General features: G+C 68.6%; 587 protein-coding genes, 1 tRNA gene and 6 pseudogenes (1 of these 594 running past the window's edge). 239 read left to right on the forward strand and 355 right to left on the reverse strand.

Annotated elements, in window-relative coordinates; all coding sequences use genetic code 11:
• The 3 genes in view from trmB to ACWEPG_RS00240 are tightly spaced (each overlapping or abutting the next) and all read left to right on the forward strand, a layout consistent with a single transcriptional unit that may run on beyond the window.
• On the forward strand, window positions 1-449 hold the 3' portion of the coding sequence (gene trmB / locus ACWEPG_RS00230) for a tRNA (guanosine(46)-N7)-methyltransferase TrmB (protein ID WP_450112059.1). The gene continues 331 nt to the left of window position 1, outside the view; the window shows 449 of its 780 coding nt (coding positions 332-780); its start codon lies beyond the left edge, outside the window; it ends in the stop codon at window positions 447-449.
• On the forward strand, window positions 446-1,144 hold the full coding sequence (locus ACWEPG_RS00235) for an NYN domain-containing protein (protein WP_450111996.1): 699 nt from the start codon (window positions 446-448) through the stop codon (window positions 1,142-1,144). The genes trmB and ACWEPG_RS00235 overlap by 4 nt, the downstream gene beginning before the upstream one ends.
• Window positions 1,144-4,023, forward strand: coding sequence for an MMPL family transporter (locus ACWEPG_RS00240; RefSeq protein ID WP_450111995.1), 2,880 nt, complete (start codon window positions 1,144-1,146; stop codon window positions 4,021-4,023). The genes ACWEPG_RS00235 and ACWEPG_RS00240 overlap by 1 nt, the downstream gene beginning before the upstream one ends.
• A gap of 61 nt (window positions 4,024-4,084) precedes the next feature.
• Here the strand turns inward: ACWEPG_RS00240 and ACWEPG_RS00245 are convergent, their stop codons facing one another.
• From ACWEPG_RS00245 to ACWEPG_RS00265, 5 genes are all read right to left on the reverse strand, one after another.
• Window positions 4,085-4,738: a DUF1707 SHOCT-like domain-containing protein gene (locus ACWEPG_RS00245; RefSeq protein WP_450111994.1), complete on the reverse strand. Its 654-nt coding sequence runs from the start codon at window positions 4,736-4,738 to the stop codon at window positions 4,085-4,087.
• A gap of 33 nt (window positions 4,739-4,771) precedes the next feature.
• Window positions 4,772-6,751 carry a DUF2339 domain-containing protein gene (locus ACWEPG_RS00250; protein ID WP_452593589.1) on the reverse strand — a complete coding sequence of 660 codons (1,980 nt, stop codon included), beginning with the start codon at window positions 6,749-6,751 and terminating at the stop codon, window positions 4,772-4,774.
• Window positions 6,752-6,818: 67 nt separating this feature from the next.
• A complete protein-coding gene (locus ACWEPG_RS00255) occupies window positions 6,819-7,517 on the reverse strand; it encodes a response regulator (protein ID WP_452593590.1) in 699 nt (232 codons plus the stop codon).
• Window positions 7,469-8,638, reverse strand: coding sequence for a MacS family sensor histidine kinase (gene macS, locus ACWEPG_RS00260; RefSeq protein ID WP_452593591.1), 1,170 nt, complete (start codon window positions 8,636-8,638; stop codon window positions 7,469-7,471). Before macS ends, ACWEPG_RS00255 begins: the two co-directional genes overlap by 49 nt.
• Complete coding sequence (locus tag ACWEPG_RS00265) at window positions 8,635-9,741, reverse strand: AI-2E family transporter (protein WP_452593857.1); 1,107 nt, start codon at window positions 9,739-9,741, stop codon at window positions 8,635-8,637. Before ACWEPG_RS00265 ends, macS begins: the two co-directional genes overlap by 4 nt.
• Before the next feature lie 237 nt (window positions 9,742-9,978).
• Between ACWEPG_RS00265 and ACWEPG_RS00270 the strand changes: the two genes are divergently transcribed.
• Window positions 9,979-11,433, forward strand: a complete 1,455-nt coding sequence (locus ACWEPG_RS00270) for an adenylate/guanylate cyclase domain-containing protein (RefSeq protein ID WP_450112057.1) — start codon at window positions 9,979-9,981, stop codon at window positions 11,431-11,433.
• 52 nt (window positions 11,434-11,485) lie between these two features.
• Entirely contained in the window at window positions 11,486-12,661 is a 1,176-nt protein-coding gene (locus ACWEPG_RS00275) for a lysylphosphatidylglycerol synthase transmembrane domain-containing protein (protein ID WP_450111990.1), read from the forward strand.
• Between the two features lie 100 nt (window positions 12,662-12,761).
• On the opposite strand, the gene ACWEPG_RS00280 is transcribed toward ACWEPG_RS00275, so the two are convergent.
• Window positions 12,762-13,454 (reverse strand): FadR/GntR family transcriptional regulator, encoded by a 693-nt coding sequence (locus ACWEPG_RS00280; protein WP_450111989.1) that lies wholly within the window; start codon window positions 13,452-13,454, stop codon window positions 12,762-12,764.
• Window positions 13,455-13,615: 161 nt separating this feature from the next.
• Here ACWEPG_RS00280 and ACWEPG_RS00285 point away from each other — a divergent pair, with 161 nt between their 5' ends.
• Both ACWEPG_RS00285 and ACWEPG_RS00290 read left to right on the forward strand, forming a co-directional pair.
• On the forward strand, window positions 13,616-15,328 hold the full coding sequence (locus ACWEPG_RS00285; protein WP_452593592.1) for a 2-isopropylmalate synthase: 1,713 nt from the start codon (window positions 13,616-13,618) through the stop codon (window positions 15,326-15,328).
• Window positions 15,329-15,560: 232 nt separating this feature from the next.
• Window positions 15,561-16,112 carry a YceI family protein gene (locus tag ACWEPG_RS00290; protein ID WP_450111987.1) on the forward strand — a complete coding sequence of 184 codons (552 nt, stop codon included), beginning with the start codon at window positions 15,561-15,563 and terminating at the stop codon, window positions 16,110-16,112.
• A gap of 84 nt (window positions 16,113-16,196) precedes the next feature.
• On the opposite strand, the gene ACWEPG_RS00295 is transcribed toward ACWEPG_RS00290, so the two are convergent.
• Window positions 16,197-17,741 carry an FAD-binding protein gene (locus tag ACWEPG_RS00295; RefSeq protein WP_450111986.1) on the reverse strand — a complete coding sequence of 515 codons (1,545 nt, stop codon included), beginning with the start codon at window positions 17,739-17,741 and terminating at the stop codon, window positions 16,197-16,199.
• A 120-nt stretch (window positions 17,742-17,861) separates the two neighbouring features.
• Between ACWEPG_RS00295 and ACWEPG_RS00300 the strand changes: the two genes are divergently transcribed.
• From ACWEPG_RS00300 to ACWEPG_RS00310, 3 genes are all read left to right on the forward strand, one after another.
• Complete coding sequence (locus ACWEPG_RS00300; RefSeq protein WP_450111985.1) at window positions 17,862-18,239, forward strand: DUF3054 domain-containing protein; 378 nt, start codon at window positions 17,862-17,864, stop codon at window positions 18,237-18,239.
• A gap of 70 nt (window positions 18,240-18,309) precedes the next feature.
• On the forward strand, window positions 18,310-19,779 hold the full coding sequence (locus ACWEPG_RS00305) for a peptide MFS transporter (RefSeq protein WP_452593593.1): 1,470 nt from the start codon (window positions 18,310-18,312) through the stop codon (window positions 19,777-19,779).
• Window positions 19,780-19,792: 13 nt separating this feature from the next.
• A complete protein-coding gene (locus ACWEPG_RS00310; protein WP_450111983.1) occupies window positions 19,793-21,169 on the forward strand; it encodes a chloride channel protein in 1,377 nt (458 codons plus the stop codon).
• A 1-nt stretch (window position 21,170) separates the two neighbouring features.
• Here ACWEPG_RS00310 and ACWEPG_RS00315 read toward each other — a convergent pair whose 3' ends face one another.
• Complete coding sequence (locus ACWEPG_RS00315) at window positions 21,171-21,908, reverse strand: TSUP family transporter (protein WP_450111982.1); 738 nt, start codon at window positions 21,906-21,908, stop codon at window positions 21,171-21,173.
• Window positions 21,905-23,764, reverse strand: a complete 1,860-nt coding sequence (locus ACWEPG_RS00320) for a penicillin-binding transpeptidase domain-containing protein (RefSeq protein WP_452593858.1) — start codon at window positions 23,762-23,764, stop codon at window positions 21,905-21,907. The genes ACWEPG_RS00315 and ACWEPG_RS00320 overlap by 4 nt, the downstream gene beginning before the upstream one ends.
• A 150-nt stretch (window positions 23,765-23,914) precedes the next feature.
• On the opposite strand from ACWEPG_RS00320, the gene ACWEPG_RS00325 reads away from it, so the two are divergent.
• The 3 genes from ACWEPG_RS00325 to ACWEPG_RS00335 all read left to right on the forward strand — a co-directional run bounded on the left by ACWEPG_RS00325 (window position 23,915) and on the right by ACWEPG_RS00335 (window position 27,669).
• Window positions 23,915-24,463, forward strand: a complete 549-nt coding sequence (locus tag ACWEPG_RS00325) for a hypothetical protein (protein WP_452593594.1) — start codon at window positions 23,915-23,917, stop codon at window positions 24,461-24,463.
• A 173-nt stretch (window positions 24,464-24,636) separates the two neighbouring features.
• Window positions 24,637-26,247: an ABC-F family ATP-binding cassette domain-containing protein gene (locus tag ACWEPG_RS00330; RefSeq protein WP_450111980.1), complete on the forward strand. Its 1,611-nt coding sequence runs from the start codon at window positions 24,637-24,639 to the stop codon at window positions 26,245-26,247.
• Window positions 26,248-26,256: 9 nt separating this feature from the next.
• A complete protein-coding gene (locus tag ACWEPG_RS00335) occupies window positions 26,257-27,669 on the forward strand; it encodes an amidase (RefSeq protein WP_452593595.1) in 1,413 nt (470 codons plus the stop codon).
• Here ACWEPG_RS00335 and ACWEPG_RS00340 read toward each other — a convergent pair.
• The gene (locus ACWEPG_RS00340; RefSeq protein WP_452593596.1) at window positions 27,666-29,807 is read right to left on the reverse strand and encodes an MMPL family transporter; all 2,142 of its coding nucleotides are present in this window, start codon (window positions 29,805-29,807) and stop codon (window positions 27,666-27,668) included. The genes ACWEPG_RS00335 and ACWEPG_RS00340 overlap by 4 nt on opposite strands.
• Before the next feature lie 67 nt (window positions 29,808-29,874).
• Here ACWEPG_RS00340 and ACWEPG_RS00345 point away from each other — a divergent pair, with 67 nt between their 5' ends.
• Window positions 29,875-30,309, forward strand: coding sequence for a MarR family winged helix-turn-helix transcriptional regulator (locus ACWEPG_RS00345; protein ID WP_450111977.1), 435 nt, complete (start codon window positions 29,875-29,877; stop codon window positions 30,307-30,309).
• 8 nt (window positions 30,310-30,317) lie between these two features.
• Here the strand turns inward: ACWEPG_RS00345 and ACWEPG_RS00350 are convergent, their stop codons facing one another.
• Entirely contained in the window at window positions 30,318-31,190 is an 873-nt protein-coding gene (locus ACWEPG_RS00350; protein WP_450111976.1) for a LysR family transcriptional regulator, read from the reverse strand.
• Between the two features lie 68 nt (window positions 31,191-31,258).
• Window positions 31,259-32,377 carry an NDMA-dependent alcohol dehydrogenase gene (locus ACWEPG_RS00355; protein ID WP_450111975.1) on the reverse strand — a complete coding sequence of 373 codons (1,119 nt, stop codon included), beginning with the start codon at window positions 32,375-32,377 and terminating at the stop codon, window positions 31,259-31,261.
• A 151-nt stretch (window positions 32,378-32,528) separates the two neighbouring features.
• On the opposite strand from ACWEPG_RS00355, the gene ACWEPG_RS00360 reads away from it, so the two are divergent.
• Window positions 32,529-33,185 (forward strand): M50 family metallopeptidase, encoded by a 657-nt coding sequence (locus ACWEPG_RS00360; RefSeq protein ID WP_452593597.1) that lies wholly within the window; start codon window positions 32,529-32,531, stop codon window positions 33,183-33,185.
• Window positions 33,186-33,265: 80 nt separating this feature from the next.
• On the opposite strand, the gene ACWEPG_RS00365 is transcribed toward ACWEPG_RS00360, so the two are convergent.
• Window positions 33,266-33,430: a hypothetical protein gene (locus tag ACWEPG_RS00365; RefSeq protein WP_452593598.1), complete on the reverse strand. Its 165-nt coding sequence runs from the start codon at window positions 33,428-33,430 to the stop codon at window positions 33,266-33,268.
• Between the two features lie 197 nt (window positions 33,431-33,627).
• Here ACWEPG_RS00365 and ACWEPG_RS00370 point away from each other — a divergent pair, with 197 nt between their 5' ends.
• Window positions 33,628-35,220: a molybdopterin-dependent oxidoreductase gene (locus ACWEPG_RS00370; RefSeq protein ID WP_452593599.1), complete on the forward strand. Its 1,593-nt coding sequence runs from the start codon at window positions 33,628-33,630 to the stop codon at window positions 35,218-35,220.
• A 15-nt stretch (window positions 35,221-35,235) separates the two neighbouring features.
• Here the strand turns inward: ACWEPG_RS00370 and ACWEPG_RS00375 are convergent, their stop codons facing one another.
• Window positions 35,236-38,682: a DEAD/DEAH box helicase family protein gene (locus tag ACWEPG_RS00375; RefSeq protein ID WP_452593600.1), complete on the reverse strand. Its 3,447-nt coding sequence runs from the start codon at window positions 38,680-38,682 to the stop codon at window positions 35,236-35,238.
• Between the two features lie 237 nt (window positions 38,683-38,919).
• Between ACWEPG_RS00375 and ACWEPG_RS00380 the strand changes: the two genes are divergently transcribed.
• The gene (locus ACWEPG_RS00380; protein ID WP_452593601.1) at window positions 38,920-39,582 is read left to right on the forward strand and encodes an Ltp family lipoprotein; all 663 of its coding nucleotides are present in this window, start codon (window positions 38,920-38,922) and stop codon (window positions 39,580-39,582) included.
• A gap of 103 nt (window positions 39,583-39,685) precedes the next feature.
• Here the strand turns inward: ACWEPG_RS00380 and ACWEPG_RS00385 are convergent, their stop codons facing one another.
• The 8 genes from ACWEPG_RS00385 to ACWEPG_RS00420 all read right to left on the reverse strand — a co-directional run bounded on the left by ACWEPG_RS00385 (window position 39,686) and on the right by ACWEPG_RS00420 (window position 47,519).
• On the reverse strand, window positions 39,686-41,218 hold the full coding sequence (locus ACWEPG_RS00385; RefSeq protein ID WP_452593602.1) for a DUF222 domain-containing protein: 1,533 nt from the start codon (window positions 41,216-41,218) through the stop codon (window positions 39,686-39,688).
• A 47-nt stretch (window positions 41,219-41,265) separates the two neighbouring features.
• Complete coding sequence (locus ACWEPG_RS00390) at window positions 41,266-41,871, reverse strand: DUF2510 domain-containing protein (protein ID WP_452593603.1); 606 nt, start codon at window positions 41,869-41,871, stop codon at window positions 41,266-41,268.
• Between the two features lie 22 nt (window positions 41,872-41,893).
• Complete coding sequence (locus ACWEPG_RS00395) at window positions 41,894-42,289, reverse strand: hypothetical protein (RefSeq protein WP_452593604.1); 396 nt, start codon at window positions 42,287-42,289, stop codon at window positions 41,894-41,896.
• Window positions 42,290-42,338: 49 nt separating this feature from the next.
• The gene (locus ACWEPG_RS00400; protein WP_452593605.1) at window positions 42,339-42,797 is read right to left on the reverse strand and encodes a DUF732 domain-containing protein; all 459 of its coding nucleotides are present in this window, start codon (window positions 42,795-42,797) and stop codon (window positions 42,339-42,341) included.
• A gap of 106 nt (window positions 42,798-42,903) precedes the next feature.
• Complete coding sequence (locus tag ACWEPG_RS00405; protein ID WP_452593606.1) at window positions 42,904-43,824, reverse strand: restriction endonuclease; 921 nt, start codon at window positions 43,822-43,824, stop codon at window positions 42,904-42,906.
• Window positions 43,821-45,008, reverse strand: coding sequence for a restriction endonuclease subunit S (locus ACWEPG_RS00410; RefSeq protein ID WP_452593607.1), 1,188 nt, complete (start codon window positions 45,006-45,008; stop codon window positions 43,821-43,823). The genes ACWEPG_RS00405 and ACWEPG_RS00410 overlap by 4 nt, the downstream gene beginning before the upstream one ends.
• Window positions 45,005-46,549 carry a type I restriction-modification system subunit M gene (locus ACWEPG_RS00415; RefSeq protein WP_452593859.1) on the reverse strand — a complete coding sequence of 515 codons (1,545 nt, stop codon included), beginning with the start codon at window positions 46,547-46,549 and terminating at the stop codon, window positions 45,005-45,007. The genes ACWEPG_RS00410 and ACWEPG_RS00415 overlap by 4 nt, the downstream gene beginning before the upstream one ends.
• 136 nt (window positions 46,550-46,685) lie before the next feature.
• Window positions 46,686-47,519 carry a protein phosphatase 2C domain-containing protein gene (locus ACWEPG_RS00420; protein ID WP_450111971.1) on the reverse strand — a complete coding sequence of 278 codons (834 nt, stop codon included), beginning with the start codon at window positions 47,517-47,519 and terminating at the stop codon, window positions 46,686-46,688.
• Between the two features lie 181 nt (window positions 47,520-47,700).
• Between ACWEPG_RS00420 and ACWEPG_RS00425 the strand changes: the two genes are divergently transcribed.
• Complete coding sequence (locus tag ACWEPG_RS00425) at window positions 47,701-48,774, forward strand: metallophosphoesterase (RefSeq protein WP_452593608.1); 1,074 nt, start codon at window positions 47,701-47,703, stop codon at window positions 48,772-48,774.
• Window positions 48,775-48,844: 70 nt separating this feature from the next.
• On the opposite strand, the gene ACWEPG_RS00430 is transcribed toward ACWEPG_RS00425, so the two are convergent.
• The 3 genes from ACWEPG_RS00430 to ACWEPG_RS00440 all read right to left on the reverse strand — a co-directional run bounded on the left by ACWEPG_RS00430 (window position 48,845) and on the right by ACWEPG_RS00440 (window position 51,670).
• Entirely contained in the window at window positions 48,845-49,504 is a 660-nt protein-coding gene (locus ACWEPG_RS00430) for a DUF6308 family protein (protein ID WP_452593609.1), read from the reverse strand.
• A complete protein-coding gene (locus ACWEPG_RS00435) occupies window positions 49,497-50,078 on the reverse strand; it encodes a hypothetical protein (protein ID WP_450111968.1) in 582 nt (193 codons plus the stop codon). Before ACWEPG_RS00435 ends, ACWEPG_RS00430 begins: the two co-directional genes overlap by 8 nt.
• Before the next feature lie 140 nt (window positions 50,079-50,218).
• Window positions 50,219-51,670 (reverse strand): flavin-containing monooxygenase, encoded by a 1,452-nt coding sequence (locus ACWEPG_RS00440; protein ID WP_450112055.1) that lies wholly within the window; start codon window positions 51,668-51,670, stop codon window positions 50,219-50,221.
• Between the two features lie 171 nt (window positions 51,671-51,841).
• Between ACWEPG_RS00440 and ACWEPG_RS00445 the strand changes: the two genes are divergently transcribed.
• The 4 genes from ACWEPG_RS00445 to ACWEPG_RS00460 all read left to right on the forward strand — a co-directional run bounded on the left by ACWEPG_RS00445 (window position 51,842) and on the right by ACWEPG_RS00460 (window position 53,849).
• Complete coding sequence (locus tag ACWEPG_RS00445; protein ID WP_450111967.1) at window positions 51,842-52,411, forward strand: TIGR03086 family metal-binding protein; 570 nt, start codon at window positions 51,842-51,844, stop codon at window positions 52,409-52,411.
• A gap of 110 nt (window positions 52,412-52,521) precedes the next feature.
• Window positions 52,522-52,980, forward strand: coding sequence for a MarR family winged helix-turn-helix transcriptional regulator (locus ACWEPG_RS00450; protein WP_450111966.1), 459 nt, complete (start codon window positions 52,522-52,524; stop codon window positions 52,978-52,980).
• Window positions 52,981-53,002: 22 nt separating this feature from the next.
• The gene (locus ACWEPG_RS00455) at window positions 53,003-53,374 is read left to right on the forward strand and encodes a DUF5313 family protein (RefSeq protein WP_450112054.1); all 372 of its coding nucleotides are present in this window, start codon (window positions 53,003-53,005) and stop codon (window positions 53,372-53,374) included.
• A gap of 73 nt (window positions 53,375-53,447) precedes the next feature.
• Entirely contained in the window at window positions 53,448-53,849 is a 402-nt protein-coding gene (locus ACWEPG_RS00460) for a hypothetical protein (protein WP_450111965.1), read from the forward strand.
• A gap of 12 nt (window positions 53,850-53,861) precedes the next feature.
• Here the strand turns inward: ACWEPG_RS00460 and ACWEPG_RS00465 are convergent, their stop codons facing one another.
• Complete coding sequence (locus ACWEPG_RS00465) at window positions 53,862-54,170, reverse strand: rhodanese-like domain-containing protein (RefSeq protein ID WP_450111964.1); 309 nt, start codon at window positions 54,168-54,170, stop codon at window positions 53,862-53,864.
• Between the two features lie 55 nt (window positions 54,171-54,225).
• Window positions 54,226-54,975, reverse strand: coding sequence for a lysophospholipid acyltransferase family protein (locus tag ACWEPG_RS00470; RefSeq protein ID WP_450111963.1), 750 nt, complete (start codon window positions 54,973-54,975; stop codon window positions 54,226-54,228).
• A gap of 145 nt (window positions 54,976-55,120) precedes the next feature.
• Here ACWEPG_RS00470 and ACWEPG_RS00475 point away from each other — a divergent pair, with 145 nt between their 5' ends.
• On the forward strand, window positions 55,121-55,558 hold the full coding sequence (locus tag ACWEPG_RS00475; protein ID WP_450111962.1) for a 6,7-dimethyl-8-ribityllumazine synthase: 438 nt from the start codon (window positions 55,121-55,123) through the stop codon (window positions 55,556-55,558).
• A 77-nt stretch (window positions 55,559-55,635) separates the two neighbouring features.
• Here the strand turns inward: ACWEPG_RS00475 and ACWEPG_RS00480 are convergent, their stop codons facing one another.
• The 3 genes from ACWEPG_RS00480 to ACWEPG_RS00490 form a co-directional block, all read right to left on the reverse strand.
• Window positions 55,636-56,604: an alpha/beta fold hydrolase gene (locus tag ACWEPG_RS00480; protein WP_450111961.1), complete on the reverse strand. Its 969-nt coding sequence runs from the start codon at window positions 56,602-56,604 to the stop codon at window positions 55,636-55,638.
• A gap of 12 nt (window positions 56,605-56,616) precedes the next feature.
• Window positions 56,617-58,809, reverse strand: coding sequence for a phosphocholine-specific phospholipase C (locus ACWEPG_RS00485; RefSeq protein WP_452593610.1), 2,193 nt, complete (start codon window positions 58,807-58,809; stop codon window positions 56,617-56,619).
• A 78-nt stretch (window positions 58,810-58,887) separates the two neighbouring features.
• Window positions 58,888-59,724 carry an alpha/beta hydrolase gene (locus tag ACWEPG_RS00490; protein WP_452593611.1) on the reverse strand — a complete coding sequence of 279 codons (837 nt, stop codon included), beginning with the start codon at window positions 59,722-59,724 and terminating at the stop codon, window positions 58,888-58,890.
• A gap of 108 nt (window positions 59,725-59,832) precedes the next feature.
• On the opposite strand from ACWEPG_RS00490, the gene ACWEPG_RS00495 reads away from it, so the two are divergent.
• Window positions 59,833-60,726, forward strand: a complete 894-nt coding sequence (locus ACWEPG_RS00495) for an isocitrate lyase/PEP mutase family protein (protein WP_450133399.1) — start codon at window positions 59,833-59,835, stop codon at window positions 60,724-60,726.
• 497 nt (window positions 60,727-61,223) lie between these two features.
• The gene (locus ACWEPG_RS00500; RefSeq protein WP_452593612.1) at window positions 61,224-62,162 is read left to right on the forward strand and encodes a DUF5996 family protein; all 939 of its coding nucleotides are present in this window, start codon (window positions 61,224-61,226) and stop codon (window positions 62,160-62,162) included.
• A 79-nt stretch (window positions 62,163-62,241) separates the two neighbouring features.
• On the opposite strand, the gene ACWEPG_RS00505 is transcribed toward ACWEPG_RS00500, so the two are convergent.
• From ACWEPG_RS00505 to ACWEPG_RS00535, 7 genes are all read right to left on the reverse strand, one after another.
• Window positions 62,242-63,234, reverse strand: a complete 993-nt coding sequence (locus tag ACWEPG_RS00505) for an ABC transporter ATP-binding protein (protein ID WP_452593613.1) — start codon at window positions 63,232-63,234, stop codon at window positions 62,242-62,244.
• Window positions 63,231-64,223: an ABC transporter ATP-binding protein gene (locus ACWEPG_RS00510; RefSeq protein ID WP_450111955.1), complete on the reverse strand. Its 993-nt coding sequence runs from the start codon at window positions 64,221-64,223 to the stop codon at window positions 63,231-63,233. The genes ACWEPG_RS00505 and ACWEPG_RS00510 overlap by 4 nt, the downstream gene beginning before the upstream one ends.
• Window positions 64,220-65,125, reverse strand: a complete 906-nt coding sequence (locus ACWEPG_RS00515; RefSeq protein ID WP_450111954.1) for an ABC transporter permease — start codon at window positions 65,123-65,125, stop codon at window positions 64,220-64,222. The genes ACWEPG_RS00510 and ACWEPG_RS00515 overlap by 4 nt, the downstream gene beginning before the upstream one ends.
• Complete coding sequence (locus ACWEPG_RS00520) at window positions 65,122-66,069, reverse strand: ABC transporter permease (protein ID WP_450111953.1); 948 nt, start codon at window positions 66,067-66,069, stop codon at window positions 65,122-65,124. The genes ACWEPG_RS00515 and ACWEPG_RS00520 overlap by 4 nt, the downstream gene beginning before the upstream one ends.
• Window positions 66,070-66,097: 28 nt before the next feature.
• Complete coding sequence (locus tag ACWEPG_RS00525) at window positions 66,098-67,627, reverse strand: ABC transporter substrate-binding protein (protein WP_450111952.1); 1,530 nt, start codon at window positions 67,625-67,627, stop codon at window positions 66,098-66,100.
• A gap of 86 nt (window positions 67,628-67,713) precedes the next feature.
• Complete coding sequence (locus ACWEPG_RS00530; protein ID WP_450111951.1) at window positions 67,714-69,255, reverse strand: ABC transporter substrate-binding protein; 1,542 nt, start codon at window positions 69,253-69,255, stop codon at window positions 67,714-67,716.
• Window positions 69,256-69,291: 36 nt separating this feature from the next.
• Window positions 69,292-70,815, reverse strand: coding sequence for an ABC transporter substrate-binding protein (locus ACWEPG_RS00535; protein ID WP_450111950.1), 1,524 nt, complete (start codon window positions 70,813-70,815; stop codon window positions 69,292-69,294).
• 225 nt (window positions 70,816-71,040) lie between these two features.
• Between ACWEPG_RS00535 and ACWEPG_RS00540 the strand changes: the two genes are divergently transcribed.
• Window positions 71,041-71,475, forward strand: a complete 435-nt coding sequence (locus ACWEPG_RS00540; protein ID WP_450111949.1) for a heme-binding protein — start codon at window positions 71,041-71,043, stop codon at window positions 71,473-71,475.
• Between the two features lie 7 nt (window positions 71,476-71,482).
• Here ACWEPG_RS00540 and ACWEPG_RS00545 read toward each other — a convergent pair whose 3' ends face one another.
• From ACWEPG_RS00545 to ACWEPG_RS00560, 4 genes are all read right to left on the reverse strand, one after another.
• Window positions 71,483-72,220: an SIMPL domain-containing protein gene (locus ACWEPG_RS00545; protein WP_450111948.1), complete on the reverse strand. Its 738-nt coding sequence runs from the start codon at window positions 72,218-72,220 to the stop codon at window positions 71,483-71,485.
• A gap of 6 nt (window positions 72,221-72,226) precedes the next feature.
• Window positions 72,227-73,549 carry a YhgE/Pip domain-containing protein gene (locus ACWEPG_RS00550; RefSeq protein ID WP_452593614.1) on the reverse strand — a complete coding sequence of 441 codons (1,323 nt, stop codon included), beginning with the start codon at window positions 73,547-73,549 and terminating at the stop codon, window positions 72,227-72,229.
• 93 nt (window positions 73,550-73,642) lie between these two features.
• The gene (locus tag ACWEPG_RS00555) at window positions 73,643-74,293 is read right to left on the reverse strand and encodes a DedA family protein (RefSeq protein ID WP_450111946.1); all 651 of its coding nucleotides are present in this window, start codon (window positions 74,291-74,293) and stop codon (window positions 73,643-73,645) included.
• Window positions 74,290-74,889 (reverse strand): TetR/AcrR family transcriptional regulator, encoded by a 600-nt coding sequence (locus tag ACWEPG_RS00560; RefSeq protein ID WP_450111945.1) that lies wholly within the window; start codon window positions 74,887-74,889, stop codon window positions 74,290-74,292. The genes ACWEPG_RS00555 and ACWEPG_RS00560 overlap by 4 nt, the downstream gene beginning before the upstream one ends.
• A gap of 111 nt (window positions 74,890-75,000) precedes the next feature.
• On the opposite strand from ACWEPG_RS00560, the gene ACWEPG_RS00565 reads away from it, so the two are divergent.
• The 6 genes from ACWEPG_RS00565 to ACWEPG_RS00590 all read left to right on the forward strand — a co-directional run bounded on the left by ACWEPG_RS00565 (window position 75,001) and on the right by ACWEPG_RS00590 (window position 80,551).
• On the forward strand, window positions 75,001-75,942 hold the full coding sequence (locus ACWEPG_RS00565) for an NADP-dependent oxidoreductase (protein ID WP_450111944.1): 942 nt from the start codon (window positions 75,001-75,003) through the stop codon (window positions 75,940-75,942).
• A 133-nt stretch (window positions 75,943-76,075) separates the two neighbouring features.
• Window positions 76,076-76,831 carry an SDR family NAD(P)-dependent oxidoreductase gene (locus ACWEPG_RS00570; protein WP_452593615.1) on the forward strand — a complete coding sequence of 252 codons (756 nt, stop codon included), beginning with the start codon at window positions 76,076-76,078 and terminating at the stop codon, window positions 76,829-76,831.
• 83 nt (window positions 76,832-76,914) lie between these two features.
• Complete coding sequence (locus ACWEPG_RS00575) at window positions 76,915-77,880, forward strand: pirin family protein (RefSeq protein WP_450111942.1); 966 nt, start codon at window positions 76,915-76,917, stop codon at window positions 77,878-77,880.
• Between the two features lie 2 nt (window positions 77,881-77,882).
• Window positions 77,883-78,629: a pirin family protein gene (locus tag ACWEPG_RS00580; protein WP_450111941.1), complete on the forward strand. Its 747-nt coding sequence runs from the start codon at window positions 77,883-77,885 to the stop codon at window positions 78,627-78,629.
• Between the two features lie 135 nt (window positions 78,630-78,764).
• On the forward strand, window positions 78,765-79,541 hold the full coding sequence (locus ACWEPG_RS00585) for a pirin family protein (RefSeq protein ID WP_450111940.1): 777 nt from the start codon (window positions 78,765-78,767) through the stop codon (window positions 79,539-79,541).
• Between the two features lie 77 nt (window positions 79,542-79,618).
• Window positions 79,619-80,551: a hotdog fold thioesterase gene (locus tag ACWEPG_RS00590; RefSeq protein WP_450133410.1), complete on the forward strand. Its 933-nt coding sequence runs from the start codon at window positions 79,619-79,621 to the stop codon at window positions 80,549-80,551.
• A 7-nt stretch (window positions 80,552-80,558) separates the two neighbouring features.
• Here the strand turns inward: ACWEPG_RS00590 and ACWEPG_RS00595 are convergent, their stop codons facing one another.
• Window positions 80,559-81,158: a TetR/AcrR family transcriptional regulator gene (locus ACWEPG_RS00595; protein ID WP_452593616.1), complete on the reverse strand. Its 600-nt coding sequence runs from the start codon at window positions 81,156-81,158 to the stop codon at window positions 80,559-80,561.
• A gap of 63 nt (window positions 81,159-81,221) precedes the next feature.
• On the opposite strand from ACWEPG_RS00595, the gene ACWEPG_RS00600 reads away from it, so the two are divergent.
• The 6 genes from ACWEPG_RS00600 (at window position 81,222) to ACWEPG_RS00625 (ending at window position 87,770) form a co-directional block, all read left to right on the forward strand.
• On the forward strand, window positions 81,222-82,067 hold the full coding sequence (locus ACWEPG_RS00600; RefSeq protein ID WP_452593617.1) for an enoyl-CoA hydratase/isomerase family protein: 846 nt from the start codon (window positions 81,222-81,224) through the stop codon (window positions 82,065-82,067).
• Window positions 82,068-82,838 carry an SDR family NAD(P)-dependent oxidoreductase gene (locus tag ACWEPG_RS00605; RefSeq protein WP_450133413.1) on the forward strand — a complete coding sequence of 257 codons (771 nt, stop codon included), beginning with the start codon at window positions 82,068-82,070 and terminating at the stop codon, window positions 82,836-82,838.
• Between the two features lie 35 nt (window positions 82,839-82,873).
• Window positions 82,874-83,779, forward strand: a complete 906-nt coding sequence (locus tag ACWEPG_RS00610) for a PaaI family thioesterase (RefSeq protein WP_450111935.1) — start codon at window positions 82,874-82,876, stop codon at window positions 83,777-83,779.
• A 93-nt stretch (window positions 83,780-83,872) separates the two neighbouring features.
• Entirely contained in the window at window positions 83,873-84,559 is a 687-nt protein-coding gene (locus ACWEPG_RS00615) for a DUF4190 domain-containing protein (RefSeq protein WP_452593618.1), read from the forward strand.
• Between the two features lie 150 nt (window positions 84,560-84,709).
• Entirely contained in the window at window positions 84,710-85,729 is a 1,020-nt protein-coding gene (locus tag ACWEPG_RS00620; protein ID WP_452593619.1) for a protocatechuate dioxygenase, read from the forward strand.
• A gap of 73 nt (window positions 85,730-85,802) precedes the next feature.
• Window positions 85,803-87,770, forward strand: a complete 1,968-nt coding sequence (locus ACWEPG_RS00625; protein ID WP_452593860.1) for a M13 family metallopeptidase — start codon at window positions 85,803-85,805, stop codon at window positions 87,768-87,770.
• A 13-nt stretch (window positions 87,771-87,783) separates the two neighbouring features.
• Here the strand turns inward: ACWEPG_RS00625 and ACWEPG_RS00630 are convergent, their stop codons facing one another.
• Together ACWEPG_RS00630 and ACWEPG_RS00635 are read right to left on the reverse strand one after the other, a co-directional pair.
• The gene (locus tag ACWEPG_RS00630; protein WP_450111932.1) at window positions 87,784-89,145 is read right to left on the reverse strand and encodes a DUF2252 domain-containing protein; all 1,362 of its coding nucleotides are present in this window, start codon (window positions 89,143-89,145) and stop codon (window positions 87,784-87,786) included.
• 55 nt (window positions 89,146-89,200) lie between these two features.
• Window positions 89,201-90,973, reverse strand: coding sequence for an ABC transporter ATP-binding protein (locus tag ACWEPG_RS00635; protein WP_450111931.1), 1,773 nt, complete (start codon window positions 90,971-90,973; stop codon window positions 89,201-89,203).
• Between the two features lie 78 nt (window positions 90,974-91,051).
• Between ACWEPG_RS00635 and ACWEPG_RS00640 the strand changes: the two genes are divergently transcribed.
• Window positions 91,052-91,627: a TetR/AcrR family transcriptional regulator gene (locus ACWEPG_RS00640; protein WP_450111930.1), complete on the forward strand. Its 576-nt coding sequence runs from the start codon at window positions 91,052-91,054 to the stop codon at window positions 91,625-91,627.
• Between the two features lie 17 nt (window positions 91,628-91,644).
• On the opposite strand, the gene ACWEPG_RS00645 is transcribed toward ACWEPG_RS00640, so the two are convergent.
• The 7 genes from ACWEPG_RS00645 to ACWEPG_RS00675 form a co-directional block, all read right to left on the reverse strand.
• Window positions 91,645-92,592, reverse strand: coding sequence for a L,D-transpeptidase (locus ACWEPG_RS00645; RefSeq protein ID WP_450111929.1), 948 nt, complete (start codon window positions 92,590-92,592; stop codon window positions 91,645-91,647).
• Window positions 92,593-93,205: 613 nt separating this feature from the next.
• On the reverse strand, window positions 93,206-94,417 hold the full coding sequence (locus ACWEPG_RS00650) for a serine hydrolase domain-containing protein (protein WP_450111928.1): 1,212 nt from the start codon (window positions 94,415-94,417) through the stop codon (window positions 93,206-93,208).
• The gene (locus ACWEPG_RS00655; protein WP_450111927.1) at window positions 94,417-95,004 is read right to left on the reverse strand and encodes an HdeD family acid-resistance protein; all 588 of its coding nucleotides are present in this window, start codon (window positions 95,002-95,004) and stop codon (window positions 94,417-94,419) included. The genes ACWEPG_RS00650 and ACWEPG_RS00655 overlap by 1 nt, the downstream gene beginning before the upstream one ends.
• A 91-nt stretch (window positions 95,005-95,095) precedes the next feature.
• Entirely contained in the window at window positions 95,096-96,172 is a 1,077-nt protein-coding gene (gene ligD, locus ACWEPG_RS00660) for a non-homologous end-joining DNA ligase (protein ID WP_450111926.1), read from the reverse strand.
• On the reverse strand, window positions 96,172-97,218 hold the full coding sequence (locus ACWEPG_RS00665) for an ATP-dependent DNA ligase (RefSeq protein ID WP_450111925.1): 1,047 nt from the start codon (window positions 97,216-97,218) through the stop codon (window positions 96,172-96,174). Before ACWEPG_RS00665 ends, ligD begins: the two co-directional genes overlap by 1 nt.
• 47 nt (window positions 97,219-97,265) lie before the next feature.
• Entirely contained in the window at window positions 97,266-97,472 is a 207-nt protein-coding gene (locus ACWEPG_RS00670; RefSeq protein WP_450111924.1) for a dodecin, read from the reverse strand.
• A gap of 289 nt (window positions 97,473-97,761) precedes the next feature.
• On the reverse strand, window positions 97,762-98,832 hold the full coding sequence (locus ACWEPG_RS00675) for a magnesium and cobalt transport protein CorA (protein ID WP_450112052.1): 1,071 nt from the start codon (window positions 98,830-98,832) through the stop codon (window positions 97,762-97,764).
• A 552-nt stretch (window positions 98,833-99,384) separates the two neighbouring features.
• On the opposite strand from ACWEPG_RS00675, the gene ACWEPG_RS00680 reads away from it, so the two are divergent.
• Window positions 99,385-100,557, forward strand: a complete 1,173-nt coding sequence (locus tag ACWEPG_RS00680; RefSeq protein ID WP_450111923.1) for an Ig-like domain-containing protein — start codon at window positions 99,385-99,387, stop codon at window positions 100,555-100,557.
• Window positions 100,558-100,962: 405 nt separating this feature from the next.
• Here ACWEPG_RS00680 and ACWEPG_RS00685 read toward each other — a convergent pair whose 3' ends face one another.
• The 6 genes from ACWEPG_RS00685 to ACWEPG_RS00710 all read right to left on the reverse strand — a co-directional run bounded on the left by ACWEPG_RS00685 (window position 100,963) and on the right by ACWEPG_RS00710 (window position 105,893).
• A complete protein-coding gene (locus ACWEPG_RS00685) occupies window positions 100,963-101,664 on the reverse strand; it encodes a signal peptidase I (RefSeq protein WP_450111922.1) in 702 nt (233 codons plus the stop codon).
• Window positions 101,665-101,683: 19 nt separating this feature from the next.
• Complete coding sequence (locus tag ACWEPG_RS00690; protein ID WP_450111921.1) at window positions 101,684-102,223, reverse strand: hypothetical protein; 540 nt, start codon at window positions 102,221-102,223, stop codon at window positions 101,684-101,686.
• Between the two features lie 5 nt (window positions 102,224-102,228).
• Window positions 102,229-102,756 (reverse strand): alternate-type signal peptide domain-containing protein, encoded by a 528-nt coding sequence (locus ACWEPG_RS00695; RefSeq protein ID WP_450111920.1) that lies wholly within the window; start codon window positions 102,754-102,756, stop codon window positions 102,229-102,231.
• A 60-nt stretch (window positions 102,757-102,816) separates the two neighbouring features.
• Window positions 102,817-104,574 carry a hypothetical protein gene (locus tag ACWEPG_RS00700; protein ID WP_450111919.1) on the reverse strand — a complete coding sequence of 586 codons (1,758 nt, stop codon included), beginning with the start codon at window positions 104,572-104,574 and terminating at the stop codon, window positions 102,817-102,819.
• A gap of 7 nt (window positions 104,575-104,581) precedes the next feature.
• Complete coding sequence (locus tag ACWEPG_RS00705; RefSeq protein ID WP_452593620.1) at window positions 104,582-105,193, reverse strand: SipW-dependent-type signal peptide-containing protein; 612 nt, start codon at window positions 105,191-105,193, stop codon at window positions 104,582-104,584.
• Window positions 105,194-105,365: 172 nt separating this feature from the next.
• Window positions 105,366-105,893 (reverse strand): alternate-type signal peptide domain-containing protein, encoded by a 528-nt coding sequence (locus ACWEPG_RS00710; protein WP_450111917.1) that lies wholly within the window; start codon window positions 105,891-105,893, stop codon window positions 105,366-105,368.
• A 564-nt stretch (window positions 105,894-106,457) separates the two neighbouring features.
• Here ACWEPG_RS00710 and ACWEPG_RS00715 point away from each other — a divergent pair.
• The 7 genes and pseudogenes from ACWEPG_RS00715 to ACWEPG_RS00745 all read left to right on the forward strand — a co-directional run.
• On the forward strand, window positions 106,458-107,147 hold the full coding sequence (locus ACWEPG_RS00715) for a response regulator transcription factor (protein WP_450112051.1): 690 nt from the start codon (window positions 106,458-106,460) through the stop codon (window positions 107,145-107,147).
• The gene (locus ACWEPG_RS00720; RefSeq protein ID WP_452593621.1) at window positions 107,144-108,325 is read left to right on the forward strand and encodes a sensor histidine kinase; all 1,182 of its coding nucleotides are present in this window, start codon (window positions 107,144-107,146) and stop codon (window positions 108,323-108,325) included. The genes ACWEPG_RS00715 and ACWEPG_RS00720 overlap by 4 nt, the downstream gene beginning before the upstream one ends.
• Window positions 108,322-109,401, forward strand: a complete 1,080-nt coding sequence (locus ACWEPG_RS00725; protein ID WP_452593622.1) for a hypothetical protein — start codon at window positions 108,322-108,324, stop codon at window positions 109,399-109,401. Before ACWEPG_RS00720 ends, ACWEPG_RS00725 begins: the two co-directional genes overlap by 4 nt.
• 189 nt (window positions 109,402-109,590) lie before the next feature.
• Window positions 109,591-109,812: pseudogene (locus ACWEPG_RS00730) on the forward strand (LuxR C-terminal-related transcriptional regulator); the annotation flags it as partial.
• A gap of 25 nt (window positions 109,813-109,837) precedes the next feature.
• Window positions 109,838-111,046: a sensor histidine kinase gene (locus ACWEPG_RS00735; protein ID WP_450111914.1), complete on the forward strand. Its 1,209-nt coding sequence runs from the start codon at window positions 109,838-109,840 to the stop codon at window positions 111,044-111,046.
• 80 nt (window positions 111,047-111,126) lie between these two features.
• Window positions 111,127-112,167, forward strand: coding sequence for a hypothetical protein (locus ACWEPG_RS00740; RefSeq protein WP_450111913.1), 1,041 nt, complete (start codon window positions 111,127-111,129; stop codon window positions 112,165-112,167).
• A 65-nt stretch (window positions 112,168-112,232) separates the two neighbouring features.
• Window positions 112,233-112,592: pseudogene (locus ACWEPG_RS00745) on the forward strand (response regulator transcription factor); the annotation flags it as partial.
• Window positions 112,593-112,692: 100 nt separating this feature from the next.
• Here the strand turns inward: ACWEPG_RS00745 and ACWEPG_RS00750 are convergent.
• From ACWEPG_RS00750 to ACWEPG_RS00800, 11 genes and pseudogenes are all read right to left on the reverse strand, one after another.
• Window positions 112,693-113,670, reverse strand: a complete 978-nt coding sequence (locus ACWEPG_RS00750) for an ABC transporter ATP-binding protein (RefSeq protein WP_450111912.1) — start codon at window positions 113,668-113,670, stop codon at window positions 112,693-112,695.
• Window positions 113,671-113,730: 60 nt separating this feature from the next.
• Complete coding sequence (locus tag ACWEPG_RS00755) at window positions 113,731-114,705, reverse strand: ABC transporter ATP-binding protein (protein ID WP_452593623.1); 975 nt, start codon at window positions 114,703-114,705, stop codon at window positions 113,731-113,733.
• Window positions 114,706-114,737: 32 nt separating this feature from the next.
• Entirely contained in the window at window positions 114,738-116,306 is a 1,569-nt protein-coding gene (locus ACWEPG_RS00760) for an ABC transporter substrate-binding protein (protein ID WP_450112050.1), read from the reverse strand.
• Window positions 116,307-116,346: 40 nt separating this feature from the next.
• Window positions 116,347-117,249 (reverse strand): ABC transporter permease, encoded by a 903-nt coding sequence (locus tag ACWEPG_RS00765; protein WP_450111910.1) that lies wholly within the window; start codon window positions 117,247-117,249, stop codon window positions 116,347-116,349.
• Window positions 117,246-118,199 (reverse strand): ABC transporter permease, encoded by a 954-nt coding sequence (locus ACWEPG_RS00770; protein ID WP_450111909.1) that lies wholly within the window; start codon window positions 118,197-118,199, stop codon window positions 117,246-117,248. The genes ACWEPG_RS00765 and ACWEPG_RS00770 overlap by 4 nt, the downstream gene beginning before the upstream one ends.
• 189 nt (window positions 118,200-118,388) lie before the next feature.
• Complete coding sequence (locus tag ACWEPG_RS00775) at window positions 118,389-119,393, reverse strand: NAD(P)-dependent oxidoreductase (protein WP_450112049.1); 1,005 nt, start codon at window positions 119,391-119,393, stop codon at window positions 118,389-118,391.
• Window positions 119,367-119,780 (reverse strand): annotated as a pseudogene (locus ACWEPG_RS00780) (carboxymuconolactone decarboxylase family protein); the annotation flags it as partial. The gene ACWEPG_RS00775 and the pseudogene ACWEPG_RS00780, both read right to left, overlap by 27 nt.
• A gap of 14 nt (window positions 119,781-119,794) precedes the next feature.
• The gene (locus ACWEPG_RS00785; RefSeq protein WP_450111908.1) at window positions 119,795-120,955 is read right to left on the reverse strand and encodes a thiolase C-terminal domain-containing protein; all 1,161 of its coding nucleotides are present in this window, start codon (window positions 120,953-120,955) and stop codon (window positions 119,795-119,797) included.
• Entirely contained in the window at window positions 120,952-122,145 is a 1,194-nt protein-coding gene (locus ACWEPG_RS00790) for an OB-fold domain-containing protein (protein WP_450111907.1), read from the reverse strand. The genes ACWEPG_RS00785 and ACWEPG_RS00790 overlap by 4 nt, the downstream gene beginning before the upstream one ends.
• A gap of 18 nt (window positions 122,146-122,163) precedes the next feature.
• Window positions 122,164-123,393, reverse strand: a complete 1,230-nt coding sequence (locus ACWEPG_RS00795; protein WP_452593624.1) for a CaiB/BaiF CoA transferase family protein — start codon at window positions 123,391-123,393, stop codon at window positions 122,164-122,166.
• The gene (locus ACWEPG_RS00800) at window positions 123,390-124,886 is read right to left on the reverse strand and encodes an aldehyde dehydrogenase family protein (RefSeq protein ID WP_450111905.1); all 1,497 of its coding nucleotides are present in this window, start codon (window positions 124,884-124,886) and stop codon (window positions 123,390-123,392) included. Before ACWEPG_RS00800 ends, ACWEPG_RS00795 begins: the two co-directional genes overlap by 4 nt.
• A 207-nt stretch (window positions 124,887-125,093) precedes the next feature.
• Here ACWEPG_RS00800 and ACWEPG_RS00805 point away from each other — a divergent pair, with 207 nt between their 5' ends.
• The 11 genes from ACWEPG_RS00805 to ACWEPG_RS00855 all read left to right on the forward strand — a co-directional run bounded on the left by ACWEPG_RS00805 (window position 125,094) and on the right by ACWEPG_RS00855 (window position 134,919).
• Window positions 125,094-125,903 carry a TauD/TfdA dioxygenase family protein gene (locus tag ACWEPG_RS00805; RefSeq protein ID WP_450133438.1) on the forward strand — a complete coding sequence of 270 codons (810 nt, stop codon included), beginning with the start codon at window positions 125,094-125,096 and terminating at the stop codon, window positions 125,901-125,903.
• On the forward strand, window positions 125,900-126,604 hold the full coding sequence (locus tag ACWEPG_RS00810) for an SDR family NAD(P)-dependent oxidoreductase (RefSeq protein WP_452593625.1): 705 nt from the start codon (window positions 125,900-125,902) through the stop codon (window positions 126,602-126,604). The genes ACWEPG_RS00805 and ACWEPG_RS00810 overlap by 4 nt, the downstream gene beginning before the upstream one ends.
• A gap of 37 nt (window positions 126,605-126,641) precedes the next feature.
• Entirely contained in the window at window positions 126,642-127,502 is an 861-nt protein-coding gene (locus tag ACWEPG_RS00815; RefSeq protein WP_450133440.1) for a mycofactocin-coupled SDR family oxidoreductase, read from the forward strand.
• A 31-nt stretch (window positions 127,503-127,533) separates the two neighbouring features.
• On the forward strand, window positions 127,534-127,725 hold the full coding sequence (locus ACWEPG_RS00820) for a ferredoxin (RefSeq protein WP_450111901.1): 192 nt from the start codon (window positions 127,534-127,536) through the stop codon (window positions 127,723-127,725).
• A gap of 55 nt (window positions 127,726-127,780) precedes the next feature.
• Window positions 127,781-129,148: a cytochrome P450 gene (locus tag ACWEPG_RS00825; protein WP_450111900.1), complete on the forward strand. Its 1,368-nt coding sequence runs from the start codon at window positions 127,781-127,783 to the stop codon at window positions 129,146-129,148.
• Window positions 129,149-129,167: 19 nt separating this feature from the next.
• Entirely contained in the window at window positions 129,168-130,850 is a 1,683-nt protein-coding gene (locus ACWEPG_RS00830) for a thiolase C-terminal domain-containing protein (RefSeq protein WP_452593861.1), read from the forward strand.
• On the forward strand, window positions 130,847-131,806 hold the full coding sequence (locus ACWEPG_RS00835) for an alpha/beta hydrolase (protein ID WP_452593626.1): 960 nt from the start codon (window positions 130,847-130,849) through the stop codon (window positions 131,804-131,806). Before ACWEPG_RS00830 ends, ACWEPG_RS00835 begins: the two co-directional genes overlap by 4 nt.
• A gap of 4 nt (window positions 131,807-131,810) precedes the next feature.
• The gene (locus tag ACWEPG_RS00840) at window positions 131,811-132,371 is read left to right on the forward strand and encodes a DoxX family protein (RefSeq protein WP_452593627.1); all 561 of its coding nucleotides are present in this window, start codon (window positions 131,811-131,813) and stop codon (window positions 132,369-132,371) included.
• Window positions 132,371-133,189: an NAD(P)-dependent oxidoreductase gene (locus tag ACWEPG_RS00845; protein ID WP_452593862.1), complete on the forward strand. Its 819-nt coding sequence runs from the start codon at window positions 132,371-132,373 to the stop codon at window positions 133,187-133,189. The genes ACWEPG_RS00840 and ACWEPG_RS00845 overlap by 1 nt, the downstream gene beginning before the upstream one ends.
• Window positions 133,186-133,983 (forward strand): NAD(P)-dependent oxidoreductase, encoded by a 798-nt coding sequence (locus ACWEPG_RS00850; protein WP_452593628.1) that lies wholly within the window; start codon window positions 133,186-133,188, stop codon window positions 133,981-133,983. The genes ACWEPG_RS00845 and ACWEPG_RS00850 overlap by 4 nt, the downstream gene beginning before the upstream one ends.
• 120 nt (window positions 133,984-134,103) lie before the next feature.
• Window positions 134,104-134,919, forward strand: coding sequence for a mycofactocin-coupled SDR family oxidoreductase (locus tag ACWEPG_RS00855; RefSeq protein ID WP_450111896.1), 816 nt, complete (start codon window positions 134,104-134,106; stop codon window positions 134,917-134,919).
• An 86-nt stretch (window positions 134,920-135,005) separates the two neighbouring features.
• Here the strand turns inward: ACWEPG_RS00855 and ACWEPG_RS00860 are convergent, their stop codons facing one another.
• From ACWEPG_RS00860 to ACWEPG_RS00880, 5 genes are read right to left on the reverse strand one after another with little or no spacing between them, the layout of a single operon-like run.
• Window positions 135,006-135,794, reverse strand: a complete 789-nt coding sequence (locus ACWEPG_RS00860; protein ID WP_452593629.1) for an SDR family NAD(P)-dependent oxidoreductase — start codon at window positions 135,792-135,794, stop codon at window positions 135,006-135,008.
• On the reverse strand, window positions 135,791-137,227 hold the full coding sequence (locus ACWEPG_RS00865; RefSeq protein ID WP_452593630.1) for an aldehyde dehydrogenase family protein: 1,437 nt from the start codon (window positions 137,225-137,227) through the stop codon (window positions 135,791-135,793). The genes ACWEPG_RS00860 and ACWEPG_RS00865 overlap by 4 nt, the downstream gene beginning before the upstream one ends.
• 16 nt (window positions 137,228-137,243) lie before the next feature.
• Entirely contained in the window at window positions 137,244-138,242 is a 999-nt protein-coding gene (locus ACWEPG_RS00870) for an aldo/keto reductase (protein ID WP_452593631.1), read from the reverse strand.
• Complete coding sequence (locus tag ACWEPG_RS00875; protein ID WP_452593632.1) at window positions 138,235-139,629, reverse strand: acyl-CoA reductase; 1,395 nt, start codon at window positions 139,627-139,629, stop codon at window positions 138,235-138,237. The genes ACWEPG_RS00870 and ACWEPG_RS00875 overlap by 8 nt, the downstream gene beginning before the upstream one ends.
• A gap of 7 nt (window positions 139,630-139,636) precedes the next feature.
• On the reverse strand, window positions 139,637-140,950 hold the full coding sequence (locus tag ACWEPG_RS00880) for a hypothetical protein (RefSeq protein ID WP_452593633.1): 1,314 nt from the start codon (window positions 140,948-140,950) through the stop codon (window positions 139,637-139,639).
• Window positions 140,951-141,064: 114 nt separating this feature from the next.
• Between ACWEPG_RS00880 and ACWEPG_RS00885 the strand changes: the two genes are divergently transcribed.
• On the forward strand, window positions 141,065-141,706 hold the full coding sequence (locus ACWEPG_RS00885; protein WP_452593634.1) for a TetR/AcrR family transcriptional regulator: 642 nt from the start codon (window positions 141,065-141,067) through the stop codon (window positions 141,704-141,706).
• On the opposite strand, the gene ACWEPG_RS00890 is transcribed toward ACWEPG_RS00885, so the two are convergent.
• From ACWEPG_RS00890 to ACWEPG_RS00900, 3 genes are all read right to left on the reverse strand, one after another.
• A complete protein-coding gene (locus ACWEPG_RS00890; RefSeq protein WP_452593863.1) occupies window positions 141,703-143,226 on the reverse strand; it encodes an acyl-CoA synthetase in 1,524 nt (507 codons plus the stop codon). The genes ACWEPG_RS00885 and ACWEPG_RS00890 overlap by 4 nt on opposite strands.
• 26 nt (window positions 143,227-143,252) lie before the next feature.
• Window positions 143,253-143,912, reverse strand: a complete 660-nt coding sequence (locus ACWEPG_RS00895; RefSeq protein ID WP_450111889.1) for a TetR/AcrR family transcriptional regulator — start codon at window positions 143,910-143,912, stop codon at window positions 143,253-143,255.
• A 100-nt stretch (window positions 143,913-144,012) separates the two neighbouring features.
• The gene (locus ACWEPG_RS00900; protein WP_452593635.1) at window positions 144,013-144,468 is read right to left on the reverse strand and encodes a VOC family protein; all 456 of its coding nucleotides are present in this window, start codon (window positions 144,466-144,468) and stop codon (window positions 144,013-144,015) included.
• A gap of 78 nt (window positions 144,469-144,546) precedes the next feature.
• Between ACWEPG_RS00900 and ACWEPG_RS00905 the strand changes: the two genes are divergently transcribed.
• The 5 genes from ACWEPG_RS00905 to ACWEPG_RS00925 are packed head-to-tail and all read left to right on the forward strand — an operon-like array spanning window position 144,547 to window position 149,430.
• Window positions 144,547-145,848 (forward strand): acyl-CoA dehydrogenase family protein, encoded by a 1,302-nt coding sequence (locus ACWEPG_RS00905; protein ID WP_452593636.1) that lies wholly within the window; start codon window positions 144,547-144,549, stop codon window positions 145,846-145,848.
• Window positions 145,849-145,874: 26 nt separating this feature from the next.
• A complete protein-coding gene (locus ACWEPG_RS00910) occupies window positions 145,875-146,864 on the forward strand; it encodes a phosphotransferase family protein (protein ID WP_452593864.1) in 990 nt (329 codons plus the stop codon).
• Window positions 146,861-147,637, forward strand: a complete 777-nt coding sequence (locus ACWEPG_RS00915) for an enoyl-CoA hydratase/isomerase family protein (RefSeq protein ID WP_452593637.1) — start codon at window positions 146,861-146,863, stop codon at window positions 147,635-147,637. The genes ACWEPG_RS00910 and ACWEPG_RS00915 overlap by 4 nt, the downstream gene beginning before the upstream one ends.
• 6 nt (window positions 147,638-147,643) lie before the next feature.
• Window positions 147,644-148,612 carry an NADPH:quinone oxidoreductase family protein gene (locus tag ACWEPG_RS00920; RefSeq protein ID WP_452593638.1) on the forward strand — a complete coding sequence of 323 codons (969 nt, stop codon included), beginning with the start codon at window positions 147,644-147,646 and terminating at the stop codon, window positions 148,610-148,612.
• 56 nt (window positions 148,613-148,668) lie between these two features.
• The gene (locus tag ACWEPG_RS00925; RefSeq protein WP_452593639.1) at window positions 148,669-149,430 is read left to right on the forward strand and encodes an SDR family NAD(P)-dependent oxidoreductase; all 762 of its coding nucleotides are present in this window, start codon (window positions 148,669-148,671) and stop codon (window positions 149,428-149,430) included.
• 161 nt (window positions 149,431-149,591) lie between these two features.
• On the opposite strand, the gene ACWEPG_RS00930 is transcribed toward ACWEPG_RS00925, so the two are convergent.
• From ACWEPG_RS00930 to ACWEPG_RS01000, 15 genes are all read right to left on the reverse strand, one after another.
• Entirely contained in the window at window positions 149,592-150,092 is a 501-nt protein-coding gene (locus tag ACWEPG_RS00930; RefSeq protein WP_452593865.1) for a hypothetical protein, read from the reverse strand.
• A complete protein-coding gene (locus tag ACWEPG_RS00935) occupies window positions 150,089-150,706 on the reverse strand; it encodes a TetR/AcrR family transcriptional regulator (RefSeq protein ID WP_450111883.1) in 618 nt (205 codons plus the stop codon). The genes ACWEPG_RS00930 and ACWEPG_RS00935 overlap by 4 nt, the downstream gene beginning before the upstream one ends.
• Before the next feature lie 91 nt (window positions 150,707-150,797).
• Window positions 150,798-151,946 carry an acyl-CoA dehydrogenase family protein gene (locus ACWEPG_RS00940; protein ID WP_452593640.1) on the reverse strand — a complete coding sequence of 383 codons (1,149 nt, stop codon included), beginning with the start codon at window positions 151,944-151,946 and terminating at the stop codon, window positions 150,798-150,800.
• Window positions 151,947-151,960: 14 nt separating this feature from the next.
• Window positions 151,961-153,103 (reverse strand): thiolase family protein, encoded by a 1,143-nt coding sequence (locus ACWEPG_RS00945; protein ID WP_450133454.1) that lies wholly within the window; start codon window positions 153,101-153,103, stop codon window positions 151,961-151,963.
• A complete protein-coding gene (locus ACWEPG_RS00950) occupies window positions 153,103-153,966 on the reverse strand; it encodes an enoyl-CoA hydratase/isomerase family protein (RefSeq protein WP_452593641.1) in 864 nt (287 codons plus the stop codon). Before ACWEPG_RS00950 ends, ACWEPG_RS00945 begins: the two co-directional genes overlap by 1 nt.
• On the reverse strand, window positions 153,963-155,219 hold the full coding sequence (locus tag ACWEPG_RS00955) for a CaiB/BaiF CoA transferase family protein (protein WP_452593642.1): 1,257 nt from the start codon (window positions 155,217-155,219) through the stop codon (window positions 153,963-153,965). Before ACWEPG_RS00955 ends, ACWEPG_RS00950 begins: the two co-directional genes overlap by 4 nt.
• Window positions 155,219-155,986, reverse strand: a complete 768-nt coding sequence (locus ACWEPG_RS00960) for an SDR family NAD(P)-dependent oxidoreductase (RefSeq protein ID WP_450111878.1) — start codon at window positions 155,984-155,986, stop codon at window positions 155,219-155,221. Before ACWEPG_RS00960 ends, ACWEPG_RS00955 begins: the two co-directional genes overlap by 1 nt.
• Window positions 155,986-157,152 carry an acyl-CoA dehydrogenase family protein gene (locus tag ACWEPG_RS00965; protein WP_452593643.1) on the reverse strand — a complete coding sequence of 389 codons (1,167 nt, stop codon included), beginning with the start codon at window positions 157,150-157,152 and terminating at the stop codon, window positions 155,986-155,988. The genes ACWEPG_RS00960 and ACWEPG_RS00965 overlap by 1 nt, the downstream gene beginning before the upstream one ends.
• A gap of 22 nt (window positions 157,153-157,174) precedes the next feature.
• Window positions 157,175-158,494 (reverse strand): amidohydrolase family protein, encoded by a 1,320-nt coding sequence (locus ACWEPG_RS00970; protein WP_450111876.1) that lies wholly within the window; start codon window positions 158,492-158,494, stop codon window positions 157,175-157,177.
• A gap of 31 nt (window positions 158,495-158,525) precedes the next feature.
• Window positions 158,526-158,834 carry a hypothetical protein gene (locus tag ACWEPG_RS00975; RefSeq protein WP_450111875.1) on the reverse strand — a complete coding sequence of 103 codons (309 nt, stop codon included), beginning with the start codon at window positions 158,832-158,834 and terminating at the stop codon, window positions 158,526-158,528.
• Window positions 158,835-158,836: 2 nt separating this feature from the next.
• Complete coding sequence (locus tag ACWEPG_RS00980; protein WP_450111874.1) at window positions 158,837-159,184, reverse strand: hypothetical protein; 348 nt, start codon at window positions 159,182-159,184, stop codon at window positions 158,837-158,839.
• On the reverse strand, window positions 159,181-159,888 hold the full coding sequence (locus ACWEPG_RS00985) for an ABC transporter ATP-binding protein (RefSeq protein WP_450111873.1): 708 nt from the start codon (window positions 159,886-159,888) through the stop codon (window positions 159,181-159,183). The genes ACWEPG_RS00980 and ACWEPG_RS00985 overlap by 4 nt, the downstream gene beginning before the upstream one ends.
• Entirely contained in the window at window positions 159,885-160,598 is a 714-nt protein-coding gene (locus ACWEPG_RS00990) for an ABC transporter ATP-binding protein (RefSeq protein WP_450111872.1), read from the reverse strand. Before ACWEPG_RS00990 ends, ACWEPG_RS00985 begins: the two co-directional genes overlap by 4 nt.
• Complete coding sequence (locus ACWEPG_RS00995) at window positions 160,576-162,699, reverse strand: branched-chain amino acid ABC transporter permease (protein WP_450133457.1); 2,124 nt, start codon at window positions 162,697-162,699, stop codon at window positions 160,576-160,578. Before ACWEPG_RS00995 ends, ACWEPG_RS00990 begins: the two co-directional genes overlap by 23 nt.
• A 6-nt stretch (window positions 162,700-162,705) precedes the next feature.
• Entirely contained in the window at window positions 162,706-164,052 is a 1,347-nt protein-coding gene (locus ACWEPG_RS01000; RefSeq protein ID WP_450112043.1) for an ABC transporter substrate-binding protein, read from the reverse strand.
• A gap of 381 nt (window positions 164,053-164,433) precedes the next feature.
• Here ACWEPG_RS01000 and ACWEPG_RS01005 point away from each other — a divergent pair, with 381 nt between their 5' ends.
• From ACWEPG_RS01005 to ACWEPG_RS01040, 8 genes are read left to right on the forward strand one after another with little or no spacing between them, the layout of a single operon-like run.
• The gene (locus tag ACWEPG_RS01005; RefSeq protein WP_450111870.1) at window positions 164,434-165,024 is read left to right on the forward strand and encodes a carboxymuconolactone decarboxylase family protein; all 591 of its coding nucleotides are present in this window, start codon (window positions 164,434-164,436) and stop codon (window positions 165,022-165,024) included.
• Between the two features lie 4 nt (window positions 165,025-165,028).
• Window positions 165,029-166,360 (forward strand): aromatic ring-hydroxylating oxygenase subunit alpha, encoded by a 1,332-nt coding sequence (locus tag ACWEPG_RS01010; RefSeq protein WP_452593644.1) that lies wholly within the window; start codon window positions 165,029-165,031, stop codon window positions 166,358-166,360.
• On the forward strand, window positions 166,353-166,697 hold the full coding sequence (locus ACWEPG_RS01015) for a hypothetical protein (protein ID WP_450111868.1): 345 nt from the start codon (window positions 166,353-166,355) through the stop codon (window positions 166,695-166,697). The genes ACWEPG_RS01010 and ACWEPG_RS01015 overlap by 8 nt, the downstream gene beginning before the upstream one ends.
• Window positions 166,698-166,701: 4 nt before the next feature.
• Entirely contained in the window at window positions 166,702-167,922 is a 1,221-nt protein-coding gene (locus ACWEPG_RS01020) for an amidohydrolase family protein (protein WP_452593645.1), read from the forward strand.
• The gene (locus ACWEPG_RS01025; protein WP_450111866.1) at window positions 167,900-168,325 is read left to right on the forward strand and encodes a nuclear transport factor 2 family protein; all 426 of its coding nucleotides are present in this window, start codon (window positions 167,900-167,902) and stop codon (window positions 168,323-168,325) included. The genes ACWEPG_RS01020 and ACWEPG_RS01025 overlap by 23 nt, the downstream gene beginning before the upstream one ends.
• Before the next feature lie 6 nt (window positions 168,326-168,331).
• Complete coding sequence (locus ACWEPG_RS01030) at window positions 168,332-169,432, forward strand: acyl-CoA dehydrogenase family protein (protein WP_452593646.1); 1,101 nt, start codon at window positions 168,332-168,334, stop codon at window positions 169,430-169,432.
• Window positions 169,433-169,482: 50 nt separating this feature from the next.
• A complete protein-coding gene (locus ACWEPG_RS01035; protein WP_452593866.1) occupies window positions 169,483-170,217 on the forward strand; it encodes an acyl-CoA dehydrogenase family protein in 735 nt (244 codons plus the stop codon).
• Window positions 170,218-170,244: 27 nt separating this feature from the next.
• Window positions 170,245-171,498 (forward strand): amidohydrolase family protein, encoded by a 1,254-nt coding sequence (locus ACWEPG_RS01040; RefSeq protein WP_452593647.1) that lies wholly within the window; start codon window positions 170,245-170,247, stop codon window positions 171,496-171,498.
• 81 nt (window positions 171,499-171,579) lie between these two features.
• Here ACWEPG_RS01040 and ACWEPG_RS01045 read toward each other — a convergent pair whose 3' ends face one another.
• The 4 genes from ACWEPG_RS01045 to ACWEPG_RS01060 form a co-directional block, all read right to left on the reverse strand.
• Window positions 171,580-172,095, reverse strand: coding sequence for a hypothetical protein (locus ACWEPG_RS01045; protein ID WP_452593648.1), 516 nt, complete (start codon window positions 172,093-172,095; stop codon window positions 171,580-171,582).
• A gap of 192 nt (window positions 172,096-172,287) precedes the next feature.
• Window positions 172,288-173,073: an enoyl-CoA hydratase gene (locus tag ACWEPG_RS01050; RefSeq protein WP_452593649.1), complete on the reverse strand. Its 786-nt coding sequence runs from the start codon at window positions 173,071-173,073 to the stop codon at window positions 172,288-172,290.
• A gap of 10 nt (window positions 173,074-173,083) precedes the next feature.
• Window positions 173,084-174,259: an acyl-CoA dehydrogenase family protein gene (locus ACWEPG_RS01055; protein WP_452593650.1), complete on the reverse strand. Its 1,176-nt coding sequence runs from the start codon at window positions 174,257-174,259 to the stop codon at window positions 173,084-173,086.
• Window positions 174,250-175,266, reverse strand: coding sequence for an acyl-CoA dehydrogenase family protein (locus tag ACWEPG_RS01060; RefSeq protein WP_452593651.1), 1,017 nt, complete (start codon window positions 175,264-175,266; stop codon window positions 174,250-174,252). Before ACWEPG_RS01060 ends, ACWEPG_RS01055 begins: the two co-directional genes overlap by 10 nt.
• A gap of 181 nt (window positions 175,267-175,447) precedes the next feature.
• Here ACWEPG_RS01060 and ACWEPG_RS01065 point away from each other — a divergent pair, with 181 nt between their 5' ends.
• From ACWEPG_RS01065 to ACWEPG_RS01075, 3 genes are read left to right on the forward strand one after another with little or no spacing between them, the layout of a single operon-like run.
• Window positions 175,448-176,101, forward strand: a complete 654-nt coding sequence (locus ACWEPG_RS01065) for a TetR/AcrR family transcriptional regulator (RefSeq protein WP_452593652.1) — start codon at window positions 175,448-175,450, stop codon at window positions 176,099-176,101.
• Window positions 176,102-176,149: 48 nt separating this feature from the next.
• Entirely contained in the window at window positions 176,150-176,950 is an 801-nt protein-coding gene (locus ACWEPG_RS01070) for an acyl-CoA thioesterase (RefSeq protein WP_452593653.1), read from the forward strand.
• A 41-nt stretch (window positions 176,951-176,991) separates the two neighbouring features.
• Window positions 176,992-178,047 (forward strand): NAD(P)H-dependent amine dehydrogenase family protein, encoded by a 1,056-nt coding sequence (locus tag ACWEPG_RS01075; protein ID WP_452593654.1) that lies wholly within the window; start codon window positions 176,992-176,994, stop codon window positions 178,045-178,047.
• A gap of 41 nt (window positions 178,048-178,088) precedes the next feature.
• On the opposite strand, the gene meaB is transcribed toward ACWEPG_RS01075, so the two are convergent.
• Genes meaB through ACWEPG_RS01090 form a run of 3 tightly spaced genes read right to left on the reverse strand, consistent with a single transcriptional unit; the run spans window position 178,089 to window position 181,658 of the window.
• Window positions 178,089-179,039, reverse strand: a complete 951-nt coding sequence (gene meaB / locus ACWEPG_RS01080) for a methylmalonyl Co-A mutase-associated GTPase MeaB (RefSeq protein ID WP_452593655.1) — start codon at window positions 179,037-179,039, stop codon at window positions 178,089-178,091.
• Complete coding sequence (locus ACWEPG_RS01085; RefSeq protein ID WP_452593656.1) at window positions 179,036-180,175, reverse strand: thiolase family protein; 1,140 nt, start codon at window positions 180,173-180,175, stop codon at window positions 179,036-179,038. Before ACWEPG_RS01085 ends, meaB begins: the two co-directional genes overlap by 4 nt.
• The gene (locus tag ACWEPG_RS01090) at window positions 180,168-181,658 is read right to left on the reverse strand and encodes a class I adenylate-forming enzyme family protein (RefSeq protein ID WP_452593657.1); all 1,491 of its coding nucleotides are present in this window, start codon (window positions 181,656-181,658) and stop codon (window positions 180,168-180,170) included. The genes ACWEPG_RS01085 and ACWEPG_RS01090 overlap by 8 nt, the downstream gene beginning before the upstream one ends.
• Window positions 181,659-181,711: 53 nt before the next feature.
• Between ACWEPG_RS01090 and ACWEPG_RS01095 the strand changes: the two genes are divergently transcribed.
• Together ACWEPG_RS01095 and ACWEPG_RS01100 are read left to right on the forward strand one after the other, a co-directional pair.
• On the forward strand, window positions 181,712-182,476 hold the full coding sequence (locus tag ACWEPG_RS01095; protein ID WP_452593658.1) for an SDR family NAD(P)-dependent oxidoreductase: 765 nt from the start codon (window positions 181,712-181,714) through the stop codon (window positions 182,474-182,476).
• Window positions 182,473-183,222 carry an SDR family NAD(P)-dependent oxidoreductase gene (locus ACWEPG_RS01100; RefSeq protein ID WP_452593659.1) on the forward strand — a complete coding sequence of 250 codons (750 nt, stop codon included), beginning with the start codon at window positions 182,473-182,475 and terminating at the stop codon, window positions 183,220-183,222. The genes ACWEPG_RS01095 and ACWEPG_RS01100 overlap by 4 nt, the downstream gene beginning before the upstream one ends.
• Before the next feature lie 275 nt (window positions 183,223-183,497).
• Here ACWEPG_RS01100 and ACWEPG_RS01105 read toward each other — a convergent pair whose 3' ends face one another.
• The 12 genes from ACWEPG_RS01105 to ACWEPG_RS01160 all read right to left on the reverse strand — a co-directional run bounded on the left by ACWEPG_RS01105 (window position 183,498) and on the right by ACWEPG_RS01160 (window position 197,414).
• On the reverse strand, window positions 183,498-184,703 hold the full coding sequence (locus ACWEPG_RS01105) for a CaiB/BaiF CoA transferase family protein (RefSeq protein ID WP_452593660.1): 1,206 nt from the start codon (window positions 184,701-184,703) through the stop codon (window positions 183,498-183,500).
• Window positions 184,700-186,205 carry an aldehyde dehydrogenase family protein gene (locus ACWEPG_RS01110; RefSeq protein WP_452593661.1) on the reverse strand — a complete coding sequence of 502 codons (1,506 nt, stop codon included), beginning with the start codon at window positions 186,203-186,205 and terminating at the stop codon, window positions 184,700-184,702. The genes ACWEPG_RS01105 and ACWEPG_RS01110 overlap by 4 nt, the downstream gene beginning before the upstream one ends.
• A 56-nt stretch (window positions 186,206-186,261) precedes the next feature.
• A complete protein-coding gene (locus tag ACWEPG_RS01115) occupies window positions 186,262-187,767 on the reverse strand; it encodes an MCE family protein (RefSeq protein WP_452593662.1) in 1,506 nt (501 codons plus the stop codon).
• Complete coding sequence (locus ACWEPG_RS01120; RefSeq protein ID WP_452593663.1) at window positions 187,764-188,909, reverse strand: MCE family protein; 1,146 nt, start codon at window positions 188,907-188,909, stop codon at window positions 187,764-187,766. The genes ACWEPG_RS01115 and ACWEPG_RS01120 overlap by 4 nt, the downstream gene beginning before the upstream one ends.
• Complete coding sequence (locus ACWEPG_RS01125; protein WP_452593664.1) at window positions 188,906-190,150, reverse strand: MCE family protein; 1,245 nt, start codon at window positions 190,148-190,150, stop codon at window positions 188,906-188,908. The genes ACWEPG_RS01120 and ACWEPG_RS01125 overlap by 4 nt, the downstream gene beginning before the upstream one ends.
• Window positions 190,147-191,181, reverse strand: coding sequence for an MCE family protein (locus tag ACWEPG_RS01130; RefSeq protein ID WP_452593665.1), 1,035 nt, complete (start codon window positions 191,179-191,181; stop codon window positions 190,147-190,149). The genes ACWEPG_RS01125 and ACWEPG_RS01130 overlap by 4 nt, the downstream gene beginning before the upstream one ends.
• Window positions 191,181-192,206: an MCE family protein gene (locus tag ACWEPG_RS01135; protein WP_452593666.1), complete on the reverse strand. Its 1,026-nt coding sequence runs from the start codon at window positions 192,204-192,206 to the stop codon at window positions 191,181-191,183. Before ACWEPG_RS01135 ends, ACWEPG_RS01130 begins: the two co-directional genes overlap by 1 nt.
• Window positions 192,203-193,357, reverse strand: coding sequence for an MCE family protein (locus ACWEPG_RS01140; RefSeq protein WP_452593667.1), 1,155 nt, complete (start codon window positions 193,355-193,357; stop codon window positions 192,203-192,205). The genes ACWEPG_RS01135 and ACWEPG_RS01140 overlap by 4 nt, the downstream gene beginning before the upstream one ends.
• Window positions 193,358-193,365: 8 nt before the next feature.
• The gene (locus tag ACWEPG_RS01145) at window positions 193,366-194,211 is read right to left on the reverse strand and encodes an MlaE family ABC transporter permease (RefSeq protein ID WP_452593668.1); all 846 of its coding nucleotides are present in this window, start codon (window positions 194,209-194,211) and stop codon (window positions 193,366-193,368) included.
• Between the two features lie 16 nt (window positions 194,212-194,227).
• On the reverse strand, window positions 194,228-195,037 hold the full coding sequence (locus tag ACWEPG_RS01150) for an MlaE family ABC transporter permease (protein ID WP_452593669.1): 810 nt from the start codon (window positions 195,035-195,037) through the stop codon (window positions 194,228-194,230).
• A gap of 592 nt (window positions 195,038-195,629) precedes the next feature.
• Window positions 195,630-196,241, reverse strand: coding sequence for a TetR/AcrR family transcriptional regulator (locus ACWEPG_RS01155; RefSeq protein WP_450134176.1), 612 nt, complete (start codon window positions 196,239-196,241; stop codon window positions 195,630-195,632).
• 93 nt (window positions 196,242-196,334) lie between these two features.
• Window positions 196,335-197,414 (reverse strand): phosphotransferase, encoded by a 1,080-nt coding sequence (locus tag ACWEPG_RS01160; protein WP_452593670.1) that lies wholly within the window; start codon window positions 197,412-197,414, stop codon window positions 196,335-196,337.
• A 480-nt stretch (window positions 197,415-197,894) separates the two neighbouring features.
• Between ACWEPG_RS01160 and ACWEPG_RS01165 the strand changes: the two genes are divergently transcribed.
• Together ACWEPG_RS01165 and ACWEPG_RS01170 are read left to right on the forward strand one after the other, a co-directional pair.
• Window positions 197,895-199,097, forward strand: coding sequence for a cytochrome P450 (locus ACWEPG_RS01165; protein WP_450133480.1), 1,203 nt, complete (start codon window positions 197,895-197,897; stop codon window positions 199,095-199,097).
• A 39-nt stretch (window positions 199,098-199,136) separates the two neighbouring features.
• Window positions 199,137-199,976, forward strand: a complete 840-nt coding sequence (locus tag ACWEPG_RS01170) for a mycofactocin-coupled SDR family oxidoreductase (protein WP_452593671.1) — start codon at window positions 199,137-199,139, stop codon at window positions 199,974-199,976.
• Window positions 199,977-200,062: 86 nt separating this feature from the next.
• Here the strand turns inward: ACWEPG_RS01170 and ACWEPG_RS01175 are convergent, their stop codons facing one another.
• The 19 genes from ACWEPG_RS01175 to ACWEPG_RS01265 all read right to left on the reverse strand — a co-directional run bounded on the left by ACWEPG_RS01175 (window position 200,063) and on the right by ACWEPG_RS01265 (window position 223,759).
• Entirely contained in the window at window positions 200,063-202,567 is a 2,505-nt protein-coding gene (locus tag ACWEPG_RS01175) for a CaiB/BaiF CoA transferase family protein (RefSeq protein ID WP_452593672.1), read from the reverse strand.
• Between the two features lie 36 nt (window positions 202,568-202,603).
• Window positions 202,604-203,566, reverse strand: coding sequence for an enoyl-CoA hydratase/isomerase family protein (locus ACWEPG_RS01180; protein ID WP_452593673.1), 963 nt, complete (start codon window positions 203,564-203,566; stop codon window positions 202,604-202,606).
• A gap of 121 nt (window positions 203,567-203,687) precedes the next feature.
• The gene (locus ACWEPG_RS01185; RefSeq protein WP_452593674.1) at window positions 203,688-204,812 is read right to left on the reverse strand and encodes a M24 family metallopeptidase; all 1,125 of its coding nucleotides are present in this window, start codon (window positions 204,810-204,812) and stop codon (window positions 203,688-203,690) included.
• A complete protein-coding gene (locus ACWEPG_RS01190) occupies window positions 204,802-206,037 on the reverse strand; it encodes a M24 family metallopeptidase (protein ID WP_452593675.1) in 1,236 nt (411 codons plus the stop codon). Before ACWEPG_RS01190 ends, ACWEPG_RS01185 begins: the two co-directional genes overlap by 11 nt.
• Window positions 206,038-206,076: 39 nt before the next feature.
• The gene (locus ACWEPG_RS01195) at window positions 206,077-207,246 is read right to left on the reverse strand and encodes an amidohydrolase family protein (RefSeq protein ID WP_450133486.1); all 1,170 of its coding nucleotides are present in this window, start codon (window positions 207,244-207,246) and stop codon (window positions 206,077-206,079) included.
• Between the two features lie 430 nt (window positions 207,247-207,676).
• Window positions 207,677-208,918 (reverse strand): cytochrome P450, encoded by a 1,242-nt coding sequence (locus ACWEPG_RS01200; protein ID WP_452593676.1) that lies wholly within the window; start codon window positions 208,916-208,918, stop codon window positions 207,677-207,679.
• Window positions 208,919-208,986: 68 nt separating this feature from the next.
• A complete protein-coding gene (locus ACWEPG_RS01205) occupies window positions 208,987-209,181 on the reverse strand; it encodes a ferredoxin (RefSeq protein ID WP_452593677.1) in 195 nt (64 codons plus the stop codon).
• A 22-nt stretch (window positions 209,182-209,203) separates the two neighbouring features.
• Entirely contained in the window at window positions 209,204-210,040 is an 837-nt protein-coding gene (locus ACWEPG_RS01210) for an SDR family NAD(P)-dependent oxidoreductase (protein WP_452593867.1), read from the reverse strand.
• 5 nt (window positions 210,041-210,045) lie between these two features.
• Window positions 210,046-211,014 carry an alpha/beta fold hydrolase gene (locus tag ACWEPG_RS01215; RefSeq protein WP_452593678.1) on the reverse strand — a complete coding sequence of 323 codons (969 nt, stop codon included), beginning with the start codon at window positions 211,012-211,014 and terminating at the stop codon, window positions 210,046-210,048.
• Window positions 211,011-211,625, reverse strand: a complete 615-nt coding sequence (locus tag ACWEPG_RS01220) for an NADPH-dependent FMN reductase (RefSeq protein ID WP_452593679.1) — start codon at window positions 211,623-211,625, stop codon at window positions 211,011-211,013. Before ACWEPG_RS01220 ends, ACWEPG_RS01215 begins: the two co-directional genes overlap by 4 nt.
• A gap of 11 nt (window positions 211,626-211,636) precedes the next feature.
• Window positions 211,637-212,626: a cyclase family protein gene (locus ACWEPG_RS01225; protein ID WP_452593680.1), complete on the reverse strand. Its 990-nt coding sequence runs from the start codon at window positions 212,624-212,626 to the stop codon at window positions 211,637-211,639.
• A 55-nt stretch (window positions 212,627-212,681) separates the two neighbouring features.
• Window positions 212,682-213,494 carry a coniferyl-alcohol dehydrogenase gene (locus tag ACWEPG_RS01230; protein ID WP_452593681.1) on the reverse strand — a complete coding sequence of 271 codons (813 nt, stop codon included), beginning with the start codon at window positions 213,492-213,494 and terminating at the stop codon, window positions 212,682-212,684.
• 88 nt (window positions 213,495-213,582) lie between these two features.
• On the reverse strand, window positions 213,583-214,899 hold the full coding sequence (locus tag ACWEPG_RS01235; protein WP_450133493.1) for an LLM class flavin-dependent oxidoreductase: 1,317 nt from the start codon (window positions 214,897-214,899) through the stop codon (window positions 213,583-213,585).
• Window positions 214,900-214,901: 2 nt separating this feature from the next.
• Window positions 214,902-216,683: an FAD-binding protein gene (locus tag ACWEPG_RS01240; protein WP_452593682.1), complete on the reverse strand. Its 1,782-nt coding sequence runs from the start codon at window positions 216,681-216,683 to the stop codon at window positions 214,902-214,904.
• Window positions 216,680-217,660, reverse strand: coding sequence for a 3-carboxyethylcatechol 2,3-dioxygenase (locus ACWEPG_RS01245; RefSeq protein ID WP_450133495.1), 981 nt, complete (start codon window positions 217,658-217,660; stop codon window positions 216,680-216,682). Before ACWEPG_RS01245 ends, ACWEPG_RS01240 begins: the two co-directional genes overlap by 4 nt.
• A complete protein-coding gene (locus ACWEPG_RS01250; RefSeq protein ID WP_452593683.1) occupies window positions 217,617-219,293 on the reverse strand; it encodes a bifunctional 3-(3-hydroxy-phenyl)propionate/3-hydroxycinnamic acid hydroxylase in 1,677 nt (558 codons plus the stop codon). The genes ACWEPG_RS01245 and ACWEPG_RS01250 overlap by 44 nt, the downstream gene beginning before the upstream one ends.
• A gap of 2 nt (window positions 219,294-219,295) precedes the next feature.
• Window positions 219,296-220,159 carry an alpha/beta fold hydrolase gene (locus ACWEPG_RS01255; RefSeq protein ID WP_452593684.1) on the reverse strand — a complete coding sequence of 288 codons (864 nt, stop codon included), beginning with the start codon at window positions 220,157-220,159 and terminating at the stop codon, window positions 219,296-219,298.
• Window positions 220,160-220,229: 70 nt separating this feature from the next.
• Window positions 220,230-221,915, reverse strand: coding sequence for an FAD-dependent oxidoreductase (locus ACWEPG_RS01260; protein WP_450133498.1), 1,686 nt, complete (start codon window positions 221,913-221,915; stop codon window positions 220,230-220,232).
• 266 nt (window positions 221,916-222,181) lie between these two features.
• Entirely contained in the window at window positions 222,182-223,759 is a 1,578-nt protein-coding gene (locus ACWEPG_RS01265) for an AMP-binding protein (protein ID WP_452593685.1), read from the reverse strand.
• A gap of 452 nt (window positions 223,760-224,211) precedes the next feature.
• On the opposite strand from ACWEPG_RS01265, the gene ACWEPG_RS01270 reads away from it, so the two are divergent.
• The 6 genes from ACWEPG_RS01270 (at window position 224,212) to ACWEPG_RS01295 (ending at window position 230,118) form a co-directional block, all read left to right on the forward strand.
• Window positions 224,212-225,072 (forward strand): mycofactocin-coupled SDR family oxidoreductase, encoded by an 861-nt coding sequence (locus ACWEPG_RS01270; protein WP_450133500.1) that lies wholly within the window; start codon window positions 224,212-224,214, stop codon window positions 225,070-225,072.
• A 93-nt stretch (window positions 225,073-225,165) separates the two neighbouring features.
• The gene (locus ACWEPG_RS01275) at window positions 225,166-226,536 is read left to right on the forward strand and encodes a cytochrome P450 (RefSeq protein ID WP_452593686.1); all 1,371 of its coding nucleotides are present in this window, start codon (window positions 225,166-225,168) and stop codon (window positions 226,534-226,536) included.
• Window positions 226,536-227,624, forward strand: coding sequence for an amidohydrolase family protein (locus ACWEPG_RS01280; protein ID WP_452593687.1), 1,089 nt, complete (start codon window positions 226,536-226,538; stop codon window positions 227,622-227,624). The genes ACWEPG_RS01275 and ACWEPG_RS01280 overlap by 1 nt, the downstream gene beginning before the upstream one ends.
• 69 nt (window positions 227,625-227,693) lie before the next feature.
• Complete coding sequence (locus tag ACWEPG_RS01285) at window positions 227,694-228,839, forward strand: amidohydrolase family protein (RefSeq protein WP_450133503.1); 1,146 nt, start codon at window positions 227,694-227,696, stop codon at window positions 228,837-228,839.
• Window positions 228,840-229,232, forward strand: a complete 393-nt coding sequence (locus tag ACWEPG_RS01290) for a Rieske (2Fe-2S) protein (RefSeq protein WP_450133504.1) — start codon at window positions 228,840-228,842, stop codon at window positions 229,230-229,232.
• A 16-nt stretch (window positions 229,233-229,248) separates the two neighbouring features.
• A complete protein-coding gene (locus ACWEPG_RS01295; RefSeq protein WP_452593688.1) occupies window positions 229,249-230,118 on the forward strand; it encodes an alpha/beta fold hydrolase in 870 nt (289 codons plus the stop codon).
• A 38-nt stretch (window positions 230,119-230,156) separates the two neighbouring features.
• On the opposite strand, the gene ACWEPG_RS01300 is transcribed toward ACWEPG_RS01295, so the two are convergent.
• Window positions 230,157-230,630: a hypothetical protein gene (locus ACWEPG_RS01300; protein WP_450133506.1), complete on the reverse strand. Its 474-nt coding sequence runs from the start codon at window positions 230,628-230,630 to the stop codon at window positions 230,157-230,159.
• A 73-nt stretch (window positions 230,631-230,703) separates the two neighbouring features.
• On the opposite strand from ACWEPG_RS01300, the gene ACWEPG_RS01305 reads away from it, so the two are divergent.
• Complete coding sequence (locus tag ACWEPG_RS01305; protein WP_452593689.1) at window positions 230,704-232,026, forward strand: NADH-ubiquinone oxidoreductase-F iron-sulfur binding region domain-containing protein; 1,323 nt, start codon at window positions 230,704-230,706, stop codon at window positions 232,024-232,026.
• Entirely contained in the window at window positions 232,023-232,298 is a 276-nt protein-coding gene (locus ACWEPG_RS01310; RefSeq protein WP_452593690.1) for a ferredoxin, read from the forward strand. The genes ACWEPG_RS01305 and ACWEPG_RS01310 overlap by 4 nt, the downstream gene beginning before the upstream one ends.
• A 92-nt stretch (window positions 232,299-232,390) precedes the next feature.
• Here ACWEPG_RS01310 and ACWEPG_RS01315 read toward each other — a convergent pair whose 3' ends face one another.
• Window positions 232,391-232,831, reverse strand: a complete 441-nt coding sequence (locus ACWEPG_RS01315; protein WP_450133509.1) for a hypothetical protein — start codon at window positions 232,829-232,831, stop codon at window positions 232,391-232,393.
• A gap of 672 nt (window positions 232,832-233,503) precedes the next feature.
• Here ACWEPG_RS01315 and ACWEPG_RS01320 point away from each other — a divergent pair.
• Complete coding sequence (locus ACWEPG_RS01320) at window positions 233,504-235,147, forward strand: 4Fe-4S binding protein (protein WP_452593691.1); 1,644 nt, start codon at window positions 233,504-233,506, stop codon at window positions 235,145-235,147.
• Window positions 235,148-235,280: 133 nt separating this feature from the next.
• Here ACWEPG_RS01320 and ACWEPG_RS01325 read toward each other — a convergent pair whose 3' ends face one another.
• Entirely contained in the window at window positions 235,281-235,631 is a 351-nt protein-coding gene (locus ACWEPG_RS01325; protein ID WP_452593692.1) for a hypothetical protein, read from the reverse strand.
• Between the two features lie 251 nt (window positions 235,632-235,882).
• Here ACWEPG_RS01325 and ACWEPG_RS01330 point away from each other — a divergent pair, with 251 nt between their 5' ends.
• Both ACWEPG_RS01330 and ACWEPG_RS01335 read left to right on the forward strand, forming a co-directional pair.
• Window positions 235,883-236,734 (forward strand): hypothetical protein, encoded by an 852-nt coding sequence (locus ACWEPG_RS01330; protein ID WP_452593693.1) that lies wholly within the window; start codon window positions 235,883-235,885, stop codon window positions 236,732-236,734.
• Window positions 236,734-237,354 (forward strand): twin-arginine translocation pathway signal, encoded by a 621-nt coding sequence (locus tag ACWEPG_RS01335; protein WP_452593868.1) that lies wholly within the window; start codon window positions 236,734-236,736, stop codon window positions 237,352-237,354. The genes ACWEPG_RS01330 and ACWEPG_RS01335 overlap by 1 nt, the downstream gene beginning before the upstream one ends.
• 225 nt (window positions 237,355-237,579) lie before the next feature.
• On the opposite strand, the gene ACWEPG_RS01340 is transcribed toward ACWEPG_RS01335, so the two are convergent.
• From ACWEPG_RS01340 to ACWEPG_RS01350, 3 genes are all read right to left on the reverse strand, one after another.
• On the reverse strand, window positions 237,580-238,962 hold the full coding sequence (locus ACWEPG_RS01340; RefSeq protein WP_452593694.1) for an ABC transporter substrate-binding protein: 1,383 nt from the start codon (window positions 238,960-238,962) through the stop codon (window positions 237,580-237,582).
• 358 nt (window positions 238,963-239,320) lie between these two features.
• Complete coding sequence (locus ACWEPG_RS01345; protein ID WP_452593695.1) at window positions 239,321-239,836, reverse strand: hypothetical protein; 516 nt, start codon at window positions 239,834-239,836, stop codon at window positions 239,321-239,323.
• A 139-nt stretch (window positions 239,837-239,975) separates the two neighbouring features.
• Entirely contained in the window at window positions 239,976-240,236 is a 261-nt protein-coding gene (locus tag ACWEPG_RS01350) for a hypothetical protein (RefSeq protein ID WP_452593696.1), read from the reverse strand.
• A 162-nt stretch (window positions 240,237-240,398) separates the two neighbouring features.
• Between ACWEPG_RS01350 and ACWEPG_RS01355 the strand changes: the two genes are divergently transcribed.
• Window positions 240,399-241,055 carry a TetR/AcrR family transcriptional regulator gene (locus ACWEPG_RS01355; RefSeq protein ID WP_452593869.1) on the forward strand — a complete coding sequence of 219 codons (657 nt, stop codon included), beginning with the start codon at window positions 240,399-240,401 and terminating at the stop codon, window positions 241,053-241,055.
• Between the two features lie 79 nt (window positions 241,056-241,134).
• Here ACWEPG_RS01355 and ACWEPG_RS01360 read toward each other — a convergent pair whose 3' ends face one another.
• Complete coding sequence (locus ACWEPG_RS01360) at window positions 241,135-241,797, reverse strand: TetR/AcrR family transcriptional regulator (RefSeq protein ID WP_452593697.1); 663 nt, start codon at window positions 241,795-241,797, stop codon at window positions 241,135-241,137.
• Between the two features lie 198 nt (window positions 241,798-241,995).
• On the opposite strand from ACWEPG_RS01360, the gene ACWEPG_RS01365 reads away from it, so the two are divergent.
• The 7 genes from ACWEPG_RS01365 to ACWEPG_RS01395 all read left to right on the forward strand — a co-directional run bounded on the left by ACWEPG_RS01365 (window position 241,996) and on the right by ACWEPG_RS01395 (window position 251,258).
• Window positions 241,996-242,802, forward strand: coding sequence for a TauD/TfdA dioxygenase family protein (locus ACWEPG_RS01365; protein ID WP_452593698.1), 807 nt, complete (start codon window positions 241,996-241,998; stop codon window positions 242,800-242,802).
• Between the two features lie 44 nt (window positions 242,803-242,846).
• Entirely contained in the window at window positions 242,847-243,812 is a 966-nt protein-coding gene (locus tag ACWEPG_RS01370; RefSeq protein ID WP_452593699.1) for a TauD/TfdA dioxygenase family protein, read from the forward strand.
• Window positions 243,813-243,892: 80 nt separating this feature from the next.
• Window positions 243,893-245,467 carry an ABC transporter substrate-binding protein gene (locus ACWEPG_RS01375; protein WP_452593700.1) on the forward strand — a complete coding sequence of 525 codons (1,575 nt, stop codon included), beginning with the start codon at window positions 243,893-243,895 and terminating at the stop codon, window positions 245,465-245,467.
• A 7-nt stretch (window positions 245,468-245,474) separates the two neighbouring features.
• Window positions 245,475-246,434, forward strand: coding sequence for an ABC transporter permease (locus ACWEPG_RS01380; protein ID WP_452593701.1), 960 nt, complete (start codon window positions 245,475-245,477; stop codon window positions 246,432-246,434).
• Entirely contained in the window at window positions 246,431-247,300 is an 870-nt protein-coding gene (locus ACWEPG_RS01385; RefSeq protein ID WP_452593702.1) for an ABC transporter permease, read from the forward strand. The genes ACWEPG_RS01380 and ACWEPG_RS01385 overlap by 4 nt, the downstream gene beginning before the upstream one ends.
• 29 nt (window positions 247,301-247,329) lie before the next feature.
• The gene (locus tag ACWEPG_RS01390; protein WP_452593703.1) at window positions 247,330-248,988 is read left to right on the forward strand and encodes a dipeptide ABC transporter ATP-binding protein; all 1,659 of its coding nucleotides are present in this window, start codon (window positions 247,330-247,332) and stop codon (window positions 248,986-248,988) included.
• 44 nt (window positions 248,989-249,032) lie between these two features.
• Window positions 249,033-251,258: an arylsulfatase gene (locus ACWEPG_RS01395; RefSeq protein WP_452593704.1), complete on the forward strand. Its 2,226-nt coding sequence runs from the start codon at window positions 249,033-249,035 to the stop codon at window positions 251,256-251,258.
• A 70-nt stretch (window positions 251,259-251,328) separates the two neighbouring features.
• On the opposite strand, the gene ACWEPG_RS01400 is transcribed toward ACWEPG_RS01395, so the two are convergent.
• The 3 genes from ACWEPG_RS01400 to ACWEPG_RS01410 form a co-directional block, all read right to left on the reverse strand.
• The gene (locus ACWEPG_RS01400; protein ID WP_452593705.1) at window positions 251,329-252,765 is read right to left on the reverse strand and encodes an FAD-dependent oxidoreductase; all 1,437 of its coding nucleotides are present in this window, start codon (window positions 252,763-252,765) and stop codon (window positions 251,329-251,331) included.
• Window positions 252,766-253,005: 240 nt separating this feature from the next.
• Window positions 253,006-253,485: a pyridoxamine 5'-phosphate oxidase family protein gene (locus ACWEPG_RS01405; RefSeq protein WP_452593706.1), complete on the reverse strand. Its 480-nt coding sequence runs from the start codon at window positions 253,483-253,485 to the stop codon at window positions 253,006-253,008.
• 33 nt (window positions 253,486-253,518) lie between these two features.
• Window positions 253,519-254,298, reverse strand: coding sequence for an enoyl-CoA hydratase/isomerase family protein (locus ACWEPG_RS01410; protein ID WP_450133525.1), 780 nt, complete (start codon window positions 254,296-254,298; stop codon window positions 253,519-253,521).
• A 199-nt stretch (window positions 254,299-254,497) separates the two neighbouring features.
• Between ACWEPG_RS01410 and ACWEPG_RS01415 the strand changes: the two genes are divergently transcribed.
• Complete coding sequence (locus ACWEPG_RS01415; protein WP_452593707.1) at window positions 254,498-255,391, forward strand: TIGR03619 family F420-dependent LLM class oxidoreductase; 894 nt, start codon at window positions 254,498-254,500, stop codon at window positions 255,389-255,391.
• 68 nt (window positions 255,392-255,459) lie between these two features.
• Here the strand turns inward: ACWEPG_RS01415 and ACWEPG_RS01420 are convergent, their stop codons facing one another.
• From ACWEPG_RS01420 to ACWEPG_RS01435, 4 genes are read right to left on the reverse strand one after another with little or no spacing between them, the layout of a single operon-like run.
• The gene (locus tag ACWEPG_RS01420; protein WP_452593708.1) at window positions 255,460-256,227 is read right to left on the reverse strand and encodes an enoyl-CoA hydratase/isomerase family protein; all 768 of its coding nucleotides are present in this window, start codon (window positions 256,225-256,227) and stop codon (window positions 255,460-255,462) included.
• Between the two features lies 1 nt (window position 256,228).
• A complete protein-coding gene (locus tag ACWEPG_RS01425; RefSeq protein WP_452593709.1) occupies window positions 256,229-257,317 on the reverse strand; it encodes an acyl-CoA dehydrogenase family protein in 1,089 nt (362 codons plus the stop codon).
• The gene (locus ACWEPG_RS01430; RefSeq protein WP_452593710.1) at window positions 257,304-258,209 is read right to left on the reverse strand and encodes an acyl-CoA dehydrogenase family protein; all 906 of its coding nucleotides are present in this window, start codon (window positions 258,207-258,209) and stop codon (window positions 257,304-257,306) included. Before ACWEPG_RS01430 ends, ACWEPG_RS01425 begins: the two co-directional genes overlap by 14 nt.
• Window positions 258,187-259,647 (reverse strand): class I adenylate-forming enzyme family protein, encoded by a 1,461-nt coding sequence (locus tag ACWEPG_RS01435; RefSeq protein ID WP_452593711.1) that lies wholly within the window; start codon window positions 259,645-259,647, stop codon window positions 258,187-258,189. The genes ACWEPG_RS01430 and ACWEPG_RS01435 overlap by 23 nt, the downstream gene beginning before the upstream one ends.
• A gap of 75 nt (window positions 259,648-259,722) precedes the next feature.
• Here ACWEPG_RS01435 and ACWEPG_RS01440 point away from each other — a divergent pair, with 75 nt between their 5' ends.
• Window positions 259,723-260,739 carry a 2Fe-2S iron-sulfur cluster-binding protein gene (locus ACWEPG_RS01440; protein WP_452593712.1) on the forward strand — a complete coding sequence of 339 codons (1,017 nt, stop codon included), beginning with the start codon at window positions 259,723-259,725 and terminating at the stop codon, window positions 260,737-260,739.
• A 64-nt stretch (window positions 260,740-260,803) separates the two neighbouring features.
• Here the strand turns inward: ACWEPG_RS01440 and ACWEPG_RS01445 are convergent, their stop codons facing one another.
• Both ACWEPG_RS01445 and ACWEPG_RS01450 read right to left on the reverse strand, forming a co-directional pair.
• Window positions 260,804-262,432, reverse strand: a complete 1,629-nt coding sequence (locus ACWEPG_RS01445) for an FAD-dependent oxidoreductase (protein WP_452593713.1) — start codon at window positions 262,430-262,432, stop codon at window positions 260,804-260,806.
• 238 nt (window positions 262,433-262,670) lie between these two features.
• Window positions 262,671-263,210: a hypothetical protein gene (locus tag ACWEPG_RS01450; RefSeq protein ID WP_452593714.1), complete on the reverse strand. Its 540-nt coding sequence runs from the start codon at window positions 263,208-263,210 to the stop codon at window positions 262,671-262,673.
• A gap of 328 nt (window positions 263,211-263,538) precedes the next feature.
• On the opposite strand from ACWEPG_RS01450, the gene ACWEPG_RS01455 reads away from it, so the two are divergent.
• Genes ACWEPG_RS01455 through ACWEPG_RS01465 form a run of 3 tightly spaced genes read left to right on the forward strand, consistent with a single transcriptional unit; the run spans window position 263,539 to window position 265,787 of the window.
• The gene (locus ACWEPG_RS01455; protein ID WP_452593715.1) at window positions 263,539-264,807 is read left to right on the forward strand and encodes a cytochrome P450; all 1,269 of its coding nucleotides are present in this window, start codon (window positions 263,539-263,541) and stop codon (window positions 264,805-264,807) included.
• Between the two features lie 21 nt (window positions 264,808-264,828).
• A complete protein-coding gene (locus ACWEPG_RS01460; protein WP_450111831.1) occupies window positions 264,829-265,596 on the forward strand; it encodes an SDR family NAD(P)-dependent oxidoreductase in 768 nt (255 codons plus the stop codon).
• Window positions 265,596-265,787 (forward strand): ferredoxin, encoded by a 192-nt coding sequence (locus ACWEPG_RS01465; RefSeq protein ID WP_450111830.1) that lies wholly within the window; start codon window positions 265,596-265,598, stop codon window positions 265,785-265,787. The genes ACWEPG_RS01460 and ACWEPG_RS01465 overlap by 1 nt, the downstream gene beginning before the upstream one ends.
• Window positions 265,788-265,895: 108 nt before the next feature.
• Here the strand turns inward: ACWEPG_RS01465 and ACWEPG_RS01470 are convergent, their stop codons facing one another.
• The 4 genes from ACWEPG_RS01470 to ACWEPG_RS01485 all read right to left on the reverse strand — a co-directional run bounded on the left by ACWEPG_RS01470 (window position 265,896) and on the right by ACWEPG_RS01485 (window position 269,985).
• Window positions 265,896-266,951, reverse strand: a complete 1,056-nt coding sequence (locus ACWEPG_RS01470; protein ID WP_452593716.1) for a CaiB/BaiF CoA transferase family protein — start codon at window positions 266,949-266,951, stop codon at window positions 265,896-265,898.
• Window positions 266,948-267,904: an LLM class F420-dependent oxidoreductase gene (locus ACWEPG_RS01475; protein WP_450133537.1), complete on the reverse strand. Its 957-nt coding sequence runs from the start codon at window positions 267,902-267,904 to the stop codon at window positions 266,948-266,950. Before ACWEPG_RS01475 ends, ACWEPG_RS01470 begins: the two co-directional genes overlap by 4 nt.
• Window positions 267,905-268,006: 102 nt before the next feature.
• Complete coding sequence (locus ACWEPG_RS01480; protein WP_450111827.1) at window positions 268,007-268,408, reverse strand: cobalamin B12-binding domain-containing protein; 402 nt, start codon at window positions 268,406-268,408, stop codon at window positions 268,007-268,009.
• A complete protein-coding gene (locus tag ACWEPG_RS01485) occupies window positions 268,408-269,985 on the reverse strand; it encodes a methylmalonyl-CoA mutase family protein (protein ID WP_450133538.1) in 1,578 nt (525 codons plus the stop codon). Before ACWEPG_RS01485 ends, ACWEPG_RS01480 begins: the two co-directional genes overlap by 1 nt.
• 80 nt (window positions 269,986-270,065) lie before the next feature.
• On the opposite strand from ACWEPG_RS01485, the gene ACWEPG_RS01490 reads away from it, so the two are divergent.
• Window positions 270,066-270,896, forward strand: a complete 831-nt coding sequence (locus ACWEPG_RS01490) for an SDR family oxidoreductase (RefSeq protein ID WP_450111826.1) — start codon at window positions 270,066-270,068, stop codon at window positions 270,894-270,896.
• A 24-nt stretch (window positions 270,897-270,920) separates the two neighbouring features.
• Window positions 270,921-271,091 (forward strand): annotated as a pseudogene (locus ACWEPG_RS01495) ((2Fe-2S)-binding protein); the annotation flags it as partial.
• Between the two features lie 131 nt (window positions 271,092-271,222).
• On the opposite strand, the gene ACWEPG_RS01500 reads toward ACWEPG_RS01495, so the two are convergent.
• Entirely contained in the window at window positions 271,223-271,939 is a 717-nt protein-coding gene (locus ACWEPG_RS01500) for an enoyl-CoA hydratase/isomerase family protein (protein WP_452593717.1), read from the reverse strand.
• Between the two features lie 137 nt (window positions 271,940-272,076).
• Between ACWEPG_RS01500 and ACWEPG_RS01505 the strand changes: the two genes are divergently transcribed.
• From ACWEPG_RS01505 to ACWEPG_RS01535, 7 genes are all read left to right on the forward strand, one after another.
• Window positions 272,077-273,642, forward strand: coding sequence for an AMP-binding protein (locus ACWEPG_RS01505; protein WP_452593718.1), 1,566 nt, complete (start codon window positions 272,077-272,079; stop codon window positions 273,640-273,642).
• 38 nt (window positions 273,643-273,680) lie between these two features.
• Complete coding sequence (locus tag ACWEPG_RS01510) at window positions 273,681-274,862, forward strand: amidohydrolase family protein (protein WP_452593719.1); 1,182 nt, start codon at window positions 273,681-273,683, stop codon at window positions 274,860-274,862.
• Window positions 274,859-276,286 carry a FadD3 family acyl-CoA ligase gene (locus ACWEPG_RS01515; protein WP_452593720.1) on the forward strand — a complete coding sequence of 476 codons (1,428 nt, stop codon included), beginning with the start codon at window positions 274,859-274,861 and terminating at the stop codon, window positions 276,284-276,286. Before ACWEPG_RS01510 ends, ACWEPG_RS01515 begins: the two co-directional genes overlap by 4 nt.
• Before the next feature lie 54 nt (window positions 276,287-276,340).
• On the forward strand, window positions 276,341-276,571 hold the full coding sequence (locus ACWEPG_RS01520) for a DUF3263 domain-containing protein (RefSeq protein ID WP_450111820.1): 231 nt from the start codon (window positions 276,341-276,343) through the stop codon (window positions 276,569-276,571).
• A gap of 64 nt (window positions 276,572-276,635) precedes the next feature.
• Complete coding sequence (locus tag ACWEPG_RS01525) at window positions 276,636-277,451, forward strand: mycofactocin-coupled SDR family oxidoreductase (protein ID WP_450111819.1); 816 nt, start codon at window positions 276,636-276,638, stop codon at window positions 277,449-277,451.
• Between the two features lie 20 nt (window positions 277,452-277,471).
• Window positions 277,472-277,924 carry a nuclear transport factor 2 family protein gene (locus ACWEPG_RS01530; RefSeq protein WP_452593721.1) on the forward strand — a complete coding sequence of 151 codons (453 nt, stop codon included), beginning with the start codon at window positions 277,472-277,474 and terminating at the stop codon, window positions 277,922-277,924.
• Window positions 277,925-277,977: 53 nt separating this feature from the next.
• Window positions 277,978-278,430, forward strand: coding sequence for a MaoC family dehydratase (locus ACWEPG_RS01535; protein ID WP_452593722.1), 453 nt, complete (start codon window positions 277,978-277,980; stop codon window positions 278,428-278,430).
• Window positions 278,431-278,514: 84 nt separating this feature from the next.
• On the opposite strand, the gene ACWEPG_RS01540 is transcribed toward ACWEPG_RS01535, so the two are convergent.
• Genes ACWEPG_RS01540 through ACWEPG_RS01550 form a run of 3 tightly spaced genes read right to left on the reverse strand, consistent with a single transcriptional unit; the run spans window position 278,515 to window position 280,943 of the window.
• Window positions 278,515-279,354, reverse strand: a complete 840-nt coding sequence (locus ACWEPG_RS01540; RefSeq protein ID WP_450111816.1) for a mycofactocin-coupled SDR family oxidoreductase — start codon at window positions 279,352-279,354, stop codon at window positions 278,515-278,517.
• A 60-nt stretch (window positions 279,355-279,414) separates the two neighbouring features.
• The gene (locus tag ACWEPG_RS01545) at window positions 279,415-280,695 is read right to left on the reverse strand and encodes a cytochrome P450 (RefSeq protein WP_450111815.1); all 1,281 of its coding nucleotides are present in this window, start codon (window positions 280,693-280,695) and stop codon (window positions 279,415-279,417) included.
• Window positions 280,692-280,943 carry a ferredoxin gene (locus tag ACWEPG_RS01550; protein ID WP_450111814.1) on the reverse strand — a complete coding sequence of 84 codons (252 nt, stop codon included), beginning with the start codon at window positions 280,941-280,943 and terminating at the stop codon, window positions 280,692-280,694. Before ACWEPG_RS01550 ends, ACWEPG_RS01545 begins: the two co-directional genes overlap by 4 nt.
• Before the next feature lie 142 nt (window positions 280,944-281,085).
• Here ACWEPG_RS01550 and ACWEPG_RS01555 point away from each other — a divergent pair, with 142 nt between their 5' ends.
• On the forward strand, window positions 281,086-281,706 hold the full coding sequence (locus tag ACWEPG_RS01555; RefSeq protein WP_450133548.1) for a TetR family transcriptional regulator: 621 nt from the start codon (window positions 281,086-281,088) through the stop codon (window positions 281,704-281,706).
• On the opposite strand, the gene ACWEPG_RS01560 is transcribed toward ACWEPG_RS01555, so the two are convergent.
• Window positions 281,707-282,570: a response regulator transcription factor gene (locus ACWEPG_RS01560; RefSeq protein WP_452593723.1), complete on the reverse strand. Its 864-nt coding sequence runs from the start codon at window positions 282,568-282,570 to the stop codon at window positions 281,707-281,709.
• A gap of 116 nt (window positions 282,571-282,686) precedes the next feature.
• Here ACWEPG_RS01560 and ACWEPG_RS01565 point away from each other — a divergent pair, with 116 nt between their 5' ends.
• Together ACWEPG_RS01565 and ACWEPG_RS01570 are read left to right on the forward strand one after the other, a co-directional pair.
• The gene (locus tag ACWEPG_RS01565; RefSeq protein ID WP_452593724.1) at window positions 282,687-284,300 is read left to right on the forward strand and encodes a long-chain-fatty-acid--CoA ligase; all 1,614 of its coding nucleotides are present in this window, start codon (window positions 282,687-282,689) and stop codon (window positions 284,298-284,300) included.
• Between the two features lie 51 nt (window positions 284,301-284,351).
• Entirely contained in the window at window positions 284,352-285,200 is an 849-nt protein-coding gene (locus tag ACWEPG_RS01570) for a 3-hydroxybutyryl-CoA dehydrogenase (protein ID WP_452593870.1), read from the forward strand.
• Between the two features lie 65 nt (window positions 285,201-285,265).
• Here the strand turns inward: ACWEPG_RS01570 and ACWEPG_RS01575 are convergent, their stop codons facing one another.
• Window positions 285,266-285,418, reverse strand: a complete 153-nt coding sequence (locus ACWEPG_RS01575; RefSeq protein ID WP_450111810.1) for a hypothetical protein — start codon at window positions 285,416-285,418, stop codon at window positions 285,266-285,268.
• 155 nt (window positions 285,419-285,573) lie between these two features.
• Between ACWEPG_RS01575 and ACWEPG_RS01580 the strand changes: the two genes are divergently transcribed.
• The 6 genes from ACWEPG_RS01580 to ACWEPG_RS01605 all read left to right on the forward strand — a co-directional run bounded on the left by ACWEPG_RS01580 (window position 285,574) and on the right by ACWEPG_RS01605 (window position 291,569).
• Window positions 285,574-287,022 (forward strand): MFS transporter, encoded by a 1,449-nt coding sequence (locus ACWEPG_RS01580; protein ID WP_452593725.1) that lies wholly within the window; start codon window positions 285,574-285,576, stop codon window positions 287,020-287,022.
• 69 nt (window positions 287,023-287,091) lie between these two features.
• Window positions 287,092-287,277, forward strand: coding sequence for a hypothetical protein (locus tag ACWEPG_RS01585; RefSeq protein WP_450111808.1), 186 nt, complete (start codon window positions 287,092-287,094; stop codon window positions 287,275-287,277).
• A 196-nt stretch (window positions 287,278-287,473) separates the two neighbouring features.
• Window positions 287,474-288,256: a VOC family protein gene (locus ACWEPG_RS01590; protein ID WP_452593726.1), complete on the forward strand. Its 783-nt coding sequence runs from the start codon at window positions 287,474-287,476 to the stop codon at window positions 288,254-288,256.
• Window positions 288,257-288,264: 8 nt separating this feature from the next.
• The gene (locus ACWEPG_RS01595) at window positions 288,265-288,864 is read left to right on the forward strand and encodes a TIGR03086 family metal-binding protein (RefSeq protein ID WP_450112039.1); all 600 of its coding nucleotides are present in this window, start codon (window positions 288,265-288,267) and stop codon (window positions 288,862-288,864) included.
• Window positions 288,854-290,551: a dihydroxy-acid dehydratase gene (gene ilvD, locus ACWEPG_RS01600; protein WP_450111806.1), complete on the forward strand. Its 1,698-nt coding sequence runs from the start codon at window positions 288,854-288,856 to the stop codon at window positions 290,549-290,551. The genes ACWEPG_RS01595 and ilvD overlap by 11 nt, the downstream gene beginning before the upstream one ends.
• Window positions 290,544-291,569, forward strand: a complete 1,026-nt coding sequence (locus ACWEPG_RS01605; protein WP_450111805.1) for an adenylate/guanylate cyclase domain-containing protein — start codon at window positions 290,544-290,546, stop codon at window positions 291,567-291,569. The genes ilvD and ACWEPG_RS01605 overlap by 8 nt, the downstream gene beginning before the upstream one ends.
• 85 nt (window positions 291,570-291,654) lie before the next feature.
• On the opposite strand, the gene ACWEPG_RS01610 is transcribed toward ACWEPG_RS01605, so the two are convergent.
• The 3 genes from ACWEPG_RS01610 to ACWEPG_RS01620 all read right to left on the reverse strand — a co-directional run bounded on the left by ACWEPG_RS01610 (window position 291,655) and on the right by ACWEPG_RS01620 (window position 293,882).
• Complete coding sequence (locus ACWEPG_RS01610; RefSeq protein ID WP_450111804.1) at window positions 291,655-292,413, reverse strand: DUF6319 family protein; 759 nt, start codon at window positions 292,411-292,413, stop codon at window positions 291,655-291,657.
• Window positions 292,414-292,419: 6 nt separating this feature from the next.
• Complete coding sequence (locus tag ACWEPG_RS01615; RefSeq protein ID WP_450111803.1) at window positions 292,420-293,073, reverse strand: serine protease; 654 nt, start codon at window positions 293,071-293,073, stop codon at window positions 292,420-292,422.
• 185 nt (window positions 293,074-293,258) lie between these two features.
• Complete coding sequence (locus ACWEPG_RS01620) at window positions 293,259-293,882, reverse strand: TetR family transcriptional regulator (RefSeq protein WP_450111802.1); 624 nt, start codon at window positions 293,880-293,882, stop codon at window positions 293,259-293,261.
• Window positions 293,883-293,975: 93 nt separating this feature from the next.
• Here ACWEPG_RS01620 and ACWEPG_RS01625 point away from each other — a divergent pair, with 93 nt between their 5' ends.
• Window positions 293,976-295,541 carry an MFS transporter gene (locus ACWEPG_RS01625; RefSeq protein WP_450111801.1) on the forward strand — a complete coding sequence of 522 codons (1,566 nt, stop codon included), beginning with the start codon at window positions 293,976-293,978 and terminating at the stop codon, window positions 295,539-295,541.
• 79 nt (window positions 295,542-295,620) lie between these two features.
• Here the strand turns inward: ACWEPG_RS01625 and ACWEPG_RS01630 are convergent, their stop codons facing one another.
• Window positions 295,621-296,874 carry an Nramp family divalent metal transporter gene (locus ACWEPG_RS01630; RefSeq protein WP_450111800.1) on the reverse strand — a complete coding sequence of 418 codons (1,254 nt, stop codon included), beginning with the start codon at window positions 296,872-296,874 and terminating at the stop codon, window positions 295,621-295,623.
• A gap of 204 nt (window positions 296,875-297,078) precedes the next feature.
• Between ACWEPG_RS01630 and ACWEPG_RS01635 the strand changes: the two are divergent.
• Window positions 297,079-297,489, forward strand: a pseudogene (locus tag ACWEPG_RS01635) (very short patch repair endonuclease); the annotation flags it as partial.
• A gap of 2 nt (window positions 297,490-297,491) precedes the next feature.
• On the opposite strand, the gene ACWEPG_RS01640 reads toward ACWEPG_RS01635, so the two are convergent.
• Window positions 297,492-298,202, reverse strand: coding sequence for a phosphatase PAP2 family protein (locus ACWEPG_RS01640; protein WP_450111799.1), 711 nt, complete (start codon window positions 298,200-298,202; stop codon window positions 297,492-297,494).
• A gap of 152 nt (window positions 298,203-298,354) precedes the next feature.
• Here ACWEPG_RS01640 and ACWEPG_RS01645 point away from each other — a divergent pair, with 152 nt between their 5' ends.
• Entirely contained in the window at window positions 298,355-300,031 is a 1,677-nt protein-coding gene (locus tag ACWEPG_RS01645) for an alkaline phosphatase D family protein (RefSeq protein ID WP_450111798.1), read from the forward strand.
• A gap of 380 nt (window positions 300,032-300,411) precedes the next feature.
• Here ACWEPG_RS01645 and ACWEPG_RS01650 read toward each other — a convergent pair whose 3' ends face one another.
• The 9 genes from ACWEPG_RS01650 to ACWEPG_RS01690 form a co-directional block, all read right to left on the reverse strand.
• Window positions 300,412-301,173: an SDR family NAD(P)-dependent oxidoreductase gene (locus ACWEPG_RS01650; RefSeq protein WP_452593727.1), complete on the reverse strand. Its 762-nt coding sequence runs from the start codon at window positions 301,171-301,173 to the stop codon at window positions 300,412-300,414.
• 25 nt (window positions 301,174-301,198) lie between these two features.
• Entirely contained in the window at window positions 301,199-302,002 is an 804-nt protein-coding gene (locus ACWEPG_RS01655; protein ID WP_450111797.1) for an SDR family oxidoreductase, read from the reverse strand.
• 3 nt (window positions 302,003-302,005) lie between these two features.
• Window positions 302,006-302,809 carry a MaoC/PaaZ C-terminal domain-containing protein gene (locus ACWEPG_RS01660; RefSeq protein WP_450111796.1) on the reverse strand — a complete coding sequence of 268 codons (804 nt, stop codon included), beginning with the start codon at window positions 302,807-302,809 and terminating at the stop codon, window positions 302,006-302,008.
• Window positions 302,810-302,850: 41 nt separating this feature from the next.
• Complete coding sequence (locus ACWEPG_RS01665; protein WP_452593728.1) at window positions 302,851-304,029, reverse strand: lipid-transfer protein; 1,179 nt, start codon at window positions 304,027-304,029, stop codon at window positions 302,851-302,853.
• Window positions 304,029-304,472: a MaoC family dehydratase gene (locus tag ACWEPG_RS01670; RefSeq protein WP_450111794.1), complete on the reverse strand. Its 444-nt coding sequence runs from the start codon at window positions 304,470-304,472 to the stop codon at window positions 304,029-304,031. The genes ACWEPG_RS01665 and ACWEPG_RS01670 overlap by 1 nt, the downstream gene beginning before the upstream one ends.
• Window positions 304,469-305,578 carry an acyl-CoA dehydrogenase family protein gene (locus ACWEPG_RS01675; RefSeq protein WP_452593729.1) on the reverse strand — a complete coding sequence of 370 codons (1,110 nt, stop codon included), beginning with the start codon at window positions 305,576-305,578 and terminating at the stop codon, window positions 304,469-304,471. The genes ACWEPG_RS01670 and ACWEPG_RS01675 overlap by 4 nt, the downstream gene beginning before the upstream one ends.
• The gene (locus ACWEPG_RS01680) at window positions 305,578-306,522 is read right to left on the reverse strand and encodes a bifunctional MaoC family dehydratase N-terminal/OB-fold nucleic acid binding domain-containing protein (protein ID WP_452593730.1); all 945 of its coding nucleotides are present in this window, start codon (window positions 306,520-306,522) and stop codon (window positions 305,578-305,580) included. The genes ACWEPG_RS01675 and ACWEPG_RS01680 overlap by 1 nt, the downstream gene beginning before the upstream one ends.
• A complete protein-coding gene (locus ACWEPG_RS01685; RefSeq protein WP_450111791.1) occupies window positions 306,519-307,685 on the reverse strand; it encodes an acyl-CoA dehydrogenase family protein in 1,167 nt (388 codons plus the stop codon). Before ACWEPG_RS01685 ends, ACWEPG_RS01680 begins: the two co-directional genes overlap by 4 nt.
• A gap of 91 nt (window positions 307,686-307,776) precedes the next feature.
• The gene (locus tag ACWEPG_RS01690; RefSeq protein WP_450111790.1) at window positions 307,777-309,285 is read right to left on the reverse strand and encodes an MFS transporter; all 1,509 of its coding nucleotides are present in this window, start codon (window positions 309,283-309,285) and stop codon (window positions 307,777-307,779) included.
• A 150-nt stretch (window positions 309,286-309,435) separates the two neighbouring features.
• Between ACWEPG_RS01690 and ACWEPG_RS01695 the strand changes: the two genes are divergently transcribed.
• Window positions 309,436-309,870, forward strand: coding sequence for a nuclear transport factor 2 family protein (locus ACWEPG_RS01695; protein WP_452593731.1), 435 nt, complete (start codon window positions 309,436-309,438; stop codon window positions 309,868-309,870).
• Window positions 309,871-309,954: 84 nt separating this feature from the next.
• Here ACWEPG_RS01695 and ACWEPG_RS01700 read toward each other — a convergent pair whose 3' ends face one another.
• Both ACWEPG_RS01700 and ACWEPG_RS01705 read right to left on the reverse strand, forming a co-directional pair.
• Window positions 309,955-310,278, reverse strand: coding sequence for an AzlD domain-containing protein (locus tag ACWEPG_RS01700; RefSeq protein ID WP_452593732.1), 324 nt, complete (start codon window positions 310,276-310,278; stop codon window positions 309,955-309,957).
• Window positions 310,275-310,991 carry an AzlC family ABC transporter permease gene (locus ACWEPG_RS01705; RefSeq protein ID WP_452593733.1) on the reverse strand — a complete coding sequence of 239 codons (717 nt, stop codon included), beginning with the start codon at window positions 310,989-310,991 and terminating at the stop codon, window positions 310,275-310,277. The genes ACWEPG_RS01700 and ACWEPG_RS01705 overlap by 4 nt, the downstream gene beginning before the upstream one ends.
• A 66-nt stretch (window positions 310,992-311,057) precedes the next feature.
• Here ACWEPG_RS01705 and ACWEPG_RS01710 point away from each other — a divergent pair, with 66 nt between their 5' ends.
• Window positions 311,058-311,618 carry a helix-turn-helix domain-containing protein gene (locus ACWEPG_RS01710; RefSeq protein ID WP_450111786.1) on the forward strand — a complete coding sequence of 187 codons (561 nt, stop codon included), beginning with the start codon at window positions 311,058-311,060 and terminating at the stop codon, window positions 311,616-311,618.
• 27 nt (window positions 311,619-311,645) lie between these two features.
• Window positions 311,646-312,053, forward strand: coding sequence for a DnaJ family domain-containing protein (locus ACWEPG_RS01715; protein ID WP_450111785.1), 408 nt, complete (start codon window positions 311,646-311,648; stop codon window positions 312,051-312,053).
• Between the two features lie 78 nt (window positions 312,054-312,131).
• Here ACWEPG_RS01715 and ACWEPG_RS01720 read toward each other — a convergent pair whose 3' ends face one another.
• The 4 genes from ACWEPG_RS01720 to ACWEPG_RS01735 all read right to left on the reverse strand — a co-directional run bounded on the left by ACWEPG_RS01720 (window position 312,132) and on the right by ACWEPG_RS01735 (window position 316,519).
• Window positions 312,132-313,013, reverse strand: coding sequence for an LLM class F420-dependent oxidoreductase (locus ACWEPG_RS01720; protein WP_452593871.1), 882 nt, complete (start codon window positions 313,011-313,013; stop codon window positions 312,132-312,134).
• 40 nt (window positions 313,014-313,053) lie between these two features.
• Window positions 313,054-313,902: an SDR family oxidoreductase gene (locus tag ACWEPG_RS01725; protein ID WP_450116962.1), complete on the reverse strand. Its 849-nt coding sequence runs from the start codon at window positions 313,900-313,902 to the stop codon at window positions 313,054-313,056.
• Window positions 313,903-314,022: 120 nt separating this feature from the next.
• On the reverse strand, window positions 314,023-314,823 hold the full coding sequence (locus tag ACWEPG_RS01730) for an SDR family NAD(P)-dependent oxidoreductase (protein ID WP_452593734.1): 801 nt from the start codon (window positions 314,821-314,823) through the stop codon (window positions 314,023-314,025).
• A gap of 22 nt (window positions 314,824-314,845) precedes the next feature.
• Window positions 314,846-316,519 (reverse strand): AMP-binding protein, encoded by a 1,674-nt coding sequence (locus ACWEPG_RS01735; RefSeq protein ID WP_450116939.1) that lies wholly within the window; start codon window positions 316,517-316,519, stop codon window positions 314,846-314,848.
• A gap of 217 nt (window positions 316,520-316,736) precedes the next feature.
• On the opposite strand from ACWEPG_RS01735, the gene ACWEPG_RS01740 reads away from it, so the two are divergent.
• Genes ACWEPG_RS01740 through ACWEPG_RS01755 form a run of 4 tightly spaced genes read left to right on the forward strand, consistent with a single transcriptional unit; the run spans window position 316,737 to window position 320,322 of the window.
• Entirely contained in the window at window positions 316,737-318,395 is a 1,659-nt protein-coding gene (locus ACWEPG_RS01740) for a class I adenylate-forming enzyme family protein (RefSeq protein ID WP_450116940.1), read from the forward strand.
• Between the two features lie 9 nt (window positions 318,396-318,404).
• Window positions 318,405-318,899, forward strand: coding sequence for a nuclear transport factor 2 family protein (locus ACWEPG_RS01745; RefSeq protein ID WP_450116941.1), 495 nt, complete (start codon window positions 318,405-318,407; stop codon window positions 318,897-318,899).
• A complete protein-coding gene (locus tag ACWEPG_RS01750; protein WP_450116942.1) occupies window positions 318,896-319,807 on the forward strand; it encodes a TIGR03619 family F420-dependent LLM class oxidoreductase in 912 nt (303 codons plus the stop codon). Before ACWEPG_RS01745 ends, ACWEPG_RS01750 begins: the two co-directional genes overlap by 4 nt.
• Window positions 319,804-320,322, forward strand: coding sequence for a nuclear transport factor 2 family protein (locus tag ACWEPG_RS01755; RefSeq protein ID WP_450116943.1), 519 nt, complete (start codon window positions 319,804-319,806; stop codon window positions 320,320-320,322). Before ACWEPG_RS01750 ends, ACWEPG_RS01755 begins: the two co-directional genes overlap by 4 nt.
• Before the next feature lie 277 nt (window positions 320,323-320,599).
• Here the strand turns inward: ACWEPG_RS01755 and ACWEPG_RS01760 are convergent, their stop codons facing one another.
• A complete protein-coding gene (locus tag ACWEPG_RS01760) occupies window positions 320,600-320,998 on the reverse strand; it encodes a hypothetical protein (RefSeq protein WP_450116944.1) in 399 nt (132 codons plus the stop codon).
• A gap of 296 nt (window positions 320,999-321,294) precedes the next feature.
• Here ACWEPG_RS01760 and ACWEPG_RS01765 point away from each other — a divergent pair, with 296 nt between their 5' ends.
• Window positions 321,295-321,510, forward strand: coding sequence for a hypothetical protein (locus tag ACWEPG_RS01765; protein WP_450116945.1), 216 nt, complete (start codon window positions 321,295-321,297; stop codon window positions 321,508-321,510).
• Between the two features lie 69 nt (window positions 321,511-321,579).
• Here ACWEPG_RS01765 and ACWEPG_RS01770 read toward each other — a convergent pair whose 3' ends face one another.
• Window positions 321,580-322,041 carry a hypothetical protein gene (locus ACWEPG_RS01770; RefSeq protein ID WP_450116946.1) on the reverse strand — a complete coding sequence of 154 codons (462 nt, stop codon included), beginning with the start codon at window positions 322,039-322,041 and terminating at the stop codon, window positions 321,580-321,582.
• Between the two features lie 217 nt (window positions 322,042-322,258).
• Between ACWEPG_RS01770 and ACWEPG_RS01775 the strand changes: the two genes are divergently transcribed.
• From ACWEPG_RS01775 to ACWEPG_RS01785, 3 genes are all read left to right on the forward strand, one after another.
• A complete protein-coding gene (locus ACWEPG_RS01775; RefSeq protein WP_452593735.1) occupies window positions 322,259-325,069 on the forward strand; it encodes an FAD-binding and (Fe-S)-binding domain-containing protein in 2,811 nt (936 codons plus the stop codon).
• A 125-nt stretch (window positions 325,070-325,194) separates the two neighbouring features.
• The gene (locus ACWEPG_RS01780) at window positions 325,195-325,764 is read left to right on the forward strand and encodes a hypothetical protein (protein ID WP_452593736.1); all 570 of its coding nucleotides are present in this window, start codon (window positions 325,195-325,197) and stop codon (window positions 325,762-325,764) included.
• A 77-nt stretch (window positions 325,765-325,841) separates the two neighbouring features.
• Window positions 325,842-326,282: a nuclear transport factor 2 family protein gene (locus ACWEPG_RS01785; protein WP_450133574.1), complete on the forward strand. Its 441-nt coding sequence runs from the start codon at window positions 325,842-325,844 to the stop codon at window positions 326,280-326,282.
• Between the two features lie 16 nt (window positions 326,283-326,298).
• On the opposite strand, the gene ACWEPG_RS01790 is transcribed toward ACWEPG_RS01785, so the two are convergent.
• The 7 genes from ACWEPG_RS01790 to ACWEPG_RS01820 all read right to left on the reverse strand — a co-directional run bounded on the left by ACWEPG_RS01790 (window position 326,299) and on the right by ACWEPG_RS01820 (window position 334,180).
• Window positions 326,299-327,087, reverse strand: a complete 789-nt coding sequence (locus ACWEPG_RS01790; protein WP_450116950.1) for an SDR family NAD(P)-dependent oxidoreductase — start codon at window positions 327,085-327,087, stop codon at window positions 326,299-326,301.
• Window positions 327,088-327,185: 98 nt separating this feature from the next.
• Window positions 327,186-327,839 (reverse strand): PaaI family thioesterase, encoded by a 654-nt coding sequence (locus ACWEPG_RS01795; RefSeq protein ID WP_450116951.1) that lies wholly within the window; start codon window positions 327,837-327,839, stop codon window positions 327,186-327,188.
• Complete coding sequence (locus tag ACWEPG_RS01800; RefSeq protein WP_450116952.1) at window positions 327,836-328,708, reverse strand: MaoC/PaaZ C-terminal domain-containing protein; 873 nt, start codon at window positions 328,706-328,708, stop codon at window positions 327,836-327,838. The genes ACWEPG_RS01795 and ACWEPG_RS01800 overlap by 4 nt, the downstream gene beginning before the upstream one ends.
• Window positions 328,709-328,713: 5 nt before the next feature.
• On the reverse strand, window positions 328,714-329,919 hold the full coding sequence (locus ACWEPG_RS01805; protein ID WP_450116953.1) for a lipid-transfer protein: 1,206 nt from the start codon (window positions 329,917-329,919) through the stop codon (window positions 328,714-328,716).
• 12 nt (window positions 329,920-329,931) lie between these two features.
• Window positions 329,932-332,121 carry an acyl-CoA dehydrogenase gene (locus tag ACWEPG_RS01810; protein WP_452593737.1) on the reverse strand — a complete coding sequence of 730 codons (2,190 nt, stop codon included), beginning with the start codon at window positions 332,119-332,121 and terminating at the stop codon, window positions 329,932-329,934.
• 118 nt (window positions 332,122-332,239) lie between these two features.
• Window positions 332,240-333,403 (reverse strand): steroid 3-ketoacyl-CoA thiolase, encoded by a 1,164-nt coding sequence (locus ACWEPG_RS01815; protein ID WP_452593738.1) that lies wholly within the window; start codon window positions 333,401-333,403, stop codon window positions 332,240-332,242.
• Window positions 333,404-333,562: 159 nt separating this feature from the next.
• On the reverse strand, window positions 333,563-334,180 hold the full coding sequence (locus ACWEPG_RS01820; RefSeq protein ID WP_450116956.1) for a TetR family transcriptional regulator: 618 nt from the start codon (window positions 334,178-334,180) through the stop codon (window positions 333,563-333,565).
• 164 nt (window positions 334,181-334,344) lie between these two features.
• On the opposite strand from ACWEPG_RS01820, the gene ACWEPG_RS01825 reads away from it, so the two are divergent.
• Window positions 334,345-335,877, forward strand: a complete 1,533-nt coding sequence (locus ACWEPG_RS01825) for an FAD-dependent oxidoreductase (RefSeq protein ID WP_452593872.1) — start codon at window positions 334,345-334,347, stop codon at window positions 335,875-335,877.
• 85 nt (window positions 335,878-335,962) lie between these two features.
• On the opposite strand, the gene ACWEPG_RS01830 is transcribed toward ACWEPG_RS01825, so the two are convergent.
• The 3 genes from ACWEPG_RS01830 to ACWEPG_RS01840 all read right to left on the reverse strand — a co-directional run bounded on the left by ACWEPG_RS01830 (window position 335,963) and on the right by ACWEPG_RS01840 (window position 339,709).
• Window positions 335,963-337,063 (reverse strand): hypothetical protein, encoded by a 1,101-nt coding sequence (locus ACWEPG_RS01830; RefSeq protein WP_452593739.1) that lies wholly within the window; start codon window positions 337,061-337,063, stop codon window positions 335,963-335,965.
• Entirely contained in the window at window positions 337,060-338,214 is a 1,155-nt protein-coding gene (locus ACWEPG_RS01835; protein WP_452593740.1) for a phosphotransferase family protein, read from the reverse strand. The genes ACWEPG_RS01830 and ACWEPG_RS01835 overlap by 4 nt, the downstream gene beginning before the upstream one ends.
• A 337-nt stretch (window positions 338,215-338,551) precedes the next feature.
• Entirely contained in the window at window positions 338,552-339,709 is a 1,158-nt protein-coding gene (locus ACWEPG_RS01840; RefSeq protein WP_452593741.1) for a hypothetical protein, read from the reverse strand.
• A 258-nt stretch (window positions 339,710-339,967) separates the two neighbouring features.
• Between ACWEPG_RS01840 and ACWEPG_RS01845 the strand changes: the two genes are divergently transcribed.
• Window positions 339,968-340,579: a TetR/AcrR family transcriptional regulator gene (locus tag ACWEPG_RS01845; RefSeq protein ID WP_450116960.1), complete on the forward strand. Its 612-nt coding sequence runs from the start codon at window positions 339,968-339,970 to the stop codon at window positions 340,577-340,579.
• 57 nt (window positions 340,580-340,636) lie between these two features.
• On the opposite strand, the gene fahA is transcribed toward ACWEPG_RS01845, so the two are convergent.
• From fahA to ACWEPG_RS01865, 4 genes are all read right to left on the reverse strand, one after another.
• Window positions 340,637-341,818, reverse strand: coding sequence for a fumarylacetoacetase (gene fahA, locus ACWEPG_RS01850; protein ID WP_452593742.1), 1,182 nt, complete (start codon window positions 341,816-341,818; stop codon window positions 340,637-340,639).
• A complete protein-coding gene (locus ACWEPG_RS01855) occupies window positions 341,815-342,699 on the reverse strand; it encodes a hypothetical protein (protein ID WP_452593743.1) in 885 nt (294 codons plus the stop codon). The genes fahA and ACWEPG_RS01855 overlap by 4 nt, the downstream gene beginning before the upstream one ends.
• Window positions 342,696-343,910, reverse strand: coding sequence for a homogentisate 1,2-dioxygenase domain-containing protein (locus tag ACWEPG_RS01860; RefSeq protein ID WP_450113055.1), 1,215 nt, complete (start codon window positions 343,908-343,910; stop codon window positions 342,696-342,698). The genes ACWEPG_RS01855 and ACWEPG_RS01860 overlap by 4 nt, the downstream gene beginning before the upstream one ends.
• A gap of 171 nt (window positions 343,911-344,081) precedes the next feature.
• Complete coding sequence (locus ACWEPG_RS01865) at window positions 344,082-344,651, reverse strand: MarR family winged helix-turn-helix transcriptional regulator (protein WP_450113056.1); 570 nt, start codon at window positions 344,649-344,651, stop codon at window positions 344,082-344,084.
• Between the two features lie 221 nt (window positions 344,652-344,872).
• On the opposite strand from ACWEPG_RS01865, the gene ACWEPG_RS01870 reads away from it, so the two are divergent.
• From ACWEPG_RS01870 to ACWEPG_RS01880, 3 genes are all read left to right on the forward strand, one after another.
• Window positions 344,873-345,556 carry an IclR family transcriptional regulator gene (locus ACWEPG_RS01870; RefSeq protein ID WP_450133585.1) on the forward strand — a complete coding sequence of 228 codons (684 nt, stop codon included), beginning with the start codon at window positions 344,873-344,875 and terminating at the stop codon, window positions 345,554-345,556.
• Between the two features lie 257 nt (window positions 345,557-345,813).
• Window positions 345,814-348,120, forward strand: coding sequence for a cytochrome P450 (locus tag ACWEPG_RS01875; protein ID WP_452593744.1), 2,307 nt, complete (start codon window positions 345,814-345,816; stop codon window positions 348,118-348,120).
• A 43-nt stretch (window positions 348,121-348,163) separates the two neighbouring features.
• Window positions 348,164-349,513, forward strand: coding sequence for an MFS transporter (locus ACWEPG_RS01880; RefSeq protein ID WP_452593745.1), 1,350 nt, complete (start codon window positions 348,164-348,166; stop codon window positions 349,511-349,513).
• A gap of 93 nt (window positions 349,514-349,606) precedes the next feature.
• On the opposite strand, the gene ACWEPG_RS01885 is transcribed toward ACWEPG_RS01880, so the two are convergent.
• From ACWEPG_RS01885 to ACWEPG_RS01910, 6 genes are all read right to left on the reverse strand, one after another.
• A complete protein-coding gene (locus ACWEPG_RS01885) occupies window positions 349,607-350,095 on the reverse strand; it encodes a nuclear transport factor 2 family protein (protein ID WP_452593746.1) in 489 nt (162 codons plus the stop codon).
• Between the two features lie 66 nt (window positions 350,096-350,161).
• On the reverse strand, window positions 350,162-351,451 hold the full coding sequence (locus tag ACWEPG_RS01890; RefSeq protein WP_452593747.1) for an MFS transporter: 1,290 nt from the start codon (window positions 351,449-351,451) through the stop codon (window positions 350,162-350,164).
• Window positions 351,452-351,559: 108 nt separating this feature from the next.
• Window positions 351,560-353,020: an FAD-dependent oxidoreductase gene (locus ACWEPG_RS01895; protein ID WP_452593748.1), complete on the reverse strand. Its 1,461-nt coding sequence runs from the start codon at window positions 353,018-353,020 to the stop codon at window positions 351,560-351,562.
• Window positions 353,017-353,802 carry an SDR family NAD(P)-dependent oxidoreductase gene (locus ACWEPG_RS01900; RefSeq protein ID WP_452593749.1) on the reverse strand — a complete coding sequence of 262 codons (786 nt, stop codon included), beginning with the start codon at window positions 353,800-353,802 and terminating at the stop codon, window positions 353,017-353,019. The genes ACWEPG_RS01895 and ACWEPG_RS01900 overlap by 4 nt, the downstream gene beginning before the upstream one ends.
• Window positions 353,795-354,631 (reverse strand): SDR family NAD(P)-dependent oxidoreductase, encoded by an 837-nt coding sequence (locus ACWEPG_RS01905; RefSeq protein WP_452593750.1) that lies wholly within the window; start codon window positions 354,629-354,631, stop codon window positions 353,795-353,797. Before ACWEPG_RS01905 ends, ACWEPG_RS01900 begins: the two co-directional genes overlap by 8 nt.
• Window positions 354,632-354,710: 79 nt before the next feature.
• Complete coding sequence (locus ACWEPG_RS01910) at window positions 354,711-355,166, reverse strand: nuclear transport factor 2 family protein (RefSeq protein ID WP_450113065.1); 456 nt, start codon at window positions 355,164-355,166, stop codon at window positions 354,711-354,713.
• A gap of 214 nt (window positions 355,167-355,380) precedes the next feature.
• On the opposite strand from ACWEPG_RS01910, the gene ACWEPG_RS01915 reads away from it, so the two are divergent.
• A complete protein-coding gene (locus ACWEPG_RS01915; protein ID WP_450113066.1) occupies window positions 355,381-356,046 on the forward strand; it encodes an IclR family transcriptional regulator in 666 nt (221 codons plus the stop codon).
• A gap of 16 nt (window positions 356,047-356,062) precedes the next feature.
• On the opposite strand, the gene ACWEPG_RS01920 is transcribed toward ACWEPG_RS01915, so the two are convergent.
• The 5 genes from ACWEPG_RS01920 to ACWEPG_RS01940 all read right to left on the reverse strand — a co-directional run bounded on the left by ACWEPG_RS01920 (window position 356,063) and on the right by ACWEPG_RS01940 (window position 363,097).
• Window positions 356,063-357,280, reverse strand: coding sequence for an MFS transporter (locus tag ACWEPG_RS01920; RefSeq protein ID WP_452593751.1), 1,218 nt, complete (start codon window positions 357,278-357,280; stop codon window positions 356,063-356,065).
• Window positions 357,273-359,189, reverse strand: coding sequence for an FAD-dependent monooxygenase (locus ACWEPG_RS01925; protein WP_452593752.1), 1,917 nt, complete (start codon window positions 359,187-359,189; stop codon window positions 357,273-357,275). The genes ACWEPG_RS01920 and ACWEPG_RS01925 overlap by 8 nt, the downstream gene beginning before the upstream one ends.
• A 2-nt stretch (window positions 359,190-359,191) precedes the next feature.
• On the reverse strand, window positions 359,192-360,517 hold the full coding sequence (locus ACWEPG_RS01930; RefSeq protein ID WP_450113069.1) for an MFS transporter: 1,326 nt from the start codon (window positions 360,515-360,517) through the stop codon (window positions 359,192-359,194).
• Between the two features lie 147 nt (window positions 360,518-360,664).
• Window positions 360,665-361,591: a LysR substrate-binding domain-containing protein gene (locus ACWEPG_RS01935; protein WP_450133597.1), complete on the reverse strand. Its 927-nt coding sequence runs from the start codon at window positions 361,589-361,591 to the stop codon at window positions 360,665-360,667.
• A 75-nt stretch (window positions 361,592-361,666) separates the two neighbouring features.
• Window positions 361,667-363,097 carry a DUF1254 domain-containing protein gene (locus tag ACWEPG_RS01940; RefSeq protein ID WP_452593753.1) on the reverse strand — a complete coding sequence of 477 codons (1,431 nt, stop codon included), beginning with the start codon at window positions 363,095-363,097 and terminating at the stop codon, window positions 361,667-361,669.
• A gap of 241 nt (window positions 363,098-363,338) precedes the next feature.
• On the opposite strand from ACWEPG_RS01940, the gene ACWEPG_RS01945 reads away from it, so the two are divergent.
• Window positions 363,339-365,279 (forward strand): acyl-CoA dehydrogenase family protein, encoded by a 1,941-nt coding sequence (locus ACWEPG_RS01945; protein WP_450113072.1) that lies wholly within the window; start codon window positions 363,339-363,341, stop codon window positions 365,277-365,279.
• Window positions 365,280-365,289: 10 nt separating this feature from the next.
• Here ACWEPG_RS01945 and hsaA read toward each other — a convergent pair whose 3' ends face one another.
• A complete protein-coding gene (hsaA, locus tag ACWEPG_RS01950) occupies window positions 365,290-366,456 on the reverse strand; it encodes a 3-hydroxy-9,10-secoandrosta-1,3,5(10)-triene-9,17-dione monooxygenase oxygenase subunit (protein ID WP_450133600.1) in 1,167 nt (388 codons plus the stop codon).
• Window positions 366,457-366,619: 163 nt separating this feature from the next.
• On the opposite strand from hsaA, the gene ACWEPG_RS01955 reads away from it, so the two are divergent.
• From ACWEPG_RS01955 to ACWEPG_RS01975, 5 genes are all read left to right on the forward strand, one after another.
• Window positions 366,620-367,774 carry a Rieske 2Fe-2S domain-containing protein gene (locus ACWEPG_RS01955; protein WP_450113074.1) on the forward strand — a complete coding sequence of 385 codons (1,155 nt, stop codon included), beginning with the start codon at window positions 366,620-366,622 and terminating at the stop codon, window positions 367,772-367,774.
• A complete protein-coding gene (locus ACWEPG_RS01960) occupies window positions 367,755-368,015 on the forward strand; it encodes a hypothetical protein (RefSeq protein WP_450133601.1) in 261 nt (86 codons plus the stop codon). Before ACWEPG_RS01955 ends, ACWEPG_RS01960 begins: the two co-directional genes overlap by 20 nt.
• A 29-nt stretch (window positions 368,016-368,044) precedes the next feature.
• A complete protein-coding gene (locus tag ACWEPG_RS01965; RefSeq protein ID WP_450113076.1) occupies window positions 368,045-368,836 on the forward strand; it encodes an SDR family NAD(P)-dependent oxidoreductase in 792 nt (263 codons plus the stop codon).
• Window positions 368,837-369,000: 164 nt separating this feature from the next.
• On the forward strand, window positions 369,001-370,137 hold the full coding sequence (locus ACWEPG_RS01970) for an alpha/beta hydrolase (RefSeq protein ID WP_452593754.1): 1,137 nt from the start codon (window positions 369,001-369,003) through the stop codon (window positions 370,135-370,137).
• Window positions 370,138-370,194: 57 nt separating this feature from the next.
• Window positions 370,195-370,866, forward strand: coding sequence for a GntR family transcriptional regulator (locus tag ACWEPG_RS01975; protein ID WP_450113078.1), 672 nt, complete (start codon window positions 370,195-370,197; stop codon window positions 370,864-370,866).
• A 46-nt stretch (window positions 370,867-370,912) separates the two neighbouring features.
• On the opposite strand, the gene ACWEPG_RS01980 is transcribed toward ACWEPG_RS01975, so the two are convergent.
• From ACWEPG_RS01980 to ACWEPG_RS02065, 18 genes are all read right to left on the reverse strand, one after another.
• Window positions 370,913-371,620: an SDR family oxidoreductase gene (locus ACWEPG_RS01980; protein WP_452593755.1), complete on the reverse strand. Its 708-nt coding sequence runs from the start codon at window positions 371,618-371,620 to the stop codon at window positions 370,913-370,915.
• Window positions 371,617-372,255 (reverse strand): TetR/AcrR family transcriptional regulator, encoded by a 639-nt coding sequence (locus ACWEPG_RS01985; protein WP_452593756.1) that lies wholly within the window; start codon window positions 372,253-372,255, stop codon window positions 371,617-371,619. The genes ACWEPG_RS01980 and ACWEPG_RS01985 overlap by 4 nt, the downstream gene beginning before the upstream one ends.
• A gap of 70 nt (window positions 372,256-372,325) precedes the next feature.
• A complete protein-coding gene (locus ACWEPG_RS01990; protein WP_452593757.1) occupies window positions 372,326-373,753 on the reverse strand; it encodes a carboxylesterase family protein in 1,428 nt (475 codons plus the stop codon).
• Window positions 373,750-375,714, reverse strand: coding sequence for a flavin-containing monooxygenase (locus ACWEPG_RS01995; protein ID WP_452593758.1), 1,965 nt, complete (start codon window positions 375,712-375,714; stop codon window positions 373,750-373,752). Before ACWEPG_RS01995 ends, ACWEPG_RS01990 begins: the two co-directional genes overlap by 4 nt.
• Entirely contained in the window at window positions 375,711-377,345 is a 1,635-nt protein-coding gene (locus ACWEPG_RS02000; RefSeq protein WP_452593759.1) for an FAD-dependent monooxygenase, read from the reverse strand. The genes ACWEPG_RS01995 and ACWEPG_RS02000 overlap by 4 nt, the downstream gene beginning before the upstream one ends.
• Before the next feature lie 6 nt (window positions 377,346-377,351).
• The gene (locus ACWEPG_RS02005; protein ID WP_452593760.1) at window positions 377,352-378,179 is read right to left on the reverse strand and encodes an ABC transporter ATP-binding protein; all 828 of its coding nucleotides are present in this window, start codon (window positions 378,177-378,179) and stop codon (window positions 377,352-377,354) included.
• Window positions 378,172-378,936 (reverse strand): ABC transporter permease, encoded by a 765-nt coding sequence (locus ACWEPG_RS02010; protein ID WP_450113212.1) that lies wholly within the window; start codon window positions 378,934-378,936, stop codon window positions 378,172-378,174. The genes ACWEPG_RS02005 and ACWEPG_RS02010 overlap by 8 nt, the downstream gene beginning before the upstream one ends.
• 2 nt (window positions 378,937-378,938) lie before the next feature.
• Complete coding sequence (locus ACWEPG_RS02015; protein ID WP_452593873.1) at window positions 378,939-379,793, reverse strand: ABC transporter permease; 855 nt, start codon at window positions 379,791-379,793, stop codon at window positions 378,939-378,941.
• 67 nt (window positions 379,794-379,860) lie between these two features.
• On the reverse strand, window positions 379,861-380,832 hold the full coding sequence (locus tag ACWEPG_RS02020; protein ID WP_452593761.1) for an ABC transporter substrate-binding protein: 972 nt from the start codon (window positions 380,830-380,832) through the stop codon (window positions 379,861-379,863).
• A gap of 135 nt (window positions 380,833-380,967) precedes the next feature.
• Complete coding sequence (locus tag ACWEPG_RS02025; RefSeq protein ID WP_450133611.1) at window positions 380,968-382,593, reverse strand: bifunctional 3-(3-hydroxy-phenyl)propionate/3-hydroxycinnamic acid hydroxylase; 1,626 nt, start codon at window positions 382,591-382,593, stop codon at window positions 380,968-380,970.
• Window positions 382,590-383,324: an HpcH/HpaI aldolase family protein gene (locus tag ACWEPG_RS02030; protein WP_450113088.1), complete on the reverse strand. Its 735-nt coding sequence runs from the start codon at window positions 383,322-383,324 to the stop codon at window positions 382,590-382,592. Before ACWEPG_RS02030 ends, ACWEPG_RS02025 begins: the two co-directional genes overlap by 4 nt.
• On the reverse strand, window positions 383,321-383,803 hold the full coding sequence (locus tag ACWEPG_RS02035; protein ID WP_450113089.1) for a nuclear transport factor 2 family protein: 483 nt from the start codon (window positions 383,801-383,803) through the stop codon (window positions 383,321-383,323). The genes ACWEPG_RS02030 and ACWEPG_RS02035 overlap by 4 nt, the downstream gene beginning before the upstream one ends.
• 4 nt (window positions 383,804-383,807) lie before the next feature.
• On the reverse strand, window positions 383,808-384,602 hold the full coding sequence (locus ACWEPG_RS02040) for a 2-keto-4-pentenoate hydratase (protein ID WP_450113090.1): 795 nt from the start codon (window positions 384,600-384,602) through the stop codon (window positions 383,808-383,810).
• 3 nt (window positions 384,603-384,605) lie between these two features.
• The gene (locus ACWEPG_RS02045; RefSeq protein WP_450113091.1) at window positions 384,606-385,481 is read right to left on the reverse strand and encodes an alpha/beta fold hydrolase; all 876 of its coding nucleotides are present in this window, start codon (window positions 385,479-385,481) and stop codon (window positions 384,606-384,608) included.
• Window positions 385,482-385,485: 4 nt separating this feature from the next.
• Entirely contained in the window at window positions 385,486-386,439 is a 954-nt protein-coding gene (locus ACWEPG_RS02050) for a 3-carboxyethylcatechol 2,3-dioxygenase (protein WP_450113213.1), read from the reverse strand.
• Window positions 386,440-387,012: 573 nt separating this feature from the next.
• Window positions 387,013-387,957, reverse strand: coding sequence for a 3-carboxyethylcatechol 2,3-dioxygenase (locus ACWEPG_RS02055; RefSeq protein ID WP_452593762.1), 945 nt, complete (start codon window positions 387,955-387,957; stop codon window positions 387,013-387,015).
• 2 nt (window positions 387,958-387,959) lie between these two features.
• Window positions 387,960-388,757 (reverse strand): fumarylacetoacetate hydrolase family protein, encoded by a 798-nt coding sequence (locus ACWEPG_RS02060; RefSeq protein WP_452593763.1) that lies wholly within the window; start codon window positions 388,755-388,757, stop codon window positions 387,960-387,962.
• Between the two features lie 369 nt (window positions 388,758-389,126).
• Window positions 389,127-389,888, reverse strand: coding sequence for an IclR family transcriptional regulator (locus tag ACWEPG_RS02065; RefSeq protein ID WP_452593764.1), 762 nt, complete (start codon window positions 389,886-389,888; stop codon window positions 389,127-389,129).
• 70 nt (window positions 389,889-389,958) lie between these two features.
• On the opposite strand from ACWEPG_RS02065, the gene ACWEPG_RS02070 reads away from it, so the two are divergent.
• The 3 genes from ACWEPG_RS02070 to dmpG are packed head-to-tail and all read left to right on the forward strand — an operon-like array spanning window position 389,959 to window position 392,758.
• Window positions 389,959-390,783: a 2-keto-4-pentenoate hydratase gene (locus ACWEPG_RS02070; protein ID WP_450113095.1), complete on the forward strand. Its 825-nt coding sequence runs from the start codon at window positions 389,959-389,961 to the stop codon at window positions 390,781-390,783.
• The gene (locus tag ACWEPG_RS02075; RefSeq protein ID WP_450113096.1) at window positions 390,780-391,727 is read left to right on the forward strand and encodes an acetaldehyde dehydrogenase (acetylating); all 948 of its coding nucleotides are present in this window, start codon (window positions 390,780-390,782) and stop codon (window positions 391,725-391,727) included. The genes ACWEPG_RS02070 and ACWEPG_RS02075 overlap by 4 nt, the downstream gene beginning before the upstream one ends.
• Complete coding sequence (gene dmpG / locus ACWEPG_RS02080) at window positions 391,724-392,758, forward strand: 4-hydroxy-2-oxovalerate aldolase (RefSeq protein ID WP_450113097.1); 1,035 nt, start codon at window positions 391,724-391,726, stop codon at window positions 392,756-392,758. The genes ACWEPG_RS02075 and dmpG overlap by 4 nt, the downstream gene beginning before the upstream one ends.
• Window positions 392,759-392,940: 182 nt before the next feature.
• On the opposite strand, the gene ACWEPG_RS02085 is transcribed toward dmpG, so the two are convergent.
• Window positions 392,941-395,049, reverse strand: a complete 2,109-nt coding sequence (locus tag ACWEPG_RS02085; protein WP_450113098.1) for an ABC transporter permease — start codon at window positions 395,047-395,049, stop codon at window positions 392,941-392,943.
• A gap of 182 nt (window positions 395,050-395,231) precedes the next feature.
• Here ACWEPG_RS02085 and ACWEPG_RS02090 point away from each other — a divergent pair, with 182 nt between their 5' ends.
• Window positions 395,232-395,888: a TetR family transcriptional regulator gene (locus ACWEPG_RS02090; protein ID WP_450113099.1), complete on the forward strand. Its 657-nt coding sequence runs from the start codon at window positions 395,232-395,234 to the stop codon at window positions 395,886-395,888.
• On the opposite strand, the gene ACWEPG_RS02095 is transcribed toward ACWEPG_RS02090, so the two are convergent.
• The 6 genes from ACWEPG_RS02095 to ACWEPG_RS02120 form a co-directional block, all read right to left on the reverse strand.
• Window positions 395,885-396,292, reverse strand: a complete 408-nt coding sequence (locus ACWEPG_RS02095) for a VOC family protein (RefSeq protein WP_450113100.1) — start codon at window positions 396,290-396,292, stop codon at window positions 395,885-395,887. The two genes, ACWEPG_RS02090 and ACWEPG_RS02095, sit on opposite strands and share 4 nt — an antisense overlap.
• Window positions 396,293-396,396: 104 nt before the next feature.
• Window positions 396,397-397,128 (reverse strand): flavodoxin family protein, encoded by a 732-nt coding sequence (locus ACWEPG_RS02100; protein WP_450113101.1) that lies wholly within the window; start codon window positions 397,126-397,128, stop codon window positions 396,397-396,399.
• Window positions 397,129-397,322: 194 nt separating this feature from the next.
• Window positions 397,323-398,243, reverse strand: coding sequence for a VOC family protein (locus tag ACWEPG_RS02105; protein ID WP_450113102.1), 921 nt, complete (start codon window positions 398,241-398,243; stop codon window positions 397,323-397,325).
• A 23-nt stretch (window positions 398,244-398,266) separates the two neighbouring features.
• Window positions 398,267-399,439 carry a hydroxylase gene (locus ACWEPG_RS02110; RefSeq protein WP_450113103.1) on the reverse strand — a complete coding sequence of 391 codons (1,173 nt, stop codon included), beginning with the start codon at window positions 399,437-399,439 and terminating at the stop codon, window positions 398,267-398,269.
• A gap of 65 nt (window positions 399,440-399,504) precedes the next feature.
• On the reverse strand, window positions 399,505-401,202 hold the full coding sequence (locus tag ACWEPG_RS02115; RefSeq protein WP_450133621.1) for an FAD-binding protein: 1,698 nt from the start codon (window positions 401,200-401,202) through the stop codon (window positions 399,505-399,507).
• 2 nt (window positions 401,203-401,204) lie between these two features.
• The gene (locus ACWEPG_RS02120) at window positions 401,205-402,074 is read right to left on the reverse strand and encodes an alpha/beta fold hydrolase (RefSeq protein WP_450113105.1); all 870 of its coding nucleotides are present in this window, start codon (window positions 402,072-402,074) and stop codon (window positions 401,205-401,207) included.
• Between the two features lie 153 nt (window positions 402,075-402,227).
• Here ACWEPG_RS02120 and ACWEPG_RS02125 point away from each other — a divergent pair, with 153 nt between their 5' ends.
• On the forward strand, window positions 402,228-402,728 hold the full coding sequence (locus tag ACWEPG_RS02125) for a hypothetical protein (protein WP_452593765.1): 501 nt from the start codon (window positions 402,228-402,230) through the stop codon (window positions 402,726-402,728).
• Window positions 402,729-402,795: 67 nt separating this feature from the next.
• Here ACWEPG_RS02125 and ACWEPG_RS02130 read toward each other — a convergent pair whose 3' ends face one another.
• Entirely contained in the window at window positions 402,796-403,689 is an 894-nt protein-coding gene (locus ACWEPG_RS02130) for an IclR family transcriptional regulator (RefSeq protein WP_452593766.1), read from the reverse strand.
• Window positions 403,690-403,896: 207 nt separating this feature from the next.
• Between ACWEPG_RS02130 and ACWEPG_RS02135 the strand changes: the two genes are divergently transcribed.
• Together ACWEPG_RS02135 and ACWEPG_RS02140 are read left to right on the forward strand one after the other, a co-directional pair.
• Window positions 403,897-404,766, forward strand: a complete 870-nt coding sequence (locus ACWEPG_RS02135) for an LLM class F420-dependent oxidoreductase (RefSeq protein ID WP_452593767.1) — start codon at window positions 403,897-403,899, stop codon at window positions 404,764-404,766.
• A gap of 38 nt (window positions 404,767-404,804) precedes the next feature.
• Entirely contained in the window at window positions 404,805-405,287 is a 483-nt protein-coding gene (locus ACWEPG_RS02140; protein ID WP_450133623.1) for a nuclear transport factor 2 family protein, read from the forward strand.
• Between the two features lie 90 nt (window positions 405,288-405,377).
• Here ACWEPG_RS02140 and ACWEPG_RS02145 read toward each other — a convergent pair whose 3' ends face one another.
• Entirely contained in the window at window positions 405,378-406,985 is a 1,608-nt protein-coding gene (locus tag ACWEPG_RS02145) for an acyl-CoA synthetase (RefSeq protein ID WP_452593768.1), read from the reverse strand.
• 196 nt (window positions 406,986-407,181) lie between these two features.
• Here ACWEPG_RS02145 and ACWEPG_RS02150 point away from each other — a divergent pair, with 196 nt between their 5' ends.
• Both ACWEPG_RS02150 and ACWEPG_RS02155 read left to right on the forward strand, forming a co-directional pair.
• Complete coding sequence (locus tag ACWEPG_RS02150) at window positions 407,182-408,105, forward strand: 3-oxoacyl-ACP reductase (RefSeq protein ID WP_450113111.1); 924 nt, start codon at window positions 407,182-407,184, stop codon at window positions 408,103-408,105.
• 42 nt (window positions 408,106-408,147) lie between these two features.
• On the forward strand, window positions 408,148-408,891 hold the full coding sequence (locus tag ACWEPG_RS02155) for an SDR family NAD(P)-dependent oxidoreductase (RefSeq protein WP_452593769.1): 744 nt from the start codon (window positions 408,148-408,150) through the stop codon (window positions 408,889-408,891).
• Window positions 408,892-408,961: 70 nt separating this feature from the next.
• Here ACWEPG_RS02155 and ACWEPG_RS02160 read toward each other — a convergent pair whose 3' ends face one another.
• Entirely contained in the window at window positions 408,962-410,113 is a 1,152-nt protein-coding gene (locus tag ACWEPG_RS02160; protein WP_450113115.1) for a lipase family protein, read from the reverse strand.
• Between the two features lie 140 nt (window positions 410,114-410,253).
• Between ACWEPG_RS02160 and ACWEPG_RS02165 the strand changes: the two genes are divergently transcribed.
• Window positions 410,254-410,847 carry a helix-turn-helix domain-containing protein gene (locus ACWEPG_RS02165; RefSeq protein WP_450113116.1) on the forward strand — a complete coding sequence of 198 codons (594 nt, stop codon included), beginning with the start codon at window positions 410,254-410,256 and terminating at the stop codon, window positions 410,845-410,847.
• A gap of 21 nt (window positions 410,848-410,868) precedes the next feature.
• Here ACWEPG_RS02165 and ACWEPG_RS02170 read toward each other — a convergent pair whose 3' ends face one another.
• Entirely contained in the window at window positions 410,869-412,269 is a 1,401-nt protein-coding gene (locus ACWEPG_RS02170; protein WP_450133626.1) for an FAD-binding oxidoreductase, read from the reverse strand.
• Between the two features lie 117 nt (window positions 412,270-412,386).
• Between ACWEPG_RS02170 and ACWEPG_RS02175 the strand changes: the two genes are divergently transcribed.
• Window positions 412,387-414,306 carry a GAF domain-containing protein gene (locus ACWEPG_RS02175; RefSeq protein ID WP_452593770.1) on the forward strand — a complete coding sequence of 640 codons (1,920 nt, stop codon included), beginning with the start codon at window positions 412,387-412,389 and terminating at the stop codon, window positions 414,304-414,306.
• On the opposite strand, the gene ACWEPG_RS02180 is transcribed toward ACWEPG_RS02175, so the two are convergent.
• Both ACWEPG_RS02180 and ACWEPG_RS02185 read right to left on the reverse strand, forming a co-directional pair.
• Window positions 414,194-415,609, reverse strand: a complete 1,416-nt coding sequence (locus ACWEPG_RS02180) for an MFS transporter (protein ID WP_452593771.1) — start codon at window positions 415,607-415,609, stop codon at window positions 414,194-414,196. The genes ACWEPG_RS02175 and ACWEPG_RS02180 overlap by 113 nt on opposite strands.
• Window positions 415,610-415,758: 149 nt before the next feature.
• Window positions 415,759-416,706, reverse strand: a complete 948-nt coding sequence (locus ACWEPG_RS02185) for a DNA-3-methyladenine glycosylase family protein (protein ID WP_452593772.1) — start codon at window positions 416,704-416,706, stop codon at window positions 415,759-415,761.
• 175 nt (window positions 416,707-416,881) lie between these two features.
• Here ACWEPG_RS02185 and ACWEPG_RS02190 point away from each other — a divergent pair, with 175 nt between their 5' ends.
• A complete protein-coding gene (locus ACWEPG_RS02190) occupies window positions 416,882-417,286 on the forward strand; it encodes a WhiB family transcriptional regulator (protein ID WP_450113121.1) in 405 nt (134 codons plus the stop codon).
• Here ACWEPG_RS02190 and ACWEPG_RS02195 read toward each other — a convergent pair.
• The gene (locus tag ACWEPG_RS02195; protein WP_450113122.1) at window positions 417,265-417,780 is read right to left on the reverse strand and encodes an Lrp/AsnC family transcriptional regulator; all 516 of its coding nucleotides are present in this window, start codon (window positions 417,778-417,780) and stop codon (window positions 417,265-417,267) included. The genes ACWEPG_RS02190 and ACWEPG_RS02195 overlap by 22 nt on opposite strands.
• 159 nt (window positions 417,781-417,939) lie before the next feature.
• Here ACWEPG_RS02195 and ACWEPG_RS02200 point away from each other — a divergent pair, with 159 nt between their 5' ends.
• Window positions 417,940-421,434, forward strand: a complete 3,495-nt coding sequence (locus tag ACWEPG_RS02200) for an indolepyruvate ferredoxin oxidoreductase family protein (RefSeq protein WP_452593773.1) — start codon at window positions 417,940-417,942, stop codon at window positions 421,432-421,434.
• Window positions 421,435-421,510: 76 nt separating this feature from the next.
• Here ACWEPG_RS02200 and ACWEPG_RS02205 read toward each other — a convergent pair whose 3' ends face one another.
• From ACWEPG_RS02205 to ACWEPG_RS02215, 3 genes are all read right to left on the reverse strand, one after another.
• Window positions 421,511-422,977 (reverse strand): aldehyde dehydrogenase family protein, encoded by a 1,467-nt coding sequence (locus ACWEPG_RS02205; protein WP_450113124.1) that lies wholly within the window; start codon window positions 422,975-422,977, stop codon window positions 421,511-421,513.
• Window positions 422,978-423,102: 125 nt separating this feature from the next.
• Window positions 423,103-424,653 (reverse strand): AMP-binding protein, encoded by a 1,551-nt coding sequence (locus ACWEPG_RS02210; protein WP_452593774.1) that lies wholly within the window; start codon window positions 424,651-424,653, stop codon window positions 423,103-423,105.
• A 115-nt stretch (window positions 424,654-424,768) separates the two neighbouring features.
• Window positions 424,769-426,565 (reverse strand): acyl-CoA dehydrogenase, encoded by a 1,797-nt coding sequence (locus tag ACWEPG_RS02215; RefSeq protein WP_452593775.1) that lies wholly within the window; start codon window positions 426,563-426,565, stop codon window positions 424,769-424,771.
• Between the two features lie 241 nt (window positions 426,566-426,806).
• Here ACWEPG_RS02215 and ACWEPG_RS02220 point away from each other — a divergent pair, with 241 nt between their 5' ends.
• The 3 genes from ACWEPG_RS02220 (at window position 426,807) to ACWEPG_RS02230 (ending at window position 429,766) form a co-directional block, all read left to right on the forward strand.
• The gene (locus ACWEPG_RS02220) at window positions 426,807-427,466 is read left to right on the forward strand and encodes a TetR/AcrR family transcriptional regulator (protein WP_450113127.1); all 660 of its coding nucleotides are present in this window, start codon (window positions 426,807-426,809) and stop codon (window positions 427,464-427,466) included.
• A gap of 57 nt (window positions 427,467-427,523) precedes the next feature.
• Window positions 427,524-428,525 (forward strand): oxidoreductase, encoded by a 1,002-nt coding sequence (locus tag ACWEPG_RS02225; RefSeq protein WP_452593776.1) that lies wholly within the window; start codon window positions 427,524-427,526, stop codon window positions 428,523-428,525.
• A gap of 308 nt (window positions 428,526-428,833) precedes the next feature.
• Window positions 428,834-429,766, forward strand: a complete 933-nt coding sequence (locus ACWEPG_RS02230; RefSeq protein ID WP_450113129.1) for an amidohydrolase family protein — start codon at window positions 428,834-428,836, stop codon at window positions 429,764-429,766.
• Between the two features lie 20 nt (window positions 429,767-429,786).
• On the opposite strand, the gene ACWEPG_RS02235 is transcribed toward ACWEPG_RS02230, so the two are convergent.
• The 3 genes from ACWEPG_RS02235 to ald form a co-directional block, all read right to left on the reverse strand.
• Entirely contained in the window at window positions 429,787-430,398 is a 612-nt protein-coding gene (locus tag ACWEPG_RS02235; RefSeq protein ID WP_450113130.1) for a ribonuclease H family protein, read from the reverse strand.
• Between the two features lie 80 nt (window positions 430,399-430,478).
• On the reverse strand, window positions 430,479-431,279 hold the full coding sequence (locus tag ACWEPG_RS02240; protein ID WP_450113131.1) for a crotonase/enoyl-CoA hydratase family protein: 801 nt from the start codon (window positions 431,277-431,279) through the stop codon (window positions 430,479-430,481).
• A gap of 75 nt (window positions 431,280-431,354) precedes the next feature.
• Window positions 431,355-432,455 (reverse strand): alanine dehydrogenase, encoded by a 1,101-nt coding sequence (gene ald / locus ACWEPG_RS02245; RefSeq protein WP_450113132.1) that lies wholly within the window; start codon window positions 432,453-432,455, stop codon window positions 431,355-431,357.
• Window positions 432,456-432,637: 182 nt separating this feature from the next.
• Here ald and ACWEPG_RS02250 point away from each other — a divergent pair, with 182 nt between their 5' ends.
• Window positions 432,638-432,913: a hypothetical protein gene (locus ACWEPG_RS02250; protein ID WP_450113133.1), complete on the forward strand. Its 276-nt coding sequence runs from the start codon at window positions 432,638-432,640 to the stop codon at window positions 432,911-432,913.
• Between the two features lie 62 nt (window positions 432,914-432,975).
• Here the strand turns inward: ACWEPG_RS02250 and ACWEPG_RS02255 are convergent, their stop codons facing one another.
• Window positions 432,976-434,721, reverse strand: coding sequence for a cholesterol oxidase substrate-binding domain-containing protein (locus ACWEPG_RS02255; protein ID WP_450113134.1), 1,746 nt, complete (start codon window positions 434,719-434,721; stop codon window positions 432,976-432,978).
• Window positions 434,722-434,883: 162 nt separating this feature from the next.
• On the opposite strand from ACWEPG_RS02255, the gene ACWEPG_RS02260 reads away from it, so the two are divergent.
• Entirely contained in the window at window positions 434,884-437,109 is a 2,226-nt protein-coding gene (locus tag ACWEPG_RS02260) for an MMPL family transporter (protein ID WP_452593777.1), read from the forward strand.
• Window positions 437,110-437,256: 147 nt separating this feature from the next.
• Here ACWEPG_RS02260 and ACWEPG_RS02265 read toward each other — a convergent pair whose 3' ends face one another.
• On the reverse strand, window positions 437,257-437,910 hold the full coding sequence (locus ACWEPG_RS02265) for a hypothetical protein (RefSeq protein ID WP_450113136.1): 654 nt from the start codon (window positions 437,908-437,910) through the stop codon (window positions 437,257-437,259).
• A 310-nt stretch (window positions 437,911-438,220) separates the two neighbouring features.
• On the opposite strand from ACWEPG_RS02265, the gene ACWEPG_RS02270 reads away from it, so the two are divergent.
• Window positions 438,221-438,874 (forward strand): YdcF family protein, encoded by a 654-nt coding sequence (locus tag ACWEPG_RS02270; protein ID WP_450113137.1) that lies wholly within the window; start codon window positions 438,221-438,223, stop codon window positions 438,872-438,874.
• 93 nt (window positions 438,875-438,967) lie between these two features.
• Window positions 438,968-439,975 (forward strand): NAD(P)H-dependent glycerol-3-phosphate dehydrogenase, encoded by a 1,008-nt coding sequence (locus ACWEPG_RS02275; protein ID WP_450113138.1) that lies wholly within the window; start codon window positions 438,968-438,970, stop codon window positions 439,973-439,975.
• Between the two features lie 73 nt (window positions 439,976-440,048).
• Here ACWEPG_RS02275 and ACWEPG_RS02280 read toward each other — a convergent pair whose 3' ends face one another.
• The 3 genes from ACWEPG_RS02280 to ACWEPG_RS02290 all read right to left on the reverse strand — a co-directional run bounded on the left by ACWEPG_RS02280 (window position 440,049) and on the right by ACWEPG_RS02290 (window position 442,989).
• The gene (locus ACWEPG_RS02280) at window positions 440,049-440,624 is read right to left on the reverse strand and encodes a hypothetical protein (protein ID WP_452593778.1); all 576 of its coding nucleotides are present in this window, start codon (window positions 440,622-440,624) and stop codon (window positions 440,049-440,051) included.
• Between the two features lie 805 nt (window positions 440,625-441,429).
• Window positions 441,430-442,092 carry a hypothetical protein gene (locus ACWEPG_RS02285; protein WP_450113140.1) on the reverse strand — a complete coding sequence of 221 codons (663 nt, stop codon included), beginning with the start codon at window positions 442,090-442,092 and terminating at the stop codon, window positions 441,430-441,432.
• A gap of 174 nt (window positions 442,093-442,266) precedes the next feature.
• Complete coding sequence (locus ACWEPG_RS02290; protein ID WP_450113141.1) at window positions 442,267-442,989, reverse strand: hypothetical protein; 723 nt, start codon at window positions 442,987-442,989, stop codon at window positions 442,267-442,269.
• Between the two features lie 301 nt (window positions 442,990-443,290).
• Here ACWEPG_RS02290 and ACWEPG_RS02295 point away from each other — a divergent pair, with 301 nt between their 5' ends.
• The 6 genes from ACWEPG_RS02295 to ACWEPG_RS02320 all read left to right on the forward strand — a co-directional run bounded on the left by ACWEPG_RS02295 (window position 443,291) and on the right by ACWEPG_RS02320 (window position 448,713).
• Window positions 443,291-443,761, forward strand: a complete 471-nt coding sequence (locus tag ACWEPG_RS02295) for an alpha-isopropylmalate synthase regulatory domain-containing protein (protein WP_450113142.1) — start codon at window positions 443,291-443,293, stop codon at window positions 443,759-443,761.
• Between the two features lie 106 nt (window positions 443,762-443,867).
• Window positions 443,868-444,233, forward strand: coding sequence for a cation-transporting P-type ATPase (locus tag ACWEPG_RS02300; RefSeq protein ID WP_450113143.1), 366 nt, complete (start codon window positions 443,868-443,870; stop codon window positions 444,231-444,233).
• Window positions 444,227-445,960: an ABC transporter ATP-binding protein gene (locus ACWEPG_RS02305; protein WP_452593779.1), complete on the forward strand. Its 1,734-nt coding sequence runs from the start codon at window positions 444,227-444,229 to the stop codon at window positions 445,958-445,960. The genes ACWEPG_RS02300 and ACWEPG_RS02305 overlap by 7 nt, the downstream gene beginning before the upstream one ends.
• Window positions 445,957-447,897 carry an ABC transporter ATP-binding protein gene (locus ACWEPG_RS02310; protein ID WP_452593780.1) on the forward strand — a complete coding sequence of 647 codons (1,941 nt, stop codon included), beginning with the start codon at window positions 445,957-445,959 and terminating at the stop codon, window positions 447,895-447,897. Before ACWEPG_RS02305 ends, ACWEPG_RS02310 begins: the two co-directional genes overlap by 4 nt.
• 155 nt (window positions 447,898-448,052) lie before the next feature.
• The gene (locus tag ACWEPG_RS02315; RefSeq protein WP_450113146.1) at window positions 448,053-448,499 is read left to right on the forward strand and encodes a hypothetical protein; all 447 of its coding nucleotides are present in this window, start codon (window positions 448,053-448,055) and stop codon (window positions 448,497-448,499) included.
• Window positions 448,500-448,527: 28 nt separating this feature from the next.
• On the forward strand, window positions 448,528-448,713 hold the full coding sequence (locus ACWEPG_RS02320; protein WP_450113147.1) for a hypothetical protein: 186 nt from the start codon (window positions 448,528-448,530) through the stop codon (window positions 448,711-448,713).
• 54 nt (window positions 448,714-448,767) lie between these two features.
• Here the strand turns inward: ACWEPG_RS02320 and ACWEPG_RS02325 are convergent, their stop codons facing one another.
• From ACWEPG_RS02325 to ACWEPG_RS02340, 4 genes are all read right to left on the reverse strand, one after another.
• The gene (locus ACWEPG_RS02325; protein WP_450113148.1) at window positions 448,768-449,208 is read right to left on the reverse strand and encodes a hypothetical protein; all 441 of its coding nucleotides are present in this window, start codon (window positions 449,206-449,208) and stop codon (window positions 448,768-448,770) included.
• Between the two features lie 569 nt (window positions 449,209-449,777).
• Window positions 449,778-450,212 (reverse strand): hypothetical protein, encoded by a 435-nt coding sequence (locus tag ACWEPG_RS02330; RefSeq protein ID WP_452593781.1) that lies wholly within the window; start codon window positions 450,210-450,212, stop codon window positions 449,778-449,780.
• A 384-nt stretch (window positions 450,213-450,596) separates the two neighbouring features.
• Window positions 450,597-451,082, reverse strand: coding sequence for a hypothetical protein (locus tag ACWEPG_RS02335; protein ID WP_452593782.1), 486 nt, complete (start codon window positions 451,080-451,082; stop codon window positions 450,597-450,599).
• A gap of 29 nt (window positions 451,083-451,111) precedes the next feature.
• Window positions 451,112-452,566, reverse strand: coding sequence for a DUF4185 domain-containing protein (locus ACWEPG_RS02340; protein WP_450113151.1), 1,455 nt, complete (start codon window positions 452,564-452,566; stop codon window positions 451,112-451,114).
• A 125-nt stretch (window positions 452,567-452,691) separates the two neighbouring features.
• Between ACWEPG_RS02340 and ACWEPG_RS02345 the strand changes: the two genes are divergently transcribed.
• Entirely contained in the window at window positions 452,692-454,134 is a 1,443-nt protein-coding gene (locus ACWEPG_RS02345) for an ABC1 kinase family protein (RefSeq protein ID WP_452593874.1), read from the forward strand.
• Between the two features lie 33 nt (window positions 454,135-454,167).
• Complete coding sequence (locus tag ACWEPG_RS02350; protein WP_450113152.1) at window positions 454,168-454,851, forward strand: rhomboid-like protein; 684 nt, start codon at window positions 454,168-454,170, stop codon at window positions 454,849-454,851.
• Window positions 454,852-454,858: 7 nt separating this feature from the next.
• Here the strand turns inward: ACWEPG_RS02350 and ACWEPG_RS02355 are convergent, their stop codons facing one another.
• Genes ACWEPG_RS02355 through ACWEPG_RS02365 form a run of 3 tightly spaced genes read right to left on the reverse strand, consistent with a single transcriptional unit; the run spans window position 454,859 to window position 459,014 of the window.
• Window positions 454,859-456,382, reverse strand: coding sequence for a hypothetical protein (locus tag ACWEPG_RS02355; protein WP_450113153.1), 1,524 nt, complete (start codon window positions 456,380-456,382; stop codon window positions 454,859-454,861).
• 38 nt (window positions 456,383-456,420) lie between these two features.
• Window positions 456,421-458,559 (reverse strand): thiamine pyrophosphate-dependent enzyme, encoded by a 2,139-nt coding sequence (locus ACWEPG_RS02360; RefSeq protein WP_452593875.1) that lies wholly within the window; start codon window positions 458,557-458,559, stop codon window positions 456,421-456,423.
• 50 nt (window positions 458,560-458,609) lie between these two features.
• Window positions 458,610-459,014, reverse strand: coding sequence for a VOC family protein (locus ACWEPG_RS02365; RefSeq protein WP_450113154.1), 405 nt, complete (start codon window positions 459,012-459,014; stop codon window positions 458,610-458,612).
• 150 nt (window positions 459,015-459,164) lie between these two features.
• Here ACWEPG_RS02365 and ACWEPG_RS02370 point away from each other — a divergent pair, with 150 nt between their 5' ends.
• A complete protein-coding gene (locus ACWEPG_RS02370) occupies window positions 459,165-460,232 on the forward strand; it encodes an MBL fold metallo-hydrolase (RefSeq protein WP_452593783.1) in 1,068 nt (355 codons plus the stop codon).
• Between the two features lie 22 nt (window positions 460,233-460,254).
• Here the strand turns inward: ACWEPG_RS02370 and ACWEPG_RS02375 are convergent, their stop codons facing one another.
• On the reverse strand, window positions 460,255-461,058 hold the full coding sequence (locus ACWEPG_RS02375) for an SDR family oxidoreductase (RefSeq protein WP_450113156.1): 804 nt from the start codon (window positions 461,056-461,058) through the stop codon (window positions 460,255-460,257).
• Between the two features lie 244 nt (window positions 461,059-461,302).
• The gene (locus ACWEPG_RS02380; RefSeq protein WP_450113157.1) at window positions 461,303-461,794 is read right to left on the reverse strand and encodes an FABP family protein; all 492 of its coding nucleotides are present in this window, start codon (window positions 461,792-461,794) and stop codon (window positions 461,303-461,305) included.
• A 166-nt stretch (window positions 461,795-461,960) separates the two neighbouring features.
• Between ACWEPG_RS02380 and ACWEPG_RS02385 the strand changes: the two genes are divergently transcribed.
• Together ACWEPG_RS02385 and ACWEPG_RS02390 are read left to right on the forward strand one after the other, a co-directional pair.
• A complete protein-coding gene (locus ACWEPG_RS02385) occupies window positions 461,961-463,472 on the forward strand; it encodes an acetyl-CoA hydrolase/transferase family protein (RefSeq protein ID WP_452593784.1) in 1,512 nt (503 codons plus the stop codon).
• Between the two features lie 82 nt (window positions 463,473-463,554).
• Window positions 463,555-464,463 carry an alpha/beta hydrolase gene (locus ACWEPG_RS02390; protein ID WP_452593785.1) on the forward strand — a complete coding sequence of 303 codons (909 nt, stop codon included), beginning with the start codon at window positions 463,555-463,557 and terminating at the stop codon, window positions 464,461-464,463.
• 40 nt (window positions 464,464-464,503) lie between these two features.
• Here the strand turns inward: ACWEPG_RS02390 and ACWEPG_RS02395 are convergent, their stop codons facing one another.
• The 8 genes from ACWEPG_RS02395 to ACWEPG_RS02430 form a co-directional block, all read right to left on the reverse strand.
• Window positions 464,504-464,953, reverse strand: a complete 450-nt coding sequence (locus tag ACWEPG_RS02395; RefSeq protein ID WP_452593786.1) for a MarR family winged helix-turn-helix transcriptional regulator — start codon at window positions 464,951-464,953, stop codon at window positions 464,504-464,506.
• A 172-nt stretch (window positions 464,954-465,125) separates the two neighbouring features.
• A complete protein-coding gene (locus ACWEPG_RS02400; RefSeq protein ID WP_452593787.1) occupies window positions 465,126-466,355 on the reverse strand; it encodes an acyl-CoA dehydrogenase family protein in 1,230 nt (409 codons plus the stop codon).
• A gap of 78 nt (window positions 466,356-466,433) precedes the next feature.
• Complete coding sequence (locus ACWEPG_RS02405) at window positions 466,434-467,687, reverse strand: MFS transporter (protein WP_452593788.1); 1,254 nt, start codon at window positions 467,685-467,687, stop codon at window positions 466,434-466,436.
• Window positions 467,688-469,313: an acyl-CoA synthetase gene (locus ACWEPG_RS02410; protein WP_452593789.1), complete on the reverse strand. Its 1,626-nt coding sequence runs from the start codon at window positions 469,311-469,313 to the stop codon at window positions 467,688-467,690. It lies immediately after the preceding gene.
• 51 nt (window positions 469,314-469,364) lie between these two features.
• The gene (locus ACWEPG_RS02415; RefSeq protein WP_452593790.1) at window positions 469,365-471,125 is read right to left on the reverse strand and encodes an FAD-dependent monooxygenase; all 1,761 of its coding nucleotides are present in this window, start codon (window positions 471,123-471,125) and stop codon (window positions 469,365-469,367) included.
• 115 nt (window positions 471,126-471,240) lie between these two features.
• Window positions 471,241-472,191, reverse strand: a complete 951-nt coding sequence (locus ACWEPG_RS02420; RefSeq protein ID WP_452593791.1) for a fumarylacetoacetate hydrolase family protein — start codon at window positions 472,189-472,191, stop codon at window positions 471,241-471,243.
• 27 nt (window positions 472,192-472,218) lie between these two features.
• The gene (locus ACWEPG_RS02425; protein WP_452593792.1) at window positions 472,219-473,226 is read right to left on the reverse strand and encodes a fumarylacetoacetate hydrolase family protein; all 1,008 of its coding nucleotides are present in this window, start codon (window positions 473,224-473,226) and stop codon (window positions 472,219-472,221) included.
• A 76-nt stretch (window positions 473,227-473,302) separates the two neighbouring features.
• The gene (locus tag ACWEPG_RS02430) at window positions 473,303-474,199 is read right to left on the reverse strand and encodes a VOC family protein (RefSeq protein ID WP_452593793.1); all 897 of its coding nucleotides are present in this window, start codon (window positions 474,197-474,199) and stop codon (window positions 473,303-473,305) included.
• A 453-nt stretch (window positions 474,200-474,652) separates the two neighbouring features.
• Here ACWEPG_RS02430 and ACWEPG_RS02435 point away from each other — a divergent pair, with 453 nt between their 5' ends.
• From ACWEPG_RS02435 to ACWEPG_RS02445, 3 genes are all read left to right on the forward strand, one after another.
• Window positions 474,653-475,993 carry an MFS transporter gene (locus ACWEPG_RS02435; RefSeq protein WP_452593794.1) on the forward strand — a complete coding sequence of 447 codons (1,341 nt, stop codon included), beginning with the start codon at window positions 474,653-474,655 and terminating at the stop codon, window positions 475,991-475,993.
• Window positions 475,994-476,074: 81 nt separating this feature from the next.
• Window positions 476,075-477,451 carry an MmgE/PrpD family protein gene (locus tag ACWEPG_RS02440; RefSeq protein WP_452593795.1) on the forward strand — a complete coding sequence of 459 codons (1,377 nt, stop codon included), beginning with the start codon at window positions 476,075-476,077 and terminating at the stop codon, window positions 477,449-477,451.
• 58 nt (window positions 477,452-477,509) lie between these two features.
• A complete protein-coding gene (locus ACWEPG_RS02445; RefSeq protein ID WP_452593796.1) occupies window positions 477,510-477,899 on the forward strand; it encodes a RidA family protein in 390 nt (129 codons plus the stop codon).
• A gap of 116 nt (window positions 477,900-478,015) precedes the next feature.
• Here the strand turns inward: ACWEPG_RS02445 and ACWEPG_RS02450 are convergent, their stop codons facing one another.
• Window positions 478,016-478,717: a GntR family transcriptional regulator gene (locus ACWEPG_RS02450; protein ID WP_452593797.1), complete on the reverse strand. Its 702-nt coding sequence runs from the start codon at window positions 478,715-478,717 to the stop codon at window positions 478,016-478,018.
• Window positions 478,718-478,865: 148 nt separating this feature from the next.
• On the opposite strand from ACWEPG_RS02450, the gene ACWEPG_RS02455 reads away from it, so the two are divergent.
• From ACWEPG_RS02455 to ACWEPG_RS02510, 12 genes are all read left to right on the forward strand, one after another.
• The gene (locus tag ACWEPG_RS02455; RefSeq protein WP_452593798.1) at window positions 478,866-479,876 is read left to right on the forward strand and encodes an AraC-like ligand-binding domain-containing protein; all 1,011 of its coding nucleotides are present in this window, start codon (window positions 478,866-478,868) and stop codon (window positions 479,874-479,876) included.
• 358 nt (window positions 479,877-480,234) lie between these two features.
• Window positions 480,235-481,410, forward strand: a complete 1,176-nt coding sequence (locus tag ACWEPG_RS02460; RefSeq protein WP_450113162.1) for a cytochrome P450 — start codon at window positions 480,235-480,237, stop codon at window positions 481,408-481,410.
• A 62-nt stretch (window positions 481,411-481,472) separates the two neighbouring features.
• A complete protein-coding gene (locus ACWEPG_RS02465) occupies window positions 481,473-482,471 on the forward strand; it encodes a PDR/VanB family oxidoreductase (protein WP_452593799.1) in 999 nt (332 codons plus the stop codon).
• A 315-nt stretch (window positions 482,472-482,786) separates the two neighbouring features.
• On the forward strand, window positions 482,787-483,917 hold the full coding sequence (locus ACWEPG_RS02470) for an acyl-CoA dehydrogenase family protein (RefSeq protein ID WP_452593800.1): 1,131 nt from the start codon (window positions 482,787-482,789) through the stop codon (window positions 483,915-483,917).
• Window positions 483,918-483,923: 6 nt separating this feature from the next.
• Entirely contained in the window at window positions 483,924-484,436 is a 513-nt protein-coding gene (locus ACWEPG_RS02475) for a flavin reductase family protein (RefSeq protein ID WP_450113165.1), read from the forward strand.
• Window positions 484,437-484,474: 38 nt separating this feature from the next.
• On the forward strand, window positions 484,475-485,479 hold the full coding sequence (locus ACWEPG_RS02480) for an alpha/beta fold hydrolase (RefSeq protein WP_450113166.1): 1,005 nt from the start codon (window positions 484,475-484,477) through the stop codon (window positions 485,477-485,479).
• A 126-nt stretch (window positions 485,480-485,605) separates the two neighbouring features.
• The gene (locus ACWEPG_RS02485) at window positions 485,606-486,592 is read left to right on the forward strand and encodes an NAD(P)-dependent alcohol dehydrogenase (RefSeq protein ID WP_452593801.1); all 987 of its coding nucleotides are present in this window, start codon (window positions 485,606-485,608) and stop codon (window positions 486,590-486,592) included.
• Between the two features lie 123 nt (window positions 486,593-486,715).
• Window positions 486,716-488,512 carry an FAD-dependent monooxygenase gene (locus ACWEPG_RS02490; RefSeq protein WP_452593802.1) on the forward strand — a complete coding sequence of 599 codons (1,797 nt, stop codon included), beginning with the start codon at window positions 486,716-486,718 and terminating at the stop codon, window positions 488,510-488,512.
• Window positions 488,509-489,372 (forward strand): fumarylacetoacetate hydrolase family protein, encoded by an 864-nt coding sequence (locus ACWEPG_RS02495; protein ID WP_452593803.1) that lies wholly within the window; start codon window positions 488,509-488,511, stop codon window positions 489,370-489,372. The genes ACWEPG_RS02490 and ACWEPG_RS02495 overlap by 4 nt, the downstream gene beginning before the upstream one ends.
• 12 nt (window positions 489,373-489,384) lie before the next feature.
• Window positions 489,385-490,308 (forward strand): VOC family protein, encoded by a 924-nt coding sequence (locus ACWEPG_RS02500; protein ID WP_452593804.1) that lies wholly within the window; start codon window positions 489,385-489,387, stop codon window positions 490,306-490,308.
• A complete protein-coding gene (locus tag ACWEPG_RS02505) occupies window positions 490,298-492,274 on the forward strand; it encodes an acetoacetate--CoA ligase (RefSeq protein ID WP_452593805.1) in 1,977 nt (658 codons plus the stop codon). Before ACWEPG_RS02500 ends, ACWEPG_RS02505 begins: the two co-directional genes overlap by 11 nt.
• Before the next feature lie 33 nt (window positions 492,275-492,307).
• Window positions 492,308-493,561 (forward strand): acyl-CoA dehydrogenase family protein, encoded by a 1,254-nt coding sequence (locus ACWEPG_RS02510; protein ID WP_450113172.1) that lies wholly within the window; start codon window positions 492,308-492,310, stop codon window positions 493,559-493,561.
• Window positions 493,562-493,794: 233 nt separating this feature from the next.
• Here ACWEPG_RS02510 and ACWEPG_RS02515 read toward each other — a convergent pair.
• The 25 genes and pseudogenes from ACWEPG_RS02515 to ACWEPG_RS02635 form a co-directional block, all read right to left on the reverse strand.
• Window positions 493,795-494,142, reverse strand: a pseudogene (locus ACWEPG_RS02515) (transglycosylase family protein); the annotation flags it as partial.
• 436 nt (window positions 494,143-494,578) lie between these two features.
• A complete protein-coding gene (locus ACWEPG_RS02520) occupies window positions 494,579-496,744 on the reverse strand; it encodes an MMPL family transporter (protein WP_450113173.1) in 2,166 nt (721 codons plus the stop codon).
• Window positions 496,741-497,451 (reverse strand): formyltransferase family protein, encoded by a 711-nt coding sequence (locus ACWEPG_RS02525; protein ID WP_450113174.1) that lies wholly within the window; start codon window positions 497,449-497,451, stop codon window positions 496,741-496,743. Before ACWEPG_RS02525 ends, ACWEPG_RS02520 begins: the two co-directional genes overlap by 4 nt.
• The gene (locus ACWEPG_RS02530) at window positions 497,448-500,543 is read right to left on the reverse strand and encodes a non-ribosomal peptide synthetase (protein ID WP_452593806.1); all 3,096 of its coding nucleotides are present in this window, start codon (window positions 500,541-500,543) and stop codon (window positions 497,448-497,450) included. The genes ACWEPG_RS02525 and ACWEPG_RS02530 overlap by 4 nt, the downstream gene beginning before the upstream one ends.
• A 37-nt stretch (window positions 500,544-500,580) precedes the next feature.
• Window positions 500,581-501,621, reverse strand: coding sequence for an NAD-dependent epimerase/dehydratase family protein (locus ACWEPG_RS02535; RefSeq protein WP_450113176.1), 1,041 nt, complete (start codon window positions 501,619-501,621; stop codon window positions 500,581-500,583).
• Window positions 501,618-501,929, reverse strand: coding sequence for a hypothetical protein (locus ACWEPG_RS02540; protein ID WP_450113177.1), 312 nt, complete (start codon window positions 501,927-501,929; stop codon window positions 501,618-501,620). The genes ACWEPG_RS02535 and ACWEPG_RS02540 overlap by 4 nt, the downstream gene beginning before the upstream one ends.
• On the reverse strand, window positions 501,926-503,587 hold the full coding sequence (locus tag ACWEPG_RS02545) for a fatty acid CoA ligase family protein (RefSeq protein WP_450113178.1): 1,662 nt from the start codon (window positions 503,585-503,587) through the stop codon (window positions 501,926-501,928). The genes ACWEPG_RS02540 and ACWEPG_RS02545 overlap by 4 nt, the downstream gene beginning before the upstream one ends.
• A 37-nt stretch (window positions 503,588-503,624) precedes the next feature.
• On the reverse strand, window positions 503,625-504,518 hold the full coding sequence (locus ACWEPG_RS02550; protein WP_450113179.1) for a 3-oxoacyl-[acyl-carrier-protein] synthase III C-terminal domain-containing protein: 894 nt from the start codon (window positions 504,516-504,518) through the stop codon (window positions 503,625-503,627).
• Window position 504,519: 1 nt separating this feature from the next.
• Window positions 504,520-505,569, reverse strand: a complete 1,050-nt coding sequence (locus ACWEPG_RS02555; RefSeq protein ID WP_450113180.1) for a 3-oxoacyl-ACP synthase III family protein — start codon at window positions 505,567-505,569, stop codon at window positions 504,520-504,522.
• Between the two features lie 666 nt (window positions 505,570-506,235).
• Window positions 506,236-507,828, reverse strand: a complete 1,593-nt coding sequence (nuoN, locus tag ACWEPG_RS02560; protein ID WP_450113181.1) for an NADH-quinone oxidoreductase subunit NuoN — start codon at window positions 507,826-507,828, stop codon at window positions 506,236-506,238.
• Window positions 507,825-509,420 carry an NADH-quinone oxidoreductase subunit M gene (locus ACWEPG_RS02565; protein WP_450113216.1) on the reverse strand — a complete coding sequence of 532 codons (1,596 nt, stop codon included), beginning with the start codon at window positions 509,418-509,420 and terminating at the stop codon, window positions 507,825-507,827. The genes nuoN and ACWEPG_RS02565 overlap by 4 nt, the downstream gene beginning before the upstream one ends.
• A complete protein-coding gene (gene nuoL / locus ACWEPG_RS02570) occupies window positions 509,420-511,330 on the reverse strand; it encodes an NADH-quinone oxidoreductase subunit L (RefSeq protein WP_450113182.1) in 1,911 nt (636 codons plus the stop codon). The genes ACWEPG_RS02565 and nuoL overlap by 1 nt, the downstream gene beginning before the upstream one ends.
• A complete protein-coding gene (gene nuoK, locus ACWEPG_RS02575) occupies window positions 511,330-511,629 on the reverse strand; it encodes an NADH-quinone oxidoreductase subunit NuoK (RefSeq protein ID WP_450113183.1) in 300 nt (99 codons plus the stop codon). Before nuoK ends, nuoL begins: the two co-directional genes overlap by 1 nt.
• Complete coding sequence (locus tag ACWEPG_RS02580) at window positions 511,626-512,414, reverse strand: NADH-quinone oxidoreductase subunit J (RefSeq protein ID WP_450113217.1); 789 nt, start codon at window positions 512,412-512,414, stop codon at window positions 511,626-511,628. Before ACWEPG_RS02580 ends, nuoK begins: the two co-directional genes overlap by 4 nt.
• A 44-nt stretch (window positions 512,415-512,458) precedes the next feature.
• Entirely contained in the window at window positions 512,459-513,031 is a 573-nt protein-coding gene (gene nuoI, locus ACWEPG_RS02585) for an NADH-quinone oxidoreductase subunit NuoI (protein WP_450113184.1), read from the reverse strand.
• On the reverse strand, window positions 513,028-514,320 hold the full coding sequence (nuoH, locus tag ACWEPG_RS02590) for an NADH-quinone oxidoreductase subunit NuoH (protein WP_450113185.1): 1,293 nt from the start codon (window positions 514,318-514,320) through the stop codon (window positions 513,028-513,030). Before nuoH ends, nuoI begins: the two co-directional genes overlap by 4 nt.
• A complete protein-coding gene (locus ACWEPG_RS02595) occupies window positions 514,317-516,743 on the reverse strand; it encodes an NADH-quinone oxidoreductase subunit G (protein ID WP_452593807.1) in 2,427 nt (808 codons plus the stop codon). The genes nuoH and ACWEPG_RS02595 overlap by 4 nt, the downstream gene beginning before the upstream one ends.
• Window positions 516,740-518,077 (reverse strand): NADH-quinone oxidoreductase subunit NuoF, encoded by a 1,338-nt coding sequence (gene nuoF, locus ACWEPG_RS02600; protein WP_450113187.1) that lies wholly within the window; start codon window positions 518,075-518,077, stop codon window positions 516,740-516,742. The genes ACWEPG_RS02595 and nuoF overlap by 4 nt, the downstream gene beginning before the upstream one ends.
• Window positions 518,074-518,781 (reverse strand): NADH-quinone oxidoreductase subunit NuoE, encoded by a 708-nt coding sequence (gene nuoE, locus ACWEPG_RS02605; RefSeq protein ID WP_450113188.1) that lies wholly within the window; start codon window positions 518,779-518,781, stop codon window positions 518,074-518,076. The genes nuoF and nuoE overlap by 4 nt, the downstream gene beginning before the upstream one ends.
• Window positions 518,778-520,088 carry an NADH dehydrogenase (quinone) subunit D gene (nuoD, locus tag ACWEPG_RS02610; RefSeq protein WP_450113189.1) on the reverse strand — a complete coding sequence of 437 codons (1,311 nt, stop codon included), beginning with the start codon at window positions 520,086-520,088 and terminating at the stop codon, window positions 518,778-518,780. The genes nuoE and nuoD overlap by 4 nt, the downstream gene beginning before the upstream one ends.
• A complete protein-coding gene (locus ACWEPG_RS02615; protein ID WP_450113190.1) occupies window positions 520,088-520,819 on the reverse strand; it encodes an NADH-quinone oxidoreductase subunit C in 732 nt (243 codons plus the stop codon). Before ACWEPG_RS02615 ends, nuoD begins: the two co-directional genes overlap by 1 nt.
• On the reverse strand, window positions 520,816-521,370 hold the full coding sequence (locus ACWEPG_RS02620) for a NuoB/complex I 20 kDa subunit family protein (protein WP_450113191.1): 555 nt from the start codon (window positions 521,368-521,370) through the stop codon (window positions 520,816-520,818). Before ACWEPG_RS02620 ends, ACWEPG_RS02615 begins: the two co-directional genes overlap by 4 nt.
• A gap of 105 nt (window positions 521,371-521,475) precedes the next feature.
• Window positions 521,476-521,862 carry an NADH-quinone oxidoreductase subunit A gene (locus ACWEPG_RS02625; protein ID WP_450113192.1) on the reverse strand — a complete coding sequence of 129 codons (387 nt, stop codon included), beginning with the start codon at window positions 521,860-521,862 and terminating at the stop codon, window positions 521,476-521,478.
• A 356-nt stretch (window positions 521,863-522,218) separates the two neighbouring features.
• Entirely contained in the window at window positions 522,219-522,644 is a 426-nt protein-coding gene (locus tag ACWEPG_RS02630) for an Rv3143 family two-component system response regulator (protein ID WP_450113218.1), read from the reverse strand.
• Window positions 522,645-522,754: 110 nt separating this feature from the next.
• Entirely contained in the window at window positions 522,755-524,377 is a 1,623-nt protein-coding gene (locus ACWEPG_RS02635; RefSeq protein ID WP_450113193.1) for a long-chain fatty acid--CoA ligase, read from the reverse strand.
• 134 nt (window positions 524,378-524,511) lie between these two features.
• Here ACWEPG_RS02635 and ACWEPG_RS02640 point away from each other — a divergent pair, with 134 nt between their 5' ends.
• Complete coding sequence (locus tag ACWEPG_RS02640) at window positions 524,512-525,990, forward strand: alanine/glycine:cation symporter family protein (protein WP_450113194.1); 1,479 nt, start codon at window positions 524,512-524,514, stop codon at window positions 525,988-525,990.
• Window positions 525,991-526,054: 64 nt separating this feature from the next.
• Here the strand turns inward: ACWEPG_RS02640 and ACWEPG_RS02645 are convergent.
• The 10 genes from ACWEPG_RS02645 to pepN form a co-directional block, all read right to left on the reverse strand.
• Window positions 526,055-526,127: transfer RNA gene (locus tag ACWEPG_RS02645), tRNA-His, on the reverse strand.
• 136 nt (window positions 526,128-526,263) lie between these two features.
• Window positions 526,264-527,433, reverse strand: a complete 1,170-nt coding sequence (locus ACWEPG_RS02650; RefSeq protein WP_452593808.1) for an amidohydrolase family protein — start codon at window positions 527,431-527,433, stop codon at window positions 526,264-526,266.
• 27 nt (window positions 527,434-527,460) lie between these two features.
• On the reverse strand, window positions 527,461-528,648 hold the full coding sequence (locus ACWEPG_RS02655; protein WP_450113196.1) for a winged helix DNA-binding domain-containing protein: 1,188 nt from the start codon (window positions 528,646-528,648) through the stop codon (window positions 527,461-527,463).
• A 59-nt stretch (window positions 528,649-528,707) separates the two neighbouring features.
• Window positions 528,708-529,820: a dimethylsulfone monooxygenase SfnG gene (sfnG, locus tag ACWEPG_RS02660; RefSeq protein WP_450113197.1), complete on the reverse strand. Its 1,113-nt coding sequence runs from the start codon at window positions 529,818-529,820 to the stop codon at window positions 528,708-528,710.
• Between the two features lie 233 nt (window positions 529,821-530,053).
• Window positions 530,054-531,403 (reverse strand): styrene monooxygenase/indole monooxygenase family protein, encoded by a 1,350-nt coding sequence (locus ACWEPG_RS02665; RefSeq protein ID WP_452593809.1) that lies wholly within the window; start codon window positions 531,401-531,403, stop codon window positions 530,054-530,056.
• 79 nt (window positions 531,404-531,482) lie between these two features.
• The gene (locus ACWEPG_RS02670) at window positions 531,483-532,895 is read right to left on the reverse strand and encodes an LLM class flavin-dependent oxidoreductase (RefSeq protein WP_450113199.1); all 1,413 of its coding nucleotides are present in this window, start codon (window positions 532,893-532,895) and stop codon (window positions 531,483-531,485) included.
• The gene (locus tag ACWEPG_RS02675; protein WP_452593810.1) at window positions 532,892-534,106 is read right to left on the reverse strand and encodes an acyl-CoA dehydrogenase family protein; all 1,215 of its coding nucleotides are present in this window, start codon (window positions 534,104-534,106) and stop codon (window positions 532,892-532,894) included. Before ACWEPG_RS02675 ends, ACWEPG_RS02670 begins: the two co-directional genes overlap by 4 nt.
• A 168-nt stretch (window positions 534,107-534,274) precedes the next feature.
• Entirely contained in the window at window positions 534,275-535,489 is a 1,215-nt protein-coding gene (locus tag ACWEPG_RS02680) for an SfnB family sulfur acquisition oxidoreductase (RefSeq protein ID WP_450113201.1), read from the reverse strand.
• On the reverse strand, window positions 535,486-536,658 hold the full coding sequence (locus ACWEPG_RS02685) for an LLM class flavin-dependent oxidoreductase (protein WP_450113202.1): 1,173 nt from the start codon (window positions 536,656-536,658) through the stop codon (window positions 535,486-535,488). The genes ACWEPG_RS02680 and ACWEPG_RS02685 overlap by 4 nt, the downstream gene beginning before the upstream one ends.
• Window positions 536,659-536,808: 150 nt before the next feature.
• Entirely contained in the window at window positions 536,809-539,298 is a 2,490-nt protein-coding gene (gene pepN / locus ACWEPG_RS02690; protein WP_450113203.1) for an aminopeptidase N, read from the reverse strand.
• 95 nt (window positions 539,299-539,393) lie between these two features.
• On the opposite strand from pepN, the gene ACWEPG_RS02695 reads away from it, so the two are divergent.
• From ACWEPG_RS02695 to mihF, 3 genes are all read left to right on the forward strand, one after another.
• On the forward strand, window positions 539,394-539,555 hold the full coding sequence (locus tag ACWEPG_RS02695; protein ID WP_450133695.1) for a hypothetical protein: 162 nt from the start codon (window positions 539,394-539,396) through the stop codon (window positions 539,553-539,555).
• Between the two features lie 193 nt (window positions 539,556-539,748).
• A complete protein-coding gene (locus ACWEPG_RS02700) occupies window positions 539,749-540,528 on the forward strand; it encodes an enoyl-CoA hydratase (protein ID WP_452593811.1) in 780 nt (259 codons plus the stop codon).
• Window positions 540,529-540,659: 131 nt separating this feature from the next.
• The gene (gene mihF, locus ACWEPG_RS02705; RefSeq protein WP_450113206.1) at window positions 540,660-540,971 is read left to right on the forward strand and encodes an integration host factor, actinobacterial type; all 312 of its coding nucleotides are present in this window, start codon (window positions 540,660-540,662) and stop codon (window positions 540,969-540,971) included.
• 103 nt (window positions 540,972-541,074) lie between these two features.
• Here the strand turns inward: mihF and ACWEPG_RS02710 are convergent, their stop codons facing one another.
• Window positions 541,075-541,893, reverse strand: coding sequence for an acyl-CoA thioesterase (locus ACWEPG_RS02710; RefSeq protein ID WP_452593812.1), 819 nt, complete (start codon window positions 541,891-541,893; stop codon window positions 541,075-541,077).
• A 73-nt stretch (window positions 541,894-541,966) separates the two neighbouring features.
• Between ACWEPG_RS02710 and ACWEPG_RS02715 the strand changes: the two genes are divergently transcribed.
• Window positions 541,967-542,548 (forward strand): TetR/AcrR family transcriptional regulator, encoded by a 582-nt coding sequence (locus tag ACWEPG_RS02715; protein WP_450113208.1) that lies wholly within the window; start codon window positions 541,967-541,969, stop codon window positions 542,546-542,548.
• 60 nt (window positions 542,549-542,608) lie between these two features.
• On the opposite strand, the gene ACWEPG_RS02720 is transcribed toward ACWEPG_RS02715, so the two are convergent.
• From ACWEPG_RS02720 to ACWEPG_RS02750, 7 genes are all read right to left on the reverse strand, one after another.
• The gene (locus ACWEPG_RS02720; protein WP_450113209.1) at window positions 542,609-543,736 is read right to left on the reverse strand and encodes an NDMA-dependent alcohol dehydrogenase; all 1,128 of its coding nucleotides are present in this window, start codon (window positions 543,734-543,736) and stop codon (window positions 542,609-542,611) included.
• Window positions 543,737-543,806: 70 nt separating this feature from the next.
• Window positions 543,807-544,613 carry an ethanolamine ammonia-lyase subunit EutC gene (eutC, locus tag ACWEPG_RS02725; RefSeq protein ID WP_450113210.1) on the reverse strand — a complete coding sequence of 269 codons (807 nt, stop codon included), beginning with the start codon at window positions 544,611-544,613 and terminating at the stop codon, window positions 543,807-543,809.
• A complete protein-coding gene (locus ACWEPG_RS02730; RefSeq protein WP_452593813.1) occupies window positions 544,610-546,022 on the reverse strand; it encodes an ethanolamine ammonia-lyase subunit EutB in 1,413 nt (470 codons plus the stop codon). The genes eutC and ACWEPG_RS02730 overlap by 4 nt, the downstream gene beginning before the upstream one ends.
• Before the next feature lie 66 nt (window positions 546,023-546,088).
• Complete coding sequence (locus ACWEPG_RS02735) at window positions 546,089-546,829, reverse strand: class I SAM-dependent DNA methyltransferase (protein WP_450115329.1); 741 nt, start codon at window positions 546,827-546,829, stop codon at window positions 546,089-546,091.
• A 114-nt stretch (window positions 546,830-546,943) separates the two neighbouring features.
• A complete protein-coding gene (locus tag ACWEPG_RS02740) occupies window positions 546,944-548,476 on the reverse strand; it encodes an FUSC family protein (RefSeq protein ID WP_450115333.1) in 1,533 nt (510 codons plus the stop codon).
• A gap of 246 nt (window positions 548,477-548,722) precedes the next feature.
• Window positions 548,723-550,426, reverse strand: coding sequence for a cutinase family protein (locus ACWEPG_RS02745; RefSeq protein ID WP_450115328.1), 1,704 nt, complete (start codon window positions 550,424-550,426; stop codon window positions 548,723-548,725).
• A 262-nt stretch (window positions 550,427-550,688) separates the two neighbouring features.
• Window positions 550,689-551,435 carry an SAM-dependent methyltransferase gene (locus tag ACWEPG_RS02750; RefSeq protein WP_450115327.1) on the reverse strand — a complete coding sequence of 249 codons (747 nt, stop codon included), beginning with the start codon at window positions 551,433-551,435 and terminating at the stop codon, window positions 550,689-550,691.
• A gap of 369 nt (window positions 551,436-551,804) precedes the next feature.
• Here ACWEPG_RS02750 and ACWEPG_RS02755 point away from each other — a divergent pair, with 369 nt between their 5' ends.
• A complete protein-coding gene (locus tag ACWEPG_RS02755; RefSeq protein ID WP_452593814.1) occupies window positions 551,805-552,404 on the forward strand; it encodes a transglutaminase-like domain-containing protein in 600 nt (199 codons plus the stop codon).
• 113 nt (window positions 552,405-552,517) lie between these two features.
• Here the strand turns inward: ACWEPG_RS02755 and ACWEPG_RS02760 are convergent, their stop codons facing one another.
• Window positions 552,518-553,369: a fumarylacetoacetate hydrolase family protein gene (locus tag ACWEPG_RS02760; protein ID WP_450133706.1), complete on the reverse strand. Its 852-nt coding sequence runs from the start codon at window positions 553,367-553,369 to the stop codon at window positions 552,518-552,520.
• A gap of 129 nt (window positions 553,370-553,498) precedes the next feature.
• Here ACWEPG_RS02760 and ACWEPG_RS02765 point away from each other — a divergent pair, with 129 nt between their 5' ends.
• Complete coding sequence (locus ACWEPG_RS02765) at window positions 553,499-554,173, forward strand: GntR family transcriptional regulator (protein ID WP_450115324.1); 675 nt, start codon at window positions 553,499-553,501, stop codon at window positions 554,171-554,173.
• Here ACWEPG_RS02765 and ACWEPG_RS02770 read toward each other — a convergent pair.
• Genes ACWEPG_RS02770 through ACWEPG_RS02780 form a run of 3 tightly spaced genes read right to left on the reverse strand, consistent with a single transcriptional unit; the run spans window position 554,164 to window position 556,533 of the window.
• Window positions 554,164-554,580 (reverse strand): MmcQ/YjbR family DNA-binding protein, encoded by a 417-nt coding sequence (locus ACWEPG_RS02770; RefSeq protein WP_450115323.1) that lies wholly within the window; start codon window positions 554,578-554,580, stop codon window positions 554,164-554,166. The genes ACWEPG_RS02765 and ACWEPG_RS02770 overlap by 10 nt on opposite strands.
• Window positions 554,581-554,620: 40 nt before the next feature.
• Window positions 554,621-555,355, reverse strand: a complete 735-nt coding sequence (locus tag ACWEPG_RS02775) for a GntR family transcriptional regulator (protein ID WP_450115322.1) — start codon at window positions 555,353-555,355, stop codon at window positions 554,621-554,623.
• A gap of 11 nt (window positions 555,356-555,366) precedes the next feature.
• On the reverse strand, window positions 555,367-556,533 hold the full coding sequence (locus tag ACWEPG_RS02780; protein ID WP_450115321.1) for an acyl-CoA dehydrogenase family protein: 1,167 nt from the start codon (window positions 556,531-556,533) through the stop codon (window positions 555,367-555,369).
• A 174-nt stretch (window positions 556,534-556,707) separates the two neighbouring features.
• Between ACWEPG_RS02780 and ACWEPG_RS02785 the strand changes: the two genes are divergently transcribed.
• Both ACWEPG_RS02785 and ACWEPG_RS02790 read left to right on the forward strand, forming a co-directional pair.
• Window positions 556,708-557,709, forward strand: a complete 1,002-nt coding sequence (locus tag ACWEPG_RS02785; RefSeq protein WP_452593815.1) for a MaoC family dehydratase — start codon at window positions 556,708-556,710, stop codon at window positions 557,707-557,709.
• A gap of 16 nt (window positions 557,710-557,725) precedes the next feature.
• Window positions 557,726-558,943 (forward strand): CoA transferase, encoded by a 1,218-nt coding sequence (locus tag ACWEPG_RS02790; RefSeq protein WP_452593816.1) that lies wholly within the window; start codon window positions 557,726-557,728, stop codon window positions 558,941-558,943.
• 33 nt (window positions 558,944-558,976) lie between these two features.
• Here ACWEPG_RS02790 and ACWEPG_RS02795 read toward each other — a convergent pair whose 3' ends face one another.
• The 9 genes from ACWEPG_RS02795 to ACWEPG_RS02835 form a co-directional block, all read right to left on the reverse strand.
• Window positions 558,977-560,278, reverse strand: a complete 1,302-nt coding sequence (locus ACWEPG_RS02795; RefSeq protein WP_450115318.1) for an RNA polymerase sigma factor — start codon at window positions 560,276-560,278, stop codon at window positions 558,977-558,979.
• Window positions 560,279-560,282: 4 nt separating this feature from the next.
• Window positions 560,283-560,705 (reverse strand): YciI family protein, encoded by a 423-nt coding sequence (locus ACWEPG_RS02800; protein ID WP_450115317.1) that lies wholly within the window; start codon window positions 560,703-560,705, stop codon window positions 560,283-560,285.
• 141 nt (window positions 560,706-560,846) lie between these two features.
• Window positions 560,847-563,306 carry an ATP-binding cassette domain-containing protein gene (locus ACWEPG_RS02805; RefSeq protein WP_450115316.1) on the reverse strand — a complete coding sequence of 820 codons (2,460 nt, stop codon included), beginning with the start codon at window positions 563,304-563,306 and terminating at the stop codon, window positions 560,847-560,849.
• 58 nt (window positions 563,307-563,364) lie between these two features.
• Entirely contained in the window at window positions 563,365-563,994 is a 630-nt protein-coding gene (locus tag ACWEPG_RS02810; protein ID WP_450115315.1) for a glyoxalase, read from the reverse strand.
• 1 nt (window position 563,995) lies between these two features.
• Window positions 563,996-564,406 (reverse strand): VOC family protein, encoded by a 411-nt coding sequence (locus tag ACWEPG_RS02815; protein WP_450115314.1) that lies wholly within the window; start codon window positions 564,404-564,406, stop codon window positions 563,996-563,998.
• A 10-nt stretch (window positions 564,407-564,416) separates the two neighbouring features.
• Complete coding sequence (locus ACWEPG_RS02820; protein ID WP_450115313.1) at window positions 564,417-564,857, reverse strand: helix-turn-helix transcriptional regulator; 441 nt, start codon at window positions 564,855-564,857, stop codon at window positions 564,417-564,419.
• Between the two features lie 196 nt (window positions 564,858-565,053).
• Window positions 565,054-566,823, reverse strand: coding sequence for a flavin-containing monooxygenase (locus ACWEPG_RS02825; RefSeq protein ID WP_450115312.1), 1,770 nt, complete (start codon window positions 566,821-566,823; stop codon window positions 565,054-565,056).
• 20 nt (window positions 566,824-566,843) lie between these two features.
• Entirely contained in the window at window positions 566,844-567,686 is an 843-nt protein-coding gene (locus ACWEPG_RS02830; RefSeq protein ID WP_450115311.1) for a mycofactocin-coupled SDR family oxidoreductase, read from the reverse strand.
• A 184-nt stretch (window positions 567,687-567,870) separates the two neighbouring features.
• Window positions 567,871-569,097, reverse strand: coding sequence for an oxygenase MpaB family protein (locus ACWEPG_RS02835; RefSeq protein WP_452593817.1), 1,227 nt, complete (start codon window positions 569,095-569,097; stop codon window positions 567,871-567,873).
• A 161-nt stretch (window positions 569,098-569,258) separates the two neighbouring features.
• On the opposite strand from ACWEPG_RS02835, the gene ACWEPG_RS02840 reads away from it, so the two are divergent.
• Complete coding sequence (locus ACWEPG_RS02840) at window positions 569,259-569,933, forward strand: TetR/AcrR family transcriptional regulator (protein WP_450115309.1); 675 nt, start codon at window positions 569,259-569,261, stop codon at window positions 569,931-569,933.
• Window positions 569,934-570,212: 279 nt separating this feature from the next.
• Window positions 570,213-572,411 (forward strand): RNA polymerase recycling motor ATPase HelR, encoded by a 2,199-nt coding sequence (gene helR / locus ACWEPG_RS02845; RefSeq protein ID WP_450115308.1) that lies wholly within the window; start codon window positions 570,213-570,215, stop codon window positions 572,409-572,411.
• 51 nt (window positions 572,412-572,462) lie between these two features.
• On the opposite strand, the gene ACWEPG_RS02850 is transcribed toward helR, so the two are convergent.
• Both ACWEPG_RS02850 and ACWEPG_RS02855 read right to left on the reverse strand, forming a co-directional pair.
• The gene (locus ACWEPG_RS02850; RefSeq protein WP_450115307.1) at window positions 572,463-573,254 is read right to left on the reverse strand and encodes a hypothetical protein; all 792 of its coding nucleotides are present in this window, start codon (window positions 573,252-573,254) and stop codon (window positions 572,463-572,465) included.
• A 147-nt stretch (window positions 573,255-573,401) separates the two neighbouring features.
• Window positions 573,402-574,226 (reverse strand): class II glutamine amidotransferase, encoded by an 825-nt coding sequence (locus ACWEPG_RS02855; RefSeq protein WP_450115306.1) that lies wholly within the window; start codon window positions 574,224-574,226, stop codon window positions 573,402-573,404.
• 159 nt (window positions 574,227-574,385) lie between these two features.
• Between ACWEPG_RS02855 and ACWEPG_RS02860 the strand changes: the two genes are divergently transcribed.
• A complete protein-coding gene (locus tag ACWEPG_RS02860; protein WP_450115305.1) occupies window positions 574,386-575,789 on the forward strand; it encodes an outer membrane protein assembly factor BamB family protein in 1,404 nt (467 codons plus the stop codon).
• Between the two features lie 12 nt (window positions 575,790-575,801).
• Here ACWEPG_RS02860 and ACWEPG_RS02865 read toward each other — a convergent pair whose 3' ends face one another.
• Entirely contained in the window at window positions 575,802-576,809 is a 1,008-nt protein-coding gene (locus ACWEPG_RS02865) for a hypothetical protein (protein ID WP_450115304.1), read from the reverse strand.
• Between the two features lie 129 nt (window positions 576,810-576,938).
• Here ACWEPG_RS02865 and ACWEPG_RS02870 point away from each other — a divergent pair, with 129 nt between their 5' ends.
• The 8 genes from ACWEPG_RS02870 (at window position 576,939) to ACWEPG_RS02905 (ending at window position 584,440) form a co-directional block, all read left to right on the forward strand.
• On the forward strand, window positions 576,939-577,637 hold the full coding sequence (locus tag ACWEPG_RS02870; protein ID WP_452593818.1) for a TetR/AcrR family transcriptional regulator: 699 nt from the start codon (window positions 576,939-576,941) through the stop codon (window positions 577,635-577,637).
• Window positions 577,603-578,061, forward strand: coding sequence for a cytochrome C5 (locus ACWEPG_RS02875; protein ID WP_452593819.1), 459 nt, complete (start codon window positions 577,603-577,605; stop codon window positions 578,059-578,061). Before ACWEPG_RS02870 ends, ACWEPG_RS02875 begins: the two co-directional genes overlap by 35 nt.
• A gap of 170 nt (window positions 578,062-578,231) precedes the next feature.
• Complete coding sequence (locus tag ACWEPG_RS02880) at window positions 578,232-579,179, forward strand: STM4015 family protein (protein WP_452593820.1); 948 nt, start codon at window positions 578,232-578,234, stop codon at window positions 579,177-579,179.
• Complete coding sequence (locus tag ACWEPG_RS02885) at window positions 579,176-580,270, forward strand: STM4014 family protein (RefSeq protein ID WP_452593821.1); 1,095 nt, start codon at window positions 579,176-579,178, stop codon at window positions 580,268-580,270. The genes ACWEPG_RS02880 and ACWEPG_RS02885 overlap by 4 nt, the downstream gene beginning before the upstream one ends.
• The gene (locus tag ACWEPG_RS02890) at window positions 580,254-581,123 is read left to right on the forward strand and encodes an STM4013/SEN3800 family hydrolase (RefSeq protein WP_452593822.1); all 870 of its coding nucleotides are present in this window, start codon (window positions 580,254-580,256) and stop codon (window positions 581,121-581,123) included. The genes ACWEPG_RS02885 and ACWEPG_RS02890 overlap by 17 nt, the downstream gene beginning before the upstream one ends.
• Complete coding sequence (locus ACWEPG_RS02895; protein WP_452593823.1) at window positions 581,120-582,484, forward strand: STM4012 family radical SAM protein; 1,365 nt, start codon at window positions 581,120-581,122, stop codon at window positions 582,482-582,484. The genes ACWEPG_RS02890 and ACWEPG_RS02895 overlap by 4 nt, the downstream gene beginning before the upstream one ends.
• 2 nt (window positions 582,485-582,486) lie before the next feature.
• Entirely contained in the window at window positions 582,487-583,383 is an 897-nt protein-coding gene (locus ACWEPG_RS02900) for an STM4011 family radical SAM protein (RefSeq protein WP_452593824.1), read from the forward strand.
• Window positions 583,384-583,486: 103 nt separating this feature from the next.
• The gene (locus tag ACWEPG_RS02905) at window positions 583,487-584,440 is read left to right on the forward strand and encodes a DUF808 domain-containing protein (RefSeq protein WP_450115296.1); all 954 of its coding nucleotides are present in this window, start codon (window positions 583,487-583,489) and stop codon (window positions 584,438-584,440) included.
• A 21-nt stretch (window positions 584,441-584,461) separates the two neighbouring features.
• On the opposite strand, the gene ACWEPG_RS02910 is transcribed toward ACWEPG_RS02905, so the two are convergent.
• The 3 genes from ACWEPG_RS02910 to ACWEPG_RS02920 all read right to left on the reverse strand — a co-directional run bounded on the left by ACWEPG_RS02910 (window position 584,462) and on the right by ACWEPG_RS02920 (window position 586,847).
• Window positions 584,462-584,986 carry a hypothetical protein gene (locus ACWEPG_RS02910; protein ID WP_450115295.1) on the reverse strand — a complete coding sequence of 175 codons (525 nt, stop codon included), beginning with the start codon at window positions 584,984-584,986 and terminating at the stop codon, window positions 584,462-584,464.
• 168 nt (window positions 584,987-585,154) lie between these two features.
• Window positions 585,155-585,865, reverse strand: a complete 711-nt coding sequence (locus ACWEPG_RS02915; RefSeq protein WP_452593825.1) for a hypothetical protein — start codon at window positions 585,863-585,865, stop codon at window positions 585,155-585,157.
• A gap of 403 nt (window positions 585,866-586,268) precedes the next feature.
• Window positions 586,269-586,847: a TetR/AcrR family transcriptional regulator gene (locus ACWEPG_RS02920; protein ID WP_450115293.1), complete on the reverse strand. Its 579-nt coding sequence runs from the start codon at window positions 586,845-586,847 to the stop codon at window positions 586,269-586,271.
• Between the two features lie 101 nt (window positions 586,848-586,948).
• Here ACWEPG_RS02920 and ACWEPG_RS02925 point away from each other — a divergent pair, with 101 nt between their 5' ends.
• From ACWEPG_RS02925 to ACWEPG_RS02935, 3 genes are all read left to right on the forward strand, one after another.
• Window positions 586,949-588,088, forward strand: a complete 1,140-nt coding sequence (locus tag ACWEPG_RS02925) for an acyl-CoA dehydrogenase family protein (protein WP_450115292.1) — start codon at window positions 586,949-586,951, stop codon at window positions 588,086-588,088.
• A 25-nt stretch (window positions 588,089-588,113) separates the two neighbouring features.
• A complete protein-coding gene (locus ACWEPG_RS02930; RefSeq protein WP_452593826.1) occupies window positions 588,114-589,328 on the forward strand; it encodes an acetyl-CoA C-acetyltransferase in 1,215 nt (404 codons plus the stop codon).
• 71 nt (window positions 589,329-589,399) lie between these two features.
• Complete coding sequence (locus ACWEPG_RS02935; protein WP_450115290.1) at window positions 589,400-590,161, forward strand: SDR family NAD(P)-dependent oxidoreductase; 762 nt, start codon at window positions 589,400-589,402, stop codon at window positions 590,159-590,161.
• A gap of 222 nt (window positions 590,162-590,383) precedes the next feature.
• On the opposite strand, the gene ACWEPG_RS02940 is transcribed toward ACWEPG_RS02935, so the two are convergent.
• The gene (locus tag ACWEPG_RS02940) at window positions 590,384-590,527 is read right to left on the reverse strand and encodes a hypothetical protein (protein ID WP_450115289.1); all 144 of its coding nucleotides are present in this window, start codon (window positions 590,525-590,527) and stop codon (window positions 590,384-590,386) included.
• A gap of 184 nt (window positions 590,528-590,711) precedes the next feature.
• On the opposite strand from ACWEPG_RS02940, the gene ACWEPG_RS02945 reads away from it, so the two are divergent.
• Together ACWEPG_RS02945 and ACWEPG_RS02950 are read left to right on the forward strand one after the other, a co-directional pair.
• Complete coding sequence (locus ACWEPG_RS02945) at window positions 590,712-591,629, forward strand: alpha/beta hydrolase fold domain-containing protein (protein ID WP_452593827.1); 918 nt, start codon at window positions 590,712-590,714, stop codon at window positions 591,627-591,629.
• A 144-nt stretch (window positions 591,630-591,773) separates the two neighbouring features.
• Entirely contained in the window at window positions 591,774-592,544 is a 771-nt protein-coding gene (locus ACWEPG_RS02950) for a PadR family transcriptional regulator (RefSeq protein ID WP_452593828.1), read from the forward strand.
• A gap of 332 nt (window positions 592,545-592,876) precedes the next feature.
• Here ACWEPG_RS02950 and ACWEPG_RS02955 read toward each other — a convergent pair whose 3' ends face one another.
• The 3 genes from ACWEPG_RS02955 to ACWEPG_RS02965 all read right to left on the reverse strand — a co-directional run bounded on the left by ACWEPG_RS02955 (window position 592,877) and on the right by ACWEPG_RS02965 (window position 596,193).
• The gene (locus ACWEPG_RS02955) at window positions 592,877-594,352 is read right to left on the reverse strand and encodes a glyceraldehyde-3-phosphate dehydrogenase (protein ID WP_452593829.1); all 1,476 of its coding nucleotides are present in this window, start codon (window positions 594,350-594,352) and stop codon (window positions 592,877-592,879) included.
• 516 nt (window positions 594,353-594,868) lie between these two features.
• Window positions 594,869-595,270 carry a (R)-mandelonitrile lyase gene (locus ACWEPG_RS02960; protein WP_452593830.1) on the reverse strand — a complete coding sequence of 134 codons (402 nt, stop codon included), beginning with the start codon at window positions 595,268-595,270 and terminating at the stop codon, window positions 594,869-594,871.
• Complete coding sequence (locus ACWEPG_RS02965) at window positions 595,270-596,193, reverse strand: helix-turn-helix transcriptional regulator (RefSeq protein WP_452593831.1); 924 nt, start codon at window positions 596,191-596,193, stop codon at window positions 595,270-595,272. The genes ACWEPG_RS02960 and ACWEPG_RS02965 overlap by 1 nt, the downstream gene beginning before the upstream one ends.
• 429 nt (window positions 596,194-596,622) lie before the next feature.
• Between ACWEPG_RS02965 and ACWEPG_RS02970 the strand changes: the two genes are divergently transcribed.
• Both ACWEPG_RS02970 and ACWEPG_RS02975 read left to right on the forward strand, forming a co-directional pair.
• A complete protein-coding gene (locus ACWEPG_RS02970; RefSeq protein ID WP_452593832.1) occupies window positions 596,623-597,516 on the forward strand; it encodes an aldo/keto reductase in 894 nt (297 codons plus the stop codon).
• A 30-nt stretch (window positions 597,517-597,546) separates the two neighbouring features.
• Window positions 597,547-598,584, forward strand: coding sequence for a zinc-dependent alcohol dehydrogenase family protein (locus ACWEPG_RS02975; protein WP_452593833.1), 1,038 nt, complete (start codon window positions 597,547-597,549; stop codon window positions 598,582-598,584).
• Between the two features lie 658 nt (window positions 598,585-599,242).
• On the opposite strand, the gene dnaB is transcribed toward ACWEPG_RS02975, so the two are convergent.
• The 5 genes from dnaB to rpsF all read right to left on the reverse strand — a co-directional run bounded on the left by dnaB (window position 599,243) and on the right by rpsF (window position 603,699).
• A complete protein-coding gene (dnaB, locus tag ACWEPG_RS02980; protein ID WP_450114957.1) occupies window positions 599,243-601,486 on the reverse strand; it encodes a replicative DNA helicase in 2,244 nt (747 codons plus the stop codon).
• A gap of 560 nt (window positions 601,487-602,046) precedes the next feature.
• Window positions 602,047-602,502, reverse strand: coding sequence for a 50S ribosomal protein L9 (gene rplI, locus ACWEPG_RS02985; RefSeq protein WP_450114956.1), 456 nt, complete (start codon window positions 602,500-602,502; stop codon window positions 602,047-602,049).
• A gap of 17 nt (window positions 602,503-602,519) precedes the next feature.
• A complete protein-coding gene (rpsR, locus tag ACWEPG_RS02990) occupies window positions 602,520-602,762 on the reverse strand; it encodes a 30S ribosomal protein S18 (RefSeq protein ID WP_007537290.1) in 243 nt (80 codons plus the stop codon).
• Window positions 602,763-602,810: 48 nt separating this feature from the next.
• Window positions 602,811-603,326 (reverse strand): single-stranded DNA-binding protein, encoded by a 516-nt coding sequence (locus ACWEPG_RS02995; RefSeq protein ID WP_450133763.1) that lies wholly within the window; start codon window positions 603,324-603,326, stop codon window positions 602,811-602,813.
• A gap of 85 nt (window positions 603,327-603,411) precedes the next feature.
• A complete protein-coding gene (rpsF, locus tag ACWEPG_RS03000) occupies window positions 603,412-603,699 on the reverse strand; it encodes a 30S ribosomal protein S6 (protein WP_450114954.1) in 288 nt (95 codons plus the stop codon).
• Window positions 603,700-603,870: 171 nt separating this feature from the next.
• Between rpsF and ACWEPG_RS03005 the strand changes: the two genes are divergently transcribed.
• Complete coding sequence (locus ACWEPG_RS03005; RefSeq protein ID WP_452593834.1) at window positions 603,871-605,238, forward strand: glycosyltransferase 87 family protein; 1,368 nt, start codon at window positions 603,871-603,873, stop codon at window positions 605,236-605,238.
• Window positions 605,239-605,452: 214 nt separating this feature from the next.
• Window positions 605,453-607,801 carry an arylsulfatase gene (locus ACWEPG_RS03010; RefSeq protein ID WP_452593835.1) on the forward strand — a complete coding sequence of 783 codons (2,349 nt, stop codon included), beginning with the start codon at window positions 605,453-605,455 and terminating at the stop codon, window positions 607,799-607,801.
• Window positions 607,802-608,097: 296 nt separating this feature from the next.
• On the opposite strand, the gene ACWEPG_RS03015 is transcribed toward ACWEPG_RS03010, so the two are convergent.
• The 3 genes from ACWEPG_RS03015 to ACWEPG_RS03025 all read right to left on the reverse strand — a co-directional run bounded on the left by ACWEPG_RS03015 (window position 608,098) and on the right by ACWEPG_RS03025 (window position 612,918).
• On the reverse strand, window positions 608,098-609,711 hold the full coding sequence (locus ACWEPG_RS03015; protein ID WP_452593876.1) for a glycosyltransferase family 87 protein: 1,614 nt from the start codon (window positions 609,709-609,711) through the stop codon (window positions 608,098-608,100).
• A gap of 24 nt (window positions 609,712-609,735) precedes the next feature.
• On the reverse strand, window positions 609,736-611,925 hold the full coding sequence (locus tag ACWEPG_RS03020) for a transglycosylase domain-containing protein (RefSeq protein ID WP_450114990.1): 2,190 nt from the start codon (window positions 611,923-611,925) through the stop codon (window positions 609,736-609,738).
• 567 nt (window positions 611,926-612,492) lie between these two features.
• On the reverse strand, window positions 612,493-612,918 hold the full coding sequence (locus ACWEPG_RS03025; protein ID WP_452593836.1) for a DUF5318 domain-containing protein: 426 nt from the start codon (window positions 612,916-612,918) through the stop codon (window positions 612,493-612,495).
• A gap of 146 nt (window positions 612,919-613,064) precedes the next feature.
• Here ACWEPG_RS03025 and ACWEPG_RS03030 point away from each other — a divergent pair, with 146 nt between their 5' ends.
• The 6 genes from ACWEPG_RS03030 to ACWEPG_RS03055 all read left to right on the forward strand — a co-directional run bounded on the left by ACWEPG_RS03030 (window position 613,065) and on the right by ACWEPG_RS03055 (window position 618,960).
• Window positions 613,065-613,922, forward strand: coding sequence for a DUF1707 SHOCT-like domain-containing protein (locus ACWEPG_RS03030; protein ID WP_452593837.1), 858 nt, complete (start codon window positions 613,065-613,067; stop codon window positions 613,920-613,922).
• Between the two features lie 5 nt (window positions 613,923-613,927).
• Window positions 613,928-614,713: a DUF1707 SHOCT-like domain-containing protein gene (locus ACWEPG_RS03035; RefSeq protein WP_452593838.1), complete on the forward strand. Its 786-nt coding sequence runs from the start codon at window positions 613,928-613,930 to the stop codon at window positions 614,711-614,713.
• A 142-nt stretch (window positions 614,714-614,855) separates the two neighbouring features.
• Window positions 614,856-615,416, forward strand: coding sequence for a PadR family transcriptional regulator (locus ACWEPG_RS03040; protein WP_450114948.1), 561 nt, complete (start codon window positions 614,856-614,858; stop codon window positions 615,414-615,416).
• Window positions 615,409-616,503 carry an inositol-3-phosphate synthase gene (locus ACWEPG_RS03045; RefSeq protein WP_450114947.1) on the forward strand — a complete coding sequence of 365 codons (1,095 nt, stop codon included), beginning with the start codon at window positions 615,409-615,411 and terminating at the stop codon, window positions 616,501-616,503. Before ACWEPG_RS03040 ends, ACWEPG_RS03045 begins: the two co-directional genes overlap by 8 nt.
• Before the next feature lie 309 nt (window positions 616,504-616,812).
• Entirely contained in the window at window positions 616,813-618,429 is a 1,617-nt protein-coding gene (abc-f, locus tag ACWEPG_RS03050; protein ID WP_452593839.1) for a ribosomal protection-like ABC-F family protein, read from the forward strand.
• A gap of 87 nt (window positions 618,430-618,516) precedes the next feature.
• Entirely contained in the window at window positions 618,517-618,960 is a 444-nt protein-coding gene (locus ACWEPG_RS03055) for a hypothetical protein (RefSeq protein ID WP_450114945.1), read from the forward strand.
• Between the two features lie 66 nt (window positions 618,961-619,026).
• On the opposite strand, the gene ACWEPG_RS03060 is transcribed toward ACWEPG_RS03055, so the two are convergent.
• Window positions 619,027-620,034: an ABC transporter permease gene (locus ACWEPG_RS03060; RefSeq protein WP_452593840.1), complete on the reverse strand. Its 1,008-nt coding sequence runs from the start codon at window positions 620,032-620,034 to the stop codon at window positions 619,027-619,029.
• 105 nt (window positions 620,035-620,139) lie between these two features.
• Between ACWEPG_RS03060 and ACWEPG_RS03065 the strand changes: the two genes are divergently transcribed.
• On the forward strand, window positions 620,140-620,949 hold the full coding sequence (locus tag ACWEPG_RS03065; protein WP_452593841.1) for a TetR/AcrR family transcriptional regulator: 810 nt from the start codon (window positions 620,140-620,142) through the stop codon (window positions 620,947-620,949).
• A gap of 39 nt (window positions 620,950-620,988) precedes the next feature.
• Here ACWEPG_RS03065 and ACWEPG_RS03070 read toward each other — a convergent pair whose 3' ends face one another.
• The 3 genes from ACWEPG_RS03070 to ACWEPG_RS03080 are packed head-to-tail and all read right to left on the reverse strand — an operon-like array spanning window position 620,989 to window position 624,052.
• Entirely contained in the window at window positions 620,989-621,750 is a 762-nt protein-coding gene (locus tag ACWEPG_RS03070; RefSeq protein ID WP_452593842.1) for an SDR family oxidoreductase, read from the reverse strand.
• A complete protein-coding gene (locus ACWEPG_RS03075; protein ID WP_452593843.1) occupies window positions 621,750-622,823 on the reverse strand; it encodes a phosphotransferase family protein in 1,074 nt (357 codons plus the stop codon). Before ACWEPG_RS03075 ends, ACWEPG_RS03070 begins: the two co-directional genes overlap by 1 nt.
• Window positions 622,820-624,052, reverse strand: a complete 1,233-nt coding sequence (locus ACWEPG_RS03080) for an acyl-CoA dehydrogenase family protein (protein ID WP_452593844.1) — start codon at window positions 624,050-624,052, stop codon at window positions 622,820-622,822. The genes ACWEPG_RS03075 and ACWEPG_RS03080 overlap by 4 nt, the downstream gene beginning before the upstream one ends.
• A gap of 93 nt (window positions 624,053-624,145) precedes the next feature.
• On the opposite strand from ACWEPG_RS03080, the gene ACWEPG_RS03085 reads away from it, so the two are divergent.
• The 4 genes from ACWEPG_RS03085 (at window position 624,146) to ACWEPG_RS03100 (ending at window position 629,106) form a co-directional block, all read left to right on the forward strand.
• Entirely contained in the window at window positions 624,146-624,775 is a 630-nt protein-coding gene (locus tag ACWEPG_RS03085) for a TetR/AcrR family transcriptional regulator (RefSeq protein WP_450114939.1), read from the forward strand.
• 144 nt (window positions 624,776-624,919) lie between these two features.
• Window positions 624,920-627,526, forward strand: a complete 2,607-nt coding sequence (locus ACWEPG_RS03090) for a LuxR C-terminal-related transcriptional regulator (protein ID WP_452593845.1) — start codon at window positions 624,920-624,922, stop codon at window positions 627,524-627,526.
• Window positions 627,527-627,650: 124 nt separating this feature from the next.
• Window positions 627,651-628,079, forward strand: coding sequence for a hypothetical protein (locus tag ACWEPG_RS03095; protein ID WP_452593846.1), 429 nt, complete (start codon window positions 627,651-627,653; stop codon window positions 628,077-628,079).
• A 79-nt stretch (window positions 628,080-628,158) separates the two neighbouring features.
• Window positions 628,159-629,106: a DUF1254 domain-containing protein gene (locus tag ACWEPG_RS03100; protein WP_450114936.1), complete on the forward strand. Its 948-nt coding sequence runs from the start codon at window positions 628,159-628,161 to the stop codon at window positions 629,104-629,106.
• 102 nt (window positions 629,107-629,208) lie between these two features.
• Here the strand turns inward: ACWEPG_RS03100 and ACWEPG_RS03105 are convergent, their stop codons facing one another.
• The 6 genes from ACWEPG_RS03105 to ACWEPG_RS03130 form a co-directional block, all read right to left on the reverse strand.
• On the reverse strand, window positions 629,209-631,413 hold the full coding sequence (locus ACWEPG_RS03105; RefSeq protein WP_452593847.1) for a transglycosylase domain-containing protein: 2,205 nt from the start codon (window positions 631,411-631,413) through the stop codon (window positions 629,209-629,211).
• A gap of 179 nt (window positions 631,414-631,592) precedes the next feature.
• Window positions 631,593-631,796, reverse strand: coding sequence for a hypothetical protein (locus ACWEPG_RS03110; protein WP_450114934.1), 204 nt, complete (start codon window positions 631,794-631,796; stop codon window positions 631,593-631,595).
• On the reverse strand, window positions 631,793-632,833 hold the full coding sequence (locus ACWEPG_RS03115; protein WP_452593877.1) for a carbohydrate ABC transporter permease: 1,041 nt from the start codon (window positions 632,831-632,833) through the stop codon (window positions 631,793-631,795). The genes ACWEPG_RS03110 and ACWEPG_RS03115 overlap by 4 nt, the downstream gene beginning before the upstream one ends.
• A complete protein-coding gene (locus ACWEPG_RS03120) occupies window positions 632,830-633,918 on the reverse strand; it encodes a carbohydrate ABC transporter permease (RefSeq protein WP_450114933.1) in 1,089 nt (362 codons plus the stop codon). The genes ACWEPG_RS03115 and ACWEPG_RS03120 overlap by 4 nt, the downstream gene beginning before the upstream one ends.
• A gap of 110 nt (window positions 633,919-634,028) precedes the next feature.
• Entirely contained in the window at window positions 634,029-635,309 is a 1,281-nt protein-coding gene (locus ACWEPG_RS03125; RefSeq protein WP_450114932.1) for an ABC transporter substrate-binding protein, read from the reverse strand.
• Between the two features lie 151 nt (window positions 635,310-635,460).
• Complete coding sequence (locus ACWEPG_RS03130; protein ID WP_450114931.1) at window positions 635,461-636,561, reverse strand: ABC transporter ATP-binding protein; 1,101 nt, start codon at window positions 636,559-636,561, stop codon at window positions 635,461-635,463.
• A 235-nt stretch (window positions 636,562-636,796) separates the two neighbouring features.
• Here ACWEPG_RS03130 and ACWEPG_RS03135 point away from each other — a divergent pair, with 235 nt between their 5' ends.
• The 4 genes from ACWEPG_RS03135 to ACWEPG_RS03150 all read left to right on the forward strand — a co-directional run bounded on the left by ACWEPG_RS03135 (window position 636,797) and on the right by ACWEPG_RS03150 (window position 641,025).
• Entirely contained in the window at window positions 636,797-637,591 is a 795-nt protein-coding gene (locus tag ACWEPG_RS03135) for an LLM class F420-dependent oxidoreductase (RefSeq protein ID WP_450114930.1), read from the forward strand.
• Between the two features lie 153 nt (window positions 637,592-637,744).
• Entirely contained in the window at window positions 637,745-638,389 is a 645-nt protein-coding gene (locus tag ACWEPG_RS03140; RefSeq protein ID WP_452593878.1) for a DNA alkylation repair protein, read from the forward strand.
• 83 nt (window positions 638,390-638,472) lie between these two features.
• Window positions 638,473-640,263, forward strand: a complete 1,791-nt coding sequence (locus ACWEPG_RS03145; RefSeq protein ID WP_452593848.1) for an ABC transporter substrate-binding protein/permease — start codon at window positions 638,473-638,475, stop codon at window positions 640,261-640,263.
• Window positions 640,264-640,266: 3 nt separating this feature from the next.
• Window positions 640,267-641,025, forward strand: a complete 759-nt coding sequence (locus tag ACWEPG_RS03150) for an amino acid ABC transporter ATP-binding protein (protein ID WP_450114928.1) — start codon at window positions 640,267-640,269, stop codon at window positions 641,023-641,025.
• 3 nt (window positions 641,026-641,028) lie between these two features.
• On the opposite strand, the gene ACWEPG_RS03155 is transcribed toward ACWEPG_RS03150, so the two are convergent.
• Window positions 641,029-641,802: a crotonase/enoyl-CoA hydratase family protein gene (locus ACWEPG_RS03155; RefSeq protein WP_452593849.1), complete on the reverse strand. Its 774-nt coding sequence runs from the start codon at window positions 641,800-641,802 to the stop codon at window positions 641,029-641,031.
• Between the two features lie 165 nt (window positions 641,803-641,967).
• Between ACWEPG_RS03155 and ACWEPG_RS03160 the strand changes: the two genes are divergently transcribed.
• Window positions 641,968-643,866 (forward strand): alkyl/aryl-sulfatase, encoded by a 1,899-nt coding sequence (locus ACWEPG_RS03160; RefSeq protein ID WP_452593850.1) that lies wholly within the window; start codon window positions 641,968-641,970, stop codon window positions 643,864-643,866.
• Window positions 643,867-643,923: 57 nt separating this feature from the next.
• Here the strand turns inward: ACWEPG_RS03160 and ACWEPG_RS03165 are convergent, their stop codons facing one another.
• The 5 genes from ACWEPG_RS03165 to ACWEPG_RS03185 all read right to left on the reverse strand — a co-directional run bounded on the left by ACWEPG_RS03165 (window position 643,924) and on the right by ACWEPG_RS03185 (window position 649,761).
• Complete coding sequence (locus ACWEPG_RS03165) at window positions 643,924-644,664, reverse strand: glycoside hydrolase family 25 protein (protein WP_450114925.1); 741 nt, start codon at window positions 644,662-644,664, stop codon at window positions 643,924-643,926.
• Between the two features lie 101 nt (window positions 644,665-644,765).
• Window positions 644,766-646,103, reverse strand: coding sequence for a glucosylglycerate hydrolase (gene ggh, locus ACWEPG_RS03170; protein WP_452593851.1), 1,338 nt, complete (start codon window positions 646,101-646,103; stop codon window positions 644,766-644,768).
• A gap of 60 nt (window positions 646,104-646,163) precedes the next feature.
• A complete protein-coding gene (locus ACWEPG_RS03175) occupies window positions 646,164-646,454 on the reverse strand; it encodes a hypothetical protein (RefSeq protein ID WP_450114923.1) in 291 nt (96 codons plus the stop codon).
• 173 nt (window positions 646,455-646,627) lie between these two features.
• Window positions 646,628-648,142 carry an aldehyde dehydrogenase family protein gene (locus ACWEPG_RS03180; protein ID WP_452593852.1) on the reverse strand — a complete coding sequence of 505 codons (1,515 nt, stop codon included), beginning with the start codon at window positions 648,140-648,142 and terminating at the stop codon, window positions 646,628-646,630.
• Window positions 648,139-649,761, reverse strand: coding sequence for a GMC family oxidoreductase (locus ACWEPG_RS03185; RefSeq protein ID WP_452593853.1), 1,623 nt, complete (start codon window positions 649,759-649,761; stop codon window positions 648,139-648,141). The genes ACWEPG_RS03180 and ACWEPG_RS03185 overlap by 4 nt, the downstream gene beginning before the upstream one ends.
• Before the next feature lie 119 nt (window positions 649,762-649,880).
• Here ACWEPG_RS03185 and ACWEPG_RS03190 point away from each other — a divergent pair, with 119 nt between their 5' ends.
• The gene (locus ACWEPG_RS03190; protein ID WP_452593854.1) at window positions 649,881-650,558 is read left to right on the forward strand and encodes an SDR family oxidoreductase; all 678 of its coding nucleotides are present in this window, start codon (window positions 649,881-649,883) and stop codon (window positions 650,556-650,558) included.
• On the opposite strand, the gene ACWEPG_RS03195 is transcribed toward ACWEPG_RS03190, so the two are convergent.
• On the reverse strand, window positions 650,555-651,727 hold the full coding sequence (locus tag ACWEPG_RS03195) for an NADH:flavin oxidoreductase (RefSeq protein WP_452593855.1): 1,173 nt from the start codon (window positions 651,725-651,727) through the stop codon (window positions 650,555-650,557). The genes ACWEPG_RS03190 and ACWEPG_RS03195 overlap by 4 nt on opposite strands.
• Window positions 651,728-651,889 lie beyond the last annotated feature (162 nt).

Here is a 651,889-nt window from a genome sequence, read left to right on the forward strand (position 1 = left end):
GCCCTGGGCTCGCGCAGCTGCTCCAGTCCATCGAGCGCGACGACATCACCAACATCCGCATCTTGCGCGGCGACGCGATGGACGTGCTGGAGAACATGTTGACGCCGGAGTCGCTGGTCGGTGCGCGCGTGTTCTTCCCGGACCCGTGGCCGAAGGCTCGCCACCACAAGCGCCGGCTGCTGCAGCCTGCGACGTTCGCCCTGATCGCGGACCGGCTCGCGCCCGGTGGCGTGCTGCACGTGGCGACGGACCACGCCGAGTACGCAGAATGGATCTCCGAGGCGGGCGACGGCGAGCCTCGATTGACCCGGCTCGACTGGGACGAGTTGGCGAGCGGCGCGATCGACTCGCCGATGACCCACGAGCGCCCGGTCACCAAGTTCGAGGACAAGGCGCATCGCGTCGGCCGTCCGATCACGGAAATGATCTGGGGAAAGGTCAGCGGATGAGCGTCAGCGAACGACTACCGGACACGGCCGGGGCCGCCGGCGACGACAGCCGAGAGCCCCGGCAGCCACGCCGGGTACTGCTGGTGTGGGACGCGCCGAACCTCGACATGGGGCTCGGCGCAATTCTGGGTGGCCGGCCCACCGCGGCGTACCGGCCCCGCTTCGACGCGCTCGGCCGCTGGCTGCTCGGCCGCACGGCCGAGCTGTCGGGGACGAGTTCCGTCCGGCTGGAGCCGGAGGCGACGGTGTTCACGAACATCGCGCCGGGCAGCGCCGACGTCGTCCGCCCCTGGGTGGAGGCACTTCGTAATGTCGGTTTCGCCGTGTTCGCGAAGCCGAAGATCGACGAGGACAGCGACGTCGACTCCGACATGCTGGACCACATCGCGCTGCGGGCCCGTGAAGGCGGTCTCGGCGGTGTGATGGTCGCGTCCGCCGACGGCCAGGCGTTCCGCGAGCCGCTCGAGGACATCGCGGCGACCGGGGTCCCGGTGCAGGTGCTCGGGTTCCGGGAGCACGCGAGCTGGGCGGTTTCCTCGGAGATCCTCGAGTTCGTCGACCTCGAGGACATTCCCGGGGTGTTCCGTGAGCCGCTGCCGCGCGTGAGCCTGGAATCGCTGCCCGACGAGGGCGCCTGGCTGCAGCCGTTCCGTCCACTGTCCGCTCTGCTCCTCGGACGTCAAGGAGTGCAATAGTGTTCGCCAGCTGGGGTCGCCTCGTCTATCGCCTCCGATTCACTGTGATCGGGGTGATGGTCGCGCTGATGCTCGGCCTCGGCGCGTACGGCCTCGGACTGGAGAAGAACCTCAGCCAGAGCGGGTGGGACGATCCCGGCTCCGAGTCGGTGGCGGCCGCGAAGCTCGCCGACGGCACCTTCGGCCGCGACACCACGGCGGACGTGGTGCTGCTCTACACGGCACCCGAGGGCAAGACTGTCGACGATCCGACGTTCGCCGCGAAGATCACGAAGAACCTCGAGGACGTCGTCGCGAACAACCCCGACCAGATCCTCAAGGTCAACGGTAGCTATTGGACGACGAAGGTCGCGGCGCTGGCCGATGCGACCAAACAGCACGCGATCGCCAGTGTCGCGATCGCCGGCGACAACGACACCGAGGTCGCGGCCAACTTCCGCGAGATCCGCGACCAGTTCTACATCGACGGCATCGACGTGCGGTTGTCCGGCCTGCAGCCGGTCACCGGAACGCTCAACGACACGATGGCCAACGACGTACACCGGATGGAACTCCTCGCGATTCCCGCGGTCGGTGTGCTGCTGTTCTTCATCTTCGGCGGCATCGTCGCCGCCGCACTGCCGCTGATCGTCGGTGGCCTGACGATCATCGCCGCCAACGGCGTCGTGAAGCTGTTCACCCAGTTCACCGAGGTGAACTCGTTCGTGTCGCCGGTGGTTTCGCTGATCGGCCTCGGCCTGGCGATCGACTACGGCCTGTTCATGGTCAGCCGGTTCCGGGAGGAGATCGCCGAGGGCTACAGCACCGGCGACGCGGTGCGCCGGACCGTGATGACCGCGGGCAGGACCGTCGTGTTCTCGGCGACGATGATCATCGCCAGCTTCAGCGGGCTGCTGATCTTCCCGCAGGGCTTCCTGAAATCCGTCGCGTACGGCGCGATCGCCGCGGTCGCATTGGCGGCCCTGATCTCGGTGACGGTGCTGCCCGCCATCCTCGGCATCCTCGGGCGCCGGGTCGACGCGCTGGGCCTGAAGTTCATGCGCAAGACCAAGACCACCGAGGAGATCGAGAACAGCTACTGGGGCCGGATCACCCAGTGGGTCATGAAGCACCCACTCAAGGTCGCGATCCCGATCGTGATCGGCCTGCTGTTGCTGACCATCCCGATCTCGGGCATCAAGTTCGGCGGCATCAACGAGACCTACCTGCCTCCGGACAACGCGACCCGGCTCGCCCAGGAACAGTTCGACGAACTGTTCCCGAACAACCGCACCGAGCCGATCAAACTGGTCGTCGAGGGCGCGCAGGGCGCGCAGCTGACCCAGATCGTCAAGGAGGCCAGCGAGGCCCCCGGCCTGGTCGAGAAGTTCACGATCAACAACCCCACCAAGGACGACGTGACCGTCTTCAAGGCCGGGCTCGTCGACCGCAACGACGCGGAGTCGACAATCGACTACCTGCGGTCGATGGACGTCCCGGACGGGGTGACCGTCCTGGTCGGCGGCACACCCGCGATCGAGCACGACTCGATCGGGGCACTGCTCGGCAGCCTGCCGCTGATGGTGGTGATGGTGGTGTTCCTGACCACGCTGCTGATGTTCCTGGCGTTCGGATCGCTGGTGCTGCCGATCAAGGCGGTGCTGATGACCGCACTGGGCCTCGGCGCCACCCTCGGCATCCTCACCTGGATCTTCATCGACGGTCACGGCGCCGGCCCGTTGAACTTCACCCCGGGACCGATCATGTCGCCGGTGCTGGTGCTGATCATGGCGATCATCTACGGCCTGTCCACCGACTACGAGGTGTTCCTGCTGTCCCGGATGGTCGAGGCCCGCGCACAGGGCGCCAGCACCACCGAGGCGGTCCGGGTCGGCACCGCGCACACCGGTCGCATCATCACCGCGGCCGCGTTGATCCTGATCGTGGTCACCGGCGCGTTCGCGTTCTCCGAACTGGTGATGATGAAGTACATCGCCTACGGCATGATCGCCGCGCTGATCATCGACGCCACCCTGATCCGGATGGGCCTGGTGCCCGCGGTGATGAAGCTGCTCGGCGACGACTGCTGGTGGGCTCCGGCGTGGATGAAGCGCATTCAGGAACGCCTGGGTCTGGGCGAGCCGATCCTCGACGACGAGCGGATGCCCGACAACGTCCCCGAGATCGAAGCGGTCGGTGTCCCGGTGCCGCGACCTGAAGCCACGCGACGTCGGACGACGCCGTTGACCCGCGACGCGATCGAACGGGTGCTGCCACCACGCACCGCCGCCGCGTCCCGGATCGCGGCGACGGCCGAGCCGCTGGTCGGCGAGCCGATGACGGAGCCGATCCCGCAGGTGACGCCGAAGCCCGCCACTGCTCCTCGCCCGGCCCCCGCGCCGGCCCCCGCGCCCGCGCCGGCGCCCGCGCCGAGAAGCGGTATTCGTGGGCCTCGGCCGGAGCCGACCGAGCCCCCGCGCCCGGCGCCGCCGGCACCCGAGCCGCCCGCCACCGCGGACCGGCCGATCGAGAGTTGGTTGTCCAGCCTGCGGGTTCCGACCGGCGCACCCGTGAACGGTGCGCCCGGCGCCGCGCCGACGAACGGTGGGACGCCGCCGCCCTCGCCGGTGCCCCCGGCACCGCGACCGGCACCGGTCCCCGCTCCCCCGCCCGCACCCCAGCAGCAGGCCGGCCCTGCGCCGCGCCCGGCAGCTCCGGCGCCGCGTCCGACTGCTCCGGCACCGCGTCCGGTTCCGGCACCCACTCCCCCGCCGACCGCACCGGTCACCGCACACCAGGGCGACGCGGAAGCCGATCCGAACGCCGGTCGGCATCGGCACACCGAGGGCGCACCGACCGTCAGCGTCCGGGAACTGCTGGCCCGCCAGCGCCGGGACTGACCGCGGGTCGTCGCGGGATCGCGTCTGCCCGCGCGAACCGCGACGACGGGGAGCCGTCGGCTCAGCCGAGCATGCGCCGGAGGCCGGTGCCGAACGGGTGCTTCGCGGTGACGGAACCGAACCGCACCTGACCCCGGACGACCAGGTGCAGCGGTCCGATCGGCGGCCCGCTGCGCACCTTGTTCGTGGTGCTGCCGCCGACGGTCTCGACGCCGTTCAGATCGACGGTGGCCTCCGCCGGGACGATGAGCGTGACCGAGCCGCAGAACCCGTCGACCGTCACCTCCACGACCTGGGTCTGCATCACGGCGGAGGTGAAGTCGAGGGTGACGCCGGAGAGCCAGTTCTCGATGTGCAGCGTCGGGGGGACGGTCCACGCCCCCTTGCGGTTGACGCTGGTCATCTTCGCCCGAATCACATTCGACGCCGGGGCGGGCGGGTACGCGCCGGCCGACGCATACCCGGGAGTGCTGGACGGCTGGCCGACGGGCGGCGGGGTGCCGGGTGCGGACGGCGCGTCGTCGCCGACCACGCGGATCCCCGGCAGGTCGAAGAGCACCGCGTTCAGTTCGCCGCGGGTGCGGGCGGCCAGGGCGGTGTCCATCCGTTCGCTGAACTCGCCGAGCGAGAGCATCCCCTGCCCGACCGCCCGCTGGAGCAGCTGCCCCACATACTCCCGTTCCGCATCCGACACCCGCAGATCCCTCGCCTCCATACCGCACAGGATAGGCGCAGCGGGTGGGTGCACTCAGATTCCCGGTTGCTCGCGCTGCGCCCCGGTCGCGAAGGCCCGGGCGTAGCGGGTGCCCGCCGCCAGCAGCAACAGTCCGACCCCGATGAACGCCAGCACGCGGAACACACCGTCGAGCGTGGCGAGGTCGAACAGGAACAGCTTGGCCAGCGCCGCACCTGTCACCGCCAGGCCGGCGCCGAGCGCGAGGTGGGTGCGCTCCGGGTGCGTGAGTCCCCACCGCAGCATCGCGCTCGCCAGCACCATCCACGACAGTGTCGCGGCGCAGTGCCCGGCGATGAATCCCGGCTGCGCGCCGAGCGCCGCGACGCCCGCCGCCACCACGGCCGCCGTGCCCGCGTAGACGGTCACCACCCCGGCCGCGACCCACGCCGCGTCCGTCCGATCGGCGGCCGGCAATCCCACACCGCGGGCGTGCACGACGAGCAGCACCGTCACCGCCGCCAGCAGCATCCCGGACGCGATCACCGCCAGCGACGAGGGGGCGTCGGCGGCGGTCGCCAGCGCGGCCGGCGGTGCGGCCTCGACGAACAGGAGTCCGCCGAGGGCGGCGAAACCGAACCCGATCAGGAAGGCGATCCGGGACCGGGACCGGGCTCCGGCGGTGACCAGGCCGAGCGCCAGCACCAGCAGCGTCACCGGCAGTGCGTCGCCGGGGGTGGCGCCGATGCTCGCCTGGAGCACGGCCACCGCCGCGACCGCAGACAGGGCGACACGGGTGTGACCGGGCAGCGCGGGCACGGTCGCGAGGACCCCGAGTAGCGCGGCGGCCAGCGTGCACTGCACCGCCACCTCGGTCCACCGCGCGAGCACCCCACCGCTGAGCAGCAGGGGCAGCGTCGAGGCTGCGAGCATGGCGGTCGCGGTCACGTCGTCGGCGCGCCTGCGCACCACGATCAGCGACGTACCGACCCCGACGACGGCGACGGTCGCCGCCAGCGCGATCAGCGCCGCGACCGGACCGTTCACGCCGTCCCACCAGCCGCCTCCGCCCCAGGACACGGATGCGAACGCGGCGAGCAGCGCGACGACCACCGGGATCGTCCGGGCCGCATGCAGGTACGGCCAATCCCTGCCGAGCTGCGGCGCGAACCCGGCGATCTGCAGCAACACCAGGAAGGCCAGCAGGCCGATCGTGAGACCGTCGGCCAGCGCGGGCGCAAGGGCCGCGACCGCGAGCACGACGAGCGCAGCCATCGGCTGAGAGCGCCACCTGGTCGCCAGCACCATCCCGCCCGCGGCGATCGCGGCGGCGAGAGCCAGGCCGAGTGCCGGCGGCAGCCAGCCGTAATACGTCGTCGCGGCGACCACGTCCAGGAAGCCTCCGGCGATACCGGTGCCGGCCAGGGCGATCCCACCGACCCGGCCGCCGCTGCGGCCGAACACCCGCAGGCCCGCCCCGACCAGGGCCCCGGAGAACACCGCACCCGCGACCACGCGCGCGACCGGGCCGAAGAACCCGGCCTGCGCGGCGAGCACCAGCAGCATCACGACGCCGATCAGGGTGACCGCCGCCCCGGCCACCGCGAGGACCCGGCTGACCAGGCCGTCGCGCTGCCACCACGGGTCGCGGCGCGGCGGGGATGCCGACCGGGTCGGGTCGGAGCCGGCAACCGGAACGGGCTGCGACACAGCGGGACCGGGTGGCCGGGGCGGCTGCGCCACGTACATCGCCTGGGCCGGGTAGGTCGGCTGCACCGGGTACGGCACTGCGGCCGGATGCTGCATCGGTGTCGCCTGCGGTGCGGCCGTGGGCATCGGCATCGGCATCGGCATCGGCGCCGACGATTGCACCGGCTGCGGTGCGGAGACCTCGAGTTGCGACCGGAGCCGCGTCAGGTCCGCCGCTACCTCGTGGAGGTGCTGCCCGAGCGCACTGAACTGACCGGAGAGCCGAGCCACCAATTGCGGATCGATCTGGGAACCACAGGGATTGACCATGGGTCCCAGCATCGGGGCGCAGGTCGGCGTGGACATGAGTAGTCCTACCCGATCGGCACAGGGGTTTTCCGGCGACGTCTGCTAGGTCACTCGCGACCGGATCTCAATCGAGGCCGCGTTCGATGACGTACCGGGTCAGTTCCACCCGGTTGGCCAACTGCAGCTTGCGCAGCGTGGCCTGGACGTGGTTCTCCACGGTCCGGTGACTGAGCGAGAGCCGCGTCGCGATCTGCTTGGCGCTCAGGCCCTTCGCGACGAGTCTGAGCACCTCGGTCTCACGGTCGGTCAGGCGCGGTACGTCGACGGCGGTCTCTCCGGTCGTTGCGCCCGCGATGCGGCGGTACTCGCCCAGCACCAGTCCGGCCAGCCCGGGAGTGAACACGGCCTGCCCCGCGGCGGTGGCGTGGACCGCCGCGACCAGTTCGGCGGCGGACGCGCTCTTGACCAGGTACCCGGTGGCGCCGGCCTTGATCGCCTCCAGTACGTCCTCGCGCTCCGCCGACGCGGAGAGCACCAGCACCGTGGACGTCGGCGACGCCGCCAGCACCGCGACCGTCGCCTCGGCCCCGTTGCCGCCGGGCAACTGCATGTCCATCAGGACCACGGCGGGTCGCACTGCAGCGGCCCGCCGGCGCGCGGCGTCCACGCCGTCCGCGGTGGCGACGACATCGAAGCCCGCCTCCGAGAGGTCGCGGGCCACCCCTTCCCGCCAGATCGGATGATCGTCGACCACCATCACCGTCACCGGGTCCGTCACGTTCTCCCCCTCTCCGGCGCGCCTTTGCCCACCCGGATCTCCCATTCGACGCCCTCACCGGCCGCGGTGTCCAACACGGCGGTGCCACCGAGCGCCTCCACCCGGCCCAGGATCGACCGCGACACACCCATCCGGCCCTCGGCCTCCGCTTCGGAGAGCCGTCCCGGCGCGATCCCGACGCCGTCGTCACGCACCGACACGATTACCTCGTCACCGAGATCCTCAAGCAGGACATAGGCTTTCGCACCGCTACCGGCGTGTAGGGCGACGTTCGACAACGCGGTCCGGACCACCGCGGCGACTTCGTCCGCACGCACCCGCGGCATCGTGACCGGTTCGGCGGGCGCCGACACCGACACCGCGGTTCCGGCTTCGCCGCGCAACAGCGTCCGCAGGTCCACGTCCGCGGTGTCACCGGGAACCGGCGCCGCCTGTTCCGAGATCAGCTCCCGCAGCGCGACCTCCTGCTCACCCGCCAGAGTCGCCAACTCCGTTGTCGGACCGCCGATCTCGGCGCCGCGCCGGCGGACGTAGGCGAGTACCTGCAGCACCCCGTCGTGGACTTCGCGACCCAACCGCTCACGTTCCTCGGTCGCGGCGGCGAGGCGGGCGGCCCGTTCGAGTTGTTCCTGGGACCGGCGTGCGGTGTTCGCCGCCATGCCCACCGCGAGGCCGACGGAGAGCAACACCGGCGCGGTGGCGTCACGGGCCAGGTCGAGGTCGATCTGGCCGCGCACCACGGCCCCGGTCGCCGCGATCACCAGCCCCGACAGCACCCCGACCGTCGGTCCGCTCAGGATCGCGGCGGAGATCACCGCGTTGGTCGCCCACAGCGTGGTGGGCAGGCTCTGGTGGGTGGAGTACCAGTCCTGGTCGGCGACCAGCCGGGTCGCCGCCATCGCGCCGACCACGAAGCACTGATCGGCGACCACCCACCACCGGCGCCGCGTGGTGTCGCGGGACAGCGCGACCGCGGCCACGCCCGACCACACCGCCATCAACGCCACGAGGACCCAGCTCAGCGTCGGGCGGGTGTACTCCGCCACCGCGGTCATCTGGTAGCCGACGGCGTACACCAGGGTCGCCAACCGGAACACCTGCGCCGCGCGCCAGAGCGGCGCTGTCGCCCGTGAGCCCTTCCGGTCCCCCTGAGGGAAAGCGCTCACGGCGGCGGGTCCGGGGTGGCCGGAAACAGCGGCAGGGTCGGATCCGCGACGTCGACCTCGTCGGGCACCTCGCCGGGGTCCGACGCAAGCAACGACCGGATCGCGGTGTTGAACACCGCGACGATCGGGACCGCGAGCAGTCCGCCGACGATCCCGGCGAGCACGATGCCGGTGGTGATGGCCAGGACGACGGCCAGCGGGTGCAACCGCACGGCCCGCCCGAGCAGCAGCGGCTGCAGCACGTGCCCCTCGAGCTGCATGATGCCGATGATGATGCCGAGCGTGATCAGTGCGGTGATCAGCCCCTTCGACACGAGCGCGACGAGGACCGCGACGAAGCCGGTGACGAACGCGCCGACGATCGGGATGAATGCACCGACGAACACGAGCGTCGCGAGCGGCAGCGCCAACGGCACGCCGAGAATCGCGAGCCCGGCGCCGATGCCGACGGCGTCGGCGGCCGCAACAACCACGGTCGCGCGGGCGTATCCGACGAGGGAACCGAAGCCCTGGCTGCCGGCGAGCCGGACCCGCTCCCGCGACCGCGACGGCACAAGACCGGTGACGAACCGCCAGATCTGCTCACCGCCGTAAAGGAAGAAGACGAGGGTGAACAGGGTCAGCGCGGCCCCGGTCAGCAGTTCGCCGATCACCCGGCCGGTTGTCAGCGCCCCGCTGGTGACCGCTTGCTTGTTGTCCTCGATGACACCGACGACCGAGTCGCCGGCGTGGCGGATCTGATCTTCCGAGAAGTGGAAGGGACCGTCGGTCAGCCAGTCCTGGATCTGGTCGACCGAGTGGGTGAACTGATCGGTCAGCGCGGGCAGCCCGGCGACGAACTGTTCGACCACGAACGTCATGATGCCCGCGACGACACCGATGGCGGCGATCAGCACCACCGCGACGGCGGCCGCGCGCGGCACCCCCCTGCCGTGCAGCCAGTCGACGAGCGGGTGCAGCAGGGCGGCGGCGAGCAGCGCCAGCGCGACCGGGATGACGACCGTGTCGAGTTCGACGACGATCCACCCGAGCGCGAGCAGGCCCGCGAACAGGACCAGCAGCCGCCATGTCCATTCGGTGGCGAGGCGGATCCGCGGATGCACCGAATCGGCGTCTCGGCGCGCCTCGCCGCGGGGCGGGAGGGTCCGCGGCGGGTCGTTCGCGGTCACCTCGGCGAGCCTACGGCGCGTGGCCGCGGTTTCGCGGGAGGAGCGCCGCGGCGCGACACTGGGGACCTCCGGCTCTGCTGGGGTACACGACGCCCCGCTAAATTGGTCGCTGTGCTGGCATCCTCCTACCGAGCGGTCGCGCTGACCATGCGCAGTCGTTGGCCGCTCTACATGGGGTCGATGATTCTGGCCAACTTCATCGGCGCAGTACTGGTACTGGCGTTCATCCGGTACGGGCTTCCGATCACCGAGTCCGACGCGATCCTCGAGGATCGGGTGCGCAACGTCGTCATCTTCGGGATCTACCTCGCCCTCGCCGGGGTCGTCAGCCTCGGCGCAGCGGCGATGATGCTCCGGTCGGTGATCCGCTGGCAGTTGCGGGGCGGCCCGCCCACCCGCAGCGAGCAGATGGCGGCGCTGCACGCCCCGTTGCGGCAGGCGATCGTGCACCTGATCCTGTGGATCATCGGCGGCATCCTGTTCGTGATCCTCACCGTCTCGGAGATGCCGGAACTGGCGGTCGCGGTGATCGTGACGGTCTGCATGGCCGCGACCACCACGTTCGGCTTCACCTACATGCTCGGCGAGCGGATCTTGCGGCCCGTGGCGGCGCGGGCGTTGTCCGAGGGCCGGTTCGACCGCACCCTCGCGCCGGGCGTCGGCACCCGGATGGCGATGACGTGGGGACTGGGCACGTTGATGCCGGTGATCGGCATCATCCTGCTTTGTGCGACGCAGCTGAGCACCGACCTGCAGTTCTCGACGAATGCGCTGGCGATCGCGGTGCTGCTGCTCTCCGTGATGACGATCACCACGGCATTCGTGCTGTCGATGCTGACCGCGAGTCAAGTGTCCGATCCGATCCGCCAGTTGCGGCGGGCGATCGAGCGGGTGCAGCGCGGCGCGACGGATGTGCAGGTCGAGGTGTTCGACGGCTCCGAGATCGGTCGGCTGCAGGTCGGGTTCAACCGGATGATGCAGGACTCGGCGGAACGGCGCGTGCTGCGCGAACTGTTCGGTCAGCACGTCGGTGAGGACGTGGCCCGGCGGGCGCTGCAGTTCGGTACCGAGCTGGGCGGCGAGACCCGGTTCGTGGCGGTGCTGTTCGTGGACATGGTCGGCTCGACCGGCGCCGCGGCCGAACGTCCACCCGGCGAGGTGGTCAGCCTGCTCAACGAGTTCTTCCGGGTCGTGGTCGACGTGGTGGACCGGCACCACGGGTTCGTCAACAAGTTCATGGGCGACGCGGCTCTGGCGATCTTCGGTGCCCCGCTGGACCGGCCCGACGCCCCGACCGCGGCACTGGCGGCGGCGCGGGAGCTGCGGTTCGCCCTCGACGGCATCACCGCCCTCGACATCGGCATCGGCGTGTCGGCGGGCCTGGCGGTGGCCGGGAACATCGGTGCCGCGGAGCGGTTCGAGTACACGGTGATCGGGGACCCGGTCAACGAGGCGTCGCGACTGACCGAGCTGGCGAAGATCCACCCCAGCCGGGTGCTGGCGTCGACGAGCGCGCTGTACTTCGCCGACGAGGAGGAGCAGTCCGAGTGGGAGCTCGGCGACCAGGTACAGCTACGCGGCCGCAACCGCGTCACCCATCTGGCTTCACCGGTCCAATACCCGTAACCAGCGGTTCGCGGTGCGGGGCGATCTCGATCCGATTGGCTACGCTGGCCTGGTGGTGACGCCGCAGCCCGACCCGACCGGGGGTACCCCTCACACTCGGGAGGTGCCTCGGTCCGGCCGTGTCCGCGGACGATTCTGGTGGCTGAAGTGGGTCGCCGGTGTCGCTCTCGTGGTGCTGCTTGTCGCCGAGGGCGTCTACCTGTGGCCGCGGCTGCACGACTCGTGGCGGGCGCTGACCGAGATCCACTGGGGTTGGCTGGCTGCGTGCGTGCTCGCCCAGGCCGTGTCGCTCAGCGGGTACGGGCGGGTGCAGAAGCAGTTGCTGCACGCAGGCGGAGTCGACGTGGGACAGCCCAAGTCGGTCGCCGTGGTGTACGCGTCGACGGCGATGGCCGTCACGCTGCCTGCCGGGCAGGTGTTCTCCACCGCGTTCACCTACCGGGAGACGCGCCGCTGGGGCGCGAATCCCGTGGTCGCGTCCTGGCAGCTGGCGATCTCCGGCGTGATCGCCGGCATCGGACTGGCGCTGATCGGGTTGGGCGGCGCGCTGCTCGTCGGCGGCTCCGTCAGCCCGGTGACGCTGCTGCTGTCGGTCGTCGGCCTGATCGCGCTGGTCCTGGCGGTCCGCTACGTCTCCGCACACCCGAGTGCGATCGAGGCCGCCGCCGGGTGGGTCCTGGTCCGCGTCAACCGGATGCGCTCGAAGCCCGCCAACGCAGGGATGCACGCGGTGCGCGAGACGCTCACCCAGCTCGAGTCGGTGCGATTGGGCAAGCGGGACGGGCTGATCACCGCGGGCTGGTCGGCGGTGCACCGGATCGCGGATGTCGCATGCCTCGGCCTGGCGTGCTGGGCGATCGGCGCGAACCCGACGCTGTCGGGTGTGCTGATCGCGTTCGCTGCGGGCAAGGCGGTCGCGACGATCCCGCTGGCGCCGGGCGGGCTGGTGTTCGTCGATGCCACCTTGATCGCGACGCTGACGACTGCCGCCCGGATCAGCGCCTCGGAGGCCGTCGCGGCGGCGTTCGTCTATCGCGGGGTGAGCTTCATCCTGGTTGCGATCATCGGGTGGATCGTGTTCGCGTTCCTGTTCCGCGGACACCACCACGAAGACCTCGAGTTCGACGTCGAACTCGAACGCCGTGAGCAGCGTGAGCAGTTCGGGTTCGAGCAACCCGAGCGCCGGCTGACCGCCCGGGACGACGGCACCCCCACCGACCCCGCCTGACCATCTCCCACCCCCTTACCAAATGTGGGATTCGGTCGGCCTGACTGACCGAATCCCACATTCGGTCAGTCGGGACTGGTGTGTATCCGACGGCCGGGGTTCACTCACCGGGGCGGCGGACGGCGGCGAGCATCGCATCGAGGTGCGCGCGACAGGTTGCGACCGCGCCTTCGATGTCCCCGGCGGCGACGGCCTCGACGAGGGCGCGGTGGTCGTCGGCGTCGGGTTCGGGATCGTGCGCGCGGATCCCGAGCAGCTCGACCATGTCGACCATCGCCTCGGTCAGCCGTGGCACGAAAGTCTCGAACAGCTCGGCCAGCACCGGGTTGTGGGCGGCCGCGACGACGGCGCGGTGGACCTCGATGTCGGCCTCGACGAACGCGCGGTCCCCGAGCGGGAACGCCTCCTCACGTCGGGTCAGCGCCCGGCGCATCGCGGCGACGTCGTCGGTGGTGGCGCGGGATGCCGCGAGTCGCGCGGCCTCGACCTCGATGGCGTTGCGGACCTCGACGACCTCGGCTATCGCCTGGCCCCGCAGCACCGCCTCCCAGGTGACGACGGGTGTGGTCCGTTCGACGAAGACACCGGCGCCTTGGCGGGCCCGGAGCAGTCCCTGTCCGGTGAGCATCCGCAGGGCCTCGCGGATGGTGGAGCGCCCGACGCCGAGTTCGGCGGCGAGGGTGGTCTCGCCGGGCAGCTTCGTGCCGACCTCCCATTCCCCTGCGGCGAGCCTGCCGAGCAGTCGGTCTGCGGCCTGGTCGGCGAGCAGGTTGCGGTGCAGCGGGGCGGCCACTCGAGACTCCTCGGGTTGTCAGACAAGTTGTTCGGGTCTAGCCTACCTTTCGTGGCCGTTCGTGGACTGCTCCTCGACCGCCGCGGCGGGATCTGACCGGACCGGCACCCCGCCGCGGGGTTCGATCGTGCCGGTCGTCCGATCCGACCCGGAGTGCCGCCATGAACGTCAACCGTCAGACCCCGTCCCCGATGCCGTCGTACCGCTATCGCCCGCACACCGAGCGGGTGACCGTCCCCATCACCGAACGCCACTGGCCCACGAATGAATTCACCGCGCCTCCCCTGTGGGTTCCGGTCGACCTGCGGGACGGCAATCAGGCACTCGCCGAGCCGATGGACCCCAGCCGCAAGCGCCGCTTCTTCGAATTGCTGGTCGCGATGGGCTACAAGGAGATCGAGGTCGGCTACCCCTCGGCCAGCCAGACCGACTTCGACTTCGTCCGCGCCCTGGCCGAGCAGGACCTGGTCCCCGACGACGTCACGATCGTGGTGTTCACCGCCGCCCGCACCGACCTGATCGAGCGCACCTACGAGTCGGTGCGCGGACTGCCGAACGTGGTGCTGCACCTGTACACGGCAACGGCACCCACGTGGCGGGACGTCGTTCTGGGTCACGGCCGGGAGTCGTTGCACCGCTTGATCATCGATGCCGCCGCGGATGTCGCCCGCGGCGGGGACGCGCAGCCCGGCGTCCGCTTCGAGTTCTCCCCCGAGGTGTTCAACCTGACCGAGCCGGACTACGTCCTGCAGGTGTGCGACAGCCTCACCGACCTGTGGGACGCCAGCCCGGACCGGCCGGTCATCCACAATCTGCCTGCGACCGTGGAGATCTCGACGCCGAACGTGTACGCCGACCAGATCGAGTACATGCACCGGAATCTCGCACGCCGGGAGTCGGTGATCCTGTCGGTGCATCCTCACAACGACCGCGGCACCGGCGTCGCGTGCGCCGAACTGGCGGTACTGGCCGGCGCCCAGCGGGTCGAGGGTTGCCTGTTCGGCAACGGGGAACGCACCGGGAACGTGGACCTGGTGACGCTCGCCCTGAACCTGCATGCGCAGGGTATCGACCCGATGATCGACTTCTCCGACATCGATTCGATCCGACGAACGGTGGAGTACTGCAACAGGATCGACGTCCATCCTCGGCACCCGTACGGCGGAGACCTGGTGTACACCGCGTTCTCCGGGACCCATCAGGACGCGATCAAGAAGGGCTTCGCCCACCACGCCGCCGCGGCCGCAGCGGCGGGCGTCGACCCGGACGAGGCGCCGTGGGACGTGCCGTACCTGCCGATCGATCCGCACGATGTCGGCCGGGACTACGAGGCGGTGATCCGGATGAACAGTCAGTCCGGCAAGGGCGGCATCGCCTACCTCCTGCAGGCGGGGTACGGGGTGGACCTGCCCCGCGGGCTGCAGATCGACTTCGCCCGACACGTCCAGCGCGCCACGGACGACAGCGGCGCCGAGGCGACGGCGGTGCAGCTCTGGAAGTTGCTGCGGGACACCTACTCCCACCATTGTGGCCTGCAATGGTGGGCAGTCGAGCACGTCGCCGACGGGGACCGTGTGCGCGTCCGCGCCACGCTCGACGACCTGATGCTCGACGGCGAGGCCACCGCGCCCGGTCCGGTGGATGCGCTGACCGAGATCCTGGCCGGACACGGACTCGCGGTGGAGGTGCTGTGGATGACTCAGCAGTCCGTTGGCTCGGGGCGCGACGCGGAGGCGGTGACCTTCGTCCAATGCCGGGTCGGTGACCACAGCGCGTGGGGCGTCGGCGTCGACCGGTCGGCGACGGCGTCGAGCCTGCGCGCGACCCTGGCCGCCGTGCACCGCGCCCGGGCAGCGGCCCGCGTCGCGGCCTGAGCCCGCGCCGGAGTCGGCCCAGCCCCGAGCCCCGCCCCCACCCCCGCCCCCGCCCCCATTTGACCGAATGGGTCATTCGTTCGTCCTGACTGAACGAATGACCCATTCGGTCAGGCACCCGGGCGACCCGCCTCAGTGATGGAGGTCACATCGGGTTGCGGGAAGCGTTCCGCGAGTGGCACGGTTGAACCTGCCAGTGCTTGAACATTCAACTACTCGCCAAGGAGCCTTCATGACCACCGCCATCGCCCTCCCGACCCTGACCGCCGGCACCTGGGCCATCGACCCGACCCACTCGACCGTCGGCTTCAGTGTCCGGCACCTGATGGTCAGCAAGGTCCGCGGCCGTTTCCAGGACTTCTCCGGTGCGATCACCGTCGCCGAGGACGGCACGCCTGCCGTCGAGGCGCAGATCCAGGTCGCGTCCATCACCACCGACAACGAGCAGCGCGACGGCCACCTCAAGACCGCCGACTTCTTCGACGCCGAGCAGTTCCCGACGGCGACCTTCAAGTCCACCGGCGTCCGCGCGAAGGGTGACGACTTCGTGGTCGTCGGCGACTTCACCCTGCACGGCGTCACCAACGAGGTCGAGCTGAAGATGGAGTTCAACGGCGTGAACCCGGGCATGGGCAACGGCCCGGTCGCCGGCTTCGAGGCCACCACCGTCATCAACCGCAAGGACTTCGGCATCTCGATCGACATGCCGCTCGAGGGCGGCGGCGCCGTCGTCGGCGACAAGATCACCATCACCCTCGAGATCGAGGCCGGCCTGCAGGCCTGATCGACCGTACAGACGGCGCACCCGCCGAGCCCCTCCCCCTCGGGCCTCGGCGGGTGCGCTTCGTCGTCGGTTCCCCGGTCGCGCCTAGCGGCCGGCGACGATGTCCTTGACCGCGAGGTGGGCGAACAGCATGCTCGCGCCGATCGGGTTGCCGCCACCGGGGTAGACGGTGCCGCTCGCCGCGGCCATCGTGTTGCCCGCGGCGTAGAGGCCGGGGATCGGGTTGCCCGCGGTGTCGAGCACCCGCGCGACGGTGTCGGTGCGCAGCCCGCCCTTGGTGCCGAGGTCGGAGATGCCGAACGCGGCCGCGTGGAACGGGCCCTGCTCGATCGTCACGAGCGGCGGCTCGCCACCCGAGAAGGCCCGGTCGTATGCCTCGTCGCCGCGACCGAAGTCGGGATCGACGCCGGTGCCGACGAACGAGTTGAAACGCTCGACGGTCGCGACCAGGTTCTCGGCGGGGACACCGATCTTCTCGGCCAGCTCCTCGAGGGTGTCGGCGGTGTGCCACAGGCCGGCCTCGACATACTTCTCCGTCTCGACCATGGAAACGTTGGTGGCGTTCACCGGCGGACGCTCGCCGCCCTTGTCGTCGTAGATCATCCAGTACGGCAGGGTGATCTTGCCCTCGTCCATCTGGGCGATGATGTCGCGGCCGATGCGGTCGTATGCCGAGGACTCGTTGACGAACCGCTGGCCGTCCTGGTTGACGAAGATGCCGGCGGTGAACCACAGCGCGAACGCGGAGCGGCCGTCCGGATGGGTCATGCCGGGCGACCACCACGCCTCGCCCATCAGACCGGTGTCGGCGCCGACCGCGATGCCGGCCAGGTGCGCCTTGCCGAGGTTGGCCGGCGGGCCCATGGTGTCGCGGGCCTCGCCCGGGACGCCGTACTTGCGGCGGAGCTCGTCGTTGCCCTCGAAGCCACCCGCCGCGAGCACCACACCCTTGCGGGCCCGGATCGCGACCTGCTCGCCGTCACGCTCGACGAGGGCGCCGACCACCGCGCCGTCCTCGACGACCAGCTCGACCAGCGGCGAGTTCCGGTGCAGGGTGGCGTTGGGGTACTTGCCGATCGCCTTGAGGAAGCGGGCGATCAGCGCCCGGCCGCCGATGAAGAAGTCGTCGGGCTGCGGCGTGCCGAGACGGTCGTTGTCGAGCGGTCCACGCACCACCTCGCGGAGCTCGGGGGCGTCCGACACCTTGAGCGGCGACGGCATGGTGTGCCGCTGACCGTCCAGCCGCGCCTTGGGCGCCTTGCCGAAGTAGTCGGGCCACGGCAGCATCTGGAACTTGAGATCCTCGTCCTGCTCGAGGTACTCGATCAGCGGTGCGCCGCCGAGGACGTAGGCGTCCTGCAGCTCGCGGGGAGCGCCGTCGCCGACCACCGCGTGGAAGTACTCGAGCGCGTCCTCGATGGTGTCGTCGGTGCCGGCCCGCACCAGCACCGGGTTGCACGGAAACCACACGCCGCCGCCACCGGAGTAGGCGGTGGTGCCACCGAACTTGTCCGTCGCCTCGACGAGGATCACGTCGAGCCCCTCCCGGGCCGCGGTGTAGGCGCCGGCGACGCCGCCGCCACCCGATCCGACCACAAGGACGTCACACTCGTCGTTCCACTGGGTCATCTTGATTGCCTCCGAATGTCTGGTCGATCACAGTGTCCCGACCACGCTAGGAGCATGACGCGGTTCCGTCCGCCCATATCCCGTCCAGAGGGAGGCGAAGGGCCGCCTACTCTGGACGCCGTGAAGAAGGTGCTGCCGATCCTGCTCGTCGACGTCGTCCTGGTGATCGTGTTCTGCGCGATCGGTCGCCGCAGTCACGACGAGGCGAACGCGCTGACGGGGCTGCTGACCACGGCGTGGCCGTTCCTCTGTGGCCTCGCGCTGGGCTGGGTGGTGAACGAGGCGCTGTACCGGAACAAGTCCGTCCCGGCGTCGGTGGTGCCGGCCGGGATCGTGATCTGGCTGTGCACCCTCGTCGGCGGCATGCTGCTGCGGGTGGTCTCCGGACAGGGCACCGCGTTCAGTTTCATCCTGGTCGCCGGCACGGTGCTCGCGGTGTTCCTGCTGGGCTGGCGAGCGATCTACGCCCGCGTGGCGAGGCGCCCCGCGGGTCGCTGAACAACTTTCCTTCGCTAACATTGCGGAGTTGCGCCGCGCCGTCACGCGCGGCGCGTGGGAAGGTTCTGCAATGAGTGAAGTCGTGACGCCCCGCCAGGAGCCGCTGTCCGACCACGGATTCCTCGGTCAGCCGAAGGCGCTGGCCAACCTGTTCGGCGTCGAGATGTGGGAGAGATTCTCCTTCTACGGGATGCAGGGCATCCTGCTCTATTACCTCTACTACTCGGCCACCGAGGGCGGGTTGGGGATCTCGGAGGCGTCCGCGGTCTCGATCGTCGGCGCCTACGGCGGCACCGTCTACCTGTCGACGATCCTCGGTGCCTGGGTCGCGGACCGGGTGCTCGGCTCGGAACGGACGCTCTTCTACAGCGCCGTGCTGGTGATGCTGGGGCACATCGCGCTGGCGCTGATCCCCGGCCTGACGGGCGTCGGAGCCGGGCTGATCCTGGTCGCGATCGGCAGCGGCGGCCTGAAGGCGAACGCCACGTCCCTGGTCGGCGACCTGTACGCCGAGGGCGACGAACGCCGGGACGCGGGCTTCTCGATCTTCTACATGGGCATCAACATCGGCGGCTTCCTCGGCCCACTGCTGACCGGGTGGGCGCAGAAGAACTGGGGCTTCCATGTCGGGTTCGGTCTGGCCGCGGTCGGTATGGCGCTGGGCCTGATCCAGTACACCCTCGGCCGCAAACGCCTCGGAACGATCGGTGCGACGCCGGCGAACCCACTGCCGCGCACGATGCTGTGGAAGTACGGCGCCGGGGCACTCGCCATGGTGCTCGTGGTGGTCGTGCTCTGCGTGGTCGGGGTGATCACCACCGGCAACCTGTCCGACGTGGTGGTCGGACTGACGATCGCCGCGGCGGTCGGGTACTTCGCGGTGATCCTGTCCAGCAGGCAGATCACCAGCACCGAACGCAGCCGGGTGGTGGCGTTCATCCCGATGTTCCTGGCCAGCGCCGCGTTCTGGTCGCTGTTCCAGCAGCAGTTCACCGTGGTCGCGATCTACGCCGACAAGTTCCTCGACCGCAACCTGCTGGGCTGGGACTTCCCCGCCTCGTGGGTGCAGTCCATCAACCCGGTGTTCATCATCATCTTCGCCGGCGTGTTCGCGGCGATGTGGACGAAACTCGGTCCGCGGCAGCCGTCCTCGCCGCTGAAGTTCGCGATCGGAACCACGCTCATGGGCCTGGCGTTCCTCGCGTTCCTCCCCTTCGCCGACGGCCAGCCGAACGGCACCCCGCTGCTGGCGCTGGTGTTCATCCTGCTGCTGTTCACCTTTGCCGAACTGTTCCTGTCCCCTGTCGGGCTGTCGCTGTCGACGAAGCTGGCCCCCAAGGCGTTCCACACCCAGATGGTGGCGCTGTTCTTCCTGTCGGTGGCGTTGGGATCCTCGATGGCAGGCACCCTCGCGAAGTTCTACGACACCGACCACCAGGCCCCGTACTTCCTGTGGATCGGCATCGGTTCGATCGCGGTCGGGGTCGTCATGGTGGCCCTGTCACCGTGGATCAGCCGGATGATGCGCGGGGTCCACTGACCGAGGCCACGACGTGAACGGGCGACTGGGCACGCGAATCGGGCTGTGGCTCACCGGCTACACCCGGACCTGGCTGGTTCTCGGGATCGCGATCGGGGTGATCGCGGGGCTCGGTGCGGTGGTCTTCCTGGTGCTCCTTCAGTGGACCGGCAGGCTGCTGCTCGAGGGGGTCGGCGGCTACACACCGCCGCAGGCCGTCGGCGACGGCGGCGGCGGCTCCGACGGCTTCGGCCGCTGGTGGGCGATTCCGCTGGTGGTGTGTGGTGGCGCCCTGCTCTCCGCCGCTCTGGTGGCTCGCTTCGCACCCGAGGCCGAAGGCCACGGCACCGACGCCGCGATCGAGGCCTATCACACCGATCCGCGGTCGATCCGGGTCCGCGCGGTGCTCGTGAAGATGCTCTCCAGCGCGCTGACCATCGGCTCGGGCGGGTCCGCGGGACGGGAGGGCCCGACCGCCCAGATCTCGGCGGGTTTCGGCTCGTTGCTGACCCGGTGGCTGAACCTGTCCGACGATGTCGGGCGGATCGCCGTCGCGATCGGGATCGGCTCGGGGATCGGTGCGATCTTCGGGGCACCGCTGGGGGGCGCGGTGCTGTCCGCGGCGGTCCCGTACCGAGAGGACTTCGAGTTCCGGGCGCTGATCCCCGGCCTGATCGCGTCGGTCACCGCGTACGGGGTGTTCGGGTCCTTCCTCGGCTACGAGCCGCTGTTCGGGTTCGCGTTGCCCGACTACCGATTCGACGACGCCACGCATCTGGTGTGGTTCCTGGTGATCGGGGTCCTGGGCGGGGTGGTGGGACTGCTCTACATCCGGATCTTCTACGGGGTCGCCGCGGTGACCCGTCGACTGCCGGGCAGCAAGGTCGTCAAGCCCGCGGTCGGTGGTCTGCTCGTCGGTCTGCTCGCGCTCGCCGTGCCCCAGGTTCTCGGCAGCGGGTACGGCTGGGTCCAGGAGGCGCTGAGCCGGGACTCGCTGCTGGCCCTGCCGCTGTGGATAGTCCTGATGCTGCCGCTGCTGAAGATCGTGGCCACCGCGCTGTCGATCGGGACGGGCGGATCCGGCGGGATCTTCGGTCCCGGCATGGTGATCGGCGGCTTCGTCGGCGCCGCGGTGTGGCGGCTGACCGAACCGTGGGCATCGTCGGTGCCGGACAGCCCGGCGCCGTTCGTGATCGTCGGGATGATGGCCTGTTTCGGCAGCGCGGCCCGCGTCCCGTTGGCGGTGATGGTGATGGTGGCGGAGATGACCGGCGGGTGGGCCGTGGTGCCGGGCGGGATGATCGCCGTCGCAGCGGCGTATCTGATCGTGCGGCACAGCGATTCGTCGATCTATCTCCGACAGCGCCGCAACCGTGCGGATGCGGAAACCGAACGCGACCGAGGCACCTGACTCACCGCAGGGCGAGCCACCCGGCCAGGCCGAACCCGGCCGCCGCGACCGCGATCCGCAGCGCGTTCGGCGGAATGACCTTCACCAGGGGCGGCCCGCACCAGCCACCCAGCAGCGCCCCCAGCGCCATCGCCGCCGCGGCACCCCAGTGCACCTCCCCGGACACCGAGAAGGCCAGGGCGGCCACGAGGTTCGCGATCCCGAGCAGGAAGCTCTTGAGGATCGTCGCCCGCCACACCGACAGCGCCGTGCAGATCAGGGTGAGCGCCAGGAAGATCACCCCGGCGCCGGCCCCGAAGTAGCCGCCGTAGACCGCCACCAGCCCCAGTGCCGCGGGGAAAAGGACCGGGAACTCCCTGCCGACGGCCAGTTTCCGGATTCGCGGCTGGGCCAGCAGTGCCACCGCCGCGCCCGCAACCAGGTACGGCACCACCGCCTCGAACGACCCTTCCGGTGCCCACAGCAGCAGCGCGGCCCCGGCGAGTCCGCCGGCGGCGCAGACCGCCGCCCACCGCCACAACCGCGGCCCCATCTCGGTCAGCTCCCGCAACGAGTTCGCGGTCGCCCCGATCCCGACCGCGACCAGCGCGACGGTGTTGGTGACGTTCGCGGCGATCGGCGTCAACCCGACCGCGAGCAGCGCCGGATACGACACGATCGACGCGAGCCCGGTGACGAAACCGACCAGCCCCGCGGCGAATCCGGCGACGACGAGCAGCAGGTAGTCGAGCGCGGTCACCGTGGCAGCTGGGCCTGGATCGGCCGCAGGAACCGGCCGGCGGCGTCCACCGCGGGCACGGAGCTGTCCGCGCCGGCGACGAACACTGCGAACGCGACGTCTCCCTCGCTGCCGACGAACCAGCCGTGCGCGGGCTGCCCGGCGACCTCCGCGGTGCCGGTCTTTCCGCGCAGGTCGGCGATGTCGGTGAGCTGCGTCGCGGTACCGGCGGTGACGGTTTCCCGCATCATCGTCTTCAGCGCGTCGGTGACCGCGGCGGGTGCCGGGGTGGGGCCCGCGTCGCCGACGCCGGGTTGCCCCTGGACGAGCATCGGTGCGGGGGTGGACCCGTGCGCGATGGACGCGGCGACCAGCGCCATCCCGAACGGGGACGCGGTCACCCGCCCCTGCCCGATCGCGGATTCGACGCGCTCGGCGGGGGTGTCGGCGGGCGGGACGCTGCCGGTCACGGTGGTCAGGGCGGGCGTGACGTAGTCGATGCCGAGGCCGAACTGCTGCGCCGCCTCGTGCAGCGCCATCGGCGTCATCGACACCGCCAGCTGTCCCATCGTGGTGTTGCAGGAACGGGCGAACGCGGTGTGCAGCGGCACCGATCCCAGGTCGAAGTTGTCGTCGTTCGGGATGGTGCGGCCCTCGATGTTCGCGCTGCCGGGGCACGGCAGCACGGTGTCGGCGGTCACCGAACCCTGCTGCAACGCAGCCGAAGTCGTCACGGTCTTGAATGTCGACCCGGGCGGGTACAGGCCGGTCAACGCGATCGGGCCCTGGGCGCTGGCGGCGGCGTTCTGCGCGACGGCGAGCACCCCGCCGGTGGACGGCCGGATCGCGACGATCGCCGCCTGCTGCGGCAGGTCCGCGATCGCGGCCTGGGCGGCGGCCTGCACGGCGGGGTCGAGGGTGGCCGCGATGTCGGGGGCGGTGGTGCCGTCGTGTCCGGTGAGCCGTTCGACGGTGCCGTCCGGGTGCACCAGTTGCACCGCCCAGCCGGCGTTGTCGGCCTGTCCCTGTTCCCACATCGTCCGCAGCCCCTCGAGCGCCGGCGACTGCACCGCCTTGTCCACGGTCAGCAGCCGGGTCTGCTTGACGAGGGTGACCCCGGGAATCGCGGCCAGTTGCGCCTCGATCGGTGCGAGGTCGGCGTCGCGGAGGGTGATGACGGTCAGCGGACGGCCTTGCGTCGCAGCGAGATCCGAACCGAGCGTGGCTGCGGAGATGGTGGGCGCGACCGGTGCGAGCAGGGGTGCGAGGGCCGCCGTCGCCGCGGCGGGGTCGCCGACGGTGGCCGGATCGAGATTGACCAGGGTGACGGTCTGCTCGGTCATCAGCGGAGTTCCGTTGGCGGCGAACACGGTCGGCGATCCGCCGGACAGGGTGGTGTATCTCAGGGTGGTCGTCGCGTCGAGCCCGGGCGCCAGCAGTGCCGGGTCCCAGGGGATGGCCCCGCCGTCGGCGACCGACCGGCCACCGCCGCTGGTGGTGTAGGTCCAGTCCTCCGGTGCCGGTGCGGCGGTCGTCGGGGTCGGGGTCGGGGCGCCGGTGGTCTCGGCGACTCCGGTCTCCGTCGGGGCGGCGCCGAAGGTCCAGTCGGCGGCGAGCGTGAACGTGCCGGCGTCGCTGTCGGTGCCCGCGACGGTGAACCGCGCGTCCGTCGCGTTCAGTCCGTCGAACATCTGCCGGATCGCGGTGGCCGCGGCCGCGGGGTCCGAGGTGAGGTCGGCGGCGGCCTGGGCGTCGCGACGGGTCAGAGCGTCGGCGAACTGCTCGGCCGCCGTCTCCGTCTCCGTCGGGCCGCTGCTGCACGCAACGCCGCCGGCCAGCAGGGCCGACACCGACATCACCGCGACAACCGGTCTCATGCGCATGGGGTCGACCCTAGGCGGCTGCGCCACCTGTGCGCTTTTCCGGTGCCCCCGGCCACCGAAAGGGCGCACGGGTACGTGGCGCCGGAAGGCCAACGGGCGTAGCGTTGTAATCAAGTAATCATTGCAACAACCGAGGTGAGAGCAATGGGATACTCATCGAATCGCCGGTTCGGCCGCAGCGGCGGCTGGCAGCAAGCGCAGGCGCCCGACACGCGCGACGTGGCCGAGTGGTTCTCCGGCCGCCTGCCCGACGACTGGTTCACCGGCCCGCCGACCATCGAGGTGGACCGCGAGGAGATCGTGGTGACCGGCGAGCTGGCCGCACCCGAGGAGGCCACCCCGGCCGCCGTGGAGGGACGCGTGTCCCGGTTCCGCGAGTCCACCCGGACGCAGCGGATGCGGATCGCGGACGAGGCCGAGGACCGCTACGGCCGCAAGGTCGCGTGGGGCGTGACCATCGGCGACCACCACCAGCTGTTCACCCACCTGGCGGTGCCGGTGATGACGCGGCTGCGGCAGCCCGAACGCAAGGTGCTCGACACCCTCGTCGACGCCGGCGTCGCCCGGTCCCGCGCCGACGCGCTCGCCTGGACCGTCCGGCTCGCCGGCCAGCACGCGGACGAGTGGCTCGCCGAACTGCGCGAGGCGATGCGCAAGGTCGACGACCTGCGCGCGGAGGGCCCGCAGCTGTAGCGGACCGGGCCGCCTGGTGACGCCGGACAAATTCGCTTGCCCGCACGAGCGGACGCCCCTAGCCTTGAGGACGTCCTGTTGTCGACGATCGGAAGACCATTGCTCATTCGGAGGTAGTGACCGCGCGCCGCGTCTCTCGCGTGCGCACCGCACCCACCCTTCGAAGGAGCTCCATGTCCTCATCTCCAAGAGCGCTGTCGACCCTGTCTTCGCTCGTCCTTTCCGACCTCTCGTTCTCCTGGCCCGACGGTGAATCCGTGCTCGAAGGCGTCGACGCCGTGTTCCCGCCGGGGCGCACCGGCCTGGTCGGACGCAACGGGGCAGGCAAGTCCACGCTGCTGCGGCTGATCGCCGGACGCCTGCGACCCGACCGCGGCTCCGTGACCGTCGGCGGCGATCTCGCCTACCTGAGGCAGGACCTCACCCTGGACCCCACTCGCACCGTCGACGCCGTCCTCGGCATCGAGGGGCAGCGAAAGGCGCTGCACCGCATCGAGTCCGGGGAGGGCACCGAAGACGACTACACCGTCGTCGGAAGTCACTGGGACGTCGAGGAACGTGCCGTCGCCACCCTGGACCGGCTCGGTCTCGCGCATGTCGCGGGCGACCCCGACGGCCTCGGCCGCACGGTGGGAACCCTGTCCGGCGGCGAGACGATGCTGCTCGGCCTGACCGCCGCGCTGTTGTCCGACCCGCAGGTGCTGCTTCTCGACGAGCCGACCAACAATCTCGACCTGCACGCGAAGGCGCGCCTGTACACGGCGGTCGACCAGTTCCCGGGCATCGTCGTCGTGGTCAGCCACGACCGCGCACTGCTGGACCGGATGGACACGATCGCCGAACTCCGCGACGGGGGGCTGCGCTTCTTCGGTGGCGATTTCACGCACTACGAGCAGGCGGTGCAGGCCGAGCAGGAGGCCGCACGGGCCACGGTCCGGGACGCCCGCGCGGACGTGCGCAGGCAGGGCCGCGAACTGATCGAGGCGCAGATCAAGATCGACCGCAGGCAACGGTACGGCAAGAAGATGGAGTCGAGCCTGCCCCCGATCCTGGCCGGCGAACGCAAGCGGCAGGCACAGGTCTCCGCGGGCAAGCTGCGGGGCAACCACCAGGACAAGCTCGACGAGGCCCGCCGCACGCTCAGCGAGGCCGAGGACGCCCTCCGCGAGGACAAGCAGATCCGAATCGACCTGCCCGACAGCGTGGTTCACCCCGGACAGCGGGTGCTCGACGTCCACGTCACGCTGCCGACCGGCCAGCACGTCGAGCTCGGCGTGACGGGCCCGGAACGGATCGCCCTGGTCGGCCGCAACGGAATCGGCAAGACCACTCTGCTGCGCGCGATCGCCGACGCCCCACCCGCGGTGCCGTGGCGGGTGCTGCCGCAACGCCTCGACGTCTTCGACGAGTCCCGGACGCTGGCGCAGAACGTCGCGGACGCGGCACCGCACGCGACCGACGAACAGGTGCGGGCGCGGTTGGCGCGCTTCCTGTTCCGTGGACGCGATGCGGACGTGCCGGCCGCGGCGCTGTCCGGCGGCGAACGACTGAGGGCTGCGCTGGCGACGATCCTGCTGGCGGAGCCCGCGCCGCGCCTGCTGCTGCTCGACGAGCCGACCAACAACCTCGACCTGCCGAGCCTGCAGCACCTGACCGAGGCCCTGACCCAGTTCCGGGGCGCGCTCGTGGTCGTCAGCCACGACGTGCCGTTCCTGCGCGACATCGGGATCACCCGGTGGCTGGAGTTGACGGAGTCCGGTGTCACGGACATCGATCCGCTCTAGAGTCGGCATATGACCGTCGGCACCACTGCAGTCCACGCGTTCCGCGACGACGCCCTCGGCGACCTCGACGCCACCGGGATCGCGGCCCGCCTCGCGTCCGGTGAGATCACCGCTCGGGAGGCGGTGGAGGCGGCGATCGCGCGGGCGGAGGCGGTGTCACCGCTCGCGGCGATCGAGACCGCCGACTTCGAGCGGGCCCTGGGATGGGCGGACGGCCCGCTCGACGGCCCGTTCGCCGGCGTGCCGACGTTCGTCAAGGACAACGTCGACGTGGCGGGCCTGCCGACCGGTGAGGGCTGCGCGGCGTTCACCCCGCGGCCCGCCCGGGCGGACAGTCCGGCGGTGACGCAACTGCTGTCGAGTGGCCTCGTGTCGCTGGGCAAGACCCGGCTGCCGGAGTTCGGGTTCAGTCCGAGCGGGGAGTTCGCGACCGCCGAGGCGGTGCAAAATCCGTGGAATCCGGCGTACTCGTCGGGCGCGTCATCGGCCGGCGCGGCGGCGCTGGTGGCGGCGGGGGTGGTGCCGATCGCACACGGCAACGACGGCGGCGGCTCGATCCGGATTCCGGCCGCGGCCTGCGGCCTGGTGGGGCTCAAGCCGACCCGGGGCCGGATGCTCGCGGACCCGAAGGACCAGTCGATGCCGGTCCGCCTGGTCACCCAGGGTGTGGTGACCCGGACCGTCCGGGACACGGCCCGCTACTACGCGGCCGCCGAACGGTACCGCCGCAACCCGAAGTTGCCGCCGATCAGACTGGTGGAGGGCCCGAGCGCGACGCGGCTGCGGATCGGGGTCGTCACCGATTCGGTCAACGGCAAACCCACCGACGACGAGACCCGCGCGGCGGTCAGCGCGACCGCGGACCTGCTCGCCGACCTCGGCCATCACGTAGACGACGCGCCGCTGCCGGTGGGCCCGGAGTTCGTCGAGGATTTCAGCATCTACTGGGGCTTCCTGTCGTTCGCGATCTGCGCCGGCGGGAAGAAGATGCTCGGTCCCGACTTCGACAAGGCCCGCACCGACAACCTGACCCGCGGCCTGGATGCACTGTACCGCCGCAACATCGCCCGGACCCCGCAGGTGCTCTACCGGCTGCGTCGCACGGCACACCGGGCGGTGCAGTTGTTCGCCTCGTATGACGTGATCCTGTCCCCGGTCCTCGGTCACACCACCCCGGAACTCGGGTTCCTCTCCCCCGCACAGCCTTTCGAGACGTTGTTCGACAAGCTGATCACCTACACGGCGTTCACGCCGTTGAACAACGCCGCGGGCACCCCGGCGATCTCACTGCCGCTGCACACCACGTCGACGGGTCTTCCTCTTGGCGTGCACTTCTCGGCCGCGCACGGCGACGAACGCACCCTGCTCGAGCTGGCGTTCGAACTCGAGCAGGCTCGTCCGTTCGCCCGCATCCACGGTTAGGCCACCGGGACCGTCTCGTCCTGCTCGGCGACCACCGGCTCGGGCCGCCTCGCCAACGCGCTCGGCCACCAGACGCGCGGGCCGATGTCGTGGACGAGCGCGGGCACCAGCAGCGACCGCACGACGAGCGCGTCGAGGAGGACGCCGAACGCCACGATGAACGCGATCTGCGCGAGGAAGATCAGCGGGATCACCGCGAGCGCGGAGAAGGTGGCTGCGAGCACCACCCCGGCCGAGGTGATCACCCCGCCGGTGACGGTGAGCCCGCGCAGCACCCCGGCACGGGTGCCGACCTTCGCGGCTTCCTCGCGCACCCGGGTCATCAGGAAGATGTTGTAGTCGATGCCGAGCGCCACCAGGAACACGAACGCGAACAACGGCACGACCGGGTCGGCTCCCGGGAAGCCGAGGATGTGGTTGAACACGATCGACGAGATGCCCAGCGTCGCGGCGAACGACAGGATCACCGTGCCCATCAGCAGCAGCGGCGCGAGCAGCGAGCGCAGCAACAGGCACAGGATCGCCAGGACCACCAGGCTGACCACGGGGATGATCAGGTTGCGATCGTGCGTCGCGGTGGTGCGGGTGTCGAGGTCGGTGGCCGTTGGCCCGCCGACCAGGGCGTCCGCCCCGTCGATCGTGTGCACGGCCTCGCGCAGACGCTGCACGGTGTCCTCGGCGTCGAGCGAGTCGGCGGGATCGGTGAGGGTCGCCTCCAGCAGGACCCGGCCGTCGACGATCTTCGCCGCGCCGCCCTCGGAGAGGACGGTGACGTCGACGACGCCGGGGACGTCGGCGGCGGCACGCACCGCATCGAGCGTGTCCGCGTTGGCGACGATCACGGCCGGTGACCCGTTGCCCGCGTCGAAGTGGTCACCGAGCACCTGCTGACCGGCGACGGAGTCGGCCTCGAACAGGAAGGTGTCGGACTGGGCCACACCGCCGGCCCGGAACTGCGGCACCAAGAGCGCGAACAGCAGCAGTACGAGCGCGGAACCGACCCAGAACCGGCGCGGGTTGCGCCCGATCCGGGCCGCGAGGGACGCCCAGAATCCGTGCCCACCGTCGTCGGCGGCTCCGGTGCACTCCGGTCGGCGCGGCCAGAACGACGCGCGGCCAAGCAGGACCAGCACGGCGGGCAGGAACGTCATCGAGGCCACGAACGAGGCTGCGATGCCGATCGCGGCGACCGGGCCGAGGCCGCGGTTGGAGTTGAGGTCGGAAAGCAGCAGGCACAGCACGCCGGCGATGACGGTGCCCGCCGAGGCCGCGACGGGTTCGAGGGTGGCACGCCACGCGGCGGTCATCGCCCGGTAGCGGTCACGTTCGCGGCGCAGTTCCTCCCGGAACCGGGCAACGAGCAACAGCGCGTAATCCGTTGCGGCACCGAACACCAGGATGAACAGGATGCCCTGGCTCTGGCCGTTGAGGGTGATCGCGCCCGCGTCCGCGAGCAGGTACACGAGCAGGCACGCCAGGACCAGGGCGAACAGCGCGGAGAAGATGACGACGAACGGCAGGATCGGGCTGCGGTAGACCACGATCAGGATGAGAATCACCACTACCCCGGCGACTAGCAGTAGCAGCCCGTCGATGCCCCCGAAGGCGGCGCTGAGATCTGCCGCGCTCCCCGCCGGACCGGTGACGTGCACGGACAGCCCGTCGGGTGCGCCGGCGAGGGCGGCCCGCAGGTCCGCGACCGTGTCCTTCAGTTCGCCGGTGCTGTCGACCGGAACGAACATCTGCAGCGCCCTTCCGTCCTCGGACCGGATCGGTGGGGAGAACTGCGGACCGAAGCCCTCGGTCCCGGCCATCTCGCCGATGCGCTCGTTGAGGAACGCGGCGTCGGCGGTCTCGACACCGGAATTGCGTTCCGCGACCACGATCGCGGGCACGAAGGTGGTGTCCTGGAAGCCGCTCTGCAGCCGGGCGACCTCGGTCGCCTCCGCGGACGCGGGCAGGAAGGAGGTGCTGTCGTTGGTCTGGACGTCGGTCAGCTTGCCCGCGAACGGGCCACCGGCGCCGGCGAGCGCGAGCCAGGCGAGGATCAGAAGTGCTGGCAGAATCCAGCGCAGACGCCGAGTCCTGGTCGGTGCCGTGGTCGTCACGCTCGTCCTCCGGAGGGATTCGATGGCCATGTCCGATTCGGGATTTTGCTCAGCCTGCTGAACAAATGCAACCCGCACCCGAGGGAGGAGGAACGCGATGGACCCCGACAGCACCGACACCTGGCCCACCGGACGCCTGCTGTCGACCGCTGCACGCCTGGTCGAACAGTCCTGGGAGTCGTTGCTGCGCACCCACGACCTCACCCATGCCGGCCTGTTCGTCCTGCACGCCGTCGCGGCGGCACCGGCATCGCAGCGCGAGATCGCCCGCACCGCGCGGGTGACCGACCAGACCATGAGCCGGACGCTCGAGAAGCTCGAACGCGCGGGGTACGTCAGCCGCGAACCGGACCCCCACGACGACCGCCGGAAGCTCGTGACCGCGACCGAAGCGGGGCTCCGCACCTATCGGCGCCTGATCGAAGTGGAGCGGGAGGACACCACGCTGACCGCCGCGGTCGGCGACGTGACCGCCCTGCGCACCCAGCTGCTGGCGCTCGTCCGGGCGCTGCAACCACCCGCCGCCGGGTGACTCACGGTTCAGCGCACCGCCCTGACCCAGTCGACGAGGGCATCGACGAGCGGGGACCGGGTGCGCGAACGCAGCGAGTACATCGCGGCCTCGGTCTCGGGGATGCCCAGGTCCTCGCTGAATGCGAGCAGGGCGAGTCCCCGGCCGGGAGTCCACCCCGATCCCACGAGCACGGCGTCCGTCGCGAGCACGGTGGAGGTCAGCAGCTCATAGTTGTCGAGTTCGATCGAGGCCCGCAGCAGCGAGCGGTCGAATCGCACCGGCAGCGAGTTCAGGTAGCCGTTCCACGCGGTGACCGCGACCACCGGGTAGTCCCGCAGCGCCTCCACCGGGACGGGGTTTCCGGTGTCGAGGGGGTGCCCCTCGCGGACGCTGAACTCAACCCGGCTGGGACCGAGCCGATCGACGCGAAGCCGGTCGAGGGAGTGCGCGGGATGCGCCAGCGCGAGGAACACCTCGACGGACCCGGCGAACAGCGCCTCGGTGAGCGCGTCGACGGAGTCGATCGTGATCCGCACCGACAGTTCGGGATGGTCGCGAACCACCTCGGTCATCAAGCGCGGCAACAGATTCGATGCCGACGATGGCGAGATCCCGAACGAGATCTCTCCCGCCAGGCCCGCGGCGGCCGACCGCATCACGTTCTTGAGCTCCTCGGCTCCGCGCAACAGGGTGTCCGCGGAGGCGAGAACCTGCCGGCCGACCTCGGTGATCAGGACGCCGTCGCGGCCGCGTTCGAGCAGCCGCACCCCGTACTGCCGTTCGAGGGACTGGATGCTGCGGGACAGCGCAGGCTGCGACATGTGCAGCGTCTCGGCCGCGCGGTGGAAGCTGCCGCAACGCGCGACCTCGGCGAACTGCTCCAGTTTGCGCAGGTCCATCCGTCGATCCCTTCACCGGCCGGCCGCCCCCGCCGGGCAGCCTAGCCGGTGAAGAAATCCACCGAAAACTAACTCGCGTAGTCGATGACGCCGCGGATGTTCACACCGGCGTGCATGTCCGCGTACGCCTCGTTGATCTGGTCCAGCGTGTAGCGGCGGGTGACCAGCTCGTCGAGGTGCAGCTTGCCCTCCGCGTAGAGGTCGAGCAGGCGCGGGACCGCCTCGCGGGGCGATCCCATGCCGAACAGGACACCCTGAATCCGCTTCTGGTACATGGAGATCTCGAAGAGGTTGATCGGCATGCCGACCTCGGTGACGGCCCCCTGCGCTGTCACCACGACGGTGCCGGCCTTGCGGATCGCCGCGAACGCCTCGCCCACGTGCTCACCGTGGATGACGCCGACGGTGACAATCGCGGAGTCGGCGCCCTGCCCGTTGGTGATGGACTTGGCGAACCCGGTGGCCTGCTCCATGTTCTCGTACGCCTCGGTGGCACCGAGCTTGAGCGCCATCTCCCGTTTGAACGCGACCGGGTCGACCGCGATGACGTGCGCCGCGCCCGCGTGCGCGGCGCCCTGCACGGCGTTGATGCCGATGCCGCCGACACCCATCACGATCACCACGTCGCCGACCTTCACCTCGGCACCGTTGGTGGCCGAACCCCAGCCGGTGGGTACACCGCAGCCGACCAGGCACGCGACGTTCAGCGGGACGTCGTCGCGCACCTTGATGCACGACACCTCGTCGAGGACCTGCCATTCCGCGAACGTGCCGAGCATGGCTGCCGTGGCGACGTCCTCGCCGTCGGTGGTGTGCATCCGGAACCCGCCGTCGAGCTGGGTCCCCTCGAGGATGAGCGCGCCGTTGTCGCAGAGGTTCTGCATGCCGGACGCGCACCAGCGACAAGTCCCGCAGGACGGGATGAAGGACGTCACGATGTGGTCGCCGACGTTCAGGTTCCGCACCCCGGCACCGACCTTGCGGACGATGCCTGCGCCCTCGTGCCCGCCGCAGAACGGCAGGTGCCCGACCGGGGAATCGCCGACCGCCATGTGGTCGTCGGAGTGGCAGAGCCCGGTGGCGACCATCTCGACCAGCACCTCACCGAAGCCGGGATCGTCCAGCTCCACGTCGATGACCTGCCAGGCTCCGGGCTGTTCCTTCAATACCGCTGCGCGCGTCCTCATTGACCGCTCCTCGTGAACCGGCGCCGGCTCGGGTCGTCCGGCGTCCGATTTGTGACGCTAGTCACGCCCGTTCGTGGTCGTCCAATGCAACTTTCGGCGTCCGGCGATGCGCCGTGCGCATCGCCGCGGACGGCATTGGCACCATGGTCGGGTGAACTCGTACTGGGCCGGCTGGTCGGCGTATCTCCCCCTCGTGCTGGCCGCGGCCGCGGTGCTGTGGCGGCCGCTGTGGAATCTGACGCGGCACGTGGTGACCCTGGCACACGAGGCCGGCCATGCGCTGGCGGCCGTCGCGACCGGCAGGCGACTGACGGGCATCCGGCTGCACTCGGACACCTCCGGGTTGACGCTGTCGCGGGGCAAGCCCCGCGGTCCGGGGATGGTGCTGACGGCCGCGGCCGGCTATCTGGCGCCGTCCCTGCTCGGCCTCGCCGGGGCCGCGCTGATCGCCGCGGGCCGCCTGCCGATCCTGTTGTGGGGCGCGGTGGCGTTGATCGCCGCGATGATCCCGTTCATCCGGAACGTCTTCGGGTTCCTCGTCCTGGTCGCGTCCGGGGCTGCGGTCGGCGCCGTCGCCTGGTACGGATCCCCCACTCTGCAACTGCATTTCGCGTACACCGCGATCTGGCTGCTGCTGATGGGCAACCTGCGCACCATCCTCGAGGCCGCTCGAACCCACTCGGGCCGTTCGGATCTCGACCAGCTGCGCGTCCTCACCCACCTGCCCCGCGCGGTGTGGACGGTCCTGCTGATCGCGGTCGCCGTCAGCACCGGGGTCCTGGCCTGGCGGGCGCAGTACATGTCCTGAACCCAGGCGGCCGATCGACGCCGACCGGGCGATGCCGGTCGGCACCAAAAGGCCCACACCCGCTTCGGGTGTGGGCCTGATCAGCTTCCGGTGGCGTGCATGTCCGCGGGCGTCGACTCTGCGGCAGGCATGGGCGGCACCGACTCCGACGCGTTCGAGTCCTCGCCGCCGGATGAGCAGGCGGACAGTCCGAGGACCACCACTGCGGCGAGGCCGACTGCGGCTGGGGTCGGGTTCGTCTTCACCGTGATTCCCACTTTCGTCGATCTCGGTCGTGGGACCCAGCCTCTGCCGATGGACCGGTGCCGTCAGGCTTTCGACACCCACGGCGAATCGGATGGGTCGAATTCGCGGAAACTCTCGCGGGCCGATTCACGACACCCATCCGATTCCGCTGCCGCTCCGAACCGTTCACAATTGAGCAGAGAGGGCGTGGGATCCGATGACGACGGAAGCACACGGGGAACCGAACACGGAACCGGGGCAAGGCCCGCAAGTGAGCCGGTGGCGAACGCTGCCGGGACGTGCACTGTCGGGAGTGCTCGCCGCCGCGGTGATTCTGGGGGTCGGCGAGCTGGTGGCGGTGCCGATCGGCTCGTCGGCGTCCCCGTTCTTCGCGGTCGGGTCGACAACCGTCGACCGGAGTCCGGCGTGGGCACGCGAATTCGCGATCAAGACGTTCGAGACCAACGACAAGCCGGCGTTGTTCATCGGCATGAGCGTCCTGATCGTGGTGCTCGCCGCGATCGCAGGCATCGTCGAACGCACCCGCCGACCGTACGGCAGCGCCATCCTCGTGGCACTCGGCGCGGTCGGGGTGTACGCGGCGACCACCCGCCCCGGCGCGACCGCCGTCGACGCCGTCCCCACGATCGTCGGGGTCGCCGCCGGAGTTCTCACCCTGAGGCTCCTGACCTGCCGTGCTCGCGACCTCGACGAGCCGGCACCCGAACGGGTCGCCATGTCCCGCCGACGGTTTCTCGTGCTGGCGGGCACCGCGGCCGCGGTGGCGGTGGCCGCGGGGGCGGCCGGACGTCACCTGGCCGGCACGATCGCGGGGGCGGTGCGCAACCGGATGGCCTTCGTCCTACCCGCGGTCGCCGCGAGGAACCGGGCACCGGCCGTCGCGCCGGGCATGGACATCGCCGTCCCCGGGGCGACCCCGTTCGTCACGAGCAACGAGGACTTCTACCGCATCGACACCGCCCTGCGGGTGCCGATGCTCACCACCGACGACTGGAGCCTTCGCATCCACGGCATGGTCGACCGCGAGATCACGGTGCGGTGGGCGGATCTGGTCGCCCGGACCCCGATCGAACGCACCATCACCCTCACCTGCGTCTCCAACGAGGTCGGCGGCAGCCTCGCCGGGAATGCCACCTGGATCGGCTACCGGATCAAGGACCTGCTCGACGAGGCCGGCGTGTCCCCCGACGCCGACATGCTGCTGTCGACCAGTTCCGACGGGTTCACCTCGGGCACCCCGATCGCGGTCCTGCGCGACGGCCGGGACGCGATGCTCGCGGTCACGATGAACGGGCAACCGCTGCCGTTCGAGCACGGCTACCCCGTCCGGCAGGTCGTGCCCGGCCTCTACGGATTCGTCTCCGCCACCAAGTGGGTGGTGGACTGGGAGGTGACCCGCTTCGACCGGGCCCAGGCGTACTGGACACGGCGCGGCTGGGGTGAGCGGGCCCCGATCAAGACCGCCTCCCGGATCGACGTCCCGGCGTCGTTCGCCCACGTGGGCGCCGGTGACGTCCTGGTCGCGGGCACTGCGTGGGCCCAGCACCGTGGCATCGCCCGTGTCGAGGTCCGCGCCGACAACGGCCCGTGGCAGGACGCGACCCTCGCCCCCGAGTACTCGATCGACACCTGGCGGCAGTGGACCTGGCGGTGGCGTGCCACCCCCGGCACCCACACCCTGCAGGTCCGCGCCACCGACCTCGACGGGAACGTCCAGACCGAGCAGCGCGCCGAACCGATCCCGGACGGCGCCAGCGGGTGGCACAGCCGCTCGCTCACCGTGACGTGACGGTGCCGGTGGCCGTCACGCGGTGGCGGCCACCGCGGAGCTGTTGATCGACCGGATCACGCCCAGCAGACGCTGCGTCTGATCGGGGTTGAAGAGCTGTGACGGCCCTTGCGGTGCGGCGTCGGTGAACGGGGCCTCGAACAGCAGTTTCGGATCCATCTCGCCGTGCCGGGTCAGGTGCCCGACGATCAGGTTCACGAAGTCGATCTGACTGGCCGTCGCGGTTCGTTCACCGAGGAACTCCGCGAACGCCTCCTGCACCGCCTGTTGGTCGAGGCCGACGAGGGAGCGGATGAACCGTGCGAGTCCGTCGGCGTTGGCGACGGCGCGTTCCATGTCCTCGGGGTCGCCGGCGCCGCTGCGAGCCAACAGTTCCTCGAGCGAATCGAGGTCGGCCGACGTCAGGGGCTTCCCCGAGCGCACCTTCTGCAGCGCCAGGTTGTCCGGCTGGCGCCGCAGGTAGTCACGCACCTTCGCGGTGTACCGTTCGACGTCGGTGCCGGACCGCATCTCCGGCATGTCGCGCTCCACCACCTCGCCGAGGGTGTCGGTGAAGTCGGTGTAGACGACAACCCGCTTCTTCTTCTCCAACAGCCCGACGATGGAGCGGAGCTCGCGCCGGGCGTGTTCGAGCATCTCGGGGGTGACGTCCTGCCACCACTCGTCGCTCGCGACCTCGCGCAGCAGTTCCTCCTTGGCCTTCACCTTGGGGATGGCCAGGCCCTCGTCGAGGAGGCCGTCCGCGACGCCACGGATGGTGTCGGCGTACTTGGGGAGGGTGCCGTCGGCGACGACCACCGCCAGCTGTCCGCGCAGCACCACCAGGTCGAATCGCTTGGCCATCTCGTCCGTGTCGCGGACCGTGGTCGGCAGCCCGGCGAGGCTCTCGACGATCTCGGCCGCCCGCCGTTCGGTGACGGACTCCCAAGCGGCCCGGTCCGCGTACTTCTCCACCTCGCGTCGCCGGGTGCGGACGATGAAGTTGTCCAGGCGCATCCCCGCGACCTGCCCGTGCAGCAGATCGGCGGTGTCGCGACGCAACGTCGGCGCGGACCCGGACCGGTCGAGGGCGGCAAGCAGTTCGGTGCGGGTCGCGAAGAGGCGCTGCGAAAGTGACGGTGCGAGCGCACCTTCCGATGCATCGGGGTTTTGATCGAAGTAGTCGAAATTGCCGCACACGTCGAAGATGAAGAAGTCGGTCTTGTCCTGACCGGGACCGTAGAGGTCGGGCCGCAGCCGGGTGCCTCGGCCCACCATCTGCCAGAACTTCGACTTCGAGCGCACCGGCTTGAAGAACACGAGGTTCACGACTTCGGGGACGTCGATTCCGGTGTCGAGCATGTCGACGGAGATCGCGATGTGCGGTTCCTGGTCGGGCCGGGAGAACTTGTCGATGAGGTCCTGGCCGTAGTTGACCGAGTGGGTGATGACGCGGGCGAAGGAGCCCTTGAACTCGGGGTAGTTGGCGTCGAACCGTTCCGCAATGAACTGTGCGTGCCGTTCGTTCTTCGCGAAGACAATGGTCTTGCCGAGTCGGTCCCCACCGGCGACGCGGTGCCCGTGGGTCATCACGGTTTCGAGCACCTTGTCGACGGTGTCGGTGTTGAACAGCCACTTGTTGACGGCCTCGGCCTGCACGGCATCGGGGATCTCGTCGTCGGCGACGTCGTCTCCCCAGTCGATCGATTCGTACCGCTTCTTCTCCTCGTCGGTGAGAGCGGCGTAGCGGATGCCCTGCAGCGGGAACGTGAGCGGCACATTCACCGCGCGCGGCGGCACGAGGTACTTGTCGTCGATGGCCTGCTTGAGCGGGTAGTCGTCAGTCGGGACGCCGGTTTCGAGGTGGAACAGCTGGTAGGTGTTGTAGTCCACCTCGTCCTTCGGGGTGGCGGTGAGCCCGAGGAGCAGCGAGTCGAAGTACCGGAAGATGTGCCGGTACTTCTGGTACACGGACCGGTGGGCCTCGTCGATGACGACGAGATCGAAGTAGCCGGGGCCGAACCGTCTCGTGTCAGTGTCGATGTCGTCGATCAGGCCCATCATCGTCGGATAGGTGGAGACGTAGACCCGTCCCTCGGTGTTCTTGTCCGTCAACAGGTTCACCGGCGACGAGTCGGGCAGGTGCGTCTTGAACGCGCCGACGGCCTGCTTGACGAGGGCCTTGCGGTCCGCGAGGAACAGCACGCGCTTGACCCAGTTGGCGCGCATCAGCATGTCGGTGAGTGCGACGACGGTGCGGGTTTTGCCGGATCCGGTTGCCATCACGAGGAGCGCAGCGCGCTGGTTCTCGTGCTCGAACCGCTCGGCGACGGCGCGGATCGCCTTCTCCTGGTAGGGGCGGCCCGCGATCTCCTGCGGGACGGGGATCTCGGCGAGCGGTTTCAGCGAGGACCGGCGGGCGATCAGCAGGTCCAGTTCGTCGCGGGTGTGGAAGCCGGCGACCTGTCGCGGCGGATAACGCAGATCGTCCCAGAAGTGGTGCTCGAAACCGTTGCTGTAGTAGATGACCGGGCGCCGACCCGTCATCTGCTCGAGGCAGTCCGCGTACAGCTTCGCCTGCTGCTGCCCGACGATCGGGTCGACAGACGTCCTCTTCGCCTCGACCACGGCGAGCGGCAGCCCGTCGGCGCCCCACAGCACGTAGTCGGCGAATCCGTTCTTGCCGTCGGGCATTCCGGTGACCGGGTACTCGCGGTCCCGCTCCTGGTCGAGGGCCCATCCGGCTTCGTGAAGCATGAGGTCGACGAGGTCGCGGCGGGTCTGCGCCTCGTCGTAGTCGTGGGTGTCGGGGGTCGCGGTGTTGGCTGCCTGCGCGGCGGCGATCTGGGCGCGCAGTTCCGCATTGAGCTGTTCGTAGCTGGCCTTTTCGAGTGCCGCTGTTTCCAACTCCTCGTTGCGGGCCTTCAGCTGCGCAATGAGGTCCTGATTCTTGGCCTCGGACTGCTCGAGTTGCGCATCCTTGGCGGCCATCTCTGCTTCGAGCTTGCTGAGCTGCGCGACGGTCTTCGCGACGGCGGCACCACCACCGGGCTTGGGCAGCCGGTTGGCGTCGAACTGCTGCTGCGGCGACGGCTTGCTGGACGGCTGCGTCGCATAGCTGCGGGCCAGCCAGGACAGAATGTGGAACAGCTCGGCGAGCGCCTTCTGCCCGGAGTCCTTGGACACCGGCTTGGCCTCGTGGACGGCGGCGTTGCCGAGCCGGCGGATGAGGTCCATCTTCGTGACCAGCTGGTGCCCGACGACGCCAACGAACTTGCCGTCGTGCAGCCGGGCCGCGAGGTCCGATTTGTAGGGCTCGGGCAGGTTCTGGGTGCGGTAGATCCACTTGACCGTGTGCTCGACGGTGCGGCGAGCGTAGAAGCAGGTCGTACGCGGATCGAACAGCGCGTCACGCTCGGCCTTCTTGGCCTCGGTATGCAGTTGCGGCCATTCGGCCTGCAGGAAGTCGAAGTTCCCCACCATGGACCCGCAGTCCTCTCCAAGCTCGTGTGCGCCAGGCGCAGTGACGTGTCCGTTCCGTGCTGATCTTGACACAGGCGTCCGAGCTTTCCCGGAGCCGACGAACACTACGGACCGGGTCGGACAGATTCGCCCGGCCGGAGGATCACAGAAGTTTGTCGGTGGGCTCTGTCATTCTGTCCGGCTCTCGCAAATGCGGGACGCGTCGGCGACGACGCACCATCTCCACAGGAGCACGACATGACCGAGCCCTACTCCACCCTGCAGCCCGGCTACCAGCCTGTCGCACCCGCACCGAAGAAGCGGAAGAAGTGGCCGTGGGTGGTCGGCGCGATCGTTCTGGTTCTCGGCCTCGCCGGTGCCTTCGGCGAAGGTGAGGCAGAGAAGGGCGGCGCAGTGACCGCAGCCGCACCGAGCAGCCAGGCGGCGGTGGCCTCGACGACCGCACCGAGGCCCAGCAGCAAGTCCGCCGTTCCGAGCATCGCCCCTGCGGCACCTGCGGCACCTGCGGAGCCTGTGGCGAACAGCGCCCCGGCGGCGGCCATCGTTCCGCCGGTGACCACGGTGGCGCCCGCGCCTGCACCTGTTGTCGCGCCTGCACCGGCCAAGCCGCAGGTCAGCTCCAGCCAGCGGAACGCCGTCCGGTCCGCCCAGCAGTACCTCGACTACTCTGCCTTCTCCCGCAGCGGACTGATCGACCAGCTCGAGTACGAGGGCTTCTCCACCGAGGATGCGACGTACGCGGTGGACAATCTGAATGCTGACTGGAACAAGCAGGCAGCACGGAGCGCCGAGCAGTATCTCGACTACACCTCGTTCTCGAAGTCCGGACTGATTGATCAGCTGGTGTACGAGGGCTTCACGTATGCGCAGGCCGAGTACGGGGCGAATGCCGCCTACTGACGGCCCCTTTCGAGGGCAGGACGTGGACACCTCACGACCGTCCGGGCTCAGTCTTTCGCTCGGCGGTAGGTGGTGTCTCGTCTTCCCCCAAGGGCAGGTCCGGTCAGGGGACCTCGTCGTCGCCTCCGGTCGCCCTGTCGGGGTGCTCACGGTTGTCTCGTTCGTTCTGCTCTCTCCAGCGCCGCAGCTCTGCGTCCCGACGAGCCCGGTGACGGGCGAGCGCACCTACAACGAGGTCACCGAGGTGGTGGCGATGGTTCACGCGGGGCTTCCGGTTCGGATCGACATGCGGCGGCGCAATCCACTCTGTGCGACCCGAATTGACAGAGTCGGGTGGTGCGACACGGGTTTTCCACCCGCCGGGTCCGTCGTGAACGAGGGCATGGCAGCTGTCGCAGGCGAGGTCCTCGTTGGCGATGTCGGTGCGCCCGCCGTCCTGCCATTCCGTGATGTGGTGCACGGCGGTGAGGGAGGCGGGGGCATCGCAGCCGGGTCTGGTGCAGCCACGGGAGGCGGCGATGAGCGCGAGTCGCTGATCGCCCGAGGCGAGGCGGCGATTGCGACCGAGGTGCAGGGGCCGGCCGTTGTGGTCGAACAGGGCCAGTACGGGGTGGGCCCTCTCAGCCATTCGCAGCGCGTCGCGGATGGGAACGATGCCGCCGGTAGCCGTAGTCGCGACTCCTGATGCCTTCTCGAGCTGCCCGACCGTCATGGTGATGATCGCGGTCACCGGAAGACCTCGGTGGCTGCCGAGGATTCCGGACGAGAGCATCTGCTGAAGCGCCACTTTCAGCCCGTCGTGGTTGCGTTGCACTGCAGTTCGGGTGTCGCGGGCGGCAGCCTTCGCCAGAGCGGTGCGGTCCAAGCCCGGAGAATCGAGGTCCCCGGAAGGGGATTCGGGGTCGTCGGGGTTGTTCATGCCGGGCCGGGCGAGTTTCGCCAGGACCGGGTCGAGAAGGGCGCGCAGTTCCGGGTCGAGCATGCCGGAGATCGGCGTCAACAGGTCCGCGCCCTGTTTCCCGATGCGGATGCCGCGGCGACGCTTGCGTTCCTTCTCGTCCGGCGCGTCCCCGTCCGGGTTGAGATGCGCGAGCAGGTGCACGCCGATCTTGGTGACGTCCTCCGGCGTCGTCGAGCGGGCGGCGTCGGCAAGGATCTCCTCCGCGACGGCGATCTCGTCGGCGTCGGTGCCGTGCGGGACCTTGCGCATGGTCTTCGCGATCGCGGCGACATGGTCCGGCGCGACCGCACCTTCCCTCACCGCAGCCGCGGTTGTCGGCAACACCGGGTCCATCTCCTCGCCGCCGACGGTGTGCCAGGTACCAACCTTGGTGGCGCCCTTGACCCGCTTGGCGGCATCGGCACCGGAGATCCGGAGCGTGGAGATCAGGAAGTCGTTGATCGATCGGCAGGCCAGATTCCCCGGGATGGACCGTTCGACGGCCTCGACGATCAGGCGGTGCCCCACTGCGGATGCCTTCCGCAGCGACGCTTCCATCCGCTGCAGGGACTCGACGACGTCAGCTTCGGACAGCCCCGACAGCGACTCCATCAGCAGGCCCTCGACTGCGGCATCGAGAGCGGCCAGGTGATGTTCCACCTGACCGCACCCCCCGGAACCGTCGCTCGAAAGCATGTTCGAATTGTAGCGCGGGTCACCGACAAGATTCGACGATTCGCGATCTAGGGTGTTGGCTGCGGCGGCGGAGGTCCTGGCTCGTGACCGGGAACCTGGAGTGTCGCCTCGGTCCACCTGACCCCGTCGAACCAACGCAGCCGGGTCGGGTCCAACTGGTCGGGATACCACCCCGAGGGCGGGCCGCCGACTGGCTGCAACGACGTGGCCTGCCGCGCGGGCGCAACTGAGTGTCGGCCTGCCGGATGCGCCTGAGATCCCTGCAATACCAACGGTTCCGGTGCCGGTACCGATGCTGACGGCCGGCGAACGAAGGCGACAGTCGCGATGCCGACACCAAGGACGATCGAACCCCACCCGATCCAGCGACGGACGGTCAGCGCGTCGGTGCATGCGGTATAAGGGCGCCAAGCGTCCGACGCTGGCGATCTGGATTCATAGCCGAGGACCCGGGCCCAACCCTCGGTACTGCGATCTATCGAGTAGTTCTCGGCCGGGACCAGGTCACGGATCAGGGCGGTGCCGCATCCAACGTCGGATCCTCGGTGGGAGACACTCACCGGGATCAGTAGCGCGAGAACTCCAGCGAGAATGGCGACTCCCGCCGCCCATACCAGTGTTTTGTGTGCGACCCAGGATTGCGTCTTAGCCACGCGATTCCTCTCTCGGACCGGTCTAATTGATGTACTTGACCCACCGGGGGCAGCCGTACTGGGTCAGATAGGTCGTCGCCGGTGCGGCCAATGCCAGATCGTGACCGTAGTACTTCAGCTGGCCCAGCGCGGTGTACTGGAAGCCGCGCTCGCCACCGATCTTCTCCCAGTCCGCGCAGACCTCGGCCGCGCGTTCCTGCAGCCACTGCGCACCTTGATGCGGGAGTCCGTTCTGGTCGAACTGGCCGATGAGCCGGTCGAGAGTGCCCTCAGGCGACATTGTTGCGGTCGTAGCCCGGGGAGCCGACGCGGTCGACTGCGCCGCTGCGGTACCCGAGGTGGTCTCCCCGGATGCGCAGCTCGTGATCGCCACCGCAACAATCGGCGCGGCGGCCATGAAAATGATCCTGCGGTTCATGATTCACTCCGATTCAGCAGCGGGGTGCAGTGAGGTTGGACTGCCACCGTCATCTGCCGCCGGTGTACTCAGGGCAGTACGAACTCACTGCTGCGACAATGATCGTGGTGTTGTCGGCATTGCTGTAGACACCGGCATTGTCGGACTGCTGCTTCAGAATGGTCTTCGCGTCGGCCACGGTCTGACCGCTCAGGACTGCCCGTTCGATGAGCTCGCACATGCCCTGCCCGACCTTGATCGCGACTTCGTCGCTGCCGAACGGGACTGCGGCAGCATGCACCTCGCGCAGGTAGCTCACATCCGGGGATTCGGGCTGCGCAGTCGATGAACTGCATCCAGTGAGGGTTCCGGTGACGGTGAGTCCGGCCGCCGCAGCGACGCCAATCCAGCTGCCCGACCGCAGAAGCCAGGTGACCCGGCCAGAGTTGTTCGCCCACATACCCGGACCATCGCCCGATTGGGCTCGACCGTTATCTGATGTCGATTGTTTGAATGACGCCTCGTTCACCGTCGCAGAAGGTAAGGTCGCCGCGTGTACCCGGGCGTGCGGCCTCAGCTCGTCGCACAAGCACGGTCGTAGCTTCCAAGCTCCCTGCCAAGCGAGCGGGAGGTGGTCACTCGAAGTAGTCCTCGTCGACCTCGACGACGGTGAAGGTCTGGCGCGTCTGGACGGCGACGCCGTAGCGGATCATGAGTTGGGCGAGCCGCCCGCCGTCGATGAGGATGATGCGGGTGCCGATGCCGTTCGCGTACTCGCGGGCGCCGGAGGTGAAGGTGCTGGTGGTGATGAACACGCCGCGGGCCGCGCCGACGCCGTGCAGGGCACCTACGAACGCCTGGATCTCCGGCCGGCCGACGGTATTGTCGGCCGCATAGCGTTTGGCCTGCACATAGATTCGGTCCAGCCCGAGCGGGTCCTGGTCGATAACGCCGTCCACGCCGCCGTCGCCTGAGCCGCCGATGCGGGTGGCTTTCCCTTCGGCGCCGCCGTAGCCCATCGCGACGAGCACGTCGAGCACCGACTGCTCGAGGAAGTCGGGGTGCTGCTCGCGGAGCCGCTTGAGCAGGTCGGCTGCGACCTCGGCGTGCAACTGCGCGACGCCGGCCTCGATCTGCTCCAGCGGATCGGAGTCACCCTCGACGGGAGCAGGGTCGGTGGTCGCCGAATTCTTACCCACGGGCACATAGTCTTGGTATGCAGGAACGGCTTTCAGCGCTTTCGCTGTAATCCCATCAGGATTTGCGGCGAGCAGTTCACGCCCTGCATCGGTGATCGTGAACGTGGCCCGCGCCGGCTTGTCGACAAGCTGCGCCCGGTACAGACCACTGAGCGCCCACCCGACGCGGTTGTCGAAACGACTCTGCCCTGACGACAGCACCTCATCCCGCTGCTCGCTCGTGATGCCAACATGTTCCGCCACCGCAACATGCAGGTCACGCTTGCGCCAAATCCCTCCATCCGCAAGAACTTCCAACACCGGGGTGAGGAACCCGGACCACACCGGCATCTCCGACACCGGAGCAGGCACGGTCACAGCTCACCCTGGAAAGCGCGGGACTGGAGGGAAGCGAAGAGAGCATCAAGCGCGGCGAGGGCTGTGTGGTGACCGGCCTTGCTGGATTCCACGAGTGCCACTCGCTGTTCGAACTGCTTCTGCGCCGACGCCAATGCCCTCGGAATCCGAATTGACTGGACCTCTCGTGCATTGATGTTGGCCATGCCAACGATGCTTTTGCACATTCCCCGTAGAACGGCTTTCCCATAACGTGAGTTGAGGAAGGCCGAGATGTACTCGGGCGAGTTTCCATCGGCGACACGGAGTCGAACCAGGTATCCCGCATACGCCATCGGGCTCTCGCCGCGGTAGACGGCCGTCTTGCCCACCAGTTCTGCACTGTTGGTGCGATTGAACAGCACGTCGCCTGCACGAACAGTGAATCGGTCGACCTTGTCATCCGGCAGATCAGTGTACTTGAGGTCAGTCAGGTCCATCTGCCCCTGGTAGGTAATATTGTTCATTCGCAGTACCGCGAACTCTCCGTCCGCCCCGCTCTTCTCGCTGGTTCCGTACTGCGCTGAGTCAAGAAGGTCACCGATCGTGACAAACTCCAGACCCTTCGAGTTGGTTGCCGGATCGCCGAACATGTCGATGAAGATCGACTGGGTCAGCTCGTCGAGGCAGGCGAGGGCTTCCCGACGCTTGGCGCGAAGGGCGTCGGCATGGTCGAGGATCGCCGCAATCCGCCGCTGTTCTGCGAGAGGCGGCAGCGGGACACGGATCTTCTCAAGTTCCGACTTCCGCAGCGATGGAACAGTCGTCGACGATGCGAACTTGTAGAGATCTACGGTCTGCAGGAACCTGTACAGATACTCGGAGTCAATTGAACCATTTGGTACTGCAGCCATCGCATTGTTGTCGATCAACATTTCCTGATCGGCTACCACTCGATGATTCTGCCGAATCGCCTCGCCGATCTTTGCAAAGAGCACGCTCCCCCGCGGCACCAGCTTCGCCTTGAGGACCGCGAGATCACCTTTGTCGACGTAGTTGTCGGCGACTACGATGCGCTTCTTGCCTGCACGACTTGTGCGAGAGATGTCGCCAACTTTGGCGAAAGGATAGTCACCGATAGTCCTACCCTGAAGACTCGTCGGAAACCCGACGCCCGCCCGAAGGTCTGCGACTTCACCCAGAGCCGCAATCGGCAATATACTCACGCCACACCGCCAGCAAGCATCTCCCGCAGCTGCGCCATGCCGTCGACGATCTCCTTCTCGAGGCGGTCGAGCTCGTCGAGGATCTCGGCCGGCTTCCGGTGCTCGATCTCCTCGTGGACGATCTCCTTGTAGCGATTCAGGGACAGGTCGTACCCCTGCGCAGCGATGTCATCCTTCTGCACACAGAAGCTCTGCTCGGTCCGCGCACGCTCCAGCTCGTCGCTGTCGCGAAGACTCCAGCGCCGCAGCACATCCGGCAGGTTGTTCTTGGCGTGCTCGTCCTCGGTCAGCTCAGCGAGCGCGCCGAGCTTGCCCTCGTCGAGCAGCGGGTTGCGCTTGTCGTCCAGCGACCAGCCGTCGGCCTGCACGTCGCAGAACCAGACGTTGTCGGTGCCGCCGGAGTTGGTCTTGGTGAAGAACAGGATCGCGGTCGACACCCCGGCATACGGCTTGAACACGCCGGACGGCAGCTTCACGACCGCGTCGAGCTTCTGCTCCTCGACGAGAATCCTGCGAAGTTCCTTGTGCGCCTTCGACGATCCGAACAGCACGCCGTCGGGCACGATCACCGCTGCGCGTCCACCAGGCTTGAGGAGCCGGAGGAACAGCGCCAGGAACAGCAGCTCCGTCTTCTTGGTCTTCGCGATCTGCTGTAGATCCTTCGCGGTGTTCTCGTAGTCCAGCGAGCCGGCGAACGGCGGGTTGGCGAGGATCAGCGAATAGGCCTCGGCGTCACCGGTGTTCGCCTCGGCGAGGGAGTCGCGGTAGCGGATGTCCGGCTGTTCGATGCCGTGCAGCATCATGTTCATCGAGCCGATGCGGAGCATGGTGTTGTCGAAGTCGAAGCCGTGGAACATGTCGTGGTGGTACTGCTCGCGGCCCGCACCGGAGTTGATCGCGTCCGCGTGGTTCGCCCGCATGTACTCCGACGCACCTACCAGGAAGCCACAGGTGCCGGAGGCCGGGTCGACGATGCGGTCGCCGGGCTTCGGCGCGGTCATGTGCACCATCAGTTCGATGATGTGCCGCGGCGTGCGGAACTGGCCGTTCTGACCGGCCGAGGCGATCTTCGCGAGCAGGTACTCGTAGATGTCGCCCTTGGTGTCGCGGTTGTCCATCGGCACCTTGTCGAGCCGGTCGATCACCCGCTGCAGCATGCCGGCGTTGGGGATGGTCAGCCGCGCATCCTTCATGAAGTGCGCGTAGGTGGAGTCCTCGCCACGCATCTCCTTGATGAACGGGAACACCCGGTTGGCGACGATGTCGAACGCCTCGTCGGCGTGCCGGTCCTTGAACACCGACCACCGCAGGTCGTTGTAGGGCCGCCCCTCCTCGTCCTTGCCCTCGGGAAACGGGTTGCCCTCGAGCGGCTCGCCCAGGAGGTTCGCCTTGTTCAGCGCGTTGGTCTGCTCGTCGTCGAGTCGCCGGATGAACAGCAGGTAGGTGATCTGCTCCATCACCTCCAGCGGGTTCGAGATGCCGCCCGTCCAGAAGGCGTCCCAGACTGCGTCGACCTTGTTCTTGATGTCACCGGTGATCACGGGTACCGCTACCTGCCTGTTCTGCTCGACGAAGACCAACAGAACTGTATAGACCCACCCACCGACACACTCGGCGCGTCCCGAACCGCCCGAACAACCCGCTCCGCCGACAAGGGCTGCTCACAACAGGGACGGGTCAGCGCGGCGTCCACACCGCGACGGCGGTGCGGTCGTCGGCCGGTCCGGCCGGCTCGAACGCGATGCGGTCGGCGAGGTCGCCGAGGCGGGGCGGGTTGGTCCACCCCGTCGCGAACGAGGCGGCGACGGCGCTGCCGCCGTCCTCGAACGCGTCCGCGACACCGTCACTGCACACCATCAGCAGTTCTTCCGGACCGATCTCGTAGCTCGTCCCGGTAACGACCGCGTCGTCGGGCACCGGCAGCGCGAGGGCCCGTGAGATGGCGACCTCACGGCGCGTCAGCCGTCCACCGGACATCAACAACCACGGTTCGAAGCCCAGCGCACCGGAGCGGGTGCGACGCCACCACGCACTGCTGTCGCCGACGGTGGCCGCGTGGGCCAACCACGGTCCGGGGCCGTCGACGCCCTCGATGGCGAGCGCGGTCACGGTGGTGGCCATGACGTCGGCAACCTCGTCGAGGCTCGGCGCGCGGTCCCCGAGCAGGTCGCCCGCGGCCCGCGTCACCGCCAGCGAGGCCACCCGGAAGTGCGGGGTCCAGTCGCCGGAGACCTCCAGGTCGGCGGTGAGCAGGTGATCGGCGAGTGCCGCGCTCGCCGCCGCGGCGGCCAGGTGCGAGTACTCCATCGCGCCGAGGCCGTCACAGACGACGGCCGCGATCCGGCCGTTGCCCTGTCGTACGGCGTACGAGTCCTGCCTTGGCGTCAGGTCCGATTCGTGCGAGGTTCCCCGCATCGACGCCGCGCGGACCGTCCATCCCCGCACGTCGAGTGCGTCGTGGACGGCGTCGGGTACGACGCCGCCCGGTATCGGGCTCCCAGACACAGACATGGATCCATCCAACACCGACGGCGGCCGCTCACCCAGGCGACGCGCGGTCGGGGCGACGATCGGCGCGGCCCGAAATGTTCGTGAACACCCGGCGACATTTGGCCCGTGCAGTTGAACGGCTGTCCATATTCGGGTTTGCTCCGTGTCGGTGCCCACCCTTTTCGAGACGAACGAGGACACGATGACGGAGTTCGACGGAATCGATCGACGGCGATTCCTCACCGGCGCGGCGGTGGCAGGCGCCGCCGTCCCGCTCGCCGCGATGACGCCGGCGGTCGCCGCCGCTGCCGCTACCGACAGCGACAAGTTCGCCTTTCCCACCGGATCGACGCTCCGCGTCCTCCTCACCGGTGACGCGGGCACCGGCGCCCAGCCTCAGTGGGCGGTGGCCGACGCGATTCGCGACCTCCACGGCCGCGAACCCCTCGCCATGGCACTGGGTCTCGGCGACAACATCTACGAACTGGGCCCCACCAGCGAGGACGACACCCAGTTCACCACGAAGTTCGAGGACCCGAACCACGGCCTCGACTTCCCGTGGGTGATGGCACTGGGCAATCACGACAACAGCGCGGTCTTCCCGGGCGACGGCGGCTGGCTGTTGCGCGGCGACGAGGAGGTCGACTACCACCGGCGTTCCCGGAAGTGGTGGATGCCCAGCCGGTACTACTCGGTGCGCGTGCCCGAACGGAACCCGGTCGTCGAGTTCTTCGTGCTCGACCTCAACCCGCTCGCCGCGTACCTCCCACCGCTGCTCTCACCGTATTGGTCCCCCGACGGACAGTTCACGAGCGAGCAACGTGCCTGGCTCGATGCGGCGTTGGCCTCCTCGACGGCGAAGTGGAAGATCGCCGTCACCCATCATCCGTATCTCAGCAACGGATCACACGGCGATGCCGGCAAGTACGACGGGATCCCGGTCGAGCCCATGAACGGTGTCCACGCGAAGCGGTTCTTCGAGGACCACGTCGTCGGCCGATGCCACTTCATTCTCTCCGGACACGATCATTCGCTGCAGATCCTCGAGCCGACGGCGGCCTCCAAGGGAACGCGTCAGATCGTGTCGGGCGCGTCGGCGAAGAACAGCCACGGCAAGGCCGGAGCCGAGGTCGCCCGCAGGAACCTCTTCCAGAACTACACCGACGTCGGATTCATGGTGATGGACCTCGCCCCGGATGCCGTCACCATCCGGGTGTACACGGTGGACATCGCCACCGCGCAGTCGACGGTGGCGTTCGAGCGTCGGCTGGCCTGATCGACCGCAGGTCGCCGCCGGGGTGTCCGTCCGGGAGGGCGCCCCCACTCGCCGACCCGCAGGCGGTCCGTCACCCGGTGCGGGGAACGTACCTCTTGCCCTGCATCCAGGCCAGCACATCCAGAATGCGCAGCGCAGGCACCGCCTCGTCCAGCCCGGCCTGATCACGCAGGCGGATCAGCCGGCGGTGCAGTTCGCCCTCGTTGGCCCTCAGCGCGACGCGGATCTGTTCGAGGTGCGTGACAGTGGTGCCCAGTTCGATCCCCACGACCCGGTCGTAGATCGGATACAGGCGAGGGCGTTTACGCGCAATGAGTTTCGAGGCCGTGGTCCGGCCGACGCCGTGGATCTCACGCAGCACCGTGTCGAGCCGCCACACCGGAGCGGACTCGGTGAGCACGTCGGCCTCGTCCGCGAGGTCGCGGTCCGGGCCGACCTCCCGCAGCAGGGCGCTCAGCTCGGCACGCTTCTCCCCCAACATGACCAACGCGCCCTGCCCGGGAACCTCGACCGACAGCAGGGTGACCGCGACGAGGTCGTCGGCGGTGAAGACGTCGCGATCGGCGTCGCGGCGGCCACTGGGATCCCAGTTGTCCCACAGCGCACCGGTCCTCAGGTATCCGGTCTTGACGACCTTGCGGGTGAAGTACTCGCTCAGCACGTCCAACGCCGCGGCGTCGTCGCCGTCGCGAAGGACGCGGGGCAGCCGGATGGGCAGCGGGTCAGTCATCGGCGGCCGCCCGCCCGAGCACGTGCGCCGCGAAGGCGCGGTTGTGGTACTGCGCATACGGCCCGCGCCCCTTGGTGCCGAGGTGGTCGGTCAGCGGCCGGATCGCCTTCGCCAGGGGCAGGTCGAAGAACTGGTCGTCGGCGCCGTCGTCGGAGACGAACCAGTCGATCAGAACACCGTCCCCTCCGGCGGAAGCCATGTCGGTCGGGTGGCACCGCAGCAGCGGGTAGCGGAGCGCGAGTTCGTCCAGGCTCGACGATGTTTCCTCGGTCAGTGCCGACAGCGACGCGTACAGGGCGACCCGATAGTCGACGATCTCCCCGTCCTCGAGGAAACGCTCGACGAACAGCACCTCCATCGGCCCGGCATTGAGGGTGAACAGCCGCTCCCGTTCAGCGGACCGGTTGGTCGCGGGGAGCGCGCTGAGCGTCCACCGGTCCACCTCCCCACCTGCCGGGTCGTCGAACGCGTCGGTCAGGTAGTCGGCGATCAGGTCGGTGACCACCTCGAAGAACGGGTCCTGTTGCAGCTCTTCGAAGTTCTCGTCAGTCGCGGACGGGTGAATGGTGGCCATGACAAGAACTGTATCTACCGGGCTTCCGGCGGGGGCGTCAGCACCCGACGTGCACACACCTTTTCCAGCGTGCACACTCCTTCTCCACGTCCAGCACCCCTGCGTGTGCCCGAAAGAGTGTGTGAATGACCGCGCGGCCGTCACCCACCGACAGTCGGCGAGCTCAGCTCGTAGTCGTCGAGCGGGAACGAGCGCGCCTCCTTGAACGCGTTCGCGGTCGACGTCGGGCGCAGCAGGGCCGCCTCGCCGTGCTGGTTGAAGTAGTACGACCGCGACGTGCTGCAGCTACCGGCGTAGAAAACGGAGCCGTCGAGGTTCGCGGTCATCCGGTCCAGGAAGTGCTCGTTGGCCTGCTCGGTCACCTCGAACACGTCCGCCCCGCGACGCTTCATCTCGCCGAACAGCCGGGTCATGTGCGCCATCTGGGACTCGATGGTGGTGAAATACGACAGTCCGCTGTACGAGTACGGGCTGGCCAGGGTGAGGAAGTTCGGGAACTTCGGCACGGCGACACCCTCATATGCCTGGAATCGGTTGTCCCGCCACCACTTTCCGAGGTTCCTCTGGTCGCGTCCGATCACCTCGATGGCCGGGAAGTTCACGTCCCACAGGTTGAAGCCGGTCGCGAGGATCAGGGTGTCGATCTCGGTCTTGCGGCCGTCCGCGGTGACGATGCCGTCCGCTTCGATCCGTTCGATGGATGCGGTCTCGAGGGCGACGTTCCTCTTGGTGAAGGTGCGGAAGTAGCTGTTGGAGAACGTCGGCCGCTTGCAGCCGAAGTCGTAGTCGGGGGTCAGCGCACTCCGCAGCTTCGCGTCCCGAACCTGGGTCCGCAGGAACAGCCGGGACGCCGCGGCGGCGGCCTTGTTCAGCAGCTTCGCCTGCCTGTAGTGCAGCACCGCACTGACCATCAGGCCCTCCAGCAGTCCGTCACTGACGGCGCGGGCGGCACGTTGGGTGGCCGGCACCTTCGCGAACAGCCGTTGCAGCACACCGGGAATCGGCATGTCCAGCTTGGGTACCACCCAGATCGGGGTGCGCTGATACACGGTCAGCGCGGCGGCCTTGCGGGCGACCTCGGGGATCAACTGGACGGCGGTAGCGCCGGTGCCGATGATCGCGGCCCGCGCACCGGCGAGGTCGACACTGTCGTCCCAGGCAGTCGTGTGCACGATCCGGCCGGCGAACGCGTCGATGCCGTCGATGTCCGGCATGTGCGGCTGCGACAGGAATCCGGTCGCGGTGAGCAGGTAGCGGCCCGTCACCGGCTCCCGACCGTCGATCGCCACCACCCAGTGCCGCGCATCGTCGTCCCAGCGGGCTCCGGAGACGACGGCACCGAAACGCATGTAGCGACGCAGGTCGTACTTGTCGGCGACGTGGTCGGCGTACTTCTTGAGTTCGGCGCCGGGCGCGAACAGGCGCGACCAGTGCGGGTTGGGTTCGAACGAGTACGAGTAGGTCACGGACGCGATGTCCACGGCCAGGCCCGGGTAGCGGTTGACGTGCCAGGTTCCGCCGAGGTCGTCCTCGCGTTCGAGGATCGCCAGATTCGTCATGCCGAGCCGGTTGAGCGCGATCGCCGCGCCCATTCCACCGAATCCGGCGCCGACGATCACCGCGTCGAACTGCGTGTTCTGCTCCACAGGCCCACCCTTCCCAGTGTGTGTCACTTTCAGTATCACTCACTTTCCCGCCTCGGAACACCCCGTTTCGGGAATTCCGGGGTTCCTCGGCGAGCGTGACGGTGGTAGGCCGGAATCATGACCTCGACCATCGAGGACCTCGGCCGGGCACTCGACGCGACCGCCACACTGGTGGCCGCCGTCGCCGACGACCAGTGGTCCGCACCGACGCCCTGCACCGACTGGTCCGTCCACCAGCTCGTCAACCACCTGACGGCCGGCAACCACATGTTCGCGTCCGCGCTCCACCAGCGCCCGCTGCCGGTCGCGGCCGTCGCCTCGCCGCCCGACCTGCTCGGACCCGACCCGGCCGGCTCATTCCGCGCCGCCGCAGATGCCCTCGTGCAGGCGTTCGCGGCGCCCGGTGCCCTCGAGTCCGAGGTCGACCTGCCCATCCGGCGCATGCCCGCGACGGTGGCGCTGAACCTGCGCACCGTCGAGACGATCACGCACGGGTGGGACCTCGCGCGCGCCATCGGGCAGCCGACCGCCTACGACGACGCGGTGATCGAGGAGCAGATCGCGTTCAGCCGGGCGCTGATTCCCCAGCTGCCACCGGGGCGCACCCCGTTCGCCCCGCCGCAACCGGTCACCGACGACGCCCCACCGATCGACCGCCTGGTCGCCCTCCTCGGCCGCACCCCCTGACGCGACCCACGCGGCGAGTGCGCGGACGGGGACTGCCCCCGCATTCCGGTTCGACGTGAAACGCGACGCAATTTAGTTAGTGCGCTATCTATTCGTGTACGCTTCGATTTGTGACCACCACCGACACCGATCCACTCGCCCTCGACCGGCAGGTCTGCTTCGCGCTGGCCGTGGCGAACCGGGCCGTCCTCTCGGTGTACCGCCCCCTGCTCGAGCCGATGGGGCTGACGCACCCGCAGTATCTGGTGATGCTCGCGCTCTGGGGCGAGGCTCCGATGTCCGTCAAGGCGATCGGCGCTGCGCTGCAACTGGATTCACCGACCCTCTCCCCGCTGCTCAAGCGCCTCGAGGCGTCCGGACTGATCACCCGCACCCGCAGCGCGGAGGACGAGCGTGCGCTCGTCGTCGACCTGACGGACGCAGGACGCGCGCTGCGCGACGAGGCGGAGAAGATCCCGCCGGCCGTGGTCGCGGCACTGGGCGTCGGGCTCCCGCAGCTCGAAGAGCTGCACCGCGTCCTCACCGACATCAACAAGGCCGCACTCGCGGCCGGAGCACTGGAGAAGTGAGCGAGAAGTGAGCACACGCAAGATGGGTGTCACCCGCCCCAACCCGCTGCAGTGGATCGCCTACGCATTCGGGGCGAAGCTGCCCGAGTCGATGAACGAGTGGGTCCGCAACGACATCACCGGCGACCACTACGTCGTTCGCCACCTGCTGCGGCAGCAGGTCCCCTTCATCCCGCTGTACCTGGCGTTCATGCTCTTCCCCGGGCCACTGTGGCTGCGCGCGTCGATGGTGCTGCTCGGCATGTCCCTGGCGGTGTTCTTCACGGTGGTCTACATCCACCAGAACCGCGCGCGGCGGCTGCAGAAGAACGGCCTGCCGATGGACCTCGACAACGACAAGCGCCGGGCCGCCCGCGAAGCCGAGATCAGCGCATACGACCGGCTCTGGCGGTAGCCGCCCGGGCGCCGCACCCGCCGGGTCCGGGCAAAGCGGCGTGCGAACGACGAATCGTTCCTAGAATCAGCGTTTGGTGATCGTCTTCAGCCGTGCGATCGAGAGGACCCAGATGCGCTTCCTCGGACTTGCCGCCACTGCCGCCGCACTCGCCGTGCCTGCCGTCCTCGCGGCACCGGCCGCACAGGCACTGACCCCGCAGACCGTTTTCGGGACGGTGTCCTGCAAGAGCGGGGCGCGCAGTTCACCCCCGGTCGCGACGTACGTCGCCGCCGAGAAGGGCGAATCCGGATGGGCGGAACTCGACGACGTCCCCGGCGCCCACGGGTGGGTCAAGTCGTACTCGTTCACCACCTACGACGCGGGCCGGTTCCGGCTCGTCGTGGCGTGCGGCGGCACGGAACAGCAGCCGAGCCAGGGCGTCGTCACCGGCTGGATGAAGCCGGGCCGGCACAACCTGGTCGTGAACTTCTGACGAACGAGACGCTCAGGCGCCGGTCTCGACTCCACGGCCGGACGCGATCCACGCCTCGGTGCCGCCGGCGACGTTCACGGCGTTGACGCCGGTCGCATTGAGGTACTGGGTCGCCTGCGCGCTGCGCCCGCCCATCGCACAGATCACGTACACCGTGTCCGCGGAAGGAATCTCGTCCAGCCGGGCGGTGAACTCGCTGAGCGGGACGAGCACCGCCCCGGGCACGCGCGCCTGCGCGAACTCGTCGGCCTCGCGCACGTCGATCAGCGGGGCGCCCGCGGCGAGCGCCATCTCCAGTGCGGTCACATCCACTTGCTGCATGTACGTCCTCCAGACAGATCGCCGCCAGTGTACCGATGACGGGGACACCACCAGGTCAGTAGCGGGCCACCGCACCGTCGACGGCATCCTGCAGCCGATCGTGCACCAGCCGCGCGATCGCCGCCGGCTTCTCGGGCAGGTCCGTGACCGGGGTGTCGAAGTAGATGCTCGCGCCGCGGACGTTGTCTGTCCGCCCCTCGCCGGTGCCGCCGTAGCTGATGCCCATGTGCACCAGCACCGGAGCCACACCGAGTCTCACCGCCCGGCTCGTGATGTGCCCGACGCCGCTGCCGACCGCCTGCAACTGCGTCGGATCGCCCTCGTTGCAGGTGCCCTCCGGGAAGATCGCGAGACTGTCGCCGCGGCGCATCCGCTCGGCGCACACGTCCATCATTCGCTGACCTGCGGCGTTGACGGCGCGCATGCCGTGGTTCTTGCCACGGAACACGGGGATGGACCCCATCAGGTCGATCCGGTCCCGCAGCTTGTTCTCGGCGAACAGTTCGTCCTTGGCCAGCACCCGGGTGCGTCCGATCACGGATCGCAGCGGGCTGCGCCACGCCGCCGCGGCCACCGTGTACGGGTCGGATTCGGACAGGTGGTTCACCGACAGCACGATGCTGGCGTTCGACCGCACCGCCGCCCGGATCTTCTCCCGCGCACCGTCCGCGAAACCCACCCGAGGCCGGAACTTCGCCGCCAGCGTCGCGTACGCCGCCTTCGCGAGCAGCCGGTTCTGCTGGTGCGCGAGGTAGAAGTCGTAGACCGCGTCGGAGTTCTCGAGTGTAACGTCGGGCTTGTCCATGGCCCCACTGTACGGATGGGGACCGAGTGGCCCACGTCACGAAACGTGCCATACCACAACGTAATTGACACCGAGGGGCGGGGATCCACGCCCCGCGGGACCGTCCGGATCGCGTGGTGACCGGGACCCGCACTAGCATTTGTCCATGACCATCGCCTTCGTCCAGGCCACCTGGCACCGCTCCATCGTCGACCACGCGCGGGACGCGTTCGTCGCCCGCTGGCGCGAGCTGGGTCACGACCCCGCCGACGTCGAGTTCTTCGAGACGCCCGGCGCCTTCGAGATCCCGCTGCACGCACAGCGACTGGCCCGTACCGGCCGCTTCGATGCCGTCGTCACCGCAGGCCTCGTCGTCGACGGTGGCATCTACCGGCACGAGTTCGTCGCCTCGGCGGTGATCGACGGCCTGATGCGGGTCCAGCTCGACACCGACGTGCCCGTGTTCTCCGCGGTGCTCACCCCGCACCACTTCCACGACCACGCCGACCACGCCGACTTCTTCACCGCGCACTTCGACAAGAAGGGCGCCGAGGTCGCGGACGCCTGCTCCGCCACCCTGGCCTCGCTCGCCACCATCAAGTAGCCGAGCACCCCACCAGCGGTTCCCTAATGTCACATCGGGTCACCTGACGACCCCCAACGTGACATTAGGGAACGGCGTCAGGCGTCGAGGCCCGCGAGGAAGTCGAGCCAGATCGCGTTGACCTCGTCGGGCTTCTCCATCTGCACGAAGTGCCCGGCCCCGTCGATGACGTGGGTGCCGACCAGTCCGGGGACCAGGGCGCGCATGGCGGCGAACGGGTCCCGGCCCATCATCTCCAGCACCGGATCACGGGAGCCGGCGACGAACACCGTCGGCACCTCGACCGGGACGTCGTGCAGGGTCTCGTTCTGCTCCCACACGGAGTCCTCGGCGCGGTACCAGTTCAGCCCGCCGGTGAAACCGGTCCTGCTGAATTCGGCGACGTAGTGGTCGAACTCGTCCTCACCGAGCCACGGCCACGGCAGCGCCGGCGGTTCCGGGAGGACGTCGAGGTAGCCGTTGCCCTCGGACGGGAACTCCCAGCAGTCCAGGTACCGGTTCGCGCCGGACAGCGCGTGCAGGATCTTCGCGAGGAACTCGCGCGGGTGTTCGTTCAGTTCGGCGTCCGCGACGCCGACCTCCTGGAAATAGTGCACGTGCGCGAAGTGCTGGGATGCGAGGTATTCGAACCCGACGGTCGGCCGCACCGGCAGCCTGGGGGTGCGCGGGACGCTGAGTTGCATCAGTGCCCGCACCCGGCCCGGCGCCCACGCGGGCAGGTCCCACACCAGGTGCGCACCGAAGTCGTGGCCGGCGAACACCGCCTGCTCGATGCCGAGGGCGTCGAGCAGGCCCACCATGTCGGCGACGGTGTGCGGCCGGTCGTAGGCGCTCGCGTCGGCGGGGGCACTGCTGCGGCCGTAGCCGCGCATGTCGGGCGCGATCACGCGGTACCCGGCACGCGACAGCGCGTCCAGCTGGTGCCGCCAGGTGAACCACAGGCCGGGGAAGCCGTGGCACAGCACGACCGGCGCGCCCTCCCCCTGCTCGGCCACGTGCAGGTCGATGCCGTTCACCTCGAGCGTTCGATGCGTCAACTGTGACATCACGACCTTCTCTTACGATCCGGTGCCGAGCGGCAGCAGGGACGACGACCCGGCCGCAGACCCGGTGTCCAGGGACCCGGTGCCCGGGATGCTCGGCGGCGGCGTCCACGTCAGGTCGCCGGTGGGAGAGATCGCGACGGCGCCCTGGCTGACGGATTCGGTGCCGTTCTCGATGTGCCCCACCCAGCGGCGGCGGAAGGTGTCGTCCTCCACCACGGTCAGCGCCGCGTCGTACCAGCCCTGCGTCGACGACACGGAGAAGGCGGCCTCGGTACCGGCGGCGACGGTCCGGTCGGCGCCCGCGACCCGCGCGGTCACCGGCGTCGCCCCGCCGTTGCGGACCGTCACGGTCAGCGTCCGCGCCCCCGCGTCGACGGCGGTGCGCGCGGTCACCCCCGCGGCGGCGCCGCTCACCGATCCCGCGAACTCGCGCCGGAATCCGTTGGGGCCGAGCACGGTCAGCGCGTATCGGCCCTGCGGCAGCGGCACCGACGACTCGACCGACGACTCGACGTCGAAGTGGCGCGGCGCCTCGAATTCCCCGGCGTACGGGTACATCGCGAGATGGGCGCTGCGGGCGCCGGCGTTCCGCAGCGTGACCAGCAGCGCGCCGCCGTCGAGCACGGCGTCCGCGTCCGGCTGGTACGGCAGCGCCCGAGCGGGTCGGGTTCCGCTCTCCTGCAACGGCATCCGCTGCGCGGTCGGCGGCGACGGCACCCAGCGGGGTTGCAGTGGCGGAGCCGGCGGAGGCGCGGTGAGCGACGGCCGGGAGCGAGGCTTCGCGAAGTCGAACGCGCCCGTCAGGTCACCGGCGACGGTGCGTCGCCACCCACTGATCTCCGATTGGAGGAACCCGAACCGCCGCTCCAGGAACTGGGTGACCGAGGTGTGGTCGAACACCTCCGAGGACACGTAGCCGCCGACCGTCCAGGGTGAGATCACCAGCATCGGCACCCGCGGTCCGAGTCCCAGTGCCTGGTCCGCGACCCATTCGTCGCCCACCGCACGCGGCGGTTGCGGCGGCGGGACGTGATCGTAGTAGCCGTCGTTCTCGTCGTAGTTCACGAGAACGACCGTCTTCGCCCAGATCTCGGGCTTGGAGGCGAGCGCGTCGAGCACCTGGTACAGCAGGGTGGCGCTCGCGGCGGGCGACGAGTCGGACGGGTGCTCGGAGTCGACGGTCGACGGCACCAGGTACGAGACCTGCGGCAGCGTCCCGCCGTCGACGTCCTTGCGGAACTCGGCGGCAAGGGTGCCGGGCCGCGACCGGAACAGCGCCCGGTCGTACAACTGCCGGTCGGCCGGGGAGAGCGAATCCGCCGCGGCGGCAAGGGCCGCCACCGCCGCGTCCTGCGCGGCCGCGGGCATGACACCGACCGCGCCGTAGAACGCGGCCAGCGTCGAGAACTGGTACGGCACCAGCGACGGGTGTCCGAACATCCGGCTCGCCAACTGCTTGAAGGTGACGAAATACTCCAGGTTGTTGTCGGTGAAGTTGTCCCACTCCTGATAGGTCTTCCACGAAACACCCGCCGCCTGGAGGCGTTCGGGGACGGTCGTCCAGGTGTAGCCGCCGTGGATCGGCAGGTAGGCGGAATTCGTCACGGCGCGGGTTCCGCCCGGCTCGAACCCGGTGTATCCGGACACCCAGTAGTTGCGGTTGGGGCTGGTCGACGTCGGCACCGAGCAGTGGTAGGCGTCGCAGATGGTGAACGAGTCGGCCAGTTCGTAGTGGAACGGGATGTCCTGGCGGTCGTAGTACGCCATCGTCGCGGCGGTCTTCGCCGGTATCCAACCGTCGTGCCAGCCGCCTGCGAGCGCCTCGTGACCGCCTGCCCATTCGTGGTCGAGGGCGGTGACGTTCTGCGTGTCCATCCGCTGCGCTGCCGCGGAATCGCGGATCGGGTACGGCACCACCACGTGGTCGCGATCGGGCTGCTCGTACACGGTGCGGCCGGTGCGCAGCGTCAACGCGTTCGGGTCACCGAAGCCGCGGACGCCGCGCAGCGCGCCGAAGTAGTGGTCGAAGGCCCGGTTCTCCTGCATCAGCAGCACCACGTGCTCGACGGAGTCCAACCCACCCGGCGGGACGGGGTTCGCGATCGCGGCCTGCAGCGACGGCGGCAGCAGAGATCCGGTCGCGGCGGCGCCCAGCGCCCCCGCACCGAGCGCCATGAACCGACGCCGGGACATGTTGGGGTTCAAGAAGAAACCTATCGACGTGCGAGCAACAAAATCCGCACGTTACCCAACCGGCCCGGATCCGGGGCGCGAACCGGCGGTTCAGTCGAGGTGGTCCTTCAGCCAGCCGACGACGTCATCGAGCACCTGCTCCTGCTCGGGCTCGTTGAACACCTCGTGGTAGAGGCCCGGGTACTCCTTGTAGGTCAGGTCCTCGGTGCCCGCGGTGGACGCGATCATCCGGCTGCCGTCCACATTCGCCAGCCCGTCCTTCTCGCCGTGCAGCAGCAGCAAGGGAAGCGTCAGCGTCGGCAGCCGCGGCGGCAGGGACTCGGCGTTGAGGATCATGCCGCGGGCGATGCCTGCCGGAACCTTGCCGTGGTGCACGAGCGGATCGTCGTTGTAGGCGGCGACGACCTCCGGGTCGCGGGAGACGAGGTTGGCGTCGAGGGTCTCCACCGGCAGGCCCGGCAGGTACTTGCCGATGACCTTGCCGAGCGCGACGACGATGCCGGGCGTTCCGGAGGTGACGTCGACGGCGGGACCGGACAGGATCAGCCCGGCGAGGTCGGCCTGGTGGTCGAGCGCGTAGTCGAGGGCGATCGCCCCGCCCATGCTGTGGCCGAGCAGGTACACCGGCAGCCCCGGGTGTGAGGCGCGGGCGAGGTCGAACACCCGGTGCAGGTCGTCGGTGTAGTCGTGCCAGTCCTTGAGCTCGACCCGCTTGCCGCCGGAGCGGCCGTGCCCGCGGTGGTCCGGTGCGTACACCACCAACCCCAGGTCAAGCAGCCGCGCGATGACGTGGTCGTAGCGGCGGGCGTGCTCGCCGAGCCCGTGCGCCAGAACCAGGATCGCGACCGGCTCCCCATCGGGGTTCCAGATGTCGTAGGTGATCCGGGTGCCGTGATTGCCGGTGAACGTTCCCTGTGTGTGCGCCACGTCACCACGATAGGCGCCTCCGGCGCCTGTGCGCGCTTTTCGTCGTCCTGGCCACCAAAAGTGCGCACAGGCGGCGAAGCCGCCCCGGCACGGCTACGGTGCGATGCCATGGCAGATCTCCTCGGCACCCCGACCGCGGTTCGACCCCGCCTACGCCGGCTCCTCGACGCGGACGAGCCGCTCCTCGCCCCGGGCGCATACGACTGCCTGTCCGCGCGGCTGCTCGAGGCCGCCGGGTTCTCCGCCGCCTACATGACCGGCTTCGGTACCGCCGCGAGCATGATCGGCCGGCCCGACGTCGGCCTGCTCACGGCCACCGAGATGGCGGACAACGCGCGCCGGATGGCCGCCGCGATCGACCTTCCGCTCATCGCCGATGCCGACACCGGATACGGCAACCCGCTCAACGTCATTCGCACCGTGCGCGAGTACGAGAACGCGGGTGTCGCGGCGATCCAGCTCGAGGACCAGGTGGCCCCGAAACGCTGCGGGCACATGGCAGGCAAGGCCGTCGTCTCGACCTCGGAGATGGTCGCGAAGCTGGAAGCGGCGACCGCGGCCCGCACCGACCCGGACTTCCTGATCGTCGCACGCACCGACGCCGCGGCGGTCGAGGGTCTCGACGCCGCGATCGACCGGGCGCAGCGGTACGCCGACGCGGGGGCCGACCTGCTGTTCGTGGAGGCCCCGAACAGTGTCGACGAGGTGCACCAGGTGGCGACCCGGCTGAAGGGCCACCGGCTGGTGTTCAACTGGGTCGAGGGTGGACGCACTCCCCCGCTGCCGCTGGACACCCTCACCGAACTCGGGTTCGCCCTGGTCCTGTTCCCGATCGGCGCCCTGCTGGCCGCCACCCGGTCCATTCAGGACTTCTTCGCCACCATCGCCAGGGACGGCACACCGGCGGCCGCGCTACCCGGACTACCCGCGTTCGACGAGTTCACCGGGTTCATGGGCCTGCCGGAGGTCAACGAGCTCGGTGCGCGTTTCGGCGACCGCTGACTCCCGGCGCGCAGCGCCCGGTGGTGGCGAGGCGTGGCGCGACCGGATCTCCCAGGGGACTGCCGGGCTCGGCACACCGGACAGCCAGGTTCGTCGAACACCATGTGAATGCGCAACCGCGCAACACTGTTCGACCGAAAGGTGTACCACCATGGATCTGAGCTACCTGTCCCAGTTCTTCGGCGCGTTTTCCGACGCCTTCAGCGCACTCGACTTCTTCAGCGGCTCCCTGGGCGGCTGACCGCTCACGCGCCTCTGGCACCGCCGCTGCCGTGACGTCGAGCCGGGCCACGCTCCGAGGGATGCGTCCCCGGAGACGGTGACGGTGGCGGAACAATCACGAACCAGGGCACGGGAGATTCGACTGCGCATCCGTGCCCTGGTTCGCGGCGCTCGTCACTCTCCAGCGGCCTGGCTGTCAACGCACTAGGCTGGACCCGCGAGCATCGAACATCCGTCATCTCGAACCCGTGAACACTCACGTCGAGGGAGGCACGGTGACCGATCGACATCCGTCCGAGCCGGCGTGGCCATCTCTTCGTGTGGAGGACTGGACCGCCACGCGCGACACGCTCCACATGTGGACGCAGATCGTCGGCAAGATCCGCTTGGCACTGTCCCCGATGATCAATCATTGGTGGCAGGTGACGCTCTACGTGTCCGCGCGCGGACTGAGCACCGGCGCGATCCCGTACGGCACCCGGGTGCTCGACATCGAGTTCGACTTCGTCGACCACCTGCTGCGGATGCGCACCAGCGACGGCGGTCTCGCCGAGGTGGCGCTCGAGCCGAAGTCCGTGTCCGAATTCTACTTCCAAACGATTCGGGCGTTGTCCGGCATGGGAGTCGAGGTCCACATCCGGGCCACACCGAACGAGGTCGAAACCGCGATCCCGTTCGCGGACGACGAGGTGCACACGTCGTACGACGCCGAATCTGCGACGCTGTTCTGGCGTCAGCTCGTCCAGGCCGACCGCGTGATCCGGGAGTTTCGCTCGTACTTCACGGGAAAAGTTACACCCGTGCACTTCTTCTGGGGTGCAATGGATCTGGCGTGCACCCGATTCTCGGGTCGACCGGCACCGAAACACCCCGGAGGCGCCCCGAACTGCGGCGACTGGGTGATGGTCGAGGGCTACTCGCACGAGCTGAGCAGTTGCGGGTTCTGGCCGGGCGGCGGCCAGGAGGGAGCGTTCTACTCCTACGCCTACCCGGCCCCGGACGGCTTCGACAGCGCCGTCGTCCCGGAGGGCGCCTTCTACAGCGAGCAGTTCCGTCAGTTCCTCTTCCCGTACGAGCGTGCGCGCTCGGCACCGGATCCCGACGCGGCCGTCGGCGAATTCCTGCACAGCACATACGCCGCTGCCGCCGACCTCGGAGGCTGGGACCGCGCAGCGCTCGAGTGCGATCCGCACCGGTGGAGTTCCCACCGTTAGAACACCCACCCGACCTCGCCGGGCACGGTCCCCCGAATGGAGAACGAACTGGATTCGACCCGGGCCCGCGCGGCCGCGGCTACGCGAGGTGGCACGCCACCTGACCGCCGCCGGGGACATCGGTGACCGCGGGGACCTCGGTGCGGCAGCGGTCGGTCACCAGTGGGCAGCGGGTGCTGAACGCGCATCCCGACGGCGGGTTCGCCGGGTCGGGCAGCTCGCCGGTGAGCCGGATCCGGTCGCGGTCGCGTTGCCGGCGCGGGTTCGGGACGGGCACCGCGGACAGTAGGGCCTTGGTGTAGGGGTGCGCGGGTTCGGCGAACAACCGCTCCGACGGCCCCCACTCGACGATCTTGCCGAGGTACATCACCGCCGTCGTCTGGGCGATGTGCCGCACCACCGCCAGGTCGTGGGCGATGAACAGGTACGCGATGCCCAGCTCCCGGGACAGCCGTTCGAGCAGCGCGATGACCTGGTTCTGGGTGGAGACGTCGAGTGCGCTGACGGCCTCGTCGGCGACGATCAGTTTCGGTTCGACGGCGATGGCGCGGGCGATCGCGATCCGCTGACGCTGGCCGCCGGAGAACTCGTACGGGTACCGCTGCGCGTGCTCGCGACGCAGGCCCACCTGTTCGAGCAGGTCCCCGACCCGTCGCCGACGGGCGTCGGCGTCGAGTTCGGTGTGCACCTCGAGCGGCTCGGCGATCGCGTCGCCGACCGTGCGCGCCGCGTCCAGCGACGAGTACGGATCCTGGAACACCATCTGCATGTTCCGGCGGGCAGCACGAAGGTCGTTGCGGGACAACGAGGTCACGTCGACTCCGTCGAGCGTGACGGTGCCCGCGGCGACGTCCACCAATCGCAGGATGCCGCGCGCGGTGGTCGACTTCCCGGACCCGGACTCCCCCACCAGCGCGAACGTTTCGCCCGCGCGGATGTCGAAGCTGACGTCGTTGACCGCCCGCACCGTGCGCTTGCCACCGAAAAGAGCCGACCCGCTGCGAAACTCCACGTTGAGCCCCCGCACACTGAGCAGCGGGGCCTCCTCGCGCGACTGGACGTCGACGGTCATGAGCATCCCTCCAGGATCAGTTCCTCAACCCTCGCACAGCGCGACAGTCGTTGCCCACCAGCGAGATCGGTGAGGGAAACGTTGCCCTCACACACCGGCTGCCGGTACTCGCAGCGCGGCGCGAACCGGCACCCGCTGGTGATCGTGCCCGGGACAGGCGGGGAGCCGGGAATCGTGTGCAACTCGGCGCGGCCGTCGATCGACGGCACCGACTTGAGCAGGCCCTCCGTGTACGGGTGACGGGGCGCGTCGTACAGCTCCGCGGTGTGCGCCCGCTCCACGACCTGTCCCGCGTACATCACCACCACTTCGGTGCACAGGTCCGCGACGACACCGAGGTCGTGGGTCACGAACAGCACTCCCATGTCGAATTGCGCTGCCATGTCGCGGATCAAGTCGAGCACCTGCGCCTGGATGGTCACGTCCAGCGCGGTCGTCGGCTCGTCGGCGATCAGCAGTTTCGGTTCGCACGCGAGGGCCATCGCGATCATCACCCGCTGGCGCATGCCACCGGAGAACTCGTGCGGGTACTCCTTCACCCGCCGGGCCGCGTTGGGGATGCCAACCAGGTCGAGCACCTCGGTGGCACGGGCGAGCGCCGCCTTGCGACCGACGCCGCGGTGCCGTCGGACCACCTCGGCGATCTGGTCGCCCACGGTGAACACCGGGTTCAGACTCGTCATCGGCTCCTGGAAGATCATGGCGATGTCGTTGCCGCGCACCGACCCCAGTTCGCGTTCCGACGCCGCGAGCAGATCCTTGCCCTGGAACAGGATGCGGCCACCGGTGATCCGCGACTGCCGCTGCGGCAGCAGCCGCAACACGGTCGAACAGGTGACGCTCTTCCCGGACCCGGACTCGCCGACCAGGCCGACGAGGTCACCGGCCCGGACGTCGAAGGTGACGTCCTGCAGCACCGGCGTCCACCCTCCGTGGGTGAGGAACTCGACGCCGAGCCCCTCGACGGACAGCAACGGGGTCCCGCTCATCGCTCGCTCCTGTTCTCTCGCCCGACTGAATCGCGGATGCCGTCGCCGAGGGTGTTGCACGCCAGCACGGCCAGGATGATCGCGATCGCCGGGATCAGCACCGGCCACGGCGTGTAGTTCCACGCCTCCCGCCCCTCGGCGAGCATCCGGCCCCAGCTCGGGTTCGGAGGCTGCACGCCGAGGCCGAGGAAGCTCAGCGACGACTCCGACAGCATCGCGAATCCGCACGCCAGGCTGATCTGAACGATCAGCGGCGAGAAGATGTGCGGCAGAATGTGCTTGCGGATGATCCGGCCGGTGGGCGTGCCGATACTGCGGGACGCCTCGATGAACGTGTCCTCGCGCACCGAGATCACCGCACCACGGACCACCCGGTAGAACCGGGGCGCGAAGACGATGCCGATCGCGATCATGGCGTTGGTCAGGTTCGGTCCCATGACGCCGACGATCGCCATCGCGAGCAGCAGCGGCGGAAAGCTGAGGAAGGCATCCGCGACACGCGAGATCACCGCGTCCCAGCGCTTTCCGAGGAAGCCTGCGACCAGTGCGGGAACCACGCCGATCACCAGTCCGACCGAGACCGAGATCGCGGCCGCGGACACCGCGACCCGCATCCCGTACATCAACCGGGACAGCGTGTCCCGGCCGAGGTTGTCGGTGCCGAGCAGGTAGCCGTCGCTCAGCGGCGGCAACCGACGCGCCGTCAGGTCCTGGACGAGCGGGTCGTGCGGTGCGATGAGCGGGGCGAGCAGACCGACGACGGTGATGACGATCAGGAACACCGCCGACACCAGTGCCGCGCGGCGGCCACGGAACCGGCGCAGGAACCGCCGGCGCGGCGACTCCACGCTGTCGGCGACGGATTCCGCAGAGACCGACGAGGATTCGTCCAGTGCGGTCATGCCGCCCTCCTGGTCTTCGGGTTGAGGTAGCCGTACGAGATGTCGACGATCAGGCTCATGACGACGGTGGCGAGCACACCGAAGATCACCACCCCCTGGATCGCGGGCAGGTCTCCGGACAGCACCGACTGAACCGCGAAGTCGCCGAGACCCTTGAGCCCGAACACCGACTCGATGACGGCGGTGCCGCCGAGCAGGAAGGCGATCTGCATGCCCAGGACGGTGGCCGTCGGGATGAAGGCGTTCTTCAGCGCGTGCTTGACCAGGACCGTGCGACGGGGCAGCCCCTTCGCGGTCGCGGTGCGGACGTAGTCCTGCTGCATCACGTCGATCATCGAGCTGCGCAGCTGGCGGGCGATCTCCGCGGCGGCCGCGACACCGAGTGCGATCGCGGGCAGCAGCAGATGCGACAGCCACGGCCACAGTCCCTTGTTCAGGGGTGCGTACCCGGTGGCGGGCAGCATCTTCAGATTCATCGCGAACAGCATCACCAGGAGAAGCGCGAGAACGAAGTTCGGGGTGGCGACCCCGAGCGTCGACCCGATGCTGCTGACCCGGTCCTGCCAGCTGCCGGGCCGGCTACCGCCGACGATGCCGGCGGGAATCCCGATCAGCAGCGCGATCACCACCGAGACGATGGCCAGCGACAGGGTCACCGGGATCCGGTCGACGATCATGTCCAGCACCGGCGCCTTGTAGGTGAAGCTGGTGCCGAGGTCCCCCTGCAGCAGACCCGTCAGGAAGTTCACGTACTGCACGACCACCGGCCGGTCGAGACCGAGTTCCTGCCGGACCATCTCGATCTGGTCGGGGGTCGCGGACTCCCCGGCGATGCGGTGCGCCGGGTCCCCCGGGATGAGGAAGACCAGGCTGAAGGTGATCGCCGTCGCGATGAGCAGCAGCGGTATCACCGCCAGCAGCCGGCTGGCGATCAGGCGTAACACGAAACGGTCCTCCTCGTCGGTGGGCGGGTCACTGCGCGGCGGCGATCCCGACGCCGCCCCATTCGTCCATCGCCCGGTACGGCTGGTAACCGACGACGCGATCGGTGACGATGCCGCCGAGGTCCGCGAAGGCCAGAGGCACCATGGGCGCCTGCTCCATCACGGCCGCCGAGGCCTCCGCGATCCGCTCACCGCGGACGGCGGGATCGGATTCACGGTTCGCGGCGTCGAGAGCCTCCTGGAACCCGGGCATCGTGTCCTTCGACGGATTCTGCGGTGACGTCGGCGAGTAGTACGTGGTGAGCAACAGTGACGGATCGGCGCGGCCGACCACGGTGGTCAGGACGGCGTCCAGTTCGCCCCGGTTGAACACCGGCGACATCTCCTGCGGGGTCATGATGCGGATCTCCATCCGAACGCCCACCTTCGACAACTGCTCCTGCACGATCTGGGCGATCAGCTGGTTCTCGGGCAGATTCATCACACCCGCGGTGAAGGTGAAGCCATTCGCCACACCGGCCTCGGTGAGGAGCTTCCTGGCCGCCTGCTCGTCGTAGGTGTACCGGTCCGCCAGATCGTCGTTGTAGGCGAAGTAGCCGGACGGGAAATTCTGGCTCGCGGCCTCACCGTGACCTTCGAGCGCGGCCTGCGCGATGACCTCGCGGTCGATCGCCCGGGTGACGGCCCGTCGGACGTCGACCTTGCCGAACTCGCTGCGCGTCCGGTTGAAGTGCAGCACATAGTGGTTGAGGCTGGTCTGCACCTCGGCCTCCAGGCCCTGCTGCTGCGCCGGGTCGATGATCAGCGGTGTCGCGATCGCGGCGTCCATCTGGTCGGACGACAGCGCGGCCAACCGGGTCTGAGGGTCGGCCATCACGGTCCAGCGGAAGGTGTCGGCCTTCACCGACTCCGGGTCCCAGTAACCGTCCCAGGACGCGAACTCGTATTCCGCGCCCGGGGTCGAGCGCGCCACCGTGTAGCGACCGGCGCCCACCGGGTTCAGGACCAGCGCCGCGTCCTTCTCCGGGGTGCCGAAGGCGGCGGGGCTGACCATCATTCCCGGCAGGTCCGACAGTGTGAGGACCAATTGGGCACCCGGACCGTCCAGCCCGAGCACCACGGTCCGCCGGTCGGGCGTGTCGATCCGGACGACCGGCGCCAGCATCGTGGTGGTGATCGAGTCCGGCTGCTGCGCCCGTTCCAGATTGGCCTCGACCGCGGCGGAGTCGAAGGGCGTCCCGTCCTGGAACACCACCCCGTCCCGCAGGTGGAACGTCAGAGTCGACCCGTCCGCGGAGAACTCCCACGACTCCGCCAGCCCGGGAACGGGATTGGCGTCCGCGTCGCGGTGCACGAGCCGGTCGTAGACCTGGGCGAGCAGGATGTTGTCCTGCGCGACCTTCGTCTTGTGCGGATCGAACGAGGACGTGCCGTACGTCGTTGCGTAGCGGAACGTCGCCGTCGGATCGGTCTCCACCGAACCCGACGAGGACGCTGTCTCCGTCGAACTCGAACATCCTGCCAGCAGGGCAACGGACAGCCCGATCGCGGCAATCATCCTACGAGACAATGTCACTCTCCCCCATTCACCTACCGTCGTTCTGGAAACCCCGATCCGAACCGGTCGAGGAACGCGCGATTCGTTCAGTTCGCGGCAACCCCGACGCCGCGCCACTCGTCGACGACCCGGTTGGGTTCGTATCCGACGACCTGGTCCGAGGTGATCGCCCCGAGCTGTGCGAAAGCGATCGGCAGCATCGCGGCCTGGTTCATGAGCACCTCGTTGACGTCACCGAGCAGCGCGGCCCGCTGCGCCTCGTCCGTGGCCCGGTTCGCGGCGTCCATCGCCTCACGGAATCCCGGGATGTCGTCGTGGGACGGGTTCTGCGCCGAGTTCTGACCGTAGAACGATGTCAGCAGCAGCGAGGGGTCCGCACGACCCACCAGCGTCGTCAGGATCGCGTCGAGTTCGCCGCGGTTGAACGCGGGGTTGAGGTCGGTCGGTGTCATCGACCGGATCTCCATCGTGATGCCGACCCTCGCGAGCTGTTCCTTCATGATCTGACCGATCATGGTGTTCTCCGGCAGGTTCGACACGCCTGCGGTGAACGAGAATCCCGCAGGGACACCGGCCGTCGTCAGCAGATCCTTCGCCTTGGCAGGGTCGAAGGAGTACTGGCCGTCGAGCGCGTCGTCGTGCGCGAAGTAGCCCTTGGGGAAGTTCTGGCTCGCCGCCTCCCCGTGGCCCTCCAGCGCGGACGCGACGACGGCGTCCCGGTCCACGGCGTGTGCGAGGGCCTGGCGCACCTCGACCTTGCCGAACTCGCTGCGCGTCCGATTCAGGTTCAGGACGTAGTTGTTCAGGCTCGTCTGCACCTGGGCATCCAACCCCTGGCTGGTCGCCGAGTCGATGGACTGGGGGGTCGCGATGCCGGCATCGAGCTGTCCGGACGCGACACCGCCGACGCGGGTCTGCGGGTCGGTCATGACCGTCCACTGGAAGTTCGCGGCCCGTACCGCTTCCGGATCCCAGTAGCCCTGCCGGGCCGTGTACTGGTACTCGGCACCGGGCTGCGCCTTGACCACCGTGTAGCGGCCGGCCCCGACCGGGCTGAGCACCAGGGCCGCGTCCTTCTCCGGTGTGCCGAATGCGTTCGGGCTGATCATCATTCCGGGCAGGTCGGACAGCGTGAGGACCAGCTGCGCGCCGGGGCCGCTGAGCCGCAGCACCACCGTCTGTGCGTCCGGCGCGTCGACGGCGGCGATGCCGGCGAGCATGGATGCGGTGATCGAGTCCGGCGCCAGGGCACGTTCCAGGTTCGCCTTGACGGCGGTCGCGTCGAGCGCGGCGCCGTCGGAGAAGGTCACACCCTCGCGCAGCTTCAGCGTCAGCGCGGTTCCGCCCGCGTCGAACTCCCACGACTTCGCAAGTCCGGGTACCGGATTGCCGTCGATGTCACGGTGCACGAGGCGGTCGTAGACCAGGTTCAGCATGGTCGAGTCGCTGGTGATCTTCGTCTTGTGCGGATCGAAGGAGGAGGCACCGTAGGTGGTGGCGTAACGGAGGGTGGCGGTCGCGTCGACGTCGGCGGTCGTGGCACCACCGGAATCGGTGGAACCACAGCCGGCAACGAGGGCGGCGGACACCGCGAGCGCGGCCGTCAGCTTTCGTGAGAACACAGGCATCCTTCGGTCGGGACGGGAGGGGAGTCTCGGTTCGGGCTACTCGGCGGCGAGGCCGACACCGCGCCACTCGTCGATGAGCAGGTTCGGCTCGTAGCCGACGACCCGGTCGTCGAGAGTCGATCCGAGCGCGAAGAACACCAGCGGCAGGGCCAGGGCGTTGTCGCTGACGATCCTGGACACCGCACCGATCTTCTGACCGCGCGCGGTCAGGTCGGACTCCGAGTTGGCGGCGTCGAGCGCCTCCTGGAAGCCGGGAGCGTTGGCGTGCGAGGGGTTCTGCGGCGACGCGGCCCCGTACAGCGAGGTGAGCAGGATCGACGGATCGGCCCGGCCGGTGAACGTGGTCACGATCGCGTCGGCGTCACCGCGGTTGAAGGTCGGGGAGGCGTCCGCCGGCGGCAGTGGGCGCAGCTGCATGTCGATGCCGACCGCGGCGAGCTGCTGCTGCACGATCTGCGCGACGAGCTGGTTCTCCGGCAGGTTGAGCAGGATCGCGGTGAAGCTGAAGCCGTTCGGCAGTCCGGCCTGGGCCAGCAGCTGCTTGGCCTTCTCCGGGTCGTACGGGTAGGCGTCCTCGAGCCCGGAGTCGTACGCGAAGTACTGCTTCGGGAAGTTCTGGGTCGCCGCCTCGGCGTGCCCCTCCATCGCCGTGTCGGCGATGGCCTGACGGTCGATCGCGTACGCCAGCGCCTGGCGCACCTCGAGTTTCGTGAACTCGCCACGAGTGCGGTTGAAGTTGATGGCCATGTGGTCCATCCGGATCGGAGCCTCGACGGTCAGGCCCTGCTGCTCGGCGGCGTCGATCGTCAATGGCGTGATGATCGACGCCGACAGCTCGCCGGAGGCGACGCCGTTCATCCGCGTCTGCGGATCGGTCATCACGGTCCACACGAACCGCTTCGACTTGACCGCTTCGGGATCCCAGTAGCCGTCGCGCGCCTCGAACTCGTACTCGGCGCCGGGCTGCGAACGGGCCACCGTGTACCGACCGCTGCCCGCCGGCGTGAGTGCCAGCGCCGCGTTCTTCTCCGGGGTTCCGAAAGCGTTGGGGTTGACCATCATCCCGGGCAGGTCGGACAGGGTGAGTACCAGCTGGGCGCCCGGCCCCGACAGTGCGAGGACCGCGGTCCGCGGGTCGGGTGTCTCGACGCCGGTGAGCACCGTGAGCATCGCGGCGGTCACCGAGTCCGGCTCCTTCGCCCGGTCCAGGTTCGCCTTGACCACCGCGGAGTCGAAGGGGGTGCCGTCCTGGAAGGTGACGCCGTCACGCAGGTGCAGCGTCAACTTGCCATCGGCGACCTCCCACGACTCGGCCAGTCCCGGAACCGGATTGGCGTCCGTGTCCCGATGCACTAGCCGGTCGTAGACCAGGTTGAGCATGGTCGCGTCGCTCGTGATCTTCGTCTTGTGCGGGTCGAAGGAGGAGGCGCCGAAGACCGTCGCGTAGTGGAACGTGGCATTCGGGTCCACCGCCGCCGTGGACGGCGAGGTGTCGGCACTGCCGCATCCGGCGAGCAGGGCGGCCGTGAGGCCAAGGGCAACAACAAGTCTGCGTGACATACACATTCCTTCGCGAGGCGCACCCGTGCCGTGGTGAAGGCACGCGGGAACACACCGAATCCGTCGGTCTGCCGCGAACGTATGCGGTGTGACGGGGAGCACTTTCATCCCGTCTCGCTCAGTGGGACCTGAGCGAGCGCGAGAGCCGCCGTCCCTGATCTCCCGAGGGACCGGCGCGCCCCGGTCCCACCCCGCGGGACCGGCCCGCCGGGTACGGTCCCCCGCATGGAGAACGAACTGGATTCGACCCGGGCCCGCGCGGCCGCGGAGGCGGCACTGGCTGCGGCACAGCAGGACGGCAAGCGGATCAGCGTCGCCGTCGTCGATCATCGGGGCCACGACGTGCTCGTGGTTCGCGGGGACGGCGCGCCGTGGTTCACCGCGGGCGTGGCACGAGCGAAGGCCGCCACGGCCGCGCTGATGGGGGCGGCGTCCGGCGATCTCGCCGGACTGCGGGCGGCCCACCCGGAGTTGATCGACCTGATCGGCGGGCAGACCGCGCAGCCGATGACCACCCTCGCGGGCGGGGTGCCGGTGCGCCTGGCCGGCGTGGTGGTCGGCGGAATCGGGGTCAGCGGCGCCGACCCCGACGAGGACGTCGCGTTCGCCCGCGCCGGTCTGGCCGCGCTCCGGGCAGTCGGCGATCAGCCGCCGGCGTGACCGGCGATCAGTCGATGTCGTAGACCACCGAGACGGTGACCGTCAGCTCCTGTGTTCCCGGTTCGACGGGCGTCGACGCGACCTGATCGGACTGCATCCGCCCCGGCAGCGGACCGGGTGGCGCGGCGGCGACCTCGCTGATCGACCGCACGCCCCCGAGTTCCACCCCGGCGGCGTCGGCGATCTGACCGGCCTGGGCCTTGGCCTGCTCTACGGCCTTCGCGCGGGCCTGGGCGCGGAGGTCGCTGTCGTCGCCGATGGAGAAGGTCATCTGCTGTACCCGCACCGCGTCGCCGGCCGCGGCGGCCGCCGCGTCGATCAGGGCGCCTGCGCCGGCGATGTCGTGGACGGTGGCGGTCACCTGGTTGGTCACCTGGTAGCCGGTGATGTCGGTCGACGCAGGCGCGAACGTCGGCTGCACCGAGAGTCCGCTGGTGGCAATGTCCTTCGACTCGATGCCCCTGGACTTGAGGGAATCGATCAGCGCGGTTGCCTTCTCGGCGTTCGAGGCGAGGGCGGCTTCGGCGGTCGCGGCCTGGGTCTGCACGCCGAGAACCACCGTGGCGGTGTCGGGTGCGGCGGTGACCTTGCCGACGCCCTGTGTGCTGATTCCCGGTGGCGGAGACTCGGTACCACCGGTCGCGGTGTCCGCGGCACAGCCCGCCACCAGGACCACACTCGCCGCCGCGGCCGCCGCACCCACCGCCCGCAGGGTCGCCGGGTGTGCTGCCCGCCAGGTTGCCATGCCCAACTATGACCCAGCGGTCTCGGTCGCGGGGCGGTATCCCGCCCGGCGTGTCCCGATCCAGGCCAGGGCCGCTCCGAGCGCCACCGTCGTACCGGCGAACAGAACCATCAGGTTTCGGGTGTCGAGCAGACCCGGTCCCGCGGTGCCACCGGTCTCGATCACCGCAACGGGGGCGGCCATCGTCGTGGACATCGCGTCCTGCTGCACGCCACTGCGGGCGGGGATCGCGTCGATGCCCTTCGTCAGCTGTTCACCGAGCTGCGTGGACACCGACTTCAGCTGCGAGACCCCGGCCAGGATCTGATCCGTGGTGCTGCCCAACAGTTCCGGGGCCTGCGCGGCGATCGGCCCGATCCCCGATTGCAATTGCCCTCCGGCCTCGGAGAGCTGGGCGGACACGGACTCGAGCTGCCCGAAGCCGCTGCCGATCGCGCTGCCGAGGTCGGTGTCCGGTCCCACGCCGGTGCCGAGCAGTCCGGTGATCGCGGTCAGCTGCCGGGACAGTTCGGCGAGGTCGGCCGACGTGCGCTCGAGCGAGTGCGCGGCGTCTGCGTCGAGCCCGGCGACCCGCGATGCCACGGCGTCCAATCCCGTTTCGAGGCGACCGACGCCGGTCGTCACGTCCCCGATCGTCACCCCGAGTTCGGTCAGTCGCGTGGACAGTTCGGTCGCAGGCCCGCGGGCCTGCGACACCATCCCCGACACCTGACCGGCGACGTCCACGAGCTGGTTCGCGCCGTCGTTCGCGGTCTGCAGGTAGGGCAGCATCTCCTCGACGCCGCCGAGCATCTGCCGGGCCTGGGTGTCCGCGGCCGCGGTCGCGGTGGTCAGCAGTTGGGCGGGCAGCATCGCCTGCTGCAACTGCGCGCGCGCCGACGCCATCCCCGACAGCAGGTTCCTGATGCCGGTGGCCGAGGTGACCTCGGAGACGGTCGCAGTCAGCCGGGACATGGCGTCCGCGTCGGCCGCGGCACCGCGCCGCACCGACAGTTCTGCCTGCCGCGGGGTGGTGCTCCCGAGCGAGACGACGGCGTCGGAGAAGTCCTCCGGAATGGTGACGGCGGCAAGGTAGTTCCCGGCCGCTGCGGTGTCGGCGTCCACCACCTCCCAGCTGAAGTCCCCGGACGACTCGAGGGTGTCGATCACCCGCTCCCCCATGCCCGCGGACCCGTTGTCCTCGTTGACGATCGCGACCGCCTGCGACGACGGCGCCGGCGACCGGAGACCGAGACCGAGACCGGCGCCGACCACGAGCACCCCCACGGTCAAGGCAAGGACGGGCCACCAGCGGCGCAGACGGGACTCGGACAGTGCGGAGACGGCCATACATCCGACCGTACGGACTGTTCCTGGCGTGGCACTGGCACGCGATTGAGAATTCCCTGGCCCGGACCGCGTCGCCCGGACCATCCGCCGGGGTCAGCGCCCGGGGAGCGGAGCGAGCGCGGTGTCAGTCTCCGGCGTGGGTGCGCTGGACGCGGATTTGAAACGGCGGCGCACCCACCATCCGAGCGCCACCATCGCGGCCACCCCGACCAGCAGCCAGGTTCCGCTGCCGAGCGCGGATTCGACTCGCTCGTAAGAGTTTCCGGCGAGGAAACCGAGCAGCACGTTGCCGGTCCCGAAAATCAGCGCGGCGACCGCGTTGAAGGCGAGGAATCGCCGGTAGGGCATCCCGCTGATTCCCGCCAGGGCGGGCATCACGGTGCGGAGGTAGGCGACGAATCGGCCGAAGAACACCGCCGGGCCGCCGCGACGGCGCAGTAGCTCCTGCGCACCGTCGAGCCGGCCACCGGCCAGGAACGGTATCCGCAGGATGCGGGGCCCGACCCGCCTGCCGAGTCCGAAGCCGACGGTGTCGCCGAGAATTGCAGCCACCACGACCACCGCGACCATCGCCCAGAGTTGAACGTGGGCCTGACTGGCGATCACGCCGCCGACGATGGCCGCGGTCTCCCCGGGGACCACGAATCCGACCAGCAGCGCGTCCTCGACGAACACGAATGCGCTGACGACGAGATACACGACGAGCGGTTCGAGTTCCTGAAGCCGCTCCAGCAGGGCGGTCACACCGGGCCCACCTTCGGCAGGTCGAGCAGTCCGTGGCCGACGAGGTCGAACCCGCGGCGCAGCATCTCCTCGAAGGCCGGCACCCCGTCGTCGGGCCGCCAGCCGCGGTATGCGGTGTGCACGACCGCGAGGGCGGTGTTGACCACGAGCACGATGAGCAACGGTTCGGCGGGGATGCGGGTGCCGACCCATTCGCGGATGAACCCCCTGAACGGTTCGCTGGCCGCGAGTGCCGGCTCGAGCATCGCCTGGCACTGCTCCATCATCGCCTTGCGCAGCAGAAGCTTGGACTCGTCCCGGCAGGCGACCGCGACGAGGATCTCCCGCAGCGACTCCCACAGCGGCTCGTCGGCCGGACGGGCCGCCGCCAGTGCACGCCACCGCGCCGGATCCTCCGGATCGGGGTCGAGCAGCAGCGCCTCTTTGGAGTCGAAGTAGTTGAACAGTGTGCTCTTGGAGACGCGGGCGGCAGCGGCGATCTCCTCGACACTGACCGCGTCGAACCCGCGGGCCGTGACCAACTCGAGGGCCGCTCCCCGCAGGGCGTGCCAGGTGTCGAGCTTCTTGGTCGCACGCAGCCCGTGAGTCTGGGTCATTCTTCGAGCCTACGTCCGTATTTGCACTCGGTACAAATTTGTCCCCGGTACAAAGGCAAAGAAAGGGGTCGTCCGGGAATAGCGCTCCGCACCCCCGCGGTTGGGGCAGGCATGGGCAGAACAGTGGTCGCCACCGCGTTCGGCGGACCCGAGGTCCTCACTGTCGTCGACGAGCCGGTACCCGACCCCGGGCCCGGCGAGGTGAGGGTTCGTCTTCGGGCGATCGGCGTCAACCCCTTCGACTACAAGTCGTACAGCGGCACATTCGGTGCCGACCCCGACCGGCTGCCGATCCGGCCCGGAATCGAGGCGTCCGGTGTCGTGGAGTCCGTCGGGGCGGACGCCGTCGGCCCCACCGGACAGATAGCCGTGGGCGACGAGGTGATCGTCAACCCAGGAGCACGCGGCTACACCGAACTGATCACCGTGCCCGCCGCCGTGACCTTCGCGAAGCCGCCGAACCTGTCGTTCGAACAGGCCGCCGCACTGCTCTCCAGCGGAACCACCGCCGTCGACGCCCTGACCACCACCCGGGTGTCCGCGGGCGAGACCGTGTTGGTCCACGGCGCGGCCGGCGCCGTCGGCGGCGCGGTCGTCCAACTGGCCCAGGCCCGCGGTGCGACCGTGATCGGCACCGCCAGGAGGGCACACCACGATCATCTGCGGGCGCAGGGCGTCGTCCCGGTCGAGTACGGCGACGGTCTGCTCGATCGCCTCCGCGCCCTCGCACCGGACGGCGTCGACGCGGCGATCGACACCGCAGGCACCGACGAGGCGATCGACGCCTCGCTCGCCCTGGTCGCCGACCGGAGCCGGATCGTGACGATCGTGGCGTTCGACCGCGCAGAGCGGGACGGCTTCCGCGCCGTCGGCGGCGGCAACCCCGACAGCGCTCGCATCCGCCGCGAGGCACGGATCGAACTGATCGCCCTCGCGGGCCGTGGCGATTTCGAGGTGACCGTCGCCAGGACCTTCCCCCTGGCCGAAGCCGCCCGCGCCCACGCCGAACTGCAGGGACACCACCCCCGCGGCAAGTTCGTCCTGGTGCCGTAGGCGCCCGGGGCGGCCGGGCGTCGGCGGTGGTCGTCATGGCGACGAAGGCCGGTTCTCACCCCGTTGACACCTAGACACTTGTATGAATAACTGTCTAGTAGGGTGACCCACGTCTCATTCGTCAGGAGCAACCATGACCGCTCGCGTGTCCGTCGTCGTCGGTGGCGCCTCGGGCATCGGGTGGGCCACTGCGCAGCTGCTGCACTTCCAGGGCGACACCGTCGTGATCGCGGACGTCGCGGAGGATGCGGCCCTCGCGTGCGCCACCGAACTCGGCGAGCACGCGAGCGGCAGGCACGTCCAGGTCACCGACGAGAGCAGCGTGCGCGCGCTGTTCGACGCCGTTCGCACCGAGCACGGCGCGGTGAATGCAGTGGTAAACTGCGCGGGCGTCTCCCACCCCGGCGCCCTGGTCGACCTCCCCCTCGACGACTGGAAGGCCACGCTGGACGTGTGCCTGACCGGCACGTTCCTCGTACTCCGGGAGGCCGCGAAGGTGATGGAGGACGGCGGCGCGATCGTGGCGATCTCCTCACCCATCGGTCACCGGCCCGGCGCGGCGACGGGTGCGAACTGCACCGCCAAGGCCGGGGTGCTGAGGCTCACCCGGGTGGCCGCCCTCGAACTGGGCCCGCGTCGCATCCGCGTCAACGCGCTCTCCCCCGGCTTCGTGCACACCCCACCGGCCGCGGGCGCGACCCTGGCGCCGGAGTTCGTCGAGGACACTCCGCTCGGCCGCGGCGGCGACCCGGACGACGTCGCGCAGGCGGTCGCGTTCCTGCTCTCCGAGCAGGCCGACTGGATGACCGGCGCGACGCTCGACCTCGGCGGCGGCGCCCACCTCCCGCACCCGGACGTCCTCACTCGCGTCTCGGCCATGACCGACTGAGGCGCGGGAATACCGCTCCGCCGCGTGCGTTGAGGTACGGTGAGGTAGTTGAACAATCAACTACATGACCGGAGGAGCACACCATGCCTGCCGTGACCGTCGACAACATCCTCGCGCTGCCCCGCATCGCCGAGACCGCGCCCGACGCCAACGCGCGTCCCGTGCTGTCGGTGACTACCGCACCGCGCGGTTTCGAGGGCGAGGGGTTCCCGGTTCGTCGCGCGTTCGCCGGCGTCGACCTGAAGTATCTCGACCCGTTCATCCACATGGACCAGATGGGTGAGGTGAACTACGCGCCCGGCGAGCCGAAGGGCACCCCGTGGCACCCGCACCGCGGGTTCGAGACGGTCACCTACATGATCGACGGGACCATGGAGCACCAGGACTCCAACGGCGGTGGCGGCATCATCAGCGGCGGCGACACCCAGTGGATGACCGCCGGTGGCGGCATCCTGCACATCGAGGCCCCGCCGGAGCAACTGGTGATGACCGGCGGCCTGTTCCACGGCGTGCAGCTGTGGGTGAATCTGCCGAAGAACAACAAGATGGCCGCACCGCGCTACCAGGACATCACCGGCAACAAGGTGGCCCTGCTGTCCTCCCCGGACGGCGGCGCACTGATCCGGGTCATCGCCGGTGAGCTCGACGGCCATCGGGGTCCGGGCTCCACGTACACCCCGATCACCCTGCTGCACGCGACCATCGCCCCCGGCGCGAGCGTGACGCTGCCGTGGAACCCCGAGTTCAACGCGCTGGCCTACGTCCTCGCCGGGGACGGCACCGTGGGCACCGAGCGACGGCCGGTGCACATGGGCCAGACCACGGTCTTCGGGCGCGGCGACACGATCACGATCGCGGCGGCCGACACCCAGGACTCGCGCACCGAATCCCTGGAGGTGTTCATCCTCGGAGGCAGGCCGATCCGGGAACCCGTCGCGATGGCAGGACCGTTCGTGATGAACACCAAGGCCGAGGTCATCCAGGCGTTCGAGGACTTCCAGGCGGGGCGGCTCGGATCGATTCCCGCCGCCCACGAGACATTGGAGTGAACGTGACCGGGATCGTGGTCCAGCGTGCGCGCGACCGTGCGCACCAGAACTACGGTTGGCTGGACTCGAGTCAGAGCTTCCCCTTCGCGGGGAACTTCGACCTCGCCGCCCACGCCCACGGCCTGCTGCTGGTGAACAACGAGGACGTCGTCGACATCGGTGAGGGCTTCGACACCCACCAGCACCGGGACGCCGAGATCGTCACGTGGGTACTCAGCGGTTCGCTGGTCCACCAGGACTCCGAGGGCCACTCGGGTGTCGTGTATCCCGGTCTCGCGCAACGAATGAGCGCGGGTCGGGGCATCTTCCACTCGGAGCGCAACGACCGCGTGCGCACCGACGGGTCGCGTGCCGCCGAGCCAGTTCACCTGGTGCAAATGTGGATTCCTCCGGACGAATTCGGCATCGAACCGAGCTACCAGGAACTGCCGATCGACGACGAACTCGACGCCGGCAAACTCGTGGTCGTCGCCTCCGGGTTGCCGCGCCACCGTGACGACGCCGCAATCGGCCTGCGCAACCGCCACGCCGGATTGCACGCCGCGCGACTGCAAACCGGCCGGTCGGTGACGATCCCCGACGCGCCCTACGGGCACCTGTTCGTCGCTCGCGGCGCCGTCGACGTCGAGGGTGTCGGCCCACTCGAACACGGTGATTCCTTGCGGCTCACCGGTTCCGGCGGAAATCGGGTCACCGCGACCGAGGCGGCGGAGGTGCTGATCTGGGAGATGCACGCCGCCACCGGGTGACCCACCCGGACCGGGCCAGTCCGTGCCGTGAACGTCCGAATTCCGGCAACGTTCACGCATCGGACCGGTCACGACAGAGGGGAACATCACCACCTCTGGCTATGTTGAAGGACGAAGTTCACGTAGGAGGCATGCATGACGGCACCGACCACCCCGCACGTCGACGTCCGCCGCGCCGGCGACCGGCTCGCAACCCGGATCGCCTGGCTCGATTCGAAGCACTCCTTCTCGTTCGGCCAGCACTACGATCCGGACAACACCCATCACGGCGCGCTACTCGTCAACAACGACGACATCGTCTCCCCCGGTCAGGGCTTCGACACCCACCCGCATCGGGACATGGAGATCGTCACGTGGGTGCTGCGGGGCTCGCTGGTGCACCAAGACTCGATGGGACACACCGGAGTGATCTACCCGGGTCTGGCTCAGCGGATGAGCGCGGGCACCGGGATCCTGCACTCCGAGAAGAACGACTCGTGGCGCCTCGCCGGGTCGCCGGGCCCCGAGCATGCCGACCCGGTGCGGTTCATCCAGATGTGGGTACTGCCCGACGAGGCCGGGGTGACGCCCGGCTACGAACAGCTCGAGATCGAGGACGAACTGAGTGGCGGCGGCCTGGTCGCGGTGGCGTCGGGCATGCGCAAGCATCGCGGACAGTCCGCGATCACCATCAACAATGCGGGCGCCGCGCTGTCCGTCGCCCGGATGCGCCCCGGCGACAGCATCACGCTGCCGGAGGCGCCGTACCTGCACCTGTTCGTCGCGGAAGGTGCCGTGGACCTCGAGGGCGCCGGACGATTGTCCGAGGGCGACGCGGTCCGGTTCACCGCGACCGGCGGGCAGCGGCTCACCGCCGCCGACGAACCCGCCGAGGTGCTCGTCTGGGAGATGCACACCCGTCTCGGCGGCTGAGTGCAGACTCCGTGCCGTGATCCCGTCGACCGGGACGGGCCGGGGCAGGCGATTCCCCGCCTGCTACGCATGACGTCATGACGACAACCGCGACCCGGCCCCGTGGCGTCGACCCCCTGAACTCGATGATGGGGGTCCGGGTGCGCTCGATGTCGCCTGCGGGCACCGACTTCGAGGGCGAGACCGGGAACCGCTTCCACGACCACCGCGGTCACTCCACACTGGCCTCGGTCGGGGTGCTGGCGGACTCGGCCGTCGCGGGGGCGTTCTTCGCGTCCGTGCCGACCGGCAGCCGGACGGTGGTCTCCCAGCTCACGGCGGTCACCGCCGCACCCCTTCCGGCCGACGGCGTCGTCACGGCGCGCGCCCGCACCGAACACCTGGACCTGGCCACCGGAACAGGACTGTCGGGAGGCCGCATCACCAGCGACGACGGCACCACCTGCGTCCAGCTGCTGGCCCGCAGCGTCGTGGTCAGCCGCCCGGCCCAGGACGACGTGCACCTCGCTCCCGGACCCACCACCACCTTCCCCGAGCCGGAACCGGCGACTGCGGCCGCCGAACTGACAGGCATCGAAGGTCGGGCAATCGTGGAGGGGATCGCCGCAGGCACGGTCTCCCGCGGACCGCTTGCCGGGCTGATCGGCCTGTCCGTCGACGCCGTCGGCGACGACACGGTCACCGCCCGCCTGGACCCACAGCCGTGGATGAGCAACCAGGTCGGCTCGGTACAGGGCGGAATGCTGTTCGCGGCCGCGGCCCTCGCGTCGGGTCTGGCCGCCCAGACCCGCACCACACCCGGTCAGGAGCATCACCTGCAGGACCTGACCATCGACTTCGTCCGCTCTCCCGCGGTCGGCGGTCCGTCGATCACGATCGAGGCGCGGGTCGTCCGGGCCGGGCGAAGGATCGTCCTGATCGAGTCACGGCTGCTCGACCCGGACGGGCGGCTCCTGGCCCGGTCCGGCTCGAGCGCGCAGCTCCGTCAGGGCGTGACGGGCAATCCCTGAACCGGGATCACGTCCGATGCAGCCGGACTCCGTTCAGGACCAGGTCCGCAAGGTGTCGCACCAGCGCCTCACCGTCGAGCGCGGGGCCGGCGAGGGTGTGCATCATGACCGCGCCGCGCAGGGTGTCGAGGACGGCGGCACCGTCGACGTCGGGCCGCACCTCGCCCGCCTCGACACCGCGCGCGAACACCTCCGCGTAGCGATCCCGGATCGGCGCGATGAATTCCTCGTCCGCCCGGCGCTGCAGTTCCGGGTCGGCGACCATGTCGGCGACGAGCCCCGGTAGCCCGCGCCGATATTCGGCTCGCGACTGGTGCTCGACCATCTCCCGGATCATGGCGGTGACGGTGTCCGTGAACGACATGGACGGGTCCGGCCGCGCACCCCTGGCCTGCCGGGCGAACAGAGCCTCCTGCACCAGCGCCGCCTTCGATCCCCACCACTGGTAGAGCAGGGGCCTGCCGACCCCGGCGCGGCGGGCGACGGCGGCCAGCGTCAGTGCGTCGTAGCCCTCCTCGGCGAGCAGGGACCGGGTCGCGTCGAGGACGGCCCGGTGTCGTTCCGGATCCCGGGGGCGCCCCGGGGACTTTTCGTCGTTTCCGCCCACACATTTACCTTACAAGCTGTACGTTAATTCTGTTCGGTTGCGCCGCAGAGTTTCTGGAGGGACATGCACACGATCGCACTGGACCGGCCCACCCCCGACATCCTCGTCGCGACGTTGAATCGGCCCGAGCGCCTCAACGCGCTGAACCCCGCCCTCGTTTCCGACCTGCACACCCTGCTCGACGACGTCGCCGCGGACACCGCGTGCCGGGTACTCGTGCTGACCGGCGCGGGCCGCGGGTTCTGCTCGGGACTCGATCTGTCCGAACCCGCGACCGCGCCCGGAACGGAGACCTTGAGCCGGCCCGCCGCGGGAATGCGTACCCAGGAGTTCATCGCGTCGCTCGTCCCCCGGATCCAGCGACTGCCGCAGCCGGTCATCGCCGCGGTCAACGGCGCCGCGTACGGCGGAGGGATGGCACTCGCCGCCGCCTGCGACCTTCGGATCGCCTCCGCGACGGCGCACTTCGGCACCCAGTTCATCCGGCTCGGACTCTCCGGCTGCGACATCGGCATCAGCTACACCCTGCCGCGGATCGTCGGATCCGCCCGAGCGTCCGAGCTGATCCTGACCGCGCGCCGAGTCGACGCCACCGAAGCCGAGCGGATCGGCCTGGTCTCCCGCGTCGTACCCGAAGCCGAGCTCCTCGACGCCGCGCTCGACCTCGCCGAAAGTCTCTGCGAGCACAGCCCGTTCGGGCTGACCATGACGAAGCAGGTACTGAACGCGAACGCGGACGCCGCCAACGTGGACGCGGCGATCGCGTTGGAGAACCGCACACAGATCCTCGCCGGGACCGGTGGCGACGAGTTCGCCGAGGCGGTCACCGCGTTCATGCAGAAGCGTCGGCCGCGCTGGTCGACCCGCCGGGATGCCCCCGGCACCCGGAACACCGAAGGAGCCCGGTAAGTGAACCGCACCAAACTCGACTCGCTCTTCGACCTGAAGGGCCGGACCGCCATCGTCACCGGAGGCACCCGCGGGATCGGCCTCTCGATCGCGGAGGCCTACTCCGTGTCCGGCGCCAACGTCGTCGTCGCGAGCCGCAAACCCGATGCCTGCACGACGGTCGCGAACCATCTGAACACGCTCGGCGGCAAGGCCATCGGCGTCGCGACCCACACCGGCGACCTCGATGCCCTGACCTCGCTGGTCGACGCCACCGTCTCCGAGTTCGGAGGTGTCGACATCGTCGTCAACAACGCGGCGAACCCGCTCACCCAACCTCTCGGCGCGTTCACCCCCGAAGCGTGGACGAAGTCGTACGAGGTGAACCTGCGCGGGCCGGTGTTCCTGGTGCAGGCGGCGCTGCCGTATCTGGAGAGGAGCGATCACGCGGCGGTGCTCAACGTGATCTCCGCGGGGGCGTTCATGTTCTCCCCATCGACGGCGATGTACTCGGCGGGCAAGGCCGCCCTGCTGTCGTACACACGGTCGATGGCGGCCGAGTACGCGAGCCGCGGCATCCGGGTCAATGCCCTGGCACCGGGCTCGGTGAACACCGACATGGTCCGGGCGAACCCGCCGGAGTTCGTCGACGCGATGGCGTCGGCCTCGCTGCAGCGGCGCATCGCGGACCCGGACGAGATGGTCGGCCCGGCGCTGCTGCTGACCTCCGACGCGGGCAGCTTCATCACCGGGCAGGTGGTCGTCGCCGACGGTGGACTGGTCGCCCACTGACGGCCCCGATCCTGCCCGCTGGTAGACAAAGGGTCATGACCTCCACCGATGCCCCGCGAGTCGACCGCCTCATGGCGATGATGGGCGCCCGCCCCGGCCCCGTCGCACCCGGCCGCACCGAGCACACCCAGGAGGTCGGCCCCCGATTCCACGACCACCGCGGCCGCACCATCCTCGGGTCGGTCGGCGTGCTCGTCGACTCGGTGCCCGGCGGCGCCGTCGGGGGCCTCGTTCCGGCCGGAACGCAGACGGTGCTCTCACAGATCACCGCGACGCTGGCCGCACCGCTGCCCGATCGCGGCGCCATCGTGGCCCGCGGACACGCCGTTCACCTCGATCTCGACACCGGGATCGGCCTGTCCGCGGGCGACCTGACCGGCCCGGACGGGGAGTCCTACGCGGTGCTGACGTCGCGCTCGGTGGCCGTCAGCCGCGGCGCCACCCATGCCGAGACCGTGTTCGGCGGAGCGGCGCTGCCCGTGCCGGAGGCCGAACCGGGAACCGATCCCTCCGAGTTCGCGGACCGCACCGGGCTCGCCGTCGTCTCGGCGATCGCGGCGGGCGACATCGCGCGCGGACCCCTGGCCGGCCTCTTCGGGGTCGAGTTGACGGGCGTCGAGCACGGCCGAGTTGTCGGCGAGTTCGCGCCGCAGCCGTGGATGGCGAACTACCTCGGCACCGTGCAGGGCGGAAACCTGATCTCCGTGTCCGACCTGATGACAGGCCTCGCCGCGCAGACGCTCACCGCGGCGGGTCAGGGCTACCGCGCCCTGGACCTGCGCCTCGACTTCGTCCGGTCCCCCGCGCTCGACGGCGGCCCGGTGCGGGTCCGTTCGGAGGTCGTGCGGGCCGGGCGACGCCTGGCGTTGATCGACACCGAACTCGTCGACACCTCCGGCGTCCTCCTGACGCGCACGCAGTCCAGCGTCCAACTGCTCTGACGCGCCCGGCGCCGATCCCGGCGAATCGGACGGCCCGGGGTTAGTCTGCGAAGGGTGGACGCCGAGTGGCGGCCGTGCCAGCCGAGGAGTGTCATGACGAATCAGCCGCCGAATCCCGAGGAGACGCCCGAGGGGACACCCGAGGGGCAGCAGCCGCAGTACGGACCCCCCGGTTCCACGCCACCGCAGTACCCCGGCGCCCAGCCGCAATACCCCGGTCAGCCCTACCCCGGCGGCCAGCAATACCCCGGCGGCCAGCAATACCCCGGCGGCCAGCAATACCCCGGCGGCCAGCAATACCCCGGCGGCCAGCAATACCCCGGCGGCCAGCAGTATCCCGGGGGCCAGTACCCCACCGGGGGCTATCCGGCGGCCGGATACCCGGCGCAGCCGCCTGCCCGGAGCAACGGCGCCGGCATCTCCGCGTTGATCCTCGGTGTCCTCGCCATCCTCGGCGTCTGGACCATCGTCGGCGGCATCGTTCTCGGTGTACTGGCGATCATCCTGGGCTTCATCGGCCGCTCGCAGTTCAAGAAGCAACGCGCCACCAACGGCGGGATGTCGCTGGCCGGCATCATTCTCGGCGCCCTGGCCGTCGTCATCGCGATCGTGTTGGTCGTGGTCGGCGTCGGCATCTTCAACAAGGTCGGCGGCCGCGACTTCGCCGACTGCATGCGCGACGCCGGCAACAACCGCGCCGCCCAGCAGCAGTGCGAGGACGAGTTCCGGCAGAACCTCGAGAACCAGTTCTCGATCACGCTGACGCCGGCGCCGCGCTGACGCACCCGTGCGTGAATTGCACCCTCACCGGAGTGACATTCACGCACTGCCCGCGGAGCCGATTCACAGCGATCTCACCGGATGAGCCCAGCCGCCTGGCAGCACGACAGGTCAGGATCGAGTCATCAACGAGATCGATCGGAGTTCAGCGTGAACAAGGATATCGAGCAGAGCCGCGCCCGGGTCAGCCGCCGGCGGGCCCTCGCCCTCGGCGGCACGGTCGGCCTGTCCGGGCTGATCGCGGCATGTGCCGGCAGCGGATCGTCGGACACCTCGACGACCTCCGCCGCGACCGCGACCACGACCGGTAGCGGGACGACCGCCGCCGGCGACGACGTGATGGCCCTGCTCGCCCAGGCCCCGCAGTGCGTGGCGAGCAAGGAGGAGACGCAGGGCCCGTACTGGTTCGACGTCGACTCGATCCGCAGCGACATCCGCGAGGACCGACCCGGCACCACATTCGAACTGGCTCTGCGCGTGCAGGATTCGGCCACCTGCACCCCGGAGGGCGGCGGCGGGATCGCAAACGCCGTCGTCGAGATCTGGCACTGCGACGCGGGCGGGGTGTACTCCGGCTTCGAGTCGGGCTCGCTCGGCGCCAACAGCGCGACTCCGCCCGCCGGAGGCGGGTTCGGCTCGATGGGCACGCCGCCGTCCGGCGAACCCCCGCAGGGCGGGATGCCGATGGGCACGCCGCCGTCCGGCACACCCCCGCAGGGCGGGATGCCGATGGGCACGCCACCGGAGGGCGGTATGGGCGGAGGTATGGGCGGAGGCATGGAAGGTTCCGGCGAACCGGCGGACGGCTCCTACGCCGTCGGCGACACCCAGGCCGTCACCACCGACGACGGCACCTACCTGCGCGGCGCGCAGACCACCGATTCGAACGGCGTCGCGACGTTCACGACGATCTTCCCCGGCTGGTACATGAGCCGGACCACGCACATCCACATGAAGGTCCACGTCAACAAGGAGACGGTGCTGACCACGCAGCTGTTCTTCGAGGAGGACCTGCTCGACGAGATCTACGCGACCAGCCCGTACAACGAGCACACCGGCCGCGAGAACAACGTCACCAACGCCACCGACAGCATCTTCGACGAGTCGGGCATGGTGACCGTCGTCAAGACCGCGGACGGCTACCTCGGCGCCGTCAACATCGGCGTGTAGGCGCCTGCGTGCTCGTGCGTGGTTGCGAGTCCTCGGTACCCGTGAACCACGCACGAGCCGCGGAGCGGCCATGATGGAGAGCATGACGCGCTCCGGAATCGACCTCACCCACCTCGACACGGGCACCCGCGCCCAGGACGACCTGTTCGTCCACGTCAACGGCCAGTGGCTGGACAACTACGAGATACCCGCGGACCGAGCCGTCGACGGCGCCTTCCGCACCCTCTACGACCAGGCCGAGATCGATGTGCGGGCGATCATCGACGAGGCCGCCGACGGTGGCGGCGAGAACGGCACCGACACCCAGCGCATCGGTGACCTGTACCGGTCGTTCATGGACGCCGAGGCCGTCGAGCGGGCCGGGCTGGACCCGATCGCCGACGAACTCGCGGCCGTCGACGCAGTCTCGGACCTGTCCGCGCTGGCGGGCCTGCTGGGTCGCCTGCAGCGCACCGGGGTCGGCGGGGCGATCGGCAACTACGTCGACACCGACGCCAAGAACTCGGCGCGGTACCTCGTCCACCTGACCCAGTCCGGGATCGGCCTGCCCGACGAGTCGTACTACCGCGAGGACTCGTACGCCGAGATCCGCGACGCCTACGTGCGGCACGTCGAGGCCATGCTCGCCCTGGCCGGCCGCCCCGACCCGGCAGGCGCCGCCCGACGCATCCTCGACCTGGAGACGGCCATCGCCGCAGGCCACTGGGACGTCGTCAAGCGGCGTGACGCCGAGCTGAGCTACAACCTCGTCACCCTCGCCGACCTGAGCGAACAGAACCCCGGGTTCGACTGGAACGCATGGGTTTCCGCGCTCGGCGGCACCACGGAGACGTTCGCGGAACTGGTGATCCGTCAGCCGAGCTTCCTGACGTCGCTGACCGAGCTGTGGACCGGACGTTCCCTCGACGACTGGAAGACCTGGGCGGCCTGGAAGGTGATCCACTCCCGCGCACCGTATCTGACCGAGGCACTGGTCGCGGAAGACTTCGCGTTCTACGGCAAGACCCTGTCCGGCACCGAGGAGAACCGGGAACGCTGGAAGCGTGGCGTCTCCCTCGTACAGGATCTGCTCGGGGAGTCGGTCGGCAAGCTGTACGTCGACAGGCACTTCCCGCCGGCTGCGAAGGCGCGGATGCAGGAACTGGTCGCGAACCTGCAGGAGGCGTACCGCCGCAACATCTCCGAGCTCGAATGGATGGGCCCGGACACCCGCGCCGCGGCCCTGGCCAAGCTGGAGAAGTTCACCCCGAAGATCGGCTACCCCGACAAGTGGCGGGACTACTCGACGCTGGAGATCGACGGCACCGACCTGGTCGGGAACTTCCGGCGCGGGTACGCGCACGAACACGACCGGGACCTCGCCAAGCTCGGCGGTCCGGTGGACCGCGACGAGTGGTTCATGACGCCGCAGACCGTCAACGCCTACTACAACCCGGGGATGAACGAGATCGTCTTCCCCGCAGCGATTCTGCAGCCGCCGTTCTTCGACGCCGAGGCCGACGACGCCGCCAACTACGGCGGCATCGGTGCGGTGATCGGGCACGAGATCGGACACGGGTTCGACGACCAGGGCGCCAAGTACGACGGCGACGGCAACATGATCGACTGGTGGACCGACGACGACCGCACCGAGTTCGGCAAGCGCACCAAGGCGTTGATCGAGCAGTACAACGCCTTCGAGCCGAAGGCGCTGCCCGGACACACCGTCAACGGCGAGTTCACGATCGGCGAGAACATCGGCGACCTCGGCGGGCTGTCGATCGCGTTGGAGGCGTACAAGATCGCGCTCGACGGCAGCGAGGCCCCGGAGCTCGACGGACTGTCCGGACTGCAGCGGGTGTTCTTCGGGTGGGCACAGGTGTGGCGCACCAAGGCCCGCGACGAGGAGGCCATCCGTCGCCTCGCCGTGGACCCGCACTCGCCGCCGGAGTTCCGCTGCAACGGCGTCGTCCGCAACCTGGACACGTTCCACGAGGCGTTCGACGTCAACCCGGGCGACGCGCTGTACCTGGAGCCGGACCGGCGCGTGAAGATCTGGTGACGTCCCGCGCCGGCTACGAGCGGGACGCCTTCACCCGCTCGTAGTCGGCGCGGTTCTGCTTCTCGTAGCCGACGGCGTACTCGACGATCGCCTCCTCGAAGGGCGTCCCCGATCCCAGATAGCCGGCGATGGCGACCGGGTCACCGGTGCGCGCGTGCGCCTTGACCAACGCGACCGCACACAGCCGGGCGTAGACCCGCATCCCCGCGGGCCGCATCGTGGCGATGTCGAATCCGCCCTTCTTGTCCCGCAACTGACGCACGTAGAAGTTCCGCCCCAACGGCCCGCTGCCGGTGAACCAGCCAAGGAACGGGTCGGAAGCACTTTGCATCAGGCGCTGTCCCTCCACCACCCGCTGGCCCTGGTCGACGTAGTCGTACCCCTGCACGTACGGCGCAAGCACGGACCGCTGCGCCTCCTTGAGCTGCAGGAAGAGCGGATCGCCCATGGTGTCGCCGACGAACAGCGCCATCATGGACATCGTGCCCACGGAGCCGACACCGACGACCTTGCGCGCGATGTCCTGGAAGCGGTACCGCGTGACGAGCTGGCGACGGTCGGGCGCGAGCGTCGAAAGGTAGTCGGCGTAGGCGTCGGTCAGCATGCGCGTCGCCTCGACGTGACGTTCGTAGGGCAGCCGGACGATCAGCGGCGGGTCCTCCTTGATCCGCAGCCCGAGCTCGGTCTGATACGCGAACTTCTTCAGCGCACCCAACTGGGTGCGGCGCTCGGCCTTGGCGAGTGCCGCCTCGGCGACCCCGACCTGGGCCTTCTTGAACTCGCCCCGGACCTGGTCGATGACCGCCTCCACCTCGATGCGCGCGTACCAGATGTCGAGGGCGGTCATCCCCGCCGCGCGCCGCATCAGCTCGCAGTAGCTGGCGACCGCGGACAGCGCGGCGGAGCGGGCGTCGTCGGCGGTGAAGCCGTTGTCGATCGCCGCGACCACGAGCGAGGCGGCCAGCCGCTTGAGGTCCCACTCGAACGGAGCGCGATGAACCTCGTCGAAGTCGTTGACATCGAACACGAGTCGGCGGTCGGGCGCGGCGAACAGTCCGAAATTCGCCAGGTGCGCATCACCACACGCCTCGACCATCAGATCGGTGCGTGGCCCGTGCGCGAGGTCCCACGCCATGATCGCCGCAGTCCCGCGCAGAAAGGTGAACGGGGAGACCAGCATCCGCTCGTAGCGCAGCGGAACGAGTTCGGGAACCCGCAGTGCGTTCTGCTGTTCGAGGACCACGACGGGGTCGGGCCGACTCGCAGCAGGCTCCCACTGCGCGTGCGAGGTGCGTGGCACGGTCGTCCGCAGGGATTTTCCTGCCCTGCGACGCTCGTCCGCGGGTAACGGCTGGTTGGGTGCGACGCCTGCCATCGCCCGAGACTACCGTCGCGACAGCGCCCGCGCAGCGCGTCCGACGGCGGTGTCCTCAGCCGGCCAGCGCGGCGTCGGGGGCGATCCGCAGCGCGGCGACGAGCTCGCGGTAGAGCTCGTCGGACGCCATCAGCTCGGCATGGGTGCCCCGCGCCCGGATCCGGCCCTGCTCCATGACCAGGATGGTGTCCGCGTCGATGACCGTGGACAGCCGGTGCGCGATGGTCACCACCGCGCCGGTGCGGGCGAGTTCGGCGATGACGTCCTGGATCGCGGCCTCCGTTCGGCCGTCGATCTGCGCGGTGGCCTCGTCGAGCAGCAGCACCTCCGGACGCCGAACGATGGCCCGCGCCACCGCGATCCGCTGCCGCTGGCCGCCCGAGATGCTGGTGGCGGTCAGGTCGGTGTCGAGGCCGTGTTCCATCGCGCGCACCGTCTCTTCGAGGTGCACGGCGCGCAGCGCCGCCCAGACCTCGTCCTCGGTGGCCTCCGGGTAGGTGAACTGCACGTTGGACCGCACGGTCCCCGGCACGATCGGCGTCTCCTGCTCGACGTAGGCCAACCGGGACCTGACCTGCTCGAACTGCAGCTGGGAGTACGGGACTCCGTCGAGCAGGACCTCCCCCTGCTCGGGCTGCAGAAAGCGCAGCAGCACGGAGAACAGCGTCGTCTTGCCCGCACCCGACGGCCCGACAATCGCGGTGTGCCCGCGGGCAGGGATCGCCGCACTGACCTCCTGAAGGGACGGCGCGGCACCCGGCGCGTATCGAGCGGACACGTCGACCAGTTCGAGCACCGGGACATCGGGAATCGCGACCGGTCGGAGCTCGACCACCTCACGCGGGGACCGGGGCTCCTCGATCTCCATCTCTTGCACCTCCCGGATCCGGGAGGCCGCGACGATGCCGGACTGGATCATCGCGAAGTTCGTCGCGAGCTGAGACACCGGCGGAATGGCCGTGAATGCGTAGAGCAGGAAGGCGATCAGGCTCGAGACCGCCAGCGCCCCGACGCTCACACGCCACGCGCCGAACGCGAGGACCCCGGCGATGGCGAGCTGCATTCCGCCGCTCACGACCATCCACACCACCGCCGCGGCTCGGGCCGCCCTGACGCTGTGTCGCTGGGAGTCGCGGGCATCGACGATGATCCGCTCGGCCTCGCGGGACTCCGCGCGGGACGCCTTGACCGTGCGGATCGCGCGTAACGCCCCCTCGAGTCCTCCGCCCATCCGACCGACCGATTCCTGCGCGAGGCGCTGCGACTTGCCGATCATCGGCATGAGTCCCGCGGCAGCGATCCCGACCAGGACCAGCGCACCGAGCATCGTGCCGAGCAGCACCGGGTCGAGGATCGCCATGAGAACGAGGGTTCCGACGATCGAGACGGCACTGGTGACGAGTTCGACCAGCGCCGAGGACACCGAATCCCGCAGCAACACCGTGTCCGAGGTGACCCGGGTGACCAGCTCTCCCGACGGGCGTCGCGTCACGCTCGCGATGGTGGCCCGAAAGTAGTTGCGCACCATCGACTCACGCGCGTCGAACACGACCTGGGCGGCAAGGGCCCCCATCACGTTGTGGTAGACGAAACCGAGGGTGCCGGAGCAGATGAGCAGCACCGTCAGCACGATCACCGGATTGCGGATGGAGTCGCCGGTCCCGAGGGCGTCGAGGATGACCTTGACCACCATCGGGAGCGCGAGGCCCGCAGCCGTGAAGGTCAGACCCACCGCGAGGCCGAGGTAGAGCACTCGGCGGTGCGGTCGAATGAAGGACCAGAGCAGACGGACGTTCGGCCAGGAGGCCTGCGCGGGTGAGTCAGCCATGCCCGTATTGGTACATGCATGTCCCATTCTTGTCAACGAATGTTCCCTTTCGGAATTTCACACTGTTAACGTGAACCCATGACGACCGAGGAAGCCACCGAATCGGGCACCAAAGCCCGCACACGCCGAGCCATCCTCGACGCTGCGGTCGAGGTGCTGAGCAAGAACGCGGGAGCACCGCTGAGCGAGGTCGCCACCGCCGCCGATGTGGGACGCAGCACCCTGCACCGGTACTACCCCGAGCGGGGCGACCTCGTCGCCGCGCTCGGCGGACACGCTCTCGACAAGCTGGACGCCGCCCTGGTCCGGGCGCGCCCCACCGAGGGACCGGCCGACGAGGCGATCCGCCGAATGAGCCACGAGTGCTTCGAGATCGGGCCGACGCTCTCACTGGTCTACGGCGACGTCCAGGTGTTCTCCAACGAGGCGTTCTGGGTGCGCCTCGACCGCACCGACGAACCACTGCTCGATCTGCTCGAGCGCGGGATCGCCGAGGGCACCTTCACCGCGACCCTCAAGGTCCGGTGGATCCGGCGCATGCTGTGGTGGTGCCTGCTCACCGGCTGGGAGGCATTCGCCCACGAGGGGTACTCACGGACCGAGGCCCTCGAAGCCATCGACGAGACGGTCGCGCGTCTCACCGGCACGATATAGGCGCGCGCGAAGCCGCCTCAGAGGTTCCAGTCGCCGAGGCCGTCGCGGCCGTCGAGGGTGCCGCCGGCGGTGTTCACCACGATCACCGGGTCACCCTTGCCCGCGTTCTCGAAGAACCACTTGCCGTCCTCGGTGCTCACGTTCAGGCATCCGTGGCTGACGTTGCTGTAGCCCTGCTGGTTCACCGACCACGGCGCGGCATGCACGAAGATGCCGCTGTAGGAGATGCGAGTGGCGTACTCGACGTACGTGCGGTAGCCCTCCGGCGAGTCGATCGGCACGCCGTACGTGGACGAGTCCATGTACATGTCACGGTGCTTCTCACCCACGATGTAGGTGCCGTTCGGTGTCTCGTGGCCCGGCTTGCCCAGTGACGTCGGCATCGTCTTGACCACCTCGCCGTTCCGGGTGACGGTGATCTGCTTGGTGGCGTCGTCGGCGGTCGTCACCAGCGCGTCCCCGATCCGGAACGCGGAGCGGGATCCGCCGGCCTCGACGACGACCTCGGTGTGCGCGGGCCAGAACTGACTCGGCCGCCAACGCACCTGACGGTCGCTGGTCCAGTAGAAGTGACCGTCCTCCACCTTCGGAGTGGTGCTGATCCGGATGGCGCGCTCGGCGACGGCCCGGTCCCCGATCGCCTCGTTGAACGAGATGATGATCGGCTGCGCGACCCCGACGACCTCGCCCTCGGACGGATTCAGGCGGGGCGCGGAAAAGTTCGCCGGACCGATCGACGGCACGGCCTGTGCGGGCACGGGCAGACCGGGAATCTGGGGCAGCGCGACACCCGGGAGCTGCGGCAGCTCGAACGTGGGGACCTCCGGGCCGCCCGGGAACAGCGGCGCCGCCTGCGCCGGCGTGACCACCGCAGCACCGAGCGCCGTCGCACCCGCGAGTGCCACCGCGATCCGCCGCGACCAGCGAGCCCCAGCGACGTTCCGTCCGTTCGAGCGCGTACCCATTCCGTCCCCATCACGTCGACCAACCAAGTGCAGCCCGACACCCCCATGGTCGAGCGCAACAATTAACACACGATTCGCCGGAATTTCGCCAATCGCGTTTCCGTTGCCCGACGCCGCAGTCACCACTCGTGCAGTTGGATGAACCCGTCCTGCAGCGCCCTGGCGAACGGGGCAGCCTTCGTCGATGCGGACCGGCCGACCTTCGAGTACTCGTTCCGGATCCTCGCCAGATGGGTGTCGAGCGTCCGGACAGAGATGTAGAGCGCTTCGGACGCGACCGATTTCGAGTCCGACCGGAGTCACTCGACCAGGACTTCCACCTCCCGGGCGGTCAACGCGGGGCGTGTCGGTTCCGGCGCCGCTCCGGCGTGCGTGTGTCCGGTGTCATCAGATGTGTCCCGCTCGGCTTCCGGTGCCGGACCGCCGCCCCCTTCGGCAGCCCCGCGTCCATCCTGTCGCCCTCCGGTGTGTTCAGCATCACCGCAGCTACAATCCGCGGGGAAGCGACGCACCGGCACATCGGCCGTTTCGAACCCTCCGAGACGTTGCTCGGGAGGGTGGAGGGCGGCCCGGTCACCGGCCGACCGGGCACCGCCCCGGGGGGGAGCCTGGGTCAGGGGCGGGCCACCAGGCCCTGAGCGACGGCACCGAGGCGGGCGAGCCGCAGGTCGCCGAGCGCGGTGACGGCGTTGCCCATGCGGTTCGTGACGTAACCGAGCGAGAGGCCGGTCTCGGGATCCGCGTAGGCGCCGGAACCGCCGACCCCGTAGTGCCCGAACGCATGCTTCGGCTGCGCGCGCTTCGCGAGGAAGACGGGGTGGTAGCCGAGCCTCCAGTGGATCGGGGCGCGCAGCACGTAGTCCCGCCGGCGGGTCTGCACGGCTCCCATCCGCTCCAGCGTGTCCGTCTGCAGGAACCGGCGGCCGTCGATCATCCCGTTGTTCGCGATCGCGCCGTACATCTTCGCCAGGGCGCGGGCCGTGAAAACCCCGTTCCAGCCCGGCATCACCGCATCGTGCACCGCCGGGTCACGGACCAGCTGGTCGAACCCGTCGGGCATCGCGGCCTCGGCGAGCCCGCTCAGCGGCGCCACCCGCGACAGCACCGACGACGTCAGTTCCCACGGCATGCCGCCGGGGTTGATGTGCGGGAACAGTTTCGCGATCCGGTGCCGCTGATCCTGCGGCACCCGGTACCAGAACTCGTCGACTCCGAGCGGTCTCGCGATCTCGTCGCGCACCACGTCGACGAAGTCGCGGCCGGTCACGCGCGCGACGGTCTCGGCGACCAGCCACCCGAAGGTGACGGCGTGATAGCCGGGACCGTCGAAGCGACGCGGATCGGGCGCCTCGGCGGCGAGCGCGGCGACCACCGCGTCGTAGTCGAGCAGCGTCCGCCTTCCCTGCACCAGGCCCCTGACCTTGTGCAGTCCGGCGCGGTGGGTGAGCATGTCCCGCACCGTGATCCGGTCCTTGCCCGCGGCACCGAACTCCGGCCAATAGGTGGCGACCGGCTCGTCGTAGTCGAGCAGACCCCGCTCGGCGAGCCGGTGCGCCACCGTGCTCGCGACACCCTTGCCGGTGGAGAAGGACAGCGCGACCGTGTCCCGATTCCACCGGCGGTCCCGATCGGCCCACCCGGCCCAGACGTCGAGAACGAGGTCGCCGTCGAGGTACGCGGACAGTGCGCCACCACCGTGCTGCGGGCTGCGGTAGAGCGCGAAGAAGGCGTCGGCCAACGGCAGGAACCGGGGGTCGACGTACATCTGCGTCGGAGCCCGACCGGCGTCCTCGAGCGAATGCACGCGTGCCACCCGTTCGCTCATCAGACGACGCCGGCGCGTTTGGCCGCAGAGCGCACCTGGAACGCGCCGACGATGAACAGCACACCGAAGACGATCGCGAAGATCCCGACCAGCCACATCAGCCCGGTGATGCCGGAGCCCGGCCAGATCACCAGGAACAGGCCGAACAGCAGCGCGATCACGCCCGCAACCATGGATCCGAGCCACTGTCCGCCGTTGGCCATCACCTGGAACGCCCCGATGATCTCGAGGACGCCGACGAGGATGGCCCAGAAGCCCATCAGGTAGGCGAACGCCAGCGCAGTCAGGTCCGGCCACACGAACAGGACGACACCGGCGACCACCGAGACCAGCGCACCCGCCAGCCACCACACCCAGCTCAGCACGACCTTGCGGGCCTGGATCGCACGGATCGCGGACACGATGCCGTCGACGATCCAGAAGATGCCGACCACGACGATCAGCACCTTGACGGTGGCGTGCGGCCAGACAAGGGCCACGATGCCGAACGCGATCGCGACGACACCACGGACGAGAAGCACCCACCACACGTCCTTCGCAATGCGCAGGATGGCCTCGTTGGTGCCGACGGTCGGACTTTCAGTCATCGCAACCTCCCAGGACTCGGGGTGGACCGCCCTGCGCCCCACTCGTTCGCGAGCCTACTGTCGACGGGCCCCGAAAGCGTGGCGAACGCGCCTACTTCCGGTCACGATCCCGGCTGGGCTGCACCCGTTTCGGCTCCCCGGGCATTTTCGGGTACTGCGGCGGGTAGGGCAGGTCACCGAGCCCGTTCGCGGTGTCCCGCTCGGCCATGTCCAGGAGCCCGTCGAGGGAGTGCGCGACGGCGTCGATACCGGACGACGGGTCGCCCCGACGGGCGAGCAGATCGGGCACCGTCGCGATGGTGAAGTCGTCCGGTTCGACGTCGGCGAGCTCGGCCCAGGTGACCGGCGTCGACACCGTGGCCCGCGGGGTCTTGCGCACCGAGTACGCGGACGCGACGGTCTTGTCGCGCGCGGTCTGGTTGAAATCCACGAAGATTCGCGCGCCGCGCTCCTCCTTCCACCACGCGGTGGTGACGCGGTTCGGGTCACGGCGCTCGATCTCCCGGGCCAGCGCGATGGCGGCGTGCCGGACGTCGATGAAGTCCCAGCGCGGTTCGATCCGCACGTACACGTGCACGCCGCGGCCGCCCGACGTCTTCGGATAGCCGACGAGACCGAGCTCGTCGAGCAACGGGGCGAGCAGGTCGAGCGCGACCGCCCGCGCCTCCGCGAACCCGGTGCCGGGCTGCGGATCGAGGTCGATGCGCAGCTCGTCCGGCCGGTCGGTGTCGGCGCACCGCACCGGCCACGGGTGGAAGGTCACGTTGCCCATCTGCGCCGCCCACACGACGTCGGCGGGGTGCCGCACGAGCAGCGCGTCGGCGGTCCGGCCGTTGGGGTTGGTGACCGTGCACGTGCCGATGTGCTCGGGCCGCTTGGCGGGAATCCGCTTCTGGTACACCTCCTCCCCCTCGATGCCGTCCGGGAAGCGCTGCAGGTGCGTCGGCCGCTGGGTCAACGCCGTCATGATGCCGCCCCCGTCGAACAGCGCGACCGCACGGTAGTACTCGGCGAGGTGCCGTTTCGTGCCGCCGTCGGCGCCGAGCTGCGGGAACATCACCTTGTCGGGGCTCGACAACCGCACCGCGATGCCGTCGACGTCCAGCTCCAGTGCCGGGGCCTTCCCACGCCCCTGCGACGGTCGCTTCACTCCATCGACTGCCGCCATCACCTTTCTCCTGCCAGCACGTCGGCGAGGTCGTAGCGCACCGGGACCTCCAATTGTTCGTAGGTGCAACTGCGCGGCTCCCGGTCCGGACGCCAGCGCAGGAACCGCGCGGCGTGCCGCAGCCGGTCGCCCTCCATCTGGTCGTAGGCGACCTCGACGACGAGTTCCGGGTTCAGCGGCACCCACTGCCGGTCCTTGCCCGCCGACCACCGGCTGGCCTCACCGTCGTGGACGACGTCCTCGCCCACCCGCAGCGGGTCGAGGATCTCCTGCAGTTCGACCCGCCGGGCCGCGGTGAACGCGGACGCCCCGCCGATCATCCGCAGATCGTCGCCGTCGTAGAGGCCGAGCAACATCGATCCGATCCCCGGTTGGCTCTTGTGCGGCCGGTAACCGATGACGACGGCATCCGCGGTCCGCGCGTGCTTGACCTTGATCATCTCCCGCTTGTTCGGGGCGTAGTGTCCGGCCAGCTCTTTCGCGACCACGCCGTCGAGGCCTGCGCCCTCGAAGGTGTGGAACCACTCGGTGGCCACGTCCGGGTCGGTGGTGGCGGTGGTGACGTGGCACGAGGGTCCACCGCCCACTGCGCCGAGCAGCGCGGCCCGGCGGTCCGCGAACGGACGGGTGGTGAGGTCGTCGTCGCCGAGGGCGAGCAGGTCGAATCCGATCAGCTGCGACGGCGTCTGCTCGGCCAGCAGCGCCACCCGGCTCGCGGCGGGATGGATGCGTTCGGAGAGCGCCTCCCAGTCGAGGCGGGTACGACCGTCGGTTTCCCGTGGAACCACCAGTTCCCCGTCGAGGACGCAGCGCTCGGGAAGTTCCGCACGGATCGCGGCGAGCATCTCCGGGAAGTACCGCCCGAGGTCCTTGCCGCTGCGGGAGCCCAGCACCACGTCGTCACCGTCGCGGAACACGATGGCCCGGAAGCCGTCCCATTTGGGTTCGTACGACCACACCGGATCCTGACCGGCAGGTTGCGGCGGCACCGCACCGGCGGACTTGGCGAGCATCGGCTGCAGCGGCGGGCTCAGGGGCAGGTCCACGTCCCCCATCCTGACCCAGCCGGCACCGATTCGCGAGGGGACGAGCCCTACTCGAGCCGGAAGCCGAGCTTCATGGTCACCTGCACGTGCGCGACCTTCCCGTCGACGATGTGCCCGCGGGTGTCGACCACCTCGAACCACTCGAGATTGCGGACCGTTTCGTTCGCACGGGCGACCGCCTGTGCGATGGCGTCGTCGATGCCCTTCGGCGACGACCCGACGACCTCGGTGACGGAGTACACGTGATCGCTCATAGGTCTTCCTCACTCTTCGGTGATGCCAGACCCGTTCAGCCTATGCGCAGCCCCTTGCCGAGCGGCGGTGATCTGTGGTCAAGTTTCCGCCGGCGCTTTGCCATCCATCGACATAGGGGGACACCCATGGAGAAGCTCAAGAACTACGGATTGCTGGTCAAGTACCTGGTCAGCACCCAGTGGAAGAAGATCACCGGCAAGAACCAGACGCAGGGGTGAGGACGGCTCCGCGCCCGTGAGTGAATTTCACCCTGATGGGGGTGAAGTTCGCTCACAGGCGGCGAAGCCGCTACAGCCAGCCGCGACGTTTGAAGATCGTGTACAGCCCGACGCAGATCAGGGCCATCATGCCGATGGCGAACGGGTAGCCACCCGCCCAGTGCAGTTCGGGCATGTTGTCGAAATTCATGCCGTACACGGTGCCGATCAGGGTGGGCGCGAACAGGATCGCCGCCCACGCCGACACCTTCTTGATCTCCTCGTTCTGCGCGTAGCTGGCCTGCGTCAGCGCCGACATCTCCTCGTTCTGCGTCTGCGACACCAACGTCGCGTTGACGGTGAGGATGTTTCCCAGCAGCTGCCGGAACCCGTCCGCTCGCTCGACGACGGTGGTCGCGTGGTCGGTCACGTCACGCAGGTAGCGCTGCAACTCCTCGTCGGTCTTGTACTTCTCGAAGCCGGCGGACAGCCCCGACAGCATGCCGAGCAGCGGCTTGGTGGCGCGCTGGAACTCGATGACCTCACGGGTGAGTTCGTAGATGCGCCGCGACACCTTCGGGTCGCCGCTGAACACCTCGGTCTCGATCTCGTCGATGTCGTTCTGCAGGCCGGCCACGACGGGCGCGTAGCCGTCGACGACGGCGTCCAGGATCGCGTACAGCACCGCCTCCGGACCGAGTCGCAGCAGGTCGGGGTCGTTCTCCATGCGGGCGCGGACCGCGGACAGGTCCGGCGATTCGCTGTGCCGGACGGTGAGCACGAACGTCGGACCGCAGAACACGTGCAGCTCACCGAAGTCGACCCGTTCGGTCTCGTCGACGTAGCGGGCAGCACGCAGCACCACGAACAGGGTGTCGCCGTAGCGTTCGAGCTTGGGGCGCTGGTGCGCCACGATCGCGTCCTCGACGGCGAGTTCGTGCAGCCCGAACTGCGCGGCCGCGGCGAGCAGTTGCTCCTCCGACGGCCGGTACAGCCCGATCCACGCCATCGACGAGGCGTCGGGCAGGCTGCGCAACGCCTCGGACAGGTTGGACGGCGTCTCGATCCGGCAGCCGTCGCGATAGACGGCGCTGTTGACGACGCTGGATTCCACCGGTGCCGAGACGATCCGCGGCGGGGGTGGCGTGTGATGCGGCGCCATCGTGTGCTCGGGCACGATCTCGTCGCGGGTGGGGTCGGCGGCGCGGCTCGGCAGCAGCGGGCGGAAGGGTCGCTTGTCACGCATGGTGGACGGCTTTCGCGTAAGGCGGATACACGGACGGCCCGTGACGGACGGGCGGTGTGGTTATCGCGAAATCGCCGCTGCGCGAAGGGTCGAACCGCTACGGTTCAGCGACGACTTCGGCAGGTACTCGGAGGTTGGCTCTTCACTGCAAGCCTCACCTCCTCTTCCCGGGCGCACCCAACGGTAGCGCGTGCAAATCCTCGAACACCCTACTCCGGAGCCACACCCGCCACCAATCACACAGATGCCGCATATCGGACGCCTCGCGCCCTCCGAATCGTCCCGCCCTTCGGGACCGGGACCGACACGCGGATCCGGACCGGCACGGCGGTATCCCGGCGGGTCGTCGGCGACTCGCCGAACACATCGTCGAACGAACGACGTGCCCTGCCGGAAAGCCATCGCTACGGCCGGGAAATTTCGGCCAATCTGGACGCTCGATCCACTGACTGCCTCTACGCTGCCGCAATGACTTCCACCATCAACACGCAGGGCAGCGTCAGGCGGCGTGCCACTGCCGTCGGCAGCATGGTCGCCGCTCTGTTCCTGGCGGCGTTCGCTGCTGTGCTGATGCCCGCGTCCGCGCAGGCGGACCCGAACTACCTCAACTACTCCGCGGACGGCACCACCTGGGGCGACATGACCCAGATCCCCGCCCTGTCCGGCGAGCTGATCCCCGGCGCGGAGGCCACCTCCACGTTCCACGCGAAGAACAACGGAACCCAGAGCGGGCGCCTGCAGGTGTACCTCGGTGCCTGGACGAAGTCCGAGAACATGCAGGCGTACGTGCGTGCCGAGATCAACGACGCGTCGGGCCAGACGGTCGACCTGGTCAACGACGTCGCCGTGCCCGGCACCGAGCTGAACAGCATCCACCTGAACCCCGGCGAGTCGGCGAAGGTGCTGCTCGTGGTCGGCATGCCCGCCGACGCAGGCAACGAGACCCAGGGCGGGACCGTGGACCCCGACTTCGCGCTCGACTTCGAACTCGACCCCGAGGCCGTCGCCACCACCACGACCCTCACCGCCGTGTCGACCACGATCGTCGGCACCTCGGTCCAGCTGACCGCCACCGTCGACCCGGCGGACGCGACGGGCACCGTGCAGTTCAAGGACGGCGCGACGGACATCGGCGGTCCCGTCGCGATCACCGCGGGGGTCGCCACCTACGACCACACCTTCACCGCCACCGGCACGCACGACATCACCGCCGTCTACTCCGGTGACTCCGGCTTCGCCACCTCCACCTCGGCTGCCCATACCATCGCGGTGTCGGCCCCCGCGGCGCAGGACACCAGCATCACCATCTCCGGCGGCAACGCCGCCAACAACGGCACGAACATCCAGCTGATCGCGGCGGTCGCACCCAACTCCGCCACCGGTGCCGTCCAGTTCACGGACAACGGTGTCAACCTGGGTACGCCGGTGACCCTCGTGAACGGGGTCGCGAAGATCAACCGCTCGTTCAACGTCGACGGTGACCACGCCATCATCGCCACCTATCTCGGCAGCGACGCCTACAAGTCGTCCGTCTCCGCGCCCCACACCGTGACGGTGTCGAGCGTGGTCACCGAGCCCGGCGGCAGCGGGTCGGCCGGCTCGATGGACACCGGCTCGCTGAGCGACCTCCTCGGCGGCTGATCCGCGAACAGCAGCCCTGACACGAAGGCCCCCAGCCGATTGTTTCGGCTGGGGGCCTTCGTGATGCGCGCAAGGCGCCGGGGACGCGCGCGGTCGCGCCCCACCAAAACTCATGTGCACACTCCCGTTGAAGCACGCACACGGGTCTTCGGCGCTGAATCCTCTTGTGCACACTTCAACAGATGTGTGCACCCTTGCGGCGGTTCTCGCGTCCAGGGGTCGGCATCCGAGACCCCGCGCCCTGCACTCACCGCACGCCAATCCCCTTGTGCACAAACTCCTCACAGCACTCACACGGGTTCTCCACGCCGAATCCCCGTGTGCACACTTCAACAGGTGTGTGCACAGCGGTTTTCATTGCACAGGGGTGCTCACGTGCGCGGAACGCATCGGGAAGGGAACCGGTCAGGGGGCGCGGTGACGACCCTCGATGCGGGGCATCACGATGGTGTCCGCGTCGTGCGACGCGGGTCGAGCGTCCGCGGCGATCCCGAGGGCGGGCGGAGCGATCGGCTCGGCCACCGGGCTCGCGGCGGCGCCGGCAGCGCCGTCGTCGCCCTTGCGGGAACGGTCGCGGAACGCACCGACGAACATCGCGGCCGCGTACAGGAACAGTCCCGACACGACCACGGTCACCAGCAACGCGCGCTGCTTGCCGGTGATGACGTTGTTGACGTAGCCGAGGTAGGGGACGCTGTACCAGACCTTGCCCCGCACCTGTTCCATCACTACGGGATTGGCGTCCGGAGACGGGTTGGCATCCCCCTGGGTGACGAAGGTGCGCTCCCCCAGCGAATTCAGTCGTGTCATGACAATGCGGTGTGTGACCACCTCGGGGTTGCCGGATTCCTTCTGGAAGGTGATCGCATCCCCCACCCCGAGCGTGGTGGGGTCCTGTGGTTTCACGACGATCAACGTGCCGGGCGGGTGGGTGGGACGCATCGAGCCGGTGAGCACGGTGTAGGGCGTCGACCCCGTCAGCCGGGGAATGACGATGGTCAGGGCCAGGATCACGAGCAACAGCAGCAGGACCAGCCAGGACACGATGCTCTTCACCCAGCTCCACACGCCCGGATCCCGGCCGTTGCCCGAGGGCGTGTCACTCATCAGCCGTGCACCGCGTCTCTCACCGCGACTGCGCCGAGAATGTGAACGTGGCGGTGGTGCTCGCGCCCTGCGGGGCGTTGGCGCCGACGGTGCCGCGCAGGCACAGCACCTCGGTGGCCCCGGGCTGCACGGTCCGCTCTGCGAACGACGCGCCGATCAGCGGGCCGGTGTACAGCGCGGTCGCACCCGTCGGGTTGCCGGTCGCCGGGCAGGCCGCTTCACCGGCGACCGCCGACACCGTCAGGTCCAGCGGCACCGCGCTGTCGGACTGGATGCCGTTCTGCAGCCGGTACTTCATCAGCACGTTGCCGGAGTTGTAGACGGTCACCGGCGCCTGCGCGTAGCCGCCGGGCAGCATGCTCGATCCGGCGAGTGCGGTGAACGGGAACGAACCGATCCCGCTCCCGCCGACCGACAGGTCGAGGACACCGGAGTGGATGGTGCCACCGTTCACGGTCTGGCTCTGCGTCCACAACGCTCCGGTCTGCTGCACCGACAGCAACGCCACACCGGCAACGGCTGCGCCACCGACGGCGAGCCAGCGAGTCTTGTTCGACATGGCGACTACACCTGCTTCAGGGTGATGTTGAAGTTGGACAGATCCAGCCGGGCGGTCTGCGCCACGTACCCGGCGGTCGCCGGGTCGAACGTGAACACCACCTTGACGTTGACGGTCTTGCCGTTCTGCGCGGGGGTGATCACCGCGCCGCCGGAGTTCGACGGCAGCGACACCCCGTTGGCGGAGGCGGTGACCGCTGTCGCCATCGCGGACTTGAGGGCAGGGTCACCGGTGATGGTGCCACTGTCGGCGCCGAGGTTCGCAATCAGGTTGGTGCCCTTGGCCGTCACCGTGAAGGCAGCGGTGTAGGTGACCGTGTCCCCCGGCACCGCCCGGTATGTGGTGATGTCGATGGCGCCGTTCTGGTCGGTCCAGGCCGGGGTCCCGCTCTGGGTCAGTGCCAGACTGCCGGCACCGACAGAGCCGCCGACGCCGCCACCACCCGCGTTGTACGCGGCCATGGTGCCGGCGCCGCCCGCGAGCAGAACCGTCGCGGCGGCCGCCGCGACAGCACCCTTCGTCTTCGCGTTCATCTGCTGGTCAGCTTTCGTAGGACCCCTTGCAGGGCAGAGGAATACGACATGGCGGGACCTCTACTTCGCGACCAGGACCGCGACCTCCGCCGGCACTTCGCCGGAGGTCGGGTCGACGCTGGTCTCGGTACCCGAAGCGGCGTCCACGACCGACAGCGTGTCGCCGTCGATGATCCACAGCCGATCCGAAGACGCCTCCCACTGCACCATCGCCTTCTTTCCGACGGTGGTGGTGAACACCCGCGAACCCGCCTTGTCGGTGATCGTCGCGGTCGTTCCGCTCACGGTTGCGGTGTAGGCGCCAGACGTCGAGGTGTTCGCGATTGCCAGGTCGCCGGCCGACGGCGCGGTCGCTGCCTCCTCGACAGACTCTTCCCCAGTCGTCGTGCTCGGCGCAGAGGTGGTCGTCGTCGTCGTCGACTCAGTCGTCGTGGTCGGCGCCGGGGTGGCGGTTGTGGTCGACTCGGTCGTCGTGGTGGAGGCCTGCGCGGTCGGTGTTGCCGTCGTGGTCAACGGCGCAGCCGAGACGGTCGTTGTGGACGCAGCCACGTCGGTCGTCGTGGGCGCGGCACTCGTCTCGCTCGGAGCGACCGCCTCGGGGGACGGGCTCGCGCCCAACGCCATGCGCATCGACTGCGTCTCGGTTCCCTGGCCGGACACCGAGTTCTCGCCCGCAGGGTTCGGCTGCCCCGAAGCCCCGCCCGAGCAGTAGGTGTCGAGCACGGCTCCGGACCAGAGCCCCTGGCCGTTCCACCCCGTCGACACGTTCGGTCCGTTGACGGTGTGGACCTCGACGATGTAGCCCCTCGCCGTGGTCCCCGCTCTGTACCCCGACACCGTGGTGCTGGTCTGGTTGTACGTGTCGATGACTTCGGAAGCGTTGTTGTCGCGCCGAACGATCACCCGGTAGTTCCATGCCCCGCCGAGAGGGGGTGTGCCCGTGGGCGCCGTCCACGACACCGTGGCCTTTCGCAAGCCGACGGTGCCCGAGGTCGAGCAGGTCACGTTCGAAACCAGCGGCGTCGGATAGAAGTTCGCTGCCGCCGAGAACGAACTCGTTGCCATCGCTGAGTCCGTGAACGCGGCGGTGGTCCCGACCGCGGTGAAGCCGAGCGCCGTGACCCCGACCGCGCCGAGCGCAATGAGGGAGCGGGCGGGCATCAGCCTGCGGATCTGCAACGTCTGCCGAGGCTGCGTCACGAACTGCGTTGGATGGGCGTCGAAACCGCTGTGCGCGTGTGTGACCTGATTCTCGATCGACTCGTGAGCTACGGGAGTGCCGCCTTCACCCGAGTCCGACTCGTTGTCCTTGCTCTTCGAGGCCGGCCCGAAGGCGAGCACCATGAGGCCGCCGACGAAGGCGCCACCGAGGAAGATCGCGGCGGGCGACGACAGCCATGACACGGCGTAACCGAGTCCGGGCACGCTGAAGAACACGCGGTCGGCCTCGGTCACCGGGTACGGCGAGATGTCGGCGTCCCTGTTCGCGTCGCCCTTGAGGATCAGCACCGCACCGGTGCTGTCGCCGGAGACGATGTCGTGGATGCGGTGGGTGATGCGGGTGCCCTGCGCGTTCTCGACGCTGACCACGTCACCGACGGCGAGGTCCGCGGCCGGCGTGGTTCTCGCCAGGGCGAGGGCACCGGTCGGGATGTCCGGGGACATCGATCCGGAGCGGAAGACCAGTGGCTTGATGCCGAAGAAGAAGGAGGCGGCAGCGGCCAGAACGCAGATCAGGCCGGCGATCGCGCCCACGTTGAGAGCGATCTCGCGACCGCGCGAGCGGCCCGATGCGAGCGGAGCGTCGTGAATTGCCATGGCGCGCTCAGGCGTTCGTCGCGTTGAAGTTGAAGGAGGTGTTCACGGTCTGGTTCTGCACCGTCGTCGGCGCGGCCGAGTCGAGGGTCACCTGGAAGCACAGGGTCTCGCTGCCGCCGTTGGCCAGCGGCCGCGCCGTCGGGATCAGGTTGGCCACACCACCGGAGACCAGGGGAACGTTGTTCGCGATCACGGCCCCACCGCTGCAGGCCGTGCCGTTGGACGTACCGGTCGACACGATCACTTTCAGGTACGGCGCGGCCACCGACGTGGTCGAGTTCGCCGACATCGTGTAGTTGAACGGTGTCGTGCCGGTGTTCTGGACCGGCAGGGCCGCGGCCACCGACGACCCCGGCATCATGCCCGACTTGCTCAAGGTCGTGAACGCGTACGCCGTGGAATTTCCCTGATTCCCGTTGAGCTGCAGGTCGATCGAGCCGATGGAGAACACGCCGGAGGTGGCGGAGGCCGAGTCGCTCCACGCGGCGAGGGTGCCGATCGCACCGAGGCCGAGCACGATCCCGAGCGAGGCGATGGCCCGCGGCCTTCCTCCGGACAGGAATGTGCGCGTCCGGGCGCCGAACCCTGACGAAGAATTGGGAACCTCATGACGGGACATGCGGTGACCTTTCGTGCGTGGTCGTGCAGCTGCGCGTGGAGCGCCGGGGTGTGAGCCGTTGGGCTCCAAGGATGTTCGTGGGGCGCCGGCCGTACGAACCGGATCGGGGGCTCGGTTCGGCCGGCCGGCGCGTCCAGGAAGCTCGCCGCGAGGGCGGCGAGCAGTCGGGTGGCTAGTTCTGCGTCAGGTTGACGTTGAAGTTCGACAGGTTGACGGCCTTGCCCTGCGCAGTGGTCCCTGCGGTGGCCGCGTCGAAGGTGAACTTCACCTGGACGGCGACGGTCTTGCCGTCCTGCGCCTCGGTGATCTGCGCGCCGGTGCCGTCGCTCGGCAGTTCGACACCATCGACGGTCGCGGTGACGGTGGGGCTGAGCGCCGCCTTGAGGTCCGCGTCGCCGGTGATGGTGCTGGCGTCCGCCTTGAGCGTCGCCTGCAGGTTCTTGCCCTTGGCTCCGACCAAGAAGTTGGCGTTGTAGGTGACGACGTCACCCGGAACGGCCTTGAAGGTCGCGATGTCGATCGCGCCGGAGGCATCGGTCCACCCGGCCGGCGTTCCCTGGGAAAGCGACAAGGTACCGGAGTTCACCGCGCCGCCGCCCACGGTCTGCGAGGAGTTCCACGCTGCCATGGTCCCGGCGCCGCCGGCGAGGAGGAGCGCCGCCGCGCCTGCTGCGATGGCGCCCTTGGTCTGCTTGTTCATGTGTGCTCAGCTTTCGTCGGACCCCCGTCGGGGGCCTGGAAGTCGATGTTCGGATCAGTTACGTGCGCCCAGGTGTTCGTGGGCTCGGCTTCGTGCGTATCCGTGCTCGTGCGTGGGGTCGCGACGGTGGTGGCTGGCGCCCAGGAACGGCCGTCTGGCCGACGCCGGGTTCGCGATGCGAAGTGTTTACCACGCCAGCGAATCACGCCGTGGGGATTTCAGGTCATCCGTCCGAATGAATTTGGGCAGTCGTCCAAGTTGTTCCTTCATCCATCCGGCCGGAACGCCCTCGCGCATTGCAGACCTGCAGGTTTGTGTTACTCGACGACCCATTTCTGTCTTCCATTCGATGGATACCGGCATCGGATCGAGGCACGTATGGTTCCCTGCCCACCGATCGCCGCAACGCATGTACGGCATGGTCGAGCTATCGCGCCGCAATCGCGACGTCAACGCCCCATTCCTGTCGGTGAGGACTGCTACCGTTCTCGCCGACACTGTTGTTCAGGGAAGGCCACCGCGCTGGTGCACGGCCACCACACAGCGAGGAGCACATTGACCGAGATCCCTTCGGACACCGCCGAGCCGGTCACCGCCGAGGTCCGACTGCGCCGCATCGGCGTCGTCGAGGACCACGAGTCCGTCGTGATGGGGCTCGAGGCGATGCTGTCCGACCAACCGAACCTGACCATCGCGGCCGCCGCACCGACTGTTCCCGAACTCCTCGCTGCCGGTGAGCAATTGGACCTCGTGATCCTCGATCTGCGGCTCGCGGACGGATCCTCGCCGAAGTCGAACGTCGAGCAGTTGCGCTCCGCGGGGTTGGAGGCCCTCGTCTTCACGAGTGCCGAGGACCCGTACCTGGTGCGCCTGGCCGCCAAGGCCGGCGTGCTCGGGGTGCTGCGCAAGTCGGAGCCGACCGCAACCGTCATCGCCGCGATCACCGCGGCGGCGAACGGCGAGCAGGTGGTGACCACCGAGTGGGCCGCCGCGATCGACGGCGACCCCGGATTGCAGGATGTCGGACTGAGCCCGCGTCAGCGAGACGTCCTGGCGCTGTACGCGTCCGGCGAGAAGGCCAACCGCGTCGCCAGCCTGACCGGGCTCGCCCCGCACACCGTCAACGACTACCTCGGCCGGATCCGCGCCAAGTACGCAGAGGCCGGGCGTCCCGCCCGCACCAAGACCGACCTGTACAAGCGTGCTGTGGAGGACGGCTGGTTGCCGATCCCCAAACGCGACGACAACGGATGACCACAGTGGCCGCCGGACCCGGCGCCACCGACCGGATCCTGCGCACGTTCGCGTTGTTCACCAGCGCGGGGTACCTCTTCTACCTGCTGCTCCTGTTGCCGTCGATCATCGGACAGGCCGACCGCCTCGAATCCTGGTGGACACCGATGGCGGCGGTCGCGGTGTTCGGGTCCGGTTTCGCCTTCGGCCTCTCGTATCTGGCGTCCGACACCCGCACACTGCGGATCGCAGGCGGGGTCGCCGCCACCGTCTTCCTGGTGGCCGTCGCGACCGGACTGTGGACATGGAACGGTCCCTCCATGACCGACGGGCAGGGTGTGTGGCTGTCCGCGTTTCCCGGCGTCGCGAGCCTGGCGGCGGTGGTGGCGTGGCCACCGGCGTTCGCGTTCGGGCACATGGTCGTCGCGTGCATCGGCGTCCAGGTCTTCAATTCGATCGCCCGCGACCCACACATGACGAGTCCACTGCTCCCCGACATCGCGTTCTCGATCATGTTCTGCACCTTGTTCGTCGGTGCCGCAGTGATGGCGCTGCGGACCGGCCGCATCCTCGACTCGACCCTGGCCGACACACACGCCGCGGCGGCGGCCGCCGCCGCCAGCCACGCGCGCACGGTCGAACGCGCGCGCTTCGACGCGATGATCCACGACGGCGTGATGTCGACACTCCTCGTGGCGTCGCGGCAGGGCACCACCGCGAGCCTGAGCAAGCAGTCCGATCTCACGCTGCGCCGGTTCGACGCGCTGCGGGCCGGTCCCGGACCCGACGACCGCTTCGACGTCACCGAGGTCATCACCCACCTGCGCACCGCGGCAGGCGATGTGGACGACGGCGTCGAACTCGACGTCCGGCGTATCCCCGGATCCGGCGCGCTGACGATGCCGGCGGAGGCTGCCCGCGCCGTCGCCGCCGCGCTCGCCGAGGCCCTGCGCAACAGCATCCGGCACGCCGGTCCCGACGCGGACCGGTCGGTGATCGTGACCGTCTCTCCCGAACGCCTCGCGGTCGAGGTGGCCGATACCGGACCCGGATTCGACCCGAAAGCCGTTCCCGCGCATCGCCTCGGGCTCGCGGTCAGCATCATCGGCCGGATGCGCAGGCTGCCCGGCGGGGCCGCCCGGGTCGTGTCCCGGCCCGGCGCGGGCACCCACGTCCACCTGGTGTGGAGCGCATCGTGACCAGTTCGGATCGCCGGGACACCCGCGACGTCCGGTCCCTGATCGGGATGACGAGTCCGGCCGCGAACGCCATCGTCGCGTTCTACGTGGCCACCGCCGTCCTGATGGCCGTGGTCTCACTCGACGGGGTCAGCGCGTTCTGGCCGATCGCCGTCGCAGTCGCCGTGGTCGGCCTCGGCGCGGTGGCCCTGATCCGTGTTCCGGGCGATCCGATGCCGCTCGGTCCGACTCTTGCCCTGATGGCGAGCGGGCCGGTCGCCATCGCTCTCGTCCTCGGCGTGTTGCCGATTCCGGTCACGAGTCCGCTGCAGACGTGGCCGCTGGGTGCGGTCACCGCGATCTATGCCTTCATGAGTGTCCGGGGCCGGACGTGGTTCGCCTGGCTGGGAATGTTGTCGACGATCGCCACCTGTGTGGTCTGGGCGGCACTGACCGGGCAGGGTTTCGCGCACGGTCTGGCGATGTCGGTCATCAATCTGGCGCCGCTGCTGATGTCCACCTTCTTCGCGTACACCATCCGTCCCTCGGCCCGGGACATCTTCGAACTGCGCATGCAGACCACCCGCCGGGCCGCCGCCGAAGCCGCCGACTCCGCGGTGCTCGATGAACGCGACCGCCAGTTGCGCCGACTCGACGAGCAGGCCCGCCCGCTGCTCGCCCGAATCGCCGCGGGCGAACCCTTGGACGAGGACGCGCGTACGGCGTGCCGTCTGCTCGAAGCGCACCTGCGTGACAGCGTGCGCGCCCCCGCGCTGTCCGACCCCGCCGTGATCGTCGCCGCCCGGGAAGCGCGGGCTCGGGGAGTCGAGGTGACGTTGCTCGACGACCGGGCGTTGGACGGCGCCCCGGTGGATGCCCGGCGACGCTTCTTCGACCACGTCTCCGCGGAACTCACCGACGCCGTCGACGGCAGTGTGACGATCCGGATCCTGCCGCCCGGCCGCGCCGCGGCGGCGACCCTGCTGTGCAGCACACCAGACGGTGTGCGGCGCACCGAGTTCGGTCGCGACGGCCGGCCGCTCACCCGGTTCGACGAGGCCCGGGGCGATTCCACCGACCCCACCGCACCTTGCTAACGATGCCCCCATTTTCACGGGCAGGAAAGTGTCGGCTGGTGAAATCAGCGCGTCCACACCTAGGTTCGAGGCACCGAGGGCCGCAACGAGGGGTCGAGCCCTCCACCGACGATTCTCCCGGGGGACCACATGACCGCTGCACTGAACCATCACGGGACGACGGCGAACGCGCCGAGGGCGCTGCGTCGACCGCAACTGTCGGCGCGCGAGGTCGAGGTACTGCTGCGGTGGCTGCGCTGCGACTCCAAGAACACCGTCGCCGCCGATCTCTACCTGTCCATCGGCACCGTCAACACCCACCTCGCGCGTGTCCGCGCCAAGTACCGGCAGGTCGGCCGGGGCGCGCCGACAAAGGCGGCACTGGTCGCGCGGGCAGTGCAGGACGGGTTGATCTCCCTCGACGAACTGTGACCGCCGCACCGTGCGGTCGCCCGCGATGAGCACCGCGAGCGAACAGGACATCGACACCCCGACCGGCATCGGTGCCGCCGAGGAGGGGATCATCCGCACCTTTGCCCGGTTCATCGGCGCTGCGGCACTGCTTTTCGGCATCCTCCTCACGCCGAGCGCGATCGCCCTTTCCCGGATCGTCCCCGACTGGTGGACGCCCTTCGCCGCGGTGATCGTGTTGCTGCCGATGCTGTCCCTGTGGCCGGCGAGCCATGCCGCCGACCCGCGCTGGATTCGCCGCTGCGGAACCGCGGCCGCCGGCGGATACCTCACGGCACTGGTGTCGTGGCTGCTCGTCGTGGACGGACACATCCCGGCGAATCGCGACGTCTGGCTGACCACCTTCCCGGGGCTGGTCACGATGGCCGCGGCCCTGACCTGGCGGCCGGCGACGAGCCTGGTCTACCTGGCCGTCAGCGCGGGCACCGCGGAAGTCGTCCGTTACGTCACCCGGGAGGGGCAGGAGAACGTCGTGCTCGCCGTGGAGATCGCCTCCGTGGTCGTGTTCTGCAGCCTGTTCGTCGTCGCCACCATCGCCGCGGTCCAGACCGGGCGAACCCTGGACCGGACCATCGCCGCCACCGTGAGTCACTCCGCGAGCGCCGCCGCGGGCGCCGCACGCGATGTCGAGCGAACCCGCTTCCACGCCCTCATCCACGACCGGGTGATGTCGACGCTGCTCGGGCTGTCCCGGCAGGGCAACATCCCCGAACTGCGCGAACAGGCCGCGGTCGCAATCGCCGAACTCGACGAGCTGAGGGACAGCACGGTGGCCGAGGAGGGCTTCGACCTGGACACCGCGATCGGCTTGATCCGGGCCGCGCTCGTCGAGGTGGACGGTGACGTCCCGGTGGAGGTCGACGTGCGGCACCCCGCCCTCGTCGTGCCCCGCCCCGCCGCGCGGGCGATCGCGGCCGCCGCCGCCGAGGCACTGCGCAACAGTGTGCGGCACGCGGACACCGCCACGCGGATCGCCGACCGGCTCGTCGTGATCGACGCGGACTCCGCAGGCCTGCGCGTCGTGGTCGCCGACAACGGCTGCGGTTTCGACCCCGCCCGGGTGCCCGGGTTCCAGCTGGGGATCACGATGAGCATCCGCGAACGGATGTCGACCGCCGACGGCGCTGCCGTGACAATCCGCTCGGCGCCCGAGCTCGGCACCCAGGTGACGCTGACGTGGACGGCGGCGACGTGAGCACGAATCGGAGACACCCGGGCGGGAAGGATGTCAGCGGAAGAGACATCGCCGCGAGGGACATCCGCACCCTGCTGTGGATGGATCGGCCGATCGCGAAGGTGGTCGCCATCGTGTTCTGCCTGAGTTCTGCTCTCCGCGCCACCGCTTATCTCGCCGACGCCCACCACGTCTGGCCGATCCTGGCGGCACTGCTGCTGACGACCGCGGGCGCGCTGGCGATCGTCGGTGTCCCCGGCGACCCCCCGCCGTGGCCGGTCGCCACCGCGTTGGCTGCACTCGGCCCGGTCACCTGCCTGCTGGTGCTGCCGCAGATCCCCGCGCAGGGCTGGATCATGAGCGACATCTGGCACATGCGGACGGTCACGGTCATCCTCTGCTTCCTCTCGATCCGCGGCCGCACAGCGCACGCCTGCATCGGGGCCGTGCTGACCATGGCCGCCTTCACGCTGTGGAGCGAGCTGACCGGCCAGGGGTGGTCCCCCGCCGTGCCACTGTCCGCGGTCATCATGGCCCCGGTTCTGATCTCGGTACTGGTGGCCGTCACCGTCCGCCCGATGGCCTTCATGGTGTTCACCCTGCGCGAGCGGGAGACCGAGCGGGCAGCGGACGAGGCCATGACCGAGGCCGTCACCGCCGAACGGGACAGGCAGTTGGCCGCCCTCGACGTGTCGGCCCGTCCACTGTTGGAGGCGGCCGCGGCCGGGGCCGCGTTCACCGAGCGGACCCGCTCCGAGTGCGCGGTACTCAAGGAACGCCTGCGCGACACGCTGCGCGCGCCGGTCTTCGCCGATGACGAGGCCCTGTGCCGAGCGACCTCGTCGGCCCGGCACCGAGGAACCCAGGTGCTCCTGCTCGACGACGGCGGGCTCACCGACGATGCGCTCGTCGCACGCGTCCGGGCGGCGCTGATCGACGAACTCGACGCCACCGTGGGAGGCACCCTCACCGCCCGCGCGCTACCGGCCGGGCGGGCCACCGTGGCCACCATCCTCGTAGAGGAGGACACCCGGGTGCGGCGGATCGAATTCGACGCCGAGGGCCACACCCGGGTGGAGGTGCGCACCGGCGGCGAACCAGACCCCGACCACCAGGTCCTGCAGGCGATCGTCGACGGGTGAACGAGAGGGGTTCATGCCCCTGGAAATCGCGTCTCGGCAGACTCGCGGCAAACACTTAGGATCCTCACAGACAAGCGACTCCTCTCTTGGGAGGAGCCATCACGACGCACCCTCCGAGGACATCGATGACCGCGCTGCTCAACCACGACGCCGACCGGGCCCACCCGGCCCAGCGGCGCGCCGTGTCCCGACCGCTGCGCAAACCAGTGCTCTCACCGCGCGAGGTCGAGGTTCTGCTCACCTGGCTGCGCTGCGATTCGAAGAGCACCGTCGCCGCAGACCTGTTCCTGTCGCTCGGCACCGTCAACACCCACCTGTCCCGGATCCGCGCCAAGTACGCCGAGGTGGATCGCCCCGCGCCCACCAAGGCATCCCTCGTCGCCCGCGCCATCCAGGACGGACTGATCTCCCTCGACGAACTCTGATCGCCGTACGGGAACGGCCCCGGCACGCGCCCGAATCGCCGTCGACCGATCTCGGCAACCCGCCGGCATCCAACGGCCCCGGCCGGACGACCGGTCCGGGCTACGCGGCCTGATGGCAGGCGACGTACTGTCCCGGCTTCACCTCGCGAATCTCGGGTTCCTCCGTCGCACACCGTTCCACCGCCACCGGGCAGCGGGTCCGGAAGCGGCAGCCGGTGGGCGGTGCGAGCGGAGACGGCACGTCGCCTTCGAGTGCCGGGCCTGCGAACCCCTTCTCCGGGTCGGTCAGCGGAACCGAGTCGAGCAGGGCCCTGGTGTACGGGTGTGCCGGGTCGTCGTACACCGCGACCGAGTCGCCGAACTCGCAGACCTTGCCGAGGTACATCACCATCACGTTGTCGCTGACGGTGCGCACGACGCCGAGATCGTGTGCGATGAAGACCACGGTGAGGGAGAACTCCGCCTTCAGATCCTCGATCAGGTTGAGGATCTGGGCCTGAACGGACACATCCAGCGCCGAGACCGGTTCGTCGCAGATCAGGAGTCGTGGGCGTAGCGCGAGCGCACGCGCGATGGCGACGCGTTGAGCCTGGCCACCCGACAACTGCCTGGGCAACATGTCCGCGTACCGGTCGCCGCGCAGCCCGACCTGATCGAGCACGGACCTCGACGTCGCGGCCCTCTCCTCGGCCGGTGCACCGGCCACCGCGAGCCCCTCGACCACGATGTCCTTCACCGCCCGGCGAGGATTCAGTGACGCCACCGGGTCCTGGAAAATCATCTGCATGTCCCGGCGGAGCTCACGCATCCGCTTCTCGTCGGCACCGTCGATCCAGTCCTCCCCGAACCGGATCCGGCCTGCGGTCAGCCGGTCGAGCCGCAGTACCGCGCGACCGGTCGTCGACTTCCCGCAGCCGGACTCGCCAACGATTCCGAGGGTCTCGCCGGGGAGTACGTCGAAGCTGATCTTCGAGACCGCCTGCACGGTCCCCGCCGCCGTCGGGTACTCCACGACGAGGTCCTGGACACTCAACAGGGCCTGCTCACCGCGCAGGTGGGCGGTACCGATTCCGGCCATGAGGGCCTACCTTTCCGAATGGGCCGATGCAGCGACACACGAGCGCAGCGACAAGGGTTGTCAGAGGGGAACGGGGTGGGCACACGCCGCGTGATGGTCCGCTCCGACCGTCTGCAGGCGCAGTCCCCCGTCGTGACACTCGGCGTCGGCGTGCTCGCACCGGGGAGCGAATCGGCACCCCTCCGGCGGCCGCGTGGGATCCGGCAGGGAACCCTCGATCAACCGCAGCGGCGCGTGGCGCGGGTGATCCACGGTCGGCGTCGCGCCGAGCAGAGCATGGGTGTAGCGATGCCGTGGCGCATCGAACACTGCACGCGTCGACCCGGTTTCGGCGAGCCGGCCGGCATACATCACCGACACCCGATCGGTCCGCCCCGCGACCACCGCGAGATCGTGACTGATGAGCATCAGGGCCATCCCCCGATCGCGCTGGACACGACGCAACAGATCCAGGATCTGCCGTTGGATCGTCACGTCCAGCGCGGTCGTCGGTTCGTCGGCGATCAACAGGTCCGGCTCACACGCGAGCGCGATCGCGATCATCACGCGCTGACGCATTCCACCGGACATCTCGTGCGGATAGTTGCCGAGCCGCTTCTCCGGGTCGGGCACCCCGACCTCTTTCAACAGGTTCAGTGCCCGATCACGCGCCTCCGAACGACTGACGCCGAGGTGACGGCGCATCCCCTCGGTGAGCTGCCGCTCCACCTTGACCACCGGGTTCAGGGAGCGCCCGGGATCCTGGAACACCATCGCGATCTGTTTTCCCCAGATCTCGAGAGTGTCCTTCTTACTCAACGCGAGCAGGTCTCGGCCCCGGAAGGTCACCTCGCCGGACCGCCCCGATCGAGCCGGCATCAGCCCCATGATCGTCCGGGCCATCACCGACTTGCCCGATCCGGACTCCCCCACGATGCCCAGCGCCTGTCCGGCACCCAGGTCGAAGGAGACATCGTCCACGGCGCGGACGATGCCGCGTGGCGTACCGATGTGCGCACGCAGGTTCCGCACTTGGAGGAGCGGCTGAGTCGTCATGTGGGCTGGCCCCTTTCGTCAGTCGTCGCGAACTACTTGCTCACCCAGATGTCTTCCGGAAGCGGTGACCCGAGGGTGTAGATCTGCACGCCGTGCACGTTCTTGCCGTACGCGACAGCCGGGACCGCCCGCGTGTACCAGATACCGGGGTTCAGTTCGACGAGTCGCTTCTGCACCGTCTCGTAGGCGGCCTTGCGCTCGCTGTCGGACTCGGCGAGCCGCCCGGCGTCGAGTGCCTTGCTGAGCTCTTCGTCCTTGACGCCCGCGAAGTTGCCGTTCGAGTCCTGATGGAACGCCGTCCACAGCCCGAAGTCGGGATCCTGAACGATCGCGGAGGACACGACCATGTCGAAGTCGCGGGCACCGTTGCGGGCGGTGATGGTGCCGAAGTCGGCGACCTCGACCTTCATCTCCACGTTGCCGAAGGCACTGAGCTGTGCCTGCAGCGCCTCTCCGAGGGTCTTGCTCTCGGTGGTGGGGTAGGAGAGGAACGTGAACTTGACCGGCTTGCCCGCGGCGGCCAGCTCGTCGAACAGCTTCTGTGCCTCTTCCTTGTTCGTGGTCGGGAGCGCGATGTCGCTGTAGTACGGCGACTGTTCCGGGAACAGGGTCCTGGGTACGTCGTTCTCGCCGTTGTAGACGACGGTGTTGAGCGCGTCCAGGTCAATGGCCTGTACCACCGCACGGCGAGCACGTTCGTCGTCGAAGGGGGCGCGGCGCAGGTTCATGGCGGCGAACAGGCCGCCGCCGGTCGGGGCCACCTCGTGGGAGTAGCCCGCGGCCTCCATCCGGTTCAGGCTCGACCAGTTGGTCTCCGACAGCAGGTCGACACTCGAGGTCGAGACGGCGTTGATTCGCTGGTTGGTGTCCGGGACCGTGCGGATGGTCAGGCGGTCCACATACGGCTTCGGCGCGTCCCAGTAGCCGGGGTTGCGGGCGAGCTCGATTGCATCCTGACGGGTCCACTTCACCAGCGTGAAGGGACCTGCGCCGACCGGGTTCTCGTCGAACGCGGGCTGTCCCTTCTGCAGGGCGGCCGGCGAGGCGATCCAGTTCAGGGCGCCTGCGATCAGCGACTGCGCGAAGTGCGGGCTGGCCGCGACCATGGTGACCTTGAGGGTGGTCGGATCCACGACGTCGGACGAGGTGATCTGCGATGCCTGCCGGACCGTGGTCGAACCGAGAGCGGGATCCCGCAGGCGGTCCCAGTTGAACTTGACCGCGGCGGCATCGAGTGGGGTGCCGTCGGTGAAGGTCAGGCCCGGCCGCAGGGTCAGGGTGAACGATCGCCCGCCGTCGGTGGTGGTGAACCCGGTGGCCATCTTGTACTCGATCTCCAACGTCTCCACGTTGTTGACCATCAGCGTTCCGTACAGGGCATTGCCGAGCGTCGGTTGGTGCGCCCAGGTGTTCGACAGGGAGGCCGGGTCCAGCGAGCGCGGCTCGCCGGTCTGCATCGCCCGAATCTCGCCTCCCGCAACGGGGTCTCCTGCGGGCGTTGCGGAATCGCCACCGCTCCCGGAGCCTCCGCACGCGCTCAGTACGAGCGCTGCCGAACAGGCCGCGGCGAGCGCTGCGAAGAGCCGTCTGTGTCTGATCATCATCGACCTCTCGTGGTGCATGGTGAAATACGAACGGATTTCAGTCGTGCAGGGTGCGATCGAACTTGGTGCGCAGGTGGTCGCCGACATGATTGAGGGCGAAAACGGTGAAGAAGATGACGAGCGCCGGGACGAACACCAGGTGCGGCGACGTCGCGATCGCGTCCTTGCCGTCGCTGATCATTCCGCCCCAACTCGGCTGCGGCGGTGGGATTCCCAGGCCGAGGAAGCTGAGGGATCCTTCGGCCACGATGAGCGCGGCCATGATGATCGGCAGGTACGCCGCCAGTGGTGCGATGACGTTCGGCAGGATCTCCCGGAACAGGATCCGGCCGTTGCCGGCACCCATGTTCCGTGCAGCCCTGACGAATTCCCGCGAACTCCAGGCCATCGTGTTGACCCTCGCCAGACGGATGAACGACGGGATCACCAGGAGCGTGAGGCCGAGCAGTAGCGTCTGCACGCTGGGAGTGAGAATGGACGACAGGGCCAGCAGCAGGATCAGCGGAGGGAAGGCCAGCATGGCGTCCGCGATCAGCGTCACCACCCCGTCGAGGTGTCTGCCGAAATATCCTGCGAGCAAACCGAAGAAAGAACCGATCACGAAGCCGAGAAGCCCCGCCACCGTGCCGACCACCAGTGAGACCCGGGCACCGTAGATGATGCGGGAGAGCATCGACCGTCCGAGGGTGTCCGTGCCGAGGAGCAGATCCGGCGAACCGAACTGCGGGCTCAGACGCGGCGCCCCGACGGGCGTCGCATAAGAGGCGAGCGGGAGCACGTCGGCGAACACGGCCGCCAGGATCAGGACCGCCAGCCAGGTGACCGACAGGTACACCAGGACCGGACGGCGCTTGCGGACCGGCGGAACCAGCGGGGCCCGCTCCGGCTCGTGACCATCGCCCTCGTCGAGGGCCGGGTTGTCCACCGCCACTTCACTCATGCTGCGGCCACCTTCCTGACTCGGGGGTCGATCAGTCCGTAGCTGAGGTCGACGACGGTGTTGACGACCACGTACACGACGGCGATGAAGACCACGACTCCCTGGACCATGATCACGTCCCGGGACGTGATCGAGGATGCAATGAGCTGACCCAAACCTGGTAGCCCGAACAGCGTTTCGACGATCACCGTGCCGCCGATGAGGCGTCCGAGGTTGATCCCGGCCACGGTGATCAGAGAGAACGACGACGGCCGCAGCGCATGCCGGAACATGACATACCAGGAGGGCATGCCCTTCGCACGGGCAGCGGCGATGTAGTCCTCGCGGAGAGTTCCGATGAGGTCGGTGCGAAGCAGCCTGTGGAACGCCGCGATCTCCGTCAGCGCGATCGCGACGGCCGGCAGCAGGGCGCTGCGCAGGTTCTCTCCCAAACCCTCACTGATCCGCGACCATCCCATCACCGGAAACAACTGGAGCTTGATCGCGAAGAAGTAGATCAGCACCGGACCTGCGATGAAGGCGGGCACCGACAGGAAGACCGCGGAGAGCGCGTTGATCCCGCGGTCGAGTCCACTGCCCGGACGGGACGCGGAGATCACACCCATGACCAGCGCCGTCAACAGCGCTATCACCAACCCCATAACCGCCAATTGCATTGTCACAGGTAGACGTTCGGCAATAGCTTCGCTGACCGACTGCCCGGTCAGGGGCGAGGTACCCAGGTCTCCCTGCACGGCATTGCCGAGCCAGTGGACGTACTGCATCCAGACCGGATCGTCGAAACCGAGCTTCGCGTCCATTGCGGCCACCGCGTCCGGTGTGGCGTTCTCGCCGAGGATCACCTGGGACACGGATCCCGGGGCCAGACTCAGCAACGCAACCACCGCTGCGGTCACCAGCAGTACCACGAGCAGGCTGCGGCCCATTCGTTTCGAAACAGTGAGAACCATTCAACGCCGCCTTCTCTTCAGAGCACGAAAGGACACCGGCACGGGCAGTCCCGGGAGATTCGGGCACGGTCGGTCGCCTCGACACCCGTGACGGCTGTCGAGGCGACCGGCCACAATGCCCTTGTTGCCGGAAACGAAGAAACGTCAGATGCAGTTCTGCCCAGGGAATTTGCCGTACCGGCGGATTCCCTAGCCGGCGGGCTGTGTGAGGTCGTCGGCGAGCGAGACGCCGGTGAGCCGCTCGAGGTGGAGCACCACCTCGGTCTGGTCGGCACCCGGGTCGAGGTCGTCGACCGCGTCGTTCCACACCTGCCCCAGGGTTTCGGCAAGCGCGGAGGAGACGGCCTCACCCCGGGCCAGGTCGAGTGCGATCCCAATGTCCTTGCGCATCAGACTCGCAGCGAAGCCGGAATCGAAAGACCTTGACAACACGAACTTCTCGTACTTCGTCTCGGTCGCCTGGTTTCGTCCGCTGCCGGCATTGAACACGGCCAGCAACGTGGCGGGGTCGATCCCGAACTTCTTTCCGACCAGCATCATCTCGGCCGCTGCGACGAATCCGTTTGCGGCAAGCAAGTTGTTCAGTGCCTTGGCGGCATGTCCTGCGCCGACCGAACCGATGTGCAGTATCTCACGCCCGGCGGAACCGAGCAATGGGCGAACAGCGTCCAGGACATCCGTGTCTCCCCCGACCATGATCGCGAGATCTCCTGCCCGGGCCCGTGCCACACCACCGCTGACCGGTGCGTCCAGCACATCCACCCCGCGAGCCGCTGCGGCCTTCGCCAGGTCCCGGGTGCGTGCAGGCACGCTCGACCCCATGTCGACGATCACCGCACCCGGCCTCAGGTGCGCGAGCAACCCGCCCTCGGCCAGCACCACGTCGTCGACGATGTCACTGTTGGGCAGCACCAGGACCACCACGTCACAGTCCGCGAACGCCGCCAGGTCGTTGGCGCCGTCGGCATCCGCATGCTCGGAGATGAAGCGCCCCTGGCTCGGCGGATCGGCGTCGCGCACCAGCAGCGGCTGGCCTGCCGCGAGAAAGTTGGTGGCAATCGGAGTGCCCATGGCTCCGAGCCCGACGAACCCGACCCGCTTGCCGGGCAGCGGCGTCGTCGCCCGTGCCTCCTGCCCCGGCTCGGATCCCTCCCCCGAACCGGTGGGTTCCCGAGGTCCGAGTGCGGCGGTCAACGCCTCCTGCGCGACCCTCATCGCCGCAACCCCGGCCGGCACCCCCGCGTACGCGGTGGCGTGAACGATCACCTCCACTATCTCGTCGCGGGTCAGTCCGTTGCCGAGTGCAGCCCGCACGTGCGTGGCCAGTTCACGATGTTGGTTCAGCGCGACGAGCATTCCGAGAGTGGTCAGGCTGCGACTGCGCCGGTCGAGACCCGGCCGGGTCCACACCGACCCCCATGCGACCTCGCTGACGAACTGCTGGAGCGGCTCGCCGTCGGTCCCCGCATTCTGGGTCAGGGCAGCATCGACGTAGCTGTCACCGAGAACCTCGCGCCGGACGGCGAGGCCCGCGTCGAAGAGGGCGCGGTGGGCAGCGTCGATCGAAGTCGGTTCCGTCATGTTGTGTCCTTTGCTCATACACCCGGCCCCTCCAGAATTGTCACTCCGGCCACGGCGGTGGGACCGCCGAGGTTGTGTGCCAATCCGATTCGCGCCCCTTCGACCTGATTGACCGCACTGCCACGCAACTGCTCGAACAGTTCGACGCACTGCGCGACGCCCGTCGCCCCCGGCGGGTGCCCCTTGGAGATGAGTCCACCGCTCGGATTCACCGGCAGCGACCCCCCGACATCGGTGGCGCCGGATTCGACGAGCTTGAACGCCTCGAAGCGTTCCGCGAATCCGAGATCCTCGTAGCTCATCAACTCGATGCCGGTGAAGAAGTCGTGCACCTCCGCCACCTGCACGTCGGACGGCGCCAGACTGGCCATTCCGAACGCCTGCTTCGCCGCGCGCACCGTCGCGGGGAACGTGGTCATGTCCCGCTTGTGCTGGTGCATCACGGAATCCATACCGAGCCCGACCCCGCGTACCCACACCGGGCGGTCGGTGTACCGGTCCACGACGTCCTCTGCGGCGAGGATCAGCGCCGCCGCCCCGTCACTCTGGGGTGCACAGTCGTAGACGCTGAACGGGGTGACCACGGTCGGCGCGTTCAGTGCCACGTCGAGAGTGAGGTCCAGACGCAGCCGTGCCTTCGGGTTGTTCATCCCGTTGCGATGGTTCTTCACCGCGACCATGGCCAGGTGTTCCCTCGTCGCCGGCGACTCGTGCAGGTAGCGGCGAACGTGGAGCGCGAACCCGGCGGGTGCGACGAGACCGAGGGGGTAGTCCCAGGCCATGTCCCGGGTCATCGCCTCCCACTCCCAGAGCATGTCCTTCGACGCCGTCTCCCGAACCTTGTCGGCCCCGATGACCAATGCGACGTCACAGGCCCCCGACGCGATACCGAACAGTGCGTTGCGAACCGCGTCATGACCGGTGGCACAGGAATTCTCGACACGAGTGACGGGAATGTCCAGTAGCCCGAGGGTGTCGGCGAGAATGCCCGACGGGAATCCGTCCGGTGTCCCCATCGCGCCGAACCATGCCGCCTGCACATCCGACTTGGCCAGCCCCTTGTCGACAGTGGCGGCGCAGTCGGAGAACGCCATCGGCAGCAGGTCCTTGATGCCCAGGGCGAAGTGCTCGGCGAACGGGGTCATGCCCGCGCCGACGATCGCGACCTTCCTCATGCCACTTCCTCCTGGTCTGGATCGAACGTGCCGGGCTCGAACGAGTAGCCGTAGTCCGGAACCCCGGACCGCACCGCCACCCGTCGCAGCACCATCCGGCCGCGATCGCCGATGTCGACGCTGCCGGGATCCGCGCCGGTCACCTTCACCAGTGCGCGAACCCCGACCCCGTCCAGTTCGACGATCGCCAGGGTGTACGGCGTTTTCAGCCCCGGCACCGGGAAGTGCACCGTCACGCCGGTGTACACCGTCCCGGTGCGCGGCAGCGGAACCAACTCGTAGTCCGTGCCGAGCGTTCCGTCGTCTCCCACCCGGTACCGCGGTGGAAAGTCCAACGTCTCACTGTCCCGGTGTTTCCCGGCCTCCCACCGCACCTTCGCCTCGAATGCCCGCTCGTACGCCGCGAGCGAGATGGGGATGTCCGCACCGGGGACGTGGGTGCACTCGGTGTACTCGCGTACCTCCGGTTCGCAGCGGTGGATGTGCACCTCGCCCTCGGCGACCGTGATGCCCGACAGGCTGGCCTGCTCGACGCCCACCATCGGACCGGTCGTCCGGGTCTCCGCCATCGCGGCGAGCGCGAAGAGTCCCGCGCTCGCGCCTGACGTCGGCAGCGGAGGGGGATTACCCGTACAGAGGGCTGCGGCCTGCTCGTGCCGGACGCCGGCCACCGCGACCGGGGTATCCATCCAGGATGCCTTGAGCGAGGCCAGGAACCCACGCTCCTGCAGCAGACGCGGGTCGCCGTAGTCGCGCACCACACCGGTCTCACCCCGCGTCCGGACCGGCAGACTGCGCGACACCCGCCCCGCGGTCCGCACCTGCATTCCGCGCTCCGCGGTCACGGCCGCGGCAGCACCGGCCGGGGCGGTGTCCACCCCGATGACCAGTGTCCGCGGTCGCGCCGAGCCGATCGCGTCGAGGGTCGCGGGCGCCCCGCCGAGCCGCTCGGTGACCTCGAGTTCGGGGTCGAGTCCGAGACCGGCCAGCAGCACTGCCGAGTTGCTGCTCTCGAGCAGCGGCAGGTCCCGGCTGACGAGGACCACGAACGAGACCGGGTCGCCGCCGCGCAGTGCGGCGCGGCCGGCCTCGACCGCCAGCGTGATCGCGTCCTCGTCGTCACCGGGTACCCGGCCTTCGGGCGTCCCCCAGCACGGCAGGTACGTGCCTATCGAGGCGATGTAGGGCATGTCTGCCTCCTGGTCGATCTAGGTGACCGCGCCCGCGGTCTTGAGTGCGATGATGCGGTCCCAGTCCAGTCCGGCTTCCAAGAGGATTTCCTCTGTCTGCGCGGCGAATTCGGGCCCGGGACGAAGTTCGGGCGCGGTTTCGTCGAACTGGACCGGGCTGGTGACGAGCTCCATTTCCCCGGCCTTGACCAGGTACTCGTTCGCCCGGATCTGGGCGTCGTCGGCCACCTGCAGGGAATCCTGGATCGGTGCCCACGGCCCGGCGAGGGTCGCGAACCGCTCGGTCCACTCCGCGAGCGTGCGGGTGGCGAGGACCTCGCGCAGGATTGCCACCGCCTCGGCGGTGTTGGCTGCGATCGCTGCGGCGTCGACGAAGCGCGGATCGTCGGCGAGTTCGGGCCGGTCGATGTGCCGGCACACGTCGGGCCAGAAGCGCGCCGCCTGCAGCATGACGAAGGAAAGGTACCGGCCGTCGCCGGTGGCGTACACCCCGGAGAGCGGGTTGGTGAGCGCACCGTGGGCGCCCGGCGCAGGGGCCACCATCGGCTCCTGCAGATGAACCGACAGCGCGACCCCGTGCCCCATGGCCCACAGTCCGCTCCCGAGCAGGGACACGTCCACGACGGACGGTTCACCGGTGCGCTCCCGCTTGAGCAGCGCGGCCGCGATGCCACCGGCGAGGTTCGTCCCGGAGATCGTGTCGCCGAACGCAGGCCCGGGCGGGCCGATCATCCCCTCGATCCCGGGCGGGGTGAGGGTGGCGGCGATTCCGGCGCGGGCCCAGAAGGCGGTCATGTCGTAGCCGCCGCGAGTCGCCTCGGCACCACGCGGCCCCAGAGCGCTGCCGCGCGCGTAGATGATCGACGGATTGACCGCGCGGATGTCCTCGACGTCGATGCCGAGCTTGGTCCGCACCTGCGGCAGGTAGCTGGTGAGGAAGACATCGGACTCGCGGGCAAGGTCGTTCAGGACCTCCTTGCCCTCCGGGGTCGAGATGTCCAGACCGATGCTGCGCTTGCCGCGGTTCGCGTGCTCGACGTTGGGGTTGGGATCACCCTCGACACGGAGCGGGCCCACCTGCCGGAGCCCACGCTGCGGGTCGCCGGTGACGGCGTGCTCGACCTTGATCACGTCGGCACCCCACTCGGCGAGAACCGCACCCGCCGACGGGACGAACCCGTACATCGCGACCTCGAGTACCCGGATGCCCTCGAGTGGCCTCGTGACGCCTTCGGCGTGTGGCGTCATTCCTGCACCGCCGCCGCGAACGTCTTCTGCTCGAGGAACTCCTCCAGTCCGGCGGTGCCCATCTCGCGGCCGATGCCCGACTCCTTGTAACCACCGAACGGGACGTCGGGGGTGAAGTAGTTGCCGCCGTTGATGCTGAACGTGCCGGTGCGGATCCGCCGGCCGACGGAGATCGCGCGCTCGTCGTCGTTGCTGATGACACCGCCGGACAGGCCGAACGCCGAGTTGTTGGCGATCCGCACCGCATCGTCGTCGCCGTCGTGCGGGATCAACGCCAGGACGGGTCCGAACACCTCGTCCTGCGCGATCTCGCTGTCCGGGTCGACGCCGGCCAGCAGGGTGGGCGTGTAGAAGAACCCGGGGTTCACCCGTTCACCACCGGTGACGAGCTGCGCGCCGGCCGCAACGGCCCGCTGGACCATGCCGTCGACCTTGTCCCGCTGACGTTCGGTGATCAGTGGGCCCATGTACATCTTGGGGTCGCTCGGATCACCGAACGGAACCCGCTGCAGGAACGCGGCCACCATCTGGGCGATCTCGTCGTGCTTCTCGCGGGGCACCAGCATCCGGGTGGTGAGGGCGCAGCCCTGCCCGGCGTGGGAACAGATGCTGAACGCGGCGAACTGCGCGGCCATCTTGAGGTCGGCGTCGTCGAGGACGATGAGTGCGGACTTCCCGCCGAGCTCGAGGAACACGCGCTTGAGGGTGTCGGCCGCCGCCGCCATGATCTTCTTGCCGACAACGGTCGATCCGGTGAAGGTCACCACGTCCACGTCCGGGTGCGTGGTCATGAGCTCCCCGACCGCGATCTCCGATGACGACAGCACATTCACCACACCGGCGGGAATGTCCGTGTGCTTTGCGATGATCTCGCCGAGGAGCTGAGTGATCAGCGGCGTGTCCGGAGATCCCTTGAGCACCACCGTGCAGCCTGCGGCGAGCGCAGGTGCGAGCTTCGCGAGCGCCAGCTGGTTCGGGTAGTTGTACGCGGTGATCGCGGCGACCACGCCGGCGGACTCCTTCTCGATCCACCGGCGGTGGCGCTGCCCGCGGACCTCGATCTCGCCCATGTCCTCGGTCAGCGGGTAGGTCTTCAGCAGATCCGCGTAGTAGCGGACGATCTCGATGGGCGCGGCGAGCTGGTTGCCGTAGGTGAGCTGCCGGGTGGCGCCGACCTCCGCGATCGTCAGCTCCCGCATCTCCTCGATGTTGTCGAGCAGCGCCTGGTGGAGCTGGTCGAGGCAGCGGGTGCGCAGCTCGACGTTCGTGGACCAGTCGGTGGTGTCGAAGGCGCGCCGCGCGGCAGCGATCGCGGCCTCGGCCTCGGCGACACCGGCGTCGGGCGCGTAGCCGACGACCTCGCCGGTCGCGGGGTTGATCGAGGTGATCGTCCGTTCCGTCTCGACGAGTTCGCCACCGATGAGCAGGGCCTTGCGGATTCCCTCACCCGCCTGCGTTCCGCCGGTCGCCGCCACTGTGTCCTGAGATGACATCCCGTCTCCTCAATGTCGTGAAAATCCCATTCTCCTGATGGAGAATTTGAAGTACGTTCTGCGAGAACACTAACAACCTATTCGACTTCTGCCTACCCCGAATCCGAAGGAGAACGGGCGCCACAACCGGCCATCCAGCGGGCATTCGGGTCTTGCGGGCGTAACAAAAGCGAGAGTATGGTTCTCGCAATTGGAAGGGAGATTCTTGTGATCGAGACGAAGGCGCTTCGCCCCTCGTTGGGTGTGGAAGTCACCGGTGTGGAAGACCTCGCAGGCGAAGGGGTCATTGCTCAGTGCATGGAGGCGCTGAAGTGGCGCGGAGTCCTGCTCATCCGCGGGCTGAATCTGGACGACGACGCCCAGCTGGCGTTCAGCCGCCGGCTCGGCGAGGTCCGCACGCCGGCGCCCGGCAAGGAGATCTTCGTCGTCTCCCTCGACCCGGCGAAGAGCCAGTCCGCCGAGTACCTCAAGGGCACGTTCCACTGGCACATCGACGACACCACGCATGACATCCCCGCCAAGGCGACCATGCTGACCTGCCGGCACGCGGCGATGGTCGGCGGCGGCACCCAGTTCGCCAGCACCTACGCGGCCTACGACACGATGCCCGAGCAGGACCGCAAGCGGTACGAGGGTCTGCGGGTGCTGCACAGCTTCGAGGCCGCCCAGCGCCTGGTGCACCCCGATCCCACCGACGAGCAGCTCGCCGCGTACCGCCAGCTGCCCACCCACGAGTCGGACCTGGTGTGGACCCGCCGCGACGGCCGCAAGTCCTTCGTCATCGGCGCCACCGCCGATCACATCGTCGGGATGGATCCCGCGGAGAGCCGCGCGCTCCTGGACGAGCTGCAGGAGTGGTGCACCCAGGAGCAGTTCTCCTACACCCACGAGTGGCAGGAGGGCGACGTGGTGATCTGGGACAACACCGGAATGCTGCACCGGGCCCTGCCCTACGACCCGTCCTCGGAGCGGACCATGCACCGCACGACGATCGCGGGCGACGAGGCCTGGTCATGAAGACTGCAGTGGTGACCGGTGGCGCATCCGGCATCGGTCAGGCGGTCGCCGATCGCCTGCGCGCGGACGGATGTCACGTCGCGGTACTCGATCTCAATCCCACCGACGACGACTTCTCGCACAAGGCCGATGTGACGGACCGCGACCAGGTCGAGGAGGCGCTGACCAAGGTCCGCGCGCAACTCGGTCCGGTGTCGATCCTCGTCAATGCGGCGGGCCTCGAGGGATACGGGCAATTCAAGAAGATCCCGTTCGAGGACTGGAACCGGGTGATCAACGTGAACCTCAACGGCGTCTTTCACTGCATCCAGGCCGCCATCCCGGACATGCTCGACGCCGGCTGGGGCCGGATCGTCAACATCTCCTCCTCCAGCGCCCACTCCGGTCAGCCGTTCATGTCGCACTACGTGGCGGCGAAATCCGCAGTCAACGGGCTGACCAAGTCGCTCGCGCTCGAGCTCGGCCCGAAAGGCATCACCGTCAACGCGGTTCCGCCCGGCTTCATCGACACCCCGATGCTGCGCAAGGCCGAGGCGGCGGGCCGCCTCGGCGGCACCGTCGACGAACACATCCAGCGGACGCCCGTGCGCCGCGTCGGCCGGCCCGAGGACATCGCCGCCGCCTGCGCCTTCCTCGTCTCCGAGGAGGCCGGCTACATCAACGGCCAGATCCTCGGCGTCAACGGCGGACGAAACACGTAGCCGCACCGGCGAATCCAATCATCGAAAGGACACCACAGTGGGTCGTGTAGAAGGCAAGGTCGCATTCGTCACCGGTGCCGCGCGGGGCCAGGGCCGCAGCCACGCCGTCCGGCTGGCCGAGGAGGGCGCCGACATCATCGCGGTCGACCTCTGTGCCGACATCTCGACCATCGGGTACCCGATGGCGACTCCGGAGGATCTCGAGGAGACGACCCGGCTGATCGAGAAGCACGGGCGCCGAGTCGTGGCCGTGCAGGGCGACGTGCGCGAGGCCGAGCAGATGCGAGCGGCGGTCGAGCAGGGCGTCGCGGAGCTGGGCAAGCTCGACATCGTCGTCGCCCAGGCCGGAGTCGCGGGCATGAAGGGTGAGCCGCAGGTGCAGGCATGGTGCGACGTGGTGAACACCAACCTCGTCGGAACCATGAACGCCGTTCAGGCGGCCCTGCCCCATCTCGGCGAGGGCGCGTCGATCATCGCGACCGGCTCGATGGCCGCGATGATGGACGCCAGCAAGGTCGATGTCCCCGGCAAGGACCTCGGCGGCGTGGCATACATGTTCTCCAAGCGCGCACTGTCGCACTACATCCACGAGCTCGCGACACATCTCGCCCCCCGCCATATCCGAGCGAACGTCGTGCACCCGACCAACTGCAACACCGACATGCTGCAGAGCGAGCCCATGTACCGGTCCTTCCGCCCCGATCTCGAGCATCCGACGCGGGCGGACGCCGAGCCGGGCTTCGCCGTGATGCAGGCGATGCCGGTCCCCTATGTCGAGCCCGAGGACATCAGCAACACCGTGCTCTTCCTCGCGTCCGACGAGGCCCGATACGTGACCGGTATGCAGATGCGAGTCGACGCCGGCGGCTACCTCAAGTGGTACGACTACCACATCTGACCCGAATTCACCTGCAACAAGGAGGAAAACAGTGAAGGTGCAGGTCGATTCCCATCGCTGCCAGGGCCACACGTTGTGCGCGATGGCGGCTCCGGACTCGTTCGAACTGAGTGACATCGACGGCCACTCGACCCCCGTGGACGAGAACGTCCCGGCCGACCAGGAGGAGGCTGTCCGAGAAGCAGCCCGATCATGTCCGGAGCAGGCCATCACGCTCTCCTGACCGACGCCGATCCGAGATCGCCATCCACCTCGAATCCCCAGGGAGGACAACGCGCATGAGCGTTGACGACGTCGTAGCGCACGACAATCGCAAGACGAACAGATTCCAATTCGACCGGCACGCACCGGAGTACCGCGACCAGTTCCTCCCGATCACCGAGGAGATGCAGTCCAAGTGCCCGATGGCGTGGTCGGACACCCACGGCGGCCACTGGGTCGCGGCGGGCAGCAACGAGGTCTTCGCCCTATCTCGCTCGGCTGACGTCTCGAACGACCACGACATCCACGGAAAACGCCGCAACTACAAGGGAATCGCGATCCCCACCATGGAGCGCGCCTCGGGAGTGCGCGGCGGCATCCTGGAGATGGACGACCCCGAGCATCGCGAGTTCCGGGCGCTGCTCAACCCGTACCTGTCCCCGGCGGCCGTGCAGCGCTGGATTCCCTTCGTGGACGAAGTGGTGCGGGCATCCATCGACGAGAAGATCGAGAGCGGGAAGATCGACTTCGTCGACGATCTGGCGAACATCGTTCCCGCCGTTCTCACACTGGCGATGATGGGCATCCCGATCGAGAAGTGGACCATCTACAACGAGCCCGTCCACGCCGCGGTCTACACTCCGCCCGACTCACCGGACATTGCGCGCATCGGCGAACTGCACCGCACGATGGGCATCGATTTGCTGACCAATCTCTTCGAGATCCGGCAGAATCCGCGCCCCGGGCTGATCAACGCCGTCGCCGACGTCGAGGTTCTGGGCGAGAAGCCCGACGACATGGAGTTGCTCGGCATTCTGAGCCTGATCATCGGCGGCGGCTTCGACACGACCACTGCGCTGACCGCGCACTCGCTCGAGTGGCTGTCCCAGAATCCCGAGCAGCGCGAGATCCTCAGCCGGGAACGAGACACCCTGGTGGACTCCGCGACCGAGGAGTTCCTTCGCTACTTCACCCCCGCGCCTGGCGACGGGCGCACGTTCAGCGCCGACACCGAGTTCGAGGGTACGGAGTTCAAGGAAGGCGAGCGACTGTGGCTGTCCTGGGCGATGGCCAACCGGGATCCCTCGCTGTTCGCCGAACCGAACGACGTCGACCTGGAACGGCGGGGTAACCGGCACTTCAGCTTCGGGCTCGGCGTCCACCGTTGCATCGGGTCGAACATGGCCCGGATGGTGTTCAAGCGCATGCTGATCGCGGTGCTCGACCGGATGCCGGACTACAAGTGTGACCCCGAGGGCACCGTGCACTACGACACCATCGGCGTCATCCAGGGCATGCGGAAGCTGCCGGCCACCTTCACCCCCGGGCCGCGCCTGGGTGCAGGCCTCGACGAGACCCTCGCCGAGCTGCAGAAGATCTGCGACGAGCAGCGACTCGCGGAGCCGGTCACCATCCACAAGGAATCGGCGCGGATTCGTGACTGACTCGGTACTCACGGAGACCATGCGCGCAGAGGACGGTCGGGCCCCCGCGTCCGGCCGTCCCCTGCCGCTGGTCACCGAGGAGAGTCGGTTCTTCTGGACCTCCGGCGCCGACGGCAGGCTGCGGGTCCAGGAGTGCCGGTCCTGCGACGCCCTGATCCACCCCCCACAGCCGATCTGCCGGTACTGCCGGGGACACGAGATGGGTGTTCGCGTCACCTCCGGGTTCGCGACGCTCATCGGATTCACGGTCAACCACCGCTTCGCCCTCCCCGGCCTACCCGCGCCCTACGTGGTGGCGCAGGTCGCACTGGAGGACGATCCACGTGTTCGGTTGACCACCAACGCAATCGAGTGCGATCCGGCGCAGCTCACACTGGGCACGCGCATGGAGGTCGTGTTCCACCACGACGACGACGTGTGGCTCCCCCTGTTCCGCCCGACAGCGGACCAGCCCACGCCTGCCCCGCTGCCCACTGACGAAATCGCCCCGGACCAGATCCGGCAACACATCCGGCCGATGGCCACCGGGACGAAGTTCGAGGACAAGGTCGCACTCACCGGAATCGGCATGTCGCAGATCGGTCGACGCCTGATGCGGACACCGCTGGACCTCACGCTGGAGGCGTGCGAGCGGGCGGTCGCGGACGCCGGGCTGACGATGGACGACATCGACGGCCTGGCGAGCTATCCGGGCGGCGGTCAGGTCGGCGGCTTCGGCGAGGGCGGCGTCACAACGGTCGAGGCGGCCCTCGGACTGCGACCGACCTGGCACAACGGCGGGATCGAGACCTTCGGGCCGAGCGGCTCGGTGATCGCGGCGATGATGGCCGTCGCCAGCGGGCTGGCCCGCCACGTGCTGTGCTACCGGACCCTGTGGGAATCGACCCACAGCGAGCTGACGAAGCTCGGCCGGATCCCGGCTCCGTCGGGTGCGGGCCGCACTCCGAGCTGGCTGATGCCCTTCGGCGCCACCTCCGCCGCGCACACCCTCGCGCAGAACGCCCAGCGGCACTTCCACCGATACGGCACCACCCGTGAAACCCTCGGCTGGATCGCGTTGAACCAGCGGGCCAACGCCCAGCTGAACCCGACCGCGATCTACCGCGATCCGATGACGATGGACGACTACCTGGGCGCCCGGGCGATCACCACCCCGTTCGGGCTCTACGACTGCGACGTCCCGTGTGACGCCTCGATCGCCGTGATCGTCTCCGCCGTGGACGTCGCGCGTGACCTCGCCAAGCCGCCGGTCCTCGTGGAGGCGGTCGGCACCCAGATCGTCGAACGCATCGAGTGGGACCAGAGCACGCTCACCCACGAACCGCAGGTGCTCGGGCCGTCCGCGCACCTGTGGTCGCGGACATCGCTGCGTCCCGACGACGTCGATGTCGCCGAGCTCTACGACGGGTTCAGCTTCAACTGCCTGTCCTGGATCGAGGCGCTCGGCTTCTGCGGCATCGGCGAAGCGAAGGACTTCCTCGACGGCGGTCACAACATCGCCCGCGACGGTGTGCTCCCCCTCAACACCCACGGCGGTCAACTCTCCCACGGCCGCACCCACGGCATGGGTCTGATCCACGAGGCGATCACCCAGCTGCGCGGCGAGGCGGGTGCCCGTCAGATCCCCGACGCCCGGGTCGCAGTCGCAAGCAGTGGCGGTCTCACCCCTGGCGGCGTCCTTCTCCTGCGGAGTGACACTTGACCACAACCGATTCCGATCTGAACATGCAGACACAACGGCTCGAGGCCACACCCGTGTACCGGGTCGTCGACGTCGACGGCATACCCATGTCCGCCCTCGTCGCCGAGGCGGCGAATCCGCGGGCGGTCATCCTCGCCCTCCACGGCGGCGCCACCGACTCCGGGTACTTCGACTGCCCTGGTCACCCGCGGTACTCGCTCCTGCGTACCGGTGCGGCGCTCGGCTACACCGTCGTCGCGATCGACCGGCCGGGTTACGGCGCCTCCGCGCCACACGCCGACGAGGTCGCGCCCCCGCAGCGGCGGGTCGACCTCGCCTACGGCGCGGTGGACCGGATTCTCGGCGGGAGCGATCGGGGGGCGGGGATGTTCGTGTGGGCGCACTCCGTCGGCTGCGAGCTGGGCACCCGGATCGCAGCCGATGACCGCGGACGCCATCTGGTCGGTCTCGAACTCTCCGGTACCGGCCGGGAGCACCAGCCACGGGCGCACAGCATCTTCCGCTCCAGCGAGCGCAACGCGGCCCCGAGCGGCGTGCGGGAGCTGCTGTGGAAGCCCGAGCACCTGTATCCGCGCGAACTCCTCGGTGGGGGACCCATCGGATCGGCCACCCCGTCGTACGAGACCGAGGTCGTCGGGCAGTGGCCGCGCACGAACTTCCCCGAACTCGCGGCGCAGGTCCACGTACCGGTGCACTTCACCGCCGGCGAGCACGAGCGGGTGTGGCGCAACGACCCGGAAGCCCTGCGCGCCATCGCAACACAGTTCGTCACCGCACCGCGCGTCGAGACCCGTACCCAGCTCGACGGTGGCCACAATCTCAGCCTCGGGCACACCGCCCCGGCCTACCACCTGAACGTTCTGTCCTTCGTGGAGGAATGCGTGGCCGGCCTGCGTCACGGCACCTCGGGCGCACCCGCGTCCGGGGGCACGACACGACCACGAGAAGGGAAGTGAACCAGTGGAAGCCGCCGACACCGCCGTACTCCTCATCCGATTGGTCCTGGGTGCGACCATGGTCGCCCACGGGATCAACCATTGGCTCGGCGGAGGCCGCATCGAAGGAACTGCCCGCTGGTTCAGCGGGCTCGGCCTCCGCAACGGAACGCTGCAGGCATGGGCGAGTGTGGTCACCGAGATAGCAGCGGGCGTGCTGCTGATCCTCGGCCTGCTCACCCCCTTCGCCTGCGCGGCCACCATTTCGGTGATGGTGGTGGCCGGCTTCCTCGCGCACCGGCCGAACGGATTCTTCGTCTTCCGTGAGGGATACGAATACGTCCTGGTGCTCGCGGTGGTGGCGCTCGCGCTCGCAATGCTCGGGCCGGGCGAAGCCTCGGTGGACGTCGTCGCCGGGATCGACCTCGCCGGCTGGACGGGCGGCGCCATCGCGCTCGGTGTCGGAGTGGTCGCGGCGGCGGGCCTGCTCGCCACGTTCTGGCGTCCGGAACCGACGGACAGCGTGTGCTCGAAGACGGAGACGGAATCGACAGCAGCCGGAGAAGCGGAAGTGGAGGCGCAGTGATACGAGTTGGATTCATCGGTCTGGGACTGCAGGGCGCACCCATCGCGCGACGCATCGTCGACGCAGGTCACCCCACGACGCTGTGGGCCCGCCGTCCGCAGAGCCTCGAACCGTTCGCCGGCACCGCGGCGGCGACGGCCGAGTCACCCGCGGTCCTCGGTGCCGCCAGCGACGTCGTGTGCCTCTGTGTGGTCGGCGACGATGACGTGCGCCAGGTGGTCACCGGAGAGACGGGCGTCCTCGCCGGGCTGGCGCCCGGCGGAATCATCGTGGTGCACAGCACCATCCATCCCGACACCTGCCGCGAACTGACCGAGATCGCCGCCGAGCGCGGGGTCACCGTGGTCGACGCCCCGGTCAGCGGCGGGCCCGCCGCCGCCGAGGCGGGGCAGCTGCTGGTCATGGTCGGCGGCGACGACGAGTCGGTGGCACGGTGCCGACCCGTTCTGGAGACCTTCGGCGACCCGGTGGTCCACCTCGGCGGGGTCGGCTCGGGACAGGTCACCAAGCTCCTGAACAACCTGCTCTTCACCGCGAACCTCTCCACCGCCCACAGCACCCTCACGCTGGGGAAGTCCCTCGGCATCAACGCCGATCGACTCGGCGAGGTGATCGCGCACGGAACCGCCAACAGTTTCGCGCTCGGGCGCGTGGTGTCCGCGGGCGGGACCCTCGACCGGATCGCCCAGCATGCCGGGGACCTGCTGCGAAAGGACGTCGGCCTGGTCGCCGATCTCGCCGATGCCGCAGCGGCGCAGCCCGGGATCGTCCTCACCGCCGCGGACGCGACCCTCGATCTGATGGATCACCGCCGATGAGGATCGGGTTCATCGGGACGGGCCGGATGGGCGGGCCGATGGTCCGCCGCCTGGTCGACTCCGGGCACGACGTGCGCGCACTCGCACGGTCCGACGAACGGCGTTCCACTGTCGCGGAATTGGGTGCGCGTCCGGTCGCCGATGTCACCGCGGTGTCCGAAGACGCCGACATCGTCATCGTGTGCGTGTTCACCGATGATCAGGTCCGGGAGATCTGCCTGGACGGGCCGTTGCTCCCCGAGATGACTCCGGGGGCCGCGCTGGTGCTGCACACCACCGGCAGCCCGCGCACGGCCGAGGCCGTCGCGACCCGGGCCCGCCTGCACGGCATCTGTGTCGTCGACGCCCCGGTCAGCGGCGGGCCGCACGACATCGCCGCGGGGACGCTGACCGTGTTCGCCGGCGGCGAGGCCTCCGTTGTCGACCGGGTGCGGCCGGCGTTGTCGTCCTATGCGGACCCGGTGATCCATGTCGGAGGCACCGGGTCGGGGCAGCGGGTGAAGCTGGTCAACAACGCGCTGTTCGCGGCCAACATCGGTCTGCTGGCCGAAGCGGTCCGCCTCGCGGAACAGCTCGGCGTCGACGAATCCGCTCTCCTTGCCGCCCTCCCCCACGGCAGTGCCGCCAGCCGCGCGCTCAGCGGGGTTTCCAGTCGTGGCTCGGTCGCGGTGTTCACCAAGTCAGTCGAGGACTTTCTGCGAAAGGACGTCGACGTGGTGCGCAAGACCGTTGCCGATCTCGGCGGCTCCCTGGGCCTGCTGGACGACGCGATCGACGCCCAGTCCACTCGCTGAATCTTCCGCTCCTCGGGAGTGGGTGAACCCGACGGCTCGACCGATCGGGGATGTTGTGCCACATTGGTTGGGTGTAGCAAGTACCAATCAGGCACGACAATCCGAAAGCGGTGAATTCTGTTGAGTGGTCGAGTATCCGGCAAAGTCGCGCTGATCACCGGGGCGGCTCGTGGACAGGGGCGGGCCGAGGCGGTCCGGTTGGCCGACGAGGGCGCCGACGTCATCGTCGTGGACGTGTGCGCGCCACTGCCGAGCGTGGCATACGACTCTGCGACACCGGAGGACCTGCAGGAGACGGTGCGACTGGTGGAGAAGACCGGCAGCCGCGTTGTGTCCGGGATCGTCGACGTCCGTGATCTCGAGAAGTTGCGGGGCATCGTCGATTCCGCCGTCGCCGAGTTGGGCCGGCTGGACGTCGTGGTGGCCAATGCCGGTATCTGCGTGCCGAAGCCGTGGGACCAGGTCACCCCGAAGATCTACGAGGACACGATCAGCACCAACGTCACCGGCGTGTGGAACACCGTGATGGTCGGCGCGCCGCACCTGGTGCAGGCCGGTGGCGGCTCGATCATCCTGATCAGCTCGGCGGCGGGGCTGAAGGTGCAGCCGTTCATGGTGCCGTACACGACCAGCAAGTTCGCGGTCCGCGGGATGGCGAAGGCGTTCGCTGCCGAGTTGGCGCGGCACAGCATCCGGGTCAACAGCGTGCACCCGACCGGGGTCAACACCCCGATGGGCAGCGGCGACATGCAGGAGCAGATCCACGGCGCGATCGCCGGGGACGAGCGGCTCGGCGCGATGATGATGAACATGCTGCCGGTCGACATCACCGAACCGGAGGACATCGCCGACACCGTGCTGTTCCTGGCGTCGGACGAGTCGAAGTACATCACCGCCCACGAGATCGCCCCGGACGCCGGTATCACCGAGTTCTGATCCCGCACCACCACGTCCCCCCATGACCGAAGGGCACCTTCACACGGTCGGACCGCGTGAAGGTGCCCTTCAGCCATGAGATCGGGTCAGTACAGGCCGCCGTCGAGCCGAATGAACGAGTTCGTCGTGTAGCTCGATGCGGGGCTCGCCAGGTACAGCGCCGTGGTGACGATCTCCTCCGGGTTCCCGGGACGTCCGGCGGCGCTGCGCAGCGACTTCTTCGCGTCGGTGCTCCACGCCTTGGCGATGTCGGTCAGGAACGGTCCCGCCGAGATCGTGTTGACGCGGACGGCCGGCGCGAATTCCCGCGCGAACACGCCGGTGAGCGCGTTGAGAGCCGCCTTCGCCCCCGCGTAGGGCCCGAACGCGGGTGCGGGGAAGATGGCGCCGGACGAGGAGATGTTGATGATCGTTCCGCCGTCGCCGTCCGCCATCCGCTGACCGACCAGCGAACCCAGACGGAACGGACCCTTGAAGTTCACCGCAACGACCTTGTCGAACAGCTCTTCCGAGGTCTGCGCCGACGACGGCGCCAGCGGCGACAGCCCGGCGTTGTTGACCAGGATGTCGATCACCCCGAAGTGTTCGTAGCTGGCCGCGACCAACTCGTCGATGTCCTGCCACCTGCCGACATGGCAGGCGACCGGTAGTGCCCTGCGGCCCAGCGCCTCCACCTCCCGTGCCACCTGTTCGCACGACTCGATCTTGCGGCTGCAGACGACCACGTCGGCTCCCGCCCGCGCGAAGGCCAACACCATCTCCCGGCCCAGCCCGCGGCTGCCACCGGTGACCAGCGCCACCTTGCCCTCGAGGGAGAACAGCCGGCTCTGGTCGACGACCTCTGCGGGGTGCTCCGACCCGTTCCGTTCGGTCATCGGCCCGCTCCCGAAGAAATCTTGATCGTCACGCACTTGACCTGGCTGTAGTGATGCAATGCCTCCACACCCTTCTCTCGGCCGTAACCGCTGTTCTTCCAACCACCGAACGGGGTCTGCACCGATCCCGTGGACCAGGTGTTGACGAACACCTGGCCAACCCGCAGCCGATCGCTGACCCGCAGCGCGCGGGAGACGTCGGTCGTCCACACCCCGGCGACGAGCCCGTACTCGGAGTCCTCGGCGATCTCGACCGCCTCGTCCTCGGTGTCGAACGGGAGCACCACCACCACGGGACCGAAGATCTCCTCACGGGCGATCCGCGCCGAGTTGTCCACCCCGGTGTAGACGGTGGGATCGATGTAGTAGCCACCGGTTTCGGCGGCGAGAGCCGACACCGTCCCTCCGATCTCGGCGCGGGCCCCCTCGGCCTCGGCGATCTCGAAGTACTCCTGCACCCGGAGGAACTGGTCGTGGGTGATGAGGGGGCCGAGGTCCCGGCCCACCCGCACCTGCGCGGTGCGCTCCACCAGGCGGGACACCACCTGCTCGTACACCTCGCGCTGCACCAGGAGCCGGGTGCCGTTGGAGCACACCTGCCCGGTGTTGGCGGTGAACCCCTGGAGCGCGCCGGTGACCGCGGCGTCGAGATCGGCGTCGGCGAAGACGATGTTCGCGGACTTGCCGCCCAGTTCGAGTGTCAGCGGGATGATCCGCTCGGCGGCGATCCGGCCGATCACCCGTCCGGTGCCGACGGAACCGGTGAACGCGACCTTCGCGACATCGGGATGCCCGACCAGTGCGGCTCCGGCACCCGCCCCGGTCCCGAGCACCACGTTCAGCACGCCGTCAGGGAAGCCGGCCTCCGACGCGAGCCGGGCCAGCCGCACGGTGGTGGCCGAGGTGAACTCGGACGGCTTCACCACCACGGTGTTGCCCGCGGCCAGGGCCGGTGCGCACGCCCGGGCGGCCTGATTCAACGGGACGTTCCACGGGGTGACGACACCGACCACACCGAACGGCTCACGCCGGGTGTAGACGTGCTGGTCCGCTGCGACGTCCAGGGTCTCCCCCGCCGGCATCGCGACGAGACCGCCGTAGAACTCGAAATACGCTGCAGATGTCTCGATCTCACCGATGGCAACCTTCTCGGGTTTGCCGGTCTCGCTGACCTCGAGCGCCGCGAGGGCGGGCAGCTCGTCCCTCATCCGCCGCGCCAGATCGGTCAGCAGGCGCCCCCGCGTGAGCGCGGGAATCTGCCGCCAGGTCGGCAGCGCCGCGGTCGCGGATCGCACCGCGGCGTCCACGACGGCGGCGTCGCCCGAAGCGAGCTGCCGGACGGTGTTCCCGGTGGCCGGGTCTGTGACGGGCAGGTAGGCGCCGGTCACCGGCGCCGCGGCGGTCCCGCCTATCCAGTGATCGAGTGTGTCCATCGCGTGTATCCCACTTTCAGGCGGTGTGTTCGTCCCGGAACTGTTGGTACGGCGAGAGCTGGGCCCGTCGCTCGTGCAGGAAGTCGTGCGGATAGCCGAGCCTGATGCGTGTCGCCTTGTCCAGCCTCTCGACCTGGTGATCCTCGAGGGCGACGCCCACCACGCCGAGGTTGTCGCGGAGTTGGGCGACCGTCCGCGCTCCGATCAACGGCATCACGCCCTGCCTGCGCACCCAGGCGAGCGCGACCTGAGCCGGGGTGGCCCCCGTCTCGGCCGCGATCTCGGCGACGGCCTCCACCGCTCGGTGGCCGGCAGGACCGAGCCGGTCGAGCCCGCGCCCCTTGCCGACCAGCAGCCCCCGCGCAAGTGGGCTCCACGCGTACGTGGCGAGGCCGAGTTCACGGGCCATCGGCAGGAATTCCCGGTCGGCGGTACGGGCGAGCAACGAGTACTCGACCTGCATGGCACAGAACGCATTCCAGCCGCGCAGCTCGGCGATGGCCGTCGACCGCGAGACGACCCAGGCCGGGGTGTTGGTCACCCCGATGGCGAGCACCTTGCCGCTGCGCACCAGATCGTCGAGTGCCCGCAACGTCTCCTCGACCGGGGTCCCCCGGTCCCAGGCGTGCACCCACAGCAGGTCCACGTAGTCGGTCCCCAGCCGGCGCAGACTGGTTTCGACGCTGCGCCGCAGGCTCTTGCGGTGGTTGCCTCCGGAGTTCGGGTCGCCGGCGTCGGTGGGCAGGGTGTACTTGGTGCTGAGCACGACCCCCTCGCGTTCGGCGGCGACGAGGCGCCCGAGGATCTCCTCGCTCGCACCGTTGGTGTAGTTGTTGGCGGTGTCGACGAAGTTGCCGCCGGCCTCCCGATAGGCGCGGTAGATCTGGCCGCTGGTGTCCTCGTCCGCCCCGAATCCCCACTCGGTGCCGAAGGTCATGGCGCCCAGACACAGTTCGCTGACCCGGATGCCGGATCGGCCGAGCACCCTCAGCGGTATGGATGACTGTTCAGGCATCGTCGTCCACCACCCAGTTCACGAACCGGTGCAGCGGGTACATGCCGTCGTGCGGGCTGCCCATGCTGCCGGTCATCGCGCCGCCGAGCTTGACGACGCGTTGCACGCCCGCGGTCGCGAGCGCGTCCCGGACCTCGGCCTTGCGATGCGTGGGATAGACGCCGACCGTCTGGGTCGCCACGGTCGCGTGGGACGCCGCATCGCTCATTTCGGCGACGGGAATCACGTTGACCGTCTTGTTGGTCGGATGGAAGTCGACCATCTCCGGCGACCGCACGACCAGACCGCGACCGTCGTAGCCGCCCCAGATCCGGTAGTCGGGTTCGAGGAAACGCATTCCGTCGACCGCCTCGCGAATGTCACTGGGCGGCTTCGGCCCGACAGCCGAGGTGAAGGCTCGATCGACCCCGAGTCGCTCATGGAGCAGCGCGCAGAAGCGGTCGACCTGCTCGATGTCGCCCTCGACGCAGATGTGCCGGGCGGCCAGGCAGGCGTCCTGGTTGAAGATCGTGGCGTCGGCAGCGGCGAGCTCGGCGACCTCGCGCAGCGTGTCCTCGGACTCGAAGGCTTCCCTGCCGACGATCGACATCGAGACCTTCGGGTCGAACGAGATCAGCTGGAATCCCGGTCCGACGTACTTCGCCGCGTTCTCGATGGCGGCCCCACCGCCCCAGGCGACCAGCTTGTCGAAGTACTGGGAGCGGTACAGCACGTTCTCGACCTTGGCGTCGCCGCCGCGCCAGTACACGGCCGACATGGACCGGAGCACCGGATGATCGGGGGCTATGTCGGCCATCGTGCGCAGCACCGCGACGGTGGTGAACGGGTCCGCCGACGGCATCTTGAAGACGTTGACGGCCTTGACGAGTGCGGCGTCGGCGATCGAGGTCATCGCCGCGCTCGGAGAGTTGCCGGCCATCATGTGCACCAGCCGCGGCGGGAACGCCCGGACGCGGCTGACGTTGCCGTTCGGGTCGGTCCGCTCCACCCAGCCGTCCAGCAGGTCGATGCCGCCGAAGGTCCGCTCGAGCCGGTACTCGAGTGCCTGCCTGGTCAGGAACTGTCCCGGTCGGGCGAAGGTGTTCTCGATGATGCGGCGCGGCAGCGCGCTCACCTGAAGCGTCATCTCCAGCGACTCCTGGAGATACTCGTTCTTCTCGAGGGTGAGGTGCTGTGCGGTCTCGACGAGGAAGTCGATGATCTCGGAGATGGGAACGTCGAACGCGGGGCCGGGCTGCGTGCGGGGAACGAAGAGATCACCGAGTTCGAGTCGTGGCGTGACGAACGGAACGCCGAAGTCCCGTGAGAGGTACTCGCTGTCCTCGCCCCAGACCAGCTTTCCGCGGACGAAGTGGGGAACCCGGATCTTGGTAGCTGTTGCAGTCATGATCGTCTCAGTCCTCGATGAATCCGCGGACGTAGGCGTCCATGGTTCCGGCGCAGGTGATCTTGTCGTCGTCGGCGAGATCGGAGTACCGGACGATGTCGGGCAGGACGGTGTCGCCGGTCCGCCCGCACGGGCAGGCACCCGTGTCGACGGTGATCCGGTCGCCGGAGATCGTGCCGCCCCAGCGGCCGTCGACCGTTGTGTCGAAGAACGCGGCGCGGCCCTGGATCAGGCCCTCGACCTCCGGGGCCAGCGATTCGCCCTCCTTGTCGAGAACGAACAACGCGATCGTGTCGGGTACGTGGTAGCGGCCCTCCACACACTTGGGCAGCCGAACGTTCAACTCCTGCATGGAGTAGTAGTGCAGGAACCGCTCCGGCGTGATGTTCAGCAGGCGAAAGATCTGTTGCTGGTAGTCGGCAGGCAGCGACGTTCCCTTCAGGCCCCCACCGGTGGTCAGCGCGTTCGTGCCGGTGATGTCGCCTTCCGCCGCCCCCATCTCCTTGAGGATCTCGCAGAGCCGGAACAACTGCGGGAACTGGGAACTGAAGAAAATCTTCTCGGTGCGGTGAGCAAGGATCTGCTCGGCGTAATGATGCAGCCGCCGTTCCTGTTCCGCGGCGCGCTCTGCCGCCTCCGCCTCGAACGCGGCGAGTTCGTCCGGCGCCGCCGTGCCGTCCGCCATCGCGCGCCGCATCGCGGACATCCGGGCCATGTACCGGTGAAATCCGGTAGGCGGAGTGCCCTCGAAGAGGGGGAGGGCACCAGGTCCGGTGTAGGAATCGACGATGAGGTCTCGCACCGCGACGTGCTGGCTCTGGCCGGTGTCCGGTCCGACGGGGATGACGTGCCAGGTCGGCTCGGGCGGCAACCCCAGCTCGGTCATGCAGTCGAGGAGGTTCTGCAGGTTTGCGTCGCGGTCCCGCTGGGACTTGTTGAGGAACGACCCCTTGCCGCTGGTGCCGCTCGAGCTCGACACCAGGTGACCGGAATCCTCGAGGGTGGCGATCCAGCCGTCGACATCCTCGACTGCCGACACGTCCACATCGCTGACGCGGTGCGCGGACAGCGAATCGATCCACCGATTCATCTGCGCCCATTGCCCTTTGGCGATGAGCGATTCCGGGTAGCTCTTGTAGGTGGTGTGCGGGAAGAGCAACGGGATCATGTCCTCACGGGACCGGATCTCCGTGATCCCCTCCGCATCGGCGCGCTGCGCCAGGACGGGAACCCGCGTTCGCCATTCCTGAAATCGCCGGTCCAGTATCTCGATGACGTCCGATCGCCCGTTGGTCCGTGCCGCCGCTGTCGTTCCTGACATCGTGCCTCCGCTCGTGATGGGGGGTTCGCGCGAATTAACCATACCCATGGGTCAAGTTTTATGTCCATGGTCACTTCGGCACGAATCAGCGCAACTGCGGCAGAATCGACGCCCATGACAGCCGACGAACCCGAACGCAACCGCGGTGGACGGCCCACCCGCGAGCAGGCGACGCAGCTGGATCGCCGGATCCGGGAATGCGCCCTCGAGACCCTGCTCGAGCACGGCTACGAGGGCACCTCGATGAAGGCGATCGCGGAGGCGGCCGGAACCACCAAACCCTCCCTTTACAACCGGTTTCCGACGAAGGAGGCGCTGTTCCTCGCGGTGCTCGGCTGGGCCGTTGGTCGATCCGACTGGCCGGTTCCCGAGCCCCCCGAACCCGACCTCGACGACCTCGAGGGCGCGTTGGTCGCCATAGCCGACGCCGCGCTGAGTCGCGCCCTGCACCCGTCGATGATCCGGCTGGAACAGATCGCGATCGGGCACGCCTCGGCCTACCCGGAACTCGCCCGCGACACCCACGGCACCGGCTTCTGGCCGCGCCGGCGACTCGTCGCGATGCTGCTCACCCGGCACGCCGCCACCGGCGCCATCACCGCCGAGGACCCCGACGAGCTGGCAGAACTGTTCCTCGGCCTGGTCTCCGGGACCCCCGCCCGGCTGGCCGCCTTCGGGATCGTCCGAGACGCTGCGAGCCAGAAGCGGCATACCCACGCCGCAGTACAGCTCTTCCTGCGCAGCCTGCGCCCCTAGCCGACCCGATACCGATCGCGCACGTGCCGCTTGTGCAGCTTCCCGCTCGGGTCGCGGGGGAGCTCGTCGACGAAGTCCACCGCGCGCGGACACTTGTAGTGCGCCAGTTCGGCGCGGCACCAGTCGATCAGCTCAGCCGCGAGAGCGGGCCCGACGGCGGCAGGGTCGACCGGTTGCACCACTGCACGCACGGCCTCCCCCATCTCGTCGTCGGGGACCCCGACGACAGCCACGTCCGCCACGGCCGGATGTCCGACGAGGACGTTCTCCGCCTCCTGCGGGTAGATGTTCACTCCCCCGGAGATGATGGTGAAGCTCTGCCGGTCGGTGAGGTACAGGTAGCCGTCGGAGTCCAGGTAGCCCACGTCGCCCAGCGTGCGCCAGCCCCTGTCGTTGGTGACGGACGCCGTCTTGGCGGGGTCGTTGTGGTACTCGAACGGTCGGCCACCCGCGAAGTAGACGGCGCCGATCGCACCCGGCGGAAGTTCCGTTCCGTCGTCACCGACGATGTGACATTCTTCCGTCGGCCGGCCCACCGATCCGGGATGGTCGAGCCACTCCTCGGGCGTGATGTAGGTGGTGCCGACATCCTCGGTGCCCGAGTAGTACTCGTGGATGATCGGGCCCCACCAGTCGAGCATCTGCCGCTTGACGGCGACCGGGCACGGTGCCGCCGAGTGCACGGCCTGCCGCAGGCTCGACAGGTCGTACCCCTCGCGTTCTGCAGGAGGCAGACGCAACATCCGCACGAACATCGTCGGGACGAACTGGGCGTTCGTGACGCGATGTCTCTCGATGAGGTCGAGGCAGTGCCGAGCGTCGAAGCGCTCCATCACGATCACGGTCGCACCCAGCCGCTGCCAGGACATCGAGAACACCAGCGGTGCACCGTGATACAGCGGCGCGGGCGAGAGGTACACCGCACCGACCGTGTCACCGGTGGCGAGCAGACCCTGCGCGATCTGCACCGGAGCCGATCCCGGGTCCCCGAAGAACGTCCCCTGGAGTTGTTTGCGAACCCCCTTGGGCCGCCCGGTCGTGCCCGACGAGTACAGCATCTCCCGGCCCTCGCGCTCGTCGCCGAGGGGCCCCGGCGACTGCACGGCGAGCAGATCTCCGTAGCGTTCGAATCCGGGGAGGTCACCGGCAGCGGACACCCGGACCCGCATCCGCGTGAGGTCCAAACCGGAGACCACGGCGGACACGGACTCGCTCGCCACCAGCGCCACCGCCCCGCAGTCGTCGAGGATGTACTGCACCTCCGCCGACTGCAGGTGCCGGTTCACCGCGGTGTAGTAGAGGCCGGATCGCTGAGCGGCCCATGCGATTTCCAGGTAAGCGCGATTGTTCTCCATCAGGATCGCGATGTGGTCGCCGGGAAGGAGCCCTCGTGCCCGCAGTACCCGCGCGAATGCGACGGACCGCTGCTCGAGCTGCCGGTAGGTCACCACTTCGCCGCTGCCTGCCATCACGATCGCCGGATGGTCCGGCGTCCGGGCGGCATGCCAGGTCGGCGTCATCGGGTTCGGCGTCATGTGGTCGGGCGTCATCGGGCATCACTCCTGGTGGTTCCGGACCGTGCGGTGTCGCCCTGTCCCGCTGCGGCCGCACGCAGGCAGAAGGCGGCAATTCGGTCAATATCCGCTTCAGTCGGTTGACGGCCACCCCAGAGGTAGTCGGCGAGCTTGCCGACCGCTGCATGGGCCGCGAGCGAGGCATCGAACTCCGGATCCGGACTGCCCAGTTCGGCCAAAGGTGCATTCAGCAGTGCGGCCAGAGGCCCAGCCGCGGACGGCGGGCCACCGATGGCGTCAGCGGACAGGGTGCCGGCATTCCAGAGCACCGCCCGGGTGGTGGTGGCGGCGTCTTCGGCGCACTGGGACAGCACGCCCTCGACCCAGCGCCGAACCTGCCCTTCCGGCGTGGGCTCCTTCGCCATCTGGTGACCGACATAGGCGGTCAACCGCTCGGTCCCGTCTTCCAGGATCGCCGCCACCAAGGCATCTTTCGACTTGAAGTGCCGGTAGAAGGCGTCGTTCGACAGGCCGGCCGCCGCCACGATGTCGGAGACGCGTGGCCGCGAGTCCGTTCCGCAGTTGCGCATCACCTCCAGTGCCGCGTCGAGCAGCCTGCGCACCTCACCGGCATAGCTCGCCTCACGTTTTGCCAGTGCCCTCTGGGCGATTCGGCTGGCGAAGTCGTCCATGCCCTACCTACCGACCCGATCGCGGACGGTGATCGGCGAGCCGGCGCGCCGAGACGTGGAGAAGGTTGTCTGCCATCGGTGTTCCCTTCGTGCGGTTGTGTCAGACGGAATTCGGATCGGACCAGCACCGCTCCAGTCCCGAACGAGCGGCCCTGGTGACGAGTTCGACCCGAAAGCCCTTTGCGCTACGGAGAAATGCAAAGAACGGCACGCCGTCGGGCCCGGTACGCGTCGCCTCTGGGACGTATCCCGCCGCGGCCAACTCCGCCGCGTCGGCCGCAACGTCGTCCGACCAGTACCCGAGGTGGTGGACGCCGGCGCCGGCGACCGGCTCCCACATCGTGCCGGGCACGCTGCGCACCACCTCGAGGCGCGGAGTCGTGATCGAGTACGCGCACCGCATGTCCACCTCTCGAGTCCCGCCCGGCAGGCTCACGACGACCGGCCCGCCGACCTCCGGTCCCCACTCATAGCCGAATAGCGCCGCGAGGTCGGCGCGGGTCGCGTCGGGGTCATCGGTGACGATGCCGACGTGAAACAGGTTGTCCGCCTTCATTGAGCACTTCCCAAATCCTGTCCAGAATTGCATTCTTGGTGACGAGAAGCATATTCTCACGATAGAGAAGGAGGCGCAATGGCATGGGATTTCGAGACCGACCCCGAGTTCCAGGCGAAGCTGGACTGGGCTGATACGTTCGTTCGAGAGGAGGTCGAGCCCCTCGACCTGGTGTGGGAACACGAGCAGTTCGTGCCCTTGGACGGCGCCCGCCGCAAGGTGATCAACCCGCTCAAACAGGAGGTACGAAAGCAGGGCCTGTGGGCGACGCACCTCGGCCCCGACCTCGGGGGCCAGGGCTACGGTCAGTTGAAACTGGCACTGCTCAACGAGATTCTGGGGCGGTCGCAGTGGGCCCCGATCGTGTTCGGCTGCCAGGCCCCGGACACCGGCAACGCGGAGATCATCGCCCACTACGGCACCGAGGAACAGAAGCGGCGCTACCTGCAGCCGCTGCTCGACGGCGAGATGTTCTCCACCTATTCGATGACGGAGCCGCAGGCCGGAGCCGATCCGGCCCAGTTCGAGACGCGGGCCGTCCGCGATGGTGACGACTGGGTCCTGGGCGGGTGGAAGTACTTCTCCTCCAACGCTCGTACCGCGTCGTTCCTGATCGTGATGGCGGTGACCGACCCCGACGCCGACACCTACAACAAGATGTCGATGTTCCTGGTCCCGGCGGACACCCCCGGCATCGAGATCGTCCGCAACGTCGGCCTCGCCGGGGAGCCCATGAACGAGGGTTCGCACGCCCTCATCCACTACCGGGACGTGCGGGTGCCGGCCGACGCCCTTCTCGGCGGCGAGGGCCAGGCGTTCGCCATCGCCCAGACCAGGCTCGGAGGCGGCCGGATTCATCACGCCATGCGGACGATCGGGCTGGCCCAGAAGGCGCTGGACATGATGTGCGAGCGGGCGCTGAGCCGCACCACCGCAGGAAGCAAGCTCGCCGACAAGCAGTTCGTCCAGGGCTACATCGCCGAGTCCTACGCGCAGCTCACGCAGTTCCGGCTCTTCGTCCTGCACACCGCGTGGAAGATCGACAAGTACAACGACTACAAGAAGGTCCGCAAGGACATCGCCACCGCGAAGATCGTCATGCCGACCGTGCTGCACGACATCGCCTGGCGCGCAATGCAGGTGCACGGGGCGCTCGGCGTGACCAACGAGATGCCGTTCTTCCGCATGATCAACGGTGCGGCCGTGATGGGTCTCGCCGACGGGCCGACGGAGGTCCACAAGGTCACCGTCGCCAAGCAGGTCCTGCGCGACCACCGGCCCAGTGACGACATCTGGCCGACCGAATGGATCCCCCGCAAGCAGGCCGCGGCGCGGGAGAAGTACGCCGAATTCCTCGAAAACGAAGTGGGTGACCTGTGATCGACACCGAACGCCTCGCCACCTGGATGGACGGTATGGGCCTGCCCGGCAAGGGCGCCCCGCTCGAAGCCCGATTCCTCTCCGGCGGAACGCAGAACGAGATCTACGAGATCACCCGCGACGACGAAAGCGTCGTCATCCGGATCCCGCCTCCCCACGCACCGGCCAACCGGGACGAGGGCATCCTGCGCGAGTGGCGGATCATCCAGGCCCTCGACGGAACCGACGTGCCGCACACCAGGGCGATCGCGGCCTGCGAGGACAAGTCGGTGCTCGGCCGTCCGTTCTACCTGATGGGTTTCATCGACGGCTGGTCTCCCATGGACCACAAGAAGTGGGTGGAACCGTTCACGTCCGATCTGACGGCCCGCGCCGGGCTCGCATACCAGTTGGCCGAGGGCATCGCGCTGCTGTCGAAGGTCGACTGGAAGGAGAAGGGACTGCACGACCTCGGCCGCCCGGACGGGTTCCACGAACGTCAGGTGGACCGCTGGACAACGTTCTTCGACCGGATCAAGGGCCGCGACCTCGAGGGCATGGACGTCGCCACCGCCTGGCTGCGCGCGCACCGCCCTCTGGACTTCGTCCCGGGACTCATGCACGGCGACTACCAGTTTGCGAACGTGATGTACCGGGACGGGGCACCGGCCCGGCTGGCCGCCATCGTCGACTGGGAGATGGGCACGGTGGGCGACCCGAAGCTCGACCTGGCGTGGATGCTGCAGGGGTGGCCCGAGGACACGAACGCCCCGGAGGCATCCGAGTCCAGTTACGTCGACCTGCGGGGCATGCCGTCGCGCGAACAGGTGGTCGCCCACTACGCCGAGGTGTCGGGTCGTCAGGTCGACGACCTCGACTACTACCTGGTGCTCGCGCAGTGGAAGCTCGCTATCGTGCTGGAACAGGGCTTCCAGCGCGCCGGCGACGACTTCAAGTTGCAGTCGTTCGGCCCGATCGTGCCCGAGTTGATGCGGTCCGCCGCGGAGCTCGCCGAGTCCACCGGGTACCGCTCATGATCGCCGAAGGCTTGGCGATCGAGCGCCGGGGACCGGTCTTGATCGTGCGCCTCGACCGCCCCGAGTCACGAAACGCACTGACCGGAGCCATGATCCGCGGCATCGGTGCCGCCGTCCTGGAGGCGGAGTCGGATCCGCAGATCCGTGCCATCGTCCTCACCGGCACCGGCGACCGGGCGTTCTGCTCGGGAATGGACCTGCGTGCCTTCGCCGACGGCGAGGACGTCGGGTACGGCACCGACGAGGCCACCGCGGCCTACCTCCGGCTCGGCCGGGGCGAGGTGCCGATCCCCGTCGTCGGCGCGGCGAACGGGACGGCGATCGGTGGCGGACTCGAGTTGCTGCTCGGCTGCGACATCATCGTCGCCTCCTCGGCCGCGATGTTCGGGTTCCCCGAGGTGAAGCGGGGCCTGTTCCCCGGCGGTGGCGGCACGTTCATCGGCACCCGGATCCCGCTGGGCGCGGCACTGGAGCTGACGCTGACCGGCGACGCCGTCACCGCCGAGCGTTGCTACGCGCTCGGCCTGATCAATGCCGTCGTGGACCCGGACGCGGTGCTCGACACCGCGCTGGACTACGCCGATCGAATCGCCGCGAACGCCCCCCTCGGCCTGGCCGCGTGCAAGGAACTCGCCCGCCTCTCGGTCGCCCAGCCTGCCCGCGCCGACGAGCGGCTGAGCGAGTGGCAGGCGGTGGTGTTCTCGAGTCAGGACGCCAAGGAAGGCGCCGCGGCGTTCATCGAGAAGCGGCCACCCGCGTGGACCGGCAGGTGAGCTGACGTGCGTGCGGTCGTCTGCCCGTCGTACGGGCCGCCGGAGGTCGTCCGCGTCGAGGACCGCCCCGTGCCCGCACCCGGCCCCGGCCAGGTGCGGGTGCGGGTGCGGGCCGCGGCCGTCAACTTCCCCGACGTGTTGCTGATCGCCGATCGGTATCAGATCAGCGTGCCTCCCCCGTTCGTGCCCGGCAGCGAGTTCGCCGGGGTGGTCGAGGAGGTCGCCGCCGACGTCGACGCCGTCGCGGTCGGCGACCCGGTGACGTTCACCGGTCTGGTCGGTGCCTTCGCCGAGGCGGTCGTGGCCGACGCGTCCAGGCTGTCCCCGGTCCCGGTCGGCGTCGACCTGCGCACCGCGGCGGCGTTCGGCGTCGCGTTCCGCACCGCCCACCACACACTGCGGTCGGTGGCACGGGTCCGGGCCGGCGACGAGCTGATCGTGCTCGGGGCGGGTGGGGGTGTCGGGCTCGCCGCGGTGCAACTCGGGGTTGCCCTCGGCGCCTCGGTGACGGCGGTGGCCTCCTCCCCCGACAAGCTGGACGTGGCCGCGTCCTACGGGGCGCGGCACCTGGTCAACCATCGCGACGGCGATCTGCGGGCGGGTCTGCGCCGCGCCCTGCCCGACGGCGCGGACGCCGTGATCGATCCGGTGGGAGGCGACCTCTCCGAGCCCGCGTTGCGCACGCTGCGGCGGGGCGGACGGTTCGTCACCGTCGGCTACGCGTCCGGCGTCATTCCCCGGCTCCCGCTCAACCTGGTTCTCGTCAAGGGCGTACACATCCTCGGCTTCCAGTTCCAGGACGTTCCACCGAACGAGTTCCGCCGCAACGAACTCGAGCTGACCGAGCTGCTCCGCACCGGGCGAGTCGTCCCGCACATCGGCGCCGTGTTCCCTCTGGACGCCGCCGCCGACGCGCTGCGGCAGGTCGCGGACGGCCGCGCGATCGGAAAGGTTCTGCTCGACGTCACCCCCTGAAACGGACAACTCACGCTGTACCCCAATGGATTACGACCAGACAAGGAGATCCACCTGTGCAGGGACTGAAGGACAAGGTCGTGCTCGTGGCGGGGGCCGCCACCGGACTCGGCGCGGATTCCGCTCGCCGGCTGGCACGCGAAGGCGCGAAGGTGGTGGTCGGCGATCTGGACGGGGACGGGGCCGCACGCACGGCGGCCTCCATCGCCGACGAGGGTGGCGAGGCGCTGGCCGCACAGTTCGACATCTCCGACGACGACTCGGTTCGGAACCTCGTCTCCACGGTGGTGACGGAACACGGCGGGTTGGATGCGGTCCACGTCAACGCCGGTGACATGGGGGCGGTGCGCCACGACACCAATGTCGTCGACATCGACCTCGAGATCTGGGATCGGACGGTGGCGGTCAATCTGCGCGGGCACATGCTCGTGACCCGGCACGCCGTTCCCCGGCTTCTCGAGCGTGGCGGCGGCGCGATCGTGTACACGTCGTCGATCGCCTCGTTCAACGGTGAACCGGACCGGCCGGCATACGCCGCCACCAAAGCCGGGATCAACACCCTGGCCCGCCACGTCGCGTCGAGGTGGGGCCGGGACGGGATCCGGGCGAACGCCGTCACTCCGGGCCTCATCCTCACCCCGGAGATCGAACAGGGACTGCCGTCGGACACCAAGCAGCGCATGCTTTCCCGCACCCGGAGCCCGCGCCTGGGCCGGCCCGGCGACGTCTCCGGAATGGTCGCCTACCTCGTCTCCGACGACGGATCGTGGATCAACGGTCAGGTCGTCAACATCGACGGCGGCACCGTCCTGCGCTGACACCGCCTTCGGGCCACCGCACGACCGGCCACTCGTTCGGAGGCGCCCCGACGCGGTCGCCTCCGAACGAGGCCTCACCGGCGCTCACCGGCCAGAAGTCCGGGCGGGCCGCGAGCGGGAAGGACTTCTCCGATCCCGATCCGTCCCGCGCGGAAGCTCCGTCAGCTCGCCGAGACGAGGCGAAGTCCACCCGGCGGGCGCAGGCGATCGATGCGGAACGGTTCCGTGACGCCGACCGGACCGACCGCGGCGGCGGCCGCAGCGAGAGCCTGGGCCTTGAACATCCGGGCCGCACAGCTGAGCCGATGCTGCCCGGCGTCGAAGCGCTCGTCGAGTTCGGCCGGACAGGTCTCGCCCCACATCGTGACGTCCATGTCCCCCCGCTCGAGGGTGTCGAGGACCCCCCGCCGGATCCGATCGTCGTTCCGGAAGAGGTCCGCCGACACGGCCAGCGCCTGCGGGTACGGCCCATTCTGTTCGGCGAGTGCGGAATCCAGATCCAGAGTGCGGGCCCCGAGGATCTCCAGCGGTCGAACATCGGGATGATCCGCGACGACAACGGTGACGTCCCACCCGGCGGTCACTCGATCGAACACCCAACCACCAGCGAGACGAACAACGTCGACCACGCTGGGGCCGACCATCACCAGTCGATGCCTCAGGCTGTGCCGGCGGGCATGAGCTGCCGTCTGAGCGACTGTATGTACTCCGCGAAGACCTCGTTCAGCGGTATCGAACGATCGAGCAGCCATAGCGTCTCCATTCCGTGTAAGAAGGCGATGATCTCCACCGCCTTGACGGCCGGGTCCACGTCGGTTCGATACCTTCCAGCGCGCTGACCGCGCCGGATTCCTGTTTCGACGGTGGCGACCGAGGCCCGGGATCTGTGGAGTAGGCGGTCGTGAAGGAACGCATCGGGTTCGAGGTTCTCGATGAGCAGAACCGTGAACAGGCCGACGAGGTCGGGCGACTCGTCGAACCGGCGCGGCACCCGCTCGAGTTGCTCGATGAGGTCACCGGTCCGGTCGACGCGAGCCATGTCGTCCGCGTCTCGGGTATCGGCCACCGCGTTCAGCAACTGCTCCTTCGACTCGAAGTGGTGCAGCAGTCCCGCGGTGGTGACTCCCGCTTCCTTGGCGATCTGCGCGAGCGACGTGTTGCGCCACCCGTTCCGTACCAACAACCGCTGCGCCACGGACAGGATTCGCTGCTTCCGGTCCTCTCCCTTGGCGAGAAGCGCTGCATACGGCCGTTGCACGGGCGAGCTCTCCTTCATTCAAACCAACCTACTGAGCACACAGTAGGTTGGTTTCGCGGTTGTGACAAGGGTCATATTTCGGCGACAGTGTGACACACCCGACGCTGGTTCACAGGCCTAACGACTTCGCGATGATCACCTTCATGACCTCACTGGTGCCTGCGTAGATGCGCGCGACCCGGGCATCCGTGTAGAGCCGCGCGATCGGGTACTCCGTCATGTACCCGTACCCGCCGAACAGCTGCAGGCAGCGGTCGACGACGCGCCCCTGCACCTCGGTGCAGAACAACTTCACCCGGGCCGCGTCGGCACCCGACAACTCGCCGTCGACGAGGCCCTGCACGGCGCGGTCGAGCATCGCCTGTGCCGCCTCGATCTCGGCAGACATCGCCGCCAGTTCGAACTTGGTGTTCTGGAACGACGCCACCGGCGTCCCGAATGCCTTGCGCTCCTTGACGTAGTCGATGGTCGTCGCGACAGCCGCGCGCGCCTGCGCCACCGATCCGGTGGCCACCGTCATGCGCTCCTGCGGCAGGTTCCGGCCGAGGTAGCGGAATGCCTCGCCCTCCGCACCGAGGCGGTTCGCCACCGGAACCCGCACGTCCTCGAACGAGAGCTCCGCCGTGTCCTGAACCTTGCAGCCCATCTTGTCGAGGACCCGACCGCGAACGAACCCCGGCATCCCGTCCTCCACGACCAGCAGGGTCAAACCGGCCCGGCGGTTGTCGGGGTCGGTGGAGGTCCGCGCGACCACGATGACGAGGTCGGCCAGGATCCCGCCGGTGATGAACGTCTTCGCCCCGTTCAGGACGTACTCGTCGCCCTCCCGCCGGGCAGTGGTCCGGATGCCGGCGAGGTCGGAACCGGTGCCCGGTTCGGTCATCGCGATCGCGGTCAGCAACTCGCCCGCGGCCATGCCCGGGAACCAGCGTGCGCGCTGTTCCTCGTTCGTGTACTCGAGGAAGTACGGCAGGATGACGTCGAGCTGGGTGCGCACCGTGCTCAGCGTGACCAGCGCGCGGGCCGCCTCCTCCTGCAGGACGACGTTGTACCGGAAGTCCGGAACACCCGCTCCCCCATACTCTTCCGGGATCGCCATCCCCAGCATTCCGAGAGATCCCAGCTTCCGGAAGATCTCGCGGGGCATCCGGCCGGCCTTCTCCCAGGCGGGGTAGTCGGGCACAACGTACTTCTCGATGAAGTCACGTGCCAGCTTGCGGAAGGCCTCGTGATCTTCGGTGAAAACGTCTCGACGCATGATCTCCCCAGTCCTCAGGCCAGTTCCACGAGGGTCGCGTTGGCCGTGCCCCCGCCCTCGCACATGGTCAGCAGTCCACGATGAATCCCGTTGCGGCGCATGTGGTGAATCATCCTGGTCATCAGGACCGCGCCCGAGCCGCCCAGCGGGTGCCCGAGGGCGATCGCACCGCCGAGCGGGTTGAGCAGGCCGGGATCGGCGCCGGTCTCCGCGAGCCATGCCAGGGGGACGGGCGCGAACGCCTCGTTGACCTCGAACACGCCCACGTCGCGCAGGTCGATGCCGGCCTTGCGCAGCACCCGCTCGGTGGCGGGGATCGGTCCGGTGAGCATCAGCACCGGATCCGACCCGACGACGGCTCCGGCCACGTACCGCACGAGGGGCGTCAGGCCCAGCTCACGGGCCCGCTCCGGCGTGGTCACCAGCAGCGCCGCCGCGCCGTCGGAGATCTGCGACGAGTTGCCGGCGTGGATGACACCGTCGTCGAGGAACGCGGGTTTGAGAGAGCCCAGCTTCTCCACCGTGGTACCGCGGCGGATGCCCTCGTCCACCGAGACCACGCCGGTCTCCGTTGTCACCGGGACGATCTCGGCCTCGAAGGCGCCGGCGTCCTGTGCCGCCGCTGCGCGCTCGTGCGACCGAACGGAGAACTCGTCGACCACGGACCGCGTGAGCCCCCACTTGTCCGCGATCATCTCGGCGCCGATGCCCTGGTTGAATCCGGCATTGCCGTACCGGGCCAGCGCCTTCGGGCCGTACGGCATGCCGGTGGCACGCGCCGCGCCGAGGGGAACCCGGCTCATCACCTCCACCCCGCCCGCGACGACGACCTCCTGCTGCCCCGACATGACGGCCTGAACCGCGAAATCGAGGGCCTGCTGGCTCGACCCGCATGCACGGTTGACGGTGGTGCCCGGAATGCTCTCGGGCCACCCCGCGGCGAGCACCGCGTACCGGGCGACGTTGCTCGACTGGTCACCGACCTGCGAGACACAACCCCAGACGACGTCGTCGATGACCACCGGGTCGATGCCGGCGCGCTCGACCAACGCCTGCAGGACGTCGGCCGACAGGTCCACCGGATGTACGCCGGACAGGCCGCCGTTCCGCTTGCCCACGGCGGTTCGAACCGCCTCGGCGATCACTACCTCACGCATCAGTTCTCCACTTTCACACTGTCGTCGATGTCGTCCCGGCGGACGCTGGGGCCAGGGGATGTGGCACCGCCGTGAACGCGAGGCACAGCCCACTGCCCGGTGAACCGGGGTTGACGCTTCTCGGCGAACGCGGTGTACGCCTCGGGCGCATCGACGGTTCCGAAATTGATTGCCTGAGCGCGGGACTCGTTGGCGAGTGCATCGCGCAGGGTTCGATCGGCGCCCTCGTTGAGCAGCGCCTTGGTCTGAGCCAGTGCCACCGGTGGTCCCGCAACCAGCCGATCCGCGAGTTCGTCCACGAAACCGTCGATCTCCCCCGACTCCACCACCCAGGTGACCAGGTTCAGGTCGTGGGCGCGTGCCGCGTCGATCGTCTCCGCCAGCAACGCCAGCCGCTTGGCCTGCTGCAGGCCGACGAGCTTGGGCAGCAGCCACGAGCCGCCCAGGTCCAGCGACAGCCCCCGCCGCGCGAAGATCTGCGAGAACGTCGACTCGGGTGTGGCCACCACCAGGTCACACCCGAGTGCGAGGTTCCAGCCCGCGCCGACGGCCACCCCGGATACCTTCGCGATCGTCGGTACCGGCAGGTCGTGCAGCAGCAACGCCACGTCCGTGAGCAGCCGCATCTTCTCGGTGGGATGGGCGTCCGAGAGCTCCGCCAGGTCGGCTCCGGAACAGAACGCACCACCCGCACCGGTGACGACAAGCGCGCGGACGTCGCGATCGTCGCGAACGGCCTCCAGCGCGTCCCGCAGGGCCACCCACAGTTCCGGATTGATCGCGTTCTTGCGGTGCGTCCGGTTCAGGGTGAGGGTCCGGACACCACCCCGGTCGACGGTGAGCAGCACAGCCGGCGCGGTCATGCCGGCGACCGATCGTCGCGGTACTCGGGACCGATCGCCCCCTCGGCGCGGAGGTCGGCGATCTCCCCGGCGCCGATCCCGAATTCCGCGAGCACCCGGTCGGTGTGCTCGCCGAGTCCGGGCACCGCGCCCATCGGCGGGTCGAAGCCCTCGATGACCGGCGGCGGCAGGAGCGCCGGGATCGGGCCCGCGGGTGTGTCGATCCGGCGCCACCGGTTCCGCGCCGCCAACTGGGGATGGTCGAGCACCTCGCTCGCCAGGTTGTAGCGCGAGTTGCCGATCGCGGCGGCGTCCGCGGTCTTCTGGATGAACTCCAGGTCGTGCCGGGCGCACCACGCGCCGATCTCCGTGTCGAGTACCTCACGGTTCGCGACACGGTCCGAGTTGGTCCGGAATCGCTCGTCGTCGGCCAGATCGTCCCGGCGCAGGATCTCACGGGCCAGCCGCTGCCACTCCCGATCGTTGGTGGTCCCCAGCACCACCGTCTGTCCGTCCGCGGTCGGATACGACCCGTACGGGGCCACCGCGGGCGAACTCATGCCCAGCGGTTGCTGATCGACACCCGCGTGGCGCGTGTAGGTCAGGTGGTAGCCCATCAGCTCGGTCATCGTGTCGAACAGGCTCACGGTGACCGCGGGCGCACCCCCCTGTCCGGCTCTGTCCCGGCCGTAGAGCAGGGCCATGATCGACAGCGCGGCATACAGACCGGTGCTGACGTCGGCGACCGGGGGGCCGGGCTTGGCCGGCTCGCCGGGACGCCCGGTCACCGCGCACACCCCCGACTCCGCCTGCACCAGCAGGTCGTAGGCCCGCTTGTGGGACAGCGGACCGCCCGCACCGAAACCGTCGATCTCGACCGCGATCAGGTCCGGATGGCGTGCCTCCAGGTCCGCGGAGGCGAGCCCGAGGCGAGCGGTCGCTCCCGGCGCCAGGTTCGACACCAGCACGTCCGCCCGGTCGAGCAACCGGTGCAGCGTCTCGATGCCGGCGTCCGACTTCAGGTCGAGCGTCACCGACTCCTTGCCCCGGTTCACCCAGACGAAGTGCGCGGCAAGGCCGTTCACCACGTCGTCGTAGTCGCGGGCGAAGTCCCCGCCCTTGGGGTTCTCCACCTTGATGACGCGTGCCCCGAAATCGGCGAGGGTGCGAGTACACATCGGCGCCGAGACGGCCTGCTCCAGGGTCACGACGGTGACCCCGGCCAGAGGACCGGACGCGGCGGTCGGGTCGGATGCTGCCGTGGTCTGCGGCATCACATGACCATTCCGCCGTCCACCGGCAGCACCTGGCCGGTGACGAAGGACGCCGCGTCCGACGCGAGGAACACGAATGCGCCCGCGACCTCCTCGGGTTCCGCCCAGCGACGCAACGGAATCCGAGAGATCATCTGCGCCGAGAACTTCTCGTCCGTGCGGATTGTCTTGGTCATCGGCGTCGCCGCCAGCGGCGCGAGCGCGTTGACGAGGATCTGCTTGCGGGCCAGCTCACGGGCGAGCGACTTCGTCAGGCCGATGATGCCGGCCTTGGCGCCGGAGTAGTTCACCTGGCCGAGGGTTCCGGTGATACCGGCCGACGAGGTGACGTTGATGATCCGTCCGGTGCCGTCGGTGGGCAGGAACGGCAGCGCCGCCTGCGAGCAGTGGAAGGCCCCGAGCAGGTGGATGTCGAGCATCCACTGGAACGCCTCCGCGGTGAGGTCGGCGAACATCGCAGGCGCGGTCGCGCCGGCGTTGTTGACCAGGATGTGCAGGGTGCCCTCGGTGAAACCGGCCGCCTTGGCCACGGCCGCGTCGGCGGCGCTCCGGTCCCGCACGTCCAGTCCGGCCGAGTCGGCCTTGCCGCCGTTCGCGCAGATCCGCTCGGCGACGGCGGCTGCGGCGTCGGCGTCCACGTCGGTGACGAGCACGGCCGCCCCCTGCGCTGCGAGGGCCTCGGCGACCGCCGAGCCGATGCCACCGGCCGCACCGGTCACCAGGGCCGAGCGCCCCGTCAGATCGAACAGTCCATTCTTGTCGGCCATCAGTAGCTCCTCGGCAGTCCCAAAGTGTGTGAACCCAGGTAGTTCAAGATCATTTCCTGGCTGATCGGCGCGATCCGCATGACGCGGGCCTCGCGGAAGTAGCGGGCGACGTTGTACTCCTCCGAGTAGCCCATGCCGCCATGCGTCTGGAGCGCCCGGTCGGCGGCGGTGAAGCCGGCATCGGCGCACAGATACTTCGCGGTGTTCGCCTCGCGGCCGCACGGCTTGCCGTTGTCGTACAACCAGGTTGCCTTGCGCAGCACCAGTTCCGCCGCATCCAGATGCGCCAGCGAGTCCGCGAGCGGGAACTGCAGGCCCTGGTTCATGCCGATCGGGCGACCGAAGACCTCCCGCTCGTTGCCGTACTTGACCGCCTTCTCCAGTGCGACCCGCCCGATACCCAGCGCCTCGGCCGCGATCAGCATCCGTTCAGGGTTCAGCCCGTCGAGCAGGTACCGGAATCCCTTGCCCTCCTCACCGACCCGGTCCTCCACCGGAACCCGCAGGTCGTCGATGAACAACTCGTTGGAGGTGACTGCGTTGCGCCCCATCTTCCGGATCGGCCGGATGTCGACGTGCGCGCGGTCGAGATCGGTGAGGAACAGCGTCATGCCGTCGGTCTTCTTCGACACCTCGTCGAAGCGCTGGGTGCGGGTCAGCAGCAGGATCTTCTCGGACTCCATCGCCTTGGAGATCCACACCTTGCGTCCGTTGACGACGTAGTGATCGCCGTCGCGCCGGGCGAACGTGGTGATCCTCGACGTGTCCAGTCCCGCACCGGGTTCCGTGACGCCGAAGCACACGTGCAGATCGCCGTTGGCGATCCGCGGCAGCGTCCGCTGCTTGAGCTCCTCGGAACCGTGCACCACGACCGGGTGCATCCCGAAGATGGACAGGTGAATCGCGCTCGCGGCGTTCATTCCACCGCCGGACCGCGCCACCTCCTCGAGCAGCAGTGTCGCCTCGGTGATCCCGAGGCCGTGCCCGCCGTACTCCTCCGGCATGGTGATCCCGAGCCACCCACCGTCCGCGAGGGCGCGGTAGAACTCGGTCGGGAACTCGTGGGCGAGATCCTTCTCCATCCAGTACTGGTCGTCGAACCTGGTCATCAACTCGGCGACCGATTTCCGGATCAGTTCCTGATCCTCGGTCAGCTCGAAACTCATTCCACTCACTGTGAATTCCTAGTCACGCTCGGGTGGCCGGGCCACCGGACTTCGCCAGGGCGACGGCCGCGCGGGCCCGCTGGCGGTAACCCTCCAGCTTCTCCTCGGCTCCGATCGTGCGGTGGCTGCGGGCCTTGATGCTCACGTCGTGGCCCTCGGCCTGCTGCCGCAGGGCTCCAACCGTGCACTGCTCGCGCGGGATGTGCGCGAAGGGGTCGAAGGAGTACCACTTCATGGCGTTGAGGTGTGTCATCTTGTCGATGTCGGAATCGGAAGCGCCGGCGGCGGCGAAGTCCCTGTGCAGCTGCTCCGGCGCGTCCGGCCACATCGAGTCGCTGTGCGGGTAGTCCGCCTCCCAGGCGATGTTGTCGATGCCGATCTCGTGCCGCAGCTTCACGCCGAGCGCGTCGCTGATGAAGCAGGTCAGGAAGTGCTCGCGGAACACCTCGCTGGGCAGCTTGCCGCCGAAGTCCTGCAGCGTCCACGCCTTGTGCATCTCGAAGGAGCGATCGACCCGCTCGAGGAAGTACGGAATCCACCCGGTGCCACCCTCGGAGAGGGCGATCTTCAGATCCGGATAGTCCTTGATCGGCTTCGACCACAGCAGATCCGCGGCGGCCGAGACGATGTTCATCGGCTGCAGGGTCATCAACACGTCGGGCGGCGAGTCCACCGCCGGGATGGTCAGCTTGCCGGACGACCCGATGTGTACCGACATCACGGTCTCGGTGTCGACCAGCGCCTTCCACACCGGGGTCCAGTACTCGTCGTGGAAGCTCGGGTAACCGAGCGCCGCCGGATTCTCGGTGAAGGTCAGCGAGTGAACGCCCTTCTCGGAGACCCGCCGGATCTCCTTGGCGCACAGTTCGGCATCCCAGATCACCGGCAGGGCCATCGGAATGAACCGGCCGGGGTAGGCGCCACACCAGTCTTCGATGTGCCAGTCGTTGTACGCCTGCACCAGTGCCAGCGAGAACTCGGGGTCCTCGGTGGCGAACAACCTCGCCGCGAAACCGGGGAACGACGGAAAGTTCATCTGCGCCAGCATGCCGCCGGCGTTCATGTCCTTGACCCGCTCGTGGACGTCGTAGCAACCGGGGCGGATCTCGTCCAGCCCCTGCGGCTCCATCCCGTACTCTTCCTTCGGCCGGCCGGCCACGGCGTTGAGCGCGGCGTTCGGAATCACCGTGTCACGGAACTGCCACACGTCGGTGCCGTCCTCACGGTGCACCAGCCGCGGCGCCTCGGCCTCGTACTTCTTCGGCAACCTGCCCACGAACATGTCGGGCGGCTCGATCACGTGGTCATCGACGCTGATCAGGATCATGTCATCGACATTCATAGTCGTCCCTTTCGAATCGGGAGAAGCGAGATCAGTCGGAGGCGGGCAGCGCGCGCGCCGCCTTGACGGTCATCACCACGCCGTCACAGGTCAGTTCGCCGACCCCGGGAACGGTGCAGAGCAGTTCCACCGACTCACCCTCGTTGACGTAGCGCTTGCCGAGAACCGTGACGGCATCCTTGACGGGTCCACCGGCGGGCCGGCCACCGGTCGCGGCCACCATCGGCGCTCCACCGCAACCGATCTCGGCGGCACCGTCGGACGGGGCACGCACGACCACCACCCGGGTGGTGCAGGTGGTGCTGGCGAGTTGTTCGCCGGGACGCAGTGTCGTGGACATGATCAAACCTCACTTTCCGAAGCCCGGTCCGCGAGCTGACCGAGGTCGAAGGACTGACGGGCCATCCAGAAGCGGAGGAATCCCGTGAGTGAATAGCGCAGGTACACCGCGGCACCCACCACCGCGACCGCGATCCCGATGAGGGCGATGATGATGGCGTCGCGCTGAACCAGCGGATCGGAGGTGTTGTGCGACATCAGGAATGCCACCACCCCCAGGACCGGGCCGAGCACCATCGCCGCCACGCCGAGGCGCAGCCACAGGCTCGACCGGCCGGCGGACGGATCGGGGATCTTCAGTTCGGCGAGTTCACGGGTGAAGCGATCCGCGCGGGTCTCTGTCGATGTCATGTGGGACTCCCTAGGTAGAGGGCGGCTAGTTCGGTGCGGAATTCACTGTCGGGGACGCCCTGACGTTGCACCCGGCCCCGGACCAGGACGGCCGCATGGTCGGCGATGTCGAGAACGGTCGATGCGAACTGTTCGACGACCAGCACCGAGACCCCCTGCCGGGCGATCTCGGCGACCTGCTCGTAGAGCTGATCGACGATCAGGGGCGCCAGGCCCATGGACAGCTCGTCCAGCATCAGCACCGCGGGATCCGTTGCCAGACCGCGGCACAGCGCCAGCATCTGCTGCTCGCCTCCCGACATCGTCCCCGCGATCTGCGAGGCCCGCTTACCGAGGATCGGAAAGCGGCTGAAGGCAGTCTCCTCGATCTCGGCCCTGGACTTGCCGGTGAACGTCATCATCAGCAGGTTGTCGCGGACGGTCATGTTGGGGAACACTCCCCGCCCCTCCGGAATCAGGCAGACCCCGGTTCGGGCCAGATCCCGGGACGCAGCACCGGTGACGTCACGGCCGCCGAGCAGCAGCTGCCCCGACGCGACCGGGTGTACACCGGCGGCAACCTTCAACGCGGTCGTCTTGCCCGCGCCGTTCGGCCCGAGCAGGGCCACGATCTGCCCGGGTTCGACGCTCAGATCGATGCCGTGCAGAACGGTGATCGCGTCGTACGCGGCGCGCACGTTGCGCAGTTCGAGTATCGCGTTCATGCCTGCCCCAGATAGGCCGCCAGCACGGCCTCGTCGCTTCGGACCGCCTCGGGTGTGCCGACCGAGATGATCCGCCCGAGGTCGAGCACGTGCACGGTGTCGCACACGTTCATGACCAGTTCCATGTCGTGCTCGACGAGCAGGACCGCCGTGCCGCCCTCGGCGAGCGACCGCAGCAACGCCGCGAACCGCTCGGTCTCGGCGGCGTCCTGGCCTGCGGCCGGCTCGTCGAGCAACAGCAGGGTCGGTCGCACCGCCAGCGCGCGTGCCACCTCGACCAGGCGGGCGGTACCGGTGGTCACGGAGTCGGCACAGGTGTCGGCGACCGACTCCAGGCCCAACCGTCCGATGATCTCGTCGACCACCCGTGACGCGTGACGCCGCTCCGGTCCCAGCTCCGCGGCCACGAGCAGGTTGTCGCGGACGCTGAGCCGACCGAAGAGCTCCAGGCGCTGGAACGTCCGGGCCAGCCCGTGTCGGGCGCGGCGGGCCGGACCGGCCCTGGTGACGTCCTGGCCGCCGAGCAGCACTCGCCCCGCGGCGGGACGGCGCAGACCGGAGACGACGTCGAACAGCGTGCTCTTGCCTGCGCCGTTGGGTCCGATCAGGCCGGTGACGTGGCCCTCTTCGGCCGTCAGCGTGACCCCGTCCAGAGCGCGGTGTCCTCCGAAGACGACCGCGATGTCGTCAACTTCGAGCAGCGATGGCACGATCCAGCTCCTCCTCGTCTTCCGGGCGCCAGGGGCGCTCGAGCCCCCACCACTCGACCGGTATCTCGGGCGCCTGCGACGGCGGCCGGTGCCGGGCGTTGCCCCACCAGAGCGCGGCGAGCGCTCCGAGCACCACGCCTCCGAACAGGACGTAGCCGTTGATCACGTCGGCCAGACGCAGCACCCACAGCAGCACCGCCCAGCCCCCCAGCACCGACATCACGAGTCTGTCCCGCAGGGTGGCGTCCCAGCTCTTGCGCATCAGGGAGATCGCGCCGTGTTGGACGGCGGGAGCACCGAACGCGACGCCGGCGAGACCGGGCACCGCCTGGATGAAGTTCTGGGTTGCCGGCCAGAGCGCGACGATCGCGTTGAAGGGGCCGGCGAGCATGGTTCCTGTCCACAGACCGTTGCCCACCGCGCCGAGGCCGCCGAGCACCGCGATCAGGAACAGCGAGAGTCCCATGACGAAGTTGAACTGGTCGGCGGTGACGGAACGCAACTGCATGCCGTAGAGCGCGCCGCCGAGACCGGCGATTCCGGCCGAGACGGCGAACACCAGCACCTTGGTCATCAGCAGGCTGCCGCCCAGTGTCGCGTACGCGGCCTCGCTGTCGCGCAGTGCGATCAGCCGTCTGCCGAGCAGTCCGCGTCGCAGCGCGGCGACGGCCAACGTCGCCAGCGCCAGACAGACAGCCGCGAACACCGTGGTCTCCGCCGGGGTGTCGATCTGGAAGCCGAACAGGTTGGGCCCCACCAACTCCACCGATCCCTGATCGAACAGGGTGATCTCGGTGCCGAAGATACTGAAGGACGGAAGGGTGAAGATCCAGCGGTCGAGGATCACGGCGAAGGCCGCGGTGCCGAGCGCCAGGTAGATTCCGGACAGCCGCAAGGCCGGCAACGCGATGACCGCGCCGATGACGGCGGTGACCAGCACGGTGACGATCAACGCCCACCACTGTCCCTGCGCACCGAACCTGGCGCACACGATCGCACCGACACCCGCCATGCTCAACTGACACAACGAGATCTGCCCCGCGTAGCCGGCCAGCGGCACGAAGGACAGCGCGATCACGCCGAAGGCGAAGATCTGTCCGTAGGTGACCAGGTCGGCCTCGCCCAACACGGTCGCGAGGACGACGCCGAACGCGACGACCACCCCGCCGAAGGCGAGCGTGCCGCGCATCGTGGGCAGCGGAACCTGACTGAGTTGCCGGTCCCGGCCACGCAGGCGACCGTGCGGGAACAGCAACAGCGCGAGGAGGAGCAGCAGCGCGGGAGCCGCGAGCCGCAACCCGGGAAGGAACTCGTTCTGCGGCAGGTACCCGGTCAGGTAGCTCTCCAGGCAGCCGACCACGATCGCGCCGACGAACGTCATCGGCAGACTGTGCAGTCGGCCGAAAATGGCCGCCGCGTATGCACTGACGATCAGCAGCGAGAGCTGGGTGGAGTCGAGGGCGATGGTCGGGGCGATGAGGATGCCACCGATCGCGGCCAGCTCGGTACCGAGCATCCACGCCACCCGATTGGCCCGCACCGGGTCGGCGCCGGTCAGGCCGACCAGGCCGCGATCGTCGACGGTGGCCCGCATCTCGGCACCGGTTCTGGTGCGCGTCAGCAGGATTCGCAGACCGATCGCAACGGCCACGGCAACGATCATGGTCAGTGCCTGGTGCCACGTGATCGTCACCGATCCGATCCGCAGCGGCGTCTGGTCGGCGAAGAACTTCGGCAACGAGCGGGCCGTGTTGGGATCCCAGATCCACCGGGCGAGGGCGATGAGACCGCTGAGCAACGCGATCGTCATGACCATTCGCTCGGCTTCACCGAGAGCCTGCACCGGCCGCATCGCTCGCTCGACCAGGAGGGCGAACGCCGGCGCGAGCACCAGCAGCACGGTGGCCAGCGCCAACGGCACCGGCCACCCCCAGCCGACGCTGAGCTGCCAGTACGCGAACGCGGCCATCATGCCCGCCGCACCGTGCGCGAAGTTGAACACCCCGGTGGTCGTGTAGGTGACCACCAGGCCGCTGCCGATGATCGCGTAGATCGCGGCCGCGCTCAGCCCGACGATCCCGAAGGCGAGGAACTGCTCCATGGTCCGTTACCCGACGTCGCTCATGCTCTTGCCGACGTCGGCGAGAGTCAGCGGCTTGCCGTAGTCCTTCGTGTACTTGTACGGCGCGACGTCGCAGCGGTACAGACCGTTGTCCGGCTCGAAGTCCGCGGCCTTCCACCCGTCGGGCGTGGCCTCCTCGACGTTGAAGCACGGCTGCGGGACGGTCGGATTCGACACATCCACCGGCGCCTGCAGTCCCCCGCCGGTCCACTCCGTCTGCTTCTTCGCGTTCTCCAGCAGGCAGGCCCGGGTGAGATCGTCACCGCAGGCGCCGGCCGACTTGGCGAACAGCAGCCACGACGAGATCGCACGAATCGCGGGCAGGGTGATCTGGGCACCCGGTGCGTACTGCTCGAACATCTCGGTGACCTGCTTGGTCGCCGGGTTGTCGCTCTCCAGCGGGGCGACGCCGCCGAGATCGGCGAAGTTGTTCTGGGCGTCGAGCGAGTTGCCCGCCAACTCCAGGAACGACTCGTTGTAGGCGTTGCTGTTGGCGTCGATCCAGTCCAGCTTGTAGTCCATGCCGGTCAGGACGTCCTCGAGCTTGGCCAGCTGCTTGAAGTCGCCGTAGAAGATCAGGCCCTTGACGCCCTTGGCCTTGATCGCCTGCGCATAGGGCGTCCAGTCCGCGACACCGGCCGCCGGGTACAGGTCGTTGTAGACGAACGTTCCGCCCCCGGCCTGGGTGGCCTCGACCGCCTGGTCGCCGAGATTCTTCGTCACCGGCGAGTCGCCGTTGATGATGCCGACAGCGGCCGCCGATGCGGGATACGCATCGGTCATCAGCCACTTCCGGTACCCGTAGTACGGGTCGTAGCCGGGAACCTGGGTGGGAGCGGCACTGACCTCGAGGTCCGCGCCGACGGACTGGGCCTGGGCAATCTGCGCCGGGAAACTCGGCAGCAGGCAGTTCAGGCGCTCCTTGACGCCGAGACCGTCGAGGGCGGCACCGCCGCCGACGAGGGCGAAGTCGTCGCGGCAGGCCTCGAGCATCCGCTGCCGGACCTCCATCAGCTTCGTGTCGCGAATGTTGACGGTGATCTTGCGGCCGTTGATGCCGCCGGCCTCGTTGCACCAGGAGGAGAACGCCTTCGCCGCGTCGGCGAACTCCGAGTTCTTGGTGAAGCCCATGTCGGTGAACACGCCGACCTTGATCTCGTCGGCCGTCACGCCTTGTGCGGAAGCGCTTTTCGCGTCACCCGACTGGCAGACATCGGTGAGGTCACCGAAGTCGCCCGAAGCCGCTGAACTGCTGGTGCCACCACCTCCGGCGCCTTCCTCCGAACCGGAACTGTCGCCGCGGCCACTACATCCCGCGACCAGCAGCGCCATCGCCGCAAGGGCGACGACTGTTCGCTGTGCTTTCACCTGGTCCTCCTCCGCTGGGGCTCGTCGTCGAGCCGGTGCAGGCGATCTGCGTGAGCGCCCGACCTCGACTCAGGTCACTCCCCGATGGGCAGTATTGCTCTCACTGGTGGGAAACTAGCTTCTCCTTGAGAGAGAATCAACAGAGTCCGCAGGAATTGATTGATCCGTGAATCAAGCACCGCAGGCAGAGAGGCCGAACGGGGCGAAGCGGCCAACCGCCGACAAAAGCCCTCGACAGAGGGTCGCCGAGCGCAGTCACCCCCAGGCGTTGACTATCAGGGCCCGACGTGGAAACCTTGTGCTCAGAAATGAGAATGCTATTCTCTCGATGAGAGGAGGTTACGGATGGGACTGACACCGCTACCGGCGGACGAATGGGACGACGACACTCGCCGCGCATTCGCCGGCATGCTCCCGAGAGACCGCCAGCACCCGGACGGCGCGGGCCCCATGCTGTCGACACTCGCTCGACACCCCGACCTGACGAAGTCGTTCCTCGGGTTCAGCCTTCACCTGCTGTACCGGTCGACACTGCCGGCGCGCCTGCGCGAGCTGACCATCCTGCGCGTGGCGCACCGCCACGACTGCGCGTACGAGTCGCACCATCACACCGAGATCGCCCGGGAAGCCGGTTTCAGCGACGAGGAGATCGAGTCGACCCGGCTCGGCAAGTCGAACGACGAGTTCGAGCAGACGGTGCTCAGCGCCGTGGACGAGCTCGGCGACACGTCCCGGCTGACCGACGCGACCTGGGCGGCACTCGGGGCGCAACTCGACGACCGCCAGCGACTCGACTTCGTCTTCACCGTCGGCGGCTACTCGACCATGGCCATGGCCATCAACACATTCGGCCTCGCGCCCGACGAAATCGCACACAAGAACCTCGCGCACAGCGACATCGAGCACAGCGGCCACGGGCCCGGAAACGAAAGGTAGACCCTTGTCACACTTCACCAAGCCAGCCGTGGGTAGCTGGACCGAGAACTGGCCCGAACTCGGGACCGAGCCCGTCGACTACTCCGATTCCATCGACCCGGAGCACTGGCAGCTCGAACAGCAGGCGATCTTCAAGAAGCTGTGGCTCAATGTCGGACGCGTGGAGCGCCTTCCGAAGACCGGCAGCTACTTCACGCGCGAAATGCCGTCGGTGGGCACCGGCACCTCGATCATCATCGTCAAAGACGGTGACGGTGAAGTCCGGGCGTACTACAACCTCTGCCGGCACCGCGGCAACAAGCTGGTGTGGAACGACTATCCCGGCGAGGAGGTCGCGGGCAGCTGCCGCCAGTTCACCTGCAAGTACCACGCGTGGCGCTACAGCCTGAAGGGCGATCTCACCTTCGTTCAGCAGGAAGGCGAGTTCTTCGACCTCGACAAGGGCTCCTACGGACTGAAGCCGGTGCGGTGCGAGGTCTGGGAAGGCTTCATCTTCGTCAACTTCGACGACGAGGCCGGCCCGCTGGGGGACTACCTCGGCGACTTCGCCAAGGGCCTGGAGGGCTACCCCTTCCACGAGATGACCGAGGTCTACAGCTACCGCTCGGAGATCAACGCCAACTGGAAGCTGTTCATCGACGCGTTCACCGAGTTCTACCACGCACCGATCCTGCACATGAAGCAGGCGACCAAGGACGAGGCAGAGAAGCTGGCCAAGGTCGGGTTCGAGGCGCTGCACTACGACATCAAGGACGACCACGCGATGATCTCGTCGTGGGGTGGGATGTCCCCGCCGAAGGACCTGAACATGGTCAAGCCCATCGAGCGGGTCCTCCACAGCGGCCTGTTCGGCCCGTGGGACCGCCCCGACATCAAGGGCATCCTGCCCGACGAGCTGCCGCCGGCGATCAATCCTGCTCGCCAGAACACCTGGGGCACGGACTCGTTCGAATTCTTCCCCAACTTCACCCTGCTGTTCTGGGCACCCGGCTGGTACCTGACCTACCACTACTGGCCGACGGCCGTGGACAAGCACATCTTCGAGGCCAACCTCTACTTCGTGCCGCCGAAGAACACTCGCCAGCGACTCTCCCAGGAACTGGCGGCGGTCACCTTCAAGGAATACGCCCTCCAGGACGCGAATACGCTGGAGGCAACACAGACCCAGATCGGCACCCGGGCGGTCACCGACTTCCCGCTGTGCGACCAGGAGATCCTGCTCCGGCACCTGCACAAGACCGCAGGCGACTACGTGAACAAGCACAAGGCTGCCGCCACGACCAACACGACCGGCGGCACCACCGCCACGACCAATGGAAAGGTCGCACATGTCTGAGACGACGACTCCCCTGCTGCCGGCAGAGTTCGCCGACCTGGAGCGGTTCGGTGACTGGATCCTCCAGACGGAGCCGGAACGCTACGCAAAGCGCCTTGCCTCGTCGATGGAGGAGATGCAGGATCTCTACGACGTCGGCATGGCACGGCTCGAGGACGTGATGGTCTACCTCGATGCGCGATTCCCCTTGCACGACATGCCCGATGACGCCAAGCGGCTGATGCACTTGATGCAGTCGGTGGTCATGGTGTCGTTCCCGGTCGAGGTGTGGAAGCAGCCCCGCGTGCTCGACAGCGGTGCAGCCTGGGTTGAGATCATCCGAGAGCCGGTGGTCTGACGCCATGCTGACACTCAAGGCGGCCGGCTATCTCGATGTCGACTCCGGCGAGATCGTCCGTCCGGGAATTCTGCGGATCGAAGATGACCGGATCGTCGGTGTCGGCGGCAAACCCGAGGGCGAGGTCGTGGATCTGGGCGACCTGATCCTCGTCCCCGGCCTGATGGACATGGAGGTCAACCTGCTGATGGGTGGACGCGGCGAGAAGCCGGTCTACTCCACCGTGCAGGACGACCCTCCGCTGCGCATGCTGCGTGCGGTGGGCAACGCCCGCCGCACGCTGCGTGCCGGCTTCACCACGGTCCGAAACCTCGGACTGTTCGTCAAGACCGGCGGATATCTGCTCGACGTCGCGCTCGGCAAGGCGATCGACGCGGGCTGGGTCGACGGCCCCCGGATCGTTCCTGCCGGACACGCGATCACCCCGACCGGCGGCCACCTCGACCCGACCATGTTCGCGGCCTTCTCCCCCGGTGTGCTGGACCTGACCATCGAAGAGGGCATCGCCAACGGCGTCGACGAGGTGCGTAAGGCGGTCCGGTACCAGATCAAGCACGGCGCGCAGCTGATCAAGGTCTGCGTCTCGGGCGGGGTCATGTCGCACACCGGAACACCGGGTGCACAACACTATTCGGACGAGGAACTGCGGGCGATCGTCGACGAGGCTCACCGGCGGGGCCTCCGCGTCGCGTCGCACACCCACGGCGCCGATGCCGTCCGGGCAGCGATCGCCGCGGGGATCGACTGCATCGAGCACGGCTTCCTGCTCGACGACGACGCCATCGAGAAGATGGTGGAGGCGGGTGCCTTCCTGGTTCCGACCACCCGGCTCGCCGACGCGATGGATGTCTCGCACGCACCGAAGGAACTCCAGGAGAAGGCAGCCCTGATGTTCCCCCGCGCCCGGACGTCGGTGAAGAAGGCATACGACGCCGGCGTGAAGATCGCGGTCGGCACCGACGCACCCGCGATCCCCCACGGCAAGAACGCCGACGAGCTCGTCGCGCTGGTCGAGCGCGGGATGCCCCCGCTTGCCGTACTCCGCGCGGCCACGGTCGTGGCGGCCGAGCTGATCAACGCGCCCGACCGCGGTCGGCTCGCCGAGGGATTGCTCGCCGACGTCATCGGTGTTCCCGGAGATCCGTTGCAGGACATCACCGTCACCCAGAGCGTTCAATTCGTCATGAAAGGCGGGAAGGTCTATGTCAACAACCTCGACAACTGACGACCTGGTCGAGATCAACCAACTGCTCGCCGAGTACGCGGTGAACATGACCCGAGGCAACGTCGACGGCGTGATCGCCGTCTTCACCCCCGACGGCACCTACAGTGCGTTCGGCGACGCGTTCCCGCTGGACCAGTTTCCGGAACTGGTAGCGGCCGCTCCCAAGGGACTGTTCATGACCGGCACCGCGCTGATCGACCTGGACGGGGACACCGCCACCGGCACCCAGCCGCTCTGTTTCGTCGAGGAGGCCACCCACGACATGCGGATCGGGTACTACAACGACACCTACGTCCGTACCGCCGACGGCTGGCGGTTGCGCACGCGGGCCATGACGTTCATCCGTCGCAGCGGTGCGCACGATTCCGGGATCCCGCACGCCTTCGAGCGACCGAGCGCCTGATCGTTCATGGACATCGACGAATTCCGTTCGAGCCTGCGGATGTGGCTCGACGAGAACGATCTGGCCCCCGGACCGGATCATTCGCTCGACGGTCAGGTCGCGCAGTTGGCCCGCGTCCGCCGCGCGCTCCACGACGCGGACTGGATGCGGTATGGCTGGCCCGCCGAGGTCGGGGGCCTCGGCGGACCGGCCGTTCTCCGCGCGGTTCTCGGCGAGGAGGTCGCCACCCGCGACCTGGCCGAGCCCGGGATCTACTCGATGATCGAGGTACTCGCGCCGACGATGATCTCGTACGCCCGCCCCGAACTGGCCGCGGAAATGGTCCCGCTGCTCCTCAGCGGAAGAGAGCAGTGGTGCCAAGGGTTCTCGGAGCCCGGATCGGGCAGCGACCTGGCGTCGCTGAGCACCCGCGCCACCGACCGCGGCGACGGCCACTGGGTGATCAACGGCCAGAAGGTCTGGACCAGCCTGGCGCAGTATGCATCCCGGTGCGTTCTGCTCACCCGTACGTCGGAAGGCCACGACGGGATCACCGCGTTCTTCGTCGACATGGACACCCCTGGCATCACCGTCCGTCCGCTGCGCACCATGCACGGCGTCGACGAATTCGCCGAGGTGTACTTCGACGACGTCGTCGTTCCCGCCGAACGGATGCTCGGCCGGCCCGGGGACGGGTGGCGGGTGGCGATGGACCTGCTGCCGCACGAGCGCTCCACCTGCTTCTGGCATCGGATCGCCTACCTGTTCACCAGGCTCGATCGGTTGATCGAGCAGGCCCCCGCACTCGAGGCGGAGGACGACGCCGACCTGGGCGCGGCGTACCTCGCCCTGCACACCGCCCGCTGCCGGTCGCACGCCACACAGCGCAGGCTGGCGGACGGTGCCCGGCTCGGACCCGAGACCTCGATCGACAAGGTGCTGCTCGCGACCGCCGAACAGCGCCTGCTCGACACCGCTCGCGACCTGCTGCCGGGGACGATCGAATTCGCCGACTCCGAGTGGCGGACGGAGTTCCTGTACTCGCGCGCGGCCACCATCTACGGCGGCACCGCGGAGATCCAGCGCAACATCATCGCGCGCCGACTACTCGAATTGGGGGCGGAGTGACCGTTCACGACATCGAGCTGGATCTGCTCGACGAGACACTGCGCAGGACAATGGCGTCCGCAACGGGTGCCGAGCTCGACGAGGCCCTCGCCGAGCTCGGCTGGGCGGACATGCTCGCGGAGATGCCCGACATCGCCGTGCCTCTGGTGTTCCGGCTGCTCGGCGAGACGGGCACGCACGCGCCGCTGGTCAACGACGTCGTGCTCGCCGCGGCAGGCCTGCCCATCGGCTCCACCGTGCCCCTGCCCTCGGCGGGCGGGCGTTGGGTGATGTGGGACCGCACCGGGTCGACCGGCACGGGGCTCGACAGTGAGCTGCCGGTCCGGGTCGTCTCCTCGGGGAACGAGGTTCCCCTCGCCGCGGGACGCAGGGCGCTCGGCTGGTGGCTGGTCGGTACCGGTCGCGCGATGCTGACGCTCGCCCGCACCCACGCCCTCGATCGGACGCAGTTCGGCAAGCCGGTCGCGAGTTTCCAGGCGGTTCGGCACAAGCTCGCCGAGACCCTCGTCGCCATCGAGGGAGCGGAGGCCACCCTCGACTCCGCGACCGACGATCTCGGCTCACTGCTGGCCAAAGCCGCTGCGGGACAGGCGGCGCTGACTGCCGCACGCCACTGCCAGCAGGTACTCGGCGGCATCGGATTCACCGCAGAACACGCCCTGCACCGGCACGTCCGCCGCACACTGGTACTCGACGGTCTGCTCGGCAGTTCCCGAGAACTGACCAGGGAAGCCGGCGCGATCATCCGCACCCAGGGCTCCGCGCCCCGACTGGTGCACCTGTAGGCGACAGCGAGAACGAAAGGAGTCCACATGAACATCGACGACATGATCCTGGTGAGCATCGACGACCACGTTGTCGAACCGCTCGACATGTTCGACAGACACGTGCCGGCCAAGTACAAGGACTACGCACCGAAGGTCGTGCTCGACGAGAAGGGCATCGAACGGTGGATCTACCGTGACCGCCCGACCGGCGTCGCAGGACTCAACGCGGTCGTGACGTGGCCCGCCGAGGAGTGGGGACGCGATCCGGCCAGCTACGCCGAGATGCGGCCCGCGGTGTACGACATCCACCAGCGGATCGACGACATGAACGCGAACGGCATCCTCGCCTCGATGTGCTTCCCGACGTTCACCGGGTTCAGCGCGGGCCACCTGAGCCACGCAAAGGACGAGATCACGGTCGCGATGATCGAGGCCTACAACAACTGGCACTTCGAGGAGTGGGACGACGCCTACCCCGGCCGGTTCATCAAGATCGCGATCCTGCCGTTGTGGGATCCGCAGTTGGCAGTGCACGAGATCGAGCGCGTCGCGAAGCTCGGCTGCCACTCGGTCACCATGCCCGAACTGCCGCACATCGACGGCCTGCCGAGCTACCACGACATGGACTACTGGGCCCCGGTTCTCCAGGCTCTGTCCGACAACGACATGGTGATGAACCTGCACATCGGTCAGGGCTTCGGCGCACTGCGACTGGCCCCGGACTCCCCCATCGACAATCTGATGGTGCTCGCGCCCAGCGTGTCCCAGATCGCGATTCAGGACCTGTTGTGGGGACCTGCGATGCGGCGGTTCCCCAAGCTGAAGATCGCCCTGTCCGAGGGCGGAATCGGCTGGATCCCGTTCTTCCTGGACCGCTCCGACCGGCACTACACCAATCAGCGCTGGCTGCGCCGCGACTTCGGCGGGAAGCTGCCCAGCGAGGTCTTCCGCGAGCACGTGATCGCCTGCTACGTCACCGACAAGACCTCGCTCAAGCTCCGGCACGACATCGGTATCGACACCATCGCGTGGGAGTGCGACTACCCGCACTCGGACTCGCTGTGGCCGGACGCCCCGGAGTTCGTGCTGAACGAGCTCACAGGGGCCGGTGCCGACGATTCGGACATCAACAAGATCACCTGGCAGAACGCCTGCCGGTTCCTGAGCTTCGATCCGTTCGCGCACATCCCGCGCGAGGAGGCCACGGTCGGCGCGTTGCGGGCCAAGGCCGTCGACGTCGACATCTCGACGCGCTCGCGCAAGGAGTACGCGGCGCTGTACGCGCAGCAGGCCGGCTGAGCCGACCCCGACAGCACTGTGGGGCGGTGCCGAATCCGATTCGGATTCGGCACCGCCCCACAGTCGTTCACGGGTGGGTCGTCAGCAGCCCGGCGGCAGGGCGCCGCCACCACCCTGGATCGAGAGCAGCGCACAGAAGGTGGCCGCGGCAACCTTCCAGGTCCCGTCCTGCTTGACGGCCTGGCCGCCCTGATCCGGGAGCACCGGGTTGCCGCCCATCAGCAGGGTGTAGGTGACGTCGGCGTTGGTGGCATCGGTCGTGGTGACCTTGGCGACCGTGGCGGTGGTGGCCGACGCCTGCGGGTCGGCGGCCATCGCCTCGAGCGCAGGCTGGAAGGTGGCGCCGTTCTCGACGAGACCGGCCCGGGCGGCCGGCGGGGTCGTCCCGTTGAAGAACGCGACGTAGGCGTCCGTGATCTCCTTGGTCGCCGCCGGGTCCGCGGCGGCGGCAGCGGTGGTGGTGGCGGCCGCCTTCGTCGTGGTCGTCGCCGCCGTGGCGTCGTCGTCGGAGTCACTGCTGCAGCCGGTGACGCTCGCGGCCAGGACGGCCACGAATCCACAGGCAGCCAGTGCCCGACGGGAGGTCGAAACCCGCATGATCAATCTCCTATCCGGTGAACGGATGCGCCGCCCACCACTGGGTTTTGCGAAACTGCCTGGGACTCTCCATGTTCGTGCCCGAAACCTGCACGCCCATGTGGCAGGAAGAGTCCAGACTCACCAACACCCCGACAGCGGAGCGGGATTGCTCACTGCCAGGGTGTCGACGTCTTCTGTTGTCCTCGCGGCCTACCGGAGCTTGGCCTTCATCTCGTCCAGCTTCACGAGGATCGGGTATCCGCTGACGCTCAGCGCGTTGCCGTGTCCGGTCTGGTGAACGTCGAACACCGACTGGATCGCGGCGTAGAAGCCCTGCACGTCGAGCGTCTGGTTGACAGCGCGCTTGGCCTGCCGGAGTCCGAACGGCGGCATGTCGGCGATCCGCTCGGCCAGCGCCCGTGTCTCGGAGTCCAGCTCGGCGCGGGGCACCACCTTGTTGACCATGCCGACCTTCTCGGCCTCGTCCGCCGTCACCGGGCGTCCCGTGAACAGGATCTCCTTGGCCTTGCGGGCACCGAGTTCCCAGGTGTGGCCGTGGTATTCGACACCGCCGATGCCCATCATCACGACGGGATCCGAGAACGAGGCGTCGTCCGAGGCGACGATGAGGTCGCACGGCCAGCACAGCAGCAGCCCGCCGGCGATGCACTTGCCCTGCACCGCCGCGATCGACGGTTTGGGCACGTTGCGCCAACGTAGTGAGTACTCGAGATAGCGACGACTTTCGGCGGCAATGATCCACTCCAGGGTGATGTTCCCGGGCGCGGGCCACTTGCCGTCGTTGAGGTCGTGGCCGGACGAGAAGTGCTTGCCCTCGGCCCGGAGCACGATGACCGCCACCTCAGGATCCTCGGCGGCACGGGTCCAAGCGGCATCGAGCTCGTCGAGCAGGTCGCTGTTCTGGGCGTTCGCCACTTCGGGGCGGTTCAGGGTGATGGTCGCGATCTTGTCGGCGACCTCGTAGAGAATGTACAAGACCCGCTCCTCAGCTTCGGGGAAGGCCGAGCACGCGCTCGGCGACGATGGTGCGCTGGATTTCGGAGGTGCCGCCGGCGATGGTCCCTGCGAAGCTGCGGACGTACCGCTCGAACCAACCGGACGAGAAGTTGTCGAGATTCCACGGGGTGTAGGGCGCGGTCGTCGTCGGGTGGACGAGACCGTCCGAGCCGGCCGCGGACAATGCGTGTTCCGCGGCACTCTGCACGGCCTCGGACCCGAGCAGTTTGAGTACCGACAGCGCGGCCACGTCCTGGTTGCCCCGCGCTTCGCGAGCGAGCGCCTGGGAGCCGAGCAATCGCAGCGCCTGGGCGTCCATCACCAGGGTGGCGTAGTGATCGCGGTCCAGTTCGGTCACCGGACGGAAGTCCTCGATGAGGTCTTCCAGTCGGTCGGCGAAGCTCAGCCACAGCAGGGTGCGCTCGTGACCGAGCGACCCCGTCGCCACCCGCCAACCCTTGTTCAACTCCCCGACGAGGTTCTCGGCGGGCACCCGGACGTCGGTGAGGAACACCTCGTTGAAGTCGAGGTCGTCCTCGGCGCAGACCGAGGCGAACGGGCGGCGCGTGACGCCGGGGGTGTCGGTCGGGATGAGCAGCACGCTGATCCCCTGGTGCTTGGGGGCGTCCGGGTCGGTGCGCACGAAGGTCAGCAGCACGTCGGCGTCGTGGGCGCCGGAGGTCCAGACCTTCTGCCCGTTCACCACGAAGTGGTCGCCGTCGAGGACGGCCCGGGTGCGCAGCCCCGCGAGATCGGAGCCGGCGCCCGGCTCGCTCATCCCGAGCGCGGCGGTGATCTCGGCACGCAGAATCCTTGCGGCCCAGCGCTCCTTCTGCTCCTCGGTGCCGAACGACAGGAGCGAGGCGGCGATGATGCCGAGCCCCTGCGGATTGAAACTGTGGTAGATCCGGCGCTTGGACAGTTCCTCGAGATGCACGTACTGCTGCAGGATGGTGGCGTTCCGGCCGCCGAACTCGGGTGGATTGCCCGGCAGCAGCCAGCCGTTGTCGAACTGGACGCGCTGCCAGCGTCTGGCCCAGTCCGGGACGTGGGCACTCGAATGGGACCGTTCGCCCGCCTCGGCGTCCGTGGGCAGGTGCTCGTCGAGGAAGGCCACGAACTCGGCCCGGAACCGCTCGACGTCGTCGTCAAAGGTCAGTTGCACGCGTACTCCTTGGCAATGTGCGTGTCCCGCGCGGCGGCGATGAGCGCTCGATGCTCGGCCGCGCCGCCGAGCAGCAGCTCGCCGACTTTGGCTCGCTTGAGCGCGAACTGAAGGTCGTTCTCCCAGGTGAACCCCATGGCGCCGAACAACTGCAGCCCGTTCCGGAACACCAGGGACTGGCACTCGCCCGCCGCAGCCTTGGCCATCGACGCGGCCACCCGCCGGCGGGGGTCGTCGGCCGCGATCGTCAACGCCGAGTAGTAGGCCAGGGCACGAGCCCGTTCGATGGCGACGTGCATGTCGGTCGCCTTGTGCTGGACCGCCTGGAACGATCCGATCGGCGCACCGAACTGCTCGCGACCGCGAACGTGTTCGAGCGCGAGGTCGAGGATGCGCTGGCACGCACCAACCGTCGTCAATGCCATTCCGGTCAGCGCGAGCTCGCGGGCACGGGCCGGGTCGACGTCGCTGCGGGCCTCGTCGCCGATCCGCACTCCGTCGAAGCGGACCTCCGCGAGGTGCAGGACGGGATCGAACACCGGGCTACGAGTCGCGGTCACCTGCTCGGCGGGGACGACGAACACGCCGGCCCCGGTGACGACCGCGAACCGGTCGGCGCGGTCGCCGTCGAGGACGTGATGGGCCGTGCCGTCGAGCACCCAGTCGCTGCCGACCCGGTGCACTGCGATGCCGTCGTACACCGCCGTACCCGACAGGGCGGGATCGGCAAATGCCGTTGCGAGAGGGGTGAACTGGGTCATGGTCGCGAGATAGGGCGTTGGATCGGTGCTGCGCCCCAGCTCTTCGAGAACGATCGCCAGCTCGACGGCGGCCTCGGGGTCCGTCAACTCGGTCCAGCCCAGATCGATGTACCGCTTCCACAGCGGACCCGGATCCGTACCGTTGTCGACGACATTACGAATCAGCGTGGGCGAACACTCCTTGGCCGTGACGTCACGGACCGTGTCCTGCCATAGCCGCTGATCGGAATCGAACTCGAAGAGCATTCCGACCTGCCTCCTCCATCAGAGCGCGGTGCACAGTATGGAAGTGAGAATAGCATTCTCATTTGATGAAAGTAATAGTCTCTCAAAAGACCGCGCCATGTGACCTGGCGGCGCAATTGCGCCTTACCCTCCGGTACAGTGCTTCCATGTTCGCCATCAATGAGAGAGCGCAGATCCGACCGTGACCGGCGCAAACGAAGAGCCGGCCTGGAAGGCGCGCGCAGTCGAACGCTCCATCAAAACCGCCAAACTCCGCGCGGAACAGCGTGTCCAGCGCTTCCTCGACGCCGCACAGGCGATCATCACCGAGAAGGGCACGACGGACTTCACGGTGCAGGAGGTCGTCGACCGGTCGAAGCAATCCCTGCGCAGCTTCTACCTGCAGTTCGACGGCAAACACGAGTTGCTGCTTGCCCTCTTCGAGGATGCATTGAGCCGCTCCGCGGACCAGATCCGGGCCGCCGCAGCCGGCCAGACCGACCCCATCGAGCAGCTCCGCGTCTCGATCGAGCTCCTCTTCGAGTTCTGCCGCCCCGACCCGACCGCCCAGCGCCCGCTGTTCACGGATTTTGCTCCACAGTTGCTGGTCTCGCATCCTTCCGAGGTCAAGGTCGCACACTCTTCCCTGCTCGCACTGTTCACGGAGCTGATGGAGCGGGCGTACGAGGCCGGAGAACTGCGTGAGGACGTCAACCCCCGCCGCATGGCCGCGATGACGATGCAGACGGTCATGTTCATCGCCCAGTCCAGCGGCGCGACCGACGACGCGACCATCAAGCCCATCACTGGCGAGGAAGTCTGGACCTTCTGCGCACGGGGGTTCGCACACTCCTAGCGAGAACAACATTCTCTTTTCGGCAGAGTTCTGATTACACTCGGCGGTATGTCCGAGTTGTGGAACGACCTACTCGCCTGCCTCGACCTGCGCCCGGTGGCGGACCCCCACGCGGTGTTCGAGGGAGACAACCAGCACCTCGAATACCACCGCCTCTTCGGCGGCCAGATCCTCGGCCAGCTCACCCGGGCCGCTGCCCTGGCCTGTCCGGGCAAGGACCTCAAGTCCCTCCACGTGCTCTTCCCCCGCGAGGGCCGGGCCGACGAACCGGTCCGCTACGAGGTGACACGCCAGCACGAGGGACGGTCCTTCGCCACGTTGACCGTCGTGGCACGGCAGTCGAAGGGGCCGATCGCCACGGCCACGATCTCGATGCACACTCCCGAGGACGGCCCGGTGCACCAGTGGGTCCCCGACGTCCCGGCCGTACTGCCCGACCGGCACCGAGCCCATTTCGACCTGATCCCGTGGGAGACCCGAACCACCACGGACCTCGACGCCACCGGCACGGCGGCGCCGGAGTTCGAAATGTGGATGCGCACACCGGAAGTCGATCCGGCTCTCGGGCCGGCACTCGTCGCGTACGCAACCGATCTCAACCTCATCGGCACCGCCCTGCTGTCGGTGGACGGGTTGTGCCAACTCGGCAACGGCACCGCCTTCACCTCCGCGGTCACCTCCCACACCTTGTGGTTCCATCGCCCGCTGCGCACCGACGACTGGCTGCTGCTGCGCCAGCACAGCCCCCTGGTGGCCGGCGGCCGGTGCTTCGGCCGCGGCGACGTCCTCACCCCGGGCGGGAATCTCGTCGCCTCCTACGCCCAGGAAGCGCTCCTTCGCCTGCCCTGACCGCAGCACCCCTACCCCTTTCCAGAGCGGAGTCGAATACGTTGCGTGACAACGGCAGCAGTTCCGAGCAGGCCCATTCGCTCCGGGTCGCGCAGTGGGCCACAGGCAACATCGGAGCCAAGTCGCTGCGCGGCGTCATCGAGCACCCGAACCTCACCCTGGCCGGCGTGTACGTCCACGGCACCGACAAGGTGGGACGGGACGCCGGCGAACTGTGCGGCACGGGCCCGACTGGGATTCTCGCGACGGGGAGCATCGAGGACATCGTCGACGCCGCGGTCGACTGCGTCCTGTACATGCCGCGCGCCTGCGACTACGACGAGGTGTGCCGACTACTCGCATCGGGCATCAACATCGTCACCACTCGCGGCGAGTTCCACCATCCGGCGAGCATGGATCCCGCCGTCCGCGCTCGTGTCGAAGCGGCGTGCGAGCTCGGCGGATCCTCGATCCACAGCACCGGCAGCAGTCCCGGATTCATCACCGAGGCCGTCCCGCTCGTCCTGGCCTCGGTGCAGCGCCGGCTCGAGCACCTGGCCATCGACGAGTTCGCCGATCTCTCCCGGCGCGACTCCCCGGCGATGCTGTTCGAGGTGATGGGGTTCGGCGGCGACCCGACCGTCGACTCACAGCATCGGGCGGCACACCTGCGGGCCAGTTTCGGGCCGTCCCTGCAGTTGCTCGCGGACGGCCTCGGCCTGCCCCTCGACGCGGTCGAGGCGAGCGGGCAGGTGGCCGTCGCGAGACAGACCACGACGATCGCTGCGGGCACCATCGAGGCAGGCACCGTTGCGGCACAACGGGTTACCGTCTCGGGAATGCGGAACGGGCGCGAACTGCTGCGCTTCCGTGCCACCTGGTACTGCACCACCGACATCGAGTGGGACGTACGGGCCACCGGCTGGCATCTCGCCGTCGACGGGGACGCCCCGCTCGACATCGACATCCGGTTCCCGGTGCCACTCGAACGGATGAGCGCGGTCTCCCCCGGCTACACCGCCAACCGCGCCGTCAATACCGTTGCGGCGGTGTGTGGAGCGGCGCCGGGGATCCGCTCGACTCTCGACCTGCCGCAGGCGCTGGCCACATTCGACTGAGTGCCGCGGCGGCGGCCACTGCGAAGGCGGGGCCGTCGCCGTCACCGGCGGTGTCGCGGCTCCTGCACATCGGTTCCGGGTTCCCGGCCGAGGAGACGCGCCGCGGCCCGGTAGGGGTCGAGACCCCCGTCCGCGACTGACTCGGCGAGGCCGGCGAGGCACGGGTCGCTGCGGAGGCGGGACTGGGCCAGCGAGAGGATCTGCGCCAGCGCCTTGGCGATTCGGCGCTCGCGCGTGTCCGCCTGCTGGTGGGTCTCGATCGCATCGACCAGGTCGGTCAGTCCGTCGCCCCGGGAGGCGACGAGTTTGACGATCGGGACCATGACCTCGGTTCGCAGATCCCGCACCGTCTGGTCGGCACCGTCGCGATCCGCCTTGTTCACCACGATCAGGTCGGCGACCTCGAGCAGGCCCGCCTTCGCTGCCTGAACCGCGTCTCCCGCACCGGGATTGAGCACGGCGACGGTGGGGTCGGCAACGGCGGCGATCTCGATCTCGGACTGTCCGACGCCGACGGTCTCCAGCAGGATCAGGTCGTAGGACAGTGCAGCCAGCAGGTGGACGGCCGCGGGCACCGCGGCGGCGAGACCGCCGAGGTGCCCGCGGGTCGCTACCGAACGGATCAGCACGTCGGGATCGTCGATGTGCTGTGCCATCCGGATCCGGTCGCCGAGCAGGGCGCCGCCGCTGTACGGCGAGGACGGATCCACCGCCAGTACTGCCACGCGCATGCCGCGTTCGCGATAGGCGCCGACCAGGGCGGCGACGGTTGTCGACTTCCCGGCGCCTGGCGGCCCGGTCACACCGACAACCCGGGTGGTGGCCGGGTCGAGCACCGAGATCACCTCGTCCCGGCGCGGGCTCTCGACCAGGCTCAGCAACCGCCCGACCGCCCGGGTCGACCCGGCCCGCGCGGCCGCGACGAGTTCCGGGACACTGGCCGCCGCCGGCTCCGGAACACCGGTCGCGGGCCGCCCGGAGACACCTGTCACGGCGCGGGGACCTCGATCACCGTGGCCGAGCCCATGCCGCCCCCGGCACACATGGCCGCGACACCGATTCCGCCACCGCGACGGCGCAACTCGTGCACCAACGTGACCAGCATCCGGGCCCCGGACGCGGCGACCGGATGTCCGAGCGAGCACCCACTGCCACTGACGTTGACCTTGTCCGGGTCGATGTCGAGCAGTTTGACGGTGGCCACGCACATCGCGGCGAAGGCCTCGTTGATCTCGAACAGGTCGACGTCGCAGAAGGTCATTCCCGCGCGGGCGAGGGCCTTCGGGATCGCCTCGACCGGGGCGAGACCGGTCCGGGAGGGGTCCACTGCGACCGACGCCCAGGACCGGACCGTGGCCAGCGCGGGCAGTCCCAGGTCGGAGCTCGCGATGGTGAGCGCGGCGGCGGCGTCGTTGGCGCCACACGCGTTGCCTGCCGTGATGCTGAACCCCTCGATCTCGGGATGCAGCGGCTTGAGCGAGGCGAGCTTCTCCATGCTGGTGTCACGACGCGGATGCTCGTCGACGGAGAACAGGCCGTGCGGGGTGTCGATCGGGACGATCTCCTCCTTGAACCGGCCCTCCTCGATGGCCTGCACCGCGTTTCGGTGTGACCGCAGCGCCCACGCGTCCATCTCCTCGCGCGACACCCTGGCCTCCACCGCGGCGTTCCAGCCGACGGTGATCGACATGTCGCGGTTGGGTGCATCCGGACGGTCGGGGTGGGTGGGCGACATCCACGGCACCCACTCGTCCCCGACCCGGGTCAACGACCGCGGTGCGGTGGACGCGGAGTTCACGCCGCCGGCGATCACGAGCGAGTCCATGCCGGCGCGGATGCTCGCGGCCGCGGTTTGGACCGCTCCCTGCCCGGCCGCACAGTGCCGGTTGAGGGCGAGACCGGGAACGCTCGTCAACCCGGCGGTGATCGCGGCGTGTCGCGCGATCACGCCGCCGCCGTGCAGTCCCTCGGCGAGGATCACGTCGTCGATGCGGCCAGGGTCGAGCCCCTCGGCCGCGGCGGCGACCACGTGGTGCGCCAGGTCGAAGGCACTGGTGTCACGGAGGGTGCCCTTCCCGGCGGTACCGATGGGCGTACGCAGGGCGGACACGATGACAGCATCAGGCATTGGCATTCTCCAGTTCGGCGATAAGATTGCGGCGCAACAGCTTTCCGGTCTCTGTCTTGGGAAGATCGGCCCGGAAGACGATGGTGTCGGGTGTCTTCGAGGAGCGCAGCCGTTCCCGGACCCAGTTCGTGAGCTCGACCGGGTCCGCGTCACCGACGAGCACCGCGACGATGCGCTGCCCCCATTCCGCGTCGGCGACGCCGATCACCGCGGCCTCGACGACTCCCGGATGGGCGAGCAGCACGTCCTCGATCTCCGCCGGCGCGATGTTCTCGCCGCCACGGATGATGGTGTCGTCGGCGCGGCCCTCCACGAACAGGTACCCGTCCGCGTCGATCCGGCCGAGATCGCGGGTGGCGAACCAGCCGTCGGCGTCGAGGACGCTGCGCTTGCCGTACTCACCGGAGATCTGCTCGCCTCGGACGAACACGAGTCCGGTCTCGCCGGCGGGGACGGGGTCGCCGCTTTCGGTCCGCACCGCGATCTCGATGCCCGGCAGCGGCCTCCCGACCGATCCGAGGCGGTCCCGGACCGCGGGATCGCTCGACGCGAACGCCTCGCGGTGATCCTCCGGCGACAGCACCGCCACCGAGGACGCCGTCTCGGTCAGCCCGTACGCGTTGACGAATCCGGTGTCGGGGAATGCCCGCAGGGCGTGCTCGAGGACCGGGCGCGGGGTCCGGGATCCGCCGTACGCGAGGCTGTGCAGCGTCGGGGTGGCCGCGTCGTCGTCACCCAGTTCGTTCACGATGCGCGCCAGCATCGTCGGCACGAGCATCGCGTGCGTGACCCCTTCGCGCCGAACGGTGGCGAGCCATTCCGTCGGGTCGAACGCGGGCAGGTAGACCACCCGGCGGCCGGTGTACAGGTTCGAGAGCAGATTGGTCAGCCCGGCGATGTGATACGGCGGCACCGCAACCAATGCCGCGTCGGTGGCGTCCGAGGAACCGAACTCCAGCGTGTTCAGCACGTAGGCGAGCAGGTGCCGGTGCCGCAGCACCGCGGGCTTCGGGTCCGACGTGGTCCCGCTGGTGTAGATGATCGCGGCGACGGCGTCTCCGTCCCACTCCGGCAGCGGTTCGGCGGCGGACGGGTCCGACTCAGGCGCACCGTCGGCGGTGTCCGACTCAGGCGCACCGTCGGCGGTGTCCGACTCAGGCGCACCCAGAAACGCGTCGAGGTCGCCGGGTTCGAGGACGAGGGCACCGGGGTGCTTGTCCCGAAGTGCGGTGAGCTGGTTGTCCCCGAGTCGGTAGTTGAGCGGGACGAACGGCACGCCGGCGAGGGCGGCACCGAACAGCGCCACCGGGTAGGCCGGATGGTTGGCACCCAGGTAGAGCACCGCCGGCTGGTCTCGGAAGCGGGCGGCGGCTCGATGGGCCTGATCCAGTAACTGTGCCGAGGTCAGCGACCGTCCGGCACCGGTCACGGCGATCCGATCGCCATCCGCTGCGGCCATTTCTAGAATCATGCTGATGTTCATGAGAACATGATTCTCTCAGCACGAGAGCAATAGTTGCAAGAAGGGAAATCAATATGCAGATCAATGGCAGCTCCGCGATCGTCGTGGGCGGCACGGGGGGCCTCGGCGAGGCCACCGTTCGACGCCTCCACTCCGCCGGCGCCAAGGTGGTCGTCGCGGACGTCAACGACGACAAGGGCAAGGCGCTCGAGGAGGAGCTGGGTGTTCGCTACGTGCGCACCGACGCCGGAGACGAGGCGTCGGTGAGCGCCGCCGTAGCCGAAGCGGAGTCGCTCGGCCCGCTGCGCATCTCCGTGGACTGCCACGGCGGCCCGGCCGGCGGCGGACGGCTGGTCGGCAAGGACGGCAGCCCGATGTCGCTCGACGCGTTCCGCACGACCATCGACTCGTACCTGATCTCGGTGTTCAACGTGATGCGGCTGTCCGCGGCCGCCATCGCCAAGACCGAACCGCTGGAGGAGGGAGGGCGCGGAGTCATCGTCAACACCGCCTCCATCGCGGCGTACGAAGGCCAGATCGGCCAGCTGCCCTACTCGGCAGCGAAGGGCGGTGTCGTCGGCATGACCCTGGTCGCGGCCCGCGACCTGTCCCCGCTCGGCATCCGGGTGTGCACCATCGCACCCGGTACCTTCCTCACGCCGGCCTACGGCAAGGCCGGCGACCAGCTCGAGGCGTACTGGGGCCCGCAGGTCCCGCACCCCAAGCGGATGGGCCGCTCCCCCGAGTACGCGACCCTCGTCGCGTCCATCGTCGAGAACGACTACCTCAACGGCGAGGTGATTCGCCTCGACGGCGCGCTGCGGTTCCCGCCGAAGTGACACCCCTCGCAGGCAAGGTTGCATTCGTCGCCGGCGCGAGCCGCGGCATCGGTGCGGCCGTCGCCGCGGCGCTCGCGGAGGCGGGCGCCGCGGTCGCGGTGGCCGCCCGATCCGAGACCGAGGGCCGGATCCCGGGCACGATCGGTGCGGTCGCGGACCGGATCACCGCATCCGGCGGCCGCGCACTGGCCGTGCCGTGCGACGTCACCGACGAGGCGTCGGTCGAGGCCGCGGTGGCCGCGACCGTCGCCGAGTTCGGCGGGATCGACATCCTGGTCGCCAACGCCGGAGTGCTCTGGCAGGGACCGATCGAGTCCACCCCGCTCAAACGGTGGCAGCTGTGTCTGGACGTCAATCTGACCGGAGTGTTCCTGGTGACCAAGGCCGTGATCCCGCATGTGCGGGCGCGCGGGGGCGGCTCACTGATCGCGGTGACCACCACCGGCGTCACCATGACCGATCGCGGCTCGAATGCCTACTGGGTGTCCAAGGCCGCAGTCGAACGCCTCTACCTCGGGCTGGCCGCGGATCTGAAGGGCGACAACATCGCGGTGAACTGTGTGAGCCCGTCCCGGGTCGTGCTGACCGAGGGCTGGACGGCGGGTGGCAGCGGGATCGAGATCCCACCGGAGATGGTCGAACCGGTGGAGACGATGGGTGCGGCCGCGGTACTACTGGCAGCACAGGACGGTGCCGGTGTCACCGGCACCATTGCGCGATCGGAAACGCTAGTGCCGCATGCATGAATGCTTGTCGACCGATATCGCCGGCGGGGATACCGGAACCTGATGGCCCAGGTATCCCCGCTGTCGTTCCACGCAGACCAGCCCGTGGCGCTCCTACGTTGGAGACATGCCCTGGGGCGTGTCTCCTGATCCCTCTCGGATGCACCTGGCGAAACAATCGTCGTCCGGCAAGGCGAAGGCGAGGCCGATACCGCTGTTGTATCGGCCTCGACGACAACGCAGCTGGGCGGCGATTGGGCGCCAGGGGCGCCGAAACGGGGATTGGGAGACATGCCCTAGGTGACCGCCCCCGAGGTCTTGAGCGCGATGATTCGATCCCAGTCCAACCCGATCTCGAGCAGGATTTCCTCTGTCTGCGCCGCGAATTCGGGCCCCGGCCGGAGGTCGGGGGCGGTTTCGTCGAACTGCACCGGGTTGGCAACCAGCTCGAGTTCACCCGCTTTGACGAGATACTCGTTGGCGCGGATCTGTGCGTCGTCGACGACCTGAAGTGAGTCCTGGATCGGCGCCCACGGGCCTGACAACGTCGCGAACCGCTCGGTCCACTCGGCCAGGGTCCGGGTGACGATCGTCTCCCGCAGCAGGGCCACCGCTTCGAGGGTGTTCGCGGCGATCGACTCGGCGTCCGCGAAACGCGGGTCCTCGATCAGTTCCGGCCGGTCGATGTGCCTGCACACGTCGGGCCAGAACCGGGCCGCCTGCAACATGACGAACGCCAGGTACCGGTCGTCGGAGGTCGCATACACCCCGGACAGCGGATTGACCGGTGACGCGTGCGCACCGGGCGGGGACGCGACCATCGGCTTGCCGAGATGCGCGGACAGCGCGACGGTGTGTCCCATCGACCACAGGCCGCTGCCGAGCAGGGACACGTCCACGATCGACGGCTCACCCGTTTGTGCGCGCCCCAGCAGCGCCGCCGCGATACCCCCGGCAAGGTTCGTGCCCGAGATCGTGTCTCCGAAGGCCGGACCGGGCGGCCCGATCATGCCCTCCACCCCGGGTGGCGTGAGGGTGGCGGCGACGCCGGCACGCGCCCAGAAGGCGGTCATGTCGTAACCGCCCCTGGAGGATTCGTCACCGCGCGGACCGAGCGCGCTTCCGCGCGCGTAGATGATCGCCGGATTGACCGCGCGGATGTCGTCGACGTCGATGCCCAGCTTGGTTCGGACCTGGGGCAGATAGCTGGTCAGGAACACGTCCGCGCCGCGGACCAGGCCGAACAGGACCTCCTTCCCCTCAGGGGTCGAGATGTCCAGGCCGATGCTGCGCTTGCCCCGATTCGCGTGCTCCACATTCGGATTCGGGTCGCCCTCGACCTTGAACTGGCCGGTCTGACGCAGGCCTCGTTGCGGGTCCCCGGTCACCGCGTGCTCGACCTTGATCACGTCGGCTCCCCAGTCGGCGAGCACGGCGCCCGCCGACGGGACGAACCCGTACATCGCTACCTCGACGACACGAAAACCTTTGAGCGGATTCACTTGACCACCGCCGCGAACGTCTTGAGCTCGAGGAACTCCTCGAGCCCTGCGGGGCCCATCTCACGTCCGATTCCCGACTGCTTGTACCCACCGAACGGGGCGTCCGGCGAGAAGTAGTTGCCGCCGTTGATACTGAACGTGCCGGTGCGGATGCGACGGGCGAGCGCGATCGCCCGGTCGTCGTCCGCACTCATCACGCCGCCGGAGAGGCCGTAGGCGGAGTCGTTCGCAATTCGAACGGCGTCGTCGTCGTCCGCGTAGGCGATCACCGAGAGCACGGGCCCGAAGACCTCTTCCTGTGCGATCTCGCTTGACGGGTCGACATTCGCCAGGAGGGTCGGGGTGTAGAAGTATCCCGGATCCACCTTCTCGCCGCCCGTGACGAGGCGAGCGCCCGCCGCGACGGCCCGCTTGACCAGGCCGTCGACCTTCTCGCGCTGCCGAGCGCTGATCAACGGTCCCATGTAGGTCTCGGGACTGGCCGGATCGCCGTACTTGATGTACCCGAGGTTGGTGGCGACGAGGTCGACGATCTCGTCGTGGTGCGCCCGCGGTACCAGCAGCCGGGTGGTCAGTGCACAACCCTGTCCGGCGTGTGAGCAGATGCTGAATGCAGCGAACAGCGCCGACATCGCGAAGTCCGCATCGTCGAGGACGATCAGCGCCGATTTCCCGCCGAGTTCGAGGAAGACCCGCTTGAGGGTGTCGCTGCCGGCCGCCATGATCCGGCGACCGGTGGCGGTGGAGCCGGTGAAGGTCACCACGTCCACGTCGGGGTGAGTGCTCAGTGTCTCGCCGACCGCGACCTCGGACGAGGAAAGCACGTTGACCACACCGGCGGGGATGTCGGTGTGGGCGGCGATCAGCTCACCGAGCGCGAGCGTGACCAGCGGTGTGTCCGGTGCGGCCTTGAGCACGACCGTGCATCCCGCGGCCAGCGCCGGAGCCAGCTTGGCCAGCGCGAGCTGGTTCGGGTAGTTGTAGGCCACGATGGCCGCGACGACTCCCGCCGCTTCCTTCTCCACCCAGCGGCGGTGTTGCGCGCCGCGAACCTCGATCTCTCCGAGTTCCTCCGTCAGCGGGTACGCACGGAGCAGGTCCGCATAGTAGCGCACGATCCCGATCGGGGCGTCGAGCTGGTTGCCGAGCGTCAGCATGCGTGTGGCGCCCACCTCGGCGATCGTCAGCTCGCGCAACTCCTCTGCGTGGTCGAGCAGTGCCTGGTGCAACTGGTCGAGGCACTCGACACGGAACGCGACATCGGTCGCCCAGGTCGTGGTGTCGAAGGCACGTCGCGCGGCGGCGATGGCCGCCTCGGCCTCGGCGGCGCCTGCGTCCGGCGCGTGGCCGAGGACATCGCCGGTGGCGGGATTGATCGATTCGAAGGTCCGTTCGGCATTAACCAGTTGCCCGTCGATCAGCAGACGCCTGCCGACCTCCAGAACCGTTGCGTCGCTGCCCCCGCCTGCCACGGCGGTTGTCACATCGTCCTGCGATGACATCCTGTCTCCTCACTCGTCACTGGTATCGAATCCGCTGGAGTGGCAATACATTTCTTCTAGTTGAGGATCAGTTCCCGCCAGGTGATCTCGGAGGCCGGGGTCACCAGATCGGACTTCTGGTACAGCCGGCCGTCGGGTGCGACGAAGCGACCGGTGTTCGGGTCGTAGGGCACCGCGCTCACCTCCGGCTGGGCCGCCCCGCCGCCGAACGAACTCGGTGTCGTGACGACCGCCCCGCCATCACCCTGCGGCGCCGGGATCGGCTCCGCGACATCTGTGGACGGCGGCCGGCCGAAGTACCGGGAGTCCGGCGCGACCCCCTGCGCCTCGAGATTCGGATCCCGCGGATAGGGCCCGAACACCGGCTGCTCGGTGGCCAACGGATGGAATTCCTCGTCACTGTTGCACAATTCGGCTGTCGCGGCCCGCTTGCCCGGCTGCCCCATGCACGGGATGTTCCGGGCGCCGCGCACCGCGATCTGCGAGTCCTGCGGCAACTTGCAGTAGAGGTCCTCCGGAGTGTCGAGGGTTTCGGTTTCCGCCGGCGACCGCCAGGCCGACGGCGGCAGGAACCCGACCGTGCACGCCGGCGGATCCGATATGCCCCCGAACCGGAAGGTGCCCAGACCCAGGCCTGACGCGTTGTTCTTCGGCTGAACGGTCTGGATCATCGAGATCGCGGGCGGCAGCAGGACCAGCATCTGTTCCAGGCCTGCGTTGTACGTGACTCCGAGCTGCCCGACCGAGGTCAGGTTCGCGAGCAACACCGGCAGCGTGAGTTTCATCGAGTCGAGAAGCGCGGAGGTCTCGTGCGCGAATCCCGGCCCGGACTGCAGGATCGACCGCACCTGCGGGTCGTTCGTGTTCAACTGCCCGGTGACGCCGGCGAGACTGCGGGTCCAGATCTCGATCGCGTCGGCGCTGCGCGCCTGCGAGTCGAGCAGCGGTTCGGCGTCTTCGATCAGCGTTCGAGTCGGCTCCGCGACGCTGTTCGCGGCGGCGGCGATCGTGGCCGACGAGTCCAGCAACGACTGCAGGTCGTACTGGGCCCCGTCCAGGCCCGCGTACACCTCGTCGAGGAGCTGGTTCAGCTTGTCCTCGGGGATGCTCCCGACGAGCGCACTGAGGCTGTCCAGCATCGGGCCCACCGGTTGCGGGATCTTGGTGTCGCTCGCGTCGATCACCGATCCGTCCTGCAGGTAGGGCGCCGAATCGGTGCGCGGGCGCAGATCCACGTACTGCTCTCCCACCGCGGAGATGCTCCGGACCTCGGCTTCGAGGTCCGCCGGGATCTTCTGCCCGTCGTCGATGGACAGCGTCGCCCTGACACCACCCGGCGTGAGTTCGACGGCGACGACCTTGCCGACCTCCACGCCGCGGTAGGTGACGTTGCCGAAGCGATACAGCCCCCCGGCGGCGGGCAACTCCAGGCCGACACTGATCCTGCCGATACCGAGGAGGTTCTGCACTTGGATGTACCCCAGCGCCATCACGAGCGCGCCGATGATCGACAGGGTCGTGAAGATGACCAGCTGGATGCGAACGAAGCGCGACAGGATCATCGGCCGCCTCCGCTGCCCGGCGGCGTCACTCCGACGCCCAGCGGATCCTTCGTCTGGATGGAGTGCCCCGGATCGCCGACCGCTGCCTGGATCGCGGCGTTCGGGTCACCCCACGGGGTTCCCGACAGCAGTTCCCGCTGCAGCCGCGGCACCGTGAGATCGACTGTGGCGAAGAGGTTCACGTAGTCACCACGGACGGCCCGGTCGATGACACTCTGACCGTACGGGTACACGGTGGCATAGGCGAGCGCCTTGTCGATGTCCGGCCCCACGTCGGCCAGCGACCGGAGGGTCGGCTCCAGATTCCGCAGGTTGGCCACCAGGTCCGCCTGCACATCGGACACCACTCCGCTTGCGGTGTCGCTGAAGGCCCGCAATTTGTCCAGAGCTGCCATGAGTGTGGGCTGCTCCTTGGAGAGCACCTCGAGTGCGGGCGGAAACTTCTCGAGCGCCTCGGTCACGACGGCGTTCTGCGCAGCGAACGTACCTGCCAGGCGGTTGAGCTCCTGCATGGCGGTCACGATGCCGTTGCGCTGTTCGTCCAGTGTGCCCACGAAGGTGTCGAGCCGGCCGATCAGCTCCCGGTAGTCACCCTGCCGTCCGTCGAACGCGGTGTTCACGTTGCTGATGATGTCGCCGATCTGGCCGAGCCCGCCGCCGTTCACCACCACCGACAGCGCGGCGAGCGTCTTCTCCGTCGACGGGTAGGTCGATGACATGGTCAGCGGGATCTTCGCACCCGGCTCCAGCTGTCCCGCGGGCGCGACACCTACCGGTGGGTTCAGTGCCAGGTGACTGGATCCGAGCAGGCTGGTCTGGCCGATGGTGGCCACGGCGTTGGCGGGAACCACGACCCCTGGCCCCACCGACACGTCGACCATGGCATGCCACCCGTCGACCGTCATGGCGCCGACGCTCCCGACCACGACGTCGTCCATCATGACCGGTGAATTCGACTCGAGGGTGCCGACGTTGGCCATCTCCACGTGGAACACCGTCGAACCGTCCCCCCGCCCGGGTGCCCCGGGCAGAGGTAGCGAGTTCACCCCTTCCCACGCGCACCCGGTCGCAGTGACGAGCGCACAGGAACATGCGGCGACGAGCCGCAGACGCCGTCGGGTCGGCTGGCCCCAAGCTGTCATGACGATGGCCTTCCCGCGGGAAATATCAGGTCCTGCACGCCCATCGGCGCCCTCGCCGGCGCCTGCTGCCCCACCACGGCCGGGATCAGGTCGGGCTCGGTGTAGATGATGTTCTCGGGCCGGGCCGTCGGCCCCTTCACCGGATTGATCGGGGTCGGAAGGTAGTTGAAGTTCAGCAGGTTCAACACCGGCCCCAGGTAGTCGGCACACTTCTTCGCCGCCTCGGCGGACGTGGTGTTCTCGAGACTTGCGACGCTCGCACAGATGAACTGCACGGGATTCGCGAAGTTGTTGACCACGAACACCCCGGCCTCGGTGCCGGTGTCCGGGTTGTAGATGTTGTAGAAGTTGGCGAGGCTGGTCGGGAAGATGTGCAAGAGCTGCTCGACGTCCTTCCTGTTGTCGACCAGGTTCTGTGTCACGTTCGCCAGGCGTTGCACCTGCTCGCTCGCTCGATCCCTGTTGTTCGCGACGAACCGCTGGACGTCCCCGACCGCGACCGAGAGGGTGGTCAGGGCCGAGTCCAGGTCGGACCTGCTGTCGTCGAGCACGCTCGACAGCGTGGCCAGGCGGTTCTCGAACTCGACGATCTCGACGTTGCTCCGACGAAGCACCGTGACGAAGTTCTGCAGGTTCCGGATCGTCTCCGCGATGTCGCCGCTTCCGTCGGCGAGGATCCGGCCGACGCCGGACAGCTGCGCTAGCGTCTCCCGGAGTTTGTCGCCGTTGCCCGCCATCGCATCCGCGGCACTGTCGACGAAACGACCGGCCGAGCTGCTCGACGGTTCACTGTCGGGGCCCAGATCGGTTGCAAGCCTGGTCAACTGGTTCTTGACCTCGTCCCACTCGACGGGAACCGCGGTGCGCTCCACCGGGATCACCGCACCGTCGTCCATCGTCGGGCCGGACGACCGGTAGGCAGGAGTCAGCTGAACGTACCGTGACGAGACGAGGCCCGGTGCGACGATCACCGCCCGCGCGTCGGCCGGAATCTGCACGCCGCGGTCGATGTCCATCACCAGTTCGGCAGTGGTGCCCTGGGGCCGAACCGCCGTGATCTTCCCGACCTTCACACCGGACACGCGGACGTCGTCGCCGGCGTAGATCGCGGTGGTGGTGGTGAAGACCGCGGTGATCGTCCTGGGGCCGAACAGTTCCCGGTGCCCGATCACCCCCGCGGCGGTGACCAGCGCGACCACGAGCAGGGCTGCGACGATCTGGGCGACACGGCGAAGACTCATCGGGGCGCCTCCACGTGCGGCACCGCGAACTGGCTGCGCGGCTCGATCCCGAAGGCTTGGTCGAGGAACGGCTGGATCTCCTGGGCGGGGATCAGGTTTGCGACGAAGGCGTTGTAGAAGGGGCCGCCGGACACCGCTTCGCCCTGTGTCAGCGCGACCTTCGCAAGCCCGGGCAGCGCCTTGGCGATGTTGTCCCGGTTCTCCTCGAGCATCGCGGCCACCGCGTTCATCCGATCCAGCGCCGGTGCCAGTTCGGCTTCGTTGTCGGCAACCAGGCCCACCAGTTGCTCGGACACGGCCGTGGTGTTGGCGAGCAGGTCGACGATCGCCTGTTTGCGGTCCACCAGGGTACCGAGGAGCGAGTTCGCGTTGAGGATGAGGGAATTGACCTGCTCGCTCCGCTGCGACAGGATGCCCGTCACGTCACCGGTGGTGGCGAGCAGGTCACGCAGGGCAGCATTGCGACTGTCGATCGTCCTCGACAGTCGTGTCAGTCCATCGAATGTCGGGCCCAGCTGCGGCGCCACCTGGTCGAGTGTCACCGCGAGCGTGTCGAGCGACTGGTTGACCGCATCCGTGTCGATCGAGCTGACATTGGTGGTGAGATCGCCGACGGCGTCGGTCAGCGAGTACGGGGACGACGTGTGCGCGATCGGGATCACGTCCGTGGGCATCAGCCGATCGTCACCGGCGGAGTCCAGTGCCAGCACTCGCTTGCCGAGCAGGGACCCGGTCTTGATGTGAGCAGTGGTTTCGGACCCGAGCCGCACCTTCGTCGAGACGTCGAACGCGACGAGTGCATCGCCGCCCTCCAAGGACACCTTCGCCACCCTGCCCACCGGCACTCCGGACACGATGACGTCGTCACCGGCGGCGAGGCCTCCGGCTTCGCCGAACACCGCTTCGTAGCGAACGGTCGTCGCCATCGTGACGAAGGCCTGGAAGTTCAGGCCCACCAGCAGAATGCACAGCACCAGGACCATGCCGATCAGTCCGTGGCGAATCAGATGGCGACCGCGGTATCGGAGCATCAGTCCGAACACCTCCCGGATTCCTGTTTGATCCAGGGCATCTCGACCACTGCGCCGGACGAGTCGTTCAGGCGCACCGTGACCGCACAGATGTAGTACTGGATGAAGTTTCCGTATGCGCCGAGCCGAACGAGCTTCCGGAAGTTCTCCGGCGCCTTCTCCAGCGCCGAGTCCAGACGGGCCTTGTCGTCGTCGATCAACGGTGCCAGACGGGCGAGTTCGTCAACCGTCCCGGCGAGGGGCGGCCGCGCCTCGGTCAGCAGGTCCGCAACCGATGCCGTCCCTTGGTCGAGCGCCTCGACGGCGGCGCCAATCGGGTCCCGGTCCTGCGACAACTGGGCGACCAGGGTGTCCAGACGGTCGATCGTCGCGGTGAACTCGTCTCCGCTCTCGGCCAGTGTGGCCATCACCGATCTCAGGTTGTCGATCAGTTGCTGCACCACGGCGCCGTTGTCCGCCAGCGTCGATGTGAAGGACGACGTCTTCGACAGCAGGGAACCGACCGTCGCTTCCTGTCCCTGCATGATCTGCAGGAGCGAAGAGGTCAGTGCATTGACGTCCTGCGGGTTCAATCCCTCGATCACCGGCTTGAATCCGCCGAGTAGCAGGTCCAGGTCGAGCGCGGGTGACGTGTGGTCGACCGGTATCTGTGAACCGGCGGTCAGGATCTGCGTCGAGCCCGGCCCCTCCGACAGTTCCAGGTAGCGGTCGCCGACCAGGTTGAGGTAGCGGACCGCCGCGGTCGTCCCGGTGGTCAGCACGAGATCGCGGTCCGCGTTGAACTCCACCTCGACCCTGTGGTCATCCTGCAGTGTCACTCCGTCGACTGTGCCGACCCGGATGCCCGCGACCCTGACGACGTCACCGCTCCGCAGTCCGGAGGAGTCGTCGAAGAGCGCCGAATAGCTTGTCGTCGAGCCGGTTCGGTACTGTCCGAAAACGAGCACGAGAAACCCGGTCAGGATGACCATGACCACCGCGAACACGCCGAGCTTCCACACCGGCCCGTTGCGGGACGCGTTCATCGGCCACCTCCGAGCGTACCGAACAGCGCCTGCGGGAGGCTGATGCTGTTCAGTTCCAGCCCTTTCCGCGGGTTGGCGAACGGGTTCGCCCCGACGTCGGCGACGACGAAGGGTGGCGGATCCTCGAAGCCGACCGGCAGAACCGAGCACTGCGGACCGCCGGTCGCGGCAACCTTGGGGAGGTTGTCCGGGTACCGGTACGCGTCGGTGCCCCAGAGGAAGTTGGCCGACAGGCCGAGTCCGGGGACGTCGACCGGTTTCGAGTCGGCGAGATACGCCAGTCCGGTGAGCGAGCAGGTGAGCGCCTCGTTGTACCGGTTGGTCATTGCCGTCGTCGGCAACAGGACGTCGAGAGTCGTTGCCAGCGCAGACCTGTTGTCGGCGAGGACCTGGTTCCCGATGTCGGCGAGGCCGACAACGCTGACCAGGAAGGCATCGAGATTCTGTTGTTCCTCGACGACCGTTCGGCTGATCCTGGTGGCGTTCGCGGTGGTGTCGAGCAGTGCGGGCGCTGTCTCCGCGTAGGTGCCTGCGACGGTCGGCGCGAGGGCGATGTCATTGCGAAGGGCCGGCAGTCCGGGCTCGAGGGTGGCGAGGAACGCGTTCAGCTCGGTGACGGTCTCGCCGAGCTGTTTTCCCCGCCCGTTCGTTGCCGAGGCGATCGCTCCGAGGGTCGTGTTGAGCTTCTCGGGCTCGATCTGGTCCAGGACCGTCGTCAGCTGCTCGAAGACCGTGTTGATCTCGACCGTGACCCGCTCCGCTTCCAGCACCTGCCCGGCCTCCATGGGCGCCGGAGAGGGTGTCGCCGGCGGCACGAAGTCGACGAACTTGGCTCCGAACACCGTCGTCGACGCGATGTCGACCGTGACATCGGACGGTATCCGTCCGATCTGCTCGGGATCCATGGCCAGTTGTATCGCGGCCCGGCCGTCCGGGAGCGTGTCGATGGAATCGACCCTGCCCACCGTCACTCCGCGCATCTTCACCTTGGCGTCGGGATACATCACCAGTCCCGCACGGGGCGAGAGGACGGTCACCGGGACGCTGTCGGCGAATCCACCGCTGAACGCGGTCGCCGCGGCGAATACGACGAGAGCGGCGAAAGCAATCGTTCCCAGTCCCACGAGGGGACGCACGACACCCGGAGCCATCGATCCCCCTACCCGGACAGGTTGAAGTTGCCGTTGGATCCGTACACGACCAGCGAGACCAGCAGTGTGACCGAGACGATCGCGATGAGGGATGTACGCACGGCATTGCCCACCGCCGTCCCGACACCGGAAGGACCACCACTGGCGAAGAATCCGAAGTAGGTGTGGATCAGCAGGATCGTCAGCGCCATCGCGATCGCCTGCACGAAGGACCACAACAGGTCGATCGGGTTCAGGAAGGTCGCGAAGTAGTGGTCGTACAACCCTGCGGATTGTCCGAGGAGCACCACGGTGGTCAGTCGGCTGGCGACGAACGAGGCGATGACCGCGAGCGCGTACAGCGGAACGATCGCGATCATCCCCGCCACGATCCGGGTGCCGACCAGATAGGAGACCGGGTTGATGCCGAGCGATTCGAGGGCGTCGATCTCCTCGTTGATCCGCATGGCCCCGAGCTGCGCGGTCGCGCCCGCACCGAAGGTGGCGGCCAGACCGATGCCCGCCACGACAGGCGCGGAGATGCGGACGTTGATGAAGGCCGACAGGAAGCCCGTCAGTGCCTCGATTCCGATGTTGCCCAGCGAGCTGTAGCCCTGCACCGCAAGGGTTCCGCCGGTTGCCAGCGTGAGGAATCCGACGATCACGACGGTTCCGCCGATGACCGCCAGGGTCCCCGCCCCCATCCCGGTCTCGGCGATCAAGCGGATCGTCTCGCGCTTGTAGTGCCACGCCGCCCGAGGAGCCCCAGCCAGTGCCTTGAAGTAGAAGATCGTGTGGTCACCGATCCGGCCCAGACTGGAGATCGGTCTTGCCAGGCGGCGGATCGTTCGCCCGTACGTGACGCTCGGTGCCACTGCCAACCTCCCCCGCTCACCTGACGGTCATCTGGATGCCGATGGCGGTGACCACGACATTGACGACGAACAGTGACATGAACGCGTAGACAACGGTCTCGTTGACCGCGTTCCCAACAGATTTGGCACCGCCGGACACGGTCAGCCCCCGATAGCAGGCGACCAGCCCGGCGATGAGGCCGAACAGCAGGGCCTTGACGGAGGAGATGATCACTTCGTTGATCCCGGTCAGCAGCGTGATTCCGGCAGCGAACGCACCCGGGTTGACATCCTGCACGAAGACGGAGAAGACGTAGCCGCCCATGACGCCGATGATGCAGACGAGACTGTTCAACAACATTGCCACCAAGGCGGAGGCCAGCATTCGAGGCGTCACCAGTCGCTGCACCGGGTTGATCCCGAGCACTTCCATGGCGTCGATCTCTTCTCGGATCGTGCGCGATCCCAGATCCGCACACATCGCCGTCGCACCGGAGCCGGCCACGATCAACACCGTGACCATCGGCCCGACCTGGGTGACCGCGCCGAACGCCGCGCCGGCACCGCTGAGGTCGGCGGCGCCGAGCTCACGCAGCAGGATGTTGAGGGTGAAGCTCACCAGAACGGTGAACGGGATCGCAACCAGCAGGGTCGGGACGAGGGACACACGCGCGACGAACCAGGATTGCTCGACGAACTCCCGCGTCTGAAATGGCCTGCGGAAGGCGAACTTCACCGCATCGGCCGACATCGCAAACAGAGCTCCGACGGACTGGAAGGGTCCCGAGTAGTCGAGAGAGTTGCCTCTTCCCCCCGGTACCGGTCGGCCCGGCCTGGCGGCCGTCACGCCGCCGGCCGGTACGCACTGCAGACGACTCCCCTTTGCGGGGAACATGATCCGTTCGACCTCATGTTCATACGATCCTCCAGCTATCCGGGGGACCGTCCGTCTCCGGCGACGACATCTCCGGTCGCGTCGACTTCGCGCCGGCGACTCACGCCCGCGACTCGATCACCCTCATGCTCGAACGCTACAAAGCTGCAGCGTCGTTCACGCAGAAGAAGCATGCCACCCGGATCCACGCGGAACCGGCCCTTGTTCGCCGCCCGTTTCCGGGCGCCCCCACCACGACCGACCACCACCGCAGGGCTGCAACCGGGGGCGGACTGCGCACCCCGTTCCCATGCCGGCGACTCGTCGGAATCGAACTCCGTGCGCCGCGCGAACCTGCCCTGCGCGATCACCTCGAAGCACTCCGCGGAATGTCATTCTCTCGAATGCAAATACTACATTCAAATTGCGAAAACTCAAGATAGACGCAAGGATTGGACCGAACGTCGATGCATACGGACACCCTGGCGACAGTCGTCCTGCACAGGGCGTGACCGCACCGGTCATGCAACGACCGGCGGAGCGCGAACCCGGTGACCGTCCGAGGTCAGGCCACGCCCTCCGAGGCGGCCGCGAAGTCGCGTGCGAGCGAGTTCGCATACTCGTTGAAGACGTCGGCCAGCGGAATCGAACGATCCAGCAGCCAGGCGACCTCCATCCCGTTGATGAAGGCGATGATCTCCACCGCGCGCACCCGAGGATCGATGTCGGACCGGAAGCGCCCGTTCTCCTGGTAGCGCGTGATCGCTTCGGCGACGAGATCGACCGACAACCGCCACCGGTCGATCAGCCGGTCGTGCAAGGGCGCCTCCCGCATCAGGTTCTCGATGAGCAGCACTGCGAAGGTGCCGACCAACTCGGGGGACTGCTCGATCCGATCGGCTGTCTTCCGGATTTCCTCGATGATGTCACCGGCCGGGTCGGCCCGCGCCGTCTCGTCCGCATCGCGGCTGTCGAGCACCGCGTGCAGCAAATGCTCCTTCGAATCGAAGTGGTACAGCAGACCAGCCGGGGTGACTCCGGCCTCCTTGGCGATCTGGGCGAGTGTGGTGTTCCGCCAGCCTCGCCGCGTCAGCAGCCGCTGTGCCGATTCCACGATCAGCTGCCGGCGGTCGTCACCCTTGGCGCGCAGGGTGCCGTAGGGCCGAGGTGCGTACATGAAATCCCCTAGGTCGACACTGAACCCAATGAACACACAGTAGGTTGGCCGTCCGGCGAGCCACAAGCGTCACGACCGAACCGGTATGGCGCATCACGCGGGCCGATCCGCGATCGCGTCCAACGCCTTCGGCGTTTCGAGATCGACATAGGCCGCCGAGTACCGCTCCGCGAGAGCCCAGGCGATGTCCGGACGCTGCCACAGCTCGCCGGCGCTCAACGTCACCAACCATATGGTGAGCCCGTGCGCCACCGATGCCCGATAGCGCAACCACACCTCGTCCGTGGACGGACACTCGCCTGCCGGCAGGCCGAGCTCGGCTCGATACTCCTCCACGAGCTCGCGTTCACTCCGGCGACGGTCCTCGACGGTCAACGCACCCTGGAGGAAGTACCCGAGGTCGAGAGAAAAGTCCCCCCTCCGCACCACCTGCCAGTCGAGAAAGCCGACGTCGCCGTCCGGGAGAACGTAGGAGTTGCCGATATGCGGATCACCGTGCAGGAGAGTCTGATGCGGCGATCGGGTCAAGGTCCGGACGTAGCGAATCCAGACATTCTCGACCAGGTGATCGATCGTCAGCGAACGGACCTCGGGCGGAGCCGAGTCGCCGAGCCTCTCGATCGCGGCCGGCAACGGTGCAAGTTCCATCCCACCCCAGGGCACGAACGGCTCCACCCACGAAAGGGCCGAATTCCGCGAGAGCCGGGACCCCCAGTACGCGCCGTGCAGACGGGCCAGTCCACGCACGCCGTGCGCAGCCTGCTCCACGGTCATCGGCCGGGTGGCATCGCGCGGATCGGCGCCGCGGGCGATGAGGTTCTCCATCACGAGGACGAAGTCGTCCGGCTCGTGGATCAGTGCGGTGTACACCACCGGATGGTCGAGCGGCAGCGCAGCGCCGGAGGCGAACAGACGAGGTTCGTGGAACAACCCGCTCGTGTAACGCACCAGCTCTCGGTGGTCCGGATCGCAGCCCTTGACGAAGACTGTGGCCGGGCCGTCCCCCTCCGCATAGGTCAACGCCAGGCGCGCGCGCCGATTGGTGCCGTCGTCGCGCATCTCGACCTTCACCGATTCGACTCGGGCGCCGGGGTGACGGGCGGCAAGGACCGTCGTCATCCAGTCGGGTGTGAGTTCGTCCCATTCACGCGGAACCTGTAGCGCAACTGTCATCGTGATGCACCCCCTCGATCGTTTCCGGCCGGCGCCGGGCCATGCGAGTCCGGGCGGCGAGAAGCCGGACCGGCGGACAGGACTGATCGGACACGCTCACTCGGCCGAAACAACGCACTGCACCACTACATCCAGGCACCACGAGAACACTGCACCCAGGCCACACGAGAGCCTGGTCGAACACGACCGGGACGCACCGGCCGTTTGCCGAGTTGGACGAGAATACCATTCTCGTAATCCTTACGGCAAGGCCGTCGGCGACGACCGTCCTTGCGAGATCTCTCGCACCGACAGTCCAAGGAAAAACAACGAATATGGTTGCAGCAAACGGATTCACCGTTAAGAATAGGACTCTCATTCAACGAGAGCACTACTTGCAGTTGCACGGCGAGTGATCCGTACCGACTTGCCGTTGACGATTGTTTCCGACGGATCATGCGTACACGGTGAGCGAGACAGCTCCGGCGAGAGGCGAATCCTGTGACGATCAGCGCAGCCAACGACGTCTATTACGACCCGTACGACGTCGAGCTCAATGCCGATCCCTACCCGATGTTCAAGCGACTTCGGGAAGAATCACCCCTGTACTACAACGAGTCCCACGACTTCTATGCCGTGAGCCGCTTCGCCGATGTCAATCGAGGCCTGGTCGACCACGAGACCTTCATCTCCGGCCGCGGCGCCATCCTCGAGTTGATCAAGGCGAACATCGCGATCCCGCCGGGCGTACTGGTTTTCGAGGATCCACCGATTCACGACATCCACCGCAAGCTGCTCGCGCGGATGTTCACCCCCCGCAAGATCATGGCGCTCGAGCCGAAGATCCGCGAGTTCTGCGAGCGCAGCCTCGATCCGCACGTCGGCACCGGCCGGCTCGACTTCATCGCCGACATCGGTGCACAGATGCCGATGCGGACGATCGGCCTGTTGCTCGGGATCCCGGAGGAGGACCAGGAGGCGATCCGGGACTACGCGAACGACCAGATGCGCACCGAAGAAGGCGGCCAGATGAAGGCCGCTTCGGAGGGCATGGTCAGCGGCGACATCTTCGGCGCCTACATCGACTGGCGTGCCGATCACCCCTCCGACGACATCATGACCGAACTGCTCAACGTCGAGTTCGAGGACGAGACCGGCACTGTGCGCCGCCTTACGCGCGACGAACTGCTCACCTACGTGAACGTGGTCTCCGGCGCCGGAAACGAGACCACCACAAGACTGATCGGGTGGGCGGCAAAGGTTCTCGCAGAGCATCCGGATCAGCGGCGACAGCTGGTCGAGAACCCCTCACTGATCCCCAACGCCGTCGAGGAGCTGCTTCGCTTCGAGGCGCCGGCCCCGCACGTCGCCCGCTACGTCACCCGCGACGTCGAGCTGCACGGCCACACCGTCCCCGAGGGCAGCGTGATGATGTTCCTGATCGGTTCGGCCAACCGCGACCATCGCCAGTTCGCTCCGGACGGGGACGTCTTCGACATTCACCGCGACGCCCGCCAGCACCTGTCCTTCAGCGTCGGTACCCACTACTGCCTGGGGTCGGCACTTGCCCGGCTCGAGGGCCGGATCGCACTCGAGGAGATTCTCAAGCGATTCCCCGAATGGGAAGTCGACATGTCGAACGCGAGACTCTCCCCGACCTCGACCGTGCGCGGCTGGGAGACCATGCCCGCGTTCACTCACTGACCACCCCATCACGGCAGCACCACGGGAGAGAAGGACAGCATGGCAGGGCGACTCGAAGGCAAGGTTGCATTCATCACCGGCGCGGCGCGAGGTCAGGGCCGCAGCCACGCGGTACGGCTGGCACAGGAGGGCGCGGACATCATCGCGGTCGACATCTGCGCTCCGATCCGGGAGGGGGCTGTGATCGCGCCCTCCACACCTGACGACCTGGCCGAGACCGAGAACCTGGTCAAGGCGTACGGACGCCGGATCGTCACCGCCGAGGTCGACGTCCGCAACCAGGACGCACTGACCGAGACGGTCGCGGACGGCGTGTCACAGCTCGGCCGCCTCGACGTCATCGTCGCGAACGCGGGCATCGGCAACGGCGGCGACACCCTCGATCAGACACTGGAGATCGACTGGCAGGAGATGATCGACATCAACCTGTCCGGTGTGTGGAAGTCGGTCAAGGCCGGTGTCCCACACCTGATCTCCGGAGGACGGGGCGGATCGATCATCCTGACCAGCTCCGTCGGCGGGCTCAAGGCGTACCCGAACACCGGCTCGTACATCGCCGCCAAACACGGCGTGGTCGGGCTCGTGAGGGCCTTTGCCGTCGAGCTCGGACAGCATTCGATCCGGGTCAACTCGGTGCATCCGACCAACGTGAACACCCCGATGTTCATGAACGAGGGAACGATGAAGATGTTCCGGCCGGACCTGGAGAATCCCGGACCCGCCGACATGGAACTGGTCGCCAAGCTGATGCACGTACTACCGGTCGGCTGGGTCGAACCCGAGGACATCAGCAATGCGGTGCTGTTCCTGGCCTCAGACGAATCCCGTTACGTCACCGGCCTCCAGCTCACCGTGGACGCGGGCAGCATGCTGAAATAGCAGCTGAGACGACGAAAGTCCCTGCCAGGAAACCGAAACACCGATTCCAGGCAGGGACTTTCGTCGTCTCCGGCCCCTTCCGGTCGCTACCGCTCCGGTGACCGCCCGATGACCCCCTCCGCCTCGAGCTCGGCGATCTCGGCCACGGAGAGCCCCAGGCCGGTCAGGATCTCGTGATTGTGCTGCCCGAGAAGGGGAGCATGCTGCACGTGAAATCGGTCGGGACCCCGTGACAGCCGCATCGGCACGGTGCTGTGCCTCGCCGGACGGGCCGCGGGATGTCCCACCTCTTCGAAGAAGCCGCGGAACTCCAGCTGGTCAAGTTCTGCCTGGCGGTGAGGTTGCATCACCTTGCCGACCGGGACGCCGGCCGCCCACAGTTGGTCGACGATCTCGTCCGAGCTGCGATCGACACACCATGCGGACAGTTGCTCGTCGATCACGTCGTGACACGCCATCCGTCCGGCGTGCTTCGACAATCTCGGATCCGTTGCCCAGGTGGGCGATCCGATCGCCCCTGTCAGACCGATCCACTGCTCGTCGGTCGTGACCGCGATCGCGACCCAGCAGTCGGGGCGCCCGAATTCGTCGATGTCGCCCGATCTGTACAGATTCTGGGGTGCCGCCGCCGGTCCCTTGTTCCCGGCCCGTTGCAGCAGGCGCCCGTAGGCGGAGAACTCGATCACCTGCTCGGCTGCGACGTTCAATGCCGCGTCGATCATCGCAGCCTCCACCAACACACCCTGACCGGTTCGCCGCCGGTGCTCCAGCGCCAGAAGCAGTGCGTTGAGCGCGTGGACACCGGCATTGGGGTCGCCCACGGAATACGGTTCCACGGGATTCCGGTCCGGGTGCCCGGTGAGCCAGCTCAAACCCGAAGCATCCTCGATCACGTAGGCGAACGCCGGATTGTCGCGCCACGGCCCGTCGAGCCCGAATCCGGGCATTCGCACCATTACGGCGTCCGGGCGCAAGGCACGGACAGCAGCGAAGTCCAGTCCGACCTGCTCCAGCACCCGCGGGGTGTAGTTCTCGACGATGACGTCGCAGGTTGCCACGAGTCGGGTGAGCACCTCTCGACCACGTTCCGATCGAAGGTCCAGGGTGAGACCCTTCTTGTTCGTGTTCAGGCCCGAGAAGATAGGCGACCGTTCCCACCACTGGTCCTCGGTCACCGGCACACCCGCGATGAGCCGGGTTCCATCCGGTCTCGTGGTGGACTCCAGGTGGATCACCTCGGCCCCGAGCATGGCCAGGAAGTGGGTGCAGGACGGTCCGGCCCAGAAGGTGGTCATGTCCAGCACCCGAAGACCGCTGAACGGCAGCGGGTCCCCGACACCATCGCCGGTGGCCGCCGTGCGCGTGACCGGCGTACGAGGTAGGTGGTCGGCGTGCTCATCCAGCCGGGGCGCAGGCTGCGGTGCGCGAAGCATCGCGGGATGCAGCCGGTAGGGCGGGCCCGGTTGGACGAATCCGTCGCGGGGGTTCACCGCGAAGAAGTCCCGACTCCGGTACTGGTCGAACTCGGTGACGTTGCCGCCGTTGCCGACCGGACTGTTGGGAATCCTGAACGCCGTGGCCAGTTCGCGAACCTCGTCGACGGTCTGGTCCTTCAACCAGTCGCCGATCTCCGGCGCGAGCCGGTTGGCCTGTTCGGTGATCGACTGCGTCGATTCCTCGTCGATCCACTCCGGGTGGCCGACCATCGCACAGAGGTCGAACCACTGTTGGGCCGTCCCGCATCCCAGCGCGACCAATCCGTCCTTGGCGGTTGCCACACCGGGAACGGTGAGGCGGCGCTCCGTCCGGAACGGTCGCCCCAGCGCCTCGAAAAAGGTGACCGGGTGGTAAGTGAGACCGAGGATCTGAGTCTCGAGCATCGACAGGTCGACGAGTTCGCCAACACCGGTTCGGGCCGCACCCGTCCTCGACGCCAACGTGGCCGCGGACGCGTACGCACCTGCAAGCCACTCACCGATCTGCCCGCCCACGAACACCGGGGCCCGGTCCGGCGCGCCTCGGCCGAGACCGACGATTCCACCGGACCATGCCTGGAGCGTGAACTCGGTCGCCGGCCGATCCCGCCACGGTCCCTCCAACCCGAACGGCGTGATCGCGGTGACCGTCAGATGCGGATGTCTGCGCAGGATGTCGGGGGGAGCGAACCGAGGGTGCTCGGCGACACCGGACCCTCGGGACCACACCACGACGTCAGCCGCCGCCAGGATCTCGTCGACCCGATCGAGCGCCCCGGCGCTGTTCGGGTCGGCGACGACGCTGCGCTTGGAACAAGCCAGGAAACCGAAGAGTGCACCGTCCTCGCCGGAGGCGATCTCCGCACCGGATGCAGACCAGGAACGCAGCGGATCACCCTGTGGTGGCTCGACTTTGACGACGTCGGCCCCTCCGTCTGCGAGCAGCTTCGTGCAGTACGCGCCGGCGATCCCCGCGGACAGGTCGACGACGACCCAACCGCTCAGCGGAGGTTGGACGGCACCACCGCCCGGCTCGGCCTCGGCGGCACCGCCACCCGGCTCGGCTTCGGCGGCACCGCCACCCGGTGACGAGCCCTGCGGCTGATTCGGGGTCATGTCACTCCTGTTTCGTGTTCGCCGGCTCTCGGGCGGTCAGGACTCGGCGATCCGGCCCTTCTTGCTCAGACGGAACTCGGGTGGATACTGCCGATCGTTGTCCTTGACGGACTCGCCGAGTCCGCGGTCGAAGGTGTCGTCGTCGAGCATCAGATCGTCCGCGTCGGGCCGGGCCCGCCCACCGAAAGACTCGAACATCGCGCTGAGCAGGCTGCCCATGTACTCGCCCTGATGCTGCTTCATCGTCTCGAAGAACACCTTCTGCATGAAGACCGTGTCGGTGGGCCTGGTGCGGGCACAGGCCAGGGCGTACTTCTCGGTCTCCGCTTCCAGTTCGTCCCGGGGCACGACGCTGTTGAGGAAGTTGCACGCGTCCATTTCCTGTGCGGTGAAAGGACGTCCGGTGAACACCATCTCCTGAAACTTCCGCAACCCCATCGACTGGGCCCAGGTCCACATTCGCGGGCCCCAGCCGTAGTAGCGGAATGACGGGTGACCGAAGAGAGCGTCGTCGGACGAGATCACCAGATCGGCGTCGGCTGCCTGATAGAAGTGCCAGCCGTAGCAGTAGCCCTTCACCTCCAGGATGCTGATCTTCTTGAACTCCTGCAGACTGCGGCAACCGGATTGGGCGTTGGCATACCACTGATTGATCGTCGCGCCGTGCCGGATGGAATCCTTGGGGGGATAACGAACCTCGTCCTCGGCGATCTTGTATTCACCCAGTTTCCGGGCCTGTCCCTGCTCGTTCTGGACCTCCATGAACTCCGGAAGGTCGGCGCCGGTCCCGAGATCGTCACCCACCCCCCTGATCACCAGGACCTTGACGTCGTCGTCGATGTTGGCCCGGTGCAGCAGGTCGGCGTACCGCAGTCGCGCCGCGATGGTCGGGGCGTTCAGGTGGCCGGGCCGATTGAAGGTGATCGTCGCGATCTTCGTCGACGGATCCTTCTCGTAGAGAACGATGTCCTCCGCGGAATCTTCGGTCTTGTCGGTCATTCGACGGCTCCTTCGGAGGCTCCACGGCGACCCGGGCACCGGACGGCCTCGGAGCGAGGTCGGTCCGAGGCCCGGATGCGCCGCGTCAATGGTTGGCAGAATGACGGGGCGGTGCAGTCGGTCACGCCGTCCACGTAGGGCTGGACGTGAGAACCTCGGCCGCGCCGTCGGTGACGAGTACCGCGTCGCGTCGGAACACCGCACCGACTCCGGACTCCCACACGTAACCGGTGAGCGAGAGCACCATGCCCGGTTCCAGCCGCTCCCGCGCCGCGGTCTCCGGCAGGTGGGGCGAGACGACCGGCGGATCGAAACCCAGCCCCAGACCGCGAGCAACCGGCATCGGCGGCAGGGGTTCTCCGATCTCCTCGTACACCGCGAGGAGATCGCTCGCGTGCGCACCGGGCCGGCAGGCCGAGACGAGGCGTTCCCAGAGAGCATCCCCCCGGGCGAAGAGCCCGCGGGTGGCCGGACCGACGCCCTCGCCCACCGGCCAGGTCCGTCCGACTTCGCCGATGTAACCCTCGCCCAGCACACCCGACGAGAACGCCACGAGATCACCTTCCCGCACCCGGCGATCCCCGATCACCCCCCGCCACGGATGCTCGCATGAGGTGATCCATGCGCAGTCCTGCGTGGACGGAGTACTCACGCCGCCGGCGGCGGTCGCCTCCATGACCAACCCGATCAGCTCCTGCTCGGAGATGCCCGGGCGGAGTTGCGCCACCGCCGCGGCCAGACCGGCCTCGGCGACCTGCAGCGCGCGCCGCAACGCAACGATCTCCTCATCGGTCTTGACGCGACGCGCCTCCCGCAGGGCGAGTTCCCCGTCGACGAGTTCGGCGTTCGGGAAGGCGATCGGCAGTAGCTTCGCGAAAGCCGGCGACAGGGCGTCGGTCCCCACTCGACGTGCAGTCGAGGCGCCCTCGATGTCCCGCAGAATCGCGATGGTGGTCATCGGGTTCCAGGCGAGCCCGTACAGCCGGTCGTGCGGGATGTCCTCGGGAATGCCCTCGTCCCACGTGCTGAGCAGATGCACCGCACCGGTTTTCCGCACCAGCGTTGCCACCGGCCCGAACGGTCGGGTGCCGGCGACCCACAACTGCGGGGCACCGGACACATAACGGGCGTTTGCCTGCCGACCGACGACGAGGATGTCGAGGTCGTGGGCTTCCATCTGTGCCATCGCCCGCTCGCGCCGCCCATGGCGCAGAGCGCGTTCGTCTGGCACCACCTCAGTAGACATAAGGGTCATAGGGGTAGTCGGTGAGGCTCTTCCAGCCGTCTCGGGTGACCACGACAATCTCCTCGCTTCGGTAGCCTCCGGTTCCGTCCTCCCAGACGACCGGTTCGAACACGAGCACCATCCCGGGCTCGAGGACAAAGTTCTCGTCGAACTCGGGGCCGAGATCGGTGCCCATCATCGGCATCTCGGCGGCGCTGACGCCGATGCCGTGTCCCAGGTAGAAGTGCGGCAGCCACGGACGGCTTCCGCCGGCCGCGGACACCGACGCGCGGGTCAGATCTGCCACGGTCGCGCCGGCGCGGACCGCGCCGAGCACCGGATTCAGGATGTCCCACCACTTGCGGAACTGGGCCTGCTGGCGCTCGGTCGGATCCTGACCGACGATCCACGTCCGGCCGAAATCGGAGCAGTAGCCGCCGAAGGTGATGCTGACGTCGGTCCAGAGCACGTCCCCCCGCTCCAGCTCCCGTTCGGTCGTCAGCAGGGGTAGCGCCAGATCGCCGTGGGTGGTCCAGACCCCGTCCTCCTTACGTTCCGGCATCACCTGCCAGATCGCGTCGAGCATGTTCGCCGTGGCGCCCAGTTCGAACGCCCGTCGTACGAAACCTGCCGACAGATCGATCTGTCTGATGCCCGGGGCCAGGGCTGCCTGGACATCCGTCATCGCTTCCTCCGTGATCCGGCAGGCCGTCCGGATACACGCCAACTCGTCAACCGTCTTGATCAGTTTCGCGGGGCCGATCACCGCGGCCGCATCTGACGGCGCGCCGGCCGGGAACAACAACTTCTCCGCACGCCGCATCGCCCCCGTGCATTCGTCGACCGCGACGGCGGCCCCCGACGGGATCAGGTCGGCGAGCGCCCGCGCGAAGATCTCGATCCCCTCGTCGAACTCGAGGTAGACCGGGCCGTGCAGGTGGTCCGACGGCAGGTCGGATTCCTCGGAGGCACCCTCACGAAAGGGCATGAACAGATGCGGCCACGGATCCGACGCCACCACGACCGCGACCGGACGTTCGACGTGTGCCAGACCGGCATCGCCGAGTGGCCAGTGCGCGCCGGTCGCGTAGACGACGTTGCTGTTGTTCAGCAGGATCAGCGCGTCGACGCCCTGAGCGGCCATCGATGCCCGCAGCCGCGCACCTGTTTCCCGGCGCATCCTGGCACGGTCCGGCAGTTCGGGGATCTCGATGTCTGCAGATCCCGCGGATACCAATGCTGTCATCGCAGGTCTTGCCACCTTCTCGAGTGTCGGGGCCACGGCCTACAGGCCGAGGAATTCCTTGACGTTGCCGCTGACGATGCGTGCGGCGTCTTCCGGCCCGACGGCCTCGACGACCGCGGCGAGCGATTTCTCCGAGTAGCCGAACGTGCTTTCGTTGTGCGGGTAGTCCGAGGACCACATGACCCGGTCGACCCCGATCTTGTCGATCATCTCCAGGCCCAGCGGGTCCACCATGAATGACGCGCGCATGTGGTTGTCCCAGTAGTCCCGGACTTCGTGCGCGACCGGGTGGTCGAGCATGTGTTGGAACGAGGCCAGCAGGTGCTCGCCGTCCTGGATGGCCGACGGAACCCAGTTCACCCCACCCTCGAACCATCCGATCTGAAGGCCCGGGTGGTGGTCGAGGATTCCGCTGAAGATGTACTTGGCGAACATCTCCCGGAAAGGGGCCACGTTGTGCATCATCCCGACGGCCACACTGTTCACCTCGCACGGACTCGAGAGCGGCGCCTCTCCGATGTGATGCGAGACCGGCACCCCGGACTCCTCGATCGCCTCCCAGACGGGCCTCATCGCGGTGCTTCCGTAGTCGATGGGATTGCCGTCGTTGTCCTTGCCTGCCGACAGCGGCATCAGGAAGGTCTTGAGGCCGAATGATTTCAGCTCGCCCAGCGTGCGCCGCGCGCCGTCACCGTCCCACCAGTTGATCAGCCCGACACCGTAGAAGCGGCCTCCCGACCGGTCCTGCAACTCGGCGATGTACTCGTTGTAGACCCGGAACGACAGTTCGCGAATCTCCTTGTCCGGGTAGAACAACAGAGCCAGGAGGGCATTGGGGAAGGCGAGCTCGATGTCGATGCCGTCCTCGGTCAGATCGCGCATCCGGGCATCGAGTTTGTTGCTCCCGGACCCGTCGAGCGGATCGTACTGCATCAGGACATGACTGAAATCTCCTGGCAGAAAAGACTTTCCCTTCCTGCCCATCTGGAAGGCGCCGTCCTCGTACCACACCCGCGGGGCACGATCCTTGAGGTCCTCCGGAAAGCGCTCGTAGAAGATGTCCTCCGCGAGCGAGATGTGGTTGTCCGCCGAGAAGACCTTGGTCCCGGCCGGCAATCCCACACCCGCGCCTGCGTGACCGCGACGGTCCTTGGGCGGGGCGAATCCCCCCGGCGGGTACAACGACGCATTACTGCTCGCGACCGACATCCTGATCCTCCAGTGTTGATTCGACTCGGTTGGTTCGACTCGGTTGGTTCGACTCCGGGGCCTCGGCACCGACGCCCCTGCTGGTGGAGATCGACTCGTGTGGCTCGACTAGTAGGGATCGACTCGTTCTCGGAACATCCGCCGAGACGGGCCGGACGGCACCGGCAACACCTCGACCACCACCGGCGTTGCGGACGGGCCCGGTCCGCCGCTGCCGGTCGGATCGGCGACCGCCCGTTCGCGGCACCCCACCGCCGGAGCTCGAGCGATGGGGCAACCACTCGACGAGAGTATGATACTCGCAATCGGAGAATCGCGTTGCCATTCCGGCTTGGTCGCCCCCGGGCGAGTCGCCGGTTCCGGCCCGATTCCGGTTGCGGCACCACGGAATTCGACCGATACGGATCCAGCGACCGCGCCAGATCCCCGACTACCAGGTGACGGGCAGGGCGTACACCCCGAATGCCAGCCGGTCGTGCTTGAACTCGACCTCTTCGAACGGGATCGCCAGGCGCAGAGTGGGAATCCTACGGAGCAGGGTCTGGTAGACGATCTGCAGTTCGACCCGGGCGAGCTGCTGGCCCACACACTGGTGGCTGCCGAAGCCGAAGCCGACCTGAGTTCGGGCCGGCCGCGAGAGGTCGAGACGATCGGGATCCGGGAACGCCTTGGGATCCCAGTTCGCCGGCGCGAGATCGATGATGATCCCCTCGCCGGCGCGGATCGTCTCCCCGGCGATTTCGATGTCCGAGGTCGCCACCCGGCGTTGACCGTTCTGGATGATGCTCAAGTAGCGCATCAGCTCCTCGACCGCGTTCGCGACAACCTTCGGATCCTCGGTGTCGCGCAGCAGCGCCAGCTGATCCGGATTTTCCAGCAGGGCCAGCACCCCGAGCGAAATCATGTTCGCGCTGGTCTCGTGGCCCGCGATCAGCAGTCCGGTGCCCAGCTGGGCCGCCTCCCGCATGCTGATCTCACCCGCCTGGACCCGTTCGGCGAGCTCGGTCACCACGTCCTCGGCAGGCGCATCGAAGCGGGACTCGATCAGCTTGACGAGATAGCGGGCGAGCCCGGACCTACCCTCGTTGGCCTGCTCGGCGGTGGCGTACCGGTCCACCCCGACAGTGGCGTGCTCCTGGAAGAACTCGTGGTCCTCATAGGGCACACCGAGCATCTCGCTGATCACCAGCGACGGCACCGGCAGTGCGACCGCCGAGACCAGGTCCGCCGGCTGCGGCCCCGCCAGCATCGCGTCGATGTGCTCGTCGGTGATGCGCTGGATCGCCGGGCGCAGCGCGTCGACGCGTTTGAGGGTGAACGGCCGGGTGAGCATCCGCCGGAAGCGCGCGTGCTCCTCTCCGTCCGAGGTGAACACCGAGCGCGGACGCTTGTGCACGGTCGAGAGCATCCCCTCGTTCCAGTGCGGGAAACCTGGGCGGCGGTCGTCGACGCTGACACGTGGGTCGGACATCAACATTTTCAGCTCGGTGTATCCGGTGACCAGCCAGGGGGTGCTGCCGTCCCAGATCCGCACCCGGCTCAGCGGTCGGACCGCTCCAAGGGCACGCACACCGGGGGGCGGTGCGAACGGGCAGGAAGCCTCCCGATCCATCGGATACTCGGGCACCTTCGCGGCGGTCTCGGCCGCGGCACCGGTCAGCGTGTCGGACATGTTCTCACTCCTTGTTCGTCGGTTGGGCGGGTGCTGCCGCTCGGGCGATGCCCGCGGCCGGTGGTCTGTTATTCCAGAAGGCGGATCACCGACGCGGGACACATCTCGACCGCCGTCCGGACGTCGTCGAGGAGGTCGTCGGGCGGACTGTCGTCGAGCAGAACGACGACGCCGTCGTCGTCACGCTGGTCGAAGACATCGCCCGCGTTCAGAACGCACTGACCGGAGCCGACGCACCGGGTCTGGTCGACAGTCACCTTCATCGGATCCCTCTCTCGTGCGGGTTCAGGCGGGTGCAGCGGCCGCGGCCGGCGGGCTGCTGGAGCGGCGCCGCAACGGTTTGCCGGCGGAGGTCCCCCCGTCGACCGCCAGTACGGTCCCGGTCAGGTAGCGGGACCGGTCGCCGGCGAAGTAGAGCGCCGCCTCGGCAACGTCCTCCGGTGTGCCCTCGCGCGGCAGCGGTCGATCGGACTGCATGACGCCGCGGAACGACCGCGCGAGCTTGTCCCCCTTCCCCTCGGCGAGACTCGACATCGACGAGCCGAGCAGCTCGGTCGGGATGCTCCCGGGGGCGATGCAGTTCACCCTGATGTCGTGCTGCGCGAGTTCGATGGCGGCGGACTTGGTGTAGTGGATGATCCCGGCCTTGGAGGCGCGGTAGGTCATCACGCCGCCACCGGCCTGGATTCCCCCGATCGACGACATGTTGATGATCGACCCGCCGCCGTGGTCGGCCATGTACCTTGCGGCGTACTGGGTTCCGGCCATCACGCCGAGCAGGTTCACCGACATCACACGATGGAAATCGGTCAGGTCATCGAGCAGGATGCTCTTGTGCAGGGTTCCGGAGACACCGGCGTTGTTGCAGATCACGTCGAGTCCGCCGAACCGCTCGACCGCCGTCGCCACGAGCCGCCGAACCTGCTCGGGGTCACCGACATCGGTGAACAGGAAGTGCGCGTCTCCACCGAGATCGGCGGCCAGCGTCTCACCCCGCTCCCGGTCCACGTCGGCGATCATCACCCGGGCGCCCTCGGCGAGGAACCTCGCGGCGACGGCAGCGCCGATGCCCGATGCGGCGCCGGTGACGACGGCGACCTTGCCGTGCAGTTCGTTGACCATCTCGGTCATCCCCTTCTCTGTGGTGCTCGCGTCGGGTCGACACCCGACCCGTTCGACTCGTCCCCGCCCGCCTGGCCTGCGAGGAATTCCAGGAGTAGCGAATTGACCTCATCTGCCCTCTCGATCTGCGGGCAGTGCCCGGCGCGGTCGATCACCGCCGACCCGGCCGACCGGATCCGTCCGGCAATCTCCGCCGCCCACCCCCGGGGCAGCAGCTTGTCGCGTTCACCCTCGACGATCAGCGCCGGAGACGAGATTCTCTGGTATGCACGGTCATTCGACGGCAACGGTTCCGTCGATCCGGCCGGACGCCGGAATCGGGCCGCCGCGACCGCCTCCCAGGCTCCCGGTGCGGTACTCGACTCGTACCGGCGCCGGACGTAATCGTCGTCGGCGGGATAACCGGGATCGTCGAAGAGCGCCTCCACGATCCGGCGCATCGCAGGCATCGTGGCGTCGTAGTCGTACAGTGCCTGCATGTGCTCGTTGCGCTGGATCTCCCCGCCACCGCAGATGGCGACCAGACTGCGCACCGGCAGCACCGGCACCTCGGAGGTGGCGTCCACCAACAGCATGATCGCCCCCATCGAGTTGCCGACGAAGTGCGCGCGATCGACGCCGAGGGTGGCGCAGAAGCGGGCCAGATGCCGGATTCTCGTCCCCCGCCCGTCGACGAAATCCACGACCTTCGCAGACTGACCGAATCCGAGCAGATCGGGTGCAAGCACCCGGTAGGACCCGGACAGCGCCCCGATCGTGTTCTCCCACGCCAGTTCCGCATTCGCGCCGAACTCGCCGCCGTGAAGCAGGACCACCGGGTCTCCGGCGCCGGCCTCCAGATAGCTGGTCGACAGCCCGTCCACCACGACGGTCCTGCGCTCGACGCGGCCGGACTCTGTGCCGGCGGGTTCGGTGCTCTCCGGCACGACAGTCCTGTCCACGTCGGTCCCGGGACCGTCGGGGCGGGGGCTCATGTGCGACCCCCACCGGCCCGCGCGAACGCGAGGACCTGGGTCGCGAGCATCTCGAGCTGACCGCGGACATCGGCATCGACGATCTCACCGGCGGAGTCCCAGACCGGCTCCGCCGAGTTGATCGCCACCCCGAGCGGGGTAGGCCACGCGCGCAGCGCATGGCCGATGACGCGCAACTGGCCGAGCGTGCCGACGGCCGCCTGCCAGCCGTACGCGCAGGTGATGCATCCCCAGGGCGTGTTGTCGAGATAGACCCTCGGCCCCTCCCGCAGGTCCTCGATGTAGTCGAGGGCGTTCTTGACCAGACCGGAGACGCCGCCGTGATAGCCCGGCGAGCCCACGATCACCGCATCGGCGGACCGCAGCGCCTCGACCAGTTCGACGGCTTTCGCGCTGCGGCTCGTCTCGTGAGGGCTGTACATCGGCAGGTCGATGTCCGCGCCGGCGTACAGCCTGGTCCGGCCGCCCTTGCGCTCGACCGCCGCGAGGCAGGCCCGAAGGGCCCGCTCGGTGGACGAGCCCGATCGCAGGGTTCCGCCGAGCCCGACGACGAGCGGCGCCTTCGCGAACGGCGCCGCCGTCCCCGCCTCGGTGATCGTGCTTCCGGTCATTGTCCGTACCCCTACTTGATGGCGATCGGGTTCACCGGCGAACCGACCGCACCCACCACCCGCAGCGGCGGCGCAACCAGCTGGAAGTCGTACACCCCGTCGGCGGCACAATCCGCCGCCAGCGCGGTGAGATCCCAGTACTCGCCGAGCATCAGACCCATGTCCCTCAGGCAGAGCATGTGCATCGGAAGGAAGGTTCCCTCGACGCCCGACACCGGGTCCTCGACCATCAGGTTGTCGGCGGCGACGGCGGCCACCTCGAGGTCGTGCAGCCAGGAGGCGCAGCGCCAGTCCAGACCGGCACCGGGCTCGGTGCCGTCGCCGTTCTCCAGGAAACGACCCCACCATCCGGTGCGGATCAGCACGATGTCGCCGCTGCCGATCGTGACGCCCTGCGCCCTGGCGACGTCGTCCAGTTCCTCCGGCGAGATCGGCCGGCCGATCTCGAGGAAGGTCTCGGCGCCCCGATGACGAACGAGGTCCAACAGGACACCGCGAGTGGTGATTCCCTTGCCGTCGACCTTGTCGATACCGCAGTGATAGGCACCGAGACTGGTGACCGAGCTCGCCGGGAATCCGTTGTAGAGCTTGTCCTCGTAGTACACGTGGGACAACGCATCCCACTGCGTTGCCGCCTGCAGCGGCATGATGATCATGTCGTCGTTGAAGCGGAACGGGTTGTCCTCGAAGAATCCGCTCAACTCCCGACCGACGGAGTTCTCCGTCCACTTGGGCATGTACTCGACCAGCGTCTGCGCGTCGCCGCCGTCCACGGTCATCACGTGCACCGGGTTCTGACGGAACTTGAAAGCACCCTGCGGCCCCGAGGACCCGAAGTCGACTCCGAGGGGAAAGACCTTCCCGAGTTTGACGAGGCTCGCCGCCTCGGCGACCTTCTCCGATGTGATGAAGTTCAGGGTGCCGAGTTCGTCGGCAGCGCCCCAGCGTCCCCAGTTCCGGACGTCGCCGGCGACGCGCCTGAAGTCGTTCAGTGAAGCCACGATTCGATCCTTTCCACGTTGTCGATGAGCATCCGCCGGACGGCCGGTGCTCGTGTCACTGGTACGCCGGGTCACCTGCCACGCGGCTGCCCACGGTGCCGCCGTCCACCCACAGCACCTGCCCGGTCACGTAGCTCGCGGCGCGGCTGCCCAGGAACAGCAGTGCCGCCGCCTGCTCGATCGGGTCCGAGACGCGACCGAGCGGAGTGGTGAACCCGTCGAGGAAGCCCTGTCCGTAGGCCGTCCGCAACTGGTCCAGGATCGGGGTCTCGGTGACTCCGGGCCCGGTGCAGTTGACCCGGATGCCGCGGGCCCCGAGACCACCGGCCCGACTCATCGTGTAGAGGATGATCGCCTCCTTCGACAGCCGGTAGCCGCCGTCCGCCAGCGCCTCCGGATGCTCTTGGCACCAACTGATCCCGTCCTTCATCGTGGCGGTGTCGAGCAGGCCGAGCACCTCCGGACGGTTGTCGAGGTAGCGTGAACCCGCCAGGGACGAGACGCTCACGATCGCCGACCCGGACGGCATGCGCGGGACGAGCGCCTCGGTCAGCTGTCGCAGGCCGAGGAAGTTGATCGTCACGACGCGCAGCGGGTCGCCGATTCCCGACGACACCCCGGCCACGTTGAACAGCACGTCGACCCTGGAACCGACCGCGGCGACGGCCCGATCGATCGAGACGGCGTTCGACAGGTCGACCGGCACGAACTCCCCGAGCGGCGTGGTGGGTTCGCGCACGTCCAGTCCGATCACCTCGGCACCGAGCCCCGCGAGTTCCAGGGCGAGCTCGGCACCGATCCCCGAGGCGCATCCGGTGACTACCACCCGCCTGTCGTCGTAGCGCCACAACCCGTCAATTCGCGTCATTCCCAACGCCTTTCACATTCGTTCCGGCTACGGACGCCACGGGTGTGGGGTGCGCGGCGGGCCACTCGCCCCACACCCGGGCGCGGGATCAGGCGCCTCGCTCCTGCTCCGCCTGTTCCTTCGCGAGCTGGGCCGCCTGCACCCGGCCCTCGTTGATCTCCGCCATCGCCTCGGGGATCTCACTCGCGGTGAAGCTGCCCCCGCGACCGGTCGGCAGGCCACCGAAGGAGTAGTTCTCGTCGAACTCCGGGGCGTTCGAGACGGGACGCCGGGCCTCGACCTTCTCGATGATCGGGGCGAGCCGCTTGGCCTTCGCCGCAACCGCCTTCTCGTCCCGCTCGATGAACTCGGGCAGGACCTCCTTGCCCATCAACTCGATGGATTCCATCGTCGCCTCGTGGCTGCGCGGGTTCAGGAGCAGGATGATCTCGTCGACGCCGCTCTCCTCGTAGCCCCTCAGGAACTCACGGACGGTCTCGGGTGACCCGATCGCTCCGCGGCCCGGCCCGTAGGCGAGAGTCTCGTCGTTCTTCACCTCGCCGAGGTAGCGGTCCCAGACGCCGGTCCGGCCGGGAATGTGCTCGCCGGTCATGTAGTAGTGCATGATCCCGAACGAGAAGAAGCCGCCACCCACTCCGAGACGCTCCAGTGCCTGCTCGTCGGTGGGCGCGACCATCATCGACAGGTCTCCACCGATGGCCAGGATGTTCGGGTTGATCACGGGGGTGGAGGGAACGCCGCGCTCCTCGAACTCCTTGTAGTAGCCCTGGACTCGGTCGGCGAGTGGGCCGGGACCGGTGTACGCGAAGCTCAGCGCGCCGATGCACCGCTGGGCGGCCATCTGCACCGAGGACGGGCGCGTACACGCCACCCACACCGGCGGGTGCGGGGCCTGCATCGGCTTCGGGATGACGTTGCGGGCCGGCATCTCGATGTGCTCGCCCTTGAACCCGGTGAACGGCTCCTCCGTCATACAGCGGATGGCGACTTCGATGGCCTCCTCCCACTGTCCGCGCTTGTCGGCCGGGTCGATGCCGAAGCCGCCGAGCTCACCGACCGAGGACGACTCGCCCGTGCCGAACTCGACTCGGCCGTTGGACAGCAGGTCGAGAGTGGCCACCCGCTCGGCGACCCGAGCGGGGTGGTTGATCGCCGGCGGCAGGTGCATGACCCCGAACCCGAGTCGGATGTCCTTGGTCCGCTGGCTCGCCGCGGCCAGGAACATCTCCGGTGCGGTCGAGTGGCAGTACTCCTCGAGGAAATGGTGCTCGGTGAGCCAGACCGTCGAGAAGCCGGCCTTGTCGGCCGCCTCGACCTCGTCCAGCCCGTCCTGGAACATGATTCGCTCGTCGTCCGGGACCCAGGGACGGGGCAGGGCGAACTCGTAGAACAGAGAAACCTTCATAGCTACCTCCGATTGGAATCGAGCGTCGAATCAGTGCGGGTGGAGCTGGAGTCGCCGGACTCGTCCCGGCCCACGATGTGCCTCGCCGCGACGTACCCGAACGTCATGGCCGGTCCGATGGTTGCTCCGGCACCGGCGTAACTGCGTCCCATCACGGGCGCTGAGGTGTTCCCAACCGCGTACAGCCCCGGGACGACGGTGTCGTCGGACCGTAGCGCTCGGGCGTCCTCGTCGGTACGAATTCCCCCAGAAGTCCCCAAATCTCCCAAGACCATGCGGAACGCGAGATAGGGAGGACCCTGAAGCGGAAAGAGATTGGGATTGGGCAGGGTGGGATCCCCGTAGTAGTTGTCGTAGACACTCTCGCCACGACGGAAGTCGTCGTCGGTGGCCCTGCCGGCCATCACGTTGAATCGATCGGCAGTGGCCCGCAGTTCCGTTGCCGGAACGCCGATCTTCTCGGCCAACTCGTCCCAACTCCCGGCGGTGTGCACGACTCCCGAATCGAGCCAGGCTTGCGGAATCTTGCTGCCCGTCGGAACCGGAGCCCACGGAATCCTCGGTATCGGAAGGTGTCCGGCGACGACATAGCGCTTCCACGAACGCTGATCTGTGATCAGCCAGCACGGAATGTGGGTCACGCCGGACTTCTGACCCTCGATCATCGCGTGCCCGAAGTCCATGTACGGTTCGGCCTCGTTGCAGAACCGGCGTCCAGCACCGTTCACCACGAACTGGGACGGCATCATCCGCTCGTTGAGCATGAACTGCATTCGGCCGCCGGGCCACTGGATCGCGGGAAACCACCACGACTCGTCCATCAGCTCGGTGGCCGCCCCGGCCTTCTCTGCGGCACGGATTCCGTCGCCCATCGAGGCGGGATTGCCGAAACTCCAGTCCTGATCGATCACCGGTTGGTGCTCCATCCGCCAGGCCAGGTCGCGCTCGAAACCGCCGCTGGCCAGGATCACCCCGCGCCGGGCGCGGACCTTCAGCTCCCGGCCGTCCCGCTCCACCACCGCCCCGGTCACCGCACCGGCGGCGTCCGTGATCAGCGACTGCATCGGCGCGTCCAGCCACAGGGGGATGTCCCGCTCGGTCATTGCCAGGCGCAGACGTGCCACCAGCGACTGCCCGATCGCTGCGATCCTGTCGCCGAAAACCCGTGCCCGGAACATCCGCCAGAGCAGTTTGAGCAGCACCACCTTGCCGCGCCACGATTGTCTGATCTGGTAGAACGAGCGGAGATCCTTCGGGCCCAGCCAGATTCCCTTCGGCGCAAGCGCGAGGGGCTTGATCAGATTCTCTTCCTCGCTGCCCAGCTCACGCAGATCGATCGGCGGGACGTTGATCGTGCTGCCGAGCGCGGACCCACCCGGTAGCTCCGGGTAGTAGTCGGCGTAGCCGGGCTTCCAGACGAACTCGAGTCGCGGGCTCAACTCCTCGAGGAACGCCATCATCCGCGGCGCCGCGTCGACGTACCGACGGAGCCTGGCCTCGTCGACCAGTCCTCCGGTGATCGCGCGAAGGTACTCGACCACCCCCTCCGGGGACGGTGAGTAGCCGTCACGGCGCTGGGCAGGTGCGCCCGGCACCCAGATCCCGCCACCCGACAGCGCGGTGGAACCGCCGTAATGCGAGGACTTCTCGATCACGAGGACATCCAGACCCGCGGCATCGGCGGTCAGTGCGGCGGTCATGCCACCGCCACCGGATCCGACGACCAGGACGTCGACCGTGTGGTCGTGGGCTTGGTCGACTGCATCGGACGAGGTGGGTGTCACGAGTGGCTCCTGCTGTACGTGGATGTTCGGACGCCCGCCGCCTCGGAAGCGGCGGTTCGGACCGCGAACCCGGCGATGAGTTCCGGCGCCGGCCGGTAGTAGCGCACGTCCGTCCGATAGGGCCCGGCGACTGCGAGCGCCGAGTAGGCCGCGACCCAGGTGCGAATCTCGTGCGCCGAATTGCCCGCCTCTTTCGAGATCACGGCGTTGCTCCAGCTGTCGAGTACGTCGAGACGACCCTCGTCGACAACCTCGAGGAACCGTCGGTCCCAGTCCGGATTGAGTGGTCTCGATTGCCCACCGCCGGAGGCGAACTCGCGTGCGGCCTCGATCACCGCCTCCTGGCGGGCGAGGCGCTGTCCGGAGGTCATCGGGGTGCCGTGGACGATCCGATCCAGCACCCGCCCGGTGGCGGTTGTCCTGCTCGGCACCGGCGGATCGTGGGACAGGCCGCCGGACCCCACCACGAGCACCCGCTTGCCCAGACTCTCGAGGTGTCGTCCGACCGCGGCCCCGAGCGCGCGGGTGCGGCTGAGCGGACCGAGCGGCAGCGCGACCGAGTTGACGAATATCGGGAGGATCGGCACCGCCGTCACGTCGTCGAACAGCCGCGCGAGCGGTTGCGCGGTACCGTGGTCGACCTCCATGTCCGCGGAGACCGCGATGTCGACTCCGGCGTCGAGAACTGCCTGCGCCAAGCCCGCGGCGAGCTGTTCCGGGACGTCGAAGGCACCCGCGTAGGTCCCGTAGTCGCCAACTCCGCGGGCCGCGGTGCCGATGCAGAACGGCGGCATCAGACGGTGGAAGAAGCCGTTGTAGTGATCCGGTGAGAAGACGACGACCAACTCGGGATCGAAGTGCCGCACGAATTGTCGAGCCAGCCCGGTCGCCGACGCGACCTCCTTCAACAGGTCGGCCGGCGGTCCGGGAAGGTCAAGCAGGGGGCTGTGCGAGATGCAGCAGAGTGCCAGCGTCATCACGACCTCCTACCTTCAACGTCAATGCGTCGAACAGGGCCTGGCTCAGCTCCGGGGCCCGTTGGGCGATACAGGCACCGGCCACGCAGCGATCGGGGCGGAGGAAGAGCACAGAATCGGACTGTGCGTCGAACCAACGCTTGAGGCTCCCGCTGCGGTCACCGACGACGATCACATCCGGATCGTCCTGACCGGTCCAGTGCAGCTGGCTCGCCGGCCGAGCGGCGACGAAGGTCGCGCCCAGAGACTTCCACCGTTCGAAGGCGGTGTCCCCGAGCACCCGGCGCGGATCGTTGTTCCAGCACAGCACCGCGAACCAGTTGCCGAGAACGTCGTCGAGGAGCACGCCCGCACGCTCCCGGGTGTCGACCGTGGGCTGCACGAAGAGCGTGCCCACCGAGGAAGCCGGTGAGCGCGGCCCCGTGTGGACGACGGCCCCCTCGTCATAGCGAGGCATCGGCTTGAAGCGCATCCCCAGCACGTAGCTCTTCACCGGAGGAATCGCCGCTGCAGCGCGGACGAGGACGTCACGCACCGCGGCCACCTTCCGGTTGGTTGGCGAGATCACCCGACCGACCATCGTGGACAGGTCGATCATCGCCCGCGCGTGCTTGCGCCGTTCGAGGTCGTAGGTGTCGAGAAGCGCGTCCTCCGCCCGGCCGGTCACGACGGCAGCCAACTTCCAGCCCAGGTTGGCAGCATCGCGGATACCGCTGTTGTAGCCCTGCCCCTGCCACACGGGCATCAGATGCGCTGCATCCCCGGCCAACAGGATCCGGCCGGAACGGAACGCCCCCGCGATCCGGGAGTGATGGGTGTAGACCCTGCGTCGAATCACGTCCAACCTGTCGGGATGAGGGACGAACGGGGCGAGCATCCTCGCGACGAACGCGGGATCCTCTGCGAGTTCGTCCGACTCGTCTGCGTGAATCATGAACTCGAAGCGCCGGATGCCGTGCGCGATCGAGACCGAGACGTTCGGACGGGTGGGGTCAGCGGCGACTTCGATGTTCGGATGGCCGAGCGGGTCGGTGGCGAGATCGACGACGAGCCATCTGGTCGAAGAGGTGGTGCCCTCGAACGTGACACCCATCTGATGTCGGGTGGCGCTGCGGCCGCCGTCGCACCCGACGACGTACCGGGCGAAGACCGTCCTCGGCGTCCCGTCGACAGCGAGTTCGACGGCGACCTCGTCACCGCTGTCCGCACAGGACAGCATCGGCGCATTCCACAGGGCATCGACCTCGGGGAACCGATCGAGTCCGGCGAGCAGTTCGGCATCGACGAGGGGCTGGACGAAGCCGTTGCGCTTCGGCCAGCCGAAACTGGTGTCTGTCGGCGCGATCTCGGCGAGAAGGCGCCGCCTTCCGTCGACGAACCGCATGATCTGGTTCGGCGTCGTGTGCGGCAGCACCTGTTCGACGAGCCCGATCGACTGGAAGGTGCGCAGGGACTCGTCGTCGAGTCCGACCCCGCGCGGGTAGTCGATGAGTTCGGTTCGCTCGTCGACCACGAGGGTTCGAACTCCCCACTGGCCGAGCATGTTCGCCAGGGTCAGGCCGACCGGACCCGCCCCGATCACCACCACCTCGTAGGAGTCCCGGTCTCCGGCCCTCCGCCGTCGCGCCGACACTGTCAGTGCCCCAGCAGGAAGTCGAGGTGGATCCGATTGAACGTCTTCGGGTCCTCGTACTGGGGCCAGTGTCCGCAGCCGGCCATGACCTCGAAGCGGGCACCCGGGATCATCGAGGCGATGCGCCGGCCCTCGCTCACGTCGGCGGTGGGGTCGTCGCTGGTCCACAGCACGAGGGTCGGCGCGACGATTGCACCGTACTCCGCAGGCCCCAACAGGTTTCGTTGGCGAATCTCAGGATCCTGCAGTGCCATGATGTCACGCATTGCATCGACGAACCCCGGTTGCCGGTAGATGCGCCGGCGGCTCGCGACGATGTCGTCGTATCCCTTCGACTTGTCCGCCATCAGCCAGGTGATTCGGGACTGCACCGTCTCCCAGGTCGGCTCACTCGCCGCAGCCATCGAGAGGGTGACGATCCGCGCCATCACCTCGGGGTCGGCCTGTGAACCACCCGCGGTGTTGAGCACGAGACGGTCGATCCGGTCGTGATGGTCGATCGCCGCGCGTGCCGCCACCCAGCCACCGAGGGACTCGCCGCTCAAACGCACTCGTGTGGCGCCGATCTCGTCGAGTACCGCGATCAGATGGTCGACATAGTGGTCGATTTCGAGCGGGTGCCCCGGCTTGTCCGTGTACCCGTGGCCGAGCATGTCGATCGCCCAGGTGGAGAAGTGCTCGGCATGCGAATGCAGATTCCGTACGTAGGCCTCGGCATGGCCACCGGACCCGTGCAGCAACACGAGCGCCGGCTTGTCCGCCTCACCGGCATGCAGGTATCGGGTCCGCACTCCCCCAGCGTTCAGGTACCCCTGTGAGAACGGCACACCCTGGAGATCGCTCCAGATGCTCTCGAAATCCGACACTCGCTACCTCCTGCTCGGTCCGACCGATGGGATGTTCCCGGTGGTGCTGTCGCACGATCGCCGGTTCGGATCAGTTGCCCAGTGGGACCGACGAACCCGTCGCCACGGCATGACCCGCCCGGTAGCCCCAGACCATCCCGGGGCCGATGGTTCCGCCCGCACCGCCATAGGCGCGGCCGGTCACGCCTCCCATCGCGTTGCCTGCGGCAAAGAGTCCGGGGATCACCTCACCGTTGACGTGCCGGACCCGACCGTCCCGGTCGGTGCGGGGTCCACCCTTCGTCCCCATCGCCCCGACCGTGACCGGGACCGCGAAGTACGGCGGCGCGTCGATCGGGCCGAGTGTGCGACCGGCGACGGTGTCGGCGTTCTCGTCGCCCCACCACCCGTCGTAGGCACTCGATCCGCGCCCGAAGTCCGGATCGACCTCCTGGGCTACGGCGGCGTTCCATGCCTCGACCGTCGCGGCCAGGCCGCGCGAGTCGATTCCGGTCCTCGCAGCCAGTTCCCCGAGGTCCTCCGATTGCGAGAACCATTCCGGAACAGTGCCGCCCGGCGGCACCCCGAGGAATCCGTAACGTTTGAAATGCAGTGAGTCGAACACAATCCACGCCGGATCGTTGACGTAGCCTCCTCGTGGGTCGAGGTAGTGGAAAGCGCCGGCCATGGAGTTGTACTCACCGGCCTCGTTGGCGAAGCGGCGTCCGGACCTGTTCACCATGATGCTGCGCGGCCGGGTTCGCTCGAGCCGGACGCTGCGGCTGCGGGGCCTTCCCTCGATCGTGTCGCCGGGGATGCGCACGATCGGCACCCACCAGGCCTCGCTCATGTTCGCCAGGTCGGCGCCGTGCGCCATCGCCATGCGCAGGCCGTCACCGGTGTCGTTCGGCGGTGAAACCGCCCCCCGCATCGGACCTCGAAGATATGCCTTGACCAGCGCCTCGTCCCACTCGAATCCCCCGGTGGCCAGAACCACCCCGGATCGGGCCCGGACTCGGACGGTCTCGCCGCCCACGTCGAGGCGGACACCGGAGATCTGCGCCGCGTCGGCGATCAACTCCACGGCACGGGCCCCGGTCCGGGGCACGACGTCGCGGGCGAGCAGGCCCTCGAGCAGTCCGCCGACCAGTGCGGCGCCGGCGACACTCAGGTCTGCCTGACCGTCGGCCTCGGCGTTGAGCCGGGCCCGCGTCTCTGCGTCGAAGCCGACATTGCTCCAGTCCTCGGGGAAGGAGGTGATCCGGCCGCCCCATTCACCCAGGCGGGTCACGTCGTAGGGAACCGGGCTCAGGGACCGCCCGCCCGAGGGCCGGCCTCCGGGCAGCTCGGGCTTGTAATCCGGGAAACCACTGGCGATCTCGAAGCGCAGCGCGCTGTTCTGCTCGACGAAGTCGACCATTCCCGCACCGGTGCGCACGAAGGTCTCGACCAGTTCGTCGTCCATCGAGTCGAGGGACTGTGCCTGCAGGTAGCTCAGCGCGTCCGTGACGGTCAGTTCTCCGTCCGGGGCACGACGATGCGCGGGGATCCACGCGATGCCCCCGGACACCGCGCTGGTTCCACCCACGGTGGGCGCCTTTTCGTAGATCTCCACCGAAGCCCCGGCGACCGAGGCCGCGAGTGCGGCAGTCAGGCCTGCCGCTCCACTGCCGAGAACGACGACGTCGACCTGGTGATCCCATCCGGATTCCGCGGACTGCACCGGAAGATCCTCTGCGCGAACTCCTTCGGACAACTTCTGCTGGTGCGATGACATCGCGTGCGTGATCCTTTCGGCCGACCGCCGGTCGCTCCGGTCTCGAACTCCCGGGGCGGATCTTCGGTGACGAACTCTCCGGAAACAGATGCATCAGAAGGTGACTCGCTCCACCCCCGGGTACCCCCTGGTACCCCACAAGTACGATCGATCACAACGAAACCTGCCACCGGCGGTAACAGTGCCTGCCGGCTCGGGGGTCGCACGTCCTGTGCGAGAACACGAGCCAGACCGGAAGCCGGGCGTGCGAGAATAATATTCTCGCCCTACGGAAACTTCAATACCCTTTCGGCCACGGCCCCACGGATCAGGTGCTTGCGCACCTTCCCGCTTGCCGTGCGAGGGAAGGACGCCATTTCGACGACGAGCTCGGGCCACTTCTGTCGGGCCAGACCGGCCCGCTCGAAGTAGGTGCACACCTCGCCCAGCGTGGGCACCGGATGGCCCGGAAGAAGGCGCAAGACCGCGGCCGCGCGCTCGCCGAGCACTACGTCGGGGACCGCAACCACGGCAGCCTCACCCACACCCGGCACACCGAGCAGCACCTCCTCGAGCTCGAGCGCACTGATGTTCTCGCCGCCGCGGATGATCACGTCGGACTTACGGTCGGTGATCGTCAGGCAGCCCTCGTCGTCGATCACCCCGATATCGCCGGTCCGATACCAGCCCTCCTCGTCGAACGCCTGCGCGGTCAGGGCGTCATCGGTGTAGCCCAGGCACAGATCTGGTCCGCGGCTGAGGATTTCACCGTCGGACGCCAAACGAATCTCCACTCCTGGCATCGGCCGACCGTCAGTGAGCAGACGCATCCGCTCGGGGGCGTCATGCGGGGAGGCGGTGATCGAAGGATGCTCCGTGCTGCCGTACGCGCGGAATGCGACGATCCCCAGGCCTGCGAGCCGTTGCGTGACCGCCACCGGCACGGATGCCCCACCCAACCCCACGAACTGGACATGGGCCAGATGATCGGGAGTGAAGTCGGGATGGTCGAGCAGACTGGTGACGAAGTAGGGCGGGCCACCGCCGACGGCAAGGCCGTCGCTCTTCATCAACGCCAGCGCCTTTCCCGGATCCCAGGCGTCGGCGAGATTCACCGGCTTCGCATGCAAGACCGGAATCAGGAATGCGCCAACCATTCCGATGAAATGCCCGACCGGGGTCGCGGTCAGCTGCTTGCCGCGATCCGTCGCGTTCCGGTCGGCCAGCTGACGCGTCTCACAAACCAGGGTTTGATGGCTGTGCACCACCCCCTTCGGGACGCTGGTGGTCCCCGAGGTGAAGGCGATCAGGGCCGGGCCGGCGGGATCGACCGCGGCGGTGCCGCTCATCGGCTCGGCCGCGAGCAGGTCGTCGAAGTCACAACCTCGGGCGGAGCCTCGGGAAATGTTGGAGCCGACCACGCCCACCACCGGCACGTCCGCACAGACCTCCGGGTCGTGGACCATCCGGCCGAAGCGGTCCGCGGTGATGAACACCTTCGGCCGCGCCACCTGGAGGATGTGGCCGATCTCGGCCCGACCGTAGATGTGCACGATGGGCACCACCACCGCGCCAAGCAGCGCGGAAGCCCAGAACGTGGCCGCCGCCTCCATCCAGTTCGGCAACTGGAATGCGATCACGTCCGAGGGCCCGACGCCGCGGGCCCGCAGCCCAGCCGCCAGCCGCCGTGCGACCGACTCGACCTCACCGAAGGTGCCGTGCCAGGGCCGCACGTCCGAGTGCACGGTGAACGCGGTGTCCGGCGCGGCCGCCAGTCCACGGGCCAGGAGATCGCCGATCGTGTCGTCGCTCCACCAGCCCTCCTCCTCGTAGCGCTTTCGCAGATCGGCAGGTATCACACGCATTCGAATGACCTCACTGGAATCGAGGGGCTGGACCGGCGTGGATCGCACCGGTGGGCCCGGGAATGGGATCAGCGGAAGCGGGCCGGAATTCACGGCAACCCCGCTCGCGCGAACAACCCGGGGTACACCGCACCGTTGCGCTCCCACGAGATGGACCGTCCGACGAGCGCCCGGATCCGATCTCCTTGCAGCACCGATAGGTGAAGAGTATGGTTCTCGCTACTGTAAGTGCAATTCTTGACACTGAAAACAGGGATTCCGCGGCGCCCTCGGGGTGCCCCCGTCAGCCACGGGACACCCGCCGACGCCGCACTCGATCCAGCCAAATGTTTTGCTGCACATCAAGTTCCGAATGCCATGACCCAATCGGGCGCTACACCTCCGGGCCGGGACCCACGTCCGCGCGCGGCGCCGGAGCCACCTCTGTATGGAAGCTAGGGAAAGGGAATCCTGTGGGACGTGTTGAAGGCAAAGTCGCATTCGTCACCGGCGCCGCCCGCGGACAGGGGCGCAGCCACGCCGTCCGACTCGCCGAAGAAGGTGCCGACATCATCGCCGTCGACCTCTGCGAAGACATCCCCACCCTCGGCTACGCACTCTCCCGCCCCGAGGACCTCGATGAAACGGCACTCCTCGTCGAGAAGACCGGCCAACGCATCGTCACCGCCCAAGCCGACGTCCGCGACGTCAACGCCCTCCGCACCGCCCTCGAGGCCGGCATCGCCGAACTCGGCAAACTCGACATCGTCGTCGCCCAGGCCGGCATTGCCGGCATGAAGGGCGAACCCCAGATCCAAGCCTGGTGCGACGTCATCGACACCAACCTCATCGGCACCATCAACGCCATCCAGGTGGCCCTTCCCCACCTGAGCGACGGCGCCTCGATCATCGCCACCGGCTCCACCGCCGCTCTCATGGACACCAGCAACGTCCCCAACCCCGGCTCCGACCTCGGCGGCATCGCCTACGTCCACTCCAAGCGAGCCCTCTCCGCCTACGTCTACGACCTCGCCACCCACCTCGCCACACGCGGCATCCGCGCCAACGTCATCCACCCGACCAACTGCAACACCCCCATGCTCCAGAGCGAACCCATGTACCGCTCCTTCCGCCCCGACCTCGAACACCCGACCCGCGCCGACGCCGAACCCGCCTTCGGCGTCCAACAAGCCATGAAGATCCCCTACATCGAACCCATCGACATCTCCAACGCTGTCCTCTACCTCGCCTCCGACGAAGCCCGCTACGTCACCGGCACCCAGCACCGCGTCGACGGCGGCGGGTACCTCAAGTGGTACGACTACCAGAAGTGAAACCCATTGTGGTGGCGTGTGACTCAGTGGTCTCACGCCACCGCTTCGGCATTCGAACAGCTCAGCACGTGACCAGTCGAGGGGACAAGCATCGTGAGCACTGACAACGTCGTGGCCGACGACGGGCGTAAAGAGAATCGGTACCACTTCGACCGGCACACCCCGGAATACCGGCACCAGTTCGAGGCAATCACCGAGGAGATGCACGCCAAATGTCCGGTGGCATGGACGGACACGTACGACGGCCACTGGGTCGCCAGCGGTAGCAGTGCGGTCTTCGAGCTGGCACGCAGCCCGCACGTCTCGAACGACCACGACATCAACAAGCAGCGTCGCGGCTACAAGGGCATCTCCATTCCGACGGCCAAGCGCGCCGCGCTCGTTCGCGGCGGCATCCTCGAGATGGACGACCCCGATCACCGGACCTATCGCGCGGTCCTGAACCCGTATCTCTCTCCGGCGGCGGTTGCGCGCTGGGAGCCGTTCATCCACCAGGTGGTTCGTGCCAGTCTCGACGAGAGGATCGAGACCGGTTCGATCGACTTCGTCGACGACCTCGCGAACATCGTCCCCGCGGTCCTCACCCTCGCAATGCTGGGCATTCCGCTGAAGAACTGGGCGATGTACAGCGAGCCGACGCACGCCGCGGTGTACACGCCGGAGAGTTCCCCCGATTCGGTTCGGGTTGCCGAGATGCACCGTGAAATGGGCATCGACCTGCTGACCAACCTGGCCGACATCCGCGAGAATCCGCGTCCGGGACTGGTGAACGCTCTCGTCGACCTGCGCATCGACGGCGAGCCGGCTCCGGACATGGAGCTGCTCGGCATGCTCGGGTTGATCATCGGCGGAGGCTTCGACACCAGCACCGCACTGACCGCGCACTCGCTCGAGTGGCTCTCGCAGAATCCGGACCAGCGTGATCGGCTCAGCCGCGAGCGGGACACCCTCCTCAACTCGGCGACCGAGGAGTTCCTGCGCTACTTCACCCCTGCCCCGGGTGACGGTCGCACGATCGCCGCGGATTGCGAGGTCGACGGAACCCGATTCAGGGAGGGCGAACGCCTGTGGCTCTCCTGGGCGATGGCCAACCGGGATCCCGCGGAGTTTCCCGATCCGAACGAAGTGATTCTGGATCGCAGGGGCAACCGGCACTTCAGCTTCGGCCTCGGCGTCCACCGGTGCATCGGTTCCAACGTTGCGCGCACCGTCTTCAAGTCGATGCTCACCGAGGTCCTGGACCGGATGCCCGACTACCACTGCGACCCGGAGGGCGCCGTGCATTACGACACGGTCGGCGTGATCCAGGGCATGCGGCATCTGCCTGCCACCTTCACCCCTGGCAGGCGGCTCGGACCGGGCCTCGACGAAACGCTCGAGAAGCTCCAGAAGATCTGCGACGAACAGCAACTCGCCGCTCCGGTCACGGTTCGCCGGGAGGCGGCCGACATCAGGGGCTTCTGATGAAGCGACTCCCCGACGGCACGTCGATGCCGATCATCGATGCAAGCGTGCACATCTTCTTCGCATCCAACACCGACATGCGCGCCCACTTGCGCGAGCCCTTCAAGAGCCGGGGAATCCCCGACGTCGAGATGGACTGGTACGGCGCGCCGGGCGGGGAATATGCCCAGGGCTCCCAGGGTCCGAACCGGGAGTATCCCGGCTCGGATCCCGACCGGGTGGCCCAGCATCTGTTCGTCGATCGTGGGGTGGACGTGGCGATTCTGCACCCGATGACACGAGGGATCCTGCCGGACCGGCACCTGACCACCGCGATGCTCTCCGCGCACAACGAGATGATGGTGACCCGCTGGCTCGACTCCGAGGCGCACGGCGAGCGCTTCCGCGGCACGATCCGGGTCAACCCCGAGGACATTCCCGGGGCGCTCCGCGAGATCGAGAGATGGCGCGATCATCCTCGGGTCGTGCAGATCGGTGTTCCGCTGCAGTCCCGCGAGCCATACGGCAAGCCGCAGTTCTGGCCGCTCTGGGAGGCGGCGGCGGGGGCGGGACTCCCGGTCGCTGCGCACATCGAGTGCGGCGAGAGCGTCGGCTTCCCGCCGACCCCGTCGGGCCACCCACGGACGTACGAGCAGTACCTGGGCTTCATGTCACTGAACTACGTCTACCACCTGATGAATCTCATTGCCGAGGGCGTGTTCGAGCAGCTCCCCGACCTCAAGTTCGTGTGGGCGGACGGCGGCGCCGACCTCGTGACCCCGTTCATCTGGCGGATGGACTGCTTCGGCCGTCCGCACCTCGAGCAGACACCGTGGGCACCTCGGATGCCGAGCGACTACCTGCCCGGTCACGTGTATTTCGTACAGGGCGGCCTGGACGGCCCTGGTGAGGTCGACTTCGCCGGAGACTGGCTGGCATTCACGGGCAAGGACGACATGGTGATGTTCGGGTCGAGTTATCCACACTGGCACTGCGGCGACGTCGACTCCCTGCCCCGGGCCCTGACCGCCGAGCAGCGCGAGAAGGTGTGCTGGCGAAATGCCGCCCAGCTCTATGGAATCGACATTCCAGCCCTTGCCGTCCAGTAGTCCCGCGTCCTCGTCGCTCGACGAGGACCGGTCCCAGCCGCCGGGAACGGCGGCAAGAAGGAGACCACGATGACCCTCTCGCACATCCACGAACGGGTGCCGTCGACGGAGTTGGTCGCCGTCCGGGTCGTGGACTCCGACATGCACCCGGTACCCCGGCGCCGCGAGCTCGCCGAATATCTCCCCGAGCCGCACCGAAGCAAGTACTTCCTCAGCCACAAGGTCGGCGACACGATCATCTACGACGCGCCCGACTACGCACACTCCTACGCGATGCGTATCGACACCTTCCCGTCCGGAGGCGAGTTCCCCGGCAGCGACCCAGACCTCGCCTTCAAGCAGCTGATCCTCGAGGCGGGCTCGGACATCGTGATCCTCGAACCGACCGTGAAGGCGGCTCGACTGCCCGAGGCGACCCAGGCCTTCGCCACCGGCATCAATCACTGGCAGGCCAACCACTGGCTCGACGGTCACAACAACTGGCACCAGCGCTGGCGTGGATCGGTCTGCGCCGCAGTCGACGACCCGCAGGGCGCCGTCCGCGAGATCGAGACCTGGGCCGAGCACCCGTACATGTCTCAGATCCTGATCAAGGCCGAACCTCGACCTGCCTGGGGCGATCCCCGGTACGACCCGATCTGGGCAGTCGCCACCAAGTACGACATGCCGGTCAGCTGTCATCTCGGCCGCGGCGCCTTCGAGACGATGCCGATGCCTCCGGTGGGCTTCCCCAGCTACAACCACGATTTCATGGTCAGCTACTCCCTGCTGGCGGCGAATCAGATCATGAGCCTGATCTTCGACGGCGTCTTCGACCGATTCCCAACGCTGCGCATGGTGTTCGTCGAGCACGCATTCACCTGGATCCTGCCGTTGATGTGGCGCATGGACGCGATCTACGAAGCCCGCAGGTCCTGGATGGACATCGGCCGCAAGCCGTCCGAATACGTCAAGGAACACATCAAGTTCACCACGCAGCCGCTGGACTATCCGGAGGACAAGACCGAGTTGACACGGGCGTTCGAGTGGATGGAAGCGGAGAAGATCCTGCTGTACTCCTCGGACTACCCGCACTGGACGTTCGACGACCCCCGCTGGCTCGTCAAGCACCTGCCGCCGGCCGCCCGCGAGCGGATCATGTTCCGGAACGGCATCGAGACCTACCATCTCCCGGAGACGGTGCCCGCACTGCCCGGCCAGGTTCGGGTGTTCTGAATGAGCGAGGAACAGCAGCCGTCGAGGCTGGCGCAGGGCCGCGAGCACGTCGTGGCCACTGTCGACGAAATTCCCCCCGGTTCGTCGAAGGTGGTGCCGATCGGACGGCACGGCGTCGGCGTGTACAACGTCAACGGCACCTTCTACGCCATCGCGAACTACTGTCCGCACGAAGGAGGCCCGCTCTGCGCCGGGCGCCCTCGTGGACGCAACATCGTCGACACCGGCGTGCCGGGGGACGCGGTGATGGTCCGCGATCTGGAGTTCATCTACTGCCCCTGGCATCAATGGGGATTCGAGCTCGCGACCGGGACAACCGCGGTGAAGCCGGAATGGAGCATTCGCACCTATCCGGTCCGGGTCGTCGGCGACGACGTCCTGGTGACGGCCTGACACGGAGGAGAACATCATGCCCTCAGTGGAGGTGAACGGCGGGAACGTCGTCTACGAGATTCTCGGTACATCAGGCAAACTCGTGGTGCTGACGCCCGGCGGCAGGTTCGGCATGGATGTTCCCGGGCTGCGACCGCTTGCTCAGGCGTTGGTCGACGGCGGTTACTCGGTTCTGTTGTGGGACCGCCCCAATTGCGGTGATTCGGACGTGCAGTTCTATGGCGTGTCCGAGTCGCACATGCGAGCGGAGACACTTCGCGGCCTCCTTTCGTCACTCGGGGCCGGTCCATGCATCCTCGCGGGAGGTTCCGGCGGAGCCCGTGATTCCATGCTGACCGCGATGCTGTATCCCGAACTCGTCACCGGACTGGTCCTGTGGAACATCGTCGGGGGCGTGTACGGGACCTTCAACCTCGGCGCCTACTACGTGTTGCCGAGCCTGCAGGTGGTGCGAAGCAAGGGTGTGGAAGGACTTCTGCACATGCGCGAGTGGCGAGAGCGCATCGAGAAGAACCCGGCGAACAAGCAACGGCTACTCGATCTTGATCGCGACGAGTTCATCAAGTTGTCCCTACGGTGGCTGAATTCCTACGTGCCCAGGCCCGGACAGACCATCCCCGGCGTGGATGACGAGATGTTCGACCGCATCCAGGTTCCGACCCTGATCATCCGGGGCGGCGCGAAGGATCTGGACCATCCGAAGCGCACATCACTCGAGGTCAGTTGCCTCATCGAGGGTTCCACGCTCATCGACCCGCCGTGGCCCGAAGATGCCTGGGAACGAGCCTTCGAAGAACGGTCGACGGGAAAGGTGGATCGACCCAACATGTTCGACACGTGGGTTCTGGCCGCCCCCGCGATCCTGGACTTCCTGGAAAGCCGATGACCGCTCACTCGCGGCCGGGAACGGCGCCGAACGTGCACTCACGTCGCCAGGATGCGGACCTCGCAGTTGAGCGCGGCCTCCAGTGCGGTGTGGACACGACTTTCGGGCACCCGGTCCAGGTCCTCTCGAGCCAGACGCACGTGCACGACATCGAGTCCGTCGGCGCCGAGCACACGCTCGATGTGGGCGGTGAGCCCGAATCCGGACAGCACACCGTGAGCGTCGTCGTCTGTTCCCCGGCTCACGTAGGTGACGACCCCGACGATCGGGCACGTACCGAATGCGTCGGCGCACAGTCGAAGTGCGGCCCGCTCGACCTCTTCCTGCTCGTCGCCCGCGATCAGCAACTGCACCTCGCGTCGTCCTGCGGGCAGTGCGCTGATGTCGTGATCGATCAGGTCGGAACCGGCATCGCGCGCGAGGGCTCGGAGGATTTCCGTGCCCTCGCGAAGTTGGCCGGGGGTCAGTTCGTCTCCCGGATCGACGCCGACGCGTACCACGGCAGTTCTCATGCGGGCGAGCATAACCGCGCGGGTCGTCACCGATACCCCTCGCGGAACGAAATCTCGGCCAGAGGAGGCGGCAATGCCAACGACCTTTGACCCGGCGACGCAGATAGCCGTCGCCGTGCTTCCGGGCAGAACGCCGCGGCTGCTGCGGGCTCCCGGCATCGCCGTGCCGCCACGCCCGGAGACCTCCTCCGAGTATCGCGACCAGGGCGGCTATCGCGAGATTGCGGCGACCGAGCCGTTGCTCGAACAGATCGAGCTCAGCGGTCTGCGTGGCCGCGGCGGAGCGGCGTTCCCCCTGAGCGTCAAACTGCGGTCGGTTCACGACGCCGGTCGCGACGGCCGAGGCACTGTCGTCGTCGCGAACGGAGAGGAGGGCGAACCGGCCTCGGCGAAGGACAAATGGCTGATGCGCAATCGCCCCCACCTGGTGCTGGACGGGATCCGGCTTGCCGCTCGGATCGTCGCCGCAGACCAGGCCTACGTCTACGTCTCGGATCCCGAGTCCGCTCGGAGCATCCACACGGCGCTGGACGAGCTCGACGACTCGATCCGCGGTTCGCTGTGCATCACCGTCGTGACAGTCGAGCCCGGGTACGTGGCCGGCGAGGAGACCGCGGCGGTCCGCGCGATCGACGGCGGACCCGCCAAACCGACCGACAAGCCGCCACGCCCCTTCGAGCGGGGAGTGGCGGGGAGACCCACGATCGTCAGCAACATCGAGACGCTGGCGAACCTTCCGTTCGTGCACCGACACGGCGGCGGAGCGTTCCGGGCGGAGGGCACTGCCGCATCACCGGGGACATACCTCGCGACGGTCACGGGAGCAGGTAAACCGGCTGCGCTGTACGAGATTCCGCACGGCCTGCCTTTCACCGAGCTACTCGCCCTACACGGGCTGGCGGTCGACGCGGTCCGCGGCGTACTCATGGGTGGCTACTTCGCGGGATTGGTCAACCGCGACGTCCTCGACGCAACCCTGGACCACGAGACACTGGCGCAGTTCGGCAGCGCACTGGGCTGTGGGGCGATATCGCTCCTCACCGACGAGTGCCCCGTCGCCGTCGCCGCCTCGGTGTTGAGCTACTTCGATCGGGAGAACGCCGGCCAGTGCGGCTCGTGCTTCAACGGGACGGCCGCGATGGCCACGGCCGTACGGGCTCTGCGCGAGGGCACAGCGTCCGCGGCGGACCTCGTCCGCCTCGAACGGTGGTCCGTGGTCCTACGCGGACGCGGCGCCTGCGCGACGATCGACGGTGCAGCCAACATCGCGGCGAGCTTGTTGAATCAGTTTCCCGAGGCGGTCGCGGATCACCTCGACGATCACTGCGAAGTATGCCGAGTCGGCGTGTTCAGCGCCGACCGCCCCTTCGAGGTGGAGACGGTGGGACACCAATGAGAATTCGCCTCGACCGCACCGTGTGCGACGGCTTCGGGATCTGCGCCCGACATGCACCACAGTACTTTTCGCTCGACGACTGGGGATACGCCTCGCTGATCGGTGACGGATCGGTGCCGCCCGAGGACCACGACGCCGCCATGCGGGCGCTCCTCGACTGCCCCGCGCACGCGATCATCGAAATGACCGGCGAGTACCCGGCGCCGACTACCGGTCGGTTCTCCGGCCGGCATGAAGCGCAGCCTCCCGACGCCCCGTCGGGCAATCGATAGGAGCGGGTCGGCCACCGCCCGCGCACACGAATGACCGCCCCGGCCCACCTGCAGGCACTCGGGCGCGGACATTCACTGCGGGCCGGCCCTACTCAGCCGGCAGGAAGGAGGTCGGCCACCACCGTACGGCGCGACATCTGCCCCGTACAGAAGGTCTCGGCAGGATCGACCGACGACACCGACATCGCCGCCGCAGCGAGAGCCTGCACCTTGAACGCGCGGGCGGCCATACTCAACCGGTGCTGGACGAGGCGGACGTCTCGGTCAAGTTCCGCAGGCCACCCTTCACCCCACATCGTCACCTCGGTCCGCCCATGCCCGAGTGCGTCGAGCACACCTTGACGTACGCGGGCATCGGTTCGGTACAGGGCCGCCGCGACCGCAACAGTCGTGGGGCGTCGCCCACTTCCATTGGCTGCCAACGTGGATTCCAGGTCTGCCGTCGTTGCGCCCAAGATCTCCAGGGGCCTGGGGTCGGAGTCCTCCGCGAGAAGGACCGTGACGTTCCACCCTGCAACCACCCGATCGAACACCCAACCTCCGGCATGTCGGACCACATCCGCGACGTTGGGGGCGACGAGGTCGAGTTGGTGGGGCGTCGCAGGCTTGGCGGTTCGGGCAGTCGAGTCGGTACCCACCCGAACGTCGTCCTGCCGGTGAACAGTGGCGAAGCGTCGAACAGTCATAGCGGATCCCTTCTGGCTGATCTGGCCGAATTCCCTCGATGGTCCACAACCGACGTGCATGCACACACAGAATCGAGCACCGGTACGGGGACACGGCGCCAAACGACCTCTCCAACCCACCGCGGACGGACAGCACTCCTCGCGAGGAGCACGGCGCCCTTCGCAAGAGGCATTCGCATCCTCACTTGACGAGAGTCACATATCCAAGGTGCGCCCACGAAGCCCCCAATGTCGCCCACGAACCTAGTGAACACACAGTAGGTTGGTTTTGGAGATGTGACAAGGCTCTCATCCGACACGATCAACCTGCCTGTAACCAGCGATAATACTCTTCTTTCAGATGGAGAATCGAATACACTTCTGCGAAGAGCAGCGGACGCAGCACGCGCGAACCACCGCTCCAGCGGGGCCGCGTGTGTCCTGTGCCCCCGATTCAGGGTCGACACATTTCCAGATGCCGAGCGCGACGCACTCCCCTGTCGAGATCGGACAAGCCACGTCTACAGAGGAGGCTCCGCGGTGGCGTACATCATCACGCAGCACTGTTGCAAGGACGCCAGTTGTGTGGCTGTGTGCCCGGTCGACTGCATCCGACCGAGTGCGGACGCGAGTGACACACCAGCCGACACACAGATGTTGTTCATCGATCCCGACACCTGCATCGACTGCGGGGCCTGCGCGGACGAATGCCCGGTCGACGCGGTCGTGTCCGAGTGGGACCTACCGGAGGAGCAGGAGCGGTTCCGGGACATCAATGCCACCTATTTCCGGAAGCATCCACTCGAACCCGGAATCATCGAGCCTCCGCGCCAGCGTCCCCCGGTGGAGCCCGGCTCGCTTCGGGTGGCGATCGTCGGGGCCGGTCCGGCGGCCTGTTACGCAGCCTCCGAACTCCTCACGATCAGGGGTGTCGAGGTCGACATGTTCGAGCGGCTGCCGACGCCGTTCGGCCTGATCCGGGCCGGTGTCGCACCGGACCATCAGCGAACGAAGTCCGTGGTCTCGATCTTCGAGGACGCCTTCGCCAGCAGCCGATTCGCCGGTCACCTCAACGTCGAGGTCGGCACCACGATCACCCATGCAGACCTGCTCGCCCACCACCACGCAGTCATCTACGGCGTCGGTGCCCCGGCCAGCCGCGATCTGGGCATTCCGGGTGACCAGCTGCCTGGCCATCATGCCGCCGCCGACTTCGTCGGCTGGTACAACGGCCACCCCGACCACGTGGGGCACGACTTCGCTCTGTCAGCGCGACGGGTCGTGATCGTCGGCAACGGCAACGTCGCGCTGGACATCGCACGTGTGCTCCTGAAGGGTCCCGACGAACTCGCCAGGACGGACATCGCCGAGCACGCTCTGAACGCATTGGCGGACAGCAACATCGAGGAAGTGGTCGTCCTCGGTCGGCGCGGCCCTCGCGAAGGCGCCTTCTCCGTCGGCGAGTTCGTCGCGCTGGGGAACCTCGACGAGATCGACGTGATCATCGACGGCGGAGACCTCGAGCCACGGCAGGAGGACGACGTGGAGACCGCGCTGAAGCTGGAGGTCGCGAGTGAATACGCCCAGCGCACGCCGCGCCCGGGCAACAAGCGGATCGTCTTCCGCTTCCTGTCCTCACCGGTCGAGGTGGTCGGTTCCGAGCACGTCGAGGGGCTGCGGGTGGTTCGCAACCACCTCGACGACACGGATGCGATCGTTGCGGGCGATCCGGCCGACGGGACCGACGTCTTGGACACGTCACTCGTCCTGCGGTCGATCGGCTACCTGGGTAGACCGGTCGACGGCATTCCCTTCGACGCGAGCAGGGGAATCGTCCCCAACGATCTCGGACGGGTGATCGACGAGGAGGGCCACCCGGAGACCGGCGTGTACGTCACCGGCTGGATCAAACGGGGGCCGCGGGGTGTGATCGGCACCAACCGCAGCTGTGCAGAGGAGACGGTCGCCCAGCTGCTGGGTGACTTCGACAAGGGTGCGCTGGCCAGGGACGTCGGCGACAGGGAGTCGCTGCGCCGAGTGATGATCGAGCGTGGGGCGGACCCGATCGATTGGCGCGGATGGCGCGCCATCGATGCCACCGAACGCCGGCGCGGCGCCGTGGAGGAGCGCCCGCGGGTCAAGTTCGTCTCGATCGACGAGATGCTCGCCACCGCCCGGGGTTAGCGCACCAAGCGTGACCGCCAACCTGGAACTGTTTCAGCGGCATGCCGATTCCCGGAATGCCGCCGAAACTGTTCACCCTGCTCGACACCGATCCGCTGTCCAATCGAGCCTGGGTGACCGACCGCGCCCGAAGTCAGTCGGCGACTCGCCGCTCGCCGTGAGCGCGCCATATCGACACCGAGAGGGTGGTCAGGTCGAGCGAGGGGCTGAGCGGGATCTCTCCGGAGGCAGCGCGCTCCCGGAATGCTCTGAAAACGGACTCCGCGTCCTCGTTCAGCTCGTACACCGCGAGATACCGGTGTGTCGGCGGATCGGACGCGGCTCGTCCGGGGACCGCCGCCGGCACGACCTCGAAACGCTGTCCGGCCACCACGCCCGGGACGGCCAGGACATCGGACATGTGCTTCGTGTCGTACCAATCGTTGAAGGCGTCCTCCTGCCCATCGACAGCATTGGAGTACACCAGCATCTTCGAATCAGTCACGTCCGCACCTTCTCGGGTCGTCGACAGGAGTACACGAAGTCCGTGCCAGTCGCCGTCCGACAGCGACTTGGCCACCTTCACGCTACCCCGCCAACCACAACTGGATGCCGCAATTCCGTTGCGAGACGGAAATTCCCCGCATCTGGACGCCATGACCGAACGCATTCATCACACTTCGATGCCGATCTCCGGCAATGGTGCTAGCTTCGTTCTCGTCCGGGGGGACCAGCCACAGGTACCGGGAGGTGGACATGGGGGAGGGACGTGACGGCCCGCCGCCGACCAGCGTGAACGAAACCGCTCGCACCGCCGAGTCATTGGCCCTGGAAGTGGCCGAAGCGGAAGCCGAGGCCGAGGCCGCGGAGGCCAGAACCGCTGCGGCACAGGCGCGTGCTCGTTCCGCACGATTGCGACGTCAGGCACTGGCCGCGGAGGCCGGCCCCGCGACGGGGGCGCGAGAGAGCTCACTCGACTCCACGGACGGCCCGGCCCCTCGGGACCTCCCGACGGCCGCGTCGGTCGCGGCCGGAAAGGCCGAGAACGAGGACGTTCCGGACTGCGATGGAGACGGACCCTCGCCATCGGACGGACCCCGGCTCCGCCCCGGCGGGCGGCGCCTGCCTCGGCCCGCGACAGTTCCGGACGCGCTCTGCGCACTCGTCTCCGGCGCTGCGCTTGCGGCGAGCGGATACCTGTTGTGGCATCACCACGATGTCACCGACCAGCAGCAGCGTGCGGCCGAGTTCGCCGCAGCGGCACGGCAGGGTGTCGTCACATTGACCACCCTGGATTCCGACAACGCCGAGGCAGACGTCCAACGCGTACTCGACAACTCCACTGGCGCATTCCGGGACGACTTCCAGGCCCGGGCAGGAGATTTCACCGACGTGATCCAGAAGGCCAACGTCGCGACCGAGGGCCGGGTCAACGCCGCCGCTGTCGAGTCGATGACCGAGGACTCCGCGGTCGTTCTCGTTGCCGCATCGTCCAAGGTGACCAATTCCGCAGGTGCGGAACAGGAACCTCGCGCATGGCGACTCAGCGTCACCGTGACGAGAGACGAGGGTCAACTCAAGATGTCGAAAGTCGAGTTCGTACCGTGATCACAGACCGCATACCTTCCGACGACACGGTCGAGCATGCCACCGCCGGACAGACGGCCTCGCGGAGCGAGGACACTCTGGGAGTCCCGGATCCCGAGCAGACCGCGGGCGCGGTCCCACGTGCGACCCGCCGTATCCGGATCAGACCAGGCGCGGGATTGCTGGCGCTGCTCGTCGTCGCCTCGACGGCGACGGCGGCCGGCCTGTACGTCTTCCAGTATCGGCCGGACACCCGTATCGACGCCTCCGCGGGGCAGGCGGCGCGTGAGGCCGCCGTGGACGGCGCAACGGCGCTGCTGTCCTATGCCCCCGATACCCTCGACCATGATTTCGCCTCTGCCAAGTCGTATCTGACCGGTGACTTCCTGACGTACTACACCCAGTTCACGGAACAGATCGTCGCACCGGCCGCACGCGAGAAGTCGGTGAAGACGACAGCCGAGGTGGTTCGGTCGGCGGTTTCCGAACTCCATCAGGACGCCGCGAAGGTGCTGATCTTCACCAATCAGACCACGATGAGCTCGGAAAAGCCCGATCCCACGATCACGGCGAGCAGCGTGTTGGTGACACTCACGAAGGACAACGACAGCTGGCTCATCTCGTCGTTCGATCCGGTCTGACACCTCTTCGCTCTCCTGCCGAACGCCAGGATCACGCGAGCATCGGTCACCGCGATGTTGTTCCAGCGCAGGGAGATCCGCCCCGTCTCGGGCTCGCCGGCGAGGGTGATCGGACCACATCAACCGCTCGATCAGGGCGCGAAAGCCGATGCCGGTACAGCAGCACGAGAGGCCACCGCCACCGACACCGGCCCTGCCCACCGATGAGCTGCCGCTACGCCGTCATCAGAAGTCGTCCATGCTCTTGCCGACCTCGGCAAGCGTCATCGGCGTCCCGTAGTCCTTCTGGTACTTGTAAGGCGGAATGTCGCATCGGTAGGGCCCGGTGTCGGGATGGAAGTCGGCCGGCTTCCAACCATCGGGTGTCGCCTGCTCGATGTTGAAGCACGGCTGCGGCGGAACCGGATTGGCGATGTTGGTCGCAGCGTGCAGGCCTCCACCCGTCCACGCTGTCTGCTCGCGGGCCGCGTTGTACACGCACTGGCGAGTGAGATCGTCTCCGCAACTCGCGGCCGACTTCGCGAACAACAACCACGCCGACATGGCACGCATCACCGGGAACGTGATCGTTGCATCCGGTGCGTACTCGGCGAACATGTCCGCCACCTGCTGGACCGCGGGAACCTCGTCGATGCTGCTCATCGCCGCGCTGCCGCCGAGGTCGACGAGATTGTTCTGGAATCCCGCGGACGGGCCCAGGAGTTCGAGGAACGCCGGGTTGTACGAGTTGTTGTTCGCGTCGATCCAGTCGAGCTTGTAGTTCATCGAGGTGAGAACGTCCTCGAGCTTGGCGAGCTGCCGGAAGTCGCCGAAGAACACGAGCCCCTTGACACCCTTGGCCTTCATGGCCTGGGCGTAGGGCGTCCAGTCCGAGACCCCCGCCAGCGGGTAGAGGTCGTCGTAGACGATCGTTGCGCCGGCGGCCACAAGGGCCTCAGCGGCCCCTTCGCCGAGCACCTTGGTGACGGGTGAGTCTCCGTTGATGAGGCCGACGGCTCCCGCCGAGGCGGGGTACGCCTCCTTCAGTGCCCAGGTGCGGAACCCGAAGTTCGGGTCGTAGCCGGGGGTTCGGCTCGGTGACGCGCTGATCTCCAGGTCCGCTCCCACGGCCTGCACCTGGGTGACCTGCGCGGGGAAGCTCGGCAGCATGCAGTTCAGCCGATCCTTGACTCCAAGCCCGTCCAGCGCAGCACCACCACCGACGAGGGCGAAGTCCTCGCGGCAGGCTTCGACCATCCTCGGGCGGACCTCCATCAGATTCGCGTCCCGCATCTTGTAGGCGAGTGGGCGTCCGTTGATGCCGCCCGCGTCGTTGCACCAGGAGGTGAAGACCTTTGCCGCGTCCTCGAATTCGTGATTCTTGTTGAACCCCATGTCTGTGAAGACGCCGACCGAGATCTCGTCGGCGGTGACTCCCTGAGCGGTTGCGCTGTCCGCATTGCCGGGTTGGCAGACATCGGTCAGATCACCGAAGTCCCCCGACGAGCTCGAGGTGACCGCTTCCCCGGACGCCTCCTCACCACTGCCACCGCTCTCACCGCGGCCGCTACATCCCGCGACGAGCAATGCCACCGCCGCAAGAGCGACAAGCAATCGCTGCTGTTTCACGTGATCCTCCTCCACTGGGCTACATCGGCCCGTCGGACTGGCAAGATCTCCGCTGTCGCGTCTGCCCAGGGTCCGATCCGGGCCTCTCCGAGTCGATCTGGGTATCGGGGAGCCATCTTCTCTGTCCGCGAGACACAACGTGTCCCTTTTGATCCGGCCGACAGCGCAATTCAGGCACTCACCGCACGGAGCGGCCTGCGGTCCCGCGCTGTCGACAGTCGTGACTCCGACCACCGAAGCCATTCCCGCGGTTGATCATTCACCTGCTGAGACGGCTGCGGATGTTGCGAACGGATGATCGTCGGCGTCCACACGGGACGCATCCGGTGCAGACACCGACGATCACCGCATTCCAACCCTACTGACAAGCGGGATTGGCCTCCGCGCCGCCCTGGATCGCCAGGAGCGCACAGAATGTCGTCGCAGCGACCTTCCACTGGCCGTCGACCTCCACGGCCTGGCCGGTCTGGTCGGGAAGCACCGGGGCACCACCCATGTAGATCGTGTACTTGACATCCGCGGTGTCGGCGCCGGTCATGGTGACCGACGAGACCGTCGCGGAGGTCTGACCGTTCGGGCTCGCCGCCATTCCCTCGAGTGGGGCCAGGAAGGCCTCGCCGCTCTCCACGAGCGCTGCACGTGCGGCCGGCGTGTTCGTCCCGTCGAAGAATGCGACGTAGGTGTCGGTGATGGCCTTTGTCGTCGCCTCGGACGCCTCGGCGGCCGCGGAAGTGGTCGCTGCCACGGATGTCGCCACCGTGGCAGCGCTGTCTGCTGCGCTGTCGTCGGAGTCGCTGCATCCTGCGACACCGGCAGTCGCGACGACCACCAGGGCGCAGACAGCCAGGGCTCGACGGGTTGTCCATTCGCGCATAGCGGATCCTTTCCTGTGGACGGACGGGTTCTGTCCGCATTGGTGTGTTCGAACCTTCACGGACTCGGCAACCGGCCAACGACTCGCACCGCCGGAGATCGGTCGCATGACCATCGAGTCCCATTCGCCTACAACGTATTCAGGTAATCACCAACCGTGTCCGGCGGCGCATCGACGGCACCCGGCCCAGCTCGTGGACTGCCGGGCCCATTCCAGCCAACCTCGACTTCACGAATTCTGTTGTGAGAGTAACGAACTGAATCATCGACGCGAGACAGGGGGTGGGATCGGCGCCGCGGTCGACAACATTCCGATTCAGCGTGGGTGGGCATTCATCGGCCGTGACGTCGCGGACGGCGCCCCGCCCGAGGCGCCGATCGGAGTCGAGTTCGAAGTGCATCCGGATCTCCTTCTCGGAGCTGCATTCACGACTCGAGGAGAATAGCATTCTCGCCAGCTGATATGATCGATCTCGCGAGGTTGCTCCGCCGGGCAGGTAGCGGCACGTTCTCCGCTATAGTGCAAGCATGTTCTCCACATGCGGAGCGGGGCCGGCTCGGCAATGACCAGCCCCGGCGAAGAGCCCGCCTGGAAACAGCGCGCGGTCGAACGGTCCATCGGGCCGGCCAAGCTCCGCGCCGAGGAACGCGTGCAGCGCTTCCTCGATGCCGCCCAGGCGATCATCACGGAGAAGGGAAGCACCGATTTCACGGTGCAGGAAGTCGTCGACCGCTCCAAGCAATCGCTACGCAGCTTCTACCTGCAGTTCGACGGCAAACACGAACTACTCCTCGCACTGTTCGAGGACGCACTGGATCGTTCGGCCGACCAGATCCGAGCCGCCGCATTCGGTCAGAAGGACCCGTTTGAACAGCTGCGGGTCGCCGTCGAGCTGCTTTTCGACCTGTGCCGCCCCGACCCCACCGCGTATCGCCCGCTGTTCACCGAATTCGCTCCGCAGTTGCTGCTCACGCACCCGGCCGAGGTCAAGGTCGCGCACTCGGCAATGCTGACACTGTTCACGGAATTGATGGAGGCGGTCGCCGCGGCGGGTCGGTTGCGCGCGGGCGTCAACCCGCGACGGGCTGCGGCCATGACGATGCAGACCGCCATGTTCATCGCCCAGACCGGCGGCGCCACGGACAGCGAGGGTGCCAACCCCATCGACGCCCACGAGGTGTGGGACTTCTGTTCCAGGGGCTTCTCCGGCGAGAAGTGAGAACGACGCTCTCACGACCGAGGGCGCTCGGCGAGTTCGAAACGTGGATGTTCCGGCGTGCCGGTACGTTACGCGGGGTTCAGCGCTCGGCGTCCTCACGACGGGTGGCGAGCGTCTCCTCCGACAGCGGCGCCCGGAGCAGGCCCTCCCAGGCGTCGACGAGTGTGGACAACTCGGCCCGGCTCGGCGCCCCACCCGCCCGGTCGTAGCGGGCCAGCGTCCGAAGCGCGCTCTCGTACACCATCGAGATGCGCGGCCGGCGCAACTCCTCCGGAACGTCGGCGAGTGCTGCCTGCAGTGCCCGGTCGATCGCCATTCCGCTGGCGGTCATGGTGGGGTCCGCAGACTTGAAGGCGTCGCCCAGCAAGTCGGTCTCGATCAAACGGTCGAGCAGACCCACGTAGTGGTTGCCCTTCCGAAGGCTGTCGGCCAGCGGCTGCACGAATCCCCACAGCGCCTCGCGCAGGGTCAACCGGCGTGCACCCGCACTCATCCGGCGAACGAGAGCATCCCGGTCGGCACCGATCGCCGGCAATCGGTGCTCGAAGACTGCGCGCAGCAGGTTCTCCTTCGAGCCGAAGTAGTAGCTGATCACGGAAGCATTGTTCTGGCCTGCGGTACTGCGGATCTCGGCGAGGGTGACGCCCTCGTACCCGCGCTGCGCGAACAGCCGTTCGGCCGTCTCGACCAGCAGCACCCGCGTTTCCTCACCCGCGCTGTAGCGGCCACGTCTGGCGGTCATGGGCGACCACCGTATCGCAACGCCGCAACCCGTCCTCCCCGAACAACCCGTCCGAAAACCCTCCGTTCCAGCGCATTACCGCAGATCCGACGACTTGTAAACGGTTCTTCGCATCCGGATCGGATGCGTTCGCAAATTAATGGCCGTTGATTACTTTTGCGTCATCCAGTCCAGCCCGAGAGACCCGAGGACGCGACGATGACGACGCTCGAACTGCCCACCCTGACCATCGTGCCGCTGGCCGGCGCGATCGGCGCCGAGGTGCACGGCCTGCAGGTCGGCAACCTGAGCGATGCCGACATCGCGGCGGTCAAGGACGCCCTCTACACCCACCACGTGCTGTTCTTCCCCGGCCAGGGAACCGATCCCGCCGTCCACCGGGCCTTCTCGCAACACTTCGGCGAGATCGTGTACCCGCACGAGCACCTGGCGAATCTCGGCGACGCGGGATACCGCGAGATCAGTGTCATCAGCACCGACAACGGCAGTGCCTACCAGGCCAATCGCTGGCACTGTGACGTCGCGTGGCGCGCCGCCCCTTCTCGGTTCAGCGTCCTGCACATGCAGGTTCTGCCGGAGGCAGGCGGCGACACCCTGTGGTCGAACCAATACGCCGCACTGGACACGCTGTCCGCTCCGATCCGGGAGGCGCTGTACGGGCTGACCGCCACGCACCGGATCGCCCCGCAACCGGGAGTGCCCGAGGCATCCCACCCCCTGGTGATCCGCCATCCCGAAACCGGCCGCGAGGCGTTGTTCGTCAACGACCTGTTCACCGCACGGATCAACGAACTCTCCGACGACGAGAGCAGCGCGCTGCTCGGTCTGCTCAAGTCGGTGTCGATCCGGCCCGAGTTCACCGTCCGGCGCCGCTGGAGCGTCGGGGACATCGCGATCTGGGACAACCATTTCGTGCAGCACAACGCGATCTACGACTACGGCGACGCGCCGCGCCGCATCCATCGCATCGAGGTCGCCCCCGAAGCGCCCGTCCCGGCGCGCTGAATCGGCCCGTCCACTCCCATTCCCGCTCGCACACAGGAGAACCCGTGACCACCACCGAGATTCGTCCCACCACCGCAGCCGACATCTACGCGGCCGGGGGCATCACCGTCACCAAGCTCGGCGAGAACATCGGCGCCCTGATCGAGGGCGTGCACGTCTCCGGGGACATCCCCGCCGAGACCGCCTTCGCGATCCGCTACGCCCTCGCCGCGAACAAGGTCGTCGTCTTCCGCGGCCAGCACCACGTCACCGACGACATCCAGTACCAGTTCGCCGGCACCCTCGGGTCGCAGACCACCACCCACCCGACGCTGACCTCCGAGGACAACCGCACGCTCGTCATCGAGGGCGCCGCCAACAGCTGGCACACCGATGTCAGCTTCATCGACCGGATCCCGAAGGCATCGATCCTGCGGGCCGTCGACATCCCGCCCTACGGCGGCGCCACCACCTGGGCCTCGACCACCGCCGCCTACGAGCAGCTTCCCGCTCCGCTCAAGGCCCTCGTCGACAACCTGTGGGCGGTGCACTCGAACGAGTACGACTACGCCGGCGTGCACGCCGATCGCAAGGGCATTGCGGTCAACCGCCACGAGACGATGCAGAACTTCACCCGCCTGAAGTTCGAGACCGAGCACCCGGTCGTGCGCGTGCACCCCGAGACCGGTGAGAAGGCACTGCTGGTCGGCCACTTCGTGAAGAACTTCGTCGGCCTCAAGACCAACGAGTCGGCCGCGCTGTACCAGCTGCTGCAGGACCGGATCATCAAGCTGGAGAACACCCTTCGCTGGGCCTGGACCCCGGGCGACCTGGTGATCTGGGACAACCGCGCCACCCAGCACTACGGCATCGCCGACTTCGGCGAGGGCAAGCGCAGTGTGCACCGGGTGACCCTGGCCGGCGACGTCCCGGTCTCCGTCGACGGCGAGACCAGCCGCATCATCGAAGGCGACGCCTCGCACTTCTCGGTCGTCGACACCCCCGACCGCTTCCCCGGCTTCGACGCCTGACCCTCCCCACCCGATCCGCGGCACCGGCCGCCCCGCCCCTCGTGGCGGCCGGTGGCGCACCCTTCGAAAGGAACCCTCCCGTGTTCAGCCGCTCATCCTCCCGCCTGCGTCGCCCCGTGCTCGGTGCGATCGCGATGTCCCTCGCCGGTGCACTGGCCGTCGCGGGATGTAGCTCGGCGGTCGACCAGGCGGCGGCCGATGCCGGCGCCGAGGTCACCGAGGGCGGCGTCCTCCGGATCGGCGACGGCGGCGACCTGATCCCGGCCACGATCTACGCGGGCGCGCTCGCGCAGGCCACCGTCACCGGGCTGGTCTACGACACCCTGGTCCGCTACCCGGCCGAGGGCCTCGACGCACAGCCGGATCTGGCGAAGTCCTGGGAAATCTCCCCCGACGGTCTGACGGTGCGGCTCGCACTGCGCGAAGGCGTGACGTTCCACGACGGCAGGCCGCTCACCTCCCAGGACGTCGAGTTCAGCCTCCGCAACTACGCCGACCCGCGCCGCGCCGGACAGCTCGCCCGCACCGCCGCGCTGATCAGCGCCTACGACACCACCGACCCGAACGCCATCGTGCTGACCCTGTCCCAGCCCGCCGCGAACCTGCTCGACCTTTTCGACATCGTGCCGATCATCGACCGCAACACGATCGCCGACTTCGAAACCGGCAAGGCGTACAACGGAACCGGGGCGTTCCGCTTCACCGGGTGGAAGCCCGGATCGTCGATCACCTTCGAGGCCAACAAGCAATACTGGGACGGCGCACCCCACCTGGACGGCGTCGAGTACGTCATCGTCCCGGACGCCCAGACCCGTGTCTCGCAACTGCGCTCGGGCCAGCTCGACCTGCTGCTCACGGCATCGCCGCGGGACGCGGACCAACTCGCCTCGGACCCGAACTTCCAGGTGATCGACCAGCACGGTGTCGAACGCACCTGGTACGTCGGCGCGGATGTGGCGGCACCCGGGCTGAGCGATGTCCGCCTGCGCAAGGCGATCGCCTATGCCATCGATCGCGAGCGGATCCTCACCGACGTGTACCAGGGGCACGGTTCCACCGGCAGTCTGCCGTGGCCCGAGTACTCCCCGGCGTACGACGCCGAGCTCGACAAGACCTACACGAAGGATCCGGAACGGGCGAAGGCTCTGGTCGCCGAGATCGGGACCGTCCCGGTCATTCCGATCTCCTACACCACCGGATCCACCGAATCCGAGGCGACCGCGCAGATCATCCAGGCAGATCTCGCTGCGGTGGGGATCCAGACGACGCTGACGCCACTGGACCAGGCGACGACCCTCAAGAACCTCATCGGCGGCACCTACGGCGGGCTGTGGATCACCGCCCACACCTACGCCCAGTACACCCCGGTGACGCTGCCGACCAGCGCGTACCCGTTCAACGCGAACAAGAACACCTCGAACTTCGTCGACCCGGACTACCAGCGCGCGGTCGAGACGGCGTGGAGGATCGTCGATCCGACCAGCGCCGAGGCGGAAGCCGCCTACCGGACGCTGAACACCGAACTGCTCGACAACGCCTTCGTGATCGGCCTGCACAACAGCGAGGCGCAGCTCGCGGCCGGCTCCGACGTCCACGGTGTCGCGTGGTCCAAGAAGGCCGAACTCGACCTGAGCAACGCCTATCTGGGCGGGTGATCCGGACATGGTGCGCTACACCCTGCAGCGGCTACCGTCCGCGCTGATCGTCCTCGCCGTCGGATCGGTGGTGATCTTCACCCTGCTCCGCCTGGTGCCCGGTGATCCGGCCCTCGTGCTTGCCGGCCCGGACGCTTCCCCCGAGGCCCTTGCCGCGTTGCGAAACGATCTGGGCCTGAACGGCTCCCAGATCACCCAGTACTTCTCGTGGATCGGCGGGATACTCTCCTTCGACCTCGGCAAGTCGCTCATCATCGGCGGCGACATCGGTACCCTCCTGCTCGATGCGCTGGGCAACACCCTGGTCCTCGCGCTGTCGGCGCTGGTGCTCGCCATCGGCATCGCCTTCACCCTGAGCACCGTGTCGGTGATCGTGGACCGCAAGTGGCTCAATTCGGCGGTGACCGCGTTCGGCACGGTCGCGGTCGCGATCCCGAACTTCGTCACCGGCGCGATTCTCGTGGTGCTCTTCGGTGTCGTGTGGGCGGTGCTGCCCGCCGGCGGCATCCCTCGCAAGGGTTTCCTCGACGACCCGGGCATCTCGGTGCAGTACCTGGTGCTGCCCGCGGTCTGCCTGGCGCTGCCGATCGCGGCCGCGCTCACCCGGTTCCTCAGCGAGGGTCTGCGCAGCCAGCTCGCCGAGCCGTACGTGACGACCGCACGGGCGCTGGGTATCTCGCGGCGCCGCATCGTCCTCACTCAGGCGCTGCCGAACGCGTTGCCCGCGACGATCACGGTGCTGGGCATCCAGATCGGCCACCTGCTCGGCGGCGCAGTCCTCGTCGAGGCAATCTTCGCCTGGCCCGGTCTCGGACAGCTGATCGAACGCGCGATCTCCAGCCGTGACTACCCGGTGGTCCAGGTGATGCTGCTGTTCTCCGTCGCCCTGTTCGTCGTCATCCAGCTGGTCACCGACCTCGTCAACGCGTGGCTCGATCCGCGAATCCGGCTGGGAGGTCGGGCATGAGCGCAGTCACCGACATCTCCCGCGTCGAGGACGACTCGACCGACGCCGATCGCGACAGCCGGTGGGCGGCCCTGCGCAGTGGACGCGGCCTGGTCGGCGTGATCCTCGTCGGCGTCGTCGTCCTCGCCGGCCTGCTCGCCCCGTTGCTCGCGCCTTACGCACCGGACCAGCAGATTCCCGGCGCCAGCCTCCAGGGACCCAGCGGCGAGCATCTGCTCGGCACCGATTCCGTCGGACGCGACGTGCTCTCCCGCACCCTGTACGGCATCCGCATCGATCTGCTGGTGATCTTCCTCGCGGTGCCGGTCGGCGCGGCGATCGGATCCCTGCTCGGCCTCGCCGCGACCCGCTTCGGCTGGCTCGACACCGCGATGCAGCGTTCCTTCGACCTGATCCTGGCGTTTCCGACGATCATCCTGGCGATCGCGCTGACGATGGTGATCGGCCCCGGGGTGTGGACGATCGCGGCCGTGATCGTGCTCGCAGAGGTCCCGGTGTTCGGCCGGCTCACCCGCACCTCCGTGCTCACGGTCAGGCAGGCCCCCTACGTGGAGGCGGCCCGGACGATCGGCGCCGACGAGAACTGGATCCTGCGCCGGCACGTGCTGCCGAACTGCCTGGAGCCGTTGACCGTCCAGCTGGCACTCGCGATGTCGGTGGGCGTGTTCATCGAAGGCGCGATGAGCTTCCTCGGCCTCGGTGTCACCCCGCCGACCCCCTCCCTGGGATCGCTGATCAAAGAGGGCACGCAGAACGCCTACCACTCGCCTGCCTTCGTCGTCGGGCCGCTGGCCGTGGTTCTGGTCCTCGTTCTCGGTCTGCTCCTGATCTCGCAAGCACTGGCCGCCCGGTCGCGCCAGCGGTGATCCCTCCACTGAAAGGCAAGGACCTTCCCGTGACCACAGCCCTGCTCACCGTCCGTGGCCTGAACATCGACTTCGGCGGCGCTCGGCCCGCCGTCAAGGACATCTCCCTCGAAGTCGAGCGCGGCGAAATCGTCGCCCTGGTCGGCGAATCCGGCTCCGGCAAGTCGATGACGGCCCGAGCCGTCCTCGGCCTGCTACCCGAGACCGCGACCGCGGGCGGCTCCATCCTGCTCGACGGCACCGAACTCCTCGGCGCGAGCGAGGTGGAACTCAATCGGGTGCGCGGCACCAAGGTGGCGCTGATCTTCCAGGAACCGCAGAGCGCCCTGAACCCGGTCCGCCGGATCGGATGGCAACTGCGCGAGGCGATCCGCGCGCACCGCACGATCTCCAGAGCCGACGCGCGGGCCGCGGCGATCGATCTGCTCGAGCAGGTCGAGATCCCGGACCCGGGGCGCCGGGTGGACTACTTCCCGCACCAACTCTCCGGCGGGCAGAAGCAGCGCGTCGCGATCGCGCTGGCGCTGGCCGGCGATCCCGACCTGCTGATCGCCGACGAACCGACGACCGCGCTCGACGTGACCGTGCAGGCGGAGATCCTCGCCCTGCTCGACCGGGTGCGTGCACGCACCGGGATGGGTGTCCTGCTCATCACCCACAACATGGGCGTGGTCGCACAGCACGCCGACCGCGTCGTGGTGTTGCGCGGCGGCGATGTCGTCGAAGCCGACAGCACGCATTCCCTGTTCGACTCCCCGACCCATCCGTACACCCGGGCGCTGCTCGCGGCGGTACCGCGGCTGCCCGAGAACTCGTCACCGGTCGTTGCGGCGGCCGCGGGGCCGGCCGGTGGGTCCGTCCCCGCCGGGGACGTGGTGCTCGAGTTCGACCGGGTATCGGTCACCTTTCCCGCAACCCGCGGCAATTCCGCCTTCCCTGCGGTGGATTCGGTCGGTCTGACCGTCCGGCGACGCGAGGTGCTCGGGCTCGTCGGCGAGTCCGGCTCCGGCAAGACCACCCTGGGCCGGGTGGCCGCCGGTCTGGTGTCGCCCACCGACGGCCGGGTGCTGGTCGAGGGCCAGGATCTGGCCACGGTGGGTTCCCGCCGGCTGCGTGAACTCCGCCGCGACGTGGCGGTCGTACAGCAGGACCCCGCGACCTCGCTCGATCCCCGACTGTCGATCGCGGCGAGCATCCGCGAACCGCTCGACGTGCACAGAGTCGGCTCCCCCGCCGAGCGCCGCCGCCGGGTACTCGACCTGCTCGACTCCGTCCGGCTGCCCGCAGCGTTCGCCGGCCGCCTGCCGCACCAGCTCTCGGGAGGTCAGCGCCAGCGGGTTGCCCTTGCGCGGGCTCTGGCCCTGCGTCCGCGTCTGCTGGTCGCGGACGAGCCCACGAGTGCGCTCGACGTCTCCGTCCAGGCCGAGGTCCTCGAACTGTTCGCCGAGATCCAGCGCGACCTCGGCTTCGCGTGCCTGTTCATCAGCCACGACCTCGCGGTCGTGCACCAGGTCGCGGATCAGGTGGCGGTGCTGCGCGCCGGGGCCGTGGTCGAGTCAGGCTCGGTCGAATCCGTCTTCGCCGCCCCGCGTGATCCGTACACCCGCGCGCTGGTCGACGCGGTGCCGGTCCCCGACCCGGCCCGGCGATCCGGCCGCACCGAGGACCGTCGCCCCCTCGCGGTGTGACCGCCCACCCCTCCTCCGGTCTCGTGAAAGGACCCCCTCCGTCGATGACCACCACGAAGGCACCCGACGGCGCCCCCAACGTCGTCGTGATCCTGTTCGACGATCTCGGCTTCGGGCAGTTCGGTTGCTTCGGCTCCGACATCGCCACGCCGAACATCGACCGTCTCGCTCAGGGCGGACTGCGGTACAACCGATTCCACGTGACCGCGCTCTGCTCACCGACCCGCGCCGCACTGCTCACCGGGCGCAACCACCATTCCGTCGGCATGGGATTCCTGTGCGACGTCCCCACCGACGACCCGGGCTACACCGGGAAGATCCCGGACTCGGCCGCTGCGCTGCCGCGGGTGCTCCGGGACGCCGGCTGGAACACCATGGCGGTCGGCAAGTGGCACCTGCTGCCCTCCGGTGAGCGGTCCGCCGCGGGACCATACGACCGCTGGCCGCTCGGGCTCGGATTCGAGCGCTACTACGGCTTTCTGCGCGGCGACGCGAACCACTGGGCGCCCGAACTGGTCCGCGACAACTCCTACGTCGATCCGCCTGCCGGGCCGGACGAGGGCTACCACCTGACCGAGGATCTCACCGACGAGGCGATCCGGATGGTGGTCAACCAGCAGCAGTCCGCACCGGGCAAGCCCTTCTTCCTGTACTTCGCGCCGGGCGCCATGCACGCCCCCCATCACGTCGAGAAGTCCTGGGCCGACGCCTATTCCGGTCGGTTCGACCTCGGCTGGGACCGGTGGCGGGAGCAGGTCTTCGAGCGGCAGCTCGCCGAGGGTGTGGTCCCGGCGGGCACGACGCTGACCGAGCGGCCGTCCTGGGTGCCTGCATGGGACGACCTCACCGCCGACGAGCGGCGCCTCTACGCCCGCATGCACGAGGTGTACGCCGGATTCCTCACCCACACCGACGCCCAGATCGGCCGGCTCCTGGACACTCTCGACGATCTCGGAGTCACCGACAACACCCTGATCATGGTGATGTCGGACAACGGGGCGAGCGCCGAGGGCGGCGTCGCGGGCACCTACAACGAGCACCGTTTCACCCACCGCATCCGGGACGACCTCGCCGACAACCTGGACCGGCTCGACGACTGGGGCGGGGTCGACGGGTACCCGCACTACGCGTGGGGCTGGGCGTGGGCCGGCAACACCCCGTTCCAGTTGTGGAAGCGGTACACCTGGCTCGGCGGTACCCGTGTTCCCCTGGTCGTGCATTGGCCGCGCGGCATCGCCGAATCCGGTTTGGTACGGACACAGTTCGCGCATGCGGTCGACATCGCCCCCACTGTGCTGGCGGCGTGCGGGGTGGCCGCACCCGAGGTCGTGGGCGGCGTGCCACAGCAGCCGGTGGATGGCGCGAGTCTGCTGGCGACATTCACCGATCCGGCCGCCCCGGCGCCCCGGTCCAGCCAGTACTTCGAGATGCTCGGATCCCGCTCCATCGTCGCCGACGGCTGGAAGGCCACAACCAACCACGTGTCCGCCGGGGTCCTGGACGAGGAGCTGCTGATGACCGGCAGCCGCGACTTCGCCGAGGACCGTTGGGCGTTGTTCCGGACGGACGAAGACTTCTCCGAGGCCCACGACGTCGCCGACGAGCATCCCGACGTCGTGCTCGATCTCGAGGCACAGTGGGAGCGCGAGGCCGAGCGGCACGGTGTCCGGCCTCTCGCGGACAACCTGGTCGCGCGCGTCGTCCGGGTCACGCCGCGCGCATATCCGCCGGGTCCGTCCGTCACTCTGCGCCCGGCGGGCGGCGCGGTGTCCGACGAGGCGCTGCCCCGGCTACACGCCGGCGGCACCCTGCGGGCATCTGTGGAGGTGCCCGAAAACGGCTCCGCTGGTGTGTTGTTCGCGCTCGGTGACCACAACGGCGGGTTCGCCGCCTACGTCATCGACGGGACCGCCTCGCTCACCGTGGCCTCGGCGGGCGGCGAGATCACGGTGACCGCCCCCGAGCAGCTTCCACCGGGCAGTCACGAACTGTCCTGGCACCTGGAGCCGCGCCCGGACGGCGGCCTGCGCATCGGCTACGCCCTCGATGGCGTGCCGGTGGCTGCCACCGACAGCCCGCACGCCCTGCCACACGCCTGGCAGCACGGGGGCACGTCGATCACCCTCGGCCACGACCGCGGACTCCCGGTCTCGGACCGCTACCGGCCTCCGTTCCCGTGGACCGGAACGCTGCACACGGTCACCGTCGAGACGCCCCGGCCCGCCCCGCTCGACGAGGCGGATCTGCGCATCGCGCTGCAGGTGGAGTAGTCCGCTGTCGGGGCAATGCGCAGCCCGAGTGCCGGTGATTCCACCCGTGTGGCCGAACCACCGGCACTCGTCAGGCCCGGGACGCGGCGTCGCGTCCGGCCACCCGACCGAACGCGAGGGCGTCGGCGATGTGGAATCCGCCATCCTTGGTCCAGCTGTAGGTCGAGCTCACCTCGCCCGCCGCGTACAGGCCGTCGATGGCGACGCCGCGGGTGTCGACCACGCGAGCCCGGCCGTCGCGGCGCGGTCCGCCGTTGCTCCACCCGAGCAGAGGGGTGACGTCGAGGACGTAGAAGGGCGCCTGCGACACCGCCCCGAGGGTCTGCGGGTCGCGGCCGAAGTGATCGTCGGAGCCGGCCGCACAGGCCGCGTTGTATTGCGCGATCGTGGCCTCGAGCGTCGCGGCGTCAAGTCCGGCGAGCTCGGCCAGCTCGGCGATCGAGTCCGCACGCCGGATCCAGCCCTTCTCGATCTCCTCGCTGTTGTCCGAACTCCACCGAGTTCCCTTCATGAGCATGTTCCATCCGACCGGCAGGACGTCGGGAGTGGGACTCAGCGGGCCGGCTGTGCGCATCTGCTCGTCGAAGATCAGACGGAACGGACGCAGCGGGAACAGTTCGTAGGCGCCGTTCCGGAGGATGTGCCCGTGCTTGGGGGCGGCCGTCTCGTCGACGAAGCGGCGGCCGTCCTCGGACACCCACAGGTAGTTGTGCGCGTTCCACAGCGCGAGGTAGTGGCCGAACTCGTCGTCGCCGCGCACACCGGTGATGGTCATCATGTTGCCCATGTGCCACAGGTCGGCGCCGACCGCCTGCGCCATGCGGTGACCGTCGCCGGTCGATGCGGGTGAGCCCCACAGCACGTGGTCCTCGACCCGCAGGTAGTCGCGAACCATCGCGGGATCAGCCTGGAATCCGCCGGTGGCCAACACCACCCCGCCGCGCGCACCGATCCGACGCCGCCCCTCGGCGCCCTCGACCTCGACACCGACGACGGCGCCGCCGTCACTGATCAGCTCGACTGCCGCGGTCCCGAATCGGGTCTCGATGGCACGCTCGTCGACCGCGCCGCGCAGGAAGTCGTAGAGCAGCACATTGCCCATGCGGCCGCCGACGGTGTCCATGCCCGCGTAACAGTCGCTGCCGTCCAGCTCGAGATACTCCGGCTCCGTGTGATAGTCGGGGCTCAGCGCGACGTCGGCGCCGAGTTCCTCGAGCCACCGCGAGTTCTCGGCGGTCTCGGTGGCCCACGCCGCGACGACGTCGTCGGCCACCGGGAAGGGCGCACTGAGCGAGTTCAGGAAGGTGCGCGCCCGTTCCGGGTCGCGGTTCACCCACCAACCGCCGCCGGAGACTCGCGTGTTGCCGCCCGCGGTGTCCGCGTCACACTTCTCGACGATCAGAACGCTCGCTCCCGAATGGTGCGCACCGAGAGCCGCAGCCGAACCCGCCGCCCCCGATCCGACGACGACCACATCGAATTCCTCATCGAAACCCGCACTACCCACGTTCACCCCTCTCGGCCCATGTGATCTGCATCTCAACCACGATTCGCTATGATGCAGGTCATTGTCGAGGAGTGGCGTGCGGGGAGCGAGAGGCCTCCCACACAACGGGACACCACACGGGCCGCCGGGATCTGGCCAGGCCGGACCGGACCTTCGACCGGGGTCTCGGCACGCGGGTCGACAGCCAGCTGTCCGCGGGTTCGTTGCGCCGGTGGGCCATTCGGCCGAATCGACCGAGCGCTACCGGTCGCGCCGGATCTTGCGAAAGTCCCAGCTGACCACCCGTCGCGGCGTCACCCGCAGCCAGCCGTGCCTGCCGTCGGCGGTGAACTCGTCCCTGCCCTGGTACTTGCGGGCATACCGGCGTTCCGGGTCCGCGAGTGCCACGTTCGGTTCCGTCCCACGTGGGGTCTCACCGACGACATCCACGGTGCCCACGATCTCCACGCCGCGGAGCTCGCCGTACCCCTCGCCGCCGTCGACGACGACGGAGACCCGCGGGTCGCGGCTCAGGTCGGTCCAGCGCCGGCTGCGCACCAGCGAGTTGAGCCACAGGTGCGTCCCGTCCCACACGAACCACAACGGCGTCACGTGGGGCTGTCCGTCGCCGTCGACCGAGGCGACCCGGCAGGTCCGCTCCTCGGCCAGGAAGTCGTCGATCTCGGCCGCGGTCATGGCGATGGCCCGACCACGACGCTGTGTCCCCAGGGCACCCGGCATCGCAGGCTCCTCTCGATCGTTCCGGTCGCCGGGTCAACCGGGAAGGTTGTCCGGCACCCAGTTCGGTTCACGCTTCTCCATGAAGGCACGCATGCCTTCTCGAGGCTCCGGCGACGTCTCGAGCGCGGCGTTCATGGTCTGGTAGTCGATCAGACCGTACCGCTCGTTGAGCATCCGCTTGACCTGCACCCGGGCCTCGGGCGCGGTCTGCAGCACCTCGCGGGCGGCGGTGAGCGCCGCCGTGCGCAGATCCTCGTGCGGCACCACACGGGAGATGACACCGAGCCGCTGAGCCTCGGCGGCGTCGAACCGGCGGGCGGAGAGCAGCAGATCCCGAGCGACCGCCATGCCGACATGGGCGGGCAGCGCGGCCGCGAACGTCGCGTCCGGAATGCCTCGCAGCAGCTCCGGCACTCGGAACGTCGCGCGGTCGCTGGCGACGGCGATGTCGGCCATCATCGCCACCAGCAGCCCGCCCGCCTGGCAGATGCCGTTGACGGCGGCGATCACCGGCGCCCGACTGTCGCGAATGGTCAGGAACGGCAGGATGTCGTGCCCGAGCCCGTCCGGAAGCCGGTCCCCCGGCTCCGCGCGGCCGCCGAGATCACCGCCGGCCGCGAACACGTCGCCAGTGCCGGTGATGATCAGTGCCGCCAGATCCGGATCCGAGTTCACCAGGCGGACGGCACGTCTGAGTCCGTAGTACATCGCCGGTGTGAACGCGTTGCGGGCCGCCGGCCGGTCGATGACACACCAGCCGATCGGCCCCTGCCGTTCGAAGCGCAGCCCCGCGGCCCCCAGATCATCTCCCACACTTGACGACACAGCAGGTTCTCCGATTCTGGTCATTCCGTGACCTCCAGGGGGGCAAGGCACTCGTCGCATTCGAGACCGAACCGACGTCAACCTATTGCCACACAATGTAAATCATGTTCTCTTGGGACACCACAGTCTTCCAACGTCCGTGGCAGCCGCACGACGACCACGGCCAGGGTGAACGGATGTCCACGACATGAAATTCTGGTGCGGTACCGCATTCATGAAGACGGCGGAGATGCCCACAGTGGCAAAGATGCTGGACGAGAACGGCTATCACGGCATGTTGGTCTCGGACCACCTCACGTACCCCCGACAGCTCACCACCAGATATCCGGCAAGCGCGGACGGAAAGCCGTACTGGCAGCCAGATACCGAGTGGCCGGATGCCTGGGTGCTCATCGGCGCCTTGGCCGCGGTGACCGAACGTCTCCGGTTCGGAAACAACGTGTACATCGCCCCGGCCCGACCGCTTCTCGAAGTGGTCAAGCAAGTCGGGACGGCGGCCGAACTGTCCGGGGGACGAGTCTCGATCGGACTGTCCGCCGGGTGGATGCGTGAGGAATTCGACATGATGGGGCAGGAATTCGACAATCGTGGCCGCCGCCTCGACGAGATGATCGAGGCGCTGCGGGCCCTGTGGAAGGGCGGGTGGGTCGCGTGGAAGGGGGAGCACTACGACATCCCCGAGCTGATGATCGAACCACATCCCCCGGCGCCGGTCCCCATTCTGTGCGGCGGAGAGTCCGCTCCCGCACTGCGGCGGGCGGCACGCCACTGCGACGGTTGGGTGGGCACCGCTTACACACTCGAGGATGCGGAACAGTGGATCGGGCGGATCAATCGGCTCCGCCGCGAGTACGGCCGCGACGGAGAACCTTTCGAGTTCGTCATGGGCCTTCGAGACCGGCCGTCGCCGGACCTGTACCGGCGAGCGGAGGACATCGGTGTCACCTCGGTGATGTGCAACCCGTGGGCGAACTGGGAACTCACCCACTCCGGTGACCACGACCACCTCAGGGCACCCGCCGAGCAGTACCGCGCCCCGATCGAGAAGTTCGCGGACGAGATCCTGTCGGTCTGTGGGTAACCCGGCACGGCGGGGTCTCGAGCTCACCGAGACCCCGCCATGTGCGGTGCACCACCTGCTCGCTGGGGTCAGCTCTTGACCGCGGTGAGCCGGGCGATGTTGGCGCGGAAGTCCTCGGTCTGGAAGGACTGGTCCTCGGCGGCGTTCGCGTAGTCGAGCGATGCCAGGACGGCGCGTTCGATGTGCAGATTCAGCATCCGCTTGGTCGCCTCGACCGCCTGCTGCGGTTGAGTGGCGATCTTCTCGGCGCAGGCGAGCGCCTCGGCGAACGGGTCGGCGACCACGTGATTGGCCAGTCCCAGTTCCCGGGCCCGCTCCGCGGGGATGCGCGCGCCGGTCAGGGCGAACTCCTTCGCGAGGAGCAGGCTGATCTGCAGCGGCCAGGTGAGCGGTCCGCCGTCGGCGGCGACCAGACCGACCTGCACGTGCGGATCGGCCAGGTAGGCCTTGTCCGACATGTACACGATGTCGCTGAGCGCGACGAGACTGCAGCCCAACCCGACCGCGGGCCCGTTGACCGCCGCGATCACCGGAATCCGGCACCGCGCCATGCCGAGCACGATGTCGCGGCCGTGTGCGATGGTCTTGGCCCTCAGGTCCGGGTCCTCCGCCAGTTCGGCGAGGTACGCGAAGTCGCCGCCGGCGGAGAACGCCTTGCCGCTGCCGGTCAGCACCGCGGCACGCGCCCCGCGGTCCGCGCTCAGCTGCGGCCACAGCCGCGCCAGGCCGCTGTGCAGTTCGTCGTTGACGGCGTTGAGCGCGTCGGGCCGGTTCAGCGTGATGATCCGGAGCGAGCCCTCGGCGCGGACGTCGACTTCTGCGGGCATGTCGTACATGTCAGACTCCCAATCCGAGGATGCGTGAGGCGATGATGTTCTTCTGGATCTGCGAGGTCCCGCCCATGACGGACTGCGCGCGGCTGTAGAGGTAGGAGCCGAGCATCTCCTCGTCCCGGGTGCCGCCCACGGTCAGCGCCGCGTGCCCGACCGACTGGTCCACCCACGTCATGAGCAGCTTGTCGAGCGAGCCCTCCGACCCGTGGGTGACGCCGTCGAGCTGTTCGGACAGCCGCCGGCGCACGTGCAGCCGGAGCATCTCCGATTGCACCGCCGCCCAGGCCAGTTCCTCCGGAACCCTGCCGTCGACCCGGGCCGCGAGCTGCCGGACCAGCTTGCCGTAGCGGGCGGCGTAGCCGAGTGTGGACGGCTCGCGTTCGTGCCCGACGACGGTCATCGCCAGCTTCCAGCCGTCACCGGGCGCGCCGACCATCTGATCGGCGGGCACCCGGGCACCGTCGAACAGGACCTGGCCGAACTCCTTGGTGACACCGCTGATCATCTTCAGTGGCCGTTGCTCGATGCCGGGCTGGTCCATCGGGACGATGAACCCGGAGATTCCCTTGTGCCGCGGCGCATCCGGGTCCGTGCGTGCGAGCAGCAGGCACCAGTCCGCGACATCGGAGTAGCTGGTCCAGATCTTGTGGCCGTTGATGACGTAGTCGTCGCCGTCACGGGTGGCGGTCGTGGTCAGCGAGGCCAGGTCGGAGCCGGCGCCGGGCTCGGAGAAGCCCTGGCACCAGCGTTCGGTTCCGTTGATCATGCCGGGCAGGAACCGGGCGGCCAGGTCCTTGCTGCCGTGGTGGCCGAGGCCGGTGACGAGGTAGCCGAGGCTCGGTCGCGGCGGCGCCCCGGCGATCGCGAGTTCCTCGTCGAGGATCACGTCGTAGACGGGCGGAAGCTCCTGTCCGCCGTACTCCTTGGGCCACGACAGTCCGAAGAACCCGGCGCCGTACAGCGCCTGGTGCCACTCCCCCTGCCGCGCCCAGTACTCGTCCCCGGAGGTCGGGAACTTCTTGGCGTTGTCGGTCAGCCAGGCGCGCAACCGTTCCCGGAATGCGGCTTCGTCCGACGAGTCACGAAAGTCCAAGGTCGATCTCCTCCAGGCTCACGGGGAACAGTTCGGTGGACGTCAGCGCCCGCCGCAGGTAGACGTGTTCGAGGCACTCCCAGGTGTTGCCGATGCCGCCGTGCACCTGAATGGCGCTCTCGCACACCGTGCGAGCGGCCCGGGCGGAGTAGAGCTTCGCGATCCGCGCGGCGCGCACCGCCTCGGCCGGCGGCAATTCGTCGACGGCCCAGGCCGCGTGCCGCAGCACACTCACCGATCCCTCGATCAGGGCCTCGCTCTCGGCGAGCAGGTGGGCCACGGCCTGGTACGACCCGATCGTCTTGCCGTACTGCTCACGCACCTTCACGTAGTCGCAGGCCGTCGCCTGCGCGCCGCGGGAAGTGCCGACCAGGTCGGCACAGGTGGCCACGAGGGCGAGCGCGTACCACCGCTGTCCGTCGTCGTCGGACACCTCCCCGAGGTGCTCGGGCGGCGCGGCGAGTTCGGCGAACTGTCGGGTCAGGTCGGCGGCGGGGGCCACCGCGCCGACCCCGGTGGAGGTGACGACGTTGTCCCGCAACGTGACCACGCTGTCGAGACCACGGGCGTCGAAGGCCTCGCCGTTCACCCCGATCGCCCGCGACTGCTGACCGTCGGCGACGTGCCGGTAGAGGTCGTCGGCGAGGACGGGACCGAGGAACGGCACATCGATCAGGCCGCGGCCGAACTCCTCGGCCACGATCGCGACCTCCACGCCGGAGGCTCCGTCGGAGCGGAGGGACCGCCAGCCGGTGGTGTCGACCGTCTTCTCCAGCCGGGCGATCCTCGCCGCGTCGTCCAGATCCAGGACCGATCCCGGTCCGAGGTCGTCGGCCAGTTTGGCGGCCGCGTCACGCAGCTGCCGTTGTTCACTCGTCAGACGTACGTCCATGGCGCTCCTTGAGTTCTCGGCGCAGCACCTTGCCCGAAGGCAGGCGCGGGATTTCGGGCACTATCGCGATGCGGCTCAGCCGCTTGTAGGTGGCCAGCCGTTCGCCGGCGTACGCGATCAGCTCGGCCTCGTCGATCGCCCCGGCCGTCTCGACCGCGGCGACGATGGCCTCCCCGCTGACCGGATCGGGTACGCCGAACACTGCACAGTCCACGACGGCGGGATGGCCGTGCAGGACCGCCTCGATCTCGGCCGGCGCAACCTGAAAACCCTTGACCTTGATCATTTCCTTGAGCCGGTCGGTGATCCGCAGCCAGCCGTCGGCGTCGAGATAGCCGACGTCGCCGGTCCGGTACCAGCCGTCGGCGAACGCGTCGGCGGTCGCCTCGTCCGGCAGGTACCCGACCATCAGCGACTCGGACCGGGTCTGGATCTCGCCGATCTCACCGGGGCCGACGGGCTGCCCGGATTCGAGGGACGCCACCCGGACCTCGACACCCGGCACGGGGCGGCCGACGCTGTCGAGTCTGGCGCCCTCGACGGGATTGCACGCGATGACCGGCAGTTCGCTGGCGCCGTAGGCCGGCATCCAGCCGACCCCGGTCCGCTGCGTGACCTGCTCGGCGACGCTCGGCGTGACCGGTGTTGCGCCCCACATGATGTAGCGCAGCGACGACAGGTCGTACGACTCGAGGTCCGGATGCGAGGCGATCGCCAGCGCGATGGGCGCGACGGCCATCTCCACCGTGATCCGGTCGGCCTCGATGTGATGCAGCATCCGGTCGAGGTCGAATCGCCGGTGCAGGCGGAGCCACGCCCCGCAGTCCAGCGCGGTCGCGATGTTCAGCAGGCCGAGGATGTGCGAGGGCGGCGTGACGATCTGCATCCGGTCCGTGGACGAAAGGTCGAGCGCCTCCCGCCAGTGTCCGACCGCGGCGGCGAACGAGCCGAAGGTGTGCCGGACCGCCTTCGGCATCCCGGTGGTACCGGAGCTGAACACCAGGACGGCATCCGCGTTCGGGTCGGGCTCGGGGAACGATCCGTACTCGGGGACGATCGGCTCGTCGAGGTGCAGCATGGGGGCGAGCTCACCGAGGACGGGGTTGTCCCCCACCGCGTAGGTGGGTTGCGAGACGGCCAGGGCGTGCTCGACCTCGTTGCGTTTCCAGGCCGGACTGATCAGCACCACCGCGGCGCCGAGCCGCCAGATCGCCCGCACGGCCACCACGAACTCCGGCCGATTCGAGGACATCAGTGCGACCCGGTCGCCTGCGCGTACCCCGCCGCGGGTCATCGTCGCGGCCAGTCCGCCGGCCAGCGCGTCGAGGTCGGCGAGCGTGTACTCCCGGTCCTCGAACGCGAGCACCGTCGGTCCCGTTTCCGCATCGTCCGGCCGAACCGCCACCGAGGCGTCGCCCGCGTTGTTCGAATTCGACATTGAGAAGATCCTATCTCGTCAGAGAGAATAGTATTCTCTGATTGCTAGAACCTTAATACCAGGAGGCTACGGTCCATGGCGAGACCCCCTTTGTTCCAGCGCGCGACCGTGACGCGGATCGTCAAGGAGTGCGCGGACGCACGTACGTACGTCCTCGCCCCGCACGACGGCCCGTTCTCCTACCAGGCCGGGCAGTTCTGCACGTTCAAGGTGCGCGTGGACGGCCAGGACCTGTACCGCTCCTACTCGATGTCGAGCGCCCCGGAAACCGACGACGAACTGATGACCACCGTCAAGCGGGTGCCGGGCGGCCGGGTGTCGAACTGGCTGCACGACAACCTCGTCGAGGGCGACGAGGTGGAACTGACCACCCCGGCAGGCACCTTCCTGTTGCAGCCGAGCGAGGCGCCGTTGCTCGGTTTCGCCGGCGGCAGCGGCATCACCCCGATCCTGGCCCTGGCGAAGAGCACCCTGGCCACCACGAACCGCCGGGTCCGGCTGCTGTGCGCGGACCGTGACGAGGCGTCGGTCATCTTCGAGTCGGTTCTCGCCGAACTGGTCGAGCGGTACCCCGACCGGCTGTCGGTGACCCGCCACCTCGACAACCGCGGCGGATTCCTCGACGCGGGTGCCGTGCGGGAGTTCGTCGGCGACGACGTGGCCGCGGACAGCTACCTGTGCGGCCCCGAGCCGTTCATGGCCCTGGTCGAGGCCGCCCTCCCCGGTCCCGGGCGGGTGTTCAGCGAGAAGTTCGGCACCCCGGCGGAGGAACCGGTGGCCGAGGCTCCCGCGCCCGCCGCCGACGCGACACCGGCCCAGGGCACCGTGTCCGTCACCCTGGGACGACAGAAGGTCGCGGTCCAGCGTCAGGACGGCGAGACCATCCTGGAGAGCGCCCGCCGCGGCGGCCTGACGCCGCCGTTCTCCTGCGAGGCCGGCAACTGCGGCACCTGCATCGCCACCCTCACCGAGGGCACCGCGACCATGCGGGTGAACGACGTGCTCAGCGACGGGGAGATCGCCGACGGTTACGTCCTGACCTGCCAGGCCGTCCCGGACTGCGCGTCGGTCACGGTGGTCTACGAGGACTGAGCCGGAACGAACCAATCGGGGGCCACCGTCCGGTGGCCCCCGATTTCGTGTCCCCGCCTGCGTCTCACGCGTCCGGCTGGACGCCCTTGACACGAGGGCGCCCCGCGGCCTTGCCCGCCGCCCGCTCGGCCGCGTCGACGGCCTGCCAGCGCGCCTTGTCGATCACGCCCGGCACCCGTCCGGTCACGAGCGCGGCAAGCGCGTCCCGGTCACCCTCGGGCGCAGTGAGCCTGCCTGCCTGGAAATCCTCCAGCAACGCGGCGACCGTCTCTTCGGAGTCCGTCCGGTTGGTGCCGATGACGCCGCGCGGCCCCCGCTTGATCCATCCGGTGGTGTAGATGCCGTCCGCCCCCTCGACCCGGCCGCGGTCGTTCGGGAGCACGGCCCGCGCCTCGTCGAAGGGCAGTCCGTCGACCGGACGCCCGCGGTAGCCGACCGACCGCAGCACCAGCGCGGTCGGGATCGTCTCGATCTCCCCGGTCGGCACCGCGTTCAGATCCTCGTCAAGGGTGTTGCGCACCAGCGAGATCGACTCGACCCTGCCGTCGCCGTGCAGTTCGGTGGGCGAGGCCAGGTATCGGAACACGATCCGCTTCCCTGCCCCCGAGCCGCCCGCCGCTGCGTACTCGCGGGCGAGGTCCATCTTCAGCCGCACCGAGGGTTCCGCCTCCGGATCATCGACGATCGCCGCACTCGCCGCGTCCAACTCCAGTTCCGTCTCGTCGACGACGACGTCGACGCCGGGCAGGTGCCCGAGCGCGAGGAACTCCGACGACGAGTACGCCGCCTGCGCCGGTCCCCGCCGACCGACCACGACGACCTCGCGGATGTTGCTGTCGCGCAGGGCCTTCAGTGCATGGTCGGCGATGTCGGTGCGCGCGAGCTCGTCCGGGTCCATCACCAGGATCCGGGCGACGTCGAGCGCGACGTTGCCGTTGCCGATGATCACCGCCCGTTCCGCGGTCAGGTCGAACTGCCGGTCCGCGTGGTCGGGATGGCCGTTGTACCAGGCCACGAACTCGGTTGCCGAATGGCTGCCGTCGAGGTCCTCGCCGGCAACGCCGAGACGCCGGTCGCCGGGAGCGCCGACCGCGTAGACGACGGCATGGTGGTGTGCGCGCAGCTCGTCGAGGGTGACGTCGGCGCCGATCTCGACGCCGAGGTGCATCCGCACCGCATCGGACCGGAACGCCGCCGAGAATCGGTCGGTGACGCTCTTCGTCTCGTGGTGATCCGGGGCGACGCCGTTGCGGATCAGACCCCACGGCGTGGGCAGGCGGTCGAAGATCTCGACCTCGACGTTGCCGTACCGGAGCAACTGCTCGACCGCATAGCAGCCCGCCGGACCGGAACCGACGATCGCGACACGGAGCGTGCCGAGCTCCGCGGGCAGACGGCGCGGCGCCGACGGCGGGACGAGGAGGGAGTTGTCGAGCGGGTGCCTCTCGAAGTACGCGCGGTTGATGTCGGTGAACCGTTCCAGCGACGCCGGCAGGTCGAAATCGGAGTAGATCGCGTCCACCGGACAGGCCTCCGTGCACGCACCGCAGTCGATGCAGGTGTCCGCGTCGATGTAGAGCATCTCGGTGGTGCCGAAATCGGGGTCGTCCGGCCGCGGACGGATGCAGTCGACCGGGCACTCGGGAACGCAACTGGCGTCGTTGCAGCAACGCTGCGTGATAACGAAGGTCATGGGAAATCCTGGGCATCTCGGACGGATCAGCATCGCGATTCGAACGGCTGCGGTCCGCCTTCCACAACGGCGTACCGAGCTGCCTCACCAATCGCGAGAATGACGTTTCTGATATTGTAGAACATTGTTTTCACCCGAACAACGGACAAACCGGGCGCAAGTCGTGCACCGATAACAGGTCGACGAGACCGCCGGAATCCGCTTCCGCTCCGGCCGTATCGATCTGGCGCCGACGCCCTCAGCTGGCAGACGCCAGACCCACATCGCCCGGACCGCGACGCAGATCTGTCCAGATCGACTCCGTCACCCCCGCCGCCGCGACCGACTCCGACGCCGCGGCGAGGGCCCGACCCTTGAACGCCCGAGCGGCACCACTGAGCCGATGCTCCCCCGGCCGGAACCACTCATCCAAATCCCCCGACCACGCCTCACCCCACATGCTGATGCTCAGGTCACCTTGCTTCGCGAGGAGTCCCAGCAGACCACTTCGCACCCGTTCGTCGCTGACGAACAAGTCCACCGACACGGCGAGCTCGTGCGGATACGGACCTGCCGGCGTCGCGAGCGCCGCATCCAGATCCAGTGTTCGAACACCGAGAATCTGAAACGGACGAAGATCCGGATGGTCGGCGACGACAGCCGTGACATCCCAACCCGAGGTCACCCGATCGAACATCCACCCACCGGCCAGTCGCACCACATCGCGCACACTCGGCCCGAACACCACCAGTCGCTTCCTGAGGCTGTGCTGACGGGCGTGCGCCGTCGACTGAGCCACCGAATGAACACGGTCGAGACCTCGTCGCGAGGTGCCGATCGATCGAGCAGCCATCATGTCTCCGTTTCTCCGAGGAAGCGCGAGCCTTCAGCCACCGGCAGTAACCGGGTTACCGCAGGAAGGTAGCAAGGCGCCCCACCCGCGGCAAGGAAATCCACGAAGTTGGGGAACGCCGAGGCAAAGGGCGGGCCGCGCGGACCGTCACCGCGCCTCGGCGCCGCGAATGTGTCCTTGACCACATACCGGCGCTGGTGCTAAGCATGTGCCCAACAAATGCTGATCGAGTGCTCAGCATTGGGGGTTCGTAGACACTTCACAGGAGGCTGCGGTGACCGACTTCGAAACGATCGACTACTTCACGGATCCGTCCCTGGTACCGGATCCACACCCCTACTACGACCATCTGAGATCCAAATGTCCGGTGACGCGACTGCCGGTGTACAACGTGATCGCGGTGACCGGATACGACGAGGCCGCCGAGATCTTCCGCGACGCGGACACCTTCTCCAACATCATCGCGCCGATCGGGCCGTTCCCCCCGCTGCCGTTCGAGCCGGAGGGCGACGACATCAGCGCCCAGATCGAGGCGCATCGCAGCGAGTTCCCGATGTCCGAGCACCTGGTCACCTTCGACCCGCCGCAGCACCAGCGCACCCGGTCGCTACTAGGAAAGCTGTTGACGCCGAGGAGGATCCAGGAGAACGAAGAATTCCTGTGGGGCCTGGCCGACCGGCAGATAGACGAGTTTCTCGCCAACGGCCGGTGCGAACTGATGAAGGAGTACGCACAGCCGTTCGCGCTGCTGACGATCGCGGACCTGCTCGGTGTGCCGGTCGAGGACCGCGAAGCGTTCCGCATCCACCTCGGCGCGCAGAAGCCCGGCGCGATGAGCGAGGAAAACGCGCTCGCGCACAACCCGCTGGAGTTCCTCGACGGCAAGTTCAGCGCCTACCTCGAGGACCGCCGTAACTCCCCCCAGGGCGACGTCCTCACCAGCCTCGCCGAGTCCACCTACCCCGACGGCTCGATGCCTGAGGTGATCGAACTGGTCCGCCTGGCGACCTTCCTGTTCGGCGCCGGCCAGGACACCACCGCCCGGCTGATCACCGCCTCGCTGCAGAAGATCGGCGACGACCAGCAGTTGCAGAAGCAGTTGAGGGAGGACCGGTCCCGCATCCCGAATTTCGTCGAGGAGATGCTGCGGATGGAGGGCACCGTCAAGAGCGACTTCCGGCTGGCCCGCCGCACCACCACCGTCGCCGGGGTCGAGATCCCGGCCGGCACCACCGTGATGATCAATCCCGGTGCCGTGAACCGGGATCCGCGCCGCTTCGAGGATCCGCACGAGTTCGATGCCGACCGGCACAACGCCCGCGAGCACCTCGCCTTCGGCCGGGGCATCCACTCCTGCCCCGGTGGACCGCTGAGCCGCACCGAAGCCCGCATCACGATCGAGCGCTTCCTCGACCGCACCGAGGACATCCGGATCTCCGAGGAGCACCACGGCCCCGCCGGCTCCCGCCGCTACACCTACGAACCGACCTACATCCTGCGTGGCCTGACCGAACTCCACCTCGAGTTCACGCCCGTTTCCTGATCCGCCCCACGAGAGGACCTCATGAGCACCGACAACACCGCGGCGGCCGGCCGCGTTGCCGTGATCACCGGCGGCGCTTCGGGTATCGGCCTGGCCGTCGCCCGTCACCTCGGGGAGGCCGGACACCCGGTCGCCCTGTTCGATCTACCCGGCGAGACCCTGCAGCAGGCCGCCGAGGGCCTCCGCGGCGACGGGATCACCGCACTGGCCTGCGAGGTGGACGTCACCGACCGCGGCGCCGTCGACAAGGCGATGGATCAGGTGCGCGGCGAGCTCGGACCCGTGCGCATCATGGTCACCAGCGCCGGCATCGAGACCACCGCGCCGTTCGGCGACATCGCCGCCGACGACTGGGAGCGGGTCCTCGCCGTCAACCTGACCGGCACGTTCCACAGTGTGCAGTCGGCGCTTCCGGACATGAAGGAGAGCGGTTGGGGCCGGATCGTCACGATCTCGTCCTCGAGCGCCCAGTCCGGCGCCCCCGACCGCGCGCACTACGTCGCATCCAAGGGTGGCGTCATCGCGCTGACCAAGGCGCTGTCGTTCGAGCTGGCACCGCTCGGCATCACCGCCAACACCATCCCGCCGTCGATCATCGACACCCCGATGGCGCGCGAAGGGGCGAAGCACGACGCGATGATCAACCTCGACGCACTGGCGTCGATGACGCCGGTCCGGCGGATCGGCACCCCGGACGACGTCGCCGCTGCCACCGCGTTCCTGTGCACGGACGCCGCCGGATTCATCACCGGCCAGGTCATCGGCGTCAACGGCGGCTGGTACCTCTGATGCGCGTCGTCGCCGACTTCGAGCGGTGCGAGGCCAACGCGATCTGCGTCGGGTTGGCCCCCGACATCTTCGACCTGAACGACGACGAAGAACTCTCGGTGGCGCCCGGACCGGTTCCCGCTCACCTCGAGCGGGCCGTCCGGGACTCCGTCAACCAGTGTCCCCGAGCGGCCCTTCGCGAGATCGAGTAGCACTGCGACCAACGGACACGAGAGCAGCTGAGCCACAACACGATGCGGGGCCTGCCGGACGACGATCGTCCGGCGGGCCCCGCACTTCGTGTTCATGCGCTGGGAGGCTCAGGCCCGGGTCGGCACCTCACCGTGCTCGCCGAGGCGCGGCGGCGGTCCGTACTCCGGCTCGAAACCCTCGACCCGGATGGGGCTTCCGATCAGTCTGAAGTCCCCGGCGCTCACCACGACCTCCGGCGTCTCCGCCAGCGCCTCCGGCAGCGTCCGCACCGCCGCCGCCGGAACCCCCAGCGGCCGCAGGCGTTTCTCCCAGCCGAGCGCGGTGTCGGCGGCCAGGGCGGCGGTCACCACGGCCAGCACCTCTTCCCTCCGCTGCGCGCGTTCGGCCATGGTGGGGAATCCGTCGATCCCGGCCTCCGCAGAGAACGACCGCCAGAACCCGTCGTGGGTGACGAACAGGGCCAGGTGACCCTCGGCGGTCGGAAACAGCTGCGCCGGAACATAGTAGGAATGCGCACCGTTGGCCATTCGCTTCGGTGTCGTTCCCTCGTTCAGGTATGCCGAAGCGCGGTAGTTCAGTTGGGACAGCATGACGTCGCGCAGCGACACGTCCACCTGCCCGCCGCGACCGGACACGATCTGCGCGAGCAGGCCGAGTGCGGTGGTGAGACCGGTGGAGTTGTCGGCCGCCGAGTAGCCGGGCAGCGTCGGCGGGCCGTCCGGGTCACCGGTGAGTGCGGCGACGCCGGTCTGCGCCTGGATGACGTAGTCGAATGCCGGGTCGTCGCCGGCGTCGAGTCCGTATCCGGTGAGCGCGACGCAGACGATCTTCTCGTTCCACCGGCGCAGGGACCCGTAGTCGAGCCCGTACTTGCGGATCGCCGACGGCTTGAGGTTGACGATCAGGCCGTGCGACTGCGCGGCGAGTTCGCCGAGCCGGCGTTGTCCCTCGTCGGTGCCGAGGTCGAGGCAGATGCTGCGCTTGCCCCGATTGAGGCTGGCGAAGTAGGCGTCGCTCACCTGCCGGGAGAGATCGCCGGTCGGTGGCTCGATCTTGGTGACCTCGGCGCCGAGGTCGGCGAGCATCATGGTCGCGTACGGCCCGGCCAGGATGTGCCCCACCTCGAGGATCCTGATGCCCGACAGCGGGCCCGCCGTCGTCATCGGAGGTCCTTGACCAACTCCGCCACCACTTCCCGGGTCCGGTACTTGGATGCGACGAGCTCGTCCCGGGTGTCACCGATCGGCAGCAACCGCATCGAGATGTCGGTGGCGCCCGCCTCCGCGTACCGACGGAAGCCGGCCATGATGGCCTCCTCGTCCCCCGCGATGCACAGGTCGCCGACGTCCCGGACATCCCCGTGGTCGAGCAGACGCTGGTAGTTCGGCGAGACCTCGGCCTCCGCGAGGATACGGTTCGCGCGTTCACGGGCGGTGTCGACCTCGGACGGCCGGCACAGGCACACCGGCAGCCCGGCGACGATGCGCGGCGCCGGGCGGCCGACGTCGGCGGCGGCCTTGGTGATCTTGGGCGCGATGTGGTCGGCGATCGCGCGGTCGTCCGCCATCCACAGCACAGTGCCGTCGGCGCGCTCACCGGCGATCTTGAGCATGACCGGCCCAAGGGCCGCGACGAACACCGGCATCGGGGCCACCGGCGGCAGGTCGAGCGGATTGTGCACGGCGAAGGTGCCGTTCTCGACGTCGACGCTGCCCGATCCCGCCAGCGCGGCGTTCAGGACCTCGAGGTAGTCGCGGGTGTACCCCGCCGGCTTCTCGTAGGGCAGGCCGAGCATGTCCTGCACGATCCAATGGTGCGAGGGCCCGACGCCGAGGGACAGCCGGCCACCGATGGCGGCGTGCACGGACAGCGCCTGACGCGCCAGCGCGATCGGGTGCTGCGCCTGCAACGGCACCACCGCGGTTCCGATCTCGATCGTCGAGGTCCGTGCACCCATCAGCGCGACGGCCGTCAACGCGTCGAAATCGTTGGGCACCTGCGGCACCCACACGGTGTCCAACCCCGCGGATTCCGCCCACTCCACGTCGGCCATCATCCGGGCGACCTTGCGCGCGGAGTCCCCCCGCTCCGGCCCGACCATCACACCGATCCGCACGTTACCTCCAGGTTTGACGAGATGAATTGTCTTGCACTGCGCGAAACCACCCTGACCGAATGTGGGATTCGGTCACGTGAACCGACCGAATCCCACATTCGGTCAGGACGGGGACGGGGACCCGGTGAGCTTGCGCACCTCGGTCACCAGCACGTCCAGCGGCGTGCTGGTCGGGAACACCGCGGCCGCACCCGCCTCGAGCAGACGCGGGACGTCGGCCTGCGGGATCGTGCCGCCGACGATCACGTCGATGTCTCCGGCGTCGGCCGCCCGCAACGCGTCGACGACCCGGGTGGTCAGTGCCACGTGCGCACCCGAGAGGATGCTCAGGCCGACGACCGCGACGTCCTCCTGCAGCGCGATCGAGACGATGTCCTCGACCCGCTGGCGGATGCCGGTGTAGATCACCTCGAATCCGGCGTCGCGCAACGCGCGAGCGACGATCTTGGCGCCGCGGTCGTGACCGTCGAGTCCGGGCTTGGCGACGAGAATGCGCGCGGTCATCAGAACACCACCGGCTGCACGAACTCGCCCCACACGGCCTTGAGCGCGGACACCATCTCGCCGACGGTGCAATACGCGTTGGCGCAGTCGATCAGGGAATGCATCAGATTGTCGGTTCCTTCCGCGGCGCGGGACAGGGCGGCGAGGCTGGAGCGGACCGCCTCGGGGTCGCGTTCGGCCTTGACTTTCGCGAGCCGCTTGAGCTGTAGTTCGCGGCCCTCGGCGTCGAGCTCGTACGTTCCGATCTCGGGTGCGGGCTCGTTCGAGGTGAACTTGTTGACACCGACGACCGGGCGCTCGCCGGCCTCGATCTCCTGGTGCAGCTTGTACGCCTCGTCGGCGATCAGGCCCTGCAGGTAGCCGTCCTCGATCGCACGGACCATGCCGCCGTGCTGTTCGAGGTCGGCCATGATCTCGATGATCCTGGCCTCGGTGGCGTCGGTGAGCGCTTCGACGAAGTAGGAGCCGCCGAGCGGGTCGGCGACGCGCGTCACGCCGGTCTCGTACGCGAGGATCTGCTGGGTGCGCAGCGCCAGGGTTGCCGACTCCTCGCTGGGCAGCGCGAACGGCTCGTCCCAGGCGGCGGTGAACATCGACTGCACGCCGCCGAGCACGGAGGCCATCGACTCGTATGCGACACGGACCAGGTTGTTCTGGGCCTGCGGCGCATACAGCGAGGCGCCGCCCGCGACACAGCCGAACCGGAACATCGACGCCTTCTCGGTGGTCGCGCCGTACCGCTCGCGCACGATGGTCGCCCAACGCCGCCGTCCCGCACGATATTTGGCGATCTCCTCGAAGAAGTCGCCGTGCGTGTAGAAGAAGAAGGAGATCTGGGGCGCGAACTCGTCGATCGTCATCCGGCCGCGCTCGACCACGGTGTCGCAGTAGGTGACGCCGTCCGCGAGGGTGAAGGACATCTCCTGCACCGCGTTGGCCCCGGCGTCACGGAAGTGCGCTCCGGCCACGGAGATCGCGTTGAACCGGGGCACCTCGGCCGCACAGAACTCGATGGTGTCCGCGATCAGGCGCAGCGAGGGCTCCGGCGGCCAGATCCAGGTGCCGCGAGAGGCGTATTCCTTGAGGATGTCGTTCTGAATGGTGCCCGTCAGCTTCTCGCGCGGCACGCCCTTGCGTTCGGCGGCGGCGACGTAGAAGGCGAGCAGGATCGCGGCGGTCCCGTTGATGGTGAAGCTGGTGCTGATCTTGTCCAGCGGGATCCCGTCGAACAGCACCTCGGCGTCGGCGAGCGTGTCGACGGCGACCCCGACCCGGCCGACCTCCTCGCTGACCTCGGGGTCGTCGGAGTCGTAGCCGCACTGCGTCGGCAGGTCCAGCGCCACCGACAGCCCGGTACCGCCCTGCTCGAGGAGGTAGCGGTAGCGGCGATTGGACTCCTCGGCGGTGCCGAAGCCGGAGTACTGCCGGAAGGTCCACAGCCGGCCGCGGTAGCCGGACGAGAAGTTGCCGCGAGTGAAGGGGAACTGGCCCGGGGCAGGCGGGTCGACACCGGTGTCGGTCGGCCCGTAGACCGCCTCCAGCGGGATGCCCGACGAGGTCTCAACGTTGTCAGTCACGGCGACAACGATACTTGCAGAAAATGAGAATGCCAATATCATCACCGAGAATAGACTGATCAGACCTTGACGGGAGAACGATGTCCAGCCGAGAGAACACCCTCACCGACCGCACCATGGTCATTTCCGGGGCCAGCCGCGGAATCGGCCTGGCCATCGCGGTGGCCGCGGGCAGGCAGGGCGCGAACGTGGTGCTGCTGGCCAAGACGGCGGAGCCGCACCCGCGGCTGCAGGGCACCGTCCACACCGCGGTCGCCGAGATCGAGGCCGCGGGCGGCAAGGCGGTTGCGGTGGTCGGCGACGTCCGCAACGAGGAGGACGTGGCGCGCACCGCGGCAACCGCCGTGGAACGGTTCGGCGGCATCGACATCTGCGTCAACAACGCCAGCGCGATCGCCCTGGAACCGACCGAGCAGCTCTCGGGCAAGAAGTACGACCTGATGCAGGACATCAACTGCAAGGGCACGTTCCTTCTCACCCAGGCGTGCCTGCCGCACCTGCGCGCATCGTCCAACCCGCACGTGCTCACCATCGCCCCGCCGGTGAACATGAACCCGCGATGGCTCGGCGCGCACCCCGCCTACACGCTGTCCAAGTACGGAATGACCCTGCTGTCGTTGGGTTTTGCCGACGAGTTCGCCGACGCCGGCATCGCCGCGAACTGCCTGTGGCCGCAGACCTACATCGCCACCTCCGCCGTCGCGAACATGGTCGACGGCGAGAACCTGCTCTCCTCGTCGCGGTCCCCGGAGATCATGGCGGACGCCGCGGTCGAGATCGTCTCCCGGCCCGCGCGCACGACGACCGGCAACTGCTACATCGACGCCGACGTGCTCACCGAGTCCGGGGTCGCCGACCTGTCCCGCTACGGCGGCGGCGACCAGCCGCAGCTGGACCTGTTCCTCGACTGACCCGTTCCCCAAGGGGAGGTAGCCGTGTACATCTGCCTGTGCCACGCCATCACGCACCACACGGTCGACGAGGCCGTCGCCCGCGGCGCACGCACCTCGAAGGAGGTCGCGGCCGCATGCGGCGCGGGCTCGGACTGCGGACGGTGCCGCCGCACGGTGCAGGCGATCATCGCCGCGGCGGCGGGCGGAGCCACCGGGCCGGCGGCGGACCGGGGGCGACCATCGCCACCACGCATGCCCGGCGGCATCACGCCCCCGCACGGTGACCCTGCTCGGTGGCGCCCTCCCGAACGGAGGGCGCCACCGAGATCACCCGCCTCGACGGATCACTTGCCCTTGGCGAGGACTCGATCCGCGGCCTCCCAGTGCGCGTCCGCCACCCACAACCGGGCGAACGCCGCGACCGCCTCGGACTCGGAGGCGCCACCGATCACCTGCTTGATCGCGCCGGACGACGGGTTGGCCAGCGACCTCGCCAGCGTGCGCCAACCGTCGGCGAACGACTCGCGCGGAAGCACCCGGTCCACCAGACCGACGCGCTGAGCTTCGTCGGCACCGAGGACGGCCCCGGACCCGGCCAGCATCAGCGCGCGACCGCGACCGACCAGGGCGGCGAGCCTCTCGGCGCCACCCCAGGCGGGCATGATGGCCAGGCTCACCTGGTTGAAGCCGATCTTGATGTCGTCCGCGGCGACCCGGATGTCGGCGGCGACGGCGACCTCGGCACCACCGCCGAGGGCGTGGCCGTTCAGCGCCGCGACCACCGGGGCCGGGAAGTTCGCGATCCGGTCGCAGATCGACCGCATCCGCCACGCCATGTCCGCGGCCTGCTCCTCGGTCCGCAGCCTGCTCAGCTCCTTGAGGTCCCCACCCGACACGAAGGCCCGGTCGCCCCCGCCGGTGACGACCAGGGCCTGCGCGCCCGCCGCCTCGTCGAGCGCCTTGTCCAACTGGTCCATGGTTTCCGGCGCGATGGCGTTGCGGGCGTGCGGACGGTCGATGGTGATGACCGCCAGCCCCTCGTCGAATTCGAGGTCGACCATCTTTCATTCTCCCAACTGATATTGGCATTCTCTCACTACGAGAATAATCTATCCGCAGTTGACGGAACATCGGCCGGACCGACCCCGCCGGCACGATGCCCGGGTGCGGCGCCGACATAGGCATTGGAGCTCGCCACATGCGGAACATCCCCAGCGAACTGGTCACCCGTTACGAGTCGGAGGGGTGGTGGACCAAGGACACGATCGGCGATCTGCTCACCCGCGGCCTGGACGCGGCGCCCGACACCGAGTTCCGCGTCCACTCCGCGGTCCGCCCGTACACCGGCACGTTCCGCGACGTCGAGCTCGTCGCCCGCCGCCTCGCCGCCGGCCTGCGCGAGCGCGGCGTCGGCCCCGGCGACATCGTCGCCTTCCAGCTGCCGAACTGGATGGAGGCGGCGGCGGTGTTCTGGGCGTCGTCCTTCCTCGGCGCGGCGGTGGTACCCATCGTGCACTTCTACGGCCGACGCGAACTCGAGTTCATCCTGGGAGACACGAAGCCGAAGGTCTTCGTCACCACCGAGAATTTCGGCCGCACCGAGGTGCACGAAGACCTCTGCGCGACAGTGCCGATCGTCGGCGTGGTCGGCTCCAACATTTCCCGAGGCTCCGCCCGAGGTGACAACTTCGACGACCTGCTCGCCACCGAGCCGATGCTCGGGCTGCTCCCGGTCGATGCGGCGGAGCCGGCGCTGATCGCGTTCACCTCCGGGACGACCAGCACTCCCAAGGGTGTGGTGCACAGCCACCAGACACTCGGCCACGAGACCCGTCAGCTCTCCGACCTGTACCCGCCGGACCGCGGCCATCAACTCACCGCGGCTCCGGTCGGGCACTTCATCGGCATGGTGAACGCCTTCCTGATCCCAGTGCTCGACGGCACCGCCGTCAATCTCACCGACGTCTGGGACCCGGCACAGGCGCTGGTCCTGATGCGTAGCGACGGACTGACCGTCGGCGGCGGCGCCACCTACTTCGTCACCAGCCTGCTCGACCACCCGGACTTCACCCCCGAGCACCTGCCGTTCATGCGGTACGCCGGCCTCGGCGGGTCGTCGGTGCCCGCGGCCGTGACCACCCGACTGGAGGATCTCGGCATCACGGTGTTCCGCTCCTACGGCAGCACCGAGCACCCGTCGATCACCGGGTCCCGGCACACTGCCCCGACCGACAAGCGGCTGTTCACAGACGGCGACGCGCTGTCCGGGGTGGAGATCCGTCTCGCCGAGGACGGCGAGATCCTCAGTCGCGGACCGGAACTGTGCATGGGGTACACCGATCCGGAGCTGACCGCGAAGGTCTTCGACGAGGACGGCTGGTATCACACCGGCGACATCGGAGTGCTGGACGAGGACGGTTACCTGACGATCACGGATCGCAAGTCCGACATCATTATTCGCGGCGGCGAGAACATCAGCGCGCTCGAGGTCGAGGAGGTGTTGCTCACCGTGCCCGGCGTCGCCGAGGCGGTGGTGGTGGCCGTTCCGGACGCCCGACTCGGAGAACGCGCGGCGGCCGTCGTCCGAATGCGCCCCGGAAGCGAAGCCCCCTCGATGGACGGCCTGCGCACGCACTTCGACCGGGCCGGACTGGCCAAGCAGAAGTGGCCCGAGGAGTTGCACCAGGTAGACGACTTCCCCCGCACCGCAAGCGGCAAGATCCAGAAGTTCGTCGTCCGGCACGATATTGCGACACTCAAGTAGAGAGAATAGTATTCTCATAAATCGAGAAGGAGGATCACATGCCTGCGAGCAAGCTGCCCTACCCGTTGTTCGACGCCGACAACCACCTCTACGAGACCGAGGAGGCCCTGACGAAATACCTCCCGGAGAAGTACAAGAACGCCATCAGGTACGTGCAGGTCGACGGCCGGACGAAGATCGCCATCAACGGGCAGATCAGCGAGTACATCCCGAACCCGACGTTCGAGGTGGTGGCCCGGCCCGGCGCGATGGAGGAGTACTTCAAGAACGGCAATCCCGAGGGCAAGAGCCGGCGGGAGATCTTCGGCGACTCGATGAAGGCCATCCCGGCCTTCCGCGACCCCGCGGCCCGCCTGGAACTCATGGACGAACTCAAGGTCGACCGCACCCTGATGTTCCCAACACTCGCCAGCGTGGTCGAGGAGCGCATGCGTCACGATCCCGAACTGATCCACGCGGTCACCCACGCTCTCAACGAATGGCTGTACGACACCTGGTCCTTCAACTACAAGGACCGGATCTTCACCACCCCTGTGATCAGTCTGCCGATCCTCGACAGGGCGATCGAGGAGCTCGAGTGGGTCGCCGAGCGCGGCGCCCGCGCCGTTCTCATCCGCCCCGCCCCGGTTCCCGGGTTCAAGGGCCCGCGGTCCTTCGCGTTGCCCGAGTTCGACCCGTTCTGGAAGCGCGTCGTCGAACTCGACATCCTGGTCGCGATGCACTCCTCGGACAGCGGTTACGCCCGCTACACCGCCGAATGGGACGGCAGCGACACCGAGATGCTGCCCTTCCAGACCAACACCTTCAGCATGATCAACGAGTGGCGTCCGGTGCAGGACACCGTGGCCTCCTGGGTCTGCCACGGCGCCCTGTTCCGCTTCCCGGACCTCAAGATCGCTGTCATCGAGTCCGGCGCCAGCTGGCTGCCGCCGCTGCTCGACTCGCTCGCCGACACCTTCAAGAAGGCCCCCGAGGGCTTCGGCATGCAGGACCCCGTCGAGGCGATCAAGCGCAGCATCCACGTCAGCCCGTTCTACGAGGAGGGCGTCGCCGACCTGATCGAACTGGTCGGCGTCGACCGTGTGCTGTTCGGATCCGACTACCCGCACCCCGAGGGGCTCGCCCAGCCGACCCACTTCGCGGACATGCTCGACCACCTCCCCGCGGAGGACCAGGCAAAGATCATGGGCGGCAACCTCGCGAGGTTGATGTCCCTATGACCTGGCAGACCATCCCCGAGATGGTCCTGAGCGTCGGCGATCGCTTCGGTTCTGCCGAAGCGATCGTCGACGGGCAGACGCGGATCACCTTCAGCGAACTGACCGACCGGATCCGCCGCGCCGCAGGATCATTCGCCGACGCAGGCATTCGCAAGGGCGACCGGGTCGCCCTGTGGGCACCCAATTCCGCCGAGTGGATCGTCGCCGCCTTCGGCCTGCTCACCGCCGGCGGCGTCCTGGTACCGGTGAACACCCGGTACCGCACGGAGGAGGCCACCGACATCGTGCGGCGCAGCGGCGCGAAACTGGTCCTCACCCAGAAGGGCTTCCTCGGACTCGACCACACCGTCGACGCCGATGTCCCGGTGATCGACCTGAAGTCCGACTTCCTCTCCGCCGGTGAGCACTTCGAGTGCGAGATCGACGGCGATGACATCGCCGACATCATGTACACCTCCGGCACCACCGGCCGCCCCAAGGGCGTGATGATGAACCACCGTCAGACCCTGCGGATGTTCGCCGAGTGGTGCGACCTGGCCGACCTGCGTCAGGGTGACCGGTACCTGGTGGTCAACCCGTTCTTCCACATGTTCGGCTACAAGGCCGGGCTGATCGCCTCGATGATTCGCGGCGCCACCGTCTACCCGGTGCCGGTTCTCGACGTCGACGAGGTGCTGGATCTGGTGGAGCGCGAACGCATCACGATGCTTCCCGGACCTCCGACGCTGTACCAGTCGCTGCTCGCCGCGGATCGCAGTCGTGACCTGTCGTCCCTGCGCGCGGCGGTCACCGGTTCCGCGGACATCCCGGTCGAACTGATCCGGCGGGTCCGCGAGGAGCTGCCGTTCCAGACGATCATGACCGGCTACGGGCTCAGCGAGGGCGGCACCGCCACCGCGTCCCGCCCCGGCGACACGTTCGAACAGATCGCGACGACCGTCGGAACACCCTGTGACGGAATCGAAGTCCACATCGCCGACGACGGCGAAGTGCTGATTCGTGGCTACAACGTCATGCAGGGCTACCTCGACGACCCGGCGGCCACCGCGGAGGCGATCGACGCGGACGGGTGGCTGCACACCGGCGACCTGGGCAGCCTGGACGACGGCGGGCGGCTCCGCATCGTCGGCCGTAAGAAGGACATGTTCATCGTGGGCGGTTTCAACGCCTACCCGGCGGAGATCGAGGGTTTCCTGCTCGAGCACCCGGACGTCGACCAGGTCGCGGTCATCGGCGTCCCGGACGAGCGGCTGGGGCAGGTCGGCAAGGCGTTCGTCGTGCCGAAACGTCCCGTCTCGGCCGATGATCTGATCGCCTGGAGTCGCGAGCGGATGGCCGGCTTCAAGGCACCACGGTTCGTCGAATTCCTCGACGCACTACCGCTGAACGCCACCGGCAAGGTGGTCAAGGACCTGCTGCGCTGAACGGCGCCGGGCGGGCCCGACGCCCGCCCGGCCCACAACCTGAAGGGGGTACACATGACCAACGACGTCGCGATGCTCGCACATGCCCTGAAATGGCGGCACTGGAACGGCGGGGACGACGAGGACATCTTCGTCGAGTTCGGGGTGTCCGCGCAGCAGTACTACCACCGGGTCCGCCGGATGCTCACCGACCCGCGCGGGCACAGCCTCGAGCCGTCCCTCGTCGTCGAACTGATGACGCTGTGCAACAACCGGATCACCCCACCCGCCGCACACGCCAGCTGAGCGGCCTGCCCTTCCGCCCGTCCCTCGGGGCCGTTCCGGGCGGGAACGAACCACAGGAGAATCGATGAGTAAGCGGGTCGCCGGCAAGGTGGCACTGATAACGGGCGCCGCACGCGGACAGGGGCGGGCACACGCAGTCCGACTGGCGGAGGAGGGGGCGGACGTCGTCGTCGTCGACGTCTGCGCGCCGCTTCCGGACAGCGTGCGCTATCCGCCGGCGACCGTCGAGGACCTCGAGGAGACCGTTCGCCTGGTGGAGAAGACCGGGCAGCGAGCGGTTTCGGGAGTGGTCGACGTCCGGAATCTGGACGAACTGCGCTCGATCGTCGACGGCGCCGTCTCGCAGCTGGGACGGTTGGACATCGTCGTGGCCAATGCGGGCATCTGCGTCGCGGCACCCTGGTCCGAGGTCACCCCGCAGATGTACGAGGACGTGGTCGGCACGAACGTCACCGGCGTCTGGAACACCGTGATGGTGGGTGCACCGCATCTCGTCACCGCGGGTGGCGGATCGATCATCCTGGTCAGCTCCGCCGCCGGGCTCAAGGCGCAGCCGTTCATGGTTCCGTACACCACAAGCAAGTGGGCGGTGCGCGGCATGGCGAAGGCCTTCGCTGCGGAACTGGCCCGACACCACATCCGGGTCAACAGCCTGCACCCGACCGGAGTGAACACCCCGATGGTCACCGAGGTCGGGCCGGCGATCGCCCAGGCACTCCCCGACAACGCCCGGCTCGGCCCGATGATGATGAACATGATGCCGGTCGACATCACCGAACCCGAAGACGTCTCCGGCACCGTGCTCTTCCTCGCCTCGGACGACTCGAAGTACATGACCGCCCACGAACTCGCACCGGACGCCGGTGTCACCGAGTTCTGACGCCCGAGGAGAAGACGAACGTGGACAACGACATTCGCGATCGGCAGGAGATCGAGAACCTGCTGTACCGATACGCCCGGGCGGTGGACACAGATGACTGGGAGGGCTACGTCGACGTCTTCACCGAGGACGCCGTCCTCGACTACAGCTCGGCCGGCTACCCGCCGGGTGACCGGCACCAGATGGCGGCCATGTTCGGGTCGACCCTGTCGGTGCTGACGATGAAACAGCACTTCGTGACCAACGTCCAGGTCGAGCTCGACGGCGACCGGGCAAAGGTGACCGCGATGTTCGTCAACCCCATGCAGTTCCCGGGACTCGACGGGCTCAGCGTCTGTGGGGGCAACTACCACCACACCGTGGTGCGGACCCCGGACGGCTGGCGCAGTGAGCGCCTGGTCGAGGAGAACCTCTGGTTCGTCAACCGGCCGCCCCGGCCGGCCGCAACGGCGGGGGCCGCGAGCAGCGCGTGAGCGCGACAGTGGTGATTCCGGGTCCAGGACACAGAACAGGAAGCCGAACTCCGATGACCGATTTTCCCGACTTCGCCTCGCTGCGCGCCGCCGTGGGCACCACGGTGGGCACCAGCGACTGGATCACGATCAATCAGCACCGCATCGACGGTTTCGCCGACGCGACCGACGATCACCAGTGGATCCACGTCGACGCCGATCGCGCCGCCGACGGACCGTACGGCGGCACCATCGCACATGGTTTCCTCACGCTGTCGCTGTTGGCGCCGATCACCCAGCAGGTGATGACGGTCAGCTGCGCGCGCATGGCACTCAACTACGGCCTCGGCAAGGTCCGGTTCATCTCCCCCGTTCCCGTGGGCAGCCGCGTCCGCGGGACCGTCCAGCTGACCTCGGTCGACGATGTCACCGGCGGCATCCAGGTCACCCGCACCGTCACCATCGCCGCCGAGGGCGCCGAGAAGCCTGCCTGCGTCGCGGAGAATTTGGTGCGCTACCTGTCGTGACCCGCACCGCCTGCACCGCCGGCACCGGGTCCTGAATCCACCGCGAGATTCAGGACCCGGTGCCGAGTCGTTCTCAGCGCGTGACTACTTGAGGTTGCTCCCCGCGTCGACGGTGAGGGGAAGGCCCGTGACGTAGCGGGATTCGTCGGAAGCGAGGAACAGCACGGCGTTGCTGATGTCCTCGGGTTCCACCCAGCCGACCGGCAGTACGTGCATGAGCTGTGCGACGACCTTGAGGTCCTCCGGTCCCGGGTTCTCGAGGTCGGGGCGGAACATCTTCATCGCCCCCTCGTTCATGAACATCGGCGTGTTCACGTTCGTGGGGTGAACGGTGTTGACCCGAATCGAGTGCTGTCCCAGTTCGACCGCGAACGTGCGCATCAGTCCGACCACGCCGTGCTTCGCGGCGATGTACGGGCCCATGTTCGGGTAGGCCTTCAGCCCACCGACCGAGCTCGTCAGGACGATCGATCCGCCGTTTCCTGCCGCGATCATCTGAGGGACACCGGCTTTCACCGACTTCCAGACGCCGGAGAGGTTGATGTCGAGCATCTCCTGCCAGTCGAACTCGTCGGTCTGGTCGAGGGTGACGCCACCCGTCCCGATCCCGGCGTTGGCGACGATGATGTCGAGCCGACCCAACTGCTCGACTCCGTTGTCGACGGCCACCTTCAGGGCGTCGAAATCACGTACGTCGACCTCCGCCGCCACGATGCGACGGCCCAGACCCTTGACCAACTCCACGGTTTCGGCCAGATCATCCGGTCCGGACGGTTCGATCTGCGCGTTCTCCCTGATCGGTCCGCAGATGTCGATCGCGATGATGTCCGCGCCCTCCTGCGCCAGCCGCACCGCGTGACTGCGCCCCTGGCCGCGTGCCGCACCCGTGACGAACGCGACCTTGCCTTCAACTCGCCCTGCCATGACTTGCCTCTCTCGTCGTGCTTCGGGCGACTGCCCGATGCGGTGTCTGCCGAATTGCCTCTAACGGGTCGGGGTGAACTCGATGTGGAGTTCGGTGAGTCCGCGCAGCAGGAAGGTGGGCTCGTACGCGTACCGGCGGTCGTCCGCCGGCCCGTGCGCGCTCTCACTGATACCGATGTCGCTCATCCTGTCGAGCAGCCGGTTCAGGGTCACGTGACCTTCCACGCGGGCGAGCGGCGCGCCGGCACACGTGTGCAGCCCCCGCCCGAACGCGACGTGATCGTGTGCGTTCTTCCGGTCGAGCCGGAACTCGTTCGGGTTGTCGAACTTGCGGGGATCGCGGTTGGCGGCAGCGAGACCCAGCATCACGACCGTCCCGGCCGGGATGTCGAGATCGCCGATTCCGGTGGACTTGCGGGCAAGTCGGAAGTCGACCTTCGTCGGACTGTCGAAGCGAAGCGACTCCTCGATGAAAGCTCGGATGAGACTGCGATCCTCACGCAGGATCTGCTGGTACTCCGGCCGCTCACCGAGGACCCGCAGCGCTGAGCTGAGGAGCTTCGTCACCGTTTCCTGTCCGGCCGCGAACAGGAAGGTCGCCGGCCGCACCACCTCGAGGAGCGCGGGAGTCGATCCGTCCGGATACGTGGCCGAGGCCAGGCCGCTGAGGATGTCGCCGCGGGGCTCACGCCTGCGTTCGGCGATGTAGCCGCCGAACCGCTCGTCCAGGTATTCCAGCGGGTTGATCCCGACCGGCTCGTGATCGAGCGCTCCGACGCGGGCACCGGGTCGTGCGTCGGCACCCAGTGCCTGGCGGAACTCCTCGCGGTCCTCCTCGGGGACGCCGAGCAGGTCCGTGATCGCCAGGGTGGCGAACGGTTTCGCGTACTCGCCGAGAAACTCGCAGCGGCCGTTGTCGATGAACTCGTCGAACTGGCGGTCCGCCAGGGTCCACAGGAATTCCTCGTTCTCCTGCAGTCGTTTCGGTGTGAGCATCCGCCCCAGCAGCGATCGGGCCTTCGTGTGGTCGGGGGGATCCATCGTCACGATGTGCTCGAAGATCGGGAACTGGTGGCGGTGGGCTTCGATCTGAGCGGTGATGTCGTCGCCCTCGGGCACGAACGGCAGCGGGGGAAACGGTCCGCCGATCGCGTTGACGGCCGAGAGGGCTTCGGTGTTCTTGAACCCCTCGATCACCTCGTCGTGGCCGGTGACGACAACCACGCCGTGGTGCGGCTCACGGAAGACTGGGTTCCGGCCCCGGAGGTGGTCGAAGTACTCGAAGGGATTCTGCGCGACCTCTCCGTCGGAGAAGTAGTCGACTGATGCGAGATCGGTCATGGGATCACTGGCCTTTCGGGTGAACGAGGTGAGGTGGCAGGTGGGTCCTCGAAGAAGCTGACGGCCTGGCGCGGGCAGGCGCTGACCGCCGACCGCGCCTTGGGCCACAACGCTTCCGGCGGACTCTCGTCGCAAACGGCAACGTCGTCGTCGGCGAGAGTGAAGATCTCGGGTGCGATCTCGACGCACAGTGCATGCGCCTCGCACAGGTCGCGATCGACGTGTAGGCGCTTCGGTGATCCCGTCATCGGGCGCTCCCCAGGGTGAATTCGGTCTCGAGCGGCTGGGCGGACATTCACCCCACGGCCGCCGCTGGAGGTACTGTGAGTAACCGTGTTACCGGGAGCACGGTAACTCTGTTACTCACCGACGGCAAGGAAATTCGCAAAAATGGAGAACTCCGATGTTGTGGATGGGGTGGACCCGACTCGAGACCGACTCCTCGACACTGTCGTCGACCTCCTCGAGAACGAGGGATACGACGCGGTCCAACTGCGTGAGGTCGCACGCCGCGCCCGCACGTCTCTGTCGACCATCTACAAGCGGTACGCAACCCGGGACGAGCTGATCCTCGCCGCGATCGAACGCTGGATGGCGGGGAACCACTCCGGGCTCGTCACCAAGCCGCGCGACCCGAACGAGCCGCTTCACCCGGCGATGATGCGCGTGATCCGGGCCATCTTCGAACCGTGGGAACAGCACCCGGCGATGCTCTTCGCGTACTTCCGTGTGAGTGCCGCGCCCGGCGGCGAGGGCTTCGCCGTGCGTAGCTTCGACGCCGTCGTGCCGGTCGGCATGGCGGTCCTGTCCGACGTGGACCCCGACTTCGTCGCCGACCTGGAATCGATCCTCTCGAGCGTCGTCTACGGCCTGGTGGGGCGCTGCCGCGACGGGTTGATCGAGGTCACCGACATCATGCCGACGATCGACCGCACCGTCTTCTGGCTGACCACCGGCTATCAGGCGTCGCTTCGGGACCCGTCACTGCCTGCGCCGCCTCGACGCGAATGATCACGGCAGCAAGCCTCGCCGCCGCGCCTCGAACACCGCCTCCTGCCGACTGCCCACCTCGAGCTTGGCCATCAGGGTGCGCATGTAGGTCTTCACGGTTTCCACACTGAGGGAAAGCCTCTCGGCGATCTCCGCGTTGCGGCAACCGAGCGCGACGTGCGAGAGCAGGTCGAATTCCCGGGGAGACAACCTGATCGAGTCGTCTGCCGTGACGGGTGTGGTGAGCGATCGGAGCGATGCCTCCACCTCGCGCAGCTGCGCGGCCACCGTCTCGTCGCCGACCCGGTCGGCGAGCTCGTGCAGGGCCAGATAGCTCTCGGTGATCCGTTCCGACTCCGACGTTGTGCGGGAGGCCCGGGGCACCACGTTCGCGAGCAGCGCGACCCGTCGGTCCACCTCGTCACGGATCTCGATCTCACGCGCCAACCGCGACGCGGCCCTGAGCACCGGGTCGGTCATGGCGTCCCCGATCGGCCGCCGGGCCCGCAGCCCGCCGTACAGGGCGGCCCGCGTGACGCCGCGCACGACCACCGGCACCGCCAGCAGCGATTCGATGCCCTCCCCGGCGACCTGCACGTCGTACTCGTGGGTGATGTGGTCGGAGTCGAAGTAGTCCGGAGCGGCCTCGGGCCGCTGTTCGGCGACCGCCCGACCGCCGAGACCGCACCGGAAGTCGATGGTCAACCCGCGCAGGATCGAGCTGCGGGTGCCCGCGAACCCGGACAACAGCATCGCGCCGTCGGCGACGGCGCCACCGAACAGGACCGGGAACGCGCTCGACGTGCTCAGTGCCCGCAGCTCGGCGCGCAGCGCGTCCTCGTCGCTCGGCCGCAGCACCTCGTTCGTTCTCGTCGTCTCAGTCATCGCCTACCCACTTCGTAGGGTAGCGGCCCACCCGCAGTGGCCCCTACCGTCGGGGGGAACGCTTGTAAGCCCCGTCACACCCGACGGGCACCGTCCGGACCTGGAGAAAACCGCCCATGACCGCCGTACTCGCCCCCAATCACTCCCAGCTCAGCCCGCTGCGTTTCCTGGAGCGCTCGGCGGCGGTGTTCCCCGACCGCACCGCGATCGTCCACGGCGACCGCCGCTACAGCTACCGCGAGTTCGGCGACGAGGTGCAGCGGCTGGCGCGGGTGCTGCGGGCCCGCATCACCCCCGGCGACCGGATCGCGTACCTGTGCCCCAACACCCCCGAGATGTTGATGGCGCACTTCGCGGTGCCGCTCGCCGGCGGTGTGCTGATCGCGTTGAACTCGCGCCTGGCGGGCCCGGAACTGGAGTACATCCTCGATCACTCGGGGGCCTCGATCCTCTTTGTGGACTCCGAACTGCTCGGCTCCGCCGCCACCATCCGTGAGACGGTGCCGACGGTGCGCGAGATCGTCGAGATCCCCGACTCCACGAACATCGTCGACGAGCCCGTCGCCGGCGTCGCGACCACCACGTACGCCGAACTGCTCGCCACCGCGGTCGACGGCGCCGAACTGCCGTGGACGGTGGACGACGAGCTGTCCCCGATCGCGATCAACTACACCTCCGGCACCACCGGAAAGCCCAAGGGCGTCATGTACTCCCATCGCGGCGCCTACCTCAATTCGTTCGGTGAGACCTTCCACAACGGGTTCACCGGGGACTCGAAGTACCTGTGGACGCTGCCGATGTTCCACTGCAACGGCTGGTGCACACCCTGGGCGGTCACCGCTGCCGGCGGCACCCACGTGTGCCTGCGGGCGGTACGCGCGGACGCGATCTGGGACGCGATCGACACCCTCGGGATCACCAACCTGTGCGGCGCCCCGACCGTCTGCTCGATCATCGCCGACGCCGATCAGGCGCACCCGCTGGCGCACCCGATGCGCATCACCACCGCAGGCGCCCCGCCGTCGCCGACGATCATCGGCAAGCTCGAGGCGCTCGGCGTCACCGTCGTGCACGTGTACGGGCTGACCGAGGTGTACGGGCCGTACACGATCTGCGAGCCGCAGGAGTCGTGGGCGGCCCTGGATCCGGCGGAGCGGGCGGTGCTGATCTCCCGGCAGGGCGTCGGCATGCTGCAGGCCGAGACCGCGCGGGTGGTGGACCCCCAGATGAACGACGTGCCCGCCGACGGGGTGAGCCTCGGCGAGATCGTGCTGCGCGGCAACAACGTGATGCTGGGCTACTACCGGGACGAGAAGGCCACCGCGGAGGCGTTCGCCGGTGGCTGGTTCCACACCGGCGACCTCGGCGTCATGCACCCGGACGGGTACATCCAGCTCAAGGACCGCGCGAAGGACATCATCATCTCCGGCGGCGAGAACATCTCCACCGTCGAGGTCGAGCAGGCGATCGTCTCCCACCCGGCGGTCGCGGACGTCGCGGTCGTGGGCGTCCCGGACGACAAGTGGGGGGAGCGCCCGAAGGCGTTCGTGCTGCTCCGACCGGGTGCGGAGCTCACGGCGGAGGAGTTGATCGCACACACCCGGAGCCTGCTCGCCGGGTACAAGGTGCCGCGTGACATCGCGTTCGCGTCGGACCTTCCGCGCACCCCGACAGGCAAGATCCGCAAGAACGAGCTGCGGGCGGGCGGAAGCCCGGTTACCGGCGCGTAGCAGAATGGCCCACGACAAGATGACGAGCATTTCAGGTTTGGAGAGATGACTGTGCAGCTGATCGGAGTGATCGGTGGCGGCACCATGGGTGCCGGAATCGCCGAGGTGTGCGCGAAGGCCGGGAGCGAAGTCCTGGTGCTCGAGACGAAGCAGGAGTTCGCGGACGCCGCCACCGCGCGGATCGCCTCGTCGATCTCCCGCGGCGTCGCCAAGGGCAAGATCACCCAGGAAGAGGCCGACGCGGCCATCGCCCGCGTGCGGGTCACCCTCGACATCGAGGAATTCGCCGACCGGGACCTGGTCATCGAGGCCGCCCCGGAGATCGAGGCACTCAAGTACGAGATCTTCGGCAAGCTCGACAAGATCGTCAAGCCGGCCGGCATCCTCGCCACCAACACCTCCTCGATCCCGGTGATCAAGGTCGCGGGCGCCACGCAGCGTCCCGAGCAGGTCGTCGGCGTGCACTTCTTCAACCCGGTGCCGGTGATGCCGCTGGTGGAGATCATCTCCACCCTGGTCACCTCCCCGGAGACCGCCGCCGCGGTCACCGACTACGCGAGCAGCACCCTGGGCAAGACCACCGTGCAGGCCGGTGACCGGTCCGGGTTCATCGTCAACGCGCTGCTCATCCCGTACCTGTGCCAGGCGGTGCGGATGCTCGAATCCGGGTACGCGTCCGCCGAGGACATCGACGCCGCGATGAAGGGCGGCTGCGGCTACCCGATGGGTCCACTGACGCTGCTCGACACCGTCGGCCTGGACATCGCGCTGGCCGCGGCGGAGTCGCTGTACGCCGAGTTCGCCGAGCCGCACTACGCCCCGCCGGCGCTGCTGCGCCGCATGGTCGACGCCGGCCGTCTGGGCAAGAAGACCGGCCGCGGCTTCTACGACTACAAGTAGGCGTTACGCGCCTGTGCGCGCTTCCGGTGGCTGGGACCACCGGAAGCGCGCACAGGTGCCGCGAGTCAGCTGAACGCCGAGAGCGCACCGACCACAGCGAGGGTCGCGCCCACGCCACCGATGATCGTGCCCAGGCCGGATACGACGGGCTGGATCTGCTTGATGAGGGCGAGATCCTCTTCCGACGAACCGGCGCGGGTTGCACGTGCTACTGCCATTGAACTACTCCTCGAATGTGTGAGTGGGTGAGCGGGATGTATGTAACCGGACCACTCGGCCCGAATCGCCCTCCCGAGAACGAATCTCGCCCGTAACCGCAGGTGACGGGTTTGAATCCGGCTGCCGCAAATGTTCACGGCGTAGCCTCGACTCCATGACGGTCCAGCTGCGATCGCCAACCGGACGCGCAGTCGTACTCGCGACCGTGCTCGGTTCGTCGCTGGCGATGCTCGACGCGACGGTCGTCAACATCGCGCTGCCCCGGATCGGTGAGGACCTCGGCGCCACGGTCTCCGGACTGCAGTGGGTCCTGAGCGGCTACACCCTGACCCTCGCCTCCCTGATCCTGCTCGCAGGCGCGCTCGGCGACCGGCTCGGCCGTCGGCGCGTGTTCGTCTGGGGAACGGTCTGGTTCACGCTCGCCTCGATCGCGTGCGCGCTCGCGCCGACCATCGAAACGCTCGTCTCGGCACGCATCCTGCAGGGCATCGGCGCCGCCCTGCTCACACCGGGCAGCCTGGCGCTGCTGTCGGCGACGATCGACCCCGACGACCGGGGCACGGCGATCGGGTTGTGGTCCGGGTTCGGCGGCGTGGCGTCGGCTGCGGGGCCGCTGGTCGGCGGCTGGCTCGTCGAGGTGGCGTCGTGGCGTGCGGTGTTCTGGCTGAATGTGCCGCTCGCGATCGCGGTGGTGTGGGTGTCCGTGCGTCATGTCCCCGACAGCCGCGACCCGCAGGCGCACGGCCGGCTCGACCTGCCCGGGACGACGCTGGGCATCGTCGCGCTCGCCGCGCTCACCTACGGCCTGATCGCCGGGCAACCTCTTCCCGTGGGCGGCGGGATCGCAGTCTTCGCGGCCTTCCTCGTCGCGGAACGTCGCTCCCCCGACCCGTTGGTCCCACCGTCGCTGTTCCGCTCCCGGGTGTTCACCGCCGCCAATCTGGTGACGCTGACGGTGTACGCCGCACTGGGCGGGGTGTTCTTCCTGCTCGTCCTGCAGTTGCAGATCGTGGCCGGATACTCGCCGATGGCGTCCGGGCTGGCGACCCTGCCGATCACCGTGCTGATGCTGGTCCTGTCGGCCCGGGCCGGGCGCTGGGCGCAGCACCACGGGCCACGGCTGCCGATGACGGCCGGTCCGCTGATCGGCGCGGCCGGCCTGCTGTTGATGCTCCGGATCGGTCCGGACGCTTCGTATCTCACGGAGGTACTGCCTGCGGTTCTCGTCTTCGGGCTCGGCCTGTCCACGTTGGTGGCCCCGCTGACCGGGGCCGTGCTGAACTCGGTCCCGACCGAGCGGTCCGGCATCGCGTCGGGTGTGAACAATGCCGTGGCCCGCAGCGCTCAACTCCTCGCGGTCGCGGCCCTGCCGGGGCTCGCGGGAATCACCGGCTACAGCGACCCGGCGTCGTTCTCGGACGGGTTCCGGGTCGCGATGCTGATCTGTGCCGGACTGATGCTCGCCGGTGCCGCCATCGCCGCAGCGATGGTCCCTACAGCGAAGCCCCTTGCGGAACAGCCGGATTCGATCGAGTGCCGACCACATTGCGATGTCTCTGCGCCGGCGCTCGCACCGGAGGATTCCGCTCGCGGCGAGCGTTGACCTCGCTTCACCCCGCGGTGCGGCGACGGCGTGCGCAGTGCCGTGCCTTCCCGAACCTCGGAGGTCATCGTGGGCCATCAGTTCACCGACACCGTCTCCGTCGCCTGGCTTCGCGAACACCTCGCAGACCCGGCGCTCGTCGTAGTCGACTCGAGCACCCACCTGACCCTGGCGAAGGACGGGCCGTACTCCGTCGAACCGGGGCGGGCGACCTATGCGGCCCCTCCGACGTGGCCGTGTACGACGGGTCCCTGACCGCGTGGAGGCGGACCGGTCGCTACCGCTGGTGCTGGGCGAGAACCCCCGATAGCGGGCGGAGATCGGGACAGGTCACGGCCGCTGCTCTTTCCAAACGGGCCGCGGGCTGGAAACGTGAGCGGTGGACCTCGCCCGGCACCGGTTGCGGGCGGGGTTCCGCTGGACCGAATTTCCGCCGCGAAAGGACGTCACCATGCCCATCCGTTCGAGCTACCCGGAGGGTGTCCCCTGCTGGGTCGACCTGTGCGCGAGCGATCCCACTGCCGCGAAGGACTACTACTCCAGGCTGCTGGGCTGGGAATTCGAGGACATGCCGAACCCCGGGGGCGGGGTCTACTCGATGGCCCACCTGCGCGGCCACACCGTCGGCGCGGTCGGCGGGCAACCACCGGGCACCCCGGCCCGGACGCCGTCGCACTGGAACACCTACCTCGCCACCGACGACGTCACCGCGACGACGGCCAAGGTCGCGGCGGCAGGCGGGCAGGTGGTGATGGGGCCCGACGATGTCGGTGACGCCGGGCGAATGGCATTCGTGACGGACCCGACCGGCGCGGTCGTCGGACTCTGGGAGGCGGGCAGGCACATCGGCGCGACCCTGGAGAAGGAGACGGGCACCCTCGTCTGGTCCGAGTTGATCACCCCGGAGCCGGCGAAGGCGATCGCGTTCTACGCCGACGTGATCGGCGTGACCCAGACCTCCGCGCCGATGCCGGAGGGTTCGTACACGCTGCTGCACGCGGGCGGCGAGAACTTCGGCGGCTGCTCCACCCCCCGTGCACCGCAGGTCCCCTCCCACTGGCACGTGTACTTCGCCACGGACGACACCGATGCCGCGGTGGAAACGTCGACCGCGGCAGGCGGATCGGTGCTGGTCGCGCCGTTCGACGTTCCGAGCGCCGGGCGCATGGCGGTGCTCGCGGACCCGACCGGCGGCGTGTTCAGCGTCCTGCGACCCGACCCCGCACAACAGTAGGCGTGGCCGTGGCACTGGAGTGGCTCGCGCTGCTGCGCCGAGCCCACCACGAATTCTCCACTCGCATCGAGGCGGTCACCGACTGGTCCGCCCCGACCCCGGACACCGAGTGGAACGTCACCGCCCTGGTGCGCCACGTCATCGTCGAACAGCAGTGGGTGCCGCCACTGCTCAGCGGGCTGTCGATCGACGAGGCCGAGGGCCGGATCCGGCCGCTCCGCGACGACCTCGCGGCGGAGTGGGACCTCTACTCCGGGTTGGCGATCGCCGCCTGGGACGCCGCGCCGCCGGCGACGCCGGTGCACCTGTCCTACGCCACGGTGACGGTGGAACACTATCTGCGCGAGCAGGTTTCCGACGTGACGATTCACGCCTGGGATCTGGCCCGCGCCGCCGGCCTGGACGACCGCTTGGACTCCCGGCTCGTCGCCGGGGTGTGGGAGGTCCTGGACGAGCAACGGGACATGCTCGCCGCCAGCGGCCTGTTCGCCGATCCCGTCCCGGTGTCCGAGGACGCCTCACCGCAGGACCGCCTCATCGCACTGACCGGCCGCGATCCGCGACCGTCCGACAACCAGCCGCCCCGGGAGGTACGTGATGACGAGTGAGCACGACATCAAGCCCCGCAGCCGGGACGTCACGGACGGACTGGAGAAGACCGCGGCCCGCGGCATGCTCCGGGCCGTCGGGATGGGAGACGACGACTGGGGCAAGTCCCAGATCGGTGTCGCCTCGTCATGGAACGAGATCACCCCGTGCAACCTGTCCCTCGACCGGCTGGCGCGCGCGGTCAAGGACGGCGTGCACGCCGCCGGCGGCTACCCGCTCGAATTCGGCACCATCTCGGTCTCCGACGGCATCTCGATGGGCCACGAGGGCATGCACTTCTCGCTGGTGTCGCGGGAGGTGATCGCGGACAGCGTCGAAACCGTCATGGAGGCCGAGCGCCTCGACGGCTCGGTCCTGCTCGCCGGCTGCGACAAGTCACTGCCGGGCATGTTGATGGCCGCGGCCCGACTGAACCTCGCCTCGGTGTTCCTGTACGCCGGCTCGATCCTGCCCGGGACCGCGAAGCTGTCCGACGGCACCGAGAAGGACGTGACGATCATCGACGCCTTCGAGGCCGTCGGGGCATGCGCGCGGGGCCTGATGAGCCGCGAGGACGTCGACGCGATCGAGCGGGCCATCTGCCCCGGCGAGGGCGCGTGCGGCGGCATGTACACCGCCAACACGATGGCCAGTGCGGCGGAGGCGCTGGGCATGTCGCTGCCCGGGTCGGCCGCCCCACCGGCCACCGACCGCCGACGCGACGGTTACGCGCGGCGCAGCGGGCAGGCCGTGGTCGAGTTGCTGCGCCGCGGCATCACCCCGTCCGACATCCTCACCACCGAGGCGTTCGAGAACGCGATCGCGGTGGTGATGGCGTTCGGCGGGTCCACCAACGCGGTGCTGCACCTGCTCGCGATCGCCCACGAGGCCGGTGTTCCGTTGACTCTGGAGGATTTCAAACGGGTCGGGGCCCGCGTCCCGCACCTGGCGGACGTCAAACCGTTCGGGGCGTACGTGATGAAGGACGTCGACCGCATCGGTGGTGTCCCCGTGATCATGAAGGCCCTGCTCGACGCCGGCCTGCTGCACGGCGACTGCATGACAGTCACCGGACGCACGGTCGCCGAGAACCTCGCCGACATCGCACCCCCCGACCCGGACGGCAAGGTACTGCGGGCGATGACCGCACCGATCCATCCGACCGGCGGCATCACCATCCTGTCCGGATCTCTGGCCCCCGGTGGCGCGGTGGTCAAGTCGGCCGGCTTCGAGTCCGACGTGTTCACGGGCACGGCACGGGTTTTCGACCGCGAGCGGGCCGCACTGGATGCACTGGAGGACGGCACCATCACCGCCGGGGACGCGGTGGTGATCCGTTACGAGGGCCCGAAGGGCGGGCCGGGGATGAGGGAGATGCTCGCCATCACCGCCGCGATCAAGGGCGCCGGGCTCGGCAAGGACGTCCTGCTGCTGACCGACGGCCGTTTCTCCGGCGGCACCACCGGCCTGTGCGTCGGGCACGTCGCACCGGAGGCGGTGGACGGCGGGCCGATCGCCTTCGTGCAGGACGGCGACCCCATCCGGCTCGACGTCGCATCCGGCCGGCTCGACGTGGTCATCGACGAGGGTGAGCTGACACACCGCGCACAGGGGTGGGAACCGTTGCCGCCCCGGTACACTCGCGGAGTGCTGGCGAAATACACGAAGCTGGTGGGATCCGCCTCGAACGGGGCCGTGTGTGGCTAATCGGGCGAGCGAACGGCGGCAGGCCCGCGAGTTCGAGATGATCCAGGCGGAGGTCGAGCGGAACCTCCTCGGCGGCGAGATCAAGTACACCCGGGAGCAGGTCTCCGAGATCTCGGGGGTCCCGCTCCCCCGCGCGCAGCGCCTCTGGGTGGCGATGGGATTCGCCGTCGATTCCGATCCCGGCACCCCGATGTTCACCGACGCCGATGTCGCGGCCCTGCAGGCGATCACGTCGCTGGTGGACCGCGGCATCATCGACCCCGACCTCGAGGTGTCGGTGACCCGCGCCCTCGGGCAGTCGTTCTCGCGTCTGGCCGAGTGGCAGCTGGGCCTGCTCAACAGTCACATCGTCGATCGGGTCCGCAGCCACGGCGCCGACCAGGCGGTCGACGTGCACGCGGTCGCCGCGGAGGCGACGCTCGTGGCCGAGCAGATGCTGCCGACCTTGGAGAGACTTCAGTCGTACGTGTGGCGGCGGCACCTGGCGTCGAACGCCGCCCGCTTCCTGGACAACCGTGGCGAGGACGTCGCCAGCCGCGCCCTGACGATCGGATTCGCCGACATGGTCGGCTACACCAGCCTGACCCGCCGCCTGGACATCACCGAACTGACCGAACTGCTCGAGTTCTTCGAGTCGACCGTCACCAACGTGATCAGCCAGAACCACGGCTGGGTGATCAAGAACGTCGGCGACGAGGTGCTGTTCGCGGTCGAGGACCCGGCCGACGCCGCGCGAATCGCGTTGGCGCTACAGGACGCGGCGGCGAGCACCGAGGAGCTGCCGAACCTGCGGGTCGGACTCGCACGCGGCGAGGTGCTGATGCGATTCGGCGACGTCTACGGCTCGGTGGTGAACATCGCCGCGCGCCTGACCAGCGCCGCCCGCCCGGGCACCGTGCTGGTCGACGAGAACGTGGCCGAGGCCCTCGGGGCGGTCCGCGACTTCCATCTGCGGCCGCTGCGCACCCTTCGGGTACGCGGCTTCAGCCGACTCAAGGCGTACGCCCTGCGCCGCTGACCTCCCCTCGATTCCCGAATGGCCCATTGGTTCGGTCAGTGCGAACCAATGGGCCATTCGGGAACCGCAGAGGATGGGTGCCGGGCTACGCGCCCAGCGATTCCAGGGCGGTGCGAGCCTCCTCGAGCTGTCGGCTCAGCTCCTCGACCCGCTGGGCGGCGGCCTCCCGCGCAGCCGAGATCACCGATGCGACCGCTTCCTGCGCGGCCGGATCGCCGAGTTCGCGAACGGCCCGCTCGGCGGCGTCGGCAGCGACCGGGGCGGCCTTACCGGGCCGCTTGGCGCCGTGGGTGACGGTGACGGTCCACTCCCCGCCGGCTTCGCCGTGCAGGGTCACGCTGATGCCGGACGGTTCCTTCGTGCGGCGGGGACGCTTCGGCGCCGGGGCCGGTGGAGTGGTCGGCGGGACATCGGTTTTCGGTGCGGTCACGGCAGCCTTCGGTGTGGTTGTCGGGGCATCGGACTTCGGCGCAGCCGGGGCCTTCTTCGCCGGCGGGGCCGAGGCGGCCGAACGCTCCAGCGCGGACCGGGCCGACGCGGAGCGGGTGCGGGGTGCCGCGGGGGCCGGCTTGGGTTTCGGCTTCGCAGCGGGCTGCGCCGGATTGCGGGTCAACCGCAATTCGTCTGCCTCGAAGGGGAGTTCGTCGTTCACACCCTTCGGACGAATCAGCACGGTGGTGCCGTCCACCGACACCACCTTCGCCGAGCATCCGGCGGGCAGGCCGAGGCTCGGGGTCGCTTCGTTGAGGTACACGGTGGCCCGTTTGCCCGCGGAAAGTGCGGCGGCCAGGTCGATCAGATCCTGCTCGGTGAGGCGGTCACCGAGTCGTGCGCGAGGGGGCATCTGCGATCAGATGGGCCTGAAGCCCGCGCCGACACCGCCGTGCGCGTTCAGGTCCGCCATGATTATGTCGATGTCGGTTCCGAGTTCGGGGCCGAGACATGCGACCCCCACGTAGGCGTTCACCATGCCGACCAATGTAGTACCGCGCACCACCGGGCTTCCCGAGTCACCCTCGATCACACACATCTGGGTCCACGTCTCGTTGCTCTGCAGCAGGTCGCCCCACACGATCCCGCAGGTGTTCCCGGTTCTGAGCCCCTGCTTGCACACCACGTCGGGGAACGCCGCCGGCGATCCCACCGCGTTGATGGTCACCCCGCCGACCCTGTTGACGGGCACCACCTTGGCCGGATCGAACTGGATCACCGCGTAGTCGAGGCCTCTGTTCTTACCGACGATCTGACCGACCGTGCCGGCGTCCTGTCTCGCCTCGGACACGATCGAATAGCCGGGCTCACCGCAGTGGCCGGCCGTGATCCCGACCAGCCGGTTCCCACCGTCGTGCCCGATCGCCGTCAGCGTGCAGAGCGCCTCGTCGCCGACGATGATCCCCGACCCGCCCCCGAGCACCACCGGAGAGGCCGCGGCCGACGCACCGACCCCGAGATATCCGAACATCGCCGCGACCACCGCGAACACGAATGCAATCTTCTTGGCCATCGTCCGACCCTCCGGGAGATTCTCCGGCACCGGGCCTCACGCCCGGTCCGTGGGAAGACGAGCTCGGATTCCAGTATCCGCGCACCCTCAAGGGCCCCGCAGTCGAACGCGCCAATTCGAATACACATCGCCTCACCACCGAGGGAACCGGCGACGAGGCACCCGCAACGAGAGCGGTGGCAGCCCTACCCCGTGGCCCGGTTGGCGCGGCGGGCGGCGAGGAAGTCGTCGACGATTCGCTCGCGGGCCCGCGCGTCGAGCGGGGGCAGCGCCCCGAGCCGGGCGAACACCAGCGGACCGAGCAGCTGCGCGAGGGCGATCGCGTGGTCGTCCCGGCCGAGCAGCTCCCGGCCCTCCGCGCCGGCGAACACCCGGTCGAAGGGCTCCCGATACTGCTCGACGATGCGACGCCGCAGCGAGCGCAGTTCGGGGCGGTCGGCGTCGCCGTCGGAGTCCCCGAGTCCGGGCCCCATCCCGAGCCAGCACATGGCGGTCAGCTGGGCGGGGGCCTCGTCGATCAACCGGTCCTGCTCGGTCAGCAGCACGATCAGTTGCTCCCGCAGCCCCAGGTCGTCGGGGACCACCGATGCGGGCGGCAGCAGCCGCGCGAACGCCGCCGCCAGCAGCTCGGTGCCGCTGTCGAAGTGCCGGTACAGCGTCGCGCGGGCGACGCGCGCGGCGCCGGTCACGGCGTCGATCGTGACGGCCTCGATGCCGCCGCGGGCGAGCAGGGCGGTCGCCGCGTCGAGCAGTCGTGCCCGTGAGCGCGCCTTGCGCGGATCCTCCCGCCCGGGGTTGTCAGCGTCCACGGCACCTCCAATTCACGACCGTCACCGGAGAGGTTGTGAAACCACCGTCCCACAAACGATACTGGCAGTCTTGTTTGGCGGTGGGGAGGCCACATGAATGCACGCACCAGGTCCGGCACCGGCATGTCAGGCCGTGAGATCTGGACCCTGACGGTGGTGTGTGCGGGAGTGGCCCTGGTCATCGCCGCGATGGCCGCACTCAACTCGGCGCTCCCTGCGATCGCACTCGAGACCGGCGCGACCCAGAGCGAACTGACCTGGATCGTCGACAGCTACACCCTCGTTCTCGCGGCGCTGCTGCTGCCCGCAGGCGCGCTGGGCGACCGCTACGGTCGACGCGGGGTGCTCCTGGCCGGGCTCGCGATCGTCGCGGCCGCATCCGTCGGCCCGATCTGGCTCGACTCCCCGACCTGGCTCATCGCGTTCCGCGCCGTCGCGGGCGTCGGCGCCGCCCTCGTGATGCCGGCGACGCTGTCGTTGCTCACCGCCACCTTCCCGCCCGAACACCGTGCCCGGGGCGTCGCGATCTGGGCGGGGACCGCGGCGTCGGGCGGGGTCGCGGGCATGGTGGTCTCGGGGCTGATGCTCGAACACTGGCCGTGGCAGTCGATCTTCGTGGGGTTCTCCGTGGGCGCGGTCGCGCTGTTCGCCGCCACATGGACGATCACGGGATCCCGGGCCGAGAACCCACCGCCCATGGACCTGCCCGGTGCCCTGCTGTCCATCGGCGCGGTCGGCGGCTTCGTGCTCGGCATGCTCGAGGGCCCGATGCGCGGGTGGAGCGACCCGCTGCCGCTGTGTGCGCTGGTGGTCGGCGGGCTGTGCGCGGTGGCCTTCACGGTGGTCGAACTGCGCCGCGCCGAACCCCTACTCGACGTGCGCCTGTTCGGCAACCGCGGGTTCAGCGCCGGATCCCTGTCGATGACGTTGCAGTACCTCGCGTCGTTCGCGCTGTTCTTCCTGATCGTGCAGTACATGCAACTGGTTCTCGGATACAGCCCGTTGATGTCCGGACTCGCGTTGGCGCCGATTGCGGTGCCCGTGATGGCGGTGTCGGCCGTGATCCCGTGGTTGCTGCCCCGGATCGGCCTGCGTTGGCTGAGCGTGATCGGCCTCGCGCTGACCGGTGCCGGGATGCTCGCCTTCTCGACGGTCGAGGCCGACAGCGGCTACTGGGCCAGTGTCGCCGCCCTGATGATCTACGCGTTCGGTCTCGGACTGTGCACCGCCCCCGCCACCCACGCCATCATCGACAACACCCCGGACGACAAGCAGGGAGTCGCGTCCGCCGTCAACGACACCACCCGCGAGGTCGGCGCCGCCATCGGGATCGCCCTGGCGGGCAGCCTGCTCGCTGCCAGCTACAGCCAGGGCATCGCACCCGCCGTGGAGGCCGTGCCGGAGGCGGCGAAGGAGCCGGTCGGCTCGTCCCTCGCCGCCGCGCTCGAAGTCGCGAAGATGGCCGGACCGCAGGGCGATCAACTCGCTTCCTTCGCCCGGTCCGTCTTCATGGACGGGATGGCCGACGCGGCCCACGTGCTCGGCGCGATCCTGATCGTCGCGGCCGTCGCGGTCGGCATGATCGCGCCGGGGCGGATCCGCACGAAGTCGGCGCGGCTGGAAGAAGACACGGAACTGGTCGGCTCCGAGAAGGACTGACCGACTGAACCATCCGTTCATTCGATCTACTCGACTGAACGATTCCGTTCATGCGGAAGGCGGCACGGCGCGCGGGACGCTAGCCGGCGACGGTGAGCACGAGCAGGGCGACGTTCAGCGCGACGATCACCGCGGTGGCCGCCCACGCCGCGATCGTGGTGGCTCGACGGTTGACGTGCTCACCCATCAGCTCGGGCTCGGATGTCATCCGGACCAGCGGGATCAGCGCGAACGGGATGCAGAAGCTCAGCACCACCTGGCTGATCACCAGCGACATGGTCGGGTCGGCGCCGCTCGCGAGGATGACCAGCGCCGGAATCAGCACCAGAATCCGGCGCAGCAGCATCGGGATCCGGAAGTGCAGCAGGCCGGCCATGATCTCGGCACCGGCGGCGCACCCGACCGAGGTGGACGCCAACCCGGAGGCGAGCAACCCGATCGCGAACACCACCGCCACCGCAGGACCGAGCGCCGAGGAGATGGCGGCGTGCGCCCCCTCGATGGTGTCGGTGCCCTCGACCCCCCGCAGCGCGGACGCGGCGAGCAGCAGCATGGCGATGTTGACGGTGCCTGCGACGGCGAGCGCCGCCCCGACGTCGAGCTTGGTGGCCTTGATCAGGCGCGGCAGCAGGCCGGGCCGGATTCCACGGCCGTGCCGGTCCCGGGCCAGTGCGGAGTGCACGTAGATCGCGTGCGGCATCACGGTCGCCCCGAGCATGCTCGCCGCGAGCAGCACCGTCTCGGCGCCCTCGAACCGCGGGACCAGACCGCCGAGGGCGTCCCGCGACGAGACGTCGGTGAAGGCGAGACCGCTGACGAAGCCGAGGGTGATGATCGCGAGCAGGCCCATCACGACGAACTCGAAGGTCCGCTGCCCACGCGCCTGGGTGGAGAGGATGGCCATCGACACCGCGCCGGTGATCAGACCTCCGAGCCAGAGCGGCAATCCGAACAGCAGATTCAGCGCGATCGCACCACCGATCACCTCGGCGAGGTCGGTGGCGACGGCGGCGAGTTCGGCCTGCAACCAGAACGCCTTGCGCCGGCTCGGACGCAGGCGGTCGCCGAGCAGTTCGGGCAGCGACCGGCCGGTGACGAGCCCGAGTTTCGCGGACAGGTACTGCACGAGCACGGCCATCGCGTTGGCCATCACCAGGACCCAGACCAGCAGGTAGCCGTACTTGGCGCCGGCGGTGAGGTTGGCCGCGACATTGCCCGGGTCGACGTAGGCGATTGCGGCGACGAACGCGGGGCCGGCCAGCACGATCAGGCGGCCGAGGCTCCTCCACCTCCGCGTCGGAGGGGTGTTCGACTCGAGCGTGCGCACACTCACCTTGACTGGTCTCCCGTCCACGTCAACACCACTATTTGCGAAACCATATCAAAAAGTTTGGGTGTCCGAACTTTGCCGTCCCGACTCGCTGTGGCAGGGCGGATCCTACGGGCGCAATTGCATCTCCGCGCGCCCTCGCGACCACCGCGAGAAGGCGATCTTCCGGTGCTGCCGGCGCGGGCGCCCACGCGCGACAATGACGTCATGACCTCCCGACCGGCGCCCGATTCGGTGTCCACCCGGGACCGGATGAGTGCGCAACGCCGCCGCGACACGGTGCCGGAGATGGCGCTGCGGCGGGAACTGCACCGCCGCGGTCGCCGGTACCGGGTGGACCGGGCGCCGCTGCCGGGCGTGCGGCGCCGGGCCGACCTGGTGTTCCCGACCGCGAAGGTCGCGGTGTTCGTGGACGGTTGCTTCTGGCACCGCTGCCCGGTGCACGCGACCGCGCCGAAGAACAACGCGCAGTGGTGGGCGGACAAGCTGGACGGGAACGTCGCCCGGGACCGGGACACCGATGCCCGGCTCGCGGCGGCGGGCTGGGCGGTGGTGAGGGTGTGGGAGCACGAGGACCCTGTCGCCGGTGCCGACGCGGTGGAGGCCGCGCTGCGCGCGCGTCAGGAGTGCGCGGGCTCCCGCCGTTCAGAGCCGAGCCCGACCCGACGGACGGCCGCGGCCGCGACCGGGGTCAGCGCCACGGCGAAGGCCAGCGCGATGCACGAGCCGAACACCAGGCCCGCGGCGACATCGTGCGGGTAGTGCACACCACTGACCACCCGCGACGCCCCCACCACCAGGGCGGTGAGGGCGGCGACAACGCCGAGCCAGACGCGGCGAGCGGCGTACGCGGCAAGGACCACTGCCGTCGCCAACGCCGCGGAGATGCCGGAGTGATTACTGGGGAACGACCAGTCTCCGAGCGGCGGACACTCGGACAGCGCGTGGACACCGGGGATGGCGGTGCAGGGGCGCTCCTCGGTGACCACCGATTTCACCGCGAGGGTCGCGAGCGCCGAGCCGGCCGCTCCCGCCCCGGCCGCCAATCCGACCGCGAGGGTTCGCGTGTCGCCGCGTCCCCACCACAGCGCCAGCGCGAGCATGCCGGCCAGTGCGAACAGCCCCGCCTCCGCGACGAGGTCGCTGACTGTACCGGCCCCGGCGGGCCAGGACGCGGTCATCGTGTCGACGTCCCGGTACAGGGAGGTGGACCACCCGATGATCGGGTTGGTCGCCATCTCGGCCGGACCGAACACGGCGAGAATGCCGGCAGCGACGATCAGGGCGGCCAATCCGAGAGGCCAGTGCCGGGGAAGGAAACGGGTACGCACCCGGCGGAATGTACTCGGCGAAACTGGTAGGAAACTGAGAGCGGACCGCGGCGCAACCCTCGGCGGGTGAACACCCGGAAAACGTCACTGGACGAACGTCCAGTGCCTAGGGTCGTCAGGAACCTTCGTCCCCACGCATCACGAGGTGGCTTGTGGCCCTTTCCCCCGCCAACGTCTCCCGCCGCGCCTTCCTGGCCGGCCTGTCCGCACTCGGAGGCGCGGCACTGCTGCCCGCAGCCGCCGGCGCCACCCCTGTCCTTCGCCAGGCACCGGACGCAGGCCCCGGCCTGATCCGCAACCCGGAGTTCGGCAACGGCGTCATGGCCGGGGTGCCCCGCACCGACGGCGCGACCCTGTGGACACGGGTCGGCACCGACAGCGCAGGCACCGGCAGCATCGGGACCGGCAGCATCGGGACCGGCAGCGCCGGGAGCAGCGCGGCAGGCGGAGAACTGGCGTTGGTCGTCTCCACCCGCGAGGACCTGTCCGCCCCGGTGCTCGCCGAGCGGGTCCAGGTGCAGGGCGACGCCGACGGCACAGTGCATTTCGACGTCAGCGGCCTCGCTCCGGGGGAAACGTACTACTACCAGTTCCGGGGAACCGGGGGCGAGTCGCCCGTCGGACGGTTCCGGACGCTGCGGCCCGCCGACTCCAACGAGCCGGTCCGCATCGGCTGGTTCACGTGCCAGGGGTTCGAGGAGGGCTACTACGCCGCGCACCGCCACCTCGCCGCGGAGGACCTCGACTTCGTCGTGTGCCTCGGCGACTACGTGTACGAGTTCACCAAGCCGGGCGTGCGCGGCGTGGCCACCAACGCGTTCCCGCAGACGATCGACGCCATGCGGGACAAGTACCGCCAGTACCGCACGGACGCAGATCTGCGGCTGATGCACAGCAACCACGCGTTCGTGCCGCTCTGGGACGACCACGAGTTCCGCAACAACTACAGCAAGGACGGGTGGACGTTCCCGGTGATCTCGCCGATCGACGGTGCGGTCGGATTCCAGCAGAAGAAGCAGTGGGCCTGGCAGTCCTGGTTCGAGCACATGCCGGTACCCCGGTTCGCGGGCGACCCGACCCGCACCTACCGCTCGCTGCGGGTGGGCCGGACCGTGGAGCTGTTCGCGCCCGACACCCGCCAGTACCGGGACCGGCAGGCGTGCGGCGACTCGCTGGACCACATCGTCTGCGCCGAGGCCGATGCGCCGGGACGGACCATGCTGGGCGCGGCGCAGAAGCAGTGGCTGCTCGACGGCCTGGCCACGTCGGACGCTCGCTGGAAGGTGATCGCCAACCCCAACATGATGATGGGCATGGTGGTGGCGGACGACGGGACCCGCGCCTACATGGACACGTGGGACGGCTACGGAGCCGAGCGAGCCGAGATCCTTTCCACCGCAGCACAATCGGTCGACAACCTGGTACTGGTGACCGGCGACGACCACGACGGCTGGGCGGGCGAACTGTGGGACACCGGCTTCGGGCCGGGGACCCCGAGCGGAGCCCAGGTCAACGCGCCCGGCACCCGCCGCGCGGGGGTGGAGTTCGTCGTCCCGTCGGTGACGTCGTCCAACACCGGCGACGGCGCCTACACCAGCAGCGCCGCCGACCCGGCCGGGGCGCGCGCCGAGGAGGCGAGCCGGCTGGCGAAGAACCCGCACCTCCGGCACGCCGACATGGTCGGCCACGGCTACGGGATTCTCGAGGTCGACGCCGGCGAGGCGCGGTTCGCGTTCCGGTCGGTCGACAAGCTGAACCCGAACGCCGGGGTGGAGACGTCGAAGGCGCTGCGCGTCGGGTCCGGGGAGTCGGTGATCCACGAGGCGTGACCGCAATGTGACGGCCCCGAGCGGGTGCGGCGAAAACCTTTGTGCACAGGGTCATTGCTCCGCACACACAGGCTTTGCACGCACGAAGCCTGTGTGCACGCGCGAAAACCCCTGTGCACAAGAGTTCTGCACCAACAACACATCCGGCATCGCGCGCACCGTGCGTCCGCCCGCGAAAACCCCTGCGCACAAGAGTTCTGCACCAACAACACATCCGGCATCGCGCGCACCGTGCGTCCGCCCGCGAAAACCCCTGTGCACAGGGTCCATGCCCCGCGCACACGGGCTCTACACGCACAAAACCCCTGTGCACCCGTCAGGACCGGTGTGCACAGGGGTTTCGCGCGACGCCACGGAGGGTGTGCGTCGGCGTTCGAGAACTAGCCCCAGCGGGACTGGCCGCCGTCCAGGGGCATGGTCGAGCCGGTGAGGTACCGCGAGTCCTCGGAGCACAGGAAGACCACCGCGCGCCCGATGTCGGACTCCGGGTCGCCCACCCGGCCGAGCGGGATGCCCGCGACGAACTCCGCGGCCTCCTCCGGGTTCTTGTCCATCCACCACTCGAGCGCGGGCGTCACTGCATGCGGGGCAACGTTGTTCACGCGGATCCCGTCCTTGCCCCACTCGGCGGCGGCGGCGCGGGTGAGCACCCGCGTACCCTCCTTGATCGAGCCGTAGACGCCGTAGTTGCTGGCGTCCCAGCGCACCGCCGCCGACGTCACCAGGTTGACGATCGAGCCGCCGCCGCGGGCGACCATGTGCGGGTGGCACGCCCGCATGAACCGCAGGGTGGCCATCGGACCGGACGCGAACGCACGCTCGAAGTGCTCGTCCACGACGTCGAGCAGCGGACCGGGCTTGGAGTCGTTGGCGTTGTTGACCATGATGTCGACGCCGCCGAACTGCTCGACAGTGCTTGCGACGGCCGCCTCGATGTCCTCGGCGACCGAGACGTCGCAGCGCACCGGGATGGCCCGCCCGCCGAACTCCTCGATCTCCGCGACCGTCTTGTGCAGCTTCGACTCGGTGCGGCCGGCGACAGTGATCGCGGCACCCTCCTTCGCCAGGGCCAGCGAGATGCCCCGGCCGATGCCTTGCCCCGCGCCGGTGACGATCGCGATCCTACCGTCGAGAATTCCCATGCTCATGCTCCGATCAGGCTGTGTGTCAGTTGATTTCGGGGTGGGTGGCGAGGTAGCGGGCCGGGTACTCGCCGCCGCCGTGCACCGCCAGGTCGGCGCCGTTGACGTACGCCGCCAGCGGACCTCCGAGGAACAGGCAGGCACCGGCGATGTCCGAGGGCACCGCCATCCGGCCGATCGGCAGGGTCCGGGTGACCGCGGCACCGCCGTCCTCCCCGTACACCGACGCCGCGGCCTCGGTGCGGATCAGTCCGGTGGTGATGTGGTTGACGCGCACCTTCGGCGCCCATTCCAGCGCGAGGGCCTTGGTCAGCATCAGCAGGCCGGCCTTGGCCGCGGAGTAGGCGGCGGTGCCGGGCTGCGGGTCGTGCGCGGACACCGACCCGATGTTGACGATCGCCCCGCCGGTCTCCTGCTGCTGCATCACCGCGTTCGCGGCCTGTGCAACGTAGAAGGGCGCCAGCAGGTTCAGTGCGACGATCTTGTCGACGAACCGGGTAGACACGGTCGCGGCGTCCGCGTCCGGTGAGCCACCGGCGTTGTTGATCAGCACGTCCAGCCGACCCATCGCCGAGTTGGCGGCGTCAACCATCGCCTTCGCGGCGTCGGCGTCGCGGAGGTCGACCGGCAGGAAGCCTGCCTCGACGCCGTCGACCGCGATCGGGGCCTCCGGTGCACTGCGCGCACACACCGTCACCTGCGCGCCGGCCGCGAGGAACGTCTCTGCGACCACGCGCCCGATGCCCTTGGTGCCGCCGGTGATCAGGACGGCCTTGCCCGTGAAGTCGGCCGGGTTGTCCCTTCCCGGGAACTCGGCTGCGTTGCTCATCGCCTACTCCCCGAACCGGGCGTGGGCACCGGTGATGGCGCCGCCGACCTCGAAGTCGACGCCGGTCTCGCCGCGCCATGCACGGATCGGCAGCCGGTCACCCGGGAAGGCCGGGGCCGCGAAGCGTCCCGACAGCTGCACCAGATCCGCCGGGTGCGCTCCGAGCGCACCGGCCAGGGGCAGCGTGCTCGCAGCCAGCGTGCACAGCCCGTGCATGATCGGGCGGGGCTGCCCGATCACCGCGGCCGCGGCCGGGTCGATGTGGATGTGGTGCATGTCCCCGAGCAACCGGTACAGCGCCGTCTGGTTCTCGGCGGTCACCAGCTCCGTCGTGACCGCGGGGTCGCCGGTCGGGCCGGCAGGCTTCGACGGCCCACGCTCGCCGCCGAATCCGCCGTAGCCGGGCGCGAACAGCGACCAGGTGGCGACGAAGTACTCGCTCTCGACGACCACCTCGAACACCGCGGCGGCACCCTTGTCCCACACCTCGCCGACGCGCGCGGACAGCGTGACCTCACCGGAGCGCGGGAGCGGCGCGAGCACCGTCAGTTCCTGCGAGCCGTGCAGTGCGGTCTTGGTGTCGAAGGCACCGCGCGAGCCGAGTTCGTCGGGCGCCCACTGGGCGAGGGTCAGCGCGAACGTCGGCAGCACCCGCAGCCGGTCCTCCATCACGAGGTCCAGGTCGGTGGCCTTCGCACCCACGGCGAGCGCGTAGAGGATCGCGTCGCGTTCGGTGTAGCTCACGGTGCGGGTGCCGAGGTCGGCCCCCTTCCAGGCGCCGGCCGGCTTCTGCTCCACTGCCGTCATTCTTCGTCCTTCCAGGGCTTCTTGTGTCGGCTACTGCCGGGTCAGGCGGCGCCGAGAATCAGGCCGCTCGTGGGAACCGCGGTTCCCGCCGTGACGAGCACGTTCTCGACGCCGTCGGGCTGGTTGGTGGAGGTGCCCCGCAGCAACCGGACCGCCTCGGCGATCCCGTTGACACCGTGCAGGTACGCCTCCCCGACCTGACCGCCGTGCGTGTTGCTCGGCAGCCGTCCACCGATCTCCAGGTTGCCCTCGCGGATGAAGTCCTTGGCCTCGCCGGGACGGCAGAAACCGAGTTCCTCGAGCTGCGGGAGCACCAGCGGAGTGAAGTGGTCGTAGAGGATCGCCGCGTTGATGTCCTCCGGCGTCAGACCGGCCTGGCTGTAGAGCTGACGGCCGACCAGACCCATCTCCGGGATGCCGGTGATGTCGGGCCGGTAGTAGCTGGCCATCATGTGCTGGTCCTTGCCCGACCCCTGCGCGGCACCCTTGATGATCGCGGGCTTGTTGCGCAGATCCCTGGCACGCTCGGCCGAGACGATGACGAGGGCCTGGCCGCCGTCGGTCTCCTGGCAGCAGTCGAGCAGGTGCAGCGGCTCGGCGATCCACCGGGAGTTCTGGTGGTCCTCGAGCGTGATGGGCTTGCCGTAGAACCACGCGGCGGGGTTGTTCGCGGCGTGCTTGCGCGCCACGACGGCAACCCGACCGAAATCCTCACTCGTGGCACCGTACTGGTGCATGTACCGCCGAGCGAACATCGCGACCCACTGGGCGGGAGTGGCCAATCCCTGCGGGGTCAGCCATGCGTAGGCTGCGCGGTCCGCGGTCGAATCCATCGGGCGGTCGTGCTGGCCCGCACCGAAGCGCATACCGGAGCGTTCGTTGAACGCACGGTAGACCACCACGACCTCGGCGACACCGGTCGCGACGGCCATCGCCGCCTGCTGCACCGACGCGCACGCCGCGCCGCCGCCGTAGCCGATCCGGGAGAAGAACTTGAGCTCCCCGAGCCCGCAGTTGCGGGCGACGAGGATCTCGCCGTTGGTCTCCATGGTGAAGGTGGTCAGACCGTCGACCTCGGACGGGTCGATGCCGGCGTCGGCGAGCGCGGCGGTGACCGCCTCGCACGCGAGCTGCAGCTCGGAACGGCCGGACTTCTTCGAGAACTCGGTGGCGCCGATGCCGACGATCGCGGCGGCGCCGGAGAGCGGGCTGACGGCCATCAGGCGTCCTTCCCTTCGCTGGCGGGGTACGACACGCTGACGGTGCCGGAGAGGTGGTTGCCGAGGCTGTTGGCGCCCACGACCTTCACCTCGACGACGCCGTTCTCCTTGGACACGACCTCACCGGTCATCGTCATCGTGTCGCCCGGGTAGTTCGGGGCGCCGAGGCGGATCTTGACGCGGCGCACCGTCGCGAACGGCCCGGCCCAGTCCGTCACGAACCGCCCGGCCAGCCCGTTGCTGGTGAGGATGTTCATGAACACGTCCTTCGAGCCGCGCTCACGCGCCAGTTCGGGGTCGTGGTGCACGTCCTGGAAGTCGCGGGTCGCGAGCGCCGTCGCGACGATCAGGGTGCGGGTCAGCGGGATCGCCAGTTCCGGCAGCGCCTCGCCGACCGAGATGTCGTCGTAGCCGCGGCCCGCCAGCTCGATGGTGGCGGTCATGCGACCACCTCGACACCGGCGGCGAGCTGGGCGCCGAGGCGGGCCAGGTCGGAGGCCGAGCCGCCGAGGGTGGCGCCGATCTGCTTGCCCCACAGCAGGTGCCGGTGCACCGGGTAGTCGGTGTCGACACCCATGCCGCCGTGCAGGTGCGTGGTGCGGTGCACGATGCGCTGGCCGCCGTCGGTGGCCCACCACTTCGCGACCAGCACGGCGGTGCCGGGGTCGATGCCGTCGACGAGGTTCTGCGCGGCCTGCCACAGGGTCACGCGCATCGCCTCGAGGTCGATGTAGCAGTCGGCCAGCTGGTGACCCACGGCCTGGAACGTGGCGAGCGGGCGCCCGAACTGGTGCCGGCCGTTGAGGTAGGTCACGGCCTGCGCCACGGCACCGGAGCCGACGCCGATCTGGATCGCGGCGAGCGCGAGCTCGACCCGATCACGCAGCCACCGCACGGTGGTGCCGTCGGCGGCGCCGAGCAGCTCCGCGGGGGCCGACTCGAGGGTGACGTTGCCGCAGATCTCCCAGTTCGTGGACTGGGTCTGCTCCACCGAGACGCCCGCGGCGGCAAGGTCGACGACGAACAGTGCCGCACCGGTCTCCGTGGTCGCCGAGACGATCGCGCGGTCGGCGACGTGGGTGATCGGGACGACGGCCTTCGCGCCGGTCAGCATCCACCGGCCACCGGCCTCGGTGGCGGTGGTCTCCGGGTCGCGGTCGACGTACGGGCCGAACTCCTCGAGACCGATCGTCAGGAAGCTGCTGCCCTCGGCGACACCGGGGACCAGTGCGCGCTGGGCGTCGGTCCCGAACTCGGCGACCGCGAGCGCCGCGAGCGCCGACTGCCAGATCGGGACCGGGGCGACGTAATTGCCCTGCCGCTCGAGCAGAACGTAGAGCTCGGCCAGTCCGAGCCCGCCGCCGCCGAGGTCCTCGGGCAGCGCGATGCCGAGCAGCCCCGTGTTCGCGAGTTCGCGCCACAGGTCCCGGTCGATGCGCTCGTCGCTCAGTTCGACCTGCTTGACCCGGTCGATGTCGGCCTTGCTGGTGAAGACCTCGTCGGCGAGGGTGCGAATCGCTTCCTGCTCTTCGCTGTAGTTGAAGTCCATCAGGAGTCCTCCCGTGCGGCCGGCCGGAACGCGGGCAGCGTCAGATCCGGGTCGGCGTCGATCCAGTCCAGTTCCACCGGCATGTCGATCTCGACGTCCTCCGGCGCGATGCCGGTCATGTTCGCGATCAGACGGGTGCCCTCTTCGAGTTCGATCGTCGCCACGATCAGCGGGTAATCGAATCCGGGGATCTGCGGGTGGTGGTTGACGACGAAGCTGTAGACGGTGCCGCGGCCCGAGGCGTCGACGGTGTCCCAGTCGAGCGACTGGCACGCACCGCACATCGGCCCGGTGGGGTGCCGCAGGGTGCCGCAGGCGGTGCAGCGCTGGATCACCAGGCGGTGTTCCTTGGCGGCCGCGAACCAGAACGCGTTGTCGGCGTTGAGCGCCGGACGCGGGCGCAGCCCCTTCGGCTTGCTCTCCTGCTTCGGCTTGGGAGCGAAGCGCAGGGTGCGCCAGCGCTGGGTCGCGACGGTCTCGTCGTCGGAGTTGCGGTAGGTCTTCAGCGTCGTGACGAAGTGCCCGACGCCGAGTCCGGTCGCCTTCTCCTCCGAGACCGACTCGATCACCTCGGTGATCGAAACCCGGTCACCGGGACGCAGTTCGGTGAAGAACTCGAAATCCGAGTCGGTGGCGACGACGGAGGAGAAGCCCGCGTCGTCGAGGGTGGCGATCAGGTCCGTCCACACCTGGGACGGATCGTTGTTCGCCATCTTGTCGGTGAAGGTGCGCATGATCCACACCTGCGCCATCAGCGCGGGCGCGACGGCGCCCTCGCGGCCGGTGGCGCGGGCCGCCTCGTCGTCGAGGTAGATGGGGTTGGTGTCGCCCATCGTCTCGACCCAGTGCCGGATCATCGGGGTGTTGACCGCGTCCGGTCCCCACGTCTTCGGGGTGAGGGTCTGCCCCTCGAATGCCTTGAGTGTGGCGAGGAATTCGCTCACTTGACCCTCTTCTCCCGCACCAGGCCGAGGCCCATCGTCGCGACCATGTCGCGCAGGACCTCGTTGACGCCGCCACCGAACGTGTTGACCATGCCCTGCCGGGAGATCTGCTCGATCTGACCGGCCAGCAGCGCACCCGGGGACTCGGGGCGGATGCGGCCTGCCGCGCCCAGGATGCCGAGGAGGGTGCGGTAGACGTCGATGTGGGTCTCGGTGCCGTACGCCTTGGTGGCACCGGCGTCCGCGCCGGACAGCGTGTCCGCCGCGACGGCCGCCGTCATCTTCCAGTTCAGCAGCCGCATCGCCTCGAGCTTCGCGTGGGTACGCGCAAATTCCTGCTGCACCCACGGGATCTCGATGGCGCCGTTCTCCTTGGCCCAGGCCAGGACCTGATGCCACAGACCGTAGGTGCGGCCGCCGATCGCGGCCAGGCCGATGCGCTCGTGGTTGAGCTGCGCGGCGATCAGCTGCCAGCCGCCGTTGATCTCACCGATCACGTTCTCCTGCGGAATCCGGATCCCGCTGTAGTACGTCGAAGTGACCATCAGACCGCCGACGGTGGGGATCGGCGACCACGAGAAGCCGGGGTCGTCGGTGGGGACGACCAGGATCGAGATGCCCCTGTGCTTGGGCGCCTCCGGATCGGTGCGGCACGCGAGCCACACGTAGTCGGCGGTGTTCGCTCCCGAGGTGAAGATCTTGTTGCCGTCGACCACCCACTCCTCGCCGTCGAGGACGGCGCGGGTCTTGAGCGAGGCGAGGTCGGTGCCTGCCTCCGGCTCGGTGTAGCCGATCGCGAAGACGATGTCGCCGGAGAGGATGCCGGGCAGGAACCGGGCCTTCTGCTCCTCGGTGCCGTACTTCATCAGCGTGGGGCCGACGGTGTTCACGGTGACGAAGGGGAACGGCAGTCCGGCCCGCTGCACCTCGTCGAAGAACACGAACTGTTCCTCGATGGAGCGGCCCTGTCCGCCGTACTCGGTCGGCCAGCCGATCCCGAGCCAGCCGTCCTTGCCGAGCAGGCTCACGACCTCGCGGAAGTACTCACCGCCCACGCCCTGCTCGCCGGCCTTGCGCCGCTTCTCCTCCGGCAACAGGCTCGCGAAGTACGCGCGCAGCTCCCGTCGCAGCTCCTGCTGCGCCGCCGACTCCCTCAACTCCATCGTTGCTCTCCCATTCCTCGCGCGCCCGCACTCGAATGGACGCTCGCGTACGCACTCGAATGGACGCTCGCGTCCGTGCGAACTTCGGACGCTACGGAGAGATGCGGAGCCGGTCCTGCGCGGTCTCACTGAGCGGTAGGTCGCCGGGCTCCGACCTCGGGGACTCGGGGGTTTCGGCGCTGCCCATGCGGTCGCGCGGGATGAACACGCCGATGACGACCGCGAGCAGGGCCGCGCCCGCACCGATCCCGAACACCACCGCGTAAGCTCCCGCCGTCGCGAACTCCACCCCCGCGACGTGCATCACCGACGCGGTGGTGACCGCCGCGACCACGGCGCTGCAGGTGGAGGTGCCGAGCGAACGGGCGAGTGCGTTGAGGCTGTTCGCCGCCGCGGTCTCCGTGACCGGGACCGCGCGCATGATCATCGCCGGGATCGCGCCGTAGGCGAGAGCTGCGCCGACCGAGGTCACCGCCGTCGCGGCGATCACGATGACGAGCTGGTGCGGGATGACCGCGCGGGCGAGGTTCGCGAGCATCAGGATCGCGGTGCCGATCAGGAAGGTGATCCGCGGCCCCTTGGTGTCGGACAGGTACGCGGTCACCGGGGAGAACGCGATCATCATCAGACCCCCCGGCAGCAACGCGAGGCCGCTGAGCGTCAACGACATCCCGTAGCCGTAGCCGGTCTCGGTCGGCGCCTGGAAGATCTGTGCGCTGACCATGAACGAGGTGAACATCGCGAATCCGACGAGGACGGAGGCGGTGTTCGTCAGCAACACCTGGCGGCGTGCGGAGACCCGGAGGTCCACCAGCGGTTGCCGGACCACGTCGGCCCGACCGGGTGGGGCGAGCCGCAACTCGTAGACGCCCCACGCCGCGAACAGCACCGTCGCGGCCGCGAACAGGCCGAGGACCGGGACGCTGGTCCAGCCCCAGCCGTTGCCCTGGGTGATCGCCAGCAGCAGGCACACCAGCGCCGCGGACAGCCCGAGCGCGCCGACGAGGTCGAACTTCCCGCCGGAACGGACCTCGGATTCCGGGACGAGCCGCCAGATTCCGAGCATCCCGAGCAGTCCGAACGCCGCCGCCCCGCCGAACAGCCAGTGCCAGCTGAAGTGCTCGGCGACCACACCGGTGAGGGGCAGTCCGATCGCGCCGCCTGCGCCGAGGGTCGAACTCATCAGCGCGATCCCGCTCGCCACCCGCTCCTCGGGGAGTTCGTCGCGCATGATGCTGATGCCGAGCGGCACCACGCCCATCGCGGCGCCCTGCAGCGCGCGGGCGGCGAGCACGACGGCGAAGGCGTCGGACACCGCACCGAGGAGGCTGCCGGCGACCATCACCGCCAACGCGACGAGCAGCAGCCTGCGCTTGCCGTACATGTCACCGAGACGACCGAGGACCGGTGCGCAGACCGCGCCGGCGATGAGGTTGGCGGTGACCAGCCAGGCCGCGCCGCCGGGCGTGGTGTTCAGCAACCGCGGGAACTCGGGGAGCAGCGGCATCACGATGGTCTGCATGAGCGAGACCACGATGCCGCAGGACGCCAGGGCGAGCACCACGACACGGACGGACGCAGCGCGCACTGGCAACGGCACGAAACCTCCCGAACGACCTATTCAGCTATCTGTTCAACAAAGCGCTATTTAGCTTTGGACACTATGACATGCGGTCCCGCCGGAACACCCCCCGTTCCACCCAGCGGGTGCCGAAACCCCGAGCCGGGCCGGTGCCCGCATACTCGTGCCATGACTGATCCGTCGGACCTTGCCGGCCGATACGCGGTCGCGGTGGACGACCGCGACGCCACCGCCCTGGCCGCCCTGTTCACCGCGGACGCCGAGTTCGTGCAGCCCCCCGCCCTGACGCGCGGCGCCGGGGAGATCGTCACGGTCGGCGGCGACGCGATCGTCGCGGTCGTGCTGGACGGCACCGCACATCTGCACGCCACGCATCACGCCGTGCACCAGTCGGTGGTCGACGTGGACGGGAACACCGCGGTCGGGCGGGTGTACTGCCAGGCGCATCACCTGTACCGGGGCCGGGATGGGATGCGGGACAACGTGATCGCCATCCGCTACCGGGACGACTACCGACGGGTGGACAACAGCTGGCTGATCGCACGCCGGGAACTGGTCGTCGACTTCGCCGAGGACCGCACCGTCACCGTCCCCGGTACCTGATCGCCCTCCGTTCATGGTTCCCAAATGTCACAGTGGGTATCGCCAAGTGAGCCGATGTGACATTTGGGAACTTTCGCGGAACGGTCAGGGGAGGCCGAACAGTCGCAGGATCGCGGCGGTGGCGGCGGCGGCGAGGACAGCGACGACGAACGGCGCCTTCCGCCATGCCAGGACTCCCCCGACGAGCACTCCCGCGGGCCGCGCGATGCCCGCCGGGCCGCCGTCCTCGACCAGCGCCTGGGTCGCCGCGACCGCGACGAGCAGGACGACCGCACCGACCGCCAGCACCGCCTCGAGTCTGTCCGGGAAGATGCCCCGCGCGCGCAGCAGCGGTCCGGCGAACCGGAATGCGAAGGTCCCCGCGCCGAGCACCAGGACCGTCGCCACCAGCAACAGGGGCGAGGTCACGAGGCCACCGCCGCTTCCGGTTCCGGGTTCGTCTCGGCCACCCTGCCGGGTTTGAGCCAGACCAGGCCGACAAGGGCCGCGAGCGCCAGCAGCACCGGAATCCCGGCCGGCAGGAAGGGGGTGGCGGCGACGGCGATGACGGCCCCGAGAAGCGCGACCAGTGCGGTCGCCCGGTCCCGCAGCGCCGGGAAGACCAGGGCGAGGAGCACGGTCGGGAACATGGCGTCGAGACCGAAGGCGTCGATGTCGTGGATGAAGGTGCCTGCGGTCGCACCGATCAGGGCTCCGAGGGGCCAGCAGATCCCGATCCCGATCGCGCACAGCCAGTAGGCGGCGCGTCTGCGACGCGGCTCGGCCTGCCCGAGGGCGAACACCGTGCTCTCGTCGTTGAGCAGGTGCGCGCCGAGGACCCGTCGCCACCCGCGGCCGGCGACGTCGCCGACGGCGAGGCCGAACGGCAGGTGCCGGGCGTTGACCAGCAGCCCGCCGGCGAGCGCGGCGGCCAGGCTGCCACCGGCGGCGACGATGCCCACGAACAGGAACTCGGACGCACCGGCGAGCACGACCACCGACATCAGGACCGGGACCCAGGGCGCGAAGCCGAGACCGACGGCGATCGCGCCGTAGGAGACGCCGACGAGGCCGTCGGCCAAGGACACCAGTGCGATGTCCCGCCGCAGCCCCCCGTCCAGTGTTCGCCAGATCGAACGCATGATCTTTATAGTGAACACAGAGTGTCCGTTCGTCAAATCGAACAACTCCGCCGATACAGTGAACACATGGCATCGGACAGCAAGGCGCCCCTGGACGTCATCGCGGCCTCCCTGCGTCGGGAGCGCGACCGCGCGGGCCTGTCCCTGACCGAGGTGGCGAAGCGTGCGGGCATCGCAAAGTCGACGCTGTCGCAGCTGGAAGCCGGTGCCGGAAACCCCAGCGTGGAGACGCTGTGGGCGCTGAGCGTCGCGCTCGACATCCAGTTCGCGCAGTTGATCGATCCGCCGCGACCCCGGGTGCAGGTGATCCGGGCGGACGAGGGTCCGGTGTTGTACTCCGAGCGCACCGACTACCAGGTCACTCTTGTCGCATCGTGCCCACCCAACGCGCGTCGCGACATCTACCGCCTCGACGTGGAGCCCGGCCCCGCCCGCGAGTCCGAGCCGCACCTGCCCGGCACGGTCGAGCACGTCCTGGTCAGCGCCGGCCGCGCGCTGGTCGGCCTGCGCGACGACCCGGTCGAACTCGGCCCCGGTGACTACATCGCCTACCCCGGCGACGTCGCGCACGTCTTCCAGGCCCTCGAGCCCGGCACCCGCGCGGTCCTCGTCTCCGAACACACCTGACAGCCGGGCCGCGCGGACAATGGGGACATGACCGAGCGCAAGCCCTGGAACGTCCCGTTCGAGTCGTGGGTCGAGCGTCAGATCCGGCTGGCCCAGGAGCGCGGCGAGTTCGACAACCTCGCCGGCGCGGGAAAGCCGCTGCCCCCAATCGACGACTCCGACGAATTGTGGTGGGTCAAGCGCAAACTCGCGGCGGAGGGCCTGTCCACCGAGGCGCTGCTTCCGCCCTCACTGCAGTTGCGCCGCGAGGTCGAACGGCTGTCCGACGTCGTCGCCGACCTGCCCACCGAGCAGGCCGTGCGCGAGGCGGTCGCCGATCTGAACCGTCGCATCGCCGACTACCTGCGCGCACCGAGCGTCCCGGTCGTGCCGGTCCACAAGGTCGACGCCGACCGGGCGGTCGCCACCTGGCGCGGCCACCGTCCCGGCCGCTGACCCCACCCGCGGTTCCGTAATGTCACATCGGGGGTCGTCAAGTGACCCGATGTGACATTACGGAACTCCAGGGAAGGGTCAGACCAGCTGCATCCGCTCGGCGCAGGCGGCCATCTCGTCGAGGACGGCGCCGAAGGTGGTGGCGTGCCGGGACGCCGAGAGCAGGATGCGGTCGGAGCCGAGTGCGCGCGCCCACTCGACCTTGGACTCGTCCATCCGCGGCAGGGTCGCGCCGAGGACCAGGGCGACGTCGGCAGGGTCACGGCCGGCGTCCGAGGCCGCCGAGCGCATCGTCGCGACCGCGCCGGCCAGGTCGTCGCCGCCGAGCCCGAGCGGCTGGAATCCGTCGCCGACCCGTCCGGCCCGCCGGGCGGCGGCCGCGCTGTGCCCGCCGATGTACAGCGGAACCCCGCTCTCCCGGAACGGCTTCGGGAACGAGTAGGCGCCGGTGAACGAGGTGAACCGACCTGCGAAGTCGACGCCGTCGGACCCGCCGTCCCACAGCGCGCGCATCACGGCGATCGCCTCGTCGGTCGCCTTGCCGCGGCGGGTGAAGTCGCCGCCGCACGCCTCGATCTCCTCACGCATCCAGCCGACCCCGAGACAGATCCGGGTGCGTCCCCCGGAGAGCCGGTCCAGGGTGGCCAACCGCTTGGCCAGCACGACCGGGTTGTGGTTGGGCGCCACCAGGACTCCGGTGGCCAGGCCGAGCCGGGTGGTGGCGCCGGCGACGAACGAGAGCAGTTCGAGCGGATCGGGCAGCGGGCAGTCGTCGGGCAGGTGCGACTTGCCGGTCGGCGAGTACGGGTACTCGCTGCCGGTGTTCGCGATCACCACCGCGTGCTCGACCGCGGAGATCTCTTCGAATCCCAGCGTTTCGGCCGCCCTGGCGAATTCGAGAACCTGCTCCGGGTCCCCCGCCATCCCCAGTTCGACCGGCATCACCACACCGAGCTTCACCACGCCACGCACACCCTTTCCCGTTGTCCCGCAGCGCAGATCACGCAGCGATCGAGTCCACCAGCTTCGGAGCCCACACGACCTTACCGAGGAAACGGTCCGCATCCGGGTTGGTCGCCAGCCACACCGCCGCCTCGGCCGGGACCGTCGCGGGCACCGTGTCGAACCCGCTGTCGGTGATCGCGTCGGTGCCGCCGCGGGCGGCTCCCGACTCGGTGACCACGAAGCCCGGACTGAGGTTGAACGCCCGCACCCCGCGGTGCCGGTACTCGGCGTTGACGGCACCGGCGATCCGGCCGAACGCGGCCTTCGACGCCGCGTACGACAGCCCCCAGCCGCCCTCGCCGGGTGCCGCGGGTGGATCCATGGTCGCCGATCCCGACACCAGGTTGATCAGGACGCCGGACCCGCGACCGACCATCGCGGGCAGCACCCGCTGGATCAGCGCGAGCTGGTGCAGGTAGTTGCCGCGCATCATCACCGTGGCGTCGTCGAGTTCGATGTCGAGCAGCCGGTCCATGTTGCCCGCGGTCTGCGCGTAGGCGTTGTTGACGAGAACGTCCACGCGACCCCAGGTTTCGAGTACCCGATCGGCCGCCGCCAGTACCGACGTGGCGTCGAGCAGATCCATCGGCACGGCCAGCACGTCGACGCCGAGGGCCCGTACCTCCGCGGCGGTGGTCTCCAGGCTGCCCGGCACCGGAATCAGCTCACCGTGGGTGCGCGGCGACACCCGCCCGTCACCCTCCCGCACCGTCCGCGCGGTGAGGGCGACGTCGAATCCGTTGCGGGCGAAGGCGAGCGCGATCTCCCGGCCGATGCCGCGGCTCGCGCCGGTCACCAAGGCGACCGGGCGGCGACTCGGCGCGGTGGTCACGACGTCGGGCATCGGCTGCGAGCTGCCCGCATTCGCACTCACGACCGGTCCCCCGTCATCCCCGACTCGACCGAAACCACCACACCGAACTTCACGCCACGCACACCCTTTCCTGTTGTCCCGCAGACCAGTTCATGCCGCGAGCGGACTCGCCGACTTCGGCACCCACACCACGTTGTCGAGGAACCGGTCGGCGGCAGGCTGGGTGGCCAGCCACAACGCCGACCTGGCGACCATCCTGGACGGCACGCCGTCGCCCCCGGCCTCCTCGCCCGGTTCGGCGACCGCGGCGTCGGGGCCGAGGTTGAACGCGCGCACCCCGCGGTGCCGGTACTCCGCGTTCACCGCGGCGGCGAGACGCCGGAACGCGGCGTTCGACGTCGCGTGGGAGGGGCTCAGAGCGGTGTCCGTCCCGGCCGGTTCCGTCGGCTCCGGGCCCGACAGCAGGTTGATCACGACACCGGAACCCCGACCGACCATCGCGGGCAGCACCCGCTGGATCAGGGCCAGCTGGTGCCGGTAGTTCCCGCGCGTCATCAGGGTCGCGTCGTCGAGTTCGACGCCCTGCGCCCCATCGACGATGCCGGCGGGTTGCACGTAGGCGTTGTTGACGAGAACGTCCACGCGACCCCACGTTTCGAGCACCCGATCCGCCGCCGCCAGCACCGAGACCCCGTCGAGGAGATCCATCGGGATCGGCAGCGCGGCGACGCCGAACGCTCGAACCCGCGCAGCGGTGTCCTCCAGGTCACTGGGGACGAGGACGGATTCGCCGCGTGCTCGCGATCCGCCCCGACTGCCGCCCTCCCGCCCCGTCCGGGCGGTGAGGGCGACGTCGAATCCGCTCTGGGCGAATGCGAGTGCAATTTCGCGACCGATCCCTCGGCTCGCGCCGGTCACCAAGGTGACCGGGCGACCACTGGGCTCGGGCACGGTCGGCTCCGGCCTCGTTACCTCAGGCGCCGAGGAACCGCTGCCGGCCCGACGCCGCGAATTGCGCTTCCAGTTCACGCTTGTCATCATCGGACATTTCCACGTAGGTCGGCTCGCCTCGTCCCTGCCAGTGGAATACGGGTTCGTCGCAACGCCACAGTTGCGCCTGCAGCTCCCGCTTGAGCACCTTGTTCGATCCGGTCACCGGGAGGTTGGTTGACACCCGGACCAGGCGCGGGGCGGACTTGGTACCCAGATCGTCCTGTGTGCCGAGGAACGACGCGAACTCCTCGGGATCGAAGTCGGTGAGGTCCGAGACCTCGATCGCGGCCATCACCTGATCGCCGGACCGCGGGTCCGGGACCGCGTACACGCCGGTGGCGATGACCTTCGGGTGTCGGCGCAGGATCCGCTCGATCATCAACGCGGAGGTGTTCTCGCCGTCGACGCGGATCCAGTCGCCCTTGCGTCCCGCGAAGTAGATGAACCCGTCCTCGTCGATGTACCCGAGGTCGCCGGTCCAGTACCAGCCGTGCTTGATCCGGTCCGCGATGGCCTGCTCGTTCTTGTAGTAGCCCTCGAACCGCTTGGCGCCGCCCTTGTCGATCATCTCGCCGATCGCCTCGTCCGGGTTGAGCACCCGGCCGTGCTCGTCGAGCTTCGCGCGGACGCATTCCACGAGTGTTTCCGGGTTGACGATGGCGATCTCGTCGTGGGCGGGCCTGCCGAGCGCGCCCTCGGGGGCCTCGGGGTCCAGCTTCACCGAACCGGCGCCCTCGGAGGAGCCGTAGCCCTCGAACAGCTGCGCGCCGAAGCGGCGCACGAACTCGACCTTGTCCTCCGGGGAGGCCTCGGTGCCGAACCCGCGGACCAGGGTGTTGTCGAGGTCGTCGGGCTGCTCGGGGGTCGCCATCAGGTACGACAGCGCCTTGCCGACGTACGTGAAGAACGTGGCGCCGAAGAACTTCACGTCGGGCATGAACCCGGAGGCGGAGAACTTGCAAGCCTGCGGCAGGCAGACGGTGGCACCGTTGGCCAGCGCGGGCGCCCACAGCGCCATCAGCGCGTTGCCGTGGAACAGCGGCATGCAGCAGTAGTCGACGTCCTCGCGCGAGTGCCCGTACTTCGCGGAGTTGGCGTATGCGAGACGCGCGAGCCGGCCCTGGCTGCACCGCACCGCCTTCGACATGCCGGTGGTGCCCGAGGTGAACAGCAGGAGGAACAGCGAGGACTCGTCGATCGACGGGTCCAGGGCGGGCTCCGCGACGCGGTGCGCGGCGACGGTGTCCGCGTAGGCCGGGTCGTCGACGAGCACGAAGCGGTCCTCGTCGAGACCGAGGTCGAGGCCCTTGAGCTTCGCCATACCCTCGGCGTCGGTGACGATGAGCTGGCAGTCCACGTACCGGATCTCGGCCTCGAGTTCCGCACCGCGGCGGGTAGGGTTGATGCCGACAATCGTCGCCCCGGTCAGCGCGGCGCCGCCGAGCCAGAACAGGAACTCGGGAACGTTCTCGAGGAGCACACCGATGTGGAAAGGCCCCTCCCGGCGCAGCGACGCGGCCAGCGCCCCGCGCGCCGCGCTCTCACGGACCGTCTCGTCCCACGTCCAGTCCCGATCCCGCGTCCGGGTGCCCAGGTGCTCGTCTCCGAGGCGATCCAGCAGCATCTCGGCGATCGTCGCGCGTTCCAATTCCACTCCCGTTGTCTGCTTGTGCACTGCGACGGTCAGGGCGGAGGCACCGGCGAGGGGCGCGGGCTCCGGAGTCGGCGCACGGTCCAGCAATGTTCGACCGACGCTAACCAGGGCCCGAGAACCGAACCGCACCAGTCCCGGTCAGTGGAAAAGCCTTCCATGCACCCCCCTGGCCGTGTGATCCTTCTCGCCAATTCAAGTACAGGGAGGTCCCGATCTCATGACTGCATCCACCGATCCGCAGGCATACCTCGCGGCCGTCGTGTCCCGGCTGACGGGACCGGGGGCTCCTTTCGAGCTGGTCGACGAGGATGTCCGCGGCACGCGGATGCCGGTCATGCGGCAGCGCAACCACGCGGTGCACGAACTGCTCACCGCGTCGCTGGAGTACGGGGACCGCGACTATCTGGTCACCGAGGATCGGCGGATCTCGTTCCGTGAGCACGCCGAGCAGGTCGCGGCGTTCGCCGAGGCCCTCGCCGACGAGTACGGCATCGGTGTCGGCGACCGGGTCGGCATCCTCGCCGCGAACACCGTCGAGTGGGTGATCGCGTTCTGGGCCACCCAGTCGCTCGGTGCGATCGCGGTCGGACTGAACGCGTGGTGGGTGCCGCGGGAGATCGCGTACGGCATCGAGCTGACCACGCCGAAGGTGCTCATCGCCGACGCCAAGCGTGTCGCCCTCCTCGCCGAGGCCGAGACCGGTGTTCCCGTGCTCACGATGGAGCAGGACGTCCCGCGCCTGATCGAGGCCCATCGCGGTGCCGCACTGCGGACCGCGGAGGTCGTCGAGGACGACCCGTCGGTCATCCTGTTCACCAGCGGCACCAGCGGCAAGCCCAAGGGCGCCCTGCACTCGCAGCGCAACCTGCTGGCCGTGGCCGACTACCACCGCTACAGCGACGCACTGCTCGACGCGTTCGCCGGGCGCGAGTACGACCCGAACCGGCCCAGCGACCTGCGCTACCTGCTCACCTCGCCGCTGTTCCACATCGCGAGCCTGCACAACATCGTCGTCCCCCGCCTCGCCACCGGCAGCGCGGTGGTCCTGTACCAGGACAAGTTCGACGTGGACCGGGTGCTCGCACTGGTCGAGCGGGAGAAGATCACCAACTGGGGCGCGGTGCCGACCATGGCTGCCCGGCTGATCGAGCACGGCAACGTCCGCAAGTACGACACCTCGTCGCTGACCGCGTTCGCGCTGGCATCGGCCCCGTCGTCGGTGGCGTTCAAGGAGCGCCTGCGCGAGGAGGTGCCGTTCGCGAAGGACTCCCTCGTCGACAGCTACGGCCTCACCGAGTGCAGCACCGGCATCGCCGTCGCCACCCCGATGGACGTGCAGCAGTTCCCCGGCACCCTCGGCCGGCCGATCTTCGCGGTCGCGATGGAGATCCGGGACCCGTTCGGCGAGCGGCTGCCGGACGGCGAGGAGGGCGAGGTGTGTGTCCGCAGCCCGTACGTGATGCTCGGCTACTGGGACAACCCGGAGGCGACGTCGGCGTCGATCCGCGACGGCTGGCTGCACACCGGCGACTTCGGTCGCGTCGAGGACGGCCGGCTGCGGCTCACCGGTCGCCGCTCGGACCTGATCCTGCGCGGCGGCGAGAACATCTACCCCACCGAGATCGAGCAGGTTCTCGACGAGCATCCGGACGTCGCGGAGTGCGCGGTCGTCGGCGAGGCGCACGAGGACCTCGGCCAGGAGGTCGCGGCGATCGTCGTGGTGCGCGCCGGGGCGACGGTCGGCGAGGAGGAGCTGCGTGCGTTCGCCGCGGACCGGCTCTCCTACTTCAAGGTGCCCACGCGTTGGCGGCTGACCACCGAGCCGCTGCCGCGCAACGCGACCGGCAAGGTGTCCCGCGGTCAGGTCAAGCTGTAGGGGCCGGCCATGCTGGACATGCGGCACACGATCGAGCGGCTCGCCGCGACCGAGGCGATCCGGGACCTGGTCTTCTCGTACTCGCATCTGATCGACCGCGGTGAACTGTCCGCGGTGGCGGCTCTGTTCGCCGATGCCACCTACGGACAGTGCGACGGGGACGGCGTGCCGCTCGGTGGGCTCATCGAGCGGGACCCGGCGGCCGTTCAGCGCGCCAACGAAACGTTCGTCAAGATGCACGGCGACCCGCCGTCCCCGCGGACCAAGCACGTCACCACCAACGTCCGCGTGTCCGTCTCGGACGACAACACCGAGGCGAGCGCGGTCTCGTACGTGACGGTGCTGCAGGGCACCGCGGACCTCCCGTTGCAGCCGATCCTCGTCGGACGCTACTTCGATCGCTTCGAGTCCGTGGACGGCCGGTGGCGGTTCACGCAACGGCTGTGCTGCATCGACCACACCGGCGACCTGAGCGAACACGCGCAGAGGCTGCTCCGTCCGTGACGGCCCTGGAAGTGGGACTCAACATCCTGGGCGCCGAAGCGCTGTACGGCGGCCGGATCCAGCCGGTGCTCGACCTGGCCGCGCACGCCGATCGCGTGGGGTTCGATCTGATCTCGACCGGTGACCACCTCGGCTTCAACGAGGCCGCGCACGCCGAACGGGCCGCCGAGCACGGGTTCGTTTTCGCGCTGGACCACCCGTGGTACGAACCGATCTCGCTGCTTTCGGCGGTCGCCGCGGTGACCCGGCGGGCCCGGCTCGGTGCGTCGGTGCTCATCGCGACCCTCCGCCCGCCGCTGCTGTTGGCCAAACAGATCGCCACGCTCGACGCGATCTCGGGTGGCCGGGTCGCGATCGGGATGGGTGTCGGCTGGCAGGAGGCGGAGTACGCCGCGGCGGGTGTGCCGTTCGACGCCCGGTTCGGCCGAATGGAGGAGACCGTCGCGGCCTGCCGCGCATTGTGGGCGCCGCCGCCGGCGACGTTCACCGGTCGCGACTTCGCGTTCGAGGACTTCCACTCGTACCCGTTGCCTGCCCAGGACCGGGTGCCGGTGCTGTTCGGGTTCGGCCCGAGCAGGCGCAACTTCGAGCGGATCGCGAGGGTCGCGGACGGCTGGACCGTCAACCCCACCGACATGGCGGCCTTCGGCGAGTCGGTCGCGCTGCTCCGGGAATGCTTCGCCGAGCACGGCCGCGATCCCGATTCGGCGCGGATTCAGGTGTCGGTGACGCCGGTGCACGACGCGTCCGGGGCGGTGGATCTGGACGCCACCGCGGACCGGGCGCTGCAGTGGCACAAGGCCGGCGCGACGGTCGCGGTGTTCCGGCCGGTGGCGTTCGGCGCCGCCGCCGAGGACGTCCCGGACCTGCTCGACCGGCTGGTCGGGTTGAAGGAGGAGGCTCGATGACGGTGGAGTCGCGCGAACTACGAGAGCTTCTCGACAAGCAGGAGATCCGCGAGGTCGTGTTGCGGTACTGCCGCGGCATCGACCGGCTCGATCTCGATCTGGTGCGCGGTTGCTACCACCCGGACGGCATCGACCACCACACCGGATTCGACGGCACGGTCGACGAGTACATCGCCTGGGTCGGGCCGAAGCTGGAACTGCTCGGCGGCACCATGCACCACGTCGGGAACCATCTCGTGGAACTGTTCGGCGACGTCGCGATCAGCGAGGCCTACTCCACCAATGTGCACTGGGGACACCCGAACCGCGGCGACTTCACCAGTGGGGCACGCTTCGTCGACCTGATGGAGCGGCGCGACGGCAGGTGGGCGATCGCCGAACGCTGGGCGGTACGGGAGTGGACCCGATCCGACGACGGCCGGATGATCGCACCCGAGGCGGCCGGCCCGCGGGGCACGCGCGGCGGAAGCGATCTGCTCGACACGTTGCGCGCGCGGGTGGGTGCCGCGTCCTGACCGGACCGGCTCGTCAGCTGCCGAAGATCGCGCCCCCGCTGCCGGTATCCGGCGAAACAGCACCTCGCCACCGACCGGCCCCGCAGCTCGACGCCATGCAGCGGATCATCGGTCGTCAGGCTTCCGAAGCTCGTTCCGAGGGTCACCGGCACCCCGCCTGGGGGGTGAGGACCGTCGTTCCGTCGCCGTCGAGGCAGGAGGCGGAGACGGTGTCACCGCTGTCGAATTTCTGCGTATAGACCCCGGCGCCAGGACTGCCGAGGAGGAGCACCGGCGATCAGCTGGCGAACAGGGACGTGAAAAGACCGATGTTGTAATCGACGCTGAAGGCGAGTGTCGGCTCCGGCGTCGTGTTGACAAGGGGGATCTCTCCGTCCGCGTCGACGCAGGACGTGACGACCTTGTAGTTCCAGTTCGGATTGAGGGGCGGCGAGGTGTACGTACCGTCGCCCGGATTCCCGGTCAACACTACGTCGCCGTGGAAACTCTCCCGGCCGAACTCCTCCAGCACGTCCACGGAGCATCCACTCAGGGTGGGAGAACTGATACCGGTGAAATCGACCTGAATGGTGTCGGCGCTGGGCTTGAATACGTGAACCGAACCGGCGGCCGTGGCCGAGCTCAGTGCAGGGTTGGCGACCAGTGCGAGGGCGGCGAATCCGACAACGGCACCCACGCGGGTAACGCTCTTACGAGAAGTCTTCACAGTGATCCATTTCTTGACGGGTAACCGGCTCGCCGGAATGCGAGTCCATGACAGCCGACATCATGCACCCCCGACCCGGCCCGACGTCACACTCTCGGAAGACTGAACACAATCGAAATATACTGTCTAACAACATGATTGACCGAGCGATGCCGGATCATCACGCGGCAGCCGCAGAATCGGCACCGTGTCCAACCCTCAGGCCACACCCCCGCCGTCGCCGCGTTGCGCACGCGCATCGCGGGCGAGGTACCTACTCCACCAATGTGCACTGGGGACACCCGAACCGCGGCGACTTCACCAGCGGGGCACGCTTCGTCGACCTGATGGAGCGGCGCGACGGCCGGTGGGCGATCGCCGAGCGGTGGGCGGTGCGGGAATGGACCCGTTCCGACGCGGGTCGGGTGACCGATCCGGAGGCGGCCTGTCCGCGGGGCACCCGCGGCGGTGGCGACCTGCTCGACGCGCTGCCCGCCGGGTGAGCGATCGCGCCTGGCCCGCGCGGCGGGAGTGCCATGGCCGCTCACCTGCACGGTGAGCGGCCACGACCGTCAGCTGCCGAAGATCCGGCTCAGGCTGCCGGCGTCGAGGCCCAGGCTGCCGGTGTCGAGCGTGACGCTGCCGAAGCTGGTGGCGGAGCCGACGGTGACGGGCACGCCGTCGACGGGGGTCAGCGGCGTCGAGCCGTCATCGTCCAGGCACAGGGCGTGGACGGTGTAGTCACCGCTGTCCAGTCCCTGCGAGACGAAGGTCCCGGCGCCCGGGTTCCCGAGGATCAGTACAGGGTTGGCGGTGGACTCGGTGCCGCTCGCGTTGTCCACCCTGACCCAGCAGGCGATCAGTGACGGGGAGCTGACGTCGGCGAACTTGACGGTGATCGTGTTGCCGCTCGACGTCACGTTCGCGGTGCCCGCGACCGCGGCGGAACCGACGGCCGGGTTGGCGACCAGTGCCGCGGCCCCGAGGCCGGCGATGACGGCGAGTCGTGCGGTGCTCTTGCGGGATGTCCTCACAGCGTGTCCGTTTCTCGATGATGGTCGGGTGCGGATGGTGGTGCGCGCGGTGCGCACGCCGGCAGCCATCATGCACGACTCACACCCGCCGGTCAGGGCTTCTCGAAATCTGCCGCGTTCAATCAATCGTTCTGTCTAACAGCATCATTCGATTACGCCACGTCAGCGGCCATGCGCGCCCGGCGCGACAGTGTGCGGTGGTCGTAGTATCGGCACCGTGCCCAGTGCGGATACGACAGGCGCCGCCGTCGCGGAATTACGCTCCAGCCTCGACGGCGAGGTCGACGATTCCACCCGCCGTCGGGCCGAGTACTCCTCCGACGCCTCGAACTACCGAGTACCCCCGACCGCGGTCGTGTTCCCGCGCTCCGACGAGGACGTGGCCGCAACTCTCGCGGCCGGCCGCGCCCACGGCGTCCCGGTGACGGCTCGCGGAGCGGGGACGTCCGTAGCGGGCAACGCGATCGGCGCCGGACTGGTGCTCGACTTCTGTCGCCACATGAACCGGATCCTCGACCTCGATCCGGGCGCCCGGACCGCGGTCGTGCAGCCGGGGGTGGTGCTCTCCTCGCTGCAGCGGGCCGCCGCACCGCACGGTCTGCGCTTCGGCCCGGATCCGTCGACGCAGGACCGGTGCACCCTCGGAGGCATGCTCGGCAACAACGCCTGCGGCCCACGCGCCGTCGCCTGGGGGCGGACCGCCGAGAACGCACGCCGGCTGCGCATCCTGGACGGCACGGGCACGCAGCGCGTCCTCGCCGACGACCTGTCCGTGGTGCCCGGGCTGGACGCCTTCGTGACCGCAAACCTGGCGACGCTGCGCACCGAGCTCGGCCGCTTCGACCGGCAGGCGTCGGGATTCTCCCTCGAGCACCTCCTGCCCGAACGGGGGCACGCGCTCGCCAGGGCATTCGTCGGCACCGAGGGCAGCTGCGGCCTGATCCTCGACGCCACCGTCGACCTGGTTCCGGTCCCCACCGCGACTGCGCTCGTGGTTCTCGGCTACCCGGCCATGCCCGACGCCGCCGACGACGTCCCGGCGCTGATGGCGGCCCGCCCCCTCGCCGTCGAGGGTATCGACGCCCGGCTGGTCGACGTGGTCCGACGACACAAGGGCGCCGCCGCCGTACCCGAACTGCCCCGCGGCGAAGGCTGGCTCTTCGTCGAGATGGCCGGGGACACCGCCGAACAGGCGCTCGCCGACGCCGCGGCGCTGTGTGCGGCGTCGAACGCGGTGGATACCAGGGTCGTGGCGACCGGGCCCGAGTCGGCGGCCCTGTGGCGGATCCGAGCGGACGGCGTCGGGCTGTCGGGACGCACCCGGCGCGGGCGCCCGGCCTGGCCCGGATGGGAGGACGCCGCAGTGCCCCAGCACCGTCTCGGGGCGTACCTGCGCGACTTCGACGACCTGATGGGCGAGCACGACGTGGACGGTCTGCTGTACGGCCACTTCGGTGACGGGTGCGTGCACGTCCGACTGGACTTCCCGATGGATCGGGCGCCCGATCGCTTCCGCGCATTTCTTCTGGACGCGGCCGCACTGGTCGCCGGGCACGGCGGCTCGATGTCCGGTGAGCACGGCGACGGACGCGCACGCTCCGAACTGCTGCCGCTGATGTACTCCCCCGCCGCGCTCTCGGCGTTCGCGGAATTCAAGTCGCTGTTCGACCCGGACGCCGTGCTGAACCCCGGCGTGGTGGTGGACGCGGCACCGGTGGATGCGGATCTGCGGATACCCGCTGCCCGGCCGGTCACCCGGGCCGGCGGATTCGCGCTGCACGACGATGGCGGCGACCTCTCGACCGCGGTCCATCGGTGCGTCGGAATCGGCAAGTGCCGCTCGGAATCCGGCGGATTCATGTGCCCGTCGTACGTGGCGACCCGGGATGAGAAGGACAGCACCCGAGGCCGGGCGCGGGTACTGCAGGAAGCGATCAACGGCACGCTCGTGTCGAGCGGGTTCGACGCCGGAGAACTCGCCGAGTCCCTGGACCTGTGCCTGTCGTGCAAGGCGTGTTCTTCCGACTGCCCGGCGGGGGTCGACATCGCCACCTACAAGTCGGAGGTGCTGTATCGCCGGTATAGGCGGCGACTGCGCCCGCGGGGCCACTACACGCTCGGCTGGCTGCCTCGCTGGGCGGCCGCTGCGACCCGGGCACCGCGTGTCGTCAACGCCGCGACCGGGGTGCCGTTCCTGCGGCGCACCGGATTGCGGCTGGCCGGACTCGACCCGCGCCGCGGAGTACCGGCGCTGGCACGAGCGAGTTCGCGCCGATCCCTGCGCCGCAGATCTGCTGCACCGCAAGCGGAACGCAGCGTTCTGTTGTGGCTGGACACCTTCACCGATGCCTTCACCCCGGCGGTGGCGAGTGCCGCGGTCACGGTGCTGGAGCACGCCGGATACCGAGTCGAGCTGACCGAGAGGCGGTCCTGCTGCGGTCTGACCTGGATCACCACCGGCCAGTTGGATGGGGCGCGAAGACAACTCGCTCGTACGCTCGACCAGTTGCAGCCGCACCTCGATGCCGGCCGACCGATCATCGGGCTGGAGCCGTCGTGTACCGCGGTGCTGCGCTCGGACCTGGTCGAACTGCTCCCGGACGATCCCCGGTCGCACCTCGCGGCAGCGGCGACACACACCTTCGCCGAGTTTCTTTCCACCGCAACCCTTCCCGACGGCACACCCTGGCACCCACCGCGCCTGGAGGGCGTCGAGGTCGTGGTGCAGCCGCACTGCCACCAGCACGCCGTCACCGGATTCGCGGCCGACCGTGCGCTACTGGACCTGGCCGGGGCGACGGTGCACCAGCTCACCGGCTGTTGCGGACTGGCCGGCAACTTCGGAATGGAACGCGGACACCACGATGTCTCGGTCGCGGTCGCCGGCCACGCCCTGCTGCCCGCCCTGTCCGCGCACCCGGACGCGACGCTGCTCGCGGACGGCTTCTCGTGCCGCACCCAGGCCGCCCAGCTGGCCGGGCGCGAGGGCGTCCACCTTGCCCAGTTGTTCGCCACGCACACGACCTGAACTGCGCACCTCCCCCGATCGGTTGCTGTCGTGGGGCATCATCAGTCGACTCGGCTCACTCCCGAGCCGGGCCGACTCGAAGGGTTGGTGAGGTAGTCGTGCCCACAACTGCGCGCTGGAAGACAATGGCCGCGACCATCGCCGGGACGGCCACCGCCGTCCTCGCGGTGAGCGCGATGGCGGCGCCAACGGCGTCCGCCCAGATCCCGCCGCCCGCGCCACCCGCGATCAGCACGACGGTCGACGGCAATCACCTGACGATCAAGCTCTCCGACCCCAACAGCGGACTCGCGCAGGCCCTGACCTTCTGCACCGCGGCGCTGGTGAACCCGGCCAAGGCCGTCCCCCTGATTCCCGCGCTCGCGGGGGGAACCCTGCCCCCGCTGGATCAGATCGACCCCGCCGTGTTCCAGTGGGGACCGTCCGCGACCACCACCAACGCATTGGTCCGCGAACGGACGTACGAGGTCCCCGACGTGCCCGTCGGCGTCTACGTCGCGCTCGGCGTCTGCATCAACCCGAACATCACCAATCCGGCCGTCGACTTCGAGCCGGTGTTCGTCGGGAGCCCGATCGAGGTCGGGTCCGCGGTCCTCGACCTCGGCAGCGCCGTCGCAGGCACCCCCGGCGCGATCGAAGCCATCCTGGACCTGATCGGCGTCGACACCGGCAGCCTCGGCGGCAGCGCGGGGTAGCCGACCAACCGCCGGGCGGTGTCCCGCTGCCCGGGACACCGCTCGCACCCGCGTCGGCGTAGACGGAGGATGCGGGGATGACCAGCGAGTTTGTTCAGAACGAGGCACCCGCCGAAGCGATCCGGTCCCTCATCGCCCGCATCGCACACGCCGCCGACGAGGCGTCGGTCGAGACGTACGCGCAGCTCTACACCGACGACGCGGTGTGGGAGATGACCGGCACGACCGCGTCCGGCGCCAAGCCCCAGGTCTCCCGGGGGCTCGCGGAGATCATGGCGGCCGTCCGCGAACGTCGCGGCGCGGGCATCGCCGGACCCGGGACCGGCACCCGGCACCTGACGACGTGCGTCGCGGTCTCCGTCGACGGCCCGGACACCGCGCGCGCAGAGTCCGTCTGGCAGTTCTACGCCGAGACGGCCACGGCGCCGCGGTTGACGAGCATGGGCCGGTATCACGACCTGTTCCGGCGGGAAGACGGGCGCTGGCTGCTTGCCCAGCGCACCATCTCGGTCGGCTGACCCGGTCGGCGCCGCCTCAGTCCACCTGCGGCGCCCACTGCACGCCGTTGATGTGGCTGCCGCCGTCAACGAACAGCGTGTTGCCGGTGAGGTAGCGGGAGTCGTCGGACGCGAGGAACGCGGCGACGGTGCCGATGTCGTCGAGGGGATCACCGATGCGTCCCATCGGGTTCGCCGCCTCCTGCCCGGCCGCCATCTGCGGGTTCGCCTCGGCGACGCGCTGGTAGGCGGCGCTCTTCGCACCCGGGCAGATGACGTTGCAGCACACGTGCTTCGGCGCCCACTCACGGGCGGCGGTGCGGGTCATGCTGCGCAGCGCCTCCTTCGCGGCGTTGTAGTACACCGAGTACATGTGAGCGTTGACGCCGTTGAGGCTGCACATGTTGATGACGCGTCCGGTGCCGTGCTCGGCGAGCGCCGGAAACGCGCGCTGCATCGCCCAGAACGCCGACATGACACCCATGTCGAAGCCGATCCGCATGTTCTCCTCGGCGGTCTTCTCGAACCGCGCGTAGCCCAGCGGACGCCAGGCGTTGTTGACGAGGATGTCGAGACGTCCGAACTCCTCGGTGCCCGCGTCGACCATCGCGTGCACCTGCTCACGATCGGTGACGTCGGCGCGGATGAACTTCGCGCCCACGCCCCACTCGTCGGTGAGCCACCGAACGGTGTCGGCACCCGCCTGCTCGTCGATGTCCGAGACGATGATGTTCGCGCCCTCGCGGGCCATCGCGCCCGCCACACCGCGGCCGATGCCCATGGCCGCTCCGGTGATGACGGCAACCCGTCCGTCCAGCTTGCCCATACCTGCGCTCCTCCTGTGTGCTCGTTCCACCCCTCCCCGCTGACCGAATGTGGGATTCGGTCAGTTGAACCGACCGGATCCCACATTCGGTAGGACCGTCAGCGGGGGCGCGGAACCGTGGCGTCGATGAACAGACCGTCGACCGAGACGCACACCTCACCGGCGGCGTTCTTGATGTCTCCGACCGTGCGGATCTTGCGGCCTTCCACCGAGATCTGCTTGCCGGTGATCGTCAGCGGCTCGAACAGCGGCGTCGGCTTGTGGTACCGCGTGTTGAGTTGCGCGGTCATGCCTGCCTTGCCGCCCCAGGCGTTGGCGACACCGAGCACGTGGTCGAGGATCAACGCCGAGACGCCACCGTGCACGCACCCGGGCGGACCCTGGTACGGCAGGGTGAGCGTGACGACGCCCTGAACCGAACCGTCCTCGAGCCCCTCGATCACCAGCGGGGGCGCGATGGCGTTCTCCGGACCGGTGATCGGGTCGTGCCGGGTGACGCCCTCCCCGCTCCACATGTCGACCAGCCGCTCGGCCACCTCGGGGGCATGCTCCTCGAGGTGGTCGGCGATGCTGTTGAGCTCCTCCGCGACCCGGTCGAGGTTCGCGTTGCCGCGATCGGTGCGCAGCATCGCGTCGATCACCCGACGGGCCGCCGCGGTGGCGCGATCGACCGGGGTGTCCTGCGGCGCAGCCGTCAGCACCGTCCGGTGCGGGTGGGTGCGGACAGTGGGGTGGGTGTTGCCCTCGTTCACGACCGGACCTCCATCGTCGCGTGCGTGAGCACCGGCTGCCCGTCCCGTTCGGGGCAGGTGGCCACCAGGGTGAGGGTGTCACCGTCACGCCAGACGGCGGTCTCGATGGTCTCCCCGGGGTACAGCGATCCGGCGAATCGCACCGAGAACGACTGCACCCGAGTCGGATCCCCGTCGAGCACGCCGTCGACGACGGCCTTGCACACGACCCCGTACGACGCGAGCCCGTGCAGGATCGGCTGGTCGAACCCGGCCATCTTCGCGAACTCCGGGTCGGCGTGCAGCGGGTTCAGGTCGCCGCTGAGCCGGTACACCAGCGCCTGCTGGGTGCTCGTGGGCGACACCAGCACCGTGTCGGCGTCCCGCTCCGGCACCGCGTTCGACACGTCCGGTCCGGCCTCGCCGCCGAAGCCGCCCTCGCCGCGCGCCCAGATCTGCATTCCGGTGGTCCACAACGGGTTTCCATCGGAATCGCTGGCGGACTGCTCGAGCACGATCACCGCGGCCTTGCCCTTGTCCCAGACGTTCGCGACCCGCGACGAGATCGTCGCGGTGCCCGACGCCGGGATCGGGGCGTGCAGCGTCAGCGACTGCCCGCCGTGCAGGATCTTGCGCAGGTCGATGTCGATGCCCGGCATGTTCATCCCGACCGGCTTCAGTGTCCCGGCCGAGATGCCCTGGCCGGCGACCATCGCGAAGGTCGGCAGCACCCGCAGACCCTTCTCGTACACCCAGCCGAGTTCGGCCGGGTTCAGCGAGTCGACACCCGCGCCGAGGCCCAGGTGGTACAGGATCACGTCACGCTCGGTCCAGCTGGCCTCGCGGACGGTTGGGGCGGCCGACAGGGCGGCGCTCACGTCGATCGGCATTGGGGTTATGACTCCTTCGAGATGGTTCCGGACCGGTAGAGAGTGACGACGCACGCCCCACCGAGACCCAGGTTGTGTTGCAGGGCAACGGAAGCACCGTCGACCTGACGCGCGTCGGCCTGCCCGCGCAACTGCCAGTTCAGCTCCGCGCACTGCGCGAGACCGGTGGCACCCAGCGGGTGCCCCTTCGAGATCAGACCGCCGGACGGGTTGACGACCCAGCTGCCGCCGTAAGTGGTCGCACCGGACTCGACCAGCTTGCCGCCCTCGCCGGGCGCACACAGGCCGAGGCCCTCGTAGGTGATGATCTCGTTGATCGCGAAGCAGTCGTGCAACTCGATCACGTCGACGTCCTCGATCGTCAGCCCGGACTGCGCGAACACCTGCTCGGCGGCCGCGCGGGTCATCGGCGCGCCGACGACGTCGATCATCGACCTCTCCGCGAACGCCTCCTCGCCGTCGGTCGTGAGCGCCTGCGCAACGATCTCGATCGCCTGGTCCTCGAGGCCGTGCTCGCGCACGAACTTCTCGCTGACGACGATCGCGGCGCCGGCGCCGTCGGAGGTCGGCGAGCACTGCGACCGGGTCAGCGGCGCGTGAATCATCTTGTCGCCCAGCACCTGCTCGAGGGTGTACTCGTCCTGGAACTGCGCGTACGGGTTGTTCACCGAGTGCCGGTGGTTCTTCACCGCGACCGCGGCGATCTGCTCGGCGGTGGTGCCGTAACGCTCCATGTGCTCGACCGCGGCGTTGCCGAACAGCTGCGCCGTCATCGGGCCCTTGCCCCAGCCGAACTTCTCGATCATGATCTTGAGCTGGTCGTCGAGGGTGGTGACCTTCGGCATCTCGCCGGTGCCGGTCATCGACGTCTTGGTCATCTTCTCGAAGCCCACGGCCAGCGCGCAGTCGACGAAGCCGGCCTGCACCCACTCACGCGCCATCAGCAGCGCGGTGGACCCGGTCGCGCAGTTGTTGTTGACGTTGACGATCGGGATCCCGGTCAGCCCGGTCTCGTACAACGCCCGCTGCCCGGCGGTGGACGCCCCGAACACGTAGCCGGCGGCGGCACGCTGGACCTGTGAGTAGTCGATGCCGGCGTCCGCGAGCGCCTTGCCGACGGCCTCGGTGACCATGTCCGGGTACTCCCAGTCCCGGGACTCGATCTTCTCGAACTTGGTCATGCCGACGCCGACGACAAAGGTGCGGTTCATGTGACTACGTGCTCACTTTCCGGGTTCTGGATCGCGAGGCAGACCGAGGATCCGCTCGCCGATGATGTTCAACTGAACATTCGTCGTACCACCGGCGATGGACATGCACTGCGAATTCAGGAACATCTGTGTAGCGGACCTGCGATCCTGCTCGCCGAGCAGCGACGACGGACCCGCCCACTCCATTGCGACCTCCCACACCTGCTGGATGTGTTCGACGCCGAGCAGCTTGGCGATCGACGACTCGGCGCCCGGCTGCGCGCCGGTGAGCGAGCGCAGCGTGGTGCGCAGACCCATCAGCCCACCGGACTGGGCGTCGCACAGCACCTTGCCGAGCACGGTGAGCTGTTCGGCGTCCAGGCCGCCGGGCACCGTCGCGGCCAGCGTCAGCAGCGCCTCGCCGCCGGAGCCCAGCGAGGAGTCGTGCGAGAGCGAGACCCGCTCGTTCGCGAGGGTGGTGCGGGCCAGCTTCCATCCGTCACCGGGCTCGCCGACCAGGCACTCGTCCGGGACGAACACGTCGTCGAAGAACACCTCGTTGAACAGCGCCTCGCCGGTGATCTCCCGAAGCGGGCGGATGTCGAGACCCTCGGAGTTCTTGATGTCGATCAGGAAGTACGACAGTCCCTTGTGCTTGGGCACGTCGCCGTCGGTGCGGGCCAGGCAGATGCCCCAGTGCGCGTCGCGAGCCATCGAGGTCCACACCTTCTGGCCCTGCAGCTTCCAGCCGCCGTCGACCTTGGTGGCCTTGGTGGACAGGCCTGCGAGGTCGGACCCGGCGCCGGGCTCGGAGAACAGCTGGCACCAGACGATGTCGCCGCGCAGCGACGCCGGGAGGAAGCGCTGCATCTGCTCGTCGTTGCCGTGCGCGATCAGGGTGGGCACCACCCAGTTGCCGATGATCATGTCGTGCGGCCTGATCTTCGCGTCCCGCAGCTCCTCGGCGATCACGAGCTGGGTGACCGCGTCGGCGCTCTTGCCCCACGGGGCCGGCAGGTGCGGTGACGTGTAGCCCCGCTCCGCGAGGTAGGTCTTCTGCTCGGTACCCGCCAGCTCGGCGGCCGGCGCCAGCTCGGCGCGGATGTCGGCGCGGATCTGCTCGGCCTCCGCGGGCAGCTCGATGCTGAGCACGCGACGGGCGCCCTCGAGGGTGAGGTTCGCGACGCGGCGCTTCCAAGAGGCAGTGGAGCCCAACAGGATTCGCAGCGACTGCGCGCGCCGCATGTAGAGGTGGGCGTCGTGCTCCCACGTGTATCCGATGCCGCCGAGTACCTGGATGCAGTCCTTGGTGACCTGGAACGCGGCCTCTGGCGCGACCGCGGCGGCGACGGCGGCGGCCAGCGACGACTCGGCACTCGAGACGTCATCGCCGAGCGCGCGGACGGCGTCCCACGCGGTGACGCGGGCCTGCTCGGTCAGGCTCAGCATCCGGGCGGCCTTGTGCTTGACGCCCTGGAACTGGCCGATGACCCGCCCGAACTGCTGACGGACCCGCGCGTAGTCGGCGGCGGTGGTGGTGGCCCAGTCCGCCAGCCCGGCCGCCTCGGCGGCGAAGAGGGCCGCGGCGACGTCGAGGACCCGCTGAGGGTCCAGCGTCAGCACGTCGCCGTCGGCGAGGGCGAGGCCGCCGACCGTGATCTCGGCGTTGCGACGGATCACGTCGTAGCCGGGCAGTTCGGAGATGTCCAGGCGATCCCGCGAGACGACGACGAACGCGAGCTCGCCCGCGTCATCCGCGGCGAGCAGGAACACGTCGCCGACCTGTCCGCCGAGGACGTGGCTGGACGTGCCGGACAGCGTGGCCGCGCCGCCGTCGCGGACGATGCGCAGGTCGCCGGGCTGCAGCGCCACCGCACCGAACAGCGAGCCGTCTGCCAGGCCCTCGAGCTCGGCGTTGCGACCCGCTTCGTGCAGGACCTCGGAGACGACGACCGTGGGCAGGAACGGTCCGGGGACCATGGCGCGGCCGAGTTCCTCGGCGACGATGGCGGTTTCCAGGAGCGAGAAGCCGGCGCCGCCGACCTCCTCGGGCAGGTGCAGCCCGAGCATGCCGAGCTCGGCGAGCGAGCTCCAGTACTGCGGCCGGGTCTCGACCTTGGCCTCGACGGCCTCACGGATCACCTCGGGGGTGGCGTACCGGGCGGCCCAGCCGCGCACCGAGTCGCGGAGCTCGCGGTCCTCGTCGCTCATTCCAATGGTCATCAAAGGGTCCTTAAGTAGAAGAAATTCTAGTGCCGATCCCGGGCGCTCGTCCGAGTGAACGGAACATTCGGTCGAGTGGATCGAGTGAGCGCTTCCGTTCACTCGACCGGGAGGGCGGTCAGATGCGCTCGATGATGGTGGCGGTGGACAGCGCGCCGCCCGCGCACATGGTGATCAGCGCGGTGGAAAGGTCCGAGCGCTCGAGCTCGTGCAGCGCGCTGGTGATCAGCCGCGAGCCGGTGGACCCGACCGGGTGACCGAGCGCGATCGCGCCGCCGTTGACGTTGACCTTGCTCATGTCCGCCTTGTGCACCTGCGCCCAGGACAGCACGACCGAGGCGAACGCCTCGTTGATCTCGACGATGTCGATGTCCGACAGCGACATCCCGGTGCGGTCGAGCACGGCCCGAGTGGACTCGATCGGGCCGTCCAGGTGGTAGTACGGGTCGGAGCCGACCAGGGTGGACGCGAGGATCCGGGCCCGCGGCTTCAGTCCGGCCTCCCGGGCCTTCTCCTCGCTCATCAGCAGAACCGCCGCGGCACCGTCGCTGACCTGCGAGGAGTTGCCGGCGGTGTGGATGCCACCCTCGATCACCGGCTTGAGGCCGGCGAGGCCCTCGGCGGTGGTCTCCCGCAGGCCGCCGTCGCGGGTCACGGTTGCAACCTCGCCGGTGGGCTCACCCTCCTTGTTGACGACCGGGGCCTGCACCGGGACGATCTCGCGGTCGAAGCGACCCTCGGCCCAGGCCTGCGCGGCCCGCCGCTGCGACTCCAGGCCGAGGGCGTCGACGTCCGCACGCGTGATGCCGCGGTTCGCGGCGATCCGCTCGGCGGAGGTGAACTGGTCACCCATGTCGATGGTCCAGTCGTCCGGGTACGGGTTGCCGGTGCCGGGCGCGTTGGCCTGACCGAGGAACACGCGGCTCATCACCTCGACACCGCAGCCGATACCCGCGTCGACCTGCCCGGACGCGATCAGGCCCGCGACCATGTGCACGGCCTGCTGCGAGGAGCCGCACGCGCAGTCGATGGTGGTCGCGGCGGTCGTGAAGGGCAGTCCGGCGTGCAGCCATGCCTGGCGGGTGACGTTGTTGGACTGCTCACCGGCCTGGGTCACGGCGCCGCCGACGAGCTGGCCGACCTGGTCGGCGGGCAGCCCGGTGCGGTCGAGGAGCGCCTTCTGGGCGGCACCCAGCAGCACGGCGGGGTGCACCCCGGCCAGCTGACCACGACGACGGCCGATCGGCGTCCGCGCGGCCTCGACGATGACGACGTTGCTCATTGTTGCTCCCCTGAGAAGACGGTTTTCTGAAACGTATTCTATTTCCGCGAAGAGGGCAATGCCCGGGCCGTCCCACCGGACGAGACGAGCCGCCTCCAACGTCCGATGGACGGTGGGCGGCGGCTCGGTGCGGGAAGGTCTTGCGCCGACAGGCGCAGGTCAGTTCGGGGTGCCCGACAACTCGGCGAGCAGCAGGTCGCAGGCGATCCGCAGGTCGGACTCGATCTCGGGAATCGAGGTGCGGCTGTTGAGCCCGGACTGGATCAGCCCGAACCACAGGGCCACCACCAGCCGCAGCACCGTCACGTCCCGGATCGTCGGCTCCTCGATCCCGGCTGCGTCGAGGAGGAGCTTGTCGAACTGCTGGTCGATCTTCGCGACGTCGGGGATCGTCGCGGCGTTGGACGTGGCGGCGGACTGGATCATCGCGGTGGCGAGCAGCGGGGTGCGCAGCAGCGCCCGCGTCGCCTGCAGCAGTGCATCGAACACGGCGTCGGCGGGCGACATGCCCGTCCGCGACCGCCGGGACAGCTGGGTGCCCATCCGCTCGATCTGGTCCACCATGACCGCGACGAACAGGTGGGTCTTCGACGGGAAGTAGCGATACAGCGTGCCGATCGCGACGCCGGCGCGCTTGGCGACCTCCTGCATCTGCACGCGCTCGAGTTCCTTCTCCGCCCCCAACTGGGCGGCGACCTTCAGGATCCGGCCGTGCCGTGCCCGCTGCTCCACCGAGCTCGGCTCGGCTGCGTCGCGCACCTCCGCAAGCCTCGGCATCTCTGGTCCCCCACTTCTTCAACTTCCGACGGAATGAGGGTAGATCCTGACACCTGTAGAGGATGCCAGGACTCCCGTTCCGCTCAGTGGGAGCCGGCCTGTCCGGCCCGCCCGCCTGCGATTGCCTGTCACCCACACTCGATGTGATGGAGGTAGCTGGAGACATGCAGGACTGGACGGACGAATACGACGTGGTGGTGGTCGGGTCCGGTGGCGGAGCCCTGACCGGCGCCTACACCGCGGCCACGCGTGGCCTGCGGACGGTGGTGCTGGAGAAGACCGACCTGTTCGGCGGCACCTCGTCGTACTCCGGCGCCTCGATCTGGCTGCCCGGCACCCAGGTGCAGGAGCGCGCCGGGCTGCCCGATTCGACCGAGCTGGCCCGCACCTACCTGCGCGCGTTGCTCGGTGACGTCGAGAGCGAGCGGCAGGATGCGTACGTCGAGACCGCGCCTGCGGTCGTCGAGTTCCTCGAGCAGAACCCGAACATCGACTTCGAGTTCCGGGCGTTCCCCGACTACTACAAGGCCGACGGACGCCTCGACACCGGCCGGTCGATCAACCCGCTCGACCTCGACCCCGCCGACATCGGCGAGCTGGCCGCCAAGGTCCGACCCGAGCTGGACCAGGACCGCACCGGGCAGGGCCACGCACCGGGAAAGCTGATCGGCGGCCGCGCCCTGGTCGGGCGCCTGCTGGCCGCGGTCGCGGGCACCGGCAACGCGGACCTGCGCTCCGGCGTCGCCATGACCGGGCTGGTCGTCGAGGACGGCCGCGTCGTCGGCGTGGAGGCCGAGCAGGACGGGCAGCCGATCCGGATCAAGGCGAACCGCGGTGTCCTGATGGCCGCCGGCGGCATCGAGGCCAACGCGCAGGCGCGCGCGGCGAACGGCACCCCCGGCAAGGCGGAGTGGTCGATGGGTCCGATCGGCGCCAACACCGGTGCACCGATCGCGGCCGGCGTCGCCGCGGGCGGCGCGACCGCACTGCTCGATCAGGCGTGGTTCTGCCCGGGCGTCGAGCAGCCGGACGGCACCGCGGCCTTCCTGGTCGGCATCCGCGGTGGCATCGTCGTCGACGCGAACGGCGAACGCTACCTGAACGAGTCGCTGCCGTACGACCAGTTCGGCCGGGCGATGCACGCGCACAACGGAAATGGCGCGGCCGTGCCGTCATGGATGATCTTCGACTCGCGCGAGCGTGGCGGCCTGCCCGGCATCAGCATCCCGAACACCGCGCCCGCGAAGCACCTCGATGCGGGCACCTGGGTGCAGGGCGACACCCTCGAGGAGGTGGCCGCGAAGGCGGGCCTGCCCGCGGATGCGTTGCGCACCAGCGTCGAACAGTTCAACGACTACGCCAAGCACGGCGTCGACGAGTCGTTCCACCGGGGCGAGGACCCGTACGACAACTTCTTCTGCCCGCCGAACGGCAACCCGAACAAGGCGCTGACCGCGATCGAGACCGGACCGTTCTTCGCGGCCCGGATCGTGCTGTCGGACCTCGGCTGCAAGGGCGGCCTGGTCACCGATGTCGACGGTCGCGTGCTGCGCGCCGACGGCACCGCGATCGACGGCCTCTACGCGGCGGGCAACACCTCCGCGTCGCTGAGCCAGAAGGTCTACCCCGGTCCGGGCGTTCCCCTGGGCACCGCGATGGTGTTCTCGTACCGCGCCGCCCAGCACATGGCAGGCTGACGACGAACACCGAACGGCCCCGCTCGACCGACAGGTCGGGCGGGGCCGCTTTGCATTGTGGAAGCGATTTCGAGGACGTCTCGTTTCAGGGTGCCATGTCGACCCAGCCGACGAAGCCCGACGGATCGTGCCGGCCCATGACGGCATGCTCGAACATCCCCCAGCCCACCCGACCGTCGATGGTTGCCCTCGCGACATGGTCGATGGTGCTGTAGGGCAGCCTGCCGAGGAACTCCGGGCTCGTGGTGTCGAATGTCGTGGCCGACGACCAATTCTCTCCGCGCCATTCACCGTGCGTCCAGTCGGGATCGCCGCCGTACCCGGCGCCGTGACTGAGCGAGATGAAGCCGAGGTTCTCGATGTCCACGACGAGAGGCTCACCCGACGGCGTCGTCAGATGAAGTCGCGCGGTCTCCGGATGCCTTGTACCACTGCGATAGTTGACCTCGACCCGCGGCCAGCCGAGCTGCTCGACGCGTCCGTCGGCGAAGACACGGGTCGCGTGGTTGAGGGTCCGATGTCCGTCCTGGGATTCCTGAACGATCACCACGAGCGCGAAGTCGTCGAACCGCAGCGGAACGTAGGTCCAGTAGTGGCCACCGCGGGCCTCGTAGGTCATGCGCCCCTGCGGATCCGACTCACCGACGGGGCGGATACCCCACGAACGGTCGCGCGTACCCATCCACGTCTCGGGGTCGACGGTGAAGTCGCGCCCGCCCACCGACAGGGTGCCGGCCCAGCTTCCGACCTGCGCGAAACGCGACGCATCGAGAATCGGACGCGGTCCCGACATCAGGACGTGTGCCTCCTCGAGCACGGCGGGAAACGATCCGTCCCACGTGATGTCGCACGACAGTTCTTCGTGCTCGCAGATCAGCCGAATCCTCTGCAGCGGCTCGATCACCTCGAGCCGGTAGCCGCCCACCCGGCTCTCCATCGAGCGCTCCTCCAGCGCATCCGAGAAGCGCACCGCCACCTGAGTGTCCCCGTGGCGCACCGTGACGAAGGCGTCGGTGACACCGAGGTTCGGGTAGACGCCGAATCCGGAGATCAGGTACACATCACCGGTGCGGTCGTGAGCATTGAAGTAGTTGCGGTCGTAGAAGTTCCGGTCGGTGGACGCCACCCGCGCCATCGACAACGGCGATTGGTGTACCGGGTACTCGTCGAGCAGAACAGGCTTCATCGGGCCGCCTTCTCCCATTCGTATGTTTCGTCGATCAGCTGCGCGAGCATGGCGTGATGCAGCACATACTCGTCGGGGTTCGTGGGGGCTTCCATCTCCCCGAAGTGCACACGCCTGCGGGCGATCTGCGACATGACGGTTCCGTGGCGGAGCGCGGCGTACACGAGGTAGAAGTCGAGGTCACGCAGCTCCACGCCGGCGACCTTCTCGTAGCGGTCCACCACATCGGCGCGGGTGAACATCTCGGGCAGGCCTGGCAGCGAGAACTGCTCGGCGAGGTCCTGGAACATGCGGTGGAAGAAGAGGAACCACCCGAGATCGAGCTCACGAGGCGCGAGCACCGCCGACTCCCAGTCGAGTACCGCGGCCGGAACGGTCTCCGCGTACATGATGTTGCCGATCCGGGAATCGCCCCAGCAGAGCACGTCGGGCGACGGCTCCGCGGGCCAGTGCGCCTCGAGCCAGTCGAAGGCCCGCTCGAGCACCGGGATGCGGAGGCCGTCGTCACGGCGGGTCCACTCGTAGTACGCGCGCTCGTTCTCGAAGTGCCGACGCAGGCTGGACTCCCCGCCTGCCGCACCGAGAGACGGCACCTTCGCCGCCGGATCGTCGATCGCATGGATGTTCGCGAGAACCTGGATGGTGTTTTCCTGGAGGGACTTCCGCGCCTGGGTGTCGAACTCGTGCAGCCACCCCCCGAAGACGTACGGCGGGTTGTCCACCGGCACGGCTCCGCCCGCCCGATCCATCACCAGGAAGGGGGTGCCGAGCGGCTCGGCGGACGTCTCCACCCAGCGCACGTTCGGGACCGGAACCTCGCTGTGGTCGCGGACCGCGGCCATGACGCCGAACTGGTGCCGCAGATCGTAGCCGGGAAAGACCGGGAACGCGGATGCCTCGGGCGCGAGCCGGGCGACCAGCCGGTCCGTGTGCTCGATTCCGCCCTGCTTCCAGTCGAGGTCGAAAAGAACAGATACGCTGGACATTCCGGAGTGACCAGGGCGGCTCACGTTGTGGACGCGGGGCGGCTCGTCGGCTCCGAGCCGCTCCCCCAGCCATCCCTCCAGCTGCCGGCGCAGCTGCTCCAGGTCGGTCTCGGTGGTCTTGATGTTCTGTTCCGCGCCTTCCGGCATCGCGCTCTCGGTGGTCATGCCCGTATCTCCAGTTCTCACGATGAAGGGAGCCCGGGTCACATCCTCCGGACCTCGGACGGGGTACCGTCCGCCCCTCCTGCGGGGCGGACGGATCGAACGACGAGACCCGAATCGGCGATCTCGCATGTTCTGGGAAGTTCTCGATTCGCGCCGCGACGGTGGCCACAGTCCGCGATCCCGAGTCGAGTACAGCAGCTAATCCACTTGTACGTCAACGAAATTGGATCATCTCTACTGGTGTTCCGCGGGAGACCACCGCGAGACCACGACCGGCCGGGTCACAGTTTCGCGACCCGGCTCGATGTCACCGGTTCAGCCGGCCGACGTCACGGGTTCATCCTTCTGGCAGTCCGAGTTCCGGCCAGGCGCCACCGACCCAGGTCTGCAGGTTCCCCCAGCCGGTCGCACCGGTCTCGATGTCCCTGACCCGAATGACGCAGTCGCGGAACTGGTTGAGCGACGCCACACTCTCGGGGGTGGATGTGTCGGCGAAATAGCTTCCGTCGATGAAGAGCTCGCCCTTCCATGATCCCCCGCGGTCTCCGTTCGGTCGCAGGTAGTGGCCCGCACCCAAGTGGAAGCCGGTGTCGGACACCGGCTCGGCCTCCAGATGACGCTCACGTCCGTCGGCCATGGTGAGACGAAAGGTCCCACCGAGGAAGCGGTTGTTCCGGGAGTCGAATGCGATGATCGGGTCGATGTCCGTGACGAGGTCCCGGGGCCGGTCCGCGTACTCGAAGCCGCCCTGCGCCAGCTTGTGCGAGTAGCCGGGACCCTCGTAGCGCAGGAGGTACTGATGGAAGGCGTAGCTGCCGCCGTCCGGATGCTCGAAGTACAGCGGGTTCCAGACTGCCAGGACGCGCGGCGTGTGGCTCTCGGTGGGGTCCGGCGCCAGGTCGCCGATGTCGTCGCCGACCCCGGGGCGCACTCCCCACGAATGGTCACGCGTCATGATCCAGCCCTCGGGACCGACGTCGATGCGGTCACCGTCGACCTCTATCCATCCGCTCGCGACGATTCCGGTCTGGTGGTACCGGATCTGGTCCGCGGTGCGGCGATTGCCGGTGATGTTCCGACGATCCTCGCGCTCCTCTACGACGCAGGGCACGGCCCCCTCGAGGAGCAGGTCGAACGCGACGGGTTGGACGTCGTTGGGTTCGAGCACGACGCGAATCCGTTGAAGCGGCTCGACGATCTCGTACCGAATGGGGCCCACGTCCACCGAGTCCGGATCGGCGGCCAGCGCGCGGCTGGCGCGTACCGTCCATTGCTCGACTCCGCGTGCCACACCGGCGTACGCGTCGACGACGCCCCGATTGACGTACTTACCGAAGCCGAATCCGATCTGCAGCGATCCGTCCTTCGCGGCGGCCATCAGACAGACCTTCTCGGTCCACGCGTGGTCACTCTGCGAAACCGTCGCGAAGGTGTCCACGATCTGATGGTTGAAGTGCTCGTCCGCCGCCACGAGTGGCCCGATCGATCCGCCCACTGGCGCCTCCTCCGAAGTCCGGGTTCGAAACCCGGGCCCGATGCCACCGCAGCCGCGTCGGCCACGACAGATCAGTTGATTTCTGGACTGTGAGGCTAAAGATAGACTCGCGTCTATCTTTCTGGTGCGGATTCGCGAAATTGGACACGGGCACGCCCGTGAGCAGAAACTGGCGGGTGCCACGCATCCCGAGCTGGCACCCCGAACCGGGCCGTGATCGCTCTCGGGTGGGGTGTCCGGAGGGGAGATGCTGGGAAAATGAACGAACCGACGACACTCGGCCGCCGCGAACTGAACAAGCTGCAGACGCGCGGCCGACTGCTCGACGCCGCCCGGACCCTGTTCGCTCAGCGCGGCGTCGTCGGCACGCCCGTCGACGACATCGCGGACCTGGCCGGCGTTTCCCGCGCCACCTTCTTCAACTACTTCCCCAGCAAGGACGACCTGCTGGCTGCCCTGTACGCGAGTCACATGAGCTCGCTGGCGGCGGTGATCGACGACCTCCTGGGCCGGGACCTGACGACGGAGGAGCGAATCGTCGGCGTCTTCACCGACTTCGTGCGGGCCACAGAGGACCTGCCCGGCTACCTGCGTGCCGTGACGGGCGAGTTCGAACGGGACCTCGCCTCGCCCACGATCAGTGTGGAGCGCACCGAACTGTTCAACGACGAACTCCTGCGGATCCTGAATCCGGGCATCGCGCGCGGCGAGGTCCGCACCGACTACCCGCCACGGTTCCTCGCGCAGATGGTCGCCGCGATCTACGTCTCGACGATCCGCTACTGGCGGCAGGATCCGGGCTTCGACCTCGCGGACAATTTCGTGAAGGCGGCGCGGTATGCGGCCGAGTCGCTCCTGCCCCGGGACTGAAGCGACTCTGCCTCCCGAGTCCCGCCGGCCCGCGACGGGCCGGCGGGACTGTCTGCGTCAGGCGCCGGTGGCGGGCAGGATGCGGGCGCGAACCTCGCCGAAGCCGATGCGCCCGCCGTTCGCCCCGGGTGCGGTCGCCGAGATCGACACCTCGTCGCCGTCCTGCAGGAAGGTGCGCTCCTCGCCCGCGACGGTGGCGGGCTCCGCTCCACCCCAGGTCAATTCGATGAAGGCACCGCGCTGGTCCTTCTCGGGACCGGAGATGGTGCCGGAGCCGAACAGGTCGCCGGTGGAGGCGGCGGCGCCGTTGACGGTGGTGTGCGCCAGCATCTGCGCGGGCGACCAGTACATCTGCGCGTACGGCGGACGGCTGACGACGTCACCGTTCCACTCGACCGCCAGATCGATGTCCAGGCCCCACTTCTCGTCACCCTGTAGGTACGGGAGCGGCGTCGGGTCCTGCACCGGGGTGTCGATACGGGCGGCCTCGAGGGCCGCCAGGGGAACGACCCACGCGGAGATCGACGTGGCGAAGCTCTTGCCCAGGTTCGGACCGAGGGGCACGTACTCCCACGCCTGGATGTCGCGCGCCGACCAGTCGTTGAGGATCACCGCACCGAAGCAGTGCTCGGCGAACTGATCCGGGGTGATGGAGGCTCCCATCGGCGAGCCGACCCCGACGATGAAGCCCATCTCGGCCTCGATGTCGAGGCGGAGCGAGGGGCCGAACGTCGGTGCGTCGTCGGACGGAGCCTTGCGCTGGCCGCACGGACGGACGATGTCCGTGCCCGACACGACCACGGTGGACGAGCGGCCGTGGTAGCCGACCGGCAGGTGCTTCCAGTTCGGCATGAGCGGGTCGGGGTTCTGCGGGCGGAACAGCCGGCCGAGGTTGGAGGCGTGGTTCTCGGACGCGTAGAAGTCGACGTAATCGGCAACCACGATCGGCAGATGCATCGTGACCGCGTCGACCGGCAGCACCGCGTCGTCGGCGATCTCACCGGCGACCAGGTCGGTGATCTGCGCACGAACCGCATCCCACCGCACACGGCCCTGCGCCATGAAGGCGTTGAGGGTCGGTTGCGCGAACACGTCGTCGCCGAGGGCCTTCGCGAGGTCGACCACGTGGTCGCCGACACGCACACCGACCCGCGGATCGGTTCCGGCCGTGGAGAAGACGCCGTACGGCAGGTTGTCGACGCCGAAGAGGGAGTCGTCGGGGATCGGGATGACGGTCATGCGGGGCTTCCTTCGTCGACTGCGGGGGATTCCGGGTCGGACACCAGGCCGAGGGCGGTCAAGTCCGAGAGCGGGTCTGAGATGCTGCAGGTGCCGTACGACCGGAAGCGGTCGCGCAGCGCGGCGACGGCATCGCCCGGGAGCGCGCCGAGCGCGGCGGCCAGTCGGGCGCCGTCCCGGTCCGAGAGCGCCGCGGCGATGGCGTCCGTACCCGCACCCGTCCCGGCGAGGTGGGTGGCGAGCATCAGGTTCAGGAACCCGTGCTGCTCGAATCCGGTGTCGGGATCGGTGTTCCGCACCGCATGATGCAGTCCGGCGGTCGCCTTGAACGGCACGCCGAGGGAGACGGCGTCGTCGATGGCCTTCGCCAGTTCCGCCTCGTCCGGGTAGGCGTCGGCGACGACACCGCCGGTGCGGAACTTCGCCCGGTACCCGGCGGCGGGCAGCGCGGCGAGGATATCGGCGCGGCGATCGTCTCGCGGAACCTCCACGTAGATGTCCACTCCCGGTGCGGTGGAGGAGATTTCGTGCAGGCTTGCGAACAGGTCCGCGACGGACTGGTCGATCGGCACCGCGATCTCGAGGGCCACCAGGTGTGCACCGTCGATCGCGCGCAACTGTTCGATCGCCTGCGGCACGAAGTCGGTGCCGCCCGGCACCGTCAGACTGACCGGTAGGGTGCGTCCGCCACGGTCGGCGAGCACGGCCGGCAGTTCGACCAGCCGGGTCGCGGGAAAGACGAACGGCCCCACCAGGTCGGCGTGCGCGCTGTCCTCGTGCGCGAAGTGCGCGGGTACCGCGGACTCGAGGGGTGCGTTACCCGGGGGGAACAGCGCGGCGTCGTCGCAGAGCCCGGCCAGGAGCGGGGAGATCGTACTCACTGCGCCCCCTCCCCCGCCTGCGGTCCGCGCCCGGCCCAGGACCACGCGTACGCCTCGTCCTCGCAGGCCAGGGCGCCCTCGCCGAGTTCGAGCGGGCGGAAGGTGTCGACCATGACGGCGAGTTCGTCGAAGAACTCGACGCCGATGCTGCGCTCGTACGCGCCCGGCTGCGGGCCGTGGGCGTGGCCGCCGGGGTGGATGGAGATCGAGCCCTGCCCGATGCCCGATCCCTTGCGCGCCTCGTAGTCGCCGCCGCAGTAGAACATGATCTCGTCGGAGTCGACGTTCGAGTGGTAGTACGGCACCGGGATGGACAGCGGGTGGTAGTCCACCTTGCGGGGCACGAAGTTGCAGATGACGAAGTTGTTGCCCTCGAACGCCTGGTGCGCCGGCGGCGGCTGGTGCACGCGGCCGGTGATGGGCTCGTAGTCGGAGATGTTGAACGTGTACGGGTACAGGCAGCCGTCCCAGCCGACGACGTCGAACGGATGCGTCGGGTACACCATGCGGGTGCCGACGATGCCGTGGGACGTGCGGTGCTTGACCAGGACCTCGACGTCGGCACCCTCGGCGACGAGCGGCTCGGCGGGCCCGTGCAGGTCCCGCTCGCAGTAGGGCGCGTGCTCGAGCAGCTGACCGAAGCGCGACAGGTAACGCTTCGGCGGGACGATGTGGCTGTTGGCCTCGATCGCGTACGCGCGCAGCGGTTCCGTGCCCTGCGGCAACCATCGGTGGGTGGTGGACATCGGGATGAGCACGTAGTCGCCCTGGCGTGCGTGCAGTGCGCCGAACACGGTCTCGACGATCGCCTCGCCGGACTCGACGTACACCATCTCGTCGCCGATCGCGTTGCGGTACAACGGCGATTCCTTCGCGGCCACCACGTACGAGATGCGCACGTCGGCATTGCCGAGGATCAGCCTGCGGCCGGTGACGACATCGGTTTCGGCCCAGATCTGCTCGGGAAACAGGTCGTGGAGCTTGAGGTGCCGGGGCTTGAGCGGATGGTTCGGGGTGGTGGTCTGGTCGCGCAGGTCCCACACCGTCGCGTCGACGATCGCCGACGGAATGTTGCGGTGGTACAGCAGCGACGAGTCCGAGGAGAACCCCTCCTCGCCCATCAGCTCCTCGAAGTAGAGCTGCCCGTCCTCGTCGCGATGCTGGGTGTGCCGCTTCGGCGGGACGTTGCCGAGCTGTCGGTAGAACGCCATGACGGCCTCCTGGGTCTGAGATCTCCCCGGCTTCCACTCTGGCGGGCACCGGTCTGCTTGTCGACGCATCGACGGAGCCGCGTGCGGCCGGCCCCCGGCTCACGTCATCACGTTAGTAAACACATTAACTATTTCGTGGGCACGGGTGCAACCACGGACGCGCAGTCGGGGTCAGTTACGGCCGCGGACGTCGAACTGACTGCGGTTGGTGATCAGCTTGTCGAGCAGCATGACCAGCACGTGCTGCTCGGCCTCGGTCAGCACGCTCGCCCACGCGTACTCGCGTTCGTTGTGCTCCCGGTAGGTCGCGGCCATCTCGGCGCGCCCCTTCTCCGTGAGCGACAGCTGCACCGAGCGACCGTCGCGCTCGTCCGGCGTCCGCTCGAGCAGGCCGCCCGCTTCCAGGGTCTTCGTCAGGTTCGACACGGCCGCACGGCTCATACCGGTCAGCTTGGCCGCGCTCTTCGGTTCGATCGGGCCGGCGAGCCAGGTCACGAACATCAGCCGGAACGCCGACCACGAGAGCCCGCGGGGCCGATGCACGGAGGACTCGAGGTCGTAGGTGACCACGTTGGCGGCCCGGTTGAGCGTCAGCAAGACCTGCGTGGCCAATTGGTGCGTGGCGCCGAACTCGGTGCTCAGCCGCCGATTGGCGAGGTCGATGAACGACCAGAAGTCGAGTGAGCCGGGGGACGCCGTCGCCGACTCCCCTGCCCCGCCGCGCGCTTCGTCCCCACTCATGGGGCCAACACTATCCCGGTGGCGGGCGGCGCCCCGCTCGTCTCATCAGTCACCCAACTAATATATCTGTGAATCATTTTTCGGCGCTCGCTCGCCGCCTGCCGGCGCGGGCGTTCACGGCGGCGAGCCGCCACGCCCCAGGGGTTACCGCCGCCACCGAGAGAGTCTGTACAAAGGACTCCTACCGACTTACCGGCGACGATCCGAGAACAGGACGCAACATGAGCACGCTGCAGACGCTCGACCGTGGGTTGCGCGCGCTCGACATCGTCGCCCAGTCGCCCTCCGGCATCTCGGTGGCCGATCTGTCCCGGGAACTCGACGTCCACCGGGCCATCTGCTACCGGATCGTCGCCACCCTCGAAGAGCATTCCCTCGTCGCGCGCACCGCCGACGGCCGGATCCGGCTCGGTGTCGCGGCTGCGGTGCTCGCCTCACGATTCGAACCACAGTTCGCGAGCGACGTCCAGCCCCTCCTGCACGCACTCGCCGACGAGACACGCGCCACGGCGTTCGTCTCCGCAGCTCAGGGCCAGAACTGTGTCGTGATCATGGTCGCCGAACCGGAGGACACCCTGCTGCGCGTCGGCTACCGCGTCGGCAGCAGCCATCCACTGGACCGGGGCGCGGCCGGGATCGCGATCCTCGCCCTGCGCCCGGAGGCACCGGGCGAGACCGATGAGGTCCGCCGGGCCCGGGCCGACGGCTACAGCCTCACCCGCGGACAGCTCGAACACGGCGCCGTCGGCATCGCCGCGGGCATTGCACTGCCGCAGGGCGCGGGCTCGAGCACCGGCCTCGAGCGCAGCGTCGGGGTCGTCGCGATCGACGGTCTCGACACCGACCGAGCCGCGGACGCGGTACTACGCACCGCCCGCGAGATCGAACACCTCATCAGCGTCTGACGCTCCCACTCGGGCCCGCCGCGGCCTGATCGTCACACCTTCGCCAGGCCTTGCCCTGCGCCCTCCCTGCGGCCGGCCGACGCCGGCAGAACAACGCAAAGCCGCAGAACGGACCGCCTGCGTTGTTCTCCGGACCGCACTTGACCCCGAATGTGACCGCACTTACTCTGTGCGAAGTTCGCTCACCGATACAGGTTGTGCGTTATTAGTAACTTCGCAGTTCAGAGCGAGTTCAAGACCAACGGAGATTCAAAGTCATGAGCGCGTGCCCGATCGATCACAAGGCCCTGCAGAGCGCAGGCTGCCCGGTTTCCCCGAATGCCGCCGCCTTCGATCCCTTCACCGGTCCGTACCAGGTGGACCCCGCGGCGTCACTGCGCTGGTCGCGCGACGAAGAGCCGGTGTTCTACAGCCCCGAGATCGGCTACTGGGTCGTCACCCGATACGAGGACGTCAAGGCCGTCTTCCGCGACAACATCCTGTTCTCGCCGTCGATCGCGCTCGAGAAGATCACCCCCGTCTCCGACGAGGCGACGGCGACGCTCGCCAAGTACGACTACGCGATGGCGCGCACCCTGGTGAACGAGGACGAGCCCGCGCACATGCCGCGCCGGCGCGTGTTGATGGACCCGTTCACCCCCAGGGAACTGGTCCACCACGAGCCGATGGTCCGTCGCCTCACCCGCGAGTACGTCGACCGCTTCATCGAGACCGGTGAGGCCGACCTCGTCGACGAAATGCTGTGGGAGGTCCCGCTCACCGTCGCGCTGCACTTCCTCGGCGTGCCCGAGGAGGACATGGACGAGCTGCGCAGCTACTCGATCGCGCACACCGTGAACACGTGGGGGCGCCCGGCGGTCGAGGAGCAGGTCGCGGTCGCCGAGGCCGTCGGCAAGTTCTGGCAGTACGCCGGCCAGGTGCTCGACAAGATGCGCAAGGATCCGTCCGGCCACGGCTGGATGCCGTTCGGCATCCGGGTCCAGCAGGAGCAGCCCGACGTCGTCACCGACTCGTACCTGCACTCGATGATGATGGCGGGAATCGTTGCGGCACACGAAACCACAGCAAACGCGTCGGCCAACGCCTTCCGCCTGCTGCTCGAGAACCGCAGCGTGTGGGAGGAGATCTGCGCCGATCCGAGCCTGATCCCGGGCGCCGTCGAGGAGTGCCTGCGACACTCCGGCTCGGTCGCCGCGTGGCGCCGCCTCGTCACCGCCGACACCACGATCGGCGGCATCGACATCCCCGAGGGATCGAAGCTGCTGATCGTCACCTCGTCCGCGAACCACGACGAACGTCACTTCGAGGGCGCCGACGACTTCGACATCCGTCGCGAGAACTCCAGCGATCACCTGACGTTCGGCTACGGCAGCCACCAGTGCATGGGCAAGAACCTGGCCCGCATGGAGATGCAGATCTTCCTCGAGGAGTTCACCAAGCGACTCCCGCACATGGAACTGGTCCCCGACCAGAAGTTCACCTACCTGCCCAATACGTCGTTCCGGGGTCCGGATCACGTTCTGGTGCAGTGGGATCCGTCCGAGAACCCCGAGCGTGCCGATCCGTCGATCCTGGACAACCGTCAGCCGGTGAAGATCGGTGAGCCGTCGAAGACCAACATCTCGCGTACCGTCTCGGTCGACGCCATCACCCCGGCCGCCGACGGCGTCGTGCGTGTGATGCTGTCCGATCCGTCGGGCAGGCCGCTGCCCAAGTGGACCCCGGGCTCACACGTCGACCTCGAACTCGGTGAACTGTCGCGGCAGTACTCGCTGTGCAGCGACCCGAACGACCTGTCGCACTACGAGATCGCCGTGCTCGAGGAGCCCGAGAGCCGCGGAGGATCGCGCTACGTGCACCACACCCTGCAGGCCGGCGACGTCCTGAAGATGCGTGGCCCGCGCAACCACTTCAAGCTCGACGCGGACGCCGAGCGCTACATCTTCGTCGCGGGCGGCATCGGCATCACCCCGGTCATCGCGATGGCCGACCACGCCAAGGCGGCCGGCAAGGACTACGAGATCCACTACTGCGGACGCGATGTCGCGACGATGGCACTGCTCGACCGGCTCACCGCCGATCACGGCGACAAGGTCGAGATCCACTCGAGCGCCGCTGGAACCCGCCTCGACATCCCGGCGCTGCTCGCGACGCCGGCCCCCGGCACCCAGATCTACTCGTGCGGACCGGAGCGTCTGCTCTCCGCACTCGAGGAGGCCACCGTGCACTGGCCGGAAGAGTCCCTCCACGTCGAGCACTTCACGTCGAACCTGGCGACGCTCGATCCGGCCAACGAGCACGCGTTCGAGGTCGAACTGCGCGACTCGGGGCTCACCGTCCAGGTGGCGGCCGACCAGACGGTTCTCGACGCCCTGCGCGCGTCGAACATCGATATCCAGAGCGACTGCGAGGAGGGGCTGTGCGGATCGTGCGAAGCCCCCGTCCTCGACGGCGAGGTGGATCACCGCGACATGGTGCTCACCAAAACCGAACGGGCTCAGAACAAGTCGATGATGACCTGCTGCTCACGTGCGTGCGGCAAGAAGATCACCCTCGCGCTCTGACCCACCTCCCCTCCAGAATCTCCAGCACCCGAAAGGATCCGTCATGGGATCTCCGACCGTCACCGGGGTCGCCGTGCCGCCGGGCACGACCGACACCGCCCAGCCACCCAAGTCGAGCTTCAAGCGCGTCCTGACCGGCAGCATGGCCGGCGCCGTGCTCGAGTGGTACGACTTCGCGATCTACGGCATCCTCGCCGCGACCGTCCTCGGCCCGCTGTTCTTCCCGGGCGACAGCGGTGTCGCGAAGCTGCTGCTGGCGCTGGCCACGCAGGGTCTCGGCTTCGTCGCCCGCCCGTTGGGCGGCATCGTGTTCGGTCATCTCGGTGACAGGTTCGGCCGCAAGCCGATGCTGGTCGTCACGTTCATCATGCTGGGCACCGCGACCGCCGCGATCGGCCTGCTGCCGACGTACGACCAGATCGGCATCTGGGCGACCGTCATGCTGGTGGCGCTGCGCATGATCCAGGGCTTCGCGCTCGGCGGCGAGTTCGGCGCCGCGGTGCTGCTGGTCAGTGAGTACGGCGAGCCCAAGAAGCGCGGCTTCTGGGCGTCCTGGCCGCAGGCCGGGGCCCCGATGGGCACGGTCCTGGCGACGATCGTGATCACGGTCATCGGAGTGTTCCTGTCCGACGAGGCGTTCGACCAGTGGGGCTGGCGTGTTGCCTTCCTCTTCGCGATTCCGCTGCTGGTCATCGGCTTCTGGGTGCGCCGCGGAGTCGAGGAGTCCCCCGTCTTCAAGGCCGCGCAGGCGCAGGCCGAGAACACGCCTGCCGCCCGGGAACGGTCGAGCATCCTGGAGGCCCTGTCACATCCCCGCCCGGTCCTGATCGGCCTCGGCATGCGCCTGGGCGAGAACATCGCCTTCTACGTCTACACCGTGTTCGTCATCGCCTACGCCACCACGTATCACGGCTTTCCGCGTGGCGACGTCATCCTGGCCGTCACGTTCGCGTCGCTGTTCCAGTTCGTGGGCATGATCGGCGGCGGCGCCTGGTCCGACCGGGTGGGCCGCCGCATCGCGATGCTCGTGCCTGCGGTGGTCCTCGTCGTGTGGGCCCCCGTGTTCTTCTGGCTGGTGCAGCAGCAGAGCCTGACGCTGTTGTGGGTCGGTGTCTGCGTCGGCGCCTTCTTCCACGGCATGCTCGCCGGCCCGGAGGCTGCCTGGATCACCGAGCTGTTCCCCACCCGCTACCGCTACGCCGGGTCGTCGCTGGTGTTCCAGGGTTCGTCGATCATCGCAGGGGCCCCGGCCCCGTTCATCGCGGTCTGGCTGATCGAGAACTTCGGCATCGGCACGGTGATCGGCTATCTGGTGGTCACGATGGCGATCACGGTGACCGCACTCCTGTTCAGCAGGGAAACGAAGGGCGTCGACCTGGACGAGGTCGCCTGACCGCATTTCACCCGGTCGGGCATCCGATACGGCAGCGCCGGCACCCACAGGGTGCCGGCGCTGTCGTCATCATCGCTCCAGAACTGTTGCCGGTCAGGGGTTCCCCGTGAACACCGGGTCTTCGAGGGACCGACGGGAGCGAACCCAGTGGGAGTCGAGGCCGTCCTCGATCTCCTCGGTCACGGACTCGTCGAACACGACGATGCGGGCCGCGATGCGCCACTGCCCGTCGCGCCGTTCGAATCGGTCGACATAGCGGCACTTGACGGTGGCCCGCGCCTGCGTGCCGCCCGGAACCCGGGGAACCTGCCGCAGGTAGCACAGGCAGTACGACTCGACGTTCGCCGTGTCGCCGTCCAGCTCGATCAGCACGTTGGTGACGTAGTGCAGGGACGAGTCGATGGTGGCGTGCCGGGACTTCATGTCCTCGATCAGGCCGTCCACGGTGCCGACGTATCCGCCGTGGTTGTCGATCGCGTCGGGGAAGTAGCAGTCGGCAACGCGGTCGAAGTCCTTGCGGTCCACCGCCCGTGCGTAGCGGTACAGGACCTCGGTGATCTCCTGCTTGTCGCTGAGCGACATGCGCAGCTCCTCTCGTGCGAACGGGCCCTGCCGGTGTCGCCACCGGCAGGGCCCGACGGGACCGGACTAGTCGACGCGGAGCTCGATGCCCTTGGTCTCCTTGACGAAGAAGATCGCACCGAGGGTGAGCAGCGCACAGAACACGAAGTAGAACGCCGGCGCGAGGTTGTTGCCGGTGATGTCGATCAGCCACGTCGCGATGAACGGGGCCGTGCCACCGAGCGCCATGTTGGTGATGTTGTTGCCCAGGGCGAGGCCGCTGTAGCGGACCGATGCCTTGAGCATCTCGACGTACGTCACGTACGACGCACCGTTGACCACCGACACCGCGATGAACAGGACCGACTGGCCGACGACCGCCTGCCAGATGCTGCCGCCCGCCATCAGCATGAACATCGGGATGCCCAGGACGACGGCGGCGACGGTGCCGGTGAACAGCACGGGCTTGCGGCCGTAGCGGTCGGCCAGGTAGCCCGCGATCGGCAGCGTGATGACACCGAGCACCAGGGCCAGCGACGTGGACAGGAACGCGACGGTGGACGACTGGCCGCCGGCCTTCTGCAGGTACGTCGCGGCGTACACGGACGCGATGTAGTAGCCACCCGTGATGAGTGCACCGAGGAAGATGATCTTCACCAGTGCCGGACCGGAACTGGTGAGCAGTTCCTTGACCGGCACCTTCGCGGTCTCGCCCTTGTCCTCGAGCTCCTTGAACTGGGGCGTGTCCTCCATGTGGTTCCGGATCCAGATGCCGATCACGCCGATGACGACGGACAGCAGGAACGGGATACGCCACGCCCACGACATGATCTGGTCGTGCGTGAACACCGAGGTCAGCGCCAGCGCGGTCAGCGACGCCACGAGCGATCCGAGGTAGGTGCCCGAGTTGACCATCGAGGTCTGGAACGCGCGCCACTTGGCCGGAGCGGACTCCGACACGAACGCGTTGGCGCCGCCCAACTCGCCACCGGCCGCGAAGCCCTGCAGGCAGCGGGCCAGCACCAGGATCGCCGTTGCCCACACACCGAGCGTGACATACGTGGGCATCATGCCCATCGCCGCGGTCGCGACGACCATCAGCAGAATCGTCCAGGACAGGGCGTTCTTGCGGCCGTACTTGTCGCCGATGTGGCCGAAGAAGATGCCGCCGGGCACCCGCAGGAAGAACGCGACCGCGAACGTCGCGAACGTACCGAGCAGTGCGGCGGTGTCGTTCTCCGAGACGAAGAACAGCGACGCGATGATGGTCGCCATGTACCCGTAGATGCCGAAGTCGTAGTACTCGACGACGGTGCCGACGATGGCCGCGCGCACCACCTTGACGGTGGATTGCTTCGGCTCGGTCTGGGTCTGCACGGGATCCGGTCCTCGGGCGGGCCCGGGGTTACGAACCGCGGGCTCCACAATGTCGTTCGTTGTCATGGATGGTCCTTTGTAAGTGTCTGGTGCGCAACACGCTCGGTGTCAGATTCCTGCAGTTGTCAGTGCCGTCGATGTCGTCGACTCGCCGCGTGCGGTGCGCGCGGCGTTCATTCCGGCGATCCGGCCCATCGTGAGGGCGTTCGCCACGGCGTTGCCGCCGCCCACGTACCGGAGACCGAGGATGCCGGCTCCGGCCTCGCCAGCCGCGAAGAGTCCCGCGACCGGACGACCGGTCCGATCCAGTACCGATGCGTTGCTGTCGATCTCGACCCCCGCGTGCGTGCACACGAGTTCGGCGGGCAGCAACCGGGCGGCGTAGAACGGGCCCTGGTCGATCGGGTCCGGGTGGGCGGTCGATCCCTTGTTCGAGAGGGTGCGATGACGCAGGAAGTCGTCGTCGACACCGTTGGGGAGTTGGTCGTTCCACCGCGCGACGGCCGCCTCGAAAGCATCGGCGGGCACGCCCATCACGGCGGCAAGGTCCCCGAGCGTGTCCGCTCGGAGAGTGCGTCCGGCGTCGGCCTCGTCGAGAATCCGCTCCGGAGCCCAATCAGTATATCCCACAGGAAGATTCACGCGAGCATTCTCATCGAACACGACCCAGGCGCCGTCCGGCTGTGCGTCGATGATGCCGGTGGACACCGCGTACGACGCGTCCTCGTCCATAAACCGGCGGCCGTCGCCGTTGACGTAGATCCGTGACTTGGGCGGGAAGCCGGACTGCCAGTGGTGGTGGCGCTGGAAGTAGGCCGTCGGGAGCGTCAGGCCCCAGCCCTCACCGGTGACGGCGGCGTCGACCTGCTTCCCGAAGGCCAGATGATCGCCCTGACTACCCTCCGCGGCCACGACGAACAGCGAGTCGCCGCCCCGGTTCGCGAACGGATAGAGCTTGTCGACCAGGTCCTTGTTCTGTGCGAACCCGCCGCTGGCGATCACCACCGACGACGCGCGGACCTCGATGTCGTCGGCGACGACACCGGCGACCAGGCCGTCCTCGACGAGCAGCGACCGCACGCGGGTGTTCAGGACGACCTCGACACCCTGGTCACGGCGAGCCCTGTCGAGCACCTGGACCAGCCCGTAGCCCTGGTCCTTGGGCACGTGACCACGCCAGACGTCCTCGACGCCCGCCTGAGCCAGACCCGGCATGTGCGCGTTGGCCGACTCCCGGGCGGGGATCTCGACACCCAGTTCGATGAGCCACTCCAGGGTGGGACCGGCGTTCTCGCAGAACGCCCGGACCAGACCCGGCTTGAGCATCCAGTGGTTGAGATCCATGTAGTGCTGGAAGAACTTCTCGGCGGTGTCCTCGATGCCGAGGCCGCGCTGGACACTGGTGCCGGCGGCGGTGAACAGGCCCGCCGACAGCTGCGTCGAGCCGCCCAGTTCGGTCTGCGACTCGAACAGCAGCACCGATGCGCCCTGCTCGGCCGCGGACACCGCGGCCGCGAGTCCCGCTCCGCCGCCGCCGATCACGACGACGTCCCAGTTGTCTTCACTCATGAGAGGACTCCTTCCGTTTCGGCGAGGATGCGGTGGTACAGCCCGTTGGACACCAGGCCGCCGTCGACCGTGACCTCGCTGCCGTTCATGTACGTCGATCGGTCGGACAGCAGGAACAGCACCGCGTTCGTGATCTCGTCGACGGTGCCCATGCGTCCGGCCGGAATGCTCTCCAGCGAGGCCTTGACGAAGGCGTCGGCTCCCCCGACGAGAGCGGTGCCCACCAGTCCGGGGTGCACTGAGTTCACCCGGATGCCCCACTGTGCGAACTGTCCGGCCGCCGACTTCGACAGCCCGGTCAGCCCCCACTTGCTCGATGCGTATGCCGGCGAGAAGTAGCCGACCTGGCCGGAGATCGACGAGATGTTCACGATCGATCCGCCGCCGCTCTCCCGCATCAGCGGTGCGGCGGCCTTCATCCCGTAGAACGGGCCGAACAGGTTGATCCGCATGGTCAGTTCCCAGATGTCGTCCGGGGTGTCCATGAACTCGCGCCGACGGCTGATGCCGGCGTTGTTGACCAGGCCACCGAGTTCTCCTGTGACCGATCGGATCTCGTCGATCACGCGAGTCCATGCGGCGGAGTCGGCGACGTCGAGGTCGTGCGCCGACGCACTGCCTCCGGCGGCCTCGATCTCGGCCGTGACCGCGGATGTGTCCGCGACGTCGGCGACGCACACGTGCACGCCGCGCGCGGCGAGCGCCTTCGCATGATTGGCGCCCATGCCGCCGGCGGCGCCGGTGACGAGGACGACTCCGGGGTACGAAACAGCATCAGACATGGCGCGACCCACCGTCGACGGCGATGGAGTGGCCGGTGACGTAGCGGGCGCTGTCCGAGAGCAGGAACAGCATCGGACCGAAGACCTCTTCGGGCGAACCCAGCCGGTGCAGCGGCACGGAGTCCAGGGCGTTCGCCAGGGCGACGGGATCCTCCTGGACCCAGCGGGTCATCTCGGTGTCGATGTAGCCGGGGGCGATCGCGTTGACGCGGATTCCCTTGTCGCCCAGCTCGACCGCGAGCGATTCGGTGAGGTGCGCGACGGCCGCCTTCGACGTGCAGTACGCGCCGCGTCCGCGGCGGATACGCAGCGCGGACACCGACGACATGTTGACGATTGCACTGCCGGGCGCCATGTGACGTGCCGCGGCCTGCGCACCGAACAGCACGCCTTCGACATTGACGTCGAGGACGGCGGCGATCTGCTCCGCGGAGATCTCCTCGACCGGCGCGAACGGGAAGATCCCGGCGTTGTTGATCCAGAAGTCGATGCGGCCGAACTCCTTCAGCGCGGTCTGCGCGAGGGCCTCGTGCTCGTCGGCCTTGGTGACGTCGACGCGGGCACCGACGACACGGCCCGGAACGTCGGCGATCGAGGTCGCCGCGAGGGCGTCGTTGATCTCCTGCGCGGTGGCCGCCATCTGCTCTTCGTTGATGTCGGCACCGACGACGTCGACGCCGCGGGTGGCGAGACCGGCGGCGAAAGCCGCGCCCATCCCGCGGGCGGCGCCGGTGACGACGGCGACCTTGCCGGCCATCTCCGGGTATCGCGCGGTCATCTGAGACGCGTTGGTGCGGCCGGGGTTCTGGGTGTCAGCGTTGTCAGCCATGATCGGGTGTTCCTCCAAAAGCAATGTTCTACAATAGGTTCGAGGCACTCGCATACCGAGGCCTCGCAGGGGTCGACGGTCAGGCCGGTCGGGCCTGGTCGTCTCGCCGGACGGTGCGGCGCGCGATGCGCCACTGGCCGTCCTCTCGCACCACACGGTCCGTGACAGTGGTGAATCGCACGAGGCGGGACTCACCGCCGATCCGCGTCGCGACGATCTGCAGGTAGGCGCGGACGTCGAGCTCACCGTCTCCGCCGGGTTCGACGTCGATGTTGGTCAGGACGTGCCGGTGCGCCTCGCCTGCAGCGGCCGCGTTCGCGACGAACCCGTGCGCGAACTCGGTGAGGGCGACCGTGCCGACGACCGGGGCCGGGTAGCTGGGCGAGTGGAACTCCCCCTGCGCTGTGAAGGTGGCCGCCCACCGAGCCGCGTGCCCCTCGTCGATGAGGTGACTCTGGCGACCGTAGAGCTGGTGGATCTCCACGAACGCGGCCGCGGCGATGTCGGCAGCGCCAGTGATACCGGTCCCGGTCATTGAAACGAACTCCTCGGTCATTCGCCGGTACATCCCGATCGGGATTGCACCGTCACACGATGTGTGCGATAATCGAACGGCTAGTGCGATTAAGGTGAAGCGTAGGTGGCTCGTCTCACATGCGTCAAGGGAGGGATCCATGACATCGGCTCGTTCCGATGAGCACACGACCGAAAATGCAAGGAGAACGGGAGCCGTCCCGCTCGACTCGCGCATGTCGAAAACGCTGTACAACGGCCTCGAGATCCTCGAACTGCTGACGCAGCACAAGTACGGGTTGACGATCACCGAGATCGCCGACGGCATCGGGGTGCACCGGACCGTCGCGGACCGCCTCGTCCGCACCCTGGAGGCCCACCGGGTCTGCCGACGCACCGACAACAAGCGGATCCTGCTCGGCGCGGGACTCGTCACGCTCGCCGGCTCGGTGGAACAGGATCTGCGCGAGCTCGCACGTCCGGTGCTCGAGGAACTCGCCGACGTGACCTCCGCGACCGCCCACCTCGCCGTCCGGGAAGGTGTGGACGCCGTCCGCGCACTGATGGTCATCGAACCCCGCAACTCCCGCGCGCACGTCGGCTTCCATCCGGGTCAGATCGACCCCATCAACCGCGGATCGGCGGGTCTGGCGATGCTCGCGGTGCTCCCGCCGCGGGACGGCGAACGCCCCGAGGTCACCCGCGCACGTGAGCGCGGGTTCGCGGTCACCTCGGGCGAGGTGACCCATTCCGTCACCGGCATCTCGGCGGCCCTTCCGAACCGTCGCCCCGCCGACCTCGTCAGCATCGGCGTCTCGGTGTTCGACTCGTCCGACGAACAGAAGCTGGGCGAGGCCGTCATGGGCGCCGCCCAGAGGCTGGGATCCTTGCTGCTGCGCTGACCCGGTGCGGTGCGCGTCAGCGAGAATCCCTGACCCGCACCGCGACACCGGCGGCGACACACACCGCAGCGGCGGTACCCAGCACCAGCGGACTCATCGCCCAACCACCCACGTGTGTGGCGACGAACGCGACCGCAGGCGGGCCCACGATCGAGCCCACGTTCGACATCTGCACCACCAGCCCGTTGACCGGACCGATCTCGCTCGGTCCGGTCGCGGCCGCGGGCACCGCCGCGAACACCGCGGCCGGAAGGTGACCACCGAGCAGGGCGAAAGCCACCGCGGCCGCGTAGGTCAACGCGAACGGCGCCCAGCCCGCGTAGACCACGACGGCGGCCAGGCCCATCGATGACGCCGCGACCGCGATCAGCGTTCCGGGCCGCGCGCCCCGGTGCAGCAATAGCCCGGCGCTGACGTTGCCGACGATGTTGCCGAGCACCACCAGCGCCGTCAGCACCGCGGCCGACGTGTCCGCCCACCCGCCGGCGGCGTACATCGTGGGCAGGAAGCCGATCACCGCGAGATACTGCAACGAGTAGGTCCCGAACGCGATCGCAAGGAGCATCGCGGCCGAGTTGCGCCAGACCGGTGCGGATTTCGTGACCGCGGACGCCCCCGATGCCGCAGCCGGGGTTGGCACGACCGCGAGAACCATTGCCGCGCAGGCGAGCAGAGCCGCGGCGTTCACCGCCCACAGCCCGCGCCACCCGAGCGCGCCGATCGCCGCCGGCCCGGCGAGGATCGCGACGAACTGGCCGAGCGGCATGTAGATCCCCCACACACCGAGAGCCAGGCGTCGGTGCCCCTCCCCTGTAGCGGAGGTGATGAGCGCCGGAGCCGACACCGCCACGCCCATGAAGCCGAGCCCCTCGAGGATCCGGGAGAACAGCAGGACGGGTGTCGCGGGACAGACTGCGCCCAGGGCGGCGCCGGCCGCCAGGACGACCAGAGCGAGCGCGAGCATCCGCCGTCGTCCCCACCGGTCGACGTATCCTCCTGCGGCACTGCCCATCAGGGCGCCGACGAACGTGTAGGACGAGAGCAGCACCGCCGACGTTGTCAGGCTCATCCCGAGGTCGTCCCGCACCACCGGCAGCGCGACGATGACCTTGCCGACCTGACTCGCGGCCAGCACGCCCGCGCTCAACGCAACCGCGACGACGCCCCACGAAGACGCGGTCGGGGCCGCCGGCGTGCGCCGTGCGGCCCCGATCGTGGGGGCCCTCTCAGGCACCGATGGTGGCACCCGTGTTCTCGTCCGCCGGAACAATGAGGGACGGATCCGCGGCAGCCGCGACGGCTTCCTCGAACTCTCGCTGCCCGACCTGCGATCCGAGCACGAGCGCGAGGCGCGCCAGGAAGCCCTCGCGGTCCGATTCGGCGACCTGGTCGAGTGCGTCGGACAGGCCCATCCACACGTTCTCGCGGCGCAGTTCGGCCGGATCGATCTGCGGTCCGCTGTCCACGGCGGCGGACGCGCCGGCCGGGGCATCGCCCTGGCCGAGGTGCCGCGCGACGTCGTCGATGCGGTCGACACCGTCGATGCGGCACAGCAGCACGCCGTCGGGGCGGATGACGAAGATCTCGCCGTCACGGGCGCCGAGCGCCGCGGCCACCTGCCCGTCCGCGTCCGGCAGGACCGCGACGGAGGACGCGGATGCGTCGGCGCCGACGAGAATGGCACGCACCGACTCCGGCGCGAGCGCACCTGCGAGCGTGGCGGCGGCCGCCGCGAGGGCGGCGGCGTCGACGTTCACGCCGAGCACCGCGAACCCGTTGCCGCGCAGCACGTTCAGCGACGTCTCGACACCGTCGGCGGTGGTCACCCGGCGATCCTCGACCGGGTCGCCCGCAGCGACACCCGAGGCGTCGGCCGGGGTCGGCCACGTGAGCGGCGAGATCCGCGCGTTGGTGGCGCTGGACTGACGCGGGTTGATGAGGTGGCTGAACTCGGGGCGGGTCACCGACAGGGCGAGGATCGCGTCACGCGTCGTGAGGTAGCCGTGGCTGCCGGGCGACATGATCAGCGTGCTCTTGCCGGCGTTCGCGACGTTCTGCCGCCATGCGTCGTGGCGTTCCACCGAATACGCCTGCAGCAGTGCGGCATCTGCGTTCCCGTGGATCACCGCCGCCAACTGCCAGGCGAGGGTCTCGGCGTCCTCCATGCCCGAGTTGAGGCCGCGGACACCGAAGATCGGCACGAGGTGCGCCGCGTCGCCGGCGAACAGGATCCGGCCGTGGGTGAAGTTCTCGAGCGCGAGCGCGCGGGCGCTGTAGAAGCCGTGCCACTCGAGCGTCCACGGCAGGTCGTTCTGCAGCCACTCGAGGTGCTTGGTGATGCGATCGCGGATGCGATCTTCCTGCGTCTCGATCTCGGCGTCCTCGGACGGATCCAGCTGGTAGTCGATGCGCCAGATGTTCTTCGGCTGCTTGTGCATGATGATCGTCGAGCCGGGGTTGCTCGGCGGATCGAACCAGACCATGCGCTCGGCAGGCAGTTCCGACTCCCAGTGGATGTCGGCGATGACGTAGCGCCCGTCGTAGTTGTTGCCCTGCAGGCGCAGTCCGGCGAGCTCGCGCATGCGGCTGCGCCCACCGTCGGCGGCCACGACCCAGCGGGCGCGCAGGTGGCGCGTGCCTGCCGCGCAGTCGACCTCGAGAGTGACCTCGTCGCCGGCGCGCAGCACGCCCGCGATGCTCGCGGACCAGTGCAGCGTGATGAGCGGGTTGGCCTCGATCGTGTCGACCATGATCTGCTCGAACTCCGACTGGGAGACGTTGATCATGGGCGGGCGGACGTCGTGATCGGCGTTGCGCATCTGGAAGTGCAGCACCTGCTCGTCCCGATAGAAGCTGCGGCCACCGACCCACGGCAGCACGATCTTCTCGAGCTCCGCACCGAAGCCGAGGCGCGCGGCGGCCTCGAGGCTGTGCCGAGAGATGCAGATCGCGCGGCTGCCGAACGAAACCTGGTCGGCCGCTTCGAGGATCGTGACCGGGATGCCCCGCTGCGCGAGACCCAGGGCGACGGCCATGCCGACGGGGCCTGCGCCGACCACCACGACCGGGAGGGCCTCGTCGGTGGGAGTCATCGACGCGAAGTCCGATGCCGGGTACTTGCTGGGCTGGTAGTAGGTCGACATGCTCAGACCGCTTCCTGCTCGATCGGACGGGAGGGCTGGGCGCCGGGGACCTTCAGCACGAGGATGCTGGCGAGACTGATCAGGGCGATCAGCACGAAGTAGCCGGTGATCGCGAGCGAGGTGCCGAAGCCGGCGAACAGCGCGGTGGCGACGATCGGTGCCAGGCCACCACCGAGGATGGCTCCGACCTGGTAGCCGAGCGAAGCCCCGGAGTACCGGATCGCAGGCGGGAACAGTTCCGCGAACAGCGCGGACTGCGGGCCGGCGCAGCAGCCGAGGATGAAGCCGAGACTGATCATCGCGGCGGCCATGACCGGGAGAACGGCGGTGTCCATCAGCGGGAAGAACACGGCGGCGGCGATCACCAGCGCGATCGAGCTGCGGACGTAGACGGTGCGGCGGCCGAGCGTGTCGGACTTCCACGCGCTGAAGGCCATGCCCGCCATCCAGAAGGGGCAGGACCCGATCAGCAGGAACAGCATCGTGGTCTTGCTGAAGCCGAGTTCGGTCTCGCCGTACTTGAGCACGTAGACCATGTAGGCGTAGGCGATTCCGTTGGTCGCGATGAACGTGCCACCGGCCAGCAGGACCGTCTTCCAGTGCTTGGTGAGGACCTCCATGATCGGCAGCTTGGACGACTGCTCCTGATCCTTGGACTCCTGGAACTCGTTGCTCTCCTCGAGCCCGAGGCGGATCCACATCGCGACCAGGACGAGGACGGCGCTCAGCAGGAACGGGATGCGCCAGCCCCACGCCTTGAACGTCTCGTCGCTCATGAACGCGGTCAGCGGCAGGTAGACGAGGTTCGCGAGGAGGACACCCGCGGGCACGCCGATCTGGGGTGCGGCGCCGTAGAGACCCTTGCGGCCCTCTGGGGCGTTCTCGGTGGCGACGAGCACAGCGCCGCCCCACTCGCCGCCCACGCCGAGGCCCTGGATGAAGCGCAACGTCACCAGCAGGATCGGGGCGAGGACACCGATCGCGTCGTAGTTGGGAAGCACACCGATGCCGACGGTCGCGAAGCCCATGAGCAGCAGCGAGATGACGAGCATCGACTTGCGGCCGACACGGTCACCGAAGTGCCCCATGACGACGCCACCGATGGGGCGCGCGATGAATCCGACGGCCAGAGTCGCGAACGACGCCAAGGTGCCTGCGAGGTCCGACGAGTTCGGGAAGAACTGGTGTCCGAGTACCAGTGCGGCGGCGGTGCCGTAGATGAAGAAGTCGTACCACTCGATCGCGGTGCCGACGAAGCTGCCCAACGCGGCCTTGCGGGCCTTGTCGTGCAACTCCCGCGGCGGAGCCGCGGCCATGGTTGCAGTCATGGTTCGGTGCCTTTCAACTCTTGATGCGTACACCGGACGAGCCCAAACTGCACGCGTGCCGATAACCGGCCTGCAGGACATCTTGACCTGGATCACATCGCGTGAAAAGCGCAAGAAGTCGAGATTGAAATGCAGAAATCCTGTGGTTCAGAACGGAACGGACTCGCCGTCCGCCGCGAACTGGACGAATGCGCGCGCCGCCCGGCTGAGGAGCGCGTCCTGGGACCACACCAGCAGGATGTCCACGGGGTCGATCGGCGGGTTGACCTCGGGCCGGACCGCCAACTCGAGACCCTCGTAGGTGACGTCGAACTGGGGACGCTGGATCAGCAGGGTCCAACCCAGACCGCGGCCGACGAGTGCGCGCGCGGTTTCGAAGTTCTTGGGCCGGTATCGGATTCGCGGGGTGAAGCCGGCTTGGCTGCACATCTGCAGCGCGTGGAACGAGCTGGGCGGGGCGTCGAGCAGCACCATCGGCTCCTCCGCGAGCTCGGCGAGCTCGAGCACCGGCCGGTCGGCAAGCCGATGCCCCGGAGGGAGCAGGATCGCGGGCCGGCGGGTGTCCATCCGGACGCGGCGCAACTCCGGCGACAGGTCGAGGTCGTAGACGATCGCGAGGTCCAGCTCGCCCGACGTCAGCCGGCGGGTCAGGCGGTCCTGGTTGTCCTCGACGAAGTCGACGCCCACCCTCGGGTGCTGCTCGCTGAACTCGTAGAGCAGCCGCGGCAGCAGCGTCGGCCCCAGCGAGGAGTAGCACCCGATCGCCAGCGGTCCGGTCAGCTCACCTTCCGCCCCCGCCGCAGCGGCCTCCAGGTCACCGGCCTGCTCCAGCAGGGCCCGCGCCCGCAGCAGGACCCGCTCGCCGGTCGGGGTCAGCTGGACGCCGTGCGCCCGTCGGCGCACACAGAGTTGGGCGCGCAGTCCTCGTTCGAGCTCGGTGACGGCGAGCGAGACGGCCGACTGGGACACGTGCAGCCGTTCGGCTGCCTCCCGGATCGTGCCGGTCTCCGCTACCGCGACGAACACGAACAACTGCCTCATCGTGTAGGCCGGGGGCCGCGCCGCGCTGGTCATCGTCACCTCCCGGCCACCGATTCTCGCACCTCGCCGGAACGGCCGGCGCGGCGGCAACTCGGGATGCTCGGGCGTTCAGCCCTGCTCCGGCTCGACCTCCACGAGTTCGCCCGGCAGCCACGACCCGTCGAACCAGGGTTGCAGGGGTCCGTAGAGCCGGAGCATCGGGAACCAGCTCTTGGTCGGGAGCGTGCGGATCCAGTTCGCGTCCCGTCCGGGGGGCGGTGTCGGCCCGAACCACAGGACGGTCGAACCATCGGATTCGGGCTCGACGGTCCCGCTCAGGCTCATCAGGCTCGGGTAGGGGTTGTCGGTCTGGATCAGTGATCTCGTCTGGGTGTCGTACAGGTCCACCGACCAGAAGTTCTTCGCGGGCGGGTTCGGAGGCAGGGTGAGGCGGTAGAACTTGCCGCCGTCGAGGATCCGCCCCTGTGAGTCCTCGGCCGTGTAGGCGTACGCGGACCCGGCGCCGATCTGCGCGTGCGCCATCGCCGGGGTGATCACGGTGGCGAAGTAGTGGAACTGGGTCCGCGCGTCCAGCAGCCGGGCGTGGTTGTGCAGGAACTCGTAGCTGCCACCGACGAACGCCTGCTTCCACGAGGAGCCCGCGCTCACGAAGCTGTCCGGGTCGCGGGGGAAGTAGACGAGCGCCCGGCTGATGCCGGCTGCGGTCCGGGCCGCGGTGTCCAGGATTCCGCGCAGCCTGTCGTCCGGGGCGAAGCGACTGCCGTGCCTGATGCCGATCGCCGCGAGCTGGCCCGCTCGTTCGGGATCGAGCGACTCCGCGGGCTCCTCCTGGACCAGTTCGTCGATCTCCTCGAAGAAGGAGAAGTCGTTCGCGTGCACCGTGTTGAACTTCTTGTCGGCGACGTTGACGAAGTTCATGTCGGGCGGGTTCGCGGCGTCGGAGAGCCGGTAGACGCGGGTCTGCTTGATCGCCTCGACCCCGCCCAGCGCCCGGAAGACGGCCCAGTTGGTGAAGGTGGGCGTGCGGTGGACGAAGTAGCCGTCCGGCTCGTCGCCCTCGTAGTCGGGCGGAAGGAAGAGATATTTGCCGCCCTTGCCCTTGTCCGGCCCGGCGATGCCCATGTCGGCGACGTAGCGGAACCAGAAATCGTCGACCACACAGAGTGATTCGGTGGGCGGCTCGACGACCACCGGTCCGTCGCGCAGATCGAGGAACATCGTGGCGTAGGTGGTCTCGGTGTTCGGCGTCAGGAAGTAGCTGCCCGAGTTGGCCCGCGGGTCGGTGTAGGCGAGCGTGCTCAGGCCGTCGATGCCCACGCTGCGAAAACCGCGCCGCATTGCGACGAGCGAGGCACCCGGCACGGCGTTCAGGAAGACTTCGACGCCGCGCAGGAAGTCGAGCCCGTCGTACAGCCTGGTCGTGGTCTCGGGCAGTGGGACCCCGTCGAAGAATTCGAACGTCCCGATCGGCGTCCGGACCCGGTCGGGTACGCCGATCCCGGCGAGGGCCTGCGCGAGGGCGTCACCTGCGTCGTTCACATGATCTCCCTGTGGTGCGGATGCGTGGGTTTCGACACCGACGCTAGGTACACGCCGGCACCGGTCACCTCATCCACAGGGGGTGAGCCGACCCCGGCGGCCGGCGCACCGCCCCGTACCGGTGGGCCCTTCCGATCCGAGGCCGGGCGACAAGGACTCGCCGGGAGGGCTACCGCAAACGCGCAGCGAGGGGAATACTCGCCAGTAGGCTTTCAGCGATGTTCCCGTCGAGGAGGGGATCATGGTGTCATCGGCCCAGGTCAGCGAGGAACAGGCACGCGCGGTCGCCGAGGAGGCCCGCGAGAGCGGCTGGGAGAAACCCTCGTTCGCCAAGGAACTGTTCCTCGGCCGGTTCCGGCTCGACCTGGTGCACCCGTTCCCCCGCCCCACCCCGGAGGAGGGCGCCCGCACCGAACAGTTTCTCGTGAAACTTCGCGACTACTGCGAGGGCCTGGACGGATCGGTGATCGAACGCGACGCGGTGATCCCCGACGAGTACGTCCGCGGGTTCGCCGAGCTGGGCTGCTTCGGCCTGAAAATCCCCGAGGAGTACGGCGGTCTGGGGCTGTCCCAGGTGGCCTACAACCGGGTCCTGATGCTGGTCGGATCGGTGCACCCGAGCCTCGGCGCCCTGCTGTCCGCCCACCAGTCGATCGGCGTTCCCGAACCCCTCAAACTGGCCGGCACCGACGAACAGAAGCGGAGATTCCTGCCGCGCTGCGCGCAGGGCGCACTGTCCGCATTCCTGCTCACCGAACCGGACGTCGGATCGGACCCGGCACGGATGGCCTCGACGGCCACCCCGACCGAGGACGGGACCGCGTACGAGATCGACGGTGTCAAGCTCTGGACCACGAACGGGGTGGTCGCCGAACTGCTGGTGGTGATGGCGCGGGTGCCGCGCAGTGACGATCACCGCGGCGGGATCAGCGCGTTCGTGGTCGAGGCCGACTCCCCCGGCATCACCGTCGAGCGCCGCAACGCCTTCATGGGCCTGCGCGGCATCGAGAACGGTGTCACCCGGCTGCATCGGGTGCGGGTACCCGCCGAGAACCTGATCGGACGTGAGGGCGACGGCCTCAAGATCGCTCTGACCACCCTGAACGCGGGGCGGCTCGCGCTTCCCGCGATGTGCACCGCCGCCGGGAAGTGGTCCTTGAAGATCGCCCGCGAATGGTCCGCGGAGCGCGTGCAGTGGGGTCGTCGGGTCGGCGAGCACGGCGCGGTCGCGGCAAAACTCTCCTTCATCGCGGCCACCACCTTCGCACTGGAGGCGACGCTGGAATTGTCGGGCCAGATGGCCGACGAGGGCCGCAACGACATCCGCATCGAGGCCGCGCTGGCGAAGCTGTGGGCCAGCGAGATGGCCTGCCGGATCGCCGACGAGCTGATCCAGATCCGCGGCGGCCGCGGTTACGAGACCGCGGAGTCGCTGGCCGCCCGCGGGGAACGCGCCGTGCCCGCCGAGCAATTACTGCGGGATCTGCGTATCAACCGGATCTTCGAGGGCTCGAGCGAGATCATGCGACTGCTGATCGCGCGGGAGGCCGTCGACGCGCACCTGAGCGCCGCCGGCGACCTGGCGGACCCCAAGGCCGACATGCAGCACAAGGCGAAGGCGGCACTGGGGGCCAGCGGCTTCTACGCCAAGTGGCTGCCACACCTGGTGTCCGGCAAGGGCCAACTGCCCAACTCGTACGGCGAGTTCGACACGCTGGCAACACATTTGAGATTCGTCGAGCGCAACGCGCGCAAGCTGGCGCGGTCCACCTTCTACGGGATGGCCCGCTGGCAGGCCGGCATGGAGAAGCACCAGGTGTTCCTCGGCCGGGTCGTCGACATCGGCGCCGAGTTGTTCGCGATGTCCGCGGCCTGCGTGCGCGCGGACATGGAACGCACGCGCGATCCGGCCCGCGGCGCGAGTGCGATCGAGCTGGCCGACGCGTTCTGCCAGCAGTCCCGGCTGCGCATCGACCGCCTCTTCGCCGGCCTGTGGGAGAACACCGACGAACTCGACCACCGCGTGGCCGGCAACATCCTCGGCGGCGAGCACACCTGGCTCGAAGCCGGGGTGCTGGACCAGAGCGAGGGCACCGGACCGTGGATCGCGTCCTGGTCGCCGGGACCGTCGACCGAACCGAACCTGGCCCGCCGGTTCGCGAACGCCCCGGTCGAAACGTGACCCGGACCGGTCAGATCATGTTGTCCTCGACCGGCAGCCCGAACGCGCCGCGCCCGTAGAGGCTCAACGCCCGTTCGAGGTCGTTGGCGACGTGCACGCCTCCCGCGTGCGCGTCCCGCCACGCCCGCTCGACCGGGTTGCCTGCGTCGAGGGAGTTGCCACCGGACATCTTGAACAGCCGGTCGATGGCGTCGAGGGCCCGTTCGGTACCCATCACCTGGTCGCGCCGGGCCCGCAGCCGCATCTGCATCGGTATCTCGGCGCCGGCCGACGCCACGTCCATCAATGCGCGCACATTGCGGTCCATCTGCAGGATCGATGCGTCGATCTCCGACGAGGCACGGGCGATGCCCACCTGCGCGAATTGGTCCTCCGCGAACCGCCCGCCGCCGAGGCTCAGCCGTACCCGGTCCCGCATCCGTGCCAGGAACTCCTCGTAGCAGCCGTAGACGACGCCGAGCACCGGGGCGGCGATCGTGGAGGTGAACACCGTCGCGAACGGGATCCGGTACAGCGGTCCCGTGTTCACCTTCTGTCCGGGGCCTCGCAGCTGGGAGAACTCGTAGTTTCGCATCACCCGGTGGTCGGGCACGAACGCCCGTTCCACGAAGATCTCGTTGCTGCCGGTGCCGCGGAGCCCGACGGAATCCCAGACGTCGCGGATCTGGTAGTCCGACCGCGGCAGCAGCATCGTGGTGTTGTCGATCGGGTCGCCACGGTCGTCGACGAGCATGCCGCCGAGCAGCGCCCACCCGCAGTGGTCCACCCCGGACGAGAACCGCCAGCAGCCCATCACCTCGTAGCCGCCCTCGACCCGAACCATCGTGCCCACCGGGGCGTACGACGACGCGATCAGCACGTCGGGGTCCTCGCCCCACACGGCGGCCTGCGCCTCGTCCTCGAACAGGGCCAGGTGCCACGGGTGCACGCCGAGCACCGCGGTGACCCATCCGGTGGAGCCACACGCCCCGGCGATCGCGCGAACCGTCTCGTAGAAATGCACCGGGTCGGACTCGAAGCCGCCGTACCGGGTCGGTTGCAGCATGCGGAACACCCCGGTCTCGACCAGTGCCGCGATCGTCTCGTCCGGCACCCGGCGGGCATCCTCCGTGGCGCGAGCCCGTTCCGCGATGGTGGGGAGCAACTCCCGCACCCGACCGAGTACCTCGTTGTCCATTTGACCAATGTTATCGGCTCGTCCTACGTCGAATCGTCCGGCGCACGGCCAACGGTCCCGGCCAGTGAGATCCCCGCGGGTGCCCGATTACCGGCGTCGTTAGCGTCCGAAGTCATCAATCGTGTCGCCCGGAGGCGGCACCGCCCGACGGGAAGGATGAACCGTGACCAGCACGCAGTCCGCGCACGACGAAGTTCGCGTGATCGAGGCCGGGGCCGCGCCGACGAGGTTCGCCCGCGGCTGGCACTGCCTCGGACTCTCCGAGAGCTTCCGCGACGGCAAGCCGCACAGCGTCGAGGCCTTCGGCACCAAGCTCGTCGTCTTCGCGGACAGCGAGGGCAAGCTCAGCGCCCTCGACGCCTACTGCAGGCACATGGGCGGCGACCTGAGCCAGGGCACCGTCAAGGGCGACTCGATCGCCTGCCCCTTCCACGACTGGCGCTGGGGCGGCAAGGGCAAGTGCACGTCGATCCCCTACGCCCGTCGCGTGCCCCCGCTCGCCCGCACCCGCGCCTGGACGACCCTCGACCAGGACGGCATGCTGTTCATCTGGCACGACCCCGAGGGCAAGGCGCCGACCGAAGAGGACATGTACATCCCTCGCATCGAGGGCGCGCTCAGCGACGAGTGGACCGAATGGGTCTGGTACACGACCGAGGTCGACACCAACTGCCGCGAGATCGTCGACAACATCGTCGACATGGCGCACTTCTTCTACGTGCACTACTCGTTCCCGACGTTCTTCAAGAACGTCTTCGAGGGTCAGGTCGCCAGCCAGTTCATGCGCGGCGTGGCCCGCGAAGACATGCGTCCTCACGCCGCGAACACCCCGAAAATGCTCGGCAGCCGCTCGGACGCCTCCTACTTCGGCCCGTCGTTCATGATCGACGACCTGGCCTACCAGTACGAGGGCTACGACGTGGAGTCGATCCTCATCAACTGCCACTACCCGGTCTCGCCGGACAAGTTCGTGCTGATGTACGGCATGATCGTCAAGAAGTCGCCGGTCCTCGGTGACAAGGCGCTGGAGACGGCGCAGAAGTTCGGCGAGTTCATCGCCAGGGGCTTCGAGCAGGACATCGAGATCTGGAAGAACAAGACCCGGATCGAGAACCCGCTGCTGTGCGAGGAGGACGGCCCGGTCTACCAGCTGCGCCGCTGGTACGACCAGTTCTACGTGGACCGTGCCGACGTCACCACCGAGATGGTCGACCGCTTCGAGCACGAGATGGACACCACCAAGGCCGTCGCCTCCTGGCAGAAGGAGGTCGAGGCGAACCTCGAAAGGGCCCGCGAGAATGCAGCCGCTGGAGTGTGACGCCTGCGGGGCCTGCGTGCAGGTCCTCAAGCACAGCTGGGAACACACCGCCGTGCAGTGGACCGAGACCGCGCAGGACACCTGCCGGGAGATCCACGAATGGACCGGCCGCGAGGGCCGGCCCGGTGCGCCGGTGATGCGCTGCGAGGCGCTTGCCGCGTCCATCCAGCGCGCCGCGCTCGACGGACGTCTCTCCATCACCAACGAGGACCCCGTCCCGACGCCCCAAGTGGCACACTGACATCGCCTGAATCGACGACAGGATCCTTCATGATCGACATCAACCAGTACGGCCCGTGGGCCGTCATCGCCGGCGGCTCCGAGGGCGTCGGCGCGGCGTTCGCGGACGAGCTCGCCGGTGCGGGCTTCAACCTCGTGCTGATCGCCCGTAAGCCGGGCCCCCTCGAGGAGACCGCGGAGAAGGTGCGCTCGCACGGCGTCGAGGTCCGCACCCTGTCCCTGGACCTTCTCGCCGCGGACGCCCTCACCCAGATCCGCGCCGTCACCGACGACGTCGAGGTCGGGCTGCTGATCTTCAACGCGGGCGCCAATTCCTACGGGCACGAGTTCGTCACCGGCGATCTCGACGGCTTCCGCGGCGTGATCGACCTGAACATCACCAAGCAGCTCGAGCTCTCGCACCACTTCGGCGCACTGATGAAGGAGCGCGGCCGCGGCGGCATCATGCTGCTCGGCTCGCTGGCCGGCTACATGGGCTCCGAGCACCAGAGCATCTACGCGGCGTCGAAGGCTTTCAGCCGGGTGTTCGCGGAGAGCCTGTGGCTCGAGCTCGAGCCGCACGGCGTGCACGTCGTCGAGCTGGTCCTCGGCGTCACCCGCACCCCCGCGATGATCCGTGCCGGACTGAACTTCGACGTTCCCGGCATGATCGTCCAGGAGCCCGAGGACGCGGCCCGCGAGGGTCTCGAGCACCTCACCGACGGCCCGGTGTGGGTCGCCGGCGGCAACTACCAGGGCGCCGTCAAGCGCGCCGGCTTCCCCCGCGACAAGCTCGTCAAGGGTGCCGCGGAGACCATGCGCAAGCTGCTCAATCGCAAGTAGAACCGCGAAAACGCCTGTTCACGGCGGTGGCCGCGCCCCTACCCTGGGGTGCGGCCACCGCCGTTTCTCGTCGGGTCGTTGACATTTCGACCATTCGCCCCGGCAACGGTCGCCGCGCACGGTAGGTTCGGCGCACCCGCCCAGCGACCGCCGAGGGAGAACCGATGTTCCGTGCCGGACCGATCCGTGCCTGGCAGCGCCACGCCCTCCGCGTCGGGGCGCTCGGCGTGTCCCTCGCCGCGCTGGTGGCAGCTCCTGTCGGACCGTCCGGTGCCGTGCCCGACACGGGCAGTATCGGCGGGGGCAGCGCCGCCAGCTCCGACGGCGGCAGCGTCAGCGCCGGATCGGCGATTCCCGGCCCGCTGCAGCAGCAGCCTCCGGCCCCGCCCGCACTGCGCGACGACATCACCGTGCCCACGATCGTCCGGGAGAGCAGCCGGTCGGGACAGTACGTCCGGTTCGTCGTCGCGTCCCCCGCACTGCGCCGCGAGGTCGGCGTGGAAGTGCTGCTACCGAAGGATGATTCGGCACCCCGGCCGACCATCTACGCCCTGGAAGGCGTCGACGCGCCCGAGGGTTACAGCGGCCTGCGGGACCTCGGCGGCGCCCGGGAGTTCTTCGCCGACAAGAACGTCAACGTCGTACTGACGAACGGCGGTGTGGCGAGCCTCTACTCCGACTGGGAGCAGACCGATCCCACTGTCGGACTGCACAAGTGGGAAACGTTCATCACCGAGGAACTGCCCCCGCTGATGGACGCCCGACTGAAGACCAACGGCGTCAAGTCGCTGCTCGGCGTGTCGATGGGCGCACAGGGCGCGATGATGCTCGCTCACCGCCATCCCGGCATGTACCGCGGAATCGCGGTGCTCAGCGGCTGCTATTCCACGATGGATGACGTCGGCCGCCTCAGCGTGCTCGAGACGATCTCATCCCGCGGCGGGGACCCGGCGAACATCTGGGGCGAGATCGGCGGGCCGGGCTGGGCCGAGCACGACTCCGTCCTCGGCGCGGAAGCGTTGCGGGGCATGGAGATCTACGCATCGGCGATGACCGGAATCCCCGGACGCCACGAGGATCCGGCCTCGACCGACCTCACGGACCGCGTGCTCATCGGCGGCCCGATCGAAGCGGCGTCGAACACCTGCACCCGACGTCTGCAGTCGCGGCTACGGGAACTCGGCATTCCCGCGACGTTCCGCTACGAACCCACCGGCGTGCACGCCTGGCCCTACTGGAAGGACCAGCTCCCGGACACGTGGCCGACGCTTGCGCACTCGCTGGGTCTGAGCAACCCCTGAGGGGCACCCGGAAGACGACCAGATAATGTTTTCTGCTGGGATCGGTATATTGTTTGCATGGCGCGTACAGACAAATGGGCTTCACTCAGCACGCAAATACGGGAGGCCCTGCGCGCGGACCTCCTGAGCGGGAAGTGGGAACCCGGAAGAAGGCTTCAGGTCGGCGAGCTCTCCAAACGATACGACGCCAGCACCACCGTGATGCGCGAGGCCCTCACCAGGCTCGCTGGCGAGCAGCTTGTCTCCTTCGTTCCCAATCACGGCTTCTTCGTCGCTCAGTTGACGCTTGACGAACTCCAGGACCTCACCGAACTGCGCTGCCGGATCGAGGGGTTCGGTGTTGCTCTCGCCATCGAGCGTGGAAGCCTCGCTTGGGAATCGGAGCTGATCGGCGCTCACCACAGGCTGGAGCGAACGCCTCGCCGCAGAGTCGACGACCCGCATCACATCAGCCCTGAGTGGCTCGAGGCCCACCAGGACTTCCATGCAAAGATTCTGGAACCGTGCCGCGTCTCGGCGCTTACCGACCTGGCGGCAACGCTCGCCGATGCCACCGTTCTTTATCGGCAGTGGACTGCACCCTCGCAGGCTGCAGAATCACGCGATATCGAAGCGGAGCACCGGGAGATCCTCGAGGCCGTGCTCGCTCGTGACGCGGCAACCGCCGAGAAGCTGTTGCGCGAGCACTACACGAGCACGACAAGGGTCATCGCACAGTCGCTCGGCTGATCCCGCGAGAGCGCAACCACCCGGACACGGTCGACCGGGACGAACTTCAGACGCTGCGGGTGGCCCCGCCGTCAACGCGAATGTTCTGTCCGGTGATGTAGCTCGACTCCTCGCCGGCGAGGAAGCGCACGGTACAAGCAATCTCCTGCGTGCTGGCAGCCCTGCGCAGCGGGATGCGCTGGGTCCACTCGGGTGCGACCGTGGAGGGGTCGGCGACGGTCCACCCCGGAAGGACGTTGTTCATGCGAATACCCGACGGCCCGTACTCGTCGGAGTAGAGCTTGGTGAACGAGGCGAGCCCGGACCGGAATGTCGCCGACACCGGATACCGCGGGTTCGGCTCGAACGGCGAGCTGGTGGAGATGTTCACGATGCTGCCACCACCGGCCTCGAGGAAATGGGGAGTCACCACTCGGGCCATCCGGACGACATTGAGCAGGTAGCCCTCCATGCCGTCCTGCCAATCGCTGTCGGTCAGATCGAGCACACCACCGGTGGCGCCATGCCCCGAGTTGTTGACCACGGTGTCGATCCGGCCGAACTCCGACAAGGCCAAGTCGACGACGGCCCGCAGGTCGTCCTCGGAACGGTTCGTTCCGTCGACTCCCACACCGCCGAGTTCCTCGGCGAGTTTGCGACCGCGCCCGGACGGCGACAGGATCGCCACCTGATAGCCGTGTTCGTGCAACTCCGTGGCGACGGCGGCACCGATGCCCGAGCCACCTGCGACAACAACTGCTGCCCTCTGCGTCATGAGTTTTCGTCCTTGCTCAGTTCATCGGCGCGGCGCGCGATGAGCGCCTCGACGGCGGACGCCGACAGATCGGCGAATTCGGCGAAGTCGATTCCGTCTCCGGCACACGCCGCGATGTAGAAGCCGTCGGTGAGGGCACGACCGAGCACGACCATCTTGCGGCCGAACTCCGGATCTGCGGCGAGGACCTCGGCCGGGATCTGCGGCTCCACCCGCTGCACCATCAACTCGAACATCTGCTCACGGACCTCGAGGTACTTCTGCCGCGCCTTGTTGTCCTCGAGACGACGTTCCAAGGCGAACATCAGGGCGAGGATCCAGAACGCCTCGGCCTTGTTCTCCGGGTTGGCCGAACCGCCCGCCGATCCGGCGATGCTGCGACGCAACAGGTCACGGTTCGTCGGACCGGTGTGGTCCTGCTTCCAGATCTCGAAACAGAATTCGATGAGCTTGGCGAAGAGCTGTTCCTTGTTCTCGAAGTGCCAGTAGACCGAGCCGATCGGCAGCCCGGACCGCCTGGCCACCTCGGCCATCGTGGTGCCCTCGTAACCGGCCGTGACAGCGAGACTCAACGCCGCCTCGAGAATCGCCCGCTCGTTCTCCGGGGTCGATTGGTGAATCCGACGTCTCGCCATTCCACTCTCCTCACCGCATTCACAAACTACGAAATACTTCAATATCGTCCCGACCCGGCACCGACCAAACCTATCGGTCGCTCGCCTCCATAACGGCCAGGTCATCAACAGGAACCGTGCGAGCGCCGCTCTCCTCGACCGCGAGGAGGCGCGGACTCGCCGACTGCCACACGGGAGCAGTGCCGGCACCGTCACGGACGAACGGGACGATCGCGTCCCGGAATGCCGCCCGCACGCACTCGAAGACGTCCCGATCGAGGCCCTCCATCATCGGTGCGTCCCGCCAAGCGTGACGATCCCCGAAGAGGAACGGAAGCGTGAAGCAGTGCGGCGACAGGGCCCGCTCCAGAGGACTGCGCACACCGAGCCGCATCAGTCGCGTCGGAACCGCCGCGTACTGCGCAAGATCGTATGCCACCGACTGGAATTGCCACCACGTCATCGCGGCCACAGCCTGCTCGTACCCGGGCTTCCGGCCGGCGGTGTGCTCGAGCACCGATTCGGGCGCACGGAAGGAGCGCGTGACGAAGTCCTCCAGTGCCGCCCGTGTGAACTCCTCCGCGGGTTTTGCCCTGAGGAATGCCGCAGACTCGTCGGCGGTGGTGAGCACCAGCAGCGCGGAGGTGTGCAGGTGGGCGGCGCTCGACCTCGGCGCGCCCAGCCATCCGGGTGCCTGGGGCCCGGCAGCCGGAGCAAAGGCGAAGCCCGCACCGCGGTAGCCCAGCACCGTGGCGCGCTGCGCTGCCAGAACGGACTCGACTGGGGCAGTGGCGATCCGCTCCGGTGCCAGCGCCGAAGCGAACGCCACACGCCGAGCCGCGTGGTCGTCCGCGGACAACGGTGCGAGGCGCGGGACGCTGACCAGCAGCGTGCGGGCGAACATCCCCCGGGTACCGGGCAGAACGCTGAGCGCATGCGCGTACCACGCACCAGCGGAGTCCCCGGCAATCGTGACATTGGCGGGATCGCCGCCGAACGCGGCAATGTTGTCCCGCACCCAGCGAGCCGCCCCCTCGAGATCTCGAAGGGGCCGGGCCGAGGCGGCGGCATCGCCTGCGCCGCAGAGATGTCCGAGCGCACCGATCCGATAGCTGACCGTGACGAGCACGATCCGTCCGCTGCGGACGAGATCATGAGCGTCGTACCAGCGTGACTCGCCGGAGCCGGTGGTGAATCCGCCGCCGGGGACGAACAGCAGCACCGGCAGGCCGACGGCGTCGACAGGTGCCTGGATCCGCAGCGAGAAGGCATCCTCGTGCTTGGGCAGTTCAGCGAGCGCCGGTCCGAGGATCCCGTCGAGCACCCCACTGACCTGAGGGAATGCGGTCGGCGGCGACTGTGCGACGGTCGGCGGCCCCAGCTCGGAACCACGATCGGCCGGGTCGAGCCGCGCCCCGTACCGCACACCGCGGGCGTCGATGACCCCGTCGGCGACGTCGGCGCGGACAACGCCGCTGCTGACTGCGAACTCCCTGATGTCCGCACTCACGGAGGTCACGGCAGGAAGGTGTAGTCGTCCGGGTCCACGCGCTCGGTGATCTTCCAGTATTCGGCGTTGGTGTAGGGCCACACCTGCGAGACCCTGCCGACACTGTTCTGGTACCAGCTACGCACGTAGGGCTGGCCCCACGCCATCTGGCGGTTCTCTCGGTCGACCCACTCCACGAAACGATCCAGCGCCTCGGGGGTGACGTCGAGGGCCTTGACGCCGCGTTCGAGGACCTCACGAACCGCCTCGAGCGAGTACTCCGCCGCGCGCTCGAGCATGAAGTGCAGGCTGCCGGCGACGACACCACCGATATTGGGGCCGTACAGCATGAAGAAGTTCGGGTAGCCCGGCACAGTGATGCCGTTGTAGGCGCGAGCGTCATCCTTCCAGTACTCGTGGATCTCGGCCCCACTGCGACCGGTCACCTCGATACCGTCGAGATAGTCCGACGGCTTGAATCCGGTTGCGTAGATGATGAGGTCGACCTCGTGATGCTCGCCGTCGGCAGTGCGAACACCGGTCTCGGTCAACTCCACGATGCCGTGCGTCGACACCCGGGTGTGTTCGGCCATCAACGCTTTCGCCCACACACCGTTGTCACGCAGCATCCTCTTCGCTCCCGGTGGGTAGGACGGGATCGCGATCTCCAGCAGGTCCGGCCGGCCCTCGAACTGCTCGGTCAGCCGGGCGATCAGCTCCTCACGCACCTGCTGGTTCTTCACTGAAACACTCAATGACGCACCGTGCCAGTCTTTTTCGGCACGAACAGTGTGGAACCGACCCGGGGTTCCCTGCGTGATCACCCACAGTCGGTACCACTGCCCGTAGTAGGGCACCTTGCGCACCAGCCAGGCGAACGCCTCCGAGTGGTTGTCGTGGTAGGTCGGCGCGGGAAGCATCCACGGCGCGCTGCGCTGGAAGACGGTCAGCGACGCCACCTCGTCGTAGATCGCCGGCACGATCTGATAGGCACTGGCACCGGTACCGATGACGGCGACCCGCTTGCCACGCCAATCGTAGGAGTCGTCCCACTCCTGCGAGTGCATGGTGACACCGCGGAAGCGTTCGGCCCCGGGGAAGTCTGGGATGTTCGGAATATCCAACTGCCCGACCGCGCTGATGATCGCTTGGAACGTTCGGGTGCGTTCGACGCCGTGCGAGTCGCTGGTCACCACCACCCACTCGCCGGCTTCGTCCCAGCGTGCACTCACCAGTCGGGTACCGAACTCGATCAGCTCGGTGAGCCCGGCGCGATCGGCGACCGTGCTCAGGTAGTCGTCGATCTCCCCGCCCTCGGCGAACTGGTGGGGCCAGTCGACGCGCTGCGCGAAGGAGTAGGAGTATCCGAAAGTCGGTGTGTCCAGGCGCACTCCGGGATAGTGGTTCTTCTGCCACGTGCCGCCCATCCGGTCGGCGGTGTCGATCATCGTGAAGGGCACGCCGGCCTGACGGAAGCGGTGCCCGGCGGCGATACCGGAGACGCCCGCACCGACTATGAGCACCTCGAAGCGGCGTCCCGCGGCGATGTCGTCGTACCGCCAGTCCGGAGCGGCGCCCTTGTCCTCGGCCAGGTCGAGTTCGTGCTTGAGCGAGTCGACCCAGTCGGGGTTGCCGCCGGTGAGATAGCCAAGCACATCGGCGACGGCAGGATCGGACAGCATGTCGACACGCGTGATCCGCTCGTCGCGGATGCGGCGCAGCCCTTCCGCGACGAGCTCGCGGGCCCGGTGCTGCTGAGCCTCCGACATGCCACCGTGCGGGTGTCCGATCGTGTCGACGGGCGTCAACGGTGGGCGCAGGTCCTCGGTGAGGATGGTGGTGTCACCGGTTGCGGCAGCGATGGCCACCAGCAGCGAGGGAAGATCGGCCTTGTGAGCGATCTCCTGCAGGAAGTCGTCGGATTCGGTGATCGGCTCGTACTCGTCGCGCCAGAACAGGTCGTCGTAGCGGTCGATACCAGAAGTGCTCATCTGCTCTCTTTCCTCCGGGAGCGGTCGACGCTGCGCGAGAAGTCGACGTAGGTCCGTAGTGCGGCGACCACCCGCGCCTCGTCGGCAGCGGTGAGCACAGCCGCGACGTAGCGGTCCGGGCGAACGACGACGGCGTGGGGCACGCCGAGCGGGCGGGTCGGGTCGACAAACGCGCCGCTGAGATCGGTCAGATCGCAGGGACCCGCCTCCTCCGGGCCACGGTGGTGGCCGCGTGGGAGAAGGCGCACGCGCGGAACTCCGTTCCAGAACGGATCACGTGCGACCCGACCGGTCCCGAGTTCGAGGATCGCCCATCCGGTGCCGAGATGCGCGTCGAGGGGCGAGGTGGTGCCCTCGGCGGTCTCGACCGTCGGCTGGCTCATGGCCTTGCCGACGGCTTCTGCGAGGCTGCGGTCCACCTCACGTCCCGGCTTGACGGCGACACCGTTCGCATAGTCCGGCGGGGTGATGAACCGCATGGAGGACAGATAGGCGTGGACCGGCGGGAACAACCGAGCCACGGTGAAGACGGCGTCGCGGGCGACGGCGGCGACACCGCGGGCCATGACGATCGAACCGGTGACGTGCGAGATGCGCACCATCTTCTTGGCGTGGGTGCGACGTTCGGACTCGTAGCTGTCGAGAAGGCGCTCGGTGCCGACACCGTCGAGCACGGCCCGCAGTTTCCATGCCAGGTTCGACGCGTCGCGCAGACCGGCGTTGAGTCCCTGGCCCGAGAACGGGGGCATGAGATGGCCGGCGTCACCGACGAGGAACGCCCGTCCGACCCGGTAGGTCTTGGCGAGCCTCCGGTGGGCGACGTAGACGACTGCGCGCCGGATGTCCTCCGGGGTCACCTGTGGGTGGAACGGAAGGACCAGTTCGCGGATCTTGTCCGGGCGGGTGATCTCCTCGGCGTCATCGCCGGGGAGCATCATGAATTCCAGACGCAGTCGTCCCTTGATGCCGGGGACGTAGACGTACGGCCGGCTGCCGTTGCCGTGGAACTCGGCGTAGGGCTCTTTCGCGCGGGTGGTGTTCAGCAGATCGATGACCACCCAGCGTTCTTCCTGGGTCGATCCGACCAGGGGCACGCCGAGGGCATCGCGGGTGAAGCTGCGGCCTCCGTCCGCGCCGGCCAGCCACGATCCGACGACGGTCGAGGTGACACCTTCCTCGGAGCGGGTGGTCACCGTGACGGTGGTGCCGTCCTGGGTGATCGCGACCGCGCGTTGGCCCATGCGAAAGTCGATGTCGGGGTGTTCGACCGCCCTGTCCCACAACAACTGTTCCAGTACGGGTTGGTCGAACTGCGACTTGGCGGGGTGTCCGGTGCGGGACGCAACGGGCTTGGACTGGGCGAGCATGCGGTCGCCGAGGCCGAAGTAGCGCGCGCCGGTGTCCAGATAGGACTCGGCTTTGAGGTCGTCCGCCAGCCCCAGACGGTCGAGAATGCGGAAGGACTCGTCGGCGATGCTGATTGCACGGGGCAGGTCCCCGGGTACGGTCATCGGTTCGATCACCGAAACCCGGGCGCCCTCGTCGGCGAGGAGCAGGGCAAGGGTGAGCCCCACGGGGCCACCGCCGACGATGACCACATCTGCATCAATATTCTTCTGCTGCATATTCATTCGAGATCACAACACCGCGGGCTGATGCGAGGTGACCATTCCGCCCTTGTTGGTCTTCGCAATCTGCACCTGCTCGTACACATGTGCTCGCAGCTCGCTGAACCGAGCGAGCGAGCGCGTCGCGAGCTGGTCCCGGTCGTCCGGCAGGTCGATCGTCAGATCGTCCTGGATCACCGTGGGCGAACTCGACAGCACCAGGACCCGCTGCCCGAGGTAGACGGACTCCTCGATGTCGTGGGTGACGAACAGGATGGTCATGTTGTGTCGCTTCCACACCGAGCGGACCAGATCTTCGAGGTCGGCACGGGTCTGCGCGTCGACCGCGGCGAACGGCTCGTCCATGAGGAGCACGCTCGGGTGCGTGGCGACCGCCCGAGCGATGGCAACACGTTGCTGCATACCGCCGGACAGCTGCCAAGGGTAGCTGTTGCGGGCCTGTTCGAGGCCGACCGACTGCAGCGCCTCGTCGACCCTCTCACGGCGCTCCGCCTTGGGCAGCTTGGCGACCTTTAGCGGCAGCTCGACGTTGGCGGCCACCGTCATCCAGGGATAGAGGCTGCGGCCGTACTCCTGGAACACCACCGCCATACCCTTGGCCGGGCCGTGGACGGGTTTTCCGTCCAGCACAACCGAACCCGAGGTCGGCTCCATGAGACCGGCGATGCACTTGAGCAGCGTGGTCTTACCGCTACCCGACGGACCCACGAGGCAAGCGAACTCACCCTGGTGCAGGTCGAAGGTGAGAGACTTGACCGCTTCGAACTCGTTGCCGTCGCGGCGGTAAACCTTCTTCACCTTGTCGACATGGAGTCGAACGTCTTGGTGGTCAGTCATTCGCACTTTCCTTCAATCCTTCGTACCATCCGAGGATCCGGCCCTGGACGATCTGGAACAACACGGACAGCGCCACGCCGAGCAGGCCGAGCAACACGATGCCGCTCCACATTTCGGGGATGTCGATCCGATTCTGGAAATTGATGATGGCGTAGCCGATTCCTTCAGTGGCCGCGAACATCTCCGAGACAACCATCAGGACGAGTCCGACTGCGAGACTCTGTCGGATGCCGGCGAAGATCTGCGGTGAGGCGGCCGGCAGCACGAGATAGCGCATCCGGTCGATGCCGGTGAGTCCGTAGACCCGGCCGGTGTCGCCCTGGACCTCGTCGATGGAGGCGACGCCCTTGACGGTGTTCAGGAGGATGGGCCACAGGCATCCGAGGACGATGATGGTGACCTTCATGGCGTCGTTGATGCCGATCAGAAGGAGCAGAACGGGGATCATGATCGTCGACGGAATCGCGCGGAGAAACTCGAGCAGAGGGCTGAACAGCCACCGCACCCAGTCGATCGAGCCGATGGTGACACCGAGCGCCACCCCGAGCACGATGGAGATCGCCAGACCGATCAGAAGACGCACGACGCTCGGGAGGGCGTCTTGTGTCAGCCCGTCGCCGAGCCACACGGTGCGGAACGCGGTGACGAGTTGCTCCGGGTCCGGAACATAGAAGCTGCCACCGTCTTTCGTGGCGGCAGACCACCATGCGATCAGCACGACCGGCAGACCGACGAAGTATCCGAAACTCTTCAGCATTTTCACGACCGCACACCTCCACGCACAGACGCGTGCCAGAAGAGAACCTTGCTTTCCACCGTTCCCATGAGCCAGTTGACGAGCATCCCGAGCAGACCGCTGGTGACGATGAGCGCGTACATCGCCGGCGCGTCATCGTTGATCTGTGCGAGTGCGACATCCAGTCCCAGACCGGGTGTACCGAGGATCAGCTCGACGCCGACGGACAGGATCAAGGCGACCGTGGCGGCCAATCGCACACCCGTCATGAGGTAGGGCAACAGGGTCGGGAAGATCAGATGGCGAACCCGCTGCCAGAAGTTCATCTGCAGGGTCAGGGCGGTATCCGTGGCGACCTTGTCGACGTCGGCGACGCCGTAGAGCACCTGGACCAGCACGATCCAGAAGCAGGCATAGACGACGATCAGCAACTCGGCGCTGAGGGCCGGACCGTAGAGGAGCGCCGCCAGCGGAATGAGAGCGACCGCTGGGATAGGGCGCAGGAACTCGATCGTCGAATGGGTTGCCCGCCGCAGGAACGCACTGGATCCGATGACCACGCCGACCACGATCGCGGTGACGCTGGAGATCACCAGGCCGATCAGCCACGCCCGAAGGGTGTAACCGACTGCGATCCAGAAGTCCGGGTCGGAGAGGTTCTGGATGAATTCCGAGAAGACCACCGTCGGTGGCGGCAGATAGTGCGAACTGACCGGTCCGACGGCAGCGAATACCTGCCAGATCAGGAGAAAGCCCAGAATGCCGGCCACACCCAGGAGGAGTGGCTTGTACGGGGCGATTGCATTGGGCGTTCGGGAACCGACCCGTTGCGGCCGAACCGCGATGGGGCTCTCCCGTTCTCGTTGTGCCACGCTCATGGCAGGCAACCTTTCGAGTGTTACAGAAAAGGGGGGCGGGCCGGGCCTTGCGGCCCGACCCACGCGGTCACTTGGTCCAGACGACGTTCTCGCCGGGCTCCTTGTTCATGACGCCGTACTTCACCAGCAGGGTGCTGAACTGGTCGATCGCGTCGACGTCCAACGCCGCGTCCCACTGAATGAATTCGGTCTTCGCCGCGACCGCGGGGTCGGTGCCGATCACCTTCGGCAGCAGGGCACGGACCTCATCCTGATGCTCTTCGGCGTAGGTGAGGGTTTCGTCGAGGGCTGCGGTGAACCGTTCAACCAGATCGGGGTTGGCGTCGACGAGCTTGCGGCCGCCAACGATGACCAGCTCGGCTCCGCCGAGGCCCGCAGCGGGGATGAAGTCGCTGACGATGGTGCCGCCGCTGCTCAGAATTTGCCCCATGAAAGGAGGGCCCGCCATCCCGGCGTCGATCTGACCGCTCGCGAGCTGCGCGGCGACCTGGTCGAAGCCGAGCTGGACGAACGTGATCCTGTCAGGGTTGCCACCATCCTGCGCGACGGCCTCCTTGATCCCGATTTCGCCGATGCTACCGAGGGCGTTGATCGCGACGCGCTTGCCTTCGAGATCCTTGGCCGACTTGATGTCCGAGCCCGCGCCGACGAGGACGGCGACGGAGTCGTTCACGGTGTCGGGACGATTCTTGGCGTAGCCGGACACGATCGGGACATCGAGGCCCTTGCTGCTCGCGACCAGGGGCGTGGTCGGACTGGCCAGGACGAAGTCGAGGCCTCCGGAATTCACGGCCGGCAGCTGCGCGGCGCTCGACTGGCCCATGACCAGCTCGACCTCGATGCCGTGATCGGCGAAGAAGCCCTGCTCCATACCGATCTCGAAGGCACCGACCGCCGATGAGGGGAAGAGCCCAACCTTCACGACGTCGAGGCCACTGTCCGATTTCGGTGGGGCGCCGTCGTTCGAACCGCTGGAGCACGCAGTCAGCGCGAGCGCCAGGGCCGCGCTCCCGGCAAGCACAGACAAGGTCCGCTTCATGAATTCCTTCTTCCCTGAATCCGACTGTTCCCGGCGATCTTGATCGGCCGTGCAGGTGTGACGCCCGCAACATCGACTATGTCACATATTTCACATTAATCAAGCATTAATGCATTTCTGCTAGAGAATGCATTCTCAGGTCAACTGCAGACGAGCAGTGGAGAACACCGACTCCAGAGTCGAGTCGAGGTCCTGAGCGAGACACTCGGCCGCGATGACATGGTCCGGTCGCACAATCACCGCCGAGAACGGCCGCTGATGGAACCAGGACTTGATCACGCCCGACGGATCGCCAACTACGTTCACGCCGTCCCCCGCGTTCGCCGCCGCCCACGAAAGCTGGGCAGCAGGTACCAGATGCACCAGGCGAGCGCCGAGCGACTCCCACCGCTCCGCGTTTTCCTTGTCGATGAGCTGCTGTGGATCGTTGTTCCACACGAAGATCCGCCAGCCGGCCCCCGTCACATCGTCGAGCAACTGATCGGACGCGGTCGTGGTGCACACCCGCGGCTGCGGGAAGAGCGTACCGACAGCCGACTTGAAGTCCTCTGCAATGGGTACCGACTTCAACTGCCGCACCCGCGCCGGCACCACGACGCCACGCTCGTAGCGCGGCATGGGTTTGAACCCCTGACCGGAAACGTACGCCTTGAGCCGCGGCAACCTGTCGACGACCACTGCCGCGGCATCACGCGCGGCAGAACGCAGTTTGCTGCGGTTGGTGACCAGGTTGGCCATGCCGACCGACAGATCGACCATCGCCTTCACATGGTCGCGACGCTCCTCCGCGTAGGTGTCGAGCAACGCGTCGTCGGCTCGCCCCTTCACGACAGCAGCAAGCTTCCAACCAAGATTCATCGCGTCACGAATGCACGAGTTCCACCCCTGACCCGCGACCACCGGCATGACGTGGGCCGCGTCTCCGGCCAAGAGAACCGGCCCCTCCCGGAACCTCGCTGCCAGTCGAGCGTGATGGGTGTAGACGCGTCGACGGATGATGTTGAGTCGCCTCGGATCGGGCACGTGCTCGGCAAGGAGGCCGTAGATGAACTCGTCCGATTCCACCAACTCCTCCCCCTCGTCGTCGAGCATCATGAATTCCCAGCGCCGAATACCATGCGGGAGACCGAGAGTGGCGTAGCCACGCGTCGGATCGCCACCGAATACTGCATGCGGTGTGCCGAGCGGGTCGTCGGCGACATCGATCACCAGACCGCGCTGCTTGCGCGTCTCGCCTTCGAACTCGATACCGAGATGGGTCCGGGTGAAGGACCGACCACCCTCACACCCGACGACGTAGCGCGCAGTGATCTGCGAGGTCTCTTCGCCTGATCTGACCGTGACTGTCGCCTCGCTGTCGTTGTACACGAGGTCGATTGCCTCGGTCCCGAGCCGGACGTCGACCGTTTCGAAACGCTCCAAACCTGCCAACAGGACCTGGTCGACCAACGGCTGTACGAAGCCGTTACGTCGAGGCCAACCGAATTCGCGTGTCGTCGGGTTGATCTCCGCAATGATCTTCATGTCCCCGTTGACGATCCGGACCTGCTGGTCGGGGACCGTGTGCGGCAACACCTTGTCGACCAAGCCGATCGACTGCATCACCCGCAGCGCCTCGTCGTCGATTCCGACCGCACGCGGATAATCGATGAGCTCCTCGAGTGCCTCGATCAGCACAGTGCGCACACCTTGCTGCCCAAGCAAGTTCGCGAGCGTCAGCCCGGTGGGGCCCGCGCCGATGATCAGGACGTCCGTGTTCACGATTCACTCCTCAGGGTTGCGATGTTCTGCCGTGCCTGGGCGCCGACCATGAGGAGGTCGATCCCGAGCCCCACGTAATCGATCAGTTCCGCACGAGCCAGATCACCCGCGTAGACGGGGGAACTGGAGTAGATGCCGCAGGTCCGCCCGTGTGCCCGAGCCGCCTTCGCGACTTCGACGATCGCGTCGTACACCGGGCCGTCCGTCCAGTCGGCCCCGCCACCCAGACCGAAGGACACGGCCAGATCCGCCGGTCCGATGTACACGGACCCGACACCCTCCACCGAGAGGATCTCCTCGGCGGAGTCGAGCCCACGGCGCGTCTCGATCTGCACGATGCACTCGACCGCTTCGTTCCCGGCCTCCGTGTAGCTGCTGCCGGAATACAACTGGGGGCGGCTGGGCCCCAGGCTGCGGCGGCCGAGCGGCGGATACTTGGTCGCCGCCACGAGGGCGCGGGCCTCGTCGGCACTTTCGATGGTCGGGGCGATGATGCCGCGCGCGCCGCTGTCCATCAGGCGACCGATCGCACCCGAGTCGATGCGCGCCACACGCGCATAGGCGTACCCGACGTCGCGCGGAATCGCCCGCAGCATCGTGCAGGCGGTCTCCAGCCCGACCTCACCGTGCTGCAGGTCGATGACGACACCGTCGTACCCGTTGAACAGACCGCTTTCGACGATGCTCAGAGACGGGGTGGCGACATGGAGAAGGGCGGGGATGTTCGTCACTTGCCACCCTCGGCCAGTCGACGAGCGTGGGCGGCTGCGTTCTCACCACCGAAGACCGGAACGATCTCCCGGCGACGGATACGCCATTCGCCGTCCACCTGGACGTACTCCTCGCGGAACTCGCCGACGCTTGCGGGCCGCAGCGGATCGTCCTGCGTGCTGCGGAAAGTCGTGTAGTAGGTCGTGCCGGTGAGGACCCCGTCCTCCCAGGCCAGGCGGGTGCCGCCGGAGAAGTGACGGACCGTGCCCGCGTCCTGGGTGACGCGGCGCTCGCCCCACGCCTTGATGGCATCGCGGCCGTTCATGGTGCCGAGCGGTCCGAAAGAGACTGCGTCCTCGGCGTAGAGCGTGTAGAGCCGGTCGGCATGACCGTGGTCGATCATCCAATGGTGCTCTGCCACCAGTTGTTCGATCGCGACGCGGATTTCGGTGCTGACAACGGGCGCAGTCCCAGAGACGTTCTCGGTGATTCCGGTCATCGCTTCATTCCTTCGAGTCGAGGGTTGCGCGAACGCAACCGAGTCCGGTGATGGTGGCGGTGCATTCGACGTCGGCCGGCCAGGGCTCGATGTATCCGATGGAGCCCGAGAGCAGGATCTCGCCGGCTCGCAGCGGCTGGCCGATCCGCAACGCCGTCTCTGCAAGCCACTGCACCGCGTTGATCGGGTCGCCCAGCACGTTCCCACCCACGCCGCGGGTGATTTCGGAACCGGCCGCCGTGGTGATCACCATCTCGACGTCGGCCAGTTCGATTTCGCCGTAGGCGTGTCGTTCCTCGCCCAATACGACCCCGTCGCACCCTGCGTTGTCGGCGATGGTGTCGACAATCTGACCGACGTTGCCTGCGTAGCGGAAGTCCACGAGCTCGAATGCCGGAGTGACGTAGTCGATTGCGTCCTTGATCGCCTCGAGCTCGGCGTCGAGGATGTCCTTCGCCAGTACGAAGGCAACCTCGGCCTCGATTCGCAGGAAGTTGTGCGCGGACGCCGGCCGCACCACACCCGAGGTGTGAACCATGTCGTCGTGGATGATGCCGTAGTCGGGCTCGAAGACCCCGACCCGCTTCTGCACGAGCGGATTGGTCAGGCCGACCTTGCGGCCGACGCGACGCACGCCGAGTTCGGCCTCCCGCCGGGTGGCGACGAGCTCGGAGATGCGGTACGCCGCATCCAGATCGCGCTCGGACAGCCGCGGACTGACGAAGTCCATGGTCGTGACCTCGCGGCGGGCGCAGTAGAGCTCATCGGCGATCTGCTCGATGACGCTGGTGTCTGTCATGGTTCAGCCTTTCCGTGCGAGGAAGTCGAGGGCGGCGGCGTTGAAGGTCTCGGGGTCCTCCCACTGCGGCCAGTGCGCTGCGTTCTCGATGAGCAGGAACTCGCCGTCCGGGATCAGTTCGGCGAGTTCTTCTCCCACCTCGGGGCCGCCGCTGGGTTCGTGGTCGGTCCACACCAGTAGTGCCGGTACGGGGATCGCCGCGAAGTCCTCGTCGGTAACCTGGTTGCGGAAGCGGGTTTCCGGCTGACGCAGCACCGCGATGTGGCGCATGGAGTCGCCGAAGCCCTCGCGGGAGTAGACCGCCTGCCGGATGTGGACCAGCTCGTCGGTGATCTTCTCGGGGTCGTGGATGACGACCTGCAGCCGCTGCCTGACATTGCCGAAGGTCGGTTCGGTGACGGCCTGCCGGCTGACGGACTGCGCGCGGTCCACCCGCTCGGCGGTCGTGACGCGACCGCCCGGCGCGCTGAGGATCACCGTACGCACCCGCTCGGGGTGGCGGGCGGCGAACTTGATCGCGATCCATCCGCCGAGGGACTCGCCACACAGGTGCGCGCGCTCGATGCCGAGCACGTCGAGCAGTGCGAGCAGGTGTTCCTCGTACTCGGGGATCTCCAGGTCGTGATCGGTCAGAGTGGTGAAGCCGTGGCCGGGATAGTCGTACCCCACCACGCGGTACTTCGACGCCAGGGCACGGATGTTCTGGGTGAAAGCCTCGATGTGCCCCGTGGTTCCGTTGAGCAGGACCACGGTCTGCTCATCGGGCCGGCCAGTGCCGCCGACCGTGAGCACACGGGTGCGCCAGCCGTTCACCTCGACGTAGTCGAGGCGGTGCGGCAGGTCTGCGATTGCTGCCCAAAAGGTCTTGAACTCGTACATGTCATCACGCTCCGATCGCGGCCTGGATACCGAAACCGGCGCCCCAGGTCTGCACGGGCCAGTAGTGGTCGACGGCAATGCGGTAGGGACCGGCTGTGGAGAGCGCAGCGTATGCCGCGATCCAGCTGCGCATCTCGTGCGCAGCGCTGCCGCCCTCGGCCACAAACCAGTCGTTGGACCATCCGTCGACCGTGGACAGGTCACCGGAGCGGAACACATCAAGGACCAGCTCGTCCCAGGCTTCGTTGAGGGGCGCGCTCGAGGCCTTGCCGTCCGCGATGGCCTGGATTCCCGCGACGATCGCCTGCTCGCGCGCGGCGCGATCAGCTCGGGTGGGGGCGTATGCGATGAGACGCTCCCGCAACGGTTCCGGGGCGCCTTCCCAGCGCGGGACAGGCGGGTTGTGCGAGATGCCGCCGGAGGCCACCAGCAAAACTCGCTTGTCGAGTTGTTGCGCCGCCCTACCGACTGCTTCCCCGAACAACCGGACACGCTGCATCGGCGTGAGCGGGAAGCCGAGAGCGTTGACAAAGATGGGAACGATGGGTCGGCTCAGCGGGTGGCCATAGATGAACTCGAGCGGCTGCAGGATGCCGTGGTCCACCGTCATCCGCTCGGACCGGCCGATGTCGATTCCCTGTTCGAGGACCAGGGCGTGCAGGGTGCGGGCAGTGTCTCCGTCGACGGGCACCGGGCCTGCCGTGGTGCCGTAGTCACCGACGCCGACGGCCTCGGCTCCGATCGCCCAGGAAGTGATGAGCGAGTACAGCTGGCCGTTGAAGTGATCGGGGCCGAAGACGACGACCACCTCAGGGTCGAAGCTCTCGACGAAGGCACGCACCTCACCGATCGCGGCCTCGATTTCCGCCATCATCGTGCCTCCCGGGTCGACATTGCCGAATGACGGCGCATGGGACATGGCAGCGACTGCCAAAGGCATGCCAGCAGTTCCTTTCATCAGGGGCACCCGCAGGAGGCAGGGTGGGTCGCCTGCAACGAGGCGAATCTAGTATCTAGAATCATCATTCTAGTGATGCCAGACACAATTGTCCATGATTATGATTTCGGCTCGAGTGGGTTCCACTCAAGCGCAGGGCACGAAGGCTCCGCCCGAGAACGGGCGACTGCGGCACAGGGACAACTCCGCGAAGCCCACGCCCGCCCGGCGCCGGCGTGGGCAGCGATCCGAGGGTGACCAAGTCAGAATCGACACTCGAACAGCTTGTGCCACAACATGAACAAGGCACATGCGAATCACGGATTGAGCCAACCATCCGACCCGGGCGATCAAGCCCAGCCGATTACCGGCTGTCGATCCCGGCAAAGTCTGGCCGGTGGAACTCGAACGTGGGCGAGCAGATCTCGGGAGAACGGCTGGGGCTGCGGTTCGCAGACAGCCGGAGCGGGATCAGTGGAATCCTCGTCGATGCCGCAACCCGGTCACGGTACGGCCACCCCGACGGACAGTTGACTTGCCCGCACGGGGTGGCCCGACGAGCAGCACACTCGTGCGACCCGAGAGGCCGGCAGATCAGGAACCGACAGGATCGGTCAGCATGATGCCGAAGCCGGTACCCCATTCGTGGACCGGCCAGTACCAGCGGCCGGCAACCGTCGGCACTGCGACCGCGTTGGCGGCCGCGAAGGCCGCGACCCAAGCGCGGATCTCGTGCGCCGATCCCCCGCCCTCGCGCACCATCCATTCATTGGCCCAGTCGTCGACCTCACCGAGCCGACATTCCGCCAGAGTGTCCATCACCAGTTGATCGAACTGCTCGTTGAGCGGCTGTTGACCGGCTCCGTTTCGGCCGTGGGCGAGCGCGGCGTCGATGACCCGCCGCTGCCGCTCCTGCCGTTGCTCGGTGGTGTAGTGGCGTCCGCCGATCAGGCGCTCTCGCACCTCGGCCGAGGCACCCTGCAGCTTGGGGACCGGCGGGTCGTGTGAGAGGCCTCCGGAGCCGACGACCAGGACTCGCTTGCCCCACAGCGCGGCCTCGCGGCCGATCGCCTCACCGAGCTTCCTGACCCTCCGCATCGCCACCAGTGGCAATCCCACCGCATTGACGAAGATCGGCACGATGGGACGCTCGTAGTCTGCACCGAACAGCATCTCGAGAGTCTGAGCCATGCCATGGTCGACGTACAGCCTCTCCGATTGAGCGACATCGATTTCCGCGTCGAGCGCCGCCCGCACGAGCAGACCGGCGCGTTCGCCGTCGACGGGGAGCACGCGCTGCTGCGTGCTCCAGTCGCCGACGCTGACAGCCCCCGAGCCGATGCAGAAGGCCGGCATCATGTCGTAGAAGACGCCGTTGAAGTGGTCCGGCCCGAAGACAACCGTAACGTCAGGATCGAATGCCTCGATCGCGCTCCGAACCTTGGCCATCACCGCGTCGATCTCGTCCAGCACTCCACCGGAAGGCTCGACCTCTCCGATGAGCGGCGAGTGCGACATCGTGCAGACCGCGATCGTCACGGCTACTGCTCCGCGACGATCTCGTTACGAAGGACCCCGAGGCCGGTGATTTCGACCTCGACGACGTCGCCGGGGCTCAGCAGGCCCGGCGGGTCCATGAAAAGTCCCACGCCGCCAGGTGTTCCGGTGACGATGATGTCGCCGGGAGCGAGCGGGGTGAAGGTCGAGATGTGCTCGATCAGACGATCGATCGGGAATCGCATGTCCGCGATCGTCGCCTTCTGGCGCTGCTCACCGTTGACCCGTGTCTCCAGAGTGCAGGAGTCGAGATCAGCCACGTCGGCAGCCGGCACGAAGTACGGACCCATCGCCCCGGTGCCCGGGAAGTTCTTGCCCGGGGTCCACTGAGTGGTCGCGCGCTGCCAGTCGCGCACCGTGAAGTCGTTGTAGATGCTGTATCCCGCAATCACCGAGGACGCATCGGCAGCAGGGACCTTGAACGCCCGCGCACCGATGACCACGGCGAGTTCGCCCTCGTAGTCGAACTGGCCTGCGACCGCAGGAATCTGCACGGGGACGAGGTGGCCGGTCTGGGAGTCGGCAAACCGCGTGAACAGCGTGGGCGCGCCGGCTTCCGCCCGGCCGGTCTCCTCCTGATGAGACCGGTAATTGACGCCGACGCAAATGATCTTCGTCGGATTCGGCACGGCCGGCAGGAACGACACCTCGGACTCCGAGCCGACAGGCTCCAGTCCATCGATCAGGGAATCGCGAAGCAGATTTCCTTCGATCGCGTCTCGCAGGGTTGCGGCCACATTGGCGCCGCCCGACCCCAAGTCGTAGACCTGCCCATCGACCACGGCACCCCAGCTCGGCAGGTTCTCCGAGACCTCGAAACTCACGTACTTCACAATCACTCCTTCGAAGAATGCATTCTCAATGCGAGAGTACTTCAGTAGTGAGATAAAACATAGCCTGACGAACCATGAAACCGACCCAGGCGCCGTCGGGCGTCACCACTCCGACATCACCACATCGCGCGGGCGGCGAAGAGCGCTCCGCTGTTGCGACACATGACTTTCGAACTCCGCGTCGCCGATAGCCAGCACCCCTTGCAGCGGCGCGTCAGCCCTGTTCGGGGTTGCGGCCAACCCCCTTTGGTGAGCAGATTCCGGTGATCGGCGAGCTGCCCGTTCGGCCGACAATCGCGGTGCGGGACGGCGTGGGCTCTAGCGCAGCTGCTCGCGACGGGAGATGGTGCTGCCCAGGCCCGCCGCGGCCGCCCTGACGGCCGCGACCTGGGTTTCGGGCCGGAACCGTCCCGTGGGCCCGGTGACGCTGATCGCCGCGACGGTGTCCCCTCCGGGACCGACGACGGGGGCCGCGACGCAGTTGATGCCGAGCGCGGATTCCTCGTGCTCGAAGGCGACCCCGGTTTCGACGATCCGGTCCAGCTGACGCCGCAGGATCCCGGGAGCGATGATCGTGTGCGGCGTGCGCCTGACCAGCGGCCCCGCCAGGACCTCCTGCTGCAGGTCGGGCGCGGCGTAGGCGAGGAGCGTCTTGCCGATCGCGGAGCAGTGCAACGGAATCCGGCCGCCGGTCCGGGAGGGGGACTTGGCCTGCCTGTGGCCGCCGATCTTGGCCACGTAGACCACGTCGTGGCCGTCACGGACCCCGAGGTGCACGGTCTCGTGGGTCCGCTCGTACAGGTCCTGCAGGAACGGCATCGCCATCTCCAGGAGGCTGCGTTCGAGAGAGGCGAGCATCCCGAGTTCGAAGAGCCCGCCGCTGAGCCGATAGCCGCCGTCCACCCGGTCGAGGAGCCGGTTCGCGACCAGCTCGCCGGCGAGCCGGTGCACGGTGGCCTTGTGCAGGCCGGTCCGGCGGACCAGTTCGGCGAGGGGCAGGACCTGATCCTCGGGGCGGTAGGCACGCAGGATGGTCACCGCCTTGCCGAGCACGGTGTCGAGATTCGCGGCGCCGGTCACATGGACCAGCGTATCGCTGAGTGAGACGTTGGGCTGGTCCCCTCGCGCGAGTGCCGTAACAGTAGTGCCCATGAGCCAGCCCACGAATTCCATCGCGGCGAGCGAATCCGACATCGCCGCTGCCGCGGACCGTCTCGCGTCCGCCGCCGCGGCCGGTGCGCCGTGCGCGCCGATCCGGGACCTGATCGGCGAGGCCAACCTGGAGGCCGCCTACGCCGTCCAGCAGCAGTTCAACGATCGGCGACTGCAGGCCGGCGCCCGCATCGTCGGTCGCAAGATCGGCCTGACCTCGAAGGCCGTGCAGGAGCAGCTCGGCGTCGGCCAGCCCGACCTCGGCGTGCTCTTCGACGACATGGACTTCGCAGACGGGTCCGACATCCCGATGTCGCGGCTGATCCAGCCGAAGATCGAGGGCGAGGTCGGCTTCGTCCTCGGCAAGGACCTGATCGACGGCCCCCTCGACGTCGCGCAGGTGCGCGACGCCATCGACTACGCGGTCGCCGCGCTCGAGATCTGCGACAGCCGGATCCAGGGCTGGGACATCCGCTTCAGCGACACCGTCGCCGACAACGCCTCGTCCGGTGTGTACGTCCTCGGCTCCGAGCGCCGCACCCTCGACGAGGTCGAACCGGTGGACGTGACCATGTCGATGAAGGTCGACGGCACCGAGGTCTCGACCGGCAACGGCGCCGCCTGCCTCGGCGACCCGATCGAGGCCGTGGTGTGGCTGGCGCAGACCGCCCGCGAGCTCGGCCAGCCGCTGCTCGCCGGACAGGTGATCCTCTCCGGCGCGCTCGGCCCGATGGCGCCCGTCGGCGCCGGCAACACCGTCACCGTCACCGTGTCCGGTCTCGGCACCGTGACCGCTCGTTTCGTGGAAGAGAAGGAAGCATGAGCAAAGTCAAGGTCGCGATCATCGGATCGGGCAACATCGGCACCGATCTGATGATCAAGGTGATGAACCACTCCGAGTACCTGGAGATGGGCGCGATGGTCGGCATCGACCCCGCCTCGGACGGACTCGCCCGCGCCGCCGCACTGGGCGTCCCGACCACCCACGAGGGTGTCGAGGGCCTGGTGGCACTGCCGAACTTCGACGAGATCGAGATCGTCTTCGACGCCACCTCCGCCAAGGCGCACGTGGTGAACAACGAACGCCTCGGTGCGCTCGGCAAGCGGATGATCGACCTCACCCCGGCCGCGATCGGACCGTTCGTGATCCCCGCGGTCAACGGCGACGAGCACCTCGACGCCCCCAACGTGAACATGGTGACCTGTGGTGGTCAGGCGACCATCCCCATGGTCGCGGCCGTCTCCCGGGTCGTCCCGGTGGCGTACGCCGAGATCGTCGCCTCGATCGCCTCCAAGTCGGCAGGCCCGGGCACTCGCGCCAACATCGACGAGTTCACCGAGACCACCTCCTCGGCGATCGTCTCGGTCGGCGGCGCCAAGCGCGGCAAGGCGATCATCATCCTCAACCCGGCCGAGCCGCCGCTGATGATGCGCGACACGGTGTTCTGCCTCGTCGACGCGTCGGACCCGGCCACCCACGACGAGATCCGCCAGTCGGTCGAGAAGATGGTCGGCGACGTCGCCGCCTACGTGCCGGGCTACCGGCTCAAGCAGCAGGTCCAGATCACCGAGATCCCGGCCGACCAGCCCGTCGAGACGCTGCTGGTCGAAGGCGCCACCCGCCCGACCCACCAGGTCTCGATCTTCCTCGAGGTCGAGGGCGCCGGTCACTACCTGCCCACGTACGCGGGCAACCTCGACATCATGACCTCCGCCGGACAGCAGATCGCGGAGCGCATCGCCCAGAAGAAGGAAGCCAGCCGATGAGCACCAACCCCACCATCTTCGTCCAGGACGTCACCCTCCGGGACGGTATGCACGCGGTGCGCCACCGGATCACCCCGGAGGACGTCAAGCGGATCGTCACCGCCCTCGACGATGCCGGCGTCGACGCCATCGAGGTCGCCCACGGTGACGGCCTGGCCGGCGGTTCCGTCAACTACGGTCCCGGTTCCAACTCCGACTGGGAGTGGATCGAGGCGGCCGCCGAGGTGCTCCAGCACGCCCGGCTGACCACCCTGCTGCTGCCCGGCGTCGGCACCATCGAGGAACTCAAGCACGCCTACAAGCTCGGTGTGCGCTCGGTGCGCATCGCGACGCACTGCACCGAGGCCGACGTCTCCGCGCAGCACATCGAGACCGCCCGCGAGATCGGCATGGACGTCTCAGGCTTCCTGATGATGAGCCACATGGCCCCGCCGGAGGAGCTGGCCAAGCAGGCCAAGCTGATGGAGTCGTACGGCGCGCACTGCGTCTACGTCACCGACTCGGGCGGACGCCTGACCATGAACGACGTCCGCAATCGCATCCGCGCCTACAAGGACGTCCTCAACGACGGCACCGAGATCGGCATCCACGCGCACGAGAATCTCTCCCTGTCGGTGGCGAACAGCGTCGTCGCCGTCGAGGAGGGCGTCTACCGCGTCGACGCCTCGCTCGCCGGACACGGCGCCGGTGCGGGCAACTGCCCGATCGAGCCGTTCATCGCGGTCGCCGACCTGTACGACTGGAAGCACAACTGCGACGTCTTCAAGCTCCAGGACGCGGCCGACGACATCGTCCGTCCGCTGCAGGACCGGCCGGTCCGCGTCGACCGCGAAACCCTGACCCTGGGCTACGCCGGCGTGTACTCGTCCTTCCTGCGGCACGCGGAGATCCAGTCGGAGCGCTACGGCGTCGACGTGCGCACCCTGCTTCTCGAGGCAGGCAAGCGCAAGCTGGTCGGTGGCCAGGAGGACATGCTCATCGACATCGCGCTCAACATCGTCGCCGAGCGCGAGGCCGCCGCCAAGAAGTAGGCGCTCCCCCGCAACACGGCAAAACCCCTGTGCACACACCTTTTCGGGAGTGCACAGGGGTTTTCTGCGTCGAATGCCCGTGTGCGTGCTGCAGAAGCCGTGTGCACGGGGTGAGGGAAGGACGATGACCGCGGGCCCGGTGGAGTCGTCCACCGGGCCCGCGGTCGTTGTCATGCCGGCGGTCAGACCAGCTCCGCAACCTTCTCCTCGGCCACCGGCCGCGCGGGCGCAGTGTTCCGCTTGCGCCCGGTGAACCATTCGATGGCGATCACGCAGACCAGCGCGACGGCCGCCCAGATCAGGAACGTGACCGCGTGGCCTCCCACGCTGTCACCGCCGAAGTAGAGGATCGAGCGGGCGGACTCGACCGCGGCGGGCATCGGCAGGATGTCGTGGAGTGTCCGGAAGATCTCGGGCGACAGGTAGATCGACATGCCACCGCCGGAGGCGGGGACGCCGAGGAACATGACCACCAGGATCACCGGCAGCACCGCGAGCATGCCGAGCAGTCGCGCGAACACGGTCGTGAACATCGAGATGGTGAACGTCGCGAGCGCACCGATGCCGATCAGCTGCCAGGCGTGACCGGAGACGGCCCCGACGATCGGACCTGCGATCGTCCACACCACGACGGACATCGCCAGCGCCCAGCCGGCCGCGATCGGCAGCAGCCTGCGCAGGGCCAGCAGCTCCGGCGCCGCCGTTCCCATCACGATGATCAGCATGAACCCGGACATCATCCAGCCGATCGCCAGGTACATGCTCACGGTGCCCATGGTGTCGTTCGAACCGAGCGGGGTGACGTCCGCAGTGGTCAGCGGCATGCCCTGCTGCTGTGCCACCTGCGTGAACACGGTGGTGACGGTCTGCTGCTGGCTCATGCCCGCAGCACCTGCGGTGATCAGCGTCGCCGTCGGGTTCTCCGCACTCGGCAGGACGAACGCACCGACGACCGTCCGGTCGACGACCAGCTGCTCCGCCTCGTCGGGTGAGGCGACCCGGAAGTCGAACATCCCCTCCATGGACTTGTCGAGGCCGGCGGCCAGCTGCTCAGCCTGCGCCGGGTCCGACGCGGCGACGGCGACGGGCAGTTCGCGCGGCGACGGCTGGTACATCGACGACGTCATGATCGACATCATCATCGCGACCATGGCGAGCGGGAACAGCGCGATGGTGGCGTAGCGGGCGCGGGTCGACTGCGGCCGGTTGCCGGTGAAGGAGGCGAGCGTCGGTTCGGGCAGCGCCGCCTCGGGGTTCCTGCGCCGCTTGAGGGCGTCGACGAGCACCGTCAACGCGACGGCGACCAGGGCACCGACGGCGAGGACGACGAGGTGGCCGGTCAGTCCGTTGCCCCCGAAGTACAGGACCGAGCGCAGTGCCTCACCGATGGCGGGCGACGGCAGGAAGTTGTACAGGACCGAGAAGATGCCGGGCATCGTGTGCACCGACATGCCCAGGTTGGAGGCCGGGATGCCGAGCACCATCAGGAACAGCATGCCGACGAGCACGGCGAGCGGCCCGAGGATGCGGGTGAGGAACAACTGCACGCACGAGATGGCGAACACGCCGAGCCAGCAGATGCCGAGGACCGCGGCGGTGTGCCCCTCGATGGCCCCGAGGATCGGGTCCGCGATGAACCAGACGACGGCGGAGATCAGTGCGGCCCAGCCCGCGAGCAGCGGGTAGATGCGGCGCTTACGCAGCAGTTCCGGAGCCGCCGAGAGGATCAGGCTCAGGGGCATGTACCCGGCGAGCACGAGTGCCGTCGTCATGAACATGACGCCGAGGCCTGCGCTGTCGTGGGCGGGCAGCGGTGCCAGGTCGTCGGTGGCGACGGTGGCGTCCTGAGATGCCGCGAACGGCACCAGCAACTGGTTGACGGTCGATGCCTGGGAGGCACCCGCCGCGCCTGCGGTCAGGACGGTGGCCTCGCCGGAGTCGGAGAACACGACGGCACCGACGACCTCACGGTCGGTGACGAGCGCCCGTGCCTGGTCGGCACTGTCGGCGACCCGGACCTCGAGGGCCGACGGGTTGGACGCCTCCAGTGCGTCCGCGAGTCGGGCGGCCTCGACCTGCGATGTTCCGACGACGGCCACCGGCAGGTCGTGCGGTTTCGGCGCGTGCATCGCCCCGAGGTAGCCGCTCACCATCATCGAGACCATCAGGAACGGGAAGATCAGCATCCCGACGTAACGGGCGATCTTCTCCTTACGGGCCCGCGCCGCCTCGGCAGCTGCGGGATCCACCTGGTCCACCCCCTCGACCGGCGGTTGCACCTTCTTGCTCACGGCCACTCCTCGTCTGCGTCACTGCGTTCCCGGCTCGAACCGAGCACCAGTCAAAATTACGCCACGTGACTTAAACTGGACAATGTGACGCGTGCATGACGTTGGTCTCACCGCACGCGAGATCATGGGTCCGGGTCACACCGACGGAACCAGCAGCCGGTTCCACCGACGACAGGAGCGAGATGGCGCGCAAGAGCGAGCTGGCGCGGACAGCGCTGATGGACGCGGCCGAGGAACTCTTCGGCCGGTACGGCATCGACCAGGTCTCCAGTCGGCGCATCGCCGAACACGCGGGGGCCGCCAACCACTCGGCGGTCGCCTATCACTTCGGTGACCGCGACGGCCTGATCCGGGCACTGTTCGAGCGACAGGCCGAGACCACCGACGCGCTGCGTTCCGCCATGTTCCGCGAGATCGGCGCCGACGGGAGCCTGACCGACTACCTGCGCTGCATGATCCTTCCTGCGACACAGTCGTTTTCGGCGCTGCCGATACCGTCGTGGCGGGCCCGGTTCATCAGCCAGGCGCGACACAACCCGACCGCGGTGAAACTACTCACCGAGCGGGCAACGACCGTGTCGTCCGAATCAGAGGAGATTCGCGCGCTGACCCTCACCCACCTCGGCCACCTCGACCGCGACGTGATGATCGGCCGGGCCTGGATCCTGAGCCGCATGATCTTCGACGTCTGCGCCGAATACGAGGCGTCCGTCGCCGCAGGCAACCGCGAGGCCGCGTGGGAAGCGCTGGGCAATTTCCTCACCGACGCCGCCGCCGGCCTGCTCGGAGCCCCGGTCTCCGAGCCGAGCCCGTTCCACCCGGACCCGGCTACGCTCTAGCCTCCGGAACCGGCCTGACCTCCGGAACCGTAGGGCCGGGTGAGGATTTCGAGGTAGTGCCCGTCCGGATCGAGGAAGTACACCCCACGACCGCCGTCGTTGGTGTTGTACTCGCCGGGCCGGCTCTGCCGCGGATCGGCCCAGTGGTCGCGTCCCTCGGCGACGATCCGCCCGTAGATGGCGTCGAAGTCGTCCTCCGAGACCAGGAATGCGTAGTGCTGCGGCACGATGTCGACGTGACCGGGCGGCTGCGCATAGTCCAGCGTGACACCGTTGGCGAGCGTCACGGACAGGAAGTGGCCCGCCGGGACCGGATCGGGCAGACCGAACAGCGTGGTGAGGAAGGTGGCCGAGCGCTGCTTGTCGCGCGCCCCGACGATGGTGTGGTTGAACGAGATGGTCACGAAGAACCCCTCAGGTACGACGCCTCCATGCCTGACGCAGTCCGCCATCGACACGCGACGTTGCCCACCACCTTGCCCGAGGAGCCACGGCGGCGCAACCGGATTCAGCGGTAGTCGGGGTTCGGGAACGTCGGGGCACAGCCCGCGTCCCACAGCGAACGCTGGTTACCGTGGGCGGGAATCCCGCCCGCGGCCTTGATCATTGCGGCCATGTGCATGAGGTTGTACGTCATGAACGTCGTGTTGCGGTTGGTGAAGTCGTTGTCCGGCCCACCCGATCCCTCGTCCAGATAGGACGGACCCGGTCCGGCCTCACCGATCCACCCGGCATCGGCCTGCGGCGGGATCGTGTACCCGAGGTGCTGCAGGCTGTAGAGCACGTTCATCGCACAGTGCTTGACGCCGTCCTCGTTGCCGGTGAACAGCGCGCCTCCGACCCGGCCGTAGTACGCGTACTGCCCCTTGTCGTTGAGGATCGCCGAGCACCCGTACAACCGCTCGATGACCTTCTTCATCACGGAACTGTTGTCGCCCAACCAGATCGGACCGGCCAGCACCAGGATGTCGGCAGCCAGGACACGCTCGAACAGTCGCGGCCACTCGTCGCTCGACCATCCGTGTTCCCGCATGTCCGGGTACACGCCGGTCGCGATGTCGTGGTCGACGGCCCGGATCTGGTCGACCGCCACCCCCGCGTCCCGCATCAGCGACACGCTCCGGTCGATCAACCCCTGCGTGTGGCTCAGTTCCGGCGACGGCTTGAGGGTGCAGTTGACGTACACCGCGAGCAGACCGGTGAAGTCGGGTCGCGGCTCCGAGGACGAGGGACTGGACATGGGCACCTCCATGTGACGGCGGTACGCCGGCCGTGCAGTCCGGTGAGCGAACGCGGGCCGTCAGGCCGGCGTCGGCGATCCGAGAATCCACGATAGGCGCCGCGGGCCTCGCCCGTGACCCGAAGACGCCGAATGCGGCGGTCGCCTCGTGAGCGACCGCCGCATTCGGCGTCGGTGGGCCGGAGCCCGAGGAATCAGGCCTTCGGCGTGAACGCCGCGAGCGGCTCGGAGGCCGACCAGTCGTGGCCCCAGTAGCTGTCCGCGGTGATTTCCTCCGCGGTGTAGTGATCCTCGTCGACGAGCATGCCCTCGGTGCCGAACTCGATGTCCCAGCCGCCGGGTGCGCGCACGTAGAACGAGACCATCTTGTCGTTCGTGTGCCGGCCCAGGGTCGAGGACAGCGAGAAGCCGAGCTTGTTGATCCGGTCCAGGGCCTGACCGACGGCGTCGAGGGTGTCGACCTCCATCATCAGGTGAACCATGCCGGGCGCCTCGGTCGGCGGCGCCGGGCAGATCGCCAGGCTGTGGTGCCGCTGGTTGACGCCGAGGAACCGCACCCGCCGCGCCGGACCGGGGGAACCCGGGCCGCCGAGCCGGATCGCGCCACGCGGACGGAACCCGAGGACCTCGGTGAAGAAGTCGTAGGTCTCCTGGAACTTCGGCGTCGGCAGCACGACGTGACCGAGACCGGCCGCACCGGTGACGAACCGTCCACCGTGCGGGGTGACGACCGGGCTGTGGTCGAGGACCGGACCGAAGAAGACCTCGGCGACCGTGCCGGACGGATCCTGGAACGTGATCGCCCGCTCGACGCGCAGGTGGTCCGCCTCGTCCTGCGTCATCTCGCGGACCTCGATGCCGGCCTTCTCGACCTTCTCGCGCACCGCCTGGAGCGCGAACTGGTCACGCACCTCCCAGCCGACGGCGAGGACCTTGTCGACGTCGCCGGGCAGCACCTGCAGTCGCGACGTGCGCTCGTCGACGCGCAGGTACAGGCCGTTCTCGTCCGGTCCGGTGCCTTCGGCCATGCCGAGTCCGTCGATCACCAGTTCGCGCCAACGGGCCAGATCCTGCGACTGAACCCGCAGGTACCCGAGGGAGTGGATGTCGGTCATGTCTCTTCCCAATCCTTCCGGAATCAGATCATCGAGCGGTGGATGCCCTGCGGCTCACCGCCGAGCTGGGTCAGGGCCGATGCGTGGTTGATCGAACCGGGCACGTGGATCGCATGCGACAGGCCGACGTGTGCGTCACGCCAGAAACGCTGCAGCGGCAGCGTCACCTTCATCGCACCGCCACCGGCGCGGGCGAAGACCTCGTCGAGTGCGCTCACGGCGCGCCATGCGGCGTTGGTCTGGGTGCGGCGACCGATCGCACGCTCTTCGAAGGTGATCTCCTGCCCCTTCTCGGTCTTGTCCCAGAAGCGATCGACGGTCTCGAGGATCGCCACACGGGACGCGTTGATCTCGTCCGCGGCCTGACCGATGGCGTACATGACGTACGGATCGTCCTTGATCGGGACGCCGGTGACCGCAACCCGCTCCTTCTGCATGGCGATGTACAGTCCGAGACCGCCCTCCGCCATACCGATCAGCGACGAGGAGATGCCGAGCGGGAAGATGCACGAGAACGGGAACTTGTACAGCGTCTCGTCGCGTCCGGCGTGCGCGGCGCCGTTGCCCTGCAGGACGATGTCGGCGTCGATCGTGCGGTACTCGGGCAGGAACGCATCCTTGACGACGAAGTCCTTCGAGCCGGTGCCGCGCAGGCCCACGACGTTCCAGCTGTCGTCGTCGACCGTGTAGTCCGACTTCGGAACCAGCACGTGCAGGTTCTTGCCGGTGCGCTTGCCGTCCTTGTCGCCGAGGGCGGCGCCGATCATGACCCAATCGCAGTGGTCGTTACCGGTCGAGAACGACCAGCGGCCGTTGAGGATGTAGCCGCCGTCGGTCGGGACCGCGACACCCATGGGTGCGTAGGGCGACGCGATCCAGGTGTCGACGTTCTCGCCCCACACCTCCTGCTGGGCCTTGGGATCGAAGAAGGCCATCTCCCACGGGTGCACGCCGACGATGCCGGAGACCCAGCCGGTGGAGCCGTCGATGGCACCGATGCCCATCGCGGTCTCTGCGAACTCACGCGGGTGCGCCTGGAGGCCGCCGAACTCCTTCGGCTGCAGCATGCGGATGACGCCGGAGTCACGCAGCCGCTTGGCGTTGCCGTCCGACAGACGCATGAGCTTCTCGCCCTCGATGCCGCCTTCGCGGATCTCGTCCGCGTGCTGCATGATCCGGTCCAGGACCTCTCCCATGACTTCCCTCATCTCTGCTGATGATCCGGCGGCGGGGCCGCCTCTTGTGTCTGAACGTCCCAGCCTCAGGCGGACGCGGCTTCGCTGCTCTCGCTCAGTGGGAGCGTGTTCGCGGCGGCGTACTTGGCGGCGAGGTAGCCGAACACCATCGACGGACCGATGGTGGCGCCCGCGCCCGCGTACTCGTTGCCCATCACCGATGCGGTGGTGTTGCCGGTCGCGTACAGGCCCGCGATGGCGGAGCCGTCGCCGCGCAGCACCCGGCTGTTCTCGTCGGTGACGAGACCGCCCTTGGTGCCGAGGTCACCGGCCTCGCACTTGATCGCGTAGAACGGGCCCTTGACGATCTCGTCCATGTTGGGGTTCTTCATGGTGGGGTCGCCGTAGTACCGGTCGTAGGCGCTGTCGCCGCGGCCGAAGTCCTCGTCCTTGCCGGACCGGGCGAAGCCGTTGAACCGGTCGATGGTCGCGAGCAGCTTGTCGGCCGGGACCCCGATCTTCTCGGCGAGCTCACGCAGCGTGTCGGCCTTGTGGATGACACCGGAGTCGTAGAAGCCCTGCGGGAACGGCATGTTCGGCAGCACCTGCGCGAACGGGTAGCGGTTCTTCGCCTTGGTGTCCATGACGAACCAGGCCGGGACGTGACCGCCCTCGAGCTGGTCGTGCACGAAGTTCACGTACGGCGACGATTCGTTGGTGAACCGCTCGCCATTGGCGTTGACGATCACCGACGGCGGGATGCACCGCTCGGAGACCAGCGGGATGACCGCGCCCATCGGGTGGAACACCGACGGCATCCACCAGGCGTCGTCCATCAGGTCGACCGCGGCGCCGAGCTTCTGGCCCGCCAGGATGCCGTCGCCCTTGAGCTCCCGGGCACCGGCGCTGGCATTCGCGCGGCCGTGCTCCGGGAGGTACTTGTCGCGCATCTCCTGGTTGTGGTCGAAGCCGCCGGTCGCGAGCAGCACGCCGCGGGTGGCGCGGATCCGCACCGTCTTGCCCTCGCGCTCGGCGACGACACCGATCACGGTGCCGTTCGCGTCGGTGACCAGTTCCGTCATCGAGGTGCGCAGCCACAGCGGGACGCCGTAGTCCTTGAGCACCATTCGCATCCGCGCGGCCAGGGCGCGACCGCCGGTGGACATGTGCCTGCGGCGAACCGTGTTCGACGCGACGCGCCACGCGGCGACGAGCGAGGCGCGGCGGCCGGCCCAGGTGCGCTTGACCAGTGCCAGGTCGTGGTAATCCTTCGACGTCACCCACAGGCCGAGCGGGCCCTTCATGCTGTTGGGACGCTGGAACTGCTCGTCCTCCTTCAGCTTCCGGGTGTCGAACGGCAGGCACTCGATGGTGCGGCCCAGCGGGCTGCCGCCCTTCTCCTCCGGGTGGTAGTCGGAGTAGCCCTTCACCCAGTACAGCTTCATGTTCTTGTTGCGGTCCAGCAGCTCCATCAGCTTCGGGCCGTTGTCGACGTAGGCGTCGATCCGGGCGTCGGAGACACCGGAGCCCTTGGTCAGAGTGCGCAGGTAACCCTTGATCTCGTTGGGGTCGTCGACCTGCCCCTTGCGGGTGAGGGTGGGGGCGTTGGGGATCCAGATGCCGCCGCCGGAGATGGCGGTGGAGCCGCCGAACTTCTTGCCCTTCTCGATGATCAGGGTGTTCAGGCCCAGCTCGGCGGCGGTGACGCCGGCGGACATGCCGCCGCCGCCGCTGCCGACGATCAGGAAGTCGACGGTGGTGTCCCAGTTCTGGTCGGTGGTCATTCTCAGCTGTCCTTGCGGGTCAGGAAGGCGAGCACCGCGGAAGTCCAGGCCTCCTTGGCCTCGATCATCGTCCAGTGCCCGCAGTTCGGGAACACGTGCAGTTCGGCGTTCGGGATGTCGCGCATCGGCAGCATCGCCATGTCGACGGGGCTGACCCGGTCGTCGCGACCCCAGGTGAGCATCGTCTGGGCCTGCACCTTGTGCAGCTGCGCCCAGTACGGGGTGGCGCCGGAGGCCTTCGCGGCGGCGGCATTGGCGGCGAACGCCTTGCTGCTGTACATCCGGGCGGCGATCTCGAGGGTGAGCGGCTCGGTGGCCAGCGCCCAACGCTCCTCGATCAGCTGCTCGGTGACCACGGCCGGGTCGTAGACCATCGAGTGCAGCCACCGGATCAGGCCCTCACGGGTCGGGTTGTCGGTGAACTCCATCAGCAACTTGATGCCCTCACCGGGCCCGGGGGCGAAGACGTTCTTGCCGATGCCACCGATGGTGACCAGCTTGTTCACCCGCTGCGGCGCGTTGATGGCGACGTTGGTGGCGACGATGCCGCCCATCGAGTTGCCGATCATGTGCACCGGCTCGTCGATGCCGAGCGCGTCGAGGAACGTCCCCACGGACGCGCCGGCCATCACCATCGGGTGCCCGTCGCCCGGGTCACTGACGCCGAAGCCGGGGAACTCGAGAACGAGGCAGCGGAAGTGCTCGGCGAAATCGCCGAGGACGCCGCGGTAGTTGCGCCAGCCGGTGACGCCGGGGCCGGAACCGTGCAGGAGCAGCAACGGCGGGCCGTCACCGGCTTCGTGGTATCGGAGCACGCCGAGGTCGGTGGCGACCTCCCGCTTGGTGCCCTCGTAGGTCAGTTCGCTCGTCATGGACCCGACGGTGCCAGGTCAGGCATCCCGCTGGGAGTGGCTTTCCCGATCAGCGAGATTGCCGGGCGCCGCCCGACCGGCGTGGCGATGGCCCTCACGACCTGCCACCCGGGACTAGCATGACCCACACCACGACCCGGAACGGGAGTAGACATGGCGAAAGCACTGAAGTCCCTGGACGAAGCAGAATTCCTGCTGATTCGTGAGACCAAGAAGACCGAGATGGCCGACCTCGACGAGGACGACCTGATCGTCCTGCACAGCCGGATCCGCAAGGCCCGCAACAAGTACGTCGGAAAGTACCGCCGCGCGGGCGCGAAGAAGGTCGTGGAGAAGGGCGGACGCGGCGCAGGCAAGAGGGCCAACAAGATCAACGCCCGCAAGGCCGAACTCTTCGAGGACGCCCTGGCCCGGGTCAGTCGGCGGCTGGCGGTCGTGGCCGAGCAGACCGCACTCGAGCTCAAGCAGGAGCGGCTGGCGCGGGCCCGCAAGGACGCGCCGTCGTTCGGTGGCGTCGACACCGACACCGGGAAGGTGTCCTCCGCCGGGGTCCAGCGCGTCGACCAGACGCGGCAGTCCCCGGGCCGGATGAAGTACGAGGCCTCCACCATCGCCGCCGGCGACCGTCGTCAGGCGGCGAAAGACAACCGCTGACGCCCACCGGCTTTCAGCACTCGGGCCCGGTCACGCCACTCGTGACCGGGCCCGAGTTCCGTCCGTCCTAGATCCAGCCGCCCGCGCGGCCACCGAGCACCCGGGTCCGCGCCTCCGGCGACCAGGTGTCCGCCGGGACCGGAACCGCCGGCTGCACGGCACGACGGGTGGCTCCGAGTTCCGGGTACAGGGTGCGGCCGATCTCCCGTGCCGCGTCGACGACCAGCGGCGCAACCCGCTCGAGGGAGGCGGTGCGCACGTCACCGCTGAGCGACAGCGCCGCGACCGGCCCCTCGGGACCGCGGATGGCGGCGCCCACGCACGCGACACCCCGGGCCGATTCCTCGCGCTCGAAGGCCAGCCCGCGACGCTGCCGGATCCGGTTCAGTTCCAGGTGCAGGGTGCCGAGGTTGGTGATCGTGTTCGCGGTGGCCCGGGCGAGCCGGCCGGTGCACACGGCGTCCACCCGCTCGGGGTCGAGCCAGGCGAGGAACGCCTTGCCCGCGGCGGTGGAGTGCGCGGGCACCCGGCCGCCGACACGGGACGGGATCGCGCTCGCCATCCGGCCGCCGACCTTGTCGAGGTAGACCATCTCGTGGCCGTCGAGGAAGGACAGGTGCACGACCATGCCGGTCTGCAGGTGCAGTTCGTGCAGCAGGGGTGCGGCGGCCTCACGGATCTCGGCGTGCCCGCCGTCCCCGCCGGTGCCGAGGGCCCGCCGGCCGAGCCGGTAACCGAAGGAGGCGTGCTCGACCCAGTTGAGCTTGACCAGCGAGTCGAGGATGCGGTGGACGGTCGAACGCGGCAGCTGCGAGCGGCAGGCGACCTCCTCGAGCGTGAGCCGGGCGGCGCGGCCGTCGAACGCGTCGAGGATCAGCGTCATGCGTTCGACCATCGAGGGCGGAACCTCGCGACCGCCCTCGGGGGTCTTGCGGCTTGGCGCTTCGGTGACGACCGTCATGACGACTCCTGAAGGTCCGGGGGATCGACCATCCGATCCAAAACTGAAATCAATTCTGAAACTGTAGCAAAACCGGACAGTGATGTGGAACACCCCACTCGAATCACCGGTCCCGGTGACCGAGAGGGTCCCCGCACGCACACCCCGGGTGATGTAGAAACCGGTCGCGGGACCCGAAGTCCCCCGACAGACGGGAGCGAGAAGGTCATGCGAATCGGGATCGTCACCCCGGTGCTCATCCAGCACCCCGCCACCCGCGCGGACTGGGAAATCGGTGCGGGCATCGGCGACGTCGCCACCATAACCGCCGCCGCGGACCGGCTCGGGTATCACCACGTGACGTGCAGCGAGCATGTCGCAGTCCCGGTCGAGATCGCCGCCGAGCGCGGCGGCACCTACTGGGATCCCCTCGCCACCCTCGGGTTCCTCGCAGCCCACTCCTCCCGGATCAGGCTGCTCACCCAGGTCCTCGTCCTCGGCTATCACCACCCCCTCGAGATCGCCAAGCGATACGGCACCCTCGACCGGATCAGCGGCGGCCGCGTCACCCTCGGCCTCGGAGTCGGCAGCCTGCGCGAGGAGTTCGACCTGCTCGGCGCGCCCTTCGAAGGCCGCGGCGCCCGCGCCGACGACGCCCTGCGCGCACTGCGGGCGGCACTGGGCCGTCCGACGCCCGAGTACCACGGCGAGTTCTACGACTTCGCCGACATGGTCGTGGAACCGCACGCGGTCCAGGCCCGGATGCCGCTGTGGATCGGTGGCCGCACGCCGCGGTCGCTGCGCCGCGCGATCGAACTGGGCGACGGCTGGGTGCCGTTCGGTCTGCGCCTGGACGACCTGACCGCGATGCTCGACAAGACCCCCGCCCCCGAGGGCATGGAGATCGTGCTCGCCGCCGGCCGACCGCTGGACCCGGCAGGCGCCCCCGAGGGCGCGGCGCGCGCCCTGACCCGGCTGCGGGATGCCGGCGCCACGATCGCCGGCGTCACCATCGACGCGACCGGCGTCGACCACTACTGCGATCAGCTCGCGACACTGGCCGAGCTGGCCCGCCCCCTCGGCATCGAATTCGACTGATCCACCGCAGTACCGATCGACAACAGAGAGGCCCACAGATGACCGACACCGCCGAGCTCGTCGCACGGCTCGCCGACCGCGTCCAGCTGCTCGAGGACAAGCTGGCGATCATGAACCTCATCAGCTCGTACGGCCCGGCCGTCGACAGCGGCCAGGCGGAGAAGGTCTCCGGCCTGTGGACCGAGGACGGCCTGTACGACGTCGACACCGGCGCCATGCACGGCCGCGGCGAGATCGAGGCGATGGTCCACTCCCGCAACCACCAGTCCTACATCCACGGCGGCAGCGGTCACCTGCTCTACCCGCCGCACATCAAGCTGGACGGCGACACCGCGGTCGCGACCTGCCACTCGCAGCTGGTGCTGCGCGACACCGAGACCGGTGTGTACGGGGTCGCGCGGATCACCGCGAACCGGTGGGAGCTCTCCCGCATCGACGGCGAGTGGAAGGTCACCCGCCGGGTGGGCCGGGTGCTCAACGGCGGTGACGAGGGCCGCGGCATCCTCTCCTCCGGCGTCTGAACGCCCCCATTTCCGGCTGAAGGTCACCTTCGTGCGCTTCACGCGCATGCATGAAGGTGACCTTCAGCTTTTTCGTGGGGGCGTGGAGGATCAGGCGCGGGTGGCCTGCTCCTGCAGGGTCGCCTTGGCCCAGCGGTAGTCGGCCTTGCCCGCGGGAGAGCGGACGATCGTGTCGACCCCGACGACCATCCGGGGCGCCTTGTAGCGGGCGACCTGGGTGGTGACGTGGTCGATCAGCTCGTCGAGGTCGGGCACCTCGTGGCCGTCGCGGGGCTGCACGACCGCGCCGACCCGCTGCCCGTACCGCTCGTCGTCGACGCCGGCGACCAGGGCGTCCATCACGGCCGGATGGCTCTTGATGGCCATCTCCACCTCTTCCGGGTACACCTTCTCCCCGCCGGTGTTGATGCACATCGACCCGCGGCCGAGGAGCACGATGGCGCCGTCCGGCTCGACCCGGCCCATGTCGCCGAGGATCGACATCCGCACCCCGTCGACGACGGGGAACGTCGCGGCCGTCTTCTCCGCGTCACCCCAGTAGCCGAGCGGCACGTTGCCGGACCGGGCGATGTAACCGACCTCGCCGGAACCCGGTTCGATCGGACGCATCCGCTCGTCGACGACCCGCACGGTCGGCTTGGCGGCGATCCGCATCAGGCCGTCCGCGCCGATCTCGAGGTTCCCGTCGACGCCGGACTCGGACGCCCCGAACCCGTCCCGGACGGTCAGGTTGGGCAGATGCGAGACGAGCTGGTCGCGCACACCCTTCGAGAACAGTGCGCCGCCGGACCCGACGACCATCAGCGAGCCGAGGTCGTACTCGGCGCCGTGCTCGGCGATGGCGTCGGCGAGCGGGCGGGCCATGGCGTCACCGACCACGGTCAGCGTCATCACGCGCTCGCGTTCGATCAGTGCGAGGGCCTCGATCGCGTCGAACTTCGGCATCAGCACATGGGTCGTCCCGATGCAGAAGGCGGTGAACAGCGAGTACAGCGCCGCGCCGTGGATCAGCGGCGCGGTCAGCATCCAGGTCATCTCCGGGATGTGCGGGACCGCGGCGGCCACCGCCTCCGCACCGCTGTACGGCTCACCGAACGGGTTGCCGCCGGTGAGCGCGGCGTGGAAGAAGTCCTCCTGCCGCCACATCACGCCCTTCGGCATACCGGTGGTGCCGCCGGTGTAGATGATGAACAGGTCGTCGTTGCTGCGCTCGGGGAAGCCGCGGTCGGCGGGCTGCGCGGCGACGGCCACGTGGAAGTCGACGGCGGTGACGCTCCCCCAGTCCAGGTCCGCGGAGGCGACCGGACCGACGGTCACCACGTGCCGCACGGTCGGGGTCTGCGGCAGCACCGCGGCGGTGGTGGCCGCGAACTCGCCGTCGGCGACCACCGCGACGAGTTCGGCATTGCCGAACAGGTAGGTCAGTTCGGCGTCGACGTAGCGGTAGTTGATGTTCACCGGCACGGCCCGGATCTTCAGGCACGCGAGCAGCGCCTCGACGAACTCGGTGCTGTTGCGCATGTACATGCCGACGTGGTCACCGGGTCCGACACCCGCGCCGGTCAGGTGGTGGGCGAGCCGGTTGGCACCGGCGTCGAGCTCGCCGTAGGTGAGGCGGACATCCCCGCACACGATGGCGGCGCGGTCCGGAACGGCGTCCGCGGCGGCTTCGAACAGATCTGCAAGGTTGAGCGACATCCAGAGTCCTTCTGACGCGGGTGTGATCGGCGTCGCACACGGTCCCACGAAACGGGAGCGAGTGGCGCGCGTCACTCCCGAACAACGGGACTGCCGCCGTAGTGGGATGCGCCCTTGCAAGGAACTAGAATGAATACTAGTTTTCGGTTCATGGGCCGTCGGACGAACCGCGGCAACCGAACACGGGAGACATTCCATGGGTGAATCTGTCAGCTTGGCCGGCCGCTCCGCCATCGTCACGGGCGCCGGGGCGGGCCTGGGCCGCGCCGAGGCCCTCGCGCTCGCCGAGGCCGGCGCCGCCGTCGTCGTCAACGACATGGGCGATGCCGCCCACGCGGTTGCCGAGGAGATCCGCGCGGCGGGTGGCCAGGCGATCGCCGTCACCGGCGACGTCTCCGACTGGTCGCTCGGCGGCCGCATGATCGAGGAGGCCGTCAAGAACTTCGGCTCCTTCGACATCCTGGTCAACAACGCCGGCATCCTGCGCGACAAGATGATCTTCAACCTGACCGAGTCGGACTGGGACGACGTCCTCCGCGTCCACCTCAAGGGCCACGCCGCCACCTCGGTCGCCGCCGCCCAGTACTGGCGGAACCTGAGCAAGGAGTCCGGCGCCCCCGTTTACGGCCGCGTCGTCAACACCTCCTCCGAGGCGTTCCTGTTCGGCTCCGCCGGACAGCCGAACTACTCCGCCGCCAAGGCCGGCATCACCGCGCTGACCCTGTCCACCTCCCAGGGCCTGGCCCGCTACGGCGTCACCGCCAATGCGATCTGCCCGCGCGCGCGGACCGCGATGACCGCCGAGGCATTCGGTGACGCCGACGCCGCCGCCACCGGGCTCGACCCGCTCGCGCCCGAGCGCGTCGGCACCCTGGTCGCCTACCTGGCCTCCCCCGCCTCCCACGAGATCACCGGTCAGGTGTTCGTCGTGTACGGCAAGATGGTCGCGCTGATGGATTCGCCGAAGGTGGAGAACCGTTTCGACGCAGCCGGTTCCGCGTTCACCGTCGAGGAGCTCGATCAGCAGCTCTCGTCCTACTTCACCGGTCGCGGGAAGTACGACACGTACTCTGCGTACAGCGTCGCGGAGCTGGAGAAGCCCGCGCTGGCCGTCGACTGATCGACCCCAGTCAATCTCGGCTCGACTTCGAAGGAGCGTGACATGAGGCTTGCGGACAAGGTCGCGATCGTCACGGGCGGTGCCGGCGGCATCGGTCGTGGCATCGTCCGGGCGTTCACCAAGGAGGGCGCGAAGGTCCTGTTCGTCGACATCAACGACGACGCCGGCGCGGCACTGGAGAACGAACTCGGCGGGGCCGGGAAGTTCCTGAACGCCGACATCTCCAAGGAGGAGAACGCGGCCGCGATCGTCGCGGCCGCGATCGAGGCGTTCGGCAAGGTCGACGTCCTGGTCAACAACGCGCACGCGTCCCGGCAGGCGCCGCTGCTCGAGACCACCCAGGAGATGCTCGACCTGTCGTTCGGGACCGGGTTCTACCCGACGTTCTGGCTGATGAAGGCCGCGCACGCCCAGCTGGCCACGAACCAGGGATCGGTGATCAACTTCGCGTCCGGCGCCGGCATCGAGGGCCAGGTGACCCAGGGGTCGTACGCCGCCGCGAAGGAGGCCATCCGAGCGATCAGCCGGGTCGCCGCCAACGAGTGGGCGGTCGACAACGTCAACGTCAACATCATCTCGCCGCTGGCGGCGACCGAGGGTGTCAAGGCGTACATCGAGGCCAACCCCGGCGTCGAGGAGGTGCTGCTGGCGAAGACCCCGCTGCACCGGTTCGGTGACCCCGAGTCCGACATCGGCCGGGTCGCGGTGTTCCTCGCCAGCGCGGACGCGAGCTACATGACCGGCCAGACCCTGATGGTCGACGGCGGCAGCATCAAGCTGCGCTGAGCGCGGCCGCGCCGATCCGGACGAAAACGGGCCCCTGCTTCACGCAGGGGCCCGTTTTCGTCGTCGAGAATCAGCAGCTCGGCTGGACCTCGTCGCCCGCAAGTACCGCCGAGGCGAAGGCCTCCGCGTCGTCGAAGGAGGCATCCATCACGGCGCGGTGGTCGGCGCCCTCGTACTTCTTGTACTGGACCGGAGCGCCCTTGCCGCACAGCGTCTTCACGAGCCCGTCCGTCTGCGGGGCCGCCACGAGGACGTCCGCCGTGCCCTGCAGCACCAACAGCGGCACCGCCGGCGTTGCGTTCTCCGGTTCCTGCTTCTTCAGGTAGTCGGTCCACGGACCCAGATCGGCGTCCGGCCGGATCACCGAGTTGACCTGGATGTCACCGATCGCGGCCCGCACGTCGGCCATGCAGCCGGTCCGCGCCGCCTTCAGCAGCGGTTCGGCTGCGGGCGTGACGATCTCGTCGGGCACCACGGCCGGGTCCGCGGCCGCCGCGCCGAGCAGGGTGATCGGCAGGAACGCGAGGATGGGTGCCACCGCCTGGTTGCCGCCCTTGATGTACTGCGGGGTCTGACTCAGTCCGCTGCCGGGGGCCAGCGAGACCGCGCCGACCAGGTCGAGCTCCGGCGCCCGCTGCGTGCCCAGATCCGACGCGCTCACCGCGGCGGCACCACCCTGGCTGTGCCCCACCGCAATCCACTTGTCCCCGACCGAATCGTCGAGATGGCGGGCGGCCAGCACGAGGTCGGTCATCGCGTTCACCTCGGACTGCGCGTTCAGGTAGGTGTGGTCGCCGGGGGTGCCCATGCCCTCGTAGTCGGTGCGGACCACCGCGTAGCCCTGCTGCAGCCACCGGTCCAGCGAGGGCGCGGTGCGCGAGACGTAGTCGTGCGCGGCACCGTCGACGGTGTCGCCCGAGGGAGCACAGGTGTCCGCGATACCGGTCGTGCCGTGCGCCCAGCTGACCACCGGCCAGCCGCCCTCGGGGGCGGTGCCGGACGGGATCGCGATCGTCCCGGAGACGACGATCGGCTTGCCGTCGCCGTTCTCCGACGCGTAGGTGACCAGTTCGTTTCGGGCGGCACTGGGCAGCGCGGCGGCGTTGGTGAGCGGCGCCGTGGAGAGCAGGTCGCCGGGCTTCGGGGCGGCCGGGGAATCGTCGGTGTCGCTCGACGAGCAGCCACTCAGGACCACCGCGGCGACTGCCAGTCCCCCTATCATGCGGAACGGAACAGTGGGTCGAGCCTGGCGCATGATGCCTCCGGAAAAGATTGCAACGAGGCCCACGCCTCGCAAACGTTTAAGAAGGGTTTCTTAGTACCGTGCCGAAAGCGCAGCCGTCAAGGGGTAGGGACTCGCTCGTGGACGCCGCCGAGCGGCTCGTCGCCGAGCGTGGCCTGCACGGAGTCCGCGTCGCCGAGGTCGTCAAGGCCGCCGGACACAAGAACAACTCGGCCGTCAGCTATCACTTCGGGTCGTGGCAGGGACTGCTCGAAGCCGTCTGGCAGCGCCACACCGAACCGGTGAGCATCGATCGCGCGGTGATCATCGCCGGCGCGGTCGACCGCGGCGACTACGACCTGCCGACGATGGTCGAGGCGTACGTGCGGCCGTTGGTCGCCGAACTCGGCCGCCACCAGCCGAGCTACTGGGCCCGGTTCAACGAGCAGTGGCTCGCCACGATCGCCCTGGACATCTTCACCCTCGACGACGCGGCCGTGGCACGACAGCCGCGCGCCGAGGCGATGACGGTGGTGCACAACCTGTTCATCGACATCGCCGACACGCTGACCCACCTCGAGTACCCGGCCCGCACCCGGCGGGTGGCGCTGATGGCGCGGTACGTCATCGCCGCGCTGGCCGCCTGGGAGCGCGAGGGCGAGAGCGCACAGGCCCTGACCTATCTCGAGCACGAACTGATCAGCACGACCCTCGCACTGCTCCAGGCGCCGTAGGCGCCTGTCCGGCGTAGCCGCCTACCGGATGACCTTGCCCGGGTTCATGATTCCGTGCGGATCGAGGGCCAGCTTGACCGCGTGGTGCATGTCCATCACGAAGGGATCGAGTTCCTGCGCCAGACCGTCCATCTTGAGCAGGCCGATACCGTGCTCACCGGTGACGGTGCCACCGTATTCGATTGCCGCGTCGATGATCTCGGCGAAGGCGGCCTGGGCGCGAATCCGGGCGGCGTCGTCGTCGCGGGGGGTGATCAGCAGCGGATGCAGGTTCCCGTCCCCGGCGTGCGCGATGGACGCGATCGTCGTCTCGTGCCGCCGCCCGATCTCCTCGATACGTTCGAGCATCTCCGGCACAACGGCTTTCGGGACACAGATGTCCTCGGTGAGCACGGGACCGAGACGCTCCATAGCCGGATACGCGAGCCTGCGGGCGAGGAACAGCGCGTCCGCCTCCTGCTGGTTGGTGGACTGCGCGCTCCACGTCGCACCGGCACGATCGAAACAGGCGAGCATCCGCTCGGCCTCTGCGTCCCCGACGGCGCCTGGCGTGTCGATCCTCCCGAGTAGCAGCACGTTCGCGTCCGCGGACAGACCCATGTTCTTCCAGGCGTCGACGGCGACGAGGCACTGCCGGTCGATCAGCTCCAGCGCGGACGGGGTCAACCCGTCCTCGGCGACCGCCCGCACCGCGCGTCCGGCGTCAACGGTGGAGTCGAAGTAGCCGACGATGGTGCGCTGCGGTTCCTGCAGGGGGCGCAGTTTGACGGTGATCTCGGTGATCACGCCGAGGGTGCCCTCCGCGCCGACCATCAGGCCGGCGAGGTCGTAGCCTGCGACCCCCTTCGCGGTGCGCCGCCCGAGCCGAACCAGCTCACCGGTTCCGGTGACGACCTGCATGCCGAGCACGTAGTCGCGGGTGACGCCGTACTTGACGCAGCACAGGCCACCGGCGTTGGTGGACACGTTGCCGCCGATCGTCGACCACGCGGCGCTGGACGGGTCCGGCGGGTACCAGAGCCCCTCCTTCGCGCACGCGGCGCGCAGGTCGTCGTTGACCACGCCCGGTTCGACCACGGCGAGCCGTTCGAGTGGGTTGATCTCCTTGACCGCGTTCATCTTGTCGAAGGAGATGATCACGCAGCCGTCGGTCGCGTTGGCCCCACCGGAGAGTCCGGTGCCCGCGCCGCGGCTGACGATCGGCACACCCCGCGCGATGCAGGCGCGAACCACGACCTGCACCTCCTGCGCGGTGCGCGGCCGGACCACGAGCAGCGGGGTGCCGTACGGCGCCCACTCGGCCTCGTCGTGCAGGTACGGCTCGATCACATCGGGGTCCGTGACGACCCGGTCGGCGGGAATCGCGGACGTCAACTCGTCCGCGAGCTCGGTGATGCGGATCGAGGTGGCGTCGACAGTCATGCTCTCGACGCTAGTCCAGTGACGAACCCGAATCGACGGACCGAATCTCCGTGGTCCACGCAGACTGGTGGATGATGTCTCCATACTGTTCGGTCGACGAAGAAATGATGAGGCGCGATGCGGGACGACTGGTTGCACCTGCTCCTCGACGACGCGACCCCGGACCAACTGATCGCACACCGCGACCGGCTGCTCGCCGCGGAGCCCGCGCACCCGGCCGCGATCGAACACGACACCCAGGCCGCGTTCCGGCTGCATCTGCTGCTCGAGCAGCGCAGGCAGCGGGCCACCGAACTCGCCGCCCTCAACGACATCGCCGCCCAGCTGACCACCCTGCACGACCCGTCGACCCTGCTGACGGAGATAGCGGCGCAGGCGCGGAGGCTGCTCGGCGTCGACCTGGTCTACATCGGCCTGCTCCACGGCGACGACCTGGTGATCGAGGTCGCAAGCGGTGCCTACACCTCCCAGCTGATCGGGCTGTCGCTGTCCCGAACCGAGGGGCTGATGGGGCGGGTGATGACCCAGGACGCGCCCGCCTGGACACCCGACTACCGCGCCGACCCGACGTTCCCGCACACCGGACCGGCCGACGTCGCCGCCCGGGCCGAGAACATGCGCGGCCTGCTCGCGGTGCCGTTGCGGCGCGGCGGCACCCTGCTCGGCGCGGTGTGCGCCTGCAAGCGGCAGGAGCGGTCGTTCAGCGACGACGAGGTGATGCTGCTGTCCGCGCTGGCCGCGCACGCCGCGGTGGCGATCGACAACGCCCGCACGATGGTCCGCTCGAAGGAGACCGTCGCCCAGCTCGAGACCGCGAACGCCGAGCTCGCCCGCCGCACCGACCTGCTGGAGCGGACCCTGCGCTGGGACCGGGCGCTGACCCAGGTGGTCCTGCGCGGCGGCGGGGTCCGCGACCTGGTCGCCGAGGTGTCCGCGTCGGCGGGCTGCCCGGCGTACTTCGTGACGCAACCCGGCGAACGGCCCGCCGCACTGGACGCCGACGCGGTCGAGGCGGTGTTCGCCGCCCTCGACTCGGCCGCATCCGGCTCGCCGGTATCCGGCGCGAGCAGCCTCGGCGCGGCAACGGAGCAGGCCGCCGCCGCGACCGCCGCCGGCGGCCGCACGCTGGTGGGACGCGAGGTCCGGGCCTCCGGGGACCGGCTCGGCGTGCTGCTGCTCCTCGCGCCCACCGACCCCGGGGACCCGGTGATGCTGATCCTCGAGCGCGCGGCACCGGCGATCGCGTTGGCGTTGGTCGGGGAACGGGCGGCCACCGAGGCCGGCCGCCGCGCCCGCGACGCGCTGCTCGTGGATCTGATCACCCGGCCCGCCCCGACACCGGCCGAGGTCGAGCAGCAGTTCCGGCTGGCCGGGGTGAACCCGGACCGCCCGTACACGGTGGTGGTGGCGCGCCCGGAGACCGATGTCGCCCGCACCCGTGCCCGGATCGAGGAGATGGGGTTGCCGTCGGGAACCGTGGTCGCCGAGCACGGTTCGCGGGTGATCGCCGTGGTCCCCGGTCTCGACCCCGACGGGGTGCTCGAGCGCTGGGTGCAGCCCGAGACCGACCCGACGGTCGGGGTGTCCGACCCGGCCCGCGGAGGGCAGGCGCTGGCGCGGGCGTACACGCAGGCACAGCAGACGGTGGACGTGCTCGAGACGTTGGGCCGCGGCTCGCAGATCGCACCCGCGTCCCGGCTGGGGATCTACCGGATCCTGCTCAGCCGCACGGGCCGTGAGGAGCTGGCCGCGGTGACCGAGCAGATGCTGGGCCCGCTGATACGCGAGCAGGAGCAGCGCGGGGTGCCGCTACCCGACACCCTCGCGTCCTATCTGGAACACAACCGCAGGCACGCGGCGACGGCAGCGGACCTCGGGATCCATGCCAACACCCTCTACCAGCGGCTCGAGTCGATCGACCGGCTCATCGGGAAGCAGTGGCGTGACCCGGATCTGGCACTGGACCTGCAGCTGCTGCTTCGGCTCCGAGCGGGTGCGCAGCGTCTCGCCGGGCAGCCACCGCGTCACGACGACTGAGCGTGACGACGAGGACGGCGGCGAGCAGAAGCACAGCGCCCACCACCCAGAGGCCGGCCTTGGCGCTGCCGGTCAGGTCGGTGAGCCAGCCGGTGAGGTAGGGGGCGCCGAACCCGGACAGGTTGCCGATCGAGTTGATCATCGCGATGCCCGCGGCGGCCGCGACCCCGGACAGGAACGTGGTCGGCAGGTACCAGAACACGGGGATCGCGCACAGCACACCGATCGCGGTCAGCGAGACGACGGCCATCACCGCGAACGGCGAGTTCAGGTACAACGCGACCGGGATGGAGACGGCGGCGAGCAGGGCGGGCGCGGCGACGTGCCAGACCCGTTCGCCGGTGCGATCGGAGTGCCGGCTCCACAGCACCATCGCGATGCCGCCGATCACGAACGGCACGGCGACGATCAGCCCGGTCTCGAACACCGTGAAGTCGGTGTCGAAGGTTTCCTTGAAGCCGGCCACGATCGTCGGCAGGAAGAAGCTCAGCGCGTAGAGGCCGTAGGTGACGCCGAAGTACACGATGCCGAGCGCGATCACCCGCGGGTTGCGCAGCGTCTTCCACACCGGGGTGCCGTGTTCGTCCGCCGTGGACGCCTTCTCGGCCTCCATGGTCCGCACCAGCCAGTCGCGTTCCTCGTCGTCGAGCCACTTGGCCTGGTGCGGCTTGTCGGTGAGGTAGAACCAGGTGACGAGCGCGAGCAGCACCGCGGGCAGCCCCTCGACGAGGTACATCAGCCGCCAGCCGGAGAGTCCGAACAGGCCGTCGCCGAACTGCATGATCGCGGTCGAGAGCGGGGCGCCGATCGCCGACGACGCGGGCAGCGTCAGCAGGAAGATGCCCATCAGCCGCACCCGGTACTTCGCGGGGAACCAGAACGTCAGGTACAGCAGCACGCCGGGGAAGAAACCGGCCTCGGCGATGCCGAGCAGGATGCGCACCACGTACAGGCTGCCGACGTTGGGCACGAAAGCCATCGCGGCCGCGAGGATGCCCCAGGTGAACATGATGCGGGCGATCCACATCCGGGCACCGAAGCGGTGCAGCGCCAGGTTGGACGGCACCTCGAAGATCAGGTAGCCGACGAAGAACAGGCCGGACGCGAGGCCGAACATCGTCGCGGTCATGCCGAGTTCCTCGCTCATGGTGAGCTTGGCGAACCCGATGTTGGTGCGGTCGAGGTAGTTGACGAAGTACAGCACCGCGAGGAACGGGATCAGGCGGCGCGCGACCTTGCGCACCACGCGCTGTTCGAGCGCGGTGTCGTCGTGCCCTGCAGCCGGGGCGGCGGCGGTCGTCATGGGTGTGGCTCCTGGAGAACGCGACGGGGAAGCGGACATCACCCGTGACCGTGGGGAACCCTACGAAGCCACCGCGACGCCCACCACGGAGAAACTCTCCACAGTTTCCGCGTCGGTATGGAGATTTGGTCCACTCCGGCCTCGGCGGGTCAGTGGCGGCGGTGATCGGTGACCGCGGTCCGGGGTCCGAACTTGGGTTTGACGGCCTGCCCGCTGACCTCGAGCAGGCGGATCGCGCGGTAGCGGTGCGGCCGCAGCGGTTCGAGGTAGGCGACCATGCCGGGGTCGTCGAGCGGGCGCCCGAGCAGCGACCAGCCGACCATCGCGGCGAGGTGGAAGTCACCCACGGACAGCGCGTCGACGTCGCCGAGGGCCCGCTGGGCCACCTCCGCCGCCGTCCACACCCCGATCCCCGGCACCGCCCGCAGCCGCGCCTGCGCCTGCGCCGGCGTCATCGCGACGGTCTCCTCGAGCCTGCCCGCGACGGCGGCGGCGGTGACGATCGTGCGGGACCGTTTCGGGTCGACGCCGGCCCGGTGGTACTCCCAGGACGGGATGCGGCGCCACACCTCGGCCGGGGGCGGCACCCTCATCCCTGCCGGCGCAGGCCCGGGAGCGACGGCGCCGTACGCGGTGACAAGCCGACGCCACGACGCACGGGCCGCGACCCCGTGCACCTTCTGTTCCAGGATCGTCGGCACCAGCACCTCGAAGACGCGCCCCGTGCGCGGAATCCGCAGTCCCGGCAGCCGCCGATGCGCTTCCCTCAACTTCGGATGCTGGGGCGCGAAATCCGTTGCCGCGTCGCGTTCCCCGAGCAGATCCGGGAGGGTGCGCGTGAACTCGGCGGCCCCGTCGCCCCAGGCCCGGCACCGCACGGACGTCGCGTCCAGCTGGGTGAGCCGGTAGGTGACCGGACCGGTCGGCATCAGCGTCGTCCGCCACAGCGCGCCGTCCGGCGTGACCCGATGGCAGGGGTCCCCGCGCCCACGACCGAGCGTGGCCAGCGACGCAGTCAGCAGCAGGGGCCGGTCGCTGCGGTGGACGGTGTCCAGCGGCGCGTCGGCCTCGCCGGACGCGACGGCGGGGACGGTCATGGCCCCAACGATAGGCCCGCCCCGGGCGCGGCCGGGCGCGCAGTGGCGGAGGTCATGCGATTCGGCGTCCAACCCGGGACGTTCGACCCTTTCGCCGGGATCGCCGGTACCGGAAAGTGGATGCCGAGGCCTGCGAGGGCGCGGGGTGGATCGAAGGCGTGAACGAGGTGGCACTGTGAACAAGGGACTACGCGGCAAGGCGTGGTATCTCGACCCGGAACGGCACTGCGCGGAAACACCTGAAACCTGGTGGTTTCCGCCGCTCCGCGCCTCCCGGGAGTCGACCACCCGGGTCGCGGCGTTGTGCGTCGGCTGCCCGGTGCGCGCGCAGTGCGCGGACGACGCCCGCGTCTGCGACGACCGGCACGGCATCCGGGCCGGCGTCGACCTGGCCCACGTCGAGGGCTCGGACCGGCAGGCGGTGCTGACCCGGATCGCGACCTCGAACCGCCCGGGGTCCGAACCGATCGCCGTGGGGCGCGAAGGATTCCGAACCGCCCCGGCCCGCCTCATCCACCTTCTCCCGAATGATGCGGCGGTACCCGAGGATTCGCTGCTTCAGTCCGCCGCGTCCCGGTAGGTCGCCGCGGACCGGCCGTGCCCCGCCTCGCGGGTGATGTGGTCGACCAGGGGCTGGGTGCGGTACTTGATCGGGGTGGTCAGGGCAAGAGTGGTCGAGGTGTGCGCGACGCCGTCGACTCCCAGGATCCGTTCGAGCACATGCAGCAGCTCCTCGTGCGACGGGGCCGCGATGCGGATCAGCAGGTCCTCACGGCCGGTGGTGGTGTGGACTTCGAGCACCTCCGGGACCTCACGCAGGTCCTCGATCACCGCCTGGATCCGCCCCTGCACGGTTTCCGCACCGACGAACGCCTGCACCGGCAATCCGAGTGTCGGCAGGTCGACCTCGGGTCGGTAGCCGGTGACCACACCGGTCTCCTCGAGGCGCCGCATCCGGGAGGCGATCGTGTTGCGGGAGACGCCCAGTCGGGTGGCCAGGTCCATGATCTGCGCGCGCGGGTCGTCGCCGAGCAGCTGCAGCAGGGCCGCGTCGAGTTTGTCGATGCTGATCACGATGCTGACCTCCAGGGGGTGATGCGGGTCACAACTGATCATCATGCCACGCTATTACTTCAACTGTTGACGCTGCTGGCACCTCAGCCGACTATTGCTGCACCGAACGACCGATATTTCGGCAGTGACGATCCAGTGCCGAAGGACAGGGTGCCAGCGATGACCGAACTTGCCGACCGCCCCAGTACCTCCGTCGACACCGGTGCCACCGTCAACGCCGGCACCTCCGTCGCGACGTCCTACGACCTCGACGACCGCTACCGTCCCGGCGCCGGCCCGGTCCTACTGACCGGCGTCCAGGCGATCGCACGCCTGCTCGTCGAGCAGCACATGCGCGACCTGCGCGCCGGGCGCCGCGTCGCGACGTTCGTCTCGGGCTACCAGGGCAGCCCCCTCGGCGGCGTCGACAAGATGCTGCACGGTATGCCGACCGTGCTCGCCGAGCACGACATCACCTTCGTCCCGGGCCTGAACGAGGAGCTCGCCGCCACCTCCGTGTGGGGCAGCCAGGCCGACCTGGCCGCGTTCGGCGGCACCGCCACCCACGACGGCGTCGTCGGCGTCTGGTACGGCAAGGGGCCCGGCGTGGACCGCGCGACCGACGCGCTGCGACACGCCAACATGTACGGCGTCAGTGGCCGGGGTGGCATGCTGCTGCTCGTCGGCGACGACCCGGCGTCCAAGTCGTCCACCGTCCCGGCCGTCAGCGAACGTTCCCTCGCCGCACTCGGCATCCCGGTCCTGTTCCCGCGCAACGCCGCCGAACTGGTGACGATGGGCATGCACGGGATCGCACTGTCCCGCGCATCCGGGTGCATCGTCGCACTGAAGATCGTCGCGGACCTCGCCGACGGCGCATGGTCCGTCGACGGCTCGGTCTCGGACCTCGACATCACCGTCCCCGAGATCGAATGGGAGGGAAGGCCGTTCACCTACCGGCAGCGCCCGATGGCGGTCCCGACGGACAGCGTGATCGCCGAGGCCGACCTGTACGGACCGCGCGCGGAAGTGGTGCGCGCCTACGGCGCCGTCAACGACCTGGACGTCATCGAGGTCGATCCCCGGTCCGCGCGAATCGGGTTCGCCGCCACCGGCACCACCTTCGACGCGCTCCGGCAGGCCCTGCTGGACCTCGGCGTCGACGAGCAGACGATGCACCGCGCCGGAATCCGGTTGCTGCGCATCGGGATGCCGACTCCACTCGGGCCCGACCGGGTGCGCGAATTCGCCGCAGGCCTCGAACGGCTCGTGGTGGTCGAGGACAAGACCGCGTTCGTCGAGACGCAGATCCGCGAGATCCTCTACGGCACCGACAACACGCCGCGCATCGTCGGCAAGCGGGACGACGGCGGACGGCCGCTGATGCCGGTCGACGGGGAACTGACCGCCGGGCGGCTGCTCGGACCGCTGCGGCGGGTGCTCCGCGACGTAGTGGAGCTGAAGAGGCCACTGCCGCCGCAGCTCTCGCTGGAGGTACTGCCAACCAAGCGAACCCCGTACTTCTGCAGCGGCTGCCCGCACAACCGGTCCACCGCCCTGCCCGAGGGCTCCATCGGCGGCGGCGGCATCGGCTGCCACACCATGGTCACCATCTCGAACCGGGAGGACAGCAAGGTCACCGGGCTCACCCAGATGGGCGGCGAAGGCAGCCAGTGGATCGGCCAGGCCCCGTTCACCGACATCCCGCACCTGTTCCAGAACGTCGGGGACGGCACCTTCTTCCACTCCGGCCAGCTCGCGGTCCAGGCGTGTGTCGCGGCCGGCGTCAACATCACCTACAAGCTGCTCTACAACGAGGTCGTCGCGATGACCGGTGCCCAGGACGCCGAGGGCATGCTCACCGTCGCGCAACTGACCCACAAGCTCACCACCGAGGGCGTCAGGAAGATCGTCATCTGCGCCGACGAACCCGAACGGCACAAGAAGAAGCAGCTCGCCAAGGGCACCCTGCTCTGGCACCGGGACCGCCTCGACGAGGCGCAGCGGCTGCTTCGGGACATCGAGGGTGTCACGGTGCTGATCTACGACCAGCACTGCGCCGCCGACGCACGTAGGCAGCGCAAGCGCGGCACGCTCCCGGTCCGCACCACCCGCGTCGTGATCAACGAGGCGGTGTGCGAGGGCTGCGGCGACTGCGGCACCAAGTCCAACTGCCTGTCCGTGCAGCCGGTCGACACCGAGTTCGGGCGCAAGACCCGGATCGACCAGACATCCTGCAACACGGACTACAGCTGCCTGGACGGAGACTGCCCCTCGTTCGTCACCGTCGAGCAGGTGCCGGGAAAGACCAAGACCGCCAAGCGGACCCGCCCCGAGCCGCCCCCCGTCGACGCGCCGAGCGTCCCTGAACCGACCGGAACCCGGAACGTCTTCCTCGTGGGCATCGGCGGTACGGGAATCGTCACCGTCAACCAGGTGCTGGCCACGGCCGCGCTGCGCGCCGGCTACGAGGTCGAGTCCCTCGACCAGATCGGGTTGAGCCAGAAGGCGGGTCCGGTGGTCTCCCACCTACGCTTCTCCACCGGGGCACTCGAGCCGTCGAACCGGCTCACCCCGGGCAGCGCCGACGCCATCATCGCGTTCGACCTGCTCACCGCCGCCGACGCGAAGAACCTCGGCTACGGCGACCCCGCGAGCACTGCGGTCATCGCCTCGACGAGCCGAACCCCGACCGGGGACATGGTGTACGACAAGAGCGTTCACCACCCGGACGAGGAAGTCCTGTTGGACCGGCTGGGTTCGGTGTCGGCGTCGCTGACGGCGTTCGACGCGCTCGCCGCCGCGCAGGAATTGTTCGGCAGCACCGCCTCCGCGAACTTCCTGCTCATCGGTGCGGCCGTCCAGTCCGGTGGCCTGCGCCTGCCGGCCGACTCGATCGAGGAGGCCATCGGCATCAACGGGGTGGCCGTCGACACCAACATCGCCGCCTTCCGGTGGGGCCGCGCGGCGATCACCGATCCGGTCGCATTCCGGGACGCGACGCAGCCCGCGCACCGCACACCGAAGCCGGTGCCTGCGCACCTGCTGTCCGGCAGCACCTTCGACGGCGAGGTCCGGCGTCTGGTGGAACTGCGCGCCGCTCAGCTCGTCGGCTTCCAGTCCGAGAAGGTCGCCCGCCGGTACGTCGAGACAGTGCAGTCCGCGTGGGCGGCCGAACGCGCCGTCACCGACCGCACGGACTTCAGCGAGGCCGTCGCGCGTGGCCTGTACAAGTTCACCGCCTACAAGGACGAGTACGAGGTCGCCCGACTGCTGGTCGATCCCGCGTTCGTCGCGGAAGTCGCGTCCCAGGTCCCCGGTGGCAGCAATCTCACGTACAAGCTGCACCCGCCCGCCCTGCGCGCCCTGGGACGCAGCAAGAAGATCGGTCTTCGACCGAAGTCCCATGTGGCACTGAAGCTGCTGGCCAAGGGCAAGGTTCTGCGCGGAACGAAGCTCGACCCGTTCGGTTACGCCCACGTCCGGAAGGTCGAGCGGGAACTGCTCGCCCACTACACCGCGACGGTGCACGAGCTGGCGGCCACGCTGACCGCCGACTCGTACGACCGGGCCGTCGAGATCGCGGGGCTGCCGGACCTGGTCCGCGGCTACGAGTCCGTCAAGCTGGCGAACGTCGAGACCTACCGGGCCCGGCTGGCCGAGCTGCTGCACTGATCCCCAACAGCGCAGGGTGGGCCGCAGGAGTCACGAGAGCTGCGGACCGCCCTCGGCCCGGGGTGACCGACCGCTCTCAGAGTTGCGTGAACACGGTCTTGGTCTGGAGGTAGCTCTCGATACCCGCGCGACCCCACTCGTAGCCCCAGCCGGACTGCTTGTATCCGCCGAACGGCATCGCGTGGTCGAAGACCATCTGGCAGTTGAGGGTCACGGTGCCGGACTGCAGGCGCTTCGCGAGGCGGTGGGCACGGGCACCGTCCTTGGTCCACACCGTGGCCGCGAGTCCGTAGTCGGAGTCGTTCGCGAGCGCGACCACTTCGTCATCGTCGTCGAACGGCAGCACCGCCACGACCGGTCCGAAGATCTCCTGCTGGTACAACCGCATCGCCGGGTCGACGTCGGTGACGATCGTCGGGTGGACGAAGTACCCTGGCCGGTCGAGCCGGTGGCCCCCCGCGACGACCTCGACGCCGTCGCTTCGGCCGCCGTCGATGAATCCCATGACGCGGTCGAGTTGCTTTCGGCTGATGAGCGGCCCGATGTGCGAACCCTCGTCCTTCGGGCCGCCGAGTTGGAGTGAGTGCGCGATCGTCGACATGCCCTCGAGGACGCGGTCGTACACGCCTCGCTGGACGAACACCCGCGACCCGCAGATGCAGCCCTGACCGGAGTGGATGAAGATCCCCATCGAGGCCGCCAGGATCGCCATGTCGAGGTCGGCGTCGTCGTAGATGAGGACCGGGGACTTGCCGCCCAGTTCGAGCATGACACGTTTGAGGTTCCCCGCGGACGCCTGGACGATCTGCTTGCCGACCTCGGTGGACCCGGTGAAGGCGATCTTCTCGACGTCGGGGTGCTCGCTGAGCGCCTTGCCTGCCGTGTGACCGTTCCCGGTCACGAGATTGACCACCCCGTCCGGGACGCCGGCGCGGGTGAGGATCCGGTCCAGGAGGACCGCCGAGAACGGTGTCTCCTCGGCGGGTTTGACGACGCTGCTGCACCCGGCGGCGAGTGCGGGCGCGATCTTGGCGGCGGCGTTGAACAGCGGTCCGTTCCACGGGAAGATGAGGCCGACGACGCCGTAGGGTTCCTTGAGCGTGTACCCGTGCATGTTCGAATGCGCGCCGGTGATACCACCGGCCATGTGGACGTCATGCGCGATCCCGTCGAGTTTCGTGCACCACCCCGCGTAGTACCGGAAGACCTCGGCGCACGTGGTCGTGATCGACCGGGCCTGGACGTACGGCATGCCGGTGTTGACCGAGTCGAGCTCCGCGAGGTCGTCCGCGCTCTCGTCCATGAGATCGGCGACGCGCCACAGGACCTTCGCCCTCTCGCTGCCAGGAAGGCCCTGCCAGACACCGGAGTCGAACGAACTGCGGGCGCGCCCGACGGCCTCGTCGACGGCATCCGCGCCGCCGTCGGCGAACTCGGCGATCTGCTCCTCGGTCGCCGGGTCGATGATCGGGACCGTCTCGCCGGTTCCCCGACGGTTGCGGAGGTCGTCGATCACGTCGGTCAGGATCGGTGTGGAGGTCATCGCGGGTCGCCTTCGGTTCACGTGTCGCTGTCGGGTGGGCAGAGGTGCCGTCGAGCTCAGTAACAAGGTTACTACGTCGAGAACCGCATTTCCATCAATGAATATTTGGCTTCTTCACCGTGCGGTCAGCCGGTCGGCGGCGCGGACAGGTAGCGCGCCCTCAGCCGGTGCTTGACCAGCTTGCCGGTGGGCGTGCGGGGCAGGTCGTCGGTGAAGTCGATGCTGACCGGGGCCTTGTAGTGCGCGACCCGGCCACGGACGTGGTCGAGCAGTTCGCGTTCGATCTCGGGGCCCGGCTCGACACCGGCCGCGAGCTGTACGACGGCCTTGACCTCCTCCCCCATCTCCTCGTTCGGGACCCCGATAACGGCGGCGTCGAACACCTTGGGATGCAGGGTCAGAACGTTCTCCGATTCCTGCGGGTAGATGTTCACGCCGCCGGAGATGATGGTGAACGCGGCCCGATCGGTGAGATAGAGGAACCGGTCCTCGTCGAGGTGTCCGATATCGCCGCTGGTGGTCCAGGTGGGGTGCGCGGGATGCGTCGCCTCCTCGGTCTTGGCGGGCGCGTTGTGGTACTCGAACGGGCGCTCGTCGCGCTCCCACCAGACGGTGCCGGTCTGTCCGGCCGGCACCTCGACCCCGAGTTCGTCGCAGATGTGCACGACCCCCAGCGCCCCGTCCCGACCGACGGATCCCGGCCGCGCCAGCGCCTGCGCGCTGTCGATGAACGTCGCGCCCGCACCCTCGGTGGAGGCGTAGTACTCGTGGATCACCGGGCCCCACCAGTCGATCATCGCCCGCTTGACCTCGGGCGGACAGGGCGCCGCGGCGTGCACGGCGGCCCTCATGCTCGACACGTCGTACCGGTCCCGGATCTCGGGTGGCAGCTTGAGCATCCGGACGAACATCGTCGGCACCCACTGACTGTGCGTGACGCCGTACCGCTCGATCAGGGCGAGGGACCGCTCCGCGTCGAACCGGTCCATCAGGACCACCGTTCCACCCACCGAGGTGATGGTGCCGCAGAACCGCAGCGGCGCTGCGTGATACAGCGGCGCCGGGCAGAGGTACACGGTGTCCGGGCCGAAGCCGTACAACGGCGCGAACACCGCGGTGTACGGGTCCATGGTGTCGTGCACCTGTCCGCCGGAAAGCCTGGGCTTGATGCCCTTCGGTCGGCCGGTGGTGCCGGACGAGTACAGCATGTCCTGACCGCGCGGCTGGTCGTCGAGAGGGGACGCGTCGTACCGCGACAACGCCTGCTCGTAGTCCTCGAACCCGTCCAGTGCACCGCCGAACACCAGGCGGTGGGTGACCTTCGGGAATGCGCCCGGCGCCACGTCGATCGCGGTGGCGGCGTCCGCGGAGACCACCAGGATCGACGCGCCGCAGTCGTCGACGACGTACGCCGCCTCCGCCGACGTGAGGTGCCAGTTGACCACGGTGATGTAGAGCCCGGACCGCAGCGCGGCCCAGTACACCTCCATCACGCGCAGGTCGTTGCCGGAGATCAGCGCGAGGTGGTCCCCGCGTCGTGCCCCGGCGGCGCGCAGATACTTCGCCAGCCGGATGGAGCGTTCGTCCAGCTCGCGGTAGGTCAGCTGTTCGCCGGTGGCGGGACGGATGATCGCCGGCTTGTCCGGCGTGGTGGCGGCGAAGTTCCCCACGTACACGAAACGACCTCCTGAAGTGAACGTCAGTTCTCGTCGTTCATACCTCAGAAGGTCGTCCGCACGGGCGATTTCCGCGAGCGGTGTCCGCCAGGACCGGTCACCGATCGGACCGCGCTCACAGCCAGGCGGGGTCCACGTCCAGCAGGGTCCGGTCCAGACTGTCGAGCAGGTCCAGTTGCGGGCCGGTCTTCGGCAGTTCGTAGCGGAAGAAGTACCGGGCCGCGGCGCGCTTACCCTCGTAGAAGTCGCCGCTCCTGCCGTCGGCCGCGAGCAGCTGCTCGAGCCAGATCCAGGCCACGACCATGTGCCCGAATGCCTCCAGATAGGCGGAGGAGTTGGCCAGCGCGATCGCGGGATCACCGGTGCCCCACAGCTTCCCGGTGGTCGCCACGACGCGGTCGAGCACATTGCCGAGCTGCACCGCATACTCGGCCGCCGCCCTGCCGACGGCGTCGGCCCGCGCGATCGTCGCGTGCACCGTCTCGGCCAGCAGCGCCAGCCCGGCCCCGCCCCGCATGGTCACCTTGCGGCCGAGCAGGTCCAGTCCCTGGATGCCGTGGGTGCCCTCGTGGATCGGATTGAGCCGGTTGTCCCGGTAGAACTGCTCGACGTCGTAGTCGCGGGTGTAGCCGTAGCCGCCGTGCACCTGGATGGCCAGGCTGTTGGCCTCGAGGCACCACTGCGAGGGCCAGCTCTTGACGATCGGGGTGAGGGTGTCGAGCAGCAGTGCCGCCCGCGTGGCCTCTTCGCCCTCGGCGGTCTCCTGGTCGTCGAACAGCTTGCTGCAGTACAGCCCGAGCGCCATCGCACCCTCGACGTACGCCTTCTGCGCCAACAGCATTCGGCGCACATCCGCATGCCGGTTGATCGGTACCGGCGGTGACGTCGGATCCTTGTCGTCGGCGGCGCGGCCCTGGGTGCGGGTCGCGGCGTACTCCACCGACTGCAGGTATCCGGCGTAGCCGAGCGAGATGGCGAGGAAACCGACACCGATCCGGGCCTCGTTCATCATGTGGAACATGTAGGACAGGCCCTTGTTCTCCTCGCCGACCAGGTAGCCGACCGCGCCGGCCTCACCGCCGGGAGTGTGGGTGCCGTCGCCGAAGTTCAGCAGCGTGTTGGTGGTGCCGCGGTTGCCCATCTTGTGGTTCAGCCCGACCAGGGTGACGTCGTTGCGCTCGCCCAGCGAACCGTCCGCGTTCACCAGCTTCTTCGGGACCACGAACAGCGAGATGCCCTTGACGCCGGCCGGACCGCCCGGGACCTTGGCCAGCACCAGGTGCACGATGTTCTCGGTGAGTTCGTGATCGCCACCGGAGATCCACATCTTGGTTCCGGTGAGCCGGTAGGTGCCGTCGCCCTGGCGGACCGCCCGGGTGGTGACGTCGGCCAGCGAGGATCCGGCCTGCGGCTCCGAGAGGCACATGGTGCCGAAGAACCGACCCTCGAGCATCGGCCGGACGTAGGTGTCGATCTGCTCCTGGCTGCCGTGCGCGACAATGAGATTCGCATTGCCGATGGTCAGGAACGGATACGACGAAGTGGCGGCATTGGCGGCCTGGAACCAGGCCATCGACGCGCGGGCGAGCACCGCAGGCAGCTGCATGCCGCCGAACGACTCGTCGAACTGCCCGGCGATCAGACCCGCCTCGCCGAAGATCCGGAGCGCGTCGGCGACCTCGGGGATCATCTCCACCGTGCCGTCGGGCAGCATGTGCGGCTCGTTGGCGTCGGCCTTCTTGTTGTGCGGGGCGAAGTGCTTGATCGCCATCTCGGCGCTCAGGTCGAGCACCGCGTCGAAGGTCTCCTTTGAATGCTCGGCAAAGCGCTTGCGCTCGGTCAGCGTGGTCACGTCGAGCCACTCGTAGAGCAGGAAGTCGAGGTCGCGACGTGACAGCGGGGCGGTGGTCATGAGTACATCCTTCCGGAAAGTGGCTGCGGCAGCTCCGAATCAGGCGGTTCGCCGCCGGTCACATCGCGACGCCGCGGGCGGCGCTGGTGACCACGACGGTCCGCCCGGCGAAATCGAACGAGATGTTGCTCATCGCGTCACCTCTCGGGAGAAATACGGGATTACTAAGCGCTCACTTAGTAGACCGGTGATGGTGCATGATGTCAAGGCACCAGACATTCCTGCACACGAGAGGCCCGAGATGAGCAAGCCGTCGTCGACCACGACCGAGGTCGACGAACCCGCCCTCGGCACCGAGCTCGCCGCACTGTTCCCGGACGTCGGCTCCGAGGTCGCCCGCCGGCTGATCGGCTCCGCGGTCCAGGCATTCGCCGAACGCGGCTACCACGCCACGACCACCCGGCACATCTCCGAGGGTGCGGGGCTGAGCCCGGCCGCGCTGTACGTGCACTTCAAATCCAAGGAAGCCGTGCTCTACGCGGTCAGCCATGCCGGGCACCTCGGCGTCCTCGACGCCATCCGCGCCGCGGCCGCCGCGGGGTCGACCCCGACGGAACGCGTGCGGGCACTGATGCGGGCCTTCACCTCGTGGCACGTCCAGTACCACACCTACTGCCGCGTCGCCCAGTACGAGATCGCGGCGCTCACCGCGGAGCATTACGCGGAGGTCGCCGAGATCCGGCGGGACACAGAACGGTTCGTGCGACAGGAGATCCAGGCCGGCGTCGACAGCGGGGACTTCGTCGTGCCCGCGGTCGCCACCGCGGCTCGGGCGATCCTGTCGATGGGCATCGACGTGGCCCGGTGGTACCAGCCGGGCCGCAACACCGACCCGGAACTCCTTGCCGCGCAGTACGCCGACCTGGCCGCGGCGATGCTCGGGGTGCGACCGGAGGCATGAGGACCGATCCCGGCCGGCGCCGGGACGGATCGCCGGACACGTCCTAGTGTTCTCGGCGTGACCCTCACCTTCTCCGCTCTCGTCGCCCGCGAAGCCGACGGGGCGATCACCCTGACCCCCGAAACCCTCGACGAGACCGCGCTGCCCGCCGGCGAGGTCCTGATCCGCGTGGACTTCTCGAGCGTGAACTTCAAGGACGCGCTCGCCGTCACCCCGCGCGGCGGCGTCGTCCGGGAATACCCGATCGTGCCGGGCATCGACGTCGCCGGCGAGGTCGTCGCCTCCGACTCCCCCGACTTCGCTCCGGGCGACCGGGTCGTCGCGCACGGCTACGACATCGGCACCGCCCGGCACGGCGGCTACGCCGAGTACGCCCGGGTTCCCGCGGGCTGGGTGGTGAAGCTGTCGACGCTGACGCCGCGGGAGGCCGCGACTGTCGGGACCGCCGGGTTCACCGCCGCGATGAGCGTGCAGGCGCTGATGGACCGGGGACTGACGCCGGGCGACGGGCCGGTGCTGGTGACCGGCGCGTCGGGTGGCGTCGGCAGCGTCAGCGTCGACCTGCTCGCGGCGGCCGGATTCGAGGTGGTCGCGTCCACCGGGAAGCCGGAGGCCCACGAGTTGCTGACGTCGCTCGGCGCGGCCCGGGTGATCGGCCGGCTGCCCGCGGATCCGGACGCCACACCGCGGGCCCTCGGAAAGGCGGAGTGGGCGGCTGCGGTGGACTGCGTCGGCGGGGCGACGCTGGCCGACGTGCTGAGCACGGTCAGGTACGGCGGAGCGGTCGCGGCCAGCGGCCTCACCGGCGGCGCCGCGCTGCACACCACCGTGATGCCGTTCATCCTGCGCGGCGTCGACCTGCTCGGCATCGACTCGGTGCAGCTGCCGATCGACCGGCGCCGCGCCCTGTGGGAGCGCATCGCGACCGACCTGCGGCCGCGGCACCTGGACGCGCTCACCCGGGAGGTTCCGGTTCGGGACGTCGCCGCGGTGCTCGACGCGATCCGCGCCGGCGGCCGGTCCGGCCGCACCGTCGTCCGCGTCGCGGACGGCTTCTGACGCCCACACACGACCAGGCCCCTGAGCGACCTCCCTCTGCCGAGTGAACGGAAGCGTTCACTCGGCAGGCGAGGAGCGCGTCAGCTGCCGAACGGCAGGGTCCCCGGCGGAATCTGGTAGCCGCTGCTGCCCGCGGCGACGGTCCCGACCGAGCCGAGGATCCAGTTGATCGCGGTGGTGAGCATGAGCGTCCTTTCGTCGTGACTGCGTCCGGCCCGAGAAGACCGGACCATCCGCCACGCTATTGACGGCCGGCCCCGATGTCGACCGGGCGAAGGACGTTGGCAGCAACATGACAGGGTGGGGGCATGTGCGAGATCCCCGAAGCGGACAGCGGTCCCGGGCAGGCGACCCGGGACGACGACCGGCACGCCGACGTTGAGGCGGTCACCCGGTTCCGCGCGGACCACGGACTGGACAGCATCATCGACGTCCACACCCACTTCATGCCCAAACGCGTGATGGACAAGGTGTGGGCGTACTTCGACTCCGCCGGTCCGCTGACCGGGGTGGTCTGGCCGATCCAGTACCGCCACGACGAGGACGTCCGGCTGGACCGGCTGCGGTCGTACGGGGTGCACGCGTTCACGTCGATGATCTACCCGCACCGGCCGGACATGGCCGCGTGGCTGAACCAGTGGGCCGTCGAGTTCGCCGCCCGGAACCCCGACTGCCTGCACACCAGCACCTTCTACCCCGAGCCGAGCGCCCCCGGCTACGTGGCCGACGCGCTCGCTGCAGGCACCCGGGTTTTCAAGTCGCACATCCAGGTCGGCGACTACGACCCGAACGATCCGCTGCTCGACGAGGTGTGGGGGCAGATCCAGGACGCCGGAGTACCGATCGTCATCCACTGCGGCTCCGGCCCGGCACCGGGACGGTTCACCGGGCCGGACCGGATCGAGACGCTGATGGCCCGGTACCCGCGGCTGCCGCTGATCATCGCGCACATGGGGATGCCGGAGTACAACGCGTTCCTGGACCTGGCGGGCCGGTACGAGTCGGTGCTGCTCGACACCACGATGGCCTTCACCGACTTCATCGGCGACATGGCCCCGTCCGACCCGGCCGATTCACGACGGCTGCGCGACCTCGGAGACCGGATCCTGTTCGGCAGCGACTTCCCGAACATCCCCTACCCGTACGTGCATGCGCTCGACGCCGTCGCCCGTCTCGACCTCGGGGAGGCGTGGCTGCGCGGCGTCTGCCACGACAACGCCGCCCGCGTCTTCGGTCTCTGACAGGCGGGCCCGATCCCGGGTCAGAAGAGGGTCAGTTCCTTCGAGTCGGCGGCGGGCAGCTCGAACAGCGCGGGCTCGGGCTCGGCCACCCGGGCCGGCGCCCGCCGCACCTGGCGGGTCTTCTTCGCCGGCGACCCGGTGGTCGCGGCAGCGGCGGTCGCGGTGTGCACGGCGGCGGGGCGGGAAGGTGTGTGCGCCGCCTTGGCCGCGACCGCGCGAGCGGCCTCACCGGCCAGTCGGTCGGCTTCCTCGTTGTAGTGGTTGCCGACATGTCCGCGAACCCAGCGGAAGCGAACCGGACCGGACCGCTCCGCCAGCGCCTGGTCGATGTCCCGGATCAGGTCGACGTTCTTGACCGGGTCGCCGGAGGAGGTGCGCCACCCCTTCCGCTTCCACCCGGTCACCCACTCGGACGCGCACTTGATCGCGTACTGCGAGTCGGATTCGATCAGCATCGGCTCGTCACCGGGATGCGCCAGGATGGCCTCGAGCAGCGCCCGCAACTCGGCGATCTGGTTGGTGCCCGACCGTTCACCACCCGACCGGCTGGGGCCGTGATGATTCACCCAGGCCCAGCCGATCGCGCCGCCCGGATTCCGCAGGCAGGAGCCGTCCGTACTGACGATGATCACGGTTGCACACTCTACGGTGAACGACCGACAAACGGGGCGGAGGTGGCCAATCTCCCACCCTCCGCCCGCGACCGCGGCACCTACTCGCCGATGAACCGCGGCGGACGCTTCTCCAGCATCGCCGCCACCGCCTCCTGATGGTCGCGGGTGCTGTGGGCCAACGCCTGCATGGCCGCCGACAGTTCGAGCAGCGACTCGAGGCTCTGGTGCTGGCCCTCGCGAAGCAGCTTCTTGGTCATCCGCAGCGCCTGCGGCGGGTTCGCCGCCACCCGGGCCGCCAGCGCGTGCGCGGTCGGAAGCAGGTCGTCGGGGTCGACGACGCGCGACACCAGGCCCCAGTCGAGTGCGGTCTCCGCGTCGATCGCGTCGCCGGTGAACGCCATCTCCGCGGCCCGTGCCAACCCGACCGCGCGCGGCAGCAGCCATGCGCCGCCGTCGCCGGGGATGATGCCGAGCTTGACGAAACTCTCCGCGAATTTCGCCGCGGTGGACGCGACCCGCATGTCGCACATGAGTGCCAGATCGCAGCCCGCACCGATCGCCGGGCCGCCGACGGCCGCGATCACCGGAACCTCGCAGTGGTACAACGCCTTCGGGATGCGCTGGATGCCCTGCCGGTAGCCGTCCCGCAGTTCGGCCGGCGCCCCGCCGAACATGCCGGCCTTGTCCCGCATGTGCTTGACGTTGCCGCCGGAGGAGAACGCGGGACCGTTCGCCGCGAGCACCACCACCCGCACTGCGCGGTCGGCGTTGACGGCGGCGATGGCCTCCTCGAATGCCGCCACCATGTCCGGCTCGGAGATGACGTTGCGGGTTTCCGGCCGGTTCAGTGTCCAGGTGACGATGTCGCCGTCCCGCCGGATCTCGATCGCGTCGCTCATGCGCCCAACCCTAGGCACCTCCGGTGCTCGTGCGCGTTCTGCGGGTCCCGGGACCCCGGATCCACGCACGAGCGGCTACGCCGCCTGCACGAGGTAACCGTGGGCCTCGGCGACACCGGCGGAGAGCACGGCACCGTCGTGGGTGGTCAGGCCCGCCGCGAGTGCCGGGTCCGCGGCGGTCGCCCGGCGCCAACCCTGATCGGCCAGCGCCACCACGTACGGCAGGGTGGCGTTCGTCAGCGCGAACGTCGACGTCCGGGGCACCGCGCCGGGCATGTTGGCGACGCAGTAGAACACCGAGTCGTGCACCCGGAACGTGGGGGCGTCGTGCGTGGTCGGGTGGGTGTCCTCGAAGCAGCCGCCCTGGTCGACTGCGATGTCCACCAGGACCGAACCCCGGCGCATCCGTGACACCAACTCGTTCGACACCAGCTTCGGGGCGCGCGCACCGGGGATCAGCACCGCACCGATCACCAGGTCGGCACCGAGGACCGCGCGTTCGAGTTCGTAGCCGTTTGATGCGACGGTACGCACCCGGCCCCGGTAGCCGTCGTCGATCTCCCGCAGCCGGGCCGGGTTGACGTCCAGCACGGTGACGTCGGCTCGCATCCCGACCGCGATCGCGGTCGCGTTCCGCCCGGCGACGCCGCCGCCGAGCACGACCACATCGGCCGGCCGCACGCCGGGGACCCCGCCCATCAGGACGCCCCGACCGTCGGCGTGGGCCATCAGGTGGTAGGCGCCGACCTGCGGGGCGAGTCGGCCGGCGACCTCACTCATCGGCGCCAGCAGCGGCAGCGATCCGTCCGCGGTCCGGACCGTCTCGTAGGCGATCGTGGTCGTCCGCGCGGCGAGCAGCGCGTCGGTGCACTCCCGGGACGCCGCCAGGTGCAGGTAGGCGAACAGCACCTGCCCCGCCCGCAGCCGCGAATACTCCTCGGCGATCGGTTCTTTCACCTTCAGCAGCAGGTCCGCATCGGCCCAGACCTCGGCGGCGGCGGGCACCACCTGGGCGCCCGCGACGCGGTAGTCGTCGTCGGGCAGCGACGAGCCGGCACCGGCACCGGACTCGACGAGCACCCGATGCCCGCGACCGACCAGTTCGTGGACCCCGGCAGGTGTGATGGCGACTCGGTACTCATGGTTCTTGAGTTCGCGTGGAATTCCGATCCTCATGGCGATCACCTCGAGTTCGGTGGGGCAGGGCGACGCGATCGGCGTCACTTCCAGTATGGATTTTCTTCCGCACCCACGCCGGAACGTCGGAGAAATCCCCTGCACACCCGCTTGACATTAGGTTAGGCGTACCTAATACACTCACGGCGGGCAGGGTGCCCGACACGTGAGGAGTCAGCGTCATGATCGACGGTCTCATCGAAGAGGCATTCGCACGCGGTGCGGTCCGGGCGGTGACGCCGGCCCCGGTGGGCGGCGACGAGTACCTGCTGGATCGGGCGGACGACGCGGGCCGCCGCGGGACGGCCGTCGCGGTGCGGGTCCGTGCCGACGGGCGATTCGCCCTGGCGGCGCACGACGGGGTGACCCTCACCATCGGACAGGTGGCGACGCTGTGCGGGCTGACCGGCCGGCCGGCGGGCCGGACCGCTTCGCTCGTGCACAGGCGCGCTCGATAGCAACCCGCCTCCGAAGTCACCCTGCGAGCCCGGGCGACTTCGGAGGCGGCGACCCCTGGAAGCTACGGAAGCAGTTGATCCAGGAGGGGATTCGTGAAGATCCGGTGCGGGTCGTACTCGTTGAACGCCGCGCGCGCGGAATCCCAGTTGTCTCCGGACGGCACCCCGGCACGATAGGTCTGCGGGATGACCGTGCCGATGGTCTCGCCGTCCACGAACGCGGCCTGGTCGGTGAAGGCCCAGCCCTTGGCCCACTCGGGGCGGAACGTGGCGTAGTCACCGCTGTAGTTCTCGCGCATGAAGCGCTCCATCTCCCGGAAGTACGCGGCCATCCCCGGCGTCCCCGGGACGCTGACCACATTCATCCAGATCGCGGTGTCCCACTCCGGGTGGTCGGGCCGCGGCCGCAGCGCCGAGATCGTCGGCGGGCCCGCGGTTTCCACCGTCACCTCGGACTGGTCGTCGAGGCCGCACAGCCGCACCTCGAACGGGCCGTTGATCGGGTACTTCCCCTGCGCCTTGAGCTCCTGCTGCCGCTTGTTGTGCCAGGTGACGAACTCGTTGATGACCCGGGCGATGTTGGAGCGCTTGGTAACCACCACGCCGCCACCGGCCGTCATCCGCAATGTCGTGGCCTTCAGGTAGAACTGAACATCCTTGGACCAGCCCCACAGGTCGGCGCCGTTGGTGGTGGCCAGACCGGCCTTGAAGGTGGCCAGTTGGGTCTGACCGAACAGCGGGGTCAGCGCACCGGCGCCGTTGACGATCTGTCCGAGCAGATCCGTGACCGGCTTCGGCAGCGAGTCGGAGTACGGATAGTTGTAGGGCCCGGTCACCTCCCGTGACTTCGACGGCTTGGTGGGGGTCGGGGTCCACACCTTGAGGTACGGGGTGTCGGTGAACGGGAACCAGATCGCCTCCACCCGGCCCGACTTCGCCACGAAGCTCTCGAAGGTCCGGCCCGCGGATCCGGCGGGCGCGAACAGCTCACGCCACGGAATGTCCGTGGACGACTCGCACCGCAGCCGGTAGTTCGGTCCGGCCTGCAGGGTCACCTCGGTGACGAAGGTGCGGCCGAGGTGGGTGAGCAGCGGCCGGATGCCCGAATCCGCCCGGGTGAACTCGCGCAGCACGTACTCGCCGCGCCCGGTGTCCCACACCACCGCGGTCAGCTTCGTGATGAGGTTGCTGATCGATCCGAACGAGGCGCCGGGGAGCGCCGTCTCCCCGTCCGCGGGCAGGGTGGCCCCGTGCGCGTCGATCGCGAGGATGCCCGCGATCGACAGCTCGCCGATGGCCGGCGAGTTCGCCCAGCCCAGACCGTGCTTCTCCAGCTCGGTCAGCACGGCCATGAGCATCGCCCCGCCGCCGGCGGTGACCGTCGAGCGCCCCGGCTCAGCGGACGTGTTGACCACGACGTGGTTGAGGTGGCTCAGGGTGTCGACCAGAACAACCTTGTCGACGTTCTGCCCCGGCACCAGGGTCAGCGGGCTCCACCCGTGCATGGTGCCGCGCGGACGCAGCCGGTAGCCGTTGGCGTGCGCCCAGTTGGCCACCCGCACGACGTCCTCCGCGGTCGAGGGGGCACAGGTCCACACCTGGTCGAAGACGATCTCCTTCACCCAGTTCTCGTAGCCCTGCTGCGAGAGGGGGATGCCCTCCGGGAAGGCGGGCAGCGGCGGGAGCGTGACCCGGGCATCGCTCGACGAGAGCGCGTACGCAGGTGTCCAGCCGAGGGTGGTCAACGCTGCGGCCCCCGCCGCCGCGGCGGCGAGGAAACCCCGCCGGGAGAGTTCCTGAGCAGTCATGCGGGACAACTTAGAACACATTCGAGGCCGGTGGCATCGAAATTGGTCCGATCCGATCGGCCGCCTCGACGACCGCGCGGAAGGCCGCCCGTGCGTGGTGTACTGGACCGCATTGGTGGAGCCCGAACCGCGCATTCCGAACCGAAAGATGCCAGGGACCCGATGACCGACGTGGACCTCGACACCGAACCCGCCCGGTACCCGCCGCCGGCCCCGCGCCGCGGGTGGCCCGTCCTCGCCGTCCTGGTGCTCGCCGTGCTCGTCTTCCTCGTGGGCGGGGCGGGCGGCGCCTACCAGGGCAAGCTGACCGAGGTCCAGAAGAACGACAACGCCGCGTTCCTGCCGGAGTCCGCCGAGTCCACGATCGCCGCGAACCAGGCGGCGGCCTTCGTCACCGTGCAGACCATCCCCGGGTTCGTGGTCTACCACCGGGACGGACCACTCACCCCGGAGGACCGGGCCTCGATCGCGCGCGCCGGCGAGGCGGTCGCCGGGGTGGACGGCGTCGACGCGGCCGGGATGACCCCGACCCAGTATTCGGCCGACGGCACCACCGCCGCCCAGTACGTCCCGCTGGTCGCCAAGAAGGACGGCACCGATGTCACCGGCGACCAACTCGCTGCCACCGAACAGGAGGTCATGGACGCCGCGAAGGCCGCGGCGACCGCCGAACTCGAGGTGCTGCCCGCCGGTCCCGGCGGACTGCTCGTGGCATTCATCGACGCGTTCGAGGGCCTCGACAGCACACTGCTGTTCGCGGCGGTGCTGGTGGTGATCGCGATCCTGCTCGTCGTCTACCGGTCCCCGGTGCTGTGGTTCTTCCCCCTGGTCTCGGCCGGCCTCGCGCTGGGACTGTCGTCGATGCTGATCTATCTCCTCGCGAAGGCGGAGGTACTGACGCTCACCGGACAGAGTCAGGGCATCCTGATGGTCCTCGTGCTCGGCGCGGGTACCGACTACGCGCTGCTGCTGATCTCCCGTTACCGGGAGGAACTGCACCACTTCCCGAATCGGTTCGACGCGATGATCCGGGCCTGGCGCGAATCCGCCCCGGCGATCACCGCGTCCGCCCTCACCGTGGTTCTCGGTCTGCTGTGTCTGGGCTTCTCCGAACTGAACTCGAACAAGGGCCTCGGGCCGGTCGCGGCGATCGGCATCGGCTGCACCTACGTGGTCATGATGACGTTCCTGCCGGTGTTCCTGGCCCTGGTCGGCCGCTGGGTGTTCTGGCCGCGGATTCCGCACGTCGACCACGCCGCCGACCTCGCCACCCACGGCTGGTGGGGACGGATCGCCGCCGCGGTCGGGCGGCGCGACCGCCCGGCCTGGGTCGGCGCCACCGCCCTGCTCGTCGTCCTGTTCGCCGTCGGGATCGGCAGCCTGCACACCAGTGGCCTGACCTCCGCCGAGAACTTCACCAACACCCCCGACGCCGTCACCGGGCAGCAGATCTACGACACCCACTTCGATCCCGGAACCGGAGCGCCCGCGGTGATCGTCACCAACGCGGATCAGGTGGACGCGGTGATGGCCGCGGCGGCCGCCACGCCCGGCGTCTCGACCGCGCCGGGAGCGGTGTGCCTGCAGATCGACTACGCCAAGCTGGCAGAGCTCGCCAAACTCGGCGCCGGCGCCGGTTCCGCACCGCAGGCCGGCTGTCCCCCACCGATTCTGACCGTCCAGCCGATCGACGGGCGCACCGTGGTGAACGCGACGCTTGAGGACTCCTACGACTCGCCGGAGGCGCTCGCGACCGTGGACCGGTTGCGGGACGCCGTGCACGCGGTGCCGGGCGCCGACGCCCTGGTCGGCGGCAGCACCGCGGCCACCGCGGACGTGCAGGCCGCCTCGGTGCGGGACCGCAACGTGATCATCCCGATCGTGCTGGCGGTCATCTTCGTGGTTCTGGCCCTACTGCTTCGCGCACTGCTGGCACCGGTGATTCTCATTGCGACCGTGGTGCTCTCGTTCGCGGCGACGCTCGGCGTGTGCGGATTCTTCTTCACGCACGTCTTCCACTTCGCCGGAGCCGACCCCTCGTTCCCGCTGTTCGCGTTCGTGTTCCTGGTCGCGCTGGGCATCGACTACAACATCTTCCTGATGACGCGGGTGCGCGAGGAGGCCCAACGTCACGGCACCCGGGCCGGGGTCCTGCGCGGCCTGGCCGTCACCGGCGGGGTCATCACGTCGGCCGGCATCGTGCTCGCCGCGACCTTCGCGGTGCTCGGGGTGCTGCCGCTGGTGTTCCTCGCCGAGGTCGGGTTCGCGGTCGCGTTCGGTGTCCTCCTCGACACCATCGTCGTCCGCAGCGTGCTTGTGCCCGCGCTCTCCCACGACATCGGCCGGACGATCTGGTGGCCCTCCGCATTGTCCCGCGGCGAAGGCTGACCCGGCGCCGCTCTCGAGGCACGCCGCGCGTGCCAGAGTCCACGCCGACTCACGGAGATTTCACTTGTTGCGGCCGTGGGCAATTGCGTTCGACGAGACGCGGGCCCCCGGCGAATACCGGGCGGCCCGCGATCGAAGCGCCGGAAGTCAGTCGGCGGAGCCGAGCGCCGCGGAACCGAGTGCTCCGAGCCCCGACGTCGAACCCATGAAGTCGATATTGCTCGGCAGGTTGACGTTCACGTCCGGCCCCATGGTCGGCCACCCCATGTTCTCCCCGAGCCCCTCGACGTCGAAGGTCACCCCGCCACCCTCGACGATGGAGGGAATCGTGAACATCGGAACGCGATACGTGACGGAGAGAGAAATCCCGTCGGTCGACCACCCGGCCGCGGGCGCCCTCCACGTGAGGGTCCCCGCGCCCACCTCCGGCGTGACGGGTTCGTTCCGGACCACGCCGGCGGCATCGTAGTAGCCGAACGTGGCGCTGCCCGGAACGTACTCGAACCCGGCCGGAGCGTGCTCGGTAATCCTGGTGACGAGCCGCTCGTCCCCCGACTTGACCCGGAAACTGGTCACGAACGTGACCTCACCGCCGATGCTGACCTGCGCGCCGCCGCCCAGGCCGTAGGGCTCGCCCCAGGCGTATCTGCTGACGCTGATGTTTTCCACCGTTTCATCCACAAAGGTGGGGCCCATGGCGACCGCGGACGACGAACCGGCCCCGGCCACCACACCGACACCGACCGCCAGCGCCGTCGCCGCGACCGACGCCGCCACCCGACCCACAACCGAACGAATCATCTCCACCCCTCACGGTTCACGACGGGACGAGGTTCGCCCCGACCGCACGGGATCGTAGAGTCACCAGCGCTCACCCACGGAGGATTCAGAATCATTGCGGCCAGGCATCATTGCGTTCAACGCAAGCCAGGTCCCCCCGGACCCCTCCGCCCGGCTCACGATCGAATCGGCGATCGTCGGTTGCCGAAGGATCCGGCCGATCAACCCCCGACACACTTCTCGTGCTCCGTGCGAAATCGTGCGCGCTGGGGCACACTCGATCACGGTGACCACCACCTGTCGGGGAGTCTTCCACACGAAAAGGAGTGTCATGCCGCCGCGTTCACGCATCGCCCGGGTCCGTCGCCTCGCCCTCACCGCGCTCGTCTCCGCTGCCGCCACCGCCGCCGTCGGCACCGCCGTCGCCCCGGCCGCGCAGGCCGACATCACCCCCACCACCCTGATCAACGGTGTCCTGTCCACCGTCGGCGGCTGCCAGAGTCCGGTCCGCGACACGATCGTCGGCTGCACCCGGATGGAGACCCTGACGACCCAGTTCCCCGTCGTCCTCGATCTGAACCAGTTGGGCACGAACATTGTCGTGCTCGGAGCGGGTCTGTACCCGGACGGGACGATGCGCCCGGTGCTCGTCTCCCGGCTGCAGGCGGCACTCCAGGTCGCCAGGCGGTACCCACTCTCGCCGATCGTCGTCAGCGGCGGCGTACCGCAGTCCGGCGTCACCGAGGCCGGCGCGATGCGGGCGTGGCTGATAGCGAACGGTATTCCCTGGTTCCGGATCACCGAGGAGAACACCTCGCGATCGACGGTCGAGAACGCCCGCAACACCAACGGCATCCTCGCCCAGCGAGGTGCCACGAGCGCAGTTGTCGTCACCTCTCCCGACCACCTCCAGCGGGCGATGGTGGACTTCCGCACGGCCGTCGCGGGCCGGATCCCCATCGCGGGGGTCGTGGCACCGTTCTGACCCGGTCCGGTCTCGATTCGATCAATCACCCGCGCCGCCGTGATCCCGGTGGGAGCCTGGAACGATGATTGCCAACGCGTGCGGTGGTCGCTGATGGCCCGGCCGGTCCAGGTGGTCGTGTTGGGCGCCGGATCGTGGGGGACGACGGTGGCGTCGCTGGCCACGCGCAACACCCCGACCCTGGTGTGGGCCAGGGAACCCGACGTCGCCGACGAGATCAACCGCGCGCACCGCAACACCCGCTACCTCGGCGACCGGCCACTGCCGAAGGGCCTGCGGGCCACCGCCGACATCGTCGAGGCCGCGCACGAGGCCGACGTCCTCGTCGTGGGCGTGCCCTCGCACGCGGTCCGGGCCACGCTGAGCGAGATCACCAACGACCTGCGGGCCTGGGTGCCGGTGCTCTCACTGGCGAAAGGCCTCGAGCCCGGGACACGGAAGCGGCCCACCGAGGTGATCGCCGAATGCCTGCCCGGTCATCCGGTCGGGCTGATGGCCGGACCGAACCTCGCCAAGGAGATCCTCGACGGCAAGGCCGCGGCCACGGTCGTCGCGATGCAGGACGAACGCGTGGCCGAGGCGCTGCAGCCGCTGTTCGCGTCCCCGGTGTTCCGCGTGTACCGCAACACCGACGTCCTCGGTTGCGAACTCGGCGGCATCCTCAAGAACATCGTCGCGATCGCGGCGGGCATGGCCGACGGGCTCGGTGTCGGCGACAACACCCGCGCGATGGTGCTCGCCCGGGGACTCGCGGAGATGATCCGGCTCGGCGAGGCCATGGGCGCCCACCCGCGCACCTTTGCGGGCCTGACCGGGGTGGGCGACCTGATAGCCACCTGCATCAGTCCGTCCTCGCGCAACCGGCGGGTCGGCGAGTACCTGGCCAAGGGACTGACGACCGAACAGGCCGTCGCCGAACTCGGACAGGTCGCCGAAGGAGTGAAGACCGCGCCGACGGTGATGGAACTGGCCCGCGACCACGATGTGGAGATGCCGATCGCGGCCGAGGTCGAGGCCGTCATCGCCGGACGCCGGACCCCCGAGGAGGCGTACCGCGGGCTACGGCAGGTCGCCGCCGGGGACGAGGACGACCTGGCCTGATCGGCGAAGGGCCGCCGGCAACAATCGATCCCGGAGGCCCTTCGTCGAGGCTTCGTGCTGCGTCGTCGTCTGGCTACAGATTGCCCTGCGGGTAACCCTTGCCGCCGCTGCTGCCGAACGGGTCGGCCAGCGATCCGAGACCGAACGGGTCCGGATCTGCCACTATGGTGACCTTGCCCATGTCCGGCCACCCCACACCGCCCTCGTGTCCGGCGACGTCGAAGGTCACTCCGGTACGGAGCTCGGTGCCCGTCGGTATCTTCTGCGGAGCACGGTAGGTGACGAAGAGATTGATCGTCCCGCCCGTGGGTGTGAGCAACCACCCGCCTTCCGGCGCCGCCACCGAGACCGTCCCGGGACCGATCTCCTGAGTCACCGACCCCGGCGGCGTCCCCTCAGGTCCGTAAACGCTCAGCTGTGCGCTGCCCGGGACATACTCGAAGCCGGCCGGGCCGTGACTCGTGATGCGTGTGAGCACCCGTTCAGCACCCTCGCGGACACGGACCATCGTCTGGAACCTGATCTCCTGCCCGGCCTGGACGTAAGCACTCCCCTCCATGCGGCTGCCCGGGCCGAACCACTCCACATCGATGTTCTCGAAGGTCTTCCTCACATTGGCAAAACCCGACGCCTGGTCTGCCGTCGCCACACCCGACCCGGCCGCCACACCTACACCGACCAACAGGACTGCGGCCGCGACCGCAGCCGCTCCGCGACTCACCACCGAACGAATCACTCCCACCCCTCCGAGGTCATGGCGAGGCGCGCTTCCGCCCCGACTGCGCCAGATCCTAGAGCCCCCACACACCAGCCTTCGTCGATTCAAAACAATTGTGGCCATTCACAATTGCGTTCAACGCAAACGAGGGTCGCCCGAAACACTCGGGCGACCCACGATTGGATCAGCAGCCGTCAGCTACCGAAGGCGTTTTGCGACGAACCGAAGGGGTCGACAATGCTCGGCACGCCGATGTCCACCGGCAGTCCCATGCTCGTCCACCCCAGATCTTCCCGAGACCGGCCACGTCGAAGGTGACCCCACCTCCGTCCACCTGGGAGGGGATCGTGAGTCGCGGGGCGCGATACCTGACATGCAGAATGACTCTGCCGAGCGACCATCCGGCCCCGGACGCTCTGAACGTGACGGTGCCCGCACCCACCTAGGGATTGACTATTTCTGTGTCCCCGCCGGCGGCATCGAAATACACGAGGCTGGCGTCGACGTATTCGAACCCGGCTGGCCGTGATCGGTGATCTTGGTGACGAGCCGGTCGTCACCTCCACCCCTCCGAGGTCATGACGGGGCGTGCTCCGCCCCGGCCGCACCGAATCCCGAAGTCACCTGCGCCAACCCACCGAAGATCTCAAAACTATTGCTGCCGTGCAACATTGCGTTCAACACAAACGAGGGCCGCCCGGAATACCCGGGCGGCCCACGATCGGATCGGCAGCCGTCAACTGGCGGAGCTGCCGAGCGCCAGGCCGGCCCACGACGACAATGAACCCGAGGGGTCGACGCTCTCCGGCAAGTAGACCAGCACCGACGGACCCATCTTCGGCCAGCCCAGATTCTCCCCCAGCCCGGCCACGTCGAAGGTGACCCCCCCGCCCTTCACCCGCGAGGGAATCACGACCTGCGGGGCGCGATACCTGACACTGATATTGACGTTGCCGAGCGACCATCCGGCACCGGGCGCCCTCCATGTGATGCCGTCCGCACCCACCTCGGGCGTGACGGTTTCGCTGTAGTCCACGCCGGCGGCATCCGCAGCCGTGAGTGTGGCGCTCCCCGGGACGTACTCGAACCCGTCCGGGCCGTGCTCGGTGATCCTGGTGACCAGCCGCTCATCCGGCTCGCCGACCAGCCGGAATGAGGTCGTGAATACGATCTCGTCTCCGGCACGAACCATTGTGCCCTTCGCGATCGTGCCGGTGGGCTTCCCCCACGCGTACCTCTCGACGAGAATATTCTCCACCGTCTCATGCTGGAGTGATACGCCCATATCGAATATTCCTGAAGCCGACGCGGTGCCGGCACCGGCCACCACACCCACGCCGACCGCCAGCGCCGTCGCCGCGACCGACGCCACCACCCGACCCACAATCGAACGAATCATCTCCACCCCTCACGGCTCACGACAGGGCGCTCCGCCCCGATCGCATCGGATCCTATGGTCATCCACACCAATCCGACTGACGTATCAAAACAATTGCGGCCGTGGATAATTGCGTTCAACACAAACGAGGGCCGCCCGGGTTTCCCGGGCGGCCCTCGCGTTGCGGAACCGGAGCTAGCTGCCGTTGCCGAGGAGGCCGGTGACGAAGGCTGCGGGGTCCTCGCCATCGGACGAGCCGAGGCCCAGTTCGGCGGAGCCGACGGCCTCACCGAGGTTGGGGTTACGCACGGTGACCCACACGCCCATCGGATCGAACTTCTGGGTGCTCGCGAAGGTCAGCACGTCGAAGGACGCACCGCTGTCGAGGGCGGTCCCGGGCGTGGCATCCGCCGGCACCTCGTAGGTCACCTCGAGGGTGACGCTCGCGCCCGCGGAGGAAGCGATCCAGCCGAGCGGCAGGTTCGCGGCGGTGACGCGGTTCTCGTCGTCGGCCACCGTGGGAGTGACCGACGACGTCTGCGTACCGCCGACGAGGTACCACGCGGTGAGCTTCGCGCTGCCGTCGACGTACTTGAACCCCGCCGGGTGGATATCGGAGATCTTGGTGATCCCGCGGTCCAGGCCGCTCGGCACCGAGACCGTGGTCCGGTAGGTGACCTGCCCACCGGGGATGACGGTGCCGTCGCCGACGACGGACTTGGTGATGCGCAGGTTGCTGGTCTCGGCGGTCGCCGAGGTCGGCTTCTGCTCGACGGGTGCAGCCGCGCCCTCGCTGGAGCTGCCCAGATCGGAAGAGCCGACGGCAGCGGCGGGACCTGCACCGACGGCGAGGCCGCCGGCGATCAGGGCGGTCGCGGCCAGGGCGGACGCGGTGCGGCGAAGCGAAGTACGGGACATGCAGATCCTCCAGTAGATGTCACTCGGATACGCGACCAGTTGCCGTCCGTTCGGCCATTCGCCCGTCACGCGCACCCTTTATAGGTCAAGCGTCCAACTAGAGGTCCGTTTTCGGGGAAATCATTCCGATGATCAGCCCGCGCGCGGGTTGCACGAAACGCTTCGCATACCTAAGGTGGGGCGCTATGACGCGCATTCTCGTAGTTCGCCGCCGTAGCGGGGTCTGAATCGGACCGACCCCTCGCTGCGGGTCGTTGAGCTACGCGTTGGTCCTCCCTTTCCATTCAGGAAGACCACCCCCATGAATGCCACCGCGAACACCACCCACCCCATCGCCGACCCGTTCTCGGCACGATTCGGGATGCCGCTGCCCCGGGAGATGCGCGCGGACTGCGCGGGCATGAGCTGGCGCACCTTCCTCGCCACCTACTCGCCGTCGAACGGTCCGATCCGCTTCGGTAGTTGGTCGGTGACCCCACTCGGTGCCGGGACCAGCGAGTTCAAGGCCACCCTCGGCATCGGTGACACCATCGCACAGGCTTCCACGATCGCGTCCGGCCCGGTGTCCGCGCTGACCACGATGCTCTACGACGCCGGCTTCCAGATGGAGATCCTCTCCTTCCATCAGCTGCACATCGCGGCCGACCGGATCGCGACCGTCCTGCTGTGTGAGCACGACGGTCACCGGCACTGGGCGATCGGGTTCGGCGCCGACCCGACGGAGTCGTCGATCGAGGCGATGATCGCGGGCGCGAACCTGCTGCACGGCTGACGGCGACGCGCCGCGCATCGCTCCTCCTGCGCCCCGACTCCCCCGCTCCTACAGTGAAACCTGCACCCTCCGACCCACCCGTGTAGGCATTTCGGCAGGAGCACGCATGACCGCGACCACGCCCGACGACGTCCACACTCCCACCGCGCAGGACCTCCTCGCATCGCTGGGAGTCGACGTCGACCGGGGCCTGTCCGACACCGAGGTGAGCCGCCGCCGCGCCGAGTACGGCGAGGACGTGCTGCAGGAGGAGGCCGGAGAGTCGGCGCTGCGCAAGATCATTCGTCCGCTCGCGGACAAGATGGCCCTCGTCCTCGTGGTCGCGGCGGCGATCAGTGCACTCGTCTCCAACGGGGAGCCAGTGGCTGTTCGCCATCGCGGTGGCATCGTCGATCGTCGTGATCGAGGAGATCCGCAAGGCCGTCGTGCGAGCGGTGTGGAAGTGACCGGAAGGGGAACCCGGACATGCTGACCAATCTGATCGTCACGTACCTGTCGCGTTATCGACGGTACGTCGCCGCGGTGGTGGTCCTGCAGTTCATCGCCACCGCCGCGATGCTGTACCTGCCGACGCTCAACGCCGACATCATCGACAACGGCGTCGCGAAGGGCGACACCGAGTACATCCTGCGAATCGGCGGCTGGATGCTCGTGGTCGCCTCCGTGCAGGTGCTCTGCATGGTGATCGCCCAGTTCTTCGGCGCCCGAGGCGCACTCGGCGTCGGCCGCGACCTCCGGCACGACCTGCTGCACCGCGTGAACACCTTCTCGGCACGCGAAGTCGGCACGTTCGGCGCTCCCTCGCTGATCACCCGGTCCACGAACGACGTCCAGCAGATTCAGCTGCTGCTGGTGATGGGGGCGGCGATCCTGGTGATGGCACCGATCATGTGCATCGGTGGGATCGTGATGGGTCTCCACGTAGCACCCGGCCTGGCATGGATCCTGGTGGTGGCGGTCCCCGTGCTCGGAATCGTGATGGCCCTGATCATCCGGGTGATGATCCCCGGATTCCGGGCGATGCAGACACGCCTGGACAACGTGAACCGAGTCATGCGCGAGCAGATCACGGGCATCCGGGTGGTGCGCGCGTTCGTCCGGGAACGCCACGAGATGCGCCGGTTCGCCGTCGCCAACGACTCCCTCGCCGACGCCAGCCTGAGCGTCGGTCGCATGATGGCGCTGATGTTCCCCGTCGTCATGCTCATCACGAACGTGACCATCGTCGCGATCATCTGGGTCGGTGGCCACAAGGTTGCCGACGGCACCGTGGAGATCGGCGCACTCACCGCGATGATCAGCTACGTCATGCAGATCCTGATGTCGGTGATGATGGCGTCGTTCCTCGCGATGATGGCGCCGCGCGCGGCGGTCTGCGCGGAGCGGATCTCCGAGGTGCTCGACACGGAGTCGTCGGTGGTGCGCCCCGTCACCCCTCTCGGGTTCACCGGCAATCCCGGTGTCGTGGAGTTCCGGGGGGCGGAGTTCCGGTATCCCGGCGCCGACACTCCGGTGCTGCAGGACATGACCTTCCGTGTCGAGCCCGGCACCACGACGGCGATCGTCGGGTCGACCGGATCGGGCAAGACGACGCTGATCGGACTGGTGCCGCGCCTGATCGATGCCACCGCCGGTTCTGTCGCGGTCGGCGGCACCGACGTCCGCCGCCTCGACCCCGACGTCCTACGTTCCGTGATCGGCCTGGTGCCACAGCGGGCGTATCTGTTCTCGGGGACCGTCGCCTCCAATGTGCGGCACGGGAAACCGGAGGCGACGGACGACGAGGTCTGGGAGGCGCTGCGCATCGCCCAGGCCGACGAGTTCGTCCGGGCGATGCCCGAAGGGTTGGACACCCCGATCGCCCAGGGCGGCACCACCGTCTCGGGCGGTCAGCGTCAGCGCCTCGCGATCGCACGGGCTGTCGTCCGCCAGCCGGCGATCTACTTGTTCGACGACTCCTTCTCTGCACTCGACCTCTCCACCGACGCCCGCCTGAGATCGGCACTGCGACCCGAGACGATGACGGCCGCGGTGATCATCGTCGCGCAACGTGTCTCGACGATCATGGACGCCGACCAGATCGTCGTCCTCGACCGCGGGCGCATCGTCGGCCTCGGGAGACACGACGATCTGGTCACGGACTGTCCGACGTACGCCGAGATCGTCCAGTCCCAGCTCGCGATCGCGGAGCAGTCGTGACGGGCCCGCGGGGACCGATGACGGCGCCGGTCCGGAAGGCACGGTCGTTCGGACCGTCGATGAAACGCCTGGTGCACCTGCTGCTCACCTACCGCGGCTTCATGGTCACCGTCCTGCTGACCATCGTCGGGGCCGTCGTTCTCACCGCGATCGCCCCGCGGGTACTCGGCCACGCCACCGACCTCATCTTCAACGGCGTCATCGGACAGACCCTTCCGGCGGGCGTCACGAAGGACCAGGCGGTCGCGGGGCTCCGCACACAGGGCCAGGACACGTACGCGGACATGGTGAGTTCGATGGACGTGATCCCCGATGTCGGGGTCGACTTCACCGCCGTCGGTCGGGTCCTGCTGATCGTCCTCGCCCTGTACGTGGGGTCGGCACTGTTGTCGTGGATCGGCGCCTACCTCCTCAACATCGTCGTCGTCGGAACGATTCGGCGACTGCGCGCCGATGTGGAGGCGAAGCTGCACCGGCTCCCCCTGCGGTACTACGACACGATCCCCCGCGGAGACCTCCTCAGCCGCGTCACCAACGACCTCGACAACCTCTCGCAGAGCTTGCAGCAGACCATTTCCCAGCTGCTGAACTCTGTGCTCACCGTCATCGCGATCCTCGTGATGATGTTCTCGATCTCGCCGCTGCTGGCGCTCATCTCGCTGGTGACGATCCCGCTGGCCCTCGTCGCGACGATGCTGATCGCGCGCAGGTCCAAACCGCACTTCTCCGCGCAGTGGTCGTCGACCGGCAAGCTCAATGCACAGGTCGAGGAGGCCTTCACGGGACACGAACTCCTGCAGGCGTTCGGCCGCCAGCGTGAGGTCGAGGACGAGTTCGACGAACGCAACGACAAGCTCTACCAGTCGAGTTGGCGGGCCCAGTTCATCTCGGGTCTGGTGCAGCCCGCGATCATGTTCCTCGGCAACCTGAACTACGTGGCGGTCGCCGTCGTCGGCGGACTGCAGGTCGCATCCGGCTCGCTCAGCCTCGGGTCGGTGCAGGCATTCATCCAGTACTCGCGTCAGTTCACCCAGCCACTCGCGCAGATCGGCGCCATGTTCAACCTCCTGCAGAGCGGCGTGGCGTCGGCGGAACGGATCTTCGACATCCTCGACGCCGAAGAACAGACACCCGACCCGACGCAGCCGCTGACACCGCAGACCAACTGCGGGCGCATCGAATTCGAGGACGTCTCGTTCCGGTACGTACCCGAGAAGCCGCTCATCGAGAACCTCACGCTGGTGGCCGAACCCGGACACATGGTCGCCATCGTCGGACCGACCGGTGCGGGCAAGACGACACTGGTGAATCTCATCATGCGGTTCTACGACGTCGACACCGGGACGATCCGCGTCGACGGCGTCGACTCACAGGAGATGACCCGCGACGACCTGCGCGAACGTACCGGCATGGTGTTGCAGGATTCGTGGCTGTTCGGCGGCACCATCTACGAGAACATCGCCTACGGCGACCCGTCCGCCACTCGCGAGGAGGTAATGGAGGCCGCGGAGCTCAGCCACGTCGAGCATTTCGTGCGCACCCTGCCCGAGGGGTACGACACCGTCCTCGACGACGAGGGTGGCGGAGTGAGCGCCGGTGAGCGACAGCTCATCACGATCGCCCGCGCCTTCCTCGCCAAGCCCGTCGTCCTCATCCTCGACGAGGCGACGAGCTCCGTCGACACCCGAACCGAACTGCTCATCCAGAAGGCGATGGCGAACCTGCGCACCGACCGGACGAGTTTCGTTATCGCGCACCGACTTTCGACGATCCGCGATGCCGACGTCATCGTCGTCATGGAGGACGGCCACATCGTCGAGCAGGGCACCCACGACGAACTGCTCGCCGCCCGCGGCGCCTACCGCGACCTGTACGTCAGCCAGTTCACCGGGCCGATCGAGGAGGACCCGGAGGCCGTCTCCGTGCACGGCGGTTGACGCTGCCCACTCTGCCCGCCGTTCCCTGGTTCCCTGATGTCACATTGGGTCACCTCAGGTGATCCAATGTGACATCAGGGAACTTGCGCTTGCGCCCCACGAACCGATCAGGATTCGAGAAGCGGGCGGCGCCGTCCCGACGTAGCGTGATTGTCATGAACACAACCAGTGAAGGTTCGGGATTCTCCTCCGACGAGAAGGCCGCGATGAAGCAGCGTGCCGACGAGTTGCGCTCGACGAAGGGCCTCAAGGGTGCCGCGAAGCAGGCCCGCGAACTCGAGGCATGCGTCGACGCGATCGACGCGCTCGCGGGGATCGACCGCGAGGTCGCGACGGCGTTCCATCGGATCGTCGCCGAGGAAGCTCCCGCACTGCGGCCGAAGACGTTCTACGGGTTCCCGGCCTATGCGGACGCCGACGACAAGGTGGTCATGTTCGTGCAGCCCAAGTCCAAGTTCGACACGCGGTATCCGACGGTCAACTTCGACGAGAAGGCCAACCTCGACGACGGCGACATGTGGCCGACGTCGTTCGCCGTCGTCGCCGTGACCGATGCGGTGGAGGAGAGGCTGCACGCGCTCGTGAAGCAGGCCATCTCGTAGTCATGGCACCGCGATCGCCCGGTTCCAGATGGAGATCCTCTCGTTCCACCAGCTGCACATCGCCGCGGACCGCACCGCGACCTTCCTGCTGTGCGAACACGACGGCCAGCGCCACTGGGCGCTCGGCTTCGGCGCCGACGCCACCGAATCATCGATCGAGGCGATGACCGCCGGCCGGCGCCAACATGCTGCACGGCTTACACCCTGTGCGTGATCTCACCCTGGTAGGAGTAATGATCACGCACAGGGCCTCGGGCCACGGGCCGACCTACTCCAGGTTGCCCTGCGGGTAGCCCTTCCCGCCGCTGCTGCCGCTGCTACCCCAGAAGTCCGGGGGTGTGTCGACCGGCGGAGGCCCGACGACGACGTCCCAATCGAGGTCCGGCCACCCCACACTGCCTCCGTGTCCGTCCACCCCGAACGTGATGCCGGTCGGGTAGCGGGTACCGTCCGGGACGTTGTCCGGCACCCGGTACGTCGCGGTGAAGGACACCCCCTGGGAACTGTAGGAGGCCCCATTCTTGCTGGTGTAGACGTGCCAGCCACCCTCAGGCGCAGTCACCGAGACCGTCCCGTCCCCGAGCTCGGGCACGACGTCCTGAACCGTCCGGACCGCGCCCGTGCCTCCACCCCGAACCACCGCGACCGTTGCGGTCCCCGGAACGTACTCGAGGCCGGCATACACGTGATCGGTGATGCGGGTGATCACCCGTTCCTCATGACGGTCCCCGGGGTACGTGACATCTGGAGTCACAATGGTGAACCAGGTGCTGATCTTCAACTCCTGACCCGCATAGACGTAAGGCGAATCCTCACCCATAACACTGTTGGGGGTGAGCGTTCGGCTCGGCGCTGACCTGGAGACCAAGACGTTCTCGAAGCGGGGGTAGCGGTCCGAAAACCCGGTGGCCTCTGCTGCACTCGCAGCCCCGGACCCGACCGCGACACCTCCGGCCACCATCGCCAAAGCCAGCACCACGGAGGCACACCGCCGCATCGTGGAAACAGACATACGCAAACTCCATTCGAGAGGAAGGCTGTCGCAACGCCCCGGTCGGCGATTCTTCGCTACCCCGAATGCGCGCGGCGCCAGCGTACCCAGCGCCCACGATTCCCGGACAAGCTTTGAAAGATTCTGGTACAGAGCATCTTTGCGTTTCACACAACCATGACTGCATGAGTGCCCGACAGCGGAGAACCGTGCCGCTCAGTGTGCCGATTCGCGAACAGCGTGTTCACAGCGGCTACCGGGACTCGTGGAACGACGGCGCCGTGACCTCACGCAGTCGGGTCAGTTCGCGGTAGCTGATCAGCCATCGTCCGCCGAGGACGTTTGCTGATCGCGCGAGTGAGAGTGCCCTTGAACATGATTCGGTTCACGGTATCGTTTGTCCGCGTCTGCTTCTCGTCGGGCAGCCACCCCCGGTCTCGGATACGAGGACAGCGTCGTCGATCCTCTCGACAGCGCCGCCGGAACTTCCACCTGCTTGACGCGGCGAGGCAGCGCGAATGTACGATCATTGCGCTGAGCGAGGCTTGGAACATCGCGAATCCCTCAGGGCTGACACCGAACCCGCAGTCGAGGCCCAGCACTGCGGGAGTCATCACCAGCTTCGGAAGCAGGATCGTGAAGAGACCGGTGGTGCCGTAGGCGAGGCCGGCGCCGAGCGTCGTCAGGTACACACCCCGTACCTTGAGGACGTCGAGATCCACCAGCGGCTCACGCACCGCGCGCGCGGAGATGTACCAACCGACGAGCAACGCCAGGCCACCGACCAGGAATCCGAGCGTGGAACTGCTGGCCCAGCTCCAGGCCGGGCCGAAGCTGACCGCGACCAGGATCCAACGTCGCGAATCAGCGGGTGCTCAGGAACAACACCGGTACAAGGAACCCTGCGATCGCACGCCCGACGATAAGGAGGAAGTAGTTCCAAGCCACCGCCGAGACCAACCATCCAACCGCGGAAGTTCCACACTCGTCATCGCGCTTCCTGTGCTGGGCGCAGCCGCATGGTTCTCGAGCAGTGACCGACGCCGCGCCAGGGAACGACACCGCGCCTAGGTTCGGCCCATCCGGCAGCCGAGACAGTTCGCTTCTCAGGGCATTTCGACGGTCTCGGCACGGGCGATCTCGCCGATCGCGCGGCGCAGGTAACCGTCCACCGGCGCCTGCGCGACGGCGAGCAGGTCCGCGATCACCAGCAGCGCGTGCCGCAGGACGACGGGCCAGCCGACGCGGACTGTGTCCTCGTCGTAGTCGGTGAGGCCGAGCGATCCGGTGAGCACGACCGCGAGCGCGCTGACGTCGAGGGTCGGCAGCCACACCGCGGCGGCGCGGGCGCAGCGTTCGAGCACGTCCTGCACCGCCTCGCCCGTCAACCCGTCGGCGTGAGTGTCCTCGAGCAACTCCCGGACCATCGCCGAATGGACCGACCGCACCTGATCGGGATCCACGGTGAGCAACCGGTCGACGGCATCGGCGTACGCCTCGGCGTCGCCGACGGTCGCCGCGGCGACGGCGTCGGACGTGCCGGTCGCGATGTCCTTCGCGGGACGCGGCCAGTCCGCAGGCCACTGCTGCACGGCGGTACTCCTCGGGTCGGGGCGCCGAGTCAGTCCAGCTCTGCGCGCATCAGGTAGACGTTGTAGTCGGACCACGTCGAGATCGTGAAGTACAGGTCCTCGGCGGTCGACCACGGATGAATGAACCCACCGTACAACTCGGGGTACGACTCGACGCCCACCATCCGCACGGGCTCCGACCAGGTGCCCTGAGGCGCGTCGGACTCACGCATGGTGATGCCCGTACGCAGCGTGTCGAGATAGCCGATGCGCCAGACGCCGCGGGCGTCGTCGTAGTCGACGGACAGTTCGCCGGCGGTGCCACGGATGATCGGGGTCGCCGCGTGCGGGCCCCCGACCGCGGTCCAGTTCCCGTTGCTCCAGTACTGGTAGGCGGACTTGTTCAGCACCTGGTCCTCGGGCACCCGGGCCAGGCCGACCTCACCGAGCCGGGTGTTGGGGGTGCCGAACATGTACACGTACCCGCCCTGCGGCACCATCGCCGCGACCTGGAACTGGGACACCCCGAAAATGTTGTCCCACCGGGCATACGGATCCTTGGTCCAGGTCTGGCCGCCGTCATCGGAGTACGCGATGCCGCCGTGGTTGGTGAACCAGGTGGCGGGGATGCTGTTCCAGGTGCGGATCGACATGTAGCTCATGTACTGGCGCGAGCCGATCGCGAAGCCGGACGTGGGGATCGTGGTGATCTCCACGTTGTCCTTCTTGCGGCTGCTGAGCACCTCCGCGGCGTGGCACCGGCTGTCCTGCACGAAGGTGTCGATGGTCAGGCCGTCGGACAACTCCCGGTCGGTGCTGAACCCGAGGACGTTGCTGCGCCAGTCCTCCCCCTGCCCGCCCGGCGGGTGGAAGCCGCGGCCGACGGTGTCCCCGAACGCGACGGCCACCTTTCCGGGTTCGCTCTCCCACATGATTCCGAGGTCGGTGCCGTTGACCTGCCAGCGCTTGTCGGTGCGGTTGGTGGAGCTCGCGCCGGTGACCTTCGCGACCATGCTGACGTTGCGCACCTGTGGGGCGGGGCGCTGCGGTGCCCGCGGCGCGGTCTCGGTCGGCGGGTGCACCTCCGCCGGCGGTTCGGGCTGCGGGCCTTGGTCGGGTCCGGGCACCGGGATCCCGAAGATGAACGGATTGAAGTCGAGGCCGATCTCCGGCAACCCGATCGCACTGGACAGGCCGCCCGGCGGATCCGGGACGTCGGTCAGGTCCGGGCACGGGTTCTGGCACGGGTCCGCGGGCAGCGGCTCCGGATCGATCCGCACGGGGGCAGGCTCCGGTGCCGGGTAGGGCACCGGTTCGACCCACGGGTACGGGATCGGGATGTCGAGCTTCTTCGGGATCACCGACTCGTGCGTGACCGGCGGATCGGACGCGCACGGCCCCGTCCCGACCACCGGTTGCGCGCCCGCGACGGACCCGCCCCCGACCATTCCGCCCGCCGCGACCACCGCGAACACCGCCGCGACCACCGAAACCCGCTTCGACATCGGCACCTCCTCGGGTGTCAGGGTGCCCGATCCGGACCCCAACCGCCGAACAGGCATCGACGTACGCGTGTCGCCCGCCTAGTGTGTCGGGCTGGACCCGAAGCGAGGTGAACGTGACCGAACCCCTGCCCCACCCGGTCGGCCCGTATTCGTCGGGGCCGCCCGCGGACGCACTGTCCGTCCACGTGCCCGAGTTGGACCGGTTCGGTCCGGCGCAGCTGTGGCGGGCGCTGGTGGTCGGGGTCGTGCTGCTCGCCAGCGCCCTGTACGCGACCGTGACCAAGCCGTTCACCCGCCGCGGAATGGGGTGGGCAGATGCGGCGTCCGAGGGCGTGGTCAACGGGTTCGAGTTCCTCGGGCCGACCTTCGTCAAGCTCGGGCAGCTGATGGCTTCGTCGTCGGGGATGTTCCCGGCACCCCTGGCGAACGCGTGTCTGCGCTGTCTCGACGACGTGCCGCCGGTGCCGGCGACCGTGGCCCGCTCGGTGATCGAGGCGGACCTCGGCCTCCCGGTCACCGAGTTGTTCGCGGAGTTCGACGACCGACCGCTGGCGGCCGCGTCGGTCGCCCAGGTGCACGCCTGCGTCCTGCCGGACGGCAGGGAGGCGGTGATCAAGGTGCAGCGCCCGGGCATCCACCACCGGATGCTGCTTGACCTGCGTACCGCGTACTGGGGTGCCCGGCAGCTCGAGCGGCTGCACGAGTTCTTCCGGATCGCGAACGCGACCGCGATCATCCGCGACCTGCACAACGCGACGATGACCGAGCTCAACAGTGCCGTCGAGGCGGACCGTCAGACCCGGTTCCGGGACGCGCTGTGGGCGTTCGGCGACAACAAATGGGTGACGGCGCCCGAGGTGTACTGGCCGTACTGCGGCCCGCACGTCATCTGCATGGAACGGATGCACGGAATTCCGTTCGACCGCATCGAGCCGACCACCGGCGGCGCCGGCACCGGATCCGCCGCCGGCGGCGACGATGCGGCCACCGGGCTCGACACGCGCCTCCTGATCCGTCGCGGGGTCAAGGCGTGGATCGAGGCGATCACGCTGCACGGCCCGTTCCACGGCGACGTTCATGCGGGCAACCTGTGGCTCCTCGACGACGGCCGGATCGCGTTGCTCGACTTCGGCATCGTCGGCGAGCTGCCGGAGACGTGGCGGGCGATCCTGCGGGACATGTTTCACGCCACCCTGCTCGACGGCGACTATTCACGGGTTGCCCGCGGGATCCGTTCTCTCGGTTACACCGCCGACGTCGATGCCACCGACGCGGAGATCGGTGCCCAGGTCGGGGCTGCTCTGGCGCCGGTCTTCTCGAACGACCTCGGTGAACTGAAGCTGAGTTCGCTGATCGTGGCGCTGGTGAGCATCGGCAAGCAGTGGGGTGTCGCGAGCCCGGAGGAACTGGTCCTGTTCGGCAAGCAACTCGGCTATTTCGAGCGGTACGCGACGCGGATGGCGCCCGGGTGGGTGATGGGCAGCGACCTGTACCTGTTCCGCAACGTCTTCCCCGACGAGGTGGCGCGGCGCGCCGAGGAACTCGGGGTCACTCTCCCGGAGGACTGACGAACGGTCGGGGTCGGGGTCACACTGGAGACCATGGCCGTCCGGGATCGGCTCCGTCAGTCGGCGTCCGCGGTGTGGGCGTACATCCGCCGCGCCCCGGGCACGTTCATCTGGCTGGCGATCCTGCTGGTGACGACGGTCGTCGCGCGGTACCTGCCCGAGCATGTGCTGCAGGAGGTGCTCGGCGACCGGTCCACGAACCTGCACCACCTGCGAGAGGACCCGCTGCGGGTGCTGGTGACCAGCGCCTTCTGGCTCGCGGGCGGCCCGTGGATCTCCTACCTGTTGCTCTACAACATCTTCCATGTGCCGGCCGAACGCTGGCTGGGGACGCTGCGCTGGGTGACGGTGTGCGTGATCGCGCACGTCGGCGCCACCTACCTCAGCGAGGGGGTCCTGTACTGGGCGATCCGGCACGGTGACGCGCCCGTCTCGGCCGTGAACACCCTCGACGTGGGTGTCAGCTACGCCCTTGCCGGTGTGGTGGGGGTGCTCACCTACCGGATCGCGACGCCGTGGCGGTATGCGTACGCCCTGGGGGTGGTGGTCTTCTTCGCGGTGCCGGTATTCGTGAATCAGACGTTCACCGACGTCGGACATCTGGCCGCGGCGCTGCTCGGGTTCGCCTGCTATCCACTCACCGTCACCCGGCCGGGAGTGTGGGATCCGGTGGCGGCCGCCCGCACGATGGTTCGGCGTCCCCAGCCGGCGGGCTGAGTCCGTCTCAGCGCGCGGACAGTTCGGTCAGTGAGTACGGCGGCAGTACCGCCTCCCCGGTGACGTCCGCAGTGGTGCGGGTGAGGGTGTCGGACGGCGTGAAGGCCGGGTTGCTCAGTGGCGGCGCGGAGACGGTGTCCGCGGTTGCGGTCGCGAGCGGCGCGGGCAGCGCCACCGGCACCGGCCGGTCGCTCAGGTTCAGCAGGAACGCGCCCGGCCGCTCGCCGACGAACTCGGTGCCGACGACTGCCGGGGTCCGTGTGACGCCGGCCGGCGACGCGAGCACGGCGGTCGGTTCCGGGACGGACTCGGTCCGCAGGCCCCGTACCGGGCCGCCACCACGGGCCCGTTCGTGGATCGGGGTCAGCGCCTCGTGGATCGCGGTGCGGCCGAACTCGACGGAGTTGCCGGACCCGTCCGCGAGGACGGCGTGGATCTCCTCGTTGCCGTTCGCGGCCCGGTTCGCGGCCGCGGGCAGCCCGTCCAGGGCGGCGTGCACGACGGACATCGTCACCCGCGGTTCCTGCATGCTCGCCAGCGCGAAGCCCGCGACGCCGAGGCCAACCGCCCAGGTCTGAGGGACGCCGTGCACCAGTTCCTGTGGGAATCCGGGGATCTCGCTGAGCGGAAGGTTGATCTGGTTGTACTCGGTGATCCACACGTCCATCTCGGCTGGCACCGCGGGCAGCACCCGGGTGGTGAAGGCGGCCCATGCGGCCAGTCCGCCGGCCGCGGTGGAGGCGACGTCCGCCTGGATGGGGTCCGGCACCCAGTACGGGTGGATCGCGACGGCGTCGGCGCCGCGGATGTTCGCGTACAGCCCGGCATTCCAGGTCTGCAACCGGTCGCCGAGGATCGCGGTGACCGCGGAGGAGTCGTCCGCGCCCGACACCGCGATCTCGATGTCGGGGAACTCGCCCCGCAGCGCGGTGATCCACCCGTTCATCGCCCGCGCGTAGTCGGCGCCGGTGGGATAGACCTGCTTGTAGTACGGGCCGGGATCCCACAGTTCGTTGCCGAGTTCGACGAAGCGCACGGTCATCCCGAGCCGACGCGCCTCGTGCAGCATCGCGATCTGCTCGTCGACGGTGGAGGTGAGCACGTTGAGGTCGAAGATCGGGGTGGCCCCGGTCTGCGCCACGATGTCCGCCCAGTCGGTGAGCAGCAACGGCGCGCGCCCGGCGTTGCGGCCGGCGAACTGGCTGCCATCCCGCTCGTCGAACAGCCCGGTGCGCCAGTCGATCCACTGGGAGGTCGTGCCGCCCTGGACGCGGATCAGGCCGGCGCCCACACCGGCGAGCGCCTGCCGGAACACCGGATCGTGCCACTGTGCGGCGTTCTCGGGGGAGATGATGCGGGCACCGTTGAGCCCGAAGAAGTCGGCGGGCAGTTCCCTGGTGGCGCCGGCGACGAGCGCGGCCGCCGGGGCCGGGCCTGCCGACTGCGCCGACGCCGCGGGGACGGACAACGCGCACGCCGTCACCGTGGCGAGCAGGGCCACCACACGCGGAATTGGTCGGCTGTCCAACATGGCGTGGATCCTGCCACGGACCGGTCGGCCCCGGCGGGCTATCGCCGCACCAACTCGATCGCGGCCGCCTCGATCTCGTGTTCCGAGAGCAGCACCAGCCGGGCCGCGTCGCCGAGCGGGACGAAGCTGTCGGCGCTGGCGACCCGGCCCATCGCCCCGGTGAACCCGCCGTCGACGAGTGCGGCCAGCACCCCCTCGGACACGCCGCCGGATGCCCTTGTCTCGTCCGCGACGAGCACCCGACCCGTCGCCGCCGCCTCGCGCAGCAGGTCGCCCACCGGCAGCGGGGCCAGCCAGCGCAGGTCCAGCACCCGGGCCCGGATCCCGCGGCGCTCGAGTCGCCGGGCCGCCCGCAGGCTCAGGTACAGGCCGTTGCCGAAGGTGACGACGGTCAGGTCGGCCCCGTCCCCATAGGAGCGGGCCGCGCCGATCGGCACGTGCTCCCCCACCGCGGGATATCCGGCCAGCCACCCGCCGTCGCCGGGGTCGTGTAGGTCCCGGGTGTGGTAGCGGGCGATCGGTTCGAGGAACACGCACACGGCGCCGGTGGTGCGCGCGGCGGCGACGCAGGTGTGCAGCATTGCCGCCGCGTCGTCGGGCCGGGCCGGGGAGGCGACCACGATTCCGGGCACGTCCCGCAGCACCGCAACCGCATCGTCGTTGTGGAAGTGTCCGCCGAAGCCCTCCTGGTAGCCGTAGCCGGCCACCCGCACCACCATCGGGTTGCGGTACTGCCCGGCCGAGAAGAAGCCCAATGTCGCTGCCTCGCCACGGATCTGGTCCTCCGCATTGTGCAGGTACGCGAGGTACTGGATCTCCGGGATCGGCAGCAGGCCCGCGAGCCCGGCGCCGGCGGCGAGACCGAGGACGGCCTGCTCGTCGAGGAGGGTGTCGAACACCCGGGCGGCGCCGAACCGGTCGGCGAGACCCCGCGTCACCCCGTACACCCCACCCTTGCGGCCGACGTCCTCGCCGAACACGATCGCGCCGGGCTCGGCGGCCAGCACGTCGGCCAGTGCCCGGTTCAACGCGCGGGCGACGGTCAGCGGTTCCCGCGATCCCGGTGCCGTGTCGGCCGATTCACGCACGTGCCGCACGTGTCCGGCGACCACCGCGGGCGCCGGGGCGGAGAGCGGCGCCGTGACCTCCGCCCTGGTGCGCAGCGGCGCGGCGGAGGTCACGGCGTGCGCGGCGCCCTCCACCCGGTCCCCCACCCGCACGTACCGGTCGAGCACCTGCTCGGACGTCAGCGCGCCGGCGGCGACGAGCAGCCGTGCGGTCGCGATCAGCGGATCCCGGTCGAGGTCCGCCGCGATCGCGGCGGGCGTGCGGTACGCGGACTCCACATCCGAGCCCGCATGCCCCAGCAGCCGGACGACACTCAGGTGCAGGAAGGCCGGTCGTCGTTGTGTCCGTACCCAATTCGACGCGCGGGCGGCGACGTCCCAGGCGTCGGCGAGGTCGCACCCGTCGGCGGCGAAGTACTCGAGGCCGGCGCGTCCGGAGTACGCGGCGGCGATCCAGCCGGGAGCGGTGGGGACACTGATGCCCAACCCGTTGTCCTCGCAGACGAACAGCAGCGCGAGCGGCAACTCGCGGTACCCGAGGTTCGCCGCGGTGTTGATCGCCCCGACCGCGGTCGAGTGGTTCGCGGAGGCGTCCCCGAAGCTGCAGACAGTGACCGCGTCCGCGGGCCACCCCGACTCGATACCCAGCCGGTTCGCGCGCTCGATCGCGAACGCCAGCCCGACCGCCCGCGGCAGATGCGAAGCGATGGTGGAGGTTTGCGGGATGATCGACAGGTCGTGACGACCGAACACCTTGTGCCTGCCGCCGGCGATCGGGTCGGCCGCGGCGGCGACGACACCGAGCAGAACGTCCCGAACCGGGTCCCGGCCACCGACCTGCCGGGCCCGCTCCAGGAAGAACGCCCCCGAACGGTAGTGCAGCAGAGCCGGATCCGTGGGTCGCAGCGCGGCCGCGACCGCCGCGTTGCCCTCGTGCCCGGCCGAGCCGATCGTGTAGAAGCCGTGTCCCGCCGCGCGCAGCCGGCGCGCGGCCAGATCGAGGTGCCTGCTGGTGAGTTGCGCGTCGAACAGGTCGAGGCACCGCTCGACCGTCAGCTCCGAGCCGGAACGCACGAACCCCGCCGGCGCCGCACCGGGCGCCGCCGTCATGGTGCGGACGGCGGCGGCGAAGTGGGCGCCGACGGGGTCGTCGGACGCGCTCAGCCCTGCGGAACCGACTGGTCCATCCACATGACCTCCCAGACGTGCCCGTCGAGGTCGCGGAACGCCCGGCCGTACATGAAGCCGTGGTCCTGCGGTTCCATCCACGCGGTACCACCTGCCGCGATGGCCCGCTCGACGAGGCTGTCCACCTCGTCGCGGCTCTCGGCGGACACGCACAGCAGCACCTCGCGGGCCTTCGCGGTGTCGCAGATGTCGTCGGCGATGAAGTCACGGAACCGCGGCTCCTCCAGCAGCATCACCATCGTCTGGTCGTTGATCACCATGCACGCGGTCTGTTCGTCGCAGAACTGCTCGTTGAACTCGAAGCCGAGGCCGTCGAAGAACTTCCGCGTCGCAGAGACGTCACCGACCGGCAGATTGGGGAAGAGCATACGGGACATCGGGGGCTCCGTTTCGTGTGGAGGACTGATTTCCATCCTCGGGGTGTGGCTGTCGGAAGTACAGACCGACACGGTCACGAAAACTCATCGCGGCGGTCCGATCCCGATTCGGTGCCCATCGCGCGAGGGCCGCCACCATAGACTGCGACGATGTCATCGACCCCAGTCAGCCGCCGGACCTTCGTGGTGGGGGCCGCCGCTGCCGCGGTGTCCGCCCTGGTGGCGCCGAACGCGTCGGCTTCGGTGCCTGCGGGTGCGAGCCCGACCGTCGCCGCACGTCAGCGGTTCTTCGGCACCGCGAATGTCGATGCCGGCACCGGCGAGGTGGATCCGTCCAAGGCCATCCTCTCGTGGTTCGGTGTCACGAGTTTCGCGATGGCCATCGCAGGCAACGTCGTCTTGCTCGACGCCTGGGTGCCCAGGGGCGAATTCTCGACGTATGTGCCGACCAGCCCCACCGAGCTGGCCGCGTTGATGCCGAGTCACATCCTTGTCGGGCACGGACACTTCGACCATGCCGCGGACGCGGCCGAGATCGCATCCCTGTGCGGGGCAACCGTTGTCGGAACCGAGGAGCACTGCCGCCAGATCGGACACCAGGCCGCGTCGACGCTTCGGACCCATCCCCTGAACTCGGATCGGGCCGAGTTCGCGCTGCCCGGCGTCACCGTCCGCGCCGTCCGGCACCTGCACTCCGCGCTGCGGCCGCAGCGGGGTGAGCAGGCACCGCTCGTCCTCGCGCCCGACTTCAGCCCGACCCTCGAGCATCCGCCGACCCTCCACGACATCGAGCACCTGGGCGCGCACCTGGGCGACGCCGAGGGCGGATCGTTGCTGTACCAGTTCGAAATCGGTGACTTCGTGCTCACCTGGCACGACAGTTCCGGTCCGATCCTCACCGATGCACCGCACGTCCTCGACATCCTGCGCGAGCTGCCCGCGTCCTCGGTGCAGATCGGCTCGATCCAGGGCTACAACCAGTACACGAACGGGCTCAGCGACCCACTCGACTACATCCGGGCACTGCGACCGTCCATCTTCGTCCCCACCCACCACGACAACCGGCTCGCACCGGTCTCCGCACCGGCCGCCGCCTACGAACCACGGCTGCGGCAAGCGTTGGAGAGCCTGCCGAATCCACCCGAACTGCGCCTGCTCGTCGACCCCGCGGACTATCTGAAGCCCTCGCTGCTGACGTTCGACCTGCCGTCGAGGTGACCCGGCCCCGGGCGTGCGTGCTCTAGCCGATCTCCCACGCCTTCGGCCAGTCGCGGCCACGGAAGGCAGCATCGGTGCCGCCGTCGACGAACACCACCGAACCGACGAAGTAGGTCGACTCGGGCCCGAGCAGGAACGCCACCAGTGCCGCGACCTCTTCCGGGGTGCCGCCGCGCCCGGCGGGGATGGTCGCGAGGAACTGCTCCATGGCGGGCCCGATCCCCGGGTCCTGCAGCCCGGCCTGCGTCATCGGGGTGTCGACGAAGCCGGGGGCGACGGCGTTGAGTCGGATCCCGTCGGCCATGTACTCGGCCGACTTCGTCCGCGCGTACCAGGCGAGCGCCGCCTTGGTCGCCGGGTAGGTCTGCAGTCCGGCGAGCTCGCCGAACCCGTCCGCGATCTCCACGGCCTTCGCCTCGTCACCGGCCAGGCAGGCGTCGGCCAGTTCGACCGGCCATCCGGGCTGGCTGGTCGTCGAGTTCGAGCTGATCAGCACCACGGACGGCCGCGCCGCCGCGGCAAGCAGCGGGCGCAACCCCTCGAGCAACTCGATCGCGCCGAAGTAATTGACGGAGATGAGGTCGGCGGCGGGTCGACCGGCGGCCGCAGCGAGCCCGGCGAACGGGACGAAGCCGTCGATCGAGCTGCCGGCGAGGCTCGTGACCTGCTCGATCGCCTCGGCCCGGCCTGCGGCGGTGCGGAGGTCGACGGTGACCTCGGCCGACCGGACGTCGACCCCGATCACCCGATGACCATCGGACTCGAGCCGGGCCTTGGTGGCCGCGCCGATCCCCGATGCGCTGCCCGTGAGGACGTAGGTACCCATGGTGTTCCCTTCGCGATGCAGGTGACGCACTCGAATCCGCGCGCCTCGGCGGACGGACCGTTCACAGCCGACGGTCGAAGGTAGCGGCTGTGTGTGCAGCGGGTGGCGGGATCGCCGGGTCCGCCCTCGTCACGCTAGGTGCGCAGCCCGCGGCAGGCACGGGGGTCGTCCCATCCAGCGGGCGGTTCGCCGGATCATCCCATCCGCGCGGTGGTCCCGGGGTCGGCCGAGCGGGGCGCCGGCGTCACGCCCGGGTGAGTTCCGCCTTCAGGTGGTGGGTGAGCGGGGTGTCGGCGTGCGCCATCCACAGGTCGTAGGACAGGACGTCGCCGGCGACGACGATCCGGCGACGGATCTCGTGCACGGGTTTGGCGTCGGGCGACGCGGCGAGGGAGACGGGCGTCAGGTCAAGCACCCCGCCGGTCAGCTCGCCGCGCTGGATCTCGACGAAGCCGGTCGGCTGGCTGACCAGCAGCTCGACGGCCCCGTCGGCGAGCCGCAGATAGCCGTTCTCGGTGTGCATCGGTCGGCCCCGGCGGGACTGATCAGACCGCTCGCGGTCGTGTGCCCAGGTCCGGGACCGGTACGCGAGGAACGGCTTGCCCGGCGTCGCCGTGAACTCGATCTCCTCCTCGTAGGAGAAGTCGTCGATGGTCGGGTAGTGACCGTCACCGCCGCCGACCCACGTTCCAGCGAAAACACCCAGGTCACCCAGCGGATCGTTCCGCCCGTCCATCCGACACCTCCGCGCCTTCGCATCCGGGTTCGACGCCCGCTGTCGTCGGCATTGTGCCTGACCGTCCGCGCCGACGTGAGGTGGGCCACCACTCAGTGGACTATCGACATGCCGATAACATTCAGTTCTGCTAGTGCGTCACCAACCAAGCGGGAACGAGCAGAGCGTGAGCAGGATCCACAACTCCACCTTCGCCCAAAAAGTGACTTCGGCGGCAGCCGCGGTGCAGCAGATTCATCCGGGTGACACCGTCGCGATCAGCGGTTTCGCATCTGCCGGCACCCCGAAGGTCGTCATTCCCGCGCTGGCCGAGCGGATCCACGCCGTACGCGGCGAGGGCTCGAACTTCACCATCAACCTGCTCACGGGCGCGTCGGTGTCCGCCGCGACCGAGCGGGAGCTCGCCGAGATCGACGGCATCGCGCTGCGGATGCCGTACCAGTCGGAGCCGACCGCCCGCCGCAAGATCAACGAAGGCCGGATGGACTACGTCGACATCCACCTCTCGCACGTCGCCCAGCAGGTGTGGGAGGGCTACTACGGCAACGTCGACGTGGCGGTCGTCGAGGTTTCCGGCATCACCGAGTCCGGTGAGCTGATCCCGTCCGCGTCGATCGGCAACAACAAGACCTGGCTCGACGTCGCCGACCGGATCATCCTCGAGGTCAACTCGTGGGTGCCGGAGGCGATGGAGGGCATGCACGACGTCTACTACGGCACCGCCCTGCCGCCGAACCGCAAGCCTTTGGAGCTCACCCACGTCGAGGACCGGATCGGGCAGCCCACGTTCCGGGTGGATCCGGCGAAGGTGGTCGCGGTCGTCGAGACGAACGTCCCCGACAGCGCCAGCGAACTGACCGAGCCCGACGACGTGAGCCTCGCGATCGCCGGGCACGTCCTCGACTTCTTCGCCCACGAGGTCAAGGCGGGCCGGCTGCCCGCCGACACGCTGCTGCCGCTGCAGGCCGGCATCGGCAACGTGGCGAACGCGGTGCTCGGCGGCCTCGACCGCGGCGGCTACAAGAACCTGACCTGCTACTCGGAGGTCATCCAGGACTCGATGCTGCGGCTGATCAAGGACGGCGCGGTGGCGCACGCGTCCGCGACCTCGCTGGCGCTGTCCGCGAAGGGTCTGGCGGAACTGACCGACAACATCGACTTCTACCGCAAGCACATCACGCTGCGCCCGCAGGAGATCAGCAACCATCCCGAGGTGGTGCGCCGACTCGGGATCATCGCGATGAACGGGATGCTCGAGGCAGACATCTACGGCAACGTGAACTCCACCCACGTGATGGGCACGAAGATCATGAACGGCATCGGCGGGTCCGGCGACTTCGCCCGCAACGGCTACATGTCGCTGTTCCTGAGCCCGTCCACCGCGAAGGGCGGCGCGATCTCCTCGATCGTGCCGATGGTCCCGCACGTCGACCACACCGAGCACGACGTCCAGGTGCTCGTCACCGAGCAGGGCCTGGCGGATCTGCGGGGCCTGTCCCCCCGCAAGCGCGCGCAGGTGATCATCGACCACTGCGCCCACCCGAGCTTCCGTCCGGCGCTGCACGACTACCTCGCGCGGGCGCAGGCGCAGCCCGGCGTCGGGCACACCCCGCACCTGCTTGGCGAGGCGTTCTCGTTCCACGAGCGGTTCAACGCGACAGGTTCGATGCTGCCCTAGCAGCCGGGAGCCTCTCGGAGAGTCCGCCCGTCCTCTACCATTCCGATCGTCTCGAGCGGTCGGGACGGAAGGACGGGGGCCGATGTCCGAGAACGCTTTCGATCCCGCGCTGCGGTTCGCGCGGTTCCTGCCGCGCACCGTGGTCACCCCGCGCACCGCCGGCCCGATCCGGTGGCTCACCCAGCGGGCCGGGGTCGTACCTCCGCGCGGCGGTGAGGTCGTCCACGTCGACGCGAACGTCACCGTCCGGGCGTTCCGGCCGAAGTCGGTGCCACGACCGGCGCCGGGCCTGCTGTTCATCCACGGCGGGGGCTACCTGATCGGCAACGCGGCGATGGGTGATCACCTGTGCCGCAAGGTTTCCGGACGACTGGGCGCCGTTGCCGCGTCGGTGGAGTACCGGCTGGCACCGCAACACCCGTTCCCGACGCCGCTGGAGGACTGCTACGCCGGATTGCGCTGGCTCGCCGGACAACCGGACGTCGATGCCACCCGGATCGCAATCGCCGGCGAGAGCGCCGGCGGCGGCCTGGCCGCGGCGCTGGCCCTGCTGGCCCGGGACCGCGGCGAGATCGAACCGGCGTTCCAACTGCTGTCCTACCCGATGCTCGACGACCGGACCACGGAGCGAACAAACGTCGACGAGCGATCGCTGCGCGTGTGGAGCGCCGCCAGCAACCGCTACGGCTGGCGCTCCTACCTCGGACCGACGGTCTCCGGCGACGAGGTTCCGCCGTTGGCCGCTCCCGCGCGGTACCGAGATCTCACCGGCCTGCCGCCGGCGTGGATTGGGGTCGGCACCCTCGACCTGTTCCACGACGAGGACGTCGCCTACGCCGCACGCCTGAGTGACGCCGGAGTGCCGTGCACCCTGCACGTGGTGCCAGGCGCCTACCACGGATTCGACCTGGTCGAGGGCCGGTCGACCACCTCCCGCGCCTACCGGAACGAGCAGATGAGGGCGTTGGCAGCGGCACTGGGTGGACGCTGAACGCGCCCAGCCCTGTGGTCGACGTCGGCCAACGGCACGGTTACTGCTGGAGGGTGTGGAAGAGTTTCGTCAGCAGTTCGGAGAGCGTGGCCTGTTCCTTCTCGGACAGACCCCCGACGAGGGTGAGCTCGACGTCATGCTGCAGTCCGGCGGCTTCTTCGACAGCCGCCTTGCCCGTCTGGGTGAGTTCGATCGTGACTCGAGTGCGGTTGTTGGGCTGGACAGCCCGTGTCACGTACCCGTCGCGCTCGAGTTTGTCCACGCCGACGGTGATCGTGGGACGAGTCACCTGAAGACTCTCCGCCAGCTGGGAGGGTTCCTGAGGACCGAGCACGTAGAGCTGGGACATGATGCGAAAGGCCCCCCACGTCCAGCCGAGCGGCCGGTGCACCTCGTACTCCATCCGCTTCTCGGCCAGGCGGGCAATCCGACCGAGATGCCACACGATCGCGGCCGCCGTGTAGTCGACCTCGGTGGTCGGACGCGACAACAGCCGAAGTGAAGTCTCTTGCCAACGCCGACCGTCGAGCTGCATGGATCCGAGTGTACGAGTGCTGGCACGCGGTGCACGTCCGGGCCAGCACTCGCCCACTGCACGACCAGGGCAGGCCTGGTCGCTCGGCTCCCGTGCGATCTCGACGGCCCCGAGATGTCGTCTCCCGCTATCCACGTACCTCGCTCAGGACGGGTGCCGACGCCAATTCTGCGCGGGCGAGAGAACGTCGGTGTACCTGGTCGGGGCCGTCCGCGATCTGCAGGAACCGGGCTTGTGCGTAGAGCATCGCCAGCGGTGTGTCCTGGGACAAGCCTGCTCCGCCGAAGATCTGGATGGCCTCGTCGACGATCTTCTTGACTGTCGCCGGTACGAGGACTTTGGCTGCGGCGATGTCATGCCGCGCGGCCCTTGCCCCATCGACGTCCATTCGCCAGGCTGCCCTCAGCACCATGAGGCGGGCTGAATCGAGGTGGATGCGGGCGTCGGCGATCGTGGCCTGGACGACTCCCTCCTCGGCCAGTGGCCTACCGAATGCGACGCGTGTTCGGGCACGATCGGTCATCAGGGCGATTGCGCGTTCAGCCATGCCGATCAGGCGCATGCAGTGGTGGATTCGTCCGGGGCCGAGGCGCGTCTGAGCGACGGTGAAACCGTTGCCACGTGGTCCGAGCAGGTTGGATTTCGGCACGCGGACCTGGTCGAAGACGAGTTCGCCGTGCCCACCCTCGTGACGGTCGTCGAACCCGAGCACGGTGGTCGAGCGCACGACTGTCATTCCGGGAGTGTCCATCGGGACGAGGACGATCGAGTGCCTCGAACCGGCGGGCGCATCGGGATCGGTGACGCCCATGACCATCGCGACCCGGCAGTCGTCCCGCAGCGCGGCGGTGGACCACCACTTGCGACCGGTGAGGATCCAGCCGTCACCGTCCTCTGCGATCTCGAATCGGACGTTGTTCGCGTCGGAACTGGCGACATCGGGTTCGGTCATCGCGAAGCAGGACCGGATCTCACCGTCGAGCAACGGCGCCAGCCACTTCTGCTTCTGCTCATCGGTGCCGTACCGGCTGAGCAACTCCATGTTGCCCGTGTCCGGGGCGGAGCAGTTCAATGCCTCGGGTGCCAGGTGCGGGCTCCACCCGGTGAGTTCCGCCAGCGGTGCGTATTCGACATTGCTCAGACCCGCACCGTCTGCTCCGGGAAGGAAGAGGTTCCAGAGCCCACGACGTCTGGCGGACGCCTTGAGGTCCGCCAGGACGGGCGGAGCGCCCCAATAGTCGGGCTTGTCCACGACTTGCCGGGCAGCGATCGACTCTGCCGGCAGGACGCGGTCTTGAAGGAAAGCGCCGAGCTCGGCCTGCAGGGCGCGGACCTTGGGGCTGTACTCGAATTCCATCGATGCTCCATTCTCGAGATGTGAGGGGTCCGGCGACGCCGATGCCCGAGGGGCAAAGCCGTTCTCGGTCCACGCCATTCAGGAGGACGGGAGGTAGCTGGGACGACAGGACCAGGCGACTGCCGCCACCAGCAGCGCCACCCCCACCAGTGCGGCGGTCACTCCGATCGTGTCGGTGACCCATCCGCTCGAACCTGCCGCGAATGGTCGGGCTCCGACGAAGCCGACGAACCACAGGGCCATGATTCGGCCCCTCAGCTCATCGGGTGATCTGTTCTGTATCTGGGTTGTAATGCTGCTGAAGGCCAGTGTCATTCCGATTCCGGACACACCGAACGCCATCAGTGCGAGAGGCGCGTTCCCGGCCACCCCCGCGAGTACGAGTCCGCCGGCGATCAGCAACAGGCCACTGCTGCTGAGTCTTTCGAGTCCTGCCTTGCGGTGAAGCGGCCCGAAAAGCAGGAAGCCGACGCCGGCGCCGATGCCGAAGCAGGAGGCCATCCATCCGGCCAGGCCTGCCCCGCCACCGAGTTGTTCCGCCAGCGCGGGCGCCAGGGTGACCGCGGGATCCACGCCCACCCCGACAGCTGCGATGCCGATCAGGAGTACCAGCAGCACGGGATGGGAACGCAGGTGCCGTATCACGGCACGTAGCGAGAAGTCGGTTGTGCCGTCGGGCACGGTGCCGCCGGGTAGTCGGAGTGCCCAGAGGATGATCCCGAAAATGACGTGCGTGACGGCTGTGATCGCAAATGCGGGTGCCAGGCCCCACTGTGCCGCCACTGCCGCGCCCATTGCCGGGCCGCCGGCCCGGCCCACGGTGATCGGAACCGTGTTGAGCGACATGGCCGCAGCCATTTCCCCGGGCCGGATCATCGAGGGCACGATCGATTGCATCGCCGGGCCACCGAGTGCGAATCCCACTCCGACGATGACGGAGGACACCATCAGCGGTGTGAGGCCGGGAAGCCCGTCCACTCCACCTGCCAGCCAGATCCAGACCGCGAGTCCGCCGGCCCCGACCCCGGTCAGGAGCGACCCCAGCACAATCTGTGTTGCGGCACTTCCTCGGTCGGCCATCTTCCCGCTGAACGGCGCGAGGAACAGCTGCGGCGCCGAGTGCGCCACGGTCACCATGCCGGCCGCCCAGGCCGAACCGCTCAGGTCGAAGGCGAGGATCGCGGCCACGACGACATATGTCCACGTCCCGCACGACGAGAGCAACTTGCCCCAGAAGAACGGGCCGAATACCGGGTCGACCGTCAGCCGCAATGCCCCACGACGGCCTTTCCGCCGGTCGTCCGTCGTGGGCTCGGCGGATGCGTGGCTCACCTACTGTCGCGAATCATTTTCCGGGGACATCTGATTCGATGCCAGTTCGGCATGCTGTTGGCGCAGTTCCCTCTTGAGGATCTTGCCGCTGGGGTTCTTCGGCAGTGCGTCGGCGACGACAATGTACTTGGGCTGTTTGTACCCGGCGAGTCGGCCACGAGTGTGCGCACGGATCTGCTCGGCCGTGAGCGTCGCCCCGGGCTTGGGTACGACGACCGCGGTCACCGCCTCGACCCAGTACGGATGACTGATGCCGAAGACCGCAACCTCAGCGACACCGTCGTGTTCGTAGATGGCTTCCTCGACCTCCCGGCTGGCGACGTTCTCCCCGCCGGTCTTGATCATGTCCTTCTTGCGATCCACGACCGACAGGTAGCCGTCCTCGGTCATGACGCCCAGGTCGCCGGAGTGGAACCAGCCGTCACGGAAAGCTTCGGCGGTCTTCTCCTCGTCGTTGTAATACCCCAGTGTGGCCTGTGGGCTGCGGTGAACGATCTCCCCGATCTCGCCGACAGGGACGGGATTGCCGTCGTCGTCGACCAGTCGGGTGTCCACGTTCAGTGCGGCACGGCCAGCAGACCCTGCTCGTTCCAGCTGTTCGTGTGGGCGCAGAATCGTTGCGAGTGGTGACATCTCGGTCTGGCCGTAGAAGTTCCACAACTGCACCCGGGGCAGCCGTCGCTGCAGTTCCCGGAGGATCTCCACCGGCATGGGTGACGCCCCGTAGTAGCCCTTGCGCAGACTCGACAGGTCCGTGCCGTCGAAAGAGGGATGGCGAAGCAACGAGATCCACACCGTCGGTGGGCAGAACAGTTTGGTTGCCCTTTCCCGCGCGATGGTCTCGAGCAGCACGGCCGGGTCGGGAGCCGACAGGATGATGCTGGTCGCGCCCAGATAGACGTCGACGGAGAAGAAGCAGTCCAGTTGAGCGCAGTGGAACATCGGCAGGGCGTGCACCTCGATGTCGTCGACGCTCATCCCGCCGTCGATGGCACAGGAGGTGTACTGGGCGATCAGCGATCGACTGGACAGCATCACGCCCTTGGGCCGGGACTCGGTACCCGAGGTGTACATCAGGCGCACCGGATCGTCATCGGCAACCATGACGTTCGGCGTCGAGTCGTCGCCGGAACGCCACCAGTTGTCGACGTTCTCCCAACCGATTTCGGGAGTCGTCCCCGACGTCGTGATCCATCCCCGCACACCCTCGATTCGAGCTGCGGCCAGGGCCTTGTCCGCCGTGGGCGCGAGCACATCCTCGACGAGAATGCCTCGCGCCCCGGAGTGCCGCAGAATGTAGGCGATCTCGTCCGGGCCCAGCATGAAGTTCACCGGCACCAGAACCACACCCAGCTTGGCTGTGGCGAAAACCGTCAGGGCGTACTGCCAGCAGTTGTGGCTCAGCAGTGCAAGTCGGTCGCCCTTGGTCAATCCGCGATCGGCCAGCGCATGTGCCATCCGATTCGCGGCGGCGTCGAACTCCGCATAGGTCACTCTCAGGTCCCCCGCGATCACCGCCGGCTTGTCCGGATAGCGACGGGCAGTGCGATGCAGTAGGTCTCCGAGAGAGTGCTGCCGGGCGCCGGCGATAGCGGCCGTGGTGTCTGAAGTGAAGGTCGTGTCCATGGATCTTCTGGCTCCGGGTCGAGGGTCGTGAGCGGCGGGTGGATCAACGGGTCAGACGTGCAGTACGGCTTTCATGACACGCGCGAGTTCGGCAGCGGCGTCGTCGGGGCGATCGGTGGTCCGCCAGGCGATGTGCCGGTCCGGGCGCACCAGGACGGCACCGGAGTGCCCGATTTCGCGGGCATCACTCCATTCCCAGTACGGGTCGAGGATGTCATCGCCACCGATCTGGTGGGCGACGACCTTCACGTTCAGTTCGGCGGAGACCTTCTCGGCGGCTTCGAACCAGTGCTCGGAGTCCAGACCGACCAGCAACGCGAATTCCAGACCGTCGACGAGATCGAGCGTCGAGACCTGTTCTCCGTCCCGGACCAGCCGGGCATGCGGTACACGCGCACCGGGCCTGGTGGTGGTGTGGAAATCCAGAATCGGATCGCCCTCGAACGCGGGGTACGGCGTGGAATCGTGGACCAGGGCGCCCGCGTCGTACTGGTAGCCGACCTCCAGCCCTAGTGCATTGAAGCGGTTTTCGTTCTTTTCGAGGGCGGCACGCAAGGCTGCTCGTCGCTGGTCTCCGACCGGACCCGGATCCTTCAGTGATGCCAGCGCTTCCCAGCCTTCTTCCTCGGAGAGTCCCTTGTGAAGACCGATGGCCTCCTGGATCGAGGTGGCCTGGTGCAGGCTCTTGATCGCCCGGTCGACGCCGATCGCGCCGATGGGCTGACGCTCGCTGTTGTAGGTGTCCAGCAGACCCGGGCCGGCGACACCGCGGAGTACGAAGGCGATTTTCCAGGCCAGGTTGTAGGCGTCGGCCACCGACATGTTGAGGCCGAGCCCGTTCGTCGGCGGATGCCGGTGCACCGCATCGCCCATGCAGAACACGCCGTCCCGCGCATACTCGGGTGCGACCTGTGCGTTGACCTTCCATCCGGAGATACCCAGGATTTCGATGCCGTCCACCGGCTCGCCGACGGCTCGTTCGATGTGACGGACCGCTTCTTCCTCGGTCATCTCCGACAGGTCCTCGTGTTCGGGATCGTAGAACCTGTTGAGTACGAATTCGTCGAACGGATTCATGCAGATGAAGGTGCCCAGCGCGAGCGGCGGTTGCGGGCCGGGGTACAGGCTCCAGGTGAGCACCCCGGGCCGGTGCGCCAAGTAGCGGCTCAGATCCGCTTTGAACCAGATGTTCGCCGCGTGGAACAACCCGGCCGGCCCCTCGATGCCAAGTCCCGCATATCCCAGGACCTTCGTCCTGGCACCGTCCGCACCGATGACGTAGCGAGAGCGGATCTCGTACGTCGATCCGTCCGCACGATTGCTGATCGTGCTGACCCAGTGGTCCCCGTCGCGCTCCATCGAGATGAGCTCGCGCTCGAACTGGACGTCCGATCCGGCCTTGCGCAGCGCGTCGACCAGCACGGGTTCGAACCGGGTTTGTGGGCAGTTGATCGAGGGGCAGGGGCTCGCCGAGAGGTAGTCGGCGTGACGATGCGGCGAGGTTCCCCACGCTTCCTTGCGGGCGACCTCGGGCCGGTTCAGGGTCGTGTACCAGACGTGGTGCCGTAGTCGCTCGTGCGGAGCGGACACCGCCTCGATCTCCTCCTGAATTCCCAAGTGCCGCATGATCTCCACCGTGCGGGGGTTGACGATGTGCGCGCGCGGCGAGTGTGCGGTTCCGGGGTAGCGCTCGACGAGCACGTGCTCGATTCCGAACTTGGCGAGAGCCAGTGCGGCAGTGAGCCCGGCGGGCCCCGCACCGACAATGAGGACCGGGGTGTCGACATCAACCATCGGACTTGCCTTTCTCATCAATCCTTCGGTGGATGCCATCTCGACGGGTCCACGCATGAGTTTTGCGTCGCCGTGAAGGAGCGGTGGCATCCAGTTAGCGTGTGTAGCAATTGGTTTTTGCTGGTGATGCGGATCAGCGGTCGGCGAGCCGCGATCCGCGGGGCGGAACCGGCACGAGCTCCGGTCCTGCAACCACGACGGCTTCGATACGCCCGAGACGTTCGACCTCGAGGCTGACGACGTCACCGGGGGCGAGCCACCGTGAAGACGTTTCGTCGAGCCCCAGGTGTTCGAACAGGCAACAGGTCGTCACGGTACCGCCGCCGATGACGTCGCCGGGCACAACCTGGGTGCCGCGGGAGGCGTAGGCGACCATGTCCGCGAGAGACCAGTAGGTGTCCGCCCAGTTCCCTTCCCCGACAACGGTGCCGTTGACGCTGACCCGGGCGGTGAGGTCGTAGCCGAGACCACGAGATCGATCGGCCAGCTCGTCCGGAGTCACCAGATATGGCCCGGCGCTCGTGGCGGTGTCCTTGCCCTTGACCGGGCCCAGCGACCCGGTCATCTCTCTCATCTGCAAATCGCGCGCGCTCCAGTCGCAGAGCACCATGTAGCCGGCGATGCGTTCTTCCGCCTGCTCGGGTGTCAGGTTCGAACCCGTCGTGCCGACGACGGCGGCGATCTCGAGCTCGAAGTCGAACATCGACGATCCCGGCGCGACCGGAACGTCGTCGTAGGGACCTAGAATCGCCTGTGGGTTGGAGAAGTAGAAGGTGGGCTGTTCGTACCACACCGCAGGTACGGGACGGTCGAGCCACTTGTTGCAGTTGACGACATGCCCTTCGAAGCCCATGCAGTCACGGAAGGACGGAGGCGTCGTGATCGGGGCCTGAAGACGCGCTTCACCCAGCGGGACGATTTCGTTGTGCGCCTGGAGGATCCGCTCACCGGCGACGACGAGATCCGACGTTTGTACCAGCTCGAGCAGGCTGGTCGACGCGGGATCACCGACGATCCGATCAGCCTGCACCACCCCGACTGCTGTCGAGCCGGTCGAGGGGGAAATGTAGCTCACGAACTTCACGATCGACCTCCTGTCCTTCCGTGACGGTCAGGCGCGGGCCACGTGGGTGACCCGGTTCGTCAGCCGACCCAGGCCGTCGATCTCGATGTCGATGGTCGGGGTCATGCGGCTCATGTCGATCTCGTGGTGTCCGCGGGGGAACTTCTCGTTGCCCTTCGCGGCTGTGCCGGTGAGGATGATGTCGCCCGGTTCGAGGGTGAAGTAGCGGCTGGCCCAGGAGATGAGCTTGGCGACGGGGAAGGTGTAGGCGGAGGTGGAGTCCTCGGCGAACAGCTCACCGTCCGCATAGCCACGGACCGCCAGCTCATCGGGATTGCTGATCTCGTCCGCCGTGACGAGCCACGGACCCATCGGGCCGAAGGTGTCGGTTCCCTTGGACCGGCTGTGGTAGGTCAGGTAGACGGCCAGGTCCTCGGGACCGTTGACCCGGCGCCACGCGAAGTACTCCGAGTAGCCGGGTGAGTCGGCTTGCTGCCGGGTGACATCGACGGCAATGGAGTCGCCCCTCTTGAGTCCCTGCGAGGTGATGTCGTTGACGATCGTGTACCCGGCGACGTGCTCGAGCGCCTCGGCCTCGGAGATGTTCTTGGCCTTGCGCCCGATGATCACACCGACTTCGAGTTCGGGAAAGGTGAACCCGTAGTCGTCGGGGATGATCTCGATGTTGTCGCCGTGGCCGACCATCGAGCTCGGCGGCTTGAGGAAGAACATCGGCGCGGCGGCGTCGACGTGGGCGTTGCGCGTGAGCAGCGAGTTGTTCATCGCGGCACAGAGAATCTTGCCGGCATCGGGGACCGGCGGAAGCCAGGTGACCTCGTCCAGGCTCACCGACGACGCATCGGCGATTCCCCGGAAGGCCTGCTCGACTTTGGCCCATTCGTCGGCGCCCGCCTTGAGCAGCGCCTTGACGGTGGCGGGGGCATCACCGAGGCCGGCGTTGGCGTACAGATCGGTGAGCGTGACCACGCGGTCCTGCTCCGGAACAGCGACCACGACGTGATCGGTTCCCGCAAGGGTGACAGAAGCGAGTCTCATGTTGCCGTCCTTCGATAGTTGTGTTGTTACTCGGTGGTGGTCGGGTCGGGTGGACGCCGTGGGGAGTCGGGGGCTCTCAGTGCACGTCGGAGCCCAAGGCAGTGGCGGCGCCGGCCATCGGGCGGTGCCCCCAGGACCAGTAGGGGCGGTCGTGCCGGAGCTGGGGCCAGGTGTCTTCGTCGATTCGGGTTGTGCCCCATGCCAGTTCGACTTCGAATGCGTCACCCATCGGCTGGTAGAACGAGATGACGCCGTCGCCGGGGTGTCGACCGAGGTCGCGAGAGATCGGGAACCCCGCGTCGAGAAGCCGGTCCCGGATGGCCCCCAGCGCATCGAGGCGCTCGACTTCGAGTGCGTAGTGCAGGACTCGCGGCTTCGCGTACGGAACCTCCGCGAACGCCAGGCTGTGGTGGCGCGGGTTGCACCGCACCATCGCAACCCGGTTGCCGCCGATGTTCATGGTCTCGGTGACCACCATGCCGAGGACGTCGGCGTAGAAGGACATCGTGCGGCGGAAGTCCGTCACACCGAGCACGAGGTGGCCGATCCCCAGATCGCCGACGGCGAAGTCGACACCGTGGGGCGAGAGAAATCGATCCCTGACGTGGCTCATACGGCCCCAGTACAACTCGGCGACGAAACCGTCAGGGTCGACGAATCTGACCAGGTCCACGACACCCCGCTCGGCGGCCAGATCGGGTCGCTCCTTCGGCTGCGCACCTGCGGCCTCCAGTCTGGCGCAGATCTCTTTCAGGTCCGCTTCGCTGTCGACTTCCCATCCCGCGAAGGCGAAGGCGTCCTGCTCCGACGAGCGAACCAGAATGCGCGCGCCGGCGTCGGTGTCGATCCGGAGTCCCAGCGAGTCACCGGTGTCGTCGACGACCATGGCACCGATCACGTTGCCCCATCGCCGCCACAGGTCGATGTCCCCAGCGTCGACACCGATATGGCCGAGTGCTTTCACCCCCGTCATGCGGAACCTCCTACATTCCTTCAGGAGCCGAGATCGTGCCCCGTCCGCACGCCGGGCGGTTTCACCGGTGTCACGGAATACCTTGGGACTCTTGACTTCACGGCCAAGTTAGATGACTAACAGTTAGATCACTAACTGTGATGTGTGAAGCAAACCACACACCGCCGGCAATGGCAAGGGGTCTCACATTTGTTGCGGCCGCGACACAGACTGCGAATGCAGACTCTTGTCATCGCCAAAGCTCATGTGATAGACATCACTCACAAGTTAGATATCTAATTCGAATGCGGGTCGGCCGGGATGTTTCAGCGCGGTCGACTACGCACCCGCCCCGGACGGTCAGCCGGCGACCGGTGCCCACCCGGTCCGCCGCATCGATTCCCGCCGTCCGGCTGCCCACCTCCATCAGCCGTTGCCGGCTGGGCCGAACGCTGTCCTCTTCAAGGAGATCGGATGTCAGACCACAACACCGCCATGACCAGGCGGGTCGCGCTCTCGGGCTTCCTGGGTACGACGATCGAGTACTTCGACTTCTACGTCTACGGCACTGTCGCCGCCCTGGTGTTCAACCAGATCTTCTTCAACAACCTCGATCCCCTGGTCGGCACCATCGCAGCGTTCGCGACGCTTGCCGCGGGTTACCTGTCACGGCTGATCGGCGCGATCGTCTTCGGCCACTACGGAGACCGGATCGGGCGCAAGGCGATCCTCCTGTTGACCCTCGTCATGATGGGTATCTCCAGCGGCCTGATCGGACTGCTGCCCACACAAGCCCAGATCGGCGCTGCAGCACCACTTCTGCTGGTCACGCTCCGATTGGTGCAGGGCTTCGCGCTGGGCGGCGAGTTCGGCGGAGCGGTCCTGATGACGGCAGAACACTCCGCCGGTAAGCGTCGCGGTCTGACCACGAGCGTCACGCTGATGGGCAGCTCGGCGGGCTCCGCGTTGGGCATGACCTCTGTTCTGGCGTTGACGACGGTGCTCAGTGCGGATCAATTCCAGTCCTGGGGATGGCGTATTCCGTTCGTCCTCAGCTTCACGCTGCTGGGAATCGGCTACTTCGTCCGGCACAAGATCACCGAGAGCCCGGTGTTCGAGGAGCAGAATGCAGCCGCGGCACCGACACGTGCGCCCATCCTCGAGCTCGTCCGCACCCATCCGCGGGAACTCGTTCTGGGAACGCTGGTCCTGGTGGCCGGCGTCGCCGGAACGGGCATCTTCGGCGTGTACGTCCTCGCCTACGCAACCGGAGCCGGGCACGAACGGTCCACCGTCCTGATCGCCGTGCTGCTCGGCACCATCGGATCCATGATCGCCACCCCCTTCCTCGCGTCGCTGTCGGACCGCGTCGGGCGGCGCCCCCTCTTGATGTTCGGCACGGTCATGACGGCACTCGTCGCGTTTCCGCTGTTCTGGGTCATCGACCAGATCAACGGCGCACTCCTGATCGTGTCGTTGGCGCTGTACATCACCTTCGTGATGACCTGCATCACCGCCGTGGCTCCCATTCAGCTCAGTGAACTGTTCCCCACGCACCTTCGCTACACCGGTGTTTCCACGACCTACCAGCTCGGTTCGCTGATCGGCGCCGGATTGGTTCCCCTATCCGCATCTGCCCTCGTTGCGAACTCCGGCGGCAACGGCTACCCGGTGGCCGCCCTGATCGTCGGCATCGGAGTGATCAGTCTCGTCGCCGTCTACCTCATTCCCGAGACGTCGGGATCCTCGCTGGGCAGCGCGGACACCAACTCCGATGCCACTGACGTCACCCACACGTCGTCCAGCATCGCCTGACACACCGGCCCGGAGCCCCGACCACGAACCAGCCCGCCAACCCTGGTCGGCCGGGTTGACGAGAACCAGGACCGAGAATCCATGACCGCTGAGAACGAATTGATCGACTTCATCCACGGCGTTCGGATCGCGGATCTGCCGTCCGAAGCGCATCACGTGGTCACCACGATGGTGAGCACCAACATCGGGACCACGGTGGCAGGCGCAGCAGAGGACGGCTGCACCCAGCTACGCGAATTTCTCGTCACCCGTGGTGGCCGGGAGGAGGCAACCGTTCTCGTACACGGCGATCGTCTACCTGCGGCCGCAGCCGCTCAGATCAATGCCACCATGGCTCGAGCTCTGGACTACGAAGACGCATTGGTGCCGGGGCTTCACCTCGGTGCGGCACTCGTCCCCGCAGCGCTGGCCTGCGCCGAACTCCGGGGCGGGGTCGACGGAGCCGAGTTCCTCACCGCGGTGGCGGTCGGCGCCGAGGTCGGTGCGCGCCTCAACCTCCCGGACCGTCTCTACGACGGGTTCGACCCGACAGGCATTGCCGGCCCGATGGCCGCCACAGCAACGGCTGCGCGGCTGCTGGGTCTGTCACCCGATCACACGCGGCACGCACTCGGGCTGGCGTTCAACAAGTCGGCCGGAAGCTTCCAGAGCAACATCGACGGCTCCCTCGCGGTGCGTCTCATTCAGGGGTGGGTCGCCGAAAGCGGCGTGACCTGCGCGCAGATGGCGCACACCGGATTGACCGGGCCGTCGGCCTTTCTCGACGGACTGTACGGCTATGCCCATCTCTACGCTCGCGATGAAATCTCCGGCTCGCAATTCACCGCCGACCTGGGCAACCGCTGGACACTCACCGACACCGGTTTCAAGAAGTACCCCAGCTGCGGACTCACCCAAGGTCCCACCGAACTGGCACTACACGCCTACGCGGACGGTGTACGGCCCGGCATCGTGAAGCACATCGACGTGGCCGTCACCCCGTACGGGCATCGGCTCGTCGGGCACCCCTTCGTCCCAGGCGAAAACCCCAGAGTTGCAGCACAGTTCAACGCCGCCTACTGTGTGGCAAGCGCACTTCTCCACGGCTCTTCGCGGCTGAGGCACTTCACACCGGGCGCGGTCACCACCACGGACATCCAGGACATGATCCACCGAATCGCCGTCCATGCCGATCCGCGTTTGGACGAACACGGCCCCGGCGCAACCCGATTGACCGTTCACGCTACGAACGGCGAGATCCTCGACTACGCCATCGACGCTCCTCCCGGATTTCCCGGAAACTCCCTCACAACCGAAGACCACGAGATGCGGCTGCGAGACTGCCTGTCGGCCGCGCCCCAGTCGGCGTCGTCGGCTCGGAACGACGAACTGGTCTCAGCCTTGGGGCATCTCGAGGAGCTCGATGACGTCAACGGACTCATTGTGCAGCTGGTCCACGCGCAACCAGCGACACGATGACCGCACCGAGTGCGGCACCCCGACATCCAACAATCCCCACCGAAAGGACCAAGGCACCATGTCCCGTCGATCGATAGATGTGCCCGGATTGCATCACGGTGGCCTGCCGATCCCTCAGGCCTGCGTGGTCGGCAACCTTCTCGTGTCCGGCGGCATCGTGGCACTAGACCCCGAGACGAACAACGTGCCGACCGACACCGAGGCACAGGTGGAACTCGTCTTCGCCAACCTTCGCCGTACCGTCGAGGCCGCGGGCGGACGCGTGGAGGACGTCGTCAAGTGCACCGTGTTCGTCCGCGACAAGTCCATCCGTCCCATCATCGACAAGCACTGGGTGGCGATGTTTCCCGACGAGACCAGCCGCCCGGCCCGGCACACACTGCGCATCGATCTTCCTGAACCACAGCAGATCCAGCTGGAGATCATGGCGGTCCTGGGAGAAGGCTGACCCGAAGCGACCTGCCCGCATGGACCGATGTGTTCTTCCACCCTGATATTCGGAGCGGAAGAGCACATCGGCCTTCGTGGGACCAGTGGTTCGAGTGCCTGGATGGACACCGCCACTTACGTCGACGAGTGAGCAGCGACAGATGCGGACCCGACTTCGCACCCGCGTGCGTACTCGACGAGTACGTCCGTCGTGCGTCGGATGTGCTGTTCCAGCGCATCCGACGCCTCGTCGGCCTTCCGAGCGATGGTCAGTTCGGCGATGCGGCGGTGCTCGCACGCGACGTCCCGAGTGTTCCCGTTCCCGAGGAATTGAGACCAGTACCGGTACAGCTCAGTACGATCGCGCAGGGACTGCGCGATCGATTCGAGGTGAGAGTTACCGCTTCCCGCGAGCAACGCGGCATGGAACGTGCGGTGCGCCGACTCGAAGTCCGGGCTGATTGTGTCACCCACGTACATCTCCGTGCCCGCCAACTGGTGATGCGCAGCCACCAGAGCCGCCTCCCACGTCAAGTCGCCTCGAGCGATGGACTCCCGCAAGGTTGCGGTCTCGATCATGACGCGTGCATGAGTGAGCTCGAGTAGGTCGTCGACCGAAAGCGGGAGCATGCTGAATCCGCGTTGCGGATTGGCCTGAAGCAGACCTTGCTCAGCCAGCCGACCCATGACTTCGCGCACGAGCGCCAGACTCACATCGAAACGCTCGCCGAAGTCGGCGAGCTTCAACTTCGTCCCGGGGGGAATGCGAGCCGAGAGCACCTCGTTGCGGATCGCGTCGAAGAGCACCTCGGCTCGAGTCCGTTTCACGGTGGGCACATCGGCATACTAGCGGGTGCGGCCCAAATTACGACTGTTGACCATAATTTTGAAATTTTGTTGCGCGCGCCGACCACTCAAGGTACAACTTGTGGTGCATGTCACACGCCCTGTGTCGTGTCGCTACGTCGGGAAGGTTGGCGCTCGTATGTCCGTCCGGGTCGGATCGTCACCTGACGCCCTGGCGTCACACCGCAGCGAGCACCAGCGAGGCGCCCTGGATTCCGACACTTGGGGACAAGCGCTGTCGACGTCGTTGTTCGACTGCGAAGTCGAGATCTCCCGGCCGGAATCGTTTGCAGCAACGGTCACGTCACGATCGTTCGCCGGAATCGAGTTCACCGAAGTCGTCTGTAGCGACGAGCACGCGGCCTATCGCAATCGCGCAAGGGTCAACTCGACCGATCACTCGAGTTATCTTGCGGTCCTGCAGGTGTCCGGCGAGTTTCGAGTCACCCAGGGCGGACGGACGGGCATCCTGGAACCCGGACAGCTCTGCTTCATCGATTCCGGTCAACCGGTCACGGTGGAGGCCAGCGACAACTTCCGTGGCGTGGGGGTGAAATTCCCCAATCAGCTGCTGAACTACCCACGAGAGAACCTGGCAAACCTGACGGCCCGCACGGTCCGAGCAGACCAGGGTGTCGCATCCGCCGTGTGTTCGATGTTGCTCACCCTGAACAACAAGATCGACACGATCGAGCCTTCCAACCAGTACAAGATGGTCCGCGGAGTCTTGGACCTGGTCGAAGCGATGCTCTCGTCCGTCGACCCACTGCTTCACGCTTCTTGCCATCCACGGGACGGCGGCATCGCCCAGATCAAGGACTACATCGATGCTCATCTCAGCGATGCCGATCTGAATCCCAAAGAAGTAGCAGCCGCCCACTACATCTCCGTTCGCCAACTGCACTACCTGTTCCAGGCAACAGATGTCAGCATGTCCACCTGGGTTCGCGAGCGACGTCTGGAGAACTGCAAGGCCGACTTGGCGGATCCTCGGCTGAAGCACTTGTCGATCTCCGCAATCGCTCGTAAATGGGGCTTCCCTTCGAGTTCCCACTTCGGGCACCTCTTCAAGCTCGACACAGGACTGTCCCCAAGGGACTTCAGGGACACGCACACGCCGGCGTACCGGACGCGATCTCGCTCCCGATGAAGTAGGGGACTGCCGATCGGCAGCGAGCCCCGAGCCCGCTGATGCTGCGAGTCCACGCTCGGAACGCAGAGGTGCCCGCATCTCCTGTCGGGATTCATTGTGCCCACACGCAATCAGCCGTATCGAATCACCGATACCGCCGGACGGGACAGTGGCGCAACCACATACACACACCCGCTCGGCATGTCGCGCCCGTCACTCGGCCGTCAAGGCCGGCGATGCACTGTCACGTTCGACGCGAGCCCGTGAACCTGTGCACGGATACGACACCGGCGTGCACTCAGACGAGACAAGGTGATCCACATCACGTCTAACGTTCGGTCTCGACCCAACTGAGCTTGATGCGAAAGGGACCACCGTGACCGCTCGGACGATCGACGAAAGCGATATCGACCTGTTCTCGGACGAGGTCATCCTCGACCCCCACGATGCCTACCGCCGGCTGCGGGATATGGGCGGCGCCGTCTGGATGAGGCGCCATGATTGCTGGGCAATCACCCGATGGGCCGACGTCCACAATGCCCTTCAGGATCACGCGGTGTTCTCGTCCGCGCACGGGATCAACCTCAACGACCTGGCGAACTCCGTCCAGGGAGGTGTCCTGGTCTCGGAGCCACCGACTCACCCCGTTCTCCGCAGAGTTCTGGGCGCCCGCCTGACACCGCGGTCCCTCCGCGACCTCGAACCGGAACTCCAGCGCCTCGCGAACGAACTGGTCGACGAACTCGTCCAGAAGAAGACATTCGACGCCGTCGCCGACTTCTCGACCCGGTTCCCTCTCTCGGTCGTCCCGGATCTGCTCGGTTGCCCGCCAGATGATCGAGACAAGCTACTGTCCTGGGCTGCAGGAAGTTTCGAGACGGCCGGCCCACTCAACGCCCGCGCCGAGGCAGGTTTCGCAGTTCTGCAGGATCTGCTCGCGTACGTGACCCGGTTGACGCACGAGGGAGGAATGAACTCGGACGGCTGGTGGTCGGACATGTTGGCCAAGGCACGCGAGAATTCAATTCCCGAAGAAGGGTTGCCCTCCCTGCTGGTCGACTTCCTGGCGCCGTCCATGGACACCACGATCAACTCTCTCTCCACCGCGGTGTGGCAGTTCGGACAGAACCCCGATCAGTGGAGGAAGGTGCGTGAGGACCGCTCGCTGATCGACAACATCGTCGATGAATCGGTGCGTTTCGAGGCGCCTGCTCGCGGCTTCTCCCGACTGGTCACCGAGGATGTCGACGTCAGCGGAACCACCGTGCGCAAGGGGGACCGCGTTTTCATCAGCTACGCATCGGGTAACCGCGACGAACGCCGGTGGGAAGCACCCGACACCTTCGACATCACCCGGGACACCTCCGGTCATTTCGGCTTCGGCAGCGGAATTCACCGCTGCGTAGGGCAGGGACTGGCCAAGCTCGAAGCACGGGTCCTCTTCACGGCACTGGCAGATCGAGTCGAGAGTTTCGAGGTCTCCGAGCCCGTCTGGCGGTTGAACAACATCCTGCGCGGCATCGAGTCCATGTCGATCACTCTGCATTCGTGACTGACGCATAGAACTCTCCTCGAGGGCGACCTCGACCTCCATGCCGAGAAACGGAACGAGCAATGCACGGAACACAGAAGATGGAATCGGTGGAATCACCCGGTTTGAGCGTGGATCTCGACATGATGGTTTGCGAACGAGAATCCGCAGCTCTCGGAGTGATCACCTTGACACTGCAGCGGGAAGACGGCGAAGCCCTCCCTCCCTGGGAGCCGGGGGCGCATATCGAACTCGAGTTGACCGAGGGCCTCACCCGGCAGTACTCGTTGTGTGGAGACCCGGGTGATCAGAGCTCGTGGAAGGTCGCGATTCTTCGGGAAGAAGCCGGACGGGGTGGTTCGAAGTTCGTCCACGACCATCTCATGCGCGGCAGCCGAGTACGCGTGCGAGGTCCTCGCAACCACTTCCGACTCGAACCGGCCGCCCGTTACCTCTTCATCGCCGGCGGCATCGGCATCACCCCATTGCTCCCGATGCTCTCGACGGCATCGAGCTCCGGCGCGCAGTGGCACCTGGTGTACGGAGGGCGGCAGCGGCAATGCATGGCGTTCGCCGACCAACTTCTCTCCGAGCACGAAGCGCGCGTGACTCTTCACCCGCGGGACACACACGGTGACATCGATCTCGAGTCCGCACTCGGCGAACACGCCGGACTCGACGAACACACGCTCGTGTACTGCTGTGGCCCCGAACCGCTCCTCGATGCCGTCGAAAGGTTGTGCATCCCCAGCGGTCTCGACCGGCTCCGCATCGAACGGTTCCGAGCGCCCGAACTCCAGGATCAACAAACGGATGAACCGTTCGAGGTGAAGATCGAATCGACCGGCGAGGTGCTCGCTGTCGCACCGGGGGAATCGATACTCGACGTCCTTCGGCAGAAGGGCTATCCCGCCGACGCGTCATGCGAAGAAGGTACGTGTGGTACCTGCGAAACCGGGGTCCTTGAGGGGGAGATCGACCACCGTGACTCCGTGTTGACCGCATCGGAACGTCGGGAAGGCGAGCTCATGATGATCTGTGTGTCGCGCGCGGCATGCACACGCCTTGTGCTGGACCTGTGAGCGACAAGCCCCGCGACCAGGTGTGGCCAGCGGAAGCCATCGTCACGTAATAGGCTGTTCACCAAGGTCTTTGGGCCACATACATGACGGCAATCCGTCCACGGATCTCTGTGCACGGACACGAGAGGGTCGTGCGCTCTCCCGGCATCGAACTGATTCCGTCTTTCCTATCGTGTGAATTGCATCTCAAACAGCCCCCTTCGATTCAAAGGAGATCGAGCCATGACTTCACGTACCGCCGTCGACGCCGACCCCACCGTGACACGAGCGGCCGACTCGTCACGACTGCACATCAGTGGCGAATTCGACGCGCTCATGGAACGGATCGATCAGATCTCCCCGCTGCTGCGGGACAGCGCCGAGGCCAATGAGACTGCAGGCCGGCTCGTCCCGGAGGTCGAGCACGCACTGCGTAACGCGGGGGTGTACAAGATCGGCGTTCCCTCCGACCTGGGGGGTTACGAGTTCTCCCCTCGTCAGCTGTTGGAAACGATCGCCAGACTGTCCTATGCGGACGCCTCCACCGGTTGGTCGGTAATGGCCGTGCAGATGGAAACCGGGACGCTGGCCGGCTGGATCGATGCCGACGCTGCACGCCGGTATTTCCCGGAGAACGGCGAGTTCGCATTGTTCGCCGGTCAGGGAAGTCGTATGGGGAAGGCCGTCAAAGTCGAAGGTGGCTACCGGCTCTCCGGTTCGTGGCAGTTCGCCTCCGGGATGCATCAGGCCACCCACATCCACACCGCTGCAGTTGTCGAGCAGACCGGTGAGCCTCGCATCTTCAATCTTCCCAAGGAGCAGGCCACCCTGGTCGACAACTGGGACGTCATGGGCCTTCGCGCCACGGGAAGCATCGACTACGTCATCGACGATGTCTTCGTTCCCGAAGAGAACACCTACCTGGCCACGATTCAGGACAATCTCAACGGCGGCACCATCTATCGACTCGGCCTGGCAAACATGTCCGGCATCTGCCACGCCGGCTGGGCTATCGGGGTCGGGCGCCGCATTCTCGACGAGATGCGCGCGTACGCCCGGACACGCACCGGAAACCCCGGCGCCGTGGTGGACACGGATCAGTTCCACGCAGCGTTCGCCGAAGCCGAAGCAAAGTTCCACGCTGCCTGTGCTCTGGTTTTCCAGACCTGGGCAACGAACGAGGGTGTCCTCGACAGGGGTGAGCTTCTCGACGTCGATCAGGAGACCTGGACCAAGCTGGCGCTGAACCACATCACCTGGACCCTCGAGGACATCACCGCCACCGTCTACAAATGGGCAGGCACGACCGCGTTGCGTGCAGGCACACTACAGCGACTGTTCCGAGACGTGCACGCCGGAACGCAGCACATCACCTCCGGACCAATCATCCTGCAGAACTGCGGTCGTCGCCTCGCTGGTCTCGCGCCGAAGACCCGCTGGGCGATGATCTCGCTCGTGGACGAGTAGGCCGACATGAATCCGCTGCCGATAGCTGACCGCTTCAAGGAAGCCTTTCGCCACCATCCCGCCGGAGTCGCCGTTGTCACGGCAGATCCGGGTGATGGGCCGGTCGGCCTGACCGCGTCCTCGGTGATCTCGGTGTCCGCCGATCCGGCGATACTGGTTCTCTCCCTGTCCGGACACGCGTCGGCGACACCCCATCTGCTGCGTGCCGACTCCCTCGTGGTGCACATGCTCGGAGCGGACCAACTCACGCTCGCAAAGACATTCGCAACCGGTGGTATCGACCGCTTCGCCGATCGCGACCGCTGGCACCGCCTCGGTACCGGCGAACCCGTCCTCCGCGGGGTTCCGGCATGGCTGCGGGGACGCATCACGAGCCGGATGCAGGCAGGTGAGGCCACCGTCGTGGTCCTCGAGATCACCGACATCGGTCTCCCGGACTCGGAAGTCTCGACGCTCCGCCCGCTCGTTTACCACAACCGCTGCTGGCACACGCTCGGGCGCGAAACCTCCCTCGCCTGAGGGGTACCGATACTCATCTCTTCGGAAAAGGACTTGTCATGTCTGCTTTGAGTCGGTCGCACGTCGCCGATGCACCCCTTGTCACCTCCCGTCGCGGACAGTTCTGGATCCCCGGCGAGACCGTCACCGTGCCGTTCGGAACAGTCCAACGCGGCCCGATGTACGTGGCTTGGGAATCCCCCGAGAAAGTCACGCGGCCCCACCCCGTGGTGCTCGTGCACGGCGGGGGCGGTCAGGGGACGGATTGGCTGGGCACGGTCGACGGCAAGCCGGGGTGGGCGGCGCACTTCGTCGCGGCCGGTTACACCACGTACGTCGTGGACCGCCCCGGACACGGACGTTCGCCGTTCCACCCGGACATCGTGGGCCGGATGGGGCCGGCGGCTCCCTACGAAGTCGCGCTGTCGCTCTTTGCGCCGCCGGAACGCGCCGACACCCAAACCCAGTGGCCGTTCGGCCGTGAGGCCGGCTCGCTCGAGCTCGATCAACTCGTCGCATCGGGCGGTCCGCTTCCCGCAGACCTCGCCGACTCCCAGGACATGGACGCCTCCAGACTGGTGAAGTTGCTCGAGCTGATCGGACCGTCGGTCCTCGTCACACATTCGGCCGGAGCGCCTGCGGGCTGGCTCGTGACCGATCGCGCGCCCGAACTCGTCGTCGGGATCGCGGCTGTCGAGCCACTGGGGCCGGCGTTCGTCGACTTCCCGGGAATCGGCTCGCTCGACTGGGGTCTGACGGCCGCGCCGGTGAGCTACGAGGCAGGGTTCACGACACCGGCGGAGGTACAGGCCGCGGACGCCTCCGAACTGGCCATCGCCGCGTTCACCGACAAGCCGGTCGCAGTCTTCGCCGGAACCGCCTCTGTATTCAGGGATTCCGCACCGGTGATCGTCGAACATCTCAATGCCACTGGCGCCAAGGGGCATTACATCGATCTCGGTGAGCTCGGAATCGTGGGCAATGGGCACGGACTCATCTTCGAGGCGAATGCCGCCGAGACGGTCGTTCCGGTCATCGACTGGATCGGCTCCCTCGAGCAGTAGTGCTCACCGGTACGCCTCCGACCGAACCTCGTCACGAATAACCCTGGAAACAAATACCTTACAGATCAAAGGAGTAGCATGCGCGCCCTTCAGCTCGTAGCACCCGGCCGTATCGAGGTTCGCGAAGTGCCTGTTCCCGATATCGGCGCAACCGAGGTGCTTGTCAAGGTCGCGGGAGCAGGCCTGTGCCATTCGGATCTCCACCTCTTGGATCTCCCCGAGTGGCCTGTCCCTGACATGACCCTCGGCCACGAGACCGCCGGTTACGTGACAGGACTCGGCGAGAGCGTGACCGGGTTCAGCGAGAACGATGCAGTGCTGGTCAATTTCGTGTGGGCGTGCGGTGTGTGCCGGGTGTGCATCGAAGGCCGCGACAACGTGTGCCTGGCGGTCGGGCGGTTGGGTATGCCACCGGCTCCCGGACTCGGCCTGGAGGGCGGCATGGCCGACTACATCAAGGTCGATGCGCGGCATCTCCACCCGCTGGGTTCGCTCGACCCGGTAATGGCCGCGCCGCTCGCCGATGCAGGCCTCACACCGATGCACGCGATCAACGGCGCCCGCCATCGACTGACTCCGGGGGCCACGGCGGTGGTCATCGGTGTCGGTGGACTCGGACACATGGGAGTTCAACTCCTCAAAGCGACCTCGGGTGTCCGGATCGTCGCAGTCGACGTGAGCGAGCAGAAGCTCGATCACGCGCGAGCACTGGGCGCAGACGTAGTGGTGAAGAGCGATGACACCGCCGCGCAGCAGATCCTCGACCTGACCGAGGGGTACGGCGCCGACAGCGTGTTCGACTTCGTCGGCAACCAAGGCACTGTCGATCTGGCTAGCCGGATCATCGCGCCGGATGGTGCACTGCGATTCGTCGGAATCGCCGGGGGCGCATTCACTTACAGCGCCGTTCCCTCCCCCACCACGATCCCCTGGGGCGTCGACGTCCGCAGCTCGTACGGCGGAACACGCTCCGACTTGAACATGGTGATCGAACTGGCACGGATGGGGAAGATCTCCGTGGGGGTGACGAAGTACCGCCTGGAAGACGCGTCGCAGGCAATCGACGACCTCCGGTCCGGACTCATCGCGGGAAGAGCCGTCCTGGTCCCCTGAAAGTTTGCCGACTCCCCACCGGCACTCCACGGCGCGTGCCACGTGCTGAACCTGCACGTATGACGTGCGTGCCTGTCACTCATCCCAGCGACATCGAAGTCGCGTTCGAGAGGTTGAACCGTTATGACCACCAGTACCGTCCCAGTCCTGATCGTCGGCGGCGGCGGCGCGGGCCTGTCCGCATCCATGCTCCTGTCCACCTACGGAATCGACTCACTGTTGGTCAGCGCACTGCCGACCACGTCTACCCTGCCCAAGGCCCACGTGCTCGGCCAGCGCACGATGGAGATCTTCACCGAGGTCGGCGTAGCCGATGAGGTCTACCGCCGCGGCACTCCACCCGAGAATCTGGCCGCGACCGGTTTCTACGCCGGCGTGCGAGGCTCGAATCCGAACGCGGGCCGCGAGATCGGCCGGCTCGAATTGTGGGGGGCCGGCTATCGGGACCCGGAGTACATCGACGCCAGCCCCTGCCCGACCGGGAACCTCCCGCAGCTCCGCCTCGAGCCGATTCTGAAGGCCCGGGCCGACGAGCTCAATCCCGGTGGGGTGAGATTCAATCACGAACTGATCGCCCTCGAACAGGACGAGTCCGGGGTGCGCAGCACCATCCGGGACAAGGCCACCGGCGACGATTACCAGGTCCACTCGCAGTACGTCGTCGCCGCCGACGGCGGCCGCACCATCGGCAAGCTCGTCGGCATCGAAATGCAGGGCGAGCGCAACATTCTCGACATGGTCCCGGTGCACATGAGCGCCGACCTGTCGGATGTCCTCGAGGACGACTCGGTGCTGTTGCGGTGGCTGACCAACCCCGACTTCGGCGGAACCTTCACCGGTGGCGTGCTGTGCCCGATGGGACCGGACAACTGGGGTACCCGGTCCGAAGAATGGGCGTTCAACATCGGCTATCCCAACGGCGCCCCCGAGGCAAGCGACCGAGACAAAGTTCTCGAGCACATGAAGACCCTGCTCGGCCTGCCCGACCTCGAGGCCGACATCCACGCCGTCTCGTTGTGGACGATGGAAGGCATCATCGCCGACCGGTTCCGCTCCGGTCGTGTCTTCCTCATCGGCGACGCGGCCCACAAACATCCACCGACCAGTGGACTCGGACTGAACTCTGCGATCCACGACGCCCAAAACCTGAGCTGGAAGCTCGCCCAGGTCCTGTCCGGGCACGCCGGCGACGGCCTGCTCGACACCTACGAAACCGAACGCAAGCCTGTGGTCGAGCGCAACATCGCCAACTCCGTCAAGTGCACCCAGGACTCCTTCCGCCTCGACGCCACACTCGGCCTGTCCCCCGAGAAGAGCGCCGAGGAGAACTGGAGGTCACTCGATGTCATCTGGGACCCGTCGCACCCCGAGCATCCCGAACGTAGCGACCTCGCCAACAACGCACTGGCTGCGAAGGCCGGCGAATTCCACCATCACGGGCTCGAATTCGGCTACACCTACGACTCGGCCGCGATCGTCGACGACGGCAGCCCCGCCGCGGAACCCATCGATCCGGTGCGACTCTACGAACCGAGCACCAAACCCGGCCACCCCCTGCCGCACGCCTTTGTCTCTCGACGAGGAAGGACCTACCCCTTGCAGAACTTGACCTACGGCGGGAACTTCCTTCTCGTCGCCGGCGAGGACGGACAGGCATGGGTCGACGCTGCGCGCAAGATCGCCGAGAGCACGGGCCTCGCGCTGGAGGCGTACACCGTCGGAGCCGACGACGCCGAACTGGCCGACGTCCGATTCGCATGGCTGCGCAAACGGGAGATCACTCGCACCGGAGCCGTGCTCGTACGCCCGGACCGATTCGTCGGATTCCGCTGCACCACTGCCGTCGATGACCCGCAATCAGCACTGACCACCGCACTCGAAACCATCCTTTCCACCTCCGATCTGGGAGCCGAGCAGTGAAGTTCGCCAATTACGACGGCCGCGCTGTCCTCACCGACGGCACGCGTGGGGTGTATGTCGCCGACGCCAGCAACGGAAAGTTCGCTGACGAACCGAGCCAGATCTTCACGGTGTGGGACGAGTTCGAGCCGTGGGCTCGGGGCGTCGACATCGCCGATGGTTTCGATCTCGACCGCAGCAGGCTCGCGGCACCGTCCCCGCAGCCGCGTCAGGTGTTCGCAGTCGGCCTGAACTACGCCGAACACGCCCGCGAAAGCGGAGTCGACCTGCCCACCGAGCCCGCCGTGTTCACCAAGTTCCCCACCTCGATCACCGGCCCGCACACCGTGCTGGAACTGCCGACGGACACCGTCGACTTCGAGGCGGAACTGGTGATCGTCGTAGGACGCTACAGCCACCGGGTCCCCGCCGAACAGGCGTGGGAGCACGTCGCAGGTCTGACTGTCGGACAGGACATTTCGGAACGCACCCGCCAGCTGGTGGGGCCGGCGCCACAGTTCAGCCTGGGCAAGTCCTTTCCCGGCTTCTCCCCCACCGGGCCCTGGATCGTCACCCCCGATGAACTCGCGCACCGTGACGATCTGGGAATCGGATGCTCGATCAACGGTCGTGTCATGCAGGATGGTCGCACCGACGATCTGATCTTCCCGATCGCGCAGATCGTGGCGAAGCTGTCCGCGATCCTGCCCTTGCTGCCGGGCGATGTGATCTTCACGGGCACCCCGTCCGGAGTTGGCGGCGCCCGCAAACCACCCGTGTTCCTCCGTGACGGTGACGTCCTCGAGACCTGGGTCGAGGGGATCGGCACCATCACCTCCACCTGCCGCGCCGGCACTGCCTACCCTCCGACCGAATCCTGACAGGAGCTCATCATGGCACTTCATCGACTGGGATCCGTGACGATCGGCATCCCCAACGTAGCCGAAACTGCCGACTACTACGAAGATTTCGGACTCACTCCACTAGGCGACAATCGCTTCGCCACCGCCGACGGCGGCGAACAGCTGCGACTGGTCCATGCCCGCCGTCGCCAGGTTCTCGAGGTCACCATCGGCGCCGAGGACCAGGACGACATCGATCGCATCGCTCGTCAGATCAGGGGTCTGGATCTGGCGTGCACAGCCGACGACGGCCGCGTCGAAGCCATCGAGCCGATTGCCGGGTTCAAGGCCGTCGTCGAGATCATGCCGCATCTGGTTCAAGAACCGACACCGGCCACCCCGTACAACGGCCCCGGCCGGATCGATCGCCCGGGCGGCCGGGCCCCAGGGATCCTTCGCGAAGATCGGGTACGTCCCCGCAAGCTGGGGCATCTGGTGATCGGTTCGACCGACCAGGCCGCCACGCAGAAGTTCTTCACCGACGGCATCGGACTGAAGATCTCCGACGTGATTCCCTCACTCGCCGCGTTCATGCGCTGCTCGACCGACCATCACAACATCCTCGTGCAGCAGGCACCGGTGAACTTCCTGCACCACACCTCCTGGCAGGTCGACGACATCGACGAGATCGGCCGCGGCGCCACCGCCATGCTCGAGAAGGACCCGGATCGGCATGTCTGGGGGCTGGGCCGCCACCATGTCGGCTCGAACTTCTTCTGGTACCTCAAAGACCCGGCCGGCAACTTCTCGGAGTACTACTCCGACATCGACTGCATCGTCGACGACGCACTGTGGGAACCGGGAGTGTGGGACGGCGCCAAGAGCCTGTTCAACTGGGGTCCCCCGCCTCCGCCGTCGTTCGTCATGCCCGAAGACCTGGCCGCGCACATGACCGGGGCTCACGATGTCCGCTGACCCGGCCACGCTGGAGGGCGCCCTCTGGGCGCCCTCCCCCGAGTTCGTCGCGCAGTCCCGGCTCACGTCGTACATGGACCATCTCGAACACGAATGTGGCCACCGGTTCACCGACTACCCCCAACTGTGGCAGTGGTCGGTCACCGACCTCGATGGATTCTGGACCTCGATCCGCGACTTCTTCGGACTCGACATCAGTGAACCGGATTGCGTACTGGACGACCAGAACGACATGCCTCACGCGCGCTGGTTCACCGGTTCCACCACAAACTATGCGGCCAACGCACTGACACGCGCGGCACAGGGCATCGCTGTCCAGTCGCTGAACGAGGACGGCGCGCTCGACGCTCTGACCTGGGACGAGCTCCGGCTCCGCGTCGGAGCGCTGGCCCACTGGTTCCGCGAACAAGGTATCGAACCCGGTGACAGGATCGTCGCCTACGTACCCAACGTCGCCGCCGCGGTGATCGGGCTTCTCGCCTCGGCCGCCGTCGGTGCCGTATGGGCGTCGTGCGCGCAGGAGTACTCGGCCGACGGTGCCTGCGACAGGTTCGCACAGCTCCAGCCCAAACTCCTTCTCGCGGCGGACGGCTATCACTACGGCGGCAAACGCCACGACCGCCGCGCCCACGCCGCACAGCTCGCCTCTGCATTGCCGTCGGTCGAAACCGTGTTGTGGATAGACAATCTCGGTCTTCTCGACGCCGAAACGCCCGGCCCTCGCTTCGACGACATCACCAGCGACGGGCGCGAGCCCGAGTACACCCGCGTCGAGTTCGACCACCCACTGTGGGTGTTGTTCTCCTCAGGTACCACTGGGAAACCCAAGGGGATCGTGCACAGCCACGGCGGCATCGTCCTCGAACACACCAAGTTCCTGGCGTTGCACGCAGACCTGAAGCCGGGATCGAAGTTCCTCTGGCTGGCGACACCGAGCTGGATGGTATGGAACGTGCAGGTCTCCGGCCTCCTGTGCGGTGCGACGATCTCCACTTACGACGGCAGTCCCGCCTGGCCCGACCCGGCACAGTTGTGGCGCCTTGCCGAGCGTCTCGAATTGGACTTCCTCGGCACCAGTGCCGCCAGCCTCATCGCTGCTCAGAAACACAAAGCCGCCCCCCACGACATCGCACCCTCCCTGCGACTACAGGCGATCGGCAGTACCGGCTCACCCCTGCCGCCGAGCACTGCAGCGTGGGTACAACACGTACTGCCACACGTATGGCTTGCCTCCGCCAGCGGAGGCACCGACATCTGCTCCGCGTTTGCCGGTGGCGTCCCCACCGAACCAGTCTTCGCCGACGAGATCCAAGGTCCACTGCTCGGCATCGCACTCGAGGCGTGGGACGAGTCCGGGAGGCCCGTCCTGGGCGAGACAGGCGAAATGGTCGTCACCCGACCGATGCCGTCGATGCCGATCTTCTTCTGGGACGACCCGCATTTCACGAAGTACACCGACGCATACTTCGACCGATTCCCCGGCACGTGGCGCCACGGCGACTGGATCACAGTCACCGAACGAGGCGGCATCATCGTCCACGGACGCTCGGATGCCACCATGAACCGACACGGTGTCCGCATCGGCAGCGGCGAAATCTACGAAGCAGTCGAGCAACTCGACCAGGTCGAGGAGTCGCTGGTCGTCGGCATCGAACTCGACGACGGTGGGTATTGGATGCCGCTGTTCGTGGTGCCCTCCGGCGTGGTGAACGACATGGACACTTTCGTCCACGACGTCAAGCGGACAATCCGCACCGAAGTGAGTCCCCGACATGTGCCCGATGACGTCATCGTCGTCGATTCCCTCCCGCACACCCGTACCGGGAAGAAGCTGGAGGTTCCGGTGAAGCGGATTCTGCAGGGCGCCGATCCCACGACCGTGGTCAACCCACAAACGATCGACGACCCTGCCGCACTCGCACAATTCGCTGCGCTTCGACCGTCCGCACACCCCACCGCTGGGTAGCGGCCCACACTATTCTTCGACTCAAGGAGACCTGTGACCTCCCCGGCGACGTTGGCCATACCTGCACAGATCGATACCGCTGCACTGGACTTGCGTCCATCCGCGAAGGCACTCGAGCTCCACGACAAACTCGTGGACTTCATGCACAGCCATGTTTTCCCCGCCGAACGTGCCTACGAGGACCACCGCAGTCAGGCCGGACCGAACAATCACAGTGTGCCGCCCGTCATCGAGGGGCTCAAAAGGGAAGCCCGCGCCCGCGGCCTGTGGAATCTGTTCCTGCCCGCCGAATCCGGCATCAGCCAGCTCGATTACGCAGGTCTGGCCGAAGTCACCGGCTGGAGCCTGCATCTCGCCCCCGAAGCGACGAACGGCCAGGCCCCGGACACCGGGAACATGGAACTGCTTCACCTGTTCGGCACCGACAAACAGAAGAAGCGGTGGCTCGAGCCCCTGCTGGACGGAGAGATCCGGTCAGCGTTCTCCATGACCGAGATCGCGGTGGCCAGCTCTGACGCCACCAACATCGAAACCCGTATCGAACGCGACGGCGACAGCTACATCGTCAACGGCCGCAAGTGGTGGACCAGCGGGGCCGCCGACCCCCGCTGCACTCTGCTGATCGTCATGGGCAAGACCGACCCCACGGCCGCAACCCACCGACAGCAGTCGATGGTGCTCGTCCCCGCAGACGCCCCCGGAGTCACCATTGTGCGCGACGTCCCGGTGTTCGGACGGTACGACCAGCACGGGCACTGCGAAGTCGTCTACGACGACGTGCGCATCCCCGCCGAGAACGTCCTCGGTGAGGAAGGATCCGGTTTCGCCATCGCGCAGGCACGTCTGGGCCCGGGCCGTATCCACCACTGCATGCGCGCGCTCGGCGCGGCTGAACGCGCTCTCGCCCTGATGACCACCCGCGCCAGGTCGAGAGTTGCATTCGGCGGGCCGCTCGCCGAACAGGGTGTGATCCAACAGCAGATTGCCGAGTCCCGCATCGCGATCGACCAGGCGCGACTGCTGTGCCGACTCGCGGCGAAGACGATCGACGTCCACGGCAACAAAGCTGCGGCACCGTACGTGTCCGCGGCAAAGGTCACGGTTCCGCGCGTCACGCTCGACGTGATCGACCGGGCCATCCAGGTACACGGCGGAGCCGGCGTCAGCGACGACGTCCCTCTGACCGCGATGTGTGGCTGGCACCGCGCCATGCGGATCTTCGACGGTCCGGACGAGGTGCACCTGCGCACGATCGCCAAGACCGAGCTCCGCAAGTACACGCGTTGACCTCGCGCCTTCATGCCGAATTGACGGAAGCCCTTGTCGCAAAAGATGGATCGTTCCCAGGGGAAGCGGTGACCAACCGGCCCCGCCTGCCCGCGACTCGACCCACTCGTCGAATGATGTCCCCGAACCCGGACAGCAGAAAACGGTCGTCGTCCCCACTCGGATGGGGGCGACGACCGTTTCCGCGCACCGCCGTCAGCGGCGCGTCATGAAGTCACTCGTGTTGCGGCTCAGAGGTACTGGCCGCACACCGGCCACGCGCCGGGGCCCTGGCCCGCGAGCACGTTCTCGGCCACGGCGATCTGCTCGGCCTTGCTGGCGTTGTGCGCCTGACCCGAGCCGCCGTAGGCAGCCCAGGTGCTCTGCGTGAACTGCAGGCCGCCGGAGAATCCGTTGCCGGTGTTGGTGTTCCAGTTGCCGCCGCTTTCACACTGCGCAACGGCATCCCAGTTGTGGCCGGCAGCGCTGGCGGTGCCGGAAGCGAGTCCCATCGGGACGGCGACGAGTGCGCCCGTCACGGCCACCCAGCCAAGAGCCTTCTTCGCCTTGGAGGTGGTGGTCTGAATACGGGTGATGGTCATCGAGATGTTCCTTTCATGGGCCGCGTACGACGAGGCGTCCGGTGGACGTTGTGGAGCGACCGCATTCGGTGCGCGATCGGCCTCGTCGTTGCCCCTGGGGGGTTCTGGTGCTCGGGCCGGATCCGCGGGGGCAGGCTCGGCGGCGGTCCGGCAGCGGCTCTTGATCTCTGAGCCGTCACCGACGATACGGAGGACGAGGAACCTTGCAAACCATGGGCTTTCGGCGTCACAGGCCCCGCCGGACGCCCCGAATCAGGGTTTCTTACACCTGATTCTCCCAGGATGAGCCCGTTTCGTGATGTTTCGCAAAGTCGTTCGTTATCGTTACGTAATTGTGAGCCAGATCACACTGTTGGGCCCTGTTTCGGCGCCTCGAAGCTTGCGAACTCAAGCACAAGAGCACGAATACGGTCTCGGAACGGTCACGTGAGCTGGTTCACCGTTCCGCGTCGGCAGCCGCGACGGACGACCCTTCCGAGAGCGGATTCTCGATGCGTCGCCGCAGCACCCTCGGGCCCCACCAGTTCGCACGGCCCATCAGCGCGACCAGCGCCGGGACGAGCAGCATCCGGACGAGGGTGGCGTCGATGACCAGCGCGATGATCATGCCGACGCCGAGGAACCGCATCGGGGTGAGCGCGGACAGGGTGAACGCGCCGGTGACGAGGATCAGCAGCGCGGCGGCCGCCGTGACGACCCGGCCGGTGCGTGCCGCGCCGGCGAGGACGGCTCCGTCGGTGTCGGCTCCGCGACGGTGCTCCTCGACCATGCGGGAGATCAGGAACACCTCGTAGTCGGTGGACAGGCCGAACACGACCGCGACGACGAGCACCGTCATTCCCGCGGCAAGCGGCCCGGTGCTGACGCCGAGCAGGCCCGCCAGGTGACCGTGCTGGAACACCCAGGTCAGGATCCCGAAGGTCGCCCCCAGGCTCAGCGCCGCGACGAGCACCGCCTTGATCGGCAGCAGGACGGATCCGAACCCGATCAGCAGCAGCGTGAAGGTGGCCAGCGCCATGATCGCGACCATCACCGGGAACCGGTCCACGATCGCGTCGACCCCGTCGGCGGTGAGGGCGGTCTGCCCGCCGAGGAGCATCCGGGCGCCGTCCGGCACCTCGATCGCCCGGATCTCGTCGAGCACCGCCATCGCCGGTTGCGACCGGTCCGGTACCTCCAGCTGCGCCCTGAGGACGGTGACGTCGTCCCGCGTTCCGGCCACGACGACACCCGCGACGTCGCCGACGGCGGCGATCTGGCGGCGCAGCCCGTCGACCACCACCGGGGAGGGCGGCCGGCCGTCGTCGCCCCGGACCACGGCGACGACGCCGCTGCCCACGGCCGGGAACTCCGCGGCGACCCGTTCGACCGTGGTACGGGCCGGGTGGTCCGCGGGCAATGCGGTGTGGTCGATGTCGGTGAGCTTGATGCCGAGCACCGGCGAGGCCAGCACCAGCAGGAGGGCGGTGATCGATGTGGCGACGAGCAGGCGCCGGGCGAGGACGGCGCGGGTGACACGCTCCCAGAACCGCTCGGCACGCGCCTGTCCCCGGTCGAAGGCGTTCCGGCGCCAGCTGCCCGCGCCAACGCGGGGCCCGAGCAGCGCGAGGGCGGCGGGCAGGACGGTGAGCGACATCGTCGCCGCAACGGCGACCGCGGACATCGCGCCCAGTCCGAGCGACCGGAGCGTCGCCTGCGGGAAGACGAGGGTGCCCGCGAACGCGCAGATCAGGAGCAGGGCGGAGAACCCGACGGTGCGCCCGGCGGTGGCAAGGGTGCGGGTGAGCGCCACAGCGGGGTCGGCGTCGGCGCCGATGTCGCGCTGGGCAGCCAGTTCCTCGCGGTAGCGGCTGACGATGAACAGCCCGTAGTCGATCGCCAGGCCCAGGCTCAGCAGGGTGACGACGTTGACCGCGAACACGTTCACCTCGGTGAACGACGTTGCCAGCCGCAGGCACGCGAGGGCACCGAGGATGGCGAGCACGCCGACGGCGACGGGCAGGGCGGCGGCGACGAGGCCGCCGAACACCAGGACCAGCACGACCAGCGTGATCGGCAGCGACAGCGATTCGGCGCGCAGCAGGTCCTGCGCCGACCGGCTGTTGATCTCGTCGGCCACCGCCGCGAACCCGGTCAGCTCGGTCGGAACCCCGGGAACGGCCAGGTGGTCCGCGACGGCGGGGTACGAGGCCAGCCGCTGGTTCTCGTCGCCCGCCGCGAAGACCAGCGCCAACGCCCGGGTGCCGTCGGCGGAGCGCAGGTACGGTGCCGCCGCGGGGGTGTTCCACGGGGTCACTACGGGCCGGTCGAGCAGACCGTCCTCGATGGTGTCGAGCCGGGCCTGGACCTGCGGTGCGATCTGGTCGAGCGTGGAACCCGCCGGGGCCGTGTAGACGGCGACGACGTCCGGGCTCTGACGGCCGAACAGGTCGTCGACCAGTGCCTCGACGTGGGCGGACTCGCTTCCGGGATCGGCGTACCCGCCGGCACCGAGCCTGTCGTGGACGGCGGAACCCCAGGTGCCCGCGACGGCGACGATGCCCACGGTGAGGAGCAGGACGAGCCACGGCCACCGCAGGACGACCGCCGCCCATCGGGTCACGCCCGGGCCTCCTCGGCGGTGCCGATCTGTCCCGAGCCCTCGGCGGCCAGTGCCGCGGCGAGTTCGGGATAGTGCGGCCCGAAGACGCCGAGGGCGGCGGCCCGCGGGTATCGGGGGCTGTCGCGATGCGCCGCGAGGCCCGCGAGATCGCGGCGGCCGTGGTAGCCGGGCCGGACACCGGAGGCGGGCAGCGGTGTGAGCGTGCCCTCGACGACCGCGGACAGGCTGCGTTCGAACACCGTGTGGCAGGCGCGCAGGCCGGCCATCATCACGTCCTGGAAGGTGTCGTCGACACCGATCTCGAACTCCTCGACGGCGAGGACGCCACCGGTGTCGATCCCCAGGTCGACGACGTGAAGCGTTGCACCGTAACGGGTTTCCCCGGACAGCAGTGCGTGCACGATCGCGATCTCGGGGAGGCCTCGGTAGCCGGGGAGGGGTCCGTTGTGGATGTTGTGGATCCGCAGACCGGATTCCACGATCGGCGCCCGCAGGATGGTCGGGTTGTTGATCGACCACACCACCCCGTCGGTACAGGCCGTCACGAGGTCGGCGGCCTGCGCGTTGACGTCGGTGCCGCGCAGCACCGGGACGCCGTCGGGCGCCGCCTCGTCGGGTCCGATGCAGACCAGATCCACCCGGTGCCCGGCGGCGTCCGCGCTGCGCACCGCCCGCCACAGCAGCGCGCCACCGCCGATGAAGATCACGACGGGTCCCGGCCGTCGCGCGCAGCGGTCGCGGCCGCGTGCACGTGGGCGAGCGTCATCCGCTGCACCAGTCCGTCGAGCCGGGCGACGAACCTGGCCTCCCCCGCGGTACCGACGACGGTCCGCGACACCTGCGAGAGCATCTCGAGGGAGGCCAGGGAGTCGCCGCCGAGCGCGAAGAAGTCCGCGTCGGGCGTCACGACCGCGCGGTCGACGGACAACACCTTCACCCAGATGGCGGCGATGCGGTCCAGGTCCGGGTCGCGTTCGTCGCCCGGCTCGTTCTCCGCGGACTGCTGCGGCGGTCCCCCCGGCGCGGGGGCGTCGACGTCCGGCAGCCGGGACACGTCGAGTTTGCCGTTCGCGGTCAGTGGCAGCTCGTCGACCTGCCGGATCACGGCGGGAACCATGTACGCGGGCAGACGCTCGGCCAGAAAGTCCCGCACCGCGGTCTCCTCGAGCCCGTCCGACGCGATCACGTACGCGGCCAGGACGTTGCCGTGCTGCCCGCGGCGGCCGACCACTGCCGCACGGTCGACGCCGGGGCACCCCTCGAGCACGGCCCGCACCTCGCCCGGCTCGACCCGGTTCCCGCGCACCTTGACCTGTTCGTCGACGCGGCCGGCGAAGTCCAGGTCGCCACCCGGCAGGACCCGGGCGAGATCGCCGGTGCGATAGGCACGTACGCCGCCGGGCAGCAGGACGAACCGTTCCGCGGTCAGTTCGGGGCGACCGAGGTAGCCGCGCGCCACCTGGGGGCCGGAGAAGTACAGCTCGCCGATCTCGCCGGCGGGCACCGGCAGACGGCGGACGTCGAGCAGATACGCGTCCGTGCCCGCCGCCGGCGCGCCGATCGGGACCGACACCGCATTCGGGTCCGGGTCCTCTTCGATCACGTGGGTGGTGCACACGATGCTCAGTTCCGTTGGCCCGTAACTGTTCAGCAGCCGCGCGTCCGCGCCGAAGAAGCGTCGGGCGCGTGCCGCCAGGGCCGGCGGCAGCTGTTCCCCGCCGATGATGACGGTGCGCGGCGTGGGCGGGTCGATGTCGAGCCGGGTTACCACCTCGAGCAGGCTCGGGGTGAACAGGAAGGTGTTGGCCCCGGACTCGCACAGCATCGACCGGAGGGACAGGTGCGAGGTGTCCCCGGGGACGAGCATGACGGCGCCCCCGGTCAGGAGGGCACCAAAGAACGCCGCGCAGGCCATGTCGGCGGCCGGGGTGTGGTGGTGCGCGAACCGGGTCTGCGGCCCGAGCCGGTACCAGTCGGTGGCCGAGTCGACGAAGTTGACGACGCCGGCGTGTGGCACCAGGACGCCCTTGGGCCGGCCCGTCGACCCGGAGGTGTAGGTGACGAACGCGACGTCGTCACCGCGAATCGGCACGCGCACAGGATGTTCCACCGTCTCGGGCAGGTCGTCGAGGAACAGGGCCGGGACGGCGGTCGGGACGGCACCGGCGTGCACGCGCTCGGCGAGCAGAAGGGTGGCACCGGAGTCGGCGACCACCGACGACAGCCGTTCCGCGGGGTGCTTCGGATCGAGCGGCAGGAACGCGGCGCCGGCCCGCAGGATCCCGAGCTGGCCCGCCACACCGAGGAGGGTGCGCCCGGCGAGGATCGCGACGACGGCGCCCGGGGTGACGCCATGGTCGCGGAGAGCGGCGGCGATCGCGTCGGCGCGCGCGTCGAGGTCCCGGTAGGTGCACTCCCCGTCGGGGCCACTGACCGCGACCGCGTCCGGCGCGGAGCGTGCGTGCAGGCGGAACCGCTCGTCCGCCGTGTCGGTGCCCGCGGCAGCAGGCGCGGCGGGCACGGCCGGCGTGAGGACCGGTTCGCTCACATCGCCGGTGCCAGTCAACTCCGCGGCGACCGCGTCGAGGAGGGCGGTCAGACGCTCGTCGACCCCGGCACCGGACCGGCAGGACACGGTGATCTCGGTGGTGCCGTCGCACTCGAGCACGACGAACGACACCGGCACCAGCCCCGTGTGCACCGGAATCGCGCGCACCCCGGTGGCTGTGAAACCGGGGGCGGACAGCTCGACGGTGGACACCTGACCGGCATGGGACACGATGGCGGACACCAGGTTCCGGTTGGTGCGGGCACCGAGCCGGTGCACGCCCCGCAGGACCGCGCGGGTCAGGGACGCGGGAAGCCGGGCCAGCCCGCCGTTGTCCATCTCGTTCAGCTCGCTGCGCCCGGCCATGCGGGTGAGGATCTGCGCGTGCACCTGCGACCACGACTCACCCGGTGCGACGTCGAGGAACAGGGGCAGCGCGAGGTTCGCGGTCGAACGCAGGGCGGGGTCGTGCCGGCGCAGATCGACCGGGACCATGATCCGGATCGTCGCTCCGGCCGCGTCGGCCAGCACCGCCGAGATCCGGGCGACCGCCGCGGCGGCGGTCCCGGGCACCGTCCGGTGTCGCCACAGGAACGGGCGCTCGCGTGGCACCGGGCCGGACGCGCCCAGCGGCGACCGATAGCTGGGCAGCAGGGTGGTCGGCTTGCCGGGGCTTCCGAGCCTGCCGACGAGGTCGTGGTCGGCGGTGGGATCCGGGGCACCGATCGGGTCCTGACCACGCAGCACCCGGAAGACGTCGGCCGCCCACAACCAGAGCCCGCGGGCGTCCATGACGCCGTGGAACGCGCGGAAGACGACTGTGGTGGTCGCGCCGCCGGGTGCGAGGGCAGCACCGCCGCCGCGTGTGAGGGCGGCACCACCGCCGCGCGTGAGGGCGGCACCGCCGCCGCGCACCAGCACCACCTCAGTGGTGGCCCGACCGTCGGCGCCGAGGTCACGAGTGAGCACCGGGTCGTCGTCGAGGGCGTCGAAGTCGACGCCACCGTCGACGACCGTCACCCGTGCGGGAACACCGGAGTCGACCCACCGGTCGCCGTCCCGGCGCAGTCGCGCACCCGGGCACGCGGCGCAGGCCCGGGTGACCGCCGCGGTCAGCTCGTCCAGGGCGAGGTCGCCGGAACCGGTGACCACCAACTGGATTGCGAACGGCGCGGCGAGCGGCCGCGTCGCCAGGTACAGCCGCTCGGTGGCGGAGACGGGGCGCTCGAACGTGGGGATGGTCGATGTCACGGCAGTCCTTCGGCGGTTGTCACGGCAGATCGAGCGGCTACTTCAGGTCGCGGGTCAGTTCGGCGAGGCCACCCTGGTCGTTCACCCAGGCCCGGAACTCGGCCATGCCCCGGGCCCGGTCGATCACCGGCGCGTATCCGAAGTCGCGTTCGGCGGCTGCCGTGTCGAAGGTCGACGAGCGGGTCATCAGGGCCAGCACGTACATCGACAGCGGCGGCGAGTACCGGGTCGCCAGGTACGGGATCTTCCACACGAGGTCGAGCACTCGCACTGCCGCCGTGACCACCCGGAGGTTCGCTTCCCGCTCGGGCATGACGAAGCCGAACTGCCGTGCCACCTCGGCCATGTACGGCCAGATGTTGGTGACCTCGGCGTCGGCGACGAAGTAGGCCCGGCCGCCCACCCGGTCCGAGGCGGCGGCCTTGACGCAGGCGTCGACGATGTTGTCGACGTGACACAGCGAGGCGTAGACGTCGCGGCCCCCGGACAGGTTCGGCAGCGTGCCCGCCTGGGCCCGGCCGAGCAGCCGGACGATCGGGCCGGAGCGGTCACCCGGCCCCCAGATCGCGCGCGGGCGCAGCGCGCAGGTGGTGAACCCGTCGGCATCGGCGGCGAGGACCGCCCGTTCGGCGGCCGCCTTGGTCTCGGAATACAGGTTCAGGAATCGGGTCGGATACGGGACGGTCTCGTCGATCTCGATCTGGTCGCCGCCGTCGTAGCTCATCAGGGCACTGGGGCTGGAGATGAACACGAACCGCTGCACCCCGCTGTCCCGGGCCGCGGTGAGCAGCACCTCCGTGGCGGTGGTGTTCTCGCGCACGAACTGGGCGCGCACGCCGCGCTCGTCGACGCGGGCGGCGCTGTGAAAGACGATGTCGATTCCGCGCGTCGCAGCGACGAGCGAGTCGGGGTCGGTGAGGTCGCCGTGGACGATCCGCATCTGTGAGGTGTCGCCGAGGTCGGCGAGATTGCTGGTGCGCCGCACCAGGATCGACACGTCGTGCTCGCCGTCGTCGACGAGGCGGCGAGCGAGGCGACCGCCGAGGAATCCGGATGCACCGGTGACGAGTACCTTCACGGAGCCTTCTCCTCGACTCGGCCTCCCGGTACTGGGCCTCCCGGTTCGGCGGGCTGGGTCTTCCACCACGTCATCCCGAATGCCATCGTCAGGGCGGCGGTGACGGCCGGGGAGCGACCTCCCCGGTCGGCGCGGAGCGCAGCGGGTATCTGCGCGGCGTGCACGACGATGCTCAGGAAGGCGTCGATCCACCAGGCGGCCAGCGCGGCCGGGTGTCGCAGCGGTGAACCGGCCGCGGTCCGGAGCGCCCCGTATGCCAGGTACAGCCAGCCGAGGACCGGAATCACCCGGAGCAGAGGGCTCTTCATCGGCGGCGCTCCTTCCGAAGCCGTTTTCCGGCCCAGTCCGCGAGCTTTTCGCGGCCGATCTTCGCGTTGTGCCGAATGTCGACGGGAAAACCCGGGTGGACCAGGAAGGTGTCGATCGTCGCGGTGAGCGGGAACCGCGCGCCATGGGTGCGCAGTGCGTCCACCACCACTGCGGGTTCGGCACCGGGCAGCAGTTCCACGCACAGCACCGGACGCTGCGCGGGGCGGGTGCCGACGCCGACGAGTGCGGTCCGGCCGACCCCGTCGACGGCGTTGAAGATCTGTTCGACCTGGACCGGATGGAACGTGATGCCATCCGTCTGCACTCGCTGGGATTTGCGACCGCAGAACCAGATTCGACCATGCTCGTCGATCCGTCCGACGTCCCCGGTGCGGTGCCAGATGCGATCACCGTCGGCGATCTTGCCGACCAGGTTGGCCGCGTCGGGCCAGTGGTAGCGGCGGCTGACGTTCGGGCCGGCCACGACGATCTCGCCGACCCCGTCCCGCGGCTCCTCGGTCTGGTCCCACCGCCGGATCGGTTCGTCGGTGACCGCGACCAGCCGGACCTCGACACCGGCGTCGGGCCGCCCGATGCATGTCCCGGCACCCGCGCGGGCGAGATCAACGAGGCCGTCGGCGAGCTCGCGGGATTCGATCGACGACATCGGGATCACCTCGGTCGCACCGTATCCCGCGTGCACCTCCGCGGTGGCGGGCAGGATCTCGCGCAGCCCGGTGACCACCGCGTCGGGCACCGGGGCGCCCCCGGAGAAGACCGCGCGGACGGTCGGCAGGGCGGTCCGGCGGTCCCGGCTGTGCGCGAGCAGCGGTGCCAGGACCGCGGGCGAGGCGAACAGCGTGTGCACCCCGAACCGGTTGACGGCGTCCACGACGTGCTTCGGGTCGGTGGCCCCGACCCGGCTCGGAATCAGTGGGGGCAGCACGATTCTGGTCCCGAGGAGCAGGTAGAGGACACCGAACATCGGCAGGGTCACCAGAGCCGTCTCCTCGTCGGTGACCCCGGTCAGTGCCTGGGTCCGCTCGAGCATCGCGGCGAGGTTGCCGTGGGTGAGTTCGACCGCCTTCGCCGGGCCGGTGGAGCCTGTGGTGAAGGCGATCATCGCCGTCACGTCGGCATCGGGCGCCGTGGCACGGCGCGCCCGACCGGCCGGGGCCCGGCCGAGCTGGGTGAGGGTACGGCCGCCCCAGAACCAGCGGCGGCCGACCGTCACCCGCGCCTCCACCCCGCCGAAGGCGCGGCGGAACAGCACCCGCACGGCGTGCGCCTGCGGGATCCCGATGAACGCCTGGGCGTCGACCGCGGCCAGGCAGCGCAGCATCGGGCGCAGCCCCATCCCGGGGTCGATGACCACCGGCACCGCGCCTGCCTTGAACAGACCGAACAGCACCGCGTACAGCTCGGGACCGGGGTTGACCAGCACGACGGTCCGGGTTCCTGCCCCGATGCCGTCGTCGGTGAACCGCTGGGCGAGGGCGTCGGACCAGGCGTCGAGTTCGGCGAACGTGATGTCGGTGTACACCGGCATCTCGTCGCGCTCGGCGGTGTCCGCGTATGTGACCGCCGGCGCCGCGGGACGACGCCGGGCGTGTTCCCGCAGCCGGTCGACCCATCCGGTGTCGGTGGGTGCGTTCATCGGCGCACGCCTCCTCGGATCACGAGGCCCACGCCCATCACCACCCGGGGATCCGGTACAGCGCGGCGGCGGCACTTGGGCCGGCGCCTGCAGCGACCATCAGCACGTGGCGAACGCCGTCGAGCCGGCCGGAAGCCGCCGCGTGGTGGTAGGCGAGCGGGAGCGTCGCGGTGTGGGTGTCACCGGTGACGTGGTCACCGGTTCCGTCGTCGAGAACCCGGATGCCGAGCTTGGCGGACAGTTCCGCGCGGAACCCGGGCGTCGGCCGAGAGGCGATCAGCACCGTCGTGTCCGGGTCGGCGTCGCCGGTCAGCGCGCGGGAGCCGGCCGCGACCGCGACATCGAGGAGGCGGCGCTCGAAGTCGTCGCTGCGCCGGACGGTCATCGCGGATCGCCCGGTGGTCCCCATCGTCGCGGTGTCGACGAAGCCCTCGACGGCGGTCGGTCCGTCGGCGAGCTCGACGTGAACCGAGCCGAAGCCGTCCGGCCCCTCCGCGAGCTCGAGCAGCAGCGCGGCGCCCGCAGTGGCGTAGGGGAAGTCGGCCGGAGCGTCCGGGCCGGCGAGGGACGGGTGGGTGTCGCCCGCGACGACCAGGACTCGGCCGGTGCTGCCCGTGCCGAGCAACGCCGACGCGACCTGGACGGCATTGAGGACGCCGCATGCCCCGTTCATCAGGTCGAAGGAGAACGACCGCGGGTCGTGCTCCCCGTACTCGAGGCCGATGCCGGCCTCCTTCTGGATGAGCGCGCTCATGGCGGGTTCGACCATGTTCGAGTCGCGGTAGATGCCGGTGTTGATCAGCACCCCGACGGAGTCGGGCGGCGCGTCGGCGGCCGTGAGTGCCGCCCGTGCGGCGCGGGCGGAGTTGACGATGATGCCGGCGGTGTCGGCGCCGTGGCTGACACCGGTTGCGGTGATGACGACACCCATGTCATACCTCCAGGGACGAGATCGTGGCGGACAGGAAACCGGTGACGATGCCGGACGCGGCGGGAACCATCAGGACCTTCGAGCCCGCAGGAATCCGCTTCTGTCCCAGCTGGTCGTGCAGGACGATGAAGTGACTGGTGGTCGAGGTGTTGCCGTACTTCTCGACGACGTTGAGCGATTCGGGCATCGCGGTACCGAACTCCCGTTCGCCGAGCGCGTTCAGCGCCGTGACGGCCGACGCGCCGAACTGGTGGTGGATGATGTAGTCGAACTCCTCGTCGGCGAAGGTTCGCCCCTGCGCGGCAAGGTGATTGCGCTGGGTGTCGGTCCACAGCATGAAGCGGCTCTCGTTGTGCATGCGCCGGTTGTCGGTGTAGAGCGCGACGCCTCCCGTCCGGTCGGACGGCATCCCGAGGCAGGCGTCCGCGTATTCGGACGCGGTCATCAGCTCGACGTAGTGGATCCGGTCGTCCGCACCCTCGGACCGATCGAGGACGACCGCACAGCCCGAGTCGCCGACCGAGAGGGAGGCGAACTGCGGGTGGTAGCCCCCGACGATCTCCTCGACCGCCGTCTCGGCGATCGGGGTGATCGCCTCACCGCTGACCACCATGCCGTTGCGCACGGCACCGGACCGGATCATGCGGTCGAGGATGTAGGTGCCGCTGAGCATGCCGGCGCACGCATTCGACAGGTCGAAGTGAATGGCCCGGGTGGCGCCGAGCTCCTTGGCGATCATGGAGGCGAAGGACGGCTCGAAGTAGATCTTCGACTCCTCCTTGCTCCGGGTGATCGACACCGAGATGATCGCGTCGAGGTCGGCGGCGGCGTAGCGGGACCTCGCCAGGCAGTCGCGTGCCGCCTTCGTCGCGAGGGCGAAGGAGTCCTCGAAGTCCTCGGGGTCGGTGGAGCGGACTCGACGCTCCCGGACCCCGGTCACCGCCTCGAAATTGAACGACGGGGGTTCGGCGAGCCGACCCATCAACTCCTCGGTGGTCAGTACGGCGCTCGGCAGGTGAGCGCCGATCGCCTCGAATCGTGAATGGATCACCACAGCTCCTCCGGTCGGTCCCACGCTCGGCCGGTGCCCTGCATGCAGAGTCCCGATTTCGCGTAATTATCAAGTCCCCAAATATGTTTCGACATCACGCGCGCCAACAACGATCGATCGGCCCCGAGCACCACGCAGCGAATGCCACACCGGGACGAGGCTGTGTGAGGGAATGTACAGCGCGCGCCGAGTCCTGCGGAGCGCAACGGCCGAGAACCCTGGGATTTGTCTATCAACAGAGAGTTACAGACATATCGTCCCGGCGCTCCGGGCCGCGGCACCGCGCAGCAACAGCCGGGGCCGCCCCTCGCCTCGCCGATACGGTCGACCACCAGGATCTTTCGCCCAGCGACACGCCCCACACACCCCACGGGCTTCGCATCGGCAAAGTGATTGCTTCTTGAATCATGTTGGACGCCAACCCATCCAAACCGCGCCCCGATATGAATCAGGTCACAATTGGACCGCTCGGCCTTGAGATCGACGGGGCGCCTGTGGTGTGGTGGCGTCGGACAAACTTACCCGTCAGTAACAAGACCCGCCCGAATGGAGCCGCCGATCCGAAGGAAGGTGAATGACGCTCGCGTCATGACGGTTTCGGCTCGAACGGCACTCACACGCGGGACACACCGACGCGCGGCGTCAGCAACGCACCGACGCGCGGCGTCAGAGGAATGCGGCTGCCCTTTCCGCCAGATCCAGCACCGGCTGGGGCACGATCCCGAGCAACACGGTCACCGCCGCACCGATCGCGACCGCGATCGTCGTCAGCGGGCTCGGCACGACCACCTCGGGCCGCACAGCCGGGGGATCCGAGAAGAACATCAGCACGATCACCCGCACGTAGAAGAAGGCCGCGATGGCGCTGCACACCACACCGACGACCACCAGTGGCACCGCCCCTGCCCCGGCCGCGGCCGAGAACACGGCGAACTTGCTGGTGAATCCGGCGGTCAGAGGGATCCCGGCGAACGAGAGCAGCAGCAGCGCGAAGGTGCCCGCGATCAGTGGCGAGCGGTGCCCCAATCCGGCCCACTGCGACATGTGTGTCGCCTCCCCCGCCGGCCCCCGGACCAGGCCGACGATCGCGAAGGCCGCGACGGTGCCGAACCCGTACGCCACCAGGTAGAACAACGTCGCGGACAACCCGGCACGGTCCGCCGCGACCACACCGGTGAGGATGAACCCGGCGTGCGCGATCGACGAGTAGGCGAGCATCCGCTTGACGTCGGTCTGGGTCACCGCCAGCACGGACCCGAAGACCATCGTCAGGATGGCCACCGCCCACAGCAGCGGTCGCCAGTCGTCCCGCAGCCCGGGCAGCGCCACGTAGAAGATCCGCAACATCGCCCCGAACGCCGCGATCTTGGTGGCTGCGGCCATGAACGCGGTGATCGGGGTGGGTGCGCCCTGGTAGACGTCGGGCACCCAGGTGTGGAAGGGGACCGCGCCGACCTTGAACAGCAGCCCCACCGACAGCAGGCCCGTGCCGATCAGGGCCAGCGCGGTACCGCCCGACCGGGTGGACTCCGCGATGCCCGACAGCCGTACCGTGCCCGCCTCCCCGTACAGGAAGGCGACACCGTACAGGAAGAATGCCGACGAGAACGCACCCAGCAGAAAGTATTTCAGCGCGGCCTCCTGCGACAGCACTCGCTGTCGGCGGGCCAGGCCACACAGCAGGTACAGCGGCAGCGAGAGCACCTCGAGCGCCACGAACATGGTGAGCAGGTCACCCGACGCCGGGAACAGCAGCATGCCGCCGACCGCGAACAGGGTCAACGGGAACACCTCGGTGCGGGTGACGCCCGCCTTCGTCGCCTCCCTCTCGGCGACGCTGCCCGGCACCACGGACGCCTGCGGCGTGAACGCGTCCGCGACAGCATCGGCCGCCGGGTCGGACCGGACGCCGCTACGGTCCAGTCCGCGCTCCGCGACGAGCAGCACGGACAGGATCGCAACCAGCAGAATCGAGCCCTGCAGGAAGAGGGTCGGTCCGTCGATCACCACCGCACCTGCCACTGCGGTGCCCCGGGTGTCGCGGAGCAGCACCACTGCCACGAACGCGGCGGTGAGGCCGCCGAGGCCGAGCACGATGTGACTGCCATACCGCGCCCGGACCGGCGCGAACGCCTCGACGATCACCCCGAGGACCGCCACGGCGAACACGATCAGCATCGGCGCGAGCTTGCCGTACTCGATGTCGGGGACGGGCAGCGTCGTCTGAGCGAGGACCGCCGTACGCTCCGGGGAAATCACCGCTGCCCACCTCCCTGCTCCGCCTCGACCACCCCGACAGTCGGTGGCGGATCGTGCTGGTGCACCGCGGTCAGGGTGTCGGTGACCGCCGGGGTGATCGCGTCGAGAGCGGGCTTCGGATAGAAGCCGAGCACCAGCAACAGCACGACGAGCGGCGCCACCACGGCGATCTCCCGCGGCACCAGGTCCGCGACCCGGTGCCGCACGGGGCCCGTCATCACCCGTTGATACAGCCACAGGATGTAGACCGCCGAGAGCACCAGTGCACTCGTCGCGATCACCGCGACCGCCGGGTATCGGGTGAACGTGCCGATCAGCACCAGGAATTCGCTGATGAACGGGGCCAGCCCGGGCAGCGACAGGGTCGCCAGGCCGGCGACGAGGAACGTGCCGGCGAGCACCGGCGCGCTGGTCTGCACGCCACCGTAATCGCCGATTGCACGCGACCCGCGGCGGGCGATCAGGAACCCTGCCACCAGCATCAGCGCCGCGGTGGAGAGGCCGTGGTTCACCATGTACAGCGTCGAGCCCCCCTGGGACTGGCTGGTCAGCGCGAACACCCCGAGCACGATGAACCCGAAGTGGGAGATGGAGGTGTACGCGATCAGCCTCATGATGTCGGTCTGACCGATCGCGACGAGCGCGCCGTACACGATGCCGATCACCGCGAGGGTGACGATCAGGGGCGCGAATGTGGCCGTGGCGTCGGGGAACAGGTGTACGCAGTACCGCAGCATGCCGAAGGTGCCGACCTTGTCCACCACCGCCATCATCAGCACCGCGGTGGACGGGGTGGAGTGCACGGCGGCATCCGGCAGCCAGGTGTGCAGCGGCCACAACGGCGCCTTCACCGCGAACGCGAACATGAAGCCGAGGAACAGCGCGTTCGCGACCGGTGCGTCCATCGTCAGAGTTCCGCTCGACACCGCGTCGGCGATCGCGCGGAAGTCGAAGGTGCCGGACTCGAACGGGCTCGACTCCCCCGCCGTCACCGCGTAGAGGCCGATCACCGCGGCGAGCATGATCAGTCCCCCGAAGAGGTTGTACAGCAGGAACTTCACCGCTGCCTTGGGCCCCTGTGCGTCGCCGAAACCCCCGATCAGGAAGTACATCGGGATCAGCATCGCCTCGAAGAAGACGTAGAACAGCAGGATGTCGAGGGCGAGGAACGACATCAGCACCATTGCCTCGACGATGAGGACCAGCGCGACGTGGGCGTGCACCGGCCGCCGCCCGCGGCCCACCTGGGAGCCGCCGGGCGCCCCGGTACCGTCCTTCCAGCCGGCGAGCAGCAGGACCGGCACCAGCACTGCGGTGAGCAGCACCAGCACCAGGGCGATGCCGTCGACGCCGAGTTCGTAGCGGGTTCCGAACGCGGGTATCCACGAGTGGGATTCGACGAACTGGAAGCGGTCGCCGCCGGGATCGAACCCGACCGCGACAACCACCGCGAGTCCCAGTACCACCAGCGAGGCGGCGAACGCGACCCAACGGGCCGCGTCCCGGCTGCGGGTCGGGAGGCAGGCCACGACGCCGGCGCCGACGAGGGGCGTCAACCACAGTGCGCTCAGCCATGCGAAGTCGTCCACGATCACCTCACCAACGCCAGCATCGCGACCGTAGCGGCCGCACCCAGGAACATGTAGGTCGCGTAGGTCCGTACGAAACCGTTCTGCAGCTTGCGGACTCGCGTCGACAGCCCGGCGACACCCGCGGCGACTCCGGTGACGGCACCGTCGACGCCACGGTCGTCGACCGTCGCCAGTGCCCGGGTGAGCCCGTCCCCGGGTCGCATGAAGACCGCCTCGTTGACGGCGTCGCCGTAGAGGTCGCGGCGCGCGGCAACCGTCAACGCCGACACCTCTTCCGGTGCCTCGGTGGGTATCCGCACCCCCGCGTACTGCCGAACCGCGACCGCGATCCCCGCCAGCACGACGGCCAGGGTGGTCACGGTGATCGTCCACACCGGCACCGGCAGCTCGTCGTGGTGTTCACCGACGACCGGGGCGAGCCAGTTCACCAGAGCGTCACCGGAAGCCAGCAGGAACCCGGAGCACACCGAGCCGATCGCGATCAGGATCATCGGCCACGTCATCACGGCGGGCGCCTCGTGGGGATGAGCGACTGTGACTCCTGGTCGCTCCGCAGGCTCCGCTCCCGCCTCCCATCGCCGCTTCCCGAAGAACGTCATCAGCATCACCCGGGTCATGTAGAACGCGGTGATCCCCGCACCGAGCAGTGCCGCACCGCCCAGCAGCACGCCCTCCGCGCCGCCCGCACCGAACGCGACCTCGATGATCTTGTCCTTCGAGAAGAAGCCGGCGAACGGCGGAATCCCGATGATCGCCAGGTAGCCGAGCCCGAAGGTCGCGAACGTGATCGGCATGACGACGCGCAATCCGCCGTAGCGACGCATGTTCACCTCGTCGTTCATTGCGTGCATGACCGACCCGGCGCCGAGGAACAGTCCGGCCTTGAAGAAGCCGTGAGTGAGCAGGTGCATGATCGCGAATGCGTACCCCGCCGGGCCGAGACCGGCCGCGAGCACCATGTAACCGATCTGGCTCATCGTCGACGCGGCGAGCACCTTCTTGATGTCGTCCTTCGCGCAGCCGATGATCGCGCCGAACAGCAGGGTCACCGCGCCGACGATCACCACGCCCGCTCGGGCGGCGGGGGCCAGGTCGAAGATCGCGTTCGAGCGGGTGATCAGGTAGACGCCCGCGGTCACCATCGTGGCGGCGTGGATCAGCGCCGACACCGGAGTCGGGCCTTCCATCGCGTCCCCCAGCCACGACTGCAGCGGTACCTGAGCGGACTTACCGCACGCGGCCAGCAGCAGCATCAGCCCGAGCGCGGTGACGGTCCCCTCGCCCGCGTCACCGACACCGGCGAAAACCTCCGAATACGAGACGGTTCCGAAGGTCGCGAACATGATCATCAGCGCGATCGCGAGGCCGGTGTCGCCGACCCGGTTGACGACGAACGCCTTCTTCGCGGCCGCCGCCGCGGCCGGCTTGTGGTGCCAGAATCCGATCAGCAGGTACGACGCCAGGCCCACACCCTCCCAACCGAAGTACAGGCCCAGGTAGTTGTCGGCCAGCACCAGCAGCAGCATTGCCGCGAGGAACAGGTTGAGGTACGCGAAGAACCGGCGCCGGCCGGGATCGGCAGCCATGTACCCGACCGAGTAGACATGAATCAGGGAGCCGACACCGGTGATGAGCAGCGCGAAACACACGGACAACTGGTCGAGTTGGAGCCCGAAGTCCACCTGCAACCCGGCGACCGGCACCCAGCTGAACAGAGTTTCGTGGACGGCGCGGTCGTCCGTGTCGCGGCCGAGCATGCCGACGAAGAGCGCGACCGCCACCGAGAAGGACGCGATCGCGGTCGCACAGCCGAGCAGGTGCCCCCAGCGATCGCCGCGCCTGCCCGCGAGCAGCAGGATCACAGCGCCCGCGAGCGGCAGGGCGATGAGAACCCCTATCCCCCCGGCCATCAGAATTTGAGGAGGTTGGCGACGTCGACCGAGGCCGACCGGCGGGTGCGGAAGATGGCCATGATGATCGCCAGTCCGACGACGACCTCTGCGGCGGCGACCACCATCGTGAAGAACGCGATCACATGTCCGTCGAGATTGCCGTGCATGCGGGCGAAGGTGACGAACGCGAGATTGGTCGCGTTGAGCATCAGCTCGATGCACATGAACACCACGATGGCGTTGCGGCGCAACAGTACCCCGGCACCACCGATGGTGAACAGCAGCGCCGACAGGTACAGGTAGTTCTCCGGGTTCACAGTTCTCCCTCCTTCTCGCTGCTCGGCGCCTCCTCCCGCCTGCCCGGTGCGCCTCGCTCACCGTGCCGCGGGGTGAGGACGCCGCTGACCGATCCCGGAGCGGGTGACCCGTCCGGCAGCAGGGCCGCCATGTCGACCGCGTTGTGCCTGGCATAGACGCCGGGACTCGGCAGCGGTGTGACCTGGCCACCATCGCGGAACCGCTGCTCCGACATGGACTTCTGGTCCGGTCTCGGTTCGAGGCGCTCGCGGTGCGCGAGCACCATCGCGCCGATGGTTGCGACGATCAGCAGTCCGCCGGTCAGTTCGAACGCCCAGACGTAGCGCAGAAAGATCAGCTCCGCCAGGCCCGGCACGTTGCCGAGACCGCCGCCGGGGGCGGCGTTCGCGTCGGGCAGCCCCGCGAATGCACCGACGGTGGCACTGCCGATCCCGCCGATCAGCAGCACCCCGAATCCGAGCCCCGCCACTGCGGCCGCGACCCGCTGTCCGCGAATGGTTTCCACCAGCGAGTCGGATGAGTCGACACCGATCAGCATCAGTACGAACAGGAACAGCATCATCACCGCGCCGGTGTAGACGACGATCTGAACGACACCGAGGAACAGTGCGTCCTGGGCGATGTAGAAGAACGCCAGGATGATCATCGTCATCGCCAGGAAGATCGCCGAGTACACGGCCTTCGTCGCGCACACCACCCCCAGCGCGCCGAGCACGCACACGGTGCCGAGGATCCAGAACTGCACCGCCTCGGCGCCAGAGGTGCGCGTCAGCGGCTCCGCCATGATCTCGGTGGTGTGGGTCAGCGGCTGGGCGAGGGCGGCCGGGGTCACGACTGCGCCTCGGTCTCGTCGGTGCCGCTCGCGGCGGAATCGTCGGTGCCGCCCGCGGTGGCCCCGGTGACGGTGCCGCGGTAGTAGTCCTCGTCCGTGGCGCCGGGCGCCATCGGATGTGGCGGAGCCGTCATGCCGGGCTGCAGGGGGGCGAGCAGCCGGTCCTTGCCGAAGATCAGGTCGGCGCGGTTGTCGTCGACGAGTTCCTCGTACGCGTTCGTCATGGTGAGCGCGCGGGTCGGGCATGCCTCGACGCACAGCCCGCAGCCGATGCACCGGAGGTAGTTGATCTGGTACACCCGGCCGTAGCGCTCACCGGGCGAGAATCGTTCCTCCTCGGTGTTGTCCGCGCCCTCGACGTAGATGGCGTCGGCGGGGCACGCCCACGCGCACAGTTCGCAGCCGATGCACTTCTCGAGCCCGTCGGAATGACGGTTGAGCTGATGCCGACCGTGGTAGCCGGGCGCGGTCGCGGGCTTCTGTTCGGGATAGAACTCGGTGTTCGGCTTCTTGAACATCGTCGAGAAGGTGACGCCGAATCCGGCGAGGGAATCGAGGAACCTGGTCATCGGGGACCTCCCGCGGCACGGTCGAACTCGGGCAGTGTCTGGCCCGGCAGCGGCGGCACGGGGAACCCGCCGGCCATCGGGTCGAACGCGGGCTGCGGCGGAGATGGTGGGGCCGCCGCCGCGGCGCTCCTGCGACTGCGCAGCGTCCGCCACAGCACGGCGAGCAGGGCCAGGGTGACGATCACCCCGGCGACCACGATCGTGACGGTCGCCGCGTCGTACCCCTCGAGCCGCAGTGCCCGCGCGGCGGCGACCAGCATCACCCACAGCAGCGACGCCGGGATCAGCACCTTCCAGCCGAGGTTCATGAACTGGTCGTAGCGCAGCCGCGGCAGCGTCGCGCGCAGCCAGATGAACACGAAGAGGAAACCCCACACCTTCGCGACGAACCACAGCACCGGCCACCAGCCCGAGTTCGCCCCCTCCCAGAGGCTGATGGGCCAGGGCGCGTGCCAGCCGCCGAGGAACAGTGTGGTGGCCAGCGCGGAGACCGTGACCATGTTGATGTACTCGGCCAGCATGAACATCGCGAACCGCAACGACGAGTACTCGGTGTGGAATCCGCCGACCAGTTCGCCCTCCGCCTCGGGCAGGTCGAACGGCGCCCGGTTCGTCTCCCCCACCATCGATGTCACGTAGATGAGGAACGACGGCAGCAGGAGGAACACGTACCACGTGCCGAACTGGGACGAGACGATCCCCGAGGTGCTCATCGTGCCCGCGTCGAGGAACACCGCGGCGAACGACAACCCCATCGCCACCTCGTAGGAGATCACCTGCGCGGTCGACCGCAGGCCGCCGAGCAGCGGGTAGGTGGAACCCGACGCCCATCCGGCGAGCACGATGCCGTACACGCCGACGGACGTGACCGCGAGGACGTACAGGACCGCGACCTGAAGGTCGGTGAGCTGCAGCGGTGTTCGGTGGCCGAGGATCGACACCTCCGGACCGAACGGGATCACCGCGAAGGCCATGATCGCCGGCACAATGGCGATGATCGGTGCGAGCAGGTACACCGGCCTGTCCACTCCGGCCGGGACGATGCCCTCCTTGAGTGCGAGTTTGATGCCGTCGGCGAGGGATTGGAGGGTGCCGCGGGGGCCGACGCGGTTCGGTCCGACGCGCATCTGCATCCACGCCATCACCTTGCGTTCGACGAGCAGCGCGATCAGCGGCGTCAGGATCAGGAACGCGAAGATGGCCACCGCCTTCGCGACCACCAGCCACCACGGATCGCGGCCGAATGCGGAGAGGTCGGTGCCGGCGGCGATGATCGGTGCGGTGGTCATCGCAAACCCCCTACCGCGGGCCGGATCCGGACCATCGCGCCGACCGTGACACCGAGGTCGCGGTGGACCGCGCTGCCCGGCGAGTTGAGCGGCAGCCATACCACCCGCTCAGGCATGTCGGTGACGACGACGGGCAGGGTGACCGCGCCACGATCGGTGTTGACGGTGATCGAGTCGCCGTCCCGGCAACCGATCTCGACGGCGGTGGCCGCGGAGAGTCGCGCGACCGGGACGTGTGCGGTGCCGGCGAGGTGCGGTTCACCGTCCTGTAGCCGGCCCGCGTCGAGGAGTTGGCGCCACCCGGCGAGCACCGCCTGGCCCGGGCCGGGCAGGCGGTGGTGTGCCGGGGCGGTGGTGGGGGCTGCGACCGGTTCGCCGTCCCACCGGCCGATCACACCGATCTCCGCGCGGGCGGTGGCCGCGTCGGGCAGCCCGATCGGTTCCCCCATCTCTGTCGAGAGGGCATGCAGCACCCGGTGATCCGGCATGGCACCGATTCCGGTGAGGGCCGCCGCGAACGGGCGGTCGCGTCCCTCCCAGTCGACGAACGTGCCGTCCTTCTCGGCCACCGGCGCGACCGGGAACACCACATCGGCGAGGTCGGTGACCGCGCTGCGTCGCAGTTCGAGCGAGACCACGAAGCCGGCGGCCTCGACCGCGGTGCGGGCGGCAGCGGGGTCGGGGAGGTCGTCGAGCTCGACGCCGCCGACCAGCAGTGCACCCAACGTCCCGGCCCGGGCGCCCTCGAGGATGCCCGCGGTGTCACGGCCCGGTACGGACGGGAGGTCGTCGACGTTCCAGCGCGCCGCGACCCGGTGCCGGGCCGTGGCGTCGGCAACGGGGTGGGCGCCGGGCAGCAGGTTCGGCAGGGCACCGGATTCCAGTGCGCCCCGCTCGCCGGCACGGCGCGGGATCCACGCCAGTCGGGCACCGGTGAGATCGGCGAGTTCGCTTGCCGCCGTGAGCGTCCCCGCCGGCCCGGCCGCGCGTTCACCGACGAGGATCAACGCCCCCGGAGCCTTGAGCAGGTCGTTGCCGCGCAGCGCGTGGAGCGCTTCGACCTCGCCGCCGGGACCGGTCTGCAGCAGGTGTCCGGACAGCTTCTGCAGGCCGCGGCTCGCGTAGGGCGCGATCGAGTACACCGCCAACCCGTTGCGGCGCACCGCCTTGCGCAGGCGGAGGAACACGATCGGCGACTCCTCCTCCGGTTCGAATGCGACCAGCACGACGACGGGTGCGCGTTCGACGTCGGCGTAGGTGACGTCCATCCGGCGGCCCGCGACGCGTGCGCCGAGGAAGCGCGTCTCCTCGTCGGAATGCGGTCGAATGCGGAAGTCGACGTCGTTGGTGCCGAGAGCGACCCGCGCGAACTTCGCGTAGGCGTACGCGTCCTCGACGGTGACCCGGCCGCCGGTCAGCACCCCGACCGCACCGCCCTCTCGCAACCCGCGGGCGGCGACAGCGAGGGCCTGCGACCAGGACGTCGGCGCCAGTTGCCCGTCGGGCCCGCGGACCAGCGGAGTGGTCAGCCTGTCGGAGGCGGTCGCGTAGGTGAACGCCCACCGGCCCTTGTCGCAGTTCCACTCCTCGTTGACCTCGGGGTCGTCGCCGGCGAGGCGGCGGAGGACGGTGCCGCGCCGGTGGTCGGTCCGCTGGGCGCACCCGGAGGCGCAGTGCTCGCACACGCTCGGCGTCGACACCAGGTCGAAGGGGCGGGCCCGGAACCGGTAGGAGGCTCCGGTCAGCGCGCCGACCGGGCAGATCTGCACCGTGTTGCCGGAGAAGTACGACTCGAACGGTTCGCCCTCACCGATCCCGACCTGCTGCAGCGCGCCGCGTTCGAGCAGTTCGATGAACGGATCACCGGCGATCTGCTGAGAGAACCGGGTGCAACGGGCGCACAGGACGCAGCGTTCCCGGTCCAGCAGCACCTCGCTGGACAGGGGTATCGGTTTCGGGTAGGTGCGCTTGGTGCCGTCGAATCGGGATTCGCTGCGGCCGTTGGACATCGCCTGGTTCTGCAGTGGGCATTCGCCGCCCTTGTCGCACACCGGGCAGTCCAGAGGATGGTTGATCAGCAGCAGTTCCATCACTCCGCGCTGCGCCCTGTCGGCCGCCGGCGAGGTGAGCTGGGTGTACACGGTCATGCCGTCGGAGACGACGGTGGTGCAGGACGCCATCGGCTTCGGCAACCGGACCGGCGGCGATCCCGGCTCGCGGCCCGGCAGTTCCACCTCGACGAGGCACTGCCTGCAGGCACCGACGGGGTCGAGCAGGGGATGGTCGCAGAACCGCGGGATCTGGACCCCGACGAGTTCGGCCGCCCGGATCACCAAGGTGCCCTTGGGGACCCGAACCTCGGCTCCGTCGATGGAAACCGTCACCAGATCGGCGGGCGCGGAGACGTTCTCGCTCACGCTCATCGAGCCCCCACTCCCTCGGTCAGTGCGGACCGTGCCGGATCGAACGGACAACCGCCGCGTCGGAAGTGCGCGAGGTACTCGTCACGGAAGTACTTCAGCGAGGAGTTGATCGGGCTCGCGGCGGCATCCCCCAACGCGCAGAACGACTTTCCGGCGATCCCGTCGGCGATGTCCAGCAGCGTCTCCAGGTCGGCGGCGGTGCCCTGGCCGGCTTCCATCCGTTCCATCACCTGCACCAGCCAGTAGGTGCCCTCCCGACACGGGGTGCACTTGCCGCACGACTCGTGGGCGTAGAACTGCGTCCACCTCAGGACCGCGCGCACCACGCAGGTGGTCTCGTCGAAGATCTGCAGCGCCTTCGTGCCGAGCATGGAGCCGGCACCGGCGACACCTTCGTAGTCGAGGGCCACGTCGAGGTGCTGCTCGGTGAAGATCGGTGTGGAGGAACCGCCGGGGGTCCAGAACTTGAGCCGGTGCCCGGCCCTCACGCCGCCCGCGTACTCGAGCAGTTCCCGCAGCGTCACCCCGAGCGGCGCCTCGTACTGGCCGGGCCGGGTGACATGCCCGGACAGCGAGTACAACGTGAATCCCGGCGACTTCTCACCGCCCATGGACCGGAACCAGTCGGCGCCGTGCAGCAGGATCGGAGGCACGCTGGCGATCGACTCGACGTTGTTGACCACCGTGGGGCTGGCGTAGAGGCCCGCGACCGCGGGAAACGGGGGCCGCAGCCGGGGTTGCCCACGGCGGCCCTCCAGCGAGTCGAGAAGCGCGGTCTCCTCACCGCAGATGTAGGCGCCTGCACCGGCGTGCACCACCACGTCGAGGTCGAAGCCGCTGCCGAGGATGTCGCGTCCCAGATACCCGGCCGCGTACGCCTCGGCGACCGCGGACTGCAACCGCCGCAGCACCGGCACCACCTCACCGCGGACGTAGATGAAGGCGTGCCGGGCCCGGATCGCGTAGGCGGCGATGACGACACCCTCGATCAGAGCGTGCGGCGTGGCCAGCATGAGCGGCATGTCCTTGCAGGTACCCGGCTCGGACTCGTCGGCGTTGACCACCAGGTAGTGCGGCTTTCCACCGGCAGTTGTCCCGTTCTGGGCGCCCGCGCCCGCCGGATCCTGAGGAATGAAGGACCATTTCGTCCCGGTGGGGAACCCGGCCCCGCCACGTCCGCGCAGCCCCGATGCCTTGACGGTATCGATCACCGCGTCCGGTCCCTGTGCCAGGGCGGCTCGCAATCCGCGGTAGCCGTCGTGGCGGAGGTAGGTCTCCAGCGTCCACGACCGTGGCTCGTCCCAGTAGCGGCTCAGGACCGGGGTCAGGGTCACGACGACTCCCCCTCCCGCTCGGAACCGTGCGGGCCGGGTTCCGGTGCGCTCAGGCCGCGTTGGCGGGCGATCCGGAGCCCCGCGACGGTGGCCTCCCCGGCCACGCCGGCGTCCGCGGCCCCGGGCCGCGGGTCGGGAAATCCCGCAAGGATCCGCTCGGTCTCCCGGAACGTGCACGGAGGGGCGCCCCGGACCGGGGTCACCCGACCACCGGCCCGCAGCGTGTCGACCAGGTCGGTTGCCGACTCCGGGGTCTGGTTGTCGAAGAACTCCCAGTTGACCATCACCACCGGGGCGTAGTCGCATGCGGCGTTGCACTCGACGTGTTCGAGGGTGACGACGCCGTCGTCGGTGCTCTGGCCCGGTTCGACCCCGAGGTGGGTGCGCAGCCGGTCGAGGATCGCGTCACCGCCCATGATCGCGCACAGCGTGTTCGTGCACACCCCGACCAGGTAGTCGCCGGTGGGAGTGCGCCGGTACATGGAGTAGAACGTCGCGACCGCGGATACCTCCGCGGCGGTGAGATCGAGCTGCCCGGCGCAGAATTCGACACCGGCGCGAGTGACACAGCCGTCCTCGGACTGCACCAGGTGCAGCAGCGGCAGTAGCGCCGAACGGGACTGCGGGTAGCGCGCGAGGATCTCCTTGGCGTCCACCTCGAGCCGCCCCCTGACCTGCGGCGGGTAGCCGTGCGGCGCGGTCATCGGTCCACTCCGCCCATGACGGGGTCGATGCTGGCCACCGAGGCGATCACGTCGGCGACCATGCCGCCCTCGCACATCGCCGACACCGCTTGCAGATTCGTGAACGAGGGGTCACGGTAGTGCACCCGGTACGGCCTGCTGCCGCCGTCGCTGACCATGTGCACGCCCAGTTCGCCGCGCGGGGACTCGACCGCGACGTACACCTGCCCGGCGGGCACCCGGAAGCCCTCGGTGACGAGTTTGAAGTGGTGGATCAGCGCCTCCATCGAGGTCCCCATGATGTGCTCGATGTGTTCGGGCGAGTTGCCGAGCCCGTCCGGACCCAGCGCCAGGTCCGCGGGCCAGGCGATCTTCTTGTCGTCGATCATCACCGGTCCGGGCCGCAACCGGTCGAGGCACTGCTGCGCGATCCTCAGCGACTCGCGCATCTCCCGGACCCGGATCAGGTACCGCCCGTAGCAGTCACTGCCCGTGTCGGTGACGACGTCGAAGTCGTAGGTCTCGTATCCGCAGTACGGCTCCGAACGCCTCAGGTCGTGGGGAAGTCCGGTGGCACGCAGGATCGGACCGGTCATACCGAGGGCCATGCACCCGGTCAGGTCGAGGTAGCCGATGCCCTGGGTGCGGGCCTTCCAAATCGGGTTCTCGTTGAGCATGAGTTCCATGTCCCGCAGGCGGTTCGGCAGGATCGTGAGCAGCTCCCGTGCCGCGGCGAGCGCCGCGTCGGAAACGTCCTGGGCGAGCCCGCCGGGCCGGATGAAGGCGTGGTTCATCCGCAGACCGGTCATCTTCTCGAACACGTCCAGGATCAGCTCCCGCTCGCGGAACCCGAACAGCATCGCGGTCACCGCGCCGAGCTCCATGCCGCCGGTCGCCAGTGCCACCAGATGCGAGGAGATCCGGTTCAGTTCCATCAGCAGCACCCGGATCACGGTGGCGCGCTCGGGAATCAGGTCGGTGATGCCGAGCAGCTTCTCCAGCGCCAGGCAGTAGGCGGTCTCGTTGAAGAACGGGGACAGGTAGTCCATCCGGGTGACGAAGGTGACGCCCTGCGTCCAGCTGCGGTACTCGAGGTTCTTCTCGATTCCGGTGTGCAGGTATCCGATTCCGCACCGCGCCTCGGTGACGGTCTCGCCCTCGATCTCCAGGATCAGGCGCAGCACGCCGTGCGTGGAGGGGTGCTGCGGACCCATGTTCACCACGATCCGCTCGTCTCCGGATTGGGCTGCCGCCCCGATGATCTCGTCCCAGTCCTGTCCGCCGGCACTGTAGATGGTGCCTGCGGGATCGCTGCTCACGTCGCTCATCAGCTGTACGCCCTCCGCTGGTCGGGTGGCGGGATCTGCGCGCCCTTGTACTCGACGGGAATGCCGCCGAGGGGGTAGTCCTTGCGCTGCGGGTGCCCCTCCCAGTCGTCGGGCATCTCGATCCGCGTCAGTGCGGGATGACCGTCGAACACGATTCCGAAGAAGTCGTAGGTTTCCCGCTCGTGCCAGTCGTTGGTGGGGTAGATCGAGTACAGGGACGGCACGTACGGATGGGCGTCCGGAACCGCGACCTCGAGCCGGATGCGGCGACCCCAGGTGATCGACAGCAGCGGGTACACCGCGTGCAGTTCCCGGCCACTGTCCTGCGGATAGTGCACACCGCTGACCCCGAGGCACAGCTCGAACCGCAGGGCGGGGGCGTCACGCAGCGCCCGTGCGACCGCAGGCAGGTGTGAGGCACGGACGTGGAAGGTGAGCTCGTCGCGGAACACCACGACCTTCTCGATCGCGTCCGCCGGTGCCACCCCGGCCGCCGTGAGCGTCGCGTCCAGCTCGTCGGCGACCTCGTCGAACCATCCCCCGAACGGTCGAGTCGTGCTGGGAGGCAGGGTGACCGGACGCTGCAGCCGACCGTATCCGGAGGTGTCGCCGGTGCCGCGGACACCGAACATGCCCTGCCGGACGTCGATCACGTCGGGCACCGCCGCCTCGTCCGGGGGCGGACTACCCTCCGGTCCGGTCGTCGCCTCTGAGTCGAAGTCCGAACTCACCGCAGCAGCCCCCTCATCTCGATCGTCGGGGTCGCGGCCAGCGCTGCCGCTTCCGCCGCCCGCACCGCTTCCTCCCGGTTCACACCGAGCGGCATCTGCTGAATCTTCTCGTGCAGCTTGATGATCGCGTTCAACAGCATCTCCGGTCGTGGGGGGCAGCCGGGGAGGTAGATGTCGACGGGAACGAGGTGGTCGACGCCCTGCACGATCGCGTAGTTGTTGAACATGCCCCCGGAGGAGGCACAGACGCCCATGGCCAGAACCCATTTCGGTTCGACCATCTGGTCGTACACCTGGCGCAGCACCGGGCCCATCTTCTGACTGACCCGGCCGGCCACGATCATCAGATCGGCCTGTCGGGGCGAGGCGCGGAACGCCTCCATTCCGAACCGGGCGATGTCGTACCGCCCGGCACTGGTGGCCATCATCTCGATGGCACAGCAGGCGAGTCCGAACGTGGCCGGCCACAGCGATCCCTTGCGCGCGTATCCCGCGATCGACTCCACCGTCGTCAGCAGGAACCCGCTCGGCAGCTTCTCCTCGAGACCCATGATCCTCGCCTCAGCTCTCCGTCCGGTTTCCCGAACGATTTCCCGAACGAACCGATCCGACTGCGCCGCAGCGCCATCCGACCGAGTTCGGCGGCCGGGGTGCGGTCAGTCCCAGGTGAGGCCGCCGCGTCGCCACTCGTAGGCGTAGGCGACCGACACGTTGAACACGAACAGCGCCATGGCCGCCAGACCGAACGTGCCGAGCGCGTCGAAGTACACCGCCCACGGGTACAGGAAGACGATCTCGATGTCGAAGATGATGAACAGCATCGCGGTCAGGTAGTACTTCACCGGGATCCGCTGCCCGGACGCCCCACCGATGCCGCTGCCGTGCCGGTCCGGTTGTGACGTCGGTTCGATACCGCACTCGTACGCCTGGAGTTTCGCCCGGTTCCGGCGGCGCGGCCCGACGATCGACGCCACCAGGACCGAGAACAGCGCGAACACGACCGCGATCGCGCCGAGCACCAGGATCGGGATGTACACGTTCACGGAGACCGGCCTCCCCTCCCTGCGGGAGTGTCCGTCGGGCCTCGCCCGCGAGGCGGGGCGCGGACGCGCGGACGGCAGCCGGAGACCGGTCGGCGTCCCGCCGACCCTGCCGTCCGTCCTGCCCGATCCGCCTCATGACCGCTCCCCTGGTCCGACGCATCCATTGCACGAGCTGCACTGCAACGCTCGGAGCTGGGCGACCGGACACGTGACCCGGTCACGTCCTCTCCTTGGAGCCGAACATACCCCCGGCCGCTCGCGCGTGTGAGCCACGACACTCCGGGGCCGGTGGAGGTGGGTGGCGGATGCGGTCCGGGGACCGCTGGCACAGGCTGCGTGCGCAGCAGCAGCGATCGTCAGCCCAGTCGCGCGCGGAGCAGCGCGACGACCTCCCCGGTGAGCCGGATCGGGTCGATCGGGTGCGGGACGCTCGCCTCGGCGCGCGACCACCGCGCCAGCCAGGCGTCGTCGGCGCGACCGGTCAGCACCAGGATCGGCGGACAGCGGTCGATCTCGTCCTTGAGTTGCTTGGCCAGGCCCATGCCACCGGCCGGGGTGGCTTCGCCGTCGAGGATCGCCAGGTCCACCCCGCCGGCGTCCAGGTGCTGCACCACCACCGGGGCCGTGGCGACCTCGACGCATTCGATCTCCGGAAGATCCGGGTGCGGGCGGGGGCCGAGTGCCGTCACGACCTGTCTGCGCGTGTTCACGTCGTCGCTGTAGACGAGCACCTGGAGGTGCGGGGCGCCGCGCGGGACGCCTCCGGACTGCGCTGGCGGCACGGACACGTGGGGGATGCTACGCGCGAAGCGGGCCGCGCCCGTTCAGGCGCGGCCCGCGCGTACCGCGGATTCTCGGTCGGATTCCGGCGAGATCCGGTTCGGGCGTGATGTCAGATTCGGGTGATGTCGAGGCCGCCGTCCTGGAACTGCGTCCGGAGCCGCTTCTTGTCGAACTTGCCGACGCTGGTCTTCGGCACCTCGGAGATCACGGTCCAGTTCTCGGGGACCTGCCACTTGGCGACCTTGTCCGAAAGGTACTCGCGCAGTGCGTCGATCGTGGTCGGCGTCCCCTCCCGCAGCACAACGGCCACCAGCGGTCGCTCGTCCCACTTCTCGTCGGGGATGCCGATGACGGCGGCCTCGAGGACGTCCGGATGCCCCATCACGGCGTTCTCCAGGTCCACCGACGAGATCCATTCGCCACCGGACTTGATGATGTCCTTGGTGCGGTCGGTGAGGGTGAGGTACCCGTCCGGGGTGATCGACCCGACGTCGCCGGTGCGCAGCCAGCCGTCGTCGAACTTCTCCGGCGCGTCGACCCCGTAGTAGGACCCGGTGATCCACGGCCCGCGCACCTCGAGTTCACCGATGGCGGTGCCGTCGTTCGGGACCACGCCCCCGACGTCGTCGACGAGGCGCGCCTGCACCGACGCCGGGAACCGTCCCTGGGTGTACCGGTACCGCCAGCGCTCGTCGCCCTCGGTGCCCGCGGGCGGACGCGCCACCGACCCGAGCGGCGAGGTCTCGGTCATGCCCCACGCGTGCAGCACCTGCACGTCGTACTCGTTCTCGAACACGTGCATGAGCGCCGGCGGCACGGCGGACCCGCCGATCAGGACGTCCTTCATGAAGGAGATGTCCTGCGGGTGTTCCTCCAGGTGCAGGTGCAGCCCCTGCCAGATCGTCGGGACCGCGGCCGCGTATGTCGGACGCTCGGCGGCGATCAGTTCGGCCAGCGGCGCCGGCTGCAGGAACCGGTCCGGCATGATCAGTGAGGCTCCGATCATGAACGCCGCGTACGGCAGCCCCCAGGACATCGCGTGGAACTGCGGCACCACGGCCAGCGCCCGGTCACCCTGCCTCAGCGCCGGACCGTCCGTCATGCACACCTGCATCGAATGCAGGTAGATCGAACGGTGCGAGTACACAACGCCTTTCGGGTCACCGGTGGTGCCGGAGGTGTAGCACATCGCGGCCGCGGACCGTTCGTCCAGCTCCGGCCAGTCGAACTCCGTCGGCTGCCCGGAGATCAGCGCCTCGTACGCGTGGACCTGCACGCCGTCCGGTGCCACCAGTCCGGCGGTGGTCTCACCGGCGACGATCACGTGCTTGACCGTCGACAGCTGCGGCAGTTGCGGGGCCAGCAGCGGGATCAGCGTCGCGTCGACGATGATCACGTGGTCCTCCGCGTGGTTGGCCACGTGCACCAGCTGCTCCGGGAACAGCCGGATGTTGAGCGTGTGCAGCACCGCGCCCATCGACGGGACCGCCAGGTACGCCTCGAGGTGCTCGGCGTTGTTCCACATGAACGTCGCGACCCGCTGATCGCCGGTGACGCCCAGCCCGCGCAGCGCGTGTGCGAGCGCCGCGCACCGCCGGCCCACCTCCGCGTAGCTGCGCCGACGCGCACCGGCGTCGGTCCAGGTCACGACCTCCGCGCTGCCGTGCACCGTGCTGCCGTGCCGTAGCAGCTGGGCGATCGACAGCGGGGCGTCTTGCATCGTGCTCAACATGAATCGCTCCTCAATTGATCGGTTCGCGCCCATTGTGACCTACCGCACACACTCGCCGCACGCGGCCCGTCGCTTGCGGCGCGAACCGTCCCGTCGCGCGGACCACGGCGGGTCACCTGGACTGATCTCGCGCGGTGCCCTATCTGTACGGAATGGACTTCATCCAGGAGCGGTTCATCGACCCGTTGAGCAACGTGCTGTACACGTACGTCCTCATCTATCTGCTGGTCGGAGCCGGCCTCTACTTCACGATCCGCACCCGCGGCATCCAGTTCCGCCGGTTCCCCGCGATGATCCGTCAGCTCGGCTCGTCCCGCTCGGGCGCCGAGGGCGGGATCTCGTCGTTCCAGGCGTTCTGCGTGGGGCTGGCGTCGCGGGTCGGCACCGGCAACATCGCCGGCGTGGCGATCGCGTTGACGCTCGGCGGGCCGGGTGCGGTGTTCTGGATGTGGTGCGTCGCCCTCATCGGCATGGCCACCGCCGCCGTCGAGGCGACCCTGGCGCAGATGTTCAAGGTGCGTGGCCCCGACGGCGCCTTCCGCGGCGGACCCGCCTACTACATTCAACGCGGACTGCGCTCGCGTGCCGGCGGCATCCTGTTCGCGGTGCTGCTCGTCGTCACCTTCGGCATCGCGTTCAACATGGTGCAGGCCAACACGATTGCCGACGTCCTCTCGCAGGCACACACCGTCGACCAGAAGTGGACGGCCGTGGTGCTGATGCTGCTCGCGGCGCCGGTCCTGTTCGGCGGCATCCGGCGCGTCGCGGCGGTGGCGGAGGTGGTGTTGCCGATCATGGCCGGCCTGTACGCCCTGCTCGCCGTCGTCGTCATCGTCATGAACATCGGCCGCGTCCCCGAGGTCATCGGAATGATCGTCGGCGGCGCGTTCGGCATCGGTGAGGCCGCCGCGGGTGTTGCCGGCGGCGTGGCGGCCGCCCTGCTCAACGGCGTCAAACGGGGCCTGTTCTCCAACGAGGCCGGGATGGGCAGCGCGCCGAACACGGCGGCGACCGCGACCGTGTCCCATCCGGTGAAGCAGGGATTCGTGCAGTCGCTCGGGGTCTTCGTCGACACCATGATCGTGTGCACCGCCACCGCGATGATCATCCTGATGGCGGGACCGGAGGTGTACGACCCGGGTACCACCGGCTCGGCGGTGGGGGCGTCGCTGACACAGTCCGCGGTCGAGCACGAACTGGGCTCGTGGTCGGTGTGGCTGATGACGGTGCTGGTGTTCGTCTTCGCCTTCTCCTCGGTGCTGGGCAACTACTCGTATGCCGAGGTCAACATGTATTTCCTCGGCGCGGGACCGCGGACGCTGTTCGCCTTCCGCCTCGTCGTCCTCACCTCCGTGGGGATCGGTTCGGTGCTGGCACTGTCCGCGGTGTGGGCGGTCGCCGACGTCGCGATGGCCCTGATGGCGATCACCAACCTGGTCGCGATCGTCCTGCTCGGCAAGTGGGCGTTCGGCGCCTTCCGCGACTACGACCGGCAGACGAGCGCCGGCCGGGACCCGGTGTTCACGGACCGCGACAACCCCGACCTGCCCGGCGAGCTGCCCGACTCGGTGTGGCACACGCCGGGAGCTGTCGAGGTGGCCCGCAACGGCTGATCGGCGACCCCGACAACCCGTCCGGCGTGCCGCGGCCCCTTGTGGTCGGGGTCGTGCCGGTCGGTCCCACTGCGCGGACTCGAACCGCGTTCTCCGGTACCACAAACCGGCGCTCTGGCCACTTGAGCTACAGCAGGGTTGGTCCGCGCGATCAGACGAACGATGCGGACACCCGGGACGCTAGCGGCTGCAGGGCGGCCGGTGCCACTGATTTTCCGGCGGCCCCACACCTGGCCCGGGCAGCGACCGCCGCCACGGGCCGCGGGGTCGGCCTCACCAGTGAGACGAGGCCGACTGCGCCCGAAGCCGATACGCCCGCCGAGCGTTTTCGGCTCCGATCATCGCCGCGATACGTTCGGCGTCGGCGAAGGACCATGATTCGTCGTCGATTCCGGTACCGAGCACCTCGGCCAGCGCACGCCGGAAGTACGCGGTACTGATGTGGAACAGTTCGGGCAGACCGTAGCCGTCGGTGGAGAACAGGATCGAACCGAAGGGCGCGAGTTCGGTCAGCTCGGCAAGCACCCGCCCGCCGCGGCCGCCGACGTTCTGCATCGCGAGCCCGACGTCGACGAAGACGTGGTCGAACACCTGCGCCAGATACCCGGCGTGGCGGTGGAACGGGTAGGTGTGCAGCAACATGATCGGCACACCCAGACCAGACGTGGCCCGGAGCAGCGGGGTCAGCAGCAGCGGATCGCCGCGCCGCAGGTCGGCGTCGGCGTCCCCGTAGCCGGTGTGGAACTGAATCGGCAGACCGAGTTCGACTGCGCTCCAGACGAGGAACCGGGTGAGGGTCTCGTCGGCCAGCCGGGCCGGGGCCCCGCGGTCGATCGCGCCCGCCCACCGTCCGGCAGCAGCCGCGACCTCCGCCCCGGTCGGACGCTCCGGCGCGAGGTCGAGCCCGACACGATATGCGGCAATCGATTTGAACGCGACGGCGCCGCCCTCGACGGCGAGCTCGAGCCGATCACGGCACGCATCGGCGAACCCCGCCGCCGTCGTCGGCCCGATCGTCTGCTCGGCGAGGGTCTCGAGCCGGACGACCTCACGAGCAGTTCCGTCGGCGAGTACCGCCAGCTCGCCCGGTGTGGTCAGTCGCTGCGCCGAATACCCGGTGTCGACCAGGAAGTCGCCGATCCCGGTTCCGCGCAACAGCCTTCTCGACACCTCGTCGGAGCCGAGCTCCGCCCGCCGCGACAGGTAGTCGTCGGGTGGGATCCCGGCGGGAAGATCGAGCAGGGGTGCGCACAGATGCCGTACCGCGAACCCGACGCGGGTGTCGAACAGGCTGCCGTGCCACGGCCCGGGCGCGTCCGCCTCGCAGAGCAGCGCCTCGAACCGTGCCCGGTCGAGGTCCTCGACCACGACGCCGTGACAGTGGTGGTCGACCAGGTCGGCCGCGTCCACCATCTCCGTCACCGAGGCATCGGCAGGGGTCACCCCTGCATTCTGCGCCGCCTCGCCATCTCAGGCGTACTGCTTTGCCAGCGGCGACGGGAATCGCAGCATCACCCGGACCCCGCCCAGCCACTCGGTCAGGGCCTCGGCCTCTGCATCGAGCGCTCGCCGCGCCGCGGGATCGACGCCCTCGAGCAGGTGGACCACCACCCGGCCGGCGTCGTCCTGCCACCAGCCGCCGACGATTCTGCCGTCCCACCAGGCGGTGGGGCCGGCGTTGCCGTTCGAGTCGAACAACGGTTCCTTGTGAGGGCCGAGGTACCAGTCCCGGTCCCGCCAGCCCATCGTCGTCGGGTCCAGGCCCGGCAGCAGGGCGGCCCATGGCTCGACCGGCTCGACCGGTTCCGCGTCGTCGGCCATCAGGTATCCGACCTGCCCGTCGAGGTCGACCTCGACGAGGTCCAGCGCGGACAACGCCTTTCGCACCGCGGTCAGTGTCGAGCCGAGCCACCATTTCAGGTCGGCTTCGGTTCCGGGACCGAACGCGCGCAGCCACTCCGCAACCAGCCAGGCGGCACCCTCCGCCTCGGTCACGGTCTCGATCGGGCCACCCAGCCACGATTCGGTTGTGGCCCAACGGTTCCGGGACACCCGCCACGGCCCGTCGTTCGTCGCGCGCACGATCCAGCCCTCCGCGGACAGGACGGTCAGGACCCGCGGCCCGATCGACACCTGACCGCCCCAACTCTTGCCCTCACCGTAGGACATGGAGCCGTTCAACAGCGGGAGCTTCTCGCGAAGCGTCGTGTACGACAACGGTTCACCGCCAGACAGCGCATCGAGCACCGCGTCGCCGGCTTCCCGCAGCCATGCCGCCCCGTCGTCGAACAACCCCGCCTTCTCCACCTCCCGCACGAGGCGGCGGCGTTCGTTGTCGGCGACCCGGTTGCTCGCACCGGCCTGGACGAACGGCAGTGCCGCCCGGGGGAGCACGAACAGGGTGCGCCGCATCGCCATGTGCTTGACCAGCGACCGCTCCTCGTACAGTGCGCGGTCCAGGTCGGCGACCGTCATCCCCGGCACCCGGGCCCGGGCCGACAGGTAGATCGTCGCCGGGTCCGTTCCGTGCAGGCAGACCAGGCTGCGGGCGGCATCGACCACATCGGCGGCGCCCACTCCGGGCGCGAGGCGGTGACGGCGAGCGAGCCGCGCACGGCGCTGTGTGGCGTCGACGGACCGAAGGGAATGGGTGGACACGCGCCCATTGTGCCGCGACGGTCGGACAGTCCGGCCCGGACACGGATTCCGCCAGGGCGTCAGACGGCCGCGGGCTCCCGATCGGCCGCTTCCAGCTCCCGCACCAGCGGCAGCACCTTGGCGCCGAAGTACTCGACCTCCTCCTGGAAGTGCAGGAACCCGGCCAGGATCAGGTCGACGCCGCGGCGCCGGTACTCGACGATGCGCTCCGCGATCTGCTCCGGGGTGCCGATCAGCTGGGTGCGGAAACCGTCGTTGTACTGCACCAGGTCCTCGAAGGTCGAGTCCGCCCACATGCCCTTCTGGTCGCCTGTCGACGCACCGGCCTGCTGGACCGCGCCGCGGAAGCCCTCGACGGCCGGCTTGTTCGCCTTCTCGATGATCTCGCGGAGAGTGTCGCGGGCTTCCTTCTCGGTGTCGCGGGCGATGATGAAGCCGTTGAGGCCGACCTTCGTCTCACGCTTATGGGCGCGGGCCACGTCGCGCAGTTCATCGATCTGCGCGGTGATGCCGTCGTAGTCCTTGCCGTTGCTGAAGTACCAGTCCGCGTAGCGGCCACCGTTGGCGATCGCGGCAGTGGAGTTACCACCTTGGAAGAGTTCGGGATTCGGCCGCTCGGGAGTGTTCGCCGGCTTCGGCTTGAGGGTGAAGTCGTGGATACGGTAGAAGTCGCCGCGAAAATCGACGTCGTCCTCGGTCCAGATCTTGCGGAGCACCTGCAGGAACTCGGCGCTGCGCCGGTACCGCTCGTCGTGTTCGAGCCACGGTTCGCCGAGGTGGGTGAACTCGTCCTTGAACCAGCCGCTGACGACGTTCACCGCGAACCGGCCACCGGACAGCTGGTCGGCGGTCGCGCCGAGCTTGGCCAGCACGGCCGGCTGCCACAGGCCCGGATGCACCGCCGCGATCACCTTCAGCCGCTCGGTGGCCAGCAGCAGCGCGAGGCTGAAGCTGGTCGACTCGTGCTGGAACTCGGCGCCGTAGCTGGCCTCGTAGCGGACCTGGCTCAGGGCGTACTCGAAGCCGTTGTTCTCGGCGGTGCGGGCGAGCTTGACGTTGTACTCGTAATCCCAGCTGGTTCGCTGCTCGATGTCCGAGGTGACAAGGCCACCACTGACATTGGGCACCCAGTAGGCGAACGTGGTCTGGTCGGCGATGCGTTCGGTTGACATGGCTACCGATTGAAGCCGCGCCACGCGTTGTACCCAACGGTTCCGATCACCGCGATCGCAACCGCGGCCCCAGTACCCGACCCGGCCGAAGGGCACCTTCATGCGCGTGATGCGCACGAAGGTGCCCTTCGCTCGAACCCGCCACCGACCGCCCTTCGTGGACGACGGCGCCCCTCACGCCTTCGGATCACACGAAAGTGACCTTCGGACGGTGGCGGGGAGATTCCCTAGGGTCAGACCGCCACCTGCGCGCGCGGCGTGGCCGCGAAACCGGAGGTCGGCGCGAAGCGCGCCAGCACATCCTCGGCCGGCTCTCCCGCCGCCTCGCCGATGTAGGCGAGCACGTCCTCCCGGCTCGTCAGCGCGAGCAGGGCGTCCGGCTCGGACAGGAACCGGAACAGCGACGCGGCCACCGGCTCGCTGACCGTCGCCGCGGGGAAGAACAGGTCGGCGTACTCGCCGTACTTCGGATCGCCCAGGAACAGGCGGGTGACCTCCGCCGCGGCGTGCCCGCGGGTGTTCCAGTGCCGGTCGAACTGCTCGGTGAGCCACTCCTCGGTGAAGGCGCCCTCGTGGTCCCGGACCGCCGCTACGAGCGCGGCGATCTGGACGACGGTGTTCTGCGCGCCCTGACCGGCGACCGGGTCGAACGAGATCGCGGTGTCCCCGATCGCGGCGACGACGTGCCCGCCGGCGGTGCGCCCGACCGCGCGACGCACCGTCGGGGTGACCGCGCCGCGCAGCCACGAGTGCGGATCCGCCTCGATCACCTCCAACTGCTCGACCTCGGCGGCGTCCTTCGGGAAGTACTCGCGGTACAGGTCGATCACCACCCGGCGCGCACTGTGGACATCGGTGACGGAGGCGAACTTCTCCACCCACGGCGATCCCGGTTTCGCGAACCCGAGGAAGCTCCACGCCTGCCCGGCGTCCTTGTGCAGGTACGGCCCGAACCAGGCCTCGCCGAAGTCGGTGTGCAGGTTGAACTGGTTGTGAGTACCGCCGCCACGGTGGCCCCAGGTGTCCGGCCCCTGATCCAGTCCCTGCAACGTCACCATCAGCAGGTGCCGCTGCGGCTCGGTGTAGACGGTCCGGTCGGTGTCGACGGGAAACAGGCCCGACAGCCCGCCCTTGCCGGTGGCGACGAGCGTGAGATCGTGCTCGGCGGCGACGGCGTCGAGTCCGTCGACGTCGACCGCCCGGACCTCGAATCGTCCGCCCCGGTCGAGGAAGCGGCCCAGCCGGTCGTCGGCGCGCAGCCGAACGTCCACGCCCCTGGCGATGTACCCGAAGTCGGGGTCGAACTCGAGAACCTCGCCGTAGGTGTCGCCGACCCCGGTGTGGAGGCGGGCACTCATTCCGGTCGAGTGCGGGCCGTCGGCGTAGAGGTCCTCGAGGATCTCCGAGTCCGACTCCTGCGACTTGCCGAAGTAGACGGCGGTTCCCGTTGCGGGAACGTCGTTGCGCAACGAGTCCCGGTCGCGGTCGCTGTACAGGGTGACGTCGAAGCCGATGTTCTGCAGGCCGAGCGCGGCGGTGGTTCCCGCCAGCCCCGCCCCGACGATTGATGCGGTGCGTGCCATGAGATCTCCTGGTGCAGTTGATGTTGGGTCGGCAGAGGTCGCGAACGGTCGGCTCAGCCGACGGTCGTGCGCGGTCGGCTCAGCCGACGTACGCGTTGAATCGCTCGGTGACGGTGGACAGGTCGCCGCCGAGCCGGTACCGCGCGCCGCGGTGGTTGTCCGGAAGCCGGTCGCCCTGACCGAACAGCTTGTGGCGCAACGTTCCCTCCCGGTAGCTCGCCGGGTACACGCCTCGGGCCTGCAGTGCGGGCACGACGTGTGTGACGACGTCCTCGAAGGAACCTGGCGTGATCGCGTAGGCCAGGTTGAACCCGTCCACGTCGGTCTCGTCCACCCATTCCTGCAGGGTGGTGGCGACGGTGTCCCCGGACCCGACGAAGCGAGGCCCGAGCCCGCCGATGCCGGCCCACTCCGCGATGTCGCGGACTCTCCACTCCCGGCCGTCGTCGTCGGCCTCCTGGAACGCGGCGACTGCGGACCGGATGGCGTTCGACTCCACATTGCCGATCGGTTCGTCCAGGTCGTATCGGGACAGGTCGATACCCATCCATCCGGACGTGAACACCAGTGCGCCTTCCACACTCGCGTACCGCTTGTATTCCTCGTGCTTCGCGGCGGCGGCCTCGTCGGTGGCGTCGGTGATGATCGTCGACAGGGCGTAGATCCGCGCCGAGTACGGATCCCGACCCGCATCGGCGAGGGAGCGCCGGATCCGCGCGACGGTGTCCTTGAGGACCCGCTTCGACGGGCCTCCGACGAAGATCGCCTCGGCGTTCTCCGCCGCGAACCGGACCCCACGCGGCGAGGCTCCGGCCTGGTAGATCACCGGGGACCGCTGCGGCGACGGCTCGGACAGGTGGATGCCGGGAACCGTGAAATGCGTTCCGCGGTGCCCGATGTGGTGCACCTTCTCCGGGTCGACGTATACCCCGGCGGCGGTGTCGCGGACCACCGCGTCGTCCTCCCACGAGCCCTCCCACAGTTTGTAGAGGACCTCGAGATACTCGTCGGCGTGGTCGTACCGGTCGTCGTGGCCGAGTTGGTCGTCGGCGCCGAAGTTGCGTGCCGCGGAGGGCAGATAGCCGGTGACGACGTTCCACCCGATGCGTCCGCGGGTGAGGTGGTCGAGGGTCGAGAGCCTGCGGGCGAACGGGTAGGGGTGCTCGAATCCGGTGCCTGTGGTGATCCCGAACCCCAGGTGCTCGGTGGCGGCGGCCATCGCCGAGACCAGCAGCAGTGGGTCCGCGACCGGAATCTGCGCCCCCTGCCGCAGCGCGGCCTCGTCGGTGCCCCCGTACACGTCGTAGGTGCCGAGCACGTCGGCGATGAACAGGCCGTCGAACAGGCCCCGCTCCAGCAGTCTCGCCAGTTCGGTCCAGTAGCGCAGGTCGGTGTACCGGTGCGACTGGTCCTGCGGGTGGCGCCACAGTCCGGGCGACTGGTGGGCGACGCAGTTCATGTCGAACGCATTGAAGCGGATCTGGCGGGTCATGCCGACACCCCCGGCCTGCGGCCCGCGCTCCACGCATACGGCAACGGGTCCCCGTTGAGCAGATGCGCGCCGACGGCCTGCTGCTTGTAGATGAGCGGATTGTGCGCGGAGATGACTCGGGCGTTGCGCCAGTGCCGATCCAGTCCGAGCGGGGCCGCGCTGATGGACGCACCGCCGACCTCGAACAACTCCGAGGTGGCGTCGAGGACCAGGCCGATCACCACCGACTGCGCCTTGGCGGCCGCGGCCTCGGCCCGGTCGAGCAGCTCGGGGTCCTGGCCCCCGGCGTCGAGGAGGACGTCGAGTTCGTCCGCGACGGCGAGGACCGCGGCCCGGGCGCCGTATGCGGCGGCCGAGACCCGGCCGATCACCTGCTGCACGAGCGGATCGTGACGGGGCAGGTCCGCGGCGGCGTGGGTGAACGTGCGGGTGCGCCCACGCACCCAGTCGATCGTGTCGGTCTCGGCGCGCGCGGCGATACCGGCCAGCACGGCGAGTTGCACCAACTGCAGGTAGGACGTCGCATAGTTGCGGCCCGGCGCACCGTACCCGGGTCCGAGGATGCGATCCTCCGGCACCGCGACGTTCTCGAATGTCGTTGTTCCACTGGCTGTCAGACGCTGCCCGAACCCGTCCCAGTCGTCAGCCGGGCTGACGCCGGCCTGCGTGGCGTCGACCAGCACGGAGACCCGCTCGCCGTCCCGGTCGGCGGCGACGAGGATGTGGTCCGCGTACAGGCTGCCGGTGCTGTAGTACTTCACGCCGTCGAGCACCCACTCGCCCCCACGGCGGGTGAGGGTGGTCCGGTACCGGTCCGCGGCACCCACTCCCGGCTCGGTGATCGCGTTGCCGACGAGCGTTCCGGCGGCGGCGGCGTGCAGCCAGCGCCGGGCGCGGTCGTCGCCGGCGAGGCGCTGATCCTCGACGAAGCTCCAGTGCACGCGAAGTGCCTGTGGCAGGTTGGATTCCGCGGCCGCCAGATCGATCAGCAGATCGAACAGCTGCCGCACCGAGGCACCGAAACCACCGTGTTCCACCGGCACCCGCAGCGCACCGAAGCGCGCCTGGCGCAGCCACTCGACCTGCTCGAACGGCAGTCGGCGGTCACGCTCACGCAGGGCCGCGCCCTCCGCGATCCGTTCGAAGATCGGCGCGAACACTTCCTTCAGTTCCCGGTCCGTCACCGCCGGCTCGATCGTTGCACTGCTCACGACTGTGTTCCCCTTCCGCTGTGTGCCCCCAACCCTTGGTCACCCGCAGCGAAGTCGCACCCGTTGTACTCGCCGTGAATCGAACCCCTCCCCACCCCCGGAAGAGGGAACGGCTGAAGGTGCCGTTCGAGCGGATCAACCGCACGAATGGCACCTTCAGCCGGAGGGTCAGATCACGCCGTGCCGCGGCGGGTGGGTGCCGGAGAGCGTCCAGCGGCCGATGTGCTGGAGCTTCCACCGGGTGGCGTCGTGCAGGGTGTGGGTGCGGGCGTCGCGCCAGTACCGCGACAGGTTCGCCGCACCGGACGCGCTGCGCGTGCCGCCGAGCTCGAACAGCACGTTCGCGGACTCCACCGCCGCACGTGCCGCCGCCACCTTCGCCGTCGCGACGTCGATCGACGCGGCCGCCGTTCGTTCCGCGCTCGGATTCGCCCTCGCGGCGTCCACCGAACGTGCCGCGACCGAGAGCAGCGCCTGGGCCGCCCGCACCGTCACGGTCACCTCCCCTGCCAGCTGCACCAGGAGCGGATCGTCCACCGCCCGCTCGACATTCGCCTCGAAGTGCGGACGGGCCCTGCCGGCCTGTACGGTCGCCTCGGCGAGCGCTCCGGTCGCGATTCCGACGTCGATCGCGGCGTGCACGAGTTGGGCCTGCGCGCCGTAGGTGGTGGGGCCGGCGAACACCGGCGTGTACGGCACCACCGAGGACGCCGGGACCACGACGTCGTCGAGGGTGACGGTGCCGCTGGCGGTGGTGCGCTGCCCCATGCCGTCCCAGTCGTCGACGACCGTCACCCCGTCGGCGTCGCGGGGCACGAACGCGATGGCCTTCCCTGTCGCGGCATCGGGGCTGCCGGGTCCGTCGAACAGGCTGGCCCGCACCATGATCCAGTCGGCAAACAGCGCACCCGTGCTGTAGAACTTGCGCCCGGACAGGACATAGTCGGTCCCCCGGCGACGGAGCACCGTGGTGTCGACATTGATCGGGTGCGGCCCGCGTTCGCTCTGCGCGTTCGCGAGCAACGCCCCGGCGAGCACCTCGCCGTAGAAGAACCGTTGCTGCTCGTTGCCGCCCTGCGTTCGCAGCGCCTCGAGAAAAGTGAAGTGGGACTGCGGAATCTGACCGATGCTCGGATCCGCCGCCGAGAGCAGCCGGAAGATCTCGGCGACCACTTCGAAGGGCGCGTCGAGACCACCGAACTGGCGCGGGACCGTCACCGCGAGCAGTCCGGATGCGGTGAGCTGCCGGATCTGGTCGTGGGGCAGTTCCCTCTCGGCGTCGCGACGGGCGGCGTCGACGGAGAACTGGTCCGCCAGCCCTGCCGCGACGCGCAGGGCCTCGTCGACTCCGGTGATCCGGCCGGCGGCGGGCGCGACGGTCACGACGCACCGGCCGCGAGGAAGGGCACGTTCCCGGTCCCGGCAGCACCGGGACCGCTGGTGAACAGGCCGCGCTCGCGCAGGATCGGCAGCACTCCCTCGCCGAACCAGTACAGCTCCTCGAGGTGGGGGTAGCCGGAGAGCACGAACTCGTCGATGCCGAGCGCCGCGTACTCGGCGATCCGGTCGGCGACCTCGGCGTGGCTGCCGACGAGGGCGGTGCCCGCGCCGCCGCGAACCAACCCGACACCGCTCCACAGGTTCGGGGCCACTTCGAGATTGCGGGCGTCGCGCCAGTCCCCGCTGCGCCGGTTGGCCTCGTGCAGGGCGAGCATGCGGCGCTGCCCCTCGGACTCGCTGCGGGCGAGCCCGGCCTGCGCGGATTCGACGGCGTCCGGACCGAGTGCAGCGACCAGTTTGTCGGCCTGCGCCCACGCCTGCGCCGCGGTGTCGCGGGTGATCACGTGCAACCGGATACCGAACCGGACCGTTCGACCACGGGTCGCTGCGAGGTCGCGGATCCACGCGATCTTCTCCGCGACCGCCGCGGGCGGCTCACCCCAGGTGAGATAGACGTCGGAGTGCTCGGCGGCGACCGGGCCCGCCGCGGCGGACGAGCCACCGAAGTACAGCGGCGGCACCGGATTCGGCAGCGTCGCCAGCGCCGCCTCGTCGACGTGGAGGTGCTCACCGTGGTGGGTGACGGTCTCGCCCGCCCACAGTCGCCGCACGATGGAGAGGAACTCGTCGGCGCGGGCGTAGCGGTCGTCCTTGCCGAGGTGGTCGCCGTAGGCCCGCTGCTCGTGCGCCTCACCACCGGTGACGACGTTGAGCAGGATCCGGCCCGGCGCGTGCAGGGAGAACGTCGCCGCCATCTGCGCGGCCAGCGTGGGACTGACCAGTCCCGGACGGAAGGCGACGAGGAAGGCCAGGCGCTCCGACTCCCTGGCGACCATCGCGGTGGTCAGGAACGCGTCCTCGCACCAGGCTCCGGTCGGTGTGAGCGCACCGGTGAACCCGAAGTCCTCCGCCGCACGGGCGATCGACGACAGGTAGCCGATGCTCGCCCGCCGGTCACCCCCCGCGGCGCCGGCGGGCGTGCCGTGGCCCCCGCCGACGATGAGCCGGCTGTCGCCGTAGGTGGGCAGGAACCAGTGGAACGCCAGAGACATTGTTCGAACGCTAGGGACGCGGATCGGCCCCGGCCAGGGTTGCGATCGGGGGGATTCCAATCCCCCGCGAGCGGTGCGCACACCGCTCCACCACGGTCAGGGGTATCGATGCCGAACCGGCACGCGAGAGAAGCTGTGTGCGCCGCCCCATCACCAGGAGTGGGCGCGCACCCGCAGGTCCCGGGCCAGGTGATCCCGCTGCTCGACGACCAGCCTGCGCAGCGCGGCCGGAGCGTCGGCGTGACCGGAGAGCCAGGCGTCGACAGCGTCCAGGGACTCCGCGGCAGGGAACAGTCCGACGACGATGCGCTTGGCGATCTCGATGCTCCGCTGCTCCCAGACGTCGGAGATGGCGGCGAAGTACTCGCCGTCGTAGCGGGCGATCAGGTCGCGGCGCTCCCCCGCCCGGAACCCGCCGATGGTGGCGTCGAGGTGGTCGTTGGTGAGCGTGGTGTCGGTCAGCGCGGCGGCCCAGGCCGCCGCTTTGACCTCGGCGTCCGGGCGGGCCGCCAGCGCGCGCCGGTGCGCGGTGCGTCCGGATGCCGTGTCGTCCCTGGCGAGTTCGGCGTCGAGGTCCGCCGTCCGGGCGTGCCCGGTCGCGGCCAGCGCCGTCCACAGCGCCCAGCGCAGGTCGGGGTCCAGCGCCAGTCCGCTCGGGGCGGGAGCGGTCCCGTCCAGCATCGCGCGGATGTCGCCGGCCCGGCGATCGTCGACCGTCGCGGCAGCGGCGACGGCGCGCGCCATCGCCAACTGCGACCCGGACCCGTGATCCGCCGACTGCAGTGCCGCCCAGCATGATTCGAGCCATTCGCCGCGCCACCGGTCCCGATCCGAGGCCGGTAGGTAGTGGCCCACCGCGAATGCCGCGTTCGCCAGTGTGGCCGCCTGGAGCGCCATGTTGGTCTCCGCCGGCGCGAACGCCCGCGCCATCGTGAGATAACGCGCGGGATCCAGGACCCCGTCCCGGGTGGCGTTCCACAACGCCGACCAGACGAGGCCACGGGCCAGCGGGTCGACGATGCGGTCCAACGAGGCCTCGACCGTGCGTACGGAGAACCCACCGAGCCGGACCTTCGCATACGTCTGGTCGCCGTCGTTGAGCAGCACCAGCGGGGTCTCGGTCAGCTCGACCCGCGTGCGCGGTCCCGTGAGATCGACGCTCAGACGCTCGGTGAGCACCAGCGAGCCCGCCTCGTCGAAGTCGTAGAGTCCGATGCCGAGGGTGTGTGGCCGAGGGTCGGTCTGCACGACCTCGTACCGCTTGCCACGTCGCTCGAGGGTCAGCGTCGACACGCCGGTCGTCTGCAACCAGGCGCGCGCCCATGACTCCAGGTCGCGGCCGGACGTCGCGGAGAGCTCCGTGAGCAGGTCGGCGAGAATGGTGTTGCCGAACGCGTGTGCTCGGAAATAGCGTCGTGCCCCTTCGAAGAACGCGTCCCGCCCGACGTGGGCGACGAGCTGCTTGAGCACGCTCGCCCCCTTCGCATAGGTGATGCCGTCGAAGTTCAGCTTCGCCGCCTCGAGATCGACGATGTCGGCGACGATCGGATGGGTGGTCGGCAGCTGGTCCTGCGAATACGCCCACGCCTTGCGCCGATTCGCGAACGCCACCCAGGCGTCGGTCCACTGCGTGGCCTCGGCACTTGCGAGTGCGCCCATGTAGTCGGCGAAGGACTCCTTGAGCCACAGGTCGTCCCACCACTGCATCGTCACCAGGTCGCCGAACCACATGTGCGCCATCTCGTGCAGGATCGTGTTGGCGCGGCCCTCGTACTGGGCGGCCGTCGCGGCACCGCGGAAGACGTACGCCTCGGTGAACGTCACACAGCCGGGGTTCTCCATCGCGCCGAGGTTGTACTCGGGCACGAACACCTGGTCGTACTTGCCCCACGGATACGGGTAGTCGAACTGCTCGTGAAAGAAGTCGAGCCCCTGCCGGGTGACCTCCAGCACGGTGTCGGCATCGAGGTGTCGCGCCAGCGAGGCCCGGCACAGCACCCCCAACGGAACGGTGAGATCGCCTGAGCTCCAGACGGAGTCGACGCGATGGTACGGTCCGGCGACGACCGCCGTGATGTAGGTGGAGATCGGCAGGGTCGGGGAGAATTCCACGAACCGCCGCTCGTCGGACTCCTCCCACAGGGCAGCGGGACGGTTCGAGATCACCTCCCACCCGGGCGGCGCGGTCACGGCGAAGGTGAACGGCGCCTTCATGTTCGGCTGTTCGAAGCACGCGAAGACCCGACGGGCGTCGGCAGGCTCGTACTGGGTGTAGAGGTAGGTCTGTCCGTCGACCGGATCGAGGAAGCGGTGCAGCCCCTCACCCGACCGGCTGTAGGCGCCGGTCGCCCGGACCACGACGGTGTTCGACGCGGCCAGTCCGCGCAGGGCGATGCGGGCTCCGTCGTACTCGACCTCGGCGGGCTCCCCGTTGACGGTGACCGAGTCGACCGACGGTCCGATGAAGTCGAGCCAGGTCCGTTCGGCGGTGGCGTCGAACTCCACCGTCGTGACCGTCAGGAAGCCGGGTCGGTCGTGATCCGGGGCGGACGACAGGTCCAGATCCACGCGGTAGGAGCGGACGGTGACCGCGGCGGCGCGGGCTGCGGTCTCGGCACGGGTCAGGTTCGCGGTGCTCACGGTGTCGATCCTGCCAGGTGATCGGCAGCGAGACCGGGCGCACATATACCCCTATGGGTATTATCGATCGGGAACCGGACCGAGAGGACACCACCATGTGCCAGCCCACCCCCTGCCCCAACTGCGGCAAGACCACCTGGAAGGGTTGCGGCAACCACGTCGACGAGGTCATGCGCCACGTCCCCGCCGACAAGCGCTGCACCTGCGAACGGCCGGCCTCGTCCGGCGGATTCCTGCGCGGGCTGTTCGGCCGCTGATCGGCGGGAACGCCTCGGGATCGCGGGCGACGGAGCATCGACAACCGCCTGCGATCGCGGAGGGGGAGCGTCATGCACGTCGCCACCGGGGACACCCCGCGAACCTGAGCGCTGCCCCTTTCCGGGGGCATCGCGTGGCGGCGGCGCGGTCGTAGCATCGAACTCGACCGACAGATCGCGAAAGAGGTGCGCCATGGACGACGCAGTCCGGACCGAAGTCGACGCCGAGACCGGCATCGGCACCATCACCCTGAACCGGCCGAAGCAGCGAAACCCGTTGGCCACCAGCACGATGCGTCAGGTCACCGCGGCACTGACCGAGCTGTCCGCGGACGCGACGGTACGGGCCGTCGTCATCGCCGCGGACGGACCGGTGTTCTCCGCCGGGCACGACCTGTCGGAGATGGTCGACCGCACCCTCGACGAGGAGCGGGAGATCTTCGATGCGTGCGTCGAGATGATGGACACCGTCCAGCAGATCCCGCAGCCGGTGATCGCCGCCGTCCAGGGCCCTGCGATCGCGGCCGGCTGCCAGCTCGCGGCGTCCTGCGACCTGGTGGTCGCGTCCGAGACCGCGGTGTTCGGGACGCCGGGCGTGCGGATCGGGCTGTTCTGCTCGACCCCGATGGTCGCGCTCAGCCGCGCCGTCGGGCGAAAGCGGGCGATGCAGATGCTGCTGACCGGCGACACAATCGACGCCCACACCGCGGCGGACTGGGGTCTGGTGAACCTCGTCGTCGCCCCCGAGGAACTCGACGCGCAGGTCCGGGCCCTGGCCACGAGGATCACCGGTGCCAGCCCGCTGACGCTGCAGATCGGCAAGCAGGCGTTCTACCGGCAGATCGACCTGCCGCAGGACCAGGCGTACACCGCGATGGCGGAGACCATGGCCACCAACGCCGTGACCTGCGATGCTCAGGAGGGAATGACGGCCTTCCTGGAGAAACGGACACCGGTGTGGCACGGTAAGTGACCCAGTCCGCGCATCACGACACGCGGGAGCGCCGGGTACCGTGATTCACGGTCGCCGCCGCTCTAGCCTGGGGTTCTCCCCCGGGAACAGCCTGGGGTTCTCCCCCGGGAACCGCGAGAAAGGCACATCTCATGGCATTGCCCACCCTGACCCCCGAACAGCGCGCCGCCGCCCTGGAGAAGGCGGCCGCGTCCCGGAAGGCTCGCGCCGAACTGAGGGAGGACCTCAAGTCCGGCAAGATCAGCCTGGTCGAGGTCCTCGACAAGGCCGACACCGACGAACTCGTCGGCAAGACGAAGGTGCTGTACCTGCTCGAGTCCCTGCCGAAGGTCGGCAAGGTGAAGGCTCGCGACATCGCCGAGTCCGTCGGCATCGCGGAGACCCGCCGCGTGGCCGGCCTCGGTGCCCGTCAGCGGGCCGACCTGCTGGCCAAGCTGGCCTGAGCCGAAGACTTCCCACCACTGCCCGGCGTCCACTCGGACGCCGGGCAGTGGTGCGTTTCGGGGGCGGCGCACCCTTTCCGGTGTGCCTGTCGGCGCGACCGGGTCAGGCCTTGAAGTACACCAACTGGTGGGTGGTGGCGAGCAGCGCACCGCCCTTGCCCCACAGTTCGCCGGACTGGTCGAAGTAGCCCTTACCGAAATGCTGGGCGCGGGCGGTCGCGAGCACCGCGTCCTCGCCGTGCGCCGTGAGGGTGTCCGCGTCGGCGTGGAAGTACACGGTCAGCGAGACGGTGCCGGCCGGGCTCATCTGGCCGCGGCGGAGGAACACGCGCGGGAAGAAGACGTCGCACAGCGCGGTGAGGGCGGGGAAGTCGAGCGGCCGCGCGGGGTGATCCCGGACCCACAGGGTGGATGTCGAGTCGCCCCTCTCGGTTCCGACGCTGTCCAGGCCACCCTCGACGAACCGCATCTCGTAGTTGCCGATCCACCGGATGAACTCGAGCGCCGGGGCGGGCGCGACCTCCTCCGCCGCCGGGGCGACGGGCGGGGTGATCTCGGTCGACGACCAGCTGTCGCGGCGGACGGCGAACACCGCGGTCGCGGTGGTGGCGACGACGCCCTCCTGGGTCATCTCGATCGACCAGTGCTGCGTGGAGTTGTTGGTGCGCGTGGGTCGCGCGTCGATGGTGAACAGTCCGTCGGCGACTGGGCCGGCGAAGTTGACGGTGAGCGAGACCGGGTCGCCGAGCCGTTCCGGATGCCGCAGCGCGGCGGCGAGCAGCGTGGCCGCGGTGACGCCGCCGAACGGGCCGACCATGTTGGCGTACTCGGCCGCGGTCCGGCCGGTGAACGTGCCGTCGGCCTCGGCGACGAGATCGAGGGCGGCGTCGAACTGATGGGTCGGGTTGGCGGTCCGTGTCACGTCAAAACTCCTGGCGATCGGAAACTATGTATGACACCCTACATAGAACAGGAGCGAACGAGAAGGGCGAGCAGTGCCGAGACGACAGGACCCCACCACCGGCCCCCGGGCCGCGATGATCGACAGCGCCATCACCCTGATGCGCGAACGCGGTGTCGCCGCGACGTCGTTCGCCGACGTGCTGTCCGCCAGCGGCGCCCCTCGCGGGTCGATCTACCACCACTTCCCGCGCGGCAAGGCCCAGCTCGTGGAGGACGCGACCCGCTCCGCGGCCGACTGGATCGACGACAGGATCGGCCGGATCCTCGACGCCCACGACACCGTCGAAGCCATCCGCACCCTGGTGGACATCTGGGGCCGCGGCCTCGAATCCAGTGGGTACGCGTCGGGATGCCCGATCGCGGCGGCGGCGCTGGGCACCGAGCCCGGCGCCAGGGAGATCGCCGGCACCGCGTTCGGCACCTGGTGCGACGCGATCGCCGCGAAACTCGTCGGCGAGGGCGCCGAACCCGCGCGGGCGGCGTCGCTCGCCGTGCTGATCATCGGGGCGCTCGAGGGCGCGTTGATGCTGGCGCAGGCACAGGGCAGCTCGACGCCCCTGGACGCGACCGTCGACGAACTCGAATCCCTGTGCCGGACGGTGCTGGCGCCGTGACACTCCCTGCCGGAAGGATCGGGGTGCCGCCGGAACGCCCGTCCGACGGCACCCCGCGGATCAGCGGTCCGCGTCGGTGTAGCGAATGATGCCGCGAATGTTGCGTCCCTCCAACATGTCCCGGTAGCCGTCGTTGATCTGCTCCAGTCGGTACTGGCGGGTGACCATGTCGTCGAGGTTGAGCTTGCCGACCTTGTACATCGACAGCAGCTGCGGAATGTCGTAGTGCGGGTTGGCGCCGCCGAAGATGCTGCCCTGCAGGTTCTTCTGCAGGAGGGTCAGCATCGACAGGTTGAGCGTGACCTTGTTGTCGAGCAGGCTGCCCATCGCGGTCAGCACCACGGTGCCGGCCTTCGAGGTGATGCCCATCCACAGGTCGACGTCCTCGCCGTGCACCTCGCCGACGGTGACGATGGTCTTCTTGGACATGCCGCCGGCGGTGGTCTCGGCGATCGCGCCTGCCGCCTCCTCCACGCTCGCGAACGCCTGGGTGGCACCGAACTTCAGCGCCTGCTCGCGCTTCCACTCCACCGGGTCGATGGCGAAGATGTGGCGGGCGCCGGAGTTCACCGCGCCCTGCAGCGCCGAGATGCCGACGCCGCCGAGGCCGACGATCGTGACGTCCTCTCCCGGCTTGATCTGCGCGGTATGGGTGGCCGACCCGTAGCCGGTGGTGACACCGCAACCGACGAGGCACGCCACCTCGAACGGGATCGACGGATCGATCTTCACCACCGAACTCTGGTGCACCACCATGTACGGGGAGAACGTGCCGAGCAGAGTCATCGGGTAGACGTTCTGCCCCCTGGCCTGGATCCGGTACGAGCCGTCGCTGACCGACGCACCGCCGAGCAGCATCGCCCCCAGGTCGCACAGGTTGCGCAGGCCTGCCTGACACGACGGACACTTGCCGCACGACGGGATGAACGAGAGCACGACGTGGTCGCCCGGGGCGAGGTCCTCGACACCCTCGCCGACCTCGGTGACGATGCCTGCACCTTCGTGACCGCCCAGCACCGGGAAACCGGCCATCGGGATGCCGCCGGTGACCAGGTGGTGGTCCGAGTGGCACATACCCGACGCTTCCATCTGAACCTTGACCTCCCCCTTGCGGGGGTCGCCGATCTCGATCTCCTCGATCGACCACGGCTGATTGAAATCCCAGATCAACGCGCCTTTGGTCTTCATCGCTGCACACACCTGCTCTCGTCGACAGTCGGGAAGGCCAGCCTAGACACGTATACAGACGGGTGTCCGGCTAATCGCCGGATCGGCCTTCCCGAACTCCGTCGGTCAGGGCCGGGTCCCGCGAGGTGTCCTTCAGCGCCACCCCGGACGCGCCGAGACGCCGCGCGCCGTCGACCAGCGCGGCAACCACCCGCGCGGCGTGCTCGTAGCCCAGCCCGTCGGGCGGGTGGACGTTGGACACGCAGTTGCGCTGGGCGTCGCTGCGGCCCGGTCGCGGGTGGTGGGTGAGGTAGACACCGACGCTGTCGGCGACGGACAGGCCGGGACGCTCCCCGATCAGCACCAGCATGGTGGTGACACCGAGCGCCTCCCCGATGTGATCGCCGAGCGCCACCCGGGCCTGGGTGGCGATCACCGGCGGGGCGACCGTCAGTCCCGGCAGCGCGGCGACGATCGCGGCGGCCAGGTCCGGTCCGTGCGCGCTCAGCGCGGTCGAGGACAACCCGTCGCACAGGGCGATCCCGAGGTCGTAGGGACCACCCGACGGCACGGGAATCGGCTCGCCGGGTACCCGTCCAAGGTCGGGGCGGCGCAGGTAGATGGCGCGATCCGGCGCGGCGCTGGCGACCACCGACGGCTCGCCGAGGCCGAGCGTCCTCACCCGGTCGGCCACGCGCGCCACGTCCAGTGGCAGGTGCACCGCGTCGCGCGCCGCGGCATGCGCGGCGACGAACTCGAGGTGTCGGCGGGTGGGCAGCGCATTACCGATGCGCCCCAACCCGATCCGCGCCTGCGTGTAGGACCGGAGCAGATCCCAGTAATCGGTCTCGGCACCGCCGAGGTGGTCGGTCTCGGCACCGCCGAGGTGGTCGGTCACGACACGCCGCCGAGCGCCCGCAGCGGGGAGGCAGCGACATCGACCGGCAGCACCCGTCCGGCCGCGTCGGCCATGCCCTGGCGACGCAGCCACTCCTCGAACTCCGGTGCTGGTCGCAGGTTCGCGATCTGCCGCGCGTAGAGCACGTCGTGGAACGAGAGCGACTGGTAGCCGAGCATCACGTCGTCGGCGCCGGGCACCGTGATCACGAACGCGGTGCCCGCCACCCCGAGCAACGTCAGCAGCGTGTCCATATCGTCCTGGTCGGCCTCGGCGTGATTGGTGTAGCAGACGTCCACGCCCATCGGCAGGCCGAGCAGCTTCCCGCAGAACTGGTCCTCGAGCCCGGCGCGGATGATCTGCTTGCCGTCGTACAGGTACTCGGGGCCGATGAAGCCCACAACGGTGTTGACCAGCAACGGTTTCAGCTCGCGTGCCACCGCGTAGGCGCGGGCCTCGAGGGTCTGCTGGTCGACGGGCCTGCCGCCGATGCCGAGGTGGGTCCCGGACGACAGCGCCGAGCCCTGCCCCGTCTCGAGATACATGACGTTGTCGCCGACGGTGCCGCGGCGCAGCGACCGCCCGGCCTCGTCGCCCTCCCGGAGCACCGCAAGGTCGACACCGAAGCCTCGGTTGGCGCCCTCGGTGCCTGCGATGGACTGGAACACCAGATCCACCGGCGCGCCGCGCTCGATCAGGTCGATCGTCGTGGTGACGTGGGTGAGCACGCACGACTGGGTGGGGATGTCGAACCGGGTGCGCACGTCGTCGAGCAGGTGCAGCAGGTCCGCGACGGCGTGCGGGGAGTCACCGGCCGGGTTGATACCGATCACCGCGTCGCCGCACCCCATCAACAACCCGTCGAGCGTCGCGGCCGCGACGCCACGCGGATCGTCAACCGGATGATTCGGCTGTAGCCGCGTCGCGAGCCGCCCCGGCAACCCGATCGTGGTTCGGAACGCACTCGTCACCGTCAACGCGCGGGACACGGTGATCAGGTCCTGATTGCGCATGATCTTGCTTGTTGCCGCGACCATTTCGGGAGTCAATCCCGACGCGAGCGCACCGAGAACAGTCGCGGAATCGGGCGTGGCGGCAGTCGCGAGCAGGTGGTCGCGCAGGCCGCCGACCGTCAGGTGCCCGACCGGCGCGAACGCGGCCGCGTCGTGGCCGTCGAGGATCAGCCGGGTGACCTCGTCGGTCTCGTAGGGGACCACGGTCTCGGCGAGGAACGTGGCCAGCGGAACCTCGGCCAGCGCCCACTGCGCCGCGGCCCGCTCGGCATCCGACGACGCCGCGCATCCCGCCAGCTCGTCACCCGACCGCAGCGGCGTCGCCTTCGCCAGCAGATCCACCAGTCCCGCAAACTCGTACGTCACGCCGGCCAACTGCTGGCGATACACCGTCATCGCACCGTCACCTCCCGCGTTGTGCCCGGTGCCTCGATACGACCCGAGCCCGACGAGATCGTGACGTCAGCCCAGTCGGCAGTTCACGATCGCGGCGTGTGGGCGCTCCCAGTACGCACGGAGCAGCTCCTCCTCGGAATCCGCGGCGGCCGAACGGTATCGCCCGTAGTCGACCCACTGGGTGAGTGCGAAACCGGCGGCGTGCATCGCCTCGTCGATGCTGTCCTTCGTCCAGACGTAGGCGGTGACGGTGTCCTCGTCCCCCGCACCACCCGGACCGAACAGGTCGAGTTGTACCTCACCGCCGTCGACATCCGGACCGATCGGCGTCAGCCGGAATCCGAATCGCTCGTAGTATGCGGGGTCTCGCACATAGTCGGGATGAATGGGAAGGGTGACGAGGCGGCCGCCCGGCCGCAACGGTTTCGCCATCTGCGCGCACATCGCATGGAGTTCCTGCCGGGTGGTGGCGTACGGCAACACGTATACGGCCAGAACCAGGTCGAACCGGCCGGCGAGGTCGTCGCCGAGATCGGAGGCGAACTCGATGCCCAGTGGGTTCTCCACTTCTCGGGCCCTCGCATACTCGAGCATGCCATCCGAGACGTCGTAGCCGACGACCCGGCGTGCACCCTGCTCCTTCAGCAGCCGAGCGTACATGCCGTTCCCACAACCGAAGTCGAGGACGTCACGGTCGGCAAGATCACCGAGGACGGCGAGGAAGTTGGGAATCTCCAGGAACCGACGGAAAGGCCAGCCGGCCATGTCCTCGTACAGATCGGCAAGTTCATCGAACTGACTCTGCATCGAACACCTCATTCGTTCGGGTAGCCAACGACAGCCCGATTCTCGCTCCCCACCGGCCGGTCCGCGGGGAAGCGCAGAATGTCGGAGGGTCACCGCGAGTCCCCGACGGACCGCCTACGTGTCCGCGGCGGACCGATGCGGTGAGGTCAGGATCCGATAGCCGTGCTCGTGCAGTCGGCGATGCCCGGGCCAGCGGTCGCGAGTCCAGTCCGGCTCGGTGTGGGCAGCGGTGATCGCCGCCGTCGTCGACGCATGCAGGTCGAACTCGAGGTCGCGACGCAGCTCGGGTAGCTCCCGGTCGTCGGCCGCGCGGGTGATCCGGGCGATGGTGTCGGCGACCTGCGCGTCCGCGTCGGCGAGGATCCGGCGGTGGGCGCGGGGCAGTACCCCCCACATCACGGCCAGGGCGACAACGACCCCGACGACGGTCTCGAGGAATCGGTCCCGGGAGACGAGGCCGAGGTCGCCCGGGGTTCCGAGCACCCCGAGGATCATCGCGAGCGGGGTGATGAACACCATCGCGAGACCGTAGTTGCGCACCAGGAACGCCTCAATACCCGCCATCGTCAACGCGAGCACCACGACCAGCGCTGCCCCGCGCAGGTCGAACAGCGACAGGCCCGCGAGCAACCCGAGCCCGAGGACGGTGCCGACGAATCGATGGGCCGCACGGTAGGTGCCTAGGATCCGGTCGGGGCCCTGGTGCAGGATCATCGCGGCGGTGATCACCGCCCAGTCTGGTCGTCCAACCCCCAACACGACCGCGATCGCCCCTGCCGCCGGACAGGCGACGAGCAGCCGTGCCACGACGGTCACCGAACGCCCCCGGGGGTGCGCGGCCCGGGCGAGGCGGTAGCGGACCGACGGGCGGCGCAGCGGCGTCCGCGGATGCAGGTCGTCCTCGGGGGTGGCCTCGTCGTGCGGGGCACCGTGCACGACCGCCGCGCACCGCGCGTGCGCCGCCCGGAGCGTCCGCGTCAGTGGATCGTCCGAGCCGGCGAGCCCGGCGTCGTGCAGGCACTGCCATGCCGCGTGCAGGTCGTGGACCGCGGCCCGGCGATGCGCGGGCGAGTTCTCCGCCAGCACCGTGTCGACCGCGCGCACCGCGGCGGCGACCGCGGCCCGCTCCGCCGTGCGCGGCCGAACGAGGACACCGGACATCCCGACCACCAGTGCGGTGCCCGCACCGATCGCCGTCCACGCCACGACGGCCGCGACCGACACCCCCGCCCCCGGTAGTGCGGACGCGATCTCGAGGGCCAACAGCAGCAGGAAGGCGCCGGGCGCGCCGAGCCTGAGCGCGTCGACGACGAACGCGCACGAGGCCACCACGACCGTCATGGTCGCCACCAACACCATCGGCCACAGCGCGGAGCCGCCCGCGGTCGCGGCGTGGTGCACCGCCGACCCGACGGCGGCACCGGTCCCGGCCAACGCGACGAGCACGACACCGACGATCGCGAGCATCCGCCAGCGCACCCGGTACGGGCGGCCCTCGCCGTAGACGACGGCGAACGCACCGAGGGTGGCGACCGCGGCGACCGGCCCGGCACCGAGGGCGACGCCCGTGAGACCGGGCACCGCCACCGTTACCGCTGCGCGCGCGACGCCCGGCCAGCGACGGCCCTGACGCGGCACGGCCACCATCGCCGACCACGGGGAGGCGGGAGTGGGGACAGGCAGGTCGATGGTCGCCACCTGCGTTCCCGATTCTCCCGACACAACCATTCAGGTTAGGAAGTGGGCAGGCCGGCACTCGAATCCACACCCGCCCGATGAGGCGCACGTCACGCTCCGGCAACCCCCGACAGCACCCCGCCCGACGGCATGAACGGAACCGTTCATGCCGTCAGATCGATTGAACGGTTCCGTTCATGCGGGCGGAGCCCGGTGTCAGCGGGTGGGCTGCGCGACCGGAGTCGTCGTCACCACAGCCGACGACGTGGCCGCGGCCGTCGACGCCGAGCTCGGGGCCGCGCTGTCGGTCGTCGTCGCCGGATCCGTCGTCGCGGCGCCGGTCGGGGCGTCCGTGGCCGTTGCGCCCGCGGTCGGCTCCGGCGTCGCCGCGACGGCATCCGGGCCCTGCACGGTCTCGGCGAGGACCGGGTCGGCCGCGGCCCCGCCGGCCGGGATCGCCGCCTGCGTCGACGGGGTGGTAGTCGTCGCCTTGGTGGCTGCGCTCGTCGTCGGCGCCGAGGACTTCGTGGTCGGAGCCGTCGTGGTCGGAGCGGTCGTGGTCGGAGCGGTCGTGGTGGTGGTCGGCAGCGGCACCCCGTCCCGCGCCTGCTCCGCGAGTTTGGTGAGCCACTGCGCGGCGTACTCGGCGGAGGTCAGCGGCTTTCCGTCGGCGGAGTCGCGCCAGTAGTCGAAGTGATGACCGGTGTCCGGACCGAGGGTGAGCTGGTACGGGTCGCTGAGCACCACCGGGATGGTGTTCTGGTTGGTGACGATCAGGTTGACGACCTCGTTGAAGAGCTTCTGCGGCAGGTACGCGAGCGGCGACATCTTCTCGGCATCGATGGAGTCGGCGACCGACTCGACGGGCAGCGTCGTGGTGGCCTTGCTCGGGTCGTACGCCGGATCCGACACCTGCAGCAGCACATCGAGGAACGTCTGGTCGCTCTGCATCCAATTCGGCTGCGAGCGAATCACGTTGAACGCGTCGAACCCGATCTTGCCGAGAGTGACGGCGACGTCCTGCCCGGTCGCCGGGGTCAGGCCGTCCTTCTCGAGGCTGTCGATGTTCAGCTGCCGACCGACGTTGACCACCAGCTGCAGCAGCGAGATGTTCTGCGGCGCAGCGCAGGTGAGGTCGCCGTCGGAACAGAACGATGCGACCTTGCCCGCGAGCGCGCCGAAGTCGGCGCCACCGGTACCGGTCACCGCGCCCGCACCTGAGGCGGGTGTGGTGCCGGTCTGGTACACGGTGTCGAACCCGTCCGGGTTGCTGAACGGGTTCTGTGCGCCCGGGAACGGGCCCTGTTCGGCGGCACGGCCGGCGTCGGCGAAGATCACGACCCCGACGACGTTCGCGGGGTCGACGATCTCGTAGCCATCGGTCCCGTCCTGGTGGCCGATGTTCTGTGCGACCCGGCGGGCGACGTCGGCGCCCTCGCTGTAGCCGACCACGGAGAAGCGGGTGTTCGGGCAGGACTTGCGGATCTCGCTCATCACGGTCTCGGTGTTCGCGACGCCGGTCTGGACCGCGGACTCGTAGTTGTCCATGTTCGCGGGGTACGCGATGTACACCGCGGCGTACGCCTGAGGGTTGAGCGCCGTGTTGATCGCGTTCGGCGCGTTGACCACCGGGTCCACCCAGTGGCTGCTGTAGTCGGTGGACAGGGCGGCGGGGAGCGCATTGCCGTTGGCGTCGACGAGCCGGGGGACCGTGTCCCCGGGGGTGTCGTTGCGGCCGGCGATCGAGACGGTGACCATGTCGTGGCATTCCGTCGTGGACGCCGTCAGCTCGGTGTCGATCGTGGTCGTCGGCGGCGCGAACGCCCACCAGGCGGTGATGGCCGCGGCGACGCCGAGCGCCACCGGGGCGGCCGCGGTTCTGGCGACGCGATGCCGCGCGATGAATCCACGAATTGTCATGTCCGCTCCCCACTCCGTAACTCTCGGACGACGCGCGGACCACCCCGTGCCATGCGCTCACGTCACGTCAAGAGGGGTGTCGCACCGGACGACCCGAATGTTACGGCGACGCCCGGCATGTCCGCCCTGTGAACCCGCTGTGAGTCCACCTGCCGCCGCGCTCGCTTCGGTCCGCCGGCCGCTTGTGCCAGGCCTGTTCGACCTGGTGATCGGCCGCGGGTCCGGGCAAGCACGTTGCCCGGGACCCGCGCTCGTCGGACTGTCAGCGGCCCATCAGTGCGAAAACTCCCCAGCCGAGATATTCACGCTGGTACCGCGTGTAGCGGGCGGGTTCGGTGGTGAGCTCGGCCCGCACCTCGGCGGCCAACTCGTCGTCAGGATTGTCGTCGAGCCAACGGCGGAGGTTTAGCCACTGCGCCGCCTGGTACCGGTCCCAGCTGTCCTGATCGGCCAGCACCATTTCCACGACGTCGAACCCGAGATCGCCGAATTGCTCGATCAGCTCCGGCAGCACGAGGAAGTCGTCCTTGCCACTGGCACCGCAGGCTCTGGCGGTTTCCTGGTCGGGCACTTCGTGACGCCAGTACGGCTCACCGATCAGCATCAGGCCGCCGGGACGGAGACTCTTGCTCAGCAGCTCGACGGTGCCGGCCACGCCGCCTCCGATCCAGGTGGCGCCGACGCACGCGGCGAGATCGACCGGCTCGCCCGCGACGAAGCCGGAGGCGTCGGAGTGCACGAAGGTGACCCGGTCGGCGACGCCGAGTTCAGCGGCACGGACGCGGGCCTGCTCGGTGAACACCGTGCTGATGTCCACCCCGGTCCCGGTGACGCGGTGGTCTCGGGCCCACGTGCAGAGCATTTCGCCCGACCCGCTGGCGAGGTCGAGCACGCGAGTCCCTGGTTCCAGGTGCAGAGCGTCACCCAGGGCCGCGAGCTTGCCAGAGGTGAACGGGTTGTGGATGCGGTGGCTACTTTCGCGAATGGTGAAGATGCGTGGAAGATCCACGAGAGGTACCCCTTGGGCTTGATTCGGTCATGGCAGTTGCGGAGGACAGTCGACCGGAGTCGGCTGCCGTTGCTCGGACCGTCATCGAATACACCTCGTTCGGACGCATGGATCTTCAACCCGATGAACGTAACCTTCCGGGTTGAACGTTTCCACCGAATTGGCCGAGAGATGGTCAATCCTCGCCATCCCCCGCCGCCCGCGATCCCGGACCCTTGGTGACCTGCGTCCACAATCACACTGCGGCGGAAGTGGATTCGGTGGATCCGGTGCAGCAGGCACAGTTTCTTCCAAGGAGCGTCGTTCACTCTCGCAATGCCTCGTCAAAAGGATTTGACTGCTCCGCACGGCCCGCACAATGTTCTCGACATGACCACCATCGAAGTAGCACTCGAAACAGCGCCTCCCGAAGCCTATCTGGGCGGTGACGAGTTGATCGATCCACAGGACCGAGCCGTCCAGGAGCTTGCACTGACGGTGCGGCAGCAGGCAGGCAGCGACATCTCATTCACCAAGGCTGCATTCGAATGGGTGCGAGACGAGGTGGCGCACTCATACGACGTCCAGGACCCACGGGTGACGCTGACCGCCGGTGAGGTTCTCGCGCAGCGCGTGGGGCTCTGCTACGCAAAGTCGCACCTACTGACGGCGCTCTTGCGAGCGGAAGGCATTCCGACCGGCCTGTGCTACCAGCGTCTCGCTCACGGAGATGGACATGTCCTGCACGGGCTGGTGGCGGTCCACCTCAACGGCGCCTGGCATCGCCAGGATCCACGCGGCAACAAGGACGGTGTCGATGCGCAGTTCTCGCTCGACTCGGAACAACTCGCCTGGCGGGTTGACCGCTCCCGGGGGGAGGTCGACTATCCGAAACTCTTCACCTCACCCGCACGGTGCGTGGTCGACACGCTTCGCAGCACCACAGATGTGCTGTCGCTCTACGACACCGGCCTCCCAACCGAGCTCTGACCCGGCGCGCACCAGCGGGGAATCCGGGCCCCGACACCGGCCGAGCCGCATGATCGGACGATTGCTCGTCGATGGACGGCGGCTCGTGCCGCCGCCGGCGATGCCGGAACCCGTCAACCCGCGATCAGGGGATTTCGGAGGGTGCCGACCCCCTCGATCCAGCTGACCAGGGTCTGGCCCGGGGCCAGGAAACGCTGCGGGGTGCGGGCCATGCCGACTCCGTCGGGGGTGCCCGTGAAGATGACGTCGCCGGGCAGCAGCGGGCACACCGACGACAGGTGCGCCACCAACTCCGGGATCGTGAAGATCATCTCGGAGGTGCGACCCTTCTGCAGTACCTCCCCGTCGTCGAGGGCACAGCCGATCTCCAGGTTGTCCCGGTCGGGCAGTTCGTCGACGGTGACCAGTTCCGGTCCGATCGGCGCGAACCCGCGGAAGGACTTGGCGAGCGAGAACTGCGGGGCCGCACCCTTGAGCTGCAGCGTCCGCTCGGAGATGTCCTGTCCGACGGCAACTCCCGCGATGTGGTCCCAGGCGTCCGCCTCGCCGACGTGGTCGCAGCGGGTGCCGATGACGGCGACCATCTCGACCTCCCAGTCCACGGTCTCGGTGGGCAGGGCGACCGGCTGCTCGTGGCCGGTGATCGAGGTGGGGAACTTGGTGAACACGGCGGGCACCGGCGGCAGCGCGATGTTGGACTCCGCGGCGTGCTCGGCGTAGTTGAGGCCGATCGCGAACACCTGACGCGGCCGGGGGACGGGCGCACCCCACACCGTGCGTTCGGTGACCGCGATGCGCGGGTGCGCGGCGGCGTCGACGGTCGCGGCCCACTCGACGAAGGCGGCCCAGTCCTCGTAGACGGCCTGCGGGTCGGCGCCGAACCGGCCGCCGCTGGCCGCCTCGACGTCGATGTGTCCGCCGGCCACGGCCAGGGCCAGTCGTCCGTCGATGTTCGCAACCCGCATGACACGTCTCCTCGGTGCAGTGGTCGCCGCGCGGTCCTGCGGCGTGGCACCATCCTGCACCCCGATGGTCGACAAAGCAAGAAAATAACGTTATTTCTCGGGAATGACGTGAGCCGCTAGGGTCGTGCCATGGGAACCGCCAGTCCGACGACCCGCGCGGGCGCGGTGTACGAGCAGATCAGGGCCGACATCATGCGCGGTCGGCTGCAGCCCGGGCAGCGGCTGCGGTTCGTGGAGCTCACCGAGAAGTACTCGGTGAGCCAGTCGGTGGTCCGCGAGGCCCTGACCCGACTGGCCGAACAGGGGCTCGCGATCTCCCTGCCGCAACAGGGCTTTCGCGTCGTCACGCTGTCCCTGATGGACCTCGACGAACTCACCGAGGCGCGCCGGGAACTCGAGTCGCTGGTGTTCCGCCGCGCCGTCGAGCGCGGAGACGTGCACTGGGAATCCGCCGTCGTCGCCGCCCACCACCTGCTCGCGGCGACGCCCCCGGCCACCCCGGACGGCGAGGCGAACCCCGAGTGGGACGACGCCCACGAACGTTTCCACCGCGCGCTGCTCGACGGCTGCGGCAACTCCCGCCTGCTCGAGGTCGCGCTCTCGCTGCGCGAGTCCGCCGCGCTGTACCGGCACTGGTCGGGGCACCTCGGCGACGATCCCGGCCGTGACGTGGCCGCCGAGCACCGCGGACTCGTCGACGCCGCACTCGCCCGGGATGCCGACCTCGCCGCCGAGCGGCTCGCCACGCACATCGAGCGGACGTCCGCCGCGCTCCGGCCCGTCGCCGACAGCGCTCAGGCCTGATGTGCCGCCAACCAGTCCGCGCGTCGCCGGGCGGAGGCGCGGGAGAGCCACGCGTCCTCGATCACCTCGGCGAGTTCGCGGCGGGTCAGCTCGCCGATCCGGCCGGCCCGGACCAGGACCGACGGATGTCCGTCGAAATGCGCGGTGGTGAAGAACGGGGATCGCGGATCCTGCACGAGCGCCAGCTTGTCCGACTCTGACGGCACCCAGATCACGATGACGTCGGTGTAGCGCGCGCCGGATGCGGGATCGACCGCGTCGGGTCGCGGAGTTCGGAAGAAGACGAACGACTTTCCGCCGACCTGGTAGATCGGATTCCCCCGCGGGCCGTGCTCGACGGTGACATGTGGCATCGCCGAGGCCAACTCGTGCACGTCCTCGATGCGTGCGCGGCACCGTGCCGACATGGCCGGCAGCCTACGCCGGATCGGAGGACCGCGGGCATGCTCAGTGCCCGGTGCGCCGCAGGGTGACCCGGTAGGTGTAGTGCTCGGGCAGGAAGTAGCTGACGGCGAGTTCGTCGGCCAGCCCGTCACCGTCGCTGTAGAGGCGGTCGACCCGCAGCATCGGGTGCCCGTCGGCGCAGTCCAGTTGCCCGGCCACCGCAGGTGGTGCAGGCGCCACCGTGATCGACTGCGCGGCTTCGACAATCGGGCTGGAGAGGAGAGGTTCGAGCAGGCCGATGATGGTCCACGCGCTGGACGCTCCGGGCTGCAGTTCCGGTGCGTCGATCACCAGGCGGGCGATGCGTTCGGGCAGCGAGACGGTGGTGACGACGAACGGAATCCCGTCGTGCAGTCGGCGAAACATCATGCGGTACACCACGTCCGTGTCCAGACGCAGGCGGCTGGCGGTCTCGATGTCCACCCGGCGGCGGAGCGGTTCGAGCACCTCCATGGTGGTGTCGGCGGACAGGTTCATCAGGTCCTCGATGGACCCGAGCTGCCGCAGGTACCGTCCGTCCGGCTCGGTCGCGAAGGTCCCGCGTCCGGGCACGCGGTAGACGATGCCCTCGGCGACCAGGTCCTGGAACGCGCGGCGCACCGTCTGCCTGCTGAGGTTGTGTTCCTGGGACAGTTCCGATTCCGTGGGCAGCCGGACGCCGCCCCGGTACCGACCCGACGCGATCTCACGCCGCAACCTGTCCGACAGCACCCGGTACGCCGGCCCCGAATCATTCATCGCGGTTCATTCTAGATCCCGCCGCGCGCCACCAACTGCCCGGCGATGACGTTGCGCTGGATCTCGTTGGTGCCCTCGCCGACGATCATCAGCGGCGCGTCCCGGAAATACCGCTCCACGTCGTACTCGGTGGAGTAGCCGTAGCCGCCGTGGATGCGCACCGCGTTCAGGGCGATCTCCATCGCGACCTCCGACGCGTACAGCTTGGCCATGCCCGCCTCCATGTCGCAGCGGTCCCCGCTGTCGTACTTCTCGGCCGCGTACCGGGTGAGCTGGCGGGCGGCGGTCAGCTTGGTCGCCATGTCGGCCAGGTAGTTGCCGATCGACTGGTGCTTCCAGATCGGCTGCCCGAAGCTCTCCCGCTGCTGCGCGTAGGCGAGCGAGTCCTCCAGTGCGGCGGCGGCGACCCCGAGAGCGCGGCACGCGACCTGGATCCGGCCGGTCTCCAGACCCTTCATCATCTGACCGAAGCCCTTGCCGGGCTCGCCCCCGAGGATGGCCGTCGCCGGGATCCGGTAGTTGTCGAACGCCAGCTCGCAGCTCTCGACGCCCTTGTACCCGAGCTTGGGCAGATCCCGCGAGACCGTCAGTCCCGGGCCGTGTTCGACGAGGACAATCGAGATCCCCGAGTGCCGTGGCTGCGCCTTCGGATCCGTCTTGCACAGCAGCGCGATCAGGCCGGACCGGCGGGCGTTGGAGATCCACGTCTTGGCGCCGGTGATCACCAGGTCGTCCCCGTCCGTCTTCGCGGTGGTGGCCATGTTCTGCAGGTCCGATCCGCCGCCGGGCTCGGTGAGCGCCATCGTCGCGCGGACCTCGCCGGTGGCCATCCGCGGCAGATACTGCCGCTTCTGCTCCTCCGTTCCGAACAGGGTGAGCAGCTTCGCGACGACGGTGTGGCCACCCATCGCGCCGGCCAGGCTCATCCAGCCCCGCGCCAGTTCCTCGGTGACCCGCGCGTAGCAGGGCATCGACACCGGGGAGCCGCCGTACTCCTCCGGCACCGCGAGCCCGTAGATGCCGATGCGCTTCATCTGCTCGATCCACTTCTCGGGGTACTCGTTCGCGTGCTCGACCTCCTGCACGGTGGGTTTGACGTCGCGATCGACGAAGGCCCGCACCGTCTCGACCAGGAATGCCTCCTCGGCATCGAGGTTGTACGCGTTCGAAGAAGTCATGAATCCGTCCTGCGGTCCGCCCAATTTGTACGGCCATATTTGCGCGCCATTCCGAGCCGAGTCAAGGCATTGCCTCAAACACCCTCGGTACGGTACTAACGATTGCGAGAATTTGGCCGGACAAATGTCGAACGAGAGGGACGAACCCGTGACCATGACCTTCCGGAGCGCGCGGTGACCGCCGTCGCGGTCGGCGGACCGTACTTCGACGATCTCGCAGTCGGGCAGGTCTTCGACGACGCCCCGGCCGTCACCCTCACCGGCGGACTCGCGGCCTCCCACCAGGCGATCCTCGGTGACCGGCTGCGGATGCCGCTCGACGCCCACCTGTCGGCCGCCGTCACCGGATCGCCGGCCCCGGTGGCGCACCCCGGACTGGTATGTGACCTGGCGATCGGCCAGTCGACGCTGGTCACCCATCACGTCAAGGCGAATCTCTTCTACCGCGGCCTGCGCCTGCACCGCTTCCCCCACCTCGGGGACACCCTGCACACCCGCACCGAGGTCGTCGGCCTGCGCGAGAACGCCGCGAAACCCGGCCGCGCACCGACCGGGCTGGCCGCCCTGCGCATGCGGACCACCGATCAGGAGTGTCGTACCGTCCTCGACTTCCACCGGTGCGCGATGCTCCCGCTCGGACCGGACGCCGACCCGGGCCGGGTGGTGCACGCGGACGACCTCGCGCAGATCGGGTCGGACGCCGGACGCGACCACCGGGCACCGGCAGGCTGGGACCTCGAGGTGTACCGCGACCGGGTGCCGGGACGGCACTTCACCCCCGAGCTGGCCGGGCTCGTCCTGACCAGCAGCGGCGACGTCGTCTCCAGCGCACCGGAACTCGCGCGCCTGACGCTCAACATCGCGGCCACCCACCACGACGAGCGGGTCGGGCAGGCGGGCCGGCTGGTGTACGGCGGGCACACGATCGGCCTCGCCCTGAGCCAGGCGACACGGGCCCTGCCGAACCTGGTGACGGTACTGGGCTGGCAGTCGTGCGATCACACCGGTCCGGTGCACGAGGGCGACACGCTGACCAGCGAACTCCACGTCCTGTCCGCGACCGCGCTACCGGATTCGCGGGCCGGGGTACTCGAACTCCGGTCACTGGTCCACGCGCACGACACCGACGAGCCACGACCGGTGCTCGACTGGCACTTCACCGCCCTGATGGCCTGACGCGAGAGGAACTTTCGTGAACACCACCGCGAACCGGCCGCTTTCGGGCCTCCGTGTGGTCGAGGTGTCGAGCTTCGTCGCCTCCCCGCTGTGCGGACTGACCCTGTCCCAGCTCGGCGCGGAGGTGATCCGCGTCGACCCGATCGGCGGCGCCGCCGACTACCACCGCTGGCCGCTCACCGACGACGGCGAATCCATCTACTGGACCGGACTCAACCGCGGAAAACGTTCCCTCGCATGCGACATGCGCAGCGAGCAGGGACAGGAGCTGATCCAGCGCCTGGTCACAGCGCCGGGTTCCGAGGGCGGGATCCTGGTGACCAACGCGGGCGGCCGCAGCTGGATGAGCCACGAGACCCTCGCGTCACTGCGCCCCGACGTGATCACCCTCGAACTGCTCGGCAACCGCGACGGCACCCCCGGCGTCGACTACACCGTCAACGCCGGGATCGGCTTCCCGCAGATCACCGGGCCCCTCGACCACGCCGGGGTGGTCAATCACGTGCTCCCGGCCTGGGACATGGCGTGCGGGCTGTACGCCGCCCTGGCGATCGCGGCGGCGGCACGCAAACGCGATCGGACGGGCACGGGAGCACGCATCACCCTCACCCTGGAGGACGTCGCGCTCGCGACCGCGGGAACCCTCGGGTACCTGACCGAACCTCAGGTCACCGGCGGGGGCCGCGAGGGCACCGGCAACTTCGTGTACGGCACGTACGGAGTCGATTTCGTCACCGCCGACGGCGCCCGCTTCATGGTTGTCGCCCTGACCTCGCGGCATTTCCGTGATCTGCTGTCGGTGACGGGAACCGCGGACGCCGTCGCCGCCGTGGAGAAGGCGCTGGGCGCCGACTTCTCCACGGAGGCAGACCGTTTCCGGCATCGCGAGGTGATCACCGCACTGCTCCGGGCCTGGTTCGCCGACCGCACCGCGGACGAGGTCTCCGGACTGCTCGCGACGACCTCGGTGCTGCACCGGCGCTACCGCACCTTCACGGAGGTGGCGACCGGCGGCGAGCTGGATCGCAATCCCCTGTTCGAGCAGCTGGAGCAACCACGGATCGGCACCTATCTCGCGGCCGGGCATCCCGCGGCGTTCGACGGGGAGCACTACGCCACCGGGCCCGCACCCGCGGTGGGCGACGACTCCGCCGCCCTGCTGACGGACCTGCTCGGATGCAGCGCGGAGGAGGTCGCCCGGCTGCGCGCCTCGGGCGTGATCCAGGCGCCGTGACGCGGAACCGGCCCACCGGCAGCGGTGCCGCGGTCAGTCGACCTGCAGCGCCGCGGCCCTCTCCGACAGCAGCTTTCGCTCGCGGGCGTTGCCGGTGAGCCGGGCTGCCGCCTCGAACTCGGCCCGCGCCTCCGCGTTCCGGCCCAGGCGGACGAGCAGCTCCGCACGGGTCGCGGGCAGCAGCCGATACCCGGCGAGGCGGCCGTCGGCAACGAGGCCGTCGACGATCTCGAGTGCCGCGGCGGGACCGGTGGCCATCGCGACCGCCGCGGCACGGTTGAGGTCGACGACGGGTGACGGGGCGAGGCGTCCCAGCGCCTCGTAGAGCAGAACGATTCGCTCCCAGTCGGTCTCGTCGACGGAGGCGGCGACGGCATGGCACTCCGCGATCGCCGCCTGCAACGAGTAGGCACCGCGGCCGCGGCCGAGCGCGTCGGCACGGGCAAGGGCCGCGCGTCCACGCACGATGGCGCCGCGGTCCCAGCGGCGCCGATCCTGATCGGCGAGCAGGACCGGGTCGCCGTGCGCGTCGAGGCGCGCCGGGAAACGCGCCGCGGTCAGTTCCATGAGGGCGACGAGGCCGTGCGACTCCGGCTCCGAGGGCACCAGTTCGGCGAGCACCCTCCCGAGCCGCAGCGCCTCCCGGCACAGGTCGGGCCGAATCCACTCGTCCCCCGCGCTCGCCGCGTGACCCTCGTTGAACACCAGGTACAGCACCCCGAGCACCGCGCCGAGCCGGTCACCGAACTCGGACCGGTCCGGGACCGCGAACGGCACCTTCGCCGCCGTGAGCGTCTTCTTGGCCCGCACGATCCGCTGCTGCACCGTCGACGTCGGCACCAGGAACGCCCGCGCGATCTCCTCGCTGGACAGGCCGCCGACCACCTTGAGCGTCAGCGCGACGCGAGCCTCCCGCGAGAGCACCGGATGGCACGAGACGAACACGAGCCGGAGCACGTCGTCGTCGATCCGGTCCGGGTCCCAGGGCAATTCGGCTGCCACGTCCGTCGCGCGGGTCTCCTCCGCTTCGAGATCGCGGGCGATGGCGGCGAGCCGCTCGTCGTACCGCTCCTGTCGGCGCCAGCCGTCGATGGCCTTGCGTTTCGCGACGGCGGTCAGCCACGCGCCGGGGTTCGCGGGGATCCCGGACTCGGGCCACTGCGCGAGCGCGTCGGCGAGCGCGTCCTGTGCGAGGTCCTCGGCGCGGGCGAAGTCGCCGACCATCCGGGTGAGTGTGGCGACGATGCGCGCCGACTCGATCCGCCAGACGGCCGCGACCGAGCGCCGCGCGGACTCCACCGGGTCCGGGCGGCGCTCCATCGGGGCATCGCTCATTCGGTCACGCCTTGCGGCCCTCGAGTTCCTCGCGCCAGCCCTCTTCCTTCTGGATCCACTCGTTGTCCTGGGGAAAGTCCTCGGGGCCGGTCACGCGGCGCACCTCGAGCTTCGTTCCCGGCCCGAGCGGTGCCCGCTTGGCCCACTCGGCGGCCTCCTCCTTGGACGCGACCTCGAGGATCCAGAAGCCGTTGAACAGCTCTTTCGTCTCCCCGTAGGGGCCGTCGGTGACCAGCGGGGTGTCCCCGGAGAAGTCGACGACGAACCCCTCCTCCGCGTCGGAGAGGCCCTCACCGCTCAGCAACACCCCGGCCTTCATCATCGACTCGTTGAACCGGCCCATGTCCTCGATGATCTGCTCGAACGGGATGTCCTTCGACGCCTCGATCGCCTCGTCGGTCACACGCATGATGAGCATGTACTTCATGGTTCGCTCCTTCGTTCTCAGGTCGCGAATCGACCCTCTCATCCGGGACGTCGAACGAACAGCGGGCGGATCGACAGGCCCCGAAAAAAACTTTCGACGCTCGGGTGCGCACCGGCATCCGGTGCGCACCCGACGTCCCGATCAGGCGCCGACGTACTCCGCGAGGTGCTTGCCGGTCAGGGTGGAGCGGCCGGCGACGAGGTCGGCGGGGGTGCCCTCGAAGACGATGCGCCCGCCGTCGTGTCCGGCGCCCGGGCCGAGGTCGATGATCCAGTCGGCGTGCGCCATGACCGCCTGGTGGTGCTCGATGACGATGACCGACTTGCCCGAGTCGACGAGCCGGTCGAGCAGGCCGAGCAGGTTCTCGACGTCGGCGAGGTGCAAACCGGTGGTCGGCTCGTCGAGGATGTAGACGTCCCCCTTCTCCCCCATGTGGGTGGCGAGCTTGAGGCGCTGCCGCTCGCCACCGGACAGCGTGGTCAGCGGCTGACCGATCTTGATGTACCCGAGGCCCACGTCCGCCAGGCGCGCGAGAATCTTGTGCGCGGCCGGTATCTTCGCCTCGCCCGAACCGCCTTCTGCGCGGCCCGTCCTCCCTCCGCTCCTCGCTCCTTCGTCGCTGCGATGCTCGGTCGTCCTCCTGCCGCTGAAGAACTCCTCGGCCTGCGCGACGGACATCCCGAGCACCTCGGCGATGTCCTTGCCGCCGAACGTGTAGTCGAGCACCTCGGCCTGGAAGCGCTTGCCCTCGCACACCTCGCAGGGGGCGGAGACCCCGCCCATCATCGCCAGGTCGGAGTAGACCACGCCGGCGCCGTTGCAGTTGGGGCATGCACCCTCGGAGTTGGCGCTGAACAGCCCGGGCTTGACGCCGTTGGCCTTCGCGAATGCCTTACGGATGTGGTCGAGGAGTCCGGTGTAGGTGGCGGGGTTGCTGCGCCGGGAACCCTTGATCGCCCCCTGGTCGATCGACACCACGCCCTGCCTCTTGGAGACCGAACCGTCGATCAGGGAGCTCTTGCCCGAACCGGCCACACCGGTCACCACCGCGAGCACGCCCAGCGGGATGTCCACGTCGACGCCGCGAAGGTTGTGGGTGTCGGCGCCGCGTACCTCGAGCGCACCGGCGGAGGTACGCACCGTCGTCTTGAGCGACGCCCGATCGTCCAGGTGCTTGCCGGTGAGGGTGCCGCTCGACCGCAGGTCGTCCACGGTGCCCTCGAACACGATCTCACCGCCCTCGGTGCCTGCCCGCGGGCCGAGGTCGACGACGTGGTCGGCGATGGCGATCGCCTCGGGCTTGTGCTCGACGACCAGCACGGTGTTGCCCTTGTCCCGCAGCTGCAGCAGCAGGTCGTTCATCCGCGCGATGTCGTGCGGGTGCAGGCCGATGGTCGGCTCGTCGAAGACGTAGGTGACGTCGGTGAGAGAGGACCCGAGATGCCGGATGAGCTTGGTGCGCTGCGCCTCTCCCCCGGACAGCGTGCCGGCAGGACGGTCGAGGCTGAGGTAGCCGAGCCCGATCTCGACGAACGAGTCGAGCGTCTCCCCGAGCGACTTGAGCAGCGGCGCGGCCGACGGCTCGTCGAGGCCGCGCACCCACTCGGCGAGATCGCTGATCTGCATGGCACAGACGTCGGCGATGCTGACTCCGCCGATCTTCGACGACCTCGCCTCCGCGCTCAGCCGGGTGCCCTCGCAGTCGGGGCAGGTCTGGAACGTGATCGCGCGGTCGACGAACGCCCGGATGTGCGGCTGCATCGCCTCACGGTCCTTGGACAGGAACGACTTCTGGATCTTCGGGATCAGGCCCTCGAATGTCACGTTGACACCGTCGACCTTGACCTTGGTCGGTTCCTTGTACAGCAGATCGTTCAACTGCTTCTTGGTGAACTTGGCGATCGGCTTGTCGGGGTCGAAGAAACCGCAGCCCCGGTAGATGCGGCCGTACCATCCCTCCATGCTGTAGCCGGGGATGGTCAGCGCACCCTCGTTCAGCGACTTACTGTCGTCGTACAGCGCGGTCAGGTCGAAGTCGGAGACCTTGCCCATGCCCTCGCAGCGCGGGCACATACCCCCGGTGACGCTGAAGCTGCGACGCTCCTTGACGGTCCGGCCGCCCTTCTCAACCGAGATCGCCCCCGCCCCGCTGACCGACGCGACGTTGAACGAGAACGCCTGCTGCGAGCCGATGTGCGGCTTCCCCAGCCGGCTGAACAGGATGCGCAGCATCGCGTTCGCGTCGGTCGCGGTGCCGACAGTGGAACGCGGGTTGGCACCCATCCGCTCCTGGTCGACGATGATCGCCGTCGTCAGGCCCTCGAGCACGTCGACGTCCGGCCGCGCCAGGGTCGGCATGAAGCCCTGCACGAACGCGCTGTAGGTCTCGTTGATCATCCGCTGCGACTCCGCGGCGATCGTGGAGAACACCAGCGAACTCTTGCCCGAGCCGGACACACCGGTGAACACCGTCAGCCGCCGCTTCGGCAGCTCGACGCTGACATTCTTGAGGTTGTTCTCCCGCGCACCGTGCACGCGGATCAGATCGTGGCTGTCGGCGGCGTGTGACGGCGGTGACGTCGTGCTCGCGGCCTTGGTCATCGTGTCTCCCTCTGTCGCGTTCGGTGCGGTCGACCTTCCTGTCTACCCGAAGCCACCGTCATCCCGCGGCGGTCTCCCACGCGAACCCGTCCGGGTCGGTGAACGGCCCGGCGGTACTGCCGACGGCGATCCGGTGCGAGCCGCTGCCCTCCGGGGACACCCCCGCGTTCTTCGCCAACGCCCGGCGCCCGTTCAGTGCCAGAGTGACGCCGGCGGGCGAGGGCTCGAACTGAACGTACTTGCGGCCGAAGCTCTTCTGCACCACCAGTCCGCGGTCGACGTAGAACTGCTTGCTCGCCTTGACGTCCTCCACCCCGAGTAGCAGGACGAGTTCCTCGAACTGCCGGGCCGCCGGTCCCACGTCCTTCTTCGACGAACTGGCGATCGTCCAGATCGCGCCGTCCGGTGCCTGCACCGCACCGCCGTACCCCCACATGCTCTTCCGGGCCGGCTTCAGTTCCGTCGCACCTCCGTCGAGGGCAGCGGCGACGTAGGCGTCGACGTTGCTCGGCTGGGACACCACGAGCGACAGCGTGTACCCGCGGAAACCGGTCGTCGGGGTCTCGGCGGCGCGAACCGCCACATGGTCGCCGACACCGAGGGCGGCGTAGAACGCCTCGGCGGCCGCCGGATCGGGAACCTCGAGGGTGAGGGACTTGATGATCGTCTGTGACTGGGTGGTTGCCATGTCAGTTCACCTCGTTGATGCGAAGCAGGTTGCCCGCGGGATCCCGCACGGCGCAGTCGCGGATGCCGTAGGGCTGCTCGATCGGTTCCTGGACGATGTCCGCGCCGTTCGCCTCGAGCTTCGCGAAGGTCTCGTCGAGGTCGGGGGTGGCGAGGGTGAGGATCGCGTACGTCCCCTTGGCCATCATCTCGGTGATCATGCGGCGCTCGTCGTCGGTGATGCCGGGGTCGGCGGCCGGCGGGTGCAGGACCAGGGAGGTGTCGGGCTGGTCGGGGTGGCCGACGGTGATCCAGTACATGTCGTTGTAGCCGACCTCCTTGCGGACCTCGAAACCGAGGATGTCGCGGTAGAAGCCCAGGGCGGCGTCGCGGTCGTTGTGCGGGAGGAAGGCGGAGTGAATGGTGATGTTCATGGCGATCACGCTATGCGCGGCTCGCGGTGGACGCTTCTCGATTCCTGATCGGTCTGGTGACCTGCTTCGTGACGCACGACGGCATCTCCGCCGCGGAGCGCTCCTGCTCCCGGTAGACGCTGGGCGGGACACCGACGAGCTCGGTGAAACGGGTGCTGAACGTGCCCAGCGACGAGCAGCCGACCGCGAAGCAGACCTCGGTGACGCTGAGGTCACCTCGACGCAGCAGCGCCATCGCGCGCTCGATGCGCCGCGTCATCAGATAGGCGTACGGCGGCTCGCCGTACGCGCGCCGGAACTGGCGACTGAGGTGCCCGGCCGACATGTGCGCGTCGCGGGCCAGCGCCTCCACGTCCAACGGCTGCGCGTACTCGCGGTCGATCCGGTCTCGCACCCGGCGCAGCCGGGCGAGGTCGCGCAGATACTGCGCTTCGTCGGGTCTGCTGGTCACCCCCGCGATCGTTCCGCCTCCCACCGGAGTTGTCCAGCGCGACCCGCATCCGGCCCGTCCGTCGACGCCGCCCGAGTCGGTCCCGGTCGAGGACCTCCGGGACCGAATCGAGCGGCGCGTGCGGGCGAGGGTTGCGAATTCACTTGCGCAGAAGCAACTCTCGGCAGCGCGGCAATCCGCCCGTGATGCGGAGCGGTCAGCCGAGCGCGGGCAGTTCGATCCCGGCCAGGTCGGCCTTGATCTGCAACGCCAGGTACCTGCCGTAGGTGCGGACCAGCGCCAGGTTTCCGCCGTGGATCCAGAACCGGTCGTGCCCGGACCGCCGCCACACCGACCGCAGTTCGCCCTCGTCGTCGAGATCCCAGACCGGTCCGCAGGCGTCGGCGACGGAATCGCCGAGAACGCGGCGGGCGGTGTCGAGGATGCCGCGGAACCCGGTCGCGCAGACGATGGTGTCGGCCGGTACACGGGTGCCGTCCGACATGACGAGCCCGTCGGTGTCGAGCCGTTCGATCGCCCCGGAGACCAGCCCGATCCGGCCGTCCGCGACCAGGGGCGCGGCACCCACGTCGATGTAGTAGCCGCCGTTGCGCGTCAGGAACAGCGTCGAGGCGCCGGTGCCGTCCGGGCCGCCGTTGTGGTCGAACCCGCGGGCGGTCAACGCGTCGAGCAGTTCCTGGTCCGCGTCGGCGAGCATGCTCACCCACGCGCGCAGCCCCGCCAGGTACTGCGGATCGCGGCGCGCCGAGGAGGCGGCGATCAGGTCGCCGATGTCGGTCCGCTTGTGTTCCGCGTTGCGGATCCCGTCGCCCTGGTACATGGACCGCGCGCTCACCACGTGTGTCGGCCCGCGCTGCACCAGCGTCACGTGCGCACCCGACTCGTACAGGTCCTGCGCGATGTCGTGGCCGCTGTTGCCGGTGCCGATGACCACCGTGCGGGTGCCACGCCGCGCCGGCTCGGTCCGGTACCCGCTCGAGTGCAGCAGCTCCCCGGCGAACCGGTCGGCTCCCTCGAACGTGGGCATCACCGGTTCGGTGCCGCTGAGCCCGGTGGCGAGCACCACGTGCCGCGGGCGCAGGGTGCGCCGGGTGCCGTTGCGGTCCACCTCGACGGTCCAGCGGCGTTCGGCCGGGTCGAACGCCGCCGCCGCGATCCGGGTTCGGTTCCACACGTTGAGTTCCATCGCGCGGGAGTAGATCTCGAGCCAGTCGCCCATCTTGTCCTTGGGCGTGAACACCGGCCAGTTCGGCGGGAACGGCATCAGCGGCAGGTGGTTCGACCAGACCGGGTCGTGCAGCACCAGCGAGTCGTATCGGCCACGCCAGTTGTCCCCGACCCGCTCCGCCCGGTCGACCAGCAGGGTCCGGACGCCGAGCGCCCCGAGTTCGGCGGCCAGCGCCAGACCCGAGTGCCCGGCACCGATCACCAGGACGTCCGGATCCCCGTCGCGGCAGTCGAGTTCGCGGGTCCGGCGCGCCGCCCAGTACTCCGGCTCCTCCCCCGCGGCCGGCGTGCCCTCGGGCCGTCGCTCGCCGATTGCCGGTTCGTGGCCCGCCAGGGAGTCGAGCGAGGTCAGGATGTTCCGCGCCCGCCAGCCGCCGTCCTCGCGAACGAGCCGGGCGACACCCCGGACGTGGCCGAGTCGAGTGTCGAACCGGAACAGCAGCTGGATCATCGGCGCGCCCGAGCCACTCGGCACCTCCACCGGCGGCGCCACCGGATCCAGCCGCTCACCGTGCACCTGCTGGTCGACCGCGGACGCGAGCAGGGTGTCGATCCGCATGCCGCCGTGCAGGCTGCGCAGGTCGCCGGAGAAGGCGAGCAGGTCGCGCCACCACAGGTCGGGATGCAGTATCGCCTCGGCGTCGATACCGGTGCGGAGCAGGTCCGCGAACCGGGACAGCCACTCCTGCGCCGCATCGGCAACCGTGTCGACCGCGAGGGAATCCAATTGTGTTGTCATGTTCACTCTTCCGTGCGTTCTCAGCGGGTGGTGAACCCGGCGTCGACCCTGAGCTGGGTTCCGGTCACGTAGCGCGCCTCGTCCGAGGCCAGGAAGAGCACGGCATTGGAGACGTCGATCGGATCCGCCCAGGGAACGGGGATCGCGTTCGCTCCGGCGAACAGCGGAGCCACCTGTTCCTTCGTCGGATGGTCGACGCCGGGCAGAAAGAGGTTGAAGCAGCGGTCGTTCATGAGCATGTCGGTGTCCGTTGCGCCCGGGTGGACGGTGTTCGTCCGGATGCGATACCCGCCGAGTTCGTTGACGAGGGTGCGCATCAGCCCGACCACTGCGTGCTTGCTGGCCGCATAGGCGCCGGCATTCCGCGTGCCCTTGATCCCGGCCGTCGAACTGGTGATGACGATCGATCCCCCGTCGCCCTGCTCGATCAGGTGCGGGACCGCGGCCTTGCACGTGTGCCACACGCCCTTGAGGTTGACGTCGAGCACGTCGTCCCACTCGGCCTCCGTGATCCGGTGTGCCGGTTCACCACTGATGAAGATGCCGGCATTGGCCACCACGATGTCGACGCGGCCCAGCTCGGCCACACCGCGGTCGAGGAAACCGGAGACGCCCTCGAAGTCGCGGACGTCGACCTTCCCCGTGACGATGCGGCGACCCAGGCGCTCGACGCCGCGGGCGGTCTCGGCGAGATCGTCCTCCGTCGCGGCCGGATAGAACGGGGTGACGGTGTCGATGCCCTCGGCCAGGTCGAGGGCGATAATGTCCGCACCCTCCTCCGCGAGCCGCAGCGCGTGACTGCGCCCCTGCCCCCGTGCCGCACCGGTGACAAAGGCCACCTTCCCCGCTACCCGCCCGGCCATGCCGCTCCTTTCGATCGCCAACGTGTTGGCCGAAAAGTAACGACGGTCACACCTGCAGCCGCCTCGCCGTCCCGGCCAGTGGGATCCGAGTGCGACCGGCATCACACCCACCGGGCCGGCCGGGCCGCGAGGCCGCCCCGGTCGCAGAATCGCTTACCCCGGAGGCGGTTCGACGGCGAACGGGTCAGTTGTAGTGCGGGTTGTTGGCCTGCGGGATCTCGATGCTGATGGGCTTCAGTTCCGCCATGTAGACCAGCACGAACTGGCGGAGCAGTTCGTCGAAGGTCCAGTACGCCTGCGGGGCGAGAGGGAGCGGGAGCAGCCCCTCCCGTACCGCGATGAAGGGCGGCCACGCCACGTCCAGCAGGGGCCCCCACACCGGCTCCCGCGGGATCCGCAGCCAGTCGGAGATCTGATTGCCGAGAGTGAACCGGGTCAGCGCACCCAGGATGGGCCTGCTCAGCAGCGTGGCATCGAGCCCCGAGCCGAGGTCGAGGAGGATGTCCGCCAGCTTGATCCCCTCGGGGGTCGGGGCGAGCACCGGATCGAGCACCTGGGTCGCCTGGGACTCGGCCTGATCCCACGAGCCGGGGATGTACTGGTCCTCGATGCCGAGCATGTGCGCGCTGACCTGCCAGGAGTGCAGGAAGGCATCGGCCTCGGCGGCGGGAATCGGCACCTTCCACTTCCGCAGGGTCCGCATGACGGTGGTGGGCAGGCTGTGCCAGGTGACCATCATGTCGTGCTGGCTGATCGGAATGTCCTCGGGTGCGGCGCCGACCCAGTGCGGGGACTGCGGAAGCAGGTGGCGCACCGCGGCGTGGACGAGGCGGGTCTTGACGGCGGTCACGATCATCGAGCCATCGGGCTGGTACGCGTTGCGAGACCCGATGTCGTAACCCAGTTTTGCGGTCTTGGAGATGCGGTCCTTCATGTCCGCGCCGCCCTGGGAGTAGTAGACCGCGCGCGCCTCCTTGGGGATGACGGTGCTCATCATGCCGCTGGCGAAGCCGTACAGGACGCCGAGATAGAGCCCGCGCTTCTCGTTGAACTTCACCGCGGTGGCGAGCTTGCCCTGATCCGTCCAGGCCGGGAGCTGCCGGGCCCGTTCCATGAAGTCGCGCAGATCGGTGGGCAGGCCGTCCGGCAGCGGTTGCCCGTTCCGGGTCCACTTCCGCAGGAGTTCGTTCACCTTCGGCACGTCACCGCGGTCGAGGAGCGAGGCCACGAGGGGATCGGCCTCGGTGTCCCAGACCTGCCGCGGGTCCGCCCCACTGCCCGCGCCCACCACCGAGCCGGCCGGTGACCACCTCCACGGTTGTGCGCCGGCCGGTGCGGCCATCGCGAATGCGCCGAGCGCGCCAAGCGCCCCGCCGGCCTTCAGTAGGTTTCTCCTGCTCAGGTACTCCATCTCGGCTCCCCCGCCCAACGCCTGAATGATTGATGATGCAATGAAACATGCGCTGTAACTCTGTAACATTGTCTAGCATGTTGTGGCGGACGTCACAACATGTCCAGTCGGCGAAGGCTCGGTGAAACGAGGCGTAGCGTCGGCGCTTTCAGGAGGTGATCGTGAAACCCACGTCGTCCGCGCCCGTCGCCGCGAACGCGAAGTCCCTGCTCGAACGGGCGTACTCCGACGCCGTCGAGCAGGCCGACGACGGCGACCACACCCGAACGCGCCTCCTCGACGCCGCCTACGAACAGTTCTGCCGGATGGGGATCCAACGTTCATCCATGGACGAGGTGGCCAAGCGGGCCGGCATGTCCCGGATCACGATCTACCGGAAGTTCGAGACCAAGGACGCGCTGGTCGACCAGGTCGTCCTCCGGGAGTTCCGCCGGTACTTCACCCGATTCCTCGACGACATTGCACAGGCACGGACCGCCGCCGATCGAGTCGTGCTCGGCTTCGTGAGCTCTCTGCGCGCCATTCGGAGCAACCCCCTCATCGGCGGACTCATCGAGACGGAACCGGCACTTGCCGGTTCCGTCGTCGGCGGCGACGGCGGAACGCTCGCCGCGGTGCAACAGTTCGTCACGGGCCAGCTCCACCGTGAGCAGCGCGCGGGCAACGTGTCACCCGATCTGGACACAAACCTGGTGGCGGAGATGATGGTTCGAGTGTCGGCGTCGTTCCTCACCATGCCCAGTCGCATCATCGACCTCGACGACGAGGCCCAATTATCCATGGTGGCAAGGCAATTCCTCGTGCCTATGCTGGAGCCGCCGACCGCGTCGGCCTGACGTCGGCCATCCGCAATCAAGCACGCACTGCCGTGCGACTGGCGGATCCGGGGACGAGACCAGGGAGTACCAACTCCCTTCCACTTTCAACATATAGCGCACCGGGGGGCTTGCGGCAAGGCCCCGGTTGTGCCGCAGAATCGCTGACCTAACCGAGGACGACCCACCGTCGACACCGCCACGACCGGCGCCGACGGTGCGCACTCGGCACGGTCGGGCGAGACAGGCCGACGTGTCCGAGTGAGGGCGGGGTCGTCGCAGCAGCGAAAGTGGGGGCGAGTGACAACTCAGGGATACGAAGAGGAATTGCGGTCCGAGCAGGGCTACGTCGCGGGGCTCTACACGCGGCTCGACGCCGAGCGCGCCCGAGTGAAGGACAGGTACGGCGCGGCGTTGCGGGGACCGGTCGACCTCACGAACGGCGGGACACTCGTGGCCCGCGACGACGAGGTGCGGGCTCTGGCCGCGGAGGCGAGGCGACTGGACGTGGCCGACAACGGACTGTGCTTCGGCCGGTTGGACGCCACCTCGGGGGAACGTTCCTACATCGGCCGGATCGGCATCTTCGACGATGCCAACGAGTTCGAGCCGCTGCTGCTCGACTGGCGTGCGCCGGCCGCACGCGCGTTCTACGTCGCCACCGCCGCGAACCCGGAAGGCATGAGGCGGCGCCGTCAGCTCCACAGCCGCGGGCGACAGGTCGTCGACTTCACCGACGAGGTCCTCGGCCGCCCCGACGGCGGGGAGCGCGGCGGCCGGGGCGACGCCGCCCTGCTCGCGGCGGTCAACGCGCCGCGCGGCGACGGGATGCGCGACATCGTGGCGACCATCCAGGCCGAGCAGGACGAGATCATCCGCCTCGACCACCCCGGCGTGCTGGTCATCGAGGGCGGTCCGGGCACCGGCAAGACCGTCGTGGCGCTGCACCGCGTCGCGTACCTGCTCTACACGCAGCGGAAGCAGATCGAACACCACGGAGTGCTCGTGGTCGGCCCGAACTCGGCGTTCCTCAACCACATCGGCCGCGTGCTGCCGTCGCTGGGCGAGACCAATGTCGTGTTCACGACCACCGGCGACCTGGTGCCCGGCCTGCACGTCACCGCCGAGGACGCTCCCGACGCCGCCCGGCTCAAGGGCTCCCTCGCGATCCTGGGGGTGCTGGCGGCGGCGATCGCCGACCGGCAGCGACTTCCGGAGGATCCGCTGCCGATCGAGCTGTCGGGTGTCGCGCTGCGGATCGACGCCGAGACCGCGGAGTGGGCCCGGGACGAGGCACGCGCGAGCGACTTGCCGCACAACGAGGCCCGCGCGGTGTTCCGCGAGATCGTCACATACGTGCTCACCGAGCGCGCCATCGGCCGCATCGGGCGGGGGTGGCTGTCCCGGAAGGACAGCGGCGCCCGGGAACAGCTACGGACGGAGCTGGTCGCCGAGCTCGCGGACAACGACGGGTTTGCCGCCGCACTCGACGAACTCTGGCCGACACTGTCTCCGGAAACCTTTCTGGCACAGCTGTTCTCGTCCACCGATCGACTGCAGGCGGCGGGTGCCGACCGGTCGTTGTGGCGTGCGGACGGCGACGCGTGGACGGTGTCGGACGTGCCCCTGCTCGACGAACTGGCCGACCTGCTCGGCCGCGAGAAGTCGGTCGACCCGGACGAGGCGCGCGAGCGGAGAGCCCGGACCGACTACGCCGCACGCGTGTTGGACGGTCTGGTCGCCCGCGCCGATCACATGGAGGACGACGACCTCCGCCTGTTCGCCACCGACGTGTTGGACGCCGAAGGTCTGGCGGAGCGCTTCCTCGAGCGCGACACCCGGGAGCTCGCCGAACGCGCTGCCGCGGACCGCGACTGGACCTACCGGCACGTCGTGGTCGACGAGGCCCAGGAACTGTCCGAGATGGACTGGCGGGTGCTGATGCGACGCTGCCCGGGTAAGTCCTTCACGGTGGTCGGCGATCTCGCCCAACGCCGGTCGGCGGCCGGAGCGACCTCGTGGGCCACGATGATGGAACCGTACGTGCCCGGCCGCTGGGTCTACCGGCCCCTGTCGGTGAACTACCGCACGCCCGCGGAGATCATGACCGTCGCCGCCGCGCTGCTCGCCGAGTTCGCACCCGGCGTCCAGCCGCCGGATTCGGTCCGCTCCTGCGGCGTCCAGCCGTGGTCCAGGCGGGTCACCGCGGACGAACTGCCCACCGCCATCGAGGAGTTCGTTCGCGAAGAGGAGTGTCGCGAAGGAACCAGCATCGTGATCGGGCCACCGGGAGTGCCGGGCGCGGTGACGCCCTCCGAGACGAAGGGTCTGGAATTCGATGCCGTTCTGGTGGTGGAGCCGGAGCGGATCCTCGCCGGACCCCGTGGCGCGGCGGAACTCTACGTCGCCCTGACCCGCGCCACCCAACGTCTCGGCGTCCTGCGCCTGGGACCACTACCGCAGTCCCTGACCGGCCTCGCCGAAATCGGCTCACCCTGACGGAACTCGGGTGACGGGCTCGCCGGGTCACGACCGGACGGGCGGGGCGGACTACTGGCGTAGCAGGCTCGAACCGACTTCGGCACTTCCGACGCCCGGGTCCGCCGAGCCGGCGGACCCGGTCCCGCCCGCCCCGCCGGAGGCCGCGCCGTCGGCGGGTTCGCGCACGTAGCCGTAGATCTTCGACGGGGCGGTCGACGTGCCTCCGAAGTAGAAGCCCGCGAACCACTTACCGGTGCTGGTCGGGTTGTCGGGGCAGGAGCGGGGAAGCGTTGCGGTCTCGTGGATCTCGCGTCTCCGGATGGTGCCGTCGATCGCGAAGCGGTAGACGGAGCCGTCGATCTGGATCGAGTACCGCAGGGGCTCGTCGGCCGCGAGGTCGTCGTGGGAGAGGGTCACCAGCGCGACGTCCGGGTACTGATGCACGCCGTCGGCGTTGGCGTAGGGCACGAGTTCGAGTACCCGCGGCGACGTGTCGGTGCGCCACCGCCAGCCGAACATGGCGCCGTTGCGCGCCAGATCGATGTCACCGCAGTCCGAGAAGCCGGGCAGCTTGTTCCAGTCGAACTGGTCCTCGGGCTGGGTCGGCGAGGTGAGGACGTACTCCGCGGTGGTGGTCAGGATGAAGTCGTAGGTGCGCGACGCCCCGCCGGGGCTCACCCATCCCGCCAGGGGCCCGGACACGCCGGCCGGGCGGCCCACCACCGCGGTGTGCGCGCCCTTCTCGATCGTGTAGCTGGACCAGCCGGGAGGGGTGTCGGGGGCCAGGCAGCCGCTCAGCGCGGTGGCCGCGACCAGCGTGGTCGCGACGATGCCCGCCTTTCGAATGATCGTGCGGCCCATGGGTCACCCCTCCGATTTCGTCACGGGATGCTCCCACACACTCCTTTCCCGCACACCGTTTTTCCACGGCAGACGGAGTGACCGGGCGGCGATGTCGCCGAACCCGGCCCGAATGCCTCACGTCGTCAAGCTGACCGCAGCAGCCGCTCAGCGGGCGGGTGCCACGGGCTGAAACGGCCGGAACTCGTCGCGGCCGGACCGGATGACCCCGGCGTGCGCCTCCGGCACCTCCTGCCACAGGCCTTCGAGGTCGCGGAGCGGTTCGGACACCACGAACCGGGTGTCGTCGCCGTAGTGGCGCAACACCTCCACCTCCGGGTGGAGAGCTCGGACCTTCTCGATCGCGGTGGAGTAGAACAGCGACCGCGTCCGCTGCTCGGTCGAGTACCGGAACACCCACACGGAGACACCGTCCGTGGTGGCGATCGTCGCCTGCACCGGGTCCTCGACGCCGCACCGGGCCCCGACATCCTCGACGTATCCGACAGCGCGAGCGACCGCGGAGAACGGATCGTCGGTGAGGCCGAACGTCAGCGCGAGGAAGAACAGCATCTCGGAGTCGGTCGACCCTTCGATCGCGGGGAAGAGCACGGGGTCCACGGCCATCGCCAGGTCCCGCTTCATCTCGGCGAAGCCCCGCAGTTCCCCGTTGTGCATCCACAACCAGTTGTCACGGCGGAAGGGATGGCAGTTGCTGCGCTGCACGGCGGATCCCGTCGACGCCCGCACGTGGGCGAACAGCAGCGGCGTCCGGATCTGGTGAGAGATCTCCTTGAGATTGCGTTCGTTCCACGCCGGCTCGACACACTTGAACACCGCAGGCCTGGCGCCCTCCCCATACCAGCCGATCCCGAACCCGTCACCGTTCGTGGTCGTCGCCCCCATCTGCGAGTGCAGGCTCTGGTCGATGAGCGAATGGACCGGCCGGAAGAGCAGGTCCTCGACGAGAATCGGATCGCCGGAGTACGCCATCCACCTGCACATACCCCATTCAAACGCCCACCGAGCGGGGTGTGTCAACACCTACTCGTTCACCGATACCGAGAACACCCAACGCTGGTTGCAGCGAATCACTTTTCCGCCGCCGCATCCGCGGACGGCGGGCACCCCGTCGTCGGCTACCGTCGGTCGATGAGCTCAGCAGTGAGGGAACACTGGAAACTCGTCACGCTCGGTCTCACGCTCGTCGTTGCCGTCGGGGCGATCGTCACCGGCCTGCTCTCGGACCGCTCCCCGGTCGAGAACGCGCCGCGCGCCGATATCGAGCACGACGTGATCGACACTCCCCTCGGTGACCCACCGCAACACGCGTGGACACTCGACGTCGGACGGCTCACCGACAACCCCGGAGACGTCCTGCTGCAGATGCCGTACCAGCTCGATTCCCACTACGGTTACGGCGGACTCCTCGACGCCGGCGGCATTCTGATCGCTGCGACCGCCTACCCGCTTCCCGAGGTCGCGGGGCAGTCCGGCCGCCCGGTCGGTGCGATCACCCTCGTGGGAGTCCGCCCCGCCGATGGATCACCCGCGTGGAAGACGCGAGTGGGCGATGTCAGCCAGTGCACCCAGAAGGTCGAGGCGCCGGTCATCGCCTGTTGGGAGCGGCGCCGGATCGCATTCGTGGACACCACCTCAGGAACCCTGCTTGCCGAGCTCGGGACCGACTTCGATCTGAACGGCGCCCAAGTGGTGGGCGACACCGTCTACGTTTCGGGGTCCGTGACCGACGGTGCATCCGCCAAGCCGGTACTGACCAGCGGTACCGTCACCAACCTCACTGCGAACTTCCGGCGCACCTTCGACGATCTCGGTGAGAACGCATCGGTGTACGCGGTACCGGCCACCGGCGCGATCATCACGCAGGAACGGGGCCCGGGAGATCCTCAGTACGTCTACACGGTCTTCGACCTTGCGTCCGGGGCCGAGCGGTTCACGTTCGCCGGCGATTCACTCCAGCCGGTCGGGGACGGCCTGTATCTCGCCGCCCGTGGCGCACGGTCCGGGTCGGTCGGCACGCAGGACCTCCTCGCAGCCGACGGCTCGCTCGTCCGCGCGGTCCCGATCCCCGCGTACTCCCCGCAGATGTACCCGAGCAAGCCGTCGGTGACACCGCCGATGTTCCTCGGTGACGGCGCATACGATCCCGCGACCGGCGACGAACTCTGGCGCAGTTCGGCTCTGGTGAAGGAGGAATCCGCGGGGAGGGACACCGCGCTGGCCGCGGTCGTCGGCGGTACCGCGGTGGTCACCTCCCCGGTGTCGAAGACGATCACGGGCCTCGACCTGGCGTCCGGGGATCAGTTGTGGCAAACGCCGTGGGAGGACGCCTACTGGATCCGCGGCGGGGCGACGGACGGCGAGTACTTCGTGTTCGGCGACTACACGGGCACTCACTCGATCCGCGCGAGCGACGGGACGATCATGTGGTCGCTTCCGCTACCGGACGGCGTCGACCCCCGGCAGGTTCACGTCTCGGGTGCCGCCGGCAGCCTGATGGTGTCGTGGCTGGACCACATCGCCATCTGGAGATAGCCGCGGACGGCGTCACTGCCGGTAGTGCTCGGCCACGGCCGCGAACGCCGCCTTGGGCTCCCACGCCATGTCGGGGTAGGTCCGGCCGCGCCGGCCATCGAGGACCTTGACGATGCCGAAGCTGGCGAGGTCCAGGTCGTCACGCGGGTCACCGTCGGGGCGGTGCGGGTAGTTGTGGAGCGCGAAGAGGAACACGAACGCGCTGTCGACCCCCTCGGAGTCGAAGATCTCCAGCAGATCGCACAGGTAGGCGGCCTGGCCGTCCTCGTCTCGGGTGTACTCCCCGTTCAACCGGATCGGCCCACCGTCCTCGTCGAGCAGGGCGATCTCCATGCTGCGCGGCGCGACGTCGCCGGCACCGAGCCACGTTGCCGTACCGAAACCGGTGACGGCCACCGGCTTTCCCTGCGCAACCAGCGTGCGTACCCCCTCCCGGAACCGGTCGGCCACCTCGGCTGACCGGATCAACTCGATCGTCAGGTAGTCGAATGGCGTCCAGTCGACCCGTTCGAACGGTATGCAGGCGTACGTGACCCTGCCCCGGAAGCGCTCGCGCACCACCGGCAGGGCTTCACCGAAGAAGTCGTTGAGCCTGGTACTCACGTCGGCGAACCGTTCGAGTCGAGCGTCGGGGTCGCCCAGCAGGACCTCGAGCCGCTCCGACGTGCTCTCGCCCGGGACGAATCCTCGGTTCATGATCGTCAGCTCGACACCTGCGACGAACACGACCTCGGCGCCCTCGCGGCGGATGAGTTCCGCCCGCTCGGCGCAGTCGGCGAACAGCGCCACGATCTCGTCGGGGGTCAGTTCCAGTGGGTAGGGCGAGAACCAGACCTCCAGCCCCAACTCGGCGGCACACCGGGCGGCGAACTCGAGCCTGCCGGGATCACCGCCGGTGATCTGGACCGCGGTGCAGTGCAGGTCGTCGCGGATGATGGCGAGTTCGCGCCGAACGACCTCGGGATCGAACTCCTCACGTGACGGGCTGCCCCTGCGGACGAAGCCGGTGTCGTACGTCATGCCCTTGCCTCGCATCTGCGCGACCCCCTTGGTCGATTCGTCGATTCGTCGATTCGGGGGACACTAAGGCAAACACCTGCGTGCACGCAATATTGCGCTCGCGCATATTTTGTTTGGCATGATGGCCTCGTGACGACGAAACGACCCGGGTTGCGCGAGCGGAAGAAGCAAGCCACCCATCGCGCCCTGCGCGAATCGGCGCTGAAACTGGCCCTCGAAAACGGGCCGGACAACGTGCATGTCGAGGACATCGCCGCGGCCGCCGGCGTCTCGCCCAGGACCTACAACAACTACTTCCCCAGTCGCGAGCACGCGATCGTCGCCGCAGTCACCGCCGAACGAGAAGCACGGGTCGCGAAAACAGTTGCGGCACAGCCTCCACATGTCCGACTCTCCGAAGCCGTCACCCACGCCGTCGTCGAGCAGTACAGCGATCCAGGCGACCCGCGTCGCGACGCACTTCTACTGATCACCACCCGACCGGCCCTGCGCGAAGTGTTCCTCGGCACCACCGGCGCCATCGAACAACCACTCACCGACGCCATCACCGCCCGACTCGACGGCGTCGACGCTCGCACCGCCCGGGTACTCGCCGCCGGCGTGGCGGCCGCCGTGCGCATCGCACTCGAGGAGTGGCTGCAACCCACCGCCACCGGCCTGGTCCAGGTGTCGGGCGGGCTACCCGACCGGCTCCGCGCCGCGCTCGCGCCCCTGGCGCCCGCTCTCGATGCTGTCGGACACAGTCACTACGGTGCAGACGACGGTGAATCCGCAACGGAGAGGCCTGGCCCGGATGGATCCAATCGACCTGATCAGAAACGAGATTGACAAGCGCGGGCTGCTGACGGCGCCGTTTGCCGACGACGGGATCGTCGTCGGCACCGCACGGATGCACGCCGCCGGAAGCGACGTCACCGTGAACGTCGATCCCGAACTCGACGACAGGTCGGGCTTCGACACCGGTGTGCTCCTCGCCGGGGTCGAACGAGTCCTCACGATCACGCCCGCGCGATGGGCGGAGCTTGTCGACGCGGTCGCCGGCGAGATCGAGGACACCGTCGGCGATCGGGGCGTGATCGAGGCAACCGACCTGCGCGATGACCTGGCCCTGAAGTCCGTGGCCGTTTTCCACGACGCGGTCCTGCTCTCCTTCGTCGCGCCGAAGCAGTTCCCGGACAGCTGGATCCGGACCCAGCTCGACGAGGATCTCGTCGTCGACGACGTTGTCGTGGAGGAGAAGGATGACGACTAGCAGCTCGTTGTCGACTTGCGCGACTACGGGTTTCAGAGGCTGTGCGCGTTGATTGACACCCCAGATGTGAGTTTCGGCCCCCTGCCGGGTTACCCCGACGGGGGTTCATCTCGATCCTCCGAAGTCGGGCATAATGCCCGTCGAACCCACCCGAGACCAGGAGCGCCCCGGTGATCAGCGAGCTGCAGAACGAGTTCCACGGCCTTCCGGTCGTCGAGTTCCCCATCGACACCGCCCCGACCATCCCCACCGCGGGCCCGGTCGCCTGGCGGATCTCCGTTCCCACCTATGAGGCGCCCCTCGAGTGGCCGGAGGCGTTCGCGAAGTTCCGGGCCGCGGTCGATCCGTCCAGCGTGCAGGCCATCGTCGTCGGCGGCTGGTCCGACCCCTACGACAGCAGTTCGGCCGACGTCGTCGCTGCTCTCGTCGCCGCGGCCGCCGAACTCCCCTCGCTGCGGGCCCTGTTCATCGGCGACATGACCGGCGAGGACTGCGAGATCTCGTGGATCGTGCAGTCGGACGTCACCGCCCTCCTGACCGCGTTTCCCCGGCTGGAGCGCCTGGGCGTGCGCGGCGGCACGCAACTGGCGCTGAGCCCGGTCCGGCACGAGAACCTGCGCAGCCTGACGGTCGAGTCGGGCGGCCTGCCCGCCGACGTGGTCCGAGCGGTGGCGGCCTCGGACCTGCCGGCCCTGACCGACCTGGAATTGTGGCTGGGGACAGAGGAGTACGGGGCCGACGCCACCGCCGAGGACCTCGCCCCGATCCTCGCCGGCGAGAAGCTCCCGAGGTTGACCCGTCTCGCGCTCTCCAACAGTGACGAGCAGGACGCGATTGCGGCGGCGGTGGCCACCGCGCCGATCGTCCCGCGGCTGCGCACCCTGGATCTGTCCAAGGGTGTGCTGCTGGACGCGGGTGCCGAGGCGCTGCTCGGCGGACAGTCGCTCACCCACCTCGAATCGCTCGACCTGCATCACAACTACCTGAGCGACGGCATGCGGGACCGCCTGCGGGCGGCACTCGAGCCGTCGGGCGTGCGGCTGGATCTCGACGCCGGGAACGCCGACGAGGACGAGTACGACGGAACGATCTACCGGTCGGTCGCGGTCGGCGAATGAGCGGTCCACGCCTGGCGGTCGTGGGCAACCCGGACAACCGTCGCGTCACGATGCTGCTGGACGCCGCGGCCCGCGGCGGCATGCCGACCCCGCGGGTGGTGCCCTGGCGTGAGGTGCTCGGCGAGGGCGGGGCTCGGTTCGACCCCGACGAGTTGGTGCGACTCGACTCGCCCGGCGAGGATCCGGACGTGGACGCACTGCTCCGCGGACCCGGCGACCCGACTCGCATCGCCGACGGCCCCCGGTGGTACGCGTCGCTGCTCGCCGCGGTCGGAACCCTGCGTGGCGGGCGACCGCTGACCGATCCGGATGATCTGGCCGTGCTGTTCGACAAGCGGCGGTGCCACGCCGTCCTCGCGGACGGCGATGTCCCGGTGCCGATTTCCCCCACCTCGGGCGGCGCCGCGCCGTCCCCGCGGAGCTGGCCGGAGGTGCGGGAGTCGGCCGCGGCCGCCGGGCTGCGGCGATTCTTCGTCAAACCCGCGCACGGATCGTCCGCGGCCGGGGTGGTCGCGGTGGAGACCGCATCCGGTGGCCGGGTGCAGGCCCGCAGCAGCGTGGAGATCGCCGCGGACGGGGTCTACAACTCCCTGCGCGTGCGCCGACTCAGTGGAGAGGCCGAGGTCGGCGCCCTCGTGGACGCTCTGGCCGGGGAAAACCTGCACATCGAGGCGTGGCTGCCGAAACCGTCGCTGCGGGGCCGCGCCGCGGACCTGCGAATAGTGGTCGTGGCCGGGCGCGCCACACACGCGGTGCTCCGCACCAGCGCGCACCCGATGACCAATCTGCACCTGGGCGGGCAGCGCGGCGACCTGGATTCCGCGAGAGCGGGTTTCGACTCGTCGGGGTTCGGCTGGGAACAGGCACTCGGCGTCGCGGAACGCGCCGCCGCCCGGTTCCCGCGCACCCTGTGTGTGGGGGTGGACCTACTGCCCTCCGCGGACTGGCGCGGGGCGGCGGTGGGTGAGGTCAACGCCTTCGGTGACCTGCTCCCGGGCCTGAGCGGGCTCCCGGGTCGCGCCGACGGCCTCGACACGTACGGGGCGCAACTGGCCGCGATCGAAGGATGGGCCGATGATGCCGCAGCCTGACACGGTGATCGCCGCACACCCGGAATCGACTGCGCCGCAGCCCGACATGAACGCCGTCGTCGGCTCGGACGACATCCTGCTGATCACGCTGGACACCCTGCGCTACGACGTGGCCTGCGAGCTCGCGGCCGCGGGGCGGATCCCGAACCTGGCACGGCATCTGCCCGGCGGCCGGTGGGAGCAGCGCCATGCCCCCGGCAGCTTCACCTACGCCTCGCACCAGGCGATGTTCGCGGGATTCCTCCCCACTCCGGTGGGACAGGGGCCGCACCCGCGCCTGTTCGCGGCGGAATTCGGCGGGAGCGAGTCCACTGCCGCCGGGACCTTCGTGTTCGCCGAATCGAACCTGGTCGAAGGTCTCGCGGCGGCCGGCTACCACACCGTCTGCATCGGCGGTGTCGGCTTCTTCAACCGCCGGGGTGCGCTGGGTTCGGTGCTGCCCGACCTGTTCGACGAGGCGCACTGGTCTCCCGAACTCGGGGTGACGTCACCCACGTCGTTCGAGGCGCAGGTGGATCTGGCCGCGCGGGTCGTGGACCGGCTTCCCGCCGACCGTCGACTGTTCCTTTTCGTCAACGTATCCGCTCTGCACCAACCGAATTGGTTCTTCAGCGAGGGAGCCACTCCGGAGCACGGGGACACCCGGGCAACGCACGCGGCCGCGCTGGAGTACGTGGATCGGCACATCGGACGGCTGTTCGCCGCCGTGTCGAGCCGGCGCCGCTGCTTCGCGATCGTGTGCGCCGACCACGGCACCACGTACGGCGAGGACGGATACACGGGGCATCGCCTGGGACACCCCGTGGTGTGGACGGTGCCCTACGCCCACTTCTTCCTCGAGGGACCGAGATGACCGCCGTCGACCTGCCCCTTCCGGTGTCGCCGGACACCGTCACCGCGGATTACCTTCCGCCGTACCAGAACTACGTGTACGCGTACCCGCACAAGACGGCGTACCGGCCGCTGCACCCGCGCCCGGCCCTGACCGAACTGTGGGCGAACGAACCTCAGGACGCGCTGTCGCTGTACCTGCACGTGCCGTTCTGCGAGGTGCGCTGCGGCTTCTGCAACCTCTTCACCCGAGTCGGCGCACCGGACGAGCTGACCACCCGATACCTCGACGCTCTGGAGCGACAGGCCGAGGCGGTGCGCGAGGCCCTGGCACCGCAGGCGCAGTTCGCGACCGCGGCGTTCGGCGGCGGAACCCCCACCTACCTGACCGCGGGGGAGCTGGACCGGCTGTGCGACATCGCCGAAGGCATGGGCGCCGACCTGCGGGCGATCCCGCTGTCGGTGGAGGCGTCGCCGTCGACGGCCACCACCGACCGGCTCGCGGTGCTCGCCGAGCGCGGTGTCACCCGGCTCAGCCTCGGCGTGCAGAGCTTCGACGACACCGAGGCTCGGGCGGCGGTCCGCCCGCAACGCCGCGCAGACGTCGACGCTGCCCTGCAGCGGGTCCGGGACGCCGCGATCGCGGTCCTGAACATCGATCTGATCTACGGGATCGACGGCCAGACACCAGAATCCTGGGCCGCCTCCCTCGATGCCGCGCTGGCCTGGCGTCCGGAGGAGTTGTACCTGTACCCGCTCTACGTGCGACCGCTGACCGGACTGGCGCGCCGCGGCGGCGGCCCGGACCCGGACTGGGACGCCCACCGCCTGGACCTCTACCGCCGCGGCCGCGACCACCTGCTCTCGGCGGGCTACGTCCAGGAGTCGATGCGCATGTTCCGGCGCGCCGACGCACCGGATCTCGGTCCGAACGACTACGCCTGCCAGACCGACGGCATGATCGGACTCGGCTGTGGCGCAAGGTCATATACGAGAGCGCTGCACTACTCGTTCGACTACGCGGTCGGTGCGCACGAGGTGAGGGCCATCATCGACGACTACGTATCGGGCACCGTCGACAACTTCCGCCGCGCCGTGGTGGGCCACACGATGACCGAGGACGAGTCCCGACGACGGCACCTGCTGCAGTCGGTACTGCAGGTCTCGGGAATGCCGTTGGCGGACTACCGCTCCCGATTCGGGTCCGATCCGCACGAGCATTTCGGCGCCGAGCTGCACCGGTGGCTCGACCGTGGATGGCTCGACGCCGACGGGGACCGGCTCCGGCTGACCCCACTGGGCCTGGCGTACTCCGACGCCCTCGGGCCGGAGTTGTTCTCCCCGCAGGTGCGGGCCGCGATGGCCGAGTACGAGGGCCGCTGACGGTGCTGACCCTCCTGTACCGGGGTCCCCTGGCCTCGTGCGACTACGACTGTCCGTACTGCCCGTTCGCCAAACGTCGGGACACCCCCGAGCAGTTGCGAGCCGACCGCGCCGCGCTGGAGCGCTTCTGCGCGTGGGTGGCAGGCCAGGACCGAGAGCTGTCGATCCTGTTCACCCCGTGGGGCGAGGGCCTGGTCCGGTCCTGGTACCGGCGGGCGTTGGTGGAACTGTCCCGGCTGCCGCACGTTCGCCGGGTGGCGATCCAGACCAACCTCAGCTGCCGCACCGGCTGGCTCGCCGACGCCGACCGCGACGCGGTCGCGCTGTGGTGCACGTATCACCCCGGGCAGACCCCGCACGACCGGTTCCTCGCGAAGACCACCGAGCTCACCGCGCTCGGCGTGCGGTTCAGTGTCGGTGTCGTGGGACTGCCGGAACATCTGGCGGCCGCCCGTCGGCTGCGCGCCGACCTGCCCGATTCGGTCTACCTGTGGGTCAACGCCGCCGAGGGACACGAATACACCGACGCCGACGCGGCCGACTGGGCCGGGATCGACCCGCTCTTCGAGTTCAGCCGGCATCCGCACCGGACGCGCGGGCGTGCGTGCCGTACCGGGGACTCGGTGGTGTCCGTCGACGGCGCCGGCGCCGTCCGGCGCTGCCATTTCGTCCCCGAGGAGATCGGCAACCTCTACGACGGCACCTTCGAGCAGGCATTGCGGCCGCGGCCCTGTCCACTGGACGTGTGCGACTGCCACATCGGGTACGTGCACGCCGAGCAGCTTCCGCTGTACGACGTCTTCGCGGGCGGCGTGCTGGAACGGATCCCGGCGGAGCCGGTCTGGTTGTCGGCGGAGCCGGTGTGGTTGCCGCTCCCCGACGCGCCCGCACCTCGCTGACTGGTCGGCCGGGCAGCGGTGTCCACAGGTTCGGTACCGTTCGGTGTCGGCCCGCGACCGTGTGGTTTCGACCGGCTCTGCACATCCGAACTGGGAGGTTCCCGTGGCTGGTGGTCTCGTCGCCCTGTTGGACGACGTCGCAGCGATCGCGAAAGCGGCCGCGGCGTCGCTCGACGACATCGGAGCGGCGGCCGGCAAGGCCAGCGTCAAGGCAGCGGGCGTGGTCGTCGACGACACCGCCGTCACGCCCCGCTACGTGCACGGCTTCTCCCCCCAACGCGAACTGCCCATCATCCGCAAGATCGCGATCGGGTCGATCCGCAACAAGCTGCTGATCATCCTGCCGGTGGCGATGCTCCTGAGCCAGTTCCTTCCCCAGGCCCTGCCGTACCTGCTGATCGCCGGCGGCACGTTCCTGTGCTACGAGGGCGCCGAGAAGGTCTACGAGGCACTCACCGGCGGTCATCACGAGGACGAGGGCACGGCCGAGGCGCAGGGCGGGCCCGAGCACGAGAAGACGATGGTCAGCGGCGCGATCCGCACCGACCTGATCCTGTCCGCCGAGATCATGGTGATCTCCCTGTCGTCGGTCGAGGACGAACCGTTCCTCACCCGCCTGTTGGTGCTCATCGTCGTCGCGATCCTCATCACCATCCTGGTGTACGGCGTCGTCGCCCTGATCGTGAAGATGGACGACGTCGGCCTCGCGCTCGCGCAGCGCAAGTCGACGTTCAGTCAGCGGATCGGTCGCGGCCTCGTCGCCGCGATGCCGAAGGTGATGGCGACGCTCACCGTCGTCGGTATCGCCGCGATGCTGTGGGTCGGCGGCCACATCCTCATCGTCAACGTCGGCGAGGCCGGATTCCACTGGCCGGCCGATCGCCTCCACGACCTCGAGCACTGGTTCGGCGATCTCGTGCACGGCGGCTTCGGCGGCGTGCTGTCCTGGACCGCGGGGACCGTGGCGTCCGCCCTCGTCGGACTCGTCGTCGGCGCGATCGTCGTGCTGGTCATGCACCTGATTCCGAAGCGGAAGAAGAAGGACGCGGCGCACTGACCGGTCTGTGGAGACCTGAACCTAGGGGACCTGGAAGACGGCGGCCCCCGGGCTGACGGGGACGTGGTCCCCGGTCCGGTAGGAGGACGCGGTCGCGACGACCACGCCGCCGCCGGTGGACACCGTCGCCGGGGTGTACCGACACCAGTCGTCTGGCGCGATCGGGCCGCGGTAGTCGAGCGGGACGCGTCGGACCTCGGCGGTGCCGGTGGCCCCGGTCGTCAGGTTCCGCCAGTTCACGGTCACGCCGATGCAGTCGTACGAGTCGATCACGTACGTCGTCGGGCGCGCCAGCCGAAAGGTCACCTCACCCGGCGGACCTGTCGTCGCCGACGGGGTCAGGGACACCAGCGGCGGAACGTAGCACCTGAACCCGACGCCGCAGCCGGAGAGGAACGTGACCGGGATCTGAAAGGCCGTCGTCGATGCCGGTGGGCCCGGAGGTGGGTTCGCCGACGCGGCGGCCAGGCCGACGGACGGACCCAGGACGGACCCGAACGCAACGGCTCCGGCGACGAGCAGACGAGGAATAGCTGTCCGGTGCATGGCTGCCCTCCCACCGTGGGATCCGCCCCGACCCTGCCGTATGCCAGCGTAGCCGCCGAGCACCGGCCGATCGGCCGAATGCCAGGCGCCATCTCGGCGCCGGCCGCAACCGCTCACAACGGCGAATGCAACGGGCGGGCAGGACCCCACGTCGGATGTGTCGGTGGTTCAGGCCCGATCGTGCACGGGCGAGGGAATCCTGGTGGCGCGGTACGAGTCGCCGCTTTGGGTGGGGCGCCACAGGCGCCAGTGTTTCGCGGACAGCCGGAACGGGAGATGGTCCTGCAGATGGCGAGCACCTGGCGAGAGCCGTTCGTCGGCGGGCAGGTTGAGCCACAGGGAGAGCGAGGAATCCGCGGTGCCGAGGGTTGCGCGGATGCCCGAGCTGCCCAGCAGCCGTCCGTACCCGTCCACGGCGAAACCCCCGAACGTGTCGGGGGTGATGTCGGGATACGGGGCGCTGGCGTCCGGGTCGACGAGGCGCACGGGCGTGCGGTAGGTCAGCGCGGCCAGGGAACGCCCGTGGGTCGTGACCGCGTCGGGCCCGACGACGACGAGCGCATCGAGCGCGTGGTTCACGGATTCGGGTGGAACGTTCCACTCCGAGTGGGTTCGGGCGCGGTAGCGGGGTCCGCCGAAGCGCTCGGTGGCGGCCGCCACCAGCTGCTCGGTCAACCCGGGCGCTCCGCCTGCAGCGATCTCGAACGCCCACGATGGCGACGACACCGGTTCTGTGCATGCATCGACGAAACCCTGCAGACGCCGGAATGCCTCGTGAGGACGCTTGGCGCGAAGCGAGTGCGCACCGCCCGCGGACCCGGGCAGTCCGTCATAGGTCACCACCTGAGGGAGGGTTGCGTCCCGTGTCGTCCGCGCCACCTGCACATCGTAGATATCCGGTGACGCGCGCCCATGCCCCGATGGAGGTTCCGCGCCAACACCCGCCGGTATTACGAACGGATGCACCGCTTCCCGGGTGGACTGATCGTGCTCGGCGACGGTCTGTGCAGCTTCAACCCGATCTACGGCCAGGGAATGCCGACCAGCACCCGCGACGCGATGACGTTGTGGGAATGCCTCGACCGTGGCGTCCGCAGGGGCGAGAGCCTCGACGCGATCGCCCACCGCTTCCGGCAGAGTTCTGGCGGCTGTCCTCGCCGAATCGGCACGGGTCGGTCGCCTTCGCCCGGGAGGTCGGGACGCCATCGCACCGGCGGTCGGCGTGGGCTCGTCGAAGATATGACGGCGTCCGGCCCCGGCGACTCGCGCAGCTCCCGGTCGGTCAGGCGCTGACACCGGCGGTGAGGATGGAGGCGAGTTCGCGGTAGGCGCTCGCGTCGTCGAGTCCGGTGTCGGCGCGGACGCCACCCTGCTGGATCCGCACCATCATCGTCGCGGCGAGGTCCGCGGCGAATGCGGCGTGCACCCGCCGGAAATCGCCGGTCGCGACGCCGTCGCTGATCAGCTCGTGCACACGGCGGGCCGCGATGCGGGTGTTGCGTTCGTACACCTCGCGGGCGGGGGTGAGCGCGTCCAGATCGGCCATGTACTGGTCCGACGCGTCCGCGAGGGCCTCGCCGACCGCGGTCAGGTACGCGGCGATGCGGTCGCGCGGGCCGGTAGTCGCGGAGACACTCGCCTCGACACGCTCGGTCGCACGCTTGAAGAAGTGCACCGTCGCGGCGGTGACCAGCTGTTCCTTGCTCCCGGCCAGGGTGTAGAGGGTGGACTTCGAGCACTTGAGCCGGGCCGCGATCGCGTCGAGCGTCAGATGCGCGAAGCCCTCGGCGAGAAACAGCTCGACCAGGGCGTCGAACAGTTCTGTGCGTCGGGCGGTCGCGAAGGACGAACGGGTCTCCATACGGTGGATAGTACTGCCGGACCGCTTGCAGTACTCTCGAGTGAACAGTACTGTGCTCCGTAATTCAGTACTACCTTCCGTGTGATCTGCGAGGAGAAGCCGTGGCCGTCGACCGCCTGCTGCCCACCGACGAGGCGCGGGATCTGATCCAGCTCACCCGCGACGTCGCCGACAAGGTCCTGACACCGATCGTCGACGAGCACGAGAAGACCGAGACCTACCCCGAGGGCGTGTTTGCGACGCTCGGCGAGGCGGGACTGCTGAGCCTGCCGTACCCGGAGGAGTGGGGCGGCGGGGGCCAGCCCTACGAGGTGTACCTGCAGGTGCTCGAGGAGATCGCCGCCCGCTGGGCCTCGGTCGCGGTGGCGGTCAGCGTCCACAGCCTGGCCTGCCATCCATTGATGGCGTTCGGCACCGACGAGCAGAAGCAGCAGTGGCTTCCGGAGATGCTCGGCGGCAACACGATCGGCGCCTACAGCCTCTCCGAGCCGCAGGCCGGATCCGACGCCGCGGCCCTCGCGTGCAAGGCCACCGCGACCGACGGCGGATACCGGGTCAACGGCGCCAAGGCGTGGATCACCCACGGTGGGATCGCCGACTTCTACAACCTGTTCGCCCGCACCGGTGAGGGTTCGAAGGGCATCTCGTGTTTCCTGGTCCCGAAGGGCACCGAGGGGCTGAGCTTCGGCAAGCCCGAGGAGAAGATGGGCCTGCACGCGGTGCCCACCACCTCCGCCCACTACGACGACGCCTTCGTGCCCACCGAGCGGCGCATCGGCGCCGAGGGCCAGGGTCTGCAGATCGCGTTCAGCGCGCTCGATTCCGGTCGCCTCGGCATCGCCGCCGTCGCGGTCGGGCTCGCCCAGGCCGCCCTCGACGAGGCGGTCGCCTACGCCCGGGAGCGGGCGACGTTCGGCCGCAAGATCATCGACCATCAGGGCCTCGGATTCCTGCTCGCCGACATGGCCGCCGCCGTCGACTCGGCCCGGGCCACGTACCTCGACGCTGCCCGCAGGCGCGACGCCGGACTGCCCTACTCCCGCAACGCCTCGGTCGCCAAACTCGTCGCCACCGACGCCGCGATGAAGGTGACCACCGACGCCGTCCAGGTGCTCGGCGGCTACGGCTACACCCGCGACTTCCGCGTCGAGCGGTACATGCGCGAAGCGAAGATCACCCAGATCTTCGAGGGCACCAACCAGATTCAGCGCCTCGTGATCAGCCGCCACCTCGCCGGCTGACCTCTCCCCACACCGAAAGAGACCCATGCCCACCTCCGTGATCGTTGCCGGCGCCCGCACCCCGATGGGTCGCCTCCTGGGATCGTTGAAGGACTTCTCCGGCGCCGACCTCGGCGGCATCGCCATCAAGGGCGCACTCGACAAGGCCGGCGTGTCCCCGGATCAGGTCGACTACGTCATCATGGGCCAGGTCCTCACCGCCGGCGCCGGGCAGATCCCCGCCCGGCAGGCCGCAGTCAAAGCCGGCATCCCGATGGATGTTCCGGCCCTGACCATCAACAAGGTCTGCCTGTCCGGTGTCACCGCGATCGCGATGGCCGACCAGTTGATCCGCGCCGGCGAGTTCGACGTCGTCGTCGCCGGCGGCCAGGAATCGATGAGCCAGGCACCGCACCTGCTCGAGAAGAGCCGCACCGGGTTCAAGTACGGCGACGTCACGATGCGCGATCACATGGCGTTCGACGGACTCCACGACATCTTCACCGATCAGGGCATGGGCAACCTCACCGAGTACGCCAACATCGACGAGCGGGCGGTCTCCCGCGAGGAGCAGGACGCCTTCTCCGCGGCCTCGCACCAGAACGCCGCCCGCGCGTGGAAGGACGGCCTGTTCGACGACGAGGTCGTGCCCGTGGAGATTCCGCAGCGCGCAGGGCGAAGCGGGCGGGCGGGCCATGGCACAGCCGACCCGATCCTGTTCACCACCGACGAGGGCATCCGCCCCGACACCACCACCGAGACCCTGTCGAAGCTGCCGCCCGCGTTCGCGAAGGACGGCACCGTGACCGCCGGATCGGCCTCGCAGATCTCCGACGGCGCGGCCGCGGTCGTCGTGATGAGCAAGGCCAAGGCCGAGGAGCTCGGGCTGAGCTGGATCGCCGAGATCGGCGCCCACGGCGTGGTCGCCGGGCCCGACTCGACACTGCAGTCGCAGCCGTCCCGCGCCATCGCGAAGGCGTGCCAGCGGGAGGGCATCGCCCCGACCGACCTCGATCTCGTCGAGATCAACGAGGCGTTCGCCGCGGTCGGCGTCGCCTCCGCCCGCGAGCTCGGACTCGACCCGCAGCGCGTCAACGTCAACGGCGGCGCGATCGCGCTCGGTCATCCGCTCGGCATGTCCGGCGCCCGCATCGCCCTGCACCTCGCGCTCGAACTCCGCCGCCGCGGCGGTGGCACCGGCGCCGTCGCACTCTGCGGCGGCGGCGGTCAGGGCGACGCCCTGATCCTGCACGTCCGCTGACACCGAACCGCCTCGGGCACAGCGCTCTCCGTGACGGGAGCGCGCACACGAACCCACACCATAGGAGCACCATGAACATCGACGGAGCCGTCGCGATCGTCACCGGCGGCGCGTCCGGCCTGGGCAACGCCACCGCACGCGAACTGCACGCGCGCGGAGCCCAGGTCGTCCTGATCGACCTCCCCACCTCCAGCGGCCACGACGCCGCCGCCGAGATCGGCGACGGCGCGCACTTCGTCGCCGCCGACGTCACCTCCGCCGACGACATCGCCAAGGCCGTCGACTTCGCGGCCGGCCTGGGCGACCTGCGGGTCGCCGTGAACTGCGCCGGCGTCGCCACCCCCGGCAAGGTTCTCGGCCGGAACGGCGCACTGCCGCTCGAGGATTTCGAGCGCGTCGTCCGCATCAACCTGGTCGGCACGTTCAACGTGATCCGCCTTGCCGCGGAGAAGATCTCGGCCACCGAACCGATCGACGGTGAACGCGGCGTCATCATCGACACCGCCTCCGTCGCCGCGTTCGACGGCCAGATAGGCCAGCCCGCCTACGCCGCATCCAAGGGCGGTGTCGCGGCCCTGACACTCCCCCTCGCCCGGGAGTTCGCCCGCCACCTCATCCGCGTCGTCACCATCGCCCCGGGAATCTTCGAAACCCCGATGATGGCCGGGCTGCCGGAAGAGGCCCAGCGTTCACTCGGCGAACAGGTCCCCCACCCCTCCCGTCTGGGCAAGGCCACCGAATACGCCGCACTGGCCGCCCACATCATCGACAACCCCATGCTCAACGGCGAAACCATCCGGCTCGACGGAGCCATCCGCATGGCACCGAAGTAGCGCATACTCCTCGACCCGGGTTCGTCGGCGTCCGAACCACAACGGGAAATGGGCAAGCCCTACCTCGGAAGGCCACCGCGTACACGCCGTGATTCTTCGCCTACGAAGTGGGACTCGTTCCGTGAGCGCGAATTCGAGTGGCCGAAACCGACTGCCGCTCTTCCCCGACCGGGAACCGGCCCGGGGAAGAGCGGCTTACGTGGTCCGCCGTGCTGAGCTGGCTCAGAAGGGCCGGCCCAGCACCGTCGCGAGCAGCTGTAGCGGCATCGTGATGAACGACGCCCCGACGAAGAGCGCCGATCGCAGTGGATCACCGGCCAAGTACCCCTCGCGGATCCACTCCAAGGTGTCGACAGCAGAACCCATTCGATTTCCCTCCCCATTCGTTTGCGATTCACCAGCATCGTCGCCCGCTAGCAACGATCCGTTACAGAATCTCCGGCGGGCAACCGCGCGACGAGCCCGATATCGTCTGCCGCCAGAGGGTTTGAGAATGCCGAGAGCGGCGCAGCGACAGCGCCCGCGTTCCATCCCGGAATGAGGAGGACGCGTGCGGTTCGCGCTGGATGTGCTGTCGGCCGACGTGCCTGCGGAGCAGGTCGATGAGGCTCGCGACTTCTACGCCTCGAGGCCGGCCGGCCGCGGCCCAAGCACTCTCGAGGAGTTGCGGGAGGTACGAGCGGCGAGGTCCACGCCGTCGCCCGCCGACCCACCGGCGATCGAGGAGGTGGCCGTTGCCGCGGGAGCACGGGTGCCGGTACGGATCTGCACACCCACCGACGGCCGCGCGCGGGGCGTCTACCTGGACATCCACGGCGGCGGCTTCTACATGGACTCCGCAGCGCGGGACGATGTCCGGAACCGTGAGCTCGCCGATGCTCTCCGCATCGCCGTCGTCAGCGTCGACTACCGGCTGGCACCAGAGCACCCGTGGCCGGCCGCACCCGACGACTGCGAGACGGCGGCGCTCTGGCTCATCGAACACGCACAGGCCCGCTTCGGATCCTCCCGACTGGCGATCGGTGGACGCTCGGCCGGAGCGACACTCGCGCTGGCAACCCTGCTGCGGCTGAGGGACAGAGGCGCCGTCGACGGGTTCACCGGCGCCGCACTCCAATTCGGCACCTATGACTTGAGCGCGCAGACCCCGGCCGGCCGTCGGATCGCAGATGAGTACTTCATCCGGGCGTACGTCGGCCACGTGGCAGATCGCACCGCACCGGACATCTCCCCCGTATACGGCGACCTCCACGACCTTCCCCCGGCACTGCTGGTCGTCGGGAGCAAAGACGTGTTGCTGGAAGACAATCTCGCGATGGCGGGCCGGCTCTCCGCCGCAGGCAACGAGGTCGAACTCCGGATCTACCCCACGGCACCCCACGGGTTCACCGGCCACCCCACGGCCATGGCCCGGACTGCGCTCAGCGGCATCAACTCATGGCTGCTCGAGCGAATCACCCAGTCGTAGAGACGCAGCGAACGCCAGGGTGACCCACGTCATGCTTGCTTTCGAACTATTGCCGATATATCGTTGAGGCATCGGAAGAGCTGAGAGTCGGAAAGCGACCTCGCCACCGACATCCACAAACATCAACGAGAGGCAACAACCACCATGGAGAACATCCAGGATTTGAACCGACATGACATCAGCGGCCGAGGACGCCGCGGCCGCCCGGGACGGACGGGCCGCGAGCACGGACGCCTGGACGGCGGACCCGAGGCCGGCGGCCACGGCCGACGAGGCGAGCGAGGTGGCGGCCACGGCCGCGGAGGAGACTTCGGTCCCCACGGCGGCCACGGGCCACGGTGCGACCGCGGCACCCGAGGTGAGTTCCCCCTCGGCCGCCGCGGCGGACGCGGGCAGGAGAACGAGCGGGTCGGCCGCGGCCGCGGCCGAGGCCGTGGTGGCCGAGGACGGCGCGGCGACGTGCGCACCGCAGTGCTGGTGCTGCTCGCCGAGGGCGAGATGCACGGGTACGAACTGATCCAGCAGATCGCCGAGCGCAGCAACGGCGTGTGGAAGCCGAGCCCCGGCTCGATCTACCCCGCTCTCGCCCAGCTCGAGGACGAGGGACTCGTCCTCATCGAGAAGGTCGCCGGCCGCAAGAATGCCCGACTCACCGAGGCGGGCACCACCTACGTCACCGAGCACCGCGACGAGCTGGGCACCCCATGGGACGAGGTCCGCGCCGACGTCGGACGCCCCGCCCAGGAACTGCGCGGCCTGATGCACCAGCTCACCGGCGCAGTCCGGCAGGCGGCCTTCGCCGGCACCACCGAGCAGGCGCAGGCCACGGCCGACGTGCTGACCGAGGCCCGGCGCGCGATCTACCGCATCCTCGCCGACGACACCGCCGCCACCGGGGGGCCGACCGCCGAGTAGCACCCCCGACGCACGGAGGACGCCGACGGTCAGACCATCGGAAGACCCTCTCCCCCAATCGATCCTCCGGGGAGGGGGTCTTCCTCGCCTGTGCTCGACACGGCCGTCAGATGATCCGGGTCAGCCGCGGCCGCAATGGAGGACGGACGTGGGTGACGCGTCATCGGCATCGAACCGGGCGGCAGCGAGGGATGTCCGTTCCACCACCATCACCAACTCACCGGCGACGGCCGGGTGTCGAGTGCACCCGGCCGCCTGTCGGCGTCAGTTGTGTCCCATACCGTTGCCGCAACGGCATCCACCCGAACAGACGCCCCCTCGCGGGGCCGATGTCACTGTGCAGTGGCAGGCACAGCGACCGGCGCCGCGGCAGCGGAGTCCGTCGCGGGATAGATGGGGTACTCCACACCCGAGAGGTACTGGACGGTGCGCACAACCTGGCACGAGTAGCCGAACTCGTTGTCGTACCAGACGTAGAGAATGGCGGTGTCGCCGTCGACGATCGCCGCGTTCGCGTCGATGATGCACGCCGCGCGTGATCCGATGAAGTCGCTGGACACGGCGTCGGTCGCAGCGGTGTAGTCGAGGTTCCGACTCAGTGCGCCTGTCAGCGATTCCTGACGAAGATGTTCGAGCACTTCATCTTTGGTGGTCTCACGGGTGAGCTGAAGGTTGAGGATCGCGACGGAGACGTCCGGGGTGGGTACGCGGATCGAGTTGCCGGTGATCTTGGCCTTCAGCTCGGGCAGCGCCTTCGCGACCGCCGACGCGGCGCCGGTCTCGGTGAGCACCAGGTTGAACGGCGCGGAACGACCACGACGGTCCGCCTTGTGGTAGTTGTCCAGCAGGTTCTGGTCGTTGGTGAACGAGTGCACGGTCTCGACGTGGCCTCGCACGACGCCGAACTCGTCGTCCATGGCCTTCAGCGGCGGGACGATGGCATTGGTGGTGCAGGATGCGCACGACACGATGCTCTCGGTCGGGTCGAGGTCGCGGTGATTGACACCGTGCACGATGTTGGGGACGTCACCCTTGCCGGGTGCGGTGAGCACCACCTTGGCCACACCCGGGCGGAGGTGCTTCGACAGCCCGTCGCGGTCGCGCCAGATCCCGGTGTTGTCGATCAGGATGGCGTTGTCGATGCCGTACTCGGTGTAGTCGACGCTCGTCGGATCGTTGCTGTAGATGAACTTGATGACGTTGCCGTTGGCGATCAGGGTGTTGTTCTCGGTGTCGACCTTGATCGTGCCGTTGAACTGCCCGTGAACGGAGTCACGACGCAGCAGCGAGGCACGCTTGGTCAGGTCGTCACTGCCGCCCTTTCGGACCACCACGGCACGCAGGTTCAGTCCGTTACCCGAGCCGGCCTTCTCGATGAGCAACCGAGCGACGAGTCGACCGATACGTCCGAATCCGTAGAGGATCACATCCTGCGGCTGCGGAGACGTCGGCGTGGTGCTGACCAGTTCGGCAAGGCTCTGTGCAACGAACTCCGGGATCGACGCTCCGTTGCCGTTGGCGCGGTACGCCATCACCAGCAGTCCGAGATCGATCTTGGACGGCCGGAGATCGAGGTGTGTCAGTGCCTCGAGGAAGGGGAAGGTCTCCTCGACGGACAGCTCCTCGCCTTCGATCTGTCGGGCGAAACGATGGGTTCGCATGATCTTGATGACCGACTTGTTCACCAGGGAGCGGCTGTGAAGCAGGATGGTCACCGAGTGCGTGCGGTGTAGGCCGCCGATGATCGGGATCATTGCTTCCGCAAGAGCCTCCTCGGAGTTCCACTGTGCCAATTCCGGTGTGCTCACTGCGCTCCTCTGCCTTTCCGGCTCGTGTGACACGTCCGTGGGTTGGATGCAGCCCCAGACGAGACGCACGTCACTCGCCGGTCAGCGTTCTGAATCGGTGGAACAGTCCGCGACGGACGCCGATTACGACGTGCGCGACACCAAGCATATGGAAGCACTCCTTGGGGTCGACAAGTCGGTCACCGAAACCGTCCCGCGGGCGTGGACCTGGTCGCCTCACGGGAAGGAAGGCCCCGGGTTCTGTGCCGCTTTCCCCCGGGCCACACCTCGGTTGTGAGGGCAGCATGCAAACGCCTGCTGAACCTTGCGCCCGTCCGGCTCAAGTCGTCCATCGGCGACGAACTCGTAGCCCTTCCGGGTACGTGGAGCCCAACATCGACCACCTCGCCGGCTCGTCCAGTGGACAGGGCAGGGAGCAGTGCGACGGACGGCGGCGGAACAACATAGGGAACCAGAGGTGCGGGGCAGCCTCCGCGTCCACTCGATCGTTGGTGTCGCACCGCCCCCGACCCACGTTCAGCGGCGCAGGTATTCCCTGTCGGTGACGTGGTCGAGCCATGTCGTGGTGGTGTCCGGGTCATCGGCGTTCTCGAGCATCGCGAGGTGCTCCATGAAGTCGTCGGGGGTGGCACCGTGCCAGTGCTCCTCCCCGGGAGGGCAGTACACCGTCTCGCCAGGATGCGCCTCGACGACGTCGCCGCCTCGGGACTGCACGAGGGCTATGCCCGACGTCACATGCAGTGTCTGTCCACGCGCGTGCGAGTGCCATGCCGTGCGGGCACCCGGCGCGAACCGCACACGGGCAACAACCATCCGCTGATCCCCGTCCTGCGGTACCGCAATCGGGTCGAGCCACACGTCCCCGGTGAACTGCTCGGGCGGGTTCTTGATCGTGGAAGGTTTCGACAGCTTCTGCATCAGTTGACCTTTCGAGATTCGGTTGACTCGACCGTGGCCGGGGCTGCTGCCAGCGTCGTGGCCGCCCACGAGGTGAGGAGCTTGAGTCCGTCGTCGGACGGCGACCCGGGCACGGCGGTGTAGACGTTGAGTTGCAGGCCTGCGTCCGCGGGAAGTTCCAGCGCCTCGTAGGCGAGTTCGAGCCGCCCCACCGCCGGATGGTGGAAGACCTTCGTTCCGCTGCGGTGGTAGCGCACGTCGTGCGACGCCCACATCCGGCGGAAATCCTCACTACGCGTGGACAGTTCCCCGACGAGTGCGATGAGCTCCTTGTCGTAGGGGTTCTTCCCTGCCTCGGCACGCAGGATGGCGACGGCGTCGTGCGCCGTCTTCTCCCACCGCTCTCCCCAGAACTGTTGGGCCGCATCGCCGTCCAGGAAGTGGAACCGCGCGGTGTTCACGGGCTGGTGCGCGATCCTCTCCGGCGAGTCGTACATCGGCGCGTACAGCGCGCGGCCCAGCAAGTTCGCCCCCAACACGTCGAGCCGACCGTTGCGCACGAACGCGGGCAGCCCCTCCATCGAGTCGAGGATTCGCTGCACGGCGGGGCGCAGCGTCGCCGGCGACTTCCGGCGCGCCCGGGACCGTGCGGCCCCGGACGCGTTCGCGGCCCGCGCGAGGTCGAACAGGTGGCCGCGTTCCGCCTCGTCGAGCTGCAACGCCTCGGCCAACGCCTCGAGCACCGACTCGGACACACCGCTGAGATTGCCGCGCTCGAGCCGGGTGTAGTAGTCGACGCTCACCCCGGCGAGCATCGCCACCTCCTCGCGTCGCAGTCCCGGCACCCGGCGGTTCCCGCCGTACGCCGGCAGTCCCGCCTTGTCGGGTGTGATCCGGGCACGCCTCGAGGCGAGGAACTCACCCGTCTCCGCCTTCAGATCCATGCCTTCGACGGTACGACCGGAGCACCGCACATGGGAGGTACTGGCAGTACCGGGCACGACCGGCACTCCCCGAGCGGCGCAACCGGGCTTGCCTGGACGTCATGACCCACACCCGCACGCCACCGCGCGGCACGACGGCGAGCGGCTCACCACGCTCGTCCTCGATCCTCGCGATCATCCTCGTCGTGTACTTCACCCGCGCCCGGCATCCTGAACTCGGTCCACCAACTCGGCGGAGCACTCGGACCGAGCCTCGCCCTCGCCGCAACGGACTCGTACCCGGCGGCCATGCTTGCCTCGGTGGCACTGATGGAGGGGGCGCTCGCGGCCGCCGTCGGGCTCGTCACGCCCGGCGCGCGGCGAACTTCCCGCGAACGAGGTAACAACAGACCCTCCCTGATTCCGCCCACCGTTCCTACCGTGGAAGGCATGCCTGTGAATCCCGTCCCCACCCTGACGCTGAACAACGGCGTCACCATGCCCGCCCTCGGCTACGGCGTCTACCAGACACCCCCGGCCGAGACGATCACCGCGGTGGAGTCCGCGCTGCGTACCGGATACCGACACATCGACACCGCCGCCGCCTACGGCAACGAGCGTGAGGTCGGTGCAGCGATCCGCCGGTCCGGACTGGACCGCTCCGACCTCTTCATCGAGACCAAGGTCTGGATCAGTGACTACGGCTACGACGCGACCCTGCACGCGTTCGACAAGGGTGCCGGCAAGCTCGGCGTGGACCAGATCGATCTGCTGATCCTGCACCAGCCGCTCCCGACCCGGTTCGATCTCACCGTCGAGGCCTACCGGGCGCTCGAGACACTGCTCGCCGACGGCAGGGTCCGATCGATCGGTGTCAGCAACTTCATGGCCGACCACCTCGACCGGCTGCTCGGGGTGGCCACCGTGGTTCCCGCCGTCAACCAGGTCGAGGTGCACCCCTACTTCCGGCAGCCCGACGTGCTCGCCGCCGACGCCGAGCACGGCATCCTCACCCAGGCCTGGTCGCCGATCGGCGGCATCACCTTCTACCGCGACGGCCACAGCGGCAGCACCCTCGACGACCCGACGCTCCGCGCGATCGGCGACGCGCACGGCAAGTCCGCCGCTCAGGTGATGCTGCGCTGGCACCTGCAGCAGGGCCGCTCCGCCATCCCCAAATCGGTCACCCCGCACCGCATCGCCGAGAACTTCGACGTCACCGACTTCGTACTCACCGACACCGAGCTGGCCGCGATCGACGCCCTCGACACCGGTGTCCGCGGCGGCCCCGAGCCCGAGGCGATCACGCTCGAGAACTTCGGCCTCGCCATCCCCGAAGCCTGACCAGATCCACCAGAACAGGAAACCTTCTTCATGCGAGCAACATTCATGTACGGCGCCGGTGACGTGCGGGTGGAGGAGGTACCCGACCCCACCATCCTCGAGCCGACCGACGCGATCGTCCGCGTCACCCTCACCTGCGTGTGCGGGTCCGACCTGCACCCCTACCACTCGATGCCGGCCGGTGACGAGGGGTCCCCGATGGGGCACGAATTCATCGGTGTCGTCGAGGAAGTCGGCGATGCGGTGACCGGCCTGAAGCAGGGAGACCTGGTCATCTCCCCGTTCGCGTTCGCCGACAACACCTGTCCGTTCTGCAAGGAGGGCTTCCACACCGCCTGCCGACACGGCGGCTGGTACGGAGCGAACGGTGTCGGCGGCGCACAGGCGGAGAAGGTCCGTGTCCCGCAGGCGTCCGGCACCCTCGTTCCCATCCCATCCGACGTCGACGAGAAGCTGTTGCCGTCGCTGCTGACCCTGTCGGACGTCTACCTCACCGGGTACCACGCTGCGCACATGGGCAACGTCGGCCCGGGCAAGACCGTCACCGTGATCGGTGACGGCGCGGTCGGCTTGTCCGCCGTGCTCGCCGCGAAACAGCTTGGTGCCGAGAAGATCATCCTCATGGGACGACACCCGGCCCGCACCGACCTCGGGCGCCGATTCGGCGCCACCGACGTGGTCCCCGAGCGTGGGGAGGAGGGCATCGCCAAGGTCCTCGAGCTCACCGGCGGGGAGGGCTCGCACGTCGTGCTCGAGGCCGTCGGGCACATGCCCGCCTACGAGCAGGCCTATGGCGTCGTCCGGCCCGGCGGCGTGATCTCCCGCGTCGGCGTACCCCAGTACGAGGACGCACCGATCGGATTCGGATCACTGTTCGGCAAGAACGTCACCCTCAACGGCGGCCCCGCGCCGGTCCGCGCCTACATCGAGGCCGCCATCCCGCAGGTGCTCAGCGGCGAGATCGATCCGGGGCAGGTCTTCGACGCCGAGACCACTCTCGACGACGTCGCCGAGGCGTACCGGCTGATGGACTCCCGCGAGGCACTCAAGGTGCTCGTCCGACCTTAACCCGATCCGGAGGTGAGATGCACCAGGGCACCTCACCTCCGGGGCCGCCCAGCCCACCTCAGGTGAACGACGATGTCTCCCACACAGTCCCCTCGGGCTGACAACGGCCTGCATGAACTTCGCAGCAGTCAAGATGGCGGGCGGAAGGGGGTGTCGATACTCGGAGCAGTCGGTTTGGCCGCCTGGGAGAAGCCAGACGTCCGCAGCGCGATCGCGCTCATACTGCGTCACATGCGGGTACACAACGAGGCGATTCCGATTCTGCTCATCGAGTTGAACGGGCCTGCCTCGATACGAATCGAGCCCGCACGAAATGGGCTGCGTACCAGCGCGAGATCAAGCCAGCCTGAGAAGTAGGCACTCAGGTGCCGCGGGTTCGTTGTCCTCCGTGTCGGTTCGATGACTGCCCGTCAGGCACGCCGTTGTCTGGCAGAGCGTTCGGCGCTCGGTGGTGCCGAGTAGTCGCGCTCATCGCCCGCGCAGCGCGGAAGTTGCCTTCGAATCCGGAAGAATTCCAGACTCGGTTGGCACTCGATGCCTGCGCCTTTCCGAAACGCGACCCAGCGTGGATTTATGACAAGTGCGAGACATACAGGTCCGGAAATGGCCAGCTAGATGCGGAACCTACACTCCTCCTACCACTACTGTTGTTCCTACCCTACCCCCGCGCCATGTCGACGAAGCGTGAGTAATGCAGTTGGTGCGCAACGGTAATCGTGGCCGTCGGACCGCCTCGGTGCTTGCCGAGGATGATGTCGGCCTCGCCGCCGCGGGGGTCGTCGCGTTCGAAGGCGTCGGGGCGGTGCAGCAGCATGACCATGTCGGCGTCCTGCTCGAGGGAGCCGGACTCACGGAGGTCGGAGACCTGGGGACGCTTGTCGGTACGCTGCTCGGGGCCACGGTTGAGCTGACAGATCGCGACCACCGGAACCTCGAGTTCCTTCGCGAGAAGCTTGAGGCTACGCGAGAATTCGGAGACCTCCTGCTGCCGGGACTCGACCTTCTTGCCGGACGTCATCAGCTGCAGGTAGTCGAGGACGACGAGTTTGATGTCGTGTTTCTGCTTGAGCCGCCGTGCTTTTGCGCGGATCTCCATCATCGTCAGGTTGGGGGAGTCGTCGATGTAGAGCGGGGCCTCGCTGATCTCGCTCATGCGCCGCGCCAGTCGCGTCCAGTCGTCGTCGGTCATCTTGCCGGACCGCATGTCCGACAGCTTGATCTTCGCCTCCGCGGACAGCAGACGCATGACGATCTCGGTCTTGCTCATCTCCAGTGAGAACAGGACGCTGGCCATGCCGTGCTTGACCGAGCACGAGCGCATGAAATCCATGCCGATGGTGGAGTTGTGCGTCGGCACCATGGAGTGGCCGGCGAGGTACAGGTGCTCGGCGTTGTCGACCTCGACGCACCGCACCGGGACACTGTCGACGCGGCGGACGGCGACGATCCGGCGGACACCGCACCGCTCCGCGTGATGTCCACGAAGTTTCTTGTGTAGCAGCGCCTTACGCGGCCCACCGAACACGTCGTCCTCGGTTGCGAAGGTCACCGTCGCGCCGGCGACCCGGGACTCGTAGCCCAGGCCCGCGAGCAGCTCGGCGAGGTCGGTGGCGAAGTCGGCGTTCGGCGCGGACACCCGCACGGTGCCGTCCGCTTCGACGTCCGCGACGGTGTCCAGCACTCCGGCCAGCAGCGTGCGCCGCTGTGGCTCGGACGCGCGCTGGTAGCGCGGCGGGATCCGGTGCTCGCCGCCGTCGCCGATCGCGGTGAGGTCCGCGTCGTCCTCGGCCTCGATCCGCATGACCACCTCGGGATCGACCGCCGACGCGGCCACGGTCCCGTCGCCGAGCCAGGCGCCGAGCGAGTACGGCGGCACCGGCAGCTCCTCGTGCGGCAGCTGCAACGCCCGCGTGTTGGCCACCACGTGCCCCGCGTCGGCGGTGGCGGCGATGTCGCCGGTGATCCGCACGGCGGCGGTTCCGTCGACCTCCGTCAGCCACTGGTGCTGCTCGTCGGCGACGAGGACGGTGCCGTCGGAGAACTCGACCTCGTAGCAGGGCCGCCCGGTCATCACCTCGGTCGCGGCGACGACGGTGGTGGGCCTGCCGTGCGCGTCGACGAGCCGGTCGCCGACGGCGACCTCGCCCATCGTGGTCCAGCCGGTCGGGGTGGGCAGGGGAGTGTCGAGGGCGAGCGCCTTGCCGACGCCGGGTCGGGCCGCGACGATGATCATCTGTCCCGGGTGCAGGCCGTTGGTGATCTCGTCGAGCTCGCTGAAGCCGGTGGGAACACCGAGCGAGATACCGCCGCGGCTGGCGATGGAGTCGATCTCGTCCATCGTCGGCTGCAGCAGTTCCTCGAGGATCACGAAGTCCTCGGCGGTGCGGCGCTCGGTGACGTCGTACAGCTCGGCCTGGGCGCGGTCGACGACCTCCGAGGCATCCTGACCGTCGGCGCCGGCGTACCCGTACTGGACGATGCGGGTGCCCGCCTCGACCAGCCGTCGCAGGATCGACTTCTCCGCGACGATCTCGGCGTAGTACCCGGCGTTCGCCGCTGTGGGCACCGCCTGGGTGAGCGTCACGAGGTAGGGCGCACCGCCGATGCGGCGCAGCTCGCCCTTGCGCTCGAGTTCGGCGGCGACGGTGACCGGGTCGGCGGGCTCACCGCGCGAGTAGAGGTCCAGGATCGCGTCGTACACGCTCTGATGGGCAGGCCGGTAGAAGTCGCCGGGGCGCAGCTTCTCGAGCACGTCCGCGATCGCGTCCTTGCTCAGCAGCATGCCGCCGAGCACGGACTGCTCCGCGGTCATGTCCTGCGGGGGCTGACGCCCGAAGTCCTCCCGGGGCGGCTCGTCCGGCTCCGGGTAGTCCGAGTGCCCACGATCGTCGACAACCGCCACGCGATAACCGTCCTCTCCCGCAAGTACGAGCCCGCTGCAGAAGACCGTGCAACCGGCACCATACGAAATAGATACGCGCCCACACCGACACGGTTCTCCGGTCGGGCCGGAAGACCCGTCCCGGACCGCCTCGCGGACACGCCCGCGACGACGTTATGCACAGCGGCCGCCCGGATCAACACGGCTTGTGCACACAGCTGTGGATGAATTGTGGAATCGCCAGCAACGGGTTGTTCACCACCTGGGGACAACATGAGGATAACGAAGATCACACATCCCAAGACTGCAGGTCAGACGACATTTTTCTGTTCACACAGCTGTGGAGGAAGACTCGTCCGGCGTGTCGTCGCCGATCGGAGGTCGGGCGTGTTGCGCATTTCACCCCCTTTCGCAACGTGAAATGGCACACAGTGACAGATGACACCTGTCGGACGCTCGTTTAGGTGTCGGTCACAACCCCGTACACCTGCCGGTTTCGCGTGAAACCGAGCCTGAAACACAAACAGCAGGGCCCCGCAGACCGGGGTCTGCGGGGCCCTGCTGTCGAACGGGGTGACGGACTAGCCGGCAACCACGTTCAGGTGGAACTTGGCGGTCACGTCCGGGTGCAGGTTGATCAGCACCAGGTGCTTGCCGACGGCCTTGATGTGGGCCTTCGGCAGCTCGACGATCCGCTTGTCGACCACGGGGCCACCCGCGGCCTTGATGGCGCCGGCAACGTCGGCGGCCGTAACCGAACCGAACAGCTTGCCCGAGTCGCCGGCCGTCTTGACGGACAGCGAGATGCCCTCGATGCCCTCGATGGCGGCCTTGAGCTCCTTGGCGTGGTCCAGGCCGCGCACCGCGCGGGCCTCCTGGGCACGACGGATGCCCTCGACCTGCTTCTCGGCGCCACGGGTGGCGACGATCGCCAGGCCGCGGGGCAGCAGGTAGTTGCGGCCGTAGCCGTCCTTGACCTCCACGGTGTCGCCGGGCGCACCGAGGTTGTCCACGTCAGCAGTGAGGATCAGCTTCATGTCTTCCCTCCCTTTCCTTAGCGAGCCGTAGAGACGTAAGGAAGCAGGGCCACCTCACGCGAGTTCTTCACGGCAACCGCGACGTCCCGCTGGTGCTGGACGCAGTTGCCGGTGACACGGCGCGCGCGGATCTTGCCGCGGTCGCTGACGTACTTACGCAGCAGCGTCGTGTCCTTGTAGTCGATCTGCACGTTCTTTTCCTTGCAGAAGGTGCAGACCTTCTTCTTCATCACCTTGTCGCGCAACGGCGGCTTCGGCATTGTCCTTCTCCGTACTTCTCAATGTTCATCGCGTCCGACCCCGGAGGGTCAGAACGGCGGTTCGTCGTTTCCACCGCCACCGAAGGAACCGGACGCCTGCGGGGCGCTGCCCCACGGGTCGTCGGCCGGCCCGGCCGCGGGGCGTCCACCGCCCGCGCCGCCCGAGGAACCGAAGCCGCCACCGCCGCCACCGCCACCGCGGTTGGCCTTGTTGACCTTGGCCGTGGCGTACCGGAGCGAGGGGCCGATCTCGTCGACCTCGAGCTCCACGACAGTGCGCTTCTCGCCCTCACGGGTCTCGTAGGACCGCTGCTTGAGCCGGCCCTGCACGATCACCCGCGAACCGCGAGTCAGCGACTCCGCGACGTTCTCCGCTGCCTCACGCCAGATGTTGCAGCGGAGGAACAGCGCTTCGCCGTCCTTCCACTCGTTGCTCTGGCGGTCGAACGTGCGGGGCGTGGACGCGACGGTGAAGTTCGCGACCGCGGCACCCGCGGGGGTGAAGCGGAGCTCGGGATCGGCCGTCAGGTTCCCGACGACGGTGATCACGGTGTCGCCTGCCATGTGGTTCCTCCTGCAGTGTGTGGAATCCAGATGCCCCGAGCCTAGGGCGTCGATACGACAGCCGTCGGGCCCGGCGCGGACAGGATCACTTGTTGTGGCGCAGAACCTTGGTGCGCAGCACCGACTCGTTCAGGCCGAGCTGGCGATCCAGCTCGTTGACCGTGTCCGGGGTCGCCTTCAGATCGATCACCGCGTAGATGCCTTCGCTGTGCTTGGCGATCTCGTAGGCGAGGCGACGCTTGCCCCAGATGTCGACGTTGTCGACGGAGCCGCCGTCCTTGCGGACAACATTGAGGAACGTATCCAGCGACGGGGCGACAGTGCGCTCGTCCAGGCTGGGGTCGAGAATGACCATCAGTTCGTAATGACGCATAAGACCTCATCACCTCCTATGGACTGTGAAACGGTCACGGACGTTCCGTGACAGGAGGGTCGTTGCGTCAGCAACCTTTGCAGGGTACACGAGGTGCCCCTGACCTGCGAAATCGCACCCCTCGCCGCGGCGGAACCGAGTCCCGGCGCCCGGGCACCTAGGGTGGGGCGCATGCGGACACCGGCCCGGGCCAGCACCACCACGACCGTCGCCGTGACCCTGGTGTGCGGCCTGACGCTGGCCCTGGCCTACCTGAACAAGGCCCGCTGCGCCGGCGCCCCGTTCGACGCCCTCGGCCGCAGCCTGGTCTTCGACCGGATCAAGGACTCGTCCGTCTGCTACTCGGACATCCAGTTCCTGTGGATCGGCCGCGACATCGACAACCACGTCTTCCCCTACCTGACCGGCGGCATCACCGACACGGGGGTCCTCACCGGCGGCACGGTGGAGTATCCGGTGCTCAGCGGGCTGCTGATGTGGCTCGGCGGCGTAGGCTCGCACACCGACGCCGAGTTCCTGCTGCATTCGGCGCTGATCCTGACGCCGTTCGGGCTCGCGACCGCGTGGATGCTGGGCAGGCTGGCCGGGTGGTCGGCGCTGCTGTGGTCGGCGGGACCGCCGCTGGTGCTGTACGCCTTCCACAACTGGGAACTGCCCGTGGTCGCCGCGGCCACCGCCGCGGTGTTCGTGGTCGCCGTATTCGACCGGGTGCCGCTGCGGACCCGGGGCGCCCTGGCGGCGGTGCTGCTGGCGGTCGGGTTCTGCCTGAAGATCTATCCGGGCGCGTTCGTGCTGCCGCTGATGGCGTACGTGTTCACCGGCGGCATCGGCGGACGGGAACTGCCGGCGACGGTGCCCGGCCGGTACGACCCGAAGGGGGCGCTCGCCGTCGCCGGCGCCGCGGTCGCGACGACGGTCGCGATCAACCTGCCGTTCGCCGCGCTGGGCTGGCAGGGGTGGCTCGCATCGTTCGCGTTCCAGTCGGACCGCCAGGCGGACATCACCACGAATTCGGTGTGGTACTGGGGAGTTCGGCACCTGTTCACCTCGGGGGAGGGCCCGGACAGCGACTACGCCCACTTCGTGTCGGTGGCGTCGCCGCTGTTGATCTTCGCCGCGTTCGCGGCGGCGGTGTGGCTGGGGTGGCGGCGCCACCAGCGGGAGGGCACCTACCCGTGGGTGGCGGTCAGCGCCGCGATGCTGTGCGGATTCATGTTGCTGCACAAGGTGCATTCGCCGCAGTACACGCTGTGGCTGATCCCGTTCCTGGTGCTGCTGCGGGTGCCGTGGACGCTGGTCGGCGCCTACCTGCTCGCCGACCTGGCGATGGGTGTCGGCGTGTTCCGGTACTTCGCCGCGCTCGGCGCCGGCGCGGACGCCTCCACCGAGGAGGTGTTCGTCGAGATCGGTGTCTGGGGTCGCGCCGCGCTGCTGGTCGTGTTCTACGTCCTCTTCCTGCGGGCCCGGCCCCGTGCCCCCGTGGCCGAGCCCGTTCCCGACGCCGAGCCGACCCCCACGACCACCGCACGCACCGGATGACCGAATCCCACAGTCGGCGGCGGTCATTCGACACCCTCGACGTGAGGTTCACACTGTCGCGGCCCCGGGGGCGGCGATAGGCTCGGATTCGCGGTGCCCCACTTCGACGGTGTACGCGACTCGGACGTCCACGGCCCGAGCGTGCCGAGGTGTGCCCCAAAGCGGGGGTACCGCGGTCGTCGGGCCACGCGTCAGCCGACCGAGGAGCGCCGCCATGGCCTATCGGGGCAAGATCAACATCGACATTCGCGACTCCGAGCCGGACTGGGAGCCCTTCCTCGCGCCCCGGGCGCCGGAGGGTGCACCGAACGTGCTGATGATCGTCTGGGACGACGTCGGGTACGGCACGATGGACGTGTTCGGCGGGCCGGTGGAGACCCCAGCCATGCGGCGCATCGCCGAACGAGGGGTGCGGTACGCGAACTTCCACACCACCGCGCTGTGCTCCCCGACGCGGGCCTCGCTGCTGACGGGCCGCAACGCGACCACCAACGGGATGGCGACGGTCGCGGAGCTCAGCGCCGGGTACCCGGGATTCTCCACCCGGATCCCGTTCGAGAGCGGCCTGCTGTCGGAGGTGCTCGCCGAGCACGGCTGGAACACCTACTGCGTCGGCAAATGGCATCTGACACCGGGAGACGAGACCGGGATGTCGGCGTTCAAGGGTCGCTGGCCGCTCGGCCGCGGGTTCGAACGCTTCTACGGATACCTCGGCGGGGAGTCGAGCAGTTGGTACCCCGACCTCGTGTACGACAACCACCCCATCGACGCCCCCGGCACCCCGGAGGACGGATACCACCTGTCGAAAGACCTGGCGGACAGGTCGATTCAGTTCATCCGCGACGCCAAGGTGATCGAACCCGAGAAGCCGTTCCTGCTGTATCTCGCCCCGCAGGCCGGGCACGCCCCGCACCACGTGTTCGCCGAGTGGGCCGACCGGTACCGGGGCGTGTTCGACGAGGGATACGAGGCCATCCGACCGCGAATCCTGCAGCGCCAGAAGGAACTCGGCCTGCTCCCCGAGGACACCGAGCTCTCGCCGATCAACCCGCACGGTGAGCCGGACGCCACGGGACCCGACGGACAGCCGTGGCCGCTGCTCGACACCGTCCGCCCGTGGGACTCGCTCACCGACGACGAGCAACGCCTGTTCATCCGAATGGCCGAGGTGTTCGCCGGGTACATCTCCTACGCCGACGACCAGATCGGCCGGGTGATCGACCATCTCGAGGAGTCGGGGCAGATCGACAACACGATCGTGGTCGTGATCTCCGACAACGGCGCCAGCGGGGAGGGCGGGCCCAACGGGTCGTTCAACGAGTGGCGCTTCTTCAACGGAATGCTCGACAGCGCCGAGGAGACCTTGCCGCACATCGACGAACTCGGCGGGCCGGTGTCGTACAACCACTACAACACCGGTTGGGCGTGGGCGTTCGACACCCCGTTCCCGTACTGGAAGCGGTGGGCCGGTTACGAGGGCGGCGTCGCCGACATGTGCCTGGTGTCGTGGCCGGCGAAGATCCCGGCACAGGAACAACCACGGCAGCAGTACGTGCACGCCGTCGACGTCGTTCCCACCCTGTACGAGCTGCTCGACATCGATCCGCCGGAAACATTGAAGGGCCACACACAGATTCCGATCGAGGGCGAGAGCTTCGCGGCGTCACTCACCGATCCCGAAGTGCCCGGGAAACGGACGCAGTTCTACACCATGCTCGGCCAGCGTTCGATCTACCACGACGGGTGGCTGGCCTGTTCCCAGCATCCGCCGCTTTCGGGCTGGGGCCACTTCGACCACGACCGCTGGGAGCTTTACCGCCTGGATCTGGACCGGTCCCAGTCCACCGACCTCGCGGCCGACGAACCCGATCGGCTCGAAGCACTCAAGGGGATGTGGTTCTACTACGCGGGCCGCTACAACGGCCTCCCGCTCGACGACCGCAACACCCTCGAACAGATCCTCGCCGACCGGCCGCGGGCCGGCGTCGCCCGGGACCAGTACGTCTACTACCCCGGCAGCGCGGACGTGCCGGAGCCGGCCGGCGTCTCGATCGTCGGCCGCTCGTTCACGATCGCCGCGGGCGTCGATGTCGCCGCCCCCGACGCGGAGGGGGTGTTGTACGCGCACGGCGGGACGGCGGGCGGCCACAGCCTCTACGTCAAGGACCACCGGCTGCACTACACGTTCAACTGGGTGGGTACACACCTGCAGGAAGTGGTCGCCGACCGGCCCATCGAACCCGGAAGACACATCTGCACAGCCGAATTCGTCGCCGAAGGGAAGAACACGGACCCGGCCATGCCCGGATTCTCGGGCACCCTCAACCTGTACCTCGACGACCAGCGGGTCGCCACCGACCGCCTCGTCACCCAACCCGGCCCGTTCTGTGCCGTCGGGGACGGCATCTGCGCCGGCCGCGACAGCGCGTCGCCCGTGACCCCCGACTACCGGTCGCCGTTCCCGTTCACGGGCGGCACCATCGACAAGGTCGTCGTCGACGTCTCCGGCGAGCGGTATCTCGACCACGAGGCAACGGTGCGAGGCTGGTTCCTCACCGACTGACCCGAACGAGCCCCCGCCGAGGGTCGGGGTTTCGGCGGGGGCTCGTTTCGACGCATGTCGTCAGAGGACGCTGCCGAGGCCGCCGAGCAGACCGCCCAGCACACCGCCCAGCAGTTCCAGCAGGCCGTTGACGGCCAGCCCGAGAGTTCCGAGAAGCATTCGTGTACACCTCCTTTCCTTTGTAGCAGTGATTGAGCGTTAAACACTAACAACGACGTGGCGAAGCCGCGTGGATTGAACATCCGTGTCGCGCCCCGAACGCGCGGCCGGACGGATCGCCGCGAAGGCAGGTCGGGTCAGCGCGCGACGGCCTGCGGGCCCGCGACCGACCAGGCGATCGACGTGGTCCGCGGACGCAGCCACCGCGGCAACCAGTGCGGCGGCGCGTCGGGTGCGCCGTCGAGGACGCCGCCGACCGGGTCGTCCACCCCGGCACCGCGCACCAGGTCCTCCGCGGGCCGGTAGATCTGCCGGACGATCATGGCGCACAGGGCGAGCACCGCCAGGTCCCGGACCACGACGGTGGCGGTGAACCACTGCTCGGGCAGCCCCTTGTTGCCGACGCCGAGGTAGTAGTACATCCTCGGCACCCACACCAGGGCGTCGATCGTCATCCACGCCAACAGGATCCGGCGGTGCGGCAGCGCCAGCACCGCCAGCGGCACCAGCCACAGCGAGTACTGCGGGCTCCACACCTTGTTGGTCAGCAGGAACCCGGCGACGACCAGGAAGCACAGTTGCGCGACCCGCGGCCTGCGCGGCGCCGTCAACGCGATCCACCCGACGCCGACGCACACCGCCACGAACAGCAGCAGCGACACCGTGTTCAGGATCGTCGGGCTCTCACCGCGGGCAAGCACGCCGTCGAATCCCGCCCACCTGGTGAACGAGGAGACCACGTTGTACAACGAATCCGGGTCGGCGCCGCGCTCGGAGTTGAGCCGGAAGAACTCGCGCCACCCGTTCGGGAAGGCCAGCGCGATCGGCAGATTCACAAGCAGCCACGCCGCCGCGGCCGCGGCCGTCGCGCGCCACCAGTCGCGGAGCCGACCGGCGCGCAGGCACAGCACCAGCAGGGGACCGAGCAGCATCAGCGGGTACAGCTTGGTGGCGCCGCCCAGCCCGAGCAGCACCCCGGCCAGGACCGGCCGCCGCCGCGCCCAGGCGAGCAGTCCGGTACCCGCGAACGCCGTTGCCAGGGGATCGAAATTGGTGAACGCGTGCACCACCACCAGCGGCGAGACCGCGACCAGCGCCGCGTCCCAGACCCGGCGGCCTGCCAGCAGCACCGTCGACCACACCGTCACCAGCCAGGCCAGCGCCAGGCCGAAGGCGACGACGTTGAAGTAGAGCACGACCTGCAGCGCGCCCGGCAGCCACGGCGTCGCGTGCCACGCCTTCGCGACCGTCATCGACGCGTACTGGTACAACCCGGCCAGCACCGGGTACTCCATGTACCGGGTCTGCACCGACCCGTCGGGAGCCGGTTCCTCCCAGGACTTCTTGTACGGGAACGCACCCTCGTCGAGGCGTTCGGCCCCGTACAACGGCACGGTGTCCGAGTAGCACAGCGCGGTGTACTGACGGCTGCCGCTCCAGTCCAGTCCGAGCGCGCCCTCCGGCCCGTTCGGGGCCTGCTGGATGCACGCCGCCTTCGTCGACCAGCCGAGGCCGAGGAAGATCACCGCCAGCAGCAGGATCACCCGCAGCGGGGTCCAGAACCGCTGCCGCCCGATCAGGGCCCGGCGGCCCACCGGCCCGCCGAGCACCGACGACGCCTGCGCGGTCAGCGGGTCGGTGCGACCGGGCAGGTCCCGGTCCGCGGACCGCCGGTCGTCCGCGAGCACGGCCGGCGATCCCAACGCCCGGTCCGCCGCACCCTCCGCTGTGCTGTCCCCTGAGTCCTCCACCACCGACGCGACGTTACCGACCGGCTAGCCGCCCTGTCCCCGCGGCACGGCCTGCCGCGCGCCCGGTTGCGCGACCTCGTCCTCCCCGGTGGTCGGCTGCCCGGGCAGCGGACCGGCGGTCGTCGCCGCGGGTGCCTGGGTGGTGGGCGCCGGCTTGAGGCCGGGGATCGGGATGGTGACGCCCGGCAGGATCTCCACCGGCGTCTGCGTGACCTCCATGGGCGGCAGCGTGAGCTGCGGCACGGACGTGCTCGACGGGGGAGCGGCGGTGGTCTTCGGCGGGGTGTACGGCGCGGTGTACGCGGGCACACCGGCCTGCCCGCCGATCGCGTCCGGCGTCGGGAACGACTCGACGTCGGTGCCCTCGAGCGCACCGTCCATCGTCGCCTTCCAGATGTCCGACGGCAGACCCGAGCCGTACATCAGGCCGCCCCACGAGTTCTGCAGCGGCAGGCCCTGTTCGGTGCCGACCCAGACCGCGGTCGCCAGCGAGGGCGTGTAGCCGACCATCCAGGCGTCCTTGTTCTGCCCGGTGTCCCCGAGCTGCGCGGTGCCGGTCTTCGCCGCCGACGGGCGACCGCCGGCGAGGCCGTGGCCCCGCGAGTAGGCGGCGATCGGCTGCATCGCGGCGGTCACGTTGTCCGCGACGGCCGGCTTGAGCCGGGCCTCACCGACGGAGGCGCCGCCCCGGTCGAGCAGCACCGTGCCGTCCGCGGTGACGACCTTCTGGACGAAGTGCGGCGTGCGGTACACACCGGACGCGGCGAGCGTCGCGTACGACGACGCCATGTCGATGACGCGGGACTGGTACTGGCCGAGCACGATGCCGTTCTCGGACTTGCCGTTCGACTCCTGCAGGCTGGTGCCCGCGACACCCGGGATGTCCTCCGGGATGCCCGCCTTGTGCGCGATCTCGGCGATCTTCTCCGGGCCGTTCTCGATCGAGAGCATCTGCCGGTAGAAGCTGGTGTTCAGCGACCGCTTGAGCGCCTCGGCGATGGTGCAGGTGCCGCAGGACTCGCCCTCGACGTTGGTGATGGTGACCCCGCCCAGGGTCAGCGAGCTGCTGTCGTACATCTTCGACAGCGGGATGCCCTCGTTCAGCGCCGACGCCAGACCGAACACCTTGAACGACGAGCCGGTCTGCAGTCCGGCCTGCGCGAAGTCGTAGCCCGACCCCTCGGCGCCGCCGTAGTAGGCCTTGACGCCACCGGTCTTCGGGTCGATCGAGACGACCGCGGTCCGCAGTTCCTCGTTCTCACCCTCCATGTTGGTGGTGACCGCGTCCACCGCGGCCTGCTGCGCCTGGTCATCGATGGTGGTGGTGATCTGCAGGCCCTCGGTGTTGAGGACCTGCTCGTTGATGCCGTTGGCCTCGAGTTCCTTGACCACCTGGTTGCGGATCAGGCCGGCCGGGCCGCTGCCGACGGCGCCGGTGTCCACCTCGGACAGCGGGACCACGTGCGGGTACACCATCCCCGAGCGCTGCCCGGAGTCGAGCGTCTTGGCTCCGACCATGCCGTCGAGGACGTAGCCCCAGCGGGTTTCGGCGCCGGTCGGGTTGGTGGACGGGTCCAGGCCGTACGGCTGCTGGATGGTCGCGGCCAGGACCGCGCCCTCCTCCACCGTGAGCTCCTCGATGGGCTTGTCGAAGTACGCCTGCGAGGCGGCCGCGATGCCGAACACGCCGCGCCCGAACGGGATGGTGTTCAGGTAGGCGGCGAGGATGTCGTCCTTCGACCACTGCTGCGCCATCTTCGCGGAGATCACCAGCTCCCGCATCTTGCGGGTGATCGACCGCTCGGATCCGACCATCGCGTTCTTGACGTACTGCTGCGTGATCGTCGAACCGCCGCCGGCGCTGTCCTTACCGAGCACGTTGTCGCGTGCGGCGCGGGCGAAGCCGCTGATCGAGAAGCCGGGGTTGGAGTAGAAGTCGCGATCCTCCGCCGCGAGCACGGCGTCGCGCACGTGCTTGGGGATCTGGTCGATGGAGACGTCGGTCCGGTTGCCCTCGGGCGGCACGATCGTGCTCAGCACCGTGTTGCCGTCGCTGGCGTAGATCGTGGCGACCTGGTTGGTCTTCATGTCACCGGGGCGCGGGACGTCCTGGGTGACGTAGGCGACCATGAACGCGAGCAGCGGCACGACCATGCCGAGCGCGACGAGGCTGTAGAGGGTGCGGCGGACGATCTTCCAGCGTTTCGACTTCATCTTCTTCGGGGGTTGGGGTGGCTGCCCGCCGGTGCCACCGGATCCGCCGGAGCGGCCGGTCGGCGGCGGGCCCGCCGGGGGACGGCCACCGCCGCTACCCGCCTGGGTGGGGCGCGACGGCGTGGACGGACGGGGCTGGGCGAGGGGACGGGCCTGCGCCGCCGCATTGGGTTGTGCGGGGTTCGACTGCCCGGAACGGGGCGCGGCGGGCCGCTGCGGCTGTGGCCGCGGGGCGCCCTGCGGGGGATACGGCTGACCGGGCCGCGGCTGGCCCGGCTGGGGCTGCGGCCTGCCGCCGGGACCGGTGACGTAGCGCGGCGGCATCGGCCCCGGCTGTCCGGGCTGTCCCGGACGGCCGTAGCCGGGCGGCGGCTGGTTCGGCTGCGAGTACCCCGGAGGCCGCCCACCCGGCTGCGGGCCGGTGGGACGTGGCGCTCCGGTGGGTAGACCACCCTGCGGATCGTTGTAGGGGGAACTCACGTGGGGACTCTCCAGATACTCGCGTTGGACACGGCTGTGTCACTCGGTCTCAGCCGTTCGGGCTGCGGTCAAGGTCGTCGGTGCGGCTCACTCACTCGCCATGCGCCGGCTCGGGCTGCGGGTCGAGCGGGTTCGGGTCCGCTTCGGCGCGGGTACCGAGCCGAGAACGTACGACTGCACCAGGTGATTCCAGTTGCACGTCCGGCAGACCTCGACGACATGCACCGAGAACTCCTCCTGAGAGGCCGCCAGCCGAACCAGTTCCTCCGCCGTCCGGGCCGATCCGGAGACCGGGCCCAGCTTGTCGCCGAACACCCACGAGACGAGGATGAGCTGCTCCTTCCGGCAGATGGGGCAGGTCACCTCCGATGGTCGCCCGTGGAACTTCGCGGCCCGCAACAGGTAGGGACTGGCGTCGCACACCTCGGTGACCCCGGTCCGGCCGGAGAACACCTCGGCCAGCAGGGATCGCCGCTGGAGGGCGTAGTCCACCACCTGCCGCTGCAATCGCACGTTGACCAGAGTACGTGGGCAGGACCGTCGGGTCTCGGGTCGTCCTGCCGATTCCCCACGACACGCCGGGGGAAACGCCGACGACGAGCAGGTGTGACCGCAGTGACGATCCACACAGCGGCGGGCGGCTTCCTATCATTGCCGTCGTGGCACAGCGACAGACCACCCTGCGGGCACGCGACACCGATCGGGTGCAGACCTGCGGGCTCCTCGACGCCGCCCTCGGCGACGGCCAGCTCACCGACGACGAGCACCGCGACCGCACCCGCGCGGCCATGTCCGCGAAAACGCTGGCCGACCTCGACGCCACCATCGCCGACCTCCAACTGCCCGCACACACCACGATCTCCCGGCCGGCCCCGCGCCGGCCGGTCCCGGTCCGCACGCTCGCGGTCGGCACCGCCGCGGTCACCGCCGCCGCGGTCGCCGCGGTGGTGATGCTGTCCGGCACCGACGACGCCGAGCCGACGGCCCCCGTCGCCCGGGCCGCGCCCGCAGCGCCGGACACCCCGGCCGACCCGCAGGATCCGTACGCCGATGTCGCGCCGATCGTGGTCGAGCGGATCGACCCGCTCACCGCCACCGGGGTTGGGAAGTTTCGGGACGCCTACCTTGCGAAGTTCGGTGACACCCTGGTCGACGACGTGACCTTCTACGACGAGTACGTCATCGCCGAGCGCATGTTCGACGGCGAGCCGCGCCGCAGCCAGGACTGGTCGTTCCGGGGCGGATTCGCGAAGTCGGGCAGCCCGAACACGGGCCGCGACCCCGACCTGCCCCGACTCGACCTCGCCACCGTGAATCTCGATGCGCTGGCCGGATACCTGGCCGGGGCCGCAGAGAGCGTGCACGTCCCGAACGGGACCATCTCCCACGTGAGCATGAGCGCTGACGACGGACCCGAGGTGACGATCTACGTCAGCAACGACGACACCGGCATGAGCGGATATCTGGCCCTCACTCCCGAGGGCGACCGGACCCGCGTGTCCTACGGCGACCGGTAGCCGCGATGCGAAGCAATCCGGCACCCCGCCTGCGGGCCCGCGACAGTGACCGCGCCGGTGTCCGCGAACTCCTCGACACCGCCTACGCCGAGGGGCAGCTGTCCGCGGAGGAGTACCGGCAGCGGGCGGACGCGTCCGATCGGGCGCGGACCCTCGCCGAACTCGACGGCCTGGTCCGTGACCTGCAGGTTCGCGGTCAGATGACGGACCGGTTGCCGGTGCCGCGGGCCGAACACGCCCGCCGCTGGATCGCCGGACTCGTGGCCGCCGCCGTCGTCGTGGTCGGCGGTGCCGTCGTCGCGGCCCGGATCACCGGCGCCGACGCCGACTCGTCCGACGCGCGTCCCGGCACCCTGCTGTCGGCGGCCGGTCTGGCCCGGATCGTGTCCGAGCTGCACGACGGCTACGGCGATGCGCTGGTCGACGGCATGACCGTCTTCGCCGACTACGCGTCGATCGAGATCCCCGTCCCGGGCGCTCCGGGAATGTCGCGGGATCTGCGCTTCGACGAGGACGGGCTCTCGGACAGCGGCACCTCTCCGGGGCGCGACCGGGACACCGTGCCGGTCAACCTCGACGACCTGGACGTGCGCGGGGTCGGAGGGCTGCTGCTCGGAGCCCCGCAGACGCTCGGCGTCCCGGAGCCGGACTCGACGCACCTGTCGGTCGACGACGGCGACGGGAATCCGGTGGTGTCGATCCACCTGTCGAACCAGGTGTCCGGGCGTACCGGCCACCTGACCGCCGGCATCGACGGCGAGGTCCGCTCCGTGTATCGCGCGGACGACTGACCCACGCGTCCTCCGGCACCCCGATCTGCGGCACGTACTTTTCGTCACACCTACTCGTGTCGCGGTGCCCAACTATATCGGTGCGATATAGTTGGTGGTCGCATCACACGGTTAGGTTTGGACGACGGGAGGTGGGACACGGATGCTCGAGCTGGCAATTCTCGGGCTGCTCCTCGAGTCGCCCATGCACGGATACGAGCTGCGCAAGCGGCTGACCGGCCTCCTGGGCGCGTTCCGCGCCTTCTCGTACGGATCGCTCTACCCGACGCTGCGCCGCATGCAGGCCGACGGGTTGATCGCCGAGGACGTCGGCCCGGACGGGACGGTCAAGCGCCGCGCCCGCCGCGTCTACCAACTGACCGACAAGGGCCGGCAGCGGTTCACCGAACTGGTGGCCGACACCGGACCGCAGAACTACACCGACGACGGCTTCGGGGTGCATCTCGCCTTCTTCAGCCGCACCCCCGCCGAGGCGCGGATGCGGATCCTCGAAGGTCGGCGCCGTCAGGTAGAGGAGCGCCGAGAGGGGCTCCGCGACGCGATCGGACGGGCCAGCGGATCACTCGACCGCTACACCCGCCAGCTCCATCAGCTCGGACTCGAGTCGAGCGAGCGGGAGGTGCGGTGGCTCAACGAGTTGATCGCGGCCGAGCAAACACCAACAGCGTTACCCAAGAAAGAAGGAGAACCCGACCATGGGTGAGAACAGCACCGCGGTGCGCGTGGCCATTGTGGGCGTGGGGAACTGTGCCTCGTCTCTGGTCCAGGGCGTCCACTACTACAAGGACGCGGACGAGAACTCCACCGTCCCCGGCCTGATGCACGTGAAGTTCGGGCAGTACCACGTGCGCGACGTGCAGTTCGTCGCCGCGTTCGACGTCGACGCCAAGAAGGTCGGGTTCGACCTCTCCGAGGCGATCCTCGCCAGCGAGAACAACACCATCAAGATCGCCGACGTCCCGCCGCTCGACGTCCCCGTCCAGCGCGGCCCGACCCTCGACGGCATCGGCAAGTACTACTCGCAGACCATCGAGGTCTCCGACGCCGAGCCCGTCGACGTCGTCAAGGCCCTCAAGGACGCCCAGGTCGACGTCCTCGTCTCCTACCTGCCGGTGGGCTCCGAGGAGGCCGACAAGTTCTACGCACAGTGCGCCATCGACGCCGGTGTGGCGTTCGTCAACGCACTGCCCGTCTTCATCGCCTCCGACCCGGAGTGGGCCGCGAAGTTCAAGGACGCCGGCGTCCCGATCGTCGGCGACGACATCAAGTCCCAGGTCGGCGCCACCATCACCCACCGTGTCATGGCGAAGCTGTTCGAGGACCGCGGCGTCGTGCTCGACCGCACCTACCAGCTCAACGTCGGCGGCAACATGGACTTCAAGAACATGCTCGAGCGTGAGCGCCTGGAGTCCAAGAAGGTGTCGAAGACGCAGGCCGTGACGTCGAACCTCACCGGTTCGCTCGCGGGCAAGGTCCACGACCGCAACGTCCACATCGGTCCCTCGGACTACGTGGAGTGGCTCGACGACCGCAAGTGGGCGTACGTCCGCCTCGAGGGTCGCGCCTTCGGTGACGCCCCGCTGAACCTGGAGTACAAGCTCGAGGTCTGGGACTCGCCGAACTCCGCCGGCATCATCATCGACGCCGTCCGCGCCGCGAAGATCGCCAAGGACCGCGGCCTCGGTGGACCGGTCTACCCGGCCTCCGCCTACCTGATGAAGTCCCCGCCGGTCCAGATGGCCGACGACAAGGCTCGCGCCGAGCTGGAGGCCTTCATCATCGAGGCGTAGCCCTCGCGACGGCCTGTGGTCGTCACACACGCTCGACCCCTGTGGCGGTGGGTGAGTTCTTCGGACTCATCCACCGCCACAGGTGTTTCCGGGCGAGACCGGCCCGGATAATCACTGGGTGCACGGATCATCCGGTGCTACGGTGACTTTCGTGGGCACTCTGAATCAGTAGATCGGGACGTCGCGACGAGCATGCTCCGCGGCGAGTCCTGAGCGCGCATCCACCGCCACCGCGTTCGGTGGGGTCCATTGCGCGAGGACACCTTTCCCCGATCTCTCCGGTTCTGCCGGGGCGCAAGGAGCACACCCATGCCCGCGTCACAGTTCTCCCTCCGGACGGTCTCGAAGCGCTTCGGCGACCGGCTCGTCCTCGACGGCGTGGAGCTGACCATTCCGCCGGGAGCGAAGGTCGGTGTCGTCGGCGACAACGGCTCCGGCAAGTCCACCCTGCTCTCGCTGTTCGCCGGACGTACCAGCCCCGACAACGGCGAAGTCCGTGTCGTCGCGCCGGGCGGAATCGCGTACGCCGCGCAGTCCCTGGACCTGCCGGTGGACGCGACCGTGCAGGACGCCATCGATCACGTCCTCTGCGACGTCCGGGCGCTCGAGGCCCGGATCCGTGACCTGGAGCGGGACCTTGCCCACCCCGCCCCCGGCGACCTCGACGCCCTCATGTCCGAATACACCCGTTCGACAGCCCTTTTCGAAAGCCTCGACGGCTACACGATCGACGAGCGCGTCGCGGCCGGCCTGCACGCGTTGGGCCTGCCGAACCTCGATCGCGCGCGCCCGTTCGACGCACTGTCGGGCGGGCAGCAGGCCAGGCTCGCGCTGGCCACGAGCCTCGCGGCGAACGCCGATCTGCTCCTTCTCGACGAGCCGACGAACGATCTCGACGACGCCGCCGTCGCCTGGCTGGAGCAGCGTCTGCTCGCGCACCGCGGCACGGTGGTCGCCGTGACGCACGATCGAGACTTCCTCGACCGCCTGACGTCGCTGATCGTCGAGGTCGCCGACCGTGCGGTGCGCCGCTACGGCGACGGCTACGACGGGTACCTCGCCACGAAAGCGGCTGAGCGACAGCGCATGCGGCAGGCCCACGCGGAGTGGAGGATCGAACTCGTCCGGAACGCCCGCCTCGTCGAGGCGAATGCGTCGCGGCTCGCGGCGATTCCCCGCAAGCAGGAGAAGGCCGGGTTCGGGCACGGGGCGTTCCGGGCCCGTGGCCGCGACCACGGTGCGATGGGGCGGATCCGCAACGCCAAGGAGCGGATCGAACGACTGACGACGAATGCGGTCGCGCCGCCACCGGACCGGCTGCGCTTCACGCCGCCGCTGTCCACGCAGACCACCGAGGCAGCCGGCGGTCCGCTGGTACGTCTCGACGACGTCCGTGTCGGTTCCCGGCTGTGGGTGCCGGAACTGGAACTGCACCCAGGTGGGCGGCTGCTGGTGACCGGCCCGAACGGCGCGGGGAAGACCACGCTGCTGAATGTGATTGCGGGCGAGATCGTTCCCGGCACCGGCCGGGTGCTGGCGCCCGCCCGGATCGGGTATCTGCGGCAGCGGGCACGCAGGTGGCCCGGCTCGGCGACGCTGCTCAAGGCGTATGCCGGGCAACGCCGGGGCGATCCGGACCGCGTGGAGGCGGAATTGCTCTCGCTCGGACTGTTCCGGCCCGACGACCTGCACCGCCCGCTCGCCGAACTGTCCTTCGGGCAGCGCCGGCGACTCGAGGTGGCGCTGCTGTCCACCTCCGATGCGGACCTGCTGCTGCTCGACGAACCGACAAATCACCTGGCACCTGCGCTGGTCGAGGATCTGGAGACCGCGCTCGACGCGTTCCCCGGTGCCGTCGTGGTCGTCACGCACGATCGACGGATGCGGCGGCGGTTCCGCGGGCACCGCCTCGCGATGGTGCCCTGAAACGCGCTGCCGGACCGGGTCACCCGGCTACGCTCGGGGCGGCGGCGTACGGCGGCCGTCACACCACGCCGCACGAGGAGCACCGTGATGGACACCGTCTGGACGTCACTGCAACTGCTCGCACCCGCGTTCTGGCTGGGTGCGGTGTTCGCGATCTCGTTCCTCGAGGCTCCGCTCAAGTTCCGTGCGCCGGGCGTGACGGTGCCCATCGGTCTGGGCATCGGCCGGCTCGTGTTCCGCGCCCTCAACGTCACCGAGCTGGTGGTCCTCGTGGTGCTGTGGGTCGCGGCCCTCGCCTCGCCGACCCCGCCGACCGCCGCGATGTGGTGGCTGCTCGGCGTAGCCACGGTGGTGCTGCTGGTGCAGGTCCTCGGAGTGCGGCCGCCGCTGACGAGACGATCGAACAAGGTGCTCGCCGGCGTCGAGCTGCCCCGGTCCCGCGCCCACCACGTGTACGTCGCACTGGAGGTCGTCAAGGTGTTCGCACTGGTGGCGCTGACCGTGGTGAGCGTCGACGCGTTGCTGTCGTAACGGGACCGACAAGCGCCGCGGCGGCGGTGTCATCGGAGAGACCCACCGCCGCAGGCGCTTTCGCGCTCAGTGATGGTCGGTCAGTGCATCGGCCGGCGCCGTGGACGCCTTGTCGCCCCGGCGGGCGGCGATGGCCGAGAGTGCGAGGCCGAAGACCGTCCATGCGGTGAGCACGAGGACGGGCCGGAGTGCACCGGCTCCGTCGAAGAAGGCGTTGGCGCGCAACAGGCTTCCCGAGGCCCCCGGCGGCAGCAACTGTCCGAGCGTGGACCAGCCGTCGGGCAGCCAGTGGTCGCCGGTGCCGATCCCGGACAGCGGGTTTCCCAGGAACATCATCGCCACCGCACCGATCCCGAGACCGACGAAGCCGAACAGCGCCTCCAGCCCGAGCATCGTGCAGGCCAGAGCCGCCACCCCGAGGGCCAGGCCGGCCGCGGTGAGCCAGTAGTTGCCGGTCAGCGAGCCGGTCCCGTACTGCAGGAACGCGGTGATCGCGGCGCCGGCGACCACCGAGAACCCGAGCACGCCGATCAGACGGATCCGCAGGTTGGCCCGTCCGGGGAACAAGCGGGTCAACGCGACCGCCGGGATGATCCCGCCGAAGACGAGGGGCAGGGCGGCGGAGGTGAGCCCGGAGCCGCGCGGGTCACGTTCGGGGAAGGGGACCAGGTCCTCCACCGTGACCTGGAGGTGCTGTTGCTGGGCGAGGGTGGTGCCGACGGCAGTGATCGCCGACGCGGCGGTGGCCCCGCCGGCGCCGGCGGTGAGCACCCCGACGCCGTCCGCCCCGACGCTGATCCCGCCGGCGACGGACCGCTCGCGGATCGCGTCCGCGAGTGCCTCCCGGTCCGGGTAGGCGGTGACCTCCCAGGAGTCGCCGTCGAGCCGCTCCTGGACCGCCTGGACCACGGCTTGCGAGCCGGTCACGCCGAGCGGCATGGCGTGCGGTCCGCCGTGGATGTTGGGGAGCGCGAACGCCGCGAGCATCGCGATCACCACGGCCGACAGGCCGACGACCAGAGCGGCGAGCACCGCCCACGGGTTTCGCGTTGGCCGCGACCCTGCATCCGACATGTGCGTCACCTTCCGTGGAGAACCGAACCGTTTGAAACTCGGATACAAGCTACACCAAGCACAATGTCAGAACGAGATCCGATGACGGTGAAATAGAGTTCGGATGTGGTGGAAGGGAATGCGGCCGGTGGGGTGCCCGACGAGCTCGTCGACGCGGCCCTGCGGGCGGCGGAGGAGACCGGCCGGGACGTCGGGGCGGTGCCACTGGTCGAGATCGCCAAACGGGCCGGCATCTCGCGCAGCACGCTGCTGCGCCGACTCGGCGGCACCCGCGGCCCCCTCGACGCGGCGGTGCTCGCGAGTGGCGTCGATCCGGGCGGGCAGCGACCGGCCCGCGACCGGGCGATGGAGGCCGGCGCCCAGCTGATCGGCGAACGCGGCCTGGCCGCGTTGACACTGGAGGCGGTGGCGAGCGCCGCGCACTGCTCGGTGTACACCCTGTATCTGGCCTTCGGGAACCGGGCAGGACTGCTGCAGGCCATCTTCCAGGCCTACGGTCCGACGCTGGACCTGAGCACCGACGTCGATCCGCAGACGGATCTGCGCGCCGCGGTGGGCCGGATCTACCGGCAGATGATCCGGCAGTGGACCCGCGAGCCCCGCATCGCACCCGCCATCCTCGCCGAGATCCTGGCCCGCCCGCACGACCCGATGGTGGCCGAACTGGTCGAGTACGTGATGCCCCACTCGCCGCTGAACTCGGTACTGGCCTGGCTCGAGAAGCTGGTCGCGGCCGGCGCGATACGCGACCTGCCTCGGGTGCTGTTGGTGCAGCAGATGGTGGCGCCGCTGATGGTGCACGTCCTGTTGCGGCCGGCCACCGAGTCCCACCCCGCGCTCACCATGCCCGGGCTGAACGAGACCTGCGCGATCCTCGCCGACAACTTCGTCCGCGCGGTGGGCACCGACCGGTGAGTCCTTCCGGCCCCCGTGCGGGCCGGAAGAACTCACGGGTCAGGCCATTCTGGAGACCGCCGACAGCGGCAGCACTTTCATCGCCATCGAGATCGGCAGCCACGGCCAGGTCGGGACGTACGCCTTGTTCGGCTCCTTCTCGATGGCCGCCGCCAGTGCGCGGCATCCGGTTTCGGTGTCGACGATGAACGGCACCTTCCTCACCTTCTCGTTGATCTCCGAGCGGATGAAGCCGGGGAAGATGGTGCTGACGTCGATGCCGGTCTTCGCCAGGTCGGCGCGCATGCCCTCGCCGAGCGCCGCGACCCCGGCCTTCGATGCCGCATACGTCGTGAGGTTGCGCGGCATGCCCCGCATCGCGCTCACCGACGAGATCAGCACCAGGTGCCCGGCGTTCCGCGGCCGGAACAGCTCCAGCGCCGCCTCGCTCTGCGCGAGCGCGCCGAGGAAGTTGGTGCGGGCGGTCGCGGCGTTGGCGTGGAAGTAGCCGGTACCCAACGGTTGTCCCTTGCCGAGCCCGGCGTTCACGATCACCCGGTCCAAGCCGCCGAGCTCCTCGTCGAACTCACGGAAGACGGTGAACACGTCCTCGTGCACGTCGACGTCGAGGCTGCGGATCGCGACGGTGATCCCCGGGTGCGCGGCGAGGAGTTCGTCGCGCAGTTCCTCGAGCCGCTCGGTGCGGCGCGCGGCGAGGGCGAGGTTGCGTCCGCGCGCGGCGAACTCGCGCGCCATGCCGCGTCCGAGGCCCGAGCTCGCGCCGGTGATGAGGATGTTCGAACGCGTCGCGCGGTTGCCCACTACGTGCCCTCCGTCATGGTGTCGATCAGTTCGTTGCAACGAGTGTCCAGGTATCCCACGGCGATCCAGAAGTGCTCGAACGCGGGGTTCGTGGTCTGCCCGTGGTGGTAGCGGTAGTAGATCTGCTGGGCGATCACCGCGAGCCGGAACAGGCCGAACACCTCGTAGAAGCGCCAGTTGTCGATCGGAAGGCCGGTCCGCTGCCCGTAGTACTCGACGATCTCGCGGCGGGTCAGCATGCCGGGCAGATCCGACGGCTGCCGCTTGGTGGCCTGCATCATCGGGTGGTCGTCGGCCTGCACCCAGTACGCCAGGCTCGCACCCAGATCCATGAGCGGGTCGCCGATCGTCGCGAGTTCCCAGTCCAGCACGGCGCGGGGCCGCAGGTCCTCGCCGAGGACGACGTTGTCGAGCCGGAAGTCGCCGTGGATCACCGCGGAGGCCACGTCGGCCGGCTGATGGTCGGCGAGCCACGACGTCACCCGCGCGAAATCGGGGACGTTGTCGGTGTGCGCGGCGGCGTAACGCTTCGTCCAGCCGGCCACCTGCCGCGCCACATAGCCTGTACCGCGCCCGAATTCGTCGAGGCCCGACGTCTTCGGGTCGACGCCGTGCAGTTCGATCAGCAGGTCGATCACCCGCAGGCACAGCTCGCGCGTGTTCTCGGGTGTGAGCCCGAGGTCGGCCGGGGGAGCGGACCGCAGGATCGCACCCTCGACGCGCTCCATGACGTAGAAGTCGCTGCCAAGCACCGACGGATCGGTGCACAGCCCCACCATCGCAGGCACATGCGGATACACCGGCGCGAGCAGCGACTGGATGCGGTACTCGCGGACCATGTCGTGCCCGGACGACGGCTTGGCCCCGGCCGGCGGTCGGCGCAGCACCAGGTCGCGGTCGGGGTAGCGCAGCAGGTAGGTCAGGTTCGACGCACCACCGGCGAACTGACGCACCTCCGGAACTCCGTCGAGATCGCCGGATCCGTTTTCACGCAACCACTTCGCAACCGCTGAGACGTCGAATGCGTCCTCGTCGCGAACGGTGCGGGCGTTGTCCGGGAGGCCCCCGGTCACTGGTACTTCCCCAGCTCGAAACGGGCGACCAGGCCCTGGTGCACCTCGTCCGGGCCGTCCGCGAGGCGCAGCGCCCGCGCCGCCGTCCAGGCGCCGGCGAGCGGGAAGTCGTCGGACAGCCCACCGCCGCCGTGGATCTGGATCGCGAAGTCGATCACCTGCTGCGCCACCCGGGGTGCGGCGACCTTGATCTCGGACACCGCCGACCGGGCACCGGCGATGCCCTGGGTGTCGAGCAGCCACGCGGTGTTGAGCACCAGCAACCGCAGCTGGTTGATGGCGATGCGGGCGTCGGCGACCCGCTCCCGGTTGCCGCCGAGGTTGATCAGCGGCTTGCCGAACGCGACGCGTTCGGTGCCGCGGCGGATGGCGAGTTCGAGTGCGGCCTCCGCGAGCCCGACCAGCCGCATGCAGTGGTGCACCCGCCCCGGACCCAGCCGGCCCTGGGCGATCTCGAATCCCCTTCCGGGACCGGCGATGATCGCATCGAGCGGCAACCGGACGTTCGTGAACGACACCTCGCCGTGCCCGCCGGGCTCGTCGTAGAAGCCCATCGCCGAGAGCATCCGCTCGACCTTGACCCCGGGGGTGTCGATCGGCACGAGGACCATCGAATGCCGTTGGTACCGGTGCGCTTCCGGATCGGTGAGCCCCATGAAGATGAGGATCCTGCAGTCGGGGCTGCCGATGCCGGTGCTCCACCACTTGCGACCGTTGAGGACCACCTCGTCACCCTCGACCACGGCGGTCGCGGCCATGTTGGTGGCGTCGGACGATGCGACGGCGGGTTCGGTCATGCAGAAGGCCGAGCGGATCTCGCCGTCCAGCAACGGCTTCAGCCAGCGTTCCTTCTGCGCGACACTGCCGAAGTGGTGGAGCACCTCCATGTTGCCCGTGTCGGGGGCGTCGCAGTTGAAGACCGCGGAGGCGAACTGGGAGCGACCCATCTCCTCCGCGAGCGGCGCGTACTCGACGTTGCTCAGCCCGGCGCCGAGATCCGCGTCGGGGAGGAAGAGGTTCCACAGGCCCTGCGCGCGGGCCTTGGCCTGCAGCGCACGGAACTCGTCGGAGACCCGCCACATCGCGGCACCGGAGACGTCGGCGCGCTGCGCGAACGGTGCCACCCGTTCGGCCCGCAGGCGCGCCTCGACCGGGGCGACCTCGATCGCGATGAATTCACGCAGCCGGTCGAGGTACTCCCTCGACCGCGCGCTCTGGGCGAAATCCATGCCAGCCTCCATGCCGAGTGCCTAACTGAGCATTGCTCAGTTAGGCTAGACGTAGACTTGCCCGGCAATCAAGATCCTGGACGGTGTCTTCTCGTGTCGACCGAAACCGCGGCTTTCGGGCCCGCCACCACGCGGCGGCGGCTCCCCCCGGAGGAACGCAAGCGGCAACTCGTCGCCATCGGCCTGCAAGAACTGGCCACCCGCCCCATCCACGCGCTGTCGATCGACCAGGTCGCCGAGCGGGCGGGCATCTCCCGCAGCCTGCTGTTCCGGTACTTCCCGACCAAGCAGGACTACTACGTCGCGGTCGTGGGCGCGGCCGCCCGACGCCTGCTGCGCGCCGCGATCGCCGATCCCGAGGACGCGTCGGGGGAGCCGCTTCGGGCCGTCGTCCACGCGTTCGTCTCGTTCGTCGACCGGCACGGCGCGAACTACCAGTCGTTCTTCCACGGTAGTTTCGGCTCCGACCCGCAGATCCACGAGATCCGCGAGAACCTGAAGAACACCATGGTCGAGCGCACCCTCGAGGCGACAGGCACCGAACCGTCCCCGGTCACCCGCATGCTGCTGCGGGCCTGGTGGTCGATGGTCGAGAGCCTCGCCGTCGACCGCACCACCGATCCGGTCTTCAGCGTCGACGAGGTCGTCGACCGGGCGCTCGAGGCGCTGCCCCTCCCGACCACGGCCCCCGGCCGCGCGCCCGGGGCGTCCCCCCGCGGGTAGGCGAGGCGGACCCGTCCGATCCGCCGCTCGACGTCGAGGCCCACGGTCCCGGTTGGCGTCCCACCGACCGGCGAGCCACGACATGCGACCCGCGCACGCGAGGTTCACGGCCATCGGCGCGGCGGTTGGCTAAGCTCCAGCGACATGGGGACGCGGCTGCACGGGCATTGGAGCCGCGCGCCCTGGTTTCTCGTTGCACCACCGGAACAGGCGTCACACGTCGCGGCACGACCGAGACTGCACACGCTCCTCGACGATGCCGTGGCCCGCTCGCCGATCACCCTCGTCGTGGCCCCACCGGGATACGGGAAGACGACCGCTCTCGCGGCGTGGGAACACCGCACCCCACGACCGACGGCCTGGCTGTCGTTGACCCGACACGACCTCGAGGGTCGCCAGTTCACCGAGGGACTGGTGTCGGCGCTGCTGCGTCTCGCCGAGCGGCAACCGTCGATCCTCGACGACCTCCCCGGATCGCTCACCGAAACGCCCGACCCGGCCACAGTGGTCGACCAGCTCACACGGTTGGCCCTCACCCGATCCGAGCCGATCGTCGTGGTGGTCGACGACGCCCAGTTCGCCGACCCGTCCGACGTGGTGGAGGTCGTGGAGACCACGACCGAACGGTGCGGCGGGCTGTTTCGCTTCGTCCTCGCCGGCGCCGGCGAACTCGACACCTGGTTCAACCGGCACGTCGTCGACGGGCGCGCGAGTCTGCTGACCGCCCGCGACCTCGCCTTCACCGCCGAGGAGATCGAAGCCGCCGTACTGGTTTCCGGCCAACGGATCTCGGAGCCCACCGCAGCGGTCGCGCACGCCGAGAGCGGTGGCTGGCCGGTCGCGGTCCGGTTGGCGCTGCTCACCGCCGACCGGCACACCCCCGGGACATCCACCCAACTGCCCGATGCCGCAGACGATCTCCTGACCGGCTACGTCGTCGAGTCGGTGCTGCAACAGCTCCGGCCGGAACTCGCCGACTTCGTCCTCGCCACGACGACCTGCTCCCGCCTGGACGCCGATCTGGCCGAGGCCCTGAGCGGAAACCACGAGAGCCCGGCGCTGCTCGAGGAGTGCGTGCGTCGGGGGTTGTTCCTCGACCGTTACGTCAACGGGGACGACGACACCGTCTATCGCTGGCACGACGTCTTCGCCCGACACTGCCGAATCGTGCTGCGCCGCCGAAATCACAGCCGGTCACGGCAACTCGACCTGACTGCCGCCGGGCGGCTCGCGGCGACGTTTCCGATCGAAGCGATGGTCCACGCGACCCGTGCCGGCGCGCCGGACCGGGCCGTGGAGATCATCCGGCACCACTGGGTCCGGCTGGTGATCGAGTCGGATGCAGCGAATCTCAACGCACGCTGCCTCGCGCTTCCGCCGGAGTGGAACAGCACGCCCGAGGTGCTCTTGGTCCGCGCGTGCTGTCTGGACGTGCTCGGCGACACGGCCGGCTCGGCACTGCTGTTCGATCGTGCTCGCGCGGCCACCCGCGACGACGACTCGGCACACGTCGCCGCGGCCCGCGCGTTCGCCGAGTTGTTCCTCGCCGACGACGCGACCGATCTCGCTGCCGCGGCCGACCGGGTACGGGCAGCACTCGGCACCGGGGCCGCAGCGCACCACGCGAACACCCACGGCCTGTTCCTGCTCGGATGGGTCGAGTTGCGTCTGCGGCGGGATCCGGCTGCGGCGGTGCGCTTCCTGACGTCCGCCCGTGACGAGGCCCGAACCTCCGGCCACCGTGTGCTCGCCCGCCGTGCGGGAGCCAACCTCACGTTTGCGCTCGCGTTCAGCGGACGCCTCACCCAGGCGCGCCGCGCCGCCGAACTCGACGACGACAGGGCCCCCGACCCGCAGTCCGAATGGTTTCACTACGACGGCGGCATCGAACACTTCGCGCGAGGATTCGTCGACTACTGGCAGAACGACCTGGCAGCCGCCCGGGCGCACTTCCGTGCTCTGGCCCTGGCGGGCGGACACGACGGCTCCTACGCCGCGCTCGCCCGCGTGTACTTCGCGCTGACCGTCGCCGCCGCCCACGATCTCGGCGCGGTCGACGAGGCCGAGTACCACCTGGACCACGTGAGCCGGGACGACGTTCACGGTGTCCCGTGGCCGGCGTACCGCGCCATCGCAGCCGCCGAACTGGCGGCCATGACCGGTGACATGGGAACCGCACTGCGCCTGGTGCAACCGTTGTCCACGGTGGGGGACCTTCCGGTGGTCACCGCCCATGTCGCGGATCTCTACCGGCGCGCGGGGAAACCGGACGAGGCCGCGGGCGCACTTCGGCGCATCCGCGGGGTGCCGACGTCCTTCGTCCGGGCCAGTGGGCTTGTCACCGCGTCCCGCATGACGTGGGATCGAGGCGACCGCGACCGCGCGCACCGGCAGCTCGAACAGGCCCTCGACGTCGCCACGCCGGAAGGCGCAGCACGCCCGTTCGGCAACGGGAGCAAGCAGTTTCGTGCCTTCCTCGCGGAGCACGCCGTGTGGGGCACCCGGCACGAGGACTTCATCGCCACCCGTCTCGCCCCACCCACGTCCGAGGTGCCACGGCGGCAGGCCTACGGCATATCCCTCACCGCGAGAGAACGTGAGATCTTCGGGTTCCTGTGCACGCGGATGACCTCGGCGGAGATCGCCGCGAAGCTCTACGTGTCGGTGAACACCGTCCGCACCCACCAGCGCTCGATCTACCGCAAGCTGGGGGTCACCACGCGCCGCGAGGCGGTGCGCATCCACGTCTGACCGGGTGCCCGACACGGCCGACGTAATCAGTTGTGGATGATTTCCCGTGCGGACGCTGTCGGTCCGAGTCATCTCCTGGCAGCGTGTGACGGGTCAGCTACTACTTGGTTATCCAGGAGCCCGCATGTCCCGCAGTACCCGTTCGGCCGCGACCGCGCTCATCGCGATGGCGCTCACTCTCACCTTCGCCGGGTGCAGCAGTGACGACGACGCAACACCGGCCGAGAACACCGCCGCAGCCTGTGATGCCTACACCGCATTCGTGGGGTCGGTGGCGGAGGCGCAAACAGAACTGAACTCGTCCCCCACGATCGGGGAGATCGCCGAGACCCGCGGAGCCGTCGGCAACGCGTACGCGGAACTCACCTCCGCGGTCGACGCGGTCGGGGAGGACCGCCTCGACGCGCTCACCGACGCCTGGGAGAACTACGACGCGGCGGTGTCCGGACTCGACCCGAACCTGACCGTCCCCCAGGCCGCCCGGCAGTTGAGCGGCGACATCGACGCAATCATCGCGGCGCAGCAGAACCTCGGCGCCTCGCTCGGCTGCTGAACGCGACACGGTCCGGCAGAACGGGCCGGAGACGACAACGCCGACCACAATGAGGCAACGCCCGCAGAGGAGTGAAGTGATGGCAATACATGTCAGCGTCGACAACTTCGTACGAGCCGAGACGGACCGCATGTTCGCGGACCTGCAACGCGACGCCGGTGGGATCAACACGTTCTCGCACAACCGCGAGCCCGCGTCGATCGACCACCAGACCGTGATCCGGCTGAACCGAGACACCCTGTACAGCTTCGCCGTCGTCGACCTTGCCGAGGGCGCGACCGTGACCATCCCGGAGCACGGCGACCGCTACATGTCGGCGATGGTGGTCAATCAGGACCACTACGTTGGTGCGATCTTCCACGACGCAGGCACCCACGAGTTGCGGGCCGCCGACTTCGGAACCCGCCACGTCGTGGTCGCGGTGCGGACGCTCGTCGACCCCGCGCTGCCCGAGGACCTGCAGGCGGTCGCGTCCCTGCAGGACGGCCTCGCGATCACGGCCGGCTCCGCGCAGCCCTTCGCCATGCCCGACTACGACACCGGCGGCATGGACACCACCCGGAAGGCGCTGCTGACGCTGGCCGCCGGGCTCACCGGCTTCGACTCGATGTTCGGCCGCCCCGATCAGGTCGACCCGGTGCGGCACCTGATCGGTACCGCCGCCGGCTGGGGCGGTCTGCCCAGCGACGAGGCCTCCTACATCGGCGTCGTCCCCGAGGTCTCGGGCGGCAACCACGAGATCACCCTGCGGGACGTCCCGGTGGACGGCTTCTGGTCGATCTCGGTCTACAACGCGGAGGGCTTCTTCGAGAAGAACCCGCAGGATGCGTACAGCGTCAACAACATCACCGGGGCACCGAACCCGGACGGCTCGGTGACCGTGCGGTTCGGGGACTTCCCCGACGGGACCCCCAATGCGATCCCGACCACGGACGGATGGAACTTCCTCGTCCGGCTGTACCGGCCGCGGGCCGCAGTGCGCGACGGCAGCTGGAAGCTGCCCGCCCTCGTGCCCGCGCAGGCCTGACCCGGACGCCTGAGCCCCTCGGGGCGACCCAACCGCGCCGCATGAACGGAACGTTCAGTCGATCTGATCGACTGAACGCTTCCGTTCATGCGGAAATGGGGGTCAGCCGGGGAGGGGGATGACGACGCCGGGCAGGATCTCCACCGACCGCGGCAGCTGCGGCGGGGCGACCGGGAGGGGGAGCGGGAGGGTGATCGGCGGCGGAGACGCCACCTCCGGCGCCGGTGCAGGCCCCGCCGCCGGCACCGGCGAGGGCGCTCCCGCACCGGTCGTCGCGGCACTGCCGCCGGTGGTGGCACCCGACCACGCCGGGACACCCGCCTGCCCGCCGATCGGCTTCGGCCACGGGAACGACTCCCAGTCGGTGTCGTCGAGGGCGCCGTCCATCGTCGCCTTCCAGATGTCCGCGGGCAGGCCCGACCCGTAAACCGATCCGCCCCACTGGGTGACGATCGGCTGTGACTGCTCGGTACCCACCCACACCGCTGTCGACAGCGACGGCGTGTACCCGACCATCCACGCGTCCTTGTTCATCCCGGTGTCCCCGAGCTGCGCGGTGCCCGTCTTCGCGGCCGACGGCCGCCCGCCCGCGAGCGCGTGCCCCCGCGAGTACGACGCGATCGGCGTCATCGCCTGGGTGATGTTGTCCGCGACCGGAGCCGGGATCCGCTGCTCGCCGGGGTCGGGAGCGCGGTCGAGCAGCACCCGCCCGTCGGCGGTGACCACGTGCTGCACGAAGTACGGTGCCCGGTACACCCCCGACGCGGCCATCGTCGCGTACGCGGACGCCATGTCGATCACCCGGGACTGGTACTGGCCGAGCACGATTCCGTTCTCGGGCGGCCCGCCGTCCTGGCTGAGGGTGGTGCCCGCGACACCCGGGATCTCCAGCGGGATCCCGGCGGCGTGCGCGACGTCCGCGATCTTCTGCGCTCCGCCGTCCAGGGAGAGGGTCAGCCGGTAGAAGCTGGTGTTCAGGGACCGCTTGAGCGCCTCGGCGATCGTGCAGGTGCCACACGACTCGCCCTCGACGTTGTTGATGGTGACGTTGCCGACCGTCAGCGGCGCCGAATTGAACGTCGTCTGCAGGCCCCGCCCCTCCTCGAGCAGCGCGGCCAGACCGAACACCTTGAACGCCGACCCGGTCTGCAACGGCGCCTGCGCGAAGTCGAAGCCCGCACCGTCCGCGCCACCGTAATACGCCTTCACGCCACCGGTTCTCGGGTCGATCGAGACGACCGCGGTACGCAGCTCGGACGGCTCCCCGTCGAGGGTCTCGGCGACCGCGTCCACCGCCGCCGCCTGCGCGGCCGGATCGATCGTCGTGGTGATCTGCAGGCCCTCTGTGTTCAGTTCCTGCTCACTGATCCCGGACGCCGTCAGTTCCGCCAGCACCCGCGCCCGGATCAGCCCCTCCGGTCCGCGAGCCGCGCCCGCGTCGTCGAGCTTGGCCAGCGGCGCCACGACCGGGAACACCTGCGCAGACCGGTCGGCGGGGCTGAGCACACCCATCGACACCATGCCGTCGAGCACGTAGTTCCATCGCGCCTCGGTCGCCTCGGGGTTCTTCTCCGGGTCGAGCGAGGACGGGCTGCGGATCACCGACGCCAGCACCGCGCCCTCGGAGACCGTCAGCTCGCCGACCGGCTTGTCGAAGAACGCCTTCGACGCCGCGGCGATGCCGTACGCGCCGCGACCGAAGTAGATGGTGTTCAGGTAGGCGGCCAGGATGTCGTCCTTCGACCACTGGCGGGCCATCTTCGAGGAGATCACCAGTTCGCGCATCTTGCGGACCACGCTGCGGTCGGAGCCGACCAGGGTGTTCTTCACGTACTGCTGGGTGATGGTCGACCCGCCACCGGCGCTGTCCTTGCCCAGCACGTTGTCGCGGGCCGCGCGGACGAAGCCGCTGATCGAGAATCCGGGATTGGTGTAGAACTTGCGGTCCTCCGCCGAGAGCACCGCCATCCGCACCGGCTCGGGGATGTCGCCGATCGAGACCTCGGTGCGGTTTCCCTCGGGGGGAACGATCTTCGTGATCGGCGAGCCGTCGGCGGCGACGATCGTGGACACCTGGTTGGTGCGCATGTCCGCCGGCCTCGGCACCACCGCCCGCGAGTACGCGATCGCGAAGGCCGCCGCGGGCAACACGACGAGCAGGGCCACCACCGCCAGCACCACCCACGCCAGCCGCCGGCGACGGCGGCGAGGCTTGCCCGCGCGGCCACCCGAACCCGCCGGACCGCCCCCCTCCGGTTCGTCCGGGGGCGTTTTCGGACTCGAGGTGGCACCGGACGATGGACTCACACGTACGCTCCCGAGGGGTCAGCTGGCAGACGGGCAGCAAACATCCGCCCTCCCGCATCGTGGCATCACCCGACCGCGAGGTCCATCACCGAGCGATCAGCGTGTCCGATTCGGCACTCGCCGCCGTCGGTCCCTCCGGCCCCGTGGCGGACCGGAAGACTCACGGCGCGCAGCGCAGATCAGCGGTTGCGCCGCCAGGCGGCGACCGCGGACAGCAACCCGATCAGGCACCCGAGCAGCACCAGGGACTGCGTCAGCCCCGGTTCACCGCGAACGATGCCGACCACCGCCGCGACGAACGCCATCACGGTGAAGAAGCCGAGCACGCCCACGAGCATCTCCAGCTGCTGCCGCCGCCGGGCCCGCCGCCGAGCGTCGGTCACGACTTCACGCCGCCCGCGGTCAGGCCGGAGACGATGCGGCGCTGGAAGATCAGCACCATGATCACCAGCGGGATCGTCACCAGCGTGCCGGCAGCCATGATCGCCGCGTACGGCTGACTGAACGCGTCCGGGCCCTCGAACCTGGCGATCGCCACGGTCACCGGCTCGGTCTTCTCCGTCGACAGCAGGCTGGCGAGCATGAACTCGTTCCAGGTGGCGATGAACGCGAGGATCGCGGTCGTGAACAGCGCGGGCGCGGCGAGCGGGACGATCACCAGGCGGAACGCCTGTCCGCGCGAGGCACCGTCGATCCGCGCCGCCTCCTCGAGTTCCCACGGCAGGTCCGACAGGAACGAGGTGAGCGTGTAGATCGTCAACGGCAGCACGAACGAGATGTTCGGGATGATCAGCGCCTGGTACTGGCCGATCCACCCGAGGTCGCCGAACAGCTGGAACAGCGGCGTGACCAGCGCGACCGTCGGGAACATCGACGCACCGAGAATGATGCCGGTAACCAGGTATTTGCCACGGAAGTCGATTCGGGCAAGGGCGTACGCGGTGAACACACCGAGCAGCAACGCGACGGCGGTGGTCACCGCGCCGATGATCAGGCTGTTGACGATCGCGCCGAGGAAGTCGTTGCCCTTGTCGGTGGCGAGCGCGTCGCGGAAGTTGTCGAGGGTGAGGTGGGTCGGCCACGGCGTGGTGTCGAACGTGTGTGCCTGATCCCGGAAGGCGGTGACAACCATCCAGTAGAACGGGGCCAGGCCCCACAGCAGGATGGCGATCACCCCGATGTAGTTGCGGACCGCGGGGCCGACGGGAGGCCGGCGGCGCTGACGGTCGGCGGGCTCGGCGAGCGCCTCCTCCGGGGGAGGGGGGTCGTCGAGCACGGTCACGGCAGGGATCACCGTGGTCTGGAGCGAATCGTTCGGGACCTCGGACGTGAACCGCTCGTACGGGGCCGAAGCCTCGGGAACGCCTGCGCCTTCGCCCTGTCCGTGGGGATCCTCGGGAACGCTGTGCCGACCCATCAGTGATCACCGCCCTTGCGCTGCTCGTCCTGGGTACGCACGGCGTTCGCGCCGAGGAACTTCACCATCAGGAACGCCACCGCGAAGATCCCGATGAAGATCAACGTCGACAGCGCCGACGCGCTCTGCAGGTTGCCCTGCCGGATGTCGGCGACCGTGAGGATCGACACGCTGGTGACCGGGGTGGACCCCGACGTGCCGGACAGGATCGCCGGGAGGTCGTAGATCCGCAGCACGTCGAGGGTGCGGAACAGGACGGCGACCATCAGCGCCGGCTTGACCAGGGGCAGCGTGATCGACTTGAACCGCTGCCAGGCGGTGGCGCCGTCCACGCGGGCGGCCTCGTACACGTCCTGCGGGATCATCTGCAGGCCGGCGAGGATGAGCAGCGCCATGAACGGGGTCGTCTTCCACACGTCCGCGACGATGACCGCGAACCGGGATGCCCACGGGTCGGTGGTCCACGCGATGTCGGTGCCGAGCAGGCTGTTCGCGACGCCGTTCTCGGAGAAGATGAAGAACCACAGCTTCGCGGTGACCGCGGTCGGGATGGCCCACGGGATCAGCACGCTGGCCCGCAGGAACGACCGGCCCACGAAGCTGCGGCTCATGACCGTGGCCATCCACAGTCCGAGGAGCGTCGAGATGCCGACGATGGCGACCGCGAAGAGGAACGTGACCCCGACGGCGGGCCAGAAGTCGGCGCCGAGGGTGCCGGGCGGGCAGGTACCGCGACCGGCGCCGCAGTTGCCGGTCAGCCACAGCAGGTAGTTGTCGAACCCGGCGAAGCCGCCCTTGACGAACCGTCCCGTGTCGGGATCGACGCCGGGGTTGCGCTGGAAGGACAGCACGATGGCCTTGACCACCGGGTACACGATGACGATCGCGAGGATCACCATCGTCGGGGCGATCAGGTACAGCGCCCGCCAGTCGCGTCGACGCTTCGGCGGCGGGTCGGTGGGGGTGGCACCCGACGCAGGAGTGGAGCCCGCGGAGCGACCCGGGGCTCTGGCGGCGCCGCGACCGAAGTCGATCACTTCGGTCACGGCGTCCCCACTCTGGGCGCTCGGCTCGGCGGAGTCGGCCATCGTGAACTACCTGATTTCCTTTTCTCGGACGGGTTCGCCGAACCGGCGCGACCGCCCGGGGTGACCGGACCGTTCAGGTCTCCTGGAGCCCGACGGTCCGGTCACGTGAACTACTTCGCGGCGTTGGTGATCGCGGCCGACATGTTGGCAGCGGCCTGGTCGACGGTCGACTTGCCGGTCAGCGCGGCGGTCGCGTTGTCCTGGATCGCCTTCGAGATCGCGCTGTAGTACGGGGTGACCGGACGCGGCTGCGCGTTCTCCAGTGCGGCCTTCAGCGCCGGCAGGTACGGGTACTTCGCGACGAGCGCCGGATCGTCGTAGACCGACTTCAGGACCGGCGGGAACGACGCGTCCGCGAACGCCATCTGGTTCTCGTCGTTCTGGATGAACGCGATGAAGTCGCGGGCCGTGGCCTTGTGCGGCGAGAAGACGTTGATGCCGTCGTTGTAGCCACCCAGGGTGGACGCACCGGCACCGGCCGGGCCGACGATCGGCGCGACCGCGACCTTGCCCTTCACCGCGGAGCCGTCCTTCTCGGCGTTGGTGTACATGTACGGCCAGTTGTAGGCGTACATGGACTCACCGCCGACGAACGCGAGGTTGGTCTCCTCCTCGGTGAACGAGGTGGACCGCTTCGCGATCTGGCCGCCGGTGTAGGCGTCGACCAGGGCCTGCAGGCCGGCCTTCGACTGGGGCGACTCGACCTCGGGGGTCTTGCCGTCGTCGGCGACGACCGCACCGCCCCACGAGTTGATGAACTGGGTGGTGTTGACGGTCAGGCCCTCGTACTGCTTGAGCTGGGTGACCAGGCAGTCCGTGGTCTTGCCTGCGGCCGCGGCGCAGCTGTCGGTGAGCGCCTTCCAGTCCGCCGGCGCCGCCGGAACCAGGTCGGTGCGGTAGTACAGCAGCTGCGCGTTGGTGTTCTGCGGGGCCGCGTACAGGGTGCCGCGGTAGGTGGCGCTGTCGACGGTGGCGGGCAGCAGACCGGCGGTGTCGAGGGCCAGGCCACCCGTGAGCGGCTGCAGCCACCCGTTCGCGGCGAACTCGGCGGTCCAGGTGACGTCGAGCGCCATCACGTCGTAGTCGGCGTTCCCGGCCTGCAGCGACTGGACCAGCTTGTTGCGCTGATCGTCGGCCTCGCCCGGGAGCTCCTTGAGGGAGACCTTCTCGTCGGGGTGCGCCGCGTTCCACTTGTCGATCACCGGCTGCAGCTTGTCGACGTCGTTCTTGCCCATCGCGAACGAGATCGCGCCGCGACCGTCGAGGTTCTGGCCGACGGCTTCGTCGACGCTGCCGCCGCCACCGTTGTCACTGGAGCAGCCGGCGAGCGCGAGCATCGCGACGGCCGAAGCCGCCACCGCGATCCGCGACCGCGTGTTGAAAGAACGCATGGTCCACCTTTCGAAAGAGACGAATCTCCGGCGCCAGCTCACCGGGCCGAGGCATATGTCGTCGCCTACTGTGGCACGACCCGGGGGTGATTTCGCTCATTACCCCCGCACTGGATCGGTTACGGCCGCCGAGCGGCCCCTCCCTGCACGGTCAGCCGAGCCTGCGGCCGTCGACCGCGGAGAACAGGTGCAGCTCGGCGGGGTCGACGTGCAACCGGACGCGGTCGCCCTTGCGCGGCGGGCGCCGCCAGTCGGCGCGGGCGACGATCTCCTGCCCGAGTCCGGCGACGGACGTCCTGCCGTAGATGTAGGCGTCGGAGCCGAGCTCCTCGACCACGTCGATCTCCATCTCGACCCCGGCGGACGCCGCGTTCCCCGTGGATCCGTTCCCGACCAGTTCCAGGTGCTCGGGCCGGACCCCGACGACCACCTCGGACTCGTGCACCAGGCCGAGGGTGCCGCGCGGCACGGGGACGACGGCCTCGCCGAAACGGACTCCGCCGTCGGTGACGGGCAGCGTGAACAGGTTCATCGACGGTGAGCCCATGAACCCGGCGACGAAGACGTTGGCGGGGCGCGAGTACAGCTCCCGCGGGGATGCACACTGCTGCAGCACGCCGTCCTTGAGCACGGCGACCCGATCACCCATCGTCATCGCCTCGACCTGGTCGTGGGTGACGTAGACGGTGGTGGTGCCGAGGCGGCGCTGCAGTTGCGCGATCTGGGTGCGGGTCTGCACCCGCAGCTTGGCGTCGAGGTTGCTGAGCGGCTCGTCCATCAGGAACACCTGCGGCTGCCGGACGATCGCGCGGCCCATCGCGACCCGCTGCCGCTGGCCGCCGGAGAGCGCCTTGGGTTTGCGTTCGAGGTACGGCTCGAGATCGAGCATCTTCGCCGCCTCCTGCACGCGGCGCTTGATCTCGTCCTTCGGGGTCTTCGCCAGCTTGAGCGCGAATCCCATGTTCTCGGCCACCGACATGTGCGGGTACAGCGCATAGTTCTGGAACACCATCGCGATGTCCCGGTCCTTCGGCTCCGACCCGGTGACGTCGCGGTCGCCGATCAGGATCCGGCCCGAGTGCACGTCCTCGAGTCCCGCGAGCATCCGCAGCGACGTGGACTTCCCGCAGCCGGACGGGCCGACCAGGACCAGGAACTCGCCGTCGGCGATGTCGAGCCGAAGGCGGTCCACGGCCGGCTTGTCGGAGCCGGGGAACAGGCATGTGGTCGAGTCGTAGGTGACTGTCGCCATCGGTGTGCGTTCCCTTCACCGGCGTCGAACGCGCCGGACGATCCGTGGTCGGTACTGCGCGGCACAGTATTGCAGGCCCGTGCGCACAGGACACCGTCCAACTACTCGCGATGCGGGAACCATCGACCGTCCGGGCCCGCGTTCCGAGTCGCTGCGGCGGCGTTCTCCCGGGTCTACGGTGAGATTCACGCCGGAGATCTCACGGCGGAGTACTCACACCCAAGGAGTGCCGCAGATGACCCGCCCAGTTCGCATCGGTTTCCAACTCCAGCCCCAGCACGCACCCGAGTACCAGCTGATCCGGGATGCGGTGTTCCGCGCGGAGGACCTCGGGGTGGACATCGTCTTCACCTGGGACCACTTCTATCCGTTGGGCGGCGACCCGAACGGCGCGCACTTCGAGTGCTGGTCGATGCTCGCGGCATGGGCCGAACAGACCGAACGGGTCGAGATCGGGGCGCTGGTCTCGGGCGGTGGTTACCGCAATCCGGACCTGTTGGCGGACATGGCCCGCACCGTCGACCACATCAGCCGCGGGCGGCTGATCCTCGGCATCGGCGGCGGCTGGTTCGAGAAGGACTACACCGAGTACGGCTACGACTTCGGCACCGCGGGCAGCCGTCTACGTCTGCTCGCGGAGAACCTCGCGCGCATCCGGGCCCGGCTCGGCGAGCTGAATCCCGCACCGACACGGCACATTCCGATCCTGATCGGCGGCAGTGGCGAACGCAAGACGCTGCGCATGGTCGCCGAGTACGCCGACATCTGGCACAGCTTCGCCGACCTCGACGCGCTCGACCACAAGTCGCGGGTACTCGCCGACCACTGCACCGACGTCGGCCGGGACCCGCATCACATCGAGCGCTCCGTCGCGTGGCCGGGAACCGAGAAGGCGCAGGCATTCGTCGACGCGGGCGTCACGCTGTTCACCGTCGGCGCCGGCGGCCCCGCCTACGACCTGACCACCCTCGCCGAGGCCCTGCGGTGGCGCGACGAGCGGTCCCCGCAGCCCGTTGTCGGGTTGGCCTGAACGGGACGACACCGATACCGTCGCCCGGGAAGCCGGCTGCATCGGCGGCCGCCGCCGAACGGCGGGTGCGGCGGGGGCCGAACCTCTCGTCCCGGGCTGAATCGCACGTGACGGACAGGAGGCCGGGTGACCGAGACGACGGTGGCCGAGGTGATGGCCGAGCTGGCCGCGCTCGAGGACCCGAAGGCGCGCGCGGTGAACGAGAAGCACGGCGACGATCACGGTGTGAACCTCGGCAAGCTGCGCGCCCTCGCGAAGCGGTTGAAGACGCAGCAGGAGCTCGCGCGCGGGCTCTGGCAGACCGACGACACCGCGGCGAGACTGCTGGCGATCCTGATCTGCCGCCCGAAGGTGTTCGAGCGTGACGAGTTGGACGCCATGCTCCGCGAGGCGCGCACACCCAAGGTGCACGACTGGCTCGTGAACTACGTGGTGAAGAAGAACCCGCATTCCGAAGAGCTGCGGCTCGCCTGGTCCGCCGACCCGGATCCGGTGGTCGCGAGTGCCGGCTGGGCGCTGACCACCGAACGGGTGGCGAAGAAGCCCGAGGGCCTCGACCTCGCAGGACTGCTCGATGTCATCGAGGCGGAGATGAAGGACGCCCCGGATCGCCTGCAGTGGGCGATGAACCACTGCCTGGCCCAGATCGGAATCGAGCACGCCGAGCACCGCACCCGCGCACTCGACATCGGTGAGCGACTGGAGGTGCTCAAGGACTACCCGACCTCCCCCGGCTGCACGTCTCCGTTCGCGCCCGTCTGGATCGCCGAGATGGTGCGCCGACAGCAGGGCGAGTAGCAACCTTCGCGCTCGCGCCGGTGCCGATCTCCCTCCCTACGCGGCACCCGGTGCGGTGGACCCGACGCGGTTACGCTCTCCCCATGACCCGATCGCGATCGGTCAAGGTGTGGGTGCTCGCCGTGCTGGTACTGCTGGCGGGCACGGTCACCGCGTGCGGCGGGGGGTCGGGCGGCTCGTCCACCGACCTGTGCTCGCCGCCCGGGGTCGGCTCGGCCGCGGCGGCGCCGACCAACCTGGACGCGTCGGCGGCGGTGACGGTGGAGGACCGGTACACCACCGCCGGCACTCGCCCCGTCGACCAGATCGACACGAGCAAGCTCAGCCTGATCGTGCCCGGCACCCTCAGCGTCGGCACGCTGTCCGACGCGCCACCGAGCATCTGCGTCAACTCCGCCGGCACCTTCACCGGCTTCGACAACGAACTGCTCAAGGCGGTCGCCGCGAAACTCGGCCTGCAGATACAGTTCTCGGGCACCGAGTTCGCCGGCCTGCTCTCGCAGGTCGCGAACCGACGCTTCGACGTCGGGTCGTCGTCCATCACCACGACCGACGAGCGCCGCAAGACGGTCGGGTTCACCAACGGCTACGACTTCGGCTACTTCTCCCTCGTCGCACCGAACGGCGGTAAGGTCCAGTCCTTTTCGGACCTGAACGCGAGTACCCGGATCGGCGTGGTGCAGGGCACCGTGCAGGACGACTACGTCGTCAACACCCTCAAGCTCGACCCGGTGAAGTTCCCGGACTACAACACCGCCTACGCGAACCTGAAGTCCGGGCAGATCGACGCCTGGGTGGCGCCGTCGCAGCAGGCCGAGGGGGCGATCAAACCCGGTGACGGCACCTCGATCGTGCAGAACACCTTCAGCCTCAACAACTTCGTCGGCTGGGCGGCGAACAAGGACAACCAGCCTCTGATCGACGCGCTGAACTCCGGCCTGGACGCCGTCATCGCCGACGGCACCTGGGCGAGGCTGTATTCCGAGTGGGTGCCGCGGGAGCTTCCGCCGGGGTGGAAGCCGGGCAGCAAGGCCGCCCCGGCTCCGGTCCTGCCCGACTTCGCCGCGCTGGCAGCCGAACAGGGTCAGGGCGGCGGCGAGCAGACCGCCCCGAAATCCACGCTGGCGCAGCTCGGGGACACGTTCTTCAACTGGGAGCTGTACCGCAAGGCGATCCCCGACCTGCTGACGACGGGCCTGCCGAACACCGTCATCCTGGCACTGACCTCGGGGGTGATCGGCACCGTCCTCGGCATGCTGCTGGCGATCGCAGGCATCTCCCGGACCCGCTGGCTTCGCTGGCCCGCCCGCGTCTACACCGACGTCTTCCGCGGCCTACCCGCGGTGGTGATCATCCTGATCGTCGGCCTCGGTGTCGGCCCGCTCGTCAAGAACCTCACCGGGAACAACCCGTACTGGCTCGGCGCGGCGGCGCTGGCGCTGCTGGCGGCCGCCTACATCGGGGAGATCTTCCGCTCCGGTATCCAGAGCGTCGAACCCGGGCAGATGGAGGCCGCACGGGCGATCGGTTTCGGGTACCGGCGGGCGATGACGCTGGTGGTGATCCCGCAGGGCGTGCGGAGAGTGCTGCCCGCGTTGATGAATCAGTTCATCTCGCTGATCAAGGACTCGTCGCTGATCTACTTCCTCGGCCTGCTCGCCACCCAGCGGGAACTGTTCGCCGTCGGCCGGGACCTGAACGCGCAGACCGGCAACCTGTCGCCGCTCGTCGCGGCGGGCCTGTTCTACCTGGTGCTGACCATCCCGCTGACCCACCTGGTGAACTACATCGACAAGCGTCTGCGGACCGGCAGGGCCGACACCTCCGGCACCCTCGACGAACTCGACCAGGCCATCGTCGTGGAGAGGGGATAGCCAGTGACGGAACCGACGAGCCCCGAGACCGCCACCGCGTCCGGAACACTCACCGGCACCGGCCTGCACCTCGCGTTCGGTCGCAACAAGATCCTGCGCGGCGTCGACATCCACGTCGGCGCCGGCGCCACAACCTCGGTGATCGGACCGTCCGGGTCCGGGAAGTCCACCCTGCTGCGGGTGCTCAACCGGCTGTACGAACCGGACGCCGGCGACATCCTGCTCGACGGCCGGTCGGTGCTCGGCGACAACCCCGATGTCCTGCGGCAGCGGATCGGGATGGTGTTCCAGCAGTTCAACCTGTTCCCGCACCGGACGGTCGCCGACAACGTCGCGCTCGGCCCGCGCAAGCTGCGCGGGCTGTCGAAGGAGGGCGCCCGCGAACTGGCGCTCGAGCAGCTCGACCTCGTCGGCCTGCGGGCCAAGGCGGACTCGCGGCCGGCGAACCTGTCCGGCGGACAGCAGCAGCGGGTCGCGATCGCGCGGGCGCTGGCGATGAAACCGGAGATCATGTTCTTCGACGAGGCCACCTCCGCGCTCGACCCGGAACTGGTCAAGGGGGTGCTCGCGCTGATGAGCGACCTGGCGTCGGGCGGCATGTCGATGATCGTGGTCACCCACGAGATGGGTTTCGCCCGAACGGTGTCCGACACCGTGCTGTTCATGGACGGCGGCGTCGTCGTGGAGACCGGCAAGCCCGAGGCACTGTTCGACGACCCGCAGACCGATCGCCTGCAGGCGTTCCTGTCGCAGGTGCTGTGACCCCTACGCCCCGTGCCTGCCGGCTCCGGCCTCGAAACGCGCCGCACCCGCGACACCCTCCGCAAGCACGGCAGGCACCCCGGCGGCTCCCTCGGCCCGGATCGCCTCAGCGAGCGGCAGATCCAGCGCGCGGTACGCGGAGGCGCGGTCGGTGAGCATGCACAGCTGGGGGAACGCGGCGATCTCGCGCGCCAGTGCCTGGGCTGCGGGGAGCGCGTCGCCCTCGGGCACGACCCGGTTCGCCAGGCCCATCGCCAGCGCCTCGGCCGCGTCGACGGCCCGGCCGGTCAGGATCATGTCCAGCGCCCGGCCCTGCCCGACGATCCGTGGCAGCCGGACCGTGCCACCGTCGATCAGCGGGACACCCCACCTGCGGCAGAAGACACCGAAGGTCGCCGACTCCTCGACCACGCGCAGGTCCGCGAGCAGGGCCAGTTCGAGACCCCCGGCGACGGCGTAGCCGCCGACCGCCGCGATCAGGGGCTTGCTCAGCGCCAACCGGGTCGGTCCCATCGGCCCCGCACCGCCGCCGTCCGGGTCGAGTTCGTGGCGCCGGGCCGGGTCCCCGATCGCGGTGAGGTCGGCGCCGGCGCAGAAGTTGCCACCGGCGCCCCACAGCACCGCGACCCGCTGCGTGGCGTCGGACTCGAACGCCTCGAACGCGGCGCGCAGGTCCCGCGCCATCGGCCCGTCGACGGCATTGCGTTTGTCCGAGTGGTCCAGAGTGATGGTGGTGATGCCGTCGGACGTCTCCGACCGCACCCGAGCGTCGGGCATGGTGGCCTCCTCGTCACGCGAATTCGTACCGCTCCAACCCGTCCGTTATAGCGCTGCCGGACGCTCCGCGTGATCGGTCGGCGCGATTCACCCGGTCGGGGTGAGGCGCATCCGGAATCCGCTCGTGAAGCTGGTGTCACACCCGAGACCTGCCAGGAGGGCGCAATGTGCCAGACCCCGAAGGATCCGAGTGCCGCGACCGTGGCCGCCAATCGCGCCGCGACGGAGAAGTACGACATGGCGAATCGGCAGGACTTCGTCGATTCACGCCGCGGTCTGATCGCCGATCTTCCCGGAAATGTCACGGGCGCAGACGGTTCCGTGATCTTCGATCCCGACGACTTCGGCTACATCGGTGACGACGAGCCCGCACCCGACTCGGTCGAGCCGAGCCTGTGGCGACAGTCGCAGATGATCCGCCCCGGCGGACTGTTCGAGGTCGCCAAGGGCCTGTACCAGGTCCGCAACAACGACATCGCGAACCTGACCGTGGTCGAGGGCGAGGACGGACTGATCGTCGTCGACTGCATGGCTGGCGTCGAGTCCGCCCGCCAGGGCATGACCCTGATCCGCGAGCACGTGAGCGACAAACCGGTCGTCGCGGTGATCTACACCCACACCCACATCGACCACTACGGCGGCGTCAAGGGTGTCGTCGACGCGGAGGACGTCGCGTCGGGCAAGGTGCCGATCATCGCGCCGGGCCACCAGTTCGACAAGTACGCGATCGGGGAGAACGTGGTGGCAGGCAACGCGATGGCCCGCCGCGCCGCGTACGCGTTCGGCGGCCTCCTCGAGTCCGGTCCGCGGGGCTTCGTCACCTGCGGCATCGGCATCGCGAGCACCAAAGGCCCCGAGGTGTCGTACATTTCGCCCACGGACCTGATCACCGAGACCGGCACCCGGCGCGAGATCGCGGGCCTGGAGTTCGAGTTCCTCTACGCCCCCGACACCGAGGCGCCGGAGGAGATGCACATCTGGATCCCGCAGCTGGCCGCGTTGACGTGCGCGGAGAACGCCAACCACTCGCTGCACAACATCCAGACGCTGCGCGGCGCCCGCACCCGCGACGCCCGCAACTTCGCGCGCTACCTCGACGAGACCCTGGAACGGTGGGGCGACGCCGCCGAGGTGCACTACGGCCCGCACACCTGGCCGGTGTGGGGCAACGAGAACGTCACCGCGTTCATCGAATCGCAGCGCGACACCTACAAGTACATCCACGACCAGGCGCTGCGGCTCGCGAACAAGGGGTACACGCCGCTGGAGGCCGCCGAGGTCGTCGAGCTGCCCGAGGAACTCGGCCGCAACTGGGCCAATCGCGGGTACCACGGCACGCTGCACCACGACGTACGTGCGGTCTACACCAAGGAATTGGGGATGTGGGACGGGGATCCGGTGTCGCTGCACCCGCATCCGCCTGCCGAGTCCGCGAAGCGGTTCGTCGAGTTCGCGGGCGCCGACAACATTCTCGCCGAGGGCAGGCGCGCGATCGAGGACGCCGACTACCGGTGGGCCGTCGAGATCCTGCACAAGCTGGTCTTCGCGCAACCGGACAACACGGCGGCGCGTGAGTTGCAGGCGGATGCCTACGAGCAGATGGGCTACCAGGCGGAGGGTCCGCAGTGGCGCGGGATCTTCCTCAGTGCCGCACTGGAATTGCGTGAGGGCGTCAAGCCGATGCCGTTCACCACCGCCAGCCCGGACACCATCCTGGGCATGCCGGTCGACATCCTGTTCGACTTCGTGGCCGTGCACGTCGACGGCCCGAAGGCGACCGACGTGGACCTCCGGATCGACTTCGCCTTCACCGACCGCGACGAGACCTGGACCATGTGGATCCGGCGCGGCACCCTGGGTGCCCGCCGCGGTGCCTCACCCGACACCCAGTTGACGGTGTCGGGACCGAAGGCCGCACTGACCGGGGTGCTGCTCCAGCCCGGAAATGCGGGCAAGCTCGCCGAGTCCGGCGCGATCACCCTCGACGGCGACGCGCAGGCCCTGGCGACGCTGGCCTCCGTGCTCGACGAGTTCGATCCGGCCTTCCCGATCGTCACCCCGTGACCGGTGAGTCCTTCTGGTCCGCCGGCGGGCCGGAAGGACTCCGGGCGCCCGAGGCGCCTACGACCCGAACGGGTTCGAGAAGCCGCCGAGGTCGCCGAGCCCGCCGCCGTAGATGTTCAGATCGATGTCGGCATTGACGCCGGGAATCCGCGCGGTGCTCGTGTACTGCCAGAACGTCCAGCGGGTCCATCCACCGGGCAGCGGACCCGGCTGGCTCTTGCCGTTGTAGTCGGCGATCCACAGCGGGTAGTTCGAGAACTCGGTGGTGTTCGCCATCGCGGTGCGCCAGAAGTTCGGATACGTGTAGATGATCGGCTGCTTGTGGGTCAGCGCCTGCACCGAGTTCAGATAGCGCCGCGTCCAGTCGGCGAGGGCGGCGGGCGGCAGACCCCCGGTGGCTTCCAGGTCGAGCACCGGCGGAAGGCCGCCGGACACGATCGGCGCCGCCGTCGAGGCGAAGAACGCGGCCTGCGCCTCCGGAGACTGGGACGGGTCGGCGTAGTGGTACGCGCCGCGGGCGATGCCCGCGGCGCGCATGCCGATGCCGTCCTGCACGAAATAGGGGTTCACGTAGCTCAGGCTCTCGGTGGCCTTGACCATCGCGAAATCGTGCCCGGATGCACGGACGGCGAACCAGTCGATGCCGGAGCCGCCGGGGTGCTGCCAGGAGGCGACGTCCGGGCCCTTGACGGGACCGGCCGCCGCGAGGGCGGGTGCTCCCAGCGCCAGCGCCCCGGCCAGCAACAGCGAGGCGAAGCGGATGACATTTCGGATACGGCCATTGCGCAGCGACGTCATCGCCCGAGACTAAACCGACACCGAACACCGGTGCAGCGCTTCCGGGACGATCGTTATCGCCTGTTCGAATGCCCGTCACCCGAGCCGCCGGGCCGGTCGGCTCAGCCCAGCCAGTCCAGCACCGCCGCCGCCGTCCAGGACTGCTGCATGCTGCCGAGAGGTTCACCGGTGAACGGCTCGTAATACTCGGCGAAGCTGCCGTCGCCGGCCTGGCGCAGGCCCTCGGCGCGCAGGTGCCGGGACCGCTCGGCCCAGCCGCGGCGGGCGAACACCCAGGAGAACAGCCACGTCATCACCGGCCACACCGGGCCGCGCCAGTACTCGCGGGAGCGGAAGTCGCCGGACACCGGCGACGTCGACGGCGGCACCGCATACCGCAGGTCGGGGTGCCCGCAGAACCGTGGCCCCTCGAAGGTCCGCAGCAGCGTCCGCTCGATGTCGCGGGGCAGTCCACCGCACAGCAGCGGCGCGAACATGGCGAGGGTGTCGGTACCGATCCAGCGGCCGGACCGCAGGTCGAAATCGCGTGCCGCCCCGGAGCGCGGGTCGGTCGTCGCGACGACACCGGACCGGAACCGCTGCGCCCAGTGGTGCAGGTCCCGGACGTCGGCGTGCGGCGCCGAGTACTCCTCGCCGATCGTGGCGAGCACGTCGCAGGCCAGGGAGAAGATCGCGCTGACGAAGACGTCCTCGACGGCAAAGCTCATGGCGGACACCAGATCCGCGTCGTCGTAGCGAACCCGCTTCATCTCCTCGAGCAGCCACAGGTAGCGGTCGTACTCGGCGTTCGTCGGCCGCTGCGTCGGGTCGGCGACGACGACGTTGTCCGCGCGCCGGTAGGCCGGCACGACTCCGGGAATCACGTTGGCGTACGGCACATCCCAGCGAGGCGAGTTGTCCATCCCGGACTCCCACCCGTGATAGAGCGTCACCCGGCCCGTCTCCTTCGGGTCCCGGGCGTGTGCCAGCCAGCGGTGCCAGCGCATCAGATCGGGCCAGCGCCGGTCGAGGAACTCCTCGGCCACCGCCCGGGTGGTGCGGCCGTGCCGGCGGGAGTGGTCGAGGATGCGCTGCACCGCGATCGCGTGCACCGGCGGCTGGGTGATGCCCGACGTCTGCGGGGAACCCGGGGCCGCGGCGGCGAGGGCGGAGCAGGCCCACCGGTCCGGGCCGGGGAAGTAGCCGTCGACCCCGCCCGCGAACACGATGTGCGGGATCATCCCGTTGCTCCACTGCGCGGACAGCAGCGTGTCGAGTTCGACGACCGCGCGTTCGACGCTGAGCGGGGCCAGCCCGACCGCGACGAACGCGGCGTCCCAGCTCCACATGTGCGGGTAGAGGCGAGGGGCGGCGCTCGTCATCGTGCCCAGGTCGTTACCCCGCAGCAGGTAGGCGGCGCGCGCCGCGAGCTGGGTGGGGGTGAATCCGGGGTCCGACATGCCCACAAGTGTGCGGCCCGGCTGATCGTTTCGCCCGCCGGGCCCTGTCGATCGCCGAGCTCAGCCCTTGGGGCGCGCGACCTCGTCGGAGCTGCGGAACACCAGCCGCCCGTCGTCCAGCTTGATCGCCCACCGCTTCGCGAGTGCCCAGTCGCGGCCGTAGTCGGCGGGATCCTCGGCGAGGCTGCCCGCGAAGTCGTCGACGATCACGCCGGATTCCTGGGTCGGTGCACCCTCGCCCGAGACGGGATCTGCACTGGTCACGACCGCGTCGCCCACGGCGAACGGCTTGTCCCCGGACTTTCCGCCCGGCGCTGCGCCGGACCCCTTCGTCTCCTTGCCAGATCCCATGTTCGCGACTTCCTTCCTGCTCGCCGAGGCCCGCAGGAACTTGTGGAACGCAGCGGACCATGGCGCCGGTGCGGCACCAGTCTCGTAACCAGAATGTAGCTGACCCTGTACCCTCCACGCCGGATCGACGCGACGGCGGCGCGCGTTCCCCCTGGTCGCCGCCTCGACGCGCCCTACCCACGCCCGTACCTCAACGTGGTGAGGGTCGCGAGAATCTTCTCGGTCCGCGGGGTCCGGGCGAAGGTCAGCGTCGGCATCAGCGTGGGAAGCCGCCGATGGGTCACCGCCTTCGCGTACGCGAACTCCCTGAGGCCGTCCGGGCCGTGGATCCGCCCGAAGCCGGAGTCACCGACCCCACCAAACGGGAGGGCCGGGACGGCCGCGAACGCGAACACCGCGTTCACCGACGTCATGCCCGAGCGGATACGCCGGGCCAGCTCGACGCCGCGGGCCTTGCTGAACACCGCGGACCCGAGGCCGTAGCGGGAGGCGTTGGTCCGCGCGACCGCCTCGTCCATGTCCCGGACCCTCGCCACCGTGAGCGTCGGCCCGAACGTCTCCTCGGTGACCGCGACCGAGTCCTCCGGGACATCCACCAGGACGGTCGGCTGAACCAGCCGGTCCCCGACGGCGTCCGCTCCGCCGACGACGGCCCGCCCGCCGCGAGCGAGGGCGTCGCGCACGTGCCTGCGCACCACCTCGAGTTGCGACGGCATCGTCATCGGGCCGATCGGGGCGGCGGGGTCGGTGCCGGCGCGCAGTTCGCCTGCGAGCGCGGTCAGCTTGGCGAGGAACGGCTCGTACACCCGCTCGTGCACGTACACCCGCTCGGTGCCGATGCAGGACTGTCCGGCGTTGGCCATGCCCGCCCACACTGCGGCGTCCGCGGCCGCGTCGAGGTCCGCGTCCTCGTCCACCAGCAGCGCATCCTTGCCGCCCGCCTCGATGACGACCGGGGTCAGGGTGTCCGCGCAGGCCGCCATCACCTTGCGTCCGGTCGCGGGTGAGCCGGTGAACGCCAGCTTGTCGACGCCCGCGCGGCACAGTGCCTCCCCGGTGGGCCCGAGCCCGGTGACCAGTTGCAGCACCGGCGCGTCCGGCACCGCCTGCGTGAACGCGTCGACCAGCCAGGCGCCGACACCGGGGGTGAACTCGCTCGGCTTGAACACCACGGCGTTGCCCGCCGCCAGCGCGTACGCGATCGACCCCATCGGGGTGAACACCGGGTAGTTCCACGGCCCGATCACCCCGACCACGCCTCGCGGCAGGTACTCCACCGTCGCGGCCTGGTCGATCATGTCGAGACCGGATCGAACCCGCTTGCGGCCCAGCACCTTCGGTGCATGCTTCGCCGCCCACGACAGGTGCCCGAGCGCGAGGACGATCTCCAGCCGGGCGTCGGAGTCGGGCTTGCCGGTCTCGGCGTGCACGACGTCGGCCAGCTGTCCCATCCGCCGGGTGATGACGCCGGCCCACGCCATCAGATGGGTGCGGCGCTCGGCGAAGGTCAGCGCCGACCACCACTGGGCGGCCCCACGCGCCCGCTCGACCGCGGCCCGCACCTCGTCCGGACCGGTGATCGGGTGGGTGCCGACGACCTCACCCGTTCGGGGATCGAGGGAGTCGAATGTCTGTGGTGCGGAACCGGTTCCGATGTCGGTCCGGTCCCCGGTCCCGAGTGTGCTCATGGTGTGTCCTTCGGTGCATTCGGCAGCGCGGCCCAGCCGCGCAGGAGATCCGCCGCCTTCTCGGCGATCATGACGGTCGGGGCGTTGGTGTTTCCTCGGGTGACGGCCGGCATCACGGACGCGTCCACCACGCGCAGTCCATCGACGCCGCGCACCCGCAGCTGCGAGTCGACGACAGCGCCCTCCCCGTCGCCCATCGCGCAGGTGCCGACGGGGTGGTAGAGCGTCTGGGTCCAGGCCCGCGCGTGATCGGCGAGATCGCCGTCGGAGGCGCCGTCGAGGCGGGGCGGCAGGAAGGGCCGGTCCAGGAACCGCGCGATGGCCGGTTGCCGGGCGATGTCGACGATGCGGCGCACCCCGGCCAGCATCGCGTCCAGGTCGGCCGGGTCGTCGAAGTATCGCGGGTCGATCTCCGGGTGCCAGCGCGGATCGGCCGAGCGCAGACGCAACCGTCCCCGGCTCGCGACGCTGACGAGCGTCACTGCGGCCGTGAACAGGCCGCTGGGCATCTCCCGCAGCGCGTTGTCGACGAAACCGCCCGGCGCCACGTGGACCTGGAGGTCGGGTGCGCGCAGCCCGTCTCGGCTGGAGAAGAACGCGCCGCCCTCGCCGACATTGGACGTCAGCGGACCGCGCCCCGCCACCTTCCACTGCGCGAACCGGGCGGGCGGGGCGGTGATGTCCTTGAGGTCGGTGGTTCCGGTGGTGTGCCACAGCACCGGCAACACCGGATGGTCGTGCAGATTCTCCCCGACGCCCGGTAGGTCCGCGACCACGTCGATGCCGTGCTCGCGGAGGTGGGCGGCCGGGCCGAGGCCCGAGAGCATCAGCAGCTGCGGGCTGTTGATCGCGCCGCCGCAGAGCACCACCTCACCGGCCGCCCTGGCAACGTGCTCGGCACCGTCCCGCAGGTAGCGGACACCGACCGCGCGGGTGCCGTGCAGGTGGACGGCGGTCGCGAACGCGTCGGTCAGCACGGTGAGATTCGGCCGGCCGAGTGCCGGACGCAGGTACGCGTCGGCGGTGGACCAGCGCCGCCCGTGGTGGCAGGTGACCTGGTACCGACCCGCGCCCTCCTGCGCGGCACCGTTGAAGTCGTCGGTGGGCGTCAGACCCGCGTCCACCGCCGCGGCGATCCAGCCGTCCGTCAGCTCGTGAGTGAACCGCCGGTCCTCGACCCGCAGCGGCCCGGACCGTCCGTGGAAAGGTCCGGTCAGACGCGAATTGCGTTCCGCACGTGTGAAATACGGGAGGACGTCGTCGTAGCCCCAGCCGACGGCACCGTGCACGTCGCGCCAGTCGTCGTAGTCGGTGCGGTTGCCGCGGATGTAGATCATCGCGTTCATCGACGAGCAGCCGCCGAGCGCCTTCATCCGCGGCCAGTAAGCGGACCTGCTGTCGAGTTGCTTCTGCGGGACCGTCTGATAGTTCCAGTCCCACTTGGTCTTGAAGAGGGATGCGAACGCGGCCGGAATCCTGATCTCGTCGGCGTCGTCCTCACCGCCGGCCTCGAGCAGCAGCACCGAGACGTCGGGGTCCTCGGTCAGGCGAGCGGCCAGGACGCAGCCTGCACTGCCCGCTCCGACGACGACGTAGTCGTAGACGTCCTGTTCCACCATGGCGACTCCTCGACCCGGGGAAGGCGGGTGTGATCGTCACCACACCCGTGTCCCAGTCTAGGAACACCGCGGCGTCTGCACACGGTTCGGTCTCCGGCGCGGCGGCATATCCTTCGGGAATGCGCCCGACAGCACTGATCACCGGGGCCGGCCGCGGCCTCGGCGCCGCCATCGCCCGAGACCTCGCCCCGACCCACGACCTGCTGCTCGGTGGCAGGGAGCCGGGTTCGCTGACCGCGATCCTCGCCGAGCTCGACGGTGCCCGCGGCTGGCCGGTGGACCTGACCGACCACGCCGCCGTCGCCGCCGCCGTCGATGGTGTCGACCGGCTCGACGTGCTCGTGCACAACGCGGGGATCGCCGAGATCGGCACCGTCGCCGACACCCCGGCCGCGGTGTGGCGGGACATGTACGAGGCGAACGTGGTCGCCGTGGTCGAACTGACCCGGCTGCTGTTGCCCGCACTCCGGGTCGCGAACGGGCACGTGGTGCTGATCAACTCCGGTGCCGGGCTGCGCGCCAACCCGGGCTGGGGCGCATACGCGGCGAGCAAGTTCGCGCTCCGCGCGTTCGGGGACGCGCTGCGGGCGGAGGAGCCTGCGCTGCGCGTCACCTCGATCCACCCCGGCCGAATCGACACCGACATGCAACGTGCCATCGTCGCCACCGAGGGCGGGGAGTACGACCCCACGAAGTTCCTCGCACCGACCTCGGTCGCGCGGGCGGTGCGGAACGCCGTCGAGACGCCCCGGGACGCCCACCCGACCGAGATCGTGCTGCGGCCGGTCGCCCGTTAGCTCCGCTCCACCAGCACGCAGCGGGCGCCGGAGAAGATCGTCGGCATGCACTTGTTGCAGTGGATGCACAGCGACTTGGTGCGCTCGTCGGCGACGATCCGGTTGATCAGGTCCGGTTCCCGGAGCAGGGCGCGGGCCATCGCGACGAACTCGAAGCCCTCCGCCATCGCGGTGTCCATGCCCGCCTTGTCGGTGACGCCGCCGAGCAGCACCAGCGGCATCTTCACCGCGGCACGGATCTGCCGAGCGGACTCGAGCATGAACAGCGGCTCGTAGGGGTAGGCCTTGATGAACTTCTTGCCGACCAGCTGCACGCCGAGCCGCAGCGGCTGGTCCATGGCCTTGGCGAACTCGTGCACGGGGGCGTCGCCGCGGAAGAGGTACATCGGGTTGAGGAGCGAGCTGCCCATCGTCAGCTCGAGGGCGTCGAGCCCGCCGTCGGCCTCGAGCCACTGCGCGACCTGGATGGCCTCGTCCACCCAGAACCCGCCGGGGACGCCGTCGTCGATGTTCAGCTTCGCCAGGACCGCGATGCGGTCGCCGACCGCGTCACGGACGGCGAGGGCCGTCTCCCGCACGATCCGGGCGCGATTCTCCAGCGACCCGCCGTAGGCGTCCTTGCGGTGGTTGATCAGCCGGGACAGGAACGAGCTGGCGAAGTAGTTGTGGCCGAAGTGGATCTCGACGGCGTCGAAGCCGCCCTCGATCGCGAACCGGGCGGCGTCGGCGTGCGCTGCGGTGATCCGCTTGATGTCGTCGAGGGTGGCGGCCTGGGTGACCTTCATGCTCAGCGGGCTGAACGACTTCGTGGGCGCGAGAGCGGTGAGCCCGTTGGACTTGGCGTTGGCGACCGGGCCGGCGTGGCCGATCTGCGCGGACGCGGCGGCCCCCTCGGCGTGGATGGCGTCGGTGAGCCGGCGCAGACCGGGAACGACCTCCGGGCGCATCCACAGCTGGCCGCGTTCGGTGCGTCCCTCGGGGGCGACCGCGCAGTACGCGACGGTGGACATGCCGACGCCACCGGCCGCCGGGCGGCGGTGGAATTCGATCAGGTCGTCGGTGACCAGCGCGTCGGGCGTCTTGCCCTCGAACGTCGCCGACTTGATGATGCGGTTGCGCAGGGTGATCGGGCCGAGCTTGGCGGGAGCCAGCACGTCGGGATGGGTCACGTCATGTCCTCCGGTTGCGGGTGGACCGAGCCTAGGACGATTTCGTTACCAGCGGAACCGTAATTGCCCGATCAGTGGGAAAGTGCCCGTTCGCACCGCCTCCCCGGCCGGGCGCAATGTCACAGTGTGCTCACCTGACGCGCACGCTGTGACATTGCGCCG

This window comes from Rhodococcus sp. NPDC004095, assembly GCF_053604015.1.

Bases quoted from the DNA above. Each gene is read 5' to 3' on its own strand.
- ACWEPG_RS00635 (WP_450111931.1), bottom strand. From the start codon at position 90,973: ATGGCTGACTCACCCGCGCAGGCCTCCTGGCCGAACGTCCGTCTGCTC.
- ACWEPG_RS02340 (WP_450113151.1), bottom strand. From the start codon at position 452,566: ATGTCGAAGCGGGTTTCGGTGGTCGCGGCGGTGTTCGCGGTGGTCGCG.
- ACWEPG_RS00945 (WP_450133454.1), bottom strand. From the start codon at position 153,103: ATGCGTGAGGTAGTGATCGCCGAGGCGGTTCGAACCGCCGTGGGCAAG.
- ACWEPG_RS02125 (WP_452593765.1), top strand. From the start codon at position 402,228: ATGGCGAAAGCACTGAAGTCCCTGGACGAAGCAGAATTCCTGCTGATT.
- ACWEPG_RS01470 (WP_452593716.1), bottom strand. From the start codon at position 266,951: ATGACGACGGCGGGCCCGCTGTCGGGCATCAGGATCCTCGAGGTGGGG.
- ACWEPG_RS01925 (WP_452593752.1), bottom strand. From the start codon at position 359,189: ATGTCGACCTACTACCAGCCCAGCAAGTACCCGGCATCGGACTTCGCG.
- ACWEPG_RS01115 (WP_452593662.1), bottom strand. From the start codon at position 187,767: ATGATCCTGTCGCGCTTCGTTCGCATCCAGCTGGTCATCTTCACGACC.
- ACWEPG_RS02580 (WP_450113217.1), bottom strand. From the start codon at position 512,414: ATGGCGGAGCCGCTGACGCGCACCTCTGGCGCCGAGGCGGTGCAGTTC.
- ACWEPG_RS01560 (WP_452593723.1), bottom strand. From the start codon at position 282,570: ATGACTGAGACGACGAGAACGAACGAGGTGCTGCGGCCGAGCGACGAG.
- ACWEPG_RS02120 (WP_450113105.1), bottom strand. From the start codon at position 402,074: ATGACGAGCGAACTGACCTACGAGGGCACCAAGCGGGAGGTCGCCACC.
- ACWEPG_RS01060 (WP_452593651.1), bottom strand. From the start codon at position 175,266: ATGCTCTTCGAGTTCGATTCCGATCAGCGGCTATGGCAGGACACGGTC.
- ACWEPG_RS01515 (WP_452593720.1), top strand. From the start codon at position 274,859: ATGACCTGGCAGACCATCCCCGAGATGGTCCTGAGCGTCGGCGATCGC.
- ACWEPG_RS01740 (WP_450116940.1), top strand. From the start codon at position 316,737: ATGACTGCATCCACCGATCCGCAGGCATACCTCGCGGCCGTCGTGTCC.
- ACWEPG_RS01525 (WP_450111819.1), top strand. From the start codon at position 276,636: ATGAGTAAGCGGGTCGCCGGCAAGGTGGCACTGATAACGGGCGCCGCA.
- ACWEPG_RS01905 (WP_452593750.1), bottom strand. From the start codon at position 354,631: ATGGCTGACAACGCTGACACCCAGAACCCCGGCCGCACCAACGCGTCT.
- ACWEPG_RS01715 (WP_450111785.1), top strand. From the start codon at position 311,646: ATGACCGAGCGCAAGCCCTGGAACGTCCCGTTCGAGTCGTGGGTCGAG.
- ACWEPG_RS01220 (WP_452593679.1), bottom strand. From the start codon at position 211,625: ATGACCGGAAGCACGATCACCGAGGCGGGGACGGCGGCGCCGTTCGCG.
- ACWEPG_RS00680 (WP_450111923.1), top strand. From the start codon at position 99,385: ATGACTTCCACCATCAACACGCAGGGCAGCGTCAGGCGGCGTGCCACT.
- ACWEPG_RS02635 (WP_450113193.1), bottom strand. From the start codon at position 524,377: ATGTTGAGCACGATGCAAGACGCCCCGCTGTCGATCGCCCAGCTGCTA.
- ACWEPG_RS00940 (WP_452593640.1), bottom strand. From the start codon at position 151,946: ATGCGTCGAGACGTTTTCACCGAAGATCACGAGGCCTTCCGCAAGCTG.
- ACWEPG_RS02115 (WP_450133621.1), bottom strand. From the start codon at position 401,202: ATGACCACCGACCAGAACTGGGACACCACCGTCGACTTCCTGATCGTC.
- ACWEPG_RS01825 (WP_452593872.1), top strand. From the start codon at position 334,345: ATGCAGGACTGGACGGACGAATACGACGTGGTGGTGGTCGGGTCCGGT.
- ACWEPG_RS00540 (WP_450111949.1), top strand. From the start codon at position 71,041: ATGGAGAACGAACTGGATTCGACCCGGGCCCGCGCGGCCGCGGAGGCG.
- ACWEPG_RS02045 (WP_450113091.1), bottom strand. From the start codon at position 385,481: ATGTACGAGTTCAAGACCTTTTGGGCAGCAATCGCAGACCTGCCGCAC.
- ACWEPG_RS02830 (WP_450115311.1), bottom strand. From the start codon at position 567,686: ATGGCCGGGCGGGTAGCGGGGAAGGTGGCCTTTGTCACCGGTGCGGCA.
- ACWEPG_RS01020 (WP_452593645.1), top strand. From the start codon at position 166,702: ATGCTGACACTCAAGGCGGCCGGCTATCTCGATGTCGACTCCGGCGAG.
- ACWEPG_RS02320 (WP_450113147.1), top strand. From the start codon at position 448,528: ATGGAGATCCTCTCGTTCCACCAGCTGCACATCGCCGCGGACCGCACC.
- ACWEPG_RS00435 (WP_450111968.1), bottom strand. From the start codon at position 50,078: ATGGCCACCATTCACCCGTCCGCGACTGACGAGAACTTCGAAGAGCTG.
- ACWEPG_RS02250 (WP_450113133.1), top strand. From the start codon at position 432,638: ATGATCGACGGTCTCATCGAAGAGGCATTCGCACGCGGTGCGGTCCGG.
- ACWEPG_RS02370 (WP_452593783.1), top strand. From the start codon at position 459,165: ATGTCATCGACCCCAGTCAGCCGCCGGACCTTCGTGGTGGGGGCCGCC.
- ACWEPG_RS01140 (WP_452593667.1), bottom strand. From the start codon at position 193,357: ATGGCTCCGGGTGTCGTGCGTCCCCTCGTGGGACTGGGAACGATTGCT.
- ACWEPG_RS02205 (WP_450113124.1), bottom strand. From the start codon at position 422,977: ATGACCTCCACACCGATCCTGACCGACGTGATCGACGACCTCCGCAAC.
- ACWEPG_RS01860 (WP_450113055.1), bottom strand. From the start codon at position 343,910: ATGGCGTTCTACCGACAGCTCGGCAACGTCCCGCCGAAGCGGCACACC.
- ACWEPG_RS00795 (WP_452593624.1), bottom strand. From the start codon at position 123,393: ATGACGCCACACGCCGAAGGCGTCACGAGGCCACTCGAGGGCATCCGG.
- ACWEPG_RS01245 (WP_450133495.1), bottom strand. From the start codon at position 217,660: ATGACGCTGGCACTCTGCTGCATCTCGCACAGCCCCCTGCTTGACCTT.
- ACWEPG_RS00480 (WP_450111961.1), bottom strand. From the start codon at position 56,604: ATGTCACAGTTGACGCATCGAACGCTCGAGGTGAACGGCATCGACCTG.
- ACWEPG_RS02760 (WP_450133706.1), bottom strand. From the start codon at position 553,369: ATGCGGGTTGCGAACATCGACGGACGACTGGCCCTGGCCGTGGCCGGC.
- ACWEPG_RS02810 (WP_450115315.1), bottom strand. From the start codon at position 563,994: ATGGCAACCACCCAGTCACAGACGATCATCAAGTCCCTCACCCTCGAG.
- ACWEPG_RS01510 (WP_452593719.1), top strand. From the start codon at position 273,681: ATGCCTGCGAGCAAGCTGCCCTACCCGTTGTTCGACGCCGACAACCAC.
- ACWEPG_RS02135 (WP_452593767.1), top strand. From the start codon at position 403,897: ATGCGAATCGGGATCGTCACCCCGGTGCTCATCCAGCACCCCGCCACC.
- ACWEPG_RS01610 (WP_450111804.1), bottom strand. From the start codon at position 292,413: ATGCCCCCTCGCGCACGACTCGGTGACCGCCTCACCGAGCAGGATCTG.
- rplI (WP_450114956.1), bottom strand. From the start codon at position 602,502: ATGAAGCTGATCCTCACTGCTGACGTGGACAACCTCGGTGCGCCCGGC.
- ACWEPG_RS03080 (WP_452593844.1), bottom strand. From the start codon at position 624,052: ATGGATTTCGCCCAGAGCGCGCGGTCGAGGGAGTACCTCGACCGGCTG.
- ACWEPG_RS01705 (WP_452593733.1), bottom strand. From the start codon at position 310,991: ATGCGTTCGATCTGGCGAACACTGGACGGGGGGCTGCGGCGGGACATC.
- ACWEPG_RS00285 (WP_452593592.1), top strand. From the start codon at position 13,616: ATGAACGTCAACCGTCAGACCCCGTCCCCGATGCCGTCGTACCGCTAT.
- ACWEPG_RS01395 (WP_452593704.1), top strand. From the start codon at position 249,033: ATGACCACCACGAAGGCACCCGACGGCGCCCCCAACGTCGTCGTGATC.
- ACWEPG_RS02315 (WP_450113146.1), top strand. From the start codon at position 448,053: ATGAACACAACCAGTGAAGGTTCGGGATTCTCCTCCGACGAGAAGGCC.
- ACWEPG_RS01300 (WP_450133506.1), bottom strand. From the start codon at position 230,630: ATGAGAACTGCCGTGGTACGCGTCGGCGTCGATCCGGGAGACGAACTG.
- ACWEPG_RS00850 (WP_452593628.1), top strand. From the start codon at position 133,186: ATGAGGATCGGGTTCATCGGGACGGGCCGGATGGGCGGGCCGATGGTC.
- ACWEPG_RS00320 (WP_452593858.1), bottom strand. From the start codon at position 23,764: ATGAGACCGGTTGTCGCGGTGATGTCGGTGTCGGCCCTGCTGGCCGGC.
- ACWEPG_RS02855 (WP_450115306.1), bottom strand. From the start codon at position 574,226: ATGGCGTACTCCGGCGATCCGATTCTCGTCGAGGACCTGCTCTTCCGG.
- abc-f (WP_452593839.1), top strand. From the start codon at position 616,813: ATGCCCGCGTCACAGTTCTCCCTCCGGACGGTCTCGAAGCGCTTCGGC.
- ACWEPG_RS00765 (WP_450111910.1), bottom strand. From the start codon at position 117,249: ATGAGTGAAGTGGCGGTGGACAACCCGGCCCTCGACGAGGGCGATGGT.
- ACWEPG_RS02795 (WP_450115318.1), bottom strand. From the start codon at position 560,278: ATGAGCGATGCCCCGATGGAGCGCCGCCCGGACCCGGTGGAGTCCGCG.
- ACWEPG_RS02490 (WP_452593802.1), top strand. From the start codon at position 486,716: ATGACCACCAGTACCGTCCCAGTCCTGATCGTCGGCGGCGGCGGCGCG.
- ACWEPG_RS00755 (WP_452593623.1), bottom strand. From the start codon at position 114,705: ATGACGACTCAGCCGCTCCTCCAAGTGCGGAACCTGCGTGCGCACATC.
- ACWEPG_RS02665 (WP_452593809.1), bottom strand. From the start codon at position 531,403: ATGGCACGCACCGCATCAATCGTCGGGGCGGGGCTGGCGGGAACCACC.
- ACWEPG_RS00870 (WP_452593631.1), bottom strand. From the start codon at position 138,242: ATGCCTGAACAGTCATCCATACCGCTGAGGGTGCTCGGCCGATCCGGC.
- ACWEPG_RS03130 (WP_450114931.1), bottom strand. From the start codon at position 636,561: ATGGCGACAGTCACCTACGACTCGACCACATGCCTGTTCCCCGGCTCC.
- ACWEPG_RS02285 (WP_450113140.1), bottom strand. From the start codon at position 442,092: ATGATTCGTTCGATTGTGGGTCGGGTGGTGGCGTCGGTCGCGGCGACG.
- ACWEPG_RS00550 (WP_452593614.1), bottom strand. From the start codon at position 73,549: ATGGCCGTCTCCGCACTGTCCGAGTCCCGTCTGCGCCGCTGGTGGCCC.
- ACWEPG_RS02720 (WP_450113209.1), bottom strand. From the start codon at position 543,736: ATGAAGACCAAAGGCGCGTTGATCTGGGATTTCAATCAGCCGTGGTCG.
- ACWEPG_RS02910 (WP_450115295.1), bottom strand. From the start codon at position 584,986: ATGCACCGGACAGCTATTCCTCGTCTGCTCGTCGCCGGAGCCGTTGCG.
- ACWEPG_RS01520 (WP_450111820.1), top strand. From the start codon at position 276,341: ATGACCAACGACGTCGCGATGCTCGCACATGCCCTGAAATGGCGGCAC.
- ACWEPG_RS02400 (WP_452593787.1), bottom strand. From the start codon at position 466,355: ATGGAATTCGAGTACAGCCCCAAGGTCCGCGCCCTGCAGGCCGAGCTC.
- ACWEPG_RS00590 (WP_450133410.1), top strand. From the start codon at position 79,619: ATGACGACAACCGCGACCCGGCCCCGTGGCGTCGACCCCCTGAACTCG.
- ACWEPG_RS00425 (WP_452593608.1), top strand. From the start codon at position 47,701: ATGACGGAGTTCGACGGAATCGATCGACGGCGATTCCTCACCGGCGCG.
- ACWEPG_RS02770 (WP_450115323.1), bottom strand. From the start codon at position 554,580: ATGTCGGCACGGTGCCGCGCACGCATCGAGGACGTGCACGAGTTGGCC.
- ACWEPG_RS03090 (WP_452593845.1), top strand. From the start codon at position 624,920: ATGGGGACGCGGCTGCACGGGCATTGGAGCCGCGCGCCCTGGTTTCTC.
- ACWEPG_RS01650 (WP_452593727.1), bottom strand. From the start codon at position 301,173: ATGGGAATTCTCGACGGTAGGATCGCGATCGTCACCGGCGCGGGGCAA.
- ACWEPG_RS01125 (WP_452593664.1), bottom strand. From the start codon at position 190,150: ATGAGTCTTCGCCGTGTCGCCCAGATCGTCGCAGCCCTGCTCGTGGTC.
- ACWEPG_RS00565 (WP_450111944.1), top strand. From the start codon at position 75,001: ATGGGCAGAACAGTGGTCGCCACCGCGTTCGGCGGACCCGAGGTCCTC.
- ACWEPG_RS01260 (WP_450133498.1), bottom strand. From the start codon at position 221,915: ATGTCATCGCACCAGCAGAAGTTGTCCGAAGGAGTTCGCGCAGAGGAT.
- ACWEPG_RS00935 (WP_450111883.1), bottom strand. From the start codon at position 150,706: ATGAAGGAGAGCTCGCCCGTGCAACGGCCGTATGCAGCGCTTCTCGCC.
- ACWEPG_RS00245 (WP_450111994.1), bottom strand. From the start codon at position 4,738: ATGGAGGCGAGGGATCTGCGGGTGTCGGATGCGGAACGGGAGTATGTG.
- ACWEPG_RS02305 (WP_452593779.1), top strand. From the start codon at position 444,227: ATGCTGACCAATCTGATCGTCACGTACCTGTCGCGTTATCGACGGTAC.
- ACWEPG_RS01970 (WP_452593754.1), top strand. From the start codon at position 369,001: ATGTTCCGTGCCGGACCGATCCGTGCCTGGCAGCGCCACGCCCTCCGC.
- ACWEPG_RS02360 (WP_452593875.1), bottom strand. From the start codon at position 458,559: ATGACGGCGGCGCCCGGTGCGGCGCCGGCGGGGTTCGTGCGTTCCGGC.
- ACWEPG_RS02620 (WP_450113191.1), bottom strand. From the start codon at position 521,370: ATGGGTCTCGAGGAGAAGCTGCCGAGCGGGTTCCTGCTGACGACGGTG.
- ACWEPG_RS02145 (WP_452593768.1), bottom strand. From the start codon at position 406,985: ATGTCGCTCAACCTTGCAGATCTGTTCGAAGCCGCCGCGGACGCCGTT.
- ACWEPG_RS01420 (WP_452593708.1), bottom strand. From the start codon at position 256,227: ATGTACGACATGCCCGCAGAAGTCGACGTCCGCGCCGAGGGCTCGCTC.
- ACWEPG_RS01895 (WP_452593748.1), bottom strand. From the start codon at position 353,020: ATGAGTGAAGACAACTGGGACGTCGTCGTGATCGGCGGCGGCGGAGCG.
- ACWEPG_RS02475 (WP_450113165.1), top strand. From the start codon at position 483,924: ATGAATCCGCTGCCGATAGCTGACCGCTTCAAGGAAGCCTTTCGCCAC.
- ACWEPG_RS02180 (WP_452593771.1), bottom strand. From the start codon at position 415,609: ATGACGACCGCCGCCGCCCCGGCTGCAGGGCACGACGACACCGCGCTC.
- ACWEPG_RS00535 (WP_450111950.1), bottom strand. From the start codon at position 70,815: ATGTCACGCAGACTTGTTGTTGCCCTTGGCCTCACGGCCGCCCTGCTC.
- ACWEPG_RS00790 (WP_450111907.1), bottom strand. From the start codon at position 122,145: ATGCCCTACATCGCCTCGATAGGCACGTACCTGCCGTGCTGGGGGACG.
- ACWEPG_RS00740 (WP_450111913.1), top strand. From the start codon at position 111,127: ATGGATCGGCCGATCGCGAAGGTGGTCGCCATCGTGTTCTGCCTGAGT.
- ACWEPG_RS00575 (WP_450111942.1), top strand. From the start codon at position 76,915: ATGCCTGCCGTGACCGTCGACAACATCCTCGCGCTGCCCCGCATCGCC.
- ggh (WP_452593851.1), bottom strand. From the start codon at position 646,103: ATGTCGGACCCCGGATTCACCCCCACCCAGCTCGCGGCGCGCGCCGCC.
- ACWEPG_RS00570 (WP_452593615.1), top strand. From the start codon at position 76,076: ATGACCGCTCGCGTGTCCGTCGTCGTCGGTGGCGCCTCGGGCATCGGG.
- ACWEPG_RS03125 (WP_450114932.1), bottom strand. From the start codon at position 635,309: ATGCGTTCTTTCAACACGCGGTCGCGGATCGCGGTGGCGGCTTCGGCC.
- ACWEPG_RS01345 (WP_452593695.1), bottom strand. From the start codon at position 239,836: ATGCGCGAATGGACAACCCGTCGAGCCCTGGCTGTCTGCGCCCTGGTG.
- ACWEPG_RS01460 (WP_450111831.1), top strand. From the start codon at position 264,829: ATGAGCACCGACAACACCGCGGCGGCCGGCCGCGTTGCCGTGATCACC.
- ACWEPG_RS00675 (WP_450112052.1), bottom strand. From the start codon at position 98,832: ATGGCGCCGCATCACACGCCACCCCCGCCGCGGATCGTCTCGGCACCG.
- ACWEPG_RS02295 (WP_450113142.1), top strand. From the start codon at position 443,291: ATGAATGCCACCGCGAACACCACCCACCCCATCGCCGACCCGTTCTCG.
- ACWEPG_RS02020 (WP_452593761.1), bottom strand. From the start codon at position 380,832: ATGAAGCGGACCTTGTCTGTGCTTGCCGGGAGCGCGGCCCTGGCGCTC.
- ACWEPG_RS00335 (WP_452593595.1), top strand. From the start codon at position 26,257: ATGACCGTCGGCACCACTGCAGTCCACGCGTTCCGCGACGACGCCCTC.
- ACWEPG_RS02240 (WP_450113131.1), bottom strand. From the start codon at position 431,279: ATGAGCGACGCGATCGAGATCCGGCGGGACGGCGACATCGTCACCTGG.
- ACWEPG_RS01885 (WP_452593746.1), bottom strand. From the start codon at position 350,095: ATGTCGCTCAGCGACAAGCAGGAGATCACCGAGGTCCTGTACCGCTAC.
- ACWEPG_RS01090 (WP_452593657.1), bottom strand. From the start codon at position 181,658: ATGAACATCAGCATGATTCTAGAAATGGCCGCAGCGGATGGCGATCGG.
- ACWEPG_RS01665 (WP_452593728.1), bottom strand. From the start codon at position 304,029: ATGGCCGTCAGCCCGCTCTCCGGCGCCGCCGCGATCGTCGGCATCGGC.
- ACWEPG_RS01025 (WP_450111866.1), top strand. From the start codon at position 167,900: ATGTCAACAACCTCGACAACTGACGACCTGGTCGAGATCAACCAACTG.
- ACWEPG_RS02435 (WP_452593794.1), top strand. From the start codon at position 474,653: ATGTCAGACCACAACACCGCCATGACCAGGCGGGTCGCGCTCTCGGGC.
- ACWEPG_RS00735 (WP_450111914.1), top strand. From the start codon at position 109,838: ATGAGCACCGCGAGCGAACAGGACATCGACACCCCGACCGGCATCGGT.
- ACWEPG_RS00650 (WP_450111928.1), bottom strand. From the start codon at position 94,417: ATGAGCGAACGGGTGGCACGCGTGCATTCGCTCGAGGACGCCGGTCGG.
- ACWEPG_RS01995 (WP_452593758.1), bottom strand. From the start codon at position 375,714: ATGAGCACTTCTGGTATCGACCGCTACGACGACCTGTTCTGGCGCGAC.
- ACWEPG_RS02350 (WP_450113152.1), top strand. From the start codon at position 454,168: ATGGCCGTCCGGGATCGGCTCCGTCAGTCGGCGTCCGCGGTGTGGGCG.
- ACWEPG_RS02000 (WP_452593759.1), bottom strand. From the start codon at position 377,345: ATGAATATGCAGCAGAAGAATATTGATGCAGATGTGGTCATCGTCGGC.
- ACWEPG_RS02670 (WP_450113199.1), bottom strand. From the start codon at position 532,895: ATGACCCGCCAGATCCGCTTCAATGCGTTCGACATGAACTGCGTCGCC.
- ACWEPG_RS02200 (WP_452593773.1), top strand. From the start codon at position 417,940: ATGACCGAACTTGCCGACCGCCCCAGTACCTCCGTCGACACCGGTGCC.
- ACWEPG_RS00560 (WP_450111945.1), bottom strand. From the start codon at position 74,889: ATGACCCAGACTCACGGGCTGCGTGCGACCAAGAAGCTCGACACCTGG.
- ACWEPG_RS00250 (WP_452593589.1), bottom strand. From the start codon at position 6,751: ATGTCCACGCCGACCTGCGCCCCGATGCTGGGACCCATGGTCAATCCC.
- ACWEPG_RS01015 (WP_450111868.1), top strand. From the start codon at position 166,353: ATGTCTGAGACGACGACTCCCCTGCTGCCGGCAGAGTTCGCCGACCTG.
- ACWEPG_RS01550 (WP_450111814.1), bottom strand. From the start codon at position 280,943: ATGACGGGATCACCGAAGCGCCTACACGTCGATCGCGACCTGTGCGAG.
- ACWEPG_RS02185 (WP_452593772.1), bottom strand. From the start codon at position 416,706: ATGACCGTCCCCGCCGTCGCGTCCGGCGAGGCCGACGCGCCGCTGGAC.
- ACWEPG_RS02410 (WP_452593789.1), bottom strand. From the start codon at position 469,313: ATGGACACGACCTTCACTTCAGACACCACGGCCGCTATCGCCGGCGCC.
- ACWEPG_RS01385 (WP_452593702.1), top strand. From the start codon at position 246,431: ATGAGCGCAGTCACCGACATCTCCCGCGTCGAGGACGACTCGACCGAC.
- ACWEPG_RS02730 (WP_452593813.1), bottom strand. From the start codon at position 546,022: ATGACGGTGTATCGCCAGCAGTTGGCCGGCGTGACGTACGAGTTTGCG.
- ACWEPG_RS00235 (WP_450111996.1), top strand. From the start codon at position 446: ATGAGCGTCAGCGAACGACTACCGGACACGGCCGGGGCCGCCGGCGAC.
- ACWEPG_RS02035 (WP_450113089.1), bottom strand. From the start codon at position 383,803: ATGACCGGAATCACCGAGAACGTCTCTGGGACTGCGCCCGTTGTCAGC.
- ACWEPG_RS01480 (WP_450111827.1), bottom strand. From the start codon at position 268,408: ATGACCGCGCGCATTCTCGTCGCCAAGCCCGGACTCGACGGTCACGAC.
- ACWEPG_RS02965 (WP_452593831.1), bottom strand. From the start codon at position 596,193: ATGGATCTGAAGGCGGAGACGGGTGAGTTCCTCGCCTCGAGGCGTGCC.
- ACWEPG_RS02040 (WP_450113090.1), bottom strand. From the start codon at position 384,602: ATGACAGACACCAGCGTCATCGAGCAGATCGCCGATGAGCTCTACTGC.
- ACWEPG_RS01230 (WP_452593681.1), bottom strand. From the start codon at position 213,494: ATGACGCGAATTGACGGGTTGTGGCGCTACGACGACAGGCGGGTGGTA.
- ACWEPG_RS01200 (WP_452593676.1), bottom strand. From the start codon at position 208,918: ATGTCCGACACGCTGACCGGTGCCGCGGCCGAGACCGCCGCGAAGGTG.
- ACWEPG_RS02935 (WP_450115290.1), top strand. From the start codon at position 589,400: ATGAACATCGACGGAGCCGTCGCGATCGTCACCGGCGGCGCGTCCGGC.
- ACWEPG_RS01755 (WP_450116943.1), top strand. From the start codon at position 319,804: ATGACGGTGGAGTCGCGCGAACTACGAGAGCTTCTCGACAAGCAGGAG.
- ACWEPG_RS02255 (WP_450113134.1), bottom strand. From the start codon at position 434,721: ATGACTGCTCAGGAACTCTCCCGGCGGGGTTTCCTCGCCGCCGCGGCG.
- ACWEPG_RS02355 (WP_450113153.1), bottom strand. From the start codon at position 456,382: ATGTTGGACAGCCGACCAATTCCGCGTGTGGTGGCCCTGCTCGCCACG.
- ACWEPG_RS00710 (WP_450111917.1), bottom strand. From the start codon at position 105,893: ATGAACAAGCAGACCAAGGGCGCCATCGCAGCAGGCGCGGCGGCGCTC.
- ACWEPG_RS00770 (WP_450111909.1), bottom strand. From the start codon at position 118,199: ATGGTTCTCACTGTTTCGAAACGAATGGGCCGCAGCCTGCTCGTGGTA.
- ACWEPG_RS03165 (WP_450114925.1), bottom strand. From the start codon at position 644,664: ATGACGTCGCTGCGCAATGGCCGTATCCGAAATGTCATCCGCTTCGCC.
- ACWEPG_RS00255 (WP_452593590.1), bottom strand. From the start codon at position 7,517: ATGGGAGATCCGGGTGGGCAAAGGCGCGCCGGAGAGGGGGAGAACGTG.
- ACWEPG_RS01670 (WP_450111794.1), bottom strand. From the start codon at position 304,472: ATGACCGCCACCATCGAGCTGGCGGGCCGCGGCTACGACGACATCTCG.
- ACWEPG_RS01945 (WP_450113072.1), top strand. From the start codon at position 363,339: ATGGTGTCATCGGCCCAGGTCAGCGAGGAACAGGCACGCGCGGTCGCC.
- ACWEPG_RS03095 (WP_452593846.1), top strand. From the start codon at position 627,651: ATGTCCCGCAGTACCCGTTCGGCCGCGACCGCGCTCATCGCGATGGCG.
- ACWEPG_RS02835 (WP_452593817.1), bottom strand. From the start codon at position 569,097: ATGGAGTACCTGAGCAGGAGAAACCTACTGAAGGCCGGCGGGGCGCTT.
- rpsF (WP_450114954.1), bottom strand. From the start codon at position 603,699: ATGCGTCATTACGAACTGATGGTCATTCTCGACCCCAGCCTGGACGAG.
- ACWEPG_RS00600 (WP_452593617.1), top strand. From the start codon at position 81,222: ATGCACACGATCGCACTGGACCGGCCCACCCCCGACATCCTCGTCGCG.
- ACWEPG_RS01800 (WP_450116952.1), bottom strand. From the start codon at position 328,708: ATGCCGATCGACGTGAGCGCCGCCCTGTCGGCCGCCCCAACCGTCCGC.
- ACWEPG_RS02075 (WP_450113096.1), top strand. From the start codon at position 390,780: ATGAGCAAAGTCAAGGTCGCGATCATCGGATCGGGCAACATCGGCACC.
- ACWEPG_RS02850 (WP_450115307.1), bottom strand. From the start codon at position 573,254: ATGGGCCGCACGATCATTCGAAAGGCGGGCATCGTCGCGACCACGCTG.
- ACWEPG_RS00915 (WP_452593637.1), top strand. From the start codon at position 146,861: ATGATCGCCGAAGGCTTGGCGATCGAGCGCCGGGGACCGGTCTTGATC.
- ACWEPG_RS03175 (WP_450114923.1), bottom strand. From the start codon at position 646,454: ATGGGATCTGGCAAGGAGACGAAGGGGTCCGGCGCAGCGCCGGGCGGA.
- ACWEPG_RS02805 (WP_450115316.1), bottom strand. From the start codon at position 563,306: ATGACCAAGGCCGCGAGCACGACGTCACCGCCGTCACACGCCGCCGAC.
- ACWEPG_RS01285 (WP_450133503.1), top strand. From the start codon at position 227,694: ATGACCCTCTCGCACATCCACGAACGGGTGCCGTCGACGGAGTTGGTC.
- ACWEPG_RS01350 (WP_452593696.1), bottom strand. From the start codon at position 240,236: ATGCACTTCGAACTCGACTCCGATCGGCGCCTCGGGCGGGGCGCCGTC.
- ACWEPG_RS03135 (WP_450114930.1), top strand. From the start codon at position 636,797: ATGACCCGCCCAGTTCGCATCGGTTTCCAACTCCAGCCCCAGCACGCA.
- ACWEPG_RS01685 (WP_450111791.1), bottom strand. From the start codon at position 307,685: ATGGAGTTGAGGGAGTCGGCGGCGCAGCAGGAGCTGCGACGGGAGCTG.
- ACWEPG_RS01190 (WP_452593675.1), bottom strand. From the start codon at position 206,037: ATGACAGCATTGGTATCCGCGGGATCTGCAGACATCGAGATCCCCGAA.
- ACWEPG_RS01935 (WP_450133597.1), bottom strand. From the start codon at position 361,591: ATGACCAGCGCGGCGCGGCCCCCGGCCTACACGATGAGGCAGTTGTTC.
- ACWEPG_RS01875 (WP_452593744.1), top strand. From the start codon at position 345,814: ATGAGCGCGTGCCCGATCGATCACAAGGCCCTGCAGAGCGCAGGCTGC.
- ACWEPG_RS02875 (WP_452593819.1), top strand. From the start codon at position 577,603: ATGGATCCAATCGACCTGATCAGAAACGAGATTGACAAGCGCGGGCTG.
- ACWEPG_RS02815 (WP_450115314.1), bottom strand. From the start codon at position 564,406: ATGAACATCACCATTCACTCCGCCTTCCTCCCGCACAACGACCGCGAC.
- ACWEPG_RS00645 (WP_450111929.1), bottom strand. From the start codon at position 92,592: ATGGGTACGCGCTCGAACGGACGGAACGTCGCTGGGGCTCGCTGGTCG.
- ACWEPG_RS01120 (WP_452593663.1), bottom strand. From the start codon at position 188,909: ATGACAGCTTGGGGCCAGCCGACCCGACGGCGTCTGCGGCTCGTCGCC.
- ACWEPG_RS01360 (WP_452593697.1), bottom strand. From the start codon at position 241,797: ATGACCGCCAGACGTGGCCGCTACAGCGCGGGTGAGGAAACGCGGGTG.
- ACWEPG_RS01930 (WP_450113069.1), bottom strand. From the start codon at position 360,517: ATGACTGCAACCATGGCCGCGGCTCCGCCGCGGGAGTTGCACGACAAG.
- ACWEPG_RS00430 (WP_452593609.1), bottom strand. From the start codon at position 49,504: ATGACTGACCCGCTGCCCATCCGGCTGCCCCGCGTCCTTCGCGACGGC.
- ACWEPG_RS02070 (WP_450113095.1), top strand. From the start codon at position 389,959: ATGAGCCAGCCCACGAATTCCATCGCGGCGAGCGAATCCGACATCGCC.
- ACWEPG_RS01405 (WP_452593706.1), bottom strand. From the start codon at position 253,485: ATGCCGGGTGCCCTGGGGACACAGCGTCGTGGTCGGGCCATCGCCATG.
- ACWEPG_RS02275 (WP_450113138.1), top strand. From the start codon at position 438,968: ATGGCCCGGCCGGTCCAGGTGGTCGTGTTGGGCGCCGGATCGTGGGGG.
- ACWEPG_RS01365 (WP_452593698.1), top strand. From the start codon at position 241,996: ATGACGACGCTCGAACTGCCCACCCTGACCATCGTGCCGCTGGCCGGC.
- ACWEPG_RS01160 (WP_452593670.1), bottom strand. From the start codon at position 197,414: ATGACAGTTGCGCTACAGGTTCCGCGTGAATGGGACGAACTCACACCC.
- ACWEPG_RS03055 (WP_450114945.1), top strand. From the start codon at position 618,517: ATGGACACCGTCTGGACGTCACTGCAACTGCTCGCACCCGCGTTCTGG.
- ACWEPG_RS02500 (WP_452593804.1), top strand. From the start codon at position 489,385: ATGGCACTTCATCGACTGGGATCCGTGACGATCGGCATCCCCAACGTA.
- ACWEPG_RS00960 (WP_450111878.1), bottom strand. From the start codon at position 155,986: ATGGCCGACAAGAATGGACTGTTCGATCTGACGGGGCGCTCGGCCCTG.
- ACWEPG_RS01660 (WP_450111796.1), bottom strand. From the start codon at position 302,809: ATGACGGCAGTGGAGCAGAAGCCGGCCGGCGCCTGGAAGGGGGCCGAC.
- ACWEPG_RS02015 (WP_452593873.1), bottom strand. From the start codon at position 379,793: ATGAGCGTGGCACAACGAGAACGGGAGAGCCCCATCGCGGTTCGGCCG.
- ilvD (WP_450111806.1), top strand. From the start codon at position 288,854: ATGACGAGTGAGCACGACATCAAGCCCCGCAGCCGGGACGTCACGGAC.
- ACWEPG_RS00370 (WP_452593599.1), top strand. From the start codon at position 33,628: ATGACGACGGAAGCACACGGGGAACCGAACACGGAACCGGGGCAAGGC.
- nuoE (WP_450113188.1), bottom strand. From the start codon at position 518,781: ATGACCGCGCCGCACGGCTACCCGCCGCAGGTCAGGGGGCGGCTCGAG.
- ACWEPG_RS02505 (WP_452593805.1), top strand. From the start codon at position 490,298: ATGTCCGCTGACCCGGCCACGCTGGAGGGCGCCCTCTGGGCGCCCTCC.
- ACWEPG_RS01900 (WP_452593749.1), bottom strand. From the start codon at position 353,802: ATGTCTGATGCTGTTTCGTACCCCGGAGTCGTCCTCGTCACCGGCGCC.
- ACWEPG_RS01070 (WP_452593653.1), top strand. From the start codon at position 176,150: ATGTCCGAGTTGTGGAACGACCTACTCGCCTGCCTCGACCTGCGCCCG.
- ACWEPG_RS03020 (WP_450114990.1), bottom strand. From the start codon at position 611,925: ATGAAGTCGAAACGCTGGAAGATCGTCCGCCGCACCCTCTACAGCCTC.
- ACWEPG_RS00685 (WP_450111922.1), bottom strand. From the start codon at position 101,664: ATGAGTGACACGCCCTCGGGCAACGGCCGGGATCCGGGCGTGTGGAGC.
- ACWEPG_RS00655 (WP_450111927.1), bottom strand. From the start codon at position 95,004: ATGACTGAAAGTCCGACCGTCGGCACCAACGAGGCCATCCTGCGCATT.
- ACWEPG_RS02365 (WP_450113154.1), bottom strand. From the start codon at position 459,014: ATGTCCCGTATGCTCTTCCCCAATCTGCCGGTCGGTGACGTCTCTGCG.
- ACWEPG_RS01175 (WP_452593672.1), bottom strand. From the start codon at position 202,567: ATGACCCCGAATCAGCCGCAGGGCTCGTCACCGGGTGGCGGTGCCGCC.
- ACWEPG_RS01505 (WP_452593718.1), top strand. From the start codon at position 272,077: ATGCGGAACATCCCCAGCGAACTGGTCACCCGTTACGAGTCGGAGGGG.
- ACWEPG_RS01205 (WP_452593677.1), bottom strand. From the start codon at position 209,181: ATGAAGGTGACTGTCGACCAGACCCGGTGCGTCGGCTCCGGTCAGTGC.
- ACWEPG_RS02260 (WP_452593777.1), top strand. From the start codon at position 434,884: ATGACCGACGTGGACCTCGACACCGAACCCGCCCGGTACCCGCCGCCG.
- ACWEPG_RS01540 (WP_450111816.1), bottom strand. From the start codon at position 279,354: ATGGCAGGGCGAGTTGAAGGCAAGGTCGCGTTCGTCACGGGTGCGGCA.
- ACWEPG_RS00910 (WP_452593864.1), top strand. From the start codon at position 145,875: ATGGACGGTATGGGCCTGCCCGGCAAGGGCGCCCCGCTCGAAGCCCGA.
- ACWEPG_RS01040 (WP_452593647.1), top strand. From the start codon at position 170,245: ATGAACATCGACGACATGATCCTGGTGAGCATCGACGACCACGTTGTC.
- ACWEPG_RS00395 (WP_452593604.1), bottom strand. From the start codon at position 42,289: ATGAACCGCAGGATCATTTTCATGGCCGCCGCGCCGATTGTTGCGGTG.
- ACWEPG_RS00980 (WP_450111874.1), bottom strand. From the start codon at position 159,184: ATGACATCGACAGAGACCCGCGCGGATCGCTTCACCCGTGAACTCGCC.
- ACWEPG_RS00375 (WP_452593600.1), bottom strand. From the start codon at position 38,682: ATGGTGGGGAACTTCGACTTCCTGCAGGCCGAATGGCCGCAACTGCAT.
- ACWEPG_RS02685 (WP_450113202.1), bottom strand. From the start codon at position 536,658: ATGTCTCTGGCGTTCCACTGGTTCCTGCCCACCTACGGCGACAGCCGG.
- ACWEPG_RS00700 (WP_450111919.1), bottom strand. From the start codon at position 104,574: ATGGCAATTCACGACGCTCCGCTCGCATCGGGCCGCTCGCGCGGTCGC.
- ACWEPG_RS02930 (WP_452593826.1), top strand. From the start codon at position 588,114: ATGCCCACCTCCGTGATCGTTGCCGGCGCCCGCACCCCGATGGGTCGC.
- ACWEPG_RS00825 (WP_450111900.1), top strand. From the start codon at position 127,781: ATGAGCGTTGACGACGTCGTAGCGCACGACAATCGCAAGACGAACAGA.
- ACWEPG_RS01865 (WP_450113056.1), bottom strand. From the start codon at position 344,651: ATGAGTGGGGACGAAGCGCGCGGCGGGGCAGGGGAGTCGGCGACGGCG.
- ACWEPG_RS00345 (WP_450111977.1), top strand. From the start codon at position 29,875: ATGGACCCCGACAGCACCGACACCTGGCCCACCGGACGCCTGCTGTCG.
- ACWEPG_RS01310 (WP_452593690.1), top strand. From the start codon at position 232,023: ATGAGAATTCGCCTCGACCGCACCGTGTGCGACGGCTTCGGGATCTGC.
- ACWEPG_RS00865 (WP_452593630.1), bottom strand. From the start codon at position 137,227: ATGGACACACTCGATCACTGGATAGGCGGGACCGCCGCGGCGCCGGTG.
- ACWEPG_RS01465 (WP_450111830.1), top strand. From the start codon at position 265,596: ATGCGCGTCGTCGCCGACTTCGAGCGGTGCGAGGCCAACGCGATCTGC.
- ACWEPG_RS00670 (WP_450111924.1), bottom strand. From the start codon at position 97,472: ATGAGCGATCACGTGTACTCCGTCACCGAGGTCGTCGGGTCGTCGCCG.
- ACWEPG_RS01965 (WP_450113076.1), top strand. From the start codon at position 368,045: ATGATCGACATCAACCAGTACGGCCCGTGGGCCGTCATCGCCGGCGGC.
- ACWEPG_RS00875 (WP_452593632.1), bottom strand. From the start codon at position 139,629: ATGACTGCAACAGCTACCAAGATCCGGGTTCCCCACTTCGTCCGCGGA.
- nuoD (WP_450113189.1), bottom strand. From the start codon at position 520,088: ATGAGCGACGTGAGCAGCGATCCCGCAGGCACCATCTACAGTGCCGGC.
- ACWEPG_RS02740 (WP_450115333.1), bottom strand. From the start codon at position 548,476: ATGGTGGCCGTGCCGCGTCAGGGCCGTCGCTGGCCGGGCGTCGCGCGC.
- ACWEPG_RS01675 (WP_452593729.1), bottom strand. From the start codon at position 305,578: ATGGACTTCAACTACAGCGAAGAGCAGGAAGCGATTCGCACCCTCGCC.
- ACWEPG_RS01910 (WP_450113065.1), bottom strand. From the start codon at position 355,166: ATGACCGGGACCGGTATCACTGGCGCTGCCGACATCGCCGCGGCCGCG.
- ACWEPG_RS00545 (WP_450111948.1), bottom strand. From the start codon at position 72,220: ATGGCAACCTGGCGGGCAGCACACCCGGCGACCCTGCGGGCGGTGGGT.
- ACWEPG_RS02455 (WP_452593798.1), top strand. From the start codon at position 478,866: ATGTCCGTCCGGGTCGGATCGTCACCTGACGCCCTGGCGTCACACCGC.
- ACWEPG_RS02890 (WP_452593822.1), top strand. From the start codon at position 580,254: ATGATGCCGCAGCCTGACACGGTGATCGCCGCACACCCGGAATCGACT.
- ACWEPG_RS02595 (WP_452593807.1), bottom strand. From the start codon at position 516,743: ATGAGCGTGAGCGAGAACGTCTCCGCGCCCGCCGATCTGGTGACGGTT.
- ACWEPG_RS01805 (WP_450116953.1), bottom strand. From the start codon at position 329,919: ATGAACCGCACCTTTGTCGTCGGCGTCGGCATGACCAAGTTCGAGAAG.
- ACWEPG_RS02480 (WP_450113166.1), top strand. From the start codon at position 484,475: ATGTCTGCTTTGAGTCGGTCGCACGTCGCCGATGCACCCCTTGTCACC.
- nuoI (WP_450113184.1), bottom strand. From the start codon at position 513,031: ATGACCAGGTTCCTCGATTCCCTCGCCGGATTCGGCGTCACCTTCTCG.
- ACWEPG_RS00695 (WP_450111920.1), bottom strand. From the start codon at position 102,756: ATGAACGCGAAGACGAAGGGTGCTGTCGCGGCGGCCGCCGCGACGGTT.
- ACWEPG_RS01580 (WP_452593725.1), top strand. From the start codon at position 285,574: ATGACGGTCCAGCTGCGATCGCCAACCGGACGCGCAGTCGTACTCGCG.
- ACWEPG_RS01095 (WP_452593658.1), top strand. From the start codon at position 181,712: ATGCAGATCAATGGCAGCTCCGCGATCGTCGTGGGCGGCACGGGGGGC.
- ACWEPG_RS01440 (WP_452593712.1), top strand. From the start codon at position 259,723: ATGGCGAGACCCCCTTTGTTCCAGCGCGCGACCGTGACGCGGATCGTC.
- ACWEPG_RS01725 (WP_450116962.1), bottom strand. From the start codon at position 313,902: ATGCCCGACGTCGTGACCACCGCGCCGAGTCGCCGCCCGGTCGCCTTG.
- sfnG (WP_450113197.1), bottom strand. From the start codon at position 529,820: ATGTCAACCGAACGCATCGCCGACCAGACCACGTTCGCCTACTGGGTG.
- ACWEPG_RS03190 (WP_452593854.1), top strand. From the start codon at position 649,881: ATGCGCCCGACAGCACTGATCACCGGGGCCGGCCGCGGCCTCGGCGCC.
- ACWEPG_RS00900 (WP_452593635.1), bottom strand. From the start codon at position 144,468: ATGAAGGCGGACAACCTGTTTCACGTCGGCATCGTCACCGATGACCCC.
- ACWEPG_RS02550 (WP_450113179.1), bottom strand. From the start codon at position 504,518: ATGGGTGTCGTCATCACCGCAACCGGTGTCAGCCACGGCGCCGACACC.
- ACWEPG_RS02150 (WP_450113111.1), top strand. From the start codon at position 407,182: ATGGGTGAATCTGTCAGCTTGGCCGGCCGCTCCGCCATCGTCACGGGC.
- ACWEPG_RS02700 (WP_452593811.1), top strand. From the start codon at position 539,749: ATGGACGACGCAGTCCGGACCGAAGTCGACGCCGAGACCGGCATCGGC.
- ACWEPG_RS00350 (WP_450111976.1), bottom strand. From the start codon at position 31,190: ATGGACCTGCGCAAACTGGAGCAGTTCGCCGAGGTCGCGCGTTGCGGC.
- ACWEPG_RS02425 (WP_452593792.1), bottom strand. From the start codon at position 473,226: ATGAGACTCGCTTCTGTCACCCTTGCGGGAACCGATCACGTCGTGGTC.
- ACWEPG_RS01575 (WP_450111810.1), bottom strand. From the start codon at position 285,418: ATGGCAGTAGCACGTGCAACCCGCGCCGGTTCGTCGGAAGAGGATCTC.
- ACWEPG_RS00325 (WP_452593594.1), top strand. From the start codon at position 23,915: ATGGGATACTCATCGAATCGCCGGTTCGGCCGCAGCGGCGGCTGGCAG.
- ACWEPG_RS02290 (WP_450113141.1), bottom strand. From the start codon at position 442,989: ATGTCCCGTACTTCGCTTCGCCGCACCGCGTCCGCCCTGGCCGCGACC.
- ACWEPG_RS02470 (WP_452593800.1), top strand. From the start codon at position 482,787: ATGGAACGGATCGATCAGATCTCCCCGCTGCTGCGGGACAGCGCCGAG.
- ACWEPG_RS00270 (WP_450112057.1), top strand. From the start codon at position 9,979: ATGGGGTCGATGATTCTGGCCAACTTCATCGGCGCAGTACTGGTACTG.
- ACWEPG_RS03160 (WP_452593850.1), top strand. From the start codon at position 641,968: ATGTGCCAGACCCCGAAGGATCCGAGTGCCGCGACCGTGGCCGCCAAT.
- ACWEPG_RS03060 (WP_452593840.1), bottom strand. From the start codon at position 620,034: ATGTCGGATGCAGGGTCGCGGCCAACGCGAAACCCGTGGGCGGTGCTC.
- ACWEPG_RS00295 (WP_450111986.1), bottom strand. From the start codon at position 17,741: ATGACCCAGTGGAACGACGAGTGTGACGTCCTTGTGGTCGGATCGGGT.
- ACWEPG_RS01815 (WP_452593738.1), bottom strand. From the start codon at position 333,403: ATGAGCAACGTCGTCATCGTCGAGGCCGCGCGGACGCCGATCGGCCGT.
- ACWEPG_RS00970 (WP_450111876.1), bottom strand. From the start codon at position 158,494: ATGAATGTCGATGACATGATCCTGATCAGCGTCGATGACCACGTGATC.
- ACWEPG_RS02825 (WP_450115312.1), bottom strand. From the start codon at position 566,823: ATGACAACACAATTGGATTCCCTCGCGGTCGACACGGTTGCCGATGCG.
- ACWEPG_RS03035 (WP_452593838.1), top strand. From the start codon at position 613,928: ATGCGAAGCAATCCGGCACCCCGCCTGCGGGCCCGCGACAGTGACCGC.
- ACWEPG_RS02860 (WP_450115305.1), top strand. From the start codon at position 574,386: ATGAGCTCAGCAGTGAGGGAACACTGGAAACTCGTCACGCTCGGTCTC.
- rpsR (WP_007537290.1), bottom strand. From the start codon at position 602,762: ATGCCGAAGCCGCCGTTGCGCGACAAGGTGATGAAGAAGAAGGTCTGC.
- ACWEPG_RS01265 (WP_452593685.1), bottom strand. From the start codon at position 223,759: ATGCGTGTGATACCTGCCGATCTGCGAAAGCGCTACGAGGAGGAGGGC.
- ACWEPG_RS01380 (WP_452593701.1), top strand. From the start codon at position 245,475: ATGGTGCGCTACACCCTGCAGCGGCTACCGTCCGCGCTGATCGTCCTC.
- ACWEPG_RS00750 (WP_450111912.1), bottom strand. From the start codon at position 113,670: ATGGCCGGAATCGGTACCGCCCACCTGCGCGGTGAGCAGGCCCTGTTG.
- ACWEPG_RS01135 (WP_452593666.1), bottom strand. From the start codon at position 192,206: ATGAACGCGTCCCGCAACGGGCCGGTGTGGAAGCTCGGCGTGTTCGCG.
- ACWEPG_RS01280 (WP_452593687.1), top strand. From the start codon at position 226,536: ATGAAGCGACTCCCCGACGGCACGTCGATGCCGATCATCGATGCAAGC.
- ACWEPG_RS01980 (WP_452593755.1), bottom strand. From the start codon at position 371,620: ATGACGCAGAGGGCAGCAGTTGTTGTCGCAGGTGGCTCGGGCATCGGT.
- mihF (WP_450113206.1), top strand. From the start codon at position 540,660: ATGGCATTGCCCACCCTGACCCCCGAACAGCGCGCCGCCGCCCTGGAG.
- ACWEPG_RS02105 (WP_450113102.1), bottom strand. From the start codon at position 398,243: ATGACCGACATCCACTCCCTCGGGTACCTGCGGGTTCAGTCGCAGGAT.
- ACWEPG_RS01290 (WP_450133504.1), top strand. From the start codon at position 228,840: ATGAGCGAGGAACAGCAGCCGTCGAGGCTGGCGCAGGGCCGCGAGCAC.
- ACWEPG_RS00530 (WP_450111951.1), bottom strand. From the start codon at position 69,255: ATGCCTGTGTTCTCACGAAAGCTGACGGCCGCGCTCGCGGTGTCCGCC.
- ACWEPG_RS02755 (WP_452593814.1), top strand. From the start codon at position 551,805: ATGACCACCATCGAAGTAGCACTCGAAACAGCGCCTCCCGAAGCCTAT.
- ACWEPG_RS02270 (WP_450113137.1), top strand. From the start codon at position 438,221: ATGCCGCCGCGTTCACGCATCGCCCGGGTCCGTCGCCTCGCCCTCACC.
- ACWEPG_RS03005 (WP_452593834.1), top strand. From the start codon at position 603,871: ATGCGGACACCGGCCCGGGCCAGCACCACCACGACCGTCGCCGTGACC.
- ACWEPG_RS01215 (WP_452593678.1), bottom strand. From the start codon at position 211,014: ATGAGCCCCCGCCCCGACGGTCCCGGGACCGACGTGGACAGGACTGTC.
- ACWEPG_RS02540 (WP_450113177.1), bottom strand. From the start codon at position 501,929: ATGAAGAGCCCTCTGCTCCGGGTGATTCCGGTCCTCGGCTGGCTGTAC.
- ACWEPG_RS03045 (WP_450114947.1), top strand. From the start codon at position 615,409: ATGGGTGAGAACAGCACCGCGGTGCGCGTGGCCATTGTGGGCGTGGGG.
- fahA (WP_452593742.1), bottom strand. From the start codon at position 341,818: ATGACCGTCATCCCGATCCCCGACGACTCCCTCTTCGGCGTCGACAAC.
- ACWEPG_RS01880 (WP_452593745.1), top strand. From the start codon at position 348,164: ATGGGATCTCCGACCGTCACCGGGGTCGCCGTGCCGCCGGGCACGACC.
- ACWEPG_RS02440 (WP_452593795.1), top strand. From the start codon at position 476,075: ATGACCGCTGAGAACGAATTGATCGACTTCATCCACGGCGTTCGGATC.
- ACWEPG_RS00610 (WP_450111935.1), top strand. From the start codon at position 82,874: ATGACCTCCACCGATGCCCCGCGAGTCGACCGCCTCATGGCGATGATG.
- ACWEPG_RS01195 (WP_450133486.1), bottom strand. From the start codon at position 207,246: ATGTCGGTCGCGAGCAGTAATGCGTCGTTGTACCCGCCGGGGGGATTC.
- ACWEPG_RS00630 (WP_450111932.1), bottom strand. From the start codon at position 89,145: ATGGCAGGCGTCGCACCCAACCAGCCGTTACCCGCGGACGAGCGTCGC.
- ACWEPG_RS01960 (WP_450133601.1), top strand. From the start codon at position 367,755: ATGCAGCCGCTGGAGTGTGACGCCTGCGGGGCCTGCGTGCAGGTCCTC.
- ACWEPG_RS02005 (WP_452593760.1), bottom strand. From the start codon at position 378,179: ATGACTGACCACCAAGACGTTCGACTCCATGTCGACAAGGTGAAGAAG.
- ACWEPG_RS02780 (WP_450115321.1), bottom strand. From the start codon at position 556,533: ATGACTTCTTCGAACGCGTACAACCTCGATGCCGAGGAGGCATTCCTG.
- ACWEPG_RS02940 (WP_450115289.1), bottom strand. From the start codon at position 590,527: ATGGGTTCTGCTGTCGACACCTTGGAGTGGATCCGCGAGGGGTACTTG.
- ACWEPG_RS01870 (WP_450133585.1), top strand. From the start codon at position 344,873: ATGAGCACGCTGCAGACGCTCGACCGTGGGTTGCGCGCGCTCGACATC.
- ACWEPG_RS02445 (WP_452593796.1), top strand. From the start codon at position 477,510: ATGTCCCGTCGATCGATAGATGTGCCCGGATTGCATCACGGTGGCCTG.
- ACWEPG_RS02995 (WP_450133763.1), bottom strand. From the start codon at position 603,326: ATGGCAGGCGACACCGTGATCACCGTCGTCGGGAACCTGACGGCCGAT.
- ACWEPG_RS00615 (WP_452593618.1), top strand. From the start codon at position 83,873: ATGACGAATCAGCCGCCGAATCCCGAGGAGACGCCCGAGGGGACACCC.
- ACWEPG_RS00470 (WP_450111963.1), bottom strand. From the start codon at position 54,975: ATGGACAAGCCCGACGTTACACTCGAGAACTCCGACGCGGTCTACGAC.
- ACWEPG_RS02800 (WP_450115317.1), bottom strand. From the start codon at position 560,705: ATGAAGTACATGCTCATCATGCGTGTGACCGACGAGGCGATCGAGGCG.
- ACWEPG_RS01820 (WP_450116956.1), bottom strand. From the start codon at position 334,180: ATGCCGAGGCTTGCGGAGGTGCGCGACGCAGCCGAGCCGAGCTCGGTG.
- ACWEPG_RS00385 (WP_452593602.1), bottom strand. From the start codon at position 41,218: ATGCTTTCGAGCGACGGTTCCGGGGGGTGCGGTCAGGTGGAACATCAC.
- ACWEPG_RS01305 (WP_452593689.1), top strand. From the start codon at position 230,704: ATGCCAACGACCTTTGACCCGGCGACGCAGATAGCCGTCGCCGTGCTT.
- ACWEPG_RS00510 (WP_450111955.1), bottom strand. From the start codon at position 64,223: ATGAGCGGGACCCCGTTGCTGTCCGTCGAGGGGCTCGGCGTCGAGTTC.
- ACWEPG_RS01975 (WP_450113078.1), top strand. From the start codon at position 370,195: ATGGCGCGTACAGACAAATGGGCTTCACTCAGCACGCAAATACGGGAG.
- ACWEPG_RS01005 (WP_450111870.1), top strand. From the start codon at position 164,434: ATGGGACTGACACCGCTACCGGCGGACGAATGGGACGACGACACTCGC.
- ACWEPG_RS00340 (WP_452593596.1), bottom strand. From the start codon at position 29,807: ATGGCCATCGAATCCCTCCGGAGGACGAGCGTGACGACCACGGCACCG.
- ACWEPG_RS02375 (WP_450113156.1), bottom strand. From the start codon at position 461,058: ATGGGTACCTACGTCCTCACGGGCAGCGCATCGGGGATCGGCGCGGCC.
- ACWEPG_RS00720 (WP_452593621.1), top strand. From the start codon at position 107,144: ATGACCACAGTGGCCGCCGGACCCGGCGCCACCGACCGGATCCTGCGC.
- ACWEPG_RS02170 (WP_450133626.1), bottom strand. From the start codon at position 412,269: ATGACTGTCGACGCCACCTCGATCCGCATCACCGAGCTCGCGGACGAG.
- ACWEPG_RS03100 (WP_450114936.1), top strand. From the start codon at position 628,159: ATGGCAATACATGTCAGCGTCGACAACTTCGTACGAGCCGAGACGGAC.
- ACWEPG_RS00625 (WP_452593860.1), top strand. From the start codon at position 85,803: ATGGAGAGCATGACGCGCTCCGGAATCGACCTCACCCACCTCGACACG.
- ACWEPG_RS01710 (WP_450111786.1), top strand. From the start codon at position 311,058: ATGGCATCGGACAGCAAGGCGCCCCTGGACGTCATCGCGGCCTCCCTG.
- ACWEPG_RS02010 (WP_450113212.1), bottom strand. From the start codon at position 378,936: ATGCTGAAGAGTTTCGGATACTTCGTCGGTCTGCCGGTCGTGCTGATC.
- ACWEPG_RS01435 (WP_452593711.1), bottom strand. From the start codon at position 259,647: ATGTCGAATTCGAACAACGCGGGCGACGCCTCGGTGGCGGTTCGGCCG.
- ACWEPG_RS02430 (WP_452593793.1), bottom strand. From the start codon at position 474,199: ATGACGGGGGTGAAAGCACTCGGCCATATCGGTGTCGACGCTGGGGAC.
- ACWEPG_RS03010 (WP_452593835.1), top strand. From the start codon at position 605,453: ATGGCCTATCGGGGCAAGATCAACATCGACATTCGCGACTCCGAGCCG.
- ACWEPG_RS01000 (WP_450112043.1), bottom strand. From the start codon at position 164,052: ATGGCGCTGCTGGTCGCGGGATGTAGTGGCCGCGGCGACAGTTCCGGT.
- ACWEPG_RS00955 (WP_452593642.1), bottom strand. From the start codon at position 155,219: ATGCCGCAGACCACGGCAGCATCCGACCCGACCGCCGCGTCCGGTCCT.
- ACWEPG_RS01625 (WP_450111801.1), top strand. From the start codon at position 293,976: ATGAATGCACGCACCAGGTCCGGCACCGGCATGTCAGGCCGTGAGATC.
- ACWEPG_RS00290 (WP_450111987.1), top strand. From the start codon at position 15,561: ATGACCACCGCCATCGCCCTCCCGACCCTGACCGCCGGCACCTGGGCC.
- ACWEPG_RS00640 (WP_450111930.1), top strand. From the start codon at position 91,052: ATGACGACCGAGGAAGCCACCGAATCGGGCACCAAAGCCCGCACACGC.
- ACWEPG_RS00985 (WP_450111873.1), bottom strand. From the start codon at position 159,888: ATGAACGCGATACTCGAACTGCGCAACGTGCGCGCCGCGTACGACGCG.
- ACWEPG_RS01295 (WP_452593688.1), top strand. From the start codon at position 229,249: ATGCCCTCAGTGGAGGTGAACGGCGGGAACGTCGTCTACGAGATTCTC.
- ACWEPG_RS01835 (WP_452593740.1), bottom strand. From the start codon at position 338,214: ATGACCACCGAGAGCGCGATGCCGGAAGGCGCGGAACAGAACATCAAG.
- ACWEPG_RS01130 (WP_452593665.1), bottom strand. From the start codon at position 191,181: ATGCTCCGATACCGCGGTCGCCATCTGATTCGCCACGGACTGATCGGC.
- ACWEPG_RS01590 (WP_452593726.1), top strand. From the start codon at position 287,474: ATGCCCATCCGTTCGAGCTACCCGGAGGGTGTCCCCTGCTGGGTCGAC.
- ACWEPG_RS00760 (WP_450112050.1), bottom strand. From the start codon at position 116,306: ATGATCAGACACAGACGGCTCTTCGCAGCGCTCGCCGCGGCCTGTTCG.
- ACWEPG_RS00585 (WP_450111940.1), top strand. From the start codon at position 78,765: ATGACGGCACCGACCACCCCGCACGTCGACGTCCGCCGCGCCGGCGAC.
- ACWEPG_RS01355 (WP_452593869.1), top strand. From the start codon at position 240,399: ATGACCAGCCCCGGCGAAGAGCCCGCCTGGAAACAGCGCGCGGTCGAA.
- ACWEPG_RS01555 (WP_450133548.1), top strand. From the start codon at position 281,086: ATGGAGAACTCCGATGTTGTGGATGGGGTGGACCCGACTCGAGACCGA.
- ACWEPG_RS00355 (WP_450111975.1), bottom strand. From the start codon at position 32,377: ATGAGGACGCGCGCAGCGGTATTGAAGGAACAGCCCGGAGCCTGGCAG.
- ACWEPG_RS01235 (WP_450133493.1), bottom strand. From the start codon at position 214,899: ATGAAGGTTTCTCTGTTCTACGAGTTCGCCCTGCCCCGTCCCTGGGTC.
- ACWEPG_RS01415 (WP_452593707.1), top strand. From the start codon at position 254,498: ATGAAATTCTGGTGCGGTACCGCATTCATGAAGACGGCGGAGATGCCC.
- ACWEPG_RS00785 (WP_450111908.1), bottom strand. From the start codon at position 120,955: ATGAGGAAGGTCGCGATCGTCGGCGCGGGCATGACCCCGTTCGCCGAG.
- ACWEPG_RS00895 (WP_450111889.1), bottom strand. From the start codon at position 143,912: ATGGACGACTTCGCCAGCCGAATCGCCCAGAGGGCACTGGCAAAACGT.
- ACWEPG_RS01545 (WP_450111815.1), bottom strand. From the start codon at position 280,695: ATGACCGATCTCGCATCAGTCGACTACTTCTCCGACGGAGAGGTCGCG.
- ACWEPG_RS01535 (WP_452593722.1), top strand. From the start codon at position 277,978: ATGACCGATTTTCCCGACTTCGCCTCGCTGCGCGCCGCCGTGGGCACC.
- ACWEPG_RS00465 (WP_450111964.1), bottom strand. From the start codon at position 54,170: ATGCAGCAAGTGGATGTGACCGCACTGGAGATGGCGCTCGCCGCGGGC.
- ACWEPG_RS02230 (WP_450113129.1), top strand. From the start codon at position 428,834: ATGTGCGAGATCCCCGAAGCGGACAGCGGTCCCGGGCAGGCGACCCGG.
- ACWEPG_RS02220 (WP_450113127.1), top strand. From the start codon at position 426,807: ATGAGCAAGCCGTCGTCGACCACGACCGAGGTCGACGAACCCGCCCTC.
- ACWEPG_RS00965 (WP_452593643.1), bottom strand. From the start codon at position 157,152: ATGAGTTTCGAGCTGACCGAGGATCAGGAACTGATCCGGAAATCGGTC.
- ACWEPG_RS02100 (WP_450113101.1), bottom strand. From the start codon at position 397,128: ATGTCCAGTCCCTCGTCCTCGGAGCCGCGACCCGACTTCACCGGTCTG.
- ACWEPG_RS02865 (WP_450115304.1), bottom strand. From the start codon at position 576,809: ATGACGTACGACACCGGCTTCGTCCGCAGGGGCAGCCCGTCACGTGAG.
- ACWEPG_RS02155 (WP_452593769.1), top strand. From the start codon at position 408,148: ATGAGGCTTGCGGACAAGGTCGCGATCGTCACGGGCGGTGCCGGCGGC.
- ACWEPG_RS01045 (WP_452593648.1), bottom strand. From the start codon at position 172,095: ATGCGGGTTTCGACCTCCCGTCGGGCACTGGCTGCCTGTGGATTCGTG.
- ACWEPG_RS00380 (WP_452593601.1), top strand. From the start codon at position 38,920: ATGACCGAGCCCTACTCCACCCTGCAGCCCGGCTACCAGCCTGTCGCA.
- ACWEPG_RS02765 (WP_450115324.1), top strand. From the start codon at position 553,499: ATGGGAACCGCCAGTCCGACGACCCGCGCGGGCGCGGTGTACGAGCAG.
- ACWEPG_RS00445 (WP_450111967.1), top strand. From the start codon at position 51,842: ATGACCTCGACCATCGAGGACCTCGGCCGGGCACTCGACGCGACCGCC.
- nuoL (WP_450113182.1), bottom strand. From the start codon at position 511,330: ATGGCCGGGGGGATAGGGGTTCTCATCGCCCTGCCGCTCGCGGGCGCT.
- ACWEPG_RS02920 (WP_450115293.1), bottom strand. From the start codon at position 586,847: ATGGAGACCCGTTCGTCCTTCGCGACCGCCCGACGCACAGAACTGTTC.
- ACWEPG_RS03145 (WP_452593848.1), top strand. From the start codon at position 638,473: ATGACCCGATCGCGATCGGTCAAGGTGTGGGTGCTCGCCGTGCTGGTA.
- ACWEPG_RS01170 (WP_452593671.1), top strand. From the start codon at position 199,137: ATGGCAGGGCGACTCGAAGGCAAGGTTGCATTCATCACCGGCGCGGCG.
- ACWEPG_RS02735 (WP_450115329.1), bottom strand. From the start codon at position 546,829: ATGCAGAGTCAGTTCGATGAACTTGCCGATCTGTACGAGGACATGGCC.
- ACWEPG_RS01790 (WP_450116950.1), bottom strand. From the start codon at position 327,087: ATGGGCAAGCTGGACGGACGGGTTGCCGTCATCACCGGAGCGGCCATG.
- ACWEPG_RS03155 (WP_452593849.1), bottom strand. From the start codon at position 641,802: ATGCCCGACGCTCGGGTGCGGTCGGAGACGTCCGACGGCATCACCACC.
- ACWEPG_RS01085 (WP_452593656.1), bottom strand. From the start codon at position 180,175: ATGCCTGATGCTGTCATCGTGTCCGCCCTGCGTACGCCCATCGGTACC.
- ACWEPG_RS02160 (WP_450113115.1), bottom strand. From the start codon at position 410,113: ATGATAGGGGGACTGGCAGTCGCCGCGGTGGTCCTGAGTGGCTGCTCG.
- ACWEPG_RS00440 (WP_450112055.1), bottom strand. From the start codon at position 51,670: ATGGGCGCGGCGATCGCGCTCAACCGGCTCGGCATGACGAATCTGGCG.
- ACWEPG_RS01785 (WP_450133574.1), top strand. From the start codon at position 325,842: ATGACCAGCGAGTTTGTTCAGAACGAGGCACCCGCCGAAGCGATCCGG.
- ACWEPG_RS02050 (WP_450113213.1), bottom strand. From the start codon at position 386,439: ATGAAAGGAACTGCTGGCATGCCTTTGGCAGTCGCTGCCATGTCCCAT.
- ACWEPG_RS01845 (WP_450116960.1), top strand. From the start codon at position 339,968: ATGAACGAACCGACGACACTCGGCCGCCGCGAACTGAACAAGCTGCAG.
- ACWEPG_RS03140 (WP_452593878.1), top strand. From the start codon at position 637,745: ATGGCCGAGCTGGCCGCGCTCGAGGACCCGAAGGCGCGCGCGGTGAAC.
- ACWEPG_RS01810 (WP_452593737.1), bottom strand. From the start codon at position 332,121: ATGACCATTGGAATGAGCGACGAGGACCGCGAGCTCCGCGACTCGGTG.
- ACWEPG_RS01185 (WP_452593674.1), bottom strand. From the start codon at position 204,812: ATGTCTACTGAGGTGGTGCCAGACGAACGCGCTCTGCGCCATGGGCGG.
- ligD (WP_450111926.1), bottom strand. From the start codon at position 96,172: ATGGCGGCAGTCGATGGAGTGAAGCGACCGTCGCAGGGGCGTGGGAAG.
- ACWEPG_RS00305 (WP_452593593.1), top strand. From the start codon at position 18,310: ATGAGTGAAGTCGTGACGCCCCGCCAGGAGCCGCTGTCCGACCACGGA.
- ACWEPG_RS03040 (WP_450114948.1), top strand. From the start codon at position 614,856: ATGCTCGAGCTGGCAATTCTCGGGCTGCTCCTCGAGTCGCCCATGCAC.
- ald (WP_450113132.1), bottom strand. From the start codon at position 432,455: ATGAGGATCGGAATTCCACGCGAACTCAAGAACCATGAGTACCGAGTC.
- ACWEPG_RS01490 (WP_450111826.1), top strand. From the start codon at position 270,066: ATGTCCAGCCGAGAGAACACCCTCACCGACCGCACCATGGTCATTTCC.
- ACWEPG_RS00950 (WP_452593641.1), bottom strand. From the start codon at position 153,966: ATGACCGCGCCGGCTGTGCTGCTCACCGTCGACCGGGGTGGTGTCCGG.
- ACWEPG_RS02950 (WP_452593828.1), top strand. From the start codon at position 591,774: ATGGAGAACATCCAGGATTTGAACCGACATGACATCAGCGGCCGAGGA.
- ACWEPG_RS03180 (WP_452593852.1), bottom strand. From the start codon at position 648,142: ATGAGCACACTCGGGACCGGGGACCGGACCGACATCGGAACCGGTTCC.
- ACWEPG_RS00420 (WP_450111971.1), bottom strand. From the start codon at position 47,519: ATGTCTGTGTCTGGGAGCCCGATACCGGGCGGCGTCGTACCCGACGCC.
- ACWEPG_RS00475 (WP_450111962.1), top strand. From the start codon at position 55,121: ATGACCATCGCCTTCGTCCAGGCCACCTGGCACCGCTCCATCGTCGAC.
- ACWEPG_RS01745 (WP_450116941.1), top strand. From the start codon at position 318,405: ATGCTGGACATGCGGCACACGATCGAGCGGCTCGCCGCGACCGAGGCG.
- ACWEPG_RS02140 (WP_450133623.1), top strand. From the start codon at position 404,805: ATGACCGACACCGCCGAGCTCGTCGCACGGCTCGCCGACCGCGTCCAG.
- ACWEPG_RS00860 (WP_452593629.1), bottom strand. From the start codon at position 135,794: ATGACCGAACGGAACGGGTCGGAGCACCCCGCAGAGGTCGTCGACCAG.
- ACWEPG_RS01780 (WP_452593736.1), top strand. From the start codon at position 325,195: ATGGCCGCGACCATCGCCGGGACGGCCACCGCCGTCCTCGCGGTGAGC.
- ACWEPG_RS02970 (WP_452593832.1), top strand. From the start codon at position 596,623: ATGCCTGTGAATCCCGTCCCCACCCTGACGCTGAACAACGGCGTCACC.
- ACWEPG_RS00495 (WP_450133399.1), top strand. From the start codon at position 59,833: ATGGCAGATCTCCTCGGCACCCCGACCGCGGTTCGACCCCGCCTACGC.
- ACWEPG_RS00455 (WP_450112054.1), top strand. From the start codon at position 53,003: ATGGGTGTCACCCGCCCCAACCCGCTGCAGTGGATCGCCTACGCATTC.
- ACWEPG_RS00905 (WP_452593636.1), top strand. From the start codon at position 144,547: ATGGCATGGGATTTCGAGACCGACCCCGAGTTCCAGGCGAAGCTGGAC.
- ACWEPG_RS02110 (WP_450113103.1), bottom strand. From the start codon at position 399,439: ATGGGAGAGGTCCTGGACCGGATCATGCAGCACGCGGACGAGATCCGC.
- ACWEPG_RS02215 (WP_452593775.1), bottom strand. From the start codon at position 426,565: ATGACCACCGCCCCGCTGTCACGTCGCGACCTCGACTTCCTGCTCTAC.
- ACWEPG_RS00995 (WP_450133457.1), bottom strand. From the start codon at position 162,699: ATGGAGCAGTTCCTCGCCTTCGGGATCGTCGGGCTGAGCGCGGCCGCG.
- ACWEPG_RS03120 (WP_450114933.1), bottom strand. From the start codon at position 633,918: ATGGCCGACTCCGCCGAGCCGAGCGCCCAGAGTGGGGACGCCGTGACC.
- ACWEPG_RS02130 (WP_452593766.1), bottom strand. From the start codon at position 403,689: ATGACGGTCGTCACCGAAGCGCCAAGCCGCAAGACCCCCGAGGGCGGT.
- ACWEPG_RS02895 (WP_452593823.1), top strand. From the start codon at position 581,120: ATGACCGCCGTCGACCTGCCCCTTCCGGTGTCGCCGGACACCGTCACC.
- ACWEPG_RS02695 (WP_450133695.1), top strand. From the start codon at position 539,394: ATGTGCCAGCCCACCCCCTGCCCCAACTGCGGCAAGACCACCTGGAAG.
- ACWEPG_RS00975 (WP_450111875.1), bottom strand. From the start codon at position 158,834: ATGTCCACGACACTGCGTCCCGGCGAACAACTCGCCAGCACCACCTGC.
- ACWEPG_RS01330 (WP_452593693.1), top strand. From the start codon at position 235,883: ATGGGGGAGGGACGTGACGGCCCGCCGCCGACCAGCGTGAACGAAACC.
- ACWEPG_RS02300 (WP_450113143.1), top strand. From the start codon at position 443,868: ATGACCGCGACCACGCCCGACGACGTCCACACTCCCACCGCGCAGGAC.
- ACWEPG_RS01615 (WP_450111803.1), bottom strand. From the start codon at position 293,073: ATGGCCAAGAAGATTGCATTCGTGTTCGCGGTGGTCGCGGCGATGTTC.
- ACWEPG_RS00800 (WP_450111905.1), bottom strand. From the start codon at position 124,886: ATGTCATCTCAGGACACAGTGGCGGCGACCGGCGGAACGCAGGCGGGT.
- hsaA (WP_450133600.1), bottom strand. From the start codon at position 366,456: ATGGACAACGAGGTACTCGGTCGGGTGCGGGAGTTGCTCCCCACCATC.
- ACWEPG_RS02265 (WP_450113136.1), bottom strand. From the start codon at position 437,910: ATGATTCGTTCGGTTGTGGGTCGGGTGGCGGCGTCGGTCGCGGCGACG.
- ACWEPG_RS00890 (WP_452593863.1), bottom strand. From the start codon at position 143,226: ATGACGCCGACCTGGCATGCCGCCCGGACGCCGGACCATCCGGCGATC.
- ACWEPG_RS01035 (WP_452593866.1), top strand. From the start codon at position 169,483: ATGGCGTCCGCAACGGGTGCCGAGCTCGACGAGGCCCTCGCCGAGCTC.
- ACWEPG_RS00810 (WP_452593625.1), top strand. From the start codon at position 125,900: ATGAAGACTGCAGTGGTGACCGGTGGCGCATCCGGCATCGGTCAGGCG.
- ACWEPG_RS01655 (WP_450111797.1), bottom strand. From the start codon at position 302,002: ATGAGCAACGCAGCCGAGTTCCCGGGAAGGGACAACCCGGCCGACTTC.
- ACWEPG_RS00690 (WP_450111921.1), bottom strand. From the start codon at position 102,223: ATGTCGAACAAGACTCGCTGGCTCGCCGTCGGTGGCGCAGCCGTTGCC.
- ACWEPG_RS00830 (WP_452593861.1), top strand. From the start codon at position 129,168: ATGCGCGCAGAGGACGGTCGGGCCCCCGCGTCCGGCCGTCCCCTGCCG.
- ACWEPG_RS00525 (WP_450111952.1), bottom strand. From the start codon at position 67,627: ATGATTGCCGCGATCGGGCTGTCCGTTGCCCTGCTGGCAGGATGTTCG.
- ACWEPG_RS00705 (WP_452593620.1), bottom strand. From the start codon at position 105,193: ATGTCCCGTCATGAGGTTCCCAATTCTTCGTCAGGGTTCGGCGCCCGG.
- ACWEPG_RS01210 (WP_452593867.1), bottom strand. From the start codon at position 210,040: ATGGTCAACGAACTGCACGGCAAGGTCGCCGTCGTCACCGGCGCCGCA.
- ACWEPG_RS02545 (WP_450113178.1), bottom strand. From the start codon at position 503,587: ATGAACGCACCCACCGACACCGGATGGGTCGACCGGCTGCGGGAACAC.
- ACWEPG_RS02960 (WP_452593830.1), bottom strand. From the start codon at position 595,270: ATGCAGAAGCTGTCGAAACCTTCCACGATCAAGAACCCGCCCGAGCAG.
- ACWEPG_RS01110 (WP_452593661.1), bottom strand. From the start codon at position 186,205: ATGTCATCGCAGGACGATGTGACAACCGCCGTGGCAGGCGGGGGCAGC.
- ACWEPG_RS02775 (WP_450115322.1), bottom strand. From the start codon at position 555,355: ATGAATGATTCGGGGCCGGCGTACCGGGTGCTGTCGGACAGGTTGCGG.
- dmpG (WP_450113097.1), top strand. From the start codon at position 391,724: ATGAGCACCAACCCCACCATCTTCGTCCAGGACGTCACCCTCCGGGAC.
- ACWEPG_RS02175 (WP_452593770.1), top strand. From the start codon at position 412,387: ATGCGGGACGACTGGTTGCACCTGCTCCTCGACGACGCGACCCCGGAC.
- ACWEPG_RS01445 (WP_452593713.1), bottom strand. From the start codon at position 262,432: ATGACCTTCGTTATCACGCAGCGTTGCTGCAACGACGCCAGTTGCGTT.
- ACWEPG_RS00880 (WP_452593633.1), bottom strand. From the start codon at position 140,950: ATGTCAGGAACGACAGCGGCGGCACGGACCAACGGGCGATCGGACGTC.
- ACWEPG_RS02380 (WP_450113157.1), bottom strand. From the start codon at position 461,794: ATGGACGGGCGGAACGATCCGCTGGGTGACCTGGGTGTTTTCGCTGGA.
- ACWEPG_RS03185 (WP_452593853.1), bottom strand. From the start codon at position 649,761: ATGGTGGAACAGGACGTCTACGACTACGTCGTCGTCGGAGCGGGCAGT.
- ACWEPG_RS02390 (WP_452593785.1), top strand. From the start codon at position 463,555: ATGTCCGAGAACGCTTTCGATCCCGCGCTGCGGTTCGCGCGGTTCCTG.
- ACWEPG_RS02975 (WP_452593833.1), top strand. From the start codon at position 597,547: ATGCGAGCAACATTCATGTACGGCGCCGGTGACGTGCGGGTGGAGGAG.
- ACWEPG_RS00330 (WP_450111980.1), top strand. From the start codon at position 24,637: ATGTCCTCATCTCCAAGAGCGCTGTCGACCCTGTCTTCGCTCGTCCTT.
- ACWEPG_RS02745 (WP_450115328.1), bottom strand. From the start codon at position 550,426: ATGACAATTCGTGGATTCATCGCGCGGCATCGCGTCGCCAGAACCGCG.
- ACWEPG_RS01500 (WP_452593717.1), bottom strand. From the start codon at position 271,939: ATGGTCGACCTCGAATTCGACGAGGGGCTGGCGGTCATCACCATCGAC.
- ACWEPG_RS02465 (WP_452593799.1), top strand. From the start codon at position 481,473: ATGCACGGAACACAGAAGATGGAATCGGTGGAATCACCCGGTTTGAGC.
- ACWEPG_RS02885 (WP_452593821.1), top strand. From the start codon at position 579,176: ATGAGCGGTCCACGCCTGGCGGTCGTGGGCAACCCGGACAACCGTCGC.
- ACWEPG_RS01155 (WP_450134176.1), bottom strand. From the start codon at position 196,241: ATGTACGCACCTCGGCCCTACGGCACCCTGCGCGCCAAGGGTGACGAC.
- ACWEPG_RS01695 (WP_452593731.1), top strand. From the start codon at position 309,436: ATGACTGATCCGTCGGACCTTGCCGGCCGATACGCGGTCGCGGTGGAC.
- ACWEPG_RS02090 (WP_450113099.1), top strand. From the start codon at position 395,232: ATGGCGCGCAAGAGCGAGCTGGCGCGGACAGCGCTGATGGACGCGGCC.
- ACWEPG_RS01985 (WP_452593756.1), bottom strand. From the start codon at position 372,255: ATGGCGAGACGTCGGATTCACCAATCGACCCCGGAGAACGAGCGGGCG.
- ACWEPG_RS02415 (WP_452593790.1), bottom strand. From the start codon at position 471,125: ATGAGAAAGGCAAGTCCGATGGTTGATGTCGACACCCCGGTCCTCATT.
- ACWEPG_RS01565 (WP_452593724.1), top strand. From the start codon at position 282,687: ATGACCGCCGTACTCGCCCCCAATCACTCCCAGCTCAGCCCGCTGCGT.
- ACWEPG_RS00515 (WP_450111954.1), bottom strand. From the start codon at position 65,125: ATGACCGCACTGGACGAATCCTCGTCGGTCTCTGCGGAATCCGTCGCC.
- ACWEPG_RS00505 (WP_452593613.1), bottom strand. From the start codon at position 63,234: ATGACCGTCGACGTCCAGTCGCGCGAGGAGGCCCCGCTGCTCAGTGTG.
- ACWEPG_RS01915 (WP_450113066.1), top strand. From the start codon at position 355,381: ATGTCGAAAACGCTGTACAACGGCCTCGAGATCCTCGAACTGCTGACG.
- ACWEPG_RS01180 (WP_452593673.1), bottom strand. From the start codon at position 203,566: ATGACCGACAAGACCGAAGATTCCGCGGAGGACATCGTTCTCTACGAG.
- ACWEPG_RS01830 (WP_452593739.1), bottom strand. From the start codon at position 337,063: ATGAAGCCTGTTCTGCTCGACGAGTACCCGGTACACCAATCGCCGTTG.
- ACWEPG_RS01030 (WP_452593646.1), top strand. From the start codon at position 168,332: ATGGACATCGACGAATTCCGTTCGAGCCTGCGGATGTGGCTCGACGAG.
- nuoH (WP_450113185.1), bottom strand. From the start codon at position 514,320: ATGACCACCGCACCGATCATCGCCGCCGGCACCGACCTCTCCGCATTC.
- ACWEPG_RS01430 (WP_452593710.1), bottom strand. From the start codon at position 258,209: ATGGACGTACGTCTGACGAGTGAACAACGGCAGCTGCGTGACGCGGCC.
- ACWEPG_RS00885 (WP_452593634.1), top strand. From the start codon at position 141,065: ATGACAGCCGACGAACCCGAACGCAACCGCGGTGGACGGCCCACCCGC.